Below are 830,210 nucleotides of genomic sequence, written 5' to 3' on the forward strand. Positions count from 1 at the left end.
GGGTCTGTCTCATACCGCATCCACCGCGCGGTCACCGCGTCGTGCTCCGCATACAGGCGTTCCAGCGGCCGCGGCGCGGAGCCGGCGGGGATCGCGGCGCGAGCGGCGTTCACCCTGACCCGCCGGGCGCGGACGTCGGCCGCCGCGGCCCTGGCGTCGCGCTCACGCTCCTTGAGCATGCGTCGGGCACCGGACACCTGCTCCGCGCTCGCCCGCTGCGCGGCCCGCTCGGCGGAGACCCGGGCGAGGTCGGCCCGTGCCACCTTCAGGGCCGTCCGTCGCACCACCGCGCGCTGCTGGGCCTCGCGGAGGTCGTGCCGGGCCGCGTCGTACTCCAGCCGGCGGCCGCTGCGGGTGTTCCGCCGACGGACGCCGATCGCGCCCGCGGTCACCCCGGCGGCGGCGGTCGGCGCGAGCCACCACCACTCCGCGACGAGGAGGAAGGGGTCCATCCCTCGATGCTACCGATCCCGGCGCACCCGCGCCCGGACGAGAAGCCCCGGCATCCGTACGGATGCCGGGGCCACTGTCGCGTCAGGACGTCAGACGAGCGTCTCCTGCCACGCCGCGTGCAGCTGGGCGAACTTCCCGGTGCCGCCGATCAGCGCGGCCGGGGTGTCGTCCTCGATGATCCGGCCGTGCTCCATCACGAGCACACGGTCAGCGATCGCCACCGTCGACAGCCGGTGCGCGATGATGATCGCCGTCCGGTCGGCCAGCAGCGTCTGCAGCGCGTCCTGGATCAGCCGCTCGGACGGGATGTCCAGCGAGGCCGTCGCCTCGTCGAGGATCAGCACCGCCGGGTCGGCGAGGAAGGCGCGGGCGAACGAGATGAGCTGTCGCTGCCCTGCCGAGACACGACCACCGCGCTTGTTCACGTCGGTGTCGTACCCGTCCGGCAGCGCCGAGATGAACGCGTCGGCGCCCACCGCCCGCGCCGCCTCGCGGATCTCGTCCAGAGTCGCATCCGGGCGCCCGAGCGCGATGTTGTCGGCGACGGTCCCGCTGAACAGGTACGCCTCCTGCGTGACCATGACGATCGCGCGGCGGAGGTCCTTCGGGTGCAGCGACCGCAGATCGACACCGTCGAGGGTCGCCGTCCCCGCGGACGGGTCGTAGAACCGGGAGATGAGCTTGGCCAGCGTGGACTTGCCCGCCCCCGTCGTCCCGACCAGCGCGATCGTCTGCCCGGCGGGGATGTCGAGCGAGAAGTTCGGCAGGATCGTCTTGTCCTCGTTGTACGCGAACGTGACCTCGTCGAAGCGGATGTGCCCCCGGGACTCCCAGAGGTCCACCGGCTTCTCGGGGTCCGGCACCGTCGGCACCTCCTCCAGGACGCCCGACACCTTCTCCAGCGCCGCGGTGGCGGACTGATAGGAGTTGAGGAACATCGCGATCTCCTGCATCGGAGCGAAGAAGTTGCGCACGTAGAGCACGGCGGACAGCAGCACGCCGACCGTCAGTGCCCCCTCCGAGACCCGGATGCCGCCCCACAGCACGACCACGCCCAGGACGAGCGCCGCGACGCCCATGAGCCCCGGCTCGAACGTGCCGAACAGCAGCATCGAGCGGCGGTTCACGTCCCGGTACTCGCCGGCCACGCCCTGGAAGGCCTCGTCGTTGCGCGGCTCCTTCCGGAAGGCCTTGACCGCGCGGATGCCCGTCATGGTCTCCACGAACTGCACGATCACCTTCGCGCTGATCACCCGGGACTCGCGGTACACGAGCTGGGAGCGCGAGTAGAACCAGCGCATGAGGAAGAACAGCGGCACGCCGCCGATCGCGAGGATCAGGCCGGACTGCCAGTCCCACACGCACAGGGCGATGAACGTGAAGACACCGAAGAGCACGCCGGAGACGAGCTCGTTCAGGCCGCCGTCGAGGAGTTCCTTGATGGAGTCCAGGTCGCTCGTCTGGCGCGAGATGATCCGCCCGGACGTGTACGACTCGTGGAACTCCAGGCTCAGGCGCTGGGTGTGCAGGAAGATGCGCTTGCGCAGGTCCAGCAGGACGGCCTGGGTCAGCTTGGCCGCGATGATGACGTACCAGGCGATGAGCACGGCGGCCAGAGCGCCGGCGAGCAGATAGATCCCGCCGACGACGAAGGTGGGCATCCAGTCGGCATCGTCGAGCACCGCCGGCAGCGCGCGGTCGAGGCCGATGCTGATGAGGATCGGGCCGGCCACCTGCAGCGCCGTCGAGATGACGAGCACCGTGCCGGCGAGCACGATCTGCGGCTTGAGCGGGCGCACGAGCGAGCCGAGCAGCCGCAGCGAGCGACGGCGGATCGCCCTGCTCTCCTCCGTGGTGAGGCGGGAGCGGTCCTCGTCCTGGGTTCCGGTGAGGGAGCTCATCGCTGCACCTCCTCTCCTGCGAATCGGGAGGCGCTTCCCGGCGCCTCATCGTCGGCCTCCTGGCGGATGCCGTCCTGCACGGTGTCGTGGATCTCCGACTGCCCGTCGCGGATGATCGGGATGGCGCCGGTGCGAGCCGCCTCCTCGGCCTCCAAGCTGGAGATGACGTGCCGGTAGTGCCGGCTCGTCTTCAGCAGCTCGGTGTGCGTGCCGACCGCGGTGATCCGGCCGTCCTCCAGCAGCGCCACGCGATCGGCGAGGGCCACGGTGGACGGACGGTGTGCGACGATCATCGCCGTGGTGTCGGCGAGCACGTGCCGCAGCGCCTCCTCGACGAGGGCCTCGGTGTCGACGTCCAGCGCCGACAGCGGGTCGTCCAGGACGAGCACCCGCGGCTTGGCGGCCACCGCTCGGGCGAGGGCGAGCCGCTGGCGCTGCCCGCCGGACAGGCTCAGTCCCTCTTCGCCGATGACCGTCTCGACGCCCTCGGGGAGCGTGTCGACGAAGGCGGCCTGCGCGACGTCGAGCGCCTCGCGCAGGACGCGCTCGGCTTCGGGGCTGTGCACGTCGAGGTCGGCGCGCCCGAGCAGGACGTTCTCGCGGACCGAGGCGGAGAAGAGCGTCGCGTCCTCGAACGCCATCGCGATGTGCTCGCGCAGCTCGGCGAGCGTCAGGTCGCGCACGTCGACGCCGTCGAGCGTGACCCGCCCTCCCGTCACGTCGTAGAGCCGCGTCGGCAGGGTCGTCAAGGTGGTCTTGCCGCTGCCGGTGAGCCCGACCAGCGCCATGGTCTCCCCCGGTCGGAGGACGAGGTCGATGCCGTCGAGCAGGTCCCGCTCGTCGGGGGCCGCGTCCTGATAGCGGAAGTGCGCGTTCTCGAACGCGAGCTCGCCGCGCGGGTTCTCGATGTGCACGGGGTTCGCGGGGTCGGTGATGGTGTTCGTCTCCGAGAAGATGTCGAACACGCGGTCCGTCGCCGTGCGCGCGTCGAGCATGAACGAGAAGAGGAAGCCGATCGACTCGATGGGCCAGCGCAGCACGACGGCCATCGCGAAGAACGCGAAGAGCTCCGCCGAGGTGATCGCGTCCTGCGAGATGAGCCAGATGCCGGACATCAGGCTCAGGCCGAAGGCGATCTGCGGCATGAGGTCGAGCCAGAACCAGATCGAGGCGATGGCTCGGGCCTTGCTCATCTCGGTCTCGCGCAGCGTCTCGGCCTGACGGCTGAAGCGGCGGAGGGCGTGCGTGCCCCGTCCGAACGCCTTGAGCACCCGGATGCCGTGCACGCTCTCCTCGACGCTCGTGGCGAGGTCGCCGGCCTGGTCCTGGCTGCGCCGCGTGAGGGCGCCGTAGCGCTTCTCGAACAGGTAGCCGCGGATCCACAGCGGGATCGCCGTCACCAGGAAGATCGTGCCCAGCAGCCAGTGCCAGCGGAACAGCAGGACGGAGCCGATGAGGATCGTCAGCACGTTCACGACGAGAAGCACGAGGCCGAAGGCGAGCCACCGGCGGATGAGGCCGATGTCCTGCATCATGCGGCTGAGCAGCTGGCCGGACTGCCACCTGTCGTGGAAGGCGACCGGGAGGGTCTGCAGTCGCGAGTACAGCTCGGTGCGCATGCGGTACTCGACCTGCGTGGCCGGGAACAGCACGAACTGCCGGCGGAGCCAGACCATGAGCGCCTCGCCGAGGCCGAGCGCGAAGACGGCGAGCGCGCCCCAGACGATCGCGTCGAGCGCTCCGGACTGCACCGGCCCGCCGATGATCTGTTCGAGCACGATGGGGATCATCAGCGCGATGAGCGCGGCCGCGAGCGCGCTGGCGGCACCGCCGGCGAGACGCCAGATGACCGGCTTCACGAACGGCTTGAGCCGCCACAGCGCGGCGGGCGTGGAGAGGGAGGACGAGGGGGACGGTTTCTGCGCGGAAGACGTGGAAGACATGTCTCTCAGAGGAGTCGAGGGTGAGAAGAGTGAAAGGACGGATGCGAGAGCGGGCTCACGGAGCCCGGCATCCGGTGCAGAAGAGGGCGGGGGCTCTAGGAGAGCGGGCGCGCCGGGGTCGAGCCGAGGGTGGCGATCCGCGCGGTGGCGATCGTGGTCATGGTGTCCTCCTCAGGGCTCGGCGAGGTCGTCCGGTTGGCGCGACAGCCCATCAGCCTATTCCTGTGAACCAGCTGAGCGCAAGAGGAATTCCCGAGACGACGAAGAGCCCGCTCTCCGGGGAGCGGGCTCTTCGAACCGAGAGGTCAGCGGGCGGCGCGCTCGCGCGCCAGGAGCCTCTCCTTCACGGGCAGGCCCCAGGCGAAGCCGCCGAGAGAGCCGTCCGTGCGGAGCACCCGGTGACAGGGCACGAACAGGGCCGGGGCGTTGCGGGCGCAGATCGACGCGGCGGCCCGCACCGCACGCGGATTGCCGAGCCGGGCCGCGAAGCCCGTGTACGTCAGCGGCTCCCCCGGGGCGATGCCGCGGAGCGCCGCCCATCCGGCGATCTGCAGGGCGGTGCCGGTCTGCGCGACCGCGACCGCGTCGATCGCCGTGACATCACCGGCATAGTACGCGCGCACGGCACCCGCCGCGTCCGTCTCGGTCTCCCGCACGGCGTCGGGACGGCTTCGGGACGGCAGGCGTCCGAGGATCGCCTCGACGTCGTCGGTCCACCCCGACACGAGGACCCGCTGGCGCTCGTCGGCGAGGATCGTGAAAGGACCGTCGGCGGTGTCGAGGGTCTGGATGAGTGCGGTCATGAGGTCTCCTCGGTGTCGGATTCGGGGCCGCGGGCGGGCCGGGTGGCGGTCTTGCTCCGTGGTCCGGCGGGACGGATCGGGGCGGCACGCCACAGGTGCGCGCTGAGGTAGCTCCGCCACGGCGCGGTGCGCTCCGCCCAGGCGGTGAGGGTCTTCGGTTCGGCCGGGAGACCGGCCGCCGCGGCACCGGCGCGGAGGGCGACGTCACCGGGCAGCAGCACGTCCGGATCGCCGAGCACCCGCATCCGCACGTAGTCGGCGGTCCAGGGACCGATGCCGGGCATCGCCAGCAGGGCCGCGCGCTGCGTGGGGCCGTCGTCGCCGACCGTGAGGGTCAGGCTCCCGTCCGCGAGGGCGGCGGCGGCTCCGGTGACGGCGCGGATGCGGGCGGCGGGCCCCCGCAGCACCTCGGCGCCGTGGGTCGCTATGGCCGACATCGTCGGGAACAGCAGCCCCTCGGGGGTCCGCTCCCCCAGCGCGTCGGTGAGGGCGGTGAGCGCGGTGCGGGCGGCGACGACCGTGATCTGCTGCCCGATCATCGCGCGGATGAGCATCTCGTGCGGATCGGCCGCTCCGGGCACGCGGATACCGGGGGTGCGCGCGATGAGGGGAGCGAGAGGCGGGTGCGCCGCCAGAGCCGCGTCGATCGCCAGGGGGTCGGCGTCGAGGTCGAAGATCCGACGCGTGGTCGCCACCAGCGGCGCGAGGTCGCCGAGCTGCGCGACCCGAGCCCGGAGGTGCAGCCGCTCCGTCTCCTCCTGACGCACCTCGAACCACGCGGGGCCGCCCGGCATCCGGAGGTGTCGGGAGAACGCCATGGCCGTGGCCTCCTCGACCCCGGTCACCGCCCGCGCCGCCATCCACGCGAAGATCCCGGCCGCATCCAGGGGACCCCGGTACGGCAGGACCAGGTCGATCGTTCCCGGCACGGACGCGGACGGCGTGCGGCGGCGGGCGCGCAGCTCTCCGGGCGTGAGGCCGAACACCTCGCGGATCGTGTCGTTGCACTGCCGGACGCTCTGGAAACCGGCGGCGAAGGCGACGTCGGCGATGGGCATGTCCGTCCCCACGAGCAGCATCCGGGCGGTGTGGGCGCGGTGCGCTCTCGCCAGTGCCAGAGGTCCGGCGCCGAGCTCGGTCGTCAGCAGCCGCGTAAGGTGACGGCTCGAGTAGCCGAGGCGCGCGGCGAGCCCTGGCACGCCCTCGCGCTCGACCACGCCGGACGCGATCAGCCGCATGGCGCGAGCGGCGGTGTCTCCGCGGACGTCCCACGCGGGCGACCCGGGGGCGGCCTCCGGCAGGCAGCGTTTGCATGCGCGGTAGCCCGCCTCGTGCGCCGCGGCACTGGTCGGATAGAAGGTCACGTTCTGCGGCTTGGGGGTGCGGGCGGGGCAGCTCGGACGGCAGTAGATCCCGGTCGAGCGCACGGCGGTGACGAACTGGCCGTCGAAGCGGGTGTCCCGGGCGCTGATGGCTCGGTAACGCTCGTCGAACGCGGTCACGGGGAGGCTCATGTCCACCACTCTCTCACCCCCGCATGGCTACGGCTGGCGGAAATCGGACATCGCGGTTTCTTCCCCGAAACCCCGCCGACGCGCCGAGACCCCGGGGGGCAAACGTGCGCACACCGGGGTCTCGACGGAAGACCGGGGTCTCGGTCAGTGGAAGAAGTGACGCTCCCCAGTGAAGAACATCGTGACGCCGGCCTTGCGCGCGGCATCCACGACCTCCTCGTCACGAACGGACCCACCGGGCTGCACGATCGCCGTGACACCCGCGTCGATGAGCACCTGGGCACCGTCCGCGAAGGGGAAGAACGCATCGGACGACGCGACCGATCCGGCGGCACGATCTCCCGCCCGCTCCACCGCGAGGCGGCACGAGTCGACCCGGTTGACCTGGCCCATGCCGACGCCGACCGTCGCATTGTCCTTCGCCAGGACGATCGCGTTCGACTTCACGGCCCGGCAGGCCTTCCACGCGAAGATCAGGTTCTCCATCTCCTCGTCACTCGGACGCTCACCCGACACGAGCTCCCAGTTCTTCGCGACCGAGACGATGTCGTCCGGGAAGCGGTCCGCGTCCTGCAGCAGCAGACCGCCGGACACGAGCCGCACGTCCATGCGCTCCTGCTGCCAGTCCTCGGGGAGCTGCAGCAGGCGCAGGTTCTTCTTCGCCTTGAAGACCTCGAGGGCCGCGGGCTCGAACGACGGCGCCACGATGACCTCGGTGAAGATGTCCTTCAGGTTCTCGGCCATCTTCAGCGTCACGGTGCCGTTCGCGGCGATCACGCCGCCGTACGCCGACACGGGGTCGCACTCGTGCGCACGGAGGTGCGCGCTGGCGATCGGGTCGAGGGCGTTCGGGGCGGTCGTGGCGATCCCGCAGGGGTTCGCGTGCTTGATGATGGCGACCGCGGGCTTGACCATGTCGTAGGCGGCGCGCAGGGCCGCGTCGGCGTCGACGTAGTTGTTGTACGACATCTCCTTGCCCTGCAGCTGCGTGGCCTGGGCGATGCCGTGGCCCCCGGCGCGGGTGTAGATGGCGCCGCGCTGGTGGGAGTTCTCGCCGTAGCGGAGCGTCGCGAGCCGCTCGGCCTGGATCGTCAGATGAGCCGGAAGGTCGCCCGGCTCGTTGAGGGTCCCCTCGGCGAACCACTGCGCGACGGCCGTGTCGTAGGCCGCGGTGTGCGCGAAGGCCCGCGCCGCGAGCTCCCGGCGCTGGGCGAGCGAGGTGCCCCCCTGCTCCACGGCCGCGACGATCGCGGGGTAGGACTGCGGCGACACGACGATCGCGACGTTGGCGTGATTCTTCGCGGCCGCGCGCACCATGGCGGGGCCGCCGATGTCGATCTGCTCCACCACGTCGTCGCCCTCGGCACCGGAGGCCACGGTCTCCACGAACGGATAGAGGTTGACCACGACGAGCTCGAACGGCGCGATGTCGAGGTCGGCGAGCTGACGCTCGTGGTCCTCCAGGCGCAGGTCGGCGAGCAGGCCGCCGTGCACCTTCGGGTGCAGGGTCTTGACGCGGCCGTCGAGCATCTCGGCGACACCCGTGACCGCGGCCACGTCCGTCACCTCGAAGCCGGCGTCGCGGATGGTGGACGCCGTGGAGCCCGTCGAGACGATCTCGACGCCCGCCTCCGCGAGCGCGGCGGCGAGCACGAGCAGGTCGGTCTTGTCGCTGACCGAGACGAGGGCGCGCCGGATCGGCACCGTGTCGCGATCGCGGTAGAGCGTGGGGTCGTGGCGGGGGCCGGCCATGATGGGCTCCTTCGTGCGGGGGCGTCGGGGGGTCAGGGGGCGGAGGTCAGGGCGAGGTCGCCGGTCGCGATGCGCCGGACGACATCGATGAGGAGCCGGCGCTCGACCGGCTTGATGCGCTCGTGCAGGGTGTGCTCGGTGTCGTCGGCCCTGATCGGCACGCGCTCCTGGGCGAGGATGGGGCCGGTGTCGACGCCGTCGTCCACGACGATCACGCTGGCGCCGGTCTCGCGGACCCCGGCGGCGAGGGCATCGCGGACGCCGTGGGCTCCGGGGAACTCCGGGAGGTACGCGGGGTGGGTGTTGATGATCCGGGGTGCGTAGGCGGCGACGAGCGAGGACGGCAGCAGGCGCATGAGCCCGCTGAGCACCACGAGGTCCGGCGTCCAGACGGCGAGCTGACGACCCAGCTCCTCGCCCCACGCCTCGCGGCTCTCGTGCTCGTGCCACGGCACGGTGAAGCTGGGGATGCCGAACTCCTCGGCGTGGGCCAGCCCGTCGGCTTCGCGGTCCGCCCCGACCACGACGACACGCGCCGGGAAATCGGGGTGACGAGCGGCCTCGAGGAGGGCGCGAAGGTTCGAGCCGGCGCCCGAGATGAGTACGGCGACCGTGAGCACGCGCCCAGTCTACCGGCGTGCCGGCGACGCTCCGACCCGGTCCGCCGAGCGCTCGGGACGCCTAGCGACGGTCGTCGTCGGCGGGGTCCTCGGAGCCGAGCGTGGCCATCTCCTCGATCCAGCGGTCCGTGCGCTCTTCCGCGAGCTCGTCGCGGTTGCGCGGGGACAGCAGGAGGATCGCCGCGCCGACGAGCACCTCCGCTCCCAGCGACAACGCGAACGGCAGCACCGCCGGTCCCACGACCTCGAGTCGCCCCGGGCCCATCGAGCCGTTCGCGAAGGCGGCGGCGAGCGCGGCCACACCGGCCGAGACCGCGGCGATCCCGACCGCGATCACAGCCCGGTGCAGGAGCCCGAGCGGGGTCCCCTCCCAGACGAGGCGCGAGCGCACGGCCCACCCGGCGAACGCCCCGGCGGCCACCGGGATCAGGATGACGATGAGCATCCACATCGAGGTGTTCTCCGGCAGCAGACCGAAGGCGGGGATGCCCGGGACGACGCCGAGCTGCGTCCCCGCGGGCGACACCGCGGTGCCCGCGCCGACGGCGAACCCGGGGCCGGCGAGCCAGGAGGCCGCCCACACCACGAGTGTCGGAAGGTAGGCCAGCTGCCCGAGGGTCAGCACGGTCGCCCCGAGGGCATCGACCCGCGCCGCCTGGAACAGCGCGACGACCTCGCCCCCACGGGTCAGGACCGACAGGGCGACGGCCAACGCGGCAGCCCCCAGCACACCGACGAGCGCGAACGCCGCCCCGCGCACGACCGCGGACGGTACCGGCGCCCAGTCCTCCCTGGCGTCCAGCACATCGTGGATGCGGTCCAGCACGCCGCCGTCGCCGTCCTCCCACGCCACGCGGACGGCGCCGCACACGGCGCCCACGAGGTAGACGGCGGGGGGCAGGAGGATCGCGAGAGCCAGCGGGACGCGAGCGGCGCCCAGCGCGGACGTGAGGGCGACGACCGTCGAGATCACGGCGAACACGACCGTCCCCGACAGGGAACCCAGCACCCACGCGCCGGACCGTGCGGCCCGGGCGCCGGAGCGCGCCGCGAAGAGCAGGGTGAGCAGCAGGAACGCCAGCGGCGTGACCGAGACGACGAACCGCGCGGCGTCTGCGGGAATCGCCAGGGTGACGAGCAGCGCGTCCGGGATCGTGATCTCCAGAGGGACACCGTGCCCGAACTCCCACAGCGTTCCGGTGAGCGGCCACAGCGCCCCCCAGTCCGCGGTGACACCGAACGCGAGCGTCCACAGGAGCGTCAACGGCGCCAGCAGCACGGCCAGCCCGACGGCGGCCGCGATGGCGGCGTCGAGGGCGGCGAGGAGCGCGACGAGGAGGCGTTGCATAGCGCCTTCGAGACTACGACGACTTCCCGTCCGGCCCCCGTGGGCGCGCGCGAGGCGGACGACACGGTAGCGTTTCTCCGGAGGTTTCCCGATGACTACTGCCCCACCCGCCCCGGCGTCCACCGAACCCACCGGTACCCTGGACCGCTTCTTCGAGATCAGCAAGCGCGGATCGACGATCGGCACCGAGATCCGTGGAGGCCTCGTGACGTTCGTCACGATGGCCTACATCGTGATCCTGAACCCGATCATCCTGTCCGGAAAGCCGGATGTCGCCGGCGACATGCTCGACTTCAACGCCGTCGGTGCCGCGACGGCCCTGACCGCCGGCGTCATGACGATCCTCTTCGGTGTCGTCACCCGCCTGCCGTTCGGCTTCGCCGCCGGACTCGGCATCAACGCCTTCGTCGCGTTCTCCGTCGTCGGCCAGGTCACCTGGCCCGAGGCGATGGCGCTCGTGATGATCAACGGTGTCGTGATCGTGCTCCTCGCCGCCACCGGGCTGCGGAAGGCGATCTTCGACGCCGTGCCCTTCCAGCTGAAGATCGCGATCACGGTCGGCATCGGCCTGTTCATCGCCTTCATCGGCTTCGTGAACTCGGGCTTCGTCACGGCGACCGGCGCCTCGTCGCCGCCCGTCGGCCTCGGCGTCAACGGGTCGGTCGCGACCGTGCCGAGCCTGCTGTTCGTGATCACCCTGCTCCTCACGGGCATCCTCATCGCGCTCCGCATCAAGGGCGGCATGCTCATCGGCCTCATCGGCGGCACCGTGCTCGCGGTCATCGTCGAGGCCATCTGGCACATCGGCGCCCGCGGCGTCGACGATGAGGGCAATGTCGTCAACGCCGGCGGCTGGGGACTCACCGTCCCGGCGCTGAACGGCTCCCCCGTCAGCGTCCCCGACCTGAGCCTCATCGGCGCCGTCGACTTCTCGTTCGACCTCGGCAAGGTCAGCCTCGTCGCCCTCGTGATGATCGTGTTCACGCTCCTCTTCACGAACTTCTTCGACGCCATGGGCACGATGACGGGCCTGGCCAAGGAGGCCAACCTGGCCGACGACAACGGCGACTTCCCGCGCATCAAGTCGGCCCTCGTGGTCGAGGGTGTCGGGGCGATCGCCGGTGGTGCGACCTCGTCGTCCTCCAGCACGGTCTTCATCGAGTCCGGCGCGGGTATCGGCGAGGGTGCCAGGACGGGACTCGCGAACGTCGTGACGGGAATCGTCTTCCTCATCGCGATGTTCCTGACCCCGCTGACCTCGATCGTCCCGACGGAGATCGCCGCCGCGGCGCTCATCATCGTGGGTGCGATGATGATGGCGCAGATCCGTCACATCGATTTCGGCGACTTCCGGGTGCTGCTGCCGGTGTTCCTCACGGTCTCCGTCATGCCGCTGACCTACTCGATCGCCAACGGCATCGGGGCGGGCTTCGTGAGCTGGGTGCTCATCCACGCCTTGTCCGGCAAGGCCAAGACCATCAGCCCGCTGCTGTGGGTGGTCGGCGCCGGCTTCCTGATCTTCTTCGCCCGCGGTCCCATCGAGGCCCTCTTCGGCGTCGGGATCTAGCCCCGCTCCGAGTCGCGCACATGGCCCCATTCCGACACGGAATGGGGCCATGTGCGTTATTCGAGGGAGGTGAGGGTATGACGAAGGCCCCGGGGTGGAGCCCGGGGCCTTCAGGTCAAGCGTAGCTCAGATCAGAGCGACTCGATGATCTCGCGCATGAGAGCGGCGGTCTCGGACGGCGTCTTGCCGACCTTGACGCCGGCGGCCTCGAGGGCCTCCTTCTTCGCCTGCGCGGTACCGGCCGAGCCGGAGACGATCGCACCGGCGTGACCCATGGTCTTGCCCTCGGGAGCCGTGAAGCCCGCGACGTAGCCGACGACCGGCTTGGTGACGTTCGCCTTGATGTACTCGGCCGCACGCTCCTCGGCGTCGCCGCCGATCTCGCCGATCATGACGATGGCCTTGGTCTCGGGGTCGGCCTCGAACGCGGCGAGCGCGTCGATGTGCGTGGTGCCGATGACCGGGTCGCCGCCGATGCCGATGGCGGTCGAGAAGCCCAGGTCGCGCAGCTCGAACATCATCTGGTAGGTCAGGGTGCCCGACTTCGACACGAGGCCGATCGGGCCCTTGCCGGTGATGTTCGCGGGCGTGATGCCGACGAGCGCCTCACCGGGGGTGATGATGCCGGGGCAGTTCGGCCCGATGATGCGGGTCTTGTTGCCCTTGCTCTGCGCGTAGGCCCAGGCCTCGGCCGAGTCGCCGACGGGCACGCCCTCGGTGATGACGACGAGCAGCGGGATCTCGGCGTCGATGGCCTCGATCATCGCGTCCTTCGTGAAGGCGCCGGGGACGAAGGCGATCGACACGTCGGCGCCGGTCTCCTTCATGGCCTCGGCGACCGAGGCGAAGACGGGGAGCTCGACGGCGTTGCCGTCCTTGTCCGTGTGCGAGACCGTGGTGCCGGCCTTGCGGGCGTTCACGCCGCCGACGACCTGCGTGCCGGCCTTGAGCATGAGCGCGGTGTGCTTGGTGCCCTCGCCGCCGGTGATGCCCTGGACGATGACCTTGGAGTCCTTGTTGAGGTAGATCGACATGTTCTGTTCCTTAAATCCTGTCGAAGCGTCAGGCGTTGGCGAGCTCGGCGGCCTTGTCGGCGCCCTCGTCCATCGTCGCGGCCAGGGTCACGAGCGGGTGCGCGTAGTCGGCGAGGATCGCACGACCCTCGTCCACGCGGTTGCCGTCCAGGCGGACGACGAGCGGCTTGGAGGCCGTGTCGCCCAGCGTCTCCAGGGCACCCTTGATGCCGTTGGCGACGGCGTCGCACGCCGTGATGCCGCCGAACACGTTGACGAACACGCTCTTGACCTGCGGGTCGCCGAGGATGACGTCGAGACCGGCGGCCATGACCTCGGCCGAGGCGCCGCCGCCGATGTCGAGGAAGTTGGCGGGCTTCACGCCGTTGTGGTTCTCTCCGGCGTAGGCGACCACGTCGAGCGTCGACATGACCAGACCCGCGCCGTTGCCGATGATGCCGACCTCGCCGTCGAGCTTGACGTAGTTGAGGCCGGACGCCTTGGCCTTGGCCTCGAGCGGGTCGGCGGCGTCCTTGTCCTCGAGCGCCTCGTGCTCGGGGTGGCGGATCTCGGAGGCGTTGTCGTCGAGCGTGACCTTGCCGTCGAGCGCGATGATGTCGCCGTCCTCGGTGCGGACGAGCGGGTTGACCTCGACGAGCGTCGCGTCCTCACCCTTGTAGACGTCGTACAGCTTCACGAACACAGCGGAGACCTTCTCGACGAGGTCCTCCGGGAAGTTCGCGGCGCGAGCGATCTCGACCGCCTTCTCCTTGTCGATGCCGGTCAGCGGGTTGACCTCGACGCGGGCGAGGGCCTCGGGCTTCTCGACGGCGAGCTGCTCGATCTCCATGCCGCCCTCGACGGAGCACAGGGAGAGGTAGGAGCGGTTGGCGCGGTCGAGCAGCACGGAGAAGTAGAACTCCTCGGCGATGCGCGCACCCTGCGCGACCATGACGCGCTTGACGACGTGGCCCTTGATGTCGAGCCCGAGGATGGCCTTCGCGGCTTCGTACGCCTCATCGGGGGTCTTGGCGACCTTGACACCGCCGGCCTTGCCGCGGCCTCCGGTCTTGACCTGGGCCTTGACGACCACGACACCGCCGATTTTCTCGGCAGCCGCCTTCACCTCCTCGGGGGTGTCCGCGACGATGCCGGCGAGGACCGGCACTCCGTACTTCTCGAAAACGTCTCGTGCCTGGTACTCGTACAGATCCACTGTGCTTCCTTCACTGGGCTGCGGTCTGGTCTGGTGATTCTCTCGATGTCGAGACATCGACCAGTCCCCCAGCCTACTACCGCAGGCTGAGCGCTCCGACGCCCGCGGACCTCGGCGTCGAGCCCACGCCTCCGGTACGATTCTTGAGCGTCGAGGCAGGGGAGACGAGATGACGGACACCTTCGACTGGTCGGATCCGGTGGCGACACGCGCGCGCATCGAGCAGCAGGTGAAGGATGCGGAGCGTCGCGCTGCGCAGGCCGCGCAGGTGCGCGACGACATCGCCGGCGTGCGCGAGCGGGTGGCCTCTCCGGGCCGCGACGTCACCGTGACGGTGGACGCCTCTGGTCGGCTCGCCGACGTCGCGCTCACGGATGCCGCTCTGCAGCGCTCCCCCGCCGCCCTGGGCGCCCTCATCGTCACCCTCGCCGCCACCGCGCAGAAGGCGGCGGGCGCGCGGGCGGTCGAGATCGCGGCGGAGGCCTTCGGCGCGGAGGACGCGGCGGTCGCGCATCTGCGTCAGGAGATCGCCGAGCTCCCCGACCCGAGTCAGGACGGCCGACCGCAGATCGAGTACCGCTGATGGCCGAGCTGATCGCCGTCGACACCGAGACCGTCCGCCAGCACGCCCAGCGCGTCGCGCAGATCGCCGCGGACGTCCGGCTCGCCGAGAACGCCGCCGGCTCGATGAACGTGGGCGGCGGCGCCTTCGGCGTGATGTGCGCCTTCCTCGTCCCCCCGGCACAGATCGTCTCGTCGATCGCCGCCGGGGCGATCACCGCCGCCGCGACGATGCTGGAGAAGTCCGAGGAGCAGCTCCGGGGCCTGGCGGACGACTTCGACGAGGGAGAGCAGCGTCAGCTCGATTCGATCCGTGGGCTGCTGTCCTCCGTGGAGGGCGCTCGACGATGACCCCGCCGAACCCGCTGGTGGCGGGACCGATCGACCCGACGACGCCGTTCAGCGGAGCCGGTCTCCTGGAGGACGGCTACGACCTCGTCACCGCGATCGAGAGCGGCGACTGGGTCTCCGGAGGACTCGCGTCCTTCTCCGCCCTCGCGAACACCGTGGCCACGGCCATGGATCCGCTGGGCTCGCTGATCGCCGCCGGGCTGGGGTGGCTGATGGACCACCTCGAACCCCTCAAGGGGTGGCTCAACGATCTGACCGGCGATGCCGGCGAGGTGGCGGGTTTCGCAGCGACCTGGGGCAACATCGCGCAGCAGCTGCAGCAGGCGGGCGGGACCCTCGACGCCCGCCTCTCCGACGTCAGCTCGATGTCGGGCGAGGCGATCGCGGCGTATCTGCGGCTGCAGTCCGACGTCGCCGCCCACATCTCCGCGGCCGCCGCCTGGGCCGGCGGGATGAGGACTGGCATGGAGACCGCGTCCATGCTCGTGCAGATCGTGCACGAGCTGGTCCGCGACACCCTGTCGCAGCTGGTCGGATCCCTCATCTCGTACGCCAGCACGCTCGTCGTGTCGCTGGGCACAGCCACCCCGTACGTCATCGCGCAGGCCACGAGCCGCGTCTCGGCCATGACCGCCCGGATCTCCGGCACCGTGCTCAAGCTCGTGGACGCCGTGACGGCCCTGACGAAGCACCTCGACGAGCTCAAGTCGCTGTTCCAGCGCCTCGGCGACCTCTTCTCGCGCGGCCCGGGCGGTGGGCATGGCCCGTCCGGCCCCGGTGCTCCGCACAGCCCTGACGGCAGTTCGCCCGGCGGCTCGTCCCCCGGTGGCTCGTCCCCCGACGGGTCCACCCCGGACGGCCCCCGTGTGCGCGACCAGAGCACGCTCACGGACGAGCAGATACAGACGTACCTCGACCGCTACTACCCGGACGACGCCGCCGACTTCGCGAACAACGGCACGCTCCCGCCCGACGTCCAGATCCCGAAGGGGCCGGAGGTGCTCCAGCCCGACGGGAGCATCGACTGGAGCCAGGTCCCCGGCGGAGGCTACGTGCTGGATGCCGACGGGCAACCGATCCGGCAGCCGCACACTCCCCAGGTCGGGGACGTCCTCGACCGCTACGGTCCCCCCGACGGCCGGTACACCTCTCCCGTGCCCGAGAGCGGCCCGTACACGTACGATCAGCGCTCCCTGCCGTATGTGGAGAACCCGGCCCACTACCACCGCTACGAGGTCGTGGGCGACATGTCCGACCTCCGCGCGACATACGACGGCGCACCGCAGCAGGTGAAGGACGACCTGGCGGCCGCCGGATTCAAGCCCGAGTACCTCGGCTCGCAAGGGTACCGAGGAGACATCGCCCCCGGCTTCGGGTCGACCGGCGGCGGCGTGCAGGTGCAGCTCTCGCTCTCCGTGGAGCACCTCCTCCTGCTCGGCGTGCTGAAGGAGACGACGTGACCGACCTGACTGCCGTCGGGCCGCGGAAGGAGACCATATGAACGACCTCACCGCTGATGAGGCGCAGCGCATCATCCAGGAGGAGAAGCTCACCGCGACCGCCAACTGGTACGGACGCACCGGCCGCAGGGAACGGTCGGCCTGGATCGACCGCGACGGGGACGACTGGATCGTGTGGGACACCGATGAGCGCGGTGACCGGTTCTACGGCCCCTCGCGCTTCGCGTCGGAGACCGAGGCGCTCGACCAGTTCCTCCGCATGGCGCGCGCCCACAAGGCCGCCGACGCGCACGCCGTCCGCCGGATCGAGGGTCGGGAATGACGGAGCTGTGGATCGGACCCGACGGCGTCGCGATCGATCGCGAGCCGCTCCCCCGCGGCGCGGAGGTGTGGGACATGTACGGGCCGGTCAACACGCGCTACGTCTACCTCGTGGAGAACGGCCGGCCGGCCGCCTATCCGGAGCGCTCCCTGCCCTGGGTCGAGAACCCCGCGGCGTACCACCAGTTCCTCGTCGTCGGCGACTGCGTGCACATCCGCGCGGCGTACGAGCGGTCGGGGGACGCCGTCCTCCGACGGGACCTGGACGACCTCGTGGACATCGGCTACTACCGCTGGGACGCCCCGATCTTCCGCGGCACGGTGGCCCCGGCCTTCGGCGACCCCGGCGGCGCGACCCAGCTCGTGCTGCCCCTCCCCCTCACGTTCTACCTGCGTCTCGGCCTGGTCCGGGAGCTGGCCGTCCCCGGAGCATCCGCATGAACCGCGACACCGTCCTCGCCGACCTCCGCGCGCGTGGCTCCGTCGGCTTCTGCTTCTTCGACGACCCCCGGGGCAAGACGAACACCGTCGTCGTGTCGTACGGCAGAGAGGGTTTCCAGACCTGGATCCATGACGAGCGCGCGCAGCCGATCGAGGGGTCGCTGCGCGTCTTCGCCGCAGAGCAGGAGGCGCTGGCCGACTTCGCCCATCGCGTGCAGCTCTGGAACCGCGTCAGCGGAGTGCTCTCGCCGGGGCCGTCGGGCGCCGGTGCCGCGGCGGTCTAGGATTTCGCCATGCACGAATCCGCAGAGCTGCGCACCGGGGGCGTCGTCGCCGCCGCGCTCGAACTCTTCAGCGCCCAGGGGTTCGACCAGACGTCCGTGGAGCAGATCGCCAAGGCCGCCGGCGTCTCCCGGTCGACCTTCTTCCGGCAGTTCGGCGGCAAGGAGGACGTGGTCTTCGCCGATCACGAGGTCCTGCTGGAGCAGCTCCGGGAGTTCCTCGACGAGGGGCACGACGATCCGTGGGGCGCGGTCTGCGCGGCATCGGAGTCCGTGTTCACGCACTTCGCGAACGACCCGGAGCTCGCGCGACGGCGCTACCAGATCGTGCGGGAGGTGCCGGTGCTCCGTGAACGCGAGATCATCACCGTGTTCCGCTACGAGCGGCTGTTCGACGAGTACCTGCGCAGCGCCCTGCCGGGAGTGGATCCGCTGGACGCGGTAGGCTTCGCGGCGCTCGTGACGGCGGTGCACAACCACGTGCTGCGACAGCTCCTGCGCGGACGCAAGAAGGTGCCGCTGTCCACCCTCCAGTCCGCGCTCGCGGATGCGCGTCGACGGTACGGCGTCGGCGAGGACACCGCGGCGGGGGCTCCAGACGACATGGTGGTGGCGGTCTTCCCGCGTTCGATGCCCGTCGCCGAGGTCACGCGGAGGCTGCGCTCCGAGCTCGACTGAGCCCGCCGGAGAGGTCGTGATACCGAGTATCGAGGAGTACGATACCTGGTGTCACGAAGGAGCATCATGAGCACGGAAGCCTCCCCCGTCCCCGGCGAGCGCGTCTCGTCCTACGACATCACCGGACGGCAGGACAGCGACTACTACGCCGTCTTCGCCGACATCCCCGCCGTCGACCGGGAAGCCTGGGACCGCGCGAAGGCGTACGTCGACGAGGTCGCCCCGCAGATGGCCGAGGCCTGGGACCGCGCCGAGTACCCGCTCGACGCCGCCCGCCGGATGGGCGAGATGGACCTCGTCGTCGACGGCGTCGACCATCCCGCGCTCACCCGGCTCTCCCCGCTCGCCGCCGGCCTGGTCAACATGGAGATCTCGCGCGGAGACGGCTCCCTCGGCACGATCCTCGCCGTGCAGGGCGGCCTCGCGCTGCGGACGCTCGCCCTGTTCGGCTCGCCCGCCCAGCAGGACCGCTGGCTCACGGAACTCGCCGACGGCTCGGTACTCGGATCCTTCGCGCTGACCGAGCCCGACCACGGCTCGGACTCCGTCTCGCTGGAGACCGTGGCCCGCCGCGACGGCGACTCCTGGGTGCTCCGCGGCGCCAAGAAGTGGATCGGCAACGGCGCCTCGGGCGGCATCACCTTCGTCTGGGCACGGGTCGACGACGAGTCCGCCGCCGAGCACGGGGCGGTGCGGTGCTTCCTCGTCGAGCAGGACGCCCCCGGATACACCGGCACCGTGATCCGCGGGAAGGCCTCCCTCCGCGCGATCCATCAGGCGCACATCCGCCTGGACGACGTGCGGGTACCGCTGGACGCGGTGCTGCCGGGGACCAGGAGCTTCAAGGACGCCTCGACCGTGCTCTACGCCACCCGGTCCGGAGTCGCCTGGTCGGCGCTGGGCCACGCGACGGCCTGCTACGAGGCGGCGCTGGCCTACGCGAAGGAGCGTGTGCAGTTCGGCAAGCCGCTCGCGAAGTTCCAGATGGTGCAGGAGCGGCTGACGCACATGCTGGAGGACCTGACGGCGATGCAGCTTTACTGCCGCCGGATGGCAGACCTCGAGCAGGCAGGAGCGCTGCGTCCGACCCAGGCCTCGCTCGCCAAGTTCCACAACACCCGGGCGGCCCGGCGGATCGCGGCGACGGCGCGTGACCTCCTGGGAGGCAACGGCATCCTTCTGGAGAACGGCGTCATGCAGCACATGGCCGACATCGAGGCCATCCACACCTACGAGGGCACCGAGTCCGTGCAGGCCCTCCTTCTCGGCCGCGACATCACCGGGATGAGCGCCTTCGCCTAGCCCTTCGAATCGCTCACTTCGCTGGATTCGGCGGCCGGATGCAGCGAAGTGAGCGATTCGAAGCAGAGGAGGCGGTCGCGATCGTCCCAGGGGTCGACGGGGCGGAAGCCGCGGGACGTGTAGAGCCGGATCGCGGCGTCGCGCCACTCCCACACCGACAGCCGCACCGCACCCTCGGCCTCCGCCAGGACGTCGTGCTTCTCCTGCTCCGTCTGACGGAGGTACGTCGAAACCGCCGTACCGACGAACGCGGAATCCTGTGGCCACTCCGCCTCGCGGACGGAGACGCCGCCGTGCGACGCGGAGGCCGCGGGCATCAGTCGCAGCCGCAGCCGCCGGCGGGGGTCTTCACCATGAAGCAGACGTCGCACACGCCGTAGTCGCGTTCGACGGGCTTCGGCGCCGCGGGCGTGCGCGGCGCCGACGGGGTGCGCGGCGTCGTGGGACGCTTGGCCTTGACGGGGGCCTGCGGGGCGAACTCGCTCGGGTGCGTGACGTAGAAGTACGGCGCGCGCCCCTCGCTGGGCTGCAGCCGCAGGCGGGTCGAGCCGACGGTGACGACCTCGTCCTCCGTGAATCCGTTGGTGTACGTGCGGCCGATGTGCAGCGCCGCGCCCTCGCGCCGGATCGCCTCGATATAGCGACCGCGGTCGATCAGAGAGGTCACCCCCGCGGAATCGACGATCTCGGTGATGAACGCATGGTTCACCGGATCGATGCGGTGCGCGCGGAGCGCCTCGGGAAGCGAGCGGTACGGACGGGAGGTGCCGGCGGGGGTCGGGCCCTGGACTTCATTCATCCCTTCCAGGATCGCACGGCGCAACCCCCTCCGCCGACCGCGGACTCGCGTGCGAGACTGGCCGCATGGCACTCGCGACGATCATCGGATCCGGCCCGAACGGCCTCGCCGCCGCCGTCTCCCTCGCCCGCGCCGGCTACCGGGTACGCGTGCTCGAGGCTGCGGACACGGTCGGAGGGGGCCTGCGCACTCGGGAGGCCACCCTCCCCGGCTTCCGTCACGACGTCTGCTCGGCCGTCCACCCCGCAGCCGTCGCCTCGCCCTTCTTCCAGGCGTTCGGGCTCGACGAGCGGATCGAGTGGATCCGCCCCGAGATCTCCTTCGCTCATCCGCTGGACGACGGTCGTGCCGCCATCGCGTGGCGCGACATCGAGCGCACCGCCGCCGACCTCGGCATCGACGGGGACGCCTGGCTGCGCCGGCTCCGCCCCCTCAGCACGCACATCGACGGCGTCACGGACTTCACCGGGAACCAGCTCCTCCGCCTCCCGCAGGACCCGATCACCGCCGTCCGCTACGCCATCCGCATGCTCGACCAGGGCACGCCCCTCGCGCGGACCGCCTTCCGCACGGAGGAAGCGGCCGCACTCACGGCCGGAGTGGTCGCGCACGCGAACTCCCCGCAGCCCACGCTCGCCGGCGCCGCGGCGGGGCTGCTGCTGGCCGGGCTCGCCCACGCCGGCGGCTGGCCGTACCCCCGCGGCGGCTCGCAGGTGATCGCGGACGCCCTCATCGCCGATCTCGAGGCCCATGGCGGCACGATCGAGACGGGCGCCCGCGTCACCGACCTCGCCGACCTGGACGGGGGCGACCCCGACCGCGGTGACGTGCTGCTGCTCAACACCTCTCCCCGGCTCGCACTCACCCACCCTGACATCCCGGCCTCGTACGCCCGCGCCCTCCGCGGCTACCGCTACGGCGCTGCGGCGGCGAAGGTCGATTTCGCGCTCGATGGACCCGTCCCGTGGGCGAACGAGCACGTGCGGAGCGCCCCGACCGTGCACGTCGCCGGGACGAGGGAGGAGGTGTGGAACAGCGAGAACGCGGTCGCGGTCGGCCACGTGTCCGAGCGTCCGTACGTGCTGGCGGTCCAGCCCTCGCTCTTCGACCCGACCAGGGCGCCCGGCGGCAAGGCCGTGCTCTGGGCGTACATCCACGTGCCGAACGGCTCCGACCTCGACCCGACCGAACTCATCACCGCACAGGTCGAGCGCTTCGCGCCGGGATTCCGCGACCGGATCCTCGCCCACCACGCGGTGCCGGCATCCTCGCGCGAGGCGATCAACCCGGCCGAGATCGGCGGCGACATCTCCGGCGGCGTCTTCGACATGCGTCAGGCCCTGCGCCGCCCCGTCCTCTCCCCCACCCCGTGGCGGACGCCGATGCGCGGCGTGTACCTCGCGTCGGCCTCGACTCCGCCCGGCCCCGCGGTCAACGGCATGGCGGGATGGCACGCGGCACACACCGTACTCCGCGACGCCGGCACGCCCGCGGAGCTCGACGACCTGTTCGGCTGACCGGGCCCTTTCCCCCGCTCGCCGCGCGGTCCAGGATGGGTGCATGCGCTACGAGATCCCGGCCCCCATGCTCGCCAAAGCCGTCGCGGCCGTTCCCGACCCCGACAAGACGCCGGGCGGCCTGCTCTACGAGCCGAAGTGGGACGGGTTCCGCGGGCTCATCGCCTGGGACGGCGAGAAGGTCGAGATCGGGTCCCGCGGCGCGAAGCCCCTGACGCGCTACTTCCCGGAGCTCGTCGACGCGATCCCGCAGCTGCTGCCGGTGCCCTGCCTGCTCGACGGCGAGATCGTCGTGGCCACGGGTCCGCACGGCGCGCAGCGTCTGGACTGGGAGGCCCTCAGTCAGCGCATCCACCCGGCGGCCTCCCGGGTCGCGAAGCTCGCCACGGAGACCCCGGCCATGTTCATCGCCTTCGATCTGCTCGCCTCCGGGGAGGACGACCTGCGGGCCCAGTCGTTCGAGACGCGCCGGGCCCGGCTGGAGACGCTCATGGAGTCCGTGGAGCACCCGCTGCACCTGACCAGGACCACCCGCGATCGGGACGCGGCCGTCCGCTGGCTCGAGGAGTTCGAGGGCGCGGGGCTCGACGGCGTCGTGGCGAAGCCGCTGGCCCAGCCGTACGCGCCGGGGAAGCGCACCCTGTTCAAGATCAAGCATGCGCGGACCGCCGACGTCGTCGCCCTCGGCTACCGCATCCACAAGTCCGGCACCGGGGTCGGCTCGCTGCTCGTCGGGCTCTACGACGCCGACGGGACCCTGCGCCAGGTCGGCGGGGTCGCGGCGTGGAGTGACGTGAAGCGGAAGCAGCTCGTGGAGGAGCTCGCGCCGCTGGTCGAGCGCGACGAGGACGGCGCCGCCGTGACGGGTGAGGGTGAGCGGTCGCGGTTCAGCGGATCGAAGGACGTGTCGTTCGTGCGCCTGCGCCCCGAGCGGGTGCTGGAGGTGCGGTACGACCAGCTTGAGGGCGCCCGCTTCCGCCACACCGTGCAGTTCGAGCGGTGGAGGCCGGACCGGGACGCCCGCTCCTGCACGTACGACCAGCTCGACACCGTCGACGGCTACGACCTCGCCGACGTCCTGAGCTGAGCGCACTCAGTCGTCGACGGGGTTGCCGTCGGCATCCCAGTTCGCGGCGTTCTTCTTGCTCGGCTGCACGCGCGGCGGCTCTCCCGGCATCTTCGGGAACTCCGGTGGGAAGGGCAACTCCCCGAGCCCGTCCGCCGTGTCGCGCTCCCACCACTCCAGCAGCGTGTCGATGCGCCCGGGCTTCGCCTGCATGTCGGCCCAGGGGTCGCCGACCTCTTCGAGCCGCTGCGGGACGCTCCGGACGGTGAACGTCCTGGGGTCGAGATCGTCGAGCTCGTCCCAGTGCACAGGCGTCGCGACGGTCGCACCGGGGAGGGCGCGCGGACTGTAGGCGCCGGCCATCGTGCGGTCGCGGTTGGCCTGGTTGAAGTCGACGAAGAGGCGCTCGCCCCGCTCTTCCTTCCACCAGTTCGTCGTGACGCGATCCGGCATCCGGCGTTCGAGCTCCCGGCCGGCGGCGATCACGGCGTGCCGCACGTCGAGGAACTCGTGGGTCGGCTCGATCGGGGCGAAGACGTGCAGGCCGCGGTTGCCGCTCGTCTTCGCGAACGCCTCCAGCCCGGCCTCCCGCAACACCTCCCGCAGAGCGTGGGCGGCGGGGACGGCCTCGGCGAACCCGGTGCCCGGCTGAGGGTCGAGGTCGATCCGCAGCTCGACCGGGTTGTCGGAGTCGGTCGCCAGCGATGCCCACGGGTGGAACACGATGGTGTTCATCTGCACCGCCCACACGATCGCGCTCGTGCGGTTCAGGACGATCTGCGGGTGACGGCGGCCGCTGTTGTAGGTGACCGTGACGGCGTCGACGAAGTCCGGAGTGCCCTTCGGCGGGTTCTTTGAGAAGAACCCCTCGGGACGCGGACTGCCGGCACCGCCGACGCCGTCGCGGAAGCGCTCCAGGGACACCGGGCGGTTGCCGTTCGCCGAGAGGAACGGCACAGACACGAGCTGCACGTATTCGGCGAGCTCCGCCTTGGTGATACCGAGGTCGGGCCAGACGATCCGATTCGGGCTGGAGAGCGCGACCTCACGCTCTCCGTCGGTGTCGGCGACGGTCAGGGTCACGCGTTCAGAGGCCATGCTCCGACCCTAGGGGGCGGTCACGACGCACGGAACCCCCGGCAGGCCCCCGGGTACGCGTGCGGTCAGTCCTCGATCCGCACCGCGCGCACGAGCACCGGGGCGAGGGCGTCGCGCTCCACCACCATCGAGGGTCCTGCGGAGTCGATGATGACGCCGGCCATCTCGGAGTGGCTCGACAGCACCTTCGCGAGCTGGTCAGGCTCGAAGGGCAGCGGGCGGTCGCCGCGGCCCAGCGCGATGACCTCCAGCGGGTGCGAGAAGAGTTGGAGGAAGCGCCGACCGTCGGCTGTCTGAGCCTCGGCGATGCCGACCTGACCGGTGCCGGATCCGTCGTTCACGGCCACCCACATGCGCGTCGTGGCGAGGGCCTCGCCCACCTTGGCGGGCGAGTCCTGCTCCCGCGGAGCGGCGAGCAGCGACTTCACGGTCATGTCGACGTCGGCCTGCTCGAGCGTCTTCTGCAGGAGCTCGGTGGGGAACACCACGCGATGCGGCGCGGACGCGTTGTCGATGATGAGACCCGCGAAGTCGCCGGAGACGACCTGCTGCATGACCGAGGTCGTCGGCTGGGCGACCGCGGACGTGGCGGACGGGTCTGCTTCGAGCTGGACGGAGTCGCGGACGGCGGCCGCCGAGCTGAATGCCAGCATGAACTGCCGCTCTCCGTCGCGGACCACGGCGACGGCCAGCGGCTTGCCCTCGCTGATCTGCGCGCGGGCATCACCGCTCACGCGGATGTAGAGGTGGCTCTGCAGAGCCTGGCGGAGCACTCCGAGGAGCTGCTCGTTGGAGGCGCCCGCCTCGATCTGCGCCAGGGACTCGCGCAGGAGGACGTTGTCCTTCATGCCCGCCACGGTCTCGGTCTGCTCGGGCGGGAGCGCAGGAGCGAGCGGGAGCTTCCGCTCGGCAGCCGGCGCCGCGGGCTCCTCCGCCGGGCGCGGCGGTGTCGCTGCGGCAGCGGGCGCCGGTGCTGTCGCGGCATCCGGATCCGGAAGGGCGACCTCGGGTCCGGCTTCGGCGCCGACACCGCGGAACGCCTGGACGGAGATGCCGACGGCGGGCGAAGCCTCGGCCGCCGGAGCCTCGGTCTCCTCGGTCGCCGTGCTCGCGTCCTCCTCGGTGTCGGCTGCCGGAGCGGCGGAGGGGGCGGGAGCGACGGCGTCGTCGCCGGACTTCTTGCGGCGGGAGAAGAGGGCCATGGGAGCCAGCCTAACCGTGTCTCCCCGCCCCCTTCGCCGCGACGTCAGAGCTTCTGGATCGGTGCGACCTTGATGAGCAGCTTCTTCTGCCCCGCCGTGTCGAACCGGACGTGTGCGATGCGCTTGGCCCCCTCACCGGTGACGGCGTCGACCCGACCCTCACCGAAGTCGTCGTGCCGGATGCGGTCTCCGGCGGCGAGCTCGAGGTCGCCGTTGTCGCGCATCTTGGCGGTGACGCGGTTGGGGATCTTGTCCATCGCCGTCGAGAGCGGCTTGAGGGAGTCGCGGGGCAGGGCCTTGACGCCGAAGCGGTCGCCGGAGCCCCCGGAGCGGCGGGCGTTCAGCGCGCGGGACTGCATGCCCCCGCGGGAGTTGACGTCGCCCGGGGACTGCCGCCAGTCGATGAGGGAGGCCGGGATCTCCTGCAGGAACCGGCTGGGCATCGCGACCGTCACCTCGCCGAACTGCGCGCGGGTCATCGCCAGGGACAGGTGCAGGCGCTTGCGGGCGCGGGTGATGCCCACGTAGAACAGCCGCCGCTCCTCCTGCGGCCCGCCGGGCTCTCCCGCCGAGATGCGGTGCGGGATGAGGTCCTCCTCGACGCCGGTGACGAAGACCGCGTCGTACTCCAGGCCCTTGGCGGTGTGCATCGTCATGAGCGAGACCGACCCGGACTCGTCGTCGAGGTCGTCCGCATCGGAGACCAGCGCGACCTCGGTGAGGAAGTCGGTGATGGTGCCCTCGGGGTTGTTGCGCGCGAAGTCGCGGGTCACGGCCACGAACTCGTCGAGGTTCTCCACGCGGGCCTCGTCCTGCGGGTCGCGGCTGGCGCGCAGCGCGTCGAGGTACCCGCTCTTGGACAGCAGCAGGCTGAGCCCGTCGGCCACGGAGGTGGGCGGCGGCACCTCCCCCGTCGGCGGGAGCATGATCGCCGTCGCCTCGGCGAGAACCGCATCGAGCTGGGCGATGGCAGCGTGGATCTTCGGGCCCACACCGAGCTGCCCCGGAAGCGACAGGGCCTCGCGGAAGGAGATGCCGTGCTCCTCGGCGAAACGGGCGATGGCGGTCTCTGTGACGTCGCCGATGCCGCGCCGCGGCTTGTTGAGGATGCGGCGCACGGCCATCTCATCGGCGGGATTGGCGACCGCCACGAGGTAGGCCAGGGCGTCCTTGATCTCGGCGCGCTCGTAGAACTTGGTGCCGCCCATGATCTTGTACGGCACGGCCGAGCGGATGAAGATCTCCTCCAGCGCGCGGGACTGTGAGTTCGTGCGGTAGAAGACGGCCATCTCCGAGTACGGCATGCCCTTGCGGTGCAGGGCCTCGATCTCGTCGGCGACGAACTGGGCCTCGTCGTGCTGCGAGTAGCCGGTGAAGCCGATGATCCTGTCGCCCTCGCCGCGGTCGCTCCAGAGCTTCTTGTCCTTGCGGTCGAAGTTGTTGCCGATGACGGCGTTCGCGGCGGAGAGGATGTTCTGCGTCGAGCGGTAGTTCTGCTCGAGGAGGACGACCTTCGCCCCCGGGAAGTCGCGCTCGAACTCGCTGATGTTGCGGATGTCCGCGCCGCGGAAGGCGTAGATCGACTGATCCGAGTCGCCGACCACCGTCAGCGACGCCCCAGCCTCACCGGCGCCCGGTGCCGGCTCGGGGTCGGGCTCGAAGATCATCATGCCGTTGGCGGCATAGGGCTCGGGCGTCGAGCCGACGCCGGACACCGGACGGGTGAGCTCGTGGATGAGCGCGTACTGCGCGTGGTTGGTGTCCTGGTACTCGTCGACGAGGATGTGGCGGAAGCGGCGGCGGTAGGTGTCGGCGACCTGGGGGAACGCCCGGAACAGGTAGACCGTCTGGCCGATGAGGTCGTCGAAGTCGAAGGCGTTGGCCTTCTGGAGCTGCCGCTGGTAGTCGGCGAAGACCTCGACGAAGACGCGCTCGGCCGGGTCGCTCATGTTGGCCTGGCGTGCGTAGGCCTCGGCGTCGGAGAGCTCGTTCTTGAGCTTCGAGATGCGTCCCTGCACCGCCGCCGGGGTGAGGCCGTAGGCGTCGGCCTCGTGCTCCTTGACCAGGCGCTTGAGGAGGGCGCGGGAGTCGCCGGAATCGTAGATGGTGAAGTTCTTCGTGAACCCGAACTGCTGCGCCTCGCGGCGGAGGATCCGGACGCACGCGGAGTGGAAGGTGGAGATCCACATGCCGCGCGCGGCGTCGCCGATGAGCCCTTCGACGCGCTCGCGCATCTCGCCGGCGGCCTTGTTGGTGAAGGTGATGGCGAGGATCTGGCTCGGCCACGCCTCCCGGCTGCGCAGGAGCGAGGCGATGCGGCGCGTGAGCACGCTCGTCTTGCCCGAACCGGCGCCGGCGACGATGAGCAGCGCGGGGCCGCGATAGGTGACGGCCTCGAGCTGCTGGGGGTTGAGGCCGGCGAGGAGGTCGTCCTGCGCGGGGGCGCCGGAGGACTGCGGGCCGACGGATCCGGGGACGATGAGAGGGGCTTCGGTCATGACCTCTCGAGTCTAGGCGGCGGCACCGACATCGAGGGCCCCGGCGGAGGGGTACGCGGACGACGCGCACCCCTCCGAGTCAGACGGCGGTCCGCTTCCGGTCAGGCGATGCGCGTGCCGGGCGGCAGCCGTCGCGCCGGCGTCCGCGTCCGTGCCCACGCTCCCGCGAACAGCGCCCCGGCGAGCACGACCTGCACCCCGAGCCCCACGAACCAGCTGGGCACGGTCTCGTCGATCACCTGCTCAGCCGTCTGGGAACCGCTCTCCGGATCGCAGTCGTCCCATCGCTGCTCCAGCGGCGAGAGCTGCGCGCTGCGGACACCGAACTTGATCTGCCCGTACAGATCGACCGGGTACCCGCTCGTGTTGAACTCGGTGGGGGTCGCGTCGGCGAGCACGACGAACGGGTTGGCGGCGAGCGCCCACCACACGAGGTCGAACCGCGGCGCCTCGTACGTGTAGCTGTCCCAGCTCTCGCAGTCCACGTTGCCGTTGCTGTCGTAGGGGCGGCTGTAGGTGGTCGCCTCGCTGCGCACGGCCAGGCCGCCGAGTGCGAAGACGATGATCGTGCCGATGACGAGCGCCGACACCACGAGGTAGGTGGACGCGACGGAGAACAGCGGCCGGGCGATGAGGCCGCTCAGCCCCACGCCGATCGCCGCGACGATGATGATCTCGGCGGCGAGGACGAGCAGCGCCACGAACAGCACGATCGGATCGGTTCCACCCGCCAGCAGCGACGCCGCGAGGAACGGAACGGCCACCAGCAGGAACGCGCCGCCCGTCGCGATCGCCGCGAGGAGCTTTCCCAGCATGATGTCGCCGGTCGACGCCGCGGTGACCTGGATCGGCGCGAGCGTGGCCGCCTCCCGGTCGCCGTTGATGGCGTTGCCGCTGAGCGTCGGCGAGACGAGCACGACGAGCAGCAGGACCACGTTGACGACGATGGACGACACGCCGGCCCCGACGTCCTCCCCCCAGGAGTACACGGCGAACGACAGGCCGGTGACGCCGAGGAGCACCAGCGCGAAGACGCCGAGGAGCACGTACCAGCCGACGCTCCGCAGCCGCTGGGTCAGTTCCAGGCGCGCGATGACGCCGATGTTCGCGAGGCTCATGCTCCCGCCTCCGTTCCGTGGGGTGCCGCAGGCGGCGGGGGTGGGGTCGTCGCCGCGGGCGGCTGCGGGTTCCGGAGCGCGAGGAAGGTGTGCTCCAGGTCGCTCTGCGCGGGCGCGAACTCCGCGACCGGGAGACCCGCCTCCACGAGGTGACGCAGCGACTGGGCGGCGGCGTCCTCCCCCGGGAAGCCGACGAGGACGGCCCCACGGTCCACGGCGAGGGACTCGGGAGCGAGCCCGAGGGTCGAGGCGACCTGCCAGGTATCCGCGTTCAGGCGCGCGGGTGTCGCACCGGCGAGCCGCACCCGCCAGGCGCGGACCGTGCTCTGTGCCGGAGCGGCGTCCACGACCGCCCCGCCCACGAGGAAGACCGCGTCGTCGACGACCTCCTCGAGCTCGGACAGGACATGGCTGGAGATCAGGACCGTGCGTCCCTCGGCCGCGAATCGGCGCAACAGCACCCGCAGCTGCACGCGGGCCTCGGGGTCGAGGCCGGAGGCCGGCTCGTCGAGGAGCAGCACCTGCGGGTCGTGGACCAGGGCGCGGGCGAGACCGAGCTTCTGCTTCTGCCCGCGGGAGAGCACCTTCGCCGCCGAATCCGCGAGCTCCCCGAGACCGACCAGGCCGAGGAGGTGCTGCGCCCGCCGTTCCGCGTCCGCGCGGTCGATCCCGTAAAGCCGGGCCGTGGTCACGATCGTCTCGCGGGCGGTGAGGGAGGGCCAGGCGCCGAGGGCATCCGGCATCCACCCCAGCACCCGACGGGCGGCGAGCGGGTCGGCCTCGGGGTCGATGCCGCCGATGCGGATCGAGCCGCTGTCGGGGGCGAGCAGCGAGGCGAGCATCAGGAGCAGGGTCGTCTTGCCCGCCCCATTCGGGCCCACCAGGCCCGTCACCCTTCCCGCCTCTGCGCGCAGCGTGGCCCCTCGCACGGCCTGCACGTCCCCGAACGCTCTACTGACGTCGTCCACCACTATTCCGGTCATGCGGTCAGTCTGGCATCGCCGGGCGCGAGCGCCGGGGACCTCCGGGCTGATGCCCAGCCGCGCCGCCCCGCGGGTGACACAATCGCAGTATGCGCACGATCCTCAACATCATCTGGGTCATCCTCGCGGGCTGGGCGCTCTTCCTCGGCTACGTGCTGGCCGGCCTGCTGCTGTGCATCCCGATCATCACGATCCCGTGGGCCATCGCGTCGTTCCGCATCGCCGCCTACGCCATCTGGCCCTTCGGCCGCGAGGTCGTCAGCAAGCCGACGGCCGGCGTGGGTTCGTTCCTCGGGAACGTGCTCTGGGTCATCCTCGCGGGATGGTGGCTCGCGCTCGGTCACATCGTGTCGGGGCTGGCGCTGTGCGTCACCATCATCGGCATCCCGATGGGCATCGCCGACTTCAAGATGGTCCCGGTCTCGCTCATGCCGCTCGGCAAGGAGATCGTCTCCACCCGTCAGGGCGCGTTCGACCGCACGCTCTGACCCGACGGGTCAGCTGCGGAAGAACGCCACGCCGAGATCGGGGTGGTCGACGAAGACGCCGTCCACGCCCTGCCGGGCGATCACGCCCCACTCGGCCTCGTAGTGCCCGAACGCGCTCTTGCCTCCCGGGCCGCGGTAGGGCGCCGCGAGGAAGGCGTTCTCCGGGCGGCAGGTCCACGTGAAGACGGTCAGGCCGCGGGCGTGCGCATCGGCGACCAGCGCCGTGCCCGGCACCAGGAGCATCTTCTTGTCGACGCTGATCCCGTCGACCCGATCGACGAGGCGGTCCAGATTCCCGGGGGTCACGGTCTCCGGGTAGCTCAGGGCCTTCGACCCCTCGGCGACGAGCAGGTCGTACGGCTGTCCCGCCGCCTCGATGAGGTAGACGAAGCTCGCGTCGACGCCCTCGGCACGGAGCTGTCCGAGCACGGTCGATTCGAAGCTCTCCACGATCAGCGGCAGCTCCCCCGCCGCCCACCGTGCATCCCGCAGCTCCCGCGCGATGAGGGGCGCGAGGTCGAGCCCGATGCTCGCGAAATGCGTGGCGTGCTTCACCTCGAGCACGACGCCGATCGGCCGGCCCTGCTCCTGCGCGGCCGCCCGTACGAGGTCCAGAACGTCGCGCAGGCGCAGGATGGGTTCCGTGCCGTCGAAGGAGGCGCTGGACGCCCGGAGCTTCGGCAGCCGTTCCCGGCAGCGCAGCGTGGACAGTTCGGCCCAGGTGAAGTCCTCCGTGAACCAGCCGGTCAGTGCGGCGCCGTCCACGCGCCGCGTCGTGCGGCGGTCGGCGAACTCGGGGTGATCGGCGACGTCCGTGGTGCCGGAGATCTCGTTCTCGTGCCGCACGACCAGGACGCCGTCCTGGGTGGCGACCACGTCCGGCTCGACCGCGTCGACTCCCATCGCGAGAGCGAGCTCGTAAGACGAACGGGTGTGCTCCGGTCGGTGGCCCGGGGCACCGCGGTGCCCGATGACGAGCGGGGATTTGCTGGGCACGCTCACAGCGTAAGGCACCCCGGGAGTGTCGCCTCACGGGTATCGTGGAGGAAAGCGACCTACGACCCCCCTTTGGAGTGAGGCCCACCTGATGAGCAACTTCGCTTTCAACAATCCTGCTTTCCAGCAGCAGGACCCGCGCAACGTCGCGACCTACCCGGGTGCGCCCCAGGGCGCTCAGGGCGCGCAGGCCGCGTCGCTCCAGCACGGCGCGATGGATGCCGCCGCCAACGCGCAGCTCGAGGGCATGTACGCCGCTCCCGCCGCGGGCGCCCTCGAGACCGACCGGATGTCCGTCGAGGACACCGTGTGGAAGACCGCCGGCCTCTTCGGCATCCTCCTCGTCACCGCCGTCGTCGGCTGGGTGCTGACGCTCGGCGGCCTCGACGTGCCGCGCTACGACCCGTACAACCCCGCCGCCGTCAACGTGCTGCCCTGGGCTCTCGGGGCGCTCGGCGGCTTCGTGCTGGCGATGGTCATCACCTTCACCTCGCGCAAGAAGGTCCGCCCCGCGCTGATCTTCGCCTACGCGGCCTTCGAGGGGCTCTTCATCGGCGGCATCTCGGCGTTCTTCGAGGTCCGCTGGCCCGGCATCGTCTTCCAGGCGACGCTCGCGACCGTCTCGGTCGTCGGCGTGACCCTCGCCCTCTTCGCCAGTGGCAAGATCCGCGCGTCCAAGAAGGCCACGAAGATCTTCATGATCGCGATGATCGGCTACCTGGTCTTCTCGCTCCTGAACCTCGTCCTCATGTGGACCGGCGTCAACACCAACGCGTTCGGCATGCTCAGCCAGCCGATCATGGGCATCCCGCTCGGCCTCATCATCGGCGTCCTCGTCGTGATCATGGCGGCGTACTCGCTGGTGCTCGACTTCGACCAGATCCAGCAGGGCGTCCGCAACGGCGCTCCGCGCAAGTACGGCTGGCTCGGCGGCTTCGGCATCATGGTCACGGTCGTCTGGCTGTACGTCGAGATCCTGCGGATCATCGCGATCGCCCGCGGCAACAACTGACGCGATACGGCACCACGAAAGGCCCGTCTCCCTGCGGAGGCGGGCCTTTGCCATATCCGGGACGGTGCGCGCAAGGGGTTGGCACGCGGTCCGGCGACCCGCCACAGTGGATACCACGAAGCCCCGGCACCCCGGGGCTCCTGACCCAAGGAGCTGACCATGAGTTTTCTCGGCTTTCTTCTTCTCGGCCTCATCGCCGGAGCCATCGCGAAGCTGATCCTGCCCGGCAAGCAGGGCGGCGGATGGTTCATCACCCTGCTGCTCGGCGTCGTCGGCGCCCTGCTCGGCGGCTGGCTCGGCAGCCTGATCCTCAACCGTCCGCTCACGGAGTTCTGGGACCTCGGCACCTGGCTCCTGGCCATCGGCGGTTCGATCATCGTGCTGCTGATCTACGGCCTCATCGCCGGCCGCGGCCAGCGGGTCAACGACTGACGCAGACCCCACTCGACGCGCTCCGCGTCACCCACGCCCGTCCCTCACGGCTGCGAGAGCATCCGTGAGGGGCGGGTCTTTTCGTGCCGCGGCCGGTCAGCTCGCGGCGCCACGCGCCTTGCGCTCCAGGAGGCCGCGTTCGCGGTCGTTGCCGGCCAGCCCCGCGGCCGCCGCGAACTCGCTGCGCGCCTCGCTCTCCCGCCCGAGTCGCCGCAGCAGCTCGCCGCGCGTGGCCGGGAGCAGGTGGTAGCCGTGCAGCGCCCCGGACGCCGCCAACTCATCTATCAGCCGCAGGGCGGAGGCGGGCCCGGTGGCCATGGCCACGGCGGCCGCGCGGTTCAGCTCCACCACCGGGGACGGGGTGAGCCTACTGAGCGCCTCGTAGAGGACGACGATGCGATCCCAGTCGGTCTCGTCCACGGACGGCGCGACGGCATGGCATTCGGCGATGGCGGCCTGCAGACTGTACGGCCCGCGTCCACGGCCGAGCCCGTCCGCCCGCGCCAGGGCCCCTCTCCCCCGCGCGATGCGGCTGCGGTCCCACCGCCGACGGTCCTGATCCGCGAGCAGCACCGGGTTTCCGTTCCGGTCGGTCCGCGCCGGGAAGCGTGCGGCGGTGAGCTCCAGGAGCGCGAGCAGGCCGTGAACCTCCGGTTCCCGAGGCTGCAGCGCGGCGAGCACCCTGGCGAGCCGGATGGCCTCGTCGCTCAGCTCCGGCCGCATCCACTCCGGACCGCTGCTGGCCGCGTGCGCCTCGTTGAAGATGAGATAGAGCACACCGAGGACCGCGCCGAGCCGCGCCGGCTGCTCTTCCCTCGGCGGCAACTCGAGCGGCGCGTGCGCGGCCGCCAGCGTCTTCTTCGCGCGCACGATCCGTTGCTGCACGGTCGCCGTGGGGACGAGGAAGGCGCGGGCGATCTCCTCACTCGACAGACCGCCCACGACCCGCAGCGTCAGCGCGACCTGCGCCTCCCGGGAGAGCACCGGGTGGCACGCGATGAAGAGGAGGCGCAGCACATCGTCGTCCACCGCATCCGGGTCCCAGGGCAGCTCGGGCTCCTGCGCCTTCTCCCGTTCGAGGTCGTGCGCGATCAGAGCGAGGCGGTCGTCCAGCCGCTCGCGGCGGCGCCACCCGTCCACCGCCTTCCGCTTCGCCACGGTCGTGAGCCACGCCGCGGCGTTGCGTGGCACCCCCTCGACGGGCCACTGCCGCAGCGCGGCGACCAGAGCCTCCTGCGCGAGGTCCTCCGCCAGACCGAAGTCGCCGACCATCCGCGTCAGCGTGCCGACGATGCGCGCGGACTCGATGCGCCACACCGCCGCGACGGCCCGCTCGGCCGCCTCCTGCGCGGAGGCGGCCGAGCTCGTCACGGGGTCGGGTGAGCGGTCCATCAGCGGAGCGGCGTCACGCCTGCTCGGCGCGGCGGGCCTGCTCTTCCCGCCAGCCCGCCTCCTTCTCGATCCACTCGTTGTCGGCGGGGAAGTCCTCCGGCCCGGTGACCCGTCGCACCTCGAGGAACGATCCCGGTCCGAGCGGCGCCCGGCTCGCCCATTCCGCGGCCTCCTCCCGCGAGGAGACCTCGATGATCCAGAAGCCGTTGAAAAGCTCCTTCGTCTCCCCATACGGGCCGTCCGTGAGGAGCGGCTTCTCGGCGCTGAAGTCGACGACGAAGCCCTCGGCCGCGTCGGTCAGCCCCTCGCCCGCGACGAGGACGCCCGCCTTCATCATGGACTCGTTGTACCGGCCCATGGCCTCGATGACCTGCTCGAAGGGCATCTCCTGATAGGCCGCCACCGCGTCGTCGGTCGCGCGCATGATGAGCATGAACTTCATGATGTTCTCCTTGTTCCGAAGGGCTGTGTTTCGACCCTCTCATCACAGACGTCGAACGGGAACAGCGGAGATCGACATCGGGGTGGAACTTCTTCCCGGTCTTCTCCCGGGAGCGCGAGGGACCCGACGCCCCTCGCGACGGTCGCGTTCAGCGGCGCCGGGACGGAGCCTGCACGACGGCGGCGATGGTCGTGGCCAGCGCCTCCATCGAGCGCTCCGGACTCCACGCCGCCGCGACGGCCGGCGCCTCGGCACGCAGCGCCGCCAGACGGTCCTGGTCGGTCAGCAGCTCCCGGAGCGCCTCCCCCAGCGCCTCCACGTCGCCCGCGGGGACGAGAACCCCGCCGCCCGCACCGAGAACATCGCGGATGCCGTACCGTACGTCGTAGGACACCACGGGCGTGCCGTGCAGGAGGGCCTCGACGATGCCCAACGGCTGCCCTTCGAACGCCGTGGAGGTGACGAGCACGGATGCCCGATCGAGAACGGTGGCCGGATCCGCGGTGTAGCCACAGAGACGCACGCGGTCCGCGGCGTCGAGCTCGGCGATCAGTGCCGCCAGCCGCTCCTGCTCTGCTCCCGTGCCCCAGATCTCCATCCGGGAGCCCGGCACGTCCGCCTCGATGAAGGCACGGATGGAATGGTCGATGCGCTTGCCGGCCGCGAGCCGCCCCAGCACGACCACGAGGCCCTCCTCGCGCAGGTCGTCACGGCGCTCGACCGGCGCGATGGGGTTCGGCACCACGACATGGTTCGCGGTGTCGCCGAACCGGGCCACGACGTCGTCGCGCTGCGTGGCCGTCGGCCAGATGACCGCGTCGAAGCGGTCGGCCAGCCGGAACCAGCGCGTCCAGAGCGTGTTGAGGCTCGCGTCGGGCGTGTAGGGCGCCTCCACGTGCATGGTGTGGATGGGGTGCAGGATGCGGACGCGCGGGTCGACCCAATCGGCGATCAACTCACCGAGCTGGCGGGACTCGCAGATCACGACGATCGGACGGTCCCCCACCGCCGCGGTGACGTGCCCGAGCCAGGCACCGTAGAGTCCGCGGAAACCGTGCAGCGCACCGACGACCACACCGGCGCCGTCGTACACCAGCACCGGTTCATCCGTCAGGTGCCAGTCGGGGTTGCCCGGGATCACCGGGAGCGCCGCGAAGGGGCGCCCCTCGGGGTCCGCGAGCACCCGGTACTCCACGTCGGGGTCGGCCGTCTCCGCAGCGTCGGCCGCGTCTCGCAGCCAGGAGGCGGCTCCTCCCTCCGGCGCGACCGCCTCGTCGAAGAGGTTCCGCAGGCGATCGCGGGCGGTGAGCGCACCGCGCTCGGTGAACACGCGACGGTGCTCGGCGTGCTCGGCCGCCGTCCCCGGGTCGAAGGTCAGCAGCTGCGGACCCGCGCCCTCCCCCGCCCCTGCGGCGGCCAACAGCCGGGCGCGCGCGAGCGTGGCGATCGTGTACCCGCCGTCCAGCCCCGGGATCAGGCGGCTGGACAGCACCAGGTACTCGGCGTCCGGGAGGACAGGCGCCGAGACCGGGGGCATCGTGCCCCCTACTCCCACTCGATCGTCCCCGGCGGCTTCGACGTGACGTCGAGCACGACGCGGTTGACGTCACGGACGCCGTTCGTGATCCGGTTCGAGATCTTCGACAGCACGTCGTACGGCAGGCGCGTCCAGTCGGCCGTCATGGCGTCTTCGCTGGAGACCGGACGCAGCACGATCGGGTGCCCGTAGGTGCGGCCGTCCCCCTGCACGCCCACCGAGCGCACGTCGGCGAGGAGCACGACGGGGCACTGCCAGATCTCCTGATCGAGGCCGGCCTTGGTCAGCTCCTCGCGGGCGATGGCGTCGGCCTCACGCAAAATCTCGAGACGGTCAGCGGTGACCTCACCGATGATCCGGATGCCGAGGCCGGGCCCCGGAAACGGCTGGCGGCCGACGATCGCCTCGGGGATGCCGAGCTCGCGACCGATCGCGCGGACCTCGTCCTTGAAGAGGGCCCGCAGCGGCTCGATGAGCTCGAAGTCGAGGTCGTCCGGCAGCCCGCCCACGTTGTGGTGCGACTTGATGTTGGCGGTGCCCGCACCGCCACCCGACTCCACGACGTCCGGGTAGAGCGTGCCCTGCACGAGGAACTTCACCGGGGCGCCGCCGTCGGCCTTCGCCTCCTCGACGAGGTCGAGCTGCACCTTCTCGAACGCCCGGATGAACTCGCGCCCGATGATCTTGCGCTTCTCCTCCGGGTCGGTCACGCCCTGGAGGTGACCGAGGAAGGTCTCGGCGGCGTCGACCGTGATGAGCCGCACGCCGGTGGACTCGACGTAGTCGTTCTCGACCTGCTCGCGCTCGCCCTTGCGGAGGAGGCCGTGGTCGACGAAGACCGCGGTGAGCTGGTCGCCGATGGCCTTGTGCACGAGGGCGGTCGACACGGCGGAGTCCACGCCGCCGGACAGCGCCGAGATGACCCGGGCGTCGCCGACCTGCTCGCGGATGCGCTCGACCTGCTCGGCGATCACGTTGTCGGGGTTCCAGTCGGATGCCAGGCCGGCACCCTTGTGGAGGAAGTTCTCGAGCACACGCTGACCGTGGTCGGAGTGCTTGACCTCGGGGTGCCACTGCACGCCGTAGAAACCGCGCTCCTCGTTCGCGAAGGCGGCGACCTTCGTGGCCTCCGTCGTCGCGAGCACCTCGAAGCCCTCCGGGGCCTTCGCGACCTGGTCGCCGTGACTCATCCACACGTTCTGCTCGATCGGCTGCCCGCTGAGCAGCGTGCCCCCGTCACCGGAGATGACGGCATCGGTCGCGCCGTACTCACGGAGGCCGGTGTGCGCGACCTCGCCGCCGAGGGTCTGCGCCATGTACTGGAAGCCGTAGCAGATGCCGAGCGTGGGGACGCCGAGGTCGAAGACCGACGGGTCGAGCTTCGGTGCACCCTCCTCGTACACCGAGGACGGACCACCGGAGAGGATGATCGCGACGGGGTTCTTCGCGGCGATCTCCTCCGCCGTGGCGGTGTGCGGCACGATCTCGCTGTAGACCCCGGCCTCGCGCACGCGGCGGGCGATGAGCTGCGCGTACTGGGCGCCGAAGTCGACGACGAGCGCGGGGCGCTGCTGGGTCTCGGACTGTTCGGTCAACGGACACCTTCCGGGGCGATCGCGGAGGCCTCGGCGGCCTCCCTGGTGGCGAGATAGGTCTTGACTTCACGGGCGACGACCGCCTCCATGAAGAACGACAGCAGCGGCACGACGCCGCCGAGCGCGAGCAGGATGAACCGCGGGAACCGCCAGCGCATCAGACTCCACATGCGGAAGCACGCGAAGAGATAGACGACGTAGAACCAGCCGTGGGCGACGAGGATGAACAGCGAGATGTTGAAGCCGTCCCCGAGGGAGGTCATCTCGCAGGAGTTCGTCCACGGCGCGAACAGCGACCACCACTGGCAGTCCGGTCCGGCGATGACGCCGGCGAACCAGAGCGGGCCGCCCGACCCTCCGGCGAAGAGCTCGAGGTGGATCGGCGTGTACTTCAGCACCATCTCGGCGAGCAGCAGGAGCAGCATGACTCCCGTGATGATCGACGCGATCTGGTAGAACTTCAGCGCACCGCGGATCGCCGGAAAGCTGGCGACTTTCGGTTCGGGCATGCCCACAGTCTAGTCGGCGGGGCGCGCCACCCCGACCCCGCGGAAACGACGGAGGCCGCCGGGTCGCCCCGACGGCCTCCGCCACGTCATCCGCCGATCGGCGTCAGAACCATCCGGTCAGGAGGTCCCACAGCCAGTCGACGATGTCCTTGATGATCCCGCCGATACCGCCGGCCCGGTTGACGGTCACGGTGGCCGTAGCCTCGTCCCCGTCCGCCTGCGCCACCGCGACGGTGTACTTCCCGGGCTGGGCGTTCTTCGGCACCGTCACCGAGGTGCTGAACGTGCCGTCCTGGCGGACCTGCACCGTGCCGACCTCGACGCCCTGGCCCTTCTTCGGGCGGAGCTCCACCGTCACGGTCTCGCCGGGCTGGTAGCCCTCGCCGGTGATCGCGAGCTTCTTGCCCGCGGCCACCTTCGAGGAGCCGAGCGCGATGGTCCCCGCGAACTCCTCCTCGCCGGCGATCGTGAACGGCACCTGCACCGTGGTGCCCGTCGCCGGGACCTCGACCGTGAGCTGCTGCTCGCCGAACACCCCGGACGGCACCGTGAAGGTGAGGGTGGCGCGCCCGCCCTCGTCCGTGGTGTCCACGATGGTCGGGTCGACCGTGCCGGCCGCGAGCTGCGTGTCACCGAGCGACAGGGTGACCGCTCCCGGAGCCGCCTCGCCCCCGCTGAAGGCCAGCGAGGAGAGGGAGACGGTCACCTGGTCGCCCGCGCGGTAGCCGTCGGCGTCCGCCGGGCTGACCGTCACGCCGACCGCACGCTGGGCGAGGTCGGGCGAGGCCGTCTTGTTCGCGTCGAACCAGTCGACCATGGACTGCAGGTCGATCTTGCCGGTGTCCCGCTTGCCCGCGCCCTCCTTGAAGGTGGCGAAGTTGTCGCCGCCCGCCGCGAGGAAGGAGTTCGCCGCCACCGTGTACTCCCCGTTCGGGTCGATCGCAGTGCCGTTCAGCGTGATCGAGGTGATCCGCGAACCCGCGGCCGCCGTCGGGTCGTAGGTGTAGACCAGCCCCTCGGAGACGCCGAGCTTGAGGAACGGTCGCGCCGATCCGGCCGGCTGCCACTGCTCCTCCAGCACGCCCTTCAGCTGCGTGCCGGTGAGGGTCAGCGTGACCAGCGTGTTGGCGAACGGCTGGACGGTCGCCGCCTCCCGGTAGGTGACGTTGCCGTTCGGATCGTCGGCGTTGCTCGACGCGTAGGTCAGGTTGGCACGGATGCCGCCCGGGTTCATGAGAGCGATGTCCGCGCCCGTGGACCACTTCTGCACGTCGGCGACGAAGTTGCCGATGGTGGACTCGCCACCGCGGTTCTCCGAGCCGTTGGTCTGCCGGGCACGGTTGAAGTCGGCGGTGATGTCGCCGACCTTCACGGCGCCCAGCACGTCGGCCTCCGCCTTCGCCTTGTCGACGATCGCCTGCACCTCCGGCACCGCCGGGTACAGCGGCTTGCCCGCAGCCGTGAGGGGCTTGATCTCGTTGGTGATCGAGAGCAGCTCCTTCGTCTTCGGGTCGACCTGGATGTTCATGAGGCCGAGGTTCTCGCCGTACTGCCCCGCCGAGACGACCGGCCGGCCATCGATGACGTGGTTGTAGGCGAGGTGCGTGTGCGCCGAGACGATCGCGTCCACGTCGTCGTCGACCCCGTAGACGATCTCGCCCAGCGGCGAGTCCTCGGTGATCGCGGACAGCGCGGTGCTCTCCGCGCCTTCGTGCACGAGCAGGATCACCACGTCCGCCTCGCCGTTGGCGGGGTCCCCGTCGCGCAGGTCGTCGGCCACGGTGTTCACGGAGTCGACGATGCTGCGCACCTCGAGATCAGCGATGCCCTCGGGCGAGACGAGCGAGTCGAGGTCTTCCGTGACGGCGCCCACGAATCCGACGCGCACGCCGTCGAGCTCCTTGACCCAGGCCGGGGCCAGCGCGGGCTCACCGGTCTCGGTGAGGAAGACGTTCGAGGAGATGTACTCCCAGTCCGCGCGCTCCTGGACCCGGTCGCGCAGGTCTTCCCAGCCCTGGTCGAACTCGTGGTTGCCCGCCGCGCTCACGTCCAGACCGGCGGCGTTGAGCGCGTCGATCGTGGGGTTGTCGTCGTTGATGAACGAGGTGAACGTCGACGCCCCGATCAGGTCGCCGGCTCCGGCGAAGATCGTGTTCGGGTTCGCCGCACGGAACTGCTGCACCGCGCCGGCGAGCACGGCAGCTCCTGCCGCCGCCCCGTCCGCCTCGATACGGCCGTGGAAGTCGTTCACCGTCACCACGTCGATGCTCACCGGCGGGATCTCCGAGGAGACGCCGACGAGGATCGGGTCGTGGTCGCTCGACCGGTAGGGGGTGCCCTCCTCGGCGGCGCCGAACGCATAGCCGCGGTCGCTCCACTCCGGCGAGTTGATGCCCCACACACCGGCGCCCGTGATCGACGGGACGAGCGAGGGCGAGGCGATCACGTGGTCGAGCGAGCCGAGCTCGCCGTCGAACGTGTAGGTGTACTGACCTGCGGCCTTGTCGGCGGCGACGTCGCTCCACCCCTGCGAGGTGAACACGTCGATCGGGTCTTCCTGCCCGTAGGCGTTGAAGTCGCCGATCAGCAGCATGTCGCTGCTGCCGCTGCTCTCGGCCAGCTCGTCGGTGAAGTCGAGGACGGCCTGCGCCTGCTTCACCCGGTCGGCGTTGAAGAAGCCCTGACCGTCGGCGGGCTCGGCCCCGGCGCCCTGCGGCGGGGACTTCGACTTCAGGTGGTTGGCGACGACGGTGACGACGCGGCCGTCGATGTCGAACGCCTGGGCGATCGGCTCGCGGGCGTTGCCCCACACGGACTCGTCGGTGACGGTGGCACTGTCGCCCACCGTGCTCACGGCGTCCTTCTTGAAGATGATCGCGTTGGTGATGTAGTCCGTGGTCGCCGGGTCCTGCAGAGCCTCGGGCGTGCGCACGTAGTCCCACACGTCGGAGCCCGCGTCGGCGTTGAGGCCGGCGACAAGGTCCTTCAGGGCGGTGTCGACGGGCTTGCCCAGCTTGACCGAGTTCTCGATCTCCATCAGAGCCACGATCTCCGCGTCGAGGCCGTTGATGGCCGAGACGATCTTGGACTTCTGAATCGCGAACTGGGCGGCGTTCGCCGCGCCGCGGGCGTCGGCGTTCTCGCTCTTCAGCGTCGTGAAGTAGTTGTAGACGTTGAATGACGCCACCTGCGCGTCACCGCCCACCTCCGGAGCCTTCTCGGGACGCGGGTTGGTCGCCTCGAAGGTGACCTTGCGCTCCGCCGGGGAGGCGTCGTCGATCGGGACGACCGGCTGCAGCCGCCAGTCGTCGAAGCCCCACTGGAGCACGTAGCCGTTGGACCCGAAGTCGACGGTGTCGCCGTTGCGGACCACCGTGTCCTCCGTGAAGTACGGCTGCTGGCCCGGGTGGCCGCTGTTGGTCACCTGGATGGACCAGGCGTCGTCGAGCAGGATGCGGTTGGCGCGGTTCTCGGCCGCGATGGCGGCGGCGTCGGCCCCGGGACGCGTGGTCTCGGTGCTCTTGACGTTGAGGTCGTCGCCGGCGTTCAGCCACAGCGCCCCGTAGTTGTAGAGCTGGTGGCTCGACGCGAGCCGGTACGTGCCGGTCGGGGCGACGTACATGTTCTCGTACTGCTCGCGGTCGGCACCGCGTACGGTGTCGGGCAGCGGCGTGAGCGCGGGCACGCCCACGCCGGCCGTGACCACCGAGACGTCCGCGACCGCGGCAGGGGCGATCTGGGTCTGACCGTAGTACTCGCTCACCGTGCCGGTCACCGAGACGAGGTCGCCGATCTCGAGCGTGGGCGCGAGCGCGTTCAGGAACACGAACACGCCGTCCGAGGCGCCCGGGGTCGCGTCGGTCTCGCCGCCCGAGCCCTGCGTCTGGATCACGATGCCCTTGTAGCCGCCGGTCCGGTGGTCCGCCGTGACGACGCCCTCGACGCGGACGCGCTGTCCGGCGAGCGGCGAGACGTCGCCGGTGCCCTGGACCTCCGCGATGGTGGCGGCCTTCGGCTCCGTCCCCGGCTCCTCGCCCGGGTCGGTGCCGGGATCCGTGCCGCCGGAGTTCTGCGGGGTGATGGTCGCCGACAGTGCGAAGTCGGCCTTGTTGTCGTCCGCGTCCGCACCGTCCGTGCGATTCAGCGACCGGACGTCGGTGTTGCTGGTGGGGGCGGTGGCCGCCGCCGTCTCGAAGGTGTTCGAGGTGCCGTAGCCGAGGAGGTCGATCACCCCGTCCACGCCGACGGTCGAGCCGGGGGTGAGAGTCACCGCCGCGGTGCCCTCGACGAGCGCCAGGGTGCCGTTGGTGCCGCTCGGGCTCAGCGTCGTGGTGGCGTCGGGAGGGGGCAGCGCGGCGCCGTTGGTGCCGTTGCTGTTCGCCTGCACGAGGAAGTAGCCGCCCGCCGGGATCGTCCCCTTCAGCGGTGCGACGCCGTTGAAGGCGCCGGTCCCGGCCGCGGAGCGGTACTGCAGGGACATGCCGTCGAGCGTGACGGGCGCCGCCGTCGGGTTGTAGAGCTCCACGAACTTGTTCGTGAACGCCGCCCCGGCGCTGCCGCCGGACAGATAGGCCTCGTTGATCACCACCCCGGTGCCCTCGGTGTTCGCCGATGCGGGCGCGGCCACCAGCGAGCCGAGGCTCAGGGCGGCGACGCACGTCGCGGCGAGAGCGCCCACGCGCCCTCGGATTCTGCGGTGCGAGACGGGGGGCAGGGTCTCCCCGTGCTCAGGAGCGGACATCATCGGTGCTGTCTCCTCGATCGTGTTCCGGCGCTGCTCAGGACGCTGTCATCGCACACATCGGGAACTCCCAGCGTGCGCACATGGAGCGAGCATACGGAGCGGTTCGGACATCCTCAACGGAGTTTTCCCATTGGTCATCCAGCGCTCACCGAATGGCCGCGACGCCCCCTGACGAAGGTTCACACGCCGGCCCTGCGGCGCGCAGAAGCGCAGCGTTCGCCGCGCGGATGCGCAGTGGCCGTCAGACGGCCGCTGACCCCTCGGCGTCCTCGAACTCCTCCACCTCGCGCTCCCAGGCGTCCTTCGCCAGGCGGTACCAGAGGTAGAACGCGAAGCCCGCGAAGATGACCCACTCGGCGGCATAGAAGACGTTGAGCCAGTTGACCGGGGACTGCTCCTCCGGCGCGGGCGAGGCGATGTCGTCGAGCCCTGCCGTGGCGGTCGTGGAGGCGAGATACGGACGGTAGACGTCGAGCTGCTCGGTGTCGTGCCAGCGGCTCAACAGAGCGGCCGGGGACATCCGGTCCATCTGCTCCGGATCGGAGCGCGGAGGCACCGACGGACCCTCATCCGAGATGACGCGACCGGCGACCTCGACCACGCCGCCGTCCGCCTCGGCTTCCAGACGCTCCACGGCGGCGTCGGCGGCCTCGCGATCCGGCGCCCAGCCGATGGCGACCGCCAGCGAGACGCGCTCGTCGACCCGGAGCTGTCCGGTGACCCAGTACCCCTCGGCGCCGTCGTTGAAGCGGCTGCCCACGACGAGGAAGTCCCCGGGGACCCAGACGCCCTCCGTCTCCACGCGCTGCCCGACGAGGGGCTCGGGGAGGTACTCCCCCGGCTGCACGACCTCGTCCAGCGGCCGGACCTGCTCGGTCGCCCCCGGCGCCGGTGGATCGGTCTCGATCGCCCGCTCCAGCTGCCATTGGCCGAGCCAGGCGAACACCCCGGCGACGATGAGGCACAGCAGCAGCATCGCGATCCAGCGTCCCCGCAGCATGACCTCACGAAGGGTCGGCGGGAAGGGAGCAGGTGCGGTCACGGTGATGCGGAGACCTCAGGCCTCGTACGGGGCCAGCACGACCTCCACCCGCTGGAACTCCTTGAGATCGGAGTACCCGGTGGTGGCCATCGACTTGCGCAGCGCGCCGATGAGGTTCGCGGTGCCGTCGGCGACCGGCGCCGGGCCGTAGAGGATCTCCTCCAGCGTGCCGATCCCGCCGACCTCGACGCGTCGTCCGCGCGGCAGCTTCGGGTGGTGCGCCTCGGGACCCCAGTGGAATCCCTGGCCGGGAGCGTCCGTCGCGCGAGCCAGGGCGACCCCGAGCATGACGGCGTCTGCGCCCATGGCGAGCGCCTTCACGATGTCGCCGGAGGTGCCGACGCCGCCATCGGCGATCACGTGGACATAGCGCCCGCCGGACTCGTCGAGGTAGTCACGGCGAGCCGCGGCCACATCGGACACCGCGGTGGCCATGGGCGCGTGGATGCCGAGGGTGGCCCGGGTGGTGGACGCCGCGCCGCCGCCGAAGCCCACGAGCACGCCGGCGGCACCGGTGCGCATGAGGTGCAGGGCCGCCGTGTAGGTCGCGGCTCCGCCCACGATCACCGGCACGTCGAGGTCGTAGATGAACTTCTTGAGGTTCAGCGGCTCCGCCACACTCGACACGTGCTCGGCGGAGACGGTCGTGCCCCGGATGACGAACAGGTCGACGCCGGCCGCGGCGACGGTGTCGTAGAACTCCTGCGTGCGCTGCGGGGTGAGGGAGCCGGCGACGGTGACGCCGGCTTCGCGGATCTCGGCGAGTCGGCGGGTGATGAGCTCGGGCTTGATGGGCTCCGAGTAGAGCTCCTGCATGCGCACGGTCGCGCGGTCCTCCGCGAGGCCGGCGATCTCGGCGAGAAGCGGCTCCGGGTCCTCGTACCGGGTCCAGAGACCCTCGAGGTCGAGCACCCCCAGGCCGCCGAGCTGCCCGAGCATGATCGCGGTGCGCGGGCTGACGACCGAGTCCATCGGCGCCCCGAGCACCGGGATCTCGAAGCCGAAGGCGTCGATCGTCCATGCGGTGGACACGTCCTCGGGGTTCCGCGTGCGCCGTGAGGGCACCACCGCGATGTCGTCGAACGTGTACGCGCGACGCGCGCGCTTTCCTCGGCCGAGCTCGATCTCCATGGTCACCCGTCCAGCCTACCCGGCGCCCGGCGGCCTCCGCGGCGGTCAGCGCGCACGCGCCACCCGCCGCTCGTCCCAGACCGGCTCGTCGGATTCGTAGACCTTGCCGTCCGTGCCGAACACGAGGAACCGGTCGAAGGAGCGAGCGAACCATCGGTCGTGGGTGACTGCGACCACGGTGCCCTCGAAGCGTCCGAGCGCCTCCTCCAGCGCCTCGGCCGACTCCAGATCGAGGTTGTCGGTGGGCTCGTCGAGGAGGAGGAGGGTCGCGCCGGACAGCTCGAGCAGGAGCACCTGGAACCGCGCCTGCTGTCCGCCGGAGAGCGACTCGAACGCCTGCTGGGCCTGGCGGACGAGGCCGTACCTGTCCAGGGCCGAGCTCGCCGCGTCCCGGGGCATGCCGTCGCGGAGGTCGTCCCCCCGATGCAGGATCTCCAGCAGCGTGCGGCCGACGAACTCCGGGTGCGCGTGGGTCTGCGCGAAGAGCCCCGGCACCACGCGGGCGCCCAGCACCGCGCGTCCGGTGTGCGCGACGGGGCGGAGCTCCTCCGCGACCGCGGTCACGTGGCCGAGGGACGGATCCGGGTCGGTGCCGCCGCGGGCCAGCAGCCGCAGGAAGTGCGATTTGCCTGAGCCGTTCGAGCCGAGCACGCCCACCCGGTCGCCGTACCAGACCTCGGCGTCGAAGGGACGCATGAGACCGGTCAGCTCGAGCCGGTCAGCCACGACGGCCCGCTTCCCGGTCCTGGCCCCGCGGAGGCGCATGTCGAACTCCTGCGCCGGGGGCCGCTCCTCGGGCGGGCCCGCCTCCTCGAACTTCCGCAGTCGCGTCTGCGCCGCCTGATACCGGGACGCGAAGCCGTCGTTCGCGGACGCCTTGACCTTGAGGTTCGCCACCAGGATGCGGAGCTTCTCATGCTGCTCGTCCCACCGCCGGCGCAGCTCGTCGAGCCGGTCCATCCGATCGGCGCGCGCCTGATGGTAGGTCGCGAAGCTCCCGCCGTGCACCCAGGCCGTCGACCCCGCCGCACCGGGTTCCAGCGTGATCAGCCGATCGGCGGCTCTGGCGAGGAGCTCGCGGTCGTGCGACACCAGCAGCACGGTCTTGTCCGTGGCGCGCAGCCGCTCCTCGAGCCACCGCTTGGTCGGCACGTCGAGGTAGTTGTCCGGCTCGTCGAGCAGGAGCACCTCATCGGGGCCGCGCAGCAGCGCCTCCAGGGCGAGCCGTTTCTGCTCTCCGCCGGAGAGGGAGGTGAGCTCGCGGTACCGTGCCCGCTCGAACGGCACGCCGAGCGCTGCCACGGTGCACTGATCCCACACGGTCTCGTGCTCGTAGCCGCCGGCGTCCGCGTACTCGGCGATGGCGGAGGCGTAGGCCATCTGGGTGTCGTGCTCGTCGCGGTCGATGAGCGCGTTCTCCGCGGCCTCCAGCGCCTCCGCCGCCGCACGGAGACGCGTGGGGGCCACCCGCACGAGCAGCTCGTGCACGGTCTGGCCCGGCTCGCCGTGCCCGACGAACTGGTCCATGACGCCGAGTCCGCCGTCGATGGTCACCACCCCGTCGTCGGCCGGCTGCTCGCCGCGGATGATCCGCAGCAGCGTCGTCTTCCCCGCCCCGTTCGGCCCGATCAGAGCGCTGGTCGAGCCCGCCCCGACCCGGAACGACACCTCGTCGAGAAGCGGTCTGCCGTCGGGAAGCGTCAGTGAGATCCCGGATGCGTCGATGTACCCCACAGGCGTTGCCGTCCTTCCGCCCGCGGACAGCGAGCCGACCAGGCTATCAGTCCGCGCGACTGAGGGTCTGCAGCACCTCGGTCTTGGGAGCCGCCGGGAGCACGAACCGGAACTCGGTGCCCACCCCCTCCTCGCTGGTCACGTCCATCGATCCGCCGTGGGCCAGCACGATCGCGCGCGTGATCGTGAGGCCCAGCCCCACCCCCGGGACGGCGTTGCGCGTGGCCGTCGACGCCCGGAAGAACCGGGTGAAGAGCATGCGCTGCTCGTCCTGCGGGATCCCGACCCCGGTGTCGGCGATGGCGACCTGCACCCCGCCGTCGAGGCGACGCACGGCGGCCGTCACTCGGCCCCCGCGCGGGGTGAACTTGATGGCGTTCGAGAGGAGGTTGTCCACCGCCTGCCCGAGGCGTCCGGGATCGACGAGCAGCGGGATCGGCTCGTCCCCGACCTGCAGGTCCAGCTCGATCCCCTCGCGTTGCGCATGCGGCCCCGCCGAGGCCACCGCCGAGCGCACGAGCTCCGCGACGTCGGCCTCGTCCCGCTCCAGGGGGAAGCGCCCCGATTCCACCTGCGCCGTGAAGAGCAGATCGCCGACGAGGTTCAGCAGGCGCTTCGCGTTGCGCTCGATGATGCCGACGAACTCCTGCTGGTCCTCGGTCAGGGGCTGACCGGGGTCGTTCTGCAACAGGTCGAGGAAGCCGATGATCGCACTCAGCGGCGTCCGGAGCTCATGGGAGATCATCCCCACGAACTCGTCCTTCATGCGCGCGACCTCGACGGCTCTGGTCTCGTCCGTGAGCACGAACAGGTAGCCCTGCTGCGCGCCGGACGGATCCTTGTGCGGGGTGACGGTCACCCGCGCCGGCACCGTCGTGCCGCCCGCGGTCCTCACCTCAATGTCGCCGTCGACGGTATGGCCGGCGTCCGCGTGGGCGAAGAGCTCGCGGAGCCCGTCCGGCACTCCTGCGCGGTCGGGCGCCCCGCCCTGCCCCGCCGGCACCCCCGAGACGTCTTCGCGCGACGCGGTGTCCTCGGCGAGCATCCTCAGCGCCGACGGCGAGAAGAAGCGGTCGACGCGCACGTCGTCGAGAGCCTCGTCGTGGGAGAGCCCGAGCAGGCGGACGGCCCCGGGGTTCCACGCCGTGACGCGCCCCTCGCGATCGGTGCCGATCACGGCCTGCGCGGTGATCGACGCCCACAGGCCCTCGAACGAGTCGAGCAGCACGCGGTACTCGTGCTCCTTCTGACGAAGCTGCACGATCATCGAGACGTTCTCGGACAGCGCCTTGGTCCGCTCCGTGACCAGTTCCTCCGCCTGCTGCACCCGCAGGCGCTGCTGCCGGGAGAGCTCGTTCACCACGGCCGCGACGGCCGCGAAGACGAGCGGACCGACGACGCCGCGGAGCCACACCACCGCGTTCGTCGGCGGTTCGACGACGTAGGGGATCAGCAGCGCGAACGACGTGAACGCGCCGACGACGAAGACCCAGCGGATCCCCGGCGCCGCCGCGATCCAGATCACCGGCAGGAGCACGAGCGATCCGAAGAGCGAGGCCGCGCCTCCCGTCCCTGCACGGAACAGGCCCAGTCCCAGGATGTCGACCATCGGCACCAGCAGCACGATCCAGCCCTCGCGGATGTGCAGCGCGCTGAGCACCCCGGCGTGGAGCGTCGCGACGAGCACGACCGCGAGGCCGGTCAGCGCGAGGACGACATCGGTGAACGGCAGGCTGGGGATGGCCCACGTCATCACGCCCGCGATCGCGGCGGCGACGAGCGTCGGGACCTGCTTGACGATCGGGCTCGGGTTGTCGACGACCCGGTACCAGCGGTTCTCGGCACGCTCCAGCGGCGTGGCCCTCATCGCGGCACCCGCTCCACGGCCCGATGCAGGTCCGCCCCCGTGATGGGCTTCGGCAGCGCGGCGTCAGAGGGTGGATACTCCGCGACGTCCAGCACCGAGCTGACGATGAGGAAGCACTCCGGGTAGCGTTCGTGGATCAGCCGGCAGCACGCCTGACCGGAGATGCCGGGGAGCAGCAGGTCCAGGACGGCGACCTGGGGGTCGATGTCCGGGAAGGCGGCGATGGCAGACTCCGCATCGGGCGCGACGAACACGTCGAAGCCCTCCCGATCGAGGTACCGCCCCAGGAGGGTCGCCTGATCCGGAGCGTCCTCGACGACCAGGGCGAGCGGCCGTCCGGTCATCGCAGGAGCAGCTCTCGGACGACGACGATCACGACCACGACGGCGAGGGAGATGAGCGCCTGCGGGATGAGGCGGCGCTCCTTCCGGGCGTCGGCCGTGATCTCCTCCACCTCGGCGTCGTGCGATGGTGCGTCGGTCATGAGTCGACCCGTCCGATCTTCTCGGTCTTGATCCAGGAGGCATCCGCGCGACGCCACTCCTTGAGGTACGAGTCGGCGGTGATCGCGCACAGCAGTGATCCGTAGCCGCAGACGTAGAGCAGCAGGCCCGCGAAGAAGCGTCCGGCCGGAAGCGGCTCGACCGCCCGCGCGAGCCAGATGCCGAGCATCGACACCGGCCCCCAGAGGGCGAACGCCAGCAGCCACAGCACAGGCGTCTGCTCCGTCGACTCCTGCCCGGCCGCGCCGATCAGGCCGTCCAGGGCCCAGGGGAACAGCGCCAGGGCCATGAGGATCAGCGCCCCGAGCCCCGGGAACATGATCGCCTCGCGCCAGGACTGCCGCCCGATGCGCGGATCGAGCTGGACGGAGTAGAGCATCGAGAAGATGTAGATGGCCGCCGCGGCGATCCACATGAACCGGAACACGAACTCCGCGACGTCGCTGTGCAGGAGCAGGAGGACGATCATCGCGGTGGCGGCGAGGAGCAGGAGCGCCGGCATCAGCAGGATCGTGAACCAGGCCAGCCCGAAGGGGATGCTGCCCAGGTTGTGGTCGCGACTCGGACGGAACCAGAGCTTCTTGTAGATCGAGGTGAGCTGCACGTTGCCGCGCGCCCAGCGCAGCCGCTGCTTCCAGAGACTGTCGATCGTCCGCGGCTCCTCGGCGAGCACCACGGCGTGCGGCTCGAACACCATCCGGCGGCCGTGGAGCTGACTCTCGAAGGTCGTCATGGTGTCCTCGGCGAGCGTGCCCGTCGGGATGCGACCGCCGATCGCCTCGAGGTTCGCGCGGGAATGCAGCTGGGCGCCCCCGGCGAGGCAGGCGATCGCTCCCCCGACGTTCTGCGTGCGCCGTGCCGAGAGCTGGCCGATGACGTACTCGATCGCGATGAACCGGGTGAGGTAGTTGCGGTCCCTGCTGCCCTCCGCGATGTAGGCCGTGACGGCCCCGACCTCTTCGTCCGCGAGGTGCCGGGTGAGCTTGCGCAGCGAGTCCCGCGCGAAGATCACGTCGGCGTCCATGATGAGCACCGCTTCGGTCCACGGGTCGGCGAGCACGACGTCGAGGCCGTGGTTCAGCGTGTGCGCCTTGCCCTCGCCACCCTTCTCGCGCCGCAGGTGCACGACCCGTCCCGGGTAGGTCGCCGCCTTCTGCTGCACGATCGCCGGGGTGTCGTCCGTGGATGCGTCGTCGACGACGAAGACGCGGAGGCGCTCGGCGGGGTACTCGAGCTGGAGCAGCCGCTCGATCGCGGGGCCGATGACCAGGCCCTCGTTCCACGCCGGGATGACCACGGCCACGTTCGGGTGGTACGGCGCGGCCTTGCCGTAGTGATTGCGGAAGGCGTGCAGCGGCAGCATGAGGAACTGCAACCCGGTGTTGACGACCGGGAGCGTGCCGATCAGCACGCAGAGGAGGAGGATGACGACGACGACCGTCTCGATCCAGGTCAGCTCGGGCATCAGCGTCCTTCCGTCCCGTCGAGCAGCGGGAGGATGCGGGAGTACCGGCCGACGTCTGCGGCCACGTGGCTGTCGGTGGACGCGACGATCCCGGCACCCGCGCGCTCCAGCGCGGTCAGCGCCTCCGCGCCGGGGCACACCCACTTCTCGTTGACCTCGACGAGGGTATCCGTCTCCGCGGCGGCGCGAGCCCAGGCCTCGAGGCGCTCGGCTCCGAGCTCCTCCTCCGCGAGACCGATCTTCGGCAGGATCGAGAAGCAGTGCGCGAGCTGGTTGCCCGGATGGCGTCGCATGGTCGCGATGACCGCGTCCGTGAACTGGTCGAGGACGTCGGCCGGCGCCCACCCCGCGGCGATGCGCTCGCGGACGGCGGTGGGACCGAGCGGCCCGTCCACGCCGGGGAACTGATGGTCGGCGATGAGGATCCGGTCGATGCCCTCAGGCAGCACCGGCATGTCGAGTTCCCCCGAGGCGTCGAGGATCTTCGCCTCGACGCCCGTGAGCACCGTGAGTCCGTCCGGAACGCGCAGCCGACGGACCGCGGCGAGGTACTCCGGCACCCAGGTCGTGCTCTGCCGTACGTGGTCGACGAGGCGGACCGTCTCGAGACCGACGGCCGCAGCGGCGGCGACGTTCTCCTCCAGCGTGGAGACCGCGTCATCGGAGAACGTGGAGTGGACGTGGTGGTCTCCGCGGAGGGCGGGATGGCTCACAGTTCCTCCTGGTGACCGGCGTGCGCCGACACGAGCACGTCGTCGACCTCGACGATCACGTCCTCCAGGAAGCGCACCGATGCGACCTCGCGGAAGGGCACCTGCACCGGGATCTCCCGGCCGAGGAAGAGGTCGGCGACGAGCGACGGGATGTCGACTCCGGCGGCGATCGTCAGCGGGAGTGCCCCGGGGAAGCGCGCGTTGACCTCGAGCAGCACGGCCCGCCCGTCCCGGTCGCGACGGAGCTGCACGTTGGCGACGCCCACGAGGCCGATCGCCCGCGCGATGGCGGCGGCGGTCTCCTCGAGCTCGGGGTCGCGGAGGGTGCGACCGGCGATGGCGACGCCCGAATCCACGCGCGCACGGGTGCGCGGGACCGCCGCGACCACACCGCCGGAGGCGTCGGCGATCACATCGACCGAGTACTCCTCGCCCGGGAGGAAGTCCTGCACGATCAGCCCCTCATCGGCGGGGAGGGCCGCGAGCGCCTCGGCGTCCGGGACGAGGCGCACACCGCGACTGCCCGCCCCCTGCCGGGGCTTGGCGAACACGGGGAACTCCCACGCGACCTCCGCGGCATCCGGCCCGGCGAGCACGGTGCGCGGCACACGACCGGTCGGCGCGCAGCGCTCCGCGAGAGCGAGCTTGTCGAGGGCGGTGTGCAGCGTGTCGGCGGGCGGCGCGGCGAGGACCGCGGGGGCCAGCTCGTCGCGGCGGTCCGCGAGGGCGATCAGCTCCACGTCGACGGTCGAGATCACGAGGTCGAGACCGTCCTCCGCGACCATCCGCGCGATCGCCGGCACGAAGTCCTCGTCACGCCCCGGGGGAACCAGACGGCGTTGCGCCGGTGGGACGAGGTAGATGCCGCTCGCCCATCCGTCCATGTCGGCCGCGAAGACCGTCAGATCGGGCCGTCGCAGCAGGGAGCGGATCACGGCGACGCCGGCGGGGCCTCCGGCTCCGGTGACCAGTACGCGCTTCGTCATCAGCTCTCCCGTCGACTCAGTTCATGGGCGCCGATGAACTCGGCGGTCTCGCGCACGACCTCCAGCGGCTCGACCGCCTCGCCGCCGCCGAACCGCGACCAGTAGCGTGCGGTGGCGGTGACGAACTCCGGCGCGAGATACTCCCGGTTCGCCGCGGTCTGGGACTGGAAGCACTCCAGCAGCCGCAGCTTGTCATCCAGGAAGCGGTCGATGCGGACGAAGCGCGTGGGCCGGTAGTCGATGGTCGCGGAAGGGCTCTGGTAGCAGGCGACCGTGCCGACGCGGCGGGTCGCGACGATCGTCGCCTCGTTCACCGCGCGGTGATCCTGGTGGCGGTCGTGGTGCGAGTGCGTGTAGACGATGGTCGGCTGGATCTCCTGCACGACCTCCTCGATGAGGCGGACGGTCGATCCTCCGCCCGAGATCTCGGTGTCGATGAGGTCTTTGACGAACAGGCGCGCCCCCACCTGCTCGGCCGCGGCGAGCGACTCATGCTGGCGACTGTCCGCGTCACCGCCGCGCGCTCCGCGGGAGAGCGTGAGGATCGTGATCTGATCGCCGGCGGCCGCGTGCGCCGCGAGGATGCCGCCGACGCCGATCTCGACGTCGTCCGGGTGCGCCCCGATCGCGAGGACGACCTCGCCGGTCTTCGCCTCCGCCTTCCGGCGCCGGGACTCCTCGACGAGCCGGGCGACCGACTCCACGAGTCGGGCGTTGTCGAGCGGCTTGGTGAGGAACTCGTCGGCCTGCGCCCGGAGCGCCGACACGGCGTACTCGACCGAGACGTGCGCGGTCATCACGACGACCGGCACGGTCGGCATGAGGCGCCGCAGTTCCGCGAGCAGCTCCAGGCCGCTGAGCCCCGGCATCTCGATGTCGGTCACGACGACGTCGGGTTTCACCGCCGCGGCCTTCTCGAGCGCCGATCGGCCGTCGTCCGCGAGATCGACGACGCAGCCTGCACGCCGTTCCAGGACGGTCTTGACGAGCAGGGCGACGTCGTGGTCGTCGTCGACGACGAGGATGCGAGGGGGGACCTCAGCCATGTACAGCTCTCCTTGGGGAGATTCCCTGCCGGGGGGATTCGGCGGTGCGAGCTCGGTGCCTTCATCACCGGGCCGCAGGGAAAGTCGAGCGGGGTACGTCGATTCTGGCACAGGGCTCCACCCCCGGCCCGCAGCGCGTCAGCCCGCGCGCGCCGCCCGCTTCTCCTCCTGATAGACCCGGATCGCCTCGTAGCGCTCCGCCGATCGCGCCCGCCTCTTCGCCGCCTGCTCCTCGCGGTTCTTGGGCGGTGCCGAGGTCACGAGATCGTCGAGCAGCCGCCGCGTGGCCACGGCGATCTCGGCCACCGCGCGATCGAACACCTCGCGGTTCGCGCGCGAGGGCGCCGTCGTCCCGGAGATCTTGCGGACGAACTGGAGCGCGGCCTCCTGGCACTCCTCATCCGTGGCTGCGGGCTCGAGGTTGTTCAGAGGCACGATGTTTCGGCACATACCGGCACCGTACGCGCGGCGCGCGGGGCCCGGAAGGGGGATGGCATGCCCGTCCCTCCATCGCTACGCTCTGGGCTACGACCGGAACCGAGGAGAGATCATGACCGACGCACCGTCGCCCGACGCCCCGCCGCCCTACAACCCGCCGCCGCCCGGCGGCGCGCCCTCGCCGTATCCCGCGGCCTCCGCTCCCCCGCCCGGCGCCCCCTACGGGCAGGACGTGCCGACCTCGCCGCCCGGGCGGGTGCTGTCGATCATCGGCCTCGTGCTGGCGTTCCTGCTGCCGCCGGTCGGCCTCATCCTCAGCATCATCGCCGCCGTGCAGCTCGGCAAGGCGAAGGCCCCCAAGGGCATCGCGATCGCCGGCATCATCGTCGGCGCCATCCTGACGATCTTCGCGATCATCGGGATCGTCCTGCTGGTGACCGTGCTGGCCGGTGTGATCGGAACGTGCGCCGAGCTCGGACCCGGGGTGTGGGACGTCGGCGGCGTCACCTACCGCTGCGGCTGACCGCACCGCGGACGACGAGGGGCCGGATGCAGCGCATCCGGCCCCTCCTGCGTCCCCCTTCCCGGGGGCCGCTGTCACTTCTTGTAGTTCGGCGCCTCGACGACGATCTGCACATCGTGCGGGTGCGACTCCTTGAGTCCCGCCGAGGTGATGCGCACGAACTTGCCGCGCTGCTTGAGCTCCTCGATGGTGCGCGCACCGACGTAGAACATCGACTGCCGCAGCCCGCCGACGAGCTGGTAGGCGACGGCGGAGAGCGGGCCGCGGTACGGGACCTGGCCCTCGATGCCCTCCGGGATCAGCTTGTCGTCACTGGGCACGTCGGCCTGGAAGTAGCGGTCCTTCGAGTACGAGGTCTGCTTGCCGCGCGTCTGCATGGCGCCGAGCGATCCCATCCCGCGGTACTGCTTGAACTGCTTGCCCGACTGGAAGACGATCTCGCCCGGCGACTCGTCCGTGCCGGCGAGCAGCGAGCCGAGCATCACGGCGTCGGCGCCGGCGACCAGGGCCTTCGCGATGTCGCCCGAGTACTGCAGGCCGCCGTCGGCGATCACCGGGACCCCGGCCGGACGCGCCGCGAGCGACGCCTCGTAGACGGCCGTCACCTGCGGTACGCCGACACCGGCGACCACGCGCGTCGTGCAGATCGAGCCGGGCCCCACGCCCACCTTGACCGCGTCGACACCGGCGTCCACCAGCGCCTGCGCGCCCTCGCGGGTGGCGACGTTGCCGCCGATGACGTCGATGTGCGCGAACGACTCGTCGGCCTTGAGGCGCTTGACGAGGTCGATCACGCCCTGGGACTGGCCGTTGGCGGTGTCGACGACGAGCACGTCGACGCCGGCGTCGCGGAGGGCCTCGGCGCGCTCCCAGGCGTCGCCGAAGAAGCCGATCGCCGCGCCCACCCGCAGGCGGCCCTGGTCGTCCTTGGTGGCGAGCGGGTACTTCTCGCTCTTGTCGAAGTCCTTGATGGTGATGAGGCCGGCGAGCTTGCCGTCCTCGTCGATGAGGGGCAGCTTCTCGACGCGGTGCTTCGCGAACAGCGCGATGACCTCGCCTGCCGCGACGCCCACCGGGGCGGTGACGAGGTTCTCCCTCGTCATGACGTCCTTCACGAACGTGCTCTGGCGCTCGAAGCCGGAGACGAAGCGCATGTCCCGGTTCGTGATGATGCCGACCAGACGACCCTCGTCGTCCACGACCGGGAGACCGGAGATCCGGTACTTGGCGCACAGCGCGTCGACCTCCTCCACGGTCGCGTCCTGCGTCGTGGTGATGGGGTCGGTGATCATGCCGGACTCGCTCCGCTTCACGCGGTCGACGTGCGCGGCCTGGTCGGCGATCGAGAGGTTGCGGTGCAGGATGCCGATGCCACCCTCCCGCGCCATGGCGATCGCCATGCGGGACTCGGTCACGGTGTCCATCGCGCTGGAGAGGAGCGGCGTCGCGACGGAGATCCGCCGCGTGATCCGGGACGACGTGTCGGCCTCGCTGGGGATGACGTCGGTGTGCCCGGGGAGCAGCAGCACGTCATCGTAGGTCAGTCCGACGAAGCCGAAGGGATCGTGCTGGTCCATGGAATCTCCTCCTGCGCGAGTGGCGCGGATCCGGGTGCGAATGGGGGGTCGACGTCGGCCGGTGCGCGGGCGCGACCCGTATGGAGATTCTAAGCGAGACACGCCCGAGAACATTCCCAGAGCCCTGTCGTTACCGGACCGTTGGCCCGGACGATAGGTGAATCGCCGATCGCCCATTACGCTCAAGTGCGTCGTCCATCCCCGCGGTTCGACCCGAGTCCGCGGAGACAGCACTCACAGTGGAGGTTGCGTGGGACCCACAGCACTCGCCGGACCGCGAAAGCGCCCTTGGGCCTTCGCCTTCTTCGGAATCCTGATGGCGCTCGCGGCATCGCTCCTCCTCCCTCCCTCAGCCGCATCCGCGGAGACGACGGACGACGGCCAGGAGGTCACCGACTTCTACTTCGCCGGCGTCGTCACCGACGGCGACGAGCCCGTCGAGGGCGTCGTGATGACGATCGAGGGCAACGGCTTCGACGCCGAGACCGAGACCGACGCCGAGGGCAAGTGGCGCCTGTACGTGCCGGAGAAGGAGACGTACACCCTGACAGTCGACGAGTCCACGCTTCCGGACGGCGTGATCGTCGACGCGACGCAGCTCCCCGAGGGGATCCAGCCCGTCTCGGGCACGACCGCCTCGTTCGAGCTGGAGTTCGGGCTCACCGGCACGAAGATCGTGAACTTCTTCCTGGGCGAGGGCGAGCGGGTGACCGTCTCCTTCCTCGACCAGCTCCTGTCGCGCATGGTGGGCGGTCTGAACTTCGGTCTGCTGCTGGGGCTCGCCTCGATGGGCGCCGCGCTGATCTACGGCACGACCCGGCTGTCGAACTTCGCGCACGGCGAGATGGTGAGCTGGGGCGCGGTGGTCACGCTCGTCGTCACCTCGTTTTGGCAGCTCCCGCTGTGGGCCGGCATCATCGCCGCGGTCATCGGCGGTGCGGCGCTCGGCTGGGCTCTGGACGCCGGCATCTGGAAGCCACTGCGGCGCCGGGGTCTGGGCGTCGTCCAGCTCATGATCGTCAGCATCGGCCTCTCGCTGGCCCTCCGCTACGGTCTGCAGTACATCATCGGCGGCAACACCTATCAGCTGCCCGGTTCCAGCCCGGAGCCCATCCGTCTCGGGCCGATCTCCCTGTCGTACATCGACCTGATCGGCATGGCGACCAGCATCATCGTGATCCTCGGCGTCGCGTTCTTCCTCACCCGCACCCGCACCGGCAAGGCGACGAGGGCGATCTCGGACAACCCGCAGCTCGCCGCCGCCTCCGGCATCGACGTGGACAAGGTCATCCGCATCGTCTGGATCCTCGCCGGCACCCTGGCCGCGATCTCCGGGATCCTCTGGGCGTACTTCCGACCCGGCGTGAAGTGGGACATGGGTATGCAGATGCTGCTGCTGATGTTCTGCGCCATCACGCTCGGCGGGCTCGGCTCGGCGATCGGCGCCCTGATCGGCTCGATCATCGTCGGCCTCGCGGTCGAGGTGTCCACGCTCCTCGGGGTGCCGACCGACCTCAAGTACGCCAGCGCCCTCGTCGCGCTGATCATCATCCTGCTCGTGCGACCGCAGGGCATCCTCGGACGCAAGGAAAGGTTGGGCTGACGCATGGACTTCGGAAGCATCTTCGGCAACACCGCCTCCTACCTGTTCAGCCCGACGACGATCGCCTACGCGCTCGCGGCCACCGGCCTCGCTGTGCACTTCGGCTACACGGGTCTGCTCAACTTCGGCATGGCGGCCTTCATGGCGATCGGCGGCTACGGCTACGCGATCTCGATCCTCACCTTCGGCTTCCCGTGGTGGCTGGGCGTGCTCGTCGGCATCACCGGCGGAGCGCTCTTCGCCCTGCTGCTGGGAATCCCGACGCTGCGTCTGCGCGCCGACTACCTCGCCATCGCGACCATCGCGGCCGCGGAGGTCGTGCGCCTGATGTTCGTCACGGAGCTGTTCAAGGACTGGACGAACTCCGCCGGCGGGCTCTCCGGCTACCACCAGAGCTTCCGCGATGCCAACCCGTTCCCTCCGGGGACGTACGGCTTCGGCCCGTGGACGTACAACGCGAACGACCTCTGGGTGCGTGTGTTCGGTCTGCTCACCCTCGCTCTGACGATCCTCGTGGTCTGGGCGCTCATGCGCAGCCCGTGGGGCCGCGTGCTCAAGGGCATCCGCGAGGACGAGGACGCCGTGCGGTCGCTCGGCAAGAACGTCTTCGCGTACAAGATGCAGGCGCTCGTGGTGGGTGGTGTGATCGGTGCGCTCGGCGGCATCGTCTTCGTCCTGCCCTCGGCGGTCATCCCCGGCAGCTACTCGACGTCGCTGACGTTCTTCCTGTGGACGATCCTGCTCCTCGGCGGTGCGGCTACGGTCTTCGGCCCGACGCTCGGCGCCGTGCTCTTCTGGGTGGTGTTCGCCTTCCTCGGCGCGCTCCTCCCCGCGATGGCCACGGCCGGCTACCTGCCCATGACGAGCGCACAGGCCGACGTGGTGCGCTACATCCTCATCGGCATCGTGCTGATGCTCATCGTCGTGTTCCGCCCGCAGGGCATCCTGGGGAACAAGAGGGAGATGACCTTTGTCAAGTGAGAACGACGCGGCCGTCACGCCCGCGAAGAGCGCTCCCCGCGCCAAGACCACCGGGCTCGCCGCGGGTCCCGCCGCCCCCGGAGTCAAGAAGGTCGACCCGATCCTCGTCGTGGACGCGGTGCAGCGGCGCTTCGGCGGACTGACCGCCGTCGACGTCGATCACCTCGAGATCCCGCGTGGCGCCATCACGGCACTCATCGGCCCCAACGGCGCCGGGAAGACCACACTGTTCAACCTCCTCTGCGGGTTCGACAAGCCCAACAGCGGTACCTGGTCGTACGACGGCAAGAGCCTCTCCGGCATCCCGTCCTTCAAGGTCGCCCGGATGGGCCAGGTGCGCACCTTCCAGCTCACCAAGTCGCTGTCGCTGCTGACCGTGCTGGAGAACATGAAGCTCGGCGCGAAGGACCAGCGCGGCGAGGGCTTCTGGGCCGGGCTCTTCCCCTTCCTCTGGCGCGCGCAGGAGCAGGAGATCGAGCAGCGGGCCCACGAGCTCCTCGTGCGCTTCAAGCTCGACGCCAAGGAGCAGGACTTCGCCGCCTCCCTCTCCGGCGGTCAGCGCAAGCTCCTGGAGATGGCACGGGCGCTCATGAGCGACCCGAACCTGGTGATGCTCGACGAGCCGATGGCCGGGGTGAACCCCGCCCTCACGCAGTCGCTCCTCGACCACATCCTCGATCTCAAGGACCTCGGGATGACGGTGCTCTTCGTGGAGCACGACATGCACATGGTGCGTCACATCGCCGACTGGGTCGTCGTGATGGCCGAGGGGCGCGTGGTGGCCGAGGGGCCTCCGGAGACCGTCATGGAGGACCCCGCGGTCGTGGACGCCTACCTGGGCGCCCATCAGGACGTGGACCTCGGCGCCGTCACCGGCCGCCTCCCGGTGATCTCGGACGCCGACGCGGAGCGCATCCGCGAGCAGATCGAGACGGAGGTCGAGGCCGAGGTCGAGGCCGAGGACGCCGCCGAGGAGGACAAGGCATGAGCACCGCGATCCCCGCCGAGGGCACCCCCGAGACCGGCGACGTCATCGTCGAGCTGAAGGACGTGCACGCCGGCTACCTGCCGGGAGTGAACATCCTCAACGGCGCGAACCTCGTCGCCCGCCAGGGCGAGCTCATCGGCATCATCGGCCCGAACGGCGCCGGGAAGTCGACGCTCCTCAAGGCGATCTTCGGCATGGTGAACGTCCGCGAGGGCGACATCACCGTCAAGGGCGAGAGCATCGTCGGCCTCAAGGCCGACAAGCTCGTACGCCGCGGTGTCGCCTTCGTGCCGCAGACGAACAACGTGTTCCCGTCGCTCACCATCCAGGAGAACCTGGAGATGGGGCTCTACCAGAACCCGAAGATCTTCGCGGAGCGGCTCGAGTTCGTCAGCAGCATCTTCGCGGAGATCGGCAAGCGCCTGAAGCAGCGTGCGGGCTCGCTCTCCGGCGGCGAGCGCCAGATGGTCGCCATGTCCCGCGCGCTCATGATGGACCCGTCCGTGCTGCTGCTGGACGAGCCGTCCGCCGGCCTCTCCCCCGTGCGGCAGGACGACGCCTTCATCCGCGTCTCCGACATCAACAAGGCGGGCGTGACGACGATCATGGTCGAGCAGAACGCCCGTCGGTGCCTGCAGATCTGCGACCGCGGCTACGTGCTGGACCAGGGGAAGGACGCCTACGAGGGCACCGGTCGGGAGCTGCTGAACGATCCGAAGGTCATCGGCCTCTACCTCGGCACCCTCGGGACCGACGCCGCCTGAGACCTCGCGCCGCACGAGGAAGGCCCCGGATGCCGAAGCACCCGGGGCCTTCATCGTGCGGTGTTTACTTGATGCGCGAGGTGACGTTCTCGGCGTCGAACTCGTAGACGCCGATCGCGGCACCCTTCGGGTCGTTGTTCTCGTCGAACGTGATCTCGCCGGAGAGGCCGTCGTAATCCGGCGTGCCGCCGTCGTTGATGATCGCGGCGCAGTCGGCGAAGTTGTCGCACTTCTCGCCGTCGCCGTCGCCGCCGGAGACGGTGATCATCTCCGCCGCGATGTCCGGGCCCTCGACCGAGCCGGCCTTCAGCGCCGCCAGAGCGATGAGGACCACGGCGTCGTACGCCTCGGCCGAGTAGGTCACGGCGTCGATCGGGTCGTTGCCCTCGGCCGTCCAGACCTCGTTCAGCTGGTCGAGGAAGTCCTGCGGCAGCTCGGCGCCGGCGCGGGTGCCCTTCGAGCCCTCGAGGCTGACCGGGATGTCGGCGCCCCAGTCCTTGAGGTTGCCGTCGACGAGGTACAGCGAGCCCGTGTCGACCCCGGCGTTGCCCAGCAGCGGCGCGATGGTGGCGAACTGGTCGTAGGAGACGACAGCGACGGCGTCCGGGTTCGCCGCGGCGATCTCCGACACCTGCGCGTTGAACTGACCGTCACCCTGGTTGTACGACGCATCGGCGACGACCTCGCCGCCGGTGCTCTCGAACGTGGCCTTGATCGCCTCGAACAGGCCCGTGCCGTACGGGTCGTTCTGGTAGATGATGCCCAGCGTCTTGTGGCCGTCCTCGGCGATCTCGTTGCCGAGGACCTCGCCCTGGAGGTTGTCGCTCGGTGCGGTGCGGAAGTACAGCGGGTTGATGCCCGTGAAGTCCGGCGAGGTGTTGGACGGGGACACCGTGAGGATGTCCGCACCCGCGTTGCCGTCGAGGATGAGCTTGGTGACGCTGGAGGACGCCGCGCCGATCATGGCGGTGATGTCGCCGTTGCGCAGGTTGGTGATGGAGGTCTCGTAGGCCTTGTTGTCGAGGTCGCCCTCGTCGCCCGTGCTGAGGTCGATCGTGATGCCGGCGTCGGCCTCGTTGATCTGGTTGACGGCGAGCTGGACGCCGGCCTCCATCGGCGCGCCCAGGAAGGCGAGCGTACCGGTGGCGGGCAGCAGCGAACCGAGCTTGAGCGTCAGGTCGGCGGCGGGCTTGTCGCCGCCCCCGTCCGACGGCTCCGCATCGGGCGTGCTGCTGCAGCCCGCGATGATGAGGGCGGAGGCGCTGACCAGCGCGATCCCGGCGAAGATCCTCGCGCTGCGCGAGCCCTTCAGTGCGTTCATGATGCTCCCTTGCGTAAACGAACGTGGATGATGACCACAGTCGGGTGCTCTAACACTAGGGCGTGCGCCCCGCGCGCAGGAGGGGCAAGTATCTCGGTGCGTTAACGATCCAGGGCCGCCGTTTCGGTGCGCGGGCAGGACCGATCAGAGCGCCGCGGCGCGGGTGGCACGACGGCCGCGACGCGCGGCGAGGAGCAGATCGACGACGAAGACCGCGATCGCGACCCACACCAGGAGGAACCCGATCCAGCGCTCCGGCGGCATCGGCTCGTGCAGCACGACGACCCCGATCACGAACTGCAGGACCGGGGTGAGGAACTGCAGCATCCCGATGATCGTGAGGTCGACGCGACGCGTGCCGGCCGCGAACAGCAGCAGGGGGACAGCCGTGGCCACCCCCGCGAAGGCGAGCAGCACGGCGTGCGGCCAGCCCGCGGTCCCCATCGTCAGGCCGACGGGCGTCGTCGCCACGATCACGAGCTGCACCACCGCGATGGGGATCAGCCAGAACGACTCGAGCGTCAACCCGCTGACCGCGTCGACGGCAGGGCCGATCTTCTTCTTGATGAGCCCGTACAGACCGAAGGAAGCGGTGAGGGTCAGGGCGATCCAAGGGACGTGGCCGTACGCCACGATGATGACGACGACCGCGACGGCCGCGATCCCGACCGCCGCCCACTGCAGACGGCGGAGGCGCTCCTTGAGGACGAAGACGCCGAGCAGCACGGTGGTGATCGGGTTGATGAAGTAGCCGAGCGCCGTCTCCACCACGTTCTCGCTCAACGTGCCGAGGACGAAGACCTGCCAGTTGACGTAGATGAGCAGGCCGGCGAGGGCCGTCCACCCGAGCAGTCGCGGACTCCGGACGATCGCGAGGAAGGCGGGCCATCCCCTCGTGACGGTGAGCAGCAGAAGACAGAAGACGAAGGAGAGCAGCACCCGCCAGGCGACCACCTCCCACGGCCCGGTGGGCTGCAGCAGGAGGAAGTAGAGCGGCAGCACGCCCCACAGGAGGTATGCGCTCCCGGCGTAGGCGACGCCCGCCGTCCGGGTGGCGCGGGTCGTCTCGGGGGTCACCGCACAACCCTATGCCCGCGAGGACGAGGGCCGCGCCGCTCCGGATGCGGAAGAGGGCCCGGATGCCGAAGCATCCGGGCCCTCTTCGGACCGGGTTCCCGTCCGCCGTGCAGAGGGAACCGGGTGTGCGATCAGCGGACGACGACCGCCAGGACGTCGCGAGCCGACAGGACGAGGAACTCGTCCGCGCCGAACTTCACCTCGGTGCCGCCGTACTTGCTGTAGAGCACGCGGTCGCCGACGGCGACGTCGAGCGGAACGCGGTTGCCGTTGTCGTCGATGCGGCCGGGGCCGACCGCCACGACCTCGCCCTCCTGGGGCTTCTCCTTGGCGGTGTCGGGGATGACCAGGCCACTCGCGGTGGTCTGCTCGGCCTCGACCTGCTTGATGACGATGCGGTCCTCGAGCGGCTTGATGGAAACCGACACGGTCTACCTCTTCTTTCTTGACGCTGACACGAAAGACTCGTTCGCACTCTCAACCCGAGAGTGCTAATGCCAGTGTAGGCGGTCGGCTGGCACTCATGCAATGCGAGTGCCAACCCGCGTCACACGTCACGCGGGTCCTAGGCTGGGAGGGTGGAGATGTCCGAGCTGCGCGCCCTGCTGACCCCCGCCGGCCTCGAGCTGCTCGACGCGCTCGGGCCGGTCACCTCCACCGCCGAGGCGGCCGCAGCCGTCTCCCGGCTGCGGGCTGCGGGACACTCCCCCGACCTCGTCTCCGCCGTCGTCGGGCAGGCGCACCTGCGCGCCAGGGCCACGGCGAAGTTCGGCCCCTTCGCCGCCCGCATGCTCTTCACCCGCGCGGGCCTCGAGCAGGCCACCCGCCTCGGCGTGGCCGCCCGCCACGCCCAGCGGATCCGCCGAGCCGGCCTCACGAGCGTCGCGGACCTCGGCTGCGGGATCGGCGGCGACGCCCTCGCGTTCGCCGGCGCGGGACTGGCGGTCCATGCGGTGGACGCCGACGAGGTGACCGCGGCCCTCGCCGCCTACAACCTCGCCCCGTTCGGCGACGACGCCACGGTCCGGCACGCCACGGCGGAGGACGCGCTCGGAGAGCCGGTCCCCGGCCAGGCGATCTGGATGGATCCCGCCCGCCGCACCTCCGGACACAGCGAGACCCGGCGCGTCTCCGCCGACGACTACTCGCCGTCCCTCGACTGGGCGTTCGCCGTCGCCGCGCAGCGCCCCACGGGGATCAAGCTCGGCCCCGCCCACGACCGCGACGCCCTGCCCGCGGACGCGGAGACGCAGTGGGTCAGCGCCGACGCGAGCGTCGTCGAGCTCGTGGTGTGGTCCAGGGAGCTGGCCAGGGAAGGGGTCCGGCGCTCGGCCCTGGTGATCCGCGGCGAGCGCTCGCACGAGCTCACCGGCCCTGCCGATGCCGAGGACGCTCCGGTCCGACCGCTCGGGGCCTTCCTCCACGAGCCGGACGGCGCCGTCATCCGGGCGCGCCTCATCGGCGACGTCGCCCGCAGCCTCGATGCGGGGATGCTCGACCCGCGCATCGCCTACCTCACCTCCGATGCCGCGCTGACGAGCCCGTTCGTGCAGTCCTTCCGCGTCCGGGAGACGCTGCCGATCACGCCGAAGACGATCAACGCGGCCCTGAAGACGCACGGCATCGGCCGCATCGAGATCAAGAAGCGCGGGGTCGACGTCGACCCCGCGGCCTTCCGGCGCAAGCTGACCCTGCGCGGCGACGCCGAGGCGACCCTGATCCTCGCCCGCTTCGGCGATCAGCGACGCGCGATCCTCGCCGACCGGGTGCCCGTCGCGGACTGAGAGCGATCAGTCGTCCGGGTCGCGGCCAGGGATGTCGACGCGGATCGGATCCCCCGGCGGCCCGGTGGTCACGAGATACGACTCGCCCGTCGCCTCGTCGACCACGGCCGGGCCCGAGGTCACCGTGAGGTAGGGCATCTGCCAGCGGGTGAAGGCCACCTCGACCACGGACGCCGACAGCAGCTCTCCCGTCTCCTGATCCACGTCGAGGAGCTGCACGCGCAGCCCGGACTGGAGCGCCTCGTCGAGGGTGGCGCACTGCCGCGAACCGTCGGCGTCGACGATCAGGCAGCGCTGGGCGGGGCCGGTCGTCGTACGGCGGTCGCCCAGCCACACCGGCTGCTCGCGGAACGAGCCGAGGAGGGTGAGGTTGAGGTCATAGCCGTCGCGGATGAGTTCCTTCACCCTCGGGCGCTGCTCCTCCCCGAACTGGGCGAAGAGCGTGGAGCTTCCGCCCCACCGCTGGATGCTCACCATCGGCTCGTCCGCGGTGGAGAACAGCATCACCGCCGTCACGCTGTCGGTGGAGAACGAGTCCTCGTCGTCACCGGCATCGGAGGCCGCCACGGGGAGGGCGGCGTACAGGCCCGGTCCCAGCTCCTCCTCCGCTGCCAGACAGGTGGATTGGGAGTCCTCACCCACGTCGAGGATCAGGCACCGGGTGGCCCCGTCATCCTGCGTGGCGAACCAGGCGAGCGCGCCCTCCGCCTCCGCCACCGGGCGCACGGAGCCGGGGTCGTAGTCCTCCCCGGCGAGTTCGATCCGTCGCTGCTCCTGCGTCTCGGTCAAGGGGAACGCCTCCGACCGCGGGGCGAACAGCGCCCATCCCGCCCCGACGCCGATCGCCAGGAGGGTCGCTGCCGCCACGAGCACCGGCACGACTCCGCGCGCCCGCATCGGCGCGCCCGTCTCGACGGGTGCGGGTGGTGCTCCGGCCGCGGCGAGCGGCGATGCGTCGGAAGCCGGCGGCGGATCGGACTCCCGACCCTCGTCTTCCGCCACCGGGAGCGCCTCGGAGGCTGCCGTCGGCCGTTCCTCCGCCGGAAGCTCCTGCCGTCGATGCTCCTCCTGGAGCTCGCGCAGGCGCCGGGCACCGGCGGCGTCGAGTCCGCCGTCCCGACCATAGGCCGCGCGCTCCAGTGCTCGGCGCTCCTCCGCCGCAGCGGAGCCCTGGCGGTCAGTCTCCTCCCGCACCGACGTCGCTCCCCTCTCGGATGATCACGAACGACCCGAAACCGGAGGTCGGCAGCTCGTAGGTCGTCATTCCGCCGGTCTCCGCGTCGGTCACCTGCAACCGCAGCCGACCGTCGTGCTCCTGCAGCGTCTCCGTCGTCTCACAGGCCCGCGGCGCGTCGGCCGTCGCCCCGTCGTAGATGAGGCACTGCCGACCCGTCTCCCCTTCGGAGGCCGTCCAGATCGGGACGTCGCGGTCGTACCCGGCGACCCAGATCGAGTTCGGGTCGAAGCCGTCATCGGCCAGGCGCTCGGCGGTCCGTGTCTCCGCCTCGTTCGCGTAGGTGGGGCCGCCCTCGCCGGAGCCGTACTCCGAGACGTCGACGCTCACCGCCGGTTCACCGTCGGGCGTGAGGAGCAGATGGGCCATGACCTGGCGCGTGTACTCGTCGTCGCGCTGGGTCGTCACCTCGCCCCAGAGGCCGTCCTCCTGCACCGCTTCCCGCTGGTTGCAGCTCGGCGTCGTGCTCTCCCCTGCGCCGAGGACCAGGCAGATGCTCGCACCCCCGTTCTGCGTCGCCACCCAGATGACCGCGTCGTCCTCCGTCGCGAGCGCGCGCACCGAGCCCGGGTCGAATCGTCCGGACGCGACGAGATCGGACTGCCATCCCTGCTGCTCGGCGCTGAGGGAGACCGCTGTGCCGCCGCTCCGGCCGAACGCCAGCCATCCCACGCCGACCCCGAGGAGGAGCACGACGACCGCGCCGAGCGCGCGCATGCCGAGGGAACGGCGCCGCCGCCTCTCAGCCGGAACGTCGCTCTGAGCGGTGACGATGTCCGCGGACTCCTCGTCCGGCTCCACGGGCGCGTCGTCTCCGGCCGACGGCTCGTCGTCGTCCTCTGCAGCGGCGAAGGAGCCGAGGGACGGCGGAGGTCCCGGCGACGGGCGTCGCCGGGCGGCGTCGAGCTGTCGCAGGCGCGCGGCCTCCGCGTCCGTGAGGCCTCCGCCTGGGCCGAAAGCCTTGCGCTGCAGGGCCCTGCGCTCCTCGACGTCGTCGTCGTCCGTCATGGCCAGCCCGCCTAGCCGAGTCTCTCGAACTGCATCCCCGCCCAGACCAGCCATCCCAGGCTGTACACGGTCGCGCACAGGCCGAGCACGAGGGCCCAGCGCGCGATCGCCCGGTTCTCCACGGGGCGCCGGAGGGACATGATGGCGGCGATCACCGCGACGATCGCGACCGGGATCCCCCACCCGACGAAGAACGACGCGCCGAGGGCGACGATCGCCGCCAGCAGCGCCCACGGGGCCAGGCGGGTGTCGTCGACGACGGCCGGCTCGACCGCCGGCTCCCAGCCCTCGTCCTCTCCGTGGTCGAGGTCGGGCCCGCTCACCACGACCGGCTCGATGCCGACCGGACCGGTCGGCAGCTTCGTGTAGCCCTCGCGCGGCGCTCCGGGAAGGCGCGCCGTCCCTGCCGGGCGTTCGACCTGCCCGCTCGCGCGCTCGACCCGCGCACGGGGCGTGGCCCCGTCCGACTCCGGCTCCTGCGCGAGCCCGGTCACGCCGGCACCGCCTCCGCGACCTGGATCTCGGTGACCGGCAGGGTCGAGTCGGCGCCGAAGCCGAGGGTCGATGCGGGGCGCCCGGACGCGATGAGCTCAGCGGCCAGCGCCGCGATCATGGCGCCGTTGTCCGTGCAGAGCGACAGCGGAGGGATGCGCACGGTGACGCCGGCCTCGGCGGCCCTGGCGAGGGCGACGTCGCGGAGCCGACGGTTCGCGATCACACCGCCGCCCAGGAGCAGCCTCGGCACTCCGAGGTCGGCGCACGCGTTGAGCGCCTTGGTGACGAGGACGTCGACGACGGCCTCCCGGAAACTGGCGGCGACGTCGGCGATCGGGAGGTCCCGGGCGTCGGCACCCGCCTCGGCGTTCTCGGCCTCGAAACGCTCGATCCAGCGGGCGACCGCGGTCTTCAGCCCGGAGAACGAGAAGTCGTAGCGATGCTTCGCGAGGTCGGAGGCGCGCGACAGCCCGCGCGGGAAGCGGATGGCGTCCGGGTTTCCGCCCACCGCGGCCCTGTCGATCTCGGGGCCGCCGGGGTAGGGCAGGGACAGCAGTCGGGCGACCTTGTCGAAAGCCTCGCCCGCGGCGTCGTCCACGGTCTCGCCGAGCAGCTCCACGTCGGTCGTGAGGTCGCGCACGTGGAGCAGGGAGGTGTGGCCGCCGGAGACCAGCAGCGCGATCGTCGGATACTCCAGGGGCGCCGAGTCCGGCGTCAGGATGTCGGCCGCGATGTGACCGACGAGGTGATTGACCGCATACAGCGGCTTGTCCAGGGCGACCGCGAGTCCCTTCGCCGCCCCCACACCGACCATGAGCGCTCCCGCGAGGCCCGGACCGCTGGTCACGGCCACCGCATCGAGGTCGGCGAGACGGACGCCGGCCTCGGCGAGCGCGGCGTCGATGGTCGGCTGGAGGGCCTCGAGATGCGCGCGGGCGGCGACCTCCGGCACGACGCCGCCGTACCGGGCGTGCTCGTCCATGCTGGAGGCGATCGTGTTGGACAGCAGCGTACGACCGCGCACGATGCCGATGCCGGTCTCGTCGCAGCTCGTCTCGATGCCGAGCACCAGGGGCTCACTCATGCGGTCGCCTCCTCCGGCGTGTCGGCGGGCGCCGGGTGGCGGCGCAGATCCAGACGCATCACGATCGCGTCCACGTCATCCGGCTGATAGTAGCGGGGGCGCCTGCCGATCTCCTCGAAGCCCTCCGCGCGATACAGTCCTTCGGCCGGAGGGTTGTCGGTGCGCACCTCGAGGAACACCTCATGCGCCCCACGGTCGGCGGCCGCTTGCAGCAGCGCACGCAGCAGCGCGCGCCCGCGGCCCTGACCCCGGACCTCGGCGAGGAGGGCGATGGTCTGGATGTCGGCGTCCGCACCGCCCTGCAGCGCCCGGATGCCGCCGTATCCGACGATCGCCCCGCCCCGCTCGTCGACGAGGTAGCGACCGTGCGGGCTCGCCAGCTCGCTCGCCATGGTCTCCCGGCTCCACGCATCGGTCGGGAACGAGCGCTGCTCGATGGCCATGATCGCGTCGAGATCGTCCGGCCGCGCATCCCGCAGCGTCATGCGCCCACCTTCTTCGGGGCGCCGGGCAGGGACACATCCGGGTGCCGCAGGTAGAGGGGTTCGTCGCCCGCGAGGACCCGGCCGGCGGCGAGTGCGCGCGCTCCCACCCTGGCGAGGTCGGCTGCGGACAGCGTCGTCACGTCGACCCGGCGGAGACCGGCGAGATGATCGTCGGCGTCGGCGGCCCGCACGAGCACCGTGTCGGCGATCGTGTGCGGGATCCCGTCCTCATCCTGTCCGTCGAACACGGTGACGGCGACCTCGCGGCGGCGGGCGTCGGTGACGACGGCGAACGGCCCGGTCACCGTGGACTGGATCGTCAGCGCGGCCGCCGTGTGGCTCGGCACCGGCACCAGCGGGACGCCGCGCCCGAGGGCGAACGCCCGCGCGGTCGCGATGCCGATGCGCAGTCCGGTGAACGGACCGGGGCCCATGCCGGCGACGACGTGAGTGATGCCGTCGGCTCCCCCCTCCCGGAGTACGTCGTGGACGAGGTCGCCGATCACCTCGGCGTGGCCCAGCGGATCGGCGGTACGGGCCTCGGCACGAGACGTCCCGTCCGGGTCGATGAGGGCGACGGCGGTGCCAAGGGACGTGTCGACGGCGAGGATCACGTCTCCAGGGTAGTCGTCACCCCGCCCGTCACGCCCGGCGCCCCGGCACCCGCGTGGGTCAGCCCAGCGGCGCCCGCACGGGGTAGTCCTGGCCTTCGAGGATGACCTGGGTCGCCGCTCCCGTCGCCCGGTTCACGACGACCGGCGCCAGCAGGTTGACGCTGACCCCGTCGGCGCCCGGGTGGGCCACCACGAGCACGAAGGCGTCGTCCGCCGAGGCGAGAGCGAGGTCGGCCACCTGGGCGTCCGTGAGGATCGGCGCATACTCCGCCAGGACCGTGTTCGGGTCGACGAGGTAGAGCCGCAGGGCGTCGTCCTCGACCGCCCGCATCGCGAAGAGCCCGTCCGCACCGTCGACGGGTGCGAGGGCGAAGTCCACGTGCGGAGCCAGCCCGGGCGGTGGGGCCGTGAAGGTGAGCACGGCGGTCATCGCAGGAAGTCCATCAGCGTCGGCTGCAGCACGCGCGCGTTGACGGCGAGCGCCGAGCGGTAGACGAGCTCCTGCGCCTGCAGGCGGATGAGCACCTCGACCGAGTCGACATCCTCGACCGCGGCGCGGCGGGACTCGAGGGACACGGAATTCTGCACTGCCGCCTCCTTGGCGCGTTCGATCTGAGCCTGTCTGGTGCCGACCGCGCCCTGCACGCCCAGCATCGCCGTGCGGCGGTCGTCGATCTCCCCGAGTCGGGGCCCCACGTTGGTGCCGGAGCGGAGATCGGCGACGATGCGGTCGACGAGGGCGAACACCGAGTCGTCTCCGGTGCCGAACACCGCCGCACCGTCCGTGTCGACGCGGACGGCCGCCGCATCGGACACGCGGCGGGTGACCTCGGAGCCGGCGACACCGCTGTAGGAGTAGTCGGACCCGAAGGCCGCGGTGTCCGACGTGCCGGCGAAGACGGACCGGCCGAGCAGCCGGGTGTTCGCCTGCGCGAGCAGCTCGTCGCGGATGCCCTCCAGTTCCACCGCGAGGGCCTCCTTCGCCGTGGCGTCCAGCGCCCCGTCGTTGGCGCCTTGCGCGGTGAGGTCCCGCACCCGCGAGAGCAGGGACGTGCTGGAGGTGATCGCCGTATCGGCGGCAGTCACCCAGGCCAGACCGTCGTCGATGTTGCGCGCGTACTGCTCGGTGCGCCGCTGCTCGGCGTGCAGGGCGAGGGCGGCCGCCGCCGCTGCCGGGTCGTCCGAGGGGGCGGCGAACGCCTTCTGCGACGTGGCCTGCTCCTGCAGACGGGCGAGTTCGGAGAGGTTGGACTGCAGCTGGCGCATCGCCGTCTGCGTCATCGTGGTCTGGGTCACGCGAGAGATCATGGAGCTTCTCCGATCAGCGTCCGACGACGCCCGTGCGGTTGATGAGGACGTCGAGGGCCTCGTCGACGGCGGTGAGCACGCGGGCCGCCGCCTGGTAGGCGGTCTGGTAGGTGAGCAGGCTGATCGTCTCCTCGTCGCCGTCCACGGCCGCGACGGACTGCTGCGCACCGACGGCGCCGACCGCCGCCGCATCCGACACCTTCGCGCGCTGCACGTCGGCCGCGGTGGCGACGCCGAAGCGGGTCACCTGATCGGTCCACAGCGCGTCCGGAGAGGTCGCGCGCCGCCCGATCTGGGAGATGAGGTCGGCGTTGGTCGCGTCCTTGGCTCCGGCCCCGGGGGCGGCGAGGGCGAGGTCGGCCGCCGTGGTGACGGCCACCTGCATCCCGAGCGCGGCGGAGCCGGTGGCCGGGAGGGTGAAGAAGTCGCCGCCCGGCTGTCCGGACGCCGTGACTCCGGCGCGGTGCTGGGCATTGAGCGACTCCGCGAGCGCCGTGGCGACGCGGTCGTAGGTCGCGGCGAGCTGCGCCAGCATCCCGCCGTCGGCGGCCGGGGCGAGCACCGCGAGGGAGCCGCCCAGCTCTCCCCCGTCGACGACGAGGGGAAGATCCGGCACCGACTCCCAGGCGACCCCGACGCGCGGAGCGCCGTCGATCGTCGCCGAGCCGGTCAGCGCGATGTGACGGGCGTCGCCGCCGGAGACCAGGGCGTTGCCGCCGAGGCGGACCGTGAGCGTGCCGTCCGTCTCCACGGTGGCCGTCGCGCCGGCGAGCCGGGCCACGTCCTCCGCGAGCAGGTTGCGGCGGTCGGTGAGCTCGTTGGCCGATCGCCCCGAGGCCAGCGCCTCCCGGATCTCGCTGTTCAGCACCGCGATCTGGTCGGCGGCGGCGTTGACCTGGCTGACGGTGCGCTCGGCGGTCCCGCGGGCGGCCGTCCACTGCGCGGCGACCGTGCGGTAGCCGCCGGAGATATGGGCGGCGAGCTCCTTCGCCGACTCCAGGATGCTCGCGGCCGCCGCACCCGAATCCGGGGTGTTGGCGAGGTCCTGCCAGCCCGCCCAGAAGCTGGTCAGCCGGTTGGCGAGGCCCTTGTCGGTCGGCTCCGCGAGGGCCGACTCGGCAGTCGTCGCTGCCAGCGCGCGGGTGGCCCAGTAGCCGGAAGCGCCGAGGGTGTCGCGGACCCGGGCGTCGAGCAGCGCGTCGCCGAGGCGGGACACCCCGTCGATCGAGACGCCGTGTCCGGGGAGGGCACCCATGCTGAAGCGGCCCGTCTGCGCGACGGCGGCGATCGAGGAGGTCTCGACGCGCTGCCGCGTGTATCCCTCGGTCTTCTGGTTGGCGATGTTCTGCCCGACCACGTCCATACCCCGCCGTGCGGCGGCGAGGCCGCTGGCGGCGGTGGTCAGTCCACTGAAGGTCGACATGAATCCCTCTCGGTCACATCTCGGTGTCGATGATGCGGGCGGCGTCCTCGCGGGCGCGGTCGCCGCGGGTGGTGTATTCGCCGCTCTCCTGGCCGAGAGCGGCGATGGTCTCCTGCGTGGCGCGGAGCACTCCGCTGAGCTGCTCCGCGGCGGCATCGCGCATCTGCTCGACCTCCGCTGTCAGCTTCACCAGCGCACGCATGTGGTCGGTGAAGACATCGCCCCAGGCTCCGTCCGGAGCGTGCTCGATGAGCTGACCGATCGTCGCGTCCTGAGGAGCCCCCCACTCCTCGGCGACACCGGCGACCTCGACGGCCCTGGCCAGGCTCGCCGCGCGGAGGCGGTCGAGCACCTGATCGATCTCCCTGGCCGCGAACTGGATCCAGTGCGACCGGCCGGCGGCGAGCAGCAGCTGCTGCTCGTCGAGCTTGAAAAGCAGCATCTCGAGCAGCTCGCGCTCGCGCCAGAGCTGCATCGATAGTTCGTTGGCTCCCATGATCCCCTTTGTCCCCAGCGATCCCCCGCCCCACGCGGGTGCGATCGGCCCGCCTGTTAACGGTTCATAAATCTCTATCGGCCGCCGCGCCCCTAAGGTTACTATGTGCATTGGCGGCGGTTAGTGCTCCCCATGGACATATCTCGGACCTTGTGATATGGCCATCTATCCCTCGCCATGAGCTTCCGGAGTGCATCCAGAGAGGTGGATCATCCCCCATGTCGTCGCGCGCTGAGCGCAACCGCCTCGTCGAGGCCAACCTCCCCCTGGTCGGCTACCTCGCTGCAGACACCCATGCTCGGGCTACCCATATCCCCCGCGAAGAGCTCGCCGCCGTCGGCGCGCTCGCCCTCGTGACCGCCGCCGACGCGTACGACCCCGCGCTCGGCGTCCCCTTCGGCGCCTACGCCCGTCGACGCATCCTCGGCGCGTTCGCCGACGAGATGCGCGCCATGGACTGGGCGTCCCGCGGCATCCGCAAGCGCATCAAGGAGACGGTCGCCGTCCGCGAGACCCTCACCGCCGCGTTCGGCCGCACGGCGACCGCCACCGAGATCGCCACCGCGATGGGCTCCCCCAAGGAGGTGGTCGTCGAGGCCCTCGCGGACGCCGCACGCACCGTCGCCCCACTGGACGACCCCGCCACGCGCGATCTCGTCGCCGACATCCCACTGCCGGAGGAGTCGGCGATGGTCGGCGAACGGCGTGAGGTGCTCGAACACGCCATCGGCGCCCTCCCCGAGCGCATGCGGCGCATCATCGTGGCCGTCTACATCGAGGAGCGGCCCGTGAAGGAGATCGCCGAGGAGCTGGGCGTGACCCACTCGGCCGTCTCGCAGCAGCGGTCGGAGGCCGTGCGCCTGCTCCGCGACGCCCTCGACCGGTACTTCGCCGAGGGCGGCACCGAGACCACGACCACCACCCGCGTCTCGCCTGCCGCACGCGACGCCTATTTCGGCCGCATCGCCGAGGCCGCCGGCGTCCGGATCGGCGACGTCTTCCGCGCCGCCGCCCCCGCCTAACGCGTCCGCATCCTCCGCCGATAGGTCAGGGCAGGAGACCACGGATGGTCTCCTGTACAACACATCACGGAGGAAACCCTCATGGGTATGCAGATCAACACCAACGTGGGCGCGCTCAACGCCTACCGCAACCTGTCCAACACGCAGAACGACCTGTCGAAGTCGCTCGAGAAGCTCTCGAGCGGTCTGCGCATCAACCGCGCAGCGGATGACGCCGCCGGCCTCGCGATCTCCGAGGGCCTGCGTTCGCAGGTCAACGGCCTGAACGTCGCGGCTCGCAACGCCCAGGACGGCATCTCGGTCATCCAGACCGCAGAAGGCGCCCTGACCGAGGTGCACTCCATCCTGCAGCGCGTGCGCGACCTGACCAACCAGGGCGCGAACGACTCGAACAACGCGAAGTCGCGCGAGGCCATCCAGACCGAGATCTCCGCCCTGGGCGACGAGCTCACCCGGATCGCGTCGAGCACGAACTTCAACGGCATCAAGCTGCTCTCGGGCGGCGCGACGCTGACGTTCCAGGTGGGTGCGGGCGCGGTCGCCGCCGAGGACCAGATCTCGGTGGGCCTGACCAACTTCGCCACGCTCGGCGCGGACATCAAGACGCTCGCGGCCGGCATGACGGACGCGGCGACGTACGGCGCGGCTCTGGCGGGCATCGACACGCAGATCCAGGCGGTCTCGACCGCACGTGCCGGCTACGGTGCGCTGCAGAACCGCTTCGAGTCGACCATCAACAGCCTCAACGTGTCGGCCGAGAACCTCGCCGCCGCCGAGAGCCGCATCCGCGACACCGACATGGCGTCCGAGATGGTCAAGTTCACGTCCGCGAACATCCTGTCGCAGGCGGGAACGGCCATGCTGGCCCAGGCCAACCAGGCCAACCAGGGCGTGCTCCAGCTGCTGCGCTGACCCGCGCCGCCGCACGGAATCACTCCGGGGGGTCCGGGTGACGGCTTCGGCCGTCGCCCGGGCCCCGCCGCACACAGAAGGGAAGCCGCATGTCGCTCTCGCTCGACGGCCTCGTGTCGGGGCTGAAGACCACCGAGGTCATCAAGGCGCTGATGGACGTGCACGCCATCCCCCGCACGCTGCTCAAGGCCAAGATCGACGACAAGAACGTCGTCATGACACAGCTGCGCACCCTGAACACCGCCGTGCAGAACCTCGCCGCCGCCGCCGAGAAGGCCGCAGCGCCTGGCGGTCTCGACCGCTTCACCGGCACCTCGTCGTCGGAATCGGTGAAGGTCGCCCTGCGCACCGGCGCCGCGCCCGTGTCGACCGACATCGTCGTCGACCGCGTCGCCCAGGCGCACACCGTCGTCTCCGCCGCCGCTTCCCGCTGGCCCGCGGACCCGCCCGTGCTGACCCTCGAGGACGCCACGGGGAAGCGCGTGCAGGTGCAGGCCGACTCCACCTCGATGCAGGACATCGCCCAGGCCATCAACGACGCCGACACCGGCGTCCTCGCCACCGCCGTCCCCGCCGGCAAGGATGCCGACGGCACCCCCGTCTACCGCCTGCAGCTCCGGGCCGAGGAGTCCGGCGAGGCGGGACGCTTCCGCGTCTACGCGGGGGACCTCGCCGCCGTCACCGCCGGCACCGCCACGGACGTGTCCACGGAGCCCGGGGCCGCCGTCATCGCCACGGGCACGGACGCGCAGCTGCGCCTCTGGGCCGGCACCGCGGCCGAACAGGTCATCACCTCGTCCGGCAACACCTTCACCGATCTCTTCGAGGGCGTCGACGTCACGGTCTCCACCGTCTCGACGTCCCCCGTCACCGTGACCGTCGCCGTCGACAGCGAGGCCAGGGCCAAGGCCTCCGGCGAGTTCATCGCCCTCCTCACCGACATCTTCACCCGCATCGACAACGGCTCGAAGGCCACCGTCGCCGCGGGACAGGGCGAGAAGACGACGCTCGGCGTCTTCACCGGCGACAGCACCATCCGCGGCCTGCGGATCGCCCTCGCCGACGCCATCCAGCACCCGGTGGACGGGGTCTCCCCCTCCACGGTCGGCATCTCGACCGACATGTACGGCAAGCTCACCTTCGACGAGGAGAAGTTCTCCGAGGCGCTGGCGAAGGACGCCGCAGCCGTCGGCGCTCTCTTCTCCGCGGTCGCGGCGCGTGTGGAGCAGACGGCGACGTCCTACTCGGACAAGTACGACGGGCTGCTCACCTCGCGGATCACGGGCCAGGAGAGCGAGGTCAAGAGCCTCGGCGAGCAGATGGAGCGCTGGGACGTGCGCCTCGCGCAGCGCAAGGCCTCGCTGGAGCGCACCTACGCCCGCCTCGAGGTGATGCTGTCGCAGATGCAGTCGCAGTCCTCCTACCTCGCCTCGCAGATCAACTCGCTGCCGAGCAGCCGTTCCGGGTCGGACTCGTGAGCATGAACGCCGCCCTGCGCGCCCAGCAGCGGTACCGCGAGGACGCCATCCTGTCCGCCCCGCCGGAGCGCCTGGTCACGATGCTCTACGACCGGCTCCTGCTCGACATCGAGCGCGCGGAGACGGCGCAGCGGGCGGCCGACTGGGCCGAGGCCAACACCCAGCTCCAGCACGCGCAGGCGATCGTGGCCGAGCTGTCGTCCTCCCTCACCGACGGATGGAGCGGCAGCGCCGGACTGCGCTCGCTGTACGTGTTCCTGTCGCAGACGCTGATCGGCGCCAACATCGGCCGCGACCCGGAGCGCACCCATGCCTGCCGCGAGCTCGTCGTGCCGCTGCGCGACGCCTGGCACACCGCCGCCCTGGCCGTCGCGGAGGGCCGCGCATGACGGACGAGGACTGGGCCGCGCTGCTCGACCGGCTCGAGGCGGACGCCGATCGGATCCTCGCCGCGCCTGCCGGAGCCGTCGAGGTGCATGACATCATCCCCTGGGCGCCGCCGTCCTCGCCGCTCCCGCCGCACCTCGCCGACCGCGCCCGCGCCGTGATCGACCGGCAGCACACCGCCATGGAACGCGCCCGGTCAGAGCTCGACGGGCTGCGACAGCACCTCGGCGCCGTCCGGCGGGTTCCGGCACCCCGCCCGCCGGATGCTCCCGCCTACCTCGATGTGGACGGGTGAGCGACCCTCCTAACGAAACCGCACGGACGGCCGACAGTCTCCCGAGAGCACGGATGGCTCGCAAGACTCGGCCAGGGAACGGCCACTTCGCCCACACACGGGGAGCCGGTTCGTGTTCGACTCTGTGACCATCACCGCACTGACGAGTGCGCTGAACGGCCTCTCGCTGCGCCAGCGAGCCATCGCCGACAACATCGCCAACATCAACACCCCCGACTACCACGCCAAGCGTGTGCAGTTCGAGGCGGCACTCGCCGACTCGATCGCCGCCGGCGACGGGGACGTGTCCGCCACGGTCGGGACCTCGCTCGAGCCGACGCGCTTGAACGGCAACAACGTGAACCTCGACACCGAGACCCTCTCCAGCATCGACACTATGTTGCGCTACCAGTTCGCCACGCAGGCCGTGAACGGGTCGTTCTCCTCGATGCGCACCGCGATGAGGACGTCATGACCTTCGACGCCATCGGGATCGCCGGCACGGGACTGACCGTGCACCGGAAGTGGCTCGACGCCATCAGCGACAACATCGCCAACATCAACACGGCGACACCCACCGACGGCGCGGCGTTCCGGGCACGCTACATCCTCGCCCAGACCAGAGACCAGTCCCCCGGCGTCTACGTCGCCGGGACCGTCCAGGGCGATGCGGAGGGCCGGCTCGTGCACCAGCCCGACCACCCGCTCGCCGACGCCGACGGCTACGTGCGCTACCCCGACATCGACCTGGGAGACCAGATGAGCCAGCTGATCCTCGCGCAGCGCGGATACCAGGCGAGCGCGGCGATCGTGGACCGCGCCCGCAACTCGTACGAGGCGGCGCTGCAGATCGGACGGAACGCGTGAGCGCCGTGGCCGGCATCGAGGCCGTCGCCTCGTCCCTCGGCATGACCACCTCGCCCGTCACGGGCGCGAAGACGGGCGACGACACCGCCTTCGCGAACAGCGTCACCGGAGCGATCGACGAACTGCGCTCGCTGCAGTCCGAGTCCGACACCCTCAAGGTCGCGGCCGTGACCGGGGACCTCGACGACATCCATGCGGCGATGATCGCGTCCTCGCGCGCCGCCGTCACCCTCGAACTCGTCGCCGCCGTCCGCAACAAGGGCGTCGACGCGTTCAACGAGATCATGCGGATGCAGGCCTGATGCCCCCGGCAGTGACCGGGGCGTTCCAGCGGATGCGGCGGGTGGTCGCCGGATTCTCGCTCGCGCAGCGGACCATCGCCATCATCGGCATCGCGGTGCTCGCGCTCGGCATCATCGCGCTGTCCAGCTGGCTCAGCCGCCCCACCTACACCCCGCTGTTCTCGGGATTGAACGCCTCGGACGCGAACGCCGTGGTGGAGCAGCTGCGCTCCGCCTCCGTGCCCTACGAGCTCGCCGACGGCGGCGCCACGGTGCTCGTCCCCGAGAAGGACGTTTACGACCAGCGGCTCGCCGCCGCCTCCGCCGGGCTGCCGAGCGCCGGATCAGCCGGATACTCGCTGCTGGACGACATGGGTGTCACCACGAGCGAGTTCCAGCAGTCGGTCACCTACAAGCGCGCGATCGAGGGCGAGCTCGCCGCGACGATCTCCGCCATCGACGGCGTCTCCGCGGCCTCGGTGCAGCTCGCCATCCCGGAGGAGAGCGTCTTCGTGTCGGAGACCGTCGATGCGACCGCCTCCGTTTTCGTGGAGACCGCCGGACGCACGACGCTCGACCAGAAGCAGGTCGAGGCCATCGTGCACCTCACCTCGGCGGCCGTCAGCGGCATGAAGCCGGAGAATGTCGCCGTGGTCGATCAGACCGGGCGCACGCTCTCGACCGTGGGCGGCGGGGCCACCGGCGGACTCGATCAGCAGGCGAGCGACTACGAGGCCCGCGTGGCCGCGAGCGTGCAGCAGATGCTCGACACCGTGGTCGGCCCGGGGAATGCGACCGTGACCGTCGTCGCCGAGATCGACCGCTCGGTGAACGAACGCGTCGAGGAGACCTATACCCCGGCCGAGGGCGCTCCCCCGCTCACCGAGGAGGTCCGTGAGCAGAACAGCAACGGATCGACCTCCGAGGCCGGGGTCCTGGGTCCGGACAACATCGCCGTGCCGAACGGGAACGGCGACGGCACCTACACGAACACCGAGGAGACGCGCACCAACGCCGTCAACAAGGCCACGGAGAGCACCTCCACTCCCGCCGGCACCCTGCTGCGGCAGTCCGTGTCGGTCGCCGTGGACGCCGGGGCCGGGGGCGACCTCAGCTCCGCCCAGCTCAGTGACCTCGTGGCCACCGCCGCCGGCATCGACCGCACCCGCGGCGACGAGCTCGCCGTCGAACTCGTCGCCTTCAGCCAGACCGATGCCGAGGCCGCGCAGGCCGCGCTGCAGGCGGCGAAGGAGGCCGAAGAGGGTGCCCGTCAGGCCGCCCTCCTGAACACCGTCATCATCGCGGCCGCCATCGCCATCCCGCTCATCGCCGCGATCGCCGCCCTCATCGTCCGCTCCCGGCGGAAGGCGCGCGGCGTGGAGGAGTTCGACCAGCTCTTCGGCGATCGTCCTGTCGAGCTGTCCGCGCTCTCGGCGGACGCGCCGACGGCCGTGCTGGAGGCGCCGACCACGCCGCTCGCCTTCCTCGAGCCGGTACCCGACCTCGACCCGGATCCCGAGCCCGAGCCCACGCAGATCAGCCTCGAGCGCCGCCGCGCCGAGATCGCCGCGCTCACCCGTCAGGATCCGCAGCGCACCGCGGAGCTGCTGCGCACCCTCATCGACGACAGGTCGCGGGTATGAGCGGACTGACGGATCGGCAGACGGCCGCGATCGTCCTGATGAACCTCGACCGCGCACAGGCCGTCGAGGTCATGAAGCACCTCTCCGAGGCGGAGGCCGAGGCCGTGGCCGCCGAGATCATCGGGCTGCAGGATCTCGACGCGGAGACCACGGTCCAGGCGCTGGGGCAGTTCCATCGCATCGCCGCGGGGCACCTCCCGCCGGCACGCGGCGGACGCGACATCGCCGCGGGCCTGCTGGAGGCCTCGTTCGGCTCCGAGCGGGCGGCAGCCGTGCTCGGCCGGGTCGGCTCGACGTCGATGAGCGCATCGTTCGACTTCCTCGCCTCCGCCGACGCCGCCCACCTCGCCACGCTCCTCGACGGAGAGCTGCCGCAGACCGTCGCCCTGGTGCTCGCCCATCTCCCCGCCGAACAGGCCGCCGCCGTCCTCGCCGCGCTGCCCGATCCGGCGCGGACCGACGTCGCCCAGGCCATCGCCACCATGGGCACCGCCTCGCAGGAGGCCATCGTCATCGTCGCCGACGCCCTCAAGGCCCGGACCGGCAGCCTCGCCTCGCGGGACAGTCCCGAGGTGCTCGGCGGCGTCGAGCCGCTCGTGGAGATCATCGGGCGGTCGGGAGCGACGATCGAGAAGGCGCTGCTGGCCAGCATCGAGGACCGCGACAGCGCCCTCGCCGAGGACATCCGCTCGCGCATGTTCACGTTCGCGGACATCGTCAAGCTCGACGACCGGGACACCCAGCGCGTGCTGCGGGGCATGGACATCCGCTCCCTGGCTCTCGCCCTCAAGGGGGCGCAGCAGCCGATCGTCGACCTCATCCGCCGCAACGTGTCCGAGCGCAACCGCGAGAACCTCGACGAGGAGGCCCGGACGCTGGGCCCGGTGCGCGTCTCCCAGGTCGAGGAGGCGCGGGCCGAGATCGTCCGGACGATCCGTGCCCTGGAGGCCGCGGGAGACATCACCGTGCAGCGGGCGGACGAGGACGAATATGTCTACTGACGCCTTCGCCCCCGCTGCCTTCCCCCGGCTCGGCGGCTCCGACCACCGCGCGGATCAGGAGCGCGCCCGCCGCCGCGGGTACGCGGAGGGACACGCCGCGGGCTTCCGGGCGGGCGCGGCCGACGCCGACGCCGCCCGTCGCGTCGCCGAGGCCGAGCTGGCCGAACGGGAGCGCGCCCGCGCCGCGGACGTCGCCGCCGCCGTCGCCGCCCTGCACGCCGCCGCGCGGTCCCTCGCCGCCCGAGAGGCGGAACTGGAGTCCGCTGCGACGAGCCAGGTGCACTCGCATGCGATCGACCTCGCGGAACTGATCATCGCCGCGGAGCTGAGCGACGCAGGAGCGTCGGCCGCCGCCGCGGCCCGCCGCGCCCTGAGCGCGACCGATGCGGCCGCCGTACGTCGTCTCCGTCTGCACCCGGACGACCTCCGCGTCCTCTCCGCGGAGGCCGGCGACGACATCTCCGGACTCACGCTGGTGCCCGACGAGACCCTCACCCGCGGCGACGCCGTGGCCGTGCTGGAGCACGGTGTCATCGACGCCAGGGTGGGGACCGCCCTCGACCGGGCGCGCCGCGCGGTCGCGGAGGCCGCGCCGTGAGCGCCTGGACGGCGGTGCTCGAGGCGGCGCGTCCGGAACGGATCGGCGAGGTCTCGCAGGTCCGCGGCCTCAGCGTGCAGGTCCGCGGACTCGACGGCGCCGTGGGGGACGTGGTGACGCTCGACGGCATCGACGCCGAGGTCGTCGCGACCGGGGAGGACGGGCTGCGCTGCATGCCGCTCGCCTCGGTCGCCGGGCTCACCGTCGGCGCCCCCGTGCGCGGCCGCGGCGGCCCGGTGAGGGTTCCCACCGGATCGGCGCTGCTCGGCCGGGTCCTGGACGGGCTCGGACGCCCCATCGACGGGAAGGGTCCGCTCGCGGCGCCGCACGTGAGCCTGGATCACGACACCCCCTCGATCATGGAGCGCGACCGCATCGACACCGCGCTCCCCCTCGGCGTGCGCGCCCTCGACGCCCTCGTCAGCGTCGGCCGCGGACAGCGCGTCGGCCTGTTCGCGGGGTCAGGGGTCGGGAAGTCGTCGCTGCTGTCGATGATCGCCCGCGGCACCGCGGCCGAGGTCACCGTGATCGCCCTCGTCGGCGAGCGCGGTCGCGAGGTGCGGGAGTTCATCGAGGACGATCTGGGGCCGGAGGGACTCGCCCGCTCCGTCGTCATCGTCTCGACCTCGGACCAGCCGGCCATGGCCCGCATCCGTGCCGCGTTCACCGCCACTCGGATCGCGGAAGCCTTTCGTGACGAGGGCGCCCACGCGATCCTCATGATGGACTCGCTGACCCGGGTCGCGATGGCCCAGCGCGAGATCGGGCTCTCCGCGGGTGAGCCGCCGGCCACCCGCGGCTACCCGCCGTCCACCTTCTCCCTCCTCGCCGGGTTGCTGGAGCGCGCCGGCACCGACCGCGCCGGGTCCATCACCGGCATCTACACCGTGCTCGTCGACGGCGACGACCACAACGAGCCCATCGCCGACACGGTCCGCTCCATCCTCGACGGCCACGTCGTGCTGGATCGCGCGCTCGCCCTCGCCGGCCACCACCCCGCGATCGACGTCCTCGGGTCCGTGTCCCGCGTGGCCGGCAAGATCACGAGTCCGGAGCGCCGTGCACAGGCGGCCACCCTCCGCGCCGTGCTCGCGGCCCGACGCCGGGCGAACGACCTCATCGACATCGGCGCCTACCACGCCGGTGCCGATGCCCGCATCGACGCGGCGATCGCCCACGAGCGCGCCATCTCGGCCTTTCTGACCCAGCCGCTCGACGAGACGAGCGCGATCGAGGAGTCCTGGACGCGACTGGACGGCCTCGTCTCCGCCTTCGAGGGGGTGTCATGAGCAGAGGGTTCTCTCTCGCCGGTCTCCTGCGCGTGCGGGAGATCCAGGAGCGCGCCGCCGCGCAGCGCCTCTCGCGCGCGGTCATCGACGCGCAGCACACCGAGGCCAGGGACCGGGCCCTGCGCGCACACCTGGCCGGCACCGACACGGAGGCCGTCGACGTGCGCACCCTCGCTGCGCTCGCCGCGGCCCGGGTCTCCGGGCGGGCGCTGCTCGCCGACCTCACCGCGCTGGCCGACCTCCAGCAGGAGACGGTCGCGGAGGCGCGGTCCGCGCACGCGGACGCCCGTCGCACGCTCCGCGGCCTCGAACGACTCGCGGACAACCACGCGGTAGCCGTGCGGACGGCCGACCTGCACGCCGAGCAGGCGGAGCTCGACGAGATCGCCGCGCGCTCGCGGACGGAGGAGACGGCATGACCGCGCTCGACCTCCTCACCGCCCTGGATGCCCGCCCCGTGCGTCCCTCCGCCCCAGCCGCACGCACCGGCTCACCCGGTGCGACCGCGTTCGCCGAGGCTGTGCGCGATGCGGTGCGGGAGACGGCATCCCCCGGTCCCGGTGCGACCGACGACCCCGGCAGCGCCGCGGAGACCACGACCGAGGCCGAGCCTGCGGCCACCGTTCCGGTCGAGGTCGCCGCGACCGTCTCACCGCTGCTCACCGCCCCGCCGACGCCCGCGGGTGCCGGCGCGCCACTCGTGCCAGCCCTCTCCGCCGAATCGGACGCACCTCCGGCGACGACGGAGACACCCACGGCGGTCTCGCCTCCGCCCCTCCCGTCCGCCGCCGGGCAGGACGCCCTCATCGCGCCCGGCGAGGGCACGGCGGGCGCCGCGGCGACGCCCGCCTCCGGGGAGACCGCGGGTACCCCCTCCTCCGCCTCGCCGGCCGACGCCAGGGACGCCGTGGTGGCCCCGCTCCTCCCGACGTCGGCGCCGCCCTCCGCACCGTCTCCGGACCCGGCGACCGTCCGACCGGGCCTGCGGCCCCCCGCCCCGGGTCGAGAGACCGGAGGAGTCGGGCCCCCCGGCGACGCCGCCGCGGCGAACGGGACGGCCACAGGAGCGGACGCCTCCCTGGCCCGAGTCTCCGCAGCCGCGCCGGCTCGCACGTCGATCGTGCCCTCACCCTCCGCTGCAGAGGCGACGACCGCCGACGACACGGTCCCGGTGCCGGCAGCACCCTCGATCCCCGCATCGGTCTCCGCGCCGGCCGCGGTCCCGCCGAGCGTCGATCCCGTGGCCGCGGGGTCCGCTGCCGCCCCGAGCCCGGTCGCCGCCACCGCTCTCGCCCCCGCGGTACCGCCGACCACGGTCGCCGCGCCGGCCCGCCCGGCTCTCCTCCCGCAGGTGGCGGCCCCCATGGTGTCCCTCGCCCAGGCCCCGGACGGGGACCACCGGATCACGCTGACCGTCTCGCCGGAGAACCTCGGCCCCGTGACCGTGCGCGCCCTCATCGCCGGGTCCACGATCCGCATCGAGCTGCACGCCCCCGGCGAGCTCGGGCGGGACGCGCTGCGCGCCATCCTCGGCGACCTCCGCCGTGATCTCGCGATCGCCGCTCCGCAGGCGACCCTCAGCCTCACCACGTCGGACGGCTCGCCCTCCTCGCCGCAACACGGAGGGATGGGCGGTCAGACCGGGAACGGCGGCGCCGATGCCCAACGGCACCAGGCGGCCGCGCGCGCCTCCGCCGTCCCGCCGACGCCGGCAGAAGTTCCACCCCCGCCCCCTCCCGCACCGCCCGTCGCTCCGCTCGGCGGCATCGACGTCTACGCCTGACCAGAGAGGACCCCATGACCACGGTCGACTCCATCACCGGCACCCTCCCCCCGGGTGCCACGCCGACGTCCGGTGTGCAGACCGGCAGCACGACCCCGGCGACGGAGCGCAAGAAGACGCTCGACTCCGAGGTGTTCCTCAAGCTGCTCGTGACTCAGCTCACCAACCAGGACCCGAGCTCCCCGATGAACACGAACGAGATGATCTCGCAGACCACGCAGCTCGCCTCCATGGAGCAGCTGACGGCGCTGGCCTCGACGAGCACCGAGAGCTTCGCGCTCAGCATGCGGCAGACCGCCGCCGCCCTCCTCGGGCAGGAGGCGCAGTACGTCGACGCCGACGGTGTCACCCAGAAGGGCATCGTCACCGCGGTCTCCTATGCGGGAGCCATCCCCACCGTGACCATCGGCGAGAAGTCGATCCCCCTCGACGCCGTCTCCGGCGTCTCCCTCGTCCCCGGCACCGCTGCCTGACCCCGCTCCCCAGAAAGGCATCACCATGCTCCGTTCCCTCTTCTCCGGAATCTCCGGACTCCGCTCGCACCAGACCATGCTCGACGTCACGGGCAACAACATCGCCAACGTCAACACGACCGGCTTCAAGGCCTCGTCCGTGCAGTTCCAGGACTCCCTCTCGCAGCTGCTGCGCAACTCGATGCTGCCGCAGCAGGCGACGGGCGGACAGAACCCGGCCCAGGTCGGGCTCGGTGTGCAGGTCGCCGGCATCAGCACCAACTTCGCCGGCGGTGCCCCGCAGCCGACCGGCGTTCCCACCGACCTGATGATCTCGGGCGACGGGTTCTTCGTCGTCCGCTCCGGTGGCGAGACGCTGTACACCCGCAACGGCGGCTTCACCTTCGACGCGAGCGGCCGTCTGGTCGGCGCCGGCGGCGCGCTCGTCCAGGGGTGGACGGCGCGCAACGGCGCGATCGTCCCCGGCCAGGGCATCGGCGACATCACCCTCCCGGTCGGCGCCCTCAGCCCGGCCGCGGCCACCACCACCGCACGGGCCACGGGCAACCTGCCCTCCGGCGCCCCGGTCGGCGAGACGCTCGTGCGCGACATCAAGACGTACGGCGCCGACGGCTCCGCCTCCACCCTGCGACTGACCTTCACGCGCAGCGCGACCGGGTGGGACGTCACGGACGGCGCGGGCGCGAGCACCGCGCTGACCTTCACCGACGGCGTGCAGAACGGCGCCGGCAGCATCGTGTCCGGCGGCGTCACCGTCGACCTGTCCGGGGTGACCGGTTTCGCCGACGTCAGCGACATCGCCATCAAGGAGCAGAACGGCAAGCCGGCCGGCACGCTGAGCTCCTACGCCCTGACGAACGACGGCAGCCTCGTCGGCACGTTCAGCAACGGCGACACCCAGGTGCTGGCCCGCATCGCGCTCGCCGGCTTCGTCAACCCCGGGGGTCTGGAGAAGGTCGGCTCGTCGCAGTTCCGTCCGAGCGGCAACTCGGGTCAGGCCGAGCTCGGACAGCCCGGCACCGGCGGCCTCGGCGGCATCATCAGCGGTGCTCTGGAGATGTCGAACGTCGACCTCTCCCAGGAGTTCACGAACCTCATCGTCGCGCAGCGCGGTTTCCAGGCGAACGCCCGCATCATCACCACCAGCGACGAGGTGCTCCAGGAGCTCACCAACCTCAAGCGCTGACCCCTCCCGAGACCCCGCTTTCGCGCCGAGGCCCCGCCGTGTTCACGTGGATACGGCGGGGCCTCGGCGACAACACGGGGTTTCGGGCGCGTCAGACGTAGATGCCGCGCTGCTCCATGAAGCGCACCGGGTTCGTGTACCCGCCGTTGATGTAGACCTCGAAGTGGAGGTGGCATCCGAACGATCGCCCGGTGTCTCCGGCATAGGCGATGACCTGGCCGGAGCGCACCCACTGTCCGCTGCGCACGTTGATGCCGCCCGGCTTGATGTGGGCGTATCCCGTGCTGATGCCGCCGCCGTGCTGGATGCGGATGTAGTTGCCGTAGTTCCCGTTCGGTCCGGCATAGTCGACCGTGCCGGAGTTCGCGGCGTAGATCGCGGCGCCGCAGCCGTTGGCGAGGTCCGCACCGTAGTGGAAACTCGACGAGCAGCCCTGAGGACCGCAGATGGGGGTGCGCGGGCCGTAGCTCGAGCTGCGCGCGCCGCCGTGCGGGCGGACCCAGCCGCCGTTGCCCGCGGAGCCGCCGCCACCACCACCGCCACCGCCGCCACCGCCACCGCCGCTGGTCCCCCGAGCGGCAGCCGCCGCCGCCGCGGCCGCCGCAGCGGCCTCGCGCTTGCGGCGGGCTTCCTCTTCCCGCCGCCGCGCCTCGACGCCCGCCTGGTATCCCGCGACCGTCTTGGTCGTGGTGTCCTTGAGGGCGGCCAGCTGCGCCTTGAGGGTCTCGAGGTTCGCCGCCTGCTCGTCGAGTGCGGCCTGCGCGGCGTCCGCGGCCTGCTGCGCCGCGACCATCTTCTGCTCGGCGACCTGCTGCAGGCGGTCGCGCTCGTCCCGGGCGACGTCGGCCTGCGCCGTCAGCGCCTGGGCGGTGTCGCGCGCCGAGACGGCGTTGTCGTAGGTGGTCTGGTTGTACTCGAGGAACTTGTTCATCGTGCCGAGGCGCGACAGGAGTTCGTCGGCGTTGGCGCCTGACCCTGCGAAGAACAGTTCCAGAGCGGTGTCGTCCCCGCCGCTGCGGTACAGCTGGGCGGCGACCTGACCGGCTTTCTTCGCCGTCTCCTCCGCGAGCGCCGACTGCTCGTCGGCCTGAGCCTGCAGGGTCTCCGCCTCCGTGATGGCCGCGAAGTACGCCTGCTGGGCCTCGTAGAACTCGTCCGACGCGACCTGCGCCGCCGCCTGGGTCTCGGCGACCTTGCGCTCGAGGGACTGGATCAGCCCCTGGATCCGGGTGACCTCACCGGCCTTGGCCGCCTCGTTGTTCTTCGCCCGCTGGACGTCGTCCCAGCTCGGGTAGGACGCCGCGTGCGCGGCGGTGACGCCGGACCCGACGCCGAAGGCGGCGAGCGCGACCACGCCCAGCGCCCCGATCCCGAAGGCGCTGCGGCGGCTGACCGGCTGGCGCCACAGCGCGCCCCGCTCGGCCGCCGTCGGCGCGCAGCCGCATTCCTCGGCCGCCGTCGCCGCGGCCTTCTCCACGTTCCGATCCCGCACAAGGCTCCCTTCGCCCGCTGCTCATCGTCCCCCGCCCCTGATCCCTATCGGCGACGACGCGCCCGTCGTGAGGAAGATCCCCGTCCGCTCGGGCACCGGCGCTAACGACGCGCAGCGCCCGGCCGACAGTCCCCTCCGACAGCCCAGGACGGGCCGTCGGTTCCCCGCTTCCGGGCGGGGCGAGCTTTTCCAGGATGGAGCCCATGATCGTCCTCACGCGCCTGAACCGTTCCCGGTTCGCGGTGAACCCCGACCTGATCGAACGTGTCCAGGCCACGCCGGACACGACGATCACGATGGTCGACGGCGCGACCTTCGTCGTCACGGAGACGATGGACGACGTGATCGCCCGCATCACCCGGTTCCGCGCCGGTGTCCTCGCGACCGCCGCCGCGCTGGTCGCGGCCGGCACCGAGGACCCCCTGCCCGGCGCTGACGTGACGGGAGGGGACGCCTGATGGATCCGTCTCTCATCCTCGGGCTCGTCCTCGCGTTCGGCGCCCTGATCGCCATGATCAACCTGGAGGGCGCGACGGTCGGGTCGCTCCTGCTCCCGGCTCCCATGGTGCTCGTCTTCGGCGCCACGATCGCGGTCGGGCTCGCCAGCGGCACGCTGCGCGACGCCCTGCACGCCGTGAAGTCCCTCCCCCGCGCCTTCCGCGGCGAGCGGCGCACCGCGCAGAGCACGATCGACACCGTGGTCGGCTACGCGGAGAAGGCCCGCTCCGAGGGCCTGCTCGCGCTGGAGCAGGGTCTGGACGAGGAGAAGGACCCGTTCCTGCGGCAGGCCCTGCAGAGCATCGCCGACGGCACGGACGCGGAGGACCTGCGGGTGCTCCTCGAGGACGAGCTCACGTCCACCGCCGCGCGGAACCGCACCGCCTCGCGCTTCTACATGACCCTCGGCGGGTTCGCTCCCACGGTGGGCATCATCGGCACGGTGGTCAGCCTCACCCACGTGCTGGAGAAGCTCGACAAGCCGGACACGCTCGGCCCGATGATCGCCGCGGCCTTCGTCGCCACGCTGTGGGGCCTGCTGTCGGCGAACTTCATCTGGCTGCCGATCGGCGGCCGGCTGCAGCGCCTCGGCGAGCTGGAGCTCGAACGCATGACGGTGCTGATGGAGGGCATGCTCGCCGTGCAGGCCGGCGCCGCCCCCGCCCACGTCCGCGAACGTCTGAGCGCGCTCGTCTCCGACCGCTCCCCCGGCCGCTCCCGCCGCCGCGAGCAGCCCGCGGAGACGGAGGCGCACGAGGACCTCTTCTCATGAGCGTGCGCACCCGACGCCGTGTCCAGGAGTCCGAGCACAGCGGACCGGACGAGCGCTGGATGGCGTCCTACCTCGACATGGTGACGGTGCTCATGTGCATGTTCATCGTGCTGTTCGCGATGTCGACGGTCGATCAGGAGAAGTTCGAGGCCCTCAGCGCCTCGCTCGCGACGGGTTTCGGCCAGGAGCCCTCGGACGACGTCGACGTGACCAGCGGCGTGGTCGTGCCTCCGGAGCTCATCGACGACGAGGGCCAGGACTTCGCCGACACGGGCCTGGAGGCTGCGGAGCGCGAGTTCGACGAGCTGTCCGCCCTACGCGAGCGGCTGCGTCAGGTCCTCGCCGAGCGGGGACTGGAGACCGACGTCACCTTCACGATCGATGAGCGCGGGCTGACCATCGGACTGGTGAGCGCGGAGACCTTCTTCACCACCAACAGCACGGATCTCAGTCCGGCCGCGACGCAGGTGCTGGACGCCCTGGGTTCGGTCCTCGTCTCCGCGCCGAACGAGATCTCGGTGGAGGGGCACGCCGACGCCCGCGGCTCGGTCGCACCCTTCCCGACCAACTGGGAGCTCTCGGCCGGACGCTCCACCCAGGTGCTGCGCTATCTCGTGGAGGCAGCCGGCCTGCCCCCCGCACACCTCAAATCCGTGGGCTTCGGCGACACCCGTCCGGTGGCCGCCGGGAGCACCCCCGAGCAGCTCGCCGAGAACCGCCGCGTGGACATCGTCATCCTCTCCGACGCCAGCGAGGAGGTGCGAGCGCTGATCCCTGCCGCGGGTGCTGCGCAGACCTCCCCCTGACCTGCCCCTAACGCACGCCGATCACCGCCCGATAGTCGGGTTCGTGGTGATGGATGACGGCGTGCGCTCGCGAGTGCGCGCGGAAACGGCGACCGCCGACGTCGAGGTCTACGACTTCGGCCGGGCGGCGACGCTGTCGCGCGAGCACGCCCGCACCCTGGAGCTCGCCTTCGAGACGTTCGCCCGGCAATGGTCGGCCCAGCTCTCGGGCAAGATCCACGTGCGCGCGACCATCGCCGTCGAGCACGTGGGCATGCTCACGTACGGCGAGTACGCGCAGTCGCTGCCCACGACCACGACCATGATCGTGTGCGCGCTGCCGGATTCCGACGAGCGCCTGATCGTGCAGGTGCCGATACCGACCGCGACCTCCTGGATCGTGCAGATGGTCGGCGGCCGGGTCACCGCCACCGCCGAGGACCGCACGTTCACCCCGATCGAGCAGGCGCTGATCCGGTCGTTGATCGGCGACGCGATCGATCACCTCACCGGCAGCCTCGACGGGCTGCTGCCCACCGGGGTCGCCGTCGCCGGCATCCAGTACAGCTCCCAGTTCGCGCAGGTCGCCGCCGCCGGGGAGCCGGTGATCGTGGCGCGTCTGTCGATGCGCCACGGCGGCCGGACCGTCCCCGCCAGCATCATGCTCCCCGCCTCGGTGCTCGCCGGCTTCGCGGTGCGCGCCTCCGACGCCGACCGCTCCGAGACCCCCGGTCTCGTGCGCCGCCAGGTGGAATCGACTCCGGTCGAGATCGCGCTCCGGCTGGCACCGCGGACCGTGCTGCCCCGTGAGGTGCTCGACCTCGCCGTCGGGGATCTGCTGCCCCTGCCGCATGCCGCCGACCGTCCGATGCTCCTCACCGTCGGCGATCAGACCGTCGCGACGGCGGCCGTCGGCAGTGCCGGTGCCCGCCTCGCCTGCGTCGTGACCGCCACCATCCCCGAAACCGCCCCCGCTCAGGAGTCCGCGTGATCAGCACCACCGCCTACGAGTCCGCCGTCGCCGCCGCGTTCGCGGCGCGACTGCCCACCGCCGCACCGGTCACCGCCCGCGCCTCCCAGGCGTCCGGGGATACCGGGGAGGCCGTCGTGGCGCAGTTCGTCGGAGAGGCGAGCGCGCAGCTCGCCGTGCAGCTCCTCGACGCCGACGTGCTGGTCGACGGCCTCGGGGACCGTCCGCTCACGGACCGGCTCCTGGATGCGCTCGAGGCCGCCGCGACCGCCCTCGGCCCTGGGCTGCTGGGGGAGGCGGCGGTCGGCGACGCCTCGGCCGTCTTCGCCGACCCGCAGACCCAGCTCTTCGACCTCGTCGACCACACCGAGCGGACCATCGGCCGACTCGCGGTGCGGATCACGCATCGCCCGGCGCGTCCGACGGGAGCCGACGGCCGCCTGCACCGCATCGCGGGCGTCGAGATGGAGCTCACGGTGGAGATCGGCCGCACCCGCATGGCGGTCCGCGACGTGCTCGACCTCGAGCCGGGTCGCATCGTGGAGCTCGACCGCTCCGCGGGAGCCCCGGCGGACGTCAAGCTCAACGGACGCACGATCGCACACGGCGAGGTCGTCGTCGTGGATCAGGACTACGCGGTGCGGATCACCCGCATCCTCGAGAACGTCGAGGCCTGACCCTGGACGACCTCCTGCTCGCGCTGCGGGTCGGGCTGTCGCTCGCCGCAGTGCTCGGGCTGCTCTGGTTCCTGCAGCGCCGGGTGTCGAAGACCCAGGCGCGGCGCCGTGACGCGGAGGCGATCACGGTGCTCGGACGCCAGGGCATCGGCCCGAAGGCGCAGCTCGTGGTCGTGCAGACCGACGACGCGCGCTACGTGCTCGGGGTCACCGAGCACGGCGTGAGCGTGGTCGACCGTCTTCCCGTCCGGCCCGAGCTCCGGGACACCTCGGAGACGGCGTCCGCGTCCGAGCGCGATCCGGTGAGCGACGACGCCGAGTTCGACCGCATCCTCGCCGCCGCCGCCCTCACCGGCACACCGGCAGCCGGCACCGTCGCACCGGAGCTCCGTCGCCGCGTACGGCACCGCAACGACCCGCTCCGCGGTTCCATCCTCTCCCCCGACACCTGGCGGCAGACCGCCGAGGCCCTCCGGCGCGCCCGATGAGCGCGAGCCGTGCCGTCGATCGCGCTCGCGCCTCGCGGCTCCTCGTCGTCGTCGCGGGCGCGATCCTCCTGGCCCTGGTCCTCGTCGTCGTCACCGGCGGCGCCGCGCACGCCGAGATCACCCCGGACGACGGGGAGGGCGTGACGATCGACATCAACGGGATCGACGGCGGACCGTCCGGATCGATCCTCACCCTCCTGGGGATCACGCTGCTGTCGGTGGCTCCCGCACTGCTTTTGATGATGACGTCGTTCACGAAGATCTTCGTGGTGCTCGCTATGACCAGGAACGCGCTGTCCCTCCCCACCATCCCGCCGAACCAGGTGCTGGCCGGGCTGTCGCTCTTCCTGTCGCTGTTCATCATGTGGCCGGTCCTGACCGAGATCAACACGCTGGCCGTCCAGCCGTACATCGACGGCGCGCTCACGTTCACGCAGGCCGTCGACGTCGGGCAGGGCCCGCTGCGGGAGTGGATGCTGCACTACACGCGCGAGGAGGACCTCGCGCTGATGACCCGCATGGCCGGGCAGGACAACCCGGAGGACGCGGCGAGCGTGCCGATGTACACGCTCATCCCCGCGTTCATGATCTCGGAGCTCCGGGCCGCGTTCATCATAGGCTTCGTGATCTTCGTGCCGTTCCTCGTGATCGACCTCGTGGTGGCCGCGGCGCTGATGTCGATGGGCATGATGATGCTCCCGCCGGTCATGATCTCGCTGCCGTTCAAGATCCTGCTGTTCATCCTCGTCGACGGCTGGGGGCTCATCATCAAAGCCCTCCTGGAGAGCTACGGAGGTGTGGGATGAGCCCCGAGGCCGTCCTCGACATCGGCGCCCAGGGGCTGCTGATCGCGGCCAAGCTCGCCGCACCGATGCTGATCACGGCGCTCGTGGTGGGCTTCGCGATCTCGCTGCTGCAGTCCATCACCCAGGTGCAGGAGGTGACGCTGTCGTTCGTGCCGAAGATCGTCGCCGTCGGCATCGCCCTGCTCATCGCCGGGAACTGGATGATCGCCGAGATCATCGCCTTCACGAACGAGATGTTCGCCCGCATCCCGTCTCTGCTGAGCGGATGAGCCCGTGTTCATCCCGATCGACTTCGCGTGGCTGGAGGCCACGCTGCTCGCCGCCGTGCGGATCACGGCGTTCATCATGATCGCCCCGCCGTTCTCGTATCGGGCGATACCGGTGCGGGTGAAGGCGATGCTCTCGATCGGACTGTCCCTCGCGGTGGGTGCCGCGGTCGCCCCGGGCTACGAGAGCCTCGACACGGGGCCGTTCCTCGGCGCACTCGTGATCCAGCTCCTCACCGGTGCCCTGCTGGGCTTCCTCGTGCTGCTCTGCTTCTCCGCGGTGCAGGCCGCGGGCAGCCTGATCGACGTGTTCGGCGGGTTCCAGCTCGCCCAGGCCTTCGACCCGGCGGCGATGGTCAACGGCGCGCAGTTCACCCGGCTGTTCCACCTGACGGCGCTCACGCTGCTCTTCGCCTCCGGCGGCTATCAGCTCATCCTCGCCGGACTCGCCCGCAGCTTCGACGCCGTTCCGGTCGACGGCATCTTCCGGGTGGCGGGACCGACCGAGCTGCTCGTCGACGGGGTGTCCCAGATGGTGCTGGCGGCCGTGCAGATCGCCGGCCCTCTGGTGCTGGTGCTCTTCCTCGCCGATGTCGGGCTCGGGCTCATCACGCGCGTGGCGCCGGCACTCAACGCCTTCGCGATGGGCTTCCCGGTCAAGATCCTGCTGACGCTCCTGCTCGCCGGTGCCGTGTACGTCGCGTTCCCCGGCATCGTCGACGCCCTCGCCACCCAGGCCTTCCGCATGATGCAGGGGGTGACGCCGTGAGCGGGTCGGACAGCGGCGAGCGCAGCGAGAAGGCCACCGAGAAGCACCTCCGCGAGGCCAGGCAGAAGGGCCGGATCGCCCGGAGCCAGGACCTGACGGCGTGGCTCGGCATCGGCGCCGCCGCCGTCATGATGCCCGCCGCCATCGCCGCGGGGACAGGCGCCGGCACCGAGCAGCTCATCTCCCTCACCTCGCTCATGCAGGCGCCCTCGCCCGACGCCGCCCTCGCGGCCCTCGGGCGGGCCCTCGCCTCGGTGCTGCCGACCCTGGGGGCGCTGCTCGCCGCGGTCGCGATCGTGACGCTGTTCGGTGCGGTGGTGCAGGGCGGCGTGCATCTGCGGAAGCTGTCCGGGCGTTACGAGCAGTTCAACCTCGTCTCCGGGGTCCGGCGGGTGTTGGGCCTGCAGGCCCTCTGGGAGGGGGCGAAGGCCCTGCTGAAGACGGCCGCCATCGCCCTCGCCCTGTGGGTCGTCATCGCCGGCCTCATGCCCGTGCTCACCGCGAGCGGCGCCCACTCCATCTCCCGGCTGCTCGGCACCGCGGCGGACGGGACCGCCGCGCTGCTGCAGACCGCGATCGCGGTGGGTCTGGTGCTCGCGGCCATCGACCTGTTCGTCGTCATGCGCCGGAACCGCAAGCACACCCGCATGACCAAGCGCGAGGTGCGCGACGAGAACAAGAACTCCGAGGGCGATCCGCTCATCCGCCAGCAGCGCCGGTCGCGCCAGCTCGCGGTGAGCCGCAACCGCATGATCGCCGCGGTCGCCGGCTCCGACGTCGTGGTCGTCAACCCCACGCACATCGCCATCGCCTTGGAGTACGACCCCGGCACGTCCGCGCCGAAGGTCGTGGCGAAGGGCAGCGGGGTCATCGCCGAGCGCATCCGCGAGAAGGCGCTCGAGTCCGGCGTCCCCCTCGTCCGTGACGTCACCCTCGCCCGAGCCCTGCACGCCGCGTGCGAGCTGGGTCAGGAGATCCCCGAAGACCTCTACAACGCCGTGGCACGCGTGCTCGTGTTCGTCGACGCGCTCCGGCGCCGAGGCGCCGCCCGCGGCATCCACTCTCTCCCGTATCGGAGGACCGTATGAAGAAGCTGCTCATCACGCTCGGGGTGCCGATCGGCGTCGTCGGCATCATCATGCTGCTCGTCGTCCCGGTGCCGCCGTTCCTGCTCGACGTGCTGATCATCCTCAACATCATGTTCGCGCTGGTCATCCTGCTGACGTCGATGTTCGTGAAGAAGCCGCTCGACTTCTCGGTGTTCCCCTCGCTGCTGCTCGTGGCGACGCTGTTCCGGCTGGGGCTGAACGTCGCCTCCACCCGCCTCGTCCTCGGCGAGGCATATGCGGGACAGGTGATCGAGGCGTTCGGGGCGATCGCGGTGGGCGGCTCGCTCATCATCGGCGCCGTGGTCTTCCTCATCCTCGTCGTCATCCAGTTCGTCGTGGTGACCAAGGGTGCAGAGCGCGTGGCCGAGGTGGGCGCCCGGTTCACGCTCGACGCGATGCCGGGCAAGCAGATGGCCATCGACGCCGATCTCAACGCCGGCCTCATCAGCGACACCGAGGCCCGCGAACGCCGCGCGGAGGTGGCGGCCGAGTCCGACTTCTACGGGGCGATGGACGGCGCCTCGAAGTTCGTCAAGGGCGACGCGATCGCCGGACTCGTCATCATCATCATCAACCTCGTCGGCGGCATCGCGATCGGCCTCGTGCAGCACGGCATGTCGATCGACCAGGCGGTGAGCACCTACAGCCTGCTCACGATCGGCGACGGCCTCGTCACGCAGATCCCCGCCCTGCTCATGGCGGTCTCGACCGGCATGATCGTCACCCGCTCGACCGCCGAGGCCGAGATGGGATCGGCCGCGTCCACGCAGCTCAGCCAGTCGCGCAACGCCCTCATCATCGCGGGATGCGCGGCCATCGTCATGTCGCTCATCCCGCACATGCCGATGCTCCCCTTCCTGGTGATCGGCGCCCTGCTGCTCCTCATCGCGCAGCGCATCACCGCGACCCGCAAGCGCGAGGAGGCGGAGGCCGCACAGGCCCCGGCTCCCGCGCCGGTGGACCAGCCCGAGGAGCTCATCGAGCGCATGCGGGTGCATCCTCTGGAGATCCTGCTCGCCCCCGACATCGTCGACCTGGTCACCGGCGGACCCGACGACCTCCTCGCCCGGGTGAAGGCGCTGCGGCGCCGCATCGCACTCGACCTCGGTCTGGTCACCCCGCCCGTGCGCACGAGGGACAGCATCGAACTCCCCCAGGCGACGTACGTCATCCGCATCGCCGGTGTCGAGACCGGACGCGGCACCGCGCCCACCGGGTCGGTCCTGGCCCTCGGGCAGGGGCTGGACAGCCTGCCGGGGACCGCCGCTCTGGACCCGGTGTTCGGTCTCGAGGGCAAGTGGATCCCGATGGAGATGCGTCACAGCGCCGAGTTCGCCGGGGCCACGGTGATCGACAGGGCGAGTGTCATCATCACCCACCTGTCGAGCGTGATCCAGACGCACGCCGCCCGGCTGCTCACCCGGGAGGACGTCCGCCAGCTCACCGACGCCCTGAAGCAGGTCTCCCCGTCGGCGGTCGAGGAGCTCACGCCCGCCCTGCTCTCGCTCGCGGAGGTGCAGCGGGTGCTGCAGGGCCTGCTCGCCGAACGCGTGCCCATCAACGACCTCAGCCGCATCTACGAGGCGCTCGCGCTCCGCGCCAAGGTCTCCAGCGATCCAGAGGGGCTGATCGAGGCGGCCCGTGCCGCGCTGGGCCCTGCCATCGCCTCCCGCTTCGCCGAGGACGGCACGCTCCGGGTCGTGATGATCGCCCCGCTCCTGGAGCAGGCGATGCTGGAGAGCCTCCGCCCCGGCGACGAGGGCTCTCAGATCGTCTTCGATCCACCGCGGATGGAAGCGGTGATCGCGTCGGTGAAGCAGGCCGTGGCCGCGCAGACGGACGGCGGAGAGCCGGTGCTCGTGTGCGCACCGTCGCTGCGCCCCGCCGTGCGGCGGCTGGTGTCGGCGCAGACCGACGGCCTCCCCGTGCTCTCCTACAGCGAGGCGACCGCGGCCGCCCTCACGATCGAGACGATCGGGGTGGTCCGGGACTCCTCCACCGCGTCGCTCGGGGCCGCCCCCGCCGCACCAGTAGGCTGAACGAATGCTGGTGTTGACGAGGCGGATCGGTGAGAGCGTACGCATCGACGGCGAGATCGAGGTCACGCTGCTCGACATCAAGGGCGACAGCGTGCGCATCGGCGTCAAGGCCCCGCGGGAGACCCGCATCCAGCGCACCGAGATCATCGAGGCCGTCGTCGCCGAGAACGTCTCCGCCGCCGCCGACACCGACGCGAGCGCCGCGGACGCCATCACCGCGGCACTCGCGCGCGGGCGCGAGAAGCAGACCCCCTAGGCCCGCTCGCCCCGCGGGGCGGTGGCGGAGCGCTCCGCCGCGTTCCGCACGGCGTGCAGGGTCGCGGTCAGCACGGAGCGGTCGCGCCCGGCCGCCCAGCCCGAGCGCACGCCGTCGCGATACTCGATCAGGGTGAGCGCTTCGCTCCCGGCCCCCGATCCGATGCTCGTCTGGTGCAGACTCAGGACTTCGACGGGCAGGCCGATCTCCGCGAGCGCCGTGCCCAGCGCCTCCACCGGACCGACACCGTCATGGCGGGTCCGTGTCTCGACGCCGTCGGCGTGGAGCGTGATCGTCGTGCACCCTCCCGCGACCTCGGCCTCCGCTCGCAGCGTCGTCGGGCTCGTGCTCGCGAGGTAGGCGGCATCGAAGATGGCCCATACCTCCGCGGCCGAGACCTCGCGTCCCGTCTGCTCGGTGCGCTGCTGGACGTGACGAGCGAGGTCGATCTGCAGGCGCCGCGGCAGCTCGATCCCGTAGGCGTCCTCCAGCAGGTAGGCGATGCCGCCCTTCCCGGACTGCGAGTTGACGCGGATCACGGCGTCGTAGCTGCGGCCGATGTCCGCCGGGTCGATGGGAAGATACGGCACGCGCCATTCGATGTCCCGTTCCGCGCGGCCTTCCCTCGCAGCACGGGCGCGATGTTCCGCGAACCCCTTCCGGATGGCGTCCTGATGGGTGCCGGAGAAGGCGGTGTGAACGAGGTCGCCCGCATACGGATGCCGCGCATGGATGTCGATCCCGTTGCAGTGCGCGACCGTCCGGCGGATCTCGTCGATATCGGAGAAGTCGATCATCGGGTCGACGCCCTGCGCGTGCAGGTTGAGGGCGAGGGTCACGAGGTCGACGTTGCCGGTGCGCTCCCCGTTGCCGAAGAGGCACCCCTCGACCCGCTGCGCGCCGGCGAGGACGGCGAGTTCCGCACAGGCGACGCCAGTGCCGCGGTCGTTATGGGGATGCACGGACAGGATGACCCCCTCACGACGCCCGAGATTGCGGTGCATGTACTCGATCTGGTCCGCGTAGACGTTCGGGGTCGCGACCTCGACGGTCGCCGGCAGGTTCAGGATCACGGGACGCTCGGGGCTCGCGTCCCACAGAGTCGTCATCGCGTCGCACACCTCGAGGACGAAGTCCGGCTCGGTGAGAGTGAACACCTCCGGGGAGAACTCGAAGCGGACGTCGTCGAGGTCTCCCGCGAACCGCAGCACGTCCTCCCCTCCGGCGAGGATCAGCGCGGTGAGCCCCTCACGGTCCTGTCCGAGGACGATATCCCGCCAGGTGGGCGCGGTGGCGGTGTACATGTGGATGACGACGGGATTGCGGATGCCGCGCACGGACTCCACGGTCCGTTCGATGAGTTCGCGTCGCGCCGGCGTGAACACCACGATCGTCACGTCGGCGGGAGCGAGGTCGGTCTCGGCGAGGAGCCGGACGAAGTCGTAGTCCGTCCGGGAGGCCGAGGGGTAGCCGACTTCGATCTCCTTGTAGCCCATGGCGACCATGAGCTCGAAGAACCGTCGCTTGCGGGACGGGTCCATCGGCTCGGCCAGCGCCTGGTTCCCGTCGCGGAGATCCACCGGGACCCAGAGCGGTGCCTGCGTCAGTCGCGCGCTCGGCCAGGTCGGGGTCTCCAGCGGAACGGCGACGCGGGAGTACACGTCTCGATAGCGGTTCGAGGGCATCTGCGAGGGCCGCTGCCGATTCCAGTGCGGAGCGTCGTCGGGCAGGACACCGGAGGGAGTCGAGAGGGTCGGGAAAGCGCGGGACGGGGTCATGGTCTGGTTCCTGTTCGGATCGCGGGGAGGGCGACCGACGCGTGCTGCGGCTCCACGACGAGGAGCCGGTCTGATCAGGCCCCGCCGTGGCGGCGAAGGAGGAGGAACCGAAGCGTGCGCATACGGGCACTCTAGCACAACTCCTCAGACAAGCAGAGAAGTGCGTCGGATGCGAGAATGGGCCCATGACGACCGTGCGCCGCGAATCCCTCGCCGAACAGGCCGCCGAGCTCCTTCTCGCACGCATCGGAGCCGGCGAGTGGCAGGTCGGCGACAAGCTGCCGGGCGAGACGACGCTCGCTCCGCAGCTCGGGGTCGGAAGGTCGACGGCCAGGGAGGCGATCCGGATCCTCGCGGGGCGAGGCGTGCTCGCCACACGCCAGGGCGCCGGCGTCTTCGTCACGGCCACGGAACCCGCCGCGAGTTGGGATGCCGTCCTCGATCGCGCCGACATCATCGCCGTCCTCGAGGCCCGCACCGCGATCGAGGTCGAAGCCGCGGCTCTCGCCGCCGAGCGCCGGACCTCCGCAGACCTGGACGAGCTGACGCGCACGCTCGCGGAACGTGACCGTCGTCGCACGGACGTCCGCGCGCACGTCGAGGCGGACATGGCCTTCCACCGCGCCGTCGTCGTCGCGTCCGGCAATCCCGTGCTGCGAGAGCTGTTCGACGGCTTCGCCCCGCGCTCGCTGCAGGCCATGATCGACATGCTGCGCATCCGCGGCCATCACGGCGACGCCGCCGACCAGGACGCGCACGGGCGTATCGGCGATGCGATCGCCGCGCGCGACCCCCAGACAGCCGGCGCCCTGACCCGCGAGCACCTCGATACGGTGAAGAGGCTGTTCGGCTGACACCGGAAGGCGAGCTCAGACGGTAGTCAGATCCGACTCCTGCGCCCGTTTCCACTGATCCCCGCCGGCGTCGCGCGCCCGTTCCGCCGCGGATGCCGCCGCCGCGACGAGTGTGTCGTAGTCGTATCCCGCGACGGCTGCCGTCGCCCAGCCGATGCTGGCGGACGAGCGGATCCCGCTCGCAGGCGCCTCCAGATCGATGATCGACACGGATGCCAGGATCGCCCGCAGGTGGAACCGCACCGCCTCGTCGCTTCCGTGGATGATGACGATCGCGCGGTCGTCGGCGACCCGCTCCGCATCGGCTGTCGCCGGAAGCGCGTCGCCGATGTCCGCGTGGAACCGATCGGCGATGCGTCGGAAGCCGGCGCTGCTCGACGCCTCGCGGAGGTCGGTGGGGTCGTCCAGGCGGATGTCGAGGATCGACCAGGCGGGGTCCTTCTGCGCTGACGCCTTGCGAAGCCGCTCCCTGGCGCGCTCCGCCGCGCCGTCCGTCCCGGGCGTCGCGCTCTCCACCCGCACGAGGAGCACGAGGGTGAAGGCTGCGCACGTGCTCACGACGATCGTCCCGACCGCGTTCATCCCGCGCAGCGCGCTGAGCTGCTCCTCCGTGCTCACGCCTCCCGAGACGAGGGCGGAGCCGGCGCTCACGACGGCGACCACGACGAAGCCGCACGCGGCGAGCGCGAGAGGCAGCACGATGTCCCGCGACGCCGGCTGCCCTCGGAGCAGCTCCCAGGCGAGCAGGCCGGCGAAGACCGCCATCGCCAGGAAGACGACGTGGAAGACCGGCAGATACCAGCGCGTGCCCGCCGTGAGGATCAGCGCCGTGGGGACGCCGACGAGCGCGAGGACGACCGGCAGCCAGGGCGCCGTGCGCTCGAAATGCATCCGCACGCCGATCCACACCAGCGGCACGAAGCAGACGACGATGGCGGACGCGGCCGCCCGCAGCACGGGGCTGCCGGTGTGGTGCCCGGCCAGCCACAGGTAGGCGCCGAGCATCCCGATACCGAAGGCGACCCCCCAGACGATGGTCGCCCTGCTCGGTCGGGCGAGAGTCGCGAGACCGACGACGACCGCGGTGAGCACGGTCACCACCGCCACCATGCTCGTGGTGACATCGACGCTCACGGGCACGAGCGGTGTCATACGGGGTCCTCTTTCGTTCGTCGGGGGAAACGGACGGTGACGGTGGTGCCGACGTCCACCTCGCTCGACACGAGGATGACGCCGCCGTGCGCGACCACGATGTCCCGCGCGATGCCCATGCCGAGCCCGGTACCGGGGATGCCGCCGCGCACGGCGCTGTCGGCGCGGAAGTACGGCTCGAACAGTCGCGGCAGCTCGTCCTCGGAGATGCCGATCCCCGTGTCCGCCACCGTGACCTCCGCATGGCCGTCGGACTCCACCAGCCGTACCGTGATGCGACCGCCTCCCTCCGTGTACTTGGCGGCGTTGCCCAGGAGGTTGTCCACCACCTGACGCAACCGGAACGCGTCTCCCGTGATCACCACCCGCTCCGCCCCATCGAGCACGAGTTCCTGGCGCGCGGCGCCCATCAGGGGCGCGAACGATGCGGCGGACTCCTCCACGACCACGCGCAGGTCCACCGGCTCGAAGGGGTCGTGCGAGATCCGCCCCGTCTGAGCCTGCATGCTCGTGACGAGATCCTGCAGCCGCTCCCCGGCGTCCGCGATGACCTCGATCTGCGCCGGCACCCGGCCGGGGAGGTCGTCGCGCTCCCGCAGGAGCTCGACATGGCCGATGATCGCCGTGAGCGGGTTGCGCAGTTCGTGGGAGATCACGGCGGTCAGCGCCCGACGCTCCTCGGCGGCCTCGAGGAGGGCGGTGACGTCATCGATGACGACGAGGGTGATGCTCTCCCCCTCCCGGGCACTTGCGATCGGCTGGGTGGTCACGGCCAGGGCATGCCACTGCCCTGCACCGTCGTACAGCCACACCCGCTCCTCCCGCATCTGCTCCCCCGCGGCGGCTCGTGCCAGCGTGGTGCGCTCCGGCGTCAGAGCCGTTCCGCGCCGCGCGTCGTACTCGACGGAGGCCGACGGGAGCGCTGTGCCGAAGCGGTCGCGGCCGTACAGGGCGCGGTAGGCGTCGTTCATCTGCAGGACGCGGCCCGCGGAGGTGACCACCACCAGCGCGATGCCCAGCGCGTCGATGACCTGCGTGACGCGCTCCTGGTTCGTCTCGGCCCGCTCCGCCGCCCTGTTCACCTGCTCGGAACGGCGCTGCAGGAGCCGCCGCGCCGCACCGGAGCGTTGGGCACCGATACGGACGGTCACGCCGAGGAAGCTCAGGGTGATGACGACGGTGAGCACCCGGAGCAGCACGTCCTCCGGCGGCCCGGAGCGGTCCGCGAAGAACACGAGGCAGCCGCCGCTGAGGACGATGCCGACGAACACCCAGGGCATCGAGAAGTAGGTCGCCAACCAGACGACCGGGAACACCCAGAGGAAGCCGAGCCGGAGATCCGGCACGTTCGTCGTCAGTCCCACCCCGAGCACGTCCAGCAGCGGGAGGACGGTCACCGCCGTGCGCGGCAGGCGCCGCCAGGGCACCATGAGCGCCACGAGGGTGGTGACCACGATGAGGCCGATCCCGCCGATGAACAGCGGGATCGCGAGGGTCTGCGGCTTGAAGCCCGCGACCATCACCACGATGGCGACGATGCTCGCGGTGAACACCAGCTGCCACCGCCAGATCGAGACCGTGCGGATCATCAAGGCCCGCCTCCCGGTCGATCCTCAGCATTCACGCAAGATTACTCAAAGATCGTCACTTCGCGCTCTTCAGGTGGCCTTCCCGTCCTACGATTCTGAGTGGGAGCCGACGCTGCGACTGGGGATTTCGCAGAAGCTGGGGCCGCGCGAGTGGGGATTCGCAGGCATCCGGGGCCGCGGTGGGGGAGCCGCGGCCTCGACCCCTCTCCTCAGACGGGCCGGTCGTCGGAGGTCAGACGGTAGCCGACGCCGCGCACCGTCTCGATGTAGCGCGGGGAATTCGGGTTGTCACCGAGCTTCCGGCGCAGATTGGCCATGTGCGTCTCGATGGCCCGTTTGTCCGGTTCGCTCACCCGGTCGAAGGCGTCTCCGGAGAGGCCGCGCAGCCCGCGTGCGAGGTCGGCCTTGCTGCAGACTCTGCGGCCGGCCTCGAGGAGCGCGGCGAGCAGATCGAACTCGGTGGGGGTGAGTTCGACGGGGCGCTGGGAGACGAGCACGAGACGCGTATCGAGGTCGAGGCTGAGGTCGCGGTGCACGAGCCCTCGCCAGGTGGCGACGGTGGCGTCGGCGGCGGTGATGACCGGCAGGGACGCGCTCGACGCCGCGGAGGCCGTCGAGACGGTGACCCGGGGCGGCGGGGCGCTCGCGGCCGCGGGCGTCCCCTTGTCCGCCGCGGACAGGCGGGTTCGGCGGAGGAGCGCCTCGATCCGCGCCCGCAGCTCGCGCGGCCGGAAGGGCTTGACCAGGTACTCGTCGGCACCGGAGGTGAGGCCCAGCACCACGTCCGACTCCTCGGCGAGGGCGGACAGCATGATGATGAAGGTGTCGCTGACCCGTCGGATGCGTCGCGCGACCTCGAACCCGTCGATGCCGGGGAGGTTGATGTCGAGGGTGGTGATGATCGGGTGGTGCGCCGCCACGGCCGCGAGACCGTCCGGACCGGAACCCGCCAGCACGGTGCGGAAGCCCGCGGCGAGGAACACCTCGTCCAGGAGTGACCGCACACCCGGGTCGTCTTCGATGATGACCGCGACCAGCGGCGTCTCCCCCGTCACGCGCGCTCCTCGCGGGCGATCGTGACGAAGCGCGGCGCGTCGGCGTCCAGCTCCGAGGGGTCGAGGTCGTCCTCGTCGTCGCCGGCTCCGACGGGGCGTTCGATCTCGACGTCCCACCAGGCGTCGGCGAGCTCCTCCGCCATGCCGCGGCCCCACTCCACGACCACGACCGACCGCTCCAGATCGAGGTCGAGGTCGTCGAGTTCGGCGGCAGAGCCGAGGCGGTACGCGTCCACGTGCACGAGCGGCGCTCGGCCGACCAGGGACGGGTGGGTGCGGGCGATCACGAAGGTCGGGCTCTGCACGGGCCCCCGCACGCCGAGTCCTTCGGCCAGACCCCGGGTGAACGTGGTCTTACCCGCCCCCAGGGGTCCGGTGAGGATGAGCAGGTCTCCCGGTTCGAGCTGCTCGCCGATGCGCAGCCCGAGCTGCTCCATCTCCTCGGAGGTGGCGATCCGCCGGCGTCCGAGGAACGCCGGGTCCAGGCTCACGTCGTCCTCCGCGGCACCCGGTGCCCGATGCGGGTGACGATCTCGTAGCCGATGGTGCCGGCGGCCTCGGCCCAGTCCGCGGCCGAGGGCACGCCGAGGGTCGGGTCCCCGAAGAGGATGACCTCGTCGCCGACCGCGACCGGGGCATCGCCGACGTCCACGACGAACTGATCCATCGCGATCCGTCCCACGTTCGTGTAGCGCCGCCCTCCGATGGACACGGGCAGTCGCCCCGAGGCGCTGCGGGGGACGCCGTCGGCATACCCCAGCGGCACGAGCGCCAGGGTGGTCTCCCGGTCCGTGCGGTGCGCGTAGTCGTAGGAGACGCCGGTGCCGGCGGGAACGCGACGCACGGCGGCGACCGCCCCACGAAGGGTCATGGCCGGACGCAGGCCCAGTTCCGCCGAGGAGCGGTCGTCGAAGGGCGAGAGGCCGTAGGTGCCGATGCCGATGCGGACGGCGTCCAGTCGCGTCTCGGGGAGGTCGATGGCGGCGGCCGTGGCGGCGATGTGGCGGATCTCGGGTCGCACGCCGAGAGCGGCGGCCTGCGCCACCCCTTCCTCGAATCGGGCGAGCGCGGCACGGTCGTCGGCGGGCGAGGCGTTGGAGAGGTGGCTGAAGAGTCCCACGACCCTCACCCGTCCGATGCGCTCCAGGCGAGCGGCCTCCGCGAGCACCGTCCCCCAGCCGTCGGGGGCGATGCCGTTGCGCGACAACCCGGTCTCGAGCTTCAGGTGCACGGCGACCGGGCGGTCTCCGGATGCGGCGGCGGCCGCCGCCTGCAGCTGGTCGTATGACGAGATGCCGAGCTCGATCCCCTCGGCGGCCGCCTGGACGAAGCGCTCCCCCGGAGCGTGCAGCCAGGCCACGATCGGGGCGTGCACGCCCTGACGCCGCAGCTCCAGTGCCTCCGGGATCTCGGCCACGCCGAGGCGGGTGGCGCCGGCGGAGAGAGCCGCCACGGCGGCCGGGGCGGCACCGTGGCCGTACGCGTTCGCCTTCACGACGACGAGCACCTCCACGCCGGTCAGGCGACGGAAGTGCCGCACGTTGTCGGCGATCGCATCCAGGTCGATCGTCGCCTCGCGGAACGGGACGGTCACAGCGGGGCTCCTTCGGCGACGACGAACGCGGCAGCCAGACCGGCGTCGTGGGTGAGGGTGAGGTGCAGCGTGAGGATGCCGCGTTCCTCGACCACCGCGGCGGTGGATCCGGACAGCACGAAATGCGGCCGCCCTGAGGGCTCGGAGGCGATCTCGATCTCGGCCCAGTGCACGCCGTCGGAGCCGCCGAGGGCCTTGATCAGCGCTTCCTTCGCGGCGTACCGCGCGGCCAGGGACGGCAGCCGGAGCTCCCGTTCGGACGGGGCGAACAGCCGCTCCCGCAGACGAGGCGTCCTGGTCATCGTGCGCTCGAACCGCGGGATGTCCACGAGGTCGATGCCGGTGCCGATGATCACGCGTTCAGCCTACTCGGGCTTCCCCACCCACCCCGTTACGAACGCCCCACCCCTCTGCGTGCGCACGCAGAGGGGTGGGGCGAACAGAACAGGGTGGGTCGGCGGTCACTCCACCGTGACGGACTTCGCGAGGTTGCGCGGCTGGTCCACGTCGAGGCCCTTCGCGGTCGCCAGCGCCATCGCGAAGATCTGCAGAGGGACGACGGCCAGTAGCGGCTCGAACATCGGGCCGGCGAGCGGGATGTGGATGACCTCGTCGGCGAAGGGCAGCACGGCGGCGTCGCCCTCCTCCGCCACCACGATCACGCGGGCACCGCGGGCGCGGATCTCCTGGATGTTGGAGACGACCTTGGAGTGCACGAGTGCCGAGTGCCGCGGCGACGGCACGAGCACGAACACGGGCTGGCCCGGCTCGATCAGCGCGATCGGACCGTGCTTGAGCTCGCCGGCGGCGAAGCCCTCCGCATGGATGTAGGAGATCTCCTTGAGCTTGAGCGCACCCTCGAGCGCGATCGGGTAGCCCACGTGGCGACCGAGGAAGAGCACCGACCGGGTGTCGGCCATCCAGCCCGCGAGCTGGGTCACGTGCTCGTGCTCGCTCTCCAGCACCTTCGCGACCTTCTCCGGCAGCGCGGCGAGCTCCTCGACATCGGTCGAGGCGTCGGCCACGACGCCGCGGACGCGTCCCATGTGCAGGCCGAGCAGGAGCAGGGCCGTGATCTGGGCGGAGAACGCCTTGGTCGAGGCGACGGCGACCTCGGGGCCGGCGTGCGTGTAGACGACGGCGTCGGACTCGCGCGGGATGGTCGCCCCCTGCGTGTTGCAGACCGACAACGTGCGGGCACCGCGCTCCCGGGCGTACTTCACGGCCATCAGGGTGTCCATGGTCTCGCCGGACTGGCTGATCGAGACGACGAGGGTGTCCGCGCCGATGACGGGGTCGCGGTACCGGAACTCGTGGGCGAGCTCGACGTCGACCGCCACGCGCGCCCACTGCTCGATCGCGTACTTGCCGACGAGGGCCGCGTAGGACGCGGTGCCGCACGCGGTGATGATGACACGGTTGATGCCGACGAACAGGTCGTCGAGACCGTCCAGCTCCGGGATGACGACCTGACCGTCGCGGATGCGGCCGCGGATGGTGTTCGCGACGGCTTCCGGCTGCTCCGCGACCTCCTTGGCCATGAAGCTCGACCATCCGCCCTTCTCGGCGGCGGCGGCGTCCCACGAGACGTCGAACGGCTCGGCGGCGACGGGCGTGCCGGCGAAGTCGGTCACGGTCACCGCGTCGGGGGTGATCGAGACGATCTGGTCCTGACCGATCGCGAGGGCCTTGCGGGTGTGCTCCACGAAGGCGGCGACGTCGGAGCCGAGGAAGTTCTCCCCCTCGCCCAGGCCGATCACGAGCGGCGAGTTGCGGCGGGCGCCGACGACGAGACCCGGGTGGTCCTGGTGCATCGCGAGGAGCGTGAAGGCGCCCTCGAGGCGGTTGACGACGGCGCGGAACGCGAGCGCGAGGTCGCCCCCGTTGCCGGCATACTCGCGGCCGAGCAGAGCCGCGGCCACCTCGGTGTCGGTCTCGCTGCGGAAGGCGACGCCGTCGGCGAGGAGTTCGTCGCGCAGCGCGGCGAAGTTCTCGATGATGCCGTTGTGGATCACCGCGAGCTTGTCGTCGTCGGCGAGGTGCGGGTGCGCGTTGACGTCGGTCGGGCCGCCGTGCGTGGCCCACCGGGTGTGACCGATGCCGGTCGTGCCGTCGGCGAGGGGTGCATCGCCGAGCGAGTCGCGCAGCATGGCGAGCTTGCCCGCCTTCTTGCGCATGCCCAGCGTTCCCTCGCCGTCGATCACGGCGATGCCCGCGGAGTCATAGCCGCGGTACTCGAGCCGGGCGAGGCCGGCGAGAAGGATGTCCTGGCTGGGCCGCGGGCCCACGTATCCGACGATTCCACACATGGGGATAAGGGTAAGCGGGAATTTTTGCGAGTCGTCCGAACAATAGGGCGCCGCCGGAGGGGCTCAGAGCTTACGCAGCAGCACGCTCTCCACGTCGTGATCCGCGCCCTTGCGCAGAACCAGCCGCGCGCGGTGCCGCGTGGGCATGACGTTCTCGACGAGGTTCGGCATGTTGATCTCGTTCCAATATCCCAGTGCGGTGGTGATCGCCTCCTCGTCGGTAAGGTGCGCGAACACGTTGAAGTAGGACGACGGGTTGCTGAAGGCCCCCTGCCGCAGCGCGAGGAACCGGTCGACGTACCACTTCTCGATGTGCGCGGTGTCGGCGTCCACGAAGATCGAGAAGTCGAAGAGGTCGCTGACGGCGACGTCGTTCGGCGCGGGCGGAGGCTGCAGGACGTTGAGCCCCTCGACGATCACGACGTCCGGGCGGCGCACCACGACGTGCGCGTCCGGCACGATGTCGTAGCGCATGTGGGAGTAGAACGGCGCCCGCACCTCGGGCGCTCCGCTCTTGACCTCCGTGAGGAACTCGATCAGCGCCCGGCGGTCGTACGACTCCGGGAAGCCCTTGCGGTCCATGAGGCCCCGGCGCTCCAGCTCGGCGTTCGGGTAGAGGAAGCCGTCCGTCGTCACCAGCTCCACGCGCGGCGTCCCCGGCCACCGGCTCATCAGCTCGCGGAGGAGCCGGGCGATGGTCGACTTGCCCACGGCCACGGAGCCGGCGACACCGACGACGAAGGGCGTGGTCGTGTCGTCCTCCTGGAGGAACGACGAGGTGGCCGCACCGAGCTGCTTCGTCGCGCTCGCGTACAGGCTCAGCAGCCGGCTCAACGGGAGGTAGACCTCACGGACCTCGGTGAGGTCGAGACGATCGCCGATCCCCCGCAGCTCCACGACCTCGGTCTCGGTGAGAGGCTGGTCGAGTCCGGCGGCGAGACGCGCCCACTCCGCGCGCCCGATCTCCCGGTACGGCGACAGCGGCACTGTGGGGTCGGCGGTGGTCACGTCGTCCATCGTAACCGCGCGCGAGTATCCTCATCCCGTGCGCCTGGGAGTCCTCGACATCGGATCCAACACCGTCCACATGCTCGCCGCCGACGTACGCCCGGGCGGACGACCGCTCGCGACCACGAGCGACCGGACCGTGCTGCGCCTCATGCGGTACCTCACACCGGACGGGGCGATCGCGGAGGACGGCGTGCAGGCCCTGGAGACCGCTGTCGCGCAGGCGCGCCGGGTGGCGGAGGCGGAACGCGTGGACGCGCTCCTCGCCACGGCCACGAGCGCCGTGCGCGATGCCCGCAACGGAGCCGAGGTGATCGCGCGCATCGAGGCCGTCCTGGGTCAGCCGCTCCAGGTGCTCGACGGGGAGACCGAGGCCGCGCTCACCTTCCTCGCGGTGCGGCGCTGGTTCGGGTGGTCCGCCGGCCAGCTGCTGCTCCTCGACATCGGCGGCGGCTCCCTGGAGATCGCCGCGGGCGCCGAGGAGGTGCCGGACGTCGCCGCCTCCGTGCCGCTCGGAGCCGGGCGCATGACGGTGCAGTTCCTCCCGCAGGATCCGCCGGGTGAGGACGATGTGGAGCGGCTGCGGGCACACGCCGCAGCGACTCTCGACGCGGTCGTCCCCCGGTTCCATGCCCTCCCCCGTCCGGACCACGTCGTGGGGTCCTCCAAGGCGATCCGTTCGCTCGCACGATTGGTCGGCTATCCCGTCCCCGGCTGGTCGGGTATCGAGCGGATGCTGCTCCCCCGCGAGGCGCTCGGGTCGTGGATCCCGCGGCTCGCGCGCCTTCCCGCCTCGGCGCGCCAGGAGCTCCCGGGGATCACGCCCGACCGGACGTTCCAGATCGTGGCGGCCGCGGTGTCGCTGCATGCTGCGATGAGCGCACTGGGGGTGGAGGAGCTGGAGGTGTCGCCGTGGGCGCTGCGCGAAGGAGTGCTGCTGCGGTACATCGAGCAGCTCGGGTCGCGATCCTGAGAGGGCTGCTCCGGCGGCGCGGATAGCATGACGCCATGACCCCGACCCTCGCCACCCGTGCCCCGCGCGGCAGGGTGGCAGCCCGCGTCGCCCTGGTCAGCTACCTGCTGTTCGTGGGCTTCACCGTCTGGCTGCCCGCGGCCGTGTCGTCCAAGGTCACGGGTCTCGTGGGCGTGATGGCCCGCTGGGTCGCGGAAGCCGGCATCGCGCCCTACCAGCAGAGCGCCGTGGTGCTGGAGGTCCTGGCCAACGTCGCCCTCTTCGTCCCTGTCGGGCTGTTGCTGCCCGTCGCCTGGCCACGGCTTCGACTCTGGCAGGTCACGCTCGCCGGTGGTCTGCTGAGCGTCGTGATCGAGTCGGTGCAGGGCTTGATGCCGTCCCGGTTCCCCACGCTCAGCGATGTGATCGCCAATACCACCGGCACCTTCCTCGGAGCCGTCGTGGCGACTCTGCTGCTGGCCCTGTTGCCACGCGGTCCGGACGGACCGAGGGACCCTAGGCTGGCTTCGTGACCCTCCCTCCCCTCGACGGCCGGCCGGCCGGCATGAGCCGCAGAGAGTGGCGCGAGCAGCAGGACCGGCCCGCGCCCACCGCCGTCCCCGAGAACGGCGTCAGTCCGATCGCCCCCGCCGGCGAGACGCTGACCATCCTGACGGTGTGCACCGGGAACATCTGCCGCTCTCCCCTCGCCGAGGTGCTGCTCCGACAGCGGCTCGAGCCGCTGGGCGTCCGCGTGCACAGCGCCGGGACGCACGCGCTCGACGGGCACGGCATGCCGGAGGAAGCCCTCGAACTCGCGACGCTCGGCGGGGCCGATCCGGCGATCGCCGCCGCTCACCGCGCCCGCTACCTCGTCGAGCCCTACATCACAGGCGCCGACCTCGTGCTGACGATGGCGCGCGAGCACCGCTCCACCGTCGTGAAGATGGTGCCGGGTGCTCTCCGACGCACGTTCACGCTGCGCGAGTTCGCACGGCTCGCATCGACGCTGAGCACCGACGAGGTCCAGGACGCCGCCCGGGGGGACGGAGCGCTGCGCGACCGGTTCGCCGCCGTGCTCCGCGCCGTCGGGGATCAGCGCGGCCTCACCCCCGCACGGCCGGAGGACGACGACGTCATCGATCCGTACCGCCGGTCGCGGGAGACGTACGCGCTCTCGGGTGCGCAGCTCACCCCGGCGCTGACCGAGGTCGAGCGGATCGTCCGCGCGGCGCTGCGCTGAGACGACCGCGAAGCACCGCCTAGCCGCAGGTCGGCTCGTCGATGCTCACCGGCGTCTCCCGCACCATCGGTGTGTGACGGACCGTCGTCGGCCCGAGGTCAGCCGCAGTGCTCCCGGCGGTGCCCGCCATGGTGACCTCGAGGGTGGCTGTCGATTCCGGCGGAAGGACGACGTTCACCCGCAGCGCGTCTCGCCCGAGATGAGTCGTGTGTGCGATCGCGTCGAACGGTTTGCCGTTCAGCGTCCACCCCTCGATCGTGGCGTCGACCGGTGTGTAGACGACGAAGTCCGTCCCGATGTTCCCCGGCGTGAAGTAGGGACCCGTGATGTAGCGCGGGAGCTCTCCGGCCGCACCCGCCGTGATGTGGTTCTGGAGTGTGACCGTCGTCGTCCAGCGCGGGGCCTCAGCGGCGCAGGTGTCCGCCTGCACGGCCACCGCGGCATCGACGTAGTAGTCCATCTTCGAACCCGTCGTGTCGTTGAAGAACACCCCGACCGCGCTCTCCGTGTCGTTCGTCGACGGGAGTCGTCCCGACAGCGGGGACTCCCCGAGCAGCGCGGCTTCGTCCTCGTCGGAGCTCCAGATCTTGAGGCGACCCTCGTCGGCGGCGCGCGTCAGCGCGGCCATCATCGGAACGGGCTCGACGCTCCCGCCGGTCAGGGCGCCGAAGACGGAGAGCGAGACGGCGGAGAAGAACCGGTTGGAGTCGGCGCCGTCCGGGTACTTGAAGTACGCCTCGTTGAGGAGCAGGGATGCCGCGTTCTCACTCGTCAGCACGTCGCCCGTCGGTAGCGTGATCGGTCCGGTCGCATTCAGCATGTACGACAGGCCGATCGGATCGATCGAGATCACGCCGTCGATCCGATCGTCGTGCAGTGTCGACCACCACCCCTTGGCGAGCGCGGCGCTCGTGGGGAAATCCGGGGTCGCCGTCAGGTTCGCGATCCACCGCGCGACGATGTCGGAGTACAGCGCTTCCGTCTCTGCGTCGATGGGCACGACGGGCTCCGGGATCGCGAAGTCGAACTCAGTGGCCGCCGCCTCTCCGACGATCGACAGGGCACCGTCGTCGACGCTGAGGAGGATGAACGAGCCGGGACCGCCCCCGCTCGCCCGCACTTCGGCATTGCCTTGGAACATGACGAGATAGTTGCGCGGCCCGGACGCGCCGAGGGCATCCGGCAGCACGGCGACGACATCGCGGGCCGGCGCCGACACCGTCTGAATCTCGGCGAGTGCCGTTTCGACCTGCTGCACGCCGGAGCGCACCTCGTCCATCAGGGCACCGTGATCGAGCGCTGCCAGGCGCTCGTCCGCGGCGTCGGTCCCCGCCTCGATCTGATCGAGCAGCCCCGAGAGCGATCGAAGTGCCGCGACATCCATCTTGCCGCCCGACGGAGCAAGAGCGGCGACGCTCACGCCACTCGCCGGAACGAGCACATCATCGGCCAGTGACACCGCCACATCAGCGACGGTGCTCACGGCACGCAGGTTCTCGAGCGGTGGGAGCGGGATCGACTCGAAGAAGTCCCAGACCCTGCCGGACGCGGCCGCCTGCGCTTCCGCTGCCTCCGCCCGGAACGCCGCCGCAGCCGTCGCGGCCGCTTCAGGGTCGGACGCGAGCATCGCCGCCTTCACCTCTGCGACGTACGGCATGGCCGCGAGCAGGTGCGATCGCGCCTGCATCGCCTGCGAATAGATTCGGCTTCCCGCCCACACTCCGGCCACGGCCAGAGCGACGAGGAGCATACCGGCGACCCCCACCCAGAGCCAGACGCGGCGGCGGCGCGGCCGGGTCCGCTCGTTGTCGGTTGCAGCGGTCGTCGGAGCGTCGGAGGAAGATGCGCGCAGTGCACGCTGCTCCCGCCGCGTCGCAGGCGGAAGGCTGGGATCAGTCACTCGGCGATTCAACCATGGTTGGCTGCGCGACTCACGCCAACGCTGCGCGCCACTGTGGCGAAAACTACCTCTTGATCCGAAGCGCCAATGACCTCACTGCAGGAACCTGCAGAGCCAATTGCTTCACTGAGGGACGGGAGATCGACACGTAGGGCGTGAGTCGGAAGCCCCAGGACGACTTCGCCCGCGCCACCGCCGCGATGTTGGCGCCACCGAAGTCGAAGCTCGTCGCACCCATCTCGTCCAGGTCCTGCAGGACACCGGCGTACATGAGCTGCACGGCACCATCGTTCAGCGCTCGGGGCTCTGTACCCTGTACCCAGTCCAGGGCGACACCACCCGCCTGCACCAACCGCGCACCCGCGCTCACGACTTCGCCAAGCGGGTCTCTCACGGTATGGCACCTGAACACCTCAGGACCCAGCAGACGCGTCAATGCATCCACATCACCCGAACTCAATCCATACGAAAAGTTCTGGCGTGCGCCCGTGCTGTCGAGCATCCGCTGGAGATCGTCGGCATTGGCACGGGGCTCGAAGGTGTAACCGGCGCGACGTGCTTTCGACATGCGCTTGCGGACGGCTGCCTCTGCATGCGCCGCGTCATGCGGGAGGGGCCCGGTATAGGTGTAACGGACAGCGGTCGTCAGCCCTCCCCAAGCGAACGGTCGTGCGTCCCCGAGTCCAGGCGGCAGATTGCCCGCTCCGTGAAGCCGCCCATCGGCGAGGTCCGCTGCCAACTGAGAGGCGGCGCTCAGCCACTGACGCTCGCGCTGCGGCCCTCCTTCCGGGGCTGACGACTCGAAGGAGAGCGCGAGGTAGGGGTCGAGGCGGGGCTGACGTATCCGACCGCGACCATCCGTGTACAGCACCGCTCGCAGGCGAGCGGGCGATCGACCTTCGGAGAGGTACTCGACGCGGCGAGCGCTCAGTCCCCAGCGGCGCTCGTTCCATTCGACCAGACCGGGGGCGAGGAGCACATCTGCCCCGCCAAGCGACGGCGAGCCAGGGGTCATTCGTCGGCCTCCACGATCAGATGTTCCTCTCGGAGCGAACCCGGGTCTCGTCCGAGCGGTCTCCGGTCTCATCGAGAGCGCGGAACGCGCCGACGACGACCTCCTGGACGTCGTCCTGGAGGCCCTCCAGGCCGAAGGCTCGGGCGAACCCTCCGCCTTCATACCCGCCCTCGGCCTGCACGCGGCGGCTGGGAATGTAGCCGACCACGTCGTCCACGCAGCCCACACAGAACACGAAGCGTGAAGTGGCCGTCCTCCGCGCGCGCAGCGCGTAATCGACGACCAGTTCGCCGCTCGCTGTGTAGACCGTGACCAGGTCACCGATCTCCAGCCGTCCGAAGCTCATGACGCCCACGGCTCGACCTTTGACGATACGGTCCACCGGGACGAGGAGCCGTCGACCGGTGATCGCCGGGGCTCCGACCGTCGTCATTTCATCCAGCGCGCGCAGGAGGGCCGAGGACAGCCCTCGGCACCACTCGCCGTAGTCCGCCCACGTCATATCCTCGAACAGTCGACCGGAGATGAGCTGGCGCATCCGGCGCCGAAGGCTGTGGACCTTGGTGCTCGCGTTCGGACGAACGTCGCCGGAGAACCCCTGGAAGAACAGGACGGGGAGCGCCGGGGCATCCAGGGCCTCGCGAACGGTCTCGCGGACGACCCCCGGGTAGTGACTGCTGACGGCGTTGCGCACCGGCCCTCCAACGGGGTGGCAACTGTAATTCCACACCAGGGCGAGGGGTTTCCCCACGGCGTCCCTCACGATGAGAGCGGTCAGCTGTTCGTCCGTCGGACCTTCGGGGTTCGGTGCGTTCACGATGTCGTTGAGCCGTGGACGCCGGGCGACGACGACCCTCTTCCGCAGACGGCGGTTGATGCTGTGCGCCGCTGAAGTGTCCCCGACGGATATCGACACCGGCTGCCGCGGTGACAGGAGAACCGTCCGTACGGTCTCCGTGATCACTCCCGTCACCCACTGCATGTACTCTTCGTCGGGGTTGCCCAGGGCGGGCTTCGAAGGGTCCGTCATGGGGGCCCGGTGCGTATGACTTGCCGCGACCACGATGCGGTCAGCGGGCACACTCGGCGCAGCATCCTCGACCGCCTCGCGTATCCTCTGTCCGGGGTACAGCAGGTCGAGCGTCACGAACAGCAGCGGGTGGGGTTCCTCTGCCGCCCACACGGCCAGCACGTTCATCTCGATGTCTGAATCGATCCCCTGCCATTCGGCGGAGCGAGCGTCAGAGGCGCCGAGGTCCACTTGCTTGTTCGGCGCAATGCTCTGCGTGATCGAGACTGCGTGGAAGTCTCCCGAGGTCGTCATGGCCATCGCGCCGAGCTTACTGGAGAGGTCGCCCGGCTGTCGGCGGCGCACGATGCGACACAATGAACGGGTGAGAGTCCGGCGTCTGCGATTGAGTTCAGCTTCTCGAGGCGTCGTGGCGATCACGTCGGGGACGTTGCTCGGGCAGCTCATCGTCGCTCTCGCCACTCCCGTGCTTTCGCGCATGTATCCGCCCGAGGCGTTCGGAGCGTTCTCCGCGATCCTCGCCATCGCCAGCGCGATCGGGCCGGCCGCCGCGCTGAAGTTCGACTCCGCGATCCTGCTGCCGGAAGCGGAGAACGACGCTCGCGGGGTTCTCGGTCTGTCCCTGGTCTCGACGCTGTCGGTATCGGCGTTGGCGGGACTCGCCGCCCTGTTCTTCGGGCCGATGATGCTCTCCGACGCGTGGGTCCAGATCCCGCTCGCGCCACTATGGATCTTCGGTCTGGTTCTGACGACGGGGCTGTTCACGAGCCTCGTGCAGGCCGCCTTACGAGCCAAGAGCTACGGCCTAGTGGGATGGCGTTCCACCATCCAGTCCGTGGGGATCACCATCGGGCAGCTCGGGCTCGGGCTGCTCAATCCCAGCGCGACGGGCCTCCTCGGCGGCGCGCTCTTCGGCCGCCTCCTCGGCTTCGGCGCGCTGTATCGGGGCCTCAGGCCTCTGCTCGCTGAACGCGGCGGGGCATCGCAACGCGCGCTCTTTCGGAGGTATTGGCGAAGCCCTGTGATCCTCGCCCCTTCTGCTCTCCTGAACGCACTCGGGAGCCAGCTTCCTCTGGTCATGGTGGCCGCCTGGTTCGGTACCGCGGAGGCCGGGCAGCTCGGCATGGCCCAGAGGCTCGTGTTCCTGCCCGCGGCATTGCTCGGAGCAGCACTCGCGCAAGTGTTCGGGGCCGAGATCGCGGACCGTCTGCGGAATCGCGCGGGGAGCTCGCGAGGCCTCTACCTGAAGGCGACGCTGAGGATCGGCATGGTCGCCGCGCCCATGTGCCTGGCGATCCTTTTCGCATCCCCGTGGCTTCTGCCCTGGCTACTCGGGCCAGGCTGGCAGCAGAGCGGGCTGCTTGCGCAAGCAATGGCCGTATCCGCGAGCGTCGGGCTCATCGTCTCGCCGCTGAGCGCCGTCTACGCGGTCCATCAGTCCGTCGCATCGCTCGCCATCGACGGCTCACGAATAGCTTTCATCGTCGTCGCTGCGGCGATCGTCGCTGCGACGGGTGCCGGCGTCGTGGAAGCTGTCTGGGCGCTCTACGCAGCGCAGGTGCTCAATTACATCGTCACCTGGGTCTACGGGCTCCGGATCGTGTCTCGAGGGGGAACCGTATGAGTCGCCTGCTGAAGATCTACCGCAACCGCAACTATGTCTGGCCCGATGACGTGCACCCCCCTGCTCGCACAGCGGAACTGCGTCCGATCACGTTCGACAACGTCAGCCAGGTTGAGCGCCTCAGAAACGCTTCGGTTGCCGCTGCCTTCCGTCGCTTCCTCGATTCCGGTCGTTTCGGCGTCTTCGCGATGGTCGACGGGATAGTCGCGGGGCACGCCTGGGTCACGCCCCCAGCCGATGATCCGCAGGTCGTGAACACCTACGCGAAGGTCGCGGCGGGTGAAAGCCTGGTCCACTACTGCTACGTGGCACCGGAGCAGCGCGGTCGCGGTCTCTACGCGCAGATGCTGCACGAGACGACCGCCTGGGCACGAGAGCACGGCGCCACACGAGTGACGGTAGACACCTCGGTGGACAACACCGCTTCCCAGAAGGGCATCCAGCGCGCGGGTTTCACGGAGGTCGAACCCACGACGAGTGTGGTCATCGGCCGACGGCTCATTTACCGCAGACGAGGTGACCTTCCGACGACCCCGGCGTGATCCGCGGCGGCCGGCCGTAGCAGCGACGAGATGGGCCTCGAGACGGGTCTGCCGACGGGGGACGGAGCGACTCCTAGCCTCCCGCTTTCTGTGCCGTCGCCATCGGCTTGGCGTCGCTGCCGCTCATGGCGTCTCCTCCGTTGACTGCGGTGCGTATAGGCATCACCCATGCGGACGCGATGAGCACCCACATCAGTCGGTTGTCATTGATGTCTCCCGAAAGCAGCGCGTTGGTGATCGTGAAGACCAGGAGCACGAGGAACATCACCGAAGTGGGATCCTGCGCCCGCCGGACGAGTCGCACAAAACTCGCGAAGACGAGGATGACGAAAAACAGACCGGTCAGCCACCCGGCTTCCAGCGCTATCTCGAGGGGCACGCTGTGGGGATAGGCCTGACCTCCGTTGACAGCATTGATCGCGAGTTCGGGGATGGTGCCGAAGTACCCCCAGCCCCCACCGAACGGAAGCTGCGAAATGTGGTTCAAGGCTGTCGACCAAAGCACAGTCCGTGCGGCCGTAGACGTGTCCTGTTCGCCGGCGAGGAATCCGAGAACGCGCGAGAGCCCTTCCCCGCCCTGCTGTAGGGCGATGAACAGCCCGACGCCGCCCACCACGCAGATAGCGATCACCGACCGGACTCGGCGCCGACTGAAGACCGGCGCGAGGAGCAGAGCGATCGCGATGCTTATCGCCACCGCGACGATCGGGCCCCGTGAGCCCGTGCCGAGAGCGATGAAAAGCATCACTCCTGCGCTGAACGCGGCGATGACGCGACGATACGTCGAATTGCGCCCGACGACGGCGTACATGCCCAGGATGACCGCACCGGCGACGATCATCTGCGACGTCGAGATCGTGTTGGTGCCGGCCAGCGTGACGACCTCGCTCCACTCCGCGGTACGCTCCGGGAAGACCGTGACGAGCAGGGCGACGACGACTCCCAGACCCGCGAGCGCTCCGAGGAAGGCGCGGCGCTGACCGTCTTCCTGCAGGAGGATGACCGCTGCTATGAGCGCCAGCATCGTTATCGTGAAGAACGACGCCGCCTTATCGGCGCCATACGACGTCTGAATCCGGGCGAGGCCGAGAAGCATGGTGGCCGCGATCGTGAGCGGGACCCAGATCGCTCGTGGAATGTATCCCGTCCGTATGATCTCCACGAAGATGAGGACGGCCAGGAGAGCGCCGAGGAGAACCGTAAGGTCGATTGGCACCCAGGCGAGAAGCGGGTTCGACTTCAGCGAGCCGGAGTGAACGAAAACCGCCAGAACCACGGCTCCGAAGGTTCCGCCGGGACGGCGTATCTTCTCAGCGCGCATCACTCGTCCTCACCCGTGCGTTCGAGATGCGCGGCGATCCAGCAGGTGCGCACGCCGAAACCGGGATCGCGTGACGTCTTCGCATGCCCCCGCATATCCGAGAGCCTATCGGCCGCATCACCGTTGCCCTAGCTCGCACGGATGCCGACCAGTGAAGACACGACGCTCGGGTCCGGGTAAGTGATCAGCACGGCCTCGCGACGACCGTAGAAGACGAACTGGCTGCCCGCCGCGACAGCACTGGCGCCCGATCGCAGGGCGGCGCCGAAGTCGTCGATATCATCGGCTCCTCCGAGAGCGATCACCGGGACTCTCACGGCGGACGCGATGGCGCGGATCGCCTCCAGGTCGTATCCGCCACGCATACCCTCCCGGTCCGTCGACGAGACGAGGATCTCCCCGACGCCCATCGAGACGGCACGCACAGCCAGAGCGTCGGCCTTCTCCGGCTCCCGGCGTGTGCCGGATGCGCTGGTCGTGACGAGCTCGCCGCCCGCCCCACGGCGCACGTCGATGCTGGCGACCACGCTCTGCGACCCGAGAGCCGCCGCCATCGCCTCCACCGCTTCCGGCGCGGTGAAGAGGGCGGAGTTGACGATCACCTTCTCGATGCCGAGGTTGACCACACGTCGGGCTTGAGCGACCGAGTTCAACCCGCCGCCGTACGCCACCGGCATGAAAGCCTCGGATGCGATGTCGGCGAGAACCTCGTACGCCGGATCACGATGCGAGCGGCTGGCGGCGATGTCGACGACCACGAGCTCGTCGACCTGTTTCTCGTTGAAGATCTTCACGGCATTGATCGGATCGCCGAGGTAGCGCGGACTCTGATACTGCCGGGTCTTGACCAGCCAGCCTCCGTCATCGATCTGGAGGACGGGGATCACCCGCGGGGCGATCACGACCGTGCCCACTGATCGAGCATCTGCATCCCGAAAGCGTGGCTCTTCTCCGGGTGGAACTGGGCACCGGTGACGTTCTCGCGCTGCACCATCGAGGTGAACTCCCCTCCGTACTCGCTCCGTGCCAGCTCATCGCGCGCGTCCGAGACGACGACGCGATAGCTGTGCACGAAATAGAAGCGATGATTCTCCGGGAGTCCGTCGACGATCGCCGCCGGTTTCTGCACGGCCAACTGGTTCCAGCCCATGTGCGGCACGCGGGTCCCCCGGGAGTCGTCGAAGCGCACGCTGCCGCCGGGGATGAGTCCCAGGCCGGAGGACGTGCCTTCTTCGCTCGAATCGAGCAGGAGCTGCATCCCGAGGCAGATTCCGAGAAGTGGCCGCCCGGTGCGTGCGAACTCGAGGATCGCCGCGTCGAACCCTCCTTCGCGGAGCTTCGCGGTCGCGGCGTCGAAGGCCCCGACCCCCGGAAGCAGCAGGCGTTCCGCGCCCACGATCTGCTCAGGGTCCGCCGTGAGCTGGGTCTCCTGCCCGATCCGGCGGAACATGTTGACGAGGGATCCGATGTTCCCCACCCCGTAATCGACGATCGTGATCATCTGTGCTCGCCTCCCTTGCGCGTGAGCGTGACGCATCGATCGAGCACACCGTCCAGCTGCTCGGCCAGTGCGCGATAGTCGTAGTGGGCGATGACGTGAGCGCGCGCATTCGCCGCCCACCGTGCCCGGTCATCGGCGGTGTCCGGGGATGCCATCCGGACCATCGCTGCTCCGAGTGCCTCCGCGTCGTCAGCGGGGACGACGATCCCGGCATCGGCCTCGGCGACCACGTTGTTCCGCGCACTGCTCGCCACGAGGATGGGGCGAGCGGCAGCGGCGTAGTCGAAGATCTTGTTCATGCTCACCCCGAATCGGTAGACATCGAGATCGAGGATGTTGATGACCATCGCGTCGGCCCGACCGACCAGGACGGGAACCCGGTCCTTGGGCACCGGCGGCTCGAACATGATCCGGTGGCCGTGGGCGGATTCCGCCGCGCGCTGCCTGATCGCCGGGAGTTCTGCGCCGGTTCCGATGATCTCGAGCCGCAGGCTGGGCTCAGCGGCGGCGGCGGAGAGGAAACCCTCCACGATGGCGCTCAGGCCGTTCGCCCGCCCGACGGACCCGAGGTACATGAAGACGAACTCGTCTCCCCCGGGCGGCGGCGCACCGTCGAAATCGTCGGCGTCCGTGCCGTTGGAGATCCACACCACCTTCTCCTCCGGCACGCCCTGGGCGACCAGGTACTCGGATGCGAACGGAAGCAGCGTGATGACGGCGTCGGCACGGTCGCACAGCGCGCGCTCCAGCCGGCGCAGCATCCAGGACAGGGGACTCCGAGGCGAGAGCTTTCCCATATCGATGAGAGTCTGCGGCCAGAGGTCGCGGATCTCGAAGACGAACGGAACTCCGGCGCGGCGGGCCAGAACCGAAGCCGACCATGCCGCGAGCGGGTGCACGGTGCTCCCGATCACCACATCGGGGCGAGGGAGGTCTGCCACGTTCGACCGACGCAGGAGAGCCGCAGTGAAGGCGGCCATGTTTCGAAGTCGCTCCAGCCCTCCGTCGTACTGGGGCGTGCGCAGGAATCGGAACCGGACACCGTCGCGTACTCGATCGCTCGCTCGCGCTGCCGAGATCCCGGCTCTACGCCGACCGGAGGGGTGCTCGGTGCTTGCGGCGAGCAGAACCACGGTCCAACCGCGCTGCACGAGCCCCCGCGCGAGCGAGAAGTGACGAGACCCGGATGCGGTCTCCTGCGGGTCCGTCGCATAGTGGTTGACGATCCAGACGGTCTTCATGCCGTGCCCCGCACTCGTCGGTACTCATCGAGCATGCTCGCCGATTCCGTCTGCCAGTCCGGCAGCTCGACAGCGGCGATCGCACGGCGTCCGGCCGCGATGTCGTCGTCGGTGAGCGATGACAGGGCACGGACGATCGAAGCCTCATCGCCGTCGATCTTCCAGGCTGCCGCCTCGGCTCCGAGAAGGCGGTCGACCTCGACGAGGTCCGTGGAGAAGAAGGGGATGCCCGCCATCGAATACTCCAGTGCCTTGTTCGGCAGCGACAACGCATAAGACAGGCAGGTCGCCTCGATCAGGCAGAAGCCGACATCCCCACCCGCGACGGTGTCGACGACCTCGTCCGCAGGGACGGATCCGAGGAGATGGATGTTCGCGTGCTTTTCCGCGGCAGCCCGCACCAGGCTCTCCAGCACCCCGGACCCGATGAAGACGATGTGATCCCCAGCGGATTCTCGCCCGCGGAACGCTTCCAGGATCTCCGGTACACGGCGATGGGCGACGATATTCCCCACGTGCACATAGACGCGGGCGCCGGCGGGGATGTCGAACTTCCTCCGCAGATCGACGTCCTCCGGATCGCGGCCACGGTTGGGTGCGTTGCGCACGCTGGTCACACGCGCTCCGGGGTATGCCGCCCGATACCAGTCCGCGATCGACTCGTTGACGACGAACACCGCGTCGCAACGACGTACGTAGTGCCTTTCGATCATCCGGAAGATCTTCCCCTGGATGCCGTGGGACGTCGACGTCTCGGTCTCGAGCTCATGGGTGTCGTAGATCAAAGCGGCGCGATGGCGGCGTGCGATCGCATGACACACAGGCAGCACCGCCACCGAATGGGCGTTGACGACGCGCACGGGACGCGATCGCCACCGGCGGTACGTCGCCACCGACCAGGAGATCTGTTCCCGGATGCGTCCGACGATCGACCGCGGCCTCTCGTCTGCGACGGAGCCGACGCGGTCGATCGATCGGACCTCGTCGAGTCTCTCGACGTCGGGGAGGCCGGCGGCTCTCTGACCGGTCACCACGATCCGCTCGAACAGGCCGGCCTCCGCGACCGCCTTCGTCTCCCGGAAGATGCGGCTCTCGTTGACGATCGGTGCGGGATAGACGTGGACGTTCATGCTCTCGGTCATCGCGGGTAGAGCCCCAGCTTTCTCAGCCGATTGACCATGCCGCGAAGGAACTGCACTAAGCCGTAGGAGTTCCGGTAGGCGCGGTAGCTCGACGCGGGTCGCTCGACGATGTCGGCGAGTTGCGCTGGGGTCAGCGAGAGCTTCTTCAGCAGCAGGAGTTCGTCCTCGGCGCGGAGATGCTCGCTGTAGTCGCTCTCCGCCACCGCCGCCAGCGCCTCCTCGCGCGAGATCTGCGCCGAGTTGATCAGATCGGAGTAATGGCCGCGACGCTTGTCGATGCCGAACTTCTTCGGGAGATAGAAGCCCTGCACCCAGCGGGTGAAGATGGATTCGTAGTGCTTCCCCTCGTACGGAACCCAGCCGAGCTCCGCGACGAGCTCTTCCATCGCCTTGGACTTGTCGTATTCGAGGTAGTTGAGGATGGAGACGATCCGCACGCGCCGGACGAACGTCGTCCAGGCGAGCGTCACGAACCCGAAGTGCGGATAGGTGCGCAACGGCACTCGGCCGAATCGGCGGTGCACGTCCTCGAGGTACCGCCAGTCCGAATGACCGTACGACCAGGAGGGAACGCTGATCGACTCCGTGGCGAAGTTCATCCCGGAGATGATGAACCTCACACCGTGCTCACGCGCGACCCTCCAGAGCGTGGCCTGGATGGCATGGTCGCTCGGGATGTCGGCGTCCGGCGTCGATGCGAACAGGTACGACCGCTGCAGGTCGTAGAACTCGTCGAGACGCAGGACTTCCGTGTGGAGGTCGATGTCGAGGGTGCGCAGGAGCCGTTCGATGTTGAGGACGGCGAGGGCGGAGTTCCATCCGTTGTCGACATGGACGGCGAGCGGACGGAGGCCCATCCGCTTCACCTGGAGCGCCACGTAGGAGCTGTCCACTCCCCCGCTCACGCCGATGATGCAGTCGTACTCCCGCCCCTTCCCCGCGCGGGAGATCGCCTCCACGACCTGCGCCAGCTTCGCCGGGCGCTGCTCGACGGGGACCACACGGGACTCCAGCAGCGCGTCGTATCGGAGGCAGTGGTTGCACACCCCGTCCACGAGGACGATGTCCGGGTCCACGTCCGAGTTCATGATGCACCGCGTGCATTCCCGAACCGTCATCGAGCAGGCACCCCTTTCACGGTCGTTCCGGCGTCGACATCCCGCGTCACGCACGCCGCCGCGCCTACCGTCGCACCCGCGCCCACGGTGAGGCCCTGGAGGACGACCGATCCGGCACCCAGCAGGACTCCGGTCTCGACGCGGACGTTTCCCGACACGATCGCCCCGGGGTTCACCGACACGAAGTCGGAGAGCACCGCGTCGTGCCCGATGACGCTGGCCGGATTGAGATGCACGTGGTCGCCGACCGTCACGTTGGTCGACACCTGCACACCCGACGTGACGACCACGCCATCACCGATCCGGGCCCGAGAGCCGATGACGGCGCGCGGATGGATGAGGGTGGCCGGGCGCAGGCCGGCCGCGGTCAGGCGACCCGCCACGGCCTCGCGCACGCTCGGCGCACCGATCGCGACGACGAAGCACTCGCTGCCGGATGCGTGCGGAAGCCACTGCTCTTCGGTACCGAGGTAGGCGATATCGCGCTCCGCGAGTCGATCGAGATCGATCGGGCGCGGCCCGGCATCGATGACACCCACGACGTGGAGAGTCCGTCCTTCGGCGTTCAGCGCCTCGATGACGTCGAGCGTCTCCCTGCCGAATCCGCCCGCGCCGACGACGACGATGCGCTCAGTCATTCTCCTCACCGAACCTCGTCATCGTCACATGCCCCTCCGCGGAGATCCCCTCCCGGGCGACCACCGCTCCGATCGTAGCGATCACGATGCGCAGATCCAGTCCGACGCTGCGACGATCCACGTAGCGCACGTCCTGAGCGAAGCGCTGCTCCCAGGTCACCGCATTGCGTCCGGTGACCTGGGCGAGCCCGGTGATCCCCGGCCGCACCTCGTGTCGTCGTGCCTGCTTCGGCGTGTAGCGGTCGAGGTACTCGACCAGAAGCGGACGCGGCCCGACGATGCTCATGTCGCCGCGCAGCACGTTCCATAGGCTGGGCAGCTCGTCCAAGCTGGTGGCACGGAGGCGGACCCCGAAGGGCGTGAGCCGGTCGGCGTCGCTCACCCAGCCACGCGCCGGGTCCACCGCTCGCATGGAGCGGAACTTGTACAGCGTGAAGATGCGGCCATGTCGGCCGGGGCGGGGCTGCGCGAACAGCACCGGCCGTCCGAGCCGGACGGCGACCAGAACCGCCGTCGCGACGATGACGGGGGACAGCAGGACCAGGGCGACGGCCGCGACGACGATGTCGAGGCCGCGCTTCACGATGTCGTACGCCCGGAAACCCCCGCTCATCGGTCAAGGAAACCGCGGATCGCGGTGGTCACCCGCGCGCGCTGGTCGTCGGTGAGCGCGGAGCCGCTCGGCAGCGTCAGCCCGCGCGCGAACAGGGAGTCGGAGGCGCCGGAGATCCGTCGACGGGCGGTCGCGAAGACGGGCTGCGCGTGCATCGGCTTCCACAGCGGGCGGCTCTCGATGTCGTCCTCCGCGAGCGCGGCGGCCATGGCGGACGGCTCCCACCCGGTCACCGCGGAGTCGACGAGGATCGAGGTCAGCCAGACGTTGTCGTCCTCGTCGCCTTCCGCGCCGAACACCTCGACGCCGTCGATCTCGGCGAACAGCCGCTTGTAGAGTTCACGCATCTCCCGGCGTCGCGCGATCATCGCATCGAGACGGACGAGCTGCGCGCGTCCCAGCGCCGCCAGGAGATTGCTCATCCGGTAATTGAAGCCGATGTCGGTGTGCTCGTAGTGGACCACCGGCTGCCGTGCCTGCGTCGCGAGGTAGCGCACGTGCCGGGCGAAGGCCTCGTCGTCCGTCAGCAGCATGCCGCCTCCGGACGTGGTCATGATCTTGTTGCCGTTGAACGACACCACCGACGCCCGCCCGAAGCTTCCGGCAGGGCGCCCGGCGTGCACGGCGCCGAGCGACTCGGCAGCATCCGCCAGCACCGGCACACCGAACTCGTCCGCGATCGCCAGGATCGCGGTGTAGTCGACGGCCTTTCCGAGCAGGTCGACGGGGACGATGGCGGCTGCGCTCTCGCCGGCGTCGCGGAGTTCGATCAGCGCTTCCCGCAGCAGTGCCGGGTCCATGTTGCCGGTCCGGAGATCGGCGTCGATGAAGTAGGGCTCCGCGCCGGTGTACGTGATGGCGTTCGCGGTGGCCGCGAACGTCATCGACGACGTCAGGACCACGTCTCCCGGCTTCACCCCGAGCGTGAGCAGACCCAGATGCAGACCTGCCGTGCCGGAGCTCAACGCGACACCGTGCGCGACGCCGACGCGGTCCGCCAGCTCCCGCTCGAACGCGTCGACGTCCGGCCCGAGGGGTGCGATCCACCCGGAGCGCATCGCCGCGACGACGGCCTCCTCCTCCGCGGTGCCGACATCCGGAGAGGACATGAAGATGCGGGTGCTCATCGCTCCGCCACCTGACCCATCTTCACCGGGGTGATCGTGACCGTGTCGTTCTCGCGGGGGGTCGCGAACATCCGGCGCATCCAGCCTTCCTTGTCGAGGCGGTCGGGCGTGATCGTGTCGGCACGCGTGTGGGAGACCTTGGGATGGAACGGACGCTCCAGGCTCTCGCGGGATCCGACGAGCTCCTCGTGCAGCTTCTCGCCGTTGCGCAGGCCCGTGAAGACGATCTCGATGTCCTTGCCGGACATGGCGATCATCCGCTTCGCGACCTCGAGGATCGACACGGGCTCGCCCATGTCGAGGATGAGCACCTCCCCCGCGCGTCCGATGCCGCCCGCCTGCACGACGAGCTGGCAGGCCTCGGGGATGGTCATGAAGTATCGCGTCGCCTGCGGGTGCGTGACGGTGAGGGGCCGCCCCTCCGCGATCAGTCGCTGGAACGTGGGAAGCATCGATCCGCGGCTGCCGATCACGTTGCCGAAGCGCACGGAGAGGTACCGCATGCCGGTGTCCTCGCCCGCCCAGGCGGTGAGCTTCTCCGCGACGCGCTTGGAGTGTCCGAGAACGCTGGTGGGGTTGGCGGCCTTGTCCGTCGAGATGTTGACGAAGGTCGACACGCCCGCGCGCCGGGAGGCGTTGATCACGTTGAGCGTGCCGATGACGTTCGTCTTCCAGGCTTCGTCGGGGTACTGCTCGAGCATCGGCAGGTGCTTGAGCGCGGCGGCGTGGAAGACGACCTCCGGGCGGCGCTCGTCGAAGATCCGGTCGAGCGTCGCCGTCTCCCTGATGTCGGCGAGCACGACGTCCGGCGTGTCGAGCAGCCCGTGACCGGCGGTGCCGAGCTGCGCGAACTGCAGCCCCGTCTCGTCGCGATCGAGCATGATGAGCTCGCGGGGGCCGAACTTCGCCAGCTGTCGGCAGAGCTCGGCGCCGATCGAGCCGCCGGCGCCGGTCACGAGCACGCGACGACCCGTGATGTAGCCGGCGATGAGCTCGACGTTGGTGTCCACGGGGTGACGGCCGATGAGGTCCTCGATGCTGATGTCGCGGACGTCGGTGAGCTCCCGCGTCCCCGAGGTCATCATCTCGATGCTGGGGGTCACCGCCACGCGCAGCCCCGCCGCCTCGGCGCGATCGGTGAGCGTGCGCAGCAGGGTGCTGTCGGCGCGGGCGATGGCGATCACCGCGAGAGTGGCCCCGGTGCGGGCACGCGCGGCGGCGATGTCCCGCGTGGTGCCGATCACCGCCACCCCGCGCAGGCGCAGGTTCCGCTTGTCCGGGTCGTCTTCGAGGAGCCCGACGGGCCGGATCGGCGACAACGGGTCCGTGGTCATGTTCGCGAGGAGCTTGTCGGCGACGAATCCGGCGCCGATGATGAGCGCAGGCTCCGCGTCCACCCCGGGCTTACGCGAACGCTCGATGAGGAGACGGGCCACATACCGCACGCCGAACATGAGCAGCAGGACGAAGGGGAAGGCGAGGATCAGTGTCGCTCGGGGGATGCCGATCACCGGGCCGAGCGGGATGACGACGAGCGACAGCGCGAGCGCTTCGGCGACGACGATGAACGCCAGCGTGCGGACCTCGTCGAAGGACCCGTAGGTGAACCGGCCGCGGTACAGCGCGGTGGCGAAGCCGACGATGATCTGGATCGCGCCGGCGACGACCGCGAGGACGGTGGTCGCGATCCACCCCCGCGCATCCATCTGGAACTCGAACCGGAGCGCCACGGCGAGGACCACCCCGAAGCTCCAGCACGCCCCGTCGACCAGTGCGGCGAACCCGCGACGGCGCCGTTGCTTCACCGATGCCTGCGGCGACAGCCCGGGCTCTTCGGCCTCATCGCCGATCCTCTGTGCGCCGCTCACGACAGTCTGCTCCCCCGCATTTTTCTCCACCTGTGTGCCATGCTCTCACAGGAAACGAGAAGGTCCGTGCGTTAGGGCGTGCCTTCGCCCTCCTGCGTGTCCGGGTCCGTAGGGGCGGGAGACTCGATCGGGTCGGGCGGAGTGGTGCCGCCGTTCTGCGGATTCTGCGGGAAGCTCGGCTGCTGTTCCGCCGCGCGACGGTCGGCCTCCTCGCGCTCGGCGCGCAGCTGGTCGTCGACGAGCGCGCCGAAGGCATCGCGGTAGGCCGCGTAGGCCGTCTGCGCATCCGCGGTCCACGGGTCGGCGGCGGCCGCGGCTGCGGCCGTCTGGGTCACGGCCACGCGGAACGGCTCCCCGGCCCCCGGTCGCTCCTCCGTCGCGGATTCGGCGGAGCGGACGAACGAGTCGGCGAAGGCCGTGAGATCCGGAGCAGCCGCGGGCCGGAGCGCGTCGAGCGTCCCTCGGACCGTTCGCATCTCGGCCGTCTCGCCATCGAGCACCTCCAGGCGTTCCTGGGCCGCGTCGATGGCGCCCCCGACCTCGACCAGGGAATCCTCGTCGACCTCTCCGCGCCGGTACTCTGCCGGAGCCTCGGGGACCTCGATGGCGGCGAGACCGGCGAGGTACGTGTCGAGCGCCGCGACCGCGGCCTGCCGGAGCGCGGGGTCGGTCACGTCGACCACGGCGCCCTCCGAAGAGAGCGGGTCGGGGACGGTGGCGGTGTCGAGCAGAGCAGCGCGCAGCGCCGTCGCTTCCGCGGTCTGGGTTCCGATGTCGGCGACGATGCCGTCCCGCGTCGCCGTGAGCGCCTGATGCGTGTTCTGGATGCTCGCCTCGTCGGCACGGAGGGATTCGAGCGCGCTGGCTGCCGGGCTGGCCGTGGCGGCCTGGATCCCCCCGACCGTGACCGCGCCGATGACCGCGACGACGGCGAGCGCGGCGGCGGATACCGAGAGCGGATCGAGTCGCCGACGGCGGCGCGGGGCCTCCCGGGGAACCGTGGGGGCGGCAGCGAAGGGCACCGCACTGCGGGCCGCGGCCTCCGCCCGGCGCGCGAGCTCCCGCGTGTCCGTCACGCCGGCGGCGCGGGGCGCACGGGAGCGCGGATCCCCGACGAGCTCGCGCAACCGTGCACCGGACGCCGCCTCGCGCACGGCGGACCTCTCACGGTCCGCGCGCGGACCGTCCGGGAAGAGTTCGTCGAGAGCCGTCATGCCGCCTTCAGGGAATCGGTAGTCTCAAGAGAACATACCGCCCATCGGGCCTGACCACGCGGGGAGACCGATGCAGCTCCAGGACTATCTCCGGATCGTCCGACGGCAGATCGTCGTCATCCTGTCCGGGCTGCTCATCGGGCTCTCGGTGGGCGCGGTGGTGGCGATGCTCACCCCGCAGCGCTTCGAGGCGTCGACCCAGATGATGGTGACGGTGCAGCTGTCGGAGACGGCCTCACCCACGGAGCGCGCGCAGGCCACCGGCTACGCCACACAGATCATCCAGACCTACCGTGACGTCGTCACGAGCTCACTCGTGCTCGACCGCGTGATCGAGGACCTCGGCCTGTCGGCGTCGCCCTCGGACATCGCCGCCGCCACCGCGGTCTCCTCGGAGCTGAACAGCTCGATCGTGACCGTCCAGGTCGGTGACACGAACCCCGGCCAGGCGGCTCGGATCGCGAACGGCATCGCGGAGAGCTTCACCGCCGTGGTGGCCGACACCCTCGAGAACCGTGGCCAGGAGACCCCGTTCTCCATCCGCGTCGTCACCCTGCAGGCAGCCCAGGTGCCCACGACACCCGTCGCACCGAACATGCCGCTGTCGCTGACGATCGGAGCGGTCGTGGGGCTCGGTCTCGGCCTGGCAGCGGCGCTCCTTCGTTCGCTGCTCGATCAGCGCGTACGCACGCAGGCCGACGTCGAGGCGGCCGTGCCCGTTCCCCTCCTCGGGCGCATCCCCTTCGACACCGGCACCGAGGAGCGACCCCTCGCGATCAGCTCGGCGCCCCAGAGCGCGCGTGCCGAGGCCTACCGCGCCCTCCGCACGAACGTGCACTTCCTGTTCCGCGAGAACCGCGGCGTCTTCGTCATCACGAGCTCCGGCCCGGGAGAGGGCAAGTCCACGACGGCGGCCAACCTCGCCCTCGCCTTCGCCGATGCCGGGCATCGCGTGGCTCTCATCGATGCGGATCTCCGGCTCCCACGCGTGGCGGATTACTTCGGGATCGAAGGCGGCGTCGGCCTCAGTGATGTCCTGGTCGGCCGCGTGCGGCTGAACGACGTCATCCAGCGGTGGGGACGCAGCGCACTGTTCGTGCTGCCAGCCGGCACCGTGCCTCCGAACCCGGCGGAGCTGCTCGGGTCATCGGCGATGGAGGAGCTCGTGCAGGCGGCCTCCACCGCCTTCGACGTGGTCGTCATCGATGCACCGCCCCTGCTCCTCGTGACGGACGCCGCGGTCATCGCCCGCGTCACCACCGGAGCGATCCTCGTCGCCGCGTCCGGCAGCACTCCGTCCGGGCGTATTTCCGCCGCCGCCAAGAGCATCGAAGCGGTCGGCGCCACGGTCCTCGGGACCGTCCTCACGAAGGCCCCGACCGGTCGGCGGGATCCCGCCGCGCAGGCCGCCGCGCAGGCCGGTGTTCCGCGATGACGCAGACGCGCGGCGCGACGCCCGCGTTGTGTGAGAACATCGGGATTTGACTCCGCGGCTCACCGACGACCGGGAGCTGCCCAGCAACAGAAAGAACTGCCGCGTGGAACTTCGCGACTATGTGCGCATCCTGCACCGCAACTGGATCATGATCCTGATCCTGCTCGTCCTCGGCGTCGTGGGCGGTGCCGGGTACGCAGCACTCCAGCAGCCCTCCTACGTCGCCTCGACGCAGCTGTACGTCTCGGTGCGCACGGAGGGCGCCGCGACCGGCGACCTCGTGCAGGGCACGACGTTCGCGCGGCAGATGGTGACCAGCTACGTCGACGTGGTGGGCACGGCCCTCGTGCTCGACCCGGTCATCGAGGAACTGGATCTCGACGAGACCGTCTCGAGCCTGAGCCGTCGCGTCACGGCGACGACGCCGCTGAACACCGTCCTCATCGACGTCAGCGTCGCCGACGGGAACGCGGCCAGAGCGGCGGAGATCGCCGACGCCGTGGCGGCGAGCTTCCAGAATGCGGTGCAGAACACGCTGGAGCAGCCGGCCGCCGAGGGCGCGGTGAGCCCCGTGCAGATCACCGTGACCGAGCCGGCCGCGGTCCCCACCTCCCCCGTGAGCCCGAACACGCGCATGCTCATTCTGCTCGGCGGCGTCATCGGCCTCGCGCTGGGCGTCGGCATCGCCATGCTGCGCACCGTGCTGGACAACCGCATCCACACCCTGCACGACATCGAGGCGCTCACCGACCGCCCGGTGCTCGGGGGCATCGCCTTCGACCCCGAGGCGCCGAAGCGGCCGCTGATCGTCCACGCCGACCCGCACAGCCCCCGCGCCGAGTCCTTCCGCAGCCTGCGGACGAACCTGCAGTTCCTGAACCTCGACAGCGGTCCCCGCATCTTCGTGGTCTCCAGCGCCGGCCCCGGCGAAGGCAAGTCGACCACGACCGCGAACCTGGCGATCGCCCTCGCGGAGACCGGGGCGCGCGTCGCGCTCCTGGACGGCGACCTGCGTCTTCCCCGCGTCGCCGACTACATGGGCCTCGAGGGTGGCGCCGGTCTCACCGATGTGCTGATCGGCCGGATGGACGTGGCGGACGCCCTCCAGAAGTGGGGTCGCAACGACCTCTACGTCCTCCCCAGCGGACAGGTCCCGCCGAACCCCAGTGAGCTGCTCGGTTCGTCGGCGATGGACGACGTGCTCCAGGCGCTGGGCGAGTACTTCGACTATGTCCTGATCGACGCCCCGCCGCTGCTCCTGGTGACCGACGCGGCGGTCCTCGGGACCAAGACGCGCGGTGTCATCCTCGCCGCCGCCTCGGGGAAGACCAAGAAGCAGGAGCTCTCGGGCGCCGTCCGCGCTCTCGAGAACGCCGGCGTGCAGATGCTGGGCGTCGTGGTCACCATGCTGCCGACGAAGGGACCGGACAGCTACGGCTACGGGGCGTACACCTACGGCTCGACCCACGAGCTCGACGGCAGCCCCTCCACCAGGGTCACCGCGAAGTTCGGACGCGGGTGGGGCAGGAAGAGCGCCCCGAAGAAGCGCACCACCGCCCGTGCCTGACGCCGACCCCGTCGGCCGCTCAGGCCTTCGGCGACGCGACCCGGAAGACGATCGAATGGTAGAGCACGAAGCGCAGCAGCACGACGATGACGATGCTGACGAGGTTCACGAGGTTGACCGCCACGGCTCCGGGCGTGCGGCCGAGGATGCCGCCGACCGCTTCGACGCCGACCCACACGAGCGCGGCCCCGAGCGCGGTGCACACGGCGTTGGTCGCGAGGAACAGGGCGACCTCCGCGGCCCGTCCCCGGCGATCGCGGTGGCGGAAGGTCCACTCGCGGTTGCCGATGTACGCGTTGATGAGCGCGACGAGCGAGGCCACGATCTTCGCGGCGACGACGTCCCACCCCCAGGCGTAGACGAGGAGGTTGAAGACGCCGACCTCGATCAGGGTGCTCAGCGCCCCGACCACGAGGAAGCGGCTGCCCACGCCGGCGAGGCGACGCAGTCGGGAGGGAGGATTCATGGCTCAACTAGGCTACTGGCTGACACCTCTGCAGCCCGCCACCGCAAGGACTCCGTGACTCTCCGCCACCTCGCCATCGTCATGCCCGCCTACAACGAGGTGGAGGGCATCCGGGGCTTCATCGACGAGATCCGGTCCGCGGTCGAGCCTCTGGCCGACGAGGTCTCGTTCCACATCGCCGACGACCGCTCGACGGACGCCACGGCCGTCCAGTTCGACGACGTTACCGACGCCACCGTCGTGGTGCAGCCGACCAACCGCGGCCACGGTCCGACCGCCCTCGCGGCCTACCGCGCCGGTCTCGCCGCAGACCCGGACGCGCTCGTGCACGTCGACGGCGACGGCCAGTTCCACGGCGCCGACTTCCCCCGGCTGCTGCGTGCGCTCACCGGCGAGCAGGCCGACGTCGTGCACGGCGTGCGAGACGGACGCACCGATCCCTGGTACCGCAAGACGCTCACCGGCGCGGTCGGCCTCCTCATCGCGGTCGCAGCGGGTCGCCGCATCCCGGACGTGAACACGCCCCTGCGCGCCTACCGTCCCGAGGCTCTGCGAGTCCTGGTCGAGGCGGTGCCCGCGGACGCGACGGTGCCGCACGTACACTTCTCGCTCGCCGAGGCCCGGGGCGGTTTCCGCGTGCGCTACGTCCGCGTCGCCAGCATCCCGCGCCGCGGTGCCTCCAGCACCGGCACCATGTGGGGCCGTGGCGGCGGGCTCCGCCTGCCACCGAAGCGCCTGCGCGTCTTCGTGCGCTCCGCCCTCAGCGAGGCCTGGCTCCTCTCGCTGCGTCCGTCCGCTCCGCTCCGCGCCGTCCGTCGTCCGGAGCCCGTGCGCCGATGAGCCGGCTGCGCACGGCCCTCTTCTGGGTGGCGGCCGCCGCCCTCGTGATCGGCCACGTCGTCCTCGCCTGGCACAGCCTCACGGTGTCCCGTTTCTGGGAGGACGAGGCGTTCAATCTGACCGTGCCCCGCAACCTCCTCGCCGGGCTCGGATACGCCAGTGACGGCGCCCTGTCCGGCTCGACGATCACGCCGTTCGACCCCCGCATCTCCACAGGCCCCGTCGTGCTCCTCCCAGTCGCGGCGCTCCTGGCGACCGGCATGGACCCGGTGCTGGCGGCCCGACTCGTGCCGCTCGCCTTCTGGCTGCTGCTCCTCGCGGGACTCGCGGTCCTCGGCCGTCGTATCGGCGGGCGGTGGGCGGCACTTCTCGCCGTCGCGGTCCCCCTGGCGTTCACCGCGGGCGCCGGCGTCTCCCCCATCCAGGGGCCCGCCGACCTGCTGGGCGAGATCCCCGCCGCGGCGCTCCTGGTCTGGGCTCTCGCCGTGCTCCCGCGACGGGCCTGGCTCGCGGGGCTTCTCGTCGGTCTCGCAGTGCAGGCCAAGCTCATCGCCGCGCTCGCCCTCCCTGCCTACGCCGTCGCGCTGTGGGTCCTCGCCGATGGCCACGGATGGGCACGCGTCCGCGACGCCCTGCGCCGCGCCTGGCTGCCGCTCCTCCTCTCGGCGGTGCCGACGGCCCTGTTCGAGCTGGGGGCGCTCCTCGCTCTCGGCCCGGTCGGATTCGTGGAGCACCTGCGCGCGTTCGTCCGCTTCGTGCGCAGCGGCGGCCAGGCCGACGCCGCGACGACCGTGCTGCAGAAGCTCGGCACGCTCGCCGACTCCTGGTCGCTGCCGCCCGTCGTCGCGCTCCTCGGCGCTGTCCTCACCCTCGCACTGGTGACGCTCGGCGTCGCCCGTCGCTGGCGCACCGCGACGGAAGAGGAACGTGTGGTCATCGCCTACGCACTCGCCGCCGTCGTCGGCGCCCTCGCCTTCGTGACCTGGTGGGCGACCGCGTCGCGTCTGCCGCTGTGGGTCCGGCATCCCGCGCCGGGGGTCCTCGCCTTCTTCCCGGTCCTCGCCGCCGTCGCGGTCTGGTCGGTCGCGCGGCTTCCCGAGCGACGCGCGTGGCGGCTCGGCGGGACCGTCGCGGCGGCCCTGGTCGCGATGATCGTCGCGGCGGGCGCGGTGCTGCACGTCGCAGGCACCGTCACGTCCCCCGGGCTGACGCTCGCCCAGCAGCGGGCCGACGTCGAGCCGCTGCGGGCCTGGGTCGAGGAGAACGACGTCGAATGGGTCGCCGCGGAGCGCTGGGGCTGGGCGGTGCCGCTGGTGGTGCTCACCCGCGCGCATCTCGGCCTGCAGGATGCGCCGTCGATGACCGAGGCACCGCGACTGGCCCTCGATGACTGCCCCACGGCGACGCTGGCCGAGGGGACCACGAGCCGCCTCTGCGCCGCCCGCTGAACGCGGCCTCCGGAGACGACGAACCGGCCGGCCGCCGAGGCGACCGACCGGTTCGGAGACGGCGGTCTTAGAGCGCGAGGCGCTCCTGCACGACCGCCGCGAGACGTTCCGCGTAGGTCCGGGCCGACTCGGAGTCGGCGGCCTCGACCATGACCCGCACGAGCGGCTCGGTGCCGGACTTGCGCAGCAGCACGCGCCCGGTGTCGCCGAGTTCAGCCTCGACATCGCGCACCGCCTGCTGCACGACCTCGTCCTCGGCGACGCGATCCTTGTCGACGTCGCGGACGTTGATCAGCAGCTGCGGGTAGACCGTCATGACCGATGCGAGCTCTGCGAGGGACTTGCCCTGCCGCGCCATCTCGGCCACGAGATGGAGACCTGTGAGCAGGCCGTCCCCCGTGGTCGCGTACTCGCTCATGATGACGTGGCCGGACTGCTCGCCGCCGAGCGCGTACCCGCCCTCGTTCATGTCCTCGAGCACGTAGCGGTCGCCGACGGCCGTCTGGCGCACCGTGATGCCGTGCTCGCGCATCGCGACGTGCAGACCCAGATTGCTCATGACCGTCGCGACGAGCGTGTCGTCGGTGAGACGGCCGCGCTCCTTCATCGACAGCGCCAGGATCGCCATGATCTGATCGCCGTCCACGACGTTGCCCTGCGCGTCCACCGCGAGGCAGCGGTCGGCGTCGCCGTCATGGGCGATGCCCACGTCGGCGCCGAGCCGGACGACGGCTTCGGCCAGGTTGTCGAGGTGGGTGGAGCCGACGCCGTCGTTGATGTTCCAGCCGTCGGGGTCGGCACCGATCACGGTGACCTCGGCACCGGCGTCGCGGAACGTCTCGGGAGACACCCCGGAAGCGGCGCCATGGGCGCAGTCGAGCACGACGTGGACGCCCTCGAGGCGGTGCGGCAGCGAGCCGAGCAGGTGGACGACGTAGCGGTCCTCCGCATCGGAGAAGCGGTCGATGCGGCCGACGCCGGCACCGGTCGGGCGCAGCATCTCGCCATGCATGGCTTCCTCGATGCGCTGCTCGACGACGTCGGGGAGCTTGCGTCCGCCACGGGCGAAGATCTTGATCCCGTTATCGGGCGCCGCATTGTGCGAGGCGGAGATCATCACGCCGAAGTCCGCATCGCGATCCGCCACGAGGAACGCCAGAGCCGGCGTGGGGATGACCCCGGCCTCGAGGACGTCGACTCCGGAGGACGCGAGGCCCGCGGCGACGGCAGCGGTCAGGAAGTGCCCGGAGACCCGGGGGTCACGGGCGACGACGGCGGTGAGTCGCTTGCCTTCGGCTTTGCGAGCCTCCGCCGTACGGCCCTGGCCCAGGACGACAGCAGTCGCCTGGGCCAGGGTGAGCGCCAGGTCGGCGGTGAGGATGCCATTGGCGAGTCCTCGCACGCCGTCCGTGCCAAAGATCGGCATCGGAGCAGTGGACCTTAACGCTTCGAGTACTGAGGCGCCTTACGGGCCTTCTTGAGTCCGGCCTTCTTGCGCTCCTTGACGCGAGCGTCGCGCGAGAGGAAGCCGGCCTTCTTCAGGGTCGGACGGTTGTTCTCCGCGTCGATGCCGTTGAGGGCACGCGCGATGCCGAGACGCAGAGCGCCGGCCTGGCCGGAGTCGCCACCACCCGAGATGCGGGCGATCACGTCGTACGCACCGGCGAGGTTCAGCGCGGTGAACGGGTCGTTGATCAGCTGCTGGTGCAGCTTGTTCGGGAAGTAGTCCTCGAGCGTACGGCCGTTGACCGTGATGGTGCCCGAGCCGGGGACCAGACGCACGCGGGCGATGGCCTGCTTGCGACGGCCGACAGCGGCGCCGGGGACGCTCAGCACGGGGCGGGGAGCCGCCTCGACCGCGTCGGTCTCCGGGGTCGACGTCGAGAAGTTCTGGAGGTTTTCGGTGGAGTCCTGGATGTCAGCCACGAGTATGTCCTTAGTCTGTACGGCGCTTACTGGGCGACCTGGTCGAGGGTGTACGGCTGGGGCTGCTGCGCGGCGTGCGGGTGCTCGGCACCGGTGTACACCTTCAGCTTCGACAGCTGCTGGCGGCCCAGGCTGTTCTTCGGGAGCATGCCACGGATGGCCTTCTCCACGGCGCGGACCGGGTTCTTCTCGAGAAGCTCGGCGTAGGTGACCGACTTCAGGCCGCCCGGGTAGCCGGAGTGGCGGTAGGCCAGCTTCTTCTGGAGCTTCTGACCGGTGAGCGCGACCTTGTCGGCGTTCACGATGATGACGAAGTCACCCGAGTCGATGTGGTTGGCGAAGGTCGGCTTGTGCTTGCCACGCAGAAGCGTCGCCGCGTGCGAGGCCAGGCGGCCGAGAACGACGTCGGTGGCGTCGATGACGACCCAGTCGCGCTGGACTTCGCCAGCCTTGGGGGTGTAAGTGCGCGTCACGATAGTGCTGCTTTCTTGTCGAACGGAGGTGTTCGTGAATCCCACTCCGGGGTGGTTCGTTCCCTACGGGGAGGAACACGCCAGTGGAGGGCTCACGTTCGGATGTGCATCTTCCCCGCAGGCAGGGAAGGGCACCAAAGAGTCAGCATACGCCACCGGAACGGCATTCCCCAAACCCGCCGGCACGGGCGTCAGTTCGGACGGACCGTCACGAGGATCGGGCGGTGGTCGCTGGAGCGCTGCGGCAGCGTGGTGATGCGCTCGATCTCGAAGCCGGACGAGGTCGCGAAGTCGTAGTGCCCGCGGAAGACCCGGTACCGCGTGTAGGTGTGGTCGTCGCTGAGGGACAGCGCGTATCCCTGATCGCGCACCGCCTGACCGAGGTTCTCCTTGAAGACGGGGTAGTTGTAATCCCCCACCATGAGCTGCGGCAGCCCCTCGCCGAGCGTCGCGAGCTCGGCGAGCGCCGCGCGGATCTGGTGCCGGCGCAGTGAGTTCAACGCCGTCAGGGGCGCGGCATGGAAGGACGCCACGATGAACTCGCCGCCGTCGTCGATGTCGCGCAGGCGGGCGCCGAGGACGCGCTCATGCGCAGGTTTGGCGATGCGGTCATGCAGCGACTTCTTCAGGCCGAGGGTGCGGATGCCGAGCAGACGATAGGTGCTCTCGCGATAGAAGAGGGCAAGGCCGAGCCTGTTGCCCTGCGTCGCGTCCGCCAGCACGAGACCGCCGATCCGATCCGGAAGCTCCGGGACATCGCACTCCTGGAGGCAGAGGATGTCGGGATCATGCTCATCGACGAGCGCCGCGAGCTCGCCGGCGGCGCGGTGCTTGCGCAGGTTGTAGGAGATGACCTTCATGATCGTCCCCACGCTACCCGCCCCATCTGTGCCCCGGCTCCCGATCCCGGCGATCAGTCGCTCTCGCGGTCGCGTCGGGCCCTGGTCTGGGCGGCTCTGGTGGCCAGGAGCTCCTCTGCCGGGTAGCCGACCTCCGTGAGGGTCAGCCCGCGGGCGGCGAGGACCTTGAACTCACTCGTCCGCGTGAGCGCATCGCGGAGCACGACGAGATCGCCGACGTCCAGGCGCCCCTCCCCCACAGCCGCACAGGCGCCGACGAGGGCCCGCACCATGCTGTGGCAGAACGCGTCGGCCTTGACCTCCGCGACGAGCACCCCGTCCGCGTCACGCTGCCACCGGTAATCGAGCAGCGTACGGATGGTCGTGGCCTCCTCACGGGGTTTGCAGTAGGCGGCGAAGTCGTGGAGGCCGATGAGCGTCTGCGCCGCGGCGTCCATCGCCTCCGCGTCCAGCCGCCCCCGGATGGTGGTGGTGTCGAGCCGCCGCAGCGGGTCGTATCCGGCGAGGTCGTCGGCGAGCCGGTAGCGGTAGCGACGCCAGACGGCCGAGAATCGCGCGTCGAACCCCTCGGGGGCGAGCGAGGACCGGGTGACCGTCACGTCGGGGTAGGCGCCGAGCACCCCGCGCATCCGCGCCGCGATGCTGCCGGCCGGGTCCTCGGCGGCGCGGCCGTGGCGCGCCTCGATCCGCGCCCACTGCGCCTCGTCGAGATCCACGTGCGCGACCTGCCCGCTCGCATGCACGCCGGCGTCCGTCCGCCCGGCGACGACGAACCGCACGTCGGAGCCGACGATCCGGGCGAGCGCCGCCTCCACCGTCCCCTGCACCGTGCGGAGCGTGGGCTGCGTGGCCCACCCGCGGAAATGGGTGCCGTCGTAGGCGATGTCGAGCCGGATGCGCACGAGGCCAGCCTAGGACAGCCGCGTGCGCACCCCGTGCGTCAGATGCCGCCGTCGACCGAACGGATCATCGCGCCCGGCTCCTCGGGAACCATCACCTGGGTCTCCCGGTTCAGGCTCTCGCCCCGGAAGAACCGCTTCGACCGCGGGAAGAGATACCAGAGGAACATCAGGACCAGACCGATCGCCAGCGACCCGATGCCGATCACGAACGTCCCGCCGATGCCGAAGAGCACGGTGTAGCCGTAGTCGACGTCCCACATGTCGATCGCCGACTGGACGAACGCCCCGGTCAGCAGCAGGGCGCCGACCAGCGGGAAGATCCCCTTGAAGAACAGGTCGCGAGCGGAGCGCCGCAGGTCGGCGCGGAAGTACCAGACGCAGGCGAAGCCGGTGATCGCGTAGTAGAACGCGATCGCGAGTCCGAGCGACAGGATCGAGTCCTGGAGGATGTTGTCACTGATGAGGGTCATGCCGACGTAGTAGAGGGAGGCCACGACGCCCATGACGATCGTCGAGAACGACGGCGTCTTGTAGACGGGGTGCACGTCCTTGAACTTCGCCGGGAGCGCCCGGTACACGCCCATCGCGAGCGTGCCGCGGGCGGTCGGGAGGATCGTCGTCTGGGTGGACGAGATCGCCGAGATGATGACCGCGACCACGAGCACCCACCCGAACGGGCCGAGCAGGCCATCCTTGATGGCGAGGAAGAAGTCGTCGGCGTTGGCCTCGTTGCCGAGTCCCGTGCCGTCCTCGCCGAGTCCGGCGTACATCATCGCGGCGATCGTCACGGCGACGTACGTCACCAGGAGGATCACGCAGGTGAGCACCGCGGCACGGCCGGGAATGCGCTTCGGGTCCTTGGTCTCCTCGTTGAGGGCGAGGCAGGTGTCCCACCCCCAGTAGATGAAGAGCGCCAGGAGGATGGCCTCCGTGAAGCCCGACCAGTCGGTGAAGCCGAACGGGTTCAGCCACTCCCACGCGAACGGCGTGGCGTCGGGGGCGTCGCCGGTGAAGAACTGCCAGAGGGCCGCGACGACGAAGATCGCCAGCGCCAGGTACTGGATCGCGAGGAGCACGTTCTGGATGCGCTCGCCGATCTCCACGCCGCGCCAGCTCACCCAGGTCATGGCGGCGATGAAGAGCACGGCCACGACGACGACCCGCCAGTCGTTGTTCTCGAGGTCCTGTCCGATCAGCGACCAGAAGTAGACGGAGGCGATCTGCGCCAGGTTCGCGAGCACGACCATGCCGGCGACCGCGACGCCCCAGCCGCCCATCCATCCCACCCAGGGGCCGAAGGCCTTGGTGCCCCAGGTGAAGGTGGTGCCGCAGTCGGGGACGGCGTTGTTGAGCTCCCGGTAGGCGAAGGCGATCAGCAGCATCGGCACGAAGGCGATGATGAAGGCGATCGGTGCTTGGGCGCCCACCGCGAGCACGACGAAGCCGAGCGTCGCGACGAGCGAGTAGACGGGGGCCGTGGAGGCCAGACCGATGACGGTGGATCCCCACAGGCCGAGGGTGCCTGCAGCCAGGCCCTTGCCGTCGGGTCGTTCAAGGTGGATGGGCGTCGTTGCCATGCTCAGAACAGTACGGCGGGCCGCGGTATCCCGTCAATCCTTTTGTTTCGGCGACGGATTCCACGCGTCGTGTGGGGATCTACGAAGGATTCCGTGGGTCAGTCGCGAGCGAGCATTCCGTCGGCGTGCGCCGCCACCCACTCCATCAGGGGCAGCATCCGCTCCATCAGGTCGCGCCCCAGCGGCGTGAGGCTGTACTCGACGTGCGGCGGCACCGTCGGCAGCGATTCCCGGTGCACCAGGCCGTCGTCGGTGAGCGTGCGCAGGGTGGAGGCGAGCATCTTCTCGCTGATGCCGTCCACTTGTCGGCGCAGCTCTCCCCAGCGGTGGGTGCCGTCGGAGAGACACGAGAGAACCAGAACGCCCCACTTGCTCATGATGTGGTCCAGGACGACGCGCGTGCCGCACCCCTGATCGAAGAGGGCCGGCTGCGAATCGCGGATCTGCGCAAAACTCACCGTCATGTGGGTACCTTACCGAAAAGTGGGTACCTGCTGAAAGGAATGCTCACGACGGCTATCGGGGTTGTCCGGGGAGTCAGCTACGAAAGGACTCCCATGACCATCCTCGTCACCGGTTCGACCGGTCACCTCGGCCGCCTCATCGTCGCCGCCCTCCTGCAGCGCGGTGTCAATCCGCAGGCGATCCGCGCCGGCGCCCGCGACCTCGCCAAGGGTGCCGACCTCGGCGTGCCCGTCGTCCGTCTCGACTACACCGACCAGGAATCGGTCGCCGCGGCGCTCGACGGCGTGGACACCGTCGTGCTCGTCTCGGGCTCCGAGGTGGGCCAGCGCGTCGCGCAGCATCGGGCGGTGATCGACGCCGCGAAGGACGCCGGCGTGTCGAAGTTCATCTACACGAGCGCGCCGAAGGCCACCACGAGCACCCTCGTCCTGGCTCCCGAGCACAAGGCCACCGAGGAGCTCATCGCGGCCGCAGGCCTCCCCGCGGTGATCCTCCGCAACAACTGGTACACCGAGAACTACGCCGCCGACCTCGCCCGCGCCGCCGAGACCGGCACCCTCAGCGCCGGCACCGGAGACGGCCGCGTCGCCTCCGCCAGCCGGAAGGACTACGCCGAGGCCGCCGCGGCCGTGGCCACGGAGGATGGACACATCGGCGCCGTCTACGAGCTCGGCGGAGACGTCGCGTGGACCTACGCCGACCTTGCCGCCGCAATGACCGAGGTCACCGGCCGCGAGGTCACCTTCCTCCCGCTCTCCGCGGACGAGCAGCTCGCCGCGCTGCGCGCCGCCGGGCTCGATGAGGGCACCGCCGGCTTCGTCGTCGCCCTCGACGCCGGTATCCGCGACGGCGCACTGGCAGACACCGACGGCACGCTCCGCCGCCTCATCGGCCGCCCGACGACACCGCTCGTCGAAGGCCTCCGCGCCCTGGTGTGAGGTGAGGAGCGCCGCCGGCCGCCGTCACGGGCGGCGGCGCTCCCCCGGCACCGGCTCCCCGGCGCTCTGCACGTAGGCGACGGTCAGCGTGAGCCTGTCGCGCCGCAGGCCGTCCGCGTGCAGCACGGCATCCACGGTGTCGCGGGCGTGCCGCAGCGTCGCGACGCTGCTCACCCGCCCGTCGACCCCGATCGCGGCCTCGACCGCCACGCCCTCCGGTGCCGCGGTGACGGACACGATCGGGTCGGCACCGCGCTCGACACCCCAGGCGGCCGCCCCCGCACGCACGAGGTTCGAGACGAGCGATCCGGAGCGGTACACACCGCGCACACCCGAGCAGGCGCGCAGGGCGGTCTCGATCCGGATCGCGAGATCCGCGCGCTCCTCCTTCGTCAGCTCGGCGTCGGCCATCATGCCCCCTCCCTGACGTCGGTGATCGCGACGTCGATCGCCATGACCTGCAGCTCGGTGTGACGACGCAGCCGGACATCCACCTCGGCGCGCAGCCGGTCGGCGACGCTGCGGAGAGGGTCGCCCAGGCGCACGCTCGCGTCGATCATCACCCGCACCGGCGCTCCGGGCTCGGTCACGTCGCCGTCCAGTCGGCACCGGCCGACCAGAACCCCGGGGACGGCCTCCTCCGCGGCACGGACCAGTCCGCGCACGGCACCCTCGGTGATCGCCAGCTCCACGGCCGGATCGTCGGAGGCGAACGGGATACGGCGTCCTGCCTGGGCATCCATCGCGATGCCGCTGAGGATCCGGTCCACCCAGCTCTCGTCCACCGGCGCGGCAGAGGCCGTGTCGTCATCCATCAGCTCGCTGCCGAGGCCGCGCAGCCTCTCCAGGGCGTCGAGCGCGAGCTGGCATCCCGGAGACTCCTCGATCGCGGGGTTCCGCGGGGTGCGTCCGGCGTCCAGGTAATCGCTGAGATCCTCGATCGTGTGCCCGTCCAGGTCGGCGGGCTCGAGACCGAGGCGGCGCAGCTGGTCGTCCTCGTGGTGATCGGTCATCGCCACGCCTCCATCCGTGTGATCAGGAATCGTCGCGCGCGGGACAGCAGTCCGCGCACCGTGCTGACGGGGATGCCGAGCTCCTCGGCGATCTCGTCGTAGCTGTAGCCGCCCAGCTCCCGCAGCACCCAGCACTCGCGCTGGGCCTCGGGGAGCTCGCGCAGAGCGGCACCGAGGGCCGCGACACCCGCTCGCGCTTCGACGACCGCGGCGGGCGACGCCTGCGGCGGCGCGGGCCGGTCGATCTCGTCCACGTCGAGGGCCGGCCGCGTCTGCCGCAGCCGGTCCACCGCCTTGCGGCTCACGATCCGCATGAGCCAGCTCTTCACCTTGGCGGGGTCCTCCAGCTCACCGAACCGCTGCCACGCGGTCACGAACGCATCCTGCACGATGTCGTCGACCTCCGCCGATGCGTTCAGCATCCTGTGCGTGTAGGCCCTCATCATCGGCGTGTACCTGCGCACGAGCACCGCGAATGCGGCGACGTCCCCATCCATCGCACGGCCGGCGACGATGCGGTCCCCAGCCTGCTCCAGCGCCTCACCCCAGCGGTCGGCTGCCATTCCCCCACCCCTCGTTCACGGTTCCCCAGGCGTTCGGAGCCCGCGCCGCGTCGGATCGTGACGACCCGATGCGCGCAGGCGGAAGAGACGCCCGCACGGGCGTCTCCTCCCCCTCCGTCACTTGGTGAACGTGTCCTTGACATCCTCGGCCGCGTTCCTGACATCGCCCTTGGCCTGCTCGGCCTTGCCCTCGGCGACGAGCTTGTCGTTGTCGGTGACGTCGCCGACGACCTCCTTGGCCTTGCCCGCCACCTTCTCGGCTGCGGCCTTGATCTTGTTCTCCGCGCTCATGGCGTCTCCTTTCCTCACACGACCCCGACGGTCGGGGTCGATGTCCGTGCGGCGTTCCGGCCCTCCGGCGCCGCGGTCCGTCCCGTCGCGAGCGAACGACGCATCCGCTGCCGCGACCGGAAGAGCTCCCGCCACCCGCGGTCGGCGACGTGCACGACGAGCGGCATGCGGGTGCCGGTGAGGGCGTCCCACTCCTGCACCACGTCATCGACGGCCGCGAGCAGCCCGCCCAGAGCCGCACCGGGGCGCGGGGTCACCACGAGGCCGAGAGCGATCCCTCGCCCGACTCTCCGGCTCGTCAGCCGGGCCGCGAGCACGTCCGCCCGATCGGCGAGCGGCGCCGCGAGCAGCTCCTCCGCCACGCTCCGGTCGACGGTGGTCGTTCCTCCTCCGCCGACGAGGCGGAGGACGGTGCGCTCCCGCCGCGGCCGGCGGGTGAACAGGAAGGCCACGAGCAGGACCACGAGCAGTGCCGCAGCGGCGATCCCCACGATCGCCCACAGCGGCACGAAGCCCGCACCGGGGATGTCGAGGCCCCATGCCCCCGACCACGCCACGAGGCCGTCCGCCTGCGCGAGCACCTCCTCGAAGGGTGGCGGGAGCATGCCCGTGCCCCGCAGCCCCCCGGCGAGGAGGACGACGCCCCCGCTCAGAAGCACTGCCGCTCCCCCGAGGAGGACCGCGCGGTTCGCCGCCGTCCCTGCCGACGTCATGCGATCACTCCTTCCCGTTCCACCTGCACCCGCGGCGAGAGCCGGAAGCCGACCTCGTCCAGCATTCGGGCCGCTGCCTCCTCGGCAGCAGCCGCATCCACCGGCACCCCACTCGTCGGAGTGACCCGGATCAGCGCCGCGCGTCGGGCCACGGTCACGCCCACCTGCCCGCGCGGCACCCCGATCCGCCGTGCGACCCCGTCCGCGACGGCGTCGGCGAGCACACCGTCGTCGATCACGAGCGCTGCCCGCGTGTCGAGACGTGTGCGGCGCGCACGCCGGCCCGGAAGCACAGCGAGCGCGAAGAGGAGCAACGCCAGGAGGAGAAGCACGACCCCGATCGCGATCACGGCCGAGGGCATCTGCAGGAGCGCCGGGACGGGCGCGAACCAGGCGGCGGCCTGCGTGCGGAACCCCTCGTCGAGGGCCCACGCCGCCACCCCGACCAGCAACAGGGCGAGGACCAGGGTCAGCACCAGGGCGAGCGCGATCGCAGGGCCCCGGCGCGTCGCCCTCGCCTCTCGGCGGAGGAGCCGCCGGGGTGTCGCGGTGTTCGTCGTCATGCCACTCTCCTCTCCGTCTCGCGTCGGACGCCGGCGAAGCGCACGTCCACCGCTCCCACGTGACGCGCTGCCAGGTCGCGCATTCCCTGCACGACGGCGTCGCGGACGGCGTCCGCCCGGGCGCTCACGGGATCGGTGCCCTGACGGCTCAACACGACCGGAACCTCCACGGACACCCGCAGATCGCCGCGACGGTCCGCGAGCTGAACGCTCACGTCGTCGGTGCCGACCCGAGCGGCATCCCGGACGATCCCCAGAGCGAGCCGGTGCAACGCGCGGGCTTCGACGACCGTGGCCCCCGCCACGGCCGCCGGCCCCTCCGTCTGCGCCACGCTCATGAGGACGATCGCCGTCCCCGCACGACGTCGGCGAGCGCCCGCACGTCCAGGCGACCGTCGACGATGCGGCCGACGACGGCGCCGACGAGCATCGCGAGGGTGACGAGCAGGAACGCCCAGAACCCCCAGACGATCCAGGTCAGCGCGAGCACCGTCGCCGCAGCTCCGCCGATCACCGAGGCGTTCACTGGACCCGCGCCTCCGGGGCCTCGTCGTCGTCCTCCGAGGGGATGTGCACGTCGTTGACGGTCACGTTCACCTCGGCGACGTCCATGCCCACCAGCTCCACCATGGCCCGGTGGATCGCGACCCGCACCTGGTCGGCCACCTTCTGCAGGGATACCGGGTACTCCGCCACGATCGTCACGTCGACGGCCACCTGCGTCTCGCCGACCTCGACGCTGATCCCCTGCGCGAGGTCGGTCGTGTTGAGGGCGTCGCGGATCGCACCCATCATGCGCGCGGCGCCACCGCCGAGCGCGTAGACGCCGTCGACCTCCCGCGCCGCGATGCCGGCGATCTTCGCGACCACCGCATCCTCGATCGTCGTCTTCCCCGCCGCCCCCTGCGACGCCGGGACGACCTGAGCCTTGGGCTGGGTGGCCCCAGTCACGTTCGCCATCTCGAGCTCCTTCATCCGTGTGTCCACGCGGTTTCCGCGCGGGCCGTGTTCTCACGACACCACTAAGACGGTCGGGGAGCACAGAATGTCACAAACTTCTCGGAACGAATCTCCGCGCCTTCCTCGGCGGCGACTTTCAGTGCACTCCAAGGTTCAGAGTGCAAAGTTGCACTCTATGGAGAACAGTGCAGAATCCACGAGGGAGCAACGCAAGCGGCGGACCACGCGGGCACTCACCGAGGCCGCGCGCCGCCTGACGGCCGAGCGGGGCTTCGCCGGCTTCACGGTCGAAGAGCTGTGCGCCGACGCCGGAGTCTCCCGGCGCACGTTCTTCAACTACTTCGAGAGCAAGGAGAACGCCGTCTTCGGGTTCGCCGTGATCGACTCCCGCCAGGAGGAGCTCGAAGCGGTCTTCCTCGAGCGCGACGGCGATCTCCTGGACGACTTCGTGCAGCTCACCGTCGAGCGCTTCGCCCTCTTCGATCCGATCGAGCACGCCGCCGAGCTGTTCGCCGTCATCGAGCAGGAGCCGCGACTGCTGCGCGCGGCGTTCGAGCAGCAGGAGAAGCACGAGCGCCGCGACATCGCCCTCGTCGCGCGCCGCATCGGCGGTGCCACCGACGCGGAGCTCCGCGCCGAGGTGCTCGTCCACTCCGTCGGCGCGCTCGTCCGCCTCTGCATGGAGCAGCTGCTGCATCACCACTCCACCGAGCCGTTCGCCGACCTCATCGCCCGCCGACTGCGCCTCGCGCGCGATCTCTACTCCCCTTCACAGAAAGCCCACTGATGTCCGCCACCGTCACCGCGGATGCGCCCTTCCTCCTCACGAAGCGCCGCATCTGGATCATCTTCAGCGCCCTGATCGCGGGCATGCTGCTCGCGAGCCTCGACCAGACCATCGTGTCGACGGCGATGCCCACGATCGTCGGCCAGCTCGGCGGCGTCGACCATCAGGTCTGGATCACCACCGCCTACCTGCTCGCCACCACCATCGTCATGCCCATCTACGGCAAGTTCGGCGACGTGCTGGGACGACGGTCGCTCTTCCTCGTCGCCATCGCCCTGTTCACGCTGGCCTCGGTGGGCTGCGCATTCGCGACGGACTTCTGGATGTTCGTCGTCTTCCGTGCCCTCCAGGGTCTCGGCGGCGGCGGGCTCATGATCCTGTCGCAGGCGATCATCGCCGACATCGTGCCCGCCAACGAGCGCGGCAAGTACATGGGTCCGCTCGGCGCGGTGTTCGGCCTCTCCGCCGTCGCCGGACCGCTCCTCGGCGGTTTCTTCGTCGACCACATGACCTGGCAGTGGGCGTTCTACATCAACATCCCGCTCGGCATCGCCGCGTTCCTCATCGCCCTCGTGGCTCTGAAGCTCCCCAGCAAGAAGGCGGAGAAGCCGATCGACATCCTCGGCGTGCTCTTCCTGTCCGCCGCCACGACCTGCCTCATCTTCTTCACCGACTTCGGCGGCGACGCCGCGTTCGGCTGGGACTCGCTCGCGACCTGGGCCTGGGGCGCCGGGCTCGTGGTGTCGGCGACGGCGTTCGTCATCACCGAGTCCCGGGTGCAGGACCCGATCATCCCGCTCAGCCTCTTCCGCAACCCGATCTTCGTGAACGCCACGGCGATCGGCCTCGTCCTCGGCATCGGCATGTTCGCGGCGATCGGCTTCGTCCCGACGTTCCTGCAGATGTCGTCCGGCACCTCCGCCGCCGCCTCCGGGCTGCTGATGATCCCGATGATGGTCGGCCTCATGGGGACCTCGATCTTCTCCGGCCTCGCGATCTCGAAGACCGGGAAGTACAAGATCTATCCGATCCTCGGCACGATCATCACCGGCATCGCGATGGTCGCCATGACCACGCTGTCGGCGGAGACGCCGATCTGGTTGATCTGCGCATTCCTGTTCGTCTTCGGCGCCGGGCTCGGCCTCATCATGCAGGTCGTCGTGCTCGTCGTGCAGAACGCCGTCCCGGCGGGCGAGATCGGCACCGCCACGAGCACGAACAACTACTTCCGCGAGGTCGGCGCCTCGCTGGGGACGGCGGTGTTCGGCACGATCTTCACCACACGTCTCACGGAGAACCTGCTCGGCGTGTTCGCCGGCGCCGGGGCGTCCCCCGAGGCCGCCTCCGAGGCCGCGTCCACGATCGACCCCGCCACGCTGAACAGCCTGCCGGACGAGGTCCGCGACGGCATCGTCACGGCGTATGCGGACGCCCTCGCCCCGGTGTTCTGGTACCTCGTGCCCTTCATCGCGCTCGCGCTCATCCTGTCGCTGTTCCTCAAGCAGATCCCGCTGTCGGATCAGGCGGGTCTCGTCGCGCGCGGCGAGGCGATCAGCGGCGAGGAGGCCGAGCGCCTCGAGGCCGAGCTCCGCACCGCCGGACGCGTCGATGCCGGACGCGCGGACGCCGAGCCGGGAGAGACCGGCTCGGCGTCCACGGGCAGGTAGCCCGCGCTAGGGGAGGTCGGCGACGTCGACGTCGTCGTCGTCCTCCCCACCGCCCGTCGCCGGAAGGTCGTCAGGCTCGGGGTCGTGATCGGTGGTGACGAAGTCGGGGTCGACGCCGATGGCCTCGACCTCCTCCTGGTTGTCCTGGCTGTTCGACGTGTCGGACATGGCGCCTCCTGATGTTGGGGATCCGGACGGCCAGTCTGCGCGAGGGCGCCGACGCGGCCGAGGGGGTTGACACGGCGTGTCGCCGCCGCACGCCCACTAGCCGGGGGTGGAGCCACCAGACTGGAGCTCTTCGCCCCCTCCCCCTCCCCTCTCGAGGAGCACCCGTGATCGACGCCGCACCGCACCGTTCCGCCTGGCAGCGCTTCTGGGATCGCGGAGGCTGGTGGCGCGCCCTCCTGCTCGCGGCCGTGTATTACGGGCTCTATCAGCTGCTCTCGCTGGCCTTCCTCCCGCTGGCCGCGCAGGTCGACGATCCGGCGAGTGCAGCCGGCGTCCTCGTCTACGACGTCCTGCCGATCCTCGTCGGGGGCCTCCTGCTGGTCGCGTTCATCGCCTCGGTCGGGTGGTGGCGACCCGTGTTCGGACCCCAGCTCATCCGGGGAGCGGGGTGGATGTGGATCGCGATCGTCGCGGTCCTGCTGTTCAACGTCCTCCGCTTCCTCACGATCGAGGATGGCAGCGTCGGACTTGACGTGGTGGCGACCTGGCTGCTCGCGGGACTCGCCATCGGTTTCGCGGAGGAGGTCCTCACTCGCGGCCTCGTCGTGAAGATGATGCGGGACGCCGGCGCACGCGAACTGGTCGTCGCGGTGGTCTCCGCGGCGATCTTCGCCGCTCTGCACGCGGGGAATCTCCTGACGGGGCAAGATCTGCTCCCGACGCTGTTCCAGCTCGTCTACACGTTCGCGTTCGGGATCTGCATGTACCTCGCGCTCCGGGTCACCGGGACGATCATCGCCCCGATCCTCCTGCACGCCAGCACCGATCCGAGTATCTTCCTGCAGACGCTGCACCCCGCCGAAGGCGGGCTCACCGCGGTCGCGGGGCTCGGCAACATCGTCGTGATCGTCGCGGGTCTCGTGCTGATGATCTTCATCCGTGGCCGGGTCGGGGCTTCCGCACCCGACACCGTCGCCCCGCAGCGCTGACCGCCCGGATCACACCGCACGCCAGACGGCGTGCGTGCCGACGGCCGCGATCGCGAAGACCAGCACGGCCACCCGGTGCGCATCGCCGACGGCCAGGGCCGCGTCGGAGGCACCGATGAGATCGTCGGCGACGCCGGCCACCATCGTCCGCGACACGACGGCATCGTCCATCTCGGCCACGCCGTCCGCGAGCCACCCCATGACGAGCCGGAGGGATCTCGTCCCGAGCTCGACCCCGAGAGGGACCGCAGGACAGCTCAGCACGTCGGCGACGGTCACGCCGTGTCGCAGCACCCCGGCGAGTGCCCCGGCGAGGGCGCCGGTCAGCAACGCGCGCCCGTACCCTTCGGCGACCAGCAGGTCCCAGGACTCGTGCGGCGCGAGCGTTTCGAGCCCGAGGGAATGACCGCGCCCGTCCGCGACGGCTTCCTCCAGGGCGCGCCGGGCGTCCCGGAACACGATGCTCGCACGGCGATCGGGCGCAGACACGGCAGACCTCGTCCCTCGATGCCCGCCATCTCGGTGGCCGGCCGGGAGGCCGACGCGTCACACACTCTAGGACGCTCCGCGCGGGGTGAGGACGGTATCCCGGCACTGAGGTCGGAGACGACAAAACCCCCGGAAGGTTCCGGGGGTTTCATTCTGTAGCAGGAGCGGGGCTTGAACCCGCGACCTCACGATTATGAGTCGTGCGCTCTCACCAACTGAGCTACCCTGCCGCACGGCATCCGCATCGCAGATGCGAACTCCGAGCCCCGAGTCAGGATTGAACTGACGACCCCTTCCTTACCATGGAAGTGCTCTGCCACTGAGCTATCGGGGCGTGCTGCCCCTCGCGGGGCAACCACACGAGAATACCATCACTGTGGCGTCCTCATGAAATCGAGACGGTCACTCCTCCGAGGTGAGCGACGTGCGTCCGGCGTTCTTCTTGAGCCACGGCATCGGGTCGATGGTCGTCCCGTTCACGATGAGCTCGAAGTGCAGGTGCGCCCCGTAGGAGCGGCCGGTGTTACCGGTCTTGCCGACGATGTCGCCGACCTTGACCTTGTCGCCCGCCTTCACCTGCAGCGAGCCGTACTGCATGTGCGAGTAGTGGCTCGTGATGACCGAGCCGTCGATGACGTGGTCGATGTAGACCGTGACCCCGTAGGCGGCACCCTGCTCGGTCGCGATGCGGACGGTGCCGTCGGCGATGGCCTGGATGGGCGCACCGTTGCCCGGCACGAAGTCGATGCCCTCGTGGAGGCGTCCGCTGCGCATGCCGTAGCCGTAGCTCATGCCCACGCCGACGAGGAACGGCCACTGGATGGCGGCATCCGGGTCGTTCGTGAAGATCTCGCCGGAGTAGTTGATGCCCTGCTCCGCGGCGACCTCGACGAGCGAGACGGTGCTGAAGTTGTCGGCCCGCGAGAGGGGCTCGTTCTGCACGCCGGATGGCGCGACGAAGGCCTGGATCTCGTCGTCCGCCGAGCCTGCTGCGTCAGCAGCCGCGGCGGTGACGAGGGAGGTCGAGGCGAGGGAGCCGCCCTGGGCGGCGGCGACCGCCTCCGCAGGAAGCGTCATGGACACGGCCAGGAGGCCGGCGAGGCCCATTGCTCCGACGGTGGCACCGGCAGTGAGGGCCTTGCGGATGCTGCGCGTGCGGCGAGGACCGACGGCCGCGAGGCCTGCGGTGTCGATCTTCGGCGCGGTCTGCGACGCGGCATTCGGGGCGAAGGCCGAACGGCGGGACGCCGACGACGTCGGGATGGAGCCGGTGGTGCGGAAGGCGCGGGAGGCGCGCTCGAAGGCGTCACCCTCGGCGTCAGCTTCGGCGACGAAGGGCTCCGACGCCGGGGCGATGTCCTCGACTGGAACCGTGTCCTCGGCCTTCTCGACGATCTCCGCGACGACGGGCGACGCGGGGACATCGGCGATGGCAGGCGCGGGAGCCGCCGCAATGAACGGCTCCTCCGGCGCGACGGGCACCGGAGGGACGTCGGCCTGACGCTGACGCGCGGCGCGACGGGAGAGCGGGATGACAGCAGCGAGGGCGATCACGGTCTCCGCGTCAGCGAGGGGCGCCGTCGACCCGCTCGCCGAGGCCTCGGAGGCCGCAGTGCGAGGGCGGCTGGACCGGCGCGTGGGCGCAGCGGCAGCCTGGGGGTTCTCGAAGGGCAAAGCTAATCTCTCGGTCGTTCGTGATGCTCGGGGGCGCAATGACAACTCTCACCTTCGGGTGGTGAAAGTAACGATCGGGTAAACACTACCCCGATCGACCTGTGAATGCCATGGATCGGTCAGGGTTTTTCCTCATCGAGGATAGCGCGGAGTCGGTCGTGCAGGGTCACGCCGCCCGCGATCAGGAAAGGCCGCGGCGCTTCCCGATCGATCCGGCTGACCCGGCCACCCGCCTCCTGGACGAGCAGCGCGCCCGCGGCATGGTCCCACGGCTTGAGCCCGCGCTCGAAATATCCGTCCAGTCGGCCGGCCGCCACATAGGCCAGATCCAGGGCCGCCGACCCCATACGACGGAGGTCACGGGCGATCGGCATCACCCGCCGGACCGTCGCGAGGTCGCCGTCGTGGGTCGTCGGGTCGTAGCCGAACCCGGTCGCCAGGAGCGCGCCGGCGTCGGTCACCTCGGTGACCGCGAGCCGGACGCCGTCCGACCAGGCCCCGTGGCCGCGAGCAGCCGTGAAGGTCTCCCCCACGGCGGGTGCGTGCACGGCCGCGGCCAGCGCCTCCCACTCGTCCGGCTCCGGCGGACCGCTGACGGCTGCGATGCTCACGTTGTACGCCGGGATGCCGTAGGCGTAGTTGACCGTGCCGTCGATGGGGTCGACCACCCAGGTGATCCCGCTGTCGCCGGTGGCCGCGCCCGACTCCTCACCGAGGAAGCCGTCCGCCGGTCGCGCCGCGCGCAGGCGCTCGCGGATCAGCTCCTCGACTTCGCGGTCGGCGTCCGTGACGATGTCGGCGAGCGTCGACTTTGTCGCGGCGAGGCGTACGCCCTCCCGTCGACGGGTCCGAGCGAGAGCTCCCGCCTCCTCGGCGATCTCGGCCGCCAGGGCGCTGAGCGCGAGAGCGTCGATCACGGCGCCGGGTGCGAGGGGGCGGGCGGCGGCGGCGGGAAGGCCGGGGGCTCGCCCTGGGCGGGCGACGCGGGCTGCGGCGGGGCCGGCTGCGGAGGCGCCGGCTGAGCGGGTGCCGACGCCGGCTGCGGCGGAGCGGGTCGGTCAGGCGCGGGCGGCACGGGTCCCGGAGCGGGAGGAGCGCCGAAGTCGGGAAGGGCCGGAGTCGTCGGCGCGAGGGGCGGCGTCGCCACGGGGAACGCCGTGGCGGGCGCCTGACCCAGCGCCTGAGGGGCCGTCGAGGGGTACCCCGTGTAGTAGGCGTTCCAGTCCGGGCTGCCGTCCGGGAGGACCGGGAGCGGCGTGATCCCATCGGCGTAGGTCGGCCAGGACGGGGCGGAAGCGACGGGACGGGCGGCGGGGGCCTTCTTCGGCGCGAACAGGGCGTTCAGCAGCGGAATCAGCGTGGTGCCCACGGCGACGAGGATCGTGAGGGCGACGACGATGCGCCAGTACAGCTCGGTGTAGTCGAAGGTGTTCGGGAACGCGAGGAAGAACACCAGCAGCGCGACGAGGGCACCGAGGAAGACGATCGTCACGATGTGGATCACCTTCGTGAAGGTCGTGACGTGTCGCTGCGCGGCACGGGTGAACAGCCGCACGTGGAGCAGTGCGAGCTGAAGGATCCCGATCACGAGCAGCAGCTGGAAGAAGCGCTCCGCGCCGAAATAGAGGCCGTCTTCCGGAAGCCAGATCTTCACGAGGCCGACGAGGAGCGCGACGACCCAGGTGACCATGCTGGCGAGCTGGAGCCAGTCCGGCCGGTTCGGCGCGAGGCCCGCCTCGAGGATGGCGATTCCGGCGAAGGCGGCGAGCAGGAGGATCGTGAGGAAGGCACGACCGATGAGGCCGTTCTGATCACCGACCAGGACCCACACGACGCAGACCAGTGCGGCGGCGATGAGGGCGCCGATGGCGACCCACAGCGACCCCCTGATGAGCAGCGACATGTTCTTCTTGTCACCCTGCGGCTGCAGCCGGGCGGTGTCCGGATGGGACATGGGGATCCTCTCGTCGAGCGGCGATGCCTTCATCCTGCCACGCGCAGGCCCGCTTGTTCCGGCTTCCCTCAGGCGCGCGGGAGATCGGGAAGCGACCGCGCTCTGGGGAGGAGGGGTCAGCCGGCCTTCTTCGCGGATGCCGCAGCGAAGGCCGCGACCCGCGCCTGCGCGTCCGGGGTCTCCAGGGCGACGCCGATGGACCGGGCCTCCTCGCTCAACTGCTCGGCGAACGTGCGCTCCGGCTGCGACCGCACCAGCCGCTTGGCCTGTCCGTACGCGTCGGCGGCCCCGGCGAGCCAGAACCGCGCGACCTCCTCGGCCCGCGCACGCACCCGGTCGGCTTCCGTCCTGCCGTCCTCGCCCTCCACGACCTCGGCCACCAGACCCCAGTCGAGGGCCTCCGCGGCGGTGAGCAGCCGGTCCTGCAGCACCAGCTGGAGGGCGCGACGCTGGCCGACGGCCCGCGCGAGCTGCGCCGACACGGAGAGGTCGGGCGTGAGGCCGATGTTCGCGTACAGGCTCCCGAGCTGCGACCGCGAGCCCACCACCGCGTAGTCCGTGGCGAGCAGGATGCCGAGTCCACCGCCGGCCGTCGTCCCGTGCGCGGCAGCGACCACGGGCACGCTCGACTCCGTGAGCGCGCGGATCCCGGTGTTGATGACCTCCGCGAGCGCGGTGATCTCCGCCCCGGACGACCCCATGGTCGTCGCCATGTCGATCACGTCGCCGCCCGCGCAGAACGCCGGCCCCGCCGCGTCGATGAGGATGGCCTGCACGTCGTCCCGCGACGTCGCCTCGACCGTCGCATCCCGCCAGGCGTACGCCAGATCGGCGTTGAAGGCATTGAGGCGGGTCGGACGGTTCAGCGTCAGCCGCGCCATCCCCTCGTCAACAGCGAACAGGATGGCATCACTCATGGCTTCTCCTTCGAGCACAGGCGGATGCCTCCAGGCTAGTCGCGCTCAGGAGCCGTCCCAGACCCGAGCGACGAACCGCTCCATCCGCCGCCGGGTGCCGTCGAGTCGGAAGTCGACCTGTCCCGCCGCCCGGATCTCGTTCGGTGCGAGCGGATGCGCCAGGCGCACGTTCTCGTGGCAGGACAGGTCGGCGCAGATGTAGGTGCCGACCGAGTCGCCGCGCTCCCCCGCCTCCCCCGTGCGCCGGGCGGCGAACAACGCCACCTGGTTGCCCGGCTGCATCGTGTGGCAGATGTTGCACATGCCGGAGCGCCCGCGCCCTGGTTCCGACGCCCGCAGCACCACGCCGACCACGCGCCCCTCGTGCGGGATCAGGACGTAGCCGCGCTTGCCGGCACTCGGGTCGCGCCAGGCGAAGAAGTCGAGATAGTCCCAGTCAACGAGGAGGAAGTCGTGCGGCATCTCCATGACGCGCAGCTCGTCGGCGTCCGCGTTCACGAACGAGGCCCGGACGTCGGCTTCGGTGAGAGGTCGCATCGCTCCAGTCTAGGAACTCGGCGCGGAGGTGAGGCCGGAAGACGGGAGAAGCCCCCGCGAGCGGGGGCTTCTGTGGTGGCGAGTGAGGGATTCGAACCCCCGAAGTCGAAGACGGCTGATTTACAGTCAGATCCCTTTGGCCACTTGGGTAACTCGCCAGAGCGCACCCGTCCGACTTGAACAGCCAACCGGGGGCACGAAGATCAATCATACCTGCCGGATGCGGGCGCGAGAAATCGAGGCGTCAGCTCCCGTACACGCCGCGGTCGGTGACGGCCAGCGACTCCGGCGTGCGCAGCAGCCCGCTCTCGGCGCGGCAGGTCGCGGCGGCCACATCCATCGCGCGCGTGAGCAGGGCCGTCCACTCCTCGGCCGTCTTCGGGCCGCCGTCCACCAGCCCGGCGGCGACGGCGGCGAGAGTCGCATCCCCAGCCCCCACGGTGTCGACCACGCGTCCAGGGAGCGCCGAGATGGGAGCCGAGACCGACCCGCCGTCCGACTCGAGCACCGCGCCGTCTGCCCCGGCCGTCGCGAGCACAGCGGTGACTCCGAGGCTCCGGAGCCGCGCGCGCAGGGCGTCGAGGTCGCCGTCGTAGAGCACGGCGGCGTCGTCGGCCCCGACCTTCACCAGCTCCGCCCGCGAAGCCAGCCGCTCGAAGCCGCGGACGAACTCTTCACGGTCGGACAGCATGCCGGTGCGCGGGTTCGGATCGATCGCCAGCCGCGCGCCCTCCACTGCGGCCGCGAGGGCGTCGACCTCCTCGGGGGCATCGAAGGGGAAGCAGCTCACGGCGACGATGTCCGCGTCGCCGATGGCGGCCCTCGCCTCGTCCGAGTACCGGATGGTCCGCTCCTGGGCCGCGCGGTTGAAGACGTAGCTTGGCTCGCCGTTCGCGGCCCGGGTCACGACGGCCCGCGACGACCCGTGCGGTGCCGCGCTCGCGATCAGCCGCACGCCGTGATCGGTCAGGTACTCGCGGATGTGTGCGCCCGCGACGTCCTCCCCCACCATCGCGATGAGGGTCGTGGGGATTCCGAGCCGGCGCAGTCCCACCGCTACGTTCAGGGCGGCTCCGCCGACGAACTCGCGGACGCCGCTGTCATCCCGGATCTCGTCGATCAGGGCGTCTCCGATGACGACGGCCGCGCCGCCGGGGGAAGTCTCAGTGCTCACTCGCCGACCCTACCGCGCCGCCCGCGCCCCGAAGCAGCGCCGAACCGTGTGCATAACTCAGGAGACCTGGGCCTCCATGCCGTCACGAGCAGCCGACGGCGGCCTGCCGTCCTGGATCTCCTGAGTTGTGCACACCCGAACGGGCCGAGGGACGACGAAGGCCCCGGGGAGAACCCCGGGGCCTTCGTTCACTCACTCACACCTCAGTTGTAGGTACCGGGGGTGATGTCGTCCGTCGAGAACGCGTCGAAGTCGACGTAGCCGAAGTCGCCGTCCGCGTACGCGCCGTCGGATGCGAAGATCCGGTTCGGGTAGCGCTCGCTCTTGGCTTCCTCGGTGGCCTCGACCGTGACGTCGCGGTACTTCGAGAGACCGGTACCGGCGGGGATGAGCTTCCCGATGATGACGTTCTCCTTGAGACCGACCAGCGGGTCGCGCTTGCCCTCCATGGCGGCCTGCGTGAGCACGCGGGTCGTCTCCTGGAAGGACGCAGCGGACAGCCACGACTCGGTCGCGAGCGACGCCTTCGTGATACCCATCAGCTCCGGGCGACCGGACGCGGGGCGCTTGCCCTCGGCCACGGCCTCGCGGTTGATCTGCTGGTAGCGCTTCAGGTCGACCATCTCACCCGGCAGCAGGGTCGTGTCGGCGTGATCGACGACGGTGACCTTGCGGAGCATCTGGCGGACGATGACCTCGATGTGCTTGTCGTGGATCGGCACACCCTGCGAGCGGTAGACGCCCTGGACGCCGCCGACGAGGTACTTCTGCACCTCGCGGGCACCCATGACGCGCATGACCTCCTTGGGGTCGAGCGTGCCGACCTGCAGGGGCTGACCGACCGAGACGTGCTGGCCGTCCTCGACGAGGAGGGTGGCACGCTTCAGCACCGGGTAGACGACGGGCTCGTCGCCGTTGTCGGGCGTCAGGATGACCTTCTTGGCCTTCTCGGTCTCGTCGATCGTGATGCGGCCGTCGGCCTCCGCGATCGGCGATGCACCCTTGGGGGTACGCGCCTCGAACAGCTCCTGCACACGGGGCAGACCCTGCGTGATGTCATCCGCCGACGCCGAACCACCGGTGTGGAAGGTACGCATCGTCAGCTGGGTACCGGGCTCACCGATCGACTGGGCCGCGATGATGCCGACCGCCTCGCCGATGTCCACGGTCTTGCCGGTCGCGAGCGAACGGCCGTAGCACTGCGCGCACACACCGACGGCGGAGTCGCACGTCAGGACCGAACGGACCTTGATGGTCTCGACACCGAGTCCGACGAGCTTGTCGATGAGCACGTCGCCCACGTCGTCGCCGGCCGAAGCGAGAACCTCGCCCGACTCGCTCACCACGTCGGAGGCCAGCGTGCGGGCGAACACCGAGTTCTCGACGTTCGCGTCGCGCACCAGCTCACCCTGCGAGTTCGGAGCGGCGATCGGGAGCTCGAGGCCCTTCGACGTGCCGCAGTCCTCTTCGCGGATGATGACGTCCTGCGAGACGTCCACCAGACGACGGGTCAGGTAACCCGAGTCGGCGGTACGCAGAGCGGTGTCGGCCAGACCCTTACGGGTACCGTGCGTCGCGATGAAGTACTCCGCCACCGACAGACCCTCGCGGTACGAGGAGATGATCGGACGCGGGATGATCTCACCCTTGGGGTTGTTCACCAGACCACGCATACCGGCGATGTTCCGGATCTGCAGCCAGTTACCACGGGCGCCGGAGGACACCATGCGGTTGATGGTGTTGTCCTCCGGGAAGTGCGCCTTCATCGCGGCCTGCACCTCGTCGGTCGCCTCCGTCCAGATCTTGATGAGCTCCTGACGACGCTCGGCGTCGGTCGTGAGGCCCTTCTCGTACTGGGACTGGACCTTCGCGGCCTGCTTCTCGTAGCCCGCGACGATCTCCGCCTTGTTCGGCGGGGTGAGGATGTCGCTCAGCGCGACGGTCACACCCGAACGGGTCGCCCAGTAGAAACCGGCGTCCTTGATGCGGTCCAGCGTGGCGGCCGTCTCGACCTTGGGGTACTCCTCGGCCAGCTTGTTGACGATCTGCGACAGCTTGCCCTTGTCGGCCTGCTCGCGCACGAAGGGGTAGCCCTTCGGGAGCGCGTCGTTGAAGATCGCCTGACCCAGCGAAGCGTCGACCAGGCCGTGCTTCTCGTAGCCCTCGGGAGCCTCGCCCTCGAGGAAGGCCAGACCCGGGATGCGGATGCGGACCTTCGCCTGCAGGTCGAGCGTGCCCTCGTCGTACGCGAGCTGTGCCTCGCCGACGGAGCCGAACGCACGACCCTCGCCCTTGGCGCCGGCCTTGACCGTCGTCAGGTGGTGCAGACCGATGATCATGTCCTGCGAGGGCAGGGTCACCGGACGGCCGTCCGACGGCTTCAGGATGTTGTTCGACGCGAGCATCAGCACGCGGGCCTCGGCCTGAGCCTCGACCGACAGCGGCAGGTGCACGGCCATCTGGTCACCGTCGAAGTCGGCGTTGAACGCCGCGCAGACGAGCGGGTGCAGCTGGATGGCCTTGCCCTCGACGAGCTGCGGCTCGAACGCCTGGATGCCGAGACGGTGCAGGGTGGGTGCACGGTTCAGCAGCACCGGACGCTCGCGGATGATCTCCTCGAGCACGTCCCAGACCTCGGGACGGGTGCGCTCGACGGCGCGCTTCGCGGCCTTGATGTTCTGCGAGTGACCGAGGTCGATCAGGCGCTTGATGACGAACGGCTTGAAGAGCTCGAGCGCCATCTGCTTGGGCAGACCGCACTGGTGCAGCTTCAGCTGCGGGCCGACGACGATGACCGAACGGCCCGAGTAGTCGACGCGCTTGCCGAGCAGGTTCTGGCGGAAGCGACCCTGCTTTCCCTTGAGCATGTCGCTCAGGGACTTCAGGGCGCGGTTGCCGGTACCGGTGACGGGCCGACCGCGGCGGCCGTTGTCGAACAGGGCGTCGACGGCCTCCTGCAGCATCCGCTTCTCGTTGTTGACGATGATCTCGGGGGCACCGAGGTCGATCAGGCGACGGAGACGGTTGTTGCGGTTGATCACGCGGCGGTACAGGTCGTTCAGGTCGGAGGTCGCGAAGCGGCCACCGTCGAGCTGGACCATCGGACGCAGCTCCGGCGGGATGACCGGGACGACGTCGAGAACCATCGCGGCCGGGCTCATGCCGGTCTCGAGGAACGAGCTGACGACCTTGAGGCGCTTGATCGCACGGATCTTGCGCTGGCCCTTGCCCTCCGAGATCTGCAGACGCAGGTTCTCGGCCTCGGCGGCCAGGTCGAAAGCGGCCAGGCGACGCTGGATCGCCTCGGCACCCATGTAGGCCTCGAAGTACTGGCCGAAGCGGTCCTGCAGCTCGTGGAAGACGTCGTCCTCCGGGCGCAGGGCACCGACCTCGAGCGTGCGGAAGTCCTCCCACACGCGCTCCAGCTTCAGGATCGCCTCGTCGGCACCCTTGCGGATGAGCGACATCTCCTTCTCGGCGGCGTCCTTGACCTTCTTCTTGGCGTCGGCCTTGGCACCCTCGGCCTCGAGGGCCGCGAGCTCCTCCTCCAGCTTCGCCAGGCGCTCCGCGATCTTCGAGTCGCGGCGGTCGCCGAGCGTCTTCAGCTCGAGACGGATGTTGTTCTCCTGGGTGCCCAGGTCGCGGTGACGGGCGTCCTCGTCGACCGAGATGACCATGTACGCGGCGAAGTAGATGACCTTCTCGAGGTCCTTCGGCGCCATGTCCAGCAGGTAGCCGAGGCGCGAGGGCACGCCCTTGAAGTACCAGATGTGGGTGACGGGAGCGGCGAGCTCGATGTGACCCATGCGCTCACGACGGACGGAGCTCTTGGTGACCTCCACGCCGCAGCGCTCGCAGACGATGCCCTTGAAGCGGACGCGCTTGTACTTGCCGCAGGCGCACTCCCAGTCGCGGGACGGGCCGAAGATCTGCTCTCCGAAGAGACCGTCCTTCTCCGGCTTGAGGGTGCGGTAGTTGATGGTTTCGGGCTTCTTGACCTCGCCGTAGGACCACGCGCGGATGTGGTCTGCGGTCGCCAGGCCGATGCGAAGCTCATCGAAAGTTGTGGACTCGAGCACTAGTTCTCCTGTGTCGGAAATTCTTTTTGAGAAGTCTGGGCTTCGACGGGCTCAGCGACCCGGTGGGTCCTGATCCCAGGAACCTGGGTCCCTGAGCCCGTCGAAGGGTTAGATCTCGTCGATCGAGGCGGCCTCGAAGCGGCTGGAGATGTTGATACCGAGTTCCTCTGCGGCGCGGAACGCCTCGTCGTCGGTGTCGCGGAGGTTGACCAGCGTGCCGTCGGCCGAGAGGACCTCGACGTTCAGGCAGAGCGACTGCATCTCCTTCATGAGCACCTTGAACGACTCGGGGATGCCGGGCTCCTGGATGTTCTCGCCCTTGACGATCGCCTCGTACACCTTGACGCGGCCGAGGATGTCGTCGGACTTGATCGTGAGGAGCTCCTGGAGGGCGTACGCCGCACCGTAGGCCTCGAGGGCCCACACCTCCATCTCACCGAAGCGCTGTCCACCGAACTGCGCCTTACCACCGAGCGGCTGCTGGGTGATCATCGAGTACGGACCGGTGGAGCGGGCGTGGATCTTGTCGTCCACCAGGTGGTGGAGCTTCAGGATGTACATGTAGCCCACGGAGATCGGCGCCGGGAACGGCTCGCCGGAGCGGCCGTCGAACAGCTGCGTCTTGCCGCTCGAGTCGATCAGGCGCAGGCCGTCACGGGTCGGGAGCGTCGAGTCGAGCAGACCGGAGATCTCCTCCTCGCTGGCACCGTCGAACACCGGGGTGGCGACCTTGGTGCCGGGCGCGGCCTCGAAGGCCTGCTGCGGCAGCTTGGCGGCCCACTCCGGGGTGCCCTCGACCTTCCAGCCCTGCTTCGCGATCCACCCGAGGTGGGTCTCGAGCACCTGGCCGAAGTTCATTCGGCCCGGGATGCCGAGCGGGTTGAGGACGATGTCGACCGGCGTGCCGTCCGAGAGGAACGGCATGTCCTCGATGGGGAGGATCTTCGCGATGACACCCTTGTTGCCGTGGCGGCCGGCGAGCTTGTCACCCTCGGTGATCTTGCGCTTCTGGGCGATGTAGACCACGACGCGGCGGTTGACGCCGGAGCCGAGCTCGTCGTCGCCGTCCTCGGCGTTGAACTCCTTGACCGCGATGATCGTGCCCTGCTCGCCGTGCGGCACCTTCAGGGACGTGTCGCGGACCTCGCGGCTCTTCTCGTTGAAGATCGCGCGGAGCAGGCGCTCCTCGGCCGACAGCTCGGTCTCGCCCTTCGGCGTGACCTTGCCGACGAGGATGTCGCCGGGGCGGACCTCGGCGCCGATGCGGATGATGCCGCGCTCGTCGAGGTCCTTCAGCAGCTCCGGGCTGACGTTGGGGAGGTCACGGGTGATCTCCTCCTTGCCGAGCTTCGTGTCGCGGGCGTCGACCTCGTACTCCTCGATGTGGATCGAGGAGAGGGTGTCGTCCTTCACCAGGTCCTGGCTCAGGATGATGGCGTCCTCGAAGTTGTAGCCCTCCCACGTCATGAACGCGACGAGGAGGTTCTTTCCGAGGGCCAGCTCGCCGTTCTCGGTGGCGGGGCCATCGGCGATGACCTCTCCGACCTCGACGCGCTCACCGGCGTTGACGACGACCTTCTGGTTGTAGGAGGTGCCCTGGTTCGAGCGGTCGAACTTGCGCAGGTGGTACTCCTGCGTGCCGCCCTCGTCGAGCATGACCACGACGCGGTCCGCGGAGACCTCGGAGACGACACCGGCCTTCTCGGCGGTGATCACGTCACCGGCGTCGATGGCGGTGTAGCCCTCCATACCGGTTCCGACGAGCGGCGAGTCGCTGCGGAGCAGCGGCACGGCCTGACGCTGCATGTTGGCGCCCATGAGCGCGCGCTGCGCGTCGTCGTGCTCGAGGAAGGGCACGAGCGAGGTCGCGACCGACACCATCTGGCGCGGCGAGACGTCGATGTAGCCGATCTCCTCCGGGAGGAACAGGTCGACCTCACCGCTGCCGCCCTTCGGGCGCGCGAGCACGTGGCTCTCGCGGAAGCGACCCTTCGCATCGAGCGGCGCGTTGGCCTGCGCGATGTTGTAGTCGACCTCCTCGGAGGCGGTCAGGTAGTCGATCTGGTCGGTCACGACACCGTCGACGACCTTGCGGTACGGGGTCTCGATGAAGCCGAACGAGTTGATGCGCGCGAAGGTCGCGAGCGCACCGATCAGGCCGATGTTCGGGCCTTCCGGGGTCTCGATCGGGCACATGCGGCCGTAGTGCGAGGGGTGGACGTCACGGACCTCGACGCCGGCGCGGTCGCGGCTCAGACCACCGGGGCCCAGAGCCGACAGACGACGCTTGTTGGTCAGACCCGCGAGCGGGTTGTTCTGGTCCATGAACTGCGACAGCTGCGAGGTTCCGAAGAACTCCTTGATCGCGGCGACGACGGGACGCACGTTGATCAGGGTCTGCGGCGTGATGGCCTCGATGTCCTGCGTGGTCATACGCTCGCGGACGACGCGCTCCATGCGGGACAGACCGGTGCGGACCTGGTTCTGGATCAGCTCGCCGACCGCGCGGATGCGACGGTTGCCGAAGTTGTCGATGTCGTCGGTCGCGAGACGGATCTCGGTCTTCTTGCCGCCGCGGATGCCCTCGAAGGTCTCCTCGGTGCCCGCGTGCAGACGCACGAGGTACTTGATGGTGGCGACGATGTCCTGCACCGTCAGCACCGACTCCGTCAGCGGGGTGTCGAGACCCAGCTTGTGGTTGATCTTGTACCGGCCGACCTTGGCGAGGTCGTAGCGCTTCGGGTTGAAGTAGAAGTTGTCGAGCAGCGCGCGGGCGGCCTCGGCGGCGACCTGCTCGCCCGGACGCAGCTTGCGGTAGATGTCGCGCAGCGCGTCTTCCTTGGTGACGATGGTGTCCTTCGCGAGCGTCTCCTCGATCGAGGTGTAGCCGGCGAACTCCGCGAGGATCTCCTCGCTGGTCATGCCCAGCGCCTTGAGGAAGACCGTGACGGACTGCTTGCGCTTGCGGTCGACGCGGACGCCGACCTGGTCGCGCTTGTCGATCTCGAACTCGAGCCACGCGCCGCGGCTCGGGATGACGCGCGCCGACACGATGTCCTTGTCGGACGTCTTGTCGGGGGTCTTGTCGAAGTAGACACCCGGCGAGCGCACGAGCTGCGAGACGACGACGCGCTCGGAGCCGTTGATGATGAACGTGCCCTTGTCGGTCTGCAGGGGGAAGTCGCCCATGAAGACCGTCTGGGTCTTGATCTCACCCGTGAGGTGGTTCATGAACTCGGCCTCGACGTAGAGCGGGGCCGCGTACGTCTTGCCGCGCTCCTTGCACTCCTCGATGGAGTACTTCTCGGGCTCGAGGTACGGGTTCGTGAACGACAGCTGCATCGTCTCGCCGAGGTCCTCGATCGGGGAGATCTCCTCGAAGATCTCGCCCAGACCGCTGTTCTCGTTCACGTCGGTGCGACCGGCGGCCTTGGCCTCGGCCACGCGCGCCTTCCAGGCGTCGTTGCCGACCAGCCAACCGAAGGACTCGGTCTGCAGGGCGAGAAGGTCCGGGACCGTCAGCGTGTCGGAGATCTTGGCGAACGAGAGACGGGAAGCTCCGCGTCCGTTCTTGGTGGTGGTGGATGTGGATGCGTTGGGAGCAGCAGCCAAGGGAATAACCTCCGTGAGCCCCGCAGGGCTTCTCGATTCCTTTGTCGTCAGGTGGAGTGCGCTCAGAAGCTCACGAGATGCCGACCACCATATGAGGGCAGGGAGAAGCGAGCGCAACTACCAACTATAGACGCGATCTCACGACATGGCAAGCGCAATCCTTGACCAATCTTCCTCGCTGCGGTAATGGGACGGCCGAGACCCCGCCTTCGCGTCGAAACCCCGCCCTCGCCGCGGGGGCAGGGCGGGGTTTCGACGCGAAACCGGGGTCTCGGGTCAGGACGCGATGTTGAGCTCGTTGCCGGGGATCGAGGCGAGGAGGCGGCGCGTGTAGGGGTCGCGAGGGTTGGTGAAGATCTCCTCCGACGTCGCGGCCTCCACGAGCTTCCCGTCCTTCATCACGCACACGTAGTCGCTGATGAGCCGCACCACCGCGAGGTCGTGCGAGATGAACAGGTAGCTCAGGCCGTACTCCCGCTGCAGGTCGCCCAGCAGCCGCAGGATCTGGTCCTGCACGAGCACGTCGAGCGCCGACACGGGCTCGTCGCACACGATGAGGTCAGGCGACAGGGCCAGTGCCCGCGCGATCGCCACGCGCTGACGCTGCCCGCCGGAGAGCTCGGACGGGTAGCGCCGCAGCATCGACTGCGGCAGCGCGACGTCGTCCAGGAGCTGCCGCACGCGCTTGCGCCGGTCCGCTCCGCTCCCCCGCTTGTAGAACTCCAGCGGCTCCGCGATCAGCCGCTCGATCGTGAACATGGGGTTCAGGCTGGAGTACGGATCCTGGAAGATGGGCTGCACCCGCTGCCGGAAGTCCTTCGTCTCCGCGCGGCTCAGGGTCGAGATGTCCTTGCCCTCGTAGCGGATGAGGCCGCTCGTGGGCTCGATCACCTTGAGCAGCATGCGCGCGGTCGTGGTCTTGCCCGATCCGGACTCCCCCACGATCGCGACGGTCTCCCCGCGCGGGATCGCGAGCGAGACGTCGTCGACCGCGACGAAGTCCTCGTGCTTGCCACGCACGGGGTACACCTTCGTGAGGTTCTCGATCTCGACGATGTTGCCCTTCGACGAGCTCAGGGACCCAGGGGTCGACGAGCTCAGGGCCCCAGGCTCACGGTGGGTCGCTGAGCCTGTCGGAGCGCCCTCCTGGGTCGCTGACCCCGCCTCCTCCTGGGGCGCTGAGCCTGTCGAAGCGCCCTGCACGAAGGCCTCCGGGCGCAGCCGTGCCACCGCGACCGACGGCGCGGCCTTCACGAGCGACTGGGTGTACGGGTGCTGCGGATCCTCCAGGATCTGACGCGCGTCGCCCTGCTCGACGACCTTGCCGCGGTGCATCACGATCACCCGCTCGGCCCGCTCGGCGGCGAGCCCGAGGTCGTGCGTGATGAGGAGCACGGCGGTGCCGAGCTCCCTGGTCATCTCGCCGATCTGGTCGAGGATGGTCTGCTGCACCGTCACGTCCAGGGCGCTGGTGGGCTCGTCCGCGATGAGCAGCCGCGGCTTGCACGCCAGACCGATCGCGATGAGCGCCCGCTGCCGCATGCCGCCGGAGAACTCGTGCGGGTACTGCTTCGCGCGGCTCTCCGGATCGGGGAGGCCGGCGGCGGTGAGCGCCTCGACGACCTTGGACTGCACGTTCTGCCGGGTGGCGAGGCCATGGGCGAGCAGCGTCTCGGCGACCTGGGTGCCGATCTTCGCGACCGGGTTGAGGTTGGACATGGGGTCCTGCGGCACGAGGCCGATGTCCCGTCCGCGGATCGACCGCAACTCGTTCTCGGACGCGCGGGAGATGTCCCTGCCGTCGAGTCTGATGCTGCCGGCGGCCACCTTCCCTCCGCCCGCGAGCAGCCCGATGATCGCCATCGCGGTGGTCGACTTGCCGGAACCGGACTCGCCGACGATCGCCACGGTCTCCCCGGGGCGGATCTCGAGGTCGACGCCCTCGACGGCGTGCACGACGCCGTCCATGGTGGCGAAGTCCACCGCCAGGCCCTCGACCGACAGCAGGGGCTCGTCCGCCATGCCGTTCTCCTTCGCGGCGCGCACGGCGCCCTCGTCATGGATGTTCATCGTGCCCTCGTCCTCGGGTCCATGGCCTCACGCAGCGCCTCGCCGAGCAGGGTGAAGCCCAGCGCGGTGACGGCGATGCAGATGCCGGGGAGGAACGCCAGCCACGGGGCGATCGCCAGCTCGGCCTGTGCGTACGTGAGCATGCGGCCCCACTCGGCGGTCGCAGGCCCGCCGCCGCCGAGACCGAGGAACGACAGCGCTGCCGCGTCGATGACCGCGGTCGCGAGGGTCAGGGTGCCCTGCACGATGACCGGCCCGATGGCGTTCGGGAGGACGTGCGACATCGTGATCCGGCCGCGGCCGAGACCGAGCGTCTGCGCCGAGAGCACGTAGTCGCTGGAGCGCTGCTGGAGCATGGACGCCCGCAGCAGGCGCGCGAAGATCGGCACCTGGGAGGCCCCGATGGCGATCATCACGGCGTACGGCGTCTGCCCGAGGATCGCGGCGATCGACACCGCCAGCAGGAGGTTCGGCACCGACAGGATGATGTCGACGACGCGCATGATGACCGTGTCGACCCAGCCGCCGAACGTGCCGGCGAGGAGTCCGAGGATCATGCCGCCGACGAGACCCATCGCGGTGGAGACGACGCCGATCAGCAGCGACGCCTGCGCGCCCCAGATGAGCTTCGACAGCACGTCGCCGCCGAACCGGTCCAGACCGAGTGGGAACTGCGGCAGCTCCCCCGGGCCGGGGATGTGCGTGGGCGTGATCTCCTTCGCCCCAGGGAGCGCGGTCTCGGGGTACGGAGCGAGGACCGGCGCGAGCACCGCGACGAGCAGGAAGAGGAGCACGATGACGGCGCCGATCCACGCCGTCGGGTTGTGCCGGAGCCGGCGGAAGACGTCGCGCCAGAAGCCGCCGCCGCCGTCCTTGAGGTCGGCCTGGGCGATCGCGACGGTGTCGATGCTCCCGCCGCTCTCGGCGGACGGGCCCTGTGCGGGTGGGAGGGCGATGCTCATGCGAGCGCCTCCTTTCGGATGAGGGAGGAGGACATCACTGCACTCTCACTCTCGGATCGATGAAGCTGTACGACACGTCCACGGCCAGGTTGATGAGGGCGTAGGCGATCGCGATGAAGATGATGAACCCTTGCAGCACCGGGAAGTCGCGCGTGAAGATCGCCCGCGCGAGGAACGACCCGATGCCGGGGAAGGCGAACACCGTCTCGGTGAGCACCGCCCCCGAGATGAGCAGTCCCGTCTGCAGACCGATCGTCGTGATGACCGGGAGCATGGCGTTCCGGAGGATGAACCGGCTGCGCAGGGTGGCGGAGCCCACGCCCTTCGCCCGCCCCGTCCGCACGTAGTCGGCGTTCTGCACCTCCAGCACGCTCGCCCTGGTGATGCGGACGATGATCGCGAGCGGGATGGTGCCGAGGGCGAGCGCCGGGAGGATCAGGTGGAGGATCGCATCCCACGCGGCGTCGAACTCCCCCGTGATGATGCCGTCCCAGACGTAGAAGCCCGTGGGATGGGTCGCATCGATCCGTGGATCCTGCCGACCGTCCGAGGGCAGCCAGCCCAGCTGCACGGCGAAGATGTACTTGAGGATGAAGGCGAGGAAGAACACCGGGATCGTGATGCCGATGAGGCTCAGCACGACCGACGCGTGATCGGTGAACTTTCCGTGGCGACGGGCCGCCCAGTATCCGAGCGGGATGCCGACCCCGATCGCGAAGATGAGCGCAGCGACGCTCAGCTCGATCGTCGCGGGGAATCGGCGGAGGAACTCCTCCGTGACCGGCCGGTTGGTCTGGATGGACGTACCGAAGTCGCCCTGCAGCAGCCGGGTGACCCAGATGAAGTACTGCTCGATGAGGGGCTTGTTGAAGCCGTAGAGCTCGTTGACCCTGGCGATGGCCTCCGGGGTGGCCTTCTCGCCGAGGAGGGCGACCGCGGGGCCGCCGGGGAGGGCCCTGACCCAGGCGAACAGCAGGATGCTGAGCCCGAACAGGGTGGGGATGAGGAACAGCAGTCGCCTGCCGATGGTGCGCAGCACAGAGTTCTCCGTCGATCAGAAGGTACGCCGTGCCCCGGTTCCGCAGGAGCGGAACCGGGGCTCGGCATATCAAATGGTCAGGCCTACTTCGTGAGGACGATGTCCGTGAAGACCTCGTCGTTCACCGGGCTGGCGGGGTAGCTCTCGACGCGCGGGTCGAAGGCGAGCGTCGGCGCCGGGTGCGCGAGCGGGACGCCGGGGATGAACTCCGCGACCATCTCGTTGATGTCCTCGTAGAGCGCCGTCTGGTCGTCGAGGTTGGAGACCCCGCGCGCCTCGGTCAGCGCCTGGAACAGCTCCGGGTTGTCGAAGCCCCACTCGGAGCTCTTCTGGCCGAAGAAGACGCCGACGAAGTTGTCGGTGTCGTTGTAGTCGCCGGTCCAGCCGAGCAGGTGGATGCCGTGGTCGGCGGTGCCGGTGGTGCGGTCGAGGTACTCGACCCACTCCTCGGAGACCGGGGTGGTCTCCACGCCGACCTCGGAGAGCTGCGACGACAGGACGGTGTAGATCTGCTCGGGGTCCGGCATGTACGGACGCGAGACGTTGACCGGGTAGTTGAAGTCCAGCGCCAGCGGGTTCGCCTCGTCGTAGCCCGCCTCCGCGAGGAGCTCCTTGGCCTTCTCCGGGTCGTAGTCGTAGGTCGTGACCTCGTCGTTGTAGCCGTTGACCACCGGCGGGACGAACTGCGTCGCCTTCTCGGTGCCCTCCGGGAGGACCTGGCTGATGAGGGCGTCCTTGTCGATCGCGTAGGACAGCGCCTCACGCACCTTCGGGTCCTGCAGCTCCGGGATCGCCTGGTTGAAGGCGAGGTAGAGGATCGTGAACGGGGGACGCGACACCATGGTGAAGTCGTCCTCCTCCAGCGCCTTCGTGTCGGCGGGGCCCACGAGGTCGTAGCCGTCGATGGAACCCGACTCGAGCGCCTGGCGACGGGCCGTCGGGTCGTCGATGGTGCGGAAGATGATCTCGTCGATCTGGCCGGCCTCGCCCCAGTAGTCGTCGTAGGCCTTGAGCTTGACCTGCTCGCCCGGTGCCCACTCCTCGAACTGGTAGGGGCCGGTGCCGACCGGGTGTCCCATGGCGTACTCGGAGAGCTGCGGGGCCTCGGCGGTGCCGCCGACCTCGTCGGCGCCGAACTCCTGCATCGCCGAGGGGCTCTGCATGCCGAAGGCCGGCAGCGACAGCGAGGCGATGAAGCCGGCGAACGGCTTGTTCAGCTCGATGGTGACGGAGTTGTCGCCGTCCGGCGTGCACGACTTGTAGACCGCGTCCTCCGGGTTGGAGGCGTAGCCCTTGAAGAGCTTGTTGTAGTAGTACCCGAAGGCCTCGGAGGCGGCGAGACCGGTCCAGTTGTACCAGCGGTCGAAGTTGGCACAGACGGCCTCGGCGTTGAACGGGGTGCCGTCCTGGAAGGTCACACCCTCCTTCAGCGCGAAGGTGTGGGACATGCCGTCCTCGGACGACTCCCACGACTCCGCCAGCAGCGGTGCCGGGTCGGCCGTGCCGGGTTCCGTGCCCACCAGACCCTCGAAGATCTGGCGGGAGACGCGGAAGGTCTCGCCGTCCTGCGCGAACGCCGGGTCGAGGCTCGCGGGATCCGAGGAGGCGGCGAAGACGAAGGTGCCGTCGACGTCACCCGATCCTTCCGACCCGTTGTCCCCGCGCTCGCTGGCGACGCATCCGGCGAGTGCGAGAGCGGCGATGGTCGCTCCGGTGACGGCGGCGAGTCCTCGCCGAGGCATGGCTGACTGGTGCATGTGTGTATGACCTTCCCTGTCGGGCGCTTCCTTGCGCGTCTCCGGGCATCGTCGCCGCGGAGACGGTGATTCCTCGAAGGTACCCAGCGGCCCGGCGGATGCCAAGAGTCCGATGTTGCGATCCGGTATCGACGCGGGGCCGCCGTCGATCCGGTAATGTCCAGAACGTGCCGGACACCACTCCCCTCGTCGTGTGCCTGGGCGAGGGCCTGGTCGCCCTCGTCTCCGCCACCGCCGGGCCGCTCGAGACCTGCCGCACGTTCCACCGCTCCCTCGCCGGAGCGGAGTGGAACACCGCGATCGCACTCGCCTCCGCCGGCATCCGGACCGCGGTCGTGTCCCGCGTCGGGGACGACGGGTTCGGACGGTTCCTCACCGCCGAGCTCCGTGCGCACGGGGTCGACGACCGCGCCGTCGAGGTCGACCCGGTCGCGCCGACGGGGCTCTACGTCAAGGAGCTCTCGCCGCGGACGGACGGCGCCGTGGACGGGACCATGCACTATTACCGTGCGGGGTCGGCCGCGGCGGCGCTGTCACCGGGTTCGCTGGAGTCGCCGGTGGCGACGGAGCTGCTCGCCGCGGCAGCCCTCGTGCACACCTCCGGCATCACGCCGGCGCTCTCTCCGTCCGCACGCGCCGCCCAGGAGGCCCTGGTGGCGGCGCCCCGACCCGGCCGCCTCGTCAGCTTCGATCTCAACTGGCGCCCCGCGCTGTGGCGGGGGCGGGAGGACGAGGGGCGTGCCCTGCTCACCGACCTCGCCCACCGCGCCGACATCGTCTTCTGCACCCGGCCGGATGCCGAGGCCGTGTTCGGGACGAGCGCGCCGGACGACCTGCGGATGCTGTTCCCCGAGCCGCGGTACCTGGTCGTGACCGACCCCGCCGGTGCCGTCGCGTTCGACGGCGCGGAGCGCGCGGCCAGCGACGCCCTCGACGTACCGGTCGTGGAGACGATCGGAGCGGGCGACGCGTTCGCCGCGGGCTTCCTCGCGGGCGTCCTGACCGGTCTGACCCTGGGTGGGAGCCTGGCCCGCGCCCACCGCATCGCGACGCGCGCGATCACCAGCACGCGGGACCACGTCGACTGACCGGGCGACCTCAGTCCGCGTGACGTCCACGCCGCGGCGGGACCGCGTCGTGCGTGCGCTGCAGCGACACCGCGACGTGCTCGCCCCGGTGCTGCACGATCCGCACGAAGAGCACATCGATGAGCGCGAGCTGCGCGATGCGGCTCGACATGGCGGCCATCCGGAACGGCGACTCCTGGGCCTGGCTGAGGAGCACGACGTCGGCGATGGCCGCGAGCGGGGAGTCCGCAGCGCTCGTCACCGCCACCGCGAGCGCACCCGTGGCCCGCGCGACCTCCAGGGCGCGGACCGTCTCGGCCGTCTCGCCGCCGTGTGAGAAGGCGATCGCCACGTCGGCGGACGACCGCAACGAGGCCGCGGTGATCGCGAGGTGCGGATCGGCCGAGTGGGTCACCGAGCAGCCGATCCGGGACAGCTTGAGCTGGAGATCCTGGGCGGTCAGCGACGACGCCGCCTGCCCGAACAGGTCGATGTGCCGGGCGACGACCACCGCCCGCGCGACCCGGTCGAGGGCGTCCGCGTCCAGGGCCCGTGCCGTCTTCTCGATCGCGTCGATCTCCTGCGCGGCGAGCTTCGCGGCGATCGCGGCCGGCCCGTCGTCCCGGTCGATAGCCGTGGAATCGAGTCCGAAGCGGGCCTGCTGCGCCTGTGCGAGGGTGACCGCGCGGGCGACGGCCACCCGGAGTTCCCGATAGCCGCTGTAGCCCAACGACTGCGCGAACCGGGCGACGGTCGAGAGCGAGGTCTGGCAGAGCTGCGCGAGGTCGTTGATCGCGAGGTCCACCACGAGGGTGGGGTCCCCGAGGATCCTCTCGGCGACGCGTCCCTCCGCCGCGCTGAGCTTGGGGAGGGAGCGTCGCACCACGGCCAGAACGTCGTCGTCCATGCGCTGATCCCGTCTCAACCGGCGGCGGTCGTCCTCTGTCGGGGCACGAAGCGGCCGAGGAGCGCGTCCCGCGCGGTCTGAGCGCCGAGCCGGCTGGCGGCACCGACCTCGATGGTGGGCAGCGGCAGCGGCTCCTGTACGGGCAGGCCGACGTTCACCACGACCGCTCCCGGATCCCGGAGCGCGGCCCGCTCGATGAGTGCGCGCTGCGCCGGCTCCGCATCCGGCCGGTCCACGAGGACGACCGTCGTGCCGGTCGCCGCGGCGACCTCGTCGATCACGGCGTCCTGCTCGTCCACGGTGCTCGCGGCCACGTCGAGCCGCACCCGGACGCCGTCTCCCGCGAGCGCTTCGGCCACGTAGGAGGCGGCGCTGTCCACCGCGAGCGTCGAGCGACGTCGGGCGTCGATCACCGCCAGGGCAGTCGCGGCCTCGGGGGTGTCGCCGGTCAGCGACACGGACCGACGGACGATCTCGGCGGCGTCGAACGCGGCGATCTCCTCGTCCGAGGCATCGCTCGTGCGCAGCCGGGTGGCGAGGGCCGACACCCGTGCGGCGGCCTCCTCGACGCGCTCCCGGGAGAGCGAGCCGTCACGCAGCGCGGCCACGATCCCGTCGCGGGCGGCGAGGAAGTCGCGGCGGTCCTGGTCGGGAAGGGCGGCATCGCCGGGGTTGGTCGGGTTTCCGATGCACAGGAGGTCGGCACCGGCAGCCAGAGCGAGGGCGGCGCCCCCGCCGAGTCCGACGGTCTCGCGGATCGCGGCCATGTCCAGCGCGTCGGTGATGATGACGCCCCGGAAGCCCCACTCCCGCAGCATGCCGAGCACGCGCGGGTTGAGGGTCGCCGGCTGCGCGCCCCACGCGGGAACGACGATGTGCGCGGTCATGATCGCGTCGACGCCCGCTTCGACGGCTGCCCGGAACGGCTCGAGGTGCACACGCTCGTACTCGGCCACGTCGAGCGCGATCTCGGGAAGCGCGTGGTGCGAGTCGAGGTGGGTGTCGCCGTGACCGGGGAAGTGCTTGACGCACGCGGCGACGCCGCCGTCCTGGATGCCGTCGACCGTGGCGACGACGTGGCGCGTCACCCGCGCCTCGTCGGATCCGAACGAGCGCACGCCGATGACGGGGTTGCGCGGGTCGGTGTTGACGTCGGCGACCGGACCGAGCACCACGTTCGCACCGACGGCGCGCACGCGACGGGCGAGTTCCGCGCCGGTCCGCTCCGACGCGACCACGTCGTCGAGGGCACCGAGCTGCGCGGCGCCGGGAAGGGTCGAGCCGCTCCCGGACTCCAGCCGCGTGACGCTGCCGCCCTCCTCGTCCACGCCGATCAGGGCGTCCGGGTTCGCGTCGAGGATCTGCGCACTCAGCGCGGGCAGTCCCTCTCCCACGTTCTGTCCGAAGTACACGACTCCGGCCAGGCCGTCGCGCAGCTCCTCCACGAGCCAGGCGGGCGCCGTGGTGCCGAGGAACCCGGGCCAGAGCACGCCGTTCGCGAGGCGCTCGAGCTCGTCGGTCATCCCTTCACCGCTCCCGCGACCATGCCGGCGGAGAGCCGGCGCTGCACGATGACGAAGAAGATCATGACGGGCACGGTGATGATCGTGGAGGCGGCCATGATGCTGCCCCAGTCGTTCGAGTACAGGCCGAAGAACGACTTGAGCCCGATCGAGACCGTGTACTGGTCGGTCTGCGCGCCGAGGATCGTCATGGCGAAGATGAACTCGTTCCACGCCGTGATGAAGCTGAAGATGCTCGTCGCGACGAGGCCGGGCATCACCAGGGGCAGCAGGATGGAGCGGAACATCCGCCACCAGCTCGCGCCGTCGATGTAGGCGGCCTCCTCGAGCTCGACCGGGACGGCCGCGACGAAGCCGCGCAGCATCCAGATGCCGAACGCGAGCGACAGCGCCACGTAGACCACCATGAGGCCGATGATGCTGTTCAGCAGGCCGAGGCTCTTCACCTGGAGGAACAGCGGGATGACCAGGGCCTCGAGCGGCACCATCTGCACCACGAGGATCATCATCAGGACCGTGGTGCGGAACTTGAAGCGGAACCGCGCCACGGCGACCGCCGCGAGCAGGCAGACGATCGCGCTGACGAGCACCGTGACGAGGGCCACGATGGCGGAGTTGCGCAGGTAGGTGCCGAAGCCGCCCTCGGTGAGCACGAAGGCGAAGTTGTCCCACGTGAACTCCTGCGGGAGGAGCGACTGCCCACCGCTGGAGGCCTTGCCGTCGAACGCGCTGGAGACCATCCAGTAGACGGGGAACAGCGTGAAGATGAGGACGGCGGCGACGCCGATGCCGAGTCCGATGCGCGACCGGAGCCTGGGGCGGGGGTTCACAGCTCGTCCTCCTTCATGAGGGAGCGGATGTAGACGATCGTGATGCCGATCAGCACGAGGGTCAGCAGCACCGCGAGCGCGGCGCCGAACCCGTAGCGGTTCTGACCGAACGACTCCACGTACGACCACACGCCGAGGTTGAGCACCTGACGGTTGCCGCCGCTGCCGCCGGGCATGAGGTAGACCTGCGCGAAGACCTTGAAGTCCCAGATCGTCGACAGGATGATGACGACGGAGAAGACGGGCTTGAGCGTCGGGAAGATGATCTTCCAGAAGCGGCGCCACGCGCCGGCCCCGTCGAGCGCCGCGGCCTCGAGCATCTCCTTCGAGACGCCCAGGAGGCCGGCGAGCACGGTGATGGCCACGAACGGGAAGCCGTGGTGGACGACGTTCAGCAGCACGATCGCGTAGAACGACCACTGGTTGGTGAACCAGTTGACCTGACCGTCGATGAGGCCGAGGTCCTGCAGGACGCTGTTGAAGATGCCGCGGTCGGCATCGAAGATGAAGGTCCAGACGTACGTGCCGGTCACGGCGGGCATCGCCCACGCGACCATGATGCAGCTGGAGACGATGGTGCGCCACACGGTGCCCAGCCGCGCCAGCAGCAGCGCCACGAGGGTTCCGAGTGCGACGGTGGTGAACACCGCGACGGCCGCGAAGCCGACCGTGTTGGGGAGCACCACCGTCCACAGGGTCGGATTGGTGAGCGCCTCGGCGTAGTTGTCCAGCCCGATCCAGTTGCTCTCACCGGTGTTGATCTCGCGCAGACCGTAGTCCTGCAGCGAGTAGAGGAACACCTGCACGAGCGGCCAGAGCATCAGCCCCGCGAGGATGATCAGCCCGGGGGCGAGGAGGAGCCAGGGGCGGGCCGTGACGATCGAGAGACCCCGACGCTTCCGGCCGCCGGCCACGGAGGCGGAGGAGGGCTCCGCCTTCGTGGCCGGCAGTGGCGCTTGCACCATCGACATGGAAGGAATGGTTCCTTACTGGTTGAGCAGTTCGGTCATCTCGGCAGCGGCGTCCTTCGTCGCGGTCGCGACGTCCTTCTGCCCGCTGAGGATGGCCTGGATCATGGCGTTGGTGGTCTTCTTCGCCTGCACGGCGCCGAAGTTCGGCGTGACCGGGACGGACGCGCCGCCGTCGACCATCTGCTCGGCGAACGGTGCGACGAGCGGGTCGGTCGAGGCGAGGGCCTCCTCCATCGCGGACTGGACGCCCGGGAAGTAGCCGGTCTCGTCGGACCACTGCTCGGCGAACTCACCGGTGGTCATGAGCTTGACGAACTCCCACGCGAGGTCGGCGTTCTTCGTGGTGTTGAACACCGACAGGTGCGAGCCGCCGAGCACGGAGGGCGCGATGCCGCCGTCCTGGCCGGGGATCACGGCGGCGCCGATCTTGCCCTCGAGCTCGGGGTTGGCCTCGATGAGGGCGTTCGGCGTCCAGGAGCCGGAGAGCATCATCGCGACGTTGCCCTGCGTGAAGGCGTCCCGGAGGTCGGTCTCCTTCCACGTGGTCGCACCGGCCGACGAGAAGCCGTGCTCGGTGGCCAGACCCGTATAGAACTCGATGCCGGCCTGCGACTCGGCGCTGTCGAGCTCGCTGGTCCAGGTGTCGCCGTCCTTCGTGGCGATCTCGCCGCCGGCGCCCCAGACCCAGGGGTAGACCTGGAACTCGGCGTCGCCCGCGACGGGGAAGGGCAGCATGTCGGGCTTGGCGGCCTTGATGGCCTCGCCCGCGGCGACGATGTCGTCCCAGGTCTTCGGAGCCTCGAGACCGAGCTCCTCGAACACGTCGGTGCGGTAGACGATGGAGCGGACGCCGGCGTACCACGGCATGCCGTACAGCTCGTCCTCGTAGGTGCCGGCGACGGCGAGGCCCTCGACGAGGTCGTCGCGCAGGCCGTCCTCGGCGTCGACGTACTCGTCGAGCGGGAGGAGCGCGCCAGCGTCGGCGAACTCCGCGGTCCAGGTGGTGCCGGTCTCGGCGATGTCCGGGGTCGTGCTCCCGGCGATCGAGGTCACGAAGCGGTCGTGGGCGTCGGCCCACTGGATCTCCTCGATGGTGACCTTCGCACCGGTCTCCTCCTCGAAGGCCTCCGAGACCTTGTCGTAGAAGGCGGTCGCGTCGGGGTTGGTCCCCTTCATGATCCAGACGGTCAGCTCCTGGCCCTCGCCGTTGGTCGAGCCGTTGTCACCGCTGCCGCCGGCACAGCCGGCCAGAGCGATCGTGGCGACGGCGCCGAGCGCCACCGCCGGAAGAATGCGCTTGTGCATGGGGGGATCTCCTCTTTGAAAGTCCAGGTGTGCATCGGGTGCGTACCGGGGATAGGAAAAAGTATTCACGACTAACTAATTCCCTGCAAGTTCCTCCCAGAATCGTCACACCGCCGTAACATCAGGCCTCCGGGGTAGGCTCCCCGCATGCCCCGACGTGGATCTGACGCCGACCGCCGCCCACTCCCCCGGCATGCCCCGCACCCTGCACGCGGACGCGCATCCCGCGTGCTCCGCGGGCTCGGGATCGGACTCGCCGTGGTGCTCGTCTCGACCGCGGCGGTCGCCGGGTTCCTCGTCTGGGACGTCTTCAACCGCGTGGGCGACGGGGCCGTCACCCTGGAGGGTGCACCGCAGGTCGACCCGCCCACCCTCGGCGCGTATCCCGACGACAAGGCCTTCAGCATCCTCATCGTGGGCACGGACGAATGCGGCCCGAAGGCCACCGCGCTCTTCGATGAGCGCTGCGCCGAGGCGGACGGCCTCAGTCGGAACGACGTGAACCTCCTCGTGCACGTCTCCGCTGCCCCGCGCAACGTGACCGTCGTCTCCCTCCCCCGCGACCTCGGCGTGCCCGTGCCGGAGTGCACCCGCGAGGACGGCTCCGTCGCGTCGGCGATGGAGAAGGCATCGATGAACTCGCTGTTCGAGCACGCCGGCCTCTCCTGTATCGCGAAGACCGTGAGCGAACTGGGTGACATCCCCGTGGAGTTCGCCGCCAAGATCAGCTTCGACGGCGTCATGGCCGTCACCGATGCGATAGGCGGGGTCGAGGTCTGCATCGCCGGTGACGGCATCCGCGACCGCCACACGGGCATCGACTGGCCGGCGGGCATGCGGACGGTCTCGGGCGTGGAGGCGCTCCAGTTCATCCGCACCCGGCACGGCGTGGGGGACGAGAGCGACCTCGCCCGCATCTCCAATCAGCAGCAGTACATGTCGCGACTGGCCAAGAAGGTGCTGAGCGAGGAGACGCTGACCGACATCCCCAAGGTCCTGCGGCTGACGAACGCCATCGCCGACAACATCGACCCCAGCGACGAGCTCGCCGACCCGCTGCGGCTGGCGCAGCTCGCGCTCGCTCTCAAGGACGTGAGGTTCGGCGACTTCGCCTTCGTGCAGTACCCGAACGTCGTCGACCCGTTCGACGATGACAAGGTCGTGCCCGACGAGGACGCCGCCGCCGCGCTCTGGGATGCGGTGCGGGCCGGCAAACCGCTGCAGCTCACCGGAGACGTGACGACGCACCGCGGCGTGGAGCTCGTCACCCCCGCGCCCACGGCGCCCACGGCCCCGGAGTCGGACCCCGGTCCCGAGGCGACCGCAACGCCGGATGCCCGCGCGACCCTCCCGCCGGAGGTCTCGGGCCAGACCCTCGAGCAGGAGACCTGCGCGGTGGGCAACCAGCGCTGACCCGAGGCGGGCGCGGCGTAGGCTCGACGACATGGGACGGACGCGATCACGGGATGCCGAGCACCCGCAGACCCGTCTCGACCACGGCGGCATCGCCCGCATCCTCCCCTCCGAGTTCACGAGCGGCTTCGAGCTCGTGGTCGACGACACCCCGCAGTCCCATGTCGATCTGGACGACCCCACCCACCTGCACTTCGAGTACATCGTGCGGATGGGCGCCGTGATCGACCAGCTCCGCCCCGGACCGCTCACGGCCGTCCACCTCGGCGCCGGCGCACTGACGATCCCCCGCTACATCGACGCGACGCGGCCGGGGTCCCGCCAGCAGGTCATCGAGCTGGAGGCCCCGCTCGTCCAGCTCGTCCGCGAGCACCTCCCGCTGCCGAAGGGGGCGGCGATCCGCCTGCGCATCGGCGATGCCAGGGAGGGAGTCCGCAAGCTCCCGGCCGCCCTGCACGCCGCCTGCGATCTCGTCGTCTCCGACGTGTACTCAGGCGCGCAGACCCCCGCCCACCTCACGAGCGTGGAGTTCTACCGCGAACTCGCCGCGCTGCTCGCGCCCGGCGGGGTGCTGCTGGTCAACGTCGCCGACGGCCCCGGTCTCGCGTTCGCCCGTCGACAGGCCGCGACGATCGCCGAGGTCCTTCCGGAGATCGGCATCCTCGCCGACACCCAGGTGCTCAAGGGCCGCCGCTTCGGCAATCTCGTGGTGGCGGCATCCGCCGCGCCGCTGCCGACGGAGTGGCTGCCGCGGATGCTGGCCGCCGGCCCGCACCCCGCGAAGATCGCCCAGGGGGACGAGGCCCGCGCCTTCCTCCAGGGGGCCCGCATCGTCACCGATGCCGACGCGGTCGCCTCCCCGCGCCCGGATGCGTCGCTGTTCCTGCGCTGACCGGGCGCGCCGCCCCGAGGAGCGCGGAAGCGGCAGGCAGACTGGACGGGGACAGTCGCGGGAACGCGCGGAAGGAGAGCAATGAGTTTGATCCGGGGATACGACCAGGAGAGCCTCCGCGAACGCGTCGACCTCGATGAGTGCGCCGCCCGCCTGGACGAGATCGAGGAGCAGCGGAGCCTTCCCGCCCTGCTCGAGCGCGTGTGGCTGCTGAAGGTGCTCGGTCGCCTCGACGACGCCCTCGTCCTCGCCGACGAGGCCGTGCGGCAGGCCCGCATGGCCGGCACGCGCAAGGACGTGCTCCGCGCCCGCGTGCTCCACGCCACGATCCTGCAGTACCGCGGGGCCCACGCCGCCGCCGAGCAGGAGCTGGCCACCTGCGCCACGGAGGCCGAGGGCCAGCGTTGGCTGTCGATCGCCGCGTTCGCCTACCAGCACCACGGCAAGAACGCCTACGATGCGGGAGACTACGAGACCGCGCGGGAGAGCTTCAAGCAGTCGCTGTTCCTGCGGCGCGAGTCCGGCGCCGAGGACCGCGAGCTCGAGACGGTGCTGCTGGCCATCGAGGCCGTGGAGCGTCGTCGTCCGGCGCAGCTCGTCGCGGGCTGACGCCGATGCGCCTGAGTGTCCGCGGCATGCCTTAGCCTGAGCGCATGGCGGAACTTGACCGCGTGCGCGTCTGGGGCGAGGCACTGATCCGGTTGCATCTCGACGACAGCTGGTCGTTCGACTTCGACCATGCCAAGCGTCGCGCCGGGCAGTGCGACTACACGCGCAAGCGCATCACCGTGTCGCGGTACCTCGCCGCACGTTTCGAGGACGACGACATCCATCAGGTGCTGCTGCACGAGGTCGCGCACGCGCTCGCCGGGCACAAGGCGGCGCACGGTCCGGCGTGGAAGCGCGTGGCGCGCGGTCTGGGCTACGTCGGCGGCACGACGCATCAGGGGGAGACCGCGGTCGAGCTCGCCCCCTGGGTGGGGCGATGCCCGGCCGGACACGTCACGTACCGCCACCGGCGCCCGACGCGAGCCACGTCCTGCGCCCGGTGCTCCCGCACATTCGACGCGCAGCACCTGTTCGCCTGGACGCGTCGTGAGATCACCACCGACGCCCGGCTCGCGGCGCAGGCGCCGCGCTGAGTCCTGCCGGAGCGGCGCGAGCGGAGCCGTGTCAGGCCGACGGGCCGCCGGGACGGGCCTGCTCATCGGAGGCGGATCGGTTCTCCTCATCGGGCGTGTGCGCCTCATCATCCGGCGCCACCTCTGCGGCGACCGGTGCGGCCTCCGGAGCGGGCACGGCGGAGTCCTCCCCCGTCGCAGCCGCCGCGGTCACGCGTCGGCGACGGACGAGCGCGGTGAGCCCACGCCAGCCGAGCAGGAACACGCCGAGCACGAGCGTCGCCACGATGACGAAGGGCAGCTCCGCGGTGTCTCCGCTGAGCAGCCGCAGCAGCATGCCGCCGACGACCGTCACCGCCCAGACCACCGCGCCCCACGGCAGCGACCACGGCCGACGCGGGCGCCCGGGGAGCAGCGCCGCGACAGCGTGCCCGAGCAGCAGGGCGACGAGGAAGGGCCAGGCCGTGAGAAGGAACCCTGCCGGGTCCTCCTGGTGGGAGGCCCGGCCGATGGCGGCGAAGACGAGGACGAGGACGGCGTCGACGAGGAGAGCGGGGAGGAACCTCATTCCTCGACCCTACGCGGAAGGCGCGCTCACTCGTAGCGCGTGAACCGCCCGTCGCGCAGGACGGGGACGGTGTCCGCGGCATCGAGGACGGCCGCGTCGGCGGTGCTGGTCGGCTCCAGTCCGGCGGCCCGGATCCGATCGGTGGCCGGGACGCCGGCCTGCAGCTCGCGTCCGGAACCCGTCGCCCCGATCAGGTGCTTCAACGCGCGCCGCAGGGCACGGAAGCCCTCCGCTGCCACGGCCGCGTCCGGCGCCGTGTGGTCGATGCCGAGATCGGTCAGAGCCGCGGCGATCGCGCCGGCCCCGAGCTGGTCCTCCACCGCGACGCGCAGCTCCCCCGCGGCGTCGAGCTCCCCCGCCGGGATGAGTGCCACCGAGGTGCGGCCCTGCCGGCGCTCCTGCTCGACCTGCACGGCCCTGGCCACGGCACCGGCGTTGCGGATCGCGCCCAGCAGGACGGTGGCCCCGGTCGAGGCGGCGGCATCGGCCACCGCCGCCCCGTTCCGCGACCATCCGAGGGCTGTCGAGAGGTCGACGTCCGTTCCCGCGGCCACCGCATCGACGACCGTCGAGGAGAACCGGAGGACGTCGATCACCACGACCACGTCGGCCGGGGCGAGGCGGGCGAGCCCTGACACCCCCCAGTCGAGTCGGACCTGGTACGGGGACTGATCGAACGGCGATGGCATCCGTCCAGCCTAGAGCCGTCAGTCGGCGGCGAGCGCCTCGACCGGAGCCACCCTGGTCGCCAACCGGGTGGGCGTCGCGGCGGCCACGAGGGTGAGGAGCGCCGTCGCGGCGACGATGATCACCACGGGGAGCCACGGCACCTGCGGGGCGATCAGCCCTGCGGGCGTGAACTCCGGCAGGACCGGCACGGAGCCCAGCAGCGACTGGGCCGCGATCCACCCGTAGAGCACCCCGAGCACGAGCCCGGTGAGGGTGGCTGCCACCGTGATGTGCGCCGCCTCCAGCAGCACCATGCGGCGCACCTGCCGGTTGGACAGGCCGATCGAGCGCAGCAGCCCCAGCTCGCGACGACGCTGCACGACGCCGATGGTGAGGAGGTTGACGAGGCCGACCGCCGCGATCACCGCGGAGACCGCGACGAGCACCATCATGATCGCCGCGAAGGCGTCGTAGGGCGCGAAGAACTCGGCCGGGATCTCCTCCGTGGTCTGGCTCGTCATGAGGCGCTTCGACGACTCCAGCGCCACCGCGAACATCGTCACCAGGGTCACGCCCATGACGACGCCGATGGCCATCCGCGACGACCGCTCCGGGTACCGCAGGGCGTTCTCGGCCGCGAGACGGGCGGTCGCGCTCGACCCGAACATCCGCCCCACGAGCCGGAGCACCGGGGGCATGAACAGCACGGACCCCAGGGCGAGCCCGGTGAAGGAGAGGATGCCGCCGAAGAACGCGACCACGACACCGAGCGGCGTGACGAGTCCGAGGACGACGCCGCCGGCGAGCAGAGCCGCGCCGGAGATCAGCAGGACCCAGGCACCGACATGGCGGCCCTTCCGCCCGGAGACCTCGTCGCGCGTGCGCTCCACCGCGCCGCCCAGAGCCTGCAGGGGGGTCACCGCGAGGACGCGGCGGGAGCCCACCCATGCGGCGGCCCACGTGGTGAGCGCGACGCCGACCGCCGGAAGGGCGAGAGCGGGCTGCGCGAGCGAGAAGGACGACGGCGCGGTGGCGACGAGCTGTCCACCGAGCTGCACGGCGGCCGCGGAGAGGAGGAGGCCGGCGAGCAGCCCCAGCCCTGCTCCGAGGAGCCCGACGACGAGGCCCTGCCGGCCGACCTGCGCCCGCTGCGATCGCGCCGTCGCCCCGATGAGACGCATCAGCGCGATCTGCCGCGTGCGTCCCGCGATGATCGTCGAGAACGTGTTCGCCGTGACGATCGCCGCCACGTACATCGCCACCGCCGTGAGCAGCACCGACAGGATCGCGACGACGACCGCGAGCGTGCCGCTGTCGCCGATGAACGGATCGGCCTGGAGCACGGCGCCGATGTAGGCCGTGATCTCGACGAGGAACACCCCGAACGCCGACGACAGCGCGGCGACGAGGACGCTCGCGCCCATGCCGCGGTCGCGGAGCCAGGCCAGCCGGGGTCCGGTCGTCCGCGTCTCCGGGACGACCGTGGTGAGCGCGGTCATGCCGACACCTCCGCGGCGAGCATGTAGGCGGAGATCTGCTCCGCGGTCTGCCGCGGGTGGTCTGCGACGATGCGCCCATCGCCGAGGTAGAGCACCCGGTCGGCGTGGCTGGCCGCGATCGCGTCGTGCGTGACCATCGCGATGGACTGGCCGTGCTCCCGGCTGGCGGAGGCGAGCAGGCGCAGCACCTCCCGTCCGGTCTGGGAGTCGAGGTTGCCCGTGGGCTCGTCCGCGAACACCAGGTCGGGGGCGGTGGCGAGGGCGCGGGCGATCGCGACGCGCTGCTGCTGTCCACCCGAGAGCTGGTGCGGCCGGTGCCCGAGGCGCTTGCCGAGGCCGAGCGTCTCGATGAGACCGTCGATCCGTGCCCGCTCGATGGCGCTGGGCCGACGGCCGTCGAGCTCGAACGGCAGCAGGATGTTGCCGAGGGCGTCGAGCGTGGGGACGAGGTTGAACGCCTGGAAGATGAACCCGACGCGGCGGCGGCGCAGGATCGTCAGGTCGAGGTCGCCGAGGCCGGTGATCTCGGTGTCGCCGATCCACGCTCGCCCCTCCGTCGGGCTGTCGAGGCCGGCCATGATGTGCATGAGGGTGGACTTGCCGGATCCGGACGGGCCCATGATGGCGGTGAACTGTCCGCGGCGGATGCCGACGCTCACATCGTCGAGCGCGCGGACGGTGCCCTCGCCCGAACCGTAGGTCTTCTTCAGGTGCTGGACGCGGGCGGCGAGCCCGAGGTCGGTGGTCGTGATCTCCATGCTTCCGACGCTATTTCCGCGCCCGGTCCCCCCGCGTCGCCCTCCGGGAGCATCCCGATACATCGGGAGGATGATCCCCCTCCCCTCGACCCACCCCCGTGCGTTCGACCCACCCCGCTACGGCCCGCCGTAAAAGGCCGGGCCGAACAGAAGGGGGTCGGTCGACGTCAGGCGAGGCCGTGCTCGAACGCGAACACGACGAGCTGCACACGGTCGCGGAGCGCGAGCTTCGTGAGGATGCGGCTGATGTGCGTCTTCACCGTGGCCTCGCTGAGGAACTCCCGCGCGGCGATCTCGGCGTTCGAGAGGCCCCGGGCGGCGAGCGCGAAGATCTCCCGCTCCCGCTCCGTCAACTCGGCATACTGCGAGGGTACCGGCTTCGGAGCCTCCGCGAAGTGCTCGAACAGCTCGCGGGTCGCCGACGCCGCGATGACGCTCGACCCCGCGTGCACCGTCCGGATCGCCGCGAGCAGGAATTCCGGATCGGCGTCTTTGAGGAGGAAGCCGCTCGCCCCCTGCCGGATCGCCCGCGCCGCCGCCTCGTCGAGGTCGAACGTGGTGAGCATGACGATGCGCGGGGGCTCCGGACGGGACAGGATCTCGGCGGTCGCGGTCAGCCCGTCCATCACCGGCATCCGGATGTCCATGAGGACCACGTCGGGCCGGGTCGCGGCGACCACGGCGAGCGCCTCCTGCCCGTTCCCCGCCTCCCCCACGACCTCGAGGTCCGGCTGGGAGGCCACGAGCATGCGGATACCTGCACGGAACAGCGCCTGGTCGTCGACGAGCACGACTCTGATCACTGCGGGGCTCCGATCGGAAGGCTGCTCTGGACGACGAACTGCGCACCACGGCGCTCGGCTTGCAGACTACCGCCCACGAGCTGCGCCCGCTCGCGCATGCCGATCAGACCGTGTCCCCCGGGCGCGCCCGGCGTCGACTCCGGCGAGATGGCGTTGCGCACCTCGATGTCCACGCGATCAGGGAGCCACGCGAGATGCACGTCCACCGCGCCGTCGCCGTGGCGGATCGCGTTCGTCAACGCCTCCTGGAGGATCCGGTAGACGGCTAGTTGGATCGCCCCCGGTGGCTCCCCCGGAGGCATCGGGTCGACCGTGACCCGCGGCTCGATGCCGGCCTGGCGCACCTGGGCGAACAGCGTCTCGAGGTCGGCGAGGGTCGGCTGCGGACCGTCCCCCTGCCGATGGCGGAGCTGGGTGAGGAGCATCCGCACGTCGCTCAGGGCTCCGCGGGCGGTCTGCGCGATCGTGCCGAGGGCCTCCGTCGCGATCTCGGGCTTCACCGCCGCGGCGTAGCGCGCGCCGTCGGCCTGCGCGATGACGACCGCGAGCGAGTGGGCGACCACATCATGCATATCCCGCGCGATGCGCACCCGCTCCTGCTCCTCGGCGGCCAGGGCCTCGGCCTGCAGCTGCGCCGAGCGCGTGCGCCGGTTGCGCAGCACGACACGCCAGAGGAGGCCGCACACCCACGCGAACCCGAGCGCCATGATCGAGGCCGCCACGAGCAGAGTGCCGCCGGTGACGAGCTCCCACCCGCTGCCGGAGCCGAACGCGACGCCCCCGACGAAGACCAGGTACAGCGAAGCGACGATGCCGCCCACGATGACGGAGCCGAACCCCCACCAGAGCACGCGGCGCGACCCCCACGCGGACGTCGCGTACAGCACGAGGAGGATCGCGAAGTCGGTCGGCAGCGGTCCGAAGCCGGCGAGCATCTGCACGATGGCTCCGGCCCAGGCGGCGGCGAGCGCGAGACCGGGAGCGAGGCGTCCGATCGCCACCCCGCCGAACAGGAACACCGACGACGAGATCAGCCCGATGACGTTCACCGCGGACGAGCCGGCCAGCTCCGGCTGCGGGGCGTAGAACACGACCCCGAGCGGCGTCAGGAGCGCGAACAGCAGCACCGCCCCGACGATGTCGAGGACGAGGCCGGTACGGGACAGCGGACGGATCACTCCCCCACGCTACGCGAGCGCCCGGGGACCGGCATCCGTCGCGGGATGTATCCGTCAGGCGCGGGCGAGGATCTCCCCGTGCGGCACGAGGAACCAGCCGTCGCCGTCGTCGGCCCAGCGCTTCCAGGCGTCGCTGATCTCCTGCAGATCGGCGCGCGTGGCCATGCCCTGGTCCACGAGCTGCCGCGCGAGCGCCGACTCCAGGATGCGGTCGGCCCACATCCCGCCCCACCAGGCGCGCTCGGACGAGGTCGCGTAGCACCAGGTCGACGCGGTCGCCGAGACGTCCTCGAAGCCCGCCGCCCGCGCCCAGGACAGCAGGCGGCGCCCGGCGTCCGGCTCTCCGCCGTTCGCCCGGGCGGCGGCGCGGTACAGCGCGAGCCAGCGATCGAGCTCCGGCAGGACAGGGAACCACAGGAAGCCCGCGTAGTCGGCGTCCCGAGCGGCGATCAGTCCCCCGGGCTTCGCGACCCGACGCATCTCCCGCAGCGCCTGCACCGGATCGGCGACGTGCTGCAACACCTGGTGCGCGTGCACGACGTCGAAGGAGTCGTCGGCGAAGCTCAGCGCGTGCACGTCCTCGATGGAGAAGGCGATGTTCGCGACTCCCTGCGCCGCGGCGAGGTCACGCGAGAGGGACAGTGCGGCGTCGTCGATCTCGGTCGCGGTGACGTGCGCGACCACTCCCGCGAAGTCCACCGTGATCGATCCGGGCCCCGCCCCCACGTCGAGGAGCCGGGTCTCGGCCGTGAGGTGCGGTCGCAGATACGCCGCCGAGTTCGCGATGTCCCGCACACTGTGCGAGCGGAGGACGGATTCGTGGTGTCCATGCGTGTACGAGGCCATCCGCTCAGTCTGGCACTCCCGTCGACGGGCTAGAGGGAGGCGACCATGCGGCGGATCGCCTCGCGGTCGGGCTTGCCTGAGGAGAGGACGTCGAGCTCGTCCACGAGGATCAGACGGGACGGACGCGCGTGGGCGCCGATCTCGCGGGCCACCGCCTCCCTGGCCTGGGCGAGCTGCTCGGACTCGCTGCGCCGCAGGGCCTCCCCGCGCGCCGCGACGATGACCGAGGCCTCCCCCCAGCGCTCGTCGTCGACGCCCACGACCACGGCCTGATGCAGCCCGGGCACCGAGCGCACGATCCGCTCCACCCGGTCCAGCGAGATGTTGATGCCGCCGGACACGATCACGTTGTCGGCGCGGCCGTGCACGCGGACCACACCGTTCTCGACGAGACCGAGGTCTCCCGTCCGGTACCAGCGGATGCCGTGCTCGTCCCTGGCGAACGTGCGCGCGGTCAGCGCCGGGTCCCCGAGATACCCCTCCGCGAGCAGGGGGCCGGCGATCCGCAGCTCCCCGTCGACGGCGCGGACGTGCACGGTGTCGAGCGGGACGCCGTCGTACACGCAGCCGCCACTGGTCTCCGTCGAGCCATAGGTCCGCACGAGACGGACCCCGAGGTCGGCCGCCCGCTCCCGCAGCGGATCCGGGAGCGCCTGCCCGCCGACGAGGATCGCCTCATAGGCCTGCAGTGCCGCGAGCACTCCCGGCTCCCCTGTCGCGTCCAGCAGCGTCGCGATCTGCGCCGGGACGAGGGAGGTGTAGAGCGCGGGGACGACACCGGCGGTCGTGGCGTGCAGCATGCCCCGCGTGGCCTCGGCGAAAGCGCGCGGCGTGAACCGCCCCGCGATCCGGGTCGGCTCCGTGCCCGCGAGGATCGACCGCACCATCACTTGCAGCCCCGCGACGTAACCGGCCGGCAGGGCGAGCAGCCAGCGCCCGCTGCCGATCCGGGCGGCGGTGGCCTCCGCGCTCGCCCGCAAAGCCTCGCCGCTCAGCGCCACCCGCTTCGGGACGCCGCTGGATCCGGAGGTCGCGATCACTGCGGCGATGCCGTCGTCCACCTCCGCCGGAGCGTCGGCGAGCATGCCGAACCCGAGAGCCGGTCCCTCGTCGAGCGCCCGGAGCAGCGCCTCCCGCAGCAGCGTGGTGTCCTCGGCGTCGGTCGGGATCAGCGCGGTCACGGTCGGCTCCGTCTCTCGTGCGGACTCAGTAGTGCCAGGGGAACGACGACCAGTCCGGGGCGCGCTTCTCGAGGAAGGAGTCCCGGCCCTCCACCGCCTCGTCCGTGCCGTAGGCGAGACGGGTGGCCTCTCCCGCGAACACCTGCTGGCCGACGAGGCCGTCGTCGACCGCGTTGAAGGCGAACTTGAGCATCCGGATCGCCGTCGGCGACTTCGTCAGCACGGTGCGCGCCATCTTCAGCGCCTCACGCTCGAGCTCGGCGTGCGGCACCACGCGGTTCACGGCGCCCGCCTCGTAGGCCCGCTGCGCCGAGTACTCCTCGGCGAGGAAGAACACCTCCCGCGCGAACTTCTGCCCCGTCTGCCGGGCCATGTAGGCGGAGCCGTACCCGGCATCGAAGCTGCCGACGTCGGCGTCCGTCTGCTTGAAGCGCGCGTGCTCGGCCGATGCGATGGTCAGGTCGCACACCACGTGCAGCGAGTGGCCGCCGCCGGCCGCCCACCCGGGGACCACGGCGATGACGACCTTGGGCATGAACCGGATGAGCCGCTGCACCTCGAGGATGTGCAGCCGCCCGACAGCCGCAACGGACGCTCCGCTCACGACGGCGGTCTCCGCATCCGAGTACTTGTACCCGTCGCGGCCGCGGATGCGCTGATCGCCGCCGGAGCAGAACGCCCAGCCGCCGTCCTTCGGGCTCGGTCCGTTGCCGGTCAGCAGCACCGCCCCGATGCGCGCGTCCTGCCGCGCGATGTCCAGGGCGCGGTAGAGCTCGTCGACCGTGTGCGGTCGGAAGGCGTTGCGCACCTCGGGCCGGTGGAAGGCGATGCGGGCGACCCCGCCGTCGCGGCTCACGTGCGCGGTGATGTCGGTGTAGTGCTCGGCGCCGGGCGCGAGCTCCCACTCGGCGGGATCGAACAGGTCGGAGACGAAGGCATCGGTCACGGTCTTCAGCCTATTCCCCGGGCACGCGCCGTCTTCATCCACCCGTCGACGATGTCCCAGGCCGGGAAGGCCACGAGGCAGACACCCGTGATCACCGTGAGGACGCGCATCGTGTCGGCATCCACCCCGTTGTCCGTGAACACGAACTCCAGGAAGGCCGGGTTCAGCAGTTCGCCCCGCAGGAGCAGGGTGAGCGCCCACACCGCGAAGGCGACCGCGAGGACGGTGTTCACGACGGCGGCGGCGACGGTCCACCGGCGGCGCGCGTACACGGCGACGGCCAGTCCGGCCTCGGCGATCATGAGCGCGAGGAGGATGCCGATGCCCACCGGCCAGAGCGCGGGCGCCAGGATCGGGATCGGGTCGCCGCCGGTCGGGAAGAACCCGAGCGTGGCGTCCCACACGATCGCACCGATGCCGGCGAGGAGGAACACGAGCGAGGCGATCACGTCGGCGCGGGCGGCCCCGTGCTCCGTGGGCTCGGGGAGCTGATCGACGTCCCATCGCACCCCGGTGTCCGCACCGGTGCGCTCCAGCACGACGAAGACGAGCGTGACCCAGAAGCACAGGTGCACGATCACCGACAGCGTGACGGAGACGACAGCGCCGATGACCTCTCCGGGGCCGGCACCGTTGATCAGCTGCCCGATCGCGACCCCGACGGCCGCGAACGGCGGCACGATGAACAGGAGCAGCTTCAGCAGCCGCCACCAGGTGAGGTAGTACCGAGGGCCGATGAGGTGCAGCGGCCGGTCGGCGTATCCGGCGGCGAGGATGCCCGGGTCGCCGAGGTCGGTGAGGACGGCCCGTTCCGCTTCCTCCGGGCTCTCGCCCTGTTCCCGCCTCGCGTCGACGGCGTCGGCGATGGCGGCTTCGAGCTCGGCGCGGACCTCGTCCTGCGCCTCCGGTGCGAGGCTGCGGATCGTGGCGCTGATGTAACGCTCGGTGAGCGTGCTCGTGGTCATGTCAGTTCTCCTCGGGGGTGAGGGAGGCGATCGCGCCGGTGAGCGCGCGCCATTCGTCGGTGAGGGTGTCGGCCAGCCGGATGCCGGCCTCCGAGGTGCGGTAGAACTTGCGAGGACGGGCCTCGTCGGTGTTCCACTCGCTCGTCAGGTATTCCTGCTTCTCCAGACGACGGAGCAGCGGATAGAGCGTGTTCGCATCGGTGGCGAAGCCCCGCCTCTCGAGCTGCTCGAGCAGCGCGTACCCGTACTCCGGCGTGCGCAGCAGCTGCAGGCATGCCAGGACCACCGTGCCCCGGCGCAGTTCCTGCAGGTGCGTGTCGAGCGTCTCGTTCATGTCGATCACATTACTGTGTGACGCACACTATCGTCAAGGATACTTATTCGTGCGATTCATCCTTCACCCCTCCACCCCGGTTCCGCGCCCAGCTGCATCTCGATTCAGCGGATCGTCATGCGGCGGATCTCCGCGGCATAGGCGTCAAGCACGCCGAAGATGCCGCGATGCTGCCAGACGCGGTTGCGACTCTTTCCCGAGGTCTCGGTCAGGACTCCTCGCTCCGTCAGCGCGTCGAGCGCGCGCAGCGCCGCCATCTCCCCGAGACCGAGCTCCGCCATGAGGTACTTCGTGTTCACGGCGGGCTGGCCGACGAGGTAAGGGAGCACCTTCCACGCCGCGGCATCCGCACGGATGCCCTCCATCTTCTGACGTGACTCGTCGAGCTGCTCCACCAGGTCATCGACGAGCCCGGTGCCCGTCTTCGCAGCGATGCGGCTGGCCATCGCGAACTCGCGGACGATCGGGCCGGCGTCCCCGTCGCGGAACGCTCCGAGGGCTGCGAAGTAGCGCTCGGTCTCCACGAGAAGTCCCGCGGAGATCGGCACCGCCGTGGACCCGACGAGCTTCTTGTTGCGCAGGATCGACTGCGCCAGGGCGCGCCCGGTGCGACCATTGCCGTCAACGAACGGATGAATGGTCTCGAACTGGGCGTGCGCGACGGCCACCTGCACCAGAATCGACACGTCTTGACGGTCGATGAAGGAAACCAGATCCGCGATCGCACCGGGGATGCGGTCATGGTGTGGGGCGACGAACTTTGCGAAGCGGGGGCCGGCGTTCCCGGTCCCAATCCAGACCTGCTCCCGGCGGTAGCGGCCGGCTTCGTGCTCGAGACCGCGCTGATGCGTCAGCAGCGCGCGGTGCATGGCGAGGATGGAGTCCTCGTTGATGTCGTCGGCCATCCGGAGCGCGGCTTCCATGGCGCGGACGTTGCCTATGACCGTCAGCGCGTTCGCCTTGTCACCCTCTTCGATCTCGGCCAGAGCGAGTTGCTTCGCCGAGGTCGTCAGCTGCTCGATCTGCGAACTCGACGCCGACTCTGTGCGTAGCAGGATCGCCGTCATCGGGCCGAGGGCGGGGTTGTCCATGCCGAGCTTCTTCTGCGCGTGCTGATCGAACTCGACCAGTTGGCGCGTGGCATCCTCGACGTCGGCCGAGTCTTCACCGGAAAGTAGGGGATGCCACTGAGCGATCGGCGACGTGACGGTGGCGTCGTACGGACCCGTCTGGCGCGACACCTCGGCGCGGGAGAACATCGCAGGGGCGCGCGGCACCCACTCGAAGGTCTCGTGGGAGACGGCTTCGATCGTAATGGGTGCGGGTGCGGCTTCTGTTGCCATTCACCAAGTTTACCAACATTTACCGCACTATCTGTTGGTTACGCGTCGTCGAACCATCGGAACAAGATCCGAGCGTGGGCGCGTCCTTTCCCTGGGGTCACGCGGTGCTCTGCTTGCCGTTCGGCGTCGTGGAAGATACTCGCGTGCGACATCATCGCGGCGGAGGTGGCGCACAATGGGGTCATGATCCCCGCCGTCTCGGAGCTCCTCGATTCCGCCCGCGTCGTCGCCCTGCCGATGCAGACCCGCTTCCGCGGCGTCGACACACGGGAGGCCCTGCTGTTCGAAGGGCCGGAGGGCTGGGCCGAATTCTCCCCCTTCGTCGAATACGACGACGCCGAGGCGGCGACCTGGCTGGCCGCCGCGATCGACTACGCATACGCCCCGCAGCCCGCGCCGCTGCGGGATCGGGTGGGCGTCAACGCCACGGTGCCGGCCGTCGACGCCGCTCGTGTGCCCGAGGTCCTGGCGCGCTTCTCCGGATGCCGGACCGCGAAGGTCAAGGTCGCCGAGCCCGGCCAGACCCTGGCGGACGACGTCGACCGGGTCCGTGCCGTCCGCGACGCACTCGGGCCTGAGGGACGCATCCGGATCGACGCCAACGGGCTGTGGAACGTCGACGAGGCCGAGCACGCCGTCCACGCGCTCGCCGCGTTCGACCTGGAGTACGTCGAGCAGCCGTGCGCCTCGGTGCCCGAGCTCGTCGAGCTCCGACGGCGGATCGCCTACATGGGCATCCCGGTCGCGGCGGACGAGAGCATCCGGAAGTCCGGAGACCCCCTCGCCGTGGCGCGCGCGGGAGCCGCGGACATCGTCGTCATCAAAGCGCAGCCGCTGGGCGGGCTCACCCACGCGCTGCAGATCGTCACCGCGGCCGGCCTGCCCGCGGTCGTCTCCAGTGCCCTGGACACCGCTATCGGCCTGACGCAGGGAGCCGCCCTGGCCGCCGCCCTCCCGACCCTCGACTACGACTGCGGTCTGGGCACGGCCTCCCTGTTCCAGGACGACGTCGCCGACCTCCGCCCCGCCGACGGGGCGATCCCGGTCGGACGCCTGTCTCCCGACCCGGCAGCCCTCACGCGCCTCGCCGCCGCGGACGAACGCCGGGAATGGTGGCTGGCCCGACTCGCCCGCTGCCACCACGAGCTGCTGGGGAACCGCGGCGTCTAGGACTCGACGAGGAGTTCCACGAGCCGCCCGAGTTCCTCGCCCCCGGAGTGCCGCAGCGCCGCGTCGTCGCGGCCGGCCATGGCGCCGCGGACGGTCATGCCCTCCCAGAGGATCATCAGCATGCGCGCCGCATCGGTCGCGGGCAGCCGGAGACGCAGCGTGCCCGCCGCCTCCACGATGTCCTCCACGATGCGTGCGATGCTCGCCACCATCTCGCGCTCCTGGGCGAGGTAGGCCTCGCCGAACTGCGGATCGCGCAGGGCCCGGATGCGGATCTCGCTCATGAGCATCACGCCCAGACGGTCGTCGCTGCCGAGCTCCATGATCTGCTGGACGAGATCTGTCGGGTCGCAGTCGTCGGCGAGCTCCCCGTCCGCTCGCATCTGCTCCACGCGAGTCCGCACGGCGGCCACCCTCGCATCGGCGACACCGGCAGCGAGGGTCAGGAACAGCTCGTCCTTCGAGTCGAAGTTCGAGTAGAACGCCCCACGCGTGAAGCCGGCGCGCTCGCAGACCGCCTCGACCGAGGCACCGTCCAGACCGACCTCGGCGAACACCTGCGCGGCGGCCTCCAGCAGACGCGCCTTCGTGTTCTCCCGGCTGCGGGTGGCGGGTGACGACATCGGAACCTCCTGGCCTTCCCTCTCGACGATTCACACCCGGTGCACAGACTCCGGATGGCGGATGACCTTACGATACATCTATGTATCGGATACACCTGTGTATCCACCCGGCACCCCACGGAGATTCGCGTGTCCACACTGCTCTCGTCCCTCGGACGCTGGTCCTTCCGCCACCCGTGGCGCGTCCTCGTCTCCTGGCTGCTCGCCCTCGGCATCGCCGGAGCCGGAGCCGTGGTCCTCGGTGCCGGTACCGACAACACGTTCTCCATCCCCGGAACCGAGTCCCAGGCCGGCCTCGAACAGCTCTCCCGCTCCTTCCCCCAGGTGAGCGGCACGAACGCCCAGTTCATCGTCGTGGCCGCGGACGGCGACGAGATCACCGATGACGCGTACCGCGAGCCGATCGAGGACGCCGTGTCGGAGCTCGGCGACCTCAACGAGGTCCTCGCCGCCACCTCGCCGTACGACGAGATGGTCAACGGCATGATCAACGACGACGACACGGCGGCGATCGTGCGCCTGCAGTTCGACGGCGAGTCCACCGACGTCTCCGAGGAGACCAAGGACGCCCTGCGCTCCACGGTGGACGGGCTGGCGGAAGAGCTTCCCGACGGCGCGCAGGCCTCGCTCGGCGGAGACCTCTTCGCGATCTCGATCCCCGGCGTCACGCTCACCGAGGCCGTGGGCCTGCTCATCGCGCTCCTCGTGCTCATCGTCACGTTCCGGTCGTTCGTCGTCGCCGGACTCCCCCTGCTCACCGCGATCCTCGGCGTCGGCATCTCCATGGCCGGGATCTTCACGGCGACCGCCTTCGCGACCGTCTCCTCCACCACGCCACTGCTCGCCCTGATGCTCGGGCTGGCCGTCGGGATCGACTACGCGCTCTTCATCGTCGCGCGCCACCAGGACCAGGTCCGGGACGGCGTGGAGCCCGAGGAGTCGGCCGCCCGCGCGGTGGGCACGGCCGGATCGGCGGTCGTCTTCGCCGGTGTCACCGTGCTCATCGCACTGATCGGGCTCGGCTTCGCGGGGATCCCGTTCCTCACCACCATGGGCGTCGCGGCGTCCGTGGCCGTCGCGGTCGCCGTGGCGATCGCGGTGACCCTGACCCCCGCCCTGCTCGGATTCCTCAAGGGGCGCGTGGCCGGACGGCCGAAGCGCACGAAGCCCCCGAAGAAGGCGGCCGCGAAGGACACCGCCACGAAGCCCCACGGCAGCCGTCGGTGGGTGGAGGGTGTGACGAAGCACCCCGTCCTCGTCTCCCTCGCGGTCGTCCTCGGCCTCGGCATCGTCGCGGTCCCCGCCCTCAGCCTCGACCTCGCCCTGCCGAACGCCGGCGTCCTGCCGAAGGACTCCGAGGCGCGACAGAACTACGACCTCGTCGGCGAGCAGTTCGGTCCCGGCTTCAACGGCCCCCTCATCCTCACCGGGACCATCGTCACCTCCACCGATCCGCTCGGTCTGATGGAAGACCTCGGAGACGCGGTGGCCGAGGTTCCCGGCGTGAAGGAGGTCGCCCTCGCGACGCCGAACGAGACCGCCGACACCGGCATTGTGCAGATCATCCCGGAGACGGCTCCCGACGACCCCGCGACGGCCGACCTCGTGCGCGAGCTCCGCAGCCACCACGACGAGTGGCTGGACGAGTTCGGCATCGACCTCAAGGTCACCGGCTTCACCGCCGTCGGCATCGACATCTCCGATCAGCTCGGCGCGGCTCTGCTGCCGTTCGGGATCTTCGTGATCGGACTCTCGCTGATCCTCCTCACCATCGTGTTCCGTTCTCTCTGGGTGCCGATCACCGCCGCGGCCGGCTACCTGCTGTCGATCGTCGCCGCCTTCGGTGTCGTCGGGGCGGTCTTCGAGTGGGGCTGGTTCGCCGACCTCCTGCACGTGGCGAAGGTCGGCCCGATCATCAGCTTCATGCCGATCATCCTCATGGGCGTGCTGTTCGGCCTCGCGATGGACTACCAGGTGTTCCTGGTGTCGCGGATGCGCGAGGACTTCGTGCACGATCCGGCCCTCCGCCAGGGGGCGGCGCCCGTGGACCGCGCCACCCGGCGTGCGGCGGCCCTGCGCGCCGTGCGGAGCGGGTTCACCGGGTCGGCGAAGGTCGTCACGGCGGCCGGCCTCATCATGTTCGCGGTGTTCGTGGCCTTCGTGCCCGAGGGCGACTCCTCCCTCAAACCCATCGCCCTCGGACTCGCCGCCGGCATCGCCTTCGACGCCTTCCTCGTGCGGATGACGCTGATCCCGGCGCTGATGGCGATCCTCGGCGAGCGCGCCTGGGAGATCCCGTCGTGGCTGGAGCGGATCCTTCCTCGGGTGGACATCGAGGGCGAGGCGGTGGAACGCGAACGGAACCTCGAAGCCTGGCCGGGAGACGGGTCGCTCGTCGCCGCGGACGACCTGGAGCTCGGCGCGGGACTCCCCGCGGCGCAGGGCCTGTCCCTGCGGGTCGCGCCCGGCGCGGCCCTGATCGTCAGCGGCGCTGATGCCGGAACACTGCGTGCCCTCGCGCTCACCGTCGGCGCGCGGATCGCCCCAGCCGACGGACGCCTCCGCGTCGCCGGGCACCTGCTGCCCGGTCGTGCGGCCTGGGTCCGCTCGCACGTGGGCTGCGTGCTCGCCGACGACGGATCCGTCCTCGCCGACCTCCGCGAAGCCCTCCGCGGCCGTTCCGAGCTCGTGGTGATCGACGGTGCGGACCGGCTCCGCGGCGGCGAGCGCGACCAGGTGGCCGCGATGCTGCGCGACGCGAAGTCCCGTCGTGATCTCGCCGTGTTCGCCACGACCGCCGACCCCGACGCGGCCCGCTCCCTTCTCGCGGAGGCCGGATGGCCGTCCGCCGACGTTCTCGACACGCGCGCGCCCCGCCCGAGCGCCGCAGAAACCACCGAGGTGCCCGCATGACCCTCCCCCTCGAGCGCGCCCGCTCGCGCAAGCCCATCACCTGGCTCACCATCCTCGGTGTCCTGCTGCTGCCGGCAGCGGTCGGCGGCATCCTCATGGCGGCGCTCTACAACCCGACCGAGCGTCTCGACTCCATGACCGCGGCCATCGTGAACCTCGACGAGCCCGTCGAGATCGACGGCCAGACCACTCCCCTGGGACGCCAGCTCGCCTCCGGGCTCGTCGAGGGGTCGGACGACCTCGACTCGAACCTCACGTGGGTCATCTCCAACGAGGAGGACGCCGCCGACGGACTCGCCGACGGCTCGTACCAGGCCGTCATCACGATCCCCGAGGACTTCTCGGCCGCGGCGACCTCCGCGGGCCAGGCGGTCGCCGACGGCGGCGGGGACGCGGAGCAGGCGACGATCCAGGTGACGACGCCCGACGACGGCCTCGCGGCCGACGACCTCATCACCGGACAGATCGCCGACGTGGCGGCCTCGACGCTCGGCACCATGCTGTCCGAGGCGACGACCGAGAACATCCTCGTCGGCTTCACCACCATCGGCGACCAGATCGGCGATGCGGCGGACGGGGCCCTGGAGCTGGCGAAGGGCGCCCGCGACGCGGCCACCGGCGCCGCCGCCCTCCCGCAGGGCGCGACGCAGCTCGCCGCCGGTGCCGGAGAGCTGGGCACCGGGGCCTCCACCCTCGCATCCGGCCTCGACACGATCGCGGGACAGACCCGGCAGGCCGGGACCGGCGCCGGCACCATCGGTGCGGGACTCACCTCCGCGGCGACCGAGCTGCAGGGCCGGGTCGCCGGCGTCCAGAAGCTCACCGGTAGCATCCAGTCGGCGGGCGCGTCAGCGAAGTCGGCCGCGACGGACTCGGCCACGGTCGCACAGGGTCTCGGGACGATGGCGGCCACGGCGTGCGCCGCCGATCCGGAATCGCCGGAGTGCGGACAGCTCTCCGGCCTCGCCTCGAAGGCGGCGGCAGCGGCCACGTCGGCCGGAACCGCCTCCGGCATCCTCAACAACGAAGAGGTTGCCACGGGTGTGGCCGCGCTTCCCGGAACCTTCTCCACCCTGGGCACTCAGCTCGGCGAGGCGGGCGCCGGGGCGACCGAGCTCGCCGGTGGGCTCAACCGCCTGGCGAGCGAGGGCGTGGATCAGTCCGCGGCGGGAGCGCGAGCCCTGTCGTCCGGCGCGACGCAGCTCGCCGACGGCGCGACCCAGCTCGCCGACGGCAGCACGGAACTCGCCACCGGCCTCGACACCCTCGCGACCGGCACCGGCGACCTCGCGGGCGGACTGCGCACCGCGGCGGACTCCCTCCCGTCCTTCAGCGACGAGGAGTCCACATCGCTGGCGTCGGTGATCGCCGATCCGGTGGCGACCGACTCCTCGATGGGCTCGCTCTTCGGTCCCACCGCGATCCCGCTGCTCACCGCGGTGGTGCTGTGGTTCGGCGGTCTCGCGTCGTTCCTGGTCCTCCGCGCCCATACGGCGCGCACGCTCACGTCGCGACGCTCGTCCGCCTCCCTCACCCTCCGCGCGTTCTGGCCGGCCGCGGCGATCGGCGCCGCGCAGGGTCTGCTCGTCTCCCTCATCGTGCAGACCGTGGCGGACTATGACGTTGCGGCATGGTGGGCGTTCGCGGGCACCGCCGTCCTCGCCGGGGTGGTGTTCGCCGCGGTGAACCAGGCCCTCGTCGCGGTGTTCGGCGGCGTCGGACGCTGGATCGCCGCACTGATCGGTGTCATCGCCGTGGCGACGGGACTGATCTCGACCGTGCCCGACTGGCTCGCGAGCATCGGGGCCGCCCTCCCGACCGCACGGGCCTTCGCGGGTCTCGTGGAGGCGAGCGGGGCCGCCGTCGCCGCCCTCGTCGTCTGGGGCGTACTGTCGCTCGTCGCCACGACGGTGGTCGTCGCGGTCCGCCGCACGACCACGGCCCGGGCCGTCGTCACCGCCTGACCCCCCGGGCACAACTTCGGAGATCACGGACGACACGCCGCCGGACACCCCCTGCCGACGGCGTGTCGCGTCCGTTCTCCGAAACAGTGCACGGACGCGACGACGACACCCCGTACCCTCGTGCCATGCGCCGACCGTTCATGGACACTCCGGACCAGCTCGCGAGCCTCGAAGGACAGCAGTATCTCGTCCTCCGGCCGACGGAGGCCGTCGCTTCTGAACATCGGGCCATCCAGGAAGGCGCGCTCGATCGCCTGGGGACGCCCCTGCGGCATCCGCACACGGAGCACGTGACGCTTCGCGGCTTCTTCGAGCCGGAGCGCCGGGAGGAGCTGCGGGCCCTGATCCGCGCCTGGGCCGCGGAACAGAGTCCTCTCGAACTCGTCGCCGACGCCGTGGACGTCTTCCCCGCGCCGTGGCAGATCGTGATCCTGCGCCTCGCCCGCACCCCCGCGCTCGTGCACGCATACGCCTCGCTGACGGAGGTGCTCCGGCCGACGGACTTCCGTCGCCTCGATGAGCTCTCCGTCGAGGACTGGACCTTCCACCTCTCGGTGCTCTACGGCAAGACGCTGGATCCCGAGACATGGGAGCAGCTCGCCGCCACCGAGGTCCGTCCTCTCACACCCTCGCCGACGGAGGTCGTCACCGAGGCCGAGTTCGTCTGGTACGAGGGCGGCGTCGAGCACGCCGAGGTCATCCCCCTCGGCGGCTGAGCCCGGCTCCGGCGGGCACGACTTCGGAGATGCCGGACGACACACCGCGACCGAGGTCCGCCCGTCGGTGTGTCCCTCGCGATCTCCGAAGCTGTGCTCGGCCGGTTCAGCTCAGGCCGGAGTAGGCGTGCAGGCCCTTGAAGAAGACGTTGACGATGGTGAAGTTGAAGATCACGGCGGTGAAGCCGACGATCGACAGCCAGGCCGAAGGGTTGCCGCGCCAGCCGCGGGTCGCCCTGGCGTGGATGTACCCGGCGTAGAGCACCCAGATCACGAAGGTCCAGGTCTCCTTCACGTCGAAGCCCCAGAAGCGGCTCCACGCGTAGTACGCCCAGATGGACCCGGCGATGAGGGTGAAGGTCCAGAGGATGAAGCCGATGATCGTGAACAGGTACGCCAGGCTCTCCAGGCGCTCCGCCGGTGGGAAGGTGCGCAGGAAGCCGGGGCCGGTCTTGGCCGCCCCCTCACCGAGCAGCCGCTCGCGCCGGGCCTGCATGAGCTGGATCACCGAGAGCGCGAAGGCGAGGGCGAAGAACGCTGTCGCGAGCGAGGCGACGAACACGTGGATGATCAGCCACACGCTCTTCAGCGGGTCCATCAGCGGCGAGACCTCGACGTAGAAGTTCGTCGCGCCGAGGCCCAGGAGGACCACGACCAGGCCCGTGATGAACGTGCCGAGGAAGCGCAGGTCGAGGCGGGTGAGCACCGCCAGGTAGACGGCGATGATGAGCAGCGTTCCGACCATGCCGAACTCGTACAGGTTCGCCCACGGCACCCGACCGGCCGCGATGCCGCGCGTCACAGCGGCGGCGAGGTGGAACACGAAGCCGAGCACGGTGAGCGAGGTGCCGATTCGCGCCATGACGAACCGCTGCGGTGCCGACGTCGGCGCTCCGGTCGCATCGAGGGGCGCGGAGACGCTCCCGGAACGACCGGCGGCCACGAGCTCGCCCTCGCGGACGGTGTGGGCGTCGGCCGTCGCCTGCGAGCGGCGCGCGAGATCGAAGGCGTAGGCCACGAAGGCCGCCGCGTAGATCGCGATCGCCGTCCACAGCAGGACGGGCGAGATCACGGTGAGCTCGAGCATGGTGTCAGTCTACTTTCCGGGTGCCGGGGCCGCAGGGTCCGCGGCGGCGTCCGCGGCATCCTCGTCGGCGTCTTCAGGGGTGCGGGCGGTCGTGCCTCCCGCGGCGTCGAGCAGTCGGGCGTGACCGGCGCGGAGGTCGTCCACGGCGCGGGCGAGCGTGGGGTCTTCCCCTCGGGCCAGGGCCGCGTACTCGAGCTCGACCGCGCCGTCCGCCGCGGTGGCCTTCACCCACACGCGCCGACGCGGCACGAACAGGGCGAGCATGAGGCCGCCGAGGGCGAGCAGCGCGAAGCCGAGCACGAACACCCCGGACTCGTCGCGGTGGATCTGCAGGGAGGCGAAGCGCTTGACGGACTCCGAGGTGTCGGTGGCGCCCTCCGGCGACTCGTCGTCGAAGGTCACCGAGCCGAGGCCGTTCGGCAGCTGCGCGGTCTCACCCGGGGACAGCTCGATCGACTCGACGTCGGTGCTGCGTCCGGTGAGCTTGGTCATGTCGGAGGTGTCGAGCACGTAGACCGAGCGCGGCACACCGTCGTTGATCCCGAGGTCACCCGTGTACACGTCGAGCGTGAGCGTCGGGTTCGTGAGGTCGGGGTACGCCGAGAAGAAGGCGCCCGTGTCGAGCACGCCCGTGGTCGGGTAGAAGAAGCCGACGAGGCCCACCTGCTCGGCCAGGCCGTCCGGGACCTTGAGCACGCCGAGCGAGGTCATGTTGTTGTCCTGCGGGAGGAAGGGCGTGCTGTTGTGGAACACCACGTTGCCCTCGGGGTCGCGCACCGTCACCGTCGGGGCGTACCCGTTGCCGAGCAGGAACACGTCGTCGTCGGCCACGCCCAGGGGCTCGTTGACCTTGACGGCACCCTCGCGCTCCTCGCCGTTCTCCTGGATGGTCATGTTCGCGGAGAAGTTGCCCGCCTGGCCGGAGCCCGGCTCGCCGAACGGCTGATACGTGACGTCGAAGGAGTCGAGCCGCATCGAGTACGGCGCGAAGGAGTCGTCGGCCACGAAGCGCCCGCGGTTCATGGAGTCGTAGTCGAGCAGCGTGTTGGCGAAGGTCTCCCCCTCGACGAGCACGCGCTGCCCGGTGTAGGCGAAGCCGCCGCCGACGCCGATCGTCACGAGCACGCCGACGAGGGCGAGGTGGAAGAGCAGGTTGCCCGTCTCCCGCCAGTAGCCGCGCTCGGCCGACACGGAGTACGTGCGCCCGCGGTCGTAGCGCTCCACGCGGTAGCCGAGCGCCTTCAGCTGCTTCGTGGCGACGTCGATCGAGGCGGCGGCCTCCGCGGCGGCGTCGCCCGTGCGCGTGCCGGAGTCGTCGACCGTGTCGCGGGTGACGGCGCGGTAGTCCTCCAGGCGTCGCAGCCGCGCGGGCGTGCGCGGCGGGCGGGCCTGCAGCGCCTTGGCGTGGTGCTTGATGCGCGGGATGACGCAGCCGACGAGCGAGGTGAACAGCAGCAGGTAGATCGCCGAGAACCAGGGCGACAGGTACACGTCGAAGAGCTTGAGCGCGTCGAGCACCGGGAACAGGTCGGGGTTGTCGCGCTCCCACTGCGTCACGCCGTTCGGGTCGGCCATCCGCTGCGGGAAGATCGATCCGGGGATGGCCGCGATCGCCAGGACGAGCAGCAGGACGAGCGCCGTGCGCATCGAGGTGAGCTGACGCCACCCCCACCGCAACCAGCCGACGAAGCCGAGGCGCGGCTGGTTGATGCTGTCGTCGCCGTCGACGTGGTCGGACGGGCGGAGCGGATCGCTGGAGTCGGTGGTCACGGCACCCTTGTTCTTCGTCATGGTCGTCTCGGAGCGGTCAGAGCGGGAGGATGACACTGCCGATCACCGCCGTCAGCCGCGACATGATGTCGGTCCACAGGCCGGTGACCATCAGGACGCCGAGCAGGATCAGCAGCACGCCGCCGAGGATGTTCACGACCCGGATGTGGCGGCGCAGGAACCCGATGGCCTTGGTCGCCCAGCCGAAGCCGAGCGCCACGAGCAGGAACGGGATGCCGAGGCCGAGGGAGTACGCGAGGCCGAGGAAGCCCGCGCGCACGGGGTCGCCCGCGTTGAAGGAGAGCGCGAGGATGGCGGCGAGCGTGGGGCCCATGCAGGGCGCCCAGCCGATGCCGAGTGCGACGCCGAGGAGCGGAGCCCCGACCATCCCGGCCTTCGAGTCCACGTGGAAGCGGAGCTCCTTCTGCGCGAACCCGAAGAGCCCGAGGAAGACCAGGCCCATCGCGATGATGACGACGCCGAGGATGCGGGTGATGAGGTCGCCCCACTGGAGCAGGAACACGCCGGCGGTGCCGCCGAGCACCGTGTAGAGGATGAACACCACGGTGAAGCCGAGGATGAACAGCAGCACACCGAGCACGAGGCGGCTGCGCGTCGCCGTCTGCGTGGTGCCGCCGCCGGTCGTCGAGGTGCCCCGCGGCGTGACGGCTCCGCCGAGGAAGCCGAGGTAGCCCGGAACGAGCGGCAGCACGCAGGGCGAGAGGAACGAGACGAGTCCGGCGAGCATCGCCACCGGGACCGCGATCCAGAGGGCTCCGGATCCGATGATCACATCGGGGTTCACGACGACCTCGCGCACATCAGGAGTCCTCCGCCAGCGCGTCCTTGACGAGCGTGGAGAGGACGGAGGTGCCGTCGATCGGACCGATGATCTTCGCGGCGACGCGACCCTGCTTGTCGAGCACGAGCGTGGTGGGGGTGGCCGAGATCGGCACGACCTTGGCGAAGGCGAGCTTGGCCTGGGCGGTGTCGACGTCGATGAGGCTCGGGTACGTGATCCCGAACTCGTCGGCGAACGCGACAGCCGTGTCGGCCTGGTCGCGCGTGTTGATGCCGATGAACTGCACGTCCGCGTCCTGGTGCTCCTGCCAGACGGCCTCCAGGTCGGGGGCCTCGACGCGGCACGGGGCGCAGCCGGCGTACCAGAAGTTGACGACCGCGACCTGTCCTGCGATGTCGGCACTGTCGAAGTCTTCGCCGTGCTCCGTGACTCCGGCGAACTCGACCGGCTCGCCACGCTCGGCGACGGGGATCTCGACGATCGCGCCGTCGGCGGCGACGTACCCGGTGTTCTCGCCGCTCAGGAACGACTCGCTCACGGGGTCGGGGGCGCAGGCGCTCAGACCGACGGCGAGCACCGCAGCGAGCGCAGCTCCGCCCAGGCGGCCGAGGGGCCGAAGACGGGAGGGGCGGCCGTTGCGGATCGGGTGAATCCTGGAAGCGCGGGACACGTCTCCGAGTTTACGCAGAGCTTCCTATGCATCGGCCGGGTACCCCCGGGGGGAGTCAGAAGCGCGCGAGCACGTCGTCCACCCCGGCGCGGAACCGCGGACAGGTCGCGATGTCGTGCGCCCGGCACCCCATGGCGTGCTCCGTCATTTCCCGGGATCGGCGCATCTCCTCCATCCGCCTGTCGAGGTCGTCGAGATGCTGCTGCAGCACCTGATGCCGGCCCGCGCTGCCGTCGTCGAGGAGCACGGCGATCTGGTCGAGGCTCATGCCGGCGGCCTTGCTGCGCTGGATGACGGCGATGCGCACGACCTCGTCCTCGCCGTAGCGACGCCGGCCCGCCGCGTCCCGGGGTGGCCGCAGCAGGCCGACCGTCTCCCAGTGCCGCAGGACGTTCGTCGGCAGGTCGAAACGCGCGGCGACCTCGCCGACGGACCAGGGATGCAGGTCGCTTGACTTCATGTTGACATGAAGTCACAGACTGGTGCCGAACGCAAGACGCGAGAAGGGAACCGCCATGTACGACGCGATCGTGATCGGTGCCGGCCCCGCCGGACTCCAGGCGGCTCTCACCCTCGGACGGATGCACCGGCCCGTGCTCCTGCTGGACTCCGGCGAGTACCGCAACGGCACCGTGCAGCACATGCACAACATGATCGGCGCCGACGGGAAGGCCCCGGCGGACCTCCGCGCCCAGGCCCGGGCCGAGCTCGCGGCCTATGCGGACGTCGAGGTGCGGCACGTCGCGGCGCAACGGATCTCCGGCGACGCGGAGACGGGGTTCTCGGTGAGCCTCGCCGACGGGTCGGTGACCGACGCACGACGGGTGATCCTGGCGACCGGCGTCGCGGACGATCTCCCGCCGGTGCGGGGTCTCGCCGAGCTGTGGGGCGTCCGGGTCTTCAGCTGCCCGTTCTGCGACGGACACGAGCACGCCGGGAAGCCGATCGCGATCCTCGGCGCGGCACCCCGGGCGGCCCATCTGATCGGGTTGCTCGGCCGGATCGTCGGCGAGATCACGGTGGTCCCGGTGGGAGAGCCGTTCGCCGCGGAGGACCGTACCGCGCTGGAGGAGCTCGGGGTACGGGTGGCCTCCGCTCCGGTCGAGGCTGTCGCCGCGCACGGAGACGGGGTGCGGGTGCTCAGCGCCGAGGGCGACCTCGACGTCGCGGGCGTGTTCGTGGCCTCCGGCACGATGCGACACCGGGCGCCCTTCGCCGCCGACCTCGGGCTGCGGATGCTGGAGTCGGGGTCCATCGAGATCGATGAGTTCGGGAGGACGTCGCGTCCTGGGGTCCTCGCGGCGGGCGACCTCGCCCATCGCGCGACCCTCCCCGGCCCGATGGCCTCGGTCCTGCTCGCCGCCGCGGCCGGTCAGCTCGCCGCGGTGGGGGTGATCCAGTCCCTCTGACTTCGAACCGCCGGATTGGTCCCATCTCCGGGCCGGACGGGGCCATTCAGGCGATTCGAACAGGGGGTCAGACGGCCCCGACGTCGACAGCACCGCCGGTCGCGGCGGGCTCGGCGTAGGAGACCTCGCGCCAGACGTCGCCCACGCGTTCGAACGAGGTCACACTCGACAGGGCGCAGCGGCGGGTCCGCGGGTCATGCTGCAGCGGGAGGCCGGCCACGCGGAGGTGCGTGATCCAGATCGGCGCCTGATGCGACACCATCACGATGTCCCCCGCGGTCGGGATCTCGGCCGCGGCCGTCCATGCCTCATCCATCACGCCGAGCATGCGCTCCGCGATCGAGGCGTACGGCTCCCCCCAGCTCGGCAGCGACGGCTGGCGCAGGTGCCACCAGTTCACCGGATTCATCAGCGACCGCCGCATCCGGGTGCCCTCGAACACGTTCGTCGGCTCGATCAGGCGGATGTCCGTCTCGGGTTCGAGGTCGAACACCTCCGCGAAGGGGGCGGCCGACTCCTGCGCGCGCTCCAGAGGCGACGCGAACAGCGCGGTCACCGGATCGCCGAGCCCGGCCACATGCTCCGCCGCCGCGTGCGCCATCTCCTCCCCCGCGGTGCTGAGGTGATAATCGGGCAACCGTCCGTAGAGCACGCGGGACGGGTTGTGCACCTCACCGTGGCGAACGAGGTGCAGAAGTGATGCCGCCACGTCAGACCTCGCGGTAGCGGGACTCGCCGAAGCCGAGGACCAGATAGCCGATGTAGGGGAAGAGGAACAACAGGAAGAAGGAGAACACCCCGCCCTTGCCGAAGCGCGCGCCGAGCTTGAATGCGACGATGACCCCGAGGATGAAGTTCGCGATCGGCACGAGGTAGAGCAGGGCGAACCAGCCCGACATCCCGGCGATCTTCACGAGGAACACGACATTCACGATCGGGATGATCGCGAGGATTCCGGGGTACCCCGCCTTGGTGAAGACCTTCCACAGCCCGACCACGACGAGGATGTAGAAGATGAGGGCGATGAGCCCTGTCGTGCCGGAGAAGATCGCGCCGAACAGGTCGGGAAGGCCGTTGCCGTCCGAGATGGAGAGGTTCATGGGGTGCGCCTTTCGTCGTGGCGATCCTACTGAGGTGCCGCTGCTCCGCGCAGGCGACCCGGCCGGGAAGGGCCGGGACGCCCGCGTAGACTGGGCGGGTTCATCTTTCCCCGGATCAGGAGGAATCCTCCGTGCTGCGCACCCACTCCGCAGGCTCCCTGCGCGCCGAGAACATCGGTCAGACCGTCACCCTCACCGGGTGGGTCGATCGTCGTCGTGACCACGGAGGCGTCGCTTTCATCGATCTGCGGGACGCGTCGGGCATCGCCCAGGTCGTCATCCGCGACGAGGAGATCGCCCACCCGCTGCGCAACGAGTTCGTCCTCAAGGTCACCGGGGAGGTGTCGCGTCGCCCCGAGGGGAACGCGAACCCGAACCTGCCGTCCGGCGAGATCGAGGTCATCGCGGCCGAGGTCGAGGTGCTGAACGAGTCGGCGCCGCTGCCGTTCCAGGTCTCGACCGCTCTGGCCGACACCGAGACCGTCGGCGAGGAGGCACGCCTGAAGTATCGCTACCTCGACCTCCGCCGCCCGGCCGCCGCCTCCGCGCTGCGCCTGCGGTCCGACGTCTACAAGGCGATCCGCGACGTGCTGCACGCCGAGGACTTCACCGAGGTCGAGACCCCGACCCTCACCCGTTCCACGCCGGAGGGCGCCCGCGACTTCGTCGTCCCGGCCCGTCTGCACCCGGGCAGCTGGTACGCCCTGCCCCAGTCCCCGCAGCTCTTCAAGCAGCTGCTCATGGTCGGCGGTGTGGAGAAGTACTTCCAGATCGCCCGCTGCTACCGCGACGAGGACTTCCGCGCCGACCGTCAGCCCGAGTTCACGCAGCTCGACATCGAGATGAGCTTCGTCGACCAGGAGGACGTGATCGCCCTCATGGAGTCGCTCATCGTGGCGATGTGGAAGACGATCGGCGTCGAGGTGCAGACTCCGCTGCCGCGGATGACGTACGCCGATGCCATGGCGAAGTACGGCTCCGACAAGCCCGACCTCCGCTTCGGGCTCGAGCTCGTCGAGGCGACGGACTACTTCACGGACACCCCGTTCCGCGTGTTCCAGGCCGAGTACGTCGGCGCGGTGCGCATGCCCGGAGGTGCCAGCCAGCCGCGCAAGCAGCTCGACGCGTGGCAGGACTGGGCCAAGCAGCGCGGCGCCCGCGGCCTCGCCTACGTGCTGTTCAACGAGGACGGTTCCCTGGGCGGACCCGCCGCGAAGAACCTCTCCGAGGCCGAGCAGGCGGGTCTGGCGGAGTTCGTCGGCGCCGAGCCGGGCGACTGCGTGTTCTTCGCCGCCGGTGCCACCAAGGAGAGCCGGGCGCTGCTCGGCGCCGCACGGGTCGAGATCGGCCGTCGCCTCGGGTACCTGAACCCGGACGAGTTCGCCTTCACGTGGGTCGTCGACGCCCCGATGTTCGAGCCCGCCGCGGATGCGGTCGCCTCCGGAGACGTGGCCGTGGGTGCGGGCGCCTGGACGGCCGTGCACCACGCGTTCACGGGCCCGAAGCCCGAGTTCGAGGACACGTTCGACACCGACCCCGGATCGGCCCTCGCCTACGCGTACGACATCGTGTGCAACGGCTCGGAGCTCGGCGGCGGGTCCATCCGCATCCACCGCGAGGACATCCAGAAGCGGGTCTTCGAGGTCATGGGCATCAGCGACGAGGTGGCGCAGGAGCAGTTCGGCTTCCTCCTCGACGCGTTCAAGTTCGGCGCTCCCCCGCACGGCGGCATCGCGCTCGGCATGGACCGCGTGCTCCAGCACCTGACCAAGACCGAGTCGATCCGCGATGTCATCGCCTTCCCGAAGTCCGGCAACGGCTTCGATCCGCTGACCTCCGCTCCCGCTCCGATCACCCCGGAGCAGCGCGCCGAGGCCGGCGTCGACTTCACCCCCGAGGACGAGGCCTGACCCGCCGAGACCTTGTCTTACCGCCGAGACCCCGGGACACTGCCGCCGGCAGCCCGGGGTCTCGTCGCGTACCCGGGGTCTCGGCGAAGAAAGAGGAGGCTAGGCGAAGAGGGGGGCGAGGTTCTCGTTCCACACGTCGACACCGAGCTTCGCGATGAGAGCCACCACCACGACGAGGAACACCACGCGGATGAACGTCGTGCCGCGGGAGATGGCCATCCGCGAGCCCAGGTAGCTGCCGGCGACGTTCGCGACCGCGAGGATGCCCCCGAGCAGCCACAGCACCGAGCCGTGCGGGATGAAGAGGAGCAGGGCCCCCGCGTTCGTCGCGAGGTTGACGATCTTGGCCTTCGCGCTCGCCTGCAGGAAGTCGTACCCCAGCAGCGCGACGAGGGTGATCACGAGGAAGGTGCCCGTCCCCGGACCGATCATGCCGTCGTAGAACCCGATGCCGAGCCCGGCCAGCCCGGCCATGATGTGGTGTTTGTGTCCGTGGAAGCGCAGCTGCGTCGCCGCCCCGAGCTGCGGACGGAGCGCGGTGAACAGGGCGACCGCCAGCAGCGCGATCACGATGATGGGCTTGAAGGCGGCCGGGGGCAGCACCGTCGCGACCGCCGCGCCGCCGAACGAGCCGATCAACGCGATCACCGCCATCGGCAGGGCCGTGCGGAGGTCGGGCTTGGCACGGCGGTAGTAGGTGATGCTGCTGGTCGCGGTCCCGAACACGGAGGCGAGCTTGTTCGTCGCGAGCGCCTGGACCGGGGCGATGCCGGGGATGAGGAGCAGTGCCGGAAGCTGCAGCAGTCCTCCGCCGCCGACGACCGCGTCGATCCACCCGGCACTGAACGCCGCCACGATGATGAGGATCAGCATCCCCCAGGTGAGCTGCTCGAGTCCGAGGAGGCTGCCGATATCCACCCCGCCATGATTCCAGACCCGCGGGCACCGTCACGCATCCGCGCCGCTGGCAGACTGGGGTCATGCTTCCCACTCTCCCGCTGCCGCACCCGTTCGCGTCGAGGAGCGGGGACGCCGTGCTCCGGAGAGCGAGCGAGGCCGACGCCGACGCCGTCATCGCGCTGCTCGCCGACGACCCGATCAGCGCCGCCCGCGGCGACGTGGCCTCCGACGAGGACCGTCCGGCGTACGAGCGCGGCCTCCGCGAGATCCTGGCCGATCCCTCCAACGACCTCCTCGTGGTCGAGCTCGACGGCGCGGTGGTCGGCACCCTCCAGCTCACGTCGATCCCGGGCATGGCACGCCGCGGCGCCCGGCGGCTGCTCGTCGAGGCGGTCCGGGTGCGCAGCGACCTCCGCTCGTCCGGCATCGGCTCCGCGGTCATGCGGTGGGTCGGCGATGCCGCGGCGCCCGCCCTCGGCGCGGCCATGGTGCAGCTCACCTCTGACGCCGCCCGCACCGACGCACACCGGTTCTACGAGCGCCTCGGCTACGTGGGCTCGCACCGCGGCTTCAAGTACACGGTCCGGCACGACTGATCCCCAGGCGCATTCCTGCGCCACCCGCCCGACACCGACCGTTCACCCGCGCCGCTCCCCGCGGCTACCTCGGACTCATAGTGTCCTCTCGCAACCCGACACCGGCGTGCAACGCCGGACACCGAGAGGACACTCATGGCACGCTCCATCCGCCGCGCACGCATCGGCGCCGGCATCGCCCTGGCCACCACGGCCGTCATCGCACTGACCTCCTGCGCCTCGGCGACCGACGCCCCGGCCGCCGGCGATGACGCCGTGGACGCGGCGAGCGCGACGTCGGTCCAGGACTTCGGCTCGTTCGCCGACCTCGAGGCCGCCGCGAAGGAGGAGGGTCAGCTCAACGTCATCGCCCTCCCGCGCGACTGGGCGAACTACGGCGAGATCCTCGACCTCTTCGCCGATAAGTACCCCGAGATCACCATCAACGAGGCGTCGCCCGACGTCTCCAGCGCCGAGGAGATCCAGGCCGCCGAGACGAACAAGGGCCTCGACACCGCCCCCGACGTCTTCGACCTCGGCCTCACCGTCGCTCTGCAGAACACCGACGCCTTCGCTCCTTATAAGGTCCAGACCTGGGACGACATCCCCGACGAGCTGAAGGAGCCCACCGGCCTCTTCGTCGGCGACTACGGCGGGTATATGTCGATCGGCTACGACTCCTCGAAGTTCGAGGCGCCGGCTGAGCTGTCCGACCTGCTCTCCGCCGACTACAAGGGTGCCGTGGCCATCAACGGCGACCCGACGCAGGCCGGCGCCGCCTTCGCCGCCGTGGGCCTGGCGACGGTGCAGTCGGACGGCACGCTCGACGACTTCCAGCCGGGCATCGACTTCTTCGCCGACCTGCAGAAGGCCGGGAACCTGCTCAAGGTCGACGTCACGACCGCGACCGTCGCCAGCGGCGAGACCCCGGTCGTCTTCGACTGGGACTACCTGAACGCCGCGCACACGGCCGACAACCCGAATTGGAAAGTCGAGGTCTTCGACGGCACCGGCTACGCGGGCTACTACAACCAGGCCATCAACGTCGACGCGCCGAACCCGGCGGCCGCGCGTCTGTGGCAGGAATTCCTCTACAGCGACGAGGTGCAGAACCTGTGGCTGAAGGGCGGCGCCCGTCCGGTGCGCATGGAGGCGATGACCGAAGCGGGCACGATCGACGAGAAGCTGGCGGCGGCTCTCCCGGAGGCTCCGGAGGAGACCGTCGTGCCCACCGAGGAGCAGTCCGAGAACGCCGGCACGCTGCTCGGCGAGAAGTGGGCAGCGGCGGTCCAGTGACCTCTCTCGTCGCACCGGGGGTGGATGCCGCGGCGTCCGCCCCCGTCACCGCCGCCGGACCCGCGTCGCACGCGCGGGCCCGGCGGTCTGCGCCGTCCCCAGCGTGGCTGGGGCTCGTGCCCTTCGCCGCCTACGTGCTGCTGTTCCTCGCCCTGCCCACCGTGCTCGCGATCGGCTCCGGGTTCTTCGACGGCGACGGCTCTTTCATCTGGACGAACGTCGCCGCCCTCGGCGACCCCGTCGTGCTCACGACCTTCGCGAACTCGGCGGGGCTGTCCCTGCTCACCGCGGCGGTCGGCGCCACCGTCGGCGCCCTGGTCTCCTATGCGTTGCTCGGCATGAACCCGGACGGCGTCGTGCGGCGATCCGTGGACGCGGCCGCCGGGGTCCTCGCGCAGTTCGGCGGCGTCATGCTCGCGTTCGCCTTCATCGCCATGATCGGCATCCAGGGCGTGGTCACCGTCTTCCTCCGCGACACGTTCGGCATCGATATCTTCGCCGAGGGCACCTGGCTGTACGAGCTGCCCGGCCTCATCCTCCCGTACATCTACTTCCAGGTGCCGCTCATGGTCATCACCTTCCTCCCCGCCCTCGCCGCCTTGAAGCCGCAGTGGGTCGAGGCGAACCTCACCCTCGGGGGCAGCAGGGCGAGCTTCTGGCTGCGGATCGGCCTCCCGGTGCTGGCGCCGTCGTTCCTCGCGAGCCTGTTGCTGCTCTTCGCGAACGCGTTCTCCTCCTACGCCACGGCCGCGGCGCTCGCGAGTCAGGGCTCGCAGATCGTCCCGCTGCAGATCCGCACGGCGCTCACGAGCGAGACCCTGCTCGGCCGGGAGAATCTCGCGGGCGCTCTCGCCCTCGGCATGATCGTCGTGGTCGGCGTAGTGATGGCGCTGTACTCGGTCATCCAGCGACGCGCCGCGCGGTGGCAGGCATGAACGGCCTCGCCCCGTCCCGCGCGACCCGTGCGGTGATCGGCATCGTGGTCGGCGCGTTCTTCGCTGTGCCTCTCGTGTCGACGTTCCTCTTCACGCTGCGCGGCACGGACGGCCTCTCCTTCGCGCACTGGGCCGCCCTCTTCGACCCCGCGGCGTCGGCGACCCTCAAGCCCATCTGGACGGGGCTCGGCAACTCGCTGATCCTCGCAGTGGTGACCGTGGCGATCGTGCTGTTCCTCCTTGCCCCCACGATGATCCTCGTGAACCTGCGCTTCCCCAGACTGAAGGCGGCCTTCGAGTTCGTCGCGCTCCTCCCGATCTCGATCCCCGCGATCGTCCTCGTGGTGGGCCTCGCGCCGATCTACCTGCAGATCGGTCGCACCGTCGGCACCGGCACCTGGACCCTCGCCTTCGCCTACGGCGTCACTGTCCTTCCCTTCGCGTTCCGCTCGATCCAGGCGTCCATCGATGCCGCCGATCTGCGCACGCTGTCCGAGGCAGCACGCTCGCTCGGGGCGGGGTGGCCGACGGTCGTGCTCCGCGTCCTCGCGCCGAACCTCCGACAGGGGCTGCTCGCCGCCGCGCTGATCTCCATCGCGGTGGTCCTCGGGGAGTTCACGATCGCGTCCCTGCTCAACCGGCAGGTCTTCCAGACGGCGATGGTCGTGGTGCAGAAGCAGGACCCGTTCGCGCCCGCGATCTTCACGCTGCTCGCCCTGCTGTTCGTCTTCCTCCTGCTCCTGCTCATCGGCCGCGTCGCCCGCGGTCCGCGAAAGGCCCGCTCATGACCCTCGATCACGCGCTCCCGCGCACCAAGGACAACCTGCTGCTCGCCCAGGCCGGCGAGGGCACGCGGGTCGAGCTGCACGGCATCGTGAAGAGCTACGGCGGCACAAGGGTGCTGCACGGCGTCGACCTCGACATCGCTCCCGGGGAGTTCGTCTCGCTGCTCGGCCCGTCCGGTTGCGGGAAGACCACCCTGCTCCGCGTGCTCGCCGGACTCGAGGGCGCCGACGAGGGGACCGTCCTCCTCGGCGGCGGAGATGTCTCGCGGGTGCCGACCAACCGGCGCGACATCGGGATGGTGTTCCAGTCGTACTCGCTGTTCCCGCACCTCCGCGTCGTCGACAACACGGCCTTCGGGCTCCGTCGTCGGGGCGTCGGCAAGGCCGAGGCGGTGCGGCGTGCCCTCGATGCGCTCGCCCTCGTGGGTCTGGCCGACCTGGCCGACCGGTTCCCGCATCAGCTCTCCGGCGGACAGCAGCAGCGGGTGGCCCTGGCTCGCGCTCTCGTCACGGAGCCTCGGGTGCTGCTGCTCGACGAGCCGCTGTCGGCCCTCGACGCGAAGGTGCGCGTGCAGCTCCGTGACGAGATCCGCCGTATCCAGCTGCGCCTGGGCACCACGACCGTGTTCGTCACGCACGATCAGGAGGAGGCCCTCGCGGTGTCCGACCGGATCGCGGTCATGAACGCGGGTCGCATCGAGCAGATCGGCTCCCCGGAGGAGCTGTACACGACCCCTGCGACCGCCGAGGTCGCCGCATTCGTGGGGCTCTCCAGCGTCGTGTCCGGGGTCGCGGACGGCGAGCACGTCGTCGTGTGGGGGCAGCGTCTCCCGTTGCAGACCCCCGCCGACGGCCCCGTCGACGTGTACCTCCGTCCGGAGAACGTCCGCTTCACCTCCGCGGAGGACGCCGCCACCGATGCGCTCGTGGAGGAGAGCACGTTCCTCGGCAGCATGCGGCGGACCCTCGTGCGCACGGAGTCGGGTGAGCTCGTCCGCGTGCAGCACGATCCCGCCGTGCACCCGTCGTTCGGCGACCGCGTCCGGATCGCGGTGACTCCTGCCCCGGTGGTCGCGCGTCCGCGCGGCTGACCCGAGGAGAGAACTACAGGACGCGGGAGAGGAAGTCCTTCGTGCGCTGGTGCTGCGGATTCGCCAGCACCTCGCGGGGGTCGCCCTCCTCGACGATCTGTCCGCCGTCCATGAAGATCAGCCGCGAGCCGACCTCGCGCGCGAAGCCCATCTCATGCGTGACGACGAGCATCGTCATGCCCTCGTCGGCCAGCGACCGCATCACCTGCAGCACCTCGCCGACGAGCTCGGGGTCGAGGGCCGACGTGGGCTCGTCGAACAGCATCATGTCGGGGTTCATGCACAGCGCCCGCGCGATGGCCACCCGCTGCTGCTGTCCGCCGGACAGGTGCCCGGGGTACGCGTCGGCCTTCTCCGCGAGCCCGACGCGCTCGAGCATGGCGCGGGCCACCTTCTCCGCTTCGGCCTTCGAGCGTTTCTTGACCCGCTGCTGCGCGATCGTCAGGTTGCCGAGCACGCTGAGGTGCGGGAACAGGTTGAAGCTCTGGAACACCATCCCGATGCGGGTGCGCACGCGGTCGATGTCGATGTCGGGATCGGTGATGTCGATGCCCTCGATGAGCACCTTGCCACCCGTGGGCTCCTCCAGGAGGTTCACGGAGCGGAGCAACGTCGACTTGCCCGACCCGGACGGGCCGATCACGCAGACGACCTCGCCGGCGAGCACCGTCAGGTCGATGCCCTTGAGCACCTCGTTGTCGCCGAAGCTCTTGTGCAGGTCCTGGATCGCGATCGCGGGGGCCTGCACGTCGATCAGGTCGGTGCTCATCGTGTCCTCGCCATCCGACGCTCCAGCCACGCGCTGAAACGCGTGAGCGGGATCGTCACGATCAGGTAGAGGATCGCCGCCATGATCAGCGGCGTTCCGTTGGCGTTCTGCGTGCTGGCGTCACGGGCGAAGGTCGTGAGTTCCTTCGACCAGATGAACGTGCCGACGACGAACAGCAGCGAGGTGTCCTTCAGCAGCAGCACGAACTCGTTCGTCAGCGGCGGGATGATGATGCGGAAGCCCTGCGGCACGACGATCCAGAAGGTCGTCTTCATGGGCGACATGCCGAGTGATCGCGCGGCCTCGGTCTGCCCCTTCGGCACCGCCTGGAGTCCCGCGCGGATGGTTTCGGCCATGTACGCCGACGCCACGAGCACGAGACCGATCAGGCCGAGCACCACGGGACCGCCGAGCTCCTGCGCCCGCACACCGAGCGCGATCGGCACGATGAAGCCGATGGCGAAGATCGTGAGCAGGGCGGGGAGTCCGCGGAACAGCTCGATCCAGACCGTCGCGATCCACCGGAACGGACCGATCTCGGACAGCTTCATCAGCGCGAGGATCACGCCGAGGAGAAGGCCGCCGGCGAACGCCACCGCCGTGAACCACAGCGTGTTGACGAGCGCGGTCGTGATGATCCCCGGCAGCATCTTGGCTGCGACCTCGGGGTTGAAGAAGAGCTGCCCGAGCCGGGACCAGTCGGTGCTGAACGCGACCCAGACGGCGATCGCGATCAGCACCGCATAGACGGTGTACCGGTAGAGCTTCTGCTTGGTGGTGCGCCTCAACGCCATTGTCAAGGTCCTCCCGACCTCCGTGTTCCCCGGCTCAGTTCGCCGTGAAGTACTGGTCGTAGATCTTCTGGTACTCGCCGTTGTCCCTCAGGTCCTTGAGCGCACCGTTCACGGCGTCGAGGAGCTCGTCCTTCTCGCCCTTCGCGAACGCGAAGCCGTAGGACTCGTCGGTCTCGTAGGTCTCGACGATCTCGTACGCGGAGTCGGCCTTCTCGTGCTCGAGGTTGACGGGCTGGTCCTGCAGGATCGCGTCGATCTGCCCCGCCTGGATGGCCGGCCACAGCTCGCCGTCCGAAGGGTACTGGACGAGCTGCGCGCCCTTCGCGTTCTCGGTCGCGTACGCCTCACCCGTCGTACCCTGCTGCACGCCGACGTTCTTGCCGTCGAGGTCGTCGATGGACTCGATGCCGGAATCGGTGCGCACGAGGAGCGACTGCAGCGAGTCGTAGTACGGGTCCGAGAAGTCGATGTTGGCCTTGCGCTCGTCGGTGATCGTCATGGCCGAGGCGCCGACGTCGCAGGTACCGGCGGCGAGGGTCGTGCCGGACTGCAGCGCGTCGAAGCCCACATCCTGCACCGAGAGCTCGAGGTCGAGCTGCTCGGCGATCGCGCCGAGCAGGTCGATGTCGAAGCCGGTGTACTCGCCGTCGTCGCCCTCGAACTCGAACGGCGGGTAGGGGATGTCGGAGCAGACGGTGAGCATGCCCGCCTCGACGAGGCCGTACTCGTCGCCGGCGGCAGGCTCGCCACTGCTGCCCGCGTCGGAGGAGCCGGTGGCGCATCCGGCGAGCGCGAGGGTGGCGGTGGCCGCGATCGCGAGGCCGGCGAAGAGGTTACGACGGGACATGTCGGCTCCTGAGAGTCGGGGGGCGGGTGAGCCCACGGACGGGTAGGAGTTCATCTAAACATGCGGCTCGTCGCGTGACCAATGACATCCGCCTGCGCCGCATCACGTTTGTGTTTCGGTGCCGCGGGGACGAGTCTCGACGCTCAGAGCTCGGCGTCGACCGCCACCCGGCCGGAGACGACCGAGCGGATGTACCCGGCGACCTCCTCGTGCGCGGGGTGCACCTGATACTGCTCGAGGTCCGCGACGGAGTCGAAGTCGGCGACCAGGGTGACGTCCCAGTTGGCGTCGGGGTACACGTCGTTCGCGCCGGCCCAGATGCTGCGCAACTGCGGTACGACGCCGTCGAGGGCGTTCAGACGCCGGGCGACCTCAGCCGCCTGAGCCTTCCGCTCCCCTGCGTCCTCCGCGGCCAGCTTCCAGGTCACGACATGGCGGATGGTCATCGCAGCTCCTTCTGGTCGGCGCGGGCCTCCGCGTCGACGGCTTCTTCCAGCGCCTCGCGCAGTCGGTCGGGGGACACGCGCCAGTGCGCGTGCAGTCGCCCGTCGATGAGGACGACCGGGATCTTCTCCCACCACTGCTCGTACAGGGCGGGGTCGTCCTGGATCGACGCCTCGACGATCTGGATGCGCTCCGCGGCGGCGTCCGGCAGCTCGGCGACGACCGCGTCGACGACCTCGGAGGCCACCGCGCACAGATGGCAGTCGGGCTTGCCGATGAGGGTCAGCGTCGTCACGACGACGGGACCTCGACCTCGCGTCCCTGCGCGATCCACTCGCCGGTGCCGCCCTCGACGTTGGTGGCGTCGTAGCCGCGGGCCTCGAGCGCTTCGACCACACGGGCCGAGCGGCCGCCGGCCTGGCAGATCACGTCGAACGACTCCGCGGGAAGCTCGTCCAGGCGGTTGCCGATCTCGGACATCGGGATGTTCACGGCGCCGGGGACGTGGCCCGCCTGGTACTCGTTCACCTCCCGGACATCGATGAGGGGCGTGCCGGAGCGCTCGGCGAGTTCGGCGACGGTGATCGACTTCATGACATCCTCTCGGCGGTGCGGAACGGCGCGCAGAGACACAAAGCGCCCGTCCGAAGACAGGCGCTCGGTGTCTGGCCGCTTACTTCTTGTTGCGGCGCTGGTGGCGAGTCTTGCGAAGCAGCTTGCGGTGCTTCTTCTTCGCCATGCGCTTGCGGCGCTTCTTGATGACAGAACCCACGGAAACCTCACTAAGTCAGGGGCTGGGTGTCGCCGGAATCGGACACCCGGGTACGAGCACGAAAAATGCCTCGGATCATCCTAGCAAACTCAGGAGGGTGCCCCGCGCCCTCCGTCAGCCGGCGTCGGCGATGGGCCGCTGCAGGGCCTCCGCGACGGCGGACTCCGGCACGCGGTAGCTCCGTCCGAACCGGATGGCGGGAAGGTCACCGGCGTGCACGAGCCGGTACACGGTCATCTTGGACACGCGCATGAGCTCGGCGACTTCGGCCACCGTCAGGAATCGGACGTCTGGAACCTCGGGCATCCCACGTACCCCTTTCTCGATGAGCACACTCTATGGGGTCGCTGGGACGCGTGTAAACCCGCGTGACTGCTGTGATCAGTGAGATATCGGCATGGTCGCGAACGCCCGGACCGGGAACGTGCCGAACCCGCGGATCGCCGGAGGGGCCGCGGTGAACCGCGCCCCGCGCGCGGGGAGGCGGTCAAGAGCGGTGAGGTGCTCGACGACGTGCACGCCCGCTGCGAGGAGGATGCTGTGCGCGGGCCGCTCCCCGCCGCTCTCCGTGTCGTCGATGTTGAGCGCGTCGATGCCGACGAGGCGCACCCCGGCGTCGACGAGGAATCGTGCGGCGTCCTCGGTGAGGAAGGGTGCGCCCGTGCCGTAGTCGGGGGTGCCGAACAGGCGGCTCCAGCCGGTGTCCAGGAGAACCGCGCTGCCGCGGAGCTCACGATCGGCGAGCGTCGCCGCCCTGATGCCCCGCCGCTCCGGCGTCCAGGCGTCGCGGAGGTGGAAGACCTCGGCGGGGAGATCCACGAGGGTCTCCAGGTCGAGCGCCGCCAGGTCCGCCCCGTCCGCATAGCGGTGGAACGGGGAGTCGAGGTACGTCCCGGTGTTGCCGATCATCGTGATCACGTCCATCGCGAACTCCGTCCCCGGCGCGTAGCGCTCGCGAGAGGCCGCGCGGGTGAGGTGCGGGGTGATGCTCGGCGCGGGCAGCCCGGGATACGTGACCATGCCCTCGGCGATCGGGTGGCTCAGGTCGACGACTCGGTCGGCGCGATCTGCAGGAGCCGGTGCCACGACGCCACGACTGCCTCGGTGCGGCTCGGAGACGATCCGCAGGTCGCGGAGCTCGACCCTGCCCACGAGCGTCAGGCCGAGGTGTGACACGAGCAGGCTCGAGACCTCCTCGGCCGTCATGTCCTTCCTCGGCAGATCGAGGCGGAACCCCTGCCCCTGCAGGCCGCCGCCGTTGGCGAAGGTGATCGCGAAGTCGAAGTGCGCGCGGTACTCGTCCGTCATGTGCCCATCCTGCCCGACGGGCTCCTCCGGAACGATGCGTGACCCGCCCTGCCCCACCGGCCCGCCGACGTCCAGCCCGCGCATAGCCCGCATTGCCCGATCGCTCAGACAGCCCTGCCAGTGTCGAGTGCAGGACCCGTGCCGGCACCTGCCGAGTCCGCGCGGATCTGGGGTCCGCACACCGCCCCCGACGGCATCCCCCCTGCCGTCGGGGGCGGTTCTCCGTCCGGGCGGGGCGTCGAGTCAGGCGCCGAGGCGCTTCAGCGCGTTGGCGACCACGTGCTTGGCGGATGCCGCTGCACGCCCGACCACCTCGGCCGCGTGTGCAGCACCGTCGGGGATCGGAGCGCCCGGGTATGCGATGTCCGGCGCGGTGTCGCCGAACGCGTCGACGAGGAACGGGACCAGCCAGTCGTCGACGGCCTCGAGCGGCGCGACGGACAGGCTGTAGAAACGGCGCTGGCCGTCTTCGCGGACGGTCACCAGCTCGGCGTCCCGGAGCACCTTGAGGTGCTTGGAGACCGTGGGCTGGCTGATGCCGAGGTCGGCGACGATCTGGCTCACGCTCGTGCCGGACTCGCCTTCGGACGTGCGGCGGAGCAGGAGCTGGAGGATGTCGCGCCTCGTACCGTCTGCGATCACGTCGAAGATGTCCGTCATGTGATCAGGGTAGTGCGCCCCGGCACGGAGTACCATGACGAAGGCTCGGCGAGAGGCGCCGTGCTGCCGCCGGGGAACGGACGGCGCAGAAGAAGGGGGCAGCGATGTCGGGCATCGTTTCGGCGTCGTCTCCTCGCACCGGTCTCCCCGGAGCCGCCGGCCGGGTGAAGCACCTCATCACCTCGTCGCCCTCCCGGTTCGCGATCGCCGTCTTCGCGCTGCTGATCCTCGTGTTCACGGTGCTGTTCTCGCTGCCGATCGCCTCCGCCAGCGGCACGGTGACACCGCTCAGCGATGCGCTCTTCACCGCCGTCTCCACGATCTGCGTGACGGGCCTCGCGACCGTCGACATGGCCAACCACTGGTCGCCCTTCGGACACGTCGTCGTGTTCATCGGCGTCAACATCGGCGCCCTCGGCGTGCTGACCCTCGCCTCCCTCATGGGGATGCTCATCTCGAAGCGCCTCGGGCTGCGCGCGAAGCTCATGGCGGCGGGCGACACGAACCCGCTTCGGGCGCACGGCGGCGTGGTCAACGAGAGCCAGACCGTGCGTCTGGGCGAGGTGGGCCAGCTGCTCACCACGGTCGCCCTCTCCGCCCTCTTCATCGAAGCGGCCCTCGCCGCCCTCCTCTATCCCGCACTGGTGATGGCGGGGGTGGACCCGATCGCCGCGCTCTGGGAGGCCCCGTACTTCTCGGCCATGGCGTTCACGAATACCGGCTTCGCACCGAACGACGGCGGGGTGGCCGTCTTCGCCGACGACTACCTCGTGCTGTCGCTGCTCATGGTCGGCGTGTTCCTCGGGAGCATCGGCTTCCCGGTGATCTATACGCTCGCGAAGCACGTCTGGCACGTCAAGCGCTGGTCGCTGCACTCGAAGCTGACCATCGTCACCACCGTGCTGCTGTTCATCCTCGGCGCGGCCGCCTTCCTGATCCTCGAGTACAACAACCCGAAGACCTTCGGTTCGATGGACGCCGCCGACACGACCTTCCAGGCGTTCTTCCTCTCCGCGATGACCCGCTCCGGCGGCTTCAACGTCATCGAGATGGACGACCTCAACGGCTCGTCGCTGCTCGCCGCCAGCATGCTCATGTTCGTCGGCGGCGGGTCCGCGTCGACGGCGGGCGGCATCAAGGTGACCACGCTCGCGGTCCTCGCGATCGCCGTCTGGTCCGAAGCGAAGGGCCGCCAGTCCGTCGAGGCGTTCGGCCGCCGGATCCCCAGCGACGTGCAGCGCGTCGCCCTCAGCGTCGTCGCCTGGGGTGCCACGATCGTCGCCCTGTCGACCATCGTGATCGCGCAGATCACCAAGGCCGACATCAGCCACGTGCTCTTCGACGTCATCTCCGCATTCGGCACCGTCGGGCTCTCCACCGGCCTCACCGGGGAGCTGCCGGATTCCGCCTCGTACGTCATGGCCGCGACGATCTTCATGGGCCGCGTTGGTACAGTGACTCTCGCTGCGGCAGTCGCCGCGACATCGCGCACGCAGTACTACTCACTGCCCGTGGAAAGGCCGATCGTTGGTTGAAGTCCTTCGGGGGGACGCTCCCGTCCTCGTCATCGGTCTCGGCCGGTTCGGCGCCGCCTGCGCCGGCGAACTCGACCGCCTCGACCGCGAGGTGCTCGCGATCGACGACAACCTCGAGCTCGTGCAGAAGTGGTCGGACCGCGTCACGCACACCGTGCAGGCCGATGCCCGCAACATCGACGCGCTCCGTCAGATCGGCGCCCAGGACTTCCAGGTCGCGGTCGTCGCCGTCGGCTCCTCGATCGAGGCGTCGGTGCTCATCACGGCCAACCTCGTCGACCTCAAGGTGCCGCAGATCTGGGCGAAGGCGGTCTCCCAGTCGCACGGCAAGATCCTCGCCCGGGTGGGCGCCAACCACGTCATCTACCCCGAGCGCGAGGCTGGCGAGCGCGTCGCGCACCTCGTGAGCGGGCGCATGCTCGACTTCATCCGCTTCGACGACGACTTCGTCCTGGCCAAGATGTACCCGCCGAAGTTCATCCGCGGCGTCGGCCTGAACGAATCCGGCGTGCGCTCGAAGTACAAGGTCACGGTCGTCGGCGTGAAGAGCCCTGGCAAGCCGTTCCGGTACGCCGAGGCCAACACGATCGTGACCAACCACGACCTCATCATCGTCTCCGGGACGAACAGCGACATCGAGCGCTTCGCCGCCCTCGACCGCTGAACGGGTCCTCCCCACGGCGGATGCGCCCGCCACGGCCGCCGTGGTGGGATGGGGGCATGAGCGATCACGCCCCCGCACCGCCCGTCCTCGCCCTCCGCGGGCTCCGCAAGCAGTTCGGGCAGAAGGTCGCCGTCGACGCGCTGTCCCTGGACGTCCCCGCAGGTTCGATGCTGGGGCTGCTCGGCCCGAACGGTGCGGGCAAGACGACGACGCTCGCCATGACCACGGGGCTCCTGCGTCCGGACGCCGGGACGGCCTGGGTGCTCGGCGCCGACGTCTGGCAGGACCCTGCCGCCGCGAAGGCGCGGATGGGCGTGCTCCCCGACGGCATCCGGATGCTCGACCGCCTCACCGGCGCCGAGCTGCTGCGGTACACCGGCCTGCTGCGCGGGATGCCGGAGGCGGAGGTCGTCTCCCGCTCCGGTGAGCTCCTCGACGCGCTCGGCCTGACGGAGGCCCGCGACACGCTCGTCGTCGACTACTCGGCCGGCATGAAGAAGAAGATCGGCCTGGCCTGCGCGCTCATCCACGCGCCCCGGCTGCTGATCCTCGACGAACCGCTCGAGGCGGTGGACCCGGTCTCCGGGCAGACGATCAGGCAGATCCTCCGCTCCTTCGTGGACGGCGGCGGCACGGTCGTCCTCTCCAGCCACGTCATGGAGCTCGTCGAGTCGCTGTGCGACCGCGTCGCCATCGTCGCCGAGGGCCGCCTGCTGGCCCACGGTGCGCTCGACGAGGTGCGCGCCGGGCTCACGCTGCAGGAGCGCTTCCTCACCCTCGTGGGCGCGCACGACCTCGGAACGGAGACGCTCGCGTGGTTGCGCTCCTCGTAGGCCTGCGGCTGCGACAGCTCGGACATCAGCTCAGGCGCAACCCCTGGATGATCGTGACCCTCGCGATTGTGGGTCTCATCGCGCTGAGCATGCTCGGGCTGCTCACCGTCGGGCTGATCGCCCTGCGGGTGGGAGCTCCCGACGCCGCCGTGACGGCGATGGTCCTCACCGGTGCCATCGTCGTGCTCGGGTGGTGGGTCGGGTCGATCCTCGTCAGTGCGGACAACTCCCTCGCGCCCGAGCGCTTCGCCCTGCTCCCGGTGACCGCCCGCACCCTCCTCCCCGGACTGGTCGTGGCGGGGACGACGACGATCGGCGGCATCGGCACCGCGCTGGCCCTGCTGTTGATGCTCGTGGGGTGGTCGGTCAGCGTTCCGGCGCTCCTCGTCGCGATGCTCATGATCCCGGTGGCCCTGGCGACGTGCGTGCTCGGCGCCCGCGTCGTCAGCGGTCTGCTCGCGGGGTGGCTCGCCCGTCGGCGGACGCGCGACCTCGTCCTCACCCTCGGCGTCGTGCTGCTGGCCTCCTCCGGCCTCCTCCTGAACATCGGGCTGCAGGCGCTGTCGACCGTGCGCGACGTCGGCGGCGCCTTCACGACGGTCGCCGAGATCGCCGCGTGGACGCCGGTGGCGGCCGTCTTCGGGGTCCCGGCCGCCGTGGCCCAGGGCGACGTGCTCACCGCTCTCCTGCGACTGCTCGTCGCCGCCGGCACCCTCGTCGTCTTCTGGGTCGCCGCGCGACGGATGCTCGATGCCCGCCTGGTCGCGCCGCTGCAGTCGAGCGGCGGCGGACGCGTGCGCTCGGGCGGCCTGCTCGACCGCCTGCTCCCCGCGGGCCCCGTCGGTGCCATCGCGGGACGGACGCTCCGTTACTTCCGCCGCGATCCGCGTCAGGTCGTCAACATCGTGATGCTCCTGCTGCTCCCGGCGATCTTCCTCGGACTCGCGCTCATGAACGGACTGCAGCAGGACAGTGCCGGCTTCGCGCCCGCGATCACCCTCATTCCGGCGATCAACGCCCTCCTCGCCGGGAGCATCGTGCAGATGGCGATCGCCTACGACAACGACGCCGTCGCGCTGCACATCCTCACCGGTGTGAGCGGCGCGGCCGACCGCGTCGGACGCCTGCTGGGGTTCGCGATGATCGCGGTGCCGATCACGGTCCTCCTCTGCGTCGCGAGCTGCCTGCTGGCGGGCCGTCCGGATCTGCTCCCCGGCAGCCTGGGGGCCGCTCTCGGACTCATGGCGGTGTCGGCGGGAGCGGGGTCCTGGGTGGGTACGTTCCTGCCAGGACGGGCTCCGGCTCCCGAGGCCAACCCGTTCGGGCGCGGCTCCTCCGGTGGGGCGCAGTCCTTCCTGGCGATGCTCATCATGTCGCCGATCACGCTGCTGCTCGGCGGCCCCGCCCTCGGTTTCGCGATCGCGTCGATCTGGATCCCGCCCCTGGGGTGGGCGAGCCTCGCGTCCGCCGTCGTCCTCGGCGGCGCTGCGCTGTGGGGCGGCACGGTGCTCGGCGGTCGCGTCCTGCAACGGCGCTGGCCCGAGGTGCTCACCGAGGTCGCCAGCGACGCCTAGCCGCACGACACCTCGCCCACAACAGGCACTCGCGCGGGCTCAGGCCACAGGAGCATTCACCGCCTGAACTCGCGTGGTCGCCTGCCTTCGCGGGGTGGAAGCGCGCGGGATCAGGCGCCGGCGGCGAGCTCCTTCGCGCGAGCGAGGGCGGCGGCAGCAGCGGCGGCGAAGGTGTCGGACAGGTGCGCGTCCTGGAGCACGGCGACCGCGCGCTCCGTCGTCCCCTTCGGGCTCGTCACCCGGCGGCGGAGCTCCGCGGGGTCCTCCCCCGTCGAGTCCAGCAGCGCGGTCGCGCCGATGAAGGTCTGCTCGGCCAGCAGACGGGCGTCCGCGTCGGCGAAGCCCATCCCCCGCGCAGCTGCGGTGAACTGTTCGATGAGGAGGAAGACGTACGCGGGACCGGAGCCGGAGATCGTCGAGAGCGCATCGATCTGCGACTCGGGGACCTCCACCACCGCGCCCACCGTCTCGAACAGACGACGCACGAGCGCGAGGTCGTCGGGGGTCGCCGCGGCGCCGGCCGCGAGCCCGGTGACCCCCTTGCGGATCGTCGACGGGGTGTTCGGCATGGAGCGGATGACGCGGGCCTCCGGGCCGAGGACATCCGCGAAGGTCTGCAGCGTGACACCCGCGGCGAGGCTCACCACGACGGTCTCCGCGGCCAGGTGCGGCGCGATCTCGCGGAGGAGGTCGGGGACCATCGCCGGCTTCACCCCGACCAGGACCACCCGCGCGCCGGCCACGGCCTCGGCGTTGCCCTCCGGCTGCTCGGACAGCGCGATGCTCGTGACGCCGTCGAGACCCCCGAACGCCGCCGCCTTCTCCGGCGTGCGGTTCGTGGCCGTGATCCCTCCCTGCACGGGGACGCCCGAGGCGAGCACGCCGCGGAGGATCGCTCCCCCCATCGATCCGGCACCGAGGAACGCGAGGGACGGGAGCGCATCAGCCATGTCGTCATCCTACGGCGGGCGCTCCTGTGGCGGCCGGGCTGCCGTCCTAGACTCGTCGCATGAGTGCATCCGGAGGCAGCAAGGCCATCGTCGCGGCGTTCCTGGCGAACCTGGGCATCGCCCTCGCGAAGTTCCTCGCGTGGGCTCTCTCCGGCTCGGCATCGATGCTCGCGGAGGCGATCCACTCCGTCGCCGACTCCGGCAACCAGCTGCTGCTGATGCTCGGCGGGCGCAAGGCGAAGCGCCATGCGGACCGTTCGCACCCGTTCGGCTACGGCCGCGAGCGCTACGTCTACGCATTCGTCGTCTCGATCATCCTCTTCTCCGTCGGCGGGCTCTTCGCGATCTACGAGGGCGTGGACAAGCTGACCCATCCGCATGAGATCGATCAGACCTGGTGGTGGCTCCCCCTCGTCGTGCTGTTCATCGCGATCGGCCTGGAGTCGTTCTCGCTCCGCACCGCCGTGCGCGAGAGCAACGTCGTGCGCGAGAAGGGGCAGTCGTGGTTCTCCTTCGTGCGACGGTCCAAGGCGCCGGAGCTCCCCGTCGTCCTTCTCGAAGACGTGGGGGCCCTCACCGGACTCACCTTCGCCCTGCTCGGCGTCGGTCTCACGCTCCTCACCGGCAACCCCGTCTTCGACGCCCTCGGCACCGTGATGATCGGCGTCCTGCTCGTGCTCATCGCGATCGTGCTGGGCGTGGAGACCAAGAGTCTGCTCGTCGGCGAGGGAGCGACCCCCGCCGACTACGACCGGATCGTGGACGCGATCAACGACGGCCCGGAGATCGAGAAGATCATCCACATGAAGACCCTCTACCTGGGGCCCGACGAGCTGATGGTCGCCGCGAAGGTCGCACTCAGCGCCGACAAGCCGTTGCGCGAGGTCGCCGACGACATCGACGAGATCGAGGCCCGCATCCGGGCCGCCGTGCCGGTCGCCCGGGTCGTCTACATCGAGCCGGACGTCTACCGTCCCGCGATCGATCCGGAACCCTCGACCGACGTCTTCGTCCTCAAGTCCTCGGACTGAGCGTTCAGCGACGGTCCTCGAAGAAGGCCCGGAGCAGCGCGATGGACGCGTGCTCGTCCACGCCGCCGATCACCTCGGCGCGGTAGGGCAGGCGCCGGTCGCGCAGCACGTCGTACATCGATCCGGCCGCTCCCGCCTTGTCATCCCACGCGCCGAAGACCACGCGGCCGATGCGTGCCTGCAGGATCGCGCCGGCGCACATCACGCAGGGCTCGAGCGTGACGACGAGCGTGCAGCCGTCGAGATTCCACGATCCCCGGTGCGCCGCCGCAGCCCGGATGGCTTCGATCTCGGCGTGCCCGGTCGGATCGCGCGTGGTCTCGCGGGTGTTCCGTCCTTCCGCCAGGACATGCCCGTCGGCATCGAGGACGACGGCGCCGACCGGGATCTCCGCGGCGTCCGCGGCCTCGGCAGCGAGCTCGAGGGCACGCTGCATCGCACGGCGGTCGGCGGCGGTCATGCCCCGAGCCTACGTCAGCGCGCTGTGTCCGCCACGGCACCCGATGTCGTGCGCGGACGCGGGGCGCATTAGCCTGTATCCATGCGTGTTCACGTCGCCGACCACCCTCTCATCACCCACAAGCTCTCGGTGCTGCGCGACGCGCGCACCCCGTCGCCGGTCTTCCGCCAGCTGACCGAAGAGCTCGTGACGCTCCTCGCGTACGAGGCGACCCGGAATGTGAAGGTCACTCCGATCGAGATCACGACGCCGGTCACCACGACCACGGGCGTGAAGATCTCCGAGCCGCGGCCCATCGTCGTCCCCATCCTGCGCGCCGGTCTCGGCATGCTCGAAGGCCTCGTCAAGCTCCTCCCCACCGCGGAGGTCGGTTTCCTCGGCATGGTCCGCGACGAGGAGACCTTCGAGCCCACCACGTACGCCGAGCGGCTTCCGGACGATCTCTCCGACCGCCAGTGCTTCGCGATCGACCCGATGCTGGCGACGGGCGGCTCGCTCGCCGCCGCGATCCAGTTCCTGTTCGATCGCGGTGCGAAGGACGTCACCGCGATCTGCCTGCTCGGCACTCCGGAGGGTGTGGCGGCGATCGAGGCGATGGCCGGCGACCGTGACGTGACCCTCGTCCTCGGAGCGCTCGACGAGCGCCTCGACGAGAAGGGGTACATCGTGCCCGGTCTCGGCGACGCGGGAGACCGGCTGTACGGCACCGTCTGAGGCCGTCGCCGCCGCTCCCACGTCAGAGGGCCAGGCGGTAGCCGCGTTCGTCGCCGTAGCGCGTGAAGCCGGCTCTCGCGAGGATCGGCGCCGATGTCGAGACACGGCCCTTGACGAGCGCAGTCCTCGCACCGCGCGCGGCGCTCTGCCGCAGGCGTTCCGCGAGGACCGCTCGATAGACGCCGCGACCACGATCGGCCTCGAGCGTCGCCGCTCCCCAGAGTCGAGTGAACCCGTCGACGATGGTGCATCCGCCCGTGCTCACCGCGCGTCCGTCGATGCGCCCGAGCACCCGGAAACCGGTACCGGCATCGAGAGCTTCGGTCAGCTCGGCGAACTCGGCACGCAGACCGTCGTCGTCGAGGGGCTGCTGCTCCCAGACCGGGACGTTGATCGCATCGACCTCGCGGAGCTGATCCACGGCCCGCACGACCTCGGCGGAGACCCCGGGCGGCACGTCGACCGCGGCTCCACTGGTCGGACGCGCGAACACGGTGACGGTGTCGAAGTGCACGGCACCGCGGCGTCGGAGCTCCTCTTCGAGGTCGGGGTCGTCGGCGGGATTCGTCCAGAACGTGAACACGCTCTCGCCGCAGGCTCTGGTGCGATCCAGCGCCCCGTCCAGCACCTCGGCGGCAGGGCGCGCGGACGTCACCTGCGAGCCGCGGACGCCGCCCCCGAACCGCTCCGGGTACCGCACGAGGAGCAGGTCGCCGCGGACATGCTCGCTGCCGCGCGGAAACCAGGCCCACGCAGCGGCTGCACGGAGGATGTCCGCCTCGGTCGGCGTGCCGTCGGCGGCCGGTGCAGGAACCGTCGTCGTCATGAACCCTCCTCCTCCGCGGCCCCCACCAGGCGGGCGAAGGCACTGAGCCGGGCGACGCCCTCGGGCGTGTACGGCAGGTCGTCGAGCAGCGCAGGCGAGTGGATGAGGTAGGCCACGACCTGCGCCCGGGAGATCGCCACGTTGAGCCGGTTCTGCAGCAGCAGGAACTCCGGGCCCCGGGGAGCGTCCCGGCCACTCGACGCCGCGAGCGTCGTGATCGAGACGACGGCCTCCTTGCCCTGGAAGTTGTCGACCGTGCCCACCGGGACGCCGCCGAAACCCGCCGCGGCGAGCGCGTCGTGCACGAGCTGCCGCTGCGCGTTGTGCGGCGCCACGACGATGATGTCCTCCGGCGTCAGTGGCCGCACGGTGCCCGCCGCATCGTTGTCGTGGAAGGTGCGGCCCACGAGGTCGCGGACGATGCGTACGACCTCCTCTGCTTCCTCCGGCGACTGGGTCGCGTTACCGCGGTGGCGCAGCGGCACCACGTGGAGGCCCGGGTCGATGCCCTCGACCGCGCGCCGCTCGGTACCGGGTGCGGAGGCGAGCTTCCCGGCATAGGCGAGCTTCGACACCGGAGCCGCGACGTGCGGGTGCATCCGCCAGGAGCGCGCGAGGAAGTAGCCGTACTCCGGGCGCACGACGGGGTCGCCGTCCATCACCCAGCCGAGCGCGGACGTGTCCACCGGCTCCGGGTGGGCGCCCTGGCTGACCTGGGGCAGCTGCTGCGGGTCGCCGAGGAGGAGGAGCCTCTGCGCGCCCGCGGCGACCGCGATCGTCGAGGCGAGCGAGAACTGCCCGGCCTCGTCGATCACGAGCAGGTCGAGCTCTCCCCTGGCCACCCGCTGCGTGTTGCTGAAGTCCCAGGCGGTACCGCCCACGACGGCGCCCCCGTCTGCGTGCTCCGCGAGGAAGGCGGCCATGCCGGTCTTCGGGATCACCGTGTACCCGGGATCGGCGTTCGCGTCCTTGGGGCACTTCGCCACCTGACCCGGGGCGACACCGTCGGCGACGACGCGCTCCAGCAGCGTCTCGATGATCGCGTGGGACTGCGCGACGACGCCGATGCGGAAGCCGTGCTCTGTGACGAGCCGGGCGATCACCTGGGAGCCCGTGTAGGTCTTCCCCGTGCCTGGAGGCCCCTGTACGGCGAGATAGCTGCGGTCAAGGTCCAGGATCCCGCGGACGATCGCGCCGATCGGGTCGTCGCCGGCGGCCGGGAGCGCGTTCCCCGACACGGTGCGCGGAGGGAGGCGGCGGAGGATGTCGGTCGCCGCGTCCTGGGGGAAGTCCGGAGCGGCCGCGTGCACCGCATCGGCCCACTCGTCGATCGCCTGCTGCAGCGACACCACCCGTGGCGGCGCGGCGGGGGTGAGGGCGACGGGGAGGTCATCCCAGGTCTGCCCCTGGACCGCGGACTCCGCCACGAGATAGCCGTCGTCCAGCACCTCGACGACCGTGACCCCGTGCGGCACGTGCACCGCGCGCGACGGGACGTCGGTGTCGAACGGCGCCGGGACGTCGTAGAGCGCGAACGGCTGGGCGCCCGGACCGAGCGTCGTGCCAGGGGACACCTCGCCGCGGATCTCCAGCTCGCGCGACAGGACTCTGCGGCCCTCGCCGATGCTCCAGTCCCGGCGGACCCGCGAGCGGGTCGCATCGACCTTCACCACATCGCGCGTGCCGTCCCACATCGTGACCGGCTCTCGCAGCCGCTGGAAGTGCGCGACCCAGAAGCTCTTCGCCTCGCGCGGGAAGTAGTCGATGGCGGCCGCCGCGAGCCGGTGCACGAGCCCGTCATCACCGGTCTCCGCCGCACGCTCCGCATCGCCGAGCAGCGCGAGCGAACGCGGCGACGGCTCGTAGATGACCTCGTCCGCGTCGTCCGGCGGGGCCGGCGTGACCCCCTCCGCGCGGGCGATGTCGATGAGCCAGTTGCGCAGCCGCCGGGTGGAGACGCAGTCGTAGCGGTTGTAGTCCGCGAGGTCGGCGAGCACCGCGTCGGCCTCGGCCTGCGCCCCCGCTGCCGCGAGCTCCCGCGCCGCGACGTACTGCACGATGGAATCGTCGCCCTTCTGGACGTCGCTCGTGCGCACGTCCTCCCCCATGTAGAGGGGCTCGAGCTTCTTGATGGAGTAGGACCGCGAACCGACCCGCACTGTGCGCAGCACCAGCGGGTACAGGTCGACGAACACGCCCTCGCGGAGCAGGCGGTCCACCTCACCCTCGCGCACCCCATGGCGGGCGGCCATCGCGACCAGGTGGGAGGTCTCGTAGGGGGCGTAGTGATAGATGTGCATGCCGGGGTGGGCGGCGCGACGCACCTTCACGAAGTCGAGGAAGGTCTCCAGCGCCCGACGCTCCTCCGCGAACGAGTGCGCCCAGAGCGCGGTGTACTGGTCGGCGTTGTCGACCCAGCCGAACAGATAGTCGATGCCCCACTCGGCCTCGCCGTCGGGAGCGGGCTCGGTGTACAGCGGATCGCCCTCGAAGTCGAAGAAGATGTCCCCGTGGCTGGGCACAGGGAGGGTGTGGATCGCCGCGGCATAGTGCACGTCGTACGTCGCCGCCCCCTCGGCATCCGCCCGCAGCTGCACGCGTGCCTGGGCGCGGAGGTTCTCGAACGTGTCGACGTTCATGCCCTCCGGTGCCTGGGTCGCCGCGGCCAGGTCGTCGATGGTGAGGATCCCGGCGGCGCGCAGACGGGCCCGCTGCACCGGCCGCATGCGGGCCACCATGAGGAGGTCGCGATGGGCCAGCACCTGTTCCTCGCACGTGGCGCAACGTCCGCAGGCGACCACGCGCAGATCGCCGCGGTCGTCGCCCCACGCGAGCGGCGCCCCGGCCGCGCCGTCGGCCACGGAGCGGTCCGCGATCAGAGCGCGCAGCCGCGCCCGGCGCACGCGGAACAGTGGGAGGAGGTCCTCGACCGCATGCGTGCTGACGCTGTTGTCGCCGTGGATGAGGTCGACCTCGTCCGCACGCGGGATGCCGAGCCGGTCGAGCTGGTCGACATATGCCGCGAGCTGCATGAGTGCTGTCACCCGGGCCTTGCGGGCGAGCTTCGAGTCCTGCACGCGCCAACCCCCGTCCGCATCGCGGCGGAGGAAGTCGGCGAACCCGACGAACTCGTCGGTGGCGAACGCCGCCTGGAAGACGACCAGCGCGTCCGAGCGCAGAGCGCTCAACGTCTCGTCGACGGCGGCAGCCAGCGCGTCAGGATCGCTCGACGAGACCTTGGCGATCCGATGCACCCGCTCTTCGCCGAGCTCCCGGATGTAGCGCTCGAGCACGTTCTGCTCGTGCACGTCTCCGAGCTGGGCCGCGCGGAGGAGCGTCGCGTCCTCCGGCTCCTCCACCGCGGGGACCCGACCGAGCTTCGCATCGATCGCGCGGGACCAGGCGAACTCGCACTCGGCGGCCGCCTTGAGGTCGCTCGCGCTCCAGATGACCCGCTGCGCCTCTGTGTCGATCCGCACGATTCTCCCGTTCTGTCGGCTGCTTCGACACTATCCGCGGCATCCGACACGGCGAAAAGCGGGCGGTCCCGCGTGAGGCGCCCCGGGTCAGCGCCACCAGGTGTCGTCGGGCGTCACGGGCAGATGACGCTTGTGCTGAGTCGCGAGATACCGCGCCTCGATGCGCCCGGCGACCTCGGGGTCGACCTCCCGGCCCTCGAGGAAGTCGTCGATCTGCTCGTACGTCAGCCCGAGCTCGTCCTCGTCGGTGCGCCCCGGCTGGTCGTCGAGGAGGTCGGCCGTCGGCACCTTGAAGGCCAGGCGCTCCGGGGCGTCGAGGAACTGGAGCAGGGCGCGACCCTGTCGCTTCGTGAGCCCGGCGAGCGGGAGGACGTCGGCCGCGCCGTCGCCGAACTTCGTGTAGAAGCCCGTGATGGCTTCGGCGGCATGGTCGGTGCCGATCACGATCAGACCCTCGTGCCCGGCGAGCGCGTACTGGGTGACCATGCGGAGGCGGGCCTTGATGTTCCCGCGGTTGAAGTCGGAGATGTCGCTGGAGACGGCGGACTCGATGTCCTTCTCGACGCCCTCGACCCCGTTCTGGATGTTCACCTCGATCGACGAGTCCGGCGCGATGAAGTCCAGCGCGGCCTGGGCGTCGTCGGCGTCGTGCTGCACGCGATAGGGCAGACGCACCGCGAGGAAGGTCGCCTCCCCGCCCTCGGCACGCACGCGCTCCACCGCGAGCTGGGCGAGGCGCCCCGCGAGCGTCGAGTCCTGTCCGCCGGAGATGCCGAGGACGAACCCCTTCGCGCCCGTCGTGCGCAGGTAGTCCGCGAGGAAGCCGACGCGACGCTCCACCTCCGCTTCGGGATCGATGTCGGGCCGGGCGCCCAGGTCTTCCGCGATCTGCTTCTGCAACGACACGTTGTCCTCCGCTCATCGGTTCACTCCAGTATCGCCCTTCCGTGTTTCCTGCGGGTCACGCCACTGCGCCAGGACGCGGTATCCGGCCGCGACCTGAGAGACTGAAGCGGTGAAGCTCCTCGTCGCCGCCCTCGAGTCCGAACTGTCCGCCTTCCCCGAGGAGCTCGACGGCTTCGACCGTCTGGTCACCGGCCCGGGCAAGCTGCCGGCGACGTACGCGCTGACCCGGGCCCTCGACGCGAAGACCTACGACGAGGTCGTCGTCGTCGGCACCGCGGGCTCCATCGAGAAGGGGCGTCCGTACGCGGTGCACGAGATCGCGACGGCGGTGCAGCACGACGTGATCGATCTCGACGGCGTCGTCGGACGGCACGTCTCGCTTCCGCCGCAGGTGACCACGGGCCGCGAGGGCGTCGTGATCGCCACGGGTGACCACTTCGTGAACGACGCCGAGGTCACGGCGGTGATCCGGCCGATGGGCGCCGCACTGGTGGACATGGAGACCTACGCGTACATCTGGGTCGCGGGACAGTTCGGCGTGCCCATCCGCGCCTTCCGCGCCGTCTCCGACCAGGCCGAGGACGGCGCCCTGGCCGACTTCCGCGAGGCCATCGCCCGATGCAGCATCGAGCTGCGCGAAGTCATCCGCGCCGAATACGGGGTCTGAGCTCAGCGCATCTCGATGACGCTCGGCCCGTTCGGCAGCGCGCGGACGGTGAGCTGAGCCGGGATCTGTTCCTGCATGGCCTCGACGTGGCTGATGACCCCGACCGTGCGCCCGCCCTGCCGGAGTTCGTCGAGCGTGCGCATCGCGACGTCGAGTGTGTCGCCGTCGAGCGAGCCGAATCCCTCATCGATGAAGAGCGTGTCCAGGCGGATGCCGCCGGCGCGGGCCGTCACGACCTCGGCCAGCCCGAGGGCGAGCGCCAGGGACGTGAGGAACGTCTCGCCGCCGGACAGCGACTGTGGCGGGCGGGTCTGCCCGGTGAACGCGTCGGCGACCACGATGCCCAGTCCGGACGCGGCACCGCGTGCCGCCAGGGCATCGGAGTGCTGCAGCCGGTAGCGTCCTTCCGACATGTCGTGGAGGCGGCGGTTCGCGGCGTCGACGATCTCCTCGAGCTCTGCCGCCAGCACGAAGGTCTCCAGCGTCATCTTGCGTGTGTTCGCTCCGCGTCCGGCGATGGTGTCGGCGAGGGCCTGGAGCACCTCGAACGCCGCCGCGTCCTCTGCCGTGCGGGCGTGCTCGTCCTTCGCGGCGTCGATGAGGCCGGCCAGCCGCGCAGCGTCGCCCGCCGTCCTCGTGGCCTCGTCGACGGCGGCGGTCCACGCCGCCCTCGCATCGAGCGCTGCCTGCTCGATGGGCGCGAGGTCGATCGGCTCCTCCGGCAGGGTCCGCAGTTCGAGGTCGAAGAGAAGTGCACGCTCCTTCTCCCGCTGCACCGCGTGCGTCGTCACCCGCTCATCGAGCTCCGCCTGCACCGCCGGCGGGCGCAACGCCTCCACGACGGCCGTGACGTCGGGGAACTCGGAGGCATCGAGTGCAAGGTCTCTCTCGGCGGCCGCCTCCGTCGCCGCCTGCTGTCTCCGCGCACGTTCGGCCTCGGCGTCCAGGAGGCGTCGGGCCACGGCGAGGTGGGCGGTCGTCTCCGCCGTCCGCTCGGCGACCGACGCGTAGCTCCCTCGCGCCTCGTCGATCGCCCTGCGGGCGTCATCGTCTCGCTGGACCGCCAGAGCCAGCTGCTCGCGGGCTGCGGCGAGGGCCGCCTCGTCCTGGACACGGCGGAGCTCCAGGGCGTCCTGCTGCTCGCGGAGCTCGGCGAGGACGACATCGCGTCGCCGCGCGGTCTCGGCGGCGGCGAGGGCTTCCTTCTCCGCGGCACGGGCGGCATCGAGCTCGACTCCCGCCGTCTCGACGTCCCGTCCGTCCGCGCGCGCCGTCGCCGCGGCGAGTCGGACCTGCAACGTCGTGCAGGTCGACGCCGCCTGCTGCTCGCGCCGCGCCGCCTCGTCCCTCCGGACCTCCGCAGCCGCGATGTCCTCCGCGGAGACCGTCGCGCCGTGGTCTGCCGGGGCCGGGTGCTCTCGCGCACCGCACACCGGGCAGGGGTGATCGTCGACGAGGGCGGAGGCCAGCTCCCCCGCCATGCCGTCGATCCGGCGCTGCCGCAGGTCAGCGAGAGCCGACTGTGCGGCGGCCTGTGCAGACGTCGCCTCGGCGAGGACGCGTTCGGCGGAGGTGCACTCCTGTTGCAGGGTCTCCGCCTCTACCGCGGCTTCGCGGCGAACGGCCGCGGCGATGCGCACGCTCTCCCATTCCGCGATGCGGTCGGCGAGTCGACGGGCGTCGTCCCGTTCCAGGGTTGCGGCCGCGATCCGCCCGGGGAGGGCAGCGCGCTCCGCCTGCCCGTCCTCGCACCGGCGCTCGGCGGCGACGACAGCCGCTTCCGCCGTCCCGCGCTCGGTGGCGCGGGACGGCGCCTGTGCCTCCAGCGTGACGGCGCGCTCCCAGATCCCGGACTCACGCGTCCGTTCCGCGATCCACGCGTCGAGGTCGTCGGTCTCGACGCCGAGCCGGGCCCAGGCCGCGTGTGCCCGTTCCTCCGTGGCGGCCGCCTCGTCCGCTGCCGCCGCCGCGCGTGTGGCCGCGGCGATCGAGGAACGGAGCACCTCGGCTGCCCGCGCCCTGGCGAGCTCCGCCTTCGCCGCGGCGACCGCCGCTTCCTCGGCATCCAGACGGGTCATCGCCGCGCGGGCACGGTCTCGCTCCTTCTGCGCGCGCTGATCCTCGCGCGCCGCAGCCAGAGCAGCATCGGCGACCTCGAACCGCTTCTCCGCCTCCAGGCGATCGGCGGCGCGCCGTTCCGCCCGATACGCAGCGCGCGCCTGCGCCCGTTCGAGCTCCGCCAGGCGATCGGCGGTCGTGGTGCCAGCGCCCTGCACCTCCGACGCGATGCCGCCCTCGTCGTCACCGGCGTCGCGCCCGAGGTCGGCATCCACCACCAGGCGCTCCGCTTCGTCCAGCCGCGCGGAGACGGTGGCCAGGCGCGCGCCGAGCCCCTGCTCAGCGTGGCGCCGCCGCTCGTCGAACCGCGCCTGCACGTCTTCGAAACGCTCGGTGCCGAAGAGCCGGCGCAGCAGCGCCTGCCGGTCCCTGCTACCCGCCAGGAGGAACTCCGAGAAGCGGTTCTGCGCGAGGAGGATCACCTGCAGGAACTGCTCGCGGCTGAGCTGGAGGATGTCATCGAGCTCGTGCGCCACGTCGACCGCCCGCGCCGCGCGACCCACCCAGCCGTCGTCCGTGAGCTCCTCCAGGGAGACCGCAGCCGCCTGCTTGGTCAGGCCTCCGCCGCGCCGAGCCGGCCGGAGGTACTCGGGCGAACGCGTGACCCGGTAGCGACCGGACGGCGTGCTGAACTCGACGACCACCTCGGAGGGATCGTCCGGTTCGCTGTGATCGCTGCGGAGCCTCTTCTCCCCGCCGTCGTACCGCGGCACCCCGCCGTACAGCCCGAAGCAGACCGCGTCCAGGATGCTCGACTTCCCCGCTCCGGTGCGGCCGGCGATGAGGAAGATCCCGTCGTCGGCGAAGGCGTCGAAGTCCACGGTCTGCCGCGCGCGGAACGGCCCGAAACCCTCGACCTCCAGCCGATGCAGCCGCACTAGACGAGGGCTTCCGCGCGGACCCGGTCGTCGAGCACCTCGCGGATCAGCTCGCGTTCGACCTCGGTCGCTCCCTGGCCCGCCCGCACATGCTCGAGGAACGCCTCGATCCGGTCGGCGTCGGTCACCGCGGAGCGCAGCCGCTCGCCGTACGACCGCTCACGCTCCTCCCCGACCGTCGCGGGCTGATGCTGCACCATGGCGCAGTGCGGGTACGCCTCGCGCAGCCGTCGCATGGGTTCGGTCTGCGGTACGGCGTCGGTGTACACGGCGCACACCCAGGCGTCGGCGTGCGCGGCGATGTTCTCGGCGGAGAGGATCTCCTCGAAGGCGCCGGTCAGAGTGACCAGGCGCCGCGGAACCGGCAGCTCCAGCCACTCGACGCCCGCGAGCCCGTCGGCATCGAGGTCGACGAGCCAGGAGCCGCGCGGCTTGTGCTGCTCGCCGAAGCTGTAGTGCAGCGGAGCGCCGGCGTATCGCACCCGCTCGCTGACCTGCTGACGACCGTGGATATGACCCAGTGCGACGTAGTCGGGGCCGTCGAACGCCCGGAGCGGCACGACGTCGAGGCCGCCCTGTCGCACCTCGCGCTCCAGACCCTCCGTCGGCTCCACCCCCGCGGCGAAGCAGTGGGCGATCGCGATCGACCGACCCGCGTGCTCCTGCATGCCCGCGCGGACGAGGGTCATCGCGTGCGTCATGGTCTGCGCCTGCGTGCGCAACTGCCGTCCCTCGGCGTCGCCCTCCGGCCAGTGCTGGCGGACGATCGCGGGCTCCAGATACGGGATCCCGAAGAAGTGCACCGGACCGTGAGCGTCGTCGATCGTGACGGGGGTACCGACCGCGAGGGGGTCGGTGAGCACGTGGATGCCCTCGCGCAGCAGCCGGGCCTGGAACCCCAGCCGCGCGGCGGAATCGTGGTTCCCGCTGGTGACGACCACCCGTGCACCCGTCTCATGCAGATCGACGAGGGCGTCTCCGAGCAGCGTATAGGCGGCGGCCGAGGGCGTGGCAGAGTCGAACACGTCGCCCGCGACGATCACGACGTCGACCTCGTGCTCCCTGACCTGCGCGGTCAGGGCGGCGAGCACCTCGGCGAGCGCGTCCATGGTCGAGTTGCCATGGAACGTCCGGCCGATGTGCCAGTCCGAGGTGTGCAGGATCCGCATACCCCCACGGTACGAAGCCCCTCGGACATTCCGTCCGAGGCGTGCCGGGACCGCCGTCTCCCGACGGCCGAGGAGAAGGCGGAAGGTCCCCTGACCCACCCTCGTCGCGACGACCGGCACGTGGTGATGCGAGATGCACCGTGCATCTTCACCTGTGCGACGTGCGGGGCTGCGCGATGCGAGATCAGGGCTGCCCTCCGCCCACAGGTGCCGGCTTGCCCCGCCGGCTGAGGGTTGTGCCCGCTCCGTCGCGACTACCGACTTCCGCTCTCCTCCTCGAGGTCGTGCGACCAGTTCGCCTGCTGGATCCGGTTGTCGAGCGCACGGAGCTCCTGGGCGACGGCGTCCGCCCGGGCCCGGAGCGCGGCGACCGGCAGCGCCGACACCTGCCTCAGCTCCGAGCGCATCTGACGCAGGTACTGCTCGCTCGCCCCCGACGCGGCGGCCGCCGCGTCGGCGAGCACCGAGTGGCGCAGGCGCAGCACGTCCCGCGCGGCGAGCGCGTCGGTCATCGTGCCGTCCGCGCCGAGGTCGAGGCGGGAGTTCGTGACGTTGATGCGGCGGATGAGGCTCTGCAGCCGAGTCAGTGCGTCATCGGCCTCCTCGATCAACGCCGCCGCGTCCTCCGCAGGCTCCTCACCCTCCTGGTACCGGGCGTTCGCGACGATGCGCGCCCGCAGCTGCTCGATGCGGCGCTGCAGGTCGGCGCGGGCGGCCAGGGCTTCGGCGAGTCTCATGCCCTCATCCTCGCAGGCGGCGGCCGTAACAGTTCGTCATACAGCCGGAGCGTCAGCGTGAGCGGAGGAGTCCGGACTGCTCGGGGTGGGCGGTGAACCACTCCGCCACGTACCAGCAGACCGCGTCGACCTTGCGGTCGCCGCGCTCCGCGATGTCGGCCACGGCCCCCTCGACCACCTTCCCGGCGTATCCGTTTCCGCGGAATGCCGGGACCGTGTAGGCCCGGGTGAGCGCGACGGTGTGGCCGTCGTCCCGGTAGTCGAGCACGCTGACGAGCTTCCCGTCGCGCGTGAGGGTGTACCGCGATGCGTCCTTCTCGTCGGTCAGGATGAAGCCGCCGACGGTGTGCGAGATCGTCATCCGTGTCACGTTACGCCTCTTGCGACGCGCCCGGGCGTTTTGACATGTCCCGTCACGATCGGACATAATCCCCCCATGACCATCAACGCACGCCCTTTGTCCGCCCAGGAGGCGAACGGGACTGCCGGGATGATGATGCCCGGTCGCGTTGACATGTGTTGCCGAATGTGTCGCTGAACGAACAGCCACCTCGTCTGACCTGACTCCTCGCCATCTGCGAGAGCAGTGTCCCGAGCACACACCCGTGCTCGCTTCCCCGGCTCCGCCGGTCATTCGTGCAACGCATCCGAGCCCCCTCCCGTCGGGCTCACGTCCTGAGGACCCATCATCATGTCGAACTCCGCCCTTCTCGAGCGTCCCGCCGTCACCGCCCCGAACCGCACCGTCCGATCCGCTGAGTCGTCGGCTCCGCTGGCCCCGGCCGGCGCCGACCTCCCCGCCGTCCGCTCGCCCCGCGGCTTCGCCCTCTACGTCGGCCTGGACGAGATCAAGGCCGCCGAAGCCGGTGTGAGCCTTCCGCTGCTCGTCGACGCCCTCCGCCGCACGCTGGCCGAGCTCGCGCCCGGCGCCGAGACCCACGCCACCGTCGCCCTCGCCCCGCACGGCTCCGGCGGCCGCGACCTCGACGTCGTGCGTCTCGCCCTGCAGGAGCCCGGCGCGATCGCCCGCACCAAGGCCGCCGCCGAGGAGGAGACCACGCCCGAGGAGTCCGGCGTCACCGTCGACATCTCCCGCAAGCGCGTGCTCATCGACGGCGAGTCCGCCGCCTTCACCTACAAGGAGTTCGAGCTGCTGCAGTACCTCGTCCTCCGCGAGGGCCGCACGATCGAGCGCAGCGAGCTCGTCGCCGCCCTCTGGCAGGCCCAGGACGACGAGACCCCTGGCGAGCGCACGATCGACGTGCACGTGCGCCGGCTGCGGGCGAAGCTCGGCCGCTACGAGGACATCGTCCGTACCGTGCGCGGCATCGGCTACCGCTTCGACCGTCACGCCGACGTCGTCATCCGTTACGGCCACGGAACCCCGTCGCCCGACCGCTTCTGACCCGCTCCTGCTCAGCCCGGAGGCCGGTGTCAGGAGCCGCGCGTAGGGTGGGCGCATGACCCTCGCCGCCGTCCGCGCGGATGCTCCGCGGGAGACGATGTACCGCCCGCCGCACCCGCTCGATCTCCGGCGTACCGTCGGCATGCTGCGCCGCGGGGGCACCGATCCGACGACGGTCTTCGACGGCCCCGTCATCTGGCGCGCGGTCCGCACGCCACAGGGTCCGTCGACGTTGGCCCTGCGGATGTCGGGGAACGAGGTCACGGCGACCGCCTGGGGTCCGGGCGCCGAGCACGCACTCGCCCTCGTGCCGGCACTGTGCGGTGCCGGCGACGACCCGACCGGCTTCGATCCCTCCCTGCACCCCCTCATCGCTGAGGCGGCCCGGCGACACCCCGGCATCCGGCTCGCGCGCACGGATGAGGTCTTCGATGCCCTCGCCTGCGGCATCCTCGAACAGAAGGTCACCTCCATGCAGGCCTTCGGCGCCTGGCGATACCTCGTGTCGCGCTTCGGCGACCCGGCGCCGGGGCCGACGCCGCGACCGATGGCCGTCGCTCCCACCGCGGCGCAGTGGCGACGCATCCCGTCCTGGGCGTGGCATCGCGCGGGAGTGGAGCCGCCGCAGTCGAAGACCATCGTGCGGGCGGCGGAGCGCGGCGACCGCATCGCCGATGCCGTCCGAGCGGCCACGACCGGCCCTGACCGTGACCGCGTCCTCACGAGCCTGCCCGGAGTCGGCGTCTGGACCGCTGCGGAGACGCGCATCCGCGCGCTGGGCGACCCTGATGCCGTCAGCGTGGGCGACTACCATCTGGCGCACGAGGTCGGACATGCCCTGACGGGGCACCGCACGGATGACGCCGGCATGGTCGAACTGCTCGCTCCCTGGGCCGGTCACCGGCAGCGCGTCATCCGGCTCATCTTCGCGAGCGGGGTCGCCGAGGCGCGGCGCGGACCCCGGCTCGCCCCGGAAGACCACCGCCGACGCTGACCGGCCCGTTCCCGGAGCGACCGACGTATGCTGAGCGCATGTCCCGTACCGCCCTGCGCATCTTCGTCACGGTCGGCCTGCTGATCGCCGGTGTCGTCCTCGGCCTCATCTTCCAGAACGTGTGGCTGGGCGTGCTGCTCGCCGCGATCGTGTGGTTCGGCTGGTTCCTCGGCTACGAGTCCCGCCGCGGTCACAACGCGGGCGTGAACGACGAGGACCACGGCGTCGAGCTCTGACTCGCGTCAGTAATAGACGGCGAGGGGGCCCGAGGGTCCGTCCACGACCTGCACGGGGGTGTCGAACACGCGGCTCAGCACGTCGTCCGTCATGATCTCCGCTGGCGAGCCGAACTCCACCACCAGACCGTCCTTCATGGCGCAGATGTGGTCGGCGTAGTGTCCGGCGAAGTTGATGTCGTGCAGCACGATGACGATCGTCCGCCCGAGCTCCTCGGCCGCCCGCCGCAGGTGCTTCATCATCTGCACGGCGTGCCGCATGTCGAGGTTGTTGAGGGGCTCGTCGAGCAGCACGAACTCCGTGTCCTGCGCGAGCACCATGGCCACGTAAGCCCGCTGCCGCTGCCCGCCGGAGAGCTCGTCGAGGTAGCGCCCCTCGAGCGCCCCCAGATCGAGGAAGTCGATCGCCTGGCTGATGACCTCCTCGTCGGCTCTCGTCAACCGGCCTCGGGAGTGCGGGAAGCGGCCGAAACCCACGAGCTGCCGCACGGTGAGCCTGGTCACGAAGTGGTTCTCCTGGCGGAGGATCGAGACCACCTTGGCCAGATCCTTGGACTTCGTCGAGGCGACGTCGAGCCCGGCGATCTCGATGGCTCCGGCGTCCATCCCGTTCAGCCGGCCGATCATGGTCAGGAGCGTCGACTTGCCCGCACCGTTCGGCCCGATGAGCGCGGTGATCCCGCCGGTGGGGATACGGAGGTCGACGGGGCCGATCGCCACCTCGCTGCTGTAGTCACGGCGGACGCCGTCGAGTGCGATCACAATCTGCCCTTTCGAAGGATGACGATGAGGAACACGGTGCCGCCCACGATCTCGATGAGGATCGACACCATGCCCTGCGCGTAGAAGACGTTCTTCATAGCGAAGTACGCCCCCGCCAGGACCGAGAACGCGGTGAGGACGGCGACCGGGAAGATCGGCCGATGGTCGTGCGTGTCGGCGAACTGGTACGCGAGCGTCGCCACGAGGAAGCCGAGGAAGGTCATCGGACCCACGAGGGCTGTGGAGGTGGCCATCAGCACGGCGACGAGGGTCAGGACGAGGAACTGCTCCCGCCGGTGGTCGAGGCCGAGCGATCGTGCGGCATCGGGGCCGAGCGCGAGCACGTTCAGACGCCGGGACCGCAGCCACAGGAGGGTCGAGGCCGCGATCACGAGCGGGATCGCGAGCGGGAGACACGAGGGATCGGCGTTGGAGACGTTGCCGAACAGCCGGGCGGCGAGCACATCGAACTCGCTGGGGGTGAGCAGCCGCTGCATGAATGTGGCGATCGCCCCGAGGCCGCCCCCGATCACGATACCCACGAGCAGCATGATCTGGAGGTTGCCGTAGCGCCCGGACAGGAGCCACCCGTAGAGGAGGACGGCGAGCGCGACCATGATGAGCACCTGGAGGGCGAACTGGCCGACGCCCTGGATCGCCACCAGCCCCGCGACGCCGAAGAGGTACACGGTCGTGGTCTGGACGACACGGTACAGCGACTCGAAGCCCATGATCGAGGGAGTGATGATCCGGTTGTTCGTGACCGTCTGGAAGCTGACCGTGGCGACGGCCTGGGCGACGGCGACGAGCGCCATCACGACCACGGCGGTCGCGCGATGCTGGGCGATGCGCCAGAACCCGGGCGTGCCGACGGGCAGCGGGTTGTCCCAGGCGAGGAGACCGAACGCGGAACCGAGGGCGAGCACGCCGAGCACCACGAGCACGACGATGTAGCGGCGACGCGCCCGCACGGTCGTGAACGCCCCGGCCGAGCGCGTCGTCCGCGGGGCCGTCGTCGCCGTCATCGTCGCCTCAGCCACGACGACGCTGCCGCAGGAGGAGAAGCACGAACACGACGGCGCCGACGACACCGAGGATCAGCGACACCGGCACCTCGAACGGCATGATGATCGTCCGGCCGATGATGTCGCAGACGGTGACGATCGCGATGCCGAGCAGGCACACCCACGGCAGGTTGCTGCGCAGGTCGTCGCCACGGACCATCGAGACGATGTTCGGAACGATCAGCCCCAGGAAGGGAAGGTTGCCGACGACGACGGTGACCACACCGGTCGTCACCGCGATCAGCGCGGTGCCGAGCAGGATCATCCGGTTGTAGTTCACCCCGACGTTGGTGGCGATCTCCTCCCCCAGCCCGGCGATGGTCAGTCGGTCGGCCACGAGGAAGACGATGACGCCGATGATGGCGACGATCCACAGCATCTCGTACTGTCCGCGCATGACCGAGGTGAAGCTGCCCGCGAACCAGACACCGATGATCTGCAGGGAGTTCGTGACGAGGGCGAAGTAGGTCGTGATCGCGCCGACCACGGCGCCCAGCATGATGCCGACGATGGGCACGATGAGCGACGACTTCAACGCCACCCGGCGGAGGAACGCGAAGAACACCATCGTGCCGACGAACGCGGCGAGCACGGCCCCGGCCATGCGCAGCGGAAGGGAGGGCTGCGGCACGAGCACCATCACGGTGAGGAGCCCGAGTCCCGCCCACTCCGTGGTCCCGGTGGTGGTCGGCTCGACGAAGCGGTTCTGCGTGAGCAGCTGCATCACGAGACCGGCCATCGCCATCGCCGCGCCGGCGAGCACGAGCGCGATCGTCCGGGGGACGCGGGTGATCTGGAACATCTGCGCGCCGTCGTCCGCGCCGGCGATGTCGTACACGCCCGTGAAGAGCGAGATCGCCAGGAGCACCGCCACGACGAGGACGCCGATGAGCAGCTTCGGATCGAAAAGCCGTGCGGACGATCGCGGTGTCGAAATGAGGAGAGGAGAGGTCATGGGGGATGCCGGCGGCGGCGCCCCGGTCGGGACGCCGCCGCCCAGCCCTTACTTGTCGGCGCTCTTCTCGAGCGCGTCGGCGAGGTCGTTGAGGAACGTCGTGTACGTCTGGATGCTCTCGTTGAGGTAGGTGTCCGTGGGCATGTAGACGATCTGATCGTCCTTCACCGCCGTGACGCCGGCGAGCGCTTCGGCGTTCTCGATGATCTCCGCCGCCTGCACGTAGTCCGGCGTCTCCGCGGCGAACACGGCGTCGCGGTCGAGAACCAGGATCCAGTCGGGGTTGGAGGCGGCGATCGCCTCGACCGAGATCTCGTCGCCCTGGTGGTCGTCGCTCGCGTCGTCGACCTGCAGTGCCGGCGTGAGGCCGAGCATGTCGTAGATCGGACCCAGGGAACGGCCGACCGTCGGAGCGAGGTAGCCGATCTGGCCGCCCGAGGTGTTCACGGCCATGACGGTGTCGGCGTCGTCGTAGGCGGCCTTCGCGCGGTCCACCGCGGCGTCGAACTCCTCGACGAGCTTCTGGGCCTCGTCCTGCGTGCCGAAGATCTCGCCCAGGACGGTGGTCTGCCGCTTGAGCTCCTCATCGAAGGGCTCGCCGTCTCGGGGCTCGAGGTCGATGATCGTCGCGTCCGGGACCAGCTCCGCGATGGCCTCATTGTGCTGCGTGAACCGCTGCCCGCTGATGATCAGGTCGGGGTCGGCGGCGACGATGGCCTCGAGGTCGGGCTCGGTGTGCAGGCCGATGTCGACGATGTCCTCGTCCTTCGCGTACGAGACGGTCTCCGGCATCAGGGAGACCGCACCGGCGGAGAGCTCGATGCCCCAGTCGGACAGGGTCTGGAAGGTCCGGTTGTCCAGAGCGACGACCGAGGTCGGCGGCGTGGTGATCTCATGCGTGCCGGTGTTGTCCTCGATGGTCACGGTCCCCGATCCCGCGGTCGTCGCTTCGGGTTCGGCTTCGCCGCCGGACGCGCAGCCGGAGAGGGCGAGCAGGCCGACGAGAGCGACGCTCGTGGCGGTGAGGGTTCTGGGCACGGACATGGAGAGACTCCTGTTCTGCGGGGATGTGTGCACCCTCGTGGGGCGCCGGTCCGACGGGCGGGTGAGCCGACCGCGTCGGTTTTTAGGTTAGCCTTACTTTATGAGCGATACGAAATCCGGTTTCTCGATCGAGCGTCGCGGCCTTGAGCTGCGCTTCCGCAACGTCACGCTGAGCGCCCGCGAATGGCTCGCTCCGGATTTCGTGCGCGTCCGGCTGTCCGGCCCCGACCTCGCCGGCTTCGACTCCCCGGGCTCAGACGACCACATGCGGCTCTTCTTCCCGAGCGGCCCCGTGGGCTCGGTGGAGGAGTTGCGCGCCGCCCCGAGCCGCGAGTACACGCCCCTCGCGTGGGGTGACGACTGGCTCGATGTCGAGTTCGCCGTGCACGGCGATCAGGGCGTGGCCGCACCGTGGGCCGCGAACGCCCCGCTGGGGTCGACCATCGGCGTCGGCGGGCCGCGCGGCGCCGCCGTCCTCACCGGAGAGCCGGGATCGTGGCTCCTCGTCGGTGACGAGACGGCCATCCCCGCGATCCGCCGTTTCGCCGCCCTCGTCCCCGAGGGCACGCCGGCACGCATCGTCATCGAGACCACGTCGGCAGCCGGCGAGGTCGCTCTCGAAGCTCCGGTGGCTGTCGAGTGGCTGCACCGCGGCGCCGCTCCCGCCGGCTCTGCGCTGATCTCCTTCCTCGACGCGCTCACCGAGGACGAGGTCGTCGGACCCGACCCGTTCGTCTTCATCGCCGCCGAGCAGTCCATCGTGAAGCCCGGTCGGGCCCTGCTGGCACGCTGGGGCGTGGACAACGCGAACGCCGTCGTGAAGGGCTACTGGAAGCGCGGCGAGGCCGAATACCACGCTCCCCACTGACGCCGGGTCGATGCGCTGACAGACTGGGCGCATGGCTCTCCTCGATCACCTGGGCATCACCGTCGCCGACCTCGAACGCGGACGGGCGCAGTTCCATCCGGTGCTCACCGCTCTCGGCTACGAACTCGGCGGCGAGGACGATCACTCGATCTCCTGGCACACCGGCGACGAGACCGAGATCATCCTCTACACCTGGGACGACGACTCCACGCCCCACCGGCACGGCCGCGTGGGCTGGCAGCACATGGCCTTCGCGGTGCCGTCGCGCGCCGAGGTCGACAGGCTCCACGATCTCGCGCTCGAATCCGGCTGGACCGCCGTGCGGGACCCGAAGGAATATCCGCGGTACAGCGACCGGTACTACGCCTCCTTCGTCGAGGACGCCGACGGCATCCGGCTCGAGTTCATGTACAACCCGCCGAGGGACGCTTGACGCCCGGGCGTGTCGCCGCCTAGGGTGGCAAGGCTGTGCCGACCGGCGCCGCACACCAGCCGAGGAGACGACGGATGACCGCCCCGCGGAATCTCCACCCGATCACGGCATTGCCGCTTCCGCAGAAGCGCAATGACCGCGACGAGTCGTACCCTCCGGCGCGCGCCGTGTGACAGCATCCGCTCTCGCAACGCCCCGCACCGTCAGGTCCGGGGCGTTTTCCGTCGGAAGACTCCCTGACCTGTGGGCTGGACATCACCACAAGGAAAGGAATCATGGAGAGGCTCTCCGCACGGCTGCTGTCGTGGGCGTCCCTGATCGATGAGAAGACCCTCGATCAGGCGCGCACCACCTCACGCATGCCGTTCATCCACCCGCACCTGGCGCTGATGCCGGATGCGCACCTCGGCAAGGGGGCGACCGTCGGGTCGGTCATCCCGACGCTCGGCGCGATCATCCCCGCCGCCGTCGGCGTCGACATCGGCTGCGGCATGATCGCCGTCCGCACGCCGTTCACGAAGGACGACCTCGACGGGCGCGACCTCGCCGCGCTCCGGGAGCAGATCGAGCGCGCGGTCCCGCTGTCTGCCGGGCGCTACAACAACAAGGTCGTGGGGACGGCCGCTCCTCGCGTGGTCGAGCTGGAGGAGCGGGCCACCGCGGCCGAGTTCGACCCCGAGGGCTATGCGAAGAACTGGCGGCTCCAGCTCGGCACCCTCGGGTCGGGAAACCACTTCATCGAGGTGTCGGCGGATGAACTCGACCGGGTCTGGCTGTTCCTGCATTCCGGTTCCCGCGGCGTGGGCAACAGGATCGCCGGGCACCACATCGCCGTCGCACAGCGTCTGGCGAAGCAATGGTGGATCGACCTCCCCGACCCCGACCTGGCCTACCTCGTCGAGGGCACGCCGGAGTTCACCCGCTACATCCGGGAGCTCAGGTGGGCGCAGCACTTCGCGCTGCTGAACCGCGAGGAGATGATGGACCGCGTCATCCGGCAGCTCTCCGAGTTCCTCGGCACCCCGGTCGAGGAGGAGGAGCGGATCAACTGCCACCACAACTTCACGGAGTCGGAGATGCACTTCGGGAAGCGCGTCTGGGTGTCCCGGAAGGGCGCGATCCAGGCGGATGCGGGTCGGCCCGGACTCATCCCCGGGTCGATGGGCACGGCGTCCTACGTGGTGGAGGGGCTCGGCGACCCGCTGTCGCTGAACTCGTCACCGCACGGCGCCGGGCGCGAGTACTCGCGGTCCGCGGCCCGGAAGACGTTCACGCATGCGCAGCTGCGCGAGGCGATGGCCGGCATCGAGTTCCGCGACACCGACGCCTTCATCGACGAGATCCCGCAGGCGTACAAGCCCATCGATCGCGTGATGGCGGATGCGGCGAGCCTGGTGCGGATCCGGCACACGCTGCGGCAGCTCGTCAACGTGAAGGGCGACTGACCGAGGGCCGGGTGAGAGGTATCCTCGCCCGGCCCTTCCTCCCCAATCCGCGCGATTCCCAGTGTCTCCACAGAGCGCGGGTCGCCGGGCGTGGCGTCCGCCAGGATGCTGGCAGGCTGAAGGATGCGGTGCCACGATGAGGGGATGGAAACCATGGACGGTGCACAGGTCTGGACCATGATCGGCGCGTTCACGGCGCTGATGATGGGCATGCTCACGGTCGTCTCGACGCTGTTCATCCGCGTCCTGCGCAGCGAGATCGGCGGCCTGCGCAACGAGATGAACGGTCAGCTCGGCGGCCTGCGCAACGAGATGACCGCGCGCTTCGACGCGGTCAACACCCGGTTCGACGCGGTCGGCACCCGCATCGACGGCGTCAACGCCCGTATCGACGGGCTCGATCGTGATGTGCAGGCGCTCGTGAAGCGCACCTTCGGACTGGATCGGGAGTGAGGATCGACGCATGAGGATCGTCGTCGCGGGAGGAACCGGCGTCGTCGGCACGCCCACGGTGGAGGCCGTCCGGAGCGCGGGTCATGAGGCCGTCGTGCTCAGTCGGTCGCACGGCGTCGACCTGGTCAGCGGGCGCGGGCTGGAGGCGGCGCTGACCGGAGCCGACGCCGTGATCGACGTCGTGAGCGTCGAGACGCTGAAGGCGAGCACGGCGATCGAGTTCTTCACGGCCGCCACCGGGAACCTCCTCGCCGCCGCCGACGACGCCGGCGTGGGACACGTCGTCCTGCTCTCCATCGTCGGCATCGACCGGATCCCCTACGACTACTACGCGGGCAAGGTGGCCCAGGAGAAGCTGGTCTCCGCGTCCGCCGTCCCCTCGACGATCCTCCGAGCCACGCAGTTCCACGAGTTCGCCGCGCAGATGTTCGCGCGGGCGAAGGCGGGTCCGCTGCATCTCGCCCCGCGTGCGCGCACGCAGCCCGTGGCGGCCCGCGAGGTCGCGGAACGGCTCGTCGCGCTCGCGACCGGGGACGCGCGGGGCCGAGTGCCCGACCTCGCCGGCCCCCGCGAAGAGCAGCTCGCCGACATGGTGCGGGCGTACGCGCGACGCATCGGGTACCGCGGCTGGACCCCGGCGCTGAACGTGCCAGGTCCGCAGATGGCGGGGATGCGCGCGGGGAAGGCGCTGCCGGGACCAGACGCGATTCGCGGGACGCAGACGTTCGCGGAATGGCTTGCCGAAGCGGTGCCGGCGCGCGCAGACTGAGGAGGGGCGGGGGTCTTTCCAGCAGTCGAGCGACCAGGAGCAGCACGCATGGCGAACCTCAATCCCTACCTGTCCTTCCGCACCGAGGCACGCGAGGCCATGGAGTTCTACCGGGGAGTCCTCGGCGGAGACCTCGACATCACGGGCTTCGGCGACTTCCCCGACATGGTGCAGGATCCGAGCCAGAAGGATCTCGTGATGCATGCGCAGCTCACGACCCCCGACGGTCTCGTGCTCATGGCCTCGGATACTCCGGAGGGCATGACCTACGAGAGACCGCAGGGCATCTCCGTCTCGCTGAGCGGCAATACACAGGAGGTCACCCGACAGGTGTGGGACCGGCTCTCCGAGGGCGCCACGATCACGATGCCGCTCGACGTGCCGCCGTGGGGTGGGACGTTCGGCATGCTCGTCGACCGCTTCGGGATCGCCTGGATGCTGCACGGCGACCCGGAGTGACCGCCGGGCTCAGCGCGGCAGCACGGCGCGACACGCGAGGTGCAACGCCAGCCGCGCCTCGGGGTCGCTCATGTCGATCCCGAGGAGCTCCTGCACCCGCCGGATCCGCACGGCGACCGTGTTGCGATGCAGCCCGAGAGCGGCCGCCGTGGCCGCGATGCCTGACTCATGGTCGAGGTACGCCGACAGCGTCGTGAGCAACTCGCCGTTCCCCTCCCCCAGGGGAGCCAGCAGCGACTGCGCGGCCGGGACGAAGGTGTCGTTCCCGGTCCAGGCGAGCAGGAGCTGTTCGAGCCCGAGGCTGTCGACGCGGACGAACCATCCGGTCGCCGACCGGGCGGCGGCGATCCGTGCGGCGTCGCCGGCCTCGTCGAGGGTCGCCGCCAGTCCTTCCGGCCCGGTCTGCGCCGAGCCCACCCCGGTCGCCACCGCGAAGTCGCGCAGCGCCGCGAGGTGGAGGTCGCGCAGCGCCGCCACGGCCCGCTCGATGCGGTCGGGACCGGGGGCTTCGGCGAAGGAGAGCCAACCGCTGAGGCCTCGACCGGCGGTGGTCGCGTGCGCCTCGGCGTCGATCGCGCTGAGCCCCGGCCTGATCGCACGAAGGAGCGCGAGCGGCTCCACCCGGCTGCGCGCCACCACGCGGAACCCGAGGTGATGCCCACCGGTGCGCCACCCCCGCTCCGCCATGCGCCGTTCGACATCGGCATCGGCGGCTCCGCGGAGCTCGACGAAGTCCCGCAGCAGCCCGGACGACGCGGCGACGTCGTTGACGGCCGCGATCTCGTCGATGAGGATGCGGGCGGCCACCGCGGGCATGGCGACCTCCGCGGCCACCAGGAGCGACTGCAGCTGCGCCTCTCCGAAGCCGTCGCCGAACAGGACCAGGCGCAGACCGGACCGGCCGGGGCTGTCCACGCGCACCGAGGCGGCCGCGCCCTCCCCCGCCCTGGCACCATCGCTCCACGAGTCGAAGCGGATCGCCGCGTGCAGGTCGGCACCCAGATGTCCTCCGGCCTGACGCAGCACTCCCGCGGCGTCGACGAGGGCGACGCCGAGCCCCAGGTTCGCCGCCAGGTGCCCGAGCAGATCGCCGAGGTCGTCGGCCGCGTATTCGAAGGACTGCGCGACCTTCCGCACCCGTGTGAGCGTGAGGGCGTCTCTCGCCTCGATGAGCATCCAGCAGGCGCGGGCGAGCTGGACCGGCCTCTCGACGTCGAGCAGAGCGAGACCGATCCGGTCCGCGAGGCGGAGCGCCCCGGGATCGACACCGGCGGCGCCGGGGAGCGCGAGTCCGGTGAAACCGCGGTCGCGCACCCGGCGCAGCATCGCGTCCTGCTGCCAGGTGGCGAGCGGTGCCCCCGCCGTGAGGATGGCGAGCCGGGTGGTCCCTTCGTCCGGCAGGTCGGACTCCGCAGCCTCCACCACGACCGCATCCCACCCGACGTCGCGCGGGCCGGCGACATGACGGAGGACGCCGTTCTCCTCCTGCGCCAGAAGGGCCCCCAGGGCGAGCGCGTCGTTCACGCGGCGTCCAGATCGACGAGTCCGTAGGCGGAAGGCACGACCCGGGCCCGCCGCTCAGGGCGGGCGTTCCACCACTCCGGCGCGGGAAGGGCGACGGCCGCCACCGTGCGCCCGGGGGCGAGTTCGGTGACCTCGAGGATCTCCCGGGACACGGCATCCAGAAGCACGATGATCTCGGGGGCCGCGGCGACGAGCAGGCCGTCGGTGAGCACCGCCAACGTCTCGGAACGGGTGACGATCCGGTGCACCGCTCCGCCGAGTCCGGCGATCTCGACCGCGTTCACATGCGGATCGGTGCCGGAGGACGCACCGGCCACGATGCGACCCTCGGCGAGCAGCGTCCCGCCGAGCACGTCGGCCAGGACCGGCAGCGGCGCCGACCGGTGCGCCAGGAAGCTGCGACCGAGGGCGAGCGCGCGGGCGAGGTGGTCGGCGATGGCGTGCTCCCGCAGGTCGCCGACGGTGAAGCCGGCGAGCACGGCGCAGCCGACGCCTCCGGCCTGGATGATGGCCGAACGGACGACACGCTCCGCATCGATGGACCTCGTCGCCTCCACCAGCGCCACCCCGTCGGCGCCGGTCTCGCACGCGAAGACCAGTCCCGGCACGCGGTCGACGAACAGGGACATCTGATCGAGTCCCGGCACCGCACGCCCCGTGCAGTCGGCGTCCACCACGGTGTGCGATCCGGCCAGGGTGAGCGGCGCGAGGCCGTTCATGCCGCCGCCCTCGAGGGAGCACACGGCCGGGACGGGGTGCCCGAGCCACCGCTCCACCGCCCGCAGCAGAGGGGCGAAGGGCGCGGCGCCGGGCATCCGCTCGCCGAGCAGCATCGTCGACCCGACGAAGGCCACGCCGAGACAGGGCGTGCCGGGATCGAGCGCATCCACGGGCGAGACCTCGAGGGGCCATCCCGCGGTGGTGTCGAGGATGAGTTCGAGCATCGTCGTGGAACCGCCGCCGCCGGAGCCGAGCAGGGCATACCCGCGGGCGAGCGCCTCCAGGTCGTCCCGCTCCAGCCTCATGGGATCCAGCCTAGGACGCGGCCATCCCCTCGACGGGAGCGAACTCCTCGGTCAGGCCGAAGGCCGAGGGCCCGAAGGCGGCCAGCGCCTCGGGGGTACGCATCATCGCCGGCGTCGAGATGCCGAGCACTCGGACGCGCTGACCGTACCGGAGGCCCTCCGTGGTGATGGGCTCGGCCGTCTCGTGGTCGACGACGCAGATGAGATCGGGGACGATCGCGACGAGCCGTCCGCCCCGCCGCGCGGTGAGGTTCTCGTTCTGGAACGCGATCTCGAACGTGTCGTCCTCCGCGGCACCGAGCGGAGCGATGACCGCCCGCCCCTTCGCGAAACCCTCGGTGGTCCGTCGTTCGACGTCCATCACCTTCCCGACGCAGAGCTCGCGCAGATGCGGGTAGAGCGTGGTCGCGAGCGTCGCGGCGATCGCCTCGAACGGCGAGCGGTGCTCTTCCCGGGCGAGGCGGATCGCCCGCCCCAGGGCGAGGGCCATCGAGATGGTCCGCGGCACCGCTGTGCGTCGCACGTCGGCGCCGCTCATGGCGTACTCGGCGATGTGACCGACGCCACCCAGCCGGATGGTGATGCCCCGGGCGAGCCACTCCATGTGTCGATCGTCGTCCCCGGTGTCGATGACGACGCGCTCGCCGCGCTCTCCGGCGAGGGCGAGCGGCGAGCCGTGGACGCCGTACACCGCGAAGGTCTCCATGGACAGCTCGGGGAAGGCGCGTCCCATGCCGTCCGCGTCGACGACCGGCAGTCCGGTCTCCGCGGCGACGATGAGCGGGATCATCGAGTTGATCCCGCCGCATTCGATGGGCATGGTCGCATCGGCCCGACGTCCGAGGTGGTCCTCCAGGGTGCGCAGCGCGAGGGTGGGCTCGGTGCCGGCGGGGATCTTCTCGACCATCACGGTCGGCGCCCCCATCTGCGCGGTCGGGATCACGAAGAGGTCATCGGCGAGGTCGTCCGGATCGAGGATCGTGATGGTCCCGTCGCCGAGCACCCGCTCCACCAGCATCTTGCCGATGTAGGGGTCGCCCCCGCCGCCGGTGCCGAGCAGCGTCGCACCGCGGGCGAGGTCGGGCAGGTCCGCCGCCGTCAGCTCCCAGCTCATGCGGCGGCCCCTGCCGCGGCGTCTCCGGCGGAGACCGTGCCGTCGAAGCGATGCGCCGGGATGTCGTAGCCGAAGTACCCCGGGCCGACCATCGCGAGAGCCGCATCCGAGTGCCAGCGCTCGTCGGCCGGAGCGGCGATCACGCGGACGCGCTGTCCGTAGCGCAGCCCCTCGGTCGTGACGGGCTCCCCCGACTCGCCGTCGAGGACCATGATGAGGTCCGGAGTGGTCGCCAGCACCCGTCCGTCCGCTTCGGCGACGAGGTGCTCGTTCTGGAACTGCAGCGTCAGCGAGGTGCCGCCGTCTCCATCTATCCGTGCCCTGCCGCGCGCGAAGCCGGTGGTCGTGGCCCGGTTCACGTCGGCGACCTTGCCGCCGAACAGCTCCCGGCCGCGGAGGAGCTCGACGACAGCGGCAACCGGGTCGGTCTTCGCCTCGCGGGCCTCCGCGATCCGCTGACCGATGTGGATGCACCGGGACAGCGATCCCGCCACCAGCGACTGACGTGCGGCGGCACCCGACATCGAGAAGCCGGAGATCATGACGGAGCAGCCCATCTCGACGCACGCGACACGGGCGATGCGCTCGGTCCAGGAGTTGTCGGCGGTCTGCAGCACGCCCGTGTTCCCCTTCTCGTCGCTGAAGGCGAGCGGCGAGGCCGTCACGCCGTAGAGCGTCGGGAGCACCATCTGCAGTTCGGGGAACGCGCGCCCCATGCCGTCCGCATCGACGAGCGGAAGCCCGAGCGCGGCGGCGGCGGCGATCGGGATCGTCGAGTTCACCCCGCCCACCTCGGCACAGGCGATGTGCGTGACCGGGCGGCCGAGGTGGATGCCGAGCGCCTTGACCGGCTCGATGACCTCCGCGAGGCTCGGCAGCTTCTCGACCATGACGGTGGGCGCGCCCATCATCGCGACGAACAGCACCAGGGCGTCGTCCGGCACCTCGTCGAGCGCCACGACCGTGACGTCTCCGGAGGCGAGGGCCTGGCGGGCGAGGAGGGCGCCGATGTACGGGTCGCCACCCCCGCCGGTGCCGAGCACGGCCGCGCCGCGGGCGAGGCCGTCGATGTCGGCCGCGGTGATCGTGGTGCTCATGTCAGGCCCCCATGTCGAGGTCGCCGACCGCCTTCACGCGGATGCGCGTGGCGTTGCCGGGAAGATACGGGATGGGGACCTCGTCGAAGTCGATGATCGTCACGGTCGCGGGCTTGGCACCGGCCGCGATGGCCTTGTCGACGGCCTCCGCGCGCACCTCGGCGATGGTCTCATCGCGACGGCCGGGCTCGATCGCGTAGACCTTGTCGATCTCGCCACCGACCTGCGCGATCGAGGCGCCGATGGCGTTGGCGACCGCATAGTTCTCCGGCCGATGCACGGTGCCGAACAGGGGCAGCTCGTCGGGCAGCAGGATGGACCCGCCACCGACCGCCACGACCGCGATGGGTTCGGGCGACGTGCGCATGCGGTCCACCGCCTCCGCCACCCGCTCCGCGATCCGGGCGAGCACCCGCTCCACGAAAGCGGGGTCCAGGTGCGCGACCTTGGCGGGGTCTCCCACCTGCGCGCGACCGGCGGCGACCGCGATGTCGGTGGCCGTGAGGGTCGAGCCGCCGAAGACCAGCGCCTCCGTCGTCAACGTGTAGCCGACCGAGGCCGGGCCGACTTCGGCGGTCTCCTCGTCGACGATGCTGCCGCCACCGATGCCGAGGGAGAGCACGTCCGGCATCCGGAAGTTCGTGCGGATGCCGGCGACCTTCACCTCGTTCGCCGTCTCCCGCGGGAAGCCGTTGATGAGCAGGCCGATGTCGGCGGTGGTGCCGCCCACGTCGATGACGGCGCAGTCGACGAGTCCGCTCGTGGCCGCGGCTCCACGCATCGAGTTCGTCGGTCCGGACGCGAACGTGGCGACCGGGTACCGGCGCACGTAGTCCTCGTCCATCAGCGTGCCGTCGTTCTGGCTGAGGAAGATCGGCGCCTCGATGCCCTGCGCGCGGACCGCCGAGGTGAGCCCGTCGACGATCTCCGACGCGAGCTCCCGGAGGGCGGCGTTGATGATCGTCGCGTTCTCGCGCTCCAGCAGTCCGATGCGGCCGATCTCGTGCGAGAGCGAGATGGCGGCGTCCTCCCCCAGCACCGAGGCGACGATCTCGGCCGCCTGCACTTCGAGGTCGTGGTTGACCGGGCTGAACACCGACGAGATGGCGACGGAGCGGATGCCGTGCGCCTTCATGTCCTCGGCGTGCGCGCGGATCTCGTCGGGGTCGAGCGGCGAGATCGGGCGGCCGTCGAACTCGTAGCCGCCGTGCGCCAGGTAGCTGCGCGCCCGGGTGGCCGCGACGAGAACCTCCGGCCAGTCGATCAGCGGCGGCAGGGCCCGCGTCGCGGGCAGGCCGAGCCGGAGGGCCGCGACCGGGGCGAGTCGGCTCGCCTGCACGAGCGCATTGATGAAGTGCGTCGTGCCGATCATCACCGCGTCGATGTCGGCCCCCTCGAAGGAGTGCCCCGCACGGAGGTCTTCGATGGCCTGGACGATCCCGCTCGTCACGTCCGGGGTCGTGGAGTGCTTCACCCCGGCCAGGGTGCGGGTGCCGTCCATGAGGACGGCGTCGGTGTTGGTGCCGCCGACGTCGATGCCGATGTGCATGGTGCTCGCTTTCGTGGAGGTGGTTCTTTTCCGGCGCGTCTGCTCAGACCGCGGCGGGGGTGCTGTCGACGGGGCTCGCCTGCCTGGTGGTCGCGACGCCGACGCCGCGCACCCAGCCGAGCTTGCCGGCGACGATGTAGAGCACCATCGACAGGAAGAGGCTGAGCAGCGACGGGATGCCCCAGGTCACGAAGTAGCCGACCAGCGAGGAGACCAGCCAGACGACGATCGTGGCCGGGACGATCCTCGGGGCGGTGGCGGGCAGGGTCCCCGCGGCACGGGTCGCGTCGAGCTCGGGACGCCAGCGGCGCACCACGTAGTACTCGGCGACCATGATCCCGGCGATCGGCGGGAAGGCGACGCTGAGCACGACGAGGAACTCGGTGAACTGACCGAGGATGCCGACGGCGGCCAGCACCGAGCCGACCACTCCGAGGACGATCGTGGTGGTGACGCGGTGGAGGTTCTTGCCGAAGGCCGTGGAGATGAAGTTCACCAGGCCGAGAGTGGAGGAGTACAGGTTCCAGTCGTTGATCTTCAGCGTGCCGGTGAGGACGATGAACAGACCGATGAAGCCGACGGAGGAGGTCACGATCGCGACGATGTCGCCGGTCGCCGCCGCGTGGGCGAGGAGGACGCCCGCGAGTCCGATCACGAATTCGCCGAGGGAGACGCCGAGCACCGTCTGCTTGACGACGTCGGCCCGCGAGCGGTTGAACCGGGTCATGTCGCCGGTGATGATGGCGCCGACGATGAGGCCCCCGGCGACGATGCCGGTTCCCGCCCAGACGCTCATGGTCGGGCCGGGCGCCGGGCCGGTGAGCAGTTCGCCGATGTCGTGGCGGGTGAGCTCGGAGATGACGGACCAGCCCACGAGGATGAGGAACAGCGGCACCGTGATGTTGGCGAGCCACTGCATGCCGACGAAGCCGAAGGCGACGATCGCGGTGACGGCGAGGCCGAAGATGAGGCTCCAGGCCCAGACGGGCAGCGCGCCGGGCATCAGCGCGTCGAGCGACTGCGCGGAGATCGCGGACTGGATGCCGAACCAGCCGATGAGGCTGATGCCGATCGCGAGGCCGACGAGCGAGGCGCCGATCTCGCCGAAGCCGGTCCAGCGGGCGAGGAGCGCCGTGTTCAAACCCTCGCGCTGGCCGATGAAGCCGACGACGCACATGATCACTTCGAGGATGAGCGAGCCGAAGAGGAAGGCGAGGACGGCCTCGCCGAAGGTCATGCTGTAACCGAGGGTCGCGCCGAGGAGGAACTGCGAGAGGGCCGAGACCTGCCCGAATCGCTGAACGGCGATTCCGAACCAGGGTTTGCGGGCCTCGGGAGTCACTCGAGAGAGCGCGAAGTCGTCTGCGTGCGCCGTGCGTGCCATGGGAGTCCTTCGGGAGGAGGGAACGGGTTGTCCGCCACGGTACTCACCCCCCTCCCCTCCCCGACATGTGCACTCCGCCCTGATCTCCCTTCCTCCTGTGCACACTGCCCACCCCCTCTCCTTTCGCCGAGACCCCGGCTTCACGTCGAAACCCCCTGTCTCCGGCGTCGGCGACAGGGGGTTTCGGCGCGAAAGCGGGGTCTCGCGGATCAGTGCAGAGCGTTCGCCTCGATGAAGGCGCGGAGAGAGTCCTCGTCGTCGGGCATCTCGGTCACGTGCTGAGGGGCGTCGAGCATGGCGCGGAGCTCGGGGGCGTACGCCAGCTCGACCCCGATGGCCTCGTGGATGGTCTCGGCGAACTTCTCCGGCTTGGCTGTCTCCAGCACGAGCATCGGCACTCCGGGCTCCACGTACTCCCGCGCGACCTTCACCCCGTCGGCGGTGTGCGGGTCGATCACCTCGCCGGAGGTCTCGTAGACGTCCCGGATCGTCGCGAGCCGGTCCTCGTGCGTCGAGGTGCCGCTCACGATACCGAACTCCTCGGTGAAGCGCGCCTGCTCGGCCGAGAAGTCGAAGAAGCCCTGCGCCTCCAGGTCGTCCCAGGCGCCGACGACGCGCGCGGGGTCGCGGTCCACGAGCTCGAAGATGAACCGCTCGAGGTTCGACGCCTTCGAGATGTCCATCGACGGGCTCGAGGTCGCCAGCGTCTGCGCGGCGCTACGCGGGCGGTACACCCCCGTGCGGAAGAACTCGTCGAGCACGTTGTTCTCGTTCGCGGCCAGGACGAGCCGCCGGATCGGCAGCCCCATCTGCTTCGCGAAGAACCCGGAGAGGATGTTGCCGAAGTTCCCCGAGGGGACGGTGAACGACACCTCGGTCCAGCCGCCGGCGTCGGTCGCGCGCAGCCATGCCCAGAAGTAGTAGACGGTCTGCGCGGTGATGCGGGCGAGGTTGATCGAGTTCACGGCGCCCAGGTGCTGAGCGCGCTTGAAGTCGAGGTCGCCGGCGAGCTTCTTCACGAGGTTCTGGCAGTCGTCGAAGACGCCCTCCACCGCGATGTTGTGCACGTTCGCGTCGTCGAGCGAGAACATCTGCGCCCGCTGGAACGCGCTCATCCGGCCCTGCGGCGAGAGCATGAACACCGCGACGCGCTCCTTGCCGCGCAGCGCGTGCTCTGCAGCCGAGCCGGTGTCGCCCGAGGTCGCGCCGAGGATGTTGAGGACTGCGCCCTGGCGCTCGAGCGTGTACTCCAGCACTTGCCCGAGGAACTGCATGGCCATGTCCTTGAACGCCAGCGTCGGGCCTTCGGAGAGGCCGACCAGCGTGAGGTCGTCGTCCACGCGACGAAGCGGGACCACGCCGTCCGGGAAGTCCGCGTACGCCGCCGCCGTCATCCGCGCGAGGTCCTCTCGCGGGATGTCGGTCGCGAAGAGGCCGAGGACCTCGGTCGCGAGCTGCGGATAGGTCAGCGCCCGCCAGCGCTCGAGCGTCTCGCCGTCGACCTCCGGCATGACATCGGGGACGGCCAGACCGCCGTCGGGCGCCAGGCCTTCCAGCAGCGTCTCGCTGAACGACTGCGGCTGCATGCCGCCGCGGGTGGAGATGAACGGCACGTGTGCTCCTCGGCTCGGGACTCGGCGCCTCCATTCTCGCAGGCCGTTCCGCATCGAGTTGACGGGATGACAGGAGTGCGCGCTCATGGTCGCGAGACGTGCTGCCAGAGCGCGGCCCAGTGCTCGGGGCGCAGATCGCGAGCAAGGCGCCGGCCGTCGGCCCCGGCGTCCGCCACGGCACGTCGTGCGCGGGAGCTCGGGATCTGGGCGGCGGACGCCACCACCGCAGTGAGAGAGGACCCCCGGCCGGTGAACACCGCCCGCACGAAGGCCTCATACGGCCTCCGCTCGGACACCGGAACCAGTGGCGAACCGCGCCGCGCGACCGAGAGCACTCCCCCGTCCACGCTCGGCTGCGGTGAGAAACCCCACGCCGGTACGCGACCCTCCAAGGAGAAGGTGAACCACGGCGCCGACTGCGCCGTCATCATCGTGCTGCCGCCCACGCCGGCGCGTTTGCGTGCCACCTCCCACTGTGTGAGCAGCACGGCCTGCCTCCACTGCCCGCTCGACAGCAGCCGTCGCAGGATCGGGGTGGTCACGTGAAAGGGGATGTTGCCGACGACGACCTCCGCGTCCAGCGGATGGCGGGTGGCGTCGGCGACCTCGACGCGCACGCCTGGCAGCGTCCGACGCAACTGCTGCACACGGTGCTCGTCGATATCGATGGCCGTGAGGGGTCGGTTCAGTCGGGCGAGGGAGCGCGTGAGCGCGCCGTCCCCGCATCCGAGTTCCAGGATGGGGCCGGACGTCCGCGCGACGAGGGTCGTGATGCGAGCCAGCGTCGGACGGTGGGTGAGGAAGTTCTGGCCGAGTTCGTGACGGCCGCCATGGACGGATCGAGGCATGAGTGCGCTCCAGAGGAAGTATCGGAGCACCTCGAAGGAGGGGAGGACGCGGGAGACGTCGGTGATTCGCCCGTCCCGAGGTGCGATGACATCTCGGTGGACGGCGCGCAGAGCTGTGCGGAAAGCGAGCGCGCCGTCAGGAGCGGCGGTCGCGGAACACGAGGGTGCGCCCCATCACGGGCGCAGCGCATATTGTTCCCATGTCCGTCAGCATAGCGGTCAGATCCAGCCGCGCTCCTCGGCGACGAGCACGGCCTGCTGGCGGGTGCTCACCGAGAGCTTCCCGAGGATGACGGAGATGTGGTTGCGCACCGTCCCCGGCGCCAGCGCCAGCGCCCGCGCGATCTGTCCCGTGGTCTCCCCTCGGCGCCCGGCGCGGAGCACGTCCAGTTCGCGGTCCGTGAGCGGCGAGCGCTCGTCGCTCAGCGCATCCGCGGCGATCTCCGGATCCACGTACCGGGCGCCGGCCGCGACGCGGCGGATGATCGCGGCGAGCTCGTCCGCGCCCCGCGACTTGGGCACGAAACCCGAGACGCCGGAGGCGAGCGCCCGCCGGAGCACCCCTGGACGCGCGTGCCGGGTGACGACGATGCAGCGGGTGGGGATCGTGCGGTTGAGTCTCTCGGCGACCTGCACGCCGTCGAGCCCCGGCATCTCCAGATCGAGCAGGCACACGTCAGGTTCGAGCCGGGTGGCGGCGGCGACGGCCTCCTCGCCGTCCGCGCACTCCGCGACGACGTCGATGTCATCCTCGAGGCGCAGCAGAGCGGCGAGCGCGGAGCGGATCATCCCCTCGTCGTCGGCGAGCAGCACCCGGATCATCGGACGATCTCCGCCTGCGCTGGCACGGTGACCGTCACGACGAACTCGTCGGCGTCCCTCCGCTGCTCGTACGTGCCGCCCGCCTCGCCGATTCGCCGGCGGACACCGTCGAGCCCGGAGCCGCCCGCCCCGTCCTCGGACGCGGGGTCCGCGTCGTTGGCGACCTCGTACCGCCAGGCATCCCTCGTCCGTTCGAGGATCAGGCGCGCGTGACCACCGCGTCCGTGCCGCAGGACGTTCGTGGTCGTCTCCCGGATCACGGGGCCGAGGTCGGCCGCGGGCGCCGCGTCCGCATCCGGGTGGATCCGCGCATCCACGATGAGCCCAGCGGCCGTGAGCAGGTCCCTGGCGTTCGCCAGCTCATCGCCGAGCGGTACCGAGCGGAACCGCGTGGCGAGGTCTCTGGTGCCCTGCCGCGCGTCGTCCACACTCGCCCGGGCCGCGCGGAGCTGCTCCATCCCCGCCTGCGGATCGGTCGGGAGGAGGCGCTCGGCCAGTTCGAGCTGCAGGGCGATCACCTGGAGATGATGCCCCTGGAGGTCGTGCACGTCGGTCGCCACGCGCAGGCGCTCCTGCGTCGCCGCCAGTCGCGCCTCCGAGGCCCGCGCCCGATCGAGGGCCATGAGCACGTCCCACCACCACAGCGAGCTCACGGTCATCCCGGGGAGCATGACTCCGTAGAGCACCGGCACCCACACCGGGACGCCGGAGCCGAAGGTCGTGGTCGAGTCGAGCAGCGCGAGAGCGACGAGCACGACCGTCGCCGCCACGGCCACCCGCACCCGGATCCCGCGGGGCCAGCTCACCAGCACGAAGACCTGCACCACCGGCATTGCGGCGAGCTGCCAACTGCCGACGAGAGCCCCCGCCGCGCCGCCGTAGATCAGGGCGACGAGGGTCGGCACGGCCAGGCGAACCCAGCCCACCCCGGGACCGGATTCGACGCGATGGCGGTAGTCGACCAGCAGCAGGACGGTCGACGCCGCCCAGAGCACGCCCCCGACTCCCACGACGAGCAGCGCGACGCCCGAGCGATCCAGCGCCACGGCGATGCCGAGCCAGGCCGCCACCAGCATGAGCTCGATGAAGACCACCCCGCCGACCGTGTACCACCAGGTGGCGGTGATGCCCCGCGCGAGCTGGCGGGCACCGGGACCGGGATCGGAGAAAGCGGGGGAAGGACTGCTCACGCTCCCCACGATAGATGCGTGACACATGTCACGGGATCCGGGTGCGAACCGCACGGAGAGCGATGACGCGGCGGCACTGCCGCCTCGGGCCGCCATCGACTGGACTGGGGTCATCGCGACGGAGAGACCGTCTGCGCCGACACCCGGAGCTTCCCCCATGAACCTCATCGAGACCTTCCAGAACCTCGTCGCCCAGGTCCCCGACCTCGTCCAGCCCCTCATCGTCGCCCTCGCCGGAGCGGTGCCGTTCGTCGAAGGCGAGGGTGCCGCGAGCATCGGCATCCTCGGCGGCATCCCGCCCGTGATCGCGGCCATCGCCGCGATGGTCGGCAACTTCCTCTGCGTCGCGATCCTGGTGCTCGCCAGCGCGGGCGCCCGCCGGGCCATCGTGGATCGCTCGCGGGCGAAGCAGCCGGTGACGGTGGGCGGCGGGACGAGCCTGGAGGCCGATGGCGTCCCGGCGGAGACCGGACGCGGGTCCGCCCGCCGCGAGAAGTTCCAGCGCGCGTTCGAGCGCTACGGCGTCCCCGGGGTGAGCCTGCTGGGACCGCTGCTGCTGCCGACGCACTTCACCGCCACCATGCTCGCCGCGTCCGGCATCGGCAAGGGGCGCATCCTCGTGTGGCAGGCCGTCGCGATCATCGGCTGGACGACCGTCATCGCGGTGATCGTGGGGAGCGCCGTCTACGCCATCCGCTGAGCGTCGAGATGTCGGACGCCCGGTGCAGGATGAGCGCATGATCACACTGCTGTCGGCCCCCAGCAACCTCGGCCTGCGCCCACCGGAGCCCGGCAGCGTGCCCGGCTCCGCGAAGGCGCCGGAAGCGTTCCGCGAAGCGGGGCTGTTCCGGCGCTTCACCGACCGGGGAGCGACTGACGGCGGCATCGTGCTGGCCGGGCGCTACGTGGACGACGACGCGACCCGGCCCGCCGACCGGGTGCGCAACGAGGCCGCTTTCGTCGACCACTCCCTCCGCCTGGCGTCACGTATCGGCGAGGCCCTCGATGAGGGCCGCGCCCCGCTCGTGATCGGCGGCGACTGCGGCATCCTCGTCGCCGCCGGGATCGCGGTGAAGCGCCGCGGCGGGGCCGGCCTGGTGCACATCGACGGACACACCGACTTCCGCCACCCGGGCAACAGCGACGAGTGCGCGAGCGTGGCGGGCGAAGCGCTCGCGGCCGCCGTCGGCGCGCACTGGCCGGCCATCGCCGACATCGAGGGGCTCGCGCCGTACTTCTCCCCCGCTGGCACGGCCCACATCGGGCACCGTGATGATGACGAGGAGCAGGAGGAGGTCCGCGGCCTCCTCGCGCGCGTCACGCCGGCGGCCGACGTCCTGGCACGAGGAGCCGACGCGGTCGCGGCTGAGACCGCCGCGTCCGCCGGCGGGCGCTACTGGTTGCAGCTCGACGTCGACGTGCTCGACCCGTCGGTGATGCCCGCCGTCGACAGCCCGGATCCGGGCGGCCTCGATGCCGCGGAGCTCACCGCCCTTTTGCGCGCCCTCGCCCCGCAGGCGATCGGGGCGAGCATCACCGTGTTCGACCCGGACCTCGATCCGGACGGCCGCTACGCCCAGCTCCTGACCGAGGTCCTCGGCGACGGACTGCGCGAGCTGGGCAGCGGAGCGCGCGACTGACGCGCCCCGCCACCCTGCTGCCCGTCAGTCCTCGGTGCCCCGCTCGGCACCCGGATCGGTGTGCATCGAGACGCGCACCCGCGCGATGCGCCGCCGATCGACCTCGGCCACCTGGATGGTCGCGCCCGGCACCTCGACGGTGTCGCCGACCACGGCGAGCCGGCCGAGCTGCTCGGTGACGAATCCCGCGATCGTGTCGGAAGACCCCCGGGGCATCGCGAGCCCCGTCGCCTCCTCGAAGTCCTGCAGGTTGAGGCGCCCGTCCAAGCCGTCGTCAGCGGAGATGAAGACCTCGGCGTCATACTCGTCGAAGATCTCGCCGACGACCTCCTCCACGAGGTCCTCCAGCGTGACGAGACCATCGGTGCCGCCGTACTCGTCCACGACGACCGCGATGTGGTGTCCCTCCGCCCGCATCCGGGTGAGGGTGGGCAACACCCGCGCGGTGGACGGGATGTAGGGGATGTCGCGGACGAGCCCCTGCAGCGGACGCTCCGGATCGTCGGCCGCAGCCTCGAAGAGGTCGCGCACGTGCACGAAGCCGGTGATGTCGTCGATCGACGTCTGGGACACGGGGTACCGGGAGAAGGGCAGCTCGCGGACCTGCTCCATCGCCGCCCCCACGGTCGCCGCTTCGTCGAGCGCCACGACCTCGGGACGCGGGCGCATGACCTCGCTCACCTGACGTCCGCGCAAGGAGAGCACGTCGTCGAGGATGCGGCGCTCGTCGTCGGGCAGGCCCTGGTGGGTCGCCACGATGTCGCGCACCTCCTCGTCGGTGAGCTCGTCGTTCGTCTTGTGCGGATCGCCGCCGAGCACGCGGACGAGCGCGTTCGTCGAGACGGACAGCAGCCAGATCACCGGACGCATGACGGTCGCGAAGCCGTTCAGTGCCGGCGCCACCGCATACGCGAACTGCGCGTTGCGCTGGATCGCGAGCCGCTTCGGCACGAGCTCGCCGAGCACGAGCGACAGGTAGGCGATGATCAGCGTGAGCACGATGGTCGCTAGGGTCATCGCGAGCGGAGGTGCGACGCCCCAGCCTTCCAGCAGCGGCGCGACGGACGGCGCGATCGAGGTCGCCCCATAGGCGGCGGACGCGAAGCCCGCCACGGTCACGCCGATCTGCACCGCCGAGAGGAAGGTGTTGGGGTTGCGGGCCAAAGCGGCGACCTTCGCCCCGCGACGGCCACGAGCGGCGATCGCGTTGAGCTGGCTCTCACGGAGCGTGACCAGCGCCATCTCCGTCGCAGCGAAGACACCACCGATCAGCACGAAGAGCAGGACGAGGGCGATGTTCCAGAGCAGATCGCCCATTAGCGGGCGACCTCCTCGGTGGCGGGGTGAGCACCCGGGATGAACCGGGTGCTCGTACTGTCAGAGTCCGAAGAGTCAGAACAGCGCTGCGCTCTCAAGAGTGCTCCTTGTCGATGGTGGGGGTGGAATCGGTCGGGGAAGAGAGGGTGTTGTGGTGCCGGCGCGTCTTCATCAGGCTCGCGACGGTGGCGACCGAGATGGTCGCGGCGATGAACAGCAGCGAGAACCAGATCGGGATCTCGGGCGCCCACAGCATCGGCTCGCCGCCGTTGATGAACGGAACCTCGTTGACGTGCAGGGCATGCAGCACGAGCTTCACACCGATGAACGCGAGGATGACGGCGAGGCCCTGAGCCAGGTAGACCAGGCGCTCGAGCAGGCCGCCGATGAGGAAGTACAGCTGACGCAGACCCATCAGAGCGAACGCGTTCGCGGTGAACACGATGTACGCCTCGTCCGTGAGGCCGTAGATGGCGGGGATCGAGTCGACGGCGAAGACGAGGTCGATGAAACCGATCGCGATGATCGTCAGCAGCATCGGCGTGACGTAGCGCTTGCCCTTCTGGACGACCGTGAGCTTGTCGCCGTTGTACTCCTCGCTGACGGGGAGGTGGCGGCGGACGAAGGTCATGAAGCGACCGTTCGCAGGGTTGCTCTCGTGGCTGCTGAAGGCCTGGCGGTACGCGAGGAAGAGCAGCAGCGCGCCGAAGACGTAGAAGATCCAGGAGAAGTTCTCGATGAGGGTGGCGCCGACCGCGATGAAGATGCCGCGGAGGATCAGCGCGATCACGATGCCGATCATCAGCACCTTCTGCTGATAGATCTTCGGCACCGCGAAGCCCGTCATCACGATGAGGAACACGAAGAGGTTGTCGATCGACAGCGCCTTCTCGGTGAGGTAGCCGGCGAAGTACTCGCCGCCGTACGTCCAGCCGGACACCATGCCGATGCCCACGCCGAAGAGCAGCGCGAGGCTGATGTAGAAGATCGACCAGCGTGCGGACTCGCCGATGCTCGGCTCGTGCGGCTTGCGGACGTGCGCGAAGAACTCGTACACGAAGAACGCGATGGTGACCGCGATCGTGATGACCCAGATCAAGGGGGTGATTTCCAACGGGTACTCCAGACTCGGGCGTGACGGAACAGCGCCAAAGTCTTCCCCATCCCGCCGAGCGGGACCGGTGGGCCGGGATGCAGACGCATCCGTAATGACGACCCGACCGTGTCGGAGTACTCCCCTTGGATAATCCAGGGTACGAGACGGTGCCCGCGGGATTCTGTGGATCTGCCGAGAGCGCCCCTAGACTGGACGCGGCGACCGCCGGAGCGTGACGACCTCCGGCCTCCGGGCAGGCGGTCCCCGCGCGTCCGGCGTACCGACGAGAGGCCGGCTTCTCACCGGCGAAGGTGTGGTGGCACCGCGATCTGGCCCCCGCCCACACCTCCAGGGCTCCCACAACCTGGAGGAGAAATGAGATCACCCGACCCCGCCCGCACGCTCGCCGCGGAGCTCGCCGAGGCCGCCCCCGACCGCCGCGTCACGCTGCTCGGCCATGTCCACCGCCGGAGGGAGCTCGCCACCGTCGCGTTCCTGATCATCCGCGACCGTTCCGGACTCGCACAGGTCGTCGTCCGCCCCGCGCAAGCTCCGGCCGGCGGCCTCCCTCCGGAGGAGACGGTCGTCCGCGTGACGGGGACCGTCGCCGCGAACCCGCAGGCCCCCGGCGGCATCGAGATCGTCGACCCGCAGATCGAGAGCCTGTCGGAGCCGGCCGCACCGCCGGTCGTGGAACTGTGGCGTCCGACACTCGAAACGAGCCTGCCGACGCTGCTCGACCACGCCGCGGTGACCTGGCGCCATCCGGCACGCCGCGCGACCTGGCAGATCGCCGCGGCGAGCGTGCGCGCGTTCCGCCGGGTGCTCGACGCCGCGGACTTCACCGAGGTGCAGACCCCGAAGATCGTCGACACCGTGACGGAGTCGGGAGCGAACGTGTTCCCGGTCGACTACTTCGGCAGGACCGGATATCTCGCGCAGAGTCCGCAGTTCTACAAGCAGCAGCTGGTGGGGGTGTTCGAGCGCGTCTATGAGGTGGGTCCCGTCTTCCGCGCCGAGCCGCACGACACCGTGCGGCACCTCTCGGAGTACGTGTCGCTGGACGTCGAGTTCGGGTTCATCCGCGACCACCGCGACGTCCTGCGCCTCCTCGGCCACGTGCTGCGCGGCATGCTCGACGGCATCCGTACCGACGCCGCGGAGGAGCTCGCGCTGCTCGACGTTACGCTCCCCGTCATCCCCGAGGACATCCCCGTCGTGCACTTCCGGGATGCGCTGCGCCGGGTCGGTGCTCCGGCCGACGAGCCCGACCTCTCCCCCGCACACGAGCGGGCGCTCGGGGCGTGGGCGAAGGAGGAGTTCGGCAGCGACGTGCTGGCCGTCGAGGGATACCCGATGCGCAAGCGCCCGTTCTACACGCATCCGCAGCCCGACGACACGGAGGGGAGCAACAGCTTCGACCTCCTGTTCCGCGGTCTGGAGCTCGTGACCGGCGGACAGCGGCTGCATCGGCACAGCGAGGTCATCGCGGCGATCGAAGCTCGGGGCGAGTCGCCCTCGGCGTACGCCGGCTACCTGGAGGCGTTCGCGCACGGGATGCCTCCGCACGGCGGCTTCGCGATCGGACTGGAGCGCTGGGTCGGCCGACTGGTCGAGGCGACCAACGTGCGTGAGGTGACGTTGTTCCCGCGCGACGTCCATCGCCTCACGCCGTAGCCCCGGGACGCGACGAGGGCGACCGCGGTGTGCGGTCGCCCTCGGTCGTCAGCGGCGGATCACTCCGTGATCTCGGCCAGCCCCGATTGCTCGGCCCGATCGATGATCGCGGGGAGCGTCTCGTCGAAGAAGCTCACCAGCACGGCCCGGGTCTTGACCGCGTCCCGTTCGGACGTCGCCTCGCGGATCGCGCCGACGAACTCCTCGACGGCGGACCAGTCCACGGCGTCCTTCGCATGCTGGGTGAAGCGACGGATCTGCGGCCCGAGGCGCTCGATGGAGTTGGCGCGCGTGGCGTTGCCCTCGATCCGGGCGAAGCCCGTCGCCGCGCTGCGGAGCGCCGCCCCGAACGCGATGATGTCCCGCTCCTGCACCGACGCCGCCATGTCGTCGGCCAGCTCGACGAGGTAGGCCACATCGTCGTCCTGGATGACCGGCATGACGTGACGGACCGAGCCGATCCAGATGTCGCCGAACAGGTCGACCGCGTTCCGCACGCGCTCCAGATCGATCGGGGCCACGCGGGTGTACCGGTTCCGCTGCATCTCGACGAGGCCGTTGTCGGCCAGGCGGTCGAGGGCATGACGGATCGGCGTCTTCGAGGTGCCGAGGCGTTCGGCGAGCTCGTAATCGCGCAGGCGCTCGCCGGGCTGGAGTTCGCCGCTGATGATCGCATCCTGCAGGCGCACGAAAGCCTCGTCGCTCATCGACCGGCGTTCGAGGGGGCCGCCAGAGAGTGTCACACTGCCTCCAGTGGGGGTCATGGAGAGTGAAGTTCTACGTCTCAAGCAATATATCTCAAATGCGCGGGCGGCCCGCTCCGACGTCAGGCGGAGGGTGCGACCCGCACGAGCATCTTCCCCGTGTTGGCTCCGCGCATCATGTCGAGGAACGCGTCGACCGTGTTCTCGATGCCGTCGACGATGGTCTCGTCGTAGGCGATGCGGCCCTCCGCGAACCAGCGGGTCATCTTCTCGCTGAACTCCGGCGAGAGGTGCAGGTAGTTCGCGAGGGTGAATCCCTGGAGACGGAGACCGCGCGTGATGATGTTCGCCATGTTGTCGGGGCCGGGCACCGGCTCGGTGGTGTTGTAGCTCGTGATGGCGCCGCACAGCGCGATCCGACCGCCGTCGTTCATCACGTCGAGCGCGGCTTCGAGGTGGTCGCCGCCGACGTTGTCGAAGAACACGTCCACGCCCTCGGGCGCGAGCCCGGCGAGCTGCTTGCGCACCGGGCCGTCCTTGTAGTTGAACGCCGCGTCGTAGCCGTACTTCTCGGTCAGCAGGGCGACCTTCTCGGCCGATCCCGCCGAGCCGATGACACGGCCGGCGCCGAGGAGCTTGGCGATCTGACCGACAGCCGTGCCGACCGCACCGGCGGCGCCGGAGACGAAGACGGTGTCGCCCGGGGCGAGTCCGGCGATCGCGGTGAGCCCGACGTACGCGGTGAGGCCGGTCATGCCGAGGATGTGCAGGCGCAGCGACAGCGGCATGCCGGGCACCTCGGGCACGGCCCGGAAGGTCGACGCGTCCGCCTGCACGACATCGCTCCAGCCGTGCTGATGCAGCACAACGGTGCCGACGGGGAGGTCGTTCGCCGCAGAGGCGACGACCCGGCCGATGGCGCCACCCGCGATGACTTCGTCGAGGGCGTAGGGAGCGACGTAGCTGCGGACGTCGTTCATCCGCCCGCGCATATAGGGGTCGACGGAGACGAACTCGTTCGCCACGCGCACCTCCCCCGGCGCCGGATCGCTCAGCTCCACCTCGACGGTGCGGAAGTCGTCGTGGGTCGGCCACCCCTCGGGGCGGCGGGCGAGCTGGATCTGGGTGCTGATGGCGTGGGACATTTCTCTCCTTCGTGAGGATCTGGGGGTGCTGCGGCCGGACTCAGACGAGGAGGCCGATGGCGAGCGCGATGACGCCGAGCGCCGGGATGACGCCCTGCTTCAGGGCGGCGGACGCCTTATCGGGGCTCGACAGCAGCAGCACGAGGCTCGCGGCGACCATCGATCCGGCGCCGATGAAGACGAGAGTCGCGCCGACGGCCGTCGCTCCCGTGGCGAAGAGGACGATGCCGAGGAGGACGGCGACCGCGAGGAACAGGTTGTAGAAGCCCTGGTTGAACGCGAGCTCCTTCTGTCGCGCGGCCTCCTCCGCCGTGCCCGTGCCGAACGTGCGGCGAGCGCGCGCGCTCGTCCAGGCGAAGGACTCGAGCCAGAAGATGTAGACGTGCACGAGTGCCGCGATGCCTGCGAGCACGAGTCCGGCGATGACCATGACAGTCCCCCTTCGACGCGGCGAGGCCGCGCATTCTGTATCGGTCGTTCCAATATATACTGGATCGAGCGATTCACAAAAGGGGCAGGAGCACGGCGAATGGGGCGCACACAGACCTTCGACACCGCGGAAGCGGTCCGCGCGGCACGCGGCGTGTTCTGGGAGCGCGGCTTCGAGAGCGCTCCCTTGCCGGAGCTCGAGCGCGCGACCGGCCTCAGTCGATCCAGCATCTATCACGCCTTCGGTTCCAAGCGCGGACTCTTCGACGCCGCCGTCGAGAGCTATCTGGACGAGGTGATCCGCCCGCGCCTCGCCCCGTTGACGGGTGAGACCGTGGCGCCGGAGGCTCTGGAGACCTACCTCGGCGGACTGCGTACGGCACTGCTGACAGCCGGCAGCCTCCCGGCGACGAGCGGCTGCCTGCTGGTCAACACCGCCGCCGCCCCCATCGGCACCGACGACGCGGTCGCCCGGGTCGTCGCCTCCTATCGCGCGGAGCTCCGTGCGGCGTTCGCGCGCGGCGTCCAGGCCGCCCTCCCCGAGCTCGCGGGAACGCAAGTCGCGACCCTGGCGGACGCCTCTACGGGTCTGGTGGTCTCCGCATTCGCCCTCGTCCGCGTGGCCCCCGACGCCGCGGCGAGCGCGATCGATGCGGCGCTCGCCCTCCTCGCCGACCGGCGACACCGCGCCTGAGGCCGCACGGAAACGGAGAACGCCTGGGAGGGCGATCCCTCCCAGGCGTTCGAGGCCGGCGTCAGGGGACGATGACGGCGCGTCCGCGGATGCTGTTCGACGCGAGGTCCTCGTACGCCTTCGGGCCGTCGTCGAGCGTGTAGCTCTCGGTCTGGACGTGGATCTTCCCGGCGTGGGCGAGGTCCAGCACCTCGATCAGTTCGGCGCGTGAGCCCCAGTAGGGAATGCGCACGGCGGCGTCGTAGGCGATCGAGCCGAACCCGAGCGTCATGCTGCCCCCGCCGATGCCCACGATGGTGATGTCGGCTTCGAGCGCGGCCACGCTCTGGGCCAGGGCGATCGTCGGGTTCGCGCCCACGAAGTCGAACACCGCGTTCGCGCCGAGACCGCCGGTGAGCTCGCGGATCTTCTCGGCGGCCGATGCATCGCTGATCAGCACGTGATCGGCGCCCACCTCGGTGGCGAGCTTCAGCTTCTCGTCGTTCACGTCGAGGGCGATGACCGTGGCCCCCGAGATGGCCTTGAGGATCTGGATGCCGACGTGGCCGAGACCGCCGGTGCCGATCACGACGGCGAACGTGCCGGCGCCGAGCTTCGGAAGCGAGTTCTTGATCGCGTGGTACGGGGTGAGGCCCGCGTCGGTCAGCGAGACGTTCTGCACGGGGTCGAGGTCGCCGAGCGGCACGAGGTGGCGCGCGTCGTCGACGATCATGTACTCGGCCATCGAGCCCTGGCTGCCCAGCCCCGGAGGCCGGATGCCCTCGGCGGCGGCGTTCGTGCAGTAGTTCTCCTTGCCCATCGAGCAGTTGTGGCAGCGACCACAACCCCACGGACCATAGACGGCCACGGCATCCCCGACCTTGAGCGTCGAGTCGACGCCCTCGCCGATCTCGTGCACGATGCCGGCGCCTTCGTGCCCGAGCGTCAGCGGCAGCGGGTAACCCTGCTCGTGGTAGTCCTTCTCGGGGAGCCCCATGACGTAGTCGTCGGAGTGGCAGACACCACCCGCGGTGATCTTGAGCAGGACCTGGCCGGGGCCGGGCTTCGGAATCGGGATGTCGACCACCACCGGGGGCTTGCCGATCTCGACGTAGCGGAGAGCTTTCATGAGCATCTTCTTCCTGGCGTCGAGAGGTCTGCCGCGCGGTGCGGAGGCGGGGGCTCTCGATACCGTCCCTTCCAGTATCCGCCCGATCGGGGCCTTCCTCGTCTTCCGCCGGGCGGGCAGACACCGGCGGCCCCGGCAGCTTCTCAGCTCCTGGATTCTTCTCAGCCTGGTGAGCCGGCGTCGACGTCGCCATACTGTGCGGATGGATGCTGTTAACGAGTGGCTGCTGACCTGGGGCGACAACCTGTGGACATGGATCGTCCTTCCGATCGTCGTCCTCCTCGGGCTCTACTTCACGAACCGCGATCGCGATCGGCGGTCCCGGCGCGGTCTTCTGGATGTGGCTGATGGCATTCATCGGTGGAGCGTCCGCGTTCATCGAGTCCTCGCTGGCACAGCTGTATAAGAGGCGCGATAGGGACGGGTTCATCGGCGGCCCCGCCTACTACATGCAACGCGGACTCGGAGCGCGATGGATGGGCGTGCTTTTCGCCGTCATCCTCATCATCTGCTTCCCCATCGCTTTCAGCTCGTTGCAGGCGAACACCATCCAGGCGACGATCGCGGGCAGCCTCGGCGGAGAGTCTGCTGCCTGGCTGCCGTGGGTCACCGGCGGCGCACTCGCACTGCTCATGGGGCTCGTCATCTTCGGGGGCGTGCGCCGCATCGCCTCCGTCACCCAGACGCTGGTCCCGATCATGGCACTGCTGTATCTGCTTCTCGGCGTGGTGATCGTCGCGATGCACATCGAGCGCCTTCCCGGAGTCTTCGCCACGATCTTCCTCGAAGCCTTCGGCCCGAACGAGGTCGTCGGCGCAGCGCTCGGCTACATCATCCTCACCGGCGTCAAGAGGGGGATGTTCTCCAACGAAGCCGGACTGGGGTCGGCCCCCAACGCAGGAGCGAGCGCGGCGGTGACACACCCGGTCAAACAAGGTCTCGTGCAGACGCTGGGCGTGTACTTCGACACCTTCCTCGTCTGCTCGATCACCGCGTTCATCATCCTGGTCTCGGTTCCAGACCTGGCCGGCGCCGAACGCGGCATCGGGCTGACGCAGGGCGCGGTCGTCAGCGCGCTGGGCACCTGGTCGAACATCCTCCTGATCGTCATCATCTTCCTGCTCGCGTTCAGCTCGATCCTCGGCAACTACTACTACGGGCAGACCAACGTGGAGTTCATCACCTCCCGCACCGGAGTCCTGCTCGGCTATCGTCTCTTCGCGATCGCCGCAGTGTTCACTGGGGCCCTCGTCTCCGCCGATGTCGTGTGGAACTTCGCCGACGGCGCGATGGGATTCATGGCCCTCGTCAACCTCGTCGCGATCGCGCTGCTGTCCGGAATCGCCTTCAAGCTGTTGAAGGACTACACCCAGCAACGACGAGAAGGGCTGGACCCGGTCTTCACGAGAGCACGTCTTCCCGAGGTCAGCGGGATCGAGGTCTGGGAGGACGAGTTGTCGGTCACGGGGCCGATCGATCTCCCCGCGTCGCGTCGGCGATGACCACATCCATCGCCACCTCAGACGCTCGGTCTGCGAGACCGACGGAACGGAGATGACCTGACTCTTGCCCCGGACTGAACGCTCGTTTAGCATGCTGACTATGCGTTCAGGAGCCGACGACCTCACCACCAGGGCGCGCATTCGCGACGCCGCGATCGTCCGGTTCAGCGAGCGCGGATTCGACGGCACGAGTCTGCGGCAGATCGCGCAGGATGCGGGCGTGAGCCCGGCGCTGATCCTGCACCACTTCGGAAGCAAGGAAGGACTGCGCGACGTGTGCGACGCGCACGTCGTGAGCACTTTCCTCGCCGAGCGAGACGGCATGACGGGTGCCGACGCCGCGCGCCTGATGCGGGAGGCATTGGACTCGTTAGAGGGTCGCAATGTCGCACTGGACTACCTCGCCCGGATGCTTCTCGACGACTCCGCCGCGTCCGACCATCTCTTCGACATGTTCCTCGCCAGCACCAGAGACATGCTGCGCGAACAGATCGCCGCGGGCACGATGCGCGAGCAGTCCGACCTGGAAGCCACCGCGGTGTATATGACCCTCTACGGTCTCGGTCCCGTCATCCTGCGGCGGCACCTCGCGCGCGCCTTCGGAGAGAGCACGCTGACGACATCGCTGCTGGAACGGTCGACCATTCCCGTGCTGGAGCTCTACACGCACGGGCTCTACGCCGACGACCATCTGCTCGTCGCCGCGAAGGAAGCGCTCGCCAGAAGCAGCGGGCCCTCCTCGGACAAGGGCGAGAACGACCCGAATCAGGACCCGGATCCTCCCCGCTGACGAGATCTCCGAACCTGGTCCCCTTCACCCTCCGAAAGGAGCAGGGCCATGACCCCTGCCATCGAACTCACTCACCTTCGCAAACAGTATGGTCGGCACACAGCGGTCGACTCCATCGATCTCCGCGTCGATCCCGGCACCGTGTTCGGGCTCATCGGCCCTAACGGCGCCGGAAAGACCACCACGCTGCGCATGATCCTCGACATCATCCGCCCTACGTCGGGCTCTATCCGGGTCCTGGGCGAAGACCCGCGCCGCGGCGGCCCGGCCCTCCGACGACGCATCGGCTTCATCCCCGGCGAGCTCCGACTCGACGACCGCACGACGGGACGCCGCATGCTCGACTTCTACGCCGAGGTGTCCGGCCCGGTGAACCCCGGCACGATCGACCGCCTCGCGGACCGACTCGACCTCGATCTGAGTCGACCGGTGCGCGCGCTCTCGAAGGGCAACAAGCAGAAGCTCGGGATCGTCCAAGCCTTCATGCACGAACCGCCGTTGCTCGTGCTGGACGAGCCGACCAGCGGGCTCGACCCGCTCGTCCAGAGAGAGTTCCTCCACCTCGTCACCGAAGCCAGAGATCGCGGCCAGACCGTGCTGCTGAGCTCCCATGTGCTGAGTGAGATCCAGCAGACGGCCGACATCGTCGCCGTCCTCAGTCGAGGGAGGGTCGTGGCGGAGGGTGATGTGGCCTCACTCAGACTCGGCGCGATCCGGCGCGTACGCGTCGGTCTCGATACGACGGCAGCGACCCTGATCCGGGAGCAACTCGGTGCACTGCCGCAGATCTCCGAGCTCGACGTCCGCGGCGAGACGGACATCGTGCAGGTGAATGCCACCGTCGAAGGTGCCATCGACCCGCTGGTGAAGGTGCTGGCGCAGCACCACGTCCTCGACCTCGCGATCGAGGAACCAGACCTGGAGGAATCGGTCCTGCGGCTCTACGGTGACTCCTCGCGTCTCGAGGCAGGTGAGGGCGATGCGTGACGCGCTTCCCATCTTCCGGCGCGCTCTCCGCGAAAGCTGGCGCGGAACGGTGGGCTGGACCATCGGCGTCGCGGCGGTGCTGCTCCTGTACCTGCCGCTGTTCCCGAGCATCGGCGGCAACGGGCAGATGCAGCAGATCATCGACAGCCTGCCCCCGGAGCTCGTGGGAGCACTCGGCTACGACCAGATCGGCACCGGGGCGGGCTACGCCCAGGGCACCTTCTACGGCCTCATCGGCTTCCTCCTCCTGACCATCGCAGGCACGTCCTGGGGAGCGGGCGCCATCGCCGGCGCGGAGGCGTCAGGGCGCCTCGAACTCGACCTGGCCCACGGTGTGGGACGGGTCGGATACGCGATCGCGTCCGCCTTCGCCATCCTCGCCCGGCTCGCGTGGCTGGGCGTGTTCGCGGGCGCTGTCGTCGCCCTGCTCAACGACTCGGCACAGCTCGACATCGATCCGATCCGCATCATCGACACCACCGTCGTCTTCGTCGGCCTCACGATGCTCTCGGGGAGCGCCGCACTCCTGCTGGGCGCTCTCTTCGGCCGCACTTCCTGGGCTGTCGCAGGGGGCGCGGGAATCGCCGTCGCCGGGTACGCCTTCAACGCGATCGCGAACCAGGTGGAGGACGCCGAGTGGCTCCGGGCGATCTCACCGTACTCCTGGGCGTTCCACCAGGCTCCGCTCGCGGAGGGGTTCGATCCCCGCGGCGCCGTGGCGCTCTGGGCGGTGAACGTCGCATTCGTCGCCGGAAGCGCCTGGGCGCTGCGACGCCGCGATGTGATCGGCTGAGGCGATGCGCGGACCATCGTCGCGGGGGTCTGCCATTTGTGATCAAACCGTTGCATTCGTTACCTCGTCGTTATACAGTGATCGCACGGTGAATGTTTGCTGTGGCATCCACCGCATGTGATTGCAGGACACTCTTGGTGCAAGGGACAAGGGCCGGTCGGGAGCCTCTCCGACCGGCCCTTTACTGCGCCCGGTACTCTGTGAGGATGACCGATCGGAAGCTCGCGCTGGAGGCCTGGGAAAGCCTGTTCCGCGCGCAGCACGAACTGTTCACCGAGATGGCAGCCGACTTCGACACCGGCGACATCACGCAGGCCGAGTACGACGTGCTGCTCACCGTCACGCGCTCGCCGGAGATGACCGCCCGCCTGCGCGACATCACCGCCAACATGCTCATCAGCCAGCCGAGCGTCTCCCGCCTCGTCGACCGGATGGTGACGCGGGGACTGGTCGCGAAGTGCGCCGACCCGGACGACGGCCGCGGCGCCCTGATCCGCGCGACGGACGAGGGCGCCCGGGCCTTCCGTGCGCTCGCGACCGTGCACGGCCGGTCGATCGCCGACCGGATGTCACGCCTCGACGACGAGGAGCTGCGCCTGCTGCGCGACCTCGCGGAGAAACTCCGCACCCGCTGACCGCTCCCCTCCTCCACAGGCAGGGCGGCGGGAGGAACGCCCACCGATACCGGCATGATGGCGCCCGACGCGGTGGCGGGCGTCTCTTTTCTGGCAGGGTGGGTTGCGCACGCCCACATCGACCGTGGGCATATCGGACCGCCCCCTCGGGGGGAACCAGGGAGGTCATCCATGGAGATCGCCGGAATCGTCGGCATCCTCATCGTCATCGGGATCGCGGTCGTCGCCGCGATCGTCGTCCTGCTGATCCTGCTGCTGTTCGCCCGCAGCTGGATCAAGGTGGCTCGCGCCGACGAAGCGCTCGTCATCTCCGGACGCAAGCAGAAGGTGCAGCGTGCCGTGATCGGCGCCGACGGCACGAGCAGCTCCGAGATGTCGGAATCGCCCGTCACGGTCATCGTGAACGGGAAGTCGCTCGTCAACCCGATCACCCAGCGCCACGAGATTATCTCCCTCCGCTCACGGCAGGTGTCGCTCAACGCCGAGGCCCAGTCGCTCGACAATGTGACGCTCAACGTCGACGGCGTCGCCATCGTCAAGATCGGCTCCGACCCGCTGCTGGTGCGCCGGGCCGCCGAGCGCTTCGCCTCCCAGGACAAGGCCATCGAGCAGTTCACCACCGAGCAGCTCGAGGGCGCCCTGCGCGGCATCGTCGCGACGCTCTCCGTCGTGGAGCTCATGCGGGAGCGCAAGAAGTTCTCGGACCAGATCGCCGCCGACGTCTCCCAGGAGCTCGCCGAGCAGGGACTCATCCTCGACTCGTTCCAGATCAAGGGCATCACCGACAAGGTCGGCTACATCCAGTCCCTCGGTGCGCCGGAGATCCAGGCGAAGCGTCAGGCCGCGGAGATCTCGCAGACCAACGCCGACCGCGCGATCAACCAGAAGAACATCGCCAACCAGGAGGCGAACCTCGTCGAGCAGACCGCTCTCGACACCAACACCGCCAACGCCAACGCCGGCATCGGCCGGGCCCGCGCCGAGGCGGAGCAGGCCGAGCAGCTCGCCCGCGCCCAGGCCGAGCAGGCCGTGCTGCAGCAGCAGGCCGAGAACAAGCAGGCGCAGCTCGACGCCGACGTCAAGCGCGTCGCGGACGCCCAGCGGTACGAGGCGGAGACCCGCGCGCAGGCCGAGCTCTACACGCGTGAGCGGGCGGCCGAGGCGGCGGCGATCGAGCAGGTCAAGCAAGCCGAGGCGCGCACCCGCATCGCCGAGCAGCAGGCGCAGGCCGACAAGGCACGCGCCGACGGTGAGGCTGCAGCCGCGATCGCGAAGGCCACCGGTGACGCGGATGCTCTGCGCGCCCAGGCCGAAGCCGAGGCCGAGGCCCGTCGCCTCCGCGCCAACGCCGAGGCCGAGGCGATCCGCGCCGAGGGTGAGGCCCGTGCAGCCGCTGTCGAGGCCGAGGCCAAGGCCATCGCCTCCAACCAGGATGCCTTCCTCTCGCAGCGCGTGCTGGAAGTGCTGCCGTCGATCATGTCGGAGTTCGCGAAGGGCTACGCCGCCATCGGCAGCGTCTCGATCGTCGGCGGGTCCGCCGAGGACGGCGCGTCGAACGTCGTGGGCGCCGACAGCGCGAAAGCCATGCGCTCGGTGTTCGACAGCGTGCACTCCGCCACAGGCCTCGACCTGGCCGGAATCATCCAGGGGCAGGCCGTCGGTCGCGGCTTCGGAGCCGGAGTCGCCGAAGCGTCCGCACCGGCCCCCGCGCCGCGCACGCCCGCACCGACCACCCCGCCGCCACCGGCTCCCCCGGCTCCCGACGCGGAGTAGGCAGCACAGGACAGCGGATGCCGCGACCGACTCGGTCGCGGCATCCGCTGTCTGTCGTCGGGCACCGCCTCTGCCGGTTCACAACTCAGGAGATCGGCAGGCACGGACGCGCCGATCCCTCTCTGTGCGCCGAATCCCCCCGGATCTCCTGAGTTGCGAACGGCTCCGGGCGTCGATCGACCGGGCAGACTGGACGGGTGACCCGCGCTGCCTTCGACCTCGCCGCCATCGGTGCCGGCCTGTCATTCGCCGGCGCCCTCGACGAGCTCTCCGCAGCCCTCGACGCGAGCGGATCCGTGGTGGTGACCGCGCCGCCGGGCACGGGCAAGACCACCCTCGTGCCGCCGCTCCTCGCCTCACGAACCACCGACCGCGTGATCGTCACCCAACCCCGCCGGGTCGCCGCGCGTGCCGCCGCCCGCCGACTCGCACACCTCGACGGCTCCCCGCTCGGATCCCGGGTGGGCTTCACCGTCCGCGGCGAGCGCACAGCCGGGCCGGATACGAGGGTCGAGTTCGTCACCGCCGGCGTGCTCCTGCGACGGTTGCTGGACGATCCCGGACTCGACGGCGTGAGTGCGGTCATCATCGATGAGGTGCACGAGCGTGCCCTCGAGACCGACCTCCTCGTCGGCCTGCTCTCGGAGGTACGGGAGCTGCGGGATGACCTCGTCGTCGTCGCGATGTCCGCCACCCTCGACGCTGTCCGGCTCGCCGCCGTCATCGGCACCGCCGAGTCCCCCGCGCCGATCGTCGACCATGACGTCCCGGCCTTCCCCCTCACCGAGCGCTGGGCTCCGAGTCCCACGCCCCGCCTCGACGAACGGGGAGTCACCCGCGGCTTCCTCGACCACATCGCGAGTGTCTCCGCCTCCGCCGCCACCGAGCTGGTCCGCGAAGACTCCGAAGCCGACGTGCTCGTGTTCGCCCCGGGCGCTCGCGAGGTGTCGGAGATCGCCCGACGCGTCCGCACTCTGAACGGCGCCTTCGACGTGCGGGAGCTGCACGGCCAGATCCCGCCGGCCGAACAGGATGCCGTGACCCGCGGTCGTGCACCGGGGGGCGTGCCCCGCATCATCGTCGCCACCTCGCTCGCCGAGTCGTCGATCACGGTGCCGGGTGTGCGGATGGTCGTGGACAGCTGTCTGTCCCGGCAGCCGCAGCGCGACGCCGCCCGCGGCATGACGGGTCTGGTCACCACCGCCGCCTCCCGTTCCTCGTGCGTGCAGCGTGCCGGGCGCGCGACGCGTCAGGGCCCCGGCATCGTCGTCCGGTGTGTGGACGAGCGCGCCTACGCGGCGGCTCCCGCGCGTCCGTCCCCGGAGATCGCGACGGCCGACCTCACCGGCGCCGCCCTCCTCCTGGCGTGCTGGGGTGCCCCGGGCGGAGCAGGCCTGCGGTTGATCGAACCGCTGCGAGCCGACAGCCTCGCCGACGCCGTCGCGGTGCTTCGCGGTCTCGGAGCGATCGACGACGACGGGCGCGCCACGGCCGAGGGCCGCGTGCTGGCCCGCATCCCGACCGACCCCCGGCTGGCCAGGGCGCTACGGGACGGCAGCCCCGTGGTGGGGAGCCGGCTCGCCGCCGAGGTCGTCGCGCTTCTGGGCGGTGATCAGCGCGTGCCGGATGCCGACGTCGCCTACGCTCTTGTCGCGTTGCGGGGCGGCGGGACTGCGGAGGCCCGTCGCTGGCGCGAGGACGCGCGTCGTCTGGAACGCCTCGCCGATCCGACACCGGACACCCGCGCGGGTCTCGACGGCGTCGGTCTCGTGATCGCGCTGGCCTTCCCCGAACGTGTCGCCCACCGCGTCGAGCACACGGGATCGGGAGCCACGTTCCTGCTGGCCTCCGGCACGCGGGCCGGAGTGAGCGGTCCCCTCGCGTCCTCGGAATGGCTCGCCGTGGCCGATGTCGCCCGCGCCTCGTCCCGGGCGGCCGCCGGTTCCGGTGCGGTCATCCGCACGGCGGCGACCCTCACCGAGGAGCAGGCGGAGCGCGCGGCGGGCCCCCTGATGAGCGACCGCGTGGAGGCCGAGTTCGCCGGAGGTCGTGTGCAGGCCCGCCGCGAGCGCCGGATCGGTGCGATTCTGCGCTCATCGGTGCCGGTGCGAGCGGCGGCATCGGAAGGGCGGGACGCCGTGGCCCGAGCCGTCCGACGCGATGGCCTCAGTATGTTCGCCTGGTCCGACGGGGCGGAGGCCCTCCGCCGCAGACTCGCGCTGCTCCGACGTGAGCTCGGAGAGCCATGGCCCGATGTGTCGGACGCGGGGTTGATCGACGCCCTCGATGCCTGGATGGCGCCGGAGCTCGAGGCTCTCGCATCCGGCACCCCCGCGAGTCGACTGGATCTGTCCTCGGCGCTGCGCCGTCTGCTGCCCTGGCCCGAGGCCGTGCACCTCGACGCCCTCGTCCCGGAGCGGCTCGAAGTGCCCAGCGGCTCCCGCGTCCGCATCACCTACCCGGAACCCGACGGGGATCCGACCGCACGCCCCGTCGTCGCGGTGAAGTTGCAGGAGTGCTTCGGGTGGGCGGAGACTCCCCGGCTGGTGGACGGCCGTGTTCCCGTCCTCTTCCATCTGCTGTCCCCGGCTGGGCGGCCGCTCGCCGTGACCGACGACCTCGCCTCGTTCTGGTCCGGCCCCTATGCCCAGGTGCGCGCCGAGATGCGCGGCCGCTATCCCCGGCACCCCTGGCCCGAGGACCCCTGGGCCGCCGTGCCGACGAAGCACACCAAGAACCGCGCCGCGCGCTGACCAGGCCAGGACTCCGGCTCAGCGTGTACGCCGCCGCAGCGTGAGGGCGGCGAGCACCAGAGCGCCGACCGCGAAGGCCACGACGATGAGCAGCGGACCGAACACGTCCCATTCTTCGTCCCCCGCCGTGACGGCGTTGATCGTGTCGATCGCGTAGCTGAGCGGCAGCCAGTCGGAGATGGCGTACAGCACGTCGGGCATCTGGTCGCGCGGCATGAACAACCCGCCGAGGATGATCTGCGGGAACACCAGCAACGGCATGAACTGCACGGCCTGGAACTCGGTCTGGGCGAACGCGCTCGCCAGGAGGCCGAGGGCTGTGCCGAGCAGTGCGTCGACCACCGCGACGAGGCCCAGCTGCCACAGCGGCCCGTCCACGTCGAGCCCGCACACCCCGACCGCGAACGACACCGTGATCACCGCCTGCAGCACGGCCATCAGCCCGAACGCGAGCGCATACCCGAGGATGAAGTCGGCCTTCTCGAGCGGCGTGGTCATCAGCCGTTCAAGCGTGCCGGAACGGCGTTCGCGCAAGGTGGTGATCGACGTGATGAGGAACATCACGATGAACGGGAACAGCGCCAGGATGGCACCCCCGAACTGATCGAACACACCGTCCTGCTCGCTGAACAGCCAGGCGAAGAGACCGACGAGCAGGCTCGGGGCGATGAGCATCAGGGCGATGGACCGCGGGTCGTGTCGGAGCTGCGTGAGCACACGGCCGGCGGTCGCGAACAGCCGGCGGCCGTTCATGTCGCGTCCTCCTCCTGGCGCTCGTGCGCTTCTCGCCGCGCCCTCCGGGTGGTCGCGGCGCCGGCGGCCCTGTCGCGTTCGATCAGCGCCAGGAACGCGGCCTCGGCGTCGGTCGTGCCGGTGTCGGCGAGCAGGGACGACGGCGTGGTGTCGGCGATGATCCTCCCCTCCCGCATCAGCAGCAGCCGGTCGCAGCGCACCGCCTCGTCCATCACGTGACTGGACACGATGAGCGTGACGCCCCGGTCGGCCAGCCGGCGGAACAGGGTCCAGAGCTCCGCCCGCAACACGGGGTCGAGTCCGACGGTCGGCTCGTCCAGCACGATCAGTTCCGGCGAGCCGATCAGAGCCACCGCGAGCGACACCCGCGTCGCCTGGCCGCCGCTCAGCGCGTCGACGAGCTGCGTGGCCTGTGCGCCGAGGCCGACCTCCTGGATGACCCGGTCGACATCGCCCTTCGGCGCCTTCAGGAGCGACGCGAAGTACGAGAGGTTCTGCCGCACGCTGAGGTCGCCGTAGACCGAGGCGCCCTGCGTACCGTAGGCCACGCGGTGCCGGAGCCGACGCGAACCGCCCGGCTCACCCAGAACGGTCACGTCGCCGGAGGCGATCCGCTGCACACCGACGATCGACCGCATGAGCGTGGTCTTGCCGCACCCCGAGGGGCCGAGGAGACCCGTGATCTGCCCGCGGGGTACGGCGAGGTCGATGCCGTCGAACACGGATACGGCCCCACGCCGCACGCGGAGCTGCGTGATCTCGACCGCCGCGTTATTCATCATGCGATGAATTATGCGCCTCGCCTCGTCGGGCGTCAACGGCTCGGTGGGCGCAGCTGCGGAGCGCCGGATCGACACGCCGTCGCCGGCCCGTGCCGTCCGGCGCGGCGGCCGAGATCTCCGCAGCCGTGCCCGGGGACGCGGGCGTCAGTCGAAGAGGTAGCGCTGGACGGTGGGGCCGACGCGGCCCACGAGCTCGTCGACGGAGGCTCCGGCGAGCGCGGGGAGCTGCAGCACGTAGCGACCGATGAGCATGCCGGCGATCTGCGAGGCAACGAGGGCGGCACGGAGGTCGGCGTCCTCCACGTCGAGGCGTCGTGCCACGCGGGAGAGCAGTTCGCGGGAGAGGAAGCCGGCGAGCAGGGGGGTCGTCAGCCTGCTCCCGATCGCCGTGCGCAGGAGCAGCACCCCGCGGCGGCGCACGTCGGGCTTCTCGAACGCGTCGAGCACATAGCGGACGAGCCGGGCCCCCGCTTCGCCCTTCGGCCCCGCGAGGATCTCCGGGACGTCGAGGTCGGGGCGCAATGGGATCCCGGCGGCCTCTGCGAACAGGTCGGCCTTGGTGCCGAAGTAGTGGTGGACGAGTGCGGAGTCGACCCCGGCGCGGGCGGCGATCGATCGCACCGTGGCGCCGTCGTACCCCTGCGCGCCGAACTCGTCGACGGCCGCGGACACGATGCGCTCGCGGGAGTCGGTGGCGCCGCGCGGGCGCCCGCGTCGTCTCGGCGCCCTCTGCTCGGTCATGCCCGCCAGCCTACGGCTCGGCGGAGCCTCGCTCGTCGAGCAGATGCCGGAGATACCGCTGCGGCTGCCCGAGGAACGAGCGCCAGTGGTTCACGATCTCGAGGTCCTCCCAGGCGGCAGGGCGGAGCCCCCACTCCCCGACCTCCAGGATGGTGGCGCCCGGGAGCGCCGCGAGCACCGGGGAGTGCGTGGCGCACAGCACCTGGCCGCCCTCGTCGGCGATGCGCTGCAGCACGGCGATCAGCGTGAGAGTCGAATGGAACGACAGGGCGGCCTCCGGCTCGTCCAGGCAGTAGAACCCCGGATCATCGAAGCGGCTGTCGAGCAGGGCGAGGAACGACTCCCCGTGGCTCATCTCGTGGAAGGGCACGTCGCCGCGCAGGGAGGGGTTCTCCTCGAGGTACGTGTAGAACGAGTGCATCGTCTCGGCCCGCAGGAAGAATCCCCAGCGGTGCGCGCCGACGCCCCGTTGGAGGCGCAGCCAGTCCGACAGCGGCGACTCGGTCGGACGCGTCCGGTGCTGCGCCTGCCGGGATCCGCCTTCCGGGGAGAGACCGTACGCGATCGCGATGCCCTCGACGAGGGTGGACTTCCCGCTGCCGTTCTCGCCGACGAGGAAGGTCACTCCCGGTCCCAGATCCAGTCCCTCGCGCAGCACCTGCGCCACCGCGGGGATGTTCGTCGGCCACACCCCGTCCGGGGTCGGCGCCTCGTCGTTCGCCCGCACCGCGACGACCGGCTGCTGCCGCATATGCCTCTCCTTTCCCTCCTCCGTCGACCCACCCCTCTGTGTGCCTGCCACCCCTCTTCATGCGCACGCAACGGGCCGGAGCGCACGAGAGGGGGTGGGTCGGCGAGGTCAGCACTCGATGACGTTCACCGCCAGACCGCCCTCGCTGGTCTCCTTGTACTTGGTCGACATGTCGAGACCGGTCTGGCGCATCGTCTCGACGACGGCATCCAGCGAGACATAGTGGCTCCCGTCGCCGCGGAGCGCGAGACGTGCGGCGGTGACCGCGGTGGAGGCGGCGATCGCGTTGCGCTCGATGCACGGGATCTGCACGAGTCCGCCGATCGGGTCGCATGTGAGGCCGAGGTGATGCTCCATCGCGATCTCCGCGGCGTTCTCGATCTGCCGGTTCGTGCCGCCCATCACCGCGGTGAGCCCACCCGCGGCCATCGCGCACGCGGAGCCGACCTCGGCCTGACACCCGCCTTCGGCGCCGGAGATCGAGGCGTTGGCCTTGAACAGCGACCCGAGGGCGGTGGCCGTCAGCAGGAACCGGCGGATGCCCCGGCGACGATTGGCCTCCGCGATCTCCGCGTCCTCCCCGTCGAGTGCGGGAGCGGACGGCGGGGCCCCGTCGAACCCGAGCAGCGCGCTGCCGACGAGCTCCCCGTACGGCGTCACCGCGTTCCCGGCGCCGAGCCCCGAGTCGGCGAGGAAGCGCCACCAGTACATCGCCACCGCGGGGAGGATGCCCGCCGCGCCGTTGGTCGGGGCCGTCACGACGCGCCCACCCGCCGCGTTCTCCTCGTTCACGGCCAGCGCGAACGCGCCGAGCCACTCGCCGGGCAGCTCTCGGTGCCCCTCGGCTTCGACCGCCTCGAGCTGTGCGCGGATCGTGCCGGCGCGGCGCTTCACCTGCAGCATGCCAGGAAGCACCCCGTCGGCGTGGAGCCCGGCGTCCACGCAGCCCGACATCGCATCCCAGATCGCGTCGAGGCCGGTGGCGACCTCCTCCTCGCTCCGCAGCGCCGTCTCGTTGCGGCGGGCGACCTCGGCGATGGACAGTCCGAGCTCGTCACACAGGGCGAGCAGCGAGGCGGCATCGGCATACGGGTGCGGGAAGGCGCCGGTGGAGAGCTGCGCTTCCTCCCCCTCGCGCCGGATGAACCCGCCGCCGATCGAGTAGTACGTCTGCTCGAACAGGATGGTTCCGTCCCGGTCACGGGCGATGAGCGTCATGGCGTTCGGATGACCGGGGAGGCGGGTCCGCGGCGCGAACACGATGTCGTCCTTCCGGAACGGCACCGCGTGGGCGCCGTCGATCCGCAGCGGCTCCCCCTCGGGGTAGGCGGACCAGGCCGCGCGCACCGCCGCCGGGTCACAGGTCTCGGGTGCGAGACCGCGCAGCCCCGCGACCACCGCGTCCGGGGTGCCATGGCCGATGCCGGTGGCGCCGAGCGAGCCGTACAGCGTGCATTCGACTCGGGCGATGCGGTCGAGTTCGCCGGAGCCGGAGAGCCGGCGCGCGAAGTCGAGTGCCGCCCGCATCGGTCCGACGGTGTGCGAGCTGGACGGGCCGACGCCGATGGAGAAGAGGTCGAAGGCCGAGACGTACGCAGTCACCCCTCCAGGCTACGCCGAGTTCACGGATCCGGTTCACCGCGATTAACCGCGTGGCCGACGGGTCGGCGTCAAGGCCCTTCATCTCGTGTCGAGGCGGAGGCAGGCTGAGAGCACGACACCGCAGAAAGGGACGATCATGACCGACAGCACTCCCGAACCGACCGCGAACGACGAGCTCTCGCCCGAGGCGCAGACCCCCACGCCGACGCCCGCGTCCGACACCTCGGAGGGCGAGGCGACGACGCCCGAGCAGGCGGACTCCCCGGAGGACGCGGACCCGGCCGAGGTCCCGAGCACCGAGGAGCTGGAGGAGCCCAGCACCGAGAAGTCCCCCGGCGAGGAGCCGAAGGCCCCGAAGCGCGACGACCCGGAACCGGATCACGAGGCCGTCGGCCTCGGCGTCGACTGACTCCCTCCCCGAAACCCCGGACTAACGCCGAGACCCCGCCCTGCAGACGTCTGCAGGGCGGGGTCTCGACGCGAGAGCGGGGTCTCGGGGGTCTACTCGACGAGCTTGCCGGTCGTGTCGACGTCGCGCATGAGCTCGGCGATCTCCTCGGGGATCGCGGGGATCTCCTCGCGGGTCACGCCGGCGGACGGGGACCACACGAGGTTCACCTGCAGCGTGGGATCGGTGTCCGGGAAGTCGCTGCGGTTGTGGCATCCGCGAGTCTCCCGACGCTCCCGCGCCGCCTCCAGCGTGGCCCGGGCGGCGAGCGCGGAGGCCTTGAGGTCGAACGCGTGCGCGAGGTCCTGGAAGCCGGCGATGTCCGGGTGGATGCCGATGTCCTCCATCCGCCCCTCGATCATGTCGAGGTCCGCGAGGCCGGCGTTCAGCCCGTCCTCCGACCGCACCACGCCGGCGTACTCCGTCATGAGGTTGCGGATCGCGCGCTGCAGAGCCCGCACGTTCTCGCGCCCCTCCGCGGCGAGGAGGTCGTCGATCTCGGCACGAGCGGCGGCGACCGCATCGGCCGACCGGCGCTGGGCGTCGAGCCCCGCGGCGTGGGCCATGGCGGCCTGACCGACGATCCGGCCGTAGACGAGCAACTCGATGAGCGAGTTCCCGCCGAGACGGTTCGCGCCGTGGAGTCCGCTCGACGCCTCCCCGATCGCGTACAGCCCGTCGACGTCGGTCTGGTGGTCGTCCGGCCGCACCCACACGCCGCCCATCGAGTAGTGCGCGGTCGGCGCGATCTCGATGGGGTCCGCGGTGATGTCGAGCATCTGCAGCTCCATCATCGTCTGATAGACGCGCGGAAGCCGGGTCATGATGGTCTCGCGGGGCAGGTGCGACACGTCGAGCCAGACGCCGCCGTTCTCCGTACCGCGGCCCTCCTGGATCTCCGTGTAGGCGGCGAGCGCGACACGGTCGCGCGTCGACAGCTCCATCCGCTCGGGGTCGTACTTCGCCATGAACCGCTCGCCCCGGGCATTGCGGAGGATGCCGCCCTCCCCGCGCGCGGCCTCGGAGATGAGGGTGCCGGCGGCGTTCTCGGGCTCGATGACGCCGGACGGATGGAACTGCACCAGCTCGGGGTCGCGGAGCCGGGCTCCCGCCTCCACAGCGAGCCGGAAGGAGTCTCCGGTGTTCTCATCACGCCTCGACGACGTCCGGCGCCAGATGCGGTTGTGCCCGCCCGCGGCGAGGATCACCGCGTCCGCATGGATGAGGTAGCGCGTGCCGTCCGCCTGATCGAAGCCGTACGCGCCGAAGATGACGTTGTCGCGCACGAGCAGACGGGTGATGTAGACGTTGTCGAGGATGGGGACGTCGAGCTGCTCGGCGCGGGCGACCAGCGTCCGCTGGATCTCGAGGCCGGTGTAATCGCCGGCGAAGGCGGTGCGGCGGTAGGTGTGCGCACCGAAGAAGCGCTGCGAGATGCGGCCGTCGCCCTCGCGGGCGAAGTCCATGCCCCAGCGCTCGAGGTCGCGGATGCCGCGCTCAGCGCCCTGGGTGACGATCTGGACGGTGTGGGGGTTGGCGAGGAGGTAGCTTTCCTTGATCGTGTCCGCCGCGTGCTGCTGCCAGCTGTCTTCGGCGTCCATCGTGCCGAGAGCGGCGTTGATGCCGCCGGCCGCGAGCGACGTGTGGGCGTCCTGCCGCGGACGTTTGCCGACGGCGAGCACGTCGACGCCGTGCTCGGCGACCTCGATCGCGGCGCGGAGCCCGGAGCCTCCGGTACCGATCACGAGGACCGTGGTGGAGATCTGACGTTCGGGTGCATTCATGCTCTCGACGCTAGTTAGGCGATCCTAATAACTCCAATGCATAGTTCGTCTGGAAACCATGCGGGTACGCTATGGATATGAACCTCGAGCAGCTCCGCGGGTTCGTCGAAGTCGCCCGCCTCGGCCACTTCACCCGCGCCTCCGAGCACCTCCACCTCGCCCAGCCGTCGCTGAGCCGTCAGATCTCGACCCTCGAACGCGAGCTCGGCGCCGAGCTGTTCCATCGCGCGCGGGGCCACATCGCCCTGACGGCGGCCGGGGAGACGGTCCTCCCTCGCGCGCAGCGCATGCTCGCCGAGGCCGACGCCATCCGCGACGAGGTGGCCGAGCTCGCCGGACTCCGTCGCGGCCGCGTGCGCCTCGGCGCCCCGCCCACCCTCTGCATCAGCCTCGTCGCGGAAGCCCTCAGCTCGTTCCATGCCGCACACCCCGGCATCGACCTGCACCTCACCGAGGGCGGCTCTCGCCTGCTCGTCGAACAACTCGCGGTCGGCGCGGTCGACATCGCCCTCGTGACCCAGTCCGAGGGTCCGGTGCCGGCAGGCGTCAGCCTCACGCACGTCCCGCTGCTCGCCGAGGAGCTCGTGGTGATCTCGTCGGCGGCGGCCCCTCCGGTGACCCACGGCTCGTCCGTGAGCCTGGCGCACCTCGCCACGCTCCCGCTCATCCAGTTCGACGAGAGCTACGAACTGCGCGCCGCGATGGACGCCGCCTTCCGGGCCGCCGATCTCACCCCGACCCTCGCGCTGGAGGGCGCGGAGATGGATGCTGTGCTGCGCTTCGTCGAGCGCGGCGTCGGCGTCGCGGTGGTCCCGGCGATGGTGCTGTACGAACGCCCCGCACTGCGATCCGCGCGTCTCGCCCACCCCGCGATGTCCCGGACGATCAGCCTCGCCCACCGCTCCGACGTGACGCCCGCCGTCGCGGTCGCCGCGATGCGGTCGGCGATCATGGCGACGGCGGCCGACCTCGCGGAACGCGATCCCGCTATCACCAGCCTGCTCTGACCGCGGCACCTGCCCCCGGACAGCGAAAACCCCCGCCGCTTCCGCGACGGGGGTTTTCGTACTGTCTCAACACAGTGTGCGCCTCGAGGGACTCGAACCCCCAACCTTCTGATCCGTAGTCAGATGCTCTATCCATTGAGCTAGAGGCGCAGGACCCGCGGTGCTTTACCGCTCAGCGGGCCGACGACCAGCCTACAACAGACGAGACCGGAAAGCGAAACGAGGGCTCACTCCCCCTTCGCGGCCACCTTCTCCTGCTTCTTCCGCCGCTTCTCCCTGGCCCGCTGCTGCGAGGAAAGCGCCTGCAGGTCGACGAGCCGCAGTGCCTGCATCCGCGCCTCACGCATGCGTGCGTAGTCGGGATCCTGATCGGGGCGCATGCCCTCGACGCGCAGTCGACGGTCGAGGTTGTGCCGCACGTCGGCCCAGGCCGCCGCGCGCGCCTCCTCGACGATGCTCTCGAGTTGCGGCCGGTCGTCCATCATCTCGCGCAGACGCTGCGCGACGCCGAGCGACTGCTTCGCCCGCCTCCGGAGATTGCGCACATCGCGGTCGCGGTAGTCGTGCGTGCCGACCGGATCGGAATGCCGACCGCGGGCGCGCTTGCGCAAGGCCGTGACCGTGGCCGCGGCCTCCTCCGACTCCTCGGCCATCGCCCCGAGCGCAGCCCTCGCATCCTCGACGTACTTGTCGAGGTCGAAGACGCCGTCCTCGGCGATGGTGCCGATGAGGATGTGATTCTTCACGGCGAGGCGCGCAGCGGCCGTCGCGATCGCGACGCCTTCGGCGATGGCATCCGCAGTCCGTCCCACCGGCACCTCCTTCTCTCGAGCGTACCGGTACCGATGCCGCGCAGTCTCGGCCGGATTGGCTCCGGATCAGCATGCCGCACGCCTCCGACATCGAAGCCCGTGTCGGGCCGGGGCTAGCGGACGACCCCGACCCAGATACCGGAGGCCCAGGTCTGCTGCTCGCCGGAGCACCCGACCGAACCCGGGAAGCCGCGGACGACGGCCATGCAGTTGGCCAGGAACTCCGGATCGCCGCCGAACATCGTCGCGTAGGCGCCGGACGAGGTGAGGGCACCCCAGACCCGGAACTGATGGATGTGGGCGAGCTCGTGCGCCATCGCCCAGTTCAGGCGTCCGTCGCTCCACCCTGTGATGTCGGCACGGTACTTGATGTAGCCGTTGCTGTTGGCGCAGGCCGGCGCTGTGCCGCCCGCACACGACGACGACTCGTACAGCCCGACGCCCCCGCCGCCCACCCGGTCGAGGGCCGCGCGCACCCGCGCATAGCCGTCCGGCCCGCTCGACGTCCACGCGGGCCCGCCGGGACCGGCGCCCTGCGATGCCTGCCACCCTGCGACCTCGGTGCCGACCTTCTGTGTGAGCGCCTCGACCGTCGCGGTCGCCGCGACCACGGTGTCGGGATCGTGGCGCTCGGCGCGCACCGTCTCCTGAGCCGACCGGGCGGACGCGAGATGCGCCGCGGTGTCGACCTTGCCGTCCGCACCACGGAGGACGGCCGCGAGCGTCGAGAGCTCCTCGAGGAACGCGGGACGCACGGCCAGCACGGCGGCCCGATCCGCGGTGTCCTGCTCGGCCTGCGCGACGGCGCCGGACAGGTGGTCTGTGCGCTGCGCGGCGTCGTGCGATCGGTCGGCCAGAACGGAGAGCTGCGCCAACGCCTCCGCCCGCTCGTGGTCCAGCGCGTCGGCCCGGGCGACGACGGCCGCCGCGAGGAGCACGGCCACCGACACCGTCACCGCCAGTTTCCGGCGCATCACGGCAGGAAGCCCGTCGTGTCCGAGAGATCGGCGTCCTGCTCAGCGATACGGGACCGGAGTTCGGTGAGACGCTCCGCGAGGGCGAGGTTCTCCGTCTGCGACTCGTCGAGCACGTCCTCGATCCGAGCGATCTCGGCCTTCACAGCGGCGACGTCCGCGGCACGCTCCTGGTCGGCCACGACGAGGAGCGCAGCACCGCCGAGCAGGAGGATTCCCCCGACGACGACAGCAAGATTTCGCATCTCGCTCCCCAGGACAGCGCGAACAGACCGGACCGACTCCGACCGGACAAGGATACAACCGGCCTTCCGCGCGGTGGGGGTGTCTTCGCAGACGGACGCGCTCAGCCGGTCACGGTCTGCGCCAGCCGTCGTTCGGCTGCCGAATGTCCGCTGGCCAGGTGAGCGGGGACCATCCGGCGCACCGCCTCGACGTCCCGCGCGGCGACGGCCTCGAGGATGACGCGGTGCTCGTCCGCCATCGCCGCCAGATCGTCGTGTTGTCCGAACAGCCACCGCAGGCGGGTCAGGAACACCGCGATGAGCTCGCCCAGCATCTCGTTGCCCGCCAGATCGACGGCGATCTCGTGGAACTCGGCCGCCGCTGTGCGCGCGGTCTCGGCGTCTCCTGCCCGCGCCGCCGCGGCCTCGCGCTCATAGGCATCCCGCAGGCGTGCGAGCCCGGCGGCGTCATGCCGCTCGGCCGCGAAGACGAAGATGAGGGTCTCGATCGCCTCCCGCACCTCGGCGAAGTTGCGGATGTCGTCATGGGTGAACTCCCGCACGACCGCCCACGTCCGCGGTCGTGCGACCACCACTCCCTCCGCGACCAGCGTCCTGATAGCCTCCCGCACCGGGAGACGCGACACCTGCAGCTCGGCCGCGATGTCCCGTTCCACGAGACGCGATCCCGGTGGGCGTCGTCCGAGCACGATGTCGTCTCGGAGGATCCTCGTGACCCTGACCGACTCGAGTTCCCCGCCTACCCCCACAGCCCCCGCCATCCGGGCATTCTCGCACCCCGGCCCGGGATTGGCCAAGTTTGGTATCCCAGACCGGAGGCGCGAGCCGACTCAGGGCAGACGGTTCGCCCGCGCGACGTTCGCGGTCAGCTCTTCCGCGTTCTGCCGGACGACGTACGCCGGACGGTCGCGCTCGACCCGCCACGACTCGCTGAGCGGGCCGACGTTGACCGTGTCGAAGCCGGCCTCGTCGTAGAAGCGGGTCACGAAGGCCACAGCCTCGGCGTCATCACCCGCGGTGGCCAGCGCCCGCCGGTTCGGCGTACCGGCCGGAGTCCCGTCGGTCGTGATGTCCGCGGCGTAGATGTGGTTGAACGCCTTGGCGATCCTCGATTCCGGGAGCTGCGCCTGCACGAGCTCGGACGTGGTGGTCTCGCCCTTGTCGAGGGACTCGATGTGCCCGTCGCGCTCGAAGTAGTAGTTGTTCGTGTCGAGCACGATCTTCCCGGCGAGCTGTGCGGCGGGAAGCTGATCGATCGCGTGCAGCGGCACCGTCACCACGGCCACGTCCGCCGCGGTGGCCGCTTCCTCCGCCGTCGCCGCCTTCGCGTGCGGCCCGAGCTCCGCGACGAGGTCCGCCAAGGTCTCCGGCCCTCTTGAGTTCGCGATCACGACGTCATAGCCGTTGGCCACCGCCACTCGGGCGACCTGGCTGCCGATGTTGCCTGCTCCGATGATTCCGAGAGTTGTCATGCTCGGGCCAACGTCTGCCGCCCGATGCTATTCCCGGTCCGAGACTGGAGCGGACGAGGTCAGAGGCGCGTGAGCGCGTCCTCGGCCGCCACCCAGGCGAGCATGGCGCACTTCACGCGAGCCACATACCGGGAGACCCCGCCGAGGGCCGCGGCGTCGCCGAGCAGCTCCTCGTCCGGCTCGATCGTGCCCCGGGAGCGCATCGCCTCGCGGAAGGCCGCGATGCGCACCTCGAGCTCGTCCACGGTGAGGCCTTCGGCGAGCTCGGCGAGCAGGGAGGCGGACGCCTGGGAGATGGCGCACCCGTGCCCCTCCCACGCGATCGCCTCCACGTCGCCGTCGGCGCCGCGATGCACCTGCAGGGTGATCTCGTCGCCGCAGGTCGGGTTGAGCTGATGCGACTGCGCCGCGATCTCCTCGCGGAGCCCGAAGCCGTGCGGCGTGCGCGAGTGGTCGAGGATCAGCTCCTGGTACAGGCTCTGCAGGTCGCTCATGCGCCCCTCCCGAAGAACGCGATCGCCCCGGCGACCGCCTCGATGACGGCATCCACCTCGGACGCTGTCGTGTACAGATAGGCGCTTGCCCTCGTCGACGAGGTCACACCGAGCCGGCGGTGCAGCGGCTGCGCGCAGTGGTGCCCGACGCGCACGGCGATGCCCTGGTCGTCGAGGAACTGCCCGACGTCGTGCGAGTGGATCCCGGCGACGTCGAAGCTTGCGAGCCCCACGCGCGGCAGCTCGATGCCCGCACCCAGGACCCGAACGCCGTCGATCGCCCCGAGCCCGTCGACGAGTCGCTGCCCGAACGCAGCCTCGTGCGCGGCGATGCGCTCCATCCCGACCGCGGAGAGGTAGTCGACCGCGGCGGCGAGCGCGATCGCCTGGGACACCCGCTGCGTGCCCGCTTCGAAGCGCTGCGGCGGTGGCAGGTATTCGGCCTCGGTCGTGGTGACGGTCGTGATCATCGAGCCGCCGGTGAGGAACGGGGGCATCGCGGTGAGGACCTCGCGCCGGCCGTACAGGGCGCCGATGCCGGTGGGCCCGAGCATCTTGTGGCCGGAGAGGACGGCGAGATCGACCCCGAGCGCGTGGAGGTCCAGCGGCAGGTGCGGAGCCGACTGGCAGGCATCGAGCAGCGTGAGGGCGCCGACCTCCCTGGCCAGCGCGACGAGGGTCTCGACGGGGTTGATCACGCCCAACACGTTCGACACGTGGGTGAAGGCCACGAGCTTCGTGCGCTCCGAGATGAGCTCCGCGGCCGCATCCAGACGGAGGGCCCCGTCGTCGTCGAGCGGGATGACCCGGAGCGTGGCCCCGGTGCGCGCAGCGAGCTCCTGCCAGGGGATGAGGTTGGCGTGGTGCTCCATCTCGGTGGTGACGATCTCGTCCCCTTCGCGGAGCCGGAGGCCTGCAGCGGCGGCACCGCCCCGGCCGAGGGAGGCGTTGGAGAGCGAGTAGGCGACGAGGTTGACCGCTTCAGTGGCGTTCGAGGTCCAGACGATCTCGTCGTCGTCGGCGCCCACGAACCGGGCGAGCGTGCTGCGGGCGTCCTCGAACAGCTCGGTCGCCTCTGCCGCGAGCGTGTGGGCGCCGCGGTGGACGGCCGCGTTCATGGTGGTGGCGAAGCGGCGTTCGGCGTCGAGCACGGACTCCGGGCGCTGCGACGTCGCGCCCGAGTCGAGGTACGCCAGGGGGTGGCCGTGCACGCGGGTGTGCAGGATCGGGAAGTCCTCGCGGATCCGCTGCACCTCGGTCTCGGTCAGCGGGGTGATCACGTCGACTCCGGGAGAAGCGCTCATCGTTCCAGTCTCCCATCTTCCGCGTGGCCGGGGTCCGGCTCCGGGCGGGCACAGCTTCGGAGACGGGACGAGACTCCCCGGTCCGTGCGACTACCGAGCGGCGCGTCGGCGACGATCTCCGAAGTCGTGCACGGGCGGAAGGACTACGACATGCGGGCGAGACGGGCCCGCACGATGCAGAAGGCGCCGTACAGCGCGAAGCCGACGCCGACCGCCCCGAGGATGAGGCGGCCGAACGGCAGGGTGAGGAGACTGTGCAGGGCGGCGTCGAGCCCCGCGGCGCGCTCCGGATCCTGCGTCACAGCGGCCACCACGAACAGCACGCCGGTGACTCCCACCGCGATGCCCTTGCCGATGTAGCCCACGATGCCGAGGGCCATCACTCCGGCACGGGCGGCTCCGGTCGGCACGTCGATGAGCTTGCGGAAGGAGCGCATGACCCCGCCGACGATGAAGCCGATGCCGACACCGATGACGCTGAGACCGATCACCACGAGCAGCGCCACCCCGCCGGGCGCGGACAGGACCACCTGGCTCAGGGTCTTCGAGGCGTCGGAGGACTCCGCCCGGCCGCCCACGGCGTAGATGAGCGCCAGTCCGGCGATCACGAGGTACGTGCCGGAGATGCCGAAGAGCTTGAGACGCTTGCCCCACTTCTTCGTCTCGGCGGGGTCGGCGGCGAGGAACCCGCTCGCCACCTGCCACACGGCGAGCGCGAGGAGGCCCACGGCGATCGCGAGCAGCAGCAGTCCCCCGACCGGGTTGTTGCGCACCTGCTCCATCGCGCCGTCCTGGTCGGCGTCACCCGACCCGCCCGCGGCGATCGTGATGGCGATCGCGCCGATGATGATGTGGATGACGCCGAGGACGACGAAACCCGCGCGGGCGGTCCGCCGGAACGCGGTGGAGTCCTTCGCCACGCGCGCCGCATGCTTGACGGTGCTCATGCTCGAAGAGTATCCGCCGCGGGCGGTCGGAATCAGGGGGTTGCTTTCCGGACGCGCGGTGCGGAAGCGCTCAGGTGATCGGCTCCACCGGCTGCCGCAGGATGGTGCGCAGCTTCTCCGGGGCCGTCCGGCGACGGTCACTGAGGTAGATCTCGTGGTGCCGACCGCGCATCCGCAACCCGTTCTCCGGGACGAACCGCTCGTGCAGCTCCTCCAGCACGGGGCCCTCATCGTCGAACGGTCCGACGTGCAGCGTCTGCACGCACAGACCCTCGTCGAGGACCTCCCGCCGGACCGCGGCCAGCGCCGGGAGCTCCTCCCCCTTCTTCGCGCTCTTCGCCGCGACCGTCTCGACGGCACGGTCGAAGAGGACGGGAGTGACGTGGTCGCCGACCATGATCATCAGCGTCCAGAGCCAGGTCGACTTGTCGCGTCGTGTGGTGAAGGACGCCATGTCCGGCGCGTGCCACAGGCCTTCCAGGGGCATCACGACCTGATCGACGCCGAGCTCGGCACGGCTGGCGAACTTGAGCGTGTACGCCAGCGGGTAGAGGGCCGCGACCGCGTCGAAGAACGCCGGCGCGGTGTTCGGATCGCCGGCGCCGTCGACCATCAGATAGGTCAGTGGCGGCACGTCGAGGATCCGGAAGGTCCCCCGTTTCGCCTGGTACGCATCGAGCGTCTTCTTCGGATCGGTCGCCGTCATGGCCTGCCCCCGCTTCGTCGTCGTGCGGTCAGTGTGCCCCAGGGCACCGACATCGGGTCGAGCCCCACGGGCCCGACCCGATCCACGGTCAGCTCTGCTCGACGGGGAGCCAGAGCTCACAGGAGGCCGTGTCGCCGGTGAACTCCCGGTAGCGGACGATCGAGGGCCCGGGTCGCAGCCGCCACGGGTTCGACGGGAACCACTCGGTCGCCGTCGCCGCCCACAGATTCTGCAGAGTCTCCGGGAACGGGCCGCTCGCGCCGAACACGGCCCACGTGCCCTCCGCCACGCGCAGGGTGTCGAGCTCGTCCGGAACCGCGGTGTCGTCGCGCACGGCCACCCCGTGCAGGTAGGTCAGCGGCGTCCCCTCCGGGGCATCCGGATCGATGTCGGCGGTCACGGCGAGGATGCCCGCGGGCTCCTCGTTGCCGAGCGCCTTGAGGCGGGCGTGCTCCTCCGGCGGGATGGCGGCGATGTGCGCCTGGATGTGCGGATTGACGCCGACGTGGATGAGCGGGACCTCCGCGGCATGACCGACGAGGGCGAATGCGGGGCGGTGGGTGATGGTGACATCCATCGGAGTGCTCCCTTCGACGCTCAGGCGGAACCGGAGCGTGGGTTGTGTGCGGAGAGGACCCCCGTGCCGACGCGCGTCCGCCGGCCCGATGCCGTGCACGGCGCGGAACGCCCGGGCGAACGCCTCGGTCGAGCCGTAGCCGTGCCGAACGGCGACATCGAGCAGACTCGGTGCACCGGCGGCGAGCTCCGCACCCGCGAGCGTCATCCGACGACGCCGCACGTATTCGGTCAACGGCATCCCGGCGAGCGCCGAGAACATCCGACGCAGGTGGTACTCGGTGGTGCCGTGCGCGCGGGCGAACGCGGCGACGTCGATCTCCTGACCGCTGTCCGCGTCGACGAGGTCGACCAGGGCGTTGAGCGTGCCGATCACGGGGGTCCTCCTTTCCCCACCATCGTTTCGCCGCAGCCCTCCCGGTACCCGATCGTCCCGGTCCGATGCGATCGGGTCGGAGCTCAGAGCTCGGTCGGCACCGCCGGCTCGGCGTCCTCCACCTCGGGGTGCCGAGCGAGGTTCACGACGGCGGCGATGAGGCCGCCCCACACCGTGACCATGGCGATGATCATCATGACGATCGCAGTGGTGGTCATGCCCCCGCTCCCTTCGTCTGCGCGGCCGGGACGGCGATGCTCGTCGTCTCCGGATCGGCGGCGTACTCCTCCTGGTCCAGGAAGTCGTCGTAGCCGACGTCGTCCTTGGCGCGGGAGCGCCTGCTCCACGGCACCAGCGACAGCAGTACTCCGCCGACCACCAACGCGATGACCATGCCCCAGCCGAACACGCCGAGGAACCAGCCGGGGTAGCCGCTGTACGGCTCCGCGATCTTCGTCAGGAGTTCGGTGATCAGCAGGTACCCGAGCACGAGCGGGGCCAGCACGCCCACGAGCAGGCGCCAGAGGAGGCCGACGCGGAAGCTCGAACGGCGGTTCAGGTGCTCCTGCAGCTGCGGCAGCTTGTGCAGCACCCAGGCCACGACGATCACCGCGACGAGGGCGACCGCCATGATGCCGAAGGCGTTGACGAACGCATCGGTGGTGTCGAGCACCGACAGCGCGGTGGTGGTGGAGAACAGCGCGGCGGAGATGATCGCCAGCGGGATCGAGACGACGAGGGTGGTGCGCACCCGCGCCCAGCCGAGCTTGTCCTGCAGCGCCGCGACGATCACCTCCAGGATCGAGATCATCGAGGTGATCCCCGCGAAGACGAGGGCGCCGAAGAACAGCACGCCGATGATCGACCCGCCGGTCGCCTGGGACACGATCGTCGGGAACGCGACGAAGGCGAGGCCGATGCCCGAGGTCGCGACGCCGGAGACATCCGTGCCCTGCGCCTGCGCCATGAACCCGAGGGCCGCGAACACGCCGATGCCGGCGAGGATCTCGAAACCGGAGTTGGCGAACGCGACCACGAGGCCCGAGCCGGTGAGGTCGGTCTTGCGCTTGAGGTAGGACGCGTAGGTCACCATGATCCCGAACGCGACGGACAGCGAGAAGAAGATGTGCCCGTAGGCGGAGGCCCACACGGCCGGGTCGGCGAGCGCCTCCCAGTTCGGCGTGAAGAAGGCGTTGAGACCGTCCAGGGCGCCGGGGAGGAAGAGGGCCTGCACCACGAGCACGGCGAACATGAGGGTGAGCAGCGGCATCAGGATCATGTTGGCGCGCCCGATGCCGCGCTTGACGCCGAGGGCCATGATGACGATGACGATCAGCCACACCGCGATCAGCGGGAGGCCCACCTGCGGCACGAACTCCCCGGACAGACCGACCTCCGCGACATCGGCCGACTGCAGGAAGTCGACGAAGAAGAAGTCGTTCTCGTTGCCCGCTCCCCAGGTGAGCTGGGCCGAGAACCAGGTGTACATGCCGGCCCAGGCGACGATCACGGCGTAGTACACCGCGATGACGACGCAGATCAGCACCTGCCACCACCCCAGCGGTTCGGCGGCCCGGTGCAGGCGTCGGAACGCGAGCGGCGCGGAGCCCCGGAACCGGTGGCCGATCGCGTAGTCCAGGAACAGCAGCGGGATGCCGGCCGTCAACAACGCACACAGATACGGGATGAGGAACGCACCGCCGCCGCCCTCGTAGGCGACGTACGGGAAGCGCCAGATGTTCCCGAGACCCACGGCCGAGCCGATCGCCGAGAGGATGAACACGTTCCGCGAGCCGAAGGCCTCGCGCTGCGGCGTCTGGGTGGGTCTAGGCATGCCCGCGAGGATACCGGAAGCCATGGGCCCCGGCGAGTGACGCGCTCGGGTCAGAGCATCGCCGTCAGCACGCCCCCATCCGCCCGCAGCGCGGCGCCGTTCGTCGCGGAGGCCCGGACGCTGGAGAGGTAGACGACGAGGTCCGCGACCTCGGTCGGATCGAGGAAGCGCTCCAGGAGTGTGGTCGTGTTCTGTCCGATGATCGCCTCTTTCATCACGTCCACGGAGACGGACTGGGCTGCTGCGACGGCGGCGACGCTCGCCGCGACGCCCTCCGAGTAGGTCGGGCCACCCAGGACGGTGTTGACCGTCACGCCGGTGCCGCGGGTGAGCTTGGCCAACCCGTTGCCGAGGGCGATCACCGCCGCCTTCGTCACGCCGTAGTGCACCATGTCGGCCGGGACGTTCACGCCGGACTCGCTGCTGACCAAGACGATGCGTCCCCAGCCCCGTTCCCGCATCCCCGGCAGGAGAGCCCGGGAGAGGCGCACTCCGCTCATCACGTTCACCTCGAAGTAGCGCGCCCAGTCCTCATCGGTGATGTCCGCGAAGTCGGCGAGTCCGAAGAGACCGACGTTGTTGACGAGGATGTCCACCTGACCGAGCTTCTCCGTCAACGCGGCCACCTGGTCGGGATCGGTGAAGTCCGCGGCGATCCCGGAGACGGCCGCACCGGGATGCGCGAGGGCCACGGCGGCGACCGCCGCGTCGACGCGTCCCTCGTCACGACCGTTGATCACGACATCGACCCCCTCGGCAGCGAGAGCGGACGCGACCGCATATCCGATCCCCTGGCTCGACCCGCTGATGAACGCCCTCTTGCCGCGCAGCCCCAGTTCCATCCGTCTCCCTCTCGCTTCAGCGGACCTCCCGCATGACTTGCCTGAGCAAGTCATACTAGCCGCTGTTCACTTTCCCAAGCAAGCGACGAGCATAGCTCAACCGCTACGGTGGAGGAATGTCGCCGCTCTCCCCCGCCCCCTTGAACGCCGAAGAGATGGACGTCTGGTCGGCACTCGCGACGCTCCTCGAACGGCTCCCTGCGGCCCTCGACGCGCAGTTGCAGCGGGACAGCGGGCTCACCCACTTCGAGCACGGGATCCTCTTCGCCCTCGATTCGGCGCCGGAGCGCACCCTCCGCCTCAGCGTCCTCGCCGGCTACGCGAACAGCACGCTGTCCCGGCTCTCCCGCGCCATCACTCGCCTGGAGGCGAAAGGCTGGGTCCGACGCGAAGTCGACGCGGAGGACGGGCGCTTCACCCTCGGCATCCTCACCGACGCCGGCCATCGGAAGGTCGAGGAGTCGACTCCCGCCCACCAGGCCCTCATCCGCCGCGTCGTCTTCGATGCCCTCACACCGGCGCAGGCGCGGCAGCTCGGTGCGGCCAGCCGGAAGATCTCCGCCGCACTCTCCCCCGACCCGACCTGGATGCCGGGGGCGTGACGCGGACGTCGGGCCCGCCCGCGTCCGGGAACACGAAAGCCCCGGCGAGCGGACTCGTCGGGGCTTCTCCGTGCGGAGACGAGGGGATTTGAACCCCTGGTCCCCGTGAGGGGACTCCACCTTAGCAGGGTGGTGCACTAGGCCGGACTATGCGACGTCTCCAGGCATCCGGCTCGAGAGCACGGATGCACCCCACCATCATAACGGGTCCGACGCGTGGTCACGAACCGCCGGTCTCGGACGCTCCCCGGCGCGGGCCGGCCGCCCTGCGATACTGGCCGCACGTTGCGAGGGCCCGCCCCCGCGGACGCGAGAGGAGACGCCATGTCCGAGCCATCGGGAGCGCACGTCCGCGCGGGATTCGCCGCCCCGGCCGACCCGAGGCGCGGTGCCCTCGGCTATGCCACGGTGCTCGCCCTCCTCATCGTCTCGTACGGACTGTGCGCGGCCCAGCCCGGCACGGTTCCCAGCCCCTGGGCGTTCCTGGCGATGCTGGTCACGGTCGCGATCGTGTTCCGCGTGACCAGGGCCCGCGCCCTCGTGCAGCGGGTGTCGTGGGTCGTGCTCTCGGCCGCCGGGATCGCTGCCCTCCTCGCGGCGTTCTTCGCCACGTACAGCCCGGCCCTCGCTGTCGCCCTCTCCGCCGCCTCCATGATCGCGCTGCTGGTCGCGCCGTGGGCCATCATCGCGCACCAGGTCACCCGCCGAGGCCTCGACGTCGAGGCCCTCCTGGCCGCCGTGACGGCCTACATCCTCGTGGGCATGTTCTTCGCCTTCGTCTACAACCTGCTGTCCCTGCTGCTGCCGACCCCGCTGTTCGGCGATGCGGCGAGCGATTCGCTCGGCAATCAGCTCTTCTTCTCGTTCACCGCCCTGACGACGACGGGCTACGGCAACCTCGTCCCCGTCGGATCGGGCGTGCAGGCGGTGGCCATCGCCGAGGGGATCACCGGGCAGCTCTTCCTCATCACCGCCGTGGCGCGCATCATGCGGGGCGCCAGCGCCCAGCGCTCCACGCCGACGCCGGCCTGACCGCGGTCACTCCCCGGTGGTCGAGCGGCGGGCGACGAGCTCCGGCCGGAACAGCACGTGCTCCGGCGCCGGCGCCACCTCGTCCTGTCCTCGCAGCAGCAGGTCGACGGCGGTCGAGCCGATGAGCGCGGCCGGCTGCCGCACCGAGCTGAGCGGGATCACGGCGGCCGAGGCGAAGTCGATGTCGTCGTAGCCGACGAGCGCGATGTCCTCGGGGACCCGGGCATCGCCGGTCATCACCAGGCTCTGCAGGAGGCCGAGGGCCAGGAGATCGTTCGCCGCGAAGACGGCGTCCGGCCGGTCCCCCGCGGCACGGTCGAGGATCTGCGCACCGGCGCGCCGCCCCTCCTCGACGGTGAGCGCGGAGGTCGCGATGAACTCCAGCCCGACCCCTGCCGCAGCCGCCGCGGCCTGCGCGCCGCTCAGGCGATCGGAGACCTGGCGCAGCGCGACCGGGCCGCCGACGAAGGCGATCCGGCGACGGCCGACCGCGAGCAGGTGCTCCGTCGCGATGCGTCCGCCCTCGACGTCGTCGACGGCGACGGAGGCGAACCGCTCATCCTGCGATTCCCGGTCGACGAGGACGGCGTGCGTACCGCGCTCATGCATCCGCACCAGCCGCGGCAGTGACTCCGCCACCGGGGTGACGAGCACACCCGTCACCCGCTGCTCCTCGAAGAGGTCCAGGTGCATCGCCTCGCGGTCCTGCTTCTCGTCGCTGTTCGCGACGAGGACGGAGAGTCCGTGCTGGTCGGCGCGCTCCTCGGCCCCGCGGATCACCTCGGCGAAGAACGGGTTCCGGATGTCGAGCACGACGAGCCCGATCGTGCGGCTGCGCCCGGCACGGAGCTGCCGCGCCGCGTCGTTGCGCACGAACCCGAGACGGTCGATGGACGCCTGTACGCGAGTGACGGTCTCTGCGGCCACCTTCTCCGGCCGGTTGAGCACGTTCGACACGGTCCCGACGGAGACACCCGCGTCCTCGGCGACCTCCCGCACACTGACGGCCATCGCGCCCTCCCTCCGGTTCCCGCCGCTGAAACGACTCATCCGCGGGGATCGCCTCAGACTCTCACGCCGTATTGACACGCGTCAACACAGCCCCTAGTCTCAACTCCATCAGGGTTTGAAACGATTCATTCCCTCAATGGAGAGAGAAATGATGTCCTCACCCACGACGGCGCCCGTGCTCGAGCTCGCCGACGTCCAGAAGGCCTTCGGGTCGGTGATCGCCCTGCGCTCCGGCACCATCGCCGTCCACCCCGGTTCCATCCATGCGCTCGTCGGCGAGAACGGTGCCGGCAAGTCGACCCTCGTGAAGATCGTCGCCGGTCTCTACCAGCGCGACGGCGGAGTCTTCCGCTTCCGCGGCGAGGACGTCGACTTCACCTCGACTGCGCAGTCGAAGGCCGCGGGCGTCGCGGTGATCTACCAGGAGCCGACGCTCTTCCCCGACCTCTCCGTCACCGAGAACATCTTCATGGGCCGCCAGCCGGTCGGGCGGTTCGGACGGATCGATCGCAAGGCCATGCGCCACGAGGTCGAGCGCCTCTTCACCCGCCTCGGCGTCACAATCGACCCCGACCGTCCCGCCGAGGGCCTGTCGATCGCCGACCAGCAGGTCATCGAGATCGCCAAGGCCGTCTCCCTCGACGCCACGCTGCTCATCATGGACGAGCCCACCGCGGCACTGTCCGGCGTCGAGGTGGAGCGTCTGTTCGCGATCGCCCGGAGCCTGCGCGACGAGGGCCGCGGTCTCATCTTCATCTCGCACCGGTTCGACGAGGTGTTCGCGCTCTGCGACACCGTGACGGTCATGCGGGACGGCGCGTACATCGCGACCTCCGCCATCGCCGAGACCACCGTGGACGAGCTCGTCCATCAGATGGTGGGTCGCGAGGTGTCCGAGCTGTTCCCGAAGCAGGAGGCGACGATCGGCGAACCGTTGCTCGAGGTCGAGGGGCTGACCAGCCCCGGCCTCTTCCACGACATCTCCTTCTCCGTCCGCGCCGGCGAGATCGTCGGACTGGCCGGCCTCGTCGGCGCCGGACGCAGCGAGGTCGCCCGCGCCGTCTTCGGCGTGGACGGGTACCGCGAGGGCAGCGTGCACATGAAGGGGCGCCGTATCCGCGTCCGGCGCCCGGTGGACGCCATGCGCGCCGGGCTCGCCCTCGTCCCCGAGGATCGCCGCAAGCAGGGCCTCGTCATCGAAGCCGGCGTCGGTGGGAACATCACCCTCGCGATCCGTCGGCGCCTCGCCCGCCTCGGCCTGCTCACCACGGCGATGGAGAACCGTGCCGCCCGGGAGTGGGCCTCACGGTTGGAGGTGAAGACGCACGCGCTCGACACCGTCGCCGCCACGCTCTCCGGCGGCAACCAGCAGAAGGTCGTGCTCGCGAAGTGGCTCGCGACGCAGCCGCAGGTGCTCCTCATCGACGAGCCCACCCGCGGCATCGACGTCGGCACCAAGTCCGAGGTGCACCGTCTGCTGTCCCAGCTCGCCGGTCAGGGCATGGGGATCCTGATGATCTCGTCCGAGCTGCCCGAGGTCCTCGGCATGGCCGACCGCGTGCTCGTGATGCGCGAGGGTCGCATCACGGCCGAGATCCCCCGCTCGGAGGCCACCTCCGAGAACGTCATGTTCGCCGCGACGCACGCATCGGAGCTCAGCTCGTGACCACCGCCATCCCCGTCTCCGCGCTCACCAAGCGCATCTCCGGTCTCGGCAGAGCCCGCGAGTTCGGCATCCTCCTGGCCCTCGTGCTCGTGGTGACCGCCGCGACCCTCAACAACCCCAAGTTCTTGTTCAGCGCCGACGGCTGGCGCGACCTGCTGCTGACGCCCTCGATCCTCGTGCTCGTCGCGGTGGGACAGGCCATCGTCCTCATCACGCGCAACGTCGACCTGTCCGTGGGGTCCGTGATGGGACTGACCGCGTACCTGACCGGGCGACTCTTCATCGACATCCCCGGCATCCCGATCGTGCTGGTCGTGGTCGCCGCCGTGGTGCTCGGCGCCCTCCTCGGCCTCATCAACGGCGCCCTCGTCGCGTACGCCAAGGTGCCGGCGATGGTCATCACCCTCGGCACCCTCTACGCCTACCGCGGCATCAACGTGCTGTGGACCGGCAGCGACCGCGTGAACGCGTCCGACATGCCGCGCGACTTCCTGGCTCTGGGCACGGGCCAGCTCCTCGGCATCCCGATCCTCGCGATCGTCGCGGTCCTCGTGCTCGCCGTCGCCGCCTGGTACATGAAGAACACCCGCGGCGGCCGGGAGTTCTACGCGATCGGCTCCGACCCGGCGGCGGCCGAGCTGTACGGCCTGCGTGTCACCCGCCGCGTGCTCACCGCGTTCGTCCTGTCGGGGGCCCTCGCCGGACTCGCCGGCGTCTTCTACGCGGCCCGCTACGGCACCATCAACTCCCAGGCGGGAGCGGGATGGGAGCTGGACGCGGTGGGCGCGGCCGTCATCGGCGGCGTCGCGATCACCGGCGGCATCGGCTCGGTCTGGGGTGCGGCGATCGGCGCCGTCCTCCTGCTGACCATCAACCGGGCGCTGCCGATCCTCGGCATCCCCGACTTCTGGCAGCGTGCCGTCGTCGGCCTGCTCATCATCGGCGCCATCGTGCTCGACCGCGTGCTCGCGGTGCGGCAGAGACGGCGGCTCATCGAGGCGAGGGACGAATCATGACCACCGCGACCGCCACCGCGACCACCCGCGTCATCCGCGACTACGACAAGCCCCTGTGGCGTCGCCTCCTGCTCACCCGCGAGGCCGCGATCGTGGGTCTGCTCCTGCTCGTCGCGATCGTCTCGGCGTCCAGCATCCGCGGGTTCGGACAGCCCATCACGCTGACCTACCTGCTGCTCGACATCGCCCCGATCCTGCTGATCGCCCTGCCGATGACCCTCATCATGATCACCGGCGAGATCGACCTCTCGGTGGGCAGCATGGTCGGGCTGTCCAGCGTCGTCACCGGCGCTCTGGTGCAGGCCGGGATCCCGTTCGAGCTCGCAGCCCTGGCCGCCCTCGTCGTGGGCGTGGTCGGCGGAGCGTTCAACGGCTTCCTCGTGACCGTGGTCGGCCTGCCATCCCTCGCCGTCACGATCGGCACACTCGCGCTCTTTCGCGGCCTCGCCGTCGGGCTGCTCGGCACGGCGGCCGTCACCGACTTCCCGGAGTTGTGGACGGCTCTCGCCAAGGCGAAGATCGCCGGGACCCCCATCCCCGTCATCACGATCCCGTTCCTCGTGCTCGTCGCGGTCTTCTCGGTCCTGCTGCACTTCACGCCGTTCGGCCGCGGGGTGTACGCGATCGGTCTGTCGAAGGACGCGGCCCACTTCTCCGGTGTGCACGTCGAGCGCACGAAGCTGGTCCTGTTCGTGCTCTCCGGTGCGGTCGCCGCCTTCGCCGGCATCTTCTACACGCTCCGCTACGGCAGCGCCCGCGGCGACAACGCCACCGGCCTCGAGCTCCAGGTCATCGCGGCCGTCGTGCTCGGCGGCGTGTCGGTGTTCGGCGGTCGCGGCAAGATCTACGGCGTCATCGCCGCCGCCTTCCTCATCGGAGCGCTCGCGAGTGCACTCCGCCTGGTGAACGTCACCTCCGACGTCATCAACATCATCACCGGCACGCTCCTCGTGATCTCGGTGGTGGCCGCAAGCTTCCTGGCCTGGCTGCAGAAGGCACGCCGCCGACCGGGCAGACCCCCCGCCGGTGCCGCCACAGCGACGAAGGCACCGATGGACGCCGCATCCGCGGCATCTCCCGACGAAAGGAACGAACAATGACGTTTGCACGCAAGCGTGTCACCGCCTTCGCCGCCCTCGCGGTGGCGGCGGCGGTCGCACTCACCGGCTGCGCCGGCTCCACCGACGGCGGAGGAGACGGCGGCGGCGACGGGTCGGACGCCTCGATCACCTTCCTGCCCAAGAACCTCGGCAACCCGTACTTCGACACGTCCAGTGAGGGCGGCAAGAAGGCCGTCGAGGAGTTCGGCGGCACGTTCTCCGAGGTCGGCCCGGCCGAGGCCACGCCCGACGCTCAGGTCAGCTACATCAACACGGCCACGCAGCAGGGAGTCGGCGCCCTCGTCGTCTCGGCCAACGACCCGCAGGCCATCTGCGACGCGTTGAACGAGGCCAGGGACGCCGGCGTCAAGGTCGTCACCTTCGACTCCGACACCAACACCGACTGCCGCGACCTGTTCATCAACCAGGCCGACTCCGAAGGCATCGCGAAGGTGCAGATCGACCTCATCGCCGAGCAGATCGGCGGCGCCGGGGAGATCGCCATCCTCTCCGCCTCGGCCAACGCCACGAACCAGAACGCCTGGATCGAGCTGATGGAGGAGTACGTCGCCAGCGAGTACCCCGACATCACGATCGTGGAGACGGTCTACGGCGACGATGACGACCAGACGTCGTTCGACAAGACGGCCGCGCTGCTGCAGACCCACCCCGACCTAAAGGGCATCGTCTCGCCCACCACGGTCGGCATCGCCGCCGCGGCGCGCTACCTGTCGACGTCCGACTTCAAGGGCCAGGTCGCGCTGACCGGCCTCGGCACGCCCAACCAGATGCGCGAGTACGTGGAGGACGGCACCGTCACCGCCTTCGCGCTGTGGAACCCGGCCGACCTCGGCTACCTGGCCGCCTACGCCGCGCAGGCCCTGATCGCGGGTGACATCACCGGTGAGGAAGGCGACACCTTCGAGGCCGGCGACCTCGGCGAGTACACCGTCGGCGCCGACGGCGTCGTCCTGCTGGGCGACCCGTTCGTGTTCGACGCCGACAACATCGGCGACTTCGACTTCTGAGTCGCCCTCCGGCCGGCGCTCCCCGCGGGCGCCGGCCGGACCTCCGAGAGGAATCGCATGACCCGCGTCGCCTTCCAGCTCCAGGTGAAGCCCGAGCTGCTGTCCGAGTACCTCGCCCGCCACACGCCGGTGCGTCCCGAGATGCTCCGCGAGATCGCGGCCGCCGGCCGGCGCGACTACAGCCTCTTCCTCGGTGCCGGCGGCGTGCTCTTCGGCTACTACGAGACCGATGACGATGCGGCCGCGCAGGCCTACCTCGCCGCCTCCCCCGTCGCCGCACGCTGGGAAGCCGAGATGGCCCCCTTCTTCCTCGACCTCGACGGCCGTCCCGATCAGGCCGCCACCCCTCTCACCGAGGTGTTCCACCTCGAAGACCAGCTCGCCGCCGCCGGCGAGAGCGCCACACCCGCCACCGACAACGAAGGCCGTGCATCGTGAGCATCTTCACCCCCGACATCCTCGCCGCGCTCGAGAAGCAGAGCATCGAGCTGCCCAGCTGGGCGTTCGGCAACTCCGGGACCCGGTTCAAGGTGTTCAGCACTCCCGGCACGCCCCGCGACCCGCACGAGAAGATCGCGGACGCCGCGCAGGTCCACGCCCACACCGGGCTCGCCCCGACCGTGGCGCTGCACATCCCGTGGGACCTCGTCGACTCGTTCGACGACCTGCGACGTCACGCCGAGGACCACGGCGTCTCCCTCGGCACGGTGAACTCCAACACCTTCCAGGACGATGACTACAAGTTCGGCGCCCTCACCCACGAGGATGCGGCCGTCCGCCGCAAGGCCATCGATCACCACCTGGCCTGCATCGACGTCATGGACGCGACCGGCAGCCGCGACCTGAAGATCTGGCTCGCGGAGGGGTCGAACTATCCCGGGCAAGCGGATCTGCGCGGGCGGCAGGATCGGCTGCACGATTCTCTGCAGCAGATCTACGCGCGCCTCGGCGACCACCAGCGCCTCGTGCTCGAGTACAAGTTCTTCGAGCCGGCGTTCTACCACACCGACGTGCCGGACTGGGGGACGTCCTACGTGCAGGTGACCGCCCTCGGTGACAAGGCGATGGTCTGCCTCGACACCGGTCACCACGCGCCGGGCACCAACATCGAGTTCATCGTCATGCAGCTGCTGCGCCTCGGGAAGCTCGGCTCGTTCGACTTCAACTCCCGCTTCTACGCGGACGACGACCTCATCGTGGGCGCCGCCGACCCGTTCCAGCTGTTCCGGATCCTGTTCGAGGTGATCCGGGGCGGAGGGCTGAACAACCCCGACGTCGCGTTCATGCTGGACCAGTGCCACAACATCGAGGACAAGATCCCCGGACAGATCCGCTCCGTGCTGAACGTGCAGGAGATGACAGCGCGTGCGCTGCTCGTCGACCGCGAAGCCCTGACGACCGCTCAGCGCAGCGGGGACGTGCTGACGGCGCACGCCGTCTTCATGGACGCCTTCTCCACCGACGTCCGTCCGGCGCTGGCCGAATGGCGAGAGGGACGGGGTCTCCCCGCCGACCCGATGGCGGCCTACGCGGCCTCCGGGTACGGGCAGCGGATCGCGGAGGAGCGCGTGGGCGGCGTGCAGGCCGGCTGGGGGGCCTGAGCCGATGACCGCGCACGACATCCGCGACCACGTCCTCGACGGCCCGCACGGTCCGCTGCGTGTGCGCGTCTACTCCTCGAAGTCGCCGAGCGGCCACGGCCTGGTCTGGGCGCACGGCGGCGGATTCGCGGGCGGCGACATTGACATGCCGGAAGCCGACGCCGTCGCACGGGCGTTCGTAGATCGGGGAATCGCGGTCGTGAGCGTGGACTACGCTCTCGCCCCGATCACCCCCGAGTGGACCGCGCGCCTCGGCGCGCCCGAGCGCGGCGGCGTACGCTACCCCGTCCCGCACGACGAGCTGGTCTCCGCGTTCCGCTGGGCCGCCACGTCGGACGTCGCCACGCGAGGATGGGCGATCGGCGGAGCCAGCGCAGGTGGCAACCTTGCGACCGGCGCGGCGCTCCGCCTCGCCCACGAGGGCGGCGTCGTGCCCGCTCTCGCCGTCCTCGCCTACCCGACGTTGCAAGCGGTGCAGGCCGCGCCCGACCCAAAGCTGCGCGCCCTGCTCGACGGAGATCCTTCCGCCGACGTGTTCACCCCCGACTTCGTGCGTGGCATGTATGAGAACTACCTCGGCGGCGACCCCGAGACGGCGGACGTCTATGCCATCCCCGGCACCGCAGCATCCGCGGCGCTCGTCTCCTTCCCGCCCACCATCATGGTCAACGACGAGACCGACGAGCTCCGCGTGTCCGGCGAGACATTCGCCCGAGCCCTCACCGCCGCCGGCGTCGAGGTCGCCGTCGCTGTCGAGCCGGGCACCACCCACGGCCATCTCAATCGCCCCGAGGAATCCGCGTTCGCCGCGACGATCGATCGGTTCGCGGCTCGGATCCTGCAACTCCCCTGACTCTCCGGCGCCGACCGGGTATTTTCACTCACGAACCGAGGACTCGCATGACGAACCCCACCGCCGCCGAACTACTCGCGCGGAGCAACCGCCTGGGCGCCGACCCCAAGAACACGAACTACGCCGGCGGCAACACGTCCGCCAAGGGCACCGAGATCGACCCCGTGACCGGGCAGCCCGTCGAGCTCCTCTGGGTCAAGGGGTCGGGCGGGGACCTCGGCACGCTCACCGAGAGCGGCCTCGCCGTCCTCCGTCTCGACCGCATGCGCGCGCTCGTCGACGTCTATCCGGGCGTCGAGCGGGAGGACGAGATGGTCGCCGCGTTCGACTACTGCCTCCACGGCAAGGGCGGCGCCGCCCCCTCGATCGACACCGCGATGCACGGCCTGGTCGACGCCCCGCACGTGGACCACCTCCACCCCGACTCGGGCATCGCGATCGCCACCGCCGCCGACGGCGAGGAGCTCACGAAGAAGATCTTCGGCGACCGGGTCGTCTGGGTGCCGTGGCGCCGCCCCGGCTTCCAGCTCGGACTGGACATCGCGCAGATCAAGGCCGCGAACCCGCAGGCCATCGGCACGATCCTCGGCGGCCACGGCATCACGGCGTGGGGCGACACCTCGGAGGAGGCGGAGGCGAACTCCCTGTGGATGATCGACACCGCCGCCGCGTACATCGCGGAGCACGGGTCTCCCGCACCGTTCGGCAGCACGCGCTCGGGCTTCGAGGCCCTGCCGGAGCCGGAGCGCCGCGCGCGGGCGGCCGCCCTCGCCGGAACCATCCGCGGGCTCGCGTCGACGGACAAGCCGATGGTCGGTCACTTCACCGACAGCGACGTGGTCCTCGACTTCCTCGCCTCCGAGAAGGCCCCGGCCCTCGCCGCCCTCGGCACGAGCTGCCCCGATCACTTCCTGCGCACCAAGGTCAAGCCGCTCCTCCTCGACCTCCCTGTCACGGCGACCGTAGAGGAGCAGACGGCACGGCTGCGGGAGCTCCACGCCGCCTACCGCGCCGACTACCAGGCCTACTACGACGCCCACGCCACGGCCGAGTCGCCCGCGATCCGCGGCGCGGATCCGCTGATCGTCCTCGTGCCCGGCGTCGGCATGTTCTCCTACGGGGCGAACAAGCAGACCGCTCGGGTCGCCGGTGAGTTCTACGTGAACGCCATCAACGTCATGCGCGGTGCCGAGGCGCTGTCCACGTATTCCCCCATCTCCGACGCCGAGAAGTTCCGCATCGAGTACTGGGCGCTGGAGGAGGCGAAGCTGCAGCGCATGCCGAAGCCGAAGTCCCACCAGGGCCGCATCGCCCTCGTCACCGGTGCCGCGAGCGGGATCGGCAAGGCCATCGCGACCCGCCTCGCCGCGGAGGGCGCCTGCGTGGTCGTCGCCGACCTGGACCTGGACAAGGCCAGGGCCGCGGCCGCCGAGCTCGGGAACGACGACGTGGCGATCGGCGTGGCCGCGAACGTCGCCGACGCCGATGCGGTGCAGGCCGCGATCGACCAGGCGGTGCTCGCGTTCGGCGGCCTCGACCTCGTCGTGAACAACGCCGGCCTCTCGCTGTCGAAGCCTCTGCTGGAGACGACCGAGAAGGACTGGGATCTCCAGCACGACGTGATGGCGAAAGGCTCGTTCCTCGTCTCGCAGGCGGCGGCTCGGGTGCTCATCGACCAGGGACTCGGCGGCGACATCATCTACATCTCCTCCAAGAACTCCGTCTTCGCCGGCCCGAACAACATCGCGTACTCGGCGACGAAGGCCGACCAGGCGCACCAGGTGCGGCTGCTCGCCGTGGAGCTCGGCGCGCACGGCATCCGGGTCAACGGCATCAACCCCGACGGCGTGGTCCGCGGGTCCGGGATCTTCGCCTCCGGCTGGGGAGCGAACCGGGCGGCCACGTACGGCGTCAAGGAGGAGGACCTCGGCCAGTTCTACGCCGACCGCACGATCCTCAAGCGCGAAGTCGTGCCGGAGAACGTCGCGGACGCCGTCTATGTGCTGACCGGCCCGGAGCTGAGCCGCACCACCGGTCTGCACATCCCCGTCGACTCCGGCGTCGCCGCGGCGTTCCTGCGATGACCGACGACCGCTCGCCCGCGACCGTACGGCACGTCCGTGCGGTCGCGGCGGTGGATCTCGGCGCCACGAGCGGTCGGGTGATGATCGGCCGAGTGGGGCCGGGCGTCCTGGAGCTCGAGCCCGTGTCGCGGTTCCCGAACGGACCGGTGACCCGCGCCGACGGTCTGCACTGGGACTTCGACGCCCTCGTCGCCCATGTCCTCGACGGCCTCGCGGAAGCGGTGCGCCGGGAACCGCACATCGAGTCCATCGGCATCGACTCGTGGGCGGTCGACTACGGCCTCCTGCGTGCCGGTGAGCTGCTCGCCGAGCCGTTCCACTACCGCGACGACCGCACCGCCGGCGGCGTGGACGAGGTCCACGCCCTGGTCCCGTTCGAGGAGCTCCACGCCCGCAACGGCCTGCAGTTCCTTCCGTTCAACACGCTCTACCAACTTCGGGCGGACGAGCTCCGGCACGACGCCGATACCGCGCTCCTCATCCCGGACCTCCTCGCCTTCCTCCTCACCGGTGCCCGCGTCGCCGAACGGACCAACGCCTCGACGACAGGCCTGCTGGACGTGGAGTCGGGCACCTGGGATGTGGCGCTCGCGACCCGTCTCGGGATCGACGCATCCCTCCTCGCGGACCTCGTCGATCCCGGCACGGTCATCGGCCGGCTGCGCCCGGAGGTGGCAGAGCGCATCGGCGCCGATCTGCCGGTGATCGCGGTCGGTTCGCACGACACCGCGTCGGCGGTGGCCGCCGTTCCGATGACATCGCCCCGCGCCACGTACATCTCCTGCGGCACCTGGGGGCTGGTCGGTGTGGAGCACGCTCAGCCGATCCTCACGGACGCGGCCAGGGAAGCGAACTTCACCAACGAACGCGGTGTGGACGATCGGTTCCGCGTCCTCCACAACGTGACCGGTCTCTGGCTCCTCAGCGAGACCGTGCGCGCGTGGGAGAGCGAAGACGGCAAGGCCATCGACCTGTCCGGGCTTCTCGACCAGGCGGCCGCCACGGCGCCGCCCTCCGCCGTGTTCGACGCGAACGACCCCTCGCTGTCGGCCCCCGGGGACATGCCGACGCGTATCGCTGGCCTCCTGCACGCACACGGTGCCGTCGCGCCCACCGATCGTCCGGCGTTCGTGCGGCTTGTCGTGGAGAGCATCGCCGCCGCGTTCGCCGACGCGGTCCGCACGGCGGGCCGGCTCTCCGGGCAGTCTCTCGACGTCGTCCACCTTGTCGGCGGCGGGTCTCTCAACCGGCTGCTGTGTCAGGCGACGGCGGACCGCACCGGGCTTCCCGTCCTGGCAGGGCCTGTCGAGGCGACCGCCCTCGGCAACGTCCTCGTCCAGGCGCGGGCTCTGGGCGCGGCGCCGGCCGAGCTCTCGGAGCTTCGCGCCCTCGTCGCCGCGACGCATCCGCCGGCGGCCTATCGCCCGCGGAGCTCCTGAGCCCCGCTCAGCGCACGTTGCCGTTCGAGCACGTCTGCTGCGCGGCGGAGTTGCCCTTGATGGAATCGGGAAGCGCCACGACGTCCGGAGCCGTTGTGGGGGTCGGCGTCGCCCCCTGTGTCGGCGTGGTGGGCTCCGTGGGCTCGGTCGGAGTCGTCGGTTCCTCCACGACGACGCCATCGTTGCTGGTGTTCTCGTGCGTGATCTGCAACTGGGCGTTGGCCTCGATCGCGTCCCAGAGGGCGGCGGCGGCCTCCTCGTTCGGCACGACCTTGTTCGGGTCGTCCCAGTCCTCCAGGGTCGGATACTGCACGAACACGATGTCCTCGAACGGCACCGACTTCACGGCCAGCGCGATCTGCACGATCATCATCGGGTCGGCGAGCGACGTGCTCGTCTCCAGGTTCTGGATGCCGGTGTTGGCGAGCTTCAGCATGACCGGCACGTTGCCCAACACCTCGCCGCTGATGAGCTTGCGGGCGAGACTGGACATGTACTGCTGCTGGTTGCCGATGCGGCCCAGGTCGCTGCCGTCGCCGACGCCGTGCCGGGTGCGGAGGAACTGCAGAGCCTCGAGGCCCTGGACGGTGTGCGTGCCGGCCGCCATGTCCAGACCCGTGTAGCGGTCCCGGATCGGGTTCGCGAGGCAGACGTCGACCCCGCCGATCGCGTTGGTGATCTCGATGACACCACCGAACGTCACGGAGGCGGCGAACTGCACCTCCTGGTCCGTGAGCGCCGAGATCGTACGGACGACGCAGTTCAGCCCGCCGTCGGTGTACGCGACGTTGAGCGGCTGCTTGCTCATCGCGGCCGTGGCGTTGCCGTCCTCGTCCTCGCACGACGGGATCGGGATCATGAGGTCACGCGGGAAGCTGACGACGGTGATCCGCCGCGGCTCCTCGGACACGTGCACGAGCAGGTTCACGTCGTTGAGCGTGCCCTCGGCGTCGCCGCCGGTGCACCGGTCGCCGAAGTACTGCTTGTAGTCGTCCTCGCAGGTGTCGACTCCGGCGAGGACGAGGTTGAACCCACCCTTGTAGGCCCCGATGTCCGGCGGCAGGTCTTCCTGCCCGTCGAGATCGACGGCGTTCGCGGAGACGGTGCTGGAGAAGTCGAGGTAGAAGTAGGCCGCGACGCCGATGCCGCTGACGAGCACCACCGCCATGCTGATCGCGAGAAGCCGGAGGAGCTGGCTGACGGGACCGGGCGAGCGCAGCTGGCCATGTCGCGCGACGGTGCGGCGGCGTCGGGTGTTCTCGCTCACTCGGGCCCTTTCGGATTCAGCGACGGCGGGGGTACCGCGCTCAGGAAGCGGAGGGTGTGGGATTCGAACCCACGAGACATCTCTGCCCACTGGTTTTCAAGACCAGCTCCATCGGCCGCTCGGACAACCCTCCCGACAGAAACTTCTGTCGACCAGGCGCGAGTCTAGCCGAGTTCTATTCTCCGGCGTCGACCTGGGCGGGCGCTGGAAGCGTGTTCAGGGCGGCGGCGAGCCCTCCCCGCTCGACGTCGGCGGCGATCTCCCCCGCGGCGTCCTTCACCTCGACCGGCGCCTGTCCCATGGCCACCGCGCGTCCGCCGCCGCTGCGGGCCCAGCCGAACATGCCGATGTCGTTGCGTCCGTCCCCGGCGACGAGCACCCGCGCAGCGTCGAGACCGAGTTCGTCCCGCACACGCTCCAGGGCCGTGCCCTTGTCGACGCCCTGCGGAGCGATGTCCAGCCAGGCCGTCCACCCGATCGCATAGGAGACCTCGTTGAGGCCGGCGTCGGCGACGAGCCGATGGAAGTCGTCCTCGTCGTGTCCGGGCGAGACGACGACGATTCGGGAGACGGGAAGGGCTCCGAGCTCCTCGAAGTCGACCTGGCGTCCGCCGTCGAGAGTCCAGTCGTCGAGCTGCTCGGTGAACAGGCGCTGGCCGGACCCGAGCTCGACCATGTACCGGGCGTCCGGAAGCCGATCCCGCAACAGGGCCAGCACGGGTGTCGGGTCGAAGGTCTCGACGTGCCAGCGCTCCCAGTCATCCCCGTCTCGGCGCATCGTCACGGCACCGTTGGAACACACCACATAGTCGGCGGTGAGGCCGAGCTCCTCCACATAGCGGCGGGTCGCCATCCAGCTGCGGCCGGTGGCGATGGTGACCACGTGCCCCGCTTCGCGGACTCGGGTGATGGCCTCGGGCACCCCGGGGCTCATCGTCTCGTCCTGGAGGAGGATGGTCCCGTCGACGTCGAGGCCGACCAGCCAGGGCGCCGTCACCGGGTGCTCTGCTCGTCGGCGAGCGGGCGGATCACCTCGAGTCCGCCGAGGTAGGGGCGCAGGACCTCGGGGACCCGTACCGAGCCGTCCGCCTGCTGATGCGTCTCGAGCAGGGCGACGATCCACCGCGTGGTCGCGAGCGTGCCGTTGAGGGTCGCGACATGCTGGGTCTTCGGCGCCGTGCCACCGTCCTCCGCCGTCGGGCGGTATCGCACGTCGAGACGACGCGCCTGGAAGGTCGTGCAGTTCGAGGTGGACGTCAACTCGCGGAATGCGCCCTGGGTGGGCACCCACGCCTCGATGTCGTACTTGCGGGCTGCGCTCGACCCGAGGTCTCCCGCGGCGACGTCGATCACGCGGTAGGCCAGACCCAGCGAGGTCAGCATCTCCTCCTGAAGGGCGACGAGACGCAGATGCTCGGCCTCCGCGTCCTCGGCCGTGGTGTAGACGAACATCTCCAGCTTATTGAACTGGTGCACGCGGATGATCCCGCGGGTGTCCTTGCCGTGCGAGCCGGCCTCACGGCGGTAGCAGGTCGACCATCCGGCGTAGCGGAGGGCACCGCGCGCGAGATCGACGATCTCGTCCTTGTGGTACCCGGCGAGGGCGACCTCGCTCGTGCCGACCAGGTAGAGATCGTCGTCCTTGTCGAGGTGGTAGACCTCATCGGCGTGCTCGCCGAGGAAGCCGGTGCCCTGCATGATCTCAGGGCGCACGAGGGTGGGCGTGATGAGCGGGACGAAGCCGTTCTGCAGCGCCTTGTCGAGAGCGAGGTTCATGAGTGCGATCTCGAGCCGGGCGCCGATCCCGCGGAGGAAGTAGAAGCGCGCTCCGGAGACCTTGGCCCCGCGCTCCATGTCGATGGCGCCGAGCATCTCACCGAGCTCGAGGTGGTCGCGCGGCTCGAAGTCGAACGCCGGGACCTCGCCCACGCGGCGCAATTCGACGAAGTCCTCCTCACCGCCGGCGGGGACACCGTCGATGACGACGTTCTCGATCCGCGCCAGTGCCGTGGCGGCGGCCTCGGCCGCCTCGTTCGCCGCGTGCTGCGCCTGCTTGACCCGGTCGGCGAGGTCCTTGGCCTGCGCGACCAGGGCGGCCTTCTCCTCCTTGGGTGCCTTCGCGACCTGCTTGCCGAACGCGTTCTGCTCGGCGCGCAGCTCCTCGAATGCGGCGAGCGCGGCGCGGCGCGATCGGTCGGCCTCGAGTGCGACGTCGACGGTGCTCTGGTCGTTGCCACGGGCAGCCTGCGAACGGCGGACGATCTCCGGGTTGTCGCGGAGGAGTGCGAGGTCGATCATCCCGCAAGTCTACGAGGTGCGAAGGGAGGGCCCGGGCGGGCGGTCTAGAGTAGCGCCATGACCACGAGTCCCCCCGTCCTGAAGCAGGCGGCGCTCGTGTACCACCCGGTGAAAGTGGACGGGAAGCGCCTGCGCGCTCAGGTCCGCGACCTCTCCCGCGAAGCGGGGTGGGATCACCCCGCTTTCTATCCGACGACCATCGAGGACGCGGGGCAGGGGGCGACGGCGGAAGCGCTCGCACGCGGGGTGGACGTCGTGCTCGTGGCCGGCGGCGACGGCACGGTGCGGGCGGTCGCCGAAGCCATCGCCCGCACGGGTGTCCCACTCGCGATCCTCCCGAGCGGCACCGGGAATCTCCTCGCGCGGAACCTCGGCCTCCCGCTGACCGACCCTGCGGAGATGATCCGCGCCGCGCTGGGCGACTTCCACCATCCGATCGACATCGGGTGGGCACGGATGACCAGGGAGGACGGCAGCGAGGAGGAGCACGCCTTCGTCGTGCTCGCCGGCATCGGTCTCGACGCCGACATGATCGCCAACACCCGAGCCGACCTGAAGAAGTCCGTCGGCTGGATCGCGTACGTCGACGGCGCGGCCCGGTCCCTTCCGCGCGCGAAGCCCTTCCGCGCCGTGTACCAGATCGGCACGGGACGCCTGCACTCCACGAAGGTGCACAGCATCCTGTTCGCGAACTGCGGCACCCTCCCCGCGGGCATCTCCCTCATCCCGGACGCCTCCATCACGGATGCCACCCTCGACGTCGCGGTCATCCAGCCCACCGGCGTGCTCGGCTGGCTGGGCGTCTGGCGGAAGATCTGGTGGGACAACTCCGTGCTGCGCCGCTTCCGCGCCGGACGCTTCGTGCTCGATCGCCGCGGCACGGACGCGTCCGTCCACTACTTCCGCGGCGCCCGCGCCGAGGCCGCGGCGCCCGGCCCCACGCCGATCGAGCTCGACGGCGACGAGTTCGGGGAGGCCGTGCACGTCACCTGCCGGGCGGACCCCGGTGCGCTCCTGCTGGCGCTGCCCACCGGGCACCCGGTGCACATCCTCTGACCAGGAGCTGCGGACTCAGCGCACCTCGACCGTGCCGTCGAGGCCGCCGCCGACGAGCGTCAGCTGGAACGGACCGTCGTCGTCGACGTCATCCTCGGGGAATTCGACCACCGTGGCCCGGGGCGCCATGTCCATGGTGCAGACCTGGTTCTCGTCGGTGACGAAGGTCACGGTCGCCGTGGATCCGTCGGCCTCGGCGGATTCGACGACCGGAGCACAGCTGGAGGACCCCCAGGTCAACAGGACGAGCCCGCCGTCGTCGAACCAGCCGGCCGACGGCTGGTACTCGGTCGCCGAGCCCGGCGTCGCCGTGGCCTCGGGGTCGGCATCGACATCGATCTCGTCGAGCAGGTCGCCGTAGGTCACCACGAGGGTGATGTCCTTCGTCGGGTCCACGCCCTCGGGCAGAGCGCCGACGCTCGCCCGCGGCGCGAGGTCCGCCGTGCACGCCTGCTCCGTCGCGCCATCGCCTTCAGGTTCGACGAGGGTGACCGAGACCCGCTGCCCCTCGGCGGTGATCTCGTCGACCTGAGGCAGGCACGTCGAGGATCCCCAGCTCACGATGGCGAACATCCGCCCGTCGTCGAGGAGCGTCGCGTCCATGTCGTCCTGCTCGTCGCTACTCCCGGCGTTCCCGGGGCCGCTGGAGGGATCCGACGTGGTGTGCGGTGCGGTGCCGCCCGGGCCCACCGTGCAGCCGGCGAGGACGAGGGCCGCGGCGAGCGCGGAGGACACGGCGATCACGAGCCTGCGGGGAGTCATGCCCTCAGGGTAGCGGCGGGTTCCTCCGCCCGAAACGGGGGTTGACGGAATGCCCGCTCACTGCAGTGCGGAGGTGAGCCGCGCGAGGTTGTCGAGCACGGTGGAGCGCAGGGGCTGCTGCATCCATTCCTCGAGGCTCAGCTCCCTGCTCAGCGACCGGTACTTGTCCTCCACCTCGCGCATCTCGGCGACGAACTCCTCGCCGCGCACGAGCATCGAGACCTCGAGGTTCAGGCCGAAGGAGCGCATGTCCATGTTGCTCGAGCCGATGACGGCGACCTCGTCGTCGATGGTGAGGCTCTTCGTGTGGAGGATGTACGGCTTCCGGTACATCCAGATCCGCACGCCGGCGCGCAGCAGCGCTTCGTAGTAGCTGCGCTGCGCGTGGTAGACCATCGCTTGATCGCCCTCCTCCGAGACGAACAGCTGCACCTCGACCCCGCGGTCCACGGCCGCGGTGACCGCCAGCAGCAGGGCCTCGTCGGGCACGAAGTACGGGCTGACGATCATGATCTGTTTCTTCGCCGCGTAGAGGAGCGCGAGGAACAGCCGCAGGTTGTTCTCGACCTCGAAGCCGGGGCCTGAGGGCACGACCTGGCAGTCCAGGTCCCCGGAGCCGATGTTGGCGTGGGAGATGTCGATCTCTTCGAGCACCTCATCGGTCTCGCTGTACCAGTCGCTGAGGAAGATCGCGTTGACGCTCAGCACGACGGGTCCGTCGAGCCTGACCATCAGGTCGACCCAGTGCAGACCGCGCCGGATGTTCTTCGGCAGGTTGTAGGTGGAGTCCGTGATGTTCTGCGAGCCCAGGAAGGCGATGTTGCCGTCCACGACGAGGAGCTTGCGGTGGTTGCGCAGGTCCGGCCGCTGCATCTTGCCCTTGAGCGGCTGCACGGGCAGCATCAGGTGCCACTCGGCGCCCATCTCGTTCAGACGCGCGATGGTCTGGCGATAGCGGGGCTTGCCTCGGTTCGCCCAGTGGTCCAGGAGCACGCGCACCGCCACGCCCCGCGCGGCGACCTCCTCGAGGGCGCGGAAGAAGTTGTCGGTCGAGTCGTCGGACTGCAGGATGTAGAACTCCACGTGCACGTAATCCTGCGCGGTGCGGATGGCCTCGGCCATCTCGTCGAGCGACTCCTGGTAGTCCGAGATGAGGTGCGCGCCGTTGTCCCCGGAGAGCGGCAGGGCACCGAGGCGCTGGTTCATCTGCACGATGGGACCGAACCATGCGGGGGCGTTGGGCCGCAGCGTCCCGAAGTGCAGGTGCTCGCTCGTCTCGGCGATGTACTCGTTGATCTGTTCCTGCTTCCGGCGCCGCGCGCGCGGCAGGCGGGGGTTCCCGATCAGCAGGAACAGGAAGACGCCGACCACCGGGATGAAGAACACGGCGAGGAGCCAGGCCATCGCCGCGGTGGGGCGGCGGTTGCGCGGGATGACGATGACGGCGGTGACGCGGATGATGATGTCGAGCACCAGGACCACGGCGGCGACCCACCAGCCCCAGGACTCCGCGGTCATCACGCCCCCTCACCCACACCGGGGATCGTCACCCCGGGGCGCACCGGACCCGGCGCGCTCGCTTCACAGTAGCGGATGGGTCGGACTCAGGCCCGCGGAGGCAGCCCGCGCGCGGCGCGTTCCTCGGCCTCGATCTGCGCATGGACCTTCCGTTCCGTGCGGTCGAACCGCAGGATGCCGCGGAGCACGACGAAGAAGACGATGCTGACGCCGACCGTCGGCAGGAGCGACCATGCCGCGGCGAGCCAGAAGTTGTCCATGCCTCCATCGTACGCGAGCGACTGATCGTGCACAGGCGGCGCTTCTCAGGATTCTCATCCACATGGGTCCATCACCGGTCCGACGGGCGCGAAGGCACGCGAACCTCTCCTCATGACAACCGTGCTCCGCGCCTCCGACTCCGCCCAGTTCCTCAGTATCGTGCCCGCACTCGCCGGCTTCACGCCGCGCGAGAGCATCGCCCTCCTCCCGTTCCACGGCACCCGCAGCGACGGGGCGATGCGCCTCGACCTCCCTGACGCCGCCGTCCCGGTCCTGCACTACGCCGCAGCGGCGGTCGAGCTCGTCGTCCGTGTCCCTGGCACCGACGCGGTGGCCGTCGTGGTGTACACCGACGAGCCCCCGCAGCGCACGCCTGACGGCCTGGTCCTGCCGCACGCCGTGATGGTCGACACGCTGCTGGGATGCGCCGAGGGAGCGGGCCTGCGCGCCGTCGAGGCCCTGTGCGTCACGCCCGAGGGATGGGCCCGCTACGACGACGCCGAGCCGGCGCTCCATCCGCTGTCGGACATCGTTCCCCCGCCGGACGCCTCCGCGCTCGGCGACGTCTCCGGCGACCAGTTCTCCGGCGCGGGACTCCCGCCGGTTCCCGCCGCAGAGGAGCAGCAGGTCGCGCGCGTGCTGCGCGGACTCGACGGCGCGCTCCCGTCCGGGCCTGCCGAGGCCCCCGATCCGGCGGACGCGGAGGTGATCGCGGCGTACGCCCTCCTCGACGACATCCCCGCCTTCCTCGAAGCCGCCGCCCACGCCCGTGAACCCCTGCAGCCTCTGGCCGCCGCAGCGCTCGTGTGGTGCCTCGGGCGCCCGCCGGTGCGCGACGCGGCCATCGCCCAGTGGGCCACCGATCACCGCCGCGGGATCCGCACCATGGAGGCGCAGCTGGCTTTCGCAGCCTCCGGCGCTCCGGTACCCGACGACATCGGACGGGTGTTCCTCGGTCGCGGCCCGGCGCCGGACGGCGAGCGCCTTCGCACCGCGCTGCACTCCGTCCGACACGCCACCGCCCTGGCGCCACGAGAAGCGCGTCCCGGACCGCTCACGGTCGCCGCCTGGCTCTCGTGGGCGCTCGGCCGCGCCACGCACGCGGGACGCTACCTCGACATGGCCAGGGAGATCGATCCGGACTACAGCCTCGCCCTGCTCCTGGACACCATGATGTGCGGTGCCGTGCTGCCCGAGTGGGCCTTCCGCGGGCGGCGTGGAGAGTGAGTGGCTCGCGGCTACTTGACCAGCGGGAAGAGGATCGTCTCGCGGATGCCGAGGCCGGTGATCGCCATCAGCAGGCGATCGATGCCCATGCCCATACCCCCGGACGGCGGCATGCCGTGCTCCAGCGCCCGCAGGAACTCCTGGTCGATCGGCATGGCCTCGACATCGCCGCGCGCGGCGAGCTTCGCCTGCTCCTCGAACCGTTCCCGCTGGATGACCGGGTCGACGAGCTCGGAGTAGCCGGTCGCCAGCTCGAAGCCACGGATGTAGAGGTCCCACTTCTCCACGACGCCCTCGACGGACCGGTGCTCGCGCACGAGAGGCGACGTGTCGACGGGGAAGTCCATGACGAAGGTCGGCCGCACGAGGTCACCCTTCACGAAGTGCTCCCAGAGCTCCTCGACGAGCTTCCCGTGCGTGGCCTGGGGCGGCACGTCGACGCCGTTGGCCTCGGCGAAGGCGATCAGGTCCTCGACGGCGTCCATCGGCGTGACGGTGCGGCCGGAGGCGGCCGACAGCGACTCGTACATCGAGATGCGGTCCCACTCGCCGCCCAGGTCGTACTCGGTGCCGTCCGCCCAGGTCACCGTGGTCGACCCGGCGACGGCGACCGCCGCCTGCTGGACGAGCTCCTGGGTGAGGGCCGCCATCTGGTTGTAGTCGCCGTAGGCCTGGTAGGCCTCGAGCATCGCGAATTCCGGACTGTGGGTCGAGTCGGCGCCCTCGTTGCGGAAGTTCCGGTTGATCTCGAACACGCGCTCGATACCGCCCACGACCGCGCGCTTCAGGTACAGCTCCGGCGCGATGCGGAGGTAGAGCTCGGTGTCGAAGGCGTTGGAGTGGGTGATGAAGGGTCGGGCGGATGCGCCGCCATGCTGCACCTGCAACATGGGAGTCTCCACCTCGAGGTAGCCGTGCGCGGCGAACGTGGACCGCAGGCTGGCGTTCACCGCGGCGCGTGCGCGCACGGTCGTCCGCGCCTGTTCCCGCACGATGAGGTCGAGGTAGCGGCTCCGCACCCGGCCCTCTTCGCTGAGCTCGGCGTAGGCGTTGGGGAGCGGCAGGATCGCCTTCGAGGCGATGGCCCAATCATCCGCCATGATCGACAGCTCACCGCGGCGGCTGGAGATGACCTCGCCGTGCACGAAGACGTGGTCCCCGAGATCGACGAACTCCTTCCACTCGGCGAGCGACTCCTCGCCGACGTTGGCCAGCGAGACCATCGCCTGGATCCGGGTGCCGTCCCCGGCCTGGAGGGTCGCGAAGCAGAGCTTCCCGGTGTTGCGGCTGAAGACCACGCGGCCGGCGACGCCGACGATCACACCGGTCTCGGCTCCGGGCTCGAGGTCGCCGTACTTCGCCCGCAGGGCGGGGATGCTGTGCGTCACCGGCACGGCGACCGGGAACGCCCCGCCGCCCGCGTCCGCGCGCTTCTCGATCAGGCGCTCGCGCTTGGCGAGGCGGACGGCCTTCTGCTCGTGGATGTCCTCTTCGGCGGAAGAGGCGGCCGAGGCCGTTTCGGGCGCGGCGGGCGCGTCAGTCATGTGCGGGGCTCCTTGGAAGTCGTACCCAGTTTACCGAGATGGCGCGGCGGACTCCGGCCGGTCGGGCGGAGACCGACGGCGGGCGTTCTTCCCGCGGCGCGGGGCTCGGTAGCCTCGAACCATGGCCCCCACCCGGATCCTCCGCGCCAGCGCCGTCCTCGCCCTCGCCGTCATCCCGGTCCTCGCCCCCTCGGTCGCCATGGCCGTGGAACGCCCGGCGACGACGGTCGCTGCGGCCGCCGATGTCGACGACTTCTCGTACGCATCCTGGGATGCGGTCTACGACGTCGGACTCGACGACGACGGCCGGGCGCGCATGCAGGTGACGGAGACGGTGGTCGCCCGCTTCCCCGACGCCGACCAGAACCGCGGCATCGTGCGGGGCCTGGCGACGACGTACAAGGGCGCCGGCATCGACACCCGGGTCATCGCGGTCACCGACGAGGACGGGACCGCGGTCCCGTACGAGACCGAGGAGGACGACGGGACCCTCTTCGTCCTCACCGGGGACGACGACTTCGTCCATGGCCTCACCACCTATGTCATCGAATACGAGATGCGCGACGTCATCGTCGGGAGCGCACCCGACGCGTCCGGTTCCCGCGCCGCGGACGAGTTCTACTGGGACCTCCTCCCCCTCGACAGCACGCAGCCGATCGAGGCGTTCCGGGCCGACATCCGATTCGATGCCGCCCTGAGCAGCCATCTCACCGGGGCGACGAAGTGCTACATCGGTCCTTCCGGTTCCACGGAGCCCTGCGACATCGAGGGACCGGTCGCAGACGGAGAGGCCACGACTTTCCGCGTCGAGGCCGCACCGCTGCCGGCGGCGGACGGGGTGACGGTGGCCGTCGGCTTCGACCCCGGCACGGTGGTCCAGCCATCCGCGCGGACCCCCGACCCCGTCGCCGATGTCGGGCCGGTGGTCGCCGCCGTCGGCGCCGTGGGTCTCGCGGCGGCCGGCTGGGCGGCGACCGTGGCCGCCGACCGACGTCGACGCCGCGCCACCGGGATCATCGTCGCGCAGTACGACGTCCCCGATGACCAGCCGCCCCTGCTCGCCGCGGCGCTCATCCCCGGCGCGAAGAACGTCGTCCCGGCGGAGATCGTCCACCTCGCCGTCCGCGGCACGCTGCGCATCGAGGAAGGGGCGTCGGACGAAGCGCCCCGGCTGCGACGACAGCCCCAGGGCAGCGCGCCGAGTCCCCTCGATCAGGCTGCGCTCGACGCGCTCTTCCTCCACGCGGATGCGGACGGCGTCGTGGACCTGCCGGCCGAGAGCGAGGCCTTCGCGACGCGGATGACCGCGCTGACGACGAAAGGCCAGGAGGAGGCCTCCCGCCGGGGCTTGACGACCAGGGCGCGGAGCCGCGCTGCCGTCATCCTGCAGTCCGTGGCCATCGCCGTCGCCGTGGTGGGTCTCGTCGTCGCCATCGTCGCCGTGGCATCCGGTCGCCTGTCCGCGGGACCCGCGCTTCTGGCCATCTCCGTCGGGACGCTGCTCGTCGCGGCTTCGAGCTTCTTCACCTTCTCTCGGCACACGGTCCTGACGCCGGAGGGAGCGCAGGCGTACGAGCACCTGCAGGGGGTGCGCGAGTTCATCCGCGTCGCGGAGGAGGATCGGTTGCGGATGCTGCAGTCCTACACCGGCGCGGAACGGCGCACGGAGGAGGGCGCGGACGTCATCCATGTGTACGAGCGCCTCCTCCCCTACGCGATGCTGTTCGGCATGGAGGACGAGTGGGGCCGGGTGCTCGAGACGGCGTACAGCCGGGAGGCGCACGGCCCGACGTGGATCGGCGACCCCACGTCCTTCGCTCTCCGCACGTCGCTCGTGGCGTTCATGAGCTCCTCCACGGCGGCCGCGACCTACTCGGCCCCGTCCAGCGGCACGTCGTCCAGCACCGGCGGCTCGTTCGGCGGAGGCTTCTCCGGGGGCGGCGGTGGCGGCGGCTTCTCCGGCGGACGCTGAGCCGGGGTCACGGCGCGGGCGCGTGATCAGACGAGAGGTGGCGGGTCCGAGGCGTCGCGCAACGCCCGCTCGACGGTCGACTGCACCAAGGCCGACAGGAAGCCGCCCGGATTCTCGACCCCGATCTCCCGGAGCCGCGAGGTCGACTGTCCGATGATCGAACGGGAGAACTCCGTGGCCGTGGCGATCGCGTCGGCATAGGCGGCACGGTCGGCCTCCGCGATGATGACCGGTTCGCACCCCATCTCGACGGCCAGCGCCTGGGCGATCGGAAGCACGGCGGCGGGAGCGGTGACCCCCGCGAATCCTGCCTGCAACTGCCGGAGATCGATCGAGGTCCCGGTGAACGTGATCGCCGGATGCACCGCCAACGGGATGGCGCCGCGCTCCGCCGCCGGGCGCAGGACCTCGATGCCCTGTGCCGGATCGGTGTGGAGGACGAGCTGGCCGATCTGCCACCCGCCGAGCTCGGCGATGCCCGAGACCAGGGCCGACAGCTCAGCGGAAGGGACCGCGAGGATCACCAGTTCGGACCGCCGCACCACTTCCTGCGTCTCCAGCACCGGGACGCCGGGAAGCACCGCCGACGCACGCTCGTCGTCCGACCCGCTGGTGATCCCGACGATCGCGTGCCCGGCCCCGGCCAGCGCCGCGCCGATGACCGGTCCGACCCGCCCCGCACCGATGATGCCGACGCCGAGACGGCCGTCGCGCACCACGCTCACTCCTCGCGCGGCGCGTCGGTTCGCGCCGGCGGCGCGGGCGGCGCCGGCGGGGCCGAAGGCGCGGTCGTCTGCGGCGCCGGCGGAGCAGGTGGGGGTGCGACCGGGGGCGCCGTGACGGGAGGGGCCGGAGGCGGTGCGACCGGGGGCGCGGTCACCGGAGGCGCCGGCGGCGGCGTCACCGCAGGAGTCCGCACCGGCGGAGCAGGTGGGGCCGCCGAGCCCGGGGATGCGGAGGGCGGCGCGACCGGGGGCGCGGGTGCCACGGACGGGACTGATGCCGGGCCGCCGAACACGGGAGGCGCGGGAGGCATCGGAGCGGCAGGACCGCCGAACTGCGGCGGAGCGGGCGGCGCGACGGGAGCCGCGGCGTGCTCGCTCCACCGGTGGGTGTGGTCGCGGGATGCCGCTTCGGCGGCGGCGATGCTGACCTCGTCGAGCAGTGCGAGGGCATCTGCCCGCTCGAGACCCGACAGGAGGCCGGTGATCGGTCCAGGCACGGTGTGCACCTGGGCTCCGGAGACCGCCTGAGCCCGGTCGATCGGCCCCTGACTGAGCGACACACCCTGGAGACGCGCGAGCGGGAAGACCGCGAGCTTGCGCCACACGATGCCGCGGCGCAGCAGCAGTCCGTCCGTCGTCAGCGCGTATCCGTGACGCTTCCAGGAGACCGGCCGCCGCCACCACGCCCGGCGCGGCATCGTCCGGTAGGGGTCGTTCTCGGCCGGACCGACGACGCCCTGATCCCACAGCGCGGGGATGCTCTCCGCCGGGACGTCGGGCAGCACGAGCGACAGCACGCGCTCGACGTCCGCGCGCTTGCCGACGGGCAGCACGACGTTGAACTGCTGACCGCTGCTCGACGACTGCTGGGCGGCGCTCTTGCCGCTCATCCGGTTGATCTTGATGGTCCACCAGCCGAACGGCCGCCAGAGCAGGGACTGCGACACCTCGACCGCGAAGATACGGCCGGGCGGGAGGGTCTCGGTGACGGTGGTGAGCAGTCCGTAGGTGATGCGCACGCCGTCGGGGGTGGGCGCGATGGAGTACCGCAGCGACTTCGAGATCTGCGCCCAGGTGATACCGACGACCGCGATGAGCATCGGGACGCCCATGCCGAGACCGATGCCGAGGAGGACGATACCGCCGTCGGGATCCCCGTCGATGAGGACGCCGATCAGGGTGCTGCCGATCGCGATGGCGAAGATCACGCCGAAGAACACCAGCCACAGCAGCCCGGAGATGAGCTGCGAGCCGATCAGTCGGCCGGCGGGGATCTTGACGACGCTCTCGGGCACGACGTCCTGCAGGTCCACTCCGGCGAGCAAGCCGTTGACGCCCTCGTTCATCGAGCCGACGAGTTGTGCGCGCGCGGAGGTCGGAGCGGACCCGTCGGGCGTCGCTGCGCCCTGGGGGTCGAGGGCGGCGTGCCGTGCGGCGCGCGCGCCCGAGGCGAGTCGGAGGATCTCGGCGCGCACCCCCTCGGCCCGCGGCGTCGCCAGGTACTCCAGCGCGACGTTCGCATCCGTGCCCGCGCCCACGACCTCGAGCTTCGCGAGGCCGATGATGCGTGCGGGGAACGGCCGCGTGAGGTTCACGCCCTGCACGCGGTCGAGGGGCGCGCGGCGATGGGAGCGGAAGATGATGCCCTTGCGCACCTCGACGTGGTCGCCGGTGATGCGGAACTGCTGGAAGCGCCAGACGAACCAGAAGACCGCCACGAGCACCACGACGAGCGCCAGGACACCCAGCAGCGCGATCAGCGCGAAGTTGTTCGCGAGCACCCAGTCCACCGGGTCGCCCCCGGTGTAGTCGTCGTAGTGCGCCTCCTCCGGCGCGAACTGCCCGACGAGCCAGGCGATGACCCGGTCGCGCATGTTCGCGATCACGATGCCGCCCACGATGATGAGCGCCAGGCCGCCCTTGAACAGCGGCGTCAGCGGATGCATCCGGTGCCATTCGCCGTCCGCGAGGTGCGTCGACGGCGTGCCCGCTGAGGTCTGCCCCGGCGCGGCGGTGGGAAGCTGCGACTCGCTCACAGGCCGGTCCGGCGGGTCTCGGCGACCTGGATCAGCGTGTCGCGCAGCGCCTCGGCCGCCGCCTGGGTGAGGCCGGGGATCTGCACACCGGTGGTCGCCGCCGCGGTGACCATCTTGAGCTGGGAGATGCCGAACGCCCGGTCGAGCGGCCCCTGGGTGATGTCGACGAGCTGCATGCGCCCGTACGGCACCGCGATCATGCGCTGCCACAGGATGCCCTTGCGGAATACGATGTCGTCCGCCCGCAGCATGTAGCCGATCGCCCGCGCCTGTCGCGGGAGGATGATCAGCGTCACGAGCGTGATGAGGATGATGACCCCGGCCGGGATCCACACCCAGTCCTGCTCGAGCACGATGTTCAGGACGATCGCGGCGGCCGCGACGATGGCCAGGAAGATGACGTTCTGCACGATCTGCGACACGACGTAGCGCGGCGAGATCTGGTGCCAGGTGCCGTCGAGCTCGAGGCGGGCCTCGTTGCGTGCCGTGCGCAGCCGCGTGTACGTGCCCTGGTCGAGGGCGTCGAGGTCAGTGCCCTCCGCCGGGTTCAGGGGCGCGGTCTCTGGGTTCTGAGTCATCAGGATCCTTCGGCAGGGTGCAGAACTGTTCGGCGACGAGAGCGGCGACGACGAGCACGACCGCACTCGCGATCAGCGCCACCATGGCCACAGTCGACCCTATCGGGGGATCGATGGGGCGCGTGAGGAGGAAGGCCAGCAGCCCGGCGCCGAAGCCGGCCAGGATCGCGCCCAGCAGGCTGGACGCCCGGGCGAGGGTCGCGGCCCGCAGGGCACGGAACGGGTCGATGCGCACCCCGGACCGGACGCTGCGCCGCACCGGCCAGGCCACCCCGAGCGATGCGCCGGCGATGAGGACGAGCAGCACCGGGAGGAACAGGGACGGCGTGAACGTGGCTCGACCGGTCGCCGTGAGCATCTGGTCGAGGATGAACCCGGCACCGGCGCCGACGAGCGCGAGGACGGCGAGCAGCCCGGCAGAGGTGCGCTTCATCCCTCGCCTCGCGCGCGGAGGTCCGCCGCCAGATCAGCGACGCGGCGCCCCGCGAGCTCGGCGTCGGGGGCGACGTCGAGCCAGGGCTCCAGGACGAACAGCCGCTCCGCCGCCCGCGGATGGGGCAACTGGATCCGGGGGTCGTCCGAGACGACGTCGCCGTAGGCGATGAGGTCGAGGTCCAGAGTGCGGTCACCCCACCGCTCGCCGCGGACGCGACCGTTCTCGTCCTCGATGGCGTGCAGCATGCCGAGGAGGATCTCCGGAGCGAGGCGCGTGGTCACCAGAGCCACTGCGTTCACGTAGCCGGGGGCGTCGGGATCGGGGCCGTCCACGCGGAGTGCCACCGTCTCGAACAGGCGCGACAGGCGCACGTCCGAGACGAGCGGCAGCCGAGCGATACGCGCGGCCGCGGCGCGGATCGTCTCCTCGCGGTCGCCGAGGTTGGCGCCGAGCGCCACGACCGCCACCGTCTCCGGGCGTGGCGGCCGGGGGCCCGGCACCTCCGGCGGGCGCGTGAGGTTGCGGCTCATGTGGTGATGTCCTCCAGCGACTCCGGCGCCCGCGTCCGGTGCACCGTCACGGCCACATCACCGAAGGTCAGCGCGATCGGCGCCTGCGGCTTGTGCACCGTCACGGTCACCTGCTGCACGCGGCGGTCGCCGAGGGCGACGTCCGCGATCCGCTCGGCCAGGGTCTCGATGAGGTTCACGGGCTCACCCGACACGACCGCGGCCACGCGCTCCGCGAGCTCGCCGTAGTGGACCGTGTCGGCCACGTCGTCGGAGGCGGCGGCCTGTTCGAGGGAGAGCCGCAGCCGGAGGTCGACCGTGAACTCCTGCCCGTTCTCCCGCTCGTGCGGGTAGACGCCGTGGTGGCCGAACACGGTCAGCCCTGTCAGCACGATCTCGTCGAGGAAGTCCATGCCTCTAGGGTACGGTGACGCTCCGACTCCGCACTCAGCCTTCCCAGGCGCGGGTGATCGCAAGGGCGTCGCGGGTCGCCGCGACGTCGTGCACGCGCACCGCCCAGGCGCCGGCGCGCATGGCGAGCGCACTCGTCACCGCGGTGGCCAGGTCCCGGCGCTCTTCGGAGACGCCGTCACTGCCCGGCGCCGCCGACTGCAGCACGTCGGCGAGGAAGCGCTTGCGCGACGTCCCGACCAGCACGCGGAAGCCGAGGCCCACGATCTCGTCGAGGCCCCGCAGCACATCCCAGTTCTGGGTACCGGCCTTGGCGAACCCGATACCCGGGTCGACGATCACGCGGGACGGCGCGATCCCGGCGGCCGCCGCCTCGCCGATCCGCTCGCGCAGCTCGCCGGCCACCTCCCGGGCGACGCGGCGATAGTCGGCGTTCGCGTACATGTCGGCGGAGAAGCCCCGCCAGTGCCCGATCGCGAAGTCGGCTCCCGACTCCGCTACCGCGGCGCGCATGTCGGGGTCGGCGAGCCCGCCGGAGACGTCGTTGACGATGCGCGCCCCCGCACGGACGGCCGCCGCCGCGGTCGACGCGTTGAGGGTGTCGATGCTGACGACGACGCCGGCCGCCGCGAGCTGCTCGACGACGGGAAGGACGCGGCGCTGCTCCTCCTCCACCCCGACGCGCTCCGCCCCCGGCCGGGTCGACTCGCCCCCGACATCGAGGACGGACGCCCCTTCGGCTCGCAGGCGAAGGCCGTGGGCGACCGCCCGGTCCGCGTCGAGGTAACGCCCGCCGTCGCTGAACGAGTCGGGCGTGACGTTGACGATGCCCCAGATCCCGGTCATGCGCGCGACGTCCCTCCCCCCGGCACGGTCATGCCGATCAGGGTCACCAGTTCTGCACGTGCCACCGGATCCGTGTAGACCCCGCGCGCCGCGATGGTCAGCGTCGAGGCCTCGGTCTGCCGTCCACCCCGCATCGTCACGCAGCCGTGGCTGGCATCGAGCACGACGAGCACGCCACGGGCATCGAGGTTCTCGGCGATCGTGTCGGCGATCTGCTCCCCCAGCCGCTCCTGCACCTGCGGCCGCGCGGCGAGGATCTCCACGACGCGCACGAGCGCACCGAGACCGACGACCTGCTCGCCCGGAAGGTAGGCGATGTGCGCATGCCCTGCGAAGGGCAGTAGGTGGTGTTCGCACACCGAGCGGAAGCGGATGTCGCGCAGGAGCACCGCGCCGGAGGGCAGGGTGTCCGGCGCCGGCCCGCGGGTCACGCTGATCGTGTGCGCGAGCGGCTCGGCGGGATCCTCCCCCACCCCGGCGAAGAACTCCGCGTACAGCTCGGCCATCCGGGAAGGAGTCTGCTTGATCCCCGGGCGATCGGGGTCCTCGCCGATCGCCTCCAGGAGTTCCCTGGTGAGCCGTTCGACGCGTCCCTTGTCGACGGTCACGTCACGCCGTCGCGGGACGAGGGCTGCCCGCTCCGGCGGAGCCCTGCTGCGGGCGCGGCGGGGCCGTCGGCGCCTCGACGGAGGCGGCGAGCGAGACGTCCTTCTTCGGGACCTCGATCGGCGGCCGCTCCGAGACCGGGCGGTCCTCACTCGACAGCCACAGCGGACGCTCCGGGAGCTTCTTCACCTCGGTGAAGATCTCGGCGATGCGGTTGTGGTCGAGGGTCTCCTCCTCGAGGAGGGCCAGAGCGAGACGGTCGAGGATGTCGCGGTTCTCGCTGAGCACCGCGTACGCCTCGTTGTGCGCCTGCTCGATGAGCGCCCGCACCTCGGCGTCGACGCGCTCCGCGACCTTCTCCGAGTACTCGCGGCCGCGGCCCATGTCGCGAGCGACGAACATGTCGCCGCCCTCGGTGCCGAGCTTGACGGGGCCGACCTGCGTCGTCATGCCGTACTCGATGACCATCTTGCGAGCGATCGAGGTCGCCTTCTCGATGTCGTTCGAGGCACCGGTGGTCGGGTCGTGGAAGACGATCTCCTCGGCGACGCGGCCGCCCATGGCGTAGGTGAGCTGATCCTGCAGCTCGTTCCGGGTCACGGAGTACTTGTCGTCCAGCGGCAGCACCATCGTGTAGCCGAGCGCCTTGCCGCGCGGCAGGATCGTGATCTTCGTCACGGGGTCGGTGTAGTTCATCGCCGCAGCCGCGAGTGCGTGTCCGCCCTCGTGGTACGCCGTGATGAGCTTCTCCTTGTCCTTCATCACGCGCGTGCGCCGCTGCGGACCCGCGATCACACGGTCGATGGCCTCGTCGAGGGCGCGGTTGTCGATGAGCTGCGCGTTCGAGCGGGCCGTGAGCAGCGCGGCCTCGTTCAGCACGTTCGCCAGGTCGGCGCCGGTGAAGCCGGGGGTCTTGCGGGCGACGACCTCGAGGTCGACGTTCTTCGACAGCGGCTTGCCCTTGCTGTGCACCTCGAGGATCTTCTGGCGACCCTTGAGGTCGGGGGCGTCGACGCCGATCTGACGGTCGAAACGTCCGGGGCGCAGGAGCGCGGGGTCGAGGATGTCGGGACGGTTGGTGGCCGCGATCACGATGACGTTCGCGTTCGGGTCGAAGCCGTCCATCTCGACGAGCATCTGGTTCAGCGTCTGCTCGCGCTCGTCGTTTCCGCCGCCCATGCCGGCGCCGCGGTGGCGACCGACGGCGTCGATCTCGTCGATGAAGATGATGGCCGGAGCGTTCTCCTTGGCCTGGCTGAAGAGGTCGCGCACGCGGGAGGCACCGACGCCGACGAACATCTCGACGAAGTCGGAACCGGAGATCGAGTAGAACGGGGCGCCGGCCTCACCGGCGACGGCGCGGGCGAGGAGGGTCTTTCCGGTTCCGGGAGGGCCGTACAGCAGCACGCCCTTCGGGATGCGGGCGCCGATGGCCTGAAACTTCGCCGGGTCCTGCAGGAACTCCTTGATCTCGTGGAGTTCCTCGATGGCCTCGTCTGCTCCGGCGACGTCCGCGAAGGTGACAGTCGGGGTCTCCTTGTTGACGAGCTTGGCCTTGGACTTGCCGAACTGCATGACCTTGCCGCCGCCGCCCTGCATGGACGACAGGAGCCACCAGAACAGCAGGCCGAGCAGCACGAGGGGAAGCAGCAGCGAGAGGAAGCCGTCGAACCAGGTCGCGCGCGGCACGGCGTCGTTGAAGCCGTCCTTCGGAGCGGCCGCGTCGATCGCGGAGACCACCTCGTCGGCGCGGGCCTCGACGTAGTAGAACTGGACGTTCTCGGAGCCCTCGAACGGCTTCGACAGCGTCATGTCCACGCGCTGATCGCCATCGGTGGTGACGACCTCGGTCACGGTCTTGCCGGAGAGCAGCTCGAGCCCCTCCTGCGTCGTGATCTGCTTCGGCGCGCCGAGGTTGGAGATCAGCAGGAATCCGCCGAACAGCAGCACGCCGATCAGAGCGACGTAGATCAGCGGATTGCGGGTGAGCTTCTTCACATCCATGGTCGGATCAGCGTATCGCCTCCGTGCTAGGGGGCCGCTGTGCGTTCACCCACGGCGCAACGCTCCCGCCTCTGGGTCGCTGAGCTTGCCGAAACGTGGGTCGCTGAGCCTGTCGAAACGTGGGTCGCTGAGCCTGTCGAAGCGTCAGCTGTACACGTGGGGCGCCAGCACCGCGACGTCCCGGAGGTTGCGGTAGCGCTCGGCGTAGTCGAGCCCGTAGCCGACGACGAATTCCACGGGGATGTCGAAGCCGACGTACTTGCAGTCGATCTCGACCTTCGCGGCCTCCGGTTTGCGCAGCAGCGCGAGCACCTCGATCGACTCGGCACCGCGGGACCCGAAGTTCTCCAGCAGCCAGCTCAGCGTGAGGCCGGAGTCGATGATGTCCTCGACGATGAGCACGTGCTTGCCGTGCAGGTCGGTGTCGAGGTCCTTCCGGATCTGCACGACACCGCTCGACTTCGTACTGGCGCCGTAGCTCGACACCGCCATCCAGTCCATCGGCGCGTGGAACGGCAGTGCGCGTGCGAAGTCGGCCATGACCATGACCGCGCCCTTCAGCACGCCGACGAGGAGGAGGTCCTTGCCCTCGTAGTCCTTCGCGACCTGCGCCGCGAGCTCTTCGAGCTTGGCGTTGATCTCCTCCTCGGTGACGAGGATCTGTGCAAGGTCGTCCTGGATCTCCGCGGCGCGCATGGATCGATTTTAGGCGACGCGGCGGTGTGCTCCGGTCGCAGGCGCGTACCCTCCCCTGCGCGACGACACCGCACTACTCTGACGGTGACGCGGGCGCACGCCCCGACGGAAGGAGATCCCCATGGCGACTCACGACATCCTCAGCCAGGTGCCCCTCGACGACATCGCGCAGAAGCTCGGAGTGTCGCGTGACGAGGCCAAGGTCGCGGTCGAGCAGGGCGGCGCCGTGCTCCTCGGCGGACTCGCGAAGAACGCGGAGAGCTCGGAAGGATCGGCGGCCATCGAGAAGGCCCTCGGCAAGCACCGCGGCGCGTCGAGCCCGGCGACGGTCGACGACATCGACCAGGAGGACGGCGAGAAGATCGTCTCCCACATCCTCGGCGGGAAGGAGAAGGAGGTCACGAAGGAGCTGACGGAGTCGAAGGCGACCCCGGGCATCGACTTCAGGAAGCTCCTCCCCATCCTCGCGCCGATCGTGATGGGTCTCATCGCCAACGCGACCAAGGACAAGACGGCGAAGGCGGACGCGGGTGCGGAGGGCTCCGGCGGGATCGGCGATGTCATCGGCGGCATCCTCGGCGGCGGCGACTCGGGCTCCGGCGGCGGGTTGGGTGACGTGCTGGGTGGCCTCCTCGGCGGCGGCAAAAGCGGCTCCGGCGGCGGCATCGACCTCGGCGGCATCCTCGGCGGCCTCTTCGGCGGCAAGAAGTAGGACGTGACGCCGCTGCGGCCCGCGATTCAGCGGGTCGCGGCGGTGAACACGATCCGGCCGCCCTGGCGCACGGCGGCGCACCCCGGCAGGTCGATCGGCCCCTGACCCGACCAGTCGGTCACGAGTCGGGCGACCTCGATCGTCTGCGCACGGCTCAGGCTCGCCCCGAACTCGCTGTCGACCACGAGACGGATGATGCGGTTGCGCAACGCGGCGGGGTTGGCGGCGAGCGCGGCGACGCTCACGGAGATCCCGGCCTCGGCATGCTCGACGATGTCCTCGATCGTCTCGTGGATCATCTCGTCGAACGCCTCCGCGTCCTCCCGGAGCTGCTCGGCGGTGCGAGCCAGCGCCTCGGCGATGCCCGGGCCGAGCTGCGTCTCCAGCACGGGGAGCACGTGGTGACGCACCCGCACCCGCGTATAGCGGTCGTCGGTGTTGTGGGGGTCTTCCCACGGCTGCAGCTCCGTCGCGGCGCAGAAGGCGCGGGTGGTCTCGCGGCGCACGCCGAGCAGAGGGCGCAGCCAGCGGAGGCCGTGGTCGTCCTCCCGATCCGGCGCCATCCCCTGCAGGCTCGTCGCCCCGGAGCCGCGGGCGAGCCCGAGGAGGACGGTCTCCGCCTGATCGTCGAGGGTGTGGCCGAGCAGGACCGCCCTCGCGCCGATATCACCCGCCGCGTCCCGGAGCACGCGGTACCGCGCGTCCCGCGCGGCCGCCTCCGGACCGCCGTCGCCGTCGACCTCGACACGGACGACGAGCGCCTCGAGCCCGAGTCGTTCGGCGATGCGTCCCGTCTCGGCGGCGACCTCGGCAGACCCTTCCTGCAGACCGTGGTCGACCGTCACCGCGGTCGCACGCACCCCGCGTTTCGCGGCCTCGAACGCGGTCGCCGCCGCCAGTGCGAGCGAGTCAGCACCGCCGGACAGCGCGACGACGACGGTCGAGCCCTCGGGCAGATCGGCGAGCGCGGTGCGCACGGCGAGGCGGATCTCGGCGACGGCAGGAGCGAGGGAGGGCATCCCTCCACGCTAGGGCACGGCCTCGGCCGTCACGGTCGGATCCGCGGCCCCCGAGTAGGCTGGTCGGCGGCATCCAACCGATCTTCCTGAGGAGCACACGCATGGGCGCACACGACGCCGTCATCGAGATCCCGCGCGGCAGCCGCGTGAAGTATGAGGTCGACCACGAGACCGGGCGAGTGCACCTCGACCGCGTGCTCTACACGACCTTCGGCTACCCGGCCGACTACGGCTACTTCGACAACACGCTCGGCGAGGACGGCGACCCGCTCGACGTGCTGGTGCTCCTCGACCACGCGATCTACCCGGGCGTCGTCGTCGAGGTCCGCCCCGTCGCCGTGCTCAAGATGAGCGACGAGGCCGGTGGCGACGACAAGCTCGTCGCCGTGCTCTCGAAGGACCCGCGCTGGGCCCACATCCAGGACATCGACGACATCGCCGAGTACACGAAGAAGGAGATCGCACACTTCTTCGAGCACTACAAGGACCTCGAGCCCAACAAGTGGGTCAAGGTCGACGAGTGGGGCAACGCCGCCGAGGCGCAGCGCATCCTCGACGAGGCCATCGTCCGCTTCGGCGAGCAGGGTCACTGACCCCAGATCGCCGACCTCACCTGGGTCCCTGACCTCATCGGTCAATGACCTTCACTGGGTCGCTGACCTCATATGGGTCGCTGACCTCATATGGGTCGCTGAGCCTGTCGAAGCGAAGACCCCCGGACGCTATGCATCCGGGGGTCTTCCGCTGTACAGCCGTCCGTCAGACGGAGATGCCCTTGCCCGCCATGAAGTCGATGGGGTTCGTGTAGCGGCCGTTGATGTAGACCTCGAAGTGCAGGTGGCAGCCGAAGGAACCGCCGGTGTTGCCCGCATACGCGATGACCTGGCCGGCGCGCACCCACTGGCCGTTCCGGACGGCGAAGCCGCCGGGCTTGATATGCGCGTATCCGGTGGCGATGCCGCCGCCGTGCTGGATCCGGACGTAGTTGCCGTACCCGCCGTTGTAGAAGGCCGCGTCCACCGTGCCCGAGTGCGCCGCGTAGATCGCCGCGCCGCAGCCGTTGGCGAGGTCGACGCCGTAGTGCCAGCTCGACGAGCAGCCGTTGGCGTTGCACTGCTGCGAGCGGGGGCCGTAGCCGGAGCTGCGGTAGCCGCCGTGCGGACGCACCCAGCCCCCGCTCCCCGGCGTCCCGCCGCCGCCGCTGTTGCCGCCGGCGTTCGCGGCGGCCTCGGCGGCTTCGCGGCGCTTGCGCTCCTTCTCGCGCTCCTCGACACCCTTCTGGTAGCCGGCGACGGTGGTCGCGGTGGTGTCCTTCAGCGCGGCGAGCTGCGCCTGCATGGTGGCGAGGTTCGAGGACTGCTCGTCGAGCGCGGCCTGCGCGGCGTCGGCGGCCTGCTGCGCCGCGACCATCTTCTCTTCGGCGATCTTCTGCAGGCGGTCGCGCTCGTCACGGGCGACGACGGCCTGATCGCTGAGGGATTGTGCGGAGTTCCGCGCGGCGACCGCGTCGTTGTAGACGGTCTTGTTGTACTCGAGGAGCTTGTCCATGGAGCCGAGGCGGGCGAGGAGCTCGTCAGCGTTGGCGGCGGAATCCGCGAAGAACAGCTCCAGCGAGGTGTCGTCACCGCCGTTGCGGTAGAGCTGGGCAGCGACCTGGCCGGCCTTGCGGGCGGACTCGTCGGCGACGGCGGCCTGCGCGTCCGCCTTCTCCTGCAGGGAATCGGCCTCCGCGATCGCGGCGAAGTAGGCCTGCTGCGCGTTGTAGAACTCGGTCGAGGCGACCTCGGCCGCGGCCTGCGTCTCGGAGACCTTCTGCGTGAGCGACTGGATCAGCCCCTCGATGCGCTTCACCTCTGCGGCTTTGGAGGCCTCGTTCTGCTTGGCCTTCTGCACGTCGTCCCAGCTCGGATACGACGCGGCGTGCGCGGCCGTGACACCGGACGAGATGCCGAACGCGCTGAGGGCGACGACGCTGAGCGCGCCGAGTCCGAGAGCGCCGCGGCGGCTGATCCCGTCGCGGAAGAGGGTACGGCGCTCCGCCGGGGTGGGCGCACACCCGCAGTCCGCGGATGCCGCGAGTGCCGCATCCTGCGTGGTCTTCTCGTTCACACGGCCCCTTCCGCCGGTTTCACAGATGCCACAGTAACAACAACTTTCACACCAGCACCAGACTCCTGGAACGGCGCGAACGGCATCCCCGGCCCCTCCATCGTCCCGCTCGAACACGCCCGGGGGAAGCGGGTTCCGGCCTCGATTCGCGATTTGCCCGGATGATCCCTTATGCTTGAGCGTCGGCAAGGAAGTCCCCCGGGACTGACTCGGCCCCATCGTTTAGCGGCCTAGGACGCCGCCCTTTCACGGCGGTAGCACGGGTTCGAATCCCGTTGGGGTCACTCCATCCGATACAATTGAAAACACCAGTATGGCCCTGTAGCGCAGTTGGTTAGCGTGCCGCCCTGTCACGGCGGAGGTCGCGGGTTCAAGTCCCGTCAGGGTCGCTCCGTGCGACGAGCTCTTTCTTCGGAGAGGGCTCTTCGTCTAGGACGCGGCAGCATCATCGCCGCGCGGCTCTGTAGCTCAGTTGGTAGAGCGTTCGACTGAAAATCGAAAGGTCACCGGATCGATGCCGGTCGGAGCCACTGGAACCCTCGCGTAGCTTCTACATCGCGGGGGTTCTTTTATGCGCTTATCAGGGTTTTTCCGCGTCAGCGACTGCCTCCCTCCGGGCAGGCTCTGGGGTTTTCAGTCGTGGACTCCGCACAAACTCCGCACTATCAGGCTCAGGCAGCAGCGTCGCCCGAACGCAACTAGCGCCCAATCCTGACCCCAAAGTCTCGATGCATCCCCAGAGATAGAAGCCCCGTGTAGTTGCTAGCGAAGGGCACGGCACGAAGGTGGTCAATCAACGCTCGCTGACGAATCGTCACTGAGCCCTGTTCACCAGTCAAGCGCGCCTTCGCCACCGCGTGGATCGCGTCGATCTCGTCGGCGAAAGCGGATGCAACTGCGAGGTTGATGGAAGGGAACGCGAACTGGATCGTCTCTCGCCACTGTTGCACCCCCTCTTCGGCGCTAGGACCCTTGCTGAGGAACCGGATGGACGGTCCGTGGTGGTCGATGATCACGCCATTCGGGTCCTCCTCGCTACCGAGGCGCAGCCCGGATTTCCGAGGTTGCACTGCAAGCCCGTGCTTCGTCGAGTTGTACACGTTAGCCTCGCGGGCGAGCAGCGCGGCTGCCCGAGTCAAGAGAAATCGAAGGACGTCAGCGTCCTCTGTCCATGCCTCCGCGGATACCTCAGCAGGCGCATCGAGCCTGCCGCGGAATACCTCGCGCAATAGCTCATTGCGCGGAGGGCTGGTCAACAAGTCGCCCGCCATCTGCTTGAACTTCGCGAAGCTCGTCAACGACGAGAGCTTCAGCGGCGGACAAGGCTCCGGTTCCACGTGCGCGAAGTACAACCGCAGGAGTGCCTCCGCCGCGAGGTACATGATCGAGATCGACTCGACCACAGCGAATCCGTCGATCTCTTCGTCGTCTAGTGGCACCTCTAGCTCGACGCCCATACCCCACGCACGGACACCTCCAACGAGCGCGGGATGCAAGGCGGCATCGGCGTCGCCGAGGGCGACGAGCAACGCGATTCGAGTTCGCAGGTACTGCGATGGTGAATGCGAATAGAAGTCACGGTTCAGCTCGTCCGCAAGATTCAGCCCGCTCGCAGGATCAGGCGCCGGCGGCTGCTCATCAGTCATCGATGGATCGTATCCGCAGCCACGGACACTACGATCGGGTAGAGCGGAAGCCCTCTCCTCACTCCGCCCCGGGCTGCTTCTCGCACCGGATTAGATCAGCCCGTCCAGCTTCTGGCCCATGATGCCTGCAGCTTTGGTGGAGCCCTTGATGGTGTTCATGTACACGTCCTGGGTCATGCTCGGGTTCTCGTGTCCGAGGTAGTCGGCGATCTCTGTCGCGGACAGTCCAGCCTTGTCAAGAATCGTGGCTACCGACTTTCGGAACGCGTGCGTTGACAATCCCGGGTACCCCAGGCCGTCGCGACGGTCTCGAAGCTCCCGCTGCGTGTTCGAGGGATCGCGAGGGCGCATCAGCGGAGTCGGGAAGATGAGGTTGGTATCGGCGCGCAGCCTCTCGTGCCGCTTGTGAAGGAGGAGCATGGTCGCTTCCGGCAAGTGGGTGGTACGCGCGGACTTGTCGGTCTTCGCGAACTCCTGCCGCACAATTCCCCGCCCCTTCACACGCACATTCTGCGCGACAACGGAAGCTGTGCCGGCGGCGAAGTCGATAGCGCTCGCTTCGAGCGCGCACACCTCGGCCACTCGCCACCCTGACGCGAGCATGAACGTGATCAGATCCACCGTGTCCCACTCGTTGAGCTTCTCGTCCTCACGGACGCGCTGGAGAAACATCGGCAGTTCGTCCAACGGGATTGCGGTGCTGCCCTTCTTCTTCCTTTGGGTGACGCGCTCGAGCTCACGCACGGGGTTGTGCGACAAAGCCCCGTTCCGCACCGCTAGGCCGAGCATGCCACTCAGCGCCGATCGGCAGTTCTTTGCTGCCCCCGGGCCGGCTTCCTTCTCAACGGCGTTAAGGAACTTCTGCAGCCGTTCAGGTGTGGCCTCGGCGACTGAGAGGTCGCCGATCCGGGGCGCGATATGAGCGGTGACTGCATAGCCGTAGGTCTCCAGCGTGCCTTCTGAGCGCCCCAACTCACGCCGGGACTCCAAGAACCTCTGGCCGAGGGCGCGGAGGTGCGTTGCCGGTTTCAGCTCGCCACCGCGGTCGGCCTCGATCGTGGTCAGCGCATGCCTCAGCGCGGCCGTCGCCTTGGCCTTGCTCGGCGCGTGCTTCTCGATCTGGCGGGATTTGCCGTCCGCGAAACGATACCGCGTGCGGGCACGCCACTTCCCCGGCTGAACCTCGGCCACGTGGATGGTGCCGTAGGTTCCGATCGCCATTCGAGGTCTGGCCATCAGACTTCACCGTCGGTGGATGCGCGGAGTTCGTCAATGAGCACACGCGTGACGCGCCCACGCGCCTGCGGCGTGCTGTCCTCGCCGGCACGGAGCAGGGCCTCGACTTCAAGGGAATGGCCCCAGAGTCGCGCCGCGTACTGCTGAAGCAGAGGTGGGCGTATCCCAAGCTTCTTTGCCGCCCGAGACTCTGCAAGGCTCACACTAGGCCGACGAGCGCTCTGACGCGTGTCACGGTCGGGCACCTCCGTCATGGCCCCCCACTGTGCATCCACCTGGTCATACGACTCGGACTTCCTGCCGTGCACCCTCATATGCTCAAGGGCCGCCATCTCGAGTTCCTCGTCCCACTCGTGATCCCCACCTATCGGCGCGGCGCCCACGTGCGCATAGTCGCCATCCTCGAGCGCGATCGGTGCGCCCGACAGTACGCGGTTGACCCACTCCCGCCGCACGGGCTGATCCTCACGGAGCTCGTACGGCCGTTCCAGCAACTCCGCAGCCCCAAGAAGGTCGGCGAGTCGAAGCGGCTCACCAGAGAGCTTTCCAAGTGCGAGTGCGAGCGTGAGAAGCGTCGGAACCGTCGGCGCAGCCTTGCCCCGCTCAATCGCCTGGACGCTAGACAGGCTCCACGTTGCTCCGTAATCGCGTCCAACGGTCGCGATCGCCTCAAGGGTAATCCCGTGCCGCCGCCGGTAGGCGGCAAGAAATCCGCCCACCGCTTCCGCGTATGCCATTGATTCCATGCTTACAAGTTACCAGAATCATGTAGCTTGTGTTACGGTACCTCACAAGTTACAAATTTCTGGTACTCGCTATCAAAGGACTCCGCATGACACAGACGACGAACACCCTCCTCGACGTTCACGATCTCTCCGCCCAGACCGGCATGTCTGTGTCGACTATCTACCGCAAGCGGTCGCTCGGTGAGCCGCTCCCCCGGGCCGTGAAGATCGGCGCCGCTGTTCGCTGGCGTCAGGCCGATGTCGACCGTTGGATCGAGGAGCAGCTCGAGCCGGCGATGTGATGCGTCCTCGCCGGACCCATTGCGCGCGGAAACCGTGCGGAACTTCGAGGCAACTGTCGGGACCGACACGTTCCGCGTGGTGTTCCGCACGTGGCGCGCCCCGCCGTCGCCTAGATAACCCGCGCACGGGAGCGGAGATGCGGACGGAACCCCATCACTTCTCTATTGGCACCTCGGAGGCGAAATAGGTGCAGTCCGCGCAGGAGAAGTGCGGGGGTGACTTCCGCACTACCGATCTTCCTCGGCTCCCGGGAGCGTGCCTGCTCTTGCCTCGCCCCCGAAGCGGCCTGCTGGTGCTCAACACGCGCACGGCAGGGTGCAGGCGCGGATACGAAGGGACCGCAACCACAAGATCGACATCACGCTCGAACCCTGAGCGAGCACTACCCATACGGAAGAAACAAAAAGGGCCACCGAGCTGCAACTCGGCGACCCCATGGCGGATCTGAAAGGAGATCCTGCATTTGACTACCACCAGCGTACCTGAAGACCGCGATATCCCCGAGGCGCTCGGGAAGCGGTCCACCGCGCAGCAGCTCGTTGAGTTGGCCCTCGATCACTACGACCTTCACGTCGATACCGATGGCAAGCCTTTCGGTGTTCGCAAGGGCGGTCACGTAGCGATTCCTCTCCTCGGCAGCAGACGCTCCGTCCGCAAGGAACTCGGCGGCATGTACCGGCGTCGGACCGCTCGCACAGCCTCGCAGAACGCGTTGACTGAGGCGATGAGCGCGCTTGAGTACGAGGCGGAGGAGAGTTTCGAGCCCATCAAGCTGCACCTGCGCACGGCGCGCCCCAGCGACGACGAGATCTTCATCGACATCGGCGATCGCAGTGAGCAGGTCATCCGCGTGACGGCAGCCGGCTGGGAGATCCTCGACGGCGACGATGACCTTCCCGTGCTGTTTCGCCGCACCGCCGTGACCGCCCCTTTGCCCGTCCCTGCGCGCGGCGGAAACCTCGACGCATTGTGGGAGTTCGTCAATCTGCCGGCCTCGGACCGCGGCTTGATCATCGGCTGGCTCGTCGCTGCGACGATCCTTGTCGGTCTTCCGTGCCCGGCCTTGGCTCTGCTCGGTGAACAGGGAACCGCCAAGACCAGTAGTGCACGACGGCTCTTCTCCCTGTTCGATCCGACCACCGCGCCGGTGAGGCGCCCACCGAACGATGCGGACCGGCTGCTTCACGCCGGGGCTCACTCGCGCGGCGTGGTCTTCGACAATATGTCGTCGATGCCGCGTTGGTTGTCGGACGGCTTGTGCCGATTCGTGACCGGTGAAGCTGATGTCGACCGCGCGCTGTACACCGACGACGACGTGCGCATCATGCAGGTGCAGGGCGTCCTGGGATTCACCAGTATCGATATCGGCGTTCTCAACGGCGACCTCGCCGAGCGATGCGTCTGGGGAGATCTTGAGGTGATCCCCGCAGACAGGCGTCGCTCAGAACGCGAGTTGAACTCCGCTTGGAACGCGAGCTACGCCTCGATGGTGGGTGCATTGTTGGACCTTGTTGTTCTGACCTTGCAGCAGCTGCCCGTCGTGAAACTCGGCAACAAGCCTCGGATGGCGGACTTCGCCGAGATCTTGGCCGCTCTTGATCATGCAACGGGGTCAGACACTCTGAGCCGTTACCGGCGGGCGCAAGATTCTGTCGCCGAGGACATCGTGAGCACCGACCAGTTCCTGGTGGCGATCACCGAGACGATCAAACGTCGCTGGACGGGTACCGGCAAGGCCCTTCACGAGCTCTTGCGCAGACCCTCGGACGATCGCTATTGGCCCGAGCCTCGTGGCATGAGTGGCAAGCTCCGGCGAGTGGCTCCGGATCTTCGAAAGGCAGGGTGGCAGATCGACGAGATCAAGCCGGACCCGACCACCAAGCGTTCCAAGACTTGGGTTCTGGTGCCTCCGGATTCCGCCATCTCCGATGCGGATCTTGCGAGCGTGAAACTGACCCGCGAGTTCGTCGCTGAAGACGTTCGAGCGTGGATCGCTAGGTTCATGGCGAACGGGGCCACCGCCTCATGCGCCACCGACCACGGATCCGCTGCGAGCTCGGGCTTCCCTATCACTTGCCGGACGCCCGGCTGCACTGCCGGCTGGCGCTCCGAGTGGGACACGCCGTTGCAGCGGTCCCGAGCGCTGACCTCACGACTCGCGGACGAACTCACGGCTCTCGGTATCAGCGTTGCTGACCTGGACCAGTACGTCGGCAGCGATCCCTTTGCACCTCCGGGTAGGGGCGAGGAGACCGTAGCCCCACCTAAGACCGAGCCCCGTTGATCGGGGCTGACCACTACACCGCACCGTTAGGAGAACACCATGCGAAGGACCCGTAGTCAGCTCCGAGCTGCGCAGATCGCCGCGCTGCAGGCCGAGCAGGACGCCTACGACAAGAACGTGAACGACGCGATCAAGGTCGCGGCGTTCGCACGCTGTGACGCCGTCGAGCAGCTGTACGAGCTTCTCGACGTCCAGCCTGAACCACCCATCATTCGTGATGGCAAGCACGGCCGCTACGAGGTCACGTCCGATAAGGACGAGGCCAAGCGCGCTGCTCGCCTCATCGAGGCTGTCACCGTCCTGCTATCAATTGAGGAGCAGCCTACGACGCAACCAGTCGGCAGTGATCGTCAGGTTCCTGCTCAGGCAGCTGAGAGACCGCCGCAGGCGGCTTCTCCGGCCCTGGTCGCGACGACTTCAAGCACGCCGACGGCGGTCAAGCAGCCAGCCGCCTGAGCGTTGCGTCGCCCGCGGCCCCGTGCGGTCGCGGCGAGTAGAGAAACCCCATCTGCCCTCGAAGAGGCGCTGATGGGGTTTCTCCGTTTCGGAAGGTGGCGCCACGACCTGTGCGTGGAGGCGGGAGCCTTCATCCGGGTGTCGGGCCGGAGGCCTGACCAAGGAGTATCCAAGGACAGGAGCGCAGCGATATGTCTGACGGATAAACTGCTTGCCGTTATTTGTGTAGTCTGGGACCACCCTCGCGGAGCGGGGAAGCAAAGGCCCAGACTGCACAAAGAACCGAGCGAAGGGGACGACCTGATGACGAGGACCGGCAAGGCGAGCGAAGCGACGCCGCGTCGTCCGAGGAAGAGGGTCGTCAACTTTGCGAAGCGCCGCACACTGAGGTTCAGCGACGACGAGGAACGAGCCGTCGACGACGTGCGGCGAGCTTTGGCCAAGTCCTCCGGACGCGACCTCGAAGAGGTCTCCTTCTCCGAAGCTCTGCGCCTGCTCATTACTGACCGTGAGGGTGCCGCCGAGGTGGAAGCGAGGGCGCTGGCTATCGAGCGCCAGGGCCCGAACGTGACCGACTGGGGCCTGGCCGACATCTCCGATCGGCTCGGGTACGAGCTCGGTCCGATTCGCAATCACATCGCGCATATCGGCGGCAACCTCAATCAGATCGCGAAGCGGCTGAATATCGGCGACCCGGTGACCGCTGGGGAGGTCTCGGAGGCTCTCCTTACGGTGGCTGAGCTACGCGATGTTCCCGACGATATCGAGAAGCGCATCGCACGCCTCGTGGACCATGGCCTGCCGCCGCGCGGGACGGTGTAGTTATGCCTGTTGTGGTGGCGAGCTCGACGCGGTCGGCCGATGCGCTGATCAACTATGCGCTCGATGACAAGCCCGAGCAAGATGGCGAGCGGTACGTCATGGCGTCCGGCGTGGGCGGCATGCTGGTATCGGTCGCGAAGCAGCAGATGCGCGACGTCCGCAAGAAGTGGGGTAAGGACAAGCCTGGCGCGTTCGTCCAGGCGTATCACGTCATCCAGTCTTTCGCGAAGGACGAGTTGGACCCCGAAGAGCCAGACGACTGGCTGACGGCTCAGAAGCTCGGGACAGCACTCGCAGAAGAGAGGTTCCCCGGCCGACAGGTGCTCGTTGTAACACAACGAGACGGGCGAACAGGCTGTGTGCACAACCACCTCGTCGCGAACTCCATCGAGACCAAAACCGGCCGCAGTCTCAACAGTTCAGTCGTCACGCACGCACGCCTTGTCGAGGCACATGAGCGTGTTCTTGAACAGCGCGGCTTCGAGCAGCGAGCGGACCTCAAGCAGGCCTTCAGCGACGCGAACGAGCGCTTCGAGCGGGGCGAGCCGAGCGGTCTTCGCCGCGCCGGGTCGACCGCGGACAGTGAGCTTCGCGAATGGCAGCGGCACATCATCTGGGAAACAGAATGCGACCTCGCGGATGAGTTCGGTGCGCCCCGCAACAAGCAACCTTTTAGTCTCACCGTGCTGAGGGCGAGCATCGAGAACACGCTCGCCGATCCAGCCGTTGTCGACTGGGACAGCTTCGTCGAAGTCGGTAGAACCCGAGGCGTTCAGATCGAACAGCGCGGCAAGAAGGGCCGTGGCATTTCGTACGGCATGCTTCGCGAGAATCCGGACCGAACCCCAGCCGATCCAACGCCGAGTGATCGACGCCGCTGCACCACACTCGGCACGGCCTTCGAGAGGGACGCTGTTGAGACCGCTTTCGCTCGCAACAGCGCGGTGACATTGTCCGTGCCACAACACACGACTGTTGAACGCCGACTGTCGCCCAAGAAACGCATGATGATCGCTCTGGACGAGGCGACACAGGAGGCAAATCGCGCCGCGCAACGCCTGGTGGCTACAGCCCTGTCAAACGCCGACGCGATGACAAGCGAACACGAGAATTCCGGTGCGCACGCTCCCACCGAGCTACCCGCAGTCCCGGGCACAATGGGACTGTCGGAACTCCGAGAAACTCAGCCACGGATCGCGGACCCAGAGGAACCAGAAACGGAGGTCACGGTTCCCGACTACCGTCCGCACGACGTCGAGCAACCGCGATCGGCGCGGCCGCAGGCTAACACCGGTGAGAATCAGGAGACCTCCCCCAAGCCTCGCCCGCTGCGACTGCGGTTCCCCGCACTCTTCGAAGAGGCGGAGCTTTCCGCGCCCGATCACCAAGAACGGAGCATCGGCGACTAGCACTGTGCAGTGGGTGGCCGGTGACCGCCTCGTGTCCATATAGTGGTCCGACGGTGCCCACACTACATAGTCGCTAGTGGCAGTCCGAAAAACGGGCTTCAGCTGGTCCTTTACAGGCCGGTTCGTGGTCACTAACGGGACACCGGCATTTCGCTGGGCAGCAGGGGTGGCCAGAACATGACCACAATATGGTCGCTCGGCGCCCACTGATCTCGGCCGTTTCGCATTCTCCACGTTGAGTTGTCGACGCCATGTCCGAGTCGGCACTCACGGGCATGATGGATGGATGCAGATCCATGAGACAGCCGACAGCTTCGACCTGCCGGATGAGCGCGTGTGGGTCGTGGGCGACCTCCACGGCAATGCTGGATGGATTCAAACGCTGCTGCCCGCGATGCGTCGGCATGACCCATCGCTGCGCACCATCCTTCAACTCGGAGATTACGGTTTCGAGCATGCTCAGCCCGGGACTGGCCCGGTCGATTATTGGGCGAAGCGCACAGGCATCGAGCGCGTGCTGGTCACGCCTGGCAACCACGAAGAGTGGAACCACATCACCCCGGCGCAGGAAAGCGCCTCCGGTATGGCGATCAGGGTCAGTGACGTCGTGTGGCTCATCCCCCGGCCGTTCCGTTTTCAGATCGCGGGACGCGAGGTGCTATCGCTCGGCGGCGCGTCCAGCGTCGACAAGGCGTTTCGAACTGCGGGCAAGGACTGGTTCGAGGATGAACTCATCACGGAACCGATGGAAGCCGCCGCGATTGCCGGCGGCCCGGCCGACCTTATGCTCACGCACGAGTCTCCAGCGATCGCGGTACCGGAGGTGCAGCGGCTGCTCACGAACAATCCGCATGATTTTCCTCCCGAGGCGTTGGCCGTATCTGCTGCACAGAGAGAGCGTGTGCAACGTGTATCTGATGCTGCGCTCCCCCGCTTGCACATGCACGGCCATATGCACGTTTACGGTAAGTTTGAGCGCGAGGACGGCAGGACCGTGGTCAGTCTCGATCGGGACACGTTTGCCTGCAACGCAGGAGTGCTCGACCTCGCGGGCCTCGCGTTCAGCCCACTTCCACTCAACGAGATCCGCGGCGGAAGACGACGGTACAAGCACCGCGCTGATCAAGGCGATGGCGCCGTCGTTCGCAGCTGATGGACCGGCGGATCGTCACCCTCCGCGGGATGATGCGAGCAGCCCGGAAGCGACTGGCCTCATGCGCTCTCCACTTCGAGGCGCAGATCGCGCTGCCCCGAACCGGTTGCTGGGGGCTTAGCGAGCGCCCCAGCTCCGTAGGAGCATTCCGCTGAGCCCTGTGCTCATCCGCCCAGAACTCGTCTCCGGGCGTGGCACAAATCTGACCTCTCTGCCCTTCTAATCACGGGAATGAGACCTCAGCGGACGCCGATGGAGCTAAGTGTGTCATTGGACCGCCAGCGGCCTGGATGATGATGAACCCGGCTCGATGCTGAACTCGATGAGCCGAATCGTATTTACTTTGTTTATTTCGCGGGGCAGCTCACGTTGCGCGCACGCCGGCCCACGCAGCTACGTGGTCACGTCGCTCTGAACACATCGACGCGGGACGTCGATAGCTAGGTCACGGGCGCCTGCCCCGGCCGCGCCGACTACGACGATGTCGACCTGATCGCTGAGGTTCTGCATCAACAGTGACCCCCCGCCGCTTACGCAAGCTATACTCGCTAATGACCGTTAGGATCCGATGATGTCGAACGCAACCGCACACCCCCTCCGCAGCGATCGACGCGCATACCTCACGGCGACTCGGTCGGACGAAGGTCGCGAGATCACCATCAAGATCGTCGGTCCTGTGGAATTCACGGACCACGAGGCCGAGGAGCTCGCGCACGAGCTGAACGTGCTGGGCTCCAGCGGTCGGCGCGCTCACCTCATCAGCATCCTGCAGGGCGTGAACAAGGCGCTCCGGCTCGAGGAAGAGCCTGGGCACTCGTCGCTGACGGAGGCTGAGCTGGACGCACTGCGCGCAGCCGGCTCGCTCGTTGAGCCGGAGAACGCGCTGCCTGTCGAAGAGCGCCCCAGCGTGCTCACGGCCCTCCGCCAGCAGGACATCCTCGCTGAGGCGCTGCCGACTAAGCGCGTCGCAGAACTGCTCGACGTGACCGAAGGCCGAGTGCGCCAGCGCCACGGCGAGGGGACTCTCTTCGCGATCCCGGGCCCCGGCCGCGGCCTGCGGTTCCCGACGTTCCAGTTCACCGACCACGGTGAGCTCCCGGGCTGGGGAACGGTGAGCCGAGCGCTGCCCGAAGGGGCGAACCCCGTGGCCGTGGAGTACTTCCTCACTCACGCTCACCCCGACCTGGGAGACGGCGAGCTGACTCCTGCCCAGTGGCTCGCAGCCGGCAAGCCCGCAGAACCTGTCGCGGCGCTGGCCGAGCAGGCGTTCTCGATCCGATGAGCGCGCTTCCTGCCCCCGACGCATCGAAGTTCCCGCATCCTCTCCCCCCGAGCGCTGTCCGTACGCTGCCGGCCGGCACGATCTTCGGACGCATCTACGACGCCGGCGGCGCTCACCCTGCCCGGTGGCACGAGCTCCGCCACTTCGGGCCCACGGGGAGCCGATTCGATCACCACCCCGATCCCGTGGGTCACCATCCGAACCACGCCGTGACCTACGTCACGCCCCAGATCACGGTTCCACCGGAGACGGCAGTTCAGAGCCTCCTGCTCGTTTGCCTATCAGAGTGCTTCAGCGACCGAGGCGTCATCGAACGCGGTGGCGTCGGAGCGGGAGGGACCGGGGGCACGCAGCCTCGGTTCGTGCTGTTCGCGACCACCCGCGAGATCACACTCCTCGACCTTATCGACAGCACCTGGGTCACGGACGTCGGCGGGAACGATCAGATCAACACTGGCGATCGGTCGCTGTCCCGGCCGTGGGCCCGCGCCATCCACCAGGCATATCCCGACGTCGACGGCGTCTTCTACCGCCCCCGCACCATCGCGCAGCGTCCGCAGCTCCCCGAGGCTCGCGCCGCGGCGCTGTGGGAGCGCGCCGAAGACGCCCTGCCGGTGAGCCCGACCGCGGACATCGAACTCAGCTCGCCTGGACTCACCGTGACGCTCGAGTCGTTCGCGAAGACCCTAGGCCTCGGCTTGGCGTAGAGACCCGAAAGGAGGGTGTCATGACCGCCCGTACCTGGTCTCAAGACCTCGAATACCTTCGCACTACGCTCACGCGTGCTCAGCAGACGCGCTATCGGCGCCAGGAATTTGTCCAGCTCGAGGACGGCAACACGGAGCTCGGATGGGTTCTCTATGAACGCGAGCAGATGCTCGCAGCAGTGAACGCTCTCCACGCCGCTGCAGGCAAAGCGCCCGTCTCGAGCGACCAGCTCCAGGCTGCAGAAAGCAGTGCCTGTGGCCATGTCGACTATACGTCGAAGTTCGCCATCGGGTGCGCGGACCTGGTGGCCGCGGAATGAGTCCGTCATCCGCCACCCCGCACGCCTCCGACTCGGCCGAGCAGCGCATGGCGGAGCAGCGCATGGCGGAGCGCGCGATCGTCGCGGCCGTCGCCGAGCAGCTGGGCGTCGCGCTCACTCCCGCTCGGATCGCGATCGATGACGCCCACATGGAGATCGACGGGCGACCCCAGACCGCATGGTCCTCGTGGAGGCCTACGCCCGTATCGGCGCACTCAAGGGTGCGCAGCCCCGCAAGCTCGCCACCGACGCGTTCAAACTCGCCTGGGCCGGTCAGAAGCTCGGTGCGACCCGGCTCATCCTCGCCGTGGCTGACGAGGCGGCGGCCAGCTACCTGCATCGCCCGGGCGCGTGGCTGACGGCTTCCATCCGCGACGCCGGCATCGAGATCATCGTCGCCGAACTCGGCGACGTGATGCGCGAAGCGATTCTCGCGGCGCAGGCTCGTCAGTACCGCTGAGATTCAGCTACTGTAGCTCGCGGCGGCCGCGACGGAACTTCTTCTTCTTGAGCGGCGCCGTCGGCCGTGGATCAGCTGCCTGCGAGAGCGGATCGACGTACCCTCGCCGGTTCGCCGGCACCCACCCCTTTGGTGTGTGATCGCGCTCAGCATGGCGTGCGTCGAGCCCGGCCTCACGCCGTTGCCCACGTGCGCGCCCCGCGCGCGCCTGGCGCTCTTTCGCGATGCGTTCACGCTCCTGCTCACGCAGGACGTCCGCTCGCCGCTGCTCCTCAGACGTAAGCCGCGGGGCGCCATCAGAGGAACGAACCGGGTGCTTCTTTCCGTCGCCGACGCGCAGACGGATACTCGCGGCGTTCTTCGCCTTCCAGTTCGTCCCCTGCTCGAACCCGCGCGCCTCTCCCACGGCGGCCTCAGTGCGCGGCGTCGTACGCCTGCTGCACCGCGTCGGGGACGCGGCCGCGGTCGGAGACCTGGTGACCGTTCTCCTTCGCCCACGCGCGGATTGCCGAGAGGTCGCGCTTGGCGGCGCCCTGCGAGTTCCGGCGCCCACGGCCTCCGCGAGTACCGCCGGCGGACACCCGGCGGGCTGCCGCGATCCACGGCTCAAAGGCCTCTCGCAACGCTGCTGCGTTCTTCTCGGACAGATCGATCTCGTACGCGGTGCCGTTCAGGGAGAAGGTCACCGCCTCGCCGGATCCGACTTCCAGGACTTCTCCGTCGATGTCGTCGACGAGCTGATGCACGATTTTGCGGGCCATGCCGCCGAACATATCAGCCAGCATCTAAGCCGAATCGCAATGGTGGCCGATATCCCGCGAACTGCGTGCGGGATTCGAGACCACTCTTGTCGATGTCGACCTCTCGACGTACCATTACTAATGCATTACTAACACGCTTGGAGGCCTCGAATGGCTGCACGACCGATCAGTTTCGCCGTCGAAGAGACGGACGTCCCTTTGCTCCAGGAGCTCGCCGATGCGTTCGGCGGCGGCAACCGCAGCGAATTCCTGCGCGTCGCCATGAAGGAGTTCAAGAAGAAGCTCCGCGTCCAGCAGATGAACGATCTGCACGCCGAGATGCTCGAAGAGCGCGGCGGCAAGGTCTACACGACCGAGGAAACGCTCAAGCTCATCGAGGACTTGGGAACCTCATGAACAGCCAGCGGGAGCGCCCTCGGATCGCGGTCGTCTACGACATCAACGTCTACCTCGACCACATCCGTAGCGGCACCGGAATGCTGCTCCCCGACAAGCTCCCCTCCCCTTCGGCGGCATCCGACGCTCTCTCGCTCGCGTTCGATCAGCAGGTGCGTTTGTTCACCTCGCCGCACATCCTGCGGAACGTCCACCGCCTGATGATCGCCTCCGGGCAGTCTGAACGAACCACGGCCAAGTACATCGAGTTCGTCGCCGAGGCCTGCGACGACTCCGGAGGCGCGATCGTGGACCCGGTCGTCCGCGACTATGCCATCGGGAATCACGAGGACAATAACATCCTCGCCCTCGCGAAGGACCCCGCCGTCGACGCGGACGTGATCGTCTCCTCCGACCATCACCTCATCGATCTCGGTCCCGCATGGAACGGCCGGCTGATGATGCGGCCGCGACAGTTCACCTCGCACATGGTTCGGTCCAGCTTGCAGAGTGCGGCTCAGCACACCCCCGCCCCGAAGGTGCCGCGGACTCCCGCGCCACCGAAGCGCGTCTCCGATGCCTTCCCCGAGCTTCGCGGTGTGCACCTCGATCGGTATGGTCTTGCTGGCTCCTCCGCACCTCAGCGAGAAGATGGCCTGCAGCACTGAGAACAACCCGGGACACTGCCGACCTTCGAGGACAATCCGTGGGAATGCGGTCAACGAGGGCATCGTGCATGATGACCTCATGAGCGCATCGCACGACGTCATCACCCCCGCCGAGCTCGGCCGCGAACTCGGTCACAACGACGGTGATCGGCCCGGCATCACTGTGCGCCGCTATCTGCGCGAGCGCTACCCCGACCACTTGAAGAACCAGCGCTGGGAGCTGACCCCCGAGCAGGCCGACGAGGTTCGTGCGCACTTCGGCAGGACCTCGGCGTGAGCGCTGACTCCCTGCACGACCTCACCAATCCTGCCGTCGCCGCGCTCACCGGAGAGCGCTGGGCGATCATGGAGGCCGCGCAACTCGTCCCCGCCCGTCCCGGACTGTACGCCATCTACGGCGACGAGCAGGCCTGGCGGGATCTCCAGCTTGAGCCGGCTCCGGATCATCCCCTGTACGTCGGCAAGGCCGAGGAGAGCCTGGTCTCGCGCGACCTGAACGGTCACTTCGCCACGAACCCGAAGTCCAAGCCCCGCACCGGCGGGTCCACGGTCCGGCGGTCGTTCGCCGCCCTCCTGCGCGACTTCCTCGATCTGCATGCGGTCCCGCGCAACCTCGCGAAGCCGGAGCGCTTCGCGAACTACGCCCTTGCCGACGGCGGCGACGCACGCCTCAACGAGTGGATGCACGCGCGCCTCCAGCTCTCTGTCTGGCCGGCGCCAGCGGACATGCGGGTCCCGCTCGGCGACGTCGAGACCAGCGTCATCGTGCGCCTCACACCACCGATCAACTTGGACAAGAACCCCGGCAGGCTCCCCCGGCTCTCGGCTGCTCGAGCCGCGATGGCCGCCGAGGCCGCCGCGTGGCGCCCCGAGGGCTGAACGCCATCGTGGAACTCGAGATCACCGCTACTCCGCGCGAGACACTCGTCTGGGCGCCGTCGACCGAGCACGCTGCACAGCTGCGACGAGAGCTGACTGACTCCGGCTACCTAGTGCTCGATGCTGATCCGTGGGAGCTGAACCAGCAGAGCATCATCCCCGAGGGCGAGCATCTCGAGTTCGACCCTGCGCGGATCTTCAACGTCGACATCGGCGCCGACGCGAACGCGTCCCTGCAGATGCTCGTCGACTCCGGTCACGTGCTCTTCTGGCACCGGTGGCATCCGCGACCAGCCCGGAAGATCTGGGGGGGTCGCCGTCTCGTCGCAGCGTGGTCGCCGAGCAGGCACCAGTCCGGTCGAAAGCGCCGTGCACTTCGGACTCAAGGTCCGCGGCAGCCGCGAGCTCGGCCTCCGCATGTCGCGCGAGACCTACGCCCGGATCAACAAGCGCTCCTCCCTGCAACGCTGGTACCGCGAGGAGGACCCGTATCTCTGGGACGCGATCGACGACAGATACGAGGACCCCGACCACCGCATCTACACAGACGCATGGTGCTCGTTCCTCCAGGAGCTGGCACTGGCGAACTACGACCTCAACATGGCGCACTTCGCCTCCCTCGACACTGCCGAGTTCGATGCCGCGCTGCAGGCGGCAATCACCAGCCAACCGGGCATGACCGAGGTCACCGATCTCACGAAGTGGGATGGGGTGCCCGGCCTCTACGTCATGGTGCTCGACGAGTACCGCCAGGCGTATGTCGGCGCGACGAACGCCTCGGTCGGAGTGATGAAGCGCATCAAGCAGCACTGGACCGGTGCGAAGCCTCTGGACCGGTTGATCTGGCCCGATCCCCGAACGTCCATCCTCTCGATCGACAGCTTCAGAGCTCTCGACACCACGCGCATCTTCGCCGCCAGGACCTCGCGGTCGTTCGACGGTGAGAACCCGCTGCTGGACCTCTTCCCGCCGCAGTTCATGTTGAACCGCATCATGGGCGGCCGCGATGTAGTGAAGCTCGCCGGCCTCGTCGGCGTCGACCAGGTCATCAGAACGCGCGTCTTCGACGCCGCCGCGCCTGACCAGCAGACTGAAGCCGCGAGCAATCTCAGTCAGGCCTGAGACACCTTCAACAGGCGAGCCGCTTGCGCTTCACCCGTGCTGTCAGCTCAGCGCGTAGGTCAACAGGTAGCGGTGTTCCCGTCGATGATCTCGAGGTCGAGCGTTCCGGTGATTCCTGCCAGGTCCGCGGTTCCCGAGCCGGGCACGATCTCGTAGCGCAGCTGTTGGTCGGGTGCCGTCATCGTTCCGAACTGCTGGAACGCGAAGCCTCCGCGCAACCCGTCGAGCTCGCCGTCAACGGTTTCCACGGCGACATAGCCCGCCTTTCCGGTTGCCGGATCGCCAGCTGCGAGCATCGTCCCGGCCCCCTGCCCGGCAAGGTCACCCCGCCATGTCTTGGTGATGACCATTCGGCGGATGCCCGCCTGATCGTGCTCCGCGGGCTCGAGCGACACCTCGAACGTTCCTCTTGCCGTCCTCATGTCGCCACTGACCTCCGCGGTCCTGATCTCTTCGCCCATCAACGCGCTCAACGGTGTCCTCTTCCTGTCATGGCTTCGACGTTACGGGGCGCGAGAACCAGCGTGCTTGAAGATTCGCGACACCATGTGTCCGTCGGGACTCGCCTGGAACGAGCCACCAACTGCAACAGAACAGCCCCCATTCGCTCCGAGAGCGTGGGGGCTGTGCCGACTAGTGAGCGAAGTGCTTACTCGCGGCTGAGGCGCACGGTCATCGTGGTGCCCATCGCGGTGACCTCGTAGCTGAGCTCGTCGTTCTCGTACGTGAACGTCTTGGTCGCGTCGCTCGATGCCATGATCGAGGACTCGGTCTTGGACGTGTCGTTCGCCGAATCGAAGGTGAACGAGTCGCCCTCTGCCGGGACCTCGACGGTGCCGGCCCAGTACAGCGACTTCGTGTCACCGCCGTCGGCGACCCAGTGGACCTCGATCGTGTCACCGGTGATCGTGGCCTCCTGCCACGCGTCCTCGGAGTTGGAGTTGTTCTGCTTCCAGGAGCCCTCCAGACTCACCGGCTCCGGAGCTTCCTCCTCCTGGACCTGCTCGGTCTCGGACGAGGAGGACTCGCCGCCAGACGACGAGCTGGACGGTTCGGGAGATGCGCACCCCACGGCGCTGATGCCGAGGAGTGCCAGAAGTGCGATGGTCGCGCCGAGCTTGGGTGCTGTGATGTTCAAGGGATGCCTCTCCGAGCAGGTTGATGTCGACGCTGACCGTATCAGCGCCTACTGACACCTTCGGTTCTCAGTGCGAGACGCGAAAGGCGCTGATGACCATCGTTACCGGACGGTCATCAGCGCTCGCGTGGCGAGCTCCCCGTGCCCGTCATGGCGTCGATCGCACGGGCTCGAGCAGACCTGCCACCTCGACGAACGCGTCGGCTCGTCGCTTTACGCGTGCAGCTCTCTCCTCGAGATCCCGCACGAAGAGAGCCTGCGGCGAAGGGTGAAACGTCCGAACGACGGTGAGACCCCGCTCACGCTCGATCTCAGGGGACTGCCTAAGCAACCGGCGCCAGGCGTGATCCGCATCACCACCCTGGAGTAGCACGACCTTCAGCCTCGGCGCGAGTTCCAGCAGGTGCAGGATCGTCTGGACGCCGGCATCCAGCTCAGCCGCCTTCGGGGCGCGGTTGATGTACCAGGGGTACGCATTCCACGGCAGCAGCTCGTACGGAGATAGCGCTGCTTGCTCGAGCAGGACCGCCTGAAGCTCGGCGCTGCCGTCGTTGTTCTCGACGCAGATGAAGCCCGAACCCTTGCCGTCCTGCGTCGCGGGCCCTGGATCGCGAAGAATGCTCAGCACCCGCGCTTCGACTCCACCATGAAGGGGCGCGACGTACGGCGCCCACCCGCGGCCGACCTCACGCAGTTCGTCGACGTACTCGTTGACCGGCGCGATGTGCAGCGCATAGCGATCGTCCCACTGCTGCTGTCGAAACTCAGGGTCCGCCATACGTCGGGGCATGCGCCGACGGTATCAGCCAGCGTCCGTCCGGGTGTGCGGGATGCCGCACGTGCGACCGAGGGAGTCGCCACCCATGAGGCATCCCGCGTGAGGCCTCCCCAGCCTCGTCCCCAGAACCGGACACCCGCGGGGGCCCGCGGTGATCCGATACCTCAGGATGCCGCGTGACAGCGGCCGGCACAAGGTTCAGACGAAAGGTGGTTGTCACCGTCTTTCGTGACCGCAAGACTCGTCGTGAACTGTTCTTCGGAGACGGGAGCACCATCATGGGTCAGCGCGACGCATCAGAGACCATCCGGCAACAGCAGGCAGAGCTGCAGGCACGGCTCCCGTTCGACGATGAGCGGGATCTCGCGGCGGCCGAGCGAGGATTCATCGGCACGCTAGACGAGCCTGCGATCCGCAACGCCGCCGGCGATATCATCTGGGACGCGTCCACCTATGACTTCTTGCAGGGTGATGCTCCGGAGACGGTGAACCCGAGCCTGTGGCGCCAGAGCACGCTGGTCGCCAAGCACGGCCTGTTCGAGGTCGTGCCCGGCCTGTACCAGATCCGCGGGCTCGACCTGTCGGTGATGTCATTCGTCGAGGGCGACACCGGCGTGATCGTGATCGACCCGCTGATCTCGAAGGAGACCGCAGCCGCGGCGATGGCGCTCTACCGGCGTCACCGCGGTGACCGCAAGATCACCGCTGTCATCCACACCCACTCTCACATCGACCACTTCGGCGGCGTGCAGGGCATCGTCTCACAGGCCGACGTCGACGCGGGGGTCGAGATCATCGTCCCCGCGGGCATGGTCGAGCACGCGGTGGCAGAGAACGTCTACGCGGGCACCGCGATGGGCCGGCGCGCCGGGTACATGTACGGCGCGGCACTCGCACGCGGCCCGCAGGGGGCAGTCGGCGCCGGTCTCGGACAGACGACGTCGACCGGGGAGGCGACCCTGCTCGCGCCGACGCTGGAGATCACCGAGACGGGGCAGACCCACACCGTCGACGGGCTGGAGATCGAATTCCAGATGGCGCCGGGCACCGAGGCGCCCAGCGAGATGCACTTCTACTTCCCGAAGTACCGGGCGCTGTGCATGGCGGAGAACGCCACGCACACGCTGCACAACCTGCTCACCCTGCGGGGCGCGGTCGTGCGGGATCCGCACGTGTGGTCGCAGTACCTCACCGAGGCCATCGAGCGTTACGGCGACGACGCCGAAGTCGTGTTCACCTCGCACCACTGGCCGACCTGGGGCAACGCGGAGATCCGTGAGTTCCTCGGTCTGCAGCGGGACCTGTACGGGTACCTGCACGACCAGACGCTGCGGATGCTGAACCAGGGCATGCAGGGCGCCGAGATCGCCGAGGCGATCCAGCTGCCGCCCGCGCTCGAGAACGCCTGGCACGCCCGCGGCTACTACGGCTCGGTCAGCCACAACGTAAAGGCCATCTACCAGCGGTACATGGGCTGGTTCGACGGGAACCCGGCTCGGCTCTGGCCGCACGCGCCGAAGGAGCAGGCGAAGCGCTACGTCGACGCGATCGGAGGCATCGACCGGGTCCTCGAGCTCGCCCGCGCCGCCTTCGACTCGGGAGACTTCCGCTGGGCGGCCACACTGCTCGACCACGCGGTCTTCACCGAGGAGAACAATGCGGAAGCGAAGGCGCTCTACGCCGACACCCTCGAGCAGCTCGGCTACGGCGCTGAGAACGGCACCTGGCGCAACTTCTTCCTCTCCGGGGCGACCGAACTGCGCGAGGGAAACTTCGGTACCCCGACCGTGACCAACGCCCCAGCCATCCGAGCGCAGCTCACCCCGGAACAGCTGTTCGATGCCGTCGCGATCACCGTCGACGGCCCGCGCGCCTGGGACCTCGACCTCGGATTCGACATCACACTCAGTGATCTCGACCGCTCGTTCCACGTCACGCTCCGCAACGGCGTGCTCGTCTACGTCGAGCGCGAACCCGCCACAGATGCCGCACTGCATCTCACCCTCACCAAGGAGCGGCTCATCCGCCTCGCCGGCGGAGACCTCGACGCCGAGGGCCTGGACGTGCGCGGCGACCTCGGCGTCCTGAAGCAGTTGCTCGGCGTACTGACCCCCGGAGACCCGGCATTCGAGATCGTGCTGCCCTAAAAGACGGCGCGCATGGACGCCACCGAGAAAGTCACTCATCCCGGCCGGTGGTTGGAGGTGGCCACGGTGGTGCTGCTGTCCATAACCGCGGTCATCACCGCATGGTGCGGATTCGAGGCGTCGAAATGGGGCGGTGAGATGTCTATCGCCTTCAGCCAAGCGTCCAGCGCACGTGTCCAGGCCGCCTCCGCCGAAAGCAGGGCCCAAGCGGCGCGCCAATACGATCTGACCATCTACACCGAATGGGTGCTCGCCACCGCAGACGACGACCAGGAACTCGTCACCTTCATCGAGGAACGCTTCACGGACGAGTTCCGGATCGCGTTCGACGCCTGGACGGCGGAGGGGCGCGTATCCCAGGGGCCCCTCGCCAGGGAGGAGTACATTCCGCCGGGGACCGAGGAAGCGGAAGACCTGCACGCGCGCGCGGACGCCAAGTTCGACGAAGCACTCGTGAACAACCAGCGCGGAGACAACTACGCTCTGCTCACCGTGCTCTTCGCGCTCGTGCTGTTCTTCGCGGCGCTGTCCCAGAACCAGCGCGCCGAATGGCGCCGGCGCACCTTCTTCATTCTGGGCCTGACTCTCGCTGTCATCGGTGTGGTCATCTTGGCGACGTTCCCCGTGAAAGTGTGACTGGCGTCGAAGCCCTGACCTCTCGGCCATAGCCCAGCGAATAGTCTGGTGAAGCCGGTAACCGAAAACCGGCCCGGCACGAGCTATCGCACGAAGAGGGAACTGCACAGTGACGTCACCGACCACGAACCGACGCTCGGGAGTGCGCTGGTCCTTCCTCGCCGGGCTGGCCATCGCAGCGGTCGTCGTCGCCGTCGACCAATGGACCAAGATCTGGGCCGCCTCTGCGCTCTCGGGCGGAGAATCGAAGGACGTCCTGCCACCGGTTCTCGAGTTCCAACTCACCGTCAACCGTGGCGCCGCGTTCTCCCTCGGCACCGACTTCACCTGGCTGCTCGGACTCCTCGCCGCTGCCGCCGCGGTCGCCATCACGGTCTACCTGTGGCGGGTGGGATCGCTCTGGTGGGCAATCGGGCTGGGCCTGGTCCTCGGCGGTGCGATCAGTCATGCCGCTGACCGCCTGGCACGCGGTGGCGTCATCGACTTCATCGGCTACTTCGATCTGTTCATCGGCAACGTCGCCGACATCGCGATCGTCGTCGGCGGCATCTACCTTGTCGCGCTCGTCCTCCTGCGTGTGCCGACCCGCCGCATCAAACCGACCCCGGCGCCCTCGCCGGCGTCGTAGCTATCGCCAGGGCATGTGCTGCAGGCACCAGGTGTTGCCGTCGGGGTCGGCGAAGAAGGCGTAGAACACTCCGCCGAGGTCCTCGACCTCGCTGATCTCGACGCCGCGCTCGACCAGTTCGGCACGAGATGCCTCGATGTCGGCGACCACCAGGTGCAGCCCTCGCAGGGTCCCCGGAGGCATGTCGAGCGTGGGCAGGCCCTCGGCCAGGGTGATCGAGCATGCCGAACCCGGTGGCGTGAGCTGGACGATGCGGACGCCGGGCTCTGGGTTGATGTCGACGTCGAGCCGAAAGCCGAGCTGGTCTCGGTAGAAGGTCTTTGCTCGTTCGATGTCGGTGACCGGAACCGGCACGAGCTCCAGCAACAAGGCTCCCGGCGGCACGGGTGGGTTGGTCAGATCGTTGACGGTGTCGCTTGGGGGAGTGGATGCGTCGGTCATGGATACCGCCCTTCTTGAGCTGGATGCCCCGCAATCGAGGGGCCGATGATCTGCGGTCCGAGTCTGCCCTCGGCCTCGATCTCCGCCAGTCTCGCTGACGGCTACCGAATCGTCGACCCTCGGGCAAGGGCTTCGAACAAGCCCATCTCTTGCCACCTGAACGTGCGCTCTCGATCGGCGATCTCGATTGCCCGCCGGAGCTCGCTGAGTACGCCGGGGATGATTCGATATTCGTGCCGATAACGCAGAACGCCGATGACTACGGCGTGGAGCTCGACACGGTGACCTGACACCACGCGTGGCGATGAGCCAACTGCTACACGATCAGTGGCTCCGTTCCGGCGTGCGCTAGCGGCGACCGTCCAGGCTCAACGCCAGACCCTCGCCGCAACACGAGACCGAGATCCCTCCCCTGAAGCAGTTCCCGGCGAAGCTCGCTCGGAACCGCGTCATGGGTGGACGCGACGTTGCCCGCTTCGCCGGCCTCGTCGAGATCGACAAGGTCATGAGACGTTGGGATGTCCCTGTCTCTTGACGCCGCGATTCGGCCAGTCATTCACGCCGTTCATCGGAGGCCGGCGGCGATCGCCAGACCAGTGCTACCCCGATGATCGTGGTGATGATGGCGACGTCGTAGCTCGCCACCGTGTACGTCCACCAAGTGCCATTGTGGCTTCCGTATTGTGTATCGGTGCTCAGATGGATCAGGACGAGCGCGGGTCCGGCTGCCAGGAGCACAATCCCTAACCGCACAAGTCGGCGGTGCAGTCGGTACGCACGCGACGGGCGAGGTGGCGGCCTGCTCGGTGCGGAACGATGGCTGAGCGCGGACAGGCGGAGCGGATCGAATCGTGCGTCCGGCGACATCAGAGGATCGCTCCAATCGCGAGGTAGGTGGCGAAGGCGAGGAGGACGACGGCGATCGTTGCCGCGGTGATGAAGAAGACGAAGTTCCGGAACGGATTCTTGTGTTCGTTCATGGTGGATTCGTGAGTGGGCTGCGGTTACCGGGCCGGGCTGAGGACGGTGAAGCCGTCGACAGTGACACCAACGATGCCTCGGTCATCGACGAGGATGATGCGGTCATCGATGGTGCTGAGGGCTTGAACGGCTCCGTCGAGTGGCCCCAGCTGCTGCCACGTCCCGTTCTGATCTTGGGCCCAGAGGACCCCGTCGGTGCCGGCGCCGACGAGTGTGCCGTCTGTGCGTGCTACGAGGGCGTAGAGCAGGGGTGATTCGGGGACGGGGGTGAAGGTGTCGCCACCGTCGGTGCTGACGAGCAGTCCTTCTTCGGTGGCGGCATAGAGCCCGGACTCTGTGGCGGCGAGGTCGGCTGCCGCTAGAGGGGCATGGGTGGTCCAGTTCGTTCCGTTGTCGGTGCTGGAGAGCAGGTCGATTTGGCTGGAAGCGATGCCGTACAGGGTTCCGTCGGGGCTGGCGGTGAGGACGTGGAAGTCGGTTGTTCCGTTCAGGGCGATGGGCGACCAGTTGAGGCCATAGTCATCGCTACGGATGATGCCGAGGTTCGGGGATCCCAGCTCGGCCGGGGTTTGCTCTCCGGGGTGTCCGGAGGCGAACAGGGTGTCGCCGGTGACAGTGAATCCCATGGCATCGAAGTCATGGCCGCCGACGGGTCCGGAGACGTTCCCGTCCGGTGTGACGGTGAAGATGCCGTTGTGCGTGGCGACGAGCAGATCGTCACCGCGGGGGTCTTCGGCGATGCCGTGGATGTGGTCGATGCGGGGTGTCGCATCGGGCTCGTCGGACTGCGCGGCAGTACAGCCCGTAATGACGAGCGTCAGCACGGGGATGGTTGCGGCGGCGAGAAGAAATGATCGTTTCATGATGGTTTCCGGGTAGCGGCCAGGAGGGTGGCCAGGCTTGTGACGCGGGCAGCAGGGAGCGCGCCGCGGGGTCGGTCTTCGCGCGGGGCGATCGCGCGGGAAACGCAGGGCGGGTCGTTCGGGAATCGGCCCGCCCCGCGTGGTTCTACAGTTCTCCGAGGAGGTCCTTCATCGTGGCGATCTCCGCCGTCTGGTCATCGATCACCTGTTGCGCGAGCTCGAGGACGTCCGGGTTCTGCGCGTCGTCAAGCGCCGTCTGTGCCATGTCGACGGCGCCTTCGTGGTGCACGATCATCTGCTCGAGGAACAAACGGCTGGCCTCGGTCGCGTCGGCGTCTTCCAACATGGTCATGTCCTCTTCGGACATCATGCTGTCGTCGCCGCCCATGGAGCCGTGGTCCATGCCGCCCATCGAATCGGGGTCGTACTCCACACCCCAGTCCTCGAGCCACCCGAGCATCTTGTCGATCTCCGGGCCCTGCGCCGCCTTGATCTGTTCGGCGAGCTCGACCACCCGCGGGTCCGCGCCGTCCTTGGCCAGCAGAATGTCCGACATCTCGATGGCCTGCTCATGATGAGGGATCATCATCGTGACGAACATCTCGTCAGCCTCGGTTGAGGCCGACGAGGACGTCGACGCGGACGGTGAGCTGCTGGTACCGGACGGCGCGGTGCCGGTGTCGGCGCAGCCGGTCAGTACCAGGGCGAGGGTGAGAGCGCCGGTGCTGAGTGCGAGGGGGATCTTCTTGTTCATGGTCGTTCCTTCGTAAGTCGTATGAGAGTTCGCTGAAGCGGCGGCGCCAACGGGCGCCGCAGGGCCGCCCACAGTTGGGTCGGCGTGCGAATACTCAAGTTCGACTGATCGAAAGAACCGTCAACGAGGGGCCACGAGGGAGGGCATCGGTCGCTTCCCACCGCAACCAGCTGGTCACCTCGCGAAGGGAGATGCCGGAGCGTCGGGCAAACGTCGGTGGGACGAGGAGCAGAAGGCCGGCCAGCAACGCGAGTACGCAGGCGGTGACCATGTCGTCGTGACCCTGCCCTTGTCCGGTGGTCACGTGGCACGGCCCGTCGCAGGCAGCGGCACCACCGTCGTCGAGGCTCGCCGTGGCGTCCGGAACGTGAGCGACTGTCGATGCGGAATGGGCGACGCCCGAGGAGCCGTGCCCGGCAGGTTCCGCGGTGAAGGTGTGCATGCCCAGGAGGCCGACGATGATCAGGACGGCCGCGGTGCCGAGCATCAGCAGGGTGCGCAGCGACAACTGCGGGCTTGTGGCGCGAACCGTCACCTGCATCCTCGATCCTTCCTGTTCCTCACGACGCTAGCACCGCCGCCTGTGTGCCCGACATCGATCCTGTGCACACTCAGAAGCCGCCTGCCAGCTCGTGCTTGACCGCCAGGATTTCCCTTGCCGCTGACCACCCGACAGCACCCGCCCTCTTGCCGTCGGCGGTCCTGAAGGTCGAGACGAGGCCGCCGCCGGCCGATGACGTCGTTTCCGCGGTCGCCTGCGGCAAGACGACGCCCGCTCCACTCAGCGTGACGCCGTGCACATTCACCGTGAACCCGGAAACGTGCCGGTACGGGCCAGGATCGTCCCCGCCGTGCAGATCATGAAGCAGCGCTCGGGCGGCGTGAGCCCCTTGTGCCACCGCATCATCCCAATGATCCATACGATAGAGCGAACCGTCGGGACCGACATGAGCGGCGACCCCACCGGCCGCATACACTGCCGGGATCGTCCTGGCACGGAGCCGGTCATCGACCTCGATCGCGGCACCGTCTGAGCGGATCCATGAGACAGCCGGAACTGTTCCGTGGGCGAGGACGATCACGTCTGACGATACAGATGTCCCATCATCGAGGAGTACGTCACCCCCGCTTCCGGAAGCCGAGATGGAGCGCACTGTCCGGCCTGGATGGAACTCCGTGTGCGCAGCGTGCAGATCGCGGAGCCGGGTGGCGATCGGCAACCCGAGGCTGTGCGCCAAGGGGATTTCGGAGCGCGCGACGAGATGCACTCTGGCACCAGCGCTCACAAGGTAGCTTGCTGCTTCTGCTCCGACCAGCCCGGCACCGAGGACAGTGACAACCCGCCTTTCGAACGTCGGACCCGCATGCCCTCGGATGCGTAGCGCGTCGGACGCGCTGTGCAGCGTGAAGACCCCCTCGCTGACGCCTGTCGCCTGCAGGGGACGCGGGGCGGCGCCGGTCGCCACGACAGCCGTTGCGAATATCAGCCGTCTGCCATCGTGCAGCAAGATGCCCCGCTCTTCCATCCCGACAGCGCTGCCGGGGATCGTCTCGACATCGATCGAGTCCAAGGCAGGCAGCGCGGATTGCTCCGGGGTGAGCAGGCCACGAAGGATGCCCTTGGTCACCAGCGTGCGGTTGTACGGGGCGAACGGCTCCGCATGCACGATCCGGATCGACCCGTCGAAACCGCTGCGCCGCAACGTGACCGCCGCAGAATGACCCGCGGCGCCCGCGCCGACGATGAGCACATCCGAGCTGGTCTTATCCATGAGAAGCTCCCTTCACCCCCTTGACCGGAATACCCTGGGTGGGTATATGGTTAGGCATACCAGTACCCTACCGGGGTATTCCGAATCGAGGGAAGGAAGCCATCATGAGCACGAGCGAGTACCAGGTGAGCGGGATGAGCTGCGGCCACTGCGAGGTCGCTGTTCGCGGCGAGGTCAGCCAGGTCCCCGGCGTCGAGAACATCGAAGTGAGTGCGCAGACCGGCCGGCTTCTCGTCACGACGAGTTCCGCAGTGGATGACGCGGCCGTGCTCGCGGCCGTCGATGAGGCCGGGTACGAGGCGGTCCGACTCTCATGAACGCCCCGGGCCGCCTCGGCCTCTACGGCGCGGGCCTTGTCGTTGTCTTCGGCGCCGCCTTCGCCGCCGCGGGCGCACTCGTGCCCGACAGCACGGTGACCGCATGGGCGGACGCCGGGCATTCCTCGCATGACGCGCAAGCGCCCGAGGATGCTGCTGGCACGAAAGACGATCAGGAGATGGGGGTGAGTGGAGTGATGAGCGCGGCATCGGGATTCACAATGAGCCCCGTACAGGCGCCGGCGAACGTCGAGACGGACGGTGAACTCTCCTTCGACATCCGCGATCCCTCAGGTGTCCCGATCACCGATTTCGACGAGGCCCACGATAAGCAGTTGCACCTGATCGTGGTCCGCAACGACGGGCGTGAATACCGTCACGTGCACCCCGAACTCGACCCGAGGACCGGGGTCTGGTCGCTGCCATGGTCCTGGGATACCGCGGGAACGTACCGGCTGTATGCGGACTTCACCTCTGAGGGGGTGAGCGCCACGCTCTCCCGCACCGTCGATGTGGCGGGGCAGCTGACACCGGAGCCCGAGGTCGCCGTCAAGACAAGCGACACGGTCGACGGCTTCGACGTGACCGTCAGCGGCGACCTGGTCGCCGGAACTGGAAGCGAACTGACTGTCAAGGTCTCTCGGGACGGGGAACCCGTCACGGTGCTGGAGCCGTACCTCGGTGCGTTCGGCCACCTCGTTGCCCTGCGCGATGGCGACCTGGCGTATCTGCATGTGCACGCGCGCGGCGAGGAACCACAGCCGGGCGATCTGGCCGGCCCCGAGGTGGAATTCACCGCCGAGACACCCACCACCGGCCGCTACCTGCTGTACCTGGACTTCCAGGTCGACGGACAGGTCCACACCGCACAGTTCGTACTCGAGGCGACCCCCGCCACCGGCGACCAGGCGGACACCGAAGACGACGCCGAGCACGACGGGCACTGACCCGCTCAGTGCGCATCGAGTTGCAAGAAGGATCGAGGAGACATCATGACGGATACGCAGTCAGCAGCCGCGTCCAGCGTGGAGCTGGAGATCGGCGGGATGACCTGCGCGTCGTGCGCGATGCGCATCGAGAAGAAGCTCAACAAGCTGGACGGTGTCACCGCCACCGTGAACTATGCGACGGAGAAGGCGAAGGTCACCGCACCGAACGGGTTCGACCCGGCGCTGCTGATCGCCGAGGTGGAGAAGACCGGCTACACGGCCGCCCTTCCCTCACCGGAGCCGTCCGCGGTAGTCGACGGTGAGGACGCTCCGGATAGGGAGCTGGTGAGCCTGCGGAACCGTTTGATCGCTTCCATCGTGCTGACCCTTCCTGTGATTGCGATGTCGATGATCCCCGCATTGCAGTTCACTTACTGGCAGTGGCTCTCACTCGCCCTGGCCGGCCCCGTCATCGTTTGGGCGGCCTGGCCTTTCCACAAGGCAGCGTGGACGAATCTCCGGCACGGTGCGGCGACCATGGACACGCTCATCTCGATGGGGACGATAGCCGCCTTACTGTGGTCGCTCTACGCGCTGTTCTTCGGCACGGCCGGCGTCCCCGGGATGACCCACCCGTTCGAGCTCACCGTGGCACCGTCGGACGGGGCGGCGAACATCTACCTCGAAGTGGGTGCCGCGGTGACGATGTTCATCCTCGCCGGACGCTACTTCGAGAAGAAGGCGAAACGGCAGGCGGGCGCCGCCCTGCGCGCGCTGTTGGAGCTGGGAGCGAAGGATGTTGCTGTGCTTCGCGCCGGCGCCGAGACCCGCATTCCCATCGCGGACCTGCGAGAGGGCGACGAGTTCGTCGTACGGCCCGGCGAGAAGATCGCCACCGATGGTGTGATCGTCTCCGGCACCTCCGCGGTCGACGCGTCCATGCTCACCGGTGAATCCGTGCCGGTCGAGGTCGGCGAAGGAGACTCCGTCACGGGGGCGACGGTCAATGCCGGTGGCCGGCTCGTCATCCGGGCGACGAGGGTCGGGTCGGACACCCAGTTGGCGCAGATGGCGAAGCTCGTCGAGGACGCCCAATCGGGCAAGGCCGAGGTGCAGCGCCTCGCCGACCGGGTGTCGGGTATCTTCGTGCCCATTGTCATCGCGATCGCCATCGCCACGCTGGGCGCTTGGCTCGGCGCGGGATTCCCTGCCGCGGCGGCGTTCACCGCCGCGGTCGCGGTGCTGATCATCGCCTGCCCGTGCGCCCTGGGCCTTGCCACGCCCACCGCACTGCTGGTGGGCACGGGCCGCGGCGCGCAGATGGGCATCCTCATCAAGGGTCCGGAAGTTCTCGAGTCGACGCGACGGGTGGACACCGTCGTTCTGGATAAGACCGGGACGGTGACCACAGGGCGGATGACGCTCACCGGCGTGTTCACCGCTGACGGCGTCGACCGCGGCGAGCTGCTGCGCCTGGCGGGTGCGGTGGAGGACGCCTCCGAGCATCCCATCGCGCAGGCCATCGCCAAAGCCGCAGTCCAAGAGGTCGGCACGCTTCCGACACCCGAGGGTTTCGCGAACATCGAGGGCAAGGGAGTGCAGGGCATCGTCGACGGGCACGCCGTCCTTGTCGGCCGCGAGTCGCTTCTCGAGGACTGGTCCCAGCGCCTTCCCGAGAATCTCGCCGCCGCGAAGAGCGAAGCAGAGCGTCAGGGCAAGACCGCGGTCGCCGTGGGGTGGGACGGGGAAGCACGCGGTGTGCTCATCGTCGCGGACACCATCAAGCCGACCAGCACCGAAGCCATCAGGCAGCTGAAGGCGCTGGGACTGACACCGGTGCTCCTCACCGGAGATAACCGTGCCGTGGCCGAGCAGATCGCGTCTGAGGTCGGCATCGATGAGGTCATCGCCGAAGTGCTCCCGAAAGACAAGGTCGACGTGGTCACCAGGCTGCAGCGCGAGGGCAAGGTCGTGGCGATGGTCGGAGACGGCGTCAACGATGCGGCCGCGCTCGCCCAGGCAGACCTGGGGTTGGCCATGGGCACGGGCACCGATGTGGCGATCGAGGCCAGCGACATCACGCTCGTCCGCGGCGATCTGCGCAGCGCGGCCGACGCGATCCGTCTGTCTCGGAAGACGCTCGGCACGATCAAGGGCAACCTGTTCTGGGCCTTCGCCTACAACGTCGCCGCCATCCCGCTGGCAGCCCTCGGTCTGCTCAATCCCATGCTCGCCGGCGCCGCGATGGCGTTCTCCAGCGTCTTCGTCGTCGGCAACAGCCTCCGCCTGCGCACGTTCCGCAGCCAGGCGGCGGACCCATCCCCGACCGCCGCGCCCGCACCGCGTGATCATGCGACGCGGAACGCAACCGTCGGAACCCACTGAAATCACGAAAGAGGAACACACATGTCTGATTCCGGATCCTGCTGCAGCCACAACAGCCACGGCTCTGTCCCAGCCGACGGACGCAAGGACCTCCTCGCGCCGTCCGCCGAACAGCTCGCCGAATGCCCCGTGATGGTCGGCAGCACCGTCGTGAAAGCGGACGCTGAAGCCGCTGGCCTCTACCGCGACTACGAGGGCACCCGCTATTACTTCTGCTGCGCCGCCTGCGGCCCCCTGTTCGACGCTGACCCCGCCAAGTACGTGACCGCAGCCTGACATCGCTTCACCTGTGCGGGGCGGCACACGGATCGCCCCGCACAGCTTCATCGTTTCCGAGGAGGATAGCCTCATGAGCCAGCCACACAGCGACGACGCTGATCACACCCACGAACACGCAGCGCACGGGCACACCCCATCGGTCCCCGCCGCGGCCACAGAAGACCCCCCCGTCCACACCCCTCACCACGACACCGCCGTGCACCACGACGGTCCCGATACTGCACCGCACGGAAGCGGCGCGCCGATGGGCCACCAGGGTCACGGCGAGCATGCCGGCCATGACGCACATGGTGGACACGACGCTCACGGTGGACACGGGGGTCATGCGGGGCATGGCGACCACGTCGGACAGTTCCGTCGCCTGTTCTGGATCATGCTGATCCTCGCCGTCCCCACCGTCGCGCTGTCGGGCATGTTCGCGATGATCCTCGGCTACACCCTCCCCGACATTCCCGGCCTGGCCTGGGTGTCCCCGGTACTGGGAACAGTGATGTACATCTGGGGTGGAAAGCCGTTCCTCGTCGGTGCTGTCAGCGAAATCCGCGACCGCAAGCCCGGGATGATGCTCCTCATCGGACTCGCCATCACCGTTGCGTTCATCGCCTCTTGGGGTGCGAGCCTCGGCCTGCTGCACCACGAGCTCGACTTCTGGTGGGAGCTCGCGCTCCTCATCGTGATCATGCTGCTCGGGCACTGGATCGAGATGCGGTCCCTCGCGCAGACCACGTCCGCTCTCGACTCCCTGGCCGCGCTCCTGCCCGACGAAGCAGAACGCGTCGAAGGTGACCAGGTCGTGACGGTCTCGCCTGCCGAACTCGTCGTCGGTGATGTCGTCATCGTTCGCCCCGGGGGCAGCGTCCCCGCCGACGGTCGCATCGTCGACGGTCGCGCGTCGATGGACGAGTCAATGGTCACCGGCGAGTCCCGCACCGTGACGCGCGGTATCGATGACCAGGTCACGGCCGGAACTGTGGCGACCGACTCCGGGCTGCGCGTGGAGATTACCGCCACCGGTGACGACACCACTCTCGCCGGCATCCAACGCCTGGTCACCGAAGCACAGAGCTCGTCCTCGCGCGCGCAGCGCCTTGCCGACACGGCGGCAGGCTGGCTGTTCTGGTTCGCTCTCGGCGCTGGCGTGATCACGGCGATCGTGTGGACGCTCGTTGGGCTTCCCGATGATGCCGTCATCCGCACCATCACGGTGCTCGTCATCGCTTGCCCCCACGCACTCGGTCTCGCAATCCCCTTGGTCGTCTCCATCGCCACCGAACGCGCCGCACGCGGTGGCGTACTCGTGAAGGACAGGCTCGCGCTGGAGAGCATGCGCACCGTCGACACCGTGCTGTTCGACAAGACAGGCACCCTCACCAAGGGCGAACCGACCGTCTCCGAGGTCTCAGTCGTCGAAGGCAACGACACCGACCGGGTGCTCGCCCTGGCCGCCGCCGCGGAGGCCGACAGTGAACACCCGCTCGCCAAGGCCATCGTCCGCGCCGCCGCCGACCGTCACCTCGACGTGCCCCGCAGCTCGGACTTCACCTCCTCTCCCGCAGTCGGCGTCACCGCGACCGTCGACGGGACCGTTGTACGGGTGGGGGGACCGCACCTGCTCACCGAGGAAGATGCGCAGGAGCTGCCCGTTGCCGAGCGGTGGCGCAATGACGGTGCGATCATCCTCCACGTGGTTCAGGACGGCCGTGTGATCGGCGCTCTCAAGCTCGCCGATGAGGTGCGGTCGGAATCGCGCGAAGCCGTCGATGCACTGCACGCGCTGGGTGTGCAGGTCGTGATGATCACCGGCGATGCCGAAGCCGTCGCGCACACCGTGGCCGAGGACCTCGGCATCGACCGTGTCTTCGCCGGCGTCCGACCGGAGGACAAGGCCGCGAAGGTGCAGGAGCTCCAGAACGAGGGACGCAAGGTCGCGATGGTCGGTGACGGCGTCAATGACGCCCCCGCCCTCGCCCAGGCCGATGTCGGGCTCGCGATCGGCGCCGGCACGGACGTTGCCATCGCCTCTGCCGGAGTCATCCTCGCCAGCGACGACCCCCGCTCGGTGCTCTCCGTCATCGAACTGTCCCGCGCCGCATACCGGAAGATGAAGCAGAACCTCTGGTGGGCCGCCGGCTACAACCTGATCTCCGTACCCCTCGCCGCCGGCGTCCTCGCCCCCATCGGGTTCGTGCTGCCGATGTCGGTCGGGGCGATCCTGATGTCCCTGTCCACCATCGTGGTTGCCCTCAACGCGCAGCTCCTGCGGCGACTCGACCTTCGCCCGGAAACCACGGCCCGCGCGATCCTCAACCGATAACCAATCCAGAACCGGAGACCACGATGACCGACACCATCGAGACCGACCAGGTCGAGTCCGACACCGCCTGCGAACACGGCGAACACGGCGAACACGGCTACATCACCGACAAAGCCCGCTATCTCGCCCGTCTCAAACGGATCGAAGGACAAGCCCGCGGCATCCACCGCATGGTCGACGAGGAGAAGTACTGCATCGACATCCTCACCCAGATCTCAGCGCTGACGAGCTCACTCCAGGGCGTTGCTGTCGGTCTTCTCGAAGACCATCTCCGCCACTGCGTCACCGACGCCGCACGTGCAGGCGGAGACATTGCCGAGGCCAAGATCACTGAAGCATCCCAGGCCATCGCACGCCTCGTCCGCTAAGCCAGCGAGGCGGCCCCGCGGATGCCTTCGATGCTCCTCGGATAGCTCTGGGCGAGTGGACGCTCAGGACTTTGCGCGCCTGTAGTCAAAGGCGCCGTCCTGACGCTGAGAATCGAGCAACTGATCGAGGATGCCATCGTGATCGATGACGGGCTTGGGCTGGCCATCCGGCTGCAGCCGCCCATCTAACCGAACGTGGCGTCGATGACGTGGTCGTCGAGCGTGGCTCCTCCGCTGGTGCTGCCGTGTCCGAGTGGGGTCATGCACGCCTCTTCTCAGGCTGGCCGGAGCTCACCGACACTGCAGCGCGTCGCCTGCTCGAGCCGACCGGGACGGCGCCGGCAAACGGCTACCCGACGGGGGCGGAGTGGGTGAGTGAGTACCTCACCCCACTCGTCGATGTGCTGGGTGACCGCGTCCTCTACGGCACAACGGTGACGGGAATCGCGCGGCAGGGGCGCGACAAAGACGTAGACAGCGGCCGCAAGGGCCAGCCATTCGTTGTGCACACGGTCGACCAGGACGGCTGCGATGGCCGTATCCTCGCCAGTGCTCGACGCCGTGGCCAGCATCGCCTCGGAGATCGACCCGAACATCCACTCCTGCGGCTCCGTCGGAGCCACCGGCGCACGCCAGCTCGCGCAGCCCGAGAAGGACCTGTTCATCGTCGGTGCGAAGTCTTATGGCCGCGCCCCCACCTTCCTGGCGCTCACGGGCTAGGAGCAGGTCCGCAGCGTCGCAGCTCACCTTGCCGGAGATCACGAGGCTGCGGAGCGCAACGAGCTCGTCCTTCCCGACACCGGGGTCTGCGGCGGTGCCGGCGGCTTCGACGCCGAGGGTGCCAGCTGCTGCGGCACGCCATCCGTACTGCGCAGATCGGCGCAAGGCCCGTCGGCGCAGTCTGACCGACCCACGAGAGGGCGACTTCCCGATTGGGAGGTCGCTTCTTGGCATCCAGGTGCAGTGTCCGTGAACTGTCTCGCCGCCGATTGCGCCTTACTTTGAAGAATGTCAATATAGATTCATGTCGAATCAACAGATTGAGCTGGTCATCATCGGATCGGGCCCCGCAGGCTTCACCGCCGCGATCTACGCGGCCCGGGCAAACCTCGCCCCGGTCGTTATCGCCGGTTCGGTGACCACCGGTGGTGCGCTGATGACGACGACCGAGGTGGAGAACTTCCCTGGGTTCGTCGACGCCGTCAACGGACCGGAGTTGATGGAGTCGATGCGTCAGCAGGCCGAGCGGTTCGGCGCCCGCATCCTCCTCGACGACGCAGTCAGCGTCGACCTCGACGGACCGATCAAGGCCATCGTGACTGGCGCGGGTGAGACGTTCCGTGCGCGTGCGGTGATCCTCACCATGGGCTCCGCCTATCGCAAGCTCGGGTTGCCGGATGAGGAGCGACTCACCGGCCGAGGCGTGTCCTGGTGCGCCACCTGCGATGGGTTCTTCTTCCGCGAGCAGGAGATCGTCGTCGTCGGCGGCGGGGACTCCGCGATGGAGGAGGCCCTGTTTCTCACCCGTTTCGCATGCAAGGTGACCGTCGTGCACCGTCGCGGCGAGGTCCGCGCTTCGAAGATCATGGCGCAGCGCGTGCTTGACCACCCGAAGATCGAGGTGGCATGGAACAGCGAGATCGCCCGGCTGAACGGCGACGAGAAGCTCGAATCCGTCACCCTCCGTGACACCGTCACCGGCACCGAGCGCGAGCTGGCGGCGACCGGTGTCTTCGTCGCGATCGGCCACGACCCCCGCTCGGAGTTGGTCACAGGACAGGTCGTCACCGACGCAGGCGGGTTCGTCCGAGTGGATCATCCTTCCACCCGCACGAACATCCCCGGGGTGTTCGCGGCCGGCGATCTGGTCGATCACACCTACCGGCAGGCGATCACCGCCGCCGGCACCGGCTGCGCCGCCGCTCAGGACGCCCAGCACTACCTCTCGAACCTCGAGAACGACCCGGCCGCTCCGATCGAGGCCGAGGAGGTCTTCGCATGAGCACGCTCACCGCCGTCACCGACGCCACGTTCGAGGACGAAGTTCTCGACTCCGACATCCCTGTCGTCGTCGACATCTGGGCCACCTGGTGCGGTCCGTGCCGCCAGGTCGCTCCGCTTCTTGAGCAGCTCGCCGCCGAGTACGACGGACGAGTGAAGATCGTCAAGGTCGATGCGGATCGGAATCCCGAGACCGTGACCGCCGCTGGCGTCACGTCGATCCCCACCCTCGGCTTCTTCCGCGACGGCACCGGCACGGACATCCTCATCGGCGCGCACCCGAAGCCCGTCATCGCCGAGAAGATCGAGGCGCTGCTCGCATGACCACCGCAACCGCAGCTTCCGCTCCCGCCGCCGTCCGGCGTCTGTCCACCCTCGACAAGTGGCTGCCACTGTGGATCGGGCTCGCCATGGTCGCAGGACTTCTCCTCGGCCGATTCGTCCCCGCTCTGTCGGACCTGCTCGGCCACCTCGAGGTCGGCGGCATCTCGGTGCCCATCGGGCTCGGGCTGCTGGTGATGATGTACCCGGTGCTCGCGAAGGTCCGCTACGACAAGATCGCGGCCGTCACCGGCGACAAGAAGCTCCTCGTGTCTTCGCTGGTGCTGAACTGGCTCGTCGGCCCTGCGGTCATGTTCGCCCTCGCCTGGATCTTCCTGCCAGATCTGCCCGAGTACCGCACGGGGCTGATCATCGTCGGTCTCGCCCGCTGCATCGCGATGGTCGTCATCTGGAACGACCTCGCCTGCGGCGATCGGGAAGCGACCGCCGTACTCGTCGCGATCAACTCTGTCTTCCAGGTGGTCGCCTTCTCACTGCTGGGCTGGTTCTACCTCACCGTCCTGCCCGGCTGGCTGGGTCTGGACACTCAGGGGTTGGAGATCTCGGTCTGGCAGATCGCCCTGAACGTGCTGGTCTTCCTCGGCGTGCCACTCGTCGCCGGCTTCGCTTCCCGCTGGATCGGCGAGAAGCGTCGCGGCCGCGCCTGGTACGAGGAGAAGTTCCTCCCCGTGATCGGCCCCTGGGCGCTGTACGGGCTGCTGTTCACCATCGTGCTGCTGTTCGCGCTGCAGGGCGATGCGGTCCTGGCCAACCCGCTGGACGTCGCGCGGATCGCGCTGCCACTGCTGGTCTACTTCGGGCTGATGTGGTTCGCAGGGCTCCTGCTCGGCAAGAGCCTGGGCCTGAACTACGCCCGCTCCACCACGCTGGCCTTCACCGCGGCCGGGAACAACTTCGAACTCGCCATCGCCGTCGCCATCGGCACCTTCGGCGCCGCCTCCGGGCAGGCTCTGGCGGGCGTCGTCGGCCCTCTCATCGAGGTGCCCGTCCTCGTTGGACTCGTCTACGTCTCCCTCTGGGCGGCGCGCGCTTGGTTCCACACCGATCCCTACACCGGCGAAAGGATCACCTCATGAACGTCACGCTCACCGACGCCGTCGACAGCTGCAGCCCGGTCGCTACCCACGCCATCGGCCACGAGGCGGCGTCCACCGTCGCCGCGACCTTAAAGGCTCTGTCGGATCCGCTGCGCCTGCGCATGCTCTCCGCGATCGCTTCCGATCCGCGAGGCGAGTCCTGCGTGTGCGATCTCGCCGAGCTCGCACACGTCTCACAGCCCACCGTGTCGCACCATCTGAAGGTCCTCAAGGGCGTCGACGTGCTCACCTCCGAACGGCGCGGCACCTGGGTCTGGTACCGCATCAACCCCAGCCGCCGGGGCGCCGTCACCGCTCTGCTGGACTCCTTCGCGCCTGCGACCATGACGGCGCCCGGCGAAGACGGCGACGCCGAAGGCCGCGCCGGCCACCCCGAGTTCGATGCGCGGATCACCCACCTCGCCGATGAGCTCGCCGCCGAGGTCCCCGAGCTCGCCCCGGAGACCGTGCTGGGCATCGTTCGTGAGTCGTACACGTCACTCGCCCGCACGGCAATAGTCACGGGAGCGCTTGTCCCGCTCACCGAACGCTTCGCACGTCAGCGACTCGCCGACCTCACGCGCGACCGCGACTCCGCTGTACCCCAGGTGTTGTTCGTCTGCGTGGCCAATGCGGGGCGTTCGCAGCTCGCTGCCGCGCTTGTCAACAAGCTCGCCGCCGGCAGGGTTGTCGCCCGCTCGGCAGGATCTGCTCCCGCGGACGTCATCCATCCGCACGTCCGCTCGATCCTCGCCGAGATCGAAGGCGACCTGGCCGCCGAACGCTTCCCCAAGCCCCTCACCGACGATGCCGTCCGTGCCGCCGACGTGGTGATCACGATGGGCTGCGGCGACGTCTGCCCGATCATCCCCGGCGTCCGCTACGACGACTGGGCCGTCGGCGACCCTGCCCTCGCATCCCGCGAGGGCGTCGAAGCCATCCGCGACGACATCGAGGACCGCGTCCGCGCCCTCGTCGATGAGCTCACGCACTGACCACCACCCACAGGAGCCCTCATGACCGACACCACCAAGCCCTCCGTCCTCTTCGTCTGCGTGCACAACGCCGGCCGCTCCCAGATGGCTGCCGGGTTCCTCCGCGACATCGCCGGCGACCGCATCGAGGTCCGCTCCGCCGGCTCCATGCCGGCCGACCAGATCAACCCCATCGCCGTGGAAGCGATGAAGGAACTGGGCATCGACATCACCGCCGAGCAGCCCAAGATCCTCACCACCGAAGCCGTGCAGGCCTCCGACGTCGTGATCACCATGGGATGCGGCGACGCCTGCCCGTTCTTCCCTGGCAAGCGCTACGAGGATTGGAAGCTCGACGATCCTGCCGGTCAGGGCATCGAGGCTGTTCGCCCGATCCGAGACGAGATCCGGGCACGCATCGAGAGGTTGGTCGACGAAATCCTCTGATTCAAAGTCTGTCCGCTGAGGCGGGCCTCGCGCACGCTCGATAGTGTCAGCGAGCGACGGCCTCGTCGAGGGCATCCGTGAGGTCCCTGAGCTGGGTGAGCTCGAGCTTCTCGCCGTCGAGGAAGAAGGTCGGCGTGCCACTGACGTTGAGATACTGGCCGTCGTTGCGGTCTGCTTCGACTCTTTCCTTGGTGGCGGGGTCGGCGATTGCTTCGTCGTACGAGTCCATGTCGAGGCCTAGGTCTTCGGCGAACGTCCGGAACAACTGGGTGTGAGAGGTCTGCTGCTCGCCCCTCTGAGCCTGGGTCTCGAACAGGCGAGCGTACATCTCCTCGAACTTGCCCTGTTGAGCTGCCGCTTCGGCGGCGAGGGCGGCGTTCATGGAGTTGAAGTGTCCGGGCAATGGGAAGTACCGCACGACGTAGTTGATCTCGCCCTCATAGTCGGCGCGGATCTGTTCGACCACCGGGTAGAACGCTCCGCAGGCTTCGCACTCGAAGTCGAGAAACTCCACCAGCGTCGGCGCATCCGGGCCGGCGTCGTCCAGGACGTGCGAGTCAGTCCGGGCGCCGGGCAGTGCGCCCGCCGAGCCGGAAGGGTCGGGAGCAGCGGGCCGGGTCAGCATGACCACGACCAGAGCTGCGATCACGAGGACGATAACGACGGCACCGGTGATGAGGCTGACTTTGACGGGGGTCTTCACGAAGGATGGCTCCAGCTCGGACGGCGATATCACCGCAGGGTTGGTCAGGCGCGTGCGGGCTCGGGTGCCGGCGCTAGCTCTCGGAGAGCAGCGGGGCGTCGGGCTGCACGGACGCCGTTGAGGATGACGACGACCTCGGCGATCTCGTGTACCAGGACGACACCGGCCAGACCGAGAACGCCGAACAGCGCCAGCGGGAAGAGCACGATGATGATGGCGAGGGCCAGGGCGATGTTCGCGGTCATGATGCGTCGCCCGCGGCGCGCGTGCGCGAGCGCGCCGGGGATGAGGCGGAGGTCGTGGCCGGTGAACGCGACATCGGCGGACTCAATGGCGGCCGCCGAACCTTTCAGTCCCATGGCGATGCCGACCGTGGCGGTCGCTAGTGCTGGGGCGTCGTTGATGCCGTCCCCGACCATGGCCGTCGGGCGGACGGTGGTCAGGGATTCGATCGCGTGGGCCTTGTCGGCGGGCAGCTGCTCGGCCCGCACATCGTCGATGCCTGCCTGGGCGGCGATGGCGCGGGCGGTGCGTTCGTTGTCGCCGGTGAGCATGACGGTCTCGATGCCCTGACTGTGGAGCATCCGCACGGTCTCGGCCGACTCCGGGCGCAGTTCGTCACGGATGCCGATGAGCCCGGCGACAGCGCCGTCGGCTTCGACGACGACCACGGTCATGCCCTCCGCAGCCATCCCTTCGGCGGCGGTGCTGAGCACGGCCGGGTCAAGCCAGCGCGCGTTCCCGACGCGGATGAGTGTGCCGTCGACGCGGCCGGCGATGCCGTGGCCGGCTTCTTCCACGACATCGATGGCGGACAGCGCCTTCGGGGATGCCGCGGTGATCGCGGCGGCCAAGGGGTGCGTGCTGGTCGCCTCGATGGCGGCAGCCCAGGCGAGCAGGTCGTCGCGATTGGTCCCGTCGGCGGGTCGGACGTCGACCACCGCGGGTTCGTTGCGGGTGAGCGTCCCGGTCTTGTCCAGCGCGACGGCGCGGATCGTGCCGAGCTGCTCGAACGCCTCCCCGGACTTGATCACCACGCCGAACTTCGACGCGGAGCCGATGGCGCTGATCACGGTGACCGGCACCGCGATCGCCAGCGCGCACGGGGACGCCGCGACCAGGACCACCAGTGCCCGCTCGATCCAGGTCCAGGGGTCACCGACGACGAAGCCGAACAGCGCGACGAGCGCCGCGGCGATCAGGACGACGGGAACCAGCGGGCGCGCGATCCGATCCGCTAGTCGTGCCCGATCGCCCTTGCGGGCGTGGGCCTGCTCCACCAGCGAGACGATCTGCGTGAGGGAGTTGTCGCGGCCATCCGCGGTCGCCTCGATCCGCAACGTCGCCGACCCGTTCACCGAACCTGCCGCGACCACGTCGCCGGGCCCGACCTCGACCGGGATGGACTCCCCGGTGATCGCCGATGTGTCCAGGCTGGAGCGTCCCTCGACGACGACACCGTCGGTCGCCACACGCTCGCCCGCTCCGACGACGAGGATGTCGAGCTCGCGCACATCGGCAGCAGGGACCGTGATGTCGCCACTGAGCCGTGAGACGCGCACCGTCTCCGGGATCAGTGACAGCAGTGCGCGCAGGCCCTCCTTAGCGCGGTCCATCGCTCGGTCCTCCAGCGCCTCAGCGAGGGAGAACAGGAACGCCAGGGTCGCTGCTTCACCGACGTGCCCGAGCAGGACGGCGCCGACAGCAGCGATCGTCATCAGCAGACCGACACCGAGCCGGCCACGGATCACGCGCCGGATCGCACCGGGAACGAACGTGTACGCGCCAGCGAGCAGAGCTGCCCACTGCAGCACCAGTGCGGCAATCTCCAGGCCCGTCCACTCGAACGCGTACCCGGCGAGTAGGAACACACCGGACAGCGCCGACGGCAGTAGAGCGATGTCCCGCCACCACGGTGGACGCACCTCGAACTCGTGATCGGCGCCGGCGGCTGGTGGCAGGGCGGGGCCGCAGCACGCATCGCCGTCATCATGAGCAGATACGCCCGCCGCCGCCTGCACGACCTCTGGGCCGCAGCAGCCGTCTCCCCCTGCGGTAGCGACAACTCGACGCGGTGGATGGTGCCTGTCTTCCGCGGCTCGTCGTCGCCGCAGCACTCCGCGCTCATGCGCAGCACTCGCACTTCTCGTCAACGCACGGCACGCCTTCATCGACCGCCACAACCGCGTCGAGAAGATGCCGCAGGCCCACCGTCAGGTGCGGATCTGCGATCTCGTACCGCGTGCGACGACCCTCCGGCGTCGCGATCACCAGTCCACAGCCCCGAAGACAGGTGAGATGGTTCGACACGTTCGTGCGGCTCAGTTCAAGATCACGGGCGAGCTCGGCCGGATAACCCGGGGCATCCAGCAGCGACAGCAGGATCCTCGAACGCGTCGGGTCGGCCATCGCCCGACCCAGCCGGTTCATCACATCAAGACGAGAAGCAATAGTCAGCACACGATGACTATACACGGGACACTGAACTATAGCGATGGCGACTCCACTGGACACTGCATCGAGGCGTGGCGCCTTGTCCACCACCTCCTGGAACGTGCCGAGCTTCACTCAGGATCGCGCCTACCGGAAGTTCTTCGACGAGTCCGTGTCGTTCGGATGCGACGGGGATGCCTCGATGAGTATCACCCGTCCCGGCTTCTTGCCCTTCGGCTGGGGAGCGTCGACCGCGTAGCGAAGCCTCGCGCCGTCCGTGACCTTGTACTGCCAGACGGGCAGGGTCCTCCCGCCCACCACCGCTGTAGATAGGTTGCCCTTCAGCTGGTAGCAGCGCGAGCTGTCGAACCGCGTCGGGTGAGCGGTCAGGTAGTCCCAGGCATCCGCGAGGGCGTTCTTCGCGGTCGCGCGAAGGTCGCGCCACCCGCGCTCCGCCGCGACGTCGCCGAAGACGATCTCGTACTCGCTGACCCTTGTCGGTCGCGGAACCGACGATCCCCGCCTTCCCGCCATTACGGGCGCTCGACCCGCGCAGACGTCTCCGTCAGATCGATCGGCTTAGCCGGCCGCGCACCCATGGCGTAAGCCGCAGCAGTCTCCCGCCACTCGTGCTGAGCACGCAGCAGGCGTTCAAACGTGCCCAACTCGCTGGCGGAGTAAACCAGCCGCTCAATTTCGCTCGCGTAAGTGGCCAGCTCGCCCTCATCGAACTCACTCGTCCACGCGAAGAGCTCCCGCAGCGCAGCGCCGACATCGCCCCTGTTCCGCCCGATAGCGCGGAGCAGTTCACTGGAGAGCTTCACGCCAAGCTCGAGCGTGTCGAGGTCGTGGCCACGAAGGATCACCAGGTCATCGCCATCCCGACGAGTGATACGCACCTGGCCCTCGTCGATGTGGGCAAGGACATCCTTCGGCTTACGGAGGAGATCGGTGAAAGTCGCGGTGCTCATGAGACCAGAGTACATCAGATAAACATCAGAGGTTCTGCGTCTTGTGCGCTGGAGCCCCCCGCTGCACCCGTCCGGATGTCCGTTCAGTCGGACACCCCACTGAGAACGAGTGCATCGGCCGCGATAATGTCGGAAGCGCGGTGAGATGACGCTAGATGTCACTCGGACGGGGACGGCGTCGGATTCTCTACGCGCTTTGCGGTGACACATTCCTGACGATGCACCACCGGATTGCCATCCCGCCCACGAGATCAGGTGAGTTCACTCTCGAGTTGTTCGATGCGTGCGCGGATGTCGTCGCAGTTCGAACGGACGGCGTCGATACCCTGGCGCGCTGGGTCGTCCAGCTTCCAGTCCTCGTAGCGCTTGCCAAGAAAGAACGGACAGGCCTCGCCGCATCCCATACTGATGACGACGTCAGACGCCTGCACGGCTTCGGTTGTCAGCACTTTTGGGCTGCTCGGCTGTGCTGTCGATTCCGAGCACGCCCATCGCCTCGTCAGCAGTCGGGTTGGACCGCTCGGCGGGCATGGATCCCGCCGAGCGGACCTCGACGCGGTCGCCTGCGATGTCGCGGAGACATCCGGCCGCCATCTGCGAGCGTCCGGCGTTGTGGACACCGACGAAGAGGACGGAGCGCTTGGTGGTGGTGTCAGTCATGGAGGGCCCTAGTAGGTACTAGTCCAGGAGGCCTCGTCCACGAGGGTGCGTACCCGTACGGTTTGATTGTCGAGGCTGGTAACATCCTCGTGAAATGATCACGTCTGGCCGGTCTCGTAACCAGGCGGCGTCTGTTGACAAGCTCCTGATAACGAAGATCATTACAGGCCTTGGGTTGGCCCTGCTCTTGATTGTCGGAGCATGGTCCGGTGGTCATCGCGACGCGGACGCCTCTCCATATCTCACTGCTACCTCGACTGCATCGATGGAAACCGAGCTTACGAGCTATGGTGCGGTTGGCTCGTCGACGCATGGTTCTGGTGGCGCCTCATCGGAACGGCTCCTGATAGACGGCGCCTCCGCGAACGCACTGATCGGCCTTACAGGGTGCGTGTTTGGCCTCGTCTGCTCCTTCCTGATCCTCATCGTCGCTCGAGCCTTCGTAAATCGCGTGCCGAACGGAAATCGCGAGCGACTTCCGCGCATGCCCGAGATGAGGGCCGCACCCGACCGCCCGTTTGCACGAACTCTTTCCCTCACGCAACTCTCTCTGTCGCGCACCTGACATCGATCAGCCATCTCACGATGGCGCTTCACATTCGGTGGGGTTCACGTTCGTTGTGCTGTGTTGTGGTTGGAGAGAAATGAAAGCGTCTCAAAAGGCGATCCTCGTCACGGTGGGTCTCGTCGTTGTCCTCCTTGTCGTCGCGCTGGTGTACGTCCTTCTCAGTGAGAATCGGGCCTCCGCGCCCGAGACAGAAGGCAACGACGGCCCTCAGGTGGTGCGAGAGAATTCACATGTGCTCGACGATGGCGGCGACGCAGCGGTCACCGTGGTCGAGTTCCTCGATTTTGAGTGCGAGGCGTGTGGCGCCTTCTACCCGCTGGTCGAGGACCTTCGTGAGAAGTTTGATGGGGAGATCACCTACGTCATCCGGTATTTCCCGTTGCCTGGCCACTTCAACTCGAAGAACGCTGCGATCGCGGCAGAAGCGGCGGCCCAGCAGGGACGGCTGGAAGACATGTACCACCGCTTGTTCCAAACACAGGCCCAGTGGGGTGAGGCTCAGGAGTCGCGTGCGAACCTGTTCCGGGGTTTCGCTGTGGAGCTCGGGTTGGATATGGCTGCTTTCGATGAAGCGGTCGCGGATCCGGCGACCGCACAACGAGTGGAGTTCGACGTTGATGAGGGCGAGCGACTCGGCGTCAGCAGCACTCCGACGTTCTTCATCGACGGGGAGCAGGTCGTATTGGAGAAGTGGACGGACCTCGAGGACGGCATCGAAGCTGCGGTGAACGGGACGCAGTGATGGTGCGTTCGTTATCGCATCGCCGAGCGATTATCGTCGGGGCCGGCCAATCTGGATTGGCGATGGCGTCCGCGCTGTCGTCCTATGGGCTGGAGGCACAGAAAGACTTCGTCATCATCGATTCCGCGCCGACCGGTCAACGAAGCTGGGCAACCCGTTGGCACTCGATGAGGCTTCTCAGCGATGCTCGCAACAGCACTCTCCCCGGGTTCCCCTTTCCCGGGGACAATCGCCGTCATCCAGGCGGTCGCGAGATGAGCGACTACCTGGCTTCTGTAGAGAAGACGCTCGGCGTGAAACCTCTCTGGGGCGTTCGCGCTCTCGAGGTGGAACGCCGCGGAGACGGATCCACGTTGCACCTTTCGACGTCCATCGGGGACGTGCAAACGCGAAACGTTGTCTGTGCCACAGGATCTGCGGCAGTGCCCCGAGTCCCTACCTGGCGCCAGAATCTGTCGGCACCCGGAACGGTTCTACATTCCAGTCAGTACCTACACCCGGGCCAGATCCCTTCGGGGACCGTGTTGGTGGTCGGCGGAGGGTTCAGCGGCGTACAGATCGCCGAAGAACTCGCTCACTCGCGAGATGTCACTCTATCCACCCGAACAGAACGACCGCGGCCGTCAGCGCGATGGTCCATCTGGCCGAGGCTGCGCCGCAACCACTCGATTCGTTCCGGCCCCGCGCCCACCGCTCTGGCCGGCGTGAGCCACGCGCCCCCCGTCGTGGAGGCCGACGGAGCCGTCGTGACATTTGCCGATGAGTCGACGATGCAGCCGCACTCCATGATCCTCGCTACCGGCTACGAACCCGGCGACAAGTGGCTACCCGCCCCGGAACCCACCGGTGCTCGGACACAAGCCAACACGCATATTCCCGGACTGTTCACGGTCGGCATCCCGAAGTACTCCCGAACCGGCGCAGACACGATTCCGGGGGCATGGAGTGATGCTGCCATCGTCGCCCCCAACATCATCGACCGCCCCTGAAAGGATCACCATGACAGAAGCAGGGCACTCGCACGGAGTGGGTGACGCCACTCCCCGCAATCGTCTGATCATCGCTTTCGCGATCACCTCCTCGGTCTTCGTCATCGAGGTGATCGGGGCGATCATCACCGGCAGCCTCGCACTACTCGTCGATGCGGCGCACATGCTCACCGATGTCACCGGGTTGGCTATGGCCGTCACCGCGGCGCATCTCATGAATCGCCCTCCCACCCCCAAGTACACCTTTGGCCTGCAAAGGACCGAGGTTCTCGGAGCACTCGCCCAAGCAGCGCTGCTCCTCGGGGTCGGCATCTTCGCGCTCGTCGAAGGTATACGGCGGCTCTTCGAACCCCCAGAGATCGCGTCAGGAAGCCTGCTGTTCTTCGGTATCGTCGGCCTGGTCGCCAACATCGCATCCATGCTCGTCCTGTTCAGCGGCCGCGGACGCAATCTCAACATGCGCGCCGCATTCCTCGAGGTCGTCAACGACGCCCTCGGCTCCGTAGGCGTGATCGCCAGCGCGATCCTCATCGCCGCTTTCGGCTGGTATCAGGCCGATGCCGTCGCCGGTATCTTGATCGCCCTGCTCATCATCCCTCGCACGCTCATCCTGTTGCGAGCATCCGGACGTGTGCTGTTGGAATCGACACCCCCGGGTCTCGATCTGGACGATGTCCGCCGCCACATCCTTGCCCTTCCGCACGTGGTCGCGGTGCATGATCTGCACGCGACTCAGGTCTCAACGGACCTCCCCACCCTCAGTGCCCACGTCGTGGTCGACGACACCGTCACCATGGAGACCTCCGCGGCGTTGCTGACAACTCTTCAGGAGTGCGTCAGCGAGCACTTCGCCGTCAGCATCGAGCACTCCACTTTCCAGATCGAACCCGAATCGCATCCCGGAGAGCACGACACCCATGCATAAGAACCTCCCCAGACGCACCGCCATTGTCTTATCCGCCGTGCTGTTGTCAGGAGCAGTCGTCGTCGCCACCCCGACGGTCGCTGTCGCTGACGACAACTTCGACTCGTCGTACCCCGTTGCCGACTCGACCATCAGCGGCTCGCCTGATGAGATCTCACTGATGTTCACGGGAACCCTCAACAACGAGGCCGGCACGACGATCATCGAGGTCCTTGATGAAGGCGGAGAAGACGTTGCTGTCGATTCGCCGACGGTGAGCGGTCAATCGATCACTCAGCATCTCTCCCCGGAAGCCGCCGATGGTCTGTTCACAGTGCGCTGGAAGACAGTCTCTGGGGACGGGCATCCGATCAGCGGGCAGTTCTCGTACACCGTCGGACAGCCCGGACCGAGTACGAAAACCGCGCCACCCGCAACGCCGAGCCCCAATCCCAGTCCCAGCCCGGAAGAATCCGACAACACTACGGAGGAGCCAGAGCCCGCTCCTGCCAGGCAGACATACGGTGGCACACCATCAGGCGGAGCAGAGTCCGAGATGCTGCCCGTGTTCTTCGTCGGCGGCCTGGCAGTGATTCTCGGGTTCGGCGTCGTCGGAGTGATTCTGGCCGGACGCCGGCGCCACCAGCAAGACCGTGCCCAGGCTTCTAGAGATACGGCGGCTGGGGAGGGGGGTCACGATGCGTGACCGGGCACGAAGGTTCGCCGTGGTGTTGATCATCGCCGCGATCGTCACTTTGGTCGATCAGGGAACCAAGGCCCTCGCTCTGAGCTCATTGAGCCAGGATCAGCGCATACCCCTGGTCGGCGATTGGCTCGGTCTTCAATTGGCGTTCAACCCGGGGGCGATCTTCTCGTTGGGCGAAGATGCGACCTGGGTCATCACTGTCGTCGGCGTCATCGCGACCACTCTGCTCGTGGGAGCCGCTACGCGAACCCAAAACGCATGGTCAGCAGTCGGCTTCGGTTTCATCGTGGGAGGCGCGATCGGCAACCTCATCGATCGCCTCTTCTCTCCCCCGTCGTTCGGAATCGGACACGTCACCGACTTCCTCGCCTACGGAAACCTCTTCATCGGAAATCTGGCCGATGTCGCCCTGGGTATCGGCGCCGTGTTCCTTGTGATCGCGGGTCTGCGCGCCAGTCGCCGACACTCCTCGCCTTCTCGCCCCGAATCCACAGATCCCGCACCAGCCGAAGAGATGGCCCGCCCATGAGCCCCAAACAACGTGTTCCCTCCACCTATCAGCGCAATGCTCTCGCCCCCAGCCTCGTCGCTGCCGCCATCCTGTTTCTCGCGCCTTTGCTCGTCCAGGCGGGCTGGGCGCCACTCGTCCTGTTTGTTGCGTCGATTTTCGGGCTGATCATCGCATGGTTCGCCGTGCAGGCCCGTCATTGGTGGTGGGTACCGATCTTCGTCGCGGTGGCTGTGCTCTGGAATCCGGTGATGCCCTTCCCCTTCTCCGGTGTCGTGTGGGAGATAGCTCAGCCCGTCGCCGCTGTGGTCTTCCTGGCGGCGGGGGCGACGATCAAGGTGATCCGGAAATGATCTGCGGGAACCTCGCGTCAACACCATGCTTGTGAGCGGCGCGATCCCCGACACTCCGCCAACGCTGCAGTCCTTGCTCGCGCCGGCGGATCTGACCATTCCTGTGTTGCCCGTCATCGCCGGAGTCCTTGCGGCCCTCTATCTCGTCGGAGCGGTCCGCCTATGGATGCATGGTCGGCGCTGGTCCGTCTGGCGGACCGTCAGCTTTCTTCTCGGATGTGTTCTCCTGGCGGCAGTCACTGGCCTTGGGGTAGAGGCGTACGGAGAAGTCCTTGTCTCTGTGTTCATGTTCCAGCAGCTGACCCTGATGATGACGGTGCCGCCGTTGCTGGTTCTGGGCTCGCCGGGCACTCTTCTCCTCCGAGCGACACCGCACCGTGGAGCCGGCCGGATGATCCTCACGGCAGCGCATACCGGTCTTCGGAGTCGCGCCGCCAGGTGGTTGCTCAGCCCGTGGTGCACGGTTCCCCTCTACCTGTTCGCCTTCTACGGCCTCTACCTCGCGGGCTCGGCGGACGTCATCCTCGCCCTGCCTGCCGGCCACGTCATGCTCGAGTTGGCGTTCCTCCTCGCCGGCGTGCTGTTCACCATTCCGATCCTGTCTTCGGATCCACTCCCGGTGAGGTTGGGTCACGGAGCGCGGGCACTCGATGTGTTCGCCGAAGCCGCACTCCACGCGTTTTTCGGAGTGTTTCTCATGATGGCCAGCACGATCCTGGTCGGTTCGTTCGTCGCACCCACGGAGGCCCTGGGCGTCGACCCCCTCGAAGATCAACAGCTTGCCGGCGCGCTGGCTTGGTCGTATGGCGAAGCGCCCACGGTGCTGATGCTGGTGTACGTGATGCACCGCTGGTTCCGCAGCGACACGGCCGCTGCTGCTGCTGCAGACCGGTACGTCGATCTGCATGGGAACTCAGAGCTCGACGCGTATAACTCCTACCTCAGCAAACTGAACTCTGATGACCCTCAACGTTGATGCAGTCGTGAGGCGCCCAATCGCCTCCCGCAGGAGGTGTAGTCGTCACATCGGGTTCGATCCACGCACCATGTCGACGGCAGTACCGTTGCCCGTTGCGATAGTCGCGTCCGCTATCGCCGGCGCCGCGCTGGATCTTGCGTACCCGGAGCTCGGCTGGTGGCCCGTGGCCTTTGCGAGTGTGACGATCGGCCTGTGGACACTGCGCGGGCGTTCGCTACCCGCGGCGTTCTTGGTTGCCCTCGTCTACGGGGCCGCGTTCTATTTCACCCACCTCGTCTGGGTCTCACGATTTCTCGGCCCCATCCCCTGGGTGGCGTTGGCCGGACTGGAATCGCTGCTCTTTGGTGCCGGTGGGATGCTGATTGCGCTCGCATATAGGGTGATGACCAGCCGCTCGCGGTGCGGATATTCCATGATCACGCCTGCGCTCATCGCAGGCGTGTGGGTGCTGCGCGAAACCGTGATGGGAACTTTCCCTTACACGGGGTTCCCCTGGGCGCGGATCGGATTCACCCTTACTCAAAGCCCGTTCGCGGAAGCCGCCTCCTGGGTGGGAACTACCGGGCTCTCCTTCCTGACGGTCCTCATCTGCGCGAGCAGCTTGGACGCACTCGCTCATCGACGACGGCGACCGGGAGCAGTCGCAGTTCTCGCTCTCACTGCCACCGCGCTCGCCCCCCTGTTCCCCACTACGCAGGCAGGTGCCATACGTGTCGGATGGGTGCAAGGAAACGGACCAAGCGGCTACTTCGACACCAAAGCACCCGGCGACATCATGCGGGCTCAGGAAGGGGCGACAGCTCCTCTCCTCGGTCGGGGGATGGATCTTCTCGTCTGGCCAGAAGGCGCAGTCGACGCGGATCCTTTCCAGGATGCAGACGTCACCGACCGGCTTGACCGACTCGTAGCAGACGCCGGCGCTCCGGTGTTGGTGAATGCGGCGACCGTGCGCGGCGACGATACTTTCAATACGTCGATCCTGTGGACGAGCGCCGGACCGCAGCAGATCCACGACAAAGCCAACCCCGTGCCTTTCGGCGAATACGTCCCGGACCGTTGGTTCTACGAGGCCATCGCTCCTGACCTCATCGGACTCATTCAGCGCGAGTACACGCCTGGCTCAAACACGCCCCTCGTGAACGTCGGCGGTGTTCCCGTCGGTCTGGCGATCTGTTTCGACGTCATCTACGACAACGTCATTGAGGACAGCGCGGCGAAGGGCGCACAACTGTACGTGTTCCAGACGAACAACGCCGACTTCAGAGGCACAGATGAGAACCTCCAGCAGCTCGCTATTGCGCGTATGCGCGCCATCGAAACCGGAAGAAGCATCGTGAACGTGTCGACGACCGGCACGAGCCAGGTCATCCGCCCTGATGGGACCCCACTTGCAGAGCTCGCGGTGAACACGCAAGGCGCAAACGTCACCGAAGTGCCCCTCTATACCGGGACCACGCCAGCGGTGGTTCTTATGCCGTGGATCGGGTGGGCGTTGAGCATGGGAACCGTATTGATGCTGCTCGTCACCACCGCTACTCGTCAGCAGCGAGCGGGCGAGGATTTCCGTTTTCACGAAGGGAACACGCTGTGAAGACAAAATCGCTCTCGCTTGGTGCGGCGTTCGGCGCGCTGCTTCTGCTCAGCGGGTGCGCTCCCACCGTGCATCTCGAGGCGGCTCCGAAAGCGAACGATCCGTTGTGCGCGGAGGTCACGGCCCGGCTACCCGACTCTATCGGTGATCAGGCGCGGGTGTGGACGGACGCGCAAGCCACTGGCGCATGGGGAAGTCCCACCAGCGTGCTGCTCACCTGCGGGCTGGACTCACCGGCTCCCACCACGCTGCAATGTGTGAGTTTGGGGGGCGTCGATTGGATCGTGGACGAAGCGGAGACACCAAATCTACGGTTGACGACCTACGGGCGGGAGCCCGCAGCGCAAGTGTATGTGGACACGACGACGTTGTCGGCCGACGCCGTTCTCCAAGCACTTGCCGGAGCGATTCAGCAGCTTCCGAAGAACGATGCGTGCACAGAACCGATCACGAAAGACCCTGACGAAGAAACCTCTTCGACGGAGGGAGCGACACCGTGACGCCTCCTATTCTCCGCGTCGCCGGGCTGACGATTTTCGTCGTCTCTGCAATCGTCGCCGTCGTCATCGGGCTGGTGATCGGCGGAGGAGCTGCACCGAGGCTGACCAGCGACCCCGGCGCGGTGGTTCGCTGGGGCCTCCCGGTCGCGAAACTACTCGTCAACCTCTCTGGCGCTGCAATGGTAGGACCACTCGTGTTCGCTCTGTTCGCTCTCGCATCCGGCACGAAGCCCTTCCTCACCGCGCTCAATCTTGCCTCGGCGGGTGCCGCAATTCTTACCGTCGCGAGCGGGACGGTCACCTTCCTCACCTTCCTGTCCTCGTTCAACCCGAAGGTGAGCCTGGAGGCAGAGTTCGGCGCACAACTGGGCCGTTTCCTCCTCGACACCGAGCTTGGAAGATCTTGGCTCATCACCGCCATCTTCGCGTCGGTCGTGACCGTGCTCGCATTCGCGGTGCGCGGCTACGGTGCCGTGCTCGTCACAACGATGCTCGCGATCATCAGCCTGATTCCGATGTCCACTCAGGGGCACTCCGGGGAACTGGCCAACCACGACGCGGCAGTCATGTCTCTCACCCTGCATATCGTTTCGGCGGCGGTGTGGCTCGGCGGGCTCACATTGCTCATCGTGATCCGTCCGGGCCTTCCATCGTCCACCCTCGAGGACATACTCCGACGGTACTCGACGTTGGCACTCATCGCCTTCGTCGTCGTCGCCGTATCGGGGTATGCCCGGGCGCTCACTGCCCTCGGACGATGGGACGACCTCGTCACGCCGTATGGGCTGATCCTGCTCGCAAAGATCCTCGCGCTGGTGGTGATGGGCATCCTCGGAGCCGCCTACCGCGGTCGACTCATCGCAAAAGCGGGCGAGGGCCGCAACACCTTCTGGATGTTCGTGTGCGTCGAGCTGGCATTCATGGGTATCGCAAGCGGCGCCGCCGCGGCCCTTGCCCGAACAGCCGCACCCGCGGACACGATCACGATTCCTCAGACCACGGCCGCGGAGATCCTCACCGACGCCCCAGTCCCGCCAGAATTCACGACGGAGCGATGGTTCACGGCGTGGAGCATTGATCTGCTGTGGGTGATTGTGGGAGGTTTCGCGGTGTTCTTCTACCTTGCCGGGGTGGAGCGCATGAGACGTCTCGGGCAGCCTTGGCCGATGCGGCGCACCATCGGCTGGGTGATCGGGATGGGCGCGCTCGTGTGGACCACCAGTGGCCCGCTCGCTGTGTACGACGAACCTCTGATCAGTATGCGTTTCCTCTCTTTCGCACTTCTCGGCCTCGTCATACCGGTACTTCTCGTTTCCGCTGCGCCCCTCGTGCTCGCACTCACCGTCATACATCCTCGGGACGACGACAGCCGCGGAGCTCTCGAATGGCTTCTGTGGGTTGCCGCCAGCCGAACAATTCGGCTGGCGCTCAACCCCATCATCACCGCCATACTGTTCACCGCCACGATGTGGCTGATCACATACTCGGACCTCTTCCGATGGTCGCTTTACGACCAACTCGGAAGCGAATGGATGATCACGCACCTCCTCGTTATCGGGTGCCTCTTCGTCAGTTCGCTCTTCCGGCGCAATGGCGCCGTGCCCGCTCCCGGGCGATCTCGGCGGTGGACCTTCACCGCACTCATCACTCTGACTCTGACGACGGTGTTCATCGGCATCGCCACCATCACCCGAACAGACCTCATCGTCGCCGAGTGGTTCGGCGCCATGGGACGGAGCTGGGGATCCACCCCGCTCCAGGACCAGCGCGTCGGAGGAATCATCATCGTCGGAATCGCGGCTTTGCTCGCGGCCCTGATCGCAGCCTCGGTGCTGCGCCCCCAGCGCACAAACTCAGTTACCCTCCCCACGCACACCTCCCGAAAGGACGCATCGCGGTGACCTCGACCCGACGCCCGACCTGGCTCGCCGGCAGCATCATGACCCTGATTGCCTTGAGCATCATCGTCGCCCCCGCACCCGCGGCCATGGCGCACGATAACCTCCTCGACGCGGTACCCGCGCCGGAAGAGACGGTGACACAGCTCGACGCCGTCGCCCTCACCTTCAGCGGAGAGCTCATCGACTTCAGCCAGGCCAGCTTCGCGCAGGTCCAAGGCCCCGATGGTCTGTACTACGAGAGCGCGTGCTCGACTATCGACCGCAACGTCCTCACCACTCCGGTGAGACTCGGAAAACCTGGTGTCTACACCGTCCTCTGGAACGCGGTCTCCAGCGATGGGCACCCCATCTCCGAGAGCTACACGTTCACCTACGCACCGACAGGCGTGGACCCCGAATTCGGGTGGGACAAACCAGCATGCGGAAATGAAGAGTCCCGCGCTCAACCCGGTAAGTCGACTCCGTCGCCTACCCCCACAACGAGCGGTGAAACGGAAAACTCAGAGCCGTCGTCGGCACCGACATCCCCACCCCAGGACGAAACCACAGCCATCGCGATTCCCCTCATCATCGCCGTAGGCGTGGTCGGAGTTGGCGTCATCGCCACAGCTCTCGTCGCACGACAGTTGCGCCGAAAGAAGGATCAGCGCCATGACTGATGTACGGACCCCGGCCATCGGGTCGCAGCGACGACGCAGTTACGCGCCGACCATACCCAGCGCGAATCAGTCACATGTGGCGAGGTGCCACGGAAGCGGCAGCCCCCCAGGAGACGATGGACGCGCGAACACGTTATCCATGCGACTGAAAGAAGGGAAAGCGTGAACGCCCACATCGCGAACGAAGCAGCTGCATCATCCGAGGACTGCGGGTGCGCGCCCACCCCCGCTGAACGCGACTCCTTCTGGAAGCTGCGCATCAGCCGGCGCGGGGCGCTCGGACATCGCGCCCTCAGCGCCGTTGCTCTCGCCAGCTTCGGCATCACCTCCGGCGTGTCCGCCCCGTACGCGGCGTCCTATCTCGGTTGGGACGATTTCCAACGAGTCAAAAGCAACGAAGCGGCCAAAGCCGCGGAGGTCACGCGCGTCGGAGGGCTGGTCCAGTCGCTGCCGCAGAAGGTCGCCGAGACTAGGAGTGCGCCGCGATCGCCGCTGCGAAGATCACGATGTCGGCGATGTTCCCGATGAACCAGTTCCCATAGGCGAGGAAGTCCACGACATGTCCGCGGGCGAATCCAGGCCCCGAAAGAGACGATCGCCTGCGTGTGATGCTGCAGCTCCGCCGAGCGCGCCGACGATGATCGCCCAACCTGGGCGCTGAACTCGGAGTGCGAATACGATCGCTGCGATGGTGGCGGCGACGGCGAGTAGCGCGAAGACCCAGGTGTAGCCCTCCCCGAAGGAGAATGCCGCTCCGGGGTTGTAAGCAAGTTGCAACCAGCCAGGCCGCCCGATCAGGGGGATGCGCTCGCGTTCGGTGAGGCTTGCTTCCGCCCACATTTTCGTTCCCTGATCGATCAGAACAACAACCGCGGCGATCAGCAGCGCTCCGCCAGTGAGTTGCCAGCGCTGTGCCGGCGACAATTTCCGCGGAGCGGACGGGCGAGCTTCTGCCTCGGGCGACGTCATGCGAGGACCTCAATCAGACGAACGATGACGCCGGATTCGATCAGGATGAACAGACCCAGACCGATGAACACGGCCGGGACGAGCCAGTGCTCGACGCGTTCCAGCCCCTCAGTGACAGCCTTGTTGGTGCCGATCAGCCGTCCAGCGGCGCACCAGACGGCGACGAGAACGAGGAACACGACGATCATGACGGCGACGTCGCCGGGTGCGGTGGTGCGGAAGATCGGCGTGTACAAAGAGATATTGTCCGCCCCATTGGCAATCGTGATCCCCGCAACACCCCACATTCCAACCGCGGTGATCTTGGCGTCGTCGTCATCGTCATCGCCGTTGCGGCGCAGGCCGGCGACAAGCGTCCAGATACCGATGCCGAGCGGGATCAGGCCGAGGAAACCGACCCATTCGTCCGGGACGATCGTGAGGCCGAGCGCGGCGATCACGCTGATCACGACGAGGGCGATGAACCCGAGGTACTGGCCAGCGACGATCTGCCAGGGCCGGGGCTTCCCCCGGCTTGAGGCGAGGAACAGCACGGTGAGCACGACGATGTCGTCGATGTTGGTCGCTGCGAACAAGCCGATCGCTGATCCGATGGTTGCGAGCATCAGCTTTCCAGCCGCGGAGTGTGTGCGCGGGCGGCTCGCAGCCCGTTGAGGATCACGATGACCTCCGCGACCTCGTGGACCAGGACGACGGCCGCGAGCCCCAGCACTCCGAAGAGTGCGAGCGGGAGCAGTGCCGTGATGATCAGCAGCGACAGGATGATGTTCTGGTTGATGATCCGTCGCCCTCGGCGGGCGTGATCGAACGCCCGTGGGATGAGGCGGAGATCATGGCCGGTGAACGCGACGTCCGCGGATTCGATCGCCGCGTCGGAGCCGGTCGCGCCCATCGCGATACCGATGTCCGCGCCAGCGAGGGCCGGAGCGTCGTTGATGCCGTCGCCGATCATCGCGACCGCCCCTGCCTTCGACAGCTCACCGATCGCGGCCGCCTTGTCTTCGGGGCGCATCTCGGCTCGCACGTCAGTGATGCCGGCCTGCGCAGCCAGTGCACGAGCGGTGCGGGTGTTGTCGCCGGTGAGCATCGTCACGCCGATGCCCTGTCTTGTCAGCGTCCGGACCACGTCGGGGACTTCGGGACGCAGCTCGTCGCGAACGCCGATCGCGGCGACCGGGGACCCGTCACGGTGCACGATCACGACGGTCATGCCCTGCTCCTCGAGCCCCGCCACCCGGTCCGTCAGGTCGTCGGCGTCCAGCCAGCGGGGGCTGCCGACGGTGATTCTCGATCCGTCAACGGTGCCGTCGATGCCGTGCCCGGGCTGCTCGGTCACATCGGCAGCCGCCAGAGTACCCGGGGCCGCTGCGGTGATCGCGGCAGCCAGAGGATGCGTGCTGTGCTGCTCTAACGCTGCCGCCCACGCCAGGGCCTGAGCCTCCGTCACGCCGTTCGCGGTGAGGACGGCGGTGACTGCCGGTTCGTTGCGGGTGAGTGTGCCGGTCTTGTCGACGGCAACGTGGCGGACCGTACCGAAGCGCTCGAAAACAGCACCGGACTTGATGATTACACCGAACTTGCTCGCCGCACCGATCGCGGCGACGACCGTCAGCGGTACCGAGATCGCGAGCGCACACGGAGACGCCGCAACGAGTACCACAAGCGCGCGGGTGATCCACACCTCAGGATCGCCCAGCACCGAACCGATGATCGCGACGAGCGCCGCGAGGATCAGAACGCCTGGCACCAGCGGTCGGGCGATCTTGTCGGCTAGACGAGCACGCTCACCCTTCTCCGTCTGCGCCTTCTCCACCAGCTCAACGATCGTGGTGAGCGAGTTGTCGCTGCCGGCCGCAGTTGTCTCGACCTCCAGTGCACCGACACTGTTGATCGCGCCGGCCGAGACCACATCGCCGGGCTCGACCTCGACCGGGATCGATTCGCCAGTGATAGCCGATGTGTCCAGGCTGGAGCGACCGGAGCGGACGATCCCGTCGGTCGCGATCCTCTCGCCCGGTCGGACAACCATGACCTGACCGACCATCAACTCTCTCGCCTGGACGTGCACGGCAGTGCCGCCCTGCAAGACGGTCGCTGTCTCCGGTACGAGCTTGAGCAGTGCACGCAGCCCGCCGCGGGCGCGGTCCATCGCCTTGTCCTCGAGTGCCTCAGCGATGGAGTACAAGAACGCCAGGGCCGCGGCCTCCTCCACGTAGCCGAGGACGACTGCTCCGATGGCGCTGATTGTCATCAGCAGCCCGATGCCGAGTTTGCCCTTGAAGAGCTTCCGAATCGCACCGGGCGTGAACGTCGACGCACCCAGCAGTAGGCCGATCCAGAACAGTACCAGCGCCGGGATCTCCTGACCCGACCACTCGAGAATCAGTCCGACCAGGAACGCTATGCCGGAGAAAACAGGCACCATGATCCCGCGGTCTCGCCACCAGGGCTGCTCGACCGCGTCGGATTCTTCGTCAGCAGTACTAGAGGGCTCGTGCTCGCAGCCGCACGCCGCGCTCACGCGTCCACTCCCGTCGCGCAGCAACCAACCACCATGCACGCTGAATCCACGCACGGCGCATGCGCGTCGACAGCCAGCGTCACATCGACGAGCGCGACGAGGGCCGCTGCAAGATGCGGGTCGGCGATCTCGTAGCGGGTCTGGCGACCTTCAGGCTCGGCGACCACGATGCCACAATCGCGTAGGCATGTCAGGTGGTTCGAAACGTTTGAACGGGTAAGGACCAGGTCCCGCGAAAGCACTGCAGGATAACTGGGTCCTTCGAGCAGAGTCATCAAGATCCGTGAGCGCGTGGGATCTGCCATCGCCCGGCCAAGCCGGTTCATCACGTCGATACGGGAAGTAATAGTCAGCACACACTGACTGTACAGCAGTGGATGACCAATCGCTAATGGGCTGCCCACTCCCCACCCCGCGGGCGATGCGCGAACAAGCTTCCATCTCATTCCCTACTCGGTGGCGCCACGACCGTTGTGGGTCGCCAGTCGATCCCCGATGACTGCAACCGCAGGATCCCGCCGTTGACATCGTCTGCACCAAACCGATCGGGGCTGCAGGCATCGGCGGCCATCGAGAGGCTCTCCTCGGAACTCACCGCTTCACTGTCCGCTGCCTCGCCAGTCTTAGAGCGGAAGGATGACGGTGCCCATCACCGCCGTCAGCCGGGACATGATGTCGGTCCAGATTCCGCTTACCATCAAGGCGCCCAGCGCGAGGAGCAGCACCCCGCCGATGGCGTTCACGACGCGGATGTGTCGGCGGAGGAACCCGATTGTCTTCGTCGCCCATCCGAATCCGAGAGCGACGAGCAGGAACGGGATACCGAGGCCCAGGGAGTACGCGAGCCCGAGGAAGCTGGCACGCACGGGATCGCCGGCGTTGAAAGAGATCGCCACGATGGCGGCGAGGGTCGGGCCCATGCAGGGTGCCCAGCCAATGCCCAGCGCGATGCCCAGGAGCGGGGCACCGACAATGCCGTACTTGGAATCGATGTGAAAGCGCAGCTCACGTTGGGCGAAGCCGAAGAAGCCGAGGAACACGAGCCCCATCATGATGATGATCACACCGAGGATCCGTGTGATCAGGTCACCCCACTGCAGCAGGAAGACGCCCACCGTGCCGCTGAGTGCCGTGATGAACACGAAGACGATGCTGAACCCGAAGATGAACAGCAGCACTCCGAACAGTAGCCGTCCTCGCGACGGCGATCCGGCATCCCCGGTTGTTGAGCGAGCTCCGCGAGACGCAGCGCCTCGCGGAGCGGCCGTTCCCCCGAGGAAGCCGAGGTAGCCCGGGACGAGAGGGAGCACGCATGGGGACAGGAACGACACGAGTCCGGCGAGCATGGCGAGAGGGATTGCGAGCCAGAGCGCGCCGGATCCGATGATCGCTTCGGGATTCATAGCGTCGCCGAGATCGTCACGACGACTCCGCGAGGGCGTCCTCGACGAGTGTGGACAGGATTGAGGTACCCTCGATCGGACCGATAATGCGCGCGGCAACACGGCCCTGCTTGTCGAGCACCAGAGTGGTCGGGGTGGCGGCGATCGGAACGACTTTGGCGAAGGCGAGCTTGGCCTCCGCCGTGTCGGCATCGATCAGGCTCGGATAGGTGACACCGAACTCGTTGGCGAATGCGGCGGCGGTATCGGCCTGATCACGGGTGTTGATCCCGACAAACGAGACGCCGTTCCCTTTGTATTCCTGCCAGACGCTCTCCAAGTCGGCCGCCTCGACACGGCAGGGTGCACACCCGGCGTACCAGAAATTAACGACCACAACCTCGCCTGCAAGGTCAGCGCTGTCAAGCTTCTCGCCGGTCTCTGTGATGCCGCCGAAGTCGACAGGGTCTCCACGGTCAGCCTCAGGGATCTCTACGATCGCACCGTCGCCGGAGACAAAGCCCGTGTTTTCTCCGCTGAGAAACGATTCACTGACCGGATCGGGCGCGCAGGCGCTCAGGCCGACGATGAAGACCGCGGCCAGCGCGGCTCCGACCGCACGGAGAGAAGCACGGTTGCGGCAAGAACCACCGGGACGAGTTGCATTGACCGTTGGGGCGAGTGGCACAGTTTTCAATTTACGGGGCGTTCCTATGCGTGACCCCGAAGCCCAGGACGCCCGGCACAACCACTGACCGGACCCGATGACGCCGCGCTCTGCGACCGCGTCGCACAGGCGACGATCCTGACGACAGGCCCGGGCGTGCGCGCCCGCAGCTCACTCACCGCGCCGGTATGGAATGGCGCCCCGCCCCACATATACATGACGGTCCCGAGAACCGGGGATACCCATCCGAGCCACGCGGCTCCCGCAGCGAGTACCCGCGCAGCATCGCGAACAATATTCAGGGTATTCCTCGGTCTAGGCTCCGGGGTCCATCTCCCGCCGAAAACGATCGTCTTCGGCAGTCACCTGGGCGCACTGCTGCAGCGTACGACACGCTGACGAAAACCCACCGCAACCCTCTGCCGAACCCAATACGCACGGAAACGACAAGTGAACAGTTTTGGCTGAATCGCACAACGGCGTGGCCACCGAGCATGGGTGACACATGCTGTCAGCAATGCCAGGCGTGGCACGCAAAGCGGGGTTGTGCCACTTCAACGCGGTTCCGACAGTTAAGCTCGTGCTCAGCCCCATCTCACTTCAAGGGGTGTGTTTCTAACCGCCGATATTCACAGTTATCCGAACTATCGGCGCGAAGCCCCATTTTTCGGGGTTGAGAGCGAAACGTACGGACCGTTCCAGGGGCGGAGCTCAATTCAGGCTCCAGCGGCGGTGCTCAGTCGCCTGAGCCGTTGGGCAACACCCCTTTGCGGAATCCTGGTTGATGGGCCGCGACGTCGCTACGCGCCGCGTGGAACATGCACGCGGCCACAATGAGCGTTAGGCATACGCTGCACGTGTTTACGAGCGCTACGGCGGCACCCAACCACATCTCCCGGACCGAGCATTCGGGGCGGCTGACGTCCCGCGAGTCAGCAGACCTTGACCGCCCGAATGACAGCGCCACCTTTGCCCCGCATCCTCAGCGGCACGACTGGCTACTGGCCTCGGCAAAGGCGCTATTAGGGAGCGTCCTCATTCAGCCAGCTTTCGACCCGCTGCAGATCGCGCGGCAGGAGCCCCGGCAAGGACCTTGTCCGCAGGAGCAGGCGCTGATGATTCTGTTGCGGTCCCCATGGGTCGGCCTTGATGCCCACGTTCCCGATTTCATCGTCGATCCATGCGAATCGCGCCGGCTGCACACGGTCAAGAAGCAGTTCAGCGGCCCGACGCTTCCACCACCACTCGGAGTTCGAGTCGAATGCGATGCTCTGGTCAAAGCGTTGGTCGATGATCGTCTTACCCTCGCGAGTATCCACCGAGGGATGATCTGCGCGATGAGGCATCAGCCCGTCGAGACCGAGCGCAGCCTCGAACTCGTCGAGTAACCACGGCTGCTCCAGCCAGGTAGTCAGCCAGGCGCCCTGGACGTCCGAGCGAGCGAGGATCGCTCGAAGCCTTCCGACCACCAGCGGCCTCCAGCGGATCTTCCACCTACCGACTTCCGCCACGGCCAGTTGCTCTCCGCGAGTGTTCTTAAAGCCGTTGAGCACGCCATCGATGTCCAAGGCGATCAGCGTCACCGTGCGCTCGCTCGGCGTCAACGACGTGACGCTCGGCTGGTCCATTTGTCCATCCCTCACATGGCGTTAATACCACTCGCAGAAAAGGCAAAGCTGCCAATTCGCAGAGTCGCGACGTGCAAAAATGGCGGACTCATTGATACATGAGTAGAAATCCTTTCGGAATGCATCCCGCACTCCACGAAACTTGTGGTTTTAGTCCGCGGCAATGACATATCGTTCAGCTCATGGCACGAACCAACGGAGGGCACGGCGACGGTTCACGACCGACACACGAAGACGTGCAAGCCCTCGTCGACGCCATCGTCCGCTTGTCGGATGACCCTGCATGGCTCATCTCTGCACAGTTCATGCACACGCCGCAGGAGGAACCTCATCGCAGTCGCACGCCAAACTCGAATGCATGGCTCGTAGACGGAGGCGACGTCGAGACGGTTATGAAGATTATCCAGACCGTCGGGCGGCGTTGATCCGGCCGGCAACCCCAAAGATCAAGGAGCACTCGTGACAGGGAACGCATGGCGAGATGAAATGGATCCCTTCCAAGTTCGCATCATCGATGAAACGGCAAAGAGGTTTAGCGATACTCAGGCCCGGCTGACAGGCGACGACCACGCACGGTGGGACAGTCTTCCTCCAGACGCGAAAACGAACGTATCGGACCTCGTCGCTGCTGTGTATATCGCGCACAGTCAAGCACTTGCGGCGATCGTGCCAGAGGCCGGAGAGTTGGTCAGTGGCTCTCCGCAAAGGGCCCCCGAGGCATGCGGATTTGATGACGAGGACTATGACTCAGCGGATGACGAGTACGAGCACGGAGTGGACGATGAGCTCGACGTCATTCTAAGCTCGCGCGGCTGGAGGTCTGCCCGCACGGATCGTAGTCTGCGCCATGACGGCTCAGACCGTTGGTGCCTGCTGAAGCCAGGACGCGTGCAAGTCTTCGTGAGTCCCGTCGTTCGCCGCGGCTTCGAAGTCATGATCTGGGTTGGCGGCGAGTTGTTGGAGCCACAGCTGTTTGAGATCGACACGGCAGCTTTCATCTCCGTCGTTCCTGCAATGGAGCAAGCTGTGGAACGAGCGTCGTTGCGGCAACTAAGCGATGCTGACCTACTGGCCTCGGTTGTAGAGGCTGCGAACCCTGTCATGCGACAGCAATCGGGTAACGCAAGTAGCGAGTAACACCGTTACCAGCGTACGGACAGTAAGCGCCAATATCCCGACTCTAGCGAGCGCTCTGGCTGAGTTTGAGCATCGTTCTCGATGACATTGGCGCGTGTTCCGCGTTCAGAAATCCACGTGAGTGAACGGACGGCGGCCGTTCACGGTGGTGGAGTCGAGGATAACGACCGGTCTCATGGCGCCTCAGGAGGGCTCATCTCGGGCGGAGGAATCAACTCGCCGTCGAGCCAGGCGCTAATCGTCTCGATGAGCAGCTGAGGGCCGTCCGGATGAGCCAACGCCATGAGGTTGAGCGGCAGCGCGGTCAGCTCGATGTCCTCGCTGCCCAGAGCTGACGGCACGCGCCACACGGTCGGCTCAGCACGCTCGGCCACTGGGTACGCCAAGGAGACCCTGCGACAGCCCAGGACGTGGCCCGCGGTGAGGACCTGATACGTGTCCGGGGCCTTCGGGCGTGATCCAACGCGCTTGTACTTGGAGTCGATGACGGCGACCGCCGCGCTCTGATGGTCTCGAAAGACGACATCGGGGGTGGTTTCAAGTCGCGAGCCGTGCCCTGCGATGACCTCGCCGAACTTCGTCGTGTGCTTGCTCACCCGCTCGCCGCGGGAACTCGCGGCTCGGGTGCACAGCCAGTACACGTAGTTCTCGTAGATCGCATCGGAGTTCCAGAGAAAGCCCGACAGAGCGTGCTCACCGCTGGCGTGATGGACGCCCGCACCCTCAAGTAGGAGGAGCCCCACGATTCGTGCCGGCTCGAGCCCTTGGTGCTGTGTGCCCAGCACGATCCGCTGCGCGTCGAGGAGGTGAGGCGGCCTCCGGTCTACATGAGATAGCCCAGCGGCGATTTCCCTCATCGCGCGCGACCGGCCGGGGGCCTTCACGATCGCAGCAAGGCAGTCCGCTGCCCACCGCAGCAGCCGTGCAAGTGAGGTGTCGTCGGTGAGGAGGTCGGCGACGTACGGGAGTTCCCAGGGGCGTGAGATCCACCGGTCGAGGCGCGCCACATCGAGGCTCCCGCGCAGCACCGTTCCGGACGATGCTTCGGTCCAATAACCGCGAGGCAGGCCGCGTGCAGCGCCCTTCGCGTATGACGTCAGAAACATCTCGGCGAGGAGGTCGGGGAGCGAGAACTCGGCCAGTTCGTGTGCGGTGGTGAACGCGTCGTCGACATGCCCGCCCTCGACGATCGAGAGGATGCGCCAAAGCACGGTCTGCCAGCTGCCCTCGACCGTGCTAAGAAACTTCGGAGCGATCTCGATGTCGGTGCTTCCGACCCTGACGAGCCCGGTGACCGCCTCTGCCCGCAGCAGTATGCGACCGTCGCCGACGTCCTCCACCCGGATGGGATCGCTCGCGAGACCAAGCGCGCGTCGCCAGCGCTTGTTCGCCTCGGTCAGAGCGACGAGGTCGATCTCATCAACTCGATGCACCGCCGGGGCACCGTACTCCTGGAGTCGGATTCGCGGCGACGCGACTACCGAGCCAGCCACCTGAAGGATCGTTTGATCGTGTCGAGCGGGAGCTCGCTCGTCCGGACCGGCGCGAGGGCACGGGCCTGCGCAGTCCCACTCTTCGACGCCCGCAGGGTCCACGCGTAGTCGCCCGTCGGGGGCGCCGTGTCGACGTGGAGCAGCTGCATGAGCTGCTCGGGCCGTCCCGAGTATCGATCCTCGAGCTGTGGGAAGAGCACGTCGTCCCAGGTTTTCGACAGGCTTCGCCAGGCGTCGGTCTCTGAGATCGGCTGCTCGGATTCGTCGGCGGGCGTCACCGTCGCCGGAATCGGCGTCAGGAGCCCGTGGCCCAGCTCGAACTCCGAGCCGAGGTCGGAGGCGATGACCACGTTGAGCCGATCGAGCAGGAGGTATGCGGTCTGGAACGGGTCCAACGTCTCCAAGTTGTCCTCAGTCGGCGTCGGGATCGCCGTCGTGTCCAGGCCCCAATGACCGGCGAGGGCGTCAAGGTCCGGCCGCATCTCGATCCGGTCGAACCGGCGCGCGAGCGCGCTGTCGATCGGGACCGCAGCGCGATCCACGCTGTTCATGGTGGCGACGACGTAGACGTGCCTCGGGAAGGTAAAGCCGTCGGGGATCGTCGTTGACGCCCCACCCGGCCGATGGAGCTGCTCGCTTGCACCGTCGGCAAACGTCAGCTGTCGGAGCGGCACTGGGAGTGGGACGCTGCCGCCGTCGCGGTAGTCGAAGTCTAGAAAAGTCATGAATTCGCCGAAGATGCGTGCCGCGTTTCCGCGGTTCACCTCGTCGATGAAGATCACCACGGAGTTGTACTTTGAGTCGTCGTCCGCGAGCTCGATCGCCGCATCCAGGAACACGCCGGCCCACGGCTCGAGGCGGGTGCCCTCGGCGTCCATGGCCGGCCTGAGCCCCAGGACGAAATCCTCGTAGCCGTACGACTGATGGAACGTGGTCCACACGACCTTCGCCGGGAGCGGGATCGTGATCGGCTGCTTGGGTCGGCTGAAGGGCGACGCGGCGTCGCTGGGATCGAACAGGATACCGCGGCTGCCTTCCGGAGGCTCCTGCAGCGACTGGAAGAGCTGGCTGATGAGCCGCGTCTTGCCGGTTGCCGGCGGACCGTAGAGCAACACGTTTCGTCCGGCGCCCCACGACGCAAAGATGTCATCGATCTTGTCAGCCACGCTCCACCTCACCCCGCATCGATCACTCCGCCCACGGTCTTGCCCTGCGTGTACAGATCCCATGCCGGGTCGTTCCTCGCCATGGCAGTGGGGCGGACGCCCTTGGTGAAGCCAGCGTAGTAGTCACCTTCAACCGTCTTCGCGATGTAGATGCGCAGGCCGCCCTCGGGGAAGAACGGACGCGCCTCCTCTTTGTTCCGCACATCGTCCGGTGCCGATGGGAATCCGCGAGCGACGGTCCACGCCGGATGGCGTTGCGAGTTCGGTTGTTGCCGGTTCTGCCGCGCGATCCGCATCCGTCCGCCCGCCTTACGCTGAAACTCAATCGGTCCTGAGATCCCCGGCACGCCAGCGACCCCGGCCTGGATTGTGATCGCAGGCAGGGCGTCCACGTTCGTTCCGGCCACCCCCAGAAAGTCGAGCGTCTCGGGCACGATCGACGCCGGGACCTCGATGTACAGCGAACCGCCACCGCCGCGAATCTGATAGTGGCGCTCGATGTTATAGAACTCGCCGGGTTGGACGTTTCGCCACCAGATGCGCTCGATGTTCAGCTTCTGCGCCATGCTCAGAAGACCTCCACGTGATAGAGACGTTCCAGCACGGATCCGTCCTTGACTCGGTCGTTGCTCCGGTAGCGGAGATGCGGCTGCTCGTGCACGGTGACCTTGCCGAAGTCTCCCAGGATCGAGAGCAACTCTTCCCCACTCACCTGTCCATCCTCACTGTAGGAGATGAACACGTGGCGAGCATCGAGCCGCTCCATCGTGGCCCGGAAAGCGCGACCGGCGCTGCGGCGGTAACAGAAGTCCGAGGCCTGGTCCATCCACGGACGCAGTCCGCCGTCGCCTGCTGCCACCGGCTCGTCCTCCTGGGCGAGGGTCTCGAGGACGTGGTAATTCCCGGCATACTGGCGCTTCGTGTACGGCGGATCAAGATAGACCGCCTCCGTTCGGAGCGACGACGCCAGATCCTCGACGGAGCCCTGCAGCACGGTGTGCTCGCCCGGCGTGGTCTCGAACTCGAGCGGCTCGAAGGTGAGCGGGCGAAGGGCAGTACTCGATAGCGTCTTGCGGAAGTACCCGTAGGTACCGCTGATGTTCGCTACCTTGTTCGTCGCGAGCAGTAGATGCTGGAGCAGGACGCTGTGTTCGAGCTCAGTGAGCGAACCAGCCGCCCTGAGCTCGAGAATGCCCGCACGCACGCCGTCGATGTGCGCGGCGTTCTCGGCGGAGAAGTAGAGCCTCGGCGCCCGGCCGTTTGCTGGGGCACCCGCGGCTCCAAGCTCGCGGGAGAAGTACCCCCGTCGAGGCTCGGCGGCGCGCATCCACTCGAGTGCCTCGGCGTAGCCACCGAACACCTTGAACTCGGGAGGCTTCTTCGCGAGCAGCCGCGTGCGCGCGTGAATTACCGGGAAGGTGAGCGCATCCGAGGCCGTGACGTCGTAGCCGGCACGAGCGAGCGCGAGCGACACGGAGGCCGTTCCGCACATGGGGTCCGCGATGCTCGACCCAGCAGGGACGATTTCCGCGATCTCGCCGACGATCCAGTCAGCGAGCTTGGTCTTATTACCGAGGTAGCGATACGACACGCGCGTCCAATCCCCGATTCCCGCCCGAAAGGCGCCGGTTTCGCACGACGATCCGGTCGTACATGCGTCGATAGCCGCGCGGTGTCGGCAGGTAGAACCGTGGGCCGCCCTGCTGGTAGGTGCCCTTCTCGGCGATCTGGGACATGGGCTGGCCCAAGGTCTTGCTCGACCCGACGATCTCGAACTGCTCTGGGTTGTACTTGTCGATGAACGTGATCGGGACGCCCATGAGGCCGGCGTAGTCGGACGGAATATCCGCGGTTTTGCCGACCTCGATTGCGTCGAAGTTCGCGTAGCGCGGATAGTCGGCCTCGCGGTATCGCTTAGTCAGTTCGAGGTCTCGGTGCCGCTCGTCATAGTCGAGGTTGGTGAACCAACGAACGCCCTTGACGCGAATGTATCGGTTTCCCTCCGCATCAACCCGGGTCCCTGCAGCCTCAAGCGGGTAGTCGGCTGGCACGCGAAACTCGCGGTCGCCGCTGCGGATGCTCGGGCCGTACCACATCTGGTTGTTCTGGAAGAGCGGGAATATCTCCTTGTAGGTGAGCGCGTTCATGTTCCCGAGGATGATGAACTGCTTGTCGTGCTCGACGAGCTGGGCGACGAACTCGCGGAACAGCGAGAATGGCGGGTTCGTGACGACGATGTCCGCTTGGCGCAGCAGCTCGACGCTCTCGGCGCTCCGGAAGTCGCCATCGCCCTTGAGAGGACGCACGCCGATCTCGTTGGCGTCCGGCACGCGGTTGCCGTTCTTGTCGCCGTCGTACTCGAGCCAGACAGCGCGCGAGGAGTCGCCCCGGCTGAACTGGCCCGGATCCTCGCTCTGGTAGCACGTGGCGATGAGTCGCTTCAGGCCCAGCGCCTCAAAGTTCTCGGAGAAGTAACGGAAGAAGTTGCTGACCCTTGGGTCGTCGCAGTTGAGGTAGACGACCTTGCCGGCGAAGTGTTTCCGGTAGTGACTGAGCTCCTTCTCGATGTCAACCAGCTGGGTGTAGAACTCGTCCTTCTTGGCCCCCCTCGCCGCTGACAGATTGCCATTCGCGGCAGTGATGAGCGTCATCGGCCTGCCCCGTCGAGCTCGAGGTGCGATTTCGCGCAAGAGATTGACCGCGTCATAGTTGCGACGATACGGCGGGGGTCCGACTGCGCCTTGATGGCGCGGCGCGAGCTGGGCTGGGGCATCCACTCAGTGTAATGCTCATTGCACATATCTGTACAGCAGGTTGTACAGATATGTGCATATGGCTATACAGTGTTCGCATGACCGCCGTCGAGCGCGCCGAGACACGGGTGACCCTGCTGAAAGAGGCAGTGGACATCGTCGCACGTCTGCAGGCGAACGAGGCCGAGCACGCCGAGCTGCTCGCCAAGCGAGCGGCGGTGTGCAAGGCGCTTCGCGCAGCTGGCACGCCCATCAAGGAGCTCCAGGAGGCGCTCGGCGTCAGCCGGAGCCGGGTGAATCAGTTACTGAGCGACGTGGCTTAGCCGCGCCCGAAGGCCTCCGACGGCCGCGCCTGCCTACCGCCCCATCTGGCGGTCGTGCGTCGACAACATCAGGTCGGCGACGTGTACAACCTCGCGGATGACGTAGCGCGCCGCCTCAGCAGTCACTCCGGTGAGGAGCGTCCGGCCGTGGCCGGTGCCCTGCAGATTCCGCAGCTCGTTGACGGTGAATGCTACGGTCTTCGCCGACTGGTAGATCGAGGGGACCTGCTTCGCGCCCGGGACCGAGTCGTCGACGACCGCCGGGCGAAGCCCCAGCTTCTCGAACGAGAGCGCCACCAGCGCCGGGAAGTCGGCGCGCTCCGGCAGGCGGTTGCCCTCCTCGAGGACGAACTTCGCGACGGCTTCGAGCAGCTCCTTCGCCCCGCCGAGCAGCGCCGCCGGGTCGTCGATGTTCCGCCGCAGCCGCTCGAGCTGTTCATCGAGCGCGGCGCGACCGCCGGTCTCGAGGTGGATGTCGCCCGCGTACTCGAGCCGTCCGTACGCCGAGAGCGCCCAGCCGGCGTGGGTCACCGCCGCGTGCAGGTCAGCGACGTGCTTGTCGTCGGCATACTTCCCAAACGCGCCGTCGAGCCGGAGCGCGTTGAGCATCCCGTCAACGAGCGCGCCCGCGGGCCGCCGCTCGGCCGCTCGGAACACCGCGAGGACGCGCTGCTGCTTGTTCGGTGCCTGCGTGTTCAAGTCGTAGGGATCAGCGTCGACGTATCCGGCGCCCGCGAAGAGTCGTGACAGCGTGGAGTGGCTCGGCCCGCTACCGCCGCCGAAGAAGAACTGCGCGAAGGCGGCGGCGATCTCGTCGTTGAGCGGGAACGTCATGCTTCCATCTTGGCGGCCGCGGAGACAACACCGGAGTCCTCGCGCAGGCGAGACACGAGTACCGTGAGGGCATGCCCACGACGCCGGACGACCCCACCGAGCGGTTCGCGTCGCTCGCGGAAACGGTGCCGTGGGCGACCCCGCGCCTGGACGAGGACCGCGATCGGTTCGTGGCCAAAGAATAAAGCGCGACCATCGACACGGAGCAGACGCTACCGAATGTCCAGAACCCCGCATCTATTCCGCAGATTCACCGCCAGCTCGCGGCACTCGCTGGCAACCGAAAGCAGGCGCGATCAGGACTGTTCAAAGCACCCGCAAGTCCGCAGAAACCCCTGATAGGGCGAAACTCTTACTCGAAAGGTCACCGGATCGATGCCGGTCGGAGCCACAAGGCTGAACATTACAATCAGCCCAGAAACCCTCGCCTAGCTTCTACATGGCGGGGGTTTTGCTTTGCCCTGCGGCGACCGCATACGGCAGCGCGTGGGTCACGAGGCTCACGAGGAATTTCCCCGGCTCCTCGAACATGCACAGGTGTGCGGAGTTCTCGAACCAGACGACGTGCGTCGCGGGCGCCGTCACGGTCTCCAGCCAGCGGGCCACCGGTCCGGTGGGGGTCGTCCAGTCGTGTCGTCCGAGGAACTGGAGGATCGGCACCTCGAACGCGGTCTGGTCGCGGGCGTCGAAGCCGAGCAGGGCTGGCAGCACCTCGGGCATGGTCGCCCGCTGCCCGATGCCGATGAGCTCCAGGTCGGGGTCCGTGTAATACGGAGACAGCTCCTGGGACTCGGTGAAGTAGGCGAAGTCGGAGCGATACGCCGAGAGGCCGCCGTAGTACTGCGCCCACCTCCGGCAGGTCACGATGCGTTCGACGGTCAACGGCTCCTCACCGGGGTACTCCCCGAGCGCCTGCAACTCGGAGATCGCCTGCTCGTTCCGGTCCGCGACAGCACTCTGCATCGCGTGGCGGAAGCTCGCCACCTCGTTCTCGGGTCCGGAGATGACCTGCCCGACGCCGATATACGCCCACAGCAGGTCGGGGCGCCGCTGGGCCAGGGTGAGACCGAGGACCGTCCCCCAGCTGTGCCCGAGGACTCCGACCTTCTGCACGCCGAGCTCCCGCTGGAGCCACGCGATCAGCTCCGCGAGATCGCCGACGTACCGGTCGACGCTGAGGTCCATGCCTTCGGATACTGCGCTCGCGGACTTGCCGCTCGCGCGCTGGTCGTAGTTGACGACCGTGAAGTACTCCTCCACGCCTCGTTGCCAGACCCACGACGAAGGCAGCGACGGGAGGGCCGGACCGCCGTGACAGACGATGAGCACGGGGTTCCGTGTGCTGCGGCCGCGGATCGAGACGAACTGGGAGACACCGCCGAGGTCGACGTACGCCGTCCTGTCGATCGACTCCGGGTTCGGGATCCGGCAGAGATCCGCGATCACTGCGCGGCCGAGGTCGTCACTCATGTCGATCACCTTAGGAGAATCACACCGGCGGCACGTCACCCCAGCGCGCGCTGCCACACATCCCGATGCGCGGTGACGTAGTCGAGCACCGACGCCCAGTGCGCCCCGTGACCCGTGCGGTACATCGTCCCCCACGGCTCGCGTCCCGCCTCCGCGGACGAGCGCAGCAGATCGAGCATCGCCTGCGTGCGCTGGCGCATCATGTCCGGAAGCTCCGCGCGCAGCTCCTCGTCGGCACCGTATCCATCGACGAAGGCCGCCAGGTCGCCGGCGGAGCGCTGCGGGTCCCCGTTCGGATCCGGAAGCGCGAACGTCTGTGCGGAGAAGGCGAGGTCCCAGGACCGGGTGCTCGGGGCGGCGCCGTCCCAGTCGATGAAGACCCAGCGGTCGCCGAGCATCAGGTTCCACGGCGCCAGGTCGTTGTGGCAGATGAGCTCCTGCGCCGGCGCTGACAGGGGCGGTTCCCAGACCGCATCGGTGGCGGGGACATGGCGCGCCGATACGTCATGGATCCGGCGAACCATCCCGCCCACGCGACCCAGTTCGGCGGCGGAGAGCGGTGCGGAGTCCATCGCGAGCGTGCCGGGGACGAACTCGATGATCTGCCGCCCCTGCGCGTCTCTACCGCGCGGCTCGGGCGCATCCACTCCGCGGTCCCGCATCGCCTGCACATAGGCGATCACGTGCGGAGTCGCAGCCGTCCACGCTTTCCGGACGGTGTCCCCGACCCGCACGACGGGTCCGCTCGCGTTGCCGCCCTCGAGGACTTCCTCCCACATCCTCCGAGGCTATCGGAGGCGCCTCCGGGAGAGATCACTCCCGATGATGACGAGGGATACCTCCCCCGACGGACGCCGTTCACCGCGCCCGTGAGCAGAGTGGAATCATGACACGACGCACCCTCCTCCCCGCTGCCGCCCTGCTCATCGGTGGCACCCTGCTGCTCGGCGGATGCGCCGCCGTGGAGGGTCTCGTGCACAAGCAGTCGACCAGGACATTCGATGACGTCGACGCCTTCCGCGCGGACGCGCCGGTCGATGCGGACTGGGTTCCGGACGACGCGACCGCCCTCACGCTCCGGACGTCGACCATCGAGGACGCGGACGACGCCGTCCTCCTGCTGGCGAGCACGGCCAAACTGCCGGAGGACTGCGTGGAGACGGAGCGGACCTCCGCCCCGACCTGGACTCTCGATGATGCACCCTCCGCGTACGAGGCGAAGACCGTCTTCGTCTGCGGCGACTGGAGCGTCATCCCGTCCGACGGCGGCTGGTTCGGATGGACGCCGAACTCCGACGAGGAGAAGGCCGCCGCCCGGGGCTGACGCTCAGAGGTCGTCGAGGGCCTCGCGCGCCGCCTGCACGGCCTCGGCAGCGGTGTCCTTCTTCTCCACGGCCGCCGAGCGCCTCTTCTCCGCGCCGGGACGATCGCGCTCGACGCGGTCGGCCTCCTGACACAGCTGCTCCAGCTGCGCTTCCAGCTCGGCGATTCCGTCGGCCAGCTCCTCGGCGCGGTCGTGCAGCGCCTGCACCGCCTCGTCCTCCTTCGCGAGGGCGCGCTCCGCCGCCGCGAGGCCCTTCTCCGCAGCAGCCACCCGACGTTCCGCGTCCCGGCGCCTCCGGCGCTCCTGCAGTTCGTCCGGGGGACGCGGGGGTTGCGGCTGCAGTGCGGGGAGCGTTCCGGCCACCGCATCGCGGATGTCGTCCGCCGTGCCCGAAGGTTCCAACGTCCGCACGAGACGGCCGGACGCCACGGCGGCCGCCGCGTCCGGGTCGAAGAACGCCGCGGAGATCGTCTGCTCGACCGCATCCCGCGTCGCCGCCGTCACCCGTTCTCCGCGGGAGCCCGCGAGGTCCGCGGCGGTCTCGGCGAGCCGCCTGGTCAGCGCGCGCCGTTCCCGGCCGAGCTTCGCCAGCGCCGCAGCGTCCAGATCCGCCTGGGCCTCGCGCAGCTCCGCGGCCAGCGCCAGGGCCTCCCCCAGTTGCGCAGCACGCTCCTGCGCGAAGACGTTGACCACCCAGGCGGCCACCGCCGGCTTGCGGAGCGCCTTCACCTCCGCGGCGAGCGCGCGATCGTCGAGGTCTTTCGCCCGTGCATTCCGGGCGGCCGTGAACTCCTCGGGCGGCCCCGCGTACAGCGCCGCCGCGATGTCATCGAGGGTCGGAGCGGCCATGCGCCCACGATACGCGTCGGCGGGGGCCGGTCACGCGACGGGGCTATTCGATAGCGAGGTAGTCCGCCGCATCCGAGGCCATGAGGATCTTGGTGCCGAACCCTCCGGCGCCATTGCCGGGATAGAGATAGAGCTGTCCTGCGGCCGTGCGCGCGACCAGGTCCGCACGGCCGTCCCCGTTGTAGTCCGCGCCGCCGGTGACCTCGGTGAACTCCTGCCAGCCGGTCCCGGCTTGACGCCAGGTACGCAGGCCCGACGCGCCGGTGTAGAGCCTCAGCACGCCATCGCCGGCGACCCCGATGAGGTCACCCCGTCCGTCGCCGTCGAAGTCTCCGGCGACGAGGTAGTGGAAACCCTCCCAGCCGTTGCCCACGGTGACGTTCGGAGTGCGGAAGCCGCCGGCCCCGTTGCCGGGGAAGATCACGAGGGTCCCGGTAGGGGACACCCCGATGACGTCCTGCCGTCCGTCCCCGGTGAAATCCGCACCGGAGGTGACGTGACGCATTCCGTACCACCCGGCTCCCGGGGTGGTCGCTGCCCGGAAGCCGCCGGCGCGGTTCCCGGCGTAGTACTCCAGGGCGCCGTCGGAGCGGGCCACGAGGATATCCGCATGGCCGTCTCCGTTGAAGTCCGAGTGGGTGATGTGCCGTCGGGAGTTCGCCCACCCGCCTCCGAACAGCGTGGTCGGGCCGGCGAGGCCGCTGCGGCCGTCCCCCGCCCGCAGTCGGAGGTCCCCGTTGCCCGCGACGACGAGAAGATCGGACTTTCCGTTGCCGGTGAAGTCGGCGGTGTCGATCCCCGCCGCGTCGCTGGCTCCGAGACCGGGGAAGAACAGCGGGATCGTCCCACCTCGCGTGACGTTCGACAGGCAGGTGAAACCCTGGTTGATCTGGGAGTAGACCTTGCCGTTCAGCCACACCTCGAAGTGCAGGTGGTAGGCGGCGGAGTTGCCGGTGTTCCCGACGACACCGATCTGCTGCCCGCGCAGGACCTTCGTGCCCGGTGCGTACCAGCCGGATGCCGCCATGTGGGCGTACCGGGTGACGTAGCCGCCCGGGTGCTGCACATCGACGTAGTTGCCGTAGCCGCCGTTCGACGTGCGGCTCTTGATCACACCGTCGTACGCCGCCAGGATCGGTGTCCCGCCGTTCCGGGAGATGTCGATGCCGTCGTGCGCGCGATAGTTGCCGAGGCAGCCGTCTCCGACCTTCGACTGGATGTTGCCCGAGGCCGGATAGACCATGTAGCCGTCGGAAGCGGCGACCGCGGAGCCGGTCGTGGTGAGGGCCGGCACCAGGGATCCCAGCACGATCGCGAGCACGGCGACGATCCCGATGCGACCAAGACGCAAGCGGGACGTGCGCTTCATCTCGAAGTTCTCTCTTGCTCGGCGGCCCCAGGGGACGTGGTGTCCTCCGCGGTCACCGTACCAAGGGCGGGCGTCCGGCGACGCGAACGCCACCCCCTTCACTCCCGTTCCGCTGCTCTCGCGCCCCGGACGGGGTGAGACCCCGGAGGGGTGTACCGTCAGCATCATGGGAAGACTCCGGTACGACGGGCACTCGGATCCGATCCTCATCGACGATGAGACGCTCGCGCATCTGAAGATCGTCATCGCCACGAAGCTGCGCCGACAGGAGAGCTTCATGATGACGTGGCGGCCTCTCGAGGGCGGCATCGACCGGCGGGCGAGCGTGTGGATCCACCCCGCCATCCCCCTGCAGTTCGGCTTCGACGACGCGGAGCCGCCGACGGTGGACCCGCACCGCATCCAGCAGATCGTGCAGGCTCTCAACGCCTCCGGCGATCTTCACCTGGACCACCTCACCGACCCGCGCTGACGCGCTCCGACGTCCGGTACGGAAGGGGCGCTGCCCGTGGACACCGCAGTGATCCCGGCTCTCTTCGTGATCATCCTCGGCCTCATCGTCGGAGCGGCGTTCCTGCGGGGGTGGGTACGGCGCAGCGCGTCGTCCGCGGGACAGCGTGCGGGCGATCGGTACACCGCCGCCCGCACGGAGGAGATCCTCGCCGATCTCGGCGCCACGCTGGTCGTCCGCGACTCCCCCGCAGCCGCGGCCGCGATCGTGCGCACGGTCGTCGCGGACCGCGGCACGAGCTTCTTTCTGCTCCCCGACGACGCATTGGGCATCCGCTTCGTGGAACCGGACGACACGGTCGTGCGACTGGTTCCGGGTCCCGAGGGAACGCTGTTGCGCGTCGAGACCTTCCGCGAGTACCTCGGCTTCCCGCAGACCGCGCCGCTGTGGCGGGAGCTGCGGGCCCTGGTGGCCGCGGAGGCCGCTACCCGTCAGATCGAGGTGGCCGACGGCCCCGTCTCCGTGTTCGAGCGGGGCCCTGTGCTCGACGACCGCAACGCGCGCTGGTTCCGCCAGGCCTGATCAGCGTTCACCGGCCCCCGCAGATGGGGGTCACGATTCTCAGGCGACGCAATTAGGCTAGACGCGCGCCGCGCCCCGCGGGGACTCGGATGACGACCCGGTCGTGGCGCATGCCGGAGGCCTCCTCCTCCGTGCTTGCGATCCCGTCCACGGAAACGAAGTCCGCTTCGTGTCGCGGACACGCCAGAAAGGCTTGAACCCATGAGCGAATCCTCGGGCACTCCCCGCGACGACGAGCGGTCGCCGGACTTCTTCGATCAGCTGATCGAGACGAATCCCCGCGACACGTCGTCCTCATCCTCGGCCGCATTCACCATCGGATTCCGTGGCTACGACAAGGGCGAGGTCGACGCCGCGCTCGCATCGATGCGGGCCCAGCTCCAGCAGGCGGCCGACGAGGTGGCCGAGGCGAAGGCCCGCGAGGCCGAGTCGGTCGAAGCGGTCAAGGCGGAGGAGCGAGAGGCACGGGAGGCCCTCGAGGCCGAGCTCGCCGCGGCGAACGCCAAGGCCTCGGACGCGGAGCAGCAGGTGGCGACGCTCACCTCCGAGCTCGTCGACATGCCGCAGGCCGACGGTGAGGAAGCGCCGTCTCGCCAGCAGTTCGAGGCGATCCTGCGGGTGGCCGAGGAGCAGGCGAACGTCCTCATCCAGAACGCCGCCGTGCAGGCCGACCGCCTGATGACCTCTGCCCGCGAAGAAGTCGCCGCGCAGCGCGCCGAGGCCGAGGCGGATGCCGAGCGCATCATCTCCCAGGCTCAGCGCGACGCCGACCAGGTGCGACTGAAGATGGAGACCGAGTACACGGCCCATGAGGCGCGCATCGAGCGCGAGGCCGCACACGCCGCGGAGAAGGTCAGCCAGGCGTCGCAGGAGGCCACGGCGATCCGCACCGAGGCCGAGAAGGGGGCCGCCGCGCTGCGTTCCCTCGTCACGCGCGAGACCACCCAGCTGCGGGCGGACGCCGAGCGCGAGGTGCGCGAGATGAACGCCCGGGTGCTGGAGTTCGAGGAGACCCTCACCCGCCGGCAGGACGACGCGCAGCAGGAGTTCCTGGTCCTCCACAACCAGGCCGTCGCCCACGCCGAGCGCATCACGACCGACGCCAACGAGCAGGTGACGGCCTCGCTGGAGCACGCCCAGCGCATCTCCGCGAAGGCCGACGGCTACGAGAAGCTCATGCGCTCGCAGGCGCAGGCGATCGAGGCCGACGCACAGGTCCGTGCGCGGGACATCCTCGAGCGTGCCCGCGTGAAGTCGCAGAAGATCGTCGATGCGGTGACCGGCCACACCTCCACCGTCCTCCGCGACGCCGAGGACCGAGCCCGTCAGCTGCGGTGGCAGCAGCAGCAGCTCACCAGCTTCATGGCCGAGGTGCGCGAGCTCATCCGGCCCGACGGCATCTTCAGCGACGACAGCCTCCCCACGGAGATCGCAGTGACGGAGGCCACGATCGACGAGGACGATGACGAGAACGAGGACGACGTCGTCGAGGCGTCCGTCGAGAGCTTCCGCGGAGACGAGGTCCTCGACGACGAGCTCGACGACGACCGTCCGCTGGAGAAGATCACGATCGACGTCGTCGAGACGGACGACTCGAAGCGCTGATCCGCGCGGATACGACGAAGGGGCGAGCAGCTGTCTGCTCGCCCCTTCGTCGTATCCGTGTGCGTCAGGCGCGACGGAGCTGTGCCGCCGCGGGGCAGTCGAACGGGTCGCGCGCCGCCAGGCCCACCCGATTCAGGTAGGCGATGACGATCGCGTACGAGCGCCCGAGACTCGTCTCCGTGTACGGGATGCCGTTGGCGGCGCAGTAGTCGCGCACGATGCCGCGCGCCTTCGACAGGTGCAGCCGTGACATGTTCGGGAAGAGGTGGTGCTCCACCTGGTGATTGAGGCCTCCCATGAGCCCGGTGACCCACCACCCGCCGCGGATGTTGCGCGACGTGCGCACCTGCTTGGAGAAGAAGTCGAGCTTGGCGTCGGGGGCGATGACCGGCATGCCCTTGTGGTTGGGGGCGAAGGACGCACCCATGTAGACGCCGAAGACCGCGAGCTGCACACCCAGGAACGCGAAGGCCATGCCGACGGGCAGCAGGAGGAACAGCGGCACGAGGAGGACGGCGAACCGCAGCACGATGAGTCCGAGCTCGATCCAGCGACCCTTCACGTTCTTGCGCGTCATCAGGTGCTTCAGACCCAGGAAGTGCAGGTTGAGCCCTTCCAGCGTCAGAAGGGGGAAGAAGAGCCAGCCCTGCTTCCGCGTGATGAGCCGGACGATGCCACGCGACTGTGCCGCATCCTCCTCCAGGAAGGAGATGGTGTCGACCTGGATGTCAGGGTCCTTGCCGACCTGGTTCGGGTTGCCGTGGTGGCGGGTGTGCTTGGAATCCCACCAGTGGTAGCTCATGCCGATGATGCCGGCGAGCACGCGGGCCAGGCGGAAGTTCGCCGGTCCTGTGGAGAGGATCTGGCGGTGCGCGGCCTCATGGGCGAGGAACGCGACCTGCGTGAAGACGATGCCCAGGGCGGCGGCGATGAGCAGCTGGAACCAGCTGTCACCGAGGATCAGGAATCCGGCGACGCAACCGGCGAAGGCGACGACCAGCGCGGCGCCGACGAGCGAGTAGAACACGGGCGTCCGCTGCAGGAGCCCGGTCTCCTTCACGACCTGCTGCACGTCCCGGTAGGCCCGGGCGAGCGGCGGGAAGTCCGCGTTGCCGGCATAGGTCTGACGCACGGGCCCCAGAGTGGCGGTGACGGACGGGGAGGGTGAAAGGGAGATGATGCTCTCCTGCCGATCGGGAGCCCTTGAGCTGAGGTAGCCAAGGGCGGATGCCGATCGCTGTGGCCACACTAACCGCGCCCGCATACGCGAGCCGGCATACGAGTCAGGCTCGCGCCCGCCGCATGCGCCGACGGCGGGGGCGCGGGCGAGTCGGCGACGCCGCGGCGCGCTTCGGCTCATTCGCCTCGGCGAGCGCACGGAAGGCGTCGTCGAGGGAGGGGAAGGATCCGAGATCGGTGCCACGCTCGTCGCGCAGTCGGTGCGCGGATCCGTCGAACTCGACGAATCCGGCGAATTCGCCGTTCCGGGTGGCGACGTGCACGTCGACGTCGGCCTGCTTCCAGGTGAGAGGGGTGGACGGAGGGATGGTGGTGGTGCTCATGCTCATGCTCATTGCTGTGGGGCGGGCGCGCTGTCGCGCTCCGCACGTGAAGAGACCGAGGCGGATTCCGCGCGCGTCGATGTGCGTGGTCCGTGGATGGCCCTGATCAGTGGCGACGAGGCGGCCGAGAGGGGGCGAAACGCACACGTTGCACGATCAGTCTAGCAGATCCACGGAACCACGCTCCGACGACCTCAACTTCCCGGCGGGCGTCCGCTCCCGCTCCCGCCCGGTGCGGAACCGGCGCTCGGGGCGGTCGTGGTGTCGACGCCGATCACGAGCGTCGCCGTGTAGCCGCCGGCGACGCTCCCCGTCGTCGTCGCGAGTTGCGATGCCCCGCCGTCGTCGCCGAAGACGTTGTCGGAGGTCAGCGTGATCCGTGCCAGGTTGTCCGCCGATCCGGCGTAGGCCGTCTCCGCGTAGACCGCTCCGCAGGCGTCTTCGGGCAGCGCGAGCTGGGATGTCGCGATCGCGTTCGATGCTTCGGTGATCGACGCCGCGTCCGGGTAGACCTCGAAGTGGATGTGGGGCCACCGGCCCGAATAGCACCCGGGGAACACGGACGTGAAGGAGACCCTGCCGTCCTCGTCAGCGACCTGCACCCCGCGGAGATAGGAGACGTCCTCGAGCCCCGACGAGTAGAGCGAGTACTCCCCCTGGGCGTTGCAGTGCCAGGCGTACACGGCGACGCCCGCGAACGGCACCCCTCCGTTCGCGAGGTCGAGGATCTGCAACTCGAACGAGAGCGGGACCCCGTCCGCGGTGGCACCGCCGTCGATGGACGAGCGGATGTCCTGGCGGATGATCCCCGCCTCGTCGAGGACGTCGGGACCGTTCGAGCCGTCGCCCGGGTAGGGGCCGGCGGTCTCATCCGGGATCTCCGTGATCGCGGAGTCCGATGCGGTGGCGCCGGCGCTGGGCGTGGGCGTGGCGGTCGTCGACGACGAGCCGGTGGCTGTCGGAGCGCAGGCGGCGAGGACGACGGCGCCGAGGCCGAGGCCGCCGCCGATCAGGAGCCCGCGGCGGCTCATCAGCGTCCGGAGATCGAAGGCGACGCCCTGGTCGACCACCTCTTCGTCCGCGCGATCCAGCGGTCGTCCTTCGTACATGGGCCCCTGCGGCGTCGACGTCGGTTCGGGGATTCGGCTCATGATGTGCTCCTCTCGAGCGTGGGCGGCGTTGCCCCCGATGCTCGACGAGTGAACAATCAGGGAGCTATGCGCGACCGATGAGGAGCCTAGAAGCGGGAGCAGAGCGGAGGATGCGGGGACATCGCTCCGCTCTGCAGCGCTGGCGCTCGAAGAACTCGGCGGACAACGCAGGGCCGGGGCGATGGGGGAATCGCTCGCGCGGCCACGAAGACGGCCGGCATGCAGGGGACATGCGCGGCCGTGGCGCATCCAGTGCAACACGCGGCTTGGCACCTGTCAAGTTTTTCCTGGACGCCTGTCCGGATCCGCGAGAATGCCATAGCATTGCCCGCACCGATCCCGAAGGGGACGAGACCGGGGGCACAGCATGACGACGGCGACCAAGCGGGCGGAACGCGCAGGGGTGGACAAGTTCGCGATCCGCCGGCGAGCGCTGGCCGAAGCCGCGCTGGAGGCGATCGCCGAGCGCGGGTTCGCCAGGACGGGACTCCGCGAGATCGCCCAGCATTCGGAGCTCTCGCACGGAGCCCTGCACTACTACTTCACCGACAAGAACGACCTCATCGCGGAGGCCGTGCGGATCTCCAAGGGCGGGCTCGGTGACCGCTACCTCGCCGTCATGGAGGAGGCGGAGACCGCGGAGGACCTGGCGGCCGGCGCCGCGGAGGAACTCGCCAGGAGCGTGCACGACGACGCCCGCCTGCACCGGCTCTGGTACGACCTCCGCAATCAATCGCTGTTCGAGTCCGGCTTCGGCGACACGATCGCGGAGGTCGAGGCCGACCTGCAGGAGGCCATCTGGCGCATGGTCGAGCGCTACTCCGAGCTGCGCGGTCGGCCCTGCCGCTTCACGCCGCTCTTCGCGTATGCGCTCACGGACGGCATGATGCAGCACGCCCTCATCCGTCACCTCCGCGGTGACACCGGGGCGATCGCGCGCCTGCGCGTCGAATGCCTGGCCCTGTTCGCCGCCAGCGTCTGACCGCGGCGCTCAGGCGTCCGTCGCCGAGGCGCCGCGGGGAATCGGCGGCCGCATCACCAGCACCGCCACGATCCCCACCATGACCGCTGCCGTCAGCGCCACCGGCACGGGCACGAAAGGGTCGAGCAGGACGAGCAGCGCCCCCACGGGGATGACCGTGTTGACGACGCGGTCGGCATTGTCGCGGATGGCGACCCACCAGATCCCGATCAGGAACACCGCAATCGGGATGGACACCGTGAAGGTGGCCGCCACGGGAGCGAGATGGCTCTCCCCCGTCATCACGTCCAGCTCCACCTCGATGCCGGCGGAGAAGGCCGCGGCCGCCGCGAAGACGAAGTAGTGCGTGTAGCCGTAGCGCAGCGAACGGCCGAGAGTGGTGATGGCCCGGTGGTGGGGCGGCCAGAAGTAGATCCACCACAACGCCGCCGTCACGACGAAGGCGAGGGCCGAGATGGCCAGGAGCGGACCCAGGGCCTCCACCTCGTCCAGCGCGTCGATGATCGCGTTGGCGGAGGCGAGGAGGCTCTCGCCGAGCACGATGAGAGTGAACAGACCGTAGCGCTCCGTGATGTGGTGCGGATGCCAGGGTGTCTGGTGCCGGCGCTCGGCGAACACCGGGACCGCGATCTCGATGAGCGCGAAGACGACGAAGGCCGCGAGTTGCACGGGGCCGGACGGGATCAGCAGGAACAGAAGCCACAGCACCTGCACGACGGCGACGCCGAGGGCGTACCGCAGAGCGACGCGCCGGAGCGGGCCCTCGTTCCGCGAGGCGCGCAGCCACTGCGCCACCATCGCGATCCGCATGACGACGTAGCCCACCACGGGGAGCGTGAAGTCGCCCTCCTCGAAGGCCCCGGGGATCCCGGCGGCGAGGATGAGGACGCCCGCCATCTGGACGAACGTGGCGATCCGGTACGGCCAGTCGTCCGTGTCGAACGAGGTCGCGAACCAGGTGAAGTTCATCCACGCCCACCAGATCGCGAAGAAGAGCATCGCGTAGGAGGTGATCCCGTGGAGGAAGTCGCCGTGGCTCAGCGCGTGATGCAGCTGCGCCGAGGCGATGCTCACCGCCACCACGAAGACGAGGTCGAAGAAGAGCTCCAGCGGACTCGCGGCCCGATGCGGCTGACCGGGGTCGCGCGGCCGCATGGGCTGCAGACGGAAGCGAGGACTCGATGTCGGGTGCGCGGTCACCGCGACAGACTAGCTCCGGGTGCACCCTCGCATGCGGTATTCCGGAACGGGTTTTCGCTCACCCTCGGGAAGCGCTTCCGTCGGGCGGCCGAATCCGCTACAGTGATGACCGTCTGCAGTGCCTGCTGCACGCCTCGTCGGTTTGGGACGACGAGGACACCTTCTCGATGTGGGATCGCGAAGCTTCAGCAGGACCCGAGGGGTCGGGACGCAGACGTGTCCGTGAACGTGGGGTTCATGGTCTGGGGAAAACTGGGGAAACGATGGCGCACTGGGGTTATCTGCGTACATTCACGGCTCAAGGGGCCTCGGCATGACTTCCGTCGAGGATGCTCTGAGCATCGCTCGTACGGGTTTCACGCCGATCACGGCTCCGCGGGCGACCGCGTCGGTGACGCATGCGGCGAGCACGCCGCGTGTCTCGGCGACGCTCGAACGACGCCTGCAGTGGGAGCGTCGCTATCGGATGCGGCTACGGATCACGGATGCGGCTGTCATCCTGATCGCCGTCGCACTGACGGCGGCGGTCCAACTGCTCACCGGCGTCACGGTGATCGAGGCCGTGCGCAACGCCGCATTGCTGGGTCTCGCCTGGTACCTGATGCTGTCGGCGCTCAACAGCCGAGCCGCCGCCATCTTCGGGTCTGGGGCCACGGAGTACCGTCGCGTCGCGCACGCGGCGGGTCTCGCCTTCGGCATCACCGCCATTGCGGGCGTGCTCCTGGAGTGGGAAGGGCTGCAGCCGCTGTTCTTCATCGCGCTCCCGGTCGGCATGCTCGGTCTCCTCTTCGCCCGCTGGGCCTGGCGTCGCTGGCTGCAGCGGCAGCGCCTGTCCGGACGGTTCGCGTCGAGGACACTGGTGGTCGGCGCCACCGAGGACGTCGAGTATGTGATCGACTCCCTGCAGAAGGGCGGGGAGAACGGCTACCACGTCGTGGGGACGACGTTGCTGGATCGCAATGCCGGCGCGCTCAGGATCGGGGAGAGCATCTACCCGGTCGTGGGCGATCTGGACACCGTCGCCCCCGCGGCGGCACAGCTCGGGGCGGACACCATCATCGTGGCGAGCCGCCCCGAGGGGTCCCCCGACTTCGTCAAGCAGCTCAGCTGGCAGCTCGAAGGCACCGCCGCCGAGCTCGTCCTCTCGAGCCGCCTGACGGACGTCGCGGGTCCTCGCATCTCGCTCCGCCAGGTCGACGGCCTGCCGCTGATCCAGGTGAAGATCCCGACCTACGAGGGCGGCGTCCACCTGCTGAAGCGCGCCCTCGACGTACTGGTGGCCGCCATCGCGCTGATTCCGATCGCGCTGCTCACACCTGTGCTCAGCGCTCTCATCAAGCTCGACTCTCCGGGGCCCGTGTTCTTCTTCCAGGAGCGTGTCGGCCGGGACGGCCGTACGTTCAAGATGGTCAAGTTCCGTTCCATGCGCACCGACGCCGAGAAGCAGCTCGCGGCGCTGAAGGACCACAACGAGGGCGCCGGCCTCCTCTTCAAGATGAAGGACGACCCCCGCGTGACCCGCGTCGGGAAGGTGCTGCGCAAGCTGTCGCTGGATGAGCTCCCGCAGTTCTGGAACGTGCTGGTCGGCGACATGAGCGTCGTCGGTCCGCGGCCGCCGCTGCCCAGCGAGGTCACCGCTTACGACGGCACCGTGTTCCGCCGCCTGTACATCAAGCCCGGGATCACGGGTCTGTGGCAGGTCTCCGGACGCAGCGACCTGTCGTGGGACGAGAGCGTGCGGCTCGACCTGCGCTACGTGGAGAACTGGTCCGTCATGAACGATCTGCAGATCATGTGGCGCACCGCGAAGGTCATGGCGCAGCCGAGCGGGGCATACTGAGCGGATGAGCACTACGACACCCCTCACGATCGCGATGGTGGGGACCCGCGGCGTGCCTGCGGCCTACGGCGGATTCGAGACGGCCATCGAAGAGGTGGGGCGACGGCTCGCCGACCGTGGCCACGACGTCGTCGTGTACACCCGCGGCTCCGAGCACCGCGAGAAGGAGTACCTCGGCATGCGCGTGGTGCACCTCCCCGCGGTCCCGGTGAAGCAGATCGAGACCCTCAGCCACACCGGGCTGTCGGCCCTGCATCTGCTCTTCCACCGCCGCCCCGACGCGACCTTCGTCTTCAACGCCGCGAACTCGCCGTTCCTCCCGCTGCTCCGGCTGCGCCGGGCGCCCGTCGCCCTGCACATGGACGGTCTGGAGTGGCGCCGGTCGAAGTGGGGTCCCCGCGGCAAGGCGTACTATCGCTGGGCCGAGCAGTTCGGCGTCCGCACCGCGGACGCGCTCATCGCCGACGCCCCCGGCATCTCCGACTACTACCGCCACCAGTTCGACGTGCCCACGGAGCTCATCCGATACGGCGCGCCGATCCTCGATCAGCCGCCGACGCACCGCCTGGCCGAGATGGACCTCACTCCGAACGGCTACCACCTCGTCGTCGCTCGGTTCGAGCCGGAGAACCACGTGCTCGAGATCGTCCGCGGATACCGCGCCAGCGCCGCGCGACTGCCGCTCGTGGTCGTCGGCTCCGCGCCGTACGCCGCCGGATACATCCAGGAGATACGGAACGCCGCCGAGGGCGACGAGCGGATCCGCCTCGTGGGCGGCGTCTACGACCAGGAGCTCCTCGACGGGCTCTACGCCCACGCCGCCACCTACCTGCACGGCCACTCCGTCGGTGGCACCAACCCGTCGCTCCTGCGCGCCATGGGTGCGGGCACCGCGGTGATCGGCTACGAGGTGCCCTTCAACCGGGAGGTCCTCGGCGGCAACGGCTGGTTCTTCGCCGACGCGGATGACGTCGCGACCCACGTCGCGGCCGCCGAAGCCGACCCCACGACCCGCGACGCGCATGCAGCCGCGGTGCAGGAGATCGCCCGCACGCGCTTCCGCTGGGACGACGTCGCGGACGAGTACGAAGACCTCGCCCGCCGTCTGTCCGAAGGCTCCAGCGTCCACGCGTCCGCCCGGCGTGCGCGCCGACGGAGCGCCGACTGGGCCCCCGCCCCCGCGGACGCGACACGATGACCACCGGCGTGAAGCGCAAGACCGTCCTTCTCGTGCATCCCGGTGCCGAGATGTTCGGGTCGGACCGCATGCTCCTCGAGAGCGCGACCGGTCTCGTGGAGGCGGGCGCCCGTGTGGTGGTCGCCCTTCCGAGCTCGGGTCTGCTCGTCCCGCCGCTGCGCGCCGCCGGAGCAGAGGTCGTCATCCTGCCGATGCTCGTCCTGCGCAAGGTGCTGCTCACCCCGCGCGGTCTGCCCCGCCTGTTCCGCGACATGTTCCGGGGCCTCGGCGCCGCATGGCGTCTGATCGGACGCGTGCGCCCCGACGCCGTCTACGTGTCGACCATCATCATTCCGCAATGGCCCCTCGTGGCCCGACTCCGCGGCACTCGCGCGGTCAGTCACGTGCACGAGGCGGAGGCCTCCGGGAGCACGCTGGTGAACCGCCTGCTCTACATGCCGCACCTCGCCTCGGTCCGCACCCTCGTGAACAGCCGCTTCAGCCTCGACACCATCCGGCACGCGCTGCCCGCTCTCGCCGACCGCACCCGGATCGTCGCCAACGGCGTCGCGTCGCCCCCGCACCCCGCGCCGCCGCGGCCCCGGATCGACGGCGCCCTCCGCGTGCTGTACGTCGGGCGGCTCTCGCCTCGGAAGGGTCCCGACCTCGTCATCGACGCCGCGGCGGCAGTGCAGGCGGAGGGGCGGCCCGTCGAGGTCACGCTCCTCGGGGCGGTCTTCGAGGGATACGAATGGTACGAGCGCGAACTGCGCGCCCGTGCCGCAGAGACCGGGGTCTCCGTCACCTTCGCGGGATTCCACGCCGACATCTGGCCGTTCCTCGCGGAAGCCGACGTGCTGGTCGTGCCCTCCCGGGTGGACGAGCCGTTCGGGAACACCGCCGTCGAGGGCGTTCTGGGGCTCCGCCCCGTCATCGCGAGCGACAGCAGCGGTCTGCGCGAGGCCGCGGGCGGCTACGCCACGGCGCAGCTGGTCGCACCGGACGATGCTCCGGCGATCGCCGCCGCACTCGACGACGTGTACGCACGGTGGGACGACCTCGTGGGCAGTGTGGCCGAGAGCCGCGACGAAGCCCTGCGCCGGCACGCACCTGCGGTCTACCGCGCCGGCGTCACCGCCGGCGTCCTCGACTGACGACCCGCCGGGATCCGCACGGCGCCGGGCGCGCGCGACCTGGGCTCACGCCGAGACGGCGGCCTCGGCTGTGAGCCGCGCCCGATGACGCACGATGTAGATCGAGAACGGGATCAGCTGACAGACCAGGAGCGCGAAGGCGACACCGAGGAGCGGACCGGCGATGCCGAGGATCGGTGTGAGGACGAACGCCAGGGTGCCCCCGACCGCGGCCATGCTGAGGGTGGGGATCACCTGGAATCGGATCCCGGGCTTGTCCATGATGAACATCCCGAGCGGGTAGACGGCCGCCGTGAGCATGATCATGAGGCCGAACGCGAAGATCGTGGTCGGCCGGACCTCCAGCTCTCCCTGCGTGATGAACCCGAACAGCCACGGCCCGACGAGCCACACCACCACCGTCGCGAGGGCGACGGCCACGGCGAACAGTCCGGAGAGCAGGAACGGTCCGCGGCGGAGATCGCCCTGGTGTCGCATGCGAGCGAAATGCGGCCAGAGCGCGAGCCCACCGGCCATCACCAGACCGTTGAGCGCGAAGAAGACCTGCCCGGCCACACCGTACTCGGCGACGTCGGTCGGACCGCCGAGCTGGGCGATCACGTACCGCTGCGACCCCACCGCGATCGGATACGTCACCATCTGAGCCAGCATCGGCCATCCCACGTCCATCACCCGTACGCCGGGGAACCGTCGCGGGCGCAGGACCATGCGCGCAGCCTCGGGGATCAACGGAGACGTGGTCCGAGCGGTGATGAGGACGCCGAGGATCGAGACGATCAGCGAGGCCGCGAACGACGCGATCGCCGCGTAGGAATGCAGATTCTCGCCACCGAACGTCAGCAGCATCCACACCCCGGCCAGCGTGAGCGGCGAGATGAGGCCCTGCAGCAGGATCACGATGTGGTTCTTGCGCTGCCCGAGCATGATCCGCGCCCAGATGCCCAGCGGGATACCGAGACAGAAGATCGTCACGCAGAAGAAGGCGGCCAGCGACGCCCCCGGCTCTCCTCCGGCATCGCCGAACACGATCTCCCAGGCACCGGTGGCCAGGAGCACGGTGTTGATCGCCATGGCGGAGGCCGCGAACATCAGCAGCACCCGGCCGACCGACGTGAGCTGATAGCGGAGCTTCTCGTCCGTCCGCACGTCGTCGCTCGTGGCCACGGCGTTCACGAGCACGGCGCCGCTGCCGAGATCGGTGAAGGTCAGCAGCGACGGGATCGTCGTGAGCAGCGTGTAGAGGGCGAAGCTGCCGACGCCCGCGTCTCCGATGATCATCCGCGTCGTGAGAACGCCGCAGACCAGCGCGATGACCATCGTCAGCGCGCGGGCGCCGACAGCGAGAAGAGAACCCATACCTAGATCGTCACCGCGGCAGGGCTCCCAGCGTCGCGCTGTTGCCGGGGAGTCGCGATACCGAGGCGATATCCGCCGGCACGGGGACCGCCACTGCGGCCTGCCGCTGCGCCTGCGCGGGGGCCAGCACGTACGTGGCGGACACCACGGAGGCTCCCTGCACGAACTGCGAGCGGCGGTCCTGACCCGTCGCCGCGGTGAACGCCGCGAGGGTGTCTGCCACCGCCGGATCCCGCGAGACGGATCCCTTCGACCAGGCCGAGAACCATCGGGGCGTGCCGGGGGCGGTGCGGTGGTAGAGGTTGCCGTTCACGCTCGACATCATCTGCGCACCGGTGAAGGTGGTCGAGTAGTCCTGTACGCAGACCAGGCAGTTGCCCGCGCTCTCCGCCATGACGTTGTTGGACATCACGGTGTTGCGCACGATCCACGGCGCCAGCGGTGCGAAGCGCGTGCGCGGATCGTGGCCCGCCGCGTTCGGGTCGGAGGCTCGGCGACCGTCCTGACCGATGCTGACGTTCCGGTTGGCGTTGCCGACGAAGGTGTTGTTCCAGATCTTCACGTTGCCGGAGTTCAGGACGAACAGCCCGAAGTCGCCGTTGCGGGCGATGATGTTGTCGGCGACGACCGCCCGCTCCGAGAGCTCGACCATGACACCGTGACCGGTGTTGCCGATCACGTCGTTACCCGTGAAGACGATGTCGATGACCGATTCGTCGAACCACGGACCACGACCGGCGTTACCCGTGAACGCGCTGTCGGTGACGGTCACTCCGCGCGTCCGGGTGACCTTGAACGCGCCGGACACCGGGGAGTGGTTGAAGCGCTCGGCGTTGTTCCCGACGGAGAGCATCTGCTTCACCTTCAAGCCGTCGGCCTGGGAGGCGCCGCCACCGAGGAGACCGTTGCCGATCAACGAGACGCGCGTCAACGTCGTCCTCGGCGCCCAGGAGTAGAAGCCGGTCGTCGAGTTGTCGCGGATCGTCACGTCGGCGAGCGTGATGTCGCTCGCTGCGGCGATGACGGTCCCCATCTGGGGCACGCTGGTGGCGTACCGGCGGATGCCGATGCCGCGCACCTCGGATCCGGCGGACCGGATCGAGAGCGCCTGGGTGAGCACGCTCGCCTCCACGGGCTTGCCCGTCGGGTCGGTGCCGATCACGAGCCGCTTCGCCCGATCGTCGACGAAGAAGGTCCCGGCGACGACCTGCGCGGCGGAGGCGACCTCCCGCAGCTGCACGCCCGCGACCCACACCTGGTCCGGATGCGCGGCCATCGGGTGCGCGGGATCGACGAAGCGCCACTCCGGCTGGGTGTTGTCGGGCGCTCCCTTCGTGTATGTGGGGCTCGAGTCGAGCGCGGTCCCCCAGCCGTCGACCGTCCAGGTCTTGCCTGCGGGCTTCCAGCCGGTGACGGTCTTCGCGCCGTCCATCCAGACCGCCTCGTTCGGAGCGGGCTGGATCGTGACGCGCTTCTGCGGCGGCACGACGATCTCCTCGTGGTAGGTGCCACCGCGGAGCACGATGGTGCCGCCGTTCGGTACCAGCCGCAGCGCGGCCGCGATCGTGCGCACCGGCGAGTTCTTCGTACCGGCAGCGCCGTCCGATCCGCCCGGCGCCGCGTAGATCGCGGTGGCGGGTGCCGGGTACGACAGCGACCCCGGGGCGGCGGCGCCCGGCTTCCCGCGGACACCGGCCGGGGTGGCAGGTGGAGCGGGTGTCACCGGGGTGGTCGGCGTCACCGGGGGAACCGGAACCGGGTTCGGCGCAGGAGCCGGGTTCGGCGCGGGGGCGGGCGTCGGCGTCGGCGTCGGAGTGGGAGTCGCCACCGGCGCGGGCGCGGCTGCGAGCACGTCGTCGATCGCGAGCGGGACGGCGGCCTTCGCTCCGGAGGACGTGTACAGCGCGAAGCCGTAACCACCCGCGGCCGTGATCCGCGTGGCAGAGGAATCGGCGTGCGTCACCTGCCACGCGGACGGCTCGTCCCCATCTGCCGCCCAGGCCTTGGCCGCGAGCGTCACCGGGCTGGTCCCGGTCACGTCGAGGGCGACGCGCAGCGACATGCCCGTCGTCACCGGGAAGGGGAGTCGTCGCTCGCTCAGGTTCTGCACAGTGGTGAGGTCGGTCATCCGGACCACGGACACGTAGGCGGAGCCGTCGGGGTGCACGCGGAGACGCACACCGTAGGAGTCCTTGCCGACGATGCGGACGGCCTGGGCCAGGTAGAGCGGACCGCCGACGGGGAGAGCAGGGACCGTCACCGTGTAGCGGCTCGACACATCCGCCGCGGTCACCCCGGCCACGGTCGCCCGCGCCGTGATCCCGGGCTTCCGGCTGGCGAGCATCGCCTGCCCGTTCCCGACGCTCGACGCACCCTCGACGACACGCCAGGCCCCGACGGGAGAGGCGCCCCAGCCGGAGGCGACGGTGCGGTTCATCGGGTCGGAGAGGAGGGGACCCGCAGATGCTGCCGCCGGTCGGGCCGACGGCGAGGCGGCGGCGACCGCCGCGGAGGCCGGCGCGGCGATCAGCACTCCGGAGAGCGCGACGGCGACGCCCAGGGCACCCGCGAGCAGGCGATGGCGACGCCGTGGCGCCGCTGGCGATGAGAGACGAACAGGGAACGGAAAGGACACGATGTCACCGTTTCTGGGGTGGAATACACGATCACCCACGCTTCGCCGCAGTTTCAAACCCGGCGACAAAGTGCGAGCCCCCCTCGCAACCCATGAAGAATAACCGCCCGTCTGGACGATGGCAAACGTTTCGAGCCCTTCCGCCGATATGCTGCACGCCTCCCCCGGGAGGACGGCGGGTCGCTCACTCGCTGTAGTACTCGCTGCGATGCCGGTCCGGACGCGCACGGTTGAGGACCGTGCCGAGGATGCGGGCGCCGCCCGATTCCAGCGATTTGATGCTCTTCGCCAGTGCCGCCCGCCGCGTCTTGGTGGCGTCGACGACGAGGATGACACCGTCCGTCTGGGTGGCCAGGAGGTTGGCGTCCGCGACGCTCAGCGTCGGGGGCGAGTCGATCACGACGTAGTCGTAGTCCGCCGCGGCGAAGTCGAGAAGCTGAGCCATGCGCGCCGACGTGAGCAGCTCGGCGGGGTTCGGCGGGATCGTCCCGGCGGGGAGGATGTCCAGGGTGGTGTCCGCGACGCGGTGCTTGGCCACCTCGAACTCCACCTCGTCGAGCAGGACGCTCGTGAGTCCGACCGAACCGTCGATGCCGGCGTGCTCGTGGGCACGCGGGCGGCGCATGTCGGCGTCGATGAGCAGGACGGAATTACGGAGCGCGGCGAGGGTCATCGCGAGGTTCACCGACACGGTCGACTTGCCCTCGGCGGGCATACCGGAGGTCACCAGCAGCACCTTCACGCGGGACGACACGTTCGCGTACGCGAGCGCCGACCGGATGCGGCGGAACTCCTCCGAGGTGTGGCCGAGCGGCTCCTGGGCGACGGCGATTCCCCGCGCCTCCAGCAGCGGCGATTTGGAGACGACGCCGAGCACGGGATCCCCGCCGGCCTGCGTCAGCGCCTCCTCGTTGCGGACACGGGTGTCCAGCACACCGATGAGCACGGCGGCCGCAAGGCCGAGCACGCCTCCGAGGAAACCGCCGAGGGCCGCGTCCCTGGGCTTGCTCGGAGTGAACTGGAACTCGGGGACGACGGCGTCGTCGATGACCTCGGCGGTGATGGTGGACTCGCCCTGCGGATCCTTCGGAGCGACGTCCTTGACGACCGTGATGAGCTGCTCGGCGACGGCGTTCGCGAGCTCGGCCGCAGCTTCCGGGTCGTCCGTGATGCCGGTGATCCGCAGGGTGACGGTGCTCTGCGGGATGGTCACCTCGATGTCCCTCGCGAGCGCGCGGGGCGTCGTGTCGAGCTCGAGCTCCTCGATCACCGGATCGAGCACGCGCGAGCTCGTCGCCAGCTGAGCGAACGACAGCATCTGGCTCTGGGTGTACACCGAGCCCTGGTTGAGGTCCGAGGCGCTCGTGCCCTGGTTCAGCGCGAAGTACAGCGAGGTCGTCGCCTGGAACAACGGCGTCTGCAGCGACGCGTATCCGTACGACCCCGCGGCGCCCACGACGCCGCACAGCACGATCAACCACCAGAACTTGCGCAGCGAGCCCGCGATGACACGCAGGCTGACCCGGCTCTCGGCCATGACTCCCCATTCCCCCTGAGGTCTCGATTCTAGAGGAGCCATCTGCACGGCCCGTTCACGTCTGCCGCACCTGTGGAGCGGGTCCGGTCGTCGCCGGCGGTGACGCCGTCCCGAGATCCCGCAGGAAGGCCTCTTCCGCGGTGGTGGATCGCGTTCCTGCGTCGCGCGCCCAGGTCACCGCGAGCCCGACGCAGAACCACAGGAACATGCTGTACTGCGTGATGAGGGCGACGACGACCAGACTCGGGAGCTGTCCGACGACGGCGAGGGCGGCGGGACTCCGCGTCGAGCGCCGCACGGCCATCAGCGCCGCGCAGACGACGGCCGCCATGATGAGCAGGGTCGGCACGTACCCGTACCGGAGGAGCGTGAGCACGAGGGCGTTGTCCACCGACCGGGCGAAGTATCCGAGGTAGTAGTCGCCAGAGACGAGGGAATGCCAGTCGCCGGGGTTCCCGAACAGCTGCACCTGTTCCAGGAGGACCAGCAGGTCCGTGCGGTAGTCGGCGCTGCCTCCGGCCTCGTCCCCCGCGGCACCGAAGACGGAATCGATGACGGGGATGACGATCGCGGTGCCGATCACCCCGGCGACGGCCACCGTCACCCGGAAGCGCGTCGATACCCCGACGATGAGGAAGGTGGACAGGACGAGTGTCAACACCAGTGTGAGCAGGCCCGCCCGACTGAACGTGAAGACCGTGGCGGTGGCGATGAGCACGATGCCGGTGATCTTCGGGAACAGTCGCCATCGCGTCGCCACGACGAACGCGGAGGACATCGCCAGCGCGGCGCCGAGCGCGATCGAGTGCCCCCACGCCCCCTCCGCACGCAGCACCCCGCCGCGCTCCTGCAGCGGGCTCCATGTGTCGTACACCACGCCGGATCCGGGAATGAGGACGAAGGGGTTGAAGGAGGTGAGGAACTCGACGACCGCGAGAGCGGCGGCCACGATGGCCACGACCGCGATCGTCGAGGTGATCCACTCGGTCGTCACGCGAGCGAGCACCACGCGCCCCCAGATGTAGGGGATCACCCACTCGAGAAGCGATGCCACGAGGGAGGCGAGGTCGACCGTGCCGAACCCGTACAACCCGACGACGACGAGGACGAACGCGGCGACCCAGGCATCGGCCGCCCGCAACGGCACGACCGACCAGTTCACGATGATCAGCAGGACGGTGAGCAGGGTGATCGCCGCCCAGTAGAAGCTGATGTTCACCCCTACCCAGAGAGGCACGAAGAACAGCACGACCGCCCACACGACGAAGGCGGTACGCGGGAGCAGCCGGAGTGCGAACACGACGATGGCCACTGCCGCGATTCCACCGAAGGCGAGGAGCGCGATCGGGACAGCAGTGGCCATGCGTCAGGATCTTACTGCGGTGCGGTGACGCGGAACGAATCGAACGACACGCCGAGCGGCGCGGTCGCGCTGCCGGAGCGGTTGCCGCTCAGTCCCACCGCACCCGCACCCAGGGGTGCCGCGTCGGTCGTGGTGATCTGCCAGGCTGCCGGCTTCGTCGTCTCCGTCGGCCAGAACTTGGCGGAGAGGGTCGCCGACGTCGTCCCCGTCACGGACACCTCGAGGTTGTACGAGGTGTTCGCGGCCCACACCAGTCCGGGCACGGCCTGCGTGCGCAGGACGGTCCCTTCGCGGTGCACGACGAGCCAGACCGTGCCGTCAGGACGCAGCCAGGCGCGGACGAAGTACTTCCCGGCCGCCGACTGCCGCGCGATCACGCCGACGTAGGCGCCACCCGCAGCCGGGGCCTGATCGACCCGGAACTGCGTCTCGAGCACCGCATCGGCGACGGACGTGGTGTTGAGCGTCGCATGCCGGGTGTCGCCGGCGATGAGGTTCAGCTTCGCCTGGCCGTCGGCGACGGTCGCCGCCGCCTGCGAACCGCCGGCGATCGTCCACGCCCCGCCGACCGTGGCGGTGCCCCAGCCGGGCCCCGCGGTGCGGTCGAAGCCGTCGTCCGCCACCGGAGCCGGCTGCGGCTCAGGTTCGGGTTCGGGTTCGGGCTGCGGGTCGACGGGAGGCGCCGTCACGGTCACCGGCTTGCTGGTGGTGTGCGTGGCGCCCTTGTCGTCCTTCACCGTGAGGGTGACGGTGTAGGTCCCCGCCGCGGTGTAGGTGCGGCTGGTGGTCGCGCCGGTGCCGGTCGTCCCGTCGCCGAAGTCCCACGCGTACGAGGCGATCGTGCCGTCGGAGTCGGTCGAGGCGCTGCCGTCCACGGCGACCGTGAGGTTCGTCGCGGTCGCGGAGAACGCGGCGGTGGGAGCGACGTTCACGGGCTCCGGTTCGGGCTGCGGCTCGGGCTCCGGCGCCGGCGTGCCGAGGTTCTTCAGCGTGAAGTCGTCGAAGCTGGCGAGGTTGGTGCCGGTGCCACTGCCCGACCGGTAGGAGAACACCGTCGGGGCACCGGCGACCTGCAGAGCCGGCGTCGCGTCCGTCGTGGTGAGCTGCCAGTTGGCGGGCTCCGCCGACCCCGCCGCCCACAGCTTGGCGCGGATGGTCGTGGTGGACGACCCGGTCGTCTCCATCAGGAGCGAGAACGAGCTGCCCGCGCTCCAGGAGAGACCGGAGACGGCGGTGCTGGCGATCGCCGTGCCGTTGCGGTGGATCACGAGCCAGGTGGTGCCGTCAGGACGGTGCCAGGCGAGAGCCCGGTAGCCCGAGGACCCGGAGCGCCGTGCGCCCAGACCTTCGTACGCCGCCCCGGAGGAGGGCCCGGAGGCGAGCGTGTAGGTGATCCGCGCGGACGTGTCGAGAAGGGACGTGCCCTGCAGCAGCATCTCCCTGGTGTCACCGGGAGCCAGGTTGACCTTGCCCACGCCGTCGCCGACGGAGAGCGCTGCGGCGGAGCCGCTCATCGGCGCCCAGGTGCCGCCCTTGTCGGCGGCGCCCCAACCGCTGGATACGACACGACCGAACGCGTCGGACGCGGCGAAGACCTGCGCGGTCACGGTCACGGTCTTCGTGACGGCCTTGGACGCGCCGAGGCTGTCGGTCACGGTGAGGGTGATGTCATGCGCGCCGGCCGCGGCATACGTGTGGCCTGCCGTGGCCCCGGAACCGGCGGGAGACCCGTCGCCCCAGTTCCACGAGTAGGACAGCGTCGCGCCGTCGGACGCACTCGATCCGGCTGCCGAGACGTTGACGCTCAGCCCCGACGCGGTCGCGGTGAAGGCGGCGACCGGGTCGGCATGCGTCGCCTCGACCTGTCGTGTGGTCGACGCGCTCCCGCCGCGGTCGTCGGTCACCGTCAGGGTCACCGTGCGGGTGCCCGGCGTGGCGTAGACGTGCGTCGCGACCTGACCGGTCGAAGTGGTGCCGTCTCCCCAGTTCCATGCGTAGGAGGCGAGGGAGCCGTCGGAGTCCGTCGAGGCGGACGCATCGGCCGAGACCGACAGCCCGTTCGCCGTCGTCTCGAAGGCCGCCGTCGGCAGGACGTTCGGTGCCTTCACCACGACCTGCTTCTCCGCCGTGGTGGCGAGTCCGTTGCTGTCCGTGACGGTCAGCGCCACCGTGTAGGTGCCGGACGCCTCGTACGTGTGGCTCGTCGTCTTGCCGGTGGCCGTCGCCGAGTCATCGCCGAAGTCCCACCGATAGCCGGCGATCGTCGCCGAGCCCGCGGGCGCCGAAGCCTCCGCGTCGAACGCGACGGCGAGGTCGGTCGGCGTGGCGGTGAAGGCAGCGGTCGGGGCCTGGAAGCCCTTGCCGATTCCGTAGTGCGTCTTCACCTGGGTCGCCGTGAGGGCGAACGGGTAGACCGCGACCTCATCCAGCGCCCCCTTGAAGTACTTGGAGCTCGGCTCGGACGGCCATCCGGCGAGGTTGTCTCCGCCGATACGCCAATATCCCGTGTAGTTCTCCGCCGTGGTGGCCCCCGCGAGCGACGACACGAGCTTGCCGTCGACGTAGAGCTTCATCCCCTCCGCGCTCTGCGACGCGACGGCGTGGTGCCACTCGTTGTCGTTGAGCGCGGCGTCGTTCTGGACGGTCTGCGTGCTGCCGTTGTACGTGCCGAAGACGAGACGCCCGTTGTTCGTCATATAGAGATGACGGTCGTAGCTGGTCGACTCACCCGACGCCGCGGCGCCGTAGCCCATCAGCTTGCCGCCGCTGGTGGTGTTGGTCTTGAACCAGAGCTCGGTCGAGAACTCGGACGGCGCGGCGATCTTGCTCCCGGAGGCCACGCGTCCCGCGCTCGTCCCGGTGAAGGTCGAGGCGCCCGTCGCCGTGTTCTCCACCCCGGAGGTCGAGGCGGTGACACCCGTGCCGAACACGGGGGTGTTGGACCCGGCCCAGTCCTGCGCGGCGGTGCCGAGCGGGTAGTAGAGCTGCGGGCCGTCCGCCGTGACGGCGTTGACGTAGTTCGACACGGCACCGGCCGCGATGGTCACGCTCATCGCCTGGCTGGATACGGAGTTGCCCGCGCTGTCCTTCGCGACGACGGTGTACTCCTGCGTCGATCCGGGAGCTGCGGTCTTGTCCTCGAGGTTCACCGAGGGGCGGTCCCACCAGGTGCCGCGGGCGGTGGCGGTGGCCACCGGGGCGGCGGTGCCGGTCCGACGCAGTTCGTAGGTCAGCGTGAGGTCGTCACGGTCCCAGTTCGCGGGGATCGAGATCCGCGCGCGTCCAGGGATGAACGACTGCGCCGTGCCGGTCCAGTTCGCCCCCGACAGCCGAGGGCCGTCCTTCGCGCCGCCGGGCGGGTTGGTGGAGAACCGCACGAGTCCCTCGAAGCGGCCGTTGTTCACGGAGCGGAACTCGCCGCCGATCGAGATCATGTTCCCCGCACCGGTGATCGAGAGTCCGGCCTGACCCATGCCCGTGGTCACGCCCACGGCCCAGTCCGGCGTCCAGGCGTAGGCCGAGGGCGCCGGTGTCCCGGCCCAGTTCTTGTACGTGCCTCCGGCGGCGGGCTGGTTGCCCAGCAGACCGCGGGCGTCGGCGGTGTACGCCTCCGAGTAACGGTGCGTGCGCGGGTTCTGCTCGGGGTGCATGCCCATGGTGCTGCAGGCGTGGGTGTGGCTGGTGGTGTACACCGTCTTGCCGGTCGAGTAGACGCCGTAGTGGTCGCCCAGGCAGTCCGCGATCCAGCGGACCTGACCGCTTCCGGCCTCGGCCGCGAAGGTGCCCTCCAGGTTGCCGGTGGCCGCATCCGCGTAGACCCAGCCGGTGCCGTACACGGCGTTGGCGTCGGCCGCGAGGCCGAAGATCCCCGCCTTGCCCGAGTTCGCGCCCGTGTTCGAGCCGTTCTTCACCGTCTGCGGCAGCGCCCATCCGCTGTCCACCGCGCCGGTCGTCTTGTCGAGCGCGACGGTGCCGCGCATCGTCAGGTCGCCGTTGACCTGGGAGAAGCGGCCGGCCGCGATGACGTTCTGACCCGCCGGGTCCATCACCATGGCGTCGACCTGGAGGTCGGTCTGCGGCGCCCAGCTGAGCAGCGCGCCGTTCGTCGCCGAGAAGGCCGCGAGGTTCTTGCGCGGGGTCGCGTTGCCCTGCGTGAAGAGACCGCCGACGTAGACGCTCGAGCCCGAGGTGGCGAGGGCGTACACGCCGCTGCCGCCGATCGAGGGCGAGAACCCGGGCACCAGCTGCCCGGTCACGGCGTCCAGCGCGGCGAAGTTCCAGCGCGTCTGGCCGTTGACGGAGTTGAAGGAGCCGCCGATGTAGATGCGGCTGCCGTCCGGCGAGGCGGCGACGGCCTTGATCACGCCGTTCACCTGCGGTGCGAACGAGAGCAGCTGACCGGTGTTGATGTCGTATGCGAGGACGTTGGACCGGGCGGTGAGGCTGGTCCCCGGTACGGCGAGCGGCGCCCTGGCGTTGTCGAACTTGCCCACCGCGTAGACGGTCGACCCGATCGTGGTCTGCGACCACACGTAGCCGTTGTCGATCTGCACGGTCGGAATCGGGTCCGACGTCACGACGTCGTCGTTCCGCTGCAGCAGCGGCGGCGGCGTCGACGGCGAATCCGCCGCCGCGGCCCCGGTCGCCCCCAGCGTGGTCATGCCCGTGATCAGCAGCGCCGCCGTCACGACCGACGCGAGTGCGCTCAGCGCCCGCCTCGAAGTGGATGTCTTACCCATGTTGCTCCCCAGCCCCAGATTTCTTCTTCGAAAATGTCACGTACGAGACGCGGTGAAAGTCGTCGCGCCCACGGCTCAGGAGAGCTCGCCCGCGAAGGTCGCCACCGGCTCGCCGGCGGCGTAGTTCACGCTGATCTTCACGGCGCGACCCTTCGTGGGGTCGAGCATGAAGACGTAGGTTCCCGTGGCCTCGTCGCCGGCGGCCAGCTCTCCATGGAGAGGTTCGTTCGGACCCGCGGTGGTGGCCACCCCGACGTCGCCGTCGTCCGTGACGAGGCTGACGACGGCGGAGTCGATGCTCTGCGCCCGCTTCGAGTCGTTGGCGACCTTCACGGTCACCACGACGGCGGAGCCGGCATACTCGCCCGGCGTCTCGGGGGTGACCTCGGTGGTCGAGATGTCGTCGACGGTCACGACCATGTCGGTGGACAGCGCGATCTCCGCGTCCAGCGCACCGCTCTCCTCGGTCAGCGCGGGGGCCTCGGTGGGCCCCTGAGCGTCGGGATCGGCCGGCGGCGTCCAGTCGGTCGTGCTGGTGCCCTCGGGCTCCGGCGACGCCGCGGTGTCCGGTGCCGCCGTGCATCCGGCGAACACGAGCGCGAGCGCCACGACGGGCGCGATGAAAAGCGCACGGCGTGCGCGTGATGAGCCGTCCCCAGAACGGCATGCTGAAACAGTGAACACTGCAGCTCCCCAGAACCCAGATCCCCAGCCGGAGCCCCCTCGGCTCCGGTTTCCCCCCAGCCATGCAGAACACGGCGTCGGCTAATGGTAGTGCGGACCGTGGAAAACCACAACCCTCCGGTCAGGAGGAGTGTCGGCGCTGTCTCCCGAGCTGCCCGCCGATCGCGTCGACGGCCTGCTCGACCTCGGAGAGGGTGCCGGCATGACCCCGACTCCCGTGCCGATCCGCGATGGAGGCAGGGTCCTCGACGGAGCGACGACCAAGGAGACGCCGCAGCCCGCCGCCGCGACCCGGCGAGCCGCTGAGTGGCACCGCACGCGTCCGTGCCCGGTCGAGGTGAGCGACGTAGTCGGCGATGACATCGGAGCCGCCGGGCGCGAACCCGACGCCGAGGTGCGCGGCCTCACGCAGCGTGAACATCCGGTCGCGGTGCTCCGGCGCCGCCCGCACCAGCTCCCCTCGGAGATCGCGCGAGGCGGTCAGCACGAGGTCGGCTGCGGCCAGCATCTCCGGGGTGACCTCGCGGGCTCGATGCGCCTGCGCCCGTGCCCGCCAGTCCTCGTCGGCATGCCGCGACGCGACGTCGGCGCAGATCGGGTCTCCGTCGTTGGCGCGCACGCCGGCGCTGCGCACCGAGAGCGAGGAGCCCTCCCCGAGCCGGCGCCGCAGCTCCAGCTCGGCCAGCGGCGACCGGCAGACGTTGGCCGCGCACACGATGAGGATCGAGCCGCCGGTCATGCCGGGTCACCGAGCCTTCCGATCTCGCGGAACCACTTCACCGCGGCGAGCGCGAGGAACAGGACCGCGGCGGCGCAGAGCGCGCTGTACGCGACGAGGAACCCCGGCGTCCAGCCCCAGAGGAGGAAGACGAGGCAGACCAGCCCGAAGTCGGTCGGCAGCAGCACGAGCGAGCGTCGCAGGGTGCCTCCGCCGCGTTCATGGGTGGACGCGACGGCGTGCTTGCCCTTGAGGAGGTCGTTCAGGAGCATGCCCGAGAACGTGGTCGAGGCGACGATGCTGAACACGATCGGGATCAGCAGCAGCGCCGGCGACTCCGGAAGGACCCGGTACAGGCCGATCAGCACCGCGAGGTGCAGCGACGCGATCTTGAGCGTGTCGATGAAGTGGTCCAGCCACTCGCCCTGCGGGCTCCCGCCGCCGCGGAGCCGCGCGACCTGACCGTCCGCGGAGTCCCACGCGTAGCCGAGGACGAGGAGGAGCGCGATGAGCAGCCCGAGCGGCACCGTGACCGGGGCGAAGGCGATGAGGCCGATGGCGGCGAACGAATGGACGGCGCTGATGATCGACACCTGGTTCGGCGTGAGGCCGAGCCGGAACGCCAGCGCGGCGAGCACGCGTCCGAGCCTGCGGTTCACGTAGACCGAGTAGGCGGGGGCGCCGCGGGCATGGCCCTTCTGCGCCCTGGCGAGCTGACGGTAGGCGTCTACGACCATGACGTTCCCTTCGATTCCGTGCCGGACAGGCGCGCGATCCGTCTGGCCTCGCGCACCCCGCGGACGTAGGCGCGCAGCGGAGCGGCGGAATGCAGCAGCTGTCGGCGGCCGCCGCGGAGGATCACCTCGCGGGCGGTACGGGGTATCGACCGGCGCCAGCGGTGCACGGCCTCGTCGTCGAGGTGCCGGACCGCGTACAGCATCCGGTTGCGGATGTTGTAGAAGTAGTAGCCCTCCGACTTCGCCCTCGCGAGCTGGGGTTCGGCGCGCTGCGTGCCGCCCTCGTCGTGCACGGCCGTCGCCTCCTCGACGAGCACGAGCGTCCCGCCGGCCGAGACCACCCGGCGCGAGAAGTCGACGTCCTCCCAGTAGAGGAAGTATTCGTCGTCGAAGCCGCCCGAGAGCGCCCACACCTCGCGGGTGATCCACAGGCAGGCACCGCTCAGCCACGGCTCGTAGGGGCGCGCGTCGTCCGCCCGGCGCTTGCGACGCGCCCGCATCGTGCCGTCGTCGAGCAGGAGGTCGATGCCGGCGAACCAGGTGCGTCCCTCGGAGTCGGTGATCACCGGCGAGGCGAGGGTCGTGCGCGAGGCCGAGGTGACCGCGGCCAGGCGCCCCAGAGACACACGGTCGATGTGCGCGTCCGGGTTGATCACGAGGACGTCGGTCGCGCCGTCGGCGAGCGCCCGCGCGACCCCGATGTTGACGCCGCCGCCGAATCCGCTGTTCGTCTCGGGGGTGATGAGGGTCCATCCGTGCGCCTCCGCGACCGCGACGGCGGCCTCGCGCTCCGCGGCACCGGCCCAGTTGTCGACGACGACCACCAGGGCCTCCTCGTCGACGGCACGAGCCTCGCGCTCCACGAGCACCAGGTTGCGCTCGAGCAGCCGCGCCGAGGCGTAGTTCACGACGACGACGGCCAGCCGTCCGTGCACGATTGACACGCGATCCTCCCCCCGGATCCGCCCACACGGTCCGCTCGGGTCGCCGGTCGAATTCCCCAGAGTCGCGACCGGCGTCGACTCCCAGGACACCGACTATACGCCAGAGGCGGCTCGGCGCACCCGTCGTTCACGGTACGATGAGCCGGCGCGGGGAGACAGGCGCACGACTGCCATGGGGATGAGGCGGATGACGAGGGGACCGGGGACGGGCGACGCGATCGCCGTGACGATCGGCGTACCCACCTACCGACGGCCGGAGCTGCTGGCAGCGCTGCTGCGCGCACTCCCTGACCGGATCGCGGAGTGTGCGGACCTCGGCGTGGACGTGGAGGTGCTGGTCGTCGACAACGACGCCGCGGGCTCCGCGCGCGAGGTGGCCGCGAACGCCGCCCTGCCCGTCCGATACGTCGTCGAGCCGACGCCGGGCATCGTGGCCGCGCGGAACCGGCTGCTGGACGAGTGCGCCGACCGCGACCTGCTCGCCTTCATCGACGACGACGAGGTCCCCCGTGCCGGCTGGCTCTCGGCGCTGATCACCACGTGGCGCGCGTTCGACGCGGATGCCGTCATGGGCCGCGTCATCTCCGTGTTCGACGACGACGTCGATCCCTGGCTGCTCGCATCCGGCACGTTCCGTCGTCCGCCCCGCCCGACCGGGACCGTGCTCTCGGTCGCCGCGGCGGGGAACCTGCTGCTCGACCTCCGAGCGGTGCGCCGCTTCGGCGTGCGCTTCGACCCGTCCCTCGGGCTCGGCGGCGGCGAGGACACGCTCTTCACCCGCGAACTCGTCGGTCGCGGCGGCCGCATCGTCTGGTGCAACGGGTCCGAGACCGAGGACCTCGTCGTCGCCGCGCGGCTCAGCCGCGCGTGGGCGGCGCAGCGGGCGTTCAGCTCGGCCAATGCCGGTACCCGCATCGACCTGCAGCTCACCCGAGGGAGGCTGCGCCGCGGTCTGCTCCGGGTGCGCTCCCTGATCGGTGGGATCGCCCGGATCGTCGTCGGTGCAGCACGTCGAGCCTTCGGCGCCGCGACCTCGAACATCGCCCATCACGCCCGCGGCACCCGCCTGATCCACCGCGGCCGCGGCACCATCGCCGCCGCTCTCGGCCGCCGCTACGACGAATACCGTCGCCCCTCGGAGGACAACACGATGACCGAATCCGCGTCGAGCATCCGCGTGATGCAGTCCCTCGGCGCCCCGCGCCCCACGACGAATCCGTACAACAAGATGCTCGACGAGGCCCTGGGGACGACGGAGGGCCTGGAGCATCTCCGGTTCTCGTGGAAGACCGCCCTCTTCGGCCGCTACGACGCCTTCCACTGGCACTGGCCCGAGGCCAAGCTCCACGGATCGACCTGGTGGAAGTCCACCGGCAAGTTCCTCCTCACGGCGGCCCTCGTCGCCAGGCACCGCCTGTCTCGACGTATCGCCGTGGTGCGGACGGTCCACAACATCGAGCTTCCCGATGACAACGCGCCACGCTTGTGGCTGCTGCGGTCCATCGATCGGCACACCGACTATCGGATCGTCATCAACGAGACGACGCCGCTCCCTCCGGGCACGCCGCACAGCCTCATCCTGCACGGTCACTACCGCGACTGGTATGCCGCGTACCCCTCCGCCGAGCGTGTGCCCGGTCGGCTGGGATCGTTCGGCGGGGTGCGTCGTTACAAAGGGCTCGAAGGGTTCATCGACGCCTATGCGGAGGCGGTGACGATCGAGCCGACGTTGAGCCTGAAGATCGGCGGTCGCCCCTCCACCCCCGAGCTCGGCGACGACCTCCGTGAACGGACGTCCGGTCTCCCCGCCGTCGAACTGCACCTCGACTTCCTGAGCGATGCCGAGCTCGTCCAGCTCGCCACCTCCTCCGAGCTGATCGTTCTGGCCTACCGCTTCATGCACAACTCGGGCAGCGTCCTCGCGGCCCTGTCGATGGCACGGCCCGTGCTGGTGCCGCGGAACGAGGCGAATGAGGCGCTGGCGCGCGAAGTGGGCGCCGAGTGGGTGCTCCTGTACGACGGCGACCTCGACGCCGCAGCGGTGGTCGAGGCCTGGCGGGCGGCATCGACGCTGACCGGGGCACCCGACCTCTCCCGCCGCGAATGGGCGGACGCCGGCCGTGCCCACCGGGACGCCTTCCGCGAGGGCGTCGCACACAAGCGTCGGCGCCGCCACCGCGTCTGACCCACCCTCCCACCCGCCCGCTCAATGACGAGAGGCTCCATCCATGTCCGCATCACTGAAGGGCGCGTTCTTCCGCGCCAAGGCCGCGACCGTACGGGCGAGAGCGGGAGCCTTCCACCGTGAGCTCCTCTCGAACGAGCGCTTGGCCCCGGCCGAGTTCGCCGGTATGCAGAACAGGCTCGCTCGGGACATCGCGGCGTTCGCCATGGACTCCTCCGCGTTCTACGGCGCCCGCTACCGGGAGCTCGGCGTCCGTCCGGATTCCCTGACCGATCCGGAAGCCTGGGCGTCGTTGCCGATCCTCGACCGGGCGACCGTCAAGCAGCACGCGGCGGAGATGCGCACGCCCGAGGCGACGGAAGCCAGTGCGCGACCTGCTCTGACGGGCGGCAGCACGGGAGAGCCCCTCGCCACCCTCCACGACGCCAGGGTGCCGGCGCTGGCCCTGAGCTGGAGGATGTACTCCTGGTGGGGGATCGAGCCGTACGACGACCTCGCCCGGGTCGGTCGCTGGAACTTCGGGCGGCTGGCGACCATCAAGAACGACCTCGCCTGGTGGCCCACCACTCAGGTCTACCTCGACGCCGGTCTGATCTCGGAGCAGACGATGGAAGCGTTCCATCGACGACTCACCGCGACGCGACCGCGCCTGATCGAGGGGTACGTCGGAGCGATGCTGGAGTTCGCCGATTTCCTGGAGCGCCGGAAGCTGAGCGTCCCCATCCCGAAGGCGATCGCGACGACGGCGGCGCCGCTCACGGCCTCCGCCCGCGCACGGCTCGAGTCGGTCTTCGGCGCTCCCGTCCACGACGAGTATCGCGGTTCCGAATTCGGATGGATCGCCGGGGAATGCGCTCATCGCGACGGCCTCCACGTCTTCGCCGACGTCCGCCGGGTGGAGGTGGTGGACGAGGACGGGGCCCCCGCAGCCCCCGGCCAGCTGGGTGACCTCGTCATCACGGATCTGCGCAACAGGGTCTTCCCGCTGATCCGGTATCGCACCGGCGACAAGGGCATCCTGCGATCGGAACCCTGCCGCTGCGGCAGTGCCCTCCCGCTCATGGAGCAGCCTCAGGGGCGGACGACGGACATGATCCGTCTCCCCAGCGGCACCGTGCTCGCGCACCGCCTCATGGGGATGTTCGCCGCACACCCGGAAGCCGTGCGTCTCTTCCAGATCCACCAGCTCGCCGATCACTCGATCACCATCCGCGTCGTGGAGGGTGACGGCGCGGAGGCGCGGAGTCAGATCGAGAGCGCGGTCGCCGCACTGCAGGAGCGGATCGCGAACGAGGTGCCGGTGCGCACCGACTTCGTCGACTCCCTGCCCTACACGGGCGGCAAGACGAAGTACATCATCAGCGACGTGCCCCCTTCGGTCTGAGCGTCGACGTCAGCCGTCCGCTCGGAGACCGCGGACGAGGGCGTTGACCATCGTCGCGGTCGTGAAGCGGCGCTCGACCTCGATCCGGCCCTGCCGACCCAGCTCGGCGGCGCGGTCGGGATCGTCCAGCATTCCGAGCAATGCTTCCGCCAGCACCTCCGGCTCCTCCGGCGGGACGAGGACACCGGTGCGGGCGCTGACGTAATCGCGCATGCCAGGAGTGTCCGAGACCACCACGGGGCGGGCCGTGGCCAGAGCCTCCAGCGCCACCGTCATCCCTGATGCGTGCAGGTTGGGGCGGGTCGCGGTCACCACGACGCTCGCCGTCGCGTACAGATCGCGGAGCTCCGTGTGCGGCAGCCGACGCACGAGCCGGACGCCCTCCGGAGGCGGCAGCGCGGAGGGCGACTGCACGACGACATCGACTCCCGGGCGCGCAGCGAGGACCAGGGCGAGCGCGGCGTACAGCGTCGCGGGATCCCGGTCGCGATCGTTGCCGGCGCTGACGATCCGGGGTCGGGCGGCGGGTGGCTGCGCGCCGAAGAACTCGTGGTCGATCCCGAACGGCACGACGAAGATGCGGGGCGCGTCGGCCCCGAGGAGCCGTTGCAGGGGCACGACCTGTGCCTCGCTCAGCACCCAGAGCGCCGTGGCCGCCCGCAGCATCGCCACCAGCCGACCGGGTGCAGCGCCGGCCGCCGCCATGTCGGTGAGCCAGATGACGCCAGCGGCGTACCGCGTCCGCGGCCGCAGGATCTGCAGACGATAGGCGGTGTTCTCGTCCCACGCGATGGCGAACCCGGCACGGGGCCGCGGGCCGACGCCGGCGCGTGCGCGGAGCCGTGCGATCCGGCCGGGGTCGGGGAGCTCATCCACCTCCACGACGGCGTGGTCGCGAAGAGCGTCCAGCCCGTAGGGCCAGACGCTCGGAACCTCTCCCCTGGCGTGTGCGCGCGCCCAGGCGGATGCCGACTGCTCGGCACGGTGCGCCCAGGTGACGGACAGCGCCGGGCTGTCCTCGGATCCCACGAGGCCCACTATGGACCTCGGCCCGGGCGGTGTAAAGGGCGAGTTCTCCGCTAGAGTCGAGCGTACGACTGTGGGGGTCGTCGGACGGCAGGGGATGGCCGTCCTCTCAGTGACGCCGCCACGAGCATCGATGTTTCACGAGGGGGACATATATGAAGGGCATCATTCTGGCGGGCGGCTCGGGCACGCGGCTGCACCCCATCACGCTGGGGGTCTCGAAGCAGCTGATCCCGGTCTACGACAAGCCGATGGTGTACTACCCGCTGTCGACCCTGATGCTCGCCGGGATCCGGGAGATCCTCATCATCACGACGCCGCACGACGCCGCGCACTTCGAGCGGCTGCTGGGAGACGGCTCCCAGTTCGGCGTCTCCCTGTCCTTCGCGCAGCAGGAGTCGCCGGACGGCCTCGCCCAGGCGTTCACCATCGGCGCGGACTTCATCGGCGACGACAGCGTCGCGCTGGTCCTCGGCGACAATCTGCTCTACGGGCCGGGCCTCGGCACGCAGCTCAAGCGCTTCGCGGACATCGACGGTGGCGCGGTCTTCGCGTACTGGGTGGCGGAGCCGGAAGCCTACGGAGTCGTGGCGTTCGACGCCGACGGCCAGGCCGTCTCCCTGGAGGAGAAGCCCGCCGCCCCGCAGAGCAATTACGCGGTGCCCGGCCTGTACTTCTACGACAACGACGTCATCGAGATCGCTCGCAACCTGGCGCCCAGCGCTCGAGGGGAGTACGAGATCACGGACGTGAACCGGGCCTACCTCGAACGGGGCAAGCTCCAGGTCGAGGTCCTCCCCCGCGGGACAGCGTGGCTGGACACCGGGACCTTCGACCAGATGACCGACGCCGCCGACTACGTGCGCACGATGGAGCGCCGCACGGGGATGAAGATCGGCGTGCCGGAGGAGGTCGCCTGGCGTCAGGGCTTCCTCGACGACGAGGCGCTTCGGACGCGCGCGGAAGCCCTCGTGAAGTCGGGCTACGGAACCTACCTGCTCGGACTGCTCGAAAGGGGCGCTCGATGACCCGCCTGCTCGTGACCGGCGGCGCCGGCTTCATCGGATCGAACTTCGTGCACCACGTGGTCGCGCACACGGACGCGCACGTGACCGTGCTGGACAAGCTCACCTACGCCGGCAACCGCGCCTCGCTCGCGGGTCTCCCCGCCGACCGGGTCGAACTCGTCGAGGGGGACATCGCCGACGCCGCGCTCGTCGACAGCCTGTTCGCCCGGACCGACGCGGTCGTCCACTATGCCGCCGAGTCCCACAACGACAACTCGCTGCACGACCCGCGGCCGTTCCTCGACACCAACATCATCGGCACGTACACGCTGCTGGAGGCGGCCCGCCGGCATGATCGCCGGTTCCACCACATCTCCACCGACGAGGTGTACGGAGACCTCGAGCTCGACGACCCGGCACGGTTCACGGAGCAGACGCCGTACAACCCCTCGTCGCCGTACTCCTCCACGAAGGCCGGCAGCGACCTGCTCGTGCGCGCCTGGGTGCGCTCGTTCGGCGTGCAGGCGACGATCTCCAACTGCTCGAACAACTACGGCCCGTACCAGCACGTGGAGAAGTTCATCCCGCGCCAGATCACGAACGTGCTGCGCGGGATCCGACCCAAGCTGTACGGCGCCGGACAGAACGTGCGCGACTGGATCCATGCCGACGACCACTCCTCGGCCGTCCTCACGATCCTGGAGAAGGGCGAGATCGGCCAGACGTACCTGATCGGCGCCGACGGCGAGAAGGACAACAAGTCCGTCGTCGAGCTGATCCTCACGCAGATGGGCCAGCCCGCCGACGCCTACGATCACGTCACGGACCGCGCCGGTCACGATCTGCGCTACGCCATCGACTCCACGAAGCTGCGCACCGAGCTCGGCTGGGCGCCGCGGTTCTCCGACTTCGAGTCGGGCCTCGCCTCCACCATCGAGTGGTACCGCGCGAACGAGGACTGGTGGGCGCCGGCCAAGGACGCCACGGAGTCGTTCTACGCCGCCCGGGGGCAGTGATGACCGCGTTCGGCAAGGCGCTCACGATCACCGAGACGCCGATCCCCGGCCTGCTCCTCGTCGACCTCCCGGTGCACGGTGATGCCCGCGGCTGGTTCAAGGAGAACTGGCAGCGCGAGAAGATGGTCGCCGCCGGCCTTCCGGACTTCGGTCCCGTGCAGAACAACATCTCGTTCAACGACGCGATCGGCACCACCCGCGGCATCCATGCCGAACCGTGGGACAAGTGGGTCTCCGTCGCCACCGGCCGGATCTTCGGCGCCTGGGTCGATCTGCGGGCGGGCGAGACCTTCGGGCGCGTCTTCACGGCGGAGATCGACCCGTCGCGCGCCATCCTCGTGCCTCGCGGCGTCGGCAATTCGTACCAGACGCTCGAAGCGGACACCGCCTACACCTACCTGGTGAACGACCACTGGTCGCCGGACGCGGCGTACTCCTTCCTCAATCTCGCCGACGAGACGGCGGCCATCGCGTGGCCGATTCCGCTCGACCAGGTCGAGATCTCCCCGAAGGACCGGGCGCATCCTCGACTGGCCGACGTGACCCCGATCGGCCCGCGGAAGACCCTCGTCGTCGGGGCGTCCGGTCAGCTCGGCCTGGCGTTGCGGGCGGCTCTCGGCGACGCGGAGCACGTCGAGTACACGACCAGGGAGACGCTCGACCTCCGCGACCCCGAGCTGGCCGTCGCACGGCGCTGGCGCGACTACGGGACGATCATCAACGCGGCCGCCTACACGGCCGTCGACCACGCCGAGACCGCGGAGGGGCGGGCCGAGGCCTGGGCGGCGAACGTCACGGGCGTGTCCCCGCTCGCCCGCATCGCGACCGAGAACGGCCTCACGCTCGTGCACGTGTCCAGCGACTACGTGTTCGACGGCACGAAGGACGGCCCCTACACGGAGACGGACGAGGTCCGGCCGCTCGGTGTCTACGGGCAGACGAAAGCGGCGGGGGACGCGATCGTCGCGACCGTGCCCCGTCACTACATCCTGCGCACCTCCTGGGTGATCGGCGACGGCCGCAACTTCGTGCGGACGATGGCCTCGCTGGCGGAGCGGGGCGTCGCGCCGCGGGTCGTCGGCGACCAGATCGGGCGGCTCACCTTCACGGCGGACCTCGCCGCGGCCATCCGGCACCTGCTCGACGTCTCGGCGCCGTTCGGGCTCTACAACGTGACCGGGGGCGGCGAACCGCGCTCCTGGGCCGACATTGCCCGCGCGGTCTACCGGCTGACCGGCCACGACCCGGCCGCGGTCACCCCGGTGACGACGGAGGAGTACTTCGCCGACCAGGCCGGACCGATCGCGCCGCGTCCGCGCAACAGCGTCCTGGACCTCGCCCGGATCACGGCCACCGGCTGGACGCCGAGGGATGCGGATGCGGCCCTCGCGGACTACCTGTCCGCCGACGACGCCTAGAGCTCGCCCGGCTTCATCGCCTCCGCGTCGATGGCGCGGATGATGCGCAGGGTCGCGGTGTCCGGCTCCGGCTCCCCCGTCGCCTCCCGCTCCTCCCGTCGCCGACGGGGCGCGTACACGACGAGCGAGTGGAAGAGGAAGCGGGCGAAGAACGCCACGACGAGCGAGAGCGCCGTGGCGAGCACGCTGGAGATGTGCCACGTCTCGACCATGAGCGCCATCACCGGTATGCGCAGGGCCGCCTCGACGTTGTTGAACGTGAACGAGGCCGCGAAGCGTGCCACGGCGCTGCGGGCGTCGGTGCGCATGTCCGCGAAGACGAACCGCTCCTGCAGCAGGAAGTTGCCCACGATCGTGACCTCGGCGCCGATGATCGCCGCCCACACGTAGGGCACGCCCGCGGCGGTCAGCGCCCACATGATCGCGAGGTTCGCGATGGCGCCGAGGACGCCGATCGCGGCGAACAGGGACATCTTTCCGAAGCGCAGCCGTGCCAGGTGGGCGATGAACGTGGCCCCCTGCCGGAGGCTCGCCTTCGAGGTGCCGTGGCGGCGTTCGCCGAACTCCATCGGGACCTCCGCGATCCGCAGATCGGTGCGGGCGAGGATCTCCAGGAGGATCTTGAAGCCCTGCGGCCGGAGGGCGGCGAGATCGAGCCGCCGGCGGTCGACGAGGAAGAACCCGGTCATCGGATCGGTGCTCCGGGCGAGCCGCCGCGGGAACATCGCGCGGGTCAGCCAGGTGGCGGCGCGGGAGACGCCGAAGCGCACGGCCGTCCCGAGGCCGCTGGTGTCTCCGCCGCCGATGTAGCGGGAGGCGGCGACGACGTCCGCGTCGCCGTCCGCGTACCGGTCCAGCAGGGTCGGCAGGAGCTCCGGCGGATGCTGGAGGTCGCCGTCCATCACGATGCAGACGTCGCCGTTCGCGGCCCCCAGGCCGACGACGACCGCCCCGCCGAGGCCCCCGACGTTGTCCGCGCGATGGAGCACCCGGACCGCGATCGGGGCGTCGGCCGCGAGGCGCTCCACCTCGACTGCGGTGTCATCGGTGCTGTCGTCGATGAAGAGGATCTCGGCGTCCCGTCCCGCCAATGCCGCCGCCGTCCGCTCCACGAGTTCGGCGACGTTGTCGCGCTCGTTGTACGTCGGCACGATGACCGTGACCCCTGCCCCCAACGTGGTCCCCTTCGTTCCGCAGCCCCATCGGCTCCGGCATCCATCGTTCCATGGGTTCCTATGGGCCGCAGGACATGTTCCTGCTAGAGTGTCGTCTGCGGCTGTGGGAGTCGCGACGAACGGGTGGGGATTCGTTCGACTGGGGAATGATCGATCTGGGGAGATCATGGGGACGCGTATCGGCTATGCCGTCGGAGCTTTCGACCTGTTTCACGTCGGGCACCTCAATCTGCTGCGGCACGCCAAACAGCACTGCGACATCCTGATCGCCGGTGTGGTGAGCGACGAGATGCTGCGTCAGGTCAAGGGGATCGAGCCGGTCATCCCGACCGCCGAGCGTGCCGAGATCGTGCGGCACATCTCCTTCGTCGACGACGTCTACGTCGAGACGACGCCGTCGAAGATGGACTCCTGGCGCGACGTGCGCTTCACGCACTTCTTCAAGGGCGACGACTGGCGCGGCACCGAGAAGGGCCTGCGGCTGGAGAGCGAGTTCGCGGAGGTGGGCGTCGAGGTCGTCTACTTCCCGTACACCGCGCACACGTCGAGCTCGGCGCTCCGCCGCGCGCTCGACGCGATCACCGCGAACGCCACGGCGTCGGTGGTCGGCGCGACCCGCTGAAGCCGGCGTCGGTCAGTTCGCGACGCCGAGGAGGCTGCGTGCCATCCGCGCCACGTGCGGCGGGGTGTGCGGGCCGAGCCACACCGTCCAGTGCTCCGGGGGCTCACTGCACGTCCACTCCAGGCACCACGCGTAGACGGCGTTCGCGAGACGCTCGCCGCGGGCATGGGCGCGCGGCCCCTCGGCGCGCAGGAGCCAGCGGACCGAGACCCCCTGGGGGACGTCGATGTGCCGGAACTGGATACGGGCCGCCGCCTCGATGAGGATGACGCCGTGCGCATCCCACGGGAGCCGGGACGCGACGCGAGCGATGGCTCCGACATCGGCGGCGTCCCCGGCGATGAGGACGGCTCCCTCCATCGCTTCCCAGTCCGGATCCTCGAGGTGCTCGCACGCGCTGCTCATGACTCCATAATAGGTATGGCTACCCTTACCATCAAGAGCCGTTAGTCCTCCGCGACGGCGCTCGTCAACACCTTTACCCGGACGGCGCCACGCGTCATCCTGAGTCCGTGAGCAGTGAGAGGATTCGACGCACGCCCTCCGGACGCCGCCTGGTCGGCGCCCTGGTCGGCCTGATCGTGGCCGCAGCCCTGAGCGGGTGCGGAGCGACGGTACCCGCAGACCCGGACGGCACCCTGGACCGAGTCACGGGCGGAGAGCTGCGGGTCGGCACCTCGCCCGACCCCGGCCTGGTCGAGACAGACGGCGGCCGGCCCCACGGGCCGGTCGTCGCCCTCGTCGACGGCTTCGCCGCGAGCCTGGACGCCCACGTCACCTGGACGGTCGCGACCGAGGAGAGCCTGGTGGGCATGCTGGAGACCGGCGACCTCGATCTCGTCGCCGGCGGCCTGACCCCGGACACCCCGTGGATCGACAAGGCGGGCGTGACCCGCGGCTATCCCGGGATCGAGGGCGCGGGCGGTCGGGAGCTCGTGATGCTCGTCCCCCTGGGCGAGAACGCCTTCCTCTCGGCCCTCGAGACCTACCTCGACGGTGAGGTCGATCGATGACCGAGACGAAGCGGTTCGGGCGCACCGAACTCCCCGACGAACAGCAGCAGGCGACCCGGAAAGCCGTGCGCTGGGAGATCTTCACGATCGTCTACACCTCGATCACGATCACCGTGATCGCGCTCGTCGTGGGCGAGTCCCAGGCGATGCGCACCGCGTGGATCGAGGACATGCTGTCCCTGATCCCGCAGTTCGCGTTCCTTCTCGCCCTGGTGTTCGTGCGGCGCCGCCCCACCCGGAAGCACCCCTACGGCCTGCACCGCGTGATGGGCGTCGGGCACCTCGTCGCCGGTGTCGCGCTCCTCGCGGTCGGCCTCAACCTCGCCGTCGAGGCCGTCGCCGGACTCCTCCGGGGGGAGCACCCGACCATCGGCACGGTGCAGCTGTTCGGGCAGACGATCTGGCTCGGTTGGCTCATGGTCGCCGTCATGGCCGTCGTGATCGTCGGACCGGTGTTCTTCTACGGTCCGGCCAAGGCCAAGCTCGCCCCCGTCCTGCACAACAAGCTGCTCTACGCCGACGCCGACATGGCGAAGGCGGACTGGCAGACGACGGTCGCCTCGATCGTCGGCGTGCTCGGTGTGGGCGCGGGAATCTGGTGGCTCGACGGCGCCGCGGCGCTCTTCATCTCGCTCGGCATCATCTGGGACGGCTTCCGCAACACGAAGACGGCCATCGTCGATCTCATGGATCAGCGGGCCCGCACGTTCGACAGCGCGGAGCCGCATCCGCTGGCCCGCGATGTCGTCTCCTACCTGCGCAGCCGCCCCTGGGTGGATCAGGCTGCCGTGCGCATGCGGGATCAGGGCCAGGTGTTCCACATCGAGGCGTTCGTGGTGCCGCATCATCGTGGCGTCCGCACGGCCGACCTGACCGCCGCGTCCGAGGGCATCGCCGACCTGGACTGGAAGGTGCAGGACGTCGTGATCATCCCGGTCGAGGAGCTGCCGGCCGAAGCGGACCCCGGGCGATGAGCGCCGCCGACGAGGCGCTGTTCCCCGGCTTCACGACCACTCGGATCCCGACCTCCGAGGCGGACATCCTCGTCCGTCACGGTGGCTCGGGACCGCCCGTCGTGCTCCTGCACGGGCACCCCCGGACCTCGGCGACGTGGCATCGGGTGGCTCCCCTGCTCGTCGAGCGCGGCTTCACCGTGATCTGCCCCGACCTGCGCGGCTATGGACGCTCCCGCGGCCCGGCGCCCACCTCCGATCACTCGGCCCATTCCAAGCGTGCCGTCGCCCGAGACATCCGCGCCGTCGCCGAGAGACTCGGTCACGAGCGCTTCCGCCTTGTCGGGCACGACCGAGGCAGCTACGTCGCGCTCCGGCTCGCGCTCGATCACCCGGAGACCGTGGAACAGGTCGCGCTGCTGGACTGCCTGCCGATCTCGGAGCACCTTCGCCGCTGCGACGCGACCTTCGCCGTGCATTGGTGGCACTGGTTCTTCTTCGCCCAGCCGGACATCCCGGAGCGCGTCATCGGCGCGGACCCGGAGGCCTGGTACGCCCCCAAGGCCGACCCGGCGACGATGGGCGCGGCGAACCATGCCGAGTTCCTGCACGCGGTGCGGCAGCCGTCGGTCATCCGGGCGATGCTCGAGGACTACCGCGCCGGTCTCACGATCGACCGCGCACATGAGGAGGCGGATCGCGCCGCCGGGCGCCGACTCGCGATGCCCGCGCTCGTGCTCTGGTCGGAACGCGACGATCTCGAAGAGCTCTACGGCGACCCTCTCCGCATCTGGCGGGACTGGGCCGACGATGTCCGCGGCCACGGCATCGACAGCGGGCACCACATGGCGGAGGAGGCGCCGGAACCTCTCGCCGCCGCACTGGCGGGCTTCTTCGAAGCCGCCCCTCCCCCACGGACGTAGGCTGGAGGCATGACCAACCCCGCCTCCGACACCATCACGATGTTCGGCGCCGACTGGTGCCGCGACTGCATCCGCACGAAGAAGCAGCTCGACGAGCTCGGCGTCGCGTACACCTACGTCGACCTGGTCGCCGACCCCGACGCCGCCGACATCGCGAAGGACATCTCCGGCCGCACGAACATCCCCGTCGTCGTCTACCCCGACGCCTCGCACCACGTCGAGCCGTCGAACGCCGACGTGGAGTCGAAGCTGCGCGAGCTCTCGCTCATCTGATCGTCTCGCCACTCGGCGGATCTCCGCGCGGACGCCTAAGCTGAAAGCCCGTTCGAAGGAGACGCCGATGACTTCTGCGCCCACGACAGCGCCTGCCGTTCCCGCTCTCGGGGAAGGCGAGGCGGAGCGGCTCGACGCCGCCGTCGCCGACCTGCAGACCGGGACGTCGGTGTGGACCGCGCTCACCGTGGCGCAGCGCGCGACGCTGCTCCGGCAGGTCCGCACGAGCGTCGCCGCGACCGCCGAGGACTGGGCGACGACCGCCGCCGCCTCCAAGGGCCTGGACGCGCGGCATCCGCTCCGCGGCGAGGAGTGGCTGAGCGGTCCGTACAGCGTCCTCGGGGCGCTCGACGCCTCGATCGCCACGCTGACCCAGATCGCGAACGGGGCCAATCCACTGGACGGCATCCGGGTCGACCGGGCGCCCGGTGGCCGGGCACGCGTGCATGCCTTCCCTCTCACCGGCATCGACCGGTTCCTGCTGTCCGGATTCACCGGCGAGGTCTGGCTCGAGCCGGGGACCACGCCGAACGCCGCCAGGGCGGGTGCGGGTCTGGCCCAGCGCACGCCGACGGTGTCCGGCGGCGTCGGCCTCGTGCTCGGCGCCGGGAACGTGACCTCCATCCCCGTGCTGGACGTGCTGTACGAACTGCTCGCCCACAACCGCACCGCCCTGCTGAAGGTGAACCCCACGCAGGACGCCCTGGTCCCCGTCTACAAGCGCGCGCTCGCCCCGCTCATCGAGCCCGGACTGCTGCGGATCGTGCGCGGGGGCCCGGCGGCCGGCGCGTATCTCACCCAGCACCCGGGCCTCGCGCACGTGCACATCACCGGCTCGGCGGCAACGTTCGACACCATCGTCTGGGGGCCGTCCTCCGGTGAGGGCGCGGCGGCGACGAAGCGCCGCCGCCGCGAGAACCGCCCGCTGCTGAAGAAGCCCATCACCGCCGAGCTCGGCGGGGTCTCCCCCATCATCGTCGTGCCCGGGAAGTGGACGGCCGCCGACCTCTCGTATCAGGCCGAGCACATCGCGACCATGCGGCTGCAGAACAGCGGCCACAACTGCATCGCGGGGCAGGTCGTCATCCTCTCCGCCGACTGGGACCAGGCCGACGACTTCCGCGCCGCGCTGCGCCACGCCTACGCCACCGCTCCGGAGCGCCCGATCTGGTACCCTGGCGCCCCCTCCCGCATGCAGGCCGCCACGGACGACTACCCGGACGCGCTCGTGCTCGGGGACCGGCTCCTCGTCGAGATCGACGGCGATGAGGACCCCGCCGCCCTGGAGAGCACGGAGTACTTCGCCCCGGTCCTCGGCGTGGTGAGCCTGCCGGGCACCGGCCAGGAGTTCCTCGACGCCGCGGTCGCCCACGCGAACGAGAAGCTGCAGGGCACGCTCGGCGCGAACCTGCTCATCGACCCGGCCACCGAGAAGGCGCTCGGCAGCGGGTTCGAGCGGGCGCTCACCGCCCTGCACTACGGCTCGATCGCGATCAACGGGTGGACCGCCTTCGGGTTCATCACCCCGACCCTCACCTGGGGCGCTTTCCCCGGCGGCACGATCGACGACGTCGGCAGCGGCATCGGCGTCGTCCACAATGCCCTGCTGCTGGATCGGGTGGAGCGCTCCGTGCTGCGCGGCCCCTTCCGACCGTTCCCGCGCTCGCTGCCCGTGGCCAACGGCGGCGGACGCCTGACCATCCTCCCGAAGCCGCCGTGGTTCGTCTCCTCCCGCACCGGCGCGGCCGTGAGCGAGGGTCTCACCCGCCATCGCGCGGACGGCGGCGCCGTCGGCCTCGTGAAGACCCTGATGCGCGCGCTCCGCGCCTGAGGGGACGCGTCAGGCCTCGGGCCGGAATCGATCGGTCGCGGCGCGGAGAGCCGCGCGGATGCCGGGTTCGGCGGCGGAATGGCCCGCGTCGTCGACCACCTGGAAGTCGGCTTCCGGCCAAGCCCGGTGCAGGTCCCACGCCGTCATCATCGGCGTGACCACGTCGTGGCGGCCCTGCACGATCACGGTCGGGATGTGCCGGATGGCGTCGATCCCGGCGAGCAGCTGTCCCTCGGCCCACCAGCCGCGGTGCACGAAGAAGTGGTTCTCGATGCGTGCGAAGGCGACGGCACGGCGGGGATCGGCCATCGCCGCGATCTGCTCCGGGTCGGGGCGCAGGGTGACGGTCGCCGCCTCCCAGGCCGCCCACGCGAGGGCCGCCGGTTCGTGGACCGCCGGGTCCGGATCGAACAGCCGCCGGTGATACGCCTCGATCATCCGCGAGCGCTCCAGGACCGGGATCGGCGCGATGAAGTCCTCCCACAGGTCGGGGAACAGCGCCGCCGCCCCGCCCTCGTAGAACCATTCGAGCTCGGCGCGACGCAGGGTGAAGATGCCGCGCAGGATCAGCTCGGAGACGACATCCGGGTGGGCCTGAGCGTAGGCCAGCGCGAGGGCGCTCCCCCAGGACCCGCCGAACACCTGCCAGCTCTCGATGCCGAGGTTCTTGCGCAGGAGCTCGAGGTCGGCGATGAGGTGCGCGGTGGTGATGTGCCGGAGATCGGCATCGGGCTCCGCGGCGGACGGCGTGCTCCGACCGCATCCGCGCTGATCGAGGAGGACGATCCGGTAGGCCTCGGGGTCGAAGAATTGCCGCTGCCACGGCGACGTCCCGCTGCCCGGACCTCCGTGGAGGAACACGACGGGCTTGCCCTCGGGGTTGCCGCTGATCTCCCAGGCCACGCGGTGCCCGTCGCCGACGAGCAGCACTCCGGTCTCGTACGGCTCGATGGGCGGATAGAGCCCTTCGGTGTTCGTCATGTTCGGTCCCCCAACCGGTCGTGCGGTCCTGCCGAGTCCACGTTATCTGACAACGACGGGATCACCGGGCCTACGGGTCGAGCTGATCGGCGGGAAGGGTGAACACCTGCCCGCACGCGACGAGCCCGTTCTGGTATCCCTCCGCGAACCAGCGCTGACGCTGCGCGCTGGAGCCGTGCGTCCAGCTCTCCGGATTGACCATGCCGGCCTGCTCCTGGATGTGGTCGTCCCCGACCGCGGCCGCCGCGTTCAGGGCGTCCTCGATCTGCGTCTCCGTCGGCTTCTCCAGGTAGGGATCCCCGTCGGCGTCGGTCTGCTCGGTCATGCGGCCGAGCCAGCCGCCGGCGTAGCAGTCGGCCTGCAGCTCCATGCGCACGCCGTTGCTGCCGGGACCGGTGCCGTTGTTCGGGTACTGGTCCATCGTCCCGGTGATGTTCTGGATGTGGTGCCCCCACTCGTGCCCGATGATGTAGAGCTGCGCGAGGTTTCCGGCCGAGGCCCCGAACTGCTCCTGCATGAGCTGGAAGAAGGTGGGATCGATGTAGACGGTCTCCTCCGGCGGGCAGTAGAAGGGCCCCACGGCATTGGAGGCCGTTCCGCACTGCGTGGATGTCGCGCCGTCGACGACGATGTTCTGCGGAGCCCGGTAGCCCTCGACGTTGTCCCCCCAGAACGCGTCCAGTGCGAGCTGAGCGCCTGCGAGCCGGCACTCGGCGTTCGCGTTCGCGTCGGCACCGGTGTCGCAGTTCTCGATGGCCGAACCACCGGCGGGTTCGCTCCCGCCCCCGGGCGCGCCACCGACGAGTCCACTCAGGTCGATGCCCAGCAGGGGGCCGGCGATGAGGGCGAGGAGGGCGAGCACGCCGACGCCGGAACCGCCCGCGATCGCCGCCGTGCGTCCGCGGCGGCGCGTGGTGTTGCGGGAGAGGTCGGCGTCGGGATTGAACGTCATGCGTCGAGGGTACTCCGCGCGCCGACACCCTGACGGACGTAGGCTCGTGGCATGGCCACCACGATCACCATCACCGGCGCGGGCGGACAGATCGGCTACGCGCTCCTCTTCCGCATCGCCGCCGGCGACATGCTCGGTCCGGATGAGAAGGTGCGGCTGCGGCTGCTGGAGATCCCGCAGGGACTCGGCGCTGCGGAGGGCGCCGCTCTGGAGCTGCAGGACGGCGCGTTCGATCTGCTCGAGCACGTGGAGGTGACCGACGACCCCGCGGTCGGCTTCGACGGCTGCGACCTCGCGCTGCTCGTGGGCGCGCGCCCCCGCGGTCCGGGCATGGAACGCGGTGACCTGCTGGCCGCGAACGGCGGCATCTTCGGGCCCCAGGGCGCCGCCATCGCCGCGAACGCCGATCCCGGGGTCCGCGTGACCGTGGTGGGCAACCCCGCCAACACGAACGCGCTGATCGCCTCGGCGGCGGCCGACGGCGTGCCCGCCGACCGCTTCACCGCCCTCACGCGGCTGGACGAGAACCGCGCACGGGCCCAGCTCGCCCAGACGCTCGGCGCCCCCGTGCACACAGTCCGGCGGGTGCCCATCTGGGGCAACCACTCGGCCACGCAGTTCCCCGACGTGTCGCACGCGACCGTCGGCGGGAAGCCCGTGCAGGACGCCCTGGAGCGGATCGTCGGCGACGTCCCGGCGTGGCTGGACCGGACGTTCATCCCCCGGGTCGCCAAGCGCGGCGCGGAGATCATCGAGGTCCGCGGGTCGTCCTCCGTCGCCTCCGCCGCGAGCGCGACGATCGACCATGTGCGCGACTGGGTCCGCGGGACCGAGGACTGGACCTCCGCCGCCGTCGTCTCGCGCGGAGAGTACGGCGTTCCGGAGGGGCTCGTCTCCTCGTTCCCCGTGCAGTCCGTCGACGGCGAGTGGCGCATCGTGGAGGGCCTGGAGATCGACGACTGGGCCCGCACGCGCATCGACGCCTCGGTCGCGGAGCTCGTGGAGGAGCGGGAGGCGGTCCGTGCCCTCGGACTGCTCTGATCCGGTCGCCGCGGGACGCCCCGGCAGGGCAGAATAGAGGGCGGAGGTGCGGGATGAGCGACACGATGGACCCGGCGGGCACGACGCCGTCTCTCGACGATGCGCTGACGAGCCCGCTCCACCTCCCGCACGACGCAGCAAAGTGCCCGAAGTGCTTCACGGAGCTGCAGCAGAACCGCAACTTCTGGACCGCGCGTCCCGCGGGCTCCCGCCTGGTCGGCCTCGTCGTCGCTCGTGAGGGCATGCCGTCGGTCGTCGAGCAGCGCGCCGACCTCACCCGTTTCGGCGTGCCCATCGAGGGCTTCCGTCACCCGGCGCCGGACATCCTGGAGAGCTGGAACGACCGCCTCGCGCGGCTCATCTCGACGCTCCGGACCGGAGACGTGGTCGTGGTGGCGAACATCCGGGCCCTGGGGCTCGACGCCGAGGAGGGCGCCCGCACGGTCGCCGAGCTCCGGCGACACGGGATCATCGTGAAGGTCCTCGGCCACGAGGCGCGTCATCTCGCCGACGCCGCCGGCGCCCGCTGAGAGCGCCGCTAGAACTCGCCGGACCGCAGACGGGCGAGCGTGCCCGCGCCGATCTCGGCACGGACGTCGGGACGGTTCGCGTAGAAGGTGACGAGTTCGGCCAGGAGCACCGGGTCGCTGGCGAGATCGGCCGCCGCCCACGAGGACGGCTGAGCGGTCGACGTCCGCAGTACTACGCGGTTGCCTTCCACGCCGGCGCTGACGACCTCCTCCCATGCCACGGCCACGTTGTTGCGCGGGATCCGGAGCTGCAGCCCGTCGGGGCGCAGCGTCAGGCGATGGGCGGAGGGAGCCCGGAACCACGACCGGATGCCGGCGATCGTCATGATCAGCGCGACCACCGGGAGGAGGAGCAGGGTGAGGAGCGGCAGTCGGTCCGCGGGCACCGTGAAGATGCTCCACGCCCACGCCGCGAGGAGCAGGGCCCCCACCGGCGCGAGGGCGCGCAGCGGCCAGACGATCCCCGCGGCCCCGCCGAACGCGATCGCCGGACCGTCGACGACCGGCCGGACGACTCGGACCCGTGAGACGCGGGCGTGGGCCACCATCAGCCAGACGCCGACGGCGACGGCCGCGAGCACACCGATCCCCAGGGCCTTCATCGCCGGAGCCGGATCGGCGAACAGGATCAGGCTGAACAGCAGGACCACGATGGCGAACACGACGCCGAACACCGTGAGCGCCGTGGTCGCGCGCTGCTGCCCCTCCCACCCCGGATGACCGGGTACCCAGATCGTCTCCAGAGAGGTCGACTGCTGCTGACCTGTCACCCGAACAGTCCCTTCCACGCCTTGCCGATGTTGTGCCCGGCGTCGCCCACGAAGTCGGTCGTGTTCTCCCAGGCGTCCTCCGCGAAGTCCGTCGTGGCGTCCCACGCATCCGCCATGCCGGCGTCGATCGACTCCCGGACGTCTTGCGGGACCCAGTTCTCGTAAGCCCACACCGCACCGGCGCCGACCGCCACCGCGGCCCCGCCGACGACCACCGCCGTGCCCCAGACCGGGAGCGTGACGACACCGGCCGCCGCGAGCGCGGCGACACCGGCAGCCGCAGCCGCGCCTCCCGCCGCACCGCCGATGATCTCCACCGCTGTGGACGAGGGGTCGTCGCCCGACGACATCGCCGAGCCCAGATTCCAGGCGTCGACGCCCCAGCCGATGAACGGCACCGCCCGACTCGCGCGAGAGAGTCCGCGGGCCAGATCCTCGGCCTCGTCCGCCGCCCACCGCATGCCGGTGGGGTTGGCGGCCTCGGCAGCGGCCTTGACGGCGGGATTGCCGGAGCGCAGCTCGCGAACGAAGTCCGATGCTCCGAGACGCAGATCCTCCGCGTGGGAGGTGAGCTCGGCCGCCGTCTCCGCCCACGCCAGGCCCTGGCCCTCGAGGTAGATCTTCGGGACCTCGCCGCTCGCCTCCCGCAGACCGGACAGGATCCTGTCCGCCGTGGACTGGCTCGGCATGGTCCCGAGGAAGCCGTCGAGGTTCTCGCTGATCCAGACCTCGAGCTCGCCCCACCAGGAGCCGACGTCGGCGGCGATCTCGTTGTACAGCTCGATGCGGTCGAGGTGCTCCTGCCACTCGTCCCAGTAGGGGTCGTCCCGCGACGTGGGGCACACCGGGATCAGGGACACCGGCCGGCCGATGATCATGCCGTTCACCGGAAGCCCCGCCGCCCGCGCATTGTCGCGGTGCGTCGCGAAGTCCTCCTTCATGCGCCGCAGCTGCCCGGCGTACGACCGGAGCTTCTCGGCGGCGTCACGGGCGAGGTCCTTGATCTCCTTCGCGGCGTCGGTCGTGCGCGAGAGGATCGTGACGTAGTCGTCCGCCGACTCGCCGAACCAGTGCCCGCGCACGCCGGTCGGGATGAAGGTCGTGACGTTGGAGGAGACGTCCGCGGCGTCCTTCAGGTCGGGGTCGAGCCAGTCCGCGGCCGCCTGTACCTGGTCGGCGTCGCCGTATGTGGTCGTGTCGATCGTCATCAGAGGTCCTCGACGATGGCCGCGACCGGGTCGAGCTGGTCGATCACGTCCTGTTCGTTCGTCTCCGCGTCGTCGGCGATGGCGCGGACGATCTCTCCCAGGGTGCCGTTGATCCGGTACAGGGCGTCGACGCCCTCCCCCACCCGCTGCATGATGGCGGCGACCGTGTCGGAGGCGAGTCCGCCGTCGACGGCCGTCGGAATGCCGGAGAGCTTCGTCTCGATGAGCTCGACCGCCTCCTCGTGCATGTCCGCATGGACGGCCATCACCTCCGGGTCCATCGCGATGCGGCTCATGCGATGGCTCCGTTCCGGCGGTAGGACGCGGGCACGTCGAGGTCGAAGATGACGACGTCGTAGGGCTGCGCCTCCTTGATCTGACCGAGGTCCTCGGTGCGCACCAGGACCCAGGGCTGCCGCTCGCCGGCGAGCTCCAGCAGCCGGTCCAGGGCGGTGTAGGCGAGCAGCGCACGCCGCCCGTCCTTCAGCTCCCGGATCTCGACGAGCTGCTCCTCCGGCGTCGACGTCACGCTCAGGGGCAGGTACAGCACGGGTGGGACCATCGGCGCTGCGGCCGGCGTCGGTTCGAAGGTCATCTCGGTCTCTCCTCGGTTGTCACTCGTAGCTCGGCGGCACCCACAGCAGCTGCGCGGAGACGAGGCCCCGATCGCGGCTGACGATCTGCGCACGGCCGGGGATCGCGGGAACCGCCTTCACCTTGCCGATGAGCTGGCCCTCCTCGGGGCTGCCCGAGAGCAGGATGCCGGTCGCACCCAGGTCGGTCATGCGCTGGATGATGGGATCGTACGCGGCGCGGCTCGCCCCGCCGGTGCGGCGGGTGAGGATCACGTGGAGGCCGAGATCGGCCGCCTGCGCGAGCAGCGGTGCGAGGACCGCGACCGGGTTGCCCTGCGAGGTCGCCACGAGATCGTAGTCGTCGATGAGGACGAACCCTTCCGCGCCCTTCCACCACGACCGGCTGCGGAGCTGGTCGGGCGTGACGTCGGGTCCCGGGATGCGGCTGCGGAAGAACTGGGCGAGCTCGTTCATCCCGCCCTCCGTCATCTCGTGCGACGTGAGGTAGGCGCCGAGGTACTCCTGCGGGATCTCGCCCAGGAGGGCACGACGGTAGTCGACGACGAAGATCTTCGCCTCGGTCGGCCCGTACAGGCGCGTGATCTCGTGCACGACGCCGCGGAGCATCGACGACTTGCCGGAGTCCGCGTCGCCGTACAGGTACAGCAGCGGCTCGGCGACCGGATCGATCGAGAACGGGGCGAGGTTCGCCTCATCGATGCCCAGCAGGAGTTCGCGGGGCTCCGTGCCGTCCGGCGACTGCGCGGCCGCCACGGCGCGCAGATCGGCATGGCTGATGCGCGAGGGCAGCAGCCGCAGCTTGGGCCCCGCCGGTCCGTGCCACGCCGCCGCGACCCGTGCCACGAGGTCGTCGATCCCGTCGGCGAGGCTCGACGCGTCGTCCACCCCGTCGACGCGGGGCAGCGCCGTGAGCATCTGCAGGCCGCGGTCGTTGAGGCCGCGGCCGGGGATGGCCGTGACGTTCTCCGCCGCCTTGCGGTTGACCTCGGAGTCGGTCGGGTCGCCCAGGCGCAGCTCGATGCGGGTGCCGATGAGGTCCTTGATGTTCGCCCGGATCTCCATCCAACGCGCCGCCGTGATCACGACGTGGACGCCGTAGGTGAGACCCCGCGCGGCGATCGCCTGGATCTGCGGCTCCAGCATCTCGAACTCGGCGCGCAGCGTGCCCCAGCCGTCGACGATGAGGAAGATGTCGCCATAGCCGTCGTCGGTGAGACCCTGCGCACGGCGCTGACGGTACGCGTCGATCGAGTCGATGCCGTGCTGCCGGAAGTACACCTCGCGGGCGTTCAGCAGGCTGGTGACCTCGGCGACCGTACGGCGGACCACGTCCGGCTCGGAGCGGGTCGCGACGCCGCTGATGTGCGTGAAGTCCTGCAGGCCGGTGAAGCTGCCGCCGCCGAAGTCGATGACGAAGAACTGCACCTCCTGGGGCGTGTGGGTGAGAGCCAGGGCAGCCACCGTCGTCCTCGCGAGCGTGCTCTTGCCGCTCAGCGGCGCGCCGACGATCGCCATGTGGCCGGCCGCGCCGCCGAGGGAGACCGCGAGGTTCTCGCGGCGCTGCTCCAGCGGCACGTCGACGATGCCGAGCGGGACCGTGAGCGCCCCCGCACCCCGCCAGCGCGGGGAGACGAGCCCGAGCGACGGGTCCTCGACGAGGTCGCCGAAGAGCTGGTCGAGGGTGGCCGGCGTCACCAGCGGCGGCAGCCACACCTGGTGGGCCGCGGGGCCGCGTCCCTTCATGGACTCGACCGCGATCTCGAAGGTGTTGCGCTTCTCCTCCGGTTCGGCGTCGACCATGACCTCCGGCTCGTCGACGGGTGCCTCCGCCCGCCACACCGGCGCGGCGGTGAACAGCTCGACCGCCGTCGAGCCGGTGCTCTGGCCGGAGCCGCCGGACGACGCCCGCCGGCGACGACGCGGCGGGGGGCCAGACACGTACGCGGCACGGAACTGCGTCATCGTCTCGGTGTCGGACTTCAGGATGCCGGCCCCCGGCTGGGTGGGCAGGTGATAGGCGTCCGGCACGCCGAGGACCGTGCGGGACTCGGCCGCCGAGAACGTCCGAAGACCGATGCGGTACGAGAGGTGCGTGTCGAGGCCGCGCAGCTTTCCCTCCTCGAGCCGCTGGGAGGACAGCAGCAGGTGGACCTGCAGCGAGCGGCCGAGGCGGCCGATGTTGACGAACGTGTCGACGAACTCCGGCTTCGCCGACAGGAGCTCGGAGAACTCGTCGGCGACGATGAGCAGGGCAGGCAGCGGCGCCAGATCGGTGCGTCCGCCGCGACGCGCCTTCTCGTAGTCGGCCACGTTGGCGAACGGGCCGGTGGCCCGCAGCAGCTCCTGTCGGCGCACCATCTCGCCCTGGAGCGCGTCCTGCATGCGGTCGACGAGGGAGATCTCCTCACCGAGGTTCGTGATGATCGCCGAGACGTGCGGCATGTCGGCCATGCCGGCGAACGTCGCCCCACCCTTGAAGTCGACGAGCACGAAGTTGAGCTGCTCCGGCGAATGGGTCATCGCGAGGGCCAGCACCAGCGTGCGGAGCACCTCCGACTTCCCGGAGCCGGTGGCGCCGATGATGAGGCCGTGCGGGCCCATACCCTGCTGCGCCGATTCCTTGATGTCGAGGATGAGCGGGCTGCCGTCCTCGGTCTGGCCGATCGGCACGCGGAGGCGGTCGCGCTCCAGGCGCGGTGCCCACGCGGCGTCGAGGTCGAGGTCGCGCACGTCGGGCAGGCCGAGGAGCTCGACGAGCTCGGCCTGGCCGGTCGCGCTCTTCTTGCTGGCGATCGCGGTGCCGCCCGAGTACAGGGCGATGAGCCGACGGGCGGTCGCCTCCGCCTCGACGATGGTGATCGCATCGGCCTCGAACGGCCGTGCGGGCACCTGCAGGCTGACGAGCTCGGCGCGCGTGCTGGCACCGCCGGTCTCGAAAGCGATGCGCAGGGCGTTGGGGTCGTCGAGGTCGCCCCAGCGGGCGGGGAGGTCGATCACGGTCACGCCCTGCACGCCGTCGCCGGTGACGAGGGCGTCGTTGAACGATGTCGTGGCGCCGTCCGTGACGATGACGATGTGCGGCGTCTTCGGTCCGGAGCCGTCGCGGGCGAAGCGCGAGCGCTCACGCACCTCGGGCGGCAGCATGTCCTCGAGCTCGGACAGCTGCGAGCCGATCATGCGGGCGGCGCCGAGGCCGTCCCGCACGGTGCGTGAGTGCGTGTGCGGCAGCCACTTCGCCCACTCCCACTGCGGGAGCACGCCGGTGTCCGCGGCGATGACGATCTGCAGCACGTCGGGGTCGTGCATGGTGGCCGCATGCAGCAGCATGGCTCTCGCCAGCGCGCGGGTCTCGTCCTCGTCGCCGGTGATCTCGATGCGGGCGTAGTCGCGGAGGGTGACGCCGAGCGGGAGGTTCTTCTGGACCTCGTGCGTCAGCATGAAGCGGTGCGCGGCCGAGGCGGCGACGGGGTCGAGCTGCGCCAGTGGCGGGAGCTCCGGGGCTTCGAGCGTGACGCACAGCGGCTGATCGGTGACGCCCACGCGGACCGACAGGAAGTCGGGGTCGTTGACGCCGCGCTCCCAGACGCGGGTGCGCTCCTCCGCGAGGTACGGCAGAGTCGACGGGGCGGGCAGGTGCCAGTTCGCGGAGCGGCGCTGCTGCCGGGCGGCGACGCGGACGGTCTGCCGCAACTCGGTCAGGTACGCCAGATACTCGCGGCGGGCACCGAGCGTGGCCGCCTGCCGTTGGGAGCGCTGCCGCCAGCCGTTGACGGCGACGAAGCCGAGCGAGGACAGCAGGAACATGCCGCCGGTGAGCAGACCCGTGACGGACTGGTTCGACATGGTGACCATGACGATCGCGCCGACGCTGCCGAGCATGGGCAGCAGCGACCCGAGGATCCCGATGCCGCCGTCGTTCGGCTGCAGCTCCGGCGGGGCCTGGACCGGGAGCCTCCCGGAGGGGACACGGGGCGGGGCGAGACGGGGTCCTGTCATGCTCTCTCTCCGGCGCTGCTGTCGGTGCCCAGCAGAAGGCTGATGGTGAAGCTGCGGTTGCCCATGCGGACACGGTCGGCGTCGTCGAGGAGCACGCGCTCGCCCGCGACCAGCTCGGTCGTCTGGCCGTCGTCGCTGCGGACGTCGGAGCCGTTCGTGGAACCGAAGTCGGTCACCCAGGTGCGGCCACGGGAGTGCTCGATGCGCAGATGGGTCTTCGAGACCGACGCGTCGGGGTCGGTGACGACGATGAGGCGGTCGTCGTGGGCGCTGGCGACGGGGCCGCGCCCGAGGTTCGCGGCCACGGGGAGGGCGAGCTGCACCCGCTGACCCGTGTCGAAGATGAGCAGCAGCGCCCCGGTCTCGGGGGCAGGGGCCGGGGCCTCGGCACCCGCCTGCGACCCGGGCGCCGGGGCGACGGTGAAGAGCGGCCGATCCGATCCGGGTGCCGCCGGTTCCGGGCTCTCGGTGCGGCGGGAGGCCGCGCGGGCGTCGGTGGGCTGGGAATCCTCGTCCACGACAGACGGCGACGCCACCAGCGGCACGACCTGCGGCGGAGCGAGCGGAGCGGCCTCCACCGCGGCGGGAGCCGGCGGAGCCTCGACGGCCTTGGGGGGCACGGCGACCACGACGGTGCCGGCGACGCGGTCGGCCCAGGACTGCCGTCTGCCGCCGCGATCCCAGGCGCTGGAGGCGACGACCACCCAGCTGCCGACAGCCACGAGGAAGCCGGCACCGGTGATGATGCCGCGGACGAACTGGCGCCCGATCCCCGGGGACCACGGCCGGTCGGCGCGGGCGCTGCGCAGGCGCAGCACGGCGTTGCCGAGGGTGAGGCCGGTCCGCGCCTCCAGCACCCAGAGGAACAGGGCGAGCTCGAAGACGGTGAGGCCCGCAAGCAGCACGCTCTGGGTCAGCACGAGGACGACGGCGGACGCGAGGAACACGGCGGCCGCGTCGAGGGTGAAGGCGGCGATCCGCTGGATCGTGCCGGCGGGTGCTCCACGGAAGGCGGGGCCGAGTCCCTCGGCGGGTCGCGGGACGGCACGTCGCGACGAGGCGATCGGCGTGGGCGGCGCGGGCGTCTGGCGGAGCGGCGTGCCGTCGACGCCCGGCGGCGCCGCGATCAGTGCGGGCGGCAGCGCGGGGATCTCCCCTGGGCGGTCTCCGCCGGGCGCCATCGGCGGGATCGGACCCCCGCTCGGCCAGGACTGTGATGGGCCGTTCCCGCTCATCCGGCCATCATTCCACGAACCAGGGAGAGCGCATTCGCGTAGAGCAGGGCTGACGGTAGGGCGAGCGCGACGGCGAGCCACTCGAACGCGTCTCCGACCCGCGACCACACCAGCGACTTCGCGCCCTTGGACACCGGGATGACGACGGCGACCGCCGCCAACCCGACGAGGAACAGCAGGGCCGCTCCGAGCAGGTGGAAGCCGTTCCCGAGGGCCGCCGCGACCTGGATGCCGGCGACGAGGCAGACCACCGCGGCTGCGGCGCGGGGGAACCACCGGAGGAGGGGCGAGGTGGTGTGCCGCGGCGTGAGCAGCAGGGCGAGCGCGAGGCAGCAGAGGAGAGCGATCCCGCCGGATACCACGAACGCGTCATCGGGCCAGGGCCGCAGGAACGCGACCGGAGCCATCGCCGCGGCCACGATGCTCAGCACGGCGGTGCCCGCGATGAGGCGCGCGGAGGAATCGTCGACCACGGCGGTGATGCGCTCCGGACGCAGCAGCCCGACCGACTCGGGGATGGCTCCGCGCACGGTCCACCGGCTGGTCATGAAGTGCTTGTAGTCGATGAAGTAGCCTTCGGGCAGGTTGACGAGGCTGCTCGGGAGGGCACGCAGGCCCAGCGGAACGAGGCCGAGCGAGACGGCGGCGGCCTCCGCCTCCCCCCACCGCAGGAGCAGGGCCAGGCCCCAGACGGCGGCGAGGCCCACGAGCAGCACCGTCGCCGTCCCGGCCGCGGCGCGCATCGGGCGAGCCCTGGCCGTGACGGCGATGATCGCGGTGGTGACACCCGCCGCGAGGAACCCGGTGGCGGTCGACAGGTGCGACGCGTCCTCCAGCCCGGCCGGGATGAGGAGAACGCCGGCTGCGAACGACAGCAGCACCGGCGCGAGCACCCCGAGGATGCCGCGCACTCCCGCCGCGGAGTCTCGTCGCGCCCACGCGACAGCGCCACCGATCGCACCGGCCGCGACGAGGAGGGCGACGAGAAGCCGGATCAGCGGATCGACGGCGCCCTGGGCGAAGACCGCGACGAGCAGCATCCCGCTCACGGCCAGCAGCCACCACCGTGCGCCGTGGTCGGCGCGCGTCTGGCCCGTCGCCTTCTCCGCCGGGCGCGCCTGCGGACCCAGAGCCGTGCGGTCGATCAACGCATAAAGGCCACCGTCGACGAGGTCTTCGCACTCGGTGTCGCCGGGGATCTCGTATCCCCCGGGGCCGATCGTGACGAACCGGTCCGCGTCGGGGATCCCGCTCAGGGTGAGGGCGTCCTCCAGCGTCTCGTCGAGCGGCAGGGAGAGGTCGATGCGACGATCTTCGCTCTGGAGGACGATCCGACGCCGCTCTACGATCTCGACTGACACACCTGCACCCTATCCACTGCGCGAGGCTCTCGCCGCGGGTCACCGCCGCAGGCGATCTCGGGGTTCACGATGCCCCCGCGTCGACCCTCGTACCGCGCCCTCTCGGACCAGAGCGGCGTCATTCAGTTGGCAGGCTCGTCGCGGGATCCGGCGCGAGCGCCCTTGGCGCGGGGGCCGGCTTCCTCTTCGTCCTCCAGCTTCGGCGCGATAGGACCACCGAGGCCCGAACGCTTCGCCTTCTCCTCCTCGTCGGCGCCACCGGCGCCGCCCATCATGCCCATGCCGGGTCGGCCACCGGCACCTGCCGCGCCGGAGGACCCGGTGCCCGAGGCACCCGCCCCGCCGACGCCGCCGCCGCCGCCGGCCATACCGCCGGGGCCCCCTGCTCCACCGACGCCGCCGACACCACCGACGGCGGAGTTACCGAGCAGACCGCCACCGGCCTTGAGCCCAGCGCCTGCGCCCGGCCCCAAGCCGGCACCGCCGAGTCCGCCCATGCTGCCGAAGCCGGCGATCTTCGAGCTCGCCGCGATCGCCGCCGCACCGGCGCCACCGCCCACGATGCCGCCGAGTCCCCCGCCACCGCCGGGGAAGACCCCGCCCGGAAGGGCACCGCCGGGAAGCGAGCCGGAACCGGAGCCGCCGGGACCACCGGAACCGCCGGGAAGACCGCCACCGGGCCCGCCCGGAAGCAGGCCGCCGCCGGGAGAGTCGATCGAGGGATCATCGATACCCACATCGCCCGGGCGATCGCCGGGACCTTCTGGAACCCATCCTCCGCCCCCCGGCCCGGTGGGGACCGAGGGCACCGCAGGGTTCGTCGGCACCGGGGGATGGTACTCGCCGACACCGCCGCTGGGAGGAGTGGCACCTCCGACACCGGGTGCGGAGCCGGACGGGCCTCCGATGCCGCTCGGATACGAGATCCGTGGAGCCGTCACGCCGGGATCGGATCCGCCGGGCTGGTCATCCGTGCCGCCGGGCACGGTGACGTCCATGTCGAGCGACGCCACCCGCGCGGAGGACTCGCGGAGTTCCTTGGCCGGCTCCTGGAGCGACGCCTCGACCCGCTCGACGATCTTGCGGGCCTCTTCTTCCCGCTTGTTGCCGAGGAAGTTCCCGATGGCATCGAGTGCGGTGTCGGCGGCCAGCGGCCCCAACACGGGGTGGACGACCACCGAGCCGACGCGCGCAGCGTTCGCCCAGAAGGAATCGACCTGCGCGCTCGGGAGTTCTGCCGCTGCGGTCTCCCGGCGGATCGAGTTCGCCGTGTCGATGACCCTCGTGATGTGCGAGACGTGCGCTTCCACGTTGCGGAACCGTGCGCGGAGGGTGTTCAGCGACGTCTTGGCGCTCTCAGCAGCGCTCCCCTCCCAGGCAGACGATGCGAGCACAGCAGCAAGCGCACTGTCCAACGACCGCAGCGCGTTCTGAAGCGCAGGAGCCTTCGGGATGCGCCAGTCCTCAACAGCTCGGATGCGATTGAGTTCCGCTTCGTAACCGCCACCAGCCTGCTTACCGGCCATGGGCTCCCCTTTGCTCGTTGTTCCGTCGTCGTGAAGATCGTGTGAGCACGACCGCGAGAATGACGCCGCCCACAAGAAGGACAGCGACGAGGATGCCGCCCCCGACGAGCAGCGGCACCAACGCGTCCTGCGTGGACGAGGTCTCGCCAGGATCGTCGCTGTCGGCGGTCGGCGCCGGCGTCGCCGCCGCTGCAGCAGCGCGGACGTCAGCCGCCGACGGCAGGGCGTCCGGATCGTCTGCATCGAAGATCGGGTTGACATCCGGGTACGCCGTCGGATCGACAGCGAGCATCCCCGTCAGCGAGACCGCTCCATAGCCGACGCTGTCGTTCCACTCCGGCTCGTGCTCGCCCTTAGTGCCCGTGTTGCGGATGAGGCTCTGCAGCAGCTGACCTGAGGTGGCATCCGGGTACTTCTGTTTCACCACGGCAAGGAAGCCCGCCGCGATCGGCGTCGCATACGACGTGCCGGTGAGGAGGACCTGCTCGTCCCAGGAGTTCTCGCTGCCCTGCCCGAGCAGACCCATCCCGGGCGCAGCGACGATCACGTCGTCGCTCTGATTCGGGGAAGGATCGCCCACACCCTCGATGGTGGTGGAGCTCTGGATCTTCCCGTCGGCACCGAACGACTGCACTGCGACGACGCCGTTGCCCGACGCAGGCTGCGAGGCCACCCCGGAGTTGTTCGGAAGAGCCGCCACCACGATCACGCCGGCGGCCTCCGCCTTGGCGAGGGCGTCGGTCAGATCGAACCCATCGAGGGAGATGGAGATGATGTCGGCGCCATCCTCTACCGCATCCTCGATCGCACGCGACACCCCGGTGGTGCCATCCGCCATGACCGTGCTGCCGTCTTCGAGCAGGCACTGCTCGTCGAACTTCTCCCCCATCGCGGTGTCGAACACCCCATCAGTGACGATGGCCGGGTAGTAGAGGACCTTCGCACCAGGCGCGGCCCCTGTGACGGGAAGGCCGCCTGCCGGGGCATCTCCGGTCCCTGCGATCATCGAGACGACGTGCGTCGCGTGCGACGCCGCCACATAATCGGTCGACGTCGCTGGCACCGGGTCTCCCTCGGCGTCCCGACAGTAGGAGTCCTTCACCTCGAGATCGGCGCCGCGGAGACCGACCACGTCGGGATTGATCTGACCGTCGATGACCGCGACGGTGACGCCCGTGCCGTCGAAGCCCGCATCGTGCGCTGCCTGCACCTTTCCGCGATCGAACCACCACAGACCCGACTCCAGCGTCGCTGCGTGAGCGGACGCAGGGAGGAGAAGCGCCAGCGCGACGATCGACGCGACCGCAGTGGATGCGCCGGGTAGCACACCGCGTCGCATCAGTAGTCGGCCTCCGCGCTCGTGTCCGAGTCGCTCTGCGCGACGGCGGAGTCGAGGAGCGACAGGATCAGCTTCGAGTCATCAGCGATGGCTGCGTCCTGCTCCGCGATCATCATGACGGCCTGACGGATCGTCTCCTGCGTGTCGTTCAAGGAGTCCACAGCATTCTGCGTGGCCACGCTCAGACGTCCCGCCGCGTAGGCCACCGCGTTCCGCAACTCATCCGTCGCCTTCGACGTGCCACCCTCGGACACGGCGACTTCGTTCGCGGCAGGAAAAGCCGCCGCTTCACGGGCCAGCCGCTTGAGCTCGGCCATGATCTGATCGAAGTCGATTCCGATGGTCATCGACGCCCCCTCTTCTTTCCTCCGGCGATCCCGTCACGCCTGCTGTACTGTCCGGTGGCTCACCGAAAAGCACAGCAGACGGCGCGGGCCCGACGCATCGCTGCGCCAGACCCGCGCCCCGGGTTCACGCGCCGAAGCGCCCCGCAGCCGACTTGTCGGTCTGCACGTACTGACCCGAGATCTCCTCGGTCTTCCCGGCGATCTGCGTGAGCAGCTGCTGCATCTCGCTCAGCGAGCGGTTCCACTTGGCCTGCGCCTGGTCGTAGGCCTGCTGCGCGGCACCATCCCACGCCGCACGCAGCTTGCCGACCTCGGACTCGAGGCGGTCCAGCTCGGAACGAATACCCTGCGACCCGCTGCGGATCTGCGCCGCGAGAGCGTTGACCTGCTCCGGGCGAACGGACATCGACTGCATCATGTTCTCCTTGAAATCTCTGCGGTCTGCGCTCAGGCGCCCATCATCGAGCCGAGGCCCGAGATGGTCTGCTGGTGAGCTTCTTCGGTCGCGGCCTGGTCGCGCTCGGTGCCGGCGAGGGCATCCTCGAGCGTCACGAGGACCTCGTTGAGCTGACGAGCCTGCTCGTCCCACCGCGACATCAGCGTGGTGAACGATGCGGCAGCCGCACCCGTCCAGAACCCGCGCAGCTGCTCGATCTCACCGCGGACCTTCTTGGTCTGCTGATCGATCCCGGACTTCGTCTCCCGCACGGCCTGGGCTCCGCGACGCAGAGCCCCCTCTTCTGCGGAGATGACATCAGCCATTACTCACTCCCTCCGGTCCCCATGAGGACACACGCGGGGGAGCGCCTTCCCGATACGGGACGACTTCGGAACAACCCCCGACCAATCTGTTTCCGCACATAGGCTAAGGCAGGTCGGTGCCCATTTCCAACGGCCTGGACAGATCCGTATCGAAATTTCTATGTTCGATCGATGAATGAGTGCCCTCACCACTCAGAACCCGTGCTGACGGACGAAGTCCGCGAATCCTTCGCCGGCTGAATCGCCACCGACGAAGGTGGGGACCTCGAGGAGGAACGTGTCGGTGAATCCGTCGCCACCCGGAACCATGACGTCGATCGGGTAGCTGCCCCCGAACGCCAGCACGCGCGGTGTCCCTCCCGTGGCGGACGCATTCTGCACTGCCGCGACGATCGCCGCGGTCACGTCCACGCCGTTGATGCGGTACTCCGTGCCGTCGGGCAGCCGTTCCGCACCCGACATGTCCACCCCGACCGTCTCGGACGACAGATGGACGAGGCGATGCTCCGGGACCGTGCCCTCCTTCGGGATGCGGACGAGGCGCATGGTCTCGTCCCTGGTGTCGTCTCCGACCTGGTACCGCACCTGTACCTGCGCGCCGTCCGCGACCGTCTCCGCCCGGGTGACCTCGACGAGTTCAGGCCTCGAATCGACAGACGAGTACACCTCGTCGGCGAGCAGCAGCGCCTCGTCGGCGTCGATGTCGACGTCGAGGTCGGTCATCAACGCCGCCGATCGCGCATCTCCGTCCTCGAGGAGTTCGAAGAAGTTCTCGACCGTGGCTTCTGCCTGCAGGTCGTCGATGCTTGTCGCGATCGGCTGCACCGGCGACGCCGGAGCGCACGCGCTCATGGAGGCGGCCAGGCAGAGGGCCCCCGTCCACGCGAGCAGTTTCCGCGCACGGCGGATGCGGGTTTCGTGCATGATCACCTCAGTAGATGACGGCAGCCGGCCAGGTGCCGTTCGGGAAGCCGTAGAGATTGGCCATCCCCTGCTTGAGCGAGTCGGCGGTGCTCTTCGATGCGGTGAAGTTCCGGGCCAGCTGCGCCGTCATGTCCACCGCGAGTTGCGCAAGGTTCGTGCAGACATTCACGATCTTCGGCACGATGTCGAGCCACTTCAGCGGGTCTGCCGAGATGAACTCGGACGCCGCATCGACCTGGTCGAGCATGTAGGTGATCATCCGCTCACCGAAGTCGATCCACGCGTTGAGGATCTTCTCCGCATACTCGTTGAGAAAGTCCATCATCGAGTCCGTGTACCCCGCCAGGGTGTCCATCGCGGCCTTCTGCCGTTCCGCGAGGTCACCGTAGCCATCGCCGGGGTCGCCCTTCCACGTGCTGTCCGCGCGCAGGTAGGAACCTTCGATCGTCGTCTTGGAGCCGGTGATCTTCTGTTTGACCGTGATCCATTTGTCGTGCTTCGCGTACATCGCGAACGGATTGCCGGGACTCAGATAGTCGGCGATCGTGGCGACGAACTCGTTGTACTTCTCGATGGCGTCGTTGAGACGTTCCCTGACCTCGTTCATGGTGTTCTTGAACCAGTCGAGGAACTTATCCCAGAGGCTGATGTCGCCCTTCTTGGCGTCGTACGCCTCGTTGCATTCCGTGAGCTTCTGGCCGGTCTCGGCGATGCCGTCGGTGACGTTGCGCACCAGGTCGTCGAACGAACCCTGGTCGGTGGGTGTGATGAACTCCATGTTGTTCCTCTCCGAGGCTCCGGCTCAGTCCTGATCCAGCAACCACTGCGAGTAGCCGTCGGCCGCCTCGTAGTTCCGCTTCGTCTGGACAAGCTTGTCCGACACGGCCTGGAGCGCGATCTTGGCATCGTCGACGAGCGTCGAGATCGTGTCCTGCGCCGTGTTGTAGTTCTCTTCGGCACCGACCATGTGTCCGATTCCGTCCATCTCGAATCGGGCCAGTGCGCACTCCTCGACGATCCCGGCCACTTCGCCGTACGTCGTGGACAGGTCGCTCCACACCTTCGAGTCCGCCTCGAGATCTTCGAGCGCCGCCTCATAGTCTTCGTAACTCATGGTCCTCCGTCGTCGCTATGCGGGTGCAGGGGTGGTCAGTGCGAGGGGTGGGTGCGGGCGCGGACGGATGACACGACCGCCTCGAGCTCCGGCAGGTCACCGAGCACGCGGTCACGCTGATCACGCAGCCAATGGTCCGCTTCCTGGAACAGTCCGACGATCTCGGACGCGAGAGTCTGTTCGGGCGTGAACTGGACGTTGTAGGGGTCGACGTCCAGGGCGCGAGGAGTCCCGCCGACCAGCTCGAGAGTCACGTTTCCCGACGGGCTGCGCAGCTGAATCGACTCGCGCGTCGCTGCTTCGACGGATCGCCGATAGTCATCGAGTTCCGAGAACGCGGCGAGAAGGTTGCCGAGCCGAGCGCTGAGGGCGGCGCGGCCCTGCGTTCTCGGCGTCTCCACGGTGGGGGCGGTCTCGCCCGCTGAGGCGCGGTGCCCCAGCTCCTCTTCCAGTTCCACCTTCGTCTGATTCCTGGACGCCTCGCTCGCATGGAACAGCCGCAGGATCAGCGGACCGACATCCTCCGCGCGCACCGATCGCCACCACTGCGGCGACAGGCGCAGCAGGTCGAACGCACCGTCGGCCCCGACCGACACCTGTACGAGCCCATCATCGTCGGACACTGTCCAGATCTCGGGGTCCGCCGCGCGCAGGGCTCCCAGACGCTCATGCGTCGAATCGTGATTCGTCATGCCTCACTCCACAAGCTCTTGGTGGACCGCTGTGCGTTCGCGAAGACGTCGTTCGAGTCCCCGGTCCGCCGCTGCACGCGGTCGAGCTCGTCCTGCATCTCCTGCATCAGTGCATTCCAGCGCCCCTGGGCGTGCGCATATGCGCGATGGGCCTCGCCGCTCCACTCACGTGCGAGCCGGTCCAGGCTCGCCTGCAGGTCGCCGAGCAGTCGCGCGATCTCGTCGCGCGCCCCACGGAGCTCACCGACCAGCGCCTCGATCTGCGAGCCGCCGATCTTCATCTCTTCCGACATCTCCCCCGCCTTCCTCCGGTCGCGCGACGCCGCCATCGCTCGTCCACGCGTTCGCAACAGATAGTATCTGGCCTGTCAACTAGAGTGAGTCCGGGCCGGACCCCCGCAACGCCTGCGGCGGGAGAGCATCGCACACGTGGGGGGACACCACCGATATGAGCCAGAGCGGCACCGTGGCAGGAACCGTGCTGCGGATCTCCGTGGTCAGCGACGACCGCAGGCTCGACGTGGGGGTGCCATCGCAGGTCCCCCTGGTCGAGATCATCCCCGGCTTCGCTCGGAGTCTGGGCGTGCTGGATCCGACCCTCACGCACGGCGGATACGCGCTGCAGCGGGCGGATGGCACACCCCTCGACCCCGCTCGCGGCGCCGCGGCCCAGGGCGTGCACGACGGCGAGCTGCTGACTCTGGTACGCGGCGGGCTCATGCGCGAGCCGCGCATCTACGACGACGTCGTGGAAGCCGTGATCGACGCGACGGCGGAGCAGCACAACTCCTGGACGCCCGCGGACAGCTCCCGCACCGCCCTCTTCGTCAGCCTCACCTTCCTCGCCCTCTGCGCCGTGCTCCTCGTCGCGACGCCGCCGACGTCTCTGCTCCCGGCGATCATCGCGGGATCGGGCGCGGTCGTGCTCAGCGTCGCGGCCGCGGTGCTGATGCGGCTGCGGCAGCCGGAGGCCGGTCATGCGCTCGGACTCACCGCCGCGGCGTACGGCGGGCTCGCGGGCTACCTCGCGGTCCCCGCGCAGAGCATCTGGGGCTGGCCGCTCGCCGCTCTCGGGCTCGGACTCGTCGTCGTCGGAGGCCTCAGCCTGGCCGTCACCCAGGACAAGCCCGAGATCCACCTCGTGCCCATCGCCCTCGGCGCCTCGGTCGGGATCACGGCCACGGCGGCCGCGGTCTTCGGCGATCCGCTCGCCTCGTACGCCCTGATGCTCGCGACCACGGCGCTGCTCGCGAACGGCATCCCCTGGCTGGCCCTGAGCTCCACCCGCATCCGGGTGATCTCGCCGCAGAGTGATGCCGACATGTTCTCCGCACCGCAGCCCATCGATGCCGAGGAGGTGAAGCGTCGCGCCGCGGCCGGTACCCGCACGCTGATCGCGCTCCGTGCCGCGCTCGGCCTCGCCGCCCTGATCGCGACCCCGCTCGTCGCCGCCAGCGGTGTCACGGGCGCCGTGCTGTGCGTACTCGCCTTCGTCGGCATGATGTTCCAGTCGCGGCAGATGCACGCCCGTCTCGGGGTGCTCGTGCTGATGGCGATCGGAGCCATCGGCCTCGCCGCGACCGGTGTGACCGTCGCTCTGACCCTCCCGGACGTGCGCACCTGGATGCTGCTCATCCTCGTGGTCGCGACCGTGGTCCTCATCGGCCTCACGCTGCTCACACCCAAGGCCCGCCTCCGCCTCACGCGGCTCGGCGACACGGTCGAGGTCGTCGCGCTCGCCCTCCTGCTCCCGCTCGGGGTCATCACGGCGGGGCTCGTCTGACCGATGGCGACCAAGAAGGACCTGATCGAGGCCCAGGGCTTCAGCCGACGACGGCTCCTCTCCGCCTTCACCGGCGGCGCCCCCGGCGGCAAGGAGCTCGAACCCGCCAAGCCGCTGCGCGCCGTCATCGCGGGCATCGCCCTCACCGTCGGCGTGATCCTCGTCGGCGTGTTCTGGGGCATCATGCAGCCGGGACTCCCCGGCGACTGGCAGAACAACCGCCTCATCGTCGCCACCGACACGGGCGCCCGCTACGTCTCGGTCGAGGGGACGCTGTACCCCGTCATCAACACGGCCAGCGCCCGCCTGCTCATCCCCGCCGGCGAATTCAAGGTCGTGCGCACGGATCAGGCCGCCCTCGACGGCATCCCGGTCGGCGGTTCGATCGGCATCCTCGGCGCCCCTGACGACCTGCCCACCCCGAGCGCCCTCATCAACACGGCGTGGACCGCGTGCGTCGACGACGCCACCGGCACCGCCGTCTCGCTGTCGGGGAAGCCGATCGCGACGCCCTCGACCGGCACCGGCGCCGTGGTGCAGCGCGGCGACGAGCTCTTCGTGATCGCCGACGGCCTCCGCTATGCCGTCCCCGCCGACGACGCCAACGCGGTGCTGCGCGCGGTCGGCCTCGGCACCAGCGACGTCATCGAGGTCGACGGACGCTGGCTCAACCTCTTCGAGAGCGGCGCCGACCTCGAGCCGATCCGTCTGAACGCCGTCGGCGCCCGGGTGCCGGGGACCGACCTGACGGCGGGCACGATCGTGCACGTGCAGGGCAGCCCCGCGGACGAGCGCTACGTGGCCCTCGCGACCGGAGAGCTCGCGCGCCTCAGCCCGCTCGCGTACCAGCTCTACCTGCTCGGCAGCGCGCAGGAGGCCGGCGCGGATGAGGAAGAGGTGTCGCCGGCGGAGGTGGCCGACGTTCCCACCGTGCCGAACGCCGGTGGCGACGACTGGCCCACGCTTCCGCTGACGCCGCTCGCCTCCGGCGAGACCCCGTGCGCGGTCTTGGGCGACGACGCCCGCACCGTCCTCGGGTCCACGAGCACCGAGCTGCCGGAGGACCGCGACCGTGTCGCCGTCACGGTCGGTGGTGGGGCCCTCGTGCAGACGAGCGGCCCGTCGGACGAGGCGGTGGGCATGGCCGTGCTCGTCGACGAGTCCGGAACCGCCTACGCCATCCCGGGCGCCGTGCCGGACGAGTCGGCGGAGGACGCCGCCAGCGGACCGCTCGCCCAGCTCGGTTATGCCCCCGGCGACGTCGGGCGGGTGCCGAGCGCGTGGATCGACTTCTTCGCCGCCGGGCCGGCGCTGACCACAGAGGCCGCGAGAGAGTCGCCCGGCTCCGGAGACGAGTGATGCGCCGCCGCGCCGCTCTCGCCACCCTCGTGGTGGGTGCTGCCGTATGGGGGACGCCGGCCGCCGCGGTGGCCGCGCCGACCGCTCCGGCGACGATCGTGTCGATGGCGACCGGCGCCTGCGAGCCCGGCACCGTCGTGTTCGCTCCCGAGACGCCGTCGGCACTCGCGGCCCTCGGGGCGGAGGACGCGAACCGCCTCGCGACGGGCACGGGCGTGGTCGTGGCGGTCGTCGACTCCGGAATCGACGCCGGCAACCCGCACCTCGCCGGTGTCGTCGTCGGCGGCGTGAACCTCGTCGGCGACGGCGAACGCGGCGACGGGCTGAGCGATCTGACCGGGCACGGCACCGCCATCGCCGGACAGATCGCGGCGCAGCCCGTCTCCGGCTCCGGTGTCGTGGGCCTCGCCCCCGACGCGCGCCTGCTGTCCGTGCGCGCGTTCCGCAGCGATTCGCCGCAGGACGTCGACAAGGGGTGGGGCCCGAGCGCCCAGCGCCTCGCCGACGGCATCAACTGGGCGGCGGACAACGGCGCGGACATCATCAACGTCTCCTCATCGCAGGCGACGGACTCCCCCGAACTGCGAGGCGCGGTGGAGCACGCGGCGGCCGTCGGAGCGCTCGTCGTCGCCAGCGGCGGCAACAGGGCCTCCGACCCCGAGGCGGAAGACGGAGCCCGGTATCCCGCCGCCTACGAACAGGCCCTCGGCGTCAGCGCGGCCGACGCCAACGGCCTCGCGACCGACAGCTCGATCCACGGGCCGCAGGTTGGCGTCACGGCCCCCGGCGCGAACGTGCTCACCGCGGCGACGGGAGGCGGCGACTGCCTGTTCGCCTCCGACGCCCCGGCATCGAGCTTCGCGACCGGCTACGTGAGCGCGGCGGCCGCGCTGGTCGCCCAGGCGCACCCGGACGATCCTCCGGCGGGGTGGGCGTATCGACTGACGGCCACCGCACTCCGCGCCGATGCCGACAACCGCGACGACGTGAACGGCTGGGGCTTCATCCGGCCGTCGGCCGCCATCCAGCTCCTCCCCGACCCCACCACGCGCGGGCCCGTCAGCCCCTTCTTCGACACGGCGGAGAGCGCGGTGCGACCCCCGGTCGTGAGCGTCGACCCCGACCACGGCGTGCCGCCCTTCATCCTCACCCGCGAGGTGGCGCTGATCGCCGCGATCGCCGGAGCGACCCTGCTCGGGGTCCTCGGCATCCTCATCGTGCTCCGGCGACGCCGGGAGTCCACGCCCGACGCGGCGGCCGACGTCGAACGACAGGGCGGCCTCCTCGACCGCCCCGAGCCCGAGGTCTGAGAGTCAGAGGCCGACTCACCGGCCGGCGGCTGCCGCCCGTCGCGCCCTGACGACCGCCCCCACGAGCACCGCACCGGTGATCATGACACCTCCCGCCAACGGGAGCAGGAGCAGCCCGACGGCCGCGCTCTGCTGGTTCTGAACGACCTGACCGTAGACGAAGGCCCCCATGCTGCCCAGCACACCGACGAAGAGCGCCGCCGCGACGAGCCAGAGCAGTGGGGTCATCGCGGTGAGCGTCGTCGACGGCTCCCGGACGAACCGGAAGGCGAAGCCGGCGAAGAGGAACGACACCGCTGCGACGACCAGAGCCACCAGACCCGCGAAGAGGAATCCCGGATCGGTCCACGCCGCGACGAGCGAGGGAATCGCGACGATCGTCGTCAGAGCACCGAACACGAGGGCGAACACGCCGGCGACACGTGGCCTGCGCGACGTGTTGCTCGTCGTCGCCGACCGCTTCACACCCTGATCCATCCGTCCGTCCCCTCTCCCGACGTCCCACCCTAGCGAGGACCGCACGGCGCCTGCTTCCTCAGCCGAAGACGACGAAGCCCAGCACCACGAGACCGGCCACCGACACGACGCTCGCGCCGACGGTCGCAGCGAGGGTGAAGACGCTCCACCGCTGCGCCTGCTTGGCGACGGAGGGCAGCCCGGGCTCCACCACCCGCGTGGGTGCGGCCGCCCCGACGACGACGGGCGGGGCGACGGGGGTGCGGGGTGCCGGTCGGGGCTTGTAGATCGCGGGGGCCGGTGCACCGTCCGGGGCGGCGAAGGAATCGACCGTGAACTGCGGCCCGGCGGTCTCGGGTGCGATGCCGTCGCCTGCTGCGGCGGCACCCTTCTTCCGCCGCAGGCGTCGAGCCGGACGCGCGACCGCCACGGTGGCGTCCTCGGGGGCGTCGGCCGCCGGAGGTGCGGACCGATCGACGACCACGGTCGCGTCGTCGATGGCCTCACCCGCGGCGTCCTCGGGCCCGGCATCGTCCGGCTCATCGGCGACGGTGCTTTCGGGCGCGTCCACTGCGGCATCGTCGGTCCGGTCGGGAGCCGGAGCCGGCTTCGCGCGATCCACCACGATGGTCGCCTCGTCGACGGCGGACGATGTGTCATCGGCCGCCGGGGGCACCGGGTCGACGGCCGCTTCGGCCCGCCGGCGGTCCCGCCGCGTCAGGATGACGGTCTCCTCGACCTCGTCGCCGCTCATCGCGCCCGTACCGGGACGGTCGTGCCGTCGAGCATCGAGTCGGTGAGCGCGGACACCGCGGCCCGTCCGCCCGTCGCGTCGTCGGCACGGGTCCGCGCGCCGCCGGAGACGACGTCGATCACGAGGACCGAGACGTTGTCGCGTCCGCCGCCCTGCAGCGCGCGGCGCACCAGAGCCGCCGCCGCTGTCTCGGGACGGCCGTTCATGGTCAGCGTCGCACGGATGGCTTCGTCGCTGACCTCGCCGGTGAGCCCGTCGGAGCACAGCAGGAGCCGTTCACCGTCGACGACGGGGAGGAGCCAGCTGTCCGCGGTGCTGTCCGGAGCGCCGACCGCCCGCGTGATGACGTTGCGGCGCGAGAACGAGGCGAGGTCTTCGGGGCGGAGCTCCCCGGCATCGACGAGCTCCTGCCCGAGGGAGTGGTCGATCGTGAGCTGCGCCAGCTCGGTGCCGTGGTGCCGGTAGACCCGGGAGTCCCCGACGTTGAAGACGAGCCAGTGCGGCGCGCCCTCGTGCTCCACGAGGGCCACACCCGTCACGGTGCTGCCTGCGCCGCGCTTGTGCGCGGCGGCGATCGCCTCGACCACGGCCGTGGCACGGCTCAGAGCGTCGCTGATGTCGCCGACGTCGACCGCTCGCCCCCGCAACGGCTCGAAGGCGGCGACGACGGCCGCACTGGCGCGGTCACCGGCGTCGTGACCGCCCATGCCGTCGGCGACCAGGAAGACCGGGCGTGCGTCGAGCACCGCATCCTCGTTGGCCGTCCGCGTGAGCCCGGTGTCGGTCAGCGCGGCGACCCGGAGAACGACGGATTCCACCGTCACGAATCGCGCTCCGCGACGACGTGCATGCCCACTTCGCCCAGGATGAACCGGCCGGTGCCGACCACGCTCTCCCCGGCGTCCAGGAGGGTCTCCGAGCCGTCGTCCGCGACTACCACGACGCCGTTGGTGGCGTGCAGGTCGGTCAGTCGCCACTCGTCCTCCTGCACCACCAGGCGGGCGTGGGTCTTCGACAGCGTGCGCGTGGTGTCCGGGATGGCCAGCCGCTGCTCGCCCGGCTCGCCTGTGGGGTTCCGGCCGATCACGACGCTCGCACCGGACAGCGAGAACCGGCGACCGTCGTCCAGCACGAGGACCCGCCGCACGCCGCGCTTGCGGGCGACCACCACCGTGGCATCGAGGTCGTCGTCGGTCGGGCGCGGTGTCACCACGGTCTTGTCGACGTCGGGGACCAGACCGCCCGGGACCGCGAGCGCCTCTGTCGCGGGGGCAGGCGCCGGCGCGCTCTGCTCCGCCGCGGGTGCCGCAGCCGTCATCGACGGAACAGGGCGGATCGTGGGCATCTGCGGGGCCTCGGGCTGACCGCCGTCGCGGAACGAGGGCGGCACGGGTCGGACGACACGGTTCGCCTCCGGAGCCGGCGCGGGGGCAGCGGGCTCCTCGCTCGGCGACGAGTCCACGGAGGGAGCAGGGGCCGGCGCCGGCTGCGGGGCGGCCGGCGGTACGTCGCCCATCGCGGCCATGATGCCGGTCGTCGGCTGCGCGGGAGCGGAGGGCGTCGGCTGTGCGGCCGGGGACGGTGGTGTCGGAGCCACCGCGGGCGGAAGCACGGGCGCCGCCGGCGGAACCGGGGCAGCAGGCGGAATCGAGGCAGTCGGCGGAACGGGCGCAGCCGGCGGAACGGGAGCAGCCGCGGGCGACGGCGCGGGCGGCGCCGGTGGTGCGAACGACGGAGACGGCGTCGAGGACGACGGAGCCGGCGGCGCGGCAGGCGGAGCGAACACCGGCGGCGCGAACGACCTCGGTGCCGCGGGCTCGCCCTGCGGCGCACCCGCGGTCGGCGGGGCACCCGGGGGTGGGGTCGGAGCGACCGCGGGCGGCGCGGCGTAGTCCGGGAAGATCAGCGACGGCGCCTCCGGCGATCCGTTCCCCGCCGGAGCGAGGGAGGGGATCGTGTACCCCGAGGCGTCGCGCGCGGGAGCCGCGGAAGGCGGAGCACTACGGCGCGGACCCGGCTGGAGCGCCGCGAGTCGGTCCCCCTCCGGATAGGGCGCCGGGCCCCACGCGAGGATGGTCGCCCACACGGGCGGCAGGAGGATGGCGAGGACCGTCATCCCCGCGCCCCGTCCGAACCGCCGGTTGATGCGATGCGTGGCGACGACCTTGAGGTAGATGCCGTAGAGCTGCACGAGCGGGATGAAGTAGAAGACCACCGACCAGGCGGGCACTCCCCCGCGGGCGAGGATCTCGGCCTCGTTGAGGACGGGCACCCATCCCTTCCACCCTTCCCCGTCGATGCGGGGGAACAGGCGCGAGAGCGCCAGGGCGTACCAGACGTAGACGGCCAGGCCGACGAGCAGGCCGAGTCCGACGATGATGGCGAGCATCGTGGCCGGACCGGAGTCCGCGGGCGCGGTCATGAGTCCCCCTTCTTCCGGTCATCCAGTGAACCGGTCCCTCCGAGCGTACCGAGCGTGGGTCGCGCGCCGAAGCCGGGGAGACGCAGGGAGCGCGTCCTCGCGACGAAAGACGTCGGCCGCACACGCGTGCGCAGACGCTGCCACCGCGTCCCCGTCTTCGCCAGCTCCGCTCGCTCCGCATCCACGATCGCCCACGCGGCCGTCGCGTCGTCGGGAGTCGGCGGGTGCTCGGCGAAGACGGCGCGGTCCACGAGAGCGGCCAGCCGCTGCGCGGCCGCACGACCGCTCGACTGTGCGCGCTGCGTCCGGGTGCCCTGCGCGACCATGGGCACGTCGTGGTCGGCGTACACGTCGGCGAGCTCCTCCCAGGCGCCGGCGAGCCGGACCTCGGGGTCCGGGGCCGTGCGGCGCGCGTGGGCACGTCGACTCTTCGCGACCAGGAGCACAAGGAACGGCAGGGCCAGCAGGAGCAGGGCGAGCAGACCCAGTCCGGCCCCGGTGAGGATCGGCAGCAGGAAGGCGAGGACCTCCGAGCCCGGCTCTTCCAGCGGGGGCGCGTCGTTGTTCGCGTCGCTCTGCGCCTGCGGCGGGTCCAGTGCCTCGGACCGCGGCTGCTCCGGAACGGTCGGGTGCTCCGGCAGCTGCTCTCCCTCGGTGATGGCGCTCGGCAGCATCGCGTACTGCGGCGTCGCATCGACCGGGATCCACTCGTCGCCCGAAGCACGCACCTCGACCCAGGCGCTCATGTTCGCGCCGGTGCAGACCTCGGTGCAGGCCGGGATCCCCGGGACCTCCTCCGCCGTCGCGAGTCGTGCGCCCAGCACCACACGGGATTCGAGACCCCAGTGCTGCGCGAGGAGCGCCGCGGCCACGGAGAACTGCTCGTCGTCACCGACCGCCGACACGAGCAGCTCGGGGTCGGCGTCGGGACCGGCCCGCCGCTCCTGCTCCGTCAGCTCGGTGAACAGCTCCTCGATGCGCGCGGCCGAGTGTCCGGCGTAGCTGGGCGCGAACGCGTATCCCTCAGACGCCTGGAGCGCCGCGATCCACCCCGCAGCGGAGGCATCCTCGAGCAGCGCGTGGCTCAGGTAGCCCCGCGACCGGAGGCGATCGATCAGCTCGAGGTAGCCGGCGCCGGTGCGCGGCTGCTCCTGCATCTCCGCCCACTCAACGAGCGCGGGGTATCGATCGGCGTCGAGGGTCGACCGGCCGCCCTGGAGGGCCGTGATGTCGCCGGGCTTCTCCGGCGCATCGATCAGCACGGAGTAGCGGTCACCGGGCACGAGGCCCTCCCCGCCACCGGGCGCATCGGCGACGGTGATCGCGGTGTCGCCGTCGGCGTTCACATGGAAGCCGTCGGCGAGCGCGTCGGCACGCTCCCCGGAGAATTCGGGCGCCTCCGCGAGTCCGGCGGGTGCCGGCACCCAGATCCCGCGGTAGGCGTCGCCGATCGTCACCTCCAGCGTCACCCGGCCGGAGCCCGGGAGGGCGGAGCGCGGCAGACGACTGAAGCGGTCGTCGGCGTCGATGTGGAAGTCCTCGCCGTCGTACGCGTCGAGGGTCACCAGGCGGAGGCGGTCCACGGCGCCGGGGTCGCCCTCCAGCTGCACCACGGGCGTGTCCAGCGTGTCGCCGGAGAACCAGGACCGGTAGGAGCTGAGCGGACTCGGCTGTTCCTGCACCACGACCATGGGTTCGATCTCGTCGCGGAGCACGGAGCGGTCGGACCAGCCGGCCGCGGCGGGGGCGATCGCGAAGCCCGCAGCCAGGGCGACCACGGCCAGCCCCGCCGAGAGGAGGTGCCGGCGCACGGTGAGCCAGGCGGGGGTCGCGCGACGGGAGATGTTCGCCGCCGCCACGCTGCGCAGCGCGGCGGCGCGCTGCAGGCGCGTGCGCCCGACGAGCCAGACCAGCGACACCACGAAGACCGCCACCCCGACCAGCCATTCGCGCGGCGCGGGGAGCTGGATTCCCGCCACCGTCACGGGAGAGGACGTCCCGCTCACACCGAAGGCGATCCCGAAGACGCTCATCGCCACCACCACCGGGACGGCCGCCGCCGCCCGCCTGCCCCCGCCCCAGACGAGCAGCGTGGCGACGAATGAGCCGAACAGCATCACGACGAGGAAGGGGATGAGGACTGCCTGGTACTCCCCCAGCGGCGGATTCAGCGTGAGCATCTGCTTCCAGCCCAGCACGACCCCGAGCACCGCATCCCGCACACCGCCGAGGAACGCGGGCACGGAGGTGAGGGCGGAGGGGATCGCGAGGGGCACCGCGACGAGCAGGTACACGCCGGCCGCGGCAACCGCGGCGAGCAGCGTTCCCCAGCGCAGGACGCGCGCGACGACGGCGAGGGCGATACCGAGGAGGCCGCCGATGATCCCGACGGCGAGGGCTCGGGACGACTCGTAGACGGGCCAGGCGGCCGCCGTGGCGAGGAGCACACCGGCCAGCACGTATCCCAACGACCAGAGCAGGAGCGCCGACGGCACGAACCCCCGTCCGGATCGCGCGCGTCCGCGCTTCGGCCCGCCGGCGCTCACCGCAGCGCTCCGCGGGCGAGCATCTGGGGGAGGTCGCCGAGCGCACCGAGGGTCATCACCGCGAGCTCCCTGGCCGTCCGCATCGTCGGCTGCGCGCCGAGCTCACTGCGCACCGCGACGGCCTCCACGGCTGCCGGGAGCTTCACCGCCGCGTGACGCAGACGCTCGATCGGCAGGACGGAACCGGTGAGCAGGAACCCGATCGAGAGGTCGGGATACGACTGCGCCGTGAGAGCGGTGACGGCCTCGAGCCGCATCACCCGCGCCGTCTGATCGATCGTGGAGGTCGCGTCGAGGAGACCCTTGGGGGTGACCGTGGGCAGCGTACGGATCGACAGCACCTCGGCGCGGCCGTGTTCCGGGATCTCGTTGCTCACCGAGAACAGCACGTCCCTGCCGTCCCGCACACCCTGCAGCGCCAGCGAGGCGGCCGCGCTGACGGTGTTCTCGAACTCGTCGTCGTCGGCGTACGACTCCGGGTCGAGATCCAGGATGACGGCGATGCGCGCGTGCCGGGACTCCTCGTACTGCCGCACCATGAGGGTGCCCGTCTTCGCCGTGGACTTCCAGTGGATGTGGCGCGGCGAGTCGCCGACGACGTACTCGCGCACCGCGTGGAAGGAGAGGTCCGCGTCCACCAGAGTGGTGCTCGGCGTGCCCTCGAGGTCGCGGATCAGTCCCGCGCTGGTGCTGGGGAGCCGCACGGTCACCGGGTGCACGTGGATGCGCTGCACGTCCGGCCACCGGAGCTCGCGGCGGAGGATGCCGATCGGGTCGCCGCGGGTGATGGTCATGGGGCCCACGTCGATGACGCCGCGGCGGTGCGCGGCGATGGTCAGCTCTTCCCGATGATGCGCCCCCGGCCGCAGCAGCGGGACGTGCGCCTCGACGAGGCCCTCGCCCACCGGCACGTCCACGACACCGGGGAGCGAGAGGCGCTCGCCGTTGTTGCGGACGTCCAGGGTCGCGCCGATCTCGGCGCCCGCGACGACGCGGTCGCGATCGAGCACGAGATCGATCCGGTAGTCATGGGCACCGAGGATGAACGGGACGCAGGCCACCAGCAGCACGAGCGCGATCGTGGCCACCGCCCAGGCCTCCACCCAGCCGAACAGCAGCCCGGCGAGCACACCGAGCACCACCGCGACGGCCACGAGCATGCCCGCCGTGGTCACCGTCTCGCGGACCCAGCCGACGGTGGCCCTGGTCGCGCGGCCCACGGAGCGGGCGACGCGACGCGCGCCGAAGACCGCGCCGCGCACGGGACCGCGGCGCGTGCGGTCGTAACGCGTGACGGTGGACGTCCGCGTCGACGTGCTCGTGCCCGCGGTCGTCCGCGTCAGGCGGGATTCGGTGCTGAAGGTCACGCAGTGCCGTTCTCGCGCGGGGGTTCGACGTCGAGGAGGATCTGCCCGACGACGGCCACGGCCGTCACCCCGTCGAACTCGGCCTCCGGCTCGAGGACCAGGCGGTGCGCGAGGGCGACGACGGCGAGTTCGCGCACGTCGTCGGGGGTGACGAACGTGCGTCCGTTCTTGGCCGCCCACGTCATCACCAGGCGGGACAGCGCGAGGGCGCCGCGCACACTGGCACCGAGACGGACCTCGGACGCCCGGCGCGTGGCATCGACGATGCGCATGATGTAATCCGACACCAGCGGGTTCACGTACACGCCGCGCGACATCTCCGCCATCGTGAGGATCGTGTCGGTGTCCACGATGCCGTCGAGCACCGTCTTCGGGCGACCGGCGCCCTGCAGGATGCGCATGGTCGCCGCCTCGTCCGGGTATCCGATGGAGGTCTTGATCATGAAGCGGTCGAGCTGCGCCTCGGGGAGCCGGTAGGTGCCGCCCTGCTCGATGGGGTTCTGCGTCGCCATCACGAGGAACGGGGAGCCGACCGCACGGGTGACGCCGTCGACCGTGACCGTGCCCTCCTCCATGACCTCCAGCAGCGCGGACTGGGTCTTCGGACTCGCCCGGTTGATCTCGTCGGCGAGCACGATGTTCGCGAAGACGGGCCCCGCGTGGAACTCGAACGTGCCCTCCTTCTGGTCGTAGACCGTGATGCCGGTCACGTCACCCGGAAGCAGGTCGGGCGTGAACTGGATGCGGCTGCTCGTTCCGTTGACCGTCTGGGCGACGGCGCGGGCGAGCGCCGTCTTGCCCGTCCCTGGATAGTCCTCCAGGAGGACGTGGCCTCCGCTGACGGCGGTCGCGAGCACGAGCTCGACCACGTGGCGCTTGCCGAGGATCGCCTGCTCGACGTTGCCGGTCAGGATCGAGAACGTCTCGGCGAACCAGGAGGCCTGTTCGGGGGCGAGGGTGACGGGGGCGGCTGCGGTGGCTGGCATAGGGAAAGAGTATTCGTGTCGGTGTGCTCGGCGATCAGGGGCACAGGCCCGTGACGCGATGCGTGATGGGGGTCAGTGTTTCGTAGGCGCCGGTCCACGAGAGCTTCACGTCGAAGGTGCCGGGGGTGTCGACCAGGGGCGTCACCTCGAGGATGTACGAGCCGCGTGCCGCGCCGGACACCGTCACGACATCACCCTCGACGACGGGCATGCAGGGCTGGAACACGGCGTTGACCACCGTCGGCGCGGTCGTCGCGGTGATGTTCACCTCTCCGGAGCACGAGCCGGTCTGCGTGGCATGGCAGGCCCTGGCACGGACCTGCCCCGGGGACGAGTCCGGGGTGAGCGCGAAGTCGCCGACCCACTGCCCGTACATGTAGTACTGCGGCACGAAGCCGTTCTCCACGTCGATGCGCGGCGCCGAGGCCAGGCCGTAGTCGTAGCGGTTCCCGTCGCGCCGCGGGTCCTTCGCGACCGTGTAGGTGGTGTCGCCACCGGGGCCGTCGACGAACGTGAACGTGAAGACGCTCGTGGGGGACGACTCCGCCACACCGTAGCCGTTCGACGCGCACGCCTTGACGTAGTACAGCTGGTACGGCCGCAACCCCTGCAGAGAGGGGGACTCGGAGCGCACCTCTCCGCCGGAGACCGACAGCGAGCCGTCCCCGTTCGCGGTGCAGCTGACGTTGCCGGACCGCCACGCCACGTAGGTGACCTGGACGCCCTTGGCGCTGCCGTTGGCCTGCGCGGCGATGCCGGAGACGTTCACCGCCGTGTTGGAGACCGCGGTCGCCTGTGTCGCCGCCGGGTCGAAGTACACGGAGCCGGCGACCGTCACGGACGTGCGGAAGCCACCACCCTCGTTCCCGCCGCCGGTCGGCGGCTGGAACTGGCTGATCGGGACGATCGTGAGGGTCTGCGCTCCCGGCGACAGCGCGATGTCGGCGGTGGTGGTCGCCCCCGTGCGGTTGATGACCTCGCCCGTCTCCTCGATCCGGAACGAGACGGCGTCGTCGGCGGCGTCGATCGAGACCCTGACCGCCCCGCGCCCGCGGTCCGAGACACCAGGTCGATACTCCGGCGTGGCCGTCGCGTTCGCGACGACCGGAGCCGCGTAGGCCCAGCTCGTGTGCGGCGAGGTGGACGCCGAGGTGCCGACGGCGTTGACCGCGGCCGCCGTGAAGGTGTGCGGGGCGCCGTTGGTCAGACCGCTGACCGTGCAGCGGTACACGGCACCGGCCGGACTGCAGGAGGCGTTGGCCGCGGCCCCGTCCTGAAGGATGGTCACGCCGGACACCCCGGGGTGGGCGCGCCGCGCCTCCCCGAGCGGCACCTCCAGCACGACGGTCGAGCGGGTGAAGCCCACGGTGGTGACGCTCGCCGGCGCCTGCGGGAAGCCCTGCAGGTCGAGAGTGAGGGTTCCCGTGCCGGTCCGCCCCTGGGCGTCGGCCACGACGAACGGGATCACGCACTGTCCTCCCGGAGCCTGGCCGCCGCGGGGCCAGCTCGCCGTGATCGTCTTGGTGCCGGCCGTCGAGATGGAGGCGACGTCGCAGCGCGCGCCTGCCCCGAGCGACATGAGCCGCAAGCCGGAGCCGGGCTTGCCGTCGAAGGGGTCGTACTCGCCGGCCACGTCGACGACGTCGATCGAGCAGTTGGCGCTGGTGACGACGCACTGCTTCGTGAAGGTGCCCCCCCCGTGGAGCGTCGGGCGGGGCCGCGCCGACGACCAGGCGCACGGAGGCCGACGGCTGACCGTACTGCGGCACCGTCACGCTGACGTTCTCGGTGTTGCCGGGTCGTGCATCGGCGCGCGCCTCGATCGTCAGCTTCGCCCCGCTCTGCGTGACGACGAACGCCGAACCCGAGTACACGATCCGGTACTCGAGGGAGCCCGCGTTGCCCTCGCGTCCGCCTTCCCAGGCGGCCATGTTGGCGTAGAGGTCGACGCTCTCGGTGGCCCCTGGGGCGATCGTGTGCGAGATCGAGGAGAGCAGCAGCTGAGGCTCCGAGGGACGGATGCTGACCGGCACGTCGACGAAGGACCAGCGCTTCTGACCTTCCAGGCGCACCGGGATCAGGCAGGTGTCCGACCATGGCGCCTCACGACCGGCGCGGTACTCCGCCTTGCGCGGACCGTCGGCCGCGCACGACGCTGCGGCCCGCTGAGCAGTGAAGGCGCCGGAGCCGATCTCCACGGCATCCGACGACGGCAGATCGAGGTAGTCCTGCACCGCGAACGACACGGCCGCGTCCTCGTCGACGACGACCGGTGTCGCGCCGGGGACGAGCTGGACCTGCATATCGTCGAACGCCGGGATCCGCAGGAAGCCGTAGGCGGCCACGTCCCGTCCGCCCGCGGCGGTGCCGGTGAGCTGGAAGGGGACCAGCGCGCCCTCCTTCGGCGCCTCCCCGATGATCCGGTTGCCCCGCACCGTGTATCCGGACTGTTCACCCCACAGGCTCAGGCGCAGGGACGAGACGTCGCCGGACGGCCACCGCACCCGGTCCGTCACGACATCGACACCGCCGTCCGCGAGATCGTCACGGTCGCGCGCCGTGAGCACAGTGTCCGCGATGACCGGCTGATCGGCGACCGTGCCCTCGGTGACGGTCAACACGATGAGGCCCTGCGCCGTGCTCCCGGTCCGCGTCGATCTCACGGTGTAGAAGTACGAGTTCGTCCCCGCCGTCTCCCCGGCGCGCAGCACGACGCGGCCGTCCTTCAGGGAGGTGTCCGAATCGATAAGCGCGTTCAGCCGCTCGTACAGCGGATTGCCCTTGACGGGGGGCGCGTTCGGCACGAGCGCGGTGATCTCGAGCTCGCTCTGCGCAGGGTCGAGGTCGTTCGAGCGCGGGTCCAGCACGACCGGTGTGCGGGATCCTGCCTCGACGCGGACGTAATCGCTGAACGTCACCGGAGCGGCGTCGTCGACATCCGCGTCGAGGACGCCGATGCGGACGGCACCGCTGCCCTCCTCGCCCTGCGGATCCCGCACGGTGTAGCGGAACGACACCTGTCCGCCATCCACTCCGCCGGCCGGCGCCCGGTACACGATCGCCTCGCCGTTCGCCGAGATGGTCGCCGTGCCGCCGCCCTTCTTCGGCTGATCGACGCCGGAGAGGACCACGCGGTCCCCGTCGCCGTCCATCCCGGTCGTGGGCACGGGGACGGTGACCGTCTGGCCGCTGAGGACGCGACCGGTGAGGGTGATCGGTGTGGGAGCGCGGTTGGTTCCCGGCGGGACGACCGTGACCGTCACGACGCCGTCGTCGGACAGCGACGGGTTCCGTTCGAGCGAGACCGAATACGTCAGCCGATAGGTGCCGGGCGTCTTCGGTGCCAGGTACCGCAGAGCGTTGCGGTCGGCGAACACGAGCTCGTCCGGCTCGCCGGATCCCGTCACCTCCGGGAGCACGAGGAGCGGCTCCCCGCGTGGCGCGACGTCGTTCGCGGCGACCTCGATGCGCGTGAGCGAGCCGGCGCGCACCGTCACCGCGTCCGGGAAGACGATCGGGCGGGTGACGGTCGACGGCGGGGTGAGGAACACGCTCACCGTGCCCTGCACCGCCCCGCCCGCGCCATCCGCGACCGTGACGGTGGCCGTGCCGATCAGACCGGGCTCTCCGTCCTCCGTCGTGCCGTTCACCCGCAGGCTCTCGTTGCCGACCACGCGCACGTTGAGCTGCGGCGTGGAGCTCACGGCGTCGGACAGCAGCAGCACGCGTCCGCTGGTGTTCTGCACGGCGCGGAGCACATCGACGGTCGTGTCCTCGCCCTCGCGCACGAACGCGGTCAGGGGTGCCATGGCGAGCGCCGCGGAGCCGTCGACCGCCGTGATGCGGATGACGGCGGACTGCTCCGCTTGGGTCGTGACGTCCTGCACGGTGTAGGTCACCACGTACTGGCCCGGCTTCGCCGCGGTCAGCTCCACGGTGCCCGCGGCCGCGTTCGGGGTGACCTCGAAGCCCTGCGCGGTCGCGGCGGTCTGGACGGCGTCCAGGAGGCGATACGACCCGGAGCCTCCGGACAGGTGATCGGAGATCCGGATGGACTGCCGCTCGCCGACGCGCGCGGTCACCGCGACAGCCGACGCCTGGAGCGCGGGACTGCCGCTGACCTGGACCTCGAGGGTCTTCTCCGCGGTCGCACCGTGCACGTCCTGCACCACGACCGTGATCGGGATCACGGCGTCCGCGGCGTTCGGATCGGTGTGCCGGATCGCGACCCGGCCGTCGTCCGTCGGCGCCACCATCACCGGCGCCGAGGAGTCCGTCTCGTAGGCGTCGCTCAGGATGAACGCATCGCCCTCGGGGTCCACCCAGCCGGAGAGCGCCGAGACGATCGTGCTGCCGCCGGCCAGGATCTGCGGCGCCGGCCAGTCCTGCGTGCAGGCCTCGACGCCGCACCAGACCGGGGCCGAGTTGACGCCGGGATCGACGACCGTCAGCGTCACGGTCGCCGGCGGCGAGACGGCCGCGCCGTCCGTCACGGCGTAGGTGAAGCTCGCCTGGCCGGAGCCCGCCTTCACATCGACGACCAGGAACTGCCCGTTCGCCACGAGCGCGAGGTCCCCGAACGCGGGGTCGCTGAGTCCTGCCGAGACCGACTCGGGGTCGATCGTCAGGACGTCCTTCTTGTTCGGATCGTGATCGTTCAGCAGGACGGGGAGGATGACGTGCTCCCCCGCGCGCACGCCGAACGCGTCGTCGACCGCGACCGGCGGCAGCTGCTCCGCCACGTCCTCGACGACGATGGTGCCCTCCTGCTGCTCCGTGTCGTCCTCGATCTTCCACTGCTCGAGCGGGATCAGCACGCCGTCCGGAGCGGTCCAGATGAGCCCCGTCCCGGTCTCGACGAGCACCGCGCGGTCGCCGTTCCCCTGGAACACCGGCTCGATGGCGGCCGCGTCGAGCGTCTCGTCAGGGACCTGCAGCGGGGTGGTCTCCCCCGCGCTCCACAGCGTCCCGCCGCCGCTGTCGAGCCAGGCCGCGTAGGTCTCCCCGCGGACGGAGACCGGTGCGGCAGGGACGCCGGACGCCTCCGCCACGCGATCGGATTCGCCGGACGAGAGGTCAACGGACACGAGGCCGTCGGAATCGGCGACGAGCACCGCATCGCCCTCGGCGGCCCCGCGCTGCAGGCGTGCGTCCTCGGCGACGTCCAGGGCGACGACCTCATCGCGTCCGGAGAGCCACAGCTCACCCGACCCCGGCTGCAGCATCGCCCAGCGCTCGCCGACGACCGCGATCGCCAGACCCTCACCCGCCTCGGGCGCATCGGCCACCGGAGACTCCTCCCCGAGGAACCGGTGCTCGTCGATGTCGAAACGGCGGACAGCCCCCTCATCCGCGGAGTAGAGGACGAGCAGGCCGTCCGGCGAGAGCCCGATCGCGTCGGCGGTGTAGGTCGGCGGGTCCTCCCCCTCCTCGACCTCGACCTCCGCGAACGGGTCGACGAGGGCTGTCCCCGCCCCGGCGGCCAGGGTCGACACGGACACCTGCCCGGTGTCGGTCCGGTAGGCCACGTAGACCCCGGCGGAGAGCACGTCGCGCGTCCCGGCGGGCGTCGGCTGCGAGGCGAGCGGCGTGCCCTCCTCCGAGCTGTCGGAGAGCAGATCGGCGGGGCTGGCCGCATCGACGTCCCACCGCTGCCGGTTCCCCTGGGCGAAGAGCACCGTACTGGAGCCGCTCTGCCAGACCGCCTCGGGGTCGTCGACGTCGCGGACCGTGTCGATCTCGGCGAGCTCGGTGTTGACGCGCGCGTACTGTCCGCTGTCGCGCATGACCCAGACGGCCGGCTCGAGGCGCGGCACCTCCTGGGACTGATACCCCTGCGCCGTCACCGCGAGTGCCACGACGACCACGAGCGCCAGGATCCCCGAGATCAGCGCGATCAGCTTGCCCCGGGGCGGGGTCGCGCCGTCGGCGCCGGTGCGGTTTCCTGCCGCCATCAGAGGATCCCCGTGAGGAACAGGGCCGCGGTGCCGATCCCCGCGATGGCGGCCGCGCCGATCACCGCGCCGACGATGCCGACGACCAGGGGCGACCGGGTCCGGCCGCGGGTGCTCGCCGGGACGTCGTCCCGCTCGCGGGGTGCCACCTGCGGACGGGCCGCACGCGCGGCTCTCCGCGAGTCGGGCGCGACCGTCGTGATGACGGGCCCGCGGACGGTCGCGTCCGAGAAGTTCACCGGCGCCGCCGCGGCCCACTCCGCCGACGCCGCCTCGAAGGCGGTCGGCGAGATACCGAGCTCGTACTGCGCCCAGCGCAGCTTCTCCGCGAACTCGGCCATGCTCGCCGGCCGCTTCGCCGGGTCACGGTGCATGGCGCTCGCGAAGAGGTCGTCGATGATCGGGGGGATGCCCGCGACGGGCACCGCCGTGTACCGCGCCTTGATGATGCGGTCCGTGAGCTGATCGCGGGAGTTCGAGCCGCGGTCGGCGCGCTCGAACGGGCTGCGGCCGGCGAGCAGCGTGTAGAGCGTCGCGCCGAGGCTCCAGACCTCGCTGGGGATGGATCCGGACACGCGCTCCTGGAGGACCTCGGGGGAGCTCCAGGGCACCGACATCGCGATGGTCTCGCCCTCACCCTCCTCGATGACGGCGGCCGCGATGCCGAAGTCGGCCAGCACGGGCGCGCCGAGGGAGTTGATGAGCACGTTCGACGGCTTGATGTCGCGGTGCAGCAGCCCGGCCCTGTGCACGGTCTCCAGCGCGCCGGCCATGCGGACGCCGATGTCCAGCACCTCAGCGAGCGGGAGCGGGGCCTTCTTGTACCGCGCGCTCATCGTGTCGGGGCAGTACTCCATCGCGAAGTACGGCCGCCCGTCCGCCGAGATGGACGCCTGGTAGATCGTGACGATCGACGGGTGGGCGCTCAGTCGCGCCGAGATGTCGGCTTCCACGTTGAAGGTCTGCAGCACCTCGGGGTTCACGGCATCCGCGAGCAGGACCTTGACGGCGACGACGCGGCGCGGCATGTCCTGTTCGTAGAGGAACACGTCGGCGAACCCGCCGGACCCGAGTGGACGCACGTAGCTGTACCCCGCCAGCGTCGGCGGTGTCGCGGCCATGCGCGTTGCCACTCCTGCTCCTCACGGTCTGATGGGAGACCGCGCGCCTGCAGCCACCCGGCGTCGTGCGCCGGGAGATCCCCCGATGTGCCGAGTATATCGGGCGAGGGACCGTGGCCCCGCTCTCTTTCCCGACGGGACGTCAGGCCTTCCAGCACCCCTCGATGTGGTCGTCCACCATGCCCGCCGACTGCATGAGGGCGTACATCGTCGTCGGGCCGACGAAGCGGAACCCGCGCCGGCGCAGCTCCGTGCTCAGTGCGGTCGACTCCGGTGTGACGGCGGGGACCTCGGAGAACGACCGTGGCCGCGTTCCGGTCGCCGGCGGGGCGAACGACCACATCAGCGCATCGAGCTCGCCGTCGGCCATCGACTGCACGATCCGAGCGTTGCCGATCGTCGCGAGGATCTTGGCGCGGTTGCGGATGATGCCGGTGTCGGCCATCAGCCGTTCCACGTCGGCGTCGTCGAACGCCGCCACCGCCTCCGGCACGAAGCCTGCGAACACCTCCCGGAACCGCGGACGCTTGCGGAGGATCGTGATCCACGACAGTCCCGCCTGGAAACCCTCCAGCGCCATCTTCTCGAAAAGCGCCCGGTCCCCGTGCAGCGGCGTTCCCCACTCCTCGTCGTGGTACCGGCGATATTCTGCGTCGTCGCCGACCCACGCGCAGCGCGCACGGGAGTCCGGCCCCAGGAGGAGGGAGGTCATCCCCTCACCGTATCCGCCCCCACCGACCCCCACCCCCGCCCCGTCCCGCGTCCCCTCGTGTGAGTTCAATTCCGCCCCTCCCCCCGCCTCCCCCGGCCCGTTCCCCATCCCGCCACGACGCACTCCTCCAACGGGGGATCGAAAAGGCCCTCCCGGAACAACCCCGCGGCCCCTTTCCCATCCCGCACCGAGCGCGGAGGCAGTTCTCCGCAGGGGGCGCGCGGGGCCCTCACGAGAGCAGCGCGGGATCAGAACCGTACCTGCGCGGTCCTCATCCGGAGACTTTTCCGTCCCGGCCCAGGGACTCGACGGTCGCGGGACGGAAGTCGCTCCTTATGCAGGCCGCGGAGGCGTGCTTTTGATCCCGCGTCGGACCGGACGGGGCCGGGACCGGGGCCGGGGCCGGGACGGGACGAAGATCGCTCCTCAGGCAGGGGCCGGAGGCCCGCTTTTGATCCCGTACTGGAGCGGACGGAGACCGTCAGCGGACGGACCCGGGACCGGGCGGGGGTCAGTCGGCGAAGGTGATGGCGTCGATGACGAAGCGGTAGCGGACATCGGACGCGAGGACCCGCTCGTACGCCTCATTGATCGCCGACGCGGGAATGACCTCGATCTGCGCGGTGATGCCGTGCTCCGCGCAGAAGTCGAGCATCTCCTGGGTCTCCCTGATGCCACCGATGTTCGAGCCGGCGATGGAGCGTCGTCCGGCGATCAGCGACCCCGCGTTCAGGGCGAGGGCCTCCGCCGGAGCACCCACGCACACGATGGTGCCGTCCGCGTCGAGCAGCCCGAGGTAGGAGCGGAGGTCGATGACGGCGCTCACGGTGTTGAGGATCACGTCGAAGGAGCCGCGCAGGTCACGGAAGGTCTCCCGGTCGCTCGTCGCGAAGTAGCGGTCGGCGCCGAGGCGGAGGCCGTCGTCCTGCTTCGAGAGCGTCTGCGACAGCACGGTCACCTCCGCGCCGAGGGCGTGTGCGATCTGAACGCCCGTGTGACCGAGGCCGCCGAGTCCGACCACCGCGACGCGCGTGCCGGGGCCGACCTTCCAATGCCGCAGCGGCGAGTACGTGGTGATGCCCGCGCACAGCAGCGGAGCCGCCGCGTCCAGGGGCAGGGCGTCCGGGATGCGCAGCACGAAGTCCTCGGTGACGACGACCTGCTGCGAGTAGCCGCCCTGGGTGATCGTCCCGTCGCGGTCGACCGCCCCGTAGGTGCCGACGGCGCCCTGCGTGCAGAACTGCTCGTCGCCGCGGAGGCAGTACACGCACTCCCGGCACGAGTTCACGAGGCAGCCGACGCCGACGCGGTCGCCGAGGGCGTGCTTCGTGACCTCGGCGCCCACTGCGGCGACCGTTCCGGTGATCTCGTGTCCCGGGGCGAGCGGGTACTGCTGCGGACCCCAGTCGCCGCGCACGGTGTGGATGTCGGAGTGGCAGATGCCGGCGAAGGCGATGTCGATGAGGACGTCGTGCGGGCCGAGCTCTCGACGCTCGATGACGGTCTTCTCGAGCGGGGCGGCTTCGGCGGGGGCGGCGTAGGCGGTGACGGTCGACATGATGCTCCTCGGGTCGGTACTCGCCGAGACTATCCGCCTCCGTCGATGAATCCGCTGTCCGGAGGGCCCGGGCCGTGTGGGGACGGCCCGGGCCGACCGCTCAGCGCTTCTGCCGCTTGAGCGTCTTCTCCAGGACGGGCGCCTGACCGGTGGCCTCGAGGTCGGCGTAGTACGCACGGGCCTCGTCCTGCCGCTGCTTCTCCGCACCGCTCGCGATGGGAGCCCGCACGTGCTCGGGCTCGTACCCGAACGCGTCGACGAGGTCGAGCGCGTACGGACGCAGTCGCGCGCACAGCCGATCGATGTAGCTCGACACCGCCGCGGCCCGCTGGGTGGACAGCCGTCCGTGGATGAGGTGCCAGGCGAGGTGCTTCTCGATGAGCTGCAGACCGAAGAGGTCGCGCAGCCAGGTCATGACCTTCTTCGTCTCGGCGTCGTCCATCGCGTGGACGGCGTCGGTGAAGGCCTCCCACTGCAGGAGCTCGGCGTGCGCCCTGGCCGCCTCGATGAGCTCGGCCTGGTTCTCGTTGAACAGCCGCGCTCCGAGCACCTTGTCCTTGCCGGCGGCGCGCAGCCGGGTCGCGATGTCAGCAACCATCTGCTGCACGCGGCCTGCGAGGAGGTCGTGCTGCTGCTCCTCGCGCAGGCCGCGCTCCACCGACCGGGCGACCTGACCGAAGTCGGTCACCGCCTGGCCGAGCTGACGGAGGCCGGCGCCGTGGAACACCTTGCCGGCGGTCATCCCCACGGCGTAGCGCGCGAGCGCCGCGGCGTCCTTGCCCTGGAACTGCTTCGCATAGTCGGTCAGCAGCCGCTTGCCCACGAGCTGGAGCAGGACGTTGTTGTCGCCCTCGAACGTGACGTAGATGTCGAGGTCGGCACGGAGCCCGACGAGCCGGTTCTCGAACATGAAGCCGGCGCCGCCGCACGCCTCGCGGGCCTCCTGCAGGGTGTCGAGCGCGTGCCAGGTCGACAGCGGCTTGAGCGCCGCCGCGAGCGTCTCCAGGTCCTCCCGGTCGTCCGGGGTGTCGGTGCGACCGGAGAACACGCCGTCGAACTTCTGCAGGAACTCGTCGTGCGCGAAGATCTGCGCGTACGTGGTGGCCAGGCGCGGGAGCAGACGGCGCTGGTGCTTGCCGTAGTCCATCAGCACGACCTCCTGCCCGTCCGCACCGTCGAACTGGCGACGCTGCGTGGCGTAGGTGATCGCGATGTGCAGACCGAGCGCGGAGGCCCAGGAGGCGGCGCCGTCGAGCGAGACGCGTCCCTGCACGAGGGTGCCGAGCATCGTGAAGAAGCGGCGGCCGGGGCTGTCGATCGCGCTCGAGTAGGTGCCGTCCGCGGCGACGTCGCCGTAGCGGTTGAGCAGGTTCGTGCGCGGGATGCGCACCTGGTCGAAGGAGAGACGGCCGTTGTCGATGCCGTTGAGTCCGCCCTTGAGGCCGTCGTCCTCGCGGCCGATGCCGGGGAGGTCGACGCCGTCCTCGCCGCGCAGCGGCACGTAGAAGCAGTGCACGCCGTGGTTGACGCCGTTCGTGATGAGCTGGGCGAAAACCGTCGCGGCGATGCCGTGCAGGGCGGCGTTGCCGAGGTACTCCTTCACAGCTCCCCGGAACGGCGTGTGGATGACGAACTCCTCCGTCTCCGGGTCGTACGTCGCGGTCGTGCCGACTGCGGCGACGTCGGAGCCGTGCCCGATCTCGGTCATCGCGAACGCACCGGGGATCGACAGGTCCATGACGCCGGGGAGCCAGGTGTCGTGGTGCTCCTTCGTGCCGAGCTGCAGGATCGCGGAGCCGAAGAGGCCCCACTGCACGCCCGACTTGATCTGCAGGCTCGGGTCGGCGGCCACGAGCTCCTCGAATCCGGCGATGTTGCCGCCGTTGTTCTCCTCGCCGCCGAAGCGCTTCGGGAACGCGCGGTGCACGGCCTTGTTGTCGACGAGGAGGTGGAGCTGGCTGAGCACCCGCTCGCGGTGGTCGTCCTTGCCGAGCTCGTCCTTCCGCCAGAATGCGGAATCCTTGATCATCTCGCGGGCCTGGCGGCGCACGTCGCCCCAGGTGCCCATCAGGGCGTCGTTCAGGCGGGCGACATCGATCTGCGGGGCGGTCGCGCTCTCGCGCGGGTCAGGTGTCGTCGAAGGGCGGACGGCGGCGTCGACCATGAGCGTTCCTCTCGGAGAGACGAAGGTGGATGCCTCTCATGGTAGGTGTGCGACAAAACGACACGAAGTCCCCTGTCCGCATCCTCCAACCCCCCGCCGCCCCGTCCGCGCCCGTCGTTGTCGGCTCGCGACAGGTTCGACCGTCAGGAGGCGGCGATGACGGCGAGCACGCCGTCGCCGTAGGCCTCGCGCTTCTTCGCGCCGATGCCGGTGATGCCGTCGAGGTCGGCGTGCGACGTGGGACGATGCTCCGCGAGAGCACGGAGCGTGGCATCACCGAAGACGATGTACGCCGGGACGCCCTGTTCCCTGGCGGTCTCGGCCCGCCAGGCCCGCAGCGCCTCGAACAGCTCCCGGTCTCCGGCGTCGAGGGCGTCGGCGGCACTCGCCTTCCGGGCTCGCGACGGCGAGGACGGGCGTCCGATCGTGTCTTTCCGGAGGGGCACCGCAGTCTCGCCGCGCAGCACCCCGGCCGCCGCCTCCCCCGGCGCGAGCGTGCCGTAGTCGCCCTGCGCGACGAGGATGCCCCGGGCGAGGAGCTGGCGCACCACGCTCCGCCAGTCCTGGTCGGAGAGGTCGGCGCCGATGCCGTAGGTCGCGAGGGCGTCGTGCCGCTGCTGGCGGATGCGCTCGGTCGAGGCACCGCGGAGGATGTCGATGAGGTGGCCAGCGCCGAAGGCCTGATTCCGCTCGCGCTTGAGGCGCACGATGGTGGACAGCAGCTTCTGCGCGGGGACGAGCCCGTCGAAGGTCGCCGTGTCGTCGAGGCACGTGTCGCAGTTGCCGCAGGGCTGCGAGTCCTGACCGAAGTACCCGAGGAGGTTCTGCCGGCGGCACTCCACCGTCTCGCACAGCGCCAGCATCGCGTCGAGGTGCTGCCCCATGCGCATCTTGAACGTGCGGTCGCCGGGACTCTGATCGATCAGACGACGCTGCTGCACGACGTCGCCGAGCCCGTACGCCATCCAGGCCACGGACGGCTCCCCGTCGCGGCCGGCGCGACCGGTCTCCTGGTAGTACCCCTCGACCGATTTCGGCAGATCGATGTGGGCGACGAAGCGCACGTCGGGCTTGTCGATGCCCATGCCGAACGCGATCGTCGCCACCATCACGACGCCGTCCTCGCGGAGGAAGCGCGACTGGTTCGCCGCCCGCACCTCGGCGGGCAGGCCCGCGTGGTACGGCAACGCGTCGAGACCCTGCGCGGCGAGATAGGTCGCCGTCTGCTCGACGGACTTCCGGCTGAGGGCGTAGACGATGCCCGCCGCGCCCTCCGGCTGCGACCGGATGAACTGCACGAGCTGCTTGCGCGGGTCGACCTTCGGGACGATCCGGTACTGGATGTTGGGGCGGTCGAAGCTCGCGACGAAGTGCTTCGCCGTGTCGAGGTGCAGACGCTCGGTGAGCTCCTTGTGCGTGGCCCGCGTCGCGGTCGCGGTCAGGGCCATGCGGGGCACGCCGGGGAACCGCTCGCCCAGGTCGCCGAGCGCGAGGTAGTCGGGCCGGAAGTCGTGCCCCCACTGCGACACGCAGTGCGCCTCATCGATCGCGATGACGCTGAGCGTGCCGCGCTGCAGGAGGGAGGTCGTCTGCGCGCCCGACAGCCGCTCCGGGGCGACGTAGAGGAGGTCGAGCTCTCCGGCGACGTAGGCACGCTCGACCTCGCGGCGCTCCTCGATCGACTGGGTGGAGTTGAGGTACGCGGCCTTCACACCGTTGGCGCGCAGCGCGTCGACCTGGTCGTGCATGAGCGCGATGAGCGGGCTGATGACCAGTCCGGTGCCCTCGCGGATGAGTGCGGGCACCTGGTACGTGATGCTCTTGCCGCCGCCGGTGGGCATCAGGACGACGGCGTCGCCGCCGCCGATGACCTGCTCGACGATGGCCGCCTGGTCGCCGCGGAAGTCGTCGTAGCCGAACACGGTGTGCAGTGCCTCGCGGGCCGTCGCATACCGGCTGGGCGTGGCGCGGCGGACGGCCGGCGCGGTGGTCACCGCGGTCGTCGGGCCCGGACCCCAGTCGAGGGGCGGCTCGAAGCCCGCGCCCTGCGGCTCCCAGTCCATCGGCTCCGGCGGCTCGGTCGGCTCCCACCCGTCGTCCCAGGGCTGGTCGGATGCCGCGTCCGGCTCGGGGATCCATCCGTCGTACGGATCGCGGGGAGTCTGCGGCATCCCTCCAGCGTAATCACCCCGACGGACAGCGGCACGGCGACGTCCACAGGCCCGCACCCCCGATCCCGGGCGTAGGTTGGTTCCAGACGCCGGAAGGAGCATCCCGATGACCGACATCACCGTGACCCGCAACGACGAGGCCTCCCGCTACGAGATCCGTTCTGATGACGTGCTGGCCGGGTTCGCCGAGTTCGACACCCGCCCCGGCGCGATCCGGTTCCTGCACACCGAGATCGACCCCGCTTTCCAGGGCCAGGGCCTGGCCGGGAAGCTCGCCGCGGCGGCACTGACCGACGTGGCGTCGACGGGCGACGCGATCGTGCCGCTCTGCCCGTACATCGCGAAGTACCTCCAGACGCACGAGGTGCCCGGCGCCGAGATCCGCTGGCCGCAGCGTCCGGGCTCGACGGCGGACGCCCCGGTGCAGGAGGAGTCGGCCGGCGCGGACGAGGACCCCACGGGCAGGGCGGAATGATCGGGAAGCGCCGCCTCGTCCTCGAGCCGCGGGCGGTCCCGCTCGGCGGCGTGCGCGGCATGGAAGTGCTCCGGGTGCTGCCGCATCGCAACCTCCCCACCATCGGCGCGTGGTGCTTCCTCGACCGGTTCGGCCCGGCCGAGACCCGGATGCGCGTCGAGCCGCACCCGCACATCGGTCTGCAGACGGTGACCTGGCCGCTCGTCGGGGAGATCCGGCACCGCGATTCGCTGGGCAGCGACGCCGACCTCCGGCGCGGACAGCTCAACCTCATGACCGCCGGCAACGGTATCTCGCACTCGGAGTACTCCATCGGCGACGACCCCGTCCCGCTCGACGCGCTGCAGTTCTGGGTCGTGCTCCCGGAGTCCGCGCGCCACGGCGACGGCGGCTTCGAGCGGCACACCGATCTGCCGACGACGACGCTGCCGTCCGCGACCGGATCGGACGCCACGGCCACAGTCGTGCTCGGCGAGTTCGCGGGCGTGCACTCGCCGGCGACCGTGCACACACCGATCGTCGGGGCGGAGATCGTCGTGCCGGCTGGAACCGCCGTGCGCCTGCCGCTGCGGCCCGAGTGGGAACACGCGCTGCTCCTCGTCGAGGGCGACGCCGCCGTCCCCGAGCACGCGATGACCCGCAACGACATGCTCTATCTCGGCGATTCCCGCGACGGCGTCGAGGTGACCAGCAGTGAGGGCGGCTTGCTGTTCCTCCTCGGGGGTGAGCCGTTCGAAGACGAGATCGTCATGTGGTGGAACTTCGCCGGGCGCTCCCACGACGAGATCGTCGCCGCCCGCGAGGACTGGGAGAAGGCGTCCCCGCGGTTCGGCGTCGTCGAGGGGCATGACCAGCGCATCCCCGCGCCGCCGCTCCCTCCGGTGCGCCTGATGCCGCGCAGCCGCACCCTCTGACCCCCTCCCGCACAGCCCCTCCCGCTGAGGCACTCCCGCTGAGGCACTCCCGCTGATTCAGGCACTCCCGCCAACACAGGCACTCTTGGTGCTCCCTGCCTGTTCTCGCGCCAGTGCCTGCCCCCGCGCTGGAGCCTCCTGGCCCGACCACACCGACCCTTCCCGCTCTTCAGGCACTCGCGCGGGCTCAGGCTCGATTGGCTTTCACCTGCCTGAACCCGCGCGATCGCCTGTTCCAGGAAGCAGAAGGAGACTCAGGCGCGGTCGGGGGTGTGCACGCGCGCGAGGAAGCGGTCCGTGCGGGGTGAGGGTCCGCGAGGGTCGAGCAGCGACACGGCGACCGTGACCCCGGTCGCCAGCGGGATCGTCCAGGCGGCGGGCTGCGCGAGGTAGGGCGCCGCGACGCCGACCCCGTCCACGGCGGCGTGCACGAGCAGGGCGAGGCCGGTCGCGACGCCACCGCACACCATGCCCGCGACCGCCCCACGCGCGGTGAGGCCCCGCCACCACACGCCCAGCAGCACCACGGGCGAGAGCGTCGATGCCGCCACGACGAACACCACTCCCACGCTCGACACGAGCCCCGCGGGAACCGTGAGCAGCGCGACCCCCAGCGGCACGAGCGCGCACAGCACCGCGGACAGCCGGAAGGAGCGCACGGAACCGGAGAAGACGTCCTGGCTGATGACCCCCGCGAGCGACACCACGAGTCCGGCCGAGGTCGCCAGGAACGCGGCGAAGGCCCCGGCGACGATGAGCGCCGTCAGCAGCTCGCCGGCCGGCCCGGGGAACACCCGCGACGGGAGCTGCAGCACCACGGTGTCGGCGATCCCGGGCCGCGCGAGGTCCGGGGCAGCGATCCGCGCCAGGAGCCCCATCGCGCTCGACACGGCGTAGAACGCGCTCACCATGGCGATGACGATCACGGTCGTCCGCCGCGCGGAGGCCCCCGTCGGGCTCGTGTAGAACCGCACCAGGACGTGCGGCAGCCCCATCGTGCCGAGGAGCAGGGCGAGCAGCAGCGACGCGGTCTCGTAGGCGTCGAAGCCCGACGGCCCGGCCTCCGCGGGGAAGACGAGCGCGGGATCGAAATCGTGCGGGCCGCCGCTCAGCGCGAACGCGATGCACACCACCGGCACGAGGAGCGCCGTGAGCTTGAGCCAGTACTGGAAGGCCTGCACGAAGGTGATCGCGCGCATCCCGCCCGCGGCGACCGCCGCCGCCACGAGCACCGCGATCGTCACGGCTCCGATCCACTCCGGCAACCCGGCGACCACGACGAGCGTGATGCCTGCGCCGTGCAGCTGCGGCACGATGTAGAGCCAGCCGATGATGAGCACCGCGAGGCTGGTGACCCGGCGCGCGGCCGTCGAGTCGAGCCGGGCCTCGACGAAGTCCGGGATCGTGTACGCCCCGCTGCGGCGCAGGGGCGCGGCGACGAAGACGAGCACGAGCAGATACCCCGCGGCGTATCCGATGGGGAACCAGAATCCGCGGGCGCCGTCCAGCAGCACCAGCCCGGAGAGGCCGAGGAAGGTGCCGGCCGACAGGTACTCGCCGCTGATGGCCGAGGCGTTCCAGACCGGACGCACCGTACGCGACGCCACGAAGAAGTCGCTCGTCGTGCGCGACACCCGCAGCCCGTACACGCCGATGAGGAGGGTGGCGATGACGACCAGGGCGACGCCGACGAGGTCGAGCACGGCGTTCATTCGCGGTCTCGCAGGGCGCGGTACCGCCGCTCGTTGCGGACCGCCGTGCGCACGTACAGCACTGCGAAGACGAGGATCACGGGATAGAACGCGAAGGCCTGGAGAAGCCATGACAGGGGCAGCCCGCCGAGGACGACGGCGTCGATCTCGGGGATGAGCGCGATCCCGAGCGCCAGAGCGACGACGACAACGACGAAGCCGGCGACGGTGCCCAGGGCGAGCCGGAGCTGGCTGCGCATCAGGGCACGGGCGTAGACGGCATCGGCCTCCGCGACCGGAGCGCCGGGCAGCGCGATCCCCCGCGTGGCGGCGGAGGAGCGACGGGGCGGGGCGTCCGCCGTGATGCGCACCCGCTTCGGCGCCTCGGTCATGCCGTCCCCTCGCCCCGCACGAGCGCCTCCCGCACCGCGGGGACGAGCCTCCTGCTCACCGGCAACACGGCCGCGCCGACGACGACCGTGGGCTCCCCGCCCGACAGCCGCGCTTCAGTCACCGCGGCGATCCGGACGAGCGTGGAACGGTGGATGCGGAGGAACCCCACGGGCGCCCACCGGGTCTCGAGCTCGGAGAGGGGGACGCGCACGAGGTGGCCGAGGCCGTCGTCCTCGGTGTGCAGGCGCGCGTAGTCGCCCTGCGCCTGCACCCAGCGCACGTCGCTGCGCCGCACGAACCGCACCGCCGCGCCCACCGTCACCGGCAGCACCTCGTCCTCGCCGCGCGGCGTGGCTTCCTGCGCGACCACCCTGTCCACGGCACTCCGCAGCCGTTCCCGCCGGACGGGTTTGAGAAGGTAGTCCGCCGCGCGCAGCTCGAACGCCTCGACCGCACGGGCCTCGTCGGCGGTGACGAACACGACGGCCGGCGGCTCCGCGAGACCGAGGAGCGCGCGGGCGAGCTCGGTGCCGAGCAGGCCCGGCATGTGGATGTCGAGGAAGGCGATCCGCACCGCTCGCGCGGAGAGCTGACGCAGCGCGTCGGCGCCGTTGCCCGCGGTGAGGATCTCGCCGATGCGCGGGTCGGCGCGCAGCAGATGCACGAGCTCGTCGAGGGCCGGCTGCTCGTCGTCGGCGACGAGGACGTCGATCATGCCGCTCCTCAGTCGTCGTCCGGGTCGTGCAGGGGCTGCGATTTCGGGACTCGCATGCGCACCAGGGTACCCGCGCCGGCGTTGGTCTCCACGACCAGTCCGCCCCCGCTTCCATAGACCTGACGGAGCCGGGTGTCGACGTTCCGCAGACCCACGTGACCGCCCTCCTCCCGCGCGGTCAGCAGCGCGCGCAGGCCGTCAGGGTCCATGCCCACGCCGTCGTCCTCGACGAGGATCTCGGTGTGCGTGCCGTCGTCGCGGGAGGTGATGCGGATCTCGCCGCCGCCCTCCCCCGGCTCCAGGCCATGCCGCACGGCGTTCTCGACGAGCGGCTGCACCGAGAGGAACGGGATGACCGTCGCGAGGGTCTCCGGCGCGATCTGCAGCGTCACCCGCAGGCGGTCGCCGAATCGCGCGCGCTCCAGTTCGAGGTACGAGTGGATGCTGCCCAGCTCCTCCGCGAGCGTGGTGAACTCCCCCTGGCGGCGGAAGGAGTATCGGGTGAAATCGGCGAACTCGAGCACGAGGTCGCGGGCCCGGTCCGGGTCGGTCGTGATGAACGACGCGATCGCGGTGAGGGCGTTGTAGATGAAATGCGGGGAGATCTGCGCGCGCAGAGCCCGGAGCTCGGCCTCCGCGAGCTGGGTGCGGGAGGCCTCGAGTCCGCCGAGCTCGACCTGCGCCGCGCACCAGTCGGCGACCTCCTCCGCCGCCCGCACGAGCGCGGCCCGTACCGGGGACGCGAAGGCGACGACCACCCCGACCGGCACCCCGTCGACGAGGATGGGCGCGCCGACCGCCTCCAGGTCGTCCGTCCGCGACGGGGCGGGGAACACCTGCCGTCGCCCGGACGCGCGCACCTGGGCGGCGATGCGCACGGCGGCGGATTCGAGCCCGTCCGCGGCGCCGTCGAGCGTGACCGTGTCGTCGTCGCCGACGATGGCGACCGCAGCGCTGCCCAGCAGGGCCCGCAGGTGCCGGGCGGCCTTGACGGCATCCGGCCCGGTCAGTCCGCCGCGGAGGTGCGGGGCGGCGAGGCTCGCCTGATGCAGCGCCCGCAGCGCCCCCTGCTCCGCCTCGCTGCCGAGATCGGCGGACCCGCGCGCGAACCGGCGGGCGAGCAGCAGCAGCGCCGTTAGGGCGATGCCGCCGAGCGCGCCGAGGACCGCGGCGAGGACGACGTCGTTCATGCGCTCAGCCTAGGGACGCTTCGACAGGCTCAGCGACCCACCCTTCGACAGGCTCAGCGACCCACCCTGGGGCCCTGAGCCTGTCGAAGGGTCAGCAGCAGCGGGCACCGGGATTGCGGTCCTGGTCGTCCATCCGCTGACGCCAGAACTGCCGCTCCGTCAGCGGCTCCTCGTCCGGATGATGCCGCCGGTGATGGGCGACGTACGTGGCGTACGCGGTGTCGCCCATCAGCGTCGTCATGTACCAGCGGATGCCGCGGCCGACCCGGCCGAGGGCGCTCCACAGCGCCCGCAGCGGGGAGGTCGCGGCATCCGTCCGATCCACCGTGGAGGTCATCTCAGTGCCGTGCCGCCGCGCGCTCTTCGGCGAGGATCGGCTCCCACTGCTTCTCGAGCTCGCGCTCCTCCGCGTCAGGGAGGAAACCGGCCGGGGCGAAGCGGCGGGACGGGACGGGCGGGTCCTCGGTGTTCTCGCCGCCGCCGTTGCGGACCGCCTTCACGGTCGCGACGACCGCCATGACGATGACGATGATCGCGAGCACCACGAAGATGATCGACAGCGTGCCCTGCACTGCGGTGTTGCGGATGACGGCCTGCAGCACCTCCGGCGCGCCGAGCGTGGTGTCACCGGAGTTCAGCGCCTCCAGGTAGCGGAAGTGGTTCGCCCAGTATCCGATCGCCGGCACCGGCGAGAAGATCTTGTAGAGCGAGGCCGTGATGGTGACGACCGCGGTGAAGGCGAGCGGCAGCGCGATGATCCACAGCCACCGGAAGTAGCTGCGACCACGCTTGGCGACGATGGCCAGCACCACGGCGAGCGCGATCGCCGCGAGCAGCTGGTTCGCGATGCCGAACAGCGGGAAGAAGGTGTTGATGCCGCCGAGCGGGTCGGTGACGCCGAGGATGAGGATCGCTCCCCAACCGGCCACCATGATCGCGGTGCAGATCCACACCCCTGGGCGCCAGGAGACGTCGCGGAACTTCGGGAACCAGGCGCCGATCGAGTCCTGCAGCATGAAGCGGGCGACCCGGGTTCCGGCGTCCACCGCCGTGAGGATGAACAGGGCCTCGAACATGATCGCGAAGTGGTACCAGAACGCCATGAGCGCCTGTCCGCCGAGGGCCTGCTGCATGATGTGCGCGAGGCCGAGCGCGAGCGTCGGAGCCCCGCCGGTGCGCGAGACGATCGACTCCTCGCCGACCGCCGCCGCCGTGCCCGTGAGCATGTCGGGGGTGAGGTTCACCCCGGTCAGGCCGAGCGAGTTCACGAAGGCGACCGCTCCCTCGACCGTGCCGCCGGTCGCCGCGGCGGGGGCGTTCATCGCGAAGTAGATGCCCTGGTCGATCGAGATCGCGGCGACGAGGGCCATGATCGCGACGAACGACTCCATGAGCATGCCGCCGTAGCCGATGAACCGGGTCTGCCGCTCCTTCTCCACGAGCTTCGGCGTGGTGCCCGACGCGATCAGCGCATGGAATCCGGACAACGCGCCGCACGCGATCGTCACGAACAGGAAGGGGAAGAGCGGCCCGGCGAACACCGGACCCATGCCGTTCTCGCCGAAGATGCTGACTGCGGGGACCGAGATCTCCGGACGCACGAGGATGATCGCGCCGGCGAGCATGACGATGACGCCGATCTTCATGAACGTGGAGAGGTAGTCGCGGGGCGCGAGCAGCAGCCAGACCGGAAGCACCGCGGCGATGAAGCCGTAGATGATGATGCCCCACGCGATCGTGGTGCGGTCGAGGTGGAAGATCGCCTGGCCCCACTCGGTGCCGGCGACCCAGCCGCCGCCGATGATGGCGGCCATGAGCAGCACGAAGCCGATGATCGAGACCTCGGTCACCTTGCCCGGACGCAGGTAGCGCAGGTACACGCCCATGAAGAGGGCGATCGGGATGGTCATCGCGACGGAGAAGACGCCCCACGGGCTCTCGCCGAGGGCGTTCACGACGACGAGCGCGAGGATCGCGACGATGATGAGCATGATGAGCAGCGAGGCGATGATCGCCGCGGTGCCGCCGATCTTGCCGAGCTCCTGCCGCGCCATCTGGCCGATGGTCCGGCCGCCGCGCCGCATCGAGAAGAAGAGCACCGTGTAGTCCTGCACGGCTCCCGCGAGAACGACGCCCACGATGATCCAGATGGTGCCGGGAAGGTACCCCATCTGCGCCGCGAGCACGGGGCCGACGAGGGGTCCGGCGCCGGCGATGGCGGCGAAGTGGTGGCCGTAGAGCACCCGGCGGTCGGTGGGGACGTAGTCCTTCCCGTCCTGCTTCACCTCGGCGGGCGTGGCGCGGCGGTCGTCGGGGCGGGTGATGTACCGCTCGATGACCTTGGAATAGAAGCGATAGCCGATCAGGTAGGTGCACACGGCGGCGAACACGAACCAGATCGCGTTCACGGTCTCTCCGCGCACGATGGCGAGCATCACCCAGGCGACGCCGCCGAGGAGGGCGATGGCCGTCCACAGCAGGATCTTCGGCAGGGTCCAGCGGCGGCTCTTGGCCTCGTGCTCCGCGGAGAGGGCGACGGGTGGGAGGTTCGGGTCGGTCTCGATGACGGGGTCGTCGTCGACGAGCCCGGCGCCGTCGCGGCGGCGCGACGAAGGTGCGGTCATGGGGTTCTCCTCTGGGGGCGCATCATTGCGTCTCCCCACGGTAGGGAGTGCGCCCCGCCGTCGCACCCGGATCCGGGCACGCTGCGACGAGCGGCGGCGGCCATGCGACGAACGGATGCCCGGCAGTCCCCGCTCCGACCGGACGCACGACCCGGAGACGACGGCACGGCCGCACGAGGGATTCCCTCGTGCGGCCGTGACCGGGTCGTGCAACCGTTCCCGGATCACCCGGGGGCGTCGGTCTCCGGAGGCGCGGTCGGCTCCGGAGTCGGCCCCGGCGTCGGAGTCGGATCCGGCGTCGGCGTCGGCTCGGGAGTCGGCGACGGCTTCGGCGCGGGAGTCGGCGTCGGCGCGGCATCCGCGGGCGTCGTGACCGTCACCACCGTGCGCACGGCCGAGTCGCCGTACTGGACGAGTCCGAGGTAGCGGGTGCCGGCGGTCAGACCGGTCCAGCTCAGCTCGTAGCTCGTCTTCTCCCCGCGGACCGCGGCGATCGGGTTCGGCGTCGCGGTGAACGACCCCTCCCCGTCCGGCAGCACGGAGGCGTGGGTCATGTCCCACGTCATCGGCCCGGTGGTCGCGTACACGTTGGCGACGACGAGGTAGGTGCCCGCGGTCGGTGCGGGGATCGTCACCTGCTCGTCGGCCGAGCCCGTCGCCGACTGCCAGCGCTCGTAGTACCGCAGGTCGTCGGGGCTCACGACCCGGTAGACGGTGAGGTCGAGGTCACTGCCCTCGTCGTCGGAGGAGTCGAGGTCGAACCGCGAGAGCGTGGCGCCCTCCGGCACGTCGACGATCCAGGACACGTCCTTGTTCGCGTCGCCCGAGTTCTCGTTGCCCGAGTGCCCCTCGACGGGGTTGTCCGGGTCGCTGAGGAGCTGGAACGGGGTGAGACCCGAGACGCCCAGCGCCAGATCGCCGTCGAGGCCGGGGGTGATGTCGACGGTCGTGCTGCCGTCGACGCCGCTGCCCGTGATCTCGGCCGGGGCATCCGCCGTGACCGGGAACACCGCGATCGGCGAGCGCACCGTGTTCTTCTTGCTCGTCCAGGTGAGCGAGCCCGTGGCCCACTGCTCGACCGGCGCGGTGGTGCTGTCGAACGTGACCGTGAAGGTCTTCGTCTGCCCCGGCTTGTCGAAGGAGAGCTGGGACGGCGTGACGGTGACGTTCACGCCGGGGACGGATGCCTTCGCCGTGAACACGCCCTTCTCGGTCGAGGTGACCGAGCGGGTGACGGTCTGCGCGCTGGCCAGGGACCCGATCGAGATCGATGCCTGGTTCAGATCGCTGCCGTCGATGGGGTCGATGCCGGGGAAGTCCGACAGCCCCTTCCCGTCGAGGAACGCCGCCCAGTCCTTGAACCCGTTCAGGTAGAGCAGACCGGGGTTCAGGAACCGCGTCGCATCGACCTGTCCGGCACCCTGCTCGAACGGGTTCGTGTTCTTCGAGCCGTCGGGGAGCACGGTGTCGGAGGCGGTCGTCATCAGGGCCGAACGGATCTCGCCCGGGGTCGCCCGCGGGTGCTCCCCGAGGTAGAGCGCACCGAGGCCCGCGATGTGCGGGGAGGCCATCGACGTCCCGGAGAGGATGCCGAAGGTCGGGTCCTCACCCGGGGCATTGTGCGTGGCGGCGAGGATCGCGACGCCGGGAGCGGCGATGTCCGGCTTGAGGACGTCCGTGCCGTCGGCCAGGACCGGCCCACGGCTCGAGAAGCCGGCGATCTGCGGGGTCGGGGTGGTCACCCCGGTGGTGTTCTCACCGACGAGGGTGATCGGCCGATCGACACCGCCCTGCACGTAGGCGAGCACGGCTGCGCGGTGCACGGCGTTCAGGTGCACCGTCGGCACCGCGTGGAAGTCGTTGTCCAGCGAGTCCGCGCCACCGGGCACGTTCACCAGCACCATGCCGATGCCTCCGGCGTCCTTCACGACCTGGGACTTCTCCGCGCGCGCGTTGCCGCCGCGGTCGCAGACCACGATGTGCCCCGCGACCTTCGTCGGGTCGAGGGTGCCCGGCAGGCACAGCTGCGCATCCACCGCACCGGGCGCCGCGGCATCCACGGCGGCGATGGAGGGCCCGGAGACGCTCTCCCCGAACGGCACGCTCACCGACGCCCCGGCCTCCTCGAAGCCGTCGAACTGCACCGTGCCTTCCCACGTGGGGATGGTGGAGGCGGCGACCGTCGTGTACCACGGCGAGGCGTGGTCGGCGGTGACCGGATCGGGACCGTCGTTGCCGGCGCTGGTCGCGACGAAGACGCCGGCAGCCGCGGCGTTGAGGAACGCGAGGTCCTCCGGTGCCATCACGGTGCTCGCGGCGCCGCCGCCGATCGAGTAGTTGATCACGTCGACACCGTCCGCGACGGCCTGATCGATCGCGGCGACGAGGTCGCTCAGCGCGCAGATGTCATCGGTGGTCACGGTCGTGTCCGGACCGACGTAGCAGGCCTTGTACGCGGCGACCTTCGCCGCGGGCGCGACACCCGAGATGGTCCCGAAGTCGACGCCCTCGACCGCGGCCTCCACTCCGAAGTCGCCCGCGGCGGTGCTCGCGGTGTGCGAGCCGTGGCCGTCGCCGTCGCGTGGGGAGAGGTAGTCGTACTGGAAGTCGAACCCGGCGGCCTGCGCTCCCGCGAAGAAGTACTGCCCGCCGATGAGCTTCGTCGAGTAGTCGCGCTCGTCCCAGTCCTGGCCGTCGACCATCGCGCCGCGGAACTGTCCGCCGTCGGACTTGTCGAAGTACACGTAGGTGCCGTCGGTATAGGGATCCGTGCCCTTGTGGCGGCTGTTCTGCTTCTTCTGCTGCTTGAGCTTCTTGCCCTCGAACGAGGGGTGCTCGGGAGCGATGCCGGTGTCGATCACGCCGACCACGACGCCCTCGCCCGCCTTCTTGACGCCACCGGTCTGCTGCCACACCCCGCCACGGCCCTTGCGATCGTCGCCGAGGCCGAGGTAGTCGGTGGAGGTCTGCGCATCGGGGTGACGGATCTCGTCGGGATACACCCCCAGGACGTCCTTCGAGGCACGGAGCTGGTCCACCTGCTCACCCGAGAGGTCGGCGCTGAACCCGTTGAGCACGACCTGGTAGGTCGTGTCCGGCGTGACGCCGACGTCGTTGATGAGGCTCTTCTGCTCGGACTCGAGGTGCTTGACGTACCGCCGCGCGTCCTGCGACTGCGTCTCGAGCTGCTCGCCCTCGTCGGGCTTCGTCGCCTTGAGTCCCTTGACGTCGCCTTCGTAGCTGGCGAGGGGATCGGCCTTCATGATCACGATGTAGTGCCCGGGGGTCCCCGCGACCGGAACGGGGTGCGTCACCTCCCCGGTCGCTGCGTAGCCTGCGGTTGCCGTCGATGCGATGAACAGCGTCGCCAGGGTGGTGGCTGCTGCGATCCGAAGGGGTGTTCGACCCATATCTCGCTCCTGATGATCCGATGATCCCGATGCCGCCTCGTTGCCGCACCGCGGCTCACGATAGACCCGCTCCTCGGCGCCGGATCGAGAACTGAACGATGGTCGAATCCCGATCGCGCCGATCGGTCAGGGTGGACGACGGCCGGCTCTCCGAATGTCGCCAGTAGGCTGGAGACGTGGCCCGTACCTCCGTCCTGTCGACCAGAGTGCTGCTGATCTGCGCAGCGATCGGTGTGGCCACGGGCATCCTCGGCGGCATCGCCGGATGGGTCACTCCCCTCCTCCTGGCCAGCCCGCTGCTGTTCCTCTACGGCCTCGTGCTGGGCTCGCACGTGCTGCCGGGCATCATCGCGCAAGAGGTGCTGCGGCTGCCGCTCGTGGCACTCATCACGCACGTGTTCGCCGCGCTCATCGCGAGCGCCTTCAACCCGGCGTGGTCGTTGCGGTTCATCGGCACGGCGCTGCTGTTCGGCCTCATCCAGGAAGGTGTCGCCGCCCTCACCCGCTATCGCTCCTGGGGCGCCTGGCGGTTCTTCGTCTCGGCCGTCGTGATCGGCGTCGTCGTGGCGGTGGCGGTGTTCTTCGCGGCGAACCTCGCCGTCCTGCCGCTCTGGGCCCAGCTGCTGTACCTGACGATCTCCGTGCTCGGCCCGGTGGCCTGGACGGCGATCGGCCTCGCCATCGGTTCGGCGCTGCGCACCGCCGGCGTCGCACGCCGCTGATCGCGCACGCACCCTGCTGGCAACACAGGTAAGGCTCAGCTAAGTTAGAGGCACACCCTCCGTCGAACCCGGGACCTGCCGTGCGCCCATCCGCGCCTCTCCTCCGCGTGCGCGAGCTCACCCTCACCCACGCGGATGCCGCGCATCCGTCGCCCCGTGACGTGACCTTCGACATCGACCCCGGTGAGGTCGTGCTGCTGCTCGGCCCGTCCGGCTCCGGGAAGTCGACGCTCACGCTCGCCCTCAACGGCCTCATCCCGCACGCGCTCCCCGCGACCATGTCCGGCTCCGTCGAGGCCGGCGGTGTCGACACGACCACCGCGCACACCGCGACGCTCAGCACGCACGTCGCCATGGTCTTCCAGGACCCTGACGCCCAGATCGTCACGGGGACGGTGTACGACGAGGTGGCTTTCGGCCCAGAGAACCTCCTGCTCCCGCTCGGCACCGTGCGGGCCCGCGTCGAGGATGCGCTGCGGCGGGTGGGCCTGTGGGAGCGCCGGGACGACAACCCGGACCACCTGTCCGGCGGCGGCCGACAGCGTCTCGCCATCGCCTGCGCCCTCGCGATGGGCTCCCCTCTCATCGTGCTGGACGAGCCGACCGCGAACCTCGACCCGCAGGGGATCGACGACGTGTATGCGGCGCTGACCGAGGTCGTGGCCGCCGGCGACCGGGCGATCCTCCTCGTCGAGCACAACCTCGATGCGGCGATGCGCTTCGTCACGCGCACCGTCGTGCTCGACCGCGAGGGCCGGGTGGTCTTCGACGGTCCGGCCGCCGAGACCATCCGGGCGCATGCCGACGAGCTCGTGGCGATGGGGGTCTGGCTGCCCGCCGCGACGCTCGCTGCGCTCCGCCTCCGCGACCGGGGGATCGTCCTCGACCCGCTGCCGCTGACGCCCGAGGCACTGGCCGCGGCCCTGCCTGCCGGTCCGGCCCGCGCGTCCTCGATCCTCGCCGACGCTCCTCCCGCCGTCGACCGGGAGCCGATCATCCGGGCGCGCGGCCTCACCGTCTCGCGGCGCCGCACCGAGATCCTGCACGGGGTCGACCTCGACATCGCCGCGGGGAGTCTCACCGCGATCGTCGGGGCGAACGGCGCGGGCAAGACCACGCTGATCCAGGCCCTCGCGGGGGTTGTGCCGCCGCCGAAGGGCCGGGTCTCCGTCGACGGCATCGACCCGGGCACCGCCTCCCCCCGGGACCTCGCGGCCCGGATCGGCTTCGTGTTCCAGAACCCGGAGCACCAGTTCATCGCCGCCACCGTGTTCGACGAGCTCGCCCACGGGCTCCGGCTGCGCCATGTGCCGGACGACGAGGTCAGCGCTCGCGTGACGGAGATGCTCGAGCGGTTCGGGCTCACGCACAAGGCCGACGTGCACCCGTTCCTCCTCTCCGGCGGCGAGAAGCGACGACTCTCGGTGGGCACGGCCCTCATCACCCGTCCTCCCGTCCTCGCCCTCGACGAGCCCACCTTCGGGCAGGACCGCGCCAGGGCCGCCGAGCTCCTGGACCTGCTGGAGAGTCTCCGGGCGGACGGCACGACCGTCGTCATCGTCACCCACGATCTGCAGCTCGTCGCGGAGCACGCCACCGACACCGTCGTCCTCGCCGAGGGGCGGGTCCGCGCCGCCGGCCCCACGGCAGCGCTGTTCTCCGATCCCGCGATCCTCCCCTCCGCCGGGTTGCGCGTCCCCGCCCTGCAGCGGGTGCTCGCCGAGGCCGGGTGGGAGGTGACACCGTGACGATGTCCACGCTCGATCCGTATGCGCCGCTCGCGGCCACCTCGCGGCGGCAGTTCCTCTACGGCCTCAATCCGCTGGCGAAGGTCGCCGGTTTCGCCCCCGCGATGCTGCTGCTCGTCTTCGTGCGCGACCTGGCCACCCCGGCCGCCTTCCTCGTGCTCGCGTACGTTCTCATCCTCGTCGGGGCGCGGGTGACGGGCCGCCTTCTCGCGCTGCTCCTGCTGGGCCTCCCTGTGGCTATGATCGCGATCGGCGTCGGCTTCTCCCTGTGGGTCGACACGGCCCTGGTCGCCGACACAGCCCCCGTCGTGACGATCGGCGACTGGACCCTCTACGGAGGCGCCCTCCTCATCGGCTTCGCAACGGCGCTCCGGCTCGGATCGATCGTCGCGCTCGCGCTGGTCGGCGGCCTCACCACCAGCGGCTCCGATCTCGTGCGTGCGAGCGTGCAGCAGCTGCGCGTGCCGTACCGCATCGGGTACACGGCCCTGGCCGCCTTCCGCTTCGTGCCCCGGTTCGGGCACGAGCTCGCCGTCATCCGCGCCGCGCACCGGGTGCGCGGTTACCACGGCGGCCGCGGCCCCTTCGCGCGGATCGCCCGCGGCTGGGGGTACATCGTCCCTCTGCTCGCGGGTGCCATCCGGCACGCGGAGCGCGTCGCCCTCGCGATGGACTCCCGGGCGTTCGGCGCGCATCCGACGCGGACCGAGCGGCACCTCGTGCCGTTCCGCACGAGGGACACCGTCTTCACCTTGGTCATGCTCGCTGTGTCGGCCGCGATCTTCGTCGTCTTCTTCCCCTGGCAGCTCCCCTGAAAGGTGCCCCATGGCATTCAGCAAGATGGTCAAGCCGGAGACGGCCGAGCTCCTGCACCTCACCGTGCTCCGCTCCGAACGACTCGCGCCGCACTGGGTGCGGATGACCCTGGGCGGCGGCGAGATCGACCGCTTCCGCCCGATGGGCTACGACCAGTGGTTCCGGCTGTTCCTGCCGATCGGCGGCGAGGCGGGGCTGGAGCGGGTGCCCGCGAAGGCGAACCGGATGTTCGGGTACCTGAAGTTCCTCCGCATCCCCGACGGCGAGCGCCCCGTGATGCGCAACTACACCGTGCGCGCCTACCGCCCGGCCACGGCCGAGATCGGCGCCGAGCTCGACGTCGACTTCGTCCTGCACGGCTCGGCGGCCGACGGCACCGCCGGTCCGGCGTCCCGATGGGCGGAGACGTGCGCCCCCGGCGAGCACGTCCTCATCATCGACGAGGGCCTGACCTTCAACCCCGAGCGGGGCACCGATCGGGTGGTGCTCGTCGGCGACGAGACCGCCCTCCCCGCGATCGCGTCGATCAGCGCCTCCCTGCCGACCGACGCCTCGGGCACGGCGATCATCGAGGTCCCGTCCACGGAGGACGCCCTGGAGTTCCCGCACCCGTCGGGGCTCGAGGTGGTGTGGGTCGTGCGGCCTCAGGAGAGTCCGCCCGGGGCCCTCGCTCTCGACACCCTCGCTCGTACCACTCTGCCCGCCGCGCCGTTCCATGCCTACGCGGCGGGAGAGCAGGCGCTGGCCTCCGGCGTCCGCAAGCAGCTCGTCGGCGAGCGCGGCGTCGACAGGAACGCCGTCAGCTTCTGCGGCTACTGGAAGATCGGTGCCGCCTCCCCCGCCTCGAAGGCCGCCCGCGAGGCCGCCGCGGAGCCCCGCACGTAATCCCGGGCAGAACTTCGGAGCTAAGACACGACACGCCGGGGCGGACGATGCCGCCCCGGCGCGTCGTCGGGAATCTCCGAAGTCGTGCTCGGAGACCGGACACGGGATGCGGGAACATCGCCCCGCACCCGCTCACTTCACACTGCCCTGCGTGAGCCCGCCGACGAGCCACTTCTGCAGGAACAGCGCCAGCAGGTAGATCGGGATCAGCCCGGAGAGGCTGGCGGCGGCCATCTGCCCGAACATCACCTCTCGACCGCCCTGCATGAGCGCGATACCCACGGGGAGCGTCTGGGAGTCCACGCTCTGCGTGAGCAGCAGCGGGATGAGGAAGTCGTTGTACGCGAGGATGAAGACGATGATCGACACCGCCACGATGCCCGGGGCCGTGAGCGGCAGGATCACCGCCCAGAGGGTGCGCAGCGGACCGCATCCGTCGATCTGCGCCGCCTCGTCGACCTCGAACGGGATCGAGCGGAAGAACCCGTCGAGCAGCCACACCGCCACCGGCGTGAGCAGCAGACCCTCGACGATGCCCAGCCCGATCACCGAGTCCATGAGCCCCGCGGTGCGCACCAGGGCGAAGAGCGGGATGATCGCCACGATCGGCGGGGCGACGTACGCGGAGACGATGAGCCCGAGGGTCTGCTTCCCGCCGGCCCGCAACCGGGCCATCGCGTAGTTCGCCGGGATCGCCACGAGCAGCGACACGATCACCGCCCCGACCGCCGCCCCGATCGAATTGCGGAGGTAGGTGAGGATCGGCCAGTTCTCGAATGCGGCCACCCAGTTCTCGAACGCGAGGCGGGACGGGAGGATGCGCGTGGACAGGATGTCGTCCGGGCTCTTGAACGACATGCTCACCATGTACAGCACGGGCAGCAGCGCGAGGGCGATCGCGACGACGATCACGACGGCCTTCACCGCCGTGACGGTGGCGGACGGCCGGCCGGGCCGGGAGATGCTCGCGGTCCGACGGCGCCGCTGGCGACGGCGGGCGTCGGGAACCACGAGCGTGACGGTCGCGCTCTCGTCGACCCGATCCGTGGAGCGGAGTGTGAGCGACATGGTCAGCCCTCTCTGTGCAGCCGCTGCCGCACGGCGTTGAGCGGCAGGATGACGATGGTGACCAGCACCAGGAAGGCGATGGTCTGCGCGGCGGCGGCGCCGACGTCGAACGTCTGCAGCCCGGTCCGATAGATCTGGAAGCTGCTGACGGTGGTGTCGAAGCCCGGTCCGCCGCTGGTCATGATGAACACGAGGTCGAAGACCTTGAACGAGACGACGAGCTTGAGCAGCAGCACGGTGATGAGGCTCGGGAGCACGAGCGGGAACGTGATGCGCCAGAACGTCTGCCACACCCCGGCACCGTCGACCTGGGAGGCCTCGTACACCTCGGTCGGCAGGGTCTGCAGAGCGGCGAACACGAGCAGCACGCAGAAGGGCGTCCACTGCCAGGCGTCCACCATGATCACGGAGATCATCGCCGCGGGGCTGGAGCCGAGGAACAGGAACGGCTCGGACCCGGGCGCGAACGACTGCCCGATGTTGTTGAGCAGTCCGCCGGTGGGAGCCAGCATGAGCTTCCAGATGACGCCGGCCATCACCGGCGGTGTCATCAGCGGCAGCAGGAGCAGCACCCGGATGACGCGGCCGCCCTTGACCGCGGCGTCCAGCGACAGGGCGACGACCAGCCCCGCCACGAGCGCGATCAGGGCGGAGGGGATGGCGAAGAGCAGCGACCTGCCGAGGGACGGGAGGGTGACCCCGTCCCCCAGCAGCGCCGCGAAGTTGTCGAACCCGACCCATTCGGTGAACGGCCGGCCCAGCGACGACTCCGAGAAGGAGGCGGCGATGATGTAGCCGAGTGGATAGATCGCGATGATCGCGATCGCGATGACGGCGGGCGCGAGCAGGGCGCGTCCCGTCCACGACGCGCGTCGGGCGCGGCGCCGGGAGGCGACGGGGTGCGACATGAGCGGTCCTTTCGGGTTCGACGACGGGGTCAGTCGGCCAGGGACTGCCAGGTGTCCCAGGTGTTCTGCATCGCCTGTTCGGCGGTGAGACCGCCCTGCAGCATCAGCGCCAGGTTGTCGCTGAGCGACTGGATCATCTCCGGCGCCTGCGGCGAGGTCGGCCAGGACTGCGCGTTGGGCAGCACCTCGGCGGCGACCGCCGAGACCTCGGGGGCGAACTCGACGTACTCCGGACTCTCCAGCGTGGAGGTGCGGGTGGGGTCGACACCGGAGCCGGTCGTCGTGATGAGCTTCTCGTTCGTCTCCTTCGACGAGGCGAACGCGACGAACTGCTTCGCGAGGTCCTCGTCGCTGGCGTTCGGGCTGATACCCATCGCCCATCCCGCGTTGAGCGCTCCGGAGACCTTGCCCTCGGGGCCCACCGGCAGCGGGGCGACTCCCCAGCCGTCGACGATCTTCGACTGCTCCGGGTCCTGCGCGAACACGCCCAGGTCGGTCCAGAACTCGATCATCCCGACCGACCCGGACAGGAACTGTGGCAGCGCCTGCTCGAATCCGATCTCCAGCGGACTGGGGAGGGCCGACGGCGAAGCATCGAGCATCGACTGCGCGGCGGCCACCGCGTACTCGGTGTCGAGCTGCGGCATCTGCGGGTCGATCGGGTCGGGCGACATCGTCGCGAGCCGGTTGAAGAACGTCGACCCGATGTTGAACGCGCTCTTCGAGCCGAGCAGCGCGTTGCCGTAGACGCCGTTCGCCTTCTCGGCGTCGGTGATCTTCTTCGAGACCTCGACGTACTCATCCCACGTGGTGGGGACCTCGACGCCGTTCCGCTCGAAGATCGCCTTGTTGTAGAAGAGCACGTGCGTGTCGCCGTCGATGGGCAGACCGTAGGTGGCGTCCTCGTACTGCGAGTACGGTCCGAAGATCGCCTCGATGAAGTCGCCGGAGTCGATGTCCTCGTCGGACTCGACCCAGTCGGTGATGTCGGCGAGCGCCCCGGCGTCGGCAAGGGCGCCGACCGACGTGTACCAGTACTGGATGACGTCGTAATTGTTGGTGCCGGACTGCGCGTCCAGGATCGCCTTGGTCTGGATCTGGTCGTAGGGGACGACCTCGACCTCGACCTCGACGCCGGTCGCGGCCTCGAAGTCTTTCTCGAGGATGGCCCCCGCGCCCTCCTGGGGTGCGGCGATGAGGACCTTCAGGGTCTTGTCGCCTCCGTCGCCGGAGGCGCCTCCCGCGTCCCCGCCGCAGCCGGCGAGCACGAGGCCCGCCGTGGATGCCAGGACGATGACGGGAAGGGCACGGCGCACGAGGCGCGCGGTCGGAGAGGGGCGTCGTTGCCTGCTCATGGTGGTGTCCTTTCGGTGGTTCTTCTCGGGTGAGGGGGGGAACATCAGTCGCCGGAGCGGGGGCCCGGCGTCCAGGGGCGGTCGACCTTGTCGCCGTCCACCCAGGGGGTCTTGACGAAGACCGCACGGAAGGTCTCGTCGAAGGGGTTGCGGACGAAGTGCTCCTCGTGCGGCTCGGCCCGCAGCACGTCGCCGGCGGAGACGACCCGACACGTGTCGCGGTCGAGCCAGATCTCCGCGCGGCCCTCGATCACGACGAAGGATTCCGTGTGGTGCTCGTGGAGGTGATTCGCGAACTCGTCCCCCGGGCGGAGCACGACGACGCCGAACGCCGCGTCCTCCCCCTGGGCGAGGTATCCCGGACCCCAGTCGCCGAACCGCAGCGCGGCATCGGCGGTCCGCAGCACGTCGGCGCTCATGCGGGCACCGGGGCCTCGGTCGCCGCGCGGAACAGCTCGTAGGCGTCGGCGGGGTCGAGGTCGTCATGCACGACGGCGCGGACGGCGGTCATCATCGCGGCGGGGGCGGCGCTCTGGAAGATGTTGCGGCCCATGTCGACGCCGGCCGCCCCGGCCCGCACGGCACGGGAGGCCATGGTGAGCGCGTCGAGCTCCGGGAGCTTCTTGCCGCCCGCCATGATGACCGGGACCGGGCATCCGGCCACCACGTCCTCGAAGCCCTTCTCGCAGTAGTAGGTCTTGACCAGCTGCGCGCCGAGCTCGGCGATGATGCGGGTCGCGAGTCCGAGGTAGCGAGCGTCGCGGACCAGTTCCTTGCCCACCGCGGTGACGCCGAGCACGGGGATACCGGCCGCGTACCCCTGATCGACGAGGGTGGTGAGGTTGCGGATGCTGCGGCTCTCGTGCTCCCCGCCGACGAAGACCTGCACGGCCACGGCATCGGCGTTGAGACGGACGGCGTCCTCCATCGCCATCGCCGTGTACTCGTCCGAGAGGTCCTTGAGGATCGACGGCCCCCCGGAGGCACGGAGCACGAGCCCGGCACGCGTCGCCGGCGGAAGAGAGGTGCGCAGCGCGCCCCTGGTGCCCATCAGCGCGTCCGCCTGCGCGGCGAGCGGCGCGATGTTCAGGTCGATGCGCTCGAGTCCCGATGTCGGCCCCTGGAAGTAGCCGTGGTCGAAGGCGAGCATGACCGTGCGCCCGGTCTCCGGATCGAGGATTCGTGACAGGCGGTTCTGCATGCCCCAGTCGAGGTTGGCGGCGCCACGGATGTTCTGCGTGAACCGGACGCCGGGCGTCCCGACGTGGAACTGCTTGGCGTCGGCGTTGCCGTCGAGGTCTGCCATGGAGGTCTCCTTCGTGTTGTCGTCAGCCGGCGTGACCGACGGGCGAGAGGCGGGGGGTGGAGGGGTCGAGGGGGCCGCGGGCCGCCCCCGGCGGGGTGAAGAGCGGAGGGAGGTCGGGGCTCGAGATCGCCAGGACGTCGCGGTAGACGCGGTGCCAGCGCTCGGTGACCGCGCGGTACTGCTCGTGCTCGGCGGGATCGACCCGTTCGACCCGCTCGGCGTCGCCCATGGGCGGGAGCGTGGCGCCGACACCGGTAGCGGCCAGGCGGGCGGCACCGTATGACGTGGCCTCGGGGGCGGGGGTGACGCGCGTGTCCAGGCCGGTGACGCCGGCGATGATCCGCGGCCACAGCGCTCCCGCACTCGACCCACCGGTGAACGTCACGGTGCCGTCCGCGACCGCGCGGCCCGCGGTGAGGGCGGAGAGGATCTCGAGGTGCGCGCCGGCGACGATGGCCGCGGATTCCTCGATCGCCCGGATGAACGCCCCGCGGGACGACCCGGCGGCGTCGTTGATGTCGAACCCGACGAACGCGGGCGCGGCGTGGTGCCACGCGTCGGCCTGCATGACGTTCGCCATCGTGGCGACCACGCCGTTCGCACCGACCGGGACGTCGGCGGCCCACTCCTCCATGATGCGGAAGGCGGAGCGGCCCTCCGCGCGTCCGAGCGCCGCCGCGTCGGGGCACATCGCGTCCCGGAACCAGCGCATGGCGAGTCCCGACAGGAAGCCGATGCCCTCGATCATCCAGGTGCCGGGGTCGACGTGGCAGAGGGTGCGCAGACGGCGATCCGGGTCGACGAGAGGCTCCGCGACGACGGCCGTCGTCTGCCAGAACGTCCCGGCGACGATCGTCGGAGTCCCCTCTCGCGCCGCGATGCCGTGGAGGGCGAGCTGTGTGTCCGCCCCGCCGGCGACGACCGGGGTGCCGACGGGCAGCCCCGTCGCGGCCGCCGCCGCGGGCGTCACAGCGCCGACGACCTCGCCGGCCGCGACGACCGGGGGCAGGATGCGCCGGTCGATGCCGACGAGATCCGCAAGGTCGGCGGACCATCCCCGCGCGTGGAGGTCGAAGAGGGCGGAACTCGACCCGCAGGTCGGCTCGGTGACGAAGACGCCGGTGAGCCGGGTGGTGACCCAGTCGCTCAGCATGCCGAGGTGGCGCGCACGGGAGAGGACCTCTGGCTGGTGGCGCGCGATCCAGCGCAGCCGTGCCGGTGCCGTGATCGACACCCAGTCCCCGGCGGTGCGGTAGATCTCGTCCGCGACGCCCTCCGCCACGAGCTCGTCGGCCTCGGCGCGGGCCCGCCCGTCCGTGTTCGGGCAGGCCCAGATCTCCGTGCCGGCCTCGTCGAACAGCACGAAGCCCTCCCGCATGCTGGAGGCGGCGACGGCGGCGACGCGGCGGCCGTTCAGCCGCGCGACGACCTCGGCGACTGCGCCGGCGATGGCCGCCCAGCCGTTCGCGGTGTCGAAGGCCGTGCCGCCGGGGTGGCCCGGGATCGCGCGGTGGGTCCACTCCCGGGCGGCGTGGGTCACGAGCCGGCCCTCGATGTCGAAGGCCAGGGCGCGTGCGGAGCCGGTCCCGGCGTCGATCGCCAGGAAGACGTCGGTCAGCGCTCCCATCGCAGATCACCTCCTGCCAGGAACCGCTCGACTTCCGCGGCGAGCATGTCCGCACCGCGGGCGAGCGTCTCGTGTGTCGCTCCGGCCAGGTGCGGGGTGAGGACCAGGTTCGGCTCCGCGACGAGCTCGCGCCACGGTCCGTCGGGCTCGTTGACGTCGAGGGCGACGCCCGCGAGCTGTCCGGAGCGCAGCCCGTCCAGCAGTGCGTGCTCGTCGACGAGCGACTCGCGGGCGGTGTTGATGAGGAACGCGCCGCGCGGCATCCGCTCGATCTGCGCCCGGCCGATCAGGTGCCGGTTCTCGGCGGTCGCCCTGGCGTGCACGCTGACCACGTCGCTGGCGGAGAGCAGCGCGTCGAGGTCGCCCACGATCGTCGCATCGGTCACCGTCTCGGGATCGACGAAGGGGTCGTACGCCGTGATGACGGCCCCGAGGGCGCGAGCTCGCGCCGCGACCAGCCGGGCGACGTTGCCGTAGCCGATGAGCCCGAGGCGCAGCCCCTTGACCTCGCGTCCGAACCACCGGGCGCCCTCGAACGTCGATTCGGCGAGCGGACGCCCGTCCGCCACCCGGTCGTCCACGTCCCGAAGGGAGGCCGGCACGTTGCGCACCAGAGAGATGAGAAAGCCGATGGTGAGATCCGCGACGGCGTCGGCGTTCTTGCCCGGCGTGGTCGTCACGCGGACGCCGGCTCCGCGGGCCGCGTCGAGGTCGACGTTCACGGGGCCGCCCCGCGCGCAGCCGAGGAGACGGAGGTCGGGCAGGGCCGCGATGACCTCGGCGGTGACGGGGGCGGCGTGGAAGGCGACGACGTCGTACCCCGCGGCGAGCCGGGCGACCTCGGCCGGATCGCCCTCGAACTCGCGGATCGCGGCGGTGTCCCAAGTGGGCTCCGCGATCGCCATCGTGACCGCGTCGGTCTCGATCCCCCGCTCCCGGAAGGCGCGGGTGAAGACCTCGGCGGTCATGTAGCTATCGCCGATGACGAGGATGCGGTGGTCGGTCATGCAGGGCTCCCGGGGATCGAGGGACGGGGAAGGGGTCAGCGGAGCGCGGCCGGGTATCGGCCGGAAGCGGTCTCGTTCGAGATGCCCGCCGCGTCGAAGCCGGTGTCGACGCTCACGCGCAGACGGTCGGTCCGCACGGAGGCGCGGGAGATGTCGATGGGCTGCCCGCTCTGGTCGTAGGCGACGGCCTCGACCACGACGATCGGATGCCCCGGCTCGACCTCGAGCAGTCCCGCGAGCATTCGGTCGGCCGAGACGGCCTCGATCGTGCGGTGCATGCGCGCGATCCGCACGCCGGTGACGCGGGAGATCGCGGCGTAAAGGCTGGCCCGGGGGTCGCGGAGGTCGGGAAGGACACCGACGAAGCGCGTGGGCAGGTAGTTGATCACGTGGACGGCCGTGCGGGCGCCGACGGCGCGCACGCGCTCCAGCACGAAGCCCATGCCGTCGGGCGAGTCGCGACCGACCACCGCGGCGGCCCAGGACGGCAGCGGTTCGATCCCTCCGCGGAGGATCTCGGAACTCAGGGCGCTGCGTCCGTCCTCGCTGTACTCGCCGAGCAGGCTCGGCGCGGAGGGCAGCGTCCAGGCGGACGGCCCCTGGGCACGCTCGACGAACGCGCCCTTGCCCTGCTGCCGGGAGATGATCCCGGCGCTCTCGAGACGAGACAGCGCATCGCGGACCGAGGTCCGGGAGGCGGCGAAGTGCGCGCGCAGTTCGCTCTCGCTCGGCAGGCGGTCCCCGGGCGCCCAGGCGCCCTGGGCGATCTGCCCCTCGACGGCGCGCATGATCTGGAACCAGATCGGAGCCGTCGACGTACGGTCGAGCTGCGGCAGGGTGAGCGTGGACATTCCGGCCTCTTCGGTGAGCGGGTGCGAGGACATCGGCGTCCTCGAGCCGGACGTTGCCTGTCCGGACATGTATCGATCATGGACCAGCACATGTATCCCCTGAAGAGACAAGTCAGAAGAAAGTCGGCCCCTTGGCCGGGATCCTGATTATCCGCTCACCATCAGGCTTTTCTTCACAGGGCGACGATCCCGGAACCGGCGCACCGCACGGCCGGCCCTCCCCGCCGACGCCACTCGTCGATACAAGTGGACCGCACTCATCCGCCCCCAGACGGAAAACGCACCCTCGGGATGTTCCGAGGGTGCGTTTCTCCTGCGGCCCGCCGCGCGGGCCCTGCGTCAGCGCTTGCCGGCGATCTGACGCCCGACGATCTCGCGCATGATCTCGTTCGTGCCGCCGTAGATGCGGTGCACACGCGCGTCGAGGAAGGCCCGGGCGATGGGGTACTCGGTGATGTAGCCGTAGCCGCCGTGGAGCTGGACCCCGGCGTCGAGGACCTCCCACTCACGCTCGGTCGCCCAGAACTTGACCTTCGCGGCCTCTTCCGCCGAGAGCTTGCCGTCCTTGTAGGCCAGCAGCGCGCGGTCGATGAAGGCCCACAGCGCGTCGACCGTGGCGGACATGTCGGCGATGGTGAAGCGGCTGTTCTGGAAGTCGATGATGCGCTCCCCGAAGGCCTCGCGGTCCTTGGTGTACGCGACGGTCCAGTCGAACGCGGCCTGCGCGGCGGCGGCTCCGGCCACGCCGATCGAGAGGCGCTCGAGCGGCAGGTTCATCATGAGCTGGATGAAGCCCTTGCCCTCGACGCCGCCGATGAGGTTCTCCTCCGGCACGAACACGTCGCTGAACGACAGCTCGGCGGTGTCATGGCCGTGGAAGCCCATCTTGGACAGCTTCTTGCCGTTGTCGAATCCCTCCATGCCCTTCTCGATGAGCACGAGGCTGAACGCGTCGGGACGGTTGCCCTCGCCGGTCTTCACGAACGTGACGACGAGGTCGGCGGTCGCGCCCGATGAGATGAACGTCTTCGCGCCGTTGACGATGTAGCCGCCGTCCGTCTTCTTCGCCGTGGTCTTGATGCCGCGGAGGTCGGAGCCGGCGCCGGGCTCGGTCATGGCGAGCGCGCCGACGACCTCACCGGTCGCCATGCGGGGCAGCCACTTCTCCTTCTGCTCCTGCGTGCCCATGTGCACGAGGTACGGCACGGCCAGGTCGTCCTGGATGCCGAAGGCCCCGGCGAGCGACCCGGCGCCCGCGGCGATGACCTCTTCGTTCACGATCGCGCGGAAGCGGTAGTCCTGCAGCATCCCGGCGCCGCCGAACTCCTCCGGCACGGAGAGCCCGATGATGCCGGCCTCACCCGCGGCGCGCATCGTGGCGCGGTCCACCTCGCCGGCGGCGTCCCACTTCTCGATCGCCTCGTGCGTGACGTGGCGCTTGACGAAATCCTTGACGAGGTCGCGGAATGCCTCGTGATCCTCTTCGTAGATGTCGCGTTCCATGCCGTCCTCCCGAACGTGTCGTGCGTCGTTGCTCCGGCGAGTCTACGGCGGGAGCACGGGGCAGGACAGGCGATTGTGAGAATGCATCCCATCGTGGGTGGGACTGGGTATCGCCTTTGTGGAATGCCTCAGTGCGAGCGGATCACACCCCTGCCCCGCCAACTCAGTGGTCGTAATCGGGCGCCGCAGGGAGCCCGAAGAACTCCTCCAGCGTGTGATAGCCGCCTTCGTGATACGCCGCCGCGAGCTCCGTGCCGACGTAGCGCAGGTGCCAGGGCTCCGGGGCGTACCCGGTGACGGGCGTGCCGACCTGTTCGTAGCGCACGATGAATCCGTACTCCCAGGCGTGCGCCGCCACCCACTCGCTCTGACGCGTCGCGCCGAAGCCGTCCAGACCGCCGCAGCCGTCATCACAGGCCACGACGTCGAGGGCGAGACCGGTCTGATGCTCGCTGTGACCCGGTCGCGCCGAGCCGGCATCCGCGTCCGCCTGCCCCTGGTTCCGCACATGCGCGTCGTAGGTCGCGACCTGGAGGCCGTAGGAACGGTAGCCGTTGTTCGCTCCGATGCGTCCCACCCCGGCCGCCGCGGCGGCGTCCGCCATGCGCCCGGCGGCGTCGGCGACCTCCGCGCGCACCCGACCCGACGGGGTCGTCATCTGCAGCGGCACCTGGCCCAGTTCCGCGGGCTCGTACGCGGCCGGATCGAGCGGGCGACCCTTGTTCACCACAACCCAGATCCGGGCGGGGTCGCTGAGCGAGACACAGGGTGCATTACCGGCGACCACGGCATCGCGGAAGCGCGCCCCACCGCCGAAGGCCGCCACGGTGGCGGCGTCGTCGCCCGCCGCGACCGCTTCCTGCACCGCGGGGTCGGCGCAGGGGTCCGCCGCGGGCGTCGCGGCGTTCTGCACCGACGGCACCTGCATCACCGCGACGGGGCGCGGGAGCGGTGGGGATGCCACGGGGGTCGCGGCCGCCCCGGTGAGCGAGAGCACCACGCCGATCGCGGTCACCGCCAGCCCGACCGGCAGGGCGGGTCCGAAGATCGGGGAGCGCGGCGCCGCATGCTGAGCGTACGGCGAGGAGGGCATGCCCCCATTCTTCCATTCGAACATCAGTGCCACACTCACTTGACTTCGATTCGATTCTTTGTTCGACTGGGAGCATGCGGTGGCAGGGACAGAAACTCGCGGACAGCGACGAGGCGGCATTGCCGGGCCTCGAGAACCGTTCGAGCGTCCTCCGCACGGTGACCACACCGGAGTTCGCCGGCATGACGTTCCACGAGGTGCTGTCGAAGTCAGCGCTCAACCACGTCCCCGGGGCGTCGCGCATGCCCTTCGCCTGGACCATCAACCCCTATCGCGGCTGCTCCCACGCCTGCACCTACTGCTTCGCCCGGGGCACGCACGAGTACCTCGACCTCGACGGCGGCGCGGACTTCGACACCCAGATCGTCGTCAAGGTCAATGTCGTCGAGGTGCTCGAGCGGGAGCTGCGCCGCGGGAGCTGGCAGCACGAGACGGTCGCCCTCGGTACGAACACCGACCCGTACCAGCGGGCCGAGGGGCGCTACGCCCTCATGCCCGGCATCATCGAGGCGCTGGCCGCGTCCGGCACCCCGATGTCGATCCTGACGAAGGGCACGCTGATCCGTCGGGACATCCCGCTGCTGAAGAAGGCGGCGCAGCGTGTGCCGGTCGACGTGCAGATGTCGATCGCGATGTACGACGACGCGCTGCAGAAGGCGATCGAGCCGGGCGCCCCGACCACGCAGGCCCGCCTCGACACGGTGCGCGCGCTCGCCGACGCCGGCTTCCCCGTCACGGTGTTCCTCATGCCGATCATGCCGCATCTGACCGACTCCCTTCCCGCGATCGACGACGCCCTCCGCCGTATCAAGGCCGCCGGAGCGCGGAGCGTGATCTACGGGGCCCTGCATCTGCGTCCGGGAGTCAAGCCGTGGTTCTTCCAGTGGCTCGGTGAGAACCGTCCCGATCTCGTGTCGTCGTATCGCGGGCTGTATCCCGGGGCCTCCGTCGAGGCACCGAAGCCGTACCGGCAGTGGCTCGCCAAGCGCGCTCGCCCCCTCATCCGGATGCACGGGCTCGACGGCCGGCACGAAGACGACTATCCGCGGCGCGGGTCCCGCCCGGGCCAAGGGCATGTCCAGACGGAGACGCCGCCGGCCGGGCCGGTCATGTTCACGCCGAGCGGCCGCGCGGCCGCCGCCCCGCCGCAGCCGATGCTGTTCTGACCCGGTCGGCCGGAGGGCGCGGCTCCGCGTAGGCTCGAGGATCATGGCGATCGGTTCGACAGTCCACACGTTCGAGATGCAGCTCGCCGACACCGATCGCGGGGTCTACGAAGACGTCTCGCTCCGGGCCGCCCGGCATCCGTCCGAGACCGACGCGTACATGCTCACCCGGGTCCTCGCGTACGGGCTCGAGTTCGCGGACGGGATCACGTTCGGCGGCAGCGTCTCCGACACGGAGGAGCCCGCGGTGCTCGTGCGCGACCTCACGGGCCGAGTCACCGTCTGGATCGAGGTGGGCGCTCCCGATGCCGCGCGGCTGCATCACGCCTCCCGCCTCGCAGACCGGACAGTGGTCTACACGCACCGCGACCCGGCCAAGGTCATGGCGCCGTGGGCCGACAAGCGCATCCATCGTTCCGAGGACATCCGGGTGTACAGCTTCGACCCCGGCTTCATCGAGAGCGCCACGCCCCACCTCGCCCGCCGGAACACCCTGACCCTCACGGTCACCGAGCGCGTCCTCTACCTCGACCTCAACGGCACGTCCCTGACGACCACCCTTCACGAGCACACCCTCCCCTGACACCCCCGGCTGCCCGCGCACCTTCCCGGTGCGGAGTGCAAAAAGGCCCCGGAGACCGAAGTCTCCGGGGCCTTTCTGATCCCGAACGCGTCAGGAGGTGAGTTCCGCGGCGGACGGCACGCGCCCCGCGATCTCCTCGATCACGTCGTCGTCCACGCGCGCCTGCTCGAACGGCGCCTCGATCTCGGCGCGACCGAGCAGCTCGGTCATCCGACGCTGGCGCTGCCGCGTGATGAGCGTGACGACCCGGCCCGAGCGTCCCGCGCGACCGGTGCGACCCGAGCGGTGCAGGTACGTCTTGTACTCGTCCGGCGCGTCGGCCTGGACTACGAGGTCGATGTCGTCGACGTGGATGCCGCGCGCGGCCACATCGGTGGCCACGAGGACGTTCACCCGGCCCGAGGTCAGCTTCTCCAGGTTCCGCGTGCGCTTGGCCTGGTTGAGGTCGCCATGCAGCGAGACCGCGGGGATGCCCGCGTCGTCGAACTGGTCGGCCAGCATGTCGGCGTAGGCACGGGTGCGGGCGAAGACCAGGGTCTTGCCCTCGCGGTCGACGAGCGAGGTGAGGATGTCGGCCTTGTCGCGGTGCTCGATGACGAGCACCCGGTGCTCGATCGTGCTGGAGCCCTGGTCTTCGCCCGCGACCTCGAACACGGCGGGGTCGACGAGGAACTCGTCCACGAGCGCCGCGACCTCGCGGTCGAGCGTCGCGGAGAACAGGAGCTTCTGGCTGCCCTCGGCCGTGCGGCGGAGGATGCGCTGCACGGGCTCGACGAATCCGAGCTCGCACATGTGGTCGGCCTCGTCGAGCACCGCGATCCGGCAGTCCGACAGGTCGAGCTTGCCCTGGTTCATCAGGTCCTCGACGCGGCCGGGAGTGCCGATGACGATGTCGACGCCCTTCTTCAGCGCGCCCACCTGACGACCCTGCGGCACACCGCCGTAGATCTGCGTCGTGAACAGGCCCACGCTCCGGGCGATCGGCTGGATGGTCCGGTCGATCTGCAGCGCGAGCTCGCGCGTCGGGGCGAGGATGATCGCGCGCGGCGAGCGGCCGAACTCGCGACGCTTGCCCGCCTGCGACTTCAGCACCCGCTCGACGAGCGGCGCGCCGAAGGCGATGGTCTTGCCGGAGCCCGTGCGGCCGCGGGCGAGCACGTCGCGCCCCTCGAGGACGGCGGGGATGCTCGCCGCCTGGATCGGGAACGGCGTCGCGGCCCCCATGCCGTTCAGGGTCTCGGTGATGTTCGAGCCGAGGCCGAGATCGGCGAACGTGATGCCCTCGACCTCGACGGCCTGCACGGCCTGCGCCTCGAGGCGCTCGTGGACGACGTCGTCGGCCTGCTCGAACGCCGCCTTCGGCTTCGCGTTCCAGTCGTTGCGGGTCGGACGCTCGTCCCGGCGGGGGCGCTCGTCCCGACGCGGACGCTCGGTACGGTAGGCCCCGCCGGTCGACGGCCGCTCGCGCCCGCCCTCGAAGGAGCGCTGCGTGCGGTCGCGGTCGAAGGCGCGGCGGGCACGGGCGGCGTCGTAGGAGCGGTCGGCCCCCTGGTCGTTGCCGCGGGCGCGGTCGCCGCCGCGGTCATCGCGCCGCGGACGGTCGTCGCGGTCGAAGCGCGGACGCTCGTTCCGGCGATCGTCGAAGCGCGGGCGGCCCCCGTCGCGGTGGTCGCCGTCGCGGAAGCCCTGTCGCTGCGAGCCGCCGCGGTCGTCGCGCCGCGGACGGTCGTCGAAGCGGCCGGCCCCTGCGCGGTCGTTGTACCGCGGACGCTCGGAGCGGGCGTCGAACCGGCCGGCGCCTGCGCGGTCGTCGCGGCGGTGCGGGGCCTCGCGGCGTCCGGACTCCGCACGGTTGCGGATGCTGCGGGCCTCGTCGCGGCCGGCGCGCTCCTGAGAGCTCCACCGACGCTTCGGCGCACCGGACTCGGTCTCCTCCGGGCGATAGCCGCGGTGGCCGGGGCTGCGGCTGCCGGGGCGGCGGTCGTACCCGCCGGTCGCCCGGGAGTCGCGGTCCTCGCGAGCGGGACGCTCGTCGCGGGCCGTGTCCCGACCACCGGTCGGTCGGTGGCGGTCGTGGAACGAGGTCTTCTTGGCGCCGTAGCGCGGCTCGAAGTTCGCGGCGGCGCGACCGCCACGGGGCTTCTTGTTCTTGGGCATTCGGGTGTCCTTCTTGCGTTCTCGCACGAGAACAGCGCTGCGCGCACGCGCGAGCACTCCGATCCAGCGGAGTCCGGACGATCTGCGGCCGGGGCCATTCCTGTGATGGTTGATTCGCGTCGATCGACGCGCACCATCGGCCCCTGGACTCACACTTCACACACTGAAAAACGTCCGCGCCCTGCGCGGGTGTCCGAAGCCGACCGCCCCAGTCTACCCGGCGACCCTGGGAGACCCCCGCACTCCGGCGGCCTGCGGCACTACGATGTCGAGGTGAACTCCGTCTCTCCCACCGGCACCCAGGTCCACCTCCGCCTCGGCGACGTGACCGCGCAGATCGCCCAGGTCGGCGCCTCGCTCCGTGGCCTGCGCATCGGCGAGGTCGACCTCGTCTCGCCCTACCCGCTCGACGTCCCGACGCCGTCATGCTCAGGAGTCGTGCTGACGCCGTGGCCCAATCGGGTGCGGGACGGCCGCTGGGACGACGAGGGCACCGGGCGTCAGCTCGCGATCAGCGAGCCGAAGACCACCACCGCCAGCCACGGGCTCCTGCGCTACACCGCCTACGCGGTCGAGCAGACGGAGGGAGCCGCGACCCTGCGCGCGACCGTCTTCCCGCAGACCGGCTACCCGTACCTGATCGAGACGTCCGTCGCCTACGTCCTCACCGCGGACGGCATCGAGGTCACGCACACGCTCACCAACTGGTCCGACTCGGCTGCTCCGGTCGCGCTCGGCACGCACCCGTTCCCGACGATCGGCGACGTCGACCCGCACGACCTCGTCCTCCGCGTCCCGGCCCACACCGTGTTCAAGACGGACGACCGCATGCTTCCGATCGGCACCCGTCCCGCCGACCCCGACCTGCGCGAGGGCGTCCGAGTCGGCGACGTCTCGCTCGACACCGGGTTCACGGACCTCGTGCGCGACCCCGACGGCCGGGTGCGGCACACCCTCACGGCGCCCGACGGCCGGACCGTCACGCTCTGGCAGGGCGAGGGCTTCGATTTCGTGCAGGTGTACACCGCGACGAACTACCCCGGCACCCCGCTCGCCGTCGCGATCGAGCCGATGACCGCTCCGGCGGACGCGTTCAACAGCGGCCTCGGGGTGCGCCGTCTGGCTTCTGGCGAGACCTGGACGCTGGAGTGGGGCCTCTCCTTCGCCTGACCGCGGTTCACAACTCAGGAGAACCCACGCGGAAAGGCCCCGATCCTCGTCTCACCGACGGAATCGGGGCCTTTCTCCTGAGTTGTGAACGCTCGGCTACTCGCCGTGGTTCTCGCGCAGCTCTCGGCGGCTGACCGGTGTGCCGTCCGCATGGACCGGAACCGGGGCGGCATCCTCGTGGTGCTCGCCCTTGCGGGCCCGACGGCGCTCCCGCGCCCCCTCGACGAGGTTGTACAGCGTCGGCAGCACGATGAGCGTCAGCACCGTGGAGGAGACGAGTCCGCCGATCACCACGATGGCCAGCGGCTGGGAGATGAACCCGCCGTGCCCCGTGATCCCCAGCGCCATCGGGGTGAGGGCGAGGATCGTGGCGAGCGCTGTCATGAGGATCGGGCGCAGACGCTTCTCCCCACCCGCCATCACGGCATCCGCGGTCGACAGCCCCTTCTCCCGATACTGGTTCACGAGGTCGACGAGCACGATCGCGTTCGTCACCACGATGCCGATGAGCATCAGCACACCGATCAGCGAGGCCACGCCCAGCGGCACGCCCGTGACGATCTGCAGCAGGATCGCTCCGGTCGCCGCGAACGGCACCGAGATCAGCAGCAGGAGCGGCTGCCGCAGCGACTTGAACGTCGCCACCATCACGACGTACACGATGAGGATCGCGGCGAGCATCGCGAGGCCGAGCTGCGCGAACGAGTCGGCCTGCTGCGAGGCGACGCCGCCGACCTCGGCGGAGGCGCCGTCCGGGAGGTCCGCCGCGGCGAGCGCCTCGGTGACCGACTGTGTGGCGACCGCGAGGTTGTCCGATGCGGGCGGCACGGTGACGGTCGCGGTGCGGCGTCCCTGCTCGGTGGTGATCGAGGTGGGGCCGTTGCGCTGCTCGACGGTCGCGATGTCCTGCAGCGGCACGATGCCCGCCGCGGTGGGGATCGCGAGCTGCTGGAGCGCGGCGACGGTCGTCGGCGGCCCCGGGTTGACGAGGTACACCGTCAGCGCGGTGTCGTCGATCTCGACCGATCCGATCTGCTGCGGACGCATCGTGTTGGACACGATCGACCCGACGGCGACCTCGGACAGCCCTACCCGCGCGGCGGCCTCGCGGTCCACGACCACGGCGATGTACGGCAGGGCCTCGGCGAGGTTGTCCGTGACCTGCCCGATGCCCTCGCGGCCGTCGAGCTCCTCCACCACGGCGGAGGTCGCGGTGGCGAGGTCGTCGCCGTTCGCCGCCGTCACGGTGATCTCGATGTCGCTGGAGCCGAAGCCGGCGGACGCCGCGACGTTGACCTCGCCGACCTCGTCGCCGAGGCCGTCGATGGCATCCTGCACCTCGGCACGCAGCTTCTCCTGGTCGGCGTCGCCGTCGGTGAGGACCGAGTAGGTGATCCCCGCGCCGCCGGAGAACGCGTCGCGCAGCGCGGACCCGCTCGACCCGATGGAGGCCTGCACATGCTCGATGCCGTCGATGTCGAGAAGGGCCTCCTCGACGGGGGCAGCGGCATCGGACTTCGCCTGCAGGCTCGCGGTCGGCCCGAGGTCCTGCGTCACGGTCATGGTGTTCTGACCGGAGTCGCTGAGGAAGTTCACCTTCATCAGCGGGGCGGCGGCGAGCGTCCCGGCGAGGACCACCACCGCGAGCGCCACCGTGATGCCCGAGTGCTTCAGCGTCCAGCCGAGGATGGGGCGGTAGCCGCGCTGCAGCCGCGTCGGCGGGGCCGCCGGGTCCTCCGGGTCGATCGCGTTCCCGCTCTCGTCGAGGAGCGGCTTTCCGGGCTTGAGGAACCAGTACGCCAGCACCGGCACGATCGTCAGAGCCACGAAGAGCGAGGCGACCATGGCGATCGTGACCGTCATCGCGAACGGACGGAACAGCTCGCCCACCATGTCGCCGACGAACACGATCGGCAGAAACACCGCCACGGTCGTGATGGTCGACGCGGTGATGGCCGCGGCGACCTCGCGCACCGCGAGACGGATCGCATCGCCCTTGTCCGCGTCGCCGACGTAGTGGCGCTTGATGTTCTCGATCACCACGATGGAGTCGTCGACCACGCGGCCGATCGCGATCGTGAGCGCCCCGAGGGTCAGCACGTTCAGCGAGTAGCCGAATGCCTGCAGCCCGATGAAGGTGATGAGGACGGACGTCGGGATGGAGATCGCGGTGACGAGCGTCGAGCGCACCGACATCAGGAACACGAGGATCACGAGCACGGCCATCACGAGGCCGAGCAGACCCTCCGTGGCGAGGGTGTCGATCGACTGCACGATGAACGGCGCCTGGTCGAACACGACGGTGAACTCGGCGTCCGGGAGCGCTTCCCCGATCTCGTCGAGCGCGGCCAGCACCCCCTGCGACACCTCGACCGTGTTGGCGGCGGGGAGCTTGGTGATAGAGATCGACAGGGCGTCCTCGCCGTCGACCCGGGAGATCGAGGTCACCGGGTCCGACACCTGGGCCACCGTCGCGACGTCGCCGATGGTCACCGCGGTACCGACGAGAGGCAAGGCGGCGATCTCGTCGACCGAGGTGATCTTGGCGCCGGTCTGCACCGTGAGGGTCTCGCCGTCCTCGGTGATCTCACCGCCGGGGAAGAGGGTGCCGTTCTGCTGCAGCGCGGTGCTGATCGCCTCGCTGCTCTGCCCGGCCGCGCCGAGCTTCGCGAGGTCGGGGGTGATGGTGATGCGCTGTCCGACGCCGCCGACGATCTCCGCTGCGTTCACCCCGTCGACGTCCTCCAGATCGGGGATCGCGACGCTCTCCAGCTGCGCCTGGGCGTTGTCCGCGTCCTCGAAGCCCGTGACCGCGACCTGGATCACCGGGAAGTCGTCGATCGAGACCGAGAGCACCTGCGGCGTGACGTCCTCCGGGAGCTGCGAGGAGATGCGGTTGATCGCCTGCTGGATCTTCTGCTCCGCGGTCGCGAGGTTGGTGCCGTACGAGAACATCGCCTGCACGATCGAGGCGTTGGTCGTGCTCGTCGCGGTCGTCGACTCCAGGTCGGGCACGCCCTGGATGGCGGACTCGATCGGCGTCGAGACGTCGTTCTCGACCACCTCGGGCGAGGCGCCGGGGTAGGTGGTCATGACCACGAGCGCCGGCAGCTCGAGCGACGGGATGAGCTCCTGCTTGAGGTTGGTCAGCGCGAGCCCGCCGAACACCGCGGCGACGATCGTCACGAGCGCGATGAGGGCGCGGTTCTTCAGGCTGAGGATGGCGAGTTTCGACAAGGCGGGGTCCTCGGTGTCAGGGGGTGGCGGTCGCTGCGGATGGGAGGGAGAGAGGTTCTCCGAGGATCCGCGCCAGTGCGGATTCGAGGAAGGACTGTTCGAGATCGACGTCGCGGATCTGCGTGCTCCACATGACGCCGTCGATGAAGATCATCGCCGCTCGGGCCCGGTCGGCGCCATAGGTCGGCTCCAGGAGGTTGACGAGGCGGTCGGACAGGTGGCGCGCGAGCTGGCGCAGACGCGGATCGTGCACGGCTGCCGTGACCACGGCTCGATCCGCCTGCACCGCGCGGCCGTCGTGGATGCTGTCGTGCACGAGCGCCGCGATGACGTCGGCCCCGGCTCCCCGTTCGGCGAGGGTCTGCCGCACTCCGTCGAGTCGGCATTCGATCTCGTCCGCGAGCGCTCGGAAGGCGGCGGTGCGCAGGTCGTCGAGGGTGTCGAAGTACTGGGTGGTCGCCCCGAGCGGCACTCCGGCTCTGGCGGCGACCATCCGATGCGTGATGGCGTCGGCCCCGACCTCGACGATCAGCTCGGCCGTCGCGGTGACGATCTCCCGACGACGCGCTTCGGGGTCACGCCGCCGACGCGCGCTCTCCACCATCGCTCACCCCCTGGACACCCGTACATGTACGTTTGTACATTCGCTCCGGTGTGAACTCCCTGAGAACGGCCGCCCGCTTCTTTCCTGTCTCCCCGCCGTGCCGGATCACTTCCGCACCCCGTACCCCCGTTCCCGGTCCCTTTTCGCGCTCTCACGGGCGGGAACCTCCTCCCGTGGTCGAAAACGTACCGGGGCGGAGGAGGGGGTCAGGCGGCGGAGGTAGACGGGGTGGAGGAGGGGGTCTGGCCGCGCTCGAAGTAGGCGACGAGATCGGGGTCGAGCGGGGGGACGGCGATCGCGGAGCCGTCACCCCGGAGGGACGCGGTGGCGAGGATGCCGGCGGCCACGGCCTCGCGCGCCGCGACGGGAGAGGTCGCCGTGAGACCCCCGTGCCGCACGAACCGGAGGAACTCGGCCACGAGCAGCGCGTCGGCTCCGTCGTGTCCGGCGTCGGGCACCTCGGGCACGACGAACACCTCGTCCGCGTCGGCCGCCCCGGCATGCCGACGGTTCCACAGCTTCACCTCGCTGCCGGCCACGTCGCCGAAGTTCTCGATGCGCCCCTCGGTGCCGATCACGGTGTAGTTCCGCCAGTAGTCCGGGGTGAAGTGGCACTGCTGGTACGAGGCGAAGATCCCGCCCTCGAGCCGCAGGTTCACCATCGAGATGTCCTCGACGTCGACCACGGGGTGGAGTCCGGTGAGCGCGGTCGGCGGCCAGTTGTCCATGCTGAACCAGTCGGGCATCCGCTCCCCCGTGCGGTCCCGCCGGTCGGTGATGTCGCCGTAGACGCTGAGGCCGCCCATCGCCGCCACCTGCTCGGTGTACGCGCCCGCCAGCCAGTGGATGATGTCGAGGTCGTGCGCTCCCTTCTGCAGGAGGAGTCCGGTGGTGCGGCTCCGGTCGGCGTGCCAGTCCTTGAAGTAGAAGTCGCCGCCGTGCCCCACGAAGTGCCGCACCCACACGGCCTTCACCTGCCCGATGCGCCCGGCCTGGATGAGCCCGCGCATGAGCGTGATCACGGGCATGTGCCGCATGTTGTGGCCGATGTAGAGGCGGGTCCCGGTCCGTCGCGCCGTCTCCAGCATGCGGTCGGCGTCGGCGAGGTCGATCGCGAGGGGCTTCTCGCAGAAGACGGGCACCCCGGCCTCCAGCGCCCGGATGGTCAGCGCGGCGTGCGTGTCGTCCGGCGTCAGCACCATGACCGCGTCGACCCCGGACGCGAGCAGCTCGTCGAGGGAGTCGGTGATGAGGGCGTCGGGGACGAGCGTCCTGGCGTCCTCGCGGGCACGCGGGGCGAGGTCGCAGACGGCGGTGATACGGGAGCCGTGACCCGGCCGATGCACCTCCTCCTGAAGGGTGGAGCGCGCGCCGAAGCCGATGATGCCGATGTGGAGGTCCAACAGAAGTCCTTCGTGAAAGGGGGGAAGAAGAGGGGGCGGCTCAGCGGCCGCGGGCTGCCGGGGCGTCGAGATCGGTCGAGCCGCCGGGGACGAGGGCCCAGGGGAACTCGTGCAGCGCACCGGGTGAGGGGTCGCTCTCGAGCGCCTTCTCGACGATGATCCGCGCCTGCCGCTCGTAGAAGTCCGTCGGGCCGACGGTGGTGAGGGTAGGGGCGATGAGCCGGGCGTCCGGGGTGTTCCCGACGCCGACCACCGCGACGTCGTGCGGCACGCGGAGCCCGAGCATGTGGGCGGCGTTGATCGCGGCGATCGCGGCGAAGTCGGTCGTCGCGTACACGGCGTCCGGGCGGTTCTCCTGCGACAGCAGCTCGATCGCGGCGGTGAAGGCGCTGGCCTGCGTCTCGGCATAGGTCACGGTCCATGCCGGGTCCGGGGAGATGCCGGCAGCCGCGAGCTTCTCGACATACGGCGTGTACCGCGTGACCTGCGTGGCCGCGAGGCGGACGGCGCCCTCCGCGGCGATGCAGCCGATGGCCGCGTGCCGCTCCAGCAGGTGGTCCATCGCGAGCTCGCACCCCGGGATCGCGTCCGAGCGGATGACGTCGAACCCGTCCGGCTCCAGATGCTCCGAGAACACCACGAGCCGCTGGCCGCGCTTGACGAGGTCGCCCAGCCGTCGGGCGTCCTCCTCGTCCAGCCCGACGCCGTCGAGGTATGCCACGTCGCTCTCGACGCGGTCGAGCGCCGCGTGCCAGTCGCCGTCGGCGAGGATCAGCGTCGTGAGCCCGTGCTTGTTCGCCTCGGCGTTCACGGCGTCGGCCACCGCCAGCGACCACGGATCGCTCAGCATGTGGAGGGAGAGCTGCACCATGCCGCTGCGACCGGTGCGGATCGCCCTGGCCGCCGTGTTCGGACGGTAGTTGAGCTCGTCCGCGGCCGCGAGCACCCGGGCCGCGGTCGCTTCGGCCACGCCGGCCCCGCTGGCACCGGCGCGGCCGGAGAAGACGTACGACACGGTCGCGGTCGACACCCCGGCACGTTCGGCCACCATCCGCAGCGTCGGTCGGCGGCTGGGGGCGTGCTCACGCTGTGCCATGTCTCATCCCTTCGTCCCGCTGAATGCGATGCCCTGGATGAACTGCCGCTGCAGGATCATGAACGTCACCAGCATGGGCAGGGTCGCCAGCAGGGCGCCCGCCATGAGCACCGGGTAGTCGGTGCCGTGGATGCCGACGAGCTGCGAGAGTCCGACAGACAGCGGCATCTTCGCCGGGTCGGTCGTCACGATCAGCGGCCACAGCAGATCGTTCCAGGACCACAGCACGGTGAACACCACAAGTGCGATGATGCCAGGCTTCGCCAGTGGAACCATGATCCGCCAGAAGGTCTGCCACGGATTCGCCCCGTCGATCCGCGCCGCCTCCTCCAGCTCGGCCGGCATGGAGAAAAAGAACTGGCGCATCAAGAAGGTCCCGAAGGCGCTGAAGATGCCGGGCACGATGAGCGCCTGCAACGTGTTCAGCCATCCGAGCGCCTGGATGATCTCGTACTGCGGCAGCAGGTAGAGCTGCGAGGGCACCATGAGCACCGAGAGGAACACGACGAACAGGGCGTTCCGGCCGGGGAAGGCGATGCGCGCGAACGCGTAGCCCGCCATGGTGCACAGGGCGACCTGCCCGACCGTGCGGCCGACGGTGAGGAGCACGGAGTTCAGGAACATCTGGCCGAACGGCATCGAGTCGAAGACCTCGGCGAAGTTCGTGAACACCCATTCGCGCGGGAGGAACGACGGCGGCACCTGCACCGAGTCGGACAGCGTCTTGAACGAGGTCAGCAGCTGCCAGACGAACGGGAACACCATGAGCGCGGCGCCGACGATGAGCACGACGTGCACGATCCACAGTCCGCGGTTCCTGGGCGTGCCGGCCGTCCGCGATCGTGCGGGGGCGGCGCCGACGACCGCGCGGGTGTCGAGGGAGACGTCACTCATAGTGCACCCACTTCTTCTGCAGCCGGAACTGCACGATCGTCAGCACGAGGATGATCAGCAGCAGGAGGAAGGCGACGGCGGCGGCGTACCCGCGGTCGTTGTCGAGGAAACCCGCTTCGTAGAACAGGTAGACGACCGTGCGGGTGTTCGGCATCGCGGGGTTGCTGCGGCCGAGCATCATGTAGATGAGGTCGAACACCTGCAGAGCCCCGATCACGCTGATGACGCTGACGAAGAAGATCGACGGCGACAGCAGCGGGATCGTGATGGAGAAGAACTTCCGCACGGGGCCCGCCCCGTCGAGGTCGGCCGCCTCCATGATCGTGTCCGGGATGCCCTGGAGTCCGGCGAGGAAGATGACGATGTTGGTCCCCAGTCCCGCCCAGATGCCGACGACGGCGATCGCGATCAACGCGGTGTTCGGGTCGGTCAGCCAGCTCCGCCCGTCGATGCCGACCGCGCCGAGGGCGGCGTTCAGGACGCCGTAATCGCCGTTGTAGATCATGCGCCAGACGAGGGCGATCGCCGCGGGCATGGTGACGACGGGGATGAAGTAGAGGGTGCGGTAGGCGCTGCGGCCCGTGAGGCCGGTGGTGTTCAGCAGCGCGGCGATCCCGACCGCGAGGGGGATGCCGATCAGCGCGATCACCGTGTAGACCGCGGTGTTGCGCAGAGCGCCGAGGAGCTCCGGGTCCTGGAACAGCCGCACGTAGTTCTCGAACCCGATCCACTCGGAGCCGCCGAACGGGCCGGACTTCGTGAAGGAGATGATGAGCGTGCGCACGGTCGGCCACAGGTAGAACACGGCCAGCCCCAGGGCGGTGGGCCCGAGGAAGACGAGGGCCCACCACGGCGAGGCACCGGGTGTCCGGCGCCGCCGCCGGACACCGGAGGACGGGGCCTCCGGTGCCCGCCCGGCGGCGGGGGCGACCGCGCGAGGCGCGAGGACGGTCATCCGGTCACTCCTGCTCGGCGTCCAGCGCGGTCTGCATCTGCGCGGCGAGATCCTGCAGGCCTTCCTTCGGGGAGACCGCTCCGGACCAGACCTGGGACAGCACCTCGCTCTCGATGCTCGTCCACGCGGAGGTGTTCTTCGACACCGGGTACGGGACGGCCGTCTCCAGCGCGTCGATGTAGACCTGCAGGTCGTACTGCGGGAGCGCATCCACCCAGGCCTGCTGCGTGCCGTTGAACGCCGGGATCACGGTCCCGGTCTCGGCCTGGATCTTCGCCGCCTGCTCGCCGCTCGCGAAGGCGGCGAAGTCCTTCGCCTCCTCCACGTGCGCGCTCTTGGCGTTCGCGACGTTCCCGACGCCGTGGATCACGCTCTGATTGCCCTCCGGGCCTGCGGGCAGCGGAGCCACGTCGACGCTGTCGCCGATGTCGGCGTTGTCCGCGTAGGCGATGGCGGCCCAGGAGCCGTTCTGGAACATGGCGACCTTGCCCGACAGGAAGAAGTCCTCCGGGTTCGTGTCCGTCATCTGCTGCGCCGTGGGCGAGGAGCCGTCGGCGACGAGGTCGGTCCACAGCTCGACGCCCTCGAGAGCCTCGGGCGAGCCGTAGCCGCTCTCAGTGCCGTCCGCGGAGATGACCTCGCCGCCGGCCTGTGCGATCGAGTTGTAGAAGTTCTCCTGGCCGTACTGGCTCGCGGCGACGCCGAACCGGCCGTTCGCGGGGTCGGTCAGCTTCGCGGCCGCGGTGGTGAAGTCGTCCCAGGTCCAGCCGGCGCTCGGGTACTCCACTCCGGCGGCGTCGAACAGCGTCTTGTTGTACCAGAGCGCGACGGTGTCGAAGTCCTTGGGGGCGCCGTAGAGCGCGTCGTCGTAGGTGTAGAGGTCGACGAGGCCCTGGGGGTAGTCGGAGGCGTCCACGTCGTCGAGCGGCGCGAGCTGGCCGTTCGAGGCGTAGAGCTGGAAGCTCGGCCCGTTCATCCAGAACACGTCGGCGGCCGACCCTCCCGTCACCGCGGTCTGGAGCTTGGTGAAGTACTCCTTGTAGGGAGTGACCTGGATCTCGATCGTGACGTTCGGGTGCTCCTCGGTATAGGCGGCAGCGATGTCCTCCATCGCGGGCTTCTGGTTCTCGTCCCAGATCGCGTAGCTGAGGGTGATGTCGCCGCCCGAGGACTCCCCGGTCGCGGAGGAGGAGCAGGCGGAGAGCGCCAGGACGGCGGCCGCGGAGGCGGCGAGAGCGCCCAGGGCGCGGCGGGAGGTGCGGGGCATCGAGGTCTCCTTTGACGGGTGCACGGGAAGGCGGTGCGCGATGTTAACCGTTTAGCGTTAAACGATTAGCAGCGAGAGTAGCGCGCCGCGTCCGTTCTTCGCAAGCACCGATCTAGAGCGCGGATCCCAGCGCCAGCCCCAGCCCCGCGGCGAGGAGACCGAGCAGGAGCATGCCGAACGCGTCGAACACCGCGGCGCCCCGCTCACCGTCCCGCCACAGCGCGACCGCATCGAGCATCGCGGTGCTGAAGGTCGTGTAGCCCCCGAGCAGGCCCGCGCCGAGCACGAACGCCGCCCCCGGCAGCGCCGTCGTCACGAGCCCCAGCGCGAAGGAGCCGGTGAGGTTGACGATGAGGATCCCCCACGGGAACCGCCGGCCGACGAGCCGGGCGACACCGAGGTCGAGGAGATAGCGCAGGACGGCGCCGACGCCCCCGGCGAGCGCGGCGGCGAGGAACAGCAGCGGACTCACGTCGCCCCTCCCCGGCGCGGGCGCCCCAGCCGGAGCCCCGCGGACGCCGCGAGGAGGCCGAGGGCGAGGCTGACCGCGGCATACGCGGCGGCGAGGAGCGGCGCCGACGCCCACAGGGCCAGCGTCCCGGTCATGAAGGCGCTGTAGGTCGTGAAGCCGCCGAGGACGCCGGTGCCCAGCAGCAGCCGCAGCTCCGCCGAGGCCGGGAGCCGGGCTGCCACGACTCCGATGAGCAGGGCGCCCAGCACGTTGGCCGGCAGCACCGCGAGGGGGAACCCGCCGAGGTCGGGGAGGAAAAGCCCGAGGCCCAGACGCGCCGCCGTCCCCAGCGTGCCGCCGAGCGCGACGAGCAGGACACGACGGATACTCACGCTGGCCACTGTAGTCGCGCATGACAGCGCGACCGTCGTATGTCAAGGCGTTGGGGCGGGGACGGGGACAGGCGTTGACTGTCGGCATGAAGCCACTCTGGAAGGTCGACCAGGACGCACCCCACGGCACTCCCTTCGATCCCGGCGCGCAGCACGACGTGCTCATCGTGGGGGCAGGCCTCACGGGACTCTCGACCGCGGTGCTCCTGACCCGCGCCGGACTCGACGTCGTCGTCGTCGATGCAGGCGATGTGGCGGAGCTGTCGACGGGCGGCAACACGGGCAAGCTCTCCCTCCTCCAGGGGCAGCAGCTCGCCACGATCCGCACGCACCATCCGGCCGCGCTCGTCCAGGCGTACGTCGACGCCAACCGCGCCGGCATGGAGTGGCTCACCGGTTTCGCCGACACCGCCGGCCTCAGCTACACCGAGCGCACCGACCACACCTACGCCCAGGGTCCTGAGGGGCTCGAATCGGTGCGGTCCCAGCATGCCGCCGCGCGGGAGGCGGGACTGCCGACGCGTCTGCTCACCGCGGGCGAGCTGTCGACGCCGTTCCCCGTCGCGGGCGCGGTCGCGCTGGATTCCCAGGTGACGATCGACCCGGTCGCCGTCGCCGACGCGCTCGCGAAGGAGTTCCTCGCGGGCGGCGGCACCCTGCACACCGGCGTCCGTGTGACGGGCGCCCACGCCCTCCCGGAGCCTCGGGTGGAGACCACGGCCGGCCCGATGTTCGCCGAGCACATCGTCCTCGCGACGGGGACGCCGATCCTCGACCGCGGTCTGTACTTCTCCAAGGTCGCCGGGATGCGGTCGTACTGCGTCTCGTTCCGGGTCTCCGGCGGGGTGCCGGAGGGGACGTTCATCTCCGCCGACAGCCCCACGCGGTCGATCCGCCCGGTCTCGGCTGCCGACGGTCCGGCGGACACGGCACAGCTCGTCGTCGGCGGCAACGGGCATCCGGTCGGCCGCTCGGACGGTGAGACCGCGGCGATCGACGATCTCGTCGCCTGGACGCGGCTGCACTTCCCGGACGCGGAGGAGACGCACCGCTGGTCCGCGCAGGACTACCAGTCGCACAACCTCATCCCCTTCGTCGGTGCTCTGCCGCGCGGCCTCGGTCGCATCCGCATCGCCACCGGGTACGCGAAGTGGGGGCTGTCGAACGCGCCCGCCGCGGCCCTGCGGCTCACCGAGGAGATCATCGGGACGAAGCGCAGCGAGCGTCCGTCCTGGATGCTGCGCCTCGGCACCCGTCTGACCGTCCCCGCCGACCTCGCGCGCGGCGCCGTCGAGGGAGCGAAGGTGGCCGCCGCGGCCACGAAGGGCTGGGTCGAGGCCGAGACCACGCCGGTCCCGGTGCCGCAGCCCGCGGAGGGCGAGGGCGTGGTGGCGAACCGCGGCGGCCGCCCGGTCGCCATCTCCACCGTCGACGGCGTGACCCGTGCGGTCAGCGCGGTGTGCCCGCACCTCGGCGGCGTCCTCGACTGGAACGACGCCGAGTGCACATGGGACTGCCCGCTGCACGCGTCGCGGTTCGCCGCGGATGGCACCCGCATCGAGGGGCCTGCTCTGAAGGACCTCGAGCAGATGCCGCGGACGGTCGGCGGCTCGTGACTCAGGACCGGGTCGGCGGGGCGTCCCAACCCTGCTGCGGGGTGTCGCAGTCCTCACGGAACACGTACTGCGATACGAGCTTGCGCTGGCTGCTGGACCAGTCGATCGCCGGGCGACGCTGCTCCGGCGGCAGGTAGCCCAGCCGGTAGACGGCCATGAGCTCCAGGTCGTCGGGCACCCGCAGCAGCCGCACGATCTCGTCCCAGCGCCCCGGCACCTCCATCGGGAACGAGATGAATTGGATGCCCATGCCCAGCTCGACCGTGGTCAGCCAGACGTTCTCCATGGCCGCGCCCATGCTGAACACGGAGTAGAACGACGACAGCTGCCCCGGCCGGTACTCGCTGCGGTCGAGCATGACGCCGAGCAGGAGGGGCGACCCGGCCACGAGCTTGCGGTTCTCCGCGCCCAGCGTCTTCGGCACCCCGAACGTGTTCATCAGCGTCTGGCCGCGCTTCGTGAACACCTGCGACGTGAAGGGGCGCAGGGGCGCGGGGAGCTTGTCGAACAGCATGCCGCTGCGCTTCTCCTCCATCTCCTCCTGGCTGAAGCGGAAGTAGGGCTTGTACCGCTCGAAGAACGTGCCGTTCGACATCGCCTCGGTCATGCTCTCGCCGGAGATGCGCGCGATCTCGTCGATCGTGTCCCGGTTCTCGATCACGACGAAGCGCCACGGCTGACTGTTGAGCTGCGACGGTGCGCGACCTGCGGCTTCCAGGAGGATGCGCTGGTGCTCCTCGGAGACCGGGTCGGGGAGGAACGCTCCGTTCGTGGTCTTGCGGCGGCGGATGGCGTCGAGGAGTTCCATACGGTCACTTCCGGTCGGAGGGGAGGCGCGAGACCACGAGGCCCGCGAGGACGAAGGGCGCTGCCGTGAGGGCGACGAGCGGGTGCCGCCGGGTGTGCGTCCCGGCGTAGGGGATGGCGGCAAGGGGGACGGCCGCGGGGAGGAGGGCCAGGGCGGCGCGGCGGCTGCGCGGCGTGCGGGTGGCCAGACCGACGACGACGGCGAGTCCGGTCGTCGCGCAGGTCAGGATGTAGAGCGCGTGGTGCACCCAGCGGAAACGACGCGTGTCGATGAGCCGAGCCGCGACCGCGGCCCCGAGGGCGCAGTTCGCCGCATAGGCCGTCGCCGCCGCCGCGAAGACTCCGGACGCGGGGCGGTCGTCGCGCTCGCGCTTCCGTCGCCCCGTCATGGCACGACCCTACGCCCTCCCCTCCTCCCCCGATCCACCCCCTTGCGTGCGAGCGGCCCCCTTGAGTACGACCGCACCGGGGTGGGTCGCACGCAAAGGGGCCGCTCGACGGATCAGAGGGCGGCGTCCGCGTAGATGCGGAGCGCGTCGCGGACGAACTCCGCACCCTGCGTGCCGCCCGCGGACGTCGCGTAGTTCGCACCGAAGCGCGGGTCCGCGACGTACATCTCGCCGAGTCCGATGACGTACGCCTTGGCTGCGGCATCCGGCCCCTTCCGGAGGGCGGCGGCCGGAGTGCCGGGGATGCCCGTGAGCCAGGCGACGTGACGACGCGCGAGCTCCTGTGCCTCGGCGGACGCGGGATCGATGCCGCTCTCCGCCGCGGCGATCCAGTCGCGTCCGAGATCGGACACGCGCTGCTGCCAGTCGGCGCGCTCGGCGTCGCTCATCCCGCGCCACCAGCGGTCGCTGTCGGCGTAGGCCTTCGTCCCCCAGCGGTCCTCGACCTCCTGCTTGTACTGCGTGTGGTCGAAGCCGTCGAACATGTTCTCTGCCATGAGGTTCTCACCTCCTCTCAATGCCGTGATGGTGGATTCGACCGACGCGATCTGCCGCGCCAGCCGGGTCTGCTCCTCGCGCAGCAGCGCGAGGTGGGTCTCCAGGGCCGACGCCTCGGCCGCCGAGCCCCCGCCCTGGGTCCCTGAGCCTGTCGAAGGGCCCAGCACCTCCGCGATCTGCGGCAGCCCGAGTCCGAGCTCCCGCAGCAGGAGGATCCGCTGCAGTCGCACGAGCGCCGCCGCGTCATAGTGCCGGTAGCCGTTGGCCGCGATGCGCGACGGCGGCAGCAGGCCGATGTCGTCGTAGTGCCGCAGCGTCCGGCTCGTCGTGCCCGCCAGCCGCGCGATCTCCTGGATCGACCAGTCCCGCGATTCCATCCGCCCACCCCTTCCGTGTCAGGCCTCCTCCCACCGTAGAAGTTGCCGCTACGTCAAGGTCAACCCCGCCTCCGAATCGCGTGCTTGGCTCTATTTCCGGCGGAGATGGGGCCAATCAGGCGATTCGAAGGAGAGAGGGGGTGTCGGAATCGAGATATATCGTGTTATCGTGACGGCAACACGATATATCGTGAATCCCTCGACACAGGAGAAGCAGACATGACCGAGAAGTGGCTCATCGCCCCCGGCGAGGAACGCGTCATCGACATCGCCTCCGCGACCCGGCTCAAGGTGGGCCTCGTCGGCGGACAGGTCGACGTCATCGCCCATGACGAACCCGGCATCCGGATCGAGGTGCACGGCGTCACCACCAAGGACCTCCGGATCGAATCCCGCGACGGGGAGGTCGAGATCGACCACCCGCAGCTGGGCTGGGACAACTTCCTCGAGGTGTTCCGGAACTTCGGCTCCGGAGGCCCGCGCGCCGAGGTGAGCGTGGCCGTCCCGCGTTCCATCGCCCTGACCCTGGGCGTCGTGAGCGCCGGCGCCCTCGTGTCGGGGATCCGCAACGACACCCGGCTCAACACCGTGTCCGGCGACATCATCGTCGACACCCTCATCGGCGACCTCAGCGTGAACTCCGTCTCCGGCGACGTACAGGTGCGCAACCTCACCGGCTCGATCAACGCCAACAGCGTCTCCGGCGACGTGGCCGTCACCGGAGCGATCCGCAAGGCGACGGTCGACATCGTCTCCGGGTCGACGCTGGTGGACGCCGCAGGCGATGTCAACACGATCACCGTGAACTCGGTCTCCGGCGGCACGACCGTCCGGCTCGACGAGTCCCTCGCGGCGAACTACGTGATCCGCTCGCTCAGCGGTCGTCTCCTCATCGACGGCGTGGAGCGCAGCACCTCCGGCCCGAGCACCTACAACGGCACGTCCGGCGAGCTCGCCGGGCGTTTCGTGGACCTCCGCGCCAACTCCGTCTCCGGAGGGGTGACGGTCCTCCGTCGCGCTCCGCAGACGATCGAGAACGACCCGGAGTGGGAAGCATGAGCCCCGCGGTCTTCTCCCACGGAGATCTGCGCCTGTACCTGCTGTCGCTGCTCGCGGAGTCCCCGCAGCACGGTTACGGCATCATCCAGTCGCTCACGGACCGGACCGGCGGGACGTACACACCGAGCGCCGGCACGATCTACCCGCGCCTCGCGAAGCTCGAAGAGGAGGGGCTGGTCACCAAGACGGTCGACGGACGCACCACGATCTACGCGATCACCGAGGCCGGGCGCGCCGAGCTCGCCTCCCGCCAGAGCGACCTCGCCGACATCGAGGCGGGCATCACCGACACCGTCCGCCTCATCGCCAACGAGGTGCGCCAGAGCGTGCAGGAGGCGATGAAGAGCCTTCGCGCCGACCTGGCAACGGCGACCGAGGATGACAGGGCGGCGGCGAAGAACAAGCCGCGCACCGCGAGCGAGGATGCGCGGCTGACCAGCCGTGAGGAGCTGCACCGCGCCGACGCCGTCGTGAACGCCTTCCGCGCACGGGTCCGCACCGACCTGCGCACCCATGTCGCGAAGGGCGGCGTCCTCCCGGCGTCGGTGGTCACCGACCTCGAGAACGCGCTGGATCAGGCCGCCCGCACCGTGACGGTCGCGCTGAGCCAGCCGGACTCCTGAACCTCCATCACACAGCACGAGGCCCCGCCGACATCCGTCGGCGGGGCCTCGTCGCGTCCGGGTCACTCCGGCCAGATCTCCTTCTGCTCGTCCGGTACCGACTCCCCCAGGGGCACGACGAGCACCGGACGGTGCTGGCGATGAGCCAGCCGGGCGGCCACGGAGCCGGTGAAGAACTCCCGGATCGACTCGCCGATGCCGCGCTTGCGGGTGCCGACCACGATGAGCTGGGCGTCGAGCTTGTTGGCGAGCTGCTTGATGGCCAGGGCCGGGTCGCCGACGAGCTGTCGCGCCGTCCAGGTGACCCCCTTCCCGGCGAGGATCGTGGCAGCCGCTGCCTCGACGGCCTCGAACTCGGCGGCGCCCGCGTCGAAGTTGATGTCGATGGGGGCGGAGTGCACGTAGCCGTCCGGATCCTCGTAGGTGACGAAGCGCGTGATGTCGACGTGGGCGACCACGAGCGGAGCGTTCAGCAGCCGGGCGAACCGCACGGCCTCATCGAGAACGTGCGGGTCCTGGTCGAGCTGCATCCCGACGATGACAGCCTTCTGCAGAGCGGCGTTCTGCGTGGCCTCGTCGGACGGAGTGGAGGTGCTGTCGGTCATGGAGATCGCTCCCTTCGCCGGCCTGGCCGCGGCCAGGGTCTGTTCCCCGCGTGCTATCCTGAATGCTACTCTTACCGGCCTCGAGCCGGTGTCGTGAATGACTCGGGCGCCTGTCTGCCCGCAGCTTAACTCGTGAGGGGGTCTCAGGCATGGGCCGTGGCCGTCAGAAGGCGAAGCACACAAAGATCGCCCGCGAACTCAAGGCGTACAGTCCGTCGGTGAACTACTCGGCGCTGGAGCGCGAGCTCGCGCACTCGAGCGACTCCGACGAAGACGCCTACGTCGACAAGTGGGCCGACGAGTACGCGGACGAAGACGAAGACGAACTAGAGAAGGCCTAGCCCCTCGGTTCGAAACACCCGCACGGCTCGTGCGGGTGTTTCGTCGTTCCCGGGCGGCGATGCGACGCCCCGGTCGCTCGTCCCGACCGCGCGGCCTGCCGCCGGAACGAGGAGGCCCTCGCGATGTCAGCGCTCCCTCAAGGGCAGGATAATCCGACGCAATTCCGCTGATCCGCGTCTTGTGAGCGCAAACATTTTCTGATTTGATGTGCATGTGATCGACGGCGCACCCTCGCCGCGTCCCGGCTTCGGGCGATCCGCAGGAACATGACCTCAAAGAGGAGAACAGCATGGCACCCACCTCACGCACCCCCCGCGTCGCCGCGGTCGTCGCCCTCGGCGCGGTGTCGGCGTTCGGACTCGCGGCCTGCGCCCCGGCCGCCTCCGGGGGCGGCGACGCCGGCGGAGAGCCCGTCACCATCGAGTACATGCACCGCCTCCCCGACGGCGAGGGCATGACCACGGTCGCCGAGATCGTCGACCGCTGGAACGAGGAGCACCCCGACATCCAGGTCAAGGCCACGAAGTTCGACGGCAAGGCCAGCGACATGATCCTCAAGCTCGAGACCGACATCAAGGCCGGGAACGGCCCGTGCCTCGCGCAGACCGGATACTCCGAGGTGCCCCAGCTCTACGTGAAGGGTCTGCTGGAAGACGTCGCCACGGAGGCCGAGAAGTACGAGGACCACTACTCGGCCGGAGCGTTCAGCGGCATGCGGGTCGGCGACGCCATCGTGGGCCTCCCGCAGGACACCGGACCCCTGGTCTACTTCTACAACACCGCGGAGTTCGAGGCGCTCGGCCTCGACGCCCCGGCGACGCTCGACGACCTGACCGCCGCCTCCGCCACGGCCGCCGCCGCCGGCAAGTTCGTCACGGCGTTCACACCGGACGAGGCGCAGAACTGGCTCTCCGGACAGGCTGCCGCCGCCGGTGACACCTGGTTCTCCTCGGAGGGCGAGGAGTGGAAGGTGGATGCCGAGGGTGCGGGCTCCGAGCGGGTCGCCGCCTTCTGGCAGGGCCTGCTCGACGGCAAGCAGACGCTCGCGACCGAGCGTTGGGGTGAAGGGTTCACGGCGGCGCTGAACAACGGCAGCCTCATCGGCCACGTCGGCGCGGCCTGGGAGGCCGGCTTCCTCCTCGACTCCCTGGACGGCACTCCGGCCGAGGGGCAGTGGCGCGTCGCCCAGCTCCCCGACTTCGGCGCCGGCGCGATGAGCGGCCCCGACGGCGGGTCCGGCGTCTCGGTCATGAAGGGCTGCGAGAACCCCGAGGCCGCCATGGAGTTCAACGACTGGTTCAACACGCAGGTCGACGACCTCGCTTCCCAGGGCCTCGTCGTCGCGGCGAAGGGCGAGGTGGAGACGCCGGAGAAGATGCTGCGTCAGTTCGGCGGCCAGGACGTGCTGGCCGAGCTCGGCACGGCCACCGAGAACCTCAACCCCGACTTCCCGTACGCCCCCGGCTTCTCGACCCTGGCGAACATGAACGAGACGGCCGCCGCGGCTGCTGCCGGCACCGCCACGGTCGCGGACATCTTCACGACGGCGCAGGACACGGCCGTGGCGTCGCTGAAGGACCTCGGCCTCCCGGTCGCGGAATGACCGGACCGGACGGCATCATCGGATGAACGACGGCGGAGTGCACGGGCGATCGTGCACTCCGCCGTCGTCGTGAGAGCGAGAGGCACATCATGGCCACAGTGACCGAGACGAGGGCAGCGGCGCCGCTCCCTCCCGCGCGCCGTCCCGTCGCCCCGTCGACCCGTCGATCGCGGATCCGAAGAGAGGGACTGACCGGGTGGCTGTTCATGGCGCCGTTCGCGCTGCTGTTCGCCGTCGTCTTCCTCATCCCCATCATCGTGTCGGTCCGGTCGTCGTTCTTCGCGCAGGTGCCCGCCGGCGGCGGCCTGTACGGCGGGGGCGAGCTCGTCGACACCTTCGTCGGCCTCGACAACTTCGCGGCGGCGGCGACCGACGGCGCCTTCTGGGCCGGCATGGGACGGGTCATGCTCTACGCGGCGTTCCAGATCCCGGTGATGATCATCGCGGCCCTCGCCCTGGCCCTGCTGCTGGACTCGTTCATCGTGCGCCGCCCCGCCCTGTTCCGCCTCGCCTTCTTCCTCCCGTACGCGGTCCCCGGCATCATCGCGGCGATGATGTGGCTCTACCTCTACACGCCCGAGGTGTCGCCCTTCCTGCCGTATCTGCCGGAGGGGACCGACCTCATGTCGCCGCAGACGATCCTCTTCTCGATGGCGAACATGACGACGTGGACCTACACGGGCTACAACATGCTCATCTTCCTCAGCGCCCTGCAGGCCATCCCCCGCGACCTCTACGAGGCCGCCCGTCTGGACGGTGCGACGGGCTTCCAGATCGCGACCCGCATCAAGGTGCCGCTCGTGCGCGGTGCCGCGCTGCTGGCGGTGCTGCTGTCGATCATCGGCACGGTCCAGCTGTTCAACGAGCCGGTCATCCTGGAGGCCGCGAATTCCTGGATGGGCAAGGACTTCACGCCGATGATGCTCACCTACAACACGATGATGGGCGAGCTGTCGCCGTCGGGCAGCGGTCCGGCGTCGGCGTACTCGCTGCTCATGGCCGGGATCGCGGGCGTGCTCGCGATCGTGTACGCACTGCTCCAGCGGCGGAAGGGCGACGCATGACCACCACACGACTCGTCACCGTGACCCCGCCGACGAAGCGGCGCTCTCGTAGGCCGCAGGCGGCGGACGCCCCTCCTCCGTCCATCGCCCCGGGTCCCGCGGCCCGCACGTTCGGCATCATCGCCCTCGTCGTCGCGACGCTGTACTTCCTCGTGCCGGTGTTCTGGCTCGTGGTGGCCTCGACGAAGAACAACACCGACCTCACCTCGACGTTCGGATTCTGGTTCGCCGAGCCGAACCTCGCCGCCAACTACGACAGCCTCATGGGCTGGACCCAGGGGCTGTTCTGGCGCTGGGTCGGCAACTCCCTGTTCTACTCGCTCAGCGCCGGGATCATCGGCACGCTGTTCGCCGTGATGGCCGGCTACGCGATCGCCAAGTTCGCCTTCCCCGGGAAGAAGCTCGCGGTCGGCATCATCATGGCGGGGCTCCTCCTGCCCGTCGCCCTGCTCACGGTGCCGCTGTACATCGAGTTCCAGGCGCTCGGCCTCACGAACACCGTGTGGGCGATCATCATCCCCTCGGCGGTCTCGCCGTTCGGCGTCTTCCTCGGCATGGTCTACGCGCAGTCGTCGGTGCCGACGGAGTTGCTGGAGGCCGCCCGCATCGACGGCGCCGGTGAGGCCCGGATCTTCTTCACGATCGTGCTGCGGCTGCTCGGCCCCGCGATGGTGACGATCTTCCTGTTCATCTTCGTGGCCACGTGGAACAACTTCCTCCTCCCGCTCATGATGATCTCCAGCCCCGACCTCAAGCCGGTCACGCTCGGCCTCTACGGCATGATGAGCTACTTCTCCCCCGACAAGGGCGCCGTCATGCTCGGGGCACTGCTCGGTGTGATCCCGCTCATCGCCCTGTTCTTCACGCTGCAGAAGTACTGGCGCTCCGGTCTCGCCGCCGGCGCCGTCAAGGGCTAGGCACCTCGACCGCGCACAGACCGGAGGCCGCCCGCGCGAGCCTCCGGTCGTGCGTGAGGAGGGGGCAGCAGGAACTCGTCCTCCAGCCGCGCCTACAGGACTCGGGTCGACGTTCCGGTGCAGACCAGGTCGACGACGATCGCGGCGTCGACGACGATCACCGCCCGGCGCGCCCCTCGTGCACGGCGGCGACGATGCTCTCCGGGGTGAGCGTGGCCACCTCCGGCTGCCGCGCTCGTCCACTCAGGAACTCCGACAGCGTCGGGCGGGCGGCGATGCGGGCGAGCTCCGCCGAGAGGTACTGCTGCAGCGACTGTCCTCGCTCCTGCGCTCGCGCGGTGAGCACGGAATGCACGCCGGGGTCGAGATCGCGGATGAGTACGTTCGGCATGTGCGGCTCCTTTCGTGGCTACCCCTCGAGTATCGGGGACCGGAGGCACGCTCTCCGGCCCCGGAACCGCAACCCGTGGAGAACCGGCAAACTCCCCGCCGCGTGCAGAAGAGGCCCGGGGCGAACGCCGGGCCTCTCGTGTGCAGCAGAGGGACTCAGCTGCGTCGCCGTCGCCAGAGCCCCGCACCGAGGGCGCTCAGGGCGAGCGCACCGACGGCGACCGCCACCCACGTCATCCCCTCCGCGCCGGTCGTGGCCAGTGCCCCGCCCGCGGCGGTCGCGACCGCGGTGACCGCGAGATCCGCACGAGCGAGCTCGGCGCCCTCGCTGTCCGTCGCCACGAGCGCATGGGCGCCCGCGGGTGTGGCCGCCGGGATGGTGACGGTCGCGACCGCACTGCCGTCGGCGGCGATCGTCACCTCGCCCACCCTGACCGGTTCCGAGTGGAGCCAGAGCTGCACGACGGACTCGGGGTCGAAGCCGCGGAGCTGCACGCGGAGGGAGTCTCCGGCCGCCGCGGTGCCGACCGACGGGGTGAGGGCCGGCACCTTCACCGGCTTCGCCTTCTTGACCTTGAGGGCCGCACCGGCCACCTCCGCGCCGGAGGCGTCCTTGACGAGGAAGCGGTGCTTCCCGACCGTCGCATCCGCGGGGATGAGGACCCGGGTGGTCAGCGCACCGTGCGCATCGACCGTCGCGTCCGCGAGCCGCACGCCGTCCAACCAGAACGAGACGGCGGCGTCGGGCGCGAAGCCCGAGAGCACGGCCTCGACCGTCTGCCCTGCCCGCACGGAATCCGCGCCGAGCGTCAACGCAGGATCGGTCTCCGGAGCGCAGACCCCGAGGTCGTCCTCGGGTCGCGCCTCCGGTGCGTGCCCGGCCTGCGGGGCGGTGGTGCCATACACCGCCATCTCCGCCACGGCCGCGAACGGCGTGCCCGAGATCGACGAGGTCGCCGTCACCCGAACGTATCGCGCGGTCGTCGCCGCGAAGTCGACGTCCTGCCACTCCGCGACGTTCTTCCACTCCCCCGCGGCCACGTCGGTGAAGGCCTGCCCGTCGGTGGAGACCGCGACCTGGAAGCCCTTGATGGGGCCGTTCTGGTTCGCGCCGCGACGCAGATAGGAGATGCCGTCGACCGTCTCCGCGGAACCGAGGTCGAACGTCAGCACGTGCGGATACGCGGCGGCGTCAGTGCTCCAGCGGCTGTGCCAGAACGTCCCGGCGTTGCCGTCGAGCATGTTCGCCGCCGTGCCGTCCTCACCCGCGGTTTCCTCGGAGCTCGCGGTCGCGGTGATCTGCGCGTTCGGGATGCGGGCGCGGGACGCGACAGCGGCCTCCTGCGCGGTCTGCACGGTCCGCACATCGCAGTCGACGAGGTAGGTGGCGGCGATGCCGATACTCACCGGCGAGCCCGCGGCCGACGCCGGTGCCGTCAGCAGCCAGTCCGTCGTCACGCTCTCGCCGGGGGCGACCTTCGTGAACAGGTTCGAGGAGCCGTCCGCGACCTCGACGGTGTAGCCCTCCGGGAGGTCGAGCTGCACGCCGACGTTCTCCGCCAGGATGTCCTCGCTGTTGGTGAAGGTCGTGGTGAAGGGTGTCTGCGCCCCGGGGCTCAGGGTCACGGCCTCGCCGGCGACGGTGGCGCACGGGGTGCCTCCGTCCGTCGGGCCGAGGTCCGTCACCGTGAAGTCGTCGAGGACGAAGTCGACGTCCGGCGCGCCGACGCGCTCCAGACCGACCCAGGTGTAGTCGCCGCAGCCCACGATCACGTCCTCGCGGAACGCGGTGGTCTCCAGCGCCTGCACGACAGGAGTGCGACGCAGGGTCGTCGAGGAGATCTCCCCGTCGATCACGGCGTCCGTACCGGTCAGCCAGCGGTACGCTCCGCTCGCTCCGGCCTGGTAGTCGAACCCGATGCGATAGGTGTGCCCGGCCTGCAGCGGGACGAGCGTGGGGTCGGTCCGGTAGACGACGCCGGAGTTCTCGGAGTGCGACATCAGCGAGTGCTCACCGGTGAGGGTGGAGTCCACCGCGAGGCCCGCGGTGGCTCCGGTGTCGAACGGCTTGGCCGTGTTGCGCCAGTCGCTGCTCGTGTACGGGTCGTGCCGACGCGAGATGCTCGTACGCGGGTCGTCGATGCCGTTGGCGTCACCCTTCACGAACGGGCCCCACCCGGGCTGGTTGCCCTCGAAGTCGTTCGAGTACACGGTGCCCGCGGCGGTCGGCGCCGTCGTGTCCGCCATCACCCTGGCGTTGTCGACTCGCACCGCCGCGTCACCGGCGACCGCCGAGACCGAGACGGTCACTTCGCCGGAGGCCGGGGCGAGGAACGACACCGATCCGCGCTGGTAGTACTGCCCGGCCTTGGAGTCGGCGCGCATGTAGTTGTATGTCGGCGAGAGGTTCCAGGTGCGGCTGACGACGCCGGCGCCGGTGTCGACCGCGACGCTCACGTCGCGCGTGGCCGTCGGATCGATCTGCACCTGCGCGGAGAACGCGTAGCGCTTCCCGGGGGTGAGGCCGGTGACGGTCTGCGAGATCGCGGACGCGGATGAGCCGAACACCGCGATGTTGTCGCCCCGTGAGGCGTTCTTCGCCGCGCCGAGGTCCGTGCGCTCGATGGTCACGTCGCCCCGCGGGTTCCAGCCGTCCAGCGACCCCGAGTTGAACCCGGGATCGGCCAGGCCCGCGTCGCGGTACTCGATCGCAGCCCGCTGCGCCCCACCCTGGGGCACGACGACGTAAGCCGCCCCCTTCTCGCCGGCGAGCGTCAGCTTCCCGTCGACCGCGGTGACGGTGTCCACCTTCTCGCGCCCCTGGTCGCCGAGCGCGAACACGTCGAAGGTCGTGTTGCCGCGGAAGGCATCCGTGAGCCCGAAGGTCTTCTCACCGCCGGAGGCCGTGAAGAAGTACATCTTGTCCGCGTCGACGGGCGAACCCGACTCGGCGCTCGACTCCAGCGACTGCCACGGCAGCAGGTAGGAGTCGCCCCGCAGGACGGTCGCGCCGTCCATCGTGATGACGCGGGTACCACCGTCGATCCGGACCGCCACGTCGTCGGTGAAGGTCGCCTCGGCCCCCGCCGCGTACGTCTGCAGGTCGAAGTGCTGCAGGAACTTCGTCGGCAGGCTCTGCGACCAGATGTTGCCGATGAAGCCGTCCCAGTTGCGGTTGCCCACCCAGCCCTCGGCATCGACGAGACGCTGCTGGCCCAGCAGGGCGTCGTCGTTCCAGACGTCCGCCTGCGCGTTCTGGATGAACCGCACCATGGTGGAGTTGATGCCCTTGTTGTCCTTGCCGCCGTAGGCGAGGTCGTTCGGCCAGTGCGACCAGACCGTGCTGTCGACGAACTTGTCGCCCCACTCGGTCGCGACCTCGAGGTCCATGGCGTTCAGCTCGTCCGCGAGCTCCTCGGCCACCCAGCCGTTGGAGTAGTACACGTCGATGTAGACGCCGCTGAGCCCCGGCACCTCGTCCCGCAGCTGCTGGAAGCGGTCGAGCACGCGTCCGGTGCCGAGATCGGTCTGCTGATCGATGTAGTACGACTGGTCGAGCCAGTTCCAGCCGGGCTTGTACGGCGGTGTGCCGTCGAGGATCGCCGCGTCGAACGCGTCCGCCTGCGGATAGATCTCGGTGGCGTTGACGTGCACGCTCATGTCGGCGTTGAGCTTCGCCCCCTCGTCGACGAGACGGTTGAGGTCGGCGAGGCCGCCCGCGCGCTCGTTGTAGTTCCCGCCGTAGTCGGTGTTCGCGGAGTCGTGTCCTTCGCTGCCGAAGCCCTTGTTGAGCACCCACTGCCCGAGGCCGTCGGTCTGGTTCGCGATGCGCTTGGTGTTGTCGAGCACGAGGTCGAAGTAGTTCGTGGCGCTCGAGGCGAAGTTGAACGGGATGCGGCTGATCACGCGGTCGGCGACCCGGTCGGCACCGAGGCGCGGGGCGTCGACCTCCCGGTAGCGGATCGCGGCGTCCTGCCAGTCCACGGTCTCGTCGCCGTTGCGATCGGCGGTGAGGAGCACCGTGACCTTCGGAAGGGCGTAGGTCGTCACCCGGCTGTCGACGGCGGTAGTCGGATGGATGAGCCAGGTGTTCGAGCCGATCTCCGCGGTCCGGCCGTCGGCCGCGGTCACCCGCGTCGTGAGCCGGGTGTTCCATGAGGCGGTGCCGCCGGAGGCCTGCGTCGTCGCGTTCGTGATCACGCTGCCGGCGAGGGTCCCGTCGCCGAGGAAGGCGAAGGCCGCGCCCTTCGTCCCGGTGGCGGTCGCGGGCCCCACAGCGATGTGCTCATCGGCGTTCGTCGTGCTGTTCGGGCTGATCACGGTGCGGTCGAGGACGGCGCCGTCCGCGGCCGTCGCGGAGAGGAAGGCGTTGTCGGGGAGCGCCAGGGTGTTCACCGCAGCGGAGCCGTCGACTCCGGTCACGGCGAACTCGACCGTGCCGTTCGCCGCGACGCGGATGCTGCTGCGCACCGTGACGTCGATGCCGGTCAGGGCCGAGACGTAGTCGACGCCGGTCGCCGTCGCCGTGGACGTGGTGGTCGACGCATAGGCGGTGCCGTTGACCGCCCAGGTGCGCGGGGAGCCCTTCTGGCCGCCGAGGCGCTCATCGCCCACGCGGTAGCCGAGGATCTGCGGGAACGCGGAGGAGACGGTGGCCGTGGTGCCGCCCGCGGCGATCTCGACGGTGTCCCCGGGCTCCGGCTGCTCCGGCGTCTCCGGCTCGGTCACGATCGGCGGGAGCTCCTCGTCGGAGAGCACCTGGATCTCGCCGGCGCCGCCGCCCGTGGTGCCCTGCGCGTCGATGATGAGGAGGGCGACGTACCGGCCGTCCTTCGCGGTCTCCAGCGAGATGCGCTGCTTCTCGTCGTTCGCGGTGGGCGCGTGCAGCGTCGCGGCCGCGGCGGCGGCGCCCCATCCCCCGTCGGCGGGCGAGGTGCGCGCGGCGTCGGCGTCGTCCGTGACGTACACCTCGACGGTCTTCGCCGCGACGCTCTGCCCGCGCTTGACCGAATAGTCCAGCGCCTTCACCGAGAGGGGCCGCTGCAGATCGAGGGCGATCCAGTGCGGGAAGGGGGCGTTGGCCGAGTACCGCGACGTCCACTGGGTCGAGTAGTCGCCGTCGAAGGCGCCGAGAGCCGTGCCGTCGAGCGAAGGCGGCGCCGGATACGGATCGGCTTCGCTGGACACCGCGTGCAGCCGATAGTCCGCGTGCGGGACGGGGACGAGATCGGCGGCCTGCGCCGCGGTCGCAGGGAGGAGCGCTCCGCCGAGCGCGAGAGCCGTCGCCAGCAGGGAACTGACGGCGACGGCGGTGCGCGGCGGTCGGGAAGGTGTCGACACGTCTTGCCTCTCGAACGGTGCGACGGCCGGAGGAAGGACGCCCCGGTGCGCCGCAGATGGATTATCGATCGGAACCGATGTTTGCGCTATCACCGTAGAGCGAGCTTGTGGCTTAAGACAAGAGTCGAACGTTAAGTGTGCGCAAACATTGGCCGAAGGTCACCACCCGAGGCCCGAGTGCGGCTCAGGAGCCGATGAACTCCTCGGTCTCCCCGAAGGACGGCGCCTCCCGGATCTCCACGGTCGCACCGAGGCCGTCGGTGTCGAGCACCACGATCTCGTTGCGCCCGGTACGCCACAACGGCGCGGGGGCGTAGAGCGTCTCCTGCGGGCCCACGCTCCAGTAGCGTCCGAGCAGGAATCCGTTCAGCCACACCAGGCCCTTGCCGCCACCGGGGAAGGCGAGCCACGCGTCCAGGGGTTCGGCGACGTCCAGCGCGGCGACGGCGAGGCCGTCCACCCCGCCCACGGCAGCGGCGTCCACCGCCGGTGCCGTCTGCGGCAGGAGGCGATGCGTCCAGCCGTTCACGAGACGGCGGCCGATCATCACGCCGCGCATGATGCCCTTGCCCTCGCCGGTGTACGGCCCGTAGTTGATGCGCCCGAGGCTCTCGACGACGAGCGCCAGCCGACCGGAACCGCCGTCCACCGGGAGAGCGAGAGACGTCTCGCCGTCCCGCTCGAGCACACCGAGGCGGCGGTCGTCGAGGAAGACGACCGCACGATCGTGCAGGCCGTCGACGGTCAGTGTCGCCTCGTCCGGGAACGACACGTCGGCCTCGTAGGCCACGAGGCCGTCCTCCGCTCCGAGCTGCTCGAAGGTCAGCGGGCGCGGCGAGAGCCCGCCCGCGGCAGGGGTCGCCCGGACCACGTCGAGCAGGCTCGCTCGCCGCTCCAGAGGCGCGGAGGTCGCGGACTGCCGCCGCGGCTGGTCGGGCACGGGCGGCAGTCCGTCGGCGTGGAAGGGGGCGAAGAGCGCGCGAAGCGCATGGAACTTCTCCCCGAGCGTGCCGTCCTCGCCGATCGGGGCATCGGAGTCGTAGCTGGTCACCGTGGGCTGCAGCACGAGGTCGTGGTTCGCACCGTTCCACAGGCCGAAGTTGGTGCCCCCGTGCGCCATGTAGAGGCTGACCGAGCCGCCCTCGTCGAGGAGCTCCCGGATCGTCCCGCCCATGCTCTCCGCCGAACGCACGTGGTGCCGCTCGCCCCAGTGGTCGAACCAGCCGCCCCAGAGCTCGCTGCACATGAGCGCCTCCCCGTGCCGACGCAGGGAGGCCGCCACCGGCACCCCGGTGCCGAACGTGAACGTCGTCATCGCACCCGGCACGCTCCCGTGCGCGATCATGTCCGGAGTGATCCCGTCCGCGGTCGTCAGCATCTCCACCATGCCCCGTCGCCGGAGCCCGTCACGCAGGTGGGCGAGGTAGGCGGCGTCGCTGCCGAACGATCCATACTCGTTCTCGATCTGGATCGCCACGATCGGCCCGCCGTAGGCCGCCTGCAGGGGCACGAGCCGCGGGAGCAGCGCGTCGTACCAGGCGTCGACGGCGGCGAGGAACGCGGGATCGCTCGTCCGCAGCGCCGAGACCCTGCCGGTGAGCCAGAAGGGCAGCCCGCCGTTGGACCACTCCGCGCAGATGTAGGGGCTCGGTCGGAGGAAGACGTCGAGGCCGACCTCGCCGGCCAGCCGCACGAAGCGCTCGACGTCACGCCAGCCGTCGAAGCGGATGTCCCCCTCGACCCGCTCGTGGAAGTTCCAGGCGACGTAGGTGTCGACCGTGTTCGCGCCCATCGCGGCGAGCCGGCGCAGGCGGTCCTCCCACTGGTCGGGGTGGACGCGGAAGTAGTGGATCGAGCCCGACAGGATGCGGTGGGGCACACCGTCGCGGAGGATCTCCCCCTCGCGCCAGGACAGGGCGGGAGCGCCGGAGGCAGCGGCGTCTGCCGGCGCGGCGACGGCGGTGGTCGAGCCGTCGGAAGCCGCGGCGAGAAGGTCGGACATTGCACTCCCAGCTGAATTGTTTGCGTTCACATTATCGCATCGCCGAGGTCCGTGCTCCCTGGTTTTCCGCCGATGGATCGCTACCATTGGGGCATGTCCCCTCGCCGCCCGAAAGACGACCGCGCCCCCAGCCAGGTCGACGTCGCCCGCCTCGCCGGCGTCTCCACGCAGACCGTCTCGCGCGTCATGTCCGGGCAGGACAACGTCCGCCCCGACACCGCGCGACGGGTGCTGGCCGCCGTCGAGGAACTCGGTTACCGGGTGCACGCCGCAGCCGCGTCGCTCGCATCGGGACGCACGCGCGTGCTCGGCGTGATCGTCGTCTCGACGGACCGCTACTCTTCCGCCGCGCTCGGCGTCGGCATCCAACAGGCCGCGGCGGCGAACGGCTACACCGTGACCACCGCGGCGGTGGCAGACCACGCCTCGGACGACGCCTTCCTCGAGGCCTTCGACCGCCTGGAGCGGCAGGGTGCGGAGGGCATCATCCTCGGCGTGCCCATCGCCCTGGACACTCCGGCGATGCGGGCGCGCACCGAACGGACGCCCGCCACCCGCAGCGAGCGCACCTCCCTGGAGGAGGACGCCCCGCTCGCGGTCGACCAGCGCGCGATCGCCCGACTCGCCGTGGAGCACCTCCTCGACCTCGGCCACGAGACCGTGTGGCACGTCTCCGGCGACGACTACTGGACGGAGACGCAGCAGCGCAGCGAGGCCTGGGAGCAGACGCTCCGCGAGCGCGGCATCGTCCCGCCGCCGGTGATCCCGGCGGACTGGACCCCGGAGTCCGGGTACCGGGCCGGGCGCACCATCGCCGCGATCCCCGAGGCGACCGCGGTCTTCGTCAGCAGCGACGAGATGGCGTTCGGCCTCATCCGCGCCCTGCACGAGGCGGGGCGCAGCGTGCCGGAGGACATCTCCGTCGTGAGCGTCGACGACATCGCCCTCGCCGCGTACGCCTCCCCCGCCCTGACGACCGTCCGTCAGCCGTTCGAGGCCATGGGCCGCGCTGCCGCCCTGCGGCTCATCACCCAGATCGAGGGCCACGACCCGGTCGGCGAGATGCCCTCCACCGACCCGCAGCTCATCGTGCGCTCCTCGACCGCGCCGCCCCGACGAGCGCTCTGACCGGGATCGTCACCAGCGGCCGTGGCGGCGCTCCCACTCGTCCTCGATCGTGCGGCGGCGACCCGCGATGATCCCCGCAGGCACCGAGACGACCAGCACCCCCGCCACCACGAGAAGCGGCACCTGCCACCCGCCGCTGGTGTCGTGGAGAAGGCCGACGAGGAGCGGGAACACGGCCGCGATGGCATAGCCGATGCTCTGCACGAAGCCGCTGAGGGCGACGGCGCTCTCCGGCGTACGGGCGCGGATGCTCAGGAGCACGAGGCTCAGCGGGAACATGATCGCGGTGAGCCCGAAGATCGCGACCCACAGCGGCAGCGCGACGGTCGGGAAGAGCAGCAGGCCGGCGAGCCCGACGAGGCCGGCGACCACGGCAACGAAGAACAGCGGGCGGGTCGCCTGGAACCGCACGACGAGCACCGGCACGAGCATGGAGCAGGGCAGCCCGACGAGCGCGAACAGCGAGAGCAGGAAGCCGGCGGTCGCCGGGGTCACGCCGCCGAGGTCCACGAGGATGGTCGGCAGCCAGGCGAAGGCGACGTAGGCCATGGTCGACGACGTGCCGAACACGAGGGCGAGCGCCCACGCCAGCGGCAGTCGCCAGAGCCGGCCGAAGACGCGGGGGCTCGCCGACTGGGTCGTGATCGGCCCCGTCGAGGCGGCGACCGCGTCGCGCACATCGTCCACGCCGTCGGTGGGGTCGGGGACCAGGAGCTCCGTCGGCACCGGGCGGTCGTCGCCGCGGGAGCGCACCAGGAGCGTGACCCACGGCACGAGGGCGAGTGCGGCCACCACGCCCCACATGCCCAGCGAGATCCGCCACCCGAGCGAGTCGGCGACGGGGACGGCGACCAGCGGCGGCAGGAAGGTCGAGACCGCGAGCGTCGTGGAGTACGCCGTCATCATGACGCCGAGCCGGTCGGCGAAGTACTTCTTGACCAGGGGCGGCAGCAGGACGTTGCCCGACCCCACGCCGGCGAACACGACCGCGGTCGCCGCGAGCAGACTCCAGGAGTCGGGGGCGAGGCCGCGCAGCAGCATGCCCGCCGCCATCAGCACGATCGCCGCGACCGCCATCCGCTCCAGCCCGAACCGGCGCTCGAACAGCGGGGTCAGCAGCCCGAACAGCGCGAAGCAGACGGGCGGCGCCGCTCCGATCAACCCCACGATCACGGGGGCCACCGGGAAGTCCTCGGCGACGTGGTCCAGGACCGGAGAGAGCGAGGCGACGGCCGACCGCAGCGAGAACGCGACCAGCACGATCCCGATCAACGCGAGGGCGCGCCCCTGCCAGAGGGGTCGGCCCTGCGGCGAACTCAGGGACCCGGACATCAAGAGGTCTGCGACCCCTCCACCCAGGCGAGGTACTCGTCGGTGACGGTGCCGGTGACGTAGCGGCCGTCGAAGCAGCTCATGTCGAGGTCCTCCAGCGCGGAGCCCTCGGTGATCGCGGCCTTCAGGTCGTCGACCTCCTGGTACACGAGGTGGTCGCAGCCCAGCTCCTCCGCGATCTCCGGGATCGTGCGGCCATGGGCGATGAGCTCGTGCCGCGACGGCATGTTGATGCCGTACACGTGCGGGTGCCGGACCGGCGGGGCGGCGGAGGCGAACGTCACCGAGGCGGCTCCGGCATCCCGGGCCATCTGGATGATCTCCTTCGAGGTGGTGCCGCGCACGATGGAGTCGTCGATCAGGAGCACGTTCTTGCCCTGGAACTCCGTCGACATGGCGTTGAGCTTCTGGCGGACGCTCTTCTTGCGCACCGCCTGCCCCGGCATGATGAAGGTGCGGCCGACGTAGCGGTTCTTGTAGAAGCCCTCGCGGTACTCGATGCCGAGCTTGCGGGCGACCTCCATGGCCGCGGGACGGGACGAGTCGGGGATCGGCATGACCACGTCGATCTTGTCCATCGGCACGTGCTTCGCGATCGTGTCGGCGAGCTTGTCGCCCATCCGCAGACGCGACTCGTACACGGAGATGCCGTTCATGACCGAGTCGGGACGGGCGAGGTAGACGTACTCGAACGCACAGGGTGCGAGCGTCGCGGCGGTGGCGCACTGCTGGGAGAACAGCTCGCCGTCGTTCGTGATGAAGACGGCCTCTCCGGGCTCGACCTCGCGCACGACCTCGTAGTCGCCGTTCTCGAGCACGAGCGACTCGCTCGCCACGACCCACTCGTCCTTGCCCTCAGCGCCGACGACGGTTGAAGGACGACGACCCAGGATCAGCGGACGGATGCCGAACGGATCCCGGAACGCGAGCAGGCCGTAGTTGGCGATCACGGCGATCACGGCGTACGCGCCCTCGATGCGGTCATGCGTGCGGGCGACGGCCTCGAAGATCCGGTCGGGGTCGAGGTCGACCGTGGAGGTCGTGGCCTGCAGCTCACCGGCGAGCACGTTGAGCAGCAGCTCGGTGTCGCTCGACGAGTTCAGGTGCCGGCGGTCGCGCTGTGCCATGTCGGCGGCGAGCTCGCGCGTGTTCGTGAGGTTGCCGTTGTGGATGAGGATGATGCCGTAGGGCGCGTTCACGTAGAACGGCTGCATCTCCTCTTCGCTGGACGCGGTGCCCTTGGTGGCGTAGCGGACGTGGCCGAGGCCGACGTTGCCCAGCAGCCCTCGCATGTCACGGGTGCGGAACGCCTCGCGCACCATCCCCTGAGCCTTGGCGTTGTGCATGACGCCGTTCGCCTCGGCGGTCGCGATGCCCGTCGCGTCCTGCCCGCGATGCTGCAGCAGCAGGAGGGCGTCGTAGATGTCCTGATTGACCGGGGCAGAGCCCACCATTCCGACGATGCCGCACATGGGCTCTTACTTCGCTCCGTCCGCGTAGGCGCCGACGAGGCGCACCGCTCCACCATCGACGCCCTTGGCGCCCTGTTCGAATTCGCCGGCAGGGCGCGGGCCGAAGCCCACCGTGCCGACCTGCCAGGAGGGCATGCCCTCGGCGTTCAGCGCCGCGATCGCGGCGTCCTTCTTGTCCGCCGCCACCACGGCGAGGAATCCGATGCCGAGGTTCCAGGTGCCCTCGGCGGACTCGAGCGTGGAACCGGCGATGTCGCTCAGCACACGGAAGACCGGGCTCGGCGACCACGTGCTGCGGTCGACCTCGACCCAGCTTCCCTGCGGCAGCACGCGGGCGAGGTTGGCGGCGATGCCCCCGCCGGTGACGTGGCTCAGGGCGTGGACTCCGCCGGAGGCCTCGATCAGGCGCAGCAGCGGAAGCGTGTAGAGCCGGGTCGGCTCGAGGAGGGCCTCGCCCCAGGTCGAGCCGAAGTCCGCGGCGTTGTCACCGTAGGAGATCCCGGCGCGGGTGATGATGTGACGCACGAGAGAGTAGCCGTTGGAGTGCAGGCCGCTGGAGGCGACCGCGATGACCGCATCGCCGTCCTGCACGCGCTCGGCGCCGAGGATGGCGTCGGCCTCGACCACGCCCGTCGCCGCCCCGGCGACGTCGTAGTCGCGCGGACCGAGGAGGCCGGGATGCTCCGCCGTCTCACCTCCGACGAGGGCGGTGCCCGTCGCCGCGCACGCCTCCGCGATGCCGCGCACGATGTCCGCGATGCGCTCGGGGACGACCTTGCCACAGGCGATGTAGTCGGTCATGAAGAGCGGCTTCGCGCCCACCACCACGATGTCGTCGACGACCATGCCGACGAGGTCCTGGCCGATCGTGTCGTGCTTGTCGATGGCCTGCGCGATGGCGACCTTCGTGCCGACGCCGTCGGTGCTGGTCGCGAGCAGCGGACGACGGAAGTCCCGCAGCGCGCTGGCGTCGAACAGGCCGGCGAATCCGCCGACACCGCCGAGCACCTCGGGGCCGTGCGTGGCACGGACGGAGGACTTCATCAGTTCGACGGCGAGGTCACCCGCCGCGGTGTCGACGCCGGCTTCGGAATAGGGGTTGGTGGGGGAGGCAGCCACTCGAACAGCCTACCGCCCGCGGCCGACCACTCGGCTCGCCGCCTCCTTCCCGGTTCACCCGCTGCGATCTGTGTATATCAGTCCTCATATGTGGCGTAATCATCTGCGCATGTGAGAGTCTATCGCCGAAGCAGGCGGGTCCGATGTCCGGAGTTCCCGGAAAGAACAGGAGAGGTGGACAGTGCGCGCGCAGAAGAGGAGAACGCAGCGACGACAGGGGAGGAGCGTTGTCGGCGTGAGCAGCGCCATCGCCCTCCTTGCGCTGGTCGGGCTCGCCGTGCCGCCGGCGGCGCACGCCGCGGAGTGGGACGCCATCACCTCGGCGACGGTGGTGGAGCCGACAGGTGAGGTGCACCTGTACGACACCCTCCGCCTCGAGGCCACGTGGGCCGTCCCCGACAGCGCGCAGCCCGGAGACACTTTCTCGCTCAGCTTTCCGACGACGCCCCGCTTCGTCGGTGTCACCTCGTCCTTCCCGCTGCGGGCCCCGGACGGCGCCACCGTCGGCACGTGCACCGTCGCGGCGACCGCCATCACGTGCACGCTGAGCGACTACGTCCTCACGCACGACAACGTCCGCGGCACCCTGTTCTTCCAGATGAAGGCGGAGGAGACCACGGAAGACGACACCGTGACCTTCACCACCGGGGACGGAGGCCCGATCACCGTGGAGATCCCCGGTGGCGGCGTCGGTCCGCAGCGCTCCGAGCCGGCCCCGACGGACGCGACCAAGTCGGGCGTGCAGACCGCCGACGGGACGATCGAGTGGTACATCTGGGTGCCGGGACGCCTGCTCAGCGGCGAGCGCCCGACCCTCACCGACACCGCGACCCCGGGGCTGAGCCTGTTGCCGAGCACCGTGGCGATCGGTTCGGTCGCCGTGGACGCCTGGAACGGCGGCCTGTTCGATGCCGCAGACTTCCGCACCCTCACAGCCGGGTCGGACTACGTCTTCACCCCGGACACTGACAGCTCCTCGTTCACAGTGGTCTTCGCCGCGCCGGCGGAGCCTGACCGCCTCTATCGCGTCTCGTACCAGACGCGCCTGCCCGCAGACGCGCAGACCGGACAGGTGTTCAGCAACACCGTCTCCGGGTCGAGTTTCACGACCACGACGGCGACTGTCACCGCGAGCGTCGCCGGCGGCGACGGCGAAGGGGACGGTCTCGGCGGCTTCTCGGTCGCGAAGCGGATCACGGGCGCGGCGGCACCCCTCGTCCCGGCCGGCGCGACATTCGCCGTCGACTACTCGTACCCCGGAGCGGACGGCCCCGTCACCGGTACCCTCACGCTGCCCGTGGACGGCACCGACCGAAGCGTCGGGCGGATTCCCGTCGGCACGGTCGTGACGCTGTCCGAGCACACCGCGGATGCCGTCCCCGGCGTCGTGTGGGGAACTCCGCAGTTCCGCGGCGACGGCGTGACCACGACGGACGAAGGAGCACAGCTCACGATCGGCGCAGGGTCGGTCGTGACTGTCGAGCTGACCAACCCGGCCACGCTCTCCCCGCCGTCCCCGAGCACGCCGCCGACCACGGCGGAACCGCCGTCACCCTCGACGCCGCCGGCACCGCCCTCGCCGCCGACCACGGGCCTCGCGGCCACGGGCGGCGACCCCGGCGGTCTGATCGGACTCGCCACCGGGGCGGTGCTGGCTCTCGCAGCGGGGATCCTGCTCAGCCGTCGGTCCGCCACCCACGCGGACTCCGCACCCGGAAGCATCGGCATCGAGAACTGACGCTCGCCCGCGACGCGAAGGGCCCGGTCCGACGGATCGGACCGGGCCCTCGTGCAACGGGGTTCCGTGCGGTCAGTTCTGGCCTGCGACGTTGTCGCGAGCGTCCTGAGCGCTGCCCTTCACCTCGTCGACGGCGTGGGTCGCGTCGTCGCGGACGTGGGCTGCGGCGCCGGCGGCCTCATCCTTGACGGCGGCGAAGGCCTCCTGCGCCGGCTCCTTGAGGTCCTGTCCGATCGTCTTGGCGACGTCGGTCGCCTCATCGATGAGAGGCTGGGCCTTCTCCTTGATGTCCTCGGCCAGTTCCTTCTCCCTCGAGGAGGCGGGGATGACGGCGGCCACGACGAGGCCGGCGGCGAAGGCCATGAGGCCCACCGCCAGCGGATTCCCCTGCGCCTTGGCGACGGTGTGCCGCCCGGCATCGGCGACCGAGGAGGAGGCGTCCCCCAGCCGGTCCCCGGCGTCATCGGCGGCGCCCATGACCCGGTCGACGGCCGAGCGCACGGCGCCCTTCATCTTCTGCGTCTGCCGGTGCACGACCTTCGAGGGGGTGACCTTGTCGGCGAGAGCGTCGACGTCCCTGCCGAACTCTGCTCGGGTCCGCTCGATGTCGGCGCGGATCGCGTCGGGTGAATCGCTCATTTGTTCTCCTCATTCCTCTTCACCGCATCAGGGATGCGCTTGAGGGTGTCCACGGTGCGCGGAGCCCCTTCGATGCTCTTCAACTGCTTGCGCCCCATCACGAACAGGACGAGGGCGATCACCGCCCAGATGACGGCGACGATCACGGCCGACCAGCCGAGACCGGTGACATAGGCGCCGAGGGCCCACCAGAGGGCCACCGACAGGAAGAACACGGCCATGAGCGCGCCGTATCCGGCCCCGCCGAGCATGCCCGCCCCCCGGCCGGCGCGCGTGGCCGACTGCTTGAGCTCGGCCTTCGCCAGCTCCAGCTCCTGCCGCATCAGGGTCGACAGATCAGTGGTGACCTCGCTGAGCAGATCGCCGAGAGATGTGGTCTCGGCCTTCTGCTCCGAAGGTGTGGGGATGGGGTCGGTCATGGTCGCCCCTCTTCATCGGAGCCGCGGGTGGCAGCATCCGTCCGGTCGTAGAGCGGGGTGTCCCCGTCGTCCACCGTCTCGCCGTGCGGCGTGACACCCCACGGCGCGGTGCCGGCGTCGATACCGCTCATCCCGTCCGGCGCTCCGGGGACGGTGCCATCGGTCGGCAGCGGCGGCTGACCGAGGGTGGTGTTCTCGGCGACTCCCGCGCCTCCGGCGACACCGGCCGCGCCCGCACCACCGGGAACCGCCCCGGGCGTGGTCGCCGCGGGGACGACGGGACGCGGCGGAACGGCGGCTGCCGTCGCCCCAGCGGCCGACGAAGAGCCGGACCCGGCGGAACCCGACCCCGAGGAGGCCGACTCGGCAGCGCCCTCGGAGAGCGCTCTGGTCAGCCGGCCGGCGACGAGACCGGCGAGTGCCGCCACGGCGATGAACGTGCCGGGCTTCGCCCGTGCGTACGACTTCACCTCCGTGAGCAGCGAACCGGGGTCGCGGTCGCCGATCCAGCCCGCGATGCCCTGGATCCGCGTGGACGCCTGGCGCACGAGGTCGGCGGCGACACCGCCGTCCGAGCGCTCAGCCATCGTGCCGAGCTCCCCGCCCACGGACCGGAGCCCGTCCGCGACACGGCGCTGCTGCACCGCCGCCTGCTCCGACAGCTCGGTCTTGGTCTGGTGGTACAGGTCGCGAACCTGGTCCTTGGCCTCATGGGCGACGGCACCGGCCTCGGCCTTCGCGGTCTCGACGACGCCCGCGGCCTGGCTCTTCGCCTCGTCGGCGACGCCTGAGGCCTCGTGCGCGGCGGTCCGGACGGTGCCCGGAGACTCGGTCGTACCGCTGCCCGCGGCACCTTCTGCATTGCTCTGCGACATCGTTCTTCCTCTCGACTCCCGCCGACGGCCGCCGACGTGTCTGCAGGTCTACCCCTGGATCCGGCGATCACAGCGAGGGTTGACGCGGCTCTCCGCGGGCATTACCGTGCCGGGGCTCCGCACGGTTGCTGCACCCGCCTACGATGGGGCCATGGCCGACAAGCCGCAGTGGCTCATCCGCGAAGACGCGAGCGTCCCCGTGCTCGTCGCGCTCGCCCTGCGCCAGCTGCTGGGCATCCGGGCGCCGCTGGATCTGCCGTCCCTCCGCGACCTGTCGGTCCGCGCGCCCGACGCGGTCGACGCCCCGCCCGAGGTCGAGGCCCAGTGGCAGGGCTACTGGGACATGACCGTGGAGCCGCGGGCTCATCACTCGGGCGTCCCGCTGGAGTTGATCGACGGTTTCGACACGCTGGTGGCCCTCCCGGCGACCGGCGCCGAGGCGCTCTCGTCGGCGATCCGACCGCATGCCGGCACCGCGCTCCGCTATGCCACCGCCGCACACGACCGGTACGTGGGGTCGATGAAGAGCCACACCGGCGGGGACGCCTACCGGGCGTACGCGAGCGCGATCGCCGAGTTCGAGCGCGACATCGGGCGCCGTGCGCACTCCTTCGAGCTCAACGTGCAGGTGCTACCTCTGTCGCAGCGCGGGATCTGGTGGATCGGCGACCTCACGGTCGCGGTGACGGACGGGCTCCGCCGAGACGTCGTGGCATTCGACTCCGCGATCCGCCCCGTGATCGCCGAGCTCGCCTAGGCGCGGTCGGTCGTCGTGTCGTCCTCGTCGACCACGGTCTCCCGATCGACCCTCACGACGCGGTCGTGGCGGCGGGCGAGACGCTCGAGCACCAGACCGGCCACGCCGCCGAGCGCGAGACCGATCGGCACGGTCCAGAGCAGGAGGAAGCCGAAGACCTGACCGGGCGGATAGACGACATCGAGCGCCTGCGACTGCTCGAAGCTGCCGACCATCGTGAGGATGCCGGCGGCGATGACGCCCAGCACGACCCCGATGCCCATGAGCACGCCGTACCGCGGCACGCGGCGCACGGTCGCTTCGACGGTCTGATGGGTGTCGTGGGAGGGCATGCCTCCATTGTCCCACCCTCCGCAGCCGTGCGCAGCCGCATGCGAGACCGCCCTCCCCGGATGACCGGGGAGGGCGGTTCCGCTAGCCGCCGGTCTCAGACCTCGGTCGTCGTCTCGGCCGGCTCCCCCCTCCGGGTGCGACGCACGATCAGCACCCCGCCCGTCGCGGCCAGCGCGACGACGACCAGACCGCCCACGATCCAGGGCCACACCGGGGCCTCGTCCGAGGCGACCGGCGCGCTGATCGCGGTCACCGCCGCATCGGCTTCGGCCTCCGGCTCGGACTCCTCCTCCGCAGGAGCGCCGCACGCATCGTCGACCGGGATCACGGCGGAGACCGGGTCGAGCCCCTCGCCCGCCTGATACGTGCCGAACGCGGAGGCACCGGCCGCGGTCAGTGTCGTGGGTACGTCGTCGAGGGTCAGCGCACCGTCGGTGACGGCGGCGTCCGTGAGGGCGAACTCCGCGAGACGCACCCCCTGCTGCGCCACGGCCTCTCCGGCCTGAGTGGTCCCGGTGACATCGAAGACGAGGTACCCGGTGTCGCCTGCGAGCTCGACCCGCGCGTTCGCCAGCGTCGTGTTCAGCGCCCCGTCGTGGCCCGTGAAGGCGATGCTGCCGCCGTACGTGACCAGACCCGTGCGCGCCGCGTCATCCAGCGAACCGGTGCCGTTCGACCACACGAAGGCGGGGTACTCGTACGTCACGCCGGTCAGCGTCCAGCCGCCCCGCGCGATGCCCTCGATGTAGGTCCGGAACGACTCCTTGTAGCCCCAGTGCAGGGTCGCTCCCTCCACCGTGCACACCCCGAGCTCCGTGGTCGCTCTGGCGAGGGTGAATGAGAGGCCGCGATCGACGGAGCCCTGGAAGGTGAGCGTGTGGTCGCCGTCCGCGAGCGTCGCCGGGAGGGAACCCGACCACGTCGCGACACCCGACGCATCCGCCGTCACGGTGCCGAGCAGCACCGGGGTCGAGTACACGACCACCGTGATGCCCGTTTCGTTCGCACGGAACCCGGAGGCGGAGACCGTGGCCGGCTTCCCGGCGGCGAGCGCGGCGAGGTTCTCCTCGTCGACCTCGATGCCGGTGGACGTCGGCGCGGTCGCCGGGAGCGTGGCCTTCGGCGCGACCGCGGCCGCCGCGACCGTTCCCGTCGTGCCCGAGGGCGCGGCGGCGACGGAGCCGATCGTGAACGAGACGGGGGTGAGCGTGGTGCCGTATCCCGAGAGGACGCGGTCGCGCCCGGCGTCCGTGAGGGCGGCGGGTGCCGCCGTGTAGGTGACGGCGCCGCCGGCCGCGGTGCGGACCGCGCGGGAGAGGTCGAGAGTCGCGAACGGCACCTGCGCACCCCCGCTCGTCACGAACAGCGTGGCGGAGGACGCCGAGGTGATCCGGATCATCGGATCGGCGACGGTGACGTCGAGCACCCCGTGGTGGCCGGTGAAGCGCACCGCGCCGCGGTAGACCACGCTGCCGCGCCCGGACGTCGCGTCGAAATCGCCGCCGACGGTCTGCCCGAACTGGAACTGGCCGCCGGATCGGGTGGCGCCACCGGACACGGCGATCGCACCCTGGGCGATCGGGCCGGTGATGTAGTTCGTGAACGAGGACGAGATGGCCCAGCGCAGCGACCCGCCGGGGACGGTCGCAGCCGGCTTCGTCGGCGTCACCGGGGGTTTCGGCGTGACCGGGGGCTTCGGCTCGGTCGGCTTCTCGCCGAGCAGTGCGCGCCACTGCGCATCGGTGATCGTGATCGCGCCCCGCGCGTGGATGGTGTCGGCGGTCGGCATCGTGTGCTGCCGCCACACGATCACCTCGTACGTCTTCGACCGGTCGAGGTCCTTCGCCGCCGCGTTCAGGTCGACCGCGAAGGCTCCGAAGCCGATGTTCCGGACGTACTGCATGGCGAGGAAGCCGCCGCCGGCCGTCACGTCAGCCTCGGTCCCCGTCTCGATGAGCGCCACGTAGGCGCCGGTGACCGCGCCGAGGTCGGCGGCGGTGGCCTTCACCGTGAGCCCGTCCGCGGCCGAGGCTCCCGTGACGGCGGCGGTGACCGACGGCCCGGGGGACGGCAGCAGGGCGTTCCACTGCGCGTCGGTGACGGTGACGGTGGAGCGCGCGTAGATCGTGTTCGCATTCGGCATGGTGTGCTGCTGCCAGACGATCACCTCATAGGCCTTCGACCGGTCCAGCGCTGTCGCCGCAGCGGTCAGGTCGACGCTGAAGCCGCCACCGGTGATGCCGCGCACGTACTGCATCGCGAGGAAGCCGCCTCCGGCCGTGACGTCGGCCTCCGTGCCCTTCTCGATCAGTGCCGCGTAGGCGCCCGAGACGGCGCCGAGCTTCGTCGCCGCTGCCGTGACCGTGAGGCCGTCATCGGCCGTCGCCGCCTTCACGGTGGTGGTCAGCCCCGAGGCGACGCGGTAGTCCAGAGCGACGCGGCGCTCCTGGTCGGCGTTGACGACACCGCCTGCCGGGTAGGTGTACACGCCGTAGGAGCCGGGCGTCGCCGGAGTGTCCTTCAGCGTGAGCGTGACCTGGAACGAGCCCTCGGGGGTGATGTCCACCCACTGTGCGCGGATCGCGCCCTGGTACTGCGCCGGGACCTGGGTCAGCACGCCTTCGGCGAGCGCCCAGGCCTGTGCACCGACCGAACGCGCCGAGGACGGCGCCCCCTGCGAGGGCTGCCACGTCGCGGCGAAGTTGCCGAAGACCACATAGGTGCCCTGGGGCAGGTTCGACGGGATCGGGACGCCGCGCCCGCCGACGTTCGCGGTCGGGTCGTATCCGGTGCCCCTGACGACGATCTCGTCACCCGCCTGGAGGCGAGCACCCGCAGCGGGCGTGGTGCCGTCGGCGAGGAACACCTCGATGGCGGCTTCGGCGGGCGCCGGCTCGGTCTCGCCCGGGGCCGTCTCCCCCGGCTCCGTCTCGCCCGGCTCCGTCTCCCCGGGCTCCGTCTCGCCCGGAGTCGTCTCGCCCGGCTCCGTCTCCCCGGGCTCCGTCTCCCCGGGCTCCGTCTCACCGGGCTCCGTCTCACCCGGAGTCGTCTCCCCCGGCTCCGTCTCCCCCGGCTCGACGGGCGTCGTTCCGAAGACCGTGTCCCACTGCGCAGGGGTCACCGTGACGTCGCCGCGGCCGTAGATCGTGGCGGCTGTCGGCGCGGAGTGCTGCTGCCAGACGAGCACCTCGTACGTCTTCGTGCGGTCCAGGGACGCGACGGGCGCCTGCAGCGTGAAGGAGGCGGCCCCCTGCTGCACGCTCGGGAAGGGCAGCGCGAACGCGGCGTAGCCACCACCGGCGGAGACGCCGCTCTCGGTGCCCGACACGATCAGTGCGGCATAGACGCCCGTCACGTCCGGCAGACCCTCGGCCCGCACCTGCACGGTGAGGCCGGTGGTGTCGGCGGACGACACCGTTGCGGTGACGGTCGCCGCGGCAGCGTGCGCCGGCGGGCTGACCATCGCCCCGGCGGCGACGAGGACGAAGGAGACGAGGGCGGCGAGCAGGACGCGCAGGCGTGTGCTCGCTGAGGGGGTATGTGCTGTGGCGTTCACGGTTCTCCGCGGCCCGCGGGGCGCGATCGATCGCGCGCCCTGCGGTGCCGCACGGCAGTCGGGCGAAGGTGGACTTTGGTTAGGCTTGGCTAAGCAAGCCGCCGATCCCGAGCGTAGAGGGGCGTCGGCGAGGGCGTCAAGTTTTAGGATAGCCTTGCCTAATGCGACGCGCTCCTGCCCTGCTCCTCGCCGCCGCGCTGGTTCTCGGACTGGCCGCCTGTGCCGGACCGGATTCCGACCCCGCGTCGACACCTCCCGTCGACGAGGCGTGCCCGCAGGCATCGACTCCTCTCGCCGATCTCGACCTGGTCGCCGATGTGCGCGCGGCCACGGGTCCCTCGACCGCGTGCCTCGCGAGTCACGCGGTCGTCCCCGTCGAGGACGACACCGCCCCGGCGCTCCCGGTCACCGCGACCGACAGCGAAGGCCACGAGGTCGAGATCACGGACGTCGATCGCATCCTCCCGATCGACATCTCCGGCACGATCGCCGCCACCGTGTTCGCGCTCGGGCTCGGCGATCAGGTCGTCGGGCGCGACGCGTCCACGCAGTTCCCCGGCACCGAGGACCTTCCGGTCGTCACCAAGACCGGGCACACGCTCAACCCGGAGGCGATCCTCGAACTGGCCCCGACCGTCGTGCTCACCGACACCACGATCGGCCCGAAGGAGGTCCGCCAGCAGCTGCGGGACGCCGGAATCGCGGTCGTCGTCATCTCCAGCGACCGACGGATCGACACCACCGACGCGCTCGTGACGGAGATCGCCACGGCCCTCGGCGTCCCGACGCGCGGTGCGGCGCTCATCGCCCGCCTCGACGCCGAGCTCGACGCCGCCATCGCGGAGATCGCCGCCGTCACCCCGCCCGCCGAGGCGGACAGGGCCCGCATGCTGTTCCTGTACGTGCGCGGGAGCGCCAACGTGTACTACATCTTCGGCGAGGACTCGGGGGCGGACTCCCTCATCGACGCGGTCGGCGGGGTCGACGTCGCCGAGGAGATCGGCTGGGAGGGCATGAAGCCGATGACCGCGGAAGCGCTCGTCGCCGCGCAGCCCGACGTGCTCGTGATGATGACGGACGGGTTGGAATCGGTCGGCGGCGTCGACGGACTCATCGAACGCATCCCCGCCATCGCCGAGACCCCGGCGGGCGCACATCGCCGGGTGATCGACATGGCGGACGCCGAGATCCTCAGCTTCGGCCCCCGGTCGGCCGACGTGATCAGCGCCCTCGCGCGCGCCCTGTACGCGCCGGAACCCGCCTCGTGACCGGCGAGGTCGTCACCCCGACGCCGACCCGGCATCGGGGACTGCGCTTCGCGGCGGTCGTCGTGGCCCTCGTCGTGGCCCTCCTCGTCACCTGCGTCGCGTCGATCACGAGCGGGCAGTACGACCTGTCGCCGACCGCGCTCGTCGGCGTGCTCCTGCGCGGTCTCGGCATCGACACCACGGGGGCTGCGGCTGCGGCGACCGACGACGGCGTGATCTACAACCTCCGCCTCCCGCGGCTGGTCCTCGGCCTGCTCGTCGGCGCCGCGCTCGCGGTCTCCGGTGTGCTCATGCAGGCCATCTTCGGCAATCCGCTCGCCGACGCGGGCGTCGTCGGCGTCTCGTCCGGCGCGGCGCTCGGAGCGGCGGCGAGCATCACCTTCGGCCTGGCCACCTTCGGCATGTGGACCACGCCCGCCTTCGCCTTCCTCGGCGGCCTCGTGGCCGTCTTCTCGGTGTACCTGATGAGCCGCTCCGGCGGCCGCACCGAAGTGGTCACCCTGCTGCTCACCGGCATCGCGATCAACGCCATCGCCGGCGCCGGCATGGCCTTCCTCACCTTCCTCGGCACGACCTCGACGCGCGAGCAGATCGTGTTCTGGCAGCTCGGCTCGCTGAACGGCGCGCTCTGGTCGAACATCCAGCTCGTCGCGCCGTTCGTGGCGATCGGGATCGTCGTCGCCCTGATCGTGGCGCCGGGCCTGGACCTCTTCGCCCTCGGCGAGCGCACCGCCCGGCATCTCGGCGTCCCGGTCGAGCTGCTGCGGATGGTCGTCATCGTCACCGTGGCGCTGCTCGTCTGCGCGGCGGTGGCCTTCGCGGGGATCATCGGCTTCGCCGGACTCGTCGTCCCCCACCTCATGCGCATGCTGATCGGCCCGGCGCACCTGCCGCTCGTGATCGCCTCCGCCCTCGGCGGCGCCCTCCTCATCGCGGTCGCCGACCTCGTGGCCCGCACCGCGGTGCCGCTCGCGGACCTCCCGATCGGCATGATCACCTCGCTCGTGGGCGGCCCGTTCTTCCTCTGGCTCCTCGTGCGGACGCGGCGGCGGTCGGGAGGGTGGGCGTGAGCCTCCGGCTGCAGGGCCGCGGGCTCACGGTGCGCGTCGGGGACGGACGCGCCATCCTCGCCGACGCGGCCATCGACATCCACGCCGGGGAGGTGCATGCCCTCGTCGGGCCGAACGGCGCGGGCAAGTCCACCCTGTTCGGCGTGCTCTCCGGCGACATCGCTCCGGTCTCGGGCACCGTCCTCCTCGACGGCCGTCCGGTGGCGGCGACCCGCCCCCGCGACCTCGCCCGGCACCGGGCCGTGCTGCTGCAGGAGAACACCGTCACCTTCCCCTTCACGGTCGAGCAGGTCGTGCGGATGGGACGCACCCCGTGGGCGCGGACCCCGGCCGCCGCCGAGGACGACAGCGCCGTGGCCACGGCGATGGCGACGACCGAGGTCGCGGCGCTGCGGGAGCGGTCCGTCCCCTCGCTCTCCGGCGGTGAGCGCGCGCGGGTGGCGCTCGCCCGCGTGCTCGCCCAGAGCACCGGGATCCTGCTGCTCGACGAGCCCACGGCGGCGCTGGACCTCAAGCATCACGAAGACGTGATGCGCGTGGTCCGCACCCAGGCGGAGGCCGGGGTCGCGGTCGCGATCGTGCTGCACGATCTGAACGCCGCGCTCGCGCATGCCGACCGCGTCACCCTGCTCGCCGACGGGCGGGTCGCCGCCACCGGCACGTCGGACGAGGTCCTCACGGCCGCGCGGATCGAGGAGGTCTACGGGCAGCCCGTCGACGTCTTCCCGCACCCGCGCACCGGGGTGCCGCTCGTCGTCGCGCGCCGCTAGGGACGCAACGGGAGCACGCCGGTGAGGTCAGCGCGCGTGCCCGAGGCGTGGATGCGCCCGGCCGTCGCGGCGTCCGCCCACGCTTCGGCGCCGGTGGCGACCGCGATCCAGGTGGCCGCGTCCATCTCCACGACGTTCGGCGGCGTGCCGCGCGTGTGCCGCGGCCCCTGGATCACCTGCACGGCTCCGAACGGCGGGACCCGCACCTCGACGCTGTTGCCAGGGGCCTTCTCGTCGAGCAGCTGCAGCAGGTAGCGCACCGCGGTCGCGAGTTCCGCACGCGCCGGCTTCGTCCCCGCGGCTTCCGCGTCGCGAACGGCACCGAGCGCCGCGCGCCCGTCGACGATTTCGATCTTCCTGGCCATCCCCCCACCCTAGATCCGCCGCCCCGGACCGGGTCATAAGCTCGAGGACATGAGCATGCATCCGCAGGGCGCCCGGGCCGAGCTGCTCGCCGCCGCGGCCGACCACTCCTGGAGCGTGCCGATCCCTCCGCTCGCGGACCCGGGCGGCGCCCACGACGCCTCCGTGCTCATCCTCTTCGGCGTCCTCGACCACATCCCCGCACCGACCGTGGACGCGGCGGTCGCACGCGATCTCGACGTCCTGCTGCAGCGTCGCGCTCCGACGCTCTCCTCGCATCCGGGCCAGGTCTCCTTCCCCGGCGGACGCGCCGAAGCGGCCGACGCCGACGCGGTCGCCACGGCGCTGCGGGAGGCCGAGGAGGAGACCGGCCTCGACCCCGCCGGCGTGGAGGTGCTCGCGACGCTCCCCGTCATCCCCCTCGCTGCCAGCAACCACCTCGTCACCCCGGTGCTCGCCTGGTGGCAGTCGCCGTCCCGCGTCGTCGCCGTCGACCACGCGGAGACCGTCGAGGTGTTCCGCGTGCCCGTCGCCCAGCTCCTCGACCCGGCGACCCGTTTCACCTCGACCCTGTCCCGTGCCGGCCGCACGTTCCGCGGACCCGCCTTCGACGTGGACGGCACGATCGTGTGGGGCTTCACCGCCATGGTTCTCGACGCGCTGTTCGACGCGACCGGCTGGACCGTGCCCTGGGACACCGCGGACGAGCGCCCGATCGTGCTCTGACCCTCCCGACCTCCGTGCACAACTCAGGAGAACCGCGGCGGATCGGTCCGGATATGCCGTCGGATCCCGGCTGCCGCGCCGATCGTCCTGAGTTGTGAACGCGGACCGGCCGAAACCCCGCGCACGTGCCTCGATAGGCTGGACGCGTGAAGATCCTCGTCCTCGGTTCCGGTGCCCGTGAGCACGCGATCATCCTGGCGCTGCGCGCCGAGTCCACCGCGCACGAGATCCTCGTCGCCCCCGGCAACGCCGGCATCGCGCAGGACGCGACCCCCGTCGCCCTCGACCCGCTGGACGGCGCCGCGGTCACGGCCTTCGCGAACGAGCACGCGATCGACCTCGTCGTCATCGGCCCGGAGGCTCCGCTCGTGGCAGGCGTCGCGGACGAGCTCCGCGGCCGCGGCATCCCCGTCTTCGGACCCGGCAAGGCCGCCGCGCAGCTCGAGGGCTCCAAGGCCTTCGCCAAGCGCGTCATGGACGCCGCCGGCGTGCCGACCGGCCGCGCGGTCCGCGCTGCCACGGTCGCCGACGTCGAAGCCGCGTTCGAGGAGCTCGGCGCCCCGCACGTGGTCAAGGCCGATGGACTCGCCGCGGGCAAGGGGGTCATCGTCACCTCCGACCGCGCCGAGGCCCTGGCCCACGCGGAGCAGTACCTCCCGGCCGGCCCCGTCCTGGTCGAGGAGTTCCTGTCCGGCCCCGAGGTCTCGCTGTTCTTCCTCAGCGACGGCGACACGGTACGCGCCCTCAGCCCGGCACAGGACTTCAAGCGTGCCCTCGACGGCGACGCCGGCCCCAACACCGGAGGCATGGGAGCGTACTCCCCGCTGCCCTGGCTCGCGGAGCAGTTCGGCAGCGAGCAGGCGTTCGTCGAGGAGGTCACCCACGACGTCGCGCTCCCGGTCGTCCGACAGCTCGATGCCGAGGGGACCCCGTTCATCGGGCTCCTCTACGCCGGCCTCATCCTCACCCCGCAGGGCGTGCGCGTGATCGAGTTCAACGCGCGCTTCGGCGACCCGGAGACCCAGGTCGTGCTGCCGCGGCTGGAGACCCCGCTGTCCCAGCTTCTCTTCGCCGCCGCGTCGGGCACGCTCGAGGACCAGCCGGAGCCCGTGTTCCGCGATGAGGTCGCGATCACCGTGGTCCTGGCGAGCGAGGGATATCCCGAGGCGCCGCAGACCGGGCGTCCGATCGAGGGCCTGACCGACGCCGCCGCGGTCGAGGGCGTCCGTCTGGTGCACGCCGCGACCGCCAGCCCCGACGCACCCGGGGGCTCGCTCATCGCGACGGGCGGCCGTGTGCTGAACGTCGTCGCCGTGGCCCCGGACTTCCGCACCGCCCGCGCCCGCGCCTACGACGCCATCGGCCGCATCCGCCTCGAGGGCTCCCACCACCGCACCGACATCGCCGCCCGCGTCGCTCGCTGACCCGCTTCACGTCGCTTGAATGGCTGCATTCCTCGCCGGATTGCAGCCATTCACGCGATTCCAAGGTCGGGGTCAGAGGACCTTGGACAGGAAGTCCTGGAGGCGTTCGTTCTTCGGGGCGCCGAACAGGTCGGCGGGGGTGCCCTCCTCGACCACGACGCCGCCGTCCATGAAGACCGTGCGGTCGGACACCTCGCGCGCGAAGCCCATCTCGTGGGTCACGAGCACCATGGTCATGCCGCCCTCGGCAAGGTCGCGGATGACCTGCAGCACCTCGCCGACCATCTCCGGGTCGAGGGCACTGGTGGCCTCGTCGAACAGCATGATCTCCGGGTCCATCGCGAGTGCACGGGCGATGGCCACGCGCTGCTTCTGACCGCCGGAGAGCGACGCGGGCTTCGCGTCCGCCTTCTCCGACAGGCCGACGCGCTCGAGCAGCGAGCGGGCGCGGTCGCGGGCCTCGGCCTTCGTCATGCGGCCGAGCTCGACCGGGGCGAGCGTGATGTTCTCCAGCACGGTCATGTGCGGGAACAGGTTGAAGTGCTGGAACACCATGCCGATGCGCTGGCGCACCTCGTCCAGCTTCACGCTCTTGTCGGTGAGGTCGACCCCGTCGATGATCACGTGCCCCGACGTCGGCTCCTCGAGCTTGTTCAGGCAGCGCAGCAGCGTGGACTTGCCCGACCCGGACGGGCCGATCACCGCGATGACCTCGCCGTCCTCGACCGTGAGATCGATGCCCTTGAGCACCTCGTTGTCGCCGAAGGACTTGTGCAGGTCCCTGACCTCGATCTTGCTCATGCGTTGGCCTTCCTCTCCAGGCGGTTCGCGAGCAGCGTCAGCAGCGTGATCACGACGAAGTAGATGATGGCGACGATCGTCAGCACCTGCGCCGAGAGATACGTCGAGGCGATGATCTGACGCGAGACGAAGGTCAGCTCGGCGAGACCGATGACGCTGATGAGCGAGGTGTCCTTCAGCGTGATGATGCCCTGGTTCACGAACGACGGGATCATGATCCGGAACGCCTGCGGCAGCACGACCTTCCGCATCGTCTTCCAGTGGCTGAGGCCGAGCGAGCGCGACGCCTCTGCCTGACCGGAGTCGACGGCCTGGATGCCGCCGCGGATGATCTCCGTCATGTACGCACCGGTGTTCAGCGACAGGGTGATCGCACCGGCCACGAACGGGTCGAACTTCAGGTCGGGGATCAGCTGCGGGATGGCGAAGAACACGAAGAACGCCTGGATCAGGATCGGGGTCCCGCGGAAGACGTAGACGTAGGCCGTCGCGATCCACCGGAACGGCGCGAACTTCGACAGGCGCCCGAAGCCGAAGATGATCCCGAGGATGAACGCCGCGATCACCGCGACGATCGTGGCGAGGATGGTGAGCCACAGACCCTGCATCAGGGCCGGCCAGTACTTCACCGCGACCGAGATGATGTCGGTGGGCTGCGCCTCCTGCGCGTCGTCGCCCGACGCGAGGTAGGTGTCCACGATCTCGTCGTACTCGCCGGAGTCCTGCAGGTTGGCGAGGCCGGCGTTGAACATCTCCAGGAGCTCGGCGTTCTCGCCCTTGTTGACCGCGAAGCCGTACTCGCCGCCGAGCGCGGGCTCGCCGACGAGACGGAAGCCGGACCCCTGCTGGATGCCGTAGGCGAGCACGGGGAAGTCCTCGAAGTAGCCGACGGCCTGCCCGGCCTTGACCGCATCGACCATGTCGGTCGTGTCCTGATAGGGCGTGATGCGGAAGCCGTACTCGTCGGCGTTCTCCTCGGCGAAGGTCTGCCCCTGGGTGCCGGTCTTGACCGCGACGGTCTTGCCGTCGAGGTCGTCGAGGGACTCGATGTCGCTGGACTCGAGCACGCCCAGCTGCACGCCGCTCGTGAAGTACGGGTCGCTGAAGTCGAAGGTCTGCTGGCGTTCCTCGGTGATCGACATTCCGGCCATGACGGCGTCGACCTGGTTCGACTGCAGCGCCTGCACGGCGGCGTCGAACCCGAGCTGGCGGATCTCCACGTCGAAGCCCTGGTCCTCGGCGATCGCGCGCAGGAGATCCATGTCGATGCCGACCAGGTCGCCGGACTCGTTCGTGAACTCGAACGGCGCGAAGGTCGTGTCGGTGCCGATGACATAGGTCTCGCCGTCGTCGGCCGCGGTGGCGGGCGCTGCTCCGGCGAGCAGCGCCCCGACGGCGACGAGCGCGGCGAGGGCGGTCGCGCCGGCGGTGCGGCCGAACCGCCGCAGACGGCTCGGCGGAGAGGATGGATGGCGGCTCACGTCGAGTGCTCCTCGGGGTTCGGAAGGGCGGCCCGGCGGCCGCCGACCATCCACCCTAACCCTGCACCTCCCGCGCACCGGAATCTCGGCGCGACCCCGGACCCCGCCGGAACCCGCGTGGATACCGGCGTGTCGAGGCCGCCGCGGTCACGCCGGAGGGGTCGTGGCGACGGGCTCGTCCTTGCGGTCGTGTCCGCGGAGGAACAGCGAGGCGACGAGTGCGATGAGGATGACGCCGGCGGGCAGCAGGAGGGTCTGGGACATGCCCGCAGCGAAGCCCTCGGCGACCTGCGGCGGCAGTGCGCCGCGGCCCGTGCCGGCCGGGGCGTCGGCCAGACCGGGGAGGTTCGCCTCCAGCCGCGACTGCATGAACGCGGCGATCGACGCGGAGCCGATGACCGACCCGATGGTGCGCGTGGTGTTGTAGATGCCCGCGCCGGCACCGGCCTGCCGCGGCGGCAGCTTGCGCGTGGCCGTGGTCGCCAGCGGCCCCCACATGCCCGCGTTGCCGATGCCCATCAGGGCGGACGGCAGCAGGAACATCAGGATGGGGGTGTCCATCGTGGTCAGGGCGGAGTACCAGACCAGGGCAGCCGCGACGCAGAGCAGGCCGGGGACGAGGATGATGCGTGGGTCGACACGGTCGAGGATCTTCCCGGCGACCGGTGCGAGCACGCCCGACAGCACGGCCATCGGGATCAGCAGCATCGCGGCCTCGGTCGGGGTGAGGCCGCGCGCCGTCTGCAGGAAGAACATCATCGGCAGCGACATGCTCGTGACGGTGAAGCCCACCGCGGCGATCGCCACGTTCGCGCCGGAGAAGTTCCGGTCGCGGAAGAGCGCGAGCGGCACGAGGGGTTCGCTGCGGGTGCGCGCCTGCTGCACGATGAAGAGCGCGAGCACCACGACGCCCGCGATGATGAGCCCCCAGACCGAGATCGGCCCCACGATGGTCCCCCAGTCGTACTTCTCGCCCTCCTGCAGCCCGAAGACGATGAGGAAGAGCGCGACGGCGCTGAGCAGGACGCCGACGAGGTCGAACCGGTGCGGGTGCGTCTTCAGCTTCGGCACGAGGATCCAGGCGAGCACGAAGGCGACGACGCCGACCGGGAGGTTGACGAAGAAGATCCACTCCCACCCGAAGCCGTCGACGAGCAGACCGCCGGCGAGGGGGCCGACGAGCGTGGCGACGCCGGCCGTGGCGCCCCAGAGGCCCATCGCCGCGCCGCGGCGATTGGGCGGGAACGTGCGGGTGATCACGGCCATGGTCTGCGGCGTCATGAATGCGGCGCCGAGCCCCTGTACCGCGCGGGCAGCGATCAGGCCCTCGAGCGTCGTCGACAGTCCGCACCAGAGCGAGGCGAGGGTGAAGACCGCGAGCCCGATGAGGTAGATGTTCTTCGGCCCGAAGCGGTCGCCGAGTCGTCCGGTGATCAGCAGCGGCACGGCGTAGGCGAGGAGGTAGGCGCTGGTGACCCACACGACGTTGTCGAGGTTGTTCGTGTCGGGGTCGAGGGCGGCCTTGATCGCCGGGTTCGCGACGGACACGATCGTGGTGTCGACGAGGATCATGAAGAATCCGATGACGAGCGCCCAGAGCGCCGGCCACGGACTCTTCGGCGCGTGACCGGCGGCGAAGGGCCCCGTCTCGGGCCCCGAGGTCTGGCGGGAATCGGTCATTGCTGTGCAGCCTTTCGCTGAGCGCGGTAGCGGTCGGTGTCGTCGAAGGCGTCGGGGCCCCAGCGGAGCTCGTCGCCGTCGAGGCGGGTGAGGAGGGAGTCGAGCCAGCGGAGCTCGGCGTCGAGCAGCGCCTCCTGCCGTTCGATCTCGACGAGGACCTGCGGCGGGACGCCCTTGGTGCGGGCGGCGGCGAGGCCGTCGTGGTGCAGCGCGTACGAGGCGACGAGGGCCTCACGCCGTTCCTGCAGCAGCGCGACGGCGTCGTCCCGGTCGAGGTTGTGCGACTCGGCGAGCGCGACGCGGGCGTCGGTCTCGCGGTCGATGCGGGGAAGGGAGCGCCGTACCCAGGCGACCACCGCCTCCCGTCCGGCGTCGGTGAGGGTGTAGGTCGTGCGTTCCGGCCGGTTGCCTTCGCGGTCCGTGCCGACCTCGTCGAGCAGCCCGGCCCGTTGGAGTCGGGCGACGGTGTGATAGAGCGTGCCGTTGGTGACGGTGATGAGCCGGTCGTCGTGACGCGCGCGGAGCAGGCGCACCATCTCGTACGGGTGCATGTCGCTCTCGCGGAGCAGTGCCAGCACCATGACGCCGAGCGGCGTGAGCGCCGCCACCACATCCCTGCTCTTCCCCACGCCTCTCCCCCTCATGCCCTGTCCCCTGCCGCGCACGAATAGTCCACATGGACTATACACCCGCCCCTCCTCCGCCGAGACCCCGTCTTTCCGGCGAGACCCCGGGGTCCCGGCGCGCTCACCCCGGGGTCTCGACGCGAACGCGGGGTCTCGGCGCGGAAGAGCACGCATCACCGGGATAATGGGCGGGTGAGCACACCGTCCGCAGGAAACGCGCAGGCCATCCCCGGATGGCGACACCTCTACTCCGGAAAGGTCCGCGACCTCTACGCCTCCGAGGACCCGGCCGACACCCGCATCCTCGTCGTCGCGTCCGACCGGGTGAGCGCGTTCGACGTGGTGCTCTCTCCCGGCATCACCGACAAGGGCGCCCTGCTGACGCGCCTCAGCCGCTGGTGGTTCACCCAGCTGGACGTGCCGAATCACCTCACAGACGGCGACCTGCCGGAGGAGGTGGCCGATCGCGCCATGCTCGCCCAGTCGCTCGAGATGCTGCCGATCGAGTGCGTGGTGCGCGGGTACATCACCGGCTCCGGCTGGGCCGAGTACCAGGAGCACGGCACCGTGTGCGGCATCGCCCTGCCGGCAGGGCTGCAGAACGGCGACCGTCTGCCCGAGCCGCTGTTCACCCCGGCCTACAAGGCACCGATGGGCGAACACGACGAGAACATCACGTTCGACCGCGTCGTCGAGCTCGTCGGGACGGACCGGGCGGCCGAGCTCCGCGACGCCTCGCTCGCGATCTACCGTCGGGCCGCGGCCATCGCCGAGGAGAAGGGCCTCATCCTCGCCGACACGAAGTTCGAGTTCGGGACCGACGCCGACGGCACCCTCCGCCTCGCGGACGAGGTCCTCACGAGTGACTCCTCCCGGTACTGGGACGCCGAGGCCTGGCGCACGGGGTCGACCCCGGCCGAGCGGATGGCGAGCTTCGACAAGCAGATCGTGCGCGACTGGCTCGCGGCGAACTGGGACAGGCAGGGCGAGCCCCCCGTGCTGCCCGACGAGGTCGTCGCCCGGACGGCCGCCCGGTACCGCGAGCTCATCGACCGCCTCGGCGCCTGACACCGCGCTCCCCGCGACCGCGGGACGCACAGGGAAAACTCAGGAATCGGTAGTGTTGCTCCAGCACTCCGCCCCCGATCCCGAAACCTGAGGAGCCCGCATGGCTTTGTGGAAGCTGCACGGAAACGGCCGCACCGTCGAGCCCGGCGCCGTCGTCACCCCCGAGGAACGTCTGTCCTGGCCCGCGACCATCGCCATCGGCGCGCAGCACGTCGTCGCGATGTTCGGCGCCACGTTCCTCGTGCCGACGCTCACCGGCTTCCCGGTGTCGACGACCCTGCTCTTCAGCGGCATCGGCACGCTGCTCTTCCTCCTCATCACGAAGAACCAGCTGCCCAGCTACCTCGGCTCCTCGTTCGCCTTCATCGCCCCCATCACCGCGGCCGTCGCGGCGGGCGGCACCGGCTCGGCCCTCGCGGGCGTGGTCGCGGTGGGCGTGGTCCTCGCGGTCGTGGGCCTCGTCGTGCAGTTCGTCGGCCTGCGCTGGGTCGACGCCCTGATGCCCCCGGTCGTCGCCGGCGCCATCGTCGCGCTCATCGGCTTCAACCTCGCCCCCACCGCCTGGAGCAACTTCGCGCTCGACCCGGTGACCGCCACGATCACCCTCGTCGCGATCATCCTCTTCGCCGTGCTCTTCCGGGGCTTCCTCGGACGGATCTCGATCTTCCTCGGCGTCGCCGTCGGCTTCATCTGGGCCGCGTTCAACGGCTCGTTCGAGGTGCCCAACCCGCTCCGCGGCGACAAGACCCCCGCCGAGCTCATCGCGGACGCCCCCTGGATCGGCCTCCCGCACTTCCAGTTCCCGGACTTCGTCGAGCCGGGCACCTGGTCGACCATCGCGATGTTCCTGCCCGTCGTGCTCGTGCTCATCGCGGAGAACGTCGGCCACGTGCGCGGTGTCGCGACCATGACCGAGGACCCCGCCATCAACCGCCACACCGGCCGCGCGCTCATCGCCGACGGCGTCGCCACGACCATCGCGGGTGGCTTCGGCGGCTCGGGCACCACGACCTACGGCGAGAACATCGGCGTCATGGCCGCGACCCGCGTGTACTCCACCGCCGTGTACTGGGTGGCGGGTCTGTTCGCGATCCTCCTCGCCTTCTCCCCGAAGGTCGGCGAGGTGTTCAACTCGATCCCCGCGGGTGTGCTCGGCGGGGCGACGACCGCGCTCTACGGCCTCATCGGCATCATCGGCATCAAGATCTGGGTGGACAGCCGCGTCGACTTCTCCCGGCCGGTCAACCAGTACACCGCCGCGGTGTCCCTCGTGATCGGCATCGCCGGGTTCACGATGCAGCTCGGTGACTTCGCCTTCGGCGGGATCGTGCTGGGTACGGTCGCGGCGCTGCTCATCTACCACCTGGGCAACCTCATCGCCCGGGCGCGCAAGACCGGTGCCGACGACCCGAAGCCCCTCGAGCCCGTCGGCCCCCTCGGCGGCGACCCCGCGTAACGCCCCGCTCCGGGGTGCGTGCGGGACGGCTTTCGCCCCTCCCGCACCCCTCGAAAGCCCGTTTTCGCTCTCGCATCGGTTTGCGGGGTGGAGCCGGGACGGGACGGGACCGGGGTCAGGCGATCGTGGCGAGGAGGGCGTCGGCGGAGAGGGTCGCGCCGGTGTCCGCGCGCGGGGTGAGGGTGCCGGCGCGGTGCGCGGTGACCGTCGTCTCCATCTTCATCGCGTCGAGCACGGCCACCGGGTCTCCCTCGGCCACCTCGGCCCCGTCGTCGACGAGCCACCGCACGAGCGTGCCCGGCGCGGGAGCCCGGAGCTCGGAGGGGTCCGCCGCAGACACGGGTGCAGCGGCCTCTCCCGCCGGACGGCCGATGCCGGCCAGCAGCTCCGCGGGCAGACCGAGCATCACGCGGCGGCCGTCGATCTCCACCGCGAAGCGCTGCAGCCCGGAGACCGGAGTGACCGCGGGGCGCGGCTGCGACTCCAGCGCCGGGAGCAGCACGGTCTCGATCCACTGGGTGTGCACGGCGAAGGTCGCGGTCGCGAACGCGGGGTCGTCGATGGCGCAGAGGTCGAACGGGATCACGGTCGCCGGACCCTCGACGGCGAGCTCCCGCAGCGCTCGACGCGCCCGCACGAGCGCCGCGTCCCGGGTCTCCGCGTGCACGATGAGCTTCGCGATCATCGAGTCGAACGCGGGCTGCACGGTGTCGCCGGCCTCGATGCCGCTGTCCCACCGCACGCCGGGTCCGCCGGGGATGCGCAGAGCGTCCACCCGTCCGGGGCTGGGCAGGAATCCGCGGCCGGGGTCTTCGGCGTTGATGCGGAACTCGAACGCATGCCCGGTCGGAGCCGGGGTGTCGGTGAAGGACGGCCCCTCCCCGAACGCGATCCGGAACTGCTCGCGGACGAGGTCGGTCCCGGTGACCTCCTCGGTCACGGGGTGCTCGACCTGCAGCCGGGTGTTCACCTCGAGGAACGAGATCGTGCCGTCCGCGGCGAGGAGGAACTCGACCGTGCCGGCGCCGCGGTACTGCACCTCGGCGCAGATCGCCCGCGCCGCGTCATGGAACGCCGCCCGCTGCGCCTCCGTCAGGCCGGGCGCGGGAGCCTCTTCGATGAGCTTCTGGTTGCGCCGCTGCATGGAGCAGTCGCGGTCGCCCACGACGACGACGCCGCCGCGCCCGTCGCCGAGCACCTGCACCTCGATGTGTCGCGGGCTCTCCAGGAAGCGCTCCACGAAGCACTCCCCGCGGCCGAATGCCGCGGTCGCCTCACGGGTGGCCGCGTCGAACGCGTCGGCGACCTCGGACAGCTCGCGGACGACCTTGAGCCCTCGGCCGCCGCCACCGAACGCGGCTTTGATCGCGATCGGGAGGCCGTGCTCCTCGGCGAAAGCCACCGCCTCCTGCGGTCCGGACAACGGCTGATCCGTGCCGGCGGCGAGCGGGGCGCCCACGCGCTGGGCGATCCGACGCGCGGTCATCTTGTCACCGAGTGCGTCGATGCTCTCCGGCGAGGGTCCGATCCAGACGAGTCCGGCGTCCTCGACGGCTCGCGCGAACGCGGCACTCTCGGAGAGGAAGCCGTAGCCGGGGTGCACGGCATCGGCACCGCTGCGGCGGGCCGCGTCGATCAGCGCCTCGACCGACAGGTACGTCGTCGCCGCGGTGTCGCCGCCCAGGCCGATCGCTTCGTCCGCGAGCCGCACGTGCAGGGCGTCGGCGTCCTGGTCGGCGTAGACGGCGACCGACGTGTAGCCGGCCTCGGCGCACGCGCGGATCACGCGGACCGCGATCTCGCCGCGGTTGGCGATCAGCACAGAGGTCATGAGGTCTCCTTGACGGTGAAGCGCACCCGCACACCCGGCGGGAGCTGGGCGGCGAGGTCGAGGCTGCGATCGGTGAGGGCACCGATGATGGGGTAGCCGCCGGTGAGCGGATGATCGGGGAGGAAGAGCACGGGCTGCCCGTCCGGCGGCACCTGGATGGCCCCGGTCACGGCGCCTTCGCTCGGCAGCTCGCCGCCGACCGCCCGTTCCAGGGGCACGTCGCCCTGCAGTCGGATGCCCACGCGGTCCGAGCGCGGCGTGACCGTCCACTCCTGCCCGGTGAGCGCGTCGACGCCGGCGGCGGTGAACCAGTCGTCGCGCGGCCCGAGGGTGATCTCGAGCGCGACCAGCTCCCCGGCCGCGGGAAGCGCGCGCGGCACCGGATCCGGCTCCACGGCGGCCACGGCGGCAGCCCCGATCGGGAGGAGGTCGCCGACGGACAGCGGCGCGGGGCCCAGCCCGGCGAGCGTGTCGGTCGCGCGACTGTCGAGCGCCGCGGCCGGAGCGAGCCCTCCGCGGACCGCGATCACGGACCGGAGTCCGCGGTCGGGGTGGCCCAGCGTGAGCTCATCGCCGTCGACGGTCGCGAAGGGCACCCCGGGGAGGAGCGTGCGCTCGGTGCCATCGGCGTCGGTGAGCGTGAGCGGGCCCGTGGCGCCGGTGACCGCGGCCACTCCCGCACCGTGGAAGCGCAGAACGGCTCCGCCGACGCTCTCCAGCACGGCCGCGGCGGGGGTGTTGCCCACCGCCCGGTTCGCCGCGTGCATCGCGACACGATCGGCGACGCCGGAGGCCGAGACGCCCAGGGCCGCGAAGCCGGGGCGACCCGCGTCCTGCACGAGGAGCTGCAGCGAGGATCGCACGACCTCGACCGCCGGACCGCCCGCGCGGCGGTCGACACGCGTCGCGTCGGCCACCCCCATAGGCGACGCCGCCACGGTCTCCCGCTCCGCACGCACGAAGCGCACGCGTCGACCCGGCGCGAGCAGGGCCGGCGGGTCGCGGTCGATGTCCCACATCTCCAGGGCGGTCCGGCCGATGAGCTGCCAGCCGCCCGGGCTCTCCCGCGGATACACGCCACTGAACGCCCCGGCGAGCGCGACGGAGCCGGCGGGCACCCGGGTGCGCGGCGACGACCGCCGCGGCACGTCGAAGAGGGGGTCGCCGCTCACGGCGTAGCCGAAGCCGGGAGCGAAACCCGAGAAGGCCACGCGCCAGTCCGCGGCGAGGTGACGAGCCACCATCTCCTCCGCCGAGACGTCGAGGAGCGCGGCGGCCTCGTCGAGATCCTCCCCGTCGTAGCGGACCGGGATGCTGACCTCCCCCGCATCGGGCAGGGCCGCCGCGTCGACCTCGGTCGCGGCGAGCGCCTCCGCGAGCGCGGCGGCCGAGGTGCGGTGCGGATCGAACCGCACGAGCACGGTGCGGGCGCCGGGGATGCGCTCGAGCACACCGGGCATGTCGCTCCACGCCAGATTCAGCCGCATGGCCTGCTCGAGGTCGTCCGCCTCGACGAGCAGCGCGCTGTCGGAGGCCGTGAGGATGCGCATCAGACCCGGTACTCCGCATCCGGAACATCGGTGACGAACATGTACCCCGGGGCGTGGGTGACGGCGAACGGCGGCTTCGACGCCATGATCGCCGCCTGCGGGGTCACACCGCACGCCCAGAACACGGGGATCTCGCCGGGGCGGATCTCGGGGGCGTCGCCGAAGTCAGGCGCCATCACATCGGCGATGCCGAGCGACGCCGGATCGCCGATGTGCACCGGCGCGCCGTGCACAGCCGGGGTGCGCCCGGAGATCTGCACGGCGTCGGCCACGCGGTCCGCGGGGATCGGACGCATCGAGACCACCATCTCGCCGCGGAGGCGCCCGGCCGGGGTGCAGTCCACCGCCGTGCGGTACATCGGCACGTTGCGTCCGAGCTCCTGATGACGGATCGGGATCCCGGCCTCGACGAGCCCCGTCTCGAACGTGAAGCTGCAGCCGATGAGGAACGCGACGAGGTCGGGATGCTCGGCCCACGCCGCCGTCGCGTCGGACACCTCCTCGACGAGCTCGCCGTCCCGCCAGATGCGGTAGCGCCCGATGTCGGTGCGGATGTCGCTGCCCGGCGCGAGCCGCGACTCCACCTCGCCCTGCTCGATCACCTCGAGGACGGGGCAGGGCTTCGGGTTGCGCTGCGCGTAGAGGAGGGTCTCGAAGGCCCAGTCCGCGGGCACGGCGATGAGGTTCGCCTGGGTCAGCCCCGGGGCGACGCCGCTGGTAGGCGCGGCGTGACCGGCGCGGTGCGCCGCACGGGCGGCCCGGGCGTCGGCGAGCTGGGCGGGAGTCGCGAGCACCGCCATGTCAGACTCCGGCGAACGGGGCGATGGTGATGCCCTCCGCCTGCAGCAGGCGCTTCGTCTCCGCGGCCATCGCGACGGATCCCGGGCTGTCGCCGTGCACGCAGATCGACTGCGCGGACACGGCGACGTCGGTGCCGTCGATCGCCCGTATCACGCCCTCCGCGGCCAGGCGCACCATCCGCTCCGCCACCGCGGTGGGGTCGTGCAGCACGGCCCCCTCCTCGGTGCGGGAGACGAGCTGACCGTCCGGCTGATAGGCGCGATCGGCGAAGGCCTCCGCCGCGACTGCGAGCCCCGCCCGTTCGGCGACGTCGAGCACGACGCCGCCGGCGAGACCGAGCAGCACGAGCGAGGGGTCGATCGCCGTGATGGCCGCCACCACGTCCTTCGACTGCCGCTCGTCGCGGGCGATGGTGTTGTAGAGCGCTCCGTGCGGCTTGACGTAGGAGACCCGCCCGCCGACCGCCGCGGTGAGCCCGAGGAGGGCACCGAGCTGGTACTCGACATGTGCCTGCAGCGTGGCCGAGTCGATGTCGACCTTCGTGCGCCCGAAGTTCTCGTAGTCGCGGTACCCGGGGTGCGCACCGATCACGACGCCGCCGGCGACCGCCGCCGCGAGGGTCTCGCGGATGCCCTCCGGGCTCCCGGCGTGGAATCCGCACGACACGTTCGCACTCGTGACGATCTCGAGCATGCTCGCGTCGTCGCTGACGATCCGGTCGGGGACGTTCTCGCCGAGGTCCGAGTTCAGGTCGATGGTCGCCATGTCATGCTCCGATTCCGAGGAAGGCGAAGATGGGGCCGATCGAGACGGCGCCCATGTACCAGGTGAGCGCGGTCACGACAGTGCCCGCGATGAGCAGCCACATCGGGTACTTCCGGTCGCCGAGGAGGTCGCGGCGGAACCAGCCGATGTACATGAACACCGTCAGGCCGATGGGGAGGATCAGGCCGTTGAAGCCGCCGACGAACACGAGGATCGCGGCCGGGGCCGTGCCGATCGCGAGGTAGACACCGAGGGACACGACGATGAACGCGACCGTGGCGAGCTGCAGCGGCCAGCCGCCGCGGAGCTTGGCGGTGAACGTCGAGAGGAAGGTCGCCGAGGTGTAGGCGGCACCGATGACCGAGCTGATCGCGGCGGCCCAGAAGATCGCGCCGAAGATCCGCAGACCCGCGTCGCCGAGCACCGCGCCGAACGCCTGGCCGGCCGGGTTGGCGGCCTGCGAGGAGAGGTCGAGCGCCACGCCGGAGGCGACCACGCCGAGAATTGCGAGGAACAGCACGTAGCGCATGATGCCGGTCACGATGATGCCGTTGGCGGCGGCCCGCATGACGGGCTTCGCGTACTGCGGGCCCACGTGGCCGGAGTCGAGGTAGCGGTGGGCGCCGGAGTAGGTGATGTAGCCGCCGACCGTGCCACCGACGATCGTGGTGATGGTGGCGAAGTTGAGCTGGTCGGGCACGAAGGTCTGGCGCAGGGCGTCGCCGACCGGCGGTTGGGCGATGAACGCGACGACGAGCGTCATCACGATCATCGCGATGCCCAGGACGATGAGCACGATGTCCATCACCTTCCCGGCCTTCTTCACGAGGAAGATGATGATGGCGAGGGCCGCGGTGAGCGCGCCGCCGATCTTCGGGTCGATCCCGAGCAGCGCGTTGAGGCCGAGGCCGCCACCGGCGATGTTGCCGATGTTGAACGCGAGCCCGCCGATGACGACGAGCACGGCGATCACATGGCCGGAGAAGGGGATGGCGCTGTTGGCGAGCTCGCCGGCGCGCTTGCCGGACGAGGTGATCATGCGCCAGATGTTCAGCTGCACCGCGATGTCGACGAGGATCGACACGAGGATGGCGAACGCGAAGGCGGCTCCCATCTGGGCGGTGAACGTCGCGGTCTGGGTGATGAACCCCGGACCGATGGCGCTCGTGGCCATGAGGAAGATGGCGCCGATGACGGCACTGCGGCCGGCGCGCTTCTTCGCGTGGGCGGCGCGGGCTTCGTCCTCGGGGGTGAGGGCGGGGGCGGACTGCTCGGACATAGGGGGGTCCCATCGTCGTTGGTGGGTGTCGGGTGACCCCCAGTGTAGAACGGACAGAACCCGATTGTTCAACAATCATGTTTCCGTCGTGCTACAGCGCGGTTGCTTTCGTGTGATCATCGGCACGACCTCGCCCACCGACCGCGCCTACGATGAAGGCATGAACCAGCAGGGCCCGCTCGCCGACGTGCTCCGTCAGCGCATCATCGACGGCGACGTCGCCCCGGGCTCCCGGCTGTCCGAGTCGGCGCTGTCGGAGAGCTTCGACGTGTCCCGCAACACCCTGCGCGAGGCGTTCCGGGTGCTCGCGGAACAGGGACTCGTCGAGCACATCCCGCACCGCGGCGTCTCCGTGGCCTCACCCTCGATCGCCGACGTCATCGACATCTACCGGGCTCGCCGGGTCATCGAGTGCACGGCTCTCCGGCAGTCCGAGCCGGAGCATCCCGCCGTCCAGCGCATGACCGACGCGGTCGCCGCGGCCGAGGCCGCCGTGGCCGGGGTCTCCCCCGACGACACGTCCGCCTGGCGCGCGGTCGGCAGTGCCAACATGGCGTTCCACGTCGCGCTGGTCGACCTCGCCGACAGCCCGCGCCTCGCCCGCACCTACCGGAACGTCGCGGCGGAGCTGCGCCTCGCGTTCCTCAAGATCGACGACCCCCGCGCCCTGCACGAGCCGTTCGTCCGGAAGAACCGCGCCGTGCTCGACACGTTCCTGACCCGGGGCGCCGAGGCCGGAGCGGCGGAGCTGGAGAGATATCTCGTGCAATCGGAGCGGGTCGTTCTCGGCGCGTTCGCGCGGATGCAGCTCGGCTGAGCGGGGCCGCGGCTCAGGTCGCGTCGGTCCGCAGCGCCGCCGTCGCGCGGGGTCGGGGTTCGCCCTGGGGCGAGGCCGGCAGCCCAGGCAGCGCGGCGGTCGGCTCCGGCAGCCCGTACCGGCGGTGCAGCCAGCGCCGCGCGTCCTCGAGCGGATACGTGTCGCCGAAGACGCAGTACTTCACGAACACCCCCTCCAGGGTGCTGCGGAGCATGATCTCCTCCAGGGCCGGGTCCTCGGCACCTCGGGCGCGGAAGACGGCGCGCACGGCGTCCTCCGCCGCCGTCGCACCTTCGGCATAGCGCTGCTCCGATTCCGCGAACAGGCGATGCGTCAGCGGCTGCTGCTGCATGGCGAGCACCGCGCGCTGCAAGGGCATCGCGAAGGCCGTCGCACCGATCGCCCCGTCGATGATGGCGGCGAGCATCTCGTCGGGCGTGCCCTCGACCTGCGCGAAGGCCAGGACCGTCTCGAACCAGCGGTCGATCACCGCGGCGACGAGCTGGTCCTTGCCACCGAAGTGATAGTTCACCAGCCCCTGCGCCACTCCGGCGCGACGGGTGATCTCGGCGATGCCCGCCCCGGCGACGCCACGTTCGCTGAAGACCTCGATCGCCGCCTGGAGGATGTTCTCCCTGGCGCGCTCGCGGGCCAGACGATTCTGCTCATCCGATCGCGCCATACGGCATCCACCTTTCGGGTCCGGCGGAATTCCCTCACGGGCCGTCTCGGGATAGATTAATCACTGAATGCTCGTTCAACCTATGGAGGGTGCGAGCACTCGCGGCGCGGGGGTTCGCCGCAGCAGCCACGGACGCGTCTCCAGCCGATGGAGGGGGTGGCGGAGATGCGTCCGTGGCCCTCCTCGACCTCCGGCATACGACGACGGACCGAGGACCAGGCCCGGTCGTCGACCACCGGTGCCGACGTCCGGCCGAGCGCCGACGGGACCTTCGGCGGTGACCCCTCGGGGGGATTCCTGACCTGAGTGCAGAAAGCGCACGACGGGCCGTGTCGCGCCTTGACCCCGTCGAAACGGCGCGGTTAGCGTGAGCGGGCTTCGGCCCCTCGGTGGCAGCGATGCTCACCGTCCGGACCGGAGACCGCTCGCCCACCGGACGCGCGGCACCGCTCAGATCGAAGAGGATCTTCCATGCGATTCACCAAGAAACTCGCGCTCGCCGCCACCGCGGCGGCCGCGCTCAGCCTCAGCGCGGTCATCCCCGCCACGGCCGCGTCGCCCGACGACTCCGCGCCCTCGTACCAGGAGTTCGCGTCGTCCACCTATCGGGACGTGGACGGCGCCTACGTCGTCAACGGCGACGAGGTGATCTCCGGAAAGAAGGAGCTGCGCGCCTTCTACGACCGGCTGATCGGCCCCGAGACCCGCAACGACGGCCTCATCGTCAACACGGTCAACAACATCGACGACAAGTGGTCGGCCTCCCAGGTGGCCAACCTCACCTACTGCGTGAGCACGAAGTTCGGCAGCCGTCACGCCGACGTCGTCCGGGCGATGGAGGGCGGCGCCGCGCTCTGGGAGTCCGCGTCCTCGAAGATCGACTTCCGGTACGTGAGCAGCGCGGACGCCAACTGCACCACGCGGAACAACGCCGTCGTGTTCTCCGTCGAGCCGGTGGCCACGACGCAGTACATCGCCCGTGCGTTCTTCCCCAGCACGCCGGCCCGGCAGCAGAACGTGCTCATCGACGACTCGATCTGGAGCGCCGGAGCGTGGACGCCGACGAACGTGCTCGGCCATGAACTCGGCCACGTGCTCGGCTTCCGCCACGAGCACACCCGTCCGGAGGCCGGCACCTGCTTCGAGGACAACAACTGGCGTCCGCTCACCCCGTACGACTCGTCGTCGATCATGCACTACCCGCAGTGCAACGGCAGCTCGGACGACCTCTCGATGACCACCGCCGACCGCACCGGGGTCGTCTCCCTCTACGGGAACTGACCCTCTCGTCGGACTCGCTCCGGCACCACCGAGGCCCGGTCGTCCGCGATCGGGCCTCACCCGTGTCCGGAGTCGACGCGGCTCAGGCGGAACCGCGGACGACGAGCTCCGTCGGCAGGATCGTGGTGCGCGGCGGATCCTCTCCCGCGAGCCGGGAGAGCAGCACCTGCGTCATCGCCTCGCCCTGGGCGTACATGGGCTGGCGCATGGTCGTCAGCGGCGGATCGGTGGTCAGCGCCACCGACGAGTCGTCGAAGCCGACGAGCGCGATGTCCTCGGGCACCCGCACCCCGGCGCCCCGCAGCGCCGTCAGCGCCCCTCGGGCCATGAGGTCGCTGGCGACGAAGATCGCGTCCGGCCGCCCTTCCGCGAGCAGCCGGCGGGCGGCGTCGGCTCCGCTCGCCTCGCTGTAGTCGCCCTCCTCTTCCGCGAAGGGGGTGAGACCGGCGGCGGCGAGCGCGGCGCGGAACCCCTGCACGCGGTCGGTCGACGAGGGCATCGTGAGCGGGCCGGAGATCGTGGCGATGCGGGTGCGTCCGATGTCGACGAGGCGTTGCGTGGCTTCGCGCGCTCCCGCGACGTTGTCGACGTCGACCACGTAGTCCCCCTCGGCGCGGCGCACCGGGCGGCCGCCGTAGACGACGGGGACCGCGTCGGCGATCCGGTCGACGAAGGCGTCACTCGTGTGGTGCGACACGATGAGAGCACCGTCGACGCCGCCGTTGCGCACGAAGCTGGTCATCTTGTCGCCGGGGTCGTCGCTCGCGATCAGCAGGTTCAGGAGGTAGTCGGAGCTGCGGAGGGCGCCGGTGATGCCGGCCACGATCGCTGCGAAGAACGGGTCGCCGAAGAAGCGCGACGTGTCCTCGGGGACGATGAGGGCGATCGCGTGCGTCTGCCGGGAGGCGAGGGAGCGCGCGGCCCGGTTCGGCACGTAGTTGAGCTCGTCGATCGCGGCGCGCACGGCGGCGAGCGCTTCCGGGCTGACCGCCGTCGACCCGTTGACGACCCGCGACACGGTCGACCGGGACACGCCTGCGGCCGTCGCGACCTCCTCGATGGTCGCCCGGGGCGACATCATCGCTTGCTCTCTTCCATCGCCCCATTCTCATCCACCCGGACCCTCGCCCGTGAAAATCCCCGCTTCGAATCGCCCGATTGGTCCCATCTCGGCCGCGGATGGAGCCAATCGGGCGATTCGAACGGATCAGAGGGAGCGCGCGGCGATGATCCGGGCGTACTCGCGGCCGGAATCCTTGACCGTCCGCTCCTGGGTGTCGTAGTCCACGCGGACGATCCCGAAGCGCTTGTCGTACCCCCACGCCCACTCGAAGTTGTCGAACAGGGACCAGTAGAAGTAGCCGCGCACGTCCACACCGCTGTCCCTGGCGTCCAGCACGGCGTCGAGGTGCGCGCGCAGGAACGCGGTGCGGTCGGCATCGGGCACCCGGGTCTCCCCGTCCGCCACCACGACCGTGTCGTCATAGGCCGCGCCGTTCTCCGTCACCGAGAGCACGACCCCCGCGGGCTCGGCGTACTCGGTCCACAACCGCTGCAGCAGTCGCGTGAGCCCCTCCGGCTGGACCTCCCAGCCCTGGGCGGTGCGGGGCAGCCCGCGCTCGACCGCGTGGATGCCCTCGTGCGAGGGGTACGGGCTCCGGGTCACGTGTGCCGTCTCCGGGCCGCTGGAGACCGGGGCGTCGTCGGGCCCCGTGCCGGACACGAGGTCGCCGTGGTAGTAGTTCACGCCCTGCGTGTCGATGGGCTGCGCGATCGTGTCGAGGTCGCCCTCGTGCACCGCCGCCTCGAACCGCGCGACCGCGTCGGGGTCCACCGCGCGGATGTCCTCCACGGTGTCGGCGGGATACGCGCCGCGGTAGATGGGGTCGAGGAACCAGCGGTTGAACTGACCGTCCAGCCGCCGGGCGGCGTCCACGTCCGCGGGGTTCTGCGGGTCGGCGGGATCGGCGACCGTGTGGTTCAGCGTGATGCCGAGGTTGAGGGAGGCATCGCGACCGCGGAGCTCGCGCACCGTCGCACCGTGCGCGAGGAGCAGGTGGTGCGAGGCCAGCAGTCCCTCGGCGACGCTCGTGTGCCCCGGGGCGTGCTCGCCCCCGGTGTAGGAGAGGAAGGACGAGCACCACGGCTCGTTGAGCGTCGTCCACACGTTCACCCGGTCGCCGAGGGCGTCGTGCATGGTGCCCGCGTACTCCAGGAAGCGCTCGACGACATCGCGGTTCGTCCAGCCGCCGACCTCCTGCAGGGCCTGCGGCATGTCCCAGTGGTACAGCGTGAGCCAGGGCAGGATGTCGGCCGCGAGGAGCTCGTCGACGAGGCGGCTGTAGAAGTCGACCCCCGCCTGGTTGACCGCGCCACCGTCCGGGCGCACCCGCGACCACGAGGTGGAGAAGCGGTACGTCTGCAGCCCGAGCTGCTTCATCAGCGCGACGTCCTGCGGATACCGGTGGTAGTGGTCGCACGCCACATCCCCGTCGTCGCCACCGACCACGGCCCCGGGCACCCGGCAGAAGGCGTCCCAGATGGATGCCGTCCGTCCGTCCTCGAAGGCGGCGCCCTCGATCTGGTAGGCCGCGGTCGCCGCGCCGAAGAGGAAGTCCGAGGGGAAGGCACGCGTCATAGGGGTCATCCTTTCACCGCGCCCGCCATGATGCCACTGACCAGCTGCCGCCCCGCGATCACGAAGAGCACGAGGAGCGGAAGGGTCGCGAGCACCGCGCCGGTGAGCACGATCGAGTAGTCGATGTAATAGCCGGACTGCAGCTGGCTGAGCGCCGTCTGCAGCGTCGGGTTCTGGGGGGAGAGCACGATCAGGGGCCAGAGGTAGTCGGTCCAGGCGGTCATGAACGTGAACAGTCCGAGGATCGCCATGGCCGGCCGCGCCGCGGGCACCCCGACGGTGAGGAACGTGCGGAACTGGTTCGCGCCGTCGACCCTGGCGGCCTCGATGAGCTCGTCCGGGATGACGTCCACGAGGTACTGCCGCATGAAGAACACCCCGAACGCCGTCACGAGGGTGGGCACGATCACCGCGCCGATCGTCCCCGTCCAGCCGAGCTCGCGCATGAGCATGAACAGCGGGATGATGCCGAGCTGCGTGGGGATGGCCATGGTCGCGATCACGAACACCATGAGGCCGTCCCGCCCGCGGAAGCGCAGCTTCGCGAACGCATAGCCGGCGAGGGTCGAGAACGTGACGACGGAGATCGTGATGATCGTCGAGATGAGGAACGAGTTGCCGAGCGCGAGCCAGAACGGGATCGCATCGAACACCTTCGCCGCGTTCGCGAGGAAGTTGCCGCCGGGGATGAGGGGCAGGGTCTCACCGCGGGTCGCGTTGGTCCCGCTCGCCACGACGAACGACCACCACAGCGGGTAGGCGCCGCCGATGACGAAGGCCGCGAGGAGCCCGTAGGTGAGGAAGCCGGGGCGGCTGCCGAGGCCGGCGCTCCCGCTCGCGGCGCCGCGCCGGCGGCGGATCCGCTCCGGCACGCTGAGGGCCTGGGTGGCGGTCATCGCGCCTCCTCCTTTCCGGTCGGGCGGATGCGGCGTCGGGCCGCGCGGTTCTTCGGGGCGTCTCCGGTGGCGATGCGCCGGGAGATCAGGAAGTTGATGAGGCCGATCGCGACGATGAGGAGGAACAGCAGGATCGCGACGGCCGAGGCCTCGCCGAGGTTCCGGCGGAAGAACGCCAGTTCCCAGAGGAACAGCACCGTGGTCTGGAACTGCCGATCGCTGCCGCCGATGCCGCCCGCGGTGGAGACGTCGAACAGACGCGGTTCGGCGAAGATCTGCAGGCCGCCGATGGTCGCCGTGATGATGACGAAGATCAGCGTCGGACGGATGGTGGGGATCGTGATGGCGAAGAACCGCCGCACGGCCCCGGCACCGTCCAGGGCGGCCGATTCGTAGAGGTCGCGCGGCACGGCCTGCATCGCGGCGAGGAGGATGAGGGCGTTGTAGCCGGTCCAGCGGAAGTTCACCATGACCGCGATCGCGATGTGCGACAGGAACGTGTCGTGCTTCCACTGCTGATCGGCGATGCCGACGAGGTTGAGGAGGTTGTTGGCCAGCCCGTCCGCCTCGTTGAAGATGCTCGAGAAGATGATAGCGACGGCGACCGGCGTCGCCACGAAGGGGACGAGGACGCTCATCCGCCAGAACGTCGGCGCCCGCAGTCCGCGGTCCAGCAGGTACGCGATCACCAGGGCGACGGCGAGCTGCGGGATGGCGGAGAGCAGGAAGATGCTCAGCGTGTTCCGGATGGAGTTCCAGAACATGCCGTCGCCGAGGATCGCCGCGAAGTTGCCGAAGCCGACGAACGGCCCCTCGCCCTTCAACAGATCCCACTCGTGCACCGCGACCCACACCGTGTACAGCAGCGGGAAGAGGCCGATGAGCCCGAAGAGGAGGAAGAACGGGGAGATGTAGAAGTACGGAGAGGCGCGGTGGTCGAAACGGGAGACGCGGGTGCGCCAGGAGCGTCGCGGCGGAGCGTCCGCCGCCAGGGGGGCGGCGGCCTGCGGCTCCGCCGGCGGGGCGGTGAGGGTCATGGGCGTGTCCTTTGCCGGGCTTCGACAGGCTCAGCCACCCACTCGGGGCGCTGGGCGTCCACTCGGGTCACTGGGCGTCCACTCGGGGCGCTGGGCGTCCACTCTGGGTCGCTGAGCCTGTCGAAGCGAGATGATCAGCCGACGAGGTCGTTCAGCAGGCCGATCGCCTGGTCCCAGGCGCCCTGCGTGTCGGTCTCGCCGCGGTCGAGCGCGCTCAGCGCCGGGCCGAAGACGTTCTCCTGGATCACCGAGTCGTCGGCGCCCTTGAACTGCGCGACGACGCCCTTGGCACGCTCGGCGAGGATGGCGCCGGTCGGCGCGTCGTTGAAGAACGCGTTGGGCGTGGCTTCGTCGGCGAGGGACTCCTGCGCCTTGATGGTCGAGGGGAAGTTGCCCGCGGCGGCGGACTGCTTCACCTGCTGCTCGGGCTGCGTCAGCCAGTCGGCGAGCTCGGCCGCGGCCTCCTTGTGCTCCGAGGACTCCGGGATCGACAGGAACGCGCCGCCCCAGTTGGCCGCGCCGCCGGGGAACACGTCCGCGAAGTCCCAGCCGGTCGACGCGTCGCCGCCGCCGGCCTCGACCTGACCCTGCACGACGCCGAGCATCCAGCCGGGGCAGACGAAGGTGGCGAAGGTGCCGTCGACGAACGACTTGCCGCCGTTCCAGTCCCACGCGGTCTGCGCTGCGGACTGACCGCCCTCGGTCGCGGCGCCGAGGAGCTCGAAGCGCTCCTGGAGCTCGTCGTTGCCCTCGACGTTCAGCTCACCGTCGGCGGTGTAGTAGCCCTCGTCGAGCTGGTTCACCATGGCGTTCCAGACGAAGCCGGAGTGGTCGTACCAGGCCTTGCCGGTCTTCTCGGTGTAGTCGGCACCGACCTGGAAGTAGTTCTCCCAGTCGCCGTTGAGCAGTTCGGCGACGGACTCGCGGTCGCTGGGCAGGCCGGCAGCCTCGAAGGCGGCGCCGTTGTAGCAGATGCCGCTCGGGCCGATGTCGGTGCCGTAGCCGATGACGCGGCCCTCGGCGTCGGTGGCCTGACCGTACTTCCAGTCGACCCAGTCGTCCTTGCGGTCCTCGATGCCGTAGTCGCGCAGGTCGACGAAGGTGTCGGAGACGTCCATGATGGCGCCGAGCCAGCCCTCCTCGATCGCGACGATGTCGCTGAGGCCGGAGCCGGCGGCGATCTTGGTGAAGGCGTCGGTGCGGGCGTTGCCGCCGGTGTCGATGTTGGTGGCCTCGATCGTCACGTTCGGGTGCGCCTTCTCGTACTCCTTGTAGAGGTCGTCGTAGCCGAAGGTGCCGAAGGTGGTGACGGTCAGTGTGACCTTCTCGTCGGCGCTGCCGCCGGTGTCGCCGTCGCCGCCGGTGCTGCCGGAGCAGCCGGCCAGGGCGAGAGCGGAGACGGATGCCACGGCGGCTGTCGCCAGGATCCGGGTGCGGGCACGTGAGTTCACGGTTCACTCCTTTGTGGGTTCGTGCGGGTGGTGGTGCGGGGGTGAGTCGTGGGAGCGCTCCCACAGACTTCCGTGAACTCTATGGGAGCGCTCCCACGATGTCAAGGGTGCGGGGTGGCCGCCGGTCCCCGTTCACAACTCAGGAGAATCGGGATCCGATGCCGCCGTTCGACCGCTATCGGCCCGGAGCCCGCGAATTCTCCGGAGTTGTGAACGCGGCGTACCCTTGTCCGGTGCCCGAAGCCACCCTCTCCCCCGCCCTCACCCGCGCCGAATCCCTGATCCGCAGCATCCCGGACTACCCGGAGCCCGGCATCATCTTCCGCGACATCACGCCGCTCCTCGCCGACGCCGAGGCCCTCCGCGTGACGACCGAGGCGATCATCGAGCCCTTCGCGGGGCAGTTCGACGTGGTGGCCGGCATCGAGGCTCGCGGCTTCATCCTCGCCGGGGCGGCCGCCATCGCCGCAGGCGTCGGACTGATCCCGATCCGCAAGGCCGGCAAACTCCCCCGGCCCGCGGCGTCCGTCGACTACGCCCTCGAGTACGGCACCGCGACCATCGAGATGCACGACGATCTGCCCGCGGGCTCCCGCGTCCTCCTCATCGACGACGTGCTCGCGACCGGGGGCACTCTGGCCGCCGGTCGCCAGCTCGTCGAGCGCCTCGGCAGCCACGTCGCCGGCATCTCGGTGCTCTTCGAGATCGACGGCCTCGGCGGCCGCGAGGCGATCGGCGACCTCCACACCGTCTTCCACTCCTGACCCCCTCTGCCGCCGAGACCCCGGTTTCCCGCCGACACCCCGGCGTAGCGGCGCGCGCAGGGCGGGGCCTGGGCGAGAGGCCGGGGTCTCAGCGGAGCATCGGCGAGCGGTAGACTGAAACCGCCCGTCCGCCCGCGACTCTTGGAGCCGTCATGCCCACCATCGTCGTCGACGTCATGCCCAAGCCCGAACTGCTCGACCCGCAGGGCAAGGCCGTCTCCGGCGCCTTCGCCCGCCTGGGCGTCGAGGGCTTCACCGACGTCCGCATCGGCAAGCGCTTCGAGCTCACGGTCGAGGGCGAGGTCACCGACGAGGTCCTCGCCGAGGCCCGCCGCATCGCCGACGAGGTCCTGTCGAACGCCGTGATCGAGGACGTCGTGGGCGTCGAGGTGGCGGAGTGACCGTCCGCATCGGCGTCGTCACCTTCCCCGGCTCGCTGGACGACGTCGACGCGCAGCGCGCCGTGCGCATCGCCGGAGCCGAGCCGGTCGCCCTGTGGCACGGCTCGCACGACCTCGAGGGCGTCGACGCCCTCGTCCTTCCCGGCGGCTTCAGCTACGGCGACTACCTGCGCGCCGGCGCCATCGCCGCGCTCTCGCCCATCATGAGCGAGGTCAAGGACGCTGCCGCGAAGGGCATGCCCGTCCTCGGCATCTGCAACGGCTTCCAGATGCTCGTCGAGGCGCACCTGCTCCCCGGCGGCCTGATCCGCAACGGGCACCAGCACTTCGTCCGCCGCGACCAGAAGCTCACGGTCGAGAACGCCGACACCGCGTGGACCAACGCCTTCCGCACCGGCCAGGAGATCATCATCCCGCTGAAGAACGCGGACGGCGGCTACATCGCCGACGAGCAGACGCTCGATCGCATCGAGGGCGAGGGTCTCGTGGCGTTCCGCTATGCCGGCGTGAACCCGAACGGCTCGCTGCGCGACATCGCGGGGCTGACCAACGAGGCGGGCAACGTCGTGGGGCTCATGCCGCATCCCGAGCACGCCACGGAGCCCGGTTTCGGTCCGGACACCGCCGTCGCGATGCGCAGCGGCGTGGACGGTCTCGACTTCTTCACGAGCGCGATCGCCGCCGTCGCCCGCGTCGCCGCCTGACCTCTCCGTCGACCCACCCCTCCGCGTGCGTCCCACCCCCTTGCGGGCGCACTGAAGAGGCCGGGTCGACCGCAAGGGGCCGGGTCGACGGACGAGGTCAGGGGAGACGGAAGGGGTTGTCGCCCACGGCCGCGAGCAGGTACCAGGCCGTCGTGCCGGTGTGCAGGCTCGCGTAGTAGAGGTCGCCGAAGCCGGAGTCGAGTCCGTCGGTCGAAGTCGCCACGATGCCCTTGCCGTCGCCGTTCGCCGCGTCGCGCTGCACCAGTCGGATGTCGGCCAGCAGCTCCTCCGCGCGCGCCTGGTCACCAGGGGCCCCGCGTTCCTGCAGCGCGAGGGCGAGGTGTCCGCTGCCCTCGAACCAGACCTTGGACACGTCCACGTCACTGATCGACGGGCCTCGGTAGGGACCGTCCTGGGCCACGAGGTGCGCGAGCGTCCAGTCGACGGCCGCTCCGTACCGGGCGTCCCCGGTGCCGAGGAGGCTCCACGTCTGCGCGTCGAGCGGGATCGGGCGGGTGTTGATCGTGCTGCCGTCCAGCAGTGTCCCGGTGTCCACGTGCCCGTCGGCGCTCTGCATCGCCGCGACGAAGCCTGCGGCCACCGCCGCCCGCTCCGCCCACACCGCGTCGCCCGTGAGCTGGGCGAGCTGCGTGAAGAACCCGGCGATGTCGCTGTTGTGCTCGGTGGACTTCCACTCCAGCGGCACCCCGGCATCGGTCTGCCCACCGGTATAGCCGTAGGGCGCGCGGGTCATGTCGGCGGTGTTGTCCTGGATCCACTCCGCGATGCGCACCGCGCCGTCGAGATACCGCGTCTCGCCGGTGGCGTGGAAGAGGCGGGCGAGCGCCATGCCCACCCAGGCCTGATTGCCGGTGAAGGTGCCCGGCCCCGTGATCTCCATGCGCCCCTGGCGGATGCCGTGCGGCTCGTACGAGGTGCGGACGCGGCCGTCGGCGACCGGGTCGTTCTCCTGCACGAAGAGGAGGGTGTCCGCGACAGCTTGCGCGCGGCGCAGGTCGTCCGGCAGACCGCGGGCGGTGTAGGCGATGACGACAAGGGCGTCGTCGTAGACGAAGGAGGGCGTGAAGTCCCAGGACGGCGTGGTGAAGAATCCGCCCTCGTAGCTGCGCGGCAGGCACCGGCCCTCGCCGTCGCAGAACTCGTCGACCCGGGCGTCGAGGAACTCGTAGGCGAGCGCGACCGAAGCGGCGGGGTCGTTCACCGGGTCGGCCGGGGGCTGCACGCGCGTGCCGAACGCATCGGACACGGCGGGGGCGGCACCGACGAGCACGGCGCCGACGACGAGGGCGGCGACGACCGCCCAGGGCGCGGATCGGCGGGCGGAAGCGGACATCACGACCTCTCGACGGCAGGACCCCCCGGGGGACATGCCGCGAGCGACACGGGGGGATGTTCGCCACCCTGTCATGACAGGAGGCTCGAGGGGAAGTGTCTTTCGGCCACATGCGCGTGTACCAAAGCGACCGGACGCGTGCAAGGCGTTTGCCGGACCCGGAGCGCGAGGCGCACGATGGTCCTCCCGTCCCCGACCTCCCGGAAAGGACACCCCATGTCCCGCGACCAGTACACCTTCACCAACCCGGTCGAGCTCTACGCCGACATCCAGCCGCAGAAGCAGCACATGCGCGAGCCCGGTCTCGACGCGGACCTCACCCCGAAGGCCGACCTCGGCGAGGAGTCGTACCGCGGCACCGGACGACTGACCGGACGCAAGGCGCTCATCACAGGCGGCGACTCCGGCATCGGCGCGGCCACCGCCATCGCGTTCGCTCGCGAGGGGGCCGACGTCGCGATCTCCTACCTCCCCGAAGAGGAGGAGGACGCCAGCCGCATCGCCGGGATCCTCCGCGAGGCGGGTGCCACCGTGGCCACCATCCCCGGCGACCTGCGCGACCCGGAGTACTGCCGGACCCTGGTGGCCGAGGCCGTCGCGGCGCTCGGCGGACTCGACATCCTCGTCAACAACGGCGGCAAGCAGGTCTTCCGGGAGTCCCTCACCGATGTGACGGACGAGCAGTTCGACGACACGTTCAAGACCAACGTGTACGCGATGTTCTGGATCACGAAGGCCGCCCTGCCGCACCTCCCCGCGGGGTCGACGATCATCAACACGACCTCCATCCAGGCCTACTCGCCGTCGGACATCCTCGTCGACTACGCGTCGACCAAGTCGACCATCAACGCGTTCACGAAGGGCCTCGCCCAGCAGCTCGCGCCCAAGGGCATCCGCGTGAACGCCGTGGCGCCCGGACCGATCTGGACCCCGCTGCAGCCGAGTGACGGGCAGCCGCAGGAGAAGATCGACCAGTTCGGCCAGGACACGCCTCTGGGCCGGATGGGTCAGCCCGCCGAGCTCGCCCCCGCGTACGTCTTCCTCGCCTCCCCGGAGTCGAGCTACGTCCTCGGCGAGACCCTGAACGTCAACGGCGGCATGCCCACGCCCTGACTCTCATCCCTGTCGACCCACCCCCTTCCGTTCCTGCCGGCCCCCTCCGGCCGTCCGCAAGGGGGTGGGTCGGACGGAAAGGGGTGGGTCGGCGGAGAGGGCGAAAGGGATCGCCGAACCGTTTCGATACCTGTGGTGGCGGGACTGTAAGCGTTTGCAGTAGCCTGATCGCATGGCACAGCTCGAACAGATCGCAGCCCCCGGTTCCGAGTGGTGGCGCAGCGCCGTCATCTACCAGATCTACCCCCGCTCCTTCGCGGACGCGTCGGGCGACGGCATCGGCGACCTCCCCGGCATCACGAGTCGCCTCGACTCGCTGCAGGAGCTCGGCGTCGACGCGATCTGGCTCAGCCCGTTCATGACGAGCCCACAGCGCGACGCCGGCTACGACGTGGCCGACTACCGCGACGTCGACCCGCTGTTCGGCACGCTCGCCGACTTCGACCTCATGCTCGCCGAGGCCCACGCCCGCGACATCCGCGTGATCGTCGACCTCGTCCCGAACCACTCGTCCGACCAGCACCCCTGGTTCCAGGAGGCGCTCAAGGCCGCGCCGGGCAGCCCGGAGCGCGCACGCTACATCTTCCGCGACGGCCGCGGTGAGAACGGCGAACTGCCCCCGAACAACTGGGAGTCGGTGTTCGGCGGCGGCATGTGGCAGCGCATCACCGAGGCCGACGGCACGCCGGGTCAGTGGTACCTGCACATCTTCGACGCCACGCAGCCCGACTTCGACTGGAACAACGAGGAGGTGCAGGAGGAGTTCCGCTCGATCCTGCGCTTCTGGCTCGACCGCGGTGTCGACGGCTTCCGGGTCGATGTGGCCCACGGCATGATCAAGACCGAGGGCCTCCCCGACTACACACCGCCCACCGACGCGGACTCCATGGGCGGCGGCGAGTCGAACGTGCCGTACTGGGGCCAGGACGGCGTGCACGAGATCTACCGCGACTGGCACAAGGTGCTCGCGGAGTACGACGGCGACCGCGCGCTGTGCGGCGAGGCCTGGATGCCGACGCTGAAGGAGACCGCGCTCTGGGTGCGTCCGGACGAGATGCACCAGACCTTCAACTTCCCGTACCTGATGACGGCGTGGGACGCGAAGGCGCTCGGCGACGTGATCCGTGAGTCGCTGGACGCCTTCGGCGCGGTCGGTGCACCGAGCACCTGGGTGCTGTCGAACCACGACGTCGTGCGGCACGCCACGCGCCTGGCGCTCACGATCGACAACCCGCAGGGCGAGGGCATCGGCCCGAACACCCCGGACAAGCCGGACACGGCCATCGGCCTCGCCCGCGCCCGCGCGGCCACCACGCTGATGCTCGCGCTCCCCGGCTCCGCCTACCTCTACCAGGGTGAAGAGCTCGGACTGCCCGAGGCCATGGAGATCCCGGACGAGTACCGTCAGGACCCGACCTGGTTCCGCACGAACGGCGAGCGCTACGGCCGCGACGGCTGCCGTGTGCCGCTGCCGTGGGAGGCGGAGGCCCCGGCGTTCGGCTTCAACGACACCGGACTCTCGTGGCTCCCGCAGCCCGCGGACTGGGCGGCCTACGCCCGGGACGTCGAGGAGGTCGACCCGGCGTCGACCCTGGCCCTGTACAAGCGCCTGCTCGCCGGTCGTCACGAGTTCGGATTCGGCACCGGGTCGCTGGTGTGGGAGGACGCCGGCCCCGACGCCGTGGCCTTCCGTCGCGGTGAGGTCCACGTGCTGGCGAACCTCGGCACGGCTCCGCTCGACCTTCCGGAAGGCGCGGTCGTCCTGCTCCGCAGCCAGCCTTTCGACGGCGCCCAGGTCCCGGTCGACACCGCCGTCTGGTACACCACGGCCTGACACCGCGGCGCCCGTGGCGCGCTCCACCCGGGGCGCGGCACGGGCGTCTCCGATCCGAAGGAACGACGATGGCGAGCATCGACGAGGTCGCCCGGCTCGCCGGCGTCTCCACCGCGACCGTCTCCCGCGCGCTGAGCGGCCGCGGGCACGTGTCGGAGTCCGCGCGCGAGCGCGTGCAGGCCGCCGCTGCCTCGCTCGGATACGTGGTCTCCTCCCGCGCCTCGAGCCTCGCGTCGGGGCGCACCCGCAACATCGGAGTCGTGGTGCCGTTCCTCGACCGCTGGTTCTTCAGCACCGTGCTGTCCGGGGTCTCCGCGGCCCTGATGCGGGCCGGCTACGACATCACGCTCTACAACATCACCGCCGACAAGGACGTGCGCCGCCACGTGTTCGACACGTTCCTGCGCCGCCAGCGGGTCGACGCCGTGATCGCCGTGTCCATCGAGCTGGACGAGGACGAGACCCAGCAGCTCCTCGACCTCGGCCTGCCCGTCATCGCGATCGGCGGCCCCAATCCGAAGCTCGACACGCTCACGGTCGACGACGTCGCCGTGGCGCAGCTCGCGACGGAGCACCTGCTCGGCCTCGGCCATACCGAGATCGCCCACATCGGCGCGAACCCCGAGTTCGACATCGACTTCCACATCCCCACGAACCGACGACTCGGGTTCGAGCGGGCACTGGCCACGGCCGGCATCCCCCTGAACCCCGCGTTCCTGGAGCCCGCGGACTTCACGGTGGAGGGTGGCTACCGCGCCGCGAAGCAGCTCCTCGGGCGTCCGGGTCCGCGTCCCACCGCGGTGTTCGCCGCGTCGGACGAGATGGCGATCGGTGCGCTCCTCGCCGCGCGCGACCTCGGCTTCGCGGTGCCGGGGGACCTGTCCATCGTGGGCATCGACGGCCATGAGCTCGGCGAGTTCTTCCGCCTCACCACGGTCGACCAGTTCCCGCTCGGACAGGGCGAACGGGCGGCCGACGCGGTCCTCGCGAAGCTCACCGACCCGGAAGCCGTGCGCCCGCCCGCCGCCCTTCCGTACGAGCTCAACGTCCGCGGCACGACCGCCCGGCTCGTCTGAGCCGGGCGGCGTTCACAACTCAGGAGTACGGCGCGCGGAGACCGCGGTTCCGGCCCTGACGGGCGCAGGTGCGCCGGTTCTCCTGAGTTGTGAACGCGTCGAGATCAGGAGCCCGCGGTCGCGTCCCGCCAGGTGCGGTAGCCGCCGTCGAGATTGCGCACCTCGCGCCCGTGCTGCCGCAGCAGCCGGGTGGCGATGTGCCCCCGGAGACCGACCTGGCAGTGCACCACGAGGGGCCCGTCCGGCAGCTCGTCGAGGCGGTCGCGCAGCTCGTCGAGCGGGATGTTCCGCGCGCCGGGGATGCCGCCGTTCGCATACTCGCCCGCGGAGCGGACGTCGATGAGGGCTGCGCCCGCCTGCACGGCGTCGTCGAGCTCGTGCCACTGGAGGGTCGGCGTGGTGCCGCTGCGGGTGTTCTCGGCGACGTAGCCGAGGATGTTCACGGCGTCCTTCGCCGAGCCGAACTGCGGGGCATACGCGAGCTCGAGGTGCGCGAGACCGGCGGCCGTGACGCCTGCCTGCAGAGCCGTGGCGATGACGTCGATCCGCTTGTCCACGCCGTCACGACCCACGATCTGCGCCCCGAGGATGCGGTCGGTGGCGGGGTCGGCAAGGAGCTTCATCGAGAGGGTCTCCGCGCCAGGGTAGTAGCCGGCGTGCGACGCCGGATGCACGTGCACGGCGTAGAAGTCGCGGCCCGCGGCACGGAGCTGCTTCTCGCTCCATCCGGTCTTCGCGGCGGCGAGGCCGAACACCTGCACGATGCCGGTGCCGAGCGCGGGGCGCGCTGACTCCTCCCGCCCCGCGATGACGTCGGCGACCATCCGGCCGTGGCGGTTGGCGAGACCGGCCATGGTCACGAGTGCCGCACCACCGCCGATGAGGTCGGCCTTCTCGACGCCGTCGCCGACCGCGAAGACGTCGGGCGCACTGGTGCGGCAGGCCTCGTCGACGGCGATTCCGCCGGTCTCGCCGAGACGGATCCCGGCGGTGCGGGCGAGTCCGACCTCGGGCACGACCCCGGAGGCGTCGACGAGGAACTCCGCAGGGAGGGTGGCACCGTCGCTCAGGGTCACGGAATCCGCGGCCGTGGCCACGACCTCGACGCCGAGTCGCACGTCGACCCCGCGACGCCGGACCTCGGCCGCGAGGGGGGCGGCCATCTCCGGATCCAGCGGCCCGAGCAGCTGGGCACCGCGCTGCACCAGGGTCACCGCGGCGCCCCGGGCGACGAGGTTCTCGACGGCCTCGAGTCCCGTGTATCCGCCGCCGACGACGACCACCGGCAGTCCGGGGCGGAGGGCGGCCTCGATCGCATCGGCATCCGCCACGGTCCGCAGGCTCCGCGCGGGCAGGGCTCCGGTGGGCTCGTCGCCGCGGGGCCGGGCACCGGTGGCGAGCACGAGGCGGTCGTACGGGTGGGTGCTCCGACGGCCGCTGTCGAGATCGACGACCTCGACCGTCTTTCGCTCGGTGTCGATGCCGACGACGTCGTGACGGACGCGGACGTCCAGCCGGAAGCGGCGGTGCAGCGACTCCGGGGTCTGCAGCAGGAGGGCGTCGCGTTCCTCGATCACACCGCCCACGTAGTAGGGCAGACCGCAGTTGGCGTAGGAGACCTCGGGCCCGCGCTCGAAGACGACGATGTCCGCGGACTCGTCGAGGCGTCGGAGCCGGGTCGCCGCCGACATGCCGCCGGCGACCCCGCCGACGATGACGACGCGGAGTTGCGCGCTCATCGGCCGAACAGCCGGGCCAGGAGACCGCCCTTGGCCTCGTCCTTCGGATGGCCCGTGCACCAGTCCGACGCCGGCACGGTGCGGCGGACGGCGTCGACGTGCTGACCGCACCCCGCCCAGGTGGTCTTCCCGCAGGTACGGCAACGGACTGCTCGACACATGTGTTCTCTCCTCACTCGATACCCCGGTGGGTATGGAGAGACTATACCCCCGAGGGTATAGTGGAGCGCGCAGCCGGCCTTCAGGGAGTGACTATGACCACCGTCGACATCGACACGCAGCGCAAGATCGCCAACCGCCTCAAGCGCGCACAGGGACAGCTCGGCGCCGTGATCGCCGCGGTCGAGAGCGGCGGCGACTGCCGGGCCGTCGTCACGCAGCTCGCCGCCGTGACCTCCGCCCTCGACAAGGCGGGGTTCCAGATCATCGCCTCCGCCATGAAGACCTGCCTCGAGGACCCCGCGCAGGACGACGCCGTCCCGCTCCCCGACCTGGAGAAGCTCTTCCTCACCCTCGCCTGAACGCGACCCGGCCCCTTGCGGCCACCCCGGCCCGGTGCGGACGATCGCAACGGGCCGGGGCGCACGCAAGGGGCCGGGTCGGCGAAGAGGGGGTCAGCGGACGAGGAGACCCGCGGTCGCGGTGCGCGCCGTCTCGAAGCGGCGCTGCACGTCGGGCCAGTTCACGAGGTTCCAGAACGCCTTGACGTAGTCCGCCCGCACGTTGAGGTAGTCGAGGTAGTAGGCGTGCTCCCACACGTCGAGCTGCAGCAGCGGGATGACGCCGAGCGGCGCGTTGCCCTGCTGGTCGAACAGCTGGAAGATCACCGGACGGGCCCCCACCGAGTCCCAGGCGAGCACGGCCCACCCGGAGCCCTGCACGCCGAGGGCCGTCGCGGTGAAGTGCGCGCGGAAGCCGTCGATCGACCCGAAGGAGTCCGCCAGGGCCGCCGAGAGCTCGCCCTCCGGGGCCCCGCCGCCCTCCGGCGAGAGGTTCTGCCAGAACACGGAGTGGTTGATGTGGCCGCCGAGGTTGAACGCGAGGTCCTTCTCGAGCTTGTTCACCGCTCCGAGGTCGCCGCTGTCGCGGGCCGCCGCGAGCTGCTCCAGCGCCGTGTTCGCGCCGGTCACGTAGGCCTGGTGGTGCTTGGAGTGGTGCAGCTCCATGATCTTGCCGGAGATGTGCGGCTCCAGCGCGGAGTAGTCGTAGGGCAGCTCGGGGAGCGTGTACGGAGTGGACATGGTTGTTCCTTTCGTGACGGGGTCAGAGGGCGGTGTCGTGGGACAGGGCGTGGAATCGGCGGTCGATGTAGACGAGCGGGCGGGCGGGGCGGCCCGCGAGCACCTCGAGCACCTCGGCGATCACCACGGTCGACGAGCCGACGGGCACGGTCTGGATCGTCCGGCAGCGCAGGGCGACACGGGCCTCCGCCAGGTGCGGCTCGCCGGTCGGCAGCGTCGTCCAGCCCTGCTCGGGCGTGAAGCGCTCGGAACCGCTCACCGCGAAGCTCTGGGCGAGCGCGGAGTGCTCGTCGTCGATGAGGTGCACGACGAAGGTCTCGGCGCCGAGGATGGCCCCGGCGCTGCCGGTCGCCCTGGTCACCGAGAACACGATCGCCGCCGGGTCGACCGCGACCGACGACACGCTCGACGCCGTGAGGCCGACGGGGCCGTCCGGACCCTGCGCCGTGATGATGGCGACACCGGCGGGGTGGGTGCGGAACGCCGCCTTGAGCCCCTCCCCGACCGGCGTGGGCACCGGAGCGGCGGGGTGCGGGGTGGTGTGCGGGTCGGGGGTCATCGGGTGCTCTCCTCGAGAGGGATGGGGGTGGGGGTCGCGTGGGCGCGCATGGCCGCGCGGTCGACGAGCTTCGTGCGCTCCCGGCCGCGGACGGCTCCGGCGCGGCGCTCGGCCTCGTCGATGCGCAACCAACCCTCCCAGTCCACCACGCCGGGGAGGTCCAGGGGCGGGTCCGGGTCGATACGGGCGGACGGCGTCGCGGCGAGGTCCTCCACGAGATGCTGCACGGTCTGCGCGGCGTCGGACTTGGTCGAGCCGATGAGGCCGATCGGTCCGCGCTTGATCCAGCCGGTCGCGTAGAGGCCGGCGACGGGCGTGCCGTCGGCATCGAGCACCCGCCCCTCCGCGTTCGGAACGATGCCCCGTGCCGCGTCGAACGGCACACCGGGCACGGGCGAGGAGAGGTAGCCGATCGCCCGGTAGACGGCGCCGACCTCGTACCGGACGAGCTCGCCGGTGCCGACCATGCGGCCGAGCGGATCGGAGGCCGTGCGCTCGAACTCGATGCCCTCCACGCGGTCCGCGCCCAGGACGCGGACGGGTCGATGCCGGAAGTGCAGGTGGATGCGCCGGGAGGCCCCAGTGGACGGACGCTGCGCCCATTCCGTGAGAGTCCGCACGATGATGCGGCGCTGGGAGAACTGCTCCAGCATGCGGGCGGCGTGGTCGTCGAGCTCGAGGTCGGCGGGATCGACGATCACCTCCACGTCGTGCTGCTCGCCCAGCTCGCGCAGCTCCAGGGCCGAGAAGCGCACATCGGCCGGACCGCGGCGGGCGAAGAGGTGCACGTCGCGGATCCGACTCGCGGCGAGCGCGTCGAGGATGTGGTCGGGGGTGTCGGTCGACTCCAGCGCCGCGGCGTGCTTCGCGAGGATGCGCGTGACGTCGAGCGCGACGTTGCCTGCGCCGAGCACGGCCACGGACTCCGCCTCCAGACCCCAGCCCTGGGCGACGTCGGGGTGCGCGTCGTACCAGGCCACGAACTCCGCGGCGCCGTACGATCCGGGAAGGTCGGCTCCCGGCACGTCGAACGTCACGTCACGGTCGGCTCCGGTCGCGATGACGACGCCGTCGTACGCCCGGCGGAGCTCGTCGACCGTCACATCGACGCCGACCTCGACGTTGCCGCGCAGCCGGATGCCGGGCTGGAGGAGTACGTCGTGCAGCGCGTCGATGATCTTGCGGATGCGCGGATGGTCGGGGGCGACGCCGTAGCGGACGAGCCCGTACGGGGCGGGAAGCTTCTCGTACAGGTCGATGGCCGCCTCCGGCACCTGCGCCCGGAGGAGGTCGGCGGCGTAGATGCCCGCGGGGCCCGCGCCGACGATGGCGATGCGCGGGGTCACTCGTGCACCTCCTGCGGCGGGAGCGCGGCGACGAGGGGGTGGTCGTGCCGGATGAGTCCGGTGCGGGCGGCGCCGCCGGGCGAGCCGATCTCGTCGAAGAACTCGACGTTGGCCTTGTAGTAGTCCTGCCACTCGTCGGGGAGGTCGTCCTCGTAGTAGATCGCCTCGACGGGGCACACCGGCTCGCACGCCCCGCAGTCCACGCACTCATCCGGGTGGATGTAGAGCGACCGTTCGCCCTCGTAGATGCAGTCGACGGGGCACTCGTCGATGCAGGCCTTGTCCTTGAGGTCGACGCACGGCAGCGCGATCACATACGTCATCGCGACTTCTTCTCTGTCCCACTCACGCCCTCCACCGTAAAACCTCAAGCGCACTTGAGGTCAAATCGAGGCGCCGAGACCCCGGCCTCGCGCCGAGACCCCGCCTCCGCCGCGCGGACACGACGGGGTCTCGGCGGGGAAGCGGGGTCTCGGGGAATCAGGACGGGGAGATCTCGAAGGGGGCGGGGAGGAGGTGCTCCTCGCGGGAGCTGGGGCCGACGAGGAGCGTGAAGGCACCGGGCTCCACGGTGCGGACACCGGCGGCGGTCACGATCGTGCAGTCCGCGACGGGGACCTCGATCCGCACGCGGGCGCTCTCCCCCGGCGCGAGCTCGACCTGCCGGAAGGACTTCAGTTCACGGTCGGTCCAGCTCACGCTCGTCACCTCGTCCCGCACGTAGGCCTGCACGGTCTCGCGGACGGGCCGGTCCCCCGTGTTCGTCACGGTCACGTGCCCCACCACGGTGCCGCCGAGGCGCAGCTCCGTCTGCTCCAGCTCCAGGTCCGCGTACGCCACGGTCGTGTACGACCGGCCCTCGCCGAAGGCCCACGCGGGCGCCTGGGTGAGGTCGGCGTAGCGGTCGCCGTGCTGGCCGCGGATCTGGTTGTAGTAGGTCGGCTGCTGTCCGACGTGCCGCGCGAACGAGATCGGCAGCCGGCCCGAGGGCTCCACGGCACCCGTGACGATGTCGGCGAACGCCCGTCCGCCCTGCATGCCCGGGTTGGCCGCCCACACGACGGCCGCCGCGCGCTGCACCGAAGGCGGGAGCACGAGAGGCTTGGATGCCAGCAGCACCACGACGACGGGCGTCCCGGTCTCGATGAGCGCATCGAGCAGGGCGTTCTGACCGCCGATGAGCTCCAGCGTGGCCGTGGACCGCCCCTCGCCCACGAGCTCGATGCGATCGCCGACCACCGCGACCACGACGTCGGCGGCCTCGGCGGCGGCCACCGCCTCCGCGATCAGCGCAGGATCCGGCGGGCACGGCCGCACCACGGGAGGACGCGGCTGGTTGTCCGGGAAGTGCGTGCCGCGGGGGTCGTCGGCGAGCGTGAGGATGTCGGCGCCGCGTGCATGCGTGACCGTCCACGCGTCCACCGCACGGAGGCCGTCGAGCACGGTCGTGATCATCTCGCGGGGCTGTCCGTCGAGCCAGCCCGCCTGGCCCGAACCGCCCGCCCAGTCGCCGAGCTGCGTCTGCGCGTCGTCCGCGAGCGGCCCGGTCACCGCCACACGCAGCGGCTCCGCGGAGTCCAGCGGCAGCAGGCCGTCGTTCTCCAGGAGCACGAGCGAGCGGCGCGCGATCTCGAGGTTGAGCTCCGCATGCGCGGCGCTGCCGACCACGGCGGACACGTCGTCGCGGGGCAGCCGGGGGTCTTCGAAGAGTCCGAGCTCGAACTTCAGCGTGAGGATGCGGGAGACCGCGTCGTCGAACGCGTCCTCCGGCAGCAGCCCCCTGGCGACCGCGTCCAGCGCCCCCTCGAAGAACCCGGGCGTGGTCATGACCATGTCGTTCCCGGCGCGCACCGCGGCGGCCGCTGCATGCGTGAGGTCGGGCTGCACCCGCTGCTCCCACACCATCCGGCCCACGTTGTCCCAGTCGGTGATGAGGGTGCCGGTGTAGCCCCACTCGCCGCGGAGCACGTCGCTGAGCAGCCACTCGTTCAGCGTGATGGGCACCCCGTCCGTCGTCTGGTAGCCGAGCATGAACGTCCGGCAGCCCTCGCGGGCGACCCGCTCGAACGGCGGCAGGAACCAGGAGCGCAGCTTGCGCGGGGAGATGTCCGCCTCGCTCGCGTCGCGTCCACCCTGCGTCTCCGAGTAGCCGGCGAAGTGCTTGGCCGTGGCGAGGATCGCGGTGGGGTCGTCGAGCCCGTCACCCTGATAGCCGCGCACCATGGCCGAAGCCAGCTCCCCGATGAGGAACGGGTCCTCCCCGAAGGTCTCCCCCACCCGCCCCCAGCGCAGGTCGCGGGCGATGCACAGCACCGGCGAGAACGTCCAGTGGATGCCGGTCACGGCGACCTCCTCGGCCGTCGCCCGCGCCACGCGCTCGACGAGCGCCGGGTCCCAGGACGCCGCCATGCCGAGCTGCGTGGGGTAGATCGTGCCTCCGGGCCAGAACGAGTGGCCGTGGATGCAGTCCTCGCCCACGAGCAGCGGGATGCCGAGTCGGGTCTGCGCGACCAGGACGGCAGCCCGCCGCAGACGCTCGTCCGAGGCGTGCAGGATCGAACCCGCGTGCCGCCGGAGCACGTGGTCGTCGATGTCGTCGCGAGCGTCGAGCTGGAGCATCTGCCCGACCTTCTCCTCGAGCGTCATGCGGCTGAGGAGGTCGGCCACGCGCTCGGGGATCGAGAGAGCGGGGTCCTGGTACGGGAGCTGCGTGGTCAGAGTCTGAGAGGTCATCACTTCGTGTTCTGGTTCGTGTGCGGTGTCGCGGTGTTCGAGGAGTCGGTGGTGCCGGAAGCGCCCGGCGAAGTCGCCGACGATACGGGATCGGGGCTCTTCTCCGGCAGGGGCACGCTGCGGACGGCCGTGACGGCGTCGTTCACGTTGAGCCCCTTCTTCTTCATCGCCCTGGCCCGCTCTCCCGCCGAGCGCAGGCGCGGGTTGACGTACTCGTCGATGCCGAAGTTGATGAGCGAGAGCGCGACGCCGATGATCGCGATGCAGAGCCCGGCCGGCACATACCACCACCACAGCCGCGGGAACGCGCCGTTCTGCTGCGCCCAGAACAGGATCGTGCCCCAGTTCAGGTTGCTGACCGGGATCACCCCGATGAAGGCCAGAGTGGTGAGGCCGAGGATGGCCGCGGTCACGGTGCCGACGAAGCTCGAGGCGATGAGCGCCATAAGGTTCGGGAGCATCTCGACCGTGATGATGCGGCGCAGCGGCTCGCCGTTCGCGCGGGCGGCCTGGATGAAGTCGCGGTTGCGCAGCGACATGGTCTGCGCGCGCAGCACGCGGGCGCCCCACGCCCAGCCGGTCAGCCCGAGCACGGCGGCGATCACGATCAGCGGCGGGTTCTCGAACTGGGAGGCGATGATGATGATGAGCGGGATGCCGGGGATGACGAGGAACACGTTCGTCAGCGCCGACAGCGACTCGCTCCGCCACCCGCGCACGTAGCCCGCGATGACGCCGATGGTGATCGCGAGCGCCGTGGCGATGAAGGCGGCGAGGAAGCCGACGACGATGACCCCGCGCGTGCCGTAGATGATCTGGCTCAGGACGTCCTCGCCCATGTGCGTGGTGCCGAACCAGTGCTCCCAGGACGGCGGCTGCCGGAGCGCGGAGCGGTCCTTCTGCGTCGGGCCGTACGGGGCGATCCACGGGGCGAAGACGGCGATGAGCACGAACGCCCCGAGGATGATCAGCCCCGCGATGGACTTGGGGTTGCGGAACATCGCGAACGCCTGCGCGAGCTGCGACCAGAACGTCTTGCGCGGCGGCGCTCCCGTCGGCGGGGTGCGCAGCGTGGCGGTCTCGGGCATGCCGGAGACGACGGTCGATCCGTCCGGCGCCGTGTTCGCTGCGGTGGTGGGAACGGTCATGTCAGGACTCCATCTGGCGCGTGCGCGGGTCGAGGTAGGCGTAGACGACATCGGCGAGGATGTTGGCCACGAGCACGGAGAGGGTGATGACGAGGAACACGCCCTGCATGAGCGCGAAGTCCTTCGCGTTGGTCGCGTCGAGCAGCAGCTTGCCGACGCCGGGGTAGCTGAAGACCATCTCCATGACGATCGTGCCGCCGACGATGAAGCCGATCGACAGCGCGAAGCTCTGGATCTGCGGGAGCACGGCGTTGCGGGCCGCGTACGCCCAGAGCACGCGTCGGTTGGGCATGCCCTTGGCCTGGGCGACGGTGATGTAGTCGTCGTCGAGCACGGTCAGCATCATGTTGCGCATCCCCAGCACCCAACCGCCGAGCGAGGCGACCACGATCGTCAGCGCCGGGAGGGTGCCGTGCGCGATCACCTGCCCGATGAAGTCGAGACTCCATTCCGGCGACTGCCCCTTGTCGTAGGCATGCGAGGAGGGGAACCACTTCAGCGTCGAGGAGAAGATGGCGATCGCGATGAGGCCGAGCCAGAAGTAGGGGATCGTGTTGAAGAACGTCGTCACCGGGATGATGGCGTCGAGCTTGCTGCCGCGCTTCCAGCCGACGATGGCGCCGGCGACGGTGCCGAGCGCGAACGAGATGATCGTCGCGATGCCCACCAGCCCCAGTGTCCAGGGCAACGCCGCCCCCAGCACCTCGGCCACCGGTCGCAGCCCGTGCAGGGTCGAGATGCCGAGGTCGCCGCGGAGCAGCATGCCCCAGTACTCGAGGTACTGCTGCCAGAGGCTCTTGTCGGTGTCGATCCCCAGCAGGATGCGCAGGGCGTCGGCGGCCTCCGGGCTCACCGTGCGGTTTCGGGCGAGGTAGGAGGTCACCGCGTCGCCCTTCATCAGCCGCGGCAGGAAGAAGTTGATGGTGATCGCGGCCCAGAGCGTGAAGAGGTAGAACGCGGCGCGTCCGGCGAAGAAGCGCCAGGGCACGCGCCGGGTTCCGCGGTCCACCGTCGTCGCGGTCGTCCCCGCCTCCCGTGCGCCCTGCGCGATGAGGTCGTTGTCGTCGAGCTGCGGAAAAGCCGTGCTCACCGCGCACCTCCGTTCGATGCCGCCGACGCAAAGTACTTCTCCGGGTCGGGCGATGCGGCGCGCAGAGCGCGGGTGTAGGGGTCCTGCGGATCGAGGATCACGTCGTCCGCCGTGCCGTACTCGACGACCCGGCCCTGGTTGAGGACCATGATCTCGTCGCTGAAGTGGCGTGCGGTGGCGAGGTCGTGGGTGATGTAGAGCACGCCGAGCCCTTCCTCACGCTGCAGATCGGCGAGGAGGGTGAGCACCCCGAGCCGGATGGAGACGTCCAGCATGGAGACGGGCTCGTCGGCGACGAGGAGCGACGGCCGGGAGGCGAGCGCCCGCGCGATGGCGACGCGCTGACGCTGCCCGCCGGAGAGCTCGTGCGGTCGGCGGTCGATCACCGCATCCGGGTCGAGGCGCACGCGCTCCAGGAGCCGGCGCACCTCGGCCTCCGTCTCCGCTCTGGGCACGACGTCGTCGAGACGGAGGGGCCGCTCCAGGTGGTACCGGATGGAGTGCGAGGGGTTGAGGGAGGCGAACGGGTCCTGGAAGACCATCCGCAGCTGCTGCCGATATCTCCGCAGTCCGCGGCCGCGGCGCGGGACCGGCGCGCCGTCCAGCAGCACGTCGCCGGCGGTCGGGGTCTCCAGCTGGGTGAGGATCTTCGCGATCGTCGACTTGCCGCTGCCGGACTGGCCGACCAGGCCGATCGTCCGGCCGGAGGCGAGCGTGAAACTCACGTCGTCGAGGGCGCGGATCTGCCCGGCGCCGCGGACGCTGTACGTCTTCGTGACGTGACGGAACTCGAGCGTGGTCATCGCACCAGCACCCCTCTCTCCCCGGTCAGCCGGGGGAACGACGACAGCAGGGTCTTCGTGTACTCGTGCTCGGGCTGCGTCCAGATGCGCTCTGCCGTGGCGAGCTCGACGATCTCCCCCGCCCGCATGATCGTGATCCGGTCGCTGATCTCCAGCAGGAGGGGGAGGTCGTGCGTGATGAAGACGACCGAGAACCCGAACTCGTGCCGCAGCTGCGAGATCTGCGTGAGGATTTCCCGCTGCACGAGGACGTCGAGCGCCGTGGTGGGCTCGTCCATCACCATGAGCTGCGGCCGCAGCGCCAGGGCCATCGCGATCATGACGCGCTGCCGCATGCCTCCGGACAGCTCGTGCGGGAAGGAGCGAGCACGCTCACGCCCGACCTTCACGATCTCCAGCAGCTCCTCCGCCTCGGCCCGGCGTTGCTTCCGGGTCATGTCGGGTCGGTGGATCTCGAACACGTCCTCCAGCTGCGATCCGACCGTCGCCACCGGATTGAGGGCGTTCATCGCCCCCTGGAACACCATCGAGACCTTGTCCCAGCGGAACCGCTGCATCGCGTCGACGTCCAGCGCGTTGATGTCGATGTCGACACCGGTCACGTCGTGGAAGGTGACGCTGCCGCCGGTGATGACGGCCGGGGCACGCAGCAGGCGCTGCACCCCGTAGGCGAGCGTGGTCTTGCCGCAGCCGCTCTCACCGGCGAGGCCTAGGATCTCGCCGCGCTGCAGTTCGAGGGTCACGTTCTTCACCGCCTCGACGGGCGGATCGACGTCGTACACGACCGAGAAGTCGCGCACGGTGAGCAGGGGATCTGCCATGGGGGTGTCCTTCGTGGGGGCGGGCCCTTCGACAGGCTCAGGGACCCAGGTCCGGCGTTCGGGGACCGGATGGGGGCTGAGCCTGTCGAAGGCCGGTGCAGTGGGGGCTGAGCCTGTCGAAGCCCTAGTCGGCGGGCTTCAGCTTCGTGAGGATCTGCACGATGTTCTGCTGGGTCGGATCGGCCGAGGCGTACGGGTCCTCCTCGGAGGGCCAGCCCACGTAGTTCCGGGTGTTGAACTCCCCCAGCAGCGGGTGCGCGCCGAGCGGGATGGCGGGCACCTGCTCGACGAAGATCTCCTGCAGCGTGGTGAGGGCGGTGGTGCGCTCCTCGTCCGACGACGCGTTGGCGTAGCTGTTCAGCGCCGCCGTGGCCTCCGGGTCCTCGAAGCGGCCGAAGTTGAACCCGGCGATGCCCTCCGGGGAGATCCAGCGGGGGTCCATGGTCGAGGTGTAGAGGCCGTAAGCGGTGCCGCTGTCCTCCAGCCAGTGGATGATCGCGGAGAACGTGCCCTCGTCACGCGGGACCTGCCAGCCGCCCCAGTCGGGCATGTCGATCTTCACCTCGGCACCGATGGCCTCGGTCACATCCTCCGCGATGAGCTCCTGTGCCGTGTTCCAGTCGCTCCAGCCCGAGGGCACCGACAGCGTGAACGAGACGGGGGTGCCGTCCGGATCGATCAGCGCGTCGTCCTTCCAGGTGTATCCGGCTGACTCCAGCAGATCCCGCGCCTTCTCGGCGTCGACGGCGTACTCCTGGCCCTCGAACTCGGGCTGGATCTCGTCGTCCAGGATCGACGACAGTCCGGTCACCGACCAGACCGGCTCGCTGGCGCCCTCCCGGGCGATGTCCACGTAGGCGTCGCGATCGATGACCCAGGCGAGGGCCTGGCGGAACGTCGGGTCGTCGAACGGCTTCTGCTGCAGGTTCATGAAGAGCGTCGCCGAGCCGGTGGTCGGGGCGGCCCAGAACTTGTTGTGCTCGGGGTCAGCGTCGAGGAACTGCTCCTGGATCTGCGGGATGAACGCCTGTGCCCAGTCCGCCTCGCCCTGGGCGAGGGCCGTGGTCAGCGCGGTGTTGTCGCCGTAGGAGACGTAGTGCAGCTCGGGCACGGCGAGGTCACCGCCCCAGTAGTCGTCGCGCGCGGTGAGCGTGACCGACTCGGTGGACCAGTTGGAGAGGGCGTAGGGGCCGGTGCCGACGAGGTCGTCGCCCTTGACGGGATCGGTGGCGGGGTCGTCGAGGTTCTCCCAGATGTGCTTCGGAACGATCGGCACGTGCAGGACGCGCGCCTGGTTGACGTACTTCGACTCGCCGAACGTCAGGGTGACCGCGTCGCCGTCGACGGTGGCGCCCTCGAACTTCAGACCGGCCGTGTCCAGCGCGGGCGTGGAGACGAGCTCGTACGAGTAGACGATGTCGTCGGCGGTGAACGGCTCCCCGTCGCTCCAGGTGACGTCGGGGCGGGGCACGACGGTCACGGCGGTGTAGTCGTCATTCCACTCGATGCTCTCCGCGAGCCAGGGGGTGACCCCGCGGTCTCCGGTCTGGTTGACGAGGCCGAGGGTCTCGAAGATGACCTTTCCGTAGCCGTACTTCGAGGCGGACGAGTCTCCGACGTACGGGTTGTTCGACTCGGTGGTGATGGCGCCGTCCGGCTTGGCGATGGTGAGGGCGACGGCCTCGCCCGTGGCGGCGTCGTCGCCCCCTCCGGACGAGCATCCGGCGAGCGCGGAGACGCCGAGGACGGCGACCGCGCTGGCGGCGATCAGGGTTTTCGTGAGCTTCATTGCTTCTCCTTGGGCACGGGTCCTTGTGCGGCGACGCGGCGACGGATCGCCTCCGACCGCGATTTTGCTTACTGTCGAGAAAGTAAGCTGTGGAGAGGTTACCGAGGAGTAAGTTGGTTGGCAAGCAGAGTGCGACGAGGGGAGGTGGGCTCATGACGGACGATGTGCACACGGTCCGGGTGCGCCCGGCCACGCGGGAGAAGCGCGAGCAGATCCTCAAGGCGGCGGTGGAGATCTTCGGCAACAAGGGCTCCACGAACGGCACCCTCGCCGATGTCGCCGAACAGGTCGGCATCACCCACGCGGGCGTCCTGCACCACTTCGGCTCGAAGCAGAAGCTCCTCCTCGAAGTGCTCGCCTACCGGGATCAGGCCGACGTGGCCGACCTCGCCGAGAAGCACATCCCCGACGGGCCGGAGCTCTTCCTCCACCTCGTCCGCACGGCGTTCGCCAACGAGAAGCGGCCGGGCATCGTGCAGGCCTACACGGTCCTGTCCTCCGAGTCGGTGACCGACGACCACCCCGGCCGCGAGTACTTCGAGGACCGCTACACGACCCTGCGCCGGGAGGTGACGGCGGCGTTCGGCGAGCTCTGCGCCCAGGAGGGCGTGACCGAACCCGCGACCATCGCCGCCGCCTCGGCCGCCATCCTCGCCGTGATGGACGGGCTGCAGCTCCAGTGGCTCCTGCACCCCGGGGTGGTCCCCCTCGGCGCCGCGAGCGAGTTCGCGATCCGCGCTATCGTGAACGGCGTGCTGCATCCGGGACCGGCCCTGGAGTCCTACGCGCGGCCCTGACCTCCCGGCTAGGCTCGGGCGCATGGCCATCGACCTCGAAGCGCTCTACATCGATCTGCACCAGCACCCGGAGCTGTCGTTCCAGGAGACCAGGACCGCGGGCATCGCCGCCCAGCACCTGCGCGACCTGGGGCTCGAGGTCGAGGAGGGGGTCGGCGTGACCGGCGTGGTCGGCGTGCTGCGCAACCCTTCGACAGGCCCTTCGACGAGCTCAGGGACCCAGGTCGAGGACTTCCTGCAGCCGGTCGTGTGGGTGCGCGCCGACATGGACGCGCTGCCGGTCGAGGAGCAGACGGGTCTGGCGTACGCGAGCACCGCGAAAGGCGTCGATCCGGCCGGCACGACCGTGCCCGTGATGCACGCCTGCGGCCACGACATGCACGTCACCGCGATGATCGGGGCCGTGGAGAAGCTGGTCGCCGAGCGCGGGGAGTGGTCGGGCACCCTCGTCGTGCTCATCCAGCCCGCGGAGGAGTACGGCGCCGGCGCCAGGGCCATGCTCGACGACGGCCTGCTCGCCCGCTACCCGAAGCCCGACGTGGTGCTCGGTCAGCACGTCACCCCGCTCCCGGCGGGCATCATCGGCGTGCGCAGCGGCACCCAGATGGCCGCCTCCGACGGCCTCACCGTCACCCTGCACGGCCGCGGCGGCCACGGCTCCCGCCCGCACGCCACGATCGACCCGGTCGTGATGGCGGCCGCGACCGTGATGCGCCTGCAGACGATCGCCTCACGCGAGATCGACCCGCAGGGCGTGGCCGTGGTGACCGTCGGATCGATTCACGCCGGACTCAAGAACAACATCATCCCAGCCGAGGCGAAGCTGGAGCTCAGCCTCCGCTATCCGAACGAGGACGCGCGCGAGAAGGTGCTGAAGAGCGTCGAACGGATCGTGCGCGCCGAGGCCATGGCGTCCGGTGCCGAGCGCGAGCCCGAGATCCACACGCAGCACACGCTGCCCGCCACGATCAACGACGAGGAGGCGACGGCGCGGGTCTCCTCGGCGCTGCGTCGCGCGCTCGGGGACTCGGCCGTCGTCGACCCCGGCATGTTCACCGGCAGCGAGGACGTCTCCTGGTTCGCGCGCGACGCCGAGGTCCCGCTCGTGTTCTGGTTCTGGGGCGGCGTCGACCCCGCCCGATTCGCCGAGGCTCTTGCGACGGGGACCGTGGAGAAGGACATCCCCACCAATCATTCACCCTTCTTCGCGCCGGAGATCCATCCGACGATCGAGGTGGGGGTCACCGCGATGTCCGCGGCCGCCCGCGAGTTCCTCGCCTGAGGCGGGGCGCTCAGACCTCGACGACGCGCGGCGCAGGCGGAGGAGGCGGGGCGAGCTGCCGCTGCGGCACGCCGTGCGCCTCGCGGTGCAGCCGCTCCATGCGGGTGTCGAGCTCGGCGGCGGCATCGGCGGCATCGCTGAGGCTGTCGACGAGGTGCGCGGGCACCTGGTTGGAGAACTTGTAGTAGATCTTGTGCTCCAGGCTCGCCCAGAAGTCCATCGCGATGGTGCGGAACTGCACCTCGACCGGTACGGCCAGCGCCCCGGTCGAGAGGAAGACGGGGACCTCGATGATGGCGTGCAGGCTCTTGTACCCGTTCGGCTTCGGATTCGCGATGTAGTCCTTGACCGTGCGGACGGTCACGTCGTCCTGCGCGGTCAGCAGATCGAACAGGCGGTAGACGTCGGCGACGAAGCTGCACGTCACCCGCACGCCGGCGATGTCGGTGATCTCCGTGCGGATGCGATCGAAGTCCGGGTCGTCGATGCCCTTCCTGGCGATCTTCTCGACGATGCTGTCCGGCGACTTGAGCCGGCTCTTGACGTGCTCGATGGGGTTGTACGCGTGGTCGTGGGTGAACTCGTCGCGGAGGATCGAGATCTTCGTCTCCACCTCGCGCATCCCGAACTCGTACTCGCGGAGGAAGCGCTGCAGCTGGTCGCGGAGCTCCTTCGCCTCGGAGATCAGGTGCTCGTCGACCGGGATCACGCTCATGAGGACGACGTTATCGATCCGTGATCGGAAACCCCTGTGGATTTCGAGATGCCGTCAGAGGTCGTAGACGTCCCGCCGGTGGGCGACGCGGACCACGGTGACGAGCACCAGCTCGTCCACGACCTCATAGAGCACACGGTAGTCGCCGATCCGCACGCGCCAGGCGTTGTCGAACCCGGCGAGCTTGCGGACGCCGTGCGGACGAGGCTCCCGTTCGAGGTCGGAGATCCCGGCGAGGATGCGCCGACGGAGCGGAGGATCCAGCTTGCGGACCTCCTTCGCCGCTGCGGTGGTGAACTCGACGCGGTACCGCGTCACGGGAGTTCCGCACGGAGGTCATCGAGCGAGACTCGACCCCCGTCGTCCGCCGCCTTCGCCGCTCCGAACTCCGCCGCATCTCGCGCAGCCTCGAGCTCTTCCAGGAGCTCGAGGTCGTCGACGCCGATCACGACCGCGGTGAGCTTGCCGTGACGCGTCACCCCCACCCGCTCCGCCCCGTACGCGACACCGCCGAGAACGTCGGCGAGCTGATCGCGCAGGTCCTTCGACGGCACGCTGCGGCTGAGAGTGTTCATGCGTACAGAATACCTCTTATGTACATAATGGGCTCAACTCTTCGCGGTGACGCGGGCGTCCTCGAGGTGCTGGCCGGAGAGGAGGCCGGGAAGCCCACGACCCTGGCGGGTGGTGAACAGCAGCACGATCGCGACGAGGATCAGCAGCGAGGACAGCGCGTCGAACACCCCGCCGAGCAGCCCCAGCGCCGTGAGTCCTCCGATGCCGCCCGCCCAGCGCAGCAGCCGGGCGAGCGCGGCCGGCAGTGGCGACCCGGTGTAGCGCAGCTGCACGGCGAGGTCTCCCACCGAGCGGCCGGTGACGAGGATGACCACGAGCCACAGCGCACAGGCGGCCGCCGTGCTCACCGTGCCGGCGAGGGTGCCGTCGAGAACGGCCTGACGGTCCTGCACGACGTACTCGAGCCAGAGCTGCACCGCGACGCCCCCGGCGAGCACGACGAACCCGTTCGCGAGTCCGTCGCACAGCATCGCCAGCGCGCGGCGACCGCGGGTGACCGGGCGCGGCTCGTCGGCATCCGCCCGCGCCTGCAGGCCGCGCAGCGACCGGGGCACCACGAGAGCGAGCACCGAGCCGAGCACGGCTCCGGTCGTGTTCGTCATCAGGTCGCCGACGTCGAAGAAGCGGTAGGCGCACGGGTACAGACCCCAGACGCCGGTGAGCTGCGTGGTCTCCACGAGCAGCGAGAGCCCGAAGCCGGCGAGGAGCGCGGTCGGGAGGCCGCGGCCGCCCAGCACGCGGAGGAACGCCCCGAGCGGGACGAACAGCAGCACGTTGAACACGAGCTGGAGCAGGGCGGGCTGGCGCAGCGGGTTGCCCGGCGCCGCGAACGCCTTCTGCACGTCGCGCACGACGGACATCGGGTCGGTGATCGCCCCCACGCAGCGGATGGCGTCCGGATCGGGCAGCGGCAGCAGCGTGTACGTCCAGATGGCCCAGAAGTAGACGAGCGCCGCGAGCCAGAGCAGCGTGCGGCCGAGCGAGAGGCGTCCGCGGCGGCGGTAGCTGATCGCGACGAAGGGCACGAAGAGGACGACGCCCGCGGCCAGGCCGATCGCCACGGCGATGACCCCCAGAACGACCTGATCCCCCACTGACGCAAGGATACCGGGAGGCCGTGAGGATTCCGTGAGGGAGCGGCACCGCGCCGTAGGGATTCCGTGAGGATCGCGTGAGGGCGGCTGCGGTCGGCGTAGTGTCGCCGGACGTGTCAGAACAAACGAGGCCGACCCCGGACGCGCCGCCGCGCGCCAAGCGGATCCTGCTCGGCGACCCGCTCACGAGCGCCCAGGTCGACGAGCAGCTCCTCCCCAAGCGCATGGCGCTGCCGATCTTCGCCTCGGACGCGCTGAGCTCGGTGGCCTACGCCCCGCAGGAGCTCGTGATGATCCTGCTCATCGGCGGTCTCACGTTCCTGTCGTTCACCCCGCTCGTCGCGGCGGCGGTCGTCGTGCTGCTGCTCGTGGTGGTACTGAGCTACCGGCAGCTCATCAAGGCGTACCCCTCCGGCGGCGGCGACTACGAGGTCGCGTCGAAGAACCTCGGCGAGGTCCCCGGGGTGATCGTGGCCGCAGCGCTCCTCGTCGACTACGTGCTGACGGTGGCGGTGTCGGTCGCCTCCGGGGTGGACAACATCATCTCGGCGGTGCCGGGTCTCGATCCTCTTCGCGTGGAGCTCGCCGTCGGCTTCGTCGTGCTCATCATCATCGTGAACCTCCGCGGGGTGCGCGAGGCCTCGCTCGTGTTCGCCATCCCCACGTATGTGTTCATCGGCTCGGTCGGCGTCATGATCGTCACCGGGCTCGTCCGGACGGCCCTCGGCGACGCCCCGGTCGCCTCCAGCGCGGAGTTCGCCGTCCAGGCCGAGAGCCTCAGCCAGGCGGCCGTACTGCTGCTCATCCTCCGCGCGTTCTCCAGCGGCTGCTCCGCGCTGACCGGGGTCGAGGCCGTGTCGAACGGCGTCCCCGCGTTCCGGGCCCCGAAGGTGCGCAACGCCCAGTCGACGCTGGTGCTCATGGGCACCATCGCGATCTGCCTGTTCTCCGGCCTCACCGCCCTCGCCCTCATCGCCGGCGTGCACTACGCCGAGAACCCCTGCGACCTCATCGGCTTCGACTGCACGACCCCGCAGCCGAGCCTGATGGCGCAGATCGCGGCGGCGACGTTCGGCGGCGGCAGCATCCCGTTCTTCATCGTGCAGGCGGCCACGGCCTGCGTGCTGCTCCTCGCGGCGAACACCGCCTTCAACGGCTTCCCCCTGCTCGGCGCCGTGCTCGCCCGCGACGGCTACGCCCCGAAGTCGCTGAACACCCGCGGCGACCGGCTCGTGTTCTCCAACGGCATGATCCTCCTCGGGATCGCCGCGATCGCCGTGCTCGTGGTGTTCCAGGCCCGGCTGACGACGCTGATCCAGCTGTACATCATCGGCGTCTTCGTCTCCTTCTCCCTGGGCCAGATCGGCATGGTGCGGCACTGGCGACGGCTGCTGCGCGCACCCGTCCCTCCGAACGGCGACGGTGCTGCGGACCGGCGTTCCGCGCGGGTGGGGCTGCTCATCAACTCCGCCGGGGCGACGCTGACGGTGCTCGTGCTCGTCATCGTCACGATCACGAAGTTCACGCACGGCGCCTATCTCGTGTTCTTCGCCATCCCGGTGCTGGCGTTCCTGATGATCGGCGTCAAGCGCTACTACCGGGATGTCGAGCACGAGATCGCGATCGACGACACCACCCGTTTCGGCGCCTCGGGCGACGTCGCCATCGTCCTCGTGAACCATCTGCAGAAGCCGGTCATGAAGGCGATCGACTACGCGATCGCCGCCAAGCACGACAAGACCCTCGCGGTGCACGTGGCCGTCTCCCAGGAGGACGCCGCGCGCCTGCAGCAGGAGTGGGCGGACCACCTCGTGCCGGTGCCGCTCGTGATCGTCGAGTCGCCGTACCGCTCGTTCGCACAGCCCGTGACGCAGTTCATCCGGCAGTATCGCGAGAAGCACGGCTCCTCCGTCGTCACGGTCTACCTGCCGCAGTACATCGTGGGGCACTGGTGGGAGAACTTCCTGCACAACCGGCGCGCCCGCCGCCTCGCGAACCAGCTCATGCTCGTGCACGGGGTGTCGATCACCCTGGTGCCGTGGCTGCTCGACTCGTCCGAGCTCATCTACGGCCGGCGCTCGCGTCCGCTGCCCGGGCAGGAGCGGGCGGGGCGGCCGGTCGTGGTGTCGGGGCGCCGGGCACACCGCCCCGCCGGGCCGCCGTCCGAGTCCTGACGGCGGCGGTCAGGAGCCGGCGAGGACGGCCCCGAGGATCGTCGCGGCCTCGGGGAAGCGGGACGGGTCGGCGCTCGCGTAGTTGAGCCGGACGTAGGAACCGGACGGCTCTGCGGGGAACCACTCGCTCCCCGGCGCGATGACGAGGCCGCGGGCCGCGCACTCCCGGACGACGGCTGCGGCGTCGGTGCCGTCGGGCAGCCGCAGCCAGAGGTTCAGCCCGCCGACCGGCACGGCCTCGACCAGCGCGGTCGGCGCCTGGGCGGCCAGGCACGACAGCAGGAGGTCGCGCCGCGAGCGCAGCTGCTCCCGGAAGCCGCGGAGGTGTGTGCGCCAGGCGGGCTGCGTCACCACGTCGAGAGCGGCGGCCTGCAGGAGGCCGCTGACGTACATCGACTCCGCCGCACGATCGGCGAGGATGCGATCCCGGGCGGGACCGCGCGCGATCACCGCCGCCACCCGCAGGGACGGCGACACGCTTTTCGTCAGCGAGCGCAGGTACACCACATGGCCGTCGTGGTCGGAGGCCGCCACGGGGCGCGGGTCGGCGTCGATGCCGAGGTCGTGCGCCCAGTCGTCCTCGATGAGGAAGGCGCCGTGGCGACGGACCGCGTCGAGCACGGCCTCCCCCGTCGCCGCCGGCCACTGCGCGCCGGTGGGGTTCGCGAACGTGGGCTGCGCGTAGAACGCGCGGGCTCCGGTCTCGGCGAGCGCCCTGTCGACCGCGTCCGGATCCGGACCCTGCGGCCCGGAGGGGACGGGAACGAGCACGACCCCCGCCTGCTCCGCCGCGAGCAGGGCGCCCCAGTAGGTCGGCGACTCGATGAGCAGCGGCCGGCCGACGCCGACGACCGCCCGGAAGATCGAGCTCAGTCCGCTCTGGCTCCCGGAGATGACGACGGCGTCGCGGGCGGTCGGAACCGTGATCCCCGCCGGGGCCGCCGCGGCCAGCTCCGCCGCGAACCACTCCTGCAGCCCGGGCTCGCCGGCCGCGGGCGAGCGGGTGAGGGCGGACGCTGTCCTGGCGGCGCGGACGAGGGCCTGGCGCACGAGCCGCTCGGGGAGGAGATCCGGAGCCGGATACCCGGAGTGCAGCCCGATCGCGTCCGGCGAGGTCGGGCGCTGCGCCGAGGAGAGGCCGTCCAGGCGTACGGCGGCGGCCCCCAGGGCTCCGGACTGCCAGGCGTAGTCCGCCGGGAGCACCGAGCGCGCGGCACGGACGAAGGTGCCGACGCCGGGTCGCGCCTCGACGAGGCCGAGGCGGACGAGCTGCTGCACCGCCTTCTGCACGGTCACGGGGCTCGCGGCGTACTCGGCCGTCAGCGCGCGGTTGGAGGGGAGGCGGGCGCCGGGTGCGGCGGCGGCGATCCACGTCCGGAGGCCGGCCACGATACGCGCGGTGCTATCCTGACTCATGAAAGAACACAGTAGCGTTATCCGTCCGAACGGAACACTGCTATCCCGCGCCGCCGGTCCCGCCTGGGGCCTCCTGGGCGTCGTCGCCTTCTCGTTCACGCTCCCGTTCACCCGGATCGCGCTCGGCGGCGGACTCTCGCCGCTGTTCATCGGCTCCGCCCGCGCGGTCGTCGCCGCTGTGCTCGCCGCGCTCGTCCTCCTCGTCACACGCCAGCAGCCGCCGAGCCCGGTCCAGTGGGCGCGACTCGCGATCGTCGCCCTCGGAGTGGTCGCCGGCTTCCCCCTGCTGACCTCGTTCGCCATGATCACCACGCCCGCGAGTCACGGCGCGGTCGTGATCGGCCTCCTGCCGGCCGCGACCGCGGTCGCCGTCGTGCTGCGCACCCAGGAGCGCCCGTCCCCCTCGTTCTGGGTCTTCGCACTCCTCGGCGCCGCCGCGGCCCTCGTCTTCGCGACGCTGCAGAACGGCACGCCCGGCGCGCTCCGCCCCGCCGACCTCCAGCTGTTCGGGGCCGTGATCGCCGCGGCCGTCGGCTACGCGGAGGGCGGCCTGCTCGCGCGCGAGCTCGGTGCCTGGCAGACGATCTCCTGGGCACTCGTGCTCGCCGCTCCCGTCATGCTCGCGGTGGCCATCACCGCCGGGGTCGCCGCACCGCCCGTCGCCACCCCCACCGCCTGGCTCGCGTTCGCCTACCTGGCCGCGGTCAGCATGTTCCTCGGATTCGTCGCCTGGTACCGCGGCCTCGCGATCGGCCCCATGGCACAGGTGAGCCAGATCCAGCTCGTGCAGCCCGTCATGGGCATCACCTGGGCAGCCTTCCTCTTCCACGAGGACGTCGGCCTGGCCACGGTGCTCGGCGGACTCGCGGTCGTCGTGTGCGCCGGACTCGCCGTCCGCACCCGCAGTTCTCCTCCCGCCCCCGCCCCCACCCCCACCCGACAGGAGGCGTCATGCGTCACACCCCCCGCTACCTCATGACCGACCCGGAGGAGGTCAAGCGCCTCATCCGCGCGCACCCGTGGGCGACGTTCGTCTCGCCGACCTCCACCGGTCTCGTCGCCTCGCACTACCCCGTGCTGCTCGACGAGGACGAGGACGACATCGTGCTCGTGAGCCACTTCGGACGCCCGGACGACGAGCTCCACGAGCTCGGGCGACACGAGGTCCTGGTGATCATCCAGGGGCCGCACGACTACGTGTCCTCGAGTCTGTACGCGCCGGGAGACCTCGTCCCGACCTGGAACCATGTCACCGCGCACCTCTCCGGCACCCCCGAGATCCTGACCGCGGAGGAGAACTACGCCATGCTCACCCGGCTCACCGACCACTTCGAGGGTGGGCAGCCGCACGGGCGGAGCCTCGCGGAGGACGAGCCCGGCACCCGACGAGCCGAGAAGGGCACGGTGGGCCTGCGGCTCCGGGTCACTCGGTTCGACGCGCGCGCCAAGCTCAGCCGGAACAAGGCCCCCGAGGTGCGCGAGCGCATCGCCGCCCGGTTCGACGTGGTCCACCCCGCCCTGGCCGCCGAGATGCGCCGCTGACCCCCGTTCGAATCGCGCACTGTGCTCCATCTCGGCCGGATGTGCAGCAAAGCGCGCGATTCGAAACTGGGTCAGAGGACGAGGGTGGCGAGGACGACGGTGGGCACCGCGGCGACGGCCCCCCAGAGCGCGAAGCGGCCCCAGCGGATCTCGACGCCGAGCGCCGTCATGCGATGGTGCCAGAGGAGCGTCGCCAGCGAGGCCCACGGCGTGATGAGCGGACCGAGGTTCACACCGATCAGCAGAGCCATCAAGGCGACCGGGTCCCCTGCCGCGGGTTCGAGCACGAGGTAGGCGGGGAGGTTGTTGATCGCGTTCGCACTCACAGCCCCGAGCGCCGCGAGCCGGAACAGGTCGCCGAGAGAGTCGCCGTTCGCGGTCGGTGACGTCAGGAAGTCGAGCAGTCCCTGCGCGTGCGCGGTCTCGACCAGGACGAACAGCGACGCGGCGAGCGCGAGCGCCTGCCACGGGACGAGCGAGAGCCGCAGGGCCCGGCGACGACGGACGGCGAAGAGCGCGATCAAGGCGAGAGCCGCGACCGAGGCGGGGATCCACACGTCGGGGGTCAGCGCGAGCAGCGGCATCAGCACCACGAGGATGCCGGTCGCGCTCCAGAACAGCAGGGGGTCGGCGGCGCGCCGCGCCACGGGCGTCTCGTACGCGCCGAAGACCGTGCGCCGATGCAGGACCGTGAGGATCGCGACGGGCACCAGTATCCCCACGAGCGTGGGCGCCCAGCTCAGCGCGATGAACGCCCCGGGGCCGTCCCCCATCGCGGGCGCGGCGAGCAGGTTGGTGAGGTTCGAGACCGGCAGCGCGAGGGACGCGGTGTTGGCGAGCCAGACGGTGGCCAGGGCGAACGGCAGCGGCGAGACGCCGATGCTCTGCGCCAGGACCACCACGACCGGGGTGACGATCACGGCGGTCGTGTCGAGCGAGAGGAACACGGTGCTCACCACGGCGAGCACGACCACCAGCCCCCACAGCACCACCACGCGGCCGCGACCCCAGCGCGCGAGGCGCTGCGAGACGACGTCGAACACCGCCGCATCACGAGCGAGCTCGGCGACGATCGTGATCGCGACGACGAACCCCAGCACGGGCGCGATCCGCGCCCCGAGCGCACCGGCATCCGTGCGCGGCAGGAAGCCCGTGAGCACGCACACGAGCGCGATCACGACGAGCCCGGCGACGATCCCCGCGCCGACGCCGATCCGCATCCGTCCGATCCCCACCTCGTGAGCATAGGGCCGGCGCCACCCGAATCGCGCACCTGGCTGCATCGGCGGCGGGTTGGGGACCAGGTGCGCGATTCGAAGGCAGGAGGTGTGAGCAACCCGCATGCATCCGGGGGACGGGCGTAGGGGAACCGTGAGGATCGACGGATGCGGCCGGGCGGCGCAGTTGGATCGAGGACGTGCTCGACATCATCTACCTCGCGCTGACCCTGGCGCTGTTCGCCCTCGTGTCCCTCATCGCCAAGGCGGTGGACCGCGCATGATCGTCTTCGAGATCCTCGCTGCCGTCCTCGCCGTCGCCGCGGTCGTCTACCTGGTCGTGGCGCTCGTCGCCCCGGAGCGCTTCTGATGGACGCGACGGTCCTCTTCGGCGTCCTCCAGATCACGGCCGTCGTGGTCGTGCTCGTGCTCCTCTACCGCCCCCTCGGCGACTACATCGCGCACGTCTACACCTCCGGGCGCGACCTCCGCGTCGAGCGCGGGCTGTACCGGGTGATCGGGGTCGACCCCCGCTCCGAGCAGACCTGGCGAGCCTACGCCCGCAGCGTGCTGCTGTTCTCCCTCGTCGGGCTCCTGCTCGTGTACGGGCTGCAGCGGCTCCAGGCCTTCCTCCCCGCCTCGCTGGGCCTGCCCGCCGTGCCGGAGGGACTCGCGTTCAACACCGCCGCCTCCTTCGTCGCGAACACCAACTGGCAGTCCTACTCGCCCGAGCAGACCCTGGGCTACACGGTGCAGCTCGCGGGCCTCACCGTGCAGAACTTCGTCTCCGCCGCGGTCGGCCTCACCATCGCCATCGCCCTCATCCGCGGTCTCGCACGCCGCGGCTCCGCGACGATCGGCAACTTCTGGGTCGACCTCACCCGCGGTCTGGGGCGGCTGCTCCTCCCGCTCGCCCTGATCGGCGCGGTGGCCCTGCTCGCGGGCGGCGTGATCCAGAACGTGAACGGCTTCACCGACGTCGCCACGGTCTCCGGCGGCACGCAGACGATCCCCGGCGGTCCGGTCGCGTCGCAGGAGGCCATCAAGCTGCTCGGCACCAACGGCGGCGGCTTCTTCAACGCGAACTCCGCCCACCCCTTCGAGAACCCGACCGGGTGGACCAACCTCCTCGAGGTGCTGCTGATCCTGGTGATCCCGTTCGCCCTCCCCCGCGCGTTCGGCCGACTGGTCGGCGACCACCGGCAGGGCTACGCGATCGTCGCGGTCATGGGCACCCTGTTCCTCGCCTCGCTCGCCGCGCTCTCGGCCCTGGAGCTGGCGGGACGCGGTTCCGCCCCCGAGCTCGCTGGCGCGGCGATGGAGGGCAAGGAGCAGCGCTTCGGCATCCTCGGCTCGACCCTCTTCGGCAGCGCGAGCACGCTCACCTCGACCGGAGCCGTGAACTCGATGCACGACTCGTACACCGCGCTCGGCGGCATGATGCCGATGCTGAACATGATGCTCGGCGAGGTCGCTCCGGGCGGCGTCGGCTCCGGTCTGTACGGGATGCTCGTGCTCGCGATCGTCGCGGTCTTCGTCGGCGGGCTGCTCGTCGGCCGCACCCCGGAGTGGCTCGGGAAGCGCATCGGACCGCGGGAGATGACCCTCGCGAGCCTCTACATCCTCGTGGTCCCGGCGCTCGTCCTCGGCGGCACGGCCCTGAGCTTCGCGATCCCCGGGATCCGCGAGGACGTGGAGTCCACGAGCATCCTCAACCCGGGCGTGCACGGCATGAGCGAGGTGCTCTACGCGTTCACCTCCGCCGCGAACAACAACGGCTCCGCGTTCGCGGGGCTCACCGCGAACACCCCGTGGTTCAACACCGCCCTGGGCGTCGCGATGCTGCTCGGGCGATTCCTCCCTATCGTGCTCGTGCTGGCTCTCGCCGGGTCGTTCGCCGCGCAGGAGCGGGTGCCGGCCACGACCGGCACGCTCCCCACCCACCGGCCGCAGTTCGTCGGCCTGCTCCTCACCGTGACCGTCGTCGTGACGGCTCTCACCTACTTCCCCGTGCTCGCACTGGGACCGCTCGCCGAAGGACTCTGACCATGACCCTCCTCACCACCCCTCCCGAACGGCAGGACACCCCTGCCGTCCCCGCCCGTCCGCCGCGCTCCTTCGGCGGCGCCCAGCTCGTGCAGGCGCTCCCCGGTGCCGTCCGGAAGCTCAACCCCGCGACGCTCGTCCGCAACCCCGTGATGCTCCTCGTCTGGGTCGGCGCCGCGTTCACGACCGTCCTCGCGATCGCGGAGCCCTTCCTCGGCGGGCCCGCCTCCTCCGGCGGCACCCCCGTCCCGGCGGCGTTCACCTGGGGCATCGCGCTCTGGCTCTGGCTGACCGTGTTCTTCGCGAACGTCGCGGAGTCGGTCGCCGAAGGGCGCGGCAAGGCCCAGGCCGCGAGCCTGCGGAACACCCGCACCCAGACGATGGCGCGACGGGTGGTGGGCCGTTCGACAGGCGCAGAGACCCAGGAGCCCGAGACGGAGACGGTGTCGTCGGCGGAGCTGCAGCGCGACGACCTCGTGATCGTCTCCGCGGGCGAGCTGATCCCGGGCGACGGCGACATCGTCGCGGGCATCGCGACGGTCGACGAGTCGGCCATCACCGGCGAGAGCGCCCCCGTCGTCCGCGAGTCCGGCGGCGACCGCAGTGCTGTCACCGGCGGCACCCGGGTGCTGTCGGACCGGATCGTCGTGCGCATCACGTCGAAGCCCGGCGAGACGTTCGTCGACCGCATGATCGCCCTCGTCGAGGGGGCGAGCCGACAGCGCACCCCGAACGAGATCGCCCTGAACATCCTCCTCGCGAGCCTGTCGATCGTGTTCGTCGTCGTGGTCCTCGCACTGAACCCGATCGCGTCGTACGCGGCGTCGCCGGTGAGCATCCCCGTCCTCATCGCCCTGCTCGTCTGCCTCATCCCGACCACCATCGGCGCCCTCCTCTCCGCCATCGGCATCGCGGGCATGGACCGGCTCGTGCAGCGCAACGTGCTGGCGATGTCGGGGCGTGCGGTGGAGGCGGCGGGCGACGTCACCACCCTGCTGCTCGACAAGACCGGCACGATCACCCACGGCAACCGTCGCGCCCACGCCGTGCTGCCGCTCACCGGGGTGGACGCCGAGGAGCTGCTGCGCACCGCCGCCCTCTCCTCGCTCGCCGACCCGACGCCGGAGGGCGCATCGATCGTCGAACTCGCCGCCGCCCGCGGGATCCGGGTCGAGGCCCCGGCGGACGCCGTCGTCGTCCCGTTCACGGCGCAGACGCGCATGAGCGGTCTCGACCTCGCCGACGGCACGCAGATCCGCAAGGGTGCCGCCTCGGCCGTGGCGGCGTGGCTGGGGCAGACCCCCGGCCCCGAGCTCGCGACCCTCACCGACGACGTCGCCTCGGGCGGCGGCACGCCCCTCGTCGTCGCGGTGCAGGGCCCTTCGACAGGCTCAGGGACCCGGCCGGACTCAGGCCCTTCGACAGGCTCAGGGACCCACTCCGATTCAGGGACCCAGGCTGTGGACGCGCGGATCCTCGGGGTCGTGCATCTCAAGGACATCGTCAAGGACGGCCTCCGAGAGCGGTTCGACGAGCTGCGCAGCATGGGCATCCGCACGGTCATGATCACCGGAGACAACCCCCTCACCGCGAAGGCCATCGCGGCCGAGGCCGGCGTCGACGACTACCTCGCCGAGGCCACCCCGGAGGACAAGCTCGACCTCATCCGCCGGGAACAGGAGGGCGGACGTCTCGTCGCGATGACCGGGGACGGCACGAACGACGCTCCCGCGCTCGCCCAGGCCGACGTCGGCGTCGCGATGAACACGGGCACCTCGGCGGCCAAGGAGGCCGGCAATATGGTCGACCTCGACTCCGACCCGACCAAGCTCATCGACATCGTCCGCATCGGGAAGCAGCTGCTCATCACCCGCGGCGCGCTGACGACGTTCTCGCTCGCGAACGACATCGCGAAGTACTTCGCCATCATCCCGGCGATGTTCATGGGGGTGTTCCCCGGACTCGCGGCGCTGAACATCATGCAGCTGCACTCCCCGGCCTCCGCGGTCACGAGCGCGATCATCTTCAACGCCATCGTGATCGTGTTCCTCATCCCGCTCGCGCTCCGCGGCGTGAAGTACCGGCCGGCGAGCGCCTCGCAGATCCTGCAGCGGAACCTGCTCGTCTACGGCCTCGGCGGGGTCATCGCCCCGTTCGTCGGCATCAAGCTCATCGACCTCCTCGTCAGCCTCCTCCCCGGCTTCTGACCGGGCCTGAAAGGAACGCCATGTCGTCCACCACCCGCACCACGATGCGCACCGCCGGTGTCGCCGTCCGCGCGATGCTCGTCCTCACCCTCGTCCTCGGCGTCGGGTACACGCTGCTCGTCACCGGCATCGGCCAGCTCCTCCTCCCCGCACAGGCGAACGGCTCGATGCTCCCCGGCGACCGGGGCAGCGCGCTCATCGGGCAGTCCTTCACGGATGCCGAGGGCGAGGCCCTGCCCGAGTACTTCCAGTCCCGCCCCTCGGCGGCCGGCGAGGGGTTCGACGGGGCGTCGTCCGGCGGCAGCAACCTCGGGCCGGAGAACCCCGACCTCGTCGCCGCCATCGCCGCGCGGAAGGCCGAGGTCGCCGCCAGAGAGGGCATCGATCCGTCCGCGGTCCCCGCGGATGCCGTGACCGCGTCCGGCTCCGGCCTCGACCCGCACATCAGCGTCGCGTACGCCCTGCTCCAGGTGCCGCGGGTGGCCGCCGCCCGCGACCTGTCCGAAGACGAGGTGCGGGCCCTCGTGGAGTCTAGGATTCAAGGGCGGGACCTGGGGTTCCTCGGCGAGGAGCGCATCAACGTCGCGGAGCTGAATCTCGCACTCGACGACCGGGAGGGTGCATGAGCGCAGAGCGGCCGCCGCGCCCCGCGACGGACCGGAACCGCCGCGGACGGCTGCGCGTCCTCCTCGGCGCCGCGCCGGGCGTCGGGAAGACCTTCGAGATGCTCGCCGAGGGTCGGCGACTCCGCGAGGAAGGCCGCGACGTGGTCATCGCGATCGTGGAGACCCACGGCCGTGCGGCCACGGCCGCCCTCACCTCCGGGCTGCCCGAGGTGCCGCGGCGCGAGGACGCCCATCGCGGGGTCACCCTCTCCGAGCTCGACCTCGATGCGGTGCTCTCCCTCGCCCCGGAGATCGCTCTGGTGGACGAGTTCGCGCACACGAACGCGCCCGGCTCGCGGAACCCCAAGCGCTGGCAGGACGTCGAGGAGCTGCTGGACGCGGGGATCGACGTCGTCACCACCGTGAACGTGCAGCACATCGAGTCGCTGAACGCGGTCGTGGAGAAGATCACCGGGATCGCCCAGCGCGAGACCATCCCGGACGCGGTCGTCCGCGCCGCCGACGAGATCGAGGTCGTCGACCTCGCACCGCAGACGCTCCGCGACCGGCTCGCCGCCGGCCTCGTCTACCCCGCGGAGCGGGTCGACGCCGCCCTCTCGCACTACTTCCGGCTCGGCAACCTCACCGCCCTGCGGGAGCTCGCCCTGCTGTGGCTCGCCGACGAGGTCGACAGCGCGCTCCGCAGCTATCGCGCGGAACAGGGCATCGCGGGAGCCTGGCAGGCGCGCGAACGGGTGGTCGTCGCCCTCACCGGCGGCCCGGAGGGCGAGACGCTGCTGCGCCGCGGGGCCCGCATCGCCGCACGCTCCGCCGGCGGGGAGCTGCTCGCCGTGCACGTGACCGCCCAGGACGGACTGCGCGACGAGACCCCCGGCGCCCTCGCCGCGCAGCGCTCCCTCGTCGAGTCCCTCGGCGGCACGTACCACCAGGTGGTCGGGGACGACATCCCGGCGACGCTCGTCGAGTTCGCGCAGGGTGCCGACGCCACGCAGCTCGTGATCGGGGTGAGCCGGCGCGGCCGCCTCGCCGCCGCCCTCACCGGGCCGGGGATCGGCGCCGAGGTCATCCGCCGCTCGGGCGACATCGACGTGCACATCGTGACCCACGCCGCGGCGGGCGGCCGGCTCGCCCTCCCCCGCATCACCGGCGGTGCGCTCGGCTGGCGTCGGCAGGCGCTGGGCTTCGGCGTGGCCCTCGTGTTCGGCCCGCTGCTGTCCTGGCTGATGTTCACCGTCCGCAGCCCCGAGTCGATCACGGCGGAGGTGCTCGCCTACCAGCTGCTCGTCGTGGTGGTCGCCCTCATCGGCGGCATCCGTCCCGCCGTGTTCGCGGCGGTGCTCTCCGGCATCACCCTCGACTTCCTCTTCGTCGCCCCGCTGTTCACGATCACGATCGCGCACCCCCTGCACGTGCTCGCGCTCACCCTCTACGTCATCATCGCGATCCTCGTGAGCCTCATCGTCGACCAGGCCGCCCGCCGCGCACGGACCGCGCAGCGGGCGACCGCCGAGGCGGAGCTCCTCGCGGCCGTCGCCGGGAACGTGCTCCGAGGCGACAACGCCGTGCTCGCCCTCGTCAGCCGCACGCGGGAGGCGTTCGGCCTGAGCGGGGTGCGGCTGCTCACTCCCTCCGGCGAGGTGCTGGCGAGCGATGGCGAGCCCGTGCCGGACGGCCGCGCCACGACCATCCCGGTCGGGGTCGCGTCCGGTGGGGGACCGCGGGCCGTGCTGGAGCTCAACGGCGAGCCGATCGCCGGTCCGGAGCGCCGCCTGCTCGACGCGATCGTCGCCCAGCTCGCCGCCGCCATCGAGCACACCGATCTCCGCGCGACCGCACGGGAGGCGGAGGCTCTCGCCGAGACCGATCAGGTGCGCAGCGCCCTCCTCTCCGCCGTCAGTCACGATCTGCGGCGGCCGCTCGCCTCGGCCGTCGCGGCGATCGGCGGCCTCCGCGGCGCGCACGGCCTGTCCGCCGAAGACCGCGCGGAGCTGCTGGAGACCGCGGACGAGAGCCTCGCGACGCTCTCCACCCTCGTCACCGACCTCCTCGACGTGAGCCGGGTGGAGGCGGGGGTGCTCGCCGTCTCGGCGCAGCGGATCGACGCAGCCGGCCCCGTGCTCGCCGCGGTGGACGAGCTCGGTCTCGGCCCCGCCGACGTCGAGCTCGCCCTGGACCCCGACCTGCCGCCGCTGCACGCGGACCCCGTGCTCTTGCAGCGGGTGCTCGTGAACGTGCTCGCCAACGCCCACCGTCACGCTCCCGACGGCAGTCGCGTGCTCGTGTCGAGCAGCCGGCTGGGGGATCGGGCGGAGCTCCGGATCGTCGACCGCGGCGAGGGCATCGCGCCGGAACGCCGCGATGCCGTCTTCCAGCCGTTCCAGCGTTTCGGCGACACCGACAACACAGCGGGGCTCGGGCTCGGGCTCGCCCTGTCGCGCGGTTTCACGGAGGGCATGGGCGGTAGCCTGACTCCGGAGGACACCCCCGGGGGCGGACTCACCATGGTCATCTCCCTGCCGCTCGCCGCAGGGTCTTCCGACACGGAGGGGACGGAGTGAAGCTCCTCATCGCCGACGACGACCCGCAGATGGTGCGGGCGCTGCGGATCACCCTCGCGGCGCACGGCTACGAGGTCGTCGTGGCCGCCGACGGCGCCGCCGCGATCGCCGCCGCAGCGCAGAGCCATCCCGACCTCATCATGCTCGACCTCGGCATGCCCCGCCTCGACGGCATCGAGGTGATCCAGGCCCTCCGCGGCTGGACGAGCGTGCCCATCATCGTCGTGTCGGGGCGGACGGGCTCCGCCGACAAGGTGGAGGCGCTGGACGCCGGGGCGGACGACTTCGTCACGAAGCCCTTCCAGGTGGATGAACTGCTGGCCCGGCTGCGGGCGCTCTCCCGCCGCGCGGTCGCCGCGAACGGGGAGTCCGTGGTCGCGTTCGGGGACGTCGTCGTCGACCTCGCGACGAAGACCGTGACCCGTGCCGGCACCCGTGCGCACCTCACGCCGACCGAGTGGCGGATGCTCGAGCACCTCGCACGGCACCCCGGCGCGCTGGTGACCCGGCAGGACCTCCTCAAGGAGATCTGGGGCAGCGCGCAGGTGTCCGACTCCGGCTACCTCCGGCTGTACATGTCGCAGCTCCGCAAGAAGCTGGAGCAGGAGCCCTCGGCGCCGGTCCACCTGCTCACCGAGACGGGGATGGGGTACCGGCTGGTCCTCTAACGACCGAGCGGGGCGCGGTCGCGCGTGCCGGCGAGGCGACGCCGCCGGAGGACCGCCACGACGCCGACGATGACGAGCAGGACCGCGACGATGATCGCGGTGACGGCGGTGGCCGTGCTCTCCGGCTCACCGGTGAGCCGCCCGACCGCGAGCCAGCTCAGCCCCCAGGCCGTTGCCAGTGCCGGGGCGAGGCGGCCGGTGAACCAGGCCGATGCGGCACCGATCACGAGCACGATGACGAGCACGGCGACGGCCCAGGCGTCGGGGGCGTCCGCCCCGAGGCCCGGGACGGTCTGCGTGAGCCAGGCGGCGGTGTTGGCGACCGTCGCGATCGTGACCCAGCCGAAGTGCAGGCCGTTCGCCCCGTCGGTGAGGAGGCGGTCGGCGAGGGAGCGGGCGGGGAACCGGCCGAGGAGCACGATGATGCGCGCGAGCGTCGCGAGCAGCAGCGCGATCACGAGCACGGTGAGCCACAGCGTCAGGTACCGCGCGGTCATCAGCCAGAGGCCGTTGAGGACCATCGAGAGGGCGATCCAGCCGCCGACCGCCTGCTGACGCTCGTCCTGGCGCTGGGCGGGGAGGGCCTGCCACACGGTGTAGGCGAGGAGTCCGAGGTAGATGAGCGACCAGATCGAGAACGCCGGTCCCGCGGGGGCGAGGTACGACCCCTGGGCCGAGAGCGCGCCGTTCTGCAGCTCGTCGACGGAGTCACCCCCGAACGCACCCGCGCCGATGGCCGCGGCGATCAGCATGAACACGGCGGCGGCGATGACGAGGCTCTGGCGGGCGATGCCCTTCGTCGAGGTCTCCATGCCCGCACCCTACGCGGGGCGGGAGCGGAAGGCAGTGGCCTTGACAGGGACTCGCGATTTCGCTAACCAGGTTAGCGAATGGGCATCAGGCCGGAGCGAGGGCGGCGTCGATCAGAACCTCGGCGGCGCGGCGAGCGTGCACGGCGGCCTCCGGGTCGGCGCCGATCGCCGCCGTGCTCTGCGCCCCCTCGGCGAGGAGCGAGAGCTGGGCGGCCAGGCCCACCGGGGCGCCGGTCGCCGCGACGAGCTCCGCCATGTACTGCTGGAACGAGGCCTTGTGCGCGCGGACGATCGCGGCCACCTCGGGGCTCGTCCCCCCGAGCTCGCCGAACGCGTTGATGAAGGCGCAGCCCCGGAACCCGTCGCTGCAGAACCAGTCCTCCAGGTAGCCGTAGACCGCGAGGAGGCGGGCGCGCGGGTCGTCGCCGCTCTGCGCTACGGCCGCCGTGAGCCCCTGCTCCCACTCGGCGTGCTTCCGGGTGAGCACCGCCGCGACGATGTCGGTCTTCGCCGGGAACAGCGAGTACACGCGCCGCAGCGACACCCCGGCGGCAGCCCGCAGCTCGTCCATGCCGACCGCCGCGTAGCCCTTGCGGTAGTAGAGCTCCTCCGCGGCGGAGAGGATGCGTTCGCGCGCCTCGTCTTCGGTCATGTCCAGAAGTCTACTTGACATGAGAACGAACGTTCTCTAGATTAATCACATCAGGCGAGAACGATCGTTCTCACCGGCATCGGAAGGAACACATCATGGGTTACATCACCGTCGGCACCGAGAACACCACCCCGATCGAGCTCTACTACGAAGACCAGGGCAGCGGTCAGCCCGTCGTGCTGATCCACGGCTACCCGCTCAACGGGCACAGCTGGGAGCGCCAGACCCGCGAGCTCCTCGCCCAGGGGTACCGCGTCATCACCTACGACCGCCGCGGCTTCGGACAGTCCTCCAAGGTCGGCTCCGGCTACGACTACGACACCTTCGCCGCCGATCTGAACACGGTGCTCGAGACCCTCGACCTCCGCGACGTCGTGCTCGTCGGCTTCTCCATGGGCACCGGCGAGCTCGCCCGCTACGTCGGCCGCTACGGCCACGAGCGCGTCGCGAAGCTCGCCTTCCTCGCGTCGCTCGAGCCCTTCCTCGTGCAGCGCGACGACAACCCCGAGGGCGTGCCGCAGGAGGTCTTCGACGGGATCGAGGCCGCCGCCAAGGGCGACCGCTACGCCTGGTTCACCCAGTTCTACACGGACTTCTACAACCTCGACGAGAACCTCGGCACGCGCATCAGCCAGCAGGTCGTCGACGCGAACTGGAACCTCTCCGTCACCAGCGCCCCGGTCGCCGCGTACGCCGTGGTCCCGACCTGGATCGAGGACTTCCGCGACGACGTGAAGGCCGTGGCCGCCGCCGGCAAGCCCACCCTCATCCTGCACGGCACGAAGGACAACATCCTGCCGATCGACGCGACCGCCCGCCGCTTCCGCCAGGCCGTCCCCGAGGCCGAGTACGTCGAGGTCGAGGGCGCCCCGCACGGCCTCCTCTGGACCCACGCCGACGAGGTCAACGCCGCGCTGACGCAGTTCCTGGCCCGGTAACCCCGTTCGAATCGCCTGAATGGCCCCATTTCCTCCGGAGATGGGGCCATTCGGGCGATTCGAAGCGGGTCAGCGGGAGCGCCAGAGCAGCCAGACGAAGTACGGGGCGCCGATCAGCGCGACCACGAGACCCGCCGGAAGCTGCGCGGGGGCGATCACCGTCCGGCCGATCGTGTCCGCGATGCCGACGAGCAGCCCGCCGAGGAGCACCGCCGTCGGGATCACCCGCGAATGCCGCGCGCCCACCAGGGCCCGCGCCGCGTGCGGCGCCACGAGCCCCACGAAGCCGATGACCCCGATCGCCGTCACGCTCAGCGCCGCGAGGACGGCCGCCACCAGCAGCAGCGTCAACCGGACGGGCTCCAGCCGGATGCCGACCAGTCGCGGGGTGTCCTCATCGAGCGACAGCACGTCGAGCTCCCGGCGACTCATCACCACGAACGGCACCGCGATCACGAGGACGATCGCCAGCGGGACGACCTGCTCCCACACCCGCCCGTAGGTCGTGCCGGAGAGCCAGGTGTAGATCTTCGGGGTGTCCCACGGGTTCGACCGCAGCAGGAAGAAGGTCGTGAGCGAGACCGTGAAGTACGACACCCCGATGCCGATGAGCAGGAACCGGTCCGCGTTCAGACCTCCCCGCCACGACAGCAGGTAGACGAGGGCGAAGGCGAGCAGCGAGCCCGTGACGGCTCCCGCGATCATCCCGCCCGTCGACGACGTGATGCTCGTGATCACCAGCACCGCGCCGAGCCCGCCGCCGCCGGTGACGCCGAGGATGCCCGGGTCGGCGAGCGGGTTGCGGCTCACCCCCTGGATCACGGCGCCGGAGAGCGCGAGCGCGGCGCCGGCGACCACGGCGGCCACGATCCGCGGCGCCCGCTCGTCGAGGGCGAAGGCGATGGGAGCGGAAGCCTGCCCCTGCAGCCACAGCGCGATGTCGCCGGTGAGCAGCCACGTGTGCCCGGCGAGCAGTCCGAGCAGGAGCACCCCGACCAGGCCGAGGGCGACGAGGGCGAGGGTGATCCGGAAGCGCAGGCGGCTGCGGACGCCGAAGCGCACCCGCGGAGGCTCGCGCGTGGGCCCGGCGTCGCGGAGGCGTCGGGCCATGAGCACGAGCACGATCGCGCCGAGCAGCGTCGTCGCGACGCCGGTCGGGATGAGGATCGCGGCCTCCGCGCCGATCAGCGCGCGCAGGAGGGCATCGGAGAGGATGACGACGAGGGCGCCGAGGAGCCCCGACGCGGGGATCAGCAGCAGATGGCGGTTCAGGCTCGGCACCACCCGCGTCAGCAGCCGCGCGAGCACCGGCGCACACAGCCCGACGAAGCCCATCGGCCCGGCGAGCGTCACCGCGACCGCCGTGAGGGTGACCGCGAGGAGGATCCCGATGGTCCTGGTCGACCGGATCGGCACGCCGAGCGACGAGGCCGTGTCGTCGCCCAGGGACAGGATGTCGAGGCGCCGCGCGAGCACGAGGGCCAGCACCGTGACGACCACGACGACCGGCGCCGCCTGGAGGAACGCGGTGAGTCCGAGCTGCGACAGGCTCCCGCTCCCCCAGGCGAGCAGTCCCTTGGTCTCCTCGTCGAACAGGATGAGCAGCGTCGAGGTCGCGGCCTGGAAGGCGAGCGCCAGCGCGGTGCCGGCGAGGATGAGGCGGGTCGTGGACGACCCCGCCCCGCCGGCGAGCCCGAGCACGATGCCCGCGGCGACGATGCCGCCCGCGAACGCCACCGCCCCGGAGGCCCACACCGGCACGGCGATCCCGAATGCGGCGAGCGCCGTGACGGCGAGATAGGCCCCGGCGGTCACGCCCAGCGTGTCCGGCGACGCGAGGGCATTGCGGGCGAGGGACTGCAGCAGGATGCCGGCGACCCCGAGGGCCACGCCCACCGCGACACCGGCGGCGAGCCTCGGCACCCGCGAGCCCCAGAGGACGTCGGTGTCGGCGAACACCGCGCCGCTCGTGCCCTGGGTGAGGTGCCAGCAGGCGACCGCGACCAGCACGACGGCGAGAGCGACGAGCACACCGACGCCCGTCCACACCGCGGGCTTCCGACCCTCCGCCCCGACGGGGACGGCGGACGCCGGGGCGCCGGGCTCCGCGGTCGCCGTCGTGTCGTCGAGGCGGAGGGTCTCCGTCACTTGGAGAGCACCTCGAGGTAACCGTCGATGATCTGCGCGGTCGAGCGCGGGCCGCCGAAGGTCCAGATACCGGCCGGGAACGCGGTCAGGCGGTCCTCCGCCACCGCGGGGAGGGAGGTCCAGGCGGGGTTGTCCGCGAGGGCGTCGACGAAGCTCTCGGAATCCGGGTCCGCGGTGCCGGTGTAGAACAGGTTCGCGTCGCCGACCGTCGTCATGCCCTCGACATCGGTCTGTCCGAGGCCGTACACGGGGTCGACCTCGCCGGTCCAGGCGTTCGTCAGCCCGAGCTCCTCGCCCACCTCGCCCACGAGCGAGCCCTGGCCGAACGGACGCAGCGCCACGTTGCCGCCGTCGACCCAGCCGTCGAAGAACACGAAGTCGGTCGTGGCGAGGTCGCGGTCGGCGAGCTCGGCCTTCGCGGTGTCGAGGTGCTCCTGGAACTCCTCGGTGACGACGTCGGCCCGCTCCTCGCGGCCGGTGACCTGCGCGATGAGGTCGAAGGTGTTCAGCATCTTGGCGATCGGGTCCTTCGCATCGGCGCCGATCGTCGCGAGCACGGGCACGTCGTAGGCCTCCAGCTGCGCGACGATGGGGTCGTCCGCGGCATTGACCTCGACGATCACGAGGTCGGGATCGGTGCCGAACAGCGTCTCCAGGTTCGGCTCCTGGCGGGTGCCCACGTCCACGACGCCTTCCGGCAGCTCCTCCGCCGTGACCCAGGTGCTGTACCCCTCGGCGTCGGCCACCGCGACCGGCGTCACGCACAGCGACAGGGCGTCCTCGATCTGCTGCCACTCGAGCACCGCGATGCGCTCGGCCGGCGTGTCGAGCTCCACCGTGCGGCCGAGATCGTCGGTGACGGAGACCGCCCCGGTCGAGGTGCTCGTGGTGTCGTCCGTGCAGCCCGCGCTCGTCGAGGTCGGGGCGTCGGACCCCTCGGCGGACGACGTCTGCGTGGTGCCGCAGCCGGCGAGCGCGAGGGTGAGGGCGCCGCCGAGGGCGAGCACGGCGAGGGGGGTCTTCTTCATCGGTGGTTCCTTCAGGGTCGGGATCAGGAGGCGGAGGGGGCGCGGAGGCGACCGTGGTGGCGGCCGCGCGGACGCACCCGCACCAGGCCGGTCTCCTCGTCGAGGGCGGTGTCGATGCGCAGTCCGTACACGTGCGACAGGTTCTCGCCGGTGAGCACCTCGGCGGGAGCCCCCGCCGCGTGCACCCGCCCTCGGTGCATCAGCACGACGTCGTCGGCGACCGAGGCGGCGTGGTCGAGGTCGTGCAGCACGACGCCGAGCGCGGTGCCGTGGTCGTCGGCGAGCTCCCGCACCAGATCGAGGGTCTCCACCTGGTAGCGCAGGTCGAGGTGGTTGGTCGGCTCGTCGAGCAGCAGCACCCCGGTGTCCTGGGCGAGTGCGGTCGCCAGCCAGACGCGCTGCAGCTCGCCGCCGGAGAGCTGGTCGACCGGACGGGCGGCCATGGCGGAGAGGCCGGTGAGGGCGAGGGCGCGCGCCACGGCCGCTCGGTCGGCGTCGCTCACGCCGGAGAACCGTCCGCGGTGCGGGTGGCGGCCGTAGGCGACGACGTCGGAGACCTCGATCCCGGACGGGTGCGGCCGGGACTGCGACAGCATCGCGACGGTCTTCGCGAACTCCTTGGCGGAGAGGGCGGCGGCGTCGCGCGACTCCGCGCCGCCGACGCGCACGGTCCCCGCCTCGATGCGGTGCAGCCGCGCGAGGGCGCGGAGGACGGTCGACTTGCCGCTGCCGTTCGGTCCGATCAGCGCGGTCACCCGGCCCGGCGCGAGGCGCAGGGAGACGTCGTGCACGACCCGGGTGCGGCCGTAGCCGAGGACGAGGGACTCCCCCTCCAGGCTGTGGCGATCGATGGCCTCGGTCATCTCAGCCCCGCATCGCGACGCCGCGGCGCCAGTAGCCCATGAAGGCGACCTGTGCGCGGTCGACGCCGAGGTCCTTCACGAGGTGCCGACGCAGCGTCGTCACCACACCGCTCTCGCCCGCGATCCAGAAGTAGCGGCCGGCGCGGTCGTCCTCACGGGGGATCTCCTCCCCCAGGCTCGAGTACTCGGGGGTCTCCCACAGGAGGTCCTCCCCCTCGATGTCGGTGACCCGGATCTCGTCCCCGGCGTCGTCGTCCCCCAGATACTCGAGCACCGCGGGGATGAGGCGAAGGCCGTGCGGCTCGCCGATGTCGCGCGGGAGCCAGTGCACGTCGACCCCGGCCGGCACGTCGATCGCGAGCACGTCGGCGGGCGACGGCACCTCGATGAACGCGACGCCGCGGAGGTCACGCGGGGCGTCCTCCAGGATGCGGGCGATGGCGGGGGCCGCGGTCTCATCGCCGACGAGGACCACTGAGGTCGCCGCCCCCGGCGCGTACTCCGCGCCGCCGTGCGCGACGACGCCCCGGCGCGGGCCGACCAGCCACAGCTCCTGCCCCACCGCGGCGGTGCTCGCCCACCGCGAGGCCGGACCGGTGAGTCCGGGCTCCAGGTGCAGCACGAAGTCGATGTCGACCTCGGTGCGGCCGTCGTCGGCGACCCGCAGCTCGCGCACGGAGTAGGTGCGCATCGAGCCGCGCTCCTCCTCCGGGACGGCGAGGTACGAGCCCCACCAGTCGTACGTCGACCGATCGATCTCCGCGAGCACGCCGGACGCGGGCGGGAAGACGAGCTTGACCCGGCTGTCGTAGACCGCGCCGGGGGTCCCCAGCTCGCTGAGCTCCTCGCCGCCGAGCGTCACCCGCACGAACGACGGGGAGACGCGGTCGACGCCGCGCACCTCGGCGCGGGTGAGGATGTAGGTCGGGCGCTCGGTCGTGGTGGATTCAGCGGACATGATGCCTTCCGATGGGGGTGACCATCGGCTTGCCGGAGACCGGGTCGATGGTGATCTGATTGGGGAGGCCGAAGACCTCCTGCACGAGCTCGGCGGTGACGACGTCCTGCGGGGCGCCGATCGCGTGCACGCGGCCGTCCTTCATGGCGACGAGCTCGTCGGCGTAGCGCGCCGCCAGGTTGAGGTCGTGCAGCACCATGACGATCGTGGTGCCGCGCGCGACGCTGAGGTCGGTGAGCAGGTCGAGCACCTCGACCTGGTGGGCCACGTCGAGGAACGTCGTCGGCTCGTCCAGCAGCAGGATGTCGGTCTCCTGCGCGAGGGCCATCGCGATCCAGACGCGCTGCCGCTGACCGCCGGAGAGCTCGTCCACGCTGCGGTCGGCGAGGTCGCTGATCCCGGTCGCGTCCAGGGCGTCGGCGACGACCTCGTAGTCGTGCGCGCTCCACCGCGACAGCGCCCGCTGGTGGGGATGACGCCCGCGACCGACGAGGTCCGCGACGGCGATGCCCTCGGGGGCCACGGGCGACTGCGGCAGCAGGCCGAGGATGCGCGCGACCTCCTTCGTGGGGCGGGCGTGGATGGACTTCCCGTCGAGCACGACCTCCCCGTCCCCCGGCGACAACAGGCGGGCGAGGGCGCGCAGCAGCGTCGATTTGCCGCAGCCGTTCGCGCCGACGATCGTGGTGATCTTCCCCGGCGCGATCTGCAGGTCGAGACCCTCGACCACGGTGCGGTCGCCGTAGGAGAGGGTGACCCCTTCGGCGGACAGGCGGTGGGCGGCGGTCACAGCGAGCCTCCGGTGCGGTTGGTGCGGATGAGCAGGTAGATGAGGTACGGCGCGCCGACGACGCCGGTGACCACGCCGACCGGGTAGCGCGCGCCGAGCGCGAACTGGGCGATGAGGTCGCCGCCGAGCACGAGCACCGCGCCGACGAGGCCGCTGGGGAGCAGCAGCGTGGCACCGGGACCGGTGAGCCGCGCGGCGATGGGTCCGGCCATGAACGCGACGAAGGCGATCGGCCCGGTGGCGGCGGTCGCGAAGGCGAGGAGGGCCACGGCGCCGAGGATGAAGACGAGGCGCGTGGCGGTGACCCGCACACCGAGCCCGGCGGCGGAGTCGTCCCCGAGCTGGAGCGTGCCCAGCGCCCGGCCCTGCGAGAGCAGCAGCGGCACGAGGATCGCGGCGGCGATCGCCATCGGCAGCACCCGCTCCCACGACGCGTTGTTGAGGCTGCCGGTGAGCCACTGCATCGCGGTCTGGATGTCCCAGTTCGCGGCCCGGGACAGCAGGTAGGAGATGACGCTCTGCAGCATCGCCGCGACGCCGATCCCGATGAGGATGAGGCGGGTGCCCGCGAAGCCGCCCTTGATGGCGAGGAGGTAGATCGCCAGCGCGGTGACGAGGGCACCGACGAGCGCGAGGAGCGAGACGGCGGGGCCGTTGAGCGAGAGCACGACGATGCCGAACACCGCGGCGGCGCCGGCCCCGTTCGAGATGCCGATGATGTCCGGCGAGGCGAGCGGGTTGCGCAGCATGGTCTGGAAGGTGACGCCCGCCATGCCGAACGCGAGGCCGGTGAGGACGGCGAGGACGGCGCGCGGCAGGCGCAGATCGCCGACGGTGAACGAGGCGCCGGGCACCGTCTCGCCGAGGATCACGCGGACGACCTCGTCGAGCGGGTAGAACGTGTTGCCGACCATGAGCGCCACGACGAACAGCACGACCACGACGGCCCCGAGCGCGACGGTGACCACGGCATGACGGCGGTGGCGTGCCCGGCGGCCGGCGATGACACGCGCGGTGCGGGCGGCGGCGGACTCGTCGCCGCGGACGAGGGTGCGCTCGGTCGTGCTCACAGCTCCCGCACCTTCTGTCGGCGGACGATCCAGATGAAGAACGGCGCCCCGATGATCGCCGTGATGATACCCACCTGGATCTCCTCGGACGACGGCGAGATCACGCGTCCGACGATGTCGCTCGCGGTGAGCAGCGCGGCGCCGGCGAGGGCCGAGAACGGCAGCAGCCAGCGGTGGTCTGTGCCCACGAGCATCCGGCACATGTGGGGGACGATGAGCCCGACGAACCCGATCGGCCCCGCGATCGCCGTCGCCGCGCCGGCCAGGATGACCGCACCGAGGGCCGACAGCATCCGGGTGCGCAGCACGTGCTCGCCGAGCCCCTTGGCCATGTCGTCGCCGAGGGCGAGGGAGTTCATGCCGCGTGCAGACAGGAAGCAGATGAGGGCGCCGACCGCGAGGACCGGGGCGGTGATCGCGATCCGCGGCCACTCCGCCCCGCCGACGCCGCCGATCTGCCACGACTGGAACGTCTGGAGCAGGTCGACCCGCGGCAGCATGACCGCGCTGATGAGCGAGGCGAACGCGGCGGAGGTCGCCGCCCCCGCGAGGGCCAGCTTGAGCGGGGTGGCCCCGCCACGGCCGAGGGAGCCGACGGTGTAGACGAACACGGCGGCCGCCGCGGCGCCCACGATCGCGAAGGCCATCTGCCCGTAGGGATTGCTGAGTCCGAAGAACGCGATGCCGAGGACGACCGCGAACGAGGCGCCGTTCGAGACCCCCAGGATGCCGGGGTCGGCGACGGGGTTGCGCGTGACGGCCTGCATGGTCGCCCCGGCGAGGGCGAGGGCCGCCCCCACGAGGAGCGCGAGCACCGTGCGAGGGATGCGCTTGACGACCGCGGCCTGAGCGATCGTGTCCGACCGCCCGGAGAGCGCCGCGAGGATGTCGTCGAGGCTGACCGCCCGCACCCCGAACGACACCGAGAGCACGACGAGCACGAGGATCACACCGACCCCGGCGAGCAGCCAGAGGGTGCGCACCACCGCCGGACGCCGCAGGGTGGCGGCGTCCGGCGCGAGGACGGGTGCTGAGATCACGACGACTCTCCGCTGGGGGGCGGACGCGGAGCTTACTTCGCGAGCGGCGCGGCGAGGATGGCCAGGTAGTCCTCGAGACCCCACGGGATCGACAGCGCCGACGGGTTCGCCGATGCGGCGATGGGGGTGGCGTCCGGGAGGATCGCGACGCGGCCCTCCGCGATGGCCGGGATCTTCGACAGCAGCGGGTCGGCCTGCAGCGTGGCGAGAGTGGAGTCGTCGCCGTAGGTCACGAGCACGTCGACGTCGTCGAACTTCTGCGCCTCCTCGGCGCTCACCTGCAGGTAGAACTGGTCGCTGTCCTCGTTCTCCTCCACGATCGCGGGGAGCGGCAGGCCGAGGTCGTGCAGGTAGCCGGGGCGCGTGTCGGCCGCGGTGTAGTAGCCGATCTGGCTCAGGTCGCTCGGGTCGAAGTAGGCGAACAGCACCTTCTTGCCCTCGAGCGCGCTGTTGGCCGCGAGGGCGGCGTCGGCGTCGGCGTGCAGGTCCTCGATCAGGGCCTCGCCCTCGGCCTCGAGCCCCAGGGCCTTGGAGTTCATCTCGACCATGTCGTCGACGGACGTGCCCCACGCGACGTCGGGGTAGGCGACGACCGGGGCGATCTTGGAGAGCGTGTCGTACTCCTCCTGCGTGAGGCCGGAGTAGGCGGCGAGGATGACATCGGGCTCGGTGTCGGCCACGGCCTCGTAGTCGATGCCGTCGGTCTCGTCGAAGAGCACCGGGGTCTCGCCTCCGAGCTCGTCGAGCTTCTCCTCGACCCAGGGGAGGATGCCGTTGTCGTCGTCGTCGCCCCAGGTGGCCTTGCTCATGCCGACCGGGACGATGCCGAGGGCCAGCGGCACCTCGTGGTTCGCCCACGCGATGGTGGCCACGCGCTCGGGCTTCTCGTCGATGGTCGTCTCGCCGTAGACGTGCTCGATGGTGACCGGGAACGCGTCGTCGGAGGCCGGGTTGCCCCCGGTGGTCGCGGTCGACTCCGGCGCGGAGGACGAGCAGGCGGACAGCGTCACGGCGAGCGCGGCGGCCGCGCCGAGGGCGAGGAGTCGAGAGGTGCGCACAGGCGTTCCCTTCGGGATGGGAGATGGGGTGTCGACGCGAGAGCGTCCGGTCTTTGGTAAGCCTCGCCTAATCTAACACGGAGGTTAGGGCTGCCTCACTTCCGTTTCGAATCGCTCACCTTGTCCCATCCGGCGCCCGGATGCCGCAAAGTGGGCGATTCGAAGGTGTCGGGGCAACGAAAAAGCCGGCCGGACCCGTACGGATCCGGCCGGCTTCAGGAAGTCAGCGCACGCTCAGAGAGCGCGGATGTTCGCCGCCTGCATGCCCTTGGGGCCACGCTCAGCGTCGAATTCGACCTTCTGGTTCTCGCGGAGCTCCTTGAAACCGGAGCCGGCGATAGCCGAGTAGTGGGCGAAGAGGTCTTCGGTGCCGTCATCGGGAGCGATGAAGCCGAAGCCCTTCTCTGCGTTGAACCATTTCACAGTGCCAGTGGCCATGTGTTTTCTACTTTCTGTTGACCGGCCGCTCGCGCGGCCTGCATCATGCCGATGATCCGACATGCATGCTCGGTCACGCTACCACGGCCGACTGACCGGATGCCGCCTCTTCGGCCGTGCGATGGGCGAGTGCCGCCTCGGTGCGCGTGCTGACACCGAGTTTGCGCAGCACCGCCGAGACGTGCACGCTGACGGTCTTCACACTGATGAACAGGCGCTCCCCGATCTGGCGGTTGCTCAGGCCCTCAGCGATCAGGGCGAGTACCTGCCGCTCCCTGGCCGTCAGCTGCTCCGCGTCGGCCTCGCGGGGTCCGGTCGGACGTACCCCGGACGCATCGCCGAACCGTGTCAGTGCCTTCTGCAGCGGCACGTGGCCGAGTCGCTCGGCGATCGCCGTCGCCGTGGCCAGCACGGCAGCCGCCTCGGCGCGCTCTCCCGCGGCGACGTGCAGCCGGGCCCGCTCGAGCCGGAGCACCACCCGGAACGTCACCGGAACGTCGTCCCCGTCCGCACACACCAGCGCCTCGTCGACCACCGCCGGCTCCGGTTCGAGAAGGGCGTGCAGCACCGTCGACCACGCGTCGTCCTGGAGTTCCGGCGGCTGCGCCTCCCAGGCCGTCCGCACCGCCGCGACCGCCGACTCGACGTCCGCCCCGGCCGCACGCAGCGCCGTCACGAGGGCACCGGCCTCCAGGAGCAGCCGGCGCTGATGCAGCAGCGCCGGACGCTCGTCCTCCAGCATCGCCAGGATCACGTCGAGCGCTCCGCGGAGGTCGCCCTGACACTCGGCCACCGCGACCTGCATCGTGATCCGGTCGTACCAGATCTGCCGCTCCGAGACCCCCGTCTCCTCGAACGCCGGCAGCCACTCCTGCAGGGTCTCCGCGGCCTCCGCGGCCCGGCCCCGCCAGGCGAGCACCCGCACCCGGGTCATGCTCACGTACATCCGGAACACCCGCAGCGTGCCCTGCAGGAAGTCGCGGGCCAGCATGTCCTCGACCTGGTCGATCTCGCCGAGCTCGAGCAACGGCACGATCATGTTCTGCGCCATGATCGAGCCCGAGGTGCGCTCGACGCGGAGCTCACGAGCCCGGCGCAGACCCTCCTCGGCGACGGCGACGGCCTCCCGGTAGCGGCCCAGCAGCGTCAGCAGGTCGGAGTAGTTGACGCGGTAACGCATCTCGGCCGTCGATCCGGCGGCGAGGTCGCGTGCCCGTCCGTACTCGCGCACCCCCTCCGCGACCCGTCCGAGGTGCGCCAGCGACCCGCCACGGACGTTCGCGGCGATCGAGAGCTGGTCCGTCGTCGCGGCGCCCGCCGCCCGGCGCTCCGCCTCGTCGGCGAGGCGGATGGCCTCCTCCCGGTCACCCGCGATCATGCGACGACTCGCGAGCTGATTCAGCAGTTCCGCACGGAACACGTCGTCGTCGACCCGCTCGGCGAGCGCCAGCGCCTCCTGAAGCAACGGGACGGCTCCGAGACGCCCGAGGTTGACGAGGTACAGCGCCTTGTTGCGCAGCAGCCGGGCGTGCAGTCGCGGGTCGACCGTCGCCGCGTCGACCTCGCTCAGCGCGACGTTGGCGACCGCGAGCGCGCGCTCCCCGTCGCCGGCGTTGCGCAGGACCGACCCGAGCACGTGGAGGAGGTCGAGACGCGCGAAGCCCGTCGCCTCCGCCGCGTCCGGCACGAGCGGCCAGAGCTCGAGGACGAGCTCGCCGAACCGCGCCGCGCTGGCGAAGGCGTACTGGGCCTTCGCCTGCCGCATGGCGTCGGCGGCGGCCGCGATCGCACGACGATCGTCCTGCGCGAGCTGCCAGTGGTAGGCCGACGCCGCCGCGTCGTCGCCCCCGCCCTCCTCCAACGCCTCGGCGTAGGCCCGGTGCAGCCGCGCCCTCTCGCCGGGGAGCAGATCGCCGTGCACGGCCTCCCGCAGCAGAGCGTGGCGGAACCGGTAGTCGTCCTCGCCGACGACGATGATGCCGCTGCGCACGGCCTCACGGACGGCATCTTCGACACGATCCTCCGGAAGGTCGACGAGGCGCAGCAGCAGCGGATCCGTGAGCGGCCGCTCGGCGCCGGACATCACCTGCACCACCCGGCGCGCGTCGTCGCCGAGGCGGTCGAAGCGGGCGAGCAGCAGGTCGCGCAGGCTCTCCGGCAGGGGGCCCTGGGCGCACCCGGCGATCTCCTCGACAAAGAAGGGGACGCCCTCCGCGCGCACCTGCAGCCGCTCCAGCGCCGTCGCGGTCGGCGCGCGTCCCGTGATCTGTGCGACCAGCTCGCCGACCGCATGGTCGTCGAGGCGCGGCACGGTCATCCGTTCGAGCAGTCGCGCCCTCGTGGCCTCGCCGATGAACCGGCTCACCGCGTCGCCTCGGCGCACATCGTCGGTGCGGCAGGTGATGAGCAGCAGGAGGCGGCCGCGGTCGAGCGTGCGCAGCAGGAAGGAGAGGATCGCGAGGGTCGAGTCGTCGGCCCAGTGCAGGTCTTCGACGACGATGACCTGCGGCGCCAGCTCCGTGGCGGCCTCGATGAGGGAGGCGATCGCGTCGCGCAGGCGTTCGGGGCTGGTGCGGTCGCGAGCGGCGGGGGCGTCGACGAGCTCGGGCAGCAGCATGCCGAGCGCCTCGACGCCCACGCCGACCGCCTCGCGCACACGCTCCGCGCCCAGCCGCTCCACGAGCGAGCGGAGGATGCCGGCGAGCGGGCCGAACGGGGCGCGCGAGGTGCCGAGGTCGAGACACCAGCCCCCGTGCACGTCGGCCGCGGTCGCGATCTCGGCGCTGAACTCCCGCACCAGCCGGGACTTGCCGATCCCCGCCTCGCCCTCCACGAGCAGCGCGGCGGGCACACCCTGGCGCACGCCGTCGAACAGGCGGCGCATCCCGGCGAGCTCGGCATCACGCCCGACCATCGCGGCGGTGGGGGCTGGGGCCATGGATCCATCGTGCCACTGCCCGCGGACATCCGGAGGGCCGGGGAAGGACAGGACGACGCCGTCCGTCATCGGGCGACGGCCGGGTCGCACGCCGCAGTGCGCGGAGCCTGCGGCGCGGACGCTCGCGCGCGTCCGAGGCGCAGCAGCCGGCGCAGCGGACCCGCAGGACGCGGCACGATCTGGTCCGCGTGCTCGATGAGCATCCGGCGCCGGGCGACCGCGCGCTCGATCTGCTCCTGCTCGAAGACGGTGACCTGATGGATGAGGGAGGGGTGCTCGAACATGATGTCTCCTCGACGGTTCGGTGTATCCCTACACTCCGCTCTGAGGTGCCCCCTCGACATCGGACGGATGCCCTATCTTCCGCGCCCTCTCCCCGCCGACCTCCCTACGCCGACGCAGGCTCCCGCGCCGCATCAGGCTCCTGGTCCACCCACCCGCCTGAGCCCGCGCGAACGCCTGCCCTCCCAGAGCGAGCGCCGCGTGGACGGACGAGCCCCCTCCGGCACGAGGATCGCGAGCACCCGCACGAGCGTCGTCATCCACAGCAGTCCGAGCCCGACGACGACCGCCTCCACCGCGGTCACCGGGAAGAAGCGGAGCGGCCACCACAGCAGCACGGCCCCGACCACGAGCACCCCGACGGCGACGGAGGTCACCACGAGGGCCAGGGGCCGACCGGGGACGATCAAAGTCGTCGCCGCGGCAGCCCCGAGGAAGAGGAGCAGCGCCGCGACGGCTGCGATGTCGTGCGGCACGGGGGCTCGATACAGCGGCAGGAGCCCGACCGCGGCGAGAGCGAGCCCGGCCGCCGCCCACAGCACGACCACGGTCGCGATCCGGGACAGCGCGTGGTCCCCGAGCAGCCGATGCAGATCGCGACCGATGTACGAGCCGACGGTGGCGACCAGCAGCCCGGCGACGACGAGGGTGCCGTTGAACGCCCACCCCACCCCGAGCTGCGAGAAGTTCTCCTCCCACCACCGGGGGTCGACGGCGGTCACCATCGCGAACAGCGTGCCGATCACGAGGAACCCGAACAGGAGCCCGGCGAGGTCCGCGGTCCGGAGCCCGATTCCCGCACCGAAGGCGAGTCGTCCGCCGACCGCGGCCGCGACCCCCGTGAGCAGCCCGCCGCCGATGGCTCCGAGCGCGAGGCCGCGCAGGCCCGCCGCGAGCACCTCGGCCGTGAGCAGCACACCCATCGCCGTCACCGCCCCGAACGCGACGGTGAGGGCGGCGGCCGAGAGGCGCGACACGACCCGTTGCCAGCGCGGCATCGCGGCTGCCTCATCGCGACGGTGCAGGAGAGTGCTGACGACGAAGGCCAGGGCCGCGACACCGCCGGCGACCCCCGCAGCGGGCAGCGCCAGTCCTCCCTCACCCGTCAGCGGCCGCGGCGGGCCGGCGAGGAGCAACGCCCCGGCGAGAGCTCCCCCGACGAAGCAGACCACGGTCGCGAGCACGGCACGCCCCTCGCCGCGCAGACGCTCCCTCGTGTCCATGCGCCCATGCAAGCACGCCCCTCCGACGCCCGCAGCCCTCACACGCGACGAGGCCCGGGCCGCGCGCAGCGGTCCCGGGCCTCGAAGAGGATGCGTCAGGCGTCCACGTCACCGCGCCAGGCGCCGGTCTCGACGCCACGGCCCTCGATGAACTCCTTGAAGTTCTTCAGGTCCTTCTTCACCGCGTGGGATCCGGCGCCGACCAGGGCACCGACCTTCTCCAGCAGTCCCTCCGGCGCCCAGTCGAGCTGGACGGTCACACGCGTGGTGTTCTCGTCGAGCTTGTGGAACGTCACGACGCCCGCGTGCTCGGTCTCGCCGCCGACGCTGTTCCACGCGACGCGCTCATCCGGGTGCTGCTCGGTGATCTCGGCGTCGAACTCACGCTCCGCGCCCGCCACGTTCACCTTCCAGTGCGTGTGGGTCGCGTCGATCTGCGTGATGGAGACGACCTCGTCGAGGAACTTCGGGAAGCTCTCGAACTGCGTCCACTGGTTGTACGCCGTGCGGACGGGAACGTCGACGTCGATGGTCTCGATGATCTGCACCATGGGGATGCTCCTCACTTGTTCGTCGTTCGTGTGCTTCCATTCAGCCCGCTGCGGGCGAGATCGGCGATGGGGTTGACATCGGCGCGACTACCGTGGAGGTCATGCGCATCCCCGCCGCGATCCGCGCCTCCCAGCGCTCCCCCCTGCTGCAGGTGGTGAAGTCGGCCGCGGCGACCATCGCCGCGTGGTTGATCGCGGGCTTGGTCTTCCCCGGGCAGCTGCCGGTGTTCGCCGCGATCGCCGCGCTGCTGGTCGTGCAGCCCAGCGTCAACCAGTCGCTGTCGAAGGCGCTGGAGCGCAGCATCGGCGTGATCGTCGGCGTGGTGATCGCCGTCGGCCTCGGCCTGCTCCTCGGCTCGCCGAGCTGGATCGTGCTGCTCGCGATCGTCGTCGCGATGCTCGTGGCATGGATCTTCCGGGCGTCCCCCGGCACCGGCAACCAGGTCGCGATCTCGGCGATGCTCGTGCTGGCGCTCGGGTCGTCGAGTCCGGAGTACGCGATCGCCCGGATCGGGGAGACCCTCATCGGGGTGGTGATCGGCATCGTCGTGAATGCGCTGATCGTGCCGCCGGTGCTCGTCGAGCCGGCGCGGCGGGACGTGGGGCTGCTCGGACGGGAGCTCGCCGCGAGCCTCGACCGTCTCGCGGACGCCCTGCCCGCCCCGCAGACTCCGGCGCGGTTGCAGGAGCTCATGCTCGAGGTGCGGCTGCTGCGACCCATGAAGGACGCCGCCGAAGCCGCGATCGCCGCCGGGGAGGAGTCGCTCACGCTGAACCCCCGGCGCTCGACCCATCGCGCCGACCTGCAGGAGCTGAGGGCGCTGCTCGACCGGCTCTCGCCCATCGTCACGCAGACCATCGGCATGACGCGGGCCTACTTCGACCACTACGACGACCGGCTCGGCGAGGAGCCCGCGGTGGCCGCGATCGCCGAGCAGCTCCGCCGGGCCGGGCACGACGTGCGTCTCGCGGTGCAGACCACGGCTCCCGCCGCAGAGCCCGAACCGCTGACCTCCGCCATCCCCGCGCTGACCGCTCCGCTCGTGATCCGTCCGCCCTCCTCGCAGCACTGGATCCTCATCGGCTCCCTCATGGAAGACCTCCGTCGCATCCGCGGCGAGCTCCTCGACGAAGACTGAGTACCGACCCACCCCCTTTCGCACCTCCCGGCCCCCTCTGTGCGTCCGCAACGGGCCGGGGCGCACCGAAAGGGGTGGGTCGGCGGGGTTACCCTGGCGGGATGACAGTGGAGGAGGCGCTGGCGGAGCTCGCGGCGCTGGAGGACCCGAAGCAGCGCGCGGCGAACGAGAAGCGCGGCGACGACCACGGCATCAACCTGAGCCGCATGCGCGCCCTCGCGAAGCGCATCAAGACGGACCAGGCTTTGGCGCGGGAGCTGTGGGCGACCGGCGAGACGTCCGCCCGGCTCCTGGCCCTGCTCGTGTGCCGTCCGGCCGACTTCACCGCCGACGAGCTCGACACGATGCTGCGCGAGACCCGGCCCCCCAAGGTGAACGACTGGTTCGTGAACTACGTGCTCAAGAAGTCGCCCCTCGCCGAGGAGCTGCGCCGGCGCTGGTTCGACGACGCCGATCCCCCCGTCGCCGCCGCCGCGTGGTCGCTCACGACGGTCCGCGTGACGAAGGACGCCGACGGCCTCGACCTGCCGCACCTGCTCGACCTGATCGACCGCGACCTGCAGCAGGCCCCGCCGCGCCTGCAGTGGGCCATGAACGAGACCCTCGCGAACATCGGCATCTTCCATCCGGACCTGCGGGGACGGGCGGTGGAGATCGGAGAACGGCTCCAGGTGCTGGCCGACTACCCCACCGCCCCCGGCTGCACCTCGCCCTTCGCACCCCTCTGGATCGGGGAGATCGTCCGGCGTCGCGAGGGCTGAGTACGCTGAGCGGATGAGCACCCACATCGCCGCGGAACCCGGTCAGATCGCCCCCGTCGTCCTGTTCCCCGGCGATCCGCTGCGGGCGAAGTGGATCGCCGAGACCTTCCTCGACGACGCCGAGCTGTACTCGGAGACGCGCGGCATGCTGGGCTTCACCGGCACCTGGGAGGGGCATCGGGTCTCCGTCCAGGGTTCGGGGATGGGGCAGCCGTCGATGGCGATCTACGCGACGGAACTGTTCACGGAGTACGACGTGCAGACGATCGTCCGGGTCGGATCCTGCGGCGCGCTGACCGAGAAGCTCGCGGTCCGCGACATCATCCTCGCCAACGGCGCGAGCACCGACTCCGGGATCAACCGCGTGCGCTTCCACGGCCTCGACTACGCCCCGCTCGCCGACTTCGCCCTGCTGCGCGCGGCGGTGGAGGCGAGCGAGTCGGAGCCGGTGTCGTCCACGGTGCACGTGGGGCCGCTGTTCTCGAGCGACCAGTTCTACAGCACCCGGCCGGAGCTCACGGAGCCCTTCGTGCGGCACGGCATCCTCGGCGTCGAGATGGAGGCGGCAGGGCTCTACACGCTCGCCGCGTTCCACGGGCGCCGCGCCCTCGCGATCTGCACGGTCAGCGACCACATCGTCACCGGCGAGGAGACCACGGCCCAGGAGCGCGAGCAGACGTTCGGCGACATGGTCCGCATCGCCCTCCGCGCAGCGACCTCGGTCTGAGACTGGCCCCCTCGTCGAGTAACGTTATACACTTCACAGGTCGCGCGGCGCCGGGGACGACCGCACAGGGCGGTCGCTGCTGCGCGCGATGAAGACGACTGGGGAGAACCATGGCCACGCAAGATCAGCTCAACACGCTTCTGGCGGACATCGAGCGCGACATCAACGGATTCATCGGGGCGTCGATCGTCGACCTCGAATCAGGGCTGCCGCTCGCCTCGAGCTCCGTCCGCCCCGACTTCGACCTCGAGGTCGCGAGCGCGTTCAACAGCGAGATCGTGAAGAACAAGAAGCGCACGATCGATGCCCTCGGCATCGACCGCGAGCTCGAGGACATGCTGCTGACGCTGAACACGCAGCTGCACCTGCTCAAGATGCTCGACGACGATCTGTTCATCTACCTGGCCGCCGATCGCCAGGCCACGAACCTCGCCCTGCTGCGCTCCTCGGTGAACCGCCGGGTCGCCGCCCTCGGCGCGTGATCCATGAGGCCGTGGGGAGCGGCCTCGGGAGAGGGCGACAGCGAAAGACCGGTCCCGGGGAGTGGACGATGAGGCGCCCCCGGCGCCGACGGACCGACCTGCCTCAGCGGTACCGGGTGATCTTCGCCGGTCCGGTGGGCGCGGGCAAGACGACCGCGGTCCGCGCTCTGAGCGACGTCGCGCCGGTGGACACCGACGTGCCGATGTCGTTCACGAGCGGTGACGGCAAGACCACCACGACGGTCGGGCTCGACTACGGGACCTGGCGGCCGACGCCCGAGGTCTCCATCGCGCTGATCGGCATCCCGGGGCAACAGCGCTTCGCGTCGGCACGGCAGCGCGTCTCGATCCCGGGCACCCGGGTGCTGCTCTGGCTGCGCGGCGACCGCGACACCCTCGTCGCCGACGCCGACGAGTGGCTGGACGTTCTCGCGGGCGAGGAGCATCGCGTCGTGATCGCCGTCAGCCACACCGCCGGACGAGCGATCGGCGATATCCGGCGCGCGCTCGCCGCCCCCCTCGCGCGACACGGCATCCCCGCCTCGCGCGTCCTCGCGGCCGACGCGCGCGACCGCGACAGCGTGATGCGTGTCGCCGGCGCCGCTCTCGATCTTCCGGAGGAGAAGCCACGACCGGACCCGCCCGACGGCACGACGCCGCCGCGACGCCCGATCCGTCCCGCATGCACCCCGACGTCGCCGGCAACTGGGCCCTGTGGTCGCGCATCGTCGGCCCGTCGGCGCAGACCCGTCTGCAGCAGTTGGAGGAGCGCTTCCCGGAGCTGACGACCGCGGTCCTCGGTACGGCCGATGGCCTCCACATCGCCTCGCTCGGCGTCGACCAGGACGGCGGCGAGCAGCTCGCGGCGATGAACGGCTCCCTGTTCGGGGTCGCGCGGGCCGAAGCCGAGATCATCGCCGGAGGGACGGAGCCGACCCTGTCGGCCATCGTGTCGCTGTCCATCGGAGAGAACCAGATGGCCCTGCTGAGCTTCATCCTCGCGCCGTATGGCCAGCTCCTGCTCTCGGTGTCGGCCACGTCGTCGCAGCTCGGGACCGTGATCGTGCACGCGCGCTCCACGGCGTACGAGCTGCTCACCGCGCTCGGGGTCACGGGATCGGCGACATGACGCAGATGGGATGATCGAAGCACCATGACTCCCACGCCGCGGCTCGAACCCTCTCTCGTTCCCGACGCGGCGGACCCCGACGCGGTATACCTGACGTTCGTGGAATGGGCGGAGTCGACCGGCATCCGCCTCTACCCCGCGCAGGACGAGGCGCTCATCGAGATCGTCTCCGGCGCGAACGTCATCCTGTCCACGCCGACGGGCACCGGAAAGTCGCTCGTCGCGGTCGGAGCCCACTTCGCGGCGATGGTCGGCGGCCGCCGCAGCTACTACACGGCGCCGATCAAGGCCCTCGTCAGCGAGAAGTTCTTCGCGCTGGCAGAGGTGTTCGGCGCCGAGAACGTGGGCATGGTGACGGGAGACTCCGCCGTGAACGCGGACGCCCCCATCATCTGCTGCACCGCCGAGATCCTCGCGAACCTGGCCCTGCGGCAGGGTGATGCCGCCGACGTGGGCCTCGTCGTCATGGACGAGTTCCACTTCTACGGCGACCCGGACCGCGGGTGGGCCTGGCAGGTGCCGCTCCTCGAGCTCCCACAGGCCCAGTTCGTGCTGATGTCCGCCACCCTCGGCGACGTCACCACCCTCGCCGCCGACCTGACGCGTCGCACAGGACGGGAGACCGCCTCGGTCACCGGAGTGGAGCGCCCGGTCCCGCTGCACTTCTTCTACGAGACGACGCCCATCCACGAGACCATCGACGACCTGCTGAACACGGGACAGGCCCCGGTCTACATCGTGCACTTCTCGCAGGCGGCCGCCATGGAGCGGGCCCAGGCCCTGTCGAGCACGAAGGTCGCGACGCGTGAGCAGCGGGACGAGATCGCCGCCCTCATCGGCGGCTTCCGCTTCACGACGGCGTTCGGCAAGACGCTCTCCCGCTTCCTCCGGGCCGGCATCGGCGTGCATCACGCCGGCATGCTGCCGAAGTACCGCCGGCTCGTCGAACAGCTGGCCCAGCGCGGTCTCCTGCGGGTGATCTGCGGCACCGACACGCTCGGCGTGGGCATCAACGTCCCCATCCGGACCGTGCTGCTCACCGCGCTGACGAAGTTCGACGGCACCCGGATGCGCCAGCTCAACGCCCGGGAGTTCCATCAGATCGCGGGGCGGGCCGGACGCGCGGGCTACGACACCGCGGGCACCGTCGTCGCCCAGGCGCCCGAGCACGAGACGGAGAACCTCGCCGCGATCCGCAAGGCCGGCGACGACCCGAAGAAGAAGCGGAAGATCATCCGCAAGAAGGCCCCGGACGGGTTCGTGTCGTGGGGAGAGCCGTCGTTCCGGAAGCTCATCGATGCGACGCCGGAGACCCTGACCTCGCACATGCAGATCACCAGCGCGATGCTGCTCAACGTCATCGCCCGGGGCGGCGATGTGTTCGGGAACGTCCGCCGGCTCGTCTTCGACAACCATGAGCCGCGCGCCCGGCAGCGTGCGCTCGCCCTCCGCGCCCTCGCGATCTTCCGGACGCTCCGGGAATCGGGCGTCGTGGAGACGTTCGACACGGGCGTGCCCGGAGCACCCAAGGGGGTCAGGCTCACGGTCGACCTGCAGCCCAACTTCGCGCTCAACCAGCCGCTGTCCCCCTTCGCCCTCGCGGCGTTCGATCTGCTGGACCCTTCGACGGGCTCAGGGACCCAGGAAGGCTCAGGGACCCACCCTTCGACAGGCTCAGGGACCCAGGAAGGCTCAGGGACCCAGGTGGGGACGGGGTCGTACGCCCTGGACATGATCTCGATCGTCGAGGCGACGCTGGACGATCCGCGCGCCGTGCTCAGCCAGCAGGAGTTCCTCGCGCGGGGCGAGGCGGTCGCCGCGATGAAGCGCGAGGGCATCGAGTACGACGAGCGCATGGAGCTCCTCGAAGGGATCACGTACCCGAAGCCCCTGGAGGAGCTCCTCGACGCCGCCTTCGAGACCTTCAGCGCTGCGCAACCGTGGATCCGTGACTTCGCCCTGCACCCGAAATCCGTCGTCCGTGACATGTACGAGCGGGCCATGTCGTTCGGCGAGTACGTCGCGTTCTACAAGATCGCCCGCTCCGAGGGCGTCGTCCTGCGGTACCTGTCGGACGCGTACCGCGCCGCCTCCCAGACGATTCCCGAGGAGCGGAAGGACGAGGACCTCCACGACCTCATAGCCTGGCTCGGCGAGCTCGTCCGCCAGATCGACTCCAGCCTGCTCGACGAGTGGAGCGAGCTGACCGCCGGGACCGCCGCCCGCGGCGAGACCGACGAGCCGATCGTCCCGCCCGCACCGAAGCGCCTCACGAGCAACACCCGCGCCTTCCGCACGCTCGTCCGCAACGAACTCTTCCGGCGCGTGCAGCTCGCCGCGCGTGAGGACGTGGATGCGCTGGCCGAGCTCGACCCGTCGTTCGGCGCCGCCGCCTGGTCGGACGCGCTCGATGCGTACTTCGCCGAGCACGACGACATCGGCACCGGACCGGACGCCCGCAGCTCCCGCATGCTGCTGCTCACCGAGGGTCCGACCGCCTGGACGGCGCGGCAGATCATCGACGACCCGGCCGGCGACCACGACTGGGGCATCAGCGCCACCGTCGACCTCGCCGCGTCCGACGAGGCCGGCGAGGCAGTCGTGACGGTGACGGCGGTCGACCGGCTGTGAGCGAGGCGGGCCCCGTCAGGCCTGCATGACAGCGAGCACGTTGCCCGCCGGGTCGCGGAACCACGCGATGTCCGGCCCCTGCCCGTTCCCGCGGACGATGCCGCGGGAGTCCGACGGGAACTCGTCGTCGCCGTAGATCTTCGTCTGCACGCCGCGCTCGTTGAGCTCCGCGACCGCGGCGTCGACGTCCGCCACCGGGAAGTTCAGGATCGTGAAGCTCGCCGGGGTGTGGTTCGGTTTCGCGTAGACGAGGATCGACCCGCCGCGGGGGAGGCGCAGATCGAGGAACCCCATCGCGTTGACCTCGACGTCGAGCCCGAGGGTCGTGCCGTAGAACTCTTTCGCCGCGTCGATGTCGTCGACGCTGAAACCGCTGAACGCGTTCTCCGCTGTGAAGGCTGCCATGCCCCCAGCATCCGCCTCCGCACACGCCGTGTCGAGAGGATCATCGGAGACTTCCGCGGTGGTCACCTCGCTGCCGCGACAGAGCCGCGTTCGACGATCCGGATACGCGCACTGAGGGTGACATCGCGGGCCGGCTGCCCTCGCAGCTGATGAACGAGTCCGTCGACTGCCGCCGTACCCAGCTCCTGCAGCGGCAGCTCAAGTGCCGTGAGCGCCGGAGCGAGGTACGCAGCCATCGGCAGGTCGTCCGCGGAGAGCAGCGAGACGTCCTGAGGCACCCGTCGACCGCCCACGTGCAGCGCCTTCAAGGCCCCGATCGACTGCGGGAGAGTTCCCGCGAAGATCGCCGTGACGTCGGGACGTTCGTCCAGGATCCGCTCGACCGCCGCAAAGCCGCCGGCCTCCGAGAAGTCCGCGTGCACCACGAGCGGTTCGGGAGCGCCCGCCTGCTCGGCAGCGGCGGAGAACCCGCGCTCGCGCTCACGCGCGGGGCTCAGGTCGCCCGGCCCGGAGATGTGGGCCACCCGGCGATGACCGAGTCCGTGCAGGTATTCGAAAGCGACACGGCTGGCGAGCTGAAGGTCGACCGTCACGTTGCGGCCCGACTCCGGCACCGTCCGGTTCACGAAGACGTGCGGAATGGCGGCAAGTCGGCCGGACTCGATGAGCGGGTGGTCCCGGCGGGCACTGGCGATGAGGAGTCCATCGACGCGACCGGATCCGACCAGGTCGGTGAAGTCCGCCCCGGCATCCGTCTCCGCGGTGTCCTCGGCGAGCAGGACGACGTAGCCGAGTTCATGGGCGCGCTGATAAGCCCCTCGAGCGATCCGCGCGTAGACCGGGTTCGTCAGATCCGGGATGAGGAGGGACAGCGCGCCGGTGGTCGATGCGGCGAGGGCGCGCGCACCGGCGTGGGGGGAGTATTGCAGTCGCTCCGCCGCTTCCAGCACCCGCTGGCGGGTGCTGGGGCGCACGTTGAGGGTCTCATCCCGACTGAGGATCCTCGACGCGACGGACTTCGTCACGCCGGCGAGGTCTGCGACATCGACCAGACGGACTCGCCCGCGGCTCGGGGATGAATCAGGCACGCGTCATCTTCTCATGCAGGGCTTCTCCCGCAGGGCGCGCTGGAGGACAAGGCGTCCCCCAGCGCACGGCGGGCATCGGGTCTGTGACCTCAGTCGCTTCCGCTGTAGTCCACGTAGACGGTCTTGCGCTGCGTATAGCGCTCGAATCCGTGGTGCCCGTCGTCACCCCCGAGGCCGGACATCTTCCACCCGGTGTGGAAGCCGGCGACCTCCTCCGGCCCCACCCGGTTGACGTACACCTCCCCGAACGCCAGATCGTCCGTAGCCTGCATGGCGGTACGGATGTCTGTGGTGTACACGTAGGCGGTCAGCCCGTACGGCGTGGAATTGGCGAACTGGATGACTTCCTCATAATCGTCGAAAGGCACGATCGGCAGCACGGGCCCGAAGACCTCCTGCTGCACGATGTCCATGTCGTTCGAGACCCCCGTCAGCACGGTCGGCGCGAACCAGAAACCGGGGTCCTCGTCCAGGCCCTCGGGCCGACCGCCGCCGACCTCGACCTGCGCGCCCGCGGCGACGGCGGCTCGTACCATCTCGTCGACCTTCGACCACTCCTCGCCCGAGACCTTCGGCCCCATCTGAGACTCGTCGTCCATCGGGTCGCCCACGCGCAGCCCGCGCACCTTCTCCACGAACTGGGCGACGAATTCGTCGAACACCGAGCGGTGCACGTACGTGCGTTCGTTGCAGGTGCACACCTGCCCGCAGTTCATGAACCGGGCCTCGAACGCGTCCTGCACGGCACGAGGGAGGTCTGCGTCACCGAAGACGATGAACGGCGCCTTGCCGCCGAGCTCGAGCGACACCGGGATGACCTTCTTCGCCGCGCGCTCCAGGATGTCGACGCCGGCCCTCGTCGATCCCGTCACGGTGATCATCGCCGTCGCCGGGTGATCGATCAGCGCCGTCCCCACCACGCTGCCGCGGCCGGTGAGCACGCTGAGCAGACCATCGGGAACTCCCGCCTGCTGACAGATCCGGGCGAGCGCGAGGGAGGAGAGCGGCGTCACGTCGCTCGGTTTCACGATGATGGCGTTCCCCGTCATCAACGCCGGCGCGACCTTGCGTGCGAAGATCGCCGCGGGGAAGTTCCACGGGATGATGGCGACGACGACGCCGAGAGGCTCCTCGCGCACGATCAGCTGCCGTTGCGCCGACGACGCGGTGACGACTTCGCCCTCCGTGCGGTATTTCTGGCTGAGCGCGAAGTCGAAGAAGGCGATGACCCCCTGGATCTCGCCCCGCGCCTCGGTGATGGTCTTGCCCTGTTCGGCGACCACGATCGCGGCGAGCTCCTCCGCGTGCTGTCGGACGAGTCGGACGATCTCGGCGAGCACCGCGGCGCGCTCCGCCGCCGGCCGATGAGCCCACTCGCGCTGTGCCTGCAGGGCAGCGGCGACGGCCTCGTCGACATGGCTGGAATCGGCCGAGGGGACCGTCGTGAAGACAGCCCCCGTCGTGGGGTTGGTGACGGGACGCGTGGCTTCCGTTCCGCGCCAGCGGCCGCCGACGAGCATCCGGGGTCCGTCCCCGAGAAGCGAGCCCTCGGCGAGGATGGGAGGGGAAGTGTTGATGGTCATGCGAGCTCCTGATGAAGAGGTCAGTTGAAGTAGGTCCCGCCCTCGACGTTGAACGTCTGGCCGGTGATGTAGTCGGAACCGGGGCCGGCGAGGAAGATCGCCATCGGCACGATGTCGGACGGAACAGAGGTGCGGCCGAGCGGGATGGTCTCGCCGATGCCCTTGAAGGTCTCCCCCTCGGCCTTTCCGGTGATCTCGCCGAACTGCTTGTCGACTTCCTTCCAGTACGGGGTGTCGACCACACCAGGGGCGATGGCGTTGACGTTCACGCCGTACGGAGCCAGGGCGAGGGCGACGGACTGGGTGATGGAGATCACCGTCGCCTTCGACGCGCAGTAGGCGGTGACGAGCGCCTCGCCGCGGCGCCCGGCGACCGAGGCCATGTTGATGATCTTGCCGCTGCCCTGGCGACGCATCGGCTCCGCGGCCGCCTGCGAGAGGAAGAACAGCCCCTTCACGTTCACCGCGAAGATGCGATCCCACTCCTCGGGCGTGGTGTCCCAGACGGCCTTGATGAGCCCGATCCCCGCATTGTTGACGAGGATGTCGAGCCGGCCGTGCTCGGCCACGATCTCCTGGACGAGCTGGGCGGATGCCGCAGGATCGGCGACGTTGAGCGCGCGGGCGGACGCCTGCCCTCCCGCCTCCTGGATCTCGCGCACGACGGTCTCGGCACCCTCCAGGTTGAGGTCGGCGATGACGACGTGCGCCCCCTCCGCGGCGTAGCCGTGCGCCATGGCACGACCCATACCCGAAGCGGCTCCGGTGATGAGTGCGATCTTGCTGTCGAGAGACGACATATGGGTTCCCTTTCTCGAGGTCCGATGGTGAGTGGTCAGTGATCTCGGCGACGGCTCAGCAGCGTCTGCACGATCATGGCGAGGACGAGGAAGACGCCGGTGAAGAGATCCTGGAAGTAGGCGTTGAGCGATCCCATCTGATTGATCAGGTTGTCGATCATCGCGATGAGGAGCACTCCCGAGAGGGCGCCCAGCATCGTGCCCACTCCGCCGGTGAGCAGGACGCCTCCGATCACGGCCGCAGCGATCGACTTGAGCTCGTACGTCGAACCGAGGCTCGCGACGCCGGAGGAGAGGCGGGAGGCGAGCAGGGCGCCGGCGAGGCCCGCGAGACCGCCGCTGATCGTGTACACCTGGATCTTCACACGCGTCACGTTCACGCCCATCATCCGTGCCGCCTCCTCGTTGCCCCCGAGAGCGAACATGCGGGAGCCGAACGGCGTCCGGTTCAGCACGACCGCGGCCGCGACGAACGCGATCAGCAGGATCCAGACCAGATTCGGCAGACCCAGCACGCTGCCGTTCGCGATCGAGGTGAAGAAACCGCGCTCGATCACGATGCTGGAGCTCGCCAGCGCCACCGCGATGCCGTTGACGGCGAGGAGAGCCGACAGCGTGATGATGAACGGGGCCATGCGCGCCTTGCCGACCAGCAGCCCGTTGATCAGCCCGAGGCCGATGCCCGCGGCGATCGGTACGAGCAGGGCCGCCAGCCAACCGGCCGGGGCGGCCAGCGCCGCCAGCACCGTGCCGAGCCCGATCATCGAGCCGACGGACAGGTCGATGCCACCGGTGATGAGCACGAAGCTCTGCCCGATGGTGATGAGGCCGATGAAGCAGGCCGCCGTGACGATGTTGGCCGCGTTGTCGACGGTTCCGAACGAGGGCGACACGATCGCGGCGACAACGGCGACGGCGACGAGCACGCCCACGATGCCGTACCGCTGCAGGCCGGCCGCCCACCCGCCTCCCCCGCTCCGCGGAACGGCGCGTCGCCGCGGGGCGTCCTGTGTCGTGGCGGTCATCGCGCGTCCTTCCCTGCACGCTGCAGGAACAGGGCGACCACGATGAGGACCGCCTTGAGCACCTGCGCGTATGCGAAATCGAGGTTGTTCATGATGAACGTGGTGTCGATCACCTGGAGGAACAGCGCCGCGGCGACCGTTCCGCCCACGTTGATGCGGCCGCCGGCGAGTGGCGTGCCGCCGATCACCACTGCCGCGATCGCCGTCAGCTCCAAGTGGATGCCGATGAAGCTCGGGTCCGACGCACCGATGCGGGCAGAGACGAAGACCCCCGCGAGGCCGGCCAGCCCCGCACTCAGGGTGTAGATCGTGATGATGGTCCGGTTGCGCGGTGTGCCGGTCAGATGCGCGGCGGCGCGGTTCGATCCGGCGAACAGCGCATACCGGCCGAACGTGGTCTTCTTCACCAGCAGCCAGATGAGCACCGCGATCACGGCGGCGATCACGGCCACGCCCGGGATGCCGAACAGCACCGCGTTGCCGAGCCAGCCGAACAGCCCGTCGCCGGGGATAGGGCTGCGTGCACCCCCGGAGAGCGCCTGGGCGAGTCCGCGGACGGCGACCAGCAGACCGAGGCTGGTGATGAGCGGGTTGATGCGCAGATACGCGATCATCGTGCCGTTCAGCGTGCCGACGGCGGCCGCGACGAGCACGCCGGTCAGCAGCGCGACGACCTCGCCGTAGCCGAGGTACAGCGCCAGCATCGCCGACGACAGCGCCATCATCGATCCCACCGACAGGTCGATGCCGCCGGTGCCGATGGCGAGCGTCTGCCCGACGGCGATCAGCACGATCGGAGCGACCGCGAACAGCACGTTCTGGAGCGTCGCGGCGGTCGCGAACCCGGTGGTGGCGATGAGGTTGACGACCACCAGCGCCGCGAGGGCGAGGTACACGGTGTACGTGCGCGCGAAGTGCGCCAGCTTCTGCCGGGGGGTCCGTTCTGTGACGACCACCGTGGTCGTCGTCGTGACGGTCATGCGCTCTCTCCTGTCCGGACGGGGGTTGCCGCGGAGGTCGCGGAGAGAAGGCCGACGACGTCGGCCGGGTCGACGGACAGCGGATCCAGCTCGCCGACCACGGCTCCCTCGCTGAGCACGATGAGCCGGTCACACAGCGCGAGCAGCTCCTCCGTCTCGCTCGAGGTGACCAGCACCCCGATGCCGCGGTCCGAGAGGGCTCGGATGACGCGGTGGACCTCCGCCTTCGCACCGACATCGATCCCCCTGGTCGGGTCGTCCAGCAGCACGACGCGCGGCTCGGTGGCGATCCATCGGGCCAGCAGCACCTTCTGCTGGTTGCCGCCGGACAGCTCTGCCACCGGCTGCTCGGGGCCTGCCGCTTTCAGGCGCAGTTCCTCGGAGAACCGGGCCACGAGGTCTGTCTGCTCGCGCGGTCGCACCACGCCGAGGGTGGACAGCCGAGTGAGGACGGCCGCGGTGAGGTTCTCCCGCACGCTCAACCCGGGGAAGATCCCCTCGCGGCGGCGATCCTCCGAGAGGTAGGCGATGCCGGCGCGCAACGAGCGCGCCGGCGATCGCCGGACGAGCGTCTCGCCGCCGACCCGGACCTCTCCAGCGTCGGGCTTAATCGCGCCGTACACCGCCTTGCAGATCTCGGTGCGGCCGGAGCCGAGCAGCCCCAGCAGACCCACGATCTCGCCACGCCGTACGTCGAACGACACGTCGTGCAGTCGGTTGCCCCACTCGAGCCCCTTCACCTCCAGCGCCGGCGGGCGGGTACGCAGCTCCTCGACCCGCTGTCGGTGTGCTGCGGGGTCCCGGTCCGTCTCGTTTAGCCGGATGCCGCCGAGCATCGCGCTCACGAGCTCGGCCGGCGGCAGCTCGCTCGGGGTGCTCTCCACCACGAAGCGTCCGTCGCGCAGCACCGTGAAGCGATCACAGAGCTCGTACAGCTCCGACATCCGGTGGCTGACGAGCATGAGGGCCAGACCCTCGTCGCGGAGCTGACGCACCACCCGGAACAGGATGTCGATCTCGGCGCCGTTCAGTGCGGAGGTCGGCTCGTCGAGGATCACGGCCCGTGCCTCGAAGGCCACGGCGCGCACGATCGCGACCATCTGCTGCATCCCGAGCGAGAGCGACGCCAGCGGTGCCTTCGCCGAGATGGCGAGTCCGAATCGGTCGAGGATGGCCTGCGCCTGCGCGACCGCCGCCCTTTTTCGCAGCAGGCCGGCTCGGCGCGGTTCGCGTCCGAGGAGGATGTTCTCCGCCACCGTGCGCTCCGGGATGAGGTTCACCTCCTGGTACACGGTGCTGATGCCAGCGTCCTGCGAATCCTTCGGCCGGTCGAACGACACGGGACGACCGTCGAGCAGGACCTCACCGGCGTCCTGCTGATAGAACCCCGTGACGATCTTGATCAGGGTCGACTTGCCGGCGCCGTTCTCGCCGTTGAGCCCGTGGACCTCGCCAGCGCGCAGCGCGAGCGAAGCCCCCTTCAGCGCACGGATACCGTTGAAGCTCTTCGTGATGTCACGGGCCTCGAGGATCACGTCCCCCGCCTGTGAAGCCATGTGCTCGTCCTCTCGCTGCACGCCGGGAAGGGTCAGTACGCCCGACCGGAGTCGAGCGCGTCCTGCGCGTTCTTCGCGGTGTAGAGCTCGTCCTTCATGATGATCTCCTGCGCCACTTCGTCGCCGGCGAACCACTTCGTCAGCAGGTCGACGGCAGCGGGACCGAAGCGCGGATTGGTCTCGACGATCGCGGCGATGTCGCCGGAGGCCACGTGCCCGACCGCCTCCTTGGTGCCGTCGATCGAGACGACCTTCACGTCCTCGCCGGGAGTGAGCCCGGCCTGGGTGATGGCGGTGAGCGCACCGAGCGCCATGGTGTCGCTGTGCGTGTACACCGCGTTGATGTCGGGGTTGGATGACAGCAGTTGGGCGAGCACCTCCTGAGCCTCGCTGGTGGCCCAGTTGCCGGTCTGCTTGGCGACGATCTCGATGCCCGCCGCGTCCTTCACCGCGGTGTCGAAACCATCGGTACGGAGCGTCGCCACGTCGCTGCCGGGCGCGCCCTGCAGCTCCGCGACGAAGCCCTCCCCGCCCAGGGCGTCGATCATCGCCTCGCCGGCGCGCTCGCCCTGCCGCTCGAAGTCGGACCCCATGAAGGAGATGAAGTCGGTGCAGGGCTCGCCTGCGGTCTCGCGGTCGATCGTGATGACCGGGATCCCCTTGCTCTTGGCCGCTTCGAAGGCGCTCTGCAGTCCCGTGGCGCTGATCGGCGCGACGATGAGCGCGTCCACGCCCTGATTGATCATCGACTGGATGTCGCTGAGTTGCTTCGCCTGGTCGCTGTTGGCGTTGGTGTAGACGAACTCCGCACCCGCCTCTTCGACCGACTGGCGCACCGATGCCGTCTCCGTGGCGCGGAAGGGGTTCTGCTCGTTCTCGGACTGGGAGAAGCCGATCTTCATGTCCCCGATCTCCTCGTCGGAGGGCGTGGGATTCGTGCAGGTCGCGTCCGACGCGCTCTCGACCACCTGTTCGGTGCCTTCGCCGTTGGCGGCGGTCGCGCCGCGATCGTCGAGAGGTTTCGCGCAGCCCGTGACGACGAAGAGCAGGCCTGTGGCCACTGCTGCTGCGGTGAGGATACGGGTCGATTTCATGACATCTCCTTTGATCGTTCGTGAAAGAGTCCGCCGTGCGGCGGCCGACGTGGTCAGACTCGCAGCGCCGCGAGCTTCTCGAAGTCGAGGTCGAGTCCGTGCCCAGGTCGCTCCGGCGCGGTCACGGACCCGTCGACGATGGGCATGGTCTCGGCGAGGTAGGGCTCCAGGCTGAACCCGTGCGCCTCCATGTAGGTGCGGTTGGGTGCCGCCGCCAGGCAGTGCACCGTGAGGTCGTGCACGCCGTGGCTGGTCACCGGGAGGTTGTGCGCCTCGGCGAGGGAGCCGATCTTGCGGAAGACGGTCATGCCGCCGCAGTTGCTCACATCCGGCTCGGGATAGGTCACGGCACCCGCGTCGATCGCGGCACGGAACTCGTACAGGGTGTGCAGGTTCTCGCCAGCGGCCACCGGGAGGCCGCCGGACGCGAGCACGCGTGCCTGTCCGGGGAGGTCGTCCGGGATCACCGGCTCCTCCAACCACACGAGATCGAACGCGCGGAGCTCGCGGGCGGCCGCGATGGCCCGGTCCGCCGACCACCGCATGTTGGCGTCCACCATGAGCGGGAACCCGTCGCCGAGGTGCTCCCGCATGGCGGCGACCCGCATGATGTCGTCACGGAGCTCGTCCCGGCCGACCTTCATCTTGATCGCACGGAAGCCCTGTTCCTGAAAGGCGTCAGCCTGGGCGAGGAGCTGCGGGACGGAGAACTGCAGGTCGATGCCGCCGGCGTAGACAGGGACCTGCGGGTCGAAGCCGCCGAACACCCGCCAGAGCGGCTGGCCGAGGCGGCGCCCCTTGAGGTCCCAGAGCGCGATGTCGACCGCGGAGATCGCCGAGGTGACATGGCCGCCGCGACCGGCATAGTGCAGGTGCCACCACATCTTCTGCCAGAGCGCCTCGATCCTGTCCGCATCTTCGCCGACGAGCACGTCGCTCAGGTAGGGGTCGACCATCCGGGCGACGGCGTGCCCGCCCGCGTTGACCGTGTACGTGTATCCCATCCCGGTGGCACCGTCGGCGTCTGTCACCCGCACGACGATGAGTTCGAAATCGTCCATATCGCCGTGAGTGCTGTCCGAGAGACGCGTGGCCAGCGGCACTCGATAGAGGTCGGTGCGGACGTTCGTGATCTTCGCCATTGATGGATGCTCCGGGTCATGGGTCTGCGAGACCCGCTAGAAAACCGATTTCCTAAACATACACACATCCACTACTGTTGCCAACACCCCGCCGCATCTCGACGTGGATGATGCGGCGCCACGAAGGAGAGGACGTCACATGCGGATCGTGATCACAGACTGCGACCACGACGACATCGCCGAAGAACGGGCGGTCGCGGAGGCGGGCGGTGTCGACCTGGAGTTGTTCCAGTGTCGGTCGGAGGACGAGGTGATCGCTGCGGCGGCGGACGCCGACGCCGTCGTCGTGCAGTACGCCCCCGTGACCGCCCGCGTCCTCGACGCGCTGCCCCGGCTCCGGGCGATCGGCCGCTACGGTGTCGGCGTCGACACGGTCGATGTCCCCGCGGCCACCGCCAGAGGCATCGCGGTCTGCAACGTGCCGGACTACGGGACCGAGGACGTCTCGGATCATGCGATCGCCCTGGCCCTGTCGCTCGTCAGGGGAGTGACCGAGCTCGACCGCCGGACCAGGGCCGGCGTGTACAGCCTCAGCGACGTCAAGCCGCTGCACCGCATCTCGGCGTTGACCTTCGGCGTCGTCGGCGTCGGCCGGATCGGCACCGCGACGGCGCGCAAGGCGGCGGCCCTGGGCTTCACCGTGATCGGCCATGACCCGCGGGCCGATGCGAGAGCACGCGAAGTGCGGCTCGTCGACCTCGACGAGCTCCTCGCCGCAGCGGACGTGGTCTCGCTGCATGTGCCGCTCGACGAAAGCACGCGGCACCTGATCGACGACCGCGCGCTGTCTCGGATGAAGCCCGGTGCTCTGCTGGTCAACACCTGCCGCGGCGGCGTCGTCGACACGGCGGCGCTCGTGCGTGCCGTGCGGAGCGGCGCGGTGAAGGCCGCTGCGCTCGACGTGTTCGAGGAGGAGCCGCTCCCGCCGACGAGCGCGTTGCTGCAACTGCCTTCGGTCGTGGTGACGCCGCACACCGCGTGGTACAGCGAGGAATCCGAATCGGAGCTCAAGCGACGGGCCATCGAGAACGTCGTGGACTACTGCGCAGGCCGCACACCACGCGACCTGCTGAACCCGGAGGTGCGACAGTGACGAGAACGATGATGAAAGCCGTGCTGTGGGAGGGCCCTGACCGGCTGAAGATCGCCTCGCTGCCCCGACCCTCCACCGCCGCCGGCGCGTCGCTCGTGCGCATCGAGTACACCGGGCTCTGCGGCACGGACTTCTCGATCCTGCACGGCTCCCACCCCCGCGCGACGGCGCCGCTCGTGATGGGCCACGAGATCGTCGGGCGCGTGGTCGAGACGGGCGATGAGCGCCTCCGAGGCCGCCGCGTCGCGGTGCTGCCGCTTCTCAGCTGTGGCGTGTGCGCGCCCTGCCGCGCGGGACACACGCACGTGTGCGAGCGCCTCGGCCTCTACGGCATCGACGAACCCGGGGGACTCGCCGAGTTCGCGGTCTTCCCGGACGACCGGCTCTTCCCGCTCAACGACGTCGTGCCGGCCAGGGTGGCCGCGCTCGTCGAGCCCCTGGCGGTCGCCGTGCATGCCGTGAGCCGGTCCGGACTGACCGGTGCTGAGACCGTCGTCGTGTTCGGCGCCGGCCCCATCGGCATCCTCACGGCCCTGGTCGCCCGTCATCGGGGCGCGGGCCCCGTGGTGGTGGTCGAACCCAGCGCGGAGCGACGGACTGTCGCCGAGGAGCTGGGGTTCCGGACGCTGTCGGCGGGCGAGACCGCTGCCGACAACATCCGCGCCCTGTTCGGCGGGGGCGCGGATATCGTGTTCGATACCGCCGCTCACCCGTCCGTCGCCCTGCACCTCCCGCGAGCCGCCGCCATCCGCGGCACGATCGTGCTCGTCGGGGTGTACAAGCAGCCGACCCCGTTCGACCTGCAGGCGGTGACGTTCGCCGAGCAGTCGATGGTGGGCGTCCGCGTCTACACCACGGCTGACTTCCGCGAGGCCGTCGAGATCATCCAGAGCGACGCCCTCGGTCTCGAACGGCTGCCGGTGTCGACCTTCGGTCTCGATGGCGCCTCCGCCGCATTCGCCGCAGCGACCTCCGCCGGCGCCGCTCTGAAGGTGCTGGTCGGAATGGGTTCCGCGGACGAGGAGGGTGGACGGTGACCGCCGCGTCGTTCCGACTGGACGGACGGACCGCGGTCGTGACCGGAGCCTCACGCGGAATCGGCGCCGCAGTCGCGGAGGGACTCCTGCACGCCGGCGCCCGCGTCGTGACGATGCAACGAGGAGCGCCGGCGGAGAGCCTGCAGCGCGCTGCAGCGAAATGCGCGGGCGCGCTGAGCGCCGTGACTGTCGATCTGGCATCCACCGCTTCCCTCGCACGGGCGATCGACGACGTCCGCGCCCACCACGACGTCGACATCCTCGTCAACAACGCCGGTATTCAGGCCCGCCACGATGCGGCGGACTTCCCTCTCGACGACTTCACCGCCGTCCTCGACGTGAACACGCGCGCTGCCTTCCAGCTCGCGCAGGGGTTCGGTGCCGCCATGCTGGAGCGGGGCTACGGCAAGGTCGTGAACATGGCGTCCCTGCTCAGTTATCAGGGTGGCCTCCGGGTCGCGGCGTATGCCGCCTCGAAGGGCGCCGTGGCTCAGCTCACCAAGGCTCTCTGCAACGAGTGGGCGTCACGCGGGGTGAATGTGAACGCCGTCGCACCCGGGTACATCGGCACTGACATGAACGAGGCCCTGCTCTCCGACGAGACGCGCAACACGCAGATCCTGGAGCGAATCCCGGCGGGTCGCTGGGGCTCCCCGGACGATCTCGTGGGCGCCGTCGTCTTCCTTGCATCCGACGCCGCCGCCTACGTGCACGGGACGGTGCTCCCCGTCGACGGCGGCTGGTTGGCCCGATGACGATGCCGGCGACGCCGCGGAGCGTGGGACCGGTGGACGTCGTGACCCTGGGCGAGACGCTCGCTCTGTTCCGCTCAGCCGGCTTCGGCCCGCTGGCGCACAACACGGCCTTCACCCTCAGCATCGGAGGGGCGGAGAGTAACGTCGCCATCGCGATCGCCCGGTTGGGCGGCTCCGCGGCCTGGTGCGGACGTGTCGGCGCCGATGCGTTCGGCGACCTCATCCTCCGGGAACTGCGCGCGGAGGAGGTCGGCGTCCACGCGGTGAGGGATTCCGACGCCCCGACGGCCCACATGGTGCGCGAGGTGCGGACCCCCTCCCTCGCGCGAGTGACCTACGCACGGTCGGGCAGCGCCGGGTCCCGCCTCGCCCCCTCCGATCTGCCGCTGACGACGATCCGCGCGGCCCGGATCCTGCACGTCACCGGCATCACACCGGCACTGTCGCCGACCGCGCTCGACGCCGTGCTCGTTGCCGTGGAGGAGGCCAGGACGCACGGGGTGACCGTGTCGTTCGACGTCAACCATCGCTCGACTCTGTGGGCTCCCGCCGATGCGGCACCCGTCTACCGACGGCTTGCCCGCGATGCCGACATCGTCTTCGCCGGCGAGGACGAGGCGATGCTGCTGCTCGACCACGACGGCGAGGCGGAACAGCTCGCCCGTGGTATCGCCGCGCTGGGCCCGCGGGAGACGATCATCAAACGCGGCGCCGACGGCTGCACCGCTCTCCTCGACGACGAGCTGCTCCGGGTCGCGGCCGTCCCGATCGAGCCCGTCGACACCGTCGGAGCGGGAGACGCGTTCGTCGGGGGATACCTCGCTGATCGTGCCGCGGGCCGCACCCCGGAGGAGCGCCTGATCACGGCGGTCGAGACAGGGGCTTTCGCGTGTCTGAACGCCGGCGACTGGGCGGGGCTCCCCCGTCGCTCCGAACTCGCGCTCCTCTCCGCCCCGGATCCCGTCCTCCGGTGAGCATCCGCCTCCGCACGCGCCGTGTCGAGCCCCTCTCACACGGCCGCTCGGACGAGCCTGCCCACGAGGTCGACGTAGTCCACCCCGGCCGCCGCGAACATCCGCGGCACCTGGGATGCGGCGGTCAGTCCCGGCATCGTGTTCACCTCGTTGAGCACAGGGCCCTCGTCCGTGAGGAAGAAGTCCATCCGGGCGACGCCGTCGCACCCCAGGGCATCGAACATCGCGATCGCCGCGCGCTTGAGCGCCGTCGTGGCAGCTGTATCGAGCTGCGCGGGAACCGTGAAGCGGGCCGTGCCGTCGTACTTCGTCGCGGTGTCGAAGAGCCCGGGCGCGTGGATCTCCAGGGGCGGGGCGGCCCACCGCACCCCGCCCTTCTCCCGCAGCACGGCGACGTCGATCTCCCGTGCGTGCACGACCTCCTCGACCAGGATCCGCCGGTCGAACCGCGCTGCCCCCCGCAGCGCCGTGAGCAGGTCGCCCTCCTCCGTCACCAGGCTCACGCCGTGGCTCGAGCCGGCCGTGACCGGCTTGACCACGACCTCGCCGTCGAACTCCACATCGCCGATGTCCTCCGCGGCGACCAGTCGCCCCCTGGCGGTCCGCAGCCCCACGGCCTGGGCCACCAGCTTCGTGGCCCATTTGTCCATGCCGATCGCCCCCGCCCCCAGCGCGGATCCCACCACGGGGACCCCGGCGAGCGCGCACAGCGCCGCGAGGGCGCCGTCCTCCCCGAGCGCCCCGTGCACGGCCGGGAACACGACGTCGCTCGCCGCGAGCAGCGGCAGGGCCTGCTGCAACGATGCCGCCGGACTCACGCCGGGCGGGATGCCGTCCGCGCGCCACACGCCGTCGCTGTCGATCGTCACGGTCGTGACGGCGTGTCCCCCCAACCGCAGCGCCGCGGCGACCGCCGCCGCCGACGCGAGCGACACCTCGTGCTCCGGGTTCTGTCCCCCTCCGATGACCAGGACCTTCATCGTCATGCCACGCTCCTCCTCACTCGCGGGCCGATGCCCGTGACGATGGTGTGCGGGATCGTGCCCGCCCACCGTGCCCAGTGCTGCACCGACGGCACTGCGCCGCCGTCCGGCCCGAACACCGTCGCGACCGCTCCCCGCGGGAACACCCTCCCCCCGGTGTCGACGACGATCTGATCCATCGACACCCTCCCGACGATCAGGTGCCGTTCCCCGCCGATCTCCACCCCCGCACCGGGCCCGACCTCCCGCGGGATGCCGTCCGCGTACCCGACGCCCACGACGCTCAGGTGCGTGGCCGTCGCCGTCGTGTGCGTGCCCCCGTAGCCCACGACGGTTCCGGCCGGCACGGCGGCGCTGTGCACCACGGGCGCGGTGAACCGGGAGGCCCCGACCAACGACACCGTCTCGGACGGGTCGATCCCCACGAGGGCGGCCCCCACCCGCACCATGTCGAAGTGCGTGGCGGGGTCCGTGAGAGCCCCCGACGTCGCCGCGAGGTGCACGAGCAGCGGTCCGAACCCGGCGCGCAGGACCGCGTCCCTCCCCTGGCGCATCCGCAGCACCGCGGCCGCGTTCGCCCGCGGATCCGCGGCGTCCGCGCAGGGGAGGTGCCCCATCACCCCGACGACATCGATCCGTCCACGGGCCGCCCTCGCCGTGCGCAGCAGAGTGTCCCAGTCCTCCACGGGGCACCCTCCGCGCGCCATCCCGGTGTCGAGGTGCAGGTGCACCCGCACGGAAGCTGTGGCATCGGCCGCGAGCTGGCGCAGCTCCTCGACGGAGCCCACGGCCACGTCGACCCCCGCAGCGGCCGCGAGCGGCGCGTCGATGCCCGCCGGATGCAGCCAGGCGAGGATCGGCACCCGCAGGCCGGCCTCGCGCAGCGCGACCCCCTCGGCGACGTCGGTGACCCCGAGCCACTCGGCTCCCGCGGCCACGGCGGCGGTCGCCACCGCCACCATGCCGTGACCGTAGGCGTCGGCCTTGACCACGGCCATGACGGGAACCGCAGCGGCGGCCCGCACGCGGCGGAGGTTCTCGGCGACGGCGCCCGGAAGGGTGGACAGGGTCGGTGCGTGCAGGCGGGACAGGGTCGCCCCCTCCGCGAGCACCGCGGTCATCGCTGCATCCTCGGGTCTTCGGTGGCATCGGCGTACTGTGCCGGGCAGCCGTCCTCGACAGCCTCCGCTCGCAGCTCGTAGTGCCAGGATTCGTTGGCGTAGGTCTGGCAGAGCCCGTAGCGCCACCCGCGCTGGGCGAGCCAGTCGAGGGTGGGGAGCGGACCGAGGTCGACCGCGTCGCCGGAGACGTGCGCCGAGGTCTCGGCGGTCGCCACCCAGCGGCGCGCCTCCTCCTCCGAGCCGTAGTCGTCGATGGCGTCGCGGAGCAGCTGCTCCTGCAGCGTGGCCGACCGCCATCCGCTGTTCACGACGAAGGTGACCCCGTCGGCCTCGGCATCGGAGGCGGCACGCTGGAGGGCGTCGAGCAGCGCGGGGTCGAGGTTGCCGACGGCGATCCTGTCGACGTCGAAGACCGTCGGCTGATCGCCGTCGCGGATCACGCCGTCCGCCTCGCTCGGGGCGAGCACCGATCCGGTGGTCGGCGGATGCGGATCGGTGTCGGAGCCGGAGGAGCCGGTGGTGGCGGGCGTGACGATCGGGGCGGTCTCGGCGAACGCGGCCGACAGCGACTGCTGCACGGCGACGGCGGCGACCACCGCGAGTGCCAGCACGGAGGCCGTGGTGGCGATCCGCCGACGGCGCCGTGCCCGGACGGCTCGGGGGGTGTGGAGGTCGTTCATGCTTCCAGTGAAGAGAGGACGCGGTTGCCAGGGCGTATGGCGTTTTCCATACACCGCCGATATGCCGCACTGCGTAGGATCGCTGCCATGCGTGTGCTGATCGTCGAGGACGAGCCCTACCTCGCCGAGGCGGTCCGCGACGGGCTGCGGCTCGAGGCGATCGCGGCCGACATCGCCGGCGACGGCGACACCGCGCTGGAGCTGCTCGGCATCAACGCCTACGACATCGCCATCCTCGACCGCGACGTGCCGGGTCCCTCCGGCGATGACATCGCGCGCTGGATCGTCGCCTCGGGCAGCGGCATCCCCATCCTCATGCTCACGGCCGCCGACCGCCTCGACGACAAGGCCTCCGGGTTCGAGCTCGGCGCCGACGACTACCTCACCAAGCCGTTCGAGCTGCGGGAGCTGGTGCTGCGGCTGCGCGCCCTGGATCGCCGCCGCCAGCGCGCGCGACCGCCGGTGCTGGAGATCGCCGGTCTTCGTCTCGACCCGTTCCGCCGCGAGGTCTACCGCGACGGCCGGTACGTCGCCCTCACCCGCAAGCAGTTCGCCGTGCTGGAGGTGCTCGTCGACGCCGAGGGCGGGGTGGTCAGCGCCGAGGAGCTGCTGGAACGGGCGTGGGACGAGAACGCCGACCCGTTCACGAACGCCGTCCGCATCACCGTCTCCTCGCTGCGCAAGCGCCTCGGCGAGCCGTGGCTGATCCTCACGGTGCCCGGCGTCGGCTACCGGATCGGGGCCGACCCGGATGCGTAGGCGGCAGGGGATGAGCGTCCGCCTCAAGCTGACACTGAGCTACGCGGGCATCGTCGTCGTCTCCGGCCTCCTGCTGCTCGGCGCCGTGGCGCTCTACCTCCTGCGGTACGTCCCGGATGTGCAGATCCCCGTCGTCGAGTTCTTCGTCCCCAACCGCTCGGATCTGATCCGGGCGTTCGTGCCCGTCGCCGCGATGGTGATGGTCGCCCTGCTCGCGATCGGTCTCGGCGGCGGGTGGCTGCTCGCCGGCCGGATGCTGGCCCCGCTCGACCGCATCGGCGACGCGGCCCGGCTCGCGGCCCAGGGCTCGCTGTCGCACCGGATCCGCATGGAGGGCCCGAGCGACGAGTTCCGCGACCTCGCCGACGTCTTCGACACCATGCTGGAGCAGCTGGAGGCGCACGTCTCCGAGCAGCAGCGCTTCGCCGCGAACGCCTCGCACGAGCTGCGGACCCCCTTGGCCATCTCGCAGACGCTCCTCGACGTGGCCCGCACCGATCCCGACCGGGACGTCGACGCCCTCATCGACCGGCTCCGCGAGGTGAACACGCGGGCGATCGACCTCACCGAGGCGCTGCTGCTGCTGAGCAGGGCGGATCAGCGCACCTTCCCGCGGACCCTCATCGACCTGTCGCTCCTGGCCGAGGAGTCCGTCGAGGCTCTCCTCCCGCTCGCCGACCGCCGCGGGGTCGAGGTCGAGGTCTCCGGCGTCCCGGCGACCGTGCTCGGCTCCTCCGCCCTGCTGCCGCAACTGGTCATGAACCTCGTCGCCAACGCGATCGTCCACAACCGGGGCGACGGCGGCGGCTCCGTCGCGGTGCGCACGCACTCCCTCCCGGACGCGGTGGCCCTCGTCGTGGAGAACACCGGTGCGGAGCTCCCCGCCTCCCAGGTCGCGACGCTCGTCGAACCCTTCCAGCGCGGCACCGAGCGCACGCGGGGAGCGGAGCACGCCGGGGTGGGCCTCGGCCTCGCGATCGTCCAGCGCATCACCCAGACCCACGGCGGCACCCTCGTGCTGACGCCCCGCACCGGCGGCGGCCTCATCGTGACCGCCTGGTTCCCGCACCCCTATCCCGGCTGACCCGGCTTTCGAATCGCGCGATTGGCCCTGTTTCGGCTCCGGATAGAACCATTCAGGCGATTCGAACGGAGTCGAACGGGCGTCACCAGGGGCTGGGCTCGTAGTCCTTGAGGAAGACGCCGTGGATGTCCTCGCCGGCCTCGCCGCGCACGATCGGGTCGTACACGCGGGCGGCGCCGTCGACCAGGTCGAGCGGGGCGTGGAAGCCCTCCTCCGCGAGCCGGACCTTCGTGTAGTGCGGGCGCTCGTCGGTGATCCAGCCGGTGTCGACGGCGGTCATGAGGATGCCGTCCGTCTCCAGCATCTCCCCCGCGCTCGTACGGGTCAGCATGTTCAGCGCGGCCTTCGCCATGTTCGTGTGCGGGTGGCCTGGACCCTTGTAGCGCCGGGAGAACTGCCCCTCCATCGCGGAGACGTTCACGACGTACTTCCGGCGCGACGGCGACGCGGCCATCGACGCCCGCAGCCGGCTGATGAGCAGGAACGGCGCGGTCGTGTTGGCGAGCTGCACCTCGAGCATCTCCAGCGGATCGACCTGATCCACGGACTGCACCCAGCTGTTGACGCGGTTCACGTCCGGCACGAGTCCGCCCGCGTCGATCGCCGTGCCGTCCGCGTGCTTCTCCAGCGAGGACGAGCCCGGTGCCATCGCGAGCCGTGCGAGGTCTTCCGCGGTGAGCGCCTGTCCCCCCTGCTCTGCGACCGTGCCCCCGAGCGCGGCCACCGACAGCAGCGGGTGTGAATCGACCGAGGCCTGCAGCGCCTGCGGGTGCGGGTCGACGGTGTGCCCGAAGGTCTCCATCTCCGGCAGCGGGCCGTCCGGCAGCGGCTGGAGCTCCGCGTCGGCGAGCAGCGAATAGGCTCCCGGCGAGCGGCGGACCGTCTGGGCGGCGTTGTTGATGAGGATGTCGAGGGGCCCCTGCGCGGCGACCGAGTCGGCGAGCCCGATCACCTGGGCCGGGTCGCGGAGGTCGATGCCGACCACGCGCAGCCGGTGCAGCCAGTCGCCCGCATCCGGCAGGGCCGAGAACCGGCGCACGGCGTCACGCGGGAATCGGGTGGTGATCGTGGTGTGCGCACCGTCGCGGAGGAGGCGCAGCGCGATGTGCATGCCGATCTTCGCGCGGCCGCCGGTGAGCAGAGCGCGCTTGCCGGTGAGGTCCGTGCGGGCGGTGCGCTTGCCGTGACTGAAACGCGCGCAGTCAGGGCAGAGCTGGTGGTAGAACGCGTCGACGAGCGTGTACGGCTGCTTGCAGATGTAGCAGTTGCGGGGTTTGAGGAGCTCGCCGGCGATGGGCGCGTCCACCACGCTCGTGGCGAGATCGTTGCCGCGCGTCTCGTCGTCGATGCGGTCGGGAGCGCCGGTGGCGGTGCGAGCGACGACGGCCTTGTCCGCCTCGGCGATCGCGTCCCGGATCTCCTTGCGCCGCACGCGCTTGACCGCCTTGAACATCGCCGCGGTCGCGTGGCGCACGGCCACGAAGTCGGGGTGCTCGTTGTCGATCGTGTGCAGCTCGGCGAGGACGCGCAGCGTCGTGGCGAGGTCGTCGGGGTCGATGCCGGGGCCCAGGTCGGGAGTGGCGTCGGGCGCGTCGGTCATTAGGCCGATTTTACGCGACAGTCCTGGGGGTCTCCTGCCGTGTGGGGTGCCCGGCGCCTCGCGGCTACGCTGGGTCCGGACGGAAGGGATGGGATGAGGAAGGCCGGCACGCTGAGGATCGTCGCTTTCGTGTGCCTCGCTCTCTCCGTCATCGGGACGGTCGCATCCTTCTCGGTCGTCCGGGCGGGCGGCGCCGACGGCGCCGTGTACCTCGGCGTGAACATCCTGCTGGCGGTGCTGGGAATCGTGCTGCTCATCGTCGGGGCACGTCGCCGACCCGGCGCCTCCCGTGGCGAATCAGCCGACTAGCACCCGCACGGCCAGCGCCGCCATGGCTCCCGCCGTCCTCGCGGAACGGCAGCGGGTCTCCTGCTCTGTCCGATCCCCGGCGTAGGGTCGACGCATGAGCAGCGCAGAATCCTTCCCGCACCCCGGCGTCGTCCCCTCCTACCTGCTCGCGCGCCTGGCCGAGTCGGGTCGTTTCCCCAAGGCCGCCGCCGCCGCCCGGCAGACGCTCACCGCCGGGCGCCCGCCCTTCCGCGCCCGCATCGACCTCTCCATCGACGAGAACGGCGACCTCGTCGCGCAGCTCTCCGATGCGCCGAACCGCACGATCAGCGACGCCGGCAACACGCAGCAGCTCCCGGGGGCCGTGGTCCGCACGGAAGACGACGAGCCGGTCGCCGACACCGCCGTCAACGAGGCGTTCGACGGCCTGGGCGCGACGTTCGAGATGCTGCTCTCCGCGTTCGGCCGCAACTCGCTCGACGACGCCGGCGCTCCCCTCGACGCGACCGTCCATTACGGCGTCGACTACGACAACGCGTTCTGGGACGGCGAGCGCATGGTGTTCGGGGACGGCGACGGAGAGGTGTTCCAGCACTTCACCGGATCGCTCACCGTGATCGGGCATGAGCTCGCCCACGGCGTCGTGCAGCACACGGCGAACCTGGAGTACCAGGGTCAGCCGGGCGCACTGAACGAGTCCGTCGCCGACGTGTTCGGCGCCCTCACCGAGCAGTACGCGCTGGGGCAGTCCGCCGACCAGGCGAGCTGGCTCATCGGGGCGGAGATCTTCACCGACGCCGTGGAGGGGTCGGCTCTGCGCTCCATGATCGCGCCGGGCACGGCCTACGACGACGATGAACTCGGGAAAGACCCGCAGCCCGACCACATGAGCGGATTCGTGCGCACGACCGAAGACAACGGAGGCGTGCACATCAACTCCGGCATCCCGAACCGCGCCTTCGCCCTCTTCGCCCTCGACCTCGGCGGCAACGCCTGGGACCGCGCCGGCACGGTCTGGTACCGGGCGCTCACCGGCGGTCTGTCGAGCACCGCGAACTTCACGGACTTCGCCGACGCCACGGTCGCCGCAGCGGCCACGGTCGATCAGGAGACGGTCGCCGCGGCTCGACGCGCCTGGATGACCGTGGGAGTCTATGAGGATGACCGAGGACCCGACGCCGCCTGACGCCCCCGTCGTCATCGCCGTCGTGCGCTCGGGAGGGCTCGCCGGCATCCGTCGCCAGTGGCGCGTGGAGGCCGAGCCTCCGGACGCCGAGGAGTGGATAGGCCTCATCGACAGCTGCCCCTGGGACGACGACGTCGACACGGAGCCGGGGGCCGACCGGTTCGTGTGGAGCATCCGCGCCCGCACCCCCTCCGAGCGCCGGGAGCGGGAGCTGCCCGACTCCGCCGTGGACGGTCCGTGGCGCGCCCTCGTCGATGCCGTGCGGGAGGCCGCTCGCGACGCGTGAGCCCGCGGTCGCAGATTCGCACTCCCGTCGCAGGAGCCCGCCGGATCCCTGCGACCTCGGTGGGAAACGGTGACCTCGCGCCGACCGGGGGTCACAATGGACGCATGGGACTCTTCCAGCAGCGACCCGAGGAAGAAGAGAAGCAGTGGGGACTCCCCTCTGAGCCTCTCGAGACCTCGGCCGCGGACACACTCGACGCCGCGCCGGCGCTCGACCCGCTGACCCTCGGCCTCGACACCCCCTCCTCGGTGAGCTCGATCGTGTTCCCGGTCGCCCCGCCCGCTCCCGAGGCCGAGAGCACCGAGAACGCCGACCCCGAGGACTGACCCCGCACGACGTCGCACTCTCCCACTCCCGTCGCAGGCTCCCGGGGATTCCGTGCGACCTCGGCGCGAAAGTCCGTCCGCGGCCAGCGATACGGTGGACGGATGACCATCACCGCCGCCGCAGACGGCTCCGCCCTGGGCAACCCAGGCCCGAACGGCTGGGCCTGGTACATCGACGACGCGAACTGGGCCGCCGGCGGCTCCCCGCACGGCACGAACAACCAGGGCGAGCTCCGCGCTGTCCTCGAGCTGCTCCAGGCGACGGCCGGCACCGACGAGAAGCTGCTGATCGAGTGCGACAGCCGCTACGTGATCGACTCCGTGACGAAGTGGATGCCCGGCTGGAAGCGTCGCGGCTGGCGGAAGTCCGATGGCGGGCCCGTGCTGAACCGCGACCTCCTCGAGGGGATCGACGAGGCCATGCGCGGTCGCGACGTCGAGTTCTCCTGGGTCAAGGGCCACGCCGGTCACCCCCTGAACGAGGCCGCCGACGAGCGCGCGAACGCCGCCGCCAAGGCCTACCAGCAGAAGCAGGAGCCGCGGCGAGGCCCCGGGTTCACCCGCGCGACCGACGCCGGAGCCGCCGTCGCGGCCTCCGCCCCGGTCGCCGCTGCAGCCGCTGCAGCCACTGCAGCCGCTGCACCGTCGCCCTCTTCCGCGGCCCCGTCGCGCACGTCGGCGCCCGTCGCGGAGGCGGAGTTCGCTCAGCCGCTGTGGGCCGAGACCTCAGACCTCCTCGACGGACTCGACCTCGCCCAGGACGACCCCATCGTGCTCCAGGTCCCGCTGTCCACCGACGAGCACGCCCGCCTCCGGGACCGCGCCGAAGCGCAGGGCATCACCCTGGAAGAAGCGCTCCGCCGCCTGATCTGACGGAGAGCGTGGGGCGTACACTCGCAGCATGTCGACTCCCCGCACCATCGGCCGGATCTTCCTCGGCGTCTCGCTCGTGTTCGCCGGCGTCTCCCACCTCACGTTCGCCCGCGAGGAGTTCCAGGCGCAGGTGCCGGAATCGCTGCCGCTCGATCCCGACACCACGGTGCTCGCGTCCGGCGTCGCCGAGGTCGCACTCGGCTCCGCTCTCCTTCTCGCCCGTCGCCGCCGTCGCACGGTCGGCACCGTCGCCGCGCTCTTCTTCGCCGCGGTGTTCCCCGGCAACGTGGCCCAGTGGATGCATCACCGGGACGGCTTCGGACTCGACACCGATATGAAGCGCTTCGTGCGTCTGTTCTTCCAGCCGGCCCTCATCGCGCTGGCTCTGTGGTCCACGCGCGCCCCGCGGCGCTGACCGACCCCGCGAGAACAGGCATTCCCGCGAGAACCGGCCCCCACACCCACCCGCGCCTGAACCCGCGCGGGGGCCTGATGCGGCGTCACCCCGGGTCGGCTCCGTAGACTCGGCGGATGGCGGAAAGGACGAGGCGACGGTGAACAAGCGCACCGTCTTCGGCCTGCTCCGGCTCACCGCCGCCGCCGTCTGCCTCATCGCGCTCATCCACCGCCTCGCGTGGGGACTCGCGTCGAACACCATCGCGAGCCAGAACTTCTTCGCGTATCTGACCAATCAGTCGAACATCGCCTTCGTCGTCCTCCTCACCATCGCGGGAGTCCTCGCGCTGCGGAGAGCCAGCGATCCGCGGTGGCTCACGGTGGCGCTCGCCCTCGTGCTCACCTGGACGATCACCGCCGGACTCGTGTTCGCGATCCTGGTCTGGCAGGCCGGAGTCCGGGGTATCCGCATCGATGTGCCGTGGTCGGACCAGGTCCTGCATTTCTGGCTGCCCGCGGTGACCGTCGCCGCCTGGGCCCTGGCCCCCGGACATCGGGCGGTGCCGTGGCGCGTGATCCCGGTGACTCTGGCGTACCCGGTGCTGTGGGGCGTCGCGACACTCGTCCGCGGACCCCTGATCGGCTGGTACCCGTACTACTTCCTCGACCCGCGGCAGGTGAGCGGTCCGGTCGAGTTCACTCTCTCCTGCGCGATCGCCCTGGCCGTCTTCGCCACTGTGGCGACCGCGCTCGTGCTCATCAGCCGCCTGCCGGACCCGTGGGACCGCGCTCGTACGGAGCCGCCGCCCGAGGACAGGGCCCCGGCCGAGACCGCACGCGAGACGGTTCAGGCGTAGAGCGCCAGCGACCCGAGCGCCGCCTCGACGGCCTCGGCCTCCCCGAGCTCCGCAAAGTCCCGCGCCGCCGCGCCGCCCACGATCCCGACGAGCACGTTCTCGCCGGTCGAGGGGCGGAGGTTGATCCACGTGGGGATCGCGATGTCCTCGCCGACCGCGTGCCAGATCGCCTCGTCGCCGTCCCAGAACGGCTCGTCCCACCGCAGCCACACCGTCTCGATCGCGCCCATGCCGAGCGCGGACACGGCGCCGCGGTTGTCGAACGGCAGCGGCGGATCGAACTCGATTCCCTGCTCCTGCAGCACCCCGAGCGGCACCGTCAGCAGCACCCGGCCGAAGGAGAGGGCCTCCCCGGTGCCGAGGCGCACACTCACCCCGGTGTCGTCCCACGCAAGACGGGTGACCGGCGAGCTGAGCCCCACCTTCACCCCGTCCAGGGCGCTCTCGATGAACGGGGTCAGGTCGTCGCCGACCCCCTGCAGCGCCGCGTCGGGGAGCGGCGGGGCGAACCAGCTCGACAGGTCGGCGGCGTCCGCGCCCGTCCGTGCCGCGAGGAGCGCGAGGAGCGCGGCCGTCGCGGGATCCTCCGGGTCGATGCCGGCCGCCACCAGGGCGTCCGCCACGGAGGAGTCCTGCGGGGCGGCCTGTGCCGTGGTCACCGCGGCCTCCACCGGCTGCGGATCCACGGGGTCGACGTCACCCTCGGCCGAGCGCCACCGCGCCCCCTCGAGGTCGACGAGCTCCATGTCCCCCTCGTCGATCGCATCGAGAAGCTCCGCGTCGGCGTCGCCGAACAGCCACGCGCCGAGCTGCACCGGAACCGGCCAGTCGTCGCCCGTGCGGGAGAGGATCCGGCCGCCGACGCGGTCGCGCGCTTCGAACACCGTCACCTGCAGGCCGTCCTCCGCGAGCTGCGCGGCGGCGGTCGCCCCGGCGATCCCGGCGCCGATCACGGCCACCCGCTCGCCGTCCTCCGCGGCGACGGTGAGCTCCCGAGCGGCACGGCGGCCCGACCGCAGGGCGCCGCGGACGGTACCCGGCGCCTCGTCGTCGGTCGCCTCGCCCGCGAAGAAGAGCCGGTCGTCGACGGGCTGCGCGAGCGCCGTGCGGGTCGCGGCGAGCACCCCCACGGGAGTGAAGCTCGCGGCGCCCCGGGCGAACGGGTCGGTGGTCCAGGTGCTGCGGATACTGCCGCTCGGGGCGGGGACACCGGGCGGCGGCTCCGGTTCGCGCGTGCGAGTGGGGGTCGGCGTCGGTTCCGGCTCCGGGGTGCAGGAGGCGAGAAGCACCGAGACGGCACCGGCACCGGCGCCGAGGAGCAGGGTACGGCGCGTGATCCTCATCGTGCCGCCACTTTATCCCGCTTTCGCACAGGCAGAAGCGCCGGAACAGGCGGCTCTCCATGAGAACCGCCTGTTCCGGCGCGAGTGCCGGGGCGTCAGACGGACAGCAGCTCCCGCTCCAGCCGCGCGAACGAGGCCTCCATGCCGTCGGCCATGCCGGTGGCGAGGATCATGTCCCGCGTCTCCTTGTCGGGGTACTCGATGAGCACCGTCACGAGGGTCGCGCCGTCCTCCTCGTAGAGGTTGAGGTCGTTGAGCGTCTCGGTCGGCATGCCCTGCATCCGCTCGGTGGTGACGGCGCGCTTCGGGGCGTCGATCAGCAGCGCCTCCCCCTCGAAGCCGAACGGCTCACCCTCCGTGTCGCCCACGGGCGCCCAGGAGTTCCGGTACGACTGGCCGACCTCGGTCGCCGACACGCACTCGGTCATCTCCCACCCGTCCGGGCCGAGCATCCACTGCCGGATGAGCTCGGGCTCGAAGTGGGCGCGCCACACCAGCTCGCGCGGACCCTCGACGAGGCGGGTGATGCGCACGTGCGTGTCGTCCAGCAGCTCCACCCGGGTGCCCTTGCCCTGGGCGTAGTCGCGGAGGTCCTGCAACACGGCGTCGAGCTGGGCCATGGCCATCCGGGTGCCCTCCACGGCGCCCATCGCGACGACCTGCTCGAGCGCCTCGGCGGACGTGAAGTGGCTCGTGTTGACCATGCGCGTGCCCTCGGCCGTCGGCTCGAACGTGAAGGTCATGCGCATGGAGGGGAGGTTCGCGTCCGGCGTGCCGTCCTCGTCGGCGAACGAGTCGAGCACCGTGAAGCTGCGCGGCGCGTCGATCTCCAGGAACTCCCACGTGCCGGAGGCCTTCTCCCCGCGAGGACCGTTCATCGTGTAGACGGCTCGGCCACCGACGGTGTGGTCCCACTGCGTGAAGGTGGCCGGCCAGCCGGGAGGACCCCAGAACCGCTCGAGCTGCTGCGGGTCGGTGTAGGCGGCCCAGACGCGCTCGACGGGCGCGGCGAGGTCGGCGACGACGGTCATGGTGAGGTTCTCGGCATCCGTGATGATGTCCGTGACAGGCATGTCAGTCTCCTTGCGATTCGGTGCGTTGACTGCTGGTGGGGTCGGTGGGGGCCGGCTTCCCCGCGGCTGGGGACGGCTCGGCCAGGAGATCGTCGAGCCGGGCGATGCGCGACCGCCACAGCTCTTCGTATCGGGCGAGGAGCGCCCTGGCGCGGGCGATCATCTCGGGGTTCGCGCGGACGAGCCGCTCGCGTCCCTCGGCGCGCTTGACGATGAGGTTCGCGGCCTCGAGCACGGCCACGTGCTTCTGGACCGCGGCGAACGACATCTCGTACTCGGAGGCGAGGGTCGAGACGGACTGCTCCCGCTCGATCGTCCGGCGCAGGATGTCCCGCCGGGTCGACGTCGCCAGCGCGTGGAACACACGGTCGACCTCCGCTTCGCCCAACTCCGTTTGTGCAACCATTTGGTTGTACGTTAGACCCGCGTCGCGAGCGTGTCAAGAGTGCTCCGCGGCACTCACGCCCCACGGCCGCCCGCCACCCACCCGGTCGCCCGCGCCCAGGCCTCCATCTCCCCCTGCGCCCGGTCGAACCAGTGGTCCTTCGCCCGCGCGTAGTCGTCGAAGTCACGGTCGCCCCGGTGCGCGGAGGCCAGCGCGGTCTTGAGCGCCGCATACTCGTCGCGCGCCTCCGAGTCCGCCCGCAGCCAGTCTCGGAACAGGAGGGCGTATCGCCCGTTCGACGCCCCGACGCGTCGCACATGCACGATCGCCCGGGCCCTGGCGTCCACGCTCGCGAACAGGCGTTTCGACCACTCGTCCGGATCGCCGCCCGTCCGCGCGTTGTCCCGGGAGACGCCCGGCGCGTCCGGCACGATGCGCTGCACGTTCACGAAGCCGGCGTCCCCGAGGCGCTGCTCCGCGGCATCCGCGTCCGCGAGGTCGTGCACCCCCACCTGAAGGTCGATGATCGGCTTGGCGCGCAGCCCGGGCACGGCCGTCGAGCCGATGTGATCGACACGCACCGGGACGCCGTCGAACGCCGTGGCGACGCGGGCGCCGAGGCGAGCGGCATCCGCCACCCAGCGCGGCGACCACGACTCGAGGATCGGCGGCGTGTCCGGAGGGAGTCGCCGCGCCCTCCGCCGCTCCTCGACCTCCGCCGCTCGGGCGAGGAAGCGGGACAGGCCGTCCTCGTCGCCCTCCGCGATAACCGCGTCGCACCACGCGCCGGCGGACACTTCGCCGATGCCGAGCACGAGATGAGCCGTCGCGGAGGCGTGCGCCACGGTGGCCGCGTCGACGGGCCCGAGACCCGTCACAACCGCATCCGGCCGCGCCGCACGCAGACGGCGCACGACCACGCCGTCATCCTCCCCGACGACGACCAGGGCGAGGGGCGAGAACGCGTCCGCCCCCGGAGAGCCTTCGGACTCATCTGCGAGCGGATCCACTGGTCGCCTCCTCCGGATTCGTCCCGCCGGAGTCGGCACTCCCGCGGCAGACGGTCCCCACAGCGTAGCCAGGCGGCCGAGCATTTCCATTCACATGAATCCACCCCGGTATTCCGGGCGTAGGCTGGAGGGAAGGACGGACCGTCCGAGAAGATCTCCCGGCACCGCGCCCGCCCGGGAAGGAGCCCGAAAGTGGCTCAGTACGACGTCTCGAACCGCTCGGCGATCGTGACAGGAGCGGGCAGCGGCATCGGCCGCTCGGTCGCCCTGCTGCTGGCGCAGAACGGCGCGGCGGTGGTCGTGAACGATCTGAACGCGGAGAACGCGAACGCGGTCGTCGAGGAGATCCGCGCCGCCGGAGGCACCGCGGAGGCGTCGGTCGGCGACGCGACGGACCCGGCCTGGATCGCCTCGTCGGTCGAGCTCGCCAACTCGCTCGCCCCGCTCCGCATCGGCGTCAACAACGCCGGCATCGGCGGCGCCACCGCGCCCACCGCGGACTATGAGGAGGACGCGTGGGACAAGGTGATCGCCATCAACCTCAACGCGGTGTTCCGCAACATGAAGGCGCAGATCCCGTCGATCCTCGCCAACGGCGGCGGCTCGGTCGTGAACATCGCCTCGATCCTCGGCAGCGTCGGCTTCGCAGGCTCCCCCGCCTACGTCACCGCCAAGCACGGCGTCGTCGGCATGACGAAGACCGCCGCTCTGGAGTACTCGGCGCAGGGCGTCCGCGTGAACTCGGTCGGCCCCGGCTTCATCGACACCCCGCTCCTGGCGAACATGGGCGACGAGGCGAAGGACTTCCTCGTGTCGAAGCACCCGATCGGTCGCCTCGGCCAGGCGGACGAGGTGGCGAACCTCGTGGTGTTCCTCGCGAGCGACGCGGCCAGCTTCATCACCGGCAGCTACCACCTGGTCGACGGCGGCTACACCGCCCTCTGACGAAGAAACGGCATCCGGCTGCCGGGAACCCGAATCCCGGCGGCCGGATGCCGCGGTCGGCGATCCAGAGCCCCCGCTCCGTTCTCGCCGTAGCCGTCACCGTCCGGGAATCCGAGAGCCCTTGAAGAGGATCCCGAGGCGATGAGGCAGGTTGTGCACCCCTCCGTTATCAGGCGGACATCGCGTGCAGTTCGCGCGACATCGCATCGAGCGAGAGCTCGGGGTCGGTGAGGTCGAGTCCGCCGGTCGAGCCCGCGGCCTGCATGAGGCGGGCCAACAGCGGCCGCTGGAGCGTGACCGACGTCTCGACGACGAAGCGGATCGGAATGGACGCGTGGATCCACAGCGTCTCGGTGCGGTCGGCGCCGGTCTGCACCGTGAGCGCGAACGGCTCGTTGCGCCGCAGCTTGGTCACGGTGGCGGCGCGAAGGTGGGCGAGCAGCTCGTCGTCGATCTCGATCGGGTCGGCGAGGTTCGCGTAGGTGAGGGTTCCCATGTTCTTCTCCTCGTGGCAGAAAACCTGGACGAGGATAGTTTACTAGTTTAACTAGTTAAATCAAATCCATCAGGGAAGGTCGCCGAGCTCGTCGGTGAGTCGGCGCAGGAAGCGGGAGATCACCGCGGCCTCCTCCGGGGAGAACTCCTCCTCCAGGGCGGCGACCCGCTGGGTGAGCTCATCCCCGTGACCGTGCAGATCACGGAGCGAAGGACGGAGAACTTTGGACCGGGCATCCAGGGGGTGCGGGGCGACGACGATCTGCCCCCGCTCGGACATCCGTCGCACGACACTCGTGACGGCGGCCGTGCTGATGCCGAGGTACGTGGCGAGATCGCGGGGAGTGACCGGCTTCTCGACCGGCGCCGTGCTGATGAAGTGCATCGCCGCGCGGTCGGTATCGTTGGGCTCGCGGCGGGCGGCGAGACGGCGGTTCAGCTGCGCGTCGGCGCGACGGAAATCGTCGACATCGCGCGCGAGCGCCGAGGTCGTGACGTCGGTACTGATGTTCCCCATGCAGAGATCCTCCTTCCCCGCTTCCCATGGTACCTCGACTGCCTGACAGTAAGGCTGACTAGCGATATTCGGGGGCGATCAGGACTTCCGGAGATGCGAAGATGGAAGCCTGCCCCCGAAAGGATGCCATGCCGGAGCGACTGAGTCTCGAGGAGGCGTCGTACATCCGCTACGCCGATCTGCTCGCCCGTCTGGAGGAACTCTTCCCCTCCGTCTCGCGACGCCGGATCGAGCAGATCATCAGCGCCGAGACCGACGCGATCACGGGTGGGCTCCTGCGCATCGTCCCCGCAGAGGTCGAGACCGGCGCGATGGAGATGCTCGAGCGGGAGGCCGGTTCCAGCGACGAAGGAGAGGTCGCGTGACCGACAGCACCGGCGAGTTCCACGCCTCCGGGTACTGGTACCCCGACAGCGAGCGCGCCACCACGGTCGACGTGCTCAACATGCTGCGGCGCTACCGCAGCGCCGAGACGGCGATGCGCGCCCGCACGCGCGCGTCCATGGGGATGAACGAGACCGACCTCGTCGCCCTCCGGTTCCTGCTGCGCGAGCAGAAGGCGGGACGCATCGTGCGCCCGATCGACCTGGCCCGCACGCTGGACATCTCCACGGCGTCGACGACCACACTCATCGACCGGCTGGAGAAGGGCGGGCACGCGCGCCGCGAACCCCACCCCACCGACCGTCGCGCCGGCATCGTCGTGCCGACCGTGAGCAGCGACGACGAGGTGCGGGCGACGCTCGGGGCGATGCACCGCCGGATGCTCTCCCTCGTGGACGACCTCTCCGACGACGAGCGCGTGGTCGTGATGCGGTTCCTCGTCGGGATGACCGCCGCGATCCAGGAGGCCGCCGAGGCGGACGCCGTGCACAGCGGCGCCGACCTCGTGGACGAGCCGGCCTAGTCCAACGCGTTCCGCGGGCGCCGCTTGTCCAGGAAGCCGGCGAGCAGCACCGCCACGAGCGCCGCGACCGGCGCCACCACGAGCCCTGCGCGAAGGCTCTGCGTCTCCGCCAGCCATCCGACGAACGGCGGCGACAGCAGGAAGCCGAGCCGGAGCAGCCAGGACACCACGGTGAGCCCGACACCGGGCCGCAGCCCCGGGAGCTCATCGGCGGCATGCATCGCGGCGGGGATGAGGGTGGCGATGCCGAAGCCGACAGCCGCGAACCCGAGGATCGTGCCGGGCACGCTCGGGAACAGCAGAGCGAGGGTCATCCCGAGGGCGGCGATGAGGCCGCCGACCCGCGCCACCCAGCGCTGTCCGAAGCGGTCGGTCATCGGATCGCCGAGCAGACGCCCGACGAACTGCGCGCCGACGAGGGCGATGAACCCGAGCGGCGCGACCGCGGCTGCCGCCCCCAGGGAGTCGCCGAGGTAGAGCGTGGCCCACGAGTTGCCGGCGTCTTCGGCGATGGCGCCGGCCATCGCGATGAGGGTCAGGGCGATCACGGCCACGACCGTCCGCGCCGGGATGCCGCGACGGACGGCTTCGGAGATCTCCTCCGGTTCCGCCGCGGCGTCCTCCTCCGTCTCGTCGTCACGGCCGGGCAGGCAGAAGCGGAGGGCGACGAGGGCGACTGTGGCGAACACCGCGGTCGAGATCCCCAGGTGGACGGCGAGCGGGAGCTGCAGCGCGATCGCGCCCGCCGCCATCCCTCCGCCGAGCACCGCGCCGATGGACCAGATGGCGTGGAAGGAGTTGATGATGGAGCGTCCGTACCGCCGTTGCACGCGCAGGCCGTGGGCGTTCTGCGCGACATCGGTGATGGCGTCGGAGGCACCGCCGACGAAGAGCGCGATCGCGAAGAGGACGCCGGTAGGGGACAGCGCCGCCGACAGCAGACCGAGGCTCGTGAGGACGGTGCCGATGACCGCGATGCGCGCCGACCCGAAGCGACGGATCAGCGTGGCCGCCAGGAGTCCGGCCGCGATCGCGCCGGCGGGGAAGGCGGCGAGCGCGAGACCGTAGCCGAGGTTGTCGAGGCCGAGGGCGGCCTTGATCTCGGGGTACCGCGGCAGAATGTTCGCGAACAGGGCGCCGTTCGTGAGGAACAGCGCCGAGACGGCGATGCGCGCCCGACGGGTGGCACGGTCCGCGGGTGCTCGTCGAATCGATTCGATTGAAGTCACGGATACGACCGTACCGTGTCTCCGGGGTGCTCGCGAGCGTGTCGTCACGGCGCGATGCTGGGGGCGCAAGCCCGTTCCGCGTGTCGGCCCCGGGATCTACGCTCGGAGCATGAGCGAGCTCACCCAGCCCACCGGTCGCGAGGACGCCCTGCGGCCGATCCCGCGCGGCGACGGCTCCGCGCCGCGCGCGCTCGTGCTCGGCGCCACCGGCTACATCGGCGGCCGCCTGACACCGCGCCTGCTGAACGCCGGCTACCGGATCCGGGTCCTCGCGCGCGATGCCGCTCGTGCCGCCTCCTTCGGCTGGGGCGAGGAGTGCGAGATCTTCGAGGGGTCCGCCGACGACGAGCACGCCGTGGCCTCCGCGATGGACGACGTCGACGTCGTGTACTACCTCATCCACTCCATGTCGGCCGGCAAGGGCTTCGAGGAGAGCGACGAGCGCGCGGCGACCACCGTCGCCACGGCGGCTGCCCGAGCCGGGGTCCGGCGGATCGTCTACCTCGGCGGCCTGCACCCGGACGACGTGAAGCTCTCCCCGCACCTGCGCTCCCGGGTCCACGTCGGCGAGATCTTCCTGGAGTCCGGGGTGCCCACCCTCGTCCTGCAGGCGGGCGTGGTGATCGGCTCCGGCTCGGCGTCCTTCGAGATGATCCGGCACCTCACCGACGTGCTGCCGTACATGCCGGCGCCGAAGTGGGTGCGCAACCGGATCCAGCCCATCGCCGTCCGCGACGTACTGCACTATCTGCTCGGCGCGGCGCGGGTCGACGCGGATGTCAATCGCGCCGTCGACATCGGCGGACCGGATGTGCTGCGCTACGGCCAGATGATGAACGGGTACGCGGTGGAGGTCGGTCTGCGGCAGCGCGCCATCGCGGCCCTTCCGGTGCTGACGCCGGAGCTCGCGTCGCACTGGGTGAACCTCGTCACGCCGGTGCCGCGCTCCATCGCCCGGCCCCTGGTGGCCTCGCTGCAGAACGAGTGCATCATGAAGGATCATGCCGTCGACGCACTCATCCCGCGGCCCGAGGGCGGCCTCACGCCGTATCGCCGGTCTGTGGCGCTGGCCCTCGGCCGGGTGGACGCGGACGCCGTGGAGACGAGCTGGCAGGATGCCGAGGTCACCGGAGCGCCGAGCGACCCGCTGCCGAGCGACCCCGACTGGGCGGGACGGACCGTCTTCACGGATAAGCGGTCGGTCGCGACGCGCGCATCCGTCGCGGAGCTGTGGCGCGTCATCCTCGGGATCGGCGGGGAGAACGGGTGGTACTCGTCGCCACTGCTCTGGGCGGTGCGGGGGCTCATGGACCGCGTGGTCGGCGGCGTGGGCCTCAGCCGGGGACGCCGCAGCCGCACCGCCGCCCGGGTGGGCGATGCGATCGACTTCTGGCGCGTGGAGGCGGTGGAGCAGACCGAGGAAGGGCATCTGCTGCGGCTCCGCGCGGAGATGAAGGTGCCGGGCGAGGCCTGGCTCGAACTGCGCGCGGTGCCCGACGGCGAGGGCGCCCGCTACGAGCAGCGTGCCGTGTTCTTCCCCCGCGGGCTCCTCGGCCGGCTGTACTGGCTCGCCGTGCTGCCCTTCCACGGACTCATCTTCTCCGGCATGGCCGCACGGATCACCGCGGCCGCCGAGTCAGGCGATCACGCCGGTTCAGGCGCCTTCCATGCGGAAGTGCCTGACCCGGCGTGAGCGCCTGAGCTCTGGCGCTCAGTCCTTGTCGGCGGGGGCGTCCATCGCGGCCTCGACGGCGGCGTCCACCTCGGCCGGCGGGATGATGTCGATCGCCTCGGTCGCCGCCTCATACACCTCGGCGAGCGTGTCGTCGACGGTGTCCTCGTCGATCCAGGCGAGGTCGTCCTCCGAGTGGTCGTACTCGACGGGCACGAGGGCGAAGTCGTCGCCGTACTCCTCGAGCCCGGCCATGACGCTGTGCCGGACGGCGGCGCGAGCATACCGGTCGCGCAGGATCAGCGGATCGCGCCGCAGATCCTTCATGAACGCGATCATCATGAAGGCCATGATGATCGCGAACGGCAGAGCCGCGATGATCGTCGCGTTCTGCAGCGACTGCAGTCCGCTGCCCTCGGCCCCGCTGACCAGCAGCACGGCGGCGATCACGCCCACGAGCACACCCCAGACGACGGCGACCCAGCGCGACGGCTCCGGGCGGCCCTGCTGCGACAGCGTGCCCATGACGAGCGAGGCGGAGTCGGCGCCGGTGATGAAGAAGATCGCGATGAGGATGATCAGGACGATGCTGGTCACGAGCGGGAACGGGAGGTTCTCCAGTACCCCGAACAGCACTTCCTCCGGCGGGTCGACCACGAGGCCCGCGCCGTCCATCTGCTGCTGGATGGCCGTGGTGCCGAAGATCGCGAACCACACGAGCGAGATCGCGGAGGGCACCACGATGACGACCGACACGAACTGACGGAGCGTGCGGCCGCGCGAGATCTTCGCGATGAACATCCCGACGAAGGGCGACCACGAGATCCACCACGCCCAGTAGAAGATCGTCCAGCTCGACAGGAAGGCCTGCGCGGCCTCACCCTGCGAGGCGGAGCGGCCGATCATGGTCGGCAGGTCACCGAGGAACTGGACCGCGACCGACGGGATGACATTGAGGATCAGCAGCGTCGGACCGACGAAGAAGACGAAGAACGCCAGCAGGATGGCGACGACGGCGTTGATGTTCGACAGCGCGCGGATGCCCTTGGAGACGCCCGACACGGCGGAGGCGATGAAGCACGCCGTGAGCACGGCGATGACCGCGATGAGGATGCCGTTGCCGAGGGGTCCGGCTCCGCTGATGATCTCGACGCCGTGGCCGATCTGCAGCGCCCCGAGGCCGAGCGAGGCGGCCGTGCCGAACAGCGTCACGATGATGGAGAAGATGTCGATCGTGCGGCCGACCGGACCCGTCGTGCGGTTCTCGCCCAGCAGCGGGGCGAAGATCGACGAGATCAGCGGCGTACGACCGCGGCGGTAGGCGCCGTAGGCGATGGCTCCACCGACGAGCGCGTAGAACGCCCAGGCCTGCGGGCCCCAGTGGTACAGCACCTGGGTCTGCGCGGTGTGCATGGCCTCGAGGGTGTTCGCCTCGACGGTGCCGGGCGGCGGGTTCTCGAAGAACGTCAGCGGCTCGGCGGCGCCCCAGAACACCAGGCCGATGCCCATGCCCGCCGCGAAGAGCATCGAGATCCACGAGAACATCGAGAACTCGGGCTCCTCGTCGTCGCGGCCGAGGGGGATGCGCCCGTACTTGCTGAACCCGACGAACAGCATGAAGACGAGGATGATCGTGGCGATGGTCGTGAAGAAGAAGCCGAAGTACTCGACCACCCAGGCCAGCACCGTGCTGGTCGTGCCGGCGAGGTTGTCCCCCGCGAACACGCCCCAGGCGATGAAGGCGAGGGCGAACGCGGCGGCGACGCCGAAGACCAGCGGGTCCGTGCGGTAGGTGCGCCCCGTCTCCTCGACCGAGACACCGGGCACGAGCGCCGGGTGCACGCTGCGCGGCGGGACCGTCGTGATGTCGCGGACGATCTTGCGCGCGGTCTCGGAGGCCTTCGCGGCCTGGCGGTGCGTCCCGGTCACGACGGCGTCGGTGCGCGGACGGGTCGATCCTGCGGAGCGTTCGGCGGGCTTCTCGTCAGGCGTGTCCATGAGAGACCATCTTTCCACCTGCGCGGGCTCAGGCGAACGCGGGGGGATCAGGCGTCTCCCGCGGGAGTGCCTGATCCCGCGCGTTCGCCTGTTCTGGCGGGGCTGTCGAGTGGGGTCAGCGGGGGCGGCGACCCAGGAAGAGGGCGCCCAGCAGCGGCAGCACCGACACCCACAGCAGGGTGATGCCCAGCGGGGGCAGCGGACCGACGAGCAGCGCCCCGCCCACGAGCATCGCCGCGAACAGGACCCCGGAGGCGATCCGTCGCGCGATGCCCTCCAGCCGGTCGAGCCGCCGCTCCAGTCGGGAGGTGTCGAAGGACACATTGCCGTCGTCGACGCGGGTGATGATGTCGTCGATGCGCTTCGGGAGCCGCCAGGTCGTGGCCGCGTTCGCCATCGCCTGTTCCGCCATGTCCTGCATGAGGGTGCCGGACTCGTCCCGGAGCAGCCGCGCGGCATACGGCTCGGCTGCGTCCCACACGTTGAACGCCGGGTTCAGGGCGCTGCACATGCCGGAGGTGAGGGACACGGCCCGGATGAGGAGCAGCATGTCCTCGGGGAGCTGCAGCGGGAGCCGGCGCACCATGTCACCGAACTCCTCGGCGAAGTCGGTGAACTCCCGCGGGTCCACGCGGCTCAGCTCCGCGAAGCCCATCCCCCCGAAGCGCGCGAAGAGGGCGGTCAGCGCCCGTTCCAGCTCGCCGGTATCGGCGGTCGGCAGGAGTACGCCGATCTCCTTCGCGGCGCGGACCAGGCCCCGGCTGTCCCGCGCGGTCACCGCGATGAGCAGCGTCCGCAGTCCCTGCCGGAGGTTGTCGGAGACCTCGGCCATCATGCCGAAGTCGATGAACGTGAGCCGGAAGCCCCCCTGAGCCCCTGAGCCGCCCTGGGTCCCTGAGCCGCCCTGGGTCCCTGAGCCCGTCGAAGGGACCGGCGTGACGAAGATGTTGCCGGGGTGCGGGTCGGCGTGCACGAACCGGTGCGTGAAGACCTGGTCGAACATGACCTCGGCGAAAGCGTCGGCGACCGCGGAGGGGTCGATGCCGGCCGCCCGGAGAGCCGCGGTGTCGTTGATCTTGATCGCGGTCACGTCGGACAGCGTGAGCACCCGTCGGGTCGTACGCTCCCAGACGATCTCGGGGGCGGCCACGCGCGGGTCGTCGGCGAAGTTCTCGCGGAACCGCTCGGCGCTGCGGGCCTCGTGGAGGTAGTCGATCTCCTCGAGGCTCGTCACGGCGAACTCCTCGACGAGGGCGGGGGCGTCGACCCGGTCGGCGACGATCCGGACCCGGGTCAACCACCGCGCGACCCGGCGGAGGGCGGCGAGGTCGACGGCGACGATCTCGTCGATGCCAGGGCGCTGCACCTTGACCACGACCTCGTCGAGCCCGGTGTCCTCGGCATCGAGCGACGAGAGGCGGGCGCGGTGCACCTGGCCGAGGGATGCGGCCGCGACCGGGGTGTCGTCGAACCAGGTGTACACACGCTCGAGCGGCATGCCCAGCTCGGCCTCCGCGAGCGCCCGGATCTGCGGCGTGGGCACGGCCGGGACCTCGTCCTGCAGCCCCTCCAGCTCCGCCGTGATCTCGGGCGGCAGCACGTCGAGGCGCGAGGACATGAACTGCCCGACCTTGATCATGAGGCCGCCGAGCTCGACGGCGAGCGCATGGAACCGCCGCGCGAACCGCTGCATGCGGCGGGCGCGGGTACGCTCGGCGACACCGCGCAGCCCGAACCGCGGAAGGACGAGCTCGAACCACCAGATCGCCACGAACTCGCGGCTCGCGAAGGACAGGATGCGGCGGTACCGGGCGCGATGAGGGCCCTGCGCCGCCGCTGCCGTCATCGCGTCATCCTTCCGCCGTTCCGCGCCGGACGCCGCACGACGCGGTCAGTCCTGGGCGAGGATCGTGTACAGCCTACGGCGGGCCTCGTCGAGCACCTCGATGGCCTGCTGCACCTGCTCCGGCGAGCCGCTGCGCCCGACCTGTGCGGCCGCGGCGGCGAGGTCGACCCCGGCCTTGGGCAGGGCGCTGTACCGGGCGTCGCGGCTGCGGTCCTTGTCGGAGGACGGCACCCACGGCGGGGTCTCGGTGCTCTCCGCGGCGACGGCACGGCCGGCCTCGGTGAGAGCGTAGGTCTTGCGGCCGTTCTGCTCCTCGGCCTCGATCAGGCCCTCGTCGGCGAGGAGCTGGAGGGTGGGGTAGACGGAGCCTGCGCTCGGCTTCCAGGTGCCGCCGCTGCGCTCGGCGATCTCGTTGATGATCTGGTAGCCGTGCATCGGTCGCTCGGTGAGGAGCGAGAGGACGGCGGCGCGCACGTCGCCGCGGGCCATGCGGGATCCGCCGGAGGGGCGCGACTCGAAAGACTTGCGCAGCTGGTCCATCGCCTCGAACAGCGCTCCGGCCGGACCCTGCGAGCCGCCGAAGAGATTGCCGAGGCCGCCGACGAAATCGCCGCCGTTGCTGCCGTTGCCGTTCCCGCCGAACGGGGTGGAGGGGAATGCGTTGTTCATGATGACCTCCCAGTCGTGAACGATACTCAACGATATATCGTTAACGTTGAACGCGGGGTGGGAATCCGGACTCAGACCGGCGCGAGCACCGCAGCCCCGGTGACGGTCGCATCGATCCCGAGCTCCGCGGGTCGCACGCGGGCTGCCGTCGGGCCCGGCATCGCCGCCGCCCGGTACGCGCGGGCGACCTCGGCGAGATAGCGCTCCCCGATGGCCGCCACGCCGCCGCCGACCGCGATGACCTCGACGTCGAGAAGCGCCTGCGCCCCGGCCAGCGCGCGACCGAGGAACCGCGCCCCCTCCGCGATCACCTCCTCGGCGATCGCGTCACCGGCGCGAGCGGCCGCGTCCACCTCCCGCAGCGTGAGCGCCGTGCCCGTGCGCTCCCGGTACGTCTGCTCCAGCCCGGGGCCGGAGGCGACGGCTTCGACGTGTCCGACTCCTCCGCAGCCGCAGCGACGCCCGGCCAGCTCCGGAGGGAGGGCCAGTTCGGTGTGCCCGACCGACCCCGCCGTGCCGGTCACGCCCGCGCGGAGACCGTCCGGGAGCACGACGGCTCCGCCGATGCCGGTGCCGACGGCGACCATCAACAGCCCGCACGCTCCCCGACCCGCCCCTGCCGCGGCCTCCGCGACCGCCGCCGCGTGCACGTCGTTCACGACCGCCACCGGCACATCGAGGGCGGGGATGAGCGCCGCGCGCAGCGGGAAGCCCGCCCAGCCGCTGATCGCATCGGTCGCCGAGGTGATGCCGCCGTCCTGATCGACGACCCCGGCGGTGCCCACACCGACCGCCGCGACCCGCTCCGCACCGCGGACCATGTCGATCGCATCGACGACCGCCCGCACGATGGCCTCGCCGCCCTCCCTGGCCGGAGTGGACAGGGTGCGCACGGCGGTGACGCGACGGCGTCCGCCGTCCGGCTCCTGCCGGAACCCGGCGACGGCGATCTTCGTGCCGCCGATGTCGACCCCGACGATCACGCTCGCTCCGTGGCAGCCGGCGTCGCGGCGACGAAGCGGCGGGTGAGGGCGATGGGATCGGTGATCGCTCCGCCCACGACGACGGCGAAGGCCCCGGCGTCGAACGCCGACCGCACCTGTGCGGGCGACTGGTAGCGACCTTCGGCGATGGTCGGGATCCCGGCGGCGGCGAGGGCGGCCACGAGGTCGAGGTCCGGTTCGTCCTGGGGCGGCGAGTGCGGGGTGTAGCCGGACAGGGTCGTGCCGACGACCGCCGCCCCCGCCGCCCATGCGCGCTCGCCCTCCGCGACCGTCGACACGTCGGCCATCACCGGTCGCCCCGTCGCCGCGGCGATCTCCCCGATGAGCCGGAAGTCCGTGCCGAGCTGCTCCGTCGTGGCGTCCACCGCGATGATGTCGGCCCCGGCCTCCGCCAGCCCCGCGGCGAGCGCGAGCTCCGGGGTGATGACGTTGCGGACGCCGTTCCAGATCTTGTGGAGTCCGATGATCGGCACGTCGGTGACCGGACGCACCCGGCGGATGTCGTCCGGCCCGTTGAGCCGCAGACCGCTCGCGCCGCCGAGGAGCGCAGACTCGGCGAGCGCACCGATGACGTGGGTGTCCCTGGCGGGGGCGCCCGTGGACGCCTGGACCGAGGCGACGAGCCGGCCGCGGAGGAGATCGAGGGAATCGTGGGTCACTTGAGGGCTCCTGCACTGGCGCCGCCGATGAAGAACTTCTGACCGAGGAGGAAGATCGCCACGGCCGGGAGCGTGAACATCACGCACGCGGCCATGAGCGGCCCCCAGGCCACGTCGTTCTCCCCGAAGAAGGCGTACAGACCGATCGACAGCGTGTACGTCGACTGGTCGTTGAGGTAGATGAGGGGATTGAGGAAGTCGGTCCACGCCCAGACGAACTGGAAGATCGCGGCGGTCACGATGGCCGGACGCGCCAGGGGAAGGACGATCGTCGCGTAGGTGCGGAACTCCGAGGCGCCGTCGAGACGGGCGGCCTCGATGAGCTCGTCCGGTACCGCGAGGAGGAACTGCCGGATCATGAAGATGAAGAACGGCGTGCCCAGGAACGCGGGGACGATGAGCGGGAGGTAGGTGTTCGTCGCCTCCAGCCCGTTCCACACGAGGAACAGCGGGATCAGCGTGACCTGCGGCGGCAGCATCATCGTGGCGAGCACGAGGATCAGGAGCGGCCGGGCACCGCGCCACTTCACCTTCGCGAGGGCGTAAGCGACGAGCGGACACGAGATGACCGTGCCGAGGATGCTCATGCCCGAGACGAAGAGCGTGTTGGCGAGGTAGCGCCACACCGGGATCTGCGCGAACGCCTCGGCGAAGTTGGCCGTGGTCCACTCGGCGGGCAGCAGGGTGGGCGGCGAGGAGAACACGTCGCCTGGCGTCTTGAACGCCGTCGACAGCATCACCAGCAACGGGAACAGGAACAGCAGCGCGAGCAGCGTCACCGCGATCTGCTGCCGGACGCGGCGGAGCGTGCGGCGGGTGCGACGGGGGCGGCGCACCGGAGCGGAGATGTCAGCGTGCGCCATCGTGGACCCACTTCCTCGAGGTCGCGAGCACGATGAGGCTCACGACGAGCGTGACGATGAACAGTGTCCACGCCATGGCGGAGGCGTAGCCCATCTTCAGGAACACGAAGGCGTTCTGGTACAGGTACATCGCATACGAGAGCATCGACTGCCCCGGGCCCGACCCCGCCTGGTTGAGGCGCTCCTGCGACAGGATGTACGGCTGCGTGAAGATCTGCAGGAATCCGATGATGCTCACGATCACCTGGAACAGGGTGACCGGGGAGACCGTGGGCCAGGTGACGTTGGTGAATCGGCGCCAGGCGCCTGCGCCGTCGAGCTCGGCCGCCTCGTACAGCTCCTTCGGCACCTCCTGCAGGGAGGCGAGGTAGATGATCATCGTGCCGCCGACGGTCCACAACGACATGAGGATGATGGCGGGCTTCGTCCACTCCGGCTGCTGCAGCCAGGCCGGTCCCTCGATGCCGAACCACGACAGGAAGTGGTTGATGAAGCCGTACTGGGCGTTCAGGAGCCAGCGCCACAGGTAGCCGCCGACGACGACCGGCACGATCGACGGGAGATACACGAGCGCGCGATACAGCGGCTGGCCCCGCACCGGGGTGTTCAGCAGGTGCGCACCGGCCAGGGCGATGCCGATCGCGAGCGGTACGCCGAACACTGTGAGCACGGCCGTGTTGGCGAGGGACTTCCAGAACACCCCGTCGGCGAACATCTGGGTGTAGTTGTCCAGCCCCACCCACTCGGGCGCCTGGAACAGGTTGAAGTCGGTGAAGCTGTAGTACGCCGACGCCGCGATCGGATAGGCGAACAGGAACAGGAAGCCGACGATGAACGGCGACGCGAAAGCCAGGCCGATCAGCGTGGTCCGGCGGCTGCGGCGCCGCCGGACGGGAGCGCCGGGTCCGGCAGGAGCGTTCTCCTGCCGGACCCGGGGTGCTGTTGCCGTGGTCACGAGGACCGGCTCACTTCGAGGTGTAGGAGGCCATGCGCTCCTCGACGGTCGCGATCGCCTCCTCCGGGGTGGCGGTCAGCCGCACGACCTCGTCGAACGCGGTCGCGAGGTCGGTCGCGTACTCGGCGCTGTACGGACGGCTCGCCAGGGACTTCGCGTTCGGGGAGGACGCGGCCTCCGCCCAGACGCCGAAGTCCTGCAGCTCGTCGAACGCGGCGCTGCCGGCGAGGGAGGAGCGGCCCGGGAGGTTGCCGAGGGCGACGGCGAACTTCTCCATGGGCTCGTCGCTGACGAGGTAGGCGAGGAAGGTGGCCGCCTCCTCCTTGTGCTTCGAGTTCGCGGGGATGAACAGGGTGCTCGCGGTGACCTGCGTGCTGTTCTCCAGGTCCGGCGAGGCGGCGGGGATCGCGGTCACGCCCCACTCGAAGTCGGGGGCGATCTTGGCGGCGCTGGCCGACCGCCACTCGCCGTCGATGATCATGGCGACCTGGCCGCTGAAGAACGGGTCCTGTGCAGAGAGGTACTCGCCCTGTCCGGACACGAACGTGGCCATGGCATCGGCGCCGACCGGCTCGATCACGTTGTCCTGATACCACTGCAGGGCCTCGAGGTTGCCGTCTTCCGCGGGGGTCGGGCCGTCCTCGCCGTCCCAGCTGCCGCCGAACGCGTAGCCGAGGGTCGTGAGGGTGGTGCTGTCGTTCGCCGAGCCGAGACCGAGCTGCGTGATCTTGCCCGAGGCGTCCTTCTTGGTGAGCTTCGGGATGGCGGCGGCGAGCTCGTCCATCGTCGTCGGCGGGGTGACCCCGGCCTCCTCCAGCAGCTGCGGGTTGTAGAGGAGCTGGAAGCTGTGGATCGCGATCGGCAGCGAGTAGATCTTGTCGTCGTACGTCATCTGCTCCATGGCGCTCGGGACGAAGTCGTCGACGTCGATGTCCTCGGCGGCGATCGCGTCGTCGAGCGGCGCGAGGATGCCCTTCGAGGCCCAGGCCCCGACGGTGTTGCCGAAGTTGTCGGAGATGTCGAAGGAGCCGTTCGACGACGACATCGACGTGAGCTGCTTCTGGGTGTCGGGGCTGGAGACGCCCTTGACGACGATGTCATCCTGGCTGGCGTTGAAGTCGGCGATGATCGCCTCCAGCGCCTTCGCCTCCTCCCCTCCCCACAGGTACGAGAACGTGATCTCGGTGGGGCCGTCCGCGTCACCGCCGCCGCCGGCGCAGCCGCTCAGGGCGACGATCGTCGCCGTGCCCACCGCCCCGGCGACCAGGACGCGTCGGCGCATGTTGTGCTTCACGTGCATGGGGATTCTCCGCTCATCGTTGACCGTGCAAAGGATTGGAATAGACCAATTAAGAACCGCTGAGAGGAGACATTGACACAAACCGGGGTGATCGTCAAGATTGGGTTAGTCCAAACGAGGGGGAATCATGTCGGCGATCGAGGGCGTCACGAAGCACGAACGCGTGCGGCGGCATCTGGAGAAGGTCATCGACGAGGGGCTCGCACCCCACGAGAAGCTGCCCACGGAGCGCGAGCTCGCGGAGTCGCTCGAGGTGAACCGGCAGACCGTGCGTCGCGCCCTCGACGAGCTCGAACGGGACGGACTGGTGTATCGACTGCAGGGGGCGGGCACGTTCGTGAGCGCCTCGCGGATCAGCAAGGCCTTCGAGCTGACCTCGTTCTCGGAGGACATGCTCGCCCGGAACATGCGACCGGGCTCCCTCTCCGTCGACGTCGGCACCGCGGCAGCCGGGCAGACCGCAGGGTACGCCCTGAACCTCAGCCCGCAGTCCCCCGTCGTGCGGATCCGCCGCGTCCGGACCGCCGACGACATCCCGATCTGCCTGGAGGTGTGCTCGATCGCGGCCGACGCCGTGCCGGGCCTGGAGGACGGCATCGTGGGCGACTCGCTCTACGACGACCTGCGCACCCGGTTCGGCATCACCGCCGTGCGCGCCGACCAGGAGATCCACGCGGTCGTGCTCGACGAGGAGCAGGCCGCCGCGCTGCAGACGCCGCCGTTCTCCCCCGCCTTCCTCGTGAAGCGCACGACCTATGACGCCCGCAGCCGCCCGATCGAGTACGCCGAGTCGGTGTACCGCGGTGACCGCTACTCGTACCTCGTCTCCATCGCCCGCCCCTGATCCCCGACGACTCCCGACCTGCGATCCCCTTCACCGACGAAAGGCTCCCCGTGTCCGACCCGACCCTCCGCCCGCGCATCGCGCTGCTCCCCCTCGACGATCGGCCGGTGAACGTCAAGCTCCCGGGTGACGTCGCGGCCGTCGCCGGAGTGACCCTCGACGTCCCGCCCGCCGAGATCCTCCCCTCGTACCGGACCGCGGGCGACGCCGACGCGTTGGGCGGGTGGCTGCGGGAGCGGGCGGCCGACCCCGCGACGGTGCACCTGGTCGTCTCGGTGGACATGCTCCTCTACGGCGGGCTGATCGCGAGCCGCACGAGCGACGACACCACCCGCGACGTGCTGGCGCGCCTCGACGTGCTGCGCGAGGTGCGGCGGCTGCGGCCCGATCTGCCCATCTCGGCGGTGTCGCTGGTGACCCGCGCGAGCAACTCCTACTCCGCCGCCGAGGAGCCGACCTACTGGACGGAGCACGGCAAGGAGATCCACGCACTCGGCGGCGACGCGCACCGACTGCTCGGCGAGACCGAGGTGCTGCCGCTGGACGACCTGACTCCGGTGCCCGCCGAGGTCGTCTCCGACTACTCGTCTCGACGGCTGCGCAACCACATCGTGAACCTCTCCACGCTGGGACTCATGGAGGACGAGACCCTCGACTTCCTGGCGATCACCGCCGACGACACCGCCCCCTTCGCGGCGGGCAGCGCAGAGCAGGTGTGGCTCCGGCACTGGATGCGGATGCTGCCGTCGGGCCGTCGCGTGCTGATGTACCCCGGCGCCGACGAGGTGGGCGCGGCGCTCGTCGCCCGGGCCCTGGCGGCGAACGCCGGGGTGACCGCCTCGTTCTCGGTGGCGTGCGCGGACGCCGACGGCATGGAGCGCGTCCCGCCGTACGAGAACATGTCGCTCGCAGCGTCGGCGAGCCGGCAGATCCGCGCGGCCGGCGCCGAGGAGGTCGCCACCGGAGGCGACGTCACCCTCGTGCTGCACGCCCCCGACCCCGACCGGCACGACATGTTCCGCGGGCGGCCCGAGGTCGTCGATGCGGACGCCGTCGCGGGGACGGTCGCTCTCGTGCGGGAGCGTCTGGACGCCGGTGAGCACGTGGCCCTGGCCGACGTGCGCTACCCGAACGGCGCGGACGAGGCGCTCGTGCGCGCGCTCGCCGAGGCCGGACTGCTCGGCCGCCTGGAGGCTTTCGGCGGGTGGAACACCGCCGGGAACACGCTCGGCAGCGTCGTCGCGGTGGCCGCCGCCGGCGTCGTCGGTCGGGCCTCGGGCTCCTTCGACGACCGCGCCGCGCGGATCGCCCTGCTGACCCGGCTGCTCGACGATTTCGCCTACCAGGCCGTGGTGCGCACGGATGCGGGGCCGTCCCTCTTCCCTGACATCTATCCGATGGCCGACGACGCGCAGGTCGCGACGGCGGAGCGCGTCATCCGCACCGAGCTGACGGGCTTGCTGGAGTCGATGCTGCCCGCCGACGACGTGCGGATCGAGGAGCTGACCCTCCCCTGGCGGCGCTCCTTCGAGATCGGTCTCACCCTGCGCTGACTCCTCCGCGGCGCCGGCATACACCCGCGACCGCCGCGAGCCTGGCGCGCTCCACAGGAAGGGATGGTTGGCTGGAACCTCCGGCGGGGGAGATTCGAGCCGGGTACGACCACAGGGGGGACGGCGTCCATGAGCAGTACGACCGGGCACGAGGCGGCGGGCAGCCGAGTGCGGGTGAGTGTGGTGGTGCCGGTGTTCCGGCCGAAGGCGTCGTTCGACGACCTCATCGCCTCGCTCGACGCCCAGACGCTGGATCGGGAGGCCTTCGAGGTCCTGCTCTGCGACGACGGCTCCGGGGAGGAGACGGCCGCGCGGCTGGAGAGCATCGCGAAGGATCGCCCTCATGTACGGGTGCTGTCGCTGCCGCACTCCGGCTGGCCCGGCACTCCGCGCAACCGCGGCGTCGAGGAGGCCAGAGGGACGTACGTGCAGTTCGTCGACCAGGACGACTGGCTGTACCCGCGCGCACTCGAGCGGCTGTGCGACTACGCCGATGAGCACGGGTCGGACGTCGTGGTCGGCAAGGAGGTGGGCATCGGACGGAAGCTGCCCGCCAAGATCTTCCAGCGCGACATCCCGCACGCGGTGCTCGGCGAGGACCCGATCCTGGAGATGCTGACGCCGCACAAGATGTTCCGGACGGCGTTCCTCCGCGAGCACGGCATCCGCTTCCCGGATGGCAAGGTGCGACTCGAGGACCACCTGTTCGTGATGCAGGCGTACTTCGCCGCCGACACGATCTCGGTGCTCGCCAGCGAGCCCTGCTACGCGTGGGTGAAGGAGCCGGGGAGTGCGAGCTCGTCGCGCATCGACCCCGAGTCGTACTTCCCGCACCTGGAGACCGTGCTCGATGTCGTCGAGGCGAACACGGAGCCCGGGAAGGTGCGCGACCGGCTGCTGCGGCACTGGTTCCGCGGCAAGATCCTCAACCGGATCGCCGGACGACGGATGGTGAAGTACCCGACGGAGTACCGCGACCGCCTGCTGGACGTGGTGGTGCCGCTCGCGCAGCGTCGATTCGGCCCCGGCGTGGATGCGGGGCTGTCGTTCCCGCAGCGCATCCGGGCGGCTCTGCTGCGCGCCGACCGCCGGGATGACCTGCTCGCCTTCGCCGCGTTCGAGGCGGACACGACCTGCACGGCCACCGTGACCGCGGCGCGCTGGTCGCGCGGCGGGTTGCAGCTGACCGTGCGCGTCCGTCTGCTCCGGGACGGCGAGGAGGCGTTCGTGTTCGAGACCGTCGGTTCCGCCGACCGGCTGGTCTCCCTGCCCCCGTCGGCGACCGAAGACCTTCCCTCCGGGGTGCTCAACGCCCGCAAGGAGCGTCGCGCTGACCGCGTCGACCTCGTCGCGCGGGATACGCCGACCCCCGGACAGGCGCCGGAGTCGACGGCAGGCTCGGAGCGCAAGATCGGCGGCCGACGCCCGAAGCGCCTCGACGCGGTGCCGATCGCCCTGGACCCGATGAAGGCGTTCCGTGAGGACGGCGCTCGCGAAGCCGACCTCACCGTGGCCGTCCGCTACGCCGGGTGGATGTTCACCGCCCCGCTGACAGCGGCGCCCGACGTGACGGCACACCTCGGCAGGTCCCCGCTTCTCGCGGGCCGTCGGGTCGAGCTCGTACGGAACGAGGACGGCAGCCTGCGGCTGCGCCGCGAGTGGCCGGGCGGCGCCTGGCGCGACGCCCTCGCACGAGCCGCCCGCCGCGTCCGCTCCCGACTTCGCCGCTGACAGATCGAGCGTCGCGCGCCCCCTCCCTTCGGGCGCCGACCAGCCGTGACCCCGACACCCACCACCGCGAGCAGGCGCGGCCCACTCACGCTGCGACATCGAAGCGCGCCCGTCCGCCCAGCCGTGGAGTGCGCTGCGGGTCGACCCACCGCGGCGGAAGGAACCACGGTCGGCCGGTCACGCCGGAACCCTCGATCACGATCTCCCACCCGTTGTCGTGGATACGGTGGTGGCAGGTCTCGCAGAGCAGGATCCCGTTCGAGAGATCGGTCGGACCTCGATCTCGCTGCCACCAGCGGAGATGGTGAGCCTTCGTCATCCCCGGCGGGAGCCCGCACATTGCGCACCCGCCATCCCGCTCGGCGAGGGCCAGCCGTTGGGCTCGGGTGAAGAGGCGCTTCTCGCGGCCCCAATCCAGAACCTCGCTCGCACCGCCGAGGACACAGGGGATGACGCCCCCGCTGGCCGCCATCCGCCGCGCGGCACCGATGTCGATCACCTGGTCGAGCCCGTCGACCGTCGCCGCCCCGGTTCCCGCCTGCAGATCGTCCAGCGATACCCGAACGATCACCGTCGCCCCGGCGAGCGGCACCCGATCGCCCTCGCACCCGAGCGCGTGCGCGCAGAAGAGGGACAGCGCATCGGCCTGGATCATCGCGACGGAGCGCCGATCCGCGTCGGGCGACTCCGCATCGGGGGCTTCGAGGCGGGCGGCGAACACGGCAGACACGTGCCCGCGGATCGCGGTGACGACCGGCGCAGCGGACTCGGCATCAAGCTGCGCGTGCAGGTGCACCATGCCGTCACGTTCGAAGATGCGCAGTCCGCGCCGACCGCGCTGTTCCTCCGCCCGCGGCGCTACGCCGTCGGGGTCGAGCCACGCTTCGGCGCGGAGGACGAGCTTGCGCACCGCATCGAGCTCGAGCCCTTCGGCTGCGGCGGTCAGCACGCGTTCCGCCTCGGCGATGCGCTCCACACCGGCGGCCACGCGACAGCGATCGAGGAGAGGGACGAGGAGACCGATCGCCGGCGCTCCGAGCACACCCGACGCGAGTGCTTCCCGGAGGAGCGGATACCGCGCGGGCAGCGGCGCGCCGAGCAGATCGCTCCGCGGCGCGGTCGCTTCTCCGACCTTCACCAGGCGCTGCGCCTCTCCCGTCGAGATGCCCGTCGTCGCGGCGATGAGCTTGGCCGCCGTGCGGTACCCGCGTTGCTTCGCCAAGCTGTCGGCCCCGAGCTCCGCGCGCGACTCCCGAGCGATGCCGGCGGCCACCTCGACGTGGATCGCATCGAGCCGGCGCTGCAGAAGTCCGATCGCGTCGGCCACCTCGACGAGCTGCACGCGGGAGAGCTCGACGACATCGTCCGCGTCGCCCCACGCCTCGTCGAGGCGATCCATCGCCTCGACGAGTCCGGACGTTTTCGACATGCTTCATTCTATCTCGGCATGCCTCGACTTTCGAAGTTATGTTCGATTGCATGCCGGCATTCTGCCGCGGTCTGCCCGCCCCTGCGCTCCCGAAACCGAGCCAGGGCGGCAGTCGCGACGGCGCCTTCGCGCCCCGCGCACAGGCGACGGCTCCTCTTGGGCGTCTCCCCTATGGATCGCGAGGCGAACGGACGCCGATTCGGCGAGGTCGACGGGGCGCATCCTCGCCGATGCAGACGCGGCGGGAAAGATCACGGGCCGTGTCGATCGGTCCGTGATCGCGCGTGCGCATCAGCACGCGACGAGCACCACACGTCCCGAGCAGGACAGCGGCGGCGGGATCGAATCACAGCAACCCGTCCTGTCTGGAGGGCGAGACGCCCGGGTGGAACGAGTCTAGAACGGCAGGTCGCGAGACCCCGGTGGGGCGATGAGGATGCCCGTGATCTTGCCGAAGCCGTTGTAGGCAACGCGGCCGATCCACTCTCCGGCCTCGTGGTGCAGGGTCACCTGCACGATCGCTCCGTTACTCAGGTGCCGGTTGGCGAGCGTGCTCAGCGGCGTACTGCCGTCCGCCGTCTGTACCGTCGAATCGACGCAGGCTTCGAGGCGGCCGGTGTCACTCCGGATCTGGTCCCACACGCTCATCAGTTTGCGCTTGGTCAGCGCGCGACCGCAGGCGTACGTCATGTGCGCTCGCACCGCCTCGTAGTCGCCGGCATCCAGGTGTGCGAATACCGCGCTCGTGCGATCCGAGAGGTCTGTCACCGGCGCTGCCATCATCCCTGCCTCACCCTTGGTGCCGAATCGCTTGAACGCTGCTTGTCGGCTCACGCCGAGCGTGGCGCCGATCTCTTGCCACGAGACGCCATGCGAGCGCGCGGTGGAGACCGACTCCTGCAATCGCTCACGCGAACGCCGGACCAACTCGTCGGCCTGACGGATCATCAGGACCTCGTCGTCCGAGCGAGACGGCGCTTCTCGTCCGCCAGCGTCGACGAGGGAGGCGAGGTCGGCAAGCGACAAGCCGCTGGTCGATGATCCGTTCACGAAGCGAGCCTATGGATCCGACTCGTGCGCGTCAACCGATGGATGACATTCACGAATCCCACTCGTTCACCTCGTCGCATCCTCGCGTTCACGCCGCGCGCTTACCTTGAGTGCGGACGCGCGACCGCGCTCACGAAACCAGACAATCTTTGTGCCTTCACCACAAGAACCGGTAGTGTCGCATCGACACACCTCGAAGGCGAGAAAGGGACGAACATGGCCGACAGGCAGCAGAGGCGCTGGGCGCTCATCGGATTGACGGCCGCGGCGGCGATCGCGCTCACCGGATGCACGGCGGGCGGCGACGGAGACGCGGGCGACGGCGGCGGCAGCGACGGCGGCTCCGGCGACACCCTCATCGTCTACACGAACTCGAACAGCGACGGCCGCGGTGAGTGGATCACCGAGAAGGCGGCGGACGCGGGCATCGACATCGAGATCGTGGGCCTGGGCGGTGCCGACCTGACGAACCGCATCATCGCGGAGAAGAACAACCCGGTCGGCGACGTGGTCTTCGGCCTGAACAACATGTTCTTCGAGCAGCTCAAGACCGAGGAAGCCATCATGGCCTACGAACCGAGCTGGAGCGGCGAGGTCCCCGCGGACGCCGGCGACCCGAAGGACGGCGCGTTCTGGCCGCTCGTGGAGCAGGCGATCGTCACGGTCTACGACGAGAACCGCATCAGCGACGCTCCGGCGGACCCGGACGACCTGTACACCGACGAGGAGTTCGCCGGCCGTTACGAGGTCAACCCCGCGCTCGGCCAGGCCACCCCGCAGCTCGTGCTCGCCAGCATGCTCACCCGTCACCTCGACGAGGACGGCGACCTCGGCGTGAGCGACGAGGGCTGGGACCTGGTGAAGTCGTACTACGCCAACGGCTCCCCCGCCGTGGAGGGCACCGACCTCTACGCCCGCATCACCCGCGACGAGGTGGACTACGGCGTGCTGCCGTCGAGCGGGATCGCGTCCCGCGACGAGGAATACAGCACCGCCACCGGCATGATCGTCCCGGAGTACGGCGTCCCCTACGTGACCGAGCAGATCGCGCAGATCAACGGCTCGGACAACGAGGAGAAGGCGCAGGAGTTCATCGACTGGTTCGGCAGCGCCGAGGTCCAGGGCGAGTTCGCCGCGGAGTTCAATGCCATGCCGGTGAACGAGGGCGCGGTCGAGAAGGCCAACCCCGAGGTCGTCGAGCTCATGGGCACGCTCGACCGTCAGGACATCGACTTCGGCTTCGTGAGCGAGAACCTCGGCGCCTGGGTCGAGAAGGTCACGCTCGAGTACATCGGCTGAGCCGAGCCGTCCCGCCGCTCCGGCAGAGAGAGAAGACGATGATCCGTTTCGACGACGTCGAGGTCGTGTTCGGCGACCACCGTGCGGTCTCGCACCTCGATCTGGAGATCCAGGAGGGTGAGTTCTTCACCCTCCTGGGTCCGTCCGGATGCGGCAAGACCACCGCCCTGCGCACGCTCGCGGGGTTCATCGAGCCCACCGGCGGCCGCATCCACATCGCCGGCCGCGACGTGACCCGGGTGCCGAGCGAGAAGCGCGGCGTGGGCATGGTGTTCCAGAACTACGCCCTGTTCCCGAGCATGAACGTGCGGGAGAACATCGCGTTCGGCCTCTCGGTGCAGAAGGTGTCGAAGGCCGAGCAGCGGCGGCGCGTGGACGAGGTCGCCGACCGCACCGGGCTCGCCGCGTCGCAGCTCGAGAAGAACGTGGCGGAACTGTCCGGCGGCCAGCAGCAGCGCGTCGCCATCGCCCGGGCGCTCGCGCTCACCCCCAGCATCCTGCTGCTCGACGAGCCGCTGTCGAACCTCGACGCCAAGCTCCGCGTGCAACTGCGCGAACAGCTCAAGGAGCTGCAGCACGAGGTCGGCGTGACCACCGTCTACGTCACGCACGACCAGGAGGAGGCGCTCACCCTCAGCGACCGGATCGCCGTGCTCGACGCCGGGACCCTGCAGCAGGTGGGCACGCCGGAGGAGATCTACGACCGCAGCGCGACGCCGTTCGTCTGCCGGTTCATCGGCGAGAACAACCGCCTCACACCCGCGCAGCTCATCTCGATCGGCGCCGGCCTCGATGCCACGGCCGAGAGCTACGTGCGGCCGGAGAAGCTGCACCTGGCGTCGCCGTCCGAGGCCACCGCCGGCGGCACGGCGTCGCTCGACGGCACCGTCGCCGAGCGCACGTACCACGGCAGCCACAGCGTCTACACGGTGTCGGCGGCCGATGCGACGCTCCGGGTGAGCGTGCCGGCCGCGGCGAGCGCGCACCGGTGGGACGTCGGCGACGCCGTGCGCATCGACGTCGACCCGCGGTGGATTCTGCAGTACCCGGCGGCGTGACATGAGCACTCCGCAGAACGACTCCCGCCCGGTGCCGCCGCCGTCCGCGGCCATGACCGATGCCCCCGGCGCCCTGACGACCGAGGCCGCCGAGGCGGGCACCGCGACGAAGCCCCGCCTCCGCCGCGGACGGCCCGGCAGCGTGCGCGCGATGCTCCGCTCACCGCTGGCCTGGGTGACCGGCATCGTCGTGATCTGGTTCGCCGCCGCCTTCCTCGTGCTGCCGAACGCCGAGCTGCTCGCCGCGACCTTCTTCCCGGACGGCCAGTTCAGCATCCGTGCCATCGAGAAGCTGCTCGGCAGCGAGCGCGCACTGAAGACGCTCGGCAACAGCTTCCTCCTCGCGATCACGCTGTCGGTCACGGTGAACGTCGTCGGGGTGTTCATCGTGCTGGTGACGCAGTACTTCCAGGTGCGCGGCGCCAAGCTCCTCTGGCTCGGCTACGCGACCACCCTGATCTACGGCGGCATCGTGCTCGCGGCCGGCTACAACTTCATTTACGGCAAGTTCGGCTTCATCACGAATCTGATGGTGAACATCTGGCCGGACATGAACCGGGACTGGTTCTCCGGCTACTTCGCGGTCGTGTTCGTGATGACGTTCGCGACGACGACGAACCACATGCTGTTCCTGTCCTCGTCGCTCGGCAAGGTGGACTACGCGTCGATCGAGGCCGCGAAGCTCATGGGCGCCTCGACGTGGACGATCCTGCGGCGCATCGTGCTGCCGGTCATGAAGCCGATGCTCTTCGCCGTCACGGTGCTGACGTTCCTCATCGGCCTCGGGGCCCTCACCGCGCCGCTCGTGCTCGGCGGGCCGGACTTCCAGACCGTCGCGCCCCTCATCATCGACCTGTCGCGGAGTCCGATCACCCGTGACATCGCGGCCCTGCTGGCGATCGTGCTCGGTGTCGCGACGATCATCCTGCTCGCGATCATGAACCGCGCCGAGAAGTCCGGTGTGTACTTCTCGGTGGCGAAGGTGGCGACGCCGATCCAGAAGCAGCGGATCCGCAACCCGTTCGCGAATGCCGTCGTGCACGTGGTCGCCTACCTGCTCTGGGTGATCTACCTCATCCCGGTCGTGCTCATCGTGATCTTCTCGTTCGTCGACGCGCGGAGCATCCTCGCCGGATCCATCACGCTCGACAGCTTCACGCTCGACAACTACATCACCGTGTTCTCCAGCGCGGCGGCCCTCCGGCCGTTCATCGTGAGCGTCGTCTACAGCGCCCTCGCCGCGGTCATCGTGGTGGGCGGGCTGCTGTTCGTCGCGCGGATGATGCAGAAGCACCGCAACCTGCTCACCACGGCCATCGAATACGTGCTGCACATCCCGTGGATCCTGCCGATCGTGCTGATCGCGCTGGCCTTCGTGATGGCGTTCGACGCCCCGCAGCCGCTCGTCGGCAACATCGTGCTAACGGGGACGCCGGTGCTGCTGCTCGTCGCGTACATCTGCGTGAAGATCCCGTTCACGCTGCGGCTGCTCAAGGCGGGCTTCGCGTCCGTGCCGGACTCCCTGGAAGACGCCTCGCGCATCCTCGGCGCCCGCTCGCTGACCACGTTCCGGCGCGTGCTCATCCCGCTCGTGCTGCCGACCGCTGCCGCGATCACGGCGCTGAACTTCAACAGCCTGCTCGACGACTACGACGCCGCGATCTTCCTCTACCACCCGCTGTACAAGCCGCTCGGCGTCGCGATCCAGGAGAGCACGCGCGGGGAGAACAACCTCGACGCGATGCCCATCACGTTCGTCTACACCGTGCTGCTCATGATCATCATGGGTGTCACCATGTATCTCGTGTATGGACGAGGTTCACGCGCCGGAGCGCCCCGCCGACGGAAGCAGCGCGCATGAGCGGGGCGGATGCCGGGACGCCCGCCCTGCGGGTCACGATCAGCGACGTCGCCGCGGCGGCCGGAGTGTCCCGCGCGACGGCGACCAGGGCGCTGAAGGGCGAGGGCCGGTTCGCGCCGGAGACGCAGGAGCGCATCCTGGAAGCCGCCGAGCGGCTCGGATACGTGCGCAACACGATGGCCGCTGAGCTCGCCGCCGGACGCACCGGCACCGTCGGCCTCATGCTGCGCGACGCGAGCAACCCCGCGTACGGCCTCCTCTTCTCCCGGTTGCAGGAGGAGGCGCATCAGCGCGGCCTCGACCTCGTGACCGTCACGATCGGCGCCGACGAGCAGGGCGCCAAGCAGGTGAATGCGCTGCACCGGCTGCTCGGCATGCGGGTCGCGGGACTCATCGTCGCCACCGGCGGCATCTCCGCAGCGCAGCTCGAGCCGTTCGCCGACCAGGTGCCGATCCTCCGTGCCGGGCGCGTGGAGTCAGCGGGCCGCATCCACACCGCCCACTACGACGACGAGGGCCACGGACGTCTGCTCGCGGAGCACATCGTCGCGCTCGGGCATCGGAGCGTCGTCGTGCTCGCCGGAAGCCCCGACGCGTCGTACCCCGAGCACCTGCGCGCGCTCGCGATGCAGGAGGTCCTGACCACGGCGGGCGTCGCCGTGACGATGATCTCCGCCGGCGCGCGTCCCGACGACGGCGTCGATGAAGCCCTCGCCGCCGTGCGCGCCGGGGCGACCGCCGTCATGTGCGCCTCGGACTACCGGCAGCTCGCCGTCATGCGCGCCGCCCGCGCAGCCGGTCTCCGCGTGCCGGAGGACGTGAGCGTGACCGGGTGCGACGGCATCCTGCCCGGCGCCGATCTGCTCGGGCTCGCCACCCTGCGGATCCCCGTGGAGGCGGTGGCCGCGGCCGCCGTCGAGACCATGCAGCAGCTGCTCACCGCAGACGAGCCGGAGACGCTCGTGCGCCGCTCGTTCACGGGAACGCTCGTCCCCGGCTCCACGGCCGCCGCCGTCTGACATCTGCCCCGACCTGCCTCCGTCCGCCGACCAGGAAGAGACATGATCCTCACCGAACACCCTCGCCCGTCGCACACCTTCGTGCACATCTCCGACACGCACCTGCCCGGTGAACGGTCGCCGCTGTACGGCAGCGGGGCCGACGCCGACGCGAACCTGGCGGAGATGCTCGACCGGCTCGTCTCCTCGGGGCTCCGTCCCGACGCGCTGCTGTTCACGGGAGACCTGACGGACCGGGGCGATGCCGCCGCCTACAAGCGCCTGCACGAGCTCGTGGCGCCTGCCGCCGAGGCGCTCGGCTGCGAGGTCGTGTGGGCGGCCGGCAACCATGACGACCGCCGTGCCATGCGATCGGAGCTCGGACTCGCGGGGGCGGGTGACGAGCCGATCGTCGAGGTGCGGTGGTTCGGGGGGATGCGCGTCATCGTCGTCGATTCGACGGTGCCCGGCGCGCATTGGGGGGAGGTGCCGTCGTCGCAGCTGGATCGGCTGGAGGGAGAGCTGTCGACGGCGGCACCGCAGGGCACGCTGCTGCTCATCCACCATCCGCCCCTGCCCACAGTGCTCGACCTCGCCGTGACGGTCGAGCTGCGGGATCAGGACGCGCTGGCCGCGGTGCTGCGGGGGTCGGACGTGCGGGGCATCCTGTCGGGGCACGTGCACCACCCGTCGTTCGGCACCTTCGCCGGGATCCCCGTGGCCGTCGCCTCGTCGAGCGCGTACGGACAGGACCTCGCGCAGCCCGTCGGCGCCACCCGCGGACAGGACGCCGCGCAGGGCTACAACCTCGTGCACGTGTACGCCGACACCATCGTGCACTCCGCCGTGTCGCTCGAACGCGGCGCGGACGTCGGAGAGCCGGTCGCCGCCGACGAGGCCGGACGACGGATCGCCGGCGTCGGGATCGACTGGCGCGACTAAGCCGTCACGAGGTCGTCATCGGCGTCACCTCGACGTCGATCGAGCCGAACGGGAACGGGCTGAACACGCTCCAGGAGTCGCCGGTGAACTGCTCGATCGGGATCAGCGCGAACCACACGTGCGAGACGACGATCGCGACCACGACGAACAGCCCGACGCCGTACTGCGCCCACTCCAGGGTGCGCAGCGCCGCGCACTCCTCGGTCGCCTTCATCACGCGACCGAGCGCGAGCAGCACGATGACGGCGATGGCGACGTAGACGAGGGGGCTCGGCGCGAGCGTCAGCTGGATGCACTGCGGAGCCTCGTCCACCGGCTGGCCCGCGGAGTCGATGAACCCGCCGTTCGCGTCGACGCCGCCGGGGCAGATGCCTTTGCTCGCGGTCATGAACACGGGGTAGAGGAAGGCGGCGATCAGCGACCAGAGGAGGACGCGGCGGATCGCGGCGATGACCACGGCCCCGGGGAGTGCGGCGGATGCCGTGTCCGGGGAGGCGGAGGGGGCGAGCGACGGCATGCGGGGCTCCTTTCGGGGCGGTCGCGTTCATCCTGGCGGATGTGAGGGGTGGGCGGAAGGGGTGCGGGGTGGGCGACTTGCGCATCAGTCCTAGGCTGGAACGTCTACCTCCTCTCTGAGGCGCCTTCCCCTGGAGCTCCATGACTGCAACGACGGTCGACGACCGCGCCCGCTATCGCGCCCACCCCTCGGTGCTCGATGCGCTGAAGAACCCGCGGCTGCTGACGCGGGAGGTACTGGCCGGGCTCGTCGTCGGCCTCGCGCTCATCCCGGAAGCGATCGCGTTCTCGGTGATCGCCGGCGTGGACCCGAAGGTCGGGCTGTTCTCGTCGTTCATCATGGCGGTATCGATCGCGTTCCTCGGCGGCCGACCGGCGATGGTGACGGCGGCGACCGGAGCCGTGGCGCTCGTGATCGCTCCCGTCGCGCCGACGTACGGGCTCGACTACTTCATCGCGACGGTCATCCTCGCCGGGATCTTCCAGGTGGTCCTCGGAGTGCTCGGCGTCGCGAAGCTCATGCGATTCATCCCCCGCAGCGTGATGGTCGGGTTCGTGAACGCGCTCGCGATCTTCGTGTTCAGCTCGCAGTTCCCGCAGCTCATCGACGTGCCGTGGCTGGTGTATCCGCTGGTGGCGCTCGGGATCGTCGTGATGCTGGTGATGCCGAAGCTCACCAAGATCGTGCCGGCGCCGCTGGTGTCGGTGATCATCGTGACCGGCGTCGTGCTCACCTTCGGGATCACGGTGCCGACGGTCGGCGATCAGGGTGAGCTGCCGCGGAGTCTGCCGTCGCTGTTCATCCCGAACGTTCCGCTGACGTGGGAGACGTTCACGATCATCGCGCCGTTCGCGCTCGGGGTCGCGCTCGTCGGGCTCATGGAGTCGCTGCTCACCGCGAAGCTCGTCGACGAGATCACCGACACCCACTCGAACAAGACGCGCGAGTCATGGGGGCAGGGCGTCGCGAACGTGCTGTCCGGGATGTTCGGCGGCATGGGCGGATGCGCGGTGATCGGTCAGACCATGATCAACGTGAAGGCGTCAGGCGCGCGGACCCGTATCTCGACGTTCTGCGCCGGGATCTTCCTGTTCCTGCTGGTGGTCGTGTTCGGCGACTTCGTCGGGACGATCCCGATGGCGGCGCTCGTGGCCGTGATGATCATGGTCGCGATCGGGGCGTTCGACTGGCACAGCGTGCGGCCGTCGACGCTGAAGCGGATGCCGAAGAGCGAGACGTTCGTCATGATCGCGACCGTTTCGTTGGTCTTGGTGACGCACAACCTGGCTGTCGGGGTTGTCGGCGGGGTGCTGGTCGCGTCCGTGCTGTTCGTGCGGCGGGTGGCGCACTTCGTTTCGGTTCGTCGGGTTCTGGGGCCCGGAGGCGATGTGGTGACGTACGTCGTGGAGGGGGAGCTGTTCTTCGCGTCGAGCAATGACCTGACGACGTTGTTCTCGTACACCGAGGATCCGGAGCGGGTGGTCGTGGATCTGTCCGGGTCGCATGTGTGGGATGCGTCGACCGTTGCGGCGTTGGATGCGATTGAGACGAAGTACGCGGCGTTGGGGAAGACGGTGGAGATCGTCGGGATGAATGACTCGAGCGGGACGATGCACGGGCGGCTGACCGGCGGGTTTGAGTAGCGGGGAAAATCGGCACGACTGGCCCCGCTCATGCCGAAAGACGACAGAGACTTCGAAGGTTGCGCCCGCCTAGGTCGAGGATTCGTTTGATTCCGCTTCGGCAGTCTGTTCGGCTGCGCTGTTGTCGGACTTGCCGCTCGCCAACTTCCCCCTCTTGAACAGACCGGAGACGGCGCCAGCAGCGCCCGTTGCCACGCCGCCGACGGCCTTGACAGCGCCACCTGCAGCTCCACCCACGGCTTTCGCTGCTCCACCGGCCGCAGCGCCGACAGTCGTTGCCGCACCCTTTACCACGGTCACCGCGCGCGCCTCGTCGGGAACACCGTCGCCGTCGAGGTCGACGCTCCTAAAGACCTCAGTAGAGTCAACGATCCGTCCCCACACGTTCTCGCCGAAGTCCTTTGCTGACTCCGATGCAGCACGCATCGCAAGCACAGCCTTCGAGGGGTCCGGGATACCGTCGCCGTCGCTGTCCGTCAGCTCGAGCCATTCCGGCCAGATCTCCGTCGGTTCGGAGAAGCCAGCGCGGCACGACTTCACCACGCTGCTTCCGAAGTAGAAGCTGGTCGCTCCTCCCGCCACGGCACCAATAACGGGGATCGCCTTCGAACTGATCTTCACGGCGCCCATCACCGTTCCCTGCGCGATCGCCTGTTTTGCCAGCACCATGGTCACTGGCACGAGCGCGGAATCAGGTATCTGCTGGGCGACCAGGTCGCCCCATTTCGGGGTCGCGCCTGAAAGAGCTCCCCCGGCGACCGCGCGGGCTCCCGCAACAGTTGCTCCGGCAGGGAGCGCGCTCAGCACGATCTGCGAAACGGGGCTTCGACGCTTCTCGCCCAGAAGTGCCCCGAGGACGATGACCTTCGCGCGATCGGGGTCGTCGACGGGGATTCCACGCAGTTCAGCCATGCAGAGAGCGAAGAGAGCAGTCGTCTCATAGAAGAACAGCAGGTCGGCGACCCCGAGCCCAAGTGCCACGGGAATTCCGACCGCGGGGATCGTCGCGGAGGCGCCAACCGCGGCGCTCGCTGCGGTGGTTGTTGCGACGTACTGGGACTCGATGGTCTTCATCACCTGAGCAGGTGTCGCTCCCGGGTTCTTCCGGCGCACCTCCTTGATATACGCGCCAACCGCCGGGCGCTGGACCGCGATGGCCTTAAAGACCTTGTCCTGAAAGTCATCCGGAAGCTTCACTGAGGTCGCAACCCCGGCCGATGCGATTTTGACGTCTTTGTCTTGCGCCACAGGTCCCCCAGCGTGATCCTCGAATAGTTCAGAGAGCGCCGACCGATTGAGTCATTTTCTGCGCTAGTCGGATGCTACCGGTCTCCGCGGACATTCAGCGGCGCTTTCACCCCTGCGAAGCCATGCCTCTTTCGGCCAACGCGAGGCATAGTTAGATTCGCAAACGGCAGCGCGCGCTTTGGGTCGATCAGCGCGGACTGAACTTCAGCTCCGAGTCCCGACACGAATCGTTCGAGCATGACGCGTTCCGCCAGGACAGGGTCAGGCGCGGCTCCGAAGTGCACCCATAGCTTCGATTGGTCCAACATCTTCACGGGCCACCCGCCCGCATGCGGGGCCCGAGCCCCGATACGCGTCGTGTAAAACTGCCGTACGCGGGCACGAACGCTGGTCCCTGCGAGTCCTACGTAGACGACAGGCTCGCCCGCGGGCCACATCGCCGGAGTCGACGTTCGACCGCGTTAGGTGTCGCAGGCGTCCCGTCGATCGACGTCTCCGGCCGCACGTCGAGTAGCGCCGCGATCGCCTGCGAATCGAGTGGCGGGGTTTCGAGGCCTGCGCTCGATTCCAGGTCCTCCGCCGTCGACACGAGATACGCCCCGGGGCCCGCCACTGTTGGACTATCACCCCAGCGCACGACGCCTTGGTGTACGAGACCGGCGTGGGCCAACAACTCACCCACACTTGTCATGCTCGTGCCGTTCCGTCGGTCACACGTAGCGCTCGGCGAGCCAGGACTCCCCGACGATCGGGATGCCGTAGTCCCGCGCTTTTCGCGCTTTCCCGGAAAGGGAGTCCGGATCGGCCGCGACCACGAGGCGCGCTGCCTTCGTCACGGCCGGCTTCGCGACGATGCCGTGTTCGCGGAGACAGTGTTCCCATTCGGAGCGCGCTCTCGTCATCTCTCCAGTGAGGACGACGATGTCTCCGGGATTTAACACGAAAGCCGACGTCGCCGCCGGAGGTTCCACAATCTCGACCGGCTGAGCGACGGCGTCCAGCACGATCTCCGCGGGCACCTCCAGAAGCTGCGCGACAGAGATCAGGTCGGCGCGCTCATCCTCAGTGATCACGCCATCTGCCCAAGCGATCTTCACCAGCGCGGCGAGGTAGTCGCGATGCAGCCGCTCGACCGTAGCGCGGGGCAGTCCGGTTCGCTCGGCGAACGCGACGAGGGCGTCTTTCTCATGTTCCGACAGGTAGCGGTCGAGGAGGCACCGCTCGACGAGGGCGACGTATTCCGCTTGCTCGTCGGAGTCGCTGACATCCGGGACACGGTCGAGGATCCGCTCCAAGAAACTTGGCGAATAGTCCTCGACGTTGGTACGCGCGAGCCACTCACCGCGCTCCCCGGCGTACGGGGCCAGCCGCTCTGCCTGTCCGAGCAGGTCGCGCCATGAGGACTGCCCCGTGCTCGCCACGAAAGCGCCGAGGAGTTCTGCCGTCGCGCGCGCATCAACCGCTGCGCGGTGTGCCCCACTGAGGTCGATATCGAAGGCAGCGCAGCAGTCGGCGAGCGTGCTGCTTCCGCCAAGGTGGGTGCGCGCCAGTCGCATCGTGCAGATGCTGACGAACGGCACGCCCGCCCAGTAGGCCGCACGCCCCAACTCGGCTTCGAGGAAGCGCATGTCAAACGAGGCGTTGTGCGCCACGACAACGCGCTGTGACAGCAGGTCGACCAGGTCGGCAGTGATACCGGTGAACTGCGGTGCACGCAGTATCTCTCGGGCACTGATGCCGTGGATGTCCTGCCGACCGAGGTCTCGGCCTGGGTTGATGAGCGTCTCCCATTGGCCGGTGATCGTGCCGTCCGGTTCCGAGTGGACCACAGAGATCTCGATCGCCCGATCTGTCCCCTCTGCGTAGAAGCCCGTGGTCTCGAAGTCGATGGTCGCGAAGCCGGATGAGGGCGCGGGGATCGAGGTCATGACGTCACTGTATCGGCGACCGTAGACGCCACCGAGGTAGCGATCGGCTCGGTTCGGTTCAGGACGGGAACGCGGGTGGGGCAGTATGGCACTGTCTGGAACGCCAGCGCTGGCGTGACTTCGGCAACAAGGAGCGACTGCATGAATGTCTGGGGCGTCCACAACAACGTGCTCACGAACGAGCTCACTGATGAGGGGTTCATCAGCATTGGGTGGGACGAGCTCAACTCGCTATCCGATATCCCTGGTGGACGCGAGGGCTTGAAGGCCATACTGAGCGAAATCAACCCCGACGCCAAGCCGCGTTCGATCGCAGGACAGGCGGGAACTCTCGTGCGGTTCCGTGACGACATGCAGGTCGGCGACGTGATCGTGGCCCCGTACCGACCGAACTCGACTATCAACATCGGCGTCGTCACGAGCCCCTACTACTACGAGGCCGACGCTCCCATCCATCGGCACCGGCACAGGGTCGAATGGAAGCAGCTTGGTTTGCCTCGGACGGTGTTCACACAGTCGGCGCTATACGAGATCGGGTCTGTTCTCGCTGTCTTCCGAATTCGTAATCACACCGACGAGTTCTTGACCGCATTGAGCAGCGCAGGCGAGTCCGTCGAGCAGGTATCCGAAGCCGTCGAGAAGAAGGTTATCGAATCGGAGACCTCGGACGACACGGATGATGAGCCGCGAGCCTCGCGAATCGAGCGTCACACGCGGGACTTCGTTCTGGAGGCACTGCACAAACGGCTGACACACCAGGAGTTCGAGGACTTCACGGCGGCGCTTCTCCGCGCCTTGGGCTACCAGGCTCGCGTGACGCAGTACTCGCAGGATGGCGGTGTCGATGTGATCGCCCACCGCGATCCGCTCGGGGTGGAACCGCCGCTTATCAAGGTGCAGTGCAAGCATCACACGGGCACGATCGGCTCGCCCGAGGTGCAGCAACTCATCGGCACACAGGGGCTTGGGGAGTTGTCACTCTTCGTCACCCTCGGCTCCTACACTCGCGATGCGCTGGCCATTGAACGACAACGTCCCGGCCTTCGCCTCCTCACCGGCGAGGATCTCGTGACGATGGTGCTCGAGAACTACGACGCGCTCCCGCAACGGTGGCGGGCGGAGATTCCGCTCACTAGCGTGCTCGTCGTGTCGGACAGCGCCGAAGACTGAAGCCGTAGGGAAAGATGGTAAGCAGCGTGTGAGCCCATCGGCTCCGTGCGCGCAAACGATCATGCGGGAGTCTCTTCAGTGGTGAACCACGTTAACTTCATCTGGAACATCGCAGAGTCACTGCGCGGCCCGTTCAAGCCCGCGGAGTACGGATCGGTTGTCCTTCCGTTCACGGTTCTCCGGCGTCTGGATGCCGTGCTTGCGGAGACCAAGCCGAAGGTGCTGAACGTCGCGAAGGCGACGGAGTCGATGCCCGACATGCTGCGGCACCTGCGACTGACCGAGGCCGCGGGCCACCAGTTCTACAACACCAGCCCTTTCGACTTCGCGAAGCTCGTCGCCGACCCGCAGGATCTTCGCGCGAACCTGTCGGCCTACCTCGCGGGGTTCTCGGAGAACGTCCGTGACATCTTCGAGCGCTTCGAGTTCGACAAGACGCTCAACAAGCTGGCCGAGAAGAACAGGCTCTACGCCGTGACCGAGAAGTTCGCTCAGGCCGACTTCCACCCGAACGTCGTCAGCAACATCGACATGGGGCTGATCTTCGAGGAGCTCATCCGGTGGGCGAACGAGCGATCGAACGAGACCGCGGGCGATCACTACACACCGCGCGAGGTCATCGCGCTCATGGTGCAGCTGATCTTCGCGCTCGACGATGACGCACTCTCGAAGCCGGGCGTCGTCCGTTCCATCTACGACCCGACCGCCGGCACCGGCGGGATGCTCTCCGTCGCCGACGAGTACCTGCGCCGCATGAACCCGAACATCCAGCTCAGCCTCTACGGGCAGGACTACAACGACGCGTCCTATGCGATCTGCAAGGCTGACATGGTCATCAAGGGTCAGGATGTCGACAACATTGCACTCGGCGACACCCTCACCGAGGATGCCTTCGACGACAAGAAATTCGACTACGGGCTGTCCAACCCGCCGTTCGGCGTCGACTGGAAGGATCAGCGCACGTACGTTGACGAAGAGCACGCGCGTCTCGGCTTCAACGGCCGCTTCGGTCCCGGCACACCGGCTGTCAGCGACGGTGCGATGCTCTTCCTCCTGCATCTGGTCTCCAAGATGCGTAAGCAGGAGGATGGCGGTTCGCGCGTCGCGATCGTGTTGAACGGGTCGCCGCTGTTCTCCGGGGGCGCAGGCGGGGGCGAATCGAACATCCGCAAGTGGCTGCTTGACAACGACCTCGTCGAGGCGATCATCGGACTGCCGAAGGACATGTTCTACAACACCGGCATCTCCACCTACATCTGGGTGCTCAGCAACCGCAAGACCGATGAGCGCAAGGGCCACGTGCAGCTGATCGACGGGCGCGAGATGTTCACCAAGCTCCGCAAGGGTCTCGGATCGAAGCGCAACGAACTCTCGGCCCAGGACATCGAAACCATCGTGGGGCTGTACGTCGGCTTCGAAGATGGCGAGAAGTCGAAGATCTTCCGCAACGAGGACTTCCTCTACCGCACCATCACCGTCGAGCGACCACTCAAGCTCAACTGGCAGGCGACCCCCGAGCGTATCGACGCGGTGTTCGCGGCGAAGGCGGTGCAGAAGCTGAGCGAGGCGGATGCTGTTGCGTTGCGTCGGGTGCTCGAGTCTCTGGGTGACGACGCGGTCTGGAAGAACCGGGCCGTGTTCCACAAGTCGCTAAAGGATGCCGCGAGGGCCGCGGGCTTCTCGATCACCGGGCCGTTGCTGAAAGCCCTTACGGCGGAGCTCGGCGAGCAGGACGACACCGCCGACGTGTGCCTGGATGCCAAGAGCAACCCGGAGCCAGACAACTCGCTACGCGATACCGAGAACGTGCCGTGGGAAGTGGACGTCGACGAGTACGTTCGGCGTGAGGTGCTGCCGTACGTGCCGGATGCCTGGGTTGACCACGCCAAGACAAAGGAGGGCGCCGAGATCCCCTTCACTCGCCACTTCTATAGGTACGTGCCTCCCCGATCGCTCGACGAGATCGATCGGGATCTCGAGGCGGTCATGGACCAACTCCGGGCGATGCTCGTCGAGGTCGAGCGGTGAGCGACGAGACTTCCCGAGCGATGCTCGAGTGGGCGCCGGATATTCCGCCCGCATGGGACGTCGTCAACCTGAAGATGCTGGCAAAGATTTTCGCCGGCGGCACCCCCGACCGAAAGAACGCCGACTACTGGTCTGATGGCACAGTTCCCTGGCTGAACTCCGGGTCGGTGAATGACTGGGCAATCTCGAAGCCGTCAGAGCTCATCGCTCGGGAAGCGTTGGCCAACGGTGCGACGCGATGGGCGCCGAAGGGGTCTGTGCTTGTGGCTCTTGCAGGACAGGGCAAGACGAAGGGGATGGCTGCGCGCCTCGAAATCAATAGCACTCTGAATCAGTCGCTGGCAGCCATCGTCCCAGGAATCTCGCTTGACTACCGCTTTCTCCAATACTGGCTCGCGTCCAACTACCTGAATATCCGCGGGCTCGCTGGCGGTGACCTTCGAGACGGGCTAAATCTCCAGCACATAGGATCCATTCAGGTGCCAAGACCCCCCGTCGAAGAGCAGAGGGCGATCGCGGACTATCTGGACCACGAGACAGCGCAGATCGACGCGTTTATCGCGAAGAACGAGGAACTCATCGCTCTCCTCACCGAGCGCCGCTCCGCCGTCACTGCGCAGGCAGTAACCCGAGGCATCGACGGATCGGGAGCTCTCAAGGACTCAGGATGCGAGTGGCTTGGCCGCATTCCCGAGGACTGGGAAGCAGTTCGCGTCAAATTCGTCGCTCGGTCGCTACCTGGATACGCATTCGCGAGTGGCGATTTCGTCGACGACCACGCCGCGACGCGCTTGCTGCGTGGCATCAACGTAGGGGTCGGGACCGTCTCGTGGGCCGAGACCGTGGGGGTTACGGACCCCCCGGCGGACGTCGAGAATCGGTACAGACTCGACGAGGGCGATCTAGTACTTGGAATGGACCGTCCAGTGATCAGCGGAGGCCTACGGCTCGCGCCGATAGCTCACGGAGACGCGGGCGCGCTACTGGTGCAACGTGTGCTTCGGCTGAGGGGGACGCGCGTCCGCAATGACTATCTCGAGTACTCACTCGCATGGGGTGGTTTCGCGATGTACATTGAGCCCGACTTTACCGGCGTAAGCGTCCCTCATATGAGCGAACAGCAGGTAGGAAAGTTCACCATTGCGCTTCCGGATACGCCCACGCAGCGCCGAATCGTGACCCACATCCGCGAACAACACGCATCGATCGACGCAGCCCTAGAAACAGCCCGACAGTCGATCGAGTTGATGCGTGAACGTCGTGCCGCGCTCATCTCGGCTGCGGTGACAGGGAAGATCGATGTGGGGCCGCCGACATGATGCACACGCGTGATCAGCTCCTGCACCTCGTGCCAGATCTGACGACGCTTCCCGCCGAGACCGAGTGGGTTGAGTTCAAGGTCGATAACACAGACCCCGAGATGATCGGGAAGTCGGTCTCGGCGCTTTCCAACTCCGCCCGCATCGCCGGTGAGGACTTCGGGTATCTGATCTGGGGCATCGAAGACGGTACGCACAAGACGGTCGGCACGATGTTTGATCCCGCGCGAGCGAAGAAGGGCAATGAGCAGCTCGAGACATGGCTGGTACGCCTGCTGCAGCCCCAGATCCATCTGCAGTTCGATCGGTTGACGGTGAATCGCAAGGACGTCGTGGTGCTGACGATCGAGCCGGCGATCTCCGAGCCTGTGAAGTTCCGCGGCGTTGAGTACGTGCGCGTCGGTCCGTCCACTCGTGAGCTTGCGAAGTACACGGATCGTATGCGGCGGCTGTGGCGAGCCTTCGACCAGCGGAGCTGGACTAAAGCCGCGGCTCGCGAGCGCCTCACCGATGACCAAGTTCTTGGGCTACTCGACTACCCGTCGTACTTCCACATGCTGAATCTCCCGCTTCCCGAGAACCGACACGGCATCCTGGACGCGCTGAGGGCCGACGGTCTGATCGCGAAGGAGCCCGGATCGTGGGCGATCACAAACCTCGGTGGCGTCCTTCTCGCCCGGAGGCTGGCCGACTTCCCATCGCTGGCACGCAAGGCGTTCCGGGTCATCCGATACCGAGGGTCGAACCGGCTCGAGACACTCAAAGAGCAGATCGGCGCGCGAGGTTATGCCTCAGGATTTGAAGGACTCATTGACTACGTCAACGGCCTCCTGCCGACAAGCGAAGAGGTCGGCTCCGCGCTGCGGACAACGAATGCGGTCTACCCGCCTCTCGTCGTGCGCGAGCTCGTGGCCAATGCTCTGATCCACCAGGACTTCGGGATTACCGGTGCTGGCCCGATGGTCGAGATCTTCGACGATCGCGTTGAGATCTCGAATCCCGGCCAGCCGCTCATCGACAAACAGCGGCTCGTGGACGCACCTCCGCGCTCTCGCAACGAGGAACTGGCGAGTCTCCTGCGCCGCATGGGCGTTTGCGAGGAGCGGGGGTCCGGCTGGGACAAAGTCGCCTCCCAGGTCGAGGTCCACCATCTCCCCGCGCCGGAGGTCACGACGACCGACGAGACCATGAGAGTCACACTGCTGAACCAACGCTCGCTCGGCGACATGACCGGTGACGAGCGCGCCGCCGCCGTCTACTTGCACGCTTGTCTCAATCAAGTCTCTCGGCTGAACACGACGAACAGCTCGGTGCGAGAGCGGTTCGGTATCGAAGAACGGAACAAGGCGACGGCGTCTCGACTGCTGAAGGATGCAGTCAATCGGGGCCTGATTGTTGCCTACGACCCTGACGCCTCGCCGAGGATGATGAGATACGTGCCGTTCTGGGCTGCTCCCGATGATCGTCAAGTTGATAGGTAGTTGATGAACGAGCAGGTAGCGTGACCACCGTGAGCGAGATTCCGCGAGATTCCGCGGTTCGCGAAGACAGAGCTAAGTTGATGGGTAGTTGATGAACGAGTCGAAAGGCGTGGCGGGAGCGCACCTTGAGTCGGTGCTCGAGAACGAGATCGCCGAGTTTCTGGCATCCAATGGTTGGCTCTACTCGCTGACGGATGTGGGCTACGATCGCGAGCTTGCGCTCTTCCGGGACGACGTGCTCGAGTGGCTCGCTGAGTCACAGCCGATCGAGTTCGCGAAGGTGGTGCGGTCGGACGACACCGAGGCGCAGCGCGAAGCGGCATCCCGGAGCATCCTCACTCGCCTCGCGAAATCTCTCGACAACGACCCGATGAAGAACGGCGGCACGATCCGCATCCTTCACGAGGGGTTCTCGATGGTGCCGCTGCACGGTGGAGCGGTGAAGTTCCGTATGGCGCAGCTCCGGCCGGCGACTTTGAACAACCCCGAAACCCTTGCCGACTACGCGAAGATGCGCGTGCGGGTGATGCGGCAGGTGCATTACTCGGCGAAGCATCCGAACAAGGCGCTCGACCTGGTGCTGTTCGTCAACGGCATCCCGGTGGCGACCGTCGAGCTGAAGACGGAGTTTACTCAGCCGATCAGCAACGCGCTCACCCAATATCGGTTTGACCGCAACCCGGCGGGTGAGCCGCTCTTCGCGTTCGCGAAGCGGTCGCTCGTGCACTTCGTCGTCTCAAACAACGAGGTGCGGATGACGACAAAGCTCGCCGGCGCAGGCACTCGCTTCCTTCCGTTCAACCAGGGTTATGACGAGGGAGCGGGCAACCCGCCGAACCCCGCGGGCTCGGCATCTTCCTACTTCTGGGAAGAACTGCTGCAGCGGGATGCCTGGCTGCAGGTGCTCGGTTCGTTCGTGCATCTGCAGGTCGAGGTCGATGTCGATCCCGACACGGGCAAGAAGACGCGTACTGAGAAGATCCTGTTCCCGCGCTATCACCAGTGGCGGGCAGTCAACAGGCTCGTGGAAGCAGCACGTACGGAGGGTGCGGGTAGTCGCTACCTCGTGCAGCATTCCGCGGGATCGGGAAAGACGAACTCGATCGCGTGGCTCGCTCACCGGCTATCTCAACTGCATGACGAACAGAACGAGAAAGTGTTCGACACAGTTGTGGTCGTCACTGATCGGACGGTGCTCGACAAGCAGCTGCAAGACGCGATCGGTCAGTTCGAGAAACGTGCCGGCGTGGTGCAGTCGATCACCCGCGAGAACGGGGGGTCGAAGTCGACCGAACTTGCGTTAGCGCTGTCGGGGGGCAAGCAGATCGTGGTCGTGACGATCCAGACGTTCGAGGCGTTGATCACGACGATCCAGTCCAAGCCTGAGCTGCAAGGGCGGCGGTTCGCGGTGATCGCTGACGAGGCTCACTCGTCGCAGACAGGCTCCACGGCGGGCGCGCTGACAAAGGTGCTGTCGCCTCAGGAGCAGGCTGCCGTCGCGGAGGGCGCTCCGATCGATTCGGAGGCGTATCTGCAGTGGGCGATGGAGGTCACCGCTAACGCATCCAACATCTCGTACTTTGCATTCACCGCGACACCGAAGGCGAAGACGCTGGAGCTGTTCGGTCGGATACCCAATGGGGCCGAGACGCCGGAGCCGTTCGACCTGTACTCGATGCAGCAGGCGATCGAGGAAGGCTTCATCATTGACGTGCTGCAGAACTACACGCCCTACAAGGTCGCGTGGCAGCTGCAGCATCCGGGAGCGGACTATGACGGTCCGGGGGAGGTCGACGAGTCAACTGCGGTGAAGGCGCTTGTGCAGTATGTGCGACTGCATCCCACGAACATCAGTCAGAAGGCGAAGATCGTTGTCGATCACTTCCGCGCGTTCGCGCAGCCACTCTTGGACAGCAAAGCGAAGGCGATGGTGGTCACCGGCTCCCGCAAGGAGGCGGTGCGCTGGAAGAAGTACCTCGACACGTACCTATCCGACTCGCGCATTCAGGGTGTCAAGGCGCTCGTCGCGTTCTCCGGCACAGTCGAAGATCCCGAGGACGTCGGTGAGGGCCTGACGGAGAAGACCCAGAACCCGGGCCTGTGGACGTCTGATCTGGCTGCAGCGTTCAAGCCTTCGACGTACAACGTGATGATCGTCGCGGAGAAGTTCCAGACTGGCTTCGACCAGCCTCGGCTGGTCGCGATGTATGTGGATCGCAAGCTCGGCGGGGTGCAGGCCGTCCAGACGCTCTCGAGGCTCAATCGCACGTACCCGGGCAAGGACAAGACGTTCGTGCTCGACTTCGTGAACGAGCCGCTCGAGATCCTGGATGCGTTCAAGGCCTATTACCGCGAAGCGACGCTGACGGCGACGACGGACCCGAACCTGATCTACGACTTGGTGACGAAGCTTGACGGCGCCGGGATATACACGATGGGCGAAGTGTCGCAGGCGTTCGATGCAGCTCTCGTGGGTGGCCTGAACGCGAACAGTGCGGTGAGTGCCGCGACCGCTCCTGCGGTCGATCGGTTCTCGAAGCGGTGGTTTAACGCGGTCACCGATGGGGATGCCGCGGAGCAGGACGAGCTCAAGCTGTTCAAGAGCGACGCGGGCCAGTACGTGAAGTTTTACGACTTCATCTCGCAGGCGCGGAACCTCGAGGACACCGACCTGCCTCGGCGGCACTACTTCTTGCGGCGTATCTTGCCGCAGTTGTCGACGGCGACCTATGAAGAGCCGGTCGACATCTCCAAGGTGCAGCTCACGGAGTACAGCATCGCACCCGGGGATTCCGTGAAGCTCAACCTGGAGCAGGGGCCGGGACTCGACCCGATTACCGCGATCGGTTCCGGCGCGATTCACGAGAAGCACCGCAGCGCTCTCGAGGAGATCATTGGCAAGCTCAACGAGCGCTTCGGCCACAAATACGGGAACGGCGCAGTCGACCTCACCGTCAACCACATCGTGGGCAAGCTCGCCGTCGACTACGACCTCGCTCGACAGGCCGAGGTGAACACTCCGCAGCAGTTCGCGGAGTCGCCGGCGCTGCCGAAAGCGTTTGCGAAGGCGGTCATCGAGGTGCGGGACGAGACGCCCCTGCTTGTCGACGACATGCTCAGCGACAGCGGGCTGTTCGCGGAACTGAGTAAGGCGTTGCCTGCGATGCTGTATGAGTTCCTGAAGTCCAACCACTCGTGACTGCTCGTTGCGATACCGTGCCTGCTAGATTTCAACTTCTAGCGAGAGAAAAGATGACCACGTGAGCGGTTTTCGCGTATTGAACCTGGAAATCGGCGAAGAGCGCGCTCCGGGAACTATCTGGCATGCTGCCGACAGCAGAATCAGGTCTTCTTCTGTAACCTTTGCACCGCGACCTTCGCCCGACATGGCGGCAACGCGCTGGACTTCTGTTTTGATCGGGAGGAATGGACTCGGAAAGAGCCGGATGCTCGGAGCCCTCGCTTCGATGTTCGTTGACGCCGCGAACGGGAAGGTGGTGCGCGATCGCCGCGACCACGTCCCAGCGAGAGTAAGGTACTCGATTGGAGAACAGATCTGCGAGCTGCGAACGGCGAGAAATCGAGAACTGGAGGCCAGCTTAAACGGCTCTCCCGTCGCCGTCGAAGATCTTCCTCTGCCTTCGAAGGTTATCGCAGTGAGCACGACGGTTCTGGACAAATTCCCGCTCCCGGGTCGTGGAAGCTACGAGGACGCAGACAGCCCCGAAGGCGTCTATACCTATCTGGGGCTTCGCGACCGGACGGGACGGGCATCAGCGACCGCAGTAGTTTACCGAGCGCTCGAGGCTCTCATGGACGCGAGCGAGGCAACCTTCGAGCGACGATCCAGAACGTCAAAGATCTTCGAATTTCTTGGCTATCTACCAGTCGTCGAGCACGCTTACCGCTGGCGCTATGCTTCCCTCTGGCACGGCGACCGGACGGTGCTCGACCTACTGAACAGCGACGACGTCCAACTAGCGGCGCGCTCAACGGCCGCTCGCTTGCGAAGGTTAGTGTCACGTGAACCAAACGTGCTTAATCGACTTCAAGAGGCCGTTGACTCGGCTAGAAACGTCACCAGCACAAAGCGTGAGCTGCGTCTATCAGTGGACTTCCGCGGCCGCGGTTCAAGCGGTCGAAGCGAGTTCGACAGCCTACGATTGCTTCGGCGCGCAGGGCTTATCGAATTGAAGAGCGTTGAGCTGCAAACCGCGTCAGGATCAATTGTAGACCTACGCGAAGCGAGCTCAGGTGAATTGTCGCTTGCGACAGCCCTACTCGGAATTGCAGCGGTAATTCAGGACAACGCGCTCGTGATCGTCGACGAGCCAGAGGTTAGCCTCCACCCCGAATGGCAGTCACAGTACCTCGAGCTACTTGAAGCTACGTTCTCGGAGTTTCGCGGGTGCCATTTCGTGGTCGCCACTCACTCGCCGATGATTGTCGCTGACATCGCGGCCGAGTCAGCCAATGTTGTCTCGCTCGGTCGCGCGGATGCCGACACAGAGCCTGGCTCCCATTTCGCTGGGGACTCTATCGATGAGATCCTCTTGCGGGCGTTCCAAGTGAGCGGTAAGAACAATCTCTTCTTGAAGCAAGAGCTCGTCGAAGCTCTTCGACTGGCGGCCGATGGCAGGACGTCTTCGCTCCGGTTCGCTGAGATCATGGCTCAGCTATCCCCAGTGACCGAGAGCCTGAAGGTGTCTTCGCCGACGCGCGTTCTCATCGAACAGCTTCAACAGGTACTTGAAACGGAGGCCGGCAGTGACTGAACCGTTTTCCTTTAGCGCGGAGCAACTCGATCTGATCAGCGGTCTCACACCGCCAGATGGATCAGATGCATGGTCGCTGGACGGAGCCAGGGAAATCAGGGCGCTTGTCAAGACCCGCTGCATTGATGCTCAATCCTCCAAGTGTTGCTACTGCGATAGGTTCCTGGCGACCCAGAATCATCGCATGTGGGATGTTGATCACGTTGTGCCGCGATCCACGCATCCGCAATTCGCCTTCGAGTCGCTTAACTTAGTGGCCTGCTGCCCCGACTGCAATATCGCGAAAGGCGACACGCAGACTTTGGTAAACAGGAGACGAGTCACCTATCCTGACGTCTCCGCGGGATTCACGCTGGTACATCCCCACTTCGATACTTACAGTGACCACATCTTCCACGCCGAGCTCATCTATATACCTAAAACGATCAAGGGCAAAAAGACCATATATGTATGTGACCTCCTGAGATATGCGCAGAAGTATATCGACTGGCCCACATCCATTTCGGATGACCGCTATGAGTCGGATGTGGACGCTGTCGTCGCTGGCGGACCCGGCAGCACTGCAGTATTGGGAAACCTCATCGCGGGGCTGCCCGTTGCTAGATCAGGGGTGGCCTCTGAGTCTACCGATTAGCGAACTCAACCATCCCAAGGCAGCCGCGCGGAGCGCAATCAAGCGAGCCCAGCGTCTATCTCAAGGGCCATCTCTTCGTCCCGAACCTCTCCCCCGAACTCACCTGCTGCGCCACCCGCCGCAGCGCCAGCAACAACGGCTCCACCAAAACCGACCCGAGCACCACGTACCGCACCGCGGCTTCCGCAGACTCCCCCGGCACCCCCGCGATCTCCGCATCCGCGATCCGCCGCGCACTCGCGAGGTACTCCGCCATCACCGCATCCGGCACCGTGAACCCGACGCGCTCCAGCCCCTGCAATGCTCGCGCGACCGCATGCAGCACCGCGGGGTCACACATCCCTGGCTTCCACCCGAGCCCAGCGGCAAGCTCCTCCGCGCCGGCCAGGTCCAGCGAGTCATCGGCCAGCGGGGTAATCGCGGCATGCGCGGTCCCCAGCAGCTCGTGCGGGTTCGCGGGCGGATCATCCAGCGCCGCAACCACCCGTCGCGTCTCGGCGATGCTCACGCCCGCGTCGAGCAGCGCCCGGATCACCCGCAGCCGCTCCACGTGCTTCTCGCCATAGACGGCCTGCGTCGCGGAGGTGCGCTCGCCCTCGGGCAGCAGCCCCTCGCGCAGGTAGTACTTGATCGTCGGCACGGTCACGCCAGTCTGCGCTGACAGTTCGGAAATCCTCATGGCCACCTCTTGACTTCGATAGTAGCGCTATCCATTATGGATAGCATTGCTATCCAATTGAGGAGTCGCCATGTCGAAAGTCATCACGGGTCGCATGACCCACCGCCACGAGGGCGAGCTCGTCGTGTTCCACATCGGGATGCAGATCAACCGGTGGTGGCGCCCCGACCTGTGGCTGCCGGCGTTCGTCGCCATGCCGCGCATGCTCCGCGAGCTCAGCACCGAGCCCGACTCCGGCCTGCTCGGCTACCAGCTCCTCCTCGGGTCGGGCGGCCCCTACGTCGTGCAGTTCTGGTCGTCCGTCGACAAGCTCTACGCCTATGCCTCGAACCCCGACCAGCAGCATCGTCCGGCGTGGACGGCCTTCAACCGCGCTGCCCGCAAGGCTCCGGGAGCGGTCGGCGTGTGGCACGAGACGTTCCTCGTCGACACCGCCGAGAGCGTGTACGTGTCGACGAAGCCGATGGGGCTGCCGAAGGCCACGGAGCTAGTCAAGGTCGGGCGCCGCCACGACCGGGCTCAGGCGCGCTTCGCGGATGGGCGGACGGGAGAGTCGAGGTCCGAGTCGGCCACACGCTGATACCCGAGGAGTGACCAGCGTCGCTCACGCCTGCATGAAGAAGCCCGTCGCCAGCCTGTTGGACATTCGGTACGCTCGGACGATGGCGCACGCTAACTCATCAGGCACCTATTTGTATTTCGATGGCGACGACGTGGGTGCCGCGATTGAGCTTCGACTGCTTGAGTCCGACATCGACGGCGCCTCGGAGATTAGCGCTCGAGTCAGTAGCAGCGTGCAGGAGCTGTCGCGGCAGCTTGAATCTTCACTTGGTGCCACTATCGTTTTCGCGGCGGGAGATGAAGTTCTGGCGCGCTTGACGCACGAAGTTGACGTCGCTCGCGTCGACACCCTCCGCAAACAGTTTCTGGCCGAGTCTGGCCTGACCATCTCCTGCGGCATCGGCCGTGACCCCAAGCAGGCCACTTTGAGTCTACATGTCGCGAAATTGCGCGGAAAGAATCGTATCCAGGATCTGGGCGATGAGTAAGCGGCTAGTGATCCTAGCGTCCTCACCAACGCCCGACGTCTATTTCAACGTGATCAGCCACAACGCTCGGCAGGGCGTCAATCAATTCGTGATCGCGGTGGTCGGCATGCCTGGCGCGGAATCCCTGGGGCAGACGCGGCTCGACATTGAGCACCGACTTCATGCGTTCGTGAACAGCCTCATGAAGGGCGAGTACCGCCCCAGTGCCGACTTCGACAACCCGGTGGCGCTGTCAAGACCGCGCCCAATGAAGGATTTCTTTGACGAAGTCTCGTGGGGCGATCTCGACTTTGAGTACAAGACTCTTGAAGAGGAAGGGCTGCGAGACTTCTTGACCCAAGAGCGAGCAGCCAAGGCTGCCTTTGATGTCACGGCTTGCAAGAACTCCGTGCTGGCCGGCGCCGTCGGTTGGCTGGTAGCAAAGGGTGGCTCACCGATGAAAACTTTCGAGATCAAGAAGAAGATGACACACGGGGAAAGCGACCTCTACCCGTACCTCAAGCCTGCCGAGATTGGGTACCGCGACCTGTCGGAGTCAACTCTTCTACAGAAGGCGACCTGGCGAGTTAACCTGGCGACAATAAACCGCAGAAAGTTCTGGAGCCTCGCAATAGTGATGGCGTTAGGGATGGGTCTGGCAACCTGGCTCTTGCCTGCAAACGTGACAGCTTCGATCTTCGCCGTCCTGGCAACCCTGGCCACGGTGCTCTCCGCTGCGGGAATATTCATTCGCTACCCCGACTAGTGGGAGACGTTCACACACACAACACGCCAAACGCCCGCCTGGCCAGGCGCGGGCTCGTATCTGAGAATGCGCTTGCGGATCTGCGGCCCCATCGCCGCGCCCCCTCAAAGCGCTCCCGATACGTTCGCTAGCGGGGGCAGTGAGGGCAGCTCGGCGTGCTGTTCCGCTGAGACACGCATGGCACTGCCCAGATGTGTCGGCCATCGTGAGCGGATTAGCCGTACTTTCAGACAACGAACGTTCGTACCACGTGCCACCCGGGCGTGCCGCGGCGGAATGTCGCCGATCGTCGACCTACCTCGCGATCCCCCGCAGCAACCGCACCACCGTCTCCTCCACCCGTTCCGCGCTCAACGGCTGCCCGATCAGGGCGGAGTACGAGGCGATCGCGATGAACTCGTCGGCGACCGCGGCGGCATCCACGTCCGCCCGCACGTCTCCGTCCGCGCGTCCGCGTGACACCCGCTCCGCGACCCACTCCCGGATCGGCGCCGCCAGCCGCTCGTTCAACACCAGCCCCAGCTCGGGATCAGCCGCCGTCACCTCGATGAGCGCCCGCGCCAGCGACACACCCTCAGGCCGGGCGAGCCCCGCGGACACCGCTCTGAACCATGCACGCAGGTCCGCGCCGAGGTCGTCCGTCATCGGCACGACGACATCTGAACCAGGGATCGTCCCCTCGAGCAGCGCCTCCCCGAGGATCGCCGCCTTCGACGGCCACCACCGGTAGATGGTCTGCTTCGACACCTCCGCCTCAGCCGCGAGACCCTCGATCGTCACGGCCTCGTACCCGTCTGCGGCGAGCGCACGACGCATCGCCTCCAGCACGGACTGGCGGGCCTTTTCACTGCGAGGACGGGGCACCTTTCGAGCGTACAGAGGCGTACACTGGAACATAAGTAGACGCACCGTTGCGAAACCCGAGCAAGGAGAAAGAGCATGGCCCTCACCGCACACTCCACCATCGGCGACTGGATGAACGACCCCACCGGCGGCCCGCTCATCCGGGGCCTCTTCGAGCAGACGGGCGCCGACCCCGAACTCCTCACCCCCGTGCTCGGACTCCCCCTGCAGCAGCTCGTCGCCATGAGCCAGGGCCAGCTCCCGCAGTCGGTCGTTGACGACCTCGTCCGTGCCGCGAACAACGGCGAGATCCCCGAAGACGATGCCTCCGAGGGCTGGACCGAGAAGGTCACGGCCGGCCGCTTCGCCGGCAAGACCGTGATCGTCACCGGGGCAGCCTCCGGCATCGGCAAGGCCACCGCCTCGCGCATCGCCCGCGAAGGCGGACGCGTGATCGCCAGCGACATCGCCGCAGAGAAGCTCGACGCTCTCAAGGCCGAGCTCTCGGATGCCGACATCGTCACGGTCGCGGGCGACCTCACGAAGCAGGACGCGATCGACGCCGTGCTCGCCGCCGCGGGCGACCGCATCGACGGGCTCGCGAACGTCGCCGGTATCAACGACGACTTCTCCCCTGCGGGCGAGACCCCGGATGCCGTGTGGGACCGCGTCATCGCGATCAACCTCACCGCGCCGTTCAAGCTCATGCGCGCGGTCATCCCCGTCATGGAGAAGGCCGGTCGCGGCGCGATCCTCAACGTGTCGAGCGAGGCGGGTCTGCGCGGCAACGCCTCGGGCAACGCCTACACGGCCAGCAAGCACGGCATCATCGGGGTCACCAAGTCCGCCGCTTTCATGTACGGGCCGAAGGGTATCCGCGTGAACTCCGTCGCCCCCGGCGGCGTCGCCACCGGCATCCCGATGCCGCCGAACATGTCCGAGTACGGCTCCGGCCGCCTCGCCCCGTTCCAGCAGGCCATCCCGACCGTCGCGACCGCCGAGCACCTGGCCGCGTCGATCACCTTCCTGCTCTCGGATGACGCCGTCAACATCAACGGCGCCATCCTCGCCTCCGACGGAGGCTGGTCCGTGCAGTAACGCGACTCCATGGAACCGACGCCCCCGCCGACCCGAACGGCGGGGGCGTTCTCCGTCCGGGGTCAGCGCCTCTGCGTGAGGACCGTGGTGGCGAGGGCGGTGGCGATGATGCCGAGCGCGCCCACGCCGAGGAGCACGAGACCCGCGGGCCAGACCTCTCGCGTGAAGACGTCGTAGCTGTCGTCGTACTCGACGATGTGCTCGACCGTCCCGACTCCCGTGAGACTGATGCCGACGATCAGGGCCACGACCGACACACCCCACGCGGCGATCCATCCGAAGCTGTTCACGGCCAGCCGTCGCCGCTCCGCGAGGTCGACCTCATCGGTCTCGGGCGCGGTCCCCGACCGCGCGTCGTCATCGGTCTCGTGCGTCACCTCGGATGTGGTCTCCATGGCCGCACCATATCGGACGGGACCGGCTCCGGCAGGATGCCGGTCACACCACTCCGACGAGCTCCTCGCGCGCCCACGCTTCGAGAGTCGTCGGCGTCGTCGAGAGGACGGACCGCGGCTGCTCCGCCACGAAGCCGTCGCGGAGTCCGGTCGACATCCCAAGCACGGCCTCGGCCATCGCCTCCGGCATCCCCGCAGCGCGGAGCCCCTGACGCATCTCCTCGTCGTCGATGCGCTGCACGGTCACCTCTCGCCCGAGTTCTCGCGTCAGGATCGCGGCGACCTCGGTCCAGCTCAGATCCGCGGGTCCGTGCACGGCCTGCACCCGCCGCCCCCTCCACTCCCCGTTCAGCAGCGTGAGGGCGGCGACCTCCGCGATGTCGCGCGGCGCCACCCACGGCATCCGGAAGTCCAGCGGCAGCACCGTGGCGAGCGTCCCTGCCCGCAGTGACTCGACATCGAGCAACAGGTTGGTGAAGAAGTAGCCGCAGCGCAGATGCGTCACGTCGATGTCGAGGGCGTCGAGCGCGACCTCCGTGGCGGCCAGGCCGTCGATCTCGCCGACGCCGTGCCGCTTCTCCGCCCCGACGCTGCTCTGGAACACCACCCGCCGGACGCGATTCGCCCGGACGGCCTGCACCAGGGCCTCGGTCGCACGCGCGTAGTCGGCGAGCGGCTCGTCGGAGAACGCCGACGGATCCACCCAGTACAGGGCATCGACGTCTCGTGTCGCGGCGACGACCTCCTCGGGATCCTGCGAGTCGGCCCGGGCGATGTCGACGTACGGGCGCAGGTCGGCAGCGATGCGATGGGGGTCCCTGGTGAGCAGTAGGGGGCGGACACCGGCGCGGATCAGCATCCAGGTGAGGCGGTGCCCGACGTGGCCGTTGGGGGTGGTGACAGCGATGCGCATGAGGGTCCTCTCGGTCGGTGTCGCTCCACGCTACGGGCGGATACGGCCTGATTCCGGCCGCATCTCGCGCGATGATGGAGCCGTGGACGCCCCCTCGCACCGCACCCTCCATCTGCTGTCTCTGCTGCAGACCGGAGGCGAGTGGAGCGTGCCCGACCTCGCCGCCCGCCTCGCGGTGAGTCCGCGGACGGTCCGCCGCGATGTGCAGCGCCTGCGCGACCTCGGCTACGACGTGCGCTCCCGCCCCGGTCCCGGCGCGGCCTACCGCCTGCGACCGGGGGCGCGCATTCCGCCGCTACTCCTGGACGCCGACGACGTCACCACGATCATCACCGGGTTGCTCGTCCTCGAAGCGTGGAGCCCGGAGGACCCGGCCGCCGCCGTCGCCCGCGGGAAGATCGAACAGGTCCTCCCGCCTGGCCTCCGGCGACGGGCCGCGGCGTCGGCGCTGTCCACGCAGATCCTGCGCGCGGAGCCAGTGCCCGCAGAGTGGGGTGCGGTCGGGACGCTGGCCGACGCGGTCGCTCAGGATGCTCGCGTCGCCTTCACCTATACCGACCAGCACCATCGCGCGTCGGAGCGGGTGATCGCGCCGCATCGCCATGTCCTCCGCAAAGGGCGGTGGTACGTGGTCGGCTTCGACATCGACCGCGACGACTGGCGGCTGTTCCGGCTCGACCGGATGCGGGAGGTGCGGGCGCTGCCGGGGGTGTTCGCGCCCCGGGAGTTCCCGTTCGCATCGGTCGAGGAGTGGCTCACGAGCGACTTCGGCCGATCCGGAAGCTGATCGCACGCGGCGGCGCAAGCCCCTCCGCGGACGCCTTCCCTCGCCGTACCCTCGCCGCATGTTGAAGATCGTGTCGATCGTGATCCGCGTGGACGACCTCCCGGCCCAGACCGCGTTCTGGACGGCCACCCTCGACTACGTCGAACGAGACCCCGCGGAGGACGACTGGGTCGTGCTCAGACCCCGCGACGCCGACGCACCGTGCATCGCGCTCGACGCGCACCACTCGGAGCGTGTGCTGCCGCCGCGCATCCACCTCGACATCTACGCCGAGGACCAGTCCGCAGAGGTGGAGCGCCTCGCCGGGCTCGGAGCACGGGAGGTGCACTGGGACGGCCGCCCCGACGACGCGGACTACATCATCATGGAAGACCCCGAGGGGAACCGCTTCTGCATCGTCGACCGTCCCGACTGGCGTGGGTGGAATGCCGCGTGAGTCCGGGGTGTTCGTGACGCCCGTTCGTGCGGTCTCCCGCGGGTGCAGAGTGCGAAGACGTTCCGGGGCGGGCGGTGTCGGGGCCGTTTCTGATTCCGTATCGGCACTGAATGGGATGCACCCTGCGCTCGCACCGGGGTCCCGGACGGGAACCCGTGCAGAGAAGGGCAGAAACGTGCCCGAGCCGGCGACGGGAGGAACGGTTCTGCGCCTGCACCGGGACTTCAGCGACGACGCATGAGGCCGTCGAAGTCGCTGGAGGCGAAGGGTCAGAGAGTATCCGGCGCGGTGGTGCGCTCGGCGGCAAGCGCGCGGCGATGCGCGGTCAGCGCCGCCCGGACCGCCGAGTAGATGATCAGCCACAGGAGCAGCAGCGCGAGAAGCGGGACGACCAGGTAGACGAGGAGGAAGAGGACGGAGGTACCGGCGAACATCGCTCCAGCGTAGGGGCGGTCGTGCTCCAGCGACGGTAGGTAGAGAGGATCGCCACCTCGTTGCGGTCAGAAGTGCAAGAACGCCCCGGATCCGGTGGCCCAAGGGACGTTTCTGCGCTCTCACGCGAAAGGAGGGACGCGGCGTGGGCGAGGGGCTAGGGGCGCGGGAGGCGGGCGCGGGCGGCGCGGACGAGGGCGGCATTGCTCGGAGCCTCGGAGCCGTCCGGGAGGAGGAGTGTGTCCTCCAGGCCGATCCGCGTGTCGAGGCCGAGCTCCGCGGCGAGGTCGAGGGCGGGCCAGGTCGACAGCTCCTCCCCGTGCAGCAGGATCGGCAGGTCGGGCTCCTCGCGAGCCACGTGCGCGATCAGCCCTTCAGCGTGCGAACGGACGACGTCGGCCGCCTCCGCCGGAAGCTCCACGAGCACGCGCAGGCAGTCGCCGCGGACCGGGGAGACCCGCCACGCCTCGAGTCCCGCCGCGTCCCAGATACCCGCCTCCACGCCGATGCCCCGTCGACCCAGCGCCACGGCCACTTCGTCGGCCCCGTCTTCGTGCCAGTTCACGGAAGCGTAGTCGGGGAGCTCCGTCCAGCCTCCGATGGCCTCGAGCCTTCGCGACACGTCGGGCTCGGCCCAGGCCCCGGTCGTCACGCCCACGGGCACTCCCGGCGCCGCGGCGCGGACGGCCCCGAGCCACCGCTGCACATCCTCGGGCGCGAGGGAGTCGCGGCCGGCGGCGTCCTTCGGGTGCACGTGGATCTCCGCAGCCCCGGCATCGACGGCCGCCGCGGCGTCTTGAGCGGCCACCGTCTCGTCGGCGCTCAGCCACGGGTGCTCCGCGACGTCTCTGGCGCCGTTCACACAGGCCTGCAGGATCATCCGCGCCTCACCACATGAGGTCGCGCGGGTGCGCTTCGTTCGGGGCCACGTCCTCCGACGGCCCCTCCTCCGTGCGGACGAAGTGCTGCACCTGGCGCGCGGTCGCCGCCCCGCGGCCGACCTTCACCGCCTCCTCCATCGACTCGAAGCTGCTGCCCAGCGTGTGCGACTCGCCCTGGATCCGGTTGAACCAGATGCCGTTGCGCGAGAACGTCTCGATGTCTCCTGCGGCCATGCCCTGCCTTTCGTCTCCCTCCTTTCTACGTGAGGCGACCGACAGCGAAGAGGCCCTTGACATGTCGTGTCGCGCGCCCGCGCCGACCCACCCCCCTCCGCGCATCCCGGCCCCCTGCGGACGGTCGCAAGGGGCCGGGTCGACCGCAAGAGGCCGGATCGACCACGCTCGTTGACCCACCCCGTTCGGTGCGTTCCGGCCCCTTGCGGACGACCGCAAGGGGCCGAGTCGAGCGCAAGGGGGTGGGTCGGCGATCAGGCGACGTCGAGGACCCAGGTCACGCCGAAGCGGTCGGTGAGCATGCCGAAGCCGGCCGACCACGCGGAAGCGGCGAGGGGCTCGATCACCGTCGCGCCGTCGGCGAGGGCTTCCCACACGGGCTGAAGCTCCGCGACGGACTCCGCCCGCAGCGACTGGAAGAAGGAGCGGTCAGTGATCGTCATCCCGTTCTCGCGGCGGGTGGCTCCCGAGGGCGCAGAGGTGTCGTCCGCACCCGGGATGTCGTACGCCATCAGCCGCACGGGTCCGTCGAGCTGCCCGAACACGACCTTGTCGAACCCGGGAACCCCCTCCGGCATCCCGAACTGCCCGTAGGTCGCCGCGGTCACCTCGCCGCCGAAGACCGACCCGTAGAAGTCGAGCGCCTCCCGAGCCGTGCCGCGGAAGTTGACGTGGGTGGTGGTCGTGAGAGTCACGATGTCCTCCGTGTCCCGGCCCGCCGATCGGGCCGTGTAACCCCACCCTCACAGCAGTAGAGGTCTGTTTCTGTCCGCTTCCTCGCACAGAATGGAGCCATGACCGCAAGCTCCTCGCGCATGCTCACGCTGCTGTCTCTGCTGCAGGCGACGCGGGACTGGCCGGGCGGAGAACTCGCCGACCGCCTCGGTGTCACACCCAGGACGGTGCGCCGCGACGTCGATCGGCTCCGCGCCCTCGGCTACCGCATCGGCTCGAGCAAGGGCCCCTACGGCGGCTACCGCCTCGAAGCGGGATCTGATATGCCGCCGCTGCTGTTCGACGACGATCAGGCCGTGGCGATCGCCGTGGCCCTGCAGAGTGCGAGCGCGACCGGGGTCGACGTCACCGAGGCCGCACAGCGTGCACTCGCGACCGTGCGCCAGGTGATGCCCTCACGCCTGCGACACCGGATCGACGGCATCCGCTTCACCGGAGCGCCCGCCGAGGTCCGCGTGGACCCGGCCGTGCTGGAGGCGGCGAGCGCGGCCGTGCGCGACCGACAGGTGCTCCGATTCGACTACGGCTCCGCGCGGGACCGCCCGCCACGGCGCACCGAGCCTCATGCCGTCGTGGCGCGCGAGGGCCACTGGTACCTGCTGGCCTGGGACCTGGACGCAGCCGATTGGCGCACGTATCGCCTCGATCGACTGCGGCCCCGGACGCCGACCGGACCCACCTTCACGCCGCGACCCCTGCCCGCCGCGGACGCCTAGACCTTCCTCGCCGCCCGTGCCAAGGGCTCGACGGCCGAGGACCGCTGGCCGTGCACGGGCGTGGTGGATATCGCCCTGCCGGCGCGGGATGTGGCGCCGTGGGTCGGAGACGGCGCCGTGGTGCCGCTGTCAGACGACTCGTGCCGAGTCACGGTCGGCTCCTGGTCGTGGACGGGTGTGCTCGCCGCGGTGGCCCGGTTCGACGCGCCGTTCACGGTGGTCGGGCCCGAGGCGCTGCGCGAGGCGGCGGGGGTGCTGGCGCAGCGGTTCGCAGCAGCGCACTCCTCCTCCTGACGCTGCCCTGCAGGGGAGTTATCCAGAGCCTTCGGGGAGATCCGTCCGTGCGGCCTGGCAATGTCGCCGAGCGATGGTTCACTGGACCCACGAATCCGAGAACTAGTAGTTCTACTACTTTGGATCTACCCTGAGGAGATGGGCACCGTGTCGAAGACCGAACTGAATCAGCAGACCGCGCGGGTGCTGGCGCGCGTCACCGCCGGCGAACACCTGACCGTGACAGACCGCGGGCGCCCGATCGCCGAGCTGTCGCCGCCCGCCGAGACGGCCTGGACGCGCATGATCGCCAACGGGCGGGTGACGCTGCCCCGCGCGAGCGGTCCGCTCCGCCGCGCCCCCGTGCCGGACTCGCTGTCCGTGACGGAGATCCTCGGCGAGCTTCGGGCCGACCGGTCGTGATCTACCTCGACACCTCAGCAGCCACGAAGGCACTCATCGAGGAAGAGGGGTCGGAAGCGGTCGTCCGCGCCTTCGCGGACGGCAGCGAGTTCGTCTCCTCGCGCCTCCTCGCCGTGGAGCTGCACGCGATCGCCGACCGCCGTTCCCTCGACCGCGCAGCCGTCGTCGACCTCCTCGACCGCGTCGCGCTCGTCTCCCTCGACGACGAGACGCTGACTGCGGCCATCCGGGCAGGCTCAGGGCTCCGCACTCTGGATGCTCTCCACCTCGCCGCCGCGCTCGAACTCGGCGACGTGGTCACTGCGCTCCTCACCTTCGACCGTGAGCTGGCGGCCGCCGCACGCGCACAGGGCCTGAGCCTCGCCGAGCTGCCATGACGCCGCCGCCTTCCCACCCCGACGCCGTGCGACAGCACGCACGAGAGAACGGCCCCGACCGCGCCGGTAGACTGAAGACGCCCCGCCGGCCCCTTCCTTTGGAGTGCGCGTGACCACCGCCCCTGCACCTTCCCCCCAGCACGTCCCCGACTCCGTCGAGAACGCGATCGCGACGCCCGAGAAGGAGCAGCCGTACGGCGCCCTCGGGCTCAAGGACGACGAGTACGCGCGCATCAAGGAGATCCTCGGCCGCCGCCCCACCTCGGGCGAGCTGGCGATGTACTCGGTGATGTGGTCGGAGCACTGCTCCTACAAGTCGAGCAAGAACTACCTGCGCCGCTTCGGCCAGAAGGTCTCCGACGAGATGAAGGAACGCCTGATGGTCGGCATGGGCCAGAACGCGGGCGTCGTCGACGTCGGCGAGGGCTGGGCCGTCACCTTCAAGGCCGAGTCGCACAACCACCCGTCGTTCATCGAGCCGTTCCAGGGTGCGGCCACCGGCGTCGGCGGCATCGTCCGCGACATCATCTCGATGGGGGCCCGCCCCGTCGCCGTCATGGACGCCCTGCGCTTCGGCGCGATCGACCACCCGGACACCGCCCGCGTCGTGCACGGCGTGACCAGCGGCATCAGCTTCTACGGCAACTGCCTCGGTCTTCCGAACATCGGCGGCGAAACGGTCTTCGATTCCGTCTACCAGGCGAACCCGCTCGTGAACGCCCTCGCGGTGGGCGTGCTGCGGCACGAAGACCTCAAGCTCGCGAACGCCACCGGCGTCGGCAACAAGGTCGTCCTGTTCGGCGCCCGCACGGGTGGCGACGGCATCGGCGGTGCGAGCATCCTGGCCTCCGACACGTTCGCCGACGGCGGCCCGACCAAGCGCCCCGCGGTGCAGGTGGGCGACCCGTTCGCCGAGAAGGTGCTCATCGAGTGCTGCCTCGAGCTGTACCGCGGCGAGCTCGTCGAGGCGATCCAGGATCTCGGCGCCGCCGGCATCTCCTGCGCGACCAGCGAGCTCGCGGCCAACGGCAACAGCGGCATGCACGTCTCGCTCGACAACGTGCTGCTGCGCGACCCCACGCTCACGGCCGAGGAGATCCTCATGTCGGAGTCGCAGGAGCGCATGATGGCCATCGTCGCCCCCGAGAAGCTCGACGCCTTCCTGGCCGTCGTGAACAAGTGGGAGGTCGAGACCTCCGTGCTCGGCGAGGTCACCGGCGACGGACGCCTCATCATCGACTGGCAGGGCGAGCGCATCGTCGACGTCGACCCCTCGACCGTCGCGGTCGACGGCCCCGTCTACGACCGCCCGGTCGCCTACCCGACGTGGATCGATGCACTGCAGGCCGACGCCGCCGAGAGCCTGCCGCGTACGAACGACGCGGAGACGCTGCGCGAGCAGTTCCTCGCCCTCGTCGCCTCCCCGAACCTCGCCGACACGAGCTGGATCACGAACCAGTACGACTACTACGTGCTCGGCAACACGGCCCTGAGCTTCCCCGACGACGCCGGCATGATCCGCGTGGACGAGGAGTCCGGCCTGGGCTTCTCCGTCGCGACCGACGCCAACGGCCGCTACTGCCAGCTCGACCCGTACGCGGGCGCGCAGCTCGCGCTCGCCGAGGCCTACCGCAACGTCGCCGTGACCGGTGCCGTGCCGACGGCCATCACCGACTGCCTCAACTTCGGCTCTCCCGAGAACCCCGAGGTCATGTGGCAGTTCGGGCAGACCGTCGACGGCCTCGCAGACGGCTGCTACGAGCTGGGCACCCCCGTCACCGGCGGCAACGTCTCGTTCTACAACCAGACCGGCGACGTGCCGATCCACCCGACCCCGCTCGTCGGCGTGCTGGGCATCATCGACGACGTCTCCCGCCGCATCCCGTCCGGCTGGCAGGACGAGGGGCAGAACATCTACCTGCTCGGCACCACGTCGACCGAGCTCTCCGGCTCCGCATGGGCCGAGGTCGTGCACCAGCACCTCGGCGGCCGCCCGCCGAAGGTCGACCTCGCGGGCGAGAAGCGCCTCGCCGGACTGCTCGCCGCGGCCCGTGACGAGTGGCTCATCTCCTCGGCGCACGACCTTTCCGAAGGCGGTCTCGCGCAGGCCCTGGCCGAGGGCGTCATGCGCTTCGGCGTCGGCGCCCGGGTCTGGCTCAACGAGATCATCGAGCGCGATGGCGTGGACGCCGCGACCGCCCTGTTCTCCGAGTCGACCGGCCGCGTGATCGTGACCGTTCCCCGCGAGGACGACGTGAAGTTCCGCGGGCTCTGCGAGGGCCGCGGCTACCCGGTCGCCCGCATCGGCGTCACGGACAGCGAGCCGCAGCTCGAGGTGCAGGACGTCTTCACCGTCTCGGCCGCCGAGCTCCGCGAGCGCTCGCAGGCCACGCTGCCGTCGTACTTCGGTCCGACCGTCACGGAGCCGGTGGCCTGATGAGCGGCGACGGCCTCAGCGAGGACTACGGCGACCTCGGCGAGAAGCGCAACCGGCGCATCCGCATCATCGCGTGGACCGTCATCGTGGCGCTGATCCTCGGTGGCGGCGGCGCGACCGTGCTCACCATCCTCCTCGGCTGACCTGGCCTTACGTCGCAGATTCGCACCCGGTTCGCAGGGATTCCAGGAACCCATGCGACCTCGTGCGGATCCGCGACCTCAGCGGGCGAAGAGGTAGCGGGCCAGGGCGACGACGGAACCCGGATCGTGGGCCTCGCGGCCGAGGGACTCCACGATGATAGCCCCGAGGATGGCGCGACCGAGCTGCTCGACCGGGGCGTCCTCCGGCAGCTGACCGTCGCGGATGCCCCCGCGGAGGCGCTCCGACAGGTACTTCTCCACCCCGAGGCTCTCCCCGAGGTGCGCGCCGACCGAGGCGTCCTCGGTCGCCGCGGCCACGAGCGACCGCAGCAGCACCCCGCCCTGGGGCTTCTCGAGGATGGAGAGTACGCTCCGCAGCCAGGTCTCCACGTCGGCGGAGAGGTCTCCGGTGTCGGGAACGACGAAGTCCACGGGGATGAGTCGCCCCTCGGCCAGGCACTCCCCGATGAGCGCGCCCCGCGACGGCCACCAGCGGTAGATGGTCTGCTTGCCGACCTTGGCCTCCTTGGCGATGCCCTCGATCGTGAGGCGGTCGTACCCCTGATTGTGGAAGAGCCGGGCCGTCGCGTCGAGGATCGCCTCGCGGGCCGCGGTGCTGCGCACGGGGCCGCTGCGATGCTCGTTCACCATGCGTTCAGGATAGCCACAGATCCCTAGACGAGACGTGCCGTATGCTCTTTTCGTCTGAAGGAGATCACGTGGCTTCACTGCTGTTCCGTCTGGGTTCTTTCGCTGCGCGCAAAGCATGGACGGTGATCGTCTCCTGGGTGCTCATCCTCGGGCTCGGCGTCGGCGCCTTCCTCACTTTCGGCGGCACGCTGAGCAACAGCTTCGACATCCCCGGCACCGCCTCCGGCGAGGTCACCGATCAGCTCGCCGACAAGCTGCCGGACACCGCCGGCGGCACCGGGACGGTCGTCTACCGGACGGACGACGGCGAGCCGTTCACCGACGAGCAGAAGCAGGCGATCTCCGACCTCGCCGCGAGCGCGGAGGACCTCGACGGCGTCGCCTCCGTCGTCGACCCGTTCGACGCCCAGCAGCAGCAGGATGAGCAGGCGAAGGAGCTGACAGACGGACAGGCCCAGCTCGACGACGGCCGCGCCCAGCTCGACGCCGGCCAGGCCCAGCTCGACGACGGCCGCGCCCAGCTCGAGACCGGGATCACCCAGCTCGAAGGAGCGCGGGCTCAGGCCAACGCCGCCGGTGCACCGCCCGAGCAGACCGCCGCGCTCGACGCGCAGCTCGCGGAGCTGAACGCCCAGCTCGCGCAGCTCGAGGCCCAGCAGGCCACCATCGACGCGAACCGCGACGAGCTCGCCGACAGTGCGGAGCAGCTGGAGCTCGGAACGACCCTCCTCGACCTCTCGGACGGCATCGGCGTCGTCTCGGAGGACGGCTCCACGGCGATCGTCAACGTCTCCTTCGTCGACCCGCGCCTGGAGCTCGCCGAAGAGACCAAGCAGAGCACCATCGCCCACTTCCAGGACGAGGAGATCGACGGCGTCACGGTCGACTTCGGCACCGACATCGCCCAGGGCGTGCCGGAGATCTTCGGCGTCGGCGAAGCCATCGGTCTCGCGTTCGCCGCGGTCGTGCTCATCGTCATGCTCGGTTCGCTGATCGGTGCGGCCCTTCCGATCGTCACGGCTGTGGTCGGCGTCGGCGTGGGCGTCACGGCCTCCCTCGCGTTCTCCGGCGTCGTCGACATGGCCTCGGTCACTCCCGTCCTCGGCGTGATGCTGGGGCTCGCGGTCGGCATCGACTACTCCCTCTTCATCGTGAACCGGCACCGCAAGCAGCTGCTGGCCGGATCGCCCGTGCGCGAGTCCATCGGTCTGGCCACCGGCACCTCCGGGACCGCGGTGGTGTTCGCGGGGACCACGGTCATCGTCGCGCTGCTCGCCCTCAACGTGACGGGCGTGCCGTTCCTCGGCCTCATGGGCACGGTGGGCGCGGTCTGCGTCGCCGTCGCCGTGCTCGTGGCCGTGACCCTCGCCCCGGCGATCCTCGGTCTCGTCGGCACCCGCCTGCTCGGTCGCAAAGCGCGGGCGACCATCGGCCAGGCGCACGCGGCCGGGAAGCCCGTGCGCCGGATGTCGACGCTGCGCGCGGTCGTCACCGCCCTCGTCAGCGTCGTCGCGCTGCTCGTGATCGCGATCCCCGCGACGTCGATGCGCCTCGGCCTCCCGGACGGGTCGAGCGAGCCCGCCGACTCCACCAGCTACCGCGCGTTCCAGACCGTCGACGAGCAGTTCGGCGAGGGCGCGAACGGGCCGCTCCTGGTGACCGCGACCCTCGACGACGCCGTGAGCGACGACGACCTGCTGGCCACCCAGGTGACCGTGGCCGAGAAGATCGCGGAGCAGGACGACGTGGTCGCGGTCGCTCCCATCGCGACGTCGGACGACAACACGCTCCTCGCCTTCCAGGTGCTTCCTGCCGAGGGCCCGAACAGCGCCTCCACCGAGAAACTGGTGCAGGATCTGCGAGGTCTCCCCGAGATCGACGGCGGCATCACCCTCGGCGTCGCCGGGCAGGCTGCCACGAACATCGACATCTCCGAGGCCCTGGCGAACGTGCTCCCGCTGTACCTCGTGGTCGTCGTGGGCCTGTCGCTGCTCATCATGATCGTCGTGTTCCGCTCGCTGCTCGTGCCGCTCATCGCCACGGGAGGGTTCGTGCTGTCGCTGTTCGCGACGTACGGGCTCATCGTCGCGGTGTTCCAGTGGGGATGGGGCGCCGACCTCATCGGGTTGCACAGCACCGGTCCGATCCTGAGCTTCCTGCCGGTGATCCTCGTCGGCATCCTGTTCGGGTTGGCGATGGACTACCAGCTCTTCCTCGCGTCGGGGATGCGCGAGGCCTATGTGCACGGTGCCTCCGCGCGCGATGCCGTGGCGCAGGGGTTCCGGGCCGGGCGCTCGGTGGTCATCGCGGCCGCGCTCATCATGGTGTCGGTGTTCGGCGGGTTCGTGTTCTCGGAGTCGACCATCATCCGGTCCATCGGGTTCGGCCTCGCGTTCGGCGTGCTGCTCGACGCGTTTGTCGTGCGGATGCTGCTGATGCCCGCGCTCATGCACCTGCTCGGACGCTCGGCCTGGTGGCTGCCGAAGTGGCTCGACCGCATCATCCCGAACGTCGACATGGAGGGCGCGGCGCTGGAGCGGGATCACCCCAGCGTGCACACCGACTCCGTGCCCACCGTGGAGGCTCCGCGCACCCGCGGCTGAATCGCGGTCGCGCGCGGGTTCAGGCGTACGCGCGGGTTCAGGCACCTGTCACCAGGGTCGCCTGATGCCGCGCGGGCGCCTGGTCCTGCGCGAGCGTTCGCGGGTGCAGGCGTTCGGGAGAGGACAGGCAGGCGCGGGAGTTCAGGCACTTGCTGCCGGTGTCGCCTGAATCCGCGCGGACGCCTGGGCCCGCGACGACGTGAGTGTCGGCAGGCCTAGAGTGGGGCGCATGGATCTGCGTGCGCTGTTGGAAGAGCGTCGCGCCGAGGCCGCGGCTCGCGTCACGGCGACGGCGGCCACCCTCGCCGAGCTCATGCACGATCGCGAGGGCTCGAACGACGATGACGAGCACGACCCGGAGGGGGTGACGCTCTCGTCGGAGTGGTCCCGACTGTCGGGGCTGGCCGAGGCGGCGCAGGCGGAGCTCCGCCAGGTGGACGAGGCGCTGATGCGGATGGACGCCGGAACCTACGGCATCTGCGCGCACTGCGGGCGGCCCATCCCGCAGGAGCGCCTGGAGGTGCGCCCGTTCGCGGAGTACTGCGTCGCCTGCGCCGAGAAGCTCGGTCGCTGACGGCGGAGTAGCATCGCGGTCATGGCCATCGCCTTCGAGAACATCGGGATCGCCGTGCGCGACCTCGACGCCACCATCGCCTTCTTCACCGATCTGGGTCTGTCCGTGGTCGGACGGGACGAGGTCAGCGGCGAGTGGGCGTCCACCGCGGTCGGGCTCGACGGGAACCACGCGCGGATCGCCGTGCTGCAGACCCCGGACGGGCACGGGCAGATCGAGCTGTTCGAGTACATCCACCCCGAGGCGATCGAGACGGAGCCGACGAAGCCGAACGAGATCGGCATGCACCGGATCGCCTTCTCCGTCGACGACATCGACGCCTCCCTCGCCATCGCCGCCCGGCACGGATTCCATCCCCTGCGGGGCGTCGCGAACTACCGGGACATCTACCGGCTCACCTACCTCCGCGGCCCCAGCGGGATCATCCTCATGCTCGCGCAAGACCTCACGAAGGCCTGAGCCCGACCCCGGGCACGGCTTCGGAGACCGCAGGCGACACGCCGCCGCACGGGACCTGTTTACGGCGCGCCGGGTGCGATCTCCGAAGCTGTGCCCGGATCAGCGGGAGGCGAGGGCCTCGGCGATCTGGTCGAGCACGGCGATCGGGGCGCGCATCTCGGACGCGGGGACCGGCGGCTCACCGGTCTCGAGCATCCGGGCGAAGGCACGGACGCCGGGCTGCACATACCCGGGGCCGATCGGGATCTCCCGGCTGGCGATGCCCCGTCGGCCGACGACGGTCGCCCGGAACGGCACCTGGCGATCGCCGTCCGGCCGCACGAACTCCAGCGTGACGGGCACCCCGCCGACCCGGTAGCGGGCGACGACACCCGCGGGCAGGAACCGCACCTCGACGTCCTCCGCGATGCCGTGCCGCAGAACCTGGGCGAGATCGGCGATGTGGATGCCGTAGAAGAAGATGCCGCTGTACGGGCTGTCCGGATCGGCAGGCCCCGTGACGGTGACCGCCTGGACCTCCCCGATGCGACCCGCCTCCGCCACGAGCTCCGCGGTGTCGGCGAGCCAGCGGAGCGTGGACGACGAGGTGACGGGCGCCCGCCCACCCTGCGCGGCGGCCAGGATCGCGTCGGCATCGGCGACCGCTGCTGCGAGCGGCTTGTCGACCCAGACCGGCACCCCGGCTTCCAGGAAGGGGACGGCGAGGGCGCGATGATCGGCACCGTCGCGGGCGGTCACGATGAGCGCGTCCACCGTGCCGAGGAGCGCGCCCGCCTCGTCGACGACGCGTTCGATGCCCCCGAGCGCGGCCAGTTCCCGCGTGCGCTCCGGCTCCCCTGCCACGAGGGCCGTGATCCGCACGGGCACGTCCGGGGCCTCGACGTTGAGGAAGCGGACGATCTCCGTGGCGTGGCTGTTCTCGATCCCGACGATGCCGACGCTCTTCATGCGGCCGCCCTCCCTCTCGTGCGGGCCCCCGGCGACCCGCCGTCGCGCAGTAGGCTGAACCCATCATGGACGAGTTCATCCGGGGCTTCTGGAACTTCGCGGGTGACTACTGGTGGCTCGTCTTCCCGATCATGGGCATGGCCGGCGGGGTCGCCAAGGCCTGGGAGCGCGGCTCCAAACGTCGGCACGAGCGCCGGCTGGAGGCCCTGCGCATGAAGGCGCAGCTGAAGACGGCCGAGATCGAGGCGCGCGCGGCCGGATGGCAGGCGAAGCGCCAGGGTCCTACCGTGGTCGACACGACCGCGTCGGTGGCGCCCGACGACCTGCTCGCCCGCCTCTTCGCCGAGCATGACGAGATCACCGCGCGCTGGCTCGACTACGAGCTCGACGTCGCCAAGCTGATCGCCTTCCCCGCGATGAGCGACGGCCGCCAGCCGCTGACGGCCGCCTTCCTCCGCGCGAAGAAGACCGCGGACGCGCTGCGTCCGGCCTCCGCCGACGCGACGCTCTCGGAGCAGCAGATCGCGGAGTACCTGCAGGCCGTCGGCGACTACGCCGTCGCGTTCGAGATCGCGGAGAAGGACGCCCGTCGGCTGCGCGACTCGACGTTCACCGAGGCCGAGCGCAAGCGCCTCGACCGTGCGCAGCAGCTCCTCAAGGTCGCCGTGGACGAGTCGGCGACGCAGTCCGAGCGGAACATCGCGTACAAGCGGGTGCGCGAGGAGCTCGACGGCCTCATCCTGCTCTCCGACGAGGCCGTGACCGTGCTCGAGAAGCAGGTCGCGAAGGAGCTTCCGTCCGCCCGTGCCACAGCGTCGGATCATGCGGATGCCGTTCCGCAGCCGCTGCCCGTGACCGACCCGCGGCGGACGGCGGAGGGCGCATGACTCCCGAGAACGTGACCGGCCCGGTCGCCGTCCACGCCGAAGCCCCGGTCTGGTGGCCCGGGTGGGGCGGGCTGCGCTGGGTCGACGGAGACGCGGGCGACCTGCTCACCCTCCGCGGCGACGACATCGTCCGCCAGCACGTCGACGACGAGTACCTGGCGTTCTTCCGTCCGCGGACGTCCGGGGGCTTCGTGGCGGTGGGCGCGCGTACCCTGTACCTCGCCGACGGCCCCGACGCGGAGGCCCGTCCCGTCGCGACCCTGCTCGACGACGGCGCGGTGCGCATGAACGACGGCTGCTGCGACCCGCGAGGGCGACTCCTGGCCGGATCGATGTCCACGGACTCCACCGAAGGTGCAGGGACCGTGCTGCGCATCGACGCTGCGCTCGACGTGACCACGGTGCTCCCCCGCGTGACCTCGTCCAACGGGGTCAGCTACTCCCCGGACGGCCGCCGCGTCTACTACGTGGACACCGACACCGGCCGGATCGACGTGTTCGACGTGACCGAGGGCGACCTCCGCGGGCGCCGGGTGTTCGCGCACATCCCCGAGGACGACGGCGTGCCCGACGGCCTCACGGTCGCCGCGGACGGCAGCGTCTGGGTCGCGCTGTGGGGCGGGAGCCGCGTGCGGGGGTTCGAGCCGTCCGGGGCCGTGCGCGAGGACATCGTGCTGCCGGTGCCCCAGGTCAGTGCGTGCACGTTCGGCGGCGACGACCTCGGCACGCTCTTCATCACGACCTCCGCGCAGGGCCTGCCGTCCGATCACGGCACTGCCGCGGGGTCGGTGTTCGCGGTACGTCCCGGGGTGCACGGCCTCCCGGTCCTTCCCTTCGCCGGCTGACCCGCGCGCGGGGTCAGGCGCTCGCGCGGCATCAGGCACCTTTCGCCTCCAGCCGCCTGAGCCCGCGCGGATGCCTGAGTACACGTGGATGCCTGAGCCGCCGGGCGCTCGCGGAACAGGCTGTCGCGCGAAAGCAGGCACCTTTCCCCTCCACCGGCCTGAACCCGCGCGGGTGCCTGAGCCCGCGCGGGCATCCGGGAGAGGCCTCTACCCGGGACACGGTTGCACTCAGCGAAAGGAACCGTGCCCCGGGCACAGGCCTCACCCGAGCCGGACCCGCTCCGTGCGCTGGTGCTGACGGCCGAGCCGCTCGATCTCGATGGTCATCTCGTCGCCGTCCTGCAGATAGGGGAAGCGCCCGGACAGCGCGACGCCCTGCGGAGTGCCGGTGTTGATGACGTCCCCGGGTTCGAGCACGAGGTAGTGGCTGAGCTCGTGCACCAGCTGCAGCACGGGGAAGATCATGTCGGCGGTGGAGGAGTCCTGCCGCGGCTCGCCGTTCACGAAGGACCGCAGGCGCAGCGCCTGGGGGTCGACCTCGTCCGCGGGCACCAGCACGGGGCCGAGGGGGTTGAACGTCTCGGAGCACTTCCCCTTCGACCACTGTCCGCCGGAGACCTCGAGCTGATACGCCCGCTCGGACACGTCGTTCGAGATGGTGTAGCCGGCGATCACGTCGCGCGCGGCCTCGACGGAGGGCAGATACCGAGCCGTGCGGCCGATGACGACCGCGAGCTCGACCTCCCAGTCGACCTTCTCGGCGCCCGGCGGCAGGAGCACGACGTCGTCCGGGCCCACGACCGTGTTCGGGTGCTTGAAGAACACCACCGGGTGCGCGGGCGGCTCGGCGCCGGACTCCGCCGCGTGCGCCGCGTAGTTCTGTCCGATGCAGATCACGGCGGTCGGCCGCGCCACAGGGGCGCCGACGCGCAGTCCCGTCGTCTCCGCTTGCGGCAGCGAGCCATCCGCGAGCGCCGCCCGCACGCGGGCGATGCCGTCCGCGGCGAGGAAGGCGCCGTCGATGTCGCGGGTCAGGGATCCGAGATCGCGCACCACGCCCTCGTCATCGCGGACGTAGGGGCGCTCGTGGCCGATCTCGCCGAGTCGCAGCAGTTCCATGAGGGTCCTCTCAGCGCGCGGCGGCGAAGCTCGGGTTGACGATGGGTACGGCCTCGCCAGCGAGCGAGCGGATCACGTTCTCGGCGGCGTGCACGGGAAGATCCGCCAGGGCCTCCGGGGAGTACCAGGCGGCGTGCGGCGTGAGGAGCACGGTGTCGAGCGCCCGCAGCGGGGAGGTCGCGGGGAGGGGCTCCTCCGCGAAGACGTCGAGGGCGGCACCGGCGAGCCGCCCGTCGCGGAGCGCCGCGGCCAGGGCGTCCTCGTCGATGAGCGGGCCGCGGCAGGTGTTCACGATCACGGCGTCGCGCTTCATGGTCGCCAGGGCCGCGGCGTCGATGAGGTGGCGGGTCTCGTCCGTCAGCGGCACGTGCAGCGTGAGGATGTCGGCGCGGGCGATCGCCGAGGGGATGTCGACGGGCTCGCAGCCCGCGTCGCGCACGGCGTCGTCGGAAGCGTAGGGGTCGGCGACGAGCACGCGGAAGCCGAGCGCCCGGCACCCGCGGGCGACGATCGATCCGATGCGCCCGAACCCGAGCACGGACACAGTGGTGGAGGACGGCCGCACGGCGAGTGGCCGAGCGTCGACGGCCTTCCAGACGCCGTCGCGTACGGCCCGGTCGTAGGCGGAGAGGCCGCGGGCCTGGGTCATGATCATCGCGACGGTGTGCGCGGCGACCTCTTCGATGCAGTAGCTCGGCGTGTTCGCGACGGCGATGCCGCGTGCCGTGGCGGCCTCGACGTCGATCATGTCGTAGCCGATGCCGACCCGGCTGATGAAACGGAGGTTCGGCAGGCGGTCCATCAGGGGGCCGTCGATGCGCGCCCACTGCACGACCAGCGCCTCGGCGTCGACTCCGGCGGCGGCGATGTCGTCCGGGCTCCCGGAGGCGGCCCGTTCGGCACGGAGGCCGGCGGCGCGGAGGGTGTCTTCGATGACGATTCCCGGGAGGTCGCAGTCGGTGACGAGGATGAGCGGCGCGGTCATGGATGCGATGCTATAGCATCTAGCAAGCTTGCGTACAGCCGCTGTCGCGAGACCGCTTCTTGCTATAGCGTTTAGGCATGACTGTTCGCCGCGCACTCGTCACGGGCGCCAGTTCCGGCATCGGAACCGCCGCCGCCCTCGAACTCGCCCGCGAGGGCGTCGCCCTCTGGATCACCTACGCCGGACGCGAGGCCGAAGCCGTCCGCGTGGCGGAGGAGTGCCGCGCGGCGGGCTCCCCGGACGTCCACGTGTCGCGCCTCGACCTCCGCGAACCGGACTCCATCACCGCGCTCATCGCCGAGATCACGGACGCCTGGGGCGACCTGCACGTCCTCGTCAACAACGGCGGCGTGTGCCCGTACACCCCGTACCCCGAGATCGACATCGAGGAGTGGGACTTCGTCCTGGAGACGAACGCCCGCGGGACCTTCCTGCTCACCCGCGCGGCGCTCCCCCTGCTCCGGGCTGCCGACGGCGACCGCTCGGTCATCAACATCGCCTCGATCGCCGGCCAGGTCGGCGCACTGCAGACGGGCATCCACTACGCGGCCAGCAAGGGGGCGATCCTCGCGATCACCCGCAGCTTCGCCCGGCACCTCGCCGCCGAGGGCATCCGCGTCAACGCCGTCACCCCCGGACCGGTCGCCAGCGCGATCACGGATCAGCTCCAGGGTGAAGGCCGCGCGAAGCTCGAGTCGGGCATCCCCCTCGGCGCCTTCGGTCAGCCGGAGGACGTCGCCTGGATCATCGCCTCGCTCGCCTCGGAGCGTGCCCGCTTCATCACCGGAGCCACCTACGACGTCAACGGAGGAGTTCGCATTGACTGACCGCACCACCCTCGACCGTTCCGCCCTCGACACCGTGCAGGCGCAGCTGGACGCCTTCAACGCGCACGACCTCGACGCCTTCGTCGCGACATATGCCGACGATGCCGTGGTCACCGGGGTCGCGCCGGAACCCCTCGTCGGCTCGGCCGCGATCCGTGCCTTCTACGAGCCGCGGCTGCAGAACCCGGAGCTCTCCTGCGTGATCGACACGAGCGTCCTGTTCGGCTCGCGCTGGGTCGTCGCGCAGGAGCAGGTCATCAACGCCGGCGTCGCCACGGAGACCATCGCGACCTTCGACGTGGTCGACGGCGTGATCTCCCGGGCGTCGATGCTCAAGGCCTGACCCGCTTCGAATCGCCCGATCGGCTGTATTTCCGGCCGAAATGGGACCATTCAGGCGATTCGAAAGGGGTCAGTGGTGCTCCGGGAGCACCGGGGACGACCAACCGGGGTCGCGGCCGAGGTGGGCGGCGCGGGAGACCGAGGCGGAGCCGTAGCGGTCACGGAGCGTGTCGAGCACGGCGTCCAGACGGGACTCGTCGCCCCAGTCGATCGGCAGCTCGGGCGGGACGCTGTCCGCGGCATCGAGCTGGGTGAACGAGAGGCCGAGCAGGGTGATCCCACGGTCGCTGATCTCCGGTTGTGCCGCGGTGAGGAGCATGCGGGCGACGGCGAGCAGCAGGGCGGTGCGGTCGGTCGGCGCCCGAAGCGACCGGGATCGCGTGGCCTTCGTGAAATCGCCGAAGCGCAGCCGCAGCACGACTGTCCGGCACACGCGGCCGCCGTCGCGGAGACGCCGCGCGAGCCGGTCGACGATCTGGGTGAGGATGACGTCGAGCTCGTCGGTCGACCGGGGACGGGTCCCGAGCGCCCGCTGCGACCCGATCGACCCGCGGCGCCGCGTCGTGTCCACGGGGCGCGGATCCCGCAGGCGGGCGAGAGCAAGGACGTGCGCTCCGGTCGCCTTCCCGAGCATCCGCTCCGCCGTCGCGGCCTCGAGCTCCGCGAGCTCGCCGACCGTGCGGATGCCGTACCGGTGCAGCTTCTCCGCCGTTACGGCGCCGACGCCCCACAGCCGCTCGACGGGAAGCGGCAGCAGGAACTCCTCCTCCCGGTCGGGCTCGACGATAAGGAGTCCGTCGGGCTTGCTGACCGCACTCGCGACCTTGGCGAGGAACTTCGTGCGGGCGACGCCGACCGAGATGGCCAGGCCCGCCTCGGCGCGCACCCGCTCCCGCAGCCGCACGGCGATGGCCTCGGGAGTGCCGGCGATGCGACGCAGACCGCCGACCTCGAGGAACGCCTCGTCGATCGAGAGACCCTCCACGAGCGGAGTGGTGTCACGGAAGATGCGGAAGACGTCCTTGCTGGCCGCGGAGTAGGCCTCCATTCGCGGCGGCACGACGACGGCGTCCGGGCACAGCTCTCGTGCCTGCCGGCCGCCCATCGCCGTGCGGACGCCCCGTGCCTTCGCCTCATAGCTCGCGGCCAGCACGACCCCGCCGCCGACGATCACCGGGCGCCCGCGGAGCTCCGGCGCATCACGCTGCTCGACCGAGGCGTAGAACGCATCGAGGTCGGCGTGCAGAACCGTCGCTTCCCCGCGCATCCCGTTCTCCCGTCGACGAGCGGATCGTCGCACGGACCGGGGACATCGGCGTGGCAGGGGCTCAGGAAGCCGGCGGCGCCGCGAACCGCTCTCGCAGCGCGGGATCGAGCGCGATGTCCCCGAACGACGCCGTCCAGGCTCCGTCGACCGCGATGGACTGGCCCGAGAGGTAGGGGGCCTCGTCGGAGAGGAGGAACGCCGTCACCGCGGCGACCTCCTCCGCGCGGGCGATGCGTCCCATCGGCGGGCCCTCCGCGAGCAGCCGCTCCTCCGCCTCGGGGTCGGCGGCCCTGGCGATCTGTGCCTCCAGATGCGGAGTGCGCACGCCGCCCGGCGCGACGGTGTTCGCCCGTATGCCCAATCCGCCATATGTCACCGCGACGCTGCGGCTCAGGGCGTCGATGCCGCCCTTCGTGAACTCGTAGGCCGCGTGGTCCACGAAGCTCGATCGACCGTGGATCGACCCGATGTTGACGATGGCGCCCGCCACGCCCTGATCGAGGAACGCGGACACCGCCGTCGAGCAGCCCCAGAGGTAGCCGAAGCCGTTGATGTCGACGATCTCGCGCACGACCGTCTCGTCGAGCTCGTGCAGCGGCGTGCGCTTCGTGATGCCGGCGTTGTTGACCCAGCCGGCCAGCGGAGCCCTGGCGCGCGCCGCGGCGGCCGCCTGCTGATGAGCCGTGCGGTCGGAGGCGTCGCCGAGCACCACTTCGGCGACGATACCGTCCTCGACGGTCCCGGAGCCGGGCGAGCGTTCGAGCCCGACCACGATCCAGCCGTCGGCGGTGAGCCGCTCGGCGACCGAGCGCCCGATGCCCTTGCCGCTGCCGGTCACCACCACGCTGCGCGGGGAAGGTGTCATGTCAGTCCCTCTCGAATCGGAAGACGGCGGGATCCAGACCGAAGCCGAGCCCGGGCGCCGCGGGAGGCGTCACAGTGCCCGCGAACCGCGGTCCGCCGGTGATGAACGACGGCGCGGGATCGTAGGGGTTCACGCCGCGGGCGAAGGTCTCGACCTGGATGCCGAGGTGCGCCGTGACCTCGGAATAGACGTGTCCGGACACGGGGACACCGCGCTCCGTCGCCCAGGCGATGAGCTCGCGCGCGGGAGTGATGCCGCCGATCGCGACGACGTCGACGCGCAGCGCGTCGACCTCTCCTACCTCCACCAGGGCCCGCAGCACGGCGGGGTCGGTCACCTCGTCGCCCACCGCCACGGGCAGCCCGGTCTCGCGCCGGATGCGGGCGACACCGGCCGCGTCCTCGGGGAGCAGGGGGTCTTCCAACCAGGCCAGGCGCGGCTCGCCCCACTGCGCGACCTCCGCCACTGCAGCCTCCGCATCGGGCCAGCCGAAGCCCACGTCCACGACGAGACCGGTCGCGGACGGCAGCTCGGCGCCGAGGATCGCGAGCAGTTCGCGCATGTATGCCGGATCGGGAATGCGGGAGATCTTCACCTGCGCCCAGCCGTCCGCCTGCGCGAGCACCTCATCGGCGACCTCCCGCGGCGTCCGCTGCGGAGAGGGATACGCGGCGACGAGCATCCCCTCCCGCGGGGCGTCACCGGTGCCGAGCAGGGTCCACAGCGGCACGCCGGCACGACGGGCCGCGATGTCCCACAGGGCGATGTCGACGAGGCCGATCGCCCGCCGCACGAGCCCGACCCGTCCGACGATCGCACTGCCGCGGAGCATCCGGTCCCACGCGGCCGCCGGGTCGTCGGCGTCGAGCCCCACCGCGTGCGGAGCCACCAGGCGCTCGACGATCTCCGCCATCGGAGCCTCGCGCGACAGGCAGTAGGCGACCCCGGTGGTGCCGTCGTCCGCCGTCACCTGCACCGCGGAGTACTCCCGCCGCGTGACCGTCATCGCGCCGAGCTGCAGCGGTGCCGGAAGGGGGAGGACCGCCGTGGCCGTGTCGATCCGGGCGACGGTGGTCATTCAGGCTTCTTCGCGAGGGGCACGCCGTAGTCCACCATGAACCCGCCGTCGACGTACAGCGTCTGACCGTTCACGTAGCGCGACTGGTCCGACACGAGGAAGCTCACGGCCGCGGCGATCTCACTCGCGTCGGCCAGACGCTTCGCGGGGATGCGGGACAGGATCGTGTCGAGGCTCAGCGTCCCCTGCTCGACGCCCTGCCGGAACACCCCGGTGTCGACGTAGCCCGGGGCCACCGCGTTGACGCGCACCCCTCGCGACGCCCACTCCGCTCCGGCCGTGGAGGTGAGGCCGATGACGGCGGCCTTGGTCGTGGCATACGGCGCCCGCCCCGCGGAGCCTCGCGAGGAGATGGACGAGATGTTGACGATGCGGCCCTCGCCCCGGTCGAGCATCCGCTTCCCTGCAGCTTGGAGGGCGGAGAACACCCCGTGCAGGTTCACGTCCACGACCGCGGACCACTCGTCCCACGTGAGGTCCTCGATCCCACGGTGCCGCTGGATGCCGGCGTTGTTCACGAGCACCTCGATGGGCCCGAGCTCCGCCTCGATCTCGCCGAAGACCCGGTCGACGGCGGCGTGGTCGGTGACGTCGAGCTCCCGCCACAGGATCCCGGCGGGGTTCTCGCCCGCGGTGAGCGCTGGGACGCGGTCGGTCGCGACGACGAGGTAGCCGTCCGCGGAGAGCCGCTGTCCGATCTCCCAGCCGATGCCGGCCGAGCCTCCGGTGACGATGGCGACGGGGCGCGCGGTCATGTCTCTCCTCTACCTCGGGGATTTGCTATAGCAACTCTATCCCGTTCGAATCGCGCAACTGGTTCGATTTCGGCCGGAAATGGAGCAAAGTGGGCGATTCGAAAGGGGGCTACCCCCGCAGCCCGGCCACGACCGACACGGCGTGGGCCTCCAGGAGTTCCAGGGCACCGGGGGCCAGGGGCGTCTGCCAGGACTGATAGGCACCGCGGTCGTAGGCCTCGCGGGTCGGGAGGTACACGAAGCCCGGACCGTTCGTGAGGTTCATCACCACGATCGGCGTCTCCGGGAACCGCTCCCGCAGCGTCGTCTGCAGCCGCGAGTACGCCTCGCCCGGATGCCCCACGATCACGGCGTCTCCGAGCCGCCAGGCCCACACCGGATGCGACACGGTCGGACCGTCGATGTAGCCGTCACGGAGGTTTCGGGCCCGTCCGAGGCGCTCCTCCCGCGACCGGGGGTCGATGTCCCTCCACTCCTCGGCGAGCTCGTCCAGGGTGGGCAGGTCGCGCAGCGGCAGCTCGACCGCCGAGACGACTCCCGCCGCCTCCTCGCCGCCGTCCGCCGGAGTCCCGGTCCAGATCGCGAGCGGAGCACCCGACTCCACGACCCCGTCCAGCGTCAGCTCCTCGCCCGGCACCGGAAGCCCGTCCAGCGCCGCGAGCACCGCGTGCCCGAGTGAACGTCCGTGCCGGTCGGCCACCGCGACGTCGCCGGTGTACTGCTCCCGCGGGGCCAGCTCGCCCGAGGCCCCCTGCACGAACAGGCACGGTGCATCGGTGGCGGCCTCCACGATCTCGCGCATCGCGCCGACGTAGTCCGGCGACACCTCGCGGTTCTGCCAGGCCAGGGTCGTCGGATGGCAGGCGTAGTTCACCAGCGTCGCCCGCACCTCTCCGTCGATGCTGATCCGGCCGATCGTCACCGTGTCGTCGGCGGTGCCCTGCGGGTTGTAGCCGACGAGCGCGCGGCCGTCGAGGTCGAGCTCCCGCTCCGCCGCGAGGGTGCAGGTGCCCGTGGTCCACTCGATCAGTCCCGGTCGCGCGGTCTCCAGCGCTTCCCGCCCTGCCGCGATTCCCGCGGTGGACAGCGCCTCCAAGTACCCGGGGATGAGCTCGCCGCCCGGCAGATGCGCGTCCGCGGCGCACAGCACGGCCCCCGCGTGGGTGTGCGAGAGGGAGAGCATGAGCTGATCGGGCTCGAGGCCCAGACCGTCGAGGATCGCCCCTCGCACGCCCTGCTCGTCGGCCACTCGGCGCCACCACGTGCCGTCCACGGCGAGCAGCACCCGCGGCCGCTCGTCCGCGGCCACCACCGTGAGCGCGGTCAGCTCGAACGGCCGGTGCGCCCCCTCGGAGCGCTCCCAGTCGGCCGGTCCCCAGTTCTTGGCGCGGATGCCGACGGGCGGGGTGATGTCGCGCCGGGCGACGCCGATGCGAGCCCGCGTGCGGGGGATGCGGATGCGGTCTCCGAGGTGCGTCGCCGCTGCGGTGTCGTTCACGCGTGGTCCTCCCTGATGTCCATGATGCCGTCCGTCACGCGCTCGCCAGCACGTCCGCGATGACGACGCGCGGTCCGCCCTCGGGCAGCGCGGTCTCGACGCCGCGCTCGACGGTGTCGCTGTAGAGCAGCGTCGACGGCTCAGCGAATCCGTCCGCCAGGCGCAGTCGTCCGCCGACGAACTGGCCGCCGGTGACGCGGGCGTGGTTGACCCCGGTCCCGATGTCGAGGTGGGCAGCGCCCTTCGGCACCGTCGAGGTCACCCCGCTCACCCGCCAGGTGACGACGCCGGCGCCTGCGGCCCTGCTCAGCAGAGCCCCGTCCGCGCGCTCCGTGGACAGCTCGACCCCGTCCAGAGCGATGAGCTGATCCCGCACCGCTGTCGCGGTCAGGCGCACGTCGCGCACGGATCCGCCGCGGATCGTCACCTTCGATGCGCCGACCTCGAACGGGGCGCCGGCCGCCGGGCCGCTGAGACGACAGTCCACGAACTCGACCGGCCCAGACCCTCGCGCCTTGACCCCGTCGATCCCGGTGATCGTGCAGTCCACGAAGCGCACGGGAGCCGTGACCGGGGTCTGCACGAGCACCTGATCCTTGGGCAGCGCGAAGGTGGAGTCCTGGATGACGGTCGGCCGCGATGAGCGCTGCGACCGCTGTCCGATCGCCAGAAGTCCCGCGGTGCACCCTCGCACCTGCGCACCGTCGGCGTTGATGGTCATGGTCGCCTGCGGATCGAAGGTCGAGCGGCCGATGACGCGCACGTTCTCCAGCGTCAGATCGCTGATCTTGGTGCCGGCGACGAACCAGGAGCAGACGTGGTCGCGCACCGTGATGCGCTTGGCGGCCGTGCCCCACTGCGCGCCGGAGTTGGCGATGTCCATGAGCCCGGAGTTGCCGATGAAGGTGAGGTCGTGCTCGTACTGGCCATGCGTGGTGAAGGGGTTGCCGCCCTGATCGTCGCCGTCGCCGTGGCAGTTCTCGACGAGGCAGTACGCGCTGGCGGTGAGGTCGTTCAGGTGCCGGGCGTTCGACGACGTGCAGTCGCTGACCCGTCCATAGAGGCTGTAGATCTGCTGCGTGAGGTAGCCCGCGCCGCCGTAGAACACGGTCGGCGGGTTCTCCACCGAGCAGCGCTCCGTCGTGAAGTGCGTGTTCCAGCGGCGCATGATCACGGGCCACCAGGTGCGGCTCGCGTGCACGTCGGCGACGTCGCAGTGGATCGCGTACTCGAAGGCGATCGGGTGGGAGCCGGTGAGCTCCCGCGAGTCGGGGAAGGAGCCGTCGGTGGGACCGTCGAAGGGTCCGGCGCCGAGGAACCGCATGTTCGCGATGCGGACGCCTGCGACCGGTTCCATCTGCCGCCAGATGAGCGTCCGACCCTTGTCGAGCGGCCAGCCGTTGAGGTAGTCGATGCGGATGTGGGTCGCGTCGATCTGCTGCGTCACCTGCACGAACCGCTGCAGCTCGCGCTCGTCCGCTCCACCTCCGGCGACGGGGTCGCACTGCACGGCCCACCAGGAGTCCACGGGGAACCGGGACGCGTCCGGCACGGCGACCGCGTCGGTCAACTCCGGCCAGGCCTCGGCCAGCGCGTGCTCGACCGTGACGTCCTTCGACACCCCGGTGAAGCACATCACGGCGCCGAACGGGTTGTCGTGGGTGTTCTTCTCGATGCCGTCGGTCGTGACGGTTCTGCCGCCGAAGTCGATCTCCAGGTGGGAGCGCGTGAAGCGGTGTCGTCGCCGGAACAGGAGGTCGGTGCTCGCCTCGATCCGGCGGATGCGGGGATCGTTCACCATCGCCGCGAGCGCATCGTCGGCCGGCTTCTCCGGTCCCGTGATGCCGAAGACCCGGAAGTCGACGGTGCCGTCGTGCTGCAGGACCCAGCGGGTGTCGTGCTTCCCCGCGATCACGGTGCCGCCGTTGACCTTGGTCTTCGCGTTCTCGCTGCCCACGTACACGAGCAGTCCGGCGTCGCCGGGCTTCCGGTACCCGGCGACGACCGCCACCTCGCCGTCGCGGGCGCGGAGACGGGCCAGGTCGGCGACGGACTCCGCTCGCGTGACGTCCTTGGCGCCGGCGGCGACCGGCGCGGCCTGCGCCGGTGCGGTGCTCGCGAGAGCGCCGGCCGTGCCGAGCGCGACCGCGCCGAGCCCGGCCATGAGCGCGCGGCGGCCGGTCGACCGCACCGCCGCGCCAGCGCCCGCGGCGCCCGTCGAGGGCCCCGTCTCCTGATCCATGGTGGTCATCGTCGTCCTCCTCGTCCTGCGAGCGCGGCAGGGACCGCGCCCGTCTGCCCGCCCTGGGCCTGCCAGAGCGCCGCGGCCTCCGCGCGCCGTCGGCGCTCGAGGACCGGGTCGGCGATGGGGATCGCCGCCATGAGCCCGCGCGTGTACTCGTGCTGCGGGTTCGCGAAGAGCGCGTCGCGCGCCCCGATCTCGACGATGCGGCCCTGCTGCATCACGGCGACCGTCGAGGACATGTACCGGATCACCGCCAGGTCGTGGCTGATGAAGAGGTAGGTGAGGCCGAGCTCGGCCTGCAGCTCCCGCAGCAGATTGAGCACCTGCGCCTGGATCGACACGTCGAGCGCCGACACCGATTCGTCGAGCACGAGGAACTCCGGCTCGAGCACGAGCGACCGGGCGATGGACACGCGCTGGCACTGCCCGCCGGACATCGAGCGCGGCAGCCGGTGCGCGAACTCCTCGTCCAGACGCACGCGGTGCATGGTCTCGCGCACCTTCTCGGCGCGGGAGGCCCGGGTGCCGATGCCGTGGGCGCGCAGCGGCGCCTCGATGATCTGCGCGACGGTCTGCCGCCGGTTCAGGGCCGAGAACGGGTCCTGGAACACCATCTGCATGCGCTTGCGCAGCCGCCGTAGCTCCTCGCCGCGGAGGTCGTGCGGGCGCTGCCCGTCGAAGACGACCGTGCCTTCGTCGATGCCTCCGAGCGCGAGCACGGCCTTCGACACGGTCGACTTGCCGGAGCCCGACTCGCCGACGAGCCCGACGGTCTCGCCGCGCCGGATCTGGAACGACACGTCGTCGACCGCGGTCACCCGGCGTCCCGAGCCGAGCGTGAACACCTTCGAGACGCCCTGCACGTCCACCAGCACGTCGCCGGACTCCCGCGCCCGATCCACGGCGCTGATCGACCCGGCCTCGGCGAGCGGCTCCGTCCCGCGTTCGAGCACCTCCGCGGCGGTGCGGATGGGCTGCTGCACGTCCACCGTGAGGTCGACGACCGCGCCGAGCAGCGCCTGCGTGTACGGATGCTCCGGGGCCGTGTAGATGCGGTCGACCGGCCCCTCCTCGACCACGCGCCCGTGCCGCATCACGTGGATGCGCTCGCAGAACCCGGCGGCGACGCCGAGGTCGTGCGTGATGAGCACGACCGCGGTCCCGTGGTCCTCCGCGAGCCGGTCGAGGAGGTCGATGATCCGGGACTGCGTCGTGACGTCGAGGGCCGTGGTCGGCTCGTCCGCGATGAGCACGGCGGGCCGGGACGACATGGCCATCGCGATCATGACGCGCTGCCGCATCCCGCCGGAGAATTCGTGCGGGTACTGGCCGAGACGCTCCTCGGGCAGCGGCACCCCGACCTCGGTCAGCAGCTCGACGGCCCTGGCGCGGGCGGCCGCCGCCGAGACCCGGTCGTGCAGCCGGATCGCCTCGACGAGCTGGTGCCCGATCGTGCGGACCGGGTTCAGCGACGACATCGGGTCCTGGTAGACCATCGCGATCTCGCCGCCGCGCACGCGGGTCATCTCCCGCGGGCTCAGCGTGAGCAGTTCGCGGTCGCGCAGCCGGATGCTGCCGCCGAGGGTCGCCCCGTCATTCAGCCGCATGATCGACAGCGCCGTGAGCGACTTGCCGGAGCCGGATTCGCCGACGAGGCCGATGCGCTCCCCGGGCCGCACCGCGAACGTGATGCCCTGGACGGGCATGACGTCCCCATAGGAGACGGTGAGGTCCTGCACCTGCAGGACGGGCGTGAGGTCGGTCATCGTCCCTTCCCCTTTCGATCGCCACCGAACTGGTCGGCGAGCACGTTGAGCAGCCAGATGGTGACGAAGATGAACAGGGCGGGGAACAGCACGTACCCGATGGACTGGTACATCTTCTGGTAGCCCTGCTGCACGAGCGTGCCCCAGGTGGCCTCGGGCGGCGCGATGCCGAGCCCGACGAAGCTCATCGACGCCTCCAGGAGGATCGCGTTGGCGGCGTTGATGGCCGCCTGCACGACGATCGGCCCCTTGGCGTTCGGCAGCACCTCGGCGAAGAGCAGCCGGCGCGAGGTAGAGCCGAAGGCCACCGCGGCCGTGAAGTAGTCCTCCTGCAGTTCGCTGAGCACCGACGACCGCACGAGCCGCGCGGTGGTCGGCGTGAGGAGCACCCCGATGATGACGGCGAGCTTGACGGGGTCGGCGCCGAAGGCGGAGATGAAGACGAGCGCGAAGAGGATCTGCGGGATCGCCATGACCGTGTCGGCGAGGCGCATGAGGATCTCGTCGACCCAGCCGCGGGCGAACGCCGCCGCCATTCCCCAGGCGATGCCGAGGACCATGGCCACGAGCGTCGCGCCCCCGGCGATGAACACGGTGAGCTGGCCGCCGTAGAGCACGCGGCTGAAGAGGTCGCGGCCCAGCTCGTCGGTCCCGAAGAGGTGCGCCGCCGAGGGTCCGGCGAACCGGTCGGACGACTGTGCCGCGGGGTCGTACGGGGCCAGGAGCGGGGCGAGCACGCAGGCGAGGACGATGATCGCCAGCAGCCCGAGCGGGATCCAGGAGGCGACGGCGACCCGTCGGCGGGGGCGCGCGGAGCGCAGCGCGAGGGTGAGGGTGTCAGCCACGGCTGCTCCTTGCACGAAGACGCGGATCGAGCACCCCGTAGAGGAGGTCGACGATGAGCGTGGTGAGGATGAACATCGCGGAGATCAGCAGTACGACCGACTGCAGCACCGCGTAGTCCCGCTTGAAGACCGCGTCGATCGCGAGCGAGCCGAGTCCGGGGACGCCGAACACGTACTCCACGATCACCACGCCGCCCAGGGTGTAGCCGACGATCAGGCCGAGCATGGTGAGTCCGGGGATCAGGGCGTTGCGGAGCGCGTGGCCGAGCACGACGCCACTCGCCGACTGTCCCTTGCCCTTCGCGGTGCGGATGTAGGGCGCGTCCAGCACCTCGACCATCGAGGCCCGGAGGAACCGCATGAGCAGCGGCGCCGCCGCGAAGGCGAGGGTGAGGCCGGGGAGGATCATGCGCACGAGGTTCTCGGCGGGGTCCTCCGCGAACGGCGTGTAGCCGCGGGCCGGCAGCACCTTGAGCTGCACGGCGAACACCACGATGAGCACGATGCCGATGAGGAACTGCGGAAGGGCCATGCCCGCGGTCGAGATCGCGGTGAGCACCCTGTCGACCACGCCGAGCGGACGCAGTGAGGCGAACACGGCAGCCGGGGTGGCGATGAGCACGGCCAGCAGCACCCCGATGAGCGTGAGCTCCAGCGTCGCAGGCAGGCGCTGCGCGATGAGCTCCGTCACCGAGTACTGGTTGAAGTAGGACTGGCCGAAGTCGCCCGTGAAGACGCCGCCGATCCACCGCAGGTACTGCTCGATGACGGGGGCGTCGAGGCCGGCCTCCTCCCGGAGCCGGGCGATGGTCTCGGCATCCACGCCCGGCGTCGAGCCGAGGCGGGTGATGACGGGGTCGCCCGGCAGCAGCCGGAGCACGACGAAGACGAGGAGCGAGGTGGCGATCAGCATCGCGATGCTGATCGCCACCCGCCGGAGGACGGAGAGGACCACGTCAGCCCTTCAGCTGCGCGCCCTCGAGGTGCAGCTGTCCGCCGCCCTCGACCCACACACCGTCGACCGCCGTGCTGGTGGCGGTGACGACCGTCGACTGCAGCGGCACGATGAGCGGCACCTGCTCGTTGATGATGGTCTGCACCGTGCCCCACTTCTCGGCCCGCGCGGTCTCGTCCGGCTCGGCGACGGCGTCGGCGAACGCCGTCTGGAAGTCGGGGTCGACCCAGTTGCACTCGCACCGCCCCTCCAGGTAGAAGTTCAGCGAGTAGGCCGGCTCGGGCGGCGTGGACTGGAAGTTCGGCACGATGTACCCGGGGTAGCTCTTGCCCGCGGGGTAGAACGCGTCGACCCAGGTGCCGATGTCGTTGTTGTCGATCTTCAGCGTGATGCCGATCTCCTTCAGGCTCGCCTGCAGGATCTCGCCGCTCGTGTTCCACTCCGGGTACTGTCCGGCCACGCCCCACCAGGTGAGCGTGCTGCCCTCGGTCACCCCGGCCTCGGCGAACAGCTCCTTCGCCTTGTCCAGGTCGTAGGAGTAGTCGGTCAGCTCGCCGCCGAACCAGGGGTTGACCTCGCCGAGCGCGTTGTTCGTCGGCGAGACCGTGCCCTGGCCGTAGTAGGCGGCGTCGAGGATGGCCTCGCGGTCGATCGCGTAGGCGAGGGCCTGCCGGGCGCGCACGTCGTCGAACGGCGGCGACGTCGTGTCGATCTCCCACGAGGGCCATTGGCTGGGGTTCTCGGGCTTCACCAGGGCGATGTCGCCGCCCTCCAGCCCCGCCACGTCACCCTGGGGCACCGACCACAGCACGTCGATGTCACCGGAACGGAGGCCGGTGACGGCGGCGGTGGACTCGGCGGCCTTCACGATCGTGATCTCGTGGAGCGCCGGGGCCTCGCCGAAGTACTCCGGGTTGGGGACGAGGGTGAGGCTGTCGTCCGGCGTGAAGGCGTCCACGACGTACGGACCGGTGCCGATGGGCTCCTTGTCGATGGTGTCGAGCGCGTCGACGTCGATCATCTTCACCCAGACGATGCCCGCGGGGAAGGTCGCGATGGGCTCGGACAGCGTCACCACGACGGTCTTCTCGTCCGGCGCGGCGACGTCGGTGACCATCGAGATCTTGTTCTTCTCCTGCGTCGCCGTCTCCGGGTCGAGGTAGTAGTCGAACGCGGCCACCGCGTCTTCGGCGGTGAAGTCCTGACCGTTCGAGAACGTCACGCCGTCGCGGAGGGTGAACGTCCAGGTCTTCTGGTCATCGGAGGCCTCCCAGCTCTCGGCGAGATCGCCGACGACCTCGCCGGACTCGTCGGTCTTGGTGAGGCCGTTCCACAGCAGCGGGAACAGCACCTCCTCCCACGCGAACGTTCGGATGGCGGGATTGAGCTGTGGGATGCCCTGCGCGGCGGCGACGGTGAGCGTGCCGCCCTCCTGCGCCTGGCCGTCGGGGGTGGATGAGGTGCTGCAACCAGCGGTGATGAGCGCGGCGGTCAGCAGCACTGCTGCTCCGCCGAGCCGAACACGACGACGCGACATGGGTGCCTCCAGGGTCGGGTGGTGCTTCGGGTGAGGGTGTTGCGCTATAGCATGTAGCAAAAGCGGAGGGGCGTCTAGAGCGAACCGGGCCGGCGGGGTCACGTTCTCGTCACGACCGCCGACCCGGACCGGTCATCGCCGGACGGTGGACGCCTCGACGCCGAGGTCGGGCGCCGTCGTGAAGTCCGTGCGGCGGCTGAGCACGAAGGCGATCGTCGCCCCGAGCAGGGTGAGTCCCGAGATGAGGAGCAGGCCCCACACCGCCGACCCCGTGGTCTCGCTGATCCAGCCGATCGCGTAGGGTCCCGCGAAGCCGGCGAGGTTGCCGACCGAGTTGATGAAGGCGAGGCCGGCCGCGGCTGCCGTGCCGGTGAGCACCATGGGCGGCAGGCTCCAGAACAGCGGGGTGGTCGAGAAGAGCGCCGACATCCCGACGCACAGCGCCGCGAGCGCGAGCACCGGTGTGCCCTGCGCCGCGACCGCCGCGATGAGCGACAGGGCGGTGATGATGAGCGTGATGCCGATCTGCAGCGGGATGTTGCCCTGCTTCCGGGCGGCGCGCTCCCACGGCAGCATCACGAGGGCGGCGCACAGGTTCGGCAGCGCCACGAGCCACCCGGTGGTCGAGTTCGAGAAGTCGCCCATGCTCTTCACGATCGTCGGCAGCCACATCCCCAGGCCGTAGGCACCGAAAACGACGCCGAAGAAGAGCACGATGAGCGTCCACAGGCGCCCGTTGCGGAAGACCTCGCCCAGACGAAGGCGGCCGTGCCGCTGCTCGGTCGCCTGGGTCTCGGCGGCGAGCGTGTCGGTGATCCAGCGCTGCTCGGCGGGGTTCAGCCAGCGCGCGTCCTGCGGACGGTCGGGGAGCCAGAAGAACACGACGAACGCGAGGAGCACGGCGGGAACGCCCTGCAGCAGGAACACGAGCTGCCAGCCGTCCAGCCCCCACAGCCCGTGCAGCTCCAGCATCCAGCCGGACAGCGGCGCGGCGACCGCGTTGGCGATCGGGTTCGAGAGCACGAAGACGGCGAGCACCTGCGTGCGGTACTGCCGCGGGAACCACAGCGTGAGGTAGAGCAGCACGCCGGGGAAGAACCCGGCCTCCGCGATGCCGAGGATGAAGCGCGCGCTCGCGAACTGCGTCGCATCCTGCACGAAGGCGGTCAGCGCGGCGACGATGCCCCACGAGATCATGATGCGCGCGATCCACTTGCGGGCGCCGAACTTCTCCAGCAGCAGGTTGCTCGGCACCTCGAACAACAGGTAGCCGATGAAGAAGATGCCCGCCGCGAAGCCGAAGGCGGCCTCGGTGATCTGGAGGGCGGCAGTCATCTCCAGCTTCGCGAAGCCCGCGTTGTTCCGGTCGATGTAGGCGACGAGGTAGAGCAGTCCGAGGAACGGACCCAGCCTCCAGATCGCCTTCTTCATGGCGGCGGCTCCCACCGCGTCCTCCGCGGCGCGCGCCTGCGCGAGCGTCTCTCTGCCAGACATGACAACTCCTTCGTCATCGGTTTCGGGTTTTGCTATAGCATCTAGCACCGCGCGGTTCCTGTCCAGTCCCGGCCTCATGCCATAGCATCGACCGAGCGAAGGAGCCCCCGCTCGACGAGCACCGGGCCGCGCGAGATCGAGAAGGGCCCCGGATGCGCAGCGTGTCGGATCAGAACATCGCCGAGCAGGTCACGGACGAGCTCCGGGCGGCGATCCACTCCGGAGAGCTCGCCCCCGGCGAGCGCCTCGTGGAGCGCAAGCTCGCCGACCGTCTCGGTGTCAGCCACATCCCCGTGCGCGAGGCCCTGACCCGGCTCGCCGAGGAGCGCCTCATCACCCGCGAACCCCGCCGCGGCGCCCGCGTCGCCCAGCTCAGCGCGCAGGACCTGGAGGAGATCTCCAGCCTGCGGATCGTGCTGGAGCAGTTCATGGCGATCCGGGTGCAGGAGCGGTGGAACGACGAGTCGGCGGCACGGCTGGAGGCCATCATCCAGGCGATGGCGGCTGCGGCGCCGGGCGATGTGGCCGAGGTCCTGCGCCAAGACCGCCTCTTCCACGAGACCCTGGCCGACCTCGCCGAGCACCGGTTCCTCGACGAGCTCAGCGCCCAGCTCCGCGGCCGGATCGCCGGGTTCATCCAGGCGGCCAACTCCGCCCTCGACCCCGCCGAGCAGGAGGAGCACGTGCGCAGCCACCAGCAGATCGTCGACGCCATCGCGACCGGGGATCCGGAGCAGGCGCGCGCGGTGATCGCCGAGCACGTGACCAGGGCCGTGCGCCGCATCACTCCGTCGGCCGAGTGAGCGCCGCCGTGGCCGCGCGCACCATCGTCCTCACCGGGGCCTCCGACGGCATCGGCGCCGCTGCCGCCCGACAGCTCGCCGGGTCCCCGCACCGCCTGCTCCTCGTGGGCCGCTCGCCCGACAAGATGCGCACCGTGGCGGACGAGACCGGCGCGGAATGGTTCACGGCCGACTTCGCGCGCCTCGACGACGTGCGCGCGCTCGCCGCACAGCTCGCGGACGCCGTGGGTGCGAAGGGCATCGACGTGCTGGCCAACAACGCCGGCGGCATCTTCGGCGACCGCACCCCCACGGTCGACGGGCACGAGAAGACCATGCAGGTGAACCACCTCGCCCCGTTCCTGCTGACGAACCTCCTGCTCCCGCAACTCCTCGCCGCGCGCGGCGCGGTCGTGAACACCTCCAGTGTCGCCCACCGCCTCTTCGGGCATCTCGACGTCGACGATCTCGACAACACCCGCCGATACTCCCCGAACAAGGCCTACGGCGACGCCAAGCTCGCCAACGTCCTGATGGCGAAGAGCCTGCACGGGAAGTTCCATGCGCAGGGGCTCAGCGCGGTGGCCTTCCACCCCGGCACCGTGGCGACGAACTTCGCCGCCGAGTCGTCGAGCATCATGCGCCTCGTCTACCGCACCCCGCTGCGCCGCCTCGTCCTCATCGGCAGCGACCGCGGTGGCGCGACGCTGCGCTGGTTCCTGGAGGGCACGCCGGGCGAGACCTGGATCTCCGGCGGCTACTACGACGAGCGCGTCCTCAGCACCCGCGTGAACCCGCAGGCGAACGATCCCGCTCTCGCCGAGGCCCTCTGGCGGCGCAGCGCCGAGCTCGTGGGTGTGTCCGAGGCCTGAGGAGGTCAGTCCCGCTGAACCCGGACAGCCCCCGGCACCGCCCGGGCACAACTCCGGAGAACCCCGGCGACACGCCGTAGGCGCGGCCGAGGCGGCGGCGGATCGCGCCGCATCTCCGGAGTTATGCCCGGGGGATCAACTCACCCTGCCATGATGGTGCGCTTCCAGTCGGCCTGGACGACGGTGAGCGCCGGCGCCGCACTTGCCGCGACCACCACCCCCGTCGCGAGAACGACCGTGACCAACAGGTCCTTCATCGCGCCCCTCATCCGCCGAAGCATCCGGACAGCAGGACGCAACCCGACTGGTTGCCCCCGGAGCCATCGGCCGGAATCGGCTTCCAGACGGCCTGGACAGACTGGGGCGCCGGTCCGTCTGCTGCCGCCACCGTGGCACCCGTGGTGAGCACACCGGCGACAAGCAGCCCCACCGCTGCGCCGCCCGGGCACGACTTCGGAGACCCCCGGCGACACGCCGTAGGCGGGGCCGGGGAGGCGGCGGGTCGCGCCGCAGCTCCGAAGTCGTGCCCGGGGGATCAGCCGACGACGAGGTTGGCGGTGTCGACGACCCGATCACCCTCGGCGGGGAACGCCGTGCGCGTGACACTCGCTTCGACGTTGCCGGTGTGCAACAGTGTCGAGCCGGCCCCGAAGGCGTCGTCGCGGAGCTCCAGGGCTCCGCCCTCGAACCGGTTGCCGACCGCGCGGTAGTGGGTCGCGCCGCTCGTCACGGCGACGTGCGTGGTCGCCCCCTCCGCCCGGAACGTGCTGTCGGAGAGCGTCAGATGAAGTTCGCCCGCGCCCGACCGCGACACCGTCGTCCCACCCTTCGCCGAGACCTCGGAACCCGCGATCTCGACGACCTGACGGTCCTTCGATGCCGCCGCGATGCGGGCGTTCCGGAGCGTGGAGCCTTCGACGCGCAGCTTCGCCGTCGCCGAGGCGATGGGGGCGGCATCGTCCGCCGCGGTGAGGGTCGAGCCGCGGAAGGTGACCGCCCCCGGCCCATTGATCTTCATGCCCCCCACCCGGTCGAGCACCGTGTCGACGAAGGTCACGGGCGTCTTCACCGTCCCATTGGTGAGCTCGCCGGGAGCGACGAACGTGAAATGCGAGTCGGCGATCACGGTCGGCCGGGCGGAGTTGTCGGAGGCCTGGGTGATGACGAGCGTGTCCGACGCGGTGCAGCCGCGCAGCTGCGCACCGTCCGCGTTGATCCACAGCATCCCGGAACCGGCGAGCGAGGGCTTGCCGATCACTTGCACGTCCTCGAGCGTCAGGTCGGTGATGCGCACGCGCGCGACGAACCACGAGCACACGTGCTTGCGGACGGTGATGCGCTTGGCGGCCGAACCCCACGCGGCGCCGGAGTTCGCGAACGTCATGAGACCGGAGTTGCCCGTGTAGGTGAGGTCGTGCTCGTACTGGCCGTGCGTGACGAAGGGGCCCTGGTCGTCGCCGTCGCCGTGGCAGTTCTCCACGAGGCAGTAGGCGCTCGCGGTGAAGTCGTTGAGGTGCCGGGCGTTGGCGGTGTGGCAGTTGGCGACATACCCGTACAGGCAGTAGATCTGCTGCGTCAGGTAGCCGGCTCCACCCCAGGTGACGGAGGTCGGGTTCTTCAGCGTGCAGCTCTCCGTCGTGAAGTACGTGTTCCACCGGCGCTGGATCAGCGGCCAGAACGTCGCCGTCCCGTCGATGTGGTCCACGTCGCAGCGCACCGCGTACTCGAAGGCCAGCGGGTGCGACCCCGTGTACTCGTCCGTCCCCTTGCCGAGGAACTTGAGGTTCGACACCGTCACGTCCTGCACCGGCTTCACGTGCCGCCACGTCATCGTGCGGTCCTTGCCGAGCGGCCAGCCGTTCTTGTAGTTCACGCGGATGTGCCGGCCGTCGACGATCTGGGTGACCTGGACGAGCCGCTGCAGCTCGCGCTCCCAGCGTCCCGACAGCGCGTTGACCTCGGCGGCGTACCACTCCCCGACCGCGAAGAACGACGAGTCGCCCACGGGGAAGATGTCGGCGAGGTCGGGCACGTCCTCCCCGAGCTTCGCCTCCTGCACTGCGTCGGTCACCTCGCCGCGGAAGAACATGACGGCCGCGAAGGGGTCGTCCTTCCCGGCGTTCTCGATACCCTCGGTCGTCATCAGGTGGTGCCCGAAGTCGAAGGCGATGTTCGACCGGGAGAACTTATGACGACGGACGAAGTTGAGGTCGGTGTGCGCCTCCACGCGCCGCACGCGGGCGTCGCCCACCATCGCGTCGAGCGCGTCGTCGGCGGGCGCGGAGGCGTCCATGATGCCGAACTTCCGGAAGTCGACCGTGCCGTCGTGCACGAGCACCCAGGCGCCGCCCTTGGGACCCGCGAGCACCGTGCCGCCGTTGGCCGCGGGGGCGTCCTTCTTCACGAACCGGTAGAGCCCGTCGCCGCCGTCACCCGGGGCGGCGTAGCCGCTCGTACGCACGAGGTCGCCGTCCTTGCCCTTGCGCGTCGCGAGAGCGGTGGCGAGGCCTCCGTGCGCGACGTTCTTGGAGCCCGACGACTCCTGCGGCACGGCGGGCCCTGCGGCCTGGGCGGCGGCGGGAGCGCCGATCGCCGCGACCCCGCCGAGGGCGGCGGCGCCGAAACCGGCGAGCAGCATGCGTCGACTGCGCAGCGCGGCGGTCTCCGTGGTGGTGTCCAGCTGGGTCATGCTCATCCTCCTTGCGGCGTCCTCGCCGCGGTCAGGCGTCCGGCCCTCGGCCGGATCGCGGTCACCGATCAGTCCCCGATCTCCAGCGCTCTCCGAGCGGATGCTCAGAAGTAGTCGCCCGCCGTGAAGTGGCGGATGCCGTCCACCCGGGCCTCGCGGCGCAGTGGACGGATCATCCCGGTGCGGTCGTCCTGCCGCACGGCCGCCGGAGCGAACGCGCGGACGGCGCGTTCCTCCGCGGCGAGCGCGGGGACGGCCAGCTCGCAGGTGCGGACGCCCGCCGCGGCCCAGTCCGCGGCCACGGCGTCCAGCAGGGTGCGACGCACCGCGACAGGATCGGCCACCGAGGGATCGGTCGCGTTCTCGTGCAGCAGCCCGACGCCGTCGCGCACCTCCGCCACCGCGTAGCCGACCGTCGTCTCCGCCTCGGCGAGCCGGTACAGCGTCGCGCCCCGTAGCCGCACCTCCGCCATCGTCCAGTCGCGGTCGCCGCGCACCGGAGCGAGCACGACCGCACCGGTGCGGGAGCGCTCGTAGACCTCGCGCACCGGGCCGAGGACACCGAGTCCCACGGACTCACGGCGGACCGAGGCGTGCTCTGCGGCCGTCGCCGACGCCGTCCACGGCCCGGCCATCGTGCGGGGCATCGAGAAGGTCGCGAAGCCGCTCGACCGGTACACCTCGGGAGTGCCGGTGAACAGCAGAGCCCAGTCGGCGTCCCCCGCCGCGTCCAGGGTGGCCGCCACGAGCCGGCGGGCCAGCCCCCGACCGCGGGCCCGCTCGGCGACCGCGACGCTGCCGATCGCGTGCACCTGCGCCACGCCGCCGTCCGCTTCCCGCAGGCGCTTCGGCAGCCCGTAGATCGAGCCGCACACGCCCTCGTCGTCTTCCGCGACGAGCGTGTGGCTCAGCCGCTCGTCGTCCACGAGCCACTGGTCCGGCGCGAGGGGCGGCGTGAAGGCGGTGGCCCACAGTGCCGCGAGGGCGGGCTGGTCCTCCGCACGCGCCGACCGCACGACCACGGCGCTCATGCCATCGAGGAGAGCTGGTCGCGGTCGACGGCGTGTCCGAGGGGCTGCCCCGCGGCGAAGGCGTCGAGCTCGTCCGCCACGATCCGCCCCTGTCGCAGCCGCCCCTCCCTGGTCCCGGCCGCGCGGTGCGGGGTGAGCAGCACCCGCGGGGCCGAACGGAAAGGACTCTCCACGGGCAACGGCTCCTCGTCGAACACGTCGATGGCGGCGCTCAACCGACCGCGCTGGAGTTCGGCGAGCAGGGCGGCCTCGTCGACCAGCCAGGAACGCGCCGTGTTGACCAGGCCCGCACCGTCCGGCATCAGGGCGAGTTCGCGCGCACCGATCAGGTGGTGCGTCTCCGGCAGCGTCGGGGCGTGCACCGCGACGATCTGCGCGCGGCGGAGCGCGTCGTCGAGCGCCACGAGCTCCGCCCCGAGGGACGACGCCTCGGCCGCGTCGAGCGTGGGGTCGACGAGCAGCGGCTGCGCGCCGAGCGCCCGGAGCAAGTCGAGGTACGCACGCCCGGTCCGCGAGGCGCCGATGACCGCGATGGGCGCCCCGAGGATCTCGTGCTGCACCCCGACGGCCTCCGCGTCCCACCAGCCGTCGCCGACGCGCAGGGCGTCGTGCATCTCCGGCACCCGGTGCAGCAGGGCGAGCGTGAACGTCAGCGACACCTCCGCCACCGACCGGGCCATCCCCGCCCCGGCCTGCGTCACCCGCACGCCACGGTCGAACAGCGCGTCGGTGGCGAAGGGCTTGATCGTGGCGCCGGTGTGCGCGATGAGCTCGAGCTTCGGGAGGGTGGCGAGCACGGTGTCGTCGAAAGGACCCACGCCCCAGCTCGTCACCACGACGCGCGCCTCGTCGAGCACTGCCTCCGCGAGCCGGTCCACCCGCACGAACGCCCCACCGAGCCGCGCCGCGATGGTCTCCAGGCGGGCCGCATCGTCCGTCGAGAAGAACTCCGCGAACAGCTCGGCGGAGACGACCGCGACCACGGTCGGTGCGCCCGTCCCCGCGGTCATCGCAGCCAGGCCTCGAGGTTCTCGGCGATGAACGCGTCGTCGTTGAGCTCCGGGTACGCCTGCCGGACACGGGCGATCTCCTCCGCCTGCCCCGGGGAGAGGCCCTCGGCCGGGTCGAGGCACCAGATGCCCTCGAGGAGGCCCTGCTGGCGGAGCATCTCGTGCACCCCGGCGATGACCCCGTGGAAGTCGTTGCCCGGATCGAAAACGGCCTGATTCACGTCCACCATGTCGGAGGCACGGCGTCCCACCTCCCGGTAGGCCTCCGCGTCTCCCGCAAGGGCTCGGTGCACACGCTCCAGCAGCGCGACGGCCGCATGCGTGCCGACGGCCCACTGGCCCAGCAGCCCGCCGACGAACCGGAGGGTGCGCCGCCCGGACGGGGAGTCGACATGGAACTCGGAGAGCAGGTCGGCGACGATTGCGTCGTCGTTGCCGGTGTACAGCGCGATCTCGTCGGCGCGTCCCGAGGCGGCCACGCCCCGCACGAGCTCCAGCGTGCGATAGCGGTCGAAGGGCGCCGCCTTCACGGCGACGACGGACGGGATCGCGGCGAACTCCCGCCAGAACTCGCGGTCGAGCACGGGCCCGCCGATCGCGGTCTGCAGATAGAAGCCGACCAGCGGCAGCACCTCGCCGACGGCGCGGGCGCGGTCGAGCAGGGCACGCTCGTCCGCACCCGCGACGCGGGGACTCACCAGCACGGCGTCGTAGCCGAGGGAACGGGCGAGCTCCGCCTCGGCGACCGCCTGCGCGGTGTCGCCCGCCACTCCGGCGATGCGCACGAGGGTCGCGTCGCCGCGGGCGTCCATCTCCTCCGCGGCCAGCGCGAGCACCGGCTCGAAGAGCGCGTGCTCCGGGTCGCGGATCTCGAACTGCGTCGTGTGCACGCCGACGGCGAGGCCGCCGGCCCCGGCGTCGAGGTAGTAGCGGGACAGCGCCCGCTGCCGCCGCTCGTCGAGCGTGCGCTCTGCGGTGAGGGCGAGCGGATGGGCCGGGATCACGGCGCCGCGGGCCAGGGTCGCAGCGGCCTCAGGGCGCAGCGACGGCACGGTCGCCGTGTGCGCAGCGGCGTCGGTCATCAGAACTTCCCGTCCCGCACGGCCCACTTGGTGGGCTTGGCGATCATCGGCAGTCCGTCGCGGATCCAGCCGGCCTGCATGCGGATGAGCTCCTCGGCGGAGACGGACGGGTAGCCGAACAGGGCCATGCAGCGCCGGGCGTCGCTGAGCAGCGCGGTCGGCATCGGCTCGTCGACGATCTCGACCTCCCGCTCGAACAGGGCGCCGAAACGGTGGGCGATCGAGGAGACGCTGAGCAGCTCCGGTCCCGTGAGGTTGATCACGAAGGGGTCGGTGGAGGCGTGCACGAGGCTCCGCAGCACGACCTCGTTCGCGTAGCCCTGCCAGATCACGTTGACGTTGGCGGTGGCGACCGAGACCGGCTCCCCCGCGTGCACGGCGCTGCCGATGTCGGCGAGCACCCCGTAGCGGAGGTCGACGGCGTAGTTCAGGCGGATGATCGCGACCTTGGTGCCGCGCTCCTGCGCCCCGAACTCGAACACGCGCTCCCGGCCGAGGCAGGACTGCGCGTACTCGCCGATCGGCGCGGGCGTGGTCTCCTCGGCGGCGCCGCCGGAGGTGGCGGGGACGAACGGGTACACGTTCCCGGTGGAGAGCACCGAGATCGCGCTGTCGCGGTAGCGGCGGGCGATGCGGTCGGGCAGAGCCGCGTTGACCTCCCACGCCCAGGAGGCGTTGGTCGCGGCGCCGAACTTCGCGCCCACCATGAACACCACGTTCGGGGCATCGGGGAGACCGGCGAGGTCGTCGTTCTCGATGAGGTCGAACGGCACGACGCGGACCCCCGCGGCCTCCAGGCGCTCGCGGATGGCGGCGTCGCCGAAGCGGGAGACCGCGTACACCGCGTCGTCGGTGCGGCCGGCGGCGTCCAGGCCGCGCCGGGCGAGCATCGCCAGGGTCGGTCCCATCTTGCCGCCGGCACCGAGGATCACGAGGTCTCCGGAGCCCTGGGCGAGGTCGGCCACGAGCCCGTCGCTCGGGGTGGCCAGCGCCTCCTCGAGCTCGGCCTCGGAGGCGAATGCGTACTGCGTCATGGTGGTGCGGTTCCCTTCTTCTCAGCCCTTGATCCCGGTGCCGGTGACGCCCTCCTGCACGTACCGCTGAGCGATGAGGTACGCGAGGAAGATCGGCAGCAGCGCCACGACGGAGCCGGCGAGCATGGTGCTGAGCGGCACATCCTGCTGCTGCAGCGACGAGATGCCCACGGTGAGGGTGAACATCGAGTTGGATTTGGCGATGATGAGCGGCCAGAGGAAGTCGTTCCAGTGCCAGAGGAAGACGAAGATCCCGAGTGTCGCGAGGATCGGCTTGCACAGCGGCAGCACGATCCGCAGGAAGATGCGGAACTCGCCGGCGCCGTCGATGCGGGCCGCCTCGAACAGCTCGTCGGGAAGGCCCTGGATGAACTGGCGCATGAGGAAGACCGCCTGCGCGTTCGCGAGCGTCGGCAGGATGAGTCCCCAGTACGTGTCGATGCCGCCCAGGTTCGCCATGAGGATGAACGTCGGGATCAGCGTCACGTGGAACGGCACCATGACCATCGCCAGGAACGACCAGAACATGACCTCCTTGCCACGGAAGCGCTTCTTGGCGAAGGCGTATCCGGCGAGCGCGGAGAGGAACAGCACCGCCACGACCGACACGAGCGAGTAGACGAGCGTGTTGAAGAGCCAGACGAGGATGTTCTGTCCGCCGAGCACCTGCTCGTACGCCTCGAAGGAGATGTCGTTCCAGGGGATCAGCGAGCCGGGCAACTCGACGACCATGCCCGGCTTCAGGCTCAGCACGACCATCGCATAGAAGGGGAAGAAGCTGAGGATGCCGGCGAGACTCAGCCAGATCCAGCGGACGGCGATGCCCCAGCCGGTCGGCTCGAGCGCGCGGAACGAGCGGCGCGTGCGCGCGGCGGGACGCGTCGCGGGTGGCGTCGTCTGCGTCGGCGGCTGCAGGAGGGCGGTCATTTCTGCTTTCCGATCACGAGGCGCTGGATGAGGGCGACCACGAGGGTCATGACGAACAGGGCGACGCCCACCGCGGCCGCGTAGCCGTAGTCGAAGTAGCGGAAGCCCTGGTCGTAGAGCATGTAGACGAGCGAGTAGCTCGCGTTCGCCGGCCCGCCCTGGGTCATCACGTAGATGACGTCGAAGACCTGGAAGGCGGCCGTCGTCTCGATCACCGCGAGGAAGAAGAACGTCGGGCGCAGGTGCGGGAGGATGATCCAGCGGAAACGCTGCCAGGCGTTCGCGCCGTCGACCAGCGCCGCCTCCTCCAGCTCGCGCGGCACGTCCTGCAGGGCGGCGATGAGGATCATCATCCCGTAGCCGAACCGGGACCAGACGCCCACGACGACGATCGCGGGGATCACGAGCACGGTGCTGCCGAGCCACGAGCCGCCGAGGCCGAGCGGGGCCATCAGCGCGGACCACGGGCCGTTGGCGGAGAAGATCCAGACGAAGATCGAGCCGGCCAGCACGAGCGAGGTGATGACGGGGAGGAAGAAGATCGAGCGGAAGAACCGGGCGCCGCGGAAGGCGCGGCGCACGCCGAGGGCCATGATCGTCGAGAGCACGAGCGCGATCGGCACCGCGAAGACCGTGTAGATGAGAGTGGTCCCCAGCGCCCGCCAGAACAGCGGGTCGGCGACGAGGCGCTGGAAGTGGTCGAGGCCGCGCCAGGCGATCTCGCCGGAGATGTCGTAGTCGAAGAAGCTCAGCGCCACACCCGCGATGCTCGGGCCGAAGCGGAAGGCGATGAACAGCAGGAAGGCGGGGAGCACGAACAGGAACGCGACGCGCGCTTCCCGTCGGGCGAGCACCCGGGCGACCCGTCCTGCGGGCTTCGGCGCCGTGGTGGCCGTCGTCATTGTCGATTCCTCACGTGGGGGGCGGGAGAGAGGGGGCGTGCGGCGGGTACCCGCACGCCCCCGGGTGTCACTTCTGCAGCAGCGGGGCTGCGGCGGCCGCGGCGTCCTTCAGGGCGTCGGCCGGGGACTTCTGGCCGAGCAGGGCGGCCTGGATCTCCGGCGAGAGCACGCCCATGAGCGCACGGGAGCTGGCGTCGAGCTCGCCCACCGTGGTGTCCGGGACGTACTTCTCGACCTCGCCGAGGAGCGGGTCGTCGGCGTACAGCGGCTCGGTGGTGCTGAGCGCCGAGAAGTAGCCGGCGGCCTTGAGATACGGCTCGACGACGTCGGCGCCGGTCGCGAACTCGGCGAACGCGGCTGCGGCCTCGGGGGCCTTCGAGCCCTTGAGCACGGACAGCGAGCCGACGGTGCCGTAGGCCACGGACTCCTTGTCGGTCAGCGGCGCGAGGACCTTGACGTTCTCCTCGCCCCAGAACGGCGCGACCTCGGTCACGGCGTTGTTCCAGGTGCAGGCGACCTTGCCCTGGGCGATGGCGGTCTGCTCCAGCGGGACGTTGGTCGTGAGAGCCTCCGGGTCGAGCGCGCCCTCCTCGGCCAGGTCGGTCAGGAAGGTGAGGGCCTCTTCACCGGCCTTGCTGTCGAAGCCGACCTCGCCGTCCTCGGTGTAGACCTCGCCGCCGGCCTGCCAGAGCAGCGGGTAGTAGGTGAGGTTGAGGGTGTTCTCGGCCGACGCCGGGTAGTTGAGGGCGTACATGCCCTTGTCGACGAAGGCCGGGGCCATCTCGGCGATGTCGTCCCACGTCTCCGGGTACTCGGTCACCCCGGCGGCCTCGAACGCGGCCGCGTTGCAGATGAGGGGCTGCGCGCTGGTGAGGATCGGGGCGCCGAGGATGTCGCCGCCGAGCGTGACCGACTCCTTGACGTTGGGGAGCAGGTCGCCCTGGCGCTCCTCGCTGAGCAGGTCGTTCAGCGGGGCGATCGACTTCTGGTACGCCGCGAGCTGGTCGGGGATGAGGTAGACGACGTCCGGTCCCTTGCCGGCGGCGATCGCCGTCTGCAGGGCCTCGTCACGGTTCGCCCACGGGAAGATCTCGTACTTCACGTTGACGTTCTCGTTCTCCTTCTCGAACGCCTCGATGGTCGAGTCCCAGAAGTCCTTGTGCACCGCCTCGTCGGCGATGACGGGGTAGAGCCAGACCGTGATGTCCTGCTCGCCCTCTGCGGTGTTGCCTCCGCCGGCCGAACATCCGGCCAACAGGGTGGCGGCCGCGACTCCCGCGACGACGCCGGTGATCTTGCTGACGCGCATGGTGCTCCTTTGCGTAAACCGTGCTGAGTACGGTTCATTATGACATTGGCTTTGGATAATTCGTCAAGCACAAGTTCTCAGAGCCTTGTTTCGGCCGTGTTTCTCGGCCGTGAACAACAATCCCCGATCTGAGAATCGGGTGTGCTAATTTGATCGCACCAACGGCGGAGACGAAGGAGGGACCCGATGGGCGCGACCAGTCCGCTCTCGATCGTGGCGCGGTCCGCACTCCGGCTGCGCGACGCCGGACCGGCGACGGTCAGCGACCTCTCCCGGTCGCTCGAGGTCTCCCGCACCTCCGTCGAGAACGCCGTGGCGGTGCTCTCCGACTCCGGACTCCTCGTCGACGCCCTGGCGCAGAACGGCGGCGGTGCGGGGCGCCCGGCCCGCCGCTACTCCTTCCACGCCGCCGCCGGCGTGGTGGTGGGCGTCGACATCGGCGTCGCGAGCGTGCGCGTCGTCGTCGCGGATCTCGCGGGCGTGGTCATCGCCCAGCGCACCTTCCCCGGCGTCGCGGAGCAGCCCGACGGCCCGGCCAAGCTCGCCGCCGTGATCGACGACGTGCGACGCACGCTCGCCCGGCTCTCGCTGCCGCGCACCGGTCTGCGGGCGATCGGCGTCTCCCTGCCCGGCATCGTCGACGACGACGGACGGGTCACCACCTCGGTCGTCATCCCGGAGTGGTCCGGCATCGACATCGGCTCGCAGCTGCGCCAGGCGTTCGGCTGTCCCGTGGCGGTCGACAACGGCGTGCGGCTCGCGGCCGTCGCGGAACATCACCTCGGCGTCGCGCAGCTCGTCGACGACGTGATCTATCTCTCGGTCGGCAACCGCATCGCCATGGGCCTCATCCTCGGCGGCCGTCCGCGGCGCGGCATCCACAACGCGGCGGGAGACATCGGCCGCCTCGCGTTCCGGGGCCTGAACACCGAGACCGGGCAGATCTCGTGGCGCACCGCCCCGACGGCCGCCGAGGTGTTCGCCCTGGCGCGCAGCGGGGAACAGGCCGCCCGGGAGGAGCTCGACGGCTTCATCGACGAGCTCGCCCACGGGATCGCGACGCTGATCATGACGGTCGACCCCGCCATGGTCGTGATCGGCGGCGGGCTCTCGGCCGCGCACGAGCAGCTGCTCGACCCCCTGCGCGCCGCCCTGCCCGGCCATCTCGGTCTGCCGTTCCAGGTGCCCATCGCGGAGGCGCGGCTGGGAGCGGAAGCCGCCGCCCACGGCGCCGTCGTGCATGCGTTCCAGCGGCATCCGGGCGACATCTACGGCATCGAGGACATGCCCGCCCCACCGATCACCCCCCTGCCGCACGACCCCGCGGCCGGCGTCGACCCCGAGGAGAAGCAGTGAGCACGTTGAAGGTCGGACTCATCGGCGCGGGCGGGATCTCCCGCGTGCACGCCGACGCCTGGCGGGCGCTCGGCGTGCAGGGCTTCGTCACCTCGAAGGAGGGCGCGGAGGAGATCGCCGCGGAATACGGGTTCGAGGTCGTGGCGGACGTCGACGCGCTCCTGGAGCTGGTCGACGTCGTCGACATCGTCACGCCGAGCAGCACCCACGCCGACTTCGCCCTTCGGGCCATCGCCCGGGGGATCGACGTGATCTGCGAGAAGCCGCTCGCCGCGACCGCGGAGGCCGCCGCCGAGGTGACCGCCGCCGCAGCCGCCGCGGGAGTGCGGCTGTTCCCCGCGCACGTCGTGCGCTACATGGGGGAGTACGCCCGAATCAGGGCCGGCATCGACGCCGGGCAGATCGGCACCCCTGCCGTGCAGCGCTTCCGTCGCCTCGGCGCCGCACCCCAGGCCCCCTGGTTCTTCTCGGAGCGGGCGGGCGGCGGCGTCATCCGCGACCTCATGATCCACGACATCGATCAGGCGCTGTGGTTCGCCGGGCCGGTCGACAGCGTCTACGCGGTGCAGAACCCGCCGACGGTCGACGACCACGTTCCGGCCCCGGTCACGGCGCATGTCGTGCTCACCCACCGCAACGGGGTCATCAGCCACGTGCACGCGAGCTGGGTGCAGCCCGGCATGCCGTTCCGCACCAGCGTCGAGGTCGCCGGATCCGAGGGGCGCCTGCGCTACGACAGCGCCGAGGACCACACGCTGCGCACCGACGCCGTGCTCGTCGAGGGCGCGACCGACTACCTCCCGCCGATTTCACCCGAGGAGAGCCCGTACTACGCGGAGATCGCCGACTTCGTGGCCGCGATCGCGGAGGGACGCGACGCCGCCGTCACCCCGGAGGACGGGATCCGGGCGGTCGCGGTCGCCGAGGCCGCCTACGCCTCGATCGCCTCCGGAGCCCCGGTCGCCCTCCCCGCTTCGTCCCCCGCCGTCGCCGTCGCCGAGGAGGCCACCCGATGACCGCTCCCCGCCCGCTGCGGATCGCCGTGCTGTCCTTCGCGCACACGCACGCCCTCAGCTACGTGCACGCGCTGCAGCAGATGCCCGGTGTCGAGCTGATCGCCGCCGACCCCGACGGCGCCTCCGCCTCGGACGACGCTCCGCGCGGCGCCGCTCTGGCCGCGGAGCTCGGGGTCGCCTACGTCGAGACCTACGACGACGCCTTCGCGTGGGGCCCCGACGCGGTCGTGGTGGCCGCCGAGAACTCCCGTCACCGCGCCCTCGTCGAGCAGGCCGCCGCGGCCGGCGTGCACGTGCTGTGCGAGAAGCCGCTCGCGACGACCGTCGAGGACGCGATCGCGATGCGCGACGCCTGCGACCGGGCGGGCGTGCTGCTGATGGTCGCGTACCCGGTGCGCTTCTCCCCCGCGGTGCGTGATGCGGTCGCCGAGCTGCGCAGCGGACGCCTCGGGGCGATCCTCGGCGTCACCGGCATCAACAACGGCAAGCTGCCGCAGGACCGGGCCTGGTTCACCGACCCCGAGCTCGCCGGCGGCGGTGCCCTGGTCGACCACGTCGTGCACTGCGCCGACCTCCTCGACGAGCTCCTGGGAGAGCGCGCGCAGACCGTCCGCGCGGTGTCGAACAGCATCCTGCACGGGGAGCGCGACCTCGCGGTCGAGACGGGGGGCCTCGTGACGATCCAGTATCCGAGCGGCGTGGTCGCCACGATCGACTGCTCGTGGAGCTGGCCGATGAGCTCGGCGACCTGGGGCGGCCTCACCCTCGAGGTCGTGGCCGAGCGCGGGACCGTGACCGTGAGCCCCTTCGCGAAGGGCGTGGCCGGGCACGATGACCGCGGAGAGACCTGGACCCCGGTCGGGGCGGACCTCGACGCCCTGCTGCTCGAGGAGTTCGTGCAGGCCGTCCGCGCGGGCCGTCAGCCCCAGCCCGACGCCGGTGTCGGCATCCGCACCGTCGAGATCGTGAAGGCCGCCCAGGAGTCCGCGTCCCGCGCCGGCACCCCCATCCCCCTCTAGCCCCCGGGGCGTGCGCACCTCCCGCCGGCACCTCGCGGGACCAAAAACGCTCCCACTCCCGTCCCCCCAGGCCCGTTTCCCGTCCCGCACCCCCCCGCGTCCCGCCGTGCGGGATCAAAACCGCGCCTTCCACTCCTGTCCCGGGCCCGTTTCCCGTCCCGCACGGAGACGGCATGTCCCACTCCCGGCCCTCCCGTGGCGGGGAGCGCGCGGGCATGAACCCGGCGCGGCGGGTGTTGCACCGGAGGCCGCAGCGACACGGAGGAGACATCATGCGCATCGACCTCGCCGGGAGAACCGCCCTCGTCACGGGTTCCACTCAGGGCATCGGACTCGCCATCGCGACGACCCTCGCCGACGCGGGAGCGCGGGTCGCGGTCAACGGCCGGAACCCCGGGACCGTGTCGTCGGTCATCGCCACCCTGCAGGCGGAGGATCCGGACCGGAACCTCGTCCCAGCGCCGGGCGACGTCACCACGGAGGACGGTGCCGCTGCCGTCCTCGCCGCCACCGGAGACGTGGACATCCTCGTCAACAACCTCGGCATCTTCGGAGCGACCCCCGCGCTCGACATCTCCGACGACGAGTGGCGGCGGTACTTCGAGGTGAACGTGCTCGCCGCCGTCCGGCTCATCCGCGCGACCCTGTCCGGCATGACCGAGCGCGGCTGGGGTCGGGTGCTCGACATCGCCAGCGACTCCGCGGTCGTGATCCCCGCCGAGATGATCCACTACGGGATGTCGAAGACGGCGCTGCTCGCGGTGTCCCGGGGTTTCGCGAAGGAGGCGGCCGGCACGGGCGTGACGGTGAACTCAGTGCTCGCGGGCCCGACCCACACCGGCGGCGTGGAGGACTTCGTGTACTCGCTCGTGGATCCGCAGCTGCCGTGGGAGGAGGCGCAGCGTGAGTTCATGCGCGTGCACCGCCCCCAGTCCCTGCTGCAGAGGCTCATCGAGCCGGAGGAGATCGCGAACATGGTGGCGTACCTCGCGTCCCCGCTCGCCTCGGCGACGACAGGCGCCGCGGTCCGCGTCGACGGCGGTTACATCGACGCCATCATCCCCTGATCCTTCGAATCGCGCACGTGGCGGCATCTCCGGTCGGAATGGGGCCATTCGGGCGATTCGAAACGGAGGGGTAAGCTGGCCCCCGGAGAAGCACGGAGAGGCGGTGATGGCGATGTCCGACGATAGTAACGACGCCGCCCTCGCTGCGTCGCGCTTACCTGCATCTGCGCGTTGAGCTCCCGCTCCGCGTCCGTGCCTCTCGCCTCGCAGTCATCGGCGGCGTCTCCCGCCCCCTGACGAATCCGCACGCAGACCCTGGTCTGCGTGCACCCGCGAGAACGGAGCCGCATCATGGCGCTCATCGACAACGGCGTGTACGTCCACGGACGTCGCGTGGAGACCCCGAAGAACCTGGACGAGACCTACCGGATGCTGGATGCCGCCGGCGGGATCGCGTGGATCGGTCTGTATCGACCGAGTCCCGAGGAGGTCGCCTCGGTCGCCAGGGAGTTCGATCTGCATCCGCTCGCCGTCGAGGACGCGCTCTCGGGGCATCAGCGCTCCAAGGTGGAGCGCTACGGCGACACCCTCTTCGCCGTGCTGCGCCCCGCCCGGTACCGCGACAAGGAGGAGTCGATCGAGTTCGGGGAGCTGCACCTGTTCATCGGCCCCGACTTCGTGGTGACGATCCGCCACGCCGAGTCGCCGAACCTCGCCGCGGTCCGCCGCCGGATGGAGGCGAACCCGGAGCTGCTCGCGATGGGACCGGAGGCGGTGTTCTACGCGATCCTCGACGAGGTCGTGGACGAGTACGAGCCCGTCGTCGCCGGTCTCGAGAACGACATCGACGAGATCGAGGACCAGCTCTTCGGCGACAGCGACGACGACGCCCTCTCCCGCCGCATCTACGAGCTCTCCCGCGAGGTCATCAACTTCCAGCGCGCCGTGCACCCTCTGAGCGGCATGCTGGAGTGGCTGCGCCGCGGGTCGGAGAAGTACCGCATCGACGAGGAGCTGCAGCGCTCGCTCCGCGACGTGCTCGACCACACGATCCGCGTGAACGAGCGCGTGGACTCGTTCCGGGCGATCCTGGAGAACGCCCTCACGGTGCAGTCGGCCCTCGTCGCCCGGCGGCATTCGGAGGCGGGTTTGGCCCAGAACGATGAGATCAAGAAGATCTCCTCATGGGCGGCCATCATCTTCGCGCCCACCCTCGTCGGCACCGTCTACGGCATGAACTTCGACGTGATGCCCGAGCTGCACTGGGCGTTCGGCTATCCGATGGCGATCGGGGCGATGCTTGCCTTCGCCGTCGGCCTGTTCGGGGTGTTCAAGTACAAGAAGTGGTTGTGACGCGCAGGCTGTCACGCCGATTCAGGCCATCGCTTCCGGAAAGCGCCTGAACCGGCGTGACCGCCTGTCTCATCGGACAGCGACCACGGGGAACGCCGGGTCGTCGCCGGAGGTCGCGGGGATCTGCAGCTGGGCCTTCTGCGCCGAGTCCAGCGTGAGGGTCCACCGCAGCCCCCGAGCCGTCCGCTCGACCTCGCCCACCGGCGGCACGGGGACCTCGACATCCGCGAACGCCGTCAGATCGATGTCCACGACAGCCCGTCCTCCCACCGCCCCGGCGTTGGCGAGGTCCAGGACGATCAGCGTGTCCTGCGGGTCGGCCGCGAGCAGCCGCGCGGCGAGCCCCGCGACGTGCGGGGAGGCCATGGAAGTGCCGGGGAACAGCGCGTAGATCGAGCCGTCGTCCTGACGGGTCACCGCAGACCAGACGACGCCGGGCGCGGTGACGGTGACCGTGCCCGCTCCGTAGTTGGAGAATCGGGCCATGACGACGGCGCCGCTGGTCTCGTCCTGGTCGGCGGCGGCGACCGAGATCACGTCGGGCAGCCCGGCCAGGGCCTTCAGGCACGACGAGTCGACCGGCCGCGGCTCGGGTGCACCGTCATTGGGGCTGACGACGTCGGTGGTCATGGTGGCGAGGTCCTGCGCCTCGTTGCCCACGGCGGCGACGCTGACGACGCCCTGCTCATGCGCGTACGCATACGTGCGCCGAAGGGCTTCGAGCGCGGCGGACTGCGTCTCGTCGCCGGCGCACCAGACGTACCAGGGGTCGACGTAGTAGCTGTGGTTCACGACCGGGATGTCGTGCCGGACCGCCCACATCGTGGCGCAGATGCTGGCCTCCGGGTAGATGTGCCCTGTCTGGTTGTCGACCTTGATGGCCGCGACGCGCGCGTCAGGGGCGATCCCGCGGATGCCGGCGCCGTCGGCAGCGCCCGCGATGCTGCCTGCCACGTGGGTTCCGTGGGCTCCGGAGAGTCCCGCTTCCGGAGCCCACGCCGCCGGTCGGGTGTCCGGGACGCCTTTGATGCCGCAGCCGACCGAGAGAGCGGGGTCGATGCGGTCGGCGAGGTCGGGGTGCCCCGCATCGATGCCGTTGTCCGCGACCCCGACGACCACACCTGCGCCGCCCGGGGTCGTCGCGCCGACGGCGACCGTGTCCCACGCGGTGCCCTCGGCAGGCATCGCCTCGGGTTCCTCCGTGACGCCTGCCGCGGACTCGGCGGGGTCGGGGAGGCGGTCGGGCGTGGTCGACGTGCGGGTGGGACCGACGGACTGCACCCACGGGAGGTCGCGGAGCTGCGCGGCGAACCCGCCCTCGGGCGCCCGGACGACGGTGACCCCGATCTCCGGGTACGAGATCAGGAACGTCCCTCCCGCGTCGGCGATGGCCGCACGCAGCGTCTCCTCGCTCGGACCGCCGGGGGCGGTGTTCACGACCCAGTTCAGGGCGGGGGTGTCGGGGGCGACCTCCGCAGCCGCCGGGAGCGGGGATGACGGGATCGCGAGGGCGAGAGCGACACCGACGGCGAGCGCCACGCCGATGCCGCGGGAGAGGGGACGGATCACAGCAGCCTGCCTTTCGAACGCGGCCCTGGGCCGTCGAGTCGGGATGGTCCAGTGAACAAGAGGCGCGAAGGGGTGTTCGATTACGCGCGACCGTGGGCCGAGGTCGCGGAAGAACCAGGGGCCACGGAAGGCAGGATGCGCGAGACTGGAAGCATGGCGCTCGAAATCCTCCTGTCCCGCATCGTCGAGAGCGGTCTGCTCGAAGACCCCGTCTCCGAGAACGGTCTCGTCTACGGACGGGCGAGCCTGGACGCCGCCGGCACCGTCGTGAACGTGAACGTGGACCCCGAGCTCGACGGCGACGAGAGCGCGGAGGACATGGATCCGGACGAGCTCGTGGCGGCCATCGCGCGCGTGCTCTCGATGAGCGAGAAGCGGTGGCGGGCGATCGTCGAGGAGGTCGCGCTCGACATCGAGGATGCGGTGGACGAGGAGCCGGTGGTCGAGCAGGTCGACCTGCGGGACGACCTCGAGGCCACGTCGGTCGTGGTGTTCGCGGACGCCGTGCTGCTCGCGTTCGTCGCCCCCCGGCAGTTCCCGGAGTCGCGCATCCTCGTGCAGCTCGATGAGGAGCTGGAGGTCGACGGCATCGAGGTGCGCGAGCCCGACGGCACCGAGGTCATCGACGTCGACACGCTCGACGAGCTGATGGACCTCATCAGCCGCGCCGACCGCGACTGACCGCCGAACAGGCGAACACGCGAGCACAGGCGACACCAGCCGCATGTGCCTGTTCTCGCGCGAGCGCCTGAACCCCCGCGCGCCCGCGCGACAGCAGGCAGACCCGCGGAAACAGCCCTCCTTCGCAGCCACGCGTATATCGGCGTTCCGGAATGGGCCGAAGGAACGCCCCCGAGGCCGGGGATGTGCGGCGGGCCGGGGGAGCAGCCCGCCGCACGAGGGGCTCGATTTCTCCACGTCGTCGGGTTGGGGATTCGACGATGTCCTGGGCCGCGGATCCCGTCCGCGCTCACATGCCCAGCCTCGCCCCTCGGCAAACAGGACGGGAACGGCCCCTGAGCATTACGCCGGATAAGCTCGGAAACGTGCCGATCGCCCCCTCCGCCTCCCCTGCCACCGCCGACGACGACCTCCGCCGCCTCGCCGACGCGCTCCGCGACCCGGCACCGCTGAACTGGGTCATCACCGGCGACTCGATCACCCACGGCCTGGTGCACACCCAGGGTGGGCGCAGCTACCAGGAGCACCTGCACGAGCTGGTCAGGGGCGAGCTCGAGCGCGTCCGCGACATCGTCCTCAACACCGCGATCAGCGGCAACCGGATCATCGACATCCTCGACGACTGGGAGCGTCGGGTCGCGGGCTGGCAGCCGGATGTCGTGACTCTCATGGTCGGCACCAACGACGCCTCGGACGGCGGACCGCGACCGGTCATCTCGCCGGACGACTACGCCGCGTCCCTGCACGACTTCGTGCGCCGGGTACGAGGGCTCGGCGCCATCCCGGTGCTCCAGACGCCGCCCGCCATCGACGTCCGCAATGCGCCGGAGCGGGCGCGGATCGCCGACTTCGCCGAGGCCGTCCGTCGGGTCGCGTCCGCGGAGGACGTGATCCTCGTCGACCAGTACGCGCACTTCGCGGAGCTGGGCGGTGGCGGGATGCCGTGGGGCCTCATGAACGACCCCTTCCACCCCAGCGCCGCCGGACACGCCGCTCTCGCCCTGGAGCTCGCCCGCGTCCTCGGCATCGCGCCGGAGGGACCGCGCGCCCGCACAGCCGCCCTCCTGGAAGGCTTGGTCGGCACGGCTCGCGTCTTCGGCTGAGAGGCCCGGATTCACCCGTCCAGGGTGACCGCTCTGGACGGCGGTGACGGCGCGACGCTAGGTTGAGCGCATTCACACTCGACAGTGAGGTGGGGGCATGTCGCACGTCGTCGCAACCGGGGCCGGCAAGGCCATGATGGAACGTCGGAACGATCCGACGCACGAGTACATCCTGAAGCTCACCGGCAAGGAGCGGCCTCGGGTCCTCTTCGTCGGCACCGCGACCGGCGATGACACCGCCTACATCGTGAGCTTCTACTCCACGTACGACTCCGACAGATGCGCGCCGCACCACCTGCCGCTGTTCCATCGCGCCGTCGACGACCTGGCCGGGTTCGTGAAGGGCTTCGACGTCATCCACGTCGGCGGCGGGAACACCGCCAACATGCTCGACGTCTGGAAGCGTCAGGGCCTCGACGAGATCATGCGCGAGATGTGGGAGGACCCCTCGTCGAACGTCGTGTTCACGGGAGGCAGCGCGGGCGGCATCTGCTGGTTCGAGGGCGGCACGACCGACAGCTACGGACCCACGCTGCAGGTGCTCCCCGAGGGTCTCGGGTTCCTGCACGGCAGCTTCTGTCCGCACTACGACGCCGAGGACCAGCGGCGGCCGCTCTTCCACGCGTCCCTGCTCAGCGGCGAGCTCTCCACCGGGTATGCGGTGGGCAACCTGCAGTCGTTGCACTTCGAGAACAGCGAGTTCGTCACGGCGGTCAGCCCGGTCGAGAACGCGTTGGCGCTGAAGGTCGAGGCGGCCGACGGGAAGATCGTCGAGACCGAGCTGCCGGTGCAGGTCCTCACCGGGGCGGCGCCGGTCGTGAAGGGGCCGTCGTCGTGAACGACAGCGTCTGGATCCTCGTCGCCGAGCTCATCGTCGTCGTCCTGGCGATCTTCATGGGCACCCGCACGAGCGGGATCGGCCTGGGCGTCTGGGGCCTCGTCGGCGTCGCGGTGCTCGTGTTCGTGTTCGGGGAGGCCCCCGGCAACGCCCCCGTCGACGCGGTGTTCATCGTCATCACGGTCATCACCGCGGCCTCGACCATGCAGGCCGCCGGCGGCATCGACTGGATGGTGTCGGTGGCCGCGAAGGTCATCCGCAAACGCCCGAAGTCCGTCGTCTTCCTCGCGCCGGCGATGTCGTTCCTCTTCACGGTCGGTGCGGGGACCGGCAACATCTTCTACCCGCTGCTGCCCGTGATCTACGACGTCTCCTACCAGCAGAAGATCCGGCCGGAGCGGGCGCTGTCGGTCTCGGCGGTCGCCTCGCAGGTCGGCATCCTGTGCTCGCCCGTCTCCGCGGCCACCGCATCGATGGTCGTGCTGCTCGCGCCGCAGGGCGTCGACCTCGGCGGCCTGCTCCTCATCATGTGGCCGGCATCGATCGCGGGCCTGCTCGTCGCCGCCCTGGTCATGATGCGTCACGGCAAGGACCTCGAGGACGACCCGGAGTACCAGAAGCGCCTGGCGGAGGGGCAGATCAAGCCGCCCACCGTCGACGCGCACGAGAACAAGCTCCCGCCGACCGCCGTGTTCTCGGCCTCGCTGTTCCTCGCCGGCGTCGCGGTGATCGTCTTCTTCGGCCTGTTCGAGAACCTCCGTCCGGTCATCGGCACCGATGACGACGGCGACCCGCTCCGCCTGAGCGTCACGGTGATCATCGAGGTCGTCATGGGCATCATCGCCGCGCTGATCTTCGTGTTCTGCAAGGTCAAGGCCGCCGACGTGCCGAAGCAGTCCACGTTCCCCGCGGGCATCGTCGGGGCCATCGCCCTGTTCGGCATCGCCTGGCTCGCCAACACGTTCGTCGCCGCGAACCAGACCCTCATCGTCGACGGGCTGGGCTCGGTCGTCTCCGGATCGTCCGCCTTCCTCGGCGCTCTGCTGTTCGCGCTGGCGCTCTTCGCGGTCGCCATGCTCACGACCAGCCAATCGAGCGCCACGAACGCGATCGTCCCGATCGGCATCACGATCGGTCTGCCCGCCTCCCTGCTGGTGGGGCTGTGGCCGGCGGCGATGGGCATCTACACGCTGCCCGCCAACGGCAGCCAGGTGGCGACGGTCGCGTTCGACCAGACCGGGACGACGAAGATGGGCAAGTTCGTCATCGACCACTCGTTCCAGCTGCCGAACCTCGTCTACGTCGGCACGGCGATCGTCGTCGGGGTGGCGCTGTCGTTCCTGTTCACGTGACATGACCGACGTCGTCGACCGGTCGGCGCTGCAGCAGTTCCTCCTGGGACTGGCTCAGGGCATGAATGCATCGGCGGAGTCCGTCGACCGCATCCGGGACACGATCGCCGAGGTGGCCACGGCATCGGGGGGAGACGGCGCCGACTTCGTCGTCCTGCCGACGATCATCATCGTGGAGACGGGGGACGCGGAGGAGCAGCGGGTCGCGTTCCGGTCGGCCACGAACGCCTCGTTCCGCTTCGACCAGATCGCCGCGCTGTACGACCTCATCGCGCAGGCGAAGACCGGCGCCGTGGACCCGCTGGACGGCATCCGGCGGCTCAACGAGATCGGCGCGATGCGCCCGCGGCTCGGCTGGTTCACCCGCACGCTCGGGCATGCCATCCTCACGACCGGCCTCGCGCTCCTGCTCGCGCCGACCTGGCAGGGCGCGCTCGTCGCCTTCGTGCTCGGGTTCGGGATCGGCCTGCTCAAGCTCGTGCGCTCCCCCACACTACAGCTGGTCATGCCCATCGCCGCGGCCTTCGTGTGCGCCGCCGCGGTGTTCCTGCTCGCGGAGGTGATCGAGATCGGCGACCCGATCCGGCTGCTGATCGCGCCGCTGGTGACCTTCCTCCCCGGCGGCGTGCTCACCACGGCGACGGTCGAGCTCGCAGCCGGGCAGATGATCTCCGGTGCGTCCCGCCTCATCTACGGGTTCGTGCAGCTCGCCCTCCTCGCCTTCGGCATCCTCGCCGCGGGCGCGGTGGTGGGCGTCTCGAGCGACTCGTACGAGGCGCTCGACGCCTCCTCGTCCTACCTGCCCTGGTGGGTGCCGCTGCTGGGCATCCTCGTGTTCGCACTCGGCAACTACCTGCACTTCTCCTCCCCGCCGTCCACATTCGGGTGGGTGCTGCTCGCCCTGGTCGTCGCCTACCTCGGCCAATGGGCGGGAACGGAGTTCATCGACCCGGCGGTAGGCGGCTTCGTCGGCGCGGTCGCCGTCACGCCGGTCGTGTTCTGGATCGCCGGGCTGCGCCACGGGGCCCCGTCGCAGCTCACGTTCCTCCCCGCGTTCTGGCTCCTGGTGCCGGGAGCGGCGGGGCTGGTGGGACTCACCGAGGCGGTGGCGACCGACAGTGGTCTCGCCGACTTCACCGCCGCCCTCGTCTCCGTCATGTCGATCGCCTTGGTTGTGCTCATCGGCACGGCGCTCTACCGCGTCGTGCACCATGGCGCGGAGGAGTTCGTCCAGTTCGCCGTCGCCCCGCCGCCCGCGGAGGACGAAGAGCCCGCGCCGACGCTGTGGCATCGCCTCTCCGCGCCACTGCGCCGCCTGCGCCGCCGCCGTCGCTAGCGGTACACCTCGCGACGGTGGCCGGCGTGCACGACGACGACCGTCAGGGTCCCGTCCTCGATCCGGTAGAGCACCCCGTAGTCACCCGTCCGCACCCGCCACTCCGGTCGGCCGGTGAGCTTGCGTGCTGCGGGGGGCCGCGGGTCTTCGGAGAGGAGCTCGATGACGGCCTGGATACGTCGCCTCGCCTCAGGAGGGAGCTTGCGGATCGCCCGCACGGCGACAGGCAGGACCTGGACGTCGTAGGTCACGGCACGAGCCCGAGGTCCCGCTTCACCTCCTCCCACGGGATCGGCGTCTCGGCGAGTCGGGCGGTCTCCTCCCAGGCGGCATCGACCGCGCGGATGTCGGCCAGTTCCTCCGCGTCTTCGAGGAGTCGCTCCAGCAGGCTGGCATCGACGACAGCCGCCACCGGGAGGTTTCGTCGGGTGAGATAGACGGGCTCCTTGCGCGCCTCGTCGATGATGGACGCCAGCCGCCCCCGGGCTTCCGTGATCGCGATCTCGCTCATGAGACCATAGTAGTGCGAAACGTACAGAACAGCGCGGAAAGGACAGATCGCAGAAAGGCGACGGGCCCCGCCCCGCGGAGGCGACGCGGGGCCCGATGCCGCTCAGAGCGTGGCGAGGATCTCCTTCATCTCCGCGATCTCCGCGGTCTGCGCGTCGACGATGTCGTGCGCGAGGGCGACCGCGTCGGCGTTCTCGCCGTCCGCGACCTCCGTCTCGGCCATCTCGACCGCGCCCTCGTGGTGGGCGATCATCTGCTCCAGGAACAGCCGGGACGCCTCCGGGCCCGCGGCGGCTTCGAGCGCGGCGAGGTCGTCGTCGCTCATCATGCCGTCACCGTGGTCCATCTCCGCGGGGTCACCCGCCTCGGCACCCCAGTCGTCGAGCCACCCCTGCAGCTGCTCGATCTCCGGGCCCTGAGCGGCCTTGATGCGTTCGGCGAGGTCGGTCACCCGTGGGTCGACGTCATCCTTCGCGAGCACGATGTTCGACATCTCGACGGCCTGCTCGTGATGGACGATCATCATGGACGCGAACATCGCATCGGCCTCGTTCGCTCCGGCCAGCGGGGCGTCCGAGGGGGAGTGATCCATACCGGAGTGGTCAGCCGGTCCCGCAGGTGCAGCCGAGGCGCATCCCGCGAGGGCGAGGGTGCCGACCAGCACGAGGGCGGCGGCGGCAGCGGTTCGATTCTTCATTTCTCTCTCATCTCTGTCTGTCGGAAGGGCGTCCGCGGTCGCGGAGCCCGGGCGCTCACCAGCGCCGATCAGGTCCGACTGATGCAGAGGACGTGGAGTGAGGGGGGACGGAGAGGGGCGGCGGCGGTTCCCGCGCGCACGCGGAGGGCGCGCAGCAGGGGAGCGATCACGGCCGCGCGGGTGGGGCGCAGCACCAGGAGCAGTCCGCCGAGGAGCGCGAGGACGCAGGCCGCGCCGCCATCCCCCGCGGAGTCGTCGGGGACGACGGCCGCCTCGGCGACGGACACCGCATGCGCCGCCGACGCCGAGGGGTGCCCGGGCACCGGTGCCGCGTGGCCCGCCATCGCGTGCGCTCCGGGGGTGCCGTGCGTGTCGAGCGCGTGCATGCCGAGGAGCCCGAGCACGACGCCGCCCACGAGGAGGACGACGAGCAGCGCCCTCTGGAGCACGCGACGACCGGCCATGGGTTCACTATACCCGGTGGGGGTATAGTGGACCGCAGTCAGTGGGTGACGCCCGCGCGACGCAGCAGCCGGCGGACGGCGAGGACGACTCCCGCCACCGCGAGCTCCCCGAGCACCCGGCCGAGCAGCGTGGCGATGAGCACCGGCGGGACGAGGTGCTCCGGGGAGAACACCGGGAGGGCCACGAGGAAGAGCACCACCCCGGTCACGGCGCCGGCGAGCAGGACACGACCCGGGCGGACCGCGGCGTCGCGCCGGAACGGCAGCGCGAGGTCGAGGACCGCGCCGCCGAGGACGAGCGGCACCACCCCGAGCAGCCCGATGGGGGACACCGCGAGCGTCAGCACCCCGGTCACGAAGGCGGCCAGCGTCGCCATGCCAGGGACCCGGGTGACGACGCGCGCGAGGAAGGGCAGTGCGGTGTGCACGGCCGCGACCAGGGCATACGCGGGAGGGGAGGCGGCGGCCAGCACGCTCGTGACCGGGACGACAGCCAGGAAGACGAGGGCCTGAACCGCGCCGAGGGCTGCGCTCACGAGCAGGGCGCTGGTCGGCACACGGCGGGACACGGGCGATATCGGACCACTCACTCCTCCGAGCCTAGAACTCCCGGTGCCCCCGCTCCGCAGCGTCCTGCACCGTGCGGGTTTGGATATCGTAGGGGTGGGGATGCGTACCTGGGGAGGGACGATGCCGGCTTTCGGCGCGCAAGGGGACAAGAGGTTGCCGCGGGTTTCCGCGCACGTGATCGGGCGTCCGCGGCTGAACGCGGTGCTGGATGCCGGGGCTCCGCTCACGCTGCTGCGCGGCGCCGCGGGCTCCGGGAAGACCACTGCACTGGTCGGCTGGGCCTTCACCTGCTCCGCGCGGGTCGTGTGGCTCACGGTCACACCTGCGCTGGCGACGAGCCCGGCACTCGCGGACGCGCTGCTGCGGGCGTTGCGCGGCACGGACACGGACACGGGCGCAGGCAGCACCGATCCGGCCACCGGGGACGGCTGGCCCGCCGTCGGGCACTATCTGTGCGATCACGAGGAGCCTGTCGTCATCGTCCTGGACGACGCCGCCGCGCTCGACCGGGATGCGGTCTTCGACCTCTGCCGCACGGTCGCCGTCCCGTCGCACGTCCGCCTGATCGTCGCCACGAATCGCCCCAGTCCCTTCGACAGCGACGGCATCGGCCTCGTGATCGACACCGCGCTGATCTCTCCGGAAGACCTCGCGTTCGACACCGACGAGATCCGCCGCGCTCTCGACGTGGACGAGGACACCGCCGTCGCCGTGCGGGCGGCCACCGAGGGATTCGCGGCGGTCGTGCGTGCCGCCGCTCTCCGCGGCCGTGCCCCCGACGGCACGACGATCGTGGAGGGCGCGGCGGCGGCGGTCGACGACTACCTCCGCAGCCGCATGGAGGAGGGCACGTTCGGCGCCGGCGTCCTGGAGGGTCTTATCCGGATCAGCATCACGGACACGGTCGACCTGCCGTTGGCGCAGGCCCTCAGCAGCGATCCGGACATCGGCGCGGCCCTCGACGAGGCCGAGGCGTTCGGCTTCGGCCGATGGTCGACGGACTCCGGGCGCCGGACCTTCACGATCGCCGCGCCGGCCCGCACCCTGCTGCGTCACGACCTCCTGCGGCGGTTCCCCGCCGAGATCCGCGTGCTCCGACGCCTCGCGATCGAGGGCGCCCTGCGCCGCGGCACCCCCTTCGAAGGACTGCGCCTCGCGATGGAGGAGGACGACCTCCACCTCGCGGCCCACGTCATCATGTCCGGGTGGAGCCACCTCCTGGACCACGACGGTCGCCGGGTCGTGGCGCTGCTGGGCGACCTGCCTCTCGCCCGGCTGAAGCAGGAGCCGCTGGTGGCCATGCTCCTGGGCATCTGCCTCAATGCCAACCGGCTCCGGCGGGTGCGCGGACTGCAGCTGCTGCGGATGGCGATCTCCGCCGCGAACGCCCGTCGGAACACGCTCTCGCCGACGGAGCGCCTGTTCATCGACGAGGCCGCCGCCCTCGCGGCGTCGCAGGGCAGCGGGAAGGCGTTCCACGCCGTCAGCCTCCTCGGCGGGATCCACGCCCTCAACGGCGATCTGCCGGAGGCCCGGCACTATGTCGAGATCATCCGCGACGGCTCGTGGGATCCCGCGCAGCTGGACGGCTACCGCGGCACGTTCTACCGCGTCGCCGAGGCGATGCTGGCGGTCGAGGACGGCGACCTCACCGCAGCCAAGCACCACGCGCGCGCCTTCCTCCCGCACCGGGCGACGAGCGAGCACTGGACGACGATGGCGACGGTCGAAGCCTGGATCGCGCTGCACGAGGGCGATGCAGCCGGCGGACTGGAGCGACTGGAGTCGTTCGCCCGGCTGCGCGGACGCGAGGCCGGCTCTCCGCCGGCCCGCCAGGCGCTGAGCCGCCCGCGGATCCTGCTCCACCTCGCCCTCGGCGACATCCGCGCCGCGCGTGGCGTCAAGCAGCGCGACGCCGGGGCGGACCGCTTCGGCACCCTTCTGGAACGGGCCAGGGTCGCCTTGATCGACGGTCGCGCGCCCGAGGCGGCGCGGCTCCTCTCTCACACGCGCCTCGAGCCGACGACCTCGCGCGAGCGCGCGGAGGCCGCGGCGGTGCAGAGTGCAGCCCTCCACCGGGTCAGTCCCGCCGCCGCGCAGGCCGTGACCGCGGCGCTGAACGCCCAGCTCGCCGACCGCGGACTGCGCACCCCGCTGGCGCTGCTCAGCGCCGAGGATTTCGCCGCCGTCCGCGCCGACCTCGCTCCGATCGGCGGCGCGCCGCTGCCCGCCCGATCCGCGTTGCCGTCGTTCGCCGCCCGCCCGAGGCTCTCCTCGCGGGAGCAGGTGGTGCTGCACGCGCTCACCACGGGGGCGCCGCTGCCCGAGATCGCCGCGGAGCTCCAGGTCTCGCCGAACACCCTGAAGACGCAGCTCCGCAGCATCTACCGCAAGCTCGACGCGGCCAACCGTACGGAGGCGCTCGAACAGGCCGCCCGGCACGGCCTCCTCCGCGGATGACGAGAGCCCCGCCCGTCGCAGACGACGGGCGGGGCTCTCCGGCGGAACCGCTAGCTCTGCATGCGGCGTCGGCGCACCAGCAGCAGCACGGCACCGCCGATCAGCAGGGCGATCGCGAGCCCGAGGACCCACGGCGCCAGCTGTCCACCCGTGAGGGCGAGCGGCGTCAGCACCGGGTTCTCGGTCGTGCTCGTCGGGGGCGTGATCGTCTCCCCGCCGGGAGGCGTGGCCGAGGCCGTGGCCGCGTTCCGCAGCGTCGCTCCGGCCGCGTCCGCATGCACTGTCGCGGCATAGGTGATCACGACGCGCTCCCCTTCCGCGAGGCTGCCGGTCCAGCGCAGCGTCGTGCCGTCGATCGTCGGCGCGGCCACCGCACGGTCACCCACCGTGGCGGTCGCCGTGCCGCGGAGGTCGGCGTGCCGCAGCACTCCGGCCAGGTCGTCCGTGACGACGACCTCGTCCAGACCCGTCTCGCCGGTGTTGGTGCCGGTGAGGGTGTAGGTCACGACGCTGCCCGTCGCGACGGCGGAGCCGGAGGCGGGGTCGGACGACTTGACGAACGTGAAGCCGGGAGTGCCGACGGGGTTCTCCGTCGTCACCGGCGGCGGGGTCAGCTCGGCGCCGCCGGGAGGCGTGGCCGTGCCCTCGACGGTGTTCGCGATGATCGCACCGCCGGCGTCGCCGTGCACGGTCACCGAGTAGGTGATCGTGACGCGCTGGCCGACCGCGAGGTCACCGGCCCAGGTGAGCTCGTCGCCAGCGACGACGGGCTCAGGCGCGGTGCCGTCGCTCAGGGTCGCCGTCGCGTCGCCGTTGTAGGCGGCGTGCGCGAGCACACCCGAGAGGTCGTCGACGATGCGGACCGGAGCCAGCGCCGTCTCGCCCGTGTTGATGCCGGTCACAGTGTAGGTGAGGACGCTGCCCGGGTCGACACGCGTGCCCGAGGCGGGGTCGGCGAACTTGCGCAGCTCGAAGCCCGGCTCGTTCACGGGGTTCTCGGTCGTCGCCGGCGGCGTCTCGATGGGCGGCACGCCACCCGGCGGGGTCGCCGAGCCGGAGGCCGAGTTCTCGATCACGGACCCGCCGGCATCCGCCCGCACGGTCACCGAGTAGGTGATCGTGACGGTCTCACCGACCTGCAGCGCACCCGTCCACGACAGCCCCTCCTCGGCCACCGTCGGCGCGGTGGTCACCGTGCCGCCGATCGTCGCGGTCGCGTCGTCGTTGTACTCGGCGTGCGCCAGGACACCGGAGAGGTCATCGGTGATGGTGACAGGGTCGAGAGCCGTCTCCCCCGTGTTCACGCCGGTCACCGTGTAGGTGAGGACGCTGCCCGGGTCGACCGCCGTGCCCGCAGCCGGGTCGACGCTCTTCGAGACCGAGAATCCGGGCTCGTTGACCGGGTTGGTCGTGACACCGGGCGGCGGCGTGATCGTGGATCCTCCCGGCGGGGTCGCCGTCGCGGACGCCGCGTTCTCGATCACGGTGCCGACGCCGTCGGCGCTCACGGTCACGGAGTAGGTGACGGTCACGGTCTGGCCGACCGCGAGCGCCCCCGTCCACGACAGCTCGGTGCCGTCCAGGGTCGCGGGAGCCGCAGCGGCACCCGCGATGCTCGCCACGGCGTCCGCGTTGAACGTCGCGTACGGCAGCACGCCGGACAAGTCGTCGGTGATCGTCACCGGGTCGAGCACCGTCTGGCCCGTGTTGACCGCGGTCAGCGTGTAGGTGAGCACGTCACCGGGGTCGACAGCGGTACCGGCGGCGGGGTCGACGGTCTTGGCGAACGCGAAGCCGGGCTCGTTCACGGGGTGCTCCGTGCTCGACGGCGGCGGCGTGATCGGCGTGCCGGGAGTCGTGGGGCTCTCGGGGTCGCTCGGGTCGGCGGGGATGAGCGGGGTCGCCTCTCCCGTCGCCGTGTTCGCGATGGTCTCGCCGCCGGCGGTGGCATCGACGGTCACCGAGTAGGTGATCGCGACGTCCTGGCCGGGGCGCAGCACGCCGTTCCACGAGAGGGCGCCCTCGGCCACGCGGACGTCGCCGCGGGTGGCGGACACGTCGTCGTTGTACGACGCGTGGGCCAGCGCCGCGCGCAGGTCGTCGCCGATCTCGACGGGGTCGAGGACGGTGTCGCCCGTGTTGCGGCCGGTCACGGTGTAGGTGATCACGGTGCCGGGGTCGACGCGCGTGCCCGTCGCCGGGTCGGCCGTCTTGGTGACGGTGAACCCGGGGGTCGCGACGGGGTGCTCCGTCGTCGCCGGCGGGGTCTCGACCGGGGTGCCCGGCGTCGTCGGAGTCTCCGGGTCGGTCGGGTCGGTCGGGATCAGCGGGGTGCCCTCACCGGACACCGTGTTGCGGAGCAGCACGCCCGTCGCATCCTCGTCCACCGTCACCGTGTAGGTGATGTCGACGCGGTCGCCGGGAGCGAGCGTCCCGGTCCAGGTGAGGGTGGTGCCGGAGAGCGTGACGGATCCGGACGAGGCCTTCGCGTCGCCGCCGTACTCCGCGTTCGCGAGGACGGCCGAGAGGTCGTCGACGATCGTCGCGGGGTCGAGGACGGTGTTGCCGGTGTTGACGCCCGAGACCGTGTAGGTGATCGTGTCACCCGCGCGGACGGCGGTGCCGGAGGCCGGGTCAGCCGACTTCGTGACCTCGAAGCCCGTGTCGACGACGGGGTGCTCCGTCTCCGCCGCCGGCGGGACGATCGGGGTCCCCGGGGTCTTCGCCCCGGAGGGGTCGGCGGGGTCGGTCGGGATCTGCGGCGTGGCCGATCCGGTGACGACGTTGTGCAGCAGGGCCTTCTCGACGCCCGCGTCCACCGTCACGGTGTAGCGGATCGTGACCGATTCCCCGCGCGGGATAGCGCCGGTCCAGGTGAGGGTGGCGTCGGCGACCCGCACGGAGCCGCGGTCGGCCGTGACGTCGTCGTTGTAGCCGGCGGAGCCGAGCACGCCCGACAGGTCGTCGACGATCTCCGCGGGATCGAGGTCGGTGTCACCCGTGTTGGTGCCGGTGATCGTGTAGGTGATCGTGTCGCCCGCGGACACGGCCGTGCCGGAGGCGGGGTCGGCCGACTTCGAGATGGTGAAGCCGGAGCCGATCACGGGGTGCTCGGTGGTGACCGTCGGCGGGACGATGGGCTCGCCGGGAACCTGCGGCCCGGTCGGGTCGCCCGGGTTCGGGGTGGTCGGGGTGCCCGATCCGGTCACGCTGTTGCGCAGGATCTCGCCGGAGGTGTCGTCGCCCACGGTCACCGAGTACGTGATCGTCACGGTCTGTCCGGGCTGGAGCGTTCCGGTCCAGACGAGGGCGTTCCCGGTCAGGGTCGCGCCGCCCGTGGTGACGGTGGTGCCGCCGACCGTGGTCGTGATGTCGTCGTTGAAGGCGGCGCTCGCGAGCACGCCGGAGAGATCGTCGGTGACGGTCGCCGGGTTCAGGACGGTCGCCCCGGTGTTCGTGCCCGTGACGGTGTACTCGATGGTCTGGCCCGGCTCCACCACGGTGCCCGCGGCGGGATCGGAGGTCTTCGCGACCTCGAAGCCGGCGACGGGGTGCTCGGTGGTGACGGCCGGAGGGGTGATCGGAGGCAGACCCCCGGGCGGCGTGCCGGATGCGGTGACGCGGTTGGCGATGCGCTCGCCCTCCACGCCCTCGTCGACGACGACGGAGTACGTGATCGTGAGTACCTGCCCGGGCTCGAGGGCACCGGTCCAGGCGAGGTCGTCGCCCGTGACGGTGGCGGCACCGGACGACACCGGGTCGCCGTCGATCGCCGTCGCCACGTCGCCCTGGTACTCGGCGTTGGCGAGCACACCCGACAGGTCGTCGGTCACGGTGACCGGGTCGAGGCGGGTGTTGCCGGTGTTCTCGGCCTGCACCGTGTAGGTCAGTCGCTGGCCGGCCTGCACGGCGGTGCCGTCGGCGGGGTCGGAGGTCTTGCGCAGTGCGAGGTCCGGCGCGAGGCGGACGTTCGTGTAGGTGCACGTGACGTCGGTGCCGAGCGGGCCGGACGGCTGGGTGACCTGTCCGGCGGCGGTGACGGCCACCGGGGTGGTCGAGCCGTCGGCGTTCACCTGCAGGCAGACGAGGGAGGCGTCGTACTTCGTGAGGTCGGTCGAGCCCGCCGCCGACTCGGACAGCCGGAAGGTGTCCCCCTGGTTGGTGAACACGGGGCCGACGTAGTCCGGCTGCAGACCGGAGCGGTCGCCACGGGTGACGGCCTCGGTCTGCGCGACCTGGTAGCCGACCGGCGACTGCACGCGGAGCCCGAACTGGTCGGTCCCGGCGTGACGGCCTTCGGGGAGATCCTTCTTCAGCGTCAGCGTGTTCGGGAACGTGCAGCTCGCCATGTCGGTGGGCGAGAAGGTGCCGAGCGAGGTGGTGTTGACGGTCTGTCCGCGGGGCAGATCGACCTCGATGATGCGGTTGCCACCACCGGAGACCGAGACGAAGATGTGGCCGAGGTTGCCGAACGCGATGCCGTTGCCCTGCACGCCGGCACCCATGTCGTGCACCTGCTTGGCATCGATCGTCGCGGTACTCGGTTCGAGCGTGGCCGGGAGGTCGGAGGAGTAGATGAAGTTGTCGGCGACGAGCACGAGCTGGCCGGAGGCGCTGAAGGCCATGTCGCCGTTGGCGCCGAACGCGCTGCTGCCCGCGGTCGGTCGGAGGGTTCCGACCTGCACGTAGTTCTGCGGCGTGACGTTCTCGTTCCACGCGTAGAGGTTGATGGCGCCGTTCACCGTGCCGCTGGCGAAGTAGTAGACGCCCGTCACGGGGTGCACGGCGCCGCGCAGCACCGAGGAGTTCAGCGTGAACGTCGTCTGCGCCGTCGTGTCGGTGACGCGGTCGTGCTTTGCCAGCGTCTTGGTACCGGCGGCGTTGGTGACCGTGTAGGCGTACCGCCCGTTCGAGGAGAGCCCGAGGGCGTTGTTGGAGTGGTTCGCGCCGAGGTTGATGGAACCGAGCGTGCCGCCGTCGCCTGGCGCTCCGCCCTGCTCGTTCACGGCGAACTCGCGCACCTCGGTGGCGCTCTGCACGTACACCGCTCCGGGCGTGCAGAGGAACGGCTCTGCCGCGGCGGCAGGCGCGGCGGTCAGCGTCCCGCCGATGACGATCATCGACGATGCGACGAGCGCCGTGCTCACGGCACCGCCGATCAGCCTCTTGGTCCGGCCCCGCCAGCGGCTGTGCCGCTCCGGCGGAAGGCCATCGGACGTGCGGTCCTTGCGGGCAACACGGAATCCCATGACTGCTCTCCCCATTCATCGCGTTCCGGCACGCATCCGCGCACACGGAAGCCCCCGCCCCCTCAGGCGACCGCCGAGCACCCTTTCGGGCAGGGTGGACTCGGTCCGGGCCTCCGCCAGCCTGCCCGGCTGCCGCGGAGGCCCCCGACCGAACCGGGGGAATTCACCCCTGCTTTTCACCCCGGGACGGCACGCCGGAGGGCGCACCGGGATCCCGATGCGCCCTCCGGTGGTCGCGGGCCTACTCGCGAGAGCCGATCTCCTCGATCGGGCGGCGGCGCAGCGCGGCCCCTGTCGCGACCCGCAGCGCGACGAGGGCGAGTGCGCCCATGCCGCCGACGATCGCGAGGGAGCCGAGCACGGGCATCGCCGGGAGCGGCTGCCCGGAGATGCCGTAGCTCATCCCCATCAGCGGCGGGATCGCCACCAGCACGCCGAAGACCATCGCGAGGGCGGCGATCAGGATCGCCTCGGTGCGCATCGTGGCGCGCACCTGTCCCCGGGAGGCGCCGATGAGCTGCAGCAGGGCGAACTCCCGGGACCGCTCCCCCGTCGCCATGACGAGCGTGTTCACGACGGCGATCGCGATGTACCCGAGGATGACCAGCAGACCGATGAGGCTCACCCATCCCTGCTGCGACACGGCCCCGGTCATGCTGGGCTTCTGACCCGAGCCGGGGGCCACCTGCAGACCGTCGGCGGCGAAGGCGTCGGCCGGCGCGTCACCGTCCACCGACACGAGGGCGAACGAGTCGAGCGCTGCGGAGGTGTGCGCGCGGACGTGGTCGACCGCCATGGTGAGATCGCCGAACCCGAGACCGCGCTCGTAGATGCCGACCACGGTCGCCTCCAGCGGCGCCCCGTCACCGAGGACGCCCGTCACCGGGTCGCCGACGTCGAGGCCGAGCGTGTGCGCCGCATCGGCGCTCACCGCGACGGTCGCACCGCCGTCGAGGGCGGTGAGGGACCCCTCCTGCACCCGCAGGTCGAGCAGGCCGTCCGCGGTCGTCGGGTCCACGCCCTGGAGCACGTACTCCGTGCGCTCGATCTGACCTTCGATGTCGAGCGAGTCGAGCACCGCGGTGCTGACGACCACGCCGGTCGCTGCCGTCACCCCCGGCTCGTCGCGCAGCGCGCCGACGGCGTCGGGGGAGAGCCCGGCCGGGGCGGCCACACGCAGGTCGGCGGTGACCCCGGCCCGGGCCTGGGTCGCGGCCTCGTCCGCGACGATCGCCGGCCCGCCGATCTGCACGAGACCCAACCCGATGCCGAGGGCGATCGGGAGGATCGCGGCCGCCATCCGCCGACTGCCCGCGGTGGTGTGGGCGGCGGCGAGGAAGCCCGCGGCCGACGAACGACGCAGCACCGGCCCGACGAGGCGCACGCACAGGGCGACGAGCCACGGTCCCAGGAGCGCGAGCGCCACGATGAGCATGATCGCGGCACCGGCGGAGGCGCCGACCGCTGCGTCGCCGCGGAGCATCAGCGGGACGGTCGAGACCGAGACGCCGGCGGCGGCGAACACGATGCCGGTGATGATGCGGGGCAGGCCGATCGGGCCCTGGCCCGTCGAGGACTCGCGCAGCGCCTCGATCGGATCGAGGCGGGCGGGGCGCCGCGCTGCAATGCGCGCCGCTCCCCAGGCCGCTCCGAGCACCAGCACCAGTGCGCTCAGCGCCGGGAACGGGCTCAGCGCGAGGGCGAAGTCGCCGGGGATGACTCCTCCGGCCACGAACGCCGACTGCAGTGCGGAGGACAGCAGGTACCCCGGGGCGATCCCGAGCAGCGCGGCGACGACGGCGACCGCGAGCGTCTCCCGCGCGATGAGGGCGTGCACCTGCGACGGGGTCGCCCCCACCGCGCGGAGCAGGGCATACTCGCGGCGACGCGCCTGGACCGACAGCGACAGCGTGCCCGCGACGATGAAGAGGGCGACGAGGATGCAGGTGCCGACGAACGCGCTGCCGATAGCGATGAGCAGGGTGCGCGCCGCCGCCGAGTCGAGGAACTCCACGTCTCCTCTGGCGTCTCCGGTCCGGGCGACCAGATCCGGGAACGCCTCGCGGATCGCGACCGCCGTGCGCTCGGGGTCCCCGTCGACGAACACGCCGAGCGCCTGCGGGGCCCCGTCGTGCGGGTCGAGGTCGCGGATGCGCTCGTCCGTCAGGAACACCGACACCGCGCGCTCCGGCAGGCTCTCCGCCGAGACCACACCGACGACCGTGTACGTCGCCGCGATGCCGCCGTGGGCGAGCGCAAGGGAGTCGCCCACGGCGTGCCCGGCTCCGGAGACCACCACGACCTCGTCGTCGGCGGCGGGCTCCCGCCCCTCCGCGGGCGTGAAGCCGGTGAGTGCCGTCGCGGACCAGGGGTGCGCCTCGACCACGGCAGGGGCCGTCCCGCCGGGCACCGACAGAGGCACGGTCACGTCGGCGACCACGGCCTCGACGCCCGGAAGCGCAGCGATCTCGCGCGCGGCGTCGGCGGGGACGGAAGCGCGCTCACGCAGCGGCACCGGCAGGTCCTCCGGCACGTCGACCTGCTGCACCGCCCCGACGACCACCTCGGCCGCCGTGTAGCGCTGCGGGGCGAGGCCGCCGCGGATGCCGGACTCGACGAGCACGCCGAGTCCGGTGACGAGTGCACTCGCGACGAAGATGGCGACGAAGACCCCGGCCAGACTGCGCCGATGATGACGGAGGTCGGCGCGGACGATCCGTCCGAGCCCGAGCGGCGCGGCCGACATCACCACTCTCCCAGCGTGCTCATGCGATCCGTGATCTGCTGCGGGGTGCCGCCGTCGAGATGTCCGGCGAACGCCCCGTCGGCGAGGAAGATCACCCGGTCGGCGTGCGAGGCCACCACGGGGTCATGCGTGACGACGACGACGGTCTGATGCAGCTCCTTCGCGGTGTGCGCCAGGAGGTCGAGCACCTGCTTCCCGGTGCGGGAGTCCAGGGCCCCGGTGGGCTCGTCGCCGAACACGACGTGCGGGCGGGTGATGAGGGCTCGGGCGATCGCGACGCGCTGCTGCTGTCCGCCGGAGAGCTCGGCAGGGCGACGGTGGCGACGGTCGGTGAGCCCCACCGCGTCGAGCAGCGTCTCGAGCCGGCCGTGATCGAGGGGGCGGCGGCCGAGGCGCAGCGGGAGGGTGATATTGTCCTCCACGCTCAGCGCCGGCAGCAGGTTGTAGGCCTGGAAGACGAAGCCCACGTGGTCGCGGCGGAAGGCCGTGAGCTGCCGGGGCGTGAGCGCGGAGATCTCGGTGCCGCCCAGGTGCACCGTGCCACTGGTCGGGCGGTCGAGACCTGCGGCACTGTGCAGCAGTGTGCTCTTGCCGGAGCCGGACGGCCCCATGATCGCGGTGAACGAGCCCCGCGCGATGGCGAGGTCGATGCCTCGGAGTGCGGTCACCCGGGTGCTGCCGGAACCGTAGGTCTTGACGAGGCCGCTGAGGCGCAGGGCCTCGGCGGGGGCCGCTTCGACGAGCGGCGCAGAGGAGAGGGAGGTCATGCTTCGACGGTAGGAAAGCCGCGCGACGGCTCCCATCCCGCACGGTGCCGCATCGATGGTGGAGCTGGCTCTACCGCGGGCCGCGGGGCGCTCGGGCAGACTTGCAGGGTGAACGACGGATGGATGCGCCGCTGGCTGCGTGGATGGCTGCCCGATGCGCGGTTCCTCGCCGTCGAACTCGGGGCCTCCGTCGTGTCCCTCGCGCTGTTCTGCGTCATCCTCGTGCTGCTGCCGCTCATGCTCATCACGGGCGGGGTGCTGCTGCTCCCGCAGGTCGTGCAGGTGCTGCATGCCTGGAGCGACCGGGCGCGCCGCCGGATCGGACGCCGGCGCGGGGAGGACCTCCCCCCGCTCACGCGCACGCTGCCGCGCGGCGCGACGATCGACGAACGGCTCCGCTACGCCTTCTCTCGCGCCACCGCCCGAGACGCGCTATGGGTCACGGTGCACGCCTTCCCGGTGATGTGGCTGTCGCTGCTGACGCTCGCGCTGCCCCTGTCCGCCGTCAACAGCCTCGCCGTCACCTGGTACTGGCAGTTCGCCCCGGCCGACGACCCGGTGGGCTCACCGTACCCGGTCACGTCGTGGGAGCTGGCGTGGACCATGCCGCTCGTCGCCCTCGCCTATGCGGTGGCCGCGCTGTTCCTCGTGCCGGTGGTCGCCCGGCTGGTGGCGTTCGTCTCGGCGAAGCTCCTCGCGACGCCGCAGAAGTCGCGCCTCGCCGCCCGCGTCGACGCGCTGACTCTCAGCCGTGCGGCCGCCCTCGACGCCCATGCCGCCGAGCTCCGTCGCATCGAGCGCGACCTGCACGACGGCGCCCAGAACCGCCTGGTGAACGTCGTGATGATGCTGGGGATCGCGGAGCGCGCCCAGGAGACGGGCGGCGACGTGCTCGAGCCGCTGCGGCGCGCGCAGGACGCGGCGACCGATGCCCTCGCCGGCCTCCGCCGCACGGTGCACGACATCTATCCGCCGATCCTCGACGAACTGGGTCTCGAGGGGGCGCTCGCCTCGCTCGCCGGGCGCAGCGTCGTCCCGTGCACGCTCGACGCCGCGGACGTCGGTCGGGTGCCGGCAGCGGTCGAGTCGGCCTCGTACTTCGTGGTCGCGGAGGCGCTGACCAACGTGAACAAGTACAGCGCCGCGACCCGCGCCACGGTGCGGGTCGAGCGAGAGGGCGAGCTGCTCCTCATCACGGTGGAGGACGACGGGGTCGGCGGCGCGGTCGAGCGTCCGGGCGGGGGTCTCGCGGGGATCCGACGCCGGGTGGAGGCGTTCGAGGGCACGATGGACCTGTCGAGTCCCGCCGGGGGACCCACCATCCTGCGGACGGAGCTGCCATGCGGATCGTGATCGCGGAGGACGACACCCTGCTGCGGGAGGGCCTCGCGCTCCTGTTGCGCAGTGAGGGCTTCGACGTGATCGGCGCCGTGCCGGACGCGGACGGGTTCCTCGCCCTGCTCGACGAGGCCGATGCGGCGGTGGTCGACGTGCGGATGCCGCCGACCTTCACCAGCGAGGGGCTCAAGGCCGCGGCCGAGGCGAGAGCCCGCCGCCCGGGCTTCCCGGTGCTCGTGCTCTCGGCGTACGTGGAGGACCGTTACGCGGGGGAGCTCCTCGCGGCGGGGGCGGACGGCCTCGGCTACCTGTTGAAGGAGCGGGTGGGCAAGGTCGCCGCGTTCGTCGACGCCCTGCGCCGGGTGGCCGCCGGGGGGACCGTGATGGACCCCGAGGTCATCTCGCAGCTCATGAGCCGGCGTCGCGCCGACGACCCCGTGCAGACCCTCACTCCGCGGGAGCGTGAGGTGCTCGGGCTCATGGCCGAGGGCCTCGACAACACCACCATCGCCGCACGCCTGTTCGTGACGGAGACCGCGGTGAGCAAGCACATCGGCAACATCTTCGCCAAGCTCGGGCTCGCCGCCACCGACAGCGGCCACCGTCGAGTCCTCGCCGTCCTCGCCTATCTCCGCAGCTGACGCTTCCGCCCTCCCCTCCGACCTCCCCTCCGAGACCCCGGGTTGTCGTCGACACCCCGGGGTCCTCGCGTCGCCACGCGGGGGTCTCGCCGTGTACCCGGGGTCTCGGCGAGAAGAGGGGGGAGGAAGTTCAGTATTCGGTGTTGCTAAGTACCGGTACTCAGTGTTACTTTGTACCGGTACCCAGCAACACCGAGTACCGAACGGAAGACAAACAACGAGAGGAGGGTACCGATGGGCAAGCAGATGACCGAGATGCTCAAGGGAACCCTGGAGGGCATCGTGCTGGCCCTCCTCGCCGAGCAGCCGGCCTACGGGTACGAGATCACCGCACGGATCCGAGACCACGGGTTCACCGACATCGCCGAGGGCACGATCTACGCACTCCTGGTGCGCATCGAGCAGAAGGACCTCGTCGACGTCGAGAAGGTGCCGAGCGAGAAGGGCCCACCCCGGAAGGTGTACACCCTGAACGCCCAGGGCCGACAGGAGCTCGAGGAGTTCTGGACCACCTGGAGCTTCCTCAAGACGCACATCGAACAGCTGGAAAAGCGCGACACCGAGAACAGGGAGAACTGAGCATGGCCGCGAAGTGGATCGAAGCGATCACCGGATCACTCGAAGAGAAGAAGCTGTACAAGCAGGCGCAGGCCCGCATCAACGCCCTCCCCGAACCGTACCGGGAGATGGCGAAGGCCCAGCAGCGCTACAACCTCTACTACGGGGGCCTCACCGACGGCGACACCATCGTGAAGATGTTCCTCGACATCGCCGACATGTGGGAGCGCGCCGCGATCGACGGCACCCCGGTCAGCGCGATCGTCGGCGACGACCCGGTCGAGTTCGCCGAGAACTACGCCGCGGCGTACGGCGGTCGCCAGTGGATCGACAAGGAGCGCGCACGCCTCATCAAGGCGTTCGACGACGCGAAGAAGAAGGAGGAGGAATCATGACGACGCCTGCGATCTCCGTCCGCGGCATCGAGAAGTCGTACAAGGACCTGCACGTGCTGCGCGGCGTCGACTTCGAGGCGGAGCGGGGATCGATCTTCGCCCTCCTCGGGTCGAACGGCGCGGGCAAGACCACGATGGTCCGGATCCTCTCCACGCTGCTGAAGGCGGATGCCGGCGCCGCGTCGGTGCAGGGCATCGACGTCGCGACGGACCCCCTCGGCGTGCGGGAGAGGATCAGCCTCACCGGGCAGTTCGCCGCGGTCGACGAGATCCTCACCGGACGCGAGAACCTCGTGCTCGTCGCGAAGCTGCGGCACCTGCCCGACCCGGGTGCGGTGGCCGACCGGCTCCTCGCACGGTTCCGGCTCACGGAGGCCGGGGGTCGCAAGGTCGGCACGTACTCCGGCGGGATGCGACGCCGGCTCGACATCGCGATGAGCCTGGTCGGCGACCCCGAGGTCATCTACCTCGACGAGCCGACCACGGGCCTCGACCCCGAGTCGCGCATCGAGGTGTGGGACGTCGTGAAGGAACTCGCGAGCGGCGGCACGACCGTGCTGCTCACCACGCAGTACCTCGACGAGGCCGAGCAGCTGGCCGACCGCATCGCGATCCTCCATGAGGGCCGCATCATCGCGAACGACACCCTCGCCGGACTCAAGCGGCTCCTTCCGCCCGCGAAGGTCGAGTACGTCGAGAAGCAGCCCACCCTCGAGGAGATCTTCCTCACCCTCATCGACCCTTCGACAGGCTCAGGGACCCAGGCGGGCTCGGGGACCCGAGTCCAGAGAGGAGATGCAGCATGACCACGCACTTCGCCGCCGACACGGCGACGCTCACCGGCCGCTCGATGCGGCACATCTTCCGCAGCCCCGACACGATCATCACCACCGCGGTCACCCCGATCGCCCTGATGCTCCTGTTCGTGTACGTCTTCGGCGGCGCGCTCCAACAGAGCACCGGCGCCGAGAACTACGTGAACTACCTGCTGCCGGGCATCCTGCTCATCGCGATCGCGTCGGGCATCGCCTACACGGCGTTCCGGCTGTTCACCGATATGCAGAGCGGCATCTTCGAGCGGTTCCACTCCATGCCGATCGCCCGGTCGAGCGTCTTGTGGGCCCACGTGCTCACGTCCCTCACGGCGAACGCGATCACCCTCGCGATCATCTTCGGGGTCGGGTTCCTGATGGGCTTCCGCACCGGGGCGAGCGTCTGGGCCTGGCTCGGAGTGATCGGCATCCTGATGCTGTTCACCCTGGCGCTCACCTGGCTGGCGATCATCGCGGGCCTGAACGCCAAGACCGTCGACGGGGCGAGCGCCTTCTCGTATCCGCTGATCTTCCTCCCGTTCATCAGCTCGACGTTCGTGCCGACCGACACCATGCCGGCTCCGGTGCAGTGGTTCGCGGAGAACCAGCCGGTGACCTCGATCGTCAACTCCATCCAGGCGTTGTTCGCGGGGGAGCCGGTCGGGTCCGACATCTGGGTCGCGCTCGCCTGGTGCGTCGGGATCCTCGTGGTCGCCTACGTCTTCGCGATCATCTCCTACCGGAAGAAGGTCAGCTGATCGACGTCCAGCGAGACGGAACGCTCCGACCGGGGACTCTCCCCGGCCGGGGCGTTTCGCCGCGCTCGGCGCGTGTTCTCCCGGCCGCGTTCCGTCGCGTCGGGTTGCGTCAGGTCGCAGATTCTCGCTGAGGTCGCAGCTTCGCCCGGAATCCGTGCGACCTCGTGCGGATCTGCGACCTCAGCGGAGGCCGACCGGACCGAGCACCACACGGCGACCCGTCCGGACCCAGATCGCGCCGTCGGCACGGTGCTCGGCGCGGGTCGTGAAGCGGTAGCGGTACGACACGGCGCGCACCCACCGCGGCCGCTCGCCGTGGAAGGGGTCGACGCGCAGCATCCGCAGCGTCGGGGCATCAGCCTCCAGCAGCCGCACGAGGAACACGGAGAACCAGTCGTCCAGCGAGTGCCCGAGCGGCAGGAACCACATCAGCCAGTCCAGCCGCAGATGATACGGAGCGAACTGCCGCGGGATCCGCCGCACGTCCCCCGGCTTCCCCCGGAACTCGTACTCGCGCCAGTGCCGGCCCTCCTCGTCGTCCGACCCCTCCACGACGATCTCGATCCGCTCCCGCGTGACCGTGCCGAAGGCTCCGTAGGCGTTGGCGAGCTGCCAGCGGTTGAAGCTCGCGTTCATGAGCTGCCGTCGCGCGAAGAGGTTACGCACCGCGGGCACGCTCAGCACGACGAAGAGCACCCCGACCGCCGAGGTCGCCACGACCCACCACAGCGGCATGCCCGACACCGTCCACGGCAGCGAGGTCTCCGGCGTCCGTTCCGGAGTCCCGATGCCGGGGAGGCCGATCGCGGAGAACGCGAGCACGATCGTCGCCCAGTTCAACCACGCGAAGTTCCCGGTGAGCACGAGCCACAGCTGCGTCGCGATCACGATCCCCCCGGCGACGGCACCGACCCACGCGGCCCCTTCGACAGGCTCAGGGACCCAGCCAGCGCTGTCGGGGAGCCAGAGGGTGAGGATCGGCGCGAAGAGGAAGAACGGCACGACGAGCTGCGCGACGTGGTTGCCGACCACCTCGAGCTTGTGGAACCACCGCGGCAGCAGATGCGCCTGGCGGCTCAGCGGCCCGGGCATCGGCTGGGTCTCGTGGTGGAAGGTCATCGCGGTGAGGTCGCGCCACTCGCGTCCCCCGCGGATCTTGATCATCCCGGCGCCGAACTCCAGCCGGAACAGCAGCCACCAGAACAGCACGATCACGACCGTCGGCGGCGGCTGGTCGTTCGAGCCGAGGAAGGCCGCGAGGAACCCGGCCTCCAGTAGCAGCATCTCCCACCCGAACGAGTAGAACGTCTGCCCCACGCTCACCACCGACATGTAGCCGAACCACAGGGCGAGGAACGCGAGCATCGGCACCCACGGCGGTCCGAGCTGCGGCACCCCGACGACGAGCAGCGCGGCGACGACGATCCCCGCCCAGGACAGGGCCACCAGGCGCCGGTCCGTGTAGCGGACGCGGGTGAAGAGCGTGGGGTGCAGCAGCTTCCGGCGCTCGCGCTTCTGCGTCACCCAGTCGAGCAGCACGGGCGCGGGCAGGAGCCCATGCTCGCCGAGGAGCGGACGGAACTGGTTGAGCGTCGAGACGAACGCGACGAGGTACAGCGCCGCGATGCCCCGCTGCAGGACCTCGCGGGCGAACCCGAAGTCGACCGCTGCGAACCCGTCCACGGCCACAGGCTACGCCGCGACCCGCCGGCCGATGAGGGGGTTGCGCGTTCCGGAGATCAGTTCTGCATCGCGATCTGCTGGCCCTTCACGAGCGGATACGCCGCGAGCTCGGAGCCGTCGAGATCCTCCTTGTGCATGTCCACGCCCGTGATCTGGCTGTTCTCGTACGTCGAGTAGTAGTACACGCCCGTGGCGGTGTTTGCGCACGATGAGTAGATCGTGATCTCGTACTTGTCCTCATCGCCGACCTGCACGCACCCGCGCTGCTGGGCGACCGAGCCGAGGATCTGGAAGAACTGGCTGATCGACTCCGACTCCGACGTCCCGCACACCGAGTTCATGCGTGTGAACACCGCCTTCACGAACCGCGACGACGACGACAGGTCGCCCGGCAGGCCGATCCCGCCCATGCCTCGGCTGTAGAGGTCCATCGGGACGTCCGAGGCGAAGGTGTTCTCCGGCTGCCGCTTCGACAGGTGCTGATAGTCGTTGAGTCGGAAGCTCTGGACGTCGAACGTGGGATTGTTCGTGAGCACGCCCCACGGGTTGTCATACACCCTGAGGCCGCCGCGCACGCTCTCGACCGTGATCGACGCGCTCTTGTCGGCGATGATCCAGTGCAGCGGCGACAGCGGGAACTCCGGGCTGAAGTTGATGTCCACGAGACTCACCGACCGCAGGGCCTCTTTCACCTCGGCCACGGTCTCGAACTGTCCGAGAACCCAGGGGATGAACTCGAACGGCGTGACCTCGGTGTCCCCCGACCCCGGTGCCGGATAGTGCGCGTTGTCCGGGAAGTTGAGCCCGGCCATGCCGAGCCCCTTCTCGTTGACCGCGTCGTAGTAGAGCGGGTAGCCGTCGGCGATCGTGGCGATCCCGATGATCGCGTGGTGCGTCGGCAACGACGGCAGTCGGTGGAACGGGAACGGGAAGTTCCGCGGTGTGACGGTCACGGTCTCGTTGTACGAGAACTCCAGATCCAGATTCCTCCCGAAGTAGTGATCGGCCGTCGTGAAGCTCACTCCTGTGCACACGGTCGTGTCCCCCCTCCGCGGGCGGGTCGACCCGCCGGTTTCGCGCCATGCTTCCACCTTCGGCACCGGAATGTAAGTGGGGTCACCCACGACGAAGGAGGGCCTCCCGGTGCGGGAGACCCTCCTTCGAGGCGTGCGACGGGTGTCAGATCTCGCTACCGGCTCCTCCCGACGACCGGACGATAGCTCCGATCCACAATGCGACGTTCGCTCCCGCGACGATACAGAGGATCAGCGGCACCCACCCCGCAGCACTCGCTCCATCGACGAAGACCAGCAGAGCGAGGAGGGCGACTTCTGAGAGCATGAGCCCCCACAGCGTTACGTGCACCACTCGTATATGGCGAAGGTCGGTCGATATCAAGGCGCCCGTGGACAAAACCATCAGCGCCGCTAACAACATATTGGTCATGGTTTTCTCCACCGCAGGAGACCCTTTCACGCTAGTTGGGCACGCAGAAGTAGCCGGACCGCATCACCGTAGGGGCGAAGGGCAGAACTCCAGTCACCCAGGTGTGCCCTACCCAAACACCACGGCTCTTGATGTTGCAGACATTGAGGAGTGCCGCACCGAAGCCAAGGAGCGCGCCTGCCAAGGATGTGACGTTAACCGCCACCGTGCCGATGCCTGGCACAAGCGCAATGAGACGGCTGGCGAGAACCGCCGCACCGGCACCTGCAAGTATCACCTTTACGACCTGGCCCACTACTGAGTTACTCAGGTACACATTCCATCCCCACCAGAATGTCGGATCAGCTACTACCGGGTACGCGACCCCGTCCTGATGGTGATCGACAACCTGGACGAGCTTGCTGCCGGAGACTTCGTAGTGCGTCGCGATGCGCTGGCCTCTCGCATCCGTAGCCCACGGTGTGCCAATCCTTCCGATCGTTGCGGTGAGTACCTCAGTACCGTCGTCCACGGCAGTTCTGCTCAATGAAGCCGAGCCGTCCTCGTTGATCGCGATATCCACATCGTCGGGCAGCGCATACGACAAGCGTCCGGGCGCATCCGGGCCGGTGATGACCGTGCTAATGCGCAGACCACCCTCAAGTGCCTGAATCACCCCGGTCACCTCTGACCCCTCGCCCACCGCGCTCCCGTCCTGTGCAACGGACACCTCAGCGCTTTGAACCTGCTCAGGCAGACCGATCGTGAGGCCCGTCAGCTCCCCTCCCCACGTACCGGCCGGCGAGATTTCAATCGGGTCGGAGAAGGCGCGAGGCACGGATACGGTTGCGTCCTCCCCGGCTGAGACGAGCGCTCCGTTCAGAGGCTGCAACGGCACCTGCGTCACTTCATCTGCCTGCGGATGGATCTCCGCGGCGGACGAGACGACATCCACGGCTTCCTCCGTACCGTCGATTTCAAACGCGTTCGCCGCCACACCCCCGGAGGAAGCGAGCATGGCGACTATCACGACGCTCGCGATACCGACGCGCGGGAATCGGTTCTGTCGATTCATCAGATACCTCTTCTTGTATCGAGTTCAACATCCCGCCTGCACAGGACAGTACCCGGGCTGTCGTAAGCGCGCTGTCCCCCCTTCGGGGGACATCGCGATCAGACCGGACGATCGGAATAGCTGAGCGCGACCATGACCGTGACCGCGAGCAAAAAGGGTCACCCACGACGAAGGAGGGCCTCCCGGTGCGGGAGACCCTCCTTCGAGACGTGCGACGGGTGTCAGCTGGTGACGGTCCAGTCGAACTGGTCGCCGTACTCCTCGAGCCACGCGTCGACCGCGTCGGCTTCCTTGCCCTCGCCGTACTCGTTGACCACGAGGTCTTCGAGCGCGCCGTACTGCTCGTCGTCCAGCTTGATCTTCTTGATCAGCTCGGCCGCCTCGGGGAACTCGTCCGCGAAACCCGTGGTGCCCAGGAAGTGCAGACCCTCGGCCTCGCCCATGGCGCCCTTCGGGTCTTCGAGGTCCTTCACGGGGAAGGCGTCGTTGGCCCAGAACGGACGCCACAGCGTGACGACGATGTCCTCCTTCTTGTCGGTCGCGGTCTTCAGCTCGGTGAGCATCGCCGCGGTCGACGAGGTGACGAGCTCGTACTCGCCGTCGAGGCCGTACTCGGGCATCATCTTCTGCGTCTGGGCGGTCAGGCCCGCACCCGGCTCGATGCCGTAGATCTTGCCGTCGAAGTCGGCGCCTTTGCCCGCGAGGTCCTCGATCGAGGTGAGCTCGGAGTACTCCGGCACCGCGAGGGTCAGCTTGGCGTTCTCGTAGTACGTGCCGAGGTCTTCGATGTCGTCGCCGTAGGTGTCCATGTAGGAGGCGTGGGTGAGTTCCGGCCACGCCGACGGGTACATGTCGACGTCGCCCTGCGCGAGTCCGGTGTAGAGCGGGCCTGCCTCGGTGAGCGTCTTCATCTCGACCGTGTAGCCGATCTTCTCGAGCTGGTCCTGCAGGAGGTAGGCGGTGCTGAGGCCGTCGGTCCAGGAGGGCAGGAACCCGAGGGTGATGGTGCCTTTGTCCTCGGCACCGTCGCCGCCGCCGCTCGTGCCGCCGGCGCCGTCGCCGCTGCATCCGGCGAGGGTGAGCGCTGCGGCTGCACCGAGGGCGGTGATGGTCAGGATCTTCTTCTTCATGTGACTCTCTCTCTTGCGTTCCGTATGTGATTCAGGAGGTGCGGACGAGGCCGCGGGACAGCTGTGCCGGATCGAAACCGTGCCGGGAGCCGCGCCCACGCGCCCGTTTTCCACCCCGCACCGGACGAAAGGGGGTGGGGGACGGAGACGGGGGCGCGGGACAGGGGCGCTCAGGCGCGGGCGAGCTCGGACTCGGTCGGGGCGGAGTCGGCGGGCGCGGAGGCTGCGGGCTCCGACGCCACCGGGGCGGAAGGCCGGGACGAACCGCGACGCTTCCGCATGCCGAGGAGCGAGGAGCGGTTCTCGCCGGGCGCGCCCAGAGCGGCGGTCACCCGGTCGAGGAACACGGCGATGAGCACGACGCCCAGTCCCGCCTCGACACCCTTGGGGATGTTGATCGTCGAGATCGCCTCGACGACCATCTTCCCGAGCCCGTCGGCTCCGGCCATACCGGCGATGACCGCCATCGACAGTGCGAGCATGATGACCTGGTTCACGCCGGCCATGATGGTCGGCATCGCGAGCGGCAGCTGGATCCCGCGGAGGATCTGCCCCGGCGTCGCTCCGAAGGCGTGTCCGGCCTCGACGGTCTCGGCGTCGACACCGCGGATGCCCAGCTCGGTCAGGCGCACGCCGGGAGGCAGCGCGAAGATCACGGTGGCGACGAGTCCGGGCACCACACCGATGCCGAAGAACACGATCGCCGGGATCAGGTACACGAAGGCCGGCATGGTCTGCATGAAGTCGAGCACCGGCTTCAACGTCGCACGCACCGTCGCGTTGCGCGCCGACCAGATGCCCAGTGGCACCGCGATCAGCACGGCCACGACGGCGGCGACGAGGACCAGCGCGAGCGTCTGCATCGCCGGGACCCAGAGGTCCATGGCGACGATGAGCCCGAACGACAGGATCGTGCCGATCGCGAGCTGCCACGACCGCACGACCCAGGCGATCAGCGCGGCGATCACGATGATGACCGCGAAGTGCGGGGTGAGGAGCAGGCGCGTGAGGCCGTCGACGAGGAAGCTCACCACGAACGAGACCGCGTCGAGCAGACCGTCGAGGTTGGCGGTGATCCAGTCGACGCCGGCGGCGACCCAGTCGCCCACGGGGATGCGGAAACCGTCCATCAGCGCACCTCCTCCGTGTCGGCCTGGGCCTCTGAGCCGAACCCACCCTGGGTCCCTGAGCTCGTCGAAGGGCCGGGCTCGGCCGTCCATCCGTCGTCGAGCACGGCGTCGATCTCGGCCTGGGGCATGGGGGTCATCGGCAGCAGGATCTCCTCGGTCGCTCCGGGCCCGGGACCGAGCGCCGCGAGCAGGGTGACGCGCGGGATCACGCCCGCAAGGCGGCCGTCGGCATCCGTCACCGCGAGGGGCAGCGGCGACTCGACGGCGGGGACGAACAGGTTCATGAGGACGTCGTCCTCGCGGACGCTCTGCAGCACCGGCTTGATGATCGAGTCGAGGCGCGTGGCGCCCTGACGGACGAGCTTCACGGCGTCGCGGTCGGTGACGACGCCGACCAGCTGGCGATCCTTGCCGACCACGTAGGTCGCCGACATGTAGGCGTCCCGCATCTGGCGGAGCGCGGTGCGGGGACCGGCCGACTCGGCGACGACGGGGCGCGGACGCTCCATGACGTTCGCGGCGGTGAGCACGCGCGCGCGGTCGACGTCCTGCACGAACTGCTCGACGTAGTCGTTCGCCGGGTCCATGAGGATGTCCTCCGGCGTGCCGATCTGCACGATGCGCCCGTCGCGCATGACGGCGATGCGGTCGCCGAGGAACATGGCCTCGTTGAGGTCGTGCGTGATGAAGACGATGGTCTTCTGCAGCTTCTGCTGCAGCTCCAGGAGCTGCTCCTGCATCTCGCGGCGGATCAGCGGGTCGAGCGCGCTGAATGCCTCGTCCATGAGCAGGATGTCGCTGTCGGCGGCGAGGGCGCGGGCGATGCCGACGCGCTGCTGCATGCCGCCGGAGAGCTCGGAGGGCAGCTTGTCTCCCTGGCCCTCGAGTCCGACGAGGGCCAGGATCTCCTCGGCCTTGGCCTGGCGCTCGGCCTTGCCGACCCCCTTGAGTTCGAGCGGGTAGGCGACGTTCGCGGCGACCGTGCGGTGCGGCAGCAGCGCGAAGTGCTGGAACACCATCGAGATGCGGTCGCGGCGGATCTCGCGCAGGCGCGCGGCCGGGATCCCCGTGATCGGGTCGCCGCCCACGGTGACGGTGCCGGCGGTGATGTCGTGCAGGCCGTTCAGCATGCGGATGATGGTCGACTTGCCCGATCCGGACAGGCCCATGATGACGAAGATCTCACCGCGGTTGACGGTGAAGCTGGCGTCGATGACCGCGGCGGTCCCCGCATCGGCGACGGCCGTGCGGCTCTCCCCGGCCTTCAGTCGGCGGACGGCGGCGCTCGGATTCCTCCCGAACACCTTGTACAGATGGCGCGCTTCGAGTGCTGTTTCGGACACGTTTCCCCTGCGGCTCGGCCTTCGGGTGGCTGAGCCTGCTTCGGTCACGCCCGGGTGATCCTCACGAGGCCGTTCGACGTCTTCGCTGTGGCGGCACAGGCGGCGGATTTCGGATCCGTCGCAGAGGGGATCGACCGTACGCCCACGCCTCTTCGCCGCACAGCTCATCGAAGGAAGGACGTGACCGCGGACTGGTCTATGGGCCGTCAGGCCCGCAGACCAACGTAACGAAATGGCCGGTCAGCGGCAAATCCTGCTCCACGAACGTACCCGGGTTTCCGCCGCTGACCGGGGGATAGTACGAGCGTCTAGCAATCTCGGTGCGGCGTACTCACGGGCGCCGGACGGTGCGCGTCACGGTGAACTTCGGGGTGCGCCGGAGCTGGTCGGTGGGGCCGATCAGACGGCTCATCTCGGCCCGGTGGCCGAGGCTCGAGTTGTACACCGTGAACAGCTCCCCGTCCGGTCGGAGCAGACGCGCGGCGGCCTCGAACAGGCGGGTCGCGGCGCCGGTGTGCACGCTGGCGCCGAGGTGGAACGGCGGATTCAAGAGCACCGTGTCGAAGCTCCCCGCGGCGAGCGCCGAACCCGCGTCGTCGTGCGTGACCTCGACCCGGTCGGCCACGCCGTTCGCCGACGCGGTGGCACGGGCGGAGGCGACGGCGGCGGCCGAGCGGTCTGTGGCGACGACGCGGTCCCGCGGGTGGGCGAGCGCCCAGGACGCGGCGAGCGCTCCGGTCCCGCAGCCGAGGTCGAGCACGCGGCGTCCGCCGTTCACAACTCCGGAAGAACGGCTGCTCTCACCGCCGTTCCGCTCGTTCTCGGCGCGTGTCACCTCTGTTCTCCTGAGTTGTGGACCGCCCAGGTCGAGCACCTCGAGCAGGACCCGGGTGCCGATATCGAGGCGGGACCCGGCGAAGGCGCCGCCGTGGGCCACGAGGACGAGGTCGCCGTGCCGCGCGGTGACCGGGAACGGCGGCGACTCGGGCACCGGGAGCGGCTCGGAGGCGACGAGCAGCCGCGACTTCCGCTCGGCGCGCTGCGCCTGTACCCGGGCGAAGCTCCGCCCCAGCACCTCGTTCTGCGCCAGAGTCATGTGCTTCACCCGACCGCCTGCGACGAGCACCACGTCAGGCGCAGCCCACCGGGCGACCGCATCCGCGATCTCCTCCAGTTCGGCGAGGGCCTTCGGGAGCTGCAGCAGCACCAGTTGCGCACCGGCGAGCAGGCCCTCGTCGAGTTCGTGCGGGGTGAACCCACCGCTCCCGAGCTCCTCCGCATTGCGGGCGAGCGCGCGGCGTCCGGTCGCGAGGTCCTGGTGCACACGGATCCCGCGCCGCCCGGCCGCCGTGAGAGCGAGCGAGATCGCGCCGTACTCGTCTCCGATCACGACCGTCTCGGACCCTGGCACGTCGAGGGCGAGCGCCCGTTCCACGAGCAGCAGATCGGTCGCATCGTGGGCCTGGAGGTTGTCCGCCTCGACGTCGGGCCAGCGACGCAGACGACTGTAGGGGAACTCCGGCACCAGCCCACTGTACGCGGCCCGCCTCGCCCCCTCCCCGTGCACAACTTCGGAGCTGACGACCGGCGCGCCGCCCGGACCGCCCGTCAGGCGGCGTGTCGACAGAGATCTCCGAAGCTGTGCCTGCCCGCGAAGGAGGGGTTGACACGGAACCGGGTCCCATGGTTACTTAGTCAAGTAAGTAACCCAGCAACCCCGGAGGACTCGTGATCGAAGAAGGCAAGCCGCTCTTCCTCCAGATCGCCGAGCAGATCGAGGACTCCATCCTCGACGGCTCGCTGGCCGAGGAGGCGCAGGCCCCTTCGACGAACGAGCTCGCCGCGTTCTACCGCATCAACCCCGCCACCGCTGCGAAGGGAGTCGCCATGCTCACCGACAAGGGAGTGCTCCACAAGCGCCGAGGCATCGGCATGTTCGTCTCGGAAGGCGCCAGGGAACTGCTCCTCGGCGAGCGCCGCGCGGCCTTCGCCGACCGCTACATCGACCCGCTCCTCGCGGAGGCCCGCACGCTGGGTCTCGGCGCGGAAGACCTCGCGGACCTGCTCCGGCAGCGCGCCGCATCCGCCCCCACCCCAGAAGGGAAGAACCCCGCATGACCGCCGTCATCGAGGTGCAGAACCTCACCAAGCGCTACAAGGAGAAGAGGGCGCTCGACAACGTGTCGCTCTCGCTCGAGGGAGGCTCGATCTACGGGCTCCTCGGCCGCAACGGTGCCGGGAAGACGACACTCATGTCGATCCTCACGGCGCAGAACTTCGAGTCCTCCGGCACTGTGAAGGTGTTCGGCGAGCACCCGTACGAGAACGCCCACGTGCTCGGCCGGATCTGCTTCGTCCGGGAGAGCCAGAAGTACCCGGACGACGCGACCCCGCGGCACGCGTTCGCCGCCGCGCGCCTGTTCTTCCCGCACTGGGACCAGGACCTCGCGGACGAGCTCATCGCGGAGTTCCAGCTGCCGATGAAGCAGACCATCAAGAAGCTCTCCCGCGGGCAGCTCTCCGCGGTCGGCGTCATCATCGGCCTGGCCTCCCGCGCCGAGATCACGTTCTTCGACGAGCCCTACCTGGGGCTCGACGCCGTCGCCCGACAGATCTTCTACGACCGGCTCGTGGAGGACTACGCGGAGCACCCGCGCACGATCATCCTCTCCTCGCACCTGATCGACGAGGTCGCGAACCTCATCGAGAAGGTCATCGTGATCGACAACGGCCAGATCCTCCTGAACGAGGACACCGATGCCGTCCGCGACCGCGCCGTGACCGTCGTCGGCGACGCCACCAAGGTCGACGCCTGGACCGCCGGCCGCGAGGTGCTGCACCGGGATGAGCTCGGCCGCGTCGCCTCGGTCACCGTGCTCGGCACCCTCACCGCCGACGACCGCGCCGAGGTGCGGGCCGCGGGTCTCGACCTCGCCCCCGTCTCGCTGCAGCAGCTCATCGTCCGCCTCACCCAGAAGGCCGAGAGCCGCGGCGCCACGAGAGCCGATGCCACCACGGAAGGAGTCCGCTGATGCGACGCACACTCAGCGTCATCCGGCTGCAGCTCATCAACCGGCAGACCTTCGTCTGGGTCCCGCTGATCATCCTCGGCTCCGCCGTCGTGATCTCGGTCCTCATCTACGCGATGATCCCGGGCGATGCCCCCAAGTACGGCGGAGGCGGCCAGGCGCCGCTGTGGTACTTCTTCGCGATCGGCCTGTCGGCCATGACGCTGACCTTCCCGTTCTCGCAGGCCATGAGCGTCACCCGGCGCGAGTTCTTCATCGGGACGCTGCTGACCGCGATCCTCGGGAGCGCACTGCTCGGGGTGCTGTTCCTCCTGGGCGGTGCGATCGAGCTCGCCACCAACGGCTACGGCGTGAACGGCTGGGTGTTCCACCTGCCGTGGCTGTGGGAGGCCGGCCCGCTCGGCGCCTTCGTCGTCTACTTCACCCTCGCCCTGTTCTTCTTCGTGGTCGGGTTCACCGGCGCGACCATCTACAAGAGCTGGGGTCCGATGGTCCTCACCATCGTCGGCGTCGCCCTGGCGCTCCTCCTCGTGGGGGTCGTGTACCTGGTGACACGGCTCGAGCTGTGGGGCGACGTGTGGCTCGGCATCCTCGACCTCGGCGCCGTGGGCCTCGCGCTCTGGGGGCTCGTGGTCGTGGCCGTCCTCAGCGTCATCTCGTTCCTCGCGTTCCGTCGGGCCACGCCCTGACGTGAGGATCCGAATCCGCGGATGCCGCGGCTGCGCACCCCGCGCGGTCGCGGCATCCGCGTCCTACCGCCTCTACCCGGCGGCCCGAGCCGGGGCAACCCGGTGGCCGCAGGCGGCCCTCGGCCCTATCCTCGCCAGAGAGGACCACCCGACCGCCGCGAGGAGAGGATGACGTGACGCCCGACCTTTCCCGCCTGCGCGTCCGCGAGCGCCGCTCGTACCTCGCCCGCACCATTCGCGAGGCGGTCCGACCCGCCCGCCTGCTCCTCGTCGTCAAGACGGCGCTCGCCGTGGGGCTCGCGTGGACCATCGCGCCGCACATGCCGGGAGTCACCGACGAGTATCCGTACTACGCACCCCTCGGCGCGCTCGTGAGCATGTATCCGACGCTCATGGGGTCCATGCGGTCGAGCCTGCAGACCCTGTTCGGCCTGGCCACCGGTATCGGTCTGGCTGCGGTGATCGTGCTCACCGTCGGACCGACGTGGTGGACGATCCCCCTCGTCGTCGGCCTCGGCGTCCTCGTCTCCGGCACCGGCTGGTTCGGCGTCGGCAAGGAGTACGTCCCGATGGCGGCGCTGTTCGTGCTCATCATCGGCGGTCAGAACGCGGACGACTACTCCGTCGGCTACCTGGCCCAGATGGGGGTCGGTGTCGTGATCGGCCTGGTGGTGAACCTTCTCTTCGCGCCCGCACCGCTCATCGGGTCGGCAGAGGCGCGGGTGGACGAGTTCCGCCGACAGCTCGCGGGACACCTGCACGACATCGGCTCCGCGGTCTCCGAATCCTGGCCGCCGGAGACCGCGCAGTGGGCGGACGATGCCGCCGCGCTCGCCGAGACCACTGCCGACCTCCGTGCGGCCCTGGCCGAAGCCGACGAGAGCGTGCGCTACAACCCCCGAGCGCGCCGTCGGCACGCGGGAACCGCCCACATCCACGAGCAGCTCTCCACCCTGGACCGGATCGCGCACCTCATCCGCGACATCGCCGACGCCACGGCCGACACGATCTGGGAGCGCCCCGCCGGCATGCCCCTCGACCCCGCGCTGCCCGAGCCGTTGTCCGCGGCCTGCCACGCCGTCGCCGACGTCATCGCCGAGGACGACCCCGCCTCGAGCGCGGCGCACCGCCGTCGCGGCGAGGCGGCGCGGGCGATCCGGCTCCTGCTGGAGCGCGTCGACGACCGCACGTTCGACGTCCGCAGTTCGATGGGACCGGGCGTGCTGACGGCGATGCACCTCCGCCGCATCCTCATCCTCAGCGGCGAGCGCCCCGACGACGACGACGAGTGACTCAGATGGTGTCGTCGGCGACGACGATGTCCATCTGCCAGTAACGGCCGGTCGGGTCGGTGTCGTCGTGCGCGGCGTCGGCGGCGGAGAGCACGTCGTTGATGTTGTGCATCACGTCGTCGAACTCGGCCTCCGTGAGGCGGATGGTGCGCTGCACGAATGACGCGTGCACCTCGGCCGTGCGCCCGGAGACGTACTCCGGCGTCCAGGCCATCACCCGCCGCACGAGGTCCTGGTGGTCTTCGGCGAGCGCCGCCACGACGGCCCCGCCGAGCGCCTCGTCGGGCACGGGGTTCTCCGGACCGCCGACGTTGAGGGCCCCTTTGCGGCCCGTCCACACGCGGTCGCGGCGGTCTCTGGCCTGCTCCGGCGCCTCCTCGATGAGCCCCGCCTCGGCGAGCACTCGCAGGTGGAAGCTGGCGCTGTTGGCGGGCACATCGAGCTCGCCCGCGATGTCCGCCGCGCGCAGGAATCCCCGCCGGGCGATGAGACGCAGGATCTGCCGGCGCAACGGGTGCGAGTAGGCCTTGAGCATGGCCGACGTCATGAAGGCGGCGTCCTCCCGGGAGGTCGTTTCCGCGTCGTCGGCCATTCCCCGATCCTAGTCACGCAATTCCGCACGAATAGTTGCGCAATTAGTCTTGCGCAACTATCGTCGAGCCATGACGATGACGCCCACCCCCCACCGCCTGTCGCGGAACACGCGTTACCTCACCTGGCTCATCAGCGACACCAGCAAAGGCCTGGCGTCTGCCCTGTTCGGATTCGCCGTGCCGCTGCTCGCGCTGATCATCACGAACGACCCCGCGCAGGCCGGCGTCATCGCAGGTGCGGGCATGGTGGCCCGCCTGCTGCTCACGCTGGTCGGCGGCATCCTGGCGGACCGGCACCGGCGCATCGTGCTCATGCTCGTCGGCTCGATCCTGGGGATCGTGATGGCCGGAGCCTTCACGCTCCTCGCTCTCGACGGCGCCCTCACCTTCGCGACCCTCCTCGTGATCGACGTGCTGTTGGCCGCACGGAGCGGCCTCTTCGACGTCGCCGGCGAGAGCGCATTGAAGGAGATCGTCCCGGACGACGCGATGGGGCGGGCGCAGGCCGCGAACCAGGGGCGCGACGCCGCCCTCCAGCTCGCGGGCGGACCCCTGGGCGGGCTGTTGCTCGGCGTGGGCGGCTGGCTGGTCGGCGTCGTCATGACCGCCTGCCACCTCGTCGCGGCCGTGACCGCCGGGTTGCTCGGCCGTCAGACCAGGCGAGCGGGCATCGCCGATACCGGTGCCGAGGAGGACGCGGACCTCGACGCGCCCACCACCCGCCCGAACGCCTGGCGGGAGTTCCGGGAAGGATTCGGCTGGCTGCTGTCCCGCCCCGACCTCGGCGGCGTCATGCTCATCATGACGATCATCAACCTCGGCTTCAACGCCGCGATCACCACCGTCGTCTACGCCCTGCAGCAGGCGGGGCACTCCGAACTGCTCATCGGCACGGTCAGCGCGGCGATCGGCGCCGTGATGCTCGTCGGCGCAGTCGTCGCCCCGTTCCTCGTGCCCCGGATCCCGGCGGGGGTGCTGACGATCGGCGGCCTCACGGTCGTCGCCCTCTGCGCCGTGGTGCTGTCGTTCGTGTCCGCGCCGTGGGCCGTCGCGGTCGTCCTCGGTGCCTCCGTGCTCCTCCTCCCCGCCCTGAACGCGGGGATGATGGGCTACTTCATGGTGGCCACGCCCTCCCGACTGCTGGGGCGCGCGAACAGCGCCATCGGCGTGCTTGCGATGGGAGCCATGCCGCTCGCCCCCCTCATCGCCGGCTTCGGCCTCGCCTGGGCGGGACGCCAGGGCACCATCCTGATCTGCGCAGCCCTGTGCGTGCTGGCCGCCGCCCTCGCGATCGGGAATCGCGCCCTCCGCAGCCTCCCCGTCGAGTCTCGGTGGGCCGCGCACGCCGCCCAGTACGAGGCGGACTGAGGCTCCGCGCTAGGGCGCGACCGCCAGCACGGTGATCCACGCCGCCGCGGAGGCTACGGCGAGCACCAGCGCGATCGCGATGAGAGCGATCACCCCTCCACGCTATCGAGGGTGTCGTCCCCACGGATTCGGGCGTCGGAATTCTTGGACCGCGACATGTATCACCGAGCCCTTGCCGTGCTCCTGGTAGGTGTGATCACAATGGGCTTCATGATCGACGGTGCCCCCGGCGCCGCCTTCGATCCGGCATCCGACGACGGGCGCGCACGCTGGGAACGTGCCGCGGACCTGTTCGATGCGTGGCGCGATGGCGACGGCCGCTCGATGGACGACCTGGTGCGGCTGATGACGCCGGTGCTGTGGCACGTCGTGCGCGCCTACGGCCTCGAACGCACCCTCGCGGAAGACGTCGTGCAGACGACCTGGCTCCAGCTCGTGCGGGGCCACGGTGCCATCGCCGACCCGCGGGCCGTCTCCGCGTGGCTCACGACCACCGCCCGCCGCGAGGCCTGGAAGGTCGGCAAGGCGAACGGTCGCGTCGACACCGCGGAATCCGACGACCTGGACGCCCTGCTTCCGGAGCAGGCGTCCGCCGAGGAGCACGCCACGCTGGACGACGAGAACCGACGGCTCTGGGCCGCGGTCCGCCGCCTCGCCGAGCGCTGCCAGCGTCTCCTCCGGGTGATCGCCTTCGAGGACCGCCCTGACTACGCGCGCCTCGCCCGCGACCTGTCCATGCCGGTCGGCAGCATCGGGCCGACCCGCAGCCGCTGCCTCGCGAAGCTCCGCGACCTCCTCGACGCCCCGGCCCGTCGGACGGAGGGACGATCATGAGCGATGAGGACGACGCCCGGCTCTTCGCCCGCCTGCGCAGCCTCTGGGGAGAGGTCGATCCGGTCCCTGCCGGGCTGATCGACCGGATGGTCGCCGCGGTCGCGGCGGATGGCCTCAACCGCGAGTACGCGCTGCTCACCCTCGTGGAGGGCCAGCTCGGCACGGTCCGCGGCGAGACCGACGCCCTCACCCTCCAGTTCAGCGACGGCAGCACGAGCATCCTCCTCCACGTCACGACGACCGCGTCCGGACGACGACGGATCGACGGCTGGGTGGACACCGCCGCTGCGGAGATCGTGTTGCTGCAGGGCGAGCGCGAACGCCGCACGACCCCGGCGGAGACCGGCCGATTCGTGTTCGACGACGTGCCGTCGGGGCTCAGCCGCGTGCGCCTGACCGCGACGGTCGGCGACGAGACCCGCACCCTGGAGACCCCGCAGTTCGAGTTGTGACCCCGCATCGCCGGCGCCGTCGCCGTCGATGCCCACGGAGAGGATGACCGATGGAGCAGCCCCAGGGATGGACCTGGCAGGACCGCGCGGAGGGATCGATCCGCCGCGGGGCCGCCCTCGACCCCAGCACCGAACCGGTGGACGGGATCCGAGCGTTCCCTACCGCGTACCTGCCGGAGCGCCTGCTGATCACGCGCGCCCTCGACGAGCAGGAGGCGTACGACCGCGAGCTGCGCGCCCTGAGGGATGCCGCCGACTCCTTCGGCTGGCGGCTGGAGCTGGAGTCGCCGGAGCGGGAGATCGGGAACGGCGAGCTCGTGCCGGGCGTCGCGGGTTTCCTGCGGGCGCGCTTGACCACGCCGGATGAGCCGACCAGGGGCGAGTCCCCCGTGGCACCCGATGCCTGGCGGGTGCTGCAACGCGCGCGCCGTCTGTCGCGCTCGACGATGCCGCGGACCAGCCTCGAGCACGTGCTCTCGATCGATCCGGTCGGGCTCAACCCGTTCACCCGCACGAACCCGTTCACGCGGACGAACCCGTTCACCCGGACGAACCCCGTCCGCGGTGCGGCACCCGGCGGAGGCGGCAGCGACGACTACCTGGAGCCCGGACGCGGGGCGCGGCAGCCGGTCACCTGGCTCGGTCCCGCCCCGGCCCGCGCCGCCGCTCCGAAGCGCGGACGACGGCCGGTCGTGGCGATCCTCGACACCGGGTGCGGGGAGCACGCCTGGCTGCCGTCCGACATCGTCACCCGGCACGTGGAGCTCGACGGCGTCCCCGTGGGCTTCACGGACGACGCCGACCCCGAGCGCTACCCCGACCTCTACGGGCAGCTCGACGGCGAGATCGACGCGGTGGCCGGGCACGGCACCTTCATCGCGGGCCTCGTGCGTCAGGCCGCTCCGGACGCCGACATCCTGTCGATCCGTGTCGCCGGCGCGCTCGGGGTGGTGGACGAGAGCACGCTCCTCGAGACCGTGGCGCAGGTCGTGGAGCTGCTCCGGCGGCATCGGGAGGATCCGAGGACGGGCTTCCCGATCGACGTGCTGAACCTCTCCCTCAGCTACTACCACGAGACCCCGACCGACGGGCTCTTCAGCACGACGCTGTACGAGCTGCTCGCGAAGGCCAGGGAACTCGGCTGCGTGGTCGTCTGCTCGGCCGGCAACGACGCGATCGACCGCCCCTCCTTCCCCGCGTCGCTGTGGCCGTGGCCCGGCGCCGACAACGGGCTGCGGTCCGACGACGGGGCTCCGCACGTCTCCGTCGGCGCCCTGAACCCGTCGGCGCACTCCGTGGCCCTGTTCTCGAACGTCGGCCCGTGGGTGCAGGTGTACGCCCCGGGCGCCGCGGTGGTCAGCACCTCGCCGGCCTTCGTCGGCGGCGCGCAGGCCGCGACCCGCGCAGACGTCGACGGGCTGCCGCGCGAGACGCTCGACCCGGACGACTACCGAGGCGGCTTCGCGGTGTGGAGCGGCACCTCCTTCGCGGCTCCGTACATCGCCGGACGGGTCGCCGCCCAGCTCGGCGCGGTCCCCGCCCAGGGCGTGAAGCCCGCCGTCGCCGCGAAGGCCGTCGCCGCCGTCCTGACCTCGCTGCCGACGCCGCACGAGAGGTCCTGACGCCTCTCACCCTTCCGCACGACCACCCCGGCACGGCATCCTGGACGGATGCCCCTGTCCGCGAGCGCGCTGCACCGACGCGGCGTCGAGGCGGCCAACGCCCGGCAGTTCACCCGCGCCCGGCGGGAGCTGGAGAAAGCCGCCGCCCGCACGGACGACGTCGACCTCCGCGCGCGGATCGACGGCACGACGGCGTATGTGCTCGCGCAGACCGGCGAGCCCGCGGCGGCGGAGGCGCTGTGCCGGGAGGCCCTGGCCAGGGACGGACTGCAGGCCGAGACGGTCGCCCTCCTCGGCGGGCAGCTCGGCGCCCTCCTCATGCACGGCGGACGGATGGAGGAGGCCGAGGCGAGCCTGACCGCCGCGATCGACGCCCTCACCGCTGCCGGTGCCGAGACGCCGGCCCTCGCGAACTGTCTGATGAACCGGTCGGTGGTGCGGATGCAGCGCCATCAGCTGGACACCTGCATGGCCGACCTCCGACGTGCGATCGGGATCTACGAGGCGCACGAGGAACGGGACTCCCTCGCCGAGGCCACGCACAACCTCGGCTATGCCGCGCTGCTCGGCGGGGACCTCGTGTCGGCGCTGCGCCTGATGGCCGCGTCCCGGCCGACGTTCGCGGCCACCAGCGCCCTGGCCACCGCCATCAGCGACCTCGACCGCGCCGAGGTGCTCCGCGACGCGGCCCTGACGACCGAGGCGGAGGCGCTGCTCGGCCGCGTGGCCGTGCAGTTCGGTGCTCAGCGGATGCGCCAGGCCCGTGGTGAGGCAGAATTCCACCTCGCCCGCTCGCTCGTCCGGCACGACCCTCGGGCGGCCGAGCGCGCCGCCCGCACCGCCGCCCGACGCTTCACCGCCCTCGGCAGCAGCGGCTGGGCGGCCAGAGCCGCCGCGGTGCAGCTGGAGGCGCGGCAGCGGATCCGGCCCGACCGCCCCCTCGATGCGGACGCGTGGGAACGCGTGGCGCAGGAGCTCGACCGGAGCGGCTTCCGCACCGAGGCCACGGCCCTGCGGCTGAGCGCCCGCCGCGACGGCACCGGCCGCCTCCCCCGCGTCCCCGCCTCGGCCCCGACGCCGCTGCGGCTCCGTGCGCAGGAGGTCCGCGCGGCCCGCG

At 70.1% G+C, this 830,210-nt stretch carries 789 protein-coding genes, 9 tRNA genes and 3 pseudogenes (1 of these 801 cut by a window edge); 327 read left to right on the plus strand and 474 right to left on the minus strand.

The features are described from left to right. The 8 genes from AB0P08_RS01305 to AB0P08_RS01340 all read right to left on the minus strand — a co-directional run. On the minus strand, window positions 1–452 hold the 5' portion of the coding sequence (locus AB0P08_RS01305) for a hypothetical protein (RefSeq protein WP_363587654.1). It extends 370 nt beyond the left edge of the window; the window shows 452 of its 822 coding nt (coding positions 1–452); the start codon lies at window positions 450–452; its stop codon lies off the left edge, out of view. 90 nt (window positions 453–542) lie between these two features. Then, window positions 543–2,354 (minus strand): ABC transporter ATP-binding protein, encoded by a 1,812-nt coding sequence (locus tag AB0P08_RS01310; RefSeq protein ID WP_363587656.1) that lies wholly within the window; start codon window positions 2,352–2,354, stop codon window positions 543–545. Further along, window positions 2,351–4,297, minus strand: coding sequence for an ABC transporter ATP-binding protein (locus AB0P08_RS01315; RefSeq protein ID WP_363587658.1), 1,947 nt, complete (start codon window positions 4,295–4,297; stop codon window positions 2,351–2,353). Before AB0P08_RS01315 ends, AB0P08_RS01310 begins: the two co-directional genes overlap by 4 nt. A gap of 305 nt (window positions 4,298–4,602) precedes the next feature. Beyond that, window positions 4,603–5,100, minus strand: a complete 498-nt coding sequence (locus AB0P08_RS01320; RefSeq protein WP_363587660.1) for a methylated-DNA--[protein]-cysteine S-methyltransferase — start codon at window positions 5,098–5,100, stop codon at window positions 4,603–4,605. Then, window positions 5,097–6,614 (minus strand): DNA-3-methyladenine glycosylase 2 family protein, encoded by a 1,518-nt coding sequence (locus AB0P08_RS01325; RefSeq protein ID WP_363587662.1) that lies wholly within the window; start codon window positions 6,612–6,614, stop codon window positions 5,097–5,099. The genes AB0P08_RS01320 and AB0P08_RS01325 overlap by 4 nt, the downstream gene beginning before the upstream one ends. A 144-nt stretch (window positions 6,615–6,758) precedes the next feature. Next, window positions 6,759–8,366, minus strand: a complete 1,608-nt coding sequence (gene purH / locus AB0P08_RS01330; RefSeq protein WP_259954278.1) for a bifunctional phosphoribosylaminoimidazolecarboxamide formyltransferase/IMP cyclohydrolase — start codon at window positions 8,364–8,366, stop codon at window positions 6,759–6,761. 32 nt (window positions 8,367–8,398) lie between these two features. Beyond that, window positions 8,399–8,986, minus strand: coding sequence for a phosphoribosylglycinamide formyltransferase (gene purN / locus AB0P08_RS01335; protein ID WP_101847100.1), 588 nt, complete (start codon window positions 8,984–8,986; stop codon window positions 8,399–8,401). 61 nt (window positions 8,987–9,047) lie between these two features. After that, on the minus strand, window positions 9,048–10,334 hold the full coding sequence (locus AB0P08_RS01340) for a cell division protein PerM (protein WP_363587664.1): 1,287 nt from the start codon (window positions 10,332–10,334) through the stop codon (window positions 9,048–9,050). 91 nt (window positions 10,335–10,425) lie between these two features. Here AB0P08_RS01340 and AB0P08_RS01345 point away from each other — a divergent pair, with 91 nt between their 5' ends. Beyond that, window positions 10,426–11,901 carry an NCS2 family permease gene (locus tag AB0P08_RS01345; protein ID WP_363587666.1) on the plus strand — a complete coding sequence of 492 codons (1,476 nt, stop codon included), beginning with the start codon at window positions 10,426–10,428 and terminating at the stop codon, window positions 11,899–11,901. Between the two features lie 131 nt (window positions 11,902–12,032). Here the strand turns inward: AB0P08_RS01345 and sucD are convergent, their stop codons facing one another. Both sucD and sucC read right to left on the minus strand, forming a co-directional pair. Further along, entirely contained in the window at window positions 12,033–12,935 is a 903-nt protein-coding gene (gene sucD, locus AB0P08_RS01350) for a succinate--CoA ligase subunit alpha (RefSeq protein WP_187663460.1), read from the minus strand. A 28-nt stretch (window positions 12,936–12,963) separates the two neighbouring features. Beyond that, window positions 12,964–14,130, minus strand: coding sequence for an ADP-forming succinate--CoA ligase subunit beta (gene sucC / locus AB0P08_RS01355; protein WP_363587668.1), 1,167 nt, complete (start codon window positions 14,128–14,130; stop codon window positions 12,964–12,966). A 169-nt stretch (window positions 14,131–14,299) separates the two neighbouring features. On the opposite strand from sucC, the gene AB0P08_RS01360 reads away from it, so the two are divergent. The 8 genes from AB0P08_RS01360 (at window position 14,300) to AB0P08_RS01395 (ending at window position 19,525) form a co-directional block, all read left to right on the plus strand. Continuing rightward, a complete protein-coding gene (locus tag AB0P08_RS01360) occupies window positions 14,300–14,713 on the plus strand; it encodes a YbaB/EbfC family nucleoid-associated protein (RefSeq protein ID WP_363587670.1) in 414 nt (137 codons plus the stop codon). Then, the gene (locus AB0P08_RS01365) at window positions 14,713–15,042 is read left to right on the plus strand and encodes a type VII secretion target (RefSeq protein WP_025103775.1); all 330 of its coding nucleotides are present in this window, start codon (window positions 14,713–14,715) and stop codon (window positions 15,040–15,042) included. The genes AB0P08_RS01360 and AB0P08_RS01365 overlap by 1 nt, the downstream gene beginning before the upstream one ends. Beyond that, on the plus strand, window positions 15,039–16,502 hold the full coding sequence (locus tag AB0P08_RS01370; protein ID WP_363587672.1) for a TNT domain-containing protein: 1,464 nt from the start codon (window positions 15,039–15,041) through the stop codon (window positions 16,500–16,502). The genes AB0P08_RS01365 and AB0P08_RS01370 overlap by 4 nt, the downstream gene beginning before the upstream one ends. Before the next feature lie 37 nt (window positions 16,503–16,539). Continuing rightward, window positions 16,540–16,824: a hypothetical protein gene (locus AB0P08_RS01375; RefSeq protein WP_315637411.1), complete on the plus strand. Its 285-nt coding sequence runs from the start codon at window positions 16,540–16,542 to the stop codon at window positions 16,822–16,824. Continuing rightward, on the plus strand, window positions 16,821–17,264 hold the full coding sequence (locus AB0P08_RS01380; RefSeq protein ID WP_363587674.1) for a hypothetical protein: 444 nt from the start codon (window positions 16,821–16,823) through the stop codon (window positions 17,262–17,264). The genes AB0P08_RS01375 and AB0P08_RS01380 overlap by 4 nt, the downstream gene beginning before the upstream one ends. Next, on the plus strand, window positions 17,261–17,548 hold the full coding sequence (locus AB0P08_RS01385; protein ID WP_363587676.1) for a hypothetical protein: 288 nt from the start codon (window positions 17,261–17,263) through the stop codon (window positions 17,546–17,548). Before AB0P08_RS01380 ends, AB0P08_RS01385 begins: the two co-directional genes overlap by 4 nt. Window positions 17,549–17,557: 9 nt before the next feature. Beyond that, on the plus strand, window positions 17,558–18,223 hold the full coding sequence (locus tag AB0P08_RS01390) for a TetR/AcrR family transcriptional regulator (RefSeq protein WP_363587678.1): 666 nt from the start codon (window positions 17,558–17,560) through the stop codon (window positions 18,221–18,223). Between the two features lie 66 nt (window positions 18,224–18,289). After that, complete coding sequence (locus AB0P08_RS01395; RefSeq protein ID WP_363587680.1) at window positions 18,290–19,525, plus strand: acyl-CoA dehydrogenase family protein; 1,236 nt, start codon at window positions 18,290–18,292, stop codon at window positions 19,523–19,525. On the opposite strand, the gene AB0P08_RS01400 is transcribed toward AB0P08_RS01395, so the two are convergent. Further along, window positions 19,522–19,842, minus strand: a complete 321-nt coding sequence (locus AB0P08_RS01400) for an N-acetyltransferase (protein WP_363587682.1) — start codon at window positions 19,840–19,842, stop codon at window positions 19,522–19,524. The genes AB0P08_RS01395 and AB0P08_RS01400 overlap by 4 nt on opposite strands. Continuing rightward, the gene (locus AB0P08_RS01405; protein WP_187663455.1) at window positions 19,842–20,324 is read right to left on the minus strand and encodes a hypothetical protein; all 483 of its coding nucleotides are present in this window, start codon (window positions 20,322–20,324) and stop codon (window positions 19,842–19,844) included. The genes AB0P08_RS01400 and AB0P08_RS01405 overlap by 1 nt, the downstream gene beginning before the upstream one ends. 65 nt (window positions 20,325–20,389) lie before the next feature. Here AB0P08_RS01405 and AB0P08_RS01410 point away from each other — a divergent pair, with 65 nt between their 5' ends. Further along, a complete protein-coding gene (locus AB0P08_RS01410) occupies window positions 20,390–21,841 on the plus strand; it encodes a phytoene desaturase family protein (RefSeq protein WP_363587685.1) in 1,452 nt (483 codons plus the stop codon). Between the two features lie 43 nt (window positions 21,842–21,884). After that, window positions 21,885–22,928 carry an ATP-dependent DNA ligase gene (locus tag AB0P08_RS01415; RefSeq protein ID WP_363587687.1) on the plus strand — a complete coding sequence of 348 codons (1,044 nt, stop codon included), beginning with the start codon at window positions 21,885–21,887 and terminating at the stop codon, window positions 22,926–22,928. A gap of 6 nt (window positions 22,929–22,934) precedes the next feature. On the opposite strand, the gene ligD is transcribed toward AB0P08_RS01415, so the two are convergent. From ligD to AB0P08_RS01440, 5 genes are all read right to left on the minus strand, one after another. Beyond that, the gene (ligD, locus tag AB0P08_RS01420; protein WP_363587689.1) at window positions 22,935–24,005 is read right to left on the minus strand and encodes a non-homologous end-joining DNA ligase; all 1,071 of its coding nucleotides are present in this window, start codon (window positions 24,003–24,005) and stop codon (window positions 22,935–22,937) included. 65 nt (window positions 24,006–24,070) lie between these two features. Further along, entirely contained in the window at window positions 24,071–25,207 is a 1,137-nt protein-coding gene (locus AB0P08_RS01425) for an SseB family protein (RefSeq protein WP_363587691.1), read from the minus strand. Between the two features lie 44 nt (window positions 25,208–25,251). Continuing rightward, window positions 25,252–27,705: an ATP-dependent helicase gene (locus AB0P08_RS01430; RefSeq protein ID WP_363587693.1), complete on the minus strand. Its 2,454-nt coding sequence runs from the start codon at window positions 27,703–27,705 to the stop codon at window positions 25,252–25,254. Window positions 27,706–27,806: 101 nt separating this feature from the next. After that, on the minus strand, window positions 27,807–28,823 hold the full coding sequence (locus AB0P08_RS01435) for an ABC transporter permease (RefSeq protein WP_280568197.1): 1,017 nt from the start codon (window positions 28,821–28,823) through the stop codon (window positions 27,807–27,809). Next, window positions 28,820–29,806 (minus strand): ABC transporter ATP-binding protein, encoded by a 987-nt coding sequence (locus AB0P08_RS01440; RefSeq protein WP_363587695.1) that lies wholly within the window; start codon window positions 29,804–29,806, stop codon window positions 28,820–28,822. Before AB0P08_RS01440 ends, AB0P08_RS01435 begins: the two co-directional genes overlap by 4 nt. Before the next feature lie 89 nt (window positions 29,807–29,895). On the opposite strand from AB0P08_RS01440, the gene AB0P08_RS01445 reads away from it, so the two are divergent. Continuing rightward, entirely contained in the window at window positions 29,896–30,294 is a 399-nt protein-coding gene (locus tag AB0P08_RS01445; protein WP_315637400.1) for a YccF domain-containing protein, read from the plus strand. Between the two features lie 9 nt (window positions 30,295–30,303). Here the strand turns inward: AB0P08_RS01445 and AB0P08_RS01450 are convergent, their stop codons facing one another. Further along, window positions 30,304–31,290 carry a glycerophosphodiester phosphodiesterase family protein gene (locus tag AB0P08_RS01450; RefSeq protein WP_363587697.1) on the minus strand — a complete coding sequence of 329 codons (987 nt, stop codon included), beginning with the start codon at window positions 31,288–31,290 and terminating at the stop codon, window positions 30,304–30,306. A 91-nt stretch (window positions 31,291–31,381) separates the two neighbouring features. On the opposite strand from AB0P08_RS01450, the gene AB0P08_RS01455 reads away from it, so the two are divergent. Further along, window positions 31,382–32,302, plus strand: a complete 921-nt coding sequence (locus AB0P08_RS01455; RefSeq protein ID WP_071327462.1) for a Bax inhibitor-1/YccA family protein — start codon at window positions 31,382–31,384, stop codon at window positions 32,300–32,302. A 159-nt stretch (window positions 32,303–32,461) separates the two neighbouring features. Then, window positions 32,462–32,734 (plus strand): GlsB/YeaQ/YmgE family stress response membrane protein, encoded by a 273-nt coding sequence (locus tag AB0P08_RS01460; RefSeq protein ID WP_025103755.1) that lies wholly within the window; start codon window positions 32,462–32,464, stop codon window positions 32,732–32,734. Window positions 32,735–32,830: 96 nt separating this feature from the next. On the opposite strand, the gene AB0P08_RS01465 is transcribed toward AB0P08_RS01460, so the two are convergent. The 17 genes from AB0P08_RS01465 to AB0P08_RS01545 all read right to left on the minus strand — a co-directional run bounded on the left by AB0P08_RS01465 (window position 32,831) and on the right by AB0P08_RS01545 (window position 53,890). Further along, window positions 32,831–34,126: an RNA polymerase sigma factor gene (locus AB0P08_RS01465; protein WP_363587700.1), complete on the minus strand. Its 1,296-nt coding sequence runs from the start codon at window positions 34,124–34,126 to the stop codon at window positions 32,831–32,833. 13 nt (window positions 34,127–34,139) lie between these two features. Beyond that, a complete protein-coding gene (locus AB0P08_RS01470) occupies window positions 34,140–34,568 on the minus strand; it encodes a YciI family protein (RefSeq protein ID WP_062635884.1) in 429 nt (142 codons plus the stop codon). Between the two features lie 148 nt (window positions 34,569–34,716). Then, window positions 34,717–36,105: a glycosyltransferase gene (locus AB0P08_RS01475; protein WP_363587702.1), complete on the minus strand. Its 1,389-nt coding sequence runs from the start codon at window positions 36,103–36,105 to the stop codon at window positions 34,717–34,719. Between the two features lie 8 nt (window positions 36,106–36,113). Next, window positions 36,114–37,700 (minus strand): glutamine-hydrolyzing GMP synthase, encoded by a 1,587-nt coding sequence (guaA, locus tag AB0P08_RS01480; RefSeq protein ID WP_363587704.1) that lies wholly within the window; start codon window positions 37,698–37,700, stop codon window positions 36,114–36,116. Next, window positions 37,697–38,209, minus strand: a complete 513-nt coding sequence (locus AB0P08_RS01485) for a DUF3817 domain-containing protein (protein ID WP_060922041.1) — start codon at window positions 38,207–38,209, stop codon at window positions 37,697–37,699. The genes guaA and AB0P08_RS01485 overlap by 4 nt, the downstream gene beginning before the upstream one ends. A gap of 103 nt (window positions 38,210–38,312) precedes the next feature. Then, entirely contained in the window at window positions 38,313–42,887 is a 4,575-nt protein-coding gene (locus AB0P08_RS01490; protein WP_363587706.1) for an ExeM/NucH family extracellular endonuclease, read from the minus strand. Window positions 42,888–43,194: 307 nt separating this feature from the next. Further along, entirely contained in the window at window positions 43,195–43,953 is a 759-nt protein-coding gene (locus tag AB0P08_RS01495) for an SURF1 family protein (RefSeq protein ID WP_363588593.1), read from the minus strand. 57 nt (window positions 43,954–44,010) lie between these two features. After that, complete coding sequence (locus AB0P08_RS01500) at window positions 44,011–45,126, minus strand: GuaB3 family IMP dehydrogenase-related protein (RefSeq protein ID WP_025103746.1); 1,116 nt, start codon at window positions 45,124–45,126, stop codon at window positions 44,011–44,013. Between the two features lie 45 nt (window positions 45,127–45,171). After that, complete coding sequence (locus AB0P08_RS01505; RefSeq protein WP_363587708.1) at window positions 45,172–46,860, minus strand: ABC-F family ATP-binding cassette domain-containing protein; 1,689 nt, start codon at window positions 46,858–46,860, stop codon at window positions 45,172–45,174. Window positions 46,861–46,906: 46 nt separating this feature from the next. Further along, the gene (locus tag AB0P08_RS01510; RefSeq protein ID WP_363587710.1) at window positions 46,907–48,727 is read right to left on the minus strand and encodes a sensor histidine kinase; all 1,821 of its coding nucleotides are present in this window, start codon (window positions 48,725–48,727) and stop codon (window positions 46,907–46,909) included. Then, window positions 48,724–49,071, minus strand: coding sequence for a response regulator (locus AB0P08_RS01515; protein ID WP_363587712.1), 348 nt, complete (start codon window positions 49,069–49,071; stop codon window positions 48,724–48,726). Before AB0P08_RS01515 ends, AB0P08_RS01510 begins: the two co-directional genes overlap by 4 nt. Continuing rightward, window positions 49,068–49,211 (minus strand): hypothetical protein, encoded by a 144-nt coding sequence (locus AB0P08_RS01520; RefSeq protein WP_187663434.1) that lies wholly within the window; start codon window positions 49,209–49,211, stop codon window positions 49,068–49,070. The genes AB0P08_RS01515 and AB0P08_RS01520 overlap by 4 nt, the downstream gene beginning before the upstream one ends. Then, window positions 49,208–50,695: a glycosyltransferase family 2 protein gene (locus AB0P08_RS01525; protein WP_363587714.1), complete on the minus strand. Its 1,488-nt coding sequence runs from the start codon at window positions 50,693–50,695 to the stop codon at window positions 49,208–49,210. The genes AB0P08_RS01520 and AB0P08_RS01525 overlap by 4 nt, the downstream gene beginning before the upstream one ends. Further along, on the minus strand, window positions 50,695–51,408 hold the full coding sequence (locus AB0P08_RS01530) for a PHP domain-containing protein (RefSeq protein WP_363445556.1): 714 nt from the start codon (window positions 51,406–51,408) through the stop codon (window positions 50,695–50,697). Before AB0P08_RS01530 ends, AB0P08_RS01525 begins: the two co-directional genes overlap by 1 nt. Next, a complete protein-coding gene (locus tag AB0P08_RS01535) occupies window positions 51,405–52,394 on the minus strand; it encodes an ATP-grasp domain-containing protein (protein WP_363587716.1) in 990 nt (329 codons plus the stop codon). Before AB0P08_RS01535 ends, AB0P08_RS01530 begins: the two co-directional genes overlap by 4 nt. Next, entirely contained in the window at window positions 52,394–53,440 is a 1,047-nt protein-coding gene (locus AB0P08_RS01540) for a response regulator (protein WP_259954244.1), read from the minus strand. The genes AB0P08_RS01535 and AB0P08_RS01540 overlap by 1 nt, the downstream gene beginning before the upstream one ends. A gap of 138 nt (window positions 53,441–53,578) precedes the next feature. After that, window positions 53,579–53,890 carry a DUF2277 domain-containing protein gene (locus AB0P08_RS01545; protein ID WP_259954242.1) on the minus strand — a complete coding sequence of 104 codons (312 nt, stop codon included), beginning with the start codon at window positions 53,888–53,890 and terminating at the stop codon, window positions 53,579–53,581. Window positions 53,891–53,990: 100 nt separating this feature from the next. Here AB0P08_RS01545 and AB0P08_RS01550 point away from each other — a divergent pair, with 100 nt between their 5' ends. Beyond that, entirely contained in the window at window positions 53,991–54,401 is a 411-nt protein-coding gene (locus AB0P08_RS01550) for a hypothetical protein (RefSeq protein ID WP_363587718.1), read from the plus strand. Between the two features lie 74 nt (window positions 54,402–54,475). Here the strand turns inward: AB0P08_RS01550 and guaB are convergent, their stop codons facing one another. Next, window positions 54,476–55,978 carry an IMP dehydrogenase gene (guaB, locus tag AB0P08_RS01555; protein WP_025103734.1) on the minus strand — a complete coding sequence of 501 codons (1,503 nt, stop codon included), beginning with the start codon at window positions 55,976–55,978 and terminating at the stop codon, window positions 54,476–54,478. A gap of 316 nt (window positions 55,979–56,294) precedes the next feature. Here guaB and AB0P08_RS01560 point away from each other — a divergent pair, with 316 nt between their 5' ends. The 4 genes from AB0P08_RS01560 to AB0P08_RS01575 are packed head-to-tail and all read left to right on the plus strand — an operon-like array spanning window position 56,295 to window position 60,314. Next, on the plus strand, window positions 56,295–57,581 hold the full coding sequence (locus AB0P08_RS01560) for a branched-chain amino acid ABC transporter permease (protein ID WP_187663427.1): 1,287 nt from the start codon (window positions 56,295–56,297) through the stop codon (window positions 57,579–57,581). Between the two features lie 3 nt (window positions 57,582–57,584). After that, window positions 57,585–58,562, plus strand: coding sequence for a branched-chain amino acid ABC transporter permease (locus AB0P08_RS01565; protein ID WP_025103732.1), 978 nt, complete (start codon window positions 57,585–57,587; stop codon window positions 58,560–58,562). After that, complete coding sequence (locus AB0P08_RS01570) at window positions 58,552–59,550, plus strand: ABC transporter ATP-binding protein (protein WP_187663426.1); 999 nt, start codon at window positions 58,552–58,554, stop codon at window positions 59,548–59,550. Before AB0P08_RS01565 ends, AB0P08_RS01570 begins: the two co-directional genes overlap by 11 nt. Continuing rightward, entirely contained in the window at window positions 59,547–60,314 is a 768-nt protein-coding gene (locus AB0P08_RS01575; protein ID WP_187663425.1) for an ABC transporter ATP-binding protein, read from the plus strand. The genes AB0P08_RS01570 and AB0P08_RS01575 overlap by 4 nt, the downstream gene beginning before the upstream one ends. Before the next feature lie 64 nt (window positions 60,315–60,378). Here the strand turns inward: AB0P08_RS01575 and AB0P08_RS01580 are convergent, their stop codons facing one another. The 3 genes from AB0P08_RS01580 to groES all read right to left on the minus strand — a co-directional run bounded on the left by AB0P08_RS01580 (window position 60,379) and on the right by groES (window position 63,140). After that, a complete protein-coding gene (locus AB0P08_RS01580; RefSeq protein WP_187663424.1) occupies window positions 60,379–61,635 on the minus strand; it encodes an ABC transporter substrate-binding protein in 1,257 nt (418 codons plus the stop codon). A gap of 144 nt (window positions 61,636–61,779) precedes the next feature. Continuing rightward, entirely contained in the window at window positions 61,780–62,712 is a 933-nt protein-coding gene (rarD, locus tag AB0P08_RS01585) for an EamA family transporter RarD (RefSeq protein WP_315637390.1), read from the minus strand. A gap of 131 nt (window positions 62,713–62,843) precedes the next feature. After that, window positions 62,844–63,140: a co-chaperone GroES gene (gene groES / locus AB0P08_RS01590; protein ID WP_017203655.1), complete on the minus strand. Its 297-nt coding sequence runs from the start codon at window positions 63,138–63,140 to the stop codon at window positions 62,844–62,846. Between the two features lie 150 nt (window positions 63,141–63,290). Here groES and AB0P08_RS01595 point away from each other — a divergent pair, with 150 nt between their 5' ends. Next, complete coding sequence (locus tag AB0P08_RS01595) at window positions 63,291–64,496, plus strand: THUMP-like domain-containing protein (RefSeq protein ID WP_363587721.1); 1,206 nt, start codon at window positions 63,291–63,293, stop codon at window positions 64,494–64,496. 6 nt (window positions 64,497–64,502) lie between these two features. Here the strand turns inward: AB0P08_RS01595 and AB0P08_RS01600 are convergent, their stop codons facing one another. The 10 genes from AB0P08_RS01600 to flgN are packed head-to-tail and all read right to left on the minus strand — an operon-like array spanning window position 64,503 to window position 72,643. Further along, entirely contained in the window at window positions 64,503–65,690 is a 1,188-nt protein-coding gene (locus tag AB0P08_RS01600) for a hypothetical protein (RefSeq protein WP_363587723.1), read from the minus strand. Next, window positions 65,674–66,738, minus strand: coding sequence for a hypothetical protein (locus AB0P08_RS01605; RefSeq protein WP_363587725.1), 1,065 nt, complete (start codon window positions 66,736–66,738; stop codon window positions 65,674–65,676). The genes AB0P08_RS01600 and AB0P08_RS01605 overlap by 17 nt, the downstream gene beginning before the upstream one ends. Window positions 66,739–66,749: 11 nt before the next feature. Continuing rightward, on the minus strand, window positions 66,750–67,232 hold the full coding sequence (locus AB0P08_RS01610; RefSeq protein ID WP_187663419.1) for a hypothetical protein: 483 nt from the start codon (window positions 67,230–67,232) through the stop codon (window positions 66,750–66,752). After that, the gene (gene tsaD / locus AB0P08_RS01615; protein WP_187663418.1) at window positions 67,229–68,317 is read right to left on the minus strand and encodes a tRNA (adenosine(37)-N6)-threonylcarbamoyltransferase complex transferase subunit TsaD; all 1,089 of its coding nucleotides are present in this window, start codon (window positions 68,315–68,317) and stop codon (window positions 67,229–67,231) included. Before tsaD ends, AB0P08_RS01610 begins: the two co-directional genes overlap by 4 nt. Next, complete coding sequence (gene rimI / locus AB0P08_RS01620; protein WP_363587727.1) at window positions 68,314–68,802, minus strand: ribosomal protein S18-alanine N-acetyltransferase; 489 nt, start codon at window positions 68,800–68,802, stop codon at window positions 68,314–68,316. The genes tsaD and rimI overlap by 4 nt, the downstream gene beginning before the upstream one ends. After that, the gene (tsaB, locus tag AB0P08_RS01625; protein ID WP_363587729.1) at window positions 68,799–69,416 is read right to left on the minus strand and encodes a tRNA (adenosine(37)-N6)-threonylcarbamoyltransferase complex dimerization subunit type 1 TsaB; all 618 of its coding nucleotides are present in this window, start codon (window positions 69,414–69,416) and stop codon (window positions 68,799–68,801) included. Before tsaB ends, rimI begins: the two co-directional genes overlap by 4 nt. A 58-nt stretch (window positions 69,417–69,474) precedes the next feature. Then, window positions 69,475–69,846: a flagellar assembly protein FliW gene (locus AB0P08_RS01630; RefSeq protein WP_187663415.1), complete on the minus strand. Its 372-nt coding sequence runs from the start codon at window positions 69,844–69,846 to the stop codon at window positions 69,475–69,477. Next, on the minus strand, window positions 69,843–70,724 hold the full coding sequence (gene flgL / locus AB0P08_RS01635) for a flagellar hook-associated protein FlgL (protein ID WP_268777196.1): 882 nt from the start codon (window positions 70,722–70,724) through the stop codon (window positions 69,843–69,845). Before flgL ends, AB0P08_RS01630 begins: the two co-directional genes overlap by 4 nt. Window positions 70,725–70,737: 13 nt before the next feature. Further along, on the minus strand, window positions 70,738–72,147 hold the full coding sequence (gene flgK / locus AB0P08_RS01640; RefSeq protein ID WP_363587731.1) for a flagellar hook-associated protein FlgK: 1,410 nt from the start codon (window positions 72,145–72,147) through the stop codon (window positions 70,738–70,740). A 13-nt stretch (window positions 72,148–72,160) separates the two neighbouring features. Beyond that, entirely contained in the window at window positions 72,161–72,643 is a 483-nt protein-coding gene (gene flgN / locus AB0P08_RS01645; RefSeq protein ID WP_025104341.1) for a flagellar export chaperone FlgN, read from the minus strand. Window positions 72,644–72,861: 218 nt separating this feature from the next. On the opposite strand from flgN, the gene AB0P08_RS01650 reads away from it, so the two are divergent. The 16 genes from AB0P08_RS01650 (at window position 72,862) to AB0P08_RS01725 (ending at window position 85,837) form a co-directional block, all read left to right on the plus strand. Next, entirely contained in the window at window positions 72,862–73,665 is an 804-nt protein-coding gene (locus AB0P08_RS01650) for a sigma-70 family RNA polymerase sigma factor (RefSeq protein WP_268777198.1), read from the plus strand. Between the two features lie 81 nt (window positions 73,666–73,746). Beyond that, window positions 73,747–74,577, plus strand: coding sequence for a flagellin N-terminal helical domain-containing protein (locus AB0P08_RS01655; protein WP_197971868.1), 831 nt, complete (start codon window positions 73,747–73,749; stop codon window positions 74,575–74,577). Window positions 74,578–74,666: 89 nt separating this feature from the next. Further along, entirely contained in the window at window positions 74,667–76,055 is a 1,389-nt protein-coding gene (fliD, locus tag AB0P08_RS01660; RefSeq protein ID WP_363587733.1) for a flagellar filament capping protein FliD, read from the plus strand. Between the two features lie 2 nt (window positions 76,056–76,057). Continuing rightward, window positions 76,058–76,444 carry a flagellar export chaperone FliS gene (fliS, locus tag AB0P08_RS01665; protein ID WP_187664103.1) on the plus strand — a complete coding sequence of 129 codons (387 nt, stop codon included), beginning with the start codon at window positions 76,058–76,060 and terminating at the stop codon, window positions 76,442–76,444. Further along, a complete protein-coding gene (locus tag AB0P08_RS01670) occupies window positions 76,441–76,737 on the plus strand; it encodes a hypothetical protein (RefSeq protein ID WP_363587735.1) in 297 nt (98 codons plus the stop codon). Before fliS ends, AB0P08_RS01670 begins: the two co-directional genes overlap by 4 nt. 112 nt (window positions 76,738–76,849) lie before the next feature. Then, window positions 76,850–77,191: a flagellar basal body rod protein FlgB gene (gene flgB / locus AB0P08_RS01675; RefSeq protein ID WP_025104347.1), complete on the plus strand. Its 342-nt coding sequence runs from the start codon at window positions 76,850–76,852 to the stop codon at window positions 77,189–77,191. Further along, a complete protein-coding gene (locus AB0P08_RS01680; protein ID WP_363587737.1) occupies window positions 77,188–77,583 on the plus strand; it encodes a flagellar basal body rod protein FlgC in 396 nt (131 codons plus the stop codon). The genes flgB and AB0P08_RS01680 overlap by 4 nt, the downstream gene beginning before the upstream one ends. 41 nt (window positions 77,584–77,624) lie before the next feature. Beyond that, on the plus strand, window positions 77,625–77,885 hold the full coding sequence (gene fliE / locus AB0P08_RS01685) for a flagellar hook-basal body complex protein FliE (RefSeq protein ID WP_051582258.1): 261 nt from the start codon (window positions 77,625–77,627) through the stop codon (window positions 77,883–77,885). Continuing rightward, window positions 77,885–79,507 (plus strand): flagellar basal-body MS-ring/collar protein FliF, encoded by a 1,623-nt coding sequence (gene fliF / locus AB0P08_RS01690; protein WP_259955193.1) that lies wholly within the window; start codon window positions 77,885–77,887, stop codon window positions 79,505–79,507. Before fliE ends, fliF begins: the two co-directional genes overlap by 1 nt. Beyond that, window positions 79,504–80,508: a flagellar motor switch protein FliG gene (gene fliG / locus AB0P08_RS01695; RefSeq protein ID WP_187663408.1), complete on the plus strand. Its 1,005-nt coding sequence runs from the start codon at window positions 79,504–79,506 to the stop codon at window positions 80,506–80,508. Before fliF ends, fliG begins: the two co-directional genes overlap by 4 nt. Beyond that, window positions 80,498–81,106, plus strand: a complete 609-nt coding sequence (locus tag AB0P08_RS01700) for a FliH/SctL family protein (RefSeq protein ID WP_363587739.1) — start codon at window positions 80,498–80,500, stop codon at window positions 81,104–81,106. Before fliG ends, AB0P08_RS01700 begins: the two co-directional genes overlap by 11 nt. Then, entirely contained in the window at window positions 81,103–82,395 is a 1,293-nt protein-coding gene (locus tag AB0P08_RS01705; RefSeq protein ID WP_363587741.1) for a FliI/YscN family ATPase, read from the plus strand. The genes AB0P08_RS01700 and AB0P08_RS01705 overlap by 4 nt, the downstream gene beginning before the upstream one ends. Beyond that, the gene (locus AB0P08_RS01710) at window positions 82,392–82,814 is read left to right on the plus strand and encodes a hypothetical protein (RefSeq protein WP_363587742.1); all 423 of its coding nucleotides are present in this window, start codon (window positions 82,392–82,394) and stop codon (window positions 82,812–82,814) included. Before AB0P08_RS01705 ends, AB0P08_RS01710 begins: the two co-directional genes overlap by 4 nt. Continuing rightward, window positions 82,811–84,178, plus strand: coding sequence for a flagellar hook-length control protein FliK (locus AB0P08_RS01715; RefSeq protein ID WP_363587744.1), 1,368 nt, complete (start codon window positions 82,811–82,813; stop codon window positions 84,176–84,178). The genes AB0P08_RS01710 and AB0P08_RS01715 overlap by 4 nt, the downstream gene beginning before the upstream one ends. Window positions 84,179–84,192: 14 nt before the next feature. Beyond that, a complete protein-coding gene (locus AB0P08_RS01720) occupies window positions 84,193–84,651 on the plus strand; it encodes a flagellar hook assembly protein FlgD (protein WP_136050650.1) in 459 nt (152 codons plus the stop codon). A gap of 25 nt (window positions 84,652–84,676) precedes the next feature. Further along, window positions 84,677–85,837 carry a flagellar hook protein FlgE gene (locus AB0P08_RS01725; RefSeq protein ID WP_363587746.1) on the plus strand — a complete coding sequence of 387 codons (1,161 nt, stop codon included), beginning with the start codon at window positions 84,677–84,679 and terminating at the stop codon, window positions 85,835–85,837. Window positions 85,838–85,928: 91 nt separating this feature from the next. On the opposite strand, the gene AB0P08_RS01730 is transcribed toward AB0P08_RS01725, so the two are convergent. Beyond that, a complete protein-coding gene (locus AB0P08_RS01730) occupies window positions 85,929–87,314 on the minus strand; it encodes a M23 family metallopeptidase (RefSeq protein WP_232089188.1) in 1,386 nt (461 codons plus the stop codon). Between the two features lie 218 nt (window positions 87,315–87,532). Between AB0P08_RS01730 and AB0P08_RS01735 the strand changes: the two genes are divergently transcribed. The 12 genes from AB0P08_RS01735 to csrA are packed head-to-tail and all read left to right on the plus strand — an operon-like array spanning window position 87,533 to window position 96,764. Next, window positions 87,533–87,787 (plus strand): flagellar FlbD family protein, encoded by a 255-nt coding sequence (locus tag AB0P08_RS01735; RefSeq protein ID WP_187663401.1) that lies wholly within the window; start codon window positions 87,533–87,535, stop codon window positions 87,785–87,787. Beyond that, window positions 87,787–88,599, plus strand: a complete 813-nt coding sequence (locus AB0P08_RS01740) for a motility protein A (RefSeq protein ID WP_071327503.1) — start codon at window positions 87,787–87,789, stop codon at window positions 88,597–88,599. The genes AB0P08_RS01735 and AB0P08_RS01740 overlap by 1 nt, the downstream gene beginning before the upstream one ends. Then, on the plus strand, window positions 88,596–89,405 hold the full coding sequence (locus AB0P08_RS01745; protein WP_187663400.1) for an OmpA/MotB family protein: 810 nt from the start codon (window positions 88,596–88,598) through the stop codon (window positions 89,403–89,405). The genes AB0P08_RS01740 and AB0P08_RS01745 overlap by 4 nt, the downstream gene beginning before the upstream one ends. 49 nt (window positions 89,406–89,454) lie before the next feature. Then, window positions 89,455–90,375 (plus strand): flagellar motor switch protein FliM, encoded by a 921-nt coding sequence (locus tag AB0P08_RS01750; RefSeq protein ID WP_363588596.1) that lies wholly within the window; start codon window positions 89,455–89,457, stop codon window positions 90,373–90,375. Continuing rightward, window positions 90,372–91,031, plus strand: a complete 660-nt coding sequence (gene fliN, locus AB0P08_RS01755) for a flagellar motor switch protein FliN (protein ID WP_187663398.1) — start codon at window positions 90,372–90,374, stop codon at window positions 91,029–91,031. Before AB0P08_RS01750 ends, fliN begins: the two co-directional genes overlap by 4 nt. Window positions 91,032–91,081: 50 nt before the next feature. Further along, a complete protein-coding gene (locus tag AB0P08_RS01760; protein ID WP_363587748.1) occupies window positions 91,082–91,519 on the plus strand; it encodes a FliO/MopB family protein in 438 nt (145 codons plus the stop codon). Next, window positions 91,516–92,325 (plus strand): flagellar type III secretion system pore protein FliP, encoded by an 810-nt coding sequence (gene fliP / locus AB0P08_RS01765; RefSeq protein WP_268777205.1) that lies wholly within the window; start codon window positions 91,516–91,518, stop codon window positions 92,323–92,325. Before AB0P08_RS01760 ends, fliP begins: the two co-directional genes overlap by 4 nt. Further along, window positions 92,322–92,594, plus strand: a complete 273-nt coding sequence (gene fliQ / locus AB0P08_RS01770) for a flagellar biosynthesis protein FliQ (RefSeq protein WP_025104366.1) — start codon at window positions 92,322–92,324, stop codon at window positions 92,592–92,594. The genes fliP and fliQ overlap by 4 nt, the downstream gene beginning before the upstream one ends. A gap of 4 nt (window positions 92,595–92,598) precedes the next feature. Continuing rightward, the gene (locus AB0P08_RS01775; protein ID WP_187663396.1) at window positions 92,599–93,360 is read left to right on the plus strand and encodes a flagellar biosynthetic protein FliR; all 762 of its coding nucleotides are present in this window, start codon (window positions 92,599–92,601) and stop codon (window positions 93,358–93,360) included. Continuing rightward, the gene (locus AB0P08_RS01780; protein ID WP_363587750.1) at window positions 93,357–94,448 is read left to right on the plus strand and encodes an EscU/YscU/HrcU family type III secretion system export apparatus switch protein; all 1,092 of its coding nucleotides are present in this window, start codon (window positions 93,357–93,359) and stop codon (window positions 94,446–94,448) included. The genes AB0P08_RS01775 and AB0P08_RS01780 overlap by 4 nt, the downstream gene beginning before the upstream one ends. Further along, the gene (locus tag AB0P08_RS01785) at window positions 94,445–96,508 is read left to right on the plus strand and encodes a flagellar biosynthesis protein FlhA (protein WP_363587752.1); all 2,064 of its coding nucleotides are present in this window, start codon (window positions 94,445–94,447) and stop codon (window positions 96,506–96,508) included. Before AB0P08_RS01780 ends, AB0P08_RS01785 begins: the two co-directional genes overlap by 4 nt. A gap of 4 nt (window positions 96,509–96,512) precedes the next feature. After that, complete coding sequence (gene csrA, locus AB0P08_RS01790; RefSeq protein ID WP_025104370.1) at window positions 96,513–96,764, plus strand: carbon storage regulator CsrA; 252 nt, start codon at window positions 96,513–96,515, stop codon at window positions 96,762–96,764. Here the strand turns inward: csrA and AB0P08_RS01795 are convergent. Next, window positions 96,761–98,449 carry a 2-isopropylmalate synthase gene (locus tag AB0P08_RS01795; RefSeq protein WP_363588598.1) on the minus strand — a complete coding sequence of 563 codons (1,689 nt, stop codon included), beginning with the start codon at window positions 98,447–98,449 and terminating at the stop codon, window positions 96,761–96,763. The two genes, csrA and AB0P08_RS01795, sit on opposite strands and share 4 nt — an antisense overlap. A gap of 278 nt (window positions 98,450–98,727) precedes the next feature. Here AB0P08_RS01795 and AB0P08_RS01800 point away from each other — a divergent pair, with 278 nt between their 5' ends. Further along, window positions 98,728–99,396: a FadR/GntR family transcriptional regulator gene (locus AB0P08_RS01800; RefSeq protein WP_363587754.1), complete on the plus strand. Its 669-nt coding sequence runs from the start codon at window positions 98,728–98,730 to the stop codon at window positions 99,394–99,396. A gap of 15 nt (window positions 99,397–99,411) precedes the next feature. Here the strand turns inward: AB0P08_RS01800 and AB0P08_RS01805 are convergent, their stop codons facing one another. The 8 genes from AB0P08_RS01805 to coaA form a co-directional block, all read right to left on the minus strand. Beyond that, window positions 99,412–100,548 (minus strand): hypothetical protein, encoded by a 1,137-nt coding sequence (locus AB0P08_RS01805; RefSeq protein WP_363587756.1) that lies wholly within the window; start codon window positions 100,546–100,548, stop codon window positions 99,412–99,414. Beyond that, a complete protein-coding gene (locus tag AB0P08_RS01810; RefSeq protein ID WP_259953055.1) occupies window positions 100,545–102,137 on the minus strand; it encodes a sensor histidine kinase in 1,593 nt (530 codons plus the stop codon). The genes AB0P08_RS01805 and AB0P08_RS01810 overlap by 4 nt, the downstream gene beginning before the upstream one ends. 209 nt (window positions 102,138–102,346) lie before the next feature. Then, on the minus strand, window positions 102,347–103,192 hold the full coding sequence (locus tag AB0P08_RS01815; protein WP_363587758.1) for a response regulator transcription factor: 846 nt from the start codon (window positions 103,190–103,192) through the stop codon (window positions 102,347–102,349). Then, window positions 103,189–103,683, minus strand: a complete 495-nt coding sequence (tsaE, locus tag AB0P08_RS01820; RefSeq protein WP_396817912.1) for a tRNA (adenosine(37)-N6)-threonylcarbamoyltransferase complex ATPase subunit type 1 TsaE — start codon at window positions 103,681–103,683, stop codon at window positions 103,189–103,191. The genes AB0P08_RS01815 and tsaE overlap by 4 nt, the downstream gene beginning before the upstream one ends. After that, complete coding sequence (gene alr / locus AB0P08_RS01825; RefSeq protein ID WP_363587760.1) at window positions 103,680–104,786, minus strand: alanine racemase; 1,107 nt, start codon at window positions 104,784–104,786, stop codon at window positions 103,680–103,682. The genes tsaE and alr (AB0P08_RS01825) overlap by 4 nt, the downstream gene beginning before the upstream one ends. Next, window positions 104,783–105,142 carry a holo-ACP synthase gene (locus tag AB0P08_RS01830; protein ID WP_363587762.1) on the minus strand — a complete coding sequence of 120 codons (360 nt, stop codon included), beginning with the start codon at window positions 105,140–105,142 and terminating at the stop codon, window positions 104,783–104,785. Before AB0P08_RS01830 ends, alr (AB0P08_RS01825) begins: the two co-directional genes overlap by 4 nt. Before the next feature lie 105 nt (window positions 105,143–105,247). Then, on the minus strand, window positions 105,248–107,095 hold the full coding sequence (glmS, locus tag AB0P08_RS01835) for a glutamine--fructose-6-phosphate transaminase (isomerizing) (protein WP_187663386.1): 1,848 nt from the start codon (window positions 107,093–107,095) through the stop codon (window positions 105,248–105,250). A gap of 63 nt (window positions 107,096–107,158) precedes the next feature. Continuing rightward, on the minus strand, window positions 107,159–108,112 hold the full coding sequence (gene coaA, locus AB0P08_RS01840; RefSeq protein WP_363587764.1) for a type I pantothenate kinase: 954 nt from the start codon (window positions 108,110–108,112) through the stop codon (window positions 107,159–107,161). 28 nt (window positions 108,113–108,140) lie between these two features. On the opposite strand from coaA, the gene AB0P08_RS01845 reads away from it, so the two are divergent. The 3 genes from AB0P08_RS01845 to AB0P08_RS01855 are packed head-to-tail and all read left to right on the plus strand — an operon-like array spanning window position 108,141 to window position 110,298. Next, window positions 108,141–109,076, plus strand: coding sequence for a Ppx/GppA phosphatase family protein (locus tag AB0P08_RS01845; RefSeq protein ID WP_259953048.1), 936 nt, complete (start codon window positions 108,141–108,143; stop codon window positions 109,074–109,076). A gap of 35 nt (window positions 109,077–109,111) precedes the next feature. After that, window positions 109,112–109,588 (plus strand): VanZ family protein, encoded by a 477-nt coding sequence (locus tag AB0P08_RS01850; protein ID WP_363587766.1) that lies wholly within the window; start codon window positions 109,112–109,114, stop codon window positions 109,586–109,588. Beyond that, on the plus strand, window positions 109,585–110,298 hold the full coding sequence (locus AB0P08_RS01855; protein WP_363587768.1) for an arsenate reductase/protein-tyrosine-phosphatase family protein: 714 nt from the start codon (window positions 109,585–109,587) through the stop codon (window positions 110,296–110,298). Before AB0P08_RS01850 ends, AB0P08_RS01855 begins: the two co-directional genes overlap by 4 nt. Window positions 110,299–110,317: 19 nt before the next feature. On the opposite strand, the gene AB0P08_RS01860 is transcribed toward AB0P08_RS01855, so the two are convergent. The 3 genes from AB0P08_RS01860 to AB0P08_RS01870 form a co-directional block, all read right to left on the minus strand. Further along, window positions 110,318–112,198 carry a DUF4012 domain-containing protein gene (locus AB0P08_RS01860; protein ID WP_363587770.1) on the minus strand — a complete coding sequence of 627 codons (1,881 nt, stop codon included), beginning with the start codon at window positions 112,196–112,198 and terminating at the stop codon, window positions 110,318–110,320. Between the two features lie 64 nt (window positions 112,199–112,262). Continuing rightward, a complete protein-coding gene (locus AB0P08_RS01865; protein WP_363587772.1) occupies window positions 112,263–113,213 on the minus strand; it encodes a GNAT family N-acetyltransferase in 951 nt (316 codons plus the stop codon). Window positions 113,214–113,229: 16 nt separating this feature from the next. Then, on the minus strand, window positions 113,230–114,543 hold the full coding sequence (locus AB0P08_RS01870) for a hypothetical protein (protein WP_363587774.1): 1,314 nt from the start codon (window positions 114,541–114,543) through the stop codon (window positions 113,230–113,232). 109 nt (window positions 114,544–114,652) lie between these two features. Between AB0P08_RS01870 and AB0P08_RS01875 the strand changes: the two genes are divergently transcribed. Together AB0P08_RS01875 and AB0P08_RS01880 are read left to right on the plus strand one after the other, a co-directional pair. Continuing rightward, window positions 114,653–115,867: a lipopolysaccharide biosynthesis protein gene (locus AB0P08_RS01875; protein ID WP_363587776.1), complete on the plus strand. Its 1,215-nt coding sequence runs from the start codon at window positions 114,653–114,655 to the stop codon at window positions 115,865–115,867. After that, the gene (locus AB0P08_RS01880) at window positions 115,864–116,409 is read left to right on the plus strand and encodes a GNAT family N-acetyltransferase (protein ID WP_363587778.1); all 546 of its coding nucleotides are present in this window, start codon (window positions 115,864–115,866) and stop codon (window positions 116,407–116,409) included. The genes AB0P08_RS01875 and AB0P08_RS01880 overlap by 4 nt, the downstream gene beginning before the upstream one ends. Before the next feature lie 73 nt (window positions 116,410–116,482). Here the strand turns inward: AB0P08_RS01880 and AB0P08_RS01885 are convergent, their stop codons facing one another. The 11 genes from AB0P08_RS01885 to AB0P08_RS01935 all read right to left on the minus strand — a co-directional run bounded on the left by AB0P08_RS01885 (window position 116,483) and on the right by AB0P08_RS01935 (window position 128,192). Then, window positions 116,483–117,730, minus strand: coding sequence for an O-antigen ligase family protein (locus AB0P08_RS01885; protein WP_363587780.1), 1,248 nt, complete (start codon window positions 117,728–117,730; stop codon window positions 116,483–116,485). 128 nt (window positions 117,731–117,858) lie between these two features. Continuing rightward, window positions 117,859–118,644, minus strand: a complete 786-nt coding sequence (locus tag AB0P08_RS01890) for a HisA/HisF-related TIM barrel protein (protein WP_363587782.1) — start codon at window positions 118,642–118,644, stop codon at window positions 117,859–117,861. Beyond that, window positions 118,629–119,231 carry an imidazole glycerol phosphate synthase subunit HisH gene (hisH, locus tag AB0P08_RS01895; RefSeq protein ID WP_280567345.1) on the minus strand — a complete coding sequence of 201 codons (603 nt, stop codon included), beginning with the start codon at window positions 119,229–119,231 and terminating at the stop codon, window positions 118,629–118,631. Before hisH ends, AB0P08_RS01890 begins: the two co-directional genes overlap by 16 nt. Further along, window positions 119,228–120,472, minus strand: coding sequence for a glycosyltransferase family 4 protein (locus tag AB0P08_RS01900; RefSeq protein WP_363587784.1), 1,245 nt, complete (start codon window positions 120,470–120,472; stop codon window positions 119,228–119,230). The genes hisH and AB0P08_RS01900 overlap by 4 nt, the downstream gene beginning before the upstream one ends. Further along, window positions 120,469–121,614, minus strand: a complete 1,146-nt coding sequence (locus AB0P08_RS01905) for a glycosyltransferase (RefSeq protein WP_363587786.1) — start codon at window positions 121,612–121,614, stop codon at window positions 120,469–120,471. Before AB0P08_RS01905 ends, AB0P08_RS01900 begins: the two co-directional genes overlap by 4 nt. Continuing rightward, window positions 121,611–122,732, minus strand: coding sequence for an N-acetyl sugar amidotransferase (locus tag AB0P08_RS01910; RefSeq protein WP_363587788.1), 1,122 nt, complete (start codon window positions 122,730–122,732; stop codon window positions 121,611–121,613). Before AB0P08_RS01910 ends, AB0P08_RS01905 begins: the two co-directional genes overlap by 4 nt. Continuing rightward, a complete protein-coding gene (locus AB0P08_RS01915) occupies window positions 122,729–123,370 on the minus strand; it encodes a NeuD/PglB/VioB family sugar acetyltransferase (protein WP_363587790.1) in 642 nt (213 codons plus the stop codon). The genes AB0P08_RS01910 and AB0P08_RS01915 overlap by 4 nt, the downstream gene beginning before the upstream one ends. Further along, window positions 123,363–123,983, minus strand: a complete 621-nt coding sequence (locus AB0P08_RS01920) for a sugar transferase (protein ID WP_363587792.1) — start codon at window positions 123,981–123,983, stop codon at window positions 123,363–123,365. The genes AB0P08_RS01915 and AB0P08_RS01920 overlap by 8 nt, the downstream gene beginning before the upstream one ends. Beyond that, complete coding sequence (locus tag AB0P08_RS01925) at window positions 123,980–125,110, minus strand: DegT/DnrJ/EryC1/StrS family aminotransferase (RefSeq protein ID WP_363587794.1); 1,131 nt, start codon at window positions 125,108–125,110, stop codon at window positions 123,980–123,982. The genes AB0P08_RS01920 and AB0P08_RS01925 overlap by 4 nt, the downstream gene beginning before the upstream one ends. Further along, the gene (locus AB0P08_RS01930; RefSeq protein WP_363587796.1) at window positions 125,107–126,978 is read right to left on the minus strand and encodes a polysaccharide biosynthesis protein; all 1,872 of its coding nucleotides are present in this window, start codon (window positions 126,976–126,978) and stop codon (window positions 125,107–125,109) included. Before AB0P08_RS01930 ends, AB0P08_RS01925 begins: the two co-directional genes overlap by 4 nt. A gap of 71 nt (window positions 126,979–127,049) precedes the next feature. Beyond that, window positions 127,050–128,192 (minus strand): hypothetical protein, encoded by a 1,143-nt coding sequence (locus tag AB0P08_RS01935; protein WP_363587798.1) that lies wholly within the window; start codon window positions 128,190–128,192, stop codon window positions 127,050–127,052. Window positions 128,193–128,262: 70 nt separating this feature from the next. Here AB0P08_RS01935 and AB0P08_RS01940 point away from each other — a divergent pair, with 70 nt between their 5' ends. Continuing rightward, window positions 128,263–129,627 carry a tyrosine-protein kinase domain-containing protein gene (locus tag AB0P08_RS01940; RefSeq protein ID WP_363587800.1) on the plus strand — a complete coding sequence of 455 codons (1,365 nt, stop codon included), beginning with the start codon at window positions 128,263–128,265 and terminating at the stop codon, window positions 129,625–129,627. A 103-nt stretch (window positions 129,628–129,730) separates the two neighbouring features. Further along, window positions 129,731–131,194 carry a tyrosine-protein kinase domain-containing protein gene (locus tag AB0P08_RS01945; protein WP_363587802.1) on the plus strand — a complete coding sequence of 488 codons (1,464 nt, stop codon included), beginning with the start codon at window positions 129,731–129,733 and terminating at the stop codon, window positions 131,192–131,194. A 19-nt stretch (window positions 131,195–131,213) separates the two neighbouring features. Here the strand turns inward: AB0P08_RS01945 and AB0P08_RS01950 are convergent, their stop codons facing one another. Next, on the minus strand, window positions 131,214–131,660 hold the full coding sequence (locus AB0P08_RS01950) for a GtrA family protein (RefSeq protein ID WP_187663385.1): 447 nt from the start codon (window positions 131,658–131,660) through the stop codon (window positions 131,214–131,216). A gap of 54 nt (window positions 131,661–131,714) precedes the next feature. On the opposite strand from AB0P08_RS01950, the gene AB0P08_RS01955 reads away from it, so the two are divergent. Next, a complete protein-coding gene (locus AB0P08_RS01955; RefSeq protein ID WP_363587804.1) occupies window positions 131,715–132,500 on the plus strand; it encodes a glycosyltransferase family 2 protein in 786 nt (261 codons plus the stop codon). After that, entirely contained in the window at window positions 132,497–133,948 is a 1,452-nt protein-coding gene (locus AB0P08_RS01960) for a hypothetical protein (protein WP_363587806.1), read from the plus strand. Before AB0P08_RS01955 ends, AB0P08_RS01960 begins: the two co-directional genes overlap by 4 nt. A gap of 67 nt (window positions 133,949–134,015) precedes the next feature. Here the strand turns inward: AB0P08_RS01960 and glmM are convergent, their stop codons facing one another. The 7 genes from glmM to AB0P08_RS01995 all read right to left on the minus strand — a co-directional run bounded on the left by glmM (window position 134,016) and on the right by AB0P08_RS01995 (window position 140,150). Then, the gene (gene glmM / locus AB0P08_RS01965) at window positions 134,016–135,374 is read right to left on the minus strand and encodes a phosphoglucosamine mutase (RefSeq protein ID WP_144880707.1); all 1,359 of its coding nucleotides are present in this window, start codon (window positions 135,372–135,374) and stop codon (window positions 134,016–134,018) included. Window positions 135,375–135,388: 14 nt separating this feature from the next. Beyond that, a complete protein-coding gene (rpsI, locus tag AB0P08_RS01970) occupies window positions 135,389–135,874 on the minus strand; it encodes a 30S ribosomal protein S9 (RefSeq protein ID WP_025104384.1) in 486 nt (161 codons plus the stop codon). Between the two features lie 26 nt (window positions 135,875–135,900). After that, entirely contained in the window at window positions 135,901–136,347 is a 447-nt protein-coding gene (gene rplM, locus AB0P08_RS01975) for a 50S ribosomal protein L13 (RefSeq protein WP_187663382.1), read from the minus strand. A 191-nt stretch (window positions 136,348–136,538) separates the two neighbouring features. Beyond that, window positions 136,539–137,207 (minus strand): endonuclease/exonuclease/phosphatase family protein, encoded by a 669-nt coding sequence (locus AB0P08_RS01980; protein ID WP_136052048.1) that lies wholly within the window; start codon window positions 137,205–137,207, stop codon window positions 136,539–136,541. 53 nt (window positions 137,208–137,260) lie between these two features. After that, a complete protein-coding gene (gene truA / locus AB0P08_RS01985) occupies window positions 137,261–138,109 on the minus strand; it encodes a tRNA pseudouridine(38-40) synthase TruA (RefSeq protein WP_363587808.1) in 849 nt (282 codons plus the stop codon). Between the two features lie 38 nt (window positions 138,110–138,147). Next, window positions 138,148–139,686, minus strand: a complete 1,539-nt coding sequence (locus AB0P08_RS01990; protein ID WP_363445500.1) for an APC family permease — start codon at window positions 139,684–139,686, stop codon at window positions 138,148–138,150. A gap of 98 nt (window positions 139,687–139,784) precedes the next feature. Continuing rightward, the gene (locus AB0P08_RS01995) at window positions 139,785–140,150 is read right to left on the minus strand and encodes a winged helix-turn-helix transcriptional regulator (protein WP_187663379.1); all 366 of its coding nucleotides are present in this window, start codon (window positions 140,148–140,150) and stop codon (window positions 139,785–139,787) included. Between the two features lie 93 nt (window positions 140,151–140,243). Here AB0P08_RS01995 and AB0P08_RS02000 point away from each other — a divergent pair, with 93 nt between their 5' ends. After that, entirely contained in the window at window positions 140,244–141,089 is an 846-nt protein-coding gene (locus AB0P08_RS02000) for an SDR family oxidoreductase (protein ID WP_363587810.1), read from the plus strand. Between the two features lie 24 nt (window positions 141,090–141,113). Here AB0P08_RS02000 and AB0P08_RS02005 read toward each other — a convergent pair whose 3' ends face one another. The 9 genes from AB0P08_RS02005 to AB0P08_RS02045 all read right to left on the minus strand — a co-directional run bounded on the left by AB0P08_RS02005 (window position 141,114) and on the right by AB0P08_RS02045 (window position 145,192). Next, window positions 141,114–141,503, minus strand: coding sequence for a hypothetical protein (locus AB0P08_RS02005; protein ID WP_363445499.1), 390 nt, complete (start codon window positions 141,501–141,503; stop codon window positions 141,114–141,116). Next, window positions 141,500–142,102 carry a hypothetical protein gene (locus AB0P08_RS02010; RefSeq protein ID WP_363587812.1) on the minus strand — a complete coding sequence of 201 codons (603 nt, stop codon included), beginning with the start codon at window positions 142,100–142,102 and terminating at the stop codon, window positions 141,500–141,502. The genes AB0P08_RS02005 and AB0P08_RS02010 overlap by 4 nt, the downstream gene beginning before the upstream one ends. Then, window positions 142,099–142,665, minus strand: a complete 567-nt coding sequence (locus tag AB0P08_RS02015; protein ID WP_259953005.1) for an RNA polymerase sigma factor — start codon at window positions 142,663–142,665, stop codon at window positions 142,099–142,101. The genes AB0P08_RS02010 and AB0P08_RS02015 overlap by 4 nt, the downstream gene beginning before the upstream one ends. A gap of 117 nt (window positions 142,666–142,782) precedes the next feature. Next, a complete protein-coding gene (locus tag AB0P08_RS02020) occupies window positions 142,783–142,956 on the minus strand; it encodes a CsbD family protein (RefSeq protein WP_363587814.1) in 174 nt (57 codons plus the stop codon). A 14-nt stretch (window positions 142,957–142,970) separates the two neighbouring features. Beyond that, window positions 142,971–143,669, minus strand: a complete 699-nt coding sequence (locus AB0P08_RS02025; protein ID WP_292797051.1) for a hypothetical protein — start codon at window positions 143,667–143,669, stop codon at window positions 142,971–142,973. Then, a complete protein-coding gene (locus tag AB0P08_RS02030) occupies window positions 143,666–144,232 on the minus strand; it encodes a hypothetical protein (protein ID WP_363587816.1) in 567 nt (188 codons plus the stop codon). The genes AB0P08_RS02025 and AB0P08_RS02030 overlap by 4 nt, the downstream gene beginning before the upstream one ends. Continuing rightward, window positions 144,229–144,570, minus strand: a complete 342-nt coding sequence (locus AB0P08_RS02035; protein ID WP_363587818.1) for a hypothetical protein — start codon at window positions 144,568–144,570, stop codon at window positions 144,229–144,231. Before AB0P08_RS02035 ends, AB0P08_RS02030 begins: the two co-directional genes overlap by 4 nt. Continuing rightward, on the minus strand, window positions 144,567–144,758 hold the full coding sequence (locus tag AB0P08_RS02040; protein WP_025104398.1) for a DUF2273 domain-containing protein: 192 nt from the start codon (window positions 144,756–144,758) through the stop codon (window positions 144,567–144,569). Before AB0P08_RS02040 ends, AB0P08_RS02035 begins: the two co-directional genes overlap by 4 nt. Next, window positions 144,755–145,192: an Asp23/Gls24 family envelope stress response protein gene (locus AB0P08_RS02045; protein WP_363587820.1), complete on the minus strand. Its 438-nt coding sequence runs from the start codon at window positions 145,190–145,192 to the stop codon at window positions 144,755–144,757. Before AB0P08_RS02045 ends, AB0P08_RS02040 begins: the two co-directional genes overlap by 4 nt. A 175-nt stretch (window positions 145,193–145,367) precedes the next feature. On the opposite strand from AB0P08_RS02045, the gene AB0P08_RS02050 reads away from it, so the two are divergent. Beyond that, window positions 145,368–145,979 carry a TetR family transcriptional regulator gene (locus tag AB0P08_RS02050; protein ID WP_363587822.1) on the plus strand — a complete coding sequence of 204 codons (612 nt, stop codon included), beginning with the start codon at window positions 145,368–145,370 and terminating at the stop codon, window positions 145,977–145,979. Next, complete coding sequence (locus AB0P08_RS02055) at window positions 145,979–147,646, plus strand: MDR family MFS transporter (RefSeq protein WP_363587824.1); 1,668 nt, start codon at window positions 145,979–145,981, stop codon at window positions 147,644–147,646. The genes AB0P08_RS02050 and AB0P08_RS02055 overlap by 1 nt, the downstream gene beginning before the upstream one ends. Window positions 147,647–147,652: 6 nt before the next feature. On the opposite strand, the gene AB0P08_RS02060 is transcribed toward AB0P08_RS02055, so the two are convergent. Then, the gene (locus AB0P08_RS02060; protein WP_363587826.1) at window positions 147,653–147,814 is read right to left on the minus strand and encodes a hypothetical protein; all 162 of its coding nucleotides are present in this window, start codon (window positions 147,812–147,814) and stop codon (window positions 147,653–147,655) included. A gap of 164 nt (window positions 147,815–147,978) precedes the next feature. Here AB0P08_RS02060 and AB0P08_RS02065 point away from each other — a divergent pair, with 164 nt between their 5' ends. Then, window positions 147,979–148,803: a CPBP family intramembrane glutamic endopeptidase gene (locus tag AB0P08_RS02065; RefSeq protein ID WP_363587828.1), complete on the plus strand. Its 825-nt coding sequence runs from the start codon at window positions 147,979–147,981 to the stop codon at window positions 148,801–148,803. A 9-nt stretch (window positions 148,804–148,812) separates the two neighbouring features. On the opposite strand, the gene AB0P08_RS02070 is transcribed toward AB0P08_RS02065, so the two are convergent. From AB0P08_RS02070 to AB0P08_RS02145, 16 genes are all read right to left on the minus strand, one after another. Then, window positions 148,813–149,292 (minus strand): hypothetical protein, encoded by a 480-nt coding sequence (locus AB0P08_RS02070; protein WP_363587830.1) that lies wholly within the window; start codon window positions 149,290–149,292, stop codon window positions 148,813–148,815. Between the two features lie 156 nt (window positions 149,293–149,448). Further along, window positions 149,449–149,522 (minus strand) — tRNA-Met (locus tag AB0P08_RS02075). A gap of 32 nt (window positions 149,523–149,554) precedes the next feature. Next, window positions 149,555–149,626 (minus strand) — tRNA-Thr (locus AB0P08_RS02080). Between the two features lie 68 nt (window positions 149,627–149,694). After that, window positions 149,695–150,966: a M23 family metallopeptidase gene (locus AB0P08_RS02085; RefSeq protein ID WP_363587832.1), complete on the minus strand. Its 1,272-nt coding sequence runs from the start codon at window positions 150,964–150,966 to the stop codon at window positions 149,695–149,697. Window positions 150,967–151,085: 119 nt separating this feature from the next. After that, entirely contained in the window at window positions 151,086–151,880 is a 795-nt protein-coding gene (locus AB0P08_RS02090) for an inositol monophosphatase family protein (RefSeq protein ID WP_363588600.1), read from the minus strand. Then, window positions 151,880–152,920 carry a hypothetical protein gene (locus AB0P08_RS02095; protein ID WP_363587834.1) on the minus strand — a complete coding sequence of 347 codons (1,041 nt, stop codon included), beginning with the start codon at window positions 152,918–152,920 and terminating at the stop codon, window positions 151,880–151,882. The genes AB0P08_RS02090 and AB0P08_RS02095 overlap by 1 nt, the downstream gene beginning before the upstream one ends. 116 nt (window positions 152,921–153,036) lie before the next feature. Next, a complete protein-coding gene (locus AB0P08_RS02100; protein ID WP_363587836.1) occupies window positions 153,037–153,837 on the minus strand; it encodes an enoyl-CoA hydratase/isomerase family protein in 801 nt (266 codons plus the stop codon). A 45-nt stretch (window positions 153,838–153,882) separates the two neighbouring features. Then, complete coding sequence (locus tag AB0P08_RS02105; RefSeq protein WP_060922589.1) at window positions 153,883–154,374, minus strand: FBP domain-containing protein; 492 nt, start codon at window positions 154,372–154,374, stop codon at window positions 153,883–153,885. A 73-nt stretch (window positions 154,375–154,447) separates the two neighbouring features. Further along, a tRNA-Tyr gene (locus AB0P08_RS02110) sits at window positions 154,448–154,532 on the minus strand. A gap of 86 nt (window positions 154,533–154,618) precedes the next feature. After that, entirely contained in the window at window positions 154,619–155,548 is a 930-nt protein-coding gene (locus AB0P08_RS02115) for a PfkB family carbohydrate kinase (protein ID WP_363587838.1), read from the minus strand. 203 nt (window positions 155,549–155,751) lie between these two features. After that, window positions 155,752–159,627 carry a DNA-directed RNA polymerase subunit beta' gene (rpoC, locus tag AB0P08_RS02120; protein WP_187663361.1) on the minus strand — a complete coding sequence of 1,292 codons (3,876 nt, stop codon included), beginning with the start codon at window positions 159,625–159,627 and terminating at the stop codon, window positions 155,752–155,754. A 108-nt stretch (window positions 159,628–159,735) separates the two neighbouring features. Then, the gene (gene rpoB, locus AB0P08_RS02125) at window positions 159,736–163,239 is read right to left on the minus strand and encodes a DNA-directed RNA polymerase subunit beta (RefSeq protein ID WP_259952987.1); all 3,504 of its coding nucleotides are present in this window, start codon (window positions 163,237–163,239) and stop codon (window positions 159,736–159,738) included. 276 nt (window positions 163,240–163,515) lie between these two features. Beyond that, on the minus strand, window positions 163,516–165,309 hold the full coding sequence (locus AB0P08_RS02130; RefSeq protein WP_363587840.1) for an ABC transporter ATP-binding protein: 1,794 nt from the start codon (window positions 165,307–165,309) through the stop codon (window positions 163,516–163,518). Continuing rightward, window positions 165,306–166,271 carry an ABC transporter permease gene (locus tag AB0P08_RS02135; RefSeq protein WP_071327550.1) on the minus strand — a complete coding sequence of 322 codons (966 nt, stop codon included), beginning with the start codon at window positions 166,269–166,271 and terminating at the stop codon, window positions 165,306–165,308. The genes AB0P08_RS02130 and AB0P08_RS02135 overlap by 4 nt, the downstream gene beginning before the upstream one ends. A 34-nt stretch (window positions 166,272–166,305) precedes the next feature. After that, complete coding sequence (locus AB0P08_RS02140) at window positions 166,306–167,310, minus strand: ABC transporter permease (RefSeq protein ID WP_363587842.1); 1,005 nt, start codon at window positions 167,308–167,310, stop codon at window positions 166,306–166,308. Between the two features lie 83 nt (window positions 167,311–167,393). Then, window positions 167,394–169,067: an ABC transporter substrate-binding protein gene (locus AB0P08_RS02145; RefSeq protein ID WP_363587844.1), complete on the minus strand. Its 1,674-nt coding sequence runs from the start codon at window positions 169,065–169,067 to the stop codon at window positions 167,394–167,396. 167 nt (window positions 169,068–169,234) lie between these two features. On the opposite strand from AB0P08_RS02145, the gene AB0P08_RS02150 reads away from it, so the two are divergent. Then, window positions 169,235–170,155 carry a sugar kinase gene (locus AB0P08_RS02150; protein ID WP_363587846.1) on the plus strand — a complete coding sequence of 307 codons (921 nt, stop codon included), beginning with the start codon at window positions 169,235–169,237 and terminating at the stop codon, window positions 170,153–170,155. 10 nt (window positions 170,156–170,165) lie between these two features. Here AB0P08_RS02150 and AB0P08_RS02155 read toward each other — a convergent pair whose 3' ends face one another. From AB0P08_RS02155 to AB0P08_RS02175, 5 genes are read right to left on the minus strand one after another with little or no spacing between them, the layout of a single operon-like run. Then, on the minus strand, window positions 170,166–171,041 hold the full coding sequence (locus tag AB0P08_RS02155) for a MurR/RpiR family transcriptional regulator (protein WP_259952981.1): 876 nt from the start codon (window positions 171,039–171,041) through the stop codon (window positions 170,166–170,168). A 14-nt stretch (window positions 171,042–171,055) separates the two neighbouring features. After that, window positions 171,056–172,564, minus strand: a complete 1,509-nt coding sequence (locus AB0P08_RS02160; protein WP_363587848.1) for a glycoside hydrolase family 3 protein — start codon at window positions 172,562–172,564, stop codon at window positions 171,056–171,058. Then, a complete protein-coding gene (locus tag AB0P08_RS02165; RefSeq protein ID WP_187663354.1) occupies window positions 172,561–173,394 on the minus strand; it encodes a carbohydrate ABC transporter permease in 834 nt (277 codons plus the stop codon). Before AB0P08_RS02165 ends, AB0P08_RS02160 begins: the two co-directional genes overlap by 4 nt. Further along, entirely contained in the window at window positions 173,391–174,365 is a 975-nt protein-coding gene (locus AB0P08_RS02170) for a carbohydrate ABC transporter permease (protein ID WP_187663353.1), read from the minus strand. Before AB0P08_RS02170 ends, AB0P08_RS02165 begins: the two co-directional genes overlap by 4 nt. A gap of 15 nt (window positions 174,366–174,380) precedes the next feature. After that, complete coding sequence (locus tag AB0P08_RS02175; RefSeq protein WP_259952977.1) at window positions 174,381–175,670, minus strand: sugar ABC transporter substrate-binding protein; 1,290 nt, start codon at window positions 175,668–175,670, stop codon at window positions 174,381–174,383. A gap of 147 nt (window positions 175,671–175,817) precedes the next feature. Here AB0P08_RS02175 and AB0P08_RS02180 point away from each other — a divergent pair, with 147 nt between their 5' ends. The 4 genes from AB0P08_RS02180 to AB0P08_RS02195 all read left to right on the plus strand — a co-directional run bounded on the left by AB0P08_RS02180 (window position 175,818) and on the right by AB0P08_RS02195 (window position 179,117). Then, window positions 175,818–177,083, plus strand: a complete 1,266-nt coding sequence (locus tag AB0P08_RS02180; protein WP_187663351.1) for an LCP family protein — start codon at window positions 175,818–175,820, stop codon at window positions 177,081–177,083. Between the two features lie 31 nt (window positions 177,084–177,114). Beyond that, a complete protein-coding gene (locus AB0P08_RS02185; protein WP_336501670.1) occupies window positions 177,115–177,975 on the plus strand; it encodes a spermidine synthase in 861 nt (286 codons plus the stop codon). A gap of 81 nt (window positions 177,976–178,056) precedes the next feature. Then, window positions 178,057–178,584 (plus strand): hypothetical protein, encoded by a 528-nt coding sequence (locus AB0P08_RS02190; protein ID WP_187663349.1) that lies wholly within the window; start codon window positions 178,057–178,059, stop codon window positions 178,582–178,584. Window positions 178,585–178,628: 44 nt separating this feature from the next. Further along, window positions 178,629–179,117 carry a SprT-like domain-containing protein gene (locus AB0P08_RS02195; RefSeq protein WP_363587851.1) on the plus strand — a complete coding sequence of 163 codons (489 nt, stop codon included), beginning with the start codon at window positions 178,629–178,631 and terminating at the stop codon, window positions 179,115–179,117. A 31-nt stretch (window positions 179,118–179,148) separates the two neighbouring features. Here the strand turns inward: AB0P08_RS02195 and AB0P08_RS02200 are convergent, their stop codons facing one another. From AB0P08_RS02200 to AB0P08_RS02255, 12 genes are all read right to left on the minus strand, one after another. Then, complete coding sequence (locus AB0P08_RS02200; protein WP_363587853.1) at window positions 179,149–179,664, minus strand: DUF3054 domain-containing protein; 516 nt, start codon at window positions 179,662–179,664, stop codon at window positions 179,149–179,151. Between the two features lie 26 nt (window positions 179,665–179,690). Next, the gene (locus tag AB0P08_RS02205) at window positions 179,691–180,353 is read right to left on the minus strand and encodes a 2-phosphosulfolactate phosphatase (RefSeq protein ID WP_363587855.1); all 663 of its coding nucleotides are present in this window, start codon (window positions 180,351–180,353) and stop codon (window positions 179,691–179,693) included. An 18-nt stretch (window positions 180,354–180,371) separates the two neighbouring features. Next, window positions 180,372–181,832: an ABC transporter permease gene (locus AB0P08_RS02210; RefSeq protein WP_363587857.1), complete on the minus strand. Its 1,461-nt coding sequence runs from the start codon at window positions 181,830–181,832 to the stop codon at window positions 180,372–180,374. Further along, window positions 181,829–182,590, minus strand: a complete 762-nt coding sequence (locus AB0P08_RS02215) for an ABC transporter ATP-binding protein (protein WP_136051761.1) — start codon at window positions 182,588–182,590, stop codon at window positions 181,829–181,831. The genes AB0P08_RS02210 and AB0P08_RS02215 overlap by 4 nt, the downstream gene beginning before the upstream one ends. Before the next feature lie 167 nt (window positions 182,591–182,757). Then, window positions 182,758–183,393, minus strand: a complete 636-nt coding sequence (locus AB0P08_RS02220) for a response regulator (protein ID WP_363587859.1) — start codon at window positions 183,391–183,393, stop codon at window positions 182,758–182,760. Further along, window positions 183,390–184,571: a sensor histidine kinase gene (locus AB0P08_RS02225; RefSeq protein WP_187663344.1), complete on the minus strand. Its 1,182-nt coding sequence runs from the start codon at window positions 184,569–184,571 to the stop codon at window positions 183,390–183,392. The genes AB0P08_RS02220 and AB0P08_RS02225 overlap by 4 nt, the downstream gene beginning before the upstream one ends. A gap of 54 nt (window positions 184,572–184,625) precedes the next feature. Further along, window positions 184,626–185,417 (minus strand): class I SAM-dependent methyltransferase, encoded by a 792-nt coding sequence (locus AB0P08_RS02230; protein ID WP_363587861.1) that lies wholly within the window; start codon window positions 185,415–185,417, stop codon window positions 184,626–184,628. A gap of 29 nt (window positions 185,418–185,446) precedes the next feature. Then, window positions 185,447–186,598 (minus strand): AMP-binding protein, encoded by a 1,152-nt coding sequence (locus AB0P08_RS02235; RefSeq protein ID WP_363587863.1) that lies wholly within the window; start codon window positions 186,596–186,598, stop codon window positions 185,447–185,449. Between the two features lie 25 nt (window positions 186,599–186,623). Beyond that, on the minus strand, window positions 186,624–187,544 hold the full coding sequence (locus AB0P08_RS02240; RefSeq protein WP_363587865.1) for a 1,4-dihydroxy-2-naphthoyl-CoA synthase: 921 nt from the start codon (window positions 187,542–187,544) through the stop codon (window positions 186,624–186,626). 5 nt (window positions 187,545–187,549) lie between these two features. Then, window positions 187,550–188,509 carry a permease prefix domain 1-containing protein gene (locus AB0P08_RS02245; protein WP_363587867.1) on the minus strand — a complete coding sequence of 320 codons (960 nt, stop codon included), beginning with the start codon at window positions 188,507–188,509 and terminating at the stop codon, window positions 187,550–187,552. Window position 188,510: 1 nt separating this feature from the next. Further along, window positions 188,511–188,843: a PadR family transcriptional regulator gene (locus AB0P08_RS02250; RefSeq protein ID WP_363587869.1), complete on the minus strand. Its 333-nt coding sequence runs from the start codon at window positions 188,841–188,843 to the stop codon at window positions 188,511–188,513. A gap of 104 nt (window positions 188,844–188,947) precedes the next feature. Continuing rightward, the gene (locus tag AB0P08_RS02255) at window positions 188,948–190,186 is read right to left on the minus strand and encodes a Fic family protein (protein ID WP_363587871.1); all 1,239 of its coding nucleotides are present in this window, start codon (window positions 190,184–190,186) and stop codon (window positions 188,948–188,950) included. 183 nt (window positions 190,187–190,369) lie between these two features. Here AB0P08_RS02255 and AB0P08_RS02260 point away from each other — a divergent pair, with 183 nt between their 5' ends. Continuing rightward, the gene (locus AB0P08_RS02260; protein ID WP_363587873.1) at window positions 190,370–191,356 is read left to right on the plus strand and encodes an o-succinylbenzoate synthase; all 987 of its coding nucleotides are present in this window, start codon (window positions 190,370–190,372) and stop codon (window positions 191,354–191,356) included. Here the strand turns inward: AB0P08_RS02260 and AB0P08_RS02265 are convergent. Next, on the minus strand, window positions 191,353–191,979 hold the full coding sequence (locus AB0P08_RS02265; protein WP_259952956.1) for a TetR/AcrR family transcriptional regulator: 627 nt from the start codon (window positions 191,977–191,979) through the stop codon (window positions 191,353–191,355). The genes AB0P08_RS02260 and AB0P08_RS02265 overlap by 4 nt on opposite strands. Before the next feature lie 129 nt (window positions 191,980–192,108). Between AB0P08_RS02265 and AB0P08_RS02270 the strand changes: the two genes are divergently transcribed. The 3 genes from AB0P08_RS02270 (at window position 192,109) to AB0P08_RS02280 (ending at window position 197,572) form a co-directional block, all read left to right on the plus strand. Further along, complete coding sequence (locus AB0P08_RS02270; protein WP_363587875.1) at window positions 192,109–194,892, plus strand: efflux RND transporter permease subunit; 2,784 nt, start codon at window positions 192,109–192,111, stop codon at window positions 194,890–194,892. Further along, window positions 194,889–196,856, plus strand: a complete 1,968-nt coding sequence (locus AB0P08_RS02275) for a YhgE/Pip family protein (RefSeq protein WP_363587877.1) — start codon at window positions 194,889–194,891, stop codon at window positions 196,854–196,856. Before AB0P08_RS02270 ends, AB0P08_RS02275 begins: the two co-directional genes overlap by 4 nt. A 125-nt stretch (window positions 196,857–196,981) precedes the next feature. Continuing rightward, window positions 196,982–197,572: a 2'-5' RNA ligase family protein gene (locus AB0P08_RS02280; RefSeq protein ID WP_363587879.1), complete on the plus strand. Its 591-nt coding sequence runs from the start codon at window positions 196,982–196,984 to the stop codon at window positions 197,570–197,572. Between the two features lie 106 nt (window positions 197,573–197,678). Here AB0P08_RS02280 and ccsB read toward each other — a convergent pair whose 3' ends face one another. Genes ccsB through AB0P08_RS02305 form a run of 5 tightly spaced genes read right to left on the minus strand, consistent with a single transcriptional unit; the run spans window position 197,679 to window position 202,361 of the window. After that, window positions 197,679–198,659, minus strand: coding sequence for a c-type cytochrome biogenesis protein CcsB (gene ccsB / locus AB0P08_RS02285; RefSeq protein WP_363587881.1), 981 nt, complete (start codon window positions 198,657–198,659; stop codon window positions 197,679–197,681). Between the two features lie 9 nt (window positions 198,660–198,668). Further along, window positions 198,669–200,450 (minus strand): cytochrome c biogenesis protein ResB, encoded by a 1,782-nt coding sequence (resB, locus tag AB0P08_RS02290; protein ID WP_363587883.1) that lies wholly within the window; start codon window positions 200,448–200,450, stop codon window positions 198,669–198,671. A 16-nt stretch (window positions 200,451–200,466) separates the two neighbouring features. After that, window positions 200,467–201,234 carry a cytochrome c biogenesis CcdA family protein gene (locus AB0P08_RS02295; RefSeq protein WP_363588602.1) on the minus strand — a complete coding sequence of 256 codons (768 nt, stop codon included), beginning with the start codon at window positions 201,232–201,234 and terminating at the stop codon, window positions 200,467–200,469. 16 nt (window positions 201,235–201,250) lie between these two features. Further along, window positions 201,251–201,901 (minus strand): TlpA family protein disulfide reductase, encoded by a 651-nt coding sequence (locus AB0P08_RS02300; protein ID WP_522727288.1) that lies wholly within the window; start codon window positions 201,899–201,901, stop codon window positions 201,251–201,253. Window positions 201,902–201,956: 55 nt separating this feature from the next. Continuing rightward, window positions 201,957–202,361, minus strand: coding sequence for a MerR family transcriptional regulator (locus tag AB0P08_RS02305; protein WP_187663329.1), 405 nt, complete (start codon window positions 202,359–202,361; stop codon window positions 201,957–201,959). Between the two features lie 55 nt (window positions 202,362–202,416). Here AB0P08_RS02305 and AB0P08_RS02310 point away from each other — a divergent pair, with 55 nt between their 5' ends. Further along, window positions 202,417–203,310 (plus strand): NAD(P)/FAD-dependent oxidoreductase, encoded by an 894-nt coding sequence (locus AB0P08_RS02310; protein WP_363587885.1) that lies wholly within the window; start codon window positions 202,417–202,419, stop codon window positions 203,308–203,310. Window positions 203,311–203,377: 67 nt separating this feature from the next. On the opposite strand, the gene AB0P08_RS02315 is transcribed toward AB0P08_RS02310, so the two are convergent. Then, the gene (locus AB0P08_RS02315) at window positions 203,378–204,019 is read right to left on the minus strand and encodes a histidine phosphatase family protein (RefSeq protein ID WP_363587887.1); all 642 of its coding nucleotides are present in this window, start codon (window positions 204,017–204,019) and stop codon (window positions 203,378–203,380) included. Window position 204,020: 1 nt separating this feature from the next. Continuing rightward, window positions 204,021–204,410 (minus strand): DUF5684 domain-containing protein, encoded by a 390-nt coding sequence (locus tag AB0P08_RS02320; protein ID WP_187663326.1) that lies wholly within the window; start codon window positions 204,408–204,410, stop codon window positions 204,021–204,023. Window positions 204,411–204,541: 131 nt separating this feature from the next. On the opposite strand from AB0P08_RS02320, the gene aspS (AB0P08_RS02325) reads away from it, so the two are divergent. Then, window positions 204,542–206,320 (plus strand): aspartate--tRNA ligase, encoded by a 1,779-nt coding sequence (gene aspS, locus AB0P08_RS02325; protein WP_363587889.1) that lies wholly within the window; start codon window positions 204,542–204,544, stop codon window positions 206,318–206,320. 99 nt (window positions 206,321–206,419) lie between these two features. Here aspS (AB0P08_RS02325) and AB0P08_RS02330 read toward each other — a convergent pair whose 3' ends face one another. Continuing rightward, window positions 206,420–207,193, minus strand: coding sequence for a sulfite exporter TauE/SafE family protein (locus tag AB0P08_RS02330; protein WP_187664096.1), 774 nt, complete (start codon window positions 207,191–207,193; stop codon window positions 206,420–206,422). 107 nt (window positions 207,194–207,300) lie between these two features. Here AB0P08_RS02330 and AB0P08_RS02335 point away from each other — a divergent pair, with 107 nt between their 5' ends. The 5 genes from AB0P08_RS02335 to AB0P08_RS02355 all read left to right on the plus strand — a co-directional run bounded on the left by AB0P08_RS02335 (window position 207,301) and on the right by AB0P08_RS02355 (window position 211,902). Further along, entirely contained in the window at window positions 207,301–207,816 is a 516-nt protein-coding gene (locus AB0P08_RS02335) for a GNAT family N-acetyltransferase (RefSeq protein WP_363587891.1), read from the plus strand. Between the two features lie 135 nt (window positions 207,817–207,951). Further along, window positions 207,952–209,091: an ABC transporter substrate-binding protein gene (locus tag AB0P08_RS02340; RefSeq protein WP_363587893.1), complete on the plus strand. Its 1,140-nt coding sequence runs from the start codon at window positions 207,952–207,954 to the stop codon at window positions 209,089–209,091. Further along, complete coding sequence (locus AB0P08_RS02345) at window positions 209,088–210,026, plus strand: ABC transporter permease (RefSeq protein WP_522727289.1); 939 nt, start codon at window positions 209,088–209,090, stop codon at window positions 210,024–210,026. Before AB0P08_RS02340 ends, AB0P08_RS02345 begins: the two co-directional genes overlap by 4 nt. Further along, window positions 210,023–210,814, plus strand: a complete 792-nt coding sequence (locus AB0P08_RS02350) for an ABC transporter permease (protein ID WP_336501787.1) — start codon at window positions 210,023–210,025, stop codon at window positions 210,812–210,814. Before AB0P08_RS02345 ends, AB0P08_RS02350 begins: the two co-directional genes overlap by 4 nt. Beyond that, window positions 210,811–211,902, plus strand: a complete 1,092-nt coding sequence (locus tag AB0P08_RS02355; protein WP_363587895.1) for an ABC transporter ATP-binding protein — start codon at window positions 210,811–210,813, stop codon at window positions 211,900–211,902. The genes AB0P08_RS02350 and AB0P08_RS02355 overlap by 4 nt, the downstream gene beginning before the upstream one ends. A 13-nt stretch (window positions 211,903–211,915) precedes the next feature. On the opposite strand, the gene AB0P08_RS02360 is transcribed toward AB0P08_RS02355, so the two are convergent. From AB0P08_RS02360 to AB0P08_RS02405, 10 genes are all read right to left on the minus strand, one after another. Next, window positions 211,916–212,671, minus strand: coding sequence for an amino acid ABC transporter ATP-binding protein (locus tag AB0P08_RS02360; RefSeq protein ID WP_187663319.1), 756 nt, complete (start codon window positions 212,669–212,671; stop codon window positions 211,916–211,918). Beyond that, window positions 212,668–213,465 (minus strand): amino acid ABC transporter permease, encoded by a 798-nt coding sequence (locus AB0P08_RS02365; protein WP_187663318.1) that lies wholly within the window; start codon window positions 213,463–213,465, stop codon window positions 212,668–212,670. Before AB0P08_RS02365 ends, AB0P08_RS02360 begins: the two co-directional genes overlap by 4 nt. A gap of 34 nt (window positions 213,466–213,499) precedes the next feature. Further along, window positions 213,500–214,312 (minus strand): basic amino acid ABC transporter substrate-binding protein, encoded by an 813-nt coding sequence (locus tag AB0P08_RS02370; RefSeq protein WP_363587897.1) that lies wholly within the window; start codon window positions 214,310–214,312, stop codon window positions 213,500–213,502. A gap of 143 nt (window positions 214,313–214,455) precedes the next feature. Then, entirely contained in the window at window positions 214,456–214,758 is a 303-nt protein-coding gene (locus tag AB0P08_RS02375) for a Dabb family protein (protein WP_363587899.1), read from the minus strand. Beyond that, window positions 214,755–215,051 (minus strand): glutaredoxin family protein, encoded by a 297-nt coding sequence (locus AB0P08_RS02380; RefSeq protein WP_025104461.1) that lies wholly within the window; start codon window positions 215,049–215,051, stop codon window positions 214,755–214,757. The genes AB0P08_RS02375 and AB0P08_RS02380 overlap by 4 nt, the downstream gene beginning before the upstream one ends. Then, on the minus strand, window positions 215,048–215,350 hold the full coding sequence (locus AB0P08_RS02385; RefSeq protein WP_363587901.1) for a rhodanese-like domain-containing protein: 303 nt from the start codon (window positions 215,348–215,350) through the stop codon (window positions 215,048–215,050). The genes AB0P08_RS02380 and AB0P08_RS02385 overlap by 4 nt, the downstream gene beginning before the upstream one ends. Before the next feature lie 79 nt (window positions 215,351–215,429). Then, window positions 215,430–215,528, minus strand: a complete 99-nt coding sequence (locus AB0P08_RS02390; protein WP_003792170.1) for a 30S ribosomal protein bS22 — start codon at window positions 215,526–215,528, stop codon at window positions 215,430–215,432. A gap of 114 nt (window positions 215,529–215,642) precedes the next feature. Beyond that, window positions 215,643–215,834 carry a helix-turn-helix domain-containing protein gene (locus tag AB0P08_RS02395; protein WP_025104463.1) on the minus strand — a complete coding sequence of 64 codons (192 nt, stop codon included), beginning with the start codon at window positions 215,832–215,834 and terminating at the stop codon, window positions 215,643–215,645. Between the two features lie 75 nt (window positions 215,835–215,909). Next, window positions 215,910–216,836, minus strand: coding sequence for a cyclase family protein (locus AB0P08_RS02400; protein WP_363587903.1), 927 nt, complete (start codon window positions 216,834–216,836; stop codon window positions 215,910–215,912). A gap of 243 nt (window positions 216,837–217,079) precedes the next feature. Next, window positions 217,080–217,496 (minus strand): ArsR/SmtB family transcription factor, encoded by a 417-nt coding sequence (locus AB0P08_RS02405; protein ID WP_187663313.1) that lies wholly within the window; start codon window positions 217,494–217,496, stop codon window positions 217,080–217,082. A gap of 104 nt (window positions 217,497–217,600) precedes the next feature. Between AB0P08_RS02405 and AB0P08_RS02410 the strand changes: the two genes are divergently transcribed. From AB0P08_RS02410 to AB0P08_RS02425, 4 genes are read left to right on the plus strand one after another with little or no spacing between them, the layout of a single operon-like run. Beyond that, window positions 217,601–219,031 carry a TrkH family potassium uptake protein gene (locus tag AB0P08_RS02410; protein WP_187663312.1) on the plus strand — a complete coding sequence of 477 codons (1,431 nt, stop codon included), beginning with the start codon at window positions 217,601–217,603 and terminating at the stop codon, window positions 219,029–219,031. Continuing rightward, window positions 219,024–219,695 carry a potassium channel family protein gene (locus tag AB0P08_RS02415; protein ID WP_025104470.1) on the plus strand — a complete coding sequence of 224 codons (672 nt, stop codon included), beginning with the start codon at window positions 219,024–219,026 and terminating at the stop codon, window positions 219,693–219,695. The genes AB0P08_RS02410 and AB0P08_RS02415 overlap by 8 nt, the downstream gene beginning before the upstream one ends. Before the next feature lie 56 nt (window positions 219,696–219,751). Next, entirely contained in the window at window positions 219,752–220,528 is a 777-nt protein-coding gene (locus tag AB0P08_RS02420) for an ABC transporter ATP-binding protein (protein ID WP_280567205.1), read from the plus strand. 47 nt (window positions 220,529–220,575) lie between these two features. After that, a complete protein-coding gene (locus AB0P08_RS02425) occupies window positions 220,576–222,102 on the plus strand; it encodes a hypothetical protein (RefSeq protein WP_363588608.1) in 1,527 nt (508 codons plus the stop codon). Window positions 222,103–222,212: 110 nt separating this feature from the next. Here AB0P08_RS02425 and proC read toward each other — a convergent pair whose 3' ends face one another. After that, window positions 222,213–223,052 (minus strand): pyrroline-5-carboxylate reductase, encoded by an 840-nt coding sequence (gene proC, locus AB0P08_RS02430; protein ID WP_363587905.1) that lies wholly within the window; start codon window positions 223,050–223,052, stop codon window positions 222,213–222,215. Window positions 223,053–223,111: 59 nt separating this feature from the next. Here proC and AB0P08_RS02435 point away from each other — a divergent pair, with 59 nt between their 5' ends. Then, a complete protein-coding gene (locus AB0P08_RS02435) occupies window positions 223,112–224,083 on the plus strand; it encodes a cation diffusion facilitator family transporter (RefSeq protein ID WP_363587907.1) in 972 nt (323 codons plus the stop codon). Window positions 224,084–224,087: 4 nt separating this feature from the next. On the opposite strand, the gene AB0P08_RS02440 is transcribed toward AB0P08_RS02435, so the two are convergent. Continuing rightward, window positions 224,088–224,543, minus strand: coding sequence for a nucleoside deaminase (locus tag AB0P08_RS02440; protein WP_363587909.1), 456 nt, complete (start codon window positions 224,541–224,543; stop codon window positions 224,088–224,090). 81 nt (window positions 224,544–224,624) lie between these two features. On the opposite strand from AB0P08_RS02440, the gene upp reads away from it, so the two are divergent. Further along, window positions 224,625–225,257: a uracil phosphoribosyltransferase gene (gene upp / locus AB0P08_RS02445; protein ID WP_025104476.1), complete on the plus strand. Its 633-nt coding sequence runs from the start codon at window positions 224,625–224,627 to the stop codon at window positions 225,255–225,257. A gap of 22 nt (window positions 225,258–225,279) precedes the next feature. On the opposite strand, the gene AB0P08_RS02450 is transcribed toward upp, so the two are convergent. The 3 genes from AB0P08_RS02450 to nadE form a co-directional block, all read right to left on the minus strand. Then, complete coding sequence (locus AB0P08_RS02450) at window positions 225,280–226,083, minus strand: GNAT family N-acetyltransferase (RefSeq protein ID WP_363587911.1); 804 nt, start codon at window positions 226,081–226,083, stop codon at window positions 225,280–225,282. Next, entirely contained in the window at window positions 226,080–229,562 is a 3,483-nt protein-coding gene (locus tag AB0P08_RS02455) for a TM0106 family RecB-like putative nuclease (RefSeq protein WP_363587913.1), read from the minus strand. Before AB0P08_RS02455 ends, AB0P08_RS02450 begins: the two co-directional genes overlap by 4 nt. An 87-nt stretch (window positions 229,563–229,649) precedes the next feature. Next, the gene (gene nadE / locus AB0P08_RS02460) at window positions 229,650–230,468 is read right to left on the minus strand and encodes an NAD(+) synthase (RefSeq protein ID WP_062635667.1); all 819 of its coding nucleotides are present in this window, start codon (window positions 230,466–230,468) and stop codon (window positions 229,650–229,652) included. 109 nt (window positions 230,469–230,577) lie between these two features. Here nadE and AB0P08_RS02465 point away from each other — a divergent pair, with 109 nt between their 5' ends. Next, a complete protein-coding gene (locus AB0P08_RS02465; RefSeq protein WP_187663303.1) occupies window positions 230,578–231,135 on the plus strand; it encodes a phosphorylase family protein in 558 nt (185 codons plus the stop codon). A 2-nt stretch (window positions 231,136–231,137) separates the two neighbouring features. Here the strand turns inward: AB0P08_RS02465 and AB0P08_RS02470 are convergent, their stop codons facing one another. The 4 genes from AB0P08_RS02470 to AB0P08_RS02485 all read right to left on the minus strand — a co-directional run bounded on the left by AB0P08_RS02470 (window position 231,138) and on the right by AB0P08_RS02485 (window position 236,398). After that, entirely contained in the window at window positions 231,138–234,131 is a 2,994-nt protein-coding gene (locus AB0P08_RS02470; RefSeq protein WP_363587915.1) for an AAA family ATPase, read from the minus strand. Further along, window positions 234,131–235,300, minus strand: a complete 1,170-nt coding sequence (locus AB0P08_RS02475) for an exonuclease SbcCD subunit D (RefSeq protein WP_363587917.1) — start codon at window positions 235,298–235,300, stop codon at window positions 234,131–234,133. Before AB0P08_RS02475 ends, AB0P08_RS02470 begins: the two co-directional genes overlap by 1 nt. A gap of 254 nt (window positions 235,301–235,554) precedes the next feature. Then, window positions 235,555–236,037, minus strand: coding sequence for a DIP1984 family protein (locus AB0P08_RS02480; RefSeq protein WP_187663300.1), 483 nt, complete (start codon window positions 236,035–236,037; stop codon window positions 235,555–235,557). 52 nt (window positions 236,038–236,089) lie between these two features. After that, entirely contained in the window at window positions 236,090–236,398 is a 309-nt protein-coding gene (locus AB0P08_RS02485; RefSeq protein WP_187663299.1) for a GNAT family N-acetyltransferase, read from the minus strand. A 330-nt stretch (window positions 236,399–236,728) separates the two neighbouring features. Here AB0P08_RS02485 and AB0P08_RS02490 point away from each other — a divergent pair, with 330 nt between their 5' ends. From AB0P08_RS02490 to AB0P08_RS02500, 3 genes are read left to right on the plus strand one after another with little or no spacing between them, the layout of a single operon-like run. Further along, window positions 236,729–237,442 carry a winged helix-turn-helix domain-containing protein gene (locus AB0P08_RS02490; RefSeq protein ID WP_363587919.1) on the plus strand — a complete coding sequence of 238 codons (714 nt, stop codon included), beginning with the start codon at window positions 236,729–236,731 and terminating at the stop codon, window positions 237,440–237,442. A gap of 55 nt (window positions 237,443–237,497) precedes the next feature. After that, window positions 237,498–238,436, plus strand: a complete 939-nt coding sequence (locus AB0P08_RS02495) for a DNA-3-methyladenine glycosylase family protein (protein ID WP_363587921.1) — start codon at window positions 237,498–237,500, stop codon at window positions 238,434–238,436. Between the two features lie 38 nt (window positions 238,437–238,474). Further along, window positions 238,475–238,672, plus strand: coding sequence for a hypothetical protein (locus AB0P08_RS02500; protein ID WP_025104487.1), 198 nt, complete (start codon window positions 238,475–238,477; stop codon window positions 238,670–238,672). Window positions 238,673–238,678: 6 nt separating this feature from the next. Here the strand turns inward: AB0P08_RS02500 and AB0P08_RS02505 are convergent, their stop codons facing one another. Genes AB0P08_RS02505 through AB0P08_RS02520 form a run of 4 tightly spaced genes read right to left on the minus strand, consistent with a single transcriptional unit; the run spans window position 238,679 to window position 242,497 of the window. Then, entirely contained in the window at window positions 238,679–239,434 is a 756-nt protein-coding gene (locus AB0P08_RS02505) for an iron ABC transporter ATP-binding protein (protein WP_363587923.1), read from the minus strand. Beyond that, complete coding sequence (locus AB0P08_RS02510; RefSeq protein ID WP_363587925.1) at window positions 239,431–240,459, minus strand: iron chelate uptake ABC transporter family permease subunit; 1,029 nt, start codon at window positions 240,457–240,459, stop codon at window positions 239,431–239,433. Before AB0P08_RS02510 ends, AB0P08_RS02505 begins: the two co-directional genes overlap by 4 nt. Window positions 240,460–240,466: 7 nt before the next feature. Continuing rightward, window positions 240,467–241,453 (minus strand): ABC transporter permease, encoded by a 987-nt coding sequence (locus AB0P08_RS02515; protein ID WP_363587927.1) that lies wholly within the window; start codon window positions 241,451–241,453, stop codon window positions 240,467–240,469. A 48-nt stretch (window positions 241,454–241,501) separates the two neighbouring features. Further along, window positions 241,502–242,497 (minus strand): siderophore ABC transporter substrate-binding protein, encoded by a 996-nt coding sequence (locus AB0P08_RS02520; protein WP_363587929.1) that lies wholly within the window; start codon window positions 242,495–242,497, stop codon window positions 241,502–241,504. Between the two features lie 100 nt (window positions 242,498–242,597). Between AB0P08_RS02520 and AB0P08_RS02525 the strand changes: the two genes are divergently transcribed. The 6 genes from AB0P08_RS02525 to AB0P08_RS02550 all read left to right on the plus strand — a co-directional run bounded on the left by AB0P08_RS02525 (window position 242,598) and on the right by AB0P08_RS02550 (window position 246,924). After that, complete coding sequence (locus AB0P08_RS02525; RefSeq protein ID WP_315637231.1) at window positions 242,598–243,365, plus strand: siderophore-interacting protein; 768 nt, start codon at window positions 242,598–242,600, stop codon at window positions 243,363–243,365. Window positions 243,366–243,396: 31 nt separating this feature from the next. Next, window positions 243,397–243,798: a VOC family protein gene (locus AB0P08_RS02530; RefSeq protein WP_363445390.1), complete on the plus strand. Its 402-nt coding sequence runs from the start codon at window positions 243,397–243,399 to the stop codon at window positions 243,796–243,798. Window positions 243,799–244,073: 275 nt separating this feature from the next. After that, a complete protein-coding gene (locus tag AB0P08_RS02535; protein ID WP_187663290.1) occupies window positions 244,074–245,243 on the plus strand; it encodes an RtcB family protein in 1,170 nt (389 codons plus the stop codon). 144 nt (window positions 245,244–245,387) lie between these two features. Then, on the plus strand, window positions 245,388–245,696 hold the full coding sequence (locus AB0P08_RS02540; protein WP_187663289.1) for a hypothetical protein: 309 nt from the start codon (window positions 245,388–245,390) through the stop codon (window positions 245,694–245,696). A gap of 10 nt (window positions 245,697–245,706) precedes the next feature. Further along, window positions 245,707–246,465 (plus strand): SDR family oxidoreductase, encoded by a 759-nt coding sequence (locus AB0P08_RS02545; protein ID WP_363587931.1) that lies wholly within the window; start codon window positions 245,707–245,709, stop codon window positions 246,463–246,465. A gap of 48 nt (window positions 246,466–246,513) precedes the next feature. Then, window positions 246,514–246,924, plus strand: a complete 411-nt coding sequence (locus AB0P08_RS02550) for a VOC family protein (protein WP_363587933.1) — start codon at window positions 246,514–246,516, stop codon at window positions 246,922–246,924. 9 nt (window positions 246,925–246,933) lie between these two features. On the opposite strand, the gene AB0P08_RS02555 is transcribed toward AB0P08_RS02550, so the two are convergent. The 10 genes from AB0P08_RS02555 to AB0P08_RS02600 form a co-directional block, all read right to left on the minus strand. Continuing rightward, window positions 246,934–248,448: a helix-turn-helix domain-containing protein gene (locus AB0P08_RS02555; RefSeq protein WP_363587935.1), complete on the minus strand. Its 1,515-nt coding sequence runs from the start codon at window positions 248,446–248,448 to the stop codon at window positions 246,934–246,936. After that, the gene (locus tag AB0P08_RS02560; RefSeq protein WP_363587937.1) at window positions 248,445–249,473 is read right to left on the minus strand and encodes an S-methyl thiohydantoin desulfurase domain-containing protein; all 1,029 of its coding nucleotides are present in this window, start codon (window positions 249,471–249,473) and stop codon (window positions 248,445–248,447) included. The genes AB0P08_RS02555 and AB0P08_RS02560 overlap by 4 nt, the downstream gene beginning before the upstream one ends. A 10-nt stretch (window positions 249,474–249,483) precedes the next feature. After that, window positions 249,484–250,587, minus strand: coding sequence for an S-methyl thiohydantoin desulfurase family protein (locus tag AB0P08_RS02565; protein WP_363587939.1), 1,104 nt, complete (start codon window positions 250,585–250,587; stop codon window positions 249,484–249,486). Beyond that, window positions 250,584–251,684 carry an S-methyl thiohydantoin desulfurase family protein gene (locus tag AB0P08_RS02570; RefSeq protein ID WP_363587941.1) on the minus strand — a complete coding sequence of 367 codons (1,101 nt, stop codon included), beginning with the start codon at window positions 251,682–251,684 and terminating at the stop codon, window positions 250,584–250,586. The genes AB0P08_RS02565 and AB0P08_RS02570 overlap by 4 nt, the downstream gene beginning before the upstream one ends. A 1-nt stretch (window position 251,685) precedes the next feature. Next, window positions 251,686–253,233, minus strand: a complete 1,548-nt coding sequence (locus AB0P08_RS02575; protein ID WP_268777259.1) for a hydantoinase/oxoprolinase N-terminal domain-containing protein — start codon at window positions 253,231–253,233, stop codon at window positions 251,686–251,688. Between the two features lie 43 nt (window positions 253,234–253,276). Then, a complete protein-coding gene (locus tag AB0P08_RS02580; RefSeq protein ID WP_259953473.1) occupies window positions 253,277–254,617 on the minus strand; it encodes a purine-cytosine permease family protein in 1,341 nt (446 codons plus the stop codon). Between the two features lie 209 nt (window positions 254,618–254,826). Further along, entirely contained in the window at window positions 254,827–256,230 is a 1,404-nt protein-coding gene (gene thrC, locus AB0P08_RS02585) for a threonine synthase (protein WP_363587943.1), read from the minus strand. A gap of 83 nt (window positions 256,231–256,313) precedes the next feature. Next, window positions 256,314–257,078, minus strand: coding sequence for a 23S ribosomal RNA methyltransferase Erm (erm, locus tag AB0P08_RS02590; RefSeq protein ID WP_363587945.1), 765 nt, complete (start codon window positions 257,076–257,078; stop codon window positions 256,314–256,316). A gap of 219 nt (window positions 257,079–257,297) precedes the next feature. Next, window positions 257,298–257,900 (minus strand): response regulator transcription factor, encoded by a 603-nt coding sequence (locus AB0P08_RS02595; RefSeq protein WP_187663279.1) that lies wholly within the window; start codon window positions 257,898–257,900, stop codon window positions 257,298–257,300. Beyond that, on the minus strand, window positions 257,897–259,090 hold the full coding sequence (locus AB0P08_RS02600; RefSeq protein WP_363587947.1) for a sensor histidine kinase: 1,194 nt from the start codon (window positions 259,088–259,090) through the stop codon (window positions 257,897–257,899). The genes AB0P08_RS02595 and AB0P08_RS02600 overlap by 4 nt, the downstream gene beginning before the upstream one ends. 157 nt (window positions 259,091–259,247) lie before the next feature. Between AB0P08_RS02600 and AB0P08_RS02605 the strand changes: the two genes are divergently transcribed. Both AB0P08_RS02605 and AB0P08_RS02610 read left to right on the plus strand, forming a co-directional pair. Then, window positions 259,248–259,790 carry a small multidrug efflux protein gene (locus tag AB0P08_RS02605; RefSeq protein ID WP_363587949.1) on the plus strand — a complete coding sequence of 181 codons (543 nt, stop codon included), beginning with the start codon at window positions 259,248–259,250 and terminating at the stop codon, window positions 259,788–259,790. A 37-nt stretch (window positions 259,791–259,827) separates the two neighbouring features. Next, a complete protein-coding gene (locus tag AB0P08_RS02610; RefSeq protein ID WP_363587951.1) occupies window positions 259,828–260,730 on the plus strand; it encodes an arginase family protein in 903 nt (300 codons plus the stop codon). Window positions 260,731–260,754: 24 nt separating this feature from the next. Here AB0P08_RS02610 and AB0P08_RS02615 read toward each other — a convergent pair whose 3' ends face one another. Together AB0P08_RS02615 and AB0P08_RS02620 are read right to left on the minus strand one after the other, a co-directional pair. Then, window positions 260,755–262,047, minus strand: coding sequence for a hemolysin family protein (locus AB0P08_RS02615; RefSeq protein WP_363587953.1), 1,293 nt, complete (start codon window positions 262,045–262,047; stop codon window positions 260,755–260,757). A gap of 94 nt (window positions 262,048–262,141) precedes the next feature. Then, the gene (locus tag AB0P08_RS02620; RefSeq protein ID WP_363445372.1) at window positions 262,142–263,161 is read right to left on the minus strand and encodes a TerC family protein; all 1,020 of its coding nucleotides are present in this window, start codon (window positions 263,159–263,161) and stop codon (window positions 262,142–262,144) included. A gap of 357 nt (window positions 263,162–263,518) precedes the next feature. On the opposite strand from AB0P08_RS02620, the gene aspS (AB0P08_RS02625) reads away from it, so the two are divergent. Continuing rightward, window positions 263,519–264,820 (plus strand): aspartate--tRNA(Asn) ligase, encoded by a 1,302-nt coding sequence (gene aspS, locus AB0P08_RS02625; protein ID WP_363587955.1) that lies wholly within the window; start codon window positions 263,519–263,521, stop codon window positions 264,818–264,820. A gap of 59 nt (window positions 264,821–264,879) precedes the next feature. Here aspS (AB0P08_RS02625) and AB0P08_RS02630 read toward each other — a convergent pair whose 3' ends face one another. The 3 genes from AB0P08_RS02630 to AB0P08_RS02640 all read right to left on the minus strand — a co-directional run bounded on the left by AB0P08_RS02630 (window position 264,880) and on the right by AB0P08_RS02640 (window position 267,099). After that, a complete protein-coding gene (locus AB0P08_RS02630) occupies window positions 264,880–265,527 on the minus strand; it encodes a GntR family transcriptional regulator (protein ID WP_187663272.1) in 648 nt (215 codons plus the stop codon). A 119-nt stretch (window positions 265,528–265,646) separates the two neighbouring features. Continuing rightward, window positions 265,647–266,669 carry an NADP-dependent oxidoreductase gene (locus AB0P08_RS02635; RefSeq protein WP_363587957.1) on the minus strand — a complete coding sequence of 341 codons (1,023 nt, stop codon included), beginning with the start codon at window positions 266,667–266,669 and terminating at the stop codon, window positions 265,647–265,649. A 40-nt stretch (window positions 266,670–266,709) separates the two neighbouring features. Further along, window positions 266,710–267,099 carry a DUF1304 domain-containing protein gene (locus AB0P08_RS02640; protein WP_363587959.1) on the minus strand — a complete coding sequence of 130 codons (390 nt, stop codon included), beginning with the start codon at window positions 267,097–267,099 and terminating at the stop codon, window positions 266,710–266,712. Between the two features lie 99 nt (window positions 267,100–267,198). Between AB0P08_RS02640 and AB0P08_RS02645 the strand changes: the two genes are divergently transcribed. Next, complete coding sequence (locus AB0P08_RS02645; protein ID WP_363587961.1) at window positions 267,199–267,792, plus strand: TetR/AcrR family transcriptional regulator; 594 nt, start codon at window positions 267,199–267,201, stop codon at window positions 267,790–267,792. Between the two features lie 61 nt (window positions 267,793–267,853). On the opposite strand, the gene AB0P08_RS02650 is transcribed toward AB0P08_RS02645, so the two are convergent. Further along, entirely contained in the window at window positions 267,854–268,900 is a 1,047-nt protein-coding gene (locus AB0P08_RS02650; protein ID WP_363587963.1) for an NAD(P)-dependent alcohol dehydrogenase, read from the minus strand. 347 nt (window positions 268,901–269,247) lie between these two features. Between AB0P08_RS02650 and AB0P08_RS02655 the strand changes: the two genes are divergently transcribed. The 7 genes from AB0P08_RS02655 to hrpB all read left to right on the plus strand — a co-directional run bounded on the left by AB0P08_RS02655 (window position 269,248) and on the right by hrpB (window position 278,133). Beyond that, window positions 269,248–270,402: an alanine/glycine:cation symporter family protein gene (locus tag AB0P08_RS02655; RefSeq protein WP_363587965.1), complete on the plus strand. Its 1,155-nt coding sequence runs from the start codon at window positions 269,248–269,250 to the stop codon at window positions 270,400–270,402. A gap of 100 nt (window positions 270,403–270,502) precedes the next feature. Then, a complete protein-coding gene (locus tag AB0P08_RS02660) occupies window positions 270,503–271,192 on the plus strand; it encodes a TetR/AcrR family transcriptional regulator (RefSeq protein ID WP_259953495.1) in 690 nt (229 codons plus the stop codon). Window positions 271,193–271,240: 48 nt separating this feature from the next. Beyond that, window positions 271,241–272,179, plus strand: a complete 939-nt coding sequence (locus tag AB0P08_RS02665) for an ABC transporter ATP-binding protein (protein ID WP_363587967.1) — start codon at window positions 271,241–271,243, stop codon at window positions 272,177–272,179. Next, window positions 272,172–272,972: an ABC transporter permease subunit gene (locus AB0P08_RS02670; protein ID WP_363587969.1), complete on the plus strand. Its 801-nt coding sequence runs from the start codon at window positions 272,172–272,174 to the stop codon at window positions 272,970–272,972. Before AB0P08_RS02665 ends, AB0P08_RS02670 begins: the two co-directional genes overlap by 8 nt. Window positions 272,973–273,178: 206 nt before the next feature. Further along, complete coding sequence (locus AB0P08_RS02675) at window positions 273,179–273,607, plus strand: MarR family winged helix-turn-helix transcriptional regulator (protein ID WP_025104537.1); 429 nt, start codon at window positions 273,179–273,181, stop codon at window positions 273,605–273,607. 171 nt (window positions 273,608–273,778) lie between these two features. After that, window positions 273,779–275,380 (plus strand): SPFH domain-containing protein, encoded by a 1,602-nt coding sequence (locus AB0P08_RS02680; protein WP_363587971.1) that lies wholly within the window; start codon window positions 273,779–273,781, stop codon window positions 275,378–275,380. A 197-nt stretch (window positions 275,381–275,577) separates the two neighbouring features. Next, a complete protein-coding gene (hrpB, locus tag AB0P08_RS02685; protein ID WP_363587973.1) occupies window positions 275,578–278,133 on the plus strand; it encodes an ATP-dependent helicase HrpB in 2,556 nt (851 codons plus the stop codon). A gap of 18 nt (window positions 278,134–278,151) precedes the next feature. Here the strand turns inward: hrpB and AB0P08_RS02690 are convergent, their stop codons facing one another. The 5 genes from AB0P08_RS02690 to AB0P08_RS02710 form a co-directional block, all read right to left on the minus strand. Next, a complete protein-coding gene (locus AB0P08_RS02690; protein WP_292794557.1) occupies window positions 278,152–278,886 on the minus strand; it encodes an ABC transporter permease in 735 nt (244 codons plus the stop codon). Continuing rightward, a complete protein-coding gene (locus AB0P08_RS02695) occupies window positions 278,883–279,665 on the minus strand; it encodes an ABC transporter ATP-binding protein (RefSeq protein WP_419181735.1) in 783 nt (260 codons plus the stop codon). The genes AB0P08_RS02690 and AB0P08_RS02695 overlap by 4 nt, the downstream gene beginning before the upstream one ends. Before the next feature lie 147 nt (window positions 279,666–279,812). Next, on the minus strand, window positions 279,813–280,409 hold the full coding sequence (locus AB0P08_RS02700) for a TetR/AcrR family transcriptional regulator (RefSeq protein WP_363587975.1): 597 nt from the start codon (window positions 280,407–280,409) through the stop codon (window positions 279,813–279,815). 10 nt (window positions 280,410–280,419) lie between these two features. Beyond that, entirely contained in the window at window positions 280,420–281,160 is a 741-nt protein-coding gene (locus tag AB0P08_RS02705; protein WP_363587977.1) for an AAA family ATPase, read from the minus strand. A 108-nt stretch (window positions 281,161–281,268) separates the two neighbouring features. Further along, on the minus strand, window positions 281,269–282,762 hold the full coding sequence (locus AB0P08_RS02710; protein WP_363587979.1) for an L-serine ammonia-lyase, iron-sulfur-dependent, subunit alpha: 1,494 nt from the start codon (window positions 282,760–282,762) through the stop codon (window positions 281,269–281,271). A 136-nt stretch (window positions 282,763–282,898) separates the two neighbouring features. Here AB0P08_RS02710 and AB0P08_RS02715 point away from each other — a divergent pair, with 136 nt between their 5' ends. Continuing rightward, entirely contained in the window at window positions 282,899–283,171 is a 273-nt protein-coding gene (locus AB0P08_RS02715; protein ID WP_280569267.1) for a hypothetical protein, read from the plus strand. 92 nt (window positions 283,172–283,263) lie between these two features. Here AB0P08_RS02715 and AB0P08_RS02720 read toward each other — a convergent pair whose 3' ends face one another. Further along, window positions 283,264–284,994: an L-aspartate oxidase gene (locus AB0P08_RS02720; RefSeq protein ID WP_363587981.1), complete on the minus strand. Its 1,731-nt coding sequence runs from the start codon at window positions 284,992–284,994 to the stop codon at window positions 283,264–283,266. 71 nt (window positions 284,995–285,065) lie between these two features. Here AB0P08_RS02720 and AB0P08_RS02725 point away from each other — a divergent pair, with 71 nt between their 5' ends. Further along, a complete protein-coding gene (locus AB0P08_RS02725) occupies window positions 285,066–286,001 on the plus strand; it encodes a LysR family transcriptional regulator (RefSeq protein WP_336502828.1) in 936 nt (311 codons plus the stop codon). A 77-nt stretch (window positions 286,002–286,078) separates the two neighbouring features. Here AB0P08_RS02725 and AB0P08_RS02730 read toward each other — a convergent pair. The 14 genes from AB0P08_RS02730 to AB0P08_RS02795 form a co-directional block, all read right to left on the minus strand. Next, window positions 286,079–286,151 (minus strand) — tRNA-Arg (locus tag AB0P08_RS02730). Between the two features lie 77 nt (window positions 286,152–286,228). Continuing rightward, the gene (locus AB0P08_RS02735) at window positions 286,229–286,813 is read right to left on the minus strand and encodes an asparagine synthase (RefSeq protein ID WP_268777610.1); all 585 of its coding nucleotides are present in this window, start codon (window positions 286,811–286,813) and stop codon (window positions 286,229–286,231) included. Between the two features lie 113 nt (window positions 286,814–286,926). Further along, window positions 286,927–287,787 (minus strand): hypothetical protein, encoded by an 861-nt coding sequence (locus AB0P08_RS02740; RefSeq protein ID WP_363587983.1) that lies wholly within the window; start codon window positions 287,785–287,787, stop codon window positions 286,927–286,929. Continuing rightward, window positions 287,787–288,032: a hypothetical protein gene (locus AB0P08_RS02745; RefSeq protein WP_292794537.1), complete on the minus strand. Its 246-nt coding sequence runs from the start codon at window positions 288,030–288,032 to the stop codon at window positions 287,787–287,789. Before AB0P08_RS02745 ends, AB0P08_RS02740 begins: the two co-directional genes overlap by 1 nt. Window positions 288,033–288,133: 101 nt before the next feature. Continuing rightward, on the minus strand, window positions 288,134–288,793 hold the full coding sequence (locus AB0P08_RS02750; protein WP_187663251.1) for a GntR family transcriptional regulator: 660 nt from the start codon (window positions 288,791–288,793) through the stop codon (window positions 288,134–288,136). Between the two features lie 69 nt (window positions 288,794–288,862). Further along, a complete protein-coding gene (locus tag AB0P08_RS02755; RefSeq protein ID WP_363587985.1) occupies window positions 288,863–289,504 on the minus strand; it encodes an NADPH-dependent F420 reductase in 642 nt (213 codons plus the stop codon). A 59-nt stretch (window positions 289,505–289,563) separates the two neighbouring features. After that, the gene (gene sufU / locus AB0P08_RS02760; protein ID WP_187663249.1) at window positions 289,564–289,998 is read right to left on the minus strand and encodes a Fe-S cluster assembly sulfur transfer protein SufU; all 435 of its coding nucleotides are present in this window, start codon (window positions 289,996–289,998) and stop codon (window positions 289,564–289,566) included. Next, entirely contained in the window at window positions 289,995–291,302 is a 1,308-nt protein-coding gene (locus AB0P08_RS02765) for an aminotransferase class V-fold PLP-dependent enzyme (RefSeq protein ID WP_363587987.1), read from the minus strand. The genes sufU and AB0P08_RS02765 overlap by 4 nt, the downstream gene beginning before the upstream one ends. A gap of 143 nt (window positions 291,303–291,445) precedes the next feature. After that, window positions 291,446–292,249 carry a DUF1206 domain-containing protein gene (locus AB0P08_RS02770; RefSeq protein WP_280569288.1) on the minus strand — a complete coding sequence of 268 codons (804 nt, stop codon included), beginning with the start codon at window positions 292,247–292,249 and terminating at the stop codon, window positions 291,446–291,448. Window positions 292,250–292,319: 70 nt separating this feature from the next. Beyond that, window positions 292,320–292,955: a GyrI-like domain-containing protein gene (locus tag AB0P08_RS02775; protein WP_363587989.1), complete on the minus strand. Its 636-nt coding sequence runs from the start codon at window positions 292,953–292,955 to the stop codon at window positions 292,320–292,322. 88 nt (window positions 292,956–293,043) lie between these two features. After that, entirely contained in the window at window positions 293,044–293,907 is an 864-nt protein-coding gene (locus tag AB0P08_RS02780; protein WP_363587991.1) for an AraC family transcriptional regulator, read from the minus strand. Between the two features lie 83 nt (window positions 293,908–293,990). Continuing rightward, window positions 293,991–294,125 carry a methionine/alanine import family NSS transporter small subunit gene (locus tag AB0P08_RS02785; RefSeq protein WP_187663244.1) on the minus strand — a complete coding sequence of 45 codons (135 nt, stop codon included), beginning with the start codon at window positions 294,123–294,125 and terminating at the stop codon, window positions 293,991–293,993. After that, the gene (locus AB0P08_RS02790) at window positions 294,122–295,741 is read right to left on the minus strand and encodes a sodium-dependent transporter (protein WP_280569294.1); all 1,620 of its coding nucleotides are present in this window, start codon (window positions 295,739–295,741) and stop codon (window positions 294,122–294,124) included. The genes AB0P08_RS02785 and AB0P08_RS02790 overlap by 4 nt, the downstream gene beginning before the upstream one ends. 50 nt (window positions 295,742–295,791) lie before the next feature. Beyond that, window positions 295,792–296,583, minus strand: a complete 792-nt coding sequence (locus AB0P08_RS02795; RefSeq protein ID WP_363587993.1) for an SDR family NAD(P)-dependent oxidoreductase — start codon at window positions 296,581–296,583, stop codon at window positions 295,792–295,794. A gap of 116 nt (window positions 296,584–296,699) precedes the next feature. Here AB0P08_RS02795 and AB0P08_RS02800 point away from each other — a divergent pair, with 116 nt between their 5' ends. Next, window positions 296,700–297,185, plus strand: coding sequence for a MarR family winged helix-turn-helix transcriptional regulator (locus AB0P08_RS02800; protein WP_363444684.1), 486 nt, complete (start codon window positions 296,700–296,702; stop codon window positions 297,183–297,185). A gap of 73 nt (window positions 297,186–297,258) precedes the next feature. Here AB0P08_RS02800 and AB0P08_RS02805 read toward each other — a convergent pair. Continuing rightward, window positions 297,259–297,347 (minus strand) — tRNA-Ser (locus AB0P08_RS02805). Between the two features lie 162 nt (window positions 297,348–297,509). Between AB0P08_RS02805 and AB0P08_RS02810 the strand changes: the two genes are divergently transcribed. After that, a complete protein-coding gene (locus AB0P08_RS02810) occupies window positions 297,510–298,217 on the plus strand; it encodes an ion channel (RefSeq protein WP_363587995.1) in 708 nt (235 codons plus the stop codon). Window positions 298,218–298,223: 6 nt separating this feature from the next. On the opposite strand, the gene AB0P08_RS02815 is transcribed toward AB0P08_RS02810, so the two are convergent. Then, entirely contained in the window at window positions 298,224–299,228 is a 1,005-nt protein-coding gene (locus tag AB0P08_RS02815) for a LacI family DNA-binding transcriptional regulator (protein WP_363587997.1), read from the minus strand. Between the two features lie 148 nt (window positions 299,229–299,376). Here AB0P08_RS02815 and AB0P08_RS02820 point away from each other — a divergent pair, with 148 nt between their 5' ends. From AB0P08_RS02820 to AB0P08_RS02860, 9 genes are read left to right on the plus strand one after another with little or no spacing between them, the layout of a single operon-like run. After that, window positions 299,377–300,894: a sugar ABC transporter ATP-binding protein gene (locus AB0P08_RS02820; RefSeq protein ID WP_363587999.1), complete on the plus strand. Its 1,518-nt coding sequence runs from the start codon at window positions 299,377–299,379 to the stop codon at window positions 300,892–300,894. Then, window positions 300,891–301,910 carry an ABC transporter permease gene (locus AB0P08_RS02825; protein WP_232089176.1) on the plus strand — a complete coding sequence of 340 codons (1,020 nt, stop codon included), beginning with the start codon at window positions 300,891–300,893 and terminating at the stop codon, window positions 301,908–301,910. Before AB0P08_RS02820 ends, AB0P08_RS02825 begins: the two co-directional genes overlap by 4 nt. After that, entirely contained in the window at window positions 301,907–303,010 is a 1,104-nt protein-coding gene (locus AB0P08_RS02830) for an ABC transporter permease (protein ID WP_363588001.1), read from the plus strand. Before AB0P08_RS02825 ends, AB0P08_RS02830 begins: the two co-directional genes overlap by 4 nt. Continuing rightward, window positions 303,007–304,038 (plus strand): rhamnose ABC transporter substrate-binding protein, encoded by a 1,032-nt coding sequence (gene rhaS / locus AB0P08_RS02835; RefSeq protein WP_187663236.1) that lies wholly within the window; start codon window positions 303,007–303,009, stop codon window positions 304,036–304,038. Before AB0P08_RS02830 ends, rhaS begins: the two co-directional genes overlap by 4 nt. 57 nt (window positions 304,039–304,095) lie before the next feature. Next, window positions 304,096–304,476 (plus strand): L-rhamnose mutarotase, encoded by a 381-nt coding sequence (locus tag AB0P08_RS02840; RefSeq protein WP_187663235.1) that lies wholly within the window; start codon window positions 304,096–304,098, stop codon window positions 304,474–304,476. Further along, window positions 304,473–305,639 carry an L-rhamnose isomerase gene (rhaI, locus tag AB0P08_RS02845; protein WP_363588003.1) on the plus strand — a complete coding sequence of 389 codons (1,167 nt, stop codon included), beginning with the start codon at window positions 304,473–304,475 and terminating at the stop codon, window positions 305,637–305,639. The genes AB0P08_RS02840 and rhaI overlap by 4 nt, the downstream gene beginning before the upstream one ends. A 4-nt stretch (window positions 305,640–305,643) precedes the next feature. Next, window positions 305,644–306,492, plus strand: coding sequence for an alpha/beta hydrolase fold domain-containing protein (locus AB0P08_RS02850; RefSeq protein ID WP_363588005.1), 849 nt, complete (start codon window positions 305,644–305,646; stop codon window positions 306,490–306,492). A 47-nt stretch (window positions 306,493–306,539) separates the two neighbouring features. After that, the gene (locus tag AB0P08_RS02855) at window positions 306,540–308,576 is read left to right on the plus strand and encodes a bifunctional aldolase/short-chain dehydrogenase (RefSeq protein ID WP_363588007.1); all 2,037 of its coding nucleotides are present in this window, start codon (window positions 306,540–306,542) and stop codon (window positions 308,574–308,576) included. Then, window positions 308,573–310,015: a rhamnulokinase gene (locus AB0P08_RS02860; protein WP_363588009.1), complete on the plus strand. Its 1,443-nt coding sequence runs from the start codon at window positions 308,573–308,575 to the stop codon at window positions 310,013–310,015. The genes AB0P08_RS02855 and AB0P08_RS02860 overlap by 4 nt, the downstream gene beginning before the upstream one ends. 7 nt (window positions 310,016–310,022) lie before the next feature. Here the strand turns inward: AB0P08_RS02860 and AB0P08_RS02865 are convergent, their stop codons facing one another. The 4 genes from AB0P08_RS02865 to serS form a co-directional block, all read right to left on the minus strand. Then, entirely contained in the window at window positions 310,023–311,282 is a 1,260-nt protein-coding gene (locus tag AB0P08_RS02865; RefSeq protein ID WP_187663230.1) for an LCP family protein, read from the minus strand. A 48-nt stretch (window positions 311,283–311,330) separates the two neighbouring features. After that, window positions 311,331–311,415: transfer RNA gene (locus AB0P08_RS02870), tRNA-Ser, on the minus strand. Between the two features lie 42 nt (window positions 311,416–311,457). Further along, the gene (locus AB0P08_RS02875) at window positions 311,458–312,279 is read right to left on the minus strand and encodes an HAD family hydrolase (protein ID WP_363588011.1); all 822 of its coding nucleotides are present in this window, start codon (window positions 312,277–312,279) and stop codon (window positions 311,458–311,460) included. Then, on the minus strand, window positions 312,276–313,580 hold the full coding sequence (gene serS, locus AB0P08_RS02880) for a serine--tRNA ligase (RefSeq protein WP_315637176.1): 1,305 nt from the start codon (window positions 313,578–313,580) through the stop codon (window positions 312,276–312,278). Before serS ends, AB0P08_RS02875 begins: the two co-directional genes overlap by 4 nt. 57 nt (window positions 313,581–313,637) lie before the next feature. On the opposite strand from serS, the gene AB0P08_RS02885 reads away from it, so the two are divergent. After that, window positions 313,638–314,636 carry a diacylglycerol/lipid kinase family protein gene (locus AB0P08_RS02885; protein ID WP_363588013.1) on the plus strand — a complete coding sequence of 333 codons (999 nt, stop codon included), beginning with the start codon at window positions 313,638–313,640 and terminating at the stop codon, window positions 314,634–314,636. A gap of 15 nt (window positions 314,637–314,651) precedes the next feature. Here AB0P08_RS02885 and AB0P08_RS02890 read toward each other — a convergent pair whose 3' ends face one another. The 3 genes from AB0P08_RS02890 to AB0P08_RS02900 form a co-directional block, all read right to left on the minus strand. Next, window positions 314,652–315,398: a hypothetical protein gene (locus tag AB0P08_RS02890; protein ID WP_363588015.1), complete on the minus strand. Its 747-nt coding sequence runs from the start codon at window positions 315,396–315,398 to the stop codon at window positions 314,652–314,654. A gap of 57 nt (window positions 315,399–315,455) precedes the next feature. Further along, window positions 315,456–316,916, minus strand: coding sequence for a cardiolipin synthase (cls, locus tag AB0P08_RS02895; protein WP_363588017.1), 1,461 nt, complete (start codon window positions 316,914–316,916; stop codon window positions 315,456–315,458). A gap of 86 nt (window positions 316,917–317,002) precedes the next feature. Then, window positions 317,003–317,176, minus strand: coding sequence for a hypothetical protein (locus tag AB0P08_RS02900; protein WP_167627854.1), 174 nt, complete (start codon window positions 317,174–317,176; stop codon window positions 317,003–317,005). 112 nt (window positions 317,177–317,288) lie between these two features. Between AB0P08_RS02900 and AB0P08_RS02905 the strand changes: the two genes are divergently transcribed. Next, window positions 317,289–318,404, plus strand: a complete 1,116-nt coding sequence (locus AB0P08_RS02905; RefSeq protein ID WP_363588019.1) for a DUF4192 family protein — start codon at window positions 317,289–317,291, stop codon at window positions 318,402–318,404. Window positions 318,405–318,415: 11 nt separating this feature from the next. Here the strand turns inward: AB0P08_RS02905 and lysS are convergent, their stop codons facing one another. Further along, window positions 318,416–319,948: a lysine--tRNA ligase gene (gene lysS, locus AB0P08_RS02910; protein ID WP_363588021.1), complete on the minus strand. Its 1,533-nt coding sequence runs from the start codon at window positions 319,946–319,948 to the stop codon at window positions 318,416–318,418. Window positions 319,949–320,069: 121 nt separating this feature from the next. Here lysS and AB0P08_RS02915 point away from each other — a divergent pair, with 121 nt between their 5' ends. After that, entirely contained in the window at window positions 320,070–321,920 is a 1,851-nt protein-coding gene (locus tag AB0P08_RS02915) for a DUF2207 family protein (RefSeq protein ID WP_363588023.1), read from the plus strand. 26 nt (window positions 321,921–321,946) lie between these two features. Here AB0P08_RS02915 and AB0P08_RS02920 read toward each other — a convergent pair whose 3' ends face one another. The 10 genes from AB0P08_RS02920 to hpt form a co-directional block, all read right to left on the minus strand. Continuing rightward, window positions 321,947–322,639 carry a DUF2520 domain-containing protein gene (locus tag AB0P08_RS02920; RefSeq protein ID WP_363588025.1) on the minus strand — a complete coding sequence of 231 codons (693 nt, stop codon included), beginning with the start codon at window positions 322,637–322,639 and terminating at the stop codon, window positions 321,947–321,949. 2 nt (window positions 322,640–322,641) lie between these two features. After that, window positions 322,642–324,681 carry a PH domain-containing protein gene (locus tag AB0P08_RS02925; RefSeq protein ID WP_363588027.1) on the minus strand — a complete coding sequence of 680 codons (2,040 nt, stop codon included), beginning with the start codon at window positions 324,679–324,681 and terminating at the stop codon, window positions 322,642–322,644. Beyond that, window positions 324,678–325,259, minus strand: a complete 582-nt coding sequence (locus tag AB0P08_RS02930; RefSeq protein ID WP_363588029.1) for a PH domain-containing protein — start codon at window positions 325,257–325,259, stop codon at window positions 324,678–324,680. Before AB0P08_RS02930 ends, AB0P08_RS02925 begins: the two co-directional genes overlap by 4 nt. Further along, complete coding sequence (locus AB0P08_RS02935; protein ID WP_259953606.1) at window positions 325,210–325,692, minus strand: DUF3180 domain-containing protein; 483 nt, start codon at window positions 325,690–325,692, stop codon at window positions 325,210–325,212. The genes AB0P08_RS02930 and AB0P08_RS02935 overlap by 50 nt, the downstream gene beginning before the upstream one ends. Then, the gene (folK, locus tag AB0P08_RS02940) at window positions 325,689–326,225 is read right to left on the minus strand and encodes a 2-amino-4-hydroxy-6-hydroxymethyldihydropteridine diphosphokinase (RefSeq protein WP_363588031.1); all 537 of its coding nucleotides are present in this window, start codon (window positions 326,223–326,225) and stop codon (window positions 325,689–325,691) included. Before folK ends, AB0P08_RS02935 begins: the two co-directional genes overlap by 4 nt. Continuing rightward, window positions 326,222–326,617: a dihydroneopterin aldolase gene (gene folB, locus AB0P08_RS02945; RefSeq protein ID WP_187663217.1), complete on the minus strand. Its 396-nt coding sequence runs from the start codon at window positions 326,615–326,617 to the stop codon at window positions 326,222–326,224. The genes folK and folB overlap by 4 nt, the downstream gene beginning before the upstream one ends. A gap of 34 nt (window positions 326,618–326,651) precedes the next feature. Next, entirely contained in the window at window positions 326,652–327,461 is an 810-nt protein-coding gene (gene folP, locus AB0P08_RS02950; protein WP_363588033.1) for a dihydropteroate synthase, read from the minus strand. Beyond that, entirely contained in the window at window positions 327,458–328,069 is a 612-nt protein-coding gene (gene folE / locus AB0P08_RS02955) for a GTP cyclohydrolase I (protein ID WP_187663215.1), read from the minus strand. The genes folP and folE overlap by 4 nt, the downstream gene beginning before the upstream one ends. 1 nt (window position 328,070) lies before the next feature. Further along, window positions 328,071–330,071 (minus strand): ATP-dependent zinc metalloprotease FtsH, encoded by a 2,001-nt coding sequence (gene ftsH, locus AB0P08_RS02960; RefSeq protein ID WP_363588035.1) that lies wholly within the window; start codon window positions 330,069–330,071, stop codon window positions 328,071–328,073. Window positions 330,072–330,215: 144 nt separating this feature from the next. Next, complete coding sequence (gene hpt, locus AB0P08_RS02965; RefSeq protein ID WP_187663213.1) at window positions 330,216–330,767, minus strand: hypoxanthine phosphoribosyltransferase; 552 nt, start codon at window positions 330,765–330,767, stop codon at window positions 330,216–330,218. A gap of 121 nt (window positions 330,768–330,888) precedes the next feature. Between hpt and AB0P08_RS02970 the strand changes: the two genes are divergently transcribed. Continuing rightward, a complete protein-coding gene (locus AB0P08_RS02970; RefSeq protein WP_363588037.1) occupies window positions 330,889–331,479 on the plus strand; it encodes a DUF937 domain-containing protein in 591 nt (196 codons plus the stop codon). 26 nt (window positions 331,480–331,505) lie between these two features. Here AB0P08_RS02970 and tilS read toward each other — a convergent pair whose 3' ends face one another. Then, complete coding sequence (gene tilS, locus AB0P08_RS02975; RefSeq protein ID WP_363588039.1) at window positions 331,506–332,498, minus strand: tRNA lysidine(34) synthetase TilS; 993 nt, start codon at window positions 332,496–332,498, stop codon at window positions 331,506–331,508. A gap of 101 nt (window positions 332,499–332,599) precedes the next feature. Between tilS and AB0P08_RS02980 the strand changes: the two genes are divergently transcribed. Continuing rightward, window positions 332,600–333,091 carry an inorganic diphosphatase gene (locus AB0P08_RS02980; protein ID WP_017204665.1) on the plus strand — a complete coding sequence of 164 codons (492 nt, stop codon included), beginning with the start codon at window positions 332,600–332,602 and terminating at the stop codon, window positions 333,089–333,091. A gap of 166 nt (window positions 333,092–333,257) precedes the next feature. On the opposite strand, the gene AB0P08_RS02985 is transcribed toward AB0P08_RS02980, so the two are convergent. Next, window positions 333,258–334,607 (minus strand): peptidoglycan DD-metalloendopeptidase family protein, encoded by a 1,350-nt coding sequence (locus AB0P08_RS02985; protein ID WP_315638139.1) that lies wholly within the window; start codon window positions 334,605–334,607, stop codon window positions 333,258–333,260. Between the two features lie 211 nt (window positions 334,608–334,818). On the opposite strand from AB0P08_RS02985, the gene AB0P08_RS02990 reads away from it, so the two are divergent. The 3 genes from AB0P08_RS02990 to AB0P08_RS03000 all read left to right on the plus strand — a co-directional run bounded on the left by AB0P08_RS02990 (window position 334,819) and on the right by AB0P08_RS03000 (window position 335,137). Further along, a tRNA-Glu gene (locus AB0P08_RS02990) sits at window positions 334,819–334,891 on the plus strand. A 31-nt stretch (window positions 334,892–334,922) separates the two neighbouring features. Continuing rightward, window positions 334,923–334,996: transfer RNA gene (locus AB0P08_RS02995), tRNA-Asp, on the plus strand. 68 nt (window positions 334,997–335,064) lie between these two features. Next, window positions 335,065–335,137 (plus strand) — tRNA-Phe (locus tag AB0P08_RS03000). Window positions 335,138–335,305: 168 nt separating this feature from the next. Here AB0P08_RS03000 and AB0P08_RS03005 read toward each other — a convergent pair. The 3 genes from AB0P08_RS03005 to AB0P08_RS03015 all read right to left on the minus strand — a co-directional run bounded on the left by AB0P08_RS03005 (window position 335,306) and on the right by AB0P08_RS03015 (window position 338,235). After that, window positions 335,306–336,253 (minus strand): hypothetical protein, encoded by a 948-nt coding sequence (locus AB0P08_RS03005; RefSeq protein ID WP_029266130.1) that lies wholly within the window; start codon window positions 336,251–336,253, stop codon window positions 335,306–335,308. Window positions 336,254–336,343: 90 nt separating this feature from the next. After that, window positions 336,344–337,474: a site-specific integrase gene (locus AB0P08_RS03010; protein WP_062635495.1), complete on the minus strand. Its 1,131-nt coding sequence runs from the start codon at window positions 337,472–337,474 to the stop codon at window positions 336,344–336,346. A gap of 14 nt (window positions 337,475–337,488) precedes the next feature. Continuing rightward, complete coding sequence (locus AB0P08_RS03015; RefSeq protein WP_082802894.1) at window positions 337,489–338,235, minus strand: helix-turn-helix domain-containing protein; 747 nt, start codon at window positions 338,233–338,235, stop codon at window positions 337,489–337,491. Between the two features lie 86 nt (window positions 338,236–338,321). Between AB0P08_RS03015 and AB0P08_RS03020 the strand changes: the two genes are divergently transcribed. From AB0P08_RS03020 to AB0P08_RS03060, 9 genes are all read left to right on the plus strand, one after another. After that, complete coding sequence (locus tag AB0P08_RS03020) at window positions 338,322–338,516, plus strand: helix-turn-helix transcriptional regulator (protein ID WP_062635491.1); 195 nt, start codon at window positions 338,322–338,324, stop codon at window positions 338,514–338,516. 464 nt (window positions 338,517–338,980) lie between these two features. Continuing rightward, window positions 338,981–340,801 (plus strand): AICE element replication initiation protein, encoded by a 1,821-nt coding sequence (locus AB0P08_RS03025; protein WP_051667911.1) that lies wholly within the window; start codon window positions 338,981–338,983, stop codon window positions 340,799–340,801. A gap of 39 nt (window positions 340,802–340,840) precedes the next feature. Then, on the plus strand, window positions 340,841–341,257 hold the full coding sequence (locus AB0P08_RS03030; RefSeq protein ID WP_029266140.1) for a hypothetical protein: 417 nt from the start codon (window positions 340,841–340,843) through the stop codon (window positions 341,255–341,257). Window positions 341,258–341,560: 303 nt separating this feature from the next. Beyond that, on the plus strand, window positions 341,561–342,079 hold the full coding sequence (locus tag AB0P08_RS03035) for a MobC domain-containing protein (protein ID WP_029266142.1): 519 nt from the start codon (window positions 341,561–341,563) through the stop codon (window positions 342,077–342,079). A 2-nt stretch (window positions 342,080–342,081) separates the two neighbouring features. Continuing rightward, on the plus strand, window positions 342,082–343,488 hold the full coding sequence (locus AB0P08_RS03040) for a relaxase/mobilization nuclease domain-containing protein (RefSeq protein ID WP_029266145.1): 1,407 nt from the start codon (window positions 342,082–342,084) through the stop codon (window positions 343,486–343,488). 286 nt (window positions 343,489–343,774) lie between these two features. Then, window positions 343,775–344,641 carry a metallophosphoesterase family protein gene (locus AB0P08_RS03045; protein ID WP_051667912.1) on the plus strand — a complete coding sequence of 289 codons (867 nt, stop codon included), beginning with the start codon at window positions 343,775–343,777 and terminating at the stop codon, window positions 344,639–344,641. 676 nt (window positions 344,642–345,317) lie between these two features. Next, a complete protein-coding gene (locus tag AB0P08_RS03050; RefSeq protein ID WP_143049225.1) occupies window positions 345,318–345,923 on the plus strand; it encodes a hypothetical protein in 606 nt (201 codons plus the stop codon). A 362-nt stretch (window positions 345,924–346,285) separates the two neighbouring features. Next, window positions 346,286–346,630 (plus strand): hypothetical protein, encoded by a 345-nt coding sequence (locus tag AB0P08_RS03055; RefSeq protein WP_143049226.1) that lies wholly within the window; start codon window positions 346,286–346,288, stop codon window positions 346,628–346,630. Between the two features lie 20 nt (window positions 346,631–346,650). After that, window positions 346,651–346,950 carry a hypothetical protein gene (locus AB0P08_RS03060; RefSeq protein WP_029266153.1) on the plus strand — a complete coding sequence of 100 codons (300 nt, stop codon included), beginning with the start codon at window positions 346,651–346,653 and terminating at the stop codon, window positions 346,948–346,950. A 5-nt stretch (window positions 346,951–346,955) separates the two neighbouring features. Here the strand turns inward: AB0P08_RS03060 and AB0P08_RS03065 are convergent, their stop codons facing one another. Continuing rightward, window positions 346,956–347,099 (minus strand): hypothetical protein, encoded by a 144-nt coding sequence (locus AB0P08_RS03065; protein ID WP_156040315.1) that lies wholly within the window; start codon window positions 347,097–347,099, stop codon window positions 346,956–346,958. A 29-nt stretch (window positions 347,100–347,128) separates the two neighbouring features. Here AB0P08_RS03065 and AB0P08_RS03070 point away from each other — a divergent pair, with 29 nt between their 5' ends. Continuing rightward, on the plus strand, window positions 347,129–347,410 hold the full coding sequence (locus tag AB0P08_RS03070) for a hypothetical protein (RefSeq protein WP_029266155.1): 282 nt from the start codon (window positions 347,129–347,131) through the stop codon (window positions 347,408–347,410). 413 nt (window positions 347,411–347,823) lie between these two features. Here the strand turns inward: AB0P08_RS03070 and AB0P08_RS03075 are convergent, their stop codons facing one another. Beyond that, complete coding sequence (locus tag AB0P08_RS03075) at window positions 347,824–348,171, minus strand: histone-like nucleoid-structuring protein Lsr2 (RefSeq protein WP_029266159.1); 348 nt, start codon at window positions 348,169–348,171, stop codon at window positions 347,824–347,826. Window positions 348,172–348,321: 150 nt separating this feature from the next. Here AB0P08_RS03075 and AB0P08_RS03080 point away from each other — a divergent pair, with 150 nt between their 5' ends. From AB0P08_RS03080 to AB0P08_RS03095, 4 genes are all read left to right on the plus strand, one after another. Beyond that, a complete protein-coding gene (locus AB0P08_RS03080; protein ID WP_029266161.1) occupies window positions 348,322–348,567 on the plus strand; it encodes a ribbon-helix-helix domain-containing protein in 246 nt (81 codons plus the stop codon). After that, on the plus strand, window positions 348,564–349,214 hold the full coding sequence (locus tag AB0P08_RS03085) for a PIN domain-containing protein (RefSeq protein ID WP_029266162.1): 651 nt from the start codon (window positions 348,564–348,566) through the stop codon (window positions 349,212–349,214). Before AB0P08_RS03080 ends, AB0P08_RS03085 begins: the two co-directional genes overlap by 4 nt. A gap of 79 nt (window positions 349,215–349,293) precedes the next feature. Next, window positions 349,294–349,491, plus strand: coding sequence for a hypothetical protein (locus AB0P08_RS03090; protein ID WP_071327683.1), 198 nt, complete (start codon window positions 349,294–349,296; stop codon window positions 349,489–349,491). Next, window positions 349,488–350,093, plus strand: a complete 606-nt coding sequence (locus AB0P08_RS03095) for a GIY-YIG nuclease family protein (protein ID WP_029266166.1) — start codon at window positions 349,488–349,490, stop codon at window positions 350,091–350,093. The genes AB0P08_RS03090 and AB0P08_RS03095 overlap by 4 nt, the downstream gene beginning before the upstream one ends. 110 nt (window positions 350,094–350,203) lie before the next feature. On the opposite strand, the gene AB0P08_RS03100 is transcribed toward AB0P08_RS03095, so the two are convergent. Further along, window positions 350,204–350,353 (minus strand): hypothetical protein, encoded by a 150-nt coding sequence (locus AB0P08_RS03100; protein ID WP_363588042.1) that lies wholly within the window; start codon window positions 350,351–350,353, stop codon window positions 350,204–350,206. 157 nt (window positions 350,354–350,510) lie between these two features. On the opposite strand from AB0P08_RS03100, the gene AB0P08_RS03105 reads away from it, so the two are divergent. Then, window positions 350,511–351,215 carry a hypothetical protein gene (locus AB0P08_RS03105; protein WP_363588044.1) on the plus strand — a complete coding sequence of 235 codons (705 nt, stop codon included), beginning with the start codon at window positions 350,511–350,513 and terminating at the stop codon, window positions 351,213–351,215. Between the two features lie 59 nt (window positions 351,216–351,274). Here AB0P08_RS03105 and AB0P08_RS03110 read toward each other — a convergent pair whose 3' ends face one another. The 3 genes from AB0P08_RS03110 to AB0P08_RS03120 all read right to left on the minus strand — a co-directional run bounded on the left by AB0P08_RS03110 (window position 351,275) and on the right by AB0P08_RS03120 (window position 353,143). Next, window positions 351,275–351,676 carry a DUF3224 domain-containing protein gene (locus AB0P08_RS03110; protein ID WP_197971866.1) on the minus strand — a complete coding sequence of 134 codons (402 nt, stop codon included), beginning with the start codon at window positions 351,674–351,676 and terminating at the stop codon, window positions 351,275–351,277. A gap of 188 nt (window positions 351,677–351,864) precedes the next feature. Continuing rightward, on the minus strand, window positions 351,865–352,353 hold the full coding sequence (locus tag AB0P08_RS03115; protein ID WP_029266170.1) for a hypothetical protein: 489 nt from the start codon (window positions 352,351–352,353) through the stop codon (window positions 351,865–351,867). 148 nt (window positions 352,354–352,501) lie between these two features. Then, on the minus strand, window positions 352,502–353,143 hold the full coding sequence (locus AB0P08_RS03120; RefSeq protein ID WP_029266173.1) for a uracil-DNA glycosylase family protein: 642 nt from the start codon (window positions 353,141–353,143) through the stop codon (window positions 352,502–352,504). A 266-nt stretch (window positions 353,144–353,409) separates the two neighbouring features. Between AB0P08_RS03120 and AB0P08_RS03125 the strand changes: the two genes are divergently transcribed. From AB0P08_RS03125 to lspA, 3 genes are all read left to right on the plus strand, one after another. After that, window positions 353,410–355,278, plus strand: coding sequence for an alkyl/aryl-sulfatase (locus tag AB0P08_RS03125; RefSeq protein ID WP_036331343.1), 1,869 nt, complete (start codon window positions 353,410–353,412; stop codon window positions 355,276–355,278). 12 nt (window positions 355,279–355,290) lie between these two features. Continuing rightward, window positions 355,291–355,914 (plus strand): hypothetical protein, encoded by a 624-nt coding sequence (locus AB0P08_RS03130; protein ID WP_051667916.1) that lies wholly within the window; start codon window positions 355,291–355,293, stop codon window positions 355,912–355,914. 109 nt (window positions 355,915–356,023) lie between these two features. Beyond that, window positions 356,024–356,542: a signal peptidase II gene (gene lspA, locus AB0P08_RS03135; RefSeq protein ID WP_081859717.1), complete on the plus strand. Its 519-nt coding sequence runs from the start codon at window positions 356,024–356,026 to the stop codon at window positions 356,540–356,542. Here the strand turns inward: lspA and AB0P08_RS03140 are convergent, their stop codons facing one another. From AB0P08_RS03140 to AB0P08_RS03160, 5 genes are all read right to left on the minus strand, one after another. Further along, window positions 356,543–356,983, minus strand: coding sequence for a VOC family protein (locus tag AB0P08_RS03140; protein WP_036331298.1), 441 nt, complete (start codon window positions 356,981–356,983; stop codon window positions 356,543–356,545). 1,004 nt (window positions 356,984–357,987) lie between these two features. Continuing rightward, complete coding sequence (locus AB0P08_RS03145; protein WP_029266184.1) at window positions 357,988–358,827, minus strand: F510_1955 family glycosylhydrolase; 840 nt, start codon at window positions 358,825–358,827, stop codon at window positions 357,988–357,990. Between the two features lie 145 nt (window positions 358,828–358,972). Next, the gene (locus tag AB0P08_RS03150; protein WP_029266186.1) at window positions 358,973–359,581 is read right to left on the minus strand and encodes a DUF305 domain-containing protein; all 609 of its coding nucleotides are present in this window, start codon (window positions 359,579–359,581) and stop codon (window positions 358,973–358,975) included. Window positions 359,582–359,675: 94 nt separating this feature from the next. After that, complete coding sequence (locus AB0P08_RS03155; RefSeq protein ID WP_156040316.1) at window positions 359,676–360,116, minus strand: DUF6153 family protein; 441 nt, start codon at window positions 360,114–360,116, stop codon at window positions 359,676–359,678. 76 nt (window positions 360,117–360,192) lie between these two features. Beyond that, on the minus strand, window positions 360,193–361,353 hold the full coding sequence (locus tag AB0P08_RS03160) for an FAD-dependent oxidoreductase (RefSeq protein WP_051667917.1): 1,161 nt from the start codon (window positions 361,351–361,353) through the stop codon (window positions 360,193–360,195). A gap of 104 nt (window positions 361,354–361,457) precedes the next feature. On the opposite strand from AB0P08_RS03160, the gene AB0P08_RS03165 reads away from it, so the two are divergent. From AB0P08_RS03165 to AB0P08_RS03220, 12 genes are all read left to right on the plus strand, one after another. Next, window positions 361,458–361,670, plus strand: a complete 213-nt coding sequence (locus AB0P08_RS03165; RefSeq protein ID WP_029266192.1) for a heavy-metal-associated domain-containing protein — start codon at window positions 361,458–361,460, stop codon at window positions 361,668–361,670. Then, on the plus strand, window positions 361,667–362,617 hold the full coding sequence (locus AB0P08_RS03170; protein ID WP_029266194.1) for a DUF8832 domain-containing protein: 951 nt from the start codon (window positions 361,667–361,669) through the stop codon (window positions 362,615–362,617). The genes AB0P08_RS03165 and AB0P08_RS03170 overlap by 4 nt, the downstream gene beginning before the upstream one ends. A gap of 45 nt (window positions 362,618–362,662) precedes the next feature. After that, window positions 362,663–364,984, plus strand: a complete 2,322-nt coding sequence (locus tag AB0P08_RS03175) for a heavy metal translocating P-type ATPase (RefSeq protein WP_029266196.1) — start codon at window positions 362,663–362,665, stop codon at window positions 364,982–364,984. A 21-nt stretch (window positions 364,985–365,005) separates the two neighbouring features. Beyond that, window positions 365,006–365,260, plus strand: a complete 255-nt coding sequence (locus tag AB0P08_RS03180) for a YHS domain-containing protein (RefSeq protein ID WP_029266198.1) — start codon at window positions 365,006–365,008, stop codon at window positions 365,258–365,260. Window positions 365,261–365,333: 73 nt separating this feature from the next. Further along, complete coding sequence (locus AB0P08_RS03185) at window positions 365,334–367,577, plus strand: heavy metal translocating P-type ATPase (RefSeq protein WP_371511043.1); 2,244 nt, start codon at window positions 365,334–365,336, stop codon at window positions 367,575–367,577. A 23-nt stretch (window positions 367,578–367,600) separates the two neighbouring features. After that, window positions 367,601–367,945, plus strand: coding sequence for a metal-sensitive transcriptional regulator (locus tag AB0P08_RS03190; protein ID WP_029266204.1), 345 nt, complete (start codon window positions 367,601–367,603; stop codon window positions 367,943–367,945). Between the two features lie 531 nt (window positions 367,946–368,476). Then, window positions 368,477–368,665: a hypothetical protein gene (locus AB0P08_RS17040; RefSeq protein WP_371511042.1), complete on the plus strand. Its 189-nt coding sequence runs from the start codon at window positions 368,477–368,479 to the stop codon at window positions 368,663–368,665. A gap of 304 nt (window positions 368,666–368,969) precedes the next feature. Then, complete coding sequence (gene trxB, locus AB0P08_RS03200) at window positions 368,970–369,947, plus strand: thioredoxin-disulfide reductase (RefSeq protein ID WP_029266208.1); 978 nt, start codon at window positions 368,970–368,972, stop codon at window positions 369,945–369,947. Then, entirely contained in the window at window positions 369,944–370,270 is a 327-nt protein-coding gene (trxA, locus tag AB0P08_RS03205; RefSeq protein WP_029266209.1) for a thioredoxin, read from the plus strand. Before trxB ends, trxA begins: the two co-directional genes overlap by 4 nt. Then, complete coding sequence (gene arsB, locus AB0P08_RS03210; protein ID WP_029266210.1) at window positions 370,267–371,364, plus strand: ACR3 family arsenite efflux transporter; 1,098 nt, start codon at window positions 370,267–370,269, stop codon at window positions 371,362–371,364. Before trxA ends, arsB begins: the two co-directional genes overlap by 4 nt. Then, entirely contained in the window at window positions 371,361–372,359 is a 999-nt protein-coding gene (locus AB0P08_RS03215; protein ID WP_029266212.1) for a metalloregulator ArsR/SmtB family transcription factor, read from the plus strand. The genes arsB and AB0P08_RS03215 overlap by 4 nt, the downstream gene beginning before the upstream one ends. 21 nt (window positions 372,360–372,380) lie before the next feature. After that, complete coding sequence (locus AB0P08_RS03220) at window positions 372,381–372,785, plus strand: arsenate reductase ArsC (protein ID WP_029266214.1); 405 nt, start codon at window positions 372,381–372,383, stop codon at window positions 372,783–372,785. Window positions 372,786–372,831: 46 nt separating this feature from the next. Here the strand turns inward: AB0P08_RS03220 and AB0P08_RS03225 are convergent, their stop codons facing one another. From AB0P08_RS03225 to AB0P08_RS03250, 6 genes and pseudogenes are all read right to left on the minus strand, one after another. Continuing rightward, window positions 372,832–373,488 (minus strand): DsbA family protein, encoded by a 657-nt coding sequence (locus AB0P08_RS03225; RefSeq protein WP_029266216.1) that lies wholly within the window; start codon window positions 373,486–373,488, stop codon window positions 372,832–372,834. Window positions 373,489–373,532: 44 nt separating this feature from the next. Further along, window positions 373,533–375,413: a heavy metal translocating P-type ATPase gene (locus AB0P08_RS03230; RefSeq protein WP_036331301.1), complete on the minus strand. Its 1,881-nt coding sequence runs from the start codon at window positions 375,411–375,413 to the stop codon at window positions 373,533–373,535. Between the two features lie 199 nt (window positions 375,414–375,612). After that, a complete protein-coding gene (gene cmtR, locus AB0P08_RS03235) occupies window positions 375,613–375,948 on the minus strand; it encodes a Cd(II)/Pb(II)-sensing metalloregulatory transcriptional regulator CmtR (protein ID WP_029266220.1) in 336 nt (111 codons plus the stop codon). 120 nt (window positions 375,949–376,068) lie between these two features. Then, window positions 376,069–376,455 (minus strand): hypothetical protein, encoded by a 387-nt coding sequence (locus AB0P08_RS03240; RefSeq protein WP_029266222.1) that lies wholly within the window; start codon window positions 376,453–376,455, stop codon window positions 376,069–376,071. Next, window positions 376,455–376,892 (minus strand): hypothetical protein, encoded by a 438-nt coding sequence (locus AB0P08_RS03245; RefSeq protein ID WP_136025417.1) that lies wholly within the window; start codon window positions 376,890–376,892, stop codon window positions 376,455–376,457. Before AB0P08_RS03245 ends, AB0P08_RS03240 begins: the two co-directional genes overlap by 1 nt. 251 nt (window positions 376,893–377,143) lie before the next feature. Then, window positions 377,144–377,552 (minus strand): annotated as a pseudogene (locus AB0P08_RS03250) (arsenate reductase/protein-tyrosine-phosphatase family protein). A gap of 265 nt (window positions 377,553–377,817) precedes the next feature. Here AB0P08_RS03250 and AB0P08_RS03255 point away from each other — a divergent pair. The 12 genes from AB0P08_RS03255 (at window position 377,818) to AB0P08_RS03310 (ending at window position 387,952) form a co-directional block, all read left to right on the plus strand. Then, entirely contained in the window at window positions 377,818–378,117 is a 300-nt protein-coding gene (locus tag AB0P08_RS03255; RefSeq protein ID WP_143049227.1) for a hypothetical protein, read from the plus strand. Between the two features lie 79 nt (window positions 378,118–378,196). Further along, window positions 378,197–378,862: a DsbA family protein gene (locus tag AB0P08_RS03260; protein ID WP_029266226.1), complete on the plus strand. Its 666-nt coding sequence runs from the start codon at window positions 378,197–378,199 to the stop codon at window positions 378,860–378,862. Further along, a complete protein-coding gene (locus tag AB0P08_RS03265) occupies window positions 378,862–379,851 on the plus strand; it encodes a flavin-containing monooxygenase (RefSeq protein WP_029266228.1) in 990 nt (329 codons plus the stop codon). Before AB0P08_RS03260 ends, AB0P08_RS03265 begins: the two co-directional genes overlap by 1 nt. A gap of 10 nt (window positions 379,852–379,861) precedes the next feature. Further along, window positions 379,862–380,776 carry a cation diffusion facilitator family transporter gene (locus AB0P08_RS03270; protein WP_029266230.1) on the plus strand — a complete coding sequence of 305 codons (915 nt, stop codon included), beginning with the start codon at window positions 379,862–379,864 and terminating at the stop codon, window positions 380,774–380,776. Beyond that, window positions 380,769–381,461, plus strand: coding sequence for a copper resistance CopC family protein (locus tag AB0P08_RS03275; RefSeq protein ID WP_029266231.1), 693 nt, complete (start codon window positions 380,769–380,771; stop codon window positions 381,459–381,461). The genes AB0P08_RS03270 and AB0P08_RS03275 overlap by 8 nt, the downstream gene beginning before the upstream one ends. A gap of 19 nt (window positions 381,462–381,480) precedes the next feature. Further along, the gene (locus AB0P08_RS03280) at window positions 381,481–381,990 is read left to right on the plus strand and encodes a signal peptidase II (protein WP_231868231.1); all 510 of its coding nucleotides are present in this window, start codon (window positions 381,481–381,483) and stop codon (window positions 381,988–381,990) included. Continuing rightward, window positions 381,987–382,322: a DUF6804 family protein gene (locus AB0P08_RS03285; RefSeq protein WP_029266233.1), complete on the plus strand. Its 336-nt coding sequence runs from the start codon at window positions 381,987–381,989 to the stop codon at window positions 382,320–382,322. Before AB0P08_RS03280 ends, AB0P08_RS03285 begins: the two co-directional genes overlap by 4 nt. Before the next feature lie 25 nt (window positions 382,323–382,347). Further along, the gene (locus AB0P08_RS03290; protein WP_029266234.1) at window positions 382,348–383,298 is read left to right on the plus strand and encodes a cytochrome c oxidase assembly protein; all 951 of its coding nucleotides are present in this window, start codon (window positions 382,348–382,350) and stop codon (window positions 383,296–383,298) included. Window positions 383,299–383,368: 70 nt separating this feature from the next. Continuing rightward, window positions 383,369–384,892, plus strand: coding sequence for an apolipoprotein N-acyltransferase (gene lnt, locus AB0P08_RS03295; RefSeq protein ID WP_051667918.1), 1,524 nt, complete (start codon window positions 383,369–383,371; stop codon window positions 384,890–384,892). Further along, window positions 384,889–385,392: a DUF3515 family protein gene (locus tag AB0P08_RS03300; RefSeq protein WP_036331304.1), complete on the plus strand. Its 504-nt coding sequence runs from the start codon at window positions 384,889–384,891 to the stop codon at window positions 385,390–385,392. The genes lnt and AB0P08_RS03300 overlap by 4 nt, the downstream gene beginning before the upstream one ends. Next, window positions 385,389–387,293 carry a bifunctional copper resistance protein CopD/cytochrome c oxidase assembly protein gene (locus tag AB0P08_RS03305; RefSeq protein ID WP_062635481.1) on the plus strand — a complete coding sequence of 635 codons (1,905 nt, stop codon included), beginning with the start codon at window positions 385,389–385,391 and terminating at the stop codon, window positions 387,291–387,293. The genes AB0P08_RS03300 and AB0P08_RS03305 overlap by 4 nt, the downstream gene beginning before the upstream one ends. After that, window positions 387,290–387,952, plus strand: coding sequence for a copper resistance CopC family protein (locus AB0P08_RS03310; RefSeq protein WP_051667920.1), 663 nt, complete (start codon window positions 387,290–387,292; stop codon window positions 387,950–387,952). Before AB0P08_RS03305 ends, AB0P08_RS03310 begins: the two co-directional genes overlap by 4 nt. 501 nt (window positions 387,953–388,453) lie before the next feature. Here AB0P08_RS03310 and AB0P08_RS03315 read toward each other — a convergent pair. The 7 genes from AB0P08_RS03315 to AB0P08_RS03345 form a co-directional block, all read right to left on the minus strand. Beyond that, the gene (locus AB0P08_RS03315) at window positions 388,454–388,921 is read right to left on the minus strand and encodes a signal peptidase II (RefSeq protein ID WP_231868230.1); all 468 of its coding nucleotides are present in this window, start codon (window positions 388,919–388,921) and stop codon (window positions 388,454–388,456) included. Beyond that, window positions 388,918–389,526, minus strand: a complete 609-nt coding sequence (locus tag AB0P08_RS03320; protein WP_029266243.1) for a cadmium resistance transporter — start codon at window positions 389,524–389,526, stop codon at window positions 388,918–388,920. The genes AB0P08_RS03315 and AB0P08_RS03320 overlap by 4 nt, the downstream gene beginning before the upstream one ends. Continuing rightward, entirely contained in the window at window positions 389,526–391,442 is a 1,917-nt protein-coding gene (locus AB0P08_RS03325; RefSeq protein WP_062635479.1) for a heavy metal translocating P-type ATPase, read from the minus strand. Before AB0P08_RS03325 ends, AB0P08_RS03320 begins: the two co-directional genes overlap by 1 nt. Beyond that, window positions 391,439–391,798: a Cd(II)/Pb(II)-sensing metalloregulatory transcriptional regulator CmtR gene (cmtR, locus tag AB0P08_RS03330; RefSeq protein ID WP_083391616.1), complete on the minus strand. Its 360-nt coding sequence runs from the start codon at window positions 391,796–391,798 to the stop codon at window positions 391,439–391,441. Before cmtR (AB0P08_RS03330) ends, AB0P08_RS03325 begins: the two co-directional genes overlap by 4 nt. A 267-nt stretch (window positions 391,799–392,065) precedes the next feature. Beyond that, on the minus strand, window positions 392,066–392,845 hold the full coding sequence (locus AB0P08_RS03335) for a cytochrome c biogenesis CcdA family protein (protein ID WP_029266247.1): 780 nt from the start codon (window positions 392,843–392,845) through the stop codon (window positions 392,066–392,068). 16 nt (window positions 392,846–392,861) lie between these two features. Then, on the minus strand, window positions 392,862–393,512 hold the full coding sequence (locus AB0P08_RS03340) for a TlpA family protein disulfide reductase (RefSeq protein ID WP_029266249.1): 651 nt from the start codon (window positions 393,510–393,512) through the stop codon (window positions 392,862–392,864). A 1,001-nt stretch (window positions 393,513–394,513) separates the two neighbouring features. Continuing rightward, a complete protein-coding gene (locus tag AB0P08_RS03345; RefSeq protein WP_029266251.1) occupies window positions 394,514–395,119 on the minus strand; it encodes an HAD domain-containing protein in 606 nt (201 codons plus the stop codon). Between the two features lie 459 nt (window positions 395,120–395,578). Between AB0P08_RS03345 and AB0P08_RS03350 the strand changes: the two genes are divergently transcribed. Then, a complete protein-coding gene (locus AB0P08_RS03350) occupies window positions 395,579–396,256 on the plus strand; it encodes a hypothetical protein (protein ID WP_136025420.1) in 678 nt (225 codons plus the stop codon). A gap of 173 nt (window positions 396,257–396,429) precedes the next feature. On the opposite strand, the gene AB0P08_RS03355 is transcribed toward AB0P08_RS03350, so the two are convergent. The 5 genes from AB0P08_RS03355 to AB0P08_RS03375 are packed head-to-tail and all read right to left on the minus strand — an operon-like array spanning window position 396,430 to window position 401,566. After that, window positions 396,430–397,749, minus strand: coding sequence for a 5-methylcytosine restriction system specificity protein McrC (locus AB0P08_RS03355; RefSeq protein ID WP_029266257.1), 1,320 nt, complete (start codon window positions 397,747–397,749; stop codon window positions 396,430–396,432). Continuing rightward, window positions 397,734–398,915, minus strand: a complete 1,182-nt coding sequence (locus AB0P08_RS03360; protein ID WP_158698515.1) for an AAA family ATPase — start codon at window positions 398,913–398,915, stop codon at window positions 397,734–397,736. Before AB0P08_RS03360 ends, AB0P08_RS03355 begins: the two co-directional genes overlap by 16 nt. A gap of 8 nt (window positions 398,916–398,923) precedes the next feature. Beyond that, the gene (locus tag AB0P08_RS03365) at window positions 398,924–399,481 is read right to left on the minus strand and encodes a hypothetical protein (RefSeq protein ID WP_029266261.1); all 558 of its coding nucleotides are present in this window, start codon (window positions 399,479–399,481) and stop codon (window positions 398,924–398,926) included. 2 nt (window positions 399,482–399,483) lie between these two features. Next, window positions 399,484–400,506 carry a DNA adenine methylase gene (locus AB0P08_RS03370; RefSeq protein WP_051667921.1) on the minus strand — a complete coding sequence of 341 codons (1,023 nt, stop codon included), beginning with the start codon at window positions 400,504–400,506 and terminating at the stop codon, window positions 399,484–399,486. Next, window positions 400,484–401,566, minus strand: a complete 1,083-nt coding sequence (locus tag AB0P08_RS03375) for an adenine-specific methyltransferase EcoRI family protein (RefSeq protein WP_051667923.1) — start codon at window positions 401,564–401,566, stop codon at window positions 400,484–400,486. Before AB0P08_RS03375 ends, AB0P08_RS03370 begins: the two co-directional genes overlap by 23 nt. A gap of 200 nt (window positions 401,567–401,766) precedes the next feature. On the opposite strand from AB0P08_RS03375, the gene AB0P08_RS03380 reads away from it, so the two are divergent. Then, window positions 401,767–401,991 carry a hypothetical protein gene (locus tag AB0P08_RS03380; RefSeq protein ID WP_029266267.1) on the plus strand — a complete coding sequence of 75 codons (225 nt, stop codon included), beginning with the start codon at window positions 401,767–401,769 and terminating at the stop codon, window positions 401,989–401,991. Window positions 401,992–402,024: 33 nt separating this feature from the next. Here the strand turns inward: AB0P08_RS03380 and AB0P08_RS03385 are convergent, their stop codons facing one another. From AB0P08_RS03385 to AB0P08_RS03395, 3 genes are all read right to left on the minus strand, one after another. Beyond that, on the minus strand, window positions 402,025–402,825 hold the full coding sequence (locus tag AB0P08_RS03385; RefSeq protein WP_029266269.1) for an abortive infection family protein: 801 nt from the start codon (window positions 402,823–402,825) through the stop codon (window positions 402,025–402,027). 435 nt (window positions 402,826–403,260) lie between these two features. After that, window positions 403,261–404,295: an alpha/beta fold hydrolase gene (locus tag AB0P08_RS03390; protein WP_363588050.1), complete on the minus strand. Its 1,035-nt coding sequence runs from the start codon at window positions 404,293–404,295 to the stop codon at window positions 403,261–403,263. Between the two features lie 35 nt (window positions 404,296–404,330). After that, window positions 404,331–405,074 (minus strand): phosphotransferase, encoded by a 744-nt coding sequence (locus AB0P08_RS03395; protein ID WP_363588052.1) that lies wholly within the window; start codon window positions 405,072–405,074, stop codon window positions 404,331–404,333. Window positions 405,075–405,181: 107 nt separating this feature from the next. On the opposite strand from AB0P08_RS03395, the gene AB0P08_RS03400 reads away from it, so the two are divergent. Then, complete coding sequence (locus AB0P08_RS03400) at window positions 405,182–405,619, plus strand: hypothetical protein (protein ID WP_363588054.1); 438 nt, start codon at window positions 405,182–405,184, stop codon at window positions 405,617–405,619. Window positions 405,620–405,622: 3 nt separating this feature from the next. On the opposite strand, the gene AB0P08_RS03405 is transcribed toward AB0P08_RS03400, so the two are convergent. Both AB0P08_RS03405 and AB0P08_RS03410 read right to left on the minus strand, forming a co-directional pair. Next, on the minus strand, window positions 405,623–406,468 hold the full coding sequence (locus AB0P08_RS03405; RefSeq protein ID WP_363588056.1) for a transposase: 846 nt from the start codon (window positions 406,466–406,468) through the stop codon (window positions 405,623–405,625). A 43-nt stretch (window positions 406,469–406,511) separates the two neighbouring features. Then, complete coding sequence (locus AB0P08_RS03410) at window positions 406,512–407,837, minus strand: peptidoglycan DD-metalloendopeptidase family protein (protein WP_363588058.1); 1,326 nt, start codon at window positions 407,835–407,837, stop codon at window positions 406,512–406,514. A 166-nt stretch (window positions 407,838–408,003) separates the two neighbouring features. On the opposite strand from AB0P08_RS03410, the gene AB0P08_RS03415 reads away from it, so the two are divergent. The 3 genes from AB0P08_RS03415 to AB0P08_RS03425 all read left to right on the plus strand — a co-directional run bounded on the left by AB0P08_RS03415 (window position 408,004) and on the right by AB0P08_RS03425 (window position 410,475). Next, complete coding sequence (locus tag AB0P08_RS03415) at window positions 408,004–408,309, plus strand: DUF7882 family protein (RefSeq protein ID WP_280564750.1); 306 nt, start codon at window positions 408,004–408,006, stop codon at window positions 408,307–408,309. Between the two features lie 36 nt (window positions 408,310–408,345). Next, entirely contained in the window at window positions 408,346–408,870 is a 525-nt protein-coding gene (locus AB0P08_RS03420; protein ID WP_363588060.1) for a hypothetical protein, read from the plus strand. A gap of 201 nt (window positions 408,871–409,071) precedes the next feature. Further along, window positions 409,072–410,475, plus strand: coding sequence for a coiled-coil domain-containing protein (locus tag AB0P08_RS03425; RefSeq protein ID WP_363588062.1), 1,404 nt, complete (start codon window positions 409,072–409,074; stop codon window positions 410,473–410,475). A gap of 64 nt (window positions 410,476–410,539) precedes the next feature. Here AB0P08_RS03425 and AB0P08_RS03430 read toward each other — a convergent pair whose 3' ends face one another. The 3 genes from AB0P08_RS03430 to AB0P08_RS03440 form a co-directional block, all read right to left on the minus strand. Continuing rightward, complete coding sequence (locus tag AB0P08_RS03430) at window positions 410,540–411,607, minus strand: fatty acid desaturase family protein (protein ID WP_522727290.1); 1,068 nt, start codon at window positions 411,605–411,607, stop codon at window positions 410,540–410,542. Window positions 411,608–411,758: 151 nt separating this feature from the next. Then, window positions 411,759–412,037 (minus strand): hypothetical protein, encoded by a 279-nt coding sequence (locus tag AB0P08_RS03435; protein WP_187663200.1) that lies wholly within the window; start codon window positions 412,035–412,037, stop codon window positions 411,759–411,761. Between the two features lie 194 nt (window positions 412,038–412,231). Further along, window positions 412,232–413,188 (minus strand): intradiol ring-cleavage dioxygenase, encoded by a 957-nt coding sequence (locus AB0P08_RS03440; protein WP_363588064.1) that lies wholly within the window; start codon window positions 413,186–413,188, stop codon window positions 412,232–412,234. Window positions 413,189–413,555: 367 nt separating this feature from the next. Between AB0P08_RS03440 and AB0P08_RS03445 the strand changes: the two genes are divergently transcribed. After that, window positions 413,556–414,170: a TetR/AcrR family transcriptional regulator gene (locus tag AB0P08_RS03445; protein ID WP_363588066.1), complete on the plus strand. Its 615-nt coding sequence runs from the start codon at window positions 413,556–413,558 to the stop codon at window positions 414,168–414,170. A gap of 9 nt (window positions 414,171–414,179) precedes the next feature. Here AB0P08_RS03445 and AB0P08_RS03450 read toward each other — a convergent pair whose 3' ends face one another. Further along, window positions 414,180–415,370: a low temperature requirement protein A gene (locus AB0P08_RS03450; RefSeq protein WP_522727291.1), complete on the minus strand. Its 1,191-nt coding sequence runs from the start codon at window positions 415,368–415,370 to the stop codon at window positions 414,180–414,182. Window positions 415,371–415,683: 313 nt separating this feature from the next. On the opposite strand from AB0P08_RS03450, the gene AB0P08_RS03455 reads away from it, so the two are divergent. Genes AB0P08_RS03455 through AB0P08_RS03465 form a run of 3 tightly spaced genes read left to right on the plus strand, consistent with a single transcriptional unit; the run spans window position 415,684 to window position 419,541 of the window. After that, entirely contained in the window at window positions 415,684–417,210 is a 1,527-nt protein-coding gene (locus AB0P08_RS03455) for a sugar transferase (RefSeq protein WP_268777657.1), read from the plus strand. A gap of 4 nt (window positions 417,211–417,214) precedes the next feature. Next, complete coding sequence (locus tag AB0P08_RS03460) at window positions 417,215–418,408, plus strand: DUF1972 domain-containing protein (RefSeq protein WP_280564739.1); 1,194 nt, start codon at window positions 417,215–417,217, stop codon at window positions 418,406–418,408. Next, on the plus strand, window positions 418,405–419,541 hold the full coding sequence (locus tag AB0P08_RS03465) for a glycosyltransferase (RefSeq protein WP_363588068.1): 1,137 nt from the start codon (window positions 418,405–418,407) through the stop codon (window positions 419,539–419,541). Before AB0P08_RS03460 ends, AB0P08_RS03465 begins: the two co-directional genes overlap by 4 nt. 45 nt (window positions 419,542–419,586) lie before the next feature. On the opposite strand, the gene AB0P08_RS03470 is transcribed toward AB0P08_RS03465, so the two are convergent. The 9 genes from AB0P08_RS03470 to AB0P08_RS03510 all read right to left on the minus strand — a co-directional run bounded on the left by AB0P08_RS03470 (window position 419,587) and on the right by AB0P08_RS03510 (window position 434,254). After that, a complete protein-coding gene (locus AB0P08_RS03470) occupies window positions 419,587–420,897 on the minus strand; it encodes an MATE family efflux transporter (RefSeq protein ID WP_363588070.1) in 1,311 nt (436 codons plus the stop codon). A 10-nt stretch (window positions 420,898–420,907) separates the two neighbouring features. After that, the gene (locus tag AB0P08_RS03475) at window positions 420,908–423,532 is read right to left on the minus strand and encodes a right-handed parallel beta-helix repeat-containing protein (RefSeq protein WP_363588072.1); all 2,625 of its coding nucleotides are present in this window, start codon (window positions 423,530–423,532) and stop codon (window positions 420,908–420,910) included. Window positions 423,533–423,716: 184 nt separating this feature from the next. Continuing rightward, the gene (locus AB0P08_RS03480; protein ID WP_187663193.1) at window positions 423,717–425,069 is read right to left on the minus strand and encodes a tyrosine-protein kinase domain-containing protein; all 1,353 of its coding nucleotides are present in this window, start codon (window positions 425,067–425,069) and stop codon (window positions 423,717–423,719) included. A 55-nt stretch (window positions 425,070–425,124) separates the two neighbouring features. Then, the gene (locus tag AB0P08_RS03485) at window positions 425,125–426,432 is read right to left on the minus strand and encodes a hypothetical protein (RefSeq protein ID WP_187663192.1); all 1,308 of its coding nucleotides are present in this window, start codon (window positions 426,430–426,432) and stop codon (window positions 425,125–425,127) included. A gap of 11 nt (window positions 426,433–426,443) precedes the next feature. Next, entirely contained in the window at window positions 426,444–431,171 is a 4,728-nt protein-coding gene (locus tag AB0P08_RS03490; RefSeq protein ID WP_363588074.1) for a PKD domain-containing protein, read from the minus strand. A gap of 75 nt (window positions 431,172–431,246) precedes the next feature. Beyond that, window positions 431,247–431,780 carry a DUF4352 domain-containing protein gene (locus AB0P08_RS03495; RefSeq protein ID WP_187663191.1) on the minus strand — a complete coding sequence of 178 codons (534 nt, stop codon included), beginning with the start codon at window positions 431,778–431,780 and terminating at the stop codon, window positions 431,247–431,249. A gap of 196 nt (window positions 431,781–431,976) precedes the next feature. Then, the gene (locus AB0P08_RS03500; RefSeq protein WP_187663190.1) at window positions 431,977–432,594 is read right to left on the minus strand and encodes an arsenate reductase/protein-tyrosine-phosphatase family protein; all 618 of its coding nucleotides are present in this window, start codon (window positions 432,592–432,594) and stop codon (window positions 431,977–431,979) included. Then, window positions 432,591–433,310, minus strand: coding sequence for a CDP-alcohol phosphatidyltransferase family protein (locus AB0P08_RS03505; protein WP_363588076.1), 720 nt, complete (start codon window positions 433,308–433,310; stop codon window positions 432,591–432,593). Before AB0P08_RS03505 ends, AB0P08_RS03500 begins: the two co-directional genes overlap by 4 nt. After that, complete coding sequence (locus AB0P08_RS03510; RefSeq protein ID WP_363588078.1) at window positions 433,301–434,254, minus strand: glycosyltransferase family 2 protein; 954 nt, start codon at window positions 434,252–434,254, stop codon at window positions 433,301–433,303. The genes AB0P08_RS03505 and AB0P08_RS03510 overlap by 10 nt, the downstream gene beginning before the upstream one ends. 187 nt (window positions 434,255–434,441) lie before the next feature. Here AB0P08_RS03510 and AB0P08_RS03515 point away from each other — a divergent pair, with 187 nt between their 5' ends. Both AB0P08_RS03515 and AB0P08_RS03520 read left to right on the plus strand, forming a co-directional pair. Next, window positions 434,442–436,439, plus strand: a complete 1,998-nt coding sequence (locus AB0P08_RS03515) for a glycosyltransferase (protein ID WP_363588080.1) — start codon at window positions 434,442–434,444, stop codon at window positions 436,437–436,439. A gap of 43 nt (window positions 436,440–436,482) precedes the next feature. Continuing rightward, entirely contained in the window at window positions 436,483–437,823 is a 1,341-nt protein-coding gene (locus tag AB0P08_RS03520) for a phenylacetate--CoA ligase family protein (protein WP_187663188.1), read from the plus strand. 9 nt (window positions 437,824–437,832) lie between these two features. Here AB0P08_RS03520 and AB0P08_RS03525 read toward each other — a convergent pair whose 3' ends face one another. Further along, complete coding sequence (locus AB0P08_RS03525; RefSeq protein ID WP_363588082.1) at window positions 437,833–438,852, minus strand: glycosyltransferase family 4 protein; 1,020 nt, start codon at window positions 438,850–438,852, stop codon at window positions 437,833–437,835. 152 nt (window positions 438,853–439,004) lie between these two features. On the opposite strand from AB0P08_RS03525, the gene rfbA reads away from it, so the two are divergent. The 3 genes from rfbA to AB0P08_RS03540 are packed head-to-tail and all read left to right on the plus strand — an operon-like array spanning window position 439,005 to window position 442,290. After that, window positions 439,005–439,877 (plus strand): glucose-1-phosphate thymidylyltransferase RfbA, encoded by an 873-nt coding sequence (gene rfbA, locus AB0P08_RS03530; RefSeq protein WP_187663186.1) that lies wholly within the window; start codon window positions 439,005–439,007, stop codon window positions 439,875–439,877. Beyond that, the gene (gene rfbB / locus AB0P08_RS03535) at window positions 439,874–440,872 is read left to right on the plus strand and encodes a dTDP-glucose 4,6-dehydratase (RefSeq protein WP_187663185.1); all 999 of its coding nucleotides are present in this window, start codon (window positions 439,874–439,876) and stop codon (window positions 440,870–440,872) included. Before rfbA ends, rfbB begins: the two co-directional genes overlap by 4 nt. Beyond that, window positions 440,872–442,290, plus strand: a complete 1,419-nt coding sequence (locus AB0P08_RS03540; protein ID WP_363588084.1) for a sugar nucleotide-binding protein — start codon at window positions 440,872–440,874, stop codon at window positions 442,288–442,290. The genes rfbB and AB0P08_RS03540 overlap by 1 nt, the downstream gene beginning before the upstream one ends. On the opposite strand, the gene AB0P08_RS03545 is transcribed toward AB0P08_RS03540, so the two are convergent. Next, window positions 442,287–443,465 carry a glycosyltransferase gene (locus AB0P08_RS03545; RefSeq protein WP_363588086.1) on the minus strand — a complete coding sequence of 393 codons (1,179 nt, stop codon included), beginning with the start codon at window positions 443,463–443,465 and terminating at the stop codon, window positions 442,287–442,289. The two genes, AB0P08_RS03540 and AB0P08_RS03545, sit on opposite strands and share 4 nt — an antisense overlap. A gap of 166 nt (window positions 443,466–443,631) precedes the next feature. On the opposite strand from AB0P08_RS03545, the gene AB0P08_RS03550 reads away from it, so the two are divergent. Continuing rightward, window positions 443,632–444,087, plus strand: a complete 456-nt coding sequence (locus tag AB0P08_RS03550) for an FAD synthase family protein (RefSeq protein ID WP_187663183.1) — start codon at window positions 443,632–443,634, stop codon at window positions 444,085–444,087. 12 nt (window positions 444,088–444,099) lie between these two features. On the opposite strand, the gene AB0P08_RS03555 is transcribed toward AB0P08_RS03550, so the two are convergent. Continuing rightward, a complete protein-coding gene (locus AB0P08_RS03555; protein WP_363444786.1) occupies window positions 444,100–444,492 on the minus strand; it encodes an SIP domain-containing protein in 393 nt (130 codons plus the stop codon). A 107-nt stretch (window positions 444,493–444,599) separates the two neighbouring features. Between AB0P08_RS03555 and AB0P08_RS03560 the strand changes: the two genes are divergently transcribed. The 5 genes from AB0P08_RS03560 (at window position 444,600) to AB0P08_RS03580 (ending at window position 449,080) form a co-directional block, all read left to right on the plus strand. After that, on the plus strand, window positions 444,600–445,100 hold the full coding sequence (locus tag AB0P08_RS03560; RefSeq protein ID WP_363588087.1) for a type 2 periplasmic-binding domain-containing protein: 501 nt from the start codon (window positions 444,600–444,602) through the stop codon (window positions 445,098–445,100). Continuing rightward, entirely contained in the window at window positions 445,097–446,074 is a 978-nt protein-coding gene (locus tag AB0P08_RS03565) for a cation efflux transmembrane domain-containing protein (protein WP_363444790.1), read from the plus strand. The genes AB0P08_RS03560 and AB0P08_RS03565 overlap by 4 nt, the downstream gene beginning before the upstream one ends. After that, on the plus strand, window positions 446,071–446,976 hold the full coding sequence (locus AB0P08_RS03570) for an alpha/beta fold hydrolase (protein WP_363588089.1): 906 nt from the start codon (window positions 446,071–446,073) through the stop codon (window positions 446,974–446,976). The genes AB0P08_RS03565 and AB0P08_RS03570 overlap by 4 nt, the downstream gene beginning before the upstream one ends. Before the next feature lie 9 nt (window positions 446,977–446,985). Further along, complete coding sequence (locus AB0P08_RS03575) at window positions 446,986–447,249, plus strand: glutaredoxin family protein (protein WP_071327714.1); 264 nt, start codon at window positions 446,986–446,988, stop codon at window positions 447,247–447,249. A 67-nt stretch (window positions 447,250–447,316) separates the two neighbouring features. Then, window positions 447,317–449,080, plus strand: a complete 1,764-nt coding sequence (locus AB0P08_RS03580) for an aldehyde dehydrogenase family protein (RefSeq protein WP_363588091.1) — start codon at window positions 447,317–447,319, stop codon at window positions 449,078–449,080. A gap of 9 nt (window positions 449,081–449,089) precedes the next feature. On the opposite strand, the gene pip is transcribed toward AB0P08_RS03580, so the two are convergent. Together pip and ypfJ are read right to left on the minus strand one after the other, a co-directional pair. Next, a complete protein-coding gene (gene pip, locus AB0P08_RS03585; protein ID WP_280569669.1) occupies window positions 449,090–450,061 on the minus strand; it encodes a prolyl aminopeptidase in 972 nt (323 codons plus the stop codon). Window positions 450,062–450,131: 70 nt separating this feature from the next. After that, window positions 450,132–451,013 carry a KPN_02809 family neutral zinc metallopeptidase gene (gene ypfJ / locus AB0P08_RS03590; protein ID WP_363588093.1) on the minus strand — a complete coding sequence of 294 codons (882 nt, stop codon included), beginning with the start codon at window positions 451,011–451,013 and terminating at the stop codon, window positions 450,132–450,134. A gap of 51 nt (window positions 451,014–451,064) precedes the next feature. On the opposite strand from ypfJ, the gene AB0P08_RS03595 reads away from it, so the two are divergent. Both AB0P08_RS03595 and AB0P08_RS03600 read left to right on the plus strand, forming a co-directional pair. Next, window positions 451,065–452,054 (plus strand): malate dehydrogenase, encoded by a 990-nt coding sequence (locus AB0P08_RS03595; RefSeq protein WP_363444800.1) that lies wholly within the window; start codon window positions 451,065–451,067, stop codon window positions 452,052–452,054. Window positions 452,055–452,107: 53 nt separating this feature from the next. Further along, window positions 452,108–452,584 carry a recombinase family protein gene (locus AB0P08_RS03600; RefSeq protein ID WP_101847531.1) on the plus strand — a complete coding sequence of 159 codons (477 nt, stop codon included), beginning with the start codon at window positions 452,108–452,110 and terminating at the stop codon, window positions 452,582–452,584. A gap of 8 nt (window positions 452,585–452,592) precedes the next feature. Here the strand turns inward: AB0P08_RS03600 and AB0P08_RS03605 are convergent, their stop codons facing one another. The 17 genes from AB0P08_RS03605 to AB0P08_RS03685 all read right to left on the minus strand — a co-directional run bounded on the left by AB0P08_RS03605 (window position 452,593) and on the right by AB0P08_RS03685 (window position 468,747). After that, the gene (locus AB0P08_RS03605) at window positions 452,593–453,354 is read right to left on the minus strand and encodes a hypothetical protein (RefSeq protein WP_363588095.1); all 762 of its coding nucleotides are present in this window, start codon (window positions 453,352–453,354) and stop codon (window positions 452,593–452,595) included. Next, a complete protein-coding gene (locus tag AB0P08_RS03610) occupies window positions 453,351–454,562 on the minus strand; it encodes a hypothetical protein (RefSeq protein ID WP_187663174.1) in 1,212 nt (403 codons plus the stop codon). The genes AB0P08_RS03605 and AB0P08_RS03610 overlap by 4 nt, the downstream gene beginning before the upstream one ends. Beyond that, window positions 454,562–454,858: a hypothetical protein gene (locus AB0P08_RS03615; protein ID WP_062635420.1), complete on the minus strand. Its 297-nt coding sequence runs from the start codon at window positions 454,856–454,858 to the stop codon at window positions 454,562–454,564. Before AB0P08_RS03615 ends, AB0P08_RS03610 begins: the two co-directional genes overlap by 1 nt. After that, the gene (locus AB0P08_RS03620; protein WP_187663173.1) at window positions 454,855–455,157 is read right to left on the minus strand and encodes an SAV_915 family protein; all 303 of its coding nucleotides are present in this window, start codon (window positions 455,155–455,157) and stop codon (window positions 454,855–454,857) included. Before AB0P08_RS03620 ends, AB0P08_RS03615 begins: the two co-directional genes overlap by 4 nt. A 19-nt stretch (window positions 455,158–455,176) precedes the next feature. Next, the gene (eccCa, locus tag AB0P08_RS03625) at window positions 455,177–459,154 is read right to left on the minus strand and encodes a type VII secretion protein EccCa (RefSeq protein WP_259952736.1); all 3,978 of its coding nucleotides are present in this window, start codon (window positions 459,152–459,154) and stop codon (window positions 455,177–455,179) included. Beyond that, on the minus strand, window positions 459,151–460,335 hold the full coding sequence (locus AB0P08_RS03630; RefSeq protein ID WP_363588100.1) for an FHA domain-containing protein: 1,185 nt from the start codon (window positions 460,333–460,335) through the stop codon (window positions 459,151–459,153). The genes eccCa and AB0P08_RS03630 overlap by 4 nt, the downstream gene beginning before the upstream one ends. 50 nt (window positions 460,336–460,385) lie before the next feature. Further along, window positions 460,386–461,750, minus strand: a complete 1,365-nt coding sequence (locus tag AB0P08_RS03635; RefSeq protein ID WP_363588102.1) for a hypothetical protein — start codon at window positions 461,748–461,750, stop codon at window positions 460,386–460,388. A 122-nt stretch (window positions 461,751–461,872) separates the two neighbouring features. Continuing rightward, window positions 461,873–463,144 (minus strand): hypothetical protein, encoded by a 1,272-nt coding sequence (locus AB0P08_RS03640; protein ID WP_363588104.1) that lies wholly within the window; start codon window positions 463,142–463,144, stop codon window positions 461,873–461,875. Between the two features lie 121 nt (window positions 463,145–463,265). Then, complete coding sequence (locus AB0P08_RS03645) at window positions 463,266–464,603, minus strand: S8 family peptidase (RefSeq protein WP_363588106.1); 1,338 nt, start codon at window positions 464,601–464,603, stop codon at window positions 463,266–463,268. 11 nt (window positions 464,604–464,614) lie between these two features. Continuing rightward, a complete protein-coding gene (locus AB0P08_RS03650) occupies window positions 464,615–464,962 on the minus strand; it encodes a hypothetical protein (RefSeq protein ID WP_045264297.1) in 348 nt (115 codons plus the stop codon). A 124-nt stretch (window positions 464,963–465,086) separates the two neighbouring features. Beyond that, the gene (locus tag AB0P08_RS03655; protein WP_136052373.1) at window positions 465,087–465,368 is read right to left on the minus strand and encodes a WXG100 family type VII secretion target; all 282 of its coding nucleotides are present in this window, start codon (window positions 465,366–465,368) and stop codon (window positions 465,087–465,089) included. A gap of 41 nt (window positions 465,369–465,409) precedes the next feature. Further along, window positions 465,410–465,724, minus strand: coding sequence for a WXG100 family type VII secretion target (locus tag AB0P08_RS03660; RefSeq protein ID WP_187663161.1), 315 nt, complete (start codon window positions 465,722–465,724; stop codon window positions 465,410–465,412). Between the two features lie 192 nt (window positions 465,725–465,916). Next, a complete protein-coding gene (locus AB0P08_RS03665; protein ID WP_363588108.1) occupies window positions 465,917–466,648 on the minus strand; it encodes a hypothetical protein in 732 nt (243 codons plus the stop codon). A 7-nt stretch (window positions 466,649–466,655) separates the two neighbouring features. Next, complete coding sequence (locus AB0P08_RS03670; protein ID WP_187663159.1) at window positions 466,656–467,426, minus strand: hypothetical protein; 771 nt, start codon at window positions 467,424–467,426, stop codon at window positions 466,656–466,658. A gap of 24 nt (window positions 467,427–467,450) precedes the next feature. Continuing rightward, window positions 467,451–467,762 (minus strand): hypothetical protein, encoded by a 312-nt coding sequence (locus tag AB0P08_RS03675; RefSeq protein WP_363588110.1) that lies wholly within the window; start codon window positions 467,760–467,762, stop codon window positions 467,451–467,453. Window positions 467,763–467,797: 35 nt separating this feature from the next. Then, window positions 467,798–468,454, minus strand: coding sequence for a hypothetical protein (locus AB0P08_RS03680; protein WP_363444825.1), 657 nt, complete (start codon window positions 468,452–468,454; stop codon window positions 467,798–467,800). Continuing rightward, complete coding sequence (locus AB0P08_RS03685) at window positions 468,451–468,747, minus strand: WXG100 family type VII secretion target (protein WP_363588112.1); 297 nt, start codon at window positions 468,745–468,747, stop codon at window positions 468,451–468,453. The genes AB0P08_RS03680 and AB0P08_RS03685 overlap by 4 nt, the downstream gene beginning before the upstream one ends. A gap of 155 nt (window positions 468,748–468,902) precedes the next feature. Here AB0P08_RS03685 and eccD point away from each other — a divergent pair, with 155 nt between their 5' ends. From eccD to AB0P08_RS03700, 3 genes are read left to right on the plus strand one after another with little or no spacing between them, the layout of a single operon-like run. Further along, the gene (gene eccD / locus AB0P08_RS03690; RefSeq protein WP_363588114.1) at window positions 468,903–470,237 is read left to right on the plus strand and encodes a type VII secretion integral membrane protein EccD; all 1,335 of its coding nucleotides are present in this window, start codon (window positions 468,903–468,905) and stop codon (window positions 470,235–470,237) included. Window positions 470,238–470,240: 3 nt separating this feature from the next. Beyond that, on the plus strand, window positions 470,241–471,596 hold the full coding sequence (gene eccB, locus AB0P08_RS03695; RefSeq protein WP_363588116.1) for a type VII secretion protein EccB: 1,356 nt from the start codon (window positions 470,241–470,243) through the stop codon (window positions 471,594–471,596). After that, a complete protein-coding gene (locus AB0P08_RS03700; protein ID WP_363588118.1) occupies window positions 471,596–472,906 on the plus strand; it encodes a S8 family serine peptidase in 1,311 nt (436 codons plus the stop codon). Before eccB ends, AB0P08_RS03700 begins: the two co-directional genes overlap by 1 nt. A gap of 15 nt (window positions 472,907–472,921) precedes the next feature. Here AB0P08_RS03700 and AB0P08_RS03705 read toward each other — a convergent pair whose 3' ends face one another. From AB0P08_RS03705 to recQ, 14 genes are all read right to left on the minus strand, one after another. Beyond that, window positions 472,922–473,383, minus strand: coding sequence for a hypothetical protein (locus AB0P08_RS03705; protein WP_363588120.1), 462 nt, complete (start codon window positions 473,381–473,383; stop codon window positions 472,922–472,924). Between the two features lie 58 nt (window positions 473,384–473,441). Next, window positions 473,442–474,116: a hypothetical protein gene (locus AB0P08_RS03710; protein ID WP_363588122.1), complete on the minus strand. Its 675-nt coding sequence runs from the start codon at window positions 474,114–474,116 to the stop codon at window positions 473,442–473,444. Continuing rightward, window positions 474,113–474,940: a PP2C family protein-serine/threonine phosphatase gene (locus AB0P08_RS03715; RefSeq protein WP_280568940.1), complete on the minus strand. Its 828-nt coding sequence runs from the start codon at window positions 474,938–474,940 to the stop codon at window positions 474,113–474,115. Before AB0P08_RS03715 ends, AB0P08_RS03710 begins: the two co-directional genes overlap by 4 nt. After that, a complete protein-coding gene (locus tag AB0P08_RS03720; RefSeq protein WP_363588124.1) occupies window positions 474,937–476,538 on the minus strand; it encodes a DUF5684 domain-containing protein in 1,602 nt (533 codons plus the stop codon). Before AB0P08_RS03720 ends, AB0P08_RS03715 begins: the two co-directional genes overlap by 4 nt. Next, window positions 476,535–479,084, minus strand: coding sequence for a transglutaminase domain-containing protein (locus tag AB0P08_RS03725; RefSeq protein ID WP_363588126.1), 2,550 nt, complete (start codon window positions 479,082–479,084; stop codon window positions 476,535–476,537). Before AB0P08_RS03725 ends, AB0P08_RS03720 begins: the two co-directional genes overlap by 4 nt. Next, on the minus strand, window positions 479,081–480,451 hold the full coding sequence (locus tag AB0P08_RS03730) for a DUF58 domain-containing protein (protein WP_363588128.1): 1,371 nt from the start codon (window positions 480,449–480,451) through the stop codon (window positions 479,081–479,083). Before AB0P08_RS03730 ends, AB0P08_RS03725 begins: the two co-directional genes overlap by 4 nt. After that, on the minus strand, window positions 480,448–481,437 hold the full coding sequence (locus AB0P08_RS03735; RefSeq protein ID WP_187663146.1) for an AAA family ATPase: 990 nt from the start codon (window positions 481,435–481,437) through the stop codon (window positions 480,448–480,450). The genes AB0P08_RS03730 and AB0P08_RS03735 overlap by 4 nt, the downstream gene beginning before the upstream one ends. A gap of 34 nt (window positions 481,438–481,471) precedes the next feature. Beyond that, window positions 481,472–481,648: a hypothetical protein gene (locus AB0P08_RS03740; protein WP_363588130.1), complete on the minus strand. Its 177-nt coding sequence runs from the start codon at window positions 481,646–481,648 to the stop codon at window positions 481,472–481,474. After that, the gene (locus AB0P08_RS03745) at window positions 481,629–487,391 is read right to left on the minus strand and encodes an Ig-like domain-containing protein (RefSeq protein ID WP_363588132.1); all 5,763 of its coding nucleotides are present in this window, start codon (window positions 487,389–487,391) and stop codon (window positions 481,629–481,631) included. Before AB0P08_RS03745 ends, AB0P08_RS03740 begins: the two co-directional genes overlap by 20 nt. After that, window positions 487,391–488,524, minus strand: a complete 1,134-nt coding sequence (locus AB0P08_RS03750; RefSeq protein ID WP_363444843.1) for a serine/threonine-protein kinase — start codon at window positions 488,522–488,524, stop codon at window positions 487,391–487,393. The genes AB0P08_RS03745 and AB0P08_RS03750 overlap by 1 nt, the downstream gene beginning before the upstream one ends. 130 nt (window positions 488,525–488,654) lie before the next feature. After that, on the minus strand, window positions 488,655–489,224 hold the full coding sequence (locus AB0P08_RS03755) for a DNA-3-methyladenine glycosylase I (RefSeq protein ID WP_259952775.1): 570 nt from the start codon (window positions 489,222–489,224) through the stop codon (window positions 488,655–488,657). 511 nt (window positions 489,225–489,735) lie between these two features. Next, complete coding sequence (locus AB0P08_RS03760) at window positions 489,736–490,782, minus strand: NAD(P)-dependent alcohol dehydrogenase (protein ID WP_363588134.1); 1,047 nt, start codon at window positions 490,780–490,782, stop codon at window positions 489,736–489,738. A gap of 100 nt (window positions 490,783–490,882) precedes the next feature. Next, window positions 490,883–492,946, minus strand: a complete 2,064-nt coding sequence (locus AB0P08_RS03765) for an acyl-CoA dehydrogenase family protein (RefSeq protein ID WP_363588136.1) — start codon at window positions 492,944–492,946, stop codon at window positions 490,883–490,885. Between the two features lie 143 nt (window positions 492,947–493,089). Beyond that, window positions 493,090–495,117 carry a DNA helicase RecQ gene (recQ, locus tag AB0P08_RS03770; protein ID WP_363588138.1) on the minus strand — a complete coding sequence of 676 codons (2,028 nt, stop codon included), beginning with the start codon at window positions 495,115–495,117 and terminating at the stop codon, window positions 493,090–493,092. A gap of 106 nt (window positions 495,118–495,223) precedes the next feature. Between recQ and AB0P08_RS03775 the strand changes: the two genes are divergently transcribed. Further along, entirely contained in the window at window positions 495,224–495,592 is a 369-nt protein-coding gene (locus AB0P08_RS03775; protein ID WP_315638086.1) for a GNAT family N-acetyltransferase, read from the plus strand. Further along, on the plus strand, window positions 495,589–496,506 hold the full coding sequence (locus AB0P08_RS03780; RefSeq protein ID WP_363588140.1) for a pirin family protein: 918 nt from the start codon (window positions 495,589–495,591) through the stop codon (window positions 496,504–496,506). The genes AB0P08_RS03775 and AB0P08_RS03780 overlap by 4 nt, the downstream gene beginning before the upstream one ends. Window positions 496,507–496,760: 254 nt before the next feature. Here the strand turns inward: AB0P08_RS03780 and AB0P08_RS03785 are convergent, their stop codons facing one another. From AB0P08_RS03785 to AB0P08_RS03815, 7 genes are all read right to left on the minus strand, one after another. After that, entirely contained in the window at window positions 496,761–498,218 is a 1,458-nt protein-coding gene (locus AB0P08_RS03785) for a sodium/solute symporter (RefSeq protein ID WP_363588142.1), read from the minus strand. Beyond that, on the minus strand, window positions 498,215–498,589 hold the full coding sequence (locus AB0P08_RS03790) for a heavy metal transporter (RefSeq protein ID WP_363588144.1): 375 nt from the start codon (window positions 498,587–498,589) through the stop codon (window positions 498,215–498,217). Before AB0P08_RS03790 ends, AB0P08_RS03785 begins: the two co-directional genes overlap by 4 nt. Further along, entirely contained in the window at window positions 498,586–499,305 is a 720-nt protein-coding gene (locus tag AB0P08_RS03795; RefSeq protein WP_363588146.1) for a LytR/AlgR family response regulator transcription factor, read from the minus strand. The genes AB0P08_RS03790 and AB0P08_RS03795 overlap by 4 nt, the downstream gene beginning before the upstream one ends. Window positions 499,306–499,313: 8 nt before the next feature. After that, window positions 499,314–500,495, minus strand: coding sequence for a sensor histidine kinase (locus tag AB0P08_RS03800; protein WP_363588148.1), 1,182 nt, complete (start codon window positions 500,493–500,495; stop codon window positions 499,314–499,316). A gap of 91 nt (window positions 500,496–500,586) precedes the next feature. Beyond that, window positions 500,587–500,832 (minus strand): YbdD/YjiX family protein, encoded by a 246-nt coding sequence (locus AB0P08_RS03805; protein ID WP_081811614.1) that lies wholly within the window; start codon window positions 500,830–500,832, stop codon window positions 500,587–500,589. 1 nt (window position 500,833) lies between these two features. Then, entirely contained in the window at window positions 500,834–503,119 is a 2,286-nt protein-coding gene (locus AB0P08_RS03810; protein WP_363588150.1) for a carbon starvation CstA family protein, read from the minus strand. A gap of 224 nt (window positions 503,120–503,343) precedes the next feature. Next, window positions 503,344–506,529 (minus strand): S8 family peptidase, encoded by a 3,186-nt coding sequence (locus AB0P08_RS03815; protein WP_363588152.1) that lies wholly within the window; start codon window positions 506,527–506,529, stop codon window positions 503,344–503,346. 176 nt (window positions 506,530–506,705) lie between these two features. Here AB0P08_RS03815 and AB0P08_RS03820 point away from each other — a divergent pair, with 176 nt between their 5' ends. From AB0P08_RS03820 to AB0P08_RS03835, 4 genes are all read left to right on the plus strand, one after another. Continuing rightward, window positions 506,706–507,251, plus strand: coding sequence for an ECF transporter S component (locus tag AB0P08_RS03820; RefSeq protein WP_187663132.1), 546 nt, complete (start codon window positions 506,706–506,708; stop codon window positions 507,249–507,251). An 80-nt stretch (window positions 507,252–507,331) separates the two neighbouring features. After that, window positions 507,332–508,999: an ABC transporter ATP-binding protein gene (locus AB0P08_RS03825; protein ID WP_363588154.1), complete on the plus strand. Its 1,668-nt coding sequence runs from the start codon at window positions 507,332–507,334 to the stop codon at window positions 508,997–508,999. Window positions 509,000–509,001: 2 nt separating this feature from the next. Then, window positions 509,002–509,814: an energy-coupling factor transporter transmembrane component T gene (locus tag AB0P08_RS03830; RefSeq protein ID WP_363588156.1), complete on the plus strand. Its 813-nt coding sequence runs from the start codon at window positions 509,002–509,004 to the stop codon at window positions 509,812–509,814. 10 nt (window positions 509,815–509,824) lie between these two features. Then, on the plus strand, window positions 509,825–510,700 hold the full coding sequence (locus AB0P08_RS03835) for a siderophore-interacting protein (protein ID WP_363588158.1): 876 nt from the start codon (window positions 509,825–509,827) through the stop codon (window positions 510,698–510,700). Between the two features lie 132 nt (window positions 510,701–510,832). Here AB0P08_RS03835 and AB0P08_RS03840 read toward each other — a convergent pair whose 3' ends face one another. From AB0P08_RS03840 to AB0P08_RS03885, 10 genes are all read right to left on the minus strand, one after another. Continuing rightward, window positions 510,833–511,768: a carbohydrate ABC transporter permease gene (locus AB0P08_RS03840; protein ID WP_363588160.1), complete on the minus strand. Its 936-nt coding sequence runs from the start codon at window positions 511,766–511,768 to the stop codon at window positions 510,833–510,835. Window positions 511,769–511,770: 2 nt separating this feature from the next. Beyond that, window positions 511,771–512,676 (minus strand): carbohydrate ABC transporter permease, encoded by a 906-nt coding sequence (locus tag AB0P08_RS03845; RefSeq protein ID WP_280569090.1) that lies wholly within the window; start codon window positions 512,674–512,676, stop codon window positions 511,771–511,773. Between the two features lie 29 nt (window positions 512,677–512,705). Then, the gene (locus AB0P08_RS03850; protein ID WP_363588162.1) at window positions 512,706–514,031 is read right to left on the minus strand and encodes an extracellular solute-binding protein; all 1,326 of its coding nucleotides are present in this window, start codon (window positions 514,029–514,031) and stop codon (window positions 512,706–512,708) included. Between the two features lie 44 nt (window positions 514,032–514,075). Beyond that, window positions 514,076–514,450, minus strand: coding sequence for a cupin domain-containing protein (locus AB0P08_RS03855; RefSeq protein ID WP_259952815.1), 375 nt, complete (start codon window positions 514,448–514,450; stop codon window positions 514,076–514,078). Beyond that, window positions 514,447–515,337 (minus strand): 3-hydroxy-5-phosphonooxypentane-2,4-dione thiolase, encoded by an 891-nt coding sequence (gene lsrF / locus AB0P08_RS03860; RefSeq protein WP_280569097.1) that lies wholly within the window; start codon window positions 515,335–515,337, stop codon window positions 514,447–514,449. Before lsrF ends, AB0P08_RS03855 begins: the two co-directional genes overlap by 4 nt. A gap of 22 nt (window positions 515,338–515,359) precedes the next feature. Next, the gene (locus AB0P08_RS03865; RefSeq protein ID WP_280569099.1) at window positions 515,360–516,964 is read right to left on the minus strand and encodes an FGGY family carbohydrate kinase; all 1,605 of its coding nucleotides are present in this window, start codon (window positions 516,962–516,964) and stop codon (window positions 515,360–515,362) included. Beyond that, window positions 516,952–517,971: an NAD(P)-dependent oxidoreductase gene (locus AB0P08_RS03870; protein ID WP_336501410.1), complete on the minus strand. Its 1,020-nt coding sequence runs from the start codon at window positions 517,969–517,971 to the stop codon at window positions 516,952–516,954. The genes AB0P08_RS03865 and AB0P08_RS03870 overlap by 13 nt, the downstream gene beginning before the upstream one ends. A gap of 35 nt (window positions 517,972–518,006) precedes the next feature. Then, entirely contained in the window at window positions 518,007–518,822 is an 816-nt protein-coding gene (locus AB0P08_RS03875; protein ID WP_161973074.1) for a GntR family transcriptional regulator, read from the minus strand. A gap of 339 nt (window positions 518,823–519,161) precedes the next feature. Further along, entirely contained in the window at window positions 519,162–520,325 is a 1,164-nt protein-coding gene (locus AB0P08_RS03880; protein ID WP_363588165.1) for an acyl-CoA dehydrogenase family protein, read from the minus strand. Between the two features lie 163 nt (window positions 520,326–520,488). Further along, entirely contained in the window at window positions 520,489–521,418 is a 930-nt protein-coding gene (locus tag AB0P08_RS03885) for a D-alanyl-D-alanine carboxypeptidase family protein (RefSeq protein ID WP_363588167.1), read from the minus strand. Between the two features lie 74 nt (window positions 521,419–521,492). On the opposite strand from AB0P08_RS03885, the gene AB0P08_RS03890 reads away from it, so the two are divergent. After that, complete coding sequence (locus AB0P08_RS03890) at window positions 521,493–522,584, plus strand: Rv2578c family radical SAM protein (protein ID WP_363444870.1); 1,092 nt, start codon at window positions 521,493–521,495, stop codon at window positions 522,582–522,584. 43 nt (window positions 522,585–522,627) lie between these two features. Continuing rightward, on the plus strand, window positions 522,628–523,167 hold the full coding sequence (locus AB0P08_RS03895) for a YaeQ family protein (protein ID WP_363588169.1): 540 nt from the start codon (window positions 522,628–522,630) through the stop codon (window positions 523,165–523,167). A 90-nt stretch (window positions 523,168–523,257) separates the two neighbouring features. Here the strand turns inward: AB0P08_RS03895 and AB0P08_RS03900 are convergent, their stop codons facing one another. After that, window positions 523,258–525,324: a DEAD/DEAH box helicase gene (locus AB0P08_RS03900; protein WP_363588171.1), complete on the minus strand. Its 2,067-nt coding sequence runs from the start codon at window positions 525,322–525,324 to the stop codon at window positions 523,258–523,260. Between the two features lie 273 nt (window positions 525,325–525,597). On the opposite strand from AB0P08_RS03900, the gene AB0P08_RS03905 reads away from it, so the two are divergent. Then, a complete protein-coding gene (locus AB0P08_RS03905) occupies window positions 525,598–526,494 on the plus strand; it encodes an aldose 1-epimerase family protein (protein WP_363588173.1) in 897 nt (298 codons plus the stop codon). Between the two features lie 96 nt (window positions 526,495–526,590). Here AB0P08_RS03905 and AB0P08_RS03910 read toward each other — a convergent pair whose 3' ends face one another. From AB0P08_RS03910 to AB0P08_RS03950, 9 genes are all read right to left on the minus strand, one after another. Next, window positions 526,591–529,731: an efflux RND transporter permease subunit gene (locus AB0P08_RS03910; RefSeq protein ID WP_363588175.1), complete on the minus strand. Its 3,141-nt coding sequence runs from the start codon at window positions 529,729–529,731 to the stop codon at window positions 526,591–526,593. 16 nt (window positions 529,732–529,747) lie between these two features. Continuing rightward, window positions 529,748–530,335: a TetR/AcrR family transcriptional regulator gene (locus AB0P08_RS03915; protein WP_363588177.1), complete on the minus strand. Its 588-nt coding sequence runs from the start codon at window positions 530,333–530,335 to the stop codon at window positions 529,748–529,750. Between the two features lie 206 nt (window positions 530,336–530,541). Beyond that, window positions 530,542–531,738, minus strand: a complete 1,197-nt coding sequence (locus AB0P08_RS03920; RefSeq protein WP_363588179.1) for a Gfo/Idh/MocA family protein — start codon at window positions 531,736–531,738, stop codon at window positions 530,542–530,544. Window positions 531,739–531,778: 40 nt separating this feature from the next. After that, complete coding sequence (locus AB0P08_RS03925; RefSeq protein ID WP_187663121.1) at window positions 531,779–532,834, minus strand: LacI family DNA-binding transcriptional regulator; 1,056 nt, start codon at window positions 532,832–532,834, stop codon at window positions 531,779–531,781. Window positions 532,835–532,837: 3 nt separating this feature from the next. Further along, on the minus strand, window positions 532,838–533,728 hold the full coding sequence (locus tag AB0P08_RS03930; protein WP_363588181.1) for a carbohydrate ABC transporter permease: 891 nt from the start codon (window positions 533,726–533,728) through the stop codon (window positions 532,838–532,840). Then, the gene (locus AB0P08_RS03935) at window positions 533,721–534,683 is read right to left on the minus strand and encodes a carbohydrate ABC transporter permease (protein WP_268777693.1); all 963 of its coding nucleotides are present in this window, start codon (window positions 534,681–534,683) and stop codon (window positions 533,721–533,723) included. The genes AB0P08_RS03930 and AB0P08_RS03935 overlap by 8 nt, the downstream gene beginning before the upstream one ends. A gap of 4 nt (window positions 534,684–534,687) precedes the next feature. Beyond that, the gene (locus tag AB0P08_RS03940; RefSeq protein ID WP_363588183.1) at window positions 534,688–535,950 is read right to left on the minus strand and encodes an ABC transporter substrate-binding protein; all 1,263 of its coding nucleotides are present in this window, start codon (window positions 535,948–535,950) and stop codon (window positions 534,688–534,690) included. Between the two features lie 112 nt (window positions 535,951–536,062). Then, window positions 536,063–536,422 carry a fluoride efflux transporter FluC gene (locus tag AB0P08_RS03945; RefSeq protein ID WP_363588185.1) on the minus strand — a complete coding sequence of 120 codons (360 nt, stop codon included), beginning with the start codon at window positions 536,420–536,422 and terminating at the stop codon, window positions 536,063–536,065. After that, window positions 536,419–536,793 carry a CrcB family protein gene (locus tag AB0P08_RS03950; RefSeq protein ID WP_363588187.1) on the minus strand — a complete coding sequence of 125 codons (375 nt, stop codon included), beginning with the start codon at window positions 536,791–536,793 and terminating at the stop codon, window positions 536,419–536,421. Before AB0P08_RS03950 ends, AB0P08_RS03945 begins: the two co-directional genes overlap by 4 nt. Before the next feature lie 86 nt (window positions 536,794–536,879). Between AB0P08_RS03950 and AB0P08_RS03955 the strand changes: the two genes are divergently transcribed. Beyond that, window positions 536,880–538,409, plus strand: coding sequence for an FAD-dependent oxidoreductase (locus tag AB0P08_RS03955; RefSeq protein WP_363588189.1), 1,530 nt, complete (start codon window positions 536,880–536,882; stop codon window positions 538,407–538,409). 1 nt (window position 538,410) lies between these two features. On the opposite strand, the gene AB0P08_RS03960 is transcribed toward AB0P08_RS03955, so the two are convergent. From AB0P08_RS03960 to AB0P08_RS03970, 3 genes are all read right to left on the minus strand, one after another. Continuing rightward, complete coding sequence (locus tag AB0P08_RS03960; RefSeq protein ID WP_259952866.1) at window positions 538,411–539,217, minus strand: nitroreductase family protein; 807 nt, start codon at window positions 539,215–539,217, stop codon at window positions 538,411–538,413. A 4-nt stretch (window positions 539,218–539,221) separates the two neighbouring features. Next, window positions 539,222–539,605 carry a hypothetical protein gene (locus tag AB0P08_RS03965; RefSeq protein ID WP_259952868.1) on the minus strand — a complete coding sequence of 128 codons (384 nt, stop codon included), beginning with the start codon at window positions 539,603–539,605 and terminating at the stop codon, window positions 539,222–539,224. 113 nt (window positions 539,606–539,718) lie between these two features. Then, window positions 539,719–540,540 carry a MerR family transcriptional regulator gene (locus AB0P08_RS03970; protein WP_363588191.1) on the minus strand — a complete coding sequence of 274 codons (822 nt, stop codon included), beginning with the start codon at window positions 540,538–540,540 and terminating at the stop codon, window positions 539,719–539,721. Between the two features lie 219 nt (window positions 540,541–540,759). Between AB0P08_RS03970 and AB0P08_RS03975 the strand changes: the two genes are divergently transcribed. Further along, window positions 540,760–541,599, plus strand: coding sequence for a DUF4097 family beta strand repeat-containing protein (locus AB0P08_RS03975; RefSeq protein WP_187663111.1), 840 nt, complete (start codon window positions 540,760–540,762; stop codon window positions 541,597–541,599). Further along, window positions 541,596–542,222 carry a PadR family transcriptional regulator gene (locus tag AB0P08_RS03980; protein WP_363588193.1) on the plus strand — a complete coding sequence of 209 codons (627 nt, stop codon included), beginning with the start codon at window positions 541,596–541,598 and terminating at the stop codon, window positions 542,220–542,222. Before AB0P08_RS03975 ends, AB0P08_RS03980 begins: the two co-directional genes overlap by 4 nt. A 62-nt stretch (window positions 542,223–542,284) precedes the next feature. Here the strand turns inward: AB0P08_RS03980 and AB0P08_RS03985 are convergent, their stop codons facing one another. After that, entirely contained in the window at window positions 542,285–542,827 is a 543-nt protein-coding gene (locus tag AB0P08_RS03985; RefSeq protein WP_187663109.1) for a universal stress protein, read from the minus strand. A 149-nt stretch (window positions 542,828–542,976) separates the two neighbouring features. Between AB0P08_RS03985 and AB0P08_RS03990 the strand changes: the two genes are divergently transcribed. The 4 genes from AB0P08_RS03990 to AB0P08_RS04005 all read left to right on the plus strand — a co-directional run bounded on the left by AB0P08_RS03990 (window position 542,977) and on the right by AB0P08_RS04005 (window position 546,753). Beyond that, window positions 542,977–543,168 carry a DUF3073 domain-containing protein gene (locus tag AB0P08_RS03990; RefSeq protein ID WP_025104705.1) on the plus strand — a complete coding sequence of 64 codons (192 nt, stop codon included), beginning with the start codon at window positions 542,977–542,979 and terminating at the stop codon, window positions 543,166–543,168. Between the two features lie 290 nt (window positions 543,169–543,458). Continuing rightward, window positions 543,459–544,772: an ABC transporter substrate-binding protein gene (locus tag AB0P08_RS03995; RefSeq protein ID WP_363588195.1), complete on the plus strand. Its 1,314-nt coding sequence runs from the start codon at window positions 543,459–543,461 to the stop codon at window positions 544,770–544,772. 89 nt (window positions 544,773–544,861) lie between these two features. After that, window positions 544,862–545,836: a carbohydrate ABC transporter permease gene (locus tag AB0P08_RS04000; RefSeq protein WP_363588197.1), complete on the plus strand. Its 975-nt coding sequence runs from the start codon at window positions 544,862–544,864 to the stop codon at window positions 545,834–545,836. Then, window positions 545,833–546,753 carry a carbohydrate ABC transporter permease gene (locus AB0P08_RS04005; protein WP_187663106.1) on the plus strand — a complete coding sequence of 307 codons (921 nt, stop codon included), beginning with the start codon at window positions 545,833–545,835 and terminating at the stop codon, window positions 546,751–546,753. Before AB0P08_RS04000 ends, AB0P08_RS04005 begins: the two co-directional genes overlap by 4 nt. Before the next feature lie 157 nt (window positions 546,754–546,910). Here the strand turns inward: AB0P08_RS04005 and AB0P08_RS04010 are convergent, their stop codons facing one another. The 3 genes from AB0P08_RS04010 to AB0P08_RS04020 all read right to left on the minus strand — a co-directional run bounded on the left by AB0P08_RS04010 (window position 546,911) and on the right by AB0P08_RS04020 (window position 554,485). After that, the gene (locus AB0P08_RS04010; protein WP_363588199.1) at window positions 546,911–547,144 is read right to left on the minus strand and encodes a FitA-like ribbon-helix-helix domain-containing protein; all 234 of its coding nucleotides are present in this window, start codon (window positions 547,142–547,144) and stop codon (window positions 546,911–546,913) included. Window positions 547,145–547,299: 155 nt separating this feature from the next. Continuing rightward, entirely contained in the window at window positions 547,300–552,483 is a 5,184-nt protein-coding gene (locus tag AB0P08_RS04015; RefSeq protein ID WP_363588201.1) for an endo-alpha-N-acetylgalactosaminidase family protein, read from the minus strand. Between the two features lie 184 nt (window positions 552,484–552,667). Continuing rightward, window positions 552,668–554,485 carry a glycoside hydrolase family 35 protein gene (locus tag AB0P08_RS04020; protein ID WP_187663104.1) on the minus strand — a complete coding sequence of 606 codons (1,818 nt, stop codon included), beginning with the start codon at window positions 554,483–554,485 and terminating at the stop codon, window positions 552,668–552,670. 93 nt (window positions 554,486–554,578) lie between these two features. Here AB0P08_RS04020 and AB0P08_RS04025 point away from each other — a divergent pair, with 93 nt between their 5' ends. Next, on the plus strand, window positions 554,579–555,613 hold the full coding sequence (locus AB0P08_RS04025) for a LacI family DNA-binding transcriptional regulator (protein ID WP_315638056.1): 1,035 nt from the start codon (window positions 554,579–554,581) through the stop codon (window positions 555,611–555,613). Between the two features lie 9 nt (window positions 555,614–555,622). Here the strand turns inward: AB0P08_RS04025 and AB0P08_RS04030 are convergent, their stop codons facing one another. The 3 genes from AB0P08_RS04030 to purM are packed head-to-tail and all read right to left on the minus strand — an operon-like array spanning window position 555,623 to window position 559,536. Next, window positions 555,623–556,945 carry an MFS transporter gene (locus AB0P08_RS04030; protein WP_187663102.1) on the minus strand — a complete coding sequence of 441 codons (1,323 nt, stop codon included), beginning with the start codon at window positions 556,943–556,945 and terminating at the stop codon, window positions 555,623–555,625. Beyond that, entirely contained in the window at window positions 556,945–558,417 is a 1,473-nt protein-coding gene (gene purF, locus AB0P08_RS04035) for an amidophosphoribosyltransferase (protein ID WP_259952892.1), read from the minus strand. The genes AB0P08_RS04030 and purF overlap by 1 nt, the downstream gene beginning before the upstream one ends. 6 nt (window positions 558,418–558,423) lie before the next feature. Beyond that, entirely contained in the window at window positions 558,424–559,536 is a 1,113-nt protein-coding gene (gene purM, locus AB0P08_RS04040) for a phosphoribosylformylglycinamidine cyclo-ligase (protein ID WP_187663100.1), read from the minus strand. Between the two features lie 235 nt (window positions 559,537–559,771). Here purM and AB0P08_RS04045 point away from each other — a divergent pair, with 235 nt between their 5' ends. Further along, window positions 559,772–561,274, plus strand: a complete 1,503-nt coding sequence (locus tag AB0P08_RS04045) for a DUF5979 domain-containing protein (protein WP_363588204.1) — start codon at window positions 559,772–559,774, stop codon at window positions 561,272–561,274. 72 nt (window positions 561,275–561,346) lie between these two features. On the opposite strand, the gene AB0P08_RS04050 is transcribed toward AB0P08_RS04045, so the two are convergent. Genes AB0P08_RS04050 through AB0P08_RS04060 form a run of 3 tightly spaced genes read right to left on the minus strand, consistent with a single transcriptional unit; the run spans window position 561,347 to window position 563,207 of the window. Then, a complete protein-coding gene (locus AB0P08_RS04050) occupies window positions 561,347–561,913 on the minus strand; it encodes a DUF3618 domain-containing protein (RefSeq protein ID WP_363588206.1) in 567 nt (188 codons plus the stop codon). Continuing rightward, window positions 561,910–562,332: a phage holin family protein gene (locus AB0P08_RS04055; protein ID WP_187663097.1), complete on the minus strand. Its 423-nt coding sequence runs from the start codon at window positions 562,330–562,332 to the stop codon at window positions 561,910–561,912. The genes AB0P08_RS04050 and AB0P08_RS04055 overlap by 4 nt, the downstream gene beginning before the upstream one ends. After that, a complete protein-coding gene (locus tag AB0P08_RS04060; protein ID WP_336501379.1) occupies window positions 562,329–563,207 on the minus strand; it encodes a hypothetical protein in 879 nt (292 codons plus the stop codon). Before AB0P08_RS04060 ends, AB0P08_RS04055 begins: the two co-directional genes overlap by 4 nt. 151 nt (window positions 563,208–563,358) lie before the next feature. On the opposite strand from AB0P08_RS04060, the gene AB0P08_RS04065 reads away from it, so the two are divergent. Beyond that, on the plus strand, window positions 563,359–563,964 hold the full coding sequence (locus AB0P08_RS04065) for a zinc-binding alcohol dehydrogenase (RefSeq protein ID WP_187663095.1): 606 nt from the start codon (window positions 563,359–563,361) through the stop codon (window positions 563,962–563,964). Here the strand turns inward: AB0P08_RS04065 and AB0P08_RS04070 are convergent. After that, window positions 563,961–564,296 carry a potassium transporter Trk gene (locus AB0P08_RS04070; protein WP_363588208.1) on the minus strand — a complete coding sequence of 112 codons (336 nt, stop codon included), beginning with the start codon at window positions 564,294–564,296 and terminating at the stop codon, window positions 563,961–563,963. The genes AB0P08_RS04065 and AB0P08_RS04070 overlap by 4 nt on opposite strands. Window positions 564,297–564,391: 95 nt before the next feature. Then, a complete protein-coding gene (locus tag AB0P08_RS04075; RefSeq protein ID WP_363588210.1) occupies window positions 564,392–567,853 on the minus strand; it encodes an HtaA domain-containing protein in 3,462 nt (1,153 codons plus the stop codon). 161 nt (window positions 567,854–568,014) lie between these two features. On the opposite strand from AB0P08_RS04075, the gene AB0P08_RS04080 reads away from it, so the two are divergent. Genes AB0P08_RS04080 through AB0P08_RS04090 form a run of 3 tightly spaced genes read left to right on the plus strand, consistent with a single transcriptional unit; the run spans window position 568,015 to window position 570,961 of the window. Continuing rightward, the gene (locus AB0P08_RS04080) at window positions 568,015–569,121 is read left to right on the plus strand and encodes a heme/hemin ABC transporter substrate-binding protein (protein ID WP_363588212.1); all 1,107 of its coding nucleotides are present in this window, start codon (window positions 568,015–568,017) and stop codon (window positions 569,119–569,121) included. Further along, entirely contained in the window at window positions 569,118–570,191 is a 1,074-nt protein-coding gene (locus AB0P08_RS04085) for a FecCD family ABC transporter permease (protein ID WP_363588214.1), read from the plus strand. The genes AB0P08_RS04080 and AB0P08_RS04085 overlap by 4 nt, the downstream gene beginning before the upstream one ends. Continuing rightward, complete coding sequence (locus tag AB0P08_RS04090; RefSeq protein ID WP_363588216.1) at window positions 570,188–570,961, plus strand: heme ABC transporter ATP-binding protein; 774 nt, start codon at window positions 570,188–570,190, stop codon at window positions 570,959–570,961. The genes AB0P08_RS04085 and AB0P08_RS04090 overlap by 4 nt, the downstream gene beginning before the upstream one ends. Here the strand turns inward: AB0P08_RS04090 and AB0P08_RS04095 are convergent. Continuing rightward, on the minus strand, window positions 570,958–571,326 hold the full coding sequence (locus AB0P08_RS04095) for a sterol carrier family protein (RefSeq protein ID WP_363588218.1): 369 nt from the start codon (window positions 571,324–571,326) through the stop codon (window positions 570,958–570,960). The two genes, AB0P08_RS04090 and AB0P08_RS04095, sit on opposite strands and share 4 nt — an antisense overlap. Before the next feature lie 49 nt (window positions 571,327–571,375). Here AB0P08_RS04095 and AB0P08_RS04100 point away from each other — a divergent pair, with 49 nt between their 5' ends. Both AB0P08_RS04100 and purD read left to right on the plus strand, forming a co-directional pair. Then, a complete protein-coding gene (locus AB0P08_RS04100) occupies window positions 571,376–572,050 on the plus strand; it encodes an NUDIX hydrolase (RefSeq protein WP_259952902.1) in 675 nt (224 codons plus the stop codon). Between the two features lie 146 nt (window positions 572,051–572,196). Beyond that, a complete protein-coding gene (purD, locus tag AB0P08_RS04105) occupies window positions 572,197–573,474 on the plus strand; it encodes a phosphoribosylamine--glycine ligase (RefSeq protein ID WP_363588220.1) in 1,278 nt (425 codons plus the stop codon). A gap of 72 nt (window positions 573,475–573,546) precedes the next feature. Here purD and AB0P08_RS04110 read toward each other — a convergent pair whose 3' ends face one another. The 4 genes from AB0P08_RS04110 to AB0P08_RS04125 all read right to left on the minus strand — a co-directional run bounded on the left by AB0P08_RS04110 (window position 573,547) and on the right by AB0P08_RS04125 (window position 578,065). After that, window positions 573,547–574,275: an amino acid ABC transporter ATP-binding protein gene (locus AB0P08_RS04110; RefSeq protein WP_060922441.1), complete on the minus strand. Its 729-nt coding sequence runs from the start codon at window positions 574,273–574,275 to the stop codon at window positions 573,547–573,549. Next, window positions 574,272–575,756 (minus strand): amino acid ABC transporter substrate-binding protein/permease, encoded by a 1,485-nt coding sequence (locus tag AB0P08_RS04115; RefSeq protein ID WP_363588222.1) that lies wholly within the window; start codon window positions 575,754–575,756, stop codon window positions 574,272–574,274. The genes AB0P08_RS04110 and AB0P08_RS04115 overlap by 4 nt, the downstream gene beginning before the upstream one ends. A gap of 147 nt (window positions 575,757–575,903) precedes the next feature. After that, window positions 575,904–577,436, minus strand: coding sequence for a DHA2 family efflux MFS transporter permease subunit (locus AB0P08_RS04120; RefSeq protein ID WP_363588224.1), 1,533 nt, complete (start codon window positions 577,434–577,436; stop codon window positions 575,904–575,906). Continuing rightward, a complete protein-coding gene (locus AB0P08_RS04125; RefSeq protein ID WP_363588226.1) occupies window positions 577,433–578,065 on the minus strand; it encodes a PadR family transcriptional regulator in 633 nt (210 codons plus the stop codon). Before AB0P08_RS04125 ends, AB0P08_RS04120 begins: the two co-directional genes overlap by 4 nt. Window positions 578,066–578,254: 189 nt before the next feature. Between AB0P08_RS04125 and AB0P08_RS04130 the strand changes: the two genes are divergently transcribed. Beyond that, the gene (locus AB0P08_RS04130) at window positions 578,255–579,130 is read left to right on the plus strand and encodes a phosphoribosylaminoimidazolesuccinocarboxamide synthase (RefSeq protein ID WP_363588228.1); all 876 of its coding nucleotides are present in this window, start codon (window positions 578,255–578,257) and stop codon (window positions 579,128–579,130) included. Between the two features lie 100 nt (window positions 579,131–579,230). Beyond that, the gene (locus AB0P08_RS04135) at window positions 579,231–580,586 is read left to right on the plus strand and encodes a uracil-xanthine permease family protein (protein WP_363588230.1); all 1,356 of its coding nucleotides are present in this window, start codon (window positions 579,231–579,233) and stop codon (window positions 580,584–580,586) included. Window positions 580,587–580,701: 115 nt separating this feature from the next. On the opposite strand, the gene AB0P08_RS04140 is transcribed toward AB0P08_RS04135, so the two are convergent. From AB0P08_RS04140 to AB0P08_RS04160, 5 genes are read right to left on the minus strand one after another with little or no spacing between them, the layout of a single operon-like run. After that, window positions 580,702–582,417 carry an acetyl/propionyl/methylcrotonyl-CoA carboxylase subunit alpha gene (locus tag AB0P08_RS04140; protein ID WP_363588232.1) on the minus strand — a complete coding sequence of 572 codons (1,716 nt, stop codon included), beginning with the start codon at window positions 582,415–582,417 and terminating at the stop codon, window positions 580,702–580,704. Next, window positions 582,414–583,967 (minus strand): 5-oxoprolinase subunit B/C family protein, encoded by a 1,554-nt coding sequence (locus tag AB0P08_RS04145; protein WP_363588234.1) that lies wholly within the window; start codon window positions 583,965–583,967, stop codon window positions 582,414–582,416. Before AB0P08_RS04145 ends, AB0P08_RS04140 begins: the two co-directional genes overlap by 4 nt. Next, window positions 583,967–584,767, minus strand: coding sequence for a putative hydro-lyase (locus AB0P08_RS04150; protein ID WP_363588236.1), 801 nt, complete (start codon window positions 584,765–584,767; stop codon window positions 583,967–583,969). The genes AB0P08_RS04145 and AB0P08_RS04150 overlap by 1 nt, the downstream gene beginning before the upstream one ends. 1 nt (window position 584,768) lies before the next feature. Then, the gene (locus AB0P08_RS04155; protein ID WP_187663079.1) at window positions 584,769–585,533 is read right to left on the minus strand and encodes a LamB/YcsF family protein; all 765 of its coding nucleotides are present in this window, start codon (window positions 585,531–585,533) and stop codon (window positions 584,769–584,771) included. A gap of 1 nt (window position 585,534) precedes the next feature. Next, window positions 585,535–586,812, minus strand: coding sequence for an NRAMP family divalent metal transporter (locus tag AB0P08_RS04160; protein WP_259952916.1), 1,278 nt, complete (start codon window positions 586,810–586,812; stop codon window positions 585,535–585,537). A gap of 160 nt (window positions 586,813–586,972) precedes the next feature. Between AB0P08_RS04160 and AB0P08_RS04165 the strand changes: the two genes are divergently transcribed. After that, on the plus strand, window positions 586,973–587,629 hold the full coding sequence (locus AB0P08_RS04165) for a GntR family transcriptional regulator (RefSeq protein ID WP_187663077.1): 657 nt from the start codon (window positions 586,973–586,975) through the stop codon (window positions 587,627–587,629). Between the two features lie 13 nt (window positions 587,630–587,642). On the opposite strand, the gene AB0P08_RS04170 is transcribed toward AB0P08_RS04165, so the two are convergent. After that, window positions 587,643–588,311 carry a TetR/AcrR family transcriptional regulator gene (locus tag AB0P08_RS04170; protein WP_363588238.1) on the minus strand — a complete coding sequence of 223 codons (669 nt, stop codon included), beginning with the start codon at window positions 588,309–588,311 and terminating at the stop codon, window positions 587,643–587,645. Window positions 588,312–588,782: 471 nt separating this feature from the next. Between AB0P08_RS04170 and AB0P08_RS04175 the strand changes: the two genes are divergently transcribed. Next, the gene (locus tag AB0P08_RS04175) at window positions 588,783–589,592 is read left to right on the plus strand and encodes a M57 family metalloprotease (RefSeq protein ID WP_187663075.1); all 810 of its coding nucleotides are present in this window, start codon (window positions 588,783–588,785) and stop codon (window positions 589,590–589,592) included. 82 nt (window positions 589,593–589,674) lie between these two features. On the opposite strand, the gene AB0P08_RS04180 is transcribed toward AB0P08_RS04175, so the two are convergent. From AB0P08_RS04180 to AB0P08_RS04200, 5 genes are all read right to left on the minus strand, one after another. Then, the gene (locus tag AB0P08_RS04180; RefSeq protein WP_187664081.1) at window positions 589,675–590,670 is read right to left on the minus strand and encodes a LacI family DNA-binding transcriptional regulator; all 996 of its coding nucleotides are present in this window, start codon (window positions 590,668–590,670) and stop codon (window positions 589,675–589,677) included. 129 nt (window positions 590,671–590,799) lie between these two features. Continuing rightward, window positions 590,800–592,230 carry a GH1 family beta-glucosidase gene (locus tag AB0P08_RS04185; protein ID WP_363588240.1) on the minus strand — a complete coding sequence of 477 codons (1,431 nt, stop codon included), beginning with the start codon at window positions 592,228–592,230 and terminating at the stop codon, window positions 590,800–590,802. 5 nt (window positions 592,231–592,235) lie between these two features. Continuing rightward, window positions 592,236–593,126, minus strand: coding sequence for a carbohydrate ABC transporter permease (locus AB0P08_RS04190; RefSeq protein WP_259952927.1), 891 nt, complete (start codon window positions 593,124–593,126; stop codon window positions 592,236–592,238). Next, on the minus strand, window positions 593,123–594,163 hold the full coding sequence (locus AB0P08_RS04195; RefSeq protein WP_363588242.1) for a carbohydrate ABC transporter permease: 1,041 nt from the start codon (window positions 594,161–594,163) through the stop codon (window positions 593,123–593,125). Before AB0P08_RS04195 ends, AB0P08_RS04190 begins: the two co-directional genes overlap by 4 nt. 134 nt (window positions 594,164–594,297) lie before the next feature. Beyond that, window positions 594,298–595,614, minus strand: coding sequence for an ABC transporter substrate-binding protein (locus AB0P08_RS04200; protein ID WP_363588244.1), 1,317 nt, complete (start codon window positions 595,612–595,614; stop codon window positions 594,298–594,300). Window positions 595,615–595,847: 233 nt separating this feature from the next. On the opposite strand from AB0P08_RS04200, the gene AB0P08_RS04205 reads away from it, so the two are divergent. The 3 genes from AB0P08_RS04205 (at window position 595,848) to purQ (ending at window position 597,483) form a co-directional block, all read left to right on the plus strand. Next, a complete protein-coding gene (locus AB0P08_RS04205) occupies window positions 595,848–596,378 on the plus strand; it encodes an adenine phosphoribosyltransferase (protein WP_268777872.1) in 531 nt (176 codons plus the stop codon). Between the two features lie 152 nt (window positions 596,379–596,530). Further along, entirely contained in the window at window positions 596,531–596,779 is a 249-nt protein-coding gene (purS, locus tag AB0P08_RS04210; RefSeq protein WP_025103985.1) for a phosphoribosylformylglycinamidine synthase subunit PurS, read from the plus strand. Continuing rightward, on the plus strand, window positions 596,776–597,483 hold the full coding sequence (gene purQ / locus AB0P08_RS04215; RefSeq protein ID WP_187663069.1) for a phosphoribosylformylglycinamidine synthase subunit PurQ: 708 nt from the start codon (window positions 596,776–596,778) through the stop codon (window positions 597,481–597,483). Before purS ends, purQ begins: the two co-directional genes overlap by 4 nt. Window positions 597,484–597,580: 97 nt before the next feature. On the opposite strand, the gene AB0P08_RS04220 is transcribed toward purQ, so the two are convergent. Continuing rightward, window positions 597,581–598,837 (minus strand): YyaL domain-containing protein, encoded by a 1,257-nt coding sequence (locus AB0P08_RS04220; RefSeq protein WP_259955275.1) that lies wholly within the window; start codon window positions 598,835–598,837, stop codon window positions 597,581–597,583. Window positions 598,838–599,053: 216 nt separating this feature from the next. On the opposite strand from AB0P08_RS04220, the gene AB0P08_RS04225 reads away from it, so the two are divergent. The 3 genes from AB0P08_RS04225 (at window position 599,054) to AB0P08_RS04235 (ending at window position 602,860) form a co-directional block, all read left to right on the plus strand. Beyond that, a complete protein-coding gene (locus tag AB0P08_RS04225; RefSeq protein ID WP_363588247.1) occupies window positions 599,054–599,950 on the plus strand; it encodes an SDR family oxidoreductase in 897 nt (298 codons plus the stop codon). Between the two features lie 172 nt (window positions 599,951–600,122). Further along, window positions 600,123–601,784, plus strand: coding sequence for a glycoside hydrolase family 13 protein (locus tag AB0P08_RS04230; RefSeq protein WP_363588249.1), 1,662 nt, complete (start codon window positions 600,123–600,125; stop codon window positions 601,782–601,784). Window positions 601,785–601,852: 68 nt separating this feature from the next. After that, the gene (locus tag AB0P08_RS04235; protein ID WP_187663066.1) at window positions 601,853–602,860 is read left to right on the plus strand and encodes a LacI family DNA-binding transcriptional regulator; all 1,008 of its coding nucleotides are present in this window, start codon (window positions 601,853–601,855) and stop codon (window positions 602,858–602,860) included. 104 nt (window positions 602,861–602,964) lie between these two features. Here the strand turns inward: AB0P08_RS04235 and AB0P08_RS04240 are convergent, their stop codons facing one another. Together AB0P08_RS04240 and AB0P08_RS04245 are read right to left on the minus strand one after the other, a co-directional pair. Continuing rightward, on the minus strand, window positions 602,965–604,599 hold the full coding sequence (locus AB0P08_RS04240) for an FAD-dependent oxidoreductase (protein WP_363588251.1): 1,635 nt from the start codon (window positions 604,597–604,599) through the stop codon (window positions 602,965–602,967). After that, window positions 604,596–604,760, minus strand: a complete 165-nt coding sequence (locus AB0P08_RS04245) for a DUF8730 family Cys-rich protein (RefSeq protein WP_280565228.1) — start codon at window positions 604,758–604,760, stop codon at window positions 604,596–604,598. Before AB0P08_RS04245 ends, AB0P08_RS04240 begins: the two co-directional genes overlap by 4 nt. A 93-nt stretch (window positions 604,761–604,853) precedes the next feature. Between AB0P08_RS04245 and AB0P08_RS04250 the strand changes: the two genes are divergently transcribed. Then, on the plus strand, window positions 604,854–605,120 hold the full coding sequence (locus tag AB0P08_RS04250; RefSeq protein WP_187663064.1) for a metal-sensitive transcriptional regulator: 267 nt from the start codon (window positions 604,854–604,856) through the stop codon (window positions 605,118–605,120). Between the two features lie 93 nt (window positions 605,121–605,213). Here the strand turns inward: AB0P08_RS04250 and AB0P08_RS04255 are convergent, their stop codons facing one another. The 10 genes from AB0P08_RS04255 to AB0P08_RS04300 form a co-directional block, all read right to left on the minus strand. Beyond that, window positions 605,214–605,840 carry a superoxide dismutase gene (locus AB0P08_RS04255; protein WP_363588253.1) on the minus strand — a complete coding sequence of 209 codons (627 nt, stop codon included), beginning with the start codon at window positions 605,838–605,840 and terminating at the stop codon, window positions 605,214–605,216. A 22-nt stretch (window positions 605,841–605,862) separates the two neighbouring features. Continuing rightward, window positions 605,863–606,399, minus strand: coding sequence for a flavin reductase family protein (locus AB0P08_RS04260; RefSeq protein ID WP_363588255.1), 537 nt, complete (start codon window positions 606,397–606,399; stop codon window positions 605,863–605,865). Then, window positions 606,396–607,745 carry an FAD-dependent oxidoreductase gene (locus AB0P08_RS04265; RefSeq protein WP_363588257.1) on the minus strand — a complete coding sequence of 450 codons (1,350 nt, stop codon included), beginning with the start codon at window positions 607,743–607,745 and terminating at the stop codon, window positions 606,396–606,398. Before AB0P08_RS04265 ends, AB0P08_RS04260 begins: the two co-directional genes overlap by 4 nt. Beyond that, a complete protein-coding gene (gene fdxA, locus AB0P08_RS04270) occupies window positions 607,742–608,068 on the minus strand; it encodes a ferredoxin (protein ID WP_363588259.1) in 327 nt (108 codons plus the stop codon). Before fdxA ends, AB0P08_RS04265 begins: the two co-directional genes overlap by 4 nt. A gap of 157 nt (window positions 608,069–608,225) precedes the next feature. Beyond that, on the minus strand, window positions 608,226–610,478 hold the full coding sequence (locus AB0P08_RS04275) for an exo-beta-d-1,3/1,6-glucosidase (RefSeq protein ID WP_363588261.1): 2,253 nt from the start codon (window positions 610,476–610,478) through the stop codon (window positions 608,226–608,228). Beyond that, window positions 610,478–611,626 carry an ABC transporter permease gene (locus AB0P08_RS04280; protein WP_363588263.1) on the minus strand — a complete coding sequence of 383 codons (1,149 nt, stop codon included), beginning with the start codon at window positions 611,624–611,626 and terminating at the stop codon, window positions 610,478–610,480. Before AB0P08_RS04280 ends, AB0P08_RS04275 begins: the two co-directional genes overlap by 1 nt. Before the next feature lies 1 nt (window position 611,627). Continuing rightward, window positions 611,628–612,716 carry an ABC transporter permease gene (locus tag AB0P08_RS04285; protein WP_280565244.1) on the minus strand — a complete coding sequence of 363 codons (1,089 nt, stop codon included), beginning with the start codon at window positions 612,714–612,716 and terminating at the stop codon, window positions 611,628–611,630. Then, complete coding sequence (locus AB0P08_RS04290) at window positions 612,713–613,519, minus strand: ABC transporter ATP-binding protein (protein ID WP_363588265.1); 807 nt, start codon at window positions 613,517–613,519, stop codon at window positions 612,713–612,715. The genes AB0P08_RS04285 and AB0P08_RS04290 overlap by 4 nt, the downstream gene beginning before the upstream one ends. Continuing rightward, the gene (locus AB0P08_RS04295; RefSeq protein WP_363588267.1) at window positions 613,516–614,340 is read right to left on the minus strand and encodes an ABC transporter ATP-binding protein; all 825 of its coding nucleotides are present in this window, start codon (window positions 614,338–614,340) and stop codon (window positions 613,516–613,518) included. The genes AB0P08_RS04290 and AB0P08_RS04295 overlap by 4 nt, the downstream gene beginning before the upstream one ends. Window positions 614,341–614,464: 124 nt before the next feature. Continuing rightward, entirely contained in the window at window positions 614,465–616,129 is a 1,665-nt protein-coding gene (locus AB0P08_RS04300) for an ABC transporter substrate-binding protein (protein ID WP_363588269.1), read from the minus strand. A gap of 152 nt (window positions 616,130–616,281) precedes the next feature. Between AB0P08_RS04300 and AB0P08_RS04305 the strand changes: the two genes are divergently transcribed. Together AB0P08_RS04305 and AB0P08_RS04310 are read left to right on the plus strand one after the other, a co-directional pair. Beyond that, window positions 616,282–616,926: a TetR/AcrR family transcriptional regulator gene (locus AB0P08_RS04305; RefSeq protein WP_187663056.1), complete on the plus strand. Its 645-nt coding sequence runs from the start codon at window positions 616,282–616,284 to the stop codon at window positions 616,924–616,926. Between the two features lie 22 nt (window positions 616,927–616,948). After that, window positions 616,949–618,208, plus strand: coding sequence for an amidohydrolase (locus AB0P08_RS04310; protein ID WP_363588271.1), 1,260 nt, complete (start codon window positions 616,949–616,951; stop codon window positions 618,206–618,208). Window positions 618,209–618,218: 10 nt separating this feature from the next. Here AB0P08_RS04310 and AB0P08_RS04315 read toward each other — a convergent pair whose 3' ends face one another. The 4 genes from AB0P08_RS04315 to AB0P08_RS04330 are packed head-to-tail and all read right to left on the minus strand — an operon-like array spanning window position 618,219 to window position 620,593. Beyond that, a complete protein-coding gene (locus tag AB0P08_RS04315) occupies window positions 618,219–618,923 on the minus strand; it encodes a GTP pyrophosphokinase (protein WP_259954947.1) in 705 nt (234 codons plus the stop codon). A 54-nt stretch (window positions 618,924–618,977) separates the two neighbouring features. Continuing rightward, on the minus strand, window positions 618,978–619,241 hold the full coding sequence (locus AB0P08_RS04320; protein ID WP_363588273.1) for a type II toxin-antitoxin system RelE family toxin: 264 nt from the start codon (window positions 619,239–619,241) through the stop codon (window positions 618,978–618,980). Next, window positions 619,238–619,498 carry a type II toxin-antitoxin system prevent-host-death family antitoxin gene (locus tag AB0P08_RS04325; RefSeq protein ID WP_085604709.1) on the minus strand — a complete coding sequence of 87 codons (261 nt, stop codon included), beginning with the start codon at window positions 619,496–619,498 and terminating at the stop codon, window positions 619,238–619,240. The genes AB0P08_RS04320 and AB0P08_RS04325 overlap by 4 nt, the downstream gene beginning before the upstream one ends. 33 nt (window positions 619,499–619,531) lie before the next feature. Beyond that, window positions 619,532–620,593, minus strand: a complete 1,062-nt coding sequence (locus tag AB0P08_RS04330) for a VanZ family protein (protein ID WP_363588275.1) — start codon at window positions 620,591–620,593, stop codon at window positions 619,532–619,534. Between the two features lie 224 nt (window positions 620,594–620,817). On the opposite strand from AB0P08_RS04330, the gene AB0P08_RS04335 reads away from it, so the two are divergent. Continuing rightward, entirely contained in the window at window positions 620,818–622,767 is a 1,950-nt protein-coding gene (locus AB0P08_RS04335; RefSeq protein ID WP_522727296.1) for an APC family permease, read from the plus strand. 9 nt (window positions 622,768–622,776) lie between these two features. On the opposite strand, the gene AB0P08_RS04340 is transcribed toward AB0P08_RS04335, so the two are convergent. Beyond that, a complete protein-coding gene (locus tag AB0P08_RS04340) occupies window positions 622,777–624,183 on the minus strand; it encodes an aminotransferase-like domain-containing protein (RefSeq protein WP_363588277.1) in 1,407 nt (468 codons plus the stop codon). Between AB0P08_RS04340 and AB0P08_RS04345 the strand changes: the two genes are divergently transcribed. Continuing rightward, complete coding sequence (locus AB0P08_RS04345; protein WP_363588279.1) at window positions 624,182–625,162, plus strand: DMT family transporter; 981 nt, start codon at window positions 624,182–624,184, stop codon at window positions 625,160–625,162. The genes AB0P08_RS04340 and AB0P08_RS04345 overlap by 2 nt on opposite strands. Then, the gene (locus tag AB0P08_RS04350) at window positions 625,135–625,725 is read left to right on the plus strand and encodes an FMN-binding negative transcriptional regulator (RefSeq protein ID WP_363588281.1); all 591 of its coding nucleotides are present in this window, start codon (window positions 625,135–625,137) and stop codon (window positions 625,723–625,725) included. Before AB0P08_RS04345 ends, AB0P08_RS04350 begins: the two co-directional genes overlap by 28 nt. 71 nt (window positions 625,726–625,796) lie before the next feature. Here AB0P08_RS04350 and AB0P08_RS04355 read toward each other — a convergent pair whose 3' ends face one another. After that, on the minus strand, window positions 625,797–626,945 hold the full coding sequence (locus tag AB0P08_RS04355) for an SLC13 family permease (RefSeq protein WP_522727297.1): 1,149 nt from the start codon (window positions 626,943–626,945) through the stop codon (window positions 625,797–625,799). A 277-nt stretch (window positions 626,946–627,222) separates the two neighbouring features. Between AB0P08_RS04355 and AB0P08_RS04360 the strand changes: the two genes are divergently transcribed. Genes AB0P08_RS04360 through AB0P08_RS04385 form a run of 6 tightly spaced genes read left to right on the plus strand, consistent with a single transcriptional unit; the run spans window position 627,223 to window position 635,047 of the window. After that, a complete protein-coding gene (locus tag AB0P08_RS04360) occupies window positions 627,223–627,312 on the plus strand; it encodes a potassium-transporting ATPase subunit F (RefSeq protein ID WP_036292752.1) in 90 nt (29 codons plus the stop codon). After that, the gene (kdpA, locus tag AB0P08_RS04365; RefSeq protein ID WP_363588285.1) at window positions 627,312–628,988 is read left to right on the plus strand and encodes a potassium-transporting ATPase subunit KdpA; all 1,677 of its coding nucleotides are present in this window, start codon (window positions 627,312–627,314) and stop codon (window positions 628,986–628,988) included. Before AB0P08_RS04360 ends, kdpA begins: the two co-directional genes overlap by 1 nt. A 2-nt stretch (window positions 628,989–628,990) precedes the next feature. Beyond that, on the plus strand, window positions 628,991–631,195 hold the full coding sequence (gene kdpB / locus AB0P08_RS04370; RefSeq protein WP_363588287.1) for a potassium-transporting ATPase subunit KdpB: 2,205 nt from the start codon (window positions 628,991–628,993) through the stop codon (window positions 631,193–631,195). A gap of 20 nt (window positions 631,196–631,215) precedes the next feature. Further along, complete coding sequence (gene kdpC, locus AB0P08_RS04375; RefSeq protein WP_363588289.1) at window positions 631,216–631,821, plus strand: potassium-transporting ATPase subunit KdpC; 606 nt, start codon at window positions 631,216–631,218, stop codon at window positions 631,819–631,821. Continuing rightward, a complete protein-coding gene (locus AB0P08_RS04380; RefSeq protein WP_363588291.1) occupies window positions 631,818–634,379 on the plus strand; it encodes an ATP-binding protein in 2,562 nt (853 codons plus the stop codon). The genes kdpC and AB0P08_RS04380 overlap by 4 nt, the downstream gene beginning before the upstream one ends. Continuing rightward, the gene (locus AB0P08_RS04385) at window positions 634,376–635,047 is read left to right on the plus strand and encodes a response regulator (protein ID WP_363588293.1); all 672 of its coding nucleotides are present in this window, start codon (window positions 634,376–634,378) and stop codon (window positions 635,045–635,047) included. The genes AB0P08_RS04380 and AB0P08_RS04385 overlap by 4 nt, the downstream gene beginning before the upstream one ends. Here AB0P08_RS04385 and AB0P08_RS04390 read toward each other — a convergent pair. Then, complete coding sequence (locus tag AB0P08_RS04390) at window positions 635,044–635,859, minus strand: TspO-related membrane protein (RefSeq protein WP_363588295.1); 816 nt, start codon at window positions 635,857–635,859, stop codon at window positions 635,044–635,046. The genes AB0P08_RS04385 and AB0P08_RS04390 overlap by 4 nt on opposite strands. A gap of 85 nt (window positions 635,860–635,944) precedes the next feature. Next, on the minus strand, window positions 635,945–636,511 hold the full coding sequence (locus AB0P08_RS04395; RefSeq protein ID WP_060922831.1) for a TetR/AcrR family transcriptional regulator: 567 nt from the start codon (window positions 636,509–636,511) through the stop codon (window positions 635,945–635,947). A gap of 95 nt (window positions 636,512–636,606) precedes the next feature. On the opposite strand from AB0P08_RS04395, the gene AB0P08_RS04400 reads away from it, so the two are divergent. Then, window positions 636,607–637,449, plus strand: a complete 843-nt coding sequence (locus tag AB0P08_RS04400) for an alpha/beta fold hydrolase (protein ID WP_025104019.1) — start codon at window positions 636,607–636,609, stop codon at window positions 637,447–637,449. 69 nt (window positions 637,450–637,518) lie between these two features. On the opposite strand, the gene AB0P08_RS04405 is transcribed toward AB0P08_RS04400, so the two are convergent. From AB0P08_RS04405 to AB0P08_RS04465, 13 genes are all read right to left on the minus strand, one after another. Further along, entirely contained in the window at window positions 637,519–639,597 is a 2,079-nt protein-coding gene (locus AB0P08_RS04405) for an iron ABC transporter permease (protein ID WP_363588298.1), read from the minus strand. Beyond that, window positions 639,594–640,625: an ABC transporter substrate-binding protein gene (locus tag AB0P08_RS04410; RefSeq protein ID WP_363588300.1), complete on the minus strand. Its 1,032-nt coding sequence runs from the start codon at window positions 640,623–640,625 to the stop codon at window positions 639,594–639,596. Before AB0P08_RS04410 ends, AB0P08_RS04405 begins: the two co-directional genes overlap by 4 nt. Window positions 640,626–640,648: 23 nt before the next feature. After that, window positions 640,649–641,488 carry an ABC transporter ATP-binding protein gene (locus AB0P08_RS04415; protein WP_363588302.1) on the minus strand — a complete coding sequence of 280 codons (840 nt, stop codon included), beginning with the start codon at window positions 641,486–641,488 and terminating at the stop codon, window positions 640,649–640,651. Between the two features lies 1 nt (window position 641,489). Beyond that, window positions 641,490–642,446 carry a siderophore-interacting protein gene (locus AB0P08_RS04420; protein ID WP_363588304.1) on the minus strand — a complete coding sequence of 319 codons (957 nt, stop codon included), beginning with the start codon at window positions 642,444–642,446 and terminating at the stop codon, window positions 641,490–641,492. Next, the gene (locus AB0P08_RS04425; RefSeq protein ID WP_025104024.1) at window positions 642,436–643,236 is read right to left on the minus strand and encodes an ABC transporter ATP-binding protein; all 801 of its coding nucleotides are present in this window, start codon (window positions 643,234–643,236) and stop codon (window positions 642,436–642,438) included. The genes AB0P08_RS04420 and AB0P08_RS04425 overlap by 11 nt, the downstream gene beginning before the upstream one ends. Beyond that, window positions 643,233–644,306, minus strand: coding sequence for a FecCD family ABC transporter permease (locus tag AB0P08_RS04430; protein ID WP_363588306.1), 1,074 nt, complete (start codon window positions 644,304–644,306; stop codon window positions 643,233–643,235). Before AB0P08_RS04430 ends, AB0P08_RS04425 begins: the two co-directional genes overlap by 4 nt. Further along, on the minus strand, window positions 644,303–645,346 hold the full coding sequence (locus AB0P08_RS04435) for a FecCD family ABC transporter permease (protein ID WP_363588308.1): 1,044 nt from the start codon (window positions 645,344–645,346) through the stop codon (window positions 644,303–644,305). Before AB0P08_RS04435 ends, AB0P08_RS04430 begins: the two co-directional genes overlap by 4 nt. A gap of 32 nt (window positions 645,347–645,378) precedes the next feature. Next, entirely contained in the window at window positions 645,379–646,404 is a 1,026-nt protein-coding gene (locus AB0P08_RS04440) for an iron-siderophore ABC transporter substrate-binding protein (protein ID WP_363588310.1), read from the minus strand. Between the two features lie 234 nt (window positions 646,405–646,638). Further along, window positions 646,639–646,842 (minus strand): cold-shock protein, encoded by a 204-nt coding sequence (locus tag AB0P08_RS04445; protein ID WP_025104028.1) that lies wholly within the window; start codon window positions 646,840–646,842, stop codon window positions 646,639–646,641. A 73-nt stretch (window positions 646,843–646,915) separates the two neighbouring features. Next, a complete protein-coding gene (locus AB0P08_RS04450) occupies window positions 646,916–649,780 on the minus strand; it encodes a helix-turn-helix transcriptional regulator (protein WP_363588312.1) in 2,865 nt (954 codons plus the stop codon). A 65-nt stretch (window positions 649,781–649,845) separates the two neighbouring features. After that, the gene (locus AB0P08_RS04455) at window positions 649,846–650,064 is read right to left on the minus strand and encodes a hypothetical protein (RefSeq protein WP_363588314.1); all 219 of its coding nucleotides are present in this window, start codon (window positions 650,062–650,064) and stop codon (window positions 649,846–649,848) included. A gap of 132 nt (window positions 650,065–650,196) precedes the next feature. After that, window positions 650,197–651,285 carry a DUF998 domain-containing protein gene (locus AB0P08_RS04460; protein ID WP_363588316.1) on the minus strand — a complete coding sequence of 363 codons (1,089 nt, stop codon included), beginning with the start codon at window positions 651,283–651,285 and terminating at the stop codon, window positions 650,197–650,199. Window positions 651,286–651,380: 95 nt separating this feature from the next. Further along, window positions 651,381–651,836, minus strand: a complete 456-nt coding sequence (locus AB0P08_RS04465) for an SRPBCC family protein (RefSeq protein WP_363588318.1) — start codon at window positions 651,834–651,836, stop codon at window positions 651,381–651,383. Between the two features lie 101 nt (window positions 651,837–651,937). Between AB0P08_RS04465 and AB0P08_RS04470 the strand changes: the two genes are divergently transcribed. The 7 genes from AB0P08_RS04470 (at window position 651,938) to AB0P08_RS04500 (ending at window position 658,705) form a co-directional block, all read left to right on the plus strand. Next, window positions 651,938–652,975: an FUSC family protein gene (locus tag AB0P08_RS04470; protein ID WP_259951919.1), complete on the plus strand. Its 1,038-nt coding sequence runs from the start codon at window positions 651,938–651,940 to the stop codon at window positions 652,973–652,975. Window positions 652,976–653,076: 101 nt separating this feature from the next. Further along, window positions 653,077–653,736, plus strand: coding sequence for a DNA alkylation repair protein (locus AB0P08_RS04475; protein ID WP_363588320.1), 660 nt, complete (start codon window positions 653,077–653,079; stop codon window positions 653,734–653,736). 13 nt (window positions 653,737–653,749) lie between these two features. Continuing rightward, a complete protein-coding gene (deoD, locus tag AB0P08_RS04480; RefSeq protein ID WP_363588322.1) occupies window positions 653,750–654,463 on the plus strand; it encodes a purine-nucleoside phosphorylase in 714 nt (237 codons plus the stop codon). A gap of 110 nt (window positions 654,464–654,573) precedes the next feature. Beyond that, the gene (locus AB0P08_RS04485) at window positions 654,574–654,945 is read left to right on the plus strand and encodes a roadblock/LC7 domain-containing protein (protein ID WP_363588324.1); all 372 of its coding nucleotides are present in this window, start codon (window positions 654,574–654,576) and stop codon (window positions 654,943–654,945) included. Between the two features lie 68 nt (window positions 654,946–655,013). Further along, window positions 655,014–655,730: a GTP-binding protein gene (locus AB0P08_RS04490; protein WP_363588326.1), complete on the plus strand. Its 717-nt coding sequence runs from the start codon at window positions 655,014–655,016 to the stop codon at window positions 655,728–655,730. Further along, the gene (locus AB0P08_RS04495) at window positions 655,628–656,074 is read left to right on the plus strand and encodes a roadblock/LC7 domain-containing protein (RefSeq protein WP_363588328.1); all 447 of its coding nucleotides are present in this window, start codon (window positions 655,628–655,630) and stop codon (window positions 656,072–656,074) included. The genes AB0P08_RS04490 and AB0P08_RS04495 overlap by 103 nt, the downstream gene beginning before the upstream one ends. Before the next feature lie 24 nt (window positions 656,075–656,098). After that, entirely contained in the window at window positions 656,099–658,705 is a 2,607-nt protein-coding gene (locus tag AB0P08_RS04500; protein WP_363588330.1) for a DEAD/DEAH box helicase, read from the plus strand. Window positions 658,706–658,720: 15 nt separating this feature from the next. Here the strand turns inward: AB0P08_RS04500 and AB0P08_RS04505 are convergent, their stop codons facing one another. The 9 genes from AB0P08_RS04505 to AB0P08_RS04545 form a co-directional block, all read right to left on the minus strand. After that, entirely contained in the window at window positions 658,721–659,110 is a 390-nt protein-coding gene (locus tag AB0P08_RS04505) for a VOC family protein (protein WP_363588332.1), read from the minus strand. A gap of 62 nt (window positions 659,111–659,172) precedes the next feature. After that, window positions 659,173–660,198, minus strand: coding sequence for a LacI family DNA-binding transcriptional regulator (locus AB0P08_RS04510; RefSeq protein WP_363588334.1), 1,026 nt, complete (start codon window positions 660,196–660,198; stop codon window positions 659,173–659,175). Window positions 660,199–660,287: 89 nt separating this feature from the next. Next, window positions 660,288–661,781, minus strand: coding sequence for an aldehyde dehydrogenase family protein (locus AB0P08_RS04515; protein ID WP_363588336.1), 1,494 nt, complete (start codon window positions 661,779–661,781; stop codon window positions 660,288–660,290). A gap of 20 nt (window positions 661,782–661,801) precedes the next feature. After that, window positions 661,802–662,581, minus strand: coding sequence for a glucose 1-dehydrogenase (locus tag AB0P08_RS04520; RefSeq protein ID WP_363588338.1), 780 nt, complete (start codon window positions 662,579–662,581; stop codon window positions 661,802–661,804). Between the two features lie 35 nt (window positions 662,582–662,616). Further along, on the minus strand, window positions 662,617–663,606 hold the full coding sequence (locus tag AB0P08_RS04525; protein WP_363588340.1) for an ABC transporter permease: 990 nt from the start codon (window positions 663,604–663,606) through the stop codon (window positions 662,617–662,619). Next, window positions 663,603–664,586 carry an ABC transporter permease gene (locus tag AB0P08_RS04530; RefSeq protein WP_363588342.1) on the minus strand — a complete coding sequence of 328 codons (984 nt, stop codon included), beginning with the start codon at window positions 664,584–664,586 and terminating at the stop codon, window positions 663,603–663,605. The genes AB0P08_RS04525 and AB0P08_RS04530 overlap by 4 nt, the downstream gene beginning before the upstream one ends. After that, window positions 664,583–666,142, minus strand: coding sequence for a sugar ABC transporter ATP-binding protein (locus AB0P08_RS04535; protein ID WP_363588344.1), 1,560 nt, complete (start codon window positions 666,140–666,142; stop codon window positions 664,583–664,585). Before AB0P08_RS04535 ends, AB0P08_RS04530 begins: the two co-directional genes overlap by 4 nt. Window positions 666,143–666,174: 32 nt before the next feature. Then, window positions 666,175–667,236, minus strand: coding sequence for an ABC transporter substrate-binding protein (locus tag AB0P08_RS04540; protein ID WP_363588346.1), 1,062 nt, complete (start codon window positions 667,234–667,236; stop codon window positions 666,175–666,177). 53 nt (window positions 667,237–667,289) lie between these two features. Next, window positions 667,290–668,378 (minus strand): mandelate racemase/muconate lactonizing enzyme family protein, encoded by a 1,089-nt coding sequence (locus AB0P08_RS04545; RefSeq protein ID WP_363588348.1) that lies wholly within the window; start codon window positions 668,376–668,378, stop codon window positions 667,290–667,292. Window positions 668,379–668,517: 139 nt separating this feature from the next. Between AB0P08_RS04545 and AB0P08_RS04550 the strand changes: the two genes are divergently transcribed. Genes AB0P08_RS04550 through AB0P08_RS04565 form a run of 4 tightly spaced genes read left to right on the plus strand, consistent with a single transcriptional unit; the run spans window position 668,518 to window position 672,237 of the window. After that, on the plus strand, window positions 668,518–669,471 hold the full coding sequence (locus tag AB0P08_RS04550) for a C-terminal binding protein (RefSeq protein ID WP_363588350.1): 954 nt from the start codon (window positions 668,518–668,520) through the stop codon (window positions 669,469–669,471). A gap of 8 nt (window positions 669,472–669,479) precedes the next feature. Further along, complete coding sequence (locus tag AB0P08_RS04555; protein ID WP_363588352.1) at window positions 669,480–670,508, plus strand: zinc-dependent alcohol dehydrogenase; 1,029 nt, start codon at window positions 669,480–669,482, stop codon at window positions 670,506–670,508. Then, a complete protein-coding gene (locus AB0P08_RS04560; protein WP_363588354.1) occupies window positions 670,505–671,263 on the plus strand; it encodes an SDR family oxidoreductase in 759 nt (252 codons plus the stop codon). The genes AB0P08_RS04555 and AB0P08_RS04560 overlap by 4 nt, the downstream gene beginning before the upstream one ends. 32 nt (window positions 671,264–671,295) lie before the next feature. Next, window positions 671,296–672,237 (plus strand): sugar kinase, encoded by a 942-nt coding sequence (locus tag AB0P08_RS04565; protein WP_363588356.1) that lies wholly within the window; start codon window positions 671,296–671,298, stop codon window positions 672,235–672,237. 35 nt (window positions 672,238–672,272) lie between these two features. On the opposite strand, the gene AB0P08_RS04570 is transcribed toward AB0P08_RS04565, so the two are convergent. The 3 genes from AB0P08_RS04570 to AB0P08_RS04580 are packed head-to-tail and all read right to left on the minus strand — an operon-like array spanning window position 672,273 to window position 675,021. Further along, a complete protein-coding gene (locus tag AB0P08_RS04570; protein ID WP_363588358.1) occupies window positions 672,273–673,223 on the minus strand; it encodes a D-alanine--D-alanine ligase family protein in 951 nt (316 codons plus the stop codon). Beyond that, window positions 673,220–674,341, minus strand: coding sequence for an alanine racemase (alr, locus tag AB0P08_RS04575; RefSeq protein ID WP_363588360.1), 1,122 nt, complete (start codon window positions 674,339–674,341; stop codon window positions 673,220–673,222). Before alr (AB0P08_RS04575) ends, AB0P08_RS04570 begins: the two co-directional genes overlap by 4 nt. After that, the gene (locus AB0P08_RS04580; protein WP_363588362.1) at window positions 674,338–675,021 is read right to left on the minus strand and encodes a M15 family metallopeptidase; all 684 of its coding nucleotides are present in this window, start codon (window positions 675,019–675,021) and stop codon (window positions 674,338–674,340) included. The genes alr (AB0P08_RS04575) and AB0P08_RS04580 overlap by 4 nt, the downstream gene beginning before the upstream one ends. Before the next feature lie 87 nt (window positions 675,022–675,108). On the opposite strand from AB0P08_RS04580, the gene AB0P08_RS04585 reads away from it, so the two are divergent. Both AB0P08_RS04585 and AB0P08_RS04590 read left to right on the plus strand, forming a co-directional pair. Then, complete coding sequence (locus AB0P08_RS04585) at window positions 675,109–675,780, plus strand: response regulator transcription factor (RefSeq protein ID WP_363588364.1); 672 nt, start codon at window positions 675,109–675,111, stop codon at window positions 675,778–675,780. Window positions 675,781–675,790: 10 nt separating this feature from the next. Further along, window positions 675,791–676,864 carry a sensor histidine kinase gene (locus AB0P08_RS04590; RefSeq protein WP_363588366.1) on the plus strand — a complete coding sequence of 358 codons (1,074 nt, stop codon included), beginning with the start codon at window positions 675,791–675,793 and terminating at the stop codon, window positions 676,862–676,864. 82 nt (window positions 676,865–676,946) lie between these two features. Here AB0P08_RS04590 and AB0P08_RS04595 read toward each other — a convergent pair whose 3' ends face one another. Beyond that, the gene (locus tag AB0P08_RS04595; RefSeq protein WP_187663018.1) at window positions 676,947–678,464 is read right to left on the minus strand and encodes an SDR family NAD(P)-dependent oxidoreductase; all 1,518 of its coding nucleotides are present in this window, start codon (window positions 678,462–678,464) and stop codon (window positions 676,947–676,949) included. Between the two features lie 93 nt (window positions 678,465–678,557). On the opposite strand from AB0P08_RS04595, the gene AB0P08_RS04600 reads away from it, so the two are divergent. The 7 genes from AB0P08_RS04600 to AB0P08_RS04630 all read left to right on the plus strand — a co-directional run bounded on the left by AB0P08_RS04600 (window position 678,558) and on the right by AB0P08_RS04630 (window position 682,676). Then, entirely contained in the window at window positions 678,558–678,773 is a 216-nt protein-coding gene (locus tag AB0P08_RS04600) for a hypothetical protein (RefSeq protein WP_363588368.1), read from the plus strand. A gap of 94 nt (window positions 678,774–678,867) precedes the next feature. Further along, a complete protein-coding gene (locus AB0P08_RS04605; protein ID WP_363588370.1) occupies window positions 678,868–679,938 on the plus strand; it encodes a M4 family metallopeptidase in 1,071 nt (356 codons plus the stop codon). Then, window positions 679,913–680,224 carry a protealysin inhibitor emfourin gene (locus AB0P08_RS04610; RefSeq protein ID WP_187663015.1) on the plus strand — a complete coding sequence of 104 codons (312 nt, stop codon included), beginning with the start codon at window positions 679,913–679,915 and terminating at the stop codon, window positions 680,222–680,224. Before AB0P08_RS04605 ends, AB0P08_RS04610 begins: the two co-directional genes overlap by 26 nt. 104 nt (window positions 680,225–680,328) lie before the next feature. Further along, window positions 680,329–680,550: a hypothetical protein gene (locus tag AB0P08_RS04615; RefSeq protein WP_187663014.1), complete on the plus strand. Its 222-nt coding sequence runs from the start codon at window positions 680,329–680,331 to the stop codon at window positions 680,548–680,550. A 102-nt stretch (window positions 680,551–680,652) separates the two neighbouring features. Further along, window positions 680,653–681,423, plus strand: a complete 771-nt coding sequence (locus AB0P08_RS04620) for a ribonuclease H family protein (protein ID WP_363588372.1) — start codon at window positions 680,653–680,655, stop codon at window positions 681,421–681,423. A 28-nt stretch (window positions 681,424–681,451) separates the two neighbouring features. Beyond that, entirely contained in the window at window positions 681,452–681,838 is a 387-nt protein-coding gene (locus AB0P08_RS04625) for a DoxX family protein (protein ID WP_363588374.1), read from the plus strand. A 139-nt stretch (window positions 681,839–681,977) separates the two neighbouring features. Then, window positions 681,978–682,676: a Pr6Pr family membrane protein gene (locus AB0P08_RS04630; protein WP_363588376.1), complete on the plus strand. Its 699-nt coding sequence runs from the start codon at window positions 681,978–681,980 to the stop codon at window positions 682,674–682,676. Here AB0P08_RS04630 and AB0P08_RS04635 read toward each other — a convergent pair. From AB0P08_RS04635 to AB0P08_RS04650, 4 genes are all read right to left on the minus strand, one after another. After that, on the minus strand, window positions 682,667–684,019 hold the full coding sequence (locus tag AB0P08_RS04635; RefSeq protein WP_363588378.1) for a flavin monoamine oxidase family protein: 1,353 nt from the start codon (window positions 684,017–684,019) through the stop codon (window positions 682,667–682,669). The two genes, AB0P08_RS04630 and AB0P08_RS04635, sit on opposite strands and share 10 nt — an antisense overlap. Before the next feature lie 95 nt (window positions 684,020–684,114). Next, complete coding sequence (locus AB0P08_RS04640; RefSeq protein WP_187663010.1) at window positions 684,115–685,092, minus strand: SRPBCC family protein; 978 nt, start codon at window positions 685,090–685,092, stop codon at window positions 684,115–684,117. 1 nt (window position 685,093) lies between these two features. After that, window positions 685,094–685,498: an ArsR/SmtB family transcription factor gene (locus tag AB0P08_RS04645; protein ID WP_363588380.1), complete on the minus strand. Its 405-nt coding sequence runs from the start codon at window positions 685,496–685,498 to the stop codon at window positions 685,094–685,096. 53 nt (window positions 685,499–685,551) lie between these two features. Beyond that, complete coding sequence (locus AB0P08_RS04650; RefSeq protein WP_363588382.1) at window positions 685,552–686,487, minus strand: GrpB family protein; 936 nt, start codon at window positions 686,485–686,487, stop codon at window positions 685,552–685,554. 192 nt (window positions 686,488–686,679) lie between these two features. Between AB0P08_RS04650 and AB0P08_RS04655 the strand changes: the two genes are divergently transcribed. Beyond that, window positions 686,680–687,432, plus strand: a complete 753-nt coding sequence (locus AB0P08_RS04655) for an SDR family NAD(P)-dependent oxidoreductase (RefSeq protein ID WP_187663008.1) — start codon at window positions 686,680–686,682, stop codon at window positions 687,430–687,432. 169 nt (window positions 687,433–687,601) lie between these two features. Here AB0P08_RS04655 and AB0P08_RS04660 read toward each other — a convergent pair whose 3' ends face one another. Both AB0P08_RS04660 and AB0P08_RS04665 read right to left on the minus strand, forming a co-directional pair. Next, window positions 687,602–687,928 (minus strand): DUF7882 family protein, encoded by a 327-nt coding sequence (locus AB0P08_RS04660; RefSeq protein ID WP_187663007.1) that lies wholly within the window; start codon window positions 687,926–687,928, stop codon window positions 687,602–687,604. 69 nt (window positions 687,929–687,997) lie between these two features. Further along, the gene (locus AB0P08_RS04665) at window positions 687,998–688,444 is read right to left on the minus strand and encodes a MarR family winged helix-turn-helix transcriptional regulator (protein ID WP_187663006.1); all 447 of its coding nucleotides are present in this window, start codon (window positions 688,442–688,444) and stop codon (window positions 687,998–688,000) included. 128 nt (window positions 688,445–688,572) lie between these two features. Here AB0P08_RS04665 and AB0P08_RS04670 point away from each other — a divergent pair, with 128 nt between their 5' ends. Together AB0P08_RS04670 and AB0P08_RS04675 are read left to right on the plus strand one after the other, a co-directional pair. Continuing rightward, window positions 688,573–688,809, plus strand: a complete 237-nt coding sequence (locus AB0P08_RS04670; protein ID WP_187663005.1) for a hypothetical protein — start codon at window positions 688,573–688,575, stop codon at window positions 688,807–688,809. Beyond that, window positions 688,806–689,351: a MarR family winged helix-turn-helix transcriptional regulator gene (locus AB0P08_RS04675; protein ID WP_232089158.1), complete on the plus strand. Its 546-nt coding sequence runs from the start codon at window positions 688,806–688,808 to the stop codon at window positions 689,349–689,351. Before AB0P08_RS04670 ends, AB0P08_RS04675 begins: the two co-directional genes overlap by 4 nt. On the opposite strand, the gene AB0P08_RS04680 is transcribed toward AB0P08_RS04675, so the two are convergent. Beyond that, window positions 689,348–690,571, minus strand: a complete 1,224-nt coding sequence (locus tag AB0P08_RS04680; RefSeq protein ID WP_363588616.1) for an MFS transporter — start codon at window positions 690,569–690,571, stop codon at window positions 689,348–689,350. The genes AB0P08_RS04675 and AB0P08_RS04680 overlap by 4 nt on opposite strands. A 118-nt stretch (window positions 690,572–690,689) precedes the next feature. On the opposite strand from AB0P08_RS04680, the gene AB0P08_RS04685 reads away from it, so the two are divergent. Beyond that, window positions 690,690–692,273, plus strand: a complete 1,584-nt coding sequence (locus AB0P08_RS04685) for an SDR family oxidoreductase (RefSeq protein ID WP_363588384.1) — start codon at window positions 690,690–690,692, stop codon at window positions 692,271–692,273. An 18-nt stretch (window positions 692,274–692,291) separates the two neighbouring features. Here AB0P08_RS04685 and AB0P08_RS04690 read toward each other — a convergent pair whose 3' ends face one another. The 8 genes from AB0P08_RS04690 to AB0P08_RS04725 all read right to left on the minus strand — a co-directional run bounded on the left by AB0P08_RS04690 (window position 692,292) and on the right by AB0P08_RS04725 (window position 701,546). Next, the gene (locus tag AB0P08_RS04690; RefSeq protein WP_363588386.1) at window positions 692,292–694,250 is read right to left on the minus strand and encodes a BCCT family transporter; all 1,959 of its coding nucleotides are present in this window, start codon (window positions 694,248–694,250) and stop codon (window positions 692,292–692,294) included. 115 nt (window positions 694,251–694,365) lie between these two features. After that, the gene (locus AB0P08_RS04695; RefSeq protein WP_363588388.1) at window positions 694,366–696,096 is read right to left on the minus strand and encodes an ABC1 kinase family protein; all 1,731 of its coding nucleotides are present in this window, start codon (window positions 696,094–696,096) and stop codon (window positions 694,366–694,368) included. Window positions 696,097–696,141: 45 nt separating this feature from the next. Next, window positions 696,142–696,765: a PadR family transcriptional regulator gene (locus AB0P08_RS04700; protein ID WP_363588390.1), complete on the minus strand. Its 624-nt coding sequence runs from the start codon at window positions 696,763–696,765 to the stop codon at window positions 696,142–696,144. 71 nt (window positions 696,766–696,836) lie between these two features. Continuing rightward, window positions 696,837–697,748: an ROK family protein gene (locus AB0P08_RS04705; RefSeq protein WP_363588392.1), complete on the minus strand. Its 912-nt coding sequence runs from the start codon at window positions 697,746–697,748 to the stop codon at window positions 696,837–696,839. Next, the gene (locus tag AB0P08_RS04710) at window positions 697,745–698,428 is read right to left on the minus strand and encodes an N-acetylmannosamine-6-phosphate 2-epimerase (RefSeq protein ID WP_363588393.1); all 684 of its coding nucleotides are present in this window, start codon (window positions 698,426–698,428) and stop codon (window positions 697,745–697,747) included. Before AB0P08_RS04710 ends, AB0P08_RS04705 begins: the two co-directional genes overlap by 4 nt. Next, entirely contained in the window at window positions 698,425–699,291 is an 867-nt protein-coding gene (locus AB0P08_RS04715; RefSeq protein ID WP_085604539.1) for a carbohydrate ABC transporter permease, read from the minus strand. Before AB0P08_RS04715 ends, AB0P08_RS04710 begins: the two co-directional genes overlap by 4 nt. Continuing rightward, the gene (locus AB0P08_RS04720) at window positions 699,278–700,246 is read right to left on the minus strand and encodes a carbohydrate ABC transporter permease (RefSeq protein ID WP_363588395.1); all 969 of its coding nucleotides are present in this window, start codon (window positions 700,244–700,246) and stop codon (window positions 699,278–699,280) included. The genes AB0P08_RS04715 and AB0P08_RS04720 overlap by 14 nt, the downstream gene beginning before the upstream one ends. Window positions 700,247–700,256: 10 nt before the next feature. Further along, window positions 700,257–701,546 carry an ABC transporter substrate-binding protein gene (locus AB0P08_RS04725; RefSeq protein WP_363588397.1) on the minus strand — a complete coding sequence of 430 codons (1,290 nt, stop codon included), beginning with the start codon at window positions 701,544–701,546 and terminating at the stop codon, window positions 700,257–700,259. 127 nt (window positions 701,547–701,673) lie between these two features. Here AB0P08_RS04725 and AB0P08_RS04730 point away from each other — a divergent pair, with 127 nt between their 5' ends. The 3 genes from AB0P08_RS04730 (at window position 701,674) to AB0P08_RS04740 (ending at window position 705,674) form a co-directional block, all read left to right on the plus strand. Next, window positions 701,674–702,390, plus strand: coding sequence for a GntR family transcriptional regulator (locus AB0P08_RS04730; RefSeq protein WP_363588399.1), 717 nt, complete (start codon window positions 701,674–701,676; stop codon window positions 702,388–702,390). A 50-nt stretch (window positions 702,391–702,440) separates the two neighbouring features. Continuing rightward, on the plus strand, window positions 702,441–703,943 hold the full coding sequence (locus tag AB0P08_RS04735; RefSeq protein ID WP_363588401.1) for a DUF4127 family protein: 1,503 nt from the start codon (window positions 702,441–702,443) through the stop codon (window positions 703,941–703,943). Between the two features lie 129 nt (window positions 703,944–704,072). Then, entirely contained in the window at window positions 704,073–705,674 is a 1,602-nt protein-coding gene (locus tag AB0P08_RS04740) for a glycosyltransferase family 2 protein (protein ID WP_363588403.1), read from the plus strand. 85 nt (window positions 705,675–705,759) lie between these two features. Here AB0P08_RS04740 and AB0P08_RS04745 read toward each other — a convergent pair whose 3' ends face one another. Both AB0P08_RS04745 and AB0P08_RS04750 read right to left on the minus strand, forming a co-directional pair. Next, entirely contained in the window at window positions 705,760–707,103 is a 1,344-nt protein-coding gene (locus AB0P08_RS04745; protein ID WP_363588405.1) for an HNH endonuclease signature motif containing protein, read from the minus strand. Between the two features lie 396 nt (window positions 707,104–707,499). After that, on the minus strand, window positions 707,500–708,153 hold the full coding sequence (locus tag AB0P08_RS04750; protein ID WP_363588407.1) for a hypothetical protein: 654 nt from the start codon (window positions 708,151–708,153) through the stop codon (window positions 707,500–707,502). Between the two features lie 216 nt (window positions 708,154–708,369). Between AB0P08_RS04750 and AB0P08_RS04755 the strand changes: the two genes are divergently transcribed. From AB0P08_RS04755 to AB0P08_RS04775, 5 genes are all read left to right on the plus strand, one after another. Beyond that, window positions 708,370–709,452 carry an extracellular solute-binding protein gene (locus AB0P08_RS04755; protein ID WP_363588409.1) on the plus strand — a complete coding sequence of 361 codons (1,083 nt, stop codon included), beginning with the start codon at window positions 708,370–708,372 and terminating at the stop codon, window positions 709,450–709,452. A 38-nt stretch (window positions 709,453–709,490) separates the two neighbouring features. Continuing rightward, window positions 709,491–710,510, plus strand: a complete 1,020-nt coding sequence (locus AB0P08_RS04760; protein WP_363588411.1) for an ABC transporter ATP-binding protein — start codon at window positions 709,491–709,493, stop codon at window positions 710,508–710,510. 151 nt (window positions 710,511–710,661) lie between these two features. After that, window positions 710,662–712,371: an ABC transporter permease gene (locus AB0P08_RS04765; RefSeq protein ID WP_522727298.1), complete on the plus strand. Its 1,710-nt coding sequence runs from the start codon at window positions 710,662–710,664 to the stop codon at window positions 712,369–712,371. Continuing rightward, window positions 712,368–713,390: a LacI family DNA-binding transcriptional regulator gene (locus tag AB0P08_RS04770; protein ID WP_363588415.1), complete on the plus strand. Its 1,023-nt coding sequence runs from the start codon at window positions 712,368–712,370 to the stop codon at window positions 713,388–713,390. The genes AB0P08_RS04765 and AB0P08_RS04770 overlap by 4 nt, the downstream gene beginning before the upstream one ends. Window positions 713,391–713,432: 42 nt before the next feature. Further along, window positions 713,433–714,311 carry a metallophosphoesterase gene (locus AB0P08_RS04775; protein WP_363588417.1) on the plus strand — a complete coding sequence of 293 codons (879 nt, stop codon included), beginning with the start codon at window positions 713,433–713,435 and terminating at the stop codon, window positions 714,309–714,311. 4 nt (window positions 714,312–714,315) lie between these two features. On the opposite strand, the gene AB0P08_RS04780 is transcribed toward AB0P08_RS04775, so the two are convergent. Continuing rightward, the gene (locus tag AB0P08_RS04780; RefSeq protein ID WP_363588419.1) at window positions 714,316–714,828 is read right to left on the minus strand and encodes a hypothetical protein; all 513 of its coding nucleotides are present in this window, start codon (window positions 714,826–714,828) and stop codon (window positions 714,316–714,318) included. Between the two features lie 140 nt (window positions 714,829–714,968). Between AB0P08_RS04780 and AB0P08_RS04785 the strand changes: the two genes are divergently transcribed. After that, window positions 714,969–716,471 carry a SulP family inorganic anion transporter gene (locus AB0P08_RS04785; RefSeq protein ID WP_363588421.1) on the plus strand — a complete coding sequence of 501 codons (1,503 nt, stop codon included), beginning with the start codon at window positions 714,969–714,971 and terminating at the stop codon, window positions 716,469–716,471. A 69-nt stretch (window positions 716,472–716,540) separates the two neighbouring features. On the opposite strand, the gene AB0P08_RS04790 is transcribed toward AB0P08_RS04785, so the two are convergent. Beyond that, window positions 716,541–717,719 carry a hypothetical protein gene (locus AB0P08_RS04790; RefSeq protein WP_363588423.1) on the minus strand — a complete coding sequence of 393 codons (1,179 nt, stop codon included), beginning with the start codon at window positions 717,717–717,719 and terminating at the stop codon, window positions 716,541–716,543. A gap of 710 nt (window positions 717,720–718,429) precedes the next feature. Further along, on the minus strand, window positions 718,430–719,647 hold the full coding sequence (locus AB0P08_RS04795; protein ID WP_363588425.1) for an exonuclease domain-containing protein: 1,218 nt from the start codon (window positions 719,645–719,647) through the stop codon (window positions 718,430–718,432). Window positions 719,648–719,788: 141 nt separating this feature from the next. On the opposite strand from AB0P08_RS04795, the gene AB0P08_RS04800 reads away from it, so the two are divergent. The 7 genes from AB0P08_RS04800 to AB0P08_RS04830 all read left to right on the plus strand — a co-directional run bounded on the left by AB0P08_RS04800 (window position 719,789) and on the right by AB0P08_RS04830 (window position 731,054). Then, window positions 719,789–720,817, plus strand: coding sequence for a restriction endonuclease (locus AB0P08_RS04800; protein WP_363588427.1), 1,029 nt, complete (start codon window positions 719,789–719,791; stop codon window positions 720,815–720,817). A 78-nt stretch (window positions 720,818–720,895) separates the two neighbouring features. Then, window positions 720,896–722,845 carry a type I restriction-modification system subunit M gene (locus AB0P08_RS04805; RefSeq protein ID WP_363588429.1) on the plus strand — a complete coding sequence of 650 codons (1,950 nt, stop codon included), beginning with the start codon at window positions 720,896–720,898 and terminating at the stop codon, window positions 722,843–722,845. Then, entirely contained in the window at window positions 722,842–724,164 is a 1,323-nt protein-coding gene (locus AB0P08_RS04810; RefSeq protein WP_363588431.1) for a restriction endonuclease subunit S, read from the plus strand. Before AB0P08_RS04805 ends, AB0P08_RS04810 begins: the two co-directional genes overlap by 4 nt. Then, window positions 724,161–725,645 carry an ATP-binding protein gene (locus AB0P08_RS04815; protein ID WP_363588433.1) on the plus strand — a complete coding sequence of 495 codons (1,485 nt, stop codon included), beginning with the start codon at window positions 724,161–724,163 and terminating at the stop codon, window positions 725,643–725,645. The genes AB0P08_RS04810 and AB0P08_RS04815 overlap by 4 nt, the downstream gene beginning before the upstream one ends. A 91-nt stretch (window positions 725,646–725,736) precedes the next feature. Beyond that, window positions 725,737–728,844 (plus strand): type I restriction endonuclease subunit R, encoded by a 3,108-nt coding sequence (locus tag AB0P08_RS04820; RefSeq protein WP_363588435.1) that lies wholly within the window; start codon window positions 725,737–725,739, stop codon window positions 728,842–728,844. Between the two features lie 187 nt (window positions 728,845–729,031). Then, on the plus strand, window positions 729,032–730,420 hold the full coding sequence (locus AB0P08_RS04825; protein ID WP_363588437.1) for an ATP-binding protein: 1,389 nt from the start codon (window positions 729,032–729,034) through the stop codon (window positions 730,418–730,420). Next, window positions 730,413–731,054, plus strand: a complete 642-nt coding sequence (locus AB0P08_RS04830) for an HNH endonuclease (RefSeq protein WP_363588439.1) — start codon at window positions 730,413–730,415, stop codon at window positions 731,052–731,054. Before AB0P08_RS04825 ends, AB0P08_RS04830 begins: the two co-directional genes overlap by 8 nt. A gap of 55 nt (window positions 731,055–731,109) precedes the next feature. On the opposite strand, the gene AB0P08_RS04835 is transcribed toward AB0P08_RS04830, so the two are convergent. Beyond that, on the minus strand, window positions 731,110–731,733 hold the full coding sequence (locus AB0P08_RS04835) for a MerR family transcriptional regulator (RefSeq protein WP_363588441.1): 624 nt from the start codon (window positions 731,731–731,733) through the stop codon (window positions 731,110–731,112). Window positions 731,734–731,803: 70 nt separating this feature from the next. Between AB0P08_RS04835 and AB0P08_RS04840 the strand changes: the two genes are divergently transcribed. The 3 genes from AB0P08_RS04840 to AB0P08_RS04850 all read left to right on the plus strand — a co-directional run bounded on the left by AB0P08_RS04840 (window position 731,804) and on the right by AB0P08_RS04850 (window position 733,527). Next, window positions 731,804–732,313, plus strand: a complete 510-nt coding sequence (locus tag AB0P08_RS04840; RefSeq protein WP_363588443.1) for a DUF4188 domain-containing protein — start codon at window positions 731,804–731,806, stop codon at window positions 732,311–732,313. Between the two features lie 82 nt (window positions 732,314–732,395). Then, window positions 732,396–732,782 (plus strand): mCpol domain-containing protein, encoded by a 387-nt coding sequence (locus AB0P08_RS04845; RefSeq protein ID WP_363588445.1) that lies wholly within the window; start codon window positions 732,396–732,398, stop codon window positions 732,780–732,782. Beyond that, on the plus strand, window positions 732,775–733,527 hold the full coding sequence (locus tag AB0P08_RS04850; protein WP_363588447.1) for a hypothetical protein: 753 nt from the start codon (window positions 732,775–732,777) through the stop codon (window positions 733,525–733,527). The genes AB0P08_RS04845 and AB0P08_RS04850 overlap by 8 nt, the downstream gene beginning before the upstream one ends. Window positions 733,528–733,821: 294 nt before the next feature. Here the strand turns inward: AB0P08_RS04850 and AB0P08_RS04855 are convergent, their stop codons facing one another. After that, the gene (locus tag AB0P08_RS04855; protein WP_363588449.1) at window positions 733,822–734,391 is read right to left on the minus strand and encodes a TetR/AcrR family transcriptional regulator; all 570 of its coding nucleotides are present in this window, start codon (window positions 734,389–734,391) and stop codon (window positions 733,822–733,824) included. A 75-nt stretch (window positions 734,392–734,466) separates the two neighbouring features. Here AB0P08_RS04855 and AB0P08_RS04860 point away from each other — a divergent pair, with 75 nt between their 5' ends. Then, complete coding sequence (locus tag AB0P08_RS04860; protein WP_363588451.1) at window positions 734,467–735,468, plus strand: SDR family NAD(P)-dependent oxidoreductase; 1,002 nt, start codon at window positions 734,467–734,469, stop codon at window positions 735,466–735,468. A 62-nt stretch (window positions 735,469–735,530) separates the two neighbouring features. Here AB0P08_RS04860 and AB0P08_RS04865 read toward each other — a convergent pair whose 3' ends face one another. Next, entirely contained in the window at window positions 735,531–735,863 is a 333-nt protein-coding gene (locus AB0P08_RS04865; protein ID WP_259951800.1) for a hypothetical protein, read from the minus strand. 43 nt (window positions 735,864–735,906) lie between these two features. Beyond that, on the minus strand, window positions 735,907–736,776 hold the full coding sequence (locus tag AB0P08_RS04870; RefSeq protein WP_363588453.1) for an NmrA family NAD(P)-binding protein: 870 nt from the start codon (window positions 736,774–736,776) through the stop codon (window positions 735,907–735,909). An 82-nt stretch (window positions 736,777–736,858) separates the two neighbouring features. On the opposite strand from AB0P08_RS04870, the gene AB0P08_RS04875 reads away from it, so the two are divergent. Together AB0P08_RS04875 and AB0P08_RS04880 are read left to right on the plus strand one after the other, a co-directional pair. Further along, complete coding sequence (locus AB0P08_RS04875; protein ID WP_363588455.1) at window positions 736,859–737,563, plus strand: helix-turn-helix transcriptional regulator; 705 nt, start codon at window positions 736,859–736,861, stop codon at window positions 737,561–737,563. Between the two features lie 58 nt (window positions 737,564–737,621). Further along, window positions 737,622–737,999 (plus strand): VOC family protein, encoded by a 378-nt coding sequence (locus AB0P08_RS04880; RefSeq protein WP_363588457.1) that lies wholly within the window; start codon window positions 737,622–737,624, stop codon window positions 737,997–737,999. Between the two features lie 269 nt (window positions 738,000–738,268). Here the strand turns inward: AB0P08_RS04880 and AB0P08_RS04885 are convergent, their stop codons facing one another. From AB0P08_RS04885 to AB0P08_RS04900, 4 genes are all read right to left on the minus strand, one after another. Further along, window positions 738,269–738,433 (minus strand): hypothetical protein, encoded by a 165-nt coding sequence (locus tag AB0P08_RS04885; RefSeq protein WP_187662967.1) that lies wholly within the window; start codon window positions 738,431–738,433, stop codon window positions 738,269–738,271. Window positions 738,434–738,588: 155 nt separating this feature from the next. After that, entirely contained in the window at window positions 738,589–739,311 is a 723-nt protein-coding gene (locus tag AB0P08_RS04890; protein ID WP_363588459.1) for a 3-keto-5-aminohexanoate cleavage protein, read from the minus strand. 7 nt (window positions 739,312–739,318) lie between these two features. Beyond that, entirely contained in the window at window positions 739,319–739,546 is a 228-nt protein-coding gene (locus AB0P08_RS04895) for a hypothetical protein (protein ID WP_187662965.1), read from the minus strand. A gap of 254 nt (window positions 739,547–739,800) precedes the next feature. Further along, window positions 739,801–740,241, minus strand: coding sequence for a VOC family protein (locus AB0P08_RS04900; RefSeq protein ID WP_363588461.1), 441 nt, complete (start codon window positions 740,239–740,241; stop codon window positions 739,801–739,803). Window positions 740,242–740,340: 99 nt separating this feature from the next. On the opposite strand from AB0P08_RS04900, the pseudogene AB0P08_RS04905 reads away from it, so the two are divergent. The 5 genes and pseudogenes from AB0P08_RS04905 (at window position 740,341) to AB0P08_RS04925 (ending at window position 744,650) form a co-directional block, all read left to right on the plus strand. Then, window positions 740,341–741,291 (plus strand): annotated as a pseudogene (locus tag AB0P08_RS04905) (helix-turn-helix transcriptional regulator). A 138-nt stretch (window positions 741,292–741,429) separates the two neighbouring features. Beyond that, window positions 741,430–741,693: a type II toxin-antitoxin system Phd/YefM family antitoxin gene (locus AB0P08_RS04910; protein ID WP_025104103.1), complete on the plus strand. Its 264-nt coding sequence runs from the start codon at window positions 741,430–741,432 to the stop codon at window positions 741,691–741,693. Continuing rightward, entirely contained in the window at window positions 741,690–742,070 is a 381-nt protein-coding gene (locus AB0P08_RS04915) for a PIN domain-containing protein (protein WP_363588464.1), read from the plus strand. Before AB0P08_RS04910 ends, AB0P08_RS04915 begins: the two co-directional genes overlap by 4 nt. A gap of 109 nt (window positions 742,071–742,179) precedes the next feature. Then, entirely contained in the window at window positions 742,180–744,507 is a 2,328-nt protein-coding gene (gene purL, locus AB0P08_RS04920; RefSeq protein ID WP_363588466.1) for a phosphoribosylformylglycinamidine synthase subunit PurL, read from the plus strand. Further along, the gene (locus AB0P08_RS04925; RefSeq protein ID WP_187662960.1) at window positions 744,507–744,650 is read left to right on the plus strand and encodes a hypothetical protein; all 144 of its coding nucleotides are present in this window, start codon (window positions 744,507–744,509) and stop codon (window positions 744,648–744,650) included. The genes purL and AB0P08_RS04925 overlap by 1 nt, the downstream gene beginning before the upstream one ends. 78 nt (window positions 744,651–744,728) lie before the next feature. Here AB0P08_RS04925 and AB0P08_RS04930 read toward each other — a convergent pair whose 3' ends face one another. Further along, window positions 744,729–745,301, minus strand: coding sequence for a TetR/AcrR family transcriptional regulator (locus tag AB0P08_RS04930; RefSeq protein WP_363588468.1), 573 nt, complete (start codon window positions 745,299–745,301; stop codon window positions 744,729–744,731). A 68-nt stretch (window positions 745,302–745,369) separates the two neighbouring features. Here AB0P08_RS04930 and AB0P08_RS04935 point away from each other — a divergent pair, with 68 nt between their 5' ends. The 3 genes from AB0P08_RS04935 to AB0P08_RS04945 all read left to right on the plus strand — a co-directional run bounded on the left by AB0P08_RS04935 (window position 745,370) and on the right by AB0P08_RS04945 (window position 748,937). Beyond that, window positions 745,370–747,904 (plus strand): MMPL family transporter, encoded by a 2,535-nt coding sequence (locus AB0P08_RS04935; protein ID WP_363588470.1) that lies wholly within the window; start codon window positions 745,370–745,372, stop codon window positions 747,902–747,904. Window positions 747,905–748,133: 229 nt separating this feature from the next. Then, window positions 748,134–748,478: a TraR/DksA family transcriptional regulator gene (locus AB0P08_RS04940; RefSeq protein ID WP_363588472.1), complete on the plus strand. Its 345-nt coding sequence runs from the start codon at window positions 748,134–748,136 to the stop codon at window positions 748,476–748,478. A 21-nt stretch (window positions 748,479–748,499) separates the two neighbouring features. Then, window positions 748,500–748,937, plus strand: a complete 438-nt coding sequence (locus tag AB0P08_RS04945; RefSeq protein ID WP_363588474.1) for a VOC family protein — start codon at window positions 748,500–748,502, stop codon at window positions 748,935–748,937. A 99-nt stretch (window positions 748,938–749,036) separates the two neighbouring features. On the opposite strand, the gene AB0P08_RS04950 is transcribed toward AB0P08_RS04945, so the two are convergent. Continuing rightward, a complete protein-coding gene (locus tag AB0P08_RS04950) occupies window positions 749,037–749,885 on the minus strand; it encodes a Gfo/Idh/MocA family oxidoreductase (RefSeq protein ID WP_363588476.1) in 849 nt (282 codons plus the stop codon). Window positions 749,886–749,950: 65 nt separating this feature from the next. Between AB0P08_RS04950 and AB0P08_RS04955 the strand changes: the two genes are divergently transcribed. Both AB0P08_RS04955 and AB0P08_RS04960 read left to right on the plus strand, forming a co-directional pair. Next, window positions 749,951–750,772, plus strand: coding sequence for a hypothetical protein (locus tag AB0P08_RS04955; RefSeq protein WP_363588478.1), 822 nt, complete (start codon window positions 749,951–749,953; stop codon window positions 750,770–750,772). Further along, window positions 750,769–751,617 carry an SMP-30/gluconolactonase/LRE family protein gene (locus tag AB0P08_RS04960; protein ID WP_363588480.1) on the plus strand — a complete coding sequence of 283 codons (849 nt, stop codon included), beginning with the start codon at window positions 750,769–750,771 and terminating at the stop codon, window positions 751,615–751,617. The genes AB0P08_RS04955 and AB0P08_RS04960 overlap by 4 nt, the downstream gene beginning before the upstream one ends. 261 nt (window positions 751,618–751,878) lie before the next feature. On the opposite strand, the gene AB0P08_RS04965 is transcribed toward AB0P08_RS04960, so the two are convergent. Together AB0P08_RS04965 and AB0P08_RS04970 are read right to left on the minus strand one after the other, a co-directional pair. Then, a complete protein-coding gene (locus AB0P08_RS04965) occupies window positions 751,879–752,736 on the minus strand; it encodes a fumarylacetoacetate hydrolase family protein (protein WP_292795993.1) in 858 nt (285 codons plus the stop codon). 10 nt (window positions 752,737–752,746) lie between these two features. Further along, on the minus strand, window positions 752,747–753,721 hold the full coding sequence (locus AB0P08_RS04970) for a C-terminal binding protein (RefSeq protein ID WP_363588482.1): 975 nt from the start codon (window positions 753,719–753,721) through the stop codon (window positions 752,747–752,749). Between the two features lie 77 nt (window positions 753,722–753,798). Here AB0P08_RS04970 and AB0P08_RS04975 point away from each other — a divergent pair, with 77 nt between their 5' ends. Together AB0P08_RS04975 and AB0P08_RS04980 are read left to right on the plus strand one after the other, a co-directional pair. Beyond that, complete coding sequence (locus AB0P08_RS04975; RefSeq protein ID WP_363588484.1) at window positions 753,799–754,548, plus strand: SDR family NAD(P)-dependent oxidoreductase; 750 nt, start codon at window positions 753,799–753,801, stop codon at window positions 754,546–754,548. Continuing rightward, on the plus strand, window positions 754,541–754,891 hold the full coding sequence (locus AB0P08_RS04980) for a nuclear transport factor 2 family protein (protein ID WP_187662946.1): 351 nt from the start codon (window positions 754,541–754,543) through the stop codon (window positions 754,889–754,891). Before AB0P08_RS04975 ends, AB0P08_RS04980 begins: the two co-directional genes overlap by 8 nt. Before the next feature lie 69 nt (window positions 754,892–754,960). On the opposite strand, the gene dinB is transcribed toward AB0P08_RS04980, so the two are convergent. The 11 genes from dinB to AB0P08_RS05035 all read right to left on the minus strand — a co-directional run bounded on the left by dinB (window position 754,961) and on the right by AB0P08_RS05035 (window position 769,195). Further along, window positions 754,961–756,157: a DNA polymerase IV gene (gene dinB, locus AB0P08_RS04985; protein ID WP_363588487.1), complete on the minus strand. Its 1,197-nt coding sequence runs from the start codon at window positions 756,155–756,157 to the stop codon at window positions 754,961–754,963. 61 nt (window positions 756,158–756,218) lie between these two features. Continuing rightward, window positions 756,219–757,022 (minus strand): SDR family NAD(P)-dependent oxidoreductase, encoded by an 804-nt coding sequence (locus tag AB0P08_RS04990; RefSeq protein WP_363588489.1) that lies wholly within the window; start codon window positions 757,020–757,022, stop codon window positions 756,219–756,221. A 1-nt stretch (window position 757,023) separates the two neighbouring features. Continuing rightward, entirely contained in the window at window positions 757,024–758,100 is a 1,077-nt protein-coding gene (locus AB0P08_RS04995; protein ID WP_363588491.1) for an enolase C-terminal domain-like protein, read from the minus strand. Continuing rightward, the gene (locus tag AB0P08_RS05000) at window positions 758,097–758,855 is read right to left on the minus strand and encodes an SDR family NAD(P)-dependent oxidoreductase (protein WP_363588493.1); all 759 of its coding nucleotides are present in this window, start codon (window positions 758,853–758,855) and stop codon (window positions 758,097–758,099) included. Before AB0P08_RS05000 ends, AB0P08_RS04995 begins: the two co-directional genes overlap by 4 nt. 109 nt (window positions 758,856–758,964) lie before the next feature. After that, window positions 758,965–760,353, minus strand: a complete 1,389-nt coding sequence (locus tag AB0P08_RS05005) for a hypothetical protein (RefSeq protein ID WP_363588495.1) — start codon at window positions 760,351–760,353, stop codon at window positions 758,965–758,967. Between the two features lie 34 nt (window positions 760,354–760,387). Then, entirely contained in the window at window positions 760,388–762,604 is a 2,217-nt protein-coding gene (locus AB0P08_RS05010) for a hydrogenase maturation protease (protein WP_363588497.1), read from the minus strand. Beyond that, window positions 762,601–764,364: a dipeptide ABC transporter ATP-binding protein gene (locus AB0P08_RS05015; RefSeq protein ID WP_363588499.1), complete on the minus strand. Its 1,764-nt coding sequence runs from the start codon at window positions 764,362–764,364 to the stop codon at window positions 762,601–762,603. The genes AB0P08_RS05010 and AB0P08_RS05015 overlap by 4 nt, the downstream gene beginning before the upstream one ends. Continuing rightward, the gene (locus AB0P08_RS05020; RefSeq protein ID WP_217583032.1) at window positions 764,361–765,209 is read right to left on the minus strand and encodes an ABC transporter permease; all 849 of its coding nucleotides are present in this window, start codon (window positions 765,207–765,209) and stop codon (window positions 764,361–764,363) included. The genes AB0P08_RS05015 and AB0P08_RS05020 overlap by 4 nt, the downstream gene beginning before the upstream one ends. Beyond that, window positions 765,202–766,164, minus strand: a complete 963-nt coding sequence (locus AB0P08_RS05025; protein ID WP_025104137.1) for an ABC transporter permease — start codon at window positions 766,162–766,164, stop codon at window positions 765,202–765,204. The genes AB0P08_RS05020 and AB0P08_RS05025 overlap by 8 nt, the downstream gene beginning before the upstream one ends. Before the next feature lies 1 nt (window position 766,165). Beyond that, window positions 766,166–767,701 (minus strand): ABC transporter substrate-binding protein, encoded by a 1,536-nt coding sequence (locus tag AB0P08_RS05030; protein ID WP_363588501.1) that lies wholly within the window; start codon window positions 767,699–767,701, stop codon window positions 766,166–766,168. 132 nt (window positions 767,702–767,833) lie between these two features. Next, window positions 767,834–769,195, minus strand: coding sequence for an MFS transporter (locus tag AB0P08_RS05035; protein ID WP_363588503.1), 1,362 nt, complete (start codon window positions 769,193–769,195; stop codon window positions 767,834–767,836). Window positions 769,196–769,347: 152 nt separating this feature from the next. Here AB0P08_RS05035 and AB0P08_RS05040 point away from each other — a divergent pair, with 152 nt between their 5' ends. Then, window positions 769,348–769,998: a GntR family transcriptional regulator gene (locus AB0P08_RS05040; RefSeq protein ID WP_060922906.1), complete on the plus strand. Its 651-nt coding sequence runs from the start codon at window positions 769,348–769,350 to the stop codon at window positions 769,996–769,998. After that, window positions 769,995–770,849, plus strand: coding sequence for an SDR family NAD(P)-dependent oxidoreductase (locus AB0P08_RS05045; protein ID WP_363588505.1), 855 nt, complete (start codon window positions 769,995–769,997; stop codon window positions 770,847–770,849). Before AB0P08_RS05040 ends, AB0P08_RS05045 begins: the two co-directional genes overlap by 4 nt. 535 nt (window positions 770,850–771,384) lie before the next feature. Here the strand turns inward: AB0P08_RS05045 and AB0P08_RS05050 are convergent. The 8 genes from AB0P08_RS05050 to AB0P08_RS05085 form a co-directional block, all read right to left on the minus strand. Beyond that, window positions 771,385–773,538 carry a peptidase C14 gene (locus AB0P08_RS05050; RefSeq protein ID WP_363588506.1) on the minus strand — a complete coding sequence of 718 codons (2,154 nt, stop codon included), beginning with the start codon at window positions 773,536–773,538 and terminating at the stop codon, window positions 771,385–771,387. 104 nt (window positions 773,539–773,642) lie between these two features. Further along, window positions 773,643–774,569, minus strand: coding sequence for a GNAT family N-acetyltransferase (locus tag AB0P08_RS05055; protein WP_363588507.1), 927 nt, complete (start codon window positions 774,567–774,569; stop codon window positions 773,643–773,645). After that, window positions 774,566–775,579 carry a hydroxyacid dehydrogenase gene (locus tag AB0P08_RS05060; RefSeq protein WP_363588509.1) on the minus strand — a complete coding sequence of 338 codons (1,014 nt, stop codon included), beginning with the start codon at window positions 775,577–775,579 and terminating at the stop codon, window positions 774,566–774,568. Before AB0P08_RS05060 ends, AB0P08_RS05055 begins: the two co-directional genes overlap by 4 nt. Next, on the minus strand, window positions 775,576–776,661 hold the full coding sequence (locus tag AB0P08_RS05065; protein ID WP_187662932.1) for a dihydrodipicolinate synthase family protein: 1,086 nt from the start codon (window positions 776,659–776,661) through the stop codon (window positions 775,576–775,578). The genes AB0P08_RS05060 and AB0P08_RS05065 overlap by 4 nt, the downstream gene beginning before the upstream one ends. Next, entirely contained in the window at window positions 776,661–777,695 is a 1,035-nt protein-coding gene (locus AB0P08_RS05070; protein ID WP_363588511.1) for an NAD-dependent epimerase/dehydratase family protein, read from the minus strand. The genes AB0P08_RS05065 and AB0P08_RS05070 overlap by 1 nt, the downstream gene beginning before the upstream one ends. A gap of 21 nt (window positions 777,696–777,716) precedes the next feature. Continuing rightward, complete coding sequence (locus AB0P08_RS05075) at window positions 777,717–778,622, minus strand: carbohydrate ABC transporter permease (protein WP_363588513.1); 906 nt, start codon at window positions 778,620–778,622, stop codon at window positions 777,717–777,719. Then, complete coding sequence (locus tag AB0P08_RS05080; protein ID WP_060923533.1) at window positions 778,619–779,524, minus strand: carbohydrate ABC transporter permease; 906 nt, start codon at window positions 779,522–779,524, stop codon at window positions 778,619–778,621. Before AB0P08_RS05080 ends, AB0P08_RS05075 begins: the two co-directional genes overlap by 4 nt. A gap of 67 nt (window positions 779,525–779,591) precedes the next feature. Then, window positions 779,592–780,833: an ABC transporter substrate-binding protein gene (locus tag AB0P08_RS05085; protein ID WP_144881556.1), complete on the minus strand. Its 1,242-nt coding sequence runs from the start codon at window positions 780,831–780,833 to the stop codon at window positions 779,592–779,594. A gap of 186 nt (window positions 780,834–781,019) precedes the next feature. Between AB0P08_RS05085 and AB0P08_RS05090 the strand changes: the two genes are divergently transcribed. The 5 genes from AB0P08_RS05090 (at window position 781,020) to corA (ending at window position 786,584) form a co-directional block, all read left to right on the plus strand. Then, complete coding sequence (locus AB0P08_RS05090) at window positions 781,020–782,189, plus strand: ROK family transcriptional regulator (protein WP_363588515.1); 1,170 nt, start codon at window positions 781,020–781,022, stop codon at window positions 782,187–782,189. After that, window positions 782,186–783,205: a Gfo/Idh/MocA family protein gene (locus AB0P08_RS05095; protein WP_363588517.1), complete on the plus strand. Its 1,020-nt coding sequence runs from the start codon at window positions 782,186–782,188 to the stop codon at window positions 783,203–783,205. The genes AB0P08_RS05090 and AB0P08_RS05095 overlap by 4 nt, the downstream gene beginning before the upstream one ends. Continuing rightward, window positions 783,202–784,224 carry a Gfo/Idh/MocA family protein gene (locus tag AB0P08_RS05100; protein ID WP_363588519.1) on the plus strand — a complete coding sequence of 341 codons (1,023 nt, stop codon included), beginning with the start codon at window positions 783,202–783,204 and terminating at the stop codon, window positions 784,222–784,224. The genes AB0P08_RS05095 and AB0P08_RS05100 overlap by 4 nt, the downstream gene beginning before the upstream one ends. 272 nt (window positions 784,225–784,496) lie before the next feature. Then, on the plus strand, window positions 784,497–785,291 hold the full coding sequence (locus tag AB0P08_RS05105; protein WP_363588521.1) for an SDR family NAD(P)-dependent oxidoreductase: 795 nt from the start codon (window positions 784,497–784,499) through the stop codon (window positions 785,289–785,291). A 291-nt stretch (window positions 785,292–785,582) separates the two neighbouring features. Then, window positions 785,583–786,584: a magnesium/cobalt transporter CorA gene (corA, locus tag AB0P08_RS05110; RefSeq protein WP_187662923.1), complete on the plus strand. Its 1,002-nt coding sequence runs from the start codon at window positions 785,583–785,585 to the stop codon at window positions 786,582–786,584. A gap of 69 nt (window positions 786,585–786,653) precedes the next feature. On the opposite strand, the gene AB0P08_RS05115 is transcribed toward corA, so the two are convergent. Next, entirely contained in the window at window positions 786,654–788,153 is a 1,500-nt protein-coding gene (locus tag AB0P08_RS05115; protein WP_363588523.1) for a S8 family serine peptidase, read from the minus strand. Window positions 788,154–788,306: 153 nt separating this feature from the next. Here AB0P08_RS05115 and AB0P08_RS05120 point away from each other — a divergent pair, with 153 nt between their 5' ends. The 5 genes from AB0P08_RS05120 (at window position 788,307) to AB0P08_RS05140 (ending at window position 793,463) form a co-directional block, all read left to right on the plus strand. Next, window positions 788,307–788,834: a cytochrome C5 gene (locus AB0P08_RS05120; protein ID WP_259951761.1), complete on the plus strand. Its 528-nt coding sequence runs from the start codon at window positions 788,307–788,309 to the stop codon at window positions 788,832–788,834. A gap of 365 nt (window positions 788,835–789,199) precedes the next feature. Continuing rightward, the gene (locus AB0P08_RS05125; protein WP_363588525.1) at window positions 789,200–789,937 is read left to right on the plus strand and encodes an SGNH/GDSL hydrolase family protein; all 738 of its coding nucleotides are present in this window, start codon (window positions 789,200–789,202) and stop codon (window positions 789,935–789,937) included. 97 nt (window positions 789,938–790,034) lie between these two features. Beyond that, complete coding sequence (locus AB0P08_RS05130) at window positions 790,035–790,775, plus strand: Type 1 glutamine amidotransferase-like domain-containing protein (RefSeq protein WP_363588527.1); 741 nt, start codon at window positions 790,035–790,037, stop codon at window positions 790,773–790,775. Then, complete coding sequence (locus AB0P08_RS05135) at window positions 790,772–792,127, plus strand: anaerobic C4-dicarboxylate transporter family protein (protein WP_363588529.1); 1,356 nt, start codon at window positions 790,772–790,774, stop codon at window positions 792,125–792,127. Before AB0P08_RS05130 ends, AB0P08_RS05135 begins: the two co-directional genes overlap by 4 nt. Before the next feature lies 1 nt (window position 792,128). Then, window positions 792,129–793,463, plus strand: coding sequence for a threonine/serine exporter family protein (locus tag AB0P08_RS05140; RefSeq protein ID WP_363588531.1), 1,335 nt, complete (start codon window positions 792,129–792,131; stop codon window positions 793,461–793,463). On the opposite strand, the gene AB0P08_RS05145 is transcribed toward AB0P08_RS05140, so the two are convergent. The 5 genes from AB0P08_RS05145 to AB0P08_RS05165 all read right to left on the minus strand — a co-directional run bounded on the left by AB0P08_RS05145 (window position 793,460) and on the right by AB0P08_RS05165 (window position 795,703). Further along, a complete protein-coding gene (locus tag AB0P08_RS05145; RefSeq protein ID WP_363588533.1) occupies window positions 793,460–793,714 on the minus strand; it encodes a type II toxin-antitoxin system RelE family toxin in 255 nt (84 codons plus the stop codon). The genes AB0P08_RS05140 and AB0P08_RS05145 overlap by 4 nt on opposite strands. Further along, complete coding sequence (locus AB0P08_RS05150) at window positions 793,711–793,974, minus strand: type II toxin-antitoxin system Phd/YefM family antitoxin (RefSeq protein WP_268777520.1); 264 nt, start codon at window positions 793,972–793,974, stop codon at window positions 793,711–793,713. The genes AB0P08_RS05145 and AB0P08_RS05150 overlap by 4 nt, the downstream gene beginning before the upstream one ends. Before the next feature lie 102 nt (window positions 793,975–794,076). After that, the gene (locus tag AB0P08_RS05155) at window positions 794,077–794,670 is read right to left on the minus strand and encodes a DUF305 domain-containing protein (RefSeq protein WP_363588535.1); all 594 of its coding nucleotides are present in this window, start codon (window positions 794,668–794,670) and stop codon (window positions 794,077–794,079) included. A 68-nt stretch (window positions 794,671–794,738) separates the two neighbouring features. Then, the gene (locus tag AB0P08_RS05160) at window positions 794,739–795,134 is read right to left on the minus strand and encodes a DUF6153 family protein (protein WP_363588537.1); all 396 of its coding nucleotides are present in this window, start codon (window positions 795,132–795,134) and stop codon (window positions 794,739–794,741) included. Window positions 795,135–795,172: 38 nt separating this feature from the next. Then, window positions 795,173–795,703, minus strand: a complete 531-nt coding sequence (locus AB0P08_RS05165) for an ECF transporter S component (protein WP_363588539.1) — start codon at window positions 795,701–795,703, stop codon at window positions 795,173–795,175. A gap of 154 nt (window positions 795,704–795,857) precedes the next feature. On the opposite strand from AB0P08_RS05165, the gene AB0P08_RS05170 reads away from it, so the two are divergent. Next, a complete protein-coding gene (locus AB0P08_RS05170) occupies window positions 795,858–798,164 on the plus strand; it encodes a helix-turn-helix transcriptional regulator (protein WP_363588541.1) in 2,307 nt (768 codons plus the stop codon). A gap of 50 nt (window positions 798,165–798,214) precedes the next feature. Here AB0P08_RS05170 and AB0P08_RS05175 read toward each other — a convergent pair whose 3' ends face one another. The 3 genes from AB0P08_RS05175 to AB0P08_RS05185 form a co-directional block, all read right to left on the minus strand. Then, a complete protein-coding gene (locus tag AB0P08_RS05175; RefSeq protein WP_363588543.1) occupies window positions 798,215–803,413 on the minus strand; it encodes a beta strand repeat-containing protein in 5,199 nt (1,732 codons plus the stop codon). A 241-nt stretch (window positions 803,414–803,654) separates the two neighbouring features. After that, window positions 803,655–806,159 carry an FtsX-like permease family protein gene (locus tag AB0P08_RS05180; protein WP_363588545.1) on the minus strand — a complete coding sequence of 835 codons (2,505 nt, stop codon included), beginning with the start codon at window positions 806,157–806,159 and terminating at the stop codon, window positions 803,655–803,657. Then, window positions 806,159–806,926, minus strand: coding sequence for an ABC transporter ATP-binding protein (locus AB0P08_RS05185; protein WP_187662901.1), 768 nt, complete (start codon window positions 806,924–806,926; stop codon window positions 806,159–806,161). Before AB0P08_RS05185 ends, AB0P08_RS05180 begins: the two co-directional genes overlap by 1 nt. A gap of 108 nt (window positions 806,927–807,034) precedes the next feature. On the opposite strand from AB0P08_RS05185, the gene AB0P08_RS05190 reads away from it, so the two are divergent. The 6 genes from AB0P08_RS05190 (at window position 807,035) to AB0P08_RS05215 (ending at window position 811,428) form a co-directional block, all read left to right on the plus strand. Continuing rightward, a complete protein-coding gene (locus tag AB0P08_RS05190; RefSeq protein ID WP_363588547.1) occupies window positions 807,035–808,279 on the plus strand; it encodes a sensor histidine kinase in 1,245 nt (414 codons plus the stop codon). Continuing rightward, entirely contained in the window at window positions 808,267–808,905 is a 639-nt protein-coding gene (locus AB0P08_RS05195; RefSeq protein WP_062637512.1) for a response regulator transcription factor, read from the plus strand. The genes AB0P08_RS05190 and AB0P08_RS05195 overlap by 13 nt, the downstream gene beginning before the upstream one ends. Before the next feature lie 234 nt (window positions 808,906–809,139). Then, window positions 809,140–809,484, plus strand: a complete 345-nt coding sequence (locus tag AB0P08_RS05200) for a PadR family transcriptional regulator (protein ID WP_363588549.1) — start codon at window positions 809,140–809,142, stop codon at window positions 809,482–809,484. A 2-nt stretch (window positions 809,485–809,486) separates the two neighbouring features. Beyond that, window positions 809,487–809,858 carry a DUF1048 domain-containing protein gene (locus AB0P08_RS05205; protein ID WP_363588551.1) on the plus strand — a complete coding sequence of 124 codons (372 nt, stop codon included), beginning with the start codon at window positions 809,487–809,489 and terminating at the stop codon, window positions 809,856–809,858. Then, window positions 809,855–810,664 carry an ABC transporter ATP-binding protein gene (locus AB0P08_RS05210; protein ID WP_363588553.1) on the plus strand — a complete coding sequence of 270 codons (810 nt, stop codon included), beginning with the start codon at window positions 809,855–809,857 and terminating at the stop codon, window positions 810,662–810,664. Before AB0P08_RS05205 ends, AB0P08_RS05210 begins: the two co-directional genes overlap by 4 nt. After that, window positions 810,661–811,428 (plus strand): ABC transporter permease, encoded by a 768-nt coding sequence (locus tag AB0P08_RS05215; RefSeq protein ID WP_363588555.1) that lies wholly within the window; start codon window positions 810,661–810,663, stop codon window positions 811,426–811,428. The genes AB0P08_RS05210 and AB0P08_RS05215 overlap by 4 nt, the downstream gene beginning before the upstream one ends. Before the next feature lie 180 nt (window positions 811,429–811,608). Here the strand turns inward: AB0P08_RS05215 and AB0P08_RS05220 are convergent, their stop codons facing one another. The 8 genes from AB0P08_RS05220 to AB0P08_RS05255 form a co-directional block, all read right to left on the minus strand. Then, the gene (locus AB0P08_RS05220) at window positions 811,609–813,111 is read right to left on the minus strand and encodes a lipase maturation factor family protein (RefSeq protein WP_363588557.1); all 1,503 of its coding nucleotides are present in this window, start codon (window positions 813,109–813,111) and stop codon (window positions 811,609–811,611) included. 56 nt (window positions 813,112–813,167) lie between these two features. After that, a complete protein-coding gene (gene bsh / locus AB0P08_RS05225; protein WP_522727292.1) occupies window positions 813,168–814,133 on the minus strand; it encodes a choloylglycine hydrolase in 966 nt (321 codons plus the stop codon). A gap of 157 nt (window positions 814,134–814,290) precedes the next feature. Further along, window positions 814,291–814,569: a hypothetical protein gene (locus AB0P08_RS05230; protein ID WP_363588561.1), complete on the minus strand. Its 279-nt coding sequence runs from the start codon at window positions 814,567–814,569 to the stop codon at window positions 814,291–814,293. Between the two features lie 19 nt (window positions 814,570–814,588). Beyond that, entirely contained in the window at window positions 814,589–815,611 is a 1,023-nt protein-coding gene (locus AB0P08_RS05235; protein ID WP_363588563.1) for a hypothetical protein, read from the minus strand. A 221-nt stretch (window positions 815,612–815,832) separates the two neighbouring features. Then, complete coding sequence (locus AB0P08_RS05240) at window positions 815,833–816,741, minus strand: glycine betaine ABC transporter substrate-binding protein (RefSeq protein WP_268777534.1); 909 nt, start codon at window positions 816,739–816,741, stop codon at window positions 815,833–815,835. Window positions 816,742–816,911: 170 nt separating this feature from the next. After that, on the minus strand, window positions 816,912–817,871 hold the full coding sequence (locus AB0P08_RS05245) for an ABC transporter permease (protein ID WP_336502690.1): 960 nt from the start codon (window positions 817,869–817,871) through the stop codon (window positions 816,912–816,914). Continuing rightward, window positions 817,871–819,214, minus strand: a complete 1,344-nt coding sequence (locus AB0P08_RS05250; RefSeq protein WP_363588565.1) for a quaternary amine ABC transporter ATP-binding protein — start codon at window positions 819,212–819,214, stop codon at window positions 817,871–817,873. The genes AB0P08_RS05245 and AB0P08_RS05250 overlap by 1 nt, the downstream gene beginning before the upstream one ends. 331 nt (window positions 819,215–819,545) lie before the next feature. Continuing rightward, on the minus strand, window positions 819,546–820,739 hold the full coding sequence (locus AB0P08_RS05255; protein WP_363588567.1) for a class I SAM-dependent methyltransferase: 1,194 nt from the start codon (window positions 820,737–820,739) through the stop codon (window positions 819,546–819,548). A gap of 203 nt (window positions 820,740–820,942) precedes the next feature. Between AB0P08_RS05255 and AB0P08_RS05260 the strand changes: the two genes are divergently transcribed. From AB0P08_RS05260 to AB0P08_RS05275, 4 genes are all read left to right on the plus strand, one after another. Beyond that, window positions 820,943–821,332, plus strand: a complete 390-nt coding sequence (locus AB0P08_RS05260; RefSeq protein WP_025104181.1) for a GntR family transcriptional regulator — start codon at window positions 820,943–820,945, stop codon at window positions 821,330–821,332. Further along, a complete protein-coding gene (locus tag AB0P08_RS05265) occupies window positions 821,329–822,246 on the plus strand; it encodes an ABC transporter ATP-binding protein (protein WP_363588569.1) in 918 nt (305 codons plus the stop codon). The genes AB0P08_RS05260 and AB0P08_RS05265 overlap by 4 nt, the downstream gene beginning before the upstream one ends. After that, the gene (locus tag AB0P08_RS05270) at window positions 822,246–822,932 is read left to right on the plus strand and encodes a hypothetical protein (protein ID WP_363588571.1); all 687 of its coding nucleotides are present in this window, start codon (window positions 822,246–822,248) and stop codon (window positions 822,930–822,932) included. The genes AB0P08_RS05265 and AB0P08_RS05270 overlap by 1 nt, the downstream gene beginning before the upstream one ends. A 173-nt stretch (window positions 822,933–823,105) precedes the next feature. Beyond that, entirely contained in the window at window positions 823,106–824,224 is a 1,119-nt protein-coding gene (locus AB0P08_RS05275) for an FUSC family protein (RefSeq protein ID WP_259951730.1), read from the plus strand. Between the two features lies 1 nt (window position 824,225). Here AB0P08_RS05275 and AB0P08_RS05280 read toward each other — a convergent pair whose 3' ends face one another. Further along, the gene (locus tag AB0P08_RS05280; protein ID WP_187662885.1) at window positions 824,226–824,816 is read right to left on the minus strand and encodes an ArsR/SmtB family transcription factor; all 591 of its coding nucleotides are present in this window, start codon (window positions 824,814–824,816) and stop codon (window positions 824,226–824,228) included. A gap of 70 nt (window positions 824,817–824,886) precedes the next feature. Here AB0P08_RS05280 and AB0P08_RS05285 point away from each other — a divergent pair, with 70 nt between their 5' ends. The 5 genes and pseudogenes from AB0P08_RS05285 to AB0P08_RS05305 all read left to right on the plus strand — a co-directional run. Then, window positions 824,887–826,185 (plus strand): MFS transporter, encoded by a 1,299-nt coding sequence (locus tag AB0P08_RS05285; RefSeq protein ID WP_363588573.1) that lies wholly within the window; start codon window positions 824,887–824,889, stop codon window positions 826,183–826,185. 210 nt (window positions 826,186–826,395) lie between these two features. Then, the gene (locus tag AB0P08_RS05290; protein ID WP_232089144.1) at window positions 826,396–827,019 is read left to right on the plus strand and encodes an RNA polymerase sigma factor; all 624 of its coding nucleotides are present in this window, start codon (window positions 826,396–826,398) and stop codon (window positions 827,017–827,019) included. Then, complete coding sequence (locus AB0P08_RS05295) at window positions 827,016–827,471, plus strand: hypothetical protein (protein ID WP_363588575.1); 456 nt, start codon at window positions 827,016–827,018, stop codon at window positions 827,469–827,471. Before AB0P08_RS05290 ends, AB0P08_RS05295 begins: the two co-directional genes overlap by 4 nt. 50 nt (window positions 827,472–827,521) lie before the next feature. Next, window positions 827,522–829,093 carry a S8 family peptidase gene (locus AB0P08_RS05300; RefSeq protein WP_363588577.1) on the plus strand — a complete coding sequence of 524 codons (1,572 nt, stop codon included), beginning with the start codon at window positions 827,522–827,524 and terminating at the stop codon, window positions 829,091–829,093. A 48-nt stretch (window positions 829,094–829,141) separates the two neighbouring features. Continuing rightward, window positions 829,142–830,210: pseudogene (locus AB0P08_RS05305) on the plus strand (CHAT domain-containing protein); the annotation flags it as partial.

Origin of the sequence: Microbacterium meiriae (assembly GCF_040686935.1) — a bacterium.
GTDB classification, from domain to species: domain Bacteria; phylum Actinomycetota; class Actinomycetes; order Actinomycetales; family Microbacteriaceae; genus Microbacterium; species Microbacterium meiriae.

What these genes read in the sequence shown, in the direction of transcription:
- AB0P08_RS01310 (WP_363587656.1), bottom strand. Translation starts at nt 2,354, where the DNA reads ATGAGCTCCCTCACCGGAACCCAGGACGAGGACCGCTCCCGCCTCACC.
- AB0P08_RS01315 (WP_363587658.1), bottom strand. Translation starts at nt 4,297, where the DNA reads ATGTCTTCCACGTCTTCCGCGCAGAAACCGTCCCCCTCGTCCTCCCTC.
- AB0P08_RS01320 (WP_363587660.1), bottom strand. Translation starts at nt 5,100, where the DNA reads ATGACCGCACTCATCCAGACCCTCGACACCGCCGACGGTCCTTTCACG.
- AB0P08_RS01325 (WP_363587662.1), bottom strand. Translation starts at nt 6,614, where the DNA reads ATGAGCCTCCCCGTGACCGCGTTCGACGAGCGTTACCGAGCCATCAGC.
- purH (WP_259954278.1), bottom strand. Translation starts at nt 8,366, where the DNA reads ATGGCCGGCCCCCGCCACGACCCCACGCTCTACCGCGATCGCGACACG.
- AB0P08_RS01340 (WP_363587664.1), bottom strand. Translation starts at nt 10,334, where the DNA reads ATGCAACGCCTCCTCGTCGCGCTCCTCGCCGCCCTCGACGCCGCCATC.
- AB0P08_RS01345 (WP_363587666.1), top strand. Translation starts at nt 10,426, where the DNA reads ATGACTACTGCCCCACCCGCCCCGGCGTCCACCGAACCCACCGGTACC.
- sucD (WP_187663460.1), bottom strand. Translation starts at nt 12,935, where the DNA reads ATGTCGATCTACCTCAACAAGGACTCCAAGGTCATCGTCCAGGGCATC.
- AB0P08_RS01360 (WP_363587670.1), top strand. Translation starts at nt 14,300, where the DNA reads ATGACGGACACCTTCGACTGGTCGGATCCGGTGGCGACACGCGCGCGC.
- AB0P08_RS01365 (WP_025103775.1), top strand. Translation starts at nt 14,713, where the DNA reads ATGGCCGAGCTGATCGCCGTCGACACCGAGACCGTCCGCCAGCACGCC.
- AB0P08_RS01370 (WP_363587672.1), top strand. Translation starts at nt 15,039, where the DNA reads ATGACCCCGCCGAACCCGCTGGTGGCGGGACCGATCGACCCGACGACG.
- AB0P08_RS01375 (WP_315637411.1), top strand. Translation starts at nt 16,540, where the DNA reads ATGAACGACCTCACCGCTGATGAGGCGCAGCGCATCATCCAGGAGGAG.
- AB0P08_RS01380 (WP_363587674.1), top strand. Translation starts at nt 16,821, where the DNA reads ATGACGGAGCTGTGGATCGGACCCGACGGCGTCGCGATCGATCGCGAG.
- AB0P08_RS01385 (WP_363587676.1), top strand. Translation starts at nt 17,261, where the DNA reads ATGAACCGCGACACCGTCCTCGCCGACCTCCGCGCGCGTGGCTCCGTC.
- AB0P08_RS01390 (WP_363587678.1), top strand. Translation starts at nt 17,558, where the DNA reads ATGCACGAATCCGCAGAGCTGCGCACCGGGGGCGTCGTCGCCGCCGCG.
- AB0P08_RS01395 (WP_363587680.1), top strand. Translation starts at nt 18,290, where the DNA reads ATGAGCACGGAAGCCTCCCCCGTCCCCGGCGAGCGCGTCTCGTCCTAC.
- AB0P08_RS01400 (WP_363587682.1), bottom strand. Translation starts at nt 19,842, where the DNA reads ATGCCCGCGGCCTCCGCGTCGCACGGCGGCGTCTCCGTCCGCGAGGCG.
- AB0P08_RS01405 (WP_187663455.1), bottom strand. Translation starts at nt 20,324, where the DNA reads ATGAATGAAGTCCAGGGCCCGACCCCCGCCGGCACCTCCCGTCCGTAC.
- AB0P08_RS01410 (WP_363587685.1), top strand. Translation starts at nt 20,390, where the DNA reads ATGGCACTCGCGACGATCATCGGATCCGGCCCGAACGGCCTCGCCGCC.
- AB0P08_RS01415 (WP_363587687.1), top strand. Translation starts at nt 21,885, where the DNA reads ATGCGCTACGAGATCCCGGCCCCCATGCTCGCCAAAGCCGTCGCGGCC.
- ligD (WP_363587689.1), bottom strand. Translation starts at nt 24,005, where the DNA reads ATGGCCTCTGAACGCGTGACCCTGACCGTCGCCGACACCGACGGAGAG.
- AB0P08_RS01425 (WP_363587691.1), bottom strand. Translation starts at nt 25,207, where the DNA reads ATGGCCCTCTTCTCCCGCCGCAAGAAGTCCGGCGACGACGCCGTCGCT.
- AB0P08_RS01430 (WP_363587693.1), bottom strand. Translation starts at nt 27,705, where the DNA reads ATGACCGAAGCCCCTCTCATCGTCCCCGGATCCGTCGGCCCGCAGTCC.
- AB0P08_RS01435 (WP_280568197.1), bottom strand. Translation starts at nt 28,823, where the DNA reads ATGAGCCTCGCGAACATCGGCGTCATCGCGCGCCTGGAACTGACCCAG.
- AB0P08_RS01440 (WP_363587695.1), bottom strand. Translation starts at nt 29,806, where the DNA reads ATGACCGGAATAGTGGTGGACGACGTCAGTAGAGCGTTCGGGGACGTG.
- AB0P08_RS01445 (WP_315637400.1), top strand. Translation starts at nt 29,896, where the DNA reads ATGCGCACGATCCTCAACATCATCTGGGTCATCCTCGCGGGCTGGGCG.
- AB0P08_RS01455 (WP_071327462.1), top strand. Translation starts at nt 31,382, where the DNA reads ATGAGCAACTTCGCTTTCAACAATCCTGCTTTCCAGCAGCAGGACCCG.
- AB0P08_RS01460 (WP_025103755.1), top strand. Translation starts at nt 32,462, where the DNA reads ATGAGTTTTCTCGGCTTTCTTCTTCTCGGCCTCATCGCCGGAGCCATC.
- AB0P08_RS01465 (WP_363587700.1), bottom strand. Translation starts at nt 34,126, where the DNA reads ATGGACCGCTCACCCGACCCCGTGACGAGCTCGGCCGCCTCCGCGCAG.
- AB0P08_RS01470 (WP_062635884.1), bottom strand. Translation starts at nt 34,568, where the DNA reads ATGAAGTTCATGCTCATCATGCGCGCGACCGACGACGCGGTGGCGGCC.
- AB0P08_RS01475 (WP_363587702.1), bottom strand. Translation starts at nt 36,105, where the DNA reads ATGCCCCCGGTCTCGGCGCCTGTCCTCCCGGACGCCGAGTACCTGGTG.
- AB0P08_RS01485 (WP_060922041.1), bottom strand. Translation starts at nt 38,209, where the DNA reads ATGCCCGAACCGAAAGTCGCCAGCTTTCCGGCGATCCGCGGTGCGCTG.
- AB0P08_RS01495 (WP_363588593.1), bottom strand. Translation starts at nt 43,953, where the DNA reads ATGCTGCGGGGACGCTGGATCGCGATGCTGCTGCTGTGCCTCATCGTC.
- AB0P08_RS01500 (WP_025103746.1), bottom strand. Translation starts at nt 45,126, where the DNA reads ATGGAGATCGAGCTCGGCCGAGGAAAGCGCGCGCGTCGCGCGTACACG.
- AB0P08_RS01510 (WP_363587710.1), bottom strand. Translation starts at nt 48,727, where the DNA reads ATGAGGGCCACGCCGCTGGAGCGTGCCGAGAACCGCTGGTACCGGGTC.
- AB0P08_RS01515 (WP_363587712.1), bottom strand. Translation starts at nt 49,071, where the DNA reads ATGACCGGACGGCCGCTCGCCCTGGTCGTCGAGGACGCTCCGGATCAG.
- AB0P08_RS01520 (WP_187663434.1), bottom strand. Translation starts at nt 49,211, where the DNA reads ATGACCGACGCACCATCGCACGACGCCGAGGTGGAGGAGATCACGGCC.
- AB0P08_RS01525 (WP_363587714.1), bottom strand. Translation starts at nt 50,695, where the DNA reads ATGCCCGAGCTGACCTGGATCGAGACGGTCGTCGTCGTCATCCTCCTC.
- AB0P08_RS01535 (WP_363587716.1), bottom strand. Translation starts at nt 52,394, where the DNA reads ATGACGAAGCGCGTACTGGTCACCGGAGCCGGAGGCCCCGCCGGCGTC.
- AB0P08_RS01540 (WP_259954244.1), bottom strand. Translation starts at nt 53,440, where the DNA reads ATGGCTGAGGTCCCCCCTCGCATCCTCGTCGTCGACGACGACCACGAC.
- AB0P08_RS01545 (WP_259954242.1), bottom strand. Translation starts at nt 53,890, where the DNA reads ATGTGCCGAAACATCGTGCCTCTGAACAACCTCGAGCCCGCAGCCACG.
- AB0P08_RS01550 (WP_363587718.1), top strand. Translation starts at nt 53,991, where the DNA reads ATGACCGACGCACCGTCGCCCGACGCCCCGCCGCCCTACAACCCGCCG.
- guaB (WP_025103734.1), bottom strand. Translation starts at nt 55,978, where the DNA reads ATGGACCAGCACGATCCCTTCGGCTTCGTCGGACTGACCTACGATGAC.
- AB0P08_RS01560 (WP_187663427.1), top strand. Translation starts at nt 56,295, where the DNA reads ATGGCGCTCGCGGCATCGCTCCTCCTCCCTCCCTCAGCCGCATCCGCG.
- AB0P08_RS01565 (WP_025103732.1), top strand. Translation starts at nt 57,585, where the DNA reads ATGGACTTCGGAAGCATCTTCGGCAACACCGCCTCCTACCTGTTCAGC.
- AB0P08_RS01575 (WP_187663425.1), top strand. Translation starts at nt 59,547, where the DNA reads ATGAGCACCGCGATCCCCGCCGAGGGCACCCCCGAGACCGGCGACGTC.
- AB0P08_RS01580 (WP_187663424.1), bottom strand. Translation starts at nt 61,635, where the DNA reads ATGAACGCACTGAAGGGCTCGCGCAGCGCGAGGATCTTCGCCGGGATC.
- AB0P08_RS01605 (WP_363587725.1), bottom strand. Translation starts at nt 66,738, where the DNA reads ATGACGGACGACGACGACGTCGAGGAGCGCAGGGCCCTGCAGCGCAAG.
- tsaD (WP_187663418.1), bottom strand. Translation starts at nt 68,317, where the DNA reads ATGAGTGAGCCCCTGGTGCTCGGCATCGAGACGAGCTGCGACGAGACC.
- rimI (WP_363587727.1), bottom strand. Translation starts at nt 68,802, where the DNA reads ATGACGCTGCGGGATGCGCGGCCGGACGATCTCGACGCGATCATGGCC.
- AB0P08_RS01630 (WP_187663415.1), bottom strand. Translation starts at nt 69,846, where the DNA reads ATGACCGCCGTGCTCACCTTCACGGCCCCACCGCCCGGGCTGGCTCCG.
- flgL (WP_268777196.1), bottom strand. Translation starts at nt 70,724, where the DNA reads ATGATCTCTCGCGTGACCCAGACCACGATGACGCAGACGGCGATGCGC.
- flgK (WP_363587731.1), bottom strand. Translation starts at nt 72,147, where the DNA reads ATGTCGACCTTCAGTGGACTGACCACCGCCGCCAGCGGCCTCGCCGCC.
- flgN (WP_025104341.1), bottom strand. Translation starts at nt 72,643, where the DNA reads ATGGGAGCCAACGAACTATCGATGCAGCTCTGGCGCGAGCGCGAGCTG.
- AB0P08_RS01650 (WP_268777198.1), top strand. Translation starts at nt 72,862, where the DNA reads ATGTCGTCGCGCGCTGAGCGCAACCGCCTCGTCGAGGCCAACCTCCCC.
- AB0P08_RS01655 (WP_197971868.1), top strand. Translation starts at nt 73,747, where the DNA reads ATGGGTATGCAGATCAACACCAACGTGGGCGCGCTCAACGCCTACCGC.
- fliD (WP_363587733.1), top strand. Translation starts at nt 74,667, where the DNA reads ATGTCGCTCTCGCTCGACGGCCTCGTGTCGGGGCTGAAGACCACCGAG.
- fliS (WP_187664103.1), top strand. Translation starts at nt 76,058, where the DNA reads ATGAACGCCGCCCTGCGCGCCCAGCAGCGGTACCGCGAGGACGCCATC.
- AB0P08_RS01670 (WP_363587735.1), top strand. Translation starts at nt 76,441, where the DNA reads ATGACGGACGAGGACTGGGCCGCGCTGCTCGACCGGCTCGAGGCGGAC.
- AB0P08_RS01680 (WP_363587737.1), top strand. Translation starts at nt 77,188, where the DNA reads ATGACCTTCGACGCCATCGGGATCGCCGGCACGGGACTGACCGTGCAC.
- fliE (WP_051582258.1), top strand. Translation starts at nt 77,625, where the DNA reads ATGACCACCTCGCCCGTCACGGGCGCGAAGACGGGCGACGACACCGCC.
- fliF (WP_259955193.1), top strand. Translation starts at nt 77,885, where the DNA reads ATGCCCCCGGCAGTGACCGGGGCGTTCCAGCGGATGCGGCGGGTGGTC.
- fliG (WP_187663408.1), top strand. Translation starts at nt 79,504, where the DNA reads ATGAGCGGACTGACGGATCGGCAGACGGCCGCGATCGTCCTGATGAAC.
- AB0P08_RS01700 (WP_363587739.1), top strand. Translation starts at nt 80,498, where the DNA reads ATGTCTACTGACGCCTTCGCCCCCGCTGCCTTCCCCCGGCTCGGCGGC.
- AB0P08_RS01710 (WP_363587742.1), top strand. Translation starts at nt 82,392, where the DNA reads ATGAGCAGAGGGTTCTCTCTCGCCGGTCTCCTGCGCGTGCGGGAGATC.
- AB0P08_RS01715 (WP_363587744.1), top strand. Translation starts at nt 82,811, where the DNA reads ATGACCGCGCTCGACCTCCTCACCGCCCTGGATGCCCGCCCCGTGCGT.
- AB0P08_RS01720 (WP_136050650.1), top strand. Translation starts at nt 84,193, where the DNA reads ATGACCACGGTCGACTCCATCACCGGCACCCTCCCCCCGGGTGCCACG.
- AB0P08_RS01725 (WP_363587746.1), top strand. Translation starts at nt 84,677, where the DNA reads ATGCTCCGTTCCCTCTTCTCCGGAATCTCCGGACTCCGCTCGCACCAG.
- AB0P08_RS01735 (WP_187663401.1), top strand. Translation starts at nt 87,533, where the DNA reads ATGATCGTCCTCACGCGCCTGAACCGTTCCCGGTTCGCGGTGAACCCC.
- AB0P08_RS01740 (WP_071327503.1), top strand. Translation starts at nt 87,787, where the DNA reads ATGGATCCGTCTCTCATCCTCGGGCTCGTCCTCGCGTTCGGCGCCCTG.
- AB0P08_RS01745 (WP_187663400.1), top strand. Translation starts at nt 88,596, where the DNA reads ATGAGCGTGCGCACCCGACGCCGTGTCCAGGAGTCCGAGCACAGCGGA.
- AB0P08_RS01750 (WP_363588596.1), top strand. Translation starts at nt 89,455, where the DNA reads ATGGATGACGGCGTGCGCTCGCGAGTGCGCGCGGAAACGGCGACCGCC.
- fliP (WP_268777205.1), top strand. Translation starts at nt 91,516, where the DNA reads ATGAGCGCGAGCCGTGCCGTCGATCGCGCTCGCGCCTCGCGGCTCCTC.
- fliQ (WP_025104366.1), top strand. Translation starts at nt 92,322, where the DNA reads ATGAGCCCCGAGGCCGTCCTCGACATCGGCGCCCAGGGGCTGCTGATC.
- AB0P08_RS01785 (WP_363587752.1), top strand. Translation starts at nt 94,445, where the DNA reads ATGAAGAAGCTGCTCATCACGCTCGGGGTGCCGATCGGCGTCGTCGGC.
- csrA (WP_025104370.1), top strand. Translation starts at nt 96,513, where the DNA reads ATGCTGGTGTTGACGAGGCGGATCGGTGAGAGCGTACGCATCGACGGC.
- AB0P08_RS01795 (WP_363588598.1), bottom strand. Translation starts at nt 98,449, where the DNA reads ATGCCCTCGAACCGCTATCGAGACGTGTACTCCCGCGTCGCCGTTCCG.
- AB0P08_RS01800 (WP_363587754.1), top strand. Translation starts at nt 98,728, where the DNA reads ATGACGACCGTGCGCCGCGAATCCCTCGCCGAACAGGCCGCCGAGCTC.
- AB0P08_RS01805 (WP_363587756.1), bottom strand. Translation starts at nt 100,548, where the DNA reads ATGACACCGCTCGTGCCCGTGAGCGTCGATGTCACCACGAGCATGGTG.
- AB0P08_RS01810 (WP_259953055.1), bottom strand. Translation starts at nt 102,137, where the DNA reads ATGATCCGCACGGTCTCGATCTGGCGGTGGCAGCTGGTGTTCACCGCG.
- glmS (WP_187663386.1), bottom strand. Translation starts at nt 107,095, where the DNA reads ATGTGTGGAATCGTCGGATACGTGGGCCCGCGGCCCAGCCAGGACATC.
- coaA (WP_363587764.1), bottom strand. Translation starts at nt 108,112, where the DNA reads ATGGACGACGTGACCACCGCCGACCCCACAGTGCCGCTGTCGCCGTAC.
- AB0P08_RS01850 (WP_363587766.1), top strand. Translation starts at nt 109,112, where the DNA reads ATGACCCCGACCCTCGCCACCCGTGCCCCGCGCGGCAGGGTGGCAGCC.
- AB0P08_RS01865 (WP_363587772.1), bottom strand. Translation starts at nt 113,213, where the DNA reads ATGACCCCTGGCTCGCCGTCGCTTGGCGGGGCAGATGTGCTCCTCGCC.
- AB0P08_RS01870 (WP_363587774.1), bottom strand. Translation starts at nt 114,543, where the DNA reads ATGGCCATGACGACCTCGGGAGACTTCCACGCAGTCTCGATCACGCAG.
- AB0P08_RS01880 (WP_363587778.1), top strand. Translation starts at nt 115,864, where the DNA reads ATGAGTCGCCTGCTGAAGATCTACCGCAACCGCAACTATGTCTGGCCC.
- AB0P08_RS01885 (WP_363587780.1), bottom strand. Translation starts at nt 117,730, where the DNA reads ATGCGCGCTGAGAAGATACGCCGTCCCGGCGGAACCTTCGGAGCCGTG.
- hisH (WP_280567345.1), bottom strand. Translation starts at nt 119,231, where the DNA reads ATGATCACGATCGTCGATTACGGGGTGGGGAACATCGGATCCCTCGTC.
- AB0P08_RS01900 (WP_363587784.1), bottom strand. Translation starts at nt 120,472, where the DNA reads ATGAAGACCGTCTGGATCGTCAACCACTATGCGACGGACCCGCAGGAG.
- AB0P08_RS01905 (WP_363587786.1), bottom strand. Translation starts at nt 121,614, where the DNA reads ATGACCGAGAGCATGAACGTCCACGTCTATCCCGCACCGATCGTCAAC.
- AB0P08_RS01910 (WP_363587788.1), bottom strand. Translation starts at nt 122,732, where the DNA reads ATGACGGTTCGGGAATGCACGCGGTGCATCATGAACTCGGACGTGGAC.
- AB0P08_RS01915 (WP_363587790.1), bottom strand. Translation starts at nt 123,370, where the DNA reads ATGACTGAGCGCATCGTCGTCGTCGGCGCGGGCGGATTCGGCAGGGAG.
- AB0P08_RS01920 (WP_363587792.1), bottom strand. Translation starts at nt 123,983, where the DNA reads ATGAGCGGGGGTTTCCGGGCGTACGACATCGTGAAGCGCGGCCTCGAC.
- AB0P08_RS01925 (WP_363587794.1), bottom strand. Translation starts at nt 125,110, where the DNA reads ATGAGCACCCGCATCTTCATGTCCTCTCCGGATGTCGGCACCGCGGAG.
- AB0P08_RS01935 (WP_363587798.1), bottom strand. Translation starts at nt 128,192, where the DNA reads ATGACGGCTCTCGACGAACTCTTCCCGGACGGTCCGCGCGCGGACCGT.
- AB0P08_RS01940 (WP_363587800.1), top strand. Translation starts at nt 128,263, where the DNA reads ATGCAGCTCCAGGACTATCTCCGGATCGTCCGACGGCAGATCGTCGTC.
- AB0P08_RS01950 (WP_187663385.1), bottom strand. Translation starts at nt 131,660, where the DNA reads ATGAATCCTCCCTCCCGACTGCGTCGCCTCGCCGGCGTGGGCAGCCGC.
- AB0P08_RS01960 (WP_363587806.1), top strand. Translation starts at nt 132,497, where the DNA reads ATGAGCCGGCTGCGCACGGCCCTCTTCTGGGTGGCGGCCGCCGCCCTC.
- glmM (WP_144880707.1), bottom strand. Translation starts at nt 135,374, where the DNA reads ATGCCGATCTTTGGCACGGACGGCGTGCGAGGACTCGCCAATGGCATC.
- AB0P08_RS01980 (WP_136052048.1), bottom strand. Translation starts at nt 137,207, where the DNA reads ATGAAGGTCATCTCCTACAACCTGCGCAAGCACCGCGCCGCCGGCGAG.
- AB0P08_RS01990 (WP_363445500.1), bottom strand. Translation starts at nt 139,686, where the DNA reads ATGGCAACGACGCCCATCCACCTTGAACGACCCGACGGCAAGGGCCTG.
- AB0P08_RS01995 (WP_187663379.1), bottom strand. Translation starts at nt 140,150, where the DNA reads ATGACGGTGAGTTTTGCGCAGATCCGCGATTCGCAGCCGGCCCTCTTC.
- AB0P08_RS02000 (WP_363587810.1), top strand. Translation starts at nt 140,244, where the DNA reads ATGACCATCCTCGTCACCGGTTCGACCGGTCACCTCGGCCGCCTCATC.
- AB0P08_RS02005 (WP_363445499.1), bottom strand. Translation starts at nt 141,503, where the DNA reads ATGATGGCCGACGCCGAGCTGACGAAGGAGGAGCGCGCGGATCTCGCG.
- AB0P08_RS02010 (WP_363587812.1), bottom strand. Translation starts at nt 142,102, where the DNA reads ATGACCGATCACCACGAGGACGACCAGCTGCGCCGCCTCGGTCTCGAG.
- AB0P08_RS02015 (WP_259953005.1), bottom strand. Translation starts at nt 142,665, where the DNA reads ATGGCAGCCGACCGCTGGGGTGAGGCGCTGGAGCAGGCTGGGGACCGC.
- AB0P08_RS02020 (WP_363587814.1), bottom strand. Translation starts at nt 142,956, where the DNA reads ATGAGCGCGGAGAACAAGATCAAGGCCGCAGCCGAGAAGGTGGCGGGC.
- AB0P08_RS02025 (WP_292797051.1), bottom strand. Translation starts at nt 143,669, where the DNA reads ATGACGTCGGCAGGGACGGCGGCGAACCGCGCGGTCCTCCTCGGGGGA.
- AB0P08_RS02030 (WP_363587816.1), bottom strand. Translation starts at nt 144,232, where the DNA reads ATGACGACGAACACCGCGACACCCCGGCGGCTCCTCCGCCGAGAGGCG.
- AB0P08_RS02035 (WP_363587818.1), bottom strand. Translation starts at nt 144,570, where the DNA reads ATGAGCGTGGCGCAGACGGAGGGGCCGGCGGCCGTGGCGGGGGCCACG.
- AB0P08_RS02045 (WP_363587820.1), bottom strand. Translation starts at nt 145,192, where the DNA reads ATGGCGAACGTGACTGGGGCCACCCAGCCCAAGGCTCAGGTCGTCCCG.
- AB0P08_RS02050 (WP_363587822.1), top strand. Translation starts at nt 145,368, where the DNA reads ATGGAGAACAGTGCAGAATCCACGAGGGAGCAACGCAAGCGGCGGACC.
- AB0P08_RS02055 (WP_363587824.1), top strand. Translation starts at nt 145,979, where the DNA reads ATGTCCGCCACCGTCACCGCGGATGCGCCCTTCCTCCTCACGAAGCGC.
- AB0P08_RS02060 (WP_363587826.1), bottom strand. Translation starts at nt 147,814, where the DNA reads ATGTCCGACACGTCGAACAGCCAGGACAACCAGGAGGAGGTCGAGGCC.
- AB0P08_RS02095 (WP_363587834.1), bottom strand. Translation starts at nt 152,920, where the DNA reads ATGTCCCATCCGGACACCGCCCGGCTGCAGCCGCAGGGTGACAAGAAG.
- AB0P08_RS02100 (WP_363587836.1), bottom strand. Translation starts at nt 153,837, where the DNA reads ATGAGTGATGCCATCCTGTTCGCTGTTGACGAGGGGATGGCGCGGCTG.
- AB0P08_RS02105 (WP_060922589.1), bottom strand. Translation starts at nt 154,374, where the DNA reads ATGCGACCTCTCACCGAAGCCGACGTCCGGGCCTCGTTCGTGAACGCG.
- AB0P08_RS02130 (WP_363587840.1), bottom strand. Translation starts at nt 165,309, where the DNA reads ATGAACATCCATGACGAGGGCGCCGTGCGCGCCGCGAAGGAGAACGGC.
- AB0P08_RS02135 (WP_071327550.1), bottom strand. Translation starts at nt 166,271, where the DNA reads ATGAGCATCGCCCTCCCACCCGCACAGGGCCCGTCCGCCGAGAGCGGC.
- AB0P08_RS02145 (WP_363587844.1), bottom strand. Translation starts at nt 169,067, where the DNA reads ATGCACCAGTCAGCCATGCCTCGGCGAGGACTCGCCGCCGTCACCGGA.
- AB0P08_RS02155 (WP_259952981.1), bottom strand. Translation starts at nt 171,041, where the DNA reads ATGGACGACGACGTTCTGGCCGTGGTGCGACGCTCCCTCCCCAAGCTC.
- AB0P08_RS02160 (WP_363587848.1), bottom strand. Translation starts at nt 172,564, where the DNA reads ATGACCGACGAGCTCGAGCGCCTCGCGAACGGCGTGCTCTGGCCCGGG.
- AB0P08_RS02170 (WP_187663353.1), bottom strand. Translation starts at nt 174,365, where the DNA reads ATGTCGATGGTGCAAGCGCCACTGCCGGCCACGAAGGCGGAGCCCTCC.
- AB0P08_RS02175 (WP_259952977.1), bottom strand. Translation starts at nt 175,670, where the DNA reads ATGCACAAGCGCATTCTTCCGGCGGTGGCGCTCGGCGCCGTCGCCACG.
- AB0P08_RS02180 (WP_187663351.1), top strand. Translation starts at nt 175,818, where the DNA reads ATGCCCCGACGTGGATCTGACGCCGACCGCCGCCCACTCCCCCGGCAT.
- AB0P08_RS02185 (WP_336501670.1), top strand. Translation starts at nt 177,115, where the DNA reads ATGGGACGGACGCGATCACGGGATGCCGAGCACCCGCAGACCCGTCTC.
- AB0P08_RS02190 (WP_187663349.1), top strand. Translation starts at nt 178,057, where the DNA reads ATGAGTTTGATCCGGGGATACGACCAGGAGAGCCTCCGCGAACGCGTC.
- AB0P08_RS02195 (WP_363587851.1), top strand. Translation starts at nt 178,629, where the DNA reads ATGGCGGAACTTGACCGCGTGCGCGTCTGGGGCGAGGCACTGATCCGG.
- AB0P08_RS02200 (WP_363587853.1), bottom strand. Translation starts at nt 179,664, where the DNA reads ATGAGGTTCCTCCCCGCTCTCCTCGTCGACGCCGTCCTCGTCCTCGTC.
- AB0P08_RS02205 (WP_363587855.1), bottom strand. Translation starts at nt 180,353, where the DNA reads ATGCCATCGCCGTTCGATCAGTCCCCGTACCAGGTCCGACTCGACTGG.
- AB0P08_RS02210 (WP_363587857.1), bottom strand. Translation starts at nt 181,832, where the DNA reads ATGACCGCGCTCACCACGGTCGTCCCGGAGACGCGGACGACCGGACCC.
- AB0P08_RS02215 (WP_136051761.1), bottom strand. Translation starts at nt 182,590, where the DNA reads ATGGAGATCACGACCACCGACCTCGGGCTCGCCGCCCGCGTCCAGCAC.
- AB0P08_RS02230 (WP_363587861.1), bottom strand. Translation starts at nt 185,417, where the DNA reads ATGGCCTCGTACACGCATGGACACCACGAATCCGTCCTCCGCTCGCAC.
- AB0P08_RS02245 (WP_363587867.1), bottom strand. Translation starts at nt 188,509, where the DNA reads ATGACCACGAGCACGCTCACCGAGCGTTACATCAGCGCCACGATCCGC.
- AB0P08_RS02250 (WP_363587869.1), bottom strand. Translation starts at nt 188,843, where the DNA reads ATGAACGAGACGCTCGACACGCACCTGCAGGAACTGCGCCGGGGCACG.
- AB0P08_RS02255 (WP_363587871.1), bottom strand. Translation starts at nt 190,186, where the DNA reads ATGGCAACAGAAGCCGCACCCGCACCCATTACGATCGAAGCCGTCTCC.
- AB0P08_RS02260 (WP_363587873.1), top strand. Translation starts at nt 190,370, where the DNA reads ATGATCCCCGCCGTCTCGGAGCTCCTCGATTCCGCCCGCGTCGTCGCC.
- AB0P08_RS02265 (WP_259952956.1), bottom strand. Translation starts at nt 191,979, where the DNA reads ATGTCGTCACCCGCCACCCGCAGCCGGGAGAACACGAAGGCGCGTCTG.
- AB0P08_RS02275 (WP_363587877.1), top strand. Translation starts at nt 194,889, where the DNA reads ATGACCCTCCCCCTCGAGCGCGCCCGCTCGCGCAAGCCCATCACCTGG.
- AB0P08_RS02280 (WP_363587879.1), top strand. Translation starts at nt 196,982, where the DNA reads ATGCGCCGACCGTTCATGGACACTCCGGACCAGCTCGCGAGCCTCGAA.
- ccsB (WP_363587881.1), bottom strand. Translation starts at nt 198,659, where the DNA reads ATGCTCGAGCTCACCGTGATCTCGCCCGTCCTGCTGTGGACGGCGATC.
- resB (WP_363587883.1), bottom strand. Translation starts at nt 200,450, where the DNA reads ATGACGAAGAACAAGGGTGCCGTGACCACCGACTCCAGCGATCCGCTC.
- AB0P08_RS02305 (WP_187663329.1), bottom strand. Translation starts at nt 202,361, where the DNA reads ATGAAGTCAAGCGACCTGCATCCCTGGTCCGTCGGCGAGGTCGCCGCG.
- AB0P08_RS02310 (WP_363587885.1), top strand. Translation starts at nt 202,417, where the DNA reads ATGTACGACGCGATCGTGATCGGTGCCGGCCCCGCCGGACTCCAGGCG.
- AB0P08_RS02320 (WP_187663326.1), bottom strand. Translation starts at nt 204,410, where the DNA reads ATGAACCTCTCCATCTCGGACGGCAACGGCCTTCCCGACCTGTTCGGC.
- AB0P08_RS02330 (WP_187664096.1), bottom strand. Translation starts at nt 207,193, where the DNA reads ATGCTGATCCTCATCATCGTGGCGGCGTTCAGTGCCGGGTGGATCGAC.
- AB0P08_RS02335 (WP_363587891.1), top strand. Translation starts at nt 207,301, where the DNA reads ATGCTTCCCACTCTCCCGCTGCCGCACCCGTTCGCGTCGAGGAGCGGG.
- AB0P08_RS02340 (WP_363587893.1), top strand. Translation starts at nt 207,952, where the DNA reads ATGGCACGCTCCATCCGCCGCGCACGCATCGGCGCCGGCATCGCCCTG.
- AB0P08_RS02350 (WP_336501787.1), top strand. Translation starts at nt 210,023, where the DNA reads ATGAACGGCCTCGCCCCGTCCCGCGCGACCCGTGCGGTGATCGGCATC.
- AB0P08_RS02355 (WP_363587895.1), top strand. Translation starts at nt 210,811, where the DNA reads ATGACCCTCGATCACGCGCTCCCGCGCACCAAGGACAACCTGCTGCTC.
- AB0P08_RS02360 (WP_187663319.1), bottom strand. Translation starts at nt 212,671, where the DNA reads ATGAGCACCGACCTGATCGACGTGCAGGCCCCCGCGATCGCGATCCAG.
- AB0P08_RS02365 (WP_187663318.1), bottom strand. Translation starts at nt 213,465, where the DNA reads ATGGCGTTGAGGCGCACCACCAAGCAGAAGCTCTACCGGTACACCGTC.
- AB0P08_RS02370 (WP_363587897.1), bottom strand. Translation starts at nt 214,312, where the DNA reads ATGTCCCGTCGTAACCTCTTCGCCGGCCTCGCGATCGCGGCCACCGCC.
- AB0P08_RS02375 (WP_363587899.1), bottom strand. Translation starts at nt 214,758, where the DNA reads ATGACCATCCGCCATGTCGTGACCTGGAAGCTGGCCGCGGAGGACGCA.
- AB0P08_RS02385 (WP_363587901.1), bottom strand. Translation starts at nt 215,350, where the DNA reads ATGAAGTCGATCACCGTCGCCGAACTCGCCGAGCGCTCCGGCACGCCC.
- AB0P08_RS02395 (WP_025104463.1), bottom strand. Translation starts at nt 215,834, where the DNA reads ATGCCCGAGGTTCCAGACGTCCGATTCCTGACGGTGGCCGAAGTCGCC.
- AB0P08_RS02400 (WP_363587903.1), bottom strand. Translation starts at nt 216,836, where the DNA reads ATGACGGACGAGTACCGCGCGCACTTCGACTTCGCGATCACCTTCGCC.
- AB0P08_RS02405 (WP_187663313.1), bottom strand. Translation starts at nt 217,496, where the DNA reads ATGACGGACATCTTCGACGTGATCGCAGACGGTACGAGGCGCGACATC.
- AB0P08_RS02410 (WP_187663312.1), top strand. Translation starts at nt 217,601, where the DNA reads ATGTCGGGCATCGTTTCGGCGTCGTCTCCTCGCACCGGTCTCCCCGGA.
- AB0P08_RS02420 (WP_280567205.1), top strand. Translation starts at nt 219,752, where the DNA reads ATGAGCGATCACGCCCCCGCACCGCCCGTCCTCGCCCTCCGCGGGCTC.
- AB0P08_RS02425 (WP_363588608.1), top strand. Translation starts at nt 220,576, where the DNA reads ATGATCGTGACCCTCGCGATTGTGGGTCTCATCGCGCTGAGCATGCTC.
- proC (WP_363587905.1), bottom strand. Translation starts at nt 223,052, where the DNA reads ATGGCTGATGCGCTCCCGTCCCTCGCGTTCCTCGGTGCCGGATCGATG.
- AB0P08_RS02435 (WP_363587907.1), top strand. Translation starts at nt 223,112, where the DNA reads ATGAGTGCATCCGGAGGCAGCAAGGCCATCGTCGCGGCGTTCCTGGCG.
- AB0P08_RS02440 (WP_363587909.1), bottom strand. Translation starts at nt 224,543, where the DNA reads ATGACCGCCGCCGACCGCCGTGCGATGCAGCGTGCCCTCGAGCTCGCT.
- upp (WP_025104476.1), top strand. Translation starts at nt 224,625, where the DNA reads ATGCGTGTTCACGTCGCCGACCACCCTCTCATCACCCACAAGCTCTCG.
- AB0P08_RS02450 (WP_363587911.1), bottom strand. Translation starts at nt 226,083, where the DNA reads ATGACGACGACGGTTCCTGCACCGGCCGCCGACGGCACGCCGACCGAG.
- AB0P08_RS02475 (WP_363587917.1), bottom strand. Translation starts at nt 235,300, where the DNA reads ATGCGGATCCTGCACACCTCGGACTGGCACATCGGCCGGACGTTCCAT.
- AB0P08_RS02480 (WP_187663300.1), bottom strand. Translation starts at nt 236,037, where the DNA reads ATGAGACTCGCCGAAGCCCTGGCCGCCCGCGCCGACCTGCAGCGCCGC.
- AB0P08_RS02485 (WP_187663299.1), bottom strand. Translation starts at nt 236,398, where the DNA reads ATGACGATCTCGCACACCGTCGGCGGCTTCATCCTGACCGACGAGAAG.
- AB0P08_RS02490 (WP_363587919.1), top strand. Translation starts at nt 236,729, where the DNA reads ATGTCGAACTCCGCCCTTCTCGAGCGTCCCGCCGTCACCGCCCCGAAC.
- AB0P08_RS02495 (WP_363587921.1), top strand. Translation starts at nt 237,498, where the DNA reads ATGACCCTCGCCGCCGTCCGCGCGGATGCTCCGCGGGAGACGATGTAC.
- AB0P08_RS02500 (WP_025104487.1), top strand. Translation starts at nt 238,475, where the DNA reads ATGTCCCGTACCGCCCTGCGCATCTTCGTCACGGTCGGCCTGCTGATC.
- AB0P08_RS02510 (WP_363587925.1), bottom strand. Translation starts at nt 240,459, where the DNA reads ATGACGGCGACGACGGCCCCGCGGACGACGCGCTCGGCCGGGGCGTTC.
- AB0P08_RS02515 (WP_363587927.1), bottom strand. Translation starts at nt 241,453, where the DNA reads ATGACCTCTCCTCTCCTCATTTCGACACCGCGATCGTCCGCACGGCTT.
- AB0P08_RS02520 (WP_363587929.1), bottom strand. Translation starts at nt 242,497, where the DNA reads ATGTCCGTGCCCAGAACCCTCACCGCCACGAGCGTCGCTCTCGTCGGC.
- AB0P08_RS02525 (WP_315637231.1), top strand. Translation starts at nt 242,598, where the DNA reads ATGAGCGATACGAAATCCGGTTTCTCGATCGAGCGTCGCGGCCTTGAG.
- AB0P08_RS02530 (WP_363445390.1), top strand. Translation starts at nt 243,397, where the DNA reads ATGGCTCTCCTCGATCACCTGGGCATCACCGTCGCCGACCTCGAACGC.
- AB0P08_RS02535 (WP_187663290.1), top strand. Translation starts at nt 244,074, where the DNA reads ATGGAGAGGCTCTCCGCACGGCTGCTGTCGTGGGCGTCCCTGATCGAT.
- AB0P08_RS02540 (WP_187663289.1), top strand. Translation starts at nt 245,388, where the DNA reads ATGGAAACCATGGACGGTGCACAGGTCTGGACCATGATCGGCGCGTTC.
- AB0P08_RS02545 (WP_363587931.1), top strand. Translation starts at nt 245,707, where the DNA reads ATGAGGATCGTCGTCGCGGGAGGAACCGGCGTCGTCGGCACGCCCACG.
- AB0P08_RS02550 (WP_363587933.1), top strand. Translation starts at nt 246,514, where the DNA reads ATGGCGAACCTCAATCCCTACCTGTCCTTCCGCACCGAGGCACGCGAG.
- AB0P08_RS02560 (WP_363587937.1), bottom strand. Translation starts at nt 249,473, where the DNA reads ATGAGGCTGGAGCGGGACGACCTGGAGGCGCTCGCCCGCGGGTATGCC.
- AB0P08_RS02565 (WP_363587939.1), bottom strand. Translation starts at nt 250,587, where the DNA reads ATGAGCTGGGAGCTGACGGCGGCGGACCTGCCCGACCTCGCCCGCGGT.
- AB0P08_RS02570 (WP_363587941.1), bottom strand. Translation starts at nt 251,684, where the DNA reads ATGAGCACCACGATCACCGCGGCCGACATCGACGGCCTCGCCCGCGGC.
- AB0P08_RS02575 (WP_268777259.1), bottom strand. Translation starts at nt 253,233, where the DNA reads ATGCACATCGGCATCGACGTCGGCGGCACCAACACCGACGCCGTCCTC.
- AB0P08_RS02580 (WP_259953473.1), bottom strand. Translation starts at nt 254,617, where the DNA reads ATGGCACGCACGGCGCACGCAGACGACTTCGCGCTCTCTCGAGTGACT.
- erm (WP_363587945.1), bottom strand. Translation starts at nt 257,078, where the DNA reads ATGCCTCGATCCGTCCATGGCGGCCGTCACGAACTCGGCCAGAACTTC.
- AB0P08_RS02595 (WP_187663279.1), bottom strand. Translation starts at nt 257,900, where the DNA reads ATGATCCGGGTGCTGCTCGCCGACGACGAGGGGATGATCCGCTCCGCG.
- AB0P08_RS02605 (WP_363587949.1), top strand. Translation starts at nt 259,248, where the DNA reads ATGAACCTCATCGAGACCTTCCAGAACCTCGTCGCCCAGGTCCCCGAC.
- AB0P08_RS02610 (WP_363587951.1), top strand. Translation starts at nt 259,828, where the DNA reads ATGATCACACTGCTGTCGGCCCCCAGCAACCTCGGCCTGCGCCCACCG.
- AB0P08_RS02615 (WP_363587953.1), bottom strand. Translation starts at nt 262,047, where the DNA reads ATGGGCGATCTGCTCTGGAACATCGCCCTCGTCCTGCTCTTCGTGCTG.
- aspS (WP_363587955.1), top strand. Translation starts at nt 263,519, where the DNA reads ATGAGATCACCCGACCCCGCCCGCACGCTCGCCGCGGAGCTCGCCGAG.
- AB0P08_RS02630 (WP_187663272.1), bottom strand. Translation starts at nt 265,527, where the DNA reads ATGAGCGACGAGGCTTTCGTGCGCCTGCAGGATGCGATCATCAGCGGC.
- AB0P08_RS02635 (WP_363587957.1), bottom strand. Translation starts at nt 266,669, where the DNA reads ATGTCCCACGCCATCAGCACCCAGATCCAGCTCGCCCGCCGCCCCGAG.
- AB0P08_RS02640 (WP_363587959.1), bottom strand. Translation starts at nt 267,099, where the DNA reads ATGGTCATCGCCGGACTCGTGCTCGCAGGCATCGCGGCACTCGTGCAC.
- AB0P08_RS02645 (WP_363587961.1), top strand. Translation starts at nt 267,199, where the DNA reads ATGGGGCGCACACAGACCTTCGACACCGCGGAAGCGGTCCGCGCGGCA.
- AB0P08_RS02650 (WP_363587963.1), bottom strand. Translation starts at nt 268,900, where the DNA reads ATGAAAGCTCTCCGCTACGTCGAGATCGGCAAGCCCCCGGTGGTGGTC.
- AB0P08_RS02655 (WP_363587965.1), top strand. Translation starts at nt 269,248, where the DNA reads ATGGCATTCATCGGTGGAGCGTCCGCGTTCATCGAGTCCTCGCTGGCA.
- AB0P08_RS02660 (WP_259953495.1), top strand. Translation starts at nt 270,503, where the DNA reads ATGCGTTCAGGAGCCGACGACCTCACCACCAGGGCGCGCATTCGCGAC.
- AB0P08_RS02665 (WP_363587967.1), top strand. Translation starts at nt 271,241, where the DNA reads ATGACCCCTGCCATCGAACTCACTCACCTTCGCAAACAGTATGGTCGG.
- AB0P08_RS02670 (WP_363587969.1), top strand. Translation starts at nt 272,172, where the DNA reads ATGCGTGACGCGCTTCCCATCTTCCGGCGCGCTCTCCGCGAAAGCTGG.
- AB0P08_RS02675 (WP_025104537.1), top strand. Translation starts at nt 273,179, where the DNA reads ATGACCGATCGGAAGCTCGCGCTGGAGGCCTGGGAAAGCCTGTTCCGC.
- AB0P08_RS02680 (WP_363587971.1), top strand. Translation starts at nt 273,779, where the DNA reads ATGGAGATCGCCGGAATCGTCGGCATCCTCATCGTCATCGGGATCGCG.
- AB0P08_RS02690 (WP_292794557.1), bottom strand. Translation starts at nt 278,886, where the DNA reads ATGAACGGCCGCCGGCTGTTCGCGACCGCCGGCCGTGTGCTCACGCAG.
- AB0P08_RS02695 (WP_419181735.1), bottom strand. Translation starts at nt 279,665, where the DNA reads ATGAATAACGCGGCGGTCGAGATCACGCAGCTCCGCGTGCGGCGTGGG.
- AB0P08_RS02700 (WP_363587975.1), bottom strand. Translation starts at nt 280,409, where the DNA reads ATGACCGAGCAGAGGGCGCCGAGACGACGCGGGCGCCCGCGCGGCGCC.
- AB0P08_RS02705 (WP_363587977.1), bottom strand. Translation starts at nt 281,160, where the DNA reads ATGCGGCAGCAGCCGGTCGTCGCGGTGCGGGCGAACGACGAGGCGCCG.
- AB0P08_RS02715 (WP_280569267.1), top strand. Translation starts at nt 282,899, where the DNA reads ATGACCGACAGCACTCCCGAACCGACCGCGAACGACGAGCTCTCGCCC.
- AB0P08_RS02720 (WP_363587981.1), bottom strand. Translation starts at nt 284,994, where the DNA reads ATGAATGCACCCGAACGTCAGATCTCCACCACGGTCCTCGTGATCGGT.
- AB0P08_RS02725 (WP_336502828.1), top strand. Translation starts at nt 285,066, where the DNA reads ATGGATATGAACCTCGAGCAGCTCCGCGGGTTCGTCGAAGTCGCCCGC.
- AB0P08_RS02740 (WP_363587983.1), bottom strand. Translation starts at nt 287,787, where the DNA reads ATGCGCCGGAAACTGGCGGTGACGGTGTCGGTGGCCGTGCTCCTCGCG.
- AB0P08_RS02745 (WP_292794537.1), bottom strand. Translation starts at nt 288,032, where the DNA reads ATGCGAAATCTTGCTGTCGTCGTCGGGGGAATCCTCCTGCTCGGCGGT.
- AB0P08_RS02750 (WP_187663251.1), bottom strand. Translation starts at nt 288,793, where the DNA reads ATGGCGGGGGCTGTGGGGGTAGGCGGGGAACTCGAGTCGGTCAGGGTC.
- AB0P08_RS02755 (WP_363587985.1), bottom strand. Translation starts at nt 289,504, where the DNA reads ATGACAACTCTCGGAATCATCGGAGCAGGCAACATCGGCAGCCAGGTC.
- sufU (WP_187663249.1), bottom strand. Translation starts at nt 289,998, where the DNA reads ATGAGCGACCTGCAGAGCCTGTACCAGGAGCTGATCCTCGACCACTCG.
- AB0P08_RS02765 (WP_363587987.1), bottom strand. Translation starts at nt 291,302, where the DNA reads ATGAGCGCTTCTCCCGGAGTCGACGTGATCACCCCGCTGACCGAGACC.
- AB0P08_RS02770 (WP_280569288.1), bottom strand. Translation starts at nt 292,249, where the DNA reads ATGAGCACCGTCAAGCATGCGGCGCGCGTGGCGAAGGACTCCACCGCG.
- AB0P08_RS02775 (WP_363587989.1), bottom strand. Translation starts at nt 292,955, where the DNA reads ATGACGGCGACCGATCCGAAGAAGACGCTCGATGCGTACCAGGCGAAA.
- AB0P08_RS02785 (WP_187663244.1), bottom strand. Translation starts at nt 294,125, where the DNA reads ATGACCACCACTGCGATCGTCATGATGATCATCGCCATGGTCACGGTG.
- AB0P08_RS02790 (WP_280569294.1), bottom strand. Translation starts at nt 295,741, where the DNA reads ATGCCTAGACCCACCCAGACGCCGCAGCGCGAGGCCTTCGGCTCGCGG.
- AB0P08_RS02795 (WP_363587993.1), bottom strand. Translation starts at nt 296,583, where the DNA reads ATGGAACTGGGGCTGCGCGGCAAGAGGGCGTTCATCAGCGGGTCGAGC.
- AB0P08_RS02800 (WP_363444684.1), top strand. Translation starts at nt 296,700, where the DNA reads ATGTCGCCGCTCTCCCCCGCCCCCTTGAACGCCGAAGAGATGGACGTC.
- AB0P08_RS02810 (WP_363587995.1), top strand. Translation starts at nt 297,510, where the DNA reads ATGTCCGAGCCATCGGGAGCGCACGTCCGCGCGGGATTCGCCGCCCCG.
- AB0P08_RS02815 (WP_363587997.1), bottom strand. Translation starts at nt 299,228, where the DNA reads ATGGCCGTCAGTGTGCGGGAGGTCGCCGAGGACGCGGGTGTCTCCGTC.
- AB0P08_RS02820 (WP_363587999.1), top strand. Translation starts at nt 299,377, where the DNA reads ATGATGTCCTCACCCACGACGGCGCCCGTGCTCGAGCTCGCCGACGTC.
- AB0P08_RS02830 (WP_363588001.1), top strand. Translation starts at nt 301,907, where the DNA reads ATGACCACCGCGACCGCCACCGCGACCACCCGCGTCATCCGCGACTAC.
- rhaS (WP_187663236.1), top strand. Translation starts at nt 303,007, where the DNA reads ATGACGTTTGCACGCAAGCGTGTCACCGCCTTCGCCGCCCTCGCGGTG.
- AB0P08_RS02840 (WP_187663235.1), top strand. Translation starts at nt 304,096, where the DNA reads ATGACCCGCGTCGCCTTCCAGCTCCAGGTGAAGCCCGAGCTGCTGTCC.
- AB0P08_RS02850 (WP_363588005.1), top strand. Translation starts at nt 305,644, where the DNA reads ATGACCGCGCACGACATCCGCGACCACGTCCTCGACGGCCCGCACGGT.
- AB0P08_RS02855 (WP_363588007.1), top strand. Translation starts at nt 306,540, where the DNA reads ATGACGAACCCCACCGCCGCCGAACTACTCGCGCGGAGCAACCGCCTG.
- AB0P08_RS02860 (WP_363588009.1), top strand. Translation starts at nt 308,573, where the DNA reads ATGACCGACGACCGCTCGCCCGCGACCGTACGGCACGTCCGTGCGGTC.
- serS (WP_315637176.1), bottom strand. Translation starts at nt 313,580, where the DNA reads ATGATCGACCTCGCACTCCTCCGCGACAACCCGGAGATCGTCCGCCGT.
- AB0P08_RS02885 (WP_363588013.1), top strand. Translation starts at nt 313,638, where the DNA reads ATGACCACGAGTCCCCCCGTCCTGAAGCAGGCGGCGCTCGTGTACCAC.
- AB0P08_RS02890 (WP_363588015.1), bottom strand. Translation starts at nt 315,398, where the DNA reads ATGACTCCCCGCAGGCTCGTGATCGCCGTGTCCTCCGCGCTCGCCGCG.
- cls (WP_363588017.1), bottom strand. Translation starts at nt 316,916, where the DNA reads ATGACCGCGGAGTCCTGGGGCTGGTGGGTCGCCGCCGTGGTCCTGGTG.
- AB0P08_RS02900 (WP_167627854.1), bottom strand. Translation starts at nt 317,176, where the DNA reads ATGGACAACTTCTGGCTCGCCGCGGCATGGTCGCTCCTGCCGACGGTC.
- AB0P08_RS02905 (WP_363588019.1), top strand. Translation starts at nt 317,289, where the DNA reads ATGACAACCGTGCTCCGCGCCTCCGACTCCGCCCAGTTCCTCAGTATC.
- lysS (WP_363588021.1), bottom strand. Translation starts at nt 319,948, where the DNA reads ATGACTGACGCGCCCGCCGCGCCCGAAACGGCCTCGGCCGCCTCTTCC.
- AB0P08_RS02915 (WP_363588023.1), top strand. Translation starts at nt 320,070, where the DNA reads ATGGCCCCCACCCGGATCCTCCGCGCCAGCGCCGTCCTCGCCCTCGCC.
- AB0P08_RS02930 (WP_363588029.1), bottom strand. Translation starts at nt 325,259, where the DNA reads ATGACTCAGAACCCAGAGACCGCGCCCCTGAACCCGGCGGAGGGCACT.
- AB0P08_RS02935 (WP_259953606.1), bottom strand. Translation starts at nt 325,692, where the DNA reads ATGAAGCGCACCTCTGCCGGGCTGCTCGCCGTCCTCGCGCTCGTCGGC.
- folK (WP_363588031.1), bottom strand. Translation starts at nt 326,225, where the DNA reads ATGAGCCGCAACCTCACGCGCCCGCCGGAGGTGCCGGGCCCCCGGCCG.
- folB (WP_187663217.1), bottom strand. Translation starts at nt 326,617, where the DNA reads ATGGACTTCCTCGACGAGATCGTGCTGACAGGGCTGACCGTGTTCGGC.
- folP (WP_363588033.1), bottom strand. Translation starts at nt 327,461, where the DNA reads ATGACCGGGATCTGGGGCATCGTCAACGTCACGCCCGACTCGTTCAGC.
- ftsH (WP_363588035.1), bottom strand. Translation starts at nt 330,071, where the DNA reads ATGGATGTGAAGAAGCTCACCCGCAATCCGCTGATCTACGTCGCTCTG.
- hpt (WP_187663213.1), bottom strand. Translation starts at nt 330,767, where the DNA reads ATGCGCGCCGCGGAGATCCAGGACGACCTTGCACAGATCCTCGTCACC.
- AB0P08_RS02970 (WP_363588037.1), top strand. Translation starts at nt 330,889, where the DNA reads ATGGCGACTCACGACATCCTCAGCCAGGTGCCCCTCGACGACATCGCG.
- tilS (WP_363588039.1), bottom strand. Translation starts at nt 332,498, where the DNA reads ATGCCCTCCCTCGCTCCTGCCGTCGCCGAGATCCGCCTCGCCGTGCGC.
- AB0P08_RS02980 (WP_017204665.1), top strand. Translation starts at nt 332,600, where the DNA reads ATGGGCGCACACGACGCCGTCATCGAGATCCCGCGCGGCAGCCGCGTG.
- AB0P08_RS03005 (WP_029266130.1), bottom strand. Translation starts at nt 336,253, where the DNA reads ATGACTGATGAGCAGCCGCCGGCGCCTGATCCTGCGAGCGGGCTGAAT.
- AB0P08_RS03010 (WP_062635495.1), bottom strand. Translation starts at nt 337,474, where the DNA reads ATGGCGATCGGAACCTACGGCACCATCCACGTGGCCGAGGTTCAGCCG.
- AB0P08_RS03015 (WP_082802894.1), bottom strand. Translation starts at nt 338,235, where the DNA reads ATGGAATCAATGGCATACGCGGAAGCGGTGGGCGGATTTCTTGCCGCC.
- AB0P08_RS03020 (WP_062635491.1), top strand. Translation starts at nt 338,322, where the DNA reads ATGACACAGACGACGAACACCCTCCTCGACGTTCACGATCTCTCCGCC.
- AB0P08_RS03030 (WP_029266140.1), top strand. Translation starts at nt 340,841, where the DNA reads ATGCGAAGGACCCGTAGTCAGCTCCGAGCTGCGCAGATCGCCGCGCTG.
- AB0P08_RS03035 (WP_029266142.1), top strand. Translation starts at nt 341,561, where the DNA reads ATGACGAGGACCGGCAAGGCGAGCGAAGCGACGCCGCGTCGTCCGAGG.
- AB0P08_RS03040 (WP_029266145.1), top strand. Translation starts at nt 342,082, where the DNA reads ATGCCTGTTGTGGTGGCGAGCTCGACGCGGTCGGCCGATGCGCTGATC.
- AB0P08_RS03045 (WP_051667912.1), top strand. Translation starts at nt 343,775, where the DNA reads ATGCAGATCCATGAGACAGCCGACAGCTTCGACCTGCCGGATGAGCGC.
- AB0P08_RS03060 (WP_029266153.1), top strand. Translation starts at nt 346,651, where the DNA reads ATGACCGCCCGTACCTGGTCTCAAGACCTCGAATACCTTCGCACTACG.
- AB0P08_RS03070 (WP_029266155.1), top strand. Translation starts at nt 347,129, where the DNA reads ATGGTCCTCGTGGAGGCCTACGCCCGTATCGGCGCACTCAAGGGTGCG.
- AB0P08_RS03075 (WP_029266159.1), bottom strand. Translation starts at nt 348,171, where the DNA reads ATGGCCCGCAAAATCGTGCATCAGCTCGTCGACGACATCGACGGAGAA.
- AB0P08_RS03080 (WP_029266161.1), top strand. Translation starts at nt 348,322, where the DNA reads ATGGCTGCACGACCGATCAGTTTCGCCGTCGAAGAGACGGACGTCCCT.
- AB0P08_RS03085 (WP_029266162.1), top strand. Translation starts at nt 348,564, where the DNA reads ATGAACAGCCAGCGGGAGCGCCCTCGGATCGCGGTCGTCTACGACATC.
- AB0P08_RS03090 (WP_071327683.1), top strand. Translation starts at nt 349,294, where the DNA reads ATGAGCGCATCGCACGACGTCATCACCCCCGCCGAGCTCGGCCGCGAA.
- AB0P08_RS03105 (WP_363588044.1), top strand. Translation starts at nt 350,511, where the DNA reads ATGTCGCGCGAGACCTACGCCCGGATCAACAAGCGCTCCTCCCTGCAA.
- AB0P08_RS03110 (WP_197971866.1), bottom strand. Translation starts at nt 351,676, where the DNA reads ATGGGCGAAGAGATCAGGACCGCGGAGGTCAGTGGCGACATGAGGACG.
- AB0P08_RS03120 (WP_029266173.1), bottom strand. Translation starts at nt 353,143, where the DNA reads ATGCCCCGACGTATGGCGGACCCTGAGTTTCGACAGCAGCAGTGGGAC.
- AB0P08_RS03125 (WP_036331343.1), top strand. Translation starts at nt 353,410, where the DNA reads ATGGGTCAGCGCGACGCATCAGAGACCATCCGGCAACAGCAGGCAGAG.
- AB0P08_RS03130 (WP_051667916.1), top strand. Translation starts at nt 355,291, where the DNA reads ATGGACGCCACCGAGAAAGTCACTCATCCCGGCCGGTGGTTGGAGGTG.
- AB0P08_RS03140 (WP_036331298.1), bottom strand. Translation starts at nt 356,983, where the DNA reads ATGACCGACGCATCCACTCCCCCAAGCGACACCGTCAACGATCTGACC.
- AB0P08_RS03145 (WP_029266184.1), bottom strand. Translation starts at nt 358,827, where the DNA reads ATGAAACGATCATTTCTTCTCGCCGCCGCAACCATCCCCGTGCTGACG.
- AB0P08_RS03150 (WP_029266186.1), bottom strand. Translation starts at nt 359,581, where the DNA reads ATGAACAAGAAGATCCCCCTCGCACTCAGCACCGGCGCTCTCACCCTC.
- AB0P08_RS03160 (WP_051667917.1), bottom strand. Translation starts at nt 361,353, where the DNA reads ATGGATAAGACCAGCTCGGATGTGCTCATCGTCGGCGCGGGCGCCGCG.
- AB0P08_RS03165 (WP_029266192.1), top strand. Translation starts at nt 361,458, where the DNA reads ATGAGCACGAGCGAGTACCAGGTGAGCGGGATGAGCTGCGGCCACTGC.
- AB0P08_RS03170 (WP_029266194.1), top strand. Translation starts at nt 361,667, where the DNA reads ATGAACGCCCCGGGCCGCCTCGGCCTCTACGGCGCGGGCCTTGTCGTT.
- AB0P08_RS03175 (WP_029266196.1), top strand. Translation starts at nt 362,663, where the DNA reads ATGACGGATACGCAGTCAGCAGCCGCGTCCAGCGTGGAGCTGGAGATC.
- AB0P08_RS03180 (WP_029266198.1), top strand. Translation starts at nt 365,006, where the DNA reads ATGTCTGATTCCGGATCCTGCTGCAGCCACAACAGCCACGGCTCTGTC.
- AB0P08_RS03185 (WP_371511043.1), top strand. Translation starts at nt 365,334, where the DNA reads ATGAGCCAGCCACACAGCGACGACGCTGATCACACCCACGAACACGCA.
- AB0P08_RS03190 (WP_029266204.1), top strand. Translation starts at nt 367,601, where the DNA reads ATGACCGACACCATCGAGACCGACCAGGTCGAGTCCGACACCGCCTGC.
- AB0P08_RS17040 (WP_371511042.1), top strand. Translation starts at nt 368,477, where the DNA reads ATGGCCGTATCCTCGCCAGTGCTCGACGCCGTGGCCAGCATCGCCTCG.
- trxB (WP_029266208.1), top strand. Translation starts at nt 368,970, where the DNA reads ATGTCGAATCAACAGATTGAGCTGGTCATCATCGGATCGGGCCCCGCA.
- trxA (WP_029266209.1), top strand. Translation starts at nt 369,944, where the DNA reads ATGAGCACGCTCACCGCCGTCACCGACGCCACGTTCGAGGACGAAGTT.
- arsB (WP_029266210.1), top strand. Translation starts at nt 370,267, where the DNA reads ATGACCACCGCAACCGCAGCTTCCGCTCCCGCCGCCGTCCGGCGTCTG.
- AB0P08_RS03215 (WP_029266212.1), top strand. Translation starts at nt 371,361, where the DNA reads ATGAACGTCACGCTCACCGACGCCGTCGACAGCTGCAGCCCGGTCGCT.
- AB0P08_RS03220 (WP_029266214.1), top strand. Translation starts at nt 372,381, where the DNA reads ATGACCGACACCACCAAGCCCTCCGTCCTCTTCGTCTGCGTGCACAAC.
- AB0P08_RS03240 (WP_029266222.1), bottom strand. Translation starts at nt 376,455, where the DNA reads ATGGCGGGAAGGCGGGGATCGTCGGTTCCGCGACCGACAAGGGTCAGC.
- AB0P08_RS03245 (WP_136025417.1), bottom strand. Translation starts at nt 376,892, where the DNA reads ATGAGCACCGCGACTTTCACCGATCTCCTCCGTAAGCCGAAGGATGTC.
- AB0P08_RS03255 (WP_143049227.1), top strand. Translation starts at nt 377,818, where the DNA reads ATGGAAACCGAGCTTACGAGCTATGGTGCGGTTGGCTCGTCGACGCAT.
- AB0P08_RS03260 (WP_029266226.1), top strand. Translation starts at nt 378,197, where the DNA reads ATGAAAGCGTCTCAAAAGGCGATCCTCGTCACGGTGGGTCTCGTCGTT.
- AB0P08_RS03265 (WP_029266228.1), top strand. Translation starts at nt 378,862, where the DNA reads ATGGTGCGTTCGTTATCGCATCGCCGAGCGATTATCGTCGGGGCCGGC.
- AB0P08_RS03270 (WP_029266230.1), top strand. Translation starts at nt 379,862, where the DNA reads ATGACAGAAGCAGGGCACTCGCACGGAGTGGGTGACGCCACTCCCCGC.
- AB0P08_RS03275 (WP_029266231.1), top strand. Translation starts at nt 380,769, where the DNA reads ATGCATAAGAACCTCCCCAGACGCACCGCCATTGTCTTATCCGCCGTG.
- AB0P08_RS03285 (WP_029266233.1), top strand. Translation starts at nt 381,987, where the DNA reads ATGAGCCCCAAACAACGTGTTCCCTCCACCTATCAGCGCAATGCTCTC.
- AB0P08_RS03290 (WP_029266234.1), top strand. Translation starts at nt 382,348, where the DNA reads ATGCTTGTGAGCGGCGCGATCCCCGACACTCCGCCAACGCTGCAGTCC.
- lnt (WP_051667918.1), top strand. Translation starts at nt 383,369, where the DNA reads ATGTCGACGGCAGTACCGTTGCCCGTTGCGATAGTCGCGTCCGCTATC.
- AB0P08_RS03315 (WP_231868230.1), bottom strand. Translation starts at nt 388,921, where the DNA reads ATGACGTCGCCCGAGGCAGAAGCTCGCCCGTCCGCTCCGCGGAAATTG.
- AB0P08_RS03320 (WP_029266243.1), bottom strand. Translation starts at nt 389,526, where the DNA reads ATGCTCGCAACCATCGGATCAGCGATCGGCTTGTTCGCAGCGACCAAC.
- AB0P08_RS03335 (WP_029266247.1), bottom strand. Translation starts at nt 392,845, where the DNA reads ATGAATCCCGAAGCGATCATCGGATCCGGCGCGCTCTGGCTCGCAATC.
- AB0P08_RS03345 (WP_029266251.1), bottom strand. Translation starts at nt 395,119, where the DNA reads ATGGACCAGCCGAGCGTCACGTCGTTGACGCCGAGCGAGCGCACGGTG.
- AB0P08_RS03365 (WP_029266261.1), bottom strand. Translation starts at nt 399,481, where the DNA reads ATGGCGCAGAAGCTGAACATCGAGCGCATCTGGTGGCGAAACGTCCAA.
- AB0P08_RS03375 (WP_051667923.1), bottom strand. Translation starts at nt 401,566, where the DNA reads ATGACGCTCATCACTGCCGCGAATGGCAATCTGTCAGCGGCGAGGGGG.
- AB0P08_RS03380 (WP_029266267.1), top strand. Translation starts at nt 401,767, where the DNA reads ATGACCGCCGTCGAGCGCGCCGAGACACGGGTGACCCTGCTGAAAGAG.
- AB0P08_RS03385 (WP_029266269.1), bottom strand. Translation starts at nt 402,825, where the DNA reads ATGACGTTCCCGCTCAACGACGAGATCGCCGCCGCCTTCGCGCAGTTC.
- AB0P08_RS03390 (WP_363588050.1), bottom strand. Translation starts at nt 404,295, where the DNA reads ATGAGTGACGACCTCGGCCGCGCAGTGATCGCGGATCTCTGCCGGATC.
- AB0P08_RS03395 (WP_363588052.1), bottom strand. Translation starts at nt 405,074, where the DNA reads ATGTGGGAGGAAGTCCTCGAGGGCGGCAACGCGAGCGGACCCGTCGTG.
- AB0P08_RS03400 (WP_363588054.1), top strand. Translation starts at nt 405,182, where the DNA reads ATGACACGACGCACCCTCCTCCCCGCTGCCGCCCTGCTCATCGGTGGC.
- AB0P08_RS03405 (WP_363588056.1), bottom strand. Translation starts at nt 406,468, where the DNA reads ATGGCCGCTCCGACCCTCGATGACATCGCGGCGGCGCTGTACGCGGGG.
- AB0P08_RS03410 (WP_363588058.1), bottom strand. Translation starts at nt 407,837, where the DNA reads ATGAAGCGCACGTCCCGCTTGCGTCTTGGTCGCATCGGGATCGTCGCC.
- AB0P08_RS03415 (WP_280564750.1), top strand. Translation starts at nt 408,004, where the DNA reads ATGGGAAGACTCCGGTACGACGGGCACTCGGATCCGATCCTCATCGAC.
- AB0P08_RS03425 (WP_363588062.1), top strand. Translation starts at nt 409,072, where the DNA reads ATGAGCGAATCCTCGGGCACTCCCCGCGACGACGAGCGGTCGCCGGAC.
- AB0P08_RS03435 (WP_187663200.1), bottom strand. Translation starts at nt 412,037, where the DNA reads ATGAGCACCACCACCATCCCTCCGTCCACCCCTCTCACCTGGAAGCAG.
- AB0P08_RS03440 (WP_363588064.1), bottom strand. Translation starts at nt 413,188, where the DNA reads ATGAGCCGAATCCCCGAACCGACGTCGACGCCGCAGGGGCCCATGTAC.
- AB0P08_RS03445 (WP_363588066.1), top strand. Translation starts at nt 413,556, where the DNA reads ATGACGACGGCGACCAAGCGGGCGGAACGCGCAGGGGTGGACAAGTTC.
- AB0P08_RS03455 (WP_268777657.1), top strand. Translation starts at nt 415,684, where the DNA reads ATGACTTCCGTCGAGGATGCTCTGAGCATCGCTCGTACGGGTTTCACG.
- AB0P08_RS03460 (WP_280564739.1), top strand. Translation starts at nt 417,215, where the DNA reads ATGAGCACTACGACACCCCTCACGATCGCGATGGTGGGGACCCGCGGC.
- AB0P08_RS03465 (WP_363588068.1), top strand. Translation starts at nt 418,405, where the DNA reads ATGACCACCGGCGTGAAGCGCAAGACCGTCCTTCTCGTGCATCCCGGT.
- AB0P08_RS03470 (WP_363588070.1), bottom strand. Translation starts at nt 420,897, where the DNA reads ATGGGTTCTCTTCTCGCTGTCGGCGCCCGCGCGCTGACGATGGTCATC.
- AB0P08_RS03480 (WP_187663193.1), bottom strand. Translation starts at nt 425,069, where the DNA reads ATGGCCGAGAGCCGGGTCAGCCTGCGTGTCATCGCGGGCTCGCTGCGC.
- AB0P08_RS03485 (WP_187663192.1), bottom strand. Translation starts at nt 426,432, where the DNA reads ATGGCCACTGCTGTCCCGATCGCGCTCCTCGCCTTCGGTGGAATCGCG.
- AB0P08_RS03490 (WP_363588074.1), bottom strand. Translation starts at nt 431,171, where the DNA reads ATGGGTAAGACATCCACTTCGAGGCGGGCGCTGAGCGCACTCGCGTCG.
- AB0P08_RS03500 (WP_187663190.1), bottom strand. Translation starts at nt 432,594, where the DNA reads ATGACCGGCGGCTCGATCCTCATCGTGTGCGCGGCCAACGTCTGCCGG.
- AB0P08_RS03505 (WP_363588076.1), bottom strand. Translation starts at nt 433,310, where the DNA reads ATGGTCGTAGACGCCTACCGTCAGCTCGCCAGGGCGCAGAAGGGCCAT.
- AB0P08_RS03515 (WP_363588080.1), top strand. Translation starts at nt 434,442, where the DNA reads ATGACGAGGGGACCGGGGACGGGCGACGCGATCGCCGTGACGATCGGC.
- AB0P08_RS03520 (WP_187663188.1), top strand. Translation starts at nt 436,483, where the DNA reads ATGTCCGCATCACTGAAGGGCGCGTTCTTCCGCGCCAAGGCCGCGACC.
- rfbA (WP_187663186.1), top strand. Translation starts at nt 439,005, where the DNA reads ATGAAGGGCATCATTCTGGCGGGCGGCTCGGGCACGCGGCTGCACCCC.
- rfbB (WP_187663185.1), top strand. Translation starts at nt 439,874, where the DNA reads ATGACCCGCCTGCTCGTGACCGGCGGCGCCGGCTTCATCGGATCGAAC.
- AB0P08_RS03540 (WP_363588084.1), top strand. Translation starts at nt 440,872, where the DNA reads ATGACCGCGTTCGGCAAGGCGCTCACGATCACCGAGACGCCGATCCCC.
- AB0P08_RS03550 (WP_187663183.1), top strand. Translation starts at nt 443,632, where the DNA reads ATGGGGACGCGTATCGGCTATGCCGTCGGAGCTTTCGACCTGTTTCAC.
- AB0P08_RS03555 (WP_363444786.1), bottom strand. Translation starts at nt 444,492, where the DNA reads ATGAGCAGCGCGTGCGAGCACCTCGAGGATCCGGACTGGGAAGCGATG.
- AB0P08_RS03565 (WP_363444790.1), top strand. Translation starts at nt 445,097, where the DNA reads ATGACCGAGACGAAGCGGTTCGGGCGCACCGAACTCCCCGACGAACAG.
- AB0P08_RS03570 (WP_363588089.1), top strand. Translation starts at nt 446,071, where the DNA reads ATGAGCGCCGCCGACGAGGCGCTGTTCCCCGGCTTCACGACCACTCGG.
- AB0P08_RS03575 (WP_071327714.1), top strand. Translation starts at nt 446,986, where the DNA reads ATGACCAACCCCGCCTCCGACACCATCACGATGTTCGGCGCCGACTGG.
- AB0P08_RS03580 (WP_363588091.1), top strand. Translation starts at nt 447,317, where the DNA reads ATGACTTCTGCGCCCACGACAGCGCCTGCCGTTCCCGCTCTCGGGGAA.
- pip (WP_280569669.1), bottom strand. Translation starts at nt 450,061, where the DNA reads ATGACGAACACCGAAGGGCTCTATCCGCCCATCGAGCCGTACGAGACC.
- ypfJ (WP_363588093.1), bottom strand. Translation starts at nt 451,013, where the DNA reads ATGACGTTCAATCCCGACGCCGACCTCTCCCGCAACACCACGCGCCGC.
- AB0P08_RS03595 (WP_363444800.1), top strand. Translation starts at nt 451,065, where the DNA reads ATGGCCACCACGATCACCATCACCGGCGCGGGCGGACAGATCGGCTAC.
- AB0P08_RS03600 (WP_101847531.1), top strand. Translation starts at nt 452,108, where the DNA reads ATGAGCGACACGATGGACCCGGCGGGCACGACGCCGTCTCTCGACGAT.
- AB0P08_RS03610 (WP_187663174.1), bottom strand. Translation starts at nt 454,562, where the DNA reads ATGACGATCGACACGACCACATACGGCGACGCCGACCAGGTACAGGCG.
- AB0P08_RS03615 (WP_062635420.1), bottom strand. Translation starts at nt 454,858, where the DNA reads ATGAGCCGCATCGCGATGGACCCGGAGGTGATGGCCGTCCATGCGGAC.
- AB0P08_RS03620 (WP_187663173.1), bottom strand. Translation starts at nt 455,157, where the DNA reads ATGACCTTCGAACCGACGCCGGCCGCAGCGCCGATGGTCCCACCCGTG.
- eccCa (WP_259952736.1), bottom strand. Translation starts at nt 459,154, where the DNA reads ATGACAGGACCCCGTCTCGCCCCGCCCCGTGTCCCCTCCGGGAGGCTC.
- AB0P08_RS03630 (WP_363588100.1), bottom strand. Translation starts at nt 460,335, where the DNA reads ATGGCGCCCGGCGGAGACCGCCCAGGGGAGATCCCCGCGCTGCCGCCC.
- AB0P08_RS03650 (WP_045264297.1), bottom strand. Translation starts at nt 464,962, where the DNA reads ATGACCATCGGAATCGACTTCGATCAGATCATGGCCGAGCTCAAGCGG.
- AB0P08_RS03655 (WP_136052373.1), bottom strand. Translation starts at nt 465,368, where the DNA reads ATGTCCGTTCGCCCGGAGCAGGTCAACGCTCTCGCGGCGCAGATCCGC.
- AB0P08_RS03660 (WP_187663161.1), bottom strand. Translation starts at nt 465,724, where the DNA reads ATGGCTGATGTCATCTCCGCAGAAGAGGGGGCTCTGCGTCGCGGAGCC.
- AB0P08_RS03665 (WP_363588108.1), bottom strand. Translation starts at nt 466,648, where the DNA reads ATGCACGAAACCCGCATCCGCCGTGCGCGGAAACTGCTCGCGTGGACG.
- AB0P08_RS03670 (WP_187663159.1), bottom strand. Translation starts at nt 467,426, where the DNA reads ATGGAGTTCATCACACCCACCGACCAGGGTTCGTTCGACGACCTGGTG.
- AB0P08_RS03675 (WP_363588110.1), bottom strand. Translation starts at nt 467,762, where the DNA reads ATGAGTTACGAAGACTATGAGGCGGCGCTCGAAGATCTCGAGGCGGAC.
- AB0P08_RS03680 (WP_363444825.1), bottom strand. Translation starts at nt 468,454, where the DNA reads ATGACGAATCACGATTCGACGCATGAGCGTCTGGGAGCCCTGCGCGCG.
- AB0P08_RS03685 (WP_363588112.1), bottom strand. Translation starts at nt 468,747, where the DNA reads ATGTCGGAAGAGATGAAGATCGGCGGCTCGCAGATCGAGGCGCTGGTC.
- eccD (WP_363588114.1), top strand. Translation starts at nt 468,903, where the DNA reads ATGAGCCAGAGCGGCACCGTGGCAGGAACCGTGCTGCGGATCTCCGTG.
- eccB (WP_363588116.1), top strand. Translation starts at nt 470,241, where the DNA reads ATGGCGACCAAGAAGGACCTGATCGAGGCCCAGGGCTTCAGCCGACGA.
- AB0P08_RS03700 (WP_363588118.1), top strand. Translation starts at nt 471,596, where the DNA reads ATGCGCCGCCGCGCCGCTCTCGCCACCCTCGTGGTGGGTGCTGCCGTA.
- AB0P08_RS03705 (WP_363588120.1), bottom strand. Translation starts at nt 473,383, where the DNA reads ATGGATCAGGGTGTGAAGCGGTCGGCGACGACGAGCAACACGTCGCGC.
- AB0P08_RS03710 (WP_363588122.1), bottom strand. Translation starts at nt 474,116, where the DNA reads ATGAGCGGCGACGAGGTCGAGGAGACCGTCATCCTGACGCGGCGGGAC.
- AB0P08_RS03720 (WP_363588124.1), bottom strand. Translation starts at nt 476,538, where the DNA reads ATGACCGCGCCCGCGGACTCCGGTCCGGCCACGATGCTCGCCATCATC.
- AB0P08_RS03735 (WP_187663146.1), bottom strand. Translation starts at nt 481,437, where the DNA reads ATGCCAGCCACCGCAGCCGCCCCCGTCACCCTCGCCCCCGAACAGGCC.
- AB0P08_RS03740 (WP_363588130.1), bottom strand. Translation starts at nt 481,648, where the DNA reads ATGCCCGTCGTCGAGGGTGATGTCGTGACGGTGTCCGGCGCGGCACGC.
- AB0P08_RS03745 (WP_363588132.1), bottom strand. Translation starts at nt 487,391, where the DNA reads ATGGCGGCAGGAAACCGCACCGGCGCCGACGGCGCGACCCCGCCCCGG.
- AB0P08_RS03755 (WP_259952775.1), bottom strand. Translation starts at nt 489,224, where the DNA reads ATGACCTCCCTCCTCCTGGGGCCGGACTCCCGTGCGCGCTGCGCGTGG.
- AB0P08_RS03760 (WP_363588134.1), bottom strand. Translation starts at nt 490,782, where the DNA reads ATGTCGACCGTCACCGCCTACGCCGCCCCCGCCGAAGCCGCCCCGCTC.
- AB0P08_RS03765 (WP_363588136.1), bottom strand. Translation starts at nt 492,946, where the DNA reads ATGGTCGACGCCGCCGTCCGCCCTTCGACGACACCTGACCCGCGCGAG.
- recQ (WP_363588138.1), bottom strand. Translation starts at nt 495,117, where the DNA reads ATGCCGCAGACTCCCCGCGATCCGTACGACGGATGGATCCCCGAGCCG.
- AB0P08_RS03775 (WP_315638086.1), top strand. Translation starts at nt 495,224, where the DNA reads ATGACCGACATCACCGTGACCCGCAACGACGAGGCCTCCCGCTACGAG.
- AB0P08_RS03780 (WP_363588140.1), top strand. Translation starts at nt 495,589, where the DNA reads ATGATCGGGAAGCGCCGCCTCGTCCTCGAGCCGCGGGCGGTCCCGCTC.
- AB0P08_RS03785 (WP_363588142.1), bottom strand. Translation starts at nt 498,218, where the DNA reads ATGAACGCCGTGCTCGACCTCGTCGGCGTCGCCCTGGTCGTCATCGCC.
- AB0P08_RS03790 (WP_363588144.1), bottom strand. Translation starts at nt 498,589, where the DNA reads ATGACCGAGGCGCCGAAGCGGGTGCGCATCACGGCGGACGCCCCGCCC.
- AB0P08_RS03795 (WP_363588146.1), bottom strand. Translation starts at nt 499,305, where the DNA reads ATGATCGACGTCCTCGTCGCCGACGACGAGCAGCCGGCCCTCGACGAG.
- AB0P08_RS03800 (WP_363588148.1), bottom strand. Translation starts at nt 500,495, where the DNA reads ATGAACGACGTCGTCCTCGCCGCGGTCCTCGGCGCGCTCGGCGGCATC.
- AB0P08_RS03805 (WP_081811614.1), bottom strand. Translation starts at nt 500,832, where the DNA reads ATGACCTCCACGGTGGATCGGACGGATGCCGCGACCTCCCCGCTGCGG.
- AB0P08_RS03810 (WP_363588150.1), bottom strand. Translation starts at nt 503,119, where the DNA reads ATGACCGCACCTTCGTCGCGCCGCCGCGACGGCGCCGGGCTCGTCGAC.
- AB0P08_RS03815 (WP_363588152.1), bottom strand. Translation starts at nt 506,529, where the DNA reads ATGGGTCGAACACCCCTTCGGATCGCAGCAGCCACCACCCTGGCGACG.
- AB0P08_RS03830 (WP_363588156.1), top strand. Translation starts at nt 509,002, where the DNA reads ATGTCCACGCTCGATCCGTATGCGCCGCTCGCGGCCACCTCGCGGCGG.
- AB0P08_RS03835 (WP_363588158.1), top strand. Translation starts at nt 509,825, where the DNA reads ATGGCATTCAGCAAGATGGTCAAGCCGGAGACGGCCGAGCTCCTGCAC.
- AB0P08_RS03840 (WP_363588160.1), bottom strand. Translation starts at nt 511,768, where the DNA reads ATGTCGCTCACACTCCGCTCCACGGATCGGGTCGACGAGAGCGCGACC.
- AB0P08_RS03845 (WP_280569090.1), bottom strand. Translation starts at nt 512,676, where the DNA reads ATGTCGCACCCCGTCGCCTCCCGGCGCCGCGCCCGACGCGCGTCGTGG.
- AB0P08_RS03850 (WP_363588162.1), bottom strand. Translation starts at nt 514,031, where the DNA reads ATGAGCAGGCAACGACGCCCCTCTCCGACCGCGCGCCTCGTGCGCCGT.
- AB0P08_RS03855 (WP_259952815.1), bottom strand. Translation starts at nt 514,450, where the DNA reads ATGAGCGCCGACGTGCTGCGGACCGCCGATGCCGCGCTGCGGTTCGGC.
- lsrF (WP_280569097.1), bottom strand. Translation starts at nt 515,337, where the DNA reads ATGGCAGACCTCGACGGCAACGCCGACGCCAAGCAGTTCCACGTCGGG.
- AB0P08_RS03865 (WP_280569099.1), bottom strand. Translation starts at nt 516,964, where the DNA reads ATGGGAGCGCTGACCGACGTCTTCCTGGCGATCGACGCCGGGACCGGC.
- AB0P08_RS03870 (WP_336501410.1), bottom strand. Translation starts at nt 517,971, where the DNA reads ATGACCGACCACCGCATCCTCGTCATCGGCGATAGCTACATGACCGCC.
- AB0P08_RS03875 (WP_161973074.1), bottom strand. Translation starts at nt 518,822, where the DNA reads ATGTCCACGCTCACCCTGCCGCAGCTCGACCGTACGTCGACGGCTCCG.
- AB0P08_RS03880 (WP_363588165.1), bottom strand. Translation starts at nt 520,325, where the DNA reads ATGGAACGCGACATCTACGAAGAGGATCACGAGGCATTCCGCGACCTC.
- AB0P08_RS03885 (WP_363588167.1), bottom strand. Translation starts at nt 521,418, where the DNA reads ATGCCCTCCTCGCCGTACGCTCAGCATGCGGCGCCGCGCTCCCCGATC.
- AB0P08_RS03890 (WP_363444870.1), top strand. Translation starts at nt 521,493, where the DNA reads ATGCGGTGGCAGGGACAGAAACTCGCGGACAGCGACGAGGCGGCATTG.
- AB0P08_RS03895 (WP_363588169.1), top strand. Translation starts at nt 522,628, where the DNA reads ATGGCGATCGGTTCGACAGTCCACACGTTCGAGATGCAGCTCGCCGAC.
- AB0P08_RS03900 (WP_363588171.1), bottom strand. Translation starts at nt 525,324, where the DNA reads ATGCCCAAGAACAAGAAGCCCCGTGGCGGTCGCGCCGCCGCGAACTTC.
- AB0P08_RS03915 (WP_363588177.1), bottom strand. Translation starts at nt 530,335, where the DNA reads ATGGTGGAGAGCGCGCGTCGGCGGCGTGACCCCGAAGCGCGTCGTCGG.
- AB0P08_RS03925 (WP_187663121.1), bottom strand. Translation starts at nt 532,834, where the DNA reads ATGGCACAGCGTGAGCACGCCCCCAGCCGCCGACCGACGCTGCGGATG.
- AB0P08_RS03930 (WP_363588181.1), bottom strand. Translation starts at nt 533,728, where the DNA reads ATGAGTGACGTCTCCCTCGACACCCGCGCGGTCGTCGGCGCCGCCCCC.
- AB0P08_RS03935 (WP_268777693.1), bottom strand. Translation starts at nt 534,683, where the DNA reads ATGACCGTCCTCGCGCCTCGCGCGGTCGCCCCCGCCGCCGGGCGGGCA.
- AB0P08_RS03940 (WP_363588183.1), bottom strand. Translation starts at nt 535,950, where the DNA reads ATGCCCCGCACCTCCCGCCGCGCCCTGGGCGCTCTCGCCGCCTCCGCG.
- AB0P08_RS03955 (WP_363588189.1), top strand. Translation starts at nt 536,880, where the DNA reads ATGAAGCCACTCTGGAAGGTCGACCAGGACGCACCCCACGGCACTCCC.
- AB0P08_RS03960 (WP_259952866.1), bottom strand. Translation starts at nt 539,217, where the DNA reads ATGGAACTCCTCGACGCCATCCGCCGCCGCAAGACCACGAACGGAGCG.
- AB0P08_RS03965 (WP_259952868.1), bottom strand. Translation starts at nt 539,605, where the DNA reads ATGACGGGGCGACGGAAGCGCGAGCGCGACGACCGCCCCGCGTCCGGA.
- AB0P08_RS03970 (WP_363588191.1), bottom strand. Translation starts at nt 540,540, where the DNA reads ATGGAATCGCGGGACTGGTCGATCCAGGAGATCGCGCGGCTGGCGGGC.
- AB0P08_RS03975 (WP_187663111.1), top strand. Translation starts at nt 540,760, where the DNA reads ATGACCGAGAAGTGGCTCATCGCCCCCGGCGAGGAACGCGTCATCGAC.
- AB0P08_RS03980 (WP_363588193.1), top strand. Translation starts at nt 541,596, where the DNA reads ATGAGCCCCGCGGTCTTCTCCCACGGAGATCTGCGCCTGTACCTGCTG.
- AB0P08_RS03985 (WP_187663109.1), bottom strand. Translation starts at nt 542,827, where the DNA reads ATGACCGACAGCACCTCCACTCCGTCCGACGAGGCCACGCAGAACGCC.
- AB0P08_RS03990 (WP_025104705.1), top strand. Translation starts at nt 542,977, where the DNA reads ATGGGCCGTGGCCGTCAGAAGGCGAAGCACACAAAGATCGCCCGCGAA.
- AB0P08_RS03995 (WP_363588195.1), top strand. Translation starts at nt 543,459, where the DNA reads ATGGCACCCACCTCACGCACCCCCCGCGTCGCCGCGGTCGTCGCCCTC.
- AB0P08_RS04000 (WP_363588197.1), top strand. Translation starts at nt 544,862, where the DNA reads ATGGCCACAGTGACCGAGACGAGGGCAGCGGCGCCGCTCCCTCCCGCG.
- AB0P08_RS04005 (WP_187663106.1), top strand. Translation starts at nt 545,833, where the DNA reads ATGACCACCACACGACTCGTCACCGTGACCCCGCCGACGAAGCGGCGC.
- AB0P08_RS04010 (WP_363588199.1), bottom strand. Translation starts at nt 547,144, where the DNA reads ATGCCGAACGTACTCATCCGCGATCTCGACCCCGGCGTGCATTCCGTG.
- AB0P08_RS04020 (WP_187663104.1), bottom strand. Translation starts at nt 554,485, where the DNA reads ATGTCCGACCTTCTCGCCGCGGCTTCCGACGGCTCGACCACCGCCGTC.
- AB0P08_RS04025 (WP_315638056.1), top strand. Translation starts at nt 554,579, where the DNA reads ATGTCCCCTCGCCGCCCGAAAGACGACCGCGCCCCCAGCCAGGTCGAC.
- AB0P08_RS04030 (WP_187663102.1), bottom strand. Translation starts at nt 556,945, where the DNA reads ATGTCCGGGTCCCTGAGTTCGCCGCAGGGCCGACCCCTCTGGCAGGGG.
- purF (WP_259952892.1), bottom strand. Translation starts at nt 558,417, where the DNA reads ATGTGCGGCATCGTCGGAATGGTGGGCTCTGCCCCGGTCAATCAGGAC.
- AB0P08_RS04050 (WP_363588206.1), bottom strand. Translation starts at nt 561,913, where the DNA reads ATGAGCGATTCACCCGACGCGATCCGCGCCGACATCGAGCGGACCCGA.
- AB0P08_RS04055 (WP_187663097.1), bottom strand. Translation starts at nt 562,332, where the DNA reads ATGACCGACCCCATCCCCACACCTTCGGAGCAGAAGGCCGAGACCACA.
- AB0P08_RS04060 (WP_336501379.1), bottom strand. Translation starts at nt 563,207, where the DNA reads ATGTCGCAGAGCAATGCAGAAGGTGCCGCGGGCAGCGGTACGACCGAG.
- AB0P08_RS04065 (WP_187663095.1), top strand. Translation starts at nt 563,359, where the DNA reads ATGGCCGACAAGCCGCAGTGGCTCATCCGCGAAGACGCGAGCGTCCCC.
- AB0P08_RS04070 (WP_363588208.1), bottom strand. Translation starts at nt 564,296, where the DNA reads ATGCCCTCCCACGACACCCATCAGACCGTCGAAGCGACCGTGCGCCGC.
- AB0P08_RS04080 (WP_363588212.1), top strand. Translation starts at nt 568,015, where the DNA reads ATGCGACGCGCTCCTGCCCTGCTCCTCGCCGCCGCGCTGGTTCTCGGA.
- AB0P08_RS04095 (WP_363588218.1), bottom strand. Translation starts at nt 571,326, where the DNA reads ATGGCCAGGAAGATCGAAATCGTCGACGGGCGCGCGGCGCTCGGTGCC.
- AB0P08_RS04100 (WP_259952902.1), top strand. Translation starts at nt 571,376, where the DNA reads ATGAGCATGCATCCGCAGGGCGCCCGGGCCGAGCTGCTCGCCGCCGCG.
- AB0P08_RS04110 (WP_060922441.1), bottom strand. Translation starts at nt 574,275, where the DNA reads ATGAGCAAGATCGAGGTCAGGGACCTGCACAAGTCCTTCGGCGACAAC.
- AB0P08_RS04120 (WP_363588224.1), bottom strand. Translation starts at nt 577,436, where the DNA reads ATGACCGATTCCCGCCAGACCTCGGGGCCCGAGACGGGGCCCTTCGCC.
- AB0P08_RS04135 (WP_363588230.1), top strand. Translation starts at nt 579,231, where the DNA reads ATGGCTTTGTGGAAGCTGCACGGAAACGGCCGCACCGTCGAGCCCGGC.
- AB0P08_RS04140 (WP_363588232.1), bottom strand. Translation starts at nt 582,417, where the DNA reads ATGACCTCTGTGCTGATCGCCAACCGCGGCGAGATCGCGGTCCGCGTG.
- AB0P08_RS04145 (WP_363588234.1), bottom strand. Translation starts at nt 583,967, where the DNA reads ATGCGCATCCTCACGGCCTCCGACAGCGCGCTGCTCGTCGAGGCGGAC.
- AB0P08_RS04150 (WP_363588236.1), bottom strand. Translation starts at nt 584,767, where the DNA reads ATGGCGGTGCTCGCGACTCCCGCCCAGCTCGCCGACGCCCGGGCCGCC.
- AB0P08_RS04155 (WP_187663079.1), bottom strand. Translation starts at nt 585,533, where the DNA reads ATGGCGACCATCGACCTGAACTCGGACCTCGGCGAGAACGTCCCCGAC.
- AB0P08_RS04160 (WP_259952916.1), bottom strand. Translation starts at nt 586,812, where the DNA reads ATGTCCGAGCAGTCCGCCCCCGCCCTCACCCCCGAGGACGAAGCCCGC.
- AB0P08_RS04165 (WP_187663077.1), top strand. Translation starts at nt 586,973, where the DNA reads ATGAACCAGCAGGGCCCGCTCGCCGACGTGCTCCGTCAGCGCATCATC.
- AB0P08_RS04170 (WP_363588238.1), bottom strand. Translation starts at nt 588,311, where the DNA reads ATGGCGCGATCGGATGAGCAGAATCGTCTGGCCCGCGAGCGCGCCAGG.
- AB0P08_RS04175 (WP_187663075.1), top strand. Translation starts at nt 588,783, where the DNA reads ATGCGATTCACCAAGAAACTCGCGCTCGCCGCCACCGCGGCGGCCGCG.
- AB0P08_RS04180 (WP_187664081.1), bottom strand. Translation starts at nt 590,670, where the DNA reads ATGTCGCCCCGGGCGACCATCGAGGAGGTCGCGACGGCCGCAGGCGTG.
- AB0P08_RS04185 (WP_363588240.1), bottom strand. Translation starts at nt 592,230, where the DNA reads ATGACGCGTGCCTTCCCCTCGGACTTCCTCTTCGGCGCGGCGACCGCG.
- AB0P08_RS04190 (WP_259952927.1), bottom strand. Translation starts at nt 593,126, where the DNA reads ATGACCGCCACCCAGGCCCTCAGCGTGCCGGAGCGGATCCGCCGCCGG.
- AB0P08_RS04195 (WP_363588242.1), bottom strand. Translation starts at nt 594,163, where the DNA reads ATGACCCTCACCGCCCCGCCGGCGGAGCCGCAGGCCGCCGCCCCCCTG.
- purS (WP_025103985.1), top strand. Translation starts at nt 596,531, where the DNA reads ATGCCCACCATCGTCGTCGACGTCATGCCCAAGCCCGAACTGCTCGAC.
- AB0P08_RS04220 (WP_259955275.1), bottom strand. Translation starts at nt 598,837, where the DNA reads ATGTCCGCTTCCGCCCGCCGATCCGCGCCCTGGGCGGTCGTCGCCGCC.
- AB0P08_RS04225 (WP_363588247.1), top strand. Translation starts at nt 599,054, where the DNA reads ATGTCCCGCGACCAGTACACCTTCACCAACCCGGTCGAGCTCTACGCC.
- AB0P08_RS04230 (WP_363588249.1), top strand. Translation starts at nt 600,123, where the DNA reads ATGGCACAGCTCGAACAGATCGCAGCCCCCGGTTCCGAGTGGTGGCGC.
- AB0P08_RS04235 (WP_187663066.1), top strand. Translation starts at nt 601,853, where the DNA reads ATGGCGAGCATCGACGAGGTCGCCCGGCTCGCCGGCGTCTCCACCGCG.
- AB0P08_RS04240 (WP_363588251.1), bottom strand. Translation starts at nt 604,599, where the DNA reads ATGAGCGCGCAACTCCGCGTCGTCATCGTCGGCGGGGTCGCCGGCGGC.
- AB0P08_RS04245 (WP_280565228.1), bottom strand. Translation starts at nt 604,760, where the DNA reads ATGTGTCGAGCAGTCCGTTGCCGTACCTGCGGGAAGACCACCTGGGCG.
- AB0P08_RS04250 (WP_187663064.1), top strand. Translation starts at nt 604,854, where the DNA reads ATGACCACCGTCGACATCGACACGCAGCGCAAGATCGCCAACCGCCTC.
- AB0P08_RS04255 (WP_363588253.1), bottom strand. Translation starts at nt 605,840, where the DNA reads ATGTCCACTCCGTACACGCTCCCCGAGCTGCCCTACGACTACTCCGCG.
- AB0P08_RS04260 (WP_363588255.1), bottom strand. Translation starts at nt 606,399, where the DNA reads ATGACCCCCGACCCGCACACCACCCCGCACCCCGCCGCTCCGGTGCCC.
- fdxA (WP_363588259.1), bottom strand. Translation starts at nt 608,068, where the DNA reads ATGACGTATGTGATCGCGCTGCCGTGCGTCGACCTCAAGGACAAGGCC.
- AB0P08_RS04275 (WP_363588261.1), bottom strand. Translation starts at nt 610,478, where the DNA reads ATGACCTCTCAGACTCTGACCACGCAGCTCCCGTACCAGGACCCCGCT.
- AB0P08_RS04280 (WP_363588263.1), bottom strand. Translation starts at nt 611,626, where the DNA reads ATGACCGTTCCCACCACCGCAGCGAACACGGCGCCGGACGGATCGACC.
- AB0P08_RS04290 (WP_363588265.1), bottom strand. Translation starts at nt 613,519, where the DNA reads ATGACCACGCTCGAGTTCCGTCACGTCACGAAGACGTACAGCGTCCGC.
- AB0P08_RS04295 (WP_363588267.1), bottom strand. Translation starts at nt 614,340, where the DNA reads ATGGCAGATCCCCTGCTCACCGTGCGCGACTTCTCGGTCGTGTACGAC.
- AB0P08_RS04300 (WP_363588269.1), bottom strand. Translation starts at nt 616,129, where the DNA reads ATGAAGCTCACGAAAACCCTGATCGCCGCCAGCGCGGTCGCCGTCCTC.
- AB0P08_RS04305 (WP_187663056.1), top strand. Translation starts at nt 616,282, where the DNA reads ATGACGGACGATGTGCACACGGTCCGGGTGCGCCCGGCCACGCGGGAG.
- AB0P08_RS04310 (WP_363588271.1), top strand. Translation starts at nt 616,949, where the DNA reads ATGGCCATCGACCTCGAAGCGCTCTACATCGATCTGCACCAGCACCCG.
- AB0P08_RS04315 (WP_259954947.1), bottom strand. Translation starts at nt 618,923, where the DNA reads ATGAGCGTGATCCCGGTCGACGAGCACCTGATCTCCGAGGCGAAGGAG.
- AB0P08_RS04325 (WP_085604709.1), bottom strand. Translation starts at nt 619,498, where the DNA reads ATGAACACTCTCAGCCGCAGCGTGCCGTCGAAGGACCTGCGCGATCAG.
- AB0P08_RS04335 (WP_522727296.1), top strand. Translation starts at nt 620,818, where the DNA reads ATGGCGCTGCCGATCTTCGCCTCGGACGCGCTGAGCTCGGTGGCCTAC.
- AB0P08_RS04345 (WP_363588279.1), top strand. Translation starts at nt 624,182, where the DNA reads ATGAAAGAACACAGTAGCGTTATCCGTCCGAACGGAACACTGCTATCC.
- AB0P08_RS04340 (WP_363588277.1), bottom strand. Translation starts at nt 624,183, where the DNA reads ATGAGTCAGGATAGCACCGCGCGTATCGTGGCCGGCCTCCGGACGTGG.
- AB0P08_RS04350 (WP_363588281.1), top strand. Translation starts at nt 625,135, where the DNA reads ATGCGTCACACCCCCCGCTACCTCATGACCGACCCGGAGGAGGTCAAG.
- AB0P08_RS04355 (WP_522727297.1), bottom strand. Translation starts at nt 626,945, where the DNA reads ATGCGGATCGGCGTCGGCGCGGGGATCGTCGCCGGGCTCGTCGTGATC.
- AB0P08_RS04360 (WP_036292752.1), top strand. Translation starts at nt 627,223, where the DNA reads ATGATCGTCTTCGAGATCCTCGCTGCCGTCCTCGCCGTCGCCGCGGTC.
- kdpA (WP_363588285.1), top strand. Translation starts at nt 627,312, where the DNA reads ATGGACGCGACGGTCCTCTTCGGCGTCCTCCAGATCACGGCCGTCGTG.
- kdpB (WP_363588287.1), top strand. Translation starts at nt 628,991, where the DNA reads ATGACCCTCCTCACCACCCCTCCCGAACGGCAGGACACCCCTGCCGTC.
- kdpC (WP_363588289.1), top strand. Translation starts at nt 631,216, where the DNA reads ATGTCGTCCACCACCCGCACCACGATGCGCACCGCCGGTGTCGCCGTC.
- AB0P08_RS04380 (WP_363588291.1), top strand. Translation starts at nt 631,818, where the DNA reads ATGAGCGCAGAGCGGCCGCCGCGCCCCGCGACGGACCGGAACCGCCGC.
- AB0P08_RS04390 (WP_363588295.1), bottom strand. Translation starts at nt 635,859, where the DNA reads ATGGAGACCTCGACGAAGGGCATCGCCCGCCAGAGCCTCGTCATCGCC.
- AB0P08_RS04395 (WP_060922831.1), bottom strand. Translation starts at nt 636,511, where the DNA reads ATGACCGAAGACGAGGCGCGCGAACGCATCCTCTCCGCCGCGGAGGAG.
- AB0P08_RS04400 (WP_025104019.1), top strand. Translation starts at nt 636,607, where the DNA reads ATGGGTTACATCACCGTCGGCACCGAGAACACCACCCCGATCGAGCTC.
- AB0P08_RS04410 (WP_363588300.1), bottom strand. Translation starts at nt 640,625, where the DNA reads ATGAAGAAGACCCCCCTCGCCGTGCTCGCCCTCGGCGGCGCCCTCACC.
- AB0P08_RS04415 (WP_363588302.1), bottom strand. Translation starts at nt 641,488, where the DNA reads ATGACCGAGGCCATCGATCGCCACAGCCTGGAGGGGGAGTCCCTCGTC.
- AB0P08_RS04420 (WP_363588304.1), bottom strand. Translation starts at nt 642,446, where the DNA reads ATGTCCGCTGAATCCACCACGACCGAGCGCCCGACCTACATCCTCACC.
- AB0P08_RS04445 (WP_025104028.1), bottom strand. Translation starts at nt 646,842, where the DNA reads ATGGCCACTGGCACTGTGAAATGGTTCAACGCAGAGAAGGGCTTCGGC.
- AB0P08_RS04450 (WP_363588312.1), bottom strand. Translation starts at nt 649,780, where the DNA reads ATGGCCCCAGCCCCCACCGCCGCGATGGTCGGGCGTGATGCCGAGCTC.
- AB0P08_RS04455 (WP_363588314.1), bottom strand. Translation starts at nt 650,064, where the DNA reads ATGTTCGAGCACCCCTCCCTCATCCATCAGGTCACCGTCTTCGAGCAG.
- AB0P08_RS04460 (WP_363588316.1), bottom strand. Translation starts at nt 651,285, where the DNA reads ATGGACACGAGGGAGCGTCTGCGCGGCGAGGGGCGTGCCGTGCTCGCG.
- AB0P08_RS04465 (WP_363588318.1), bottom strand. Translation starts at nt 651,836, where the DNA reads ATGGTGCAGATCATCGAGACCATCGACGTCGACGTTCCCGTCCGCACG.
- AB0P08_RS04470 (WP_259951919.1), top strand. Translation starts at nt 651,938, where the DNA reads ATGCGCATCCCCGCCGCGATCCGCGCCTCCCAGCGCTCCCCCCTGCTG.
- AB0P08_RS04475 (WP_363588320.1), top strand. Translation starts at nt 653,077, where the DNA reads ATGACAGTGGAGGAGGCGCTGGCGGAGCTCGCGGCGCTGGAGGACCCG.
- deoD (WP_363588322.1), top strand. Translation starts at nt 653,750, where the DNA reads ATGAGCACCCACATCGCCGCGGAACCCGGTCAGATCGCCCCCGTCGTC.
- AB0P08_RS04485 (WP_363588324.1), top strand. Translation starts at nt 654,574, where the DNA reads ATGGCCACGCAAGATCAGCTCAACACGCTTCTGGCGGACATCGAGCGC.
- AB0P08_RS04490 (WP_363588326.1), top strand. Translation starts at nt 655,014, where the DNA reads ATGAGGCGCCCCCGGCGCCGACGGACCGACCTGCCTCAGCGGTACCGG.
- AB0P08_RS04495 (WP_363588328.1), top strand. Translation starts at nt 655,628, where the DNA reads ATGCACCCCGACGTCGCCGGCAACTGGGCCCTGTGGTCGCGCATCGTC.
- AB0P08_RS04500 (WP_363588330.1), top strand. Translation starts at nt 656,099, where the DNA reads ATGACTCCCACGCCGCGGCTCGAACCCTCTCTCGTTCCCGACGCGGCG.
- AB0P08_RS04505 (WP_363588332.1), bottom strand. Translation starts at nt 659,110, where the DNA reads ATGGCAGCCTTCACAGCGGAGAACGCGTTCAGCGGTTTCAGCGTCGAC.
- AB0P08_RS04515 (WP_363588336.1), bottom strand. Translation starts at nt 661,781, where the DNA reads ATGACCATCAACACTTCCCCTCCCATCCTCGCCGAGGGCTCGCTTCTC.
- AB0P08_RS04520 (WP_363588338.1), bottom strand. Translation starts at nt 662,581, where the DNA reads ATGTCGTCTCTCGACAGCAAGATCGCACTCATCACCGGAGCCGCTTCG.
- AB0P08_RS04525 (WP_363588340.1), bottom strand. Translation starts at nt 663,606, where the DNA reads ATGACCGCCACGACACAGGACGCCCCGCGGCGACGCGCCGTTCCGCGG.
- AB0P08_RS04530 (WP_363588342.1), bottom strand. Translation starts at nt 664,586, where the DNA reads ATGACCGTCACGACGACGACCACGGTGGTCGTCACAGAACGGACCCCC.
- AB0P08_RS04535 (WP_363588344.1), bottom strand. Translation starts at nt 666,142, where the DNA reads ATGGCTTCACAGGCGGGGGACGTGATCCTCGAGGCCCGTGACATCACG.
- AB0P08_RS04540 (WP_363588346.1), bottom strand. Translation starts at nt 667,236, where the DNA reads ATGAAATCGACCCGTATCCTCACCGCAGCAGCAGTGGCCACAGGCCTG.
- AB0P08_RS04545 (WP_363588348.1), bottom strand. Translation starts at nt 668,378, where the DNA reads ATGGCGAAGATCACGAACGTCCGCACCGACCTCTATCGAGTGCCGCTG.
- AB0P08_RS04550 (WP_363588350.1), top strand. Translation starts at nt 668,518, where the DNA reads ATGCGGATCGTGATCACAGACTGCGACCACGACGACATCGCCGAAGAA.
- AB0P08_RS04555 (WP_363588352.1), top strand. Translation starts at nt 669,480, where the DNA reads ATGATGAAAGCCGTGCTGTGGGAGGGCCCTGACCGGCTGAAGATCGCC.
- AB0P08_RS04570 (WP_363588358.1), bottom strand. Translation starts at nt 673,223, where the DNA reads ATGACGATGAAGGTCCTGGTCATCGGAGGGGGACAGAACCCGGAGCAC.
- alr (WP_363588360.1), bottom strand. Translation starts at nt 674,341, where the DNA reads ATGACCGCGGTGCTCGCGGAGGGGGCGACCCTGTCCCGCCTGCACGCA.
- AB0P08_RS04580 (WP_363588362.1), bottom strand. Translation starts at nt 675,021, where the DNA reads ATGAACGACCTCCACACCCCCCGAGCCGTCCGGGCACGGCGCCGTCGG.
- AB0P08_RS04585 (WP_363588364.1), top strand. Translation starts at nt 675,109, where the DNA reads ATGCGTGTGCTGATCGTCGAGGACGAGCCCTACCTCGCCGAGGCGGTC.
- AB0P08_RS04590 (WP_363588366.1), top strand. Translation starts at nt 675,791, where the DNA reads ATGAGCGTCCGCCTCAAGCTGACACTGAGCTACGCGGGCATCGTCGTC.
- AB0P08_RS04595 (WP_187663018.1), bottom strand. Translation starts at nt 678,464, where the DNA reads ATGACCGACGCGCCCGACGCCACTCCCGACCTGGGCCCCGGCATCGAC.
- AB0P08_RS04600 (WP_363588368.1), top strand. Translation starts at nt 678,558, where the DNA reads ATGAGGAAGGCCGGCACGCTGAGGATCGTCGCTTTCGTGTGCCTCGCT.
- AB0P08_RS04605 (WP_363588370.1), top strand. Translation starts at nt 678,868, where the DNA reads ATGAGCAGCGCAGAATCCTTCCCGCACCCCGGCGTCGTCCCCTCCTAC.
- AB0P08_RS04610 (WP_187663015.1), top strand. Translation starts at nt 679,913, where the DNA reads ATGACCGAGGACCCGACGCCGCCTGACGCCCCCGTCGTCATCGCCGTC.
- AB0P08_RS04615 (WP_187663014.1), top strand. Translation starts at nt 680,329, where the DNA reads ATGGGACTCTTCCAGCAGCGACCCGAGGAAGAAGAGAAGCAGTGGGGA.
- AB0P08_RS04620 (WP_363588372.1), top strand. Translation starts at nt 680,653, where the DNA reads ATGACCATCACCGCCGCCGCAGACGGCTCCGCCCTGGGCAACCCAGGC.
- AB0P08_RS04625 (WP_363588374.1), top strand. Translation starts at nt 681,452, where the DNA reads ATGTCGACTCCCCGCACCATCGGCCGGATCTTCCTCGGCGTCTCGCTC.
- AB0P08_RS04635 (WP_363588378.1), bottom strand. Translation starts at nt 684,019, where the DNA reads ATGAGGATCACGCGCCGTACCCTGCTCCTCGGCGCCGGTGCCGGTGCC.
- AB0P08_RS04640 (WP_187663010.1), bottom strand. Translation starts at nt 685,092, where the DNA reads ATGCCTGTCACGGACATCATCACGGATGCCGAGAACCTCACCATGACC.
- AB0P08_RS04645 (WP_363588380.1), bottom strand. Translation starts at nt 685,498, where the DNA reads ATGGTTGCACAAACGGAGTTGGGCGAAGCGGAGGTCGACCGTGTGTTC.
- AB0P08_RS04660 (WP_187663007.1), bottom strand. Translation starts at nt 687,928, where the DNA reads ATGGGAACCCTCACCTACGCGAACCTCGCCGACCCGATCGAGATCGAC.
- AB0P08_RS04665 (WP_187663006.1), bottom strand. Translation starts at nt 688,444, where the DNA reads ATGGGGAACATCAGTACCGACGTCACGACCTCGGCGCTCGCGCGCGAT.
- AB0P08_RS04670 (WP_187663005.1), top strand. Translation starts at nt 688,573, where the DNA reads ATGCCGGAGCGACTGAGTCTCGAGGAGGCGTCGTACATCCGCTACGCC.
- AB0P08_RS04685 (WP_363588384.1), top strand. Translation starts at nt 690,690, where the DNA reads ATGAGCGAGCTCACCCAGCCCACCGGTCGCGAGGACGCCCTGCGGCCG.
- AB0P08_RS04690 (WP_363588386.1), bottom strand. Translation starts at nt 694,250, where the DNA reads ATGGACACGCCTGACGAGAAGCCCGCCGAACGCTCCGCAGGATCGACC.
- AB0P08_RS04695 (WP_363588388.1), bottom strand. Translation starts at nt 696,096, where the DNA reads ATGACGGCAGCGGCGGCGCAGGGCCCTCATCGCGCCCGGTACCGCCGC.
- AB0P08_RS04700 (WP_363588390.1), bottom strand. Translation starts at nt 696,765, where the DNA reads ATGAACAACGCATTCCCCTCCACCCCGTTCGGCGGGAACGGCAACGGC.
- AB0P08_RS04715 (WP_085604539.1), bottom strand. Translation starts at nt 699,291, where the DNA reads ATGGCGCACGCTGACATCTCCGCTCCGGTGCGCCGCCCCCGTCGCACC.
- AB0P08_RS04725 (WP_363588397.1), bottom strand. Translation starts at nt 701,546, where the DNA reads ATGCACGTGAAGCACAACATGCGCCGACGCGTCCTGGTCGCCGGGGCG.
- AB0P08_RS04730 (WP_363588399.1), top strand. Translation starts at nt 701,674, where the DNA reads ATGTCGGCGATCGAGGGCGTCACGAAGCACGAACGCGTGCGGCGGCAT.
- AB0P08_RS04740 (WP_363588403.1), top strand. Translation starts at nt 704,073, where the DNA reads ATGAGCAGTACGACCGGGCACGAGGCGGCGGGCAGCCGAGTGCGGGTG.
- AB0P08_RS04745 (WP_363588405.1), bottom strand. Translation starts at nt 707,103, where the DNA reads ATGTCGAAAACGTCCGGACTCGTCGAGGCGATGGATCGCCTCGACGAG.
- AB0P08_RS04755 (WP_363588409.1), top strand. Translation starts at nt 708,370, where the DNA reads ATGGCCGACAGGCAGCAGAGGCGCTGGGCGCTCATCGGATTGACGGCC.
- AB0P08_RS04760 (WP_363588411.1), top strand. Translation starts at nt 709,491, where the DNA reads ATGATCCGTTTCGACGACGTCGAGGTCGTGTTCGGCGACCACCGTGCG.
- AB0P08_RS04765 (WP_522727298.1), top strand. Translation starts at nt 710,662, where the DNA reads ATGCTCCGCTCACCGCTGGCCTGGGTGACCGGCATCGTCGTGATCTGG.
- AB0P08_RS04770 (WP_363588415.1), top strand. Translation starts at nt 712,368, where the DNA reads ATGAGCGGGGCGGATGCCGGGACGCCCGCCCTGCGGGTCACGATCAGC.
- AB0P08_RS04775 (WP_363588417.1), top strand. Translation starts at nt 713,433, where the DNA reads ATGATCCTCACCGAACACCCTCGCCCGTCGCACACCTTCGTGCACATC.
- AB0P08_RS04780 (WP_363588419.1), bottom strand. Translation starts at nt 714,828, where the DNA reads ATGCCGTCGCTCGCCCCCTCCGCCTCCCCGGACACGGCATCCGCCGCA.
- AB0P08_RS04785 (WP_363588421.1), top strand. Translation starts at nt 714,969, where the DNA reads ATGACTGCAACGACGGTCGACGACCGCGCCCGCTATCGCGCCCACCCC.
- AB0P08_RS04795 (WP_363588425.1), bottom strand. Translation starts at nt 719,647, where the DNA reads ATGACCTCGATCCCCGCGCCCTCATCCGGCTTCGCGACCATCGACTTC.
- AB0P08_RS04800 (WP_363588427.1), top strand. Translation starts at nt 719,789, where the DNA reads ATGAATGTCTGGGGCGTCCACAACAACGTGCTCACGAACGAGCTCACT.
- AB0P08_RS04815 (WP_363588433.1), top strand. Translation starts at nt 724,161, where the DNA reads ATGATGCACACGCGTGATCAGCTCCTGCACCTCGTGCCAGATCTGACG.
- AB0P08_RS04820 (WP_363588435.1), top strand. Translation starts at nt 725,737, where the DNA reads ATGAACGAGTCGAAAGGCGTGGCGGGAGCGCACCTTGAGTCGGTGCTC.
- AB0P08_RS04825 (WP_363588437.1), top strand. Translation starts at nt 729,032, where the DNA reads ATGGCGGCAACGCGCTGGACTTCTGTTTTGATCGGGAGGAATGGACTC.
- AB0P08_RS04835 (WP_363588441.1), bottom strand. Translation starts at nt 731,733, where the DNA reads ATGAGGATTTCCGAACTGTCAGCGCAGACTGGCGTGACCGTGCCGACG.
- AB0P08_RS04840 (WP_363588443.1), top strand. Translation starts at nt 731,804, where the DNA reads ATGTCGAAAGTCATCACGGGTCGCATGACCCACCGCCACGAGGGCGAG.
- AB0P08_RS04845 (WP_363588445.1), top strand. Translation starts at nt 732,396, where the DNA reads ATGGCGCACGCTAACTCATCAGGCACCTATTTGTATTTCGATGGCGAC.
- AB0P08_RS04850 (WP_363588447.1), top strand. Translation starts at nt 732,775, where the DNA reads ATGAGTAAGCGGCTAGTGATCCTAGCGTCCTCACCAACGCCCGACGTC.
- AB0P08_RS04860 (WP_363588451.1), top strand. Translation starts at nt 734,467, where the DNA reads ATGGCCCTCACCGCACACTCCACCATCGGCGACTGGATGAACGACCCC.
- AB0P08_RS04865 (WP_259951800.1), bottom strand. Translation starts at nt 735,863, where the DNA reads ATGGAGACCACATCCGAGGTGACGCACGAGACCGATGACGACGCGCGG.
- AB0P08_RS04870 (WP_363588453.1), bottom strand. Translation starts at nt 736,776, where the DNA reads ATGCGCATCGCTGTCACCACCCCCAACGGCCACGTCGGGCACCGCCTC.
- AB0P08_RS04880 (WP_363588457.1), top strand. Translation starts at nt 737,622, where the DNA reads ATGTTGAAGATCGTGTCGATCGTGATCCGCGTGGACGACCTCCCGGCC.
- AB0P08_RS04885 (WP_187662967.1), bottom strand. Translation starts at nt 738,433, where the DNA reads ATGTTCGCCGGTACCTCCGTCCTCTTCCTCCTCGTCTACCTGGTCGTC.
- AB0P08_RS04890 (WP_363588459.1), bottom strand. Translation starts at nt 739,311, where the DNA reads ATGATCCTGCAGGCCTGTGTGAACGGCGCCAGAGACGTCGCGGAGCAC.
- AB0P08_RS04895 (WP_187662965.1), bottom strand. Translation starts at nt 739,546, where the DNA reads ATGGCCGCAGGAGACATCGAGACGTTCTCGCGCAACGGCATCTGGTTC.
- AB0P08_RS04910 (WP_025104103.1), top strand. Translation starts at nt 741,430, where the DNA reads ATGGGCACCGTGTCGAAGACCGAACTGAATCAGCAGACCGCGCGGGTG.
- AB0P08_RS04925 (WP_187662960.1), top strand. Translation starts at nt 744,507, where the DNA reads ATGAGCGGCGACGGCCTCAGCGAGGACTACGGCGACCTCGGCGAGAAG.
- AB0P08_RS04930 (WP_363588468.1), bottom strand. Translation starts at nt 745,301, where the DNA reads ATGGTGAACGAGCATCGCAGCGGCCCCGTGCGCAGCACCGCGGCCCGC.
- AB0P08_RS04940 (WP_363588472.1), top strand. Translation starts at nt 748,134, where the DNA reads ATGGATCTGCGTGCGCTGTTGGAAGAGCGTCGCGCCGAGGCCGCGGCT.
- AB0P08_RS04945 (WP_363588474.1), top strand. Translation starts at nt 748,500, where the DNA reads ATGGCCATCGCCTTCGAGAACATCGGGATCGCCGTGCGCGACCTCGAC.
- AB0P08_RS04950 (WP_363588476.1), bottom strand. Translation starts at nt 749,885, where the DNA reads ATGAAGAGCGTCGGCATCGTCGGGATCGAGAACAGCCACGCCACGGAG.
- AB0P08_RS04955 (WP_363588478.1), top strand. Translation starts at nt 749,951, where the DNA reads ATGGACGAGTTCATCCGGGGCTTCTGGAACTTCGCGGGTGACTACTGG.
- AB0P08_RS04960 (WP_363588480.1), top strand. Translation starts at nt 750,769, where the DNA reads ATGACTCCCGAGAACGTGACCGGCCCGGTCGCCGTCCACGCCGAAGCC.
- AB0P08_RS04965 (WP_292795993.1), bottom strand. Translation starts at nt 752,736, where the DNA reads ATGGAACTGCTGCGACTCGGCGAGATCGGCCACGAGCGCCCCTACGTC.
- AB0P08_RS04970 (WP_363588482.1), bottom strand. Translation starts at nt 753,721, where the DNA reads ATGACCGCGCCGCTCATCCTCGTCACCGACTGCGACCTCCCGGGAATC.
- AB0P08_RS04975 (WP_363588484.1), top strand. Translation starts at nt 753,799, where the DNA reads ATGACTGTTCGCCGCGCACTCGTCACGGGCGCCAGTTCCGGCATCGGA.
- dinB (WP_363588487.1), bottom strand. Translation starts at nt 756,157, where the DNA reads ATGCGCGGGGAAGCGACGGTTCTGCACGCCGACCTCGATGCGTTCTAC.
- AB0P08_RS04990 (WP_363588489.1), bottom strand. Translation starts at nt 757,022, where the DNA reads ATGACACCTTCCCCGCGCAGCGTGGTGGTGACCGGCAGCGGCAAGGGC.
- AB0P08_RS04995 (WP_363588491.1), bottom strand. Translation starts at nt 758,100, where the DNA reads ATGACCACCGTCGCCCGGATCGACACGGCCACGGCGGTCCTCCCCCTT.
- AB0P08_RS05000 (WP_363588493.1), bottom strand. Translation starts at nt 758,855, where the DNA reads ATGACCGCGCGCCCCGTCGCCATCGTCACCGGAGGCTCGGCCGGCATC.
- AB0P08_RS05010 (WP_363588497.1), bottom strand. Translation starts at nt 762,604, where the DNA reads ATGACCACCATGGATCAGGAGACGGGGCCCTCGACGGGCGCCGCGGGC.
- AB0P08_RS05015 (WP_363588499.1), bottom strand. Translation starts at nt 764,364, where the DNA reads ATGACCGACCTCACGCCCGTCCTGCAGGTGCAGGACCTCACCGTCTCC.
- AB0P08_RS05030 (WP_363588501.1), bottom strand. Translation starts at nt 767,701, where the DNA reads ATGTCGCGTCGTCGTGTTCGGCTCGGCGGAGCAGCAGTGCTGCTGACC.
- AB0P08_RS05035 (WP_363588503.1), bottom strand. Translation starts at nt 769,195, where the DNA reads ATGTCTGGCAGAGAGACGCTCGCGCAGGCGCGCGCCGCGGAGGACGCG.
- AB0P08_RS05040 (WP_060922906.1), top strand. Translation starts at nt 769,348, where the DNA reads ATGCGCAGCGTGTCGGATCAGAACATCGCCGAGCAGGTCACGGACGAG.
- AB0P08_RS05050 (WP_363588506.1), bottom strand. Translation starts at nt 773,538, where the DNA reads ATGACCCAGCTGGACACCACCACGGAGACCGCCGCGCTGCGCAGTCGA.
- AB0P08_RS05055 (WP_363588507.1), bottom strand. Translation starts at nt 774,569, where the DNA reads ATGAGCGCCGTGGTCGTGCGGTCGGCGCGTGCGGAGGACCAGCCCGCC.
- AB0P08_RS05060 (WP_363588509.1), bottom strand. Translation starts at nt 775,579, where the DNA reads ATGACCGCGGGGACGGGCGCACCGACCGTGGTCGCGGTCGTCTCCGCC.
- AB0P08_RS05065 (WP_187662932.1), bottom strand. Translation starts at nt 776,661, where the DNA reads ATGACCGACGCCGCTGCGCACACGGCGACCGTGCCGTCGCTGCGCCCT.
- AB0P08_RS05070 (WP_363588511.1), bottom strand. Translation starts at nt 777,695, where the DNA reads ATGACGCAGTACGCATTCGCCTCCGAGGCCGAGCTCGAGGAGGCGCTG.
- AB0P08_RS05075 (WP_363588513.1), bottom strand. Translation starts at nt 778,622, where the DNA reads ATGACCGCCCTCCTGCAGCCGCCGACGCAGACGACGCCACCCGCGACG.
- AB0P08_RS05080 (WP_060923533.1), bottom strand. Translation starts at nt 779,524, where the DNA reads ATGACGACGGCCACCACGGCGCCGAAGCCCGCAGGACGGGTCGCCCGG.
- AB0P08_RS05085 (WP_144881556.1), bottom strand. Translation starts at nt 780,833, where the DNA reads ATGCGCGTCAGCAAGATCACCGGCGTCGTCGCGGGAGTCGCGGCCGCC.
- AB0P08_RS05090 (WP_363588515.1), top strand. Translation starts at nt 781,020, where the DNA reads ATGGGCGCGACCAGTCCGCTCTCGATCGTGGCGCGGTCCGCACTCCGG.
- AB0P08_RS05100 (WP_363588519.1), top strand. Translation starts at nt 783,202, where the DNA reads ATGACCGCTCCCCGCCCGCTGCGGATCGCCGTGCTGTCCTTCGCGCAC.
- AB0P08_RS05105 (WP_363588521.1), top strand. Translation starts at nt 784,497, where the DNA reads ATGCGCATCGACCTCGCCGGGAGAACCGCCCTCGTCACGGGTTCCACT.
- corA (WP_187662923.1), top strand. Translation starts at nt 785,583, where the DNA reads ATGGCGCTCATCGACAACGGCGTGTACGTCCACGGACGTCGCGTGGAG.
- AB0P08_RS05120 (WP_259951761.1), top strand. Translation starts at nt 788,307, where the DNA reads ATGGCGCTCGAAATCCTCCTGTCCCGCATCGTCGAGAGCGGTCTGCTC.
- AB0P08_RS05130 (WP_363588527.1), top strand. Translation starts at nt 790,035, where the DNA reads ATGTCGCACGTCGTCGCAACCGGGGCCGGCAAGGCCATGATGGAACGT.
- AB0P08_RS05140 (WP_363588531.1), top strand. Translation starts at nt 792,129, where the DNA reads ATGACCGACGTCGTCGACCGGTCGGCGCTGCAGCAGTTCCTCCTGGGA.
- AB0P08_RS05150 (WP_268777520.1), bottom strand. Translation starts at nt 793,974, where the DNA reads ATGAGCGAGATCGCGATCACGGAAGCCCGGGGGCGGCTGGCGTCCATC.
- AB0P08_RS05155 (WP_363588535.1), bottom strand. Translation starts at nt 794,670, where the DNA reads ATGAAGAATCGAACCGCTGCCGCCGCCGCCCTCGTGCTGGTCGGCACC.
- AB0P08_RS05160 (WP_363588537.1), bottom strand. Translation starts at nt 795,134, where the DNA reads ATGGCCGGTCGTCGCGTGCTCCAGAGGGCGCTGCTCGTCGTCCTCCTC.
- AB0P08_RS05175 (WP_363588543.1), bottom strand. Translation starts at nt 803,413, where the DNA reads ATGGGATTCCGTGTTGCCCGCAAGGACCGCACGTCCGATGGCCTTCCG.
- AB0P08_RS05180 (WP_363588545.1), bottom strand. Translation starts at nt 806,159, where the DNA reads ATGTCGGCCGCGCCGCTCGGGCTCGGACGGATCGTCCGCGCCGACCTC.
- AB0P08_RS05185 (WP_187662901.1), bottom strand. Translation starts at nt 806,926, where the DNA reads ATGACCTCCCTCTCCTCTGCGCCGCTCGTCGAAGCGGCCCCCGCCGAG.
- AB0P08_RS05195 (WP_062637512.1), top strand. Translation starts at nt 808,267, where the DNA reads ATGCGGATCGTGATCGCGGAGGACGACACCCTGCTGCGGGAGGGCCTC.
- AB0P08_RS05200 (WP_363588549.1), top strand. Translation starts at nt 809,140, where the DNA reads ATGGGCAAGCAGATGACCGAGATGCTCAAGGGAACCCTGGAGGGCATC.
- AB0P08_RS05205 (WP_363588551.1), top strand. Translation starts at nt 809,487, where the DNA reads ATGGCCGCGAAGTGGATCGAAGCGATCACCGGATCACTCGAAGAGAAG.
- AB0P08_RS05210 (WP_363588553.1), top strand. Translation starts at nt 809,855, where the DNA reads ATGACGACGCCTGCGATCTCCGTCCGCGGCATCGAGAAGTCGTACAAG.
- AB0P08_RS05215 (WP_363588555.1), top strand. Translation starts at nt 810,661, where the DNA reads ATGACCACGCACTTCGCCGCCGACACGGCGACGCTCACCGGCCGCTCG.
- AB0P08_RS05235 (WP_363588563.1), bottom strand. Translation starts at nt 815,611, where the DNA reads ATGAATCGACAGAACCGATTCCCGCGCGTCGGTATCGCGAGCGTCGTG.
- AB0P08_RS05240 (WP_268777534.1), bottom strand. Translation starts at nt 816,741, where the DNA reads ATGAAGAAGAAGATCCTGACCATCACCGCCCTCGGTGCAGCCGCAGCG.
- AB0P08_RS05245 (WP_336502690.1), bottom strand. Translation starts at nt 817,871, where the DNA reads ATGGACGGTTTCCGCATCCCCGTGGGCGACTGGGTCGCCGCCGGCGTC.
- AB0P08_RS05265 (WP_363588569.1), top strand. Translation starts at nt 821,329, where the DNA reads ATGACCGCCGTCATCGAGGTGCAGAACCTCACCAAGCGCTACAAGGAG.
- AB0P08_RS05270 (WP_363588571.1), top strand. Translation starts at nt 822,246, where the DNA reads ATGCGACGCACACTCAGCGTCATCCGGCTGCAGCTCATCAACCGGCAG.
- AB0P08_RS05280 (WP_187662885.1), bottom strand. Translation starts at nt 824,816, where the DNA reads ATGGCCGACGACGCGGAAACGACCTCCCGGGAGGACGCCGCCTTCATG.
- AB0P08_RS05285 (WP_363588573.1), top strand. Translation starts at nt 824,887, where the DNA reads ATGACGATGACGCCCACCCCCCACCGCCTGTCGCGGAACACGCGTTAC.
- AB0P08_RS05290 (WP_232089144.1), top strand. Translation starts at nt 826,396, where the DNA reads ATGATCGACGGTGCCCCCGGCGCCGCCTTCGATCCGGCATCCGACGAC.
- AB0P08_RS05295 (WP_363588575.1), top strand. Translation starts at nt 827,016, where the DNA reads ATGAGCGATGAGGACGACGCCCGGCTCTTCGCCCGCCTGCGCAGCCTC.
- AB0P08_RS05300 (WP_363588577.1), top strand. Translation starts at nt 827,522, where the DNA reads ATGGAGCAGCCCCAGGGATGGACCTGGCAGGACCGCGCGGAGGGATCG.